773 protein-coding genes, 14 tRNA genes, 3 rRNA genes, 1 other RNA gene, 9 pseudogenes and 2 riboswitches (2 of these 802 only partly in view) are annotated in these 908,870 nt (G+C 72.2%); of the genes and pseudogenes, 353 read left to right on the top strand and 447 right to left on the bottom strand.

Features of this window, described 5'->3' with window-relative positions:
• The 3 genes from OHA99_RS25290 to OHA99_RS25280 all read right to left on the bottom strand — a co-directional run.
• Positions 1 to 385: the start of an MMPL family transporter gene (locus OHA99_RS25290; RefSeq protein WP_345963452.1), read on the bottom strand. It extends 1,694 nt beyond the left edge of the window; only the first 385 of its 2,079 coding nucleotides appear in the window; it begins with the start codon at positions 383 to 385; its stop codon lies beyond the left edge, outside the window.
• 151 nt (positions 386 to 536) lie between these two features.
• On the bottom strand, positions 537 to 1,517 hold the full coding sequence (locus OHA99_RS25285) for an SCO2521 family protein (protein WP_366471914.1): 981 nt from the start codon (positions 1,515 to 1,517) through the stop codon (positions 537 to 539).
• Position 1,518: 1 nt separating this feature from the next.
• Positions 1,519 to 2,484 carry an SCO2522 family protein gene (locus tag OHA99_RS25280; RefSeq protein ID WP_405697977.1) on the bottom strand — a complete coding sequence of 322 codons (966 nt, stop codon included), beginning with the start codon at positions 2,482 to 2,484 and terminating at the stop codon, positions 1,519 to 1,521.
• A gap of 105 nt (positions 2,485 to 2,589) precedes the next feature.
• On the opposite strand from OHA99_RS25280, the gene OHA99_RS25275 reads away from it, so the two are divergent.
• Positions 2,590 to 3,804 (top strand): GNAT family N-acetyltransferase, encoded by a 1,215-nt coding sequence (locus OHA99_RS25275; protein WP_164384823.1) that lies wholly within the window; start codon positions 2,590 to 2,592, stop codon positions 3,802 to 3,804.
• On the opposite strand, the gene OHA99_RS25270 is transcribed toward OHA99_RS25275, so the two are convergent.
• From OHA99_RS25270 to leuA, 4 genes are all read right to left on the bottom strand, one after another.
• Complete coding sequence (locus OHA99_RS25270; RefSeq protein ID WP_405697974.1) at positions 3,797 to 4,756, bottom strand: FAD-dependent oxidoreductase; 960 nt, start codon at positions 4,754 to 4,756, stop codon at positions 3,797 to 3,799. The two genes, OHA99_RS25275 and OHA99_RS25270, sit on opposite strands and share 8 nt — an antisense overlap.
• A 105-nt stretch (positions 4,757 to 4,861) precedes the next feature.
• On the bottom strand, positions 4,862 to 5,779 hold the full coding sequence (locus OHA99_RS25265; RefSeq protein WP_405699001.1) for an SCO2523 family variant P-loop protein: 918 nt from the start codon (positions 5,777 to 5,779) through the stop codon (positions 4,862 to 4,864).
• A 128-nt stretch (positions 5,780 to 5,907) separates the two neighbouring features.
• A complete protein-coding gene (locus OHA99_RS25260) occupies positions 5,908 to 6,603 on the bottom strand; it encodes a TerB family tellurite resistance protein (protein ID WP_153179938.1) in 696 nt (231 codons plus the stop codon).
• A gap of 184 nt (positions 6,604 to 6,787) precedes the next feature.
• A complete protein-coding gene (gene leuA / locus OHA99_RS25255) occupies positions 6,788 to 8,509 on the bottom strand; it encodes a 2-isopropylmalate synthase (RefSeq protein ID WP_153179937.1) in 1,722 nt (573 codons plus the stop codon).
• A gap of 373 nt (positions 8,510 to 8,882) precedes the next feature.
• On the opposite strand from leuA, the gene OHA99_RS25250 reads away from it, so the two are divergent.
• The 7 genes from OHA99_RS25250 (at position 8,883) to OHA99_RS25220 (ending at position 15,037) form a co-directional block, all read left to right on the top strand.
• On the top strand, positions 8,883 to 9,953 hold the full coding sequence (locus tag OHA99_RS25250) for a M4 family metallopeptidase (RefSeq protein WP_153179936.1): 1,071 nt from the start codon (positions 8,883 to 8,885) through the stop codon (positions 9,951 to 9,953).
• 21 nt (positions 9,954 to 9,974) lie between these two features.
• Positions 9,975 to 10,241, top strand: a complete 267-nt coding sequence (locus tag OHA99_RS25245; protein WP_007449670.1) for a protealysin inhibitor emfourin — start codon at positions 9,975 to 9,977, stop codon at positions 10,239 to 10,241.
• A gap of 57 nt (positions 10,242 to 10,298) precedes the next feature.
• Positions 10,299 to 11,630, top strand: coding sequence for a GH1 family beta-glucosidase (locus OHA99_RS25240; protein WP_405697972.1), 1,332 nt, complete (start codon positions 10,299 to 10,301; stop codon positions 11,628 to 11,630).
• 139 nt (positions 11,631 to 11,769) lie between these two features.
• Entirely contained in the window at positions 11,770 to 12,849 is a 1,080-nt protein-coding gene (locus OHA99_RS25235; RefSeq protein ID WP_153179934.1) for a PhoH family protein, read from the top strand.
• 12 nt (positions 12,850 to 12,861) lie between these two features.
• Complete coding sequence (gene ybeY / locus OHA99_RS25230) at positions 12,862 to 13,359, top strand: rRNA maturation RNase YbeY (RefSeq protein ID WP_153179933.1); 498 nt, start codon at positions 12,862 to 12,864, stop codon at positions 13,357 to 13,359.
• Complete coding sequence (locus OHA99_RS25225) at positions 13,356 to 14,666, top strand: hemolysin family protein (RefSeq protein WP_007449674.1); 1,311 nt, start codon at positions 13,356 to 13,358, stop codon at positions 14,664 to 14,666. The genes ybeY and OHA99_RS25225 overlap by 4 nt, the downstream gene beginning before the upstream one ends.
• Entirely contained in the window at positions 14,663 to 15,037 is a 375-nt protein-coding gene (locus tag OHA99_RS25220) for an MmcQ/YjbR family DNA-binding protein (protein ID WP_366471907.1), read from the top strand. Before OHA99_RS25225 ends, OHA99_RS25220 begins: the two co-directional genes overlap by 4 nt.
• Here the strand turns inward: OHA99_RS25220 and OHA99_RS25215 are convergent.
• Complete coding sequence (locus OHA99_RS25215) at positions 14,999 to 16,459, bottom strand: MFS transporter (RefSeq protein ID WP_194280097.1); 1,461 nt, start codon at positions 16,457 to 16,459, stop codon at positions 14,999 to 15,001. The two genes, OHA99_RS25220 and OHA99_RS25215, sit on opposite strands and share 39 nt — an antisense overlap.
• 104 nt (positions 16,460 to 16,563) lie before the next feature.
• On the opposite strand from OHA99_RS25215, the gene OHA99_RS25210 reads away from it, so the two are divergent.
• The 3 genes from OHA99_RS25210 (at position 16,564) to era (ending at position 18,974) form a co-directional block, all read left to right on the top strand.
• On the top strand, positions 16,564 to 17,460 hold the full coding sequence (locus OHA99_RS25210) for a helix-turn-helix domain-containing protein (RefSeq protein ID WP_165686065.1): 897 nt from the start codon (positions 16,564 to 16,566) through the stop codon (positions 17,458 to 17,460).
• 138 nt (positions 17,461 to 17,598) lie between these two features.
• Complete coding sequence (locus tag OHA99_RS25205; RefSeq protein WP_405697968.1) at positions 17,599 to 17,955, top strand: cytidine deaminase; 357 nt, start codon at positions 17,599 to 17,601, stop codon at positions 17,953 to 17,955.
• A gap of 65 nt (positions 17,956 to 18,020) precedes the next feature.
• Positions 18,021 to 18,974, top strand: a complete 954-nt coding sequence (era, locus tag OHA99_RS25200; protein WP_153179929.1) for a GTPase Era — start codon at positions 18,021 to 18,023, stop codon at positions 18,972 to 18,974.
• An 80-nt stretch (positions 18,975 to 19,054) separates the two neighbouring features.
• Here the strand turns inward: era and OHA99_RS25195 are convergent, their stop codons facing one another.
• The 7 genes and pseudogenes from OHA99_RS25195 to OHA99_RS25165 all read right to left on the bottom strand — a co-directional run bounded on the left by OHA99_RS25195 (position 19,055) and on the right by OHA99_RS25165 (position 24,630).
• Complete coding sequence (locus tag OHA99_RS25195) at positions 19,055 to 19,654, bottom strand: Imm21 family immunity protein (RefSeq protein WP_405697966.1); 600 nt, start codon at positions 19,652 to 19,654, stop codon at positions 19,055 to 19,057.
• 676 nt (positions 19,655 to 20,330) lie between these two features.
• Positions 20,331 to 20,546 (bottom strand): annotated as a pseudogene (locus tag OHA99_RS25190) (helix-turn-helix domain-containing protein); the annotation flags it as partial.
• Between the two features lie 35 nt (positions 20,547 to 20,581).
• Positions 20,582 to 20,920 (bottom strand): helix-turn-helix domain-containing protein, encoded by a 339-nt coding sequence (locus OHA99_RS25185; protein WP_228126216.1) that lies wholly within the window; start codon positions 20,918 to 20,920, stop codon positions 20,582 to 20,584.
• Complete coding sequence (locus OHA99_RS25180; protein WP_153181986.1) at positions 20,917 to 21,300, bottom strand: type II toxin-antitoxin system RelE/ParE family toxin; 384 nt, start codon at positions 21,298 to 21,300, stop codon at positions 20,917 to 20,919. The genes OHA99_RS25185 and OHA99_RS25180 overlap by 4 nt, the downstream gene beginning before the upstream one ends.
• 177 nt (positions 21,301 to 21,477) lie before the next feature.
• Positions 21,478 to 21,945, bottom strand: a complete 468-nt coding sequence (locus OHA99_RS25175; protein WP_153179926.1) for a hypothetical protein — start codon at positions 21,943 to 21,945, stop codon at positions 21,478 to 21,480.
• Positions 21,946 to 22,002: 57 nt separating this feature from the next.
• Positions 22,003 to 23,154, bottom strand: a complete 1,152-nt coding sequence (locus OHA99_RS25170; protein WP_405699000.1) for a carbohydrate kinase family protein — start codon at positions 23,152 to 23,154, stop codon at positions 22,003 to 22,005.
• A 180-nt stretch (positions 23,155 to 23,334) separates the two neighbouring features.
• Entirely contained in the window at positions 23,335 to 24,630 is a 1,296-nt protein-coding gene (locus tag OHA99_RS25165; protein ID WP_405697963.1) for a glucarate dehydratase family protein, read from the bottom strand.
• A gap of 311 nt (positions 24,631 to 24,941) precedes the next feature.
• Between OHA99_RS25165 and OHA99_RS25160 the strand changes: the two genes are divergently transcribed.
• Entirely contained in the window at positions 24,942 to 26,321 is a 1,380-nt protein-coding gene (locus tag OHA99_RS25160; protein WP_405697962.1) for an MFS transporter, read from the top strand.
• Positions 26,322 to 26,343: 22 nt separating this feature from the next.
• On the opposite strand, the gene OHA99_RS25155 is transcribed toward OHA99_RS25160, so the two are convergent.
• Genes OHA99_RS25155 through OHA99_RS25145 form a run of 3 tightly spaced genes read right to left on the bottom strand, consistent with a single transcriptional unit; the run spans position 26,344 to position 28,663 of the window.
• The gene (locus tag OHA99_RS25155) at positions 26,344 to 27,342 is read right to left on the bottom strand and encodes an adenosine deaminase (RefSeq protein WP_165686052.1); all 999 of its coding nucleotides are present in this window, start codon (positions 27,340 to 27,342) and stop codon (positions 26,344 to 26,346) included.
• A 20-nt stretch (positions 27,343 to 27,362) separates the two neighbouring features.
• On the bottom strand, positions 27,363 to 28,268 hold the full coding sequence (locus OHA99_RS25150; protein WP_153179922.1) for a ribonuclease Z: 906 nt from the start codon (positions 28,266 to 28,268) through the stop codon (positions 27,363 to 27,365).
• Positions 28,269 to 28,309: 41 nt separating this feature from the next.
• Positions 28,310 to 28,663, bottom strand: a complete 354-nt coding sequence (locus OHA99_RS25145; protein ID WP_153179921.1) for a histidine triad nucleotide-binding protein — start codon at positions 28,661 to 28,663, stop codon at positions 28,310 to 28,312.
• 135 nt (positions 28,664 to 28,798) lie between these two features.
• Between OHA99_RS25145 and OHA99_RS25140 the strand changes: the two genes are divergently transcribed.
• Together OHA99_RS25140 and OHA99_RS25135 are read left to right on the top strand one after the other, a co-directional pair.
• Complete coding sequence (locus OHA99_RS25140; RefSeq protein ID WP_228126215.1) at positions 28,799 to 29,458, top strand: XRE family transcriptional regulator; 660 nt, start codon at positions 28,799 to 28,801, stop codon at positions 29,456 to 29,458.
• Positions 29,459 to 29,547: 89 nt separating this feature from the next.
• On the top strand, positions 29,548 to 30,447 hold the full coding sequence (locus OHA99_RS25135; protein WP_405697959.1) for a class I SAM-dependent methyltransferase: 900 nt from the start codon (positions 29,548 to 29,550) through the stop codon (positions 30,445 to 30,447).
• Positions 30,448 to 30,545: 98 nt separating this feature from the next.
• On the opposite strand, the gene OHA99_RS25130 is transcribed toward OHA99_RS25135, so the two are convergent.
• Together OHA99_RS25130 and OHA99_RS25125 are read right to left on the bottom strand one after the other, a co-directional pair.
• Complete coding sequence (locus tag OHA99_RS25130) at positions 30,546 to 33,749, bottom strand: S41 family peptidase (RefSeq protein WP_153179918.1); 3,204 nt, start codon at positions 33,747 to 33,749, stop codon at positions 30,546 to 30,548.
• A 66-nt stretch (positions 33,750 to 33,815) separates the two neighbouring features.
• Complete coding sequence (locus tag OHA99_RS25125) at positions 33,816 to 34,304, bottom strand: hypothetical protein (RefSeq protein WP_381607621.1); 489 nt, start codon at positions 34,302 to 34,304, stop codon at positions 33,816 to 33,818.
• A gap of 99 nt (positions 34,305 to 34,403) precedes the next feature.
• Between OHA99_RS25125 and OHA99_RS25120 the strand changes: the two genes are divergently transcribed.
• Positions 34,404 to 34,781 (top strand): hypothetical protein, encoded by a 378-nt coding sequence (locus OHA99_RS25120; protein WP_405697956.1) that lies wholly within the window; start codon positions 34,404 to 34,406, stop codon positions 34,779 to 34,781.
• 129 nt (positions 34,782 to 34,910) lie between these two features.
• On the opposite strand, the gene OHA99_RS25115 is transcribed toward OHA99_RS25120, so the two are convergent.
• The 4 genes from OHA99_RS25115 to hrcA form a co-directional block, all read right to left on the bottom strand.
• Entirely contained in the window at positions 34,911 to 35,660 is a 750-nt protein-coding gene (locus OHA99_RS25115) for a 16S rRNA (uracil(1498)-N(3))-methyltransferase (RefSeq protein WP_153179916.1), read from the bottom strand.
• Positions 35,657 to 36,751, bottom strand: coding sequence for a nitronate monooxygenase (locus tag OHA99_RS25110; RefSeq protein WP_153179915.1), 1,095 nt, complete (start codon positions 36,749 to 36,751; stop codon positions 35,657 to 35,659). The genes OHA99_RS25115 and OHA99_RS25110 overlap by 4 nt, the downstream gene beginning before the upstream one ends.
• Before the next feature lie 236 nt (positions 36,752 to 36,987).
• Positions 36,988 to 38,124 carry a molecular chaperone DnaJ gene (gene dnaJ / locus OHA99_RS25105; RefSeq protein WP_007388451.1) on the bottom strand — a complete coding sequence of 379 codons (1,137 nt, stop codon included), beginning with the start codon at positions 38,122 to 38,124 and terminating at the stop codon, positions 36,988 to 36,990.
• Positions 38,125 to 39,141: a heat-inducible transcriptional repressor HrcA gene (hrcA, locus tag OHA99_RS25100; protein ID WP_007388452.1), complete on the bottom strand. Its 1,017-nt coding sequence runs from the start codon at positions 39,139 to 39,141 to the stop codon at positions 38,125 to 38,127. It abuts the gene before it with no gap.
• Positions 39,142 to 39,306: 165 nt separating this feature from the next.
• Here hrcA and OHA99_RS25095 point away from each other — a divergent pair, with 165 nt between their 5' ends.
• A complete protein-coding gene (locus OHA99_RS25095) occupies positions 39,307 to 40,050 on the top strand; it encodes an MBL fold metallo-hydrolase (protein WP_405697954.1) in 744 nt (247 codons plus the stop codon).
• Positions 40,051 to 40,084: 34 nt separating this feature from the next.
• On the top strand, positions 40,085 to 40,897 hold the full coding sequence (locus OHA99_RS25090; protein ID WP_153179913.1) for a DUF3097 domain-containing protein: 813 nt from the start codon (positions 40,085 to 40,087) through the stop codon (positions 40,895 to 40,897).
• Positions 40,898 to 41,023: 126 nt separating this feature from the next.
• On the opposite strand, the gene hemW is transcribed toward OHA99_RS25090, so the two are convergent.
• The 4 genes from hemW to lepA form a co-directional block, all read right to left on the bottom strand.
• Positions 41,024 to 42,256: a radical SAM family heme chaperone HemW gene (gene hemW / locus OHA99_RS25085; protein ID WP_153179912.1), complete on the bottom strand. Its 1,233-nt coding sequence runs from the start codon at positions 42,254 to 42,256 to the stop codon at positions 41,024 to 41,026.
• A gap of 112 nt (positions 42,257 to 42,368) precedes the next feature.
• Positions 42,369 to 44,639, bottom strand: a complete 2,271-nt coding sequence (locus OHA99_RS25080) for a SpoIIE family protein phosphatase (RefSeq protein ID WP_405697952.1) — start codon at positions 44,637 to 44,639, stop codon at positions 42,369 to 42,371.
• Between the two features lie 234 nt (positions 44,640 to 44,873).
• On the bottom strand, positions 44,874 to 46,751 hold the full coding sequence (locus OHA99_RS25075) for an AMP-dependent synthetase/ligase (protein WP_405697950.1): 1,878 nt from the start codon (positions 46,749 to 46,751) through the stop codon (positions 44,874 to 44,876).
• Between the two features lie 323 nt (positions 46,752 to 47,074).
• Positions 47,075 to 48,943 carry a translation elongation factor 4 gene (gene lepA / locus OHA99_RS25070; RefSeq protein WP_153179901.1) on the bottom strand — a complete coding sequence of 623 codons (1,869 nt, stop codon included), beginning with the start codon at positions 48,941 to 48,943 and terminating at the stop codon, positions 47,075 to 47,077.
• Between the two features lie 237 nt (positions 48,944 to 49,180).
• Between lepA and rpsT the strand changes: the two genes are divergently transcribed.
• Entirely contained in the window at positions 49,181 to 49,447 is a 267-nt protein-coding gene (rpsT, locus tag OHA99_RS25065) for a 30S ribosomal protein S20 (RefSeq protein ID WP_153179900.1), read from the top strand.
• A 263-nt stretch (positions 49,448 to 49,710) separates the two neighbouring features.
• On the opposite strand, the gene holA is transcribed toward rpsT, so the two are convergent.
• The 4 genes and pseudogenes from holA to OHA99_RS25045 form a co-directional block, all read right to left on the bottom strand.
• Positions 49,711 to 50,700 carry a DNA polymerase III subunit delta gene (gene holA / locus OHA99_RS25060; RefSeq protein WP_282880800.1) on the bottom strand — a complete coding sequence of 330 codons (990 nt, stop codon included), beginning with the start codon at positions 50,698 to 50,700 and terminating at the stop codon, positions 49,711 to 49,713.
• A gap of 44 nt (positions 50,701 to 50,744) precedes the next feature.
• Complete coding sequence (locus OHA99_RS25055; RefSeq protein WP_164712957.1) at positions 50,745 to 50,990, bottom strand: hypothetical protein; 246 nt, start codon at positions 50,988 to 50,990, stop codon at positions 50,745 to 50,747.
• Between the two features lie 63 nt (positions 50,991 to 51,053).
• A complete protein-coding gene (locus tag OHA99_RS25050; RefSeq protein WP_153179897.1) occupies positions 51,054 to 51,935 on the bottom strand; it encodes a YceI family protein in 882 nt (293 codons plus the stop codon).
• Between the two features lie 672 nt (positions 51,936 to 52,607).
• Positions 52,608 to 53,180, bottom strand: a pseudogene (locus OHA99_RS25045) (N-acetylmuramoyl-L-alanine amidase); the annotation flags it as partial.
• A gap of 475 nt (positions 53,181 to 53,655) precedes the next feature.
• Here OHA99_RS25045 and OHA99_RS25040 point away from each other — a divergent pair.
• Positions 53,656 to 54,195, top strand: coding sequence for a SigE family RNA polymerase sigma factor (locus OHA99_RS25040; protein WP_405697946.1), 540 nt, complete (start codon positions 53,656 to 53,658; stop codon positions 54,193 to 54,195).
• Positions 54,192 to 55,022, top strand: a complete 831-nt coding sequence (locus OHA99_RS25035; RefSeq protein ID WP_366471893.1) for a hypothetical protein — start codon at positions 54,192 to 54,194, stop codon at positions 55,020 to 55,022. Before OHA99_RS25040 ends, OHA99_RS25035 begins: the two co-directional genes overlap by 4 nt.
• A gap of 126 nt (positions 55,023 to 55,148) precedes the next feature.
• On the opposite strand, the gene OHA99_RS25030 is transcribed toward OHA99_RS25035, so the two are convergent.
• The 5 genes from OHA99_RS25030 to leuS all read right to left on the bottom strand — a co-directional run bounded on the left by OHA99_RS25030 (position 55,149) and on the right by leuS (position 63,846).
• Positions 55,149 to 57,707 carry a ComEC/Rec2 family competence protein gene (locus tag OHA99_RS25030; RefSeq protein WP_405697944.1) on the bottom strand — a complete coding sequence of 853 codons (2,559 nt, stop codon included), beginning with the start codon at positions 57,705 to 57,707 and terminating at the stop codon, positions 55,149 to 55,151.
• Positions 57,704 to 58,846, bottom strand: a complete 1,143-nt coding sequence (locus tag OHA99_RS25025) for a helix-hairpin-helix domain-containing protein (protein WP_405697942.1) — start codon at positions 58,844 to 58,846, stop codon at positions 57,704 to 57,706. Before OHA99_RS25025 ends, OHA99_RS25030 begins: the two co-directional genes overlap by 4 nt.
• A 111-nt stretch (positions 58,847 to 58,957) precedes the next feature.
• Positions 58,958 to 59,803, bottom strand: a complete 846-nt coding sequence (locus OHA99_RS25020; RefSeq protein WP_153179891.1) for a DegV family protein — start codon at positions 59,801 to 59,803, stop codon at positions 58,958 to 58,960.
• 127 nt (positions 59,804 to 59,930) lie between these two features.
• Positions 59,931 to 60,701, bottom strand: a complete 771-nt coding sequence (locus OHA99_RS25015; RefSeq protein WP_164384783.1) for a hypothetical protein — start codon at positions 60,699 to 60,701, stop codon at positions 59,931 to 59,933.
• Positions 60,702 to 60,918: 217 nt separating this feature from the next.
• Positions 60,919 to 63,846 (bottom strand): leucine--tRNA ligase, encoded by a 2,928-nt coding sequence (gene leuS, locus OHA99_RS25010; protein ID WP_405697940.1) that lies wholly within the window; start codon positions 63,844 to 63,846, stop codon positions 60,919 to 60,921.
• A gap of 526 nt (positions 63,847 to 64,372) precedes the next feature.
• Here leuS and OHA99_RS25005 point away from each other — a divergent pair.
• On the top strand, positions 64,373 to 65,683 hold the full coding sequence (locus OHA99_RS25005) for a ferric reductase-like transmembrane domain-containing protein (protein WP_153179888.1): 1,311 nt from the start codon (positions 64,373 to 64,375) through the stop codon (positions 65,681 to 65,683).
• A complete protein-coding gene (locus OHA99_RS25000; RefSeq protein WP_007449512.1) occupies positions 65,683 to 67,293 on the top strand; it encodes an NADH-quinone oxidoreductase subunit NuoF family protein in 1,611 nt (536 codons plus the stop codon). Before OHA99_RS25005 ends, OHA99_RS25000 begins: the two co-directional genes overlap by 1 nt.
• Positions 67,294 to 67,351: 58 nt before the next feature.
• On the opposite strand, the gene OHA99_RS24995 is transcribed toward OHA99_RS25000, so the two are convergent.
• The 9 genes from OHA99_RS24995 to OHA99_RS24955 all read right to left on the bottom strand — a co-directional run bounded on the left by OHA99_RS24995 (position 67,352) and on the right by OHA99_RS24955 (position 72,635).
• Positions 67,352 to 67,424: transfer RNA gene (locus OHA99_RS24995), tRNA-Ala, on the bottom strand.
• A 133-nt stretch (positions 67,425 to 67,557) separates the two neighbouring features.
• Positions 67,558 to 67,791 (bottom strand): hypothetical protein, encoded by a 234-nt coding sequence (locus tag OHA99_RS24990; RefSeq protein WP_003976229.1) that lies wholly within the window; start codon positions 67,789 to 67,791, stop codon positions 67,558 to 67,560.
• A 377-nt stretch (positions 67,792 to 68,168) separates the two neighbouring features.
• Positions 68,169 to 68,241: transfer RNA gene (locus OHA99_RS24985), tRNA-Ala, on the bottom strand.
• A gap of 128 nt (positions 68,242 to 68,369) precedes the next feature.
• Complete coding sequence (locus OHA99_RS24980) at positions 68,370 to 69,041, bottom strand: histidine phosphatase family protein (RefSeq protein ID WP_405697937.1); 672 nt, start codon at positions 69,039 to 69,041, stop codon at positions 68,370 to 68,372.
• Positions 69,038 to 69,484, bottom strand: a complete 447-nt coding sequence (gene rsfS / locus OHA99_RS24975; protein ID WP_007449501.1) for a ribosome silencing factor — start codon at positions 69,482 to 69,484, stop codon at positions 69,038 to 69,040. The genes OHA99_RS24980 and rsfS overlap by 4 nt, the downstream gene beginning before the upstream one ends.
• Before the next feature lie 105 nt (positions 69,485 to 69,589).
• Entirely contained in the window at positions 69,590 to 71,428 is a 1,839-nt protein-coding gene (locus OHA99_RS24970; protein WP_405697934.1) for an LCP family protein, read from the bottom strand.
• A gap of 16 nt (positions 71,429 to 71,444) precedes the next feature.
• Positions 71,445 to 72,149: a nicotinate-nucleotide adenylyltransferase gene (nadD, locus tag OHA99_RS24965; protein WP_153179884.1), complete on the bottom strand. Its 705-nt coding sequence runs from the start codon at positions 72,147 to 72,149 to the stop codon at positions 71,445 to 71,447.
• A gap of 59 nt (positions 72,150 to 72,208) precedes the next feature.
• The gene (locus OHA99_RS24960; RefSeq protein WP_153179883.1) at positions 72,209 to 72,376 is read right to left on the bottom strand and encodes a hypothetical protein; all 168 of its coding nucleotides are present in this window, start codon (positions 72,374 to 72,376) and stop codon (positions 72,209 to 72,211) included.
• Between the two features lie 97 nt (positions 72,377 to 72,473).
• The gene (locus tag OHA99_RS24955; protein WP_007449506.1) at positions 72,474 to 72,635 is read right to left on the bottom strand and encodes a hypothetical protein; all 162 of its coding nucleotides are present in this window, start codon (positions 72,633 to 72,635) and stop codon (positions 72,474 to 72,476) included.
• Between the two features lie 151 nt (positions 72,636 to 72,786).
• On the opposite strand from OHA99_RS24955, the gene OHA99_RS24950 reads away from it, so the two are divergent.
• Positions 72,787 to 73,977 carry a M48 family metallopeptidase gene (locus tag OHA99_RS24950; RefSeq protein WP_405697931.1) on the top strand — a complete coding sequence of 397 codons (1,191 nt, stop codon included), beginning with the start codon at positions 72,787 to 72,789 and terminating at the stop codon, positions 73,975 to 73,977.
• A 30-nt stretch (positions 73,978 to 74,007) separates the two neighbouring features.
• On the opposite strand, the gene OHA99_RS24945 is transcribed toward OHA99_RS24950, so the two are convergent.
• From OHA99_RS24945 to proB, 5 genes are all read right to left on the bottom strand, one after another.
• The gene (locus OHA99_RS24945; protein WP_405697930.1) at positions 74,008 to 75,078 is read right to left on the bottom strand and encodes a hypothetical protein; all 1,071 of its coding nucleotides are present in this window, start codon (positions 75,076 to 75,078) and stop codon (positions 74,008 to 74,010) included.
• A gap of 85 nt (positions 75,079 to 75,163) precedes the next feature.
• On the bottom strand, positions 75,164 to 75,733 hold the full coding sequence (locus OHA99_RS24940; protein WP_153179880.1) for a hypothetical protein: 570 nt from the start codon (positions 75,731 to 75,733) through the stop codon (positions 75,164 to 75,166).
• A 97-nt stretch (positions 75,734 to 75,830) separates the two neighbouring features.
• Positions 75,831 to 77,117 (bottom strand): glutamate-5-semialdehyde dehydrogenase, encoded by a 1,287-nt coding sequence (locus OHA99_RS24935; RefSeq protein ID WP_007449511.1) that lies wholly within the window; start codon positions 77,115 to 77,117, stop codon positions 75,831 to 75,833.
• A gap of 96 nt (positions 77,118 to 77,213) precedes the next feature.
• Positions 77,214 to 77,744: a hypothetical protein gene (locus OHA99_RS24930; RefSeq protein WP_153179878.1), complete on the bottom strand. Its 531-nt coding sequence runs from the start codon at positions 77,742 to 77,744 to the stop codon at positions 77,214 to 77,216.
• 137 nt (positions 77,745 to 77,881) lie between these two features.
• Positions 77,882 to 78,985 carry a glutamate 5-kinase gene (gene proB, locus OHA99_RS24925; protein WP_282880810.1) on the bottom strand — a complete coding sequence of 368 codons (1,104 nt, stop codon included), beginning with the start codon at positions 78,983 to 78,985 and terminating at the stop codon, positions 77,882 to 77,884.
• Positions 78,986 to 79,380: 395 nt separating this feature from the next.
• On the opposite strand from proB, the gene OHA99_RS24920 reads away from it, so the two are divergent.
• The 3 genes from OHA99_RS24920 (at position 79,381) to OHA99_RS24910 (ending at position 87,974) form a co-directional block, all read left to right on the top strand.
• Positions 79,381 to 81,426 carry a hypothetical protein gene (locus OHA99_RS24920; RefSeq protein ID WP_405697927.1) on the top strand — a complete coding sequence of 682 codons (2,046 nt, stop codon included), beginning with the start codon at positions 79,381 to 79,383 and terminating at the stop codon, positions 81,424 to 81,426.
• A gap of 683 nt (positions 81,427 to 82,109) precedes the next feature.
• Positions 82,110 to 84,341 carry a CDP-glycerol glycerophosphotransferase family protein gene (locus OHA99_RS24915; RefSeq protein ID WP_405697924.1) on the top strand — a complete coding sequence of 744 codons (2,232 nt, stop codon included), beginning with the start codon at positions 82,110 to 82,112 and terminating at the stop codon, positions 84,339 to 84,341.
• 24 nt (positions 84,342 to 84,365) lie between these two features.
• Entirely contained in the window at positions 84,366 to 87,974 is a 3,609-nt protein-coding gene (locus OHA99_RS24910; protein ID WP_405697923.1) for a CDP-glycerol glycerophosphotransferase family protein, read from the top strand.
• A gap of 56 nt (positions 87,975 to 88,030) precedes the next feature.
• On the opposite strand, the gene OHA99_RS24905 is transcribed toward OHA99_RS24910, so the two are convergent.
• From OHA99_RS24905 to OHA99_RS24895, 3 genes are all read right to left on the bottom strand, one after another.
• Complete coding sequence (locus tag OHA99_RS24905; RefSeq protein ID WP_405697921.1) at positions 88,031 to 90,052, bottom strand: glycosyltransferase family 4 protein; 2,022 nt, start codon at positions 90,050 to 90,052, stop codon at positions 88,031 to 88,033.
• 200 nt (positions 90,053 to 90,252) lie between these two features.
• Positions 90,253 to 91,983: an FG-GAP-like repeat-containing protein gene (locus OHA99_RS24900; protein WP_405697919.1), complete on the bottom strand. Its 1,731-nt coding sequence runs from the start codon at positions 91,981 to 91,983 to the stop codon at positions 90,253 to 90,255.
• Positions 91,984 to 92,124: 141 nt separating this feature from the next.
• The gene (locus OHA99_RS24895) at positions 92,125 to 92,532 is read right to left on the bottom strand and encodes a hypothetical protein (RefSeq protein WP_405697917.1); all 408 of its coding nucleotides are present in this window, start codon (positions 92,530 to 92,532) and stop codon (positions 92,125 to 92,127) included.
• A gap of 691 nt (positions 92,533 to 93,223) precedes the next feature.
• Here OHA99_RS24895 and OHA99_RS24890 point away from each other — a divergent pair.
• Together OHA99_RS24890 and OHA99_RS24885 are read left to right on the top strand one after the other, a co-directional pair.
• Positions 93,224 to 96,598 carry a hypothetical protein gene (locus OHA99_RS24890; protein WP_405697915.1) on the top strand — a complete coding sequence of 1,125 codons (3,375 nt, stop codon included), beginning with the start codon at positions 93,224 to 93,226 and terminating at the stop codon, positions 96,596 to 96,598.
• Between the two features lie 136 nt (positions 96,599 to 96,734).
• Positions 96,735 to 97,124, top strand: coding sequence for a hypothetical protein (locus OHA99_RS24885; protein ID WP_405697913.1), 390 nt, complete (start codon positions 96,735 to 96,737; stop codon positions 97,122 to 97,124).
• On the opposite strand, the pseudogene OHA99_RS24880 reads toward OHA99_RS24885, so the two are convergent.
• Positions 97,114 to 97,405 (bottom strand): annotated as a pseudogene (locus OHA99_RS24880) (hypothetical protein); the annotation flags it as partial. The gene OHA99_RS24885 and the pseudogene OHA99_RS24880 sit on opposite strands and share 11 nt — an antisense overlap.
• A 220-nt stretch (positions 97,406 to 97,625) precedes the next feature.
• On the opposite strand from OHA99_RS24880, the gene OHA99_RS24875 reads away from it, so the two are divergent.
• Positions 97,626 to 98,327, top strand: a complete 702-nt coding sequence (locus OHA99_RS24875) for a trypsin-like serine protease (RefSeq protein WP_405697911.1) — start codon at positions 97,626 to 97,628, stop codon at positions 98,325 to 98,327.
• 522 nt (positions 98,328 to 98,849) lie between these two features.
• Here OHA99_RS24875 and OHA99_RS24870 read toward each other — a convergent pair.
• Positions 98,850 to 99,020, bottom strand: coding sequence for a hypothetical protein (locus tag OHA99_RS24870; RefSeq protein WP_405697909.1), 171 nt, complete (start codon positions 99,018 to 99,020; stop codon positions 98,850 to 98,852).
• Positions 99,021 to 99,629: 609 nt separating this feature from the next.
• On the opposite strand from OHA99_RS24870, the gene OHA99_RS24865 reads away from it, so the two are divergent.
• A complete protein-coding gene (locus OHA99_RS24865) occupies positions 99,630 to 100,091 on the top strand; it encodes an ATP-binding protein (protein WP_405697907.1) in 462 nt (153 codons plus the stop codon).
• A gap of 69 nt (positions 100,092 to 100,160) precedes the next feature.
• Here OHA99_RS24865 and obgE read toward each other — a convergent pair whose 3' ends face one another.
• The 19 genes from obgE to OHA99_RS24770 form a co-directional block, all read right to left on the bottom strand.
• Entirely contained in the window at positions 100,161 to 101,603 is a 1,443-nt protein-coding gene (gene obgE / locus OHA99_RS24860; RefSeq protein WP_164141740.1) for a GTPase ObgE, read from the bottom strand.
• A 110-nt stretch (positions 101,604 to 101,713) separates the two neighbouring features.
• Positions 101,714 to 101,968, bottom strand: a complete 255-nt coding sequence (rpmA, locus tag OHA99_RS24855) for a 50S ribosomal protein L27 (protein ID WP_007449530.1) — start codon at positions 101,966 to 101,968, stop codon at positions 101,714 to 101,716.
• A 14-nt stretch (positions 101,969 to 101,982) separates the two neighbouring features.
• Positions 101,983 to 102,303, bottom strand: a complete 321-nt coding sequence (gene rplU / locus OHA99_RS24850) for a 50S ribosomal protein L21 (protein ID WP_007449531.1) — start codon at positions 102,301 to 102,303, stop codon at positions 101,983 to 101,985.
• A 200-nt stretch (positions 102,304 to 102,503) separates the two neighbouring features.
• Entirely contained in the window at positions 102,504 to 103,565 is a 1,062-nt protein-coding gene (locus OHA99_RS24845; RefSeq protein ID WP_165686023.1) for an iron-containing alcohol dehydrogenase family protein, read from the bottom strand.
• Positions 103,566 to 103,745: 180 nt separating this feature from the next.
• Entirely contained in the window at positions 103,746 to 107,813 is a 4,068-nt protein-coding gene (locus OHA99_RS24840) for a ribonuclease E/G (RefSeq protein ID WP_405697903.1), read from the bottom strand.
• Between the two features lie 274 nt (positions 107,814 to 108,087).
• The gene (locus tag OHA99_RS24835) at positions 108,088 to 108,864 is read right to left on the bottom strand and encodes a TIGR03936 family radical SAM-associated protein (protein WP_405697902.1); all 777 of its coding nucleotides are present in this window, start codon (positions 108,862 to 108,864) and stop codon (positions 108,088 to 108,090) included.
• Between the two features lie 48 nt (positions 108,865 to 108,912).
• Positions 108,913 to 109,995 carry a hypothetical protein gene (locus OHA99_RS24830; RefSeq protein WP_405697900.1) on the bottom strand — a complete coding sequence of 361 codons (1,083 nt, stop codon included), beginning with the start codon at positions 109,993 to 109,995 and terminating at the stop codon, positions 108,913 to 108,915.
• 51 nt (positions 109,996 to 110,046) lie between these two features.
• Positions 110,047 to 110,817: an SAM-dependent methyltransferase gene (locus OHA99_RS24825; protein ID WP_405697898.1), complete on the bottom strand. Its 771-nt coding sequence runs from the start codon at positions 110,815 to 110,817 to the stop codon at positions 110,047 to 110,049.
• A gap of 40 nt (positions 110,818 to 110,857) precedes the next feature.
• Entirely contained in the window at positions 110,858 to 111,184 is a 327-nt protein-coding gene (locus tag OHA99_RS24820; RefSeq protein WP_405697896.1) for a S1 RNA-binding domain-containing protein, read from the bottom strand.
• Between the two features lie 78 nt (positions 111,185 to 111,262).
• Positions 111,263 to 113,221, bottom strand: a complete 1,959-nt coding sequence (locus OHA99_RS24815; protein ID WP_366471879.1) for a TIGR03960 family B12-binding radical SAM protein — start codon at positions 113,219 to 113,221, stop codon at positions 111,263 to 111,265.
• 159 nt (positions 113,222 to 113,380) lie between these two features.
• A complete protein-coding gene (gene rodA / locus OHA99_RS24810; protein WP_153179868.1) occupies positions 113,381 to 114,577 on the bottom strand; it encodes a rod shape-determining protein RodA in 1,197 nt (398 codons plus the stop codon).
• On the bottom strand, positions 114,574 to 116,883 hold the full coding sequence (mrdA, locus tag OHA99_RS24805; RefSeq protein ID WP_405697894.1) for a penicillin-binding protein 2: 2,310 nt from the start codon (positions 116,881 to 116,883) through the stop codon (positions 114,574 to 114,576). Before mrdA ends, rodA begins: the two co-directional genes overlap by 4 nt.
• 109 nt (positions 116,884 to 116,992) lie before the next feature.
• Complete coding sequence (mreD, locus tag OHA99_RS24800) at positions 116,993 to 117,664, bottom strand: rod shape-determining protein MreD (RefSeq protein WP_007449813.1); 672 nt, start codon at positions 117,662 to 117,664, stop codon at positions 116,993 to 116,995.
• 13 nt (positions 117,665 to 117,677) lie between these two features.
• Complete coding sequence (mreC, locus tag OHA99_RS24795; protein WP_153179865.1) at positions 117,678 to 118,718, bottom strand: rod shape-determining protein MreC; 1,041 nt, start codon at positions 118,716 to 118,718, stop codon at positions 117,678 to 117,680.
• 198 nt (positions 118,719 to 118,916) lie between these two features.
• A complete protein-coding gene (locus tag OHA99_RS24790; RefSeq protein ID WP_007449816.1) occupies positions 118,917 to 119,936 on the bottom strand; it encodes a rod shape-determining protein in 1,020 nt (339 codons plus the stop codon).
• A 423-nt stretch (positions 119,937 to 120,359) separates the two neighbouring features.
• The gene (gene ndk, locus OHA99_RS24785) at positions 120,360 to 120,773 is read right to left on the bottom strand and encodes a nucleoside-diphosphate kinase (RefSeq protein WP_164251073.1); all 414 of its coding nucleotides are present in this window, start codon (positions 120,771 to 120,773) and stop codon (positions 120,360 to 120,362) included.
• A gap of 139 nt (positions 120,774 to 120,912) precedes the next feature.
• On the bottom strand, positions 120,913 to 121,269 hold the full coding sequence (locus tag OHA99_RS24780) for a DUF4233 domain-containing protein (RefSeq protein WP_381584163.1): 357 nt from the start codon (positions 121,267 to 121,269) through the stop codon (positions 120,913 to 120,915).
• 6 nt (positions 121,270 to 121,275) lie between these two features.
• Complete coding sequence (folC, locus tag OHA99_RS24775) at positions 121,276 to 122,808, bottom strand: bifunctional tetrahydrofolate synthase/dihydrofolate synthase (RefSeq protein ID WP_405697890.1); 1,533 nt, start codon at positions 122,806 to 122,808, stop codon at positions 121,276 to 121,278.
• Between the two features lie 246 nt (positions 122,809 to 123,054).
• On the bottom strand, positions 123,055 to 125,679 hold the full coding sequence (locus OHA99_RS24770) for a valine--tRNA ligase (protein WP_405697888.1): 2,625 nt from the start codon (positions 125,677 to 125,679) through the stop codon (positions 123,055 to 123,057).
• 136 nt (positions 125,680 to 125,815) lie between these two features.
• Between OHA99_RS24770 and OHA99_RS24765 the strand changes: the two genes are divergently transcribed.
• Positions 125,816 to 126,820: a hypothetical protein gene (locus OHA99_RS24765; protein WP_405697886.1), complete on the top strand. Its 1,005-nt coding sequence runs from the start codon at positions 125,816 to 125,818 to the stop codon at positions 126,818 to 126,820.
• Positions 126,821 to 126,900: 80 nt separating this feature from the next.
• Here OHA99_RS24765 and clpX read toward each other — a convergent pair whose 3' ends face one another.
• The 5 genes from clpX to OHA99_RS24740 form a co-directional block, all read right to left on the bottom strand.
• Positions 126,901 to 128,187 (bottom strand): ATP-dependent Clp protease ATP-binding subunit ClpX, encoded by a 1,287-nt coding sequence (gene clpX / locus OHA99_RS24760; protein WP_007449827.1) that lies wholly within the window; start codon positions 128,185 to 128,187, stop codon positions 126,901 to 126,903.
• Between the two features lie 191 nt (positions 128,188 to 128,378).
• Positions 128,379 to 129,059: an ATP-dependent Clp protease proteolytic subunit gene (locus OHA99_RS24755; RefSeq protein ID WP_007449830.1), complete on the bottom strand. Its 681-nt coding sequence runs from the start codon at positions 129,057 to 129,059 to the stop codon at positions 128,379 to 128,381.
• 48 nt (positions 129,060 to 129,107) lie between these two features.
• A complete protein-coding gene (locus OHA99_RS24750; protein WP_051005918.1) occupies positions 129,108 to 129,713 on the bottom strand; it encodes an ATP-dependent Clp protease proteolytic subunit in 606 nt (201 codons plus the stop codon).
• Between the two features lie 360 nt (positions 129,714 to 130,073).
• Entirely contained in the window at positions 130,074 to 131,477 is a 1,404-nt protein-coding gene (gene tig, locus OHA99_RS24745) for a trigger factor (RefSeq protein WP_405697883.1), read from the bottom strand.
• 227 nt (positions 131,478 to 131,704) lie between these two features.
• Positions 131,705 to 131,781 (bottom strand) — tRNA-Pro (locus tag OHA99_RS24740).
• A gap of 163 nt (positions 131,782 to 131,944) precedes the next feature.
• Here OHA99_RS24740 and OHA99_RS24735 point away from each other — a divergent pair.
• Positions 131,945 to 132,018: transfer RNA gene (locus tag OHA99_RS24735), tRNA-Gly, on the top strand.
• Between the two features lie 66 nt (positions 132,019 to 132,084).
• Here OHA99_RS24735 and OHA99_RS24730 read toward each other — a convergent pair.
• The 10 genes from OHA99_RS24730 to OHA99_RS24685 all read right to left on the bottom strand — a co-directional run bounded on the left by OHA99_RS24730 (position 132,085) and on the right by OHA99_RS24685 (position 138,263).
• A complete protein-coding gene (locus tag OHA99_RS24730; RefSeq protein WP_405697881.1) occupies positions 132,085 to 133,254 on the bottom strand; it encodes a tyrosine-type recombinase/integrase in 1,170 nt (389 codons plus the stop codon).
• Positions 133,254 to 133,466, bottom strand: a complete 213-nt coding sequence (locus tag OHA99_RS24725; RefSeq protein WP_405697880.1) for an excisionase family DNA-binding protein — start codon at positions 133,464 to 133,466, stop codon at positions 133,254 to 133,256. The genes OHA99_RS24730 and OHA99_RS24725 overlap by 1 nt, the downstream gene beginning before the upstream one ends.
• Positions 133,459 to 134,853 (bottom strand): replication initiator protein RepSA, encoded by a 1,395-nt coding sequence (repSA, locus tag OHA99_RS24720; protein ID WP_405697878.1) that lies wholly within the window; start codon positions 134,851 to 134,853, stop codon positions 133,459 to 133,461. The genes OHA99_RS24725 and repSA overlap by 8 nt, the downstream gene beginning before the upstream one ends.
• 4 nt (positions 134,854 to 134,857) lie before the next feature.
• Positions 134,858 to 135,040: a hypothetical protein gene (locus OHA99_RS24715; protein ID WP_405698999.1), complete on the bottom strand. Its 183-nt coding sequence runs from the start codon at positions 135,038 to 135,040 to the stop codon at positions 134,858 to 134,860.
• A 92-nt stretch (positions 135,041 to 135,132) separates the two neighbouring features.
• Positions 135,133 to 135,456, bottom strand: a complete 324-nt coding sequence (locus tag OHA99_RS24710) for a SpdD-like protein (protein WP_405697877.1) — start codon at positions 135,454 to 135,456, stop codon at positions 135,133 to 135,135.
• 21 nt (positions 135,457 to 135,477) lie between these two features.
• The gene (locus tag OHA99_RS24705) at positions 135,478 to 135,633 is read right to left on the bottom strand and encodes a hypothetical protein (RefSeq protein ID WP_405697875.1); all 156 of its coding nucleotides are present in this window, start codon (positions 135,631 to 135,633) and stop codon (positions 135,478 to 135,480) included.
• A gap of 9 nt (positions 135,634 to 135,642) precedes the next feature.
• Positions 135,643 to 135,834 (bottom strand): mobile element transfer protein, encoded by a 192-nt coding sequence (locus tag OHA99_RS24700; RefSeq protein ID WP_007387681.1) that lies wholly within the window; start codon positions 135,832 to 135,834, stop codon positions 135,643 to 135,645.
• A gap of 21 nt (positions 135,835 to 135,855) precedes the next feature.
• Entirely contained in the window at positions 135,856 to 136,533 is a 678-nt protein-coding gene (locus OHA99_RS24695; RefSeq protein WP_405697873.1) for a DUF2637 domain-containing protein, read from the bottom strand.
• Between the two features lie 20 nt (positions 136,534 to 136,553).
• Positions 136,554 to 137,903 carry an FtsK/SpoIIIE domain-containing protein gene (locus OHA99_RS24690; protein WP_405697871.1) on the bottom strand — a complete coding sequence of 450 codons (1,350 nt, stop codon included), beginning with the start codon at positions 137,901 to 137,903 and terminating at the stop codon, positions 136,554 to 136,556.
• Positions 137,904 to 137,906: 3 nt separating this feature from the next.
• Positions 137,907 to 138,263 (bottom strand): hypothetical protein, encoded by a 357-nt coding sequence (locus OHA99_RS24685; RefSeq protein ID WP_405697869.1) that lies wholly within the window; start codon positions 138,261 to 138,263, stop codon positions 137,907 to 137,909.
• Positions 138,264 to 138,407: 144 nt separating this feature from the next.
• Here OHA99_RS24685 and OHA99_RS24680 point away from each other — a divergent pair, with 144 nt between their 5' ends.
• From OHA99_RS24680 to OHA99_RS24670, 3 genes are all read left to right on the top strand, one after another.
• Positions 138,408 to 138,776 (top strand): GntR family transcriptional regulator, encoded by a 369-nt coding sequence (locus OHA99_RS24680; protein ID WP_405697867.1) that lies wholly within the window; start codon positions 138,408 to 138,410, stop codon positions 138,774 to 138,776.
• A 234-nt stretch (positions 138,777 to 139,010) separates the two neighbouring features.
• Complete coding sequence (locus OHA99_RS24675; RefSeq protein WP_405697865.1) at positions 139,011 to 140,225, top strand: helix-turn-helix domain-containing protein; 1,215 nt, start codon at positions 139,011 to 139,013, stop codon at positions 140,223 to 140,225.
• Between the two features lie 19 nt (positions 140,226 to 140,244).
• On the top strand, positions 140,245 to 140,730 hold the full coding sequence (locus tag OHA99_RS24670) for an NUDIX domain-containing protein (protein WP_405697863.1): 486 nt from the start codon (positions 140,245 to 140,247) through the stop codon (positions 140,728 to 140,730).
• Between the two features lie 981 nt (positions 140,731 to 141,711).
• Here OHA99_RS24670 and OHA99_RS24665 read toward each other — a convergent pair.
• On the bottom strand, positions 141,712 to 141,906 hold the full coding sequence (locus OHA99_RS24665) for a hypothetical protein (RefSeq protein WP_007449834.1): 195 nt from the start codon (positions 141,904 to 141,906) through the stop codon (positions 141,712 to 141,714).
• Positions 141,907 to 142,607: 701 nt separating this feature from the next.
• Between OHA99_RS24665 and OHA99_RS24660 the strand changes: the two genes are divergently transcribed.
• Positions 142,608 to 143,774 (top strand): acyltransferase family protein, encoded by a 1,167-nt coding sequence (locus tag OHA99_RS24660; RefSeq protein ID WP_405697861.1) that lies wholly within the window; start codon positions 142,608 to 142,610, stop codon positions 143,772 to 143,774.
• Positions 143,775 to 143,783: 9 nt separating this feature from the next.
• Here the strand turns inward: OHA99_RS24660 and OHA99_RS24655 are convergent, their stop codons facing one another.
• Positions 143,784 to 144,260 (bottom strand): HD domain-containing protein, encoded by a 477-nt coding sequence (locus tag OHA99_RS24655; RefSeq protein WP_405697859.1) that lies wholly within the window; start codon positions 144,258 to 144,260, stop codon positions 143,784 to 143,786.
• Positions 144,261 to 144,285: 25 nt separating this feature from the next.
• Positions 144,286 to 145,473: a PP2C family protein-serine/threonine phosphatase gene (locus OHA99_RS24650; protein ID WP_153179856.1), complete on the bottom strand. Its 1,188-nt coding sequence runs from the start codon at positions 145,471 to 145,473 to the stop codon at positions 144,286 to 144,288.
• Positions 145,474 to 145,635: 162 nt separating this feature from the next.
• On the opposite strand from OHA99_RS24650, the gene OHA99_RS24645 reads away from it, so the two are divergent.
• Entirely contained in the window at positions 145,636 to 146,931 is a 1,296-nt protein-coding gene (locus OHA99_RS24645; protein WP_405697857.1) for a GNAT family N-acetyltransferase, read from the top strand.
• A 10-nt stretch (positions 146,932 to 146,941) separates the two neighbouring features.
• Here OHA99_RS24645 and OHA99_RS24640 read toward each other — a convergent pair whose 3' ends face one another.
• Positions 146,942 to 147,751: a DNA-formamidopyrimidine glycosylase family protein gene (locus OHA99_RS24640; protein WP_366471873.1), complete on the bottom strand. Its 810-nt coding sequence runs from the start codon at positions 147,749 to 147,751 to the stop codon at positions 146,942 to 146,944.
• Positions 147,752 to 147,889: 138 nt separating this feature from the next.
• Positions 147,890 to 148,375 carry a ribose-5-phosphate isomerase gene (locus tag OHA99_RS24635; RefSeq protein WP_366471872.1) on the bottom strand — a complete coding sequence of 162 codons (486 nt, stop codon included), beginning with the start codon at positions 148,373 to 148,375 and terminating at the stop codon, positions 147,890 to 147,892.
• A gap of 207 nt (positions 148,376 to 148,582) precedes the next feature.
• Here OHA99_RS24635 and OHA99_RS24630 point away from each other — a divergent pair, with 207 nt between their 5' ends.
• Entirely contained in the window at positions 148,583 to 150,025 is a 1,443-nt protein-coding gene (locus OHA99_RS24630) for an amino acid permease (protein ID WP_405697854.1), read from the top strand.
• An 84-nt stretch (positions 150,026 to 150,109) separates the two neighbouring features.
• Here the strand turns inward: OHA99_RS24630 and OHA99_RS24625 are convergent, their stop codons facing one another.
• The gene (locus OHA99_RS24625; RefSeq protein ID WP_164384737.1) at positions 150,110 to 150,694 is read right to left on the bottom strand and encodes a biotin transporter BioY; all 585 of its coding nucleotides are present in this window, start codon (positions 150,692 to 150,694) and stop codon (positions 150,110 to 150,112) included.
• 390 nt (positions 150,695 to 151,084) lie between these two features.
• Between OHA99_RS24625 and OHA99_RS24620 the strand changes: the two genes are divergently transcribed.
• Both OHA99_RS24620 and OHA99_RS24615 read left to right on the top strand, forming a co-directional pair.
• Positions 151,085 to 152,473, top strand: coding sequence for an amino acid permease (locus tag OHA99_RS24620; RefSeq protein WP_153179850.1), 1,389 nt, complete (start codon positions 151,085 to 151,087; stop codon positions 152,471 to 152,473).
• A gap of 153 nt (positions 152,474 to 152,626) precedes the next feature.
• Positions 152,627 to 153,268, top strand: coding sequence for a superoxide dismutase (locus OHA99_RS24615; RefSeq protein ID WP_108986752.1), 642 nt, complete (start codon positions 152,627 to 152,629; stop codon positions 153,266 to 153,268).
• A 115-nt stretch (positions 153,269 to 153,383) separates the two neighbouring features.
• Here the strand turns inward: OHA99_RS24615 and OHA99_RS24610 are convergent, their stop codons facing one another.
• Positions 153,384 to 154,022 (bottom strand): DsbA family protein, encoded by a 639-nt coding sequence (locus OHA99_RS24610; protein WP_194280090.1) that lies wholly within the window; start codon positions 154,020 to 154,022, stop codon positions 153,384 to 153,386.
• A 175-nt stretch (positions 154,023 to 154,197) separates the two neighbouring features.
• On the opposite strand from OHA99_RS24610, the gene pepN (OHA99_RS24605) reads away from it, so the two are divergent.
• Entirely contained in the window at positions 154,198 to 156,801 is a 2,604-nt protein-coding gene (gene pepN, locus OHA99_RS24605; protein ID WP_381502727.1) for an aminopeptidase N, read from the top strand.
• Between the two features lie 323 nt (positions 156,802 to 157,124).
• On the top strand, positions 157,125 to 158,207 hold the full coding sequence (locus OHA99_RS24600) for a hypothetical protein (protein WP_164384733.1): 1,083 nt from the start codon (positions 157,125 to 157,127) through the stop codon (positions 158,205 to 158,207).
• A 66-nt stretch (positions 158,208 to 158,273) separates the two neighbouring features.
• On the opposite strand, the gene OHA99_RS24595 is transcribed toward OHA99_RS24600, so the two are convergent.
• Entirely contained in the window at positions 158,274 to 159,440 is a 1,167-nt protein-coding gene (locus OHA99_RS24595) for a serine hydrolase (RefSeq protein ID WP_153179847.1), read from the bottom strand.
• Positions 159,441 to 159,788: 348 nt separating this feature from the next.
• Between OHA99_RS24595 and OHA99_RS24590 the strand changes: the two genes are divergently transcribed.
• Complete coding sequence (locus OHA99_RS24590) at positions 159,789 to 163,091, top strand: S8 family serine peptidase (RefSeq protein WP_405697850.1); 3,303 nt, start codon at positions 159,789 to 159,791, stop codon at positions 163,089 to 163,091.
• A gap of 73 nt (positions 163,092 to 163,164) precedes the next feature.
• Here the strand turns inward: OHA99_RS24590 and OHA99_RS24585 are convergent, their stop codons facing one another.
• Together OHA99_RS24585 and OHA99_RS24580 are read right to left on the bottom strand one after the other, a co-directional pair.
• Entirely contained in the window at positions 163,165 to 163,917 is a 753-nt protein-coding gene (locus OHA99_RS24585; RefSeq protein WP_405697848.1) for a hypothetical protein, read from the bottom strand.
• Between the two features lies 1 nt (position 163,918).
• Entirely contained in the window at positions 163,919 to 164,455 is a 537-nt protein-coding gene (locus OHA99_RS24580; protein WP_405697846.1) for a sigma-70 family RNA polymerase sigma factor, read from the bottom strand.
• Positions 164,456 to 164,721: 266 nt separating this feature from the next.
• Here OHA99_RS24580 and OHA99_RS24575 point away from each other — a divergent pair, with 266 nt between their 5' ends.
• Positions 164,722 to 165,738: an aspartate-semialdehyde dehydrogenase gene (locus OHA99_RS24575; protein WP_153179843.1), complete on the top strand. Its 1,017-nt coding sequence runs from the start codon at positions 164,722 to 164,724 to the stop codon at positions 165,736 to 165,738.
• A gap of 10 nt (positions 165,739 to 165,748) precedes the next feature.
• On the opposite strand, the gene OHA99_RS24570 is transcribed toward OHA99_RS24575, so the two are convergent.
• Positions 165,749 to 166,225 (bottom strand): DUF1203 domain-containing protein, encoded by a 477-nt coding sequence (locus tag OHA99_RS24570; protein WP_164384728.1) that lies wholly within the window; start codon positions 166,223 to 166,225, stop codon positions 165,749 to 165,751.
• A gap of 113 nt (positions 166,226 to 166,338) precedes the next feature.
• Here OHA99_RS24570 and pepN (OHA99_RS24565) point away from each other — a divergent pair, with 113 nt between their 5' ends.
• Entirely contained in the window at positions 166,339 to 168,912 is a 2,574-nt protein-coding gene (gene pepN / locus OHA99_RS24565; RefSeq protein WP_153179841.1) for an aminopeptidase N, read from the top strand.
• A gap of 311 nt (positions 168,913 to 169,223) precedes the next feature.
• Here pepN (OHA99_RS24565) and OHA99_RS24560 read toward each other — a convergent pair whose 3' ends face one another.
• A complete protein-coding gene (locus OHA99_RS24560; protein WP_405697842.1) occupies positions 169,224 to 170,129 on the bottom strand; it encodes a LysR family transcriptional regulator in 906 nt (301 codons plus the stop codon).
• 29 nt (positions 170,130 to 170,158) lie between these two features.
• Complete coding sequence (locus OHA99_RS24555) at positions 170,159 to 171,097, bottom strand: DMT family transporter (RefSeq protein ID WP_153179839.1); 939 nt, start codon at positions 171,095 to 171,097, stop codon at positions 170,159 to 170,161.
• 198 nt (positions 171,098 to 171,295) lie between these two features.
• Between OHA99_RS24555 and OHA99_RS24550 the strand changes: the two genes are divergently transcribed.
• Positions 171,296 to 171,805, top strand: coding sequence for a MarR family winged helix-turn-helix transcriptional regulator (locus OHA99_RS24550; protein WP_405697840.1), 510 nt, complete (start codon positions 171,296 to 171,298; stop codon positions 171,803 to 171,805).
• Positions 171,806 to 171,933: 128 nt separating this feature from the next.
• Here OHA99_RS24550 and OHA99_RS24545 read toward each other — a convergent pair whose 3' ends face one another.
• The 3 genes from OHA99_RS24545 to OHA99_RS24535 form a co-directional block, all read right to left on the bottom strand.
• Positions 171,934 to 172,227, bottom strand: coding sequence for a hypothetical protein (locus tag OHA99_RS24545; protein WP_153179837.1), 294 nt, complete (start codon positions 172,225 to 172,227; stop codon positions 171,934 to 171,936).
• Between the two features lie 82 nt (positions 172,228 to 172,309).
• Positions 172,310 to 174,421 (bottom strand): 4-alpha-glucanotransferase, encoded by a 2,112-nt coding sequence (gene malQ, locus OHA99_RS24540; RefSeq protein WP_405697838.1) that lies wholly within the window; start codon positions 174,419 to 174,421, stop codon positions 172,310 to 172,312.
• 9 nt (positions 174,422 to 174,430) lie between these two features.
• Positions 174,431 to 174,742: a hypothetical protein gene (locus tag OHA99_RS24535; RefSeq protein WP_061444727.1), complete on the bottom strand. Its 312-nt coding sequence runs from the start codon at positions 174,740 to 174,742 to the stop codon at positions 174,431 to 174,433.
• Positions 174,743 to 175,058: 316 nt separating this feature from the next.
• Here OHA99_RS24535 and OHA99_RS24530 point away from each other — a divergent pair, with 316 nt between their 5' ends.
• From OHA99_RS24530 to OHA99_RS24520, 3 genes are read left to right on the top strand one after another with little or no spacing between them, the layout of a single operon-like run.
• On the top strand, positions 175,059 to 175,592 hold the full coding sequence (locus tag OHA99_RS24530; RefSeq protein WP_405697836.1) for a PadR family transcriptional regulator: 534 nt from the start codon (positions 175,059 to 175,061) through the stop codon (positions 175,590 to 175,592).
• Positions 175,589 to 176,314 (top strand): ABC transporter ATP-binding protein, encoded by a 726-nt coding sequence (locus OHA99_RS24525; protein ID WP_153179834.1) that lies wholly within the window; start codon positions 175,589 to 175,591, stop codon positions 176,312 to 176,314. The genes OHA99_RS24530 and OHA99_RS24525 overlap by 4 nt, the downstream gene beginning before the upstream one ends.
• Complete coding sequence (locus OHA99_RS24520; RefSeq protein WP_381499951.1) at positions 176,311 to 177,672, top strand: FtsX-like permease family protein; 1,362 nt, start codon at positions 176,311 to 176,313, stop codon at positions 177,670 to 177,672. Before OHA99_RS24525 ends, OHA99_RS24520 begins: the two co-directional genes overlap by 4 nt.
• 51 nt (positions 177,673 to 177,723) lie before the next feature.
• Here OHA99_RS24520 and OHA99_RS24515 read toward each other — a convergent pair whose 3' ends face one another.
• A complete protein-coding gene (locus OHA99_RS24515; protein ID WP_153179832.1) occupies positions 177,724 to 178,461 on the bottom strand; it encodes an SDR family NAD(P)-dependent oxidoreductase in 738 nt (245 codons plus the stop codon).
• Positions 178,462 to 178,588: 127 nt separating this feature from the next.
• On the opposite strand from OHA99_RS24515, the gene OHA99_RS24510 reads away from it, so the two are divergent.
• The 3 genes from OHA99_RS24510 (at position 178,589) to OHA99_RS24500 (ending at position 180,526) form a co-directional block, all read left to right on the top strand.
• Positions 178,589 to 179,023: an Rrf2 family transcriptional regulator gene (locus OHA99_RS24510; RefSeq protein WP_153179831.1), complete on the top strand. Its 435-nt coding sequence runs from the start codon at positions 178,589 to 178,591 to the stop codon at positions 179,021 to 179,023.
• A gap of 195 nt (positions 179,024 to 179,218) precedes the next feature.
• Positions 179,219 to 179,884: a bifunctional 2-polyprenyl-6-hydroxyphenol methylase/3-demethylubiquinol 3-O-methyltransferase UbiG gene (locus OHA99_RS24505; protein WP_153179830.1), complete on the top strand. Its 666-nt coding sequence runs from the start codon at positions 179,219 to 179,221 to the stop codon at positions 179,882 to 179,884.
• 84 nt (positions 179,885 to 179,968) lie between these two features.
• Positions 179,969 to 180,526, top strand: coding sequence for a Uma2 family endonuclease (locus OHA99_RS24500; RefSeq protein ID WP_153181977.1), 558 nt, complete (start codon positions 179,969 to 179,971; stop codon positions 180,524 to 180,526).
• A gap of 32 nt (positions 180,527 to 180,558) precedes the next feature.
• Here OHA99_RS24500 and OHA99_RS24495 read toward each other — a convergent pair whose 3' ends face one another.
• Positions 180,559 to 181,095: an HNH endonuclease gene (locus tag OHA99_RS24495; RefSeq protein WP_405697832.1), complete on the bottom strand. Its 537-nt coding sequence runs from the start codon at positions 181,093 to 181,095 to the stop codon at positions 180,559 to 180,561.
• A gap of 256 nt (positions 181,096 to 181,351) precedes the next feature.
• Between OHA99_RS24495 and OHA99_RS24490 the strand changes: the two genes are divergently transcribed.
• The 14 genes from OHA99_RS24490 (at position 181,352) to OHA99_RS24425 (ending at position 201,104) form a co-directional block, all read left to right on the top strand.
• Positions 181,352 to 182,509, top strand: coding sequence for a mechanosensitive ion channel family protein (locus tag OHA99_RS24490; RefSeq protein ID WP_228126326.1), 1,158 nt, complete (start codon positions 181,352 to 181,354; stop codon positions 182,507 to 182,509).
• 245 nt (positions 182,510 to 182,754) lie between these two features.
• Entirely contained in the window at positions 182,755 to 183,972 is a 1,218-nt protein-coding gene (locus tag OHA99_RS24485; RefSeq protein ID WP_405697830.1) for an ROK family protein, read from the top strand.
• A 98-nt stretch (positions 183,973 to 184,070) separates the two neighbouring features.
• Positions 184,071 to 185,408, top strand: a complete 1,338-nt coding sequence (locus tag OHA99_RS24480) for an ABC transporter substrate-binding protein (protein ID WP_381499948.1) — start codon at positions 184,071 to 184,073, stop codon at positions 185,406 to 185,408.
• Positions 185,409 to 185,414: 6 nt separating this feature from the next.
• A complete protein-coding gene (locus OHA99_RS24475; RefSeq protein WP_153179826.1) occupies positions 185,415 to 186,359 on the top strand; it encodes a carbohydrate ABC transporter permease in 945 nt (314 codons plus the stop codon).
• On the top strand, positions 186,356 to 187,270 hold the full coding sequence (locus OHA99_RS24470; RefSeq protein ID WP_153179825.1) for a carbohydrate ABC transporter permease: 915 nt from the start codon (positions 186,356 to 186,358) through the stop codon (positions 187,268 to 187,270). The genes OHA99_RS24475 and OHA99_RS24470 overlap by 4 nt, the downstream gene beginning before the upstream one ends.
• Before the next feature lie 7 nt (positions 187,271 to 187,277).
• Positions 187,278 to 188,543, top strand: coding sequence for a 6-phospho-beta-glucosidase (locus OHA99_RS24465; protein WP_153179824.1), 1,266 nt, complete (start codon positions 187,278 to 187,280; stop codon positions 188,541 to 188,543).
• The gene (locus OHA99_RS24460; protein ID WP_366471856.1) at positions 188,534 to 189,505 is read left to right on the top strand and encodes a BadF/BadG/BcrA/BcrD ATPase family protein; all 972 of its coding nucleotides are present in this window, start codon (positions 188,534 to 188,536) and stop codon (positions 189,503 to 189,505) included. The genes OHA99_RS24465 and OHA99_RS24460 overlap by 10 nt, the downstream gene beginning before the upstream one ends.
• A gap of 212 nt (positions 189,506 to 189,717) precedes the next feature.
• Positions 189,718 to 191,202, top strand: coding sequence for a hypothetical protein (locus OHA99_RS24455; RefSeq protein WP_405697826.1), 1,485 nt, complete (start codon positions 189,718 to 189,720; stop codon positions 191,200 to 191,202).
• A gap of 83 nt (positions 191,203 to 191,285) precedes the next feature.
• A complete protein-coding gene (locus OHA99_RS24450) occupies positions 191,286 to 192,335 on the top strand; it encodes a glutamate ABC transporter substrate-binding protein (protein WP_153179823.1) in 1,050 nt (349 codons plus the stop codon).
• 143 nt (positions 192,336 to 192,478) lie between these two features.
• Positions 192,479 to 193,813, top strand: coding sequence for a hypothetical protein (locus OHA99_RS24445; RefSeq protein ID WP_405697824.1), 1,335 nt, complete (start codon positions 192,479 to 192,481; stop codon positions 193,811 to 193,813).
• 76 nt (positions 193,814 to 193,889) lie between these two features.
• Positions 193,890 to 196,586 carry a tetratricopeptide repeat protein gene (locus OHA99_RS24440; RefSeq protein WP_405697822.1) on the top strand — a complete coding sequence of 899 codons (2,697 nt, stop codon included), beginning with the start codon at positions 193,890 to 193,892 and terminating at the stop codon, positions 196,584 to 196,586.
• A 3-nt stretch (positions 196,587 to 196,589) separates the two neighbouring features.
• Complete coding sequence (locus tag OHA99_RS24435; RefSeq protein ID WP_366471853.1) at positions 196,590 to 197,975, top strand: PP2C family serine/threonine-protein phosphatase; 1,386 nt, start codon at positions 196,590 to 196,592, stop codon at positions 197,973 to 197,975.
• A 110-nt stretch (positions 197,976 to 198,085) separates the two neighbouring features.
• Positions 198,086 to 199,432, top strand: coding sequence for a VWA domain-containing protein (locus OHA99_RS24430; RefSeq protein ID WP_405697820.1), 1,347 nt, complete (start codon positions 198,086 to 198,088; stop codon positions 199,430 to 199,432).
• 46 nt (positions 199,433 to 199,478) lie between these two features.
• The gene (locus tag OHA99_RS24425) at positions 199,479 to 201,104 is read left to right on the top strand and encodes an FHA domain-containing protein (protein ID WP_153179818.1); all 1,626 of its coding nucleotides are present in this window, start codon (positions 199,479 to 199,481) and stop codon (positions 201,102 to 201,104) included.
• 30 nt (positions 201,105 to 201,134) lie between these two features.
• Here the strand turns inward: OHA99_RS24425 and OHA99_RS24420 are convergent, their stop codons facing one another.
• Entirely contained in the window at positions 201,135 to 202,109 is a 975-nt protein-coding gene (locus OHA99_RS24420) for a methyltransferase domain-containing protein (protein WP_153179817.1), read from the bottom strand.
• Between the two features lie 99 nt (positions 202,110 to 202,208).
• Here OHA99_RS24420 and OHA99_RS24415 point away from each other — a divergent pair, with 99 nt between their 5' ends.
• The 4 genes from OHA99_RS24415 (at position 202,209) to OHA99_RS24400 (ending at position 210,309) form a co-directional block, all read left to right on the top strand.
• Complete coding sequence (locus tag OHA99_RS24415; RefSeq protein WP_007449568.1) at positions 202,209 to 202,622, top strand: globin; 414 nt, start codon at positions 202,209 to 202,211, stop codon at positions 202,620 to 202,622.
• A gap of 165 nt (positions 202,623 to 202,787) precedes the next feature.
• On the top strand, positions 202,788 to 206,129 hold the full coding sequence (locus tag OHA99_RS24410; RefSeq protein WP_405697817.1) for an FtsX-like permease family protein: 3,342 nt from the start codon (positions 202,788 to 202,790) through the stop codon (positions 206,127 to 206,129).
• Between the two features lie 423 nt (positions 206,130 to 206,552).
• A complete protein-coding gene (locus OHA99_RS24405; protein WP_405697815.1) occupies positions 206,553 to 209,297 on the top strand; it encodes an FtsX-like permease family protein in 2,745 nt (914 codons plus the stop codon).
• 52 nt (positions 209,298 to 209,349) lie between these two features.
• Positions 209,350 to 210,309, top strand: a complete 960-nt coding sequence (locus OHA99_RS24400; RefSeq protein WP_405697813.1) for an ABC transporter ATP-binding protein — start codon at positions 209,350 to 209,352, stop codon at positions 210,307 to 210,309.
• A gap of 44 nt (positions 210,310 to 210,353) precedes the next feature.
• Here OHA99_RS24400 and OHA99_RS24395 read toward each other — a convergent pair whose 3' ends face one another.
• From OHA99_RS24395 to ettA, 3 genes are read right to left on the bottom strand one after another with little or no spacing between them, the layout of a single operon-like run.
• Entirely contained in the window at positions 210,354 to 211,055 is a 702-nt protein-coding gene (locus tag OHA99_RS24395; RefSeq protein ID WP_405697811.1) for a hypothetical protein, read from the bottom strand.
• Positions 211,052 to 211,462 (bottom strand): thioesterase family protein, encoded by a 411-nt coding sequence (locus OHA99_RS24390; protein WP_042826158.1) that lies wholly within the window; start codon positions 211,460 to 211,462, stop codon positions 211,052 to 211,054. Before OHA99_RS24390 ends, OHA99_RS24395 begins: the two co-directional genes overlap by 4 nt.
• 2 nt (positions 211,463 to 211,464) lie before the next feature.
• A complete protein-coding gene (ettA, locus tag OHA99_RS24385) occupies positions 211,465 to 213,129 on the bottom strand; it encodes an energy-dependent translational throttle protein EttA (RefSeq protein WP_153179813.1) in 1,665 nt (554 codons plus the stop codon).
• A gap of 193 nt (positions 213,130 to 213,322) precedes the next feature.
• Here ettA and OHA99_RS24380 point away from each other — a divergent pair, with 193 nt between their 5' ends.
• Entirely contained in the window at positions 213,323 to 213,838 is a 516-nt protein-coding gene (locus OHA99_RS24380) for an HAD domain-containing protein (protein ID WP_153179812.1), read from the top strand.
• A 71-nt stretch (positions 213,839 to 213,909) separates the two neighbouring features.
• Here the strand turns inward: OHA99_RS24380 and OHA99_RS24375 are convergent, their stop codons facing one another.
• From OHA99_RS24375 to OHA99_RS24355, 5 genes are all read right to left on the bottom strand, one after another.
• Complete coding sequence (locus OHA99_RS24375; protein ID WP_405697808.1) at positions 213,910 to 214,500, bottom strand: hypothetical protein; 591 nt, start codon at positions 214,498 to 214,500, stop codon at positions 213,910 to 213,912.
• 28 nt (positions 214,501 to 214,528) lie between these two features.
• Positions 214,529 to 215,938 (bottom strand): Cys-Gln thioester bond-forming surface protein, encoded by a 1,410-nt coding sequence (locus tag OHA99_RS24370; RefSeq protein ID WP_405697806.1) that lies wholly within the window; start codon positions 215,936 to 215,938, stop codon positions 214,529 to 214,531.
• 262 nt (positions 215,939 to 216,200) lie between these two features.
• Positions 216,201 to 216,692 (bottom strand): single-stranded DNA-binding protein, encoded by a 492-nt coding sequence (locus tag OHA99_RS24365; RefSeq protein WP_366472061.1) that lies wholly within the window; start codon positions 216,690 to 216,692, stop codon positions 216,201 to 216,203.
• A 434-nt stretch (positions 216,693 to 217,126) separates the two neighbouring features.
• Entirely contained in the window at positions 217,127 to 219,229 is a 2,103-nt protein-coding gene (locus OHA99_RS24360) for a GTPase (RefSeq protein WP_405697804.1), read from the bottom strand.
• A 4-nt stretch (positions 219,230 to 219,233) separates the two neighbouring features.
• Positions 219,234 to 220,841: a dynamin family protein gene (locus OHA99_RS24355; protein ID WP_153179808.1), complete on the bottom strand. Its 1,608-nt coding sequence runs from the start codon at positions 220,839 to 220,841 to the stop codon at positions 219,234 to 219,236.
• A 329-nt stretch (positions 220,842 to 221,170) separates the two neighbouring features.
• On the opposite strand from OHA99_RS24355, the gene OHA99_RS24350 reads away from it, so the two are divergent.
• Positions 221,171 to 221,246 (top strand) — tRNA-Arg (locus tag OHA99_RS24350).
• Between the two features lie 30 nt (positions 221,247 to 221,276).
• Positions 221,277 to 222,248: a D-2-hydroxyacid dehydrogenase family protein gene (locus OHA99_RS24345; RefSeq protein WP_282880857.1), complete on the top strand. Its 972-nt coding sequence runs from the start codon at positions 221,277 to 221,279 to the stop codon at positions 222,246 to 222,248.
• Between the two features lie 8 nt (positions 222,249 to 222,256).
• Here the strand turns inward: OHA99_RS24345 and OHA99_RS24340 are convergent, their stop codons facing one another.
• The gene (locus OHA99_RS24340) at positions 222,257 to 222,892 is read right to left on the bottom strand and encodes a DUF2087 domain-containing protein (protein WP_164384696.1); all 636 of its coding nucleotides are present in this window, start codon (positions 222,890 to 222,892) and stop codon (positions 222,257 to 222,259) included.
• Positions 222,893 to 223,081: 189 nt separating this feature from the next.
• On the opposite strand from OHA99_RS24340, the gene chpF reads away from it, so the two are divergent.
• The gene (gene chpF, locus OHA99_RS24335) at positions 223,082 to 223,351 is read left to right on the top strand and encodes a chaplin ChpF (RefSeq protein WP_366471829.1); all 270 of its coding nucleotides are present in this window, start codon (positions 223,082 to 223,084) and stop codon (positions 223,349 to 223,351) included.
• Between the two features lie 62 nt (positions 223,352 to 223,413).
• Here the strand turns inward: chpF and OHA99_RS24330 are convergent, their stop codons facing one another.
• The 6 genes from OHA99_RS24330 to chpG all read right to left on the bottom strand — a co-directional run bounded on the left by OHA99_RS24330 (position 223,414) and on the right by chpG (position 227,446).
• Positions 223,414 to 224,280, bottom strand: coding sequence for a tyrosinase family protein (locus OHA99_RS24330; RefSeq protein WP_153179805.1), 867 nt, complete (start codon positions 224,278 to 224,280; stop codon positions 223,414 to 223,416).
• Positions 224,264 to 224,911, bottom strand: coding sequence for a tyrosinase family oxidase copper chaperone (locus OHA99_RS24325; protein WP_405697800.1), 648 nt, complete (start codon positions 224,909 to 224,911; stop codon positions 224,264 to 224,266). Before OHA99_RS24325 ends, OHA99_RS24330 begins: the two co-directional genes overlap by 17 nt.
• Before the next feature lie 126 nt (positions 224,912 to 225,037).
• Entirely contained in the window at positions 225,038 to 225,553 is a 516-nt protein-coding gene (locus tag OHA99_RS24320) for a hypothetical protein (RefSeq protein ID WP_164384694.1), read from the bottom strand.
• A gap of 108 nt (positions 225,554 to 225,661) precedes the next feature.
• Complete coding sequence (locus OHA99_RS24315; RefSeq protein WP_153179802.1) at positions 225,662 to 225,964, bottom strand: hypothetical protein; 303 nt, start codon at positions 225,962 to 225,964, stop codon at positions 225,662 to 225,664.
• A gap of 218 nt (positions 225,965 to 226,182) precedes the next feature.
• A complete protein-coding gene (locus OHA99_RS24310; protein WP_381548279.1) occupies positions 226,183 to 226,932 on the bottom strand; it encodes a hypothetical protein in 750 nt (249 codons plus the stop codon).
• 274 nt (positions 226,933 to 227,206) lie between these two features.
• Positions 227,207 to 227,446 carry a chaplin ChpG gene (gene chpG / locus OHA99_RS24305; RefSeq protein ID WP_007449696.1) on the bottom strand — a complete coding sequence of 80 codons (240 nt, stop codon included), beginning with the start codon at positions 227,444 to 227,446 and terminating at the stop codon, positions 227,207 to 227,209.
• 299 nt (positions 227,447 to 227,745) lie between these two features.
• Here chpG and OHA99_RS24300 point away from each other — a divergent pair, with 299 nt between their 5' ends.
• The 8 genes from OHA99_RS24300 to OHA99_RS24265 are packed head-to-tail and all read left to right on the top strand — an operon-like array spanning position 227,746 to position 237,450.
• Positions 227,746 to 229,098: a glycosyltransferase gene (locus tag OHA99_RS24300; protein WP_405697797.1), complete on the top strand. Its 1,353-nt coding sequence runs from the start codon at positions 227,746 to 227,748 to the stop codon at positions 229,096 to 229,098.
• On the top strand, positions 229,095 to 230,537 hold the full coding sequence (locus OHA99_RS24295) for an exopolysaccharide biosynthesis polyprenyl glycosylphosphotransferase (RefSeq protein ID WP_366471826.1): 1,443 nt from the start codon (positions 229,095 to 229,097) through the stop codon (positions 230,535 to 230,537). Before OHA99_RS24300 ends, OHA99_RS24295 begins: the two co-directional genes overlap by 4 nt.
• Before the next feature lie 5 nt (positions 230,538 to 230,542).
• Positions 230,543 to 231,859, top strand: a complete 1,317-nt coding sequence (locus OHA99_RS24290) for an O-antigen ligase family protein (RefSeq protein ID WP_405697795.1) — start codon at positions 230,543 to 230,545, stop codon at positions 231,857 to 231,859.
• Positions 231,856 to 233,652: a murein biosynthesis integral membrane protein MurJ gene (gene murJ / locus OHA99_RS24285; RefSeq protein WP_405697793.1), complete on the top strand. Its 1,797-nt coding sequence runs from the start codon at positions 231,856 to 231,858 to the stop codon at positions 233,650 to 233,652. Before OHA99_RS24290 ends, murJ begins: the two co-directional genes overlap by 4 nt.
• 49 nt (positions 233,653 to 233,701) lie before the next feature.
• On the top strand, positions 233,702 to 234,391 hold the full coding sequence (locus OHA99_RS24280; protein WP_405697791.1) for a polysaccharide deacetylase family protein: 690 nt from the start codon (positions 233,702 to 233,704) through the stop codon (positions 234,389 to 234,391).
• 10 nt (positions 234,392 to 234,401) lie between these two features.
• Complete coding sequence (locus OHA99_RS24275; RefSeq protein ID WP_405697789.1) at positions 234,402 to 235,577, top strand: glycosyltransferase; 1,176 nt, start codon at positions 234,402 to 234,404, stop codon at positions 235,575 to 235,577.
• Complete coding sequence (locus tag OHA99_RS24270) at positions 235,574 to 236,305, top strand: lipopolysaccharide biosynthesis protein (RefSeq protein WP_405697787.1); 732 nt, start codon at positions 235,574 to 235,576, stop codon at positions 236,303 to 236,305. The genes OHA99_RS24275 and OHA99_RS24270 overlap by 4 nt, the downstream gene beginning before the upstream one ends.
• The gene (locus OHA99_RS24265; RefSeq protein ID WP_405697785.1) at positions 236,302 to 237,450 is read left to right on the top strand and encodes a GNAT family N-acetyltransferase; all 1,149 of its coding nucleotides are present in this window, start codon (positions 236,302 to 236,304) and stop codon (positions 237,448 to 237,450) included. The genes OHA99_RS24270 and OHA99_RS24265 overlap by 4 nt, the downstream gene beginning before the upstream one ends.
• A 37-nt stretch (positions 237,451 to 237,487) precedes the next feature.
• Here OHA99_RS24265 and OHA99_RS24260 read toward each other — a convergent pair whose 3' ends face one another.
• A complete protein-coding gene (locus tag OHA99_RS24260) occupies positions 237,488 to 238,756 on the bottom strand; it encodes a glycoside hydrolase family 26 protein (protein WP_405697784.1) in 1,269 nt (422 codons plus the stop codon).
• A gap of 163 nt (positions 238,757 to 238,919) precedes the next feature.
• Between OHA99_RS24260 and OHA99_RS24255 the strand changes: the two genes are divergently transcribed.
• Positions 238,920 to 240,269: an ATP-grasp domain-containing protein gene (locus OHA99_RS24255; RefSeq protein ID WP_405697782.1), complete on the top strand. Its 1,350-nt coding sequence runs from the start codon at positions 238,920 to 238,922 to the stop codon at positions 240,267 to 240,269.
• Positions 240,270 to 240,368: 99 nt separating this feature from the next.
• Here OHA99_RS24255 and chpA read toward each other — a convergent pair whose 3' ends face one another.
• The 3 genes from chpA to rdlA form a co-directional block, all read right to left on the bottom strand.
• The gene (gene chpA / locus OHA99_RS24250; protein ID WP_282880868.1) at positions 240,369 to 241,160 is read right to left on the bottom strand and encodes an LAXTG-anchored chaplin ChpA; all 792 of its coding nucleotides are present in this window, start codon (positions 241,158 to 241,160) and stop codon (positions 240,369 to 240,371) included.
• A 145-nt stretch (positions 241,161 to 241,305) separates the two neighbouring features.
• Positions 241,306 to 241,533 carry a chaplin ChpD gene (chpD, locus tag OHA99_RS24245; protein ID WP_042822298.1) on the bottom strand — a complete coding sequence of 76 codons (228 nt, stop codon included), beginning with the start codon at positions 241,531 to 241,533 and terminating at the stop codon, positions 241,306 to 241,308.
• Positions 241,534 to 241,820: 287 nt separating this feature from the next.
• Positions 241,821 to 242,216 (bottom strand): rodlin RdlA, encoded by a 396-nt coding sequence (gene rdlA, locus OHA99_RS24240; protein WP_003976082.1) that lies wholly within the window; start codon positions 242,214 to 242,216, stop codon positions 241,821 to 241,823.
• A gap of 263 nt (positions 242,217 to 242,479) precedes the next feature.
• Here rdlA and rdlB point away from each other — a divergent pair, with 263 nt between their 5' ends.
• Positions 242,480 to 242,872 (top strand): rodlin RdlB, encoded by a 393-nt coding sequence (gene rdlB, locus OHA99_RS24235; RefSeq protein ID WP_061444666.1) that lies wholly within the window; start codon positions 242,480 to 242,482, stop codon positions 242,870 to 242,872.
• Between the two features lie 117 nt (positions 242,873 to 242,989).
• On the opposite strand, the gene OHA99_RS24230 is transcribed toward rdlB, so the two are convergent.
• The 5 genes from OHA99_RS24230 to OHA99_RS24210 all read right to left on the bottom strand — a co-directional run bounded on the left by OHA99_RS24230 (position 242,990) and on the right by OHA99_RS24210 (position 252,343).
• Positions 242,990 to 244,918 carry a long-chain fatty acid--CoA ligase gene (locus OHA99_RS24230; RefSeq protein ID WP_153179791.1) on the bottom strand — a complete coding sequence of 643 codons (1,929 nt, stop codon included), beginning with the start codon at positions 244,916 to 244,918 and terminating at the stop codon, positions 242,990 to 242,992.
• Between the two features lie 120 nt (positions 244,919 to 245,038).
• Positions 245,039 to 246,625 carry a von Willebrand factor type A domain-containing protein gene (locus OHA99_RS24225; protein WP_366471820.1) on the bottom strand — a complete coding sequence of 529 codons (1,587 nt, stop codon included), beginning with the start codon at positions 246,623 to 246,625 and terminating at the stop codon, positions 245,039 to 245,041.
• A gap of 149 nt (positions 246,626 to 246,774) precedes the next feature.
• Positions 246,775 to 247,674: an ABC transporter permease gene (locus OHA99_RS24220; protein ID WP_164140624.1), complete on the bottom strand. Its 900-nt coding sequence runs from the start codon at positions 247,672 to 247,674 to the stop codon at positions 246,775 to 246,777.
• Complete coding sequence (locus OHA99_RS24215) at positions 247,671 to 250,322, bottom strand: CocE/NonD family hydrolase (RefSeq protein ID WP_405697778.1); 2,652 nt, start codon at positions 250,320 to 250,322, stop codon at positions 247,671 to 247,673. Before OHA99_RS24215 ends, OHA99_RS24220 begins: the two co-directional genes overlap by 4 nt.
• A 599-nt stretch (positions 250,323 to 250,921) precedes the next feature.
• Entirely contained in the window at positions 250,922 to 252,343 is a 1,422-nt protein-coding gene (locus OHA99_RS24210; protein ID WP_405697776.1) for an APC family permease, read from the bottom strand.
• A gap of 343 nt (positions 252,344 to 252,686) precedes the next feature.
• Between OHA99_RS24210 and OHA99_RS24205 the strand changes: the two genes are divergently transcribed.
• Positions 252,687 to 253,544, top strand: a complete 858-nt coding sequence (locus OHA99_RS24205; RefSeq protein ID WP_366471818.1) for a hypothetical protein — start codon at positions 252,687 to 252,689, stop codon at positions 253,542 to 253,544.
• Positions 253,545 to 253,630: 86 nt separating this feature from the next.
• Here OHA99_RS24205 and mmsA read toward each other — a convergent pair whose 3' ends face one another.
• Positions 253,631 to 255,133: a CoA-acylating methylmalonate-semialdehyde dehydrogenase gene (gene mmsA / locus OHA99_RS24200; protein ID WP_405697773.1), complete on the bottom strand. Its 1,503-nt coding sequence runs from the start codon at positions 255,131 to 255,133 to the stop codon at positions 253,631 to 253,633.
• A gap of 791 nt (positions 255,134 to 255,924) precedes the next feature.
• Here mmsA and OHA99_RS24195 point away from each other — a divergent pair.
• Positions 255,925 to 256,116: an AlpA family transcriptional regulator gene (locus OHA99_RS24195; RefSeq protein WP_007388553.1), complete on the top strand. Its 192-nt coding sequence runs from the start codon at positions 255,925 to 255,927 to the stop codon at positions 256,114 to 256,116.
• A 66-nt stretch (positions 256,117 to 256,182) separates the two neighbouring features.
• Positions 256,183 to 256,806 carry a GNAT family N-acetyltransferase gene (locus tag OHA99_RS24190; protein ID WP_405697771.1) on the top strand — a complete coding sequence of 208 codons (624 nt, stop codon included), beginning with the start codon at positions 256,183 to 256,185 and terminating at the stop codon, positions 256,804 to 256,806.
• Positions 256,807 to 256,901: 95 nt separating this feature from the next.
• On the opposite strand, the gene OHA99_RS24185 is transcribed toward OHA99_RS24190, so the two are convergent.
• Positions 256,902 to 257,939, bottom strand: coding sequence for a zinc-dependent alcohol dehydrogenase family protein (locus OHA99_RS24185; RefSeq protein WP_366471815.1), 1,038 nt, complete (start codon positions 257,937 to 257,939; stop codon positions 256,902 to 256,904).
• 194 nt (positions 257,940 to 258,133) lie between these two features.
• Between OHA99_RS24185 and OHA99_RS24180 the strand changes: the two genes are divergently transcribed.
• Positions 258,134 to 258,376 carry a heavy-metal-associated domain-containing protein gene (locus OHA99_RS24180; protein WP_366471814.1) on the top strand — a complete coding sequence of 81 codons (243 nt, stop codon included), beginning with the start codon at positions 258,134 to 258,136 and terminating at the stop codon, positions 258,374 to 258,376.
• A 35-nt stretch (positions 258,377 to 258,411) separates the two neighbouring features.
• Entirely contained in the window at positions 258,412 to 260,778 is a 2,367-nt protein-coding gene (locus OHA99_RS24175) for a heavy metal translocating P-type ATPase (RefSeq protein WP_405697768.1), read from the top strand.
• A gap of 64 nt (positions 260,779 to 260,842) precedes the next feature.
• On the opposite strand, the gene OHA99_RS24170 is transcribed toward OHA99_RS24175, so the two are convergent.
• Both OHA99_RS24170 and OHA99_RS24165 read right to left on the bottom strand, forming a co-directional pair.
• Positions 260,843 to 261,442 (bottom strand): DUF1772 domain-containing protein, encoded by a 600-nt coding sequence (locus OHA99_RS24170; RefSeq protein WP_153179780.1) that lies wholly within the window; start codon positions 261,440 to 261,442, stop codon positions 260,843 to 260,845.
• Positions 261,439 to 262,287 (bottom strand): SDR family oxidoreductase, encoded by an 849-nt coding sequence (locus tag OHA99_RS24165; protein WP_153179779.1) that lies wholly within the window; start codon positions 262,285 to 262,287, stop codon positions 261,439 to 261,441. The genes OHA99_RS24170 and OHA99_RS24165 overlap by 4 nt, the downstream gene beginning before the upstream one ends.
• A gap of 138 nt (positions 262,288 to 262,425) precedes the next feature.
• On the opposite strand from OHA99_RS24165, the gene OHA99_RS24160 reads away from it, so the two are divergent.
• Both OHA99_RS24160 and OHA99_RS24155 read left to right on the top strand, forming a co-directional pair.
• Complete coding sequence (locus OHA99_RS24160) at positions 262,426 to 263,418, top strand: LysR substrate-binding domain-containing protein (protein ID WP_228126212.1); 993 nt, start codon at positions 262,426 to 262,428, stop codon at positions 263,416 to 263,418.
• Between the two features lie 51 nt (positions 263,419 to 263,469).
• Positions 263,470 to 263,952 carry a hypothetical protein gene (locus tag OHA99_RS24155; protein ID WP_153179778.1) on the top strand — a complete coding sequence of 161 codons (483 nt, stop codon included), beginning with the start codon at positions 263,470 to 263,472 and terminating at the stop codon, positions 263,950 to 263,952.
• A gap of 654 nt (positions 263,953 to 264,606) precedes the next feature.
• Here OHA99_RS24155 and OHA99_RS24150 read toward each other — a convergent pair.
• Together OHA99_RS24150 and OHA99_RS24145 are read right to left on the bottom strand one after the other, a co-directional pair.
• Positions 264,607 to 265,896: a citrate synthase gene (locus tag OHA99_RS24150; protein ID WP_042822308.1), complete on the bottom strand. Its 1,290-nt coding sequence runs from the start codon at positions 265,894 to 265,896 to the stop codon at positions 264,607 to 264,609.
• 238 nt (positions 265,897 to 266,134) lie between these two features.
• The gene (locus OHA99_RS24145) at positions 266,135 to 268,396 is read right to left on the bottom strand and encodes an ATP-dependent RecD-like DNA helicase (RefSeq protein WP_381502279.1); all 2,262 of its coding nucleotides are present in this window, start codon (positions 268,394 to 268,396) and stop codon (positions 266,135 to 266,137) included.
• Between the two features lie 96 nt (positions 268,397 to 268,492).
• On the opposite strand from OHA99_RS24145, the gene OHA99_RS24140 reads away from it, so the two are divergent.
• A complete protein-coding gene (locus tag OHA99_RS24140) occupies positions 268,493 to 269,044 on the top strand; it encodes a hypothetical protein (protein ID WP_381502281.1) in 552 nt (183 codons plus the stop codon).
• Here the strand turns inward: OHA99_RS24140 and OHA99_RS24135 are convergent.
• Both OHA99_RS24135 and OHA99_RS24130 read right to left on the bottom strand, forming a co-directional pair.
• Complete coding sequence (locus OHA99_RS24135) at positions 269,001 to 269,207, bottom strand: DUF397 domain-containing protein (protein WP_405697764.1); 207 nt, start codon at positions 269,205 to 269,207, stop codon at positions 269,001 to 269,003. The genes OHA99_RS24140 and OHA99_RS24135 overlap by 44 nt on opposite strands.
• Positions 269,204 to 270,043, bottom strand: coding sequence for a helix-turn-helix transcriptional regulator (locus OHA99_RS24130; RefSeq protein ID WP_405697762.1), 840 nt, complete (start codon positions 270,041 to 270,043; stop codon positions 269,204 to 269,206). The genes OHA99_RS24135 and OHA99_RS24130 overlap by 4 nt, the downstream gene beginning before the upstream one ends.
• A gap of 221 nt (positions 270,044 to 270,264) precedes the next feature.
• On the opposite strand from OHA99_RS24130, the gene OHA99_RS24125 reads away from it, so the two are divergent.
• The gene (locus OHA99_RS24125; RefSeq protein ID WP_153179773.1) at positions 270,265 to 270,702 is read left to right on the top strand and encodes an ATP-binding protein; all 438 of its coding nucleotides are present in this window, start codon (positions 270,265 to 270,267) and stop codon (positions 270,700 to 270,702) included.
• Here OHA99_RS24125 and OHA99_RS24120 read toward each other — a convergent pair.
• Positions 270,692 to 271,345 (bottom strand): hypothetical protein, encoded by a 654-nt coding sequence (locus tag OHA99_RS24120; protein WP_153179772.1) that lies wholly within the window; start codon positions 271,343 to 271,345, stop codon positions 270,692 to 270,694. The two genes, OHA99_RS24125 and OHA99_RS24120, sit on opposite strands and share 11 nt — an antisense overlap.
• A 36-nt stretch (positions 271,346 to 271,381) precedes the next feature.
• The gene (locus OHA99_RS24115) at positions 271,382 to 271,999 is read right to left on the bottom strand and encodes a TOPRIM nucleotidyl transferase/hydrolase domain-containing protein (protein ID WP_381502291.1); all 618 of its coding nucleotides are present in this window, start codon (positions 271,997 to 271,999) and stop codon (positions 271,382 to 271,384) included.
• A gap of 111 nt (positions 272,000 to 272,110) precedes the next feature.
• Between OHA99_RS24115 and OHA99_RS24110 the strand changes: the two genes are divergently transcribed.
• Positions 272,111 to 272,905: a metalloregulator ArsR/SmtB family transcription factor gene (locus OHA99_RS24110; RefSeq protein ID WP_165685948.1), complete on the top strand. Its 795-nt coding sequence runs from the start codon at positions 272,111 to 272,113 to the stop codon at positions 272,903 to 272,905.
• A gap of 7 nt (positions 272,906 to 272,912) precedes the next feature.
• On the opposite strand, the gene OHA99_RS24105 is transcribed toward OHA99_RS24110, so the two are convergent.
• On the bottom strand, positions 272,913 to 273,848 hold the full coding sequence (locus tag OHA99_RS24105; RefSeq protein ID WP_381502296.1) for an RNA polymerase sigma-70 factor: 936 nt from the start codon (positions 273,846 to 273,848) through the stop codon (positions 272,913 to 272,915).
• A 188-nt stretch (positions 273,849 to 274,036) separates the two neighbouring features.
• Between OHA99_RS24105 and OHA99_RS24100 the strand changes: the two genes are divergently transcribed.
• From OHA99_RS24100 to rbsD, 6 genes are all read left to right on the top strand, one after another.
• Positions 274,037 to 274,525, top strand: a complete 489-nt coding sequence (locus tag OHA99_RS24100; protein ID WP_007449749.1) for a carboxymuconolactone decarboxylase family protein — start codon at positions 274,037 to 274,039, stop codon at positions 274,523 to 274,525.
• Between the two features lie 179 nt (positions 274,526 to 274,704).
• Positions 274,705 to 275,769, top strand: coding sequence for a LacI family DNA-binding transcriptional regulator (locus tag OHA99_RS24095; protein ID WP_153179768.1), 1,065 nt, complete (start codon positions 274,705 to 274,707; stop codon positions 275,767 to 275,769).
• On the top strand, positions 275,766 to 277,319 hold the full coding sequence (locus OHA99_RS24090) for a sugar ABC transporter ATP-binding protein (RefSeq protein ID WP_366471804.1): 1,554 nt from the start codon (positions 275,766 to 275,768) through the stop codon (positions 277,317 to 277,319). The genes OHA99_RS24095 and OHA99_RS24090 overlap by 4 nt, the downstream gene beginning before the upstream one ends.
• Positions 277,309 to 279,267, top strand: a complete 1,959-nt coding sequence (locus OHA99_RS24085; protein ID WP_153179766.1) for a substrate-binding domain-containing protein — start codon at positions 277,309 to 277,311, stop codon at positions 279,265 to 279,267. Before OHA99_RS24090 ends, OHA99_RS24085 begins: the two co-directional genes overlap by 11 nt.
• Positions 279,268 to 279,346: 79 nt before the next feature.
• Positions 279,347 to 280,252: a ribokinase gene (locus OHA99_RS24080; RefSeq protein WP_007449753.1), complete on the top strand. Its 906-nt coding sequence runs from the start codon at positions 279,347 to 279,349 to the stop codon at positions 280,250 to 280,252.
• Positions 280,249 to 280,638, top strand: coding sequence for a D-ribose pyranase (gene rbsD / locus OHA99_RS24075; protein ID WP_153179765.1), 390 nt, complete (start codon positions 280,249 to 280,251; stop codon positions 280,636 to 280,638). Before OHA99_RS24080 ends, rbsD begins: the two co-directional genes overlap by 4 nt.
• 173 nt (positions 280,639 to 280,811) lie before the next feature.
• Here the strand turns inward: rbsD and OHA99_RS24070 are convergent, their stop codons facing one another.
• From OHA99_RS24070 to OHA99_RS24060, 3 genes are read right to left on the bottom strand one after another with little or no spacing between them, the layout of a single operon-like run.
• Positions 280,812 to 281,639, bottom strand: coding sequence for a sugar phosphate isomerase/epimerase family protein (locus tag OHA99_RS24070; RefSeq protein WP_405698998.1), 828 nt, complete (start codon positions 281,637 to 281,639; stop codon positions 280,812 to 280,814).
• Between the two features lie 47 nt (positions 281,640 to 281,686).
• Entirely contained in the window at positions 281,687 to 282,856 is a 1,170-nt protein-coding gene (locus OHA99_RS24065) for a dihydrodipicolinate synthase family protein (RefSeq protein WP_405697757.1), read from the bottom strand.
• Positions 282,853 to 284,004, bottom strand: coding sequence for a Gfo/Idh/MocA family protein (locus OHA99_RS24060; protein ID WP_405697755.1), 1,152 nt, complete (start codon positions 284,002 to 284,004; stop codon positions 282,853 to 282,855). Before OHA99_RS24060 ends, OHA99_RS24065 begins: the two co-directional genes overlap by 4 nt.
• 217 nt (positions 284,005 to 284,221) lie before the next feature.
• Here OHA99_RS24060 and OHA99_RS24055 point away from each other — a divergent pair, with 217 nt between their 5' ends.
• The gene (locus OHA99_RS24055; protein ID WP_164384656.1) at positions 284,222 to 285,268 is read left to right on the top strand and encodes a LacI family DNA-binding transcriptional regulator; all 1,047 of its coding nucleotides are present in this window, start codon (positions 284,222 to 284,224) and stop codon (positions 285,266 to 285,268) included.
• Between the two features lie 472 nt (positions 285,269 to 285,740).
• Positions 285,741 to 286,541, top strand: coding sequence for a sugar phosphate isomerase/epimerase (locus OHA99_RS24050; RefSeq protein WP_282880894.1), 801 nt, complete (start codon positions 285,741 to 285,743; stop codon positions 286,539 to 286,541).
• 31 nt (positions 286,542 to 286,572) lie between these two features.
• Here the strand turns inward: OHA99_RS24050 and OHA99_RS24045 are convergent, their stop codons facing one another.
• Positions 286,573 to 287,220 carry a GNAT family N-acetyltransferase gene (locus OHA99_RS24045; RefSeq protein WP_153179761.1) on the bottom strand — a complete coding sequence of 216 codons (648 nt, stop codon included), beginning with the start codon at positions 287,218 to 287,220 and terminating at the stop codon, positions 286,573 to 286,575.
• Positions 287,217 to 288,158 carry an EamA family transporter gene (locus OHA99_RS24040; protein ID WP_405697752.1) on the bottom strand — a complete coding sequence of 314 codons (942 nt, stop codon included), beginning with the start codon at positions 288,156 to 288,158 and terminating at the stop codon, positions 287,217 to 287,219. Before OHA99_RS24040 ends, OHA99_RS24045 begins: the two co-directional genes overlap by 4 nt.
• Before the next feature lie 108 nt (positions 288,159 to 288,266).
• Here OHA99_RS24040 and OHA99_RS24035 point away from each other — a divergent pair, with 108 nt between their 5' ends.
• The 3 genes from OHA99_RS24035 (at position 288,267) to OHA99_RS24025 (ending at position 291,992) form a co-directional block, all read left to right on the top strand.
• Positions 288,267 to 289,208 carry a LysR family transcriptional regulator gene (locus tag OHA99_RS24035; RefSeq protein WP_405697750.1) on the top strand — a complete coding sequence of 314 codons (942 nt, stop codon included), beginning with the start codon at positions 288,267 to 288,269 and terminating at the stop codon, positions 289,206 to 289,208.
• A 151-nt stretch (positions 289,209 to 289,359) separates the two neighbouring features.
• Positions 289,360 to 291,207, top strand: coding sequence for a glycoside hydrolase family 3 protein (locus OHA99_RS24030; protein WP_153179758.1), 1,848 nt, complete (start codon positions 289,360 to 289,362; stop codon positions 291,205 to 291,207).
• Between the two features lie 137 nt (positions 291,208 to 291,344).
• Positions 291,345 to 291,992: a hypothetical protein gene (locus tag OHA99_RS24025; RefSeq protein WP_405697748.1), complete on the top strand. Its 648-nt coding sequence runs from the start codon at positions 291,345 to 291,347 to the stop codon at positions 291,990 to 291,992.
• Positions 291,993 to 292,034: 42 nt separating this feature from the next.
• Here the strand turns inward: OHA99_RS24025 and OHA99_RS24020 are convergent, their stop codons facing one another.
• From OHA99_RS24020 to OHA99_RS24005, 4 genes are all read right to left on the bottom strand, one after another.
• Complete coding sequence (locus OHA99_RS24020; RefSeq protein WP_405697746.1) at positions 292,035 to 293,459, bottom strand: S28 family serine protease; 1,425 nt, start codon at positions 293,457 to 293,459, stop codon at positions 292,035 to 292,037.
• 63 nt (positions 293,460 to 293,522) lie between these two features.
• Positions 293,523 to 293,915, bottom strand: a complete 393-nt coding sequence (locus OHA99_RS24015; protein WP_153179755.1) for a hypothetical protein — start codon at positions 293,913 to 293,915, stop codon at positions 293,523 to 293,525.
• Between the two features lie 117 nt (positions 293,916 to 294,032).
• A complete protein-coding gene (locus OHA99_RS24010; protein WP_405697743.1) occupies positions 294,033 to 297,782 on the bottom strand; it encodes an ABC transporter ATP-binding protein in 3,750 nt (1,249 codons plus the stop codon).
• Between the two features lie 100 nt (positions 297,783 to 297,882).
• The gene (locus tag OHA99_RS24005; protein WP_405697741.1) at positions 297,883 to 298,884 is read right to left on the bottom strand and encodes an esterase-like activity of phytase family protein; all 1,002 of its coding nucleotides are present in this window, start codon (positions 298,882 to 298,884) and stop codon (positions 297,883 to 297,885) included.
• A 90-nt stretch (positions 298,885 to 298,974) separates the two neighbouring features.
• Between OHA99_RS24005 and OHA99_RS24000 the strand changes: the two genes are divergently transcribed.
• Together OHA99_RS24000 and OHA99_RS23995 are read left to right on the top strand one after the other, a co-directional pair.
• The gene (locus OHA99_RS24000; RefSeq protein ID WP_153179752.1) at positions 298,975 to 299,349 is read left to right on the top strand and encodes a hypothetical protein; all 375 of its coding nucleotides are present in this window, start codon (positions 298,975 to 298,977) and stop codon (positions 299,347 to 299,349) included.
• Between the two features lie 179 nt (positions 299,350 to 299,528).
• Positions 299,529 to 300,341: an endonuclease I family protein gene (locus tag OHA99_RS23995; protein WP_153179751.1), complete on the top strand. Its 813-nt coding sequence runs from the start codon at positions 299,529 to 299,531 to the stop codon at positions 300,339 to 300,341.
• A gap of 20 nt (positions 300,342 to 300,361) precedes the next feature.
• Here the strand turns inward: OHA99_RS23995 and OHA99_RS23990 are convergent, their stop codons facing one another.
• From OHA99_RS23990 to speB, 4 genes are all read right to left on the bottom strand, one after another.
• Complete coding sequence (locus tag OHA99_RS23990; RefSeq protein WP_405697739.1) at positions 300,362 to 300,988, bottom strand: class F sortase; 627 nt, start codon at positions 300,986 to 300,988, stop codon at positions 300,362 to 300,364.
• Between the two features lie 64 nt (positions 300,989 to 301,052).
• Complete coding sequence (locus OHA99_RS23985; RefSeq protein WP_405697737.1) at positions 301,053 to 301,838, bottom strand: hypothetical protein; 786 nt, start codon at positions 301,836 to 301,838, stop codon at positions 301,053 to 301,055.
• A 129-nt stretch (positions 301,839 to 301,967) separates the two neighbouring features.
• Positions 301,968 to 303,656, bottom strand: a complete 1,689-nt coding sequence (locus tag OHA99_RS23980) for a thiamine pyrophosphate-binding protein (RefSeq protein WP_405697735.1) — start codon at positions 303,654 to 303,656, stop codon at positions 301,968 to 301,970.
• Positions 303,653 to 304,621, bottom strand: coding sequence for an agmatinase (speB, locus tag OHA99_RS23975; RefSeq protein WP_153179747.1), 969 nt, complete (start codon positions 304,619 to 304,621; stop codon positions 303,653 to 303,655). Before speB ends, OHA99_RS23980 begins: the two co-directional genes overlap by 4 nt.
• Positions 304,622 to 305,190: 569 nt before the next feature.
• Between speB and OHA99_RS23970 the strand changes: the two genes are divergently transcribed.
• Positions 305,191 to 306,006 (top strand): phosphatase, encoded by an 816-nt coding sequence (locus OHA99_RS23970; protein WP_405697732.1) that lies wholly within the window; start codon positions 305,191 to 305,193, stop codon positions 306,004 to 306,006.
• Here the strand turns inward: OHA99_RS23970 and OHA99_RS23965 are convergent.
• From OHA99_RS23965 to OHA99_RS23950, 4 genes are all read right to left on the bottom strand, one after another.
• Positions 306,003 to 306,983: a cation diffusion facilitator family transporter gene (locus tag OHA99_RS23965; protein ID WP_164384639.1), complete on the bottom strand. Its 981-nt coding sequence runs from the start codon at positions 306,981 to 306,983 to the stop codon at positions 306,003 to 306,005. The two genes, OHA99_RS23970 and OHA99_RS23965, sit on opposite strands and share 4 nt — an antisense overlap.
• Positions 306,984 to 306,988: 5 nt before the next feature.
• Positions 306,989 to 307,861 carry an acyl-CoA thioesterase II gene (locus OHA99_RS23960; protein WP_007449782.1) on the bottom strand — a complete coding sequence of 291 codons (873 nt, stop codon included), beginning with the start codon at positions 307,859 to 307,861 and terminating at the stop codon, positions 306,989 to 306,991.
• Between the two features lie 10 nt (positions 307,862 to 307,871).
• Positions 307,872 to 309,029: an acyl-CoA dehydrogenase family protein gene (locus OHA99_RS23955; protein ID WP_007449784.1), complete on the bottom strand. Its 1,158-nt coding sequence runs from the start codon at positions 309,027 to 309,029 to the stop codon at positions 307,872 to 307,874.
• Positions 309,030 to 309,298: 269 nt separating this feature from the next.
• Positions 309,299 to 309,925 (bottom strand): TetR/AcrR family transcriptional regulator, encoded by a 627-nt coding sequence (locus OHA99_RS23950; RefSeq protein WP_153179743.1) that lies wholly within the window; start codon positions 309,923 to 309,925, stop codon positions 309,299 to 309,301.
• 97 nt (positions 309,926 to 310,022) lie between these two features.
• Here OHA99_RS23950 and OHA99_RS23945 point away from each other — a divergent pair, with 97 nt between their 5' ends.
• The 10 genes from OHA99_RS23945 (at position 310,023) to OHA99_RS23900 (ending at position 323,056) form a co-directional block, all read left to right on the top strand.
• Positions 310,023 to 311,639, top strand: a complete 1,617-nt coding sequence (locus OHA99_RS23945) for a carboxyl transferase domain-containing protein (protein WP_405697729.1) — start codon at positions 310,023 to 310,025, stop codon at positions 311,637 to 311,639.
• Between the two features lie 25 nt (positions 311,640 to 311,664).
• Positions 311,665 to 313,695: an acetyl/propionyl/methylcrotonyl-CoA carboxylase subunit alpha gene (locus OHA99_RS23940; RefSeq protein ID WP_153181964.1), complete on the top strand. Its 2,031-nt coding sequence runs from the start codon at positions 311,665 to 311,667 to the stop codon at positions 313,693 to 313,695.
• Entirely contained in the window at positions 313,692 to 314,645 is a 954-nt protein-coding gene (locus OHA99_RS23935) for a hydroxymethylglutaryl-CoA lyase (protein WP_153179741.1), read from the top strand. Before OHA99_RS23940 ends, OHA99_RS23935 begins: the two co-directional genes overlap by 4 nt.
• 5 nt (positions 314,646 to 314,650) lie before the next feature.
• Complete coding sequence (locus tag OHA99_RS23930) at positions 314,651 to 315,811, top strand: acyl-CoA dehydrogenase family protein (RefSeq protein ID WP_087792994.1); 1,161 nt, start codon at positions 314,651 to 314,653, stop codon at positions 315,809 to 315,811.
• 128 nt (positions 315,812 to 315,939) lie between these two features.
• Positions 315,940 to 316,992, top strand: coding sequence for a siderophore-binding protein DesE (gene desE, locus OHA99_RS23925; protein ID WP_366471788.1), 1,053 nt, complete (start codon positions 315,940 to 315,942; stop codon positions 316,990 to 316,992).
• A gap of 29 nt (positions 316,993 to 317,021) precedes the next feature.
• On the top strand, positions 317,022 to 317,882 hold the full coding sequence (locus tag OHA99_RS23920) for a siderophore-interacting protein (RefSeq protein WP_405697726.1): 861 nt from the start codon (positions 317,022 to 317,024) through the stop codon (positions 317,880 to 317,882).
• Between the two features lie 147 nt (positions 317,883 to 318,029).
• On the top strand, positions 318,030 to 319,472 hold the full coding sequence (gene desA / locus OHA99_RS23915) for a lysine decarboxylase DesA (protein WP_405697724.1): 1,443 nt from the start codon (positions 318,030 to 318,032) through the stop codon (positions 319,470 to 319,472).
• Complete coding sequence (locus OHA99_RS23910; protein WP_381501086.1) at positions 319,456 to 320,736, top strand: lysine N(6)-hydroxylase/L-ornithine N(5)-oxygenase family protein; 1,281 nt, start codon at positions 319,456 to 319,458, stop codon at positions 320,734 to 320,736. The genes desA and OHA99_RS23910 overlap by 17 nt, the downstream gene beginning before the upstream one ends.
• Positions 320,733 to 321,281 (top strand): GNAT family N-acetyltransferase, encoded by a 549-nt coding sequence (locus OHA99_RS23905; protein ID WP_381501089.1) that lies wholly within the window; start codon positions 320,733 to 320,735, stop codon positions 321,279 to 321,281. Before OHA99_RS23910 ends, OHA99_RS23905 begins: the two co-directional genes overlap by 4 nt.
• Positions 321,278 to 323,056, top strand: a complete 1,779-nt coding sequence (locus tag OHA99_RS23900) for an IucA/IucC family protein (protein WP_405697722.1) — start codon at positions 321,278 to 321,280, stop codon at positions 323,054 to 323,056. The genes OHA99_RS23905 and OHA99_RS23900 overlap by 4 nt, the downstream gene beginning before the upstream one ends.
• Positions 323,057 to 323,116: 60 nt before the next feature.
• Here OHA99_RS23900 and OHA99_RS23895 read toward each other — a convergent pair whose 3' ends face one another.
• Positions 323,117 to 324,724 (bottom strand): beta-N-acetylhexosaminidase, encoded by a 1,608-nt coding sequence (locus OHA99_RS23895; protein WP_405697720.1) that lies wholly within the window; start codon positions 324,722 to 324,724, stop codon positions 323,117 to 323,119.
• Positions 324,725 to 324,838: 114 nt separating this feature from the next.
• Between OHA99_RS23895 and OHA99_RS23890 the strand changes: the two genes are divergently transcribed.
• The 3 genes from OHA99_RS23890 to glmS all read left to right on the top strand — a co-directional run bounded on the left by OHA99_RS23890 (position 324,839) and on the right by glmS (position 327,929).
• Positions 324,839 to 325,732 carry a DUF4429 domain-containing protein gene (locus OHA99_RS23890; protein WP_405697718.1) on the top strand — a complete coding sequence of 298 codons (894 nt, stop codon included), beginning with the start codon at positions 324,839 to 324,841 and terminating at the stop codon, positions 325,730 to 325,732.
• 88 nt (positions 325,733 to 325,820) lie between these two features.
• A complete protein-coding gene (locus OHA99_RS23885; protein ID WP_054100273.1) occupies positions 325,821 to 326,078 on the top strand; it encodes a hypothetical protein in 258 nt (85 codons plus the stop codon).
• Positions 326,079 to 326,111: 33 nt separating this feature from the next.
• Entirely contained in the window at positions 326,112 to 327,929 is a 1,818-nt protein-coding gene (glmS, locus tag OHA99_RS23880; RefSeq protein WP_405697716.1) for a glutamine--fructose-6-phosphate transaminase (isomerizing), read from the top strand.
• A 48-nt stretch (positions 327,930 to 327,977) separates the two neighbouring features.
• Here glmS and OHA99_RS23875 read toward each other — a convergent pair whose 3' ends face one another.
• Entirely contained in the window at positions 327,978 to 328,505 is a 528-nt protein-coding gene (locus OHA99_RS23875; RefSeq protein WP_007449983.1) for a universal stress protein, read from the bottom strand.
• 295 nt (positions 328,506 to 328,800) lie between these two features.
• Here OHA99_RS23875 and OHA99_RS23870 point away from each other — a divergent pair, with 295 nt between their 5' ends.
• From OHA99_RS23870 to OHA99_RS23855, 4 genes are all read left to right on the top strand, one after another.
• Positions 328,801 to 329,079 carry a hypothetical protein gene (locus tag OHA99_RS23870; protein ID WP_153179733.1) on the top strand — a complete coding sequence of 93 codons (279 nt, stop codon included), beginning with the start codon at positions 328,801 to 328,803 and terminating at the stop codon, positions 329,077 to 329,079.
• Between the two features lie 386 nt (positions 329,080 to 329,465).
• Positions 329,466 to 330,656 carry a helix-turn-helix domain-containing protein gene (locus OHA99_RS23865; protein ID WP_153179732.1) on the top strand — a complete coding sequence of 397 codons (1,191 nt, stop codon included), beginning with the start codon at positions 329,466 to 329,468 and terminating at the stop codon, positions 330,654 to 330,656.
• A 207-nt stretch (positions 330,657 to 330,863) separates the two neighbouring features.
• Positions 330,864 to 331,466, top strand: a complete 603-nt coding sequence (gene orn, locus OHA99_RS23860; protein ID WP_153179731.1) for an oligoribonuclease — start codon at positions 330,864 to 330,866, stop codon at positions 331,464 to 331,466.
• Between the two features lie 143 nt (positions 331,467 to 331,609).
• Positions 331,610 to 331,682, top strand: a tRNA-His gene (locus tag OHA99_RS23855).
• Positions 331,683 to 331,776: 94 nt separating this feature from the next.
• Here the strand turns inward: OHA99_RS23855 and OHA99_RS23850 are convergent.
• The 3 genes from OHA99_RS23850 to OHA99_RS23840 form a co-directional block, all read right to left on the bottom strand.
• Positions 331,777 to 332,811 (bottom strand): iron chelate uptake ABC transporter family permease subunit, encoded by a 1,035-nt coding sequence (locus OHA99_RS23850; RefSeq protein ID WP_366471783.1) that lies wholly within the window; start codon positions 332,809 to 332,811, stop codon positions 331,777 to 331,779.
• On the bottom strand, positions 332,808 to 333,875 hold the full coding sequence (locus tag OHA99_RS23845; RefSeq protein WP_153179729.1) for an iron chelate uptake ABC transporter family permease subunit: 1,068 nt from the start codon (positions 333,873 to 333,875) through the stop codon (positions 332,808 to 332,810). The genes OHA99_RS23850 and OHA99_RS23845 overlap by 4 nt, the downstream gene beginning before the upstream one ends.
• Positions 333,876 to 334,007: 132 nt before the next feature.
• Positions 334,008 to 334,787, bottom strand: coding sequence for an AraC family transcriptional regulator (locus tag OHA99_RS23840; RefSeq protein ID WP_153179728.1), 780 nt, complete (start codon positions 334,785 to 334,787; stop codon positions 334,008 to 334,010).
• Between the two features lie 139 nt (positions 334,788 to 334,926).
• On the opposite strand from OHA99_RS23840, the gene OHA99_RS23835 reads away from it, so the two are divergent.
• Positions 334,927 to 335,931 (top strand): ABC transporter substrate-binding protein, encoded by a 1,005-nt coding sequence (locus OHA99_RS23835; protein WP_405697712.1) that lies wholly within the window; start codon positions 334,927 to 334,929, stop codon positions 335,929 to 335,931.
• Positions 335,931 to 337,697 (top strand): siderophore-interacting protein, encoded by a 1,767-nt coding sequence (locus OHA99_RS23830; protein WP_405697710.1) that lies wholly within the window; start codon positions 335,931 to 335,933, stop codon positions 337,695 to 337,697. Before OHA99_RS23835 ends, OHA99_RS23830 begins: the two co-directional genes overlap by 1 nt.
• 66 nt (positions 337,698 to 337,763) lie before the next feature.
• On the opposite strand, the gene OHA99_RS23825 is transcribed toward OHA99_RS23830, so the two are convergent.
• Positions 337,764 to 338,819 carry a LacI family DNA-binding transcriptional regulator gene (locus OHA99_RS23825; RefSeq protein ID WP_153179725.1) on the bottom strand — a complete coding sequence of 352 codons (1,056 nt, stop codon included), beginning with the start codon at positions 338,817 to 338,819 and terminating at the stop codon, positions 337,764 to 337,766.
• A gap of 365 nt (positions 338,820 to 339,184) precedes the next feature.
• Here OHA99_RS23825 and OHA99_RS23820 point away from each other — a divergent pair, with 365 nt between their 5' ends.
• The 4 genes from OHA99_RS23820 (at position 339,185) to OHA99_RS23805 (ending at position 344,071) form a co-directional block, all read left to right on the top strand.
• Positions 339,185 to 340,510: an ABC transporter substrate-binding protein gene (locus tag OHA99_RS23820; protein ID WP_153179724.1), complete on the top strand. Its 1,326-nt coding sequence runs from the start codon at positions 339,185 to 339,187 to the stop codon at positions 340,508 to 340,510.
• A gap of 5 nt (positions 340,511 to 340,515) precedes the next feature.
• On the top strand, positions 340,516 to 341,529 hold the full coding sequence (locus OHA99_RS23815) for a sugar ABC transporter permease (RefSeq protein WP_345964629.1): 1,014 nt from the start codon (positions 340,516 to 340,518) through the stop codon (positions 341,527 to 341,529).
• Positions 341,530 to 341,541: 12 nt separating this feature from the next.
• On the top strand, positions 341,542 to 342,459 hold the full coding sequence (locus OHA99_RS23810; protein WP_007450020.1) for a carbohydrate ABC transporter permease: 918 nt from the start codon (positions 341,542 to 341,544) through the stop codon (positions 342,457 to 342,459).
• 172 nt (positions 342,460 to 342,631) lie between these two features.
• Positions 342,632 to 344,071 carry a GH1 family beta-glucosidase gene (locus OHA99_RS23805; protein WP_405697707.1) on the top strand — a complete coding sequence of 480 codons (1,440 nt, stop codon included), beginning with the start codon at positions 342,632 to 342,634 and terminating at the stop codon, positions 344,069 to 344,071.
• 143 nt (positions 344,072 to 344,214) lie between these two features.
• Here the strand turns inward: OHA99_RS23805 and OHA99_RS23800 are convergent, their stop codons facing one another.
• The 3 genes from OHA99_RS23800 to OHA99_RS23790 form a co-directional block, all read right to left on the bottom strand.
• Positions 344,215 to 345,690 carry a cellulose binding domain-containing protein gene (locus OHA99_RS23800; protein WP_405697704.1) on the bottom strand — a complete coding sequence of 492 codons (1,476 nt, stop codon included), beginning with the start codon at positions 345,688 to 345,690 and terminating at the stop codon, positions 344,215 to 344,217.
• Between the two features lie 160 nt (positions 345,691 to 345,850).
• Complete coding sequence (locus OHA99_RS23795) at positions 345,851 to 347,305, bottom strand: sensor histidine kinase (protein WP_405697702.1); 1,455 nt, start codon at positions 347,303 to 347,305, stop codon at positions 345,851 to 345,853.
• A complete protein-coding gene (locus tag OHA99_RS23790) occupies positions 347,302 to 348,006 on the bottom strand; it encodes a response regulator transcription factor (protein ID WP_164384621.1) in 705 nt (234 codons plus the stop codon). The genes OHA99_RS23795 and OHA99_RS23790 overlap by 4 nt, the downstream gene beginning before the upstream one ends.
• A gap of 119 nt (positions 348,007 to 348,125) precedes the next feature.
• Between OHA99_RS23790 and OHA99_RS23785 the strand changes: the two genes are divergently transcribed.
• Positions 348,126 to 348,692 (top strand): hypothetical protein, encoded by a 567-nt coding sequence (locus OHA99_RS23785; protein WP_194280078.1) that lies wholly within the window; start codon positions 348,126 to 348,128, stop codon positions 348,690 to 348,692.
• Between the two features lie 34 nt (positions 348,693 to 348,726).
• On the opposite strand, the gene OHA99_RS23780 is transcribed toward OHA99_RS23785, so the two are convergent.
• Together OHA99_RS23780 and OHA99_RS23775 are read right to left on the bottom strand one after the other, a co-directional pair.
• Positions 348,727 to 349,599, bottom strand: coding sequence for a spermidine synthase (locus OHA99_RS23780; protein ID WP_153179718.1), 873 nt, complete (start codon positions 349,597 to 349,599; stop codon positions 348,727 to 348,729).
• Between the two features lie 88 nt (positions 349,600 to 349,687).
• Positions 349,688 to 350,068, bottom strand: coding sequence for a hypothetical protein (locus OHA99_RS23775; RefSeq protein WP_164243760.1), 381 nt, complete (start codon positions 350,066 to 350,068; stop codon positions 349,688 to 349,690).
• A gap of 282 nt (positions 350,069 to 350,350) precedes the next feature.
• Between OHA99_RS23775 and OHA99_RS23770 the strand changes: the two genes are divergently transcribed.
• Positions 350,351 to 351,835, top strand: a complete 1,485-nt coding sequence (locus tag OHA99_RS23770) for a hypothetical protein (RefSeq protein WP_153179716.1) — start codon at positions 350,351 to 350,353, stop codon at positions 351,833 to 351,835.
• Positions 351,836 to 352,027: 192 nt separating this feature from the next.
• Here OHA99_RS23770 and OHA99_RS23765 read toward each other — a convergent pair whose 3' ends face one another.
• Entirely contained in the window at positions 352,028 to 352,624 is a 597-nt protein-coding gene (locus OHA99_RS23765) for a histidine phosphatase family protein (RefSeq protein WP_153179715.1), read from the bottom strand.
• A 213-nt stretch (positions 352,625 to 352,837) separates the two neighbouring features.
• On the opposite strand from OHA99_RS23765, the gene OHA99_RS23760 reads away from it, so the two are divergent.
• From OHA99_RS23760 to OHA99_RS23745, 4 genes are read left to right on the top strand one after another with little or no spacing between them, the layout of a single operon-like run.
• A complete protein-coding gene (locus OHA99_RS23760; protein ID WP_153179714.1) occupies positions 352,838 to 353,839 on the top strand; it encodes a phosphatase PAP2 family protein in 1,002 nt (333 codons plus the stop codon).
• Positions 353,736 to 354,932 carry a hypothetical protein gene (locus OHA99_RS23755; RefSeq protein ID WP_381501772.1) on the top strand — a complete coding sequence of 399 codons (1,197 nt, stop codon included), beginning with the start codon at positions 353,736 to 353,738 and terminating at the stop codon, positions 354,930 to 354,932. Before OHA99_RS23760 ends, OHA99_RS23755 begins: the two co-directional genes overlap by 104 nt.
• Positions 354,923 to 356,542 (top strand): hypothetical protein, encoded by a 1,620-nt coding sequence (locus tag OHA99_RS23750; RefSeq protein ID WP_405697698.1) that lies wholly within the window; start codon positions 354,923 to 354,925, stop codon positions 356,540 to 356,542. The genes OHA99_RS23755 and OHA99_RS23750 overlap by 10 nt, the downstream gene beginning before the upstream one ends.
• A complete protein-coding gene (locus tag OHA99_RS23745; RefSeq protein ID WP_405697696.1) occupies positions 356,539 to 357,894 on the top strand; it encodes an AAA family ATPase in 1,356 nt (451 codons plus the stop codon). Before OHA99_RS23750 ends, OHA99_RS23745 begins: the two co-directional genes overlap by 4 nt.
• A gap of 58 nt (positions 357,895 to 357,952) precedes the next feature.
• On the opposite strand, the gene OHA99_RS23740 is transcribed toward OHA99_RS23745, so the two are convergent.
• Positions 357,953 to 358,750, bottom strand: a complete 798-nt coding sequence (locus OHA99_RS23740) for an LppX_LprAFG lipoprotein (protein ID WP_405697694.1) — start codon at positions 358,748 to 358,750, stop codon at positions 357,953 to 357,955.
• 62 nt (positions 358,751 to 358,812) lie between these two features.
• Positions 358,813 to 359,838 carry a helix-turn-helix transcriptional regulator gene (locus OHA99_RS23735; protein WP_405697692.1) on the bottom strand — a complete coding sequence of 342 codons (1,026 nt, stop codon included), beginning with the start codon at positions 359,836 to 359,838 and terminating at the stop codon, positions 358,813 to 358,815.
• A gap of 99 nt (positions 359,839 to 359,937) precedes the next feature.
• Between OHA99_RS23735 and OHA99_RS23730 the strand changes: the two genes are divergently transcribed.
• Positions 359,938 to 360,303 carry a VOC family protein gene (locus OHA99_RS23730; RefSeq protein ID WP_405697690.1) on the top strand — a complete coding sequence of 122 codons (366 nt, stop codon included), beginning with the start codon at positions 359,938 to 359,940 and terminating at the stop codon, positions 360,301 to 360,303.
• Here OHA99_RS23730 and OHA99_RS23725 read toward each other — a convergent pair.
• Complete coding sequence (locus OHA99_RS23725) at positions 360,300 to 360,671, bottom strand: VOC family protein (protein WP_405697688.1); 372 nt, start codon at positions 360,669 to 360,671, stop codon at positions 360,300 to 360,302. The two genes, OHA99_RS23730 and OHA99_RS23725, sit on opposite strands and share 4 nt — an antisense overlap.
• A gap of 170 nt (positions 360,672 to 360,841) precedes the next feature.
• Here OHA99_RS23725 and OHA99_RS23720 point away from each other — a divergent pair, with 170 nt between their 5' ends.
• From OHA99_RS23720 to OHA99_RS23700, 5 genes are all read left to right on the top strand, one after another.
• Positions 360,842 to 361,408 (top strand): dihydrofolate reductase family protein, encoded by a 567-nt coding sequence (locus tag OHA99_RS23720; protein ID WP_405697686.1) that lies wholly within the window; start codon positions 360,842 to 360,844, stop codon positions 361,406 to 361,408.
• Positions 361,405 to 361,887, top strand: coding sequence for a DUF5753 domain-containing protein (locus OHA99_RS23715; RefSeq protein ID WP_381505626.1), 483 nt, complete (start codon positions 361,405 to 361,407; stop codon positions 361,885 to 361,887). Before OHA99_RS23720 ends, OHA99_RS23715 begins: the two co-directional genes overlap by 4 nt.
• 4 nt (positions 361,888 to 361,891) lie before the next feature.
• Positions 361,892 to 362,071: a DUF397 domain-containing protein gene (locus tag OHA99_RS23710; protein ID WP_153179708.1), complete on the top strand. Its 180-nt coding sequence runs from the start codon at positions 361,892 to 361,894 to the stop codon at positions 362,069 to 362,071.
• Between the two features lie 92 nt (positions 362,072 to 362,163).
• Positions 362,164 to 362,625 (top strand): pyridoxamine 5'-phosphate oxidase family protein, encoded by a 462-nt coding sequence (locus tag OHA99_RS23705; protein WP_153179707.1) that lies wholly within the window; start codon positions 362,164 to 362,166, stop codon positions 362,623 to 362,625.
• A 119-nt stretch (positions 362,626 to 362,744) separates the two neighbouring features.
• Entirely contained in the window at positions 362,745 to 363,845 is a 1,101-nt protein-coding gene (locus OHA99_RS23700) for an LLM class flavin-dependent oxidoreductase (RefSeq protein ID WP_153179706.1), read from the top strand.
• Here OHA99_RS23700 and OHA99_RS23695 read toward each other — a convergent pair.
• Positions 363,821 to 365,758, bottom strand: a complete 1,938-nt coding sequence (locus OHA99_RS23695) for a putative bifunctional diguanylate cyclase/phosphodiesterase (RefSeq protein ID WP_405697683.1) — start codon at positions 365,756 to 365,758, stop codon at positions 363,821 to 363,823. The genes OHA99_RS23700 and OHA99_RS23695 overlap by 25 nt on opposite strands.
• Positions 365,759 to 366,042: 284 nt before the next feature.
• On the opposite strand from OHA99_RS23695, the gene OHA99_RS23690 reads away from it, so the two are divergent.
• Positions 366,043 to 367,353: a M6 family metalloprotease domain-containing protein gene (locus OHA99_RS23690; RefSeq protein ID WP_153179704.1), complete on the top strand. Its 1,311-nt coding sequence runs from the start codon at positions 366,043 to 366,045 to the stop codon at positions 367,351 to 367,353.
• A gap of 171 nt (positions 367,354 to 367,524) precedes the next feature.
• On the opposite strand, the gene OHA99_RS23685 is transcribed toward OHA99_RS23690, so the two are convergent.
• From OHA99_RS23685 to OHA99_RS23660, 6 genes are all read right to left on the bottom strand, one after another.
• A tRNA-Lys gene (locus tag OHA99_RS23685) sits at positions 367,525 to 367,598 on the bottom strand.
• Positions 367,589 to 368,203 (bottom strand): bifunctional DNA primase/polymerase, encoded by a 615-nt coding sequence (locus OHA99_RS23680; RefSeq protein WP_153179703.1) that lies wholly within the window; start codon positions 368,201 to 368,203, stop codon positions 367,589 to 367,591. Before OHA99_RS23680 ends, OHA99_RS23685 begins: the two co-directional genes overlap by 10 nt.
• A gap of 112 nt (positions 368,204 to 368,315) precedes the next feature.
• Complete coding sequence (locus tag OHA99_RS23675) at positions 368,316 to 368,663, bottom strand: hypothetical protein (RefSeq protein WP_153179702.1); 348 nt, start codon at positions 368,661 to 368,663, stop codon at positions 368,316 to 368,318.
• A 151-nt stretch (positions 368,664 to 368,814) separates the two neighbouring features.
• Complete coding sequence (locus tag OHA99_RS23670; protein WP_153179701.1) at positions 368,815 to 370,374, bottom strand: polysaccharide lyase family 1 protein; 1,560 nt, start codon at positions 370,372 to 370,374, stop codon at positions 368,815 to 368,817.
• Positions 370,375 to 370,873: 499 nt separating this feature from the next.
• A complete protein-coding gene (locus tag OHA99_RS23665) occupies positions 370,874 to 371,605 on the bottom strand; it encodes an aspartate/glutamate racemase family protein (protein ID WP_153179700.1) in 732 nt (243 codons plus the stop codon).
• Positions 371,602 to 372,504, bottom strand: coding sequence for an aspartate/glutamate racemase family protein (locus tag OHA99_RS23660; RefSeq protein WP_042826197.1), 903 nt, complete (start codon positions 372,502 to 372,504; stop codon positions 371,602 to 371,604). Before OHA99_RS23660 ends, OHA99_RS23665 begins: the two co-directional genes overlap by 4 nt.
• A gap of 187 nt (positions 372,505 to 372,691) precedes the next feature.
• On the opposite strand from OHA99_RS23660, the gene OHA99_RS23655 reads away from it, so the two are divergent.
• Both OHA99_RS23655 and OHA99_RS23650 read left to right on the top strand, forming a co-directional pair.
• Complete coding sequence (locus OHA99_RS23655) at positions 372,692 to 373,681, top strand: D-2-hydroxyacid dehydrogenase (RefSeq protein WP_405697679.1); 990 nt, start codon at positions 372,692 to 372,694, stop codon at positions 373,679 to 373,681.
• Between the two features lie 36 nt (positions 373,682 to 373,717).
• Entirely contained in the window at positions 373,718 to 375,112 is a 1,395-nt protein-coding gene (locus OHA99_RS23650; RefSeq protein ID WP_405697677.1) for an amidase, read from the top strand.
• A gap of 141 nt (positions 375,113 to 375,253) precedes the next feature.
• On the opposite strand, the gene OHA99_RS23645 is transcribed toward OHA99_RS23650, so the two are convergent.
• The gene (locus OHA99_RS23645; protein ID WP_161379005.1) at positions 375,254 to 375,748 is read right to left on the bottom strand and encodes a DUF3830 family protein; all 495 of its coding nucleotides are present in this window, start codon (positions 375,746 to 375,748) and stop codon (positions 375,254 to 375,256) included.
• Between the two features lie 107 nt (positions 375,749 to 375,855).
• Here OHA99_RS23645 and ehuB point away from each other — a divergent pair, with 107 nt between their 5' ends.
• The 6 genes from ehuB to OHA99_RS23615 all read left to right on the top strand — a co-directional run bounded on the left by ehuB (position 375,856) and on the right by OHA99_RS23615 (position 380,235).
• A complete protein-coding gene (gene ehuB, locus OHA99_RS23640; RefSeq protein ID WP_153179697.1) occupies positions 375,856 to 376,785 on the top strand; it encodes an ectoine/hydroxyectoine ABC transporter substrate-binding protein EhuB in 930 nt (309 codons plus the stop codon).
• Entirely contained in the window at positions 376,782 to 377,486 is a 705-nt protein-coding gene (gene ehuC, locus OHA99_RS23635; RefSeq protein ID WP_153179696.1) for an ectoine/hydroxyectoine ABC transporter permease subunit EhuC, read from the top strand. Before ehuB ends, ehuC begins: the two co-directional genes overlap by 4 nt.
• Positions 377,483 to 378,133 (top strand): ectoine/hydroxyectoine ABC transporter permease subunit EhuD, encoded by a 651-nt coding sequence (ehuD, locus tag OHA99_RS23630; RefSeq protein WP_007449893.1) that lies wholly within the window; start codon positions 377,483 to 377,485, stop codon positions 378,131 to 378,133. Before ehuC ends, ehuD begins: the two co-directional genes overlap by 4 nt.
• Positions 378,123 to 378,908, top strand: coding sequence for an ectoine/hydroxyectoine ABC transporter ATP-binding protein EhuA (gene ehuA / locus OHA99_RS23625; RefSeq protein WP_007449894.1), 786 nt, complete (start codon positions 378,123 to 378,125; stop codon positions 378,906 to 378,908). The genes ehuD and ehuA overlap by 11 nt, the downstream gene beginning before the upstream one ends.
• A gap of 221 nt (positions 378,909 to 379,129) precedes the next feature.
• Entirely contained in the window at positions 379,130 to 379,888 is a 759-nt protein-coding gene (locus OHA99_RS23620; RefSeq protein WP_153179695.1) for an IclR family transcriptional regulator, read from the top strand.
• Positions 379,889 to 380,161: 273 nt separating this feature from the next.
• Positions 380,162 to 380,235 (top strand) — tRNA-Lys (locus OHA99_RS23615).
• A gap of 65 nt (positions 380,236 to 380,300) precedes the next feature.
• Here OHA99_RS23615 and OHA99_RS23610 read toward each other — a convergent pair.
• The 3 genes from OHA99_RS23610 to OHA99_RS23600 form a co-directional block, all read right to left on the bottom strand.
• On the bottom strand, positions 380,301 to 380,906 hold the full coding sequence (locus tag OHA99_RS23610; RefSeq protein ID WP_153179694.1) for a lytic polysaccharide monooxygenase: 606 nt from the start codon (positions 380,904 to 380,906) through the stop codon (positions 380,301 to 380,303).
• A 149-nt stretch (positions 380,907 to 381,055) separates the two neighbouring features.
• The gene (locus OHA99_RS23605) at positions 381,056 to 382,342 is read right to left on the bottom strand and encodes an SPFH domain-containing protein (RefSeq protein WP_405697673.1); all 1,287 of its coding nucleotides are present in this window, start codon (positions 382,340 to 382,342) and stop codon (positions 381,056 to 381,058) included.
• A gap of 60 nt (positions 382,343 to 382,402) precedes the next feature.
• Complete coding sequence (locus OHA99_RS23600) at positions 382,403 to 383,455, bottom strand: peptidoglycan-binding protein (protein ID WP_153179692.1); 1,053 nt, start codon at positions 383,453 to 383,455, stop codon at positions 382,403 to 382,405.
• Between the two features lie 198 nt (positions 383,456 to 383,653).
• Here OHA99_RS23600 and OHA99_RS23595 point away from each other — a divergent pair.
• The 3 genes from OHA99_RS23595 (at position 383,654) to OHA99_RS23585 (ending at position 387,975) form a co-directional block, all read left to right on the top strand.
• Positions 383,654 to 383,727, top strand: a tRNA-Lys gene (locus OHA99_RS23595).
• A gap of 289 nt (positions 383,728 to 384,016) precedes the next feature.
• A complete protein-coding gene (locus tag OHA99_RS23590) occupies positions 384,017 to 386,041 on the top strand; it encodes a glycosyltransferase family 2 protein (protein ID WP_164384600.1) in 2,025 nt (674 codons plus the stop codon).
• The gene (locus OHA99_RS23585) at positions 386,038 to 387,975 is read left to right on the top strand and encodes a galactose oxidase-like domain-containing protein (RefSeq protein ID WP_405697670.1); all 1,938 of its coding nucleotides are present in this window, start codon (positions 386,038 to 386,040) and stop codon (positions 387,973 to 387,975) included. The genes OHA99_RS23590 and OHA99_RS23585 overlap by 4 nt, the downstream gene beginning before the upstream one ends.
• Before the next feature lie 99 nt (positions 387,976 to 388,074).
• Here the strand turns inward: OHA99_RS23585 and OHA99_RS23580 are convergent, their stop codons facing one another.
• The 3 genes from OHA99_RS23580 to OHA99_RS23570 all read right to left on the bottom strand — a co-directional run bounded on the left by OHA99_RS23580 (position 388,075) and on the right by OHA99_RS23570 (position 390,505).
• Entirely contained in the window at positions 388,075 to 389,106 is a 1,032-nt protein-coding gene (locus OHA99_RS23580; RefSeq protein ID WP_405697668.1) for a glycoside hydrolase family 6 protein, read from the bottom strand.
• A 131-nt stretch (positions 389,107 to 389,237) separates the two neighbouring features.
• Positions 389,238 to 389,948 (bottom strand): class F sortase, encoded by a 711-nt coding sequence (locus tag OHA99_RS23575; protein ID WP_405697666.1) that lies wholly within the window; start codon positions 389,946 to 389,948, stop codon positions 389,238 to 389,240.
• Positions 389,949 to 389,950: 2 nt separating this feature from the next.
• Entirely contained in the window at positions 389,951 to 390,505 is a 555-nt protein-coding gene (locus OHA99_RS23570; RefSeq protein WP_153179689.1) for a hypothetical protein, read from the bottom strand.
• 195 nt (positions 390,506 to 390,700) lie between these two features.
• On the opposite strand from OHA99_RS23570, the gene OHA99_RS23565 reads away from it, so the two are divergent.
• A complete protein-coding gene (locus tag OHA99_RS23565) occupies positions 390,701 to 391,480 on the top strand; it encodes an HAD-IIA family hydrolase (protein WP_007389791.1) in 780 nt (259 codons plus the stop codon).
• 47 nt (positions 391,481 to 391,527) lie between these two features.
• Here the strand turns inward: OHA99_RS23565 and OHA99_RS23560 are convergent, their stop codons facing one another.
• On the bottom strand, positions 391,528 to 392,706 hold the full coding sequence (locus OHA99_RS23560; RefSeq protein ID WP_405698995.1) for an ROK family protein: 1,179 nt from the start codon (positions 392,704 to 392,706) through the stop codon (positions 391,528 to 391,530).
• Between the two features lie 140 nt (positions 392,707 to 392,846).
• On the opposite strand from OHA99_RS23560, the gene OHA99_RS23555 reads away from it, so the two are divergent.
• The 5 genes from OHA99_RS23555 to OHA99_RS23535 all read left to right on the top strand — a co-directional run bounded on the left by OHA99_RS23555 (position 392,847) and on the right by OHA99_RS23535 (position 397,727).
• Entirely contained in the window at positions 392,847 to 393,929 is a 1,083-nt protein-coding gene (locus OHA99_RS23555) for a Gfo/Idh/MocA family oxidoreductase (RefSeq protein ID WP_366472966.1), read from the top strand.
• 8 nt (positions 393,930 to 393,937) lie between these two features.
• Entirely contained in the window at positions 393,938 to 394,414 is a 477-nt protein-coding gene (locus tag OHA99_RS23550; protein ID WP_366472967.1) for a heme-degrading domain-containing protein, read from the top strand.
• A gap of 107 nt (positions 394,415 to 394,521) precedes the next feature.
• The gene (locus OHA99_RS23545; protein WP_405697663.1) at positions 394,522 to 395,394 is read left to right on the top strand and encodes an LLM class F420-dependent oxidoreductase; all 873 of its coding nucleotides are present in this window, start codon (positions 394,522 to 394,524) and stop codon (positions 395,392 to 395,394) included.
• Positions 395,395 to 395,568: 174 nt separating this feature from the next.
• Positions 395,569 to 396,345, top strand: coding sequence for a peptidase S1 (locus tag OHA99_RS23540; RefSeq protein ID WP_405697661.1), 777 nt, complete (start codon positions 395,569 to 395,571; stop codon positions 396,343 to 396,345).
• A 134-nt stretch (positions 396,346 to 396,479) separates the two neighbouring features.
• Positions 396,480 to 397,727: a DUF4185 domain-containing protein gene (locus tag OHA99_RS23535; RefSeq protein ID WP_405697659.1), complete on the top strand. Its 1,248-nt coding sequence runs from the start codon at positions 396,480 to 396,482 to the stop codon at positions 397,725 to 397,727.
• 79 nt (positions 397,728 to 397,806) lie between these two features.
• Here the strand turns inward: OHA99_RS23535 and OHA99_RS23530 are convergent, their stop codons facing one another.
• The 4 genes from OHA99_RS23530 to OHA99_RS23515 all read right to left on the bottom strand — a co-directional run bounded on the left by OHA99_RS23530 (position 397,807) and on the right by OHA99_RS23515 (position 400,607).
• Positions 397,807 to 398,664 (bottom strand): fumarylacetoacetate hydrolase family protein, encoded by an 858-nt coding sequence (locus OHA99_RS23530; protein ID WP_405697657.1) that lies wholly within the window; start codon positions 398,662 to 398,664, stop codon positions 397,807 to 397,809.
• Between the two features lie 184 nt (positions 398,665 to 398,848).
• Positions 398,849 to 399,565 carry a YidC/Oxa1 family membrane protein insertase gene (locus tag OHA99_RS23525; protein WP_153179683.1) on the bottom strand — a complete coding sequence of 239 codons (717 nt, stop codon included), beginning with the start codon at positions 399,563 to 399,565 and terminating at the stop codon, positions 398,849 to 398,851.
• 98 nt (positions 399,566 to 399,663) lie between these two features.
• Positions 399,664 to 400,008, bottom strand: coding sequence for a DUF6412 domain-containing protein (locus OHA99_RS23520; RefSeq protein WP_405697655.1), 345 nt, complete (start codon positions 400,006 to 400,008; stop codon positions 399,664 to 399,666).
• A gap of 53 nt (positions 400,009 to 400,061) precedes the next feature.
• Positions 400,062 to 400,607: a helix-turn-helix domain-containing protein gene (locus OHA99_RS23515; protein WP_153179681.1), complete on the bottom strand. Its 546-nt coding sequence runs from the start codon at positions 400,605 to 400,607 to the stop codon at positions 400,062 to 400,064.
• Positions 400,608 to 400,766: 159 nt separating this feature from the next.
• On the opposite strand from OHA99_RS23515, the gene OHA99_RS23510 reads away from it, so the two are divergent.
• Entirely contained in the window at positions 400,767 to 402,176 is a 1,410-nt protein-coding gene (locus OHA99_RS23510) for an MFS transporter (protein WP_405697653.1), read from the top strand.
• 87 nt (positions 402,177 to 402,263) lie between these two features.
• Positions 402,264 to 403,304, top strand: coding sequence for an SEC-C domain-containing protein (locus OHA99_RS23505; protein ID WP_153179679.1), 1,041 nt, complete (start codon positions 402,264 to 402,266; stop codon positions 403,302 to 403,304).
• A gap of 109 nt (positions 403,305 to 403,413) precedes the next feature.
• Here OHA99_RS23505 and OHA99_RS23500 read toward each other — a convergent pair whose 3' ends face one another.
• The 3 genes from OHA99_RS23500 to OHA99_RS23490 form a co-directional block, all read right to left on the bottom strand.
• Positions 403,414 to 404,946 carry a serine/threonine-protein kinase gene (locus tag OHA99_RS23500; protein WP_381502539.1) on the bottom strand — a complete coding sequence of 511 codons (1,533 nt, stop codon included), beginning with the start codon at positions 404,944 to 404,946 and terminating at the stop codon, positions 403,414 to 403,416.
• Positions 404,947 to 405,106: 160 nt separating this feature from the next.
• Complete coding sequence (gene arr, locus OHA99_RS23495; protein ID WP_405697650.1) at positions 405,107 to 405,517, bottom strand: NAD(+)--rifampin ADP-ribosyltransferase; 411 nt, start codon at positions 405,515 to 405,517, stop codon at positions 405,107 to 405,109.
• A gap of 102 nt (positions 405,518 to 405,619) precedes the next feature.
• On the bottom strand, positions 405,620 to 406,147 hold the full coding sequence (locus tag OHA99_RS23490) for a DUF1062 domain-containing protein (RefSeq protein WP_405697648.1): 528 nt from the start codon (positions 406,145 to 406,147) through the stop codon (positions 405,620 to 405,622).
• 443 nt (positions 406,148 to 406,590) lie between these two features.
• On the opposite strand from OHA99_RS23490, the gene OHA99_RS23485 reads away from it, so the two are divergent.
• Positions 406,591 to 409,740, top strand: coding sequence for a DUF3427 domain-containing protein (locus tag OHA99_RS23485; RefSeq protein ID WP_405698993.1), 3,150 nt, complete (start codon positions 406,591 to 406,593; stop codon positions 409,738 to 409,740).
• Positions 409,741 to 409,770: 30 nt separating this feature from the next.
• On the opposite strand, the gene OHA99_RS23480 is transcribed toward OHA99_RS23485, so the two are convergent.
• Positions 409,771 to 410,433 carry an ATP-binding protein gene (locus tag OHA99_RS23480; protein ID WP_153179675.1) on the bottom strand — a complete coding sequence of 221 codons (663 nt, stop codon included), beginning with the start codon at positions 410,431 to 410,433 and terminating at the stop codon, positions 409,771 to 409,773.
• A 200-nt stretch (positions 410,434 to 410,633) separates the two neighbouring features.
• Between OHA99_RS23480 and OHA99_RS23475 the strand changes: the two genes are divergently transcribed.
• On the top strand, positions 410,634 to 411,476 hold the full coding sequence (locus OHA99_RS23475; RefSeq protein WP_153179674.1) for a helix-turn-helix transcriptional regulator: 843 nt from the start codon (positions 410,634 to 410,636) through the stop codon (positions 411,474 to 411,476).
• Positions 411,477 to 411,479: 3 nt separating this feature from the next.
• Positions 411,480 to 411,686 carry a DUF397 domain-containing protein gene (locus OHA99_RS23470; RefSeq protein ID WP_322746724.1) on the top strand — a complete coding sequence of 69 codons (207 nt, stop codon included), beginning with the start codon at positions 411,480 to 411,482 and terminating at the stop codon, positions 411,684 to 411,686.
• Between the two features lie 312 nt (positions 411,687 to 411,998).
• Here the strand turns inward: OHA99_RS23470 and OHA99_RS23465 are convergent.
• A pseudogene (locus tag OHA99_RS23465) lies at positions 411,999 to 412,259 on the bottom strand (Scr1 family TA system antitoxin-like transcriptional regulator); the annotation flags it as partial.
• A 336-nt stretch (positions 412,260 to 412,595) separates the two neighbouring features.
• Here OHA99_RS23465 and OHA99_RS23460 point away from each other — a divergent pair.
• Positions 412,596 to 413,444 (top strand): DUF899 family protein, encoded by an 849-nt coding sequence (locus OHA99_RS23460; protein ID WP_366472980.1) that lies wholly within the window; start codon positions 412,596 to 412,598, stop codon positions 413,442 to 413,444.
• A gap of 107 nt (positions 413,445 to 413,551) precedes the next feature.
• Here OHA99_RS23460 and OHA99_RS23455 read toward each other — a convergent pair whose 3' ends face one another.
• Both OHA99_RS23455 and OHA99_RS23450 read right to left on the bottom strand, forming a co-directional pair.
• Complete coding sequence (locus OHA99_RS23455) at positions 413,552 to 414,367, bottom strand: alpha/beta fold hydrolase (protein ID WP_381502551.1); 816 nt, start codon at positions 414,365 to 414,367, stop codon at positions 413,552 to 413,554.
• Positions 414,368 to 414,515: 148 nt separating this feature from the next.
• A complete protein-coding gene (locus OHA99_RS23450) occupies positions 414,516 to 415,541 on the bottom strand; it encodes a hypothetical protein (protein ID WP_405697644.1) in 1,026 nt (341 codons plus the stop codon).
• Between the two features lie 119 nt (positions 415,542 to 415,660).
• On the opposite strand from OHA99_RS23450, the gene OHA99_RS23445 reads away from it, so the two are divergent.
• From OHA99_RS23445 to OHA99_RS23405, 9 genes are all read left to right on the top strand, one after another.
• Positions 415,661 to 416,320, top strand: a complete 660-nt coding sequence (locus OHA99_RS23445; protein ID WP_405697642.1) for a TetR/AcrR family transcriptional regulator — start codon at positions 415,661 to 415,663, stop codon at positions 416,318 to 416,320.
• A 182-nt stretch (positions 416,321 to 416,502) separates the two neighbouring features.
• A complete protein-coding gene (locus tag OHA99_RS23440) occupies positions 416,503 to 417,075 on the top strand; it encodes a GNAT family N-acetyltransferase (RefSeq protein ID WP_405697640.1) in 573 nt (190 codons plus the stop codon).
• 414 nt (positions 417,076 to 417,489) lie between these two features.
• Positions 417,490 to 420,315, top strand: a complete 2,826-nt coding sequence (locus OHA99_RS23435) for a hypothetical protein (protein ID WP_405697639.1) — start codon at positions 417,490 to 417,492, stop codon at positions 420,313 to 420,315.
• A gap of 605 nt (positions 420,316 to 420,920) precedes the next feature.
• A complete protein-coding gene (locus tag OHA99_RS23430; protein ID WP_405697638.1) occupies positions 420,921 to 422,606 on the top strand; it encodes an ATP-binding protein in 1,686 nt (561 codons plus the stop codon).
• A gap of 2 nt (positions 422,607 to 422,608) precedes the next feature.
• The gene (locus OHA99_RS23425) at positions 422,609 to 423,031 is read left to right on the top strand and encodes a roadblock/LC7 domain-containing protein (RefSeq protein ID WP_007450033.1); all 423 of its coding nucleotides are present in this window, start codon (positions 422,609 to 422,611) and stop codon (positions 423,029 to 423,031) included.
• Entirely contained in the window at positions 423,028 to 423,381 is a 354-nt protein-coding gene (locus OHA99_RS23420; RefSeq protein WP_153179665.1) for a DUF742 domain-containing protein, read from the top strand. The genes OHA99_RS23425 and OHA99_RS23420 overlap by 4 nt, the downstream gene beginning before the upstream one ends.
• On the top strand, positions 423,359 to 423,988 hold the full coding sequence (locus OHA99_RS23415) for an ATP/GTP-binding protein (protein WP_228126207.1): 630 nt from the start codon (positions 423,359 to 423,361) through the stop codon (positions 423,986 to 423,988). The genes OHA99_RS23420 and OHA99_RS23415 overlap by 23 nt, the downstream gene beginning before the upstream one ends.
• Complete coding sequence (locus OHA99_RS23410) at positions 423,985 to 425,217, top strand: cytochrome P450 (protein WP_153179664.1); 1,233 nt, start codon at positions 423,985 to 423,987, stop codon at positions 425,215 to 425,217. The genes OHA99_RS23415 and OHA99_RS23410 overlap by 4 nt, the downstream gene beginning before the upstream one ends.
• Positions 425,218 to 425,228: 11 nt before the next feature.
• Entirely contained in the window at positions 425,229 to 426,455 is a 1,227-nt protein-coding gene (locus OHA99_RS23405) for a cytochrome P450 (protein WP_153179663.1), read from the top strand.
• A gap of 262 nt (positions 426,456 to 426,717) precedes the next feature.
• On the opposite strand, the gene OHA99_RS23400 is transcribed toward OHA99_RS23405, so the two are convergent.
• Entirely contained in the window at positions 426,718 to 427,188 is a 471-nt protein-coding gene (locus OHA99_RS23400) for a carboxymuconolactone decarboxylase family protein (RefSeq protein WP_366472986.1), read from the bottom strand.
• 112 nt (positions 427,189 to 427,300) lie between these two features.
• Positions 427,301 to 428,185, bottom strand: coding sequence for an alpha/beta fold hydrolase (locus OHA99_RS23395; RefSeq protein WP_405697634.1), 885 nt, complete (start codon positions 428,183 to 428,185; stop codon positions 427,301 to 427,303).
• A 162-nt stretch (positions 428,186 to 428,347) separates the two neighbouring features.
• Between OHA99_RS23395 and OHA99_RS23390 the strand changes: the two genes are divergently transcribed.
• The gene (locus tag OHA99_RS23390; RefSeq protein ID WP_054100802.1) at positions 428,348 to 428,650 is read left to right on the top strand and encodes a hypothetical protein; all 303 of its coding nucleotides are present in this window, start codon (positions 428,348 to 428,350) and stop codon (positions 428,648 to 428,650) included.
• 14 nt (positions 428,651 to 428,664) lie between these two features.
• Here OHA99_RS23390 and OHA99_RS23385 read toward each other — a convergent pair whose 3' ends face one another.
• From OHA99_RS23385 to OHA99_RS23375, 3 genes are all read right to left on the bottom strand, one after another.
• Positions 428,665 to 429,024 carry a VOC family protein gene (locus tag OHA99_RS23385; protein ID WP_153179660.1) on the bottom strand — a complete coding sequence of 120 codons (360 nt, stop codon included), beginning with the start codon at positions 429,022 to 429,024 and terminating at the stop codon, positions 428,665 to 428,667.
• Positions 429,025 to 429,077: 53 nt separating this feature from the next.
• Positions 429,078 to 430,592, bottom strand: a complete 1,515-nt coding sequence (locus tag OHA99_RS23380; RefSeq protein WP_153179659.1) for an MFS transporter — start codon at positions 430,590 to 430,592, stop codon at positions 429,078 to 429,080.
• Positions 430,593 to 430,674: 82 nt separating this feature from the next.
• Positions 430,675 to 432,051 (bottom strand): DUF445 domain-containing protein, encoded by a 1,377-nt coding sequence (locus OHA99_RS23375; protein WP_366472988.1) that lies wholly within the window; start codon positions 432,049 to 432,051, stop codon positions 430,675 to 430,677.
• 200 nt (positions 432,052 to 432,251) lie between these two features.
• On the opposite strand from OHA99_RS23375, the gene OHA99_RS23370 reads away from it, so the two are divergent.
• A complete protein-coding gene (locus tag OHA99_RS23370; protein WP_366472989.1) occupies positions 432,252 to 433,616 on the top strand; it encodes an SGNH/GDSL hydrolase family protein in 1,365 nt (454 codons plus the stop codon).
• Positions 433,617 to 434,194: 578 nt separating this feature from the next.
• Here OHA99_RS23370 and OHA99_RS23365 read toward each other — a convergent pair.
• The 4 genes from OHA99_RS23365 to OHA99_RS23350 are packed head-to-tail and all read right to left on the bottom strand — an operon-like array spanning position 434,195 to position 437,743.
• The gene (locus tag OHA99_RS23365) at positions 434,195 to 435,031 is read right to left on the bottom strand and encodes a DUF1707 domain-containing protein (RefSeq protein ID WP_164384568.1); all 837 of its coding nucleotides are present in this window, start codon (positions 435,029 to 435,031) and stop codon (positions 434,195 to 434,197) included.
• 33 nt (positions 435,032 to 435,064) lie between these two features.
• A complete protein-coding gene (locus tag OHA99_RS23360; protein WP_405698992.1) occupies positions 435,065 to 436,078 on the bottom strand; it encodes an ATP-binding cassette domain-containing protein in 1,014 nt (337 codons plus the stop codon).
• A gap of 23 nt (positions 436,079 to 436,101) precedes the next feature.
• A complete protein-coding gene (locus tag OHA99_RS23355; protein WP_405697630.1) occupies positions 436,102 to 436,944 on the bottom strand; it encodes an ABC transporter permease in 843 nt (280 codons plus the stop codon).
• The gene (locus OHA99_RS23350; protein ID WP_007450060.1) at positions 436,937 to 437,743 is read right to left on the bottom strand and encodes an ABC-2 family transporter protein; all 807 of its coding nucleotides are present in this window, start codon (positions 437,741 to 437,743) and stop codon (positions 436,937 to 436,939) included. Before OHA99_RS23350 ends, OHA99_RS23355 begins: the two co-directional genes overlap by 8 nt.
• 180 nt (positions 437,744 to 437,923) lie before the next feature.
• On the opposite strand from OHA99_RS23350, the gene OHA99_RS23345 reads away from it, so the two are divergent.
• Positions 437,924 to 440,338 carry a transglycosylase domain-containing protein gene (locus OHA99_RS23345; protein WP_405698991.1) on the top strand — a complete coding sequence of 805 codons (2,415 nt, stop codon included), beginning with the start codon at positions 437,924 to 437,926 and terminating at the stop codon, positions 440,336 to 440,338.
• On the opposite strand, the gene OHA99_RS23340 is transcribed toward OHA99_RS23345, so the two are convergent.
• The 3 genes from OHA99_RS23340 to OHA99_RS23330 form a co-directional block, all read right to left on the bottom strand.
• On the bottom strand, positions 440,332 to 440,652 hold the full coding sequence (locus OHA99_RS23340) for a multidrug efflux SMR transporter (protein WP_007388588.1): 321 nt from the start codon (positions 440,650 to 440,652) through the stop codon (positions 440,332 to 440,334). The two genes, OHA99_RS23345 and OHA99_RS23340, sit on opposite strands and share 7 nt — an antisense overlap.
• Before the next feature lie 30 nt (positions 440,653 to 440,682).
• Positions 440,683 to 440,747: riboswitch (guanidine-III (ykkC-III) riboswitch) on the bottom strand.
• 71 nt (positions 440,748 to 440,818) lie between these two features.
• Entirely contained in the window at positions 440,819 to 441,121 is a 303-nt protein-coding gene (locus OHA99_RS23335; protein ID WP_202483635.1) for a co-chaperone GroES, read from the bottom strand.
• Between the two features lie 74 nt (positions 441,122 to 441,195).
• On the bottom strand, positions 441,196 to 441,528 hold the full coding sequence (locus OHA99_RS23330; RefSeq protein ID WP_165685863.1) for a DUF3618 domain-containing protein: 333 nt from the start codon (positions 441,526 to 441,528) through the stop codon (positions 441,196 to 441,198).
• Between the two features lie 92 nt (positions 441,529 to 441,620).
• Between OHA99_RS23330 and bcp the strand changes: the two genes are divergently transcribed.
• From bcp to OHA99_RS23315, 3 genes are all read left to right on the top strand, one after another.
• Positions 441,621 to 442,088, top strand: a complete 468-nt coding sequence (bcp, locus tag OHA99_RS23325; RefSeq protein ID WP_153179646.1) for a thioredoxin-dependent thiol peroxidase — start codon at positions 441,621 to 441,623, stop codon at positions 442,086 to 442,088.
• 186 nt (positions 442,089 to 442,274) lie between these two features.
• Positions 442,275 to 443,234 (top strand): HNH endonuclease, encoded by a 960-nt coding sequence (locus OHA99_RS23320; protein WP_266571896.1) that lies wholly within the window; start codon positions 442,275 to 442,277, stop codon positions 443,232 to 443,234.
• Positions 443,235 to 443,288: 54 nt separating this feature from the next.
• A tRNA-Leu gene (locus OHA99_RS23315) sits at positions 443,289 to 443,372 on the top strand.
• Positions 443,373 to 443,413: 41 nt separating this feature from the next.
• Here OHA99_RS23315 and rdgB read toward each other — a convergent pair.
• The 4 genes from rdgB to OHA99_RS23295 form a co-directional block, all read right to left on the bottom strand.
• Positions 443,414 to 444,016 (bottom strand): RdgB/HAM1 family non-canonical purine NTP pyrophosphatase, encoded by a 603-nt coding sequence (gene rdgB, locus OHA99_RS23310; RefSeq protein ID WP_381502227.1) that lies wholly within the window; start codon positions 444,014 to 444,016, stop codon positions 443,414 to 443,416.
• 47 nt (positions 444,017 to 444,063) lie between these two features.
• Positions 444,064 to 444,468, bottom strand: coding sequence for a hypothetical protein (locus OHA99_RS23305; RefSeq protein ID WP_153179644.1), 405 nt, complete (start codon positions 444,466 to 444,468; stop codon positions 444,064 to 444,066).
• A 181-nt stretch (positions 444,469 to 444,649) separates the two neighbouring features.
• The gene (gene rph / locus OHA99_RS23300) at positions 444,650 to 445,390 is read right to left on the bottom strand and encodes a ribonuclease PH (RefSeq protein WP_153179643.1); all 741 of its coding nucleotides are present in this window, start codon (positions 445,388 to 445,390) and stop codon (positions 444,650 to 444,652) included.
• Between the two features lie 88 nt (positions 445,391 to 445,478).
• Positions 445,479 to 445,712: a glucose PTS transporter subunit EIIB gene (locus OHA99_RS23295; RefSeq protein WP_007388582.1), complete on the bottom strand. Its 234-nt coding sequence runs from the start codon at positions 445,710 to 445,712 to the stop codon at positions 445,479 to 445,481.
• Positions 445,713 to 445,869: 157 nt separating this feature from the next.
• On the opposite strand from OHA99_RS23295, the gene OHA99_RS23290 reads away from it, so the two are divergent.
• Positions 445,870 to 447,165, top strand: coding sequence for a PTS transporter subunit EIIC (locus OHA99_RS23290; protein ID WP_164384561.1), 1,296 nt, complete (start codon positions 445,870 to 445,872; stop codon positions 447,163 to 447,165).
• Positions 447,166 to 447,392: 227 nt separating this feature from the next.
• Positions 447,393 to 448,643, top strand: a complete 1,251-nt coding sequence (locus tag OHA99_RS23285) for a PTS transporter subunit EIIC (RefSeq protein ID WP_007388569.1) — start codon at positions 447,393 to 447,395, stop codon at positions 448,641 to 448,643.
• Positions 448,644 to 448,743: 100 nt separating this feature from the next.
• On the opposite strand, the gene OHA99_RS23280 is transcribed toward OHA99_RS23285, so the two are convergent.
• On the bottom strand, positions 448,744 to 449,496 hold the full coding sequence (locus OHA99_RS23280) for an MBL fold metallo-hydrolase (RefSeq protein WP_153179640.1): 753 nt from the start codon (positions 449,494 to 449,496) through the stop codon (positions 448,744 to 448,746).
• Positions 449,497 to 449,700: 204 nt separating this feature from the next.
• On the opposite strand from OHA99_RS23280, the gene OHA99_RS23275 reads away from it, so the two are divergent.
• Positions 449,701 to 449,856, top strand: a complete 156-nt coding sequence (locus OHA99_RS23275) for a hypothetical protein (protein ID WP_164384559.1) — start codon at positions 449,701 to 449,703, stop codon at positions 449,854 to 449,856.
• A gap of 63 nt (positions 449,857 to 449,919) precedes the next feature.
• On the opposite strand, the gene OHA99_RS23270 is transcribed toward OHA99_RS23275, so the two are convergent.
• The 7 genes from OHA99_RS23270 to clpS all read right to left on the bottom strand — a co-directional run bounded on the left by OHA99_RS23270 (position 449,920) and on the right by clpS (position 454,795).
• Positions 449,920 to 450,870 carry a PLP-dependent cysteine synthase family protein gene (locus OHA99_RS23270; RefSeq protein WP_405697624.1) on the bottom strand — a complete coding sequence of 317 codons (951 nt, stop codon included), beginning with the start codon at positions 450,868 to 450,870 and terminating at the stop codon, positions 449,920 to 449,922.
• 6 nt (positions 450,871 to 450,876) lie between these two features.
• A complete protein-coding gene (locus tag OHA99_RS23265) occupies positions 450,877 to 451,164 on the bottom strand; it encodes a MoaD/ThiS family protein (RefSeq protein WP_007388579.1) in 288 nt (95 codons plus the stop codon).
• A 99-nt stretch (positions 451,165 to 451,263) separates the two neighbouring features.
• Positions 451,264 to 451,359: a putative leader peptide gene (locus OHA99_RS23260; RefSeq protein ID WP_309546867.1), complete on the bottom strand. Its 96-nt coding sequence runs from the start codon at positions 451,357 to 451,359 to the stop codon at positions 451,264 to 451,266.
• Positions 451,360 to 451,438: 79 nt separating this feature from the next.
• Positions 451,439 to 451,861, bottom strand: coding sequence for a Mov34/MPN/PAD-1 family protein (locus OHA99_RS23255; RefSeq protein ID WP_007388578.1), 423 nt, complete (start codon positions 451,859 to 451,861; stop codon positions 451,439 to 451,441).
• A 166-nt stretch (positions 451,862 to 452,027) separates the two neighbouring features.
• On the bottom strand, positions 452,028 to 453,455 hold the full coding sequence (locus tag OHA99_RS23250) for an amino acid permease (RefSeq protein ID WP_153179637.1): 1,428 nt from the start codon (positions 453,453 to 453,455) through the stop codon (positions 452,028 to 452,030).
• Positions 453,456 to 453,815: 360 nt separating this feature from the next.
• On the bottom strand, positions 453,816 to 454,424 hold the full coding sequence (locus OHA99_RS23245) for a DUF2017 domain-containing protein (protein WP_153179636.1): 609 nt from the start codon (positions 454,422 to 454,424) through the stop codon (positions 453,816 to 453,818).
• A 53-nt stretch (positions 454,425 to 454,477) separates the two neighbouring features.
• Positions 454,478 to 454,795, bottom strand: coding sequence for an ATP-dependent Clp protease adapter ClpS (gene clpS / locus OHA99_RS23240; protein WP_153179635.1), 318 nt, complete (start codon positions 454,793 to 454,795; stop codon positions 454,478 to 454,480).
• Positions 454,796 to 454,903: 108 nt separating this feature from the next.
• On the opposite strand from clpS, the gene OHA99_RS23235 reads away from it, so the two are divergent.
• Entirely contained in the window at positions 454,904 to 456,250 is a 1,347-nt protein-coding gene (locus tag OHA99_RS23235; RefSeq protein WP_153179634.1) for a nicotinate phosphoribosyltransferase, read from the top strand.
• A gap of 111 nt (positions 456,251 to 456,361) precedes the next feature.
• Positions 456,362 to 456,949: a nicotinamidase gene (locus OHA99_RS23230; RefSeq protein ID WP_007388567.1), complete on the top strand. Its 588-nt coding sequence runs from the start codon at positions 456,362 to 456,364 to the stop codon at positions 456,947 to 456,949.
• A 10-nt stretch (positions 456,950 to 456,959) separates the two neighbouring features.
• Here OHA99_RS23230 and OHA99_RS23225 read toward each other — a convergent pair whose 3' ends face one another.
• Positions 456,960 to 457,304 carry a hypothetical protein gene (locus OHA99_RS23225; protein ID WP_153179633.1) on the bottom strand — a complete coding sequence of 115 codons (345 nt, stop codon included), beginning with the start codon at positions 457,302 to 457,304 and terminating at the stop codon, positions 456,960 to 456,962.
• Between the two features lie 146 nt (positions 457,305 to 457,450).
• Complete coding sequence (locus tag OHA99_RS23220) at positions 457,451 to 459,796, bottom strand: immune inhibitor A domain-containing protein (RefSeq protein WP_153179632.1); 2,346 nt, start codon at positions 459,794 to 459,796, stop codon at positions 457,451 to 457,453.
• Positions 459,797 to 460,242: 446 nt separating this feature from the next.
• On the opposite strand from OHA99_RS23220, the gene OHA99_RS23215 reads away from it, so the two are divergent.
• Entirely contained in the window at positions 460,243 to 460,536 is a 294-nt protein-coding gene (locus OHA99_RS23215) for a hypothetical protein (protein ID WP_194280070.1), read from the top strand.
• Between the two features lie 9 nt (positions 460,537 to 460,545).
• On the opposite strand, the gene OHA99_RS23210 is transcribed toward OHA99_RS23215, so the two are convergent.
• Positions 460,546 to 461,259 (bottom strand): RDD family protein, encoded by a 714-nt coding sequence (locus OHA99_RS23210; protein ID WP_165685858.1) that lies wholly within the window; start codon positions 461,257 to 461,259, stop codon positions 460,546 to 460,548.
• 267 nt (positions 461,260 to 461,526) lie between these two features.
• Entirely contained in the window at positions 461,527 to 463,071 is a 1,545-nt protein-coding gene (locus OHA99_RS23205; protein ID WP_405697616.1) for an RDD family protein, read from the bottom strand.
• Positions 463,072 to 463,364: 293 nt separating this feature from the next.
• Here OHA99_RS23205 and OHA99_RS23200 point away from each other — a divergent pair, with 293 nt between their 5' ends.
• Positions 463,365 to 463,802 (top strand): SsgA family sporulation/cell division regulator, encoded by a 438-nt coding sequence (locus OHA99_RS23200; protein WP_405697614.1) that lies wholly within the window; start codon positions 463,365 to 463,367, stop codon positions 463,800 to 463,802.
• 25 nt (positions 463,803 to 463,827) lie between these two features.
• Here OHA99_RS23200 and OHA99_RS23195 read toward each other — a convergent pair whose 3' ends face one another.
• A complete protein-coding gene (locus OHA99_RS23195; protein ID WP_405697613.1) occupies positions 463,828 to 465,300 on the bottom strand; it encodes an FAD-binding oxidoreductase in 1,473 nt (490 codons plus the stop codon).
• Between the two features lie 91 nt (positions 465,301 to 465,391).
• On the opposite strand from OHA99_RS23195, the gene OHA99_RS23190 reads away from it, so the two are divergent.
• Complete coding sequence (locus tag OHA99_RS23190) at positions 465,392 to 466,825, top strand: tetratricopeptide repeat protein (protein WP_405697611.1); 1,434 nt, start codon at positions 465,392 to 465,394, stop codon at positions 466,823 to 466,825.
• Between the two features lie 12 nt (positions 466,826 to 466,837).
• On the opposite strand, the gene hppD is transcribed toward OHA99_RS23190, so the two are convergent.
• Entirely contained in the window at positions 466,838 to 467,983 is a 1,146-nt protein-coding gene (hppD, locus tag OHA99_RS23185) for a 4-hydroxyphenylpyruvate dioxygenase (protein ID WP_054100786.1), read from the bottom strand.
• 133 nt (positions 467,984 to 468,116) lie between these two features.
• On the opposite strand from hppD, the gene OHA99_RS23180 reads away from it, so the two are divergent.
• From OHA99_RS23180 to OHA99_RS23160, 5 genes are read left to right on the top strand one after another with little or no spacing between them, the layout of a single operon-like run.
• On the top strand, positions 468,117 to 468,614 hold the full coding sequence (locus OHA99_RS23180; protein ID WP_007450106.1) for an Lrp/AsnC family transcriptional regulator: 498 nt from the start codon (positions 468,117 to 468,119) through the stop codon (positions 468,612 to 468,614).
• Between the two features lie 29 nt (positions 468,615 to 468,643).
• Entirely contained in the window at positions 468,644 to 469,291 is a 648-nt protein-coding gene (locus OHA99_RS23175) for an ABC transporter permease (RefSeq protein ID WP_153179627.1), read from the top strand.
• A 7-nt stretch (positions 469,292 to 469,298) separates the two neighbouring features.
• Positions 469,299 to 470,573 carry a betaine/proline/choline family ABC transporter ATP-binding protein gene (locus OHA99_RS23170; RefSeq protein ID WP_405698988.1) on the top strand — a complete coding sequence of 425 codons (1,275 nt, stop codon included), beginning with the start codon at positions 469,299 to 469,301 and terminating at the stop codon, positions 470,571 to 470,573.
• A complete protein-coding gene (locus OHA99_RS23165) occupies positions 470,570 to 471,457 on the top strand; it encodes an ABC transporter permease (protein ID WP_381502745.1) in 888 nt (295 codons plus the stop codon). The genes OHA99_RS23170 and OHA99_RS23165 overlap by 4 nt, the downstream gene beginning before the upstream one ends.
• Positions 471,454 to 472,422, top strand: coding sequence for a glycine betaine ABC transporter substrate-binding protein (locus OHA99_RS23160; RefSeq protein ID WP_153179625.1), 969 nt, complete (start codon positions 471,454 to 471,456; stop codon positions 472,420 to 472,422). The genes OHA99_RS23165 and OHA99_RS23160 overlap by 4 nt, the downstream gene beginning before the upstream one ends.
• 14 nt (positions 472,423 to 472,436) lie before the next feature.
• On the opposite strand, the gene OHA99_RS23155 is transcribed toward OHA99_RS23160, so the two are convergent.
• The 15 genes from OHA99_RS23155 to OHA99_RS23085 all read right to left on the bottom strand — a co-directional run bounded on the left by OHA99_RS23155 (position 472,437) and on the right by OHA99_RS23085 (position 491,363).
• A complete protein-coding gene (locus tag OHA99_RS23155) occupies positions 472,437 to 473,216 on the bottom strand; it encodes a S16 family serine protease (RefSeq protein ID WP_153179624.1) in 780 nt (259 codons plus the stop codon).
• Between the two features lie 33 nt (positions 473,217 to 473,249).
• Positions 473,250 to 473,921 (bottom strand): hypothetical protein, encoded by a 672-nt coding sequence (locus OHA99_RS23150; RefSeq protein ID WP_405697606.1) that lies wholly within the window; start codon positions 473,919 to 473,921, stop codon positions 473,250 to 473,252.
• The gene (locus OHA99_RS23145) at positions 473,918 to 474,577 is read right to left on the bottom strand and encodes an IclR family transcriptional regulator (RefSeq protein ID WP_153179622.1); all 660 of its coding nucleotides are present in this window, start codon (positions 474,575 to 474,577) and stop codon (positions 473,918 to 473,920) included. The genes OHA99_RS23150 and OHA99_RS23145 overlap by 4 nt, the downstream gene beginning before the upstream one ends.
• Positions 474,578 to 474,866: 289 nt before the next feature.
• Complete coding sequence (locus OHA99_RS23140) at positions 474,867 to 476,663, bottom strand: DEAD/DEAH box helicase (protein WP_153179621.1); 1,797 nt, start codon at positions 476,661 to 476,663, stop codon at positions 474,867 to 474,869.
• Between the two features lie 179 nt (positions 476,664 to 476,842).
• Entirely contained in the window at positions 476,843 to 478,330 is a 1,488-nt protein-coding gene (locus tag OHA99_RS23135; RefSeq protein WP_405697604.1) for an MFS transporter, read from the bottom strand.
• 97 nt (positions 478,331 to 478,427) lie between these two features.
• The gene (locus tag OHA99_RS23130) at positions 478,428 to 479,087 is read right to left on the bottom strand and encodes an SUKH-4 family immunity protein (RefSeq protein WP_228126206.1); all 660 of its coding nucleotides are present in this window, start codon (positions 479,085 to 479,087) and stop codon (positions 478,428 to 478,430) included.
• A gap of 164 nt (positions 479,088 to 479,251) precedes the next feature.
• Positions 479,252 to 481,573 carry a xanthine dehydrogenase family protein molybdopterin-binding subunit gene (locus OHA99_RS23125; protein ID WP_153179619.1) on the bottom strand — a complete coding sequence of 774 codons (2,322 nt, stop codon included), beginning with the start codon at positions 481,571 to 481,573 and terminating at the stop codon, positions 479,252 to 479,254.
• On the bottom strand, positions 481,570 to 484,293 hold the full coding sequence (locus tag OHA99_RS23120; RefSeq protein WP_405697602.1) for a 2Fe-2S iron-sulfur cluster-binding protein: 2,724 nt from the start codon (positions 484,291 to 484,293) through the stop codon (positions 481,570 to 481,572). The genes OHA99_RS23125 and OHA99_RS23120 overlap by 4 nt, the downstream gene beginning before the upstream one ends.
• Entirely contained in the window at positions 484,290 to 485,183 is an 894-nt protein-coding gene (locus tag OHA99_RS23115; protein ID WP_087790751.1) for a xanthine dehydrogenase family protein subunit M, read from the bottom strand. Before OHA99_RS23115 ends, OHA99_RS23120 begins: the two co-directional genes overlap by 4 nt.
• A 293-nt stretch (positions 485,184 to 485,476) precedes the next feature.
• A complete protein-coding gene (locus OHA99_RS23110; protein WP_153179618.1) occupies positions 485,477 to 487,090 on the bottom strand; it encodes a beta-N-acetylhexosaminidase in 1,614 nt (537 codons plus the stop codon).
• 1 nt (position 487,091) lies between these two features.
• A complete protein-coding gene (locus OHA99_RS23105) occupies positions 487,092 to 487,937 on the bottom strand; it encodes a carbohydrate ABC transporter permease (RefSeq protein ID WP_031042850.1) in 846 nt (281 codons plus the stop codon).
• Positions 487,934 to 488,926 (bottom strand): carbohydrate ABC transporter permease, encoded by a 993-nt coding sequence (locus OHA99_RS23100; RefSeq protein ID WP_194280066.1) that lies wholly within the window; start codon positions 488,924 to 488,926, stop codon positions 487,934 to 487,936. Before OHA99_RS23100 ends, OHA99_RS23105 begins: the two co-directional genes overlap by 4 nt.
• The gene (locus tag OHA99_RS23095; protein ID WP_405697599.1) at positions 488,923 to 490,221 is read right to left on the bottom strand and encodes an extracellular solute-binding protein; all 1,299 of its coding nucleotides are present in this window, start codon (positions 490,219 to 490,221) and stop codon (positions 488,923 to 488,925) included. The genes OHA99_RS23100 and OHA99_RS23095 overlap by 4 nt, the downstream gene beginning before the upstream one ends.
• A gap of 254 nt (positions 490,222 to 490,475) precedes the next feature.
• Entirely contained in the window at positions 490,476 to 490,760 is a 285-nt protein-coding gene (locus OHA99_RS23090; protein WP_007450147.1) for a DUF3039 domain-containing protein, read from the bottom strand.
• 30 nt (positions 490,761 to 490,790) lie between these two features.
• A complete protein-coding gene (locus OHA99_RS23085; protein WP_042826249.1) occupies positions 490,791 to 491,363 on the bottom strand; it encodes a YqgE/AlgH family protein in 573 nt (190 codons plus the stop codon).
• Between the two features lie 233 nt (positions 491,364 to 491,596).
• Between OHA99_RS23085 and murA the strand changes: the two genes are divergently transcribed.
• Positions 491,597 to 492,943, top strand: a complete 1,347-nt coding sequence (gene murA / locus OHA99_RS23080; protein WP_153179616.1) for a UDP-N-acetylglucosamine 1-carboxyvinyltransferase — start codon at positions 491,597 to 491,599, stop codon at positions 492,941 to 492,943.
• Positions 492,944 to 493,128: 185 nt separating this feature from the next.
• Here the strand turns inward: murA and OHA99_RS23075 are convergent, their stop codons facing one another.
• The 6 genes from OHA99_RS23075 to OHA99_RS23050 form a co-directional block, all read right to left on the bottom strand.
• Positions 493,129 to 493,410 carry an HU family DNA-binding protein gene (locus tag OHA99_RS23075; protein ID WP_003950507.1) on the bottom strand — a complete coding sequence of 94 codons (282 nt, stop codon included), beginning with the start codon at positions 493,408 to 493,410 and terminating at the stop codon, positions 493,129 to 493,131.
• Positions 493,411 to 493,763: 353 nt separating this feature from the next.
• On the bottom strand, positions 493,764 to 495,179 hold the full coding sequence (locus OHA99_RS23070) for an NAD-dependent malic enzyme (protein ID WP_153179615.1): 1,416 nt from the start codon (positions 495,177 to 495,179) through the stop codon (positions 493,764 to 493,766).
• A 421-nt stretch (positions 495,180 to 495,600) separates the two neighbouring features.
• A complete protein-coding gene (locus OHA99_RS23065) occupies positions 495,601 to 497,961 on the bottom strand; it encodes a HelD family protein (RefSeq protein ID WP_405697595.1) in 2,361 nt (786 codons plus the stop codon).
• An 82-nt stretch (positions 497,962 to 498,043) separates the two neighbouring features.
• A complete protein-coding gene (rsuA, locus tag OHA99_RS23060; RefSeq protein ID WP_153179614.1) occupies positions 498,044 to 498,829 on the bottom strand; it encodes an anti-sigma U factor RsuA in 786 nt (261 codons plus the stop codon).
• A gap of 71 nt (positions 498,830 to 498,900) precedes the next feature.
• On the bottom strand, positions 498,901 to 499,488 hold the full coding sequence (locus tag OHA99_RS23055) for a sigma-70 family RNA polymerase sigma factor (RefSeq protein ID WP_153179613.1): 588 nt from the start codon (positions 499,486 to 499,488) through the stop codon (positions 498,901 to 498,903).
• Positions 499,489 to 499,623: 135 nt separating this feature from the next.
• Positions 499,624 to 500,214, bottom strand: a complete 591-nt coding sequence (locus tag OHA99_RS23050; protein WP_405697592.1) for a CGNR zinc finger domain-containing protein — start codon at positions 500,212 to 500,214, stop codon at positions 499,624 to 499,626.
• 189 nt (positions 500,215 to 500,403) lie between these two features.
• On the opposite strand from OHA99_RS23050, the gene OHA99_RS23045 reads away from it, so the two are divergent.
• Positions 500,404 to 500,964 carry a DUF1772 domain-containing protein gene (locus tag OHA99_RS23045; RefSeq protein WP_153179611.1) on the top strand — a complete coding sequence of 187 codons (561 nt, stop codon included), beginning with the start codon at positions 500,404 to 500,406 and terminating at the stop codon, positions 500,962 to 500,964.
• A gap of 668 nt (positions 500,965 to 501,632) precedes the next feature.
• On the opposite strand, the gene OHA99_RS23040 is transcribed toward OHA99_RS23045, so the two are convergent.
• From OHA99_RS23040 to stgR, 7 genes are all read right to left on the bottom strand, one after another.
• The gene (locus tag OHA99_RS23040; protein ID WP_165685844.1) at positions 501,633 to 502,820 is read right to left on the bottom strand and encodes a uroporphyrinogen-III synthase; all 1,188 of its coding nucleotides are present in this window, start codon (positions 502,818 to 502,820) and stop codon (positions 501,633 to 501,635) included.
• Positions 502,821 to 502,941: 121 nt separating this feature from the next.
• Positions 502,942 to 504,303 carry a nitrate/nitrite transporter gene (locus OHA99_RS23035; protein ID WP_405697587.1) on the bottom strand — a complete coding sequence of 454 codons (1,362 nt, stop codon included), beginning with the start codon at positions 504,301 to 504,303 and terminating at the stop codon, positions 502,942 to 502,944.
• A 133-nt stretch (positions 504,304 to 504,436) separates the two neighbouring features.
• Positions 504,437 to 505,411 carry a hypothetical protein gene (locus OHA99_RS23030; protein ID WP_405697584.1) on the bottom strand — a complete coding sequence of 325 codons (975 nt, stop codon included), beginning with the start codon at positions 505,409 to 505,411 and terminating at the stop codon, positions 504,437 to 504,439.
• A gap of 98 nt (positions 505,412 to 505,509) precedes the next feature.
• Positions 505,510 to 506,943 (bottom strand): acyltransferase, encoded by a 1,434-nt coding sequence (locus tag OHA99_RS23025; protein ID WP_228126205.1) that lies wholly within the window; start codon positions 506,941 to 506,943, stop codon positions 505,510 to 505,512.
• A complete protein-coding gene (locus OHA99_RS23020) occupies positions 506,940 to 509,147 on the bottom strand; it encodes a polysaccharide deacetylase family protein (RefSeq protein WP_153179606.1) in 2,208 nt (735 codons plus the stop codon). The genes OHA99_RS23025 and OHA99_RS23020 overlap by 4 nt, the downstream gene beginning before the upstream one ends.
• Positions 509,147 to 510,517 carry a hypothetical protein gene (locus OHA99_RS23015; protein ID WP_405697579.1) on the bottom strand — a complete coding sequence of 457 codons (1,371 nt, stop codon included), beginning with the start codon at positions 510,515 to 510,517 and terminating at the stop codon, positions 509,147 to 509,149. Before OHA99_RS23015 ends, OHA99_RS23020 begins: the two co-directional genes overlap by 1 nt.
• A gap of 301 nt (positions 510,518 to 510,818) precedes the next feature.
• Positions 510,819 to 511,790 carry a LysR family transcriptional regulator StgR gene (gene stgR, locus OHA99_RS23010; protein WP_366473010.1) on the bottom strand — a complete coding sequence of 324 codons (972 nt, stop codon included), beginning with the start codon at positions 511,788 to 511,790 and terminating at the stop codon, positions 510,819 to 510,821.
• Between the two features lie 83 nt (positions 511,791 to 511,873).
• Here stgR and OHA99_RS23005 point away from each other — a divergent pair, with 83 nt between their 5' ends.
• Positions 511,874 to 513,175, top strand: coding sequence for an MFS transporter (locus OHA99_RS23005; RefSeq protein ID WP_405697576.1), 1,302 nt, complete (start codon positions 511,874 to 511,876; stop codon positions 513,173 to 513,175).
• A gap of 104 nt (positions 513,176 to 513,279) precedes the next feature.
• Here the strand turns inward: OHA99_RS23005 and ssrA are convergent.
• The 5 genes from ssrA to ftsE all read right to left on the bottom strand — a co-directional run bounded on the left by ssrA (position 513,280) and on the right by ftsE (position 517,216).
• Positions 513,280 to 513,679, bottom strand: a transfer-messenger RNA (tmRNA) gene (ssrA, locus tag OHA99_RS23000).
• Between the two features lie 93 nt (positions 513,680 to 513,772).
• A complete protein-coding gene (gene smpB / locus OHA99_RS22995; protein WP_007450171.1) occupies positions 513,773 to 514,252 on the bottom strand; it encodes an SsrA-binding protein SmpB in 480 nt (159 codons plus the stop codon).
• A gap of 46 nt (positions 514,253 to 514,298) precedes the next feature.
• The gene (locus OHA99_RS22990) at positions 514,299 to 515,498 is read right to left on the bottom strand and encodes a S41 family peptidase (protein ID WP_381499625.1); all 1,200 of its coding nucleotides are present in this window, start codon (positions 515,496 to 515,498) and stop codon (positions 514,299 to 514,301) included.
• Between the two features lie 68 nt (positions 515,499 to 515,566).
• A complete protein-coding gene (gene ftsX, locus OHA99_RS22985; RefSeq protein ID WP_007450177.1) occupies positions 515,567 to 516,484 on the bottom strand; it encodes a permease-like cell division protein FtsX in 918 nt (305 codons plus the stop codon).
• A 42-nt stretch (positions 516,485 to 516,526) separates the two neighbouring features.
• Complete coding sequence (gene ftsE / locus OHA99_RS22980) at positions 516,527 to 517,216, bottom strand: cell division ATP-binding protein FtsE (RefSeq protein ID WP_003975843.1); 690 nt, start codon at positions 517,214 to 517,216, stop codon at positions 516,527 to 516,529.
• A 213-nt stretch (positions 517,217 to 517,429) separates the two neighbouring features.
• On the opposite strand from ftsE, the gene OHA99_RS22975 reads away from it, so the two are divergent.
• On the top strand, positions 517,430 to 517,624 hold the full coding sequence (locus OHA99_RS22975; protein ID WP_153179602.1) for a hypothetical protein: 195 nt from the start codon (positions 517,430 to 517,432) through the stop codon (positions 517,622 to 517,624).
• 136 nt (positions 517,625 to 517,760) lie between these two features.
• On the opposite strand, the gene OHA99_RS22970 is transcribed toward OHA99_RS22975, so the two are convergent.
• From OHA99_RS22970 to OHA99_RS22955, 4 genes are all read right to left on the bottom strand, one after another.
• Positions 517,761 to 518,489 (bottom strand): LPXTG cell wall anchor domain-containing protein, encoded by a 729-nt coding sequence (locus OHA99_RS22970; RefSeq protein ID WP_405697571.1) that lies wholly within the window; start codon positions 518,487 to 518,489, stop codon positions 517,761 to 517,763.
• A gap of 326 nt (positions 518,490 to 518,815) precedes the next feature.
• Positions 518,816 to 519,922, bottom strand: coding sequence for a peptide chain release factor 2 (gene prfB / locus OHA99_RS22965; RefSeq protein ID WP_153179600.1), 1,107 nt, complete (start codon positions 519,920 to 519,922; stop codon positions 518,816 to 518,818).
• A 76-nt stretch (positions 519,923 to 519,998) separates the two neighbouring features.
• Entirely contained in the window at positions 519,999 to 521,252 is a 1,254-nt protein-coding gene (locus tag OHA99_RS22960; protein ID WP_381499628.1) for a serine/threonine-protein kinase, read from the bottom strand.
• 128 nt (positions 521,253 to 521,380) lie between these two features.
• The gene (locus OHA99_RS22955; protein ID WP_405697568.1) at positions 521,381 to 523,039 is read right to left on the bottom strand and encodes a serine/threonine-protein kinase; all 1,659 of its coding nucleotides are present in this window, start codon (positions 523,037 to 523,039) and stop codon (positions 521,381 to 521,383) included.
• 406 nt (positions 523,040 to 523,445) lie between these two features.
• Between OHA99_RS22955 and OHA99_RS22950 the strand changes: the two genes are divergently transcribed.
• Positions 523,446 to 527,204 carry an FHA domain-containing protein gene (locus OHA99_RS22950; protein ID WP_405697565.1) on the top strand — a complete coding sequence of 1,253 codons (3,759 nt, stop codon included), beginning with the start codon at positions 523,446 to 523,448 and terminating at the stop codon, positions 527,202 to 527,204.
• A gap of 71 nt (positions 527,205 to 527,275) precedes the next feature.
• Here OHA99_RS22950 and OHA99_RS22945 read toward each other — a convergent pair whose 3' ends face one another.
• Positions 527,276 to 527,671, bottom strand: coding sequence for a VOC family protein (locus OHA99_RS22945; RefSeq protein ID WP_153179596.1), 396 nt, complete (start codon positions 527,669 to 527,671; stop codon positions 527,276 to 527,278).
• 89 nt (positions 527,672 to 527,760) lie between these two features.
• Between OHA99_RS22945 and OHA99_RS22940 the strand changes: the two are divergent.
• The 11 genes and pseudogenes from OHA99_RS22940 to OHA99_RS22890 form a co-directional block, all read left to right on the top strand.
• Positions 527,761 to 528,007 (top strand): annotated as a pseudogene (locus OHA99_RS22940) (hypothetical protein); the annotation flags it as partial.
• 141 nt (positions 528,008 to 528,148) lie between these two features.
• Complete coding sequence (locus OHA99_RS22935; protein ID WP_194280061.1) at positions 528,149 to 528,529, top strand: hypothetical protein; 381 nt, start codon at positions 528,149 to 528,151, stop codon at positions 528,527 to 528,529.
• A 247-nt stretch (positions 528,530 to 528,776) separates the two neighbouring features.
• The gene (locus OHA99_RS22930) at positions 528,777 to 530,000 is read left to right on the top strand and encodes an MFS transporter (RefSeq protein ID WP_366473015.1); all 1,224 of its coding nucleotides are present in this window, start codon (positions 528,777 to 528,779) and stop codon (positions 529,998 to 530,000) included.
• A 350-nt stretch (positions 530,001 to 530,350) separates the two neighbouring features.
• A complete protein-coding gene (locus OHA99_RS22925) occupies positions 530,351 to 531,748 on the top strand; it encodes an ABC transporter substrate-binding protein (RefSeq protein ID WP_164384520.1) in 1,398 nt (465 codons plus the stop codon).
• Between the two features lie 4 nt (positions 531,749 to 531,752).
• On the top strand, positions 531,753 to 533,108 hold the full coding sequence (locus OHA99_RS22920; protein ID WP_405697560.1) for a carbohydrate ABC transporter permease: 1,356 nt from the start codon (positions 531,753 to 531,755) through the stop codon (positions 533,106 to 533,108).
• Between the two features lie 91 nt (positions 533,109 to 533,199).
• Positions 533,200 to 534,120 (top strand): carbohydrate ABC transporter permease, encoded by a 921-nt coding sequence (locus OHA99_RS22915; protein WP_366473017.1) that lies wholly within the window; start codon positions 533,200 to 533,202, stop codon positions 534,118 to 534,120.
• Between the two features lie 166 nt (positions 534,121 to 534,286).
• A complete protein-coding gene (locus OHA99_RS22910) occupies positions 534,287 to 536,572 on the top strand; it encodes a CDP-glycerol glycerophosphotransferase family protein (protein ID WP_405697557.1) in 2,286 nt (761 codons plus the stop codon).
• 147 nt (positions 536,573 to 536,719) lie between these two features.
• Complete coding sequence (locus OHA99_RS22905) at positions 536,720 to 538,939, top strand: CDP-glycerol glycerophosphotransferase family protein (protein ID WP_405697554.1); 2,220 nt, start codon at positions 536,720 to 536,722, stop codon at positions 538,937 to 538,939.
• 7 nt (positions 538,940 to 538,946) lie between these two features.
• A complete protein-coding gene (locus tag OHA99_RS22900) occupies positions 538,947 to 541,184 on the top strand; it encodes a CDP-glycerol glycerophosphotransferase family protein (RefSeq protein ID WP_405697551.1) in 2,238 nt (745 codons plus the stop codon).
• Positions 541,181 to 542,495: pseudogene (locus OHA99_RS22895) on the top strand (hypothetical protein). Before OHA99_RS22900 ends, OHA99_RS22895 begins: the two are co-directional and overlap by 4 nt.
• A 92-nt stretch (positions 542,496 to 542,587) precedes the next feature.
• Positions 542,588 to 544,141 (top strand): hypothetical protein, encoded by a 1,554-nt coding sequence (locus tag OHA99_RS22890; RefSeq protein WP_405697548.1) that lies wholly within the window; start codon positions 542,588 to 542,590, stop codon positions 544,139 to 544,141.
• Between the two features lie 27 nt (positions 544,142 to 544,168).
• Here OHA99_RS22890 and OHA99_RS22885 read toward each other — a convergent pair whose 3' ends face one another.
• Positions 544,169 to 544,582: an organic hydroperoxide resistance protein gene (locus OHA99_RS22885; RefSeq protein WP_405697546.1), complete on the bottom strand. Its 414-nt coding sequence runs from the start codon at positions 544,580 to 544,582 to the stop codon at positions 544,169 to 544,171.
• Positions 544,583 to 544,696: 114 nt separating this feature from the next.
• Between OHA99_RS22885 and OHA99_RS22880 the strand changes: the two genes are divergently transcribed.
• A complete protein-coding gene (locus tag OHA99_RS22880; protein ID WP_164384512.1) occupies positions 544,697 to 545,170 on the top strand; it encodes a MarR family winged helix-turn-helix transcriptional regulator in 474 nt (157 codons plus the stop codon).
• 78 nt (positions 545,171 to 545,248) lie between these two features.
• Positions 545,249 to 546,229: a UDP-glucose 4-epimerase GalE gene (gene galE / locus OHA99_RS22875; protein ID WP_405697544.1), complete on the top strand. Its 981-nt coding sequence runs from the start codon at positions 545,249 to 545,251 to the stop codon at positions 546,227 to 546,229.
• 111 nt (positions 546,230 to 546,340) lie between these two features.
• Here galE (OHA99_RS22875) and OHA99_RS22870 read toward each other — a convergent pair whose 3' ends face one another.
• Both OHA99_RS22870 and OHA99_RS22865 read right to left on the bottom strand, forming a co-directional pair.
• Complete coding sequence (locus OHA99_RS22870; protein WP_381587281.1) at positions 546,341 to 546,778, bottom strand: glutaredoxin domain-containing protein; 438 nt, start codon at positions 546,776 to 546,778, stop codon at positions 546,341 to 546,343.
• Complete coding sequence (locus tag OHA99_RS22865; protein WP_405697542.1) at positions 546,775 to 547,386, bottom strand: DinB family protein; 612 nt, start codon at positions 547,384 to 547,386, stop codon at positions 546,775 to 546,777. Before OHA99_RS22865 ends, OHA99_RS22870 begins: the two co-directional genes overlap by 4 nt.
• A 193-nt stretch (positions 547,387 to 547,579) precedes the next feature.
• On the opposite strand from OHA99_RS22865, the gene OHA99_RS22860 reads away from it, so the two are divergent.
• Positions 547,580 to 548,713 (top strand): FAD-dependent oxidoreductase, encoded by a 1,134-nt coding sequence (locus OHA99_RS22860; RefSeq protein ID WP_405697540.1) that lies wholly within the window; start codon positions 547,580 to 547,582, stop codon positions 548,711 to 548,713.
• Between the two features lie 157 nt (positions 548,714 to 548,870).
• On the opposite strand, the gene OHA99_RS22855 is transcribed toward OHA99_RS22860, so the two are convergent.
• Complete coding sequence (locus OHA99_RS22855; RefSeq protein WP_405697539.1) at positions 548,871 to 549,284, bottom strand: nuclear transport factor 2 family protein; 414 nt, start codon at positions 549,282 to 549,284, stop codon at positions 548,871 to 548,873.
• 233 nt (positions 549,285 to 549,517) lie between these two features.
• Between OHA99_RS22855 and OHA99_RS22850 the strand changes: the two genes are divergently transcribed.
• The 3 genes from OHA99_RS22850 to OHA99_RS22840 all read left to right on the top strand — a co-directional run bounded on the left by OHA99_RS22850 (position 549,518) and on the right by OHA99_RS22840 (position 551,566).
• Positions 549,518 to 549,967 carry a VOC family protein gene (locus OHA99_RS22850; protein WP_405697537.1) on the top strand — a complete coding sequence of 150 codons (450 nt, stop codon included), beginning with the start codon at positions 549,518 to 549,520 and terminating at the stop codon, positions 549,965 to 549,967.
• A gap of 142 nt (positions 549,968 to 550,109) precedes the next feature.
• Positions 550,110 to 550,706 carry a GNAT family N-acetyltransferase gene (locus OHA99_RS22845; RefSeq protein WP_405697534.1) on the top strand — a complete coding sequence of 199 codons (597 nt, stop codon included), beginning with the start codon at positions 550,110 to 550,112 and terminating at the stop codon, positions 550,704 to 550,706.
• A 323-nt stretch (positions 550,707 to 551,029) separates the two neighbouring features.
• Positions 551,030 to 551,566 carry a hypothetical protein gene (locus OHA99_RS22840; RefSeq protein WP_366473029.1) on the top strand — a complete coding sequence of 179 codons (537 nt, stop codon included), beginning with the start codon at positions 551,030 to 551,032 and terminating at the stop codon, positions 551,564 to 551,566.
• 181 nt (positions 551,567 to 551,747) lie between these two features.
• Here the strand turns inward: OHA99_RS22840 and OHA99_RS22835 are convergent, their stop codons facing one another.
• Positions 551,748 to 552,380, bottom strand: coding sequence for a TetR/AcrR family transcriptional regulator (locus tag OHA99_RS22835; protein ID WP_153179583.1), 633 nt, complete (start codon positions 552,378 to 552,380; stop codon positions 551,748 to 551,750).
• Between the two features lie 173 nt (positions 552,381 to 552,553).
• Here OHA99_RS22835 and OHA99_RS22830 point away from each other — a divergent pair, with 173 nt between their 5' ends.
• From OHA99_RS22830 to OHA99_RS22815, 4 genes are all read left to right on the top strand, one after another.
• Positions 552,554 to 553,486, top strand: coding sequence for an ABC transporter permease (locus OHA99_RS22830; RefSeq protein ID WP_153179582.1), 933 nt, complete (start codon positions 552,554 to 552,556; stop codon positions 553,484 to 553,486).
• Positions 553,479 to 554,363, top strand: a complete 885-nt coding sequence (locus tag OHA99_RS22825; protein ID WP_366473030.1) for an ABC transporter ATP-binding protein — start codon at positions 553,479 to 553,481, stop codon at positions 554,361 to 554,363. The genes OHA99_RS22830 and OHA99_RS22825 overlap by 8 nt, the downstream gene beginning before the upstream one ends.
• Positions 554,364 to 554,523: 160 nt before the next feature.
• The gene (locus OHA99_RS22820) at positions 554,524 to 556,764 is read left to right on the top strand and encodes a CDP-glycerol glycerophosphotransferase family protein (RefSeq protein WP_405697529.1); all 2,241 of its coding nucleotides are present in this window, start codon (positions 554,524 to 554,526) and stop codon (positions 556,762 to 556,764) included.
• Positions 556,761 to 558,479: a glycosyltransferase family 2 protein gene (locus OHA99_RS22815; RefSeq protein WP_405697526.1), complete on the top strand. Its 1,719-nt coding sequence runs from the start codon at positions 556,761 to 556,763 to the stop codon at positions 558,477 to 558,479. The genes OHA99_RS22820 and OHA99_RS22815 overlap by 4 nt, the downstream gene beginning before the upstream one ends.
• A gap of 229 nt (positions 558,480 to 558,708) precedes the next feature.
• On the opposite strand, the gene OHA99_RS22810 is transcribed toward OHA99_RS22815, so the two are convergent.
• The 3 genes from OHA99_RS22810 to OHA99_RS22800 all read right to left on the bottom strand — a co-directional run bounded on the left by OHA99_RS22810 (position 558,709) and on the right by OHA99_RS22800 (position 565,395).
• Positions 558,709 to 563,691, bottom strand: coding sequence for an NAD-glutamate dehydrogenase (locus OHA99_RS22810; protein ID WP_405697523.1), 4,983 nt, complete (start codon positions 563,689 to 563,691; stop codon positions 558,709 to 558,711).
• Positions 563,692 to 564,161: 470 nt separating this feature from the next.
• Positions 564,162 to 564,833 (bottom strand): HAD family hydrolase, encoded by a 672-nt coding sequence (locus tag OHA99_RS22805; RefSeq protein ID WP_153179578.1) that lies wholly within the window; start codon positions 564,831 to 564,833, stop codon positions 564,162 to 564,164.
• A gap of 58 nt (positions 564,834 to 564,891) precedes the next feature.
• Positions 564,892 to 565,395, bottom strand: a complete 504-nt coding sequence (locus tag OHA99_RS22800; RefSeq protein ID WP_153179577.1) for a DUF6912 family protein — start codon at positions 565,393 to 565,395, stop codon at positions 564,892 to 564,894.
• Between the two features lie 1,420 nt (positions 565,396 to 566,815).
• Between OHA99_RS22800 and OHA99_RS22795 the strand changes: the two genes are divergently transcribed.
• Entirely contained in the window at positions 566,816 to 567,085 is a 270-nt protein-coding gene (locus OHA99_RS22795) for an Rv3235 family protein (protein ID WP_042826270.1), read from the top strand.
• A 166-nt stretch (positions 567,086 to 567,251) separates the two neighbouring features.
• On the opposite strand, the gene secA is transcribed toward OHA99_RS22795, so the two are convergent.
• Positions 567,252 to 570,095, bottom strand: a complete 2,844-nt coding sequence (secA, locus tag OHA99_RS22790; protein ID WP_164384497.1) for a preprotein translocase subunit SecA — start codon at positions 570,093 to 570,095, stop codon at positions 567,252 to 567,254.
• A 281-nt stretch (positions 570,096 to 570,376) separates the two neighbouring features.
• On the opposite strand from secA, the gene OHA99_RS22785 reads away from it, so the two are divergent.
• Positions 570,377 to 570,946 carry a GNAT family N-acetyltransferase gene (locus OHA99_RS22785; protein ID WP_153179575.1) on the top strand — a complete coding sequence of 190 codons (570 nt, stop codon included), beginning with the start codon at positions 570,377 to 570,379 and terminating at the stop codon, positions 570,944 to 570,946.
• Positions 570,947 to 571,143: 197 nt separating this feature from the next.
• A complete protein-coding gene (locus tag OHA99_RS22780; RefSeq protein WP_405697516.1) occupies positions 571,144 to 572,319 on the top strand; it encodes a winged helix-turn-helix domain-containing protein in 1,176 nt (391 codons plus the stop codon).
• 12 nt (positions 572,320 to 572,331) lie between these two features.
• On the opposite strand, the gene OHA99_RS22775 is transcribed toward OHA99_RS22780, so the two are convergent.
• The 7 genes from OHA99_RS22775 to mtnA all read right to left on the bottom strand — a co-directional run bounded on the left by OHA99_RS22775 (position 572,332) and on the right by mtnA (position 581,153).
• Positions 572,332 to 573,096 (bottom strand): response regulator transcription factor, encoded by a 765-nt coding sequence (locus OHA99_RS22775; protein ID WP_153179573.1) that lies wholly within the window; start codon positions 573,094 to 573,096, stop codon positions 572,332 to 572,334.
• 229 nt (positions 573,097 to 573,325) lie between these two features.
• Positions 573,326 to 574,018 (bottom strand): ribosome hibernation-promoting factor, HPF/YfiA family, encoded by a 693-nt coding sequence (gene hpf, locus OHA99_RS22770; RefSeq protein WP_153179572.1) that lies wholly within the window; start codon positions 574,016 to 574,018, stop codon positions 573,326 to 573,328.
• A gap of 313 nt (positions 574,019 to 574,331) precedes the next feature.
• The gene (locus OHA99_RS22765) at positions 574,332 to 575,279 is read right to left on the bottom strand and encodes a ComF family protein (RefSeq protein ID WP_153179571.1); all 948 of its coding nucleotides are present in this window, start codon (positions 575,277 to 575,279) and stop codon (positions 574,332 to 574,334) included.
• A 108-nt stretch (positions 575,280 to 575,387) separates the two neighbouring features.
• Positions 575,388 to 577,235: an LpqB family beta-propeller domain-containing protein gene (locus OHA99_RS22760; RefSeq protein WP_405697512.1), complete on the bottom strand. Its 1,848-nt coding sequence runs from the start codon at positions 577,233 to 577,235 to the stop codon at positions 575,388 to 575,390.
• Positions 577,225 to 579,315 carry an MtrAB system histidine kinase MtrB gene (gene mtrB, locus OHA99_RS22755; RefSeq protein ID WP_366473038.1) on the bottom strand — a complete coding sequence of 697 codons (2,091 nt, stop codon included), beginning with the start codon at positions 579,313 to 579,315 and terminating at the stop codon, positions 577,225 to 577,227. Before mtrB ends, OHA99_RS22760 begins: the two co-directional genes overlap by 11 nt.
• Position 579,316: 1 nt before the next feature.
• Entirely contained in the window at positions 579,317 to 580,006 is a 690-nt protein-coding gene (mtrA, locus tag OHA99_RS22750) for a two-component system response regulator MtrA (RefSeq protein WP_003975799.1), read from the bottom strand.
• Positions 580,007 to 580,010: 4 nt separating this feature from the next.
• Positions 580,011 to 581,153, bottom strand: a complete 1,143-nt coding sequence (gene mtnA, locus OHA99_RS22745) for an S-methyl-5-thioribose-1-phosphate isomerase (protein ID WP_405697509.1) — start codon at positions 581,151 to 581,153, stop codon at positions 580,011 to 580,013.
• 140 nt (positions 581,154 to 581,293) lie between these two features.
• Between mtnA and OHA99_RS22740 the strand changes: the two genes are divergently transcribed.
• The 5 genes from OHA99_RS22740 to OHA99_RS22720 are packed head-to-tail and all read left to right on the top strand — an operon-like array spanning position 581,294 to position 586,964.
• On the top strand, positions 581,294 to 582,658 hold the full coding sequence (locus OHA99_RS22740) for a glycerophosphoryl diester phosphodiesterase membrane domain-containing protein (protein ID WP_405697506.1): 1,365 nt from the start codon (positions 581,294 to 581,296) through the stop codon (positions 582,656 to 582,658).
• Between the two features lie 4 nt (positions 582,659 to 582,662).
• Positions 582,663 to 583,454: a DUF4129 domain-containing protein gene (locus tag OHA99_RS22735; protein ID WP_381507528.1), complete on the top strand. Its 792-nt coding sequence runs from the start codon at positions 582,663 to 582,665 to the stop codon at positions 583,452 to 583,454.
• Positions 583,451 to 584,665 (top strand): DUF4350 domain-containing protein, encoded by a 1,215-nt coding sequence (locus OHA99_RS22730; RefSeq protein WP_381550341.1) that lies wholly within the window; start codon positions 583,451 to 583,453, stop codon positions 584,663 to 584,665. The genes OHA99_RS22735 and OHA99_RS22730 overlap by 4 nt, the downstream gene beginning before the upstream one ends.
• Positions 584,662 to 585,654, top strand: a complete 993-nt coding sequence (locus OHA99_RS22725; RefSeq protein ID WP_164384489.1) for a MoxR family ATPase — start codon at positions 584,662 to 584,664, stop codon at positions 585,652 to 585,654. The genes OHA99_RS22730 and OHA99_RS22725 overlap by 4 nt, the downstream gene beginning before the upstream one ends.
• Positions 585,654 to 586,964, top strand: a complete 1,311-nt coding sequence (locus OHA99_RS22720; RefSeq protein ID WP_405697502.1) for a DUF58 domain-containing protein — start codon at positions 585,654 to 585,656, stop codon at positions 586,962 to 586,964. Before OHA99_RS22725 ends, OHA99_RS22720 begins: the two co-directional genes overlap by 1 nt.
• A gap of 81 nt (positions 586,965 to 587,045) precedes the next feature.
• Here OHA99_RS22720 and rrf read toward each other — a convergent pair.
• The 4 genes from rrf to OHA99_RS22700 form a co-directional block, all read right to left on the bottom strand.
• Positions 587,046 to 587,162: ribosomal RNA gene (gene rrf, locus OHA99_RS22715) — 5S ribosomal RNA — on the bottom strand.
• A gap of 84 nt (positions 587,163 to 587,246) precedes the next feature.
• Positions 587,247 to 590,368: ribosomal RNA gene (locus tag OHA99_RS22710) — 23S ribosomal RNA — on the bottom strand.
• 273 nt (positions 590,369 to 590,641) lie between these two features.
• Positions 590,642 to 592,170 (bottom strand): 16S ribosomal RNA (locus tag OHA99_RS22705).
• Together the 16S, 23S and 5S rRNA genes form the textbook arrangement of a ribosomal RNA operon.
• 573 nt (positions 592,171 to 592,743) lie before the next feature.
• A complete protein-coding gene (locus tag OHA99_RS22700; RefSeq protein WP_366472068.1) occupies positions 592,744 to 593,751 on the bottom strand; it encodes a stage II sporulation protein M in 1,008 nt (335 codons plus the stop codon).
• Between the two features lie 126 nt (positions 593,752 to 593,877).
• Here OHA99_RS22700 and OHA99_RS22695 point away from each other — a divergent pair, with 126 nt between their 5' ends.
• A complete protein-coding gene (locus tag OHA99_RS22695; RefSeq protein WP_405697498.1) occupies positions 593,878 to 594,852 on the top strand; it encodes an RDD family protein in 975 nt (324 codons plus the stop codon).
• Positions 594,853 to 594,876: 24 nt separating this feature from the next.
• Here OHA99_RS22695 and OHA99_RS22690 read toward each other — a convergent pair whose 3' ends face one another.
• The 9 genes from OHA99_RS22690 to OHA99_RS22650 all read right to left on the bottom strand — a co-directional run bounded on the left by OHA99_RS22690 (position 594,877) and on the right by OHA99_RS22650 (position 604,855).
• Positions 594,877 to 595,491, bottom strand: a complete 615-nt coding sequence (locus tag OHA99_RS22690) for a hypothetical protein (RefSeq protein ID WP_153179563.1) — start codon at positions 595,489 to 595,491, stop codon at positions 594,877 to 594,879.
• A gap of 110 nt (positions 595,492 to 595,601) precedes the next feature.
• The gene (gene ahcY / locus OHA99_RS22685; RefSeq protein WP_405697494.1) at positions 595,602 to 597,059 is read right to left on the bottom strand and encodes an adenosylhomocysteinase; all 1,458 of its coding nucleotides are present in this window, start codon (positions 597,057 to 597,059) and stop codon (positions 595,602 to 595,604) included.
• A 281-nt stretch (positions 597,060 to 597,340) separates the two neighbouring features.
• The gene (locus OHA99_RS22680; protein ID WP_153179560.1) at positions 597,341 to 598,321 is read right to left on the bottom strand and encodes a cation diffusion facilitator family transporter; all 981 of its coding nucleotides are present in this window, start codon (positions 598,319 to 598,321) and stop codon (positions 597,341 to 597,343) included.
• A 114-nt stretch (positions 598,322 to 598,435) separates the two neighbouring features.
• Entirely contained in the window at positions 598,436 to 599,587 is a 1,152-nt protein-coding gene (gene manA, locus OHA99_RS22675) for a mannose-6-phosphate isomerase, class I (protein WP_405697492.1), read from the bottom strand.
• A 50-nt stretch (positions 599,588 to 599,637) separates the two neighbouring features.
• The gene (locus OHA99_RS22670) at positions 599,638 to 600,765 is read right to left on the bottom strand and encodes an SIS domain-containing protein (RefSeq protein WP_153179558.1); all 1,128 of its coding nucleotides are present in this window, start codon (positions 600,763 to 600,765) and stop codon (positions 599,638 to 599,640) included.
• A gap of 87 nt (positions 600,766 to 600,852) precedes the next feature.
• On the bottom strand, positions 600,853 to 601,023 hold the full coding sequence (locus tag OHA99_RS22665; RefSeq protein ID WP_007450268.1) for a Trm112 family protein: 171 nt from the start codon (positions 601,021 to 601,023) through the stop codon (positions 600,853 to 600,855).
• A gap of 189 nt (positions 601,024 to 601,212) precedes the next feature.
• Positions 601,213 to 602,577, bottom strand: a complete 1,365-nt coding sequence (locus OHA99_RS22660; protein WP_405697489.1) for a phosphomannomutase/phosphoglucomutase — start codon at positions 602,575 to 602,577, stop codon at positions 601,213 to 601,215.
• A gap of 80 nt (positions 602,578 to 602,657) precedes the next feature.
• Entirely contained in the window at positions 602,658 to 604,274 is a 1,617-nt protein-coding gene (locus OHA99_RS22655) for an L-lactate permease (protein ID WP_153181935.1), read from the bottom strand.
• Between the two features lie 158 nt (positions 604,275 to 604,432).
• Entirely contained in the window at positions 604,433 to 604,855 is a 423-nt protein-coding gene (locus OHA99_RS22650; RefSeq protein ID WP_102928736.1) for a DUF3499 domain-containing protein, read from the bottom strand.
• A gap of 295 nt (positions 604,856 to 605,150) precedes the next feature.
• On the opposite strand from OHA99_RS22650, the gene OHA99_RS22645 reads away from it, so the two are divergent.
• Positions 605,151 to 605,603 carry a metallopeptidase family protein gene (locus OHA99_RS22645; protein WP_381546786.1) on the top strand — a complete coding sequence of 151 codons (453 nt, stop codon included), beginning with the start codon at positions 605,151 to 605,153 and terminating at the stop codon, positions 605,601 to 605,603.
• A gap of 28 nt (positions 605,604 to 605,631) precedes the next feature.
• On the opposite strand, the gene OHA99_RS22640 is transcribed toward OHA99_RS22645, so the two are convergent.
• The 3 genes from OHA99_RS22640 to OHA99_RS22630 form a co-directional block, all read right to left on the bottom strand.
• Positions 605,632 to 607,146, bottom strand: coding sequence for a DUF5719 family protein (locus tag OHA99_RS22640; RefSeq protein ID WP_405697487.1), 1,515 nt, complete (start codon positions 607,144 to 607,146; stop codon positions 605,632 to 605,634).
• Entirely contained in the window at positions 607,143 to 610,955 is a 3,813-nt protein-coding gene (locus OHA99_RS22635) for a glycosyltransferase (protein ID WP_405697485.1), read from the bottom strand. The genes OHA99_RS22640 and OHA99_RS22635 overlap by 4 nt, the downstream gene beginning before the upstream one ends.
• Positions 610,956 to 611,191: 236 nt before the next feature.
• Positions 611,192 to 611,455: a WhiB family transcriptional regulator gene (locus OHA99_RS22630; RefSeq protein ID WP_003975777.1), complete on the bottom strand. Its 264-nt coding sequence runs from the start codon at positions 611,453 to 611,455 to the stop codon at positions 611,192 to 611,194.
• A gap of 686 nt (positions 611,456 to 612,141) precedes the next feature.
• Here OHA99_RS22630 and OHA99_RS22625 point away from each other — a divergent pair.
• From OHA99_RS22625 to OHA99_RS22610, 4 genes are all read left to right on the top strand, one after another.
• Positions 612,142 to 612,636: a cysteine dioxygenase family protein gene (locus tag OHA99_RS22625; protein ID WP_153179554.1), complete on the top strand. Its 495-nt coding sequence runs from the start codon at positions 612,142 to 612,144 to the stop codon at positions 612,634 to 612,636.
• 71 nt (positions 612,637 to 612,707) lie between these two features.
• Positions 612,708 to 613,667: a 2-phospho-L-lactate transferase gene (gene cofD / locus OHA99_RS22620; RefSeq protein ID WP_153179553.1), complete on the top strand. Its 960-nt coding sequence runs from the start codon at positions 612,708 to 612,710 to the stop codon at positions 613,665 to 613,667.
• Positions 613,664 to 614,998: a coenzyme F420-0:L-glutamate ligase gene (locus tag OHA99_RS22615; protein WP_405697483.1), complete on the top strand. Its 1,335-nt coding sequence runs from the start codon at positions 613,664 to 613,666 to the stop codon at positions 614,996 to 614,998. Before cofD ends, OHA99_RS22615 begins: the two co-directional genes overlap by 4 nt.
• A 61-nt stretch (positions 614,999 to 615,059) precedes the next feature.
• Positions 615,060 to 616,079 carry a DNA-3-methyladenine glycosylase gene (locus OHA99_RS22610; protein ID WP_054103457.1) on the top strand — a complete coding sequence of 340 codons (1,020 nt, stop codon included), beginning with the start codon at positions 615,060 to 615,062 and terminating at the stop codon, positions 616,077 to 616,079.
• Positions 616,080 to 616,288: 209 nt separating this feature from the next.
• Here the strand turns inward: OHA99_RS22610 and OHA99_RS22605 are convergent, their stop codons facing one another.
• A complete protein-coding gene (locus tag OHA99_RS22605; RefSeq protein WP_153179550.1) occupies positions 616,289 to 617,374 on the bottom strand; it encodes an NDP-sugar synthase in 1,086 nt (361 codons plus the stop codon).
• A gap of 114 nt (positions 617,375 to 617,488) precedes the next feature.
• Positions 617,489 to 618,751 carry a peptidoglycan recognition protein gene (locus OHA99_RS22600; protein ID WP_405697480.1) on the bottom strand — a complete coding sequence of 421 codons (1,263 nt, stop codon included), beginning with the start codon at positions 618,749 to 618,751 and terminating at the stop codon, positions 617,489 to 617,491.
• A 139-nt stretch (positions 618,752 to 618,890) separates the two neighbouring features.
• On the opposite strand from OHA99_RS22600, the gene OHA99_RS22595 reads away from it, so the two are divergent.
• The 6 genes from OHA99_RS22595 to OHA99_RS22570 all read left to right on the top strand — a co-directional run bounded on the left by OHA99_RS22595 (position 618,891) and on the right by OHA99_RS22570 (position 628,749).
• The gene (locus OHA99_RS22595) at positions 618,891 to 619,655 is read left to right on the top strand and encodes a TIGR03089 family protein (protein WP_153179548.1); all 765 of its coding nucleotides are present in this window, start codon (positions 618,891 to 618,893) and stop codon (positions 619,653 to 619,655) included.
• A gap of 371 nt (positions 619,656 to 620,026) precedes the next feature.
• A complete protein-coding gene (locus tag OHA99_RS22590; RefSeq protein ID WP_153179547.1) occupies positions 620,027 to 621,217 on the top strand; it encodes an LCP family protein in 1,191 nt (396 codons plus the stop codon).
• 263 nt (positions 621,218 to 621,480) lie between these two features.
• Entirely contained in the window at positions 621,481 to 623,193 is a 1,713-nt protein-coding gene (locus OHA99_RS22585; RefSeq protein WP_405697479.1) for an LCP family protein, read from the top strand.
• Between the two features lie 201 nt (positions 623,194 to 623,394).
• Positions 623,395 to 625,137 (top strand): LCP family protein, encoded by a 1,743-nt coding sequence (locus tag OHA99_RS22580; protein ID WP_405697477.1) that lies wholly within the window; start codon positions 623,395 to 623,397, stop codon positions 625,135 to 625,137.
• Positions 625,138 to 625,352: 215 nt separating this feature from the next.
• Complete coding sequence (locus OHA99_RS22575; RefSeq protein ID WP_405697475.1) at positions 625,353 to 627,059, top strand: LCP family protein; 1,707 nt, start codon at positions 625,353 to 625,355, stop codon at positions 627,057 to 627,059.
• Positions 627,060 to 627,138: 79 nt separating this feature from the next.
• Positions 627,139 to 628,749: an LCP family protein gene (locus OHA99_RS22570; protein ID WP_153179545.1), complete on the top strand. Its 1,611-nt coding sequence runs from the start codon at positions 627,139 to 627,141 to the stop codon at positions 628,747 to 628,749.
• Positions 628,750 to 628,786: 37 nt separating this feature from the next.
• Here the strand turns inward: OHA99_RS22570 and OHA99_RS22565 are convergent, their stop codons facing one another.
• The gene (locus tag OHA99_RS22565) at positions 628,787 to 629,842 is read right to left on the bottom strand and encodes a glycosyltransferase family 2 protein (RefSeq protein ID WP_153179544.1); all 1,056 of its coding nucleotides are present in this window, start codon (positions 629,840 to 629,842) and stop codon (positions 628,787 to 628,789) included.
• Positions 629,843 to 630,129: 287 nt separating this feature from the next.
• Here OHA99_RS22565 and OHA99_RS22560 point away from each other — a divergent pair, with 287 nt between their 5' ends.
• Positions 630,130 to 631,506, top strand: a complete 1,377-nt coding sequence (locus OHA99_RS22560; protein ID WP_153179543.1) for an LCP family protein — start codon at positions 630,130 to 630,132, stop codon at positions 631,504 to 631,506.
• A 29-nt stretch (positions 631,507 to 631,535) separates the two neighbouring features.
• Here OHA99_RS22560 and OHA99_RS22555 read toward each other — a convergent pair whose 3' ends face one another.
• Positions 631,536 to 632,801: an LCP family protein gene (locus tag OHA99_RS22555; RefSeq protein WP_194280054.1), complete on the bottom strand. Its 1,266-nt coding sequence runs from the start codon at positions 632,799 to 632,801 to the stop codon at positions 631,536 to 631,538.
• A gap of 119 nt (positions 632,802 to 632,920) precedes the next feature.
• Here OHA99_RS22555 and OHA99_RS22550 point away from each other — a divergent pair, with 119 nt between their 5' ends.
• Entirely contained in the window at positions 632,921 to 633,487 is a 567-nt protein-coding gene (locus tag OHA99_RS22550) for an acyl-CoA thioesterase (RefSeq protein ID WP_164384473.1), read from the top strand.
• Between the two features lie 42 nt (positions 633,488 to 633,529).
• Here the strand turns inward: OHA99_RS22550 and OHA99_RS22545 are convergent, their stop codons facing one another.
• Both OHA99_RS22545 and OHA99_RS22540 read right to left on the bottom strand, forming a co-directional pair.
• Positions 633,530 to 634,570 carry a vWA domain-containing protein gene (locus tag OHA99_RS22545; protein ID WP_153179541.1) on the bottom strand — a complete coding sequence of 347 codons (1,041 nt, stop codon included), beginning with the start codon at positions 634,568 to 634,570 and terminating at the stop codon, positions 633,530 to 633,532.
• A gap of 139 nt (positions 634,571 to 634,709) precedes the next feature.
• Complete coding sequence (locus tag OHA99_RS22540; protein WP_042826282.1) at positions 634,710 to 635,867, bottom strand: acyl-CoA dehydrogenase; 1,158 nt, start codon at positions 635,865 to 635,867, stop codon at positions 634,710 to 634,712.
• Positions 635,868 to 636,057: 190 nt separating this feature from the next.
• Here OHA99_RS22540 and OHA99_RS22535 point away from each other — a divergent pair, with 190 nt between their 5' ends.
• A complete protein-coding gene (locus OHA99_RS22535; protein ID WP_153179540.1) occupies positions 636,058 to 637,401 on the top strand; it encodes a UDP-glucose/GDP-mannose dehydrogenase family protein in 1,344 nt (447 codons plus the stop codon).
• A gap of 117 nt (positions 637,402 to 637,518) precedes the next feature.
• Here the strand turns inward: OHA99_RS22535 and OHA99_RS22530 are convergent, their stop codons facing one another.
• On the bottom strand, positions 637,519 to 638,043 hold the full coding sequence (locus tag OHA99_RS22530; protein WP_165685794.1) for a CGNR zinc finger domain-containing protein: 525 nt from the start codon (positions 638,041 to 638,043) through the stop codon (positions 637,519 to 637,521).
• Positions 638,044 to 638,153: 110 nt separating this feature from the next.
• Here OHA99_RS22530 and OHA99_RS22525 point away from each other — a divergent pair, with 110 nt between their 5' ends.
• On the top strand, positions 638,154 to 638,513 hold the full coding sequence (locus tag OHA99_RS22525) for a VOC family protein (RefSeq protein ID WP_153179538.1): 360 nt from the start codon (positions 638,154 to 638,156) through the stop codon (positions 638,511 to 638,513).
• Between the two features lie 28 nt (positions 638,514 to 638,541).
• On the opposite strand, the gene OHA99_RS22520 is transcribed toward OHA99_RS22525, so the two are convergent.
• The 4 genes from OHA99_RS22520 to OHA99_RS22505 all read right to left on the bottom strand — a co-directional run bounded on the left by OHA99_RS22520 (position 638,542) and on the right by OHA99_RS22505 (position 642,656).
• The gene (locus tag OHA99_RS22520) at positions 638,542 to 639,672 is read right to left on the bottom strand and encodes a dipeptidase (RefSeq protein WP_405697466.1); all 1,131 of its coding nucleotides are present in this window, start codon (positions 639,670 to 639,672) and stop codon (positions 638,542 to 638,544) included.
• Positions 639,673 to 639,793: 121 nt separating this feature from the next.
• The gene (locus tag OHA99_RS22515) at positions 639,794 to 640,972 is read right to left on the bottom strand and encodes a dipeptidase (protein ID WP_266571856.1); all 1,179 of its coding nucleotides are present in this window, start codon (positions 640,970 to 640,972) and stop codon (positions 639,794 to 639,796) included.
• A gap of 5 nt (positions 640,973 to 640,977) precedes the next feature.
• The gene (gene purE, locus OHA99_RS22510) at positions 640,978 to 641,520 is read right to left on the bottom strand and encodes a 5-(carboxyamino)imidazole ribonucleotide mutase (RefSeq protein ID WP_153179535.1); all 543 of its coding nucleotides are present in this window, start codon (positions 641,518 to 641,520) and stop codon (positions 640,978 to 640,980) included.
• Positions 641,517 to 642,656, bottom strand: coding sequence for a 5-(carboxyamino)imidazole ribonucleotide synthase (locus OHA99_RS22505; protein ID WP_153179534.1), 1,140 nt, complete (start codon positions 642,654 to 642,656; stop codon positions 641,517 to 641,519). Before OHA99_RS22505 ends, purE begins: the two co-directional genes overlap by 4 nt.
• Positions 642,657 to 642,821: 165 nt before the next feature.
• Here OHA99_RS22505 and OHA99_RS22500 point away from each other — a divergent pair, with 165 nt between their 5' ends.
• Positions 642,822 to 643,397 carry a GtrA family protein gene (locus tag OHA99_RS22500; protein WP_153179533.1) on the top strand — a complete coding sequence of 192 codons (576 nt, stop codon included), beginning with the start codon at positions 642,822 to 642,824 and terminating at the stop codon, positions 643,395 to 643,397.
• A 19-nt stretch (positions 643,398 to 643,416) separates the two neighbouring features.
• Here OHA99_RS22500 and draK read toward each other — a convergent pair whose 3' ends face one another.
• Positions 643,417 to 644,691: a two-component system sensor histidine kinase DraK gene (draK, locus tag OHA99_RS22495; protein ID WP_007450412.1), complete on the bottom strand. Its 1,275-nt coding sequence runs from the start codon at positions 644,689 to 644,691 to the stop codon at positions 643,417 to 643,419.
• A 103-nt stretch (positions 644,692 to 644,794) separates the two neighbouring features.
• Entirely contained in the window at positions 644,795 to 645,472 is a 678-nt protein-coding gene (locus OHA99_RS22490; protein WP_007450413.1) for a response regulator transcription factor, read from the bottom strand.
• 574 nt (positions 645,473 to 646,046) lie between these two features.
• Here OHA99_RS22490 and OHA99_RS22485 point away from each other — a divergent pair.
• Both OHA99_RS22485 and OHA99_RS22480 read left to right on the top strand, forming a co-directional pair.
• Positions 646,047 to 647,543, top strand: a complete 1,497-nt coding sequence (locus tag OHA99_RS22485; RefSeq protein WP_007450422.1) for an MFS transporter — start codon at positions 646,047 to 646,049, stop codon at positions 647,541 to 647,543.
• 137 nt (positions 647,544 to 647,680) lie between these two features.
• On the top strand, positions 647,681 to 648,118 hold the full coding sequence (locus tag OHA99_RS22480; protein ID WP_153179532.1) for a VOC family protein: 438 nt from the start codon (positions 647,681 to 647,683) through the stop codon (positions 648,116 to 648,118).
• A gap of 75 nt (positions 648,119 to 648,193) precedes the next feature.
• Here OHA99_RS22480 and OHA99_RS22475 read toward each other — a convergent pair whose 3' ends face one another.
• The 4 genes from OHA99_RS22475 to OHA99_RS22460 all read right to left on the bottom strand — a co-directional run bounded on the left by OHA99_RS22475 (position 648,194) and on the right by OHA99_RS22460 (position 650,345).
• Positions 648,194 to 648,841, bottom strand: coding sequence for a hypothetical protein (locus tag OHA99_RS22475; RefSeq protein WP_405697458.1), 648 nt, complete (start codon positions 648,839 to 648,841; stop codon positions 648,194 to 648,196).
• On the bottom strand, positions 648,838 to 649,044 hold the full coding sequence (locus OHA99_RS22470) for a DUF397 domain-containing protein (RefSeq protein ID WP_405697455.1): 207 nt from the start codon (positions 649,042 to 649,044) through the stop codon (positions 648,838 to 648,840). Before OHA99_RS22470 ends, OHA99_RS22475 begins: the two co-directional genes overlap by 4 nt.
• 142 nt (positions 649,045 to 649,186) lie before the next feature.
• Entirely contained in the window at positions 649,187 to 649,771 is a 585-nt protein-coding gene (locus OHA99_RS22465; protein WP_153179526.1) for an ATP-binding protein, read from the bottom strand.
• Positions 649,772 to 649,967: 196 nt separating this feature from the next.
• Positions 649,968 to 650,345: an STAS domain-containing protein gene (locus OHA99_RS22460; protein ID WP_007450416.1), complete on the bottom strand. Its 378-nt coding sequence runs from the start codon at positions 650,343 to 650,345 to the stop codon at positions 649,968 to 649,970.
• A 252-nt stretch (positions 650,346 to 650,597) separates the two neighbouring features.
• On the opposite strand from OHA99_RS22460, the gene OHA99_RS22455 reads away from it, so the two are divergent.
• A complete protein-coding gene (locus OHA99_RS22455; protein ID WP_007450423.1) occupies positions 650,598 to 651,512 on the top strand; it encodes an RNA polymerase sigma factor SigF in 915 nt (304 codons plus the stop codon).
• A gap of 83 nt (positions 651,513 to 651,595) precedes the next feature.
• Here the strand turns inward: OHA99_RS22455 and OHA99_RS22450 are convergent, their stop codons facing one another.
• The 5 genes from OHA99_RS22450 to hutU form a co-directional block, all read right to left on the bottom strand.
• Complete coding sequence (locus OHA99_RS22450) at positions 651,596 to 651,928, bottom strand: hypothetical protein (RefSeq protein ID WP_153179524.1); 333 nt, start codon at positions 651,926 to 651,928, stop codon at positions 651,596 to 651,598.
• A gap of 37 nt (positions 651,929 to 651,965) precedes the next feature.
• Positions 651,966 to 653,141 carry an imidazolonepropionase gene (gene hutI / locus OHA99_RS22445; protein WP_153179523.1) on the bottom strand — a complete coding sequence of 392 codons (1,176 nt, stop codon included), beginning with the start codon at positions 653,139 to 653,141 and terminating at the stop codon, positions 651,966 to 651,968.
• Between the two features lie 74 nt (positions 653,142 to 653,215).
• Positions 653,216 to 654,565: a formimidoylglutamate deiminase gene (locus OHA99_RS22440; protein ID WP_405697451.1), complete on the bottom strand. Its 1,350-nt coding sequence runs from the start codon at positions 654,563 to 654,565 to the stop codon at positions 653,216 to 653,218.
• Positions 654,562 to 655,779: an allantoate amidohydrolase gene (locus OHA99_RS22435; protein ID WP_405697449.1), complete on the bottom strand. Its 1,218-nt coding sequence runs from the start codon at positions 655,777 to 655,779 to the stop codon at positions 654,562 to 654,564. The genes OHA99_RS22440 and OHA99_RS22435 overlap by 4 nt, the downstream gene beginning before the upstream one ends.
• A complete protein-coding gene (gene hutU / locus OHA99_RS22430) occupies positions 655,776 to 657,500 on the bottom strand; it encodes a urocanate hydratase (protein WP_381502141.1) in 1,725 nt (574 codons plus the stop codon). Before hutU ends, OHA99_RS22435 begins: the two co-directional genes overlap by 4 nt.
• Positions 657,501 to 657,677: 177 nt before the next feature.
• Here hutU and OHA99_RS22425 point away from each other — a divergent pair, with 177 nt between their 5' ends.
• The gene (locus OHA99_RS22425; protein WP_153181929.1) at positions 657,678 to 659,051 is read left to right on the top strand and encodes a diaminopimelate decarboxylase; all 1,374 of its coding nucleotides are present in this window, start codon (positions 657,678 to 657,680) and stop codon (positions 659,049 to 659,051) included.
• A 119-nt stretch (positions 659,052 to 659,170) separates the two neighbouring features.
• Here OHA99_RS22425 and OHA99_RS22420 read toward each other — a convergent pair whose 3' ends face one another.
• Entirely contained in the window at positions 659,171 to 659,758 is a 588-nt protein-coding gene (locus OHA99_RS22420; protein ID WP_164384458.1) for a hypothetical protein, read from the bottom strand.
• Between the two features lie 159 nt (positions 659,759 to 659,917).
• A complete protein-coding gene (locus tag OHA99_RS22415) occupies positions 659,918 to 660,781 on the bottom strand; it encodes a MurR/RpiR family transcriptional regulator (RefSeq protein ID WP_153179518.1) in 864 nt (287 codons plus the stop codon).
• Positions 660,782 to 660,943: 162 nt separating this feature from the next.
• On the opposite strand from OHA99_RS22415, the gene OHA99_RS22410 reads away from it, so the two are divergent.
• Positions 660,944 to 661,369 (top strand): hypothetical protein, encoded by a 426-nt coding sequence (locus OHA99_RS22410; protein WP_164386463.1) that lies wholly within the window; start codon positions 660,944 to 660,946, stop codon positions 661,367 to 661,369.
• A gap of 414 nt (positions 661,370 to 661,783) precedes the next feature.
• Here the strand turns inward: OHA99_RS22410 and OHA99_RS22405 are convergent, their stop codons facing one another.
• Entirely contained in the window at positions 661,784 to 663,169 is a 1,386-nt protein-coding gene (locus OHA99_RS22405) for a cystathionine beta-synthase (RefSeq protein WP_153179516.1), read from the bottom strand.
• Positions 663,170 to 663,336: 167 nt separating this feature from the next.
• Here OHA99_RS22405 and OHA99_RS22400 point away from each other — a divergent pair, with 167 nt between their 5' ends.
• The 3 genes from OHA99_RS22400 (at position 663,337) to OHA99_RS22390 (ending at position 666,910) form a co-directional block, all read left to right on the top strand.
• Positions 663,337 to 664,359 (top strand): SGNH/GDSL hydrolase family protein, encoded by a 1,023-nt coding sequence (locus tag OHA99_RS22400; protein ID WP_366472086.1) that lies wholly within the window; start codon positions 663,337 to 663,339, stop codon positions 664,357 to 664,359.
• A 214-nt stretch (positions 664,360 to 664,573) separates the two neighbouring features.
• The gene (locus OHA99_RS22395; RefSeq protein ID WP_153179514.1) at positions 664,574 to 665,794 is read left to right on the top strand and encodes an acetyl-CoA C-acetyltransferase; all 1,221 of its coding nucleotides are present in this window, start codon (positions 664,574 to 664,576) and stop codon (positions 665,792 to 665,794) included.
• Positions 665,795 to 666,100: 306 nt separating this feature from the next.
• Positions 666,101 to 666,910, top strand: coding sequence for a hypothetical protein (locus OHA99_RS22390; RefSeq protein WP_153179513.1), 810 nt, complete (start codon positions 666,101 to 666,103; stop codon positions 666,908 to 666,910).
• A 59-nt stretch (positions 666,911 to 666,969) separates the two neighbouring features.
• On the opposite strand, the gene OHA99_RS22385 is transcribed toward OHA99_RS22390, so the two are convergent.
• From OHA99_RS22385 to OHA99_RS22370, 4 genes are all read right to left on the bottom strand, one after another.
• Positions 666,970 to 667,251, bottom strand: a complete 282-nt coding sequence (locus tag OHA99_RS22385; RefSeq protein WP_054103536.1) for a hypothetical protein — start codon at positions 667,249 to 667,251, stop codon at positions 666,970 to 666,972.
• Positions 667,252 to 667,406: 155 nt separating this feature from the next.
• The gene (locus OHA99_RS22380) at positions 667,407 to 668,330 is read right to left on the bottom strand and encodes a Bax inhibitor-1/YccA family protein (protein WP_153179512.1); all 924 of its coding nucleotides are present in this window, start codon (positions 668,328 to 668,330) and stop codon (positions 667,407 to 667,409) included.
• 168 nt (positions 668,331 to 668,498) lie between these two features.
• Positions 668,499 to 669,668 carry a 4-hydroxybenzoate 3-monooxygenase gene (locus tag OHA99_RS22375; RefSeq protein WP_153179511.1) on the bottom strand — a complete coding sequence of 390 codons (1,170 nt, stop codon included), beginning with the start codon at positions 669,666 to 669,668 and terminating at the stop codon, positions 668,499 to 668,501.
• 112 nt (positions 669,669 to 669,780) lie between these two features.
• Positions 669,781 to 671,058: a DUF2776 family protein gene (locus OHA99_RS22370; protein ID WP_381502818.1), complete on the bottom strand. Its 1,278-nt coding sequence runs from the start codon at positions 671,056 to 671,058 to the stop codon at positions 669,781 to 669,783.
• Positions 671,059 to 671,530: 472 nt separating this feature from the next.
• Between OHA99_RS22370 and OHA99_RS22365 the strand changes: the two genes are divergently transcribed.
• From OHA99_RS22365 to OHA99_RS22355, 3 genes are read left to right on the top strand one after another with little or no spacing between them, the layout of a single operon-like run.
• The gene (locus OHA99_RS22365) at positions 671,531 to 673,432 is read left to right on the top strand and encodes a protein-arginine deiminase family protein (protein ID WP_381502815.1); all 1,902 of its coding nucleotides are present in this window, start codon (positions 671,531 to 671,533) and stop codon (positions 673,430 to 673,432) included.
• Positions 673,433 to 673,443: 11 nt separating this feature from the next.
• Positions 673,444 to 674,874, top strand: a complete 1,431-nt coding sequence (locus OHA99_RS22360; protein WP_381502812.1) for a sensor histidine kinase — start codon at positions 673,444 to 673,446, stop codon at positions 674,872 to 674,874.
• Positions 674,871 to 675,548, top strand: a complete 678-nt coding sequence (locus OHA99_RS22355; protein ID WP_153179500.1) for a response regulator transcription factor — start codon at positions 674,871 to 674,873, stop codon at positions 675,546 to 675,548. The genes OHA99_RS22360 and OHA99_RS22355 overlap by 4 nt, the downstream gene beginning before the upstream one ends.
• An 89-nt stretch (positions 675,549 to 675,637) precedes the next feature.
• Here OHA99_RS22355 and OHA99_RS22350 read toward each other — a convergent pair.
• Positions 675,638 to 675,724 (bottom strand) — tRNA-Leu (locus OHA99_RS22350).
• 391 nt (positions 675,725 to 676,115) lie between these two features.
• Between OHA99_RS22350 and OHA99_RS22345 the strand changes: the two genes are divergently transcribed.
• A complete protein-coding gene (locus OHA99_RS22345; protein WP_087790666.1) occupies positions 676,116 to 676,886 on the top strand; it encodes an ABC transporter ATP-binding protein in 771 nt (256 codons plus the stop codon).
• Positions 676,887 to 676,977: 91 nt separating this feature from the next.
• Positions 676,978 to 679,509, top strand: coding sequence for an ABC transporter permease (locus tag OHA99_RS22340; RefSeq protein ID WP_381502809.1), 2,532 nt, complete (start codon positions 676,978 to 676,980; stop codon positions 679,507 to 679,509).
• A 73-nt stretch (positions 679,510 to 679,582) separates the two neighbouring features.
• On the opposite strand, the gene OHA99_RS22335 is transcribed toward OHA99_RS22340, so the two are convergent.
• Positions 679,583 to 680,899: a cyclopropane-fatty-acyl-phospholipid synthase family protein gene (locus tag OHA99_RS22335; RefSeq protein WP_153179497.1), complete on the bottom strand. Its 1,317-nt coding sequence runs from the start codon at positions 680,897 to 680,899 to the stop codon at positions 679,583 to 679,585.
• Positions 680,900 to 681,128: 229 nt separating this feature from the next.
• On the bottom strand, positions 681,129 to 682,544 hold the full coding sequence (locus tag OHA99_RS22330; protein WP_153179496.1) for an NAD(P)/FAD-dependent oxidoreductase: 1,416 nt from the start codon (positions 682,542 to 682,544) through the stop codon (positions 681,129 to 681,131).
• A 532-nt stretch (positions 682,545 to 683,076) separates the two neighbouring features.
• Here OHA99_RS22330 and OHA99_RS22325 point away from each other — a divergent pair.
• Both OHA99_RS22325 and OHA99_RS22320 read left to right on the top strand, forming a co-directional pair.
• On the top strand, positions 683,077 to 683,349 hold the full coding sequence (locus OHA99_RS22325; RefSeq protein WP_153179495.1) for a type II toxin-antitoxin system Phd/YefM family antitoxin: 273 nt from the start codon (positions 683,077 to 683,079) through the stop codon (positions 683,347 to 683,349).
• Entirely contained in the window at positions 683,346 to 683,615 is a 270-nt protein-coding gene (locus OHA99_RS22320) for a type II toxin-antitoxin system RelE/ParE family toxin (protein ID WP_153179494.1), read from the top strand. The genes OHA99_RS22325 and OHA99_RS22320 overlap by 4 nt, the downstream gene beginning before the upstream one ends.
• Before the next feature lie 4 nt (positions 683,616 to 683,619).
• On the opposite strand, the gene OHA99_RS22315 is transcribed toward OHA99_RS22320, so the two are convergent.
• The 12 genes from OHA99_RS22315 to OHA99_RS22260 form a co-directional block, all read right to left on the bottom strand.
• A complete protein-coding gene (locus OHA99_RS22315; protein ID WP_381502806.1) occupies positions 683,620 to 684,561 on the bottom strand; it encodes an exopolyphosphatase in 942 nt (313 codons plus the stop codon).
• Complete coding sequence (locus OHA99_RS22310) at positions 684,558 to 685,097, bottom strand: DUF501 domain-containing protein (protein ID WP_282882465.1); 540 nt, start codon at positions 685,095 to 685,097, stop codon at positions 684,558 to 684,560. Before OHA99_RS22310 ends, OHA99_RS22315 begins: the two co-directional genes overlap by 4 nt.
• Positions 685,098 to 685,209: 112 nt before the next feature.
• On the bottom strand, positions 685,210 to 685,692 hold the full coding sequence (gene divIC / locus OHA99_RS22305; RefSeq protein WP_007450472.1) for a cell division protein DivIC: 483 nt from the start codon (positions 685,690 to 685,692) through the stop codon (positions 685,210 to 685,212).
• A 148-nt stretch (positions 685,693 to 685,840) separates the two neighbouring features.
• Positions 685,841 to 687,121 (bottom strand): phosphopyruvate hydratase, encoded by a 1,281-nt coding sequence (gene eno, locus OHA99_RS22300; protein ID WP_153179490.1) that lies wholly within the window; start codon positions 687,119 to 687,121, stop codon positions 685,841 to 685,843.
• 272 nt (positions 687,122 to 687,393) lie between these two features.
• Positions 687,394 to 688,122, bottom strand: a complete 729-nt coding sequence (gene rpfA, locus OHA99_RS22295; RefSeq protein WP_087790661.1) for a resuscitation-promoting factor protein RpfA — start codon at positions 688,120 to 688,122, stop codon at positions 687,394 to 687,396.
• 3 nt (positions 688,123 to 688,125) lie between these two features.
• Positions 688,126 to 688,292, bottom strand: a riboswitch (cyclic di-AMP (ydaO/yuaA leader).
• A 183-nt stretch (positions 688,293 to 688,475) separates the two neighbouring features.
• Complete coding sequence (locus OHA99_RS22290; protein ID WP_366472091.1) at positions 688,476 to 689,513, bottom strand: transglycosylase family protein; 1,038 nt, start codon at positions 689,511 to 689,513, stop codon at positions 688,476 to 688,478.
• A 143-nt stretch (positions 689,514 to 689,656) separates the two neighbouring features.
• Positions 689,657 to 691,000, bottom strand: coding sequence for a cytochrome P450 (locus tag OHA99_RS22285; RefSeq protein WP_405697432.1), 1,344 nt, complete (start codon positions 690,998 to 691,000; stop codon positions 689,657 to 689,659).
• The gene (locus OHA99_RS22280; RefSeq protein WP_153179487.1) at positions 690,997 to 691,974 is read right to left on the bottom strand and encodes a nucleoside triphosphate pyrophosphohydrolase; all 978 of its coding nucleotides are present in this window, start codon (positions 691,972 to 691,974) and stop codon (positions 690,997 to 690,999) included. The genes OHA99_RS22285 and OHA99_RS22280 overlap by 4 nt, the downstream gene beginning before the upstream one ends.
• A gap of 76 nt (positions 691,975 to 692,050) precedes the next feature.
• Positions 692,051 to 692,704, bottom strand: coding sequence for a SurA N-terminal domain-containing protein (locus OHA99_RS22275; RefSeq protein ID WP_007450478.1), 654 nt, complete (start codon positions 692,702 to 692,704; stop codon positions 692,051 to 692,053).
• 160 nt (positions 692,705 to 692,864) lie between these two features.
• Positions 692,865 to 694,355 (bottom strand): serine/threonine protein kinase PkaE, encoded by a 1,491-nt coding sequence (pkaE, locus tag OHA99_RS22270; RefSeq protein WP_381502991.1) that lies wholly within the window; start codon positions 694,353 to 694,355, stop codon positions 692,865 to 692,867.
• A gap of 38 nt (positions 694,356 to 694,393) precedes the next feature.
• The gene (locus OHA99_RS22265; RefSeq protein WP_405697429.1) at positions 694,394 to 695,005 is read right to left on the bottom strand and encodes a hypothetical protein; all 612 of its coding nucleotides are present in this window, start codon (positions 695,003 to 695,005) and stop codon (positions 694,394 to 694,396) included.
• 132 nt (positions 695,006 to 695,137) lie between these two features.
• Positions 695,138 to 697,183 (bottom strand): N-6 DNA methylase, encoded by a 2,046-nt coding sequence (locus OHA99_RS22260; RefSeq protein WP_405697426.1) that lies wholly within the window; start codon positions 697,181 to 697,183, stop codon positions 695,138 to 695,140.
• Between the two features lie 215 nt (positions 697,184 to 697,398).
• On the opposite strand from OHA99_RS22260, the gene OHA99_RS22255 reads away from it, so the two are divergent.
• Positions 697,399 to 697,917 (top strand): hypothetical protein, encoded by a 519-nt coding sequence (locus tag OHA99_RS22255; RefSeq protein WP_164384436.1) that lies wholly within the window; start codon positions 697,399 to 697,401, stop codon positions 697,915 to 697,917.
• Positions 697,918 to 698,003: 86 nt separating this feature from the next.
• Here the strand turns inward: OHA99_RS22255 and OHA99_RS22250 are convergent, their stop codons facing one another.
• Entirely contained in the window at positions 698,004 to 698,777 is a 774-nt protein-coding gene (locus OHA99_RS22250) for an HNH endonuclease family protein (protein WP_282882816.1), read from the bottom strand.
• Between the two features lie 145 nt (positions 698,778 to 698,922).
• Between OHA99_RS22250 and OHA99_RS22245 the strand changes: the two genes are divergently transcribed.
• Positions 698,923 to 699,117 carry an antitoxin gene (locus OHA99_RS22245; RefSeq protein WP_153179481.1) on the top strand — a complete coding sequence of 65 codons (195 nt, stop codon included), beginning with the start codon at positions 698,923 to 698,925 and terminating at the stop codon, positions 699,115 to 699,117.
• A gap of 93 nt (positions 699,118 to 699,210) precedes the next feature.
• On the opposite strand, the gene mfd is transcribed toward OHA99_RS22245, so the two are convergent.
• From mfd to OHA99_RS22215, 6 genes are all read right to left on the bottom strand, one after another.
• Positions 699,211 to 702,765 carry a transcription-repair coupling factor gene (gene mfd / locus OHA99_RS22240; RefSeq protein WP_164384434.1) on the bottom strand — a complete coding sequence of 1,185 codons (3,555 nt, stop codon included), beginning with the start codon at positions 702,763 to 702,765 and terminating at the stop codon, positions 699,211 to 699,213.
• A gap of 678 nt (positions 702,766 to 703,443) precedes the next feature.
• On the bottom strand, positions 703,444 to 706,011 hold the full coding sequence (locus OHA99_RS22235; protein ID WP_153179479.1) for an ABC transporter permease: 2,568 nt from the start codon (positions 706,009 to 706,011) through the stop codon (positions 703,444 to 703,446).
• Positions 706,008 to 706,796: an ABC transporter ATP-binding protein gene (locus tag OHA99_RS22230; protein ID WP_007450496.1), complete on the bottom strand. Its 789-nt coding sequence runs from the start codon at positions 706,794 to 706,796 to the stop codon at positions 706,008 to 706,010. Before OHA99_RS22230 ends, OHA99_RS22235 begins: the two co-directional genes overlap by 4 nt.
• 410 nt (positions 706,797 to 707,206) lie before the next feature.
• Positions 707,207 to 708,097: a cellulose-binding protein gene (locus tag OHA99_RS22225; RefSeq protein WP_405697421.1), complete on the bottom strand. Its 891-nt coding sequence runs from the start codon at positions 708,095 to 708,097 to the stop codon at positions 707,207 to 707,209.
• A 188-nt stretch (positions 708,098 to 708,285) separates the two neighbouring features.
• Complete coding sequence (locus OHA99_RS22220) at positions 708,286 to 710,994, bottom strand: SUKH-4 family immunity protein (RefSeq protein ID WP_405697419.1); 2,709 nt, start codon at positions 710,992 to 710,994, stop codon at positions 708,286 to 708,288.
• A 7-nt stretch (positions 710,995 to 711,001) separates the two neighbouring features.
• A complete protein-coding gene (locus OHA99_RS22215) occupies positions 711,002 to 711,994 on the bottom strand; it encodes an SMI1/KNR4 family protein (RefSeq protein WP_405697416.1) in 993 nt (330 codons plus the stop codon).
• Positions 711,995 to 712,285: 291 nt separating this feature from the next.
• Between OHA99_RS22215 and OHA99_RS22210 the strand changes: the two genes are divergently transcribed.
• Positions 712,286 to 712,831: a YwqJ-related putative deaminase gene (locus OHA99_RS22210; RefSeq protein ID WP_153179475.1), complete on the top strand. Its 546-nt coding sequence runs from the start codon at positions 712,286 to 712,288 to the stop codon at positions 712,829 to 712,831.
• A 47-nt stretch (positions 712,832 to 712,878) separates the two neighbouring features.
• Positions 712,879 to 713,376 carry an SUKH-3 domain-containing protein gene (locus tag OHA99_RS22205; protein WP_153179474.1) on the top strand — a complete coding sequence of 166 codons (498 nt, stop codon included), beginning with the start codon at positions 712,879 to 712,881 and terminating at the stop codon, positions 713,374 to 713,376.
• A 75-nt stretch (positions 713,377 to 713,451) separates the two neighbouring features.
• Here OHA99_RS22205 and OHA99_RS22200 read toward each other — a convergent pair whose 3' ends face one another.
• Positions 713,452 to 714,768: a sensor histidine kinase gene (locus OHA99_RS22200; RefSeq protein WP_153179473.1), complete on the bottom strand. Its 1,317-nt coding sequence runs from the start codon at positions 714,766 to 714,768 to the stop codon at positions 713,452 to 713,454.
• A 134-nt stretch (positions 714,769 to 714,902) separates the two neighbouring features.
• On the opposite strand from OHA99_RS22200, the gene OHA99_RS22195 reads away from it, so the two are divergent.
• The 7 genes from OHA99_RS22195 (at position 714,903) to OHA99_RS22165 (ending at position 720,619) form a co-directional block, all read left to right on the top strand.
• Positions 714,903 to 715,763, top strand: a complete 861-nt coding sequence (locus OHA99_RS22195) for a hypothetical protein (RefSeq protein ID WP_165685763.1) — start codon at positions 714,903 to 714,905, stop codon at positions 715,761 to 715,763.
• 14 nt (positions 715,764 to 715,777) lie between these two features.
• Positions 715,778 to 715,853 (top strand) — tRNA-Gln (locus tag OHA99_RS22190).
• Between the two features lie 119 nt (positions 715,854 to 715,972).
• A complete protein-coding gene (glmU, locus tag OHA99_RS22185; RefSeq protein WP_108990171.1) occupies positions 715,973 to 717,421 on the top strand; it encodes a bifunctional UDP-N-acetylglucosamine diphosphorylase/glucosamine-1-phosphate N-acetyltransferase GlmU in 1,449 nt (482 codons plus the stop codon).
• Between the two features lie 131 nt (positions 717,422 to 717,552).
• Entirely contained in the window at positions 717,553 to 718,527 is a 975-nt protein-coding gene (locus OHA99_RS22180; protein ID WP_007450650.1) for a ribose-phosphate diphosphokinase, read from the top strand.
• A gap of 224 nt (positions 718,528 to 718,751) precedes the next feature.
• Entirely contained in the window at positions 718,752 to 719,339 is a 588-nt protein-coding gene (locus tag OHA99_RS22175; protein WP_007450652.1) for a 50S ribosomal protein L25/general stress protein Ctc, read from the top strand.
• A 112-nt stretch (positions 719,340 to 719,451) separates the two neighbouring features.
• Positions 719,452 to 720,048, top strand: coding sequence for an aminoacyl-tRNA hydrolase (gene pth / locus OHA99_RS22170; protein ID WP_007450653.1), 597 nt, complete (start codon positions 719,452 to 719,454; stop codon positions 720,046 to 720,048).
• Between the two features lie 52 nt (positions 720,049 to 720,100).
• Positions 720,101 to 720,619 (top strand): hypothetical protein, encoded by a 519-nt coding sequence (locus tag OHA99_RS22165; RefSeq protein ID WP_366472099.1) that lies wholly within the window; start codon positions 720,101 to 720,103, stop codon positions 720,617 to 720,619.
• A gap of 221 nt (positions 720,620 to 720,840) precedes the next feature.
• Here the strand turns inward: OHA99_RS22165 and ppc are convergent, their stop codons facing one another.
• Positions 720,841 to 723,576, bottom strand: coding sequence for a phosphoenolpyruvate carboxylase (ppc, locus tag OHA99_RS22160; RefSeq protein WP_153179471.1), 2,736 nt, complete (start codon positions 723,574 to 723,576; stop codon positions 720,841 to 720,843).
• A gap of 303 nt (positions 723,577 to 723,879) precedes the next feature.
• Between ppc and OHA99_RS22155 the strand changes: the two genes are divergently transcribed.
• The 3 genes from OHA99_RS22155 (at position 723,880) to OHA99_RS22145 (ending at position 726,859) form a co-directional block, all read left to right on the top strand.
• Entirely contained in the window at positions 723,880 to 724,890 is a 1,011-nt protein-coding gene (locus tag OHA99_RS22155) for an acyl-CoA desaturase (RefSeq protein WP_405697409.1), read from the top strand.
• The gene (locus tag OHA99_RS22150; protein ID WP_007450660.1) at positions 724,887 to 725,564 is read left to right on the top strand and encodes a TetR/AcrR family transcriptional regulator; all 678 of its coding nucleotides are present in this window, start codon (positions 724,887 to 724,889) and stop codon (positions 725,562 to 725,564) included. Before OHA99_RS22155 ends, OHA99_RS22150 begins: the two co-directional genes overlap by 4 nt.
• A gap of 119 nt (positions 725,565 to 725,683) precedes the next feature.
• A complete protein-coding gene (locus OHA99_RS22145; protein ID WP_405697406.1) occupies positions 725,684 to 726,859 on the top strand; it encodes a CaiB/BaiF CoA transferase family protein in 1,176 nt (391 codons plus the stop codon).
• Between the two features lie 54 nt (positions 726,860 to 726,913).
• Here the strand turns inward: OHA99_RS22145 and OHA99_RS22140 are convergent, their stop codons facing one another.
• Together OHA99_RS22140 and OHA99_RS22135 are read right to left on the bottom strand one after the other, a co-directional pair.
• A complete protein-coding gene (locus OHA99_RS22140) occupies positions 726,914 to 727,291 on the bottom strand; it encodes a VOC family protein (protein ID WP_366472102.1) in 378 nt (125 codons plus the stop codon).
• On the bottom strand, positions 727,288 to 728,118 hold the full coding sequence (locus OHA99_RS22135) for a trans-aconitate 2-methyltransferase (RefSeq protein WP_405697403.1): 831 nt from the start codon (positions 728,116 to 728,118) through the stop codon (positions 727,288 to 727,290). The genes OHA99_RS22140 and OHA99_RS22135 overlap by 4 nt, the downstream gene beginning before the upstream one ends.
• A gap of 119 nt (positions 728,119 to 728,237) precedes the next feature.
• Between OHA99_RS22135 and tamR the strand changes: the two genes are divergently transcribed.
• Complete coding sequence (gene tamR / locus OHA99_RS22130) at positions 728,238 to 728,735, top strand: MarR family transcriptional regulator TamR (protein WP_007450665.1); 498 nt, start codon at positions 728,238 to 728,240, stop codon at positions 728,733 to 728,735.
• On the opposite strand, the gene OHA99_RS22125 is transcribed toward tamR, so the two are convergent.
• Positions 728,694 to 729,473 carry a response regulator transcription factor gene (locus OHA99_RS22125; RefSeq protein WP_164384423.1) on the bottom strand — a complete coding sequence of 260 codons (780 nt, stop codon included), beginning with the start codon at positions 729,471 to 729,473 and terminating at the stop codon, positions 728,694 to 728,696. The two genes, tamR and OHA99_RS22125, sit on opposite strands and share 42 nt — an antisense overlap.
• Positions 729,474 to 729,784: 311 nt before the next feature.
• Here OHA99_RS22125 and OHA99_RS22120 point away from each other — a divergent pair, with 311 nt between their 5' ends.
• The 7 genes from OHA99_RS22120 (at position 729,785) to OHA99_RS22090 (ending at position 734,004) form a co-directional block, all read left to right on the top strand.
• Positions 729,785 to 730,240: a GNAT family N-acetyltransferase gene (locus tag OHA99_RS22120; protein ID WP_405697401.1), complete on the top strand. Its 456-nt coding sequence runs from the start codon at positions 729,785 to 729,787 to the stop codon at positions 730,238 to 730,240.
• Positions 730,241 to 730,625: 385 nt separating this feature from the next.
• Positions 730,626 to 730,940, top strand: a complete 315-nt coding sequence (locus tag OHA99_RS22115) for a hypothetical protein (RefSeq protein WP_405697399.1) — start codon at positions 730,626 to 730,628, stop codon at positions 730,938 to 730,940.
• 3 nt (positions 730,941 to 730,943) lie between these two features.
• The gene (locus OHA99_RS22110) at positions 730,944 to 731,300 is read left to right on the top strand and encodes a hypothetical protein (RefSeq protein WP_405697398.1); all 357 of its coding nucleotides are present in this window, start codon (positions 730,944 to 730,946) and stop codon (positions 731,298 to 731,300) included.
• A 12-nt stretch (positions 731,301 to 731,312) separates the two neighbouring features.
• Entirely contained in the window at positions 731,313 to 732,239 is a 927-nt protein-coding gene (locus OHA99_RS22105; RefSeq protein ID WP_405697396.1) for a hypothetical protein, read from the top strand.
• 99 nt (positions 732,240 to 732,338) lie between these two features.
• Positions 732,339 to 732,686 carry a hypothetical protein gene (locus OHA99_RS22100; protein WP_366472107.1) on the top strand — a complete coding sequence of 116 codons (348 nt, stop codon included), beginning with the start codon at positions 732,339 to 732,341 and terminating at the stop codon, positions 732,684 to 732,686.
• Positions 732,683 to 733,351: a hypothetical protein gene (locus tag OHA99_RS22095; protein ID WP_405697394.1), complete on the top strand. Its 669-nt coding sequence runs from the start codon at positions 732,683 to 732,685 to the stop codon at positions 733,349 to 733,351. The genes OHA99_RS22100 and OHA99_RS22095 overlap by 4 nt, the downstream gene beginning before the upstream one ends.
• On the top strand, positions 733,348 to 734,004 hold the full coding sequence (locus OHA99_RS22090; protein WP_405697393.1) for a hypothetical protein: 657 nt from the start codon (positions 733,348 to 733,350) through the stop codon (positions 734,002 to 734,004). Before OHA99_RS22095 ends, OHA99_RS22090 begins: the two co-directional genes overlap by 4 nt.
• A gap of 62 nt (positions 734,005 to 734,066) precedes the next feature.
• Here OHA99_RS22090 and galK read toward each other — a convergent pair whose 3' ends face one another.
• From galK to galT, 3 genes are read right to left on the bottom strand one after another with little or no spacing between them, the layout of a single operon-like run.
• Positions 734,067 to 735,230 (bottom strand): galactokinase, encoded by a 1,164-nt coding sequence (galK, locus tag OHA99_RS22085; RefSeq protein WP_153179459.1) that lies wholly within the window; start codon positions 735,228 to 735,230, stop codon positions 734,067 to 734,069.
• A 48-nt stretch (positions 735,231 to 735,278) separates the two neighbouring features.
• Positions 735,279 to 736,241, bottom strand: a complete 963-nt coding sequence (gene galE, locus OHA99_RS22080) for a UDP-glucose 4-epimerase GalE (protein WP_405697391.1) — start codon at positions 736,239 to 736,241, stop codon at positions 735,279 to 735,281.
• Positions 736,238 to 737,299 carry a galactose-1-phosphate uridylyltransferase gene (galT, locus tag OHA99_RS22075; protein WP_366472112.1) on the bottom strand — a complete coding sequence of 354 codons (1,062 nt, stop codon included), beginning with the start codon at positions 737,297 to 737,299 and terminating at the stop codon, positions 736,238 to 736,240. The genes galE (OHA99_RS22080) and galT overlap by 4 nt, the downstream gene beginning before the upstream one ends.
• A 214-nt stretch (positions 737,300 to 737,513) precedes the next feature.
• Here galT and OHA99_RS22070 point away from each other — a divergent pair, with 214 nt between their 5' ends.
• Positions 737,514 to 739,202 carry a sodium:solute symporter family protein gene (locus OHA99_RS22070; protein ID WP_153179456.1) on the top strand — a complete coding sequence of 563 codons (1,689 nt, stop codon included), beginning with the start codon at positions 737,514 to 737,516 and terminating at the stop codon, positions 739,200 to 739,202.
• A 21-nt stretch (positions 739,203 to 739,223) separates the two neighbouring features.
• Positions 739,224 to 739,535, top strand: coding sequence for a hypothetical protein (locus tag OHA99_RS22065; RefSeq protein ID WP_165685750.1), 312 nt, complete (start codon positions 739,224 to 739,226; stop codon positions 739,533 to 739,535).
• A 161-nt stretch (positions 739,536 to 739,696) separates the two neighbouring features.
• On the opposite strand, the gene OHA99_RS22060 is transcribed toward OHA99_RS22065, so the two are convergent.
• Positions 739,697 to 740,371, bottom strand: coding sequence for a response regulator transcription factor (locus tag OHA99_RS22060; RefSeq protein WP_153179454.1), 675 nt, complete (start codon positions 740,369 to 740,371; stop codon positions 739,697 to 739,699).
• 227 nt (positions 740,372 to 740,598) lie between these two features.
• Here OHA99_RS22060 and OHA99_RS22055 point away from each other — a divergent pair.
• Positions 740,599 to 741,827 (top strand): annotated as a pseudogene (locus OHA99_RS22055) (IS30 family transposase).
• 91 nt (positions 741,828 to 741,918) lie between these two features.
• Here the strand turns inward: OHA99_RS22055 and OHA99_RS22050 are convergent.
• The 9 genes from OHA99_RS22050 to rsmI all read right to left on the bottom strand — a co-directional run bounded on the left by OHA99_RS22050 (position 741,919) and on the right by rsmI (position 754,165).
• Complete coding sequence (locus tag OHA99_RS22050; protein WP_381499077.1) at positions 741,919 to 743,808, bottom strand: PQQ-binding-like beta-propeller repeat protein; 1,890 nt, start codon at positions 743,806 to 743,808, stop codon at positions 741,919 to 741,921.
• 106 nt (positions 743,809 to 743,914) lie between these two features.
• Complete coding sequence (locus OHA99_RS22045) at positions 743,915 to 745,720, bottom strand: PQQ-binding-like beta-propeller repeat protein (RefSeq protein WP_381499075.1); 1,806 nt, start codon at positions 745,718 to 745,720, stop codon at positions 743,915 to 743,917.
• A gap of 263 nt (positions 745,721 to 745,983) precedes the next feature.
• Positions 745,984 to 747,798, bottom strand: coding sequence for an ABC-F family ATP-binding cassette domain-containing protein (locus tag OHA99_RS22040; RefSeq protein WP_405697387.1), 1,815 nt, complete (start codon positions 747,796 to 747,798; stop codon positions 745,984 to 745,986).
• Between the two features lie 57 nt (positions 747,799 to 747,855).
• Positions 747,856 to 748,755 carry a 4-(cytidine 5'-diphospho)-2-C-methyl-D-erythritol kinase gene (locus OHA99_RS22035; protein WP_153179451.1) on the bottom strand — a complete coding sequence of 300 codons (900 nt, stop codon included), beginning with the start codon at positions 748,753 to 748,755 and terminating at the stop codon, positions 747,856 to 747,858.
• 22 nt (positions 748,756 to 748,777) lie between these two features.
• The gene (rsmA, locus tag OHA99_RS22030; RefSeq protein WP_153179450.1) at positions 748,778 to 749,641 is read right to left on the bottom strand and encodes a 16S rRNA (adenine(1518)-N(6)/adenine(1519)-N(6))-dimethyltransferase RsmA; all 864 of its coding nucleotides are present in this window, start codon (positions 749,639 to 749,641) and stop codon (positions 748,778 to 748,780) included.
• A gap of 570 nt (positions 749,642 to 750,211) precedes the next feature.
• A complete protein-coding gene (locus tag OHA99_RS22025; protein ID WP_405697385.1) occupies positions 750,212 to 751,609 on the bottom strand; it encodes a ubiquitin-like domain-containing protein in 1,398 nt (465 codons plus the stop codon).
• Positions 751,610 to 751,696: 87 nt separating this feature from the next.
• Positions 751,697 to 752,587 carry a TatD family hydrolase gene (locus tag OHA99_RS22020; RefSeq protein WP_165685746.1) on the bottom strand — a complete coding sequence of 297 codons (891 nt, stop codon included), beginning with the start codon at positions 752,585 to 752,587 and terminating at the stop codon, positions 751,697 to 751,699.
• Positions 752,588 to 752,629: 42 nt separating this feature from the next.
• A complete protein-coding gene (locus tag OHA99_RS22015) occupies positions 752,630 to 753,079 on the bottom strand; it encodes a hypothetical protein (protein WP_228126200.1) in 450 nt (149 codons plus the stop codon).
• 219 nt (positions 753,080 to 753,298) lie between these two features.
• The gene (gene rsmI, locus OHA99_RS22010) at positions 753,299 to 754,165 is read right to left on the bottom strand and encodes a 16S rRNA (cytidine(1402)-2'-O)-methyltransferase (RefSeq protein ID WP_164245406.1); all 867 of its coding nucleotides are present in this window, start codon (positions 754,163 to 754,165) and stop codon (positions 753,299 to 753,301) included.
• Positions 754,166 to 754,260: 95 nt separating this feature from the next.
• Here rsmI and OHA99_RS22005 point away from each other — a divergent pair, with 95 nt between their 5' ends.
• Both OHA99_RS22005 and OHA99_RS22000 read left to right on the top strand, forming a co-directional pair.
• Positions 754,261 to 756,006 carry a dolichyl-phosphate-mannose--protein mannosyltransferase gene (locus tag OHA99_RS22005; protein WP_405697383.1) on the top strand — a complete coding sequence of 582 codons (1,746 nt, stop codon included), beginning with the start codon at positions 754,261 to 754,263 and terminating at the stop codon, positions 756,004 to 756,006.
• 170 nt (positions 756,007 to 756,176) lie between these two features.
• On the top strand, positions 756,177 to 756,710 hold the full coding sequence (locus tag OHA99_RS22000) for an SHOCT domain-containing protein (protein WP_194280050.1): 534 nt from the start codon (positions 756,177 to 756,179) through the stop codon (positions 756,708 to 756,710).
• 65 nt (positions 756,711 to 756,775) lie between these two features.
• Here the strand turns inward: OHA99_RS22000 and OHA99_RS21995 are convergent, their stop codons facing one another.
• The 3 genes from OHA99_RS21995 to OHA99_RS21985 form a co-directional block, all read right to left on the bottom strand.
• Positions 756,776 to 757,435, bottom strand: a complete 660-nt coding sequence (locus tag OHA99_RS21995) for a hypothetical protein (protein WP_228126199.1) — start codon at positions 757,433 to 757,435, stop codon at positions 756,776 to 756,778.
• A gap of 134 nt (positions 757,436 to 757,569) precedes the next feature.
• Complete coding sequence (locus tag OHA99_RS21990) at positions 757,570 to 758,298, bottom strand: anti-sigma regulatory factor (protein WP_153179443.1); 729 nt, start codon at positions 758,296 to 758,298, stop codon at positions 757,570 to 757,572.
• Positions 758,295 to 758,435 carry a hypothetical protein gene (locus OHA99_RS21985; RefSeq protein ID WP_194280362.1) on the bottom strand — a complete coding sequence of 47 codons (141 nt, stop codon included), beginning with the start codon at positions 758,433 to 758,435 and terminating at the stop codon, positions 758,295 to 758,297. The genes OHA99_RS21990 and OHA99_RS21985 overlap by 4 nt, the downstream gene beginning before the upstream one ends.
• Before the next feature lie 475 nt (positions 758,436 to 758,910).
• Between OHA99_RS21985 and OHA99_RS21980 the strand changes: the two genes are divergently transcribed.
• The 7 genes from OHA99_RS21980 (at position 758,911) to OHA99_RS21950 (ending at position 764,681) form a co-directional block, all read left to right on the top strand.
• Complete coding sequence (locus OHA99_RS21980) at positions 758,911 to 759,777, top strand: helix-turn-helix transcriptional regulator (protein WP_153179441.1); 867 nt, start codon at positions 758,911 to 758,913, stop codon at positions 759,775 to 759,777.
• Positions 759,774 to 759,998 carry a DUF397 domain-containing protein gene (locus tag OHA99_RS21975; protein WP_153179440.1) on the top strand — a complete coding sequence of 75 codons (225 nt, stop codon included), beginning with the start codon at positions 759,774 to 759,776 and terminating at the stop codon, positions 759,996 to 759,998. Before OHA99_RS21980 ends, OHA99_RS21975 begins: the two co-directional genes overlap by 4 nt.
• A gap of 102 nt (positions 759,999 to 760,100) precedes the next feature.
• Positions 760,101 to 760,391 (top strand): DUF397 domain-containing protein, encoded by a 291-nt coding sequence (locus OHA99_RS21970; protein ID WP_153179439.1) that lies wholly within the window; start codon positions 760,101 to 760,103, stop codon positions 760,389 to 760,391.
• Positions 760,392 to 760,508: 117 nt separating this feature from the next.
• Positions 760,509 to 760,754, top strand: a complete 246-nt coding sequence (locus tag OHA99_RS21965) for a hypothetical protein (protein ID WP_134654762.1) — start codon at positions 760,509 to 760,511, stop codon at positions 760,752 to 760,754.
• 77 nt (positions 760,755 to 760,831) lie between these two features.
• Positions 760,832 to 761,065: a hypothetical protein gene (locus OHA99_RS21960; protein WP_153179438.1), complete on the top strand. Its 234-nt coding sequence runs from the start codon at positions 760,832 to 760,834 to the stop codon at positions 761,063 to 761,065.
• A 148-nt stretch (positions 761,066 to 761,213) separates the two neighbouring features.
• Positions 761,214 to 762,839, top strand: coding sequence for a penicillin-binding transpeptidase domain-containing protein (locus OHA99_RS21955; RefSeq protein ID WP_405697380.1), 1,626 nt, complete (start codon positions 761,214 to 761,216; stop codon positions 762,837 to 762,839).
• A 138-nt stretch (positions 762,840 to 762,977) separates the two neighbouring features.
• Positions 762,978 to 764,681 (top strand): penicillin-binding transpeptidase domain-containing protein, encoded by a 1,704-nt coding sequence (locus tag OHA99_RS21950; protein WP_381499052.1) that lies wholly within the window; start codon positions 762,978 to 762,980, stop codon positions 764,679 to 764,681.
• Between the two features lie 80 nt (positions 764,682 to 764,761).
• Here the strand turns inward: OHA99_RS21950 and OHA99_RS21945 are convergent, their stop codons facing one another.
• On the bottom strand, positions 764,762 to 765,148 hold the full coding sequence (locus tag OHA99_RS21945; RefSeq protein WP_007450525.1) for an SsgA family sporulation/cell division regulator: 387 nt from the start codon (positions 765,146 to 765,148) through the stop codon (positions 764,762 to 764,764).
• A gap of 185 nt (positions 765,149 to 765,333) precedes the next feature.
• Between OHA99_RS21945 and OHA99_RS21940 the strand changes: the two genes are divergently transcribed.
• The 4 genes from OHA99_RS21940 (at position 765,334) to OHA99_RS21925 (ending at position 769,220) form a co-directional block, all read left to right on the top strand.
• A complete protein-coding gene (locus OHA99_RS21940) occupies positions 765,334 to 766,398 on the top strand; it encodes an energy-coupling factor ABC transporter permease (protein WP_381499048.1) in 1,065 nt (354 codons plus the stop codon).
• Between the two features lies 1 nt (position 766,399).
• Positions 766,400 to 767,161 carry a cobalt ECF transporter T component CbiQ gene (cbiQ, locus tag OHA99_RS21935; RefSeq protein ID WP_153179433.1) on the top strand — a complete coding sequence of 254 codons (762 nt, stop codon included), beginning with the start codon at positions 766,400 to 766,402 and terminating at the stop codon, positions 767,159 to 767,161.
• On the top strand, positions 767,158 to 767,916 hold the full coding sequence (locus OHA99_RS21930; RefSeq protein ID WP_164248731.1) for an energy-coupling factor ABC transporter ATP-binding protein: 759 nt from the start codon (positions 767,158 to 767,160) through the stop codon (positions 767,914 to 767,916). The genes cbiQ and OHA99_RS21930 overlap by 4 nt, the downstream gene beginning before the upstream one ends.
• Before the next feature lie 107 nt (positions 767,917 to 768,023).
• Positions 768,024 to 769,220 carry a serine hydrolase domain-containing protein gene (locus OHA99_RS21925; RefSeq protein ID WP_381499104.1) on the top strand — a complete coding sequence of 399 codons (1,197 nt, stop codon included), beginning with the start codon at positions 768,024 to 768,026 and terminating at the stop codon, positions 769,218 to 769,220.
• A 37-nt stretch (positions 769,221 to 769,257) separates the two neighbouring features.
• Here the strand turns inward: OHA99_RS21925 and OHA99_RS21920 are convergent, their stop codons facing one another.
• The 5 genes from OHA99_RS21920 to OHA99_RS21900 all read right to left on the bottom strand — a co-directional run bounded on the left by OHA99_RS21920 (position 769,258) and on the right by OHA99_RS21900 (position 774,084).
• On the bottom strand, positions 769,258 to 769,533 hold the full coding sequence (locus OHA99_RS21920; protein WP_153179431.1) for a DUF1876 domain-containing protein: 276 nt from the start codon (positions 769,531 to 769,533) through the stop codon (positions 769,258 to 769,260).
• A 65-nt stretch (positions 769,534 to 769,598) separates the two neighbouring features.
• Entirely contained in the window at positions 769,599 to 770,444 is an 846-nt protein-coding gene (locus OHA99_RS21915) for an EamA family transporter (protein WP_153179430.1), read from the bottom strand.
• The gene (locus OHA99_RS21910; RefSeq protein ID WP_153179429.1) at positions 770,441 to 770,959 is read right to left on the bottom strand and encodes a YbaK/EbsC family protein; all 519 of its coding nucleotides are present in this window, start codon (positions 770,957 to 770,959) and stop codon (positions 770,441 to 770,443) included. Before OHA99_RS21910 ends, OHA99_RS21915 begins: the two co-directional genes overlap by 4 nt.
• Positions 770,960 to 771,116: 157 nt before the next feature.
• A complete protein-coding gene (locus OHA99_RS21905; protein WP_381499045.1) occupies positions 771,117 to 773,369 on the bottom strand; it encodes an MMPL family transporter in 2,253 nt (750 codons plus the stop codon).
• Positions 773,370 to 773,484: 115 nt separating this feature from the next.
• On the bottom strand, positions 773,485 to 774,084 hold the full coding sequence (locus OHA99_RS21900) for a TetR/AcrR family transcriptional regulator (protein ID WP_153179427.1): 600 nt from the start codon (positions 774,082 to 774,084) through the stop codon (positions 773,485 to 773,487).
• 182 nt (positions 774,085 to 774,266) lie between these two features.
• Here OHA99_RS21900 and OHA99_RS21895 point away from each other — a divergent pair, with 182 nt between their 5' ends.
• On the top strand, positions 774,267 to 778,079 hold the full coding sequence (locus tag OHA99_RS21895) for a S41 family peptidase (protein WP_405697375.1): 3,813 nt from the start codon (positions 774,267 to 774,269) through the stop codon (positions 778,077 to 778,079).
• Between the two features lie 86 nt (positions 778,080 to 778,165).
• Here the strand turns inward: OHA99_RS21895 and OHA99_RS21890 are convergent, their stop codons facing one another.
• From OHA99_RS21890 to OHA99_RS21875, 4 genes are all read right to left on the bottom strand, one after another.
• Complete coding sequence (locus tag OHA99_RS21890; RefSeq protein ID WP_405697372.1) at positions 778,166 to 778,378, bottom strand: hypothetical protein; 213 nt, start codon at positions 778,376 to 778,378, stop codon at positions 778,166 to 778,168.
• Between the two features lie 85 nt (positions 778,379 to 778,463).
• Positions 778,464 to 779,357, bottom strand: coding sequence for an SDR family oxidoreductase (locus OHA99_RS21885; RefSeq protein WP_405697369.1), 894 nt, complete (start codon positions 779,355 to 779,357; stop codon positions 778,464 to 778,466).
• Positions 779,354 to 780,298, bottom strand: coding sequence for an alpha/beta fold hydrolase (locus tag OHA99_RS21880; protein WP_153179423.1), 945 nt, complete (start codon positions 780,296 to 780,298; stop codon positions 779,354 to 779,356). The genes OHA99_RS21885 and OHA99_RS21880 overlap by 4 nt, the downstream gene beginning before the upstream one ends.
• Positions 780,295 to 781,836: an NAD(P)/FAD-dependent oxidoreductase gene (locus tag OHA99_RS21875; RefSeq protein ID WP_153179422.1), complete on the bottom strand. Its 1,542-nt coding sequence runs from the start codon at positions 781,834 to 781,836 to the stop codon at positions 780,295 to 780,297. The genes OHA99_RS21880 and OHA99_RS21875 overlap by 4 nt, the downstream gene beginning before the upstream one ends.
• 158 nt (positions 781,837 to 781,994) lie before the next feature.
• On the opposite strand from OHA99_RS21875, the gene OHA99_RS21870 reads away from it, so the two are divergent.
• Positions 781,995 to 782,645 (top strand): MerR family transcriptional regulator, encoded by a 651-nt coding sequence (locus tag OHA99_RS21870; protein ID WP_087790615.1) that lies wholly within the window; start codon positions 781,995 to 781,997, stop codon positions 782,643 to 782,645.
• An 86-nt stretch (positions 782,646 to 782,731) separates the two neighbouring features.
• On the top strand, positions 782,732 to 783,451 hold the full coding sequence (locus OHA99_RS21865) for a Crp/Fnr family transcriptional regulator (protein ID WP_153179421.1): 720 nt from the start codon (positions 782,732 to 782,734) through the stop codon (positions 783,449 to 783,451).
• A gap of 40 nt (positions 783,452 to 783,491) precedes the next feature.
• Here OHA99_RS21865 and OHA99_RS21860 read toward each other — a convergent pair whose 3' ends face one another.
• From OHA99_RS21860 to OHA99_RS21830, 7 genes are all read right to left on the bottom strand, one after another.
• Positions 783,492 to 785,204 (bottom strand): hypothetical protein, encoded by a 1,713-nt coding sequence (locus OHA99_RS21860; protein ID WP_405697366.1) that lies wholly within the window; start codon positions 785,202 to 785,204, stop codon positions 783,492 to 783,494.
• The gene (locus OHA99_RS21855; RefSeq protein ID WP_405697364.1) at positions 785,201 to 786,418 is read right to left on the bottom strand and encodes a protein phosphatase 2C domain-containing protein; all 1,218 of its coding nucleotides are present in this window, start codon (positions 786,416 to 786,418) and stop codon (positions 785,201 to 785,203) included. Before OHA99_RS21855 ends, OHA99_RS21860 begins: the two co-directional genes overlap by 4 nt.
• A 562-nt stretch (positions 786,419 to 786,980) precedes the next feature.
• Positions 786,981 to 787,658: a VWA domain-containing protein gene (locus OHA99_RS21850; RefSeq protein ID WP_007390006.1), complete on the bottom strand. Its 678-nt coding sequence runs from the start codon at positions 787,656 to 787,658 to the stop codon at positions 786,981 to 786,983.
• A gap of 28 nt (positions 787,659 to 787,686) precedes the next feature.
• A complete protein-coding gene (locus OHA99_RS21845) occupies positions 787,687 to 789,411 on the bottom strand; it encodes a hypothetical protein (protein ID WP_153179417.1) in 1,725 nt (574 codons plus the stop codon).
• Between the two features lie 2 nt (positions 789,412 to 789,413).
• Complete coding sequence (locus OHA99_RS21840; RefSeq protein ID WP_381586682.1) at positions 789,414 to 791,663, bottom strand: hypothetical protein; 2,250 nt, start codon at positions 791,661 to 791,663, stop codon at positions 789,414 to 789,416.
• Positions 791,660 to 792,469 (bottom strand): hypothetical protein, encoded by an 810-nt coding sequence (locus OHA99_RS21835; protein ID WP_405697362.1) that lies wholly within the window; start codon positions 792,467 to 792,469, stop codon positions 791,660 to 791,662. The genes OHA99_RS21840 and OHA99_RS21835 overlap by 4 nt, the downstream gene beginning before the upstream one ends.
• 253 nt (positions 792,470 to 792,722) lie before the next feature.
• On the bottom strand, positions 792,723 to 793,526 hold the full coding sequence (locus tag OHA99_RS21830; protein ID WP_381503142.1) for an exodeoxyribonuclease III: 804 nt from the start codon (positions 793,524 to 793,526) through the stop codon (positions 792,723 to 792,725).
• Positions 793,527 to 793,595: 69 nt separating this feature from the next.
• Between OHA99_RS21830 and OHA99_RS21825 the strand changes: the two genes are divergently transcribed.
• Positions 793,596 to 794,081, top strand: coding sequence for a GNAT family N-acetyltransferase (locus OHA99_RS21825; RefSeq protein WP_153179413.1), 486 nt, complete (start codon positions 793,596 to 793,598; stop codon positions 794,079 to 794,081).
• 40 nt (positions 794,082 to 794,121) lie between these two features.
• Here the strand turns inward: OHA99_RS21825 and OHA99_RS21820 are convergent, their stop codons facing one another.
• From OHA99_RS21820 to galU, 8 genes are all read right to left on the bottom strand, one after another.
• Positions 794,122 to 795,861 (bottom strand): hypothetical protein, encoded by a 1,740-nt coding sequence (locus OHA99_RS21820; RefSeq protein ID WP_405697358.1) that lies wholly within the window; start codon positions 795,859 to 795,861, stop codon positions 794,122 to 794,124.
• Between the two features lie 195 nt (positions 795,862 to 796,056).
• Positions 796,057 to 796,130 (bottom strand) — tRNA-Ala (locus tag OHA99_RS21815).
• 55 nt (positions 796,131 to 796,185) lie between these two features.
• Entirely contained in the window at positions 796,186 to 797,481 is a 1,296-nt protein-coding gene (glpR, locus tag OHA99_RS21810; protein WP_405697356.1) for a gephyrin-like molybdotransferase receptor GlpR, read from the bottom strand.
• Positions 797,482 to 797,654: 173 nt separating this feature from the next.
• Positions 797,655 to 798,353: a GNAT family N-acetyltransferase gene (locus OHA99_RS21805; protein ID WP_207628992.1), complete on the bottom strand. Its 699-nt coding sequence runs from the start codon at positions 798,351 to 798,353 to the stop codon at positions 797,655 to 797,657.
• Positions 798,350 to 798,889: a molybdenum cofactor biosynthesis protein B gene (locus OHA99_RS21800; RefSeq protein WP_381503136.1), complete on the bottom strand. Its 540-nt coding sequence runs from the start codon at positions 798,887 to 798,889 to the stop codon at positions 798,350 to 798,352. The genes OHA99_RS21805 and OHA99_RS21800 overlap by 4 nt, the downstream gene beginning before the upstream one ends.
• Positions 798,886 to 799,398, bottom strand: a complete 513-nt coding sequence (gene moaC / locus OHA99_RS21795; protein ID WP_007388645.1) for a cyclic pyranopterin monophosphate synthase MoaC — start codon at positions 799,396 to 799,398, stop codon at positions 798,886 to 798,888. The genes OHA99_RS21800 and moaC overlap by 4 nt, the downstream gene beginning before the upstream one ends.
• 86 nt (positions 799,399 to 799,484) lie before the next feature.
• Positions 799,485 to 800,834: a gephyrin-like molybdotransferase Glp gene (glp, locus tag OHA99_RS21790; RefSeq protein WP_405697351.1), complete on the bottom strand. Its 1,350-nt coding sequence runs from the start codon at positions 800,832 to 800,834 to the stop codon at positions 799,485 to 799,487.
• 5 nt (positions 800,835 to 800,839) lie between these two features.
• Positions 800,840 to 801,742 carry a UTP--glucose-1-phosphate uridylyltransferase GalU gene (gene galU, locus OHA99_RS21785; protein WP_153179407.1) on the bottom strand — a complete coding sequence of 301 codons (903 nt, stop codon included), beginning with the start codon at positions 801,740 to 801,742 and terminating at the stop codon, positions 800,840 to 800,842.
• Positions 801,743 to 801,835: 93 nt separating this feature from the next.
• On the opposite strand from galU, the gene OHA99_RS21780 reads away from it, so the two are divergent.
• The gene (locus OHA99_RS21780) at positions 801,836 to 802,450 is read left to right on the top strand and encodes a 5-formyltetrahydrofolate cyclo-ligase (RefSeq protein WP_381546726.1); all 615 of its coding nucleotides are present in this window, start codon (positions 801,836 to 801,838) and stop codon (positions 802,448 to 802,450) included.
• Between the two features lie 96 nt (positions 802,451 to 802,546).
• On the opposite strand, the gene OHA99_RS21775 is transcribed toward OHA99_RS21780, so the two are convergent.
• Entirely contained in the window at positions 802,547 to 805,342 is a 2,796-nt protein-coding gene (locus OHA99_RS21775; protein WP_405697347.1) for a penicillin acylase family protein, read from the bottom strand.
• A gap of 231 nt (positions 805,343 to 805,573) precedes the next feature.
• Here OHA99_RS21775 and OHA99_RS21770 point away from each other — a divergent pair, with 231 nt between their 5' ends.
• The 7 genes and pseudogenes from OHA99_RS21770 to mscL all read left to right on the top strand — a co-directional run bounded on the left by OHA99_RS21770 (position 805,574) and on the right by mscL (position 812,793).
• Positions 805,574 to 807,172 (top strand): potassium/proton antiporter, encoded by a 1,599-nt coding sequence (locus OHA99_RS21770; protein ID WP_405697344.1) that lies wholly within the window; start codon positions 805,574 to 805,576, stop codon positions 807,170 to 807,172.
• A 248-nt stretch (positions 807,173 to 807,420) separates the two neighbouring features.
• Complete coding sequence (locus OHA99_RS21765) at positions 807,421 to 808,695, top strand: MFS transporter (RefSeq protein WP_405697342.1); 1,275 nt, start codon at positions 807,421 to 807,423, stop codon at positions 808,693 to 808,695.
• Between the two features lie 67 nt (positions 808,696 to 808,762).
• Positions 808,763 to 809,089 carry an FmdB family zinc ribbon protein gene (locus tag OHA99_RS21760; RefSeq protein WP_405697340.1) on the top strand — a complete coding sequence of 109 codons (327 nt, stop codon included), beginning with the start codon at positions 808,763 to 808,765 and terminating at the stop codon, positions 809,087 to 809,089.
• Positions 809,090 to 809,227: 138 nt separating this feature from the next.
• Positions 809,228 to 810,543 (top strand): annotated as a pseudogene (locus OHA99_RS21755) (RNA-guided endonuclease InsQ/TnpB family protein).
• A gap of 9 nt (positions 810,544 to 810,552) precedes the next feature.
• Positions 810,553 to 811,440, top strand: coding sequence for an S-methyl-5'-thioadenosine phosphorylase (locus OHA99_RS21750; protein WP_228126197.1), 888 nt, complete (start codon positions 810,553 to 810,555; stop codon positions 811,438 to 811,440).
• A gap of 255 nt (positions 811,441 to 811,695) precedes the next feature.
• On the top strand, positions 811,696 to 812,211 hold the full coding sequence (locus tag OHA99_RS21745) for a hypothetical protein (protein WP_322746720.1): 516 nt from the start codon (positions 811,696 to 811,698) through the stop codon (positions 812,209 to 812,211).
• A 111-nt stretch (positions 812,212 to 812,322) separates the two neighbouring features.
• On the top strand, positions 812,323 to 812,793 hold the full coding sequence (mscL, locus tag OHA99_RS21740) for a large conductance mechanosensitive channel protein MscL (protein ID WP_405697337.1): 471 nt from the start codon (positions 812,323 to 812,325) through the stop codon (positions 812,791 to 812,793).
• 16 nt (positions 812,794 to 812,809) lie between these two features.
• Here the strand turns inward: mscL and OHA99_RS21735 are convergent, their stop codons facing one another.
• Positions 812,810 to 812,986, bottom strand: a complete 177-nt coding sequence (locus OHA99_RS21735) for a hypothetical protein (RefSeq protein WP_153179401.1) — start codon at positions 812,984 to 812,986, stop codon at positions 812,810 to 812,812.
• A gap of 143 nt (positions 812,987 to 813,129) precedes the next feature.
• Between OHA99_RS21735 and OHA99_RS21730 the strand changes: the two genes are divergently transcribed.
• The 4 genes from OHA99_RS21730 (at position 813,130) to OHA99_RS21715 (ending at position 817,974) form a co-directional block, all read left to right on the top strand.
• On the top strand, positions 813,130 to 814,365 hold the full coding sequence (locus OHA99_RS21730; RefSeq protein WP_153181917.1) for a low temperature requirement protein A: 1,236 nt from the start codon (positions 813,130 to 813,132) through the stop codon (positions 814,363 to 814,365).
• 280 nt (positions 814,366 to 814,645) lie between these two features.
• Positions 814,646 to 815,689, top strand: coding sequence for a P1 family peptidase (locus tag OHA99_RS21725; RefSeq protein ID WP_405697334.1), 1,044 nt, complete (start codon positions 814,646 to 814,648; stop codon positions 815,687 to 815,689).
• Between the two features lie 134 nt (positions 815,690 to 815,823).
• Positions 815,824 to 817,056, top strand: a complete 1,233-nt coding sequence (locus tag OHA99_RS21720; RefSeq protein WP_366472141.1) for an Ig-like domain-containing protein — start codon at positions 815,824 to 815,826, stop codon at positions 817,054 to 817,056.
• Between the two features lie 168 nt (positions 817,057 to 817,224).
• Positions 817,225 to 817,974, top strand: coding sequence for a DUF6227 family protein (locus OHA99_RS21715; protein WP_164384370.1), 750 nt, complete (start codon positions 817,225 to 817,227; stop codon positions 817,972 to 817,974).
• A gap of 92 nt (positions 817,975 to 818,066) precedes the next feature.
• On the opposite strand, the gene OHA99_RS21710 is transcribed toward OHA99_RS21715, so the two are convergent.
• The 4 genes from OHA99_RS21710 to OHA99_RS21695 form a co-directional block, all read right to left on the bottom strand.
• Positions 818,067 to 820,151, bottom strand: a complete 2,085-nt coding sequence (locus OHA99_RS21710) for a fructose-specific PTS transporter subunit EIIC (protein ID WP_366472142.1) — start codon at positions 820,149 to 820,151, stop codon at positions 818,067 to 818,069.
• A gap of 127 nt (positions 820,152 to 820,278) precedes the next feature.
• On the bottom strand, positions 820,279 to 821,226 hold the full coding sequence (gene pfkB / locus OHA99_RS21705) for a 1-phosphofructokinase (protein ID WP_153179396.1): 948 nt from the start codon (positions 821,224 to 821,226) through the stop codon (positions 820,279 to 820,281).
• Positions 821,223 to 821,984: a DeoR/GlpR family DNA-binding transcription regulator gene (locus tag OHA99_RS21700; protein ID WP_164384368.1), complete on the bottom strand. Its 762-nt coding sequence runs from the start codon at positions 821,982 to 821,984 to the stop codon at positions 821,223 to 821,225. The genes pfkB and OHA99_RS21700 overlap by 4 nt, the downstream gene beginning before the upstream one ends.
• A 202-nt stretch (positions 821,985 to 822,186) precedes the next feature.
• On the bottom strand, positions 822,187 to 823,752 hold the full coding sequence (locus OHA99_RS21695) for an MFS transporter (protein WP_153179394.1): 1,566 nt from the start codon (positions 823,750 to 823,752) through the stop codon (positions 822,187 to 822,189).
• Between the two features lie 62 nt (positions 823,753 to 823,814).
• Here OHA99_RS21695 and OHA99_RS21690 point away from each other — a divergent pair, with 62 nt between their 5' ends.
• Positions 823,815 to 824,786, top strand: a complete 972-nt coding sequence (locus OHA99_RS21690) for a YafY family protein (protein WP_153179393.1) — start codon at positions 823,815 to 823,817, stop codon at positions 824,784 to 824,786.
• Between the two features lie 125 nt (positions 824,787 to 824,911).
• Here the strand turns inward: OHA99_RS21690 and OHA99_RS21685 are convergent, their stop codons facing one another.
• Both OHA99_RS21685 and OHA99_RS21680 read right to left on the bottom strand, forming a co-directional pair.
• Positions 824,912 to 825,607, bottom strand: coding sequence for a TetR/AcrR family transcriptional regulator (locus OHA99_RS21685; RefSeq protein ID WP_153179392.1), 696 nt, complete (start codon positions 825,605 to 825,607; stop codon positions 824,912 to 824,914).
• A gap of 459 nt (positions 825,608 to 826,066) precedes the next feature.
• Positions 826,067 to 827,065, bottom strand: a complete 999-nt coding sequence (locus OHA99_RS21680; protein ID WP_153179391.1) for an RNA polymerase sigma factor RpoD/SigA — start codon at positions 827,063 to 827,065, stop codon at positions 826,067 to 826,069.
• Positions 827,066 to 827,290: 225 nt separating this feature from the next.
• Here OHA99_RS21680 and OHA99_RS21675 point away from each other — a divergent pair, with 225 nt between their 5' ends.
• Positions 827,291 to 827,809: a GNAT family N-acetyltransferase gene (locus OHA99_RS21675; protein ID WP_153179390.1), complete on the top strand. Its 519-nt coding sequence runs from the start codon at positions 827,291 to 827,293 to the stop codon at positions 827,807 to 827,809.
• Positions 827,810 to 827,858: 49 nt separating this feature from the next.
• Here OHA99_RS21675 and OHA99_RS21670 read toward each other — a convergent pair whose 3' ends face one another.
• Positions 827,859 to 828,620: a dioxygenase gene (locus OHA99_RS21670; RefSeq protein ID WP_153181916.1), complete on the bottom strand. Its 762-nt coding sequence runs from the start codon at positions 828,618 to 828,620 to the stop codon at positions 827,859 to 827,861.
• Positions 828,621 to 828,742: 122 nt separating this feature from the next.
• Here OHA99_RS21670 and OHA99_RS21665 point away from each other — a divergent pair, with 122 nt between their 5' ends.
• Positions 828,743 to 829,234, top strand: coding sequence for a MarR family winged helix-turn-helix transcriptional regulator (locus OHA99_RS21665; protein WP_405697324.1), 492 nt, complete (start codon positions 828,743 to 828,745; stop codon positions 829,232 to 829,234).
• A gap of 138 nt (positions 829,235 to 829,372) precedes the next feature.
• Here OHA99_RS21665 and OHA99_RS21660 read toward each other — a convergent pair whose 3' ends face one another.
• Positions 829,373 to 830,917 carry an MFS transporter gene (locus tag OHA99_RS21660; protein WP_153179389.1) on the bottom strand — a complete coding sequence of 515 codons (1,545 nt, stop codon included), beginning with the start codon at positions 830,915 to 830,917 and terminating at the stop codon, positions 829,373 to 829,375.
• 158 nt (positions 830,918 to 831,075) lie between these two features.
• A complete protein-coding gene (locus OHA99_RS21655; RefSeq protein WP_153179388.1) occupies positions 831,076 to 831,729 on the bottom strand; it encodes a TetR/AcrR family transcriptional regulator in 654 nt (217 codons plus the stop codon).
• A 279-nt stretch (positions 831,730 to 832,008) separates the two neighbouring features.
• Here OHA99_RS21655 and OHA99_RS21650 point away from each other — a divergent pair, with 279 nt between their 5' ends.
• The 3 genes from OHA99_RS21650 to OHA99_RS21640 all read left to right on the top strand — a co-directional run bounded on the left by OHA99_RS21650 (position 832,009) and on the right by OHA99_RS21640 (position 835,113).
• On the top strand, positions 832,009 to 833,307 hold the full coding sequence (locus OHA99_RS21650) for a M6 family metalloprotease domain-containing protein (RefSeq protein ID WP_282882615.1): 1,299 nt from the start codon (positions 832,009 to 832,011) through the stop codon (positions 833,305 to 833,307).
• Between the two features lie 55 nt (positions 833,308 to 833,362).
• Positions 833,363 to 834,961: an IclR family transcriptional regulator C-terminal domain-containing protein gene (locus OHA99_RS21645; protein ID WP_405697320.1), complete on the top strand. Its 1,599-nt coding sequence runs from the start codon at positions 833,363 to 833,365 to the stop codon at positions 834,959 to 834,961.
• Between the two features lie 79 nt (positions 834,962 to 835,040).
• Positions 835,041 to 835,113: transfer RNA gene (locus tag OHA99_RS21640), tRNA-Arg, on the top strand.
• An 81-nt stretch (positions 835,114 to 835,194) separates the two neighbouring features.
• Here the strand turns inward: OHA99_RS21640 and OHA99_RS21635 are convergent.
• A pseudogene (locus OHA99_RS21635) lies at positions 835,195 to 835,956 on the bottom strand (tyrosine-type recombinase/integrase); the annotation flags it as partial.
• Between the two features lie 468 nt (positions 835,957 to 836,424).
• Here OHA99_RS21635 and OHA99_RS21630 point away from each other — a divergent pair.
• Positions 836,425 to 839,499, top strand: coding sequence for a hypothetical protein (locus OHA99_RS21630; RefSeq protein WP_405697317.1), 3,075 nt, complete (start codon positions 836,425 to 836,427; stop codon positions 839,497 to 839,499).
• 616 nt (positions 839,500 to 840,115) lie between these two features.
• On the opposite strand, the gene OHA99_RS21625 is transcribed toward OHA99_RS21630, so the two are convergent.
• From OHA99_RS21625 to OHA99_RS21615, 3 genes are all read right to left on the bottom strand, one after another.
• Positions 840,116 to 840,244: a hypothetical protein gene (locus OHA99_RS21625; RefSeq protein WP_276209616.1), complete on the bottom strand. Its 129-nt coding sequence runs from the start codon at positions 840,242 to 840,244 to the stop codon at positions 840,116 to 840,118.
• A 15-nt stretch (positions 840,245 to 840,259) separates the two neighbouring features.
• Positions 840,260 to 840,712: a glycine-rich domain-containing protein gene (locus OHA99_RS21620; RefSeq protein ID WP_405698986.1), complete on the bottom strand. Its 453-nt coding sequence runs from the start codon at positions 840,710 to 840,712 to the stop codon at positions 840,260 to 840,262.
• Between the two features lie 154 nt (positions 840,713 to 840,866).
• Positions 840,867 to 841,214, bottom strand: coding sequence for a DUF6415 family natural product biosynthesis protein (locus OHA99_RS21615; RefSeq protein WP_054103650.1), 348 nt, complete (start codon positions 841,212 to 841,214; stop codon positions 840,867 to 840,869).
• A gap of 342 nt (positions 841,215 to 841,556) precedes the next feature.
• Between OHA99_RS21615 and OHA99_RS21610 the strand changes: the two genes are divergently transcribed.
• Positions 841,557 to 842,156, top strand: coding sequence for an XRE family transcriptional regulator (locus OHA99_RS21610; protein ID WP_240469072.1), 600 nt, complete (start codon positions 841,557 to 841,559; stop codon positions 842,154 to 842,156).
• A gap of 170 nt (positions 842,157 to 842,326) precedes the next feature.
• Here OHA99_RS21610 and OHA99_RS21605 read toward each other — a convergent pair whose 3' ends face one another.
• From OHA99_RS21605 to OHA99_RS21580, 6 genes are all read right to left on the bottom strand, one after another.
• Positions 842,327 to 843,880: an alpha/beta hydrolase gene (locus tag OHA99_RS21605; RefSeq protein WP_405697315.1), complete on the bottom strand. Its 1,554-nt coding sequence runs from the start codon at positions 843,878 to 843,880 to the stop codon at positions 842,327 to 842,329.
• Positions 843,881 to 844,043: 163 nt separating this feature from the next.
• Positions 844,044 to 844,226, bottom strand: coding sequence for a hypothetical protein (locus tag OHA99_RS21600; protein ID WP_381497849.1), 183 nt, complete (start codon positions 844,224 to 844,226; stop codon positions 844,044 to 844,046).
• Positions 844,227 to 844,260: 34 nt separating this feature from the next.
• Positions 844,261 to 844,818 carry a GIY-YIG nuclease family protein gene (locus OHA99_RS21595; protein ID WP_381497847.1) on the bottom strand — a complete coding sequence of 186 codons (558 nt, stop codon included), beginning with the start codon at positions 844,816 to 844,818 and terminating at the stop codon, positions 844,261 to 844,263.
• 55 nt (positions 844,819 to 844,873) lie between these two features.
• Entirely contained in the window at positions 844,874 to 846,496 is a 1,623-nt protein-coding gene (locus OHA99_RS21590; protein WP_381497845.1) for an oxidoreductase, read from the bottom strand.
• Between the two features lie 96 nt (positions 846,497 to 846,592).
• Complete coding sequence (locus OHA99_RS21585) at positions 846,593 to 847,483, bottom strand: MBL fold metallo-hydrolase (protein ID WP_405697310.1); 891 nt, start codon at positions 847,481 to 847,483, stop codon at positions 846,593 to 846,595.
• A gap of 103 nt (positions 847,484 to 847,586) precedes the next feature.
• Positions 847,587 to 848,168 (bottom strand): hypothetical protein, encoded by a 582-nt coding sequence (locus tag OHA99_RS21580; protein ID WP_153179379.1) that lies wholly within the window; start codon positions 848,166 to 848,168, stop codon positions 847,587 to 847,589.
• Between the two features lie 130 nt (positions 848,169 to 848,298).
• On the opposite strand from OHA99_RS21580, the gene OHA99_RS21575 reads away from it, so the two are divergent.
• The 3 genes from OHA99_RS21575 to OHA99_RS21565 all read left to right on the top strand — a co-directional run bounded on the left by OHA99_RS21575 (position 848,299) and on the right by OHA99_RS21565 (position 850,622).
• Complete coding sequence (locus tag OHA99_RS21575; RefSeq protein ID WP_405697308.1) at positions 848,299 to 848,901, top strand: TetR/AcrR family transcriptional regulator; 603 nt, start codon at positions 848,299 to 848,301, stop codon at positions 848,899 to 848,901.
• 94 nt (positions 848,902 to 848,995) lie between these two features.
• Positions 848,996 to 849,403, top strand: a complete 408-nt coding sequence (locus OHA99_RS21570) for a YciI family protein (protein WP_108989348.1) — start codon at positions 848,996 to 848,998, stop codon at positions 849,401 to 849,403.
• Between the two features lie 67 nt (positions 849,404 to 849,470).
• A complete protein-coding gene (locus OHA99_RS21565; protein ID WP_153179377.1) occupies positions 849,471 to 850,622 on the top strand; it encodes an RNA polymerase sigma factor in 1,152 nt (383 codons plus the stop codon).
• Here the strand turns inward: OHA99_RS21565 and OHA99_RS21560 are convergent.
• On the bottom strand, positions 850,594 to 852,168 hold the full coding sequence (locus tag OHA99_RS21560) for an MFS transporter (protein WP_153181913.1): 1,575 nt from the start codon (positions 852,166 to 852,168) through the stop codon (positions 850,594 to 850,596). The genes OHA99_RS21565 and OHA99_RS21560 overlap by 29 nt on opposite strands.
• A 153-nt stretch (positions 852,169 to 852,321) precedes the next feature.
• Positions 852,322 to 852,969: a TetR/AcrR family transcriptional regulator gene (locus tag OHA99_RS21555; RefSeq protein WP_153179376.1), complete on the bottom strand. Its 648-nt coding sequence runs from the start codon at positions 852,967 to 852,969 to the stop codon at positions 852,322 to 852,324.
• A gap of 70 nt (positions 852,970 to 853,039) precedes the next feature.
• Between OHA99_RS21555 and OHA99_RS21550 the strand changes: the two genes are divergently transcribed.
• From OHA99_RS21550 to OHA99_RS21540, 3 genes are all read left to right on the top strand, one after another.
• Positions 853,040 to 853,939 (top strand): virginiamycin B lyase, encoded by a 900-nt coding sequence (locus OHA99_RS21550; RefSeq protein ID WP_153179375.1) that lies wholly within the window; start codon positions 853,040 to 853,042, stop codon positions 853,937 to 853,939.
• The gene (locus tag OHA99_RS21545) at positions 853,936 to 854,619 is read left to right on the top strand and encodes a CatB-related O-acetyltransferase (protein WP_153179374.1); all 684 of its coding nucleotides are present in this window, start codon (positions 853,936 to 853,938) and stop codon (positions 854,617 to 854,619) included. Before OHA99_RS21550 ends, OHA99_RS21545 begins: the two co-directional genes overlap by 4 nt.
• A gap of 83 nt (positions 854,620 to 854,702) precedes the next feature.
• A complete protein-coding gene (locus tag OHA99_RS21540) occupies positions 854,703 to 855,419 on the top strand; it encodes a DUF5701 family protein (protein WP_366472194.1) in 717 nt (238 codons plus the stop codon).
• Here OHA99_RS21540 and OHA99_RS21535 read toward each other — a convergent pair.
• Both OHA99_RS21535 and OHA99_RS21530 read right to left on the bottom strand, forming a co-directional pair.
• On the bottom strand, positions 855,410 to 856,492 hold the full coding sequence (locus OHA99_RS21535) for a PP2C family protein-serine/threonine phosphatase (RefSeq protein WP_153179372.1): 1,083 nt from the start codon (positions 856,490 to 856,492) through the stop codon (positions 855,410 to 855,412). The two genes, OHA99_RS21540 and OHA99_RS21535, sit on opposite strands and share 10 nt — an antisense overlap.
• A gap of 113 nt (positions 856,493 to 856,605) precedes the next feature.
• On the bottom strand, positions 856,606 to 857,835 hold the full coding sequence (locus tag OHA99_RS21530) for an MFS transporter (RefSeq protein WP_153179371.1): 1,230 nt from the start codon (positions 857,833 to 857,835) through the stop codon (positions 856,606 to 856,608).
• 80 nt (positions 857,836 to 857,915) lie between these two features.
• Between OHA99_RS21530 and OHA99_RS21525 the strand changes: the two genes are divergently transcribed.
• From OHA99_RS21525 to OHA99_RS21515, 3 genes are all read left to right on the top strand, one after another.
• A complete protein-coding gene (locus OHA99_RS21525; protein WP_153179370.1) occupies positions 857,916 to 858,899 on the top strand; it encodes a helix-turn-helix transcriptional regulator in 984 nt (327 codons plus the stop codon).
• 10 nt (positions 858,900 to 858,909) lie between these two features.
• Positions 858,910 to 859,431: a glutathione peroxidase gene (locus OHA99_RS21520; protein WP_153179369.1), complete on the top strand. Its 522-nt coding sequence runs from the start codon at positions 858,910 to 858,912 to the stop codon at positions 859,429 to 859,431.
• A gap of 85 nt (positions 859,432 to 859,516) precedes the next feature.
• The gene (locus tag OHA99_RS21515) at positions 859,517 to 860,377 is read left to right on the top strand and encodes a MerR family transcriptional regulator (protein WP_194280304.1); all 861 of its coding nucleotides are present in this window, start codon (positions 859,517 to 859,519) and stop codon (positions 860,375 to 860,377) included.
• A gap of 93 nt (positions 860,378 to 860,470) precedes the next feature.
• On the opposite strand, the gene OHA99_RS21510 is transcribed toward OHA99_RS21515, so the two are convergent.
• The 3 genes from OHA99_RS21510 to OHA99_RS21500 all read right to left on the bottom strand — a co-directional run bounded on the left by OHA99_RS21510 (position 860,471) and on the right by OHA99_RS21500 (position 862,783).
• Entirely contained in the window at positions 860,471 to 860,662 is a 192-nt protein-coding gene (locus OHA99_RS21510; RefSeq protein WP_007388670.1) for a DUF397 domain-containing protein, read from the bottom strand.
• Between the two features lie 174 nt (positions 860,663 to 860,836).
• Positions 860,837 to 861,694, bottom strand: coding sequence for a helix-turn-helix transcriptional regulator (locus tag OHA99_RS21505; protein WP_007388669.1), 858 nt, complete (start codon positions 861,692 to 861,694; stop codon positions 860,837 to 860,839).
• Positions 861,695 to 862,024: 330 nt separating this feature from the next.
• Positions 862,025 to 862,783, bottom strand: coding sequence for a GPP34 family phosphoprotein (locus OHA99_RS21500; RefSeq protein WP_007388668.1), 759 nt, complete (start codon positions 862,781 to 862,783; stop codon positions 862,025 to 862,027).
• Between the two features lie 189 nt (positions 862,784 to 862,972).
• Between OHA99_RS21500 and OHA99_RS37760 the strand changes: the two genes are divergently transcribed.
• The 3 genes from OHA99_RS37760 to OHA99_RS21480 all read left to right on the top strand — a co-directional run bounded on the left by OHA99_RS37760 (position 862,973) and on the right by OHA99_RS21480 (position 870,363).
• Complete coding sequence (locus OHA99_RS37760) at positions 862,973 to 866,377, top strand: D-alanyl-D-alanine carboxypeptidase (RefSeq protein WP_409000706.1); 3,405 nt, start codon at positions 862,973 to 862,975, stop codon at positions 866,375 to 866,377.
• A 217-nt stretch (positions 866,378 to 866,594) separates the two neighbouring features.
• Complete coding sequence (locus OHA99_RS21485) at positions 866,595 to 868,544, top strand: glycosyltransferase family 87 protein (protein ID WP_153179366.1); 1,950 nt, start codon at positions 866,595 to 866,597, stop codon at positions 868,542 to 868,544.
• A 226-nt stretch (positions 868,545 to 868,770) separates the two neighbouring features.
• On the top strand, positions 868,771 to 870,363 hold the full coding sequence (locus OHA99_RS21480) for a sodium:solute symporter family protein (RefSeq protein WP_153179365.1): 1,593 nt from the start codon (positions 868,771 to 868,773) through the stop codon (positions 870,361 to 870,363).
• A gap of 85 nt (positions 870,364 to 870,448) precedes the next feature.
• On the opposite strand, the gene OHA99_RS21475 is transcribed toward OHA99_RS21480, so the two are convergent.
• The 3 genes from OHA99_RS21475 to OHA99_RS21465 form a co-directional block, all read right to left on the bottom strand.
• Entirely contained in the window at positions 870,449 to 870,859 is a 411-nt protein-coding gene (locus OHA99_RS21475) for a VOC family protein (protein WP_153179364.1), read from the bottom strand.
• Positions 870,860 to 870,911: 52 nt separating this feature from the next.
• Positions 870,912 to 872,027 (bottom strand): ADP-ribosylglycohydrolase family protein, encoded by a 1,116-nt coding sequence (locus OHA99_RS21470; RefSeq protein WP_153179363.1) that lies wholly within the window; start codon positions 872,025 to 872,027, stop codon positions 870,912 to 870,914.
• A 105-nt stretch (positions 872,028 to 872,132) separates the two neighbouring features.
• Entirely contained in the window at positions 872,133 to 873,029 is an 897-nt protein-coding gene (locus OHA99_RS21465; RefSeq protein ID WP_405697300.1) for a LysR family transcriptional regulator, read from the bottom strand.
• Positions 873,030 to 873,116: 87 nt separating this feature from the next.
• On the opposite strand from OHA99_RS21465, the gene OHA99_RS21460 reads away from it, so the two are divergent.
• Both OHA99_RS21460 and OHA99_RS21455 read left to right on the top strand, forming a co-directional pair.
• A complete protein-coding gene (locus OHA99_RS21460) occupies positions 873,117 to 873,467 on the top strand; it encodes a DoxX family protein (RefSeq protein WP_405697298.1) in 351 nt (116 codons plus the stop codon).
• 230 nt (positions 873,468 to 873,697) lie between these two features.
• On the top strand, positions 873,698 to 874,852 hold the full coding sequence (locus OHA99_RS21455; RefSeq protein ID WP_282881620.1) for a serine hydrolase: 1,155 nt from the start codon (positions 873,698 to 873,700) through the stop codon (positions 874,850 to 874,852).
• Positions 874,853 to 874,901: 49 nt separating this feature from the next.
• Here the strand turns inward: OHA99_RS21455 and OHA99_RS21450 are convergent, their stop codons facing one another.
• Positions 874,902 to 875,615, bottom strand: a complete 714-nt coding sequence (locus OHA99_RS21450) for a hypothetical protein (RefSeq protein WP_405697296.1) — start codon at positions 875,613 to 875,615, stop codon at positions 874,902 to 874,904.
• A 51-nt stretch (positions 875,616 to 875,666) separates the two neighbouring features.
• Here OHA99_RS21450 and OHA99_RS21445 point away from each other — a divergent pair, with 51 nt between their 5' ends.
• The gene (locus OHA99_RS21445) at positions 875,667 to 876,176 is read left to right on the top strand and encodes a DUF2165 domain-containing protein (RefSeq protein WP_366472201.1); all 510 of its coding nucleotides are present in this window, start codon (positions 875,667 to 875,669) and stop codon (positions 876,174 to 876,176) included.
• 1 nt (position 876,177) lies between these two features.
• On the opposite strand, the gene OHA99_RS21440 is transcribed toward OHA99_RS21445, so the two are convergent.
• Complete coding sequence (locus OHA99_RS21440) at positions 876,178 to 876,738, bottom strand: hypothetical protein (RefSeq protein ID WP_405697293.1); 561 nt, start codon at positions 876,736 to 876,738, stop codon at positions 876,178 to 876,180.
• Positions 876,739 to 876,812: 74 nt separating this feature from the next.
• Positions 876,813 to 879,416 (bottom strand): bifunctional FO biosynthesis protein CofGH, encoded by a 2,604-nt coding sequence (locus OHA99_RS21435; protein WP_405697291.1) that lies wholly within the window; start codon positions 879,414 to 879,416, stop codon positions 876,813 to 876,815.
• Between the two features lie 230 nt (positions 879,417 to 879,646).
• Here OHA99_RS21435 and OHA99_RS21430 point away from each other — a divergent pair, with 230 nt between their 5' ends.
• On the top strand, positions 879,647 to 881,191 hold the full coding sequence (locus OHA99_RS21430; RefSeq protein ID WP_405697289.1) for a CehA/McbA family metallohydrolase: 1,545 nt from the start codon (positions 879,647 to 879,649) through the stop codon (positions 881,189 to 881,191).
• On the opposite strand, the gene OHA99_RS21425 is transcribed toward OHA99_RS21430, so the two are convergent.
• Entirely contained in the window at positions 881,163 to 882,008 is an 846-nt protein-coding gene (locus tag OHA99_RS21425; RefSeq protein WP_405697287.1) for an endonuclease/exonuclease/phosphatase family protein, read from the bottom strand. The genes OHA99_RS21430 and OHA99_RS21425 overlap by 29 nt on opposite strands.
• 106 nt (positions 882,009 to 882,114) lie before the next feature.
• On the opposite strand from OHA99_RS21425, the gene OHA99_RS21420 reads away from it, so the two are divergent.
• The 3 genes from OHA99_RS21420 (at position 882,115) to OHA99_RS21410 (ending at position 885,992) form a co-directional block, all read left to right on the top strand.
• Positions 882,115 to 882,528 (top strand): nitroreductase family deazaflavin-dependent oxidoreductase, encoded by a 414-nt coding sequence (locus tag OHA99_RS21420; RefSeq protein WP_405697284.1) that lies wholly within the window; start codon positions 882,115 to 882,117, stop codon positions 882,526 to 882,528.
• Between the two features lie 93 nt (positions 882,529 to 882,621).
• Positions 882,622 to 885,597: a BTAD domain-containing putative transcriptional regulator gene (locus OHA99_RS21415; RefSeq protein ID WP_405697282.1), complete on the top strand. Its 2,976-nt coding sequence runs from the start codon at positions 882,622 to 882,624 to the stop codon at positions 885,595 to 885,597.
• Between the two features lie 203 nt (positions 885,598 to 885,800).
• Complete coding sequence (locus OHA99_RS21410) at positions 885,801 to 885,992, top strand: hypothetical protein (protein WP_153179352.1); 192 nt, start codon at positions 885,801 to 885,803, stop codon at positions 885,990 to 885,992.
• A 94-nt stretch (positions 885,993 to 886,086) separates the two neighbouring features.
• Here the strand turns inward: OHA99_RS21410 and OHA99_RS21405 are convergent, their stop codons facing one another.
• From OHA99_RS21405 to OHA99_RS21395, 3 genes are all read right to left on the bottom strand, one after another.
• Entirely contained in the window at positions 886,087 to 886,620 is a 534-nt protein-coding gene (locus tag OHA99_RS21405; protein WP_164384336.1) for an LEA type 2 family protein, read from the bottom strand.
• A 56-nt stretch (positions 886,621 to 886,676) separates the two neighbouring features.
• Positions 886,677 to 889,079 (bottom strand): PQQ-binding-like beta-propeller repeat protein, encoded by a 2,403-nt coding sequence (locus OHA99_RS21400; protein ID WP_405697280.1) that lies wholly within the window; start codon positions 889,077 to 889,079, stop codon positions 886,677 to 886,679.
• A gap of 211 nt (positions 889,080 to 889,290) precedes the next feature.
• Complete coding sequence (locus OHA99_RS21395; RefSeq protein WP_153179349.1) at positions 889,291 to 890,034, bottom strand: VOC family protein; 744 nt, start codon at positions 890,032 to 890,034, stop codon at positions 889,291 to 889,293.
• A gap of 134 nt (positions 890,035 to 890,168) precedes the next feature.
• Between OHA99_RS21395 and OHA99_RS21390 the strand changes: the two genes are divergently transcribed.
• The 3 genes from OHA99_RS21390 to OHA99_RS21380 all read left to right on the top strand — a co-directional run bounded on the left by OHA99_RS21390 (position 890,169) and on the right by OHA99_RS21380 (position 892,181).
• Positions 890,169 to 890,804 carry a TetR family transcriptional regulator gene (locus OHA99_RS21390; RefSeq protein ID WP_153179348.1) on the top strand — a complete coding sequence of 212 codons (636 nt, stop codon included), beginning with the start codon at positions 890,169 to 890,171 and terminating at the stop codon, positions 890,802 to 890,804.
• 289 nt (positions 890,805 to 891,093) lie between these two features.
• A complete protein-coding gene (locus OHA99_RS21385) occupies positions 891,094 to 891,519 on the top strand; it encodes a pyridoxamine 5'-phosphate oxidase family protein (protein WP_153179347.1) in 426 nt (141 codons plus the stop codon).
• Complete coding sequence (locus tag OHA99_RS21380; RefSeq protein ID WP_153179346.1) at positions 891,516 to 892,181, top strand: pyridoxal 5'-phosphate synthase; 666 nt, start codon at positions 891,516 to 891,518, stop codon at positions 892,179 to 892,181. Before OHA99_RS21385 ends, OHA99_RS21380 begins: the two co-directional genes overlap by 4 nt.
• Before the next feature lie 7 nt (positions 892,182 to 892,188).
• Here the strand turns inward: OHA99_RS21380 and OHA99_RS21375 are convergent, their stop codons facing one another.
• On the bottom strand, positions 892,189 to 892,806 hold the full coding sequence (locus OHA99_RS21375; RefSeq protein WP_405697277.1) for a GNAT family N-acetyltransferase: 618 nt from the start codon (positions 892,804 to 892,806) through the stop codon (positions 892,189 to 892,191).
• Positions 892,807 to 892,905: 99 nt separating this feature from the next.
• Between OHA99_RS21375 and OHA99_RS21370 the strand changes: the two genes are divergently transcribed.
• Positions 892,906 to 894,111, top strand: a complete 1,206-nt coding sequence (locus OHA99_RS21370) for an NAD(P)/FAD-dependent oxidoreductase (RefSeq protein ID WP_366472208.1) — start codon at positions 892,906 to 892,908, stop codon at positions 894,109 to 894,111.
• Here the strand turns inward: OHA99_RS21370 and OHA99_RS21365 are convergent.
• Positions 894,108 to 894,998, bottom strand: coding sequence for a hypothetical protein (locus OHA99_RS21365; RefSeq protein WP_153179343.1), 891 nt, complete (start codon positions 894,996 to 894,998; stop codon positions 894,108 to 894,110). The genes OHA99_RS21370 and OHA99_RS21365 overlap by 4 nt on opposite strands.
• A 20-nt stretch (positions 894,999 to 895,018) precedes the next feature.
• Entirely contained in the window at positions 895,019 to 896,338 is a 1,320-nt protein-coding gene (locus OHA99_RS21360; protein WP_153179342.1) for an MFS transporter, read from the bottom strand.
• A gap of 71 nt (positions 896,339 to 896,409) precedes the next feature.
• Between OHA99_RS21360 and OHA99_RS21355 the strand changes: the two genes are divergently transcribed.
• On the top strand, positions 896,410 to 897,534 hold the full coding sequence (locus tag OHA99_RS21355; protein WP_405697274.1) for a GlxA family transcriptional regulator: 1,125 nt from the start codon (positions 896,410 to 896,412) through the stop codon (positions 897,532 to 897,534).
• A gap of 290 nt (positions 897,535 to 897,824) precedes the next feature.
• Here OHA99_RS21355 and OHA99_RS21350 read toward each other — a convergent pair whose 3' ends face one another.
• The 3 genes from OHA99_RS21350 to OHA99_RS21340 all read right to left on the bottom strand — a co-directional run bounded on the left by OHA99_RS21350 (position 897,825) and on the right by OHA99_RS21340 (position 899,820).
• A complete protein-coding gene (locus OHA99_RS21350; RefSeq protein WP_405697272.1) occupies positions 897,825 to 898,301 on the bottom strand; it encodes an ATP-binding protein in 477 nt (158 codons plus the stop codon).
• Between the two features lie 514 nt (positions 898,302 to 898,815).
• Positions 898,816 to 899,325, bottom strand: coding sequence for an EF-hand domain-containing protein (locus OHA99_RS21345; protein WP_153179340.1), 510 nt, complete (start codon positions 899,323 to 899,325; stop codon positions 898,816 to 898,818).
• A 114-nt stretch (positions 899,326 to 899,439) separates the two neighbouring features.
• A complete protein-coding gene (locus tag OHA99_RS21340; RefSeq protein WP_007388697.1) occupies positions 899,440 to 899,820 on the bottom strand; it encodes an STAS domain-containing protein in 381 nt (126 codons plus the stop codon).
• 331 nt (positions 899,821 to 900,151) lie between these two features.
• Here OHA99_RS21340 and OHA99_RS21335 point away from each other — a divergent pair, with 331 nt between their 5' ends.
• Complete coding sequence (locus OHA99_RS21335) at positions 900,152 to 900,745, top strand: sigma-70 family RNA polymerase sigma factor (protein WP_007388702.1); 594 nt, start codon at positions 900,152 to 900,154, stop codon at positions 900,743 to 900,745.
• Positions 900,742 to 902,019, top strand: a complete 1,278-nt coding sequence (locus tag OHA99_RS21330) for a maleylpyruvate isomerase N-terminal domain-containing protein (RefSeq protein WP_405697268.1) — start codon at positions 900,742 to 900,744, stop codon at positions 902,017 to 902,019. The genes OHA99_RS21335 and OHA99_RS21330 overlap by 4 nt, the downstream gene beginning before the upstream one ends.
• Here OHA99_RS21330 and OHA99_RS21325 read toward each other — a convergent pair.
• Positions 901,976 to 902,764, bottom strand: coding sequence for a helix-turn-helix domain-containing protein (locus OHA99_RS21325; RefSeq protein ID WP_153179338.1), 789 nt, complete (start codon positions 902,762 to 902,764; stop codon positions 901,976 to 901,978). The genes OHA99_RS21330 and OHA99_RS21325 overlap by 44 nt on opposite strands.
• 229 nt (positions 902,765 to 902,993) lie before the next feature.
• On the opposite strand from OHA99_RS21325, the gene OHA99_RS21320 reads away from it, so the two are divergent.
• The 3 genes from OHA99_RS21320 to OHA99_RS21310 are packed head-to-tail and all read left to right on the top strand — an operon-like array spanning position 902,994 to position 905,425.
• Entirely contained in the window at positions 902,994 to 903,656 is a 663-nt protein-coding gene (locus OHA99_RS21320) for a DUF4097 family beta strand repeat-containing protein (RefSeq protein WP_153179337.1), read from the top strand.
• 12 nt (positions 903,657 to 903,668) lie between these two features.
• Positions 903,669 to 904,634: an ATP-binding cassette domain-containing protein gene (locus OHA99_RS21315; protein WP_405697265.1), complete on the top strand. Its 966-nt coding sequence runs from the start codon at positions 903,669 to 903,671 to the stop codon at positions 904,632 to 904,634.
• On the top strand, positions 904,631 to 905,425 hold the full coding sequence (locus OHA99_RS21310; protein ID WP_153179335.1) for an ABC transporter permease: 795 nt from the start codon (positions 904,631 to 904,633) through the stop codon (positions 905,423 to 905,425). Before OHA99_RS21315 ends, OHA99_RS21310 begins: the two co-directional genes overlap by 4 nt.
• 29 nt (positions 905,426 to 905,454) lie before the next feature.
• Here OHA99_RS21310 and purU read toward each other — a convergent pair whose 3' ends face one another.
• Together purU and OHA99_RS21300 are read right to left on the bottom strand one after the other, a co-directional pair.
• Positions 905,455 to 906,348: a formyltetrahydrofolate deformylase gene (gene purU, locus OHA99_RS21305; protein WP_153179334.1), complete on the bottom strand. Its 894-nt coding sequence runs from the start codon at positions 906,346 to 906,348 to the stop codon at positions 905,455 to 905,457.
• Between the two features lie 61 nt (positions 906,349 to 906,409).
• Positions 906,410 to 906,910 (bottom strand): SCO4402 family protein, encoded by a 501-nt coding sequence (locus tag OHA99_RS21300; RefSeq protein WP_153179333.1) that lies wholly within the window; start codon positions 906,908 to 906,910, stop codon positions 906,410 to 906,412.
• Positions 906,911 to 907,026: 116 nt separating this feature from the next.
• On the opposite strand from OHA99_RS21300, the gene OHA99_RS21295 reads away from it, so the two are divergent.
• Positions 907,027 to 908,346: an ABC transporter substrate-binding protein gene (locus OHA99_RS21295; protein ID WP_282881527.1), complete on the top strand. Its 1,320-nt coding sequence runs from the start codon at positions 907,027 to 907,029 to the stop codon at positions 908,344 to 908,346.
• A gap of 60 nt (positions 908,347 to 908,406) precedes the next feature.
• Here the strand turns inward: OHA99_RS21295 and OHA99_RS21290 are convergent, their stop codons facing one another.
• Positions 908,407 to 908,870, bottom strand: partial view of a hypothetical protein gene (locus tag OHA99_RS21290; RefSeq protein WP_405697262.1) — the end only. The gene runs 1,213 nt beyond the window's last position; only the last 464 of its 1,677 coding nucleotides appear in the window; the start codon falls outside the window, past its right edge — the gene reads right to left on this strand; it ends in the stop codon at positions 908,407 to 908,409.

Here is a 908,870-nt window from a genome sequence, read left to right as displayed (position 1 = left end):
TGCCGGGCTCGGTGGAGGCGACCGGGTACATGAGGGTGGCGCCGTCCTTGGACGGGATGCCCTCCGGGCGGCCGGTGAGTTCGTGCGCGCCGGCGATCTCGGCGACCTGCTCTGCGGCGGTGGCCCGGTCGGCGGCGGTCAGTCCGGCGTCGCGGTGGTAGACGAGGACCATCTCGGTGGCCTCGCCGCCCGGCAGCCGCTCCTGGATCTTGGCGACCTGCGTCGAGTCGGCGCTCGCCGGCAGGTAGTCGACGGCCCGGTCCCGCTGCACGTCCCCGAGCTTCGCCGCGAACGGCGAGGCGATCGCCAGCACGGCGACCCACAGCCCGAGCACCAGCCAGGGCACGGCCCGCCGCCGCGCCCCGCCTGTCGTTGTGGCCCCCATCTGACGGGCCTCCCTCCGGTGGATGTCTGGATCACCCTCCAGACTTCCGCCACCCGCACCCCACCGCGTCGGACGTGAGACCGACCCTGCGGGTACTGCCGGGGGTGACGTGGGGGGTTCGTTACTCCCGCGGGAGTACGGCGCGGCGCGGTCAGGGGCCCGGTGCCACGTCCCGGTGCGCCGTGGGAACGGCGTGCAGGGCGAGCTGGTCGCGGATGCGCTGCACCAGGGCCTGCCACTGCCGGGTGAAGCCGGGCCGTTCCTCCAGCGGGTCCCACAGCGCGGCCAGTTCGCGGGTGACCCGGGCGCCCGGCATCCACAGGTGCAGGAGGTGGTCGACGGCCGGACGCAGCGTCCGCACGACGGCGCCGGCGTCCTCGGCGGTCGAGGTGCCGGGGCGCAGGCCGTCGAGCATGCGGGCGACGGTGGTGAGCAGCCAGTCGTGCAGGGCGAGGTCGTCGCAGAGCAGGGCGAGGTCGGAGACCGGGATCGTCTCGGGCACGCGCAGTCGTACGGTGCGCAGTTCGTCCTCGGCGAGGGTGAACCGTTCCAGCGAGGGGCCCTCGCCGGGTGCGGCGGGCAGGGCCGCCCAGCGCAGCCGGGTGGGGCGGGAGCGGAAGGGCGGTCGCTGGTCGAGCAAGGGGTGGCGCAGCACGCGGGTGAGCAGGCCGTCGGCGATGAGACCGACGTCGAGGTCGCCGTGGCGCGGGCCGTCGAGGACGCCCCGCGCGACCGCCTCGTGGGGGAGCCTGCCGAGCGGTTCGACGAGTCCGGGCCGTACCAGGTACTCGCCCCAGGGCCGCCGCCGGTCGGGGCCGGTGCCGGGCAGACGGCAGTGGGCGGAGGTCTGAAGCACACGGCCCTCGGTGAGCGCGGCGTGGGCGGCGACGGTGCCGACGGCGCGGACGCGGGCGCCGTCGGCGCTGGGCACGGGGCAGTCGACGCCGGTGAGGGTGGTGGGGGAACGCGCGTAGCGGCCGGGGCGCTCGGAGAGCAGGACGCGTTCGCCGGGGCGCAGTCCGAGGAGCCGGGCGGCAGAGCGGAGGTCGAGGGCCTGCCGGGCAGGCAGCAGGCAGGTGCGGATCTCGCCGCAGACGAGGACGGCGGGCGGGGTGCTCTGCCGCGGGCCCATGTCAGGGCCCCGAGCAGTAGACGTAGGAGATGCGGTCGGCGACCGGGTCGGGGACGGCCATGCGCTCCGTCCTAGAGCGGTCGGCGACCTGCGCCAGCGCCCCCGGGTCGACCTCGACCTGGTCGAGGATCACGCGGACGGCGTGCTCGACGGGGAGGAACCGGGTGGGCAGGACGGAGCAGGTGCGGTAGGCGGCGAAAGGGTCCGCGCGCTCATTGAGCCGCAGCAGGGTGGGCAGGTCGTCCCACCGGTCGGGGAAGCCGGTGGCGGTGTGCGGCTCGGGGGAGAAGACGGCCTCGCCCTCGTCGCGCAGGAGTCCGAGGCGGGCGAGCTGCCACACGGCGGCGAGGAGGGGGCAGGACCACAGGCGCTGCCCGTCGGCGTCGTCGCTCCACAGCTCGACGTCGAGGAAGACGGAGTGGTGGCGGGCCGCGGTCTCGTGCGGCGGTCTCCAGGGCACGGCCCGTCGCATGGCCCGCGGTGCGCGGGCGACGGAACCGCGTTCGCCGTTGGCGAGCCAGCCGGTCTGCGTGACGGGCGGGCGCAGGCCGTGGCTGCCGGGCGGCGGGGACTCGACGATGCGGGCGGTCACCGCCTCGGCGACGGGTGTCCCACCGGTGACGGCGCAGCCGGACTCGCGGGCGAGGTAGTCGATGTCCAGCCCGGCCCGTTCGGCCTCCGCGAGGAGTGTGGGCACGACCTCGGCGGGGGTGGAGAAGCGGGTGAAGTAGTCGTCGACGAGGAAGCAGGTGCTGACCCGGGCCCGCTTGTCCCCGGCCCGGGCGGTGGCGGCGGCGCGGGCCGCCTCCACCCAGGGGCGTACTTCGGCGAAGTGCGCGCGCAGCCGCTCGGGCCCGGCCTCGAAGTCCTCCATGTAGAGGTGGCCCAGTTCCAGGGAGAGGTGGGCCAGCGGCACGGACCGGGTACGCGGTCCGGCGGCGCTCTCGTGGAACACTGCATCCGTCACAGCCGTGTCTGCTCCCTAGGTTCCGTTGCCGAAGGGACCCTTGGAGACCCGTGTCGGTCGGTAACATACAGGCCTGGGTACTCGGGCTGACCGAAACGGACGAACATGCCTGCATGGTCCACCAGGAAAGCCGGCGTCTCCGACCGTGCACGGCTGCGCTCCCTGCTCGCCGACTCGTGTGCCGCGGCGGCCATCCCTTCCTCCGACTGCCTGGACACCGCGCTGGCACGGGGCCTGGTACGAGTCGTGGAAACCGACGGCGCCTTGACGGGGTGCCTCGTGGCCGAGGCGCCGTCACCGGGGCATGTGCGCCTGTCCGTGATAGCGGTCCGTCCGACGTCGCGGCGGCGGGGCATCGCCGCCCAATTGCTGGCCGACGCCGTCAGGGAGCTCTCCCGCCAGCACTCCGAACCACCGCTCATATCCGTTCTGGCCGATCCGCGGGACACGGCACTGTCGCGGCTCTTCCTGTCGAGCGGCTTCCTGGGCACCCGGCTCATGCGCACCGGCGGCCCGGAGGACGACGTACGCATTCACTATCAGCACAAGCCGCGTATCGCGTACGTGGATCCGGACGCGCGACATCTCGTGCCGGTGCAGGACCGGGAGCAACTCGCCGAGTCCCTGGCCCCGTCCGACCACGCGGTGACGGCGCTGGTGCCCCTGGGCGGCGGGTCGGCGTTCGAAGTGGCCAGGTTCGAGCAGGACGACCCGGCGACGCTTCAGTCGGGCGAGGCGGCGGCGGGCATCGCGTTCGCGGGTTCCATCCTCGCCGCCATCACCTTCCTCCTCGGCTTCGCCTTCTCCTCGACCCGGTTCCCCGACGACGTACGCCTGCTCCTCATCGGGGCGACGTTCAGCACGGTGCTCTCCCTCATCGTGTACGCGAGTGCGTCCGGGGAACTCGCCCGCATCCGCTCCAACTCCTTCGGCAAGGTCATGAAGTGGGGCAACGTGCTGTCCGAGTACGGTGGCGTGCTCCCCTTCCTGATCTCCCTCCCCGTGACCTACGCACAGGCCAGCGGGAACCTCTGGACGACGATGGTCCTGGCCGTTGCCCTCAGTGCCGCCATCGCCTGGTACGAACGGTCCGAGTTCTCCATCGCCCACCGCTTCCGACGGAGCCTGGGTGAGCGGGCGTTGACGGTGCTCACCGCGGCTTCGCCGACGGTCGGCGCGGGCCTGGTGGCCGCCGATGCCACAAGCTGGCCGTGGACCACCGCCCTGGTCCTCACCCTTTCGGCGCGCACCGGGCTGTATCTCTTCCGCAGGGGGGCGGAGGCCGACATCGCGGAACGCCGGCAGTGGCGCATCAGTTAGTCAGGCCGCTGTCGCGCACCCGTCGCAGCACTTCTCGCGCACAGCCCCAGGAGAGCGTCACACCGGCGCCGCCGTGACCGTAGTTGTGCACGAGCAGCCCGCCCTCGTGCCGGTCCTCCGTCAGCCGGACACTGCTGCGCACCGGTCTGAGGCCCACCCGCTGTCCGAGGACGCGGGCTCCGGCGAGGGAAGGTTCCACGGCGACGCACCGGCGGACGATCCGGTCGGCGACGCTGTCGCGGGGTGTCACGTCCCAGTCGCCCCGGTCCGACGTTCCGCCGAGCACCACGGTCCCGGAGTGCGGGTAGATGTAGGTGAGTTCGTCCGCTTCCGGAGTGTCGTCGCAGAAGAACGACTCGATGCCGGGATTCTCCACCACGACGAGCTGGCCGCGCACCGCCTCGACCTCGGGATCGCCCGCCAGGGTCCGTGCCCCGGAGCCGGAGCAGTTGACGACCACGGGTGCCTCACGCATCGCCTGCGCCACCGTCTCGTAGCGATGGCGGCGAAACGATCCTCCCGCCTGGACGAGTCGCCGGGCGAGGTAGTCGAGGTAGCGGGGCATGTCGACGACGGGAGCGCGGTAGCGCCATCCGGTGACGAATCCGTTCCTGAGCTCCTCGGGCGGGCACGGGCGCGCCCCCACGGCGCTGCCCCAGGCGGGCAGGGGGCAGGGCGTCCTGGACTCCTGGGTCCCTTCCACCATGCGGATGCCGGTGTCCTGGCCGGAGCTCAGGGCGGTGAGCTCCGACAGGGTCGCCAGCGCCCAGCGCTCCACCAGGTCCCGGGGCTCGGCGAGGTACGGGTCCCACATCGCACCGGCGGCCGCCGAGGTCGTCTCACCGGGGGCGAGGTCGGCGTCCACCCTCACCTTCGTCCCCGACTCCGCGAGACACACCGCTGTCGTCAGACCTGCGACTCCGGCACCGATCACCACCGCGTTGGCCGACACTGCTCGCCTCCGTCCTGAGCGCGGTCGGAACCGGTCGGTTCCGAGCCGGTCCCCCCGTCGTCGAGGCTAGCCGAACCACGTCCCCGGGCACCGGGGCGCACCTCGTCACCGTCGTCCCCAGTACGAGTCGTCGGTGAGCCGTCGGGCGATCTCCTCCAGCGCCTCCAGGGTCTCCTTGTTCGCCGTCTGGCCGAGGAGGACGTCCTCTTCCGTGATCAGTTGCTCACTCCACTGGAGCGTGGGCTCCAGAGGTACGACGCCGAGGACGGCGTCGTCGCCGATCCGGTGCTCGGCGGCGAGCCGGCGCAGCGCCTCGTCGCAGGCCTGCATCCAGACGGCCTGGGCGGCCGACGTCTGGGACCACAACGCCGATTCGGGGTCGGGAACCGCCGTCCGCACGAAGCGCAGGGCCCTCCGCAGGGCGCCCTCGTCGTGGCCGCGTTCGGCACCGGCCCGGACGACGCCGTGCTCGGCGTAGGCGAATCCGGAGGCGGCGATCACGTGCTGGCGGGTCCAGCGGTGGAAGATCAGCCAGCGGAAGGCGGTGTTGCGCATCCGGAGGCGGGAAGTGGCGGCGAGCACCATGTCGACGGCATAGCTGCGGCCGGCCGTGAGGTCCACGAAGGTGAGGTCGAACTCCGCGTCGAGCCGCAGCAACAGGTCGGCGCACCGCTCCAGACCCTCCTCGCCGACGGCGATCTCACCGCCTCCGATGTCGCCCGGGAACAGGACGAGGCGACCGGCCCCGTCGGGGCGGGAGTGCAGCAAGGGGTGCGCGCTCTGCCGCCAGACGTCGATCCTGGCCGGCTCTGCCGTCTCGCCCTCCAGGTAGGAGTGGAGGCCGCGTTCCCGGGTGCCGCGTGCGGCGCCGGCCACGTCGAAGACGACGGGGGCGGTCGGTGAGCCGAAGTCGAAGTCCAGGTAGGCAACGTGGTCGCCGTCCAGCGCGCGTTGGTAGGCCAGGTTCGCACTGGTCACCGAGCGGCCCGTGCCTCCCTTGTCGGAGGCGGCGAAGACGAGCACGCTCACACCTCCTGGACGACTGCGCGCCGACACGGTCCTGCCCACATGTTCACGCCCCCGGAACGTCGACCGATTGCCCCTGTTCCGAGAGAGTCCCCGCTCTCGGAACACGGCAATCTACGCCCCGGTCAGGACGGCGTCCCCGCCGAGTCCAGGAGGCGGGTGACGTCGTCGGAGCAGAGGGTCAGGGCCGCGCCCACCGTGGCCAGGGCGTCGCGCTCGGCGGGGGTGTAGGGGCCGTCGGCCAGGGCGATGCGGGCGCCCTGGAGGAGGATCGACTCGCGGCCGACGGCGGCGAGGTGCGGGGCCAGCGGGTCCAGCGCCTCGTGGAGTTCTATCGCCAGGCCCGGCACGCACGGTTCGCCGCGGACCCGGCCGGTGTCCGCCTCCAGCGCCTCGACGAGTGCGTTCAGCTGGTCCTCGGTGCAGTCCTCGAAGCCGGCCGCGCGCACCGCGACGGTCGCGGTCTCCAGCGAGGTGCGGGAGCAGGTGCCGCCCGCGGTGAGGACCGCGAGGGCGACGGTGTGCACGGCGTCGCGGAGCATCGCGGAGAAGCGGGTGGTGGTGGGGTGGTCCAGGGCGTCGGTGCCGTAGTGGCTGCGGCAGGCCGCGCACTCGACGGCGGGCGCGGACTCGCCGCGGGGCAGCACGGGCACGCCGAGCACGGTGAAGCGGCGGTGGCCGGTGAGCCGGGTGTAGTTGCGGTCGCCGCCGCAGCCGGGGCAGAAGAACTCGCCGTCGCCGACGGGTGTCCACGCGGTGCGGGTGCCCAGGATGCGTGGCAGCCGGGCAGCTCGGCTGGTTCGTCCCCGTCCAGGCAGCACGTCGCACCTCCATAACGGCGCGACAGCATCGTCGCGCTGGCGTGATGTTAGCCACATCACCGACGTGGAGTCAGTACCCAGGAAGAGACCTTTCCGTGACCATCACAGATATATGGCCGGTATATGACGGGGCCCCGCCCGCCGTTCTGCGGCGAGCGGGGCCTCAAACCACCGATTCGGCTGGTCAGCGCGTCGCGCGGTTGACGGCGGAGACGACGGCCTTCAGCGAGGCGCGTGTGGTGTTCGCGTCGATTCCGATGCCCCACAGCACCTTGTCGCCGATGGCGCACTCGATGTAGGAGGCGGCCTGCGCGGAGGCGCCCTCGCTCATCGTGTGCTCCTGGTAGTCCAGCAGGCGTACGTCGATGCCGACGCCCTGGAGCGCGTGGAAGAACGCCGAGATCGGGCCGTTGCCGCTGCCGACCAGGGTGGTCTCCGCGCCGTCGACCGTGGCGTCGACGGTGAGGGTGTCGACGCCGTCGCGGTCGGTCGTGGTCTGGCCGTTGGCGACCTGGATGCGGCCCCACGGGTTGTCCGGGTTGGGCAGGTACTCGTCCTGGAAGACGTCCCAGATGGCGGTCGGGGTGATCTCGCCGCCCTCGGCGTCCGTCTTGGCCTGGATCAGCTTCGAGAACTCGATCTGCATCCGGCGCGGCAGGTCCAGGCTGTGGTCGTTCTTCAGGACGTAGGCGATGCCGCCCTTGCCGGACTGCGAGTTGACCCGGATGACCGCCTCGTAGGAGCGGCCGACGTCCTTGGGGTCGATCGGCAGGTACGGGACGGCCCACTCGATGTCGTCGACGGTGACCCCGCGGGCCGCCGCGTCGGCCTCCATCGCGTCGAAGCCCTTCTTGATGGCGTCCTGGTGGGAGCCGGAGAAGGACGTGTAGACCAGGTCGCCCACGTACGGGTGGCGCGGGTGGACCTCCATCTGGTTGCAGTACTCCCACGTGCGACGGATCTCGTCGATGTCGGAGAAGTCGATCTGCGGGTCGACGCCCTGGGAGAACAGGTTCATGCCCAGGGTGACCAGGTCGACGTTGCCGGTGCGCTCGCCCTGCCCGAACAGGCAGCCCTCGATGCGGTCGGCGCCGGCCATCAGCGCCAGCTCGGCGGCCGCGACGGCCGTACCGCGGTCGTTGTGCGGGTGGACGGACAGGCAGACGTGCTCGCGGCGGGACAGGTTGCGGCCCATCCACTCGAAGCGGTCGGCGTGCGTGGACGGCGTGGAACGCTCCACCGTGGCGGGCAGGTTGAGGATGATCTCGCGGCCGGGGCCGGGCTGGTAGGTGTCCATCACCGCCTCGCAGACCTCCAGGGCGAAGTCCAGCTCGGTGTCGGTGAAGATCTCGGGGCTGTACTGGTAGCCGAATTCCGTCTCCGGGCCCAGCAGTTTCTCGGCGTACTCCATGACCAGGCGGGTGCCGTCGACCGCGATCTGCTTGATGTCGTCCTTCGAGCCGCGGAAGACGACCCGGCGGAAGACCGGCGCGGTCGCGTTGTACAGGTGGACGGTGGCCCGCCGGGCGCCCTTCAGGGACTCCACCGTGCGCTCGATCAGGTCCTCGCGGGCCTGGGTCAGTACGGAGATGGTGACGTCGTCCGGGATGGCGTCCGGGTCCTCGATGATGGACCGTACGAAGTCGAAGTCGGTCTGGCCGGAGGCCGGGAAGCCGACCTCGATCTCCTTGTAGCCCATCTTGACCAGCAGGTCGAACATGGCGCGCTTGCGGACCGGCGACATGGGGTCGATCAGGGCCTGGTTGCCGTCGCGCAGGTCGGTGGAGAGCCAGCGGGGGGCGGTGGTGACCCGCTGGTCCGGCCAGGTGCGGTCGGCGATGTCGACCTGGTCGTAGCCGCGGTACTTGGCGGTCGGCATGGGGCTGGGCTGCTGGCGGTTGGCCATGATGGCGTGGGCTCCTCGTGATGTCCGCGGTGTCAGCGGGTGACGGCGGTGTCACCGACCTCAGCGTGTGACGTCCGCGTGTCCGGAAGGACGGCCGACGGCACCACCAAGCTCCGCGGGGAGGGAGTCGGCCTCTACAGGCCCTCGCCGCGGCAGCTAAGGAGAAGCAGCCCGAATCGCATGATGCCCAGCACCTTAGCCGAGTCACGCGGGTCACGCGGGTCCGTATCAGTATGCGGGACCGGCGCGGGAACCAGGACAAAAAGTGCCGTATACCACTCATGACCGGCGGCGGAGGCGTCTTGGTGCCGCTGTGCACCAATCGTGGTCGCGGATGGTGACAGCCCGGTCACACGGTGCCACAGTGCCGGACATGACTGCATTCGGGGGCTTCCAGCCCGTCTTCTGCACCATCGTGCCGCCCCACGTCCTCGACCGGCTCGCCCAGCACGCGGACCCCGTGCTCGCCGGACCCGCCCGGCGCACCCTCCAGCGCGACGCCCTGGAACGCACCCGCCGCGGTCTGACCACGGTCATCGGCGCCCCCTCCGTCGCCCCGCGCGCCGGCGCCGAGCCCGAGCAGCCGCAGCGCACGATCTACGACGCCCGGCACGGCACCGACCTGCCGGGCCGCGAGGTGCGCGGCGAGGGCGACGAACCCGGCCAGGACGCCACCGTGAACCGGGCCTACGCGGGCCTCGGCGCCACCTTCGAGCACTACCTCAAGGTCTACCGGCGCAACTCCATCGACGGCGCGGGGCTGCCCCTGGACGCGACGGTGCACTACGACCGCGAGTACAACAACGCGTTCTGGAACGGCGAGCAGATGGTCTTCGGCGACGGGGACGGCGAGATCTTCGTCGACTTCACCGTCGCCCTGGACGTGATCGGCCACGAGCTGACCCACGGCGTCACCCAGCACACCGCCAACCTGACCTACTACGGGCAGCCCGGCGCCCTCAACGAGTCGGTGTCCGACGTCTTCGGCTCCCTCATCAAGCAGTACTCGCTCGGCCAGACCGCCGCCGAGGCCGACTGGCTGATCGGCGCCGGGCTGCTCGCCCCGCGCGTGACCGGCGAGGCGCTGCGCTCCATGAAGGCGCCGGGCACGGCGTACGACGACGACGTGCTCGGCAAGGACCCGCAGCCCGCGACGATGGACGACTACGTGCGCACCGGCCGCGACAACGGCGGCGTGCACATCAACTCCGGCATCCCCAACCACGCCTTCTACCTCCTGGCCACCACGCTCGGCGGGCACGCCTGGGAGCGGGCCGGGCAGCTCTGGTACGACGTGCTGACCGGCGGCGAGCTGGCCCAGGACGCCTCGTTCGCGGACTTCGCGACGCTGACGCTGAAGGCCGCCCGGGAGCGCTACGGCGACGCGGACGAGCTGGACGCGGTGCGCAAGGCGTGGGAGCAGGTCGGGGTGCGGACGCTGTAGTTCCGTACTAGACACGGGTCCATGCGGATTCAGGTGAGGCGCACAGGAGGCTTCGCGGGCATCGAACGCCACGCGGAGGTCGACACGGCGGGACGCCCCGACGCGGGCGAGTGGCACGCCCTGGCCGAGCGGGCGGTCGCCGACGGCCGGACCACCCCGCCGGTCGGGGTGCCGGACGGGTTCAGCTACCAGCTCACCGTGGACGGGAACACGGTGTACGCCGCCGATCCCCGGCTGACGGACGAGCAGCGGACGCTGATCTCGCGGGTGCTGAAGGAGGGCGCGTAACGCCGGTCGGACGCACGGGCGTTGACTTCCCTTACCGCGGGTACGGATGATCCGCGCATGGCGACTGACGACGCGATGCCGGCGCGGCCGATGCCGCGGTTCCCGGACGGCTTCCTGTGGGGCGTGTCCACGTCCGCCCACCAGATCGAGGGCGCGGCCGGGCTGCGGGGGCCGTCCGTGTGGGACGCCTTCACCGCCGAACCCGGGCGGGTGAAGGACGGCTCGACGGCCGACGTGGCCTGCGACCACTACCACCGCTACCGCGAGGACGTCGCCCTGCTCGCGGACCTCGGCGTGGACGCGTACCGCTTCTCCGTCTCCTGGCCCCGGGTGGACTCTCCCGGCGGTCTCGACTTCTACGACCGCCTGGTGGACGCGCTGTGCGCGGCGGGCGTGCGGCCGGTGCCGACCCTCTTCCACTGGGACCTGCCGGCGGGCCTGGACTGGCTGGAGCGGGACACGGCGGCCCGGTTCGCCGAGTACGTGTCCGTCGTCGCGGGACGGCTCGGCGACCGGGTCGGCAAGTGGATCACCCTGAACGAGCCCGCCGAGCACACCCTGCTCGGCCACGCCCTGGGCGTCCACGCCCCCGGCCGGAAGCTTTTGTTCGACGCGCTGCCGGCCGCCCACCACCAGCTGCTCGCGCACGGGCTCGCGGTACGGGCCCTGCGCGCGGCCGGCGCCACGGACGTCGGCATCGCCAACTCGCACGGCCCGGTCTGGCCCGCCTCGGACGACCCGGCGGACCGGGAGGCGGCGGAGTTCTACGACCTCCTGCTGAACCGGATGTTCGCCGACCCGGTGCTCACCGGGCGGTACCCGGAGGGCATCGGTGAGCTGATGCCCGGCTCCCCCGGCCAGGTGGCGGCCGACCTGGAGATCATCGGCGAGCCGCTGGACTGGTACGGCGTGAACTACTACGCGCCGACGCGGGTGGGCGCCCCGCAGGGTGCGGAGATCGAGTTCGGCGGGGTGACGCTCCCGGCCGAACTGCCCTTCTCGGTGCGCGAGATCGAGGGCCGGCCGCTGACGGACTTCGGCTGGCCGGTCGTCCCGGAGGGGCTGACGGAGCTGCTCACCGGCTTCCGCGACCGCTACGGCGACCGCCTCCCACCGGTCGTGATCACGGAGAACGGCTGCTCCTACGAGGGCCTCGACGACCGGGACCGCATCGCCTACCTGGACGGGCACGTGCGCGCCCTGCACCGGGCGATGGAGGCGGGCGTGGACGTGCGCGGCTACTTCGTGTGGTCGCTCCTGGACAACTTCGAGTGGGCCGAGGGGTACGCCCGCCGGTTCGGTCTCGTGCACGTGGACTTCACGACGCTGGAGCGCACGCCCAAGGCGTCGTACGGCTGGTTCCGGGACCTGGTGCGCCACGGACGGTGAGCGCCGGGCGACGGCGCGGATACCGGTCGGATAAACGACTCGGTGCTGTGGACGGGGAGTCGTACGCTGGAGGCAGCAGACACACCCGTCACGCGGCACACGCCGCAGAGGAGGACGAGCAGGCCTAGAGCGCCGGCCCATGACTCAGACACCCTCAGCCCAGAGCCCCGCGCAGGGGCAGGCGAGAGCGCAGTTCACCGTCCCCGCCCAGCACCCGATGGTGACCGTACTGGGCTCCGGAGACTCCCTCCTGCGCGTGATCGAGAAGGCCTTCCCGGCGGCCGACATCCATGTCCGGGGCAATGAGATCAGCGCCGTCGGCGACACCCATGAGGTGGCCCTCGTACAGCGCGTGTTCGACGAGATGATGCTGGTGCTGCGCACGGGGCAGCCGATGACGGAGGACGCAGTGGAACGCTCGATCGCCATGCTCAAGGCGAGCGAGAACGGGGAGAGCGACGGCCGGGAGACCCCGGCCGAGGTGCTCACGCAGAACATCCTGTCCTCGCGCGGCCGCACGATCCGTCCCAAGACGCTGAACCAGAAGCGGTACGTCGACGCGATCGACAAGCACACCATCGTCTTCGGCATCGGCCCCGCGGGCACCGGCAAGACCTACCTGGCGATGGCCAAGGCGGTGCAGGCCCTCCAGTCCAAGCAGGTCAACCGCATCATCCTGACCCGCCCGGCGGTCGAGGCCGGCGAGCGGCTCGGCTTCCTGCCGGGCACGCTCTACGAGAAGATCGACCCGTATCTGCGCCCGTTGTACGACGCGCTGCACGACATGCTCGACCCGGACTCGATCCCGCGGCTGATGGCGGCGGGGACGATCGAGGTCGCGCCGCTGGCGTACATGCGCGGCCGCACGCTGAACGACGCGTTCATCATCCTGGACGAGGCGCAGAACACCAGCCCCGAGCAGATGAAGATGTTCCTGACCCGGCTCGGCTTCGACTCGAAGATCGTCATCACGGGTGACGTGACCCAGGTCGACCTGCCGGGCGGCACGAAGTCGGGTCTGCGGCAGGTGCAGGACATCCTGGACGGCGTCGAGGACGTCCACTTCTCCCGGCTCACGTCGCAGGACGTCGTCCGGCACAAGCTGGTGGGCCGTATCGTCGACGCCTACGAGCAGTACGACAGCAGGAACGGCACCGAGAACGGCGGCCACAACGGCGGCCGGACACCCAGACACGGTGCCAAGGCCAAGGGGAAGTAGACCAGCACGACCATGTCGATCGACGTCAACAACGAGTCCGGAACCGAGGTCGACGAGCAGGCGATCCTCGACATCGCCCGCTACGCACTCGCGCGGATGCGCATCCACCCGCTCTCCGAGCTCTCGGTGATCGTCGTGGACGCCGGCGCCATGGAGCAGCTGCACATCCAGTGGATGGACCTGCCGGGTCCCACCGACGTGATGTCCTTCCCGATGGACGAGCTGCGTCCGCCGTCCAAGGACGAGGAGGAGGCACCGCAGGGGCTGCTCGGCGACATCGTGCTCTGCCCGGAGGTCGCCGCCAAGCAGGGCGCCGAGGCGCCGACGGAGCACTCCATGGACGAGGAGCTCCAGCTCCTGACCGTCCACGGGGTGCTGCACCTGCTCGGGTACGACCACGAGGAGCCCGACGAGAAGGCCGAGATGTTCGGTCTCCAGGCCGCCATCGTGGACGGCTGGCGTGCGGAGAAGGGCCTGACCGGCCCGTCCCCGGCCCCGACGGTCTCATGAGCCTCCCGCTCGTCGCCGGTGCCGTCGCCCTGGTGGTGGTCGCCTGGCTGGCCGCGTGCGCGGAGGCGGGGCTCGCGAGGGTCTCCAGCTTCCGCGCCGAGGAGGCGGTACGGTCCGGGCGCCGGGGCGGCGAGAAGCTCGCCCAGGTCGCCGCCGACCCGACGCGCTACCTCAACGTGGCGCTGCTGGTCCGCGTCGCCTGCGAGATGGCGGCCGCCGCGCTGGTCACCTACGCCTGCCTGAGACAGTTCGACGGCACGGGCGAGGCGCTGATCATCGCCATCGCGGTGATGGTGCTGCTCTCCTACGTCGCCGTCGGGGTCTCGCCGCGCACCATCGGGCGCCAGCACCCGCTGAACACGGCGACCGCGGCGGCGTACGTGCTGCTGCCGCTGGCCCGGATCATGGGCCCGATCCCCTCGCTGCTGATTCTCATCGGCAACGCCCTCACCCCCGGCAAGGGCTTCCGCCGGGGCCCCTTCGCCTCGGAGGCGGAGCTGCGGGCGCTGGTGGACTACGCCGAGGCGGAGTCGCTGATCGAGGCCGAGGAGCGCCGCATGGTGCACTCGGTGTTCGAGCTGGGCGACACGCTCGTGCGGGAGGTCATGGTGCCGCGCACCGACCTCGTCGTCATCGAGCGCTACAAGACCATCCGGCAGGCCCTCACCCTCGCCCTGCGCTCCGGTTTCTCCCGGATACCGGTGACCGGCGACAGCGAGGACGACATCGTCGGCATCGTGTACCTGAAGGACCTGGTCCGCAGGACCCACATCAGCCGGGACGCGGAGAGCGACCTGGTCTCCACGGCGATGCGCCCGGCGTCCTTCGTGCCGGACACCAAGAACGCCGGTGACCTGCTGCGCGAGATGCAGAAGGAACGCAACCACGTCGCCGTCGTCATCGACGAGTACGGCGGCACGGCCGGCATCGTCACCATCGAGGACATCCTCGAGGAGATCGTCGGCGAGATCACCGACGAGTACGACCGTGAGCTGCCGCCGGTGGAGGAGCTGGGCGAGGACCGCTTCCGGGTCACCGCCCGCCTGGACATCACCGACCTGGGTGAGCTGTACGGCCTGGACGAGTACGACGACGAGGACGTGGAGACGGTCGGCGGTCTGCTGGCGAAGGCGCTGGGCCGGGTCCCGATCGCCGGTGCTTCGTCGATCGTGGAACTGCCCGACGGCCGTGAGCTGCGGCTGACGGCCGAGGCCGCGGCGGGCCGCCGGAACAAGATCGTGACGGTGCTGGTGGAGCCGGTCGCCGAGGCGAAGCCGGCTTCGGCCGAGGAGGCCGTGTCCGAATGACCCCCGGGGAACTGCGCGACTTCTGCCTGTCCTTCAACGCGGCGGTGGAGGACTTCCCCTTCAACCCTGAGATCTCGGTCTTCAAGGTGCTGGGGAAGATGTTCGCGCTGACCTCGCTGGACGGGCGCCCGCTCACCGTCAACCTCAAGTGCGACCCGGACGACGCGCTCCGGCTGCGCCGCGAGCACCCGGGCCTGATCGTCCCGGGCTGGCACATGAACAAGCGGCACTGGAACACGGTGACGGTGGGCGCCGGGCCGGACGCGGGACGGCTCCCGGACCGTGTCGTCCGGGAGCTCGTCGAGGACTCGTACGACCTGGTCGTCGCCGGCCTACCGCGTGCGGAGCGGCTCCGCCTCGACCGTCCCTGAGCCCGCCGGGCGGTTGACGCGCAGCCCCACGGCGACCAGTACGGCCGCCGCCAGCACGATCGCCGCGTCCAGGACCAGCACCGTGTGGACGCCGGAGCGCAGGTCGGTCGCGGTGGTGGCCAGCACGCCGAGCAGCGGGATGCCGACGGTGATGCCGACCTGCTGGGTGGAGGTGACCAGGCCGGTCGCCAGGCCCTGCTCCTCGTCGGGGACGCCGGAGGTGACGGTCAGGCCGTAGGAGATGATCGCGCCCAGGTGGCACATGCTGGCCAGGGACACGGCGGCGGTGGCGAGCACCACCGACCAGCCGCCCTCGGCCAGCGCCAGCAGGGACAGGCCGATGGCGCCCTGTCCGGCGAGCGCGCCGACCAGGGTGCGGCGGGCGCCGAAGCGGCCGATGACGCGGGGCGCGAAGGTACCGGCCACCACCGACAGCACGCCCTGCACCCCGAAGACCAGACCGGTCTCGAAGGCGCTCAGGTGCAGAACCTCCTGGAGGTACAGGGTGAGCACGAAGACCACCGTCGACATCATCGAGAAGGTGACCAGGCCGCCCAGGTTGCCCCAGGCCACCGTGCGGCGCCGCAGCATCGGCAGGGAGACCAGCGGCGCCGCGCTGCGGGACTCGACGGCCACGAAGGCGGCCAGGAGCAGCAGGCCCGCGGCGAGGGTCACGAGCACGTCGGCGCGGCCGAAACCGTGCTCGGCGGCCGTGGTGAGGGCGTAGATCAGGGAGAGCAGGCCGCCGGTGACGGTGACCGCGCCGGGGACGTCGAGACGGGGCCGCTCCGGGGTCCGCGACTCGGGCAGCAGCCGGGGCGCGAGGGGCAGCACGACCAGGGCGAACAGGGCGAGGAGGCCCATCGTGGAGCGCCAGCTCAGCAGGTCGGTCAGGACGCCGCCGGCCACCATGCCGACGGTGAAGCCCAACGAGAGCAGCGTGCCGGAGATGCCGAGGGCGCGGTCGCGGGCGGGGCCCTCCGGGAAGGTCGTCGTCAGCAGGGACATGCCGGTCGGGACGATGGCCGCGGCGCCGAGCCCCTGGAGGGCGCGCCCGGCGAGGAAGGAGGCCGGGTCCCAGGCGAGGGTGGCCAGCAGGGAGGCGGCGCCGAAGAGCGCGAGCCCGGCGAGGAAGAGCCGCCGGCGGCCGTAGAGGTCGCCCATGCGCCCGAAGAGCAGCAGGAAGCCGCCGGACGGCAGCGCGAACGCGGTGACCGCCCACTGGAGGGCGGAGGTGCTCATGCCGAGGTCCGCGCCGAGCACGGGCAGGGCGACGTTCAGGACGGAGAAGTCGAGCGCGACCATGAACTGGGCCGCGCAGAGCACGAACAGGACGAGCCGGTCCCGGGCGGAGAGCCGTGGAGCGGACTGCTGTCCGGCCACGGGGGCCGGGGTGGAAGTCGGGGTGGTGTCGATCGCCATGGACATGAGCCTCGGGCCCCCGGAATAGTTGTGGGGAGACCCGGATTGTCATGGTGGTGCCACCACCAGGCAGCACCCGGACGACTACAGGGGGAGCAGGACACGTGCCGGACGTGATCGTGGGGGCCGAGGCGTCGTCGGGCCGGGACCGGCGCCGCAGTGAGCTGCGGGAGTTCCTGATGAGCCGCCGGGCCCGGGTGTCCCCGGCCGAGGTCGGTCTGCCGGACGGCGGGGCGCGGCGCCGGACGCCGGGGCTGCGGCGCGAGGAGGTGGCCGTGCTCGCCGGGGTGGGCGCGTCCTGGTACCAGTGGCTGGAGCAGGGCCGCGACATCTCCGTCTCGCCCCAGGTGCTGGACTCGGTGGGCCGGGTGCTGCGGCTCAGCAACGCCGAACGCCGCCACCTGTACGTGCTGGCCGGACTGAACCCGCCCGCCGCCGAGGTGGAACCGGCCAAGCGGGACATGTGCGAGGGGCTGCGGCGGCTGATCGACACGTGGATGCCGTACCCGGCGCACATCATGGACCGGTACTACAACTGCGTGATGTACAACGACGCGGCGGCGATGGTGCTGGGCATGCGGCCGGATACGACGTGGAACTGCATCGTCGACTTCTTCACCGACCCCCTCTACCGCTCCCGCGCCCGCAGCTGGGAGCGGAACGCACGCACGGTCGTCGCCCAGTTCCGCGCCGCCTGCGCGGCCAACCCGGACGACGAGGGCTTCCAGCAGGTGCTCGCGGACCTGAAGGAGGCCAGCACCGAGTTCGCCGCGCTGTGGGAGGAGCGGGACATCGAGGACGCCGGGCAGATCCGCAAGGAGCTGGACCACCCGCTGGTCGGCCTGCTCAGCCTGGAGTCGACGGCCCTCCAGGTCCCGGCCCGCCCCGACCTGACCATCGTGCTGCACACGCCGCTGGACGAGGCGAACACGGCGGCGAAGCTGGAGTGGCTGGCCTCGCCGGAGGGGCGGCGCGGGGCGATGTACCCGGTGGCGGGGTGAGAGCGGGCCGGTACCCGGACGGGAGCGAACCGGTTCCCGGGCGGGCGCGGACCGGTGCCTGGGCTGGAGCGGACCGGTGCCGGGGCGAGCGGACCGGGGTCCGACAGGGCCGTGCGGCGGGCTACGTATGCTCACCCCATGACCACCGAGACTCCCGGCCTCGACCCCGAGGACCGCAAGATCGTCACCCTGGCCCGCTCGGCCCGCGCCCGCAACGGCGTCCCCGAGGGCGCGGCCGTACGCGACGAGACCGGCCGCACGTACGTCGCCGGGACCGTCGCCCTGGACTCCCTCCACCTCAGCGCCCTGCGCACGGCGGTGGCGATGGCCGTGGCGTCCGGCGCGCAGTCCCTGGAGGCGGCGGCCGTGGTGACGGAGGCGGAGTCGGCGTCGGAGGAGGACCGGGCGGCGGTACGGGACCTGGGCGGGGCGGGGACGCCGGTGCTGGTGGCTTCGCCCGACGGGTCGGTGCGGGAGACGGTCAGCGCGGGCTGACGCTCGCGGGCCCGGCGGGCGACCGTGGTACGGCGGGGCTTCGGGGATCAGGGACAATGGGCGCCATGAGCGTTCGTACCCAGTCATCCGAAGAACCGGCCGAGGCTGTTCACCGGGCCGGCTTCGCCTGCTTCGTGGGCCGCCCCAACGCGGGCAAGTCCACCCTCACGAACGCTCTGGTCGGGCAGAAGGTGGCGATCACGTCCAACCGCCCGCAGACCACCCGGCACACCGTGCGGGGCATCGTGCACCGCGAGGACGCCCAGCTGATCCTGGTGGACACCCCGGGGCTGCACAAGCCGCGCACGCTGCTGGGCGAGCGGCTCAACGACGTGGTGCGCACGACGTGGGCCGAGGTGGACGTCATCGGCTTCTGTCTGCCGGCGAACGAGAAGCTGGGCCCCGGTGACCGCTTCATCGCGAAGGAGCTGGCGGGGATCAGGAAGACCCCGAAGGTCGCGATCGTCACCAAGACCGACCTGGTGGACTCCAAGGCCCTGGCCGAGCAGCTGATCGCCGTCGACCAGCTTGGCAAGGAGCTGGGGATCACCTGGGCGGAGATCGTGCCGGTGTCCGCCACGGCGAACCAGCAGGTGGGCCTGCTCGCCGACCTCCTCACCCCGCTGCTGCCCGAGGGCCCCGCGCTCTACCCCGAGGGCGACCTGACCGACGAGCCGGAGCAGGTCATGGTCGCGGAGCTGATCCGCGAGGCCGCGCTGGAGGGCGTACGGGACGAGCTGCCGCACTCCATCGCGGTGGTCGTCGAGGAGATGCTCCCGCGCGAGGACCGCCCCGCCGACAAGCCCCTGCTCGACATCCACGCCAACGTCTACATCGAGCGCCCCAGCCAGAAGGGCATCATCATCGGTCCCAAGGGCAAGCGCCTGAAGGACGTCGGCATCAAGTCCCGCACCCAGATCGAGGCGCTCCTCGGCACGCCGGTCTTCCTGGACCTGCATGTGAAGGTGGCCAAGGACTGGCAGCGCGACCCGAAGCAGCTGCGGCGGCTCGGGTTCTGACCGGAGCTTCCCAACCCACCGGCCGAGCGCGGCGTGCACGGCGGCCACTCACCGGCCGTGCGCCCGGCAGGTCTACAAGCCTATGAGCTCGTGCAGGATTCGGCGGTCAAAAGCTGGACGAGGCCGACCCGGTTGTCCTCGTCCGCCTTGGTCTGCGTAGCGCGGACCCTCCAGCGGCCTGCGGGCAGTGGCACCGATGCCTCGGCGGGCATCTCGCCGCCGGGATACTCAATGCCCAGGTCAGGACCCGCTTCGGCGGAGTCCATGAGTACCGCCGGATTGTCCGAGACCCAGACGCCACACTCCTCCCACACCGTGGCCGGGTCGGCCAGGACCACATCTGCCGCGGCTCTCAGTCCGACCTCGGCTTCGGCGGCGCACCACCGCAGGAACACCCGATACTGGGGCAGGTAGCAGCTGCTCGCTGGCTCGTCCGCCAGTACCAGTGCCTGCGTACCCTTCTCGTCGATGGGAATCACACCGGCCAGATCGTCCACCGCACAGGCCCGGTCGTAGTCATCAGGGGCGGTGGCCTCTCCGGCCATCAGACCAGTCTCCGTACACCCGCCCCAGGAGGCCAGGGCGGAGACGGGGACGACGATGAGAGGGCCACCCACCGACTGCACCCAGGCAGGGGAGGGGCTGAAGGCACCGTCTGCGGTAGTTGAAGAGGCAGTCATGCGCGCAGTATGCCCTCGTCCACCGACAACGTCCCCGCGCCAACCAGGCGTACATCTACCGTCGCGGACGCATTTTATGGACCGTTGAACCCAGCCGGGCGACATGTCACACCGCATACGAGAAACAGGCGAGTTCCCCGAGAAGAACCTCGCTTCGTTCTCGCAACCACCAAGAAGCTACTTACCGTCTGCACTCAGCAAAATCTGGACCTTTGACGGGAACTGCGGATCATCCACCATTACAGAGCATTTCACGGAGCCACGGAACCCCATGAATTGCATGCGGACATAGTCGTTTGCGTCATGCAATACGAGCCTTCCGGACGAACACAGCAACGACGTCTCGAGCAGACTCGCTGGAAGCGTCCTTGGGGGAGCCGACTGCCACACCTCACATTCGACCGGACCATCGACACCGGCCTGAACGCTGAAGATGAGTGAACCACCCCCGCGATACCAGCTACTGGACCTGGGGTCCCAGTCACTGACGTCGTCGTCACTTCTTGCGTCCCGCAAGATCAGGCATCCGTGTTCGATTTTCGCGAGGAACGCAACCAAAAGGCCACTCGCTACCACGCCTTCTTAATCCTTGCCTGTGACAGTTACGAGACGACCTCAGTCTGCCTTCTCATGCAGATCCAGCAGTACGAATACGCACCTTCGAAGGAGACCACCACTATCCACGCCCGACGTGTGGGGTGAGGCTGATGGTCAGGTCGGCACCGAGAGCCTGAGCGAGGCGGCGCAGGAGGGGAAGGGTGGGCACGGACCCGCCGCCTTCGAAGCGGGAGATCTGCGGCTGCTTCATCCCGCACCGCTCGGCCAGCTCGGCCTGGGACAGCCCGAGCTCGATGCGCCGGTCGTGGACGAGTTGCCCGAGCTCACGGGCGAGCGCGGAAGGCGGGTCCTGCATGGTTCCTCCCCGCCTCAGGCCGCTGGGGCGACGATGGTGACGGTGGGCTCGTCTCCGCCGGCGAGGTGCACGTCCACCGTGAGGTCCAATGCGCGGGCCAGGCGCATGATGACCGCGATGGGTGGCAGCTCGGTGGCCGTCTCGATGCCTTCAATGTCCTCGACGCCGACGTGCATGCGCTCGGCGAGGTCGGCCTCGCTCAGGCCCAGCTGCTTACGCCGGTCGTAGATGGCCTTGCCCAACGTCATGGCGAGGCCGGCCTCTTCGTAGACCCGGTCGTACTCAGGGTCGGCGTCCAGGTGTTCGCCCAGCATCTGACGGTGGCGACGGGTCCTCCATTCGCTGTGGTTCATCGGTTCTCCTTGAGGTTGCGGCCGTAGAGGTCGTGCTCGGCGGCGGCTTCATGCTCTGCCTCGCACAATCGCTGTGCGGCGTGGGCCCGGTCCACTTCGGCCTGCTCGCGCATCTTGGTCTTGCGGAACACCGTGAGCAGCACGACACGTCGGCCGGGCGCCAGCCAGTAGGTGATCCGCTGATGGGCATCGCCCAGGCGGAAGCGCAGCTCGCGGAGCTTGCCGCCCAGGTGGCGGGAGTGCGGTTCGTCGAGCGTGGTGGGCTGCTCGGCGAGCAGGTCGGCGACGCGTTCGGCCTGCTTGTAGTGATGGGCGGGAATGTTCTCCAGCCACAGCCGCACCTCCGGCTCGATCTCGATCCAGTAGCGCCCGCCGTCCATAGCGCCGATGTTATATGGCACCGGGTGTGAGAGCGCGACTTCGCAGTCCAGGTCCTGTGCCGTCGCCACGACCGCAGGCACTCCAGCGTCGCGCACCCTGTACTCCCCCTTCGTCTTGATGCCACGACGCCGCCCGCAAAACCAGCGGCAACCTGCCGAGGCGGCGCAGGTCCGGCTTCATTCGGCAGGGTCGGACCCGAGTGGGAGGGGCAGCGTGCAGCCGGGCTGGTACTTCGCGTTTCGCCTGGTGCCCTTCTCGTAGGAGAAGGTTTCCCATACCTTCTTGCCGGTGCCCGTCGACAGTTCGAGCTGCTGGGCGCTGCAACTCGTCGTGGCCAAGGTCGATGGCCTCCGAGGACAGGCCGCCGGCATGCCCACGCCGCGGACGGTGCCGTCGCGGTTGTAGGTGGTGGTGAAGGTGTAGACGCCGAGGACGCCCTCGGACTTCGGGATCGAGTAGGCGGTCTTCAACGGGCGGTAGAAGTTCTCCATCGACTGCACGACGGAGGCAATGCAGTCGCCGCTACCGGTGAAGCGCGGGGAGGCGTACGCCTTGCCGAGCCAGCCCAGCTCGTCGTAGACGGTGGAGATCTTCTTCGGGACAGACCAAGTTCGGTCGGCTTCCGACGCCGTGCTGGGCCGCACCGCCAAGGGCGTTTGTTGAGCCACCGACCTTGGCACTGGGACAGTCTGGCGGTCAGGTCAGCCCGTCGGGCGGCGGAAGCCGATGGTCGGGACCGCGCGGCGCAGGGGCCAGGAGCCGGGTGGGGTGTCGGGGACCAGGCCGGCCAGGAAGGCGTAGCGGCTGAGGGCCGCCGGGTCCTGGAGCGACCGGACCTTGCGCCACCAGGTGGCGATCTCGCACCAGCCGGGGGCCGCCAGGGAGCCGCCGAACTCCTGGACGGACAGGGCCGCGGTCAGGCCCGCGAAGGCCAGGCGGTCGGCCAGCGGCCAGCCGGCCAGGGTGCCGGTGACGAAACCGGCCACGAAGACGTCCCCCGCGCCGGTCGGGTCCAGGGCCTCCACCTCGATCGCCGGGACCTCGGCGCTCTCCCCCGTGCGCCGGTCCACCGCGTAGGCGCCGTCCGCGCCGAGGGTGACCACCGCGAGCGGCACGTGCTCGGTCAGGGCGTGTGCGGCGGCGCGCGGGCAGGTGGCGCCGGTGTAGCGCATGGCCTCCTCCGCGTTCGGCAGAAACGCCTCGCAGTGCGCGAGGTCGGGCAGCGCGGCCAGGTCCCAGGCGCCGGTGTCGTCCCAGCCGACGTCGGCGAAGACGCGGGTGCCGCGGGCGGCGGCCTGGGCGATCCAGGGGGCGCGGACGCCGGGCGTGAGGGAGGCGACGGCGGCACGGGCGCGGGGCGGGCAGTCGGGGGACGGTTCCTCCGGCGGCGGCTCGTGACCGTGGGAGACCATCGTGCGCTCCCCCTCGTACGCCATCGAGACGGTCACCGGCGAGTGCCAGCCGGGCACGGTGCGGGACGGGGAGAGGTCGATGCCCTCGCCCTGGGCTAGCGCGTCCCAGCAGTAGTCGCCGTAGTGGTCGTCGCCGAAGGCGGCGGCCAGCGAGGTGCGCAGGCCGAGGCGGGCCAGCGCGGTCGCCATGTTGGCGATGCCGCCCGGGCTCGACCCCATCCCGCGGGCCCAGGACTCGGTGCCGCGCACCGGGGCGGAGTCGAGTCCGGTGAAGACGACGTCGAGGAAGACGGTGCCCGTCAGGTACACGTCCCAGGGCGGGTCCTGCGGGGCGCGCAGGGCGGCGAGGGGATCGACCTCGGGCCGCCGGTGCGCTCCCTCGCCCTGGGCGTGGCGGTGTGTCGTCCGCTCGTCGGCCGGCACTACGGGCATGGCGGGCATGGCGAACGCCGTCGGGGCGGGCGTGGCAGGCACGGACGCGGTGGGCAAGGACTCGGTGGACGGCTCGGTGGACACTGTGGACACGGTGGAGGCTGTCACGGTGCGCTCCCTGGCATGGTGCGGATCAGGCCAGTGTGCACCACCCCACCGACAACCCGGCGCAGGAAGCGGGACCGCCCGTCACCAACGCGGCACGGACGGGGTGACCCACGCGGGGTCGGCGACCCGCATCGCGGCCGCGTCGTCGCGGTCGCGGAGCGTGCCGTCGTCGTCGAGCCAGCGGCGGTGGAGGAACGCCAGCCGGTCGCGGTCGAGTTCCACGCCGAGGCCGGGGGCGTCGGAGACGGTGACGCGGCCGCCGTCGAAGGTGAGGCGTTCGGTCAGCACGTCCTCGGACTGCCACGGGTAGTGGGAGTCGCAGGCGTGGTGGAGGTTCGGGACGGTGGCCGCCACGTGCGTCATGGCGGCGAGACTGATGCCGAGGTGGGTGTTGGAGTGCATGGACACACCGACGCCGAAGGTGCGGCAGACGGCGGCGAGTTGCCGGGTGTGGTGCAGCCCGCCCCAGTAGTGGTGGTCGGAGAGCACGACCTGCACGGCGCCCTTGGCGAACGCCTCCGGTATCTCCGCGAACGTCGTCACGCACATGTTGGTCGCGAGCGGCACCCCGGTCCGCGCGGCGACCTCGGCCATCGCCGGGGTGCCGAGCGCGGGGTCCTCCAGGTACTCCAGGAGGTCCCCGAGTTCCCCGGCGACCTTCAGCGAGGTCTCCACGGACCAGGCGCCGTTGGGGTCCAGGCGCAGCGGGTGTCCGGGGAAGGCGGCGGCGAGGGCCTTGACGGCGGCGATCTCCTCCTCGGGCGGGAAGACGCCGCCCTTGAGCTTGAAGGAGGTGAAGCCGTACCGCTCGGTGAAGGCGCGGGCCTGCTCGACGACACCGGCCGGGTCGAGGGCGGCGCCCCAGTCGTCCTTCTCGGCCGCCACGCCCTCGGGGTGGCCGCCCCACTTGTAGAAGAGGTACGCGCTGTACTCGACGGCGTCGCGGACCTTGCCGCCGAACAGCGTGTGCACGGGCAGACCGAGCGCCTTGCCGAGGGCGTCGAGGCAGGCGACCTCGAAGCCGGAGAGGACGGACAGGCGCAGCTTGTCGGCGGTCTGGACACCGCGCAGCCCGCCGACGTCGACCTGTCCGGAGACCCGGGAGGAGTCGACGGCGACCTCGTCGGCGAGGGCGAACAGGCCGTTCAGATCGCTGACCCGGCGGCCCACCAGCCGGTCGGCGAACGGGCGGGCGAGTTCCAGGTACTTGGTGTCGCCGTAGGTCTCGCCGACGCCCCGGATCCCGTCGGCGGTCTCGACCTCGACGATCAGCCGGGGGGTGTACGGCTGGTGCACGCCCTGGGTGTTGAGCAGCGGCGGGTCCGCGACGAGGATCGGCGTGAGGTGAACGGCCGTGACGGTGAGGTCGGCGGTCACAGGGGCACCCTTCCTTCGTCCATGTATGCGAATGAAGGCTAGGTAAGTGAATGCGCGGCGTCAATGCGTCGACCACGCGCAACAGGAATCCGCGGGCCGGTCGCGGCCGGGACCGACCCGGCCCGCCGACGCAAGCGCCCGCTGCTACCCAGTCCTGAAACCCGCAAACAGCTATGTGACCCAGATCACACCGGGTCGCCTGTTTCGCGCCACCCCGCGCTTGATACAAATTGCCCGCGCGCCCCTCTCGGTCGACGGGTCGTCGCCCCCCTCCCTTCCTACCGTCCCTTTCGCATGCCCTGGGAACGCCCGTGTTCGCCCCCCGCTCCATTCCCTGGCCCCTCGTCGCCCTTTTCACGGCCGGGTACCTGCCTCCCTATCTGCTGCCCACCACCGTCGGCAGACTCGACACCAGCCTTCCGCTGTCCACGACACAGGCGGGCGCCGTCGGCAGCGCGCTGCTGCTGAGTTCGGCGACCGCGGGCTTCCTGCTGGCCTCCCGGGTCCAGCGCCTGGGTGCCCGGACGCCGGCCCGCTTCGGGCTCGCACTGGCCGTCCTCGGCTACGGCGCCGCCGCGCTCACCACCGCCGTCCCGGCCGTCGTCGCCGGCGCGGTCGTGGGCGGCTTCGGCTCGGGGACCGCGATGACGGTCGCCGCCGCCCGGATCGCCGCCGAGAGGGATCCTCACCGGGCCTCCACGGCGGGCCTGCTGAGCGTGTCCGCGCTGGCCGGTGCGGTGTACCTGACGGTGCCCCACCTCGGCCGGGCGCACGGGCTGCCGCTGGCCGCCATCGCCCTGACCGCGCTGGCGGTGTGGCCGCTGACCGGCCGTCTGCCGGGCGGTACGGCCGGCACCCGGGCCGGGCACGGCGCCGACGGCCCCGACGGCCGCACCGGCCCGGACGACACCACCACCCCGCTCCCCCACCGCCGTTCGGGACTGGTCCTCGCCGCCACGGTGCTGTGCTGGTCGCTGGCGCAGAACTCCCTGTGGGGCGTCAGCGGCCGGATCGGGCTGACGCAGGCCGGCCTGGGCGACGCCGCCCTCGGGGCCGTCTTCGCCGTCGCGCTGGGCGCGGGCCTGGTGGGCGTGCTGGTGGCGGGTGCGCTCGGGCCGCGGCTGGGGCGGGCGATGCCCGTCGGCGCCGGCACGGTGCTCATCGCGGGCTGCATCGCGGTGAGCGCGGCCGCGACCACCCCGGCGGCCTTCGCGACCGGCGAGATCGCCTGGAACACCGTCTACCCGGTCGTCCTGTCGTACCTGATCGGCCTCGCCGCCTCGCTCGATGCGCGCGGCCGGTGGGCGGTGCTCGTCGGCTCGGCGTCCTCGCTGGGCACGTCGGCCGGACCGCTGACCGGCAGTGTGCTGTCGGCGCAGGCCGGCTACCCCGTCATGGGCCTGGTGCTCGGCGCCGGGCTGCTGCTGCTCGCCGCGCCGATGACCGCCGTGGCCCTGCACACCGGCGGGCGCCCGCTGCTGCCCGGCGCGATCCGCCGCCGCGGTGGCACCCCGGCCGCGCTGGTCGCCGCGGCGACGGGCACGCCGAGCGGTGCGGTGCCGGAGGTCGGCGCCGTGGAGCAGCCGGTCGTGGAGATCGACGTGGAGGCCCCGGCGGTGGCCGTCCAGGACGCCTACGACACGGCGGGACCCCGGCAGGCCGCGGCCACACCGGGGTCCGGGACGGGCTGAGGCCCGCGCGCGGGAACCGCTACTACGCGGCGGGGAACTCGTACGCCTCGACGTCCGCGAGGTACCGCGCCCGCAGCTCCTCGTCGTCCTCCAGGAAGGAGGCGAGGAACGAGTTGCGGGCCAGCTCCCGCAGCCGCTCGTCGGTCAGGCCGAGGGCCTCGCGCACGGCGTCGAAGTTGTCGCCCGCGTAGCCGCCGAAGTAGGCCGGGTCGTCGGAGTTCACCGTGCACATGAGGCCCGCGTCGAGCATCGCGGGCAGCGGGTGGTCGGCGAGGGTGTCGACCGTGCGCAGCCGCACGTTGGACAGCGGGCACAGGGTGAGCGGGACGCGCTCGCGCACCAGCCGCTCGACCAGCGCCGGGTCCTCCACCGAGCGCAGCCCGTGGTCGATCCGCTCGACGCCGAGGACGTCGAGGGCCTCGACGACGTACTCGGGCGGCCCCTCCTCGCCCGCGTGCGCGACCCGGCGCAGGCCGAGGGCGGCGGCGGTCTCGTACACCTCGCGGAACTTGACCGGCGGGTGGCCGACCTCGGCGGAGTCCAGGCCGACACCGGTGATGCGGTCGAGGTACGGCTTGGCGGCGTCCAGCGTCGCCATCGCCGACTCGGCGGACTCGTCGCGCAGGAAGCAGAGGATCAGCCGGGTGGAGACGCCGTGGTTCTCGCGGCCGGCGCCCAGCGCCCGCCACAGCCCCTCCACGACCGTGCCCATCTCCACGCCCCGGGCCAGGTGGGCCTGCGGGTCGAAGAAGATCTCGGCGTGCCGGACGCCCTGGGCCGCGGCGCGGGCGAGGTAGGCGTTGGCGAGATCCTCGAAGTCCCGCTCGGTGCGCAGGACGGCCATCAGTTCGTAGTACAGGTTCAGGAAGGACTGGAGGTCCGCGAAGCGGTACGCCTCGCGCAGCGCGTCCTCGTCCGCGTAGGGCAGGGACACGCCGTTGCGGGCGGCCAGCGCGAAGGCCAGCTCGGGTTCCAGGGTGCCTTCGATATGGAGGTGCAGTTCAGCTTTGGGCAGGGGCATCAGAGCATCGTACGACCGTTCTACCGGCGTTTCGGAACCGGTACGCGGGTGAGGTCGCGGGCCACGGTCAGCTCGCCCGCGTAGCCGGCCGCGCGTGCCTGCCGTTCGAACTCCTCGGGGTCGGAGTAGCGCTGGCTGAAGTGGGTCAGGACCAGATGCCGCACGCCCCCGTCCCGGGCGGCCCGGGCGGCCTGTCCGGCGGTGAGGTGGCCGTGGTCGGTGGCGAGGGCCTCGTCCGCGTCGAGGAAGGTGGACTCGATGACGAGCAGGTCCGCGCCCTCGGCGAGCGCGTGCACGCCCTCGCACAGCCGGGTGTCCATGACGAACGCGAACCGCTGGCCGCGGCGGACCTCGCTGACCTCGTCGAGCGCGACGCCGTTCAGCGAGCCGTCGCGCTGGATGCGGCCCACGTCGGGGCCCTTGATGCCGTGCGCGGCGAGGCGGTCGGGCAGCATGCGGCGGCCGTCGGGCTCGGTGAGCCGGTAGCCGTAGGACTCGACGGGGTGGGACAGCTTGCGGGCGTCCAGCGTGTAGGCGGGGGTGACGGCGAGGGGGCCGTCCGCGGCGACGGGGGCCTCGGTGAGGGCGACGGTCTCGCGGTAGGCGGTGGCGTACCGCAGGCGCTCGAAGAACCGCTGCCCGGAGCGCGGGTAGTGGGCGGTGATCTCGTGCGGGACCCGGTCGAGGTTGATGCGCTGGATCACGCCGGCGAGACCGAGGCTGTGGTCGCCGTGGAAGTGCGTGACGCAGATCCGGTTCAGGTCGTGGGCGGCGACCCCGGCGCGCAGCATCTGGCGCTGGGTGCCCTCGCCGGGGTCGAACAGGATGCCCTCGCCGTCCCAGCGCAGCAGGTAGCCGTTGTGGTTGCGGTGCCGGGTCGGGACCTGGCTCGCGGTGCCGAGGACGACGAGTTCGCGTACGGACATCGTGGGTGATCCGGTCTGGTCGGGTCTCGGGTCCGGTCCGGTTATCCGGGGGGCCATTCGAGGCCGCGGCCGCCGAGCACGTGGGCGTGCGCGTGCCACACGGTCTGCCCGGCGCCGGTGCCGGTGTTGAAGACGGTGCGGTAGCTGTCCAGTTGCTCGGCGTCGGCGACGGCCTGGGTCTCGCGCAGGACGTCGGCGGCGAGCTGCGGGGCGTCGGCGGCGAGCGCGGCGCCGTCCTTGTGGTGGGCCTTGGGGATCACCAGGACATGGGTGGGGGCCTGGGGGTTGATGTCCCGGAACGCGACGGTCGTGTCCGTCTCGCGGACGATCGTCGCGGGAATCTGCCCTGCGACGATCTTGCAGAACAGGCAGTCGTCCTGGGGTTCCCCTGCCATGGGGTGCTCCTCACGCCGGTGATCTTCTGGGGGCATCGTATCCGTCGTGCTCCGCGCGCACGGAGGTCTCGGGGCACCTCGACATCCGGATTCGACCCCGAACCCGCCATGCATCAACGGCATACGGTATTGCCCATGACGCAAGAACAAGAAGACGGTGAGCTGGACAGCCTCGTGCGCAAACGGATCCGCGCGCTGCGGGTGGCGCAGGGCTGGTCGCTGGAGGAACTGGCCGGCCGGGCCAACCTCAGCCAGTCCTCACTGAGCCGCATCGAGAACGGCCGGCGGCGCCTCGCCCTGGATCAGCTGGTCACCCTCGCCCGCGCCCTGGACACCACGCTGGACCAGCTCGTGGAGAACGCCGCCGACGACGTCGTCGTCAGCCCGATGATCGACGCCGCCCACGGCCTGATGCGCTGGCCCGTGAAGGGCGACCCCGGCATGAGCGTGATGCGTCAGCGGATGACCGGCCCGCCGCCCGACAATCCGGCCCGCATGCGCGCCCACCCCGGCCGCGAATGGCTCGTCGTACTGTCCGGCACCGCCGTCCTCATGCTCGGTCACCGGCGCTTTCGCGTCGAGACCAACCAGGCCGCGGAGTTCCCCACCATGCTGCCGCACGCCATCGGCGCCGAGGGCGGACCGTGCGAGATCCTGGGGATCTTCGACCGCGACGCCCGCCGCGGCCACCAGAAGGACGCCGGCGCCGACGGCACCGAAGCCGACTGCGAGGGCACGGGGAGCCCCTTCACCTCGGGGACCACGGCCGGGCGGGGCCCCGGATCCGGCCGGTGAGTTGCGTGGCGGGCAGCGCACCACGCGACCTTCTTGCCTTTCACGCAAGCGGCCACGCGTTTCGCGCATGACCTGCTTACGGTGGCGCCATGACCCGAGCGCACCAGCACACCCCCCACCACGCCGACGACGTACGCCGCCCCGAGCACGGCCACGGCAGCCCCCATCACCACGAGCACGGTGACACCGGCCAGGCGGAGATCCTCGATCTGGACGCCGAGGTGCTCTCCGAGCACATCGCGTCCATCACCGCCTGGCTGCCGCTGAAGAGCGAGCCCCGCCGGATCGTGGATCTGGGCTGCGGCACCGGCGCGGGCACCTTCGCGCTTCTCGACCGCTTCCCCGACGCGCACGTCACCGCCGTCGACACCTCGGCCGGACACCTCCAGCTCCTGCGCGAGAAGGCGTGCGCCCGCGGCGCCGAGGGGCGCGTACGGACCGTGCAGGCCGACCTCGACAGCGACCACTGGCCCGACCTCGGCAGGCCGGACCTGGTGTGGGCCTCGGCCTCGATGCACCACATGTCCGACCCCGGCCGCACCCTCGGACACGTCCGCGAACTGCTCGCGCCAGGGGGCCTGTTCGCCGTCGTCGAGCTCGCGGGCTTCCCCCGTTTCCTGCCCGCCGACGCCCCCGAGGGCCGGCCGGGCCTCGAGGAGCGCGCCCATGCCGCGACGGACAGCTTCCACGCCGAGCATGTTCCGCACCGCGGCGCCGACTGGGGGCCGATGCTGACGGCCGCCGGTTTCACCGTCGAGGACGAGCGCACCGTCACCGTCGACATCGAGGGCGCGCGCAGCGAGGCGGTCGGCCGCTACGCGCACGGCAGCCTGCGGCGCATCCGCGACGTGGCCGCCCCCGCCCTCGACGCCGAGGACCTCGCCGCGCTCGACGGGCTCCTGGACCCGGACGGCCCGGACAGCCTGCTGCGCCGCGAGGATCTCGCCGTACGCACCGAACGCACCGTCTGGGCCGCCCGCCGCGCCTGACCCGGCGGACCCGACCCGCCGGGCCCCACCCGGCGGGCCCCATCCGGCGGGCTCACCGGGTCGGGCCGGTGCGGCCAGGGCGAGAGCCAGGGCTACGGCTAGGGCAGGCTCGGCGGTGTCTTCGCCGGAGTCTCCTCCAGTGCGGCCAGCGCCAGCGTGATCGCCTCGTCCAGCTGGGGATCGCGGCCCGCCGCGTGGTCCTGGGGGCGCTGCGGCACCTCGACGTCCGGATCGACGCCGTGGTTCTCCACGCCCCAGCCGTAGCCCTCCAGCCAGAACGCGTACTTCGGCTGGGTGATCAGCGTGCCGTCGACCAGCCGGTAGCGGCTGTCGATGCCGATGACGCCGCCCCAGGTGCGGACGCCGACGACCGGGCCGATGCCGAGTGCCTTGATCGCGGCGTTGACGATGTCGCCGTCGGAGCCGGAGAACTCGTTGGCGACCGCGACGACCGGCCCGCGGGGCGCGTCCTGCGGGTAACTGGTCGGCCGCATGCCGCGCGGCAGGTCCCAGCCGACGATGCGCCGGGCCAGCTTCTCCACGACCAGCTGGGAGGTGTGGCCGCCGCGGTTCTCGCGGACGTCGACGACCAGGCCCTCCCGGGCCACCTCGACGCGCAGGTCGCGGTGGATCTGGGCCCAGCCCGGCGCCTGCATGTCCGGGACGTGCAGGTAGCCGAGCCGGCCGCCGGACTTCTCGTGCACGTAGGCGCGGCGGTCGGCGACCCAGGCGTGGTAGCGCAGCGGCTCCTCGTCGGCGAGCGGGACGACGACGGCGTGCCGCACCTCGCCGCCGCCGGACGGGGAGACGGTCAGCTCGACCGGCTTGCCGGCCGTGCCGACGAGCAGCGGGCCCGGACCGGTGACGGGGTCCACGGCCTGTCCCGCCACCGCGACGATCGCGTCCCCGGCGCGCACCGCGACCCCGGGTGCGGCGAGCGGGGAGCGGGCGTCGGGGTCGGAGGTCTCGGACGGCAGAACACGGTCGATGCGCCAGGCGCCGTCCTCGTGGCGGGAGAGGTCGGCGCCGAGCAGGCCCTGCCGGGCGCCGGAGCCGTGGCCGCCGCGCGGGGTGACGTAGGCGTGCGAGGTGCCCAGTTCGCCGTGCACCTCCCACAGGAGGTCGACCAGGTCGTCGTGGGTGGCGACGCGGTCCAGGACGGGCCGGTAGCGGTCGAGGACGCCGTCCCAGTCGACGCCGTTCATGTCGGCCCGCCAGTAGTGGTCGCGCATGATGCGGCCGGTCTCGTCGAACATCTGCCGCCACTCGGCGGCCGGTTCGACGGTCTGCCGGACCCGGCCCAGGTCGACACTGATGTTGGTGTCGCTGTCCTCGTCGCCGGAGGCCCGCCGGTCGCTGGGGACGACCTTGAGCCGGCCGTCGGTCCACAGCAGCACCCGCTTGCCGTCGCCGCTGACCTCGAAGTGGTCGGCGTCGCCGCCGAGGTGCTCGACGCGCTGCTGGGCGAGGTCGTACCGCTCCAGCTCGGTGTTGGGGTCGGGGTCCTCGGGGTTGGCGCGGGAGGCGCCGAGGACGCCGGTGAGCGGGTGGCGCAGCCACAGGACGCCGTCCTTGGCGGCGCGCAGCCGGGAGTAGCGGGCGGCCTCGACCGGGAAGGGCACGATGCGGTCGGCGAGGCCCTCGATGTCGATGCGGGTGGTGGGGGTGCCCTCGCTGTCGGGGGTCTCCTCGCGGTCCGGGGTCTCGAAGGGCCGGCCGTGGCGCTGCGGGCCGAAGGGCGAGGGCGTGGTCGCGGCGAGGGTGATCAGGTAGGGCCGGGCGCCCTCGACGAAGGCCAGGTCGAAGACGTGCTCGTCGTAGACCGGGTCGAAGGAGCGGGTGGAGAGGAAGGCGAGGTGCTTGCCGTCCAGGGTGAAGGCGGGCGAGTAGTCCTTGAAGCGCAGCGGGGTCGCCTCGCTCACCGACAGGTCGGTGGTGTTGGCGAGCTTGAGCTGGCGCAGCGGCTCCGGGCCGGGGTGGGACCAGGCGAGCCAGGAGGAGTCGGGCGAGAAGACCAGGCCTGAGGCGTCGCCGTCCTCGCTGCGGTCGACCTCGCGGACCTCGCCGCTCTCCCGCTCGACGAGCAGGACCCGCCCGTCGTGCGAGGCGACGGCGACGCGGCTGCCGTCGGGGGCCACGGCGAGGTGCAGCACCCGGCCGAGCTGCCCGGCGGCCAGGCGCCGTGCGGTGGCGCCGGGGGCGAGCCCGGTGGCGGGCGCGAACTCCAGGGCGTCGTCGCCCTCGGCGTCCGTCACCCACACCACCCACTCCTCGCCGTCGGCGCGGAAGGTGCGCGGCAGCCGGGTGCGCACGCCCGGGGTGACCGCGAGGGCGCGGGCGGGTCCGGAGCGGTGGGTGACCCAGTGCACGCCGCCGCGTACGGCGACGGCGCTGCCCCGCCCGGTGTGGTCGGGGGAGGCCGAACCGAACCAGCGGGCGGCGTTGACCGGGTAGGACTGGAGGTCGACCCGGGCGCCGCCGAGCCGGATGTCGAGCCGTCGGGGCTCGGCGCCGTCGAGGTCGTCCAGCGTCCACAGTTCACCGGCACAGGAGTAGACGACGCGGGTGCCGTCGGTCGCGGCGTGCCGGGCGTAGAAACCGTCGAGTGGTGTGTGCCGGCGCAGGTCGGAGCCGTCGGCGAGGGAGGAGTAGAGGGCACCGGTGCCCTCGTGGTCGGAGAGGAAGGCGATGCGGTCGCCGACCCAGAAGGGGTACTCGATGTTGCCGTCGAGGCCGTCGTGCAGGCGCACGAACTCGCCGTCGTCCTCGGCGTCGATCCACAGCTTGCCGGCCGTGCCGCCCCGGTAGCGCTTCCACCAGGCGGCCTCGCGGCCCATCGGCGCGGACAGCAGCACGGTGTGCGGGCCCTGGGCGACGTCACCGACGGGCCCGTACGGCAGGGTGGCGGCCGGTCCGCCGTCGAGCGGGACGGCGCGGGCCCAGCTGCGGCGCAGGCTGGCCTGGCCGTAGGTGCTCAGGGCGAGGACGCGGCCGTCGGGGGTCCAGCCGCGTACCTGGGTCCTGATGCTGCCCCAGTGGGTGAGGCGCTTGGCGGGGCCGCCTTCGACGGGCGCGACGTGCACCTCGGGTGCGCCGTCGCGGGTGGAGGTCCAGGCGACCGTGGTGCCGTCGGGCGAGATGCGCGGGTGGTTCACCGGTACGTTGTCGGCGCTGACCCGCCAGGCACGGCCGCCGTCGAGCGGGGCGAGCCACACGTCGTCCTCGGCGGTGAAGGCGACCAACTCGCCGTGCGGGTGCGGAAAGCGGAGGTAGGCAGGCGCTGCGGGCTGAGTCACCCCCATACCCTATGCAGGGGCGCGGCCCGCCGACAGAGGTTTGGATCACTTCACGGCCGTGGGCCCGTCCGCCTACTTGCCCTCGACCGGCCCGCAGTGCGGGTCGTCCGGGCACCAGATCGTCCGGGTGACGGTCACGGTGGGCCCGGGCCGGTCCGGCGAGGGCCGGTTGGCGGGCGGGGCGCTGGTGGCGTCGCAGTTGCCCAGCCCCTGCACCCGGAACCACTCCTTGCCGTCCACCTTCGCGGTCAGGTTCCCGCGCACGCAGGCGCCGTCGACGACCTTGGTCACCTTGCCGTCGACGGTGATGTCCTTGCCGTCGTCCGTCCGGCCCTCGCAGTGCACGGAGGCGACCGCGTTCTCGCTCGCCGGGGCGGTGGTGCCCTTGTCGCCGTAGGAAGCGGTGCAGGTGAGCCAGCGCACCTCCGCCTTCTGCCGTTGCAGTTCGCGGGTCACCGTCTGGTCGGTGGTGTACGCCACCGTCGCGGAGCCGAGTCCGCCCGGTTCGCACGCCACGGCCCCGCCGACGGCGACGGCCGCACCGACGACCACCGGAGCCATGCGCCGAATCCGCCTCATTTCCCACATGAAGGGCAGCGTCCCACCGTCCGGGGGCCGGAGGTAGGGCGCATACGGCCACTCCTCACTACCGTGGGCGCCATGGGCAACGACCGCAGGCAGCGCCGGCTCGTCGTGGACGAACGCACCACCTGGCTGTGGAGTCACCGGCAGAAACGGGGGCGCGACGGCGTCTGGCGGGACGCACTGACGCTCTACCGGGACGGGGTCCGCGTCCGGTTCGTCCTTCTCGCGGGCGCGCCCGACTCCGGCCGGTACACCTCGGAGGGCGACTACTGGTACGAGGGCTGCGTGGCGGACGGCCGCGGCAACCTGCTCAACCTGCGCGAACCCGGTGTCGTACGGGCGTTGGTCGAGGAGGCCGGGCGGCGGGGGCTGCTGCCCGGGCCCAGGGGCCGGCCGGTGGAGCTGGACGGCTGGGAGCTGTTCCCCGCCGTGGTCGCCGCCACCGACGGCTGACCGGGGCCGTCACAGAACCGGACCCGGCGCCGTCACAGAACCGGACCCGGGGCCGTCACAGGACCGGACCCGGCACCGTCGCAGGACCGGACCCGGCACCCGTCAGAGGCCCGTCGGCTTTCGGCGCCGTCAGGACCAGCGGCCCGTACGGGTCAGGAGTACGGCGGTCGCGGCGGTGCCCGCGGTGGAGGTGCGCAGGACGCTGCGGCCCAGGCGGTAGGGGCTCGCACCGGCCTCGGCGAAGAGCGCCAACTCCTCCGGGGACACGCCCCCTTCGGGGCCCACGACCAGCACGATGTCGCCGGTGGCGGGGAGTTCGGCGGCGGACAGGGGCGCGTCGCCGCTCTCGTGGAGTACGGCGGCGAAGTCGGCCTCGGCCAGAAGTGAGGCAACCTGCTTGCTCGTCGCCGCGTCCGCGACGTCGGGGAAGCGGACCCGGCGGGACTGCTTGCCGGCCTCCCGGGCCGTCGCCCGCCACTTGCCGAGCGCCTTCAGGCCGCGCTCGCCCTTCCACTGCGTGATGCACCGGGACGCCGCCCAGGGCACGACCGCGTCGACGCCGACCTCGGTCATCGTCTCGACGGCCAGCTCACCGCGGTCGCCCTTGGGCAGGGCCTGCACGACGGTGATACGGGGCTGCTCGGCGGGCTCCTCGCGCACCCCGCCCGGGACGGTGACGACCAGGCGGTCCTTGCCCTCGGCTGCCTTCACGACGCCCTCGGCCCAGTGGCCGCGTCCGTCGGTGAGGACCACGTCCTCGCCCGTCCGCAGCCGCTTCACGGAGACGGCGTGGCGTCCCTCGGGGCCGTCGAGGACGTACTCGCCCGCGGGCAGGTCCTGGGGCCGCAGGGAGTCGACCACGAACACCGGTGCCGTCATCGGCCGCCGCCTCCCGCCTGGTAGCCCGTCAACCCCGACAACGCTGTCCCGGCGGCGGCGAGTTCGGCCGCCAGCACCTCCACGAGCTGTCCGGCGGGCAGCTCCCGGGCCATCCGGTGACCCTGTCCCGCCCACAGCGCCAGGCCCTGCGCGTCGCCCGCCTTCGCCGCCGCCTTGCGCACCGGCGAGGTGAGGTGGTGCACCTCGGGGTAGGCGGCGGGGGCGTAGGGGCCGTGCTCGCGCAGGAAGCGGTTGACCAGGGCGCGGGCGGGGCGGCCGGAGAAGGCGCGGGTGAGTTCGGTGCGGACGAACAGCGGGTTGGTCAGCGCCTGCTTGTGCAGGTCGTGCGCGCCGGACTCGGGGGTGGCGAGGAAGGCGGTGCCGAGCTGGGCCGCGCTCGCGCCGGCCGCGAGGACCGCGGCGATCTGGCCGCCGCGCATGATGCCGCCGGCGGCGACGATCGGCAGGCCGACCGCCTCCCGGACCTGGGCGACCAGCGACAGCAGCCCGGTGCCCGAGCCGCCGGTCTCCGGGTTGTCCCGGTGGGTGCCCTGGTGCCCACCGGCCTCGGCGCCCTGCGCGATCACCGCGTCGGCGCCGGACTGCTCGACGGCCCGGGCCTCGTCCGCGGTGGTGGCGCTGACCAGGGCGAAGGTCCCCACGCGGTGCAGGGAGTCGACGACCTCACGGCTGGGCACGCCGAAGTGGAAGGACACCACCGGTACGGGGTTGTCGAGGAGTACGGCGAGCTTGGTGTCGTAGCCGTCGTCCCGGCCGCTGTCGGGGTCGCCCAGCTCCGTCTCGTACCAGGCGGCCTCGCCGGCCAGCTGGTGGGCGTAGACGTCGACGGCGGCGGGGTCGGCCGTCTCCGGCTGCGGGAGGAAGAGGTTGACGCCGAAGGGGCGGCTGGTCAGTCCCCGCAGATGCTTGATCTCCTGGTACATCCCGTCCGCGGTCTTGTACCCGGCGGCCAGGAAGCCCAGCCCGCCCGCCTCGCACACCGCGGCCGCGAGCTGCGGCACGGAGACGCCGCCCGCCATGGGCGCCTGCACGATCGGGTAGGGGAAGAGATCGGTCAGTGCGGAGGACATGACGGCATGTTGTCACGTCCTCCGCACAAGTCCGAATCCGGGCTTCCGTTGGCATACGCCAGGAGCATCCGCATCCCGGAGGGACCTCAGCGCCCGTTGAACGCGTCCTTCAGCCGCGAGAACAACCCCTGCTGCCCCGGCTGACTGTGCCTGCCCGGGGGCGACCCCCGGACCCCCGGCAGACCCCGGCCGCCGCCCGCACCCGCGCAGCAAACCGACGCCCGCCAAGCTCTCCGTCAGCGCCCGTTGAACGCGTCCTTCAGCCGCGAGAACAACCCTTGCTGCCCCGGCTGGAACTGCCCCGTCGGGCGTTCCTCGCCGCGGAGCTTGGCCAGCTCGCGCAGGAGGCGTTCCTGTTCGGGGTCGAGCTTGCCCGGGGTGGTGACCTCGACGTGGACGATGAGGTCGCCGCGGCCGCCGCCGCGCAGGTGGGTGACGCCCCGGCCGTGCTTCGGGATCGACTGGCCGGACTGGGTGCCCGGGCGGATGTCGACCTCCTCCATGCCGTCGAGGGTCTCCAGCGGCACCTTCGTGCCGAGGGCCGCCGCCGTCATCGGGATGGTGACCGTGCAGTGCAGGTCGTCGCCGCGCCGCTGGAAGGTCGAGTGGGGCAGCTCGTGGATCTCCACGTACAGGTCGCCGGCGGGACCGCCGCCGGGGCCGACCTCGCCCTCGCCCGCGAGCTGGATCCGGGTGCCGTTGTCGACACCGGCCGGGATCTTCACGGTCAGGGTGCGACGGGAGCGGACCCGGCCGTCGCCCGCGCACTCGGGGCACGGGGTGGGGACCACGGTGCCGAAGCCCTGGCACTGCGGGCAGGGCCGCGAGGTCATGACCTGGCCCAGGAAGGACCGGGTGACCTGCGAGACCTCGCCGCGGCCGCGGCACATGTCACACGTCTGGGCCGACGTGCCGGGCGCCGCGCCCTCGCCGTTGCAGGTGTTGCAGACGACCGCGGTGTCGACCTGGATGTCCTTGGTCGTGCCGAAGGCCGCCTCGTCCAGCTCGACCTCGATGCGGATCATCGCGTCCTGGCCCCGGCGGGTGCGCGAGCGCGGCCCGCGCTGCGACGCCGTACCGAAGAACGCGTCCATGATGTCCGAGAAGTTCCCGAAGCCGCCCGCGCCGAAGCCGCCGGCCCCGCCGCCGCCCGCCTGCGAGAGCGGGTCGCCGCCGAGGTCGTAGACCTGCTTCTTCTGCGGGTCCGACAGCACCTCGTAGGCGGCGTTGATCTCCTTGAACCGCTCCTGGGTCTTCGGATCGGGGTTGACGTCCGGGTGCAGCTCGCGGGCGAGCCTCCGGAACGCCTTCTTGATCTCGTCCTGGGAAGCGTCGCGGCGCACGCCGAGTACGGCGTAGTAGTCCGTGGCCACCTACGACTCCGCCAGGATCTGTCCGACGTACCGTGCCACTGCGCGTACCGCTCCCATCGTTCCCGGGTAATCCATGCGGGTCGGTCCGACCACGCCGAGCTTGGCAACCGCCTCGCCGCCCGAACCGTAGCCGACCGACACGACGGACGTTGAGTTGAGTCCCTCGTGGGCGTTCTCGTGACCGATTCGGACGGTCACGCCCGGATCCTTCGCCTCGCCGAGCAGCTTGAGGAGCACGACCTGCTCCTCAAGGGCTTCCAGCACCGGCCGGATCACCAAGGGGAAGTCGTGCCCGAAGCGGGTCAGATTGGCGGTGCCGCCGATCATCAGCCGCTCCTCGTTCTCCTCGACCAGCGTCTCCAGGAGAGTGGAGAGCACGGTGGAGACCGTACCGCGATCCTCGGCCTCGAAGGGCTCCGCCAGATCTTCCACCAGAGCCGGCACATCCGTGAAACGGCGCCCCGCGACCCGGCTGTTGAGCCGCGCCCGCAGATCGGCCAGCGACGCCTCGCCGAACGGCGCCGGGCAGTCGACCATCCGCTGCTCGACCCGGCCGGTGTCCGTGATCAGCACGAGCATCAGGCGCGCGGGCGCGAGCGAGAGCAGCTCCACGTGCCGCACCGTCGAGCGGGTCAGCGACGGGTACTGCACGACGGCGACCTGCCGGGTCAGCTGCGCGAGCAGCCGCACCGTGCGGGCCACGACGTCGTCGAGGTCGACGGCGCCCTCCAGGAAGTTCTGGATGGCACGCCGCTCGGGCGCGGTCATCGGCTTGACGCCGGCCAGCTTGTCGACGAAGAGCCGGTAGCCCTTGTCGGTCGGGATGCGCCCGGCACTGGTGTGCGGCTGGGCGATGAAACCCTCGTCCTCCAGGGCCGCCATGTCGTTGCGCACGGTGGCCGGGGAGACGCCGAGGTTGTGCCGCTCGGTGAGAGCCTTGGAGCCGACCGGTTCCTCGGTGCCGACGTAGTCCTGGACGATGGCGCGCAGCACCTGAAGCCTGCGTTCACTGAGCACTCGCGCACACCTCCAGCTTCGTCCGCCCGTTTCGGCCTGTCTGGCCCGCCTTGACCTGTCTGCCCTGGCACTCACGGCTCGCGAGTGCCAGACTTCCCCGGCCCAGTGTACGGCCGTGGGGTACGCCCCCGGCAAGGCCGTGACGATGCCGTTAGCGTCGTCGCCGTGACGGTGACTTGGGAAGAGCTGGGCTGGGAGCGGCTGGCGGAGGGTGTGAGGCGGTGCCGGCTGCCGGGCTGGGACTGCACGACGGGGCTGGTGCTCGGCTCGGACGCGGCGCTGATGGTGGACGCGGGGTCGAGCCTGGCGGAGGGCGCCCGGTTGCGGGAGGCGGTGCGGCGGCTCGCCGGGCGGCGTGTGACACATCTCGCGCTGACCCACCCGCATTTCGACCACGTCTTCGGCGCGGCGGCGTTCACGGACGCGGAGGTGTACGGCGCGCACGGCGCGACGGGCGCGGGTGCGCTGTTCGCGCCGGGCGGACAGGGGCGGGAGGCGCTGCGCGCGGACGCGGTGGCGGAGGGGCTGGACGCCGGGGCGGCGCGGGAGGCGGCCGAGGCGCTCTCCCCTGTCCGGCACGAAGTCCGGGGCGAGCACCCGCTCGACCTGGGCGGTGGACGGCAGGTCCTGCTGGCCGACGTGGGCCCGGGGCACACCGGGCACGACCTGGCGGTGCTGGTGCCGGGCTCCCCGGATGTCCTGTTCTGCGGCGACCTGGTCGAGGAGTCCGGCGAGCCGCAGGCGGGCCCCGACGCCGTACCGGCGCGCTGGCCTGCCGCACTGGACCGGCTGCTGGAGCTGGGCGGTTCGGACGCGCTGTACGTCCCCGGTCACGGAGCGGTGGTGGACGCGGCGTTCGTCCGGGCCCAACGGGACGCGCTGGCCGCCCGGTTCGGCGTGTCGCGCTGATCAAGGCGCGGGCGTTTCTCGTATCGTCGGCAGAATGCGCCAGTACTCCGCCGACCTGACCCCTCCGTGGAAGAAACCGCAGCCCGTCCCCGAGGTGCCGGCCGATCCCGGCCTGGTGGTGGAGGAGCCCGGCACCGGGTTCTGCGGCGCGGTGATCCGCTGCGAGGCGGGCACGGTGACCCTGGAGGACCGCTTCGGCAAGCACCGCGTCTTCCCGCTGGAACCGCGCGGCTTCCTGTTGGAGGGGCGGGTGGTGACGCTGGTGCGGCCGTCGTCGTCCTCCGGTCCGGCACGCTCCGCCCCCTCCCGTACGGCGTCCGGTTCGGTCGCCGTCCCCGGCGCACGGGCGCGGGTGGCGCGCGCCGGGCGCATCTACGTCGAGGGGCGGCACGACGCCGAGCTGGTCGAGAAGGTCTGGGGCGACGACCTGCGCATCGAGGGCGTCGTCGTGGAGTACCTGGGCGGCGTGGACGACCTCCCGTCGATCGTCGCCGACTTCGCCCCCGGCCCCGACGCACGGCTGGGCGTCCTGGTGGACCATCTGGTGCCGGGTTCGAAGGAGTGGCGCATCGCGGAGGCGGTGACGAGCGAGCACGCGCTGGTCGTGGGCCACCCGTACATCGACATCTGGGAGGCCGTGAAGCCGGCGTCGGTCGGCATCGACGCCTGGCCCCGGGTGCCGCGCGGTCAGGACTGGAAGACGGGGGTCTGCCGGGCCCTGGGCTGGCCGTCGGAGAACACGGGCGCGGTGTGGCAGGCGATCCTGGCGCGGGTGAGCTCGTACAAGGACCTGGAGCCGGAGCTGCTGGGGCGGGTGGAGGAGCTGATCGATTTCGTGACGGCGTAGGACCCCGGCTCTTCTCAGCCGGGACGCCGCTCTTCTCAGCCCCTCCGGCGTTTGAGGAGCGGGGGTCCGGGGGCAGCGCCCCCGGGGTCGGGACGGGAAGGGGCGGCGGGGCGAGAAGAAACCCCGTCAGTCCACCAGGTCCCGCACCACCGCGTCCGCCAGCAGTCGCCCGCGCAGCGTCAGCACCGCACTCCCCGCCTCGTACGGCCCTTCCTCCAGCAGCCCCTCCGACAGCGCCCGCCGCGACGCCGCGAGCCCCGCTTCCCGCAGCAGCGACAGCGGGACGCCCTCCCGCAGCCGCAGCTCCAGCAGGATGCGCTCCACCCGCCGGTCCTCGTCCGTGAGGACCTCGCGCCCCGCGCCCGGCGACTTCCCCGCCGCCAGTGCGCCCGCGTAGGCCCCGGGATGCTTCACGTTCCACCACCGCACGCCCCCCACGTGGGAGTGCGCGCCCGGTCCCGCGCCCCACCAGTCGGCGCCCCGCCAGTACAGCTCGTTGTGCAGGCAGCGCCCGGCGTCGGAGGTGGCCCAGTTGGAGACCTCGTACCAGTCGTAGCCCGCCGCGGACAGGGTCTCCTCCGCGATCAGGTACCGGTCGGCGTGCACGTCGTCGTCGGTCATGGGGACCTCGCCGCGCCGGATGCGCCGGGCGAGCTGGGTGCCCTCCTCGACGATCAGGGCGTACGCCGAGACGTGGTCGGGTCCGGCGCCGAGCGCGGCGTCCAGGGAGGCGCGCCAGTCGTCGTCGGACTCGCCGGGGGTGCCGTAGATCAGGTCGAGGTTGACGTGGTCGAAGCCGGCCGCGCGGGCCTCGGCGACGCAGGCCTCGGGGCGGCCGGGGGTGTGGGTGCGGTCCAGGATCTTCAGGACGTGCTGCTTGGCGCTCTGCATGCCGAAGGAGATCCGGTTGAAGCCGCCCTCGCGGAGGGTCGCGAGGTACGCCGGGTCGACCGACTCCGGGTTGGCCTCCGTCGTGATCTCCGCGTCCGGCGCCAGGCCGAACTCGTCGCGGATCGCCCCCAGCATCCGCACCAGGTCACCGGCGGCCAGCAGGGTGGGCGTACCGCCGCCGACGAAGACCGTGCGCACCTCGCGGGGGTCGTCGCCGAGCACCTTGCGGGCCAGGCGGACCTCGTCGACGAGCGTGTCGGCGTAGTTGTCGCGGGAGGCGAGGACGCCGCCGGTGCCGCGCAGCTCGGTCGCGGTGTAGGTGTTGAAGTCGCAGTAGCCGCAGCGGGTCGCGCAGTACGGCACGTGCAGGTAGAAACCGAGGGGGCGGTCGGCGGCCCCGGCGAGCGCGGACGCGGGCAGGGCACCGTCGGCGGGGACGGGCTCGCCGTCGGGGAGTGCGGAGGGCATGCCTTCCATTGTCCCGCACCCGGCCGGATCCCCCGTCCGGCGCAGTCCCCGGCCCGACCGGTCCCCTGCCCCGGCCGAATCCCCGAGCCGGCCTGAAGCCGCGCCCGCCCGCTCACTGCGCCTGGAGCACCAGCAGGGCCAGGTCGTCCTCCGGGGGCCGGGGCCCGAACTCGTGCACCAGCCGCCGGATCCGCTCGGCGACCAGCTCGGCGTCCAGGCCCGTGCAGCCGGCCAGTGCCTCGGCGAGCCCGTCGTCGTCGTCGAACTGGCGGGAGCCGCTGCGCCGCTCCGTGACCCCGTCCGTGACGCACAGCAGGGTGTCGCCGGACCGCAGCTCGAAGGTCTCGCTGACGTACGTCGCGTCCTCGACGACGCCGAGCAGGGTCTGCGGGCACGCGACGGCGGACACCGTGCCGTCGGGCCCGAGGAGCAGCGGCAGCGGGTGTCCGGCGGACGCGAGGGTGCAGCGGACGCCGCCGTCGAAGGGGACCAGCTCGCCGTAGAGCAGGGAGAGGAACCGGGTCTGCGGTCCGTCGCCCGGGGCAACCGGTGGGCCTCCGGCGGCGACCAGGGCGCGGGCGGCGGCGTCGGCGGCCTCGGTGGCGTCGTCGAGGAGGAGCTGGTTGAGGCGGTCGAGGACGTCGGGGACGCCGTACTGCTCGCGGGCCAGCAGCCGCAGCCAGGGCCGGGCGAGCCCGATGACGACGGCGGCCTCGGGGCCCTTGCCCTGGACGTCGCCCACGGCGAAGCACCAGCGGCCGTCGCCGGCCGGGAAGAGGTCGTAGAAGTCGCCGCTGGGGCCGCCCTTGTCGCGCGGTTCGTAGACGAGGGCGCTGCGCACGCCGGGGATCTCCGCGACGGCGCCGGGCAGCAGGCCGCGCTGGAGCACGGCGCTGATGGTGGCCTGCCGGGCGTACTGGCGGGCGGCGCCGATGGCCAGCGCCACCCGGCGGCTGAGATCCTCGACCAGCCCGGTGATCTCGTCGGGGAAGCCGGGGAAGCCACTGGCGTCACAGGTGTCCGGGCCGGCCGGGCTGCCTTGGGCGCTCGGGTCGCCCGGGTCGCCCTGGGCTCCCAAGGCATCCCCGGTGCCCTGGGTGCCCGGGACGCCCGCTGGGTCGGCCCGTCCGATGACCAGGGTGCCCAGTGGCCGGCCGCCGGCGACCAGGCGGTAGGCGAGCGCGGTGCCGTGCGTGCCGAGTGCCTCGCCGGGCCAGGGGTGGCCGACGGGGCCCGAGCGCCACGGGTCGCGCGGGCGGGGCGGCTCCTTTTCCAGGGCCGCGCGCAGTTCGTCGAGGTGCCCCTCGCCCGCGTGCCACACGCGGGCCAGCCGGGCGCCGACGGACGCCCCGGAGTCGTCGCTCCAGGCGCCCCGGCCCAGGGTCTCGTCCTCCAGCCACACCCCGCACCAGTCGGCGAGCCGGGGCACGATCAGCTGGCCGGTGAGCGAGGCCACCAGGTCCTCGTCGAGCTGCCCGGCCAGGAGGTCGGAGGCCTCGGCGAGGAAGGACAGGGCGCCGCGGCCCAGCCACTCCCGGTCGCGGGAGCGGCGCCGGCCGGGCCTTCCGGGCAGCGCACCGGACGCGCCGTCCGGGCCGCCGGGGGCTCCCGGCTCCGGCTCCGCCGTGCCCGTGGACGGCGTTCCCCGACGCCCTGCGGCGCAGGCCTCGGCCCGCTCCGCGCTCCCGGCCGGCTCGACCGCCTCCACGCCCGGCCGGACGGCCGCGCCCTCGCCGACCCCACCATCGGCACCGGCCCCCGCACCGCCACCGCTGCCCACACCGGCACCGGCCCCCGCACCGCCACCGCTGCCCACACCGTCGGCGGGCTCCGTGCCGGGGGCCGGCAGCCGCGCCCACACCGTCTTGGTGCCCGGGCGGTAGGTGATGCCCCAGGACTCCGCGAGCGCGGCGACGAGCCGCAGGCCGCGCCCGTACTCGGCGGGCTCGTGCGGTGTCTCGTGGTCGCCGCCCCTCGGAGCACGGGAGGGGTGCCGGTCCGCGACCTCGACGACGAGGGTGCCGGTCGCCTCCGCCCGCAGGCCCACCTCGACGTCGGTGCCGGCGTGCACGACGGCGTTGGTGACCAGCTCACTGACGACGACCAGGGCGTCGGCGACGAGGTGCTCGGTCAGGCGCTCCGTGCCGGGCAGGCCGAGCGCGGACCAGTCGGCGAGCGCGTCGCGCGCCATCGCGCGGGCGGCGCCCGGCGCCAGGGAACTGCCGAGCAGGGTCACGCGCGCCCGCGCGCACTCCTCGAAGCCCTCGCCGAAGCCCTCGCCGAAGGAGCCGCCGCCAGAGCCCTCGGCCGATGCCTCGGCGGCGCGCGCGGGCGCCGCGCCGGCGCGGGAGACGGTCTCCCGCTGCGTCGGAATGGCCCCCATGGACGTCTCCCCGGGCAGTTCGTGCGAATTCCTCACACTCGATGCCGACAGAGTGACAGACCGGCCCAGTCCATAAGCGCGGAGTTACCGAAGTGGGCCGCGATGGGTGAGAACCGTGCTAGGCGAACATTCGAAGACGGCCGGAATCCGAACGGAAACCGGCCGTCTTCGAACATCTGCCGCGCGAACGGCGGCGGGCAGCGCACCTCATGGGGCTGCGGGCAGCCCTGGCGGCTACGCCTCGCGTGAGCCCTCGTACATCTCCTCGATCAGGTTCTTGTACTCCCGCTCCACCACCGGCCGCTTCAGCTTGAGGCTCGGGGTGATCTCGCCGTGCTCGACGTCGAGGTCGCGGGGCAGGAGGCGGAACTTCTTGATGGTCTGCCAGCGCTGGAGGCCCTCGTTGAGCTGCTTGACGTAGCCGTCGACCATCTCGACGGTCGCGGGCGCCGCGACGATCTCGGCGTACGGCCTGCCCTCGAGACCGTTCTCCTTGGCCCACCCCGTGATCGCGACCTCGTCGAGGGCGATGAGCGCGGTGCAGAAGTTCCGGTCGGCGCCGTGCACCAGGATGTTGGAGACGTAGGGGCAGACCGCCTTGAACTGGCCCTCGACCTCGGCCGGCGCGATGTACTTGCCGCCGGACGTCTTGATGAGGTCCTTCTTGCGGTCGGTGATGCGCAGGTAGCCGTCGGGCGACAGCTCGCCGATGTCGCCGGTGTGGAACCAGCCGTCGGACTCGAGGACCTCGGCGGTCTTCTCGGGGAGCTTGTGGTAGCCCTCCATGATGCCGGGGCCGCGCAGCAGGATCTCGCCGTCCTCCGCGATGCGCACCTCGGTGCCGGGCAGCGGCTTGCCGACCGTGCCGGTGCGGTAGGCCTCGCCGGGGTTGACGAAGGAGGCGGCGGAGGACTCGGTGAGGCCGTACCCCTCCAGGATGTGGATGCCGGCGCCGGCGAAGAAGTAGCCGATCTCGGGGGCGAGGGCCGCCGAGCCGGAGACGCAGGCGCGCAGGCGGCCGCCGAAGGCCTCGCGGATCTTGGCGTAGACGAGCCTGTCGGCGACGGCGTGCTTGGTGCGCAGGCCGGCGGGGGCGCTCGCGGTGCCGGTGCGCTTGAAGTTGTCCTGGGTGACCTTGGCGTACTCGCGGGCGATCTCCGCGGCCCACTGGAAGATCTTGTACTTGGCCCCGCCGCCCGCGCGGGCCTTGGCGGCGACGCCGTTGTAGACCTTCTCGAAGATGCGGGGCACGGCCGCCATGTAGGTCGGCTGCACGACCGGCAGGTTCTCGATGATCTTGTCGACGCGGCCGTCGACGGCGGTGACGTGGCCGACCTCGATCTGGCCGGAGGTCAGCACCTTGCCGAAGACGTGGGCGAGCGGCAGCCACAGGTACTGCACGTCGTCCTTGGTGCACAGGCCGGTCGCGGCGATGGCCTTCGCCATGTACGCCCAGTTGTCGTGCGGGAGGCGGACGCCCTTGGGCCGGCCGGTGGTGCCGGAGGTGTAGATGAGGGTGGCGAGCTGGTCCTTGGTGAGCGCGCCGACCCGCTCCTTGATCAGCTGCGGGTCGGTCTCCAGGCGGGCCGCGCCCCGGCGCTCCAGGTCGTCGAGGGTGAGGATCCAGTCCTCGGAGGTGTCGGCGCCGGCCGCGTCGATCACGACCACGTGGGTGAGGTCGGGCAGCTCGGCCCGCTTCTCCCTCGCCTTGGCCAGCTGCGCGGCGTCCTCCGCGATCAGCACCCGGCTCTCGGAGTCGGAGAGGATGTACGCCGATTCATCGGCGTTGGTCTGCGGGTAGACGGTGGTCGTCGCCGCGCCGGCGCACATGATGCCGAGGTCGGTGAGGATCCACTCCAGCCGGGTGGAGGCGGCCAGCGCCACCCGCTGCTCCGGCTGCACGCCCAGCTCGACCAGGCCGGCCGCGATCGCGTAGACCCGCTCGGCGGCCTGCGCCCAGGTCAGCGACTGCCAGTCGTCGGGGCCCTCGCCCGAGGCCGGCGGCACCGGGTAGCGGTACGCCTCGGCGTCCGGCGTGGCGGCCACCCGCTCCAGGAAGAGTCCCGCCACGGAGGGCGGACGGTTCTCGATCAGTGTCTGTGTGTCGCTCACGACATCCTCCGGGCCCGCGACGGTGCGGCTGGCTGTTGCGGCTGGCTCGTTGCGGCTGGCTCAGGTGCGGCTGGATTCACTCTCGGGCGGTTGTTCGGGCCGTGGTCAAGCGGCGCGTCGGACTGTTGCCCGATCACTTGTTTAACTCACGAGTAACTAAGGGGCAGGCATCAGGGTAAGGGGCGACCGGCCCCGACGTAAGAGCCCGCGCCCTGTCATTTCCTACAGAGGCCAGCCCGTGACATGCGAAGAGACCCGCCGCACTTTCGTACGACGGGCCCCTCGGTGTCCGTTTTGGCCGGACTCGGCGTGCGGCGCGGCGGCTACTTCTTGCCCTTGCCCGACCCCGCGCTGTCGTCGCTGGACAGCACCGCGATGAAGGCCTCCTGCGGAACCTCCACGGAACCCACCATCTTCATCCGCTTCTTGCCTTCCTTCTGCTTCTCCAGCAGCTTCCGCTTGCGGGAGATGTCACCGCCGTAGCACTTGGCGAGGACGTCCTTGCGGATGGCGCGGATGGTCTCGCGGGCGATCACCCGGGAGCCGATGGCGGCCTGGATCGGCACCTCGAAGGCCTGGCGCGGGATCAGCTCGCGCAGCTTGGCGACCAGTCGCACGCCGTACGCGTACGCCGCGTCCTTGTGGGTGATCGCCGAGAAGGCGTCCACCTTGTCGCCGTGCAGCAGGATGTCGACCTTGACGAGGCTGGAGGTCTGCTCGCCGGTGGGCTCGTAGTCGAGGGAGGCGTAACCGCGCGTCTTGGACTTCAGCTGGTCGAAGAAGTCGAAGACGATCTCCGCGAGGGGCAGGGTGTAGCGGATCTCCACCCGGTCCTCGGAGAGGTAGTCCATGCCGAGCAGGGTGCCGCGCCGGGTCTGGCACAGCTCCATGATCGAGCCGATGAACTCGGTCGGCGCGAGGATCGTGGCGCGCACGACCGGCTCGTAGACCTCGTTGATCTTGCCCTCGGGGAACTCGCTCGGGTTGGTGACCTCGACCTCGGTGCCGTCCTCCATCACCACGCGGTAGACCACGTTGGGCGCGGTGGCGATGAGGTCGAGGCCGAACTCGCGCTCCAGGCGCTCCCGGATCACGTCCAGGTGGAGCAGGCCGAGGAAGCCGACGCGGAAGCCGAAGCCGAGGGCGGCGGAGGTCTCCGGCTCGTAGACCAGGGCGGCGTCGTTGAGCTGGAGCTTGTCCAGCGCCTCGCGCAGCTCGGGGTAGTCGGAGCCGTCCAGCGGATACAGGCCGGAGAAGACCATGGGCCTGGGGTCCTTGTAGCCGCCGAGCGCCTCCTCGGCGCCCTTGTGCTGGCTGGTGACGGTGTCGCCGACCTTGGACTGGCGGACGTCCTTCACGCCGGTGATCAGGTAACCCACCTCGCCGACGCCGAGGCCGTCGGCGGAGAGCATCTCCGGCGAGTTGGTGCCGATCTCCAGCAGCTCGTGCGTGGCGTTGGTGGACATCATCCGGATCCGCTCGCGCTTGTTGAGCTGGCCGTCGATGACACGGACGTACGTCACGACACCGCGGTAGGAGTCGTAGACCGAGTCGAAGATCATCGCGCGGGCGGGGGCGTCCTTGACGCCGACCGGGGCCGGGACCTCGGCGACGACCTTGTCCAGCAGCGCGTCGACGCCGAGGCCGGTCTTGGCGGAGACCTTGAGCACGTCGTCGGGGTCGCAGCCGACCAGGTTGGCCAGCTCCTCGGCGAACTTCTCGGGCTGCGCGGCCGGCAGGTCGATCTTGTTCAGCACGGGGATGATCGTGAGGTCGTTCTCCATCGCCAGGTAGAGGTTGGCGAGGGTCTGGGCCTCGATGCCCTGGGCGGCGTCGACGAGGAGGATGGTGCCCTCGCAGGCGGCCAGCGACCGCGAGACCTCGTAGGTGAAGTCGACGTGCCCCGGGGTGTCGATCATGTTGAGGATGTGCGTGGCGCCGTCGTCGTGGGACGGGGCCCACGGCAACCGCACCGCCTGGGACTTGATCGTGATGCCGCGCTCGCGCTCGATGTCCATGCGGTCGAGGTACTGGGCGCGCATCTGCCGCTGCTCGACCACACCGGTCAGCTGGAGCATCCGGTCGGCGAGCGTGGACTTGCCGTGGTCGATGTGCGCGATGATGCAGAAGTTGCGGATCAGCGCCGGGTCGGTACGGCTCGGCTCGGGCACATGGCTGGGGATCGCGGGCACGCAGGGTCCTGATTCTTGAGGCGTCCGCAGTGTCTGCGGTCTCGGGTCTCGGGTCGGATCGATACGTAGCCTCCATGGTCCCACGGGTGGGGAGCCGGTACGGGTTTGGGACCCTCGACGACGCGCTGGTAGTGTGGGGGGCTGTGTCTCTTGCCCTCTCAGCGCGAGGCACTCCTTCAAGAAATCACCGGCACGGGACCCTCGCGGCCTCGTGCCTGAACCTGCAAAGGCTCATTCGTGGCGAACATCAAGTCCCAGATCAAGCGGAACAAGACCAACGAGAAGGCCCGGCTGCGCAACAAGTCGGTCAAGTCCTCTCTGAAGACCGCGATCCGCAAGGCCCGCGAGGCCGCCGCCGCGGGTGACGCCGAGAAGGCCACCGAGTTCCAGCGCGTCGCTTCGCGCGAGCTCGACAAGGCCGTCTCCAAGGGCGTCATCCACAAGAACCAGGCCGCCAACAAGAAGTCGGCGCTGGCGCAGAAGGTCGGCGCTCTCAAGGGCTGAACCCCTGTCTGGATTTATCTGGTGTGACCGCCGGAAGGACCCAGAGCGGGCCCTCTCTCATCCGCTCCCGTCCGGCACCCAGGATCCGTGCGCGGCCTGCGTTCGCCACGCGGGCATGGATCCGCGAGCTTGATCCCGAGGCCCCGGTGGCCGTCCTTCCCCAGGACGGACGCCGGGGCCTCCGGTGTTTCCCGGACCTGAGGCCCACGGGGAGCGTGAGGAGAGTGCGGTGGGCAGGCCGGGAAGGGGTGGACCGGGTGGGCTTACGACCGTCCCCGCGAGCGCGCCGCCCGGGCTACGGTCACCACGGCCTTCTCCAGGGCGTACTCGGGGTCGTCCCCGTCGCCCTTCACACCCGCGTCCGCCTCGGCCACCGCGCGCAGGGCCACGGAGACTCCGTCCGGGGTCCAGCCGCGCATCTGCTGCCGGACGCGGTCGATCTTCCAGGGCGGCATCCCCAGCTCGCGGGCGAGGTCGGCGGGGCGTCCGCCGCGGGCGGAGGACAGCTTGCCGATGGCCCGTACGCCCTGCGCGAGGGCGCTGGTGATCAGCACCGGTGCCACTCCGGTCGACAGTGACCAGCGCAGCGCCTCCAGCGCCTCCGCCGTACGGCCCTCGACCGCCCGGTCGGCGACCGTGAAGCTGGAGGCCTCCGCCCGTCCGGTGTAGTACCGCCCGACGACCGCCTCGTCGATGGTCCCCTCGATGTCGGCGGCCAGCTGGGACACCGCCGAGGCGAGCTCCCGCAGGTCGCTGCCGATCGCGTCGACCAGGGCCTGGCAGGCCTCGGGCGTGGCCGACCGCCCGGCCGTACGGAACTCCGAGCGCACGAAGGCCAGCCGGTCGGCGGGCTTCGTCATCTTCGGGCAGGCCACCTCGCGCGCGCCCGCCTTGCGGCCGGCGTCGAGCACGCCCTTGCCCTTGGCGCCGCCCGCGTGCAGCAGGACGAGGGTGATCTCCTCGGCCGGGGCGGCGAGGTACGCCTTGACGTCCTTGACGGTGTCGGCGGACAGGTCCTGCGCATTGCGTACGACCACGACTTTGCGCTCGGCGAAGAGCGAGGGGCTGGTCAGCTCGGCGAGGGTGCCGGGCTGAAGCAGGTCCGGGGTGAGGTCGCGCACGTCCGTGTCGGCGTCGGCGGCCTTCGCGGCGGCCACCACCTCCTGCACGGCACGGTCGAGCAGGAGGTCCTCCTGGCCCACGGCAAGGGTCACCGGGGCGAGAGGGTCGTCATTCGCAGTCTTCCTGGCCATCGCGACAAGCATCGCACGCGCCACTGACAACGCCGGGCGGGCGGCTAGGGCTCCTCGCGCCAGCCGTCCCACTCCCCCGCGAACGCGTCCAGCTCACCGGGGTCCAGTGCCTCCCGCTCGTCCCGCAGGACGACCAGCCACTGCGCGTCCTCGGCGTCGTCCTCCCCGGCGAGGGCGTCCCGGAGGATGCGGGGCTCCTCGTCGATGCCGAACCGTTCCCCGAGCGCCTGGGCGGCCTCCTCCGCGGCGTCACGGTCGGGCAGTACCAGTACATGTCTCACGTCGCTCACGGGAGCCATTGTGGGTCAGTCCCGGGCACGGTCAGCGCCATCGTGGGTCAGTCCCGGGCACGGTCAGCCCTTGGGCACGATCTGCACGTCGAGGTCGATGCGGATGCTGGGGCCGACCACGGCGATGCCGCGGGCCAGCATCGTCTGCCAGCTGACGGTGAAGTCGTCGCGGTGCAGCTCGGTGGTGGCGCGGCAGGCGGCCCGCGTCTCGCCCTCCATGCCGTTGCCGAGTCCGAGGTACTCGGCGTCCAGGGTGACCGTGCGCGTCACACCGTGCAGGGACAGCGCACCGGTGACGGCCCACCGGTTGCCACCGCGGTGGGTGAACCGGTCGCTGTAGAACTCCAGGGTCGGAAACCGCTCCACGTCCAGGAAGTCGGCCGACCGCAGGTGGTCGTCGCGCATCTTGACGTTGGTGTCGATGGACGCCGCGCCGATCACGACGTGCATCGCGGACTGCTCCATGTCGTCGGCGATGCGCACCGCGCCCGCGAAGGAGTTGAACCGGCCGTGGATCCGGGCCAGCCCGATGTGCCGCGCGGTGAACGCTATCGAGGAGTGCGCGGGCTCGATCTCCCAGTCGCCCGACGCGGGCAGCTCCGGCGGCTGGGCCACCTGGAGCGTCACGTCGCCGAGCGAGGCCAGCGTGTCCTCGACGACCGTCGCGGAGGCCCGGTACGGCGTGTAGCCCTCGGCGGACACGGCGAGCCGGTACTCCCCCGCGGGCACCGTCGCCACGAACGACCCGAAGGGGTCCGTGCCGCCGCCGACGACCTTGCGCCCCATGGTGTCGCTGACCGTGAACTCCGCGTTCGGCACGGGGTCGTTGACGGGGTCGAGCACGCGGCAGCTCAGCACGCCCGCGTCCGGCGGGGTGTGCACCGCCGCCAGGGGACCCGTCCGTTGCATCCGCTTCGTTCGGCTTCCCAGCAAGCGGCCGATCATTTGCGACACCCTCTGCACGACATGAGAAAACTAGTTGACGGAGAAACATTCGATCACCGATGTGGCTTTCGAGGCAACACGGGACCACATCGCGGGAAACCGTCACATGTGCTGCAAGTAGGCAGGAGTGGCCCTGTGTGGTCCGGTTTCACCACACCGGGCGGGATTTCTCACAGCGGGCGCACAGGCGGCACCGACGGCCCGGTCCGGTGGGCCGACGGTGCCGCGGCGGGACTCCGGTCACGCCTCCCAGTACAGCCCGCGGACCTTCGCGCTCGTCACCGTGACCGGGGTCTCGTCGCCGGAGTCGGGCGGGTAGTAGACGAACTCGAAGCGCAGCCGTTCGGTGGCGACGATCGAGCCGCTGTTCCCGAAGTCCGGGAAGCTGTCACCGCTGGTGCCCACCCGCTCGACGATCGGCCCGGTCCATCGGGTGCCGTCCGGACGCAGGTGGTAGAAGCGGCCCTGGAGCGTGGAGCCGGACGGCACGTCCGCTCGAAGGTAGGCCGTGGCCTGGTAGTGGGACGCGCCGGTCAGCAGGTCCACCCCGTCCACGGAGAGCGTCGTCCACTCCCGCGGCGTGATCTCCTGGTCGTCGCCGTCGGACCGGCTGATCGCTCGCGGCATGTCTTCCTCCTCGGAGTCGCCGGGCGTCCAGCCGGCGGGGTGGGTGAGGCGTTCTTCGACGCGGGCGCGCATCGACGCCATGGTGAAACCGCGCGGGTCGATCTTCCCGGGCTGCCACTCGAGGTGGCCGATCACCGAGCGCTCGTTCCAGCCGTGGTGACGGCACACGGCCGCTGCGGTCCGCTCGATCGCGTCCAACTGCGCGGCGGGCCACGGGTCCTTGCCGTCCCCGAGGTTCTCGCACTCGAAGCCGTAGAAGTGCCGGTTGCCGTCGGTGTTGGCCTCGTTGTCCCGGGGCAGCGGCTTCTCCGCGACGACGGCACGCAGCACGTCGTCGTCGCCGAGACCGGCGTGGTTGGCCCGGCCGTAGCCGACCAGATGGACCCTGCCGTCCTTGGTGATGACGCCGTGGCACAGCGGGCCGGGCAGGCTGTCGTAGCCCTTGCGGCAGATCTCCACGGTGGCCGCGCTGCCCCGGGTCACGGTGTGGTGGATCATCACACCGTTGACGGGGCCCCAGGGGCCCTTGTGGTTGCGGTTGTGGTCCCGCCAGTCGCCCACCTCGACGACGGTGAGGCCCTCCGCCTTCAGTGCCTTGAGGAAGCTGCCCGCGGTCATGGGGGTGGCCATCAGCCACACTCCGGCCGCGACCGCGTGGCCTGGCGGCCGTCCTCGCCGGGCCGGTGCACAACGGTGTGCCCCGGCGTGGGGGGTTGGGGCATGTTTTTCTCCTTCTGCCGGTGGGGCGGGCGTCCCGGCGCCGAGCCCGTCGTGTCGTGATGCCGGTGGTGGTGATGGTGATGGTGGTGGCGGCGGTCGGGAATGGCCTGTGAGGCCGTGGAGTGGTGGTGTGGGGGGACCGGCCGTTGCCGGGCGCGTCGGCTGCGCGACACGGTGACGTCTTCCGCGTCTTCTTCCGTGCTGTACTGAAAATTCCCGGCGCCCGCCCGGCCTACGCCTCCCCGCACGGCAGAGACCGGAACGGCTCGCGATCCGGCCAGTACCGCTCCCTGCGGGAGAATCCGCGATGTCCGTGTACTGAGGCAACGGTCTGGCCGGCTCATGGACTCCTTCAGGTATTCAGGAGGTGCCCATGGGGGATGCCAAGCAGACACGGGACGAGGAGTTCCGCGACTTCGTGACCGGCCGGTGGCCGGGGCTGATGCGCACGGCCTTTCTCCTCACCGGCGACAGGTACGCCGCCGAGGACCTGGTCCAGTCGACGCTCGAGCGGGCCTACACGGCCTGGCGCCGGGTGAACGCGGCCGACGACCCGGACGCCTATGTGCGGCGCGTGATGATCAACGCGCACGCCCGCAGACACAGAAGAAGACTCAAGGAGTTCCTGGCGCCGAAGGACGACTCCGGCCTGGTGCGCGAACCGGCCGACGCCGCCGACCCGATGGCGCGGGCCGACGACCGCGGCGCCCTGCTCGAAGCGCTCGCCCAGTTGCCCGCGCGGCAGCGCGAGGCGGTGGTCCTGCGCTACTGGGAGGACCTCACGGAGACACAGACCGCCCGGGCCATGGGCTGCTCGGTCGGCACGGTCAAGAGCAACACGGCCAAGGGGATAGCGAAACTGCGCGCCGTACCGGCGCTGGCCGGCACCACATTGCAGGGAGGACGGACATGACTGGTGTGGACGGTACCGGCCGGGACACGGCGCAGGAACGGATCGCCGCTCTCCTCGTGGACACCGCGCACGAGGTGGAGACGGGCGTGGCCCCCGTGGACGCCGTCGTGCGTGCGGGCCGTCGGCGCAGGGCGCGGCGACGGACGGTGACAGCGGTCGCGGCGGTGGTGCTGGCGGGCACCACGGGAACGCTGGCCCTGACGAGCCTGCCCGGGGCGAACGACTCCAGCGCCCCCGCCAAGCCCGCCCCCGCGGAGGAACGACACGTGTTCCTGCCGCAGATCTCGCAAGTGGCCGTCGGCACGTCCGGGGGCGAGAGGTGGGCCGTCAACGTGCAGGTGTGGCCGGCACCCCACGACAGGGCCGAGGCCGTGAAGCAGACCGAGGCGATGGCGGACTGGGGGCTCACCCCGGCGACCTCGGGCGACCCCGCCGACCTCGTCGGCCGCACCAGCTACTTCGTCATCCGCTTCTACGGCCCCGAAGGCGCCACGAACGACGAACTCACCCATCGCCTGGTGGACTCCGACACCACGAGCACACTGCCCTGGCCGAAGGGGGAGGAAGTCGAGGTCCTGCCCCAGCCCCTCACCGGTGAGGACGGACCGCACCGTCTGGTCGTCGGGACGGTTCCCACCACGGCGAAGCAGGTCGCCTGCCACTGGAAGGACGGCACCACCACCCTGGCCGACCGCGCCCCCGACAACACCCCCGTGCGCGACACGAACGCCGTCATCCGGTCCGTCCGCGGCTTCCCCACAGCGAACTGGTTCGCCTGCGCGTCCCCGGGCTCGGCCGCCTACCAGTCCGCTGAGGTGACCGAGTAGCGGCTCGGCGGCTCGGGGGCTCGGCGGCTCGGGGGCTCTCAGCGGCTCAGCGGCTCAGCGGCTCGGCGGCTCAGCGGCTCAGCGGCTCGGCGGCTCAGCGGCTCGGCGGCTCGGCGGCTCGGGGGATCACTCCCCCGCCACCCGCAGCTCCCTTCCCGTACCGGTGACCGCCAACGCCCCGTCCCGGTCCGTGCGCAGTACCGTCGCGCCCTGGGCGCGCAGGGCCGCGACCGTGCCGGGGTCCGGGTGACCGTAGGTGTTGTCCTCGCCGCAGCTGATGAGGGCCAGGCGTGGGGCGATCCGACGGAGGAAGGCGAAGTCCTGGTGCGCCGAGCCGTGGTGGGCCACCTTCAGCACGTCGACGCCCTTCAACGCCGCTGCCGCCGGGGAGCGGGCCAACTCGCGCTGGGCCGGGGGTTCCAGGTCGCCGAGGAGGAGCAGGCGGATGCCCGCCGTGCGGACCAGGAGGGTGACGCTGGCGTCGTTGGGGCCGCCTTCCGTGCCCGGTGCCGTGGTGGTCGGTGGGCTCGGCGGGGGCCACACCACCTGCCAGGACAGCGGGCCGGAGCGCCGCTGTTCCCCGGCGGACGCGTGTCGCAGGGGGATGTGCCGGGCCGTTGCCTGCCGACGGACGAACTCGGCCTGGTCGGCGGGCTCCTCGAGGGCGGTCGTCCCGATCGCGCCCACCGAGCGGCCCCGCAGTACTCCGGGCAGCCCGGCCACGTGGTCGGCGTGGTAGTGGGTCAGCAGCACGAGGGGGACGCGGGTGATGCCGAGGGAGCGCAGGCAGTGGTCGACCAGGGCGGGGTCGGGGCCCGTGTCCACGACGACGGCCGTCCCCTCGCCCGCCGCGAGGACCAGCGCGTCGCCCTGGCCGACGTCGCACATCACCATCCGCCAGTCCGGCGGGGGCCAGCCCTTGATCACCCGGGCCAGCGGGGGCGGCTGCACCACCACGAGGATCAGCAGCAGGGCGCAGAGGCCGCACCACCAGGAGTGCCGCAGCAGGCGTCGGCCGGCCAGCAGCCCGCCCACCGTGACCAGAGCGAGCAGCGCCGCCCCGGCCCAGCTGCCCGGCCAGTCCACCCCCGCGCCCGGCAGCCGGGCGCCGGCGTGGGCGATTCCGGCGATCCACTCGGCCGGCCAGCCTCCGCACCAGGCAAGGCTCTTGGCCAGCGGCATCGCCAGCGGCGCCGTCGCCAGTGCCGCGAAGCCGAGCACGGTGGCCGGGGCCACCGCGAACTCCGCCAGCAGGTTGCACGGCACCCCCACCAGGCTCACCCGCGCCGACAGCACCGCGACGACCGGCGCGCACAGGGCCTGCGCGGCACCCGCGGCGGCCAGCGCCTCGGCGAGCCGGGGCGGCACCCGGCGCCGGCGCAGCGACGCGCTCCACCGTGGAGCGAGCGTGAGCAGCGCCCCCGTGGCCAGCACGGAGAGCAGGAAGCCGTAACTCCGGGCCAGCCAGGGGTCGTAGAGCACCAGGAGCAGTACCGCGGTCGCGAGGGCCGGCAGGAGCGATCTGCGGCGCCCGGTGGCCAGAGCGAGCAGCGCGACGGAGCCGCAGGCCGCCGCCCGCAGCACGCTCGGGTCGGGACGGCACACGACGACGAAGGCCGACGCGAGCAGGCCGCCGAGCAGCGCGGTCGTGCGCAGGTGGAGGCCGAGGCGGGGCGCCAGGCCTCGGCGCTCGCTGCGCTGGGCCAGGCCCGGCGGGCCGAGGAGCAGGGCGAGCACGATGGTGAAGTTGGCGCCGGACACCGCGAGCGTGTGCGTGAGGTCGGTTTCCTTGAACGCCTCCTCCAACTCGGGCGTGACGCGTGAGGTGTCTCCGACGACCAGGCCCGGCAGCAGCGCCCTCGCGTCCGTCGGCAGGTCCTCGGTCGCCTCGCGCAGGCCGGACCGCAACCGGCCCGCCAGGCGTTGCGCCGTCGAGGGCTTCGCCGTCGTCTCCGGTGTCCGCCGGCCGGCCCGGACACGCAGTACCGCGGCGATCCGGTCGCCGCGCGTCCTCGGGGGCGACAGACGGGCGGTGACCTTGAACCGGGTGGTCGGCAGCAGGTTCAGCCAGCGGGACGAGGCGGCCTCGGTGCGGGACTCGCCGACATCCACGAGTACGAGGACCGGCGTCCGGGTCGTCACCGCCCGCCCGTCCCTCTCCGTCACCCTCCGCACGTCGGCCTCGATCAGCACCGTGGGCGGCACGGCGCGGTCGCCCCTGACGCGTGGCCGGGTGAGGCGGGGGTCGGCCGTGACCTCCACCTCCGCGGTGACGGTGGCGTACCGCCGCGCCAGCTCCGGCACGGGCCCCCGGCGCAGGTCCGCGCCGTGCAGTGCGGCCGAGCCGGCGGACGCGGCGACGCAGAGCAACAGGGCGGCGACCGGTACGTGGGGGCGTCCGCGCGGCGCCGCCAGCAGCAGTGCTCCGGCCAGGAGGAGGCTGCCCGTCACCACGCCCACCGCCCAGCCCGCCGGCGCGTCCAGCACCAGCGCCGCCGTCGCCCACGCCGCCAGAGCGGGTGGCACCAGGCGCAGGTCCGCGGGGCCCTCCTGCCGGGGATGGGCCGCGCCCAGCCGGTGACCGGAGGCGGCGTGCACGACGGCACGCGGGGGCCTCGTGAGCGGCTGCTCCTCAGCCCCGGGGGTCCCGTCCCGCCTGCCCGCACGGGTCACGTCCGTGTTCATGGCCGTACGAGGTCCCGCAGGTCGGCGAAGCGGCGCTCGCCGATGCCGTTGACCTCGCGCAGTTCGTCCACCGAGCGGAAGCCGCCGTGTTGGGTGCGGTAGTCGATGATGTGCTGGGCGAGGACCGGGCCGACGCCCGGGAGGGTGTCGAGCTGGTCGGTGGTCGCCGTGTTGAGGGAGACGGGTGCGGCGGGCCCTGCTCCCGCCTGTCCGCCGGAAGCAGTCCCCGGTCCCGGCGGGGGCGCGGGCGCGGACGCTCCGACCATCACCTGCTCGCCGTCCACCAGGAAGCGGGCCCGGTTCAGTCCGTCGGTCTTCGTGCCGGGCTTCACGCCTCCGGCGGCTCGCAGGGCGTCCTCGACGCGGGAACCCGCCGGAAGGCTGTGAACGCCGGGTTTGCGGACCTTGCCGCCGACGTCCACCACGATCTCGGCCCCGGCACCGGCCCCGGCGCCGGTCGTGGGCGCGGCACCCGGCTCGGGCTCCTTGGCCGTGGCGCGGTCCCCGGTCGCCGGCCCCGATGTCGCCGCTCCGTACGCCGCCGCCTCCCGGACCACCTCGGGTGCCGCCACGGGCTGGGCGCGGCCGGACCGGAAGTGCTGCACCGCGAAGACCGCCGCGACGACGAGCAGCACGGAAAGCGCGACCACGCTGCGCCGCTCCAGGCCGCAGCGGGTCTGCAACCACAACGGCATCCGCTCCCGCAGTGCCTGCCCGGTCCGCTCCCGCCAGGTCGTCGTGGCTCCCCCGGAGTCACCGATGCGCGTGACGCCGGGGGCCTCAAGCGCACCATGGGCAGCCGGGACAGCCGGGACAGCTGCGACATCGGGCGCACCAATGGCATCGGTGGCATCGGCCCCGGGCAACGGCGGCCCCTTGCCCGACTCGCCCTGCGTCCCCTGCGTCCCCTCCGTCCCCTCCTGTCCGGCGTGCTCGGTGCGCTCCCCGAAGAGCGCCTCCGCCCTTTGCCGCAGCTCCTCCGGCGGTGCGTGCCGGCGGCCGTGCCGAGCGGGGGGACGGGGGCGGGCGTGAGAGGGGGAGCCGGGTACGCGGCGGTGGGCGAGGCGGCCGTCGGAGGCCGGGGCGCGGCCCGGGCCGCTGGTCGCGGACGCGGTACGTGAGCGTGATCGAAGAGCCATGCGACGAGGATCGGGCACCCCGGCACCCTCGCGATGATCATGGTCAATTCCCGGGGACTACCCACCGGTTGTGGAAAACTCCGGCCCCCTCACGGGTGACCCGGCAGGCGCTCACCGCGGCGAGACCACGACCCCCAGCAGCCCCGGCCCCGTGTGCGCGCCGATCACCGCGCCGACCTCGCTCACGTGCAGGTCGGCCAGCCCGGGCACCCGCTCCCGCAGGCGGTCCGCCAGGGCCGACGCCCGGTCCGGGGCGGCGAGATGGTGGACGGCGACGTCGACGGGCGCGCTGCCCGCGCGGTCGGCGGCGATCTCCTCGAGCCGGGCGATGGCCTTCGACGCCGTCCGCACCTTCTCCAGGGGTTCGATGCGGCCGCCCTCCAGCTGGAGGAGCGGCTTCACGGCGAGCGCGGAGCCGAACAGCGCCTGGGCCGCCCCGATCCGGCCACCCCGGCGCAGATAGTCGAGGGTGTCGACGTAGAAGTAGGCGGAGGTGCCCGCGGCCCGCTTCTCGGCGGCGGTGACGGCCTCGTCCACCGTGCCGCCCGCCTCCGCCGTCTCCGCGGCGGCCAGCGCGCAGAAGCCCAGGGCCATCGCGATCATCCCGGTGTCCACTACCCGCACCGGGATCGATGCCCCGCGCGCCGCGACGACGGCCGCGTCGTGCGTGCCGGAGAGCTCGGCGGACAGGTGGAGGGAGACGATGCCGTCGGCGCCGGACTCGGCGATCCGGCGGTAGGTCTCGGCGAAGAGTTCGGGGCTGGGGCGGGAGGTGGTGACCGGCCGGCGTTTCTGGAGGGCCTGGGCGAGGGAGCGGGTGGAGATCTCGGTGCCCTCCTCCAGGGCCCGGTCGCCCAGGACGACGGTCAGGGGTACCGCGGTGATGCCGTGCCGCTCCATCGTCCGGGCCGGGAGGTAGGCCGTTGAATCCGTGACGATAGCGACATGGCGGGACATGAGCTGGAGGTTACCTGGCGTAGTGCCCGTACGGCAGTCCGGCCTCGTCGACCGGGCGTTCACAGGGCCGTGCCGGGCTCGACGGGACGGGCCGGCCGGCCGGACGAGCCGGTCGGCCCACGCCGCGTCAGGTCGTGCTCTCGGGGCGGGCCTTCTTCTGCCAGGGGTACACGGGAGGCGCGGCGGGCGGGGTGATGGCGGGGCGGGCGGTGTCCGCCTCCGCGGGCTCCCGCGCCGGGGAGTCCGGCCAGGTCTGCCGGGCGGACGCGGCGTCGGCGGGCGGGGCCTCGGGCCAGGACGGCGGCGCGGCGGCCGGCCCCGCCGTCGGCTCCGTCCCGGCCTCCGTCGGCGTCGTCTGCGTCCAGTGCCGCAGCGCACCGGCCTCCACGTCGATCTGGGCGCTCAGCGAGTCCAGGTCGTCGTCCGCGAAGCGGTGGGCGCGGTCGCGGGCCGCCCAGCGCAGGGCGTCGGCCGATTGTGTGATGCGCTCGGTGCGCTCGCGCAGTCCGGGCAGGCGCTCGGCGAGGGTGGCGCGGTCCGGCTCGGACTCCAGCCGCCGCAGCTCGCCGTCCAGCTCGAAGCCGTGTGCGCTGAGCCGCTCGAAGAGGGCGAGGGACTCCTTGAGGGACTCGTCCTCCGCCACGCGCGCGTGCAGCGCGTCCTGCGTGGCCCGCATGGAGGTGCGCAGCGTCAGCCGCAGCTGTGCCAGCTCGGCCGCCGGCCCCACCTGGACCAGGGACTTGGCCCGCAGGGTGTGGTCCTCGACGGTGCGGCGGGCCTGTGTGATGCCGCGGTCCACGCTGCGCTTGGCGGCGCCGACGGCCTTCACCGTGGCGTAGACACCCAGCACGACGGCGAGCAGGAAGAGCAGGGCGAACACTGTGAGCGCTGCTTCCACGAGGCTCCTCCTTCGGACGTCCGGCCCGCGCACCGGCGGTCCGCGGCACACGTCGCGCCGCTCTTCCACGGTAAACGCAGCGGGCAGGCCCAGGGTTCCGTGAGAACCCCGAACCTGCCCGTACCGGACCCCGAGCCCGCCCCTAGGGGACGCCGCGAAGCGCCTCCCGACCGGCCCCGGTCTCCGCCTACGCCTACGCCTACGCCTACGCCTACGCCTACGCCGGCACGATGTTCACCAGCTTCGGCGCCCGCACGATCACCTTCCGGATCCCGGCCCCGCCCAGCGCGGCCACGACCTTCTCGTCGGCCAGCGCCGCCTTCTCCAGGTCGTCGTCGGAGATGGAGGGGGCGACCTCCAGGCGGGCCTTGACCTTGCCCTTGATCTGGACGACGCAGGTCACGGTCTCGTCGACGACGTAGGCCGGGTCGGCGACCGGGAAGTCCTCGTGGACCACCGAGGACGCGTGCCCCAGCTTGCGCCACAGCTCCTCGGCGACGTGCGGGGCCAGCGGCGCGACCAGCAGCACCAGGCGCTCGGCGACCGACCGCGGGACCGGGCCCCCGGCCTTGGTCAGGTGGTTGTTCAGCTCGGTGACCTTGGCGATGGCGGTGTTGAACCGCATGCCCTCCAGGTCCTGCCGCACGCCGTCGACGGCCTTGTGCAGGGCGCGCAGGGTGCCGGCGTCGATGTCGCCCTCCGCGACGTCGGCCACGGACAGCTCGCCGGTGTTCTCGTCGACGACGTTGCGCCACAGCCGCTGCAGCAGCCGGAACTGGCCCACCACCGCGCGGGTGTCCCACGGCCGGGAGACGTCCAGGGGGCCCATCGCCATCTCGTACAGGCGCAGGGTGTCGGCGCCGTACTCGGCGCAGATCTCGTCGGGGGTGACCGCGTTCTTCAGGGACTTGCCCATCTTGCCCAGCAGCCGGGAGACCTTCTCGCCCTGGTAGTAGTAGGCGCCGTCGCGCTCCTCGACCTCGGCGGCCGGCACCGCGATGCCGCGGCCGTCCCGGTAGACGTAGGCCTGGATCATGCCCTGGTTGAACAGCTTGTGGAACGGCTCGGCCGAGGAGACGTGCCCCAGGTCGAACAGGACCTTGGACCAGAAGCGGGCGTACAGCAGGTGCAGCACGGCGTGCTCGGCGCCGCCGACGTACAGGTCGACGCCGCCGTGCGGCAGGCCCTCGCGCGGGCCCATCCAGTACTGCTCGATCTCGGGGTCGACCAGCTGCTCGCCGTTGTGCGGGTCCAGGTAGCGCAGTTCGTACCAGCAGGAGCCGGCCCAGTTGGGCATGGTGTTGGTCTCGCGGCGGTACTTGCGCGGGCCGCGGCCGTCGCCCAGGTCCAGGGTGACGTTGACCCAGTCCTCGTTTCGGGACAGCGGGGTCTCGGGCTCGGTGTCGGCGTCGTCCGGGTCGAAGGTGCGCGGGGAGTAGTCCTCGACCTCGGGCAGCTCCAGGGGCAGCATCGACGCGGGCAGGGGGTGGGCGGTGCCGTCCTCGTCGTAGACGATGGGGAAGGGCTCGCCCCAGTAGCGCTGGCGGCTGAACAGCCAGTCGCGCAGGCGGAAGTTGACGGTGCCCGCACCGGCGCCGGTGCGCTCCAGCCACTCGGTGATGCGTTCCTTGGCCTCGACGACGGGCAGGCCGTCCAGGGTGACGCCCTCGCCCGAGGAGCCGGAACTGGAGCCGGCGCTGGACGAGTTGATGATCTTCGCGTCGTACGACCCGAAGGCGTCCTCCCACGTCGAGGTGTCGGTGCCGCGGCCGTCGGTCGGCTCGACGATGCAGCGGATCGGCAGCTCGAAGGCGCGGGCGAACTCGAAGTCGCGCTGGTCGCCCGCCGGGACGGCCATGATCGCGCCGGTGCCGTACCCCATCAGCACGTAGTCGGCGATGAAGACCGGGACCTGCTCGCCGTTGACCGGGTTGGTCGCGTACGCGCCGATGAAGACGCCGGTCTTGTCCTTGGCCTCGGCCTGCCGCTCGACGTCGGACTTCGAGGCGGCCTGCGCGCGGTAGGCGGCGACGGCCTCGGCCGGGGTGGCGTGGCCGCCGGTCCACGCGTCGTGCGTGCCCTCGGGCCAGGCGTCCGGGGTGAACTTCTCGACCAGCGGGTGCTCGGGCGCCAGCACCATGTAGGTCGCGCCGAACAGGGTGTCGGGGCGGGTGGTGAAGACGGTGATGCGCTCGCCGTCGATCGGGAAGTCGACGCGGGCGCCCTCGGAGCGGCCGATCCAGTTGCGCTGCTGCAGCTTGATCGCCTCGGGCCAGTCCAGCGCGTCCAGGTCGTCCAGCAGCCGGTCGGCGTAGGCGGTGATCCGCATGTTCCACTGGCGCAGCTTGGACTTGAAGACGGGGAAGTTGCCGCGCTCGGAGCGGCCGTCGGCCGTGACCTCCTCGTTGGCCAGCACGGTGCCCAGTCCGGGGCACCAGTTGACCGGCGCGTCGGAGGCGTAGGCCAGGCGGTACTCGCCCAGGACGTCGGCGCGCTCGGTCCCGGTCAGGCTGCTCCACGCCCGGCCCGCGTGGCCCGGGACCTCCCGCTCACCGGACTCGAACTGCGCGACCAGCTCGGTGATCGGGCGGGCCTTCTGCGCCTCGTCGTCGTACCAGGAGTTGAAGATCTGCAGGAAGATCCACTGGGTCCACTTGTAGTACTCGGGGTCGATCGTGGCGAACGACCGGCGCTTGTCGTGGCCCAGTCCCAGCCGGCGCAGCTGGGACTTCATGTTCTCCATGTTGGCTTCGGTGGACACGCGCGGGTGCGTGCCGGTCTGCACGGCGTACTGCTCGGCGGGCAGGCCGAAGGCGTCGAAGCCCAGGGTGTGCAGGACGTTGTGGCCGGTCATCCGCTGGAAGCGGGCGAAGACGTCGGTGGCGATGTACCCCAGAGGGTGACCGACGTGCAGGCCCGCACCGGACGGGTACGGGAACATGTCCATGATGAACTTCTTGGGCTTGGCGACCAGCTCCGGGTCGCCCGCCAGGTCACCCTTGGGGTTCGGCGCGGCGTACGTCCCCTCGGCGTCCCAGAAGTCCTGCCAGCGTGCCTCGATCTCGGCGGCCATGGCAGCCGTGTAGCGGTGCGGCGCGGCGTCCGCCGACACAGGGGCGGTCGCCGCGGGGTTCGTCTCGCTCATGATCCTCAAAGCTCCATCGATCGTCTCTGCCAGCGGCTGCGACCTTCATGACCAGCGGCTGCGAGGGCCGGGAAATGAGAAATCCCCTCGCACAGGAGGGGACGCCGCGCCGATTCCGGCCACCGGACTACGACCGGGGTCGGGACTGATCAGCGCGGCTCGCTAAGCAGAAGGCGTACGGCACGCATGGCGTCAGGGTACCGCAGTCGCCGACCGGGCCGCTCCCGGGCTTGAGGAGCACCGGAATCCGGCGTCCGAGATCCGGAAACCGGAGGTCGATCTGAACCAAAGTCAAAGGTTACTTCGCGTAACGACCACTAAGGGACGCCGTCACGAGCGCGCCGTCATTTGATAACAACGCAATAACTCAAACCACCTACCCACGGGTATGGCGCCACTTAGAGTGCGGCAGCGGGACCGCTTTCCCGAACCGCTCCGGAGTCGCCCCCATGAACCCTCCCCCGATCCACCCTCGCGACAACAGCTCGCCGCCTTTCCTCACGTCCCTGACGTGGGGAGGCCTGCCGTGGTGACGAACGACAGCACGGTGGACGACACCTTCGCCCAGTTCCTCAACTTCGGCGCCGGCGTCCTCTCCCTGGTCTTCCTCAGCTGCTCGGTGATCTGGGGCCTGCTCGCCCAGGACCGGATCGTCCTCGACACCCGGCAGCGGATCCTGGCCCAGGCGGTGCACCGGGTCACCGCGGTCGCCTCGGTCGTGTTCCTTCTGGTGCACATCGTGGTCAAACTCGTCCTCGACCACACCACCTGGGTCGCCGCGGTCCTCCCGTTCGGGCTCCTGGCCACGGACGACGAGTCGTTCGGCGGCCGGGCCGTCCTCATCGGCTTCGGCACCCTGGCCAGCATGCTCATGATCTTCGTGGGGGTCACCGGAGCACTGCGCAACCGCTTCGCGTCCCCGGCCCCCGTGGCGGCCCGCTGGCGGGCGATGCACATGCTGGCCTACCCGGCCTGGTGCCTGGCCCTGCTGCACGGGCTCTACGCGGGTCGAGCGGCGAAGCCGGTCTTCACGATCCTGTACGCCCTGTCCGTGGTCGGCGTCATGGCGGCCCTGGCGCTGCGTGCGGCGCCCCGCCCGGTCAAGCGCAAGGTCGCCGACCGGATCGCCGGCCTCCTCGGCACCGGGGACCGGCTCGCCCGCGAAGAGCGCGAGGACGGCGAGGAGCTCGACGAGAGGGCGCAGCGGCGGCCGAGGGACACCGCCGCCCTGCCGGGCCACGAGCGCGCCGGGGCGTCCCGGTCACGCGGCGCGTCCCCGTCCGCGCGGCTGTACGAGCCCGCGGAGCGCCTCACTCCCCCGGAGCCCGCGGGCGGCTTCGCGGCGGCCTACCGCGCCGTGTCCGGCCCCTCCGGCGGCGCGCGCCGGCCGCCGCTGACGGCCGACCCGGCCGCGTCCGCCGCCCCGCCGCAGCCGGACCTGTGGCCCACCGCGGCCATGCCCGTCGTCGACAGCGGTGGCAGCACCTCGGGCAGCTGGCCCATACCGTCGCCGCCCCCGGTCGGCGAGGCACCCCCGTCGCACTACGACCCGCTCAGCGACACGGGACACACCATCCCGGTCTACGGCGACACGGACGCCGCGGGCCCCTCCGGGACCCCCTCCGCGCCCTACGCGTCGCCGTACGCCCCGGGCTACGGATCGAGTGACGTGTACGACACCCGTGAGACGAACGCGGTCCACGACACGTACTACCCGAACGACACGTACAACAGCGGTCCCACCCCTGAACCAACCCCCGGTGCGCCGTCGTCGCCCCGCGACTTCGACGCACCGGGTTCCGGTGAACCTTGGAACACGCCTTCCGGAGGCTTTTAGTGAACGAGGCCCTGCCCGACGTCCCAGAGGTCCGCGTGGTCGGGCTTCCCCAGCTCACGTCGGGCTTCGACCTTGTCGAGCGGCTTGATCTGCCGATGCACCTCAAGGTGCACGGCCCGCTCGAACCGATGGGCGGGGAGCAGCTCGCGCAGCTCTCCGAACGCATCGGCCTGAAGGGCCGCGGCGGCGCGGGCTTCCCCTTCCACAAGAAGCTGCGCTCGGTCGCCGAGGCGGCGATCAAGCGCGGCGTACGGCCGGTCGTGGTCGTCAACGGCAGCGAGGACGAGCCGGCCTGCCGCAAGGACACGGTGCTGATCAACCGCGCCCCGCACCTGATCCTGGACGGCGCGCTGCTGTGCGCCGAGGCCATGGGCGCCCGCACGCTGGTCATCGGGGTCACCCGCGAGTCCACGCAGCGCTCCATGGAGGCCGCCCTCGCCGAGCGCGGCCTGAGCAACGGCCGCCGGTCCGCCCTCCGCGCGCGCGTGCAGCGCAATCCGGTGCGCATGGTCACCGGCGCGGCGGCCTCGCTGATCCGCTCCATCGACGGCGGCCCGGCCATCCCGCCCGGCCGCAAGGTGAGCGCCTCCAGGAGCGGCGTCGGCGGCGCCCCGACCCTGCTGTCCAACGCCGAGACCTTCGCCCAGCTGGCGATCGCCGCCCGCATCGGCCCGGAGCGCTACGGCAACACCGGCCTGTACGACGAGCCGGGCACCGTGATGCTCACCGTCTCCGGCGCGGTGGCCCGGCCCATGGTGATCGAGGTGCCGACGGGCGTGCCGCTGCGCTACGTCCTTCAGCTGGCCGGCGCCCCGCCGGTGCCGCAGGGCGTGCTGACCGGCGGTTACCACGGCAAGTGGATCGACGCGGCGACCGTGGACGAGGCGATCGTCTCGCGCAACTCGCTGCAACAGGTCGGCGGCTCGCTCGGCGCGGGCGCGATCCTGCCGATCGGTCAGGACACCTGCCCGCTGGGCGAGTCGCTGCGGGTGGCGCAGTGGCTGGCGGAGGAGAGCGCCGGCCAGTGCGGGCCCTGCTATCTGGGCCTGCCGGCCGCCGCGCGGGGCCTCGAGGACATCCTCAACGGCGGCGGCCCGGCCGCCCTGGAGGCGGTCAAGCAGGTCGCGAGGAACGTGAAGCGGCGCGGCGCCTGTTCGCACCCGGACGGCTCGGCGATGTTCCTGGAGTCGACCGTCAAGGCGTTCACGGACGACCTGGCCGCCCATGTCCTCGGCAACGGCTGCGGGCGGCCCGTGGAGGGCGTCCTGCCGCTCTTCGAGGGAGGCAGGGCACCCACGGGCGTCCCGGGCGGCGGGGAGGAGAACGGCCCCAGCCGGCAGAAGATCTACGTCGACTGGACGCTGTGCCGGGGCCACGGGCTGTGCGCCGACATCCTGCCGGAGGTCTTCCAGCTCGGCGCCGACGGCTTCCCGACCGTCGCGCAGGCCGAGGTGCCCCGTTTCGCGGAGGCCAAGGCGGTGCGCGCGGTGCGCCGCTGCCCGGCGCTGGCGCTGCGCATCGAGGAGGACACCCGCACGCAGGCGCCGTCCTCGCGCACCAACCTGCCGGTGCTGTCCCAGGGCCGCGGCCGCCGGGCGCTCGGCCGCTGAGGCCGGAGACGGACGAACCCCCCGGACCGAAGATCCGGGGGGTTCGTCTGTGTGATTGTGGAGCTAAGGAGAATTGAACTCCTGACCTCCTGCATGCCATGCAGGCGCTCTACCAACTGAGCTATAGCCCCTTGTTTTCCGCCGCCCGGTCTCCCCGGCGGCGACGCCAACATTACACGGTCGACCGGGCACAACACCAAATCGTTTCCGCTTTGCCCGTTTCGCCCTCTTGCGGGTTCGACGAGGCGTCGGGCCGTCAGGACGTCAGGCCGTCACGAACGAGTAGAACCGCTTGAGCGTGCAGTGCTCCTCGAGGAGCCGGCCGTAGATCGGCTCGCCCTCGAGTTCGCGGTACGTCTCGATGGGGTCGCCCTTTATGATCAGCGCCCGCGCGCATTCCTCGCACCAGTACTGGTAGTCGGGGTTGACCGGCTCCATGTCGCGCACGATGGGCGTGCCGCTGCCGCACCAGTCGCACTTCCGCCTGTGTGCACCCATCGCTCAGCTCCAGCTGTGGCCGCAGGCCGTGCACACGTAAGAGATTCCGCCGTTGTCGCCGAGGACTTGGGCCACGTGCCCGGATCCGCAGGAAGGGCAGCTGAGACGGGTGAGCGTGTTCCTCGCCACCGCTCCGCCGAGGAGGTGACCGACCTCCTCGAGGATGCTCCCAGGCATCGCCACTCCCTCCCGTCGGGCCGCGGTCCCCTTCCGGCCGTTTGATTCTGCCACGACCGGGCCGACCCGGTCAGCGACGCCTCAGTACCGGTCCGGACACGGAGTCCATTGACGTATACGCCTGTGGGACGCGTGTTGCTCAAGCGGGCGGAGACGAAAAATCCCGCCCCCCGAAGGGGACGGGATTCGTCCGTGGGCTGTGGAGCTAAGGAGAATTGAACTCCTGACCTCCTGCATGCCATGCAGGCGCTCTACCAACTGAGCTATAGCCCCTGGTGCCACGCGACCCGGGCCGCATGGTCCTTCTCTTCGCTCGCTCCGCTCGGCGGGGCGAACAAGAAGAACTTTAGCCTGCGACCTGCCGGAAAGTGAAATCCGGGTCCCGGCCCGCCGGAGACGGCTCAGACGTCGTCGCCGAGGACCGGTTCCGGCAGCGTGCCCGCGTTGTGCTCCAGCAGGCGCCAGCCGCGGGCGCCCTCGCCCAGGACGGACCAGCAGCAGTTGGTGAGGCCGCCGAGGCTCTCCCAGCTGTGCGGTTCCAGGCCGAGCAGGCGGCCGATGGTGGTGCGGATCGTGCCGCCGTGGCTGACCACGACGAGGGTGCCGTCCTCGGGGAGCTTCTCGGCGTGCCGGAGCACCACGGGGGCCGCGCGGTCGGCGACCTCGGTCTCCAGCTCGCCGCCGCCGCGGCGCACGGGCTCGCCGCGCTTCCAGGCCGCGTACTCGTCGCCGTGCCGGGCGATGATCTCGTCGTGGGTCAGCCCCTGCCAGACGCCCGCGTAGGTCTCCCGCAGGCCCTCCTCCAGGGTGACCTCGAGGCCGGTGAGCACGGACAGCTCGGCGGCCGTGTCCGCGGCGCGCACGAGGTCGGAGGCGACGATCGCGTCGGGCCGCAGGTGCACGAGCAGTCCGGCCGCACGGCGGGCCTGGGCGACGCCGGTCCCGGTCAGCTCGACGTCCGTGCTGCCCTGGAAGCGGCGCTCCACGTTCCACGCGGTCTGGCCGTGCCGCCAGAGGATGACGCGCCGGCCGCGGCCGGGCTTGCCGGCCGTCACCTCGCCGGTGGCGCTCATCGCCAGTCCTCGTCGGTCCGCGTCGCCTCCTCGGCGGCCTGGAGCTTGGCGTGCTCCTCCGCCTTGCCGCGGGTCTCCTTGGCGTCGGCGGGCAGGTCCAGCTCGGGGCAGTCCTTCCACAGCCGCTCCAGGGCGTAGAAGACGCGCTCCTCGCTGTGCTGGACGTGGACGACGATGTCGACGTAGTCGAGCAGGACCCAGCGGGCCTCGCGGTCGCCCTCGCGGCGCACCGGCTTGGCACCCAGCTCCTTGTTCAGCCGCTCCTCGATCTCGTCGACGATGGACTTGACCTGGCGGTCGTTGGGTGCGGAGGCCAGCAGGAAGGCGTCCGTGATCGACAGCACGTCGCTGACGTCGTAGGCGATGATGTCGTGCGCGAGCTTGTCGGCCGCCGCCTGTGCGGCGGCGTTGATGAGTTCGATGGAGCGGTCGGTCGCGGTCACTGCCTGGCTTTCGGGTCGGCGGTCGGTTGACCTCAAGGGTCTCACGACCGCCGACACGGGCCCACGCGGAAAAACCGTCCGCCCCGTCCGCCCCGTCCGCCGGCCCTAAGACGCCGGCTTGTAGTCCTGGCCGAGCACCACCGACACCCGCGCGTTCGCGGAGACCTTCCCCTTCGAGACGGAGTCGGTGGGCAGGCCCAGGGTCTTGGCGACCTGGACGGCGTTCTCCTTGTCGGCGGCGTCCGCGTAGACGACCTCCGACGTGGCCTCGGTGCCGGAGGCGGTGCCGCCGGACACGAAGGTGAAGCCGCCGTTGAGGAGGACCACGCGGGCCTTGCCGGTGCGGTCCTCGTCGCCGGTGGCGTTGCGGACCGAGACGCTGACCGCCGCGTCCTTGTCGGGGCTCTTGGCGGTGCCGCCGAGGACGTCCTTGACGACGCTGTCACTGGCCTCGGCGCTGAGCCGGCCGTCGTCCTGGACGGGCAGCAGCGCGGTCTTGAAGTCGCCGCCCTTGGCGCGGTCGGAGAGCCCGGCGAGGAAGGTGCCGAGGTCCTTCTCGGTCAGCGGCGGGTCGAGGATCAGCCCGAGGGTCTGGACGGTGGTCGTCGCGGCCTGCGGGTCGGAGGACAGCTTGCGCAGGACGCCCTGCATGACCTGCCCGAACCGCTGGAGCTGGGCGTTGGCCTCCTCGCCCTTGGCGCTGTAGGTGGCGTAGGCGACGGCCATCTTGCCGCTGAGGGTCTGGCCCTCGCCCTTGTGCACGAGGGGTGCCGCGCCCTTGCCCTTGTCCTTGGCCTCGGGGTCGGGCACGTCGGCGTCGGTGTCGACGTCGATGTTGCCGACCAGGTCGACGAGGATCTGGAGGTAGGGGGTGTCCAGGCGCCAGGTGCCCTCGATGTCGGTGCCGAGGGCCGAGTCGAGGGAGGTACGGGTCGCGTCGGGACCCGAGTCGTCGACGGACTTGGCGAGCGTGGTGGTGCTGCCGTCGTCGCCGGTCAGGGCGAGCGCGTTGGGCACCAGCACGGCGGTGCCCTGCTTGGTGGTGGTGTTGTTGACGAGCAGCGCGGTGGAGGTGCCGCCGCCCTTGGTGTCGTGCAGGTGGACGGCGATCACGTCGCGCTTCTGGGCGCCCGCCGTCGTCGTACCGCCGCTCTTGTCGTCGGAGGAGGACACGCCGGGCAGCTTCCCGGCGTACCAGAGGTAGCCGACGCCGCCGACCGCGACCAGCGCGAGGACGACGACCAGGGCGACGATGCGCGAGCGTGCGCGCCGGCGGGCCTCCTCGCGGCGTTCGGTGCGGTTCTCCGTGAACTTCATCCAGTCGATGACGTCCTCGGAGTCGCCGGCCGGCTCCTCGACGAAGGCGAACTGCTCAGTGCGGTAGTCCCCGCCGTCGGCGGCCGAGGGCTCGTCGGTGTCCGTCCGCTCCCGCTGCCCGGCCGGGCCCGCCTGCTGCGGGATGTGGGCGGTCTGCTCGGCGACCCGCGGCTGCGGGCCGCTGCTCGCGGCCCGGCCGTAGGGGTCGTACGGCTGCTGCGGGGCCGGGCCGCCGCCGTGCGGGGCGCCGGGGTGGCCGCCGTAGGCGTCGTAGCCGGGCGCGGGCGGCTGCGGGGGCTGCTGACCGGTGTCGTAGCCGCCCTGGGAGCCGTAGGGGTCGTAGGGCTGCTGCACGGGCTGCTGGGTGCCCGTGGCGTACGGGTCGTAGCCGTAGCCCTGCTGCCCGTACTGCTGCTGCCCCTGGAGCCCGTGCTGTCCGTGCTGTTGCGCGTACTGCTGTCCCTGCTGCTGCGCGTACGGGTCGTACTGCTGCTGCCCGCCGGGCTGGGGCGGGACCTGGCCCTGGGCGGGCCCCTGGGCCTGGCGGTACACGGGGCGGCCGTACTCGTCGTAGCCGACGAGTTCGTACTGGTCGTCGCCGTGTCCCGGGTCGTATCCGTCGTTCACCGGTGCCCCTCTCGGCTCACTCGCCGCGGTACAGCCGGCGTTTGTCGATGTAGCGCACGACTCCGTCGGGCACCAGGTACCAGACGGGATCGCCCTTGGCGACTCTCGCACGGCAGTCCGTGGAGGAGATGGCGAGGGCGGGGACCTCGACCAGCGAGACGCCGCCCTTGGGGAGTCCGGCGTCCGTGAGGGTGTGGCCGGGCCGGGTGACGCCGATGAAGTGGGCGAGGGAGAACAGCTCCTCGCTGTCGCGCCAGGTGAGGATCTGGGCGAGGGCGTCGGCCCCGGTGATGAAGAACAGGTCCGCGTCCGGGTTGAGGGCGTGCAGGTCGCGGAGGGTGTCGACGGTGTAGGTGGGGCCGCCGCGGTCGATGTCGATGCGGCTGACCGAGAACTGCGGGTTCTCCACGGTCGCGACGACCGTCATCAGATAGCGGTCCTCGGCCGCGGAGACCGCGCGGTGGCTCTTCTGCCACGGCTGCCCGGTCGGCACGAACACCACCTCGTCGAGCTGGAACTGCGCGGCGACCTCACTGGCCGCCACGAGGTGTCCGTGGTGGATCGGGTCGAAGGTGCCGCCCATGACGCCCAGGCGTCGCTTGCCCGACGTCGGGCCGTCGCCCGGACCGTTGACCGGGCCGGGGGCGCGGGCGGGCACCGCGTTCTGCGTGCCGCGCGCCGGCGCGTGCGCCGGGCCGGTAGGCGTGTCGTGCTCTCCCATGCGAGCAGACCCTACCGGCCCGCCCGGAGCGACCCGGTCGCGCCCACGGAACCGCCCGCTCAGCGGTCGCGGTTGAACCGGGTGGTGATCCACAGCAGAAGCAGCAGGACGATCAGCGCACCGAAGCCGGTGACGTAGGGGCTGAGGCTCGCGTGGTTGCCGCCGTGCTCCTCGCCGCCCTCGGCGGCGAGGGTGACGAACTGGGCGGCGCTGAGGGGAAGGCTCATCTTCGGCAGGACCTATCCGGTGTGGGCGGGACAAGACGTCCGCTCATCGTATGCGGGCGGGCGAGGACCGGGGCGACCGGGGAACCTTCGGATCTCCTCAGTCGTCCTTCTGCTTGTACCCCCGCAGCAGGAACCACGCGGTCAGCACGCAGCCCACCACCATCACGATCAGGACGATCCGGAGCAGATTCCCCGGCCCCTGCTGCTCGGCGGCGGTCGCGGCCCCGGCGAGCCAGTCGGTGTGGGGGAGGTGCTGCATGGTGTGGACTCCTTCGACGTACTGCCCGTCCACGGTATCGCCGCCTAGGCTGGGCCCGGCTCCTGGGGTGCAAAGGGCCGCACAAGGGTTCGCAAAGGCCAGACATACGTACAGGTCACAGATCTTCATACATCCGTATATGGGGGAAGAGATGTCCGACAGCCACGACAACGGGCACGAGCACGTGCCGAGCAGGCAGCGCAGGCGCTTCCCCGGCATCTCCTCGCGTGCGTACGAGCACCCGGCCGACCGCAGCGCGCTGGTGGCGCTGCGCAAGCTCAGCGGCTTCGACACGGTCTTCAAGGCGCTGAGCGGCCTGCTGCCCGAGCGGAGTCTGAGGCTGCTGTTCCTGTCCGACTCGGTGCGGGTCTCGGACCGGCAGTTCGCCCATCTGAACGTCATGCTGCGCGACGCCTGCTACATCCTGGACCTGGAGAAGGTTCCCGCGATGTACGTCAAGCAGGACCCTGCTCCGAACGCGATGTGCATCGGCCTGGACGAGCCGATCATCGTCGTCACCACGGGCCTGGTCGAGCTGCTCGACGAGGAGGAGATGCGGGCGGTCGTCGGGCACGAGGTCGGGCACGCCCTGTCCGGGCACGCGGTCTACCGGACCATCCTGCTCTTCCTGACCTCGCTGGCCGTCCGGGTCGCCTGGATCCCGCTGGGCAACGTGGCGATCATGGCGATCGTGACCGCGCTGCGCGAGTGGTTCCGCAAGTCGGAGCTGTCCGCCGACCGCGCGGGCCTGCTGGTCGGCCAGGACCTCCAGGCGTCGATGCGGGGCCTGATGAAGATCGCGGGCGGCAATCACCTGCACGAGATGAACGTGGACGCCTTCCTGGAGCAGGCCGAGGAGTACGAGGCCAGCGGCGACCTGCGCGACTCCGTGCTGAAGATCCTCAACGTGCTGCCCCGCTCGCACCCGTTCACCACGGTCCGGGCCGCCGAGCTGAAGAAGTGGGCGGCCTCCCGCGAGTACCAGCGGACCATGGACGGCCACTACCCGCGCCGCGACGAGGACAAGGACACCTCGGTGCGGGACTCCTTCCGGGAGTCCGCGTCCCACTACGCCACGCACGTGCGCAGCTCCAAGGACCCGCTGATGAAGCTGGTCAACGACATCGCGGGCGGCGCCGGCGACCTCGGGGACCGGATGCGGCGGGGCTTCGGGGGCTTCGCGGGCTCCCAGCCGAGGCCGCCCAAGGACGGGGACGGGCCGGCGGAGGGCTCCGGCGGTTCGCGGGGACCGGAGGGCCCCGGGAGCGACGGGAGCGACGGGGACAACGGGAGCGGCGGTCCGCGGTCCCCGCGGGACGGCTCTCCGCGCGACGGGGCCTGACGCCCCGCCCGGCTCGGTCCTTCGGCCGGCTCACGCCTTCGGCCGGGCGCCCTGCGCGAGGCTGCCGCACAGGGCGGTGGCCCGGTCCGAGGTGTACGGGTCGGTGGCGGCGGGGAGGCCGGTTCCGGCCTGCCGGCCGGCCAGCAGCGGGCGGAGGTAGTCCGCCGAGTCCTCGGCGCAGGACAGCGGCCCGGCCTGGACGTAGGAGGCGACGAGCCGGGTCTGGTGCAGCCGCAGGTCGTCCCGGTCGAAGCGGAGGCGCAGCTCGCGCCGGACGGTGAACAGCGACTCCTCGGCCCGCGCGTCGCCGGCCGGCCGCAGCGCGTACACCATGGTGTGGTCGGTGGTGACCTCCAGGGTGGACGCGTCGCTCTCCACGATCCGCAGGCTGCCGTCCACCCGGATCCGCGGGTCGGCCAGCTCGGCGCGGGCGGGGTCGAAGCGGATCAGCCATCCGGTGGGCGCGTGTCGGCCGTCCGCGGCGGGGCCCTCGAAGCTCTCGTCGAACTGCTGGAGCTGGTCCGGGTCGAGGAGCACCCGCACGGAGCGGACCTCCCCGCCGCCGAGGACGTCCGGGTCGAGGGCCGAGCGCAGGATGTAGTTCTTGGCGGTGGTGAGCGCGTTCATCACCTGGTCCTCGGAGAAGTGCGCCGTGCGCCGGGCCCCAGGAAGCGGGACACCCTGGGCCGCGGTCCTGAAGTGCGCGGCGGGACTGTGCGCGTACAGGGACGCGGCGTCGTCGGCGCCGGGCACCCGGTCCCGCGGCGCGAGCGGGACGAGGGTCATCCGCGCCGGTTCGGCGGCCCGCTCCCCGGCGGGGTCCTGGTAGGGGTGCCGTACGCCCATGTAGATGGCGGTGCCGAAGGCGACGGCGATCAGCAGGACGAGGATCAGCGCCTGCCGGGACAGTCCGGCCCGGCGCAGCGGCGGGCGGCGGCGCACGGCGGGCGCGTGGTCGGTGATGCGTTCTTGGGCGGAGAACTCCTGGAGCGGGGCAGCGCGCACGAACGATTCGTCGAAGACGACGGATCGGTACTCGTCCTCGCCGCCTCCGGGGGCGCCCTCGGGCGTTCCTCCGGGCGGACCGCCAAGCCCTGCCATACCTTCAGAGTGAGTCTGCGGAAGGGCGCGTAAACGCACCGGTGCAGGTCAAGTTGGGACAGCTTGGCGCCGGTCGGCGGGCAGGTCAGGGGCTGCGCGGAAGCACCGGCACGGCCGGCCGGGAGTAGTCGGCGGAGGCCGAGGGCGTCGCGGTGCCGCCCTGCTCGGGGCCGGTCGAGGCGGGCGGGGGCACCTGCTGCGGGCCGCTGCCCGAGGAGGCGCCCCGGTAGACGGCCGCGAAGGCCAGCGCGACCATGCCGATGCCCATCGCGAGGGCGAGCAGCCAGGCGACGGGCCGGTGCCAGCGGGCCTGCTTGCCGTAGGCCGCGGGGGCGCCGTAGGGGCGGTCGAGGGGGTCGCGGTCGTCGTCCGGGTCGTCGAGGTCGGGATCATGGCCGAATTCGCCGTACCCGTCGTCGTAGCGCTCGGCTCTGCTGCGGCCGCGGCGGGCCGCTTCCGCCTCGGTGGCCTCGGCTCTGGCCTCCGCGGCGGCCAGGAGGCGTTCGACGGCGGTCGGCTCGTGCACCGCGGCCGCCTGTACGAAGGCCTCGTCGAAGACCACGGAGGCGAACTCTTCGTCCGACACCCCGCGGTCGTGGTCGTCGTCGGGCTCCCTGCCGTCCGGGAACGGCGTGCCCCCCACGTCCTCCGGCACGGGTCCAGACTAGACCTGGGGGGTCGTTTTGGGCAGACGGCGGGGAAATTCTCCCGGTGGGTGAGATGCCCCGATCGGTGCGTCCGCCGCCCGGATGTCAGCGGCGTACGTGTCCGTCGCCGGTGACGATGTACTTGGTGCTGGTCAGCTCCGGCAGCCCCATCGGGCCCCTGGCGTGCAGCTTCTGCGTGGAGATGCCGATCTCGGCGCCGAAGCCGAACTGGCCGCCGTCGGTGAAGCGGGTGGAGGTGTTCACAGCGACGGTGGTGGAGTCGACCAGCTGGGTGAAGCGCCGGGCGGCCTGCTGCGAGGTGGTGACGATGGCCTCGGTGTGGCCGGAGGTCCACAGCCGGATGTGCTCGACGGCCCGGTCCAGGGAGTCGACGACGGCCGCGGCGATGTCGTACGACAGGTACTCGGTCTCCCAGTCCTCCGGCGTCGCCTCGACGACGGTCGCCCGGGAGTCCTTGGCGTACGCCGTCACGCGTTCGTCGGCGTGCACGGTGACCCCGGCCTCGGCGAGGGCGTCCAGCGCGCGGGGCAGGAACTCGGCGGCGATGTCCTGGTGGACCAGGAGGGTCTCGGCGGCGTTGCAGACGCTGACGCGCTGGGCCTTGGAGTTGATCAGAATGTCGACGGCCATGTCGAGGTCGGCCTGCGCGTCGACGTAGACGTGGCAGTTTCCGGTGCCGGTCTCGATGACGGGGACGGTGGACTCCTGGACGACGGTGTTGATCAGCGAGGCGCCGCCGCGCGGGATGAGCACGTCGACCAGGCCGCGGGCCCGCATCAGCTCGCGCACGCTGTCGCGGCTCTCGCCGGGCACCAGCTGCACGGCGTCGGCGGGCAGCCCGGCCCCGCCCACGGCGTCGCGGACCACCCGGACCAGGGCGGTGTTGGACTGGTAGGCGGAGGAGGAGCCGCGCAGCAGCACCGCGTTGCCGGACTTCAGGCACAGGGCGGCGGCGTCGACCGTCACGTTGGGCCGGCCCTCGTAGATGATGCCGACCACGCCGAGCGGCACCCGGACCTGGCGCAGGTCGATGCCGTTGGGCAGGGTGGAGCCGCGCACGACCTCGCCGACCGGGTCGGGCAGCGCGACGACGTCGCGCACGTCGGAGGCGATGGCGCGGACCCGCTCCGGGGTGAGGGTGAGCCGGTCGATGATGGCCTCGCTGGTCCCGGCGGCGCGGGCCTTGGCCACGTCCTGGGCGTTGGCCTCGACGATCTCGCTGGTCCGGACCTCGAGGGCGTCCGCGACGGCGAGCAGCGCGTCGTCCTTGGCGGCCCGCGGCAGCGGCGCGAGGTCGGCCGCGGCGGCCTTGGCCCGGTAGGCGGCCCGGGCGACGGGGGACATCGAGTCGTACGGCGAGAGCGTGGTCATGGGGGAAGGGTAGTGCGCGCGGTGGGGGCGTACGCCTGCCGTCCCATCTCGCGAGATATGCCGGAAGACGGGGCGGAAGCCGGACCGGGGGACGGGTCAGAACGGGTGGACGCCGACCGGTGTCGCCGGAGCGGGCCCGTACCCGGCGGCGATGCGCTGGTGGTAGGTGGCCCGGTCGATGACCTCGAGGCCGACGATCTCCCAGGGCGGCAGCCCCGCGGTCTGCCGGTGCTCGCCCCACAGGCGCAGGGCGACGGCGGCGGCGTCGTGCAGGTCGCGGGCCTCCTCCCAGTACCGGATCTCCGCGTGGTCGTCGGCGTAGCGGCTGGTCAGCAGGAAGGGGTGGTCGTGCGCGAGCTGTTCGAGCGCCCGGCGCACCTCGGTGAGCGGGGCGCGGGCGCCGGAGACGCTGAGGGTGACGTGCCACAGGCGCGGGACGTGCTCGGGCTCCTCGCCGCGGAACCGGTCGCCGGCGGCGACGCTGGTGAGGGCGCGCTCCTCGCCGCCCGCGCGGTTCGCGCCCCGGGCGGCGCCGGAGCGCGCGCCCGTTGCGCCGCGGGTGCCCGCACCACCGCGGGAGGCGCTGCCACCGCGGGGCGCCGCCGTCCCAGGGCGTACTCCGCTCACGACGGCCCCTCCTTCACGCACACGGCTCGGCCCGGTGGTCGGCCGGGCTTGTCCCTGAGGAAAGTTGAGCAGGCCGCGCGAGATCGCGGGGCGGTTTTGCGGAACGTCCACCGCCGATTCGGGGACGTTTCGACCCATTACGGGTGCAGGATCACCAGATCGTCCCTGTGTACGACCTCACGTTCGTACGCGGGTCCGAGTTCGCGCGCCAGTTCCCGGGTCGAGCGGCCGATCAGCCGGGGCATCTCCTTGGCGTCGAAGTTGACCAGTCCCCGGGCCACCGCACGGCCCGCGCCGTCCCGCAGCTCGACGGGGTCGCCCGCGGCGAAGTCCCCTTCGAGGCCCGCGATACCGGCCGGCAGCAGCGACTTGCGGCCCTCCACCACCGCCCGTACGGCGCCGTCGTCGAGGACCAGCGCCCCCTGCGGGGCGGAGGCGTGCTGGAGCCACAGCAGCCGGTGGGCGGAGCGGCGGCCGGTGGCGTGGAAGTACGTGCCGGTGTCGCCGCCGGCCAGGGCGTCGGCCGCGTGGACCGCGCTGGTCAGCACCACGGGGATGCCGGCGGCGGCGGCGATCCGGGCCGCCTCGACCTTGGTGACCATGCCGCCGGTGCCGACGCCCGCCTTGCCGGCGCTGCCGATCTCGATGTCGGCGAGGTCGGCCGGGGCGTGCACCTCGGCGATCCGCGACGTGTCCGGTCTGCTCGGGTCGCCGTCGTACACGCCGTCCACGTCGGACAGCAGCACCAGCAGGTCGGCGCGGACCAGGTGGGCGACGAGGGCGGCGAGGCGGTCGTTGTCGCCGAAGCGGATCTCGTCGGTGGCGACGGTGTCGTTCTCGTTGACGATCGGGAAGGCGCCCATCGCCAGCAGCTTGTCGAGGGTGCGCGACGCGTTGCGGTGGTGGGCGCGGCGGCTCATGTCGTCGCTGGTCAGCAGCACCTGGCCGACGCGGACGCCGTAGCGGGCGAAGGAGGCGGTGTAGCGGGCGACCAGGAGCCCCTGGCCGACGCTGGCGGCGGCCTGCTGGCGGGCCAGGTCCCTGGGGCGGCGGCGCAGGCCGAGGGGGGCGAGCCCGGCGGCGATGGCCCCGGAGGAGACGAGGACGACCTCCTTGTCGGCGCCGCGCACCTTGGCCAGCACGTCGACGAGCGCGTCGACCCGGTCGGCGTCCAGGCCGCCCGCGGCGGTGGTCAGCGAGGAGGAACCGACCTTGACGACGATCCTGCGGGCCTCGCCCACGGCCTGCCTGGCCCCCGGCCCTGTCCCCGGCGTTGCCCCTGCCACGGCCCCGTCCGCCTCTCCCGTCGACACGCGCCGATCCCTGCGCTCGCCAGGCAATCTACGCGACGGCGCACACGCGCCGCACCAGAGTTCACGCTGCGGACGGGGCGCTCGGAGCCCGCCGGGTCCGGGCCGCGTCAAGGCCCGGCGTCAACGCGCGCGTGTCGTCCGGCGGTCACCGCGCGTTAACCCGGTTGTCCGATGCGCGACGAGTCTGGAGCGACGCAGTGCCCCTGTCCCATCCCCGCCGCCGCCGTCTCCCACGCCGCCGTCTCCCCCGTCGGCCCCGGCCGTTCCGGCCCGTCCGGCGGGCCCGTGGCCCCCGCTTCGGCCTGCCCGGGCGGCGGACCGTCGTGAAGCTGCTGGTCCTGGGCGTGCTGGCGGCCGCCTTCGCCGCTCAGGCCCTGGGCGCGCTGCTGCCGCACGTGCCGCTGCTGCTGGCGGCGAGCGCCGCCTCGCTGGCCGCCGAGGGGGCGCTGTACCGGTGGCAGCGGGGCATGGTGTCGCTGTTCGCCAAGTCGCACGCCGACGTCACCGTCCGGCACGTGCTGCGCGACCTGCTGCTCGTGGTGGGCCTGCTGCGCCTCGGCGAGCAGCACCGCGAGGGGGCGTACGCCCCGCTCGTCGCCGGGCTGCTCCTCTTCTACGCGCTGCACTGGGCGATCCAGGCGGTGTCCGTCCTGGTCCGGCGCACCCGCACGCTGCCCGTGGTGACCCGGAACGTGGACGCCTCGGCGCTGCGGCTGACCCCGGCACCCCCGCTGCTGCTGCGCCGCCCCGGGCACCGGCTGGCCGCCTTCGGGCTGCCCGCGACGGCCGGGCTGCTGGCGACGGCGGCGACCGACGCGCCGGTGTACGGGGCGGCCGGGCTCGCGGTGTCCCTGGCGGTGGCGCTGACGGGCCTGGGCGCACTGCTGCTGCGGCTGCTGCCGGGCCGCCGGCCCGCCGGTGAGCAGGAGGTGCTCGACTGGTTCGACGCGTGGCTGGCCCGGTACCGGCCCACCGTCGGCCTGTACTTCTCGGGCGGGGCCTCCTCGGCGTACCAGGCGAACATGTGGCTGGAGCCGCTGGCCGGGCTGGGCGGGCGGCCGGTGATCGTGCTGCGGGAGCGGCACATGGTGCAGCGGATCGCGGCGACCGGCATCCCGGTGGTGTGCCTGCCGAAGGTGTCCACGCTGATGCGCCTGGAGCACTCCACGCTCCGCGTCCTCCTGCACCCCTCCAACTCGGGGAAGACCTCCCAGGTCCTGCGCATCCCGACCATCAAGCACGCCTTCGTCAACCACGGGGAGAGCGACAAGCTGTCCTCCTGCAACCCGTACGCGAAGGCCTACGACGAGGTGTGGGTGGCGGGCCCCGCGGCGCGCGAGCGGTACGCGCTGGCGGAGGTCGGCGTCGAGGACAAGGACGTGGTGGAGATCGGCCGCCCGCAGCTGGATGCCGTACGGCCGTACGCGGGGCCGCCCGCGCCGGGGGCGTTCACGACCGTGCTGTACGCGCCGACCTGGGAGGGCTGGGACGGCAACCCGGGCAACACGTCGGTGGTCGAGGCCGGGGAGAACCTGGTGCGGGCGCTGCTCGCGGACCCGGGCGTACGGCTGCTGTACAAGCCGCATCCGCTGACGGGGTCGGTGGACCCGCGGGCCCGCGCCGCCGATCTGCGCCTCCGGGAGCTGGTGCGGGCGGCCAACCGGGAGCGGGGCGGGCCCCGGCCGGACGCGTCGGCGGCCGTCGCCCTGGCCCGGCGGACGGCGGAGCTGGACCGGCTCACCACGGCCGGGTTCCGGTCGGCGGCGGACCAGGCGGAGCGGATGCTCCGGCAGCCGGCCCCGGAGCCCGGGCGGTCCGGGGCGGTGCGGCGGGCGGAGGCCGCCTGGGAGGACGCGTACTGGGCGTCGCTGCCCGAGTGGGAGCACCAGGTCGTCACGGACGCCCGGCCGCCGCTCTACGCCTGCTTCAACCGGGCCGACCTGCTGGTCAGCGACGTGTCGAGCGTGATCAGCGATTTCCTGGCGAGCGGCAAGCCCTACGCGGTCGCCAACACCGGCACGCTGGCCGAGGACGTGTTCCGCAAGTCCTTCCCGACGGTGGCCGCGGCGACCGTGCTGACGCCGGACGCGTCCGGGGTGCCGGCGCTGCTCGCGTCGGTGCGGCATCCGGAGCGGGACGAACTCGCCGGGGAGCGCGCCGCGTTGGCCCTGCGTCTGCTGGGCCCGGCCGAGCCGCCGTCCCGGGAGCGCTTCGCGGGTGCGGTACGGGACCTGTGCGCGGCGGCGGTGCGGCACCGGGCCAGGATGGCGGAGCGGCTCGCCGCCGACCTGCCGCTGCCCGGCCCGCGCCGCGAGCCCGCCCGGCCGTCCGGCACCTCCGCGGCCCCGGAACCGCGCGGCCGCGGCTGAGCCCGCTTCCCGGCTTCAGGCTCCTGCTGCTCCCCGGCTTCAGGCTCCCTGCTTCAGGCTCCCTGCTTCGGCTTCACAGCTTCGGGCTTCACAGCTTCGGCTTCCCGGCTTCCCGGCTTCCGGCTTCGGCGGGCGCCCCGCCTGTCACAGCATGGTCACGAAACATGCCCCCGGGTGGGGCGGTCCGGTCCGCCCCCGCCGCCGGTGGCCCCGCCCCGGGCGCGACGGCCGATGCCGTCGCCCGGCGGTTCGCGGCCGGGGCGTCGCACTCGTCCCCGCCCCTCCGGCGCCCGCGCCCGTGCGCGCCGCCCTGCCCTGCTCCGCCCTTGACCAGCCAGCTCGTCCCCCTGTCCCACGGGTCGCGGTCACCGGGCGCGTACGCGTCCGCGGGCGGCGGAAAACGAGTAGGGCACATGGGGCGGAAACCGACGCAAGTCGGTAAAGAGGACAGGGGGGCCGAATGTGAGGAAGTTCTCCGGCCGCTTCGGCACGGCCCATTCCGGCCGCCGGTGCGGCCATTTCCCGCTGTGGCGGGGCACAGGGTGTCCGACTACCGTGCCCGCGGAAACTCCGCGTGAATCCTTTACGCTGATGCGGCGGCGCGCTCCAGGCCCGAGCAGTGCGGAGCGCGTTCCGGTCCCAGCCCGCGGTCCCGTGGTCAGTTCTCGGAACAGGTTGTAAGGATGCCCAAACTCTCTCTCGTCGTCCCCGTGTACAAGGTGCAGGGCTATCTGCCCGAGTGCCTTGACTCCATACTCGGACAGGACTGCACGGACTTCGAGATCATCGCGGTCGACGACTGCTCGCCCGACGGTTCAGGGGCCATTCTCGACGAGTACGCGAAACGCGACGACCGGATTCATGTGATTCACCTCACGGAAAACGTGGGGCTGGGACGCGCACGCAACGCCGGACTGGAAAAGGCCACCGGCGATTACGTGTTGTTCCTGGACAGTGACGACACGTTGTCGGACGGCGCCCTGGCGGCCATTCGGGACCGGATCGACGCCACGGGCGATCCCGAGATCCTGATCTTCGACTACGCGCGTACCTACTGGGACGGCCGTGTCCGCCCGAACCTGCGGGCCGACGTGCTCAAGGAGGAGGGCCCGGACACCTTCTCCCTCGCCGAGCGCCCCCAACTGCTCGACCTGCTCCAGATCGTGTGGAACAAGGCCTACCGGCGCGACTTCGTCACCCGGACCGGCCTCACCTTCCCGCCCGGCTACTACGAGGACGCCCCCTGGACGTTCTGCTCGCTGATCAGCACCGAGCGGATCGCCGTCCTGGACCGGGTCTGCGTGTACTACCGGCAGCGGCGCGAGGGCGGCAACATCCTCAAGACGGTCAGCCGCAAGCACTTCGACGTCTTCGACCAGTACCAGCGGGTCTTCGACTACCTCGACGCGCACGAGGAACTCGCCGAGTGGCGCGCCCCGTTGTTCCGCAAGATGGTCGACCACTACCTGACCGTCCTGGAGCGGCCGGGCCGCCTGCCGCAGGACGCGCGCGCCGAGTTCTTCCACCGGGCGTCGGCCGACTACCGCGCCCGCGTGCCGAAGGGCTTCACCCGCCCGGGCGGCGGCCGCGGCCACAAGTACGGCATGCTCGAGCGCGACGCCTACACGACCATGGTCAGCGCCCTGGCGGCGGTGAAGCTGCGCCAGCGGGTCAGGACCCGCACCCGCACCGCCCTCAACCGCTCCAAGCGCGGCGCGATGGGCGCCTTCTACCAGTCGCAGCTCCGGCTGCCGCTGGACGACGACCTGGTGCTGTTCTCCGCCTACTGGAACCGCAGCGTCTCCTGCAATCCCGCCGCCATCGACGCCGAACTGGCCCGGCTGGCCCCGCACATGCGCCGGGTCTGGGCGGTCCGCGCGGAGCACGCGGGCCGGGTGCCCAAGGGGGTGGAGGTCGTCCGCGTCGGCTCACGCGAGTACTGGTCGGCCGTGGCCCGCGCCAAGTACCTCGTGAACAACGTGAACTTCGCGGACTCCGTGGTCAAGCGCCAGGGCCAGATCCACGTGCAGACCCACCACGGCACACCGCTGAAGACGATGGGCCTGGACCAGCAGAAGTACCCGGCCTCCACCGACATGGACTTCGAGAAGCTCCTGGAGCGGTGCGACCGCTGGGACTACAGCATCAGCGCCAACCAGTTCTCGACCGTGATCTGGGAGCGGGTCTACCCCTGCTCGTACACCACGCTGGAGACCGGCTACCCGCGCAACGACGTGCTCGTGAGCGCCACGGCGGAGGACGTGCGCGCGGCCCGCGCCGCGCTCGGCCTGGCCGACGGCGCCAAGGCCTTCCTGTACATGCCGACGCACCGCGAGTACCAGCCGGGCTTCACCCCGCCCCTCGACCTGGGCAGGTTCGCCCGCGAACTCGGGCCCGACGTGACCCTGCTGGTGCGCGGCCACTACTTCTACGGCAGCTCCCCGCACGTCGACGAGCTGCGCCGCACCGGCCGCGTCGTCGACGTCTCCGGGCACGCCCGGGTGGAGGAGCTGTACCTCGCGGCCGACGCCCTGATCACGGACTACTCCTCGGCGATGTTCGACTACGCCGTCCTGAACCGCCCGATCATCAGCTACGTCCCCGACTGGGACGTCTACTCCGCGGTGCGCGGCACCTACTTCGACCTGCTCCAGGAACCGCCCGGCGCGGTGGCCACGACGCAGGCGGAGCTGCTGAAGCTGCTTTCCTCCGGCGCGTACGACAGCCCGGAGACGACGGAGCGCCGGGACACCTTCCGCCGGCGTTTCTGTGAATTCGACGACGGACACGCAGCCGAACGGGTCGTGCGACGCGTCTTCCTCGGTGAAGAGAGCCTGCCGCCCATCGTCCCCTTCGACGAACGCCACCACGCCCCCACCCCCGCCCAGGCGCTCGAACTGGTCGAGCGGGCCTGACCCCGAAAGGAGACCCACCAAGCCATGGCCCCTCGGCTCAGTGTCATCGTCCCCATCTACAACGTAGAACGCTATCTGTCCGCATGTCTGACGTCGCTCGCGGCGCAGACCATGCCGGACCTGGAAGTCGTCATGGTCGACGACGGCTCCCCCGACGGCTCCGCCGACATCGCCGAGGAGTTCGCCGCACAGGACTCCCGCTTCCGACTCGTACGGCGGGAGAACGGTGGTCTGGGCGCTGCACGCAACACCGGCTTGGAGCACCTCGCGCCGGAGAGCGAGTTCATCGCCTTCGTCGACAGCGACGACATCATCCCGTCGGACGCCTACCGTCTGATGCTGGCGAGCCTGGACGCCAGCGGCTCCGACTTCGCCACCGGCAACGTGCTGCACATCAACAGCAGCAAGATCTGGCAGTCGCCGATGCACCGCATCCTCTCGCGCGGCGCCGTCCAGGGCACCCACGTCTCGCGGGACCTGCGCCTGTTGACCGACCGAATAGCCTGCAACAAGATCTTCCGCCGAGACTTCTGGGAGCAGCACAACTTCCGCTTCCCCGAGGGTGTCCTGTACGAGGACACTCCGGTGATCGTCCCGGCCCAGTTCCTGGCGAAGTCAGTCGACGTCATCAGCGCCCCGACCTACTACTGGCGGCTGCGGGACGGTGAGGCCGCCCCGTCCATCACGCAGCGCCGCGCGGAACCGAAGGCCGTCCGCGACCGCACGGCCGCCGTGGAGTCCGTCAGCCGCTTCTTCGGCAAGCGCCCGGAGCCGGCCGCGGCCGAGCTGAAGCGCGAGTACGACCGCACCGCGCTCTCCGGTGACTTGCGGATCTTCCTCAACGTGCTGCCTCAAGGTGACGAGGAGTTCCACGCCGAGTTCTTCCGAGTGGTCAACTCCTACCTCGACCAGGTCGACCCGGCTCTGGTGATGGAGCTGCCCACACCGGCCCGAGTCAAGTGGCTGCTCGTCCGTAAGCACGCTCTCACCGAACTGCTCGAACTCTTCGAGTCCGAGCGGCGCGGCGACCGCGTCCGCATCGAGGGCCTGCTGCGCAAGTACGCCGCGTTCTCGGCGCTGGAGAACAGCTCAGTCCGGCTGCCCAAGCGCGCGCTGCGCATCGACCCCGACATGAAGGCCACCGCCCCGCTGCGTGAGTTGGAGTGGCGCGACGGCAAGTTGCGTATCGCCGGTCACGCGTGGATCAACCGCGTGGACCAGTCCTCCGCGCGCAGTGCCGTCAAGGTCCTGGCGATCAAGAAGGACGGCTCGCGCAAGCGCACCGTCCTGCCTCTGCGCAACGTGCACGCCCCCGAGTGCACGACGCTGTCCGGGCAGCGGCAGTACAACTACGACTGGGCAGGCTGGGAGTACGAGCTGGACCCGGCCAAGCTGCGGCGCGGCAAGACCTGGCAGGAGGGCACCTGGCACCTGGGCATAGGCATCGCCGCCTCGGGCCTGGTGCGTAAGCGGGCGATCCACACCAGTGGGGCCGCCGCCCAGAACCACGCCACCTATCAGTGGCTGGACGACGACTTCCGCCTGCTGCCCAGCACTGCCACGGGCTCCCTCAAGCTGCGTGTCGAGCGGGTTCGCGCCCTCATCACCGCGCGTCGCCAGATCGACGACCTCCTTGAGCTGGAAGGCGAGATACGCGTCCCCCTGGCGAAGGACGAAACGCTCTCCCTGACCGTGACCAACCGCAAGAGCGGCGAACGCCTCGACTACGAAGCGGAACTGAGCCCGTCCCTGGGCGAGCGGACGCCGTTCCGTGTTCGCGTTCCGCTGCAGGACGTCGCGCTGCTGCCCGAGCACATCGACGCGACCGGAACCGATGTGTCCAGCGGCGGTGCCGACCCCGCTCAGGCGGCCCAGCGCAACTGGTCGACGCAGTTGGTGGCCACGGACCAGGCTGGCCGCACGCGGAAGTTCGGCACCGTGATGGCGGACAGCCTTCCGGATCTCCAGATCCGGTTGCCCCTTTCGCTGGGAGAGGCCGTCGACCGCTTCGAACTCTCAGTGCTGGCCGGAAACACCGGCTACCTGAAGTTCTCCAGCCGCTCCCTGCGTGCCCGCATCACGGATGTTCGCTGGGCAGACGGCCGTTTCTCCGTGTACGGCGAGGCCCCTCGGGATGTCAGTGGCTGGACCTTCCTGGTCAAGGCCCGTGACTACTTCGACGAGAAGCTCGTCCCCTTGACGACCGACTCAAGTGGACACTTCGAGGCCCACTTCACGCCGTCCCGCATGTCCGGCGCCTCAAAGAAGCTGCCGCTCAAGACCGGCCGTTGGAACCTCTTCCTGCGATCGTCGGACGACGGTCCGGACATGCCCTGCGTCCTCGACCGGCATGCCAGCTCCACACTGCCGGTATCCGGCGAGCAGGACGGACGGCAGTACGACTTCGAGCCTCGCTGGTTCGACCACCCGCAGCTGCACTGCCTGCCGGACCTCACCATGGAGGAACGCGGCGCCTACCACCAGGAGCGTTTGAAGCGCGAGGTATACATGGCGGGCCGCAGCAAGCCACTGCGCGAGGCCGTCCTCTACATCAGCTACAACGGCAAGCAGTACTCCGACAGCCCCCGGGCGATGCACGAGGAACTGCTGCGCCGGGGCGCGGACGTTGAGCACCTGTGGCTGGTACGCGACGGCCAGGTGGAACTGCCGTCCACGGTCAAACCGGTGCGTTTCCAGAGCACCGAATGGTACGACGCGCTGGCTCGCTGCCGTTACATCGTGACCAACGCGCATCTGCCGCACTGGATCGAGCGCCGGCCGGAGCAGGTGGTCGTGCAGACGTGGCACGGCACCATGCTGAAGAAGATCGGCCTCGACATCGCCGCTCCGAAGTTCAACCCGGACTATCACGAGCAGCTCAAGCAGGAGGCGGCCAACTGGTCCATGCTGGTCTCTTCCAACCGCTTCAGCACCCCGATCCTCAAGCGGGCCATGGCCTACGACGGCGAAATCGTCGAGACGGGCTACCCCCGCAACGATTACCTCTACGCCTCGGACCGTGAGGAGCAGGCCGCCGAGATCAGAAGGCGGATCGGGCTCCCCGAAGGCAAGAAGGTCGTCCTGTACGCACCTACGTGGCGTGACGATCTCTCGCACCGTCGGGGCCAGTTCAAGTTCGAACTCCGTCTCGACCTCGAAGAAGCACGGCGGCGGCTCGGCGACGACCACGTGCTGATGATCCGCAGGCACTCGAACGTCGTGGACAGCATCCCCGGCGCGGGCAACGGCTTCGTCTTCGACGTCTCGGAGTACCCGGACATCGCGGATCTGTACCTCGCAGCGGATCTGATGATCACCGACTACTCGTCCGTGATGTTCGACTACGCCCACCTGCGCCGACCGATGCTCTTCTTCACCTACGACCTGGAGCACTACCGGGACCGGCTGCGTGGCTTCTACTTCGACTTCGAACACGACGCTCCCGGCCCGCTGATCCCCACTTCCGGGGAACTCATCGACGCCATCAGGGACATCGACACCGTGTCGGAGAAGTACCGGGCGGAGTACGAGGAGTTCCACAGGCTGTTCTGTGACCTGGACGACGGCCACGCCGCCGGTCGCGTCGCGGACCTGATGTTCGAACAGGCGCGCCGGTTCGACCGCAAGATCTGAACCACACGTACGGGAGGGGCAGGCCGCCCATGGCTGGCCTGCCCCTCCCGTACGTTTCAGATGGTCACTGTTTTGACCGAGAGCTGGGCCTCGCTGTTGACGTACGGCCGGACCTCGACGGCCGCCGCGGGTTGCGTAGCAGCAGAAGTCACGTCCGCCTTCTTTGCCGTACGGCGGAACCGCTTGGCCGGTGGTTCGGGTACGGCGGGGACGGAGGGCCGGTGGACAGGCCGCGGGTAGGTGAAGACGTCCATCGGGCTGAGGACATCAGTGGCCAGTTTGCTCAGCGGAAGTCGGCCGCCGCCGGAGGCCGGTCTGAGCCACAGGTCCCAGATGGCTTCCTTGGCGTTGTGCTCTTTGATCAGACGCAGACTGTCGACGACGGCCACCAGGGCTCCGTCCTCGTTCGGCCGCGCCTCGAAGGACAGCGTCTTCGACTGCTTTCCGCGTCGTGTCGCCTCGACCACGGCGCCGTCCGCCGCGGCACCCCACAACGCCGACACGATGCGCAGCGTAAGCCCGTCGACTTGGAGCCGCTCCACTTCGGCGTGCCGCTCCCTGACCCGGCTGCGGATGCGCAAGCGGCCGTCGTCCTGACGGTGCGGCAACAGTAGAGAAAGCGCGGGACCGGTAGTGCGCGGCAGCGACACGGCCAGCAGGTCGCGGGTGTCGATGCCGAACCCGTCGGCCGTCAGAGGCACCTCCACGCCACCCGAGGTCCCGGCGAGCACCTCCCATTCTCCTTCGGGCAGTCCCTCGCTCCACGGCACCAGCGCTTCACCGGCCGGGGACAACGGGAAGCGGCGCTCGGCCGCGTCCTTGTTGATCCTGCGGCAGACGATCTCAGCCCCGGGAAGATCAAGAGGCATCCGGTCGGTGGTGAAAGAGAGGGAACCGTCATGCTGCACACGGACATTGGCGCTGCTGGGCAGGCGACGGCGCAGAAGAGCGCGCTCCAGAATGGCCTCGAACCGTTCACGGCTCTCGGTCTCGTGGAAGCGCTCCGCGTTGCGGATCGCGGCCCGGCCCATTGATCTGCGCCGCTCGTCGTCCTCTACTAGCTCCATCATCGCGCTGGTCATGGCGGCGACGTCGCCCGTGGGTACGACGAACCCGTCTTCACCGTGAGTGATAATGTTCCGCGGGCCGTGGTCGGCGTCCGTGCTGATGACCGGCAGACCCGCAGCCATCGCCTCGACGATGACGTTGCCGAATGCTTCGCGCTTGGACGGCATCACGAAGACCGAGCCCTTGGCGAACTCGGGTGACACCGGCGTGGCCGGTCCCATCAGCAGCACGTCGTTGTAGAGACCGAGCTCCTCGATCTGCTGACGGAGCTTCGCCTTCTCCGAACCGTTGCCGTAGATCCGCAGCTTCCAGCCGGGGTGCTTGGCGGCCACCGGCGCGAACGCCTCGATGGCCATGGCGAAGTTCTTGTTCTCCTTCAGCAGGCCGGCCGCGATGATCACTCTGTTGTCACCGGTTGACCGGTGCGTGGAGGCCGGGACGCAGTTGGGCATGACCTCCAGCCGGTTCCGTACGGCGGGGACCTGCTCGCCCAGGCTCGCAACCTCTTCCGGAGTGAGAGCCGTAATGGCGTCCAGCACGTGATAGGTACGGAAGAGCGGTTTCTTCTCCCACTCCGCATAGATGGCCGGCATGGAGTGCTCCTGAGCCAGGAGCAGCGGTCCCCTGCGCGCATGGCTGAGCATGACCGTGATGCGAGGGTTTGAGCTGATCACCGCGTCGGCGTCGGTGTTCGCAAGCCACTCAAGGAGCCTGAGCTCGGCGAGTCGGCTGATCCAGGGTTCCTTCTCGTCCGGCGGCGCCGGGTAGACCTTGGGCGCGACCTTGATCAACGGATCGTCCAGATCCGAGACCGGGGAGTTGCCACGCAGGTCCGTGAGGACCCTGACCCTGACCCGTGCGTCGAGCGGGAAGTAGGACTCGTCGCGCGACTTGCGCAGGCAGACGATCTCTACTTCGTGCTTCTCCGCCAACGCCCCGGCCAGGTTCTGCGTGGCGCTCACCACTCCGCCGATGTGGCAGAGGTTGCTGACAATGAAGGCTATTTTCATCCCACGTAATCTCATCCGGCGGGGAAGGGGGGCATCCCCGGCGAGGCCACAATCTTCTCATGAAAGACTCACAAAACCGTCGAACGGTTGTAGTGCCCTTGCCCCGTGCGGCACAGTCCTGAGGACGGACCGCGTCCAGACGAGCGGAACGGCCGAGTCCGGTGGTGTACCGGGCTCGGCCGTCCTGGACGACCGGTGGGTCAGCGCGTGAAGACGCTGACGCGGTCGTAGTTCCACCCGGTCGCCTTCTCGGCGCCGTGCAGCGGCTCGTTGAGCGTGCCGTCCGCGTTGGCCGCCCAGGTAATCATCTTGAGGCTGCCGTCGTCGTAGCCGTACAGGGCGGCGAGGTCGTCCCGACCGTCACCGTTGTAGTCGCCTCCGACGACACGCATGTGGTCACGCGTGTACCGGCCGGCGTCCGCCCGCCAGATCTCCTTGCGCGCGGTGAGGGCTCCGTTCGCGGCAGTCGACGAGAAGCTGATCACCGCGTCCGAGCCGTCGCTGTAGTCGTACCAGGCAGCCAGTTCGTCGCGGCCATCGCCGTTGAAGTCCCCGGACTGGACGCTGGTGCGCTCCGCCGACCCCCAGGAGCCGCTGGTCCACCCCTCCACCTGGTCGTGCTGGAAGGCCCCAGTCTCCAACGAGGGAAGGGTGATGGTCTTCACCTCTCCGGTGTCGTAGAAGTACATGAGTCCCAGGTCGTCGCGACCGTCGGCGTTGAAGTCGCCCGTGGACACCTTCATGTGGTCGAAGGTCCAACCGCTGGCGCGGCTCCAAGCAGTGAAGGGCTTGTTGAAGGTTCCGTCTTCCTTGGAGAGGAAGGTGAAGACCTTGTCGCTGCCGTCGGCGTAGTCGTACCACACGGCTATGTCGTCGCGACCGTCACCGTTGAAGTCGCCGGTGTACGGGTGCATCCGCGCCCAGGTCCAGTCGGTGTCGGTCCAGGAAACGACCGACCCCTCGAACGTGCCGTCGGCCTTGGCGTTCTTGGTGAACAGCTTCACCGTGCCGTCCGAGTAGCCGTAGAACAGCCCGATGTCGCTGCGGCCGTCACCGTTGTAGTCACCGGTGACCAGCTTCGCGTCGTCCTCGTTCCAGGTGCCGGCGTCGGCCGAGTATGCGACGGTGGGCAGCTGCATGGCGCCATGCATACCGCCGTCCCAGAGGTGCACCTTGTCGCTGCCGTCGGCGTAGTCGTACCACGTGGCCACGTCGCTGCGGCCGTCGCCGTTGTAGTCCTGAGCCGGCGTCTGCTTGGCGTTGTCGGCTATCCAGGCCCGGACATCGTCGACACGGGTGGCGACTGCCGTGTTCGGTGTACCTTCCGCACTCTCCACACCGAAGCAGCCGACCTGGTACGAGCGACTGCTCACGGCGACGAGTTCGGGCTTGCCGCCGACCAGGCGGAGTGTGGGACCACCGGCGTCGCCCATACAGATGGAAGCGTCGTCCTTACCGCTGATGGTCACTTCGCCGTTGTTCACCGCGTCGACGGCGAAGGTGCCGGAGTGCGGCTTGACCGGCGCCCAGTCCTCTGCCGTGCGACCATATCCGACACTCGTCAGTTCCTGCCCGGCCGCGGCCGCTGTTGCGGAGACTGTCACCGGCTCGACGCCGATCACGGGCTGCGCCAAGCGAGCTAGCACCAGGTCACGCTGTCCGTACTGACGAAGTTCGACTACTTCGCGAGTCTGTCGAACGGCAGAGGAGCCGCCGCCTACGGTCGCGATCGTCTTCGACTTGGGGCTGCCCGCGGGGACGCTGATACCCGCCGCGGGGTCGTCCACGAAGCAACTGGCCGCGCTCAGCAGCCACTCTTTCGACACCAGTGCGGCGGAACAGCCTCGTTCGTGTTCGCCGATGACCAGCTTGGCGGTGAAAGCGTAGGTGTTGTCGGCGCCTGGAGAGCCCACGACGGCTTGGGCGGGCAAGGCGAAGACTGTGAGGGGCGCTGCGATCGCGGCCGCGACCGAAGCCGTCAGGACGCGGAGGGAGTGCTTGGGTGGTCTGATCACGGAAATCCTTCTACGAGATGATGGAGCGGCGGGCCGACGGAAGGCGTCTGGCGCGGCCTACTTCGTGGTCCTGATCTCCACCAGCATGTGCGGGCGCCCCTCGGGATCAGCGCTCGCACCGACCCCCTGCCACGAGTTCGCCGGGACGTCGACGGAGGTCGTCTCGGCATCGACAGTCATCTCGAACTCGGTGTCGTACGCGGGGGTCTGGACGCCGTAGACGGAGGCGACCTCCAGCGTCAGCCAGCCGGACTCCCCGGTGACGCGGAAGCAGAGCTTCGCATTGGAGCGGGAGTAGACCTCCAACTGGCCGGTCCCACTGGTGCAGGTGGCGAGGGTGATGTGACCGTCACCACGCTTGAGGCGGATGCCCTGTTCCTCGTAGATCTTGTCCGCTTGCGGGTAGTCGAAGTCCTCGACCACGTATCCCGGGGACTCGTCGACGACGGCCTGGGCTGGAGTCACCTCCTGGCCGGCGCCAGGCGCCGCCTGACTCCCCGTAGTTGCGAACCATGCCAGGGCACTCGCGGTAACGGCGAACCCGAGAGTGCACCGCATGATCCGCCTGGAAATTGACCCGGCAGTGTCACGTGCCTTCATTGATGTCCTAGTCGTCGGCTCGGGCCAGAGGCCCAAAGGGGATTAAGAAGACGGGCAAGTGCTTCGACATCGAGCTCCGCTGTCCGTTCTAAAAAAGGGCGCACGCTCCTCACGACCCATGCTTTGGAGCACACCTCTCAACTCGCTTCTGTCGAACGGAAAAAGAGAACCTGTCACGCAGATCTCTACCCGCAGCCTCAAACATGTAATGCCGTCACTCACACACCTGTCCATCAGATCAGAACGCGCGAAACCGGACATACACGGACTCAATTTTGTGACGTGCGCCACAACAATGAAAAGTTGTACGGAAGAATGTGTAGTTCCTGTGAAGAGTATGTATACGAAGAATAACGCCGCACTCCTCTCCGATCGCCTGAACTTGCTCCACAGAACCCGCTGGAATGGAGATGTCCGAAAAGGGTTCATGAACAGAAGTCGACCAGGTACCGTGCGGACGTACTTACGAATAGATGACGATGCCTCAACACGACTCCATGCGCGTGGGGTTGATTCGCGCGGCAGGTTCACATCGTCAAGTCCCTGAACGGGAAGGATGCACATCTTGTCAGCGTCACTGTGGAGCAGACGCCGGATTCTCACGACCATTGCCGGCGCGGCCGCCGTCCCGGCTCTGCCCTCGGTTCTCACCCTGGGTGCCACCCCTGCCCTCGCGGCCGAGGCACTTCCGCCGGACACCGGTCTCCCGGAAACAGACCGGGGCAGGGCCGTGTGGGCGTACAAGACGGGGGGTCAGTCCACTCGTAAGGCCGCTGCCCGTGCCCTCGCCAGCTCGTCGGCAGCCGTCTCCGCCTTCCTCACCAACGAACTGCCGTTGGTCAGCGCGGAAGACGACCGTTTCACCATCTTTTCCTCTTTGTCCCATGCGGGCATATCAACCCGTGAAGCCGCCGAGGAAGCGTTGGCCGCGGGCGACGACGCGATCGCAGCCTTCCTGGAGACCGGTTACACCGCGCCGCTCGAGACGGATCTGCGAGCCGCTGTCTTCACCATCCTCAACAACGGCGGCACAGCTGTGAAGCGCGAGGCCACCAAGGCCCTCGACGCTGGTACGACGGACGCGCTGCGGACCTTCTTGGAGAAGACCCAGGTCACCGCGCGAGCGGAAGACGAGCAGTTCGAGGTCTTCAGCATGCTCGCGACTGCCTCTCCCGAGGTGAAGCTGTACGCGGAGCGTGCCCTGTCCGAAGGCACGCCCGAGGCGATCAGTCAGTTCCTGTCATCCGGCCAGTACGTTGCTCGCGCCCGCGATGAAGAAACCGCCACGATCGATCAGTTGGTCGAGATCGTGGAACGCGAGGGCAAGCGCGCCCACTTGAAGACGGAGCAGGCCGTCACCGCCTCCAACCAGGCGAAGGAGGCGGCCGAGAAGGCAAAGGAAGCCGCACTGAAGGCGGCCGACGAGGCTCAGGCCGCCCAGAACGACGTCCGTAAGTGTGCCGCTGCCGCCAACAAGGCCGCCGGAGCCGCACGCGGTGCCGCCGATGCCGCTGAGACAGCGATCTCAGCGTCCCGTGCAGCTCAGGCAGCGTCGAGCCGCGCCGCTCGTGCCGCGCAGGCCGCCGCCGCTGCCGCCGCTTCCGCTGGCAGCGCCGCATCACGGGCCTATGGCGCCGCGATCGCCGCCTCCAAGGACGCCTCCAAGGCGTCAGCCGCACGTGCGGCCGCAGAGGGAGCCCGAGACGCAGCCGCACGTGCGAAGACAGCTGCTGCCGCCTCCGACAGAGCAGCAGAATCGGCCCGGGGCGCTGACGCCGCGGGCGCCGCCGCTGCGAGCGCCGCACGGCACGCAGCGACCGCTGCAAACGCGGCTGCGACCGCTGCCACCAGCGCCGGCGTTGCTCAGTCCGAGGCATCACGTGCCCGTGCCGCCGCCGCTGAGGCTGACGCCGCCGCAGCGCGCGCGACTCGGGCGGCTGGCATTGCCAGCACCCTTGCAAACCGGTCGGCTCAGGCCGCTGAAGTCGCTCGGGATGCTGCGAACAGCGCCGCCGAACACGCGTTGAAGGCGGCCGCGGCCGCCGACGAAGCAGCCGACAACGCGGGCAAGGCAGTCGAGTACGCCAAGCGCTCGACCGAGTACGCCAACGCAGCGGTGGAGGCTGCCAACACCGCCGCCAACACGGTCAAGGAAGCCCAGGAGGTGGAAGAGGCGGCACGCGATGCCGAGACCAAGCGAATCGCCGACGACACCGAAATCGGCGTAGAGGAAGCCCGGTCGCGGGCAAAGGCCGAGAGTGCCGACATCAAACGCGCGGAGCAGCAACGCACACAGGCGGACGCGACCGCGAGCGAGACCAAGGACCTCATCGCGGCCGCCGAGAAGGCGTTGGAATCCGGAGACACAGCCACCGCGGTCACCAAAGGCCGTCAGGCCGCGGTACAACTCCTCGATTCGACTGGCACATGGACCCGGGAAGCTGTCGAATACGCTCTCTCGGGCTCCGACGCGGACATCGTCAACTGGATCGCCGCGGACCGGCTCCTCGCCCAGGGGCAGGACGACCGGGAGAGCGTTCTCTCCATCACACAGAACGCCGCACCCGCCGTAGCCGAAGCCGGCGCCCAGGCGCTGGAGAGTACCGATCCGAACGCGGTCCGGCACTTCCTCGACAGCGGTGCCATCGAGGCAGCCGCCGAGGACAACCGCGTCGCGATCTTCTCGCTCCTCAGTAACAACCCGGGCGCCGCTGTCAAGGCGGGAGCCGAGGCCGCGCTGAGTGACGGAAGTGCCCGCGCCCTGCACAACTTCCTCATGGTCGAGTTGGCGGACGCCACAAAGGAGGATGACAGGGTCGAGGTATTCCGCCTGCTCAACGCGGGCGGCACATACATGAAGTCCGCGACGCAGATCGTGCTCGAGGGCTCCGCCCGCATGCGCCGCGCGTTCGTCGTTCGGGACAAGTTCAGGGTCGCTCAACTTGACCACGACCACGCCACCCACGTGGCTGCGATACGCGCCGCCATCGCGCACGCGGCCAAGGTGGCTTCCAAGGCACTGGAGGATGCCGCACTGGCCTCCAAAGCCGCCGCAGAGGCCCGCAAGGCCGCCGAAGAGGCGACCGAATGGGCGAACAAGGCACAGGACTACGCCAAGGACGCCGCCGAGTCGGCCGAGGAAGCCAAGAACAATGCTGCTGCTGCTGACCGGTCGGCAGCAGCAGCAGCAGCGTCCGCCAAGTCAGCGCAGGGGGCAGCCGCCGTCGCGCGTACTGCCGCTCGCGCAGCGAACTACTCGATGACCCAAGCGGTGGCATCTGCCAAGCAGGCGGCCGCTTCCTCGGCCGCTGCACAGGCCTCCTCCACCGCCGCCCGAGAAGCAAAGCTCCAGGCCGGCGCAGATTTTCTGGCCGCGGCGGACGCCGCCAGCGAGGCACTGACTATCAAGATCCAGAAAAAGCGCGCCGAAGACATTGCAAACGCCCGCAAGGCGGCCGAGGCGGTCAAGGAAGCCTTTCAGAACGGCGTCAACCCAGCGGACAAGCCCGAGTACGACAACACGGGTGACACCAAGTACTGGGGCATGTGGCCGGAGGACACCGGCGACATCAAGGACTGGGCCGCGGCTACCGGGCATTGGAGCACGGCACTCGGTGTTGCTTCGCTCACACTCGGCCTCGCGTCCCCCTTCTTCGGGCCGTTCATGCCGGTCGTCGCTGGTTTGGCCCTCGGAGTCGGGGTTGTCTCCTGGGGTGTGCAAGGCGTGAGCGCTCTCCTGTCACTCGGTTTCGAGGGCGGGTGGAAGTCCCCTGAGTTTCGACAGGCACTCGGCACCTTCGCCCTCGCCGGCGTCTTTAAGGGCGCGAGCTCCCTCTTTGGCAAGTTCAAAGGGGTGGGAGAGGTCGGGTCCAAGATCACGGATGCAGTCGGTGACGGGGTGACCACTGTGGTCGGACTGATCACCTGGTAGACAGAGCCTTGGTAGGTGGGTGGTGCGCACGTACTAGGGTGTGCGCACCACTCACCATCATCCGCGACAGGCAAGCGGCGATCCCGAAACTGATCGCCCCTCCCAACGTTCCTTGCCGACACGAAGAGCACCCCGGATGGAGTTCAAACTGCTAACCTCGCATTTCTCTCGAACCGACTGGTGGATCGCCGCTGTCCTGGCGGGCACACTGGCAGCTGTAGCGTTCCGCTCCTTGGTCTGGGAAAAGAGGAACAGGTGGAAGGTGGTCGTGCTTCCCCTGGTCGGCGCGGTCGGCATGGCCGCGGGCTCATCGGCGCGAGGCATAGAAGGCAACACCCCACTGGCGCTGTACACAGTGACCATGCTCAGCCTTGCCCTCACGAGAGTCGTGTTCGCGCGCTACATCAAGCGCCAGATGGAACTCGCACATTCGGGACAGCCCATACCACAACCCACAGCCAAGCAGATCGCACTGTTCATTCTCACCTTGGTAGCGATCATGATGGCCATCGCCTTCACCCTGTAAACCCTCCACAGGCCTGAGCCACTCCGATGCTGCTGGGCAGCCTCTCTGAACGGCCTAACCAAGCGCGGAACTCACGGTCCCGGCGGCGCTGCGCGGCAGGGCGCCTCGAAGCAGTGGCCCTCGCTGCGGCGGCCAAGCATCTCGGCACCGACGGCGACCGAAGGCTCCCAGTCGAAGACGACCGCGCTGTCCTCGGGGACGATGGCGACGCCATCGCCGCCGCGGGCGCCCGCCTTCACCAACCGCTCCTCGACACCGAGACGGTTGAGCCGGGCCGCCAGCTGTTTCGCCGACAACCCTGCCGCCGACCTCACGGTTCCCGCCGGTGCACCTCAGCTGAAGACCATCGCGACTCTGCCCGGCGGTCAGACCCGTAGCGTCGTGGAGCTTCGCCCCCACGGCGAACGCGATCTCGTACTGGCCCGTCTCGCCCAGCCAGTGACGGCGTGACACCCATCATCGTGTCCGCCACCGCACCGGCCGCTGGGCAGGATCTCACCGTTGCCGGTCACGGCCGTACGGCGGACAAATGGGCGCCGCTCGACAAGCACGCAGGCACGTTTTGCCATCACCGCCGTCAGCGGTGGTGACCTCGTCATGAGCGGCAAGGACGGCGCCTCCGTCTGCCAGGGCGACGCAGGTGGCCCGGTCTTCCACATGATCGACGGCCGGCCGACGCTCGTCGGGATCAACAGCCGTTCGAACCAGGTAGGCTGCTTCGGCATCGAATCGGCGAAGGGAACACCCTCCCAGGCTACTGGTACCAGGGTCGACGACCTGAGTGACTGGATCACCGACAATGCCGTGCGGACCCCCGTCTCCGACTTCAACGGCGACGGACGCAGTGATGTCGGCATGCTGTACGACAACGGCGCGGTCACGGACGGTGGGTTCCGCTCGTCGCTCTGGTCGCTCACCAGTACGGGGTCCGGGTTCGCCGAGCCTCAGCGCAAGTGGGACAGCGAGGACTGGGGCAGCTGGAACGGGAGCCGTTCGAAGACGTTTTCCGGTGACTTCAACGGCGACGGCCGAGGCGACGTCGACGTGCTCTACGACTACGGCACGCGGGCCGACGGCAACGGCAACCGCACCGGCCTGCTGACGCTCACGAGCACGGGCACCGGCTTCAAAAAGCCGGTCAAGGTGTGGGACAGCGCGGACGGCAACCACAGTTGGACATGGGCACGGAGCGACATCGCCTGACAGGCGCACACTCACCGCTCGAAAACCGTCACGATGGGAGAACACCGCACGGTGTTCTCCCATCGTGACGTCCACGTGCCAATCGTGGAGGCGGAAACGCCTGCTGTTGAGAAACAGGGCCGGCACACCGTCCCTCTTGGGCAAGCGACAGACCGGCACCCAGCATCGTCGCCTGCCCACGCTCCGAAACGTCATCCCAGTCTCATCGCTGTACGCCTCCTCGTCAGGCACACGGATCCCTGGGTACTTCGACATCGTGTCTGGCGCGCGCCGGTTTGGGCATCCGTGCACGTGCCTCGGTTGGGCGAGCCGGTGGTTACCGATGTCGTACGCGGTCCACGCGAGGAGCTGGGACACCTGGGCGGCTGCGCCGTAGAGCGTGGTGCCTACCTTCTGGCTGTAGATCGCGCTGAGCAGGGGGAGGGCTTCGTGTCGGAAGGAGTGGCGTAAGGCGCGGTGGCCGTGACCGCCTCCGTACTTGAAGTCGAGCTGCATGAACATGCCTGCGGCGTCTCGGATTGCTCAGACGTCGCGCATGCCGATGCGCTGATGTGCCGACCTGTCGGCCTGGATGCCGTCGGGCCTGCTGATCATCCACGACAGGACTGTGAAGTTCAGGTCCGCGTCGGCAACGATCAGGCCTCCATCGTCCGGTGTGTCTTCGGCGCGTTCCTGGGCCAGTCTGTCGAGCACGGGCAGCGCGTCGGGAGCGGTGCTCGGGTATCCGGCGGCTTTCGAGGTGGGTTGTGTCGCTTGGTCGAAGAATCCGAGATCGCCGGCATGACGCCACGCCTCAATTTGACACTGAGGACATCGCATGGTCGCGGCTGGATGCCTGCGCCGTCGCGCCAGCGCCGGACGGCTACGTGAGTAATTCCAAGCGACACGCCGCGTTGTGCTGGGCGTCCTTCATTCGCTTCGCGAGGCCCTTGTTGGAAACCCGCGCGTCCTTCAGACGACGATCAGCTGCGCGTTCGGCTCTCGGCTCATACTCCCCTGCCAACCCGATAAGTGACGGTGAGTGTTCATCGTGTCACAACGTGACGGGTGGGCGGCATTGATGAACCCCCGCGAGCTTAACCGGTGTTCGTCTGAACCCCCCGGTGGACACTCCCGGTCAGCCGCCGTTCGCCGTGTACCTGGCTTCCGCGTAGCAAGCGGCCGGGCAAGGGCAGCCAAGGCTGACAAGGGGACCTCATGGACGCGAGGCAAGCACGGCAGCACGAACACGTGGGCGCAGAGATCGAGGCGTTCGCCCACTGATTCGCGAAGCCTGATCCGTCCGCCGGGCATTTCCTAACCGTGACGCTGTTTACGGAGGCTCCCGACGCGGCTCGCGTGGCGCGAGGCATGACGGCCGACTTCCTGCGGGGCGCCGGTGCGGATGCCATGGTGGACGACGCCCGGCTGATCGTCTCAGAGTTGTTCGGCAACGTGGTGAACCACGTGGTGCCGGAACCTGCTCTGGCTCAGTCTGGCGGGTCCCGTCGTATGGACGTGAGCTTCGAGCTGTGGCCGAAGTGGCTCTTCATCGGGGTCACGGACGAGGACTCCACGCCGCCGCTCCTCCCTTTGGGAGATGTCTTCCCACCCGGGCTGAGGGGTGAGCTGTCAGAGGTCGTGCTGCCCGACCACGATCGGGGGCTACTGATCGTTCAGCGACTTGCGTCCACTGTCTGCTGGACGCCGGGAGAGAGCGGCGGCAAAACGGTGTGGTGCCGCATGGACATAGGTCAGGCGGCAGGGGTCGATCCGCTCTGCTGACCTACCGGCTGCCACCCACGTGTCTCCCCGCGCGACTACACCCCGTGTCTCTGCGGCAAAGAAGTTCCGCTACGACGCAAAGGGGTCGAACCCTTCGTACTCTCCGTCCGCCTCGTCCTTCTCGGCCTGCCGGTCGCGACGGCGCTGCGCGGCGGGGCGGGGCGCCTCGAAGCGGTGGTCCTCGCCGCGGCGGCCGAGCATCTCGGCACCGGCGGTGACCGAGGGCTCCCAGTCGAAGACGACCGCGTTGTCCTCGGGGCCGATGGCGACGCCGTCGCCGTTGCGGGCACCCGCCTTCATCAGCTTGTCCTCGACACCGAGGCGGTTGAGCCGGTCGGAGAGGTAGCCGACGGCCTCGTCGTTGTTGAAGTCGGTCTGGCGCACCCAGCGTTCCGGCTTCTCGCCGCGCACCCGGAACAGGCCGTCCTCCTCGCGGGTGACGGTGAAGCCGGCGTCGTCCACGGCCTTGGGCCGGATGACGATGCGCGTGGCCTCCTCCTTCGGGCGGGCGGCACGCGCCGTGGCGACCAGTTCGGCCAGCGCGAAGGACAGCTCCCTGAGGCCCATGTGGGCCACGGCCGACACCTCGAAGACCCGGTAGCCGCGCGCCTCCAGGTCGGGGCGGACCATCTCGGCGAGGTCCTTGCCGTCGGGCACGTCGATCTTGTTGAGGACGACGATCCGGGGCCGGTTGTCCAGGCCGCCGTACTCGCGCAGCTCCGCCTCGATGATGTCCAGGTCGGAGAGCGGGTCGCGCTCGGACTCCAGCGTCGCCGTGTCCAGGACGTGCACCAGCACGCTGCACCGCTCCACGTGCCGCAGGAACTCCAGGCCGAGGCCCTTGCCCTGGCTGGCGCCGGGGATGAGACCGGGGACGTCGGCGACGGTGTACACGGTCTCGCCGGCCGTCACCACGCCCAGGTTGGGGACGAGCGTCGTGAAGGGGTAGTCGGCGATCTTCGGCTTGGCCGCGCTCAGCACGGAGATCAGCGAGGACTTGCCGGCGCTCGGGTAGCCGACCAGCGCCACGTCGGCGACGGTCTTCAGCTCCAGGTGGATGTCCTGGAGGTCGCCGGGCTCGCCGAGCAGCGCGAAACCGGGGGCCTTGCGGCGCGCGGATGCCAGCGCCGCGTTGCCGAGGCCGCCCCGGCCGCCCTGTGCGGCGACGTAGGAGGTGCCGTGGCCGACCAGGTCGGCGAGCACGTTGCCCGCGCCGTCGAGGACGACGGTGCCGTCGGGCACGGGCAGGACCAGGTCCTGGCCGTCCTTGCCGGAGCGGTTGCCGCCCTCGCCGGGCTTGCCGTTGGTGGCCTTGCGGTGCGGGGAGTGGTGGTAGTCGAGGAGCGTGGTCACCGACTGGTCCACGGTGAGGATCACGTCGCCGCCCCGGCCGCCGTTGCCACCGTCCGGGCCGCCGAGCGGCTTGAACTTCTCACGGTGGACGGAGGCACAGCCGTGGCCTCCGTTACCCGCGGCGACGTGCAGTTCGACGCGGTCCACGAAGGTGGTCATGGGATGTGCCTCCAGTTACTGCCTACTGCGGGAATGTCTCTTGGGTAACACGCGAAAGGCGGACCCGCTTCCCCTCGGGGAAGTGAGGCCCGCCTCGCGAAAGTGTCCGGTCAGGCGACCGGGACGATGTTCACGACCTTGCGGCCGCGGTGGGTGCCGAACTGCACCGCACCGGCCTCCAGGGCGAACAGCGTGTCGTCGCCACCGCGGCCGACACCGGCGCCCGGGTGGAAGTGGGTGCCACGCTGGCGGACCAGGATCTCACCCGCGTTGACGGCCTGACCGCCGAAGCGCTTCACGCCGAGCCGCTGGGCATTCGAGTCGCGACCGTTCCGGGTGGACGATGCGCCCTTCTTGTGTGCCATGTCTCCTCAGTCCCTTACTTCGCAGCCGCGGGGATCTCAGTGACCTTGATCGCCGTGTACTGCTGGCGGTGGCCCTGACGACGGCGGTAGCCGGTCTTGTTCTTGTAGCGCAGAATGTCGATCTTCTGGCCCTTGTGGTGGTCCACGACCTCGGCCTGGACCTTGATGCCGGCCAGCACCCACGGGTCGCTGGTCACAGCGTCGCCGTCGACGACGAGCAGGGTCGAGAGCTCGACCGTGTCGCCGACCTGGGCGGTGGAAATCTTGTCAACCTCAACGATGTCGCCGACAGCAACCTTGTGCTGGCGACCACCGCTGCGCACGATGGCGTACACGCGGATCTCACTCTCTCGCTATGGAACGGCACCCCCGCAGTCCAGCCACCCGGTGACACACGGACGGCCTCTCCCGAACGGGGCCCGCGAGGGCGCACACCCGGAAGGAAAGAGGTTTACGGGGATGTGACGCGTCAGTCGACACGCCGACGGTCAAGATTACGGGCCCGCACGACAGGGGTCAAACCGGGCCCCGCGCCTCAGCCGGAGACCGCCGCGACGTACTCGGCGTACGCCTCCCCCGCCCGCGCGGGCGACAGGTCGAGGTGCTCCAGGATCGTGTACCGGCCGGGCCGGGTCCGCGGCGCGAACTGCACGGCCCGCACGAACTCCTCGTCGCCGAACCCGATCTCCCGGGCCACCACGGGCAGCCCGTGCCGGCGCAGCGTGTCCGCCATCAGCAGGGAGCCCTCCCGGTCGCCGCGCAGATACGTCGCGAAGGCCGCGCCGATGCCCACCTGCTCCCCGTGGCTCGCCGCGCGCCCGGGGTACAGCAGGTCGAGGGCGTGGCTGATCTCGTGGCAGGCCCCGGACGAGGGGCGGGTGTGCCCGGCGATCGTCATGGCGATGCCGGACAGCACCAGGCCCTCGGTGAGCACGGTCAGGAACCCGTCGTCGCCGCACCCGCCGGGGTGGCGGAGCACGGCCTCACCGGCCTGCCGGGCGAGGGCGGCGGCGAGGCCGTCGACCTTCTCGCCGTTCACCCGGTGGGCCAGCTCCCAGTCGGCCACCGCGGAGACGTTGGAGACGGCGTCGCCGATCCCGGAGCGCACGAACCGGATCGGCGCCTCGCGGATCACCGCCAGGTCGACGACGAGCGCGATGGGCGTCGGCACGCCGTACGAACCGCGGCCCGCGTCGTTGTCGAGGATCGAGACCGGCGAGCAGATGCCGTCGTGGGACAGGTTGGTGGCCACCGCGACCATGGGCAGGCCCACGCGGGCCGCGGCGAACTTGGCGCAGTCGATGACCTTGCCGCCGCCGAGGCCGACGACCGCGTCGTAGCGCCCCGACTTCATGCCGTCGGCGAGGCGCACCGCGTCGTCGATGGTGCCGCCGCCGACCTCGAACCAGTCGGCGCCGGGCAGGGACGGCTCAAGCCGCCTGCGCAGCCGGGCCCCCGAACCGTCGCTGATCGCCACGGCCAGCATCCCGGACTGCGAGATCCGCTGGTCCGCGAGGACGCTCGCCAGGTCGTCCAGGGCACCCGGCCGGACGTCCACGACGAGCGGCGAGGGGATGAGCCTCGTCAGTACCGGCACGCGGTCTCCTCTCCTCGCCGGGGACACCCGGCTGTCGTTGATGATGCGCCGGAGTGCGGCCGGGGAAACGTGCGGCCCCGTCCGAACGGAATCCGAACGGACGGGGCCACACGTTTTGCGACACGTACCGGATCAGGCGCGCGCCGGTTCAGGCGGGTGCCGGATCGGGCGGGTGCCGGATCAGCCCTCGTCGGTGGCGGCCGTGACCGACGACGGTGCCTGCTGGGCGGCCGCCGCGGTCTTCTTCGACGCCGTCTTCTTGGCCGTGGCCTTCTTGGCGGTCGTCGTCTTGGCAGTCGTCGTCTTGGCTGCCTTCTTGGCGGTGGCCTTCTTCGCGGTCGTCGTCTTCTTGGCCGCGGTCTTCTTGGTGGCGGCCTTCTTCGCCGTCGCCTTCTTGGCCGTCTTGCGGGCCGCCGCCTTCTTGGCCGGGGCCGCCTCCTCGGCGCCCTCCGCCTCCGGGGCGTCCGCCGCGGCCGACGGGACGACCGTGACGGCCGCCTCCTCGGACGCGGTGGACGTCGTGGGCTTGCGCACCGCGCGGCGCCGCGGACGGGCCGGGGCCGCGCTCTCGGCCGCCTCGGCCGTCTCCGCGGCGGCCGGGGCCTGCGGCGCCTGCTCGGGCTCGGCGGGCTGCTCGGCCACCTGGGCCACCGTGCCGACCGTCTCCGGGACCGTCAGTACGGCGGCCTCGGCACCCTCGGGCGAACCGGTCGGTGCGGACACCTTCCGGGTGGCCCGGCGGCGGGTACGGCCCTTGGGCGCGGCCTCGTCCGACGCGGGCGCCGGGGACTCGGCCGGAGCCGGGGCCGGGGCGCCGGAGACGGCGTCCTCGACGGCTGCGGGCTCGGCCAGCACCTCGGCGGCGGGCTCGCGCCGCACGGGACGCTCGACCTCGTCCTTCACCGTGACGTCCTGCGCGGTGGGCACCTCGGCAGGCACGGCCTCGGCCTTCGCCGTCTCGCTCCCGGCCGTCTCGCCCTTGGCGGTCCCGGCGTTCGCCGTCTCGCCCTTGGCGGCCTTGGGCGCGCCCGCCGGAGCGGACGCCCGACGGCTCGCGCGGCGCCGGCCGCGACCGCGCGTGGCGGCGGCCTCGGCCTCGGCGGCGCTGCTGTACAGCTCCTCGTCCGCGCTGAAGTCGGGCGCCGGGAGGGCGACCGGCTCGGCCACCTCGGCGGCGACCTCGGCCTCGGACTCGGTGTCCGCCTCCTGCTCCGGCGTCGGCCCGGTCTCGACCCCGGCGACGGCCTCGTGCTCGTGCGGCTGGTCGGCCCCGGCCCGTGCCCGCTTGCGGCGCTTGCCACCGCCGCCGCCACCGGCCGCGGACGGCTGGTCGAGGTGGACGATGACACCGCGGCCGTTGCAGTGGACGCAGGTCTCCGAGAACGACTCCAGCAGACCCTGGCCGACCCGCTTGCGGGTCATCTGGACCAGGCCCAGCGAGGTCACCTCGGCGACCTGGTGCTTGGTCCGGTCCCGGCCCAGGCACTCCAGCAGACGCCGCAGCACCAGGTCCCGGTTGGACTCGAGGACCATGTCGATGAAGTCGATGACGATGATGCCGCCGAGGTCGCGCAGCCGCAGCTGGCGCACGATCTCCTCGGCCGCCTCCAGGTTGTTCCTGGTGACCGTCTCCTCGAGGTTGCCGCCCTGACCGGTGAACTTGCCGGTGTTGACGTCGATGACGATCATCGCCTCGGTCCGGTCGATCACCAGCGAACCGCCGCTGGGCAGCCAGACCTTGCGGTCCAGCGCCTTGGCGAGCTGCTCGTCGATCCGGTACGTCGCGAAGACGTCGACCTCGCTGGTCCACCTGGACAGCCGCTCGGCGAGGTCCGGCGCCACGTGCGACACGTAGCCGTGGATGGTCTGCCAGGCGTCGTCGCCGCTGACGACGACCTTGGAGAAGTCCTCGTTGAAGATGTCCCGCACGACCCGGACGGTCATGTCCGGCTCGCCGTACAGCAGCGTGGGCGCGCCGGCGCTGCCGCCCTTGGCCTTCTTCTGGATGTCCTCCCACTGCGCCTGGAGCCGCTCGACGTCGCGGCGCAGCTCGTCCTCACTGGCGCCCTCGGCGGCGGTGCGCACGATGACGCCCGCGTCCTCGGGGACGATCTTCTTCAGGATCGACTTCAGGCGGGAACGCTCGGTGTCGGGCAGCTTGCGGCTGATGCCGGTCATCGAGCCCTCGGGCACGTAGACCAGGTAGCGGCCGGGCAGCGAGACCTGGCTGGTCAGGCGGGCGCCCTTGTGACCGATCGGGTCCTTGGTGACCTGCACGAGGACCGACTGGCCGGACTTGAGGGCGGACTCGATGCGGCGCGGCCCGTTGGCCATGCCCAGCGCCTCGAAGTTGACCTCACCGGCGTACAGGACGGCGTTGCGGCCCTTGCCGATGTCGATGAAGGCGGCCTCCATCGACGGCAGCACGTTCTGCACCTTGCCGAGGTAGACGTTGCCGACGTACGAGGTGGCCTGCTCCTTGTTGACGTAGTGCTCGACGAGCACCCCGTCCTCCAGGACGCCGATCTGGGTGCGCTCGCCGTGCTGGCGGACGACCATGACGCGCTCGACGGCCTCGCGGCGGGCCAGGAACTCGGCCTCGGTGATGATCGGCACACGCCGGCGGCCCTGCTCGCGGCCCTCGCGGCGGCGCTGCTTCTTGGCCTCCAGACGGGTGGAGCCCTTGATGGACTGCACCTCGTCGGACGGCTCGCTCTTCTCCCGCGCGGGGCGCGGCTCGCGGACCTTGACGACGGTGCGCTCGGGGTCGTCGGCGGAGGAGTCGCCCTCGCCGGAGCCGTCCCCGGCCCGGCGGCGACGGCGACGACGGCGCCGGCTGCTGCTGGACCCGCCGCTCTCGCCGGAGGTCTCCTCGCTCTCCTCGGCGTCCTCCTCCGCCTGCTCGGCGGTGTCCGCAGCGTCCTGATCGGCCCGGTCGGCCTGCTCGGCGTCGGTGTGCTCGACCTCGCCGTCCGTCAGGTCGCCGTCGGCGGCGTCACCCCGGCGGCGGCGACGGCCGCCCCGGCGACGGCGCCGGCGCGAGCCGGACTCCTCGTAGCCGTCGGCGTCGTCGTGGTCGTCGCCCGACGCGTCGGACTCGGTCTCGGCCTCGGGCTCGTCGGCGGCCTGGGGCTCGGCCTCGGGCTCGCTGCGCGTGACGGCGACGGTGGCCCGCTCCTCGGCGGCCTCCTCGGCGGCGGCACCCCGGCGCTTGCGGCGGCGGCGCGAGCCGGCCGGCTGCTCCTCGGGGGCCTGGGCGCTCTCCTCGGCCGGCTTCACCGGCTCGGCACCGGCCGCCTCGGCGGCGGCCTCGGCCGCGGCCCGCTCGGGCGTCTGGAACTGGGGCTCGGCGAACACGGGCGCCTGGAACACGGCGACCGCGGGACGCGACGGGCGCTTGGGCGCGTCCGCCTCGTCGGACACCCCGGCGGTCTGCGCGGGGGCGGCGAACCCGGAGGCGGCCTTACGGGTGGACCGGCGGCGCGCACGACGCGGGGCGGCATCGTCGCCGGACTCCGCGGTCTCGGCCGGCGCGGCGGGCTCCGCGGCCTGCGTGGTCTTCGCCGCCTTCGTGCTCTTCACGGCCTTCGCGGGCTCGGGGGCCGCCGCGGACTCGGGTTCGCTCGCTTCGGCGGTGGCCTCGGCGGGCGCCTCGGCCGGGGCGGACACCCGCCGCGTGGCACGACGCCGGGTACGGCCCTTCGGCGCGGCGCTCTCGGCCTCGGCCTCGGTCTCCTGCGCGGCGGGCGCCTCGACGGGCTCGGGGGCCGCGACGGGCTCGGGGGCCACGGCGGCGGCCGGCTCGGCGGCCGAGGTCACGCTGCGCGTGGCGCGACGCCGGGTACGCCCCTTGGGCGCGGCGTCCTCGGTGGCGGCCTCGACGGTCCCGGCAGGCTCCTCGGCCTGCGCCGGCGTCTCGGCGGCGGGGGCCGCGGGCACGACGGTCTCGGCCGTCTCCGCGGGCGCGGGAGCCCCGGCGGGCGCGGACGCACGGCGTACCGCACGACGCCGCGGCCGGGCGGGGGCGGCGGCCTCCGGAGCCGGCGCGGGGGCCTCGGCCGCCTCGGCGGGGGCCGGCTCGGCGGGCGCGACGGTCTCCGCGGGCGCCTCGGATCCACCGGACGGCGGACCCGCCGGGCGGGACGCGGCCCTGCGCCGGCGGCGCGGCGGCAGGGTGTCGCTGGGGGTGTTCGACTCTGAGTCCGTCGAGGTGGTCGACGACTCGGTGGGTTCGGTCGGTTCGAGCATGCGGGGGTTTCTCCCGTCAGGCTCCCGGGCGCCGCGCCTGGTCCGGCATCGACATGTCGACCGCCGGTGACGTCCGCGGCTCGCGCGGTGCGCGGTCGCCGCCGTCCGGGGCGCGGGCGCCGCTCGGAAGCTCATCCGTGTCTTGTCTCGCCGGTTCCGTACCCCTTGTCGTGCACGGCCTGGCGAAAGTCTTGTGGTCGGTGCGCTGCCCGACCCAGGTGGCTCCCGAGTTCGAGGGCGGCGCTACGACGTCCGTCCCTACGCGGAACCTTCCTTACGCCGACGCCTTCGCGGCGGCGGAAGCGGCGGCCGGTTGCGGCTCGGGCGCTTCTGCCTCGCGGTCGGGCGCGAGCGGGTCGGTCACCGCACCGGTCTCTTCATCGAACAGCCCCTGCGCCAGCCTGGTCACCGCTGCGGGGACCGGCGGCGCCAGGTCGGCCACGGCGCGAAGACCGGACAGGACGTCGTCGGGTCGTACGGCAGGCGTCACGTGCCGAACAACCAGCCGCAGTATCGCACAGGGCCGGTCGGTCGGCCTATCAGCCGGTGAACCGTGCGTGGTGACGCTCTCCAGGTGTGCGACGGCGGAGCGGGTGTCGAAGGTACGGACGCCGTTCTTCGTACGGCGCTGCACCTCCACCACCGGGGCCGCGTCGAAGGCCGCGACGGCCCTCTCGGCCTCGGCGGGCTCCACACCGTCCAGCCGCAGCTCCCACACGGAGGCCGTCAGCCGGTCGGCGAGCCCGGAGGTCCGGGCCTCGACCGCGTCGACGACGTCGAGCCCGGTGGGCAGCGACGCGTCGAGGAGCAGCCGCAGCCGCTCCGGGTCGCGCGCCTCGGTCAGCGCGATCTCCAGGTATTCCGCCTCACTGCCCGTGCCGGTGGGTGCGGCATTGGCGTACGACACCTTCGGGTGCGGGGTGAACCCCGCCGAGTACGCCATGGGCACCTCGGCGCGGCGCAGCGCACGCTCGAAGGCGCGCTGGAAGTCACGGTGGCTGGTGAACCGGAGGCGGCCGCGCTTGGTGTAACGCAGTCGGATGCGCTGCACCGCGGGAACGGGCGGCGGGCCTACGGGCTGTCGCTTGCCCAGTGTCGTTCAGTCCTTCGTGAGAGCGGTCGTACTGCTACCAAGAGTACGTGTCTCTGCGGCGGATGGTTCCCGCCGGTCCACCGGCTGCCGCTCCGCGGGCTCCCCGAAGAGCATGCGCCGCACGTCGGCACGGGCCTGCCGGACGGAGATCCGGGCCGAGGCGAGCGCCTGCCGCACCGCCCGCCCCGCACCACGCCCCGCCTCGGCGAGGGGCCGCAGGACGGCATCCCGCACGGCGTGCCCCACCGGGGTCAGCACGCTCCGGTACACCCACCGCACCGGCTCCACCACGGTCCACCGCAGGAGCGTGCCGAGGAACCGCCCGACGGCACGCGAGAGGTGCCCGGCGATCCGCCAGGCGTGCCCGACCGCGTCCGCGACCTCCCGCCCGACGACGGCCAGGGCCCGGCCGACGGGGACGAGCACCCACCGCCACACGGCGAGGGCCGGCAGCACCAGCAGCACCCGGACGGTCCAGTACAGGACGAACCCGACACCGGTGACGACCAGCCCCACACCCCGCGCCACCTGCCCGCAGCACCACGCCAACCCCCTGCCGCACCGGGCGAGCGCGTGCCCGGCCGGAGTGAGCACCCACCGGTACAGCCACGCCCCCGGCACGACGAGCAGGTACCGCGCGAGCCACGCCACACCCGCGTACAGCCCGCGCCCGATCGCCGCGAGCACCGCGCCCACCCATGTGAGGAACCGGGCGAGCACGTGCCCGGCCGGTGTCAGCACCCACCGGTACAGCCAGACCGCCGGTACGACGAGCAGCACGTTCCCCAGCCGTCCCACGCCCTTGGCGAGCGGCACGACGCCGTACCGCCACAACGCGACCAGCGGCCACACGAAGAGCGCCCGGCCGAGCCACCCGAGCGTCCGACCGACCGGACGCAGCACCGTGTCCCGCAGGAACCGCCCCACGACGGCCAGCGCGTCCCACACCATGCGCACCGGCACGACCAGCACCAGCGCGACGATCCGCACCGGAATCCGGACCGCCACGGCCAGACATCCCTCGGCGTCCGCCCGGCGCACCGGCTCTTCCCCCGGCCCCGCGCCGGGCGCCTTCTCCACGTCCACCATGCCCCCAAGGACGCCGCGGGACCCGGTTCGGATCCCGTGGGGCGTCCTCACTCAGGTCCCGGTGACCGGCACCAGGGTCAGGTACGCGATGCCGAGGACGTCGCGGTAGCCGTTGACCCAGGACGACCGCTGGCCGTCGACCCGTTCCCGGGTCTCGGCGGCCAGGGGGTGGTCCGGGTGGGCGGCGAGCCAGAGCTCCGTGTCGTGGCGGTAGCCGGACTCGAACTCCTCCCACTCCTCACCGCTCGCCGACTCGATCCAGGCCGGGCGGAAGCCCGACTCGACGGCGAGGTCGACCAGCGGTCCGAGCTCGAGGTGATCGCCGGCGTGAGCTCCGGGCCACATCGCCGCGAGTTCCGCCTCCGACGGCGAGCGCTCCCAGAACCCCTCGCCGAGCACGACACGGCCGCCCGGGCGGACCAGCCGGCGCAGCTCGCGCAGCACGGCACCGGGGTCGTACGGCTGCCCCGGGTCGCACAGCGCCTGGCCGGATCCCAGGCAGAGCACCGCGTCCACGGGTCCGCGCGGCGTGCCGAGGGCCGACTCCTCCACGAACTCGACCCGGTCGGCGAGTCCGCGCTCCTTCGCGAGGTCTCTGCCCCTGGCCAGGTCTTCGGCGTTGATGTCCAGGCCCACGCCTCTCGCCCCGGGGACGGACTCCAGGACACGGAGCAGCAGTTCGCCCCAGCCGCAGCCTATGTCGAGGACGGTCGCGGGCGAGGCGGCGGCGAGCCGCGCGACCATGCGCCCGGCGCGGTCTTCGGAGAGCGGCCCGTGGAAGGTCAGACTGCCGAGACGCGGGGGAGGATCAGAAGCTGTCATGCGACGGACGTTAGTTCCTCCCGGGTGGCGTGCCGAGCGATTAAGCCGCGGCCCGCAGGGAGAGGGACAGCCGGCGCCGCTCGCGGTCGATGACCGTGACGACGACGGTGATCTCTTCGCCCACCCGCACCACGTCCTCCGGCCCCTCCACGGGCCCGGCGCTCAGCTCGGACAGGTGCACCAAGCCCTCGATGCCGTCTGCCGCCACCGTGCCGGCCAGCCGCCGGCCGGCACGGAGCCGCTTGAGAAACGCCCAGAGTTCCGGGTTCTCGGTGGCCGCCATCGACAGCCACACCCGGCCCTCCTCCACGTCCACGGAGAGCACCTCGGCGGTGACGCCCTGACCGACCACAGCAGCGTCGGCCATGCGTCGTTGCCAGGAGACGTCCAGCGGCCCCACCGCTCCGAGCGGACGAGCGGCGAACCCGCCTACGGTCTCACGCGATCAGCCGGTCGGAGCGGTGCCCTTGACCGTCAACGGCAGCAGCTTCTTGCCGGTCGGGCCGACCTGGATCTCGGTGTCCATCGCCGGGCAGACGCCGCAGTCGAAGCACGGGGTCCAGCGGCAGTCGTCGACCTCGGTCTCGTCGAGGGCATCCTGCCAGTCCTCCCAGAGCCATTCCTTGTCGAGGCCGGAGTCCAGGTGGTCCCAGGGCAGGACCTCCTCGTAGCCGCGCTCGCGGGTGGTGTACCAGTCGACGTCGACGCCGGTGGGCTCCAGGGCCTTGTCGGCGCAGGCCATCCAGCGGTCGTAGGAGAAGTGCTCGCGCCAGCCGTCGAAGCGGCCGCCGTCGTCGTAGACGGCGCGGATGACGGCGCCGAGGCGGCGGTCTCCGCGGGAGAGGAGGCCCTCGACGATGCCGGGCTTGCCGTCGTGGTAGCGGAAGCCGATGGAGCGGCCGTACTTCTTGTCGCCGCGGATCTTGTCGCGGAGCTTCTGGAGGCGGGCGTCGGTCTCCTCGGCGGAGAGCTGCGGGGCCCACTGGAAGGGGGTGTGGGGCTTGGGGACGAAGCCGCCGATCGACACGGTGCAGCGGATGTCGCCGGAGCCGGAGACCTCACGGCCCTTGGCGATGACGCGGGTGGCCATGTCGGCGATCTGGAGCACGTCGTCGTCGGTCTCGGTGGGCAGGCCGCACATGAAGTACAGCTTCACCTGGCGCCAGCCGTTGCCGTAGGCCGTCGCGACGGTGCGGATGAGGTCATCCTCCGAGACCATCTTGTTGATGACCTTGCGGATGCGCTCGGAACCGCCCTCGGGGGCGAAGGTGAGGCCGGAGCGGCGGCCGTTGCGGGTCAGCTCGTTGGCCAGGTCGATGTTGAAGGCGTCGACGCGGGTGGAGGGGAGGGACAGGCCGATCTTGTCCTCCTCGTACCGGTCGGCGAGGCCCTTGGCGACGTCGGCGATCTCCGTGTGGTCGGCGGAGGAGAGGGACAGCAGGCCGACCTCCTCGAAGCCGGTCGCCTTGAGGCCCTTGTCGACCATCTCGCCGATGCCGGTGATGGAGCGCTCGCGCACGGGGCGGGTGATCATGCCGGCCTGGCAGAAGCGGCAGCCGCGGGTGCAGCCGCGGAAGATCTCCACCGACATGCGCTCGTGGACGGTCTCGGCGAGCGGGACGAGGGGCTGCTTGGGGTAGGGCCACTCGTCGAGGTCCATGACGGTGTGCTTCGAGATGCGCCACGGGACGCCCGAGCGGTTGGGGACGACGCGGGCGATGCGGCCGTCGGGGAGGTACTCGACGTCGTAGAAGCCGGGGACGTAGACGCCGCCGGTCTTCGACAGGCGCAGGAGGAGTTCCTCGCGGCCTCCCGGGCGGCCCTCGGCCTTCCAGGCGCGGATGATCGCGGTGACCTCCAGGACGGCCTGCTCGCCGTCGCCGATGACCGCGCAGTCGATGAAGTCCGCGATCGGCTCGGGGTTGAAGGCCGCGTGGCCGCCGGCCAGGACGATCGGGTCGTCGATCCCGCGGTCCTTGGCCTCCAGCGGGATGCCCGCCAGGTCCAGGGCGGTGAGCATGTTGGTGTAGCCCAGCTCCGTGGAGAAGGAGAGGCCGAACACGTCGAAGGCGCCGACCGGGCGGTGGCCGTCGACGGTGAACTGCGGGACGGAGTGCTCCCGCATCAGCTCCTCGAGGTCCGGCCAGACGCTGTAGGTGCGCTCGGCGAGGACGCCCTGCTGCTCGTTGAGCACCTCGTAGAGGATCATGACGCCCTGGTTGGGCAGGCCGACCTCGTAGGCGTCGGGGTACATCAGGGCCCAGCGGACGTCGCAGGACTCCCAGTCCTTGACCGTGGAGTTCAGCTCTCCGCCGACGTACTGGATCGGCTTCTGCACATGCGGCAGCAGGGCTTCCAGCTGCGGGAACACGGACTCGGCGGCCGGGGAGGCTTCGGCAGGCATCTCACGGGACCTTCGTGTGCTGACAAGGGGGACCATCCAGCCTAACCCGGCCGGACCGGTCCCCCCTACCGCTCGCTCCTCGGGCACCGTACGGCTCACGCCCGGGTGCCGTACCGCTCACGCCCCGGGTGCCGTACCGCTCGGGCCCCGGGTGCCGGTCTACGCCGACATCGGTCTCTGCACGGTGATCGACTGGAGCAGGCCGACCGCTATCCAGATGGCGAACATGGAGGAGCCGCCGTAGGACACGAAGGGCAGGGGCAGGCCGGTGACCGGCATGATGCCGAGGGTCATGCCGACGTTCTCGAAGGTCTGGAAGGCGAACCAGGCGACGATTCCGGCGGCGACGACCGTCCCGTACAGGTCGGGGGTGCCGCGGGCGATGCGGCAGGCGCGCCAGAGGACGACGCCGAGCAGGGCGATGATGAGGCCCGCGCCGAGGAAGCCCAGTTCCTCGCCGGCGACGGTGAAGACGAAGTCGGTCTGCTGCTCGGGGACGAAGCGGCCGGTGGTCTGGGAGCCCTCGAAGAGGCCGGAGCCGGTGAGTCCGCCGGAGCCGATGGCGATGCGGGCCTGGTTGGTGTTGTAGCCGACGCCCGCGGGGTCGAGGGCGGGGTTGGCGAAGGCGGCGAAGCGGGCGATCTGGTAGTCGTCCAGGATGCCGAGCTGCCAGACGGCGAGCGCGCCCGCGGTGCCGGCGCCGAGCAGGCCGAAGATCCAGCGGTTGCTGGCGCCGGAGGCGAGCAGGATGCCGAGCACGATGATGACCATGACCATGACCGACCCGAGGTCGGGCATGAGCATCACGATCAGCATCGGCACGGTGGCCAGGCCCAGGGCCTGGAGCACGGTCCGGTGGTCGGGGTGCGGCCGGTCCCCGGCGTCGACGCGGGCGGCCAGCAGCATCGCCATGCCCAGGATGATCGTGATCTTCACGAACTCCGAGGGCTGCAACGAGAAGCCGCCGGGGAGCTTGATCCAGGAGTGGGCGCCGTTGATGGTCGAGCCGAGCGGGGTGAGCACCAGCAGGATCAGGAACACCGAGAAGCCGTACAGGAGCGGCACGGCGGTGCGCAGGGCGCGGTGGCCGAGCCAGACGGTGGCGACCATCAGGGCGAGGCCGATGCCGGTGTTCAGGAGGTGCCGGGTGAGGAAGTAGTACTGGTCGCCCTGGTTGAGTTCGGTGCGGTTGCGGGTGGCGGAGTAGACGAGCAGCGAGCCCATGAGGGAGAGCGCCACGGCGGCCAGCAGTATCGGCCAGTCGAGCCGCCGGGCCATCGAGTCCCGGGCGAGGAGGCGGGTCCAGCCGGCCTTGTCGGGGCCGTAGCCGGAGACCTGGAAGCTGTTGCCGGTCATGCGCGTGCCCTCCGGCTTCTTCCCCTGCCGCCCGGCCGGGCGCCGCGCCCGGCGCCGCGTGCGCCGCCTCGCCGTCGGTGGCGGCGGGTGTCGCGGTTCTCCCCGTTCTGGTTGGGGGTAGTCGCGGGCTGGTCGCCCTCCTCGACGGGGGCGTACTCCTCGTCCGGGGAGGCCTTCTCGTCGGGCTGGAGCTCCTTGACGACGTCCTTGGGCATCTTCGGCGAGAGGATGGTGCCGTCCGTCTTGATCTTCGGGAGGCTCGCCTGCGGCTTGGGCAGGAGCGCCTTCTTGGGGTCGATGTCGCCGTCGTCGGAGACGCCGTACAGGGCGTCGTAGATGTTGCGGACGGCCGGGCCGGAGGCGCCGGAGCCGGTGCCGCCCTGGGAGATCGTCATGACGATCGAGTAGTCCTTGGTGTACGTAGCGAACCAGGACGTGGTCTGCTTGCCGTAGACCTCGGCGGTACCGGTCTTGGCGTGCATCGGGATCTTGTCCTGCGGCCAGCCGACCTGGGCGAACCGCCAGGCCGCGGTGCCCCGGCTGGCGACGCCGGCGAGGGCCTCGTCCATCTTGGCCAGCGTGGTCTTGCTTATGGGCAGCCTGCCGTGGGCCGTGGGCTCGATCTCGCGGACGGTCTTGCCGTCGGGGCTGACGATCGCCTTGCCGATGCTCGGGTCGTACATGGTGCCGCCGTTGGAGATGGCCGCGTAGATGGTGGCCATCTGGATGGGCGTGACGAGGGTGTCGCCCTGGCCGATGGAGTAGTTGATGGAGTCACCGGCGCGCATCTTGTTGCCGCTGTGGCAGTTCTCGTACGCGATCTTCTCGACGTAGGAGCCGTCCTTCTTGCCGGACTTGCACCAGGCGTCCTTGTTGGCCTCCCAGTAGTCCTGCTTCCACTGGCGGTCGGGGACGCGGCCGGAGACCTCGTTGGGGAGGTCGATGCCGGTCTTGGCGCCGAGGCCGAACTGGTGGGCGGCCTTGTAGAAGTAGTCGTTGGGGTCCTTGGGGTTCATCCCGCCGTCCTTCTTCCACTCCTGGTGGGCCAGGCGGTAGAAGACGGTGTCGCAGGAGAGCTCCAGGGCGCGGCCGAGGCTGATCGGGCCGTAGCTGGCCGACTCGAAGTTCTTGAAGACCTGGCCGCCGACGTTGTAGGCGCTGGAGCAGTCGTACCTGCCGTCGAACTCGTAGCCGGCCTCGACCGCGGCGGCCGAGGAGACCACCTTGAAGATGGAGCCGGGGGCCGCCTGGCCCTGGGTGGCGCGGTTGAGCAGCGGGTAGTTGGAGTCCTTGCCGGTGAGCTTCTTGTAGTCCTTGGCGGAGATGCCGCCGACCCAGGCGTTGGGGTCGTAGTCGGGGTTGGAGGCCATGGCGACGACGCGGCCGGTCTTGGCCTCCATCACCACGACCGCGCCGGCGTCGGCCTCGTAGAGCCGGTTGGTGTTGCGGTCCATCTCCTTGCGGGCGGCCTTCATCGCCTCGTTCAGCTCGTACTCGGCGACGCGCTGGACGCGGGCGTCGATGCTGGTGACGAGGTTGGCGCCGGGGGTGCCGGGGTCGGACTCGGCCTCGCCGATGACGCGGCCGAGGTTGTCGACCTCGTAGCGGGTGACGCCGGCCTTGCCGCGCAGCGCCTTGTCGTACTGGCGCTCCAGGCCGGAGCGGCCGACCTGGTCGGAGCGCAGGTAGGGCGAGTCGGTGTCCTCGGCCTTCTTCAGCTCCTCGTCGGTGACCGGTGAGAGGTAGCCGAGGACCTGGGCGGTGTTGGACTTGCCGGGGGCGGCGTAGCGGCGTACGGCCATGGGTTCGGCGGTGATGCCGGGGAAGTCCTCGGCCCGCTCGCGGATCTGAAGCGCCTGCTTGACGGTGGCCTCGTCGGTGACCGGGATCGGCTGGTAGGGCGATCCGTTCCAGCAGGGCTGGGGGGTCTCGGCGTCGCAGAGGCGGACCTTGTCGATGACGTCCTGGGGCTTCATGCCGAGGACGCCGGCGAGCTTGGTGAGGACGGCCTTGCCGTCGTCCTTCATCTTCAGCAGGTCGGTGCGGGAGGCGGAGACGACCAGCCGGGTCTCGTTGTCGGCGAGGGCGACGCCGCGGGCGTCCAGGATCGAGCCGCGGGTGGCGGGCTGGACGACCTGCTGGACGTGGTTTCCGGAGGCCTCCGCGGCGTACTCGTCGCCCTGGCGGATCTGGAGGTACCAGAGCCGGCCGCCGAGGGTGGCGAGGAGGGAGAGGACGAGGACCTGGATGACGACGAGCCGGGTCTGGACGCGGGTGCTGCGGCCGGTCTCCGGAATGTTAGTCATGGGCGCGGCCCGTCCGGTTGAGGGTGGTGGTGGGCGACGGGTGGGAGTGGGTCACTGCTCTACTGCCTCCCCCTCGTGAGGTGTGTGCTCCTGGTGTGCTGCCGCGTCCTCACAGGCGCTTGACCCCCTTGATGCGTCCGGCGCGGGCCACGCGGGCGCGGGCCGTCTTCACCCGCAGGGCGTTGCGCTGTCTGCCGATGCGCAGGCCGGTGCCGCCGGAGAGCCAGCCGGAGGAGATGTCGGGGCTCTGGGCGGCGGAGTTGGTGTCGGCCAGCGGGTCGTTGTCGGCGCGGCGGGCGAGCGCCATGATGCCGGGGACGACGAAGGGCGCGAGCAGCAGGTCGTAGAGGGCGGCCGTGAACAGCAGGCTGGGCAGGCCGACATGGCGGGCGGCGGTGTCGCCGACGAGGGCGCCGACGCCGGCGTAGAGCAGGGTGGTGCCGACGGCGGCGGCGACCACGACGACCATGGGGCCGGTGGCCGAGCGGAGCCGTCCGTTGTCCGGTTTGGCGAGGCCGGCGAGGTAGCCGATGACGCAGAGCACGAGGGCGTAGCGGCCGGCGGCGTGGTCGGCGGGCGGGGCGAGGTCGGCGAGGAGTCCGGCGCCGAAGCCGACGAGGGCGCCGCCGACGTGGCCGTAGACCAGGGCGAGGCCGAGGACGGTGAGCAGCAGCAGGTCGGGGACGGCGCCGGGCAGGTGGAGGCGGGCGAGGACGCTCACCTGGATCACCAGGGCGACGACGACCAGGGCGACGGACAGCAGGATCCGGTTGACGCGCATGGGGTGAAGGCTCCTACGGCTCGGTCTGCTCGTTCTGCTGGTCGGTCTGGTCGTTCTGACCGGTGGCGTCGTTCTGACCGGTCCCGTTCTGACCGGTGGCGTCGTTCTGACCGGTCCCGCCGTCCTGGGCCTGGCCCTCGGGGTCGGCCCCGGGGGTCACGGTCACCGTCACGGTCGGTGTGGGCTCGGGCTGCTTCTTCTCCGGGAGCACCGTGTCGCGCGGGTCCTTCGCCGGGGCCTGGACGACGACGCCGACGATGTCGAGCTTGGTGAAGCTGACGAACGGCGTGACGTCGAGGATGCGGGTCAGGTCGCCGCCGTTGGGGTCGACGCGGGTGATGGTGCCGACGGGCACGCCCGGCACGAAGGGCTTGTCGGCCTGGGAGCCGAAGGTGACGAGGCGGTCGCCCTTCTTGACGTCGGCCTTGCCGTTGAGGAGTTCGACGCGCAGCGGGCGGCTGCCCTGGCCGGATGCGAAGCCGAGTTCGTCGCCGGACTCCATCCGGGTGCCGACGGTGAAGTCCGGGTCGTTGGCGAGCAGCACGGTGGCGGTGTTCGGGCCGACGGTGGTGACGCGGCCGACGAGGCCGTCGCCGTTGAGGACGGTCATGTCGCGCTCGATGCCGTCGTTCGCGCCGACGTCGATGGTGACGGTCCAGGAGAAGCCCTGGGCCGCTCCTATGGCGATGACCTGGGCGCCCTTGATGCCGTACTGCCCGGCTCCGGCGAGTCCGAGCATCTTGTCGAACTGCTTGAGCCGGCTGCGGCCGCGCTCGTCGCTGCCGAGCTTCGCCTTCAGCGCCGCGTTCTCCGTCGCCAGCTGCGCCAGCCGGTCGTGCCGGTCGCCGGAGTCGCGGATCGCGGAGACGGCGTTGCCGACCGGGTCGACCGCGGACGACACCCCGTTCTCGATCGGGCCGAAGACGGTGGCCGCGGCCTGCCGGGCACCGTCGACCGGTGAGTCCTCCCCACCGCGGATGTCCACCGTGATCAGTGCGAACGCGATGGCGATCAGCAGTACCAGGAGCAGCCGGCTCTCTTTCGTGTCCCTCACGTGCGGCGGCCGTGCCTTCCTCGTCGAAATTCGGGAATCTCGGAATGTACGTGGCGGTGTTCAGGAATTCGGGGATGCGGTACTTCGGGCGTGTGCGGCGCATCGGGCACTTCACCGCATCCGCTACCGCAACCCTCTATATCAACGATCCGCCGCACGAGAGGAGATCGTCTCGTACGGCGGAACCGAAGTGTTACGTCATCTGCGCGGCGAGGCGTCCAGCACCTGCTGGAGTGCCTCGAACTCCTCGACGCACTTGCCGCTGCCGAGCGCGACGCTGTCGAGCGGGTCCTCGGCGATGTGGATCGGCATTCCGGTCTCCCGGCGCAGCCGTTCGTCGAGCCCGCGCAGCAGCGCGCCGCCGCCGGTCAGGACGATGCCCCGGTCCATGATGTCGCCGGACAGCTCCGGCGGACACTTGTCGAGGGTGGTCTTGACGGCGTCGACGATGGCGTTGACCGGCTCCTCGATCGCCTTGCGCACTTCGGCGGCGGAGATGACGACGGTCTTGGGCAGCCCGGAGACGAGGTCCCGGCCGCGGATTTCGGTGTGCTCGTCGGAGTCGAGGTCGTACGCCGAACCGATCGTGATCTTGATCTGTTCGGCCGTGCGCTCACCCAGCAGAAGGCTGTACTCCTTCTTCACGTGCTGGATGATCGCGTTGTCCAGCTCGTCACCCGCGACGCGGATGGACTGGGCCGTGACGATGCCGCCGAGCGAGATGACCGCGACCTCCGTGGTGCCGCCGCCGATGTCCACCACCATGTTGCCCGTGGCCTCGTGGACCGGCAGGCCGGAGCCGATGGCCGCGGCCATGGGCTCCTCGATGATGTGCACCTGTCGGGCGCCGGCCTGGGACGACGCCTCGATGACGGCGCGGCGCTCGACGCCGGTGATGCCCGAGGGCACACAGACGACGACCCGCGGCCGAGCCAGATACCGCCGCTTGTGGATCTTCAGGATGAAGTAGCGGAGCATCCGCTCGGTGATCTCGAAGTCGGCGATGACGCCGTCCTTCAGCGGGCGCACGGCAACGATGTTGCCGGGCGTGCGCCCGATCATCTTCTTCGCTTCGGCGCCGACCGCGAGGATGCCACCGGTGTTGGTGTTGATCGCGACGACGGACGGCTCGTTGAGTACGATCCCGCGACCCCTGACGTACACCAGCGTGTTGGCGGTCCCGAGGTCGACAGCCATGTCACGGCCGATGAACGACATTGAGTTCCCCATCAGGATTCGACTGGCCTTCCCAGGAGCTTTTGAGGGCTTTTCAGGTAGGCGAAGTGGGTGCAGTGACGCGTGGAGGCTTCCATCGTAGACGCGCTTTCGCGAACACTGCGCGAGGGTCTTCGCCATTGTCAGCAGATGGCGCACCGCCTCGCTTGTGGAGACGGGCCAACGGTGGGATCCGTTCCCCCGAACAGGCGCGCATATGCCACAGGGCGGTCGCTTTTACGCGACCGCCCCGGCTCCGCCCGGTCCATTCGACTGACGCGGTGTCAGAAAAAAAGCCTCTCCGGCGTGTCCCCAAGACGTATCCGGCTCCGACCCGACGGATCGGACCTGACGGATCAGACCTGACGGATCAGACCTGACGCATCGGACCAGACGCATCGAACCTGACGCATCGGACCAGACGGATCAGACCCGGCCCGGGAAGAAGATCTTCAGCTCGCGCTCGGCGGACTCCTCGGAGTCGGAGGCGTGGATCAGGTTCTCGCGGACGATCACACCGAAGTCGCCCCGGATGGAGCCGGGGGCCGCGGCAATCGGGTCGGTCGGGCCGGCCAGCGCGCGCACGCCCTCGATGACCCGCTCGCCCTCGACGACCATCGCCACGACCGGCCCGGACGCCATGAACTCGACCAGCGGCTCGTAGAACGGCTTGCCCTTGTGCTCGCCGTAGTGCTGCTCCAGCGTCTCGGAGTCCAGGGTGCGCAGTTCCAGCGCGGTGATCTGCCAGCCGGCCTTGCGCTCGATACGGCTGATGATCTCGCCGGTCAGGCCACGACGGACGGCGTCGGGCTTGAGGAGGACGAGGCTGCGCTGGGTCACGAGGGCTCCCTTGGAGATGTTCGAGATGTGTCGTGCGGGTGATGACTGAGGTTACCGGGCGTGTCGCGGCCCCGGTCACGCAGCGTCAGGCCTACCGGGTCCGCCGGCCCCCGGCCGCCCCGGTCACCGTCCGGCGCCTTCAGGCGGGGTCGGGCGCGGAGGCCTCGGCCTGGGCGGCGAACCTCGCCTTCGCCTCGTCGATCTTCCGCCCGTAGTGCACGGAGGCCCACCACAGGGCGGCGAAGATCGCGCCCAGGAAGTACATGGTCGGCACGACGAAACCGGCGGCGATCAGGGCGACCTGCAGCGCCCAGCCGAGGGCGACACCGCCGGGCCGGGTGATGACCCCGCACAGCAGCACGCTGAGGAGCATCGCGATGCCGCTGACCGTCCACACCGTCGCCGTGGACAGGTCCGGGTCCTTCATGGCGACCAGTCCGGCGAAGCCGATCACGAAGAACTCGCCGATCAGCGTCGAAGCACAGAGCGTACGCACGGTTACTCAGCCCCTCCTCAGGAGCAGTCGGGCCTCGCCGACGGTGATGACGGAACCGGTGACGAGCACACCGCCGCCCGCGAACTCGCCCTCCTCCTCGGCCAGCGTGATCGCGGCCTCCAGGGCGTCCGGCAGCCGCGGCTCGACCTGGACGCGGTCCTCGCCGAAGACCTCGACGGCGACCGCGGCCAGCGCGTCGGCGTCCATCGCGCGGTGGCTGGAGTTCTGGGTGACGACGACCTCGGCGAAGACCGGCTCGAAGGCCTCGAGCAGCCCCCGCACGTCCTTGTCGCCGCTGGTGCCGACCACCCCGACGAGCCGGCTGAACTGGAAGGCCTCCCCCACCGCCTCGGCGGTGACGCGGGCCCCAGCCGGGTTGTGCGCGGCGTCGAGCACCACGGTCGGTGAACGCCGCACCACCTCCATCCGCCCCGGTGAGGCGACGGCGGCGAAGGCCTTGCGCACGGTGTCGACGTCCAGCGGGTCGGGACGCTGCGCGCCGACGCCGAAGAACGCCTCGACGGCGGCCAGCGCGACCGCCGCATTGTGCGCCTGGTGGGCGCCGTGCAGCGGCAGGTAGACCTCGGTGTACTCGCCGCCGAGCCCGCGCAGCGTCACCAGCTGCCCGCCGACGGCGACCTCGCGGGCGACGACGCCGAACTCCAGCCCCTCGCGGGCCACGGTGGCGTTGACGTCCACGGCCTTCTTCAGCATCACCTGCGCCGCGTCCACCGGCTGCTGGGCCAGGATCACGGTGGCGTCCTGCTTGACGATGCCGGACTTCTCGACCGCGATCTCGCCGGGCGTCTCGCCGAGCCGGTCGGTGTGGTCCAGGTCGATGGGGGTGACGACGGCGACGTCCCCGTCGATGACGTTGGTGGCGTCCCAGGAGCCGCCCATCCCGACCTCGACTACGGCCACGTCCACGGGCGCGTCGGCGAAGGCCGCGTACGCCATGCCGGTCAGCACCTCGAAGAACGACAGCCGGTACTCCTGCTGCGCGTCGACCATCTCGACGTACGGCTTGACGTCCTCGTACGTCTCGACGAACCGCTCGGCGGAGATCGGCGCCCCGTCCAGGCTGATCCGCTCGGTGATCGACTGCACGTGCGGCGAGGTGTAGCGCCCGGTGCGCAGCTCGAAGGCGCCGAGCAGGGCCTCGATCATGCGGGCGGTGGAGGTCTTGCCGTTGGTCCCGGTGATGTGGATGGAGGGGTACGAGCGCTGCGGCTCGCCCAGTACGTCCATCAGCGCGGCGATCCGGGTGACGGACGGCTCCAGCTTGGTCTCGCCCCAGCGGGTCGCCAGCTCCGTCTCGACGGCGCGCAGGGCCGCGTCCACCTCGGGGTCCTCGGGGCGCCCGGGGACGTCGGCCTCCGGGGGGCCGCCCTGGGTGCGGAGGGTGCGGCTGCCGGCCTCGATGACGGCGAGGTCGGGGTCGCGGGTGGTCTCCGCGTCGATGATCTCGTCGAAGGAGTCGAAGGAGTCGAGGGGGTCGGAGGGGTCGGGCTGGTCGTTCTGGCCGGGGTTGTCGCTCACGGGGACAGTCTACGTACCCGCCGCTGCGGGCAGTCGTGCCGCTGGGGCGGCACGGGTGGGCGCGGCGGCACCCCGTCAGCGCCGGGCTGCGCGACTGCCTCCCGGGGCGCCGACGGAGTGGGGTGGTTGAGGTCTCGCGGCGAGTGCGGCGCCGTTGTGGCCGGTCGCGCAGTTCCCCGCGCCCCTGGGCAAGTGACGGCCCCCGGCGCCAGCACGGTACCGGGGGCCTTCTTGACGTAACGGCGTCTACGCCACCGGCAGCTTCTCCAGCTGGGCGGTGATGCGGGTGATGTCCTCGTCCGCCTTGGCCAGGCGGCCCCGGATCTTGTCCACGACGTGGTCCGGCGCCTTCGCCAGGAACGCCTCGTTGCCGAGCTTGGCGTTGGCCTGGGCCTTCTCCTTCTCGGCGGCGGCGAGGTCCTTCGCCAGCCGCTTGCGCTCGGCGGCGAAGTCGATGACCCCGGAGAGGTCGAGGGCCACCTCGACGCCCGCGACCGGCAGCGTCGCCGTCGCCGTGAAGGCGTCGCCCTCCGGCTGGAGCCGCAGCAGCTGCCGGACGGCCGCCTCGTGGGCCGCGAGCGCGCTGCCCGCGAGGGTCAGCCGGGCCGGCACCCGCTGGCCGGGCTGGAGCCCCTGGTCGGCGCGGAAGCGGCGGACCTCGGTGATGACGGACTGGACGGTCTCGATCTCCCGCTCGGCGGCCGCGTCCCGGAAGCCCGAGTCGGACGGCCACTCGGCGATGACGACCGACTCACCCCCCGTGAGCGTCGTCCACAGCGTCTCCGTGACGAACGGGACGACCGGGTGGAGGAGACGCAGCGTCACGTCCAGGACCTCGCCCAGGACGCGCTTGGAGACCTCGGCCGCCTCGCCGCCCGCCTGGAAGGTGGTCTTGGACAGCTCGACGTACCAGTCGAAGACCTCGTCCCAGGCGAAGTGGAACAGGGCGTCGGAGAGCTTCGCGAACTGGTAGTCCTCGTAGTACGCGTCGACCTCGGCGACGACCGAGTTCAGGCGGGAGAGGATCCAGCGGTCGGTCGACGACATCTTCGACGCGTCCGGCAGCGGGCCCTCGACCGTCGCGCCGTTCATCAGCGCGAAGCGCGTGGCGTTCCAGATCTTGTTGGCGAAGTTCCGGGAGCCCTGGACCCAGTCCTCGCCGATCGGGACGTCGACGCCCGGGTTGGCGCCGCGCGCGAGGGTGAAGCGCAGGGCGTCGGAGCCGTACTTGTCCATCCAGTCCAGCGGGTTCACGACGTTCCCGAAGGACTTGGACATCTTCTTGCCGTTCTGGTCACGGACCATGCCGTGCAGGGCGATGGTGTGGAACGGCGGGGTGCCGTCCATCGCGTAGAGGCCGAACATCATCATCCGGGCGACCCAGAAGAAGAGGATGTCGTAGCCGGTGACCAGGACCGAGTTCGGGTAGAACTTCGCGAGCGACTCGGTCTGCTCGGGCCAGCCGAGCGTGGAGAAGGGCCACAGGCCGGAGGAGAACCAGGTGTCCAGGACGTCGGAGTCCTGGTACCAGCCCTCGCCGGTCGGCGGCTGCTCGTCCGGGCCGACGCAGACGACCTCACCGTTCGGCCCGTACCAGACCGGGATGCGGTGGCCCCACCACAGCTGGCGCGAGATGCACCAGTCGTGGAGGTTGTCGACCCAGTCGAAGTACCGCTTCTCCATCTCCTGCGGGTGGATCTTGACCTTGCCGTCGCGCACGGCGTCACCGGCGGCCTTGGCCAGCGGGCCGACCTTGACCCACCACTGCATGGACAGGCGCGGCTCGATGGTGGTCTTGCAGCGCGAGCAGTGGCCGACGGAGTGGACGTAGGGCCGCTTCTCGGCGACGATCCGGCCCTCGGCGCGCAGCGCGGCGACGATGGCGGAGCGGGCCTCGAGCCGGTCCTGGCCCTGGAAGGGGCCGTGGGCGGTGATGACGGCGTGCTCGTCCATCACGGCGATGGCGGGCAGGCCGTGCCGCTGGCCGATCTCGAAGTCGTTCGGGTCGTGGGCGGGCGTCACCTTGACGGCGCCGGTGCCGAACTCGGGGTCGACGTGCTCGTCGGCGACGACCGGGATGGAACGGTCGGTCAGCGGCAGCTTGATGAGCTTGCCGACCAGGTGCTTGTAGCGCTCGTCCTCGGGGTGGACCGCGACGGCGGTGTCGCCGAGCATCGTCTCCGCGCGGGTGGTGGCGACGACGATGGTCTCGTCGCCCTCCCCGTACTTCATGGAGACCAGCTCGCCGTCGTCGTCCTGGTACTCGACCTCGATGTCGGAGATCGCGGTCAGGCAGCGCGGGCACCAGTTGATGATGCGCTCGGCGCGGTAGATCAGCTCGTCGTCGTAGAGCCGCTTGAAGATGGTCTGGACGGCCTGGGAGAGCCCCTCGTCCATGGTGAACCGCTCACGCGACCACGCGACGCCGTCTCCCAGGCGGCGCATCTGGCCGCTGATCTGCCCGCCGGACTCGCTCTTCCACTGCCAGACGCGCTCGACGAAGGCCTCCCGGCCGAGGTCGTGCCGGGACTTGCCCTCCTTGCCCAGCTCGCGCTCGACGACGTTCTGCGTGGCGATGCCGGCGTGGTCCATGCCGGGCTGCCACAGCGTCTCGTAGCCCTGCATGCGCTTGCGGCGGGTCAGGGCGTCGATGAGCGTGTGCTCGAAGGCATGCCCGAGGTGCAGGCTTCCGGTGACGTTCGGCGGCGGGATGACGACGGTGTACGGCGGCTTCTCGCTCTTCGCGTCGGCCTCGAAGTAACCCCGTTCCACCCAGCGCTCGTACAGCTGCCCCTCTACCTCGGCCGGCGTGTACTGGGTCGGCAGTTCGGTGCTGGGTGCGGGCTGCGGCTGCTGAGAGTTCTCGGTCACGGGGGTCAGTTTACGGGCGTCACGGCCCGGTCCCGAAACGCGTTTCTTCTGTAACGGTGCGGCCCCCGGTGACCTGCGCCCGCCGGGCCTGAGTCAGGATGTCAGAACCACGTAAAGCATCTGAGGGGGAACCCGAATGAGTCACAACCAGCCAGGCCCGTACGGCGGGCAGCCCCAGCAGCCCGGACCGTACGGGCAGCCGGGTCCGTACGGCCAGCAACCGCCGCAGGCCCCCCAGCCCGGCTACGGCTACCCCCAGCAGACGCCTCCCCCGCAGCAGCCGGGTTACGGCTACCCGCAGCAGCCCCAGCAGGGCGGCGTCCCGCCGCAGAACCCGCCGTACGGCCAGCAGCCCGGCTACGGCCAGCAGCCCCCGTACGGTCAGCAGCCGCCGTACGGCCAGCAGCCCTACGGCATGCCGCAGCCCCCGGCGGCGGGCGGCGGCGGCAAGAAGACCGGCCTGATCATCGGCGCGGTCGCCGTCGTGGCGGCGATCGGCGTGGGCGCGTACTTCGTGTTCGGCGGGGGCGGTGGCGCGGGCGGCCTGGAGGACGACGGCGCGCACAAGCTGACGACGCCCGCGAAGGCGCTCGGCGAGTACACGAAGGTCCAGGGCCAGGAGAGCGGTGACTCCGACACCGCGAAGGACATGGAGAAGAGCGGCGTCAAGGAAGGCACCGCCGTGATCGGGCAGTGGTCGACCGCCGACTTCAGTGGTTACGACCCCAAGGACCCCACCACCATCCCCGACCAGTCGGAGCTGCTGACCGCCAAGGGCTTCACGATGGTGGGCGGTTACGGCAAGATCGACGACCCCGAGGCGACCCTGGACAAGTTCTTCGCCAACATCCAGAAGGAAGTCAAGGACAGCTCCACCAGCGACAGTGGCGGCATGCAGAACGCCGAGCTGGTCGGCGAGCCCGAGGAGGTCGAGATCGACGGCACGGTCGCCAAGTGCCAGTCGACCAAGGCCACCAACGCGCTCACCAAGAAGGAGTCGACCGACTGGTTCTGCGCCTGGGCCGACTACAGCACGATCGCCATGGTCTCCCCCGGCGACAACGCCGGTACCGGGGTCGGCAAGGAGAAGGCGATCGACATCACCAAGAAGCTGCGGGACGAGGTCCGCGTCAAGTCCTGACGCGCCACCGACGACAACGCGGGAGGGGCCTGGTCGATTCATTCGACCGGGCCCCTCCCGCGTACGTCGTGCGTGGCCGGCTACGCCGTCTTCTGCTCGCCCGAGCCGCGCCCCCGCGAATCCCGGGGAATGAGCGTCGGGTTGACGTTGGAGAGGACCACGTCCGCCGTGATGACGACGCGGGCCACGTCCTTGCGGGACGGGACCTCGTACATCACGCCCTGGAGGACTTCCTCCATGATGGCGCGCAGGCCGCGCGCGCCGGTCTGGCGGAGGATGGCCTGGTCGGCGATGGCCTCCAGGGCCTCGCGCTCGAAGTCCAGCTCGACGCCGTCGAGTTCGAAGAGGCGCTCGTACTGCTTGACGAGCGCGTTGCGCGGCTCGACCAGGATCTGGAGGAGCGCCTCGCGGTCGAGGTTGTGGACCGAGGTGATGACGGGCAGCCGGCCGATGAACTCGGGGATCATGCCGAACTTGACCAGGTCCTCCGGCATGACCTGCTCGAACTGGTCCTTGGACTCGATCTCCCGCTTGGAGCGGATCTGCGCGCCGAAGCCGATGCCCTTGGCACCCGCGCGGCCCTCGATGATCTTCTCCAGGCCCGCGAACGCGCCGCCCACGATGAACAGGACGTTCGTCGTGTCGATCTGGATGAACTCCTGGTGCGGGTGCTTGCGTCCGCCCTGCGGCGGGACCGAGGCCGTGGTGCCCTCGAGGATCTTCAGCAGGGCCTGCTGGACGCCCTCGCCCGACACGTCGCGGGTGATGGAGGGGTTTTCACTCTTCCGCGCGACCTTGTCGATCTCGTCGATGTAGATGATCCCGGTCTCGGCCTTCTTGACGTCGTAGTCCGCGGCCTGGATCAGCTTCAGCAGGATGTTCTCGACGTCCTCGCCGACGTACCCCGCTTCGGTGAGCGCCGTGGCGTCGGCGATCGCGAACGGGACGTTCAGCATGCGGGCGAGGGTCTGGGCGAGGAGGGTCTTGCCGGAGCCCGTGGGGCCCAGCAGGAGGATGTTGGACTTCGCCAACTCGATGGCGTCCTCGCGGCCCTGGGCGCCGCCGTTCTCGCCGGCCTGGACCCGCTTGTAGTGGTTGTACACCGCGACGGAGAGGGCCTTCTTGGCCGCCTCCTGGCCGACCACGTAGCTCTCGAGGAACTCGTAGATCTCGCGGGGCTTCGGGAGCTCCTCCCAGCGGACCTCGCTGGTCTCCGCCAGCTCTTCCTCGATGATCTCGTTGCAGAGGTCGATGCACTCGTCGCAGATGTACACACCGGGCCCTGCGATGAGCTTCTTGACCTGCTTCTGGCTCTTCCCGCAGAACGAGCACTTGAGCAGATCGCCGCCGTCACCGATGCGTGCCACGGTGTGCTTCCCCTTCGCCTGGGAGACTCCTGGACGTCGACGTCGCGTCAACGCGCAGCGGACTCCTGGTGCTGCCTTATGTCCGACGGTACCTTGCCGGGACCCTCGTCCGGGCCCCCCTTGGCACGGTTCCCTTTGACGTGAATCGCGTCAAACCGTGCCAAGGAGCGGCAGACGATACAGCCTCCCGCCTAGCGGAGAGAGGAGTTGTCCATCTTCCGGGTGGTGATGATCTGGTCGATCAGGCCGTAGGCCAGCGAGTCCTCGGCCGTGAGGATCTTGTCGCGCTCGATGTCCTCGCGGATCTTCTCGACCGGCGTGGTGGAGTGCTTGGCCAGCATCTCCTCCAGCTGCGAGCGCATCCGCAGGATCTCGTTGGCGGCGATCTCCAGGTCGGAGACCTGGCCGCGGCCGGTCTCGCTGTACGGCTGGTGGATCAGGACGCGGGCGTTCGGCAGCGCCATGCGCTTGCCGGGCGTACCGGCGGCCAGCAGGACGGCGGCGGCGGAGGCGGCCTGGCCCATGCACACCGTCTGGATGTCCGGCTTCACGTACTGCATCGTGTCGTAGATGGCCGTGAGCGCGGTGAAGGAGCCGCCGGGGCTGTTGATGTAGATCGAGATGTCCCGGTCGGGGTCCATCGACTCCAGGCACAGCAGCTGCGCCATGACGTCGTTGGCCGAGGCGTCGTCGATCTGCACGCCGAGGAAGATCACGCGCTCCTCGAAGAGCTTCGCGTACGGGTCGTACTCGCGCACGCCCTGCGAGGTGCGCTCGACGAAGCGCGGGATGACGTAGCGGGACTCGGCGGACGGGCCGGTGTACTCGGCACGCGAGCGGTCGTACAGGCCGCTGCCGGGGAAGTCGTTCACAGTGTCTCCTGTAAAGGGGCTGAGGCGGTCGGCGCGGGGCGGGATGGCTCAGGCGCCCGTGCCACCGCCGCCCGGCATGCCGGCGGCCGTGGGGATGACGTCGTCGATGAGGCCGTACTCCTTGGCCTCGAACGCGTCGAACCAGCGGTCGCGGTCCGAGTCGCGGGTGATCTGCTCGACCGTCTGGCCGGTGTGCTGAGAGGTGAGCTCGGCCATGCGCTTCTTGGTGTGCAGCAGCCGCTCGGCGTGGATCTTGATGTCCGAGGCCGAACCGGCGAGGCCGGCGGAGGGCTGGTGGATGAGGATCTCGGCGTTCGGCAGCGCGAAGCGCTTGCCGGGGGTGCCCGCGCTGAGCAGGAACTGTCCCATGGAGGCCGCGAGACCCATCGCGATCGTCACCACGTCGTTCTTGATGAACTGCATGGTGTCGTAGATCGCCATACCGGCCGTGATCGAACCGCCCGGGCTGTTGATGTACAGGAAGATGTCCTTGTCCGGGTCGGCGGCAAGGAGCAGCAGCTGCGCGGTGATCTTGTTGGCGATGTCGTCGTCGACCGGCTGGCCGAGGAAGATGATCCGCTCGCCGAGCAGTCGGTTGTAGACCTGGTCGCCGAGGCCGCCACCGATGGAGGGCTCGCCGGCGGCTGAGGGCATCAGATTCGTCACGTATCCACCTGCTCGTCTTACGACGGCGCCGGGCCGTCTCACGTTTCCCTGCGGGGCTGGAGCCGCTTTCGGGGACTCCCCTGCCCTCGTATTCATGGACCCTAACGCGGTGACCCTCCGGTGCCATCCCGGTTCTGCGGGTGTTCGCCGGGGGCGTAGCGCTCCGCGGGGTGCGGGCGCGAGGTCTCGCCGTTGGGGTGCGCGCTCGCCGCCGGGTGCGGGTCCATTGTGGTTGATCGCGCAGTTCCCCGCGCCCCTGGGTGGGCTGTCCTGCCGTATGCGGAACGGGCCCCGGCACTGATGTGTCCGGGGCCCGTTCTGCGTCCGTCTGGGGAGACGCGAGGGGGATCAGCCCTCGGTCTTCTCCTCGGCCTTGTCGTCGGCCTTCTCGGTGTCGGCGGACTCGGCGGCGGCCTCGGTGGCCTCCGTCTCCTCGTCCTCCTCGTCGTCCAGGTCGACGACCTCGCCGTTGGTGTCCTTGACCGTGGCCTTCTCGACCACGGAGGCCAGGGCCTTGCCGCGGGCGACCTCGCCGACGAGGAGCGGGACCTGGCCCTGCTCGACGACGGCCTGGGCGAACTGGTCGGGGGACATGCCGGAGGACGCGGCGCGGCGCATGAGGTGCTCGGTCAGCTCTTCCTGGCTGACGTTGTGCTTCTCCTGCTTGACCAGCTCGTCGAGGACGAACTGGGTCTTGATGCCCTTGACCGCGGCCTCGCGGGTCTCGGTCTCGAACTCCTCGGCGGTCTTGCCCTGGAGCTCGAGGTACTTCTCGAGGTCGAGACCCATCTGGCCGAGCTGGTGGTGCTCGAGGTTGTGCTTACGGGTGTTGATCTCGTCCTCGAGGAGCTTCTCGGGGACCGGGACCTCGACCAGCTCGAGCAGCTTGTCCAGGACGCGCTCCTGGGCCTGCGTGGCCTGGTCGTACTGCTTCATGTTGGCGAGGCGCTTGCGGCTGTCGGCCTGCAGCTCCTCCAGGGTGTCGAACTCCGACGCGAGCTGCGCGAAGTCGTCGTCCAGCTCGGGCAGCTCGCGCGCGGCGACCTGGGTGACCTTGACGGTGACCTCGGCCTCCTTGCCGGCCGCCGAGCCGCCCTTGAGCTCGGAGGTGAAGGTGGCCTCGCCACCGGCCTCCAGGCCCTTCACGGCGTCGTCGATGCCGTCCAGCAGCTCGCCGGAGCCGATGGTGTAGGAGACGCCGTCGGCGACGCCGTCCTCGAGGACCTCGCCGTCGACCTTCGCCTGGAGGTCGATGGTGAGCACGTCGCCCTCGGCGGCGGCGCGCTCGACCGGGGAGGTCGAGGCGAAGCGCTCGCGGAGCTGCTCCACCGACTTCTCGACGTCCTCGTCGGTGACCTCGACGGCGTCGACCTCGACCTCGATGCCGGAGTAGTCCGGGATCTCGATGGAGGGGCGGATGTCGACCTCGGCGGTGAAGTTCAGCGTCTCGCCGTCCTTCAGCTCCGTGATGTCGACCTCGGGCTGGCCGAGCGGGTTCAGCTCGGCCTCGTTGACCGCGTCGGTGTAGAACTTGGGAAGCGCGTCGTTGACCGCCTCCTCCAGAACCGCACCGCGGCCGAACCGCTGGTCGATGACCCGGGCCGGGATCTTGCCCTTGCGGAAGCCCTTCACCGTGACCTGCTGGTTGATCTTCTTGTACGCCGCGTCGAGGCTGTCCTTGAGCTCCTCGAAGGGCACCTCGACAGTGAGCCGAACCCGGGTCGGGTTCAGGGTCTCCACGGCGCTCTTCACGGTTCGGTCTCCTTGGTGGCTGACTTCTTGGGTTCTGCCGGAACCAGAGAGTGTCCGGCAAATTTCGCCGCCCGGAGACTTCAAACGCTGAGACACACGGGCGTGCAGCTTGCATAGTAACGGCAGCGACTACACGGCCCAAAAGGCGATCACTCGCACTCGTCGAGGAGGCCGGGGCGACCGACGGACGGACCGCCGGAGGGATCGGCGGGCGGATCGGCGAATGGTGGTCGGGGTGGCGGGATTTGAACCCACGGCCTTCCGCTCCCAAAGCGGACGCGCTACCAAGCTGCGCCACACCCCGTCTGGTGCGACACGTAGGGTACATGGCGCCAGGCACCGGGGGCCGCAGGGTTTCCCGGGCGTCGGTGAAGGTTCGGCGCGGACCGGAAGGGGTGTGCGCCGAGGGGCGGCGACCCGCTACGATGCGTACAGTGCCGCGGTCACCGACCTGCGGCGCGTGCTGTGCGGGCGTAGCTCAATGGTAGAGCCCCAGTCTTCCAAACTGGCTACGCGGGTTCGATTCCCGTCGCCCGCTCCAAACGACTCAGGGCCAGGTCAGAGGATCATTCCTCCGCCTGGCCCTGATCGCTTTCCGGGGTCCCGATCAGTCAGTCGTGTCCCCGGCGTGCCCCTTGGGCTTTCGATCTTTCTTCTTCTTGCCCTTCCGGGTCTTCTTCCGGCCCTTGTCGACGAGCCCCGACACGGCGTCGGCGATCAGCCGGTCACGCTCGGCACTGGCGTGCTGGTAGATCAGCGCGGCCCGGGCGGTGCTGTGGCCCATGCGCGCCATCAGCTCCCGCGTGCTCGCCCCGGTCGAGGCGGCGAGGGTGTTGCCGGTGTGCCGTAGATCATGGAAGTGCAGGCCCTTGATGCCGGCAAGGGTGCACGCGGTGCGCCACAGCCGGTTGAAGTGGTTCCGCCGAGGAGTCGCACCCTTTGCACCGATGAACACACGGCCGTCCGCGCCCGGCTCGGCGTACCGCTTCAGGTGCTCGCGGATGTCCGGGATGATCGCGGTGGGGATGGACACCGTGCGCTTGCCCGCGGCGCTCTTGGGCGCCTTGATCTCCCGTTGGCCGTTGTTGAGTTCGGCGACCGAGCGGCGGATGCGCACGGCTCCGTGGTCCAGGTCGACATCCCGGCGGTGCAAGCCGATCAGTTCACCCCAGCGAAGACCGAGGAAGCCCGCCATAAGGACGAGAGCCCGGTAACGCGGCTGGATGGCGTCGGCGAGGTCGTACACCTCTTGCACGGTCGCGGTCGGCCGCTCAGGAGTGTGCACCACACTCGCGCCCTTGATCGTGCACGGGTTGCGCCGGATCATCTGATCGGCAACGGCCGTGTGAAGGACCGCGCGGAGTAGGGCGTACGCCTTCGCGACGGTCGTCGGGCCGGTCCCGGACGCAAGCTTGTCAGCCCGCCAGCGACGCACGAGCGGGGGCGAGATGTCCGCGACGTTGACCACGCCGAACGTGGGTTCAAGGTGGTGCCGCAGCAGCGAGGCGTAGAGCTGTCGCGTCCGCGTGGTCAGTTCCCGCTCCTCGATCCACGCAGCCGCGTACGGGCCGAACGCCACCTTCCCGGCATCGGGGTCGTGCCAGTCGCCGCGCCGCATCTCGGTCTGCTTGTCGGCGAGCCAGGCGTCCGCGTCCTTCTTCGTCCGGAAGGTCTCCGGGGCCGGGCGGAGCATGCCGTCAGGGCCGACGTACCGGGCCTGATAGCGACCGGACGGGAGCTTGCGGACCCGGCCGAACTGTCGGCGCTTGCCAGCCATCAGGCAGCCACCCCCCGCAGGGCAGCACGACGTCGGCGGGGCTGCACCGTGTTCGCCGCGATGAACTCCCGAACGGCGCTCTCGGGTATGCGCACGTGGCGGCCGACCTTCACGTACGTGATGCGGCGCTCTTCGATCAGGCGGCGCGGGAAGCGCACGGTCGTGCCGAGCAGTTCGGCGACCTGATCCACGTTGAGGTATCGATCATTCATGGGCTTGCTGTCCTTCCTGGCGCAGGGCTGCGAGTTCTTCGCGGGCGGTTTCGCGGTTGAGCTGGAGATCCCGGGCGATAGTGGCGGCGAGGGCGGATTCGCCGGGGGTGTGGCCGTGGCCGGCGTACTGCCAGTCCGTGAGGACCAGCACGGTGTCCGGCTCGCGGTCGTCGATGCCGAGGGCGGCGGCCTCTTGGGCGGCGCGGTAGTCGGCGCGTGCCTGGCGGAGGGCGCCGAGGGTGGTCGAGTAACGGCGGCTCTTGCTGGAGAAGTGGCCGCGGAAGCCGAGCATGTGAGCCCAGGCCCACAGCCGCCGGTCAGGGTAGAGCGGATCGAGCGTTTTGCATGCGGCGATGAGGCGGCGGGCGTGGTCGGGGACGCCGTGGCGGTCGAGTTCGGAGAGCTCCCCCACCCGGCGGTCGAGGGTGCCGGTGTTCTCGGCCGCTTTGGTGGCGTACTTGGCGACGTAGGAGGCAACGGCCTGTTCAGTGATGTCGGAGCCGTCCCCGAACGCCTTCACGGGCCGCACGTCAAGCTGGGTGCCCCACCGGAAGGTACGGGCCGGTTGGTCGGCGACGGCCGGGACCGAGACGGACGTGTAGGAATGCGCGGCGGCGGCGCGGATCGCGTCGGCGAGGAGATCGACCGTGGCCCAGGACGGCGGCGGGGCGTCCGGGCCGTCGGGTCCGTCGATGCGGATCACCGCATGGAAGTGCACGGCGCCACGCTTTTGGAACTCGGCGACCTTGCCGTACGAGAGCCGAGCGCGCTCTTTCAGTTCCCGTTGGGTGATGCCGGCTCGGGCGGCGATCTCCCGGCGGAGCCGGTTGGTGAAGCGCTGCCAGAGCTGCCCGGCGTAGTTGTTGAACAGCACGGCGCCCGCGTAGTCGTACGTCTCCGGGTCGAGGGCGGTGCCCAGCTCCGGCGAGTCCGGGGTGTGGTGGGTGCCGCAGCGGCAGGCGCCGCGGTTGGGCCGGTTGTGGACCGGGCCGAAGGACGGGGCGGTGAGGGTGGCGAAGACCCGCGGGTGATCCCGGACGGTGGCGGGGATGTCGCGGCGGTCGTCGCCGGCGAGCCCGGCACGGATCAGGTGGTACGTGTCGCCCGCGTAGGTCCAGGCGCAGGCCGGGCAGCGGGAGGCGCGGCGGTTGCCGCAGGCGACGCGGAGCCGTCCGCCCGGCTCGTCGGCGGTCGAGTAGTGGTGCAGGGTGGCGCCGGTGGTCTTGTCCTTGTGGATGGTCCAGCCGGTCAGGTGGATCGGGTCGGAGCAGCCGCCGGTGCGCTTGATCTGGTCTTGCCAACGGTCGAAGCCGGGGGACCCGGCCACCCGCAGCAGATCGCCGAGGGTGATCGGGTCCAGGCCCGCCGCGGTGGCGGTGTCGCTCACGCTGTTACCTCCCGGCGCGGATGAGGGAGGCGGCGGGGGTGGTGGTGCCGGTGCCCTTGCAGGTCGGGCAGGTGATCCGGAGGGTGGCGCGGGTGCCGTCGGTGTGGCGGGTGCCGGTGGTGATGGCGACGGTCGGGAAGCCGTCGCAGTCGCGGCAGATGCGCGCGGTCGGGGCGTGCTGGGGCATCATGGGCGTGCCTTTCGGGTCCGTTGGATCTGGAAGGTGGGAAGGCGCCCGGGGCGGCGGATGTTTGGCGACGGATGCCGCCCCGGGGGCCGTTAGCGGCGCCGGTTGCCGGAGGCGAGCAGCGAGCGCAAGACGACGGCGCAGACGGCGACCGAGGCGCCGGTGATGGCGACCGCCAGGAGCATGGAGACCAGGACGGCGCCGACGACCAGGACGACGGCGGTGCCGCCCCCGACGAGGGCGAGCGCAGTCCCCGGGGTGAGCTGGATCGTGGGCCGGGCCGGGACCGGAGCCGGGGCGACGGGCGTCGTGGGCGTGGTCGGGGTGCCGGGGGTGATCGTGGTCGGTTCGATGACGGCGGGCGGGGTGACGATGCCGGTGGGCTGGGGCATGGTCGGGAGCTTGGGCCGGAACATGAACGTTCCTCCTTCCGTGGGTTACTTGATCGCGGTGTCGATGACCGGGGCGAGGACGCTGTCAGCGAGGAGGAACCCGCCGAGCAGGAGCACGCCGATGAGCCACCAGGGCGGGCGGATGAGCTTGACGCCGAGGACTCCGACGCAGAGCAGGGCGAACCAGAGCGGGACGTTCACCACGGCCTCCTAGCGGACCTTGCAGCGGTGGGTGCGGGCGGCGAGCTGGGCGGCGGACTGGCTGGTGTAGTCGGCGGACCAGCCGCAGCCGTCCGAGCTGCACACGGCGGCGTGCTTGGTCTGGCCGTGGCGGTCGCGGTGGGTGCCGATCTGTACCGGTCCGATCCGCATCACGGAGTGGAAGAAGTCGCGGGCAGGCATGACGGGTGATCTCCTCTCGGTTCAGGCGAGTTGGGCGGCGATGGCGTCGGCCATGTGGGGCGGGACGCCGAGGCGTGCGCGAAGGGTGTCGGTGTCGATCCGGGCGCCGGTGCGGTGTTCGTGGTCGGCGGCGACCTTGCGGGCGTGGTCGACCAGCGCGGCCGGGACCGGCATAGCCGGTGCCGGAGTCGGGTCGGCGGGCGGGAGCGCCGGGGCGTCGTCGGCCGTGTCGACCGGGGCCGGGTCCGGCTGGACGGCGGGGACCGGTTCGGGCTTCACCTCGGGCGCGGGCGCCGGGCCCGGAGCGGCGGGGGTGTCCGGGGTCGAGGTGCGGGCGGCGGGTGAGTGGGCGAGAAGGGTGCCGCCGAGGAAGGCGAGGGCGGGCCATCCGGCGACGCCGAGGCGGAGCAGGGCGGGCGGGTGTTCCAGATCGAGGAACCCGGCGGTGGCCACGTTCGCGCCGAGCGAGGCCACCAGGGCGATCAGGAACCAGCACCAGGCCAGCCGGGACGGCCCGTCCGAGCGCAGTCGGCGCCACGCGGCGACCAAGAGCAGGTCGACCGAGACGGGGTAAGCCCAGGCTTTCCACCCGTTCTGTCCGGCCGCAGCGGCAAGGTCGTGGAGGTGGGCGAAGGACAGGGCACCGGCGATGACGGCTTGGACCAGGACGGCATCGACGCGCAGGGCAGTGCGGGCCATGGGATGTCCTCCTTTCCTGGTCAGGCGGCGGCCGGGGCCGACTCGACGGCCGGGACCGGGGCAAGGGTGCCGAGGGCGGGCCGGAACGGCGCGAGGGCAGGCAGGTCCGGGGTCAGGTCGGCGTGCCGGTTGCAGACATTCACCGCGTGCCGCAGCGACGTGTGCGGGGCACGGATGCGGGCCCAGCCGCCGGACGAGTCACCGGTGACCGCGACGCCGGGCGTGTCAGTGGGAATCTGGATCGCGGCCAGCACGGCATCCGGGGCGATGTCACCGAAGGCCATGTTCGCCGACGATTCGTCGTTGACGCGGTGCGCGGTCCGGCCGGTGAGCTGGGCACGGAGCATCGTGATGCCCTTGCCGAGTTCCGAGCCGAAACGCTGCCCGCAGACCTCCAGATAGATGCCGGCAGCACGGCCGAGCTGAGCCAGCCGGGCAAGCGCGGTGATGATCCGGTCCCGGCGCTTCTCGTCCTCCCGGGTCGCGAAGAGCGCGAGTTCGGCAACCTCGTCGACCAGGACCACGATCGGCACCGGGCGTAGATCTTCGGGCAGGGACCAGATGTCGGCGGCAATGTCGGCATCCGGCACGTCCGCGGTGATCCGCTGCTCGGCCCGGATGAGCTGATACACGTCCTGCATGTGGGACACGAGGGCGTCGAGGAGTTCGGCGGCGGTGTCGGGGTTGTCGGCGAGCGCGGAGAACCGGCGGGCCAGCGGGAACAGCTCCACCCCTTGCTTGCAGTCGATGCCGACCAGGGCGACCCGTTGCGGCGCGAGCGCGGCGACGAGGTTGCGCTGATAGACCGACTTGCCGGACTCCGTGGCGCCGAGGGTGAGCCCGTGCGGGACCGTTCGGTAGTCGCGGTAGTGCACGGCTCCGTCCTCGCGCAGGGCGACCGGGACCCGCATCGGCCGGGTGTCGACACGGGCGGGCATCTGCACCCGCTTGAGCACGTCATAGCCGGTCATCCGCAGTTCCACCACACCCGAGCGCAGCTCACGGGAGGTGACGCCGTAGAGGGCGAAGGAGTGCCGCAGCCGGTCACACGAGGCCGCCACGTCGAAGGCGTCCTGACCCGGGCGGAGCTTGAGCCGCAGGACCAGGCCGGTTCGGGTCACCCGCAGCCGCAGGATGCGCGGGGCACGGGGGCCGGGGATCGGCCGGTTGGTCATCCTGGCCAGGGTCAGGCGCCAGCGAGGGGCCGGGACCGTGAGCCCGCAGGCGTCCATGACCGAGCCGTAGCGGACCAGGACCCGCAGCGCGGCGAGGGTGACCCCGAAGGTCATCCAGTACCAGGCGGGGCGCCGCCACCGCAGGAGACCCGCAGCAGCGACGACCAGCACCAGGCCGACGGTCAGCCACGTCATGGCTCAGGCCGCCTTCGAGGACGAGGCACCCGCGGCGATCGACGTCACGGCGACCGCGCGGAAGGCGATGCCGTGGCGCTTCTGGCCGTTGAACTCGTTCTCCCACGGCCGGGCGATCAGACCGGTCAGCGCGACCGGGGTGCCCATCATCAGGTCACCGGAGATGCCGGTCTCCGGGACGGTCACGGACAGGATCTCCACCTCGCCGTTGGCCGCGAACATCACGTCCACGGTCGACAGCGCGGTGCCGGTCTCGGCGTCCATCGCCCGCTCACCGGTACGGCGGTCCTTCACCTTCGGCTGCGGGGACTGGGCCACCATCACGGTGGCAGTGGACGTGTCGACGGGGATCTGACGCATGATTGCGCTCCTAGATTCGACTTGACGTACTTAGTACGTTGGCCTGTCTCGAGAGTGCACCTAACGTACTTAGTACGTCAAGTACTTCTCGACTGTTGTCGGTCCGATGTGCTGCACTTAGTGCGACAAGCAATGAGAGGGGCTATGGCCGAGTTCACCGGGCGAGCGAAGTACCTGGAGATCGCCGACGACTTCAAGAGGCGCATCCGGCAGGGAGACCTCGAACCGGGCCGCAAGCTGCCGTCCGAGACCGAGCTGATGAACACCCACGACGTCTCACGGACCGTGGCCCGCCAGGCGATCTCACGACTCCGCGAAGACGGCTACGCGATCTCCCACCAGGGCAAGGGCAGCTTCGTCACCCTCCCCGAGGAGCCTCGCCAGACGAAGCACAGCCCGGAGTTCGAGGAGATCGCCGGTTATCTGTCCGACGTTCGACGCGAGGTGCGGCGGCTCGGGGAGCGGATGGATCAGCTTGAGGAGCTGGTCCGGAGGCAACCGCGAGACGGCTGACCAACTCGTCGGCACGGTTTGCGATGGTGCGCACCTCCTCGGCAAGTGTCTGCACCTCTAAGGTCAGTTCCACCACCTCGGCCGACGTCAACGGCATCGTGGCTCCTTCGTCGCGTGTACGGTCTGGCGTCCTCTCGTGCTAGCTACGACGCTAGAAGCGATGCGCCGCACTACCCCGGAAAATTCCTCCGGGGTCCCATAGGGAGATGGGAAGACGCTCTAGCCATGCGAGGAATGACAACGAACCTGACGATCGGTGAGCGAGTCGCTTGGTACCGCCGCAGGCGGGGCGTCTCCCAAGAGGTCCTAGCCGGACTCGTCGGCCGCACCGTGGACTGGCTGAGCAAGGCAGAGAACAACCGCATCGAGCTGGACAGGCTCTCGGTCATCAAGTCCCTGGCCGATGCCCTGGATGTCACGCTTGGCGATCTGTTGGCGGAACCGACACTCATGGAGTGGACCCCGGAAAGCGGCACCCGCACCGTGCCGGCACTCCGCTCGGCCCTCATGAACTACCGTCAGTTGACGCCCCTTCTCGGTGTCACAACCGAAGGCGAGCCGACCTCGCTCGACGAGCTGAGCAGCAACGTCGCCGAGGTCTGGGACGCCTACCAGGAATCCCGCTACGGGTTCGCAACCAGGCGCCTGCCATTGCTGCTCGCCGACGCACTCATTGCCGCCCAGTCGTACCAGGGCCGGGATCGGGAACGTGCGCACGAGCTGATGGCTATGACGTACCAGGGCGCAGCGATGGTACTGACGAAACTCGGGGAAACCGACCTTGCCTGGATCGCAGCCGACCGAGGACTGGCCGCAGCGCAGCAGTCAGGCAACGTGGTCGTGACCGGGTCTCTGTTCCGCTCCGTCGCTCACTGCCTACTGTCCAACGGCCGGTTTGACGCTGCCGTCCAGCTGGTGGGAGACGCCGGGGAGTATCTGCGACCGAGCTTGCGGGAAGCAACACCCGAGTTCATGTCCGTCTACGGAACGCTGTTCCTGGCCGGGTCCATGGCTTCAGCCCGAGCAGACGACCGGGCCACGACGCGTACCTTCCTCGAAGAGGCCGACCGGGCAGCTACTCGCCTAGGTACCGATGCCAATCACGTCTGGACGGCCTTCGGACCGACGAACGTCGCCATCCACCGAGTGGCTACGGCGGCCGAGCTCGGGGACATGCAAGTCGCCGTCGACTTGGGCCCGCAGATCGACACGGCAGGACTGCCGGCAGAACGACGGACACGGCACAACCTCGAAGTAGCCCGCGCACTGAGCGCTCACAACCGACTGGACGACGCACTCGCGAAGGTCCTCGAAGCGGAGCGCTGGGCACCCGAACAGGTGCGGAGCCACTATCTGGCGCGAGAGCTGGTACTCACCTGGGTGCGGGGGCAGCGTGGCCGACCGAGCCGGAATCTGGCAGATCTGGCCGACAGGCTGCATGTCGTCTGAGCTGGGTACCCTCGGCTACATGGCAGAGAACGCGCACGAAGCGAAGATGGCGCATCCGCGTATGGCCGCGGGTGCGCTCTTCTTTGACGACGCAGGCCGAATCCTCATGGTCGAGCCGACCTACAAGGACTACTGGGACATCCCGGGAGGGTACGTCGAGACCGGCGAGTCTCCCCTTCACGCTGCGGTTCGCGAAGTCCGGGAAGAGCTGGGGATCACTCCGCCCATCGGACGACTCCTCGCAGTCGACTGGGCTCCGAACGAGGTCGAGGGGGACAAGGTGCTGTATCTCTTCGATGGCGGTCAGCTCAGCCAGGCCCAGTTGGCGAGCATCGAGCTGCAACAGGACGAGCTCAAAAGCTTCGACTTCGTTGCCGCGGACCAGCTGCCCGAGCGGACCATCCCACGACTGGCCCGACGCATCGGAGCGGCGGTCTCGTCGAGGACCAACACAGCTCCGGCGTACCTGGAGCACGGCGAGGAGCCGAAGAGCCGGGCTGCATGATCACTTGATCGATGCCGAGCCAGTATCGCGGTAAGACTTTCCCTACTTCATCAAGGCCCGCGCACGGCGCGGGCGCGCGCCGCCTCTACGGCGCGGCCCGCCTCCTGTCTTCGCCCCGGCTGGCCGCGCCCGGCGGCGCGCTCGGCGGCTGCGGGCATGAAGTGGGGAGACACCCTCTGTGGCTGGGGCGGTCGGCTCCACGGCTTTAGGCAGCCACTTTGGGGCGAGCCTCTAAGATCTTGGCCCCAACGTCGTGCTTTAACGGGCAGGTCCACAGACTGCCCGACTCGCCGGAAGCTTACGGGGCCAAGATCACTCGCCCCAAAGCAGCTCCAGCCCAAAGCCGCTCCGCCAACCGCGCTTCAGAGTGCTGGGGCGGAGCCAGGTGTAAGTCCTGTAGTCTGCCCGTCAGTTGTGTCTGGGAACGCCAAAGAGCCGTGCGCGTCGAACTTCCGGTACGCGTCGCACAGCTTCGGCGTCTCAGGACAACCTCACAGGTCGCATGTCAACTTAGGAGGTAAGGGATGGTCAGCGAGCAACCCCACCCTAGGGAGTCCAGAGATGCGCTAACCGTACCCCCGCAGACATGGCAATGCAATGCCCACAGTGGGATTGGTAGCGAGGGGCCGACACCCAGCCACCCTGGAGGCTGGCGGCATCCCAGCATCCAAGCTGCGCTCATCAGCGCGGCGGCTACCGTGATTGGCGCCATCGTCTCTGTGGTGTTGGTCAAGGTGTTGTGATGTGCCCCCCGCGTGCCCGACAGGGCAGCACGTCACGGCAACGAGGGGGGAACTCCGGGGAACTCCCGATATAGCGGCAGGTCAGGAAGAGTGCAGGTGGGGTCGCATCCGCGTACGCGATCTTCCAAACTGGCTACGCGGGTTCGATTCCCGTCGCCCGCTCCGAGAGGCCTCCGGCCCGGTCCCCCAGGGATCGGGCCGGAGGCCTTCGTGCGGTCCGGGGCCTGGGTCCGGGGGCCTAGAACTGGATCGAGTTGACCATGTCGGCTATCGAGTCCAGGAAGCGCTGGATGTCGTCGGCCATGCCGGTCGAGGCAAGGAAGAAGCCGAAGAGGACCGCGACGATCGCCGGCCCCGCCTTGATGGACCCTCCCCGCAGCAGCACCACCAGGATGATCGCCAACAGCAGCACCACTGACAGCGAAATGGCCACAACTGATCACACCCTCGGTCGGTCCGCTCTCCCGGCCCGGAGGTGCGGCACCGCACACCCCCGCCAGAACCATCGTGCCACCAACCGGGCCCGGTCATGCGGCAGGTGACACATCGTCCGTCCGGTTCCGGCGTCGGCACGCTCCCCCGCGCACGCGGGCGCGTCCGGCTCCCGAGCCCCGTACGGAATTTCGATAGAACGTCCGTACGGGGAATTGCGGTCGCTTCGTTTCAATGCCCACACAACGCGTTCGCAGTTATTTCGAATTGTCGCGGGGGACACATCGGCGGGGACTTCGACGCGCGCGTCGACAGGGTCATCACAGGGAGATCACAGGATCACCCACCGGCCCCGCAACCGCATTGAAGCGGACATTCCAGTGGAGTCGCCCGCCGGTCTTATGCGGCCTTTAGTCATGACGTGTCATGACAAGTGGGGTGCTCCAGGCGGCGCTTCGGCGTGCGGCGACATCAGCGGATGTGGGGGCCGTCACCCGCCCGGAGAGGCCGAGTTCCGCTAATACGGGGGTACTCGCACGGTACTCACACCGTACTCAAGACCCGAAATGCAGGAATGACGTCGAGGGTTTTACGGAATCACACGGAGAACGCTAGGGTGCCTCAGATGTTCTACGCTGCCTCGTCCCCCACCAGAGCAGCGAGGTCCTGTGACCACTCGCCGGGTTTTCGGCGGGGGGCTGCATGACTAGCTCGCTGCGATCCGACGGCGACCGGAAGTCGCCGTCCCCGCGCGCACAGCCGAGCCGGCAGCGCGACGCGTTCTTCGACAACGCCAAGTACCTGGCGATCGTGCTCGTCGGTGTGGGCCACGCCTGGGGCCAGATCCTGGACGGGAACCGGACCGTGGAGACCCTCTACCGGGTCCTGTACACGTTCCACATGCCGGCGTTCATCGTCATCTCCGGCTACTTCTCGCGCAGTTTCGACCTGAGCCCCAAGCGCGTCAAGCGGCTGATCACCGGTGTCGTCGTCCCGTACCTCGTCTTCGAGGTCGCCTACACGCTGCACCGCCGCGTCAGCGAGGACCCGCAGAGCGACTTCAGCCTGCTGGACCCGACCTACCTCCTGTGGTTCCTGTGCGCGCTGTTCGTCTGGCGGCTGACCACCCCCATCTGGCAGACGATCCGCTGGCCGCTTCCGATCGCCCTCGCGATCGCCGCGCTGGCCTCCGTGACGCCGTCCGTCGGCAACGACCTGAACATGCAGCGCGTGCTCCAGTTCCTGCCGTGCTTCGTGCTGGGCCTGCTGCTGCGCCCCGAGCACTTCCAGCTGGTGCGGCGCCGCTCGGCGCGGATCTGGTCCGTGCCGGTGGTCGCGGCCGCGCTGGTGATCGGCTGGTGGTCGGTGCCGCGCATGGAGACCGGCTGGTTCTACCGCAACGCCGCCGTGCAGGACACGGGCGGCCCCTGGTGGTCCGGGCCGGTTCTGACGCTGGCGCTCTTCGGTTGCTCCGTGGTGCTGAGCGCGTGCTTCTTCGCCTGGGTGCCCGGCCGCCGCATGTGGTTCACGGCCCTGGGCGCCGGCACGATCTACGGCTACCTGCTGCACGGCTTCCTGGTGAAGGAGGGCAGCTACACCGGCTGGTTCCAGCACTCCTTCCTGGACGAGCCGCTGGGCGAGATCGGCCTCACCGTCCTCGGCGCCACCGCCATCACCCTCCTGTGCACCAGGCCCGTGCAGCGGGTCATGCGGTACGTGGTCGAGCCGAAGATGAACTGGGCCTTCAAGGCGGACCCCGGCGACGCCGCCCGGGGCCGGGAGAAGCGGGACGAGGCCGGCAGCGGGACGCGCGAGGCGTCCACCGAGCCCGCCGCACCGAACGGCAGCGGCGAGAAGGTCTCCGTCTAGCGCCGCCCTTCATTCCCGGCCGACCCGACCGAGAAGTGCGCGCATCCGCGTGTACTTCTCGGTCAGTCGTGTGCGGGTGGCCTCGTCGAGGACGGCGAGCCGCGCGGGGTTGGCGTTGTGCGCCAGGTCCGCCTCCTTGACCAGGAGGGCGCCGGGGGTGGCGAGGATCCGCGCGGCGTACGCCTCGGGCGGCTCCCCCGCCCGCTTGGTGAGGGCCAGGACGATGTCCTTGGTGCGGCGGCTCAGCCGCGCCTCCTCCAGCCACCGCTCGGTCAGCGCCTCGTCCTCGACGGCGTCGTGCAGCCAGGCGGCCGCGATCTGCTCGTCGTCGCCGCCGCGGCGCCGTACGCCCTCGGCGACGGCCCTCAGGTGTCCGGCGTACGGCCGGCCCGCCTTGTCGGTCTGTCCGGCGTGGGCGGCACGTGCGGTGGCCTCGATCTCGGCCAGGGTGAGCGGCGGGGCGGGCGGTCCGGAGTCGTGGGACATGGCCCCAGTATGTCGGCGGGGGCGCTCAGTCCGTCGCCGTCGCGGACTGGGCCGTCGGCCCCTCCCGGGAGATCAGCAGCAGCGCCCGGTCGTCGTTGACGTCCTTGGCCACCGCCTCGATCAGGTGCCAGGCGGCGCCGTGGAAGCCGCCGGCGACATAGCGGTCGGCCTCGCCGGTGAGGCGGTCGATGCCCTCGGCGATGTCCCGGTCGGAGGTCTCCACCAGGCCGTCGGTGAACAGCATCAGCACGTCTCCGGGCCGCAGGGTGCCCTTCACCTGGTCGAACTGCGCCCCGTCGTACACGCCGAGCAGCGGTCCCTCCGCGGACTTCTCCTCCCAGCGGCCGGTGCCCGCGCTGAGCTGGAGGCCCGGGGGATGTCCGGCGGAGTACAGCTCGTAGTCGCCGGAGTCGAGGTCCAGGACGAGGTGGATGGAGGTGGCGAACCCCTCGTCCCAGTCCTGGCGCAGCAGATAGCCGTTGGCGGCCGGCAGGAAGGCGTGCGGGGGGAGGCTGCCAAGGAGTCCGCCGAAGGCCCCCGACAGCAGCAGGGCGCGCGAGGCGGCGTCCATGCCCTTGCCGGAGACGTCGGTGAGCACGACCTCCAGGGTCCGGCCGCCGTTGGTGCGGGCCGCGACGACGAAGTCGCCGGAGAAGGACTGGCCGCCGGCCGGGCGCAGCGCCATCTCGCGGTGCCAGCCCTTGGGCAGCTGGGGCAGCTTGCTCTGGACGCGGATGCGTTCGCGCAGGTCGAAGAGCATGGTGCCGCCGCGCCGCCAGGGCACGCCGACCCGGCTGCGGAACTGGGCGACGAGCAGCCCGAAGAAGCCGCAGGCCGCCACCACCAGGACCACGCCGGGGGTGACCCGGGAGGGCCCCTCGGTGTAGGGGCCGAGCTGCACCGATTCGACGATCAGCGCGGTGGCCGCCGCCGCGTACAGGCCGAGCAGGCTCGCCGGGCGCAGCAGCAGGCCGCCCGCGACGATCGGGATGACCAGCGCGGAGGGCGAGCACCACACGGAGTTGGCCATCGTGGTGGCCGCGATGGCGGGGATCGTGAGCAGCAGTCCGGCGAGCGCGATCCAGTCGGAGCCGTCGCCGCGGAAGTAGTCGACGGCGGCCCGGCGCACGCCGACGCGGGCCCGGTGCCACTGCTTCTTCCACCGGGCCGTGAAGGTCTCGGCCTCCGCGCGCCGCTGTCGTCCTGCTGCCATTAGTTCGGGACCCTATCCATCGGACCGGCCGCTTGGCACGGGAGGTCCCACTTGTCCCCCGTCCGGGGCCGGACTTCACAGTGAACTTCACGAACGGCCGCCGCGCCGCAACCCCGTGGAAATTGACTCGCCCGTCTCGTGCGGCCCTGGTACGCATGCTGCATGGGACGGTTCACGGGTGATGAAGGCGGCGAGGGTGCGACCTGTGCGGCGACCGCGGCGGCGGAGCCGCGGGTGCTGCGGCGCGAGGAGTGGGATCGGTGGTACGGGACGCTGATCCGTGCCTTCGGCGGGATTCCGGGGCCGGACGAGGAGTTGGCGCTGTTCCGGGAACTGACGCAGGTCGACCGGTCGATCGGCGTGTGGGAGGGCGACGGGCCGAGCGAGGAGTGCGTCGGGACTGCGGGGGCGTTCGCCTTCCGGATGACCGTGCCGGGCGGCGCGCAGGTGCCCGCCGCGGGCGTGACGATGGTGAGCGTCGCCGCCACGCACCGGCGCCGGGGTGTGCTGACGTCGATGATGCGGCGGCAGCTGGACGACGTACGGTCCTGGGGCGAGCCGCTGGCGGTCCTGACGGCCTCCGAGCCGGCGATCTACGGCCGGTTCGGCTACGGCGCCGCGACCTTCGAGCTCGGCGCGGAGATCGACACGAGCCGGGTCCGGCTGTCGGTGCCGCCGGGCACGGACGACGTACGGCTGCGGTACGCGGCGCCCGCCGACGTGGTCGACGCGTGCGAGGCGGTCTACGCGCGGCTGGTGCCGGCGCGGCCCGGGATGCTGGCCCGGCGGCCCGGCTGGGAGCGGCTGGGACTGCTGGACCCGGAGAGCGGGCGGGACGGTGCCTCGCCCCTGCAGTGCGTGGTCGCCCGGCGGGACGGCGAGGTCACCGGGTTCGCGCGGTTCCGGGTGCGGCCGGCCTGGGGGCCGGAAGGACCCAAGGGCACGGTGGTCCTGGACACCCTGGCCGGCCTCGATCCGGCGACCGAGGCGGCGTTGTGGCGGTTCCTGTACGACGTCGACCTGACCTCCACGCTGGCGGTGCGCGGGCGGCCGGTCGACGAGGCGTGGCAGTACCAGGTGTCGGACGTACGGCGGTGCCGGCCGACGCTGCGGGACGCGTTGTACGTACGGCTGGTGGACGTCGGCGCGGCGCTGGCGGCGCGGACCTACCGGGCGCCGGTGGACGTGGTGTTCGAGGTCGAGGACGCCTTCTGCCCCTGGAACGAGGGGCGTTGGCGGCTGAGCGGTGACGTGAAGGGGGCGTCCTGCGAGCGTACGACGGATGTCGCCGATCTCGCCCTGTCCGTGCGGGAGTTGGGGGCGGCGTATCTCGGGGGCGTGAGTCTCGGGGCGCTCGGTGCGGCGGGGCGGGTGCGTGAGGTGCGGGCCGGGGCGCTGGCGGAGGCGTCGGCGGGGTTCGGGTCGGACGTGCCGCCGTGGCTGCCGCACGGGTTCTGAGCGCGGGCTCCTAGCGTTTCTGGCAGGCCGGGCACCAGAAGAGGTTGCGGGCGGCGAGGTCGGCGGTGCGGACCGGGCTGCCGCAGAGGTGGCAGGGCTGGTTCGCCCGGCGGTAGACGTAGACCTCGCCGCCGTGGTCGTCGACGCGGGGCGGGCGGCCCATGGCCTCGGGGGTGTGCTCGGGGCGGACGGTGTCGATGCGGTTGTTCCGTACGCCCTCGCGCATGAGGGCGGTGAGGTCCTGCCAGATCGCGTCCCACTCGGCGGGGGTGATGTCCTTGCCGGGGCGGTACGGGTCGATGCCGTGGCGGAAGAGGACCTCGGCGCGGTAGACGTTGCCGACGCCGGCGATGACCTTCTGGTCCATGAGCAGGGCGGCGATGGTGGTGCGGCTGCGGGAGATCCGGCGGTGGGCGGCCGCGGGGTCGGCGTCCGGGCGCAGGGGGTCGGGGCCGAGGCGGTCGTGTATCGCCTGCTTCTCCGGGTCCGTGATCAGGGCGCAGGTGGTGGGGCCGCGGAGGTCGACGTAGGTGGTGTCGTCGAGCAGGCGGAGGCGGACGGTGTCCGTGGGCGGGGGTGCGGGGGCGGGGCCGAAGGTGACCTTGCCGAAGAGTCCGAGGTGGATGTGGACCCAGTGGAGGTCCCCGAAGCCGAGGAAGAGGTGTTTGCCGTGGGCGTCGGCGGTGGTCAGGACGGTGCCGTCGAGGAGGGCGGCGGAGTCCGTGAACTTGCCCTGGGGGCTGGTGACGCGGACCGCCTTCCCGGCGAAGGCGGCGGTGTGGTCCTGCGCCAGCCGGTGGATCGTGTGCCCCTCTGGCACGTGCGGTGTCCTTTCTTGCCCTGCCTTCGCCCACCCGGCCACCCGCCCCGGTGGGTCAAGAGGCTCGACTCGTCCCGGGGCTCCGCCCCGGACGCCGCCGGCGTTCTCGCGTCGGCGGCGGCCGTGTGCCGGGGTCTTCTACTGCTGCGGGTGGTGGGCCGGGATCGGGGGGAGGTCGCCCGTGGTCTCGTAGGACGTGAGCATGTCGATGCGGCGGATGTGGCGTTCGTCGCCGGAGAACGGGGTGGCGAGGAAGGTCTCGACGAACTTCGTCGCCTCGTCCCGCGTGTGCATGCGGGCGCCGACCGCCACGACGTTGGCGTCGTTGTGCTGGCGGCCCAGCGCCGCCGTCTCCTCGCTCCAGGCCAGCGCCGCGCGCACGCCCTTCACCTTGTTGGCCGCGATCTGCTCGCCGTTGCCGGAGCCGCCGATCACGATGCCGAGGGCGCCCTGGTCCGCGGCCGTGCGCTCGGCGGCGCGCAGGCAGAAGGGCGGGTAGTCGTCCTGGGCGTCGAAGATGTGCGGGCCGCAGTCGACGGGCTCGTGGCCCGCTTCCCTGAGCCACTCGACGAGGTGGTTCTTGAGTTCGAAGCCCGCATGGTCCGAGCCGAGATACACGCGCATGCGTCGAGTGTGACACGCGGGCCGTAAGGCGGACTCCTCGGGTGGCAGCTGGGAAAAGAAGACGTAAAACTTTCGAACCTCAGGAAAAGCTCAAGTAACGATCCGGATTCAAAGGTTCCTGAATTCTTTTGCCTCCGTTTCACTGGTGCGGCTCGTACACCGCTCGTACGGGAAAGTGCTCGACCGGCGCAAAGGAAACCCTCCCCCATGACTTCGCAGCCGACCCTGACCAAGCCCGAGGACGGGCCCGAGGACCCGTCGCCCCCCGGGTCCGGGCTTCAGGCCGGGCTCAAGAACCGCCATCTCACGATGATCGCCATCGGCGGCGTCATCGGGGCCGGGCTGTTCGTCGGTTCCAGTTCCGGAATCGCCACCGCGGGACCCGGCATCCTCCTCTCGTACGCCCTCGTCGGCACGCTCGTGGTGCTGGTGATGCGGATGCTCGGGGAGATGTCGGCCGCCAACCCGACCTCGGGTTCCTTCTCCGCCCACGCCGACCGGGCGCTCGGCCCCTGGGCCGGGTTCTCCATCGGCTGGCTCTACTGGTTCTTCTGGGTCGTGGTGCTGGCCGTGGAGGCGACCGCCGGGGCCAAGATCCTGGAGGGCTGGATACCCGCCGTGCCGCAGTGGGGGTGGGCGCTGATCGTGATGTTCGTGCTGACCGCCACCAACCTCGCCTCCGTCGGCTCCTACGGCGAGTTCGAGTTCTGGTTCGCCGGGATCAAGGTCGTCGCCATCGCCGCGTTCATCGTCGTCGGCGGGCTGGCCGTGTTCGGCCTGCTGCCCGGCGTGGACAGCGGGCAGGCGGGGCTCGGGAACCTGACGGAACACGGCGGGTTCCTGCCGAACGGGCCCGGGGCCGTCCTCACCGGTGTGCTGCTCGTCGTGTTCTCGTTCATGGGCAGTGAGATCCCCACGCTCGCCGCCGGCGAGTCCGAGGACCCGCAGCGGGCCGTCACCAAGGCGACCAACAGCATCATCTGGCGCATCGCCGTCTTCTACCTCGGGTCCATCTTCGTCGTGGTCGCACTGCTGCCCTGGGACGCGCAGTCGATCGTCGACCAGGGCTCGTACGTCGCCGCCCTGGACTCGCTCGGGATCCCGAACGCCGGCCAGATCATGAACTTCATCGTGCTGACGTCCGTGCTGTCCTGCCTCAACTCCGGGCTCTACACCGCCTCCCGCATGGCGTTCTCGCTCGGCGAGCGTGGGGACGCGCCCAGGGCCTTCGCCCGGACCACCCGGCGCGGGGTGCCGCAGACGGCGATCCTGTCGTCCGTCGTCTTCGGCTTCGTCGCGGTCTTCTTCAACTACAAGTTCCCCGACACGGTCTTCCTCTTCCTGCTCAACTCCTCGGGTGCGGTGGCCCTCTTCGTCTGGCTGGCCATCTGCTTCTCGCAGCTGCGGCTGCGGAAGATCATCCAGGCGGAGACGCCGGAGAAGCTGGTCGTGCGGATGTGGCTGTACCCGTATCTGACCTGGGCGGCCGCCGCGGTCATCGTGTTCGTGCTCGGCTACATGCTGACCGACACCGAGCACGACGGGCGCAGCACCGTGCTGCTGTCGCTGCTCGTCGCCGCGCTCGTCCTCGTCGTCGCCTTCGTCAAGCAGCGGATCACCGCGCGGAAGGCCGCCGCCGGGGAAGGGTGACCCGGCCGTCGCGGACGTACGAAAGAGGCTCGCCGGGGCGCTGTCCGCGCTCCGGCGAGCCTCCTTCATGGGCCCGGTGGGCCCCTACCGCTTGTCGACCAGCTTCCAGGCGGTGGGCAGGACGCCCATCGCCAGCGCGGCCTTCAGCGCGTCGCCGATCAGGAACGGGGTGAGGCCGGCCGCGATCGCGGCGGTGAGGGACATGTCGGCGGCGAAGGCCAGGTACGGCACACCGACGGCGTAGATGATCGCCTCGCCGAGCAGCATCGTGCCGGCCGTGCGCAGCATCGAGCGGTCGGCGCCGCGGCGGGCCAGCGCGCCCACGACCGTGACGGCGAGCAGCATGCCGAAGACGTAGCCGAGGGAGGGAGCGGCGGTGCCGGAGCCGCCCTCCGCGAACCACGGCACGCCCGCCATGCCGACCAGGGCGTACAGCGCGAGCGAGAGGAGGCCGCGGCGGGCACCGAGCGAGGTGCCGACGAGCAGCGCGGCGAAGGTCTGGCCGGTCACCGGCACCGGGGAGCCGGGCACGGGTACGGCGATCTGGGCGGCGAGGCCGGTGAGCACGGCGCCGCCCGCGACGAGCGCGACGTCCCGGACTCGGGAGGAGGGGATGAGGTCGGCGAGGACCTGCCCGGAGCGTCGGGCGGGGACGGCAGCGGTGCTCATGGGGACTCCGCGGTGGTGTGGACATGTCGGGACACCGCGACGCTATCCCAGCCGCCTGGAGCCGATCACCAGCAGCGCTCGACAAAGGCCCGCTCGTCGTCTTGGTGGGCTCCCGACAAAGGGTGCGGGATACACCCGGCCGCGGGTGACACCGGTCACCGAGGGGGTGAGGCGGGCGTCACCCGGGCACACCCCAAACGGAATGGCGTATTCGGATGATCGCGTTCCGTGTCCGGTCCGTCCGCATCGTGGGCAGCCGCTGTCGCCGCGCGACACGAGACCGGAGACTGTGGGCGCTTTTGCCCTGCCCAGCCCCACCCCAGCCCCACCGAGCTCCAACCCACCCCCCACCACCGTCCCCGTCCCCCCACGCATTGGACGAGCCGCTCCATGTCCAACAGCACCACCACCAAGGCGCCCCAGCAGCCGGCGGACGCCTCCCTCTCCCACGGCCTCAAGCAGCGCCACCTGTCGATGATCGCCCTGGGCGGCGTGATCGGCGCCGGGCTGTTCGTCGGTTCCGGGGCCGGCATCGCCGCCGCCGGGCCCTCGATCGTCGTCGCCTACACCGCCTCCGGTCTCCTCGTGATGCTGGTGATGCGGATGCTGGGCGAGATGTCCGCCGCGTATCCGTCGTCCGGCTCCTTCTCCGCGCATGCCGAGCGGGCGATCGGCCCCTGGGCCGGTTTCACCGCGGGCTGGGCGTTCTGGGTGCTGCTGTGCACGGCGGTCGGCCTGGAGGGCATCGGCGCGGCGCAGATCGTGCACGGCTGGCTGCCCGGTACGCCCGAGTGGGCCTGGGTGGCGCTGTTCATGGTGGTGTTCTGCGGGACGAACCTGGCCGCCGTGAAGAACTTCGGCGAGTTCGAGTTCTGGTTCGCCGCGCTCAAGGTCGGCGCGATCTCGCTGTTCCTCGTGCTCGGCGTGCTGGCGATCTGCGGCGTCCTGCCGGGCACCGACTCGCCCGGCACCTCCCACCTGGGCGACTTCCTGCCCAACGGCGGCAACGGTCTGATCATCGGCCTGCTCGCCTCGGTGTTCGCCTACGGCGGCCTGGAGACCGTGACCATCGCGGCCGCCGAGTCGGAGAACCCGGTCAAGGGCGTGGCGAGCGCCGTACGGACGGCGATGTGGCGGATCGCGCTGTTCTACATCGGCTCGATGGCGGTCATCGTGACCCTGGTCCCGTGGGACTCCCCCGAGGTCGTCGAGAAGGGCCCGTACGTCGCCGCCCTGGACGAGCTGGGCATCCCGGGCGCGGGCCGGCTCATGAACGTCGTGGTCCTCGTGGCGCTGCTCAGCGCGATGAACGCCAACATCTACGGCGCCTCCCGCATCGGCTACTCGCTGGTCGAGCGGGGCCAGGGGCCGAAGGCGCTGGGCCGGGTGTCGGGCGGGGTGCCGCGGGTCGCGGTGCTGGTCTCCTCCCTGTTCGGCTTCGGCTGCGTGCTGCTCAGCTACTGGCGGCCGGACGACGTCTTCTCCTGGCTGCTGAACATGATCGGCGCGGTCATCCTGGTCGTCTGGATCTTCATCGCCGCCGCGCAGCTGCGGCTGCGCCGCCGCCTGGAGCGGGAGGCGCCCGAGAAGCTGGTCGTGCGCATGTGGCTCTTCCCGTGGCTGACCTGGGTGGCGCTGGCCGGCATGGCCGCGGTGTTCGTGCTGATGGCCCGCGAGCCGGACACGCGGGTGCAGTTGTACTCGACGGGCGGGATGACGCTGGCCCTGGCGGCCGCGGGTTACGTCCGGCAGCGGCGCCGGGCGGCCCGCCTCGGCTAGCCACAGAGCCCGGCGCTCCACCGAGGGCCTCCGCACGGTCGTGTGCGGGGGCCCTTTCGTGTGTCGCGGCACGCCCCTCCACCCCTCTCCGCCCTCTTGCTGTTAGCGTGCACTTGCAAGCCTTTTGCAATAAGAGGTCGGAGGGGATCCGCCATGTCCGTCTACACGCTTCCTGAACTGCCGTACGACTACTCCGCGCTGGCTCCCGTGATCAGTCCCGAGATCATCGAGCTGCACCACGACAAGCACCACGCCGCGTACGTCAAGGGCGCCAACGACACGCTGGAGCAGCTCGCCGAGGCGCGGGACAAGGAGACGTGGGGCTCGATCAACGGCCTGGAGAAGAACCTGGCCTTCCACCTCTCCGGCCACATCCTGCACTCGATCTACTGGCACAACATGACCGGTGACGGCGGCGGCGAGCCCCTCGACCAGGACGGCGTGGGCGAGCTGGCCGGCGCGATCGCCGAGTCCTTCGGCTCCTTCGCCGGTTTCAAGGCACAACTCACCAAGGCCGCCGCGACCACCCAGGGCTCGGGCTGGGGCGTCCTCGCCTACGAGCCGCTGAGCGGCCGGCTGATCGTCGAGCAGATCTACGACCACCAGGGCAACGTCGGCCAGGGCTCCACCCCGATCCTGGTCTTCGACGCCTGGGAGCACGCCTTCTACCTGCAGTACAAGAACCAGAAGGTCGACTTCATCGACGCCATGTGGGCCGTCGTCAACTGGCAGGACGTGGCCAGGCGCTACGAGGCCGCCAAGTCCCGCACCAACACGCTGCTGCTGGCGCCCTGAACTCCTTGAGTCGTCCTGCCTCGTGATCGTCTTCTCAACCTTCACCGGGCGGGCGGAATGAGGGAAGCCCCCGCGAGGACATGACTCGCGGGGGCTTCCTGTGCGCTGACGCCGCTTACAGGTTGCTGAAGTCCGGGCCCTTGGTGCGGGTCCGCTTGATCTCGTAGAAGCCCGGCACGGACGCCACGGCGAGGGTGCCGTCCCAGAGCTTGGCCGCGTCCTCGCCCTTGGGTGCGGGGGTGACGACCGGGCCGAAGAAGGCGAGCTGCCCGCCGTCGGCGCCGGGCACCGCGATGACCGGGGTACCGACCTCCTGGCCGACCTTGTCGATGCCCTCCTTGTGGGAGGCGCGCAGCTGGGGCTCGTAGGGGGTGTCGTCCCAGTGCTCCATCAGGGACTCGGGCAGACCGACGTCCTTCAGGGCGGCGGCGACCGTCTCCCGGCCCGGGCCCTCCTCCTGGTTGTGGATGCGGGTGCCGAGCGCCGTGTAGAGGTCGCCGAGGACCTCGGCACCGTGCTCCTCCTGGGCCGCGATGACGACGCGGACCGGGCCCCAGGCCTTGACCTCCAGCATCTCGCGGTACTCCGCGGGCAGCTCGTCGAGCTTGTCCTCGTTGAGGACGGCCAGGCTCATCAGGTGCCAGCGGACCTCGATGTCCCTGACCTTCTCCACCTCCAGGACCCAGCGGGAGGTCATCCAGGCCCAGGGGCACAGCGGGTCGAACCAGAAGTCGACAGGCGTCTTCTCGGACATGTCTCTCCTCATGAGGCGGCGCGAGTGAGCGTTTCTCCGGGCAACCGACCGGTCGGCCCGCTCATTCCCGGCTGCCGCGCGTCGGGGGCGCATGGCAGGATCGGGGCTGTCCGCATACTGAACATCACCCGCAACACCACTCACATACCGAACACCACCCGAGGGAGTGCCGCCCGTGCCCGGTGAGAATCTGTCCCGCGACGAGGCCCGGGAGCGGGCCGCCCTGCTGTCCGTCGACGGGTACGAGGTGTCCCTCGACGTGCGCTCGGCCATCGGTGACGCCCGGGACGAGGGCCCGCGCACGTTCCGGTCCGTCACCACGATCCGCTTCCGCTGCAACGAGCCCGGCGCGAGCAGCTTCGCCGACCTGATCGCCCCGAGCGTCACCGCCGTCTCGCTGAACGGCCGCGACCTCGACCCGAGCGAGGTCTTCGACGGCTCCCGGATCCTCCTGGAGGACCTGGCCGCCGACAACGAGCTGGTGGTCGACGCCCAGTGCGCCTACTCCCGCACCGGCGAGGGAATGCACCGCTTCGTCGACCCCGAGGACGGCGAGGTGTACCTGTACACCCAGTACGAGCCGGCCGACTCCCGCCGGGTGTTCGCGAACTTCGAGCAGCCGGACCTCAAGGCCCCCTTCCGCTTCGAGGTGCGCGCCCCCGAGGAGTGGACGGTGTGGTCCAACGGCGCGGGCGAACGCGCCGACGGAGTGTGGCGGTTCGCGGAGACCAAGCCGATCTCGACGTACATCACGTGCGTGGTCGCGGGGCCGTACCACTACGTCACGGACTCCTACGCGCGCGTGCTCGAGGACGGTACGCGGCTGGAGATCCCGCTCGGCGCCCTGTGCCGCAAGGGCCTGGCCCCGCACTTCGACGCCGACGACGTCTTCCTGATCACCAAGCAGGGACTGGACTTCTTCCACGACCACTTCGACTACCCGTACCCCTTCGGGAAGTACGACCAGGCGTTCGTGCCGGAGTACAACCTCGGCGCGATGGAGAACCCGGGGATGGTGACCTTCCGGGAGGAGTACATCTTCCGCGGGAAGGTGACGCGGGCGTCGTACGAGGGCCGCGCCAACACGATCCTGCACGAGATGGCGCACATGTGGTTCGGCGACCTCGTGACCATGGAGTGGTGGGACGACCTGTGGCTGAAGGAGTCCTTCGCCGACTTCATGGGCGCGTTCGCCAACGTCAACGCGACCCGCTTCGAGGACGCCTGGATCACCTTCGCCAACCGCCGCAAGGCCTGGGCGTACCGCGCCGACCAGCTTCCCTCCACGCACCCGATCACGGCCGACATCCGTGACCTGGAGGACGCCAAGCTCAACTTCGACGGCATCACCTACGCCAAGGGTGCCTCCGCGCTCAAGCAGCTGGTGGCGTACGTCGGGCAGGACGCGTTCCTGGAGGGCGCGCGGCGCTACTTCAAGCGGCACGCGTACGGCAACACGCGCCTGGGCGACCTGCTGTCGGTCCTGGAGGAGACCAGCGGCCGGGACATGGCGGCCTGGTCGCGCTCCTGGCTCCAGACGGCCGGCGTCAACTCGCTGACCCCGCAGGTGCTGCTGAGCGCGTCCGGCACGGTCGACGAGCTGGCCGTGGTCCAGGAGGCGGCCGCTGTGCTCAATCAGCCGACTCCGTCGGCGGGGCACCCCGAACTGCGCCCGCACCGCGTCGCGGTGGGCCTGTACCGGCGTACGGCCGAGGGCGCGCTGGAGCGGTACGCGCGTGCCGAGGTGGACGTCGAGGGACCGCGCACGGTGGTGGCGGAGCTGGCCGGTGCCGAGGCTCCGGAGCTGGTCCTGGTCAACGACGACGACCTCACGTACTGCAAGACGCGCTTCGACGACACCTCGCTGGCGACCCTGCGCGAGCACCTGGGCGCGCTGACCGACCCGCTGGCCCGCGCCCTGTGCTGGTCGGCGCTGTGGAACATGACGCGGGACGCGCTGCTGCCGGCCCGGGACTTCGCCGGGCTGGTGCTGCGGTTCGCGGGGCGCGAGTCCGACATCGGCGTCCTGCAGATGCTGCACGCCTGGACCGGCTCGGCGCTGGTGCACTACGCCGCCCCCGACTGGCGCGAGACGGGCGGCCGGCTGCTCGCCGAGGGCGCGCTGCGCGAGCTGCGGGACGCGGCGCCGGGCAGCGAGCAGCAGCTGGCGTGGGCGCGGTTCTTCGCGTCGGTGGCGTCCGAGGAGGCGGACCTGCTGGTGCTGCGCGGGCTGCTGGAGGGCACCGACAAGATCGACGGCCTTGACGTGGACCAGGAGCTGCGCTGGACCTTCCTCGCGCCGCTCGCCGCCCACGGCGGTGCCGACGAAAGCGTCCTGGCCGCCGAACTGGCCCGCGACGACACCGCCTCCGGCAAGCGGCACCAGGTCCGCTGCCTGGCCTCGCGGCCGTCCCAGGCGGTGAAGGCGCAGGCCTGGGCGCAGGTGGTGGAGTCCGACGCGCTGTCCAACGCCCTGGTGGAGGCGACCATCGCCGGCTTCGCGCAGCCCTCTCAGCGGGAGCTGCTCGCGCCGTACACCGAGAAGTACTTCGCGGCGATCGAGCGGGTGTGGGCCGAGCGGTCCATCCAGATCGGGATGGACGTGGTCCGGGGGCTGTTCCCGTCGCTGCGGGACTCTCAGGACACGCTGGACGCGACCGACGCGTGGCTGTCCGCGCACGAGGGGGCGGCGCCGGCGTTGCGGAGGCTGGTGCTGGAGGCCCGGGACGATCTGGCGCGGGCTCTGCGGGCGCAGGCTTGTGACGGGGGCGGTGCGTAGGGGGTTCTGTTGGTCGCCGGGTGCGGCAGCGTCGTGGCTTGTCGCGCCCACGCGGCGGAGCCGCACATCGATACAGCCCCGCGCCCCTATGGGGCGCTAGTTGTCCCGGCGTGACATGAGCACTGTTGCTTTGGCCAACGGTTGAGCGTTCCGTCGTCGTTACGGAATTCGGGCAATGGCAGCCGTAACCCCTGGGCCGCACGGTGGCGGACCAGGGGTTTTCGGCATCCGAACACCCGTCCTTTAGGACGGGCTTGTCCCGGTTCGGCGATGGGCTTGTAACAGCGGTTAAGGGGCGGATCGGGCGCGGGACATTGCTGGTCATGACGCACAACACCCCGCTCTCCCCCCGCCCCCGCCCGCTTCACTCGCTGGCCGACGGCCGGCGCCGGCCGATGACGGTCGCCCAGTTGCGGGCGCACGGCGTCTCCGCGGCGGAGACCAACGAGCAGTGCCGGCCGGGCGGTCCCTGGCAGCAGTTGCTGCCGAACGTCGTCCTGCTCCACCCGGGCCCGCCGACCAGCGAGGAGCGTCTGCACGCGGTGCTCCTCTACGCGGCACGGGACCGCGGCGCGGGCCCGGCCTCCGGTGCGGCGCCCGCGGTGTCCGTGTCGGTGCCGGTCCAGCCGGGCCCGGAGCACCCTCCCGTGCCCGCCTACGCGGAGGCGATGATCACGGGCCTGGCCGCGCTGACGCTGCACGGGTTCTCCGCCGCTCCCCCGCTGCCGTCCCTGGCCGTGGTCGACGTCCTGGTCCCGAGGATGCGCCGGCTGCGGACCACGGGCTGTGCGCGCATCGTCCGCACGACGGCACTGCCCACTCCGGTGGAGCTGACCGGGGTCCCGGTGGCTCCGGTGGCGCGGGCGCTGGCGGACGCGGTGGCGGAGCTGACCGATCCGGGCACCGTGCGCCGGCTGCTGACGGAGGCGGTGCGCGGCGGGCACTGCGAACCGGCCGCCGTGGTGCGGGAGCTGAACCGGGCCCGGCTGCTCAGCCGCCCGCACGTGGTGGACGCCGTGGACTCGCTGGTCGCCGAGGGGCGGGCGCTGGCGGAGCAGCGCCTGTACCGGATGGTGCGCGAGCACGCCCTGCCGGAGCCGGTCTGGAACGTCGACCTGCGCCTGCCCGGCGGCCCGCACCTGGGTGGTGTGGACGCGTTCTGGCCCGAGCAGGCGGTGGCGCTGGAGCTGGACACCCGGGCGCACCGCAAGCAGGAGGACGACGCCGCCTGGGCGGAGCACGCCCGCAAGCGCGAGCACCTGGAGCGGCTCGGCATCACGGTCGTGCACCTCACCCCGCGCAAGCTGCGGGACTGCCCGGAGCACCAGGCGGCCGTCGTGCGTACGGCGTTGATGGCGGCCGGGGACCGGGAGCCCGCCGCGTACGTCGTGGTGCTGCCCCGGTAGCTCCGATAGCCCCGGTGGTCCCGGGAGTCCCGCTGGTCCCGGGAGTCCCGTCGGGACGCCGCCGGATCAGTCGCCGCAGAACTCCGCGTCGATCACCGCGTCGCTGTCGCCCGACCAGTCGCCGTTGAAGTTGAAGGCGAGCCCGTGCCGGCCGTCCCGGGTCGTCACCGCCTCCGAGGAGGACCCGTGGATGCCGCCGGAGTGGCCCCAGACGGTCACTCCGCAGTCGAGTCGCCGCTTGATCAGTCCGAGGCCGTAGGAGGCGCCCGGCATCGCGGGGACCGTGGTGGTCATCTCGGCCAGCTGCTCGGCGGGCAGCAGCCGGCCGCGGAGCAGGGCGCTGTAGAAGCGGTTCAGGTCGGCCGAGCTGGAGATCATCTCCCCCGCCGAGCCGGCCAGGGACGGGTTGAGCCGCGTGACGTCGTAGGTCGGGTCCGTCACCGTCCCGTCCAGCTTCGAGTAGGCGCGGCTGCTGGGCCGGGGCAGGGTGGTCCGGGTGCCGGGGACCGACGTGGCGCGCAGCTTGAGCGGGGCGATGATCCGGCGGCGCACCTCGTCGCCGTACGGGCGGCCGGTGGCCTTCTCGATCACCATGCCGGCCAGGATGTAGTTGGTGTTGGAGTAACTCCAGTCGGTGCCGGGTGCGAAGTCCGGCTCGTGGGCCGTGGCGATCGCCACCAGCTGCCGCGGCGACACCGTGTCGTAGCGGTGCTGGAAGAAGCCGTCCCGGGTGAAGTAGGTGCGGGCGAACCCCTCGTCGGACGTGACGTTGTAGATCCCGCTGGTGTGGTTCAGGAGCCGGCGCAGGGTGATGCGCTTCCCGTCGTTGCCGTTGCCCTCGACCACGCCGGGCAGCCACTCGTCCACGGTGTCGTCCAGCGAGAGCCGCCCCTCGGCCTCCAACTGGAGCACGACGGTGGCGACGAACGTCTTGGTGATGCTCCCGACCCGGTAGCGGTCCCGCTCGGAACGCGGCCCGCCGGTCCTGAGGTCCCCCACACCGGCGGTCCCGGACCAGGTGCGGTGGCCGTCCCGGGCGGTGGCGGTGACGCCGGGTACGCCGTCCGCGACCGCCGCCTCCAGGGCGCGGTGGGTCGCGTCGTGGCCGTCGGTGACCCGGGGCGCCACGGCCGGGGCGGCCGGCGCCGGGGCTGCCAGTGCCGGGGCGGTCAGTGCCGCCGACAGCGCCAGGGCGCAGGCCGCCACCAGGGTGGTTCGTACGCGTGCGGTCATGTCTTCCCCGTCCTCTGTGTCCTTCGTGTCCTGTGTCGCGTGCTGCTCGGTCCGGGGGGAGAGACCCGGCGGGCGGCGGGAAGGTTGCCGGGTCCGGGAGGGTTGAGCACCTTTCGGCCCTCCACCACGGTTGTCACGGGCCGCCCCCTTGTGTCCGTGGTGGCGTATGGCGGAAGTACGCCATGACTCCATCCCGTCCCGGACAACTCTCCCCAAACGGTGTCCCCTTGCGTCAGGCTGAGCGGTCGTCCGGGATCGGATTCCGGACCGTTTCGGCCGGGACCGATCGGTTCCGGTCGATCCGCATGTTCCTTCCTCCGCACGTTCCTTCCTCTACAAGGGATGCCGATGACCAACAGCCCCCAGCGGGAACCGATACCGGGCGCCAGACGCGCGGCGCGGATCGTCCTGGCCACAGGTCTCGTCGCCGCGCTCGCCGCGGTCGGGCCGGTGCCCGTGGCCCTCGCCGCCGACGGCCCGGCGGCGACCGCGCCGCCCGACGGCACCTCCGTCAAGTCCGCCCACGACAAGCTCGGTTCCGACGACGCGGACCTGCTCGCCGAGGCGAAGGCCGACGGCACGAAGAACGTCACGATGATGGTCGCCACGACGCCGGGCAGCACCGAGCAGGTGGTGAAGGAGCTGGACGCGGTCGCCGGCGGCACCGTCGGCCGGACCTACGACGAGCTGGGCTACGTCCGCGCCACCGTCCCGACCGCCAAGGCGGACTCGGCCATCGCCGCCGCCGCGAAGCTCTCCTCCGTGGACGGCATCGACCTGCGCGACGAGATCCCGCTCGACGACCCGACGCCGGGCGCGGACATGGCGAAGGGCGGCGCCTCGCACCAGGGCCGGAACCACTACCGCGGCCCGAACCGCTGGACCCCTGCGAAGAACCCGTACAACCCGTCCTTCGAGACGGGCGCCGTCGACTTCGTGAAGAAGCACCCGAAGTCGGACGGCCGCGGCGTCACCATCGGCATCCTCGACTCCGGCGTCGACCTCGGCCACCCGGCGCTCCAGAAGACCACCACCGGCGAGCGCAAGATCGTCGACTGGGTCACCGCCACCGACCCGGTCGTCGACGGCGACCGCACCTGGCGCCCGATGACCACTGCCGTCTCCGGCCCCACCTTCACCTACGGCGGCGAGACCTGGACGGCGCCCGCGGGCTCCTACCGGGTCAGCACCTTCCTGGAGTCGTACACCACCGGCGGTGACGCGGCGGGCGACGCCAACCGGGACGGCGACACCACCGACTCCTGGGGCGTCCTCTACGACGCCGAGGCCGGCACGGTCCGCGTCGACCTGAACGACAACCACGACTTCTCCGACGACACCCCGATGAAGCCGTACAAGGACGGTTTCCAGGTCGGGTACTTCGGCACCGACGACCCGAAGACGGACGTGGCCGAGCGCCAGCCCTTCGTCGTCGAGATCCGCAAGGACGTCGTCGTCAACTCCGCGGGCGCCAAGGCCGACTTCGTCAACATCGGCGTCATCGAGTCCGAGCACGGCACGCACGTCGCCGGACTCGCCGCCGCCAACGGGCTGTTCGGCGGCCGCATGGACGGTGCCGCGCCCGGCGCGAAGATCGTGTCGTCCCGCGCGTGCACCTGGAGCGGCGGCTGCACCAACGTCGCGCTCACCGAGGGCATGATCGACCTCGTGGTCAACCGCGGCGTCGACATCGTCAACATGTCGATCGGCGGCCTGCCCGCCCTCAACGACGGCAACAACGCCCGCGCCGAGCTGTACACGCGGCTCATCGACACCTACGGCGTGCAGCTGGTCATCTCGGCGGGCAACTCGGGCCCCGGCGCCAACACCATCGGCGACCCCGGTCTCGCCGACAAGGTGATCTCGGTCGGCGCGTCCATCTCCCGCGACACCTGGGCCGCCAACTACGGCTCCGAGGTGAAGACCAGGTACCAGATGATGCCGTTCTCCTCGCGCGGTCCGCGTGAGGACGGCGGCTTCACGCCGACGCTGACCGCGCCCGGCGCGGCGGTCAACTCCATCCAGACCTGGATGCCCGGCGCCCCGGTCCCCGAGGCGGGCTACGACCTGCCCGCCGGTTACGGCATGCTCCAGGGCACCTCGATGGCCTCCCCGCAGGCCGCGGGCGCCTCCGCGCTGCTCCTCTCGGCGGCGAAGCAGGCCCGCATCGACCTGACCCCGGCGAAGCTGCGCACGGCGCTGACCTCCACCGCCGACCACATCAAGGGCGTGCAGGCGTACGAGGAGGGCGCGGGGCTGATCGACATCCCCGGCGCCTGGAAGTCGATCCGGCGCGGCGCCACCGCCCACGAGTACACGGTCAAGGCACCGGTCGACACCGCGATCGACCAGTTCCTCGAGACCCCGGGCCACGGCACCGGCCTCTACGACCGCGAGGGCGGCCTGAAGGCCGGGCAGAAGAAGACCTACGAGATCACGCTCACCCGCACCACGGGACCGGACCGGGCGGTCCGGCACGAGCTGGACTTCGAGAACAACGCCGGTCACACCTTCCGCGTCGTCGGCCGGGACGAGGTGCGGCTGCCGCTGAACGAGCCCGTCACCGTCGAGGTCGAGGCGCGGCCCGGGTCGGCCGGACTCAAGAGCGCCGTCCTCGAGGTCGACGACCCTCGCACCGAGGGCGTCGACCAGCAGGTCCTGACCACGGTCGTGGTCTCCGCCCCGCTGAAGTACGACTTCTCCGCGAAGGGGTCGGTGCAGCGCAACAGCACCAAGTCGTACTTCGTCACCGTCCCCGAGGGCGCGAAGTCGCTGGAGGTGGCGATCGGCGGGCTCAAGGGCGAGAGCCAGACCCGGTTCATCTCCATCCACCCGTACGGCGTCCCGGTCGACAACACCTCCACGCCGTACTGCTACAACAACTACCTCGACGGCAACGGCTGCCGCCCCGACGTGCGCGCGTACGCCGACCCGCAGCCCGGCGTCTGGGAGGTCGAGGTCGAGGCCCGGCGCACCTCGCCGCTGCTCGACAACCCCTACAAGCTGGACGTCACCGTGCTCGGCGCGGCCTTCGACCCGGAGGTCGTCACCGTGCCCGAGGCCAAGGCCGGTACCCCGGCCGACGCCTCCTGGACGGTGACCAACGAGTACGCCGCCCTGGAGGGCAAGCTGGTCGGCGGCCCGCTCGGCTCGTCCGAGACGTCCCGCCCGACGATCAAGCAGGGTGAGACGGCCACCTCCACGGTCGAGGTGCCCGAGGGCGCCGAGTCGCTGGACGTCGCCATCGGGGGCGTCTCCGACGCGGCCTCCGACCTGGACCTGACGGTCTACGGCGAGGACGGCGCGGTCGTCGCGCAGTCCGCCGACGGCGACTCGGAGGAGTCGGTGTCCCTCGCGAAGCCGGCCGCCGGGACGTACACCGTCGAGGTCGCGGGCTACTCGGTGCCGTCGGGCAGCACGGAGTACGACTACCGGGACGTGTACTTCTCCGCCGGTCTCGGCTCGGTCACCGTGGACGACGCGGCGACGGTGCGGCTCGGCACGGGCGACTCGGCGACGGTGACGGGCAGCGTCACGGCCCTGGCCGCCGCCCCGGAGGGCCGTGAGTTCTTCGGCCGGGTCCAGCTGGTCAACGCCCACGGCACGGTCGCGGGCCTGGGCAGCGTGCGGATCGGGAAGGTCGTGCCGTAGTCCGGTGCGGTACGGGGTGGGGCGGGCGCGCCGGCTTGGGCGCCCGCCCCTTCCGCTTGCTCCCGGCGGCGGGTCAGTCGCAGGTGAGGGTGCGGGACTCGGGGAGGGAGGCGGTGATCCAGGTGCGGGCGGTGGCGATGTTCCGGTCGCCGGTGATCACCGTGTCGGCGGTGGACCGGTCCCTCAGGACGCCGACGAGGACCCGGTCGCCGGGGGCGAGGCGGGCCAGGCCGTCGTCCAGGACGAACGTCGCCGTCGGGCCGGTGCCGTCCCCGGGCGCGTGGGCGCGGGTCACCCGGAGCGTGATCCGGTGCCGTGCGGCGCCCGGCACGGGTTCGGCGGCGGTCACCGTGCCCTCGGCGACGAGACGGGCGCAGGCCAGGTAGCGGGGGGTGCCGAAGACGAGGGCCGCCTCCTGGCCCGCGCTCGGGCTCCCCGGCCGCACCGCGGACTTGTCGGCCGCGCTGCCTCCCGCCGTGTCGTCGGTGGCACCGCTGCCGCTCTGCACGACCAGCCAGCCCAGGCCCGTGACGACCACACCCGCGCAGGCCGCCGCGAGGACGCCCAGGGCGAGGCGCAAGGGGCGGCGGCGCGGCGCCGGGAACGGGGCCGGAGCGGGTGCGGGGCGGTCCTGCGGGACGGCGTCGCCCAGGGCGTCGCCGAGCAGGTTCAGCTGTTCCCGCAGCAGCGCGACGTCGGCCGTCGCCGACCGGTACTCGCCGTGGGCGTCCGGACCCGCGTCCGGCGGCAGCGGCTCGCCGGTGATCGCGGCCATCAGCGCGTCGTGCCCGTCGTCGTACCCACCGGGGTGCTGTTCGGCGGCCATCTCACACCACCTCGTCCTCGTGCAGGCGGGCGCGCAGGGCCCGTACCGCCGTGTGCAGCCTGCTCTTGACCGTGCCCTCGGGGATGCCCAGCTCCTCGGCGATGCCGCGTACCGGCAGGTCGGCGTAGAAGCGCAGGACGAGGACCTGGCGCTGGGCGTCCGGCAGCTCGTCCAGGCCCTGGGCGACGGCGAGGGACAGCACGCTGGTGTCCTCGTCGCGGGGGTGGTCCGTCTGGCGCAGCGCGGCCAGCCGTTCCCCGAGCCGGTCCTGGCGGCGTCTGGCCCGGTGCCAGTCCATGGCCAGGTTGGAGGCGACGACCGCCGCCCAGGCGGACACGTCGCGCGGCGCCTCGCGGCCACTGGCCGTCCGCTCCAGCAGCCGCAGGCGGACCTGCTGCACCCCGTCCGGCAGGTCCGCCTGCGGCACCCCGCCGAGCGCGAGCACCGCCCGCACCCGGCGTTCCTGTGCCGCGTCCAGGGGGTCGTCGCGTACGTCGTCCTCCTGGCCGCGGCGGGCCCTTCTGCGCAGCAAAGCCATTTCCTCCCCCGGCCACGTTTCCCCTACGACGCGTGCGAGGCCCGAAACGTTCGCCCGGGCGGCCGCCTTTCCGCGCGAGGCGTACGTCACATCGTCGTGTGGGGCGGGAAGGGATGGGCAGGGGCGGACCGAGCCACCGCGTCCCAAGGTGCGGGAACACCGCGCAAAGAATTGGACAGGCGGGCCGGGCATCGCCCCATGATGGAAAAGTCTCGGCCGAGCAAAGCGCGCGTGAAGACACGCGCACAAACGGAGAAGGAGCCACCGTGAGGGTCGGAATCGTCGGAGCCACCGGTCAGGTCGGCACGGTCATGCGCAGGATCCTCACGGAGCGCGACTTCCCCGTCACCGAGCTGCGCCTGTTCGCCTCGGCCCGCAGCGCCGGCAAGGAGCTGGACGGCGTGACGGTGGAGGACGCGGCCACCGCCGACTACTCCGGCCTGGACATCGTGCTGTTCTCGGCGGGCGGCGCCACCTCCAAGGCGCTGGCCGAAAAGGTCGCCTCGCAGGGCCCCGTGGTGATCGACAACTCCTCCGCCTGGCGCCGCGACCCCGAGGTCCCGCTGGTGGTCTCCGAGGTGAACCCGCACGCGATCGCCGACCGCCCCAAGGGCATCATCGCCAACCCGAACTGCACCACGATGGCCGCGATGCCGGTGCTGCGCCCGCTGCACGCGGAGGCGGGCCTGGAGGCCGTCGTCGTCGCCACCTACCAGGCGGTGTCCGGTTCCGGGCTGGCCGGTGTGGACGAGCTGTTCGAGCAGGTCCAGAAGGTGGGCGCGGACGCCCCCAAGCTGACCCACGACGGTTCGGCGGTCGAGTTCCCGAAGCCGGACAAGTACGTGGCCCCGATCGCGTACAACGTGCTGCCGCTGGCCGGGTCCATCGTCGACGACGGCCTGCACGAGACGGACGAGGAGCAGAAGCTCCGCCACGAGTCCCGCAAGATCCTGGAGATCCCGGAGCTGAAGGTGTCCGGCACCTGCGTGCGGGTGCCCGTCTTCAGCGGCCACTCCCTTCAGATCAACGCCCGTTTCGCCCGCCCGATCAGCGTGGAGCGCGCCAAGGAGCTGCTGGCCGGCGCCCCCGGCGTCGCGCTCACCGAGGTGCCGACCCCGCTGGAGGCGGCCGGTCAGGACCCGTCCTACGTGGGCCGGATCCGCCAGGACGAGACCGTGGACCACGGCCTCGCCCTGTTCGTCTCCAACGACAACCTGCGCAAGGGCGCGGCCCTGAACGCGGTGCAGATCGCGGAGCTGGTGGCGGCGGAGCTGAAGGGCTGACGCCCCGGGGCTAGCCCCGCCTGACCTCGTAGAGGAAGCAGCCGTACTCGACGGCCCGGACGTGGACGAACGCCACGGCCGGGTCGTCGAGCGCTTCCCGGAGGGCGGACGCGAAGTCGTCGCCGGATCCGGCCAGGCGTCCGCCCAGGATGCGTCCGTCGGCGGAGTAGCGGCGGACGGTGCGGTGCGCGTTCGTGAACGCGAGGCCGTCGCCGTCCGGCCCCGCGCACTCCTCGGCGTGGATGAAGACGGGCCCCTGCTCGTCGTAGGCGCCCGGGTCGGCGCCCGTTTCCGCCGCCCAGCGGCGCAGCGGGGCGTAGGAGACGAGGGCGATGCGCTCCCCCGCGCGGCTGCGGCGCAGGCAGCAGCGCAGGGGTGCGCCGCCCTCGTCGTCGGTCACGGGTGCGGGGACGCGGCCCGCGTCGTCGGCGGCGCGGAGTTCCTCGAGGGCGGTCCGCGGGACGGGATGTGCGGTGTAGCCGTTCATGCGGTCCAGGCTCGCGCGCGGGAGGCCCGGGTACCGGCGGGAAACGGACATCGCGTTGGGCGCGGTCCACGTGGAAGGATGGCGCAACCCACACATAACGAGGAGATGACCGCGTGCCTGGCACAAACCTGACTCGCGAAGAGGCGCGGCAGCGGGCGACGCTGCTGACCGTTGACTCGTACGAGATCGATCTCGACCTCACCGGCGCGCAGGAGGGCGGCACCTACCGGTCCGTGACCACGGTGCGCTTCGACGTCGCCGAGGGCGGCGGCGAGTCCTTCATCGACCTGGTCGCGCCGACGGTCCACGAGGTGACGCTGAACGGCGACGCCCTCGACGCCGCCGAGGTGTTCCAGGACTCCCGCATCGCCCTCGCGGGGCTGCTGCCGGGACGCAACATCCTGCGCGTGGTCGCGGACTGCGCGTACACCAACACCGGCGAGGGCCTGCACCGGTTCGTCGACCCGGTGGACGACCAGGCGTACCTGTACACCCAGTTCGAGGTGCCGGACGCGCGCCGGGTCTTCGCGAGCTTCGAGCAGCCGGACCTGAAGGCGACGTTCCAGTTCACCGTGAAGGCCCCCGAGGGCTGGACGGTCGTCTCCAACTCGCCGACGCCCGAGCCGAAGGACAACGTCTGGGAGTTCGAGCCGACCCCGCGCATCTCGTCGTACATCACGGCGCTGATCGTCGGCCCGTACCACTCGGTGCACAGCGTGTACGAGAAGGACGGCCAGTCCGTGCCGCTCGGCATCTACTGCCGTCCCTCGCTGGCCGAGCACCTCGACGCGGACGCGATCTTCGAGGTCACCCGGCAGGGCTTCGACTGGTTCCAGGAGAAGTTCGACTACCCGTACCCGTTCAAGAAGTACGACCAGCTCTTCGTGCCGGAGTTCAACGCGGGCGCGATGGAGAACGCGGGTGCGGTGACCATCCGCGACCAGTACGTCTTCCGCTCGAAGGTGACGGACGCCGCGTACGAGGTGCGGGCGGCGACGATCCTGCACGAGCTGGCGCACATGTGGTTCGGCGACCTGGTCACCATGGAGTGGTGGAACGACCTGTGGCTGAACGAGTCGTTCGCCACCTTCGCCGAGGCCGCCTGCCAGGCCGACGCGCCGGGCTCGAAGTGGCCGCACTCGTGGACGACGTTCGCCAACCAGATGAAGACCTGGGCGTACCGGCAGGACCAGCTGCCGTCCACACACCCGATCATGGCGGACATCAGCGACCTGGACGACGTGCTCGTCAACTTCGACGGCATCACGTACGCCAAGGGCGCCAGCGTCCTCAAGCAGCTCGTCGCGTACGTCGGTGAAGAGGCGTTCTTCAAGGGCGTGCAGGCGTACTTCAAGCGGCACGCGTTCGGCAACACCCGCCTGTCCGACCTGCTGGGCGCGCTGGAGGAGACCTCCGGCCGCGACCTGAAGACCTGGTCGAAGGCGTGGCTGGAGACGGCCGGCATCAACGTGCTGCGCCCGGAGATCGAGACCGACGCCGACGGTGTCATCACCGCTTTCGCGATCCGCCAGGAGGCCCCGGCGCTTCCGGCCGGCGCCAAGGGCGAGCCCACCCTCCGCCCGCACCGCATCGCGATCGGCGCCTACGACCTCGACGGCGCCGGCAAGCTGGTGCGCGGCGACCGGGTCGAGCTGGACGTGGACGGCGAGCTGACGGCCGTGCCGCAGCTGGTCGGCAAGGCCCGTCCGGCGGTGCTGCTGCTCAACGACGACGACCTGTCGTACGCGAAGGTCCGCCTGGACGAGCAGTCGCTGGCCGTGGTCACCGAGCACCTGGGCGACTTCACGGAGTCCCTCCCCCGGGCCCTGTGCTGGGCGTCGGCGTGGGACATGACCCGGGACGCGGAGCTGCCGACCCGCGACTACCTGTCGCTGGTGCTGTCGGGCATCGGCAAGGAGTCCGACATCGGTGTCGTGCAGTCGCTGCACCGCCAGGTGAAGCTGGCCATCGACCAGTACGCCGCCCCGACCGCCCGCGAGGCGCTGCTGACCCGCTGGACCGAGGCCACGCTGGCGCACCTGCGGGCCGCCGAGGCGGGCAGCGACCACCAGCTGGCGTGGGCGCGGGCGTTCGCGGCGACGGCCAGGACCCCGGAGCAGCTGGACCTCCTCGACGCACTGCTCGACGGCACGAAGACCGTCGAGGGTCTGGCCGTCGACACCGAGCTGCGCTGGGCGTTCGTGCAGCGCCTCGCGGCCGTGGGCCGGTTCGGCGGGTCGGAGATCGCGGCCGAGTACGAGCGGGACAAGACCGCCGCCGGTGAGCGGCACGCGGCCACCGCGCGGGCGGCCCGCCCGACCGAGGCGGCCAAGGCGGAGGCCTGGGAGTCGGTCGTGGAGTCCGACAAGCTGCCGAACGCCGTCCAGGAGGCGGTCATCGCCGGCTTCGTCCAGACCGACCAGCGCGAGCTGCTGGCGGCGTACACGGAGCGGTACTTCGAGGCGCTGAAGGACGTCTGGGGCTCCCGTTCGCACGAGATGGCCCAGCAGATCGCGGTCGGCCTGTACCCGGCGGTGCAGGTCTCCCAGGAGACCCTGGACCGCACGGACGCCTGGCTGGCCTCCGCGGAGCCGAACGCGGCCCTGCGCCGGCTGGTCTCGGAGTCCCGCTCCGGCGTCGAGCGTGCGCTGAAGGCCCAGGCGGCGGACGCGGCGGCGGCCGAGTAGGCGGTCGGTACGTACGAGGGGGCGCCCGGTGTCACACGGGGCGCCCCCTCTGCGCGTGCTCAGGAGGCGTGTGCCCGGGAGCGCGTGTTCACGGACGCCCCCGTCCGCCGCCCGCAGCACCATGGCCGGCCCCGCACCGTTGCGGCTGGTCGCGCGCACGCGGCGGAGCCGCACGTCGAAGCAGCCCCGCGCCCATCCGGGCAGGTCCTCACGCCTCCTTGCAAGGCGCCGGGCAGACCCTCGCGAACCACCCGCACCCGGCACGGGTCCGAACGCCCCGGCGGGCACCCGTACCGGGCCCCGGTGCGACTTCAGTCGGCGCGCCCCTCCGCCGCCGCCCGCAGGGCCGTCAGGACGGTGGCGATCACGGGGGCCTCCTCCGCGCCCTTGCGCACGGCCGCGACGACGTGCCGGACGGGGCGGTCGGCGTGCGGCTCGCGCATCACCACCCCGTCGCGGGGCACGGCCGCCATGCGCGGGACCAGGGCGACGCCCATGCCCGCCTCGACCATGGCGAGGATGGCCGGCCAGCCGGCCGCCGCGTGCCCCTGGTGGGGCCGGAACCCGGCGGCCTCGCAGGCGCCGCGCGTGATGTCGGACCAGGGGCCGCTGCCGCCGAAGATCCACGGCTCGGCGGCGAGGTCGGCCAGCCGCAGCCGCTCCGCGCGGGCCAGCGGGTGGTCGCCGGGCAGGGCGACGTCCAGCGGGTCGGCGAGCAGCGGGACACGGGTGAAGCGCGGGTCGACGGCGCTCGGCGCCTGCGCGGCCAGCGACAGCGCGAGGTCCACCTCCCCGGCGGCCAGCAGCTCGTACGCCTCCTGCGCCTCGGCCTCCCGCACCCGCACCGCGACCCCCGGGTGCGTGCCGCGCAGGGCGGTGACCGCCGGTACGACGAGGGCGGGCACGGCGGTGGAGAAGGCGCCGACCCGCACCTCGCCGGCCTCGCCCCGGATGTGTGCCGCCAGCTCGGCGTCGGCGCGCTCCAGTTGCTCGAACACCGCCTCGGCGTGCCGCAGCACCAGCCGGGCCGCGTCCGTCAGCCGGACCCTTCTGCCGTGCGCCTGGAGCAGTTCCACGCCGAGCTGTCTGGAGAGGTTGGTCAGCTGCTGGGAGACGGCGGACGGCGTCATGTGCAGCGCCTCGGCCGTCGCGGTCACCGTGCCCCTCTCGCGCAGCGTCCGCAGGATCTGCAGCTTGCGGATGTCCCAGTCGGCCATGACGGCAACCTACCGGCGCGCCGCGCGGCCTACCGGCGGGCCCCCGCGCCGAGGACGACGCCGCCGAGGATCAGCGCCATGCAGCCCGCCTGCGCCCAGCCGGTCGGCTCGGCGAGCAGGGCCCAGGACAGCAGGGCTACGCACACCGGCTGGAGGTAGTAGACGACCCCGGCGCGGGAGGGGCCGATCAGGGAGACCGCCTTGTTCCAGGCGAAGAAGGCGACGGCGGAGGAGGCGACGCCGACGTACAGCAGCGGCCAGACGGTGCCCGCCGTCGGCCGGAAGCCGCCCTGGACGGCGAGGCTGACGCCTTGGGCGGGCAGCAGCAGGACCGTGCCGACGAGGAACGTGGTGAACAGGAACCCGGCCCCGTCCAGCCCCTCGGGCCTGCGGCGCAGCAGCGCGCTGTACGACCCGAAGCAGCAGGCGGCGGCGATCATCCACAGGTCGCCGGCCGAGAAGGACGCCCCGTCGCCTCCGACGAGCAGCAGGACGCCCGCGCAGGCGACGGCCAGCCCGGCGATCCGGCGGGCGCCGAGCCGGACGCCGCCCGCCCGCTCGTACAGGGCCATGAGCACCGGGGACGCCGCCATGATCATGCCCATGTTGGCGGCGGGGGTGGTGACGCCGGCCTGGTTGACGAGGGTGTTGTAGACGGTCACGCCGAGCAGGGAGGCGAGGACCACGAAGCCGAGGTGGCGCCGGATCAGCGCGCGCTGCCGCCAGGCCCGCCGGGCGCCGAAGGGGGCGACGACGGCGAGGGCCACCACCCAGCGCCAGAACGCGTGCTGGACGGGCGGCACGCTGTCGCCGAGGGCCCGCGAGGTGACGAAGCTGCCGGACCAGACGACGGTGGCGACCACGGCGAGCGCGAGACCGAGGGCGGCGGGCGCCGTCGGCCGCGCCGCCGGGGCGGGTGTCCGACCGGTGCTGCTTTGGACGGTGGTCCGGCGGGCGGCTGTGGCCACGAAGGTCCTTCCCTGGTCGGAGGTCTGGCGGACCTACCGTCGCAGGGCCGGACCCGTCAGGTCCATCGAATCTTCGCGACCGTTCTTTGAAGCAGAACTGAAAGGTGCGGCCGGCGCGGCCGTTCGCCCGCGCGGGGCGCCCTCGACGAGGAGGGCGAGCGGCGCGAGGAGCGGACCGCCGGCGGCGATACTCGTCGCATGACTGAGCACCCCGAGGCCCCCGAGGACCCCGTCGACGTGATCATCGGCCAGTGGGCGGAGGTGCGGCCCGACCTCGACACGGCCGGCATGGAGGTGTTCGGCCGGGTCTTCCGGCTGGCGCGCGCGATGGGCGACCGGATGGAGCAGGCGTACGCGCGCTTCGGCATCTCGCGCGGGGAGTTCGACGCCCTGGCCACCCTGCGCCGGTCCGGCGAGCCGTACACGCTCTCCCCGCGGCAGCTCTCGGCCACGCTGATGCTCACCACCGGCGGCATGACCGGCCGGCTGGACAAGCTGGAGCGTGCGGGCCTGCTGCGCCGCTCCCCCGACCCGCACGACCGCCGGGGACTTCAGGTCACGCTCACCGACCGGGGCCTGGAGCTGATCGACGAGGCGGTCGGCGCGGGCCTCACCGCCCAGACCGAGGCCCTGGCCTCCCTGGACCCGGAGCGGGCCGCTCTCCTGGCCGGCCTGCTGCGGGACCTCCTCGCCGGCACCGAGAGGTAGGCCCCGGCCCGTCCTCGGCAGCGCCGGAAACGCCCGAGGGCACCGTCCCCGTCGGCGTACGGCTGACGCGCGTACGTGCGGCGGGGGCGGCGCCCTCGGGGAAGCCTGGGTGGGGGCCGGGCGGGAGGTCAGGCCTTCGCGCCGGCCTTGACCTTGCCCTTGGACTTGGCCTTGGCGCCGGGGGTCTTCACCAGGTGGTCCGGGTGCGACCGGTCCAGGACCATGATCAGGCCCGCGATGATCACGAACAGCGCGATCGGGGCCAGGACGTAGAGGCCCAGCGTCTCGACGACGCTCAGGCCGGTGCCGGGGTCGTCGCCGTCGTCGCGGGTCAGCGCGAGCGCGGGGGACGACATGAGCAGCATCATCAGCGTCGTACCGGCTGCCAGGGCGCCGGCGCGCAGGGCGTTCTTCTTGTCCACGGTGCCAAGTTAGCGAATGCTCCCGGCGCCCGCGCGCCCGGGGTGCCCGTACGGGCCCGCGGACGTCCGGCGGACGCCCCGCTCAACCGTCCCGGTCGCCGCCGCGTTCCCGCACCACGTCGATGAGGGCGTGCAGGCGGGGCGAGGCGGCGAGGTCCTCCAGGGTCACCGGGCGGCCCTCGGCGTCGGCGAGGGGCAGGCGCCAGTTCGGGTACTGGTCCCAGGTGCCGGGGAGGTTCTGGGGGCGGCGGTCGCCGACGGTGTCCGGGAGCCAGATGCCGACCATGCGGGCGGGGGTGCGCAGCAGGAAGCGGTGCACGGCCTGGATCCCGGCCTCCTCGGCCGGGGTGCCGGTGTCGCCGCCGGTCCCGTGCAGCAGCCCGAGCCGGGCCAGGACGTCCAGCCATTCCGCGGTGTCCGTCGCGGCCGCGGCGCGTTCCTCCTCCAGCGGGTGGGTGAGCAGGCCGAGGCGGTCGCGGAGCTCGACGTGCTCGCCGGTGAGGCGGGCGGCGGTGGACGGCAGGTCGTGGGTGGTGGCGGTGGCCAGGCAGTCGGCGCGCCACCGCTCGGGCGGCAGGGGGCTGCCGTCGCCGGTCCAGTCCCGTTCGAACCACAGCACCGAGGTGCCCAGCACCCCGCGCTCGCGCAGCGCCTCGCGCACGCCGGGCTCCACGGTGCCCAGGTCCTCGCCGATGACGACGGCACCGGCCCGGCCCGCCTCCAGGACGAGGACGGCGAGCATGGCCTCCGCGTCGTAGTGGACGTAGGTGCCCTCGGTGGGCGGGTGGCCCTCGGGCACCCACCAGAGCCGGAACAGGCCCATGACGTGGTCGACGCGCAACGCCCCGGCACAGCGGAACAGGCCGCGCAGCAGTTCCCGGAACGGCGCGTACCCGGAGTCGGCCAGGCGGTCGGGGCGCCAGGGCGGCAGCCCCCAGTCCTGGCCGCGGGCGTTGAAGGCGTCCGGCGGCGCTCCCACCGACATGCCGGCGGCGAAGTGGGCCTGCTGCGCCCAGGAGTCGGCGCCGCGGGGGTGCACGCCGACGGCGAGGTCGTGGACGATCCCCAGCGGCATGCCGGCCTCGCGGGCGGTGCGCTGGGCGTCGGCCAGCTGGGTGTCGGTGAGCCAGGTGAGCCGGGAGTGAAAGTCGACGCGGTCCATCAGCTCGCCGCGGGCGCGGTCGGTCGCGGCCGAGCGGGGGTCGCGCAGGCCCTCGGGCCACTGGTGCCAGTCGGAGCCGTGGACCTCGGCGAGGGCGCACCAGGTGGCGTGGTCCTCCAGGGCGGTGCCCTGTTCGGCGAGGTAGTCGCAGTAGGCGGCGCGGCGGCCGGGGCCGAGGGGGACCTCGTGGAGCAGCTCCAGGGCCTCGCGCTTCAGCTCCCACACGGCGTCCCGGTCGATGAGGGCGTCCTTCTCCAGTACGCCCTCGCGCAGCCGTCCGGCCCGTTCCCGCAGGGCGCGGACGCGCTCGGGGTCGGGGACGTACGCGAACTCGGGCACGTCCTCGATCCGCAGGTGCACGGGGTCGGGGAAGCGGCGCGAGGAGGGCCGGTACGGGGAGGGGTCGGTGGGGGCGCCGGGCACGGCCGCGTGCAGCGGGTTGACCTGGACGAATCCGGCGCCGAGGGCGCGTCCGGCCCAGGCGGCGAGTTCGCCGAGGTCGCCGAGGTCGCCCATGCCCCAGGAACGGTGGGAGAGGAGGGAGTAGAGCTGGACGAGGAGCCCGTGGGAGCGCGCGGCGGGGGTGGGCAGCCGGGCGGGCGCGACGATCAGGTGGGCCACGGCGGTCCGGCCGTCGGGCGCGGTGGCGGTCAGCCGGTGGACCCCGTGCGGCACCCCGTCGGCGCCGTCGTGGCGTTCGCCCCGCTCGGTGTCGACGCGCAGCCGGGTGCCCGGCGGCAGGGCGGCCAGCGCGGCCGGGGTGCCCCCGCCGTCCCAGCGGACGACGGTGGGCGGCAGCAGCCGCTCGCGCAGCTCGGTCCCGCGGGCGGTGAGCGCGGCCCGTACGGCGCCGGGGCTGCCCGTGTCCACGCCGAGGGCGGCCAGCGCGAGGGTGACGGCGGTGGCCGAGGCCCGGACGGTGCGGTCCGGGGAGGGGCGGTAGGAGGTGGCGACGCCGTGCAGGGCGGCGAGCCTGGTCAGATCCTCGGGAAGGTCCTCGGTGGGGGGCTCGGCCGGCTGCGCTGCGGGCATCTGCTTCCTCTACGACCTCGTGGGTTCCGGGACGGGGACGGCGAAGGAGGGGCCGCCCTGCTCCGGCACGTCGGCCGTGAGTTCGGGCGAGGACTCGCTGGTCAGCGGTACGGCGTCGGCGAACGGCGACTCGCTGGTGAGGGGTTCGGCGTCGGGCAGCGGCGGTTCGCTGGTCAGCGGGGTCTCGGCGCAGCTGCCGGTGGCACCGAAGACGCAGTAGTGCGGGGTCTCGGAGGCGGCGGAGGGCTCCGCCCAGGGGGTGGACGGCTCCGCCACGGGTTTGGAAGGGGCCGGCAGCAGAAGGGGCGCCAGTGCAGCCACGGGGGTCTCCTTTGGATCAGGCTCTGGGTCGGACGGTGGAACAGGCCCGTCATCGGGCTCCGGGTCGGGCGGTGTGTCGCGCTCGCTTGTGGCGAGTTACGGCAGCCCCTACCCAGTCCGGGCGAGGACAGACGCCCCAATACCGCCAACGTGGCCCTGGTCACATCCACCCCCTCCTGGATCCACGCAGAACCGGCCAAAAAGTCACCTAACCCGAGCGCGGATCGCCCAAACCGGTCGCTGTACGCACGCCGCTCGCCACCCGATCCTCCTCAGCTATTCACTCAGTACATGTACTCAGTGAATACTGCTCCTCATGAGCACCCGTCACATCCTCCTGGGGCTGCTCGCTTCGGGGCCGAGCCACGGCTACGACCTCAAGCGGCGGCACGACGAACGCTTCCCCCAGGCCCGCCCGCTGGCGTACGGGCAGGTCTACACGACGTTGCAGCGCCTGGTCCGGGACGGGCTCGCCGAGGTCGACGGCACCGCGTCGGACGGCGGCCCGGAGCGGACCGCGTACCGCGCCACGGACGAGGGAGCGCGCGAACTGGAGCGCTGGGCGGTCGAGATAGCACCGCCCGCGCCCTTCGTGACGAACGAGATCTTCGCCAAGGTCGTCGTCTCGATCCTCACCGGCGGCGACGCGGGCGCCTATCTGCTGGCCCAGCGTGCCGCGCACATGGGCCGGATGCGGGAGCTCACGGCACTCAAGACGGTCCCGGGCGCGGACCTGACGTCCGTGCTCTCGGCCGACTACGCCCTCAGCCACCTCGACGCCGACCTCCGCTGGATGACCACCACGGCGGCCCGGCTCACCACCCTCACCACGGAGGTCCGTACGGCATGACACACGGGGACACGCACACGGGTACGGCCGCGCACGGGAGCGCGGAGCCGCCGCTGCTGACGGCCCGCGCACTGACGAAGGCGCACGGCAGGACCGAGGCCCTGCGCGGCGCCTCCCTCGAACTGCGGTCCGGGGAGATCCTGGCCGTCACCGGGGCCAGCGGCAGCGGGAAGTCGACGCTGCTGCACTGCCTGGCCGGGATCGTCCGGCCGGACTCCGGTTCGGTGACGTACACCGGCCTGCGCCTCGAGGAACTGCCGGAGAAGCGGCTGAGCGAGCTGCGCCGCACCGACTTCGGCGTGGTCTTCCAGTTCGGGCAGCTGATCCCGGAGCTGACGGCGCTGGACAACGTGGCGCTGCCGCTGCTGCTGGCCGGCACCGCCCGCGCCGAGGCCCGGGCGCGGGCCGGGGAGTGGCTGGAGCGGTTCGGGGTGCGCGGGCAGGAGGAGCTGCGGCCGGGCGGGATGAGCGGCGGGCAGGCACAGCGGGCGGCGCTGGCCCGCGCGCTGGTCACCGGGCCGAAGGCGGTGTTCGCGGACGAGCCGACCGGCGCGCTGGACTCGCTGGCGACCGAGCAGGTGATGACGGCACTGGCGCACACGGCCCGGGAGTCGGGCACCGCGGTGCTGCTGGTCACGCACGACGCCCAGGTGGCCGCGTACGCGGACCGCGAGGTCCGGCTGCGGGACGGCGCCGTGTCCCCGCTGGAGGTGACGGCGTGAGCACGCTGACCTCCGACCTCCGGCTGGCCCGGCAGCTCGTGCACGGCTCGGACCGCCGGGAGTGGTGGCGGATCGCGCTGACGGCGGCGGGCGCGGCGGCGGCGACGGGCTTCGCCCTGGGGGCGGTCACGCTCGCGTCGGTCCCGGCCGGCTACTCCGTCTCCCACTTCCACGGACTCCTGTCCGGTTCCGGTACCCGCGGCGGGGTCATCAGCGGCCTGCTCCTGCTGCTGGTGCCGGTGCTGGCCTTCCTCGGCCAGTGCGCGCGGATCGGTGCCGTGCACCGTGACCGGCGGCTGGCCGGGCTGCGGCTGGCCGGAGCGGCCCCGTGGCAGGTGCGCCGGATCGCCGCGCTGGAGACCGGGCTGGCGTGTCTGCTGGGATCGGCGGTGGCGACGGTCTTCTCCACCCTGTTCGTCCTGCGCCTGTGGAGCAGTCCGACCGCCGTGACCTGGCTGGGCTTCGTACTGGTCGCGGTCGGCGTCCCGGCGCTGGGCGCGGTGGCGGGTGCGGTGGCACTGCGCCGGGTGGTGGCCTCGCCGCTGGGCCGGGTGCGCCGGGTGGCCGGGCGGTCGGGCCGGGGACCGGGGCTGCTGTTCCTGAGCGGCCTGGCGGTCCTGGTGGCAGTGGCACCGCTCGCCCTGGGCGAGAGGCATGTCGCGGGCAACCGCTTCGACTGGGGCACCCCGTTGACCGTCTTCTGCTTCGTGGTCGCGCTAGGCGCGGGTGTGGTGTGGCTGGCCGGTGCCACGGCCCGGTGCACGGGGGGCCTGCTCGCCGTGCGGGCCCGCACGGCGGCGCCGCTCCTCGCGGCCGAGCGGCTGCGCGACGATCCGTGGGCCCCGGCCCGGACCCATGCCGCGGTCCTGCTGGTGACGGTCGCCGGCACGGCCTTCCTCTGCGTCCGGCACGCCATGCTCACCGACCTGCGCGCCACGGCTCCGCAGTACCGCGCCGCCGACATGGCGTACTACGGCACCGGCCTGGACCTGACCGGCGCGGCCGTCCTCGTCGCGCTGGCGATCGCCCTGTCCGGCCTCGCCGTGGGCACCGCCGAGTCCCTGACCACCCGCCGCCGGACCCTGGCCGCCCAGGTCGCCGCCGGGGTCCCCCGCACGGTCCTGAACCGCGCCCTCCTCCTGGAGACCGCCCTCCCCCTGGCCCCCGCCCTGCTGCTGGCGGGCGCCAGCGGCCTGGCGATCGGCATCTGGTACTCCTCCCTCACCGGCGACGGCTCCCTCCCGTGGACGGCCCTCCTGGTCGCCCCGGCGGTGTACGCGTCCTGCCTGCTCGCGACGGCGACGGCCCTGCCCCTGCTGGGCCGCTCGGTGCGTCCGGGGGAGCTGCGGTACGTGTGACGGCGCCGCGATACGAGTCCGGCCGCCGTGACCGAACGCGGCTGACGGGTGTCACACCTGCGCGTAGCCACCGTCGGCGAAGAACTCGGCACCATTGACGTAACTCGACGCGTCCGAGGCGAGGAACGTCGTCAGGGCGGCGATCTCTTCGGGTTCGGCGAGCCGGCCGAGCGGGACCTCGCCTTCGGCCTGCTGGAGAGCCTCGGGCGGGAGCAGCTCCAGCAGACCAGGGGTGCGCGTCGCGCCCGGGGACACGACGTTGACCCGGAAGCCGTGCGTGCGCGAGCTGAGGGCCCAGCCACGGGCGAGGTTGCGGATGGCGGCCTTCGACGCCCCGTAGACCTCGAGTCCCTGGGTGGGCCGTGTCGAGGCGGTCGAACCCGTCAGGATCACCGAAGCGTTGGAGCTGAGCAGCGGCAGCGCCTGCTGCAGGGTGAAGATCGTTCCCTTGACGTTGACGGCGAACATCGAGTCGATCAGCTCCTCCGTCACCTCCCCGAACGCAGCCACGGTGCCGATGCCTGCATTGGCGACCAGCACGTCGATGCGGCCGGCCCGGTCGCGCACCGTGCCGTAGAACGCGTCGAGGTCCGCGGGCACGGAGACATCACAGACCACGCCGGTCACGGCAGGTCCGAGCTCGGCGGTCGCGGCCTCGAGCGCGTCCTTGCGGCGACCGGTGATGAAGACCTCGGCGCCCTCGTCGCGGAACGCGCGTGCGGTCGCGAACCCGATGCCGGTGCTGCCCCCAGTGACCACGGCGATCTTGCCCGTGAGTGACTTGCCCATTCGTCCCACCTCGTTGATCGACCCTTCAGATAGTCGCAACACTAATTGTTACGACAGCTTGTCGCAACCTTCGTTGTTACGACTGCACTGTCGTAACATGAAGCGTTGCGGCCGGGAGGAGGGACTCATGAGCGCCAACAGCAGGCTGACCATCGCCGCCCACGCGCTGGCCTGGATCGGTCTCTACCAGCGCCAGGGCCACGAGGTCGCCACCTCCGAGCAGATCGCGGCCAGCGCGAACACCAACCCCGTGGTGATCAGACGGCTGCTCGGCGAGCTGCGCAGGGCCGGGCTCGTGGAGTCCCGACGGGGTGTGGGCGCGGGCTGGTCGCTGGCGCGCGAGCCGGGGTCGATGACCCTGCTCGACGTGTACGAGGCAGTGGAACCCGGCCCCCTGTTCGCGATGCACCGCACCACCCCGGACCAGGGATGCGTGGTGGGTCACGGCATCCAGCCGGCGATGCAGGACATCTACGAGGGCATCGAGGAGACCGTGCGGCACGAGCTGGCCCGCGTCACGCTCGAAGACGTACTCCGGAACGTACTCGCGACACCTCGCTAGCCTTCCTCACGCCCGGGCTCGGCACGCGCGGCGACAGCGGCTGTGCGCTCTCAGGCTGCGCGAAGAAGGCAGAAAGGGTGCCCGGCGGGGCCGGCGTGCGGTCGGCGCCCGCTCCTGTTCCGAGGCCGTGCAGGAATCCTTCGCCGGGTTCGAGCATCCTGCTGCACCAAGAGCACCTAGCCGTCGGAGGACAGCATGACGTTGGCCGGCTTGACCCCGCACCGCCTCGCTCAGGCGCTCGACCGGTTCAACGCCGCTCACCCCTGGGACCACAACGCCCACTACCACCGCTGGATCCTGCGGCAGCTCCCTCGCCGGTTCGGCAGCGCGCTGGACGTCGGTTCCGGCACCGGTGACCTGGCCCGCCTGCTCGCCACCCGGGCCGACGAGGTCCGCGGCGTCGATTCGGATCCGGCGATCACCGCACAGGCGCGCGCGCTGACTCCCGAGCCGACGGCGGCCTCCTTCGCCGTCGCCGACGCCCTGACGGACCTCCCCGCCGGACCCCACGACGTCATCACCTGCGTCGCCACCCTCCACCACCTGCCGTTCACCGAGGCCCTGGACACCTTCCGCAGCCGCCTCGCTCCCGGCGGCACCCTGGTCGTCCTCGGCCTCTACCGGCCGCGGACCGCCACGGACCACCTGCTCGGCGCGGCCGCCGTCCTCCCGAACGCCGCCCTCGGGTGGCTCAAGAACAGGGGCCGGGCCGCACCCCGCCCGGCCTCGATGACCGCCCGGACCCGGCCGGCCGACATGGCGTTCTCCGGCATCGTCGAAGCGGCACGCGCGGTTCTGCCCGGAGCCCGGCTGCGGCGGCGTCTCTTCTGGCGCTACTCCCTCATCTGGCGCCGCCCCTGACCGGCCGGATCTCCCCTACGCTGAGGGTGTGGACCCCCGCAGATCCGGAGGAGCCTAGTAACCGTGACCGCCGACAGGCCGCAGATGCTCGTCACCGAGTTCGAGGAACTCGCCCGCCATGCCGACCGGAGCATAGAAGGCGCGCGGCTCGAGTTCATCAACGGACATCTTGGGGGGAGGGCCGTGCCCGACGGCGACCACGGACGCGTCATCCAATGGCTGACGCGAATCTGCATGCAGCACCGACCCGACCTGTGGCTGGATCCGACACAGGGACTGGTGGTCGAGGCGTACCGGGGCGGCCGTGCCCGGCCGGACGGCTCACTGGCCCCGGCTGATGCCTTCGTGGGCCAGGGCGAATGGGCCGACCCCGCCCCCGTCCTCATGGTCGTCGAGGTCACCTCGTACGACTCGGACACCGACCGGCGCGACCGCGTCGACAAGCCCCGGGCGTATGCCGGGACCGGCATCCCGGTGTATCTGCTGATCGACCGGGACACCTGCGAGGTCAAGGTGCACAGCCGTCCGGACGGGGGACGGTACGAGACCGTGCAGACGCTGCCCTTCGGCAAGGAGGTCGCGCTGCCCGAGCCGGTCGGGATCGTGCTGGACACCGAGCCGCTGAAGAACTGGGTGCGCTGACCCGGAGACGGAGTAGGCGGAGGCCCGGACCGTCAGGCGGAAATGCCGTCGATCCGGGCCATGGCGTCCTCCGCGCCGTACGGCTGCAAGTACGGCATCCAGCGCGGGTCCCGATGTCCCGTGCCGATGATGCGCCAGGCCAGTCCGGTCGGCGGAGCCGGTTTGTGGCGCAGGCGCCAGCCCAGCTCGACCAGGTGGCGGTCGGCCTTGACGTGGTTGCAGCGGCGGCAGGACGCCACCACGTTGTCCCACGCGTGCAGACCCCCGCGACTGCGCGGGATGACGTGGTCGACGCTGGTGGCGACGGCGCCGCAGTACATGCAGCGGCCTCCGTCGCGGGCGAACAGGGCGCGGCGGGTGAGCGGGACGGGCCCCCGGTAGGGCACCCGCACGAAGCGCTTGAGCCGGACCACGCTGGGTGCGGGCACGGTGACGGTCGCGCTGTGCAGAAAGGCGCCGGACTCCTCGAGGCACACGGCCTTGTTCTCCAGGACGAGGACGAGCGCGCGGCGGAGCGGTACGACGCCGAGTGGCTCGTACGACGCGTTGAGGACCAGGACATGCGGCACGGGTGCCTCCTTGGGCGTCGGCGGCGCGTGGCTCGCGCCGGGACGATCTGGTTCAGTCTCCCCTCATGGCTGGTCGTAGCGCCACCATGTCCCGGTAACGGGCTGGGAGTGTTTTCGACCACACGGGATCCGTGGCCGCGGGCGTGACCAGTCCGGGCGGGGGTGAGCGGCGTCCCGCCCGCCCGTTTCGGGCCGAACCGCGTCCGGTGCCCCGTTAGTGTGGTGCATCTGCCCGTCCGGTGACCTTTCCGTGACCTTGGACCGGACCTCGGACCGGACCGCGCAGGACGGGCCGCCGCATCTGGAGGTTTCCGCCGTGTCCCTGTCCGCCGCCGTCCTGTCGGCCGCCGGTTCGTCCCCCTCCCCTTCGCCGACCCCTTCCGCCCCGACCGTGCCCTCGCTGCGGGAGGCCCACGAGAGCGCGACCAACGCCGCGGGCTGGGTCGAGGAGAACTGGTCGACGTGGCTCGCGATCGGGCTGCGGGTGCTGCTGATCGTGGTGATCGCGGTGGTGCTGCGCGCCGTCGTGCGGCGGGCGATCAGCAAGTTCATAGAACGGATGAACCGGCGGACCGGAACGTCCGGCGGTACCGCGCTGAGCGGGCTGCTGGTCAACGCCGAGCGGCGCCGGCAGCGGTCGGAGGCCATCGGGTCCGTCCTGCGCTCGGTGGCCAGCTTCCTCATCCTCGGCACCGCGGCGCTGATGGTGCTTGGCACCTTCCAGATCAACCTGGCCCCGCTCCTTGCCTCCGCCGGTGTCGCCGGTGTCGCGATCGGCTTCGGCGCCCGCAACCTGGTCACCGACTTCCTGTCCGGCGTCTTCATGATCCTTGAGGACCAGTACGGCGTCGGCGACAGCATCGACGCGGGCGTGGCCTCCGGCGAGGTCATCGAGGTCGGACTGCGGGTGACCAAGCTGCGCGGCGCCGACGGCGAGATCTGGTACGTCCGCAACGGCGAGGTCAAGCGCATCGGCAACCTCTCCCAGGGCTGGTCCACGGCCGGCGTCGACGTCACCGTCCGCTCCGACGAGAACCTGGACAAGGTGAAGGAGACGCTCACCGCGGTGGGCGAGCGGATGAGCAAGGAAGAGCCCTGGAACGAGATGCTCTGGGGCCCGATCGAGATCCTCGGGCTGGACTCCGTCCTGCTGGACTCGATGGTGGTGCGGGTGTCCGCGAAGACCATGCCCGGCAAGTCCCTCACCGTCGAGCGCGAGCTGCGCTGGCGCATCAAGCGGGCCTTCGACGCGGCCGGCATCGCGATCGTCGGCGGCGCCACCGTCCCGCTGGAGGGCGCCCCGGCCGCCGCCGACCCGACGGCGGGCGTCGCGGCACCGTCGGCGTACGCGAGCACCGTGTCGCCGCAGTCCATCGCCGCGTCCCCGATTCCGCCGCCCAGCACCAGCAAGTAGACCGGGCAGCCGGGCCCGCACCCCCGGCTCCGCTCCCGCTCCCGCTCCCGAGGTAACGACTGCGTTGCCTCGGGGGCGGTCTCTTGACGGCTCCCGGCGGGCGGGCCTACGTTCTCGGTCCAACAGGAAACTTTCCTAACAGACGCGCACAGCCTTACGGTCAGGACGTTTCCCGTGATCCGCGCGGTGGACTTCCCCACCGCCCCCTGAAAAGCTGAGCGGTCGAGAGGCAGGTGTGGACACGCATGGCAGGAACCGCCGGTACGCCGGGCACCCCGCGCGTCCTGCGCGCCATGAACGACCGGGCCGCACTCGACCTCCTGCTGGAGCACGGGCCGCTGTCCCGGACCCGGATCGGCAAGCTGACCGGGCTGTCGAAGCCGACGGCCTCGCAACTGCTGGCCCGGCTGGAGGCGGCCGGACTGGTCCTGGCCGGGGGCACGACCGAGGGACGCCCCGGCCCCGGCGCCCAGCTCTACGAGGTCAACCCGGCCGCCGCGTACGCCGCCGGGCTCGACGTCAGCCCGGACCGCGTCCTGGCCGCCGTCGCCGACGTCACCGGACGCACGGTCGGCCGGTACGAGCTGCCCACCCCGGGCCGGCGCCCCGCCACCCCCGTCGTGCAGCAGGTCACCGACGCCCTCGACGGCGCCGTGAAGGCGGCCGGTCTCGACCGCAGCGCCGTCCACCGCCTCGTCATCGGCACGCCGGGCGCCTTCGACCCGGGCACCGGGCGGCTGCGCTACGCCTCCCACCTGCCCGGCTGGCACTCCCCCACCCTGCTCGACGAACTCGCCGCCGCGCTGCCGATGCCGGTGGAGTACGAGAACGACGTGAACCTCGCCGCCGTCGCCGAGCAGCGCCTCGGCGCGGCCCGGGACCACGAGGACTTCGTCCTGCTGTGGAACCAGGAGGGCCTGGGCGCCGCCCTGGTCCTCGGCGGCCGGCTGCACCGCGGCTGGACCGGCGGCGCCGGGGAGGTCGGCTTCCTGCCGGTGCCGGGCGCCCCGCTGGTGCGCAAGGTCAGCCGTACCGGCAGCGGCGGCTTCCAGGAACTGGCCGGTTCCCAGGCCCTGGCGGGACTGGCCCGGGAGCTGGGGGTCACCGACGTGCCGTCGGGGCCGTACACCGAGGTCGCCGCCGCCCTGGTGGCCCGCGCCGCGCGGGCCGAGGACGACGACGACCCGCACCGCCGGCTGCTCCAGACCTACGCCACCCGCCTGGCCACCGGCCTCGCCTCCCTCGTCTCGGTCCTGGACCCCGAGCTGGTGGTCCTGAGCGGCACCTCGCTCACCGCGGGCGGCGAGGCGCTGCGCGACCTGGTCCGGGACGAGCTGGAGGAACTGGCCGCCTCCCGGCCCCGGCTCGCCGTCGGTGACGTGACCGAGCACCCCGTCCTGCGCGGTGCGCTGGAGAGCGCGCTCGCGACCACCCGCGACGAGGTCTTCGACACCTCGCGCTGACCCCCGCGCCACCCGACTCGCCCCACCCCGCATCGCCCCACTCGCCCCACCCACTCGCCCCACCCACCTGTCCCCGCCCTGCCCCTGGGAGCTTCGCCATGCCCGGAATATCCAGGAAAGCGGCCCTCGCGGTCGCCGCCTCCGCCTCCCTCGCCCTGCTCGCCACCGCCTGTACCGGCCAGTCGGAATCCGGCGCCTCCGACGACCCGAACGCCGAGACGACCATCACCTTCTGGCACGGCTGGAGCGCCCCCGCCGAGGTGAAGGCCGTCCAGGCCAACGTGGACCGCTTCGAGAAGGCGCACCCCAACATCAAGGTGAAGGTCGTCGGCAACATCAACGACGACAAGCTCAACCAGGCCCTGCGCGCGGGCGGTTCGAGCGGCCCCGACGTGGTGTCCTCGTTCACCACCTCCAACATCGGCAAGTTCTGTTCCTCGGGCGCCTTCCTCGACCTGAAGCCGTTCGTCGAGAAGTCGAAGCTCGACCTGGACGCGCTCATCCCGAAGCCGATGCTGGAGTACACCCAGTTCGACGGGACGCGCTGCGCCCTGCCGCTACTCGGCGACGCCTACGGCCTCTACTACAACAAGGACGCCTTCGAGGCGGCCGGGATCAAGGCCCCGCCGAAGACCTGGTCCGAGTTCGCCCAAGTGGCGAAGAAGCTGACGAAGACCAAGGGCGACGGGTACCAGCAGCTCGGCTTCATGCCGAACTACCACGGCTACGAGACCGTCGTCGACCACTACATGTCCCAGTGGGACCACGCCTACTTCGACGAGGACGGCAGGTCCAGCGTCGCCAAGGACCCGGCGTTCGCCGAGATGTTCACCTACCAGAAGAAGCTCGTCGACGACCTCGGCGGCTTCGAGAAGCTGGAGAAGTACCGCAACACCTTCGGCGACGAGTGGGGCGCCAAGCACCCCTTCCACACCGGCCAGGTCGCCATGCAGCTGGACGGCGAGTGGCGGCTCGGCATGGCGAAGGACGCCGGGGTCGGCTTCGAGATCGGCACCGCGCCGATGCCCGTCGCCGACGACGAGGTGGCCGAGTACGGCAAGGGCTTCCTCTCCGGCACCGTCATGGGCATCGCCCCGCAGAGCAAGAAGCAGAACGCGGCGTGGGAGCTGGTGAAGTACATGACGACCGACACCGAGGCCGTCGTCTCCTTCGCCAACGCCATCCGCAACGTGCCCTCCACCTTCCCGGCCCTCAAGTCGCCCGACCTGAAGACCGACCCGGCGTTCAAGACCTTCCTGGACATCGCCCAGCACCCCGAGTCCAACTCCCCGCCGGCCTCCGTCAACGGCGCCACCTACCAGCTCACGCTCCAGGACTTCGGCTACCAGTACGAGTCGGGCAAGGTGAAGGACCTCAAGGCCGGTCTGGAGAAGACCGCCGCGCAGATCGACCGCGACATCGCGCAGGCGAAGTAGCGGTCCATGGCCACCAACACGCTCCGCGCGAAGCGCCGTTCCTCGGCGCTTCGGACGGCGGCCTTCATGTCGCCCTGGCTCGTCGGGTTCGGCGTCTTCTTCGCCTACCCCCTGGTGTCCACCGTGTACTTCTCGCTGATGAAGTACGACGGCTTCGGCGTCCCGGAGTTCCGGGGCCTGGAGAACTGGGCGTACGTCTTCCAGGACTACCCGCTGTTCTGGCCGGCCCTGCGCAACACCCTCTGGCTGGTCCTGGTGATGGTGACCTGCCGGGTGGTGTTCGGGCTCGGGGTCGGGCTGCTCATCACGAAGATCAGGACGGGCGCCGGGGTCTTCCGGACTCTCTTCTACCTGCCCTACCTCGCCCCGCCCGTCGCCGCGACGCTCGCCTTCGTCTTCCTCCTCAACCCCGGTACGGGGCCGGTCAACTCGGTCCTGGAGGGGCTGGGCGTACCGGCGCCCGGCTGGTTCACGGACGCCGCCTGGTCCAAGCCGGCGCTGACCGCGCTCGCGGTGTGGGGCGTGGGCGACCTGATGGTGATCTTCATGGCGGCGCTGCTGGACGTGCCGAAGGAGCAGTACGAGGCGGCCGAGCTGGACGGGGCGTCGGCCTGGCAGCGGTTCCGGTTCGTGACGCTGCCGAACATCTCGCCGATCGTGCTGTTCGCCGTGGTCACGGGCGTGATCCAGACCATGCAGTACTACACGCAGCCCTTGGTCGCCGGGAAGGTCGCCTCCGGGATCATCGGCGGCTCCGGGCAGTCCTTCGAGCCGGGCTATCCCGACAAGTCGACCCTCACCCTCCCCCAGCTCGTCTACAACCTCGGCTTCCAGCGCTTCGACTACGGCTCCGCCTGTGTGGTCGCGCTCGTGCTGTTCGCCCTGGCCATGGCGTTCACGGCGCTGCTGATGCGCCGCCGGGGCGGACTTCTCCAGGCAGGTGACCGATGACCACCCAGGTACCGACGGCCCAGGCGCCGGCCCGGCCCGTCGCGGCCGGCAGCACGCCGCCGCCCACCGAGGAACGCACCGCCCGCCGGCGGGTCCTGCTGCACTGGATCGCCGTCCACTCCCTGGGCCTGGCCGCCGCTCTCTTCTTCACCCTGCCGTTCGTCTTCGTGGTCCTCACCTCGCTGATGAGCGACCAGCAGGCCCTCACCCGCGACCTGTGGCCGCACACCTGGGAGTGGGGCAACTACCGGACCGTCCTGGACACGCCCGGCTTCCTCACCTGGTGGAAGAACACGCTGCTGTACGCGGGGCTCGGCACCGTGCTCACCGTGGCGTCCTCGATCCCGGTGGCCTACGCGCTGGCCAAGTTCCGCTTCCGGGGGCGGCACCTGTCCCTGATGCTGGTGATCTCGATGATGATGCTGCCCCCGCAGGTGATCATCATCCCGATGTACCTGTTCTGGGCGAAGCAGCTGGACCTGTCCGGCACGCTCTGGCCGCTGATCATCCCGATGGCCTTCGGCGACGCCTTCTCCATCTTCCTGCTGCGGCAGTTCCTGCTGACCATCCCGGACGAGTACCTGGACGCCGCGAAGGTCGACGGCTGCGGGGAGCTGCGCACCCTGCTGAAGGTCGTCCTGCCGATGGCGAAGCCGGGCATCGCCGCCGTGGCCCTCTTCCAGTTCTTCTACGCCTGGAACGACTACTTCGGCCCCCAGATCTACGCCTCCGAGAACACCGGCGCCTGGACCCTCTCCTACGGCCTGGAGTCCTTCAAGGGCGCCCACCACACCGACTGGAACCTCACCATGGCCGCGACCGTGCTGGTCATGGCCCCCGTGATCCTCGTGTTCTTCTTCGCGCAGAAGGCGTTCGTCGAGGGCGTCACACTGACCGGAGTAAAGGGTTGATGACTTCATGAAACTCACCGTGGTCGGCGGCGGTTCGACCTACACGCCCGAACTGATCGACGGTTTCGCCCGGTTGCGGGACACGCTTCCGGTGGAGGAGCTGGTCCTCGTCGATCCGGCCGCGGACCGGCTGGAGCTGGTGGGCGGGCTCGCCCGCCGCATCTTCGCCCGGCAGGGGCACGGTGGCCGCGTGGTCACCACCTCCGACCTGGACGCGGCCGTCGACGGCGCCGACGCCGTACTGCTCCAACTGCGGGTCGGCGGGCAGGCGGCCAGGCAGCAGGACGAGACCTGGCCGCTGGAGTGCGGCTGCGTCGGGCAGGAGACGACCGGCGCGGGCGGGCTCGCCAAGGCGCTGCGCACGGTGCCGGTGGTGCTGGACATCGCCGAGCGGGTGCGCCGGGCCAACCCGGACGCGTGGATCATCGACTTCACCAACCCGGTCGGCATCGTCACCCGCGCCCTGCTCCAGGCCGGGCACCGGGCGGTCGGGCTGTGCAACGTGGCGATCGGGCTGCAACGGAAGTTCGCCGGACTGCTCGGGGTGACGCCCGCCGACGTCCACCTGGACCACGTCGGCCTCAACCACCTCACCTGGGAGACCGCCGTACGGCTCGGCGGCCCCGAGGGCGAGGACGTGCTGCCCCGCCTGCTGGCCGAGCACGGGGACGCGGTCGCCGCCGACCTGCGTCTGCCCCGGCCGCTCCTGGACCGCCTGGGCGTCGTCCCCTCCTACTACCTGCGCTACTACTACGCCCACGACGAGGTCGTCGACGAGCTGCGCACCAAGCCGTCCCGGGCCGCCGAGGTCGCGGAGATGGAACGGCAGCTCCTCGAGATGTACGGCGACCCGGCCCTGGACGAGAAGCCCGCGCTGCTCGCCAAGCGCGGCGGCGCCTACTACTCCGAGGCCGCCGTGGACCTCGCCGCTGCCCTGCTCGGCGGCGCGGGCTCCCCGTACCAGGTGGTGAACACCTACAACCGGGGCACGCTGCCCTTCCTCCCCGACGACGCGGTGATCGAGGTGCCGGCGGCGGTGGGCGGCAAGGGCGCCGCCCCGCTGCCGGTGGCGGAGGTGGACCCGCTGTACGCGGGGCTGATGGCGAACGTGACGGCGTACGAGGACCTGGCCCTGGACGCCGCCCTGCGCGGCGGGCGGGACCGGGTGTTCCGGGCGCTGCTCGCCCACCCCCTGGTCGGCCAGTACGCCTACGCCGAGCAGCTCACCGACCGGCTGATCGCGCACAACCGGGAGCACCTGGCGTGGACCTGAGCGCAAGCGTCCTCGCCGTCGACGCGGGCAACAGCAAGACCGACGTGGCCGTGGTCGCGGCCGACGGGGAGGTCCTCGCCACGGCACGCGGCGGTGCCTTCCGCCCGCCCGCCGTGGGTGTCGAGCAGGCCGTGGACGCCCTGGCGGACGCGGTGACGCGGGCCTTCGCGGCGGCCGGGGTCACCTCCGTCGAGCACGTGTCGGCGTGCCTGGCCAACGCCGACCTGCCCGTGGAGGAGGAACAGCTGGCCGCCGCGCTGCACGCGCGCGCGTGGGGCGGGAGCGTCGAGGTCCGCAACGACACGTTCGCGGTCCTGCGGGCGGGCGTCGCCGAGCCGCTGGGGGTCGCCGTCGTGTGCGGGGCGGGCGTCAACTGCGTCGGCATGCGCCCCGACGGCCGTACCGCCCGCTTCCCGGCCATCGGCCGCATCTCCGGGGACTGGGGCGGCGGCTGGGGGCTGGCCGAGGAGGCGCTGTGGCACGCCGCGCGCGCGGAGGACGGCCGGGGGGAGCCGACCGAGCTGGCCCGCACGCTGCCGGCGCACTTCGGCCTCGACTCGATGTACGCGCTCATCGAGGCCCTGCACCTGCGGCGGGTCGAGCCGGTACGGCGGCACGAGCTGACCCCGGTGCTGTTCGCCACGGCGGCGGACGGCGACCAGCTCGCCCGGTCGGTGGTGGACCGGCAGGCCGACGAGGTGGTGGCGATGGCCACGGTCGCGCTGACCCGCCTCGACCTGCTGGACGAGCCGGCGCCGGTCCTGCTGGGGGGCAGCGTGCTGGCGGCCCGGCACCCGCGGCTCGACGACCGGATACGGGAGCTGCTGGCGGCCCGCGCCCCCAAGGCGGTGCCGCGCGTGGTGACGGCCCCGCCGGTGCTGGGCTCGGTGCTGCTGGGGCTCGACCACGTGGGCGCGGGGCCGGGGGCCGGTGAGCGGGCGCGGGAGCACTTCACCGCCTGAGCCGCCGGCGCCCACCCGCGTCACCCGCCCCGTCACCCGCCGTGTCGGCGACCGGGAACCGGTACGGGGAACCGAACCGGTTCCCGTGGCGTATTCATGGGCAGGGGTGGTGCGTTGCACCGGAATCGCATCAAGATCGGGTGAAGCCCGGTGCGCATACCGGTGCGGGCAGCGATACTTGCGGCGACGGATGACCATGGGGGAGGTCAGCAGTGACTCAACCGCCGAAGGGCGGCGCGGCGCCGCCGCCGGGCACGGGCGTGCCCGCTCCGCCCGCCGTACCGCCTCGTTCCGCGCCGGTGCCCGGGCCGCGGGCGGGCGGTGCGTTGTCCGCTCCCCCGTCGCCTCCCTCTCCCCCACCGCCCCCGTCGCCGCCGGCCCGGCGCCGTACCGCCTTCGCCGAGGGCGTGGACCGGCTGCGCGCGGCGGCGGTCACCGAACCGGGGCGGCTGCGCATCATCGGCGCGCTGCTCGCCGTGCTCGTGATCGCCTTCGGCGCCGTCACCGCCTGGCAGATGAACGAGCGGACCACGGCCGCCGACGACGTACTGACCCGCAGCCAGCCGCTCAGTTCCGCCGCGGCCGACATCTACCGCTCCCTCGCCGAGGCCAACACCGCGGCCTCCAGCGGCTTCCTGGCCGGCGGCCAGGAGACGGAGGACTCCCGCACGCGCTACGACCACGGGATCCGCGCGGCCGCCGAGGGGCTCGTGACGGCCGCCGCCAACTCCGAGCCCAAGTCCCCGGCGGCGAAGACCATCGCCGAACTCAACCGGCTGCTGCCCGAGTACAAGGGCCTGGTCGAGCGCGCCCGCACCTACAACCGGCAGGGCTTCCCGGTCGGCGGCGCCTATCTGCGCTACGCCAACGAGAAGATGCAGAAGGAGATGCTCCCGGCGGCGGAGGACCTCTACACCAAGGAGAACCAGCGGCTGAGCGTCGACTACGGCGACGCAAAGCCCTACCCGTGGGCGGCGATCGCGCTGGGCGTCGTCCTGCTCGCCGCGCTGGCCTGGGCCCAGCACCGCACTTACCGGCGCACCAACCGGGTCCTGAACCACGGCCTGGTCGCCGCGACCGCCGCCTCCGCGATCGTGCTGCTCTGGCTGGCCGTCGGCCACGGCATCGCACGGTCGAAGCTGACCGACTCCTACGAGCACGGCGTGCGCTCCCTCAACGCGCTGAACGAGGCCCGCATCGCCTCCCTCAAGGCCCGGGGCAACGAGAACCTGACCCTGGTCTCCCGCGGCGCCGAGACCACCAAGGTGGACGGCAAGACGTACGACTCCTACGACCTGGCCTTCGGCAAGAACATGGACGCCCTCGGCAAGGCGCTGACCGAGGCGGGGCGGCTCGCCGACGACGAGGCCGGCGAACAGCCGGTCGGCACGGCGAACGGCAACATGACGGAGTGGAAGAAGCGGCACACCTCGGCCCGTGAGCAGGACGAGAACGGCAACTACCAGCAGGCGCTGGACCTGGTGATCGGCGGCGACGGCGCCACGGTCGAGTGCTTCGACGGCGTCGACGCCGCGCTCGCCACCGCCCTGAAGCACGAGAAGGCGGAGTTCGAGCAGGCGGCGGGCGACGGTCTGGACGCGATGGGCTACCTGCCCCAGGGCGCCGGCGTGCTCGCCGCGCTGGGCGCGGCCGGCGCGCTCATAGGCATCGGCCGCAGGCTGTCGGAGTACCGGTGAAGCGGGCCGCGGACCCGGCGGGCGGGCGGGAAGGAGGGCCCATGAAGCCCGTGGCGGCGGTACCCGGGAAGGGAGGCGTGAGGATGCGTGCGCGACGGTTGCGGACCGGCCTGAAGGGCTGGGGCGGGGTGGGGGCGATGGCCCTCGCCTGCGTCCTCGCGGTGCTGGCCGCCCTGCTCCTGCCGTCGGTCCACTCACCCGGCGACGCGGGTGGCGGTGGTGCGGACGGCGGCGGCCACGGCGTCGCCCACGGCAGCCAGGCACGGGCCGCCGAGGAGTGCACGGACCCGGAGAAGCAGACCCTTGCCCCGTCCGGCGACGACGGGCCCACCATCGACGCGATCCGCGCCCGCGAGGGCGAGAAGCGCAAGCTGATCGTCGGCGTCGACCAGAACAGCTACCGCTGGGGCTACCGTGACCCGAACAGCGGCGGCGACGCCGAGCTGGAGGGCTTCGACATCGACCTGGCACACCGGATCGCGAAGGACGTCCTCGGCGACGAGGACGCCGTGCAGTTCAAGGCCATCCCCACCGACCAGCGCATCCCCGCCATCCAGGACGGCCGGGTCGACATGGTGGTCCGCACGATGACCATCAACTGCGACCGGATGAAGGACGTGGCGTTCTCCGCCCCCTACTTCCGCACCGGCCAGCAGGTCCTGGCGCCCAAGTCCTCGAAGATCACCGGGTACGACCCCTCCCTGGCCGACACGGAGATCTGCACGGCGGCGGGTTCGACGGCGCTGAGCACGCTGGAGCAGGACCGGACGGACGGCACGCTGCCCGAGGGCGTCGATCTGCGCACCACCGTGCCCAACCAACTGGACTGCCTGGTGAGGCTCCAGCTCGGTGAGGTCGATGCGGTGGTCACCGACGGCGCCCTCGCCGCCAGCCAGGCCGCGCAGGACCCGACGGTCGAGCTGAAGGGCGACGCCTTCACCACCGAGTACTACGGCGTGGCGATGAAGAAGGACGCCGACGATCTGGTACGCCGGGTCAACCGGGTCCTGGAGCAGTGGCGCGCGGACGGGGCGGAGGGGTGGCAGCACTCGTACGACCGCTGGCTGTCGGGGACCATGGACGACGCGGCGAAGTCGCTGCCGCCGCCCCCGCGATACCTGCGCAAGGGCTGACGGCCCGCGGCGCGGGCGGAAAAAGCACCCACGCAGCACACGCAGCACACGCAGCACACGCAGCACCGAAACGTATGAAACGCACGAAACGCACGAGAACACACGCACGGCACACGCAAGTCCGCGACGGCGAGAGGTGATCGATGGGCGACACGGGACCCACCGGGCCGGTGATGGACCGGGACGAGGTGGACCGTGCGCTGGCGCGGCTCGGCGCGGAGCACGAGGCGATCGAGACCTCGCTCCTCGCCCTCCAGGACCACGCGGGCCGCAGACTCCTCGAGGGCGCCGAGCTGACCGGCGTCACCGCCGAGCGCTGGGCGGCCGCAGAGGCGTCGATCACGCTGCTGTGGACCTACTTCGACGCGTACACGGGCGCGTTGCGCACCGCCCGGGAGATCCGCTCCCGGCGCCGCTGGTCCAGCCGCGAGGACCTGGTGGAGCTGATGGAGCTGCTGAGCGGCGAGGCCGTCACGGTGTCCGGCGGCGCCGTCGCCACCGCCGGCGCGCCCACCCCGGACGGGGGCCCGGGCCGGCTCAGCGAGCGCTACACGCTGGTGGCGCTGGTGGACCGGATGAACCAGCTCTACGCGACCTCCCTGGACCTGGTGGTCGCCGCCGACGCGGTGTGGTCGGCGCTGCCCGCCCGGATCGATTTACTCGCCGCCGAGTTGCAGCGCACCCGCAAGCTGGCGCACTCCGTGGGCGTGCGCCCCGGCGAGCACCCGTCCGGCGACGACCTGGAGCGGATCACCCGCACCCTGACGCGGCTGCGCGAGCAGGTGGTCTCCGACCCGCTGGCCTTCTGGACGCCCGCGCAGGGCAGTTCGGCACCGGGCGGCGGCCGCCCCGACACGACGGTGTACGACCGGGAGGCGCTGGCGCTCGAGGAGGTGCGCCGCGAGATCGACGCGGTGCTGGCCGTGCGCCAGGACGCCGAGCAGCGCATCGTGCGGCTGCGGGACGTGCTCTCGCGCGCCGACCGCACGCTCGCCGAGGCCCGCACCGCGCGCGGCGAGGTGCTGGCGAAGATCGCCGCGACGGAGGTGCCGGTGGTCGGCGGGCCGCCGATCGTGCTCCAGGAGCAGCTGGCGGCGGCGGCCGAGTACCGCAGGCACGCACAGTGGCATCGTCTGTCGCCGCTCCTGGAGTCCCTGGAGGAGAAGGCGGAGGACGAACTGCTGCGGGCCCGCGAGTCGTTGACGGCGGTCACCGCGCCGCTCGCGGTCCGTGCCGAGCTGCGCGGCCGGCTGGACGCGTACAAGGCGAAGATGGCACGGCTGGGCCACGCCGAGGACCCGGAGCTGGCCGAGAAGTACGAGAGGGCGCGCCGCATGCTGTGGAGCGCGCCCTGTGACCTGCGCGTCGCCGAGCAGGCCGTGCTCCGCTACCAGCACGCGGCGGCCGAACTGCTCGGCACCGCACCGCGCGTGCCCGGCCAGGGCGGCCCGGTGGACCGGACGGGGCCCGGCGCATGAGCGGCCACCGGCGCGCGAGCGCGAACAGGCGCGCCGGCGGCATCCGGCGCGTGTGCGAGAAGGGGGAGGCAGCGTCATGAGTGAGGCAGGGCGGACGTGCCAGCGTCCCGGCTGCGACGGGTCCTACGAGGACATGGGCGGCGGCGAGCTGTACTGCGACACGTGCGGTCTGGCGCCGGTCGTCGCGGCGGGCGGCGCGCTCGGCGCGTCCCCGACCGGCGTCACCGGGGGCGGCCGAGGCTCGCGCGGTTCGTCGGGCAGCGCCGGTTCCCGCTCCGGCGCCCGCGGTTCCCGTACGTCCTCGCAGTCGTCGAAGTCCCGGCGCTCGGTGTCGGGCCGGCTCTCGCGGGCCGTGTCGGGCCGCTCCACGGGGCGTTCGGTGTCCGTGCGCAGCTCGGGTTCGGGTACCGGTTCCACCGGGCGCGGGCGCCTCGGCGTCGGTCTCGTCGAGGTGCCGGCGGTGCCGCGGCCCGACCCGCGCGAGATGGTGATGGACCGCCCGGAGGTGCCCGAGCGCAAGCGGTTCTGCTCGCGCTCGGACTGCGGGGCGCCGGTCGGGCGGGCGCGCGGCGAACGGCCGGGCCGCACGGAGGGCTTCTGCACCAAGTGCGGCCACCCGTACTCGTTCGTGCCCAAGCTGAAGGCCGGGGACGTGGTGCACGGCCAGTACGAGGTGGTGGGCTGCCTCGCGCACGGCGGCCTCGGCTGGATCTACCTCGCCGTGGACAAGGCGGTCTCCGACCGCTGGGTGGTCCTCAAGGGCCTGCTGGACACGGGCGACCAGGACGCGATGGCGGCGGCGATCTCCGAGCGGCGCTTCCTCGCCGAGATCGAGCACGCCAACATCGTGCGGATCTACAACTTCGTGGAGCACCTCGACCAGCGCACCGGCTCCCTCGACGGGTACATCGTCATGGAGTACGTCGGCGGCAAGTCGCTCAAGGAGATCGCCAATGCCCGGCGCTCCCCGGACGGGCGGCGCGACCCGCTGCCGGTCGAGCAGGCCTGCGCGTACGGCATCGAGGCGCTGGAGGCGCTCGGCCACCTGCACAGCCGCAAACTGCTGTACTGCGACTTCAAGGTCGACAACGCCATCCAGACCGAGGACCAGCTCAAGCTCATAGACATGGGCGCGGTCCGCCGCATGGACGACGACGAGTCGGCCATCTACGGCACGGTGGGCTACCAGGCCCCGGAGGTGGCCGACGTCGGCCCGTCGGTGGCGTCCGACCTGTACACGGTGGGGCGCACCCTCGCCGTGCTGGCCTTCGACTTCCAGGGCTACACCACGGTCTACGCGGACTCCCTGCCGGACCCCGACCACATCGACGTCTTCCGGCGGTACGAGTCGTTCTACCGGCTGCTGGTGCGGGCCACCGACCCGGATCCGGCCCGCAGGTTCGCGTCCGCGCAGGAGATGGCGGAACAGCTGACGGGTGTGCTGCGCGAGGTGGTCTCGCTCCAGACGGGCCGGGCCAGGCCCGCGGTGTCCACGCTGTTCGGGCCCGAGGTGCGGGTGACGGACACGGAGCTGTTCCCGCGGCTGGACGGCGAGGTGTCGCGGCTGGGCGCCAGGACGGTGCGTACGCGGGGCGGCCGGGGCGGCTCCGGGGCGGCCCTGGCGGGCGGGCCGGGTCCCGCGCTGCCGGGTGGGTCCGGTCCTGCCGTGGGTGCGCCGGGCGGGACGGTCGCGCACGCCCCGCCGGCCGGCGCCGGTGCCGTACCGGTGGGCGCGGTGGGCACGACGACGGGTGCGCCGGGCGGCGCGAGCGCGTCGCTGCCGGGTGCCGTGAGCACGGTCGGCGGTCTCGACGCCGGGGCCTCGGGCCTGGTCAAGGCGGCCGACGCGCCCACCGCCACGCTCGCGCTGCCGGTCCCCCGGGTCGACGCCGGCGACCCCAACGCGGGCTTCCTGGCGGGCCTGATGGCGTCCGCGCCGGCCGAGCTGCTGACCGCGCTGGCCGCCGCGCCGGCGCCGTCGGCCGAGACGCGGCTGCGGCAGATCCGGGCCCTGCTGGAGAACGGCGACGCGCCCGGCGCGCTGGAGGTTCTGGGCGACCTGGAGGGCGAACGCCCCGACGACTGGCGGGTGGTCTGGTACCGCGGCCTCGCCGCCCTGGTGACCGGCGCCCACGAGGACGCCGCGCTGGCCTTCGACGCGGTCTACGACGCCTTCCCCGGCGAGATCGCGCCCAAGCTGGCGCTCGCCCTGTGCGCCGAGGTGCTGGGGCAGTTGGACAACGCCGCCGAGTACTACCGGCTGGTGTGGGCCTCCGACCCGAGCCACGTCAGCGCGGCGTTCGGGCTGGCCCGGGTCCAGCTGGCCGGCGGTGACCGGGCCGGTGCCGTACGGACGTTGGAGTCGGTGCCGGAGACGTCCGTGCACTGCACCGGGGCGCGGGTGGCGGCCGTACGGGCGCGGCTGCGGCAGCGCACCGCGGCCGCGGGCGACCTGGGGTTCCTGGACGATCTGCTCGCCGCCGCGCGGCAGGTCGAGGCACTGGACGTGTACGGTCTGGATCCGGCGCGGCGCGAGCAGCTGTCGGCCGAGGTCCTCGGCTGCGCGCTGGACTGGGTACTCTCCGGAGGTCGGGGTTCCGTCCCTCCCGCCGCCGGGGGACGGACGCTGCTCGGCAGCGGCCTGGACGAACGCGGCCTGCGTTTCGGCCTGGAGCGTTCGTACCGCACGCTGGCGCGGCTGGCGCGGGGCGGCGAGGAAAGGATCGACCTGGTGGAACGTGCCAATCGTTACCGCCCCCGGACGTGGGTGTAGTTGATGTCGCAGATGCCCCAGCAGGCCGCTGTGCGGAAGTGCCCGAGCTGCGAGGAACCCCTCGAGCCGGGTGACCGTTTCTGCGGTGCGTGCGGATACGACCTGTCCGTGGTGCCCGCGCGGCCCGAGGACAGCCCCACCCTCGTCGTCAACGGCGCGGTGCCCGCACCGGACGGCGTGGACTGGCCCGTGGCCCGGGACTCGGACGGCCACGGCCGGCCCGCCCCGGTGCACGCGGCGGCCGAACTGCCGGGCACCGACTCGGGCGGCTCCCCGCTGCCGCCACCGCCACCGCCACAGGCGCCTCCCGGGGCTCCGGAGTCCGCCGCGCCCGGCGTACGGTTCGACCGGCCGGACGAGCCCGACGAGTACCCCCTTCAGGCCCCCGACCCGCGGCTGACCGCCGAACAGGAAGCCGCCGCACAGGACGCCGCCGCACCGGCTCAGGCCGCGCACGCCGAGCCCGCCGCCGCCGAGAAGGTGTGCGTCGCCTGCCGTGCGGGCCGGGTCGACGACGACGGCTACTGCGAGAACTGCGGGCACGCCCAGCCCCGCGAACGCGACCACATGGAGCAGGAGTCGGGCCCGATCGCCGCCGTCAGCGACCGGGGCCTGCGCCACCACCGCAACGAGGACGCGTTCTCGGTGGGCTGCACCGCGCTGCCCGACGGCGCCCCCGCCTCGGTGGCGATCGTCTGCGACGGCGTGTCCTCGGCGACCCGCCCCGACGACGCCTCCCTCGCCGCGTCCCGGGCGGCCGGCGAGTCGCTGCTGGGCGCCCTGCCGCGCGGCACGCACCCGCAGCAGGCCATGCACGACGCCATCCTCGCCGCCTCGCACGCCGTCAACGCGCTGGCAGACGAGCCCGCCACCGCCCGCGAGCAGGCCCCGCACCAGAACGCGCCCGCCTGCACCCTGGTCGGCGCCGTGGTGACCGCCGGTCTGCTGGTCGTCGGCTGGGTCGGCGACAGCCGCGTCTACTGGGTGCCCGCCGACCGCTCCACCCCGCCCGCCCGGCTCACCGAGGACGACTCGTGGGCCGCGCAGATGGTCGCGGCGGGCCTGATGAACGAGGCCGAGGCCTACGCCGACGAGCGCGCCCACGCGATCACCGGCTGGCTGGGCGCCGACGCCTACGAACTGGAGCCGCACACCGCGTCGTTCAAGCCGGACCGTCCCGGCCTGGTCGTGGTCTGCACGGACGGCCTGTGGAACTACGCGGAGTCCGCCGAGGAGATGGCCGACGCCGTGCCCCTGGACGCCGCCGCCCGCCCGCTGCACGGCGCCCGCGTTCTGGTGGGCCACGCCCTGGACGGCGGGGGCCACGACAACGTAACAGTGGCCCTCCTCCCGTTCCCGGCCCCGCCGCAGGGGGCAGGATCGGCCTGAGGCCCCCGCACGGGTACGGGTCGGGGCGGCCTCGCGGACCGCAGGGGGCGGTCCGCGCCGACGAGCCAGGACCCCGCCATCGGGGGACGTAGAGGGGGATGCGATCCGGCATGGCCAATTTCTCGAAGTCGAACGTGCCGCAGTTCGCGGTGGACGTCTACCAGAACGAGTACCTGCCCGACGGCGGCCGTGAGGTCAACGCCATCGTGACGGTCACCGCGACGGGCGGCGGCACGATCGGGAGCGCGGTCGCCGCGCCCCACCTGTACTCGCCCGGCCAGGGCCCGTCCGCCGCCGTGGCGCTGCTGGTCGACTGCTCGGGCTCGATGGACTACCCGCCGACCAAGATGCGCAACGCCCGCGACGCCACGTCCGCCGCGATCGACACCCTGCGCGACGGCGTCCACTTCACGGTCGTGGCCGGCACCCACGTGGCCCAGGAGGTCTACCCGGGCGGCGGCCGGCTCGCGGTCGCCGACGCCACCACCCGGGAGCAGGCCAAGCAGGCGCTGCGCAGCCTCGGTGCGGGCGGCGGCACCGCCATCGGCACCTGGCTGCGGCTGGCCGACCGGCTGCTGTCCACCGCGGACGTCGCCATCCGGCACGGCATCCTGCTCACCGACGGCCGCAACGAGCACGAGTCCCCCGAGGACCTCAGGGCCGCGCTCGACGCCTGCGCCGGACGTTTCACCTGCGACGCCCGTGGCGTGGGCACCGACTGGGAAGTGAAAGAAGTCACAGGGATCGCCTCCGCCCTGCTCGGCACCGCCGACATCGTCGCCGATCCGGCGGGCCTGGCCGCCGACTTCACGCGGATGATGGAGACGGCCATGGGCAAGGAGGTCGCGGACGTCGCACTGCGCCTGTGGACTCCGGTCGGCACCACGGTCAGGTTCGTCAAGCAGGTCGCGCCGACGGTCGAGGAGCTGACCGGCCGCCGCACCGGGGCCGGACCGCGGGCCGGGGACTACCCCACCGGTTCCTGGGGCGACGAGTCCCGTGACTACCACGTCTGCGTGGAGGTCCCGGCCGCGGGCCTCGGCCAGGAGATGCTCGCCGCCCGCGTCTCTCTGGTCGTCCCGGAGCCCGACGGCAGCGTCCAGAACCTCGGCGCGCAGGGTCTTGTACGGGCCGTGTGGACGGACGACATGGCCGCCTCCACGTCGATCAACCCCCAAGTCGCCCACTACACCGGGCAGGCCGAACTGGCACAAGCCATCCAGCAAGGGCTGGATCTGCGCAAAGCGGGAGACATCGACGGAGCAACGGCCAAACTGGGCCGCGCGGTTCAGCTCGCCGGGGCCTCCGGAAACGCCGATACGGCGAAACTGCTCGCCAAGGTGGTGGACGTGGTGGACGCGGCGGCAGGTACTGTGCGACTGAAAGCGAAGGTCGAGGAGGCCGACGAGATGACTCTCGAAACCCGGTCGACAAAGACTGTTCGTGTAAAGAAGTGACGCACAACAACCGCGCGACACGCCCGCTAGAGAGGGAAGCCCCGACATGCCGACCTGCCCGAACGGACACCAGTCGGGTTCCGACGACTGGTGCGAGGTCTGCGGTCACCGCATGGCCGGTGCCGTGCCGCCCCCTCCGCCGCCACCGCCCCCGGGCGGCGGCTACGGCTTCCCGCCGCCGGCCGGCCCGGGTGGCCCCGGCGGTGGTCCTGGTGGCGGTCCCGGCGGTGGTCCCGGTGGTCCCGGCGGCGAGCCGCAGCTGTGCCCACAGTGCCGCACGCCGCGTGAGGGCGGTGCGCCGTTCTGCGAGGAGTGCCGGTGGAACTTCCTGACCAATACCGCCACCTCGTACACCCCGGCCGCCCCGCGCCCGCCGGCGCCGCACTTCGGGCAGCCGCCGGGCGGCCCCTCGGCGGGCCCGTCCTACGGCGGCGGTGACGCGTACGACTACCAGGGCTCCCGGCCCTCCCAGGTGAACCGCCCCGCCGAACCGATTCCCCCGGGCCCGCCGCCCTTCGGCGCCGACCCGTCGGGACGCGGTGGTCCGGGCGGACCCGGTGGCCCCGGGGGTCCGGCGGGCGGACCCGGTGGCCCCTTCGGCCCCGGCGGTCCCGGTGGGCCGGGTGGACCCGGCGGTGCCGACAGGCCCGGCGGTCCCGGTGGGCCCGGCGGCTACGGCAACCCGGACCGGCCCAACGGCCCGGGCGGATTCGGCGGTCCTGGTGGGCCCGGTGGTCCTGAGGGGCCCGGCGGACCTGGTGGTCCTGGTGGTCCTGGTGGTCCCAACGGCCCCGGTGGTTTCGGTGGTCCCAACGGTCCCGGTGGCCCGGGCGGTTTCGGCGGCCCCGGTGGCCCCAACGGTCCGGGCGGACCCGGTGGCCCGGGCGGCCCCTCCGGCCCCCCGTCCCCGCCCGCTTTCGGTACCGATCCGTCGCGTCCGGTCCCGCCTCCGCCCGGGCCCGTCCCGCCCGGTGGCCCTGGCGGCCCGGGTGGCGGCCCGCAGGGGTTCCAGTCCGGCCCGCCGGCCCCGCCCGCCTTCCCGCAGGAGACCAACCGTCCGCAGCAGGGCGGCCCGTCCTTCGGCGGCGGTGACGACGACTGGGTGCTCTCCCCGCCGACGTCCGGCGGCCCGGGCGGTCCCGGTGGCCCGAACGGCCCGGGTCCGGCCCAGGGCGGCGGCTACGGCTACCCGCAGCCCGGCGCCACCCAGGCGCCGCCCGGCCCCGGCCAGGGCTTCCCGCAGCAGCCGCAGCGGCCCCAGCAGCCCACGACCTGGTCGGCGACGATCGGCCCGGACCGCGACTACTTCATGGCGATGATGCAGCGCTCCGGCCCCGAGGCCGCGGGCCTGAACCTGCCCGCGTACTCGCCGGAGCAGCAGCGCACGCTCACCGGCAACCAGATCACCATCGGCCGCCGCCGGCACTCCACCGGCGACACCCCGGACATCGATCTGGCCGTGCCGCCGGAGGACCCGGGCGTCTCGCACCAGCACGCGGTGCTGGTGCAGCAGCAGGACGGCAACTGGGCGGTCGTCGACCAGAACTCGACGAACGGTACGACGGTCAACGGCGGCGAGGAGCCGATCCAGCCCTTCGTGCCGGTGCCGCTCCAGGACGGCGACCGGGTGCACGTCGGCGCCTGGACGACGATCACGATCCGCCGGGGATAGGCACAAGAATGCGCCCGAGGGGGGCCTGCGTCAGGCGAACGGCCAGGCGTACGGCCCCTCCGGGTCGTCCAGCCACGCCCAGGCCCGTTCGCCGCTGACGGTGATGCCGTAGCGCTCGCGGCGCGGGGCGTCCTCGCGGTCCCACAGCGCGTACGCCTCCTGCGGGTCTAGCCCGCCCCGGCTCAGCGCCAGCAGGAAGCGGAACAGGTCGTCCTCCCGGGCCCGGCGCGGTACGCCGCCCAGGCCCGGCGTCTCGGGCTCGGCGCGGTCCGCGCCGCGCAGCGGCACGAAGTACGCGGGCGTGTGCAGGAACCGCCCCTCCGCGTGCCCGGCGTCGCGGACGGTGAGGACGACGAGCCCGGTGGCGAGCGGGGTCAGGATCCGCCCGCCGGGGCGGCACTGGGCGGTCCACGCGCGCGGCACCGAGGGCAGCGCGCAGGTGGCGAGGATCCGGTCGTAGGGGGCGCGTTCGGGGACGCCGCGCGCCCCGTCGCCCGTGACGACGGCAGGGTGGTACCCGGCGGCGTCCAGGTGCCGGCGGGCCGACTCGGTGATGTCGGCGTCCAGGTCGACGGTGGTGACCAGGGCGTCGTCGCCGAGGCGGTGGGCCAGCAGGGCGGCGTTGTAGCCGGTGCCGGCGCCGATCTCCAGGACCCGGTCGCCGTCGCGCACGTCCAGCTCCACCAGCATCATCGCCATCAGCGAGGGCTGGCTGCTGGAGGAGAGCAGCTCGCCGTCGCGCAGCCGGGTCGCCAGCGGGGCGTCCGCGTACGCGCCGCGCACCCAGCGCTCGCGGGCGCCGGGGTCGGGGTCCTCGCCCCACCGGCGTCCGTAGCCGCCCCGGACGCCGACGTAGTAGTACGGCACGAAGAGGTGGCGCGGCACCGCCCGGAACGCCTCCCGCCACACCGGGTCGGCCGTCCAGGCGCCGCTCAGCTCGATCTCCCGCACCAGCTCCGCCCGCGCGGAGGCGGCGAGGCTGTCCAGGTCCTCGTACCCGCCCATGCCTCCACAGTACGGGCCGGGCGGGCCGCGGGCAGGGTCCCCGGCCGGGGCCGCGGGCCGGTCCTAGGTCTTGAGTCCTATGCCCCCGGGTCTGAGACCATGGACGGCGTGAATGAGATTCGGCGCGGCACGCTTCAGGAGCAGACCTTCTACGAGCAGGTCGGCGGGGAGGAGACCTTCCGCCGCCTCGTCCACCGCTTCTACGAGGGAGTCGCCGGGGACCCGATCCTGCGGCCGATGTACCCCGAGGAGGACCTGGGTCCGGCCGAGGACCGTTTCGCGCTGTTCCTGATGCAGTACTGGGGCGGCCCGACGACGTACAGCGACAACCGGGGCCACCCGCGGCTGCGGATGCGGCACGCCCCCTTCGTCGTCGACCGGGCCGCACACGACGCCTGGCTGAAGCACATGCGGGTCGCGCTCGACGAGCTGGGTCTGTCCGAGGAGCACGAGCAGACGCTGTGGAAGTACCTGACGTACGCGGCGGCCTCGATGATCAACACCCCCGGCTGACGGACTCACGGACCCGCGGACGCATCGCCTGACGGACACATTCCGGTCAGCCGACGCCGGATTCCGGTCACGATCCGGTCAAGTCCCGGTTCCGGACGCTTACTTCGGCGCCCCCACCTCTGACAGCATCCCGGCGAGGTCTGGACGACGGCGGCGGGGGGCCGGGTGGCGGGGTTCGGGGGGTTCGGGGGGCTCACGGCGTTCGTGCTGCTGCGCGCGCGGGCGCACCGCCTGCTGCTGGCCGCGGCCCTGCTCACCGTCCTGCTGACCACGACCGTCCTCGCCACCCTGACCGCCTACTCCGGCACCGTCGGCGACGCGGCCCTGCGGCACTCCCTCGCCGACGCGCGCACCGGGGCCGACGCCGCGCTGGTCGTGAAGGCGGACGTACCGGCCGGACAGTGGCCGGCCGCCGACGCCACCGTGCGCAGGGGTGCCGCGACGACCTTCGACGGGCTGCCGCTCACCGTGCGGACCCTGGTGCGCTCCGGCCCGTACGCGCTGCCCGTCTCCCTGCGGCCGCCGACGGAGCGGTCCGGCGACCCCGATCTGACGTTCTTCGCGGCGCTCGACCCGACGCGGGTCCGGGTCGAGGAGGGGCGGATGCCCGTGGCCGGGGCCGCGGGCGGCCCGGTCGAGGTGGCGGTGCCCGTGGCCGCCGCCGAACGCGTCGGCGTCGGTACGGGCGACCGGCTCACGCTCACCGACCGGCTCGACGGCCCGGCCGTCCGCGTCGTGGTGAGCGGCCTGTACCGGCCGGTCGACACCGGGTCGCCGTACTGGCGCCTCGACGACCTGGCCGGGCGCGGCGTCAAGCAGGGCGGCTTCACGACGTACGGGCCGCTGCTCGCGCCGCCCGGTGTGCTGAGCGGCGGCCGGGTCAGCGCGGGGTCGTCCGGGTGGCTGGTGCGGGCGGACTACGCGTCGTTGACGACCGGACGGACCCGGGCCCTCGGGGAGGCGGTCCGGGGTGGCACGGCGTGGCTGCGCGAGCAGCCGGTGCTCAGCGGCACCACCGCGGCGACGACCGAGCTGCCCGCGATCCTGGACCGTCTCGACCGTTCGCTGGTGGTCTCCCGTTCCACCCTCCTCGTCATCGCGGCGCAACTCGTCGTGCTGGCGGCCGGAGCGCTGCTGCTGGTGGCGCGGCTGCTGAGCGTGGAGCGGGCGGGCGAACTGCGCCTGCTGCGGGCACGCGGCGCCTCCCGGGCCCGGCTGGCGGCGGGATCCGCGCTGGAGGCGCTGCTGCTCGCCGTGCCCGCGCTGGTCTGCGCGCCGCTGCTGGCCGGGCCGCTGATCCGCTTGATGGCCGGGCAGGGGGCGCTGTCCCGGACCGGGCTCGGCCGGGAAGCGGCGGCCGGCGGCAGCGGCACCGTGTGGCTGGTGGCGGCGGTGGCGGCCCTCGGGTGCACCCTGGCCGTGACGCTGCCGGCGCTGACCCTGGCGCCGGAGGGCGGCGGCCGGTCCCGGGCGCTGCCGGGCCTGCTGCGGGCCGGCGCGGACGTGGGTCTGCTGGTGCTCGCCGGCATCGCCTACTGGCAGCTGGACCGGCAGACCTCCGCCGCCGGGACGGACGACGCCGACGGCACGGGCGCCCTGGGGGTGGATCCGCTGTTCGTGGTGACGCCCACGCTGGCGCTGCTGGCCGGGACGGTGCTGGCGCTGCGGCTGCTGCCGCTGGTGGCGCGGCTCGCGGAGCGCCGGGCGGCGAGCGGGCGCGGGCTGGCGGCGGCGCTGGCCGGCTGGCAGCTGAGCCGGCGTCCGGCGCGCGGGACGGGTCCGGTGCTGCTGCTGGTGCTCGCCGTGGCGCTGGGCACGATGGCGATCGGGCAGGGCGCCTCGTGGTCCCGGTCGCAGGACGACCAGGCCGACTTCCGCACGGGCGCGCCGATCCGGGTGCTGGGCTCCGGCACGGCGGGCCCGGACCGCACCGACCGGATCGCGGGTGTCGCGGGCGTACGGCAGGTCGCTCCCGCGGCGCGGTCCGAGGTTCCGCTCTCCGGCGACCGGACGGCGACGGTGCTCGCGCTGGACACCGCGCACGCGGCGGACACGATGCTGCTGCGGCCGGACCTGGCCGACCGGTCGCCGCACGGGCTGCTGTCCGGGATGGCGCCCGCGGGGCCGTCGAACGGCGCGAGAATCCCGGCGGGCACGGCCAAGCTGGCGCTGACGGCGACCCTGACCGTACCGAGGCCGGACTCGCCCCGCGCCGACTCGTCCTCCGACGGCTCGACCTCCGACGGTTCGTCCTCCGCAGGCTCCCGCTCGGCGGACGTGACGGTCACCGTCGAGGACCGCTGGGGCACCCCGTACCGGCTCGGGGCCGGTGCGCTGGCCGCCGACGGCCGGGAGCACACCCTCGGCCTGGACGTCCCCGCCGGGCCGCTCACGCTGACCGGCGTCGAGTTCACGGTGGTCCAGCCGGAGGACCGGAACGAGGAACACCGCCTGACCGTACGGCGGCTGACGGCCCGGGCCGCCGACGGGACCGTACGGCCGGTGCCGCTGCCCGGGACCTGGACGGCCGGGGCGGAACTGTCCCCGGCGCCGGCCGTGCCGGGCCTGGACGGTGCCCCGCCCAAGCCGCGCCTGCTGGATTCCGGTCCGCTCGCCGTCGCGTACTCCACGGGCCTCTCCGACGGCTCGCAGATCACCACGCTGACGGTGCGGCTGCGGGTCGCGCAGCCCGAGCCGGCCGAGGTGACCGCCGTGGCCGGCGACCGTTTCCTCGACTCCGCGGGCGCGCGCACCGGGCAGCGCGTCACGGTGCCGATCGGCGGCCACGACGTCCCGGTGCGGATCGTGCGCTCCGTGCGCGAGCTGCCGGGCACCGGGCCCGAGACCCCCTCGGGGCGGTTCGGCGGCGCCCTGCTGGTCGATCTGCCGACGCTGAACCGGCATCTTCAGGCCGAGTACGGCGCCGCCGTCGAGCCCACCGAGTGGTGGCTGCGGACCGGGCCGGGGAAGACCCGGGAGGCGGCGGCGGGACTGCGGGCGTTCCCGGACACGGCACCGGCCCAGGTCCTGGTCCGCGACGAGGTCGCCGAGCGGCTGCGCGACGACCCGTTCGGCGCCGGTCCCGGGGCGGCGTTCGCCGCGGCGACCCTGGTGGCGGCGGCACTGGCATCGGTCGGCTTCGCGGTGAGCGCGGCGGGGTCGCTGCGCGAGCGGGGCCGGGAGTTCTCCGTGCTGCGCGCCCTGGGCGCCTCGCGCCGCCGGCTGGCCCGCACGGTCGCCGTCGAGCAGGGCGTGCTGACCGGCCTGGCGCTGCTGACCGGCGCCGCCCTCGGCGCGGTCCTGACCCGGGCGGTGATCCCGCTGACCGTACTGACCCCGCAGGCCACCCGTCCCGTGCCGGACGTGCACGTGACCCTGCCTCCCGGCCGGATCGCCCTGCTGCTGGCCGGCATGGCCGTCGTCCCGCTCCTGGTCACGGCCGCCCTGGCCCTGCGCCGCACGGACACGACGGTGACCTTGAAGGAGCAGGGAGGTACCGCCCGGTGACCCCCGCGACCGCCCCCGGGCCCGCACCCACCCACGGACCGCCCTCCCGGCAACCGCCCCCCACCCGGTCCCACCCGCGCCCCCACCTCCCCCCACCCACACCACGGCCCCCCGCGCCGAACACGGAGGTACCACCAGGTGACCCCCGCGACCACCCCCCGGGCCCGCACCCACCCACGGACCGCCCTCCCGGCAACCGCCCCCACCCGGTCCCACCCGCGCCCCCACCTCCCCCCACCCACACCACGGCCCCCCGCGCCGAACACGGAGGTACCACCAGGTGACCCCCGCGACCACCCCCCGGGCCCGCACCCACCCACGGACCGCCCTCCCGGCAACCGCTCCCCACCCGGTCACACCCGCGCCCCCACCTCCCCCCACCCACACCACGGCCCCCCGCGCCGAACACGGAGGTACCGCCCGGTGAACCCCGTGACCGCCCCCTGGGTTCGTACCCGGCTGCGGGCCGCGCCCGGTGCCGCCGTCGCGCTGGCGGTGCTGGTGGCGTTGACCGCGTGCCTGGCCGCCGCGTTCCCCCGGGCGCTGGACCGGTACACGGACGCCGGTCTGCGCCAGGCCGTGGAGCGGGCCCCGGCCGACGTGACCGGCGTCCTGGTGTCCGCCGCTCCCGCCCCCGGGCTGGACGTCGCGGCCGCGGAGGACAGCCTCCGGCCCCGGCCCCTCGCCGACGGCTACCGCTCCGTGCTCGACGCCGTGGAAAGCCCGCTCGTCGTCGACGAGGAGCAGTCGTCCTACGGCGTCCGCGCCACCGACAGCGTGCCCTCGCCCGAGGAATGGCTGCCCCGGCCCGACGGGCTGCCCGCTCAGATGGTCCTCGCCGCACCGCAGGGGCTCGGCGACCACGCCCGGCTGCGCTCCGGCCGGCTGCCGCGGGTCGCCGGCGGGCGGGCCGGCGCCTCGACCACCGAGCTGGAGGCCGCGGTGACCGAGGAGACGGCCCGCACGCTGCACATGAGGGCGGGCTCGGTCGTCCGCCTGCCCGGACGCCGCGAGCTGACCGTCCGCGTCACCGGCATCGTCGCGCCCGAGCGGCCCGACGGCGCCTACTGGTCCGTCGACCCCGTCCTGCGCTCCCCCTCCCTGCGCCGCGCACCGGGGCCGCCCGGCGCCCCCGCGCCCACCTACTGGGTCGGCGGCCTGCTGCTCGCCCCCGAGGCGGCGCCCGCGCTCCTCGGCTCGGCCCCTGTGATCCGCTACTGGCACCTCGCGCCCGACCCGGACGCGCTGCACGGCCGCGACCTCGACGGGCTCGCCACGGCCGTGGCCGCCGTGGAGTCCGGGCCCGGCCTCCAGCGACTGCACGCGACGGTCAGCCCGCTGGCGGACGCCACGACCGGCCTCGACGACGTCCTCACCACGTACGGGCGGCTGCGCGGCGACATCGGCCCGCTGGTCGCCGTCGCCGCGTCGGGCGCGGGTACGGTCGCCGCCGTCGTCCTGCTGATGGCGGGCGGCCTGGCCGGTGACCGGCGCCGCGCCGAACTGGCCCTGCTGCGGGCCCGCGGCGCCTCCGTACGGGGCCTGGCGGGGCGGCTGCTGGCCGAGACGGCGGTCGTGGCGGTGCCCGCGGGAGCGCTCGGCCTCGGCGCGGCCCTGCTCGCGCTGCCCGGCGCCCGGCTGCTGCCCTCGCTGTGGGCGGCCGTCGCGGTCACCGCCGTGGCCTGCCTCGCGCTGCCGCTGCGGGCCGCCGCCGCGCACCACCGGGTACGCGTCCACGACGACCGGCGGGAAGCGGCCTCGCCCCGCGCCTCCCGGCGCCGTACGGTCGCCGAACTGACGGTCGTGGTCCTCGCCCTCGGCGCGGTCGAGGTCCTGCGCCGGCGCGGCGCGACGGACGGCGCCGGCGGCCTGGTGGCGATGGCACCGGTCCTGGTCGGGGTGATCGCCGCGCTGGTGCTGGTGCGCCTGTACCCGCTGCCGTTGCGCGGGCTGGCCCGCCCGGCCCGGCGGCTGCGCGGCGCGGTCGGTCCGCTCGCGCTGGCCCGGGCGGGCCGTACCTCCGCCTCCACCGTGCTGCCCCTCCTCGCGCTGCTGACCGCGTTCACCGTCGCGGCGTTCGGCGGTTCGGTCCTCGGCGGCGTGGCCGACGCCCTCGACCGGGCGGCGCTGCTCGCCGTGGGCGCCGACGCGCGGGTGGAGGCGGTCGAGGCGCTGCCCTCCGGCCTGCCCGCCCGGCTGCGGGAGGCGCCCGGGGTGCGTGAGGTCACCGAGGTGGGCGTCGACCACCTGGCCAAGACGCCCGACGACGGCCAGTCGCTCCCGCTCGCGGGCGTGGAACCCGGCGCCTACGCGGCCCTGGCCGGACGGACGGGCCTCGGCGCGTTCCCCGCGGGGCGGCTGACGCGGCCGGACGACGCCGGGGGCGGCCACGGGGGCGGCTCCGGGAACGCCGTACTGCCGGCGCTGGCCTCCCCGGCGGTCGCCGAACGGTTCGGCGACCGCACCTTCCGGCTGCGGCTGGCCGACGGCGGCGTCGCCACGCTGCGGATCGTGCTGGTGCGGGACCGCACCCCGGCCGTGTACGGCGACGACTTCCTCGTCGTGGACCGGGCCGGGCTGCCCGCCGGGGCCGCCCCGCCGAACGTGCTGCTGCTGACCGGCGACGACCTGGACGCGGGCGCGCTGCGCCGGGCGGCGGGCGACGCCGGCACCGTCCACCTGCGGTCCGAGGAGCGCGACGGCTACGTGGACTCGCCGCTTCAGTCCGGTGCGGAGCGCGTCTACACGGCCGCCGTGGCCGCCGGCGCCGGCTACGCCGCCCTGGCCCTGCTGCTGTCCCTGGCGAGCACCGCGCCCGAACGCGCCGCCCTCCTCGCCCGGCTGCGCACCATGGGCCTCACCCGCGCCCAGGGCCGCCGGCTGCTCGTCCTGGAGTCCCTCCCGCAGGCCCTGCCCGCCGCGCTGGGCGGCGTCCTGACCGGCTGGGCGGCCGTACGGCTCCTCTCCCCCGGCATCGACCTGACGACGATCGCGATGTCGACGACGGCCTCCCCGGTGGGCCGCGCGGAACTGCGCACCGACCCGTGGTCGCTGGCCGTCCCCGCGGTGGCGGTGCTGGTGCTGACGGTGGGGGTGGCGGCAGCACAGGCGTGGTGGTCGGGCCGGCGCGGGGCGGTGGCGGAGCTGCGGGCGGGTGACGCGAGATGAAGGCGCGACCGGAGACACGGCGTACCGCGGACACGGACCTGGAGGAGACCCGATGACGACCGACCCCACGCTCGCCGACCTCGCCGACCGTGCCACCGCGTCCCGTGACCGGCCCGCCTACGGACACGACGCGCTGATCACCTGCGACCGCCTGGTCCGGATCTTCAGCACGGACGGGGTGGAGGTGCAGGCCCTCCAGGGACTCGACCTGCTGGTCCGCGAGGGCGAGCTGATGGCGCTGGTCGGGGCCTCGGGCAGCGGCAAGTCCACGCTGATGAACATCCTGGCCGGCCTGGACACGCCGACCGCCGGGGCGGCCCGGGTGGCGGGGCGCGACCTGCTGGCGATGACGGCGAGGGACCGCCTGGCCTACCGCCGCGCGGTGGTCGGCTTCGTGTGGCAGCAGACGTCCCGGAACCTCATGCCCTACCTGACGGCCGCGCAGAACACGGCCCTGCCCATGCAGTTGGCCGGCACCGGCGGACGCCGGGCGGCGCGCACGGCACGCGCGCTGGAGCTGCTGGACCTGATGGGCGTCGCCGACTGCCGGGACCGGCGTCCGCGGCAGATGTCCGGAGGGCAGCAGCAGCGGGTCGCCATCACCGTGGCCCTCGCGGGCAACCCGTCCGTGCTGCTGGCGGACGAGCCGACGGGTGAGCTGGACTCGCACACCGCGGAACAGATCTTCGCCGCCTTCCGCACGGCGAACGAGGAGCTGGGCACCACGGTCGTCATCGTCACCCACGACCAGGCCGTGGCGGGCGAGGTCCGCCGCACGGTCGCCATCCGCGACGGCCGTACCTCCACGGAGGTGCTGCGGCGCAGCGAGGTGGACGCCGAGACCGGTCACGAGACGGTGGTGGCCCGCGAGTACGCCATGCTCGACCGCGCCGGCCGGCTCCAGCTGCCCGCCGACTACACCGCCGCCCTCGGCATGCGCGACCGCGTCGCCCTGGAACTGGAGAGCGACCACATCGCCGTACGCCCGGACGACAGCGAGCCGCACCACTGAGACCGGGGCCCGACGGGGGCCGGGGAGCCCCCTTCGAGATTGATTCAGCGCACGCTGATGCCCAGTGCCCCCGTGCCCGCGCGCCGCAGCGCGACGGACCCGAAGGGCGTGCGCAGCCGCAGCCACGCACCGGAGGAGAACAGCGTCGGCGCGCCCTCGGCCCCGCCCGCGCCGGAACCCGGCGCTCCGGACGTCCGCAGGAATCCGAGCGACTGGGCCGCGTGCACGGCCCGCACCGGCAGCCCGGTCTCGCCGACCGTCCGGGACCAGATGTCCCGCCCGATGCGGTCGAGTTCGGCCCGCGTACGGTCATCGGCGGCCAGTTCCTCGGTCCGCGCCCGGAACTCCGCCACCGCGGCGGCGACCAGGGCACGCAGGGCGTCCGGGGCGGGCAGCCCCGTCTCGGCCCGCCAGCCCCCGCGCGGGGGCAGCACCCCGGCCCACGGAGGCCCCGTCACCGCACCGGGCACGCCGGACGTCGCCGCCCGCTCGTCCACACTCTCCAGCAGTTCACCGGCGGACACGGTCGCGTCCAGCGTGACGTCGAGCCCGCTCTCGTACGGCTTGGCCAGCCGTACCGCGCGCACGGCCAGCACCTCGAAGGAGGGCGGCCGGCCGAAGACGGCGAGGGCCGTGCCGGCCGCCTGGAGGCGTACCGCGGCCGAACGGTCGTAGTGGAGCAGCCGGGAGAGGAAGGCCGCGAGATCCGCGGCCTCCCCCTCGTCGGCGAGATGGAGCACCGTCATGCGGCGACGGCCTCCTCCTTGGCGTCCGTGTACTCCTGGAGGAACTCCCGTTCCTCGGCGGTGATCCGCCGGGGCCGCTGCCGCTCGAAGTCGAACGGCACGATCACCGTGGAGGCCCGGACGTAGACGACGTCCTCGTCCTTGACCTCGTAGGTGAGCGTGAAGGAAGCGGCCCTGATCTCGGTGACCCACAGCTCGACGTCGACCGGGTGGTGCCGGTGGACGAGCTGCCGCTTGTAGTCGATCTCATGGCGTGCCACCACGGACCCCTGCTTGAAGTCCTTCTCCGGGCGGAACAGGAAGTCGATGCGTGCCTCCTCCAGGTAGCGGAGGAAGACCACGTTGTTGACGTGGCCGTACGCGTCCATGTCCGCCCAGCGCAGTGGGCAGCGGTAGATGTGCCGCAAGATCAGCCCCGGGTCAGCTTCTTGTAGGTGGCGCGGTGCGGACGGGCGGCGTCGGCGCCGAGCCGCTCGACCTTGTTCTTCTCGTACGAGTCGAAGTTGCCCTCGAACCAGAACCACTTGGAGTCACCCTCGTAGGCGAGGATGTGGGTGGCGACGCGGTCCAGGAACCACCGGTCGTGGGAGACGACCACGGCGCACCCGGGGAACTCGAGCAGCGCGTTCTCGAGGCTGGAGAGCGTCTCCACGTCGAGGTCGTTGGTCGGCTCGTCGAGGAGGAGCAGGTTGCCGCCCTGCTTGAGGGTGAGCGCCAGGTTCAGCCGGTTGCGCTCACCGCCGGAGAGGACCCCGGCCGGCTTCTGCTGGTCCGGTCCCTTGAACCCGAAGGCGGAGACGTACGCCCGCGAGGGCATCTCGACCTGGCCGACGTTGATGTAGTCCATCTCGTCGGAAACGACCGCCCAGAGCGTCTTCTTCGGGTCGATGTTCTCGCGGCTCTGGTCGACGTAGGAGATCTTGACGGTCTCGCCGACCTTGATGGAACCGGAGTCCGGCTCCTCGAAGCCCTGGATCATCTTGAAGAGGGTGGTCTTTCCGGCACCGTTGGGGCCGATGACACCGACGATGCCGTTGCGCGGCAGGGTGAAGCTGAGGTCGTCGATGAGGACCTTGTCGCCGAAGCCCTTGGTCAGGTTGTTGACCTCGACGACGACGCTGCCCAGGCGCGGACCCGGCGGGATCTGGATCTCCTCGAAGTCCAGCTTCCGCATCTTGTCGGCCTCGGCCGCCATCTCCTCGTACCGCGCGAGACGCGCCTTGGACTTGGCCTGCCGCCCCTTGGCGTTGGACCGCACCCACTCCAGCTCGTCCTTGAGCCGCTTCGCGCGCTTGGCGTCCTTCTGGCCCTCGACCTTGAGGCGGGTCTGCTTGGTCTCCAGGTACTTGGAGTAGTTGCCCTCGTAGCCGTGCAGGCGGCCGCGGTCGACCTCGCAGATCCACCCGGCGACGTTGTCCAGGAAGTACCGGTCGTGGGTGACGGCCACGACGGTGCCCTCGTACTTGGCGAGGTGTTGCTCCAGCCAGTTCACCGACTCGGCGTCGAGGTGGTTGGTGGGCTCGTCGAGCAGCAGCAGGTCGGGGGCCTCGAGCAGCAGCTTGCACAGCGCCACCCGACGCTTCTCACCACCGGAGAGGTTCACGACGGGCCAGTCGCCGGGCGGGCACCCCAGCGCGTCCATGGCCTGCTCGAGCTGGGCGTCGAGGTCCCAGGCGTTGGCGTGGTCCAGCTCCTCCTGGAGCTTGCCCATCTCCTCGAGCAGCGCGTCCGAGTAGTCGGTCGCCATCTGCTCGGCGATCTCGTTGAACCGGTCGAGCTTGCCCTTGACCTCGGCGACACCCTCCTGGACGTTCTCCAGGACGGTCTTCTCCTCGTTCAGCGGGGGCTCCTGGAGCAGGATGCCCACGGTGTAGCCCGGGGACAGGAACGCGTCCCCGTTCGAGGGCTGCTCGAGCCCCGCCATGATCTTCAGAACGGTCGACTTACCGGCCCCGTTCGGACCGACCACACCGATCTTCGCGCCGGGCAGGAAGCTCAGGGTGACGTCATCAAGGATCACCTTGTCGCCGTGCGCCTTGCGCGCCTTGCGCATGGTGTAAATGTACTCAGCCAAGAGAAACCGTCCGGCAGCTTGATCAGGCAGGTGGGCAGATACACCCCATCTTGCCGCACGGCCGGCCCTGGGCGGAAACGCGTTCCCTGCGGGGCTCCTGACCTGGCCTTTCCCGGACGGCGTCTGAGGGCCACCCAGGGACGGTCAAGCCCTCGGGTGCCGCTCCCCCACCGGGCCGGGCTACGGTGCGGCCGTGACCAGCGCACCGGAGCGCCCTCTCCTCTTCCTCGACGTCGACGGCCCGCTGATCCCGTTCGGGTCTTCGGCCGGTGAGAAGGAAGCCACCGCCGCCTCCCCGACGACCGCCGACCGGGGGAACCCGTTGCTGGCCCGACTCGACCCCGGGACCGGAGCGCGCCTCGGCGCTCTGAACTGCCGGCTCGTCTGGGCGACGACCTGGATGGAAGAGGCGAACGAAGTCGTCGCCCCGCGCATCGGCCTGCCGAGGCTGCCGGTGCTGGAGTGGCCGGACGCCGACGCGGGAGGAACCCCGCGGGGTCTCCACTGGAAGACTCGCCCCATGGTCGAGTGGGCCGCAGGCCGGCCCTTCCTCTGGGTCGACGACGAGATCGGCGCCATGGACCGCCACTGGGTCGACGCCGCCCACCCTGGGCCCTCACTGCTGCACCAGGTCGACCCGGCCAAGGGCCTCCAGGACGCCGACTTCCACGCTCTCGCCGGATGGCTCGATGCCCTGCCACCGGGATAGCCGATCGCTGCTGAGCCGGGCACACCTCCAGTCGGCGTGCTCTTCGCGGCCACCATGGCGCCGGGCGGTGTTCAGCGGTGGGACGCGTCGGGGGGTGCGGCGAGCAGGTGTTTGCGGTGGGCTCTGCGGCGGACGGCGGTGACCAGGGTGATGACGACAGCCGTGGTGATGCCCAGGACGGCCAGGAGGACGGCCGGTATCAGGTCGACCGCGAAGGAGATGAGGCCTTCGGAGTCGCCGAGGGCATAGCGGGAGAGGGCGCGGGAGGAGCAGGTGAGCGTGTAGTCGCCCGCTCGCGTTACGTCGGTGGTGCCGACCGGGGTCCAGGTCTCGTCGTAGGTGGCGAAGAGGTCGGCCCCCGGGTCGGTGAGACGCGGGGCGCCCGGGCCGGCGATGTCGCACTCCGGGCCGGGTGAGATGCCCGGGTACTTGGCCCAGATCGTCTGCTCGTTCTCCGGGTCGAGCCGCAGGGTGACGGTGTCGCCGTTGGCGAACTGGTGGTCCGTGTCCACGGCGTCGAGCAGGTTGTTGAACCGGTACGCGCCGATGACAACGCCCAGCACCGTCAGGACGACGGCGATCGCGGCCGCGGTCAGGTACCAGTGGCGGCCGGGACGGAGTTCCCTCGCCGTCGGTGTCCGCGGTGGCGGGTGGGGCTGCATCAGGCCACTCCGTCGCGGGGGCGCGTCGTCACTGCTCGTTCCGCCGGCGGACGAGCAGCAGGACCGCGCCGCCGATCACGACCAGGCCGATGGCGGCCCCGCCGATCAGGGTCGTCGCGTCGGAGCTGCCGGTTTCGGCGAGGTTGGGGTTCGGGTTGGGGGACGGGGTGACGACCGGGGCGGGGGCCGGTTCGCTGAGGGGGTGGGTGGCGTCGGCGAGGGCGGCGCTCTGCGTGCGGCAGTCGAGGACGCCGCTGAAGCGCTGTTCGAAGCCGGCCGGGCCCCGGATGGTGAAGTCGTAGGGGCGGTCCTCCGGCAGCGGGACCGGCACCGTCCGGGTCTCGCCCGGCGCGATGGTGTGCTCCGTGTCCAGGATTTCGAAGGTGAAGGGCTCGTCGCCCTTGTTGAGCGCCGTGATGTCCAGGGTGCCCTCGGCGCAGTTCTCCCGCGCCGACAGGGCGGGTATCGCGCCGCCGGCGGCCCAGGTGGCGGTCGCCGTCGCCGCGACCGTCGACTCGCTGGAGCCGGCCAGGATCTGGGTCTGGCTGCGACTGTCGGAGGCGAAGGCACGGCCGACCGGCACGGTCGTCGAGGCCTGGACGGACAGCTGGGCGGTGCCGGCCTCCGCGTCCTCGGGCACGTCGAAGAAGACCTGGCTGCCGTCGGTGACCTTGGTGACGGGCCGGCCCTTCTTGTCGACGATCCGGACCGCGTCCTTGCCGGCGGCCCCCACCGGGGGTGTCACCGTCGCACCGTCGGAGTTGGTGTGGACCGTCACCGGGCCGAGCCGCTCACCGGGGTGGCCCGAGACGGCCGGCGGGTCCAGGGCGAGGGACGCCGCGGGCTCGGCGAGGCCCCGGGCGTTCTTCTCCAGGTAGTCGGCGAGCCGCTCGGCCTGCGGGTCGACGGCCTCGACGTCCGTGTCGTCCGAGTAGCGCCAGATGGCGACCTGGGTGCCGGCCGCCGCCTCGTCCTCGGTGAGCCCGCGGACGCCCGCCTTCTTCGCGAGCGCGGCGAGGTCGTTGACCTGCGGGTAGCTGTTCTGAAGGATCCAGCGGACGCGGCCGGCGTCCTTGTTGGTGCCGAGCGAGGTGCTGCTCCAGGGAGTCTCCTGGTACTTGGCGTCCTTCTGCGTCGGGGTCTGGATGTCGACGCAGTACGTCTGCAGCGTGCCGCCGCCCTCGACGGACATCTCGAACAGACCGGCCTGCACCTGCTGGTCGCCGTCCTCCCCGTGGATGACCGCGGTGCCGTGGGTCTTGAGGCCGCCTATGGTGGCCGTCGCCCCGCCCCGGCCCCGCGCCGCGTCGTCCTGGGCGGCGGCCGGAGCCGCACCGGTCACCACACCGGCGACGGCGAGCGCGGACGCCAGCGCACCGGCGGCGAGACGCACCGCCCCTCGACCGGGCAGTGACGGCACAGCGAGCGAAGAAAACACCAAATTCTCCTTCGAGCAGGACCCGTTGGCGTGGGGGAACGGTCCCACCAGCAGAATCAGCAGCCACACAAGGCTCGTTCGGCATCCTAAGGACGTGACGGTCCGGGGCTGCCGGTGATCGTCGCCCGAGCGGTGATCCGAATCGGAATCGTTATCGCCAAGAGGGTCTTTGAGCAGGGCTTATCGACAAATCCACCTGGGTTCGCTCCGGGCGCATGGGTCGATAAGCCGTGCTTCGGGCGGTTCCGGCAGGGGGTCGGTGTCACGCCACCGCAACGGGCTCCGGTCGCTGTTCGCGAGCCGGTCCCGCCGCTTCGCCCGCCGGTTCACCGGCCGGCTCCGCCGCCGCGGTCTCCCAGTTGGGTTCCGGCTGGGGTGGCGAGGTCGACGCCTCCGTCCTGCCGGTGCGCCGGAACGCCGCGGTGCCGCGGGCGAGGTCGTGGCCGATCGCCACCGCGTCGATGTCGGTGGAGGTCCGGCTCTGTCCCTCGCGCACGTCGGTGCGCACCTTCAGCCTGCCCTGCACGACGACGGGGTCGCCCACCGCCAGTGACGCCGAGGCGTTGGTGGCGAGCTGCCGGTTGGCCCACACCGTGAAGAAGTTGGTGTGGCCGTCCGTCCAGGCGCTCTTCTCCCGGTCCCAGTAGCGCGCGGTGACCGCGAGCCGGAAGCGGGCCGACGGCCCGTTCGCCAGGTCCCGGAAGACCGGCTGGGTGGCCACGTTGCCCACGGCGCAGATCATCGTCTCGTTCATCGCGAGTCCTCCCTCCCGTACGGGCACCTCCCGTACGGCTGCCGGGGCGACCGCGTTGCTCGCGATCGCCGCGAAGGCCAGACTGCCCGCGACCGGGCCGGTCCGCCGGGGGCTGTGGACCGCCCGGTGGCTGTGGAGAACTCCGTCACCCGTACGGGTGGCCGGCGGCACGCGAAGGTCCCCGGCCCGCATCCCGGCGGCCTCGCCCCGACCGTCCCGCATTCCCGGCGGCCTCGCCGCTACCCGCCCGCATTCCCGGCGGCCTCGCCGCGACCCGCCCCCGAAGGCCCGCCGCCGTGTCCCCTGCGGCACCACGGCCCCCCGCGAAGGCCCGCTGCCGCGCCCCCTACCTCCTCGCGGCGAACCCGCCAAGACCCACCGCCACGCCTCCAGCCCCGACGCGGCCGCGCCGCGAAGACCCACCGCCCCGCCCCCTACCTCGTCGCGGCCCCCACCCCCGTCACCCGCGCGTACTGCTCCCGCACCTCGCGGTACCGCAGCAGTTCCGCCGCCAGCGGGTCCAGGACCCGGGCCCGGCCGCACCCCGCGGCCGCCTCCCGCAGCAGCCGTTCCGCCTCGTGGCCGTAGCGTCTGGCGGGGCCGCGGGCCGCCAGGCGGCAGCTCCACTCGATGAGCGGGCCGCCGACGATGCCGGCCAGCATCAGCAGCACCGGGACGCCCAGGTTCGGCGGTACGAAGCCGATGATCTGGCCGAGCAGCCACAGACCGCCCACCACCTGGAGCAGGGTCATGGCCGCCTGGGCGAGCACGGCCACCGGCCACCACCCGGGCCGCGGCGGACGGCCCGGCGGCAGCCCCGTGCGCACCGCCAGTTCGTCGAGGGCCTCGGGCAGTCCCTGGGCACCGCGGACGGCCGCCTCGCGCATCGCCTGCGCCCACGGGGCGGGCAGTCCGACCGACGCCCGGTCCGAGACCGTACGCACCGCGTGCTCGACGCGCTGGCGGGCCGTGGCCTCCTCGTCGGCCTGGGCGCGCGACGGCAGCCGTCCCGTGACGGGGTCGCGCCGGTCGTGGTACCAGCGCCACAGCCGCAGCCAGGGCGTCCCGCACGCGCGGTTGGCGTGGCGCAGCCAGGCCCGTTCGGCCGCCTCGCCCGCCGCGGTGGCGCCGACGGCGTCGGCCAGCCGGTCGGCGAACTCGTCCCGCGCCTCCTCGCTGAGCCCGGTGCGCTGTCCCGTGACGTACACGGGACGCAGGTGCCGGGCGGCGGCATCCACGTCGGCCGCGATACGGCGGGCCGGGGCCTGCCGTTCGGCGACGAACTGACCGAGAGTCTCGCGCAGTTCACCGATGCCCTCCCCGGTGAGCGCGGACAGGGCGAGCACGGTCGCGCCGGGTTCGCCGTACTCGCCCAGCGCGATGCCGTCCTCGTCCAGCAGGCGCCGCAGGTCGTCGAGGACCTGCTCGGCGGCCTCGCCGGGCAGCCGGTCGACCTGGTTGAGGACGACGAAGGTGACCTCGGCGTGGCCCGCCATCGGCCGCAGATAGCGCTCGTGGATCAGCGCGTCGGCGTACTTCTCCGGGTCGACGACCCAGACGACGGCGTCGACCAGCGCCAGGATGCGGTCCACCTGCTCACGGTGCTGCACGGCCGCCGAGTCGTGGTCGGGCAGGTCGATCAGGACCAGCCCGCGCAGCGGCGACTCGGAGTCCGGGTGCTGGAGCGGACGGCGGCGCAGCCGGCCGGGGATGCCGAGCCGGTCGAGGAGGCTGGCCGCGCCGTCGCTCCAACTGCACGCGATGGGCGCGGCGGTGGTCGGCCTGCGGACGCCGGTCTCGGAGATCGTCACCCCGGCGAGGGTGTTGAAGAGCTGCGACTTGCCGCTGCCGGTCGCGCCCGCGATGGCGACGACGGTGTGCTGCCCGGAGAGCCTGCGCCGCGCGGAGGCCTCGTCCAGGACCCGGCCGGCCTCGGCCAGGGTGCCGCTGTCGAGCCGGGTCCGGGAGAGCCCCACCAGTTCGCGCAGCGCGTCGAGGCGTGACCTGAGGTTCCCGTCGTAGGCCAGCGGCATCAGGGCGGCCGAGGAGGCGGGGGGCCTGCTGGGCAGGACGGCGTACGGCTCGGCCCCGCCGTTCTCGTCCACCCGCCGCGCGATCAGCCCGTCGCCCCAGGCGCCCTCCCCGTCACCGGAGTCGGCCGCAACGGCGGACGGACCGGCGCACGCACCGGCGGACGGACCGGCGGACGGACCGGCGGACGAGCCCTCGCCGCGTTCCCCACGGCCGCCCTCGCGGTCACCGCGGCGGGACGACGCCTCCACGTCCTTCACGCGGACGTCCTTCACGCGCGCGTGGGGTTCGTCCTCACGAGCGGCGCCGGCGCCGGCGCCGGACCCGGCTGCGCCCTTCCCGGCAGCAGGCTCCGGACGGCCCCGGCCCGCACGCTGCGCCGCCTCCTCCTCCGCCCCGTGCCCGGTGTGATCCGTGTCCCTCAAGTCATCCGTGTGATCGGTGTGATCGGTGTGCTCCGTGTGATCGGTGTGCTCGGTGGGGTCCTGGTCAGTGACGGCGGTCACCGGTTCACCTCTCCTTCTGCAGTACGGACAGCGCGGCGATCAGCTCCGCCTGTGGCTCGGGGTGCACCTCCAGGCCGTCGAGCGGAGCCAGCCTGCGCTCGCGTTCGGCGTGCATGACCCGGTCGACGTGTTCGTCGAGCAGCCGGCCGCCCCGGTCGCGCAGGCGCAGCGCGCCGTGGGCGCCGATCCGTTCGGCGAGCCGCTCCCCGGCGGCACGCGCGCGCCGGCCGCCCAGCAGCACGGTGGCGACCAGGCCGGCCACCACCCCGGGGTCCGGCGCGAGGTTCCGGTCCAGCTCGCGCACCTCCTCCTCGGCGTACTCCTCCAGCTCGCGCCGCCACCGCCGTACGGCCATCCCGATGCGGTGCTCGGCGCTGTCCGGCGCGGGGGCGTGGGCGGCGAGTTCGGGGGCGTCCGCCGCCGGTTCCCGGCGCCAGGCCTCGTCGACGTGTTCGTCGGCGGCCGTGACGGCGCACAGCAGCAGGGCGCTCAGGCTCTCCACCAGCGAGTCGAGGAGCTCTTCCGGGGAGCAGTCGAGGGGGAAGGCCCGCCAGCGCTTGAGCGCGTCCCCGGCGAGTACGGCGCCCGCCCGCAACCGCCCCCGCACGCGCGCGTGCTCGCCGTCGTAGGCGCCGTCGACGGCGGTGGTGAGCCGCAGCGCGGCGGCGTACTGCGCGGCGGTGGCGCCGGCCAGCTCGGGCATCCGCGACTTCAGCGAGTCCAGGATGCCGTGCGCCGTACGGGCCATGGCGTGGTGCCGGGCCTCGAGTTCCTGGGCGCGGTGGACGAGCCAGGTCCGCAGCGGTGCCACGGCGCTGGCCGGCAGCAGCCCGCCGCCCCAGGCCGACTCGGGCAGTTCGGGGACGGTGAAGCGGGGGACTTCGCCGAGCCCGGCCTTGGTGAGCAGCGCCCCGTACTGCCGCGAGACCTCGGCGACCACCTGGTGGGGCACCCGGTCGAGCACGGTGACCAGGGTCGCGTCGTACTCCTTGGCCGTGCGCAGCAGGTGCCAGGGCACCGCGTCGGCGTACCGGGCGGCCGTGGTGACCATCACCCAGATGTCGGCGGCGCAGATCAGTTCGGCCGCCAGGACGCGGTTGTCGGCGACGAGGGAGTCGATGTCGGGCGCGTCCAGGAGGGCGATGCCGGGCGGCAGGGTGTCGGCGGTCTCGACCCGCAGCACGCGCGCGGGGTTCTCGCCGGGCAGCAGCAGGTCGTCGTCCGGGTCCCGGTGGGGCACCCACACGCGCGTGAGGTCGGGCAGCACCCGCATGCCGCTGAACCAGTGGTGGTCCTCCGGGTGGCAGACCAGGACCGGCGTGCGGGTCGTGGGACGCAGCACGCCCGCCTCGCTGACCCGGCGCCCCACGAGGGAGTTCACCAGGGTCGACTTGCCCGCGCCGGTGGATCCGCCCACGACGGCCAGCAACGGCGCTTCGGGCTCTTTGAGGCGGGGCACCAAGTAGTCGTCGAGCTGTGCGAGCAGTTCGTCGCGGTTGGCACGCGCGCGTGGCGCCCCCGCCAGGGGCAGCGGGAAGCGTGCGGCCGCGACACGGTCGCGCAGGGCGGAGAGTGCGTCGAGCAGCTGAGGCCGTACGTCCAAGGTCACCACATGGGAAGAATGCCCAATTTTGAGGGAATTCTGAAGCATATGAGCATGATGAGCATGTCCGCGCGCCGACCGGACACTCCGGACGGAAGGGACTACCGGGACACGAGGACAGTCCAGGCATAACGAGTGGACAACACCCGATGCGCGAGACGCCAAAAGCGATGCACGATTCGTAACTGCCTGCGATTATCAGGACCGCTTCACCGAACCTCCACATCGAGCCACGGAGGGGAAGCATCAGGGACATGGAGCCGGGAGCCCTATCCTTGTCCCCGGCGACGTCACGGACCGGCCATGCCCGGACCCCACGACCGAGGCCACCACACCTGGCCCCCGTAGCTCAGTGGATAGAGCAGGCGCCTTCTAAGCGCTTGGCCGCAGGTTCGAGTCCTGCCGGGGGCGCCATGGCTCGTTTGGCGGGAGGGACCGGACGACGTGCGACTGCGCTGCGCGGTGCTCGACGACTTCCAGCAGGTGGCGACCGAGATCGCCGACTGGTCCCCGCTCGCGGGCGAGGTGGACGTCGTCTCCTACGACACCCACTTCCCGGACGAGGACGCGCTCGCCGCGGCGCTCGCCGACGTCGACATCGTGGTCACCCTGCGCGAACGCGTGCCCTTCCCCGGCTCGCTGATCGCCCGGCTGCCCCGGCTGAAACTGATCGTCGCCTCCGGCATGCGCAACAGCGTGATCGACTACGCCGCCGCCGAGGCGCACGGCGTCACCGTCTGCGGCACGGCCTCCTCCTCCACCCCGCCCGTGGAGCTGACCTGGGCCCTGCTGCTCGGCCTGGCCCGCGGCATCGTCCAGGAGGGCAACGGGCTGCGCGAGGGCGGCCCCTGGCAGCGGACGGTGGGCGCCGACCTGCACGGCCGCCGGCTCGGACTGCTGGGCCTGGGGAAGATCGGCGGACGGGTGGCACAGGTCGGCCTGGCCTTCGGCATGCGGGTGAGCGCCTGGAGCCAGAACCTCACCCGGGAGCGCACCGACGAGGTCGGCGTCGAGCTGGCCCGCTCCAAGGAAGAGCTCCTGAGCACCGCCGACTTCGTCTCCGTCCACCTGGCGCTGGGCGAGCGCACCCGCGGCCTGCTCGGCCCCGCCGAACTGGCCCTGCTCAAGCCGACCACCTACCTGGTCAACACCTCGCGCGCGGCGATCGTCGACCAGGAGGCGCTGCTCGCCGCGCTGCACGAGGGCCGTATCGCCGGCGCGGGCGTGGACGTCTTCGACACGGAGCCGCTGCCCGCCGGCCACCCGATGCGCACCGCCCCGCGCCTGCTCGCCACACCCCATCTGGGCTACGTGTCGCGCGCCAACTACGCCACGTACTACGGCCAGGCCGTCGAGGCGATCGGCGCCTACCTCGCGGGCTCCCCCGTACGGCGGCTGCCCGTGTCCCCCGCGTAGGGGCCGTTTCAGGCGGTGCCCGTCCGGGCCGGGTCGGCCGGGCGGGAGTAGACGCCGTCGCTCCGGCGCAGGTGACCGAGGTCCACCAGGTGGCGCCGGAGCGTCACATGGTCGACCTCGCCGTCCTCGCACCAGGCACGCAGCTTCTCGTCGACGGTGCGCTCCGGGTACTCCGTGCCGGGCGCGAAGGTCTGCTCGGCGATGTGCCGCAGCACCACCTTCTTGCGCGTCCAGCGCGCGGGCAGCCGGACCAGCCGGCCGTCCCGGACGAAGGTCCGCACCACGATGCCCGCCGGGCCGTCGTCACCCTCCACGGCGGAGGACCCGGCCGCCGACGGCGCCGGACGGGCGGCGCGGGCCAGCTCCCGGAACCGGTCGTGGGCGACGACGAGTTCACCGTCGTCGCCGGACGTGACCACGCCCTGGTCGCGCAGCCGGCGCAGCGCACCGGCCGTGTCCTTCGTGGAGAGGCCGGCCGCCCGGGCCACCCGCGCGGCGTCGCCCGCGCCCAGCGCCACGGCCGCGAAGGCCCGCACCCGGCTCTCCTCGGAGAAGAGGGCGGGCAGCGCGGCGAGCGCGGAGGACGGGGTCGGCCCGGACGGCTCGGGAGCCCCGGCGGACGCGTCGGATCGGTCATTCGGCATGCCCGGAGGCTAGTGGACACACCGGCGCGCACGGGAACGGTTTTCCACGGCCCGCCTCCGCACCGGCCCGAGCGTCCAAAAAGGGTGATCCGCACATTCCCCCCGTGACCGGCTGCGACCGGGTGCGTTGAACCGGCAGTGCGGCGGCGCGTCCTGCCGCCGCGCTCCCCGAGTCAGAAGGAGAACGTGATGTCTCGCATCGCGAAGGCCGCCGGTGTCGCCCTCGGCGCCGGTGCCGTGGTGCTCAGCGGCACCGGCATGGCCATGGCGGACGCGGGCGCGGAGGGCGCGGCCATCGGCTCGCCCGGTGTCCTGTCCGGCAACGTCGTCCAGGTTCCGGTGCACGTGCCGGTCAACGTCTGCGGCAACACCATCGACGTGATCGGCCTGCTGAACCCGGCCTTCGGCAACGCCTGCGAAAACGGCGACGACGAGAAGAGCGGCGGCTACGGCGGCTGAGTCGCCAGGCACCCGAGGAGCCCCGGCCTTCCCGGCCGGGGCTCCTGCCGTGAGGGCACCGCCTAGGCGTACCGGTAGATCCGGCCGACGTCCTCCAGCTCGTCCGGCGTCACGTCCCACGGCGGCAGCTTCTCGTGCCGTGCGACGATCCGCCCGCGCTGCGCGCTGCCCCGGCCGGGCGGCTCGGCGGGCAGGTAGCGGGCACCGCGGTGGCGGGCCTGCCAGCGGGACCACTGGAGGTCGATGAAGGCGTGGTGCAGCCAGAACACCGGGTCGTTGACGGAGGCGCCGCCGACCATGGCCCCGCCGACCCAGCGGTGCACGCGGTTGTGGTTGCGCCAGGAGACGCTGCCGCGGCCGGTGCCCCACCCCTCCAGCTTGTTGCGGAACCCCTTGCGGACCGTGGAGTCGTACGGGGAGGTGTCGTACTTCGGGTCGTCCAGCGCCCATTCCAGGTCGCTCTTGGAGGGCAGGTCGAGGGGGTTGCCGGCGCGTCCGAGGTCCCGGGTGAGGTATTCGGTGTCGGTGACGTTCTCCCTGATGGTCCAGTTGCCCTCGGCATGGGCGAAGGGGCCGGTGGTGACCCGGTGGTCGGACCGCCGTCCGGTGCCGCCCAGCAGGTCGGCGGTCCAGGGCGTCGACTTGGCGCCGCGGTCCTTCGTCCAGTCCCAGTACGGCACGGTGACCGACGAGTCGACCCGGCGCAGCGCCTCCTCCAGGTCCAGCAGGAACCGGCGGTGCCAGGGCAGGAAGGACGGCGCCATGTGCGCCGTACGCAGGCCGTCCTCGCCGTCGGACACGTAGTACTCGATGTGGGTGCGCACGAACTCGTCGTACTCCCCGCGTCGTTTGATCTCCAGCAGCGCGTTGACGAACCGTCGCTTCTCGCTCCGGGTCAGTGTGCTGACGTCCTTACGCGTGTACGCCATGCCGCCCCCCGGGGTGCTGGTCGTGGCCGGTGGACGGGGTGTCGCGCAGGTGCTCGCCGGGGCCGAGTTCGTCGACGGCGCCGCGGGCCGCGGCGAGCGGGGTGGGGTACGACCGGTAGTGGTCGATCATGCTCAGCCAGCTGCCGTCGGCCCGGCGCATCAGGTGCAGCGGGCGGCCGTCCACGGTGACGTGCCAGGTCCCGGCGCCCACGGCCCGTCCCGCGGCGGAGCGGATGCCCCGGATGCGCCGGCCGCGGTAGGTCTCGTCGAAGGCGGTGCTGTCGGCGGTCAGGGGGGCGGACCCGGCGGCGTGCGGCCCGGGGTGTGCGGGTCCCGCCGCGTCCCCGGCGCCGGCGCCGGCCTCCGTGGCCCGGGCGGGCCGGGAGGCGGCGACCAGGGGCGCCAGGCCGACGGCGAGCGCCGGGGCGAGCAGCCCCCGCATCACCTGCCGCCGGGTGCCGGACGCCGGGCCGGGGTTCACCTGCCCGGGGTTCACCTGCCCGGGGTTCACCGGTCCGGGGGCCGCCTGCCCGGGCTTCGCCGGTCCGCCTCGCTCCGCGCCCTCCCCTTGCGCCGCGCGCCGCCGCTCCCCCTCCGTGCCGTTCGTTCTGGTGCCCGCGTTGACGGCCATGGCCCACTCCTCGTCCGGTTGCGTTGGTCCGCACCGCTAACCGCGGGGCGGGCCTCGCGGTCACCGCCGCAGGGCCAGTCGGAGCACGGCCGCTCCACCGGGCGAGGCCCCTTCGGGCCGGAACGCCTACAGCCCCGGTCCCACACCCAAGTCGGCCACCGGCGCCGTCCGGACCACGGGGGCGAGCACGCCGGCCTCGGGGAGCTTGGGCGCCGGCAGGCCCAGGGCGTCGGGGTTCGGCGCGGTGAGCGGCGCGTCCAGGGACAGGCCCGGCGCCAGGGTCCGCAGTTCGGCGGCGGGCGCGTCGACACCCGCGTGGTCGAAGTCGTCGCCGAGGACGTGCGGGACCGGCTGGCGCAGGTCGACGCCGGGCAGCCCGCCGCGCACCGGCAGCTGCGGCAGCGTGCGTTCCGGCAGCAGCCGGCCCTCCACGTACCGCGGGCCCTCCGGCGCCCCCGCCGTCGGCACGGGCAGCTCGCCGGCCACCTCGGGCAGTTCCATGCCGAGGGCCGTCTCCGCGCCGTCCAGCGGCACCGGTACGGGAATCGCGCGGGCCGCGACGGCGGGGGTGGCGGTCGCGCCCACGGCGGCGGCCACACCGGTGACGACGGCGGCCAGGGTTCGTCTGGTGGTCGGCTTCATGACAGGCACGGTCCCTTTCGAGAAGGCGGGAGTACGGCTTCGGGAAGGCGGGAGAGGGAGGGGGAGGGAGGAGGGAGGAGGGAGGAGCGCGGCGGGGAGCGGGGTGGCTCAGCCGCCCAGCGGGAGGCCGCCCAGCAGGCCCCCGGCGGAGTTCAGTTCGGTCGTCGCGCCCTTCACTCCGTGCAGCACGGAGTCCTTGTTCTCGGTGTCCAGCGCGTCGGACCGCGCGTCCGACTGGTGCTTGATCGGCATGATGTCGATGGGCTCCGCGGTCAGCGCGTTCACGGCGCCGTTGAGGCTGGTGGGCGTGAGAGCGGCGGTGTCGGCGGCGTCGTAGGCGAACGCGGGCACGGCGGAGCCTGCGGCGACCAGGGAACCGGCGACGACGGCGGCGGCCTTGAGGGACTTCATCGTGTTCCTTTCCTCGGCGACCCGTGTCACCGGTGGGATTGCTGACGCCCTCCCTAACGACCTGCGCCGGACCCGGAAACTCCGCCGTCCGGAAGACACCGGAAGACATATGAGATCTCCGGAGACGGGACCCGACGCACGGGATCCGACACGGGAAAGGGCCGTCGCGCCTCCGGGGAGGGAGGTGCGACGGCCCGGAGGGCCCGGGAGGGGCGGCGTCAGGAGGGGTCGGCCGGCAGCGGGTTCGCGGGCGCGGCGGCTTCCGGCGTGGTCGCCTCGGGGGTCGTGGCCTCGGGCGCGGTGGGAACGCCGGGCAGGCCGGCCAGGTCCGCGGCGGGCAGCCCGTTGCCCACCAGCGTGGCGGCGACGACGTTGACGATGCCGGTCATCACGTCCTTGACGGCCGGGCTCACCTGTTCGGCGGTACCGGAGGTGGTGGCCTTGACCAGGGCGTCGATCTGCTTCTGCAGCGCGGCCTCCGCGGCCGCGGACAGGTCGGAGGCGGCCGCGGTGCCGTCGTCGCTCTGCGCCGTGACGGGCGCCGGCAGTGTGACCGGGGTGTCGGTCCCGGCCTCCGGCGCGGTCACGGCCGGCGGCTCGGCCGGGGTGGTCGTGCCGGGGGTGGTCGCCGTGTCGTCGGCGTCCGTGTCCGCGGCGTCCGCCTTGGCGAGGGCGTCCTCGACGGCGGCGGAGAGCTTGTCCGCGTCCGTGGCGGAGAGTTGGCCGTTGTCGGCCTTGAGGACGGCGGTGAGCATGTCGGTGACCGGCGTGAGCACCCCGCCCAGGTCGGCCAGGCCGGCGACCTGGCTCTGCAGTTCGTCGGCGTCGGGGAGGGGGGCGTGGGACGCCGCGTGGGTGCGCTCCCGGACCGGGTCGCCGTCGGCCGCCATCACCGCCGGACCGGAGAGGCCGATCAGCAGGCCGGCACAGAGGGTGGAGGTGGCGATTCGCCGTGCGGGCAGACGCATGGGGGTTCCTTTCGGTGGTGCGTCGGATGTTGTGCCCACCGTGGAAGTGCCCTTGGCGCTCTGCAACCGAGCGGTGACCCGGCCGGTCCGCCCGCTCTCCCCGCGTGCGGCGTCTTACCTGCTGAGACGCCCTGTCAAGGTCCGTGCGCCGTGTCCCGGCCCGGTCCCCCCATTCGGGGCAGCACACCGCCGTCCGCGCGGCAACGCGAACCGGCCGCCCGCTCGCGGAGGAACCGCGGTGCGGACGGCCGGTGCGGGGAGTTGCCAGCCGACGTCAGTCGTTCTCGCACTCGTTGCCGAACGCCGGGTTCAGCAGACCGATGACGTCGATGGTGTTACCGCAGACGTTGACCGGGATGTGGACCGGGACCTGCACCACGTTGCCGGACAGGACGCCCGGGGAGTGGGCGGCGGCGGCCTGCGCGCCGCTGTCGGCGGCGGCGACACCGGCGGTGCCCGCCACCGCGGCGGCGGCGACGGAGGTCAGGGCCAGGCCCTTCGCGATACGCGACATGGAGAAGTGCTCCTTGGGGTTGTACACACATCCGGGCGGCTGCCCGGCGCAGTGTCAACGCGTGGCGCGCGTCCGAGTTGTGCCGCCAAAGGGGTGATCTCGCGAAAGGCCGGCATTCACAAATCCAACACACTTACCCGGTTTCGCCGTATTAGTACGGATAGCAGCTAGAGTCCCACACCATTCGACGCACCCGTTTCGACCGTTTCGACGCACCCGTATGCCGCGTCGCGGCCGGCGCCCGCGGCCGGGCGCGTACCCGCCCGTACCGAGCATTCCCCGTGAGCGAGGAAACGCGCATGCACCTGCCACCGACCGGCTTACGGCCACGGGTTCTGCACCTCACCCAACCGGTGGACGGCGGGGTCGCCCGGGTGGTGACGGACCTGACGCGCGCTCAGCTCGCCGCCGGGCTGCGCGTCGCCGTCGCCTGTCCCGACGGGAGCCTCGCCGACCGGCTGCGTTCCCTGGGCGCCGATGTGCGGAACTGGCCCGCGACGCGTTCGCCGGGCCCGGCGCTGGTGCCGGAGGTGCGGCGGCTCGTCCACGTGCTCGAGGACGTACGGCCCGACCTGGTGCACGCGCACAGCGCGAAGGCCGGCCTCGCGGGGCGGCTCGCCGTACGGGGCCGCATCCCGACCGTGTTCCAGCCGCACGCCTGGTCGTTCGAGGCGGTCGGCGGTGCCGCCGGGCTCCTCGCGCTCGGCTGGGAGCGGTGGGCGGCACGGTGGGCGGCGCGGACGGTGTGCGTGAGCGAGGCGGAACGGCTGCGGGGTGTGCGGGCGGGGCTGCGCGGGCCCTGGTCCGTGGTCCCGAACGGCATCGACCTCACCCGCTTCGACACCGACGCGTCCGGGGAAGCCCCCGAGGACCCGGCCGAGCCGGGCGACCCCGGTGACCCCAGCGGCGTACGGCTGCGGCACGGCATCGGTCCGGACGAGCCGTTGGCGGTCTGCGTGGGGCGCCTGTGCCGACAGAAGGGGCAGGACCTCCTCCTGGCCGCGTGGGAAACGGTGCGGGTCCGGGTGCCCGGCGCCCGGCTGGTGCTCGTCGGCGACGGCCCTGACCGCGCCCGGCTGGCCGCGCGGGCCCCGGCCTCCGTGGTCTTCGCGGGAGCCGTCGCCGACGCCACCGCCTGGTACCGGGCCGCCGACCTGGTCGTCCTGCCGTCGCGCTGGGAGGGCATGGCGCTGGCCCCGCTGGAGGCGATGGCGTGCGGCCGGCCCGTGGTGGTGACCGACGTGGACGGTGCCCGCGAGGGCCTGCCGCCCGCTCTCGTACCGCACTGCCTGGTACCGCCCGCGGATCCGGCGGCCCTCGCCGACGCCGTCGCCGCGCTGCTGCTCGACGCGCCGCTGCGCGCGTCGCTCGGCCGCCGGGGGCGCGCGCACGTCCGGTCCGCGCACGACGTACGGCGCACGGCCGCGGCGGTAGCGGCCCTGTACGACGGCCTCCTCTACGACGGCCTCCCGACCGACGTGGCACCCGCCGCCGGCGCACGCCCCACCGTCGGCGCACGCCCCACCGTCGGCGTGCGGTCCGCGGCCCCGGCGCACCCCGGCGTCGCCGTCGACGGCACCGGCAGGAGCGCCGGCCCGCCCGCCGCTGCGCGCCCCCTCCCCATCGAGTGCAGGGAGTCCACCCACCCGTGACCGCGGAAAGCACCGTTCCCTCCCCCGCCGGCCAGTCGCGCGACCTCGGCTCCTCCCCCGTCGCGGTGCTGCCGCGGCGCGACGGCACCGGGAGCCACCGGCTGCCCGCCGGGCCTTCCGCACCGCGGCCGGGCTCGCCGTTGCCGTTGCTCGTCGCGGACGGCACGGCGGCCCTGCCGGGCTCGCTGGTCCTCACCGGTGTCCCGCACCGGCCGCTGCTCGCGGCGCTGCTGGTGGCCGCCTCGCTGCTGCTGCGCCCCCGCCCACGCCCGGAACGGCGGCCGTCCGGCGCGCTGGACGAGCTGCCCGCCCTGTGCGGCCGGATCGCGGTGGTGTGGCTGGTGCTGGCGGCGCTCGTCGCGGCGTACGCCCCGGCGCACGCGCTCCCCGCGCACACCCTGGCCGCGGGTTTCCTGCTGCACGCCGTGACGAGCTGCGCCGGCCGGGCCGCCGTGCACCACCGGCACCGTACGTCGCTGCTGAACCGCCCCCGCGCCGCCCTCGTCGTCGGGCCCGCCGCGACCGCGCAGCGCGTGGCCTCGGCGCTGCTGCGCCACCCGCGCTGCGGGATGCGCCCCGTCGGGATCGTCACCGACGGCCCGGGCGGCACCGCGGGTCTGCCCGTGCTGTCCACGGGCGAGGAGGTGCGGCGGGCGGTCGTGCAGAACGGCGTCCGGGACGTCCTGGCCGTGGACCCGTCCCCGCGGCCCCGGCAGGCGGCGTTGCTGCGGGCGCTGGCCGAGTCGGGCTGCACCGTGTGGGAGCTCGACGCCGAGACCGCCGACCCGGCCCCCCGGTACGCGGCCGGGGGCCGGATCGCCGCCTTCCGCTGCCGGCGTCTGGAACCGGCGCCCCGACGGCCGGGCGGCGCGGGCAAGCGGGTGCTGGACGTGCTGGTGTCCGGCGTGCTGTTGCTGCTGCTGAGCCCCCTGCTGCTGGCCTGCGCGGCGGTGCTGAGGGTGGTGGGCGGTCCCGGGGTGCTGTTCCGGCAGGAGCGCGTCGGGCAGGGCGGCAGGCCGTTCACGCTGCTGAAGTTCCGCACGCACCGCCCGGCCGACGAGCACGAGGCGGCGACCCGGTGGAGCGTGGCGGACGAGCACCGGATGCCGTGGTTCTGCCGCTTCCTGCGCCGCACCTCGCTGGACGAGCTGCTCCAGCTGTGGAACGTCTTCCGGGGCGACATGAGCCTGGTCGGCCCGCGTCCCGAACGCCCGTACTTCGTGGCCCGGTTCAGCCAGGCCTACCCGGGTTACGCCGCCCGCCACCGGATGCCGGCCGGGATCACGGGCCTCGCCCAGATCAACGGGCTGCGCGGCGACACCTCCATCGAGGACCGGGCCCGTTTCGACAACGCGTACATCGACGACTGGTCGCTGTGGCGCGACGTGTGCATCCTGCTGCGCACGGCCGCCGCGCTCGTGCGGCCCACGGGGAGCTGACCCGGGTGGCCCACGCCCTGCCCCTGCGGCCGGCGGCGCGCGTACGGCGGCTGCCGCCCGTGCTGGCCGTGGCCGCCGTCGTGGCGCTGCTCGCGCTGCCCCTCGGCCCGGACGACGGGGGCGGCGCGCACCCGGCCGACGCGGTCTCGGCGCTGGCGGTGCTGTACTGCGCGCTGCGGCTGGTGCGGGACCGGCGGCGCCCCCTGTCCCGTACGGCGGCCGTGGTCCTCGGCCTGCCCGTGCTCGGCCTGGCCGTCGCGGCGGCCGGGGCCCTCTCGCCGGAGGCCGGGCTCACCGGACTCGGCCGCTACCTCCAGGTCTTCGTCCTCGTCCCCGCCGCCGTACTGCTGCTCGTCCGCGACCGGACCGACGTGCGGCTGCTCACCTGGTCGATGGTGGGGCTGGCGCTGTGGCAGGGGGCGGTCGGCGTGCACCAGTACGTCACCGGGACCGGTGCCTCCTACCAGGGGGAGCCGATCCGGGCGGTGGGCACCTTCGGGTCGCAGGACGTGATGGGGATGGCGACCGTGGTGTCGCTGGGGCTGGTCTGCGCGGCCGGGCTGGCGCTGGGCCGGACGCCGGTGCGGCACCGGCTGCTCGCCGCCGGGTGCGCGCTCGCCCTGCTGCTGCCGCTGGCCCTGTCGTTCAGCCGCGGGGCGTGGATCGCGACGGCGGTGACGTGCGCGGTGCAGCTGCTCCTCGCCGGGGTGCGCAGGGCGCTGGCGGTGGGGGCGGCCGCGGTCGCGGCGGCGGTGGTGCTGATGGGGGGCTTCGGGGTGGGTACGGCGATGCTTCAGGAGCGGGTCGGCAGCATCACGCGGGTCACCGACGCCCCCGACCAGTCGGTGACCGACCGCTACACGATGTGGGCGGCGGCGGCCGGCATGTGGCGGGAGCGGCCGCTGACCGGCGTCGGGCTGAAGGGCTTTCCCGAACACCGGGACGCGCACGCCTCGTTGGCGCTGTCGTCGGGCAGCGAGACCGACGGCGCGGGGGCCGGGTACCGCAGGCAGCCGTTGCTGTCCCCGCACAACATGTATCTGCTGGTGCTGGCCGAGCAGGGGCTGATCGGGCTGCTGGCGCTCACCGGGAGCTGGCTGGCGCTGCTCGTGCTGGGCCTGCGCAGGCTGCGGGCCGTACGGCGGGAGCGGGGGACGGTGCCGGACTGCGCGTTCGTCGCCTGCGGGCTGCTGGTGTGGCAGCTGACCGACTTCGCGTACGCCGACATCGGCGGGCCGTCGACCGTCCTGACGGCGGTCTGCTTCGGCCTGGCGGCCTGGTGGGCCCTGGCCTCCGCCGGGCCCGAGGTACCGGAGCGGTGACGACGACCTCGCCGCACACGGCGGACGGAACGGGCGCGCGTCACGGCGCGGACGGAGGCGGTGCCGGCGCCGCGGGCAAGGCTGTCGCCCCACCGACCGCGGCCGCCGCGCGGCACACACTCCCCCGGGCGGAGCCGCCGTACCCGGAGACCGCACCGCCCGCCGAGGCCCGGTCCTCGGGGCGCTTCCTGGCGCGGGCCGCGTTGGTCACCGCCGTGCTCTCGGTGGCCGGGTCGGTGCTCGGGCTGGTGCGGGACCAGGCGCTGGCGCGGTTGTTCGGGGCCGGCGGTGAGACGGACGCGTTCCTGGTGGCGTGGACGGTGCCGGAGTTCGCGGCGACGCTGCTCATCGAGGACGGGCTGGCCTTCGCGCTGGTGCCGATGTTCAGCCTGGCCCTGGCCCGCCGTGCGCGGGGCACGGCCGGGGACCCGGTGCGCGCGCTGGTCGCCTCGACCCTGCCCCGGCTGGCCCTCGCGTTCGGCGCGGCCGGTGCGCTGGTCGCCGTCGCCGCGCCGGTGCTGGTGCGGGCCCTGGCTCCGGGGCTGCCCAACCACGCCCTCGCCGTGGACTGCACCCGGCTCACCGCCACCTGCGTCGTCAGCTTCGGGCTCGCCGGATATTGCAGCGCCGCGCTGCGGGCGCACCGGCGCTTCCTGGCTCCGGCGGCGATCTACGTCGCCTACAACACCGGCATCATCGCGGTGATGTTCGTACTGGGCGGCCGCTGGGGGGTGCGCGCGGCGGCGGCCGGGGTCGCGGTGGGCGGGGTCCTGATGGTGGCGGCGCAACTGCCCTCGCTGCTGCGGCGGTTGAAGCGTCACGAAGGCGAGCGGCCCCCGGTGGTGGCGGACGAGGCCGCCCGGCCGCTCGCCCTCGCCCTGTTCGCCACCGTGCTGCTCTTCGCGCTGTGCCGGCAGTCGCAGGTCCTCATCGAGCGCTTCCTGGCCTCCGGGCTCCCCTCCGGGGCCATCTCGCACCTGAACTACGCCCAGAAGGTGGCGCAGATCCCGATGACGCTGTCGCTGATGCTGTGCACGGTCACCTTCCCGGTGGTGGCCCGCGCGCTGGCCGACGGCGACACCGAACGGGCCCGGGACCGGGTCGAGCGGGACGTGGCGCTGGCGGCCTGCCTGGTGCTGCTCGGCGCGGCCACCGTCGTTGCCTGCGCACCGCAGATCGTCCAGCTGCTCTTCCAGCGCGGCGCGTTCACGGCGGCCGACACGGCGGCGACCGCCGGGGTCATGCGCGTGTACGCGCTCGGGCTGCTCGGCCAGACCGTGGTGGGCGCGCTGGCCCGCTCCTACTTCTCGGCGGGCCGCGCCTCCTGGTACCCGCTCGGGGCGATGGCCGTCGGTGTCGTCGCCACCGCCGTCGCCGGCGCCTCGACGGTCGGCCCGTGGGGGGTGAGCGGCATCGCCGCCGCCAACGCCGCCGGCATCACCGTCACCGCCGCCCTGCTGCTCGCCGGGATGGGCCCGCGCAGCGTGCCGGTGCGGGTCCGGCGGGTCCTGGGCGACCTGGGCCGGGTGGTGCCGGCGGCGGCCGTGGCGACCGGTGCGGGCGCGCTGGCCGCCGACGGGGTCACCGGTGCCGGTGCCGCCGTCTCGCTGGCCGTCGGCGCCGCGACCGTCGGAGGCGTCTTCGCCGTCCTCTGCCTGGCCCTGGGTGTCCGGGGCCCCGGCACCGTCCTGCGGACGATCCGCTCCCTCTGTTCCCCTTCCCCCCGCTCCGTCACACAAAGGCACCCGCATGGCCGTTCCCGCTTCCGGTTCCCCTTCCGCGCCGACCGCTGACCCCCGCCCGGGTACCGGCACCGGCCCCGCGCCCGCCCCCTGGGTCGCGATGTACCACTCCGTCGACGACTGCTCGGACGACCCGTACCGCATCACCGTCACGCCCGGCCGGCTGGACGCGCAGCTGGGCTGGCTGCGGCGGCGCGGGCTGCGCGGCGTGCCGGTCGCCGAGCTGCTGGCCGCCCGCGCCCGGGGCGGCGGCCGGGACCTGGTGGGGCTGACCTTCGACGACGGGTACGCCGACTTCGTCGAGCACGCGCTGCCGTGCCTGCGCCGCTGGGGCTGCGGCGCGACCCTGTTCGTGCTGCCGGGACGGCTCGGCGGCGACAACGCCTGGGACCCGCTGGGCCCGCGCAAGCCGCTGCTGACCGCCGACGGCATCCGCCGCGCCGCCGCCGAGGGCGTCGAGATCGGCTCGCACGGTCTCACCCACGTCGACCTCACCGCGGCGGACGACGCCACGCTGACCGCCGAGACCGCCGGGAGCAGGGCCCGGCTCGCCGAGGTGACCGGCACCGAGGTCACCGGCTTCTGCTACCCGTACGGCACCGTCGACGCCCGCGCCGCCGACGCGGTGCGCGCCGCCGGGTACGGCTACGCCTGCGCCATCGACCCCGGCCCGCTGACCGGCCCGTACGCGCTGCCCCGCGTGCACGTGGGCCAGCGGGACACCCCCGTACGGCTGCTGTTGAAGACCCGGCTGCACCGCCTGCGCCGCCGGGCCGCGGCGGGGGTGTGAGGTGGCGGACGTGAAGGCCCTGCACATCATCACCGGACTCGGCGTCGGCGGCGCCGAGCAGCAACTGCGGCTGCTGCTGCGGCACCTCCCCGTGGACTGCGACGTCGTGACGCTCACCAATCCCGGGCCGGTCGCCGAGGGGCTGCTGGCCGACGGCGTCAAGGTCGTCCACCTCGGCATGACCGGCAACCGCGACCTGGCCGCGCTGCCCCGGCTGGCCCGCCTCATCCGCACCGGCGGCTACGACCTCGTCCACACCCACCTCTACCGCGCCTGCCTCTACGGCCGTGTCGCCGCCCGCCTGGCCGGGGTGCGCGCGGTCGTCGCCACCGAGCACTCCCTGGGCGACTCCCAGATGGAGGGCCGCCCGCTCACCCCCGGTGTCCGCGCCCTGTACCTGACCGGTGAGCGCCTCGGCAGCGCCACGGTCGCCGTCTCCCCCACCGTCGCCGACCGGCTGCGCCGCTGGGGCGTGCCCGCGCCCCGCATCGAGGTCGTCCCCAACGGCATCGACCTGGCCCGCTTCCGTTTCGACCCGGTGCAGCGGCTGCGCACCCGGCGCCGCCTGGGCCTGCCCGAGGGCGCGTACGTCGTCGGCGGTGTCGGACGGCTGACGAGGGCCAAGCGCTTCGACGTCCTGGTCCGTGCCCTGGCCCTGCTGCCGCCGGACTGCTGGCTGCTCCTGGTCGGCGGCGGCCCCGAGGAGCACCTGCTGCGCCGCACCGCCCGCGAGGCCGGGGTCGCCGACCGTGTCCTGCTCACCGGCGAACGCCCCTACCTGCCCGACGGCTCCCCCGGCCCCGACCTGCCCGCGCTCGCCGCCGCGATGGACGTCCTCGCGTCGCCGTCGCCGGAGGAGGCCTTCGGCCTGGCCGCCGTGGAGGGGCTCGCGTCCGGGCTGCCGGTGCTGTACGCCTCGTGCCCGGCGATCGAGGACCTGCCGCCCGGGGCCGCGCCCACGGCACGGCGCGTCGACGGCGGCGGCGCCGGGGAGTTCGCGCGCGCCCTCGCCGGGACCCGCGCCTCCGGCGGCCCGGTCCCCGGCACGCGCGGCGCGCCCGAGGCGGCCCGCCACTACTGCGTCACCCGCAGCGCCGCCCGGTTGATGGACGTCTACGCGACCACTCTCGCGCAACCGCTGCCCCCGTCCCCTTCCCCGGCGTCCCAGGGAGTCAGTTCCGTATGACCGAGCCCCTCACCCAGTCCCCGGCCCAGCCCGCGACGGACCCCGAGGCCCCCGCACCCGCACCCGCGCCCGCACGCAGGGAGCGCGCCAGGACCGCCCTGCGCCGTGTCCCGGGCCGCCTGCGTTCCCTGCCGCCCTGGTCGGCACTGGCGGCCGGCGTCCTCGCCGGCGGCCTGCTCGGCGCCGGGTACGGCCTGGTCGTCACCCCGCAGTACACGGCGACGAGTTACGTCGTCGCCGTGCCCTCCGACCAGTCCGACCCCGCGTCCGCGCTGGGCTTCGCGCAGGCCTACGGCCGGGTCGCCACCCAGCTCGCGGTGCTCGGGGACGCGCAGATGTGGGCCCACGTGCCGGTGGCGGACCTGGAGCGGAGTGTGCGCACCGCCACCTCGCCGGACGCGCCGATGGTCTCGGTGACGGCCACCTCCGCCGACCCGGAGGAGGCCGCCGACATGGCCAACGCGGTCGCCCGCGCCCTGACCAAGCACGCGGACGCCGCCGCCGACGACACCCACGTGGAGCTGCGGCAGTTCGCCCGGGCCACCGAGCCCACCGAGTCGTCCTCGCCGTCCGCCGCCGTGACGGGCCTGGTGGGCGCGAGCGCGGGCGGTCTCCTCGGCGGCCTCGCCCTGCTGGTCCGGCCGCGCCGCTCCGGCCGGGGGCCCGGGCGCACGCCGGCCGCCGTACCCGGACCGGCGTCGGCCGCCGACGGCCGCGGACAGCTGTGACCCGGCCGGGGCCCCCGCACCCGGGTCCGCTCCCGCCCGGCCACACGATCGAACTGGTCACCGACGAGCGCGTCTTCGCGGGCCTGGCCGCCGAGTGGCGGCGGCTGTACGGCAGATGTGCGACCGCCACGCCGTTCCAGAGCCACGCCTGGCTCCGCTCCTGGTGGCGTTCGTACGGCTCGCCCGGCCGGCTGCGGCTGGTGCTGGCCCGCGACGGCCGCGAACTGGTCGCCGCCGCTCCGCTGATGCTCGTACGGCGTCCGGTGCCGGCGCTGGTGCCGCTGGGCGGGGCGATCTCGGACTACGGGGACGTCCTGCTGGACGACGGGCGCGGCCCGGCCGCCGTGGCCGCGCTCACCACGGGCCTGGCGGCGGCGGCCCGCACCGCGCTGGTCGACCTGCGCGAGGTGCGGCCGGGCGCCGCCGCCGAACAGGTCTACGCACGCTGGCGCGGGCCCCGGCGCCGGCTGGACGACTCGCTCTGCCTGGAACTGCCCGCCCTCCCGCTGGACGAGCTGGTCGCCCGGCTGCCCTCGGCCAAGGCCAGGCAGCGGGTCCGCGCCCAGCTGCGCCGACTGGACGCGCTCGGCGTCAAGAGCCGGCCCGTCCTGCCCGACGAGGCGGACGCGGCGGTGCGGCGCCTCCTCGAACTGCACCGGTTGCAGTGGCGGGGGCGGAAGGTGACCGGCGAGCACCTGCTCCCCCGCTTCCGCGAGCACCTGGTGCGGGCGGTGGGCCCGATGGTGCGGTCCGGGGACGCGGTGGTCACCGAGTTCCGGATGGCCGACGAGGTGGTGGCCGTGGACGTGACGCTGCTGTCGCCCCGGCTGGCCGGCGGCTACCTCTACGGCGCGCATCCCCGGCTGCGGGAACGGAAGGCGGACGTGGCGGTGATGCTGCTGGACGCGTGCGCCTCGTACGCACGGGCGCCGGGCCGCGGCACGCTGAGCCTGCTGCGGGGCGACGAGCCGTACAAGCACCGCTGGTGTCCGGAGCCGGTGCCGAACCAGCGGCTGCTGCTGGCCCGCCGCCGCACGGCCCCGCTGCTCGCGGCGGCGCTGTGCGACGCGGCGGCGCGACGGCGGGGCAAGGAGCTGCTGCGGCGGCGGGAGGAGCGGAGGGAGCACGACGGTGGCGGCACCTGACCGGGTCCGCCACCGCCGTGGCATCCTCCGCGCGCCCCTACTTCTCGTGCTTCTCGCGCGAGTACCAGTCCAGGCGCAGACACAGCTTCCCGCCGAGCCAGTGCTCCACCCAGTCGCCCAGTTCCAGCGGCGAGCAGTCGGCCGAATGCTCGGGCGCGGTGGACGGCACCGGGGGCACCGGTGGTGCGGGGGGCGCGGGCGGGGTGGACGTACCGGGCTCCGGGACCGTCGGTTCCGTCTCGTCGGTGCGGCCGAAGAGCACCGACCGGTAGACGGCGGTGGAGCGGGGGTTGTCGTCGCACTGCCAGACGCCGTGCGGGCAGTAGTCGGTGACCGTGTTGTAGACGGGCTTGTGCTCGTCCATCCAGGCGAGCATGCCCCGCATGTACGCGGCGTTGTCGCCGTTGCGGAACAGCCCCCACTCCGGGTAGGAGACGGGCTTGCCGTGCGCCTTCGCGAAGTCCACGTGCGCCTGGAGTCCGTAGGGCTCCTTCACCTGTTCGTCGAACGTCATGCCGCGCGGCTGGTCGTAGGAGTCCATGCCGATGATGTCGACCGTGTCGTCCCCGGGGTAGCACTGCGTCCAGGGCACGGCGTCCCGGCCGCGGCTGGGCGCGAAGTCGAACCGGAACTTCTGGCCGGGCACCGCGCGCATGGTGGTGACGATGCGCTTCCAGTACGTCTTCCAGGCCTCGGGGTCGGGTCCGCAGCGGTGGGTGTACGTGGTGCCGTTCATCTCCCAGCCGAGCACCAGGACCGTGTCCGGCACCTTGAGCGCGACGAGGCGTTCGGCGAGGGCGCGGAAGTGGTGGTCGAAGCGTCCGGCGGCGCCCTGGCGCAGCAGTTCGCGCACCTCGTCGTCGTCGACGTGCTCCTCGTTGCGCTCCATCATGGGCACGTTGAGGACGAGCATCCGGTCGGCCTTGCGGGTGCGCCAGTCGGCCCACACGTCGAGGAAGCCGGGGGCGCCCTCGATGTTGCTCCAGCGGTCGCCGGGCAGGTAGGTGTGGCCGACGCGCAGTTCGGCGCCGCCCAGCCAGTGGCTCAGCGCGGCCATCCGGGCCACGCCGCGCGGGCCGTAGTCCAGGTACGCGCCGAAGGCGGGGGCGGCTTCGGGGCCGGGCTCGGGTGCGGCCTCCGGGCCGGGTTCGGGTGCAGGCGCGGCCGGTTCGGTTGCGGGTGCGGCCGGTTCGCCGGCGGCCGCACCGGGGCCCGCGGCCAGGAAGGCCGCCGCCGCGATCACCGCCACCGCGGCGGCGTGCGCCGGCCGACGCCCGGAGCGGGCCCGTGACTGCCGTACGGCCATGCCGGCCTCCTTAGATCGTTGGTCCGGTCCCCGTTACTGACACTCAGTCATATGAAATGCCATCACGCCACCGCCGTTACGGCGTTCGAGTGCGGTGATCGCCCGCACCGGTGAATCGCCCCGGTACTCCCTCGAACCAGCCCGAATCCGAAGGATGTCTCCCGTGTCGCTGCTCGACACCCGTGTCCCCGCCGTAGTGCTGCGGACCGACCGGAATCCCTTTCACCACGGAACACTGGGTGCCGTGCGTTCCCTCGGCCGCGCGGGCGTGGACGTGCACGTGGTCGCCGACTGCGCCGGGAGCCCGGTCCGCGCCTCCCGCTACCTGAGCGGGCTGCACACCCCGCCGCCGCCCGGCGCGTCGCCCGCCGAGATCGCGGTGGTCCTGCGCCGCGTCGCCGCGCGGATCGCCCGCCCCGCCGTACTGATCCCGATGGACGACGCGTGTGCCGTGGCGGTGGGCCGGGCGCGGGCGGAACTGGCGCCCGCGTTCCTGCTGCCGGACCAGCCGGGCGGGCTCGCGGAGCGCGTGGCCGACAAGGCGGAGCTGGCCGGTGTGTGCGCGGCCCTGGACCTCCCGCACCCCGAGACCGTCGTCCCCGACGGCGCGGCGGAGGCGGCGCGCGCGGCGTGGCGGCTGGGGCTGCCGGTGGTGGCGAAGTGGAGCCGGCCCTGGCTGGTGCCGCCGGGCGGCGGGCTGCGCAGCACGGTGCTGGTGCGCTCGGCACGGGAGGCCGGGGAGCTGTACCGGCGGGCGGAGGAGGCGGGCAGCCGGCTGCTGCTCCAGGCGTTCCTGCCGCCGGGCCCCGACCGGGACTGGTTCTTCCACGGGTACGCCGACCGCTCGGGCGCGGTCCGGGCGGGCGGTCCCGGCCGCAAGACCCGGGCCAGGCCGCGCGTCGCCGGTCTGACGGCGGTGGGCCGCTGGACGCCGAACCCCGAGGTGCGGGCGCTCGCCGAGCGGATCGTCGCCGAGCTGGGCTACCGGGGCGTCCTCGACCTCGACTTCCGCCGCTGCGGTACGACCGGCCGCTATCACCTGCTCGACTTCAACCCGCGTCCCGGCGCCCAGTTCCGGCTCTTCGCCGACACCGCGGGGCTGGACGTCGTACGGGCCCTGCACCTGGACCTGACCCACCGTCCGCTGCCGGAGGGGGCGGCGCGGCCGGGGCGGGTGTTCGTGGTGGAGAACTACGCGCCGCTGAGCGCGCTGCGTCCGGCCCGTGAGGGGCGCGGGGGCCGGGAGCTGGCCTGGTACGCCCGGGACGACCGGGCGCCGGGCAGGGCCCTGTGGGCGCTGTGGGGCCGTCATGCGAGCGCCCGGCTGCGGGACCGCGTGCACCGGAGCGAGGCCCGCCCGCAGGCCGGGGCGCAGGCCCGGGCCCGCGTCGTGCGCCAGGCCTCCGCACCGGCCGCGGACCGCACCGGCGTCGCCGACCGCCCGGACGAGGACCACCGGGACCGCCCGGGCCCCACCGGCCGTCGCGACGCGGACCGGGCGGGCACCCGCTGACGCGCCACGGGCCGCCGGGAGGGCGAACGGCACGACACCCCCGGCGGTCCGTGCGGGACCGCCGGGGGTGTCCGGGGTGTCTGGGCGAGCAGGGCGGGGTCAGCGCCCGGCGGCGGCCCGGCCCCGGCGGTACAGGATCGCTCCGCCGGCGATCAACACGGCACCCGCGGCCGCGGCACCCAGCGTGCCCTCGCTGCCGGTCTCGGCCAGCACGGGCGGCTGCTCCGTCTGCGGAGCCGGCGGGGTGTGCTCCTCCTCGGTGGGCGGCGGGGGCTCCTCCTCACCGGGGGGCGGCGGCTCCTCGTCGGTGGGCGGCGGGGGCTCCTCCTCGCCGTAGCCCGGGGGCGTGGTGGGGGGCGGGGGCTCCTCCTCGCCGTAGCCGGGGGGCTCCTCCGCGGAGTTCTCGCACTCGTTGCCGAACACCGGGTTCAGCGCGGCGATCACGTCGACGGTGTTGCCGCAGAGGTTGACCGGCACGTCGACCGGGACCTGCGTGGTGTTGCCGGAGTCGACGCCGGGCGAACCGTGGGTCGCGCCGTCCGCGTGGGCGCCGGAGCCGGACGAGGCCGCCGGGTCCGAGGCGTCCGACGCGTCCGACGTCGAGGTGTCCTCGCCGTATCCGCCGCCGTGGCCGCCGGTCTGCTCGTCCGAGGCGTTCTCGCACTCGTTGCCGAAGGCCGGGTTCAGCGCGGCGATCACGTCGACGGTGTTGCCGCAGGCGTTCACGGGCACGTCGACGGGGACCTGGAGGGCGTTGCCGGACACGGCGCCCGGCGAGTTCGTGGCGGCACCGTCCGCATGCGAGTCGGCAAGGGCGGGGCTGCCGCACAGGGAAAGGATGCCCGTCGCGGCGGCAGCCGCGACCATCCCCCTGCTCAGGGTCTGTCGCACTCTGTTGTCTTCCTGCTGGATGGATGAGAGATGGCTGGAGAACGATCCGGGGGACGGGCTGCAGAAAGGGGAAAGGCCGGCCCCGAACCAAACGAGTTGGCCAAGGCCGGCCCCGACGCAGCCGGTCGGCTGGTGCGGAACGACGTCAGTCGTTCACGCACGTGTTGCCGAACGCGGGGTTCAGCAGACCGATCACGTTGATGCTGTTGCCGCACACGTTGACGGGAACGTGCACGGGGACCTGGACGACGTTGCCGGACAGGACGCCCGGGGAGCCTACGGCGGCACCCTCGGCGCCGGCGTCGGCGAAGGCCGGAGAGGCCATGCCGAGGGCCATGATCGCGCCCGCGACGACAGCAGCGCTCTTCTTCATGAACTTTCCCTTCTCTGCGGTCATGCCTGAATGACGGCCGAAACCGCGCGAGCACAGCATTGACGGCTCGCACCATGACCTGCAGCCTGCAAACGAGGAATTGACGGCCGGAGAAACTACCGAACGTATGACACCCCGAAATTCACTCGGATGCCTCACGACACGGTCCGGCCGTTCCCCCAGGAGAGCGACGACGTCGATCCGCTCCCCGGCGAAATCCCGTTCCGTTCACGGCCGGGCGGCCCACGCGGAAATCAGCGGGCCGCCCGGACCGGGCGGAGCTGGGCTCAGCGGCCCTCGCCGTTCGCCGAGAGGACCGACAGGTCCTCCAGGACGTGCGACAGGGCGCCGTCGCGCTTGGCCTGCGTGGAGTTGTCCGCGCACTGCTGGTTCAGGTCGTCCGCCAGAACGTTGATGTCCTGGATCGGCACGAGGTTGATGACGGCGACGTTGACGTCCTCGACACCGAGGCACGGCTTGTTCAGCGTGCCCTCGACCAGCGACAGCTGGGGGCTCATGTCACCCTTGGTGGCCGAGTTGCCGAACGCCGACTCGGCGCCGTTGCCGTTGGCCACGGCCGGCCCGTTGTCGTCCCCGATGGCCAGGGCCTGGGGAGCGGCGGCAGCCGACATGCCGATCACAGAAGCGGCAGCCGCCGCGGCGACCATTGCCTTCTTGAGCACTTCGCGTTCCTTTCGTCGTAGCGACGCACTGTCCTACGGCCTCATCAACCCGGTGCGCCATGATTGGTTGCGGGCGTTCACCCGGTTGGCCCGCACGGCATCTCCGAATCGGCGCGGGAATCGCCGGGAATCCCCGGGGGAAACGCGGACCCGTACACACTTCCCGATGTCCGCCGTCGGAGTGAACGGGAGAAACCCGGACGGACTCACGGAGTTGACCAGTGCGCTCCGGCGAACGGGGTTTCCTCAGAAAGGACTGGCCAGTGATCAAGAAGGTAGTTGCCTACGCGGCGATCGCCGCCTCCGTCATGGGCGCCTCCGCTGCCGCGGCCCCGCAGGCGATGGCGATCGGCGACGACAGCGGTCCCGTCGCGGCCAACGGGAACGGCGCCTCGCAGTACTTCGGCAACTCGATGACCACGGGCAACATGAGCCCGCAGATGGCGCTCATCCAGGGCTCGTTCAACAAGCCCTGCATCGCGGTCAGCGACATCCCGGTCAGCGTCATCGGTCTCGTGCCGATCCAGGACCTCAACGTCCTGGGCGACGACATGAACCAGCAGTGCGCCGAGAACTCCACGCAGGCCAAGCGCGACGGTGCGCTGGCCCACCTGCTGGAGGACGTCTCGATCCTGTCCGCCAACGGCGAGGGCTGAGCACGGCAGGCGCCGGTACGCGCCGGGGGCGGTCCGCCGAGCACATCGGCGGACCGCCCCTTTCGCACGCCCTCGGCGCCCGGATGGTGACCAGCGGGATCGGCGGGATCGGCGGGATCAGCGTGCCGGGGTCGCGTACAGCGCCTCGATCTCGGCCGCGTACGCCTCGACCGCCGCGTGCCGCTTCACCTTCAGGGACGGGGTCAGCAGCCCGTTCTCCTCGGTGAACTCACCCTCGATCAGCCGGAAGGCGCGGATCGACTCGGCGCGGGAGACGGCCGCGTTGGCGTGGTCGACGGCCTTCTGGACGTCGGCGCGCATCCCCTCGTCCCGCACCAGCTCGGACAGCGGGGTGCCGGCGGGCAGCTTCCGCACCGCCAGCCAGTGGGCGACCGCCTCCGGGTCGAGGGTGATCAGCGCGGCGACGTAGGGCCGGTTGTCGCCGACGACCAGGCACTGGGCGACGGGCGGGCGGCTGCGCAGGCGGTCCTCCAGGACGGCCGGGGAGACGTTCTTGCCGCCGGAGGTGACCAGCAGGTCCTTCTTGCGGCCGGTGATGGTGAGGTAGCCGTCGGCGTCGAGGGAGCCGAGGTCGCCGGTGGCGAACCAGCCGTCGGTGAGGGCCGCCTCGGTGGCCTCCGGGTTGCCCCGGTAGGCGCCGAAGACGATGCCGCCCTTGACCAGCACCTCGCCGTCGTCCGCGATGCGCACGGCGGTGCCCGGGACCGGCGGGCCGACCGTGCCGGGGCGGGGGCCGAGCGGCGGGACGATGGTGGCGGCCGCGGTGGTCTCGGTCAGGCCGTAGCCCTCGTAGACCATGATTCCGGCGGCGTAGAAGAACAGGTTGAGGTCGCTCTCCAGCGGGGAGCCGCCGCTGATGGCGTAGCGCATCCGGCCGCCCAGCTCGCCCCGGACCCGGCGGTAGACCAGCAGGTCGTACAGGGCCCAGCCGGCCCACAGGCCGAGGGTGGGGCCCTTGCCTCGGCCCAGGAAGCGTTCCAGGTGCGCGGCGCCGAAGCGGACGGCGAGGCGGTGGGCGCGTTCGAAGGAGGCGCCGCGGCCGATCTTCTCGGCGGTCGCCCGGCCGGTGTCGTGGATCTTCTCGAACAGGTACGGGACGCCGACCAGGAAGGTCGGGCGGAACGACTTGAGCGCGGGGCGCAGTTCGTCCGGCTTGATGCTCGGGAAGTGGCCGATCTCGATGCGGGCCAGCAGGCAGGCGATCTGGATGGTGCGGCCCAGGATGTGGGCGAGGGGGAGGAAGAGGAGGGTCGAGGCGGTCTGGCCGGTGACCTCCTTGAAGATCGGGTGCAGCAGTTCGACCGTGTTGGCGGCCTCGGCGTGCAGGTTGGCGTGGGTGAGGACGCAGCCCTTGGGGCGTCCGGTGGTGCCGGAGGTGTAGCAGACGGTGGCGACCGCGTCCGGGGTCAGCGCGGTGCGGCGCTTGGTGACCTCCTCGTCGCTCACGCCCAGGCCGAGGGCGGTGAGGTCGGCGAGCGCGCCGGCGTCGAGTTCCCAGACGCGCGGGTGCTCGGGGTGGCCGGCGGTGCCGGTCAGGACGGTGGCGGTGTTGGCGGCGGTCTCGGTGACGACGTGCCGGGCGCCGGAGTCGCGGACGATCCACTCGACCTGGTCGGCCGAGGAGGTGGCGTACACGGGGACGGTCTGGCCGCCGGCCGCCCAGACGGCGAAGTCCAGGACCGTCCACTCGTAGCGGGTGCGGGACATGACGGCGACCCGGCCGCCGGGTTCCAGGCCCGCCGCGATCAGGCCCTTGGCGACGGCGGTCACCTCGCGGGCGAACTCCGCCGCGGTGACGGGCCGCCAGGCATCGTCCACCTGGCGGCGCAGGACCACCGCGCCGGGGGCCTCGGCCGCGTTGGTGAACGGGATGTCGGCGGTGCTGCCCTCGCTGGGACGGGGCGCGAGGGGGGCGGTGCGGGCCTCGCGGACGGTGCCGCCGGCGTCCGTGACGGTCTCGGTCCTCGTGCGGGACGCCAGGTCACCGCGGTCTCTCGCCCGTTTCAGGTCCCTGCGTACGCCCATGACGGCTCCCGGTCGCGGTCGGACTGACGTGCTTCACGTGTACTCGCTCACAAACTTACTCCAGAGTAAACTTACTCACGCGTAAGGAAACGTCAATGGGCGCACCCCGCCACCGTCGGGTCAGGCCAGCCGGTCCGCCTCTTCGATCGCCTCGGCCAGCTCGCGCAGGTCCTCGTCCCCGGTGCGGCCGGCCAGGCCGTCGGCCCGCTCGGACAGTTCGGACAGGTCCGGCGCGCCCGGCAGGGAACTCCGGTCGCCGTCCGCGGACCGGAGGGCGTCGGCGAAGTACGCGGCGGTCGCCGTGACCCGCAGCCCGCGCTCCGCGTCCCAGACCGACTCGCCGAGGGCGTCGGTCTCCACGGCGCCGGACTCCTCGTGCGGGTCCCGGCTGTCGGGGTCCAGCCAGCGGACGGTGGCCGTGGCGAGGTGGCCGTCGGCGCCGGGCCTGGTGCGGACGGCGTACAGGGCGGTGACCGTGTGGCCGGGGCCGACCTCGCCGCCGTCGACGCGGTCGTCGCGGAAGTCCTCGTCGGCGACCTGGCGGTTGTCGTAGCCGACGAGGCGGAACTCGGCGACGGTCTCGGGGTCGAAGGCGACCTGGGCCTTGGCGTCGCGCGCGGTCAGCTCGATGTGGCGCGGGAGTTGCTCGCAGAACACCTCGTGGGCGTCCTCGGTGGTGGAGACGTACGCGGTGTGGCCGTCGCCCTTGTCGGCGAGGCGTTCCATCAGGGCGTCGCCGTAGTCGCTGCCGACGCCGACGCCGAAGAGGGTGATGCCGTGCTCGCGGCGCTCGGTGGCGACGCGTTCGAGGATGGTGTCCGCGTCGGTGTCGCCGGTGTTGGCGAGTGCGTCGGAGACGAGGACGACGCGGTTGGTGACGCCCTCGCGGCGGCCCTCCACGGCGGTCCCGTAGCCGGCCTCGACGCCCGCGCCGAGGTTGGTGGACTCGGCCGGCTCCAGACCGTCGATCGCGTCGTGGACGCGGCCGCGGTGGTCGCCGAGCCGGGTCATGGGCAGGACGGTCTCGGCCTCGTCGCTGAAGGTGACGAGCGCGACGGAGTCGTCGTCGCGCAGCCGGTCGGTCATGGTCCCCAGCGCCTTCCGGGCGAGGTCGAGGCGGCCGGGCTCGGCCATGGAGCCGGAGACGTCGATGACGAAGGTCAGTGCGGCCGGCGGGCGTTCGTCCCGCCCCTCGGCGGAGCGGGTGGCCAGGCCGACGCGGACCAGCGACCAGTCCTCGTCGTCGGTGCGGGCGCCGTCCACGGTCACCGAGAAGCCGTCGCCGTCGGGGCGCTCGTAGTCCTGGCGGAAGCTGTTGACGAACTCCTCGGGGCGGACCGTGGCCGGGTCGGGCAGCCGGCCCTCGGACAGGGTGCGGCGGGCGTAGCCGTAGGAGGCGGTGTCCACGTCGAGGGCGAAGGTGGAGAGGTGGTCGGGGTCCGGCGCGATCTCGCGGGAGTCGCCGTTCTTCTCCCCCTCGCCGGTGCTGGTGCCGCCGTCGTAGCGCTGTTCGCCGCGCGGGCGGTCGGGTGGGGGCATCGGGGCCGAGCCGCGGCGCCGCGAGTCGGCCGTGGTGTCCTTCGCCCCGCCGGACGCGTCGTCGTCTCCTCCGCAGCCGGTGAGCAGCAGCCCGCCCGCCAGGGTCAGCGCGAGCAGCGCGGTCGCGCCGCGCCGCCCCCGCTTCCCGTGTGTCCCGTACCGGTTCATCGTCAATTCCCCCTGTGCTTCGTCGGCGCCGGTGTACGTGACTGTGACGGGGCGGCGGGGCGAAACGTGCGGCACGGGGCGTTACGGCTGTGTCTCGAAGCGGGCACGGGGGCGTCCCGCCGAGACCGGCGGGTGATCCCTCCGCTGTCCTAGGAGACGACGTCCTTCCTGGCGAAACCCCGGAAGGCCAGGGCGAACAGCACCAGCGCGTACGTGACCGAGACCGCCGTGCCCTGGATCATGCCGGACCACTCCGGGTTCGGCTGGACGGCGTCCGCCCAGGCGAACTGCCAGTGCGCGGGCAGGAAGTCGCGCCAGTGGCCGAGCGCCGTCACGGCGTCCAGGACATTGCCGACGATGGTGAGACCGACGGCGCCGCCGACCGCGCCCAGCGGGGCGTCGGTCCGGGTGGAGAGCCAGAAGGCGAGCCCGGCGGTGACCAGTTGGGAGACGAAGATGTACGCCACGACCACCACCAGGCGCTGCGCGGCCGTGCCCGGGGCGAGCGAGCCGCCCGTGGGGATGGCCAGCGGTCCCCAGCCGTAGGCGACGGTGCCCACGGCCAGCGCCACCAGGGGCAGCAGCACCATCGCGGCCAGGCTCAGCCCGAGCCCGACGGCCAGCTTGGAGGCGAGCAGCCGGGCGCGCGGCACCGGCGCGGCGAGCAGGTAGCGCAGGGAGGACCAGCTCGCCTCGGAGGCCACGGTGTCCCCGCAGAACAGGGCGACGGGGACGACCAGCAGGAAGCCCGCCGAGACGAAGAGGTTGACGGCCGCGAAGTTGGCGCCGGAGGCGGTGGCGGTGTCCATGAGGGTGATGCGGTCGCCGGGGCCCTCGGGCTCGCCGCCGATCGCGAAGGCGACGACGAGCACGAACGGCAGCACGGCGAGGATCGCGCCCATGACCAGGGTGCGGCGCCGCTTGAGCTGGCGCACCAGCTCCACCCGCAGGGGGAGGGTGCGGCCCGCCCGGTAGCCGTACGCGGACTCGGACGCCGACGCCGGGCCGGGCGCGGGCCCGGTCGTGGCCGGCTTGGTGGGCGTGCTCATGCGGAACCTCCGATCAGGGTGAGGAAGGCGTCCTCCAGGCGGCGGTGCGGGCCGACCGACGCCACGGGCACCTCGAGCCGGACCAGTTCGGCGACCAGGCCGGGTGCGGTGCCGCCGGGGTCGAGGCGGACCAGGAGCCCGTCGTCGGTGTGCACGACCGAGGCCACGCCCGGCAGGGCGGCGACCTTGTCCACGAGCGGTTCGTCCACGGGCAGGCCGGTGCCGACCAGGAGGGTGTCGCCGGAACCGACGATCTCGGCGACCGGGCCCGCCTGGACCAGCCGGCCCCGGTCCATGACCACGAGGTGGGTGCAGGACTGCTCGACCTCGGCAAGGAGGTGGCTGGAGACGATGACGGTGCGCCCGGCGGCGGCGTAGCGGATCATCACCTCGCGCATCTCGCGGATCTGGGGCGGGTCCAGGCCGTTGGTCGGCTCGTCGAGGATGAGGAGGTCGGGCAGGCCGAGCATGGCCTGGGCGATGGCGAGGCGCTGGCGCATGCCCTGGGAGTAGGTGCGTACCGCGCGGGCGAGCGCGTCGCCGAGGCCGGCGATCTCCAGGGCCTCGTCGAGGTGGGCGTCCTCGGGCGGGCGGCCGGTCGCCCGCCAGTACAGCTCCAGGTTCTCCCGGCCGGACAGGTGCGGCAGGAAGCCGGCGCCCTCGACGAATGCGCCGACCCGGGACAGGACCGGGGCGCCGGGGCGGATGGCGTGGCCGAAGACCCGGATCTCGCCGTCGTCCGGCTTGATCAGGCCCATCAGCATCCGCAGGGTGGTGGTCTTGCCCGCGCCGTTGGGCCCGAGCAGGCCGAGGACCTGGCCCTTCTCCACGCGGAAGGACAGCTCCCGCACCGCGTACCGCTCGGTGGACCCGGCGTAGCGCTTGCTCAGGCCGGTGATCTGCAGGGGTACGTCGGCGAGCGCCGGGTCGGGCGCGGGCGCGGCGGTGCGGCGGCGGCCGGTCCACAGCAGGGCCAGGGCGACGGCGGCACCGGCCAGGGGCAGCCACCACACCCAGGCGGGGAGTGGTGCGGCGGCGGTCGTGACGCCGGGGGCGGTCGGCACCTTCAGGTCGCCCTCGAGGGAGACGGTGTACGTCGCCGGGGCGGCCGGGGAGGCGTAGCCGAGGTCGGTGGAGGCGAGGACCAGGCGGAGCCGGTGGCCCTTCTGCACCTCGTGGTCGATCGCCGGGAGGGTGACCGTGACGTCCTTGCCCGCCTTGGCGTCCTCGACGCGGACGGGGGTTACCAGCTGCGACGGGAGCACGGGCGAGGTGCCGCCGGGGCCGACGTCGTACACCTTGGCGAAGAGGACGGCGTCCTCGGTGGTGGAGCGGACGTGGACGGTGGCCGTCGGGGAACCGGTGATCCGCAGGTCGTCGCCGACCGGGGCGGACTCGAACGCGGCGTACTGGCCCGGGAAGTCCAGGGAGATCCCGACGCCGAGCGAGGAGAGCTGGGAGAGCCCGCCGGCGCCGCCGATGCCGGGCAGTGCGGAGACGGCGGGCGGGTTGGCGCCGGCCGGATTGTCGACGCTCTGCTCGCGGCCGCGCAGGGGCACGGAGCGCTGCCCGTTGGCCAGGCCCGGGTAGTGGTCGGCGCTCGCGCCGCGCAACTGGGCCTGCCCGTCGGTGGAGTCGACGCCTCCGGTGCGGGTGACGCGGAAGGCGGGGCCGGTGTCGGCGCCCTTGTCGTCCTTGAGGTAGCGGTCGAACCAGCCGTCGATGCGTGCCTGGACGCGGTCGGTCTCCATGTCACCGCCGTCGTGGCCGCCCGCGATCCAGTCGACGTCCACGGGGGCGCCGTTGGCCCGGATCGCCTTCGCCGCGGCGTCGGCCTGGCCGAGCGGGAAGAGGGAGTCGGTCTGCCCCTGCATGAGCAGGGTGGGCACCTTGATCCGCTCGCCCACCGCCTGCGGGCTGCGCGCCTCGAGGAGCTTCACCGCCTCGGCGTCGGGCGTACCGGACTCGGCGACCCGCTGGTACATGCGGCACAGGTCCGCCTCGAACCGGTCGCAGCCGCCGCCCGAGTTGACGAAGATGCCCGCCCACAGCTTCTTGAAGACGCCGTTCGGGAACAGCGCGTCCGCCAGGTTCCAGTAGGTGATCGCCGGGGCGACGGCGTCCACGCGGGCGTCGTGCCCGGCGGCGAGCAGCGCGACAGCGCCGCCGTAGGAGCCGCCCGCGATGCCGACGCGGGGATCGCCGTCCTTGTCCAGCTCGACCTGGGGCTGCTCCGCGAGCCAGTCGAGCAGGCGGGAGACGTCGGCGACCTCGCCGTCCGGCGCGTTCAGCCCGATCTTCCCCGTGGACTTCCCGAAGCCGCGCGCCGACCAGGTCAGGACCGCGTACCCGTCCCGGGCGAGGTCCTCGGCCTGCTCCCGTACGTCGTCCTTGCTGCCGCCGAAGCCGTGCGCGAGCAGGACGGCCGGGCGGCGGCCGCCGGAGCCCGCCGTGAAGTACGAGGTGTCCAGGCGCACTCCGTCGCCCACCGCCACGGCCCGGTCGGCGCGCCGCACCGGTGCCGGGTCGTCACCGGCGACGGCCGTCCACGTCCCGGCGCCGGCGAGCACGACGACGGCGGCCGCGGCGGAGAGCATCCGCCGCGGCCCCCGTAGCAGCCCTCGCACGCGGGGCAGTCGAAGATCCATGCGTCAACGGTACGGGCCGCCGCCGACAACGGGGGCCGCCCCGGGGCTGAACCGGCGCCCCTCCCACGGAAGTACGCGACCGGCGGCGCGTACCACGGGCGCGGTAGTCCGGGCGGAGCCCGGCAGAACGGTCGGGACCCGGCGCGCCGGTCAGGCTCCGGCGGACCGGTCAGGCTCCGGCGGGCCGCCGGGCTTCTCTCCCTGCGCGGGGGGCGTCCCAGAAACGGCGGATGCCACGGCCCGGGGGCTGCCTCGGCCCGGTGAGCCGTCCCGGCCGATGGGCTGCCCCGGGCCGGTGGCCCTCCAGAAACGGGCGGACGCCACTGATCCGGCGGGCTGTCCCGGCTCAGTGCGCCGTCCCGGCGCGGGGGGCTTCTCAGAACCGGCGGACGCCACGGCCCGGGGGCTGCCCGGCACGGTGAGCCGTCCCGGCCGATGGGCTCCCCCCCCGGCCCGATGGGCCCTCCCAGAACCGGCGCGGATGCCACGATCCGGGGGGCTGTCCCAAGCCCGGTGGGCGTCCGGGCCCGAGCCCGGTGGGCGTCCGGACCCGATGGGTCCTCCCAGCCGGATGGGACGCCCCGGGCCCCCGCCCGGTGTTACGGACCGGCGGGCTCTCGTACGTCCTGTGGGACGGTTACCAGCCAGCGTGTGGCGCGGCGTGGGCGCAGGTACAGGGCCCAGTACAGGGTGGCGACGGCCGCGATGCCGCCGGTCCACAGGAGGTGGCTCGGCTCCTGCTGGGTCAGGACGTAGGCGAGGACCGCGATCAGCAGGACCGGCATCGCCGGCCACAGGGGCATGCGCCACGCGCGCGCGTGCCGGTGGGCGCCGCGCCGGGCCCCGAGGGCGGCGCCGGCCACGAGCAGGTACATCGCGGTGACGGAGACGCCGGTGACGCCGTACAGGGTGTCCAGGTCGACGAAGCACAGCGCGGCGCCGGGGACGCCGACGGCGAGGGTGGCGACCCACGGGGAGCCGAACCGGCCGAGCCTGGCGAAGAGTCCGTTGACCGGGGCGGGCCAGGCCTTGTCGCGGGCGGAGGCGAACAGGACGCGCGAGTTCTGGATGACCATGACGATGCCGGCGTTGACGATGGCGAGGGCCACGCAGAGGCTGACGAAGGTGCCGACGGCGGAGTTGGACCAGGCGGTGACCATGGCGCCGATGTCGCCGCCGGTCAGCTCGGCCAGGTCGGAGGCGCCGAGGGTGAGGGCGACGACCGGGACCAGGATGATCACGGCGGAGATGGCGAGGGTGGCCAGGACCGTACGGGCCACGTTGCGGCGCGGGTTCTCCAGTTCCTCGGAGAGGTAGACGGCGGTGGAGAAGCCCTGCGTGACGAAGAGGGCGATGGCGAGCCCGGAGACGACCAGCATCGCCGTCACGGGGTCCGTGCCGCCTTGGGCTCCGCCCACCTCCATCGACAGGAGGCTGCCGGGGCCGCGCTCGGCGTGGGCGAAGCCCAGCACCGCGACGACGGCCGCGGCGATGACCTCGAGGACCAGGAAGACGCCGGTGATCCAGGCGTTGGCCCTCAGGTCGAGCAGGCCCGCGAGGGTGGCGAGCAGCATGACCCCGGCCCCGGCCAGGGACGGGTCGAGGTGCAGGACCGGTTCGAGGTAGTCGGCCGTGCCCATGGCGATCACCGGCGGCACGATCATGACGACCAGCAGGGACAGCACGAAGACCAGCCAGCCCGCCGCCCGTCCGGCCAGCGTCGAGACCATGGCGTACTCGCCGCCCGCACTCGGGACGAGGGTGCCCAACTCCGAGTAGCAGAACGCCACGGCGACGCAGAGCAGCGACCCGATGGCGATGGTGAGCGCGGTGGCGGTGCCGAGCGTGCCGAAGAGGTCGGGGACGACCACGAACAGGGTGGAGGCGGGGGTCACGCACGAGAGCGTCAGGAGGGTGCCGCCGACGACCCCGATGGAACGCTTCAGCGTCCGGGACTCCGGAGGGGCCGGGGCGTCCGGGGGCGCGGCGGCGGTCTCGACGGGGCGGAGCGTGTCGGTCATGGAGCGGTTCCGGTCGACTCGTGCGGCGTGGTTCGCGAGGGAGCGCTATCGCCTCCGGCGGCTGGGTCGTACGTCGTTCTGGTTCGCTCCCGACGCCACATGGAATCGCGACGAAAACCGCTGCGTCAATGGGTGTTTACCTACGGAAACCGTTGATCGCTACCGTCCGTACATCCGGAAACGGCAACATGCCCCTTGACCCGACGGGCCTTTGGGCCGTGCGGGAACCGTAGGGGGCCGGGCGAAAAAGCGTGCCGTCGTCCGGTATCCGGACGCTGTCGGTGGGGGCCGGTACAGTCTTTCGCACAGCTGAACCACAGGAACAAGGCAACGGGTGGGGACCATGAAGCTGAAGTACACCGCGGCCTGGGTGGGGCTCACGGCGGCCGCGATGGTGGCGGCGACCGCGTGCGGTTCGGACGGCGCGAAGACGGCGGCGGACACGGCCGACAAGGCCGTGGACAGGGCGAGCACGGTCATGGCGGCCCTCACCCGGGCCACCGACCGGACCGAGGAGCTGGGCTCCGCCGAGGTCAGGACGACGACCATGCTGGAGGCGACCGGCGGCGAGCCGATCTCCATGGACGGCACGTACTCCTGGGGCGACGGCGCGGCCATGGACGTCCAGATGGACACCGCCGCCGCCCAGATGAGTGCCCTCCAGGACGACCCGACGACGCGGCTCATCATGGTCGACGGCGCCTACTACTACGACATCGATCCCCAGTCGACCGGCCCGTTGGCGGACAAGGAATGGATGCGTGTCGACGTCGCCGCAGTGACCGGCGAGGCGGGCGCCGACAACATCGCGGCCAACGCGGATCCGACGGCGGGGCTGCGCTACTTGACCGCTTCCTCGGAGGTGGAGGACCTCGGCGAGGAGACCGTCCTCGGCAAGGAGACCACCCACTACCGAGGCAGCGTCGGTGCGGAGCACATCGAGAAGTCCAAGCTCACCGAGGCCGAGAAGAAGGCCGCCGTCACCGCCCTGGAGGCGAACGGCGGGAAGATGACCTGCGACATCTGGGTCGACGGCAAGGACCTGCCGGTGCGGATGTCGCAGACCGGTGCCGGGATGACCGTGAAGATGGACTTCGTGAAGTTCGGGACCACCAAGGAGATCACGGCTCCGCCCGCCGCCGAGACCGGCGACCTCAGCGAGCAGGTCAGGGAGCAGCGGGACGCGGCGATCGGCCAGTGACCCGCCGGTGACGCGCCGGCGCCCCCGGCCCGCCGTGTCGCTCGGCGGGCCGGGGGCGTCTGCACGGCCCTGGTGGTTGCGCCGCCTCAGTGGTTGCGCGGGAAGCCCAGGTCCACGCCCGCCGGGGCGTCGGCCGGGTCCGGCCAGCGGGTGGTGACGACCTTGCCGCGGGTGTAGAAGTGCGTGCCGTCGTTGCCGTAGATGTGGTGGTCGCCGAAGAGCGAGTCCTTCCAGCCGCCGAAGGAGTGATAGCCGACGGGGACCGGGATGGGCACGTTGACGCCGACCATGCCGGCCTCGATCTCCAGCTGGAAGCGGCGAGCCGCGCCGCCGTCCCGGGTGAAGATCGCGGTGCCGTTGCCGAACGGCGAGGCGTTGATGAGGGCCACGCCCTCCTCGTAGGTCTCGGCGCGCAGCACGCACAGCACCGGGCCGAAGATCTCGTCCTGGTACGCCTTGGCGGTGGTCGGCACCCGGTCGAGCAGCGAGAGGCCGATCCAGTGGCCGTCCTCGTGGCCGTCGACGGTGTACCCGGTGCCGTCCAGGACGACCTCGCAGCCCTCGGCCGCCGCGCCCTCGACGTAGGAGGCGACCTTGTCGCGGTGCGCCTTGGTGATGAGCGGGCCCATCTCGGAGGACGGGTCGGTGCCGGGGCCGATCTTGATCTTCTCGGCGCGTTCGCGGATCTTCTCCACCAGCTCGTCACCGACGGCGCCGACCGCGACGACCGCGGAGATCGCCATGCAGCGCTCGCCGGCCGAGCCGTAGGCCGCGCTGACCGCCGCGTCGGCCGCCGCGTCGAGGTCGGCGTCGGGCAGCACCAGCATGTGGTTCTTGGCGCCGCCGAGCGCCTGCACGCGCTTGCCGTTGGCGGAGGCGGTGGTGTGGATGTAGCGGGCGATCGGGGTGGAGCCGACGAAGGAGACCGCCTGGACGTCCGGGTGCTCCAGGAGGCGGTCCACGGCCACCTTGTCACCGTGCACGACGTTGAAGACGCCGTCCGGCAGACCGGCCTCGGAGAGCAGTTCGGCGACCTTCACGGCGGCCGAGGGGTCCTTCTCGCTCGGCTTGAGCACGAAGGTGTTGCCGCAGGCGATGGCGATCGGGAACATCCACAGCGGCACCATCGCCGGGAAGTTGAACGGCGTGATGCCCGCGACGACGCCGAGCGGCTGCCGGATCGAGGACACGTCGACGCGGGTGGCGACCTGCGTCGACAGCTCGCCCTTGAGCTGCACGTTGATGCCGCAGGCCAGGTCGACGATCTCCAGGCCCCGCGCGACCTCGCCGAGCGCGTCGGAGTGCACCTTGCCGTGCTCGGCGGTGATCAGCTCGGCGATCTCGTCGCGGTGCGCGTCCAGCAGGGCGCGGAACCGGAAGAGGATCGAGGTCCGCTGGGCCAGCGAGGACTGACCCCAGGTCAGGTACGCCTCCTTGGCGGCGGCGACCGCGGCGTCCACCTCGCCGACGGAGGCGAAGGCGACCTTGGTGGTGACCTCGCCGGTCGCCGGGTTCGTCACCGGCCCGTACGTGCCCGAGGCGCCTTCGGCGGTCTTGCCGCCGATCCAGTGGTTGACGATGTTCGTCATGACCGAGAACTCCTTCACAGATGGCGGCGACGGGTCGAGACGTGCCGTTGGTGCAGCTCACGCTGCTCGTACTGCTCGTGCTGCGCACGGGCCGGGACCGGTGACGGTGCTCGGGTCGCGGTCTCGGCCGTGACTCCATCCCAGCAGCCGGGCGCCGCGGGCGCGCCCGACACTGTGTCTGCGGTTTGGGTGTCCGCGTAGACACGTGGGGCAGTGTGGGCGCTCCGGGTACCCGGAGCGCTCCGTGCCACCGCGCGACGCGGGGACCTCCGGCGCGGAGCCGGTGCGAGCGGGGAGTTGGCGCTCGTGCCTCGCTCCTGCCAGGGCGAGACCGCCTTCCCGCGCCGGAGGCGTTCGGTGGGGGAACCGGCGACCGGGCCGTGTGCCATCGGGTCGTGCGCCATCGCGTTCCCTTCTTGCCCGCGCCCTTGCGTCACCCCGGTTTCTAGCCCCGTGCGTGCGGCCTGTCAATGTTTTGTCCGGACATTCGGACGACGTGTCCCGGGTGACGGTCGAGGGACGGGAAACGGAACGCCTCCGGCCGCCCCAGTCAACGCGCCGCGCCTGAACGACGGCGTACGCCTGTGTGGCGCTCGTGTCACAAATGCGCCCTCCGGGTCACACATGTCACGCGCACGCGGGTCTTCCGTCACACCCCGGAACGGCCCCTGACCGTCCCTCACCCGGCGTCGTTCACCCGGAACAGGCTTGGTGATCGCCGGCGCAGCGCCCGGCTCCCCCCGGCGGCCGTCCCCGGTCGCCGCCGCGGCGCGCGCAGGGAGGTGCAACGAGTGACCGACCGAAGGCTCTGGTCCTACAAGGACATCGCGGCCCACATCAACGTCCAGCCGGACACCGTGCGGTCGTACCGCAAGCACGGGCTGCTGCCCCCGCCCGACCACGTGGAGGGAGGAAAGCCGTACTGGTACGCGGACACGGTCCGGGCCTGGGTGGCGTCCCGCCCGCGGAACCGGAACAGATAGACGGACAGCGGGCGGTGCCGGAAAACCGTTCGGTGCCCCATGCCGGCGTGGGGCACAGTTCGGTCCATGGACTTCTCCGTCAAACCCGTGCTGACCGGTGACAGGACCGTGCTGCGGCCCTTCACCGGGGCGGACGCCGAGCGCATGTGGGACCTCGTCAACGACCCCGAGGTCGCGCACTTCACCGGCTCCCCGCCCGAGGAGCTCACTCCTCGGGTGCTGCGCGACTGGTACGGCTCGCGCAGTGCGCAGCCCGACCGCCTGGACCTCGCCGTCACCGATCCCGCCGACGGCGAGGTCCTCGGCGAGGTCGTGCTCCACGCGTGGGTGCCCGAGGACCGCACCTGCACCTTCCGCACCCTGATCGGCGCGCGGGGTCGCGGCCGGGGCATCGGCACCGAGGCGACCCGGCTGATCGTCGGCCACGCCTTCGAGGCACTGGGCCTGCACCGCGTCCAGCTGGACGCCTACGCCCACAACCACCGGGCGCTGCGGGTCTACGAGAAGGTCGGGTTCGTGCGCGAGGGCGTGCGGCGCGAGGTGGAGCAGCGGGACGGGGTGTGGGTGGACGAGGTGCTGATGGCCGTCCTCGACCACGAGTGGGCCGTCCACCGCGGGCACCCCGACACCCCGCGACGACGTGACGCCTCCCAGCCCGGGCCGCCGGGGGCGGCCGTCACGGCGCCATGACGTCGCCGTGTGACAGCGCTGCGACGCCACGGCTCACGGCCGTCACCACTGGATGGGCCGTCACCACTGGATGGACCGTCACCACTGGATGACCGTCACGGCTCGATGACCGTCACCCCGGCGCCGGGTGCCGTCCTCATCGCCGCGAGGGCCGCCGGGACCGCCTCGAGGCCGATGGTGGACGTCACCAGCAGGTCGGGCCGCAGCACTCCGCCGCGGACCAGTTCCAGCATCGGCGGGTAGGTGTGCGCGGCCATCCCGTGGCTGCCCAGCAGTTCCAGCTCCAGGGCGACGGCGCGGGCCATCGGCACCGGTGTGGTGCCGTCCGCCGAGGGCAGCAGCCCGACCTGGACGTGCCGGCCCCGGCGGCGCAGCCCGGTCACGGACGCGGCGCAGGTGGCGGGCGAACCGAGGGCGTCGAGCGAGAGGTGGGCGCCGCCGCCGGTGAGGTCGCGGACGGCCGCCGCCGTGTCCGGCGTCCGGGAGGCGTCCACGGTCCCGGCCGCGCCGAAGCTGCGCGCCAGCTCCAGCGCACGGGCCGACACGTCCACGGCGACCACGCGCGCGCCCGACGCCGCCGCGATCATCACCGCGGACAGGCCGACGCCCCCGCAGCCGTGCACCGCGACCCACTCCCCCGCCGCGAGGCGCCCCTGCTGCACCACGGCGCGGAACGCGGTGGCGAACCGGCAGCCGAGCGAGGCGGCCGTGGCGTACGACATGCCCTCGGGCACGGCGACGAGGTTGACGTCGGCGTGGTCGAGCGCCACGTACTCGGCGAAGGAGCCCCAGTGGGTGAAGCCCGGCTGGGTCTGGCGCTCGCACACCTGCTGGTCCCCCGCCGCGCACGCCGCGCAGCTCCCGCAGGCGCAGACGAAGGGCACGGTCACCCGGTCGCCGGGCCGCCACCCGGCCACCCGGTCGCCGACCGCCTCGACGACACCGGCGAGTTCGTGACCGGGGACGTGCGGCAGCGCGATGTCCGGGTCGTGGCCCTGCCATCCGTGCCAGTCGCTGCGGCACAGTCCGGTGGCCTCGACGCGCACCACGACGCCGTGCGGCGCGGGCGCGGGGTCGGCGACCTCCCGCACCTCGGCCGGCTCCCCGAAGCGCTCGAACACGACCGCGCGCATCCGTCCCCTCACTTTCGTACTGTCGTGCCTGTCATCTCTGTCATGTCTGTCGGGGTGGCGTTCGCGCCTCCCGTCCCTCATCTCACGACAGGCCCATCCGAAGTCATACCCCCTAGGGGTACAGTGGATGCGAGTGGTCCGGCCAGGACCCCACGGGTACCCGCCCGTACACGCCCCCGACGAGGAGTAACGACATGAGCGCCCAGACCGACACCACCCAGGGCTCCGTCACCGCCGTCTACAAGGTGAGCGGAATGAGCTGCGGCCACTGCGAGGGCGCCGTCTCCGGCGAGATCTCCGAGATCGCGGGCGTCGGCTCCGTGCAGGCCGTCGCCGCCACCGGCGAGGTCACCGTCGTCTCCGAGGCCCCCCTCGACGACGCGGCCGTACGCGCCGCCGTGGACGAGGCGGGCTTCGAGCTCGTCGGCCGGGTCTGAGCACCGGCACGCACCCCCGTCCTGGAGTCCCGACCATGACCAGCACCACCGAGGACACCCGCACCGCCGCGACGGCACCCGGCACCGATTCCGGCACCGATTCCGGCACCGGCACCGGCACCGGCACCGGCACCGATCCGGGCCTCGCCGAGACCGAGCTGCTGATCGGCGGAATGACCTGCGCCTCCTGCGCGGCCCGCGTCGAGAAGAAGCTCAACCGCATGGACGGTGTCACCGCCACGGTGAACTACGCGACGGAGAAGGCCCGCGTCAGCCACCCCGCCACCACCGGGGTCGCCGACCTGATCGCCACCGTCGTGAAGACCGGGTACACCGCCGAGGAGCCGGCCGCGCCCCCGGAGCCCGCCGACGCGGCCGGGACCGGGGAGAGCGGCGCCGGGGACGGTGACGACGACCCGGAGCTGTCGGCCCTGCGTCAACGCCTGCTGGTCTCGGTCCTCCTCGCCGCCCCCGTCGTCCTGCTGGCGATGGTCCCGGCGCTCCAGTTCGACAACTGGCAGTGGCTCTCGCTCACCCTGGCCGCACCCGTCGTGGTCTGGGGCGGGCTGCCCTTCCACCGCGCCGCCTGGACGGGCGTGCGGCACGGCGCGGCCACGATGGACACGCTGGTCTCGCTCGGCACGCTGGCCGCGTTCGGCTGGTCCCTGTGGGCGCTGTTCTTCGGGGACGCGGGCATGCCGGGCATGCGGCACGGCTTCGACCTCACCGTCTCCCGCACCGACGGCGCCTCCGCGATCTACCTGGAGGCCGCCGCCGGCGTCACCGCCTTCCTCCTCCTCGGCCGCTGGCTGGAGGTCCGCTCCAAGCGCCGCGCCGGTGCCGCGCTGCGGGCGCTGATGGAGCTGGGCGCGAAGGACGTCGCCGTCCTCCGGGACGGGCGCGAGGTGCGGATACCGGTGGCCCGGCTCGCGGTGGGCGACCGGTTCGTCGTACGCCCCGGCGAGAAGATCGCCACCGACGGCACGGTGTCCGAGGGCACCTCGGCCGTGGACGCCTCCCTGCTGACCGGCGAGTCCGTGCCGGTGGACGTCACCGTGGGCGACGCCGTCACCGGCGCCACGGTGAACGCCGGGGGACGGCTGGTGGTCGAGGCGACCCGGATCGGCGCCGACACCCAGCTGGCGCGGATGGCGAAGCTGGTGGAGGACGCGCAGAGCGGCAAGGCCCAGGTGCAGCGCCTCGCCGACCGCATCTCGGGGATCTTCGTCCCCGTCGTCCTGCTGATCGCGTTCGCCACCTTCGGCGGCTGGCTCGGTGCCACCGGTGACACGGTCGCCGCGTTCACCGCGGCCGTCGCCGTCCTGATCATCGCCTGCCCGTGCGCGCTGGGCCTGGCCACCCCGACGGCACTGCTGGTCGGTACCGGTCGCGGCGCCCAGCTCGGCATCCTCATCAAGGGCCCGGAGGTACTGGAGTCCACGCGGCGCGTCGACACGGTCGTCCTGGACAAGACCGGCACCGTCACCACGGGCCGCATGACCCTGCACGAGGTGTACGCCGCCGAGGGCACCGACGAGGACGAGCTGCTGCGGCTCGCGGGCGCCGTCGAGCACGCCTCCGAGCACCCCGTGGCCCGCGCGATCGCGGCCGCCGCCGAGATGGGGGTCCCCCCGCTCGAGCGAAGCCGAGAGTGGGGGAGGCTCGGCACGCTGCCGGACGTCGAGGACTTCGAGAACGTCCCCGGTCGCGGCGTACGCGCCCGCGTGGAGGGCCGCGAGGTGGCCGTGGGGCGCCTGTACGACGTCCTCCCGCCCGAGGTGGCCGCCGCCGGGGACGAGGCCGAGCAGCGGGGCCGTACGGCCGTCGTCGTCGGCTGGGACGGCGAGGCGCGCGGGGTCCTCGCCGTGGCGGACGCGGTGAAGGAGACCAGCGCCGAGGCGGTGGCCGGGCTGCGCCGGCTGGGCCTGACCCCCGTCCTGCTGACCGGTGACAACCGCCGGGTGGCCGAGTCGGTCGCGGAAGCCGTCGGCATCGACGAGGTGATCGCCGAGGTGCTGCCCGAGGAGAAGGTCGCGGTCGTGGAACGGCTGCGCTCCGAGGGCCGTACGGTCGCCATGGTCGGCGACGGCGTCAACGACGCGGCCGCGCTCGCCACCGCCGATCTGGGTCTGGCGATGGGCACGGGGACCGACGCGGCGATCGAGGCGGGCGACCTGACGCTGGTGCGCGGGGACCTCAGGGTGGCGGCGGACGCGATCCGGCTGTCCCGGCGCACGCTGGCCACGATCAAGGGCAATCTCGTGTGGGCCTTCGGCTACAACGTGGCCGCGCTGCCGCTGGCCGCCGCCGGGCTGCTGAACCCGATGATCGCGGGGGCGGCGATGGCCTTCTCGTCGGTCTTCGTGGTCACCAACAGCCTCCGGCTGCGCACCTTCCGATAGCCCCGCACCGGTCTCTACGCACCGGTCCACGCACCGGCCGCCGACCGGGCCGCCGTACCTCTGTTCACGTGCTGCTCGCGCCGGTCGTGAAGGGCCGCTCGTGACCGTCGCTGTACGCGTACGCCGGCGACATGCCGGAGGTGGACGCTGCCGCCCGGTCGGTGCGGAACCGGTCCGCGCCGTACAGGACCAGGGCCCAGACCAGACAGGCGAAGGCCGCTGTGTGCAGCAGCGCGCGCACGATGTTCCAGGTGACCCAGGCCGCCTCGAACCGTTCACGGGCGGCGGCCAGGTCACCGATGGAGTCCGGGGCGCCGGCCCGCTCCAACTGGTCGTTGAGCGGAACGTTGGCCGCGACGGTCACCGCGAACGCGACCAGGTACAGCACCAGCGCGGCGACGAGCCAGGGCAGCGCCGGCCGCCCGTGGCCGCGCCGGGCGAGGAACACCGCCAGGGCGATCAGCGGAATCGTCCCCATGAACGGGAGCATGAACACGGGGTTGAGGATCGCCTTGTTGATGCCCTGCATCGTCGCCACGAACGTGTGGTCGGACGTACCGCGCAGCCCCGGCATCACGGCGTAGGCGAAGGCTGCGAAGAGCCCCGCCATCAGGCCGGAGGCGAGGACGCAGGCGAGCAGGGTACCGGTCTGCGTGGTCTTCACGAGGCGGCCTCGGGGGTCCAGACCCCGGTGGCCGCGGCCTCGACGACGTGGTCGGTGAAGTCGCGGGCCGGCCGGCCGAGGACCTGCCGGACGCCGTCTCCGAGATGGGCGTTACGGCCGTCGAGGACGCTCGTGAACAAATAGGTCAGCAGGTCGGTGACGGCGGCCGGGACACCGTGCGCGGCGAGTTCGGCCGCGTAGGCCTCCGCGGGGACGGTGACGTAGCCGATCTCGCGGCCGGTCGCCGCGCCGATCGCGGCCGTGGCCTGCGCGAAGGTGAGCAGCCGGGGCCCGGTCAGGTCGTAGGTGCGGCCGGTGTGCCCGCCTTCGGCCAGGACGGTGGCGGCGACCTCGGCGATGTCGTCGGCATCGACGAACGGCTCCTCGACGTCCGCGACCGGCAGCGCGAGTTCCCCGTCGAGGACCGGACCGAGGAAGTCGCCCTCGCTGAAGTTCTGGGCGAAGAACGAGGCACGCAGGACCGTCCATTCCGCACCCGAGGCCGCCAGCGCCTTCTCGCATGCCTCGGCCTCCGGCTCGCCGCGCCCGGAGAGCAGCACCAGACGGCGTGCTCCGGTCCGTACCGCGAGCTCGGCGAAGGCGCCGATCGCCTCGGGGGCGCCGGGCACGGCGAGGTCCGGCTGGTAGGAGACGTAGACGGCGTCCACGCCGGTCAGGGCGGGCTGCCAGGTCGTGGAGTCGTTCCAGTCGAAGGGGATTCCGCCGGACCGTGAGCCGATCCGGACCATGTGGCCGCGACCGGTCAGCCGGCGCACGACACGGCGCCCGGTCTTTCCGGTTCCGCCCAGGACCAGGGTGAGTGCGGGGGACGTCGTGGACGTCATGGTGATCGCCTCGGCTTTCGTGGATGGGGCTTCTTGACCGCGTTCCTGCGATGTGCTCACAGCCTCGGCCATCCGGGGATCGCCATCAATTGGCAATCGTGCAAGGATCGTTGACCTGTGGGTTGACGGTAGGGGGGCGTGGTGGAGCGGCGTGAGATCGAGATCTTTCTGACGGTCGGCGAGGAACTCCACTTCGGGCGCAGTGCCGAGCGGCTGCACGTCTCGGTGGCCATGGTCAGCAAGTCGGTCCAGAAGCTGGAACGGTCGGTCGGCGCGGCCCTCTTCGAGCGGACCAGCCGACGGGTGGCCTTCACCGCGATCGGTCGGCGTCTCTTCGAGGACCTGAAACCGGCGCACCAGGCGGTCCTGGACGCCTTCGCGCGCGCGGTGGCCTCGGGCCGGGGCGTGGACGGCGTGTTGCGGGTCGGGTTCCTGGGGACGGCCACCGCGGAGTTCGTGGTGCGCGCGGCGGAGCTGCTGCGGACCCGGCATCCGGGATGCGAGGTACGGCTGCACGAGAGCCGTTTCACGGACGGGACGGCACCACTGCGCGACGACGTGATCGACGTCCTGCTCATCGACAACTTCGCGGCTCCGGTATCGACGCTCGCACCCGAGCACAGCGCGGGCCCGGTGCTGTTCCGGGAGGCGCCGATGCTCGCCGTCTCGGCACGGCATCCGCTGGCGCGGCGGGAGGCGGTGGCAGTGGCGGAGCTCGCGCGGTACGAAGTACTGCGGCCGCGGACATCGTGGGGCGCTCCCGAGGGCGCGGAGCGGTTGTTCGGCGGAGGGCCGGCGGATTCGCCGTCGTCCCCCCTCGGCAGAGCGCCACAGGGACGGGCCGCCGGGCGGAGCACGGAATTCGGCAGTGTCCAAGAGATGTGGGCGCTGGTCGGCGCGGGCCACGGGGTCTTCCCCGTCCCGTCCCACGCGAGTGTGTACGACGCCCGCCCCGACGTGGCGTTCGTCCCGGTCAAGGGCGCCCCGTCATACGAGTGGCGTCTGATCTGGCTCTCCGCGGCGGGCAACAACCGCATCCGCGCCTTCTCCGAAGCGGCCTGCGACTACGCGGCGGCGCACCCGGATCCACTGACCGCGACCGCTCAGGCACCGCGGATCGTCCCAGCATAATGATCAGCGCTGATACTGCCGCACAAAGCGGTGCTGCAACGGGGAGTTGACATGCAGAACACGAACAGCGGGCCTGCCCTCATGGCCGTGGCGGTCGTGGGCCTGGTGGTGCGGCAGCAACTGCGTACCCGTCCTGTGCGGCGTACCGGCTCGCTGATCGCCCCCGTGGTCCTCGGTGTCCTCGGGGTGGCCGGCCTCGCCTTGGGTATCGCCTCGGCCGACGAGCACCACCCCCTGACCGCGCTGTCCGTCGTCCTCCTGGTGGCGAGCCTGGCCGTCGCGGCGTCGTTCGGCGCGGCCAGGGCCCGGACCGTGCAGATCTGGCGCGGGCCCCGGAGCGAGGTGCTGCGCAAGGGGACGGCGGCGACGACCGGACTGTGGTTCGCCTCGGTCGCCCTGCACATCTGGCTGGCGCTGTGGGTGGACCACACGGCCGGAGCCGGACTGCTGGGGCCCGCGTCGCTGTACGCGTACCTGGCGATCGGTCTGGGGACGCAGAACCTCCTGGTGCGCAGGCGGGCCGCTGCGCTGTGACCGGTGGGCGGACGAGCCGCGACGACTGGTCCGCATTTCACGCAGGTCGAGCGGCTGAGCCTCTGGAGTCCGGCACTCGCCTCACATAAGCTCTTCACAAGGCTCGCGCATCTTCCTTACGCTTGAGCCCCGGGTGACGTACGGGGTTCTTGCGCACCTAACGGACATATGCAAGAGACGCAGATCACAGTGATGCGAACGTAACCATCTAAGGGGTTCGAAGGTCTAAGTTGGCGATGTCAGGGAGCGTCTTGGGGGGCGTGACCTGGCGTCTGGGGACGTCTTGGGGGACTTTCCCAGAGCTGCGTTGCCGGGACACGTACACCGGGAAGCTTTGAGCGGCCCTCCCGGGCGTGCGCTGTCCCGGCAGACCGCACGACGAGCACGACCAGCACGACGAGCTCCACCAGCACCACCAGCACGACACAGCGAATTCAGGCGCTGTCCTCACAGACGCCCGGCCGGATCCCGTGGGGGGAATCCGCACCGGGGCATGGGAAGGCGCCCTGGATCGTCGGCCCGTGGGGGGACCGGCGCCAGGGCGCCTTCTGCTGTTCCCGCACCGTACGGTTCAGACGTACGGGCACGGAAAAGTCCCGTACCACTCGGGGCGGTACGGGACTCACCTGACGCGCTGCGGGGGTGCCTTGCGGCTCAGCGCTCCTCGACGGGGACGAAGTCGCGCTCGACGACGCCCGTGTAGATCTGGCGCGGGCGGCCGATGCGGGAACCCGGCTCCTTGATCATCTCGTGCCACTGGGCGATCCAGCCCGGCAGCCGGCCGAGGGCGAACAGGACCGTGAACATCTCGGTCGGGAAGCCCATGGCCCGGTAGATCAGGCCGGTGTAGAAGTCGACGTTCGGGTAGAGGCTGCGCGAGACGAAGTAGTCGTCGGAGAGCGCGTGCTCCTCCAGCTTGAGCGCGATGTCCAGCAGCTCGTCGGACTTGCCGAGCGCGGAGAGGACGTCGTGCGCGGCGGCCTTGATGATCTTGGCGCGCGGGTCGAAGTTCTTGTAGACCCGGTGGCCGAAGCCCATCAGGCGGACGCCGTCCTCCTTGTTCTTCACCTTGCGGATGAAGGAGTCGACGTCGCCGCCCGCGTCGCGGATGCCCTCGAGCATCTCCAGCACCGACTGGTTGGCGCCGCCGTGCAGCGGGCCCCAGAGGGCGTTGATGCCGGCGGAGATCGAGGCGAACATGTTCGCCTGCGAGGAGCCGACCAGGCGGACCGTGGAGGTCGAGCAGTTCTGCTCGTGGTCCGCGTGCAGGATCAGCAGCTTGTCGAGGGCCGCGACGACCGTCGGGTCCGGCACGTACTCCTGCGCCGGGACCGAGAAGGTCATGCGCAGGAAGTTCTCGACGTAGCCGAGGTCGTTGCGCGGGTAGACGAACGGGTGACCGATCGACTTCTTGTACGCGTACGCCGCGATCGTCGGAAGCTTCGCGAGCAGCCGGATCGTGGAGAGGTTGCGCTGGCGCTCGTCGAACGGGTTGTGGCTGTCCTGGTAGAACGTCGACAGCGCCGAGACCACCGACGACAGCATGGCCATCGGGTGGGCGTCGCGCGGGAAGCCCTTGTAGAAGTTCTTGACGTCCTCGTGCAGCAGGGTGTGCTGCGTGATCTCGTCCTTGAACGAGGACAGCTCGTCGACGGTCGGCAGCTCGCCGTTGATCAGCAGGTAGGCGACCTCGACGAAGGAGGAGCGCTCGGCCAGCTGCTCGATCGGGTAGCCGCGGTACCGCAGAATGCCGGCTTCGCCGTCCAGATAGGTAATGGCGGATTTGTAGGCGGCGGTGTTGCCGTAACCGCTGTCCAGCGTCACCAGACCGGTCTGGGCGCGGAGCTTCCCGATGTCGAAGCCCTTGTCGCCCACGGTGCTGTCGATCACCGGGTAGGTGTACTCGCCATCGCCGTACCGCAGTACTACAGAGTTGTCGCTCACGTCTTTCCCTCACCGACGTAGTGCCTCATCTTCGAGGTGCCCTGACTGTCTCTACCATCCCCCACTTGGCTCAGGAGAGTGCACTCGGGGTCGACCATCGGGCCTATTGGCGGCACTCAGTGCCGCCAACTTGCTCATCCTGCCCCCTCCGGGGCGCATCCGGAAGTGCTGTGTGACCTTTCCGACTCGTTTGATCGATCATTCTTTTCACACGGTCCGGGAGGTTTGCCGGAAGGTTTCAGGTCCGGGGCCCCGCCAGCCGGAAGTCGAGCGCCGTGCACCGCCGCCCGGCCGACACCGTCCGCACCGCCTGCCCGATCGCCTTGCGCGAGCCGACGAGCACGACCAGCTTCTTCGCCCGGGTGACCGCCGTGTACAGCAGGTTCCGCTGGAGCATCATCCAGGCCCCGGTCGTCACGGGGATGACCACCGCCGGATACTCACTCCCCTGGGACCGGTGGATGGTCACCGCATAGGCGTGGGCCAGCTCGTCCAGCTCGTCGAAGTCGTACGGCACCTCCTCGTCCTCGTCCGTCAGCACGGTGAGGCGCTGGTCGACCGGGTCGAGCGAGGTGACGACGCCGACGGTGCCGTTGAAGACGCCGTTCTCGCCCTTCTCGTAATTGTTGCGGATCTGGGTGACCTTGTCGCCGACCCGGAAGACCCGGCCGCCGAACCGCTTCTCCGGCAGGTCCGGGCGCCCCGGGGTGACGGCCTGCTGGAGCAGCCCGTTCAGTGTCCCGGCCCCCGCCGGCCCCCGGTGCATGGGCGCCAGCACCTGCACGTCCCGGCGCGGGTCGAGCCCGAACTTCGCGGGGATGCGCCGCGCGGCGACGTCGACGGTGAGCCGCCCCGCCTCCTCGGTGTCGTCCTCGACGAAGAGGAAGAAGTCCTTCATCCCGTCGGTGAGCGGATGCTGCCCGCCGTTGATCCGGTGCGCGTTGGTGACGACGCCGGACTGCTGGGCCTGCCGGAAGACGCGGGTGAGACGGACGGCGGGGACCGGGCTGCCGGGTGCCAGCAGGTCCCTCAGTACCTCCCCCGCCCCCACGCTGGGCAACTGGTCGACGTCCCCCACGAGGAGCAGGTGGGCTCCCGGGGGGACGGCTTTGGCGAGCTTGTTGGCGAGGAGGAGATCGAGCATCGACGCCTCGTCCACCACCACCAGGTCCGCGTCGAGCGGCCGCTCCCGGTCGTAGGCCGCGTCGCCGCCCGGCTTCAGCTCCAGCAGTCGGTGCACGGTGGACGCGTCGGCGCCGGTCAGCTCGGCGAGCCGCTTGGCCGCCCGCCCGGTCGGCGCGGCGAGCACCACCTTCGCCTTCTTCGCCCGCGCCAGCTCCACGATCGACCGCACGGTGAAGGACTTGCCGCAGCCGGGACCGCCGGTGAGGACGGCGACCTTCTCGCTCAGCGCGAGCTTGACGGCCTCCTCCTGCTCGGGCGCGAGATCGACGCCCGTACGCTGCCGCAGCCACCCGAGCGCCTTGTCCCAGGCCACGTCCTGGAAGCCGGGCATCCGGTCCTCGTCCGTGCGGAGCAGGCGCCGCAGCTGTCCGGCGAGGGCCTGCTCGGCACGGTGGAAGGGGACGAGGTAGACGGCGGTGACGGGCTCGCCGCCCTCGGGATGGGGCACCTTCTCCCGCACGACACCGGGGTCGCCGTCGGGATCCTCGGGCTCGGCGGCCAGCTCGCCCAGGCACTCGATGACGAGCCCGGTGTCCACCTGGAGCAGCTTCACCGCGTCGGCGATCAGCTTCTCCTCGGGGAGGTAACAGTGCCCCTGGTCGGTGGCCTGCGACAGCGCGTACTGCATCCCGGCCTTCACCCGCTCGGGGCTGTCGTGCGGAATCCCGACCGACTGGGCGATCTTGTCGGCGGTGAGGAAGCCGATGCCCCAGACGTCGGCGGCGAGCCGGTAGGGCTGGTTCTTCACGACGGAGATGGAGGCGTCCCCGTACTTCTTGTAGATCCGCACGGCGATGGAGGTGGACACCTCGACCGTCTGGAGGAAGAGCATGACCTCCTTGATCGCCTTCTGCTCCTCCCAGGCGTCGGCGATCTTCTTGGTCCGCTTGGGCCCGAGACCGGGCACCTCGATGAGCCGCTTGGGCTCCTCCTCGATGATCGTCAGCGTGTCAAGACCGAAGTGCTGCGTGATCCGGTCGGCGAAGATCGGCCCGATCCCCTTGACCAGCCCGGACCCGAGGTAACGCCGGATGCCCTGCACGGTGGCGGGGAGAAGCGTCGTGTAGTTCTCCACGTGGAACTGCTTGCCGTACTGGGCGTGCGACCCCCAGCGCCCCTCCATCCGCAGCGACTCCCCCACCTGCGCACCCAGCAGCGCGCCGACGACGGTCAGCAGGTCGCCGGCGCCTCTGCCGGTGTCGACGCGGGCGACGGTGTAGCCGTTCTCCTCGTTGGCGTACGTGACGCGCTCCAGGACGCCTTCGAGGGTGGCGAGCCGCCGCTCGCCGGGGGCCGCGGGGGGCTGGGTGGGCATGGGTCGACGGTACCGGTGGGGTGTGACAGAGGTGCCGGATCCGGCAGGATCATGCGAACGCGCGGTTCGACGCGGCCTGACCTGCGGAAGGGAACCATGGGGCTGACCTACGGCTACGACATCTACCTGCGCCCTCAAGACGTCGCGGGGGCGCTGGCCGCCGTGGCCGAACTGGCGCCCCCGTCCCTTGACGTGCCGCCGCTCGACGTCACGCTGCCCGACGGCGAGCGAATCGTCCTCCCCTTCACGTCAGGCTTCGGCAGCGAGCCGGTCGACTGCTCCGCGCGCGACACGCTCCGCCTGGACACGTCCCTCATGTTCCCCGTCGACGACGCGGTGCGCGCGTACGGGGAGGCGTCCGGTTTGCCGCCCGAGGAGAACGGAAGAGTGCAGATCGGGTACGTCTACCTGACGGTCCGGTTCGAGTCCTCCCTCGACCCCGCGTACACGTCCATGGAGTTCTGGGCGGCGACGTCGGGCATGAGCCGCCTGTTCGAGCGGTCGGTGAGCATCAGGAGCGCGTTCACCGACCTCGCCGCCGCCGTCGGTGGCGTGTGCTGCCAGTTCGACAGGGGGGACGGGGGCCCCGGGGAAGTGTGCTGGATCAGCAGGGAGGCGGACTTCCCTTCGGCTCCCTCATCGTCGTGAGGAAGCGGGTGAAGGCTGCGTGGGGGAAGGCGAGGGTGGCTCGGGCGGAGGCCTTGCTGTCGCGGACGGCTACGTGGGTGGACGAGCTCGCGACCTCCACGCAGTTGTTGCCGTCGCCCTCGCCGGAGTAGGACGACCTGCGCCAGTTGTCCATGGTGCTCACAGCTCCTTCGTCAGCCGGTGAATGAAGTCACGCGATCGCTCGGGGTTGAGCGAGACGTCCTCTACCTTACGAAAGCGCATTCGATAGGCACCGAGTTGGGCGTCGGAGTCGATGAGGAACGCACCATGGGGTGCGTCGCGCGCCACCGTGTCCAGCCTGCGTACAGCTCCACCGACGTACGTCATCGTGCTTGATGCCCTGGCGAACCCGTCCAGGTCGAACGGAATGACCCGCAAGGTGAGGCGCTCGGTCTCAGAAGCCTCCAGAAGACCGGCAAGTTGAGCCTGAGCGGCAGCGCGGTCACCCACTCTGATGCGGAGAGCCGACTCGTGAATCACGACCTCGTGAGGGAAGGCGGCCTTCTTCTGCCTCGTCAGCCGGTGGCGCACTCGTAGTTCCAGCTCCTCGTCGGTCAGTTCGGGAATCCTCGAGGAGAAGACGGCTCTGGCGTAGTCCTCCGTCTGCAACAGCCCCGGCACATACAGGATGGCCACGTCCTGCTGGAAGGTGGCGTGGTGATCCAGCTCTGCCAGATCAAGGAATGACGTAGGCAGCAGCTCCCGATACTCCTCCCACCAGCCCCTCGTGCGGTCGGTGGCCATACCGACCAAGGCATCGACGAGTTCTTCGTCTGTGCAGGCGTAGTGGGATGCGAGGCGCCGGAGCCGTTGCTCACTGACGCCCGACAGTCCTGCCTCGATCTGACTGATCTGGACGTTGCTGACCCCGAGCATGCTCGCGGCCTGCCGAGCAGTGAGGCCGGCCGCCTCACGAAGCTTGCGCAGCTCCACCGCCAAACGCAGTTGCCGCGCCGTTGGTTCACGCCTCGTGGGCAATGCCTGCTCCTCACCTCAACGCGTCTGACGACACGACTCGTTCGGGGTGAAGATTACGCGACCGACTTGCCTCGCCGAAACTTTCAGGTCTACCGTCGGTGACGCGACGCACACCGTGCGACACCGGGCCACCGGAAGCGCACCGCCCCGTCCTGCCACGACGGCCGCGGCAATGACACCGTGCCCGCCCTCACCCCACCGCCCTCCGCGAGGAGTCCCGCATGCCTGAAAACGAAGCCTGGGAGTACTCCCTCTACATCCCCAACGACCTCCGCGCCGTCACCGTCAGCCGCCGCACCCTCCGTCTGGTCCTCACGATGCACGGCCTGATCCGCTTCGTCGACGACGCCGAACTGCTCGCCACCGAGCTGGTCTCCAACGCCGTACGGCACACCAAGGGCCCCGCCGCCCTCCGCATCCGCTGGTCGCCGCCCGGCACGCTGCGGATCGGGGCGTGGGACGCGGACCCCGAACCGCCTGAGCCGCCCGCCCGGTTCGAGAAGGTGACGGAGCTGGAGGAGGGGCGGGGGCTGGCGCTGGTGCGGGCCTGCGCGGACGTGTGGGGGTGGCATCCGCTGGCCAGACACGGCAACCGGGGCAAGTACGTGTGGTGCGAGCTGTCGGCGGCCCGAGAGAGGCCGCTTGCAATCAGCCCGTGATCGAGAAGAAGAGCGTGTCCTGCGTGTACCAGTCGACGTTCTTCGTGGCGTACTCCCACTCCGTGTGCTCGAACTCGAGTTTCTCGATCACCTCGCGGACGTCGTAGCGGAAGTCCTCGTTCATCCGGTCCAGCACCCCGCGGTAGGCATCCGCCATCGGCTTGGCCTTGGCCAGCGGGAGCATGCCGATGTGCGGCCCGTCCACGGGATACGGGAGGGAGAAGAGGATCTCCGCCGGGGGACCGGAGAAGAGGTGGTCGTGCAGGAGGAGGCCGGGGTCCACACCCAGGCGGCGCAGCTCCTCGTCGACCAGCCCGAAGAAGGTGGAGGGCTTGGAGTACACCCCCAGGTCGTAGGGGTCGGAGGCGTTGCAGTCGATGATGTGCTGGAGAGCGTGGTAGTAGGCGCTCGCCGCGTACTCCGCCTTCGCGCTCGCGTGACCGGCGACCAGATGCTCGAGCGCATCGGGTATGGACAGGCCCAGGTCGATGTCCTGCCTGTCCAGGTCGGACTGGCGCTCCCGCGCCCGCTCGCGCATGATGCCCAGACGACGCTCCTGATCGGCCGTCAGGTTTCCCGCTGATCCCAGGAAAGCGAGGACGTCGGCTTTGTCGGCCGTGCTGTACGAAATGATCCGGCTCATGATCGTCATCCTGTCAGTCGGCACTGACAACCGCCGTCACAGCGCCCCGAACAACCCCGCCAGCGGAGCCGGTGTCCGGGTCGGCTCCAGCGCCTCCACCAGCACCCGGCCGTAGCGGATCTTGCGGCCCGCCTTGGTGCCGAGGAAGCGGCGGAGTTGCTGGTGGGCGGCGCGGTCCTGCTGGGCGGGCTGCCGGAGAAAGGTCTGGAGGCGGCGTGACTCGCCCTCCGCCTCGACGAGTTCGGTCACCGTGCGCACGCCCAGCGCGCGGATCAGCTCGTCCTCCAGGTCGGCCGCGCAGACGAAGAGGCCCTGCGGGGACGCGTCCGCGCGCTTCAGGGCCCGGACGTAGAAGTCCTGCTCCCGTTCGTCGCACAGGCCGACGAGGCGCAGGTCCAGGGCGGACGGGCCGAGGAGTCCGGCGTAGCGGCCGACGCTCATCGCGCCGCCCATCGGGAGGACGCAGACGCCCTCCGCCGCCAGGTCGCGGCCGTACCGTGCGGCCATCGCCTCGACCGCCGCCGCGTCGCTCGGTCCTTCGAGGAGGACGGCGGTGTGGAGGAGCAGCCGGTCGGCCAGGTCCTGCACCGGGCCGTCGGGACCTCCGGCCGCCCACGCGGTCACCGCGGTCCGGAACGCGCCCATGTCCGTCATGGGGAAAGTCTCCCGCCCCCGCCCGTCGTCGCGGTAGTGGGTTTTGACATGCAGCCGAATGGCTGCCTATCGTTAAAGGCAGCCAATGGGCTGCATGTCAGAGGGGTGGAGATGGACGAGGTCTTCAAGGCGCTGGCCGACGGCAGCCGGCGACGGCTGCTGGACAGTCTGAACGCGCGCAACGGGCAGAGCCTGCGCGAGCTGTGCGCCGGGCTCGACATGGCCCGGCAGTCGGTCAGCAAGCATCTGGCGCTGCTGGAGGCGGCCGGTCTGGTCACCGCCGTGCGCCGGGGGCGGGAGAAGCTGCACTACCTCAACGCCGAGCCGATCAACGCCATCGCCGACCGCTGGATCAGCCGTTACGACCGGGAGCGGGTGCACGCACTCGCCGACCTCAAGCACGCGCTGGAGGACACCGCCATGGACAGCAACGCGTTTGTGTACACGACCTACATCAAGGCCACGCCGGAGAAGGTGTGGCAGGGGCTGACCGACCCCGCCTTCACCCGCCGCTACTGGGGGCTGGAGTTCGGCACCGACTGGGCGGCCGGGTCGCCCGTGGTGTGGCGGGAACGGGGGACCGAGACCGCCCACCCCGAGCAGGTCGTCCTCGAGTCCGACCCGCCCCGCCGGCTGTCGTACACCTGGCACACCTTCACTCCGGAATGGGCGGCGGCCAACGGGATCGACGACGAGACCCTCGCCAGGCTCTCCGCCGAACGGCGCTCCAAGGTCGCCTTCGACATCGAGGACCTCGGCGGCGGCTCGGTGAAGCTGACCGTCGTCCACGACGGGTTCGAACCCGGCAGCACCGCCCGCGAGATGATCCAGCACGGCTGGCCGGCCCTGCTGTCCAGCCTCAAGACGCTGCTGGAGACCGGGGAGGCGCTCCCGGAACCCCGGTGAGCGGGAGCTACCGGCTCAGGGTCGCCTCCTCACGCATGTACGACAGCTTCTCCGGGTTGCGCACCGCGTAGAGACCGGTGATGCGGCCTTCGTCGAAGCGCACCGCCACCACGGTGTCGAGTTCGCCGTCGAGCCGGACGACCAGGGCGGGGTGTCCGTTGACCTGGGCCGGGTCCATCCGCATCTCCATGTCCAGCTTGACCAGTCCGCCGAGCATCAGGCGGGCCACCTTGTCGGCACCCACGACGGGCCGCAGCACCGCCTGTTTGATGCCGCCGCCGTCGCCGAGCAGGACGACGTCCGGGGAGAGGATGTCGAGCAGGCCCTGGAGGTCGCCCGTCTCCACCGCCCGCTGGAACGCCGCGAGCGCCCGGCGGGACTCGGCCGCGGTGACCTCCCCGCGCGGGCGGCGGGCCGCCACGTGCGCGCGGGCCCGGTGCGCGATCTGCCGTACGGCGGCCGGGGTCTTCTCCACGGCCTCGGCGATCTCGTCGTAGCCGAGGTCGAACACCTCGCGCAGCACGAACACCGCCCGTTCGACCGGCGTCAGCGTCTCCAGGACCAGCATCATCGCCATCGACACGCTGTCGGCCAGCTCGACGTCCTCGGCCACGTCGGGCGTGGTCAGCAGCGGCTCGGGCAGCCAGGAGCCGACGTAGGACTCCTTGCGGCGGCCGAGCGTGCGCAGCCGGTTCAGGGACTGGCGGGTGGTGATGCGGACGAGGTAGGCGCGTCGGTCGCGCACCGTGCCGAGGTCGACGCCCGCCCACTTCAGCCAGGTCTCCTGGAGCACGTCCTCGGCGTCGGCGGCCGAGCCGAGCATCTCGTAGGCGACCGTGAAGAGCAGGTTGCGGTGCGCGACGAAGTCCTCGGTGGCCGCGTCCACGGAACCGCCGTCGCCGGTCGCGCCGGCCTGTTCGCGTCCGTTGTTCTCGCTGGTCACCAGCTTCTCCCGTTCGTTCGGTTCCGGCGGTTTCACGCACACAGGACACCGGCCGGCGGGGTTCTGTGACACCCGTCCGTGGTGGTCCGTGTCACAGCGGCGACCTGTCACAGGGGGCGGAGTGCCGGCGTCTTGTGTCCGTCACCGAGACACCGAGACACCGAGACACCGACAGCGAGGACGCGATCATGGACACCCGATTCAACCTCTTCGAGAACGAGTTCGCAGGCCGCTTCGCGAAGCGGTTCGCGGGCATGGGCATGCTGCTGCACGAGTCGCCGCTGCCGAAGGCCACGCAGGAGCTGGTGTCGCTGCGGGCCAGCCAGATCAACGGCTGCGGCCACTGCATCGACATGCACGTCAAGGAGGCCGCGGCCGCCGGGGAGAGCGCGGTCCGGCTGCACCTGGTCGCCGCCTGGCGCGAGTCCACCGTGTTCACCGAGGCCGAGCAGGCGGCGCTGGCCCTCGCCGAGGAGGGCACCCGGCTCGCCGACGCGCACGACGGCGTGTCCGACGAGACGTGGGCCCTCGTGCGCAAGCACTACGACGACGACCAGGTCGCCGCGCTGATCTGCCTGGTCGCCATGATCAACGCGGCCAACCGGCTCGCCGTGATCACGCACCAGAAGGGCGGCTCGTACGAGGCGGGGATGTTCGCGACGGCCGTGGCGGACTGACCTCGCGGAGGCCGGTTCGGGCGGCACCCGGGGCCGAGTTGCCCGGGTGCCGCCCGCCTCTCTGCGCACGTCCCTTCCCGGTCACGATTCGGCATCGGCGCCACCCCACCCCTTGAATCCACTCGTGTAATCGTTTCCAATCCTCCGTGTAATCGATTCCACGAGGAGGTGGAACGACGATGGCGAGCATCAAGGACGTTGCCGCCGAGGCAGGCGTGTCCGTCGCCACGGTCTCGCGGGCGCTCAACGGCCACCCGTCGGTCAGCCCCGCCGCCCGCGCGCGCGTGCTGGCCGCCGTCGAGACGCTGGGCTACCGTCCGAACGCCGTCGCCCGGTCGCTGCGCACCGACCAGACCCGCACCCTCGGCCTGGTCATCAGCGACGTCATGAACCCGTACTTCACCGAGCTGGCCCGTTCCGTCGAGGAGGAGGCCCGCGCGCTCGGCTACAGCGTCATCATCGGCAACGCCGACGAGCGCCCCGACCTCCAGGACCACCACGTCACCACGCTGCTCGACCGGCGGATCGACGGGCTCCTCGTCTCCCCCACCGACGGCGGCTCCCCGCGCATGCTGGACGCCGCGCGGGCCGGGACGCCGATGGTCTTCGTCGACCGGTGGATCCCCGGCGTGGACGTGCCGGTCGTCAGGTCGGACGGGCGGGCGGCCGTCCGGGACCTCGTCGCGCATCTGCACGGGCTCGGGCACCGCCGGCTCGCGATCATCGCCGGGCCCGCCGCCACGACCACCGGACGCGAGCGCGTCGACGCCTTCCGCGAGGCGCTCGCCGCGTACGGGCTTCCCCTCCCCGACGCCTACATCGGCCAGGGCGACTTCCAGGCCGGCAGCGGACGCCGGGTCACCGAGGGCTTCCTCGACCTGCCCGAGCCGCCCGAGGTCGTCTTCGCCGCCGACAACCTGATGGCGCTCGGCGCGCTGGACGCCGTACGGGCACGGGGGCTGCGGGTCCCCGAGGACATCGGGCTCGCCGCGTTCGACGACATCCCCTGGTTCGTGCACACCGATCCGCCGGTCACCGCGATCGCCCAGCCCACCCGCGACCTCGGACGGGCCGCCGTACGCGCCCTGGTCGAGCGGATCGCGGGGCGGGCCGGCGAGTCCGTCACCCTGCCGGCGCGGCTCGTCGTGCGCCGCTCGTGCGGCGAACCGCCGCCCGCCGGCTCCGCCGAACAACCCGGTGAACACCCCCCGTCCCCCTCCCCCGTACGAAGGAGTACGCCGTGAGCAGCCGCAGTCCGGACGAGTTGCTGCGCATCGAGGGCATCCGCAAGACCTTCCCCGGCGTGGTCGCGCTCGACAGCGTCGACTTCGACCTGCGCCGGGGCGAGGTGCACGTGCTCCTCGGCGAGAACGGCGCGGGCAAGAGCACCCTCATCAAGATGCTCTCCGGCGCCTACACGCCCGACGCCGGGCGGATCCTGGCCGGTGGCGAGGAGGTGCGCATCCACGGTGCGCAGGACTCCGAGCGCCTCGGGATCGCCACGATCTACCAGGAGTTCAACCTCGTCCCCGACCTCACGGTCGCCGAGAACATCTTCCTGGGCCGCCAGCCCCGCCGACTCGGCATGATCGACCGGAAGAGGATGAACGCCGACGCCGAGGTGCTGCTCGAGCGGGTGGGGGTCAAGGTCTCCCCGCGTGCGCGGGTGCGTGAACTCGGCATCGCCCGGCTCCAGATGGTCGAGATCGCCAAGGCGCTCAGCCTGAACGCGCGCGTGCTCATCATGGACGAGCCGACCGCCGTCCTGACCTCGGAGGAGGTCGAGAAGCTGTTCGCCATCGTGCGGCGGCTGCGCGAGGACGGTGTCGGCATCGTCTTCATCACCCATCACCTGGAGGAGATCGCCGCCCTCGGGGACCGCGTGACCGTCATCCGGGACGGCCGGAGTGTCGGGCAGGTGCCCGCCTCCACGCCCGAGGACGAGCTGGTCCGGCTCATGGTGGGGCGGTCGATCGAGCAGCAATACCCGCGCGAGCGGACCGACGCCGGTGAGCCCCTGCTCAAGGTGGAGGGGCTGACCCGCGACGGGGTCTTCCACGACGTCGGCTTCGAGGTGCGGGCCGGTGAGGTCGTCGGCATCGCGGGCCTCGTCGGGGCCGGGCGTACGGAGGTGGTGCGGGCGGTGTTCGGCGCCGACCCGTACGACGCCGGGACCGTGCACGTCGCGGGCGCGCCGCTGCGGCGGCACGACGTGAACGCCGCCATGGCGGCCGGGATCGGGCTGGTGCCCGAGGACCGCAAGGGGCAGGGGCTCGTCCTCGACGCCTCCGTGGAGGAGAACCTCGGACTCGTCACGCTCCGGTCCAGTGCCCGCGCCGGGCTCGTCGACCTCAAGGGGCAGCACACGGCGGCCGAGCGGATCGCCAAGCAGCTCGGCGTGCGGATGGCCGGGCTCGGGCAGCACGTGCGCACGCTGTCCGGCGGCAACCAGCAGAAGGTCGTCATCGGCAAGTGGCTGCTGGCCGACACCAAGGTGCTGATCCTGGACGAGCCGACGCGCGGCATCGACGTCGGCGCCAAGGTCGAGATCTACCAGCTCATCAACGAACTGACGGCCGCCGGTGCCGCCGTGCTGATGATCTCCAGCGACCTGCCGGAGGTCCTCGGCATGAGCGACCGCGTCGTCGTGATGGCGCAGGGGCGCGTCGCGGGGGAACTCCCCGCCGACGAGGCCACCCAGGACGCCGTGATGGCCCTCGCCGTCAGCACGCACACCGGCCACTCACCGCACACCGACGGAACGGACGGAACGGAGGCCTCCCGTGGCCACTGACACGCTCAAGAGCAAGCCGGGCGCGCAGGGCGGCGCCACGGGCGGCCTGCGCCGCCTGCTGCTCGACAACGGCGCGCTGACCGCGCTGATCGTCCTGGTCATCGCCATGTCGGCGCTGTCCGGGGACTTCCTGACCGCCGACAACCTCCTCAACGTCGGCGTCCAGGCCGCCGTCACCGCGATCCTCGCGTTCGGCGTCACCTTCGTCATCGTCTCGGCGGGCATCGACCTGTCGGTCGGTTCGGTCGCCGCGCTGTCGGCCACCGTGCTGGCCTGGAGCGCCACCGAGGCCGGGATGCCGGTCGCGCTCGCCGTGCTGCTGTCCGTCGCGACGGGCATCGCCTGCGGTCTGGTGAACGGCTTCCTCATCTCGTACGGGAAGCTGCCGCCGTTCATCGCGACGCTGGCCATGCTGTCGGTGGGGCGCGGTCTGTCGCTGGTCATCTCGCAGGGTTCGCCGATCGCCTTCCCGGACTCGGTATCCCACCTCGGTGACACGCTCGGCGGCTGGCTGCCGGTGCCGGTGCTCGTGATGATCGTGATGGGTCTGATCACCGCGTTCGTGCTCGGACGGACCTACATCGGCCGGTCCATGTACGCCATCGGCGGCAACGAGGAGGCCGCGCGGCTGTCCGGGCTGCGGGTGAAGCGGCAGAAGCTCGCCATCTACGCCTTCTCCGGCCTGTTCGCCGCCGCCGCCGGCATCGTGCTCGCCTCGCGCCTGGCCTCCGCGCAGCCCCAGGCCGCGCAGGGCTACGAACTGGACGCCATCGCGGCCGTCGTCATCGGCGGTGCCTCGCTGGCGGGCGGCACCGGCAAGGCGTCGGGCACGCTGATCGGCGCGCTGATCCTCGCGGTGCTGCGCAACGGCCTCAACCTGCTGTCCGTCTCCGCGTTCTGGCAGCAGGTCGTCATCGGCGTCGTCATCGCGCTCGCGGTGCTCTTCGACACGCTGCGCCGCAAGGCGGGCGCGACGACTCCGGCCGCCGGTGCGTCCGGGGGCGGCAACCGGGGCAAGCAGGCGCTGACGTACGTGATCGCCGCCGTCGTGGCCGTGGCCGTCGTCGGCGCGACCTCGCTGCTGCACAACGGCTCCTCCGGCGGCAAGACCCAGAAGATAGGGCTGTCGCTGTCCACGCTCAACAACCCGTTCTTCGTGCAGATCAGGAACGGCGCGGAGGAGGAGGCGAAGAAGCTGGGCGTGGACCTGACGGTCACGGACGCCCAGAACGACGCCTCCCAGCAGGCCAACCAGCTGCAGAACTTCGTCAGCGGAAGCCTGTCCGCGGTGATCGTCAACCCCGTGGACTCCGACGCGGCCGGCCCCTCGGTGCGCTCGGCGAACAAGGACGACATCCCCGTCATCGCCGTGGACCGCGGCGTCAACAAGGCGGAGACGTCCGCACTGGTCGCCTCCGACAACGTCGAGGGCGGTGAGCTGGGCGCCAAGGCGCTCGCCGAGAAGCTCGGCGGCAAGGGCACCATCGTGATCCTCCAGGGCCAGGCCGGCACCTCCGCCAGCCGGGAGCGCGGGGCGGGCTTCGCGGCCGGGCTGAAGGAGTACCCGGGCATCAAGGTCGTCGCCAAGCAGCCCGCGGACTTCGACCGCACCAAGGGCCTGGACGTGATGACCAACCTGCTCCAGGCGCACCCCGACGTCGACGGCGTCTTCGCCGAGAACGACGAGATGGCGCTGGGCGCGATCAAGGCGCTGGGTTCCAAGGCCGGAAAGTCGGTCCAGGTCGTCGGTTTCGACGGCACGCCGGACGGGCTGAAGGCGGTCGAGGCGGGCACGTTGTACGCGTCCGTCGCGCAGCAGCCGAAGGAACTGGGCAGGATCGCCGTACAGAACGCGCTGCGGGCGGCCGAGGACAAGAAGGTGGAGCAGACGGTGAAGGTGCCCGTGAAGGTCGTCACCAAGGAGAACGTGGCCGGCTTCGAGGGCTGAGACCGGCCATCGGGACCCGGCGGAAACCAGCGGGAATCAGCGGGAATCAGTGGGAACCACTCGAATCGGAGAACGACTGATGTACGACTACGACCTGCTGGTCGTCGGGTCGGCCAACGCCGACCTGGTGATCGGTGTCGAGCGGAGGCCGGGGGCCGGGGAGACGGTGCTCGGCTCCGACCTGGCCGTCCACCCGGGCGGCAAGGGCGGCAACCAGGCCGTCGCCGCCGCCCGGCTCGGTGCCCGTACGGCGCTACTGGCCCGGGTGGGCGACGACGACTACGGGCGGCTGCTGCTGGATTCGCAGCGGGCGGCCGGCGTCGACACGGTCGGTGTCCTGGTGGGCGGCGCCCCGACCGGCGTCGCGCTGATCACCGTGGACCCGTCCGGGGACAACAGCATCGTGGTCTCGCCGGGCGCCAACGGCCGCCTCGCACCGGGTGACGTCCGGGCCGCGGCCAGCCTCTTCCACGCCTCCCGGGTGGTCTCCACGCAGTTGGAGATCCCGCTGGAGACGGTCGTGGAGGTGGTCCGCTCCCTCGCGCCGGACAGCCGTTTCGTGCTGAACCCGTCGCCGCCGCGGCCGCTTCCGCAGGAGGTGCTGGCGGCGTGCGACCCGCTGATCGTCAACGAGCACGAGGCGAAGGTGATCCTCGGCGACGCCCTCGTCGGCGAGCGGCCCGAGGACTGGGCCCGCGTCCTGCTGGCCAAGGGACCCCGCTCGGTGGTCGTGACGCTGGGCGCCGAGGGCGCGCTGGTCGCGTCGGCGGCCGGCGGCGTGGTCCGGGTGCCGTCCGTGAAGGTGGACGCCGTGGACACCACGGGCGCCGGTGACGCGTTCACCGCGGCGCTGGCCTGGCGGCTCGGCACCGGCGAGTCGCTCGCCGACGCGGCGGCGTACGCGGCCCGGGTGGGCGCGGCGGCGGTCACGAAGGCGGGGGCGCAGGAGTCGTACCCGACGGCGGCGGAGGCCGAGGCGCTGTGAGGAAGGCGGGGATACTCAACCGGCACCTGGCGGGCGCCCTCGCCGAACTCGGCCACGGGGACGGTGTCCTGGTGTGCGACGCGGGGATGCCCGTTCCGGACGGGCCGCGCGTCGTCGACCTGGCCTTCCGGGCCGGGGTGCCCGCCTTCGCGGAAGTGCTGGACGGTCTGCTCGCCGAGCTGGTCGTCGAAGGCGCGACGGCGGCGCGGGAGGTCCGGCAGGCCAACGCGGAGTGCGCGGCACTGCTCGACGGGTTCTTTCCGGCGCTCGAACTCGTCCCGCACGAGCGGCTGAAGGAGCTGTCGGCGGGGGCGCGGCTGATCGTGCGCACCGGGGAGGCCCGGCCGTACGCCAATGTGCTGCTGCGGTGCGGGGTCTTCTTCTGAGGACGCCGCTCGTGAGTGCGGGAGAAGTTTGAGGGGGCCCGGTCGTCGACCGGGCCCCCTCGGGTTTCCCCTCCCCATCAGAACTCCGGGATTTCCCCCCCGGGTACCCCCACGGAAGTTCCGATGCCAGGTACGACCCACGGACCCCCGGAAGGGTTGCACGGTCGCCGGATTTACTTTTGGGGACCTGCGGCGCCCGCCCCGTCCCCGGCGTGCGCGGCGAACCGGGCCGCCGTCTCGGCCAGCACCTCCCGCCCGTCCCGTGCCCACAGCCCCTCGTTGAACAGTTCGACCTCGATCGGGCCGGTGTACCCGGCCGCCTCGACGTACCCCTTCCACTCCCGCATGTCGATCGCGCCGTCGCCGATCTGGCCGCGGCCGTTGAGGACGCCCTCGGGCAGGGGGGTGGTCCAGTCGGCGAGCTGGAAGGTGTGGATGCGGCCGCCCGCGCCGGCCCGGGCGATCTGCGCCGGAGCCTGGTCGTCCCACCAGATGTGGTACGTGTCGACGGTGACGCCGACCTGGTGGGCCGGGAAGCGTTCGGCGAGGTCCAGGGCCTGGGTGAGGGTGGAGACCACGCAGCGGTCGGAGGCGTACATGGGGTGGAGCGGCTCGATGGCGAGGCGTACGCCGTGCTGTTCGGCGTAGGGGCCCAGCTCCGCCAGGGCGTCGGCGATGCGTTCGCGGGCGGCGCGCAGGTCCTTGTCACCGGCGGGGAGGCCGCCCGAGACCAGGACCAGGGTGTCGGTGCCGAGGGCGGCGGCCTCGTCGACGGCACGGCGGTTGTCGGCCAGCGCCTTCGCGCGCTCGTCGGGGTCGACGGCGGTGAGGAAGCCGCCCCGGCACAGGGTGGTGACTCGCAGGCCCGCCTCGCGGACCAGCTTCGCCGCCGCCTCGACGCCGTACGCCTGGACCGGCTCGCGCCACAGGCCGACGTTGCCGATGCCCAGTTCACGGCAAGCCGTGGTCAGTTCCGGCAGCGAGAGCTGCTTGACCGTCATCTGGTTGATGCTGAAGCGGGTCGGGCCGGGCTGCGTGTCGTCGTCGTTCACTGGTCCACTCCGTGCAGTTTCAACAGGGTTCGCATGCGGTCCTCGGCCAGCAGCGGGTCCGGGAACAGGAGGAGTTCGTCGGCGAGTTCGTAGGCGTGGACGAGGTGCTGCAGGGAGCGGGCCGACTGGAGGCCGCCGACCATCGTGAAGTGGCTCTGGTGGCCGGACAGCCAGGCCAGGAAGACCACGCCCGTCTTGTAGAAGCGGGTGGGGGCCCGGAAGAGGTGGCGGGAGAGTTCCACGCTGGGGTCGAGGAGGCCGCGGAAGGCCTCCGTGTTCCCGGTGTCCAGAAGGCGGACCGCCTCCGCCGCCAGCGGGCCCAGGGGGTCGAAGATGCCGAGCAGGGCGTGGCTGAAGCCCTGGTCGTCGCCCGCGATCAGCTCGGGGTAGTTGAAGTCGTCGCCGGTGTAGCAGCGCACGCCCTGCGGGAGGCGGCGACGGAGGTCGATCTCGCGCTGGGCGTCCAGGAGGGAGACCTTGATGCCGTCGACCTTGTCGGGGTGGGCGGCGATGACCTCAAGGAAGGTGTCCGTCGCCGTGTCCAGGTCGGACGAACCCCAGTAGCCGTCCAGGGCCGGGTCGAACATCGGGCCCAGCCAGTGCAGGATCACCGGTTCGGCGGCCTGGCGCAGCAGGTGGCCGTAGACCTCCAGGTAGTCGTCCGGGCCCTTGGCCGTCGCGGCCAGGGCGCGGGAGGCCATCAGGATGGCCTGGGCGCCCGACTCCTCCACGACGGCGAGTTGTTCCTCGTACGCCTTCCGGACCTCCGCGAGGGAGGTGGTGGCGGTCGCGGTCAGCTGGTCCGTGCCCACGCCGCAGGCGATGCGGCCGCCTGCCGCCTTCGCCTCGGCGGCGGAGCGGCGGATCAGTTCGGCCGCCGTGGGCCAGTCCAGGCCCATGCCGCGCTGGGCGGTGTCCATCGCCTCGGCCACGCCGAGTCCGTGGGACCACAGGTGACGGCGGAAGGCGAGGGTGGCGTCCCAGTCGACGGCGGCGGGCCCGTCGGGGGTGGTGTCGGCGTACGGGTCGGCGACGACGTGCGCGGCCGAGAAGACCGTACGGGAGGTGAAAGCGCTTCCCGGAAGCGGCATGGTGTGGCGCAACGGCTCCGGGTAGGGCTCGTAGGTGCGCAGGGTGCCGTCGGGGTTCGGCAGGTGGAGGGTCACAGGCCGATCTCCGGTACGTCGAGGCGGCGGCCCTCCGCGGAGGACCTGAGGCCCAGTTCGGCGAGCTGGACGCCGCGGGCGCCGGCCAGCAGGTCCCAGTGGTAGGGGGCGTCGGCGTAGACGTGGCGCAGGAACAGCTCCCACTGGGCCTTGAAGCCGTTGTCGAAGTCGCCGTTGTCGGGGACCTCCTGCCACTGGTCGCGGAAGGCCTCGGTGGCGGGGATGTCCGGGTTCCAGACCGGCTTGGGGGTGGCCGAGCGGTGCTGGACGCGGCAGCCCCGCAGCCCCGCGACGGCGGAGCCCTCGGTGCCGTCGACCTGGAACTCGACCAGCTCGTCGCGGTGGACGCGGACCGCCCAGGAGGAGTTGATCTGTGCGATCGCGCCGCCGTCGAGTTCGAAGACGCCGTACGCGGCGTCGTCGGCGGTGGCGTCGTAGGGCTTGCCCTTCTCGTCCCAGCGCTCGGGGACGTGGGTGGCGGTGAGGGCCTGCACGGACTTCACCCGGCCGAACAGCTCGTGCAGGACGTACTCCCAGTGCGGGAACATGTCGACGACGATGCCGCCGCCGTCCTCGCTGCGGTAGTTCCAGGACGGGCGCTGCGCCTCCTGCCAGTCGCCCTCGAAGACCCAGTAGCCGAACTCGCCGCGCACGGACAGGATCCGCCCGAAGAAGCCGCCGTCGATGAGGCGCTTGAGCTTGAGCAGGCCGGGGAGGAAGAGCTTGTCCTGGACGACGCCGTGCTTGATGCCGGCCGCGTTCGCCAGCCGGGCCAGCTCCAGGGCGCCGTCGAGGCCGGTGGCCGTCGGCTTCTCGGTGTAGACGTGCTTGCCCGCGGCGATCGCCTTCCTGATCGCCTCCTCGCGGGCCGAGGTGACCTGGGCGTCGAAGTAGATGTCGATGGAGTCGTCGGCGAGGACCGCGTCCAGGTCGGTGGAGACGTGGTCGAGTCCGTGCCGTTCGGCCAGCGCCCTCAGCGCGTGCTCGCGGCGGCCGACCAGGACCGGCTCCGGCCACAGCACGGTGCCGTCACCGAGGTCGAGGCCGCCCTGTTCGCGCAGCGCCAGGATGGAGCGGACCAGGTGCTGGCGGTAGCCCATGCGTCCGGTCACACCGTTCATGGCGATACGCACCGTCTTGCGTGTCACGTCATTCCCTTCGTACGAGCCGTGCCGCGAGCCCCGGATCGAGTTCGAGCCGTACAGCAAGCGCTTTCTATGTAGAACGAAGCTAGCCTGTGAACGGTGGTCTGGACAAGACCGCGGTTCGGGTGAGTTGTTCGAGGGGGCGAACGGCGACGGGCGGGGGCCGTAAGGTCAGCCGGTACGGCGTTCGGCTCACACGCGCGATGCGGAGGACTGGAACATGACGGTGACACTGGCGGACGTGGCGGCCCGCGCCCAGGTCTCCCCCGCGACGGTGTCGCGCGTACTGAACGGCAACTACCCCGTGGCGGCCTCCACCCGGGAGCGGGTGCTCAAGGCCGTCGACGAGCTGGACTACGTGCTCAACGGCCCCGCGAGCGCGCTGGCGGCGGCCACCTCCGACCTGGTCGGCATCCTCGTCAACGACATCGCCGACCCCTTCTTCGGCATCATGGCCGGCGCCGTCCAGTCCGAGATCGGCGGGCCGGGCGGCCGGGCGGGCGGCGAGAGACTCGCCGTGGTCTGCAACACCGGCGGCACCCCGGAGCGCGAACTGACCTACCTCACGCTGCTCCAGCGCCAGCGCGCGGCGGCGGTGGTGCTGACCGGCGGCGCGATGGAGGACGGGGTCCACCAGGCGGCCGTGGCGGCGAAGCTGCGCAAGCTCACGGAGGCCGGGACGCGCGTGGTGCTGTGCGGGCGGCCGCCGGCGCCGGACACCGGGGCGATCGCGCTCACCTTCGACAACCGCGGGGGCGGGCGGGAGCTGACCGAGCACCTGATCGGGCTCGGGCACCGGCGGCTCGGCTACATCGCGGGCCCCGAGGAGCGCACCACGACCCGGCACCGACTGGAGGGTCACCGCACCGCCCTCGCCGCGCACGGCATCGAGGAGGACCCCCGCTGGACGGTCCACGGCCGCTACGACCGGCAGGCCGGGTACGAGGCCACGCTGGAGCTGCTGCGCAGGGACCCGACGCTGACCGCGGTCGTCGCCGCGAACGACACCGTCGCGCTGGGCGCGTGCGCGGCGCTGCGCGACTCGGGGCTGCGGATCCCGGACGACGTGTCCGTGGCCGGCTTCGACGACCTGCCGTTCAGCATCGACGCGGTGCCCGCGCTGACGACGGTGCGGCTGCCGCTGGCGGAGGCGGGGGCGCGGGCGGGGCGGGTCGCGATGGGACGGGAGGACGCGCCGGTGGGGGGGATCGCCATGGTGCGGGGGGAGTTGATGGTACGGGGGTCCTCCGGACGGCCGCGGGGCTGAAGCGGGCCGTCGGTTTCGCGGTGACCCGCGTGGGTGTGGGCGTTGCGGGGGGCTGCCGCCCCCAGGCCCCCGCTTCGGCCTGGACGGCCTCGTCCTCAAACGCCGGACGGGCTGAGAATGCCGACCGGCGTCCACAAGCGACCGGGCTGAAAATGCCGGTCGGCGTCCACAGGCGCCCGGGCTGGGAATGCCGGCCCGCGTCCACAAGCGACCGGGCCGAGAATGCCGGCCGGTGTCAGCAGGCGCCCGGGCTGAGAATGCCCGCCCCCGTCCACAAGCGACCGGGCTGAGAATGCCGGCCGGTGTCAGCGGGCGCCCGGGCTGAGAATGCCCGCCCCCGTCCACAGGCGACCAGGTTGAGAATGCCGGCCGGCGTCCACAAGCGACCGGGCCGAGAATGCCGGTCGGCGTCACCGAACGTTCCGTCCGTGTCCCCACGTAAACCGCGTGATCGCGGGTACGCTCCGTGGGCATGAAGCTGGCGTTCTCCACTCTCGGTGTTCCCGGACTGCCCCTGAGCGACGTGCTGGGGCTCGCTACCGCGCACGGCTATCACGGGGTCGAGTTGCGCGCCCACCCCGAGGAACCGGTCAACCCGAGCCTCGGGCCGGACGAACGGGCCGCCGTCGCCGCACAGTTCGCGGCGGCCGGTGTCGAACCGCTGGGGGTGGCGGGATACGCGCGGGTCGCCGCGCCCGGGGACGACGACGCCGTGATCGCCGAGATGCGCGGCCTGCTCGATCTCGCCCGCGACCTGGGCGCCCCGTACATCCGGGTCTTCCCGGGCGGCGGCACCGAGCAGAGCGCCGAGGAGGCGGACGCGGTGGCCGCGCGGCGGCTGGGCACGGCCGCCGAGTACGCCGCCGAGCTCGGCGTACGCATCCTGCTGGAGACCCACGACTCGCACCGCACGGGCGCCGACGCGATGCGCGTCCTCGGGCTGGTCGGGCACCGGCAGGCCGGCGCCCTGTGGGACGTGATGCACACCTGGCTGGGCGGGGAGCAGCCCTCCGAGTCGTACGCGGCGCTCTCCCCGCACCTGGGCTATGTCCAGGTCAAGGACATCGCCTCCGCCGAGGACACCACTCCGCTGGCGCTGGGTGCCGGGGTGCTGCCGCTCACGGAGGTGGTGGACGTGCTGTCGCGGCACGGCTGGGACGGCTGGCTGTGCTGGGAGTACGAGAAGCGGTGGTACGAGTCGGCCGCCCCGCTGCCCGAGCTGCTGGGGCGGGGCCGCGAGCACCTGGCCCGACTGCTCACGGACGCGGCGTGAGCGCCGGCGGCGGCACCGCGGCGGACGGCGCCTACGCCGACCGCACCTCCGCGGTCCGCGCCTCCGCCGAGCGCACCCGGTCCTCCAGCAGCTCCCGGCACCCCGGCCACTCCGCCGCCGTGATCGAGTAGATCGCGGAGTCGCGCAGCCGGCCCTCCTCGCCCGGCGCCCAGGAGCGGGACCAGTTGCGCAGGACGCCCTCGAAGCGGGCGCCGGTCTTCTCGATCGCGGCGCGGGAGCGCCGGTTGCGGGCGTCGGTCTTGAGGTCGACGCGGGAGACGCCCCAGACCTCGAAGGCATGGCGGAACAGGAGCAGCTTGGACTCGGCGTTCACGCCCGTGCCCTGGGCGGAAGGGGCCAGCCAGGTGAAGCCGACCTCGACGGCGTCGAGCGCGTCGTCGGCGAGCCAGGAGCGGGGTTCCCAGTAGGCAGTGGCACCGACCGCACGGCCGGTGGCGACGGAGACCTGCGCGTAGGGCGCCAGCCGTCCGGTGGCCGCCGTGGCCAGGTGGGTGTCGATGTAGGCGCCCACCCCGTCGGTCCTCGGCACCGTCGTGAAGTCGTAGGTGCCGCGGTCCTCCTCCGCCGCCACCGCCAGGTCGGCCGCGTGCTGATGGCCCAGCGGCTCCAGTCGTACCAGCGTGCCTTCGAGGACCGGGCCCTTCAGTGTGAATGTCACCCGACGGATTCTTCTGCCCGGGCCGGGGGCCGTCCAGCGAATTCCGGGCGGGCCGGGTCGGTCGCCTCCCGTGTGCGGCCCCGGCGGGCGGGAGTGAGCGTCGTCAGCGCCACCCCGCCCACCAGCAGGGCCGCCGCGCCCCAGCGCAGGGGGGTCACCGACTCGCCGAGGAAGAGGGCCGCCGACGACATGCCGAAGACCGGGACGAGGAGCGAAAACGGCGCGACCGTCGAGGCGGGGTGACGGCGCAGCAGCCAGCCCCAGGCGCCGAAGCCGAAGACGGTCGAGACCCAGGCGACGAAGAGGATGGTGCCCGTCCCCTGCCAGTCCAGGGCGCGCAGGGCGCCGAGGTCCTCGGCGGGGCCCTCGGTGAGCAGGGAGAGGGCCAGCAGGGGCAGTACCGGGACGGTGGAGACCCAGACCATGAAGTTCAGCGCGTCGGGCGGGGACGCCTTGCGGGTCAGGACGTTGGACACGCCCCACGCCGCCGCGGCGCCGATCACCATCAGGAACGCGCCCAGCGGTCCCGAAGCGCCCTCGTCGATCGCCGCCACGCCGATGCCGGCCAGCGCGACCAGCATGCCCAGGGCCTGGACGGGGGAGGGGCGTTCCCGCAGGACGGCGGCGGCGATCACCGCGGTGAACACCGCCTGGATCTGGAGGACGAGGGAGGACAGGCCGGCCGGCATGCCCGCGTCCATGCCCACGAAGACCAGGCCGAACTTGGCCACGCCGAGGACCAGCCCCACCGCCGCGATCCACTTCCAGGCCACCTTCGGGCGGCCCACCAGGAAGACGGCGGGCAGCGCGGCGGCCAGGAAGCGCAGGGCGGAGAAGAGGAGCGGCGGGAAGTGGTCGAGGCCGATCTCGATGACCGTGAAGTTCACGCCCCAGACGGCGGCGACGAGCACGGCGAGGAGGAGGTGGGAAGGTCGCATGCGTCGAGCATCGGCCGGGAGGACCGTGTAGCACCAGCGATGATTGCTGCATGGTTGGATGAAGCATTGCTGTTCATTGGTCCTCCGTCGCGTTCCCCGGGAGCCGTCATGCTCGACCTCCAGCGTCTGCGCGCCCTGCACGCCGTGTCCGTGCACGGGACGGTCGGTGCGGCCGCCGCCGCGCTCGGGTTCACGCCGTCGGCCGTGTCGCAGCAGATCGCCAAGCTGGAGCAGGAGACCAGGACGGTGCTCCTGGAGCGGGAGGGGCGCGGGGTGCGTCTCACCGACGAGGCCCGGCAACTGGTCGTCACCGCGGCCGAGTTGCTGGCCATCGTGGAGCGGGCGGAGACCCGGCTCGAGGAGCGGCGCGGGGTGCCGTCGGGGCGGCTGGCCGTCGCCGCGTTCGCGTCGGCGGCGCGCGGTCTGCTGCCGTCCGTTCTGGCCGACCTGGCGGCGCGCCACCCCGGTCTCGACGCGCGGCTCACCGAGGTCGACCCGCACCTGTCCGTGGACCTGGTGGCCAAGGGGGCGGTCGACCTGGTGGTGGCGCACGACTGGGACATCGCCCCGCTGCCCGCCCCGGCCGGGGTGGAGCAGGCGCCGATCGGGGAGGACCTGTGCGACCTGCTGGTGCCCGAGGGGCACCGCCTCGCGGGACGGGGCGCCGTACGGCGTGCGGAGTTGGGCGGGGAGCGGTGGATCTGCCAGCCGCCCGGGCGGGTGTGCCACGACTGGCTGCTGCGGACGCTGCGCGGTGCCGGGCACGAGCCGGACATCGTCCACCAGGCGGACGAGAACCCGACCCTCGTCGCGCTGGTCGCCGCCGGTCTCGGCGTCGCCCTCATCCCCCGGCTGGGGCGCGGTCCGCTGCCCGCGGGGGTGGTGGAGGTGCCGCTCGACCCGATGCCGGTACGGCGGCTGTACGCCCTGTGGCGCACGGGCGCGGCCCGCCGCCCGGCCATCGCGGAAACGGTCCGCACGCTGCGGGCCCACTGGCCGGGCGTCTCGGCCCACGACACCCCGCCGGCCCCGGCCGCCGGGTCCGGCTGACCGACGTCCCGTCACCGGCCCTGCCCGGGCGGGTCGGAGCAAGCGCCTTCTGAGCGCTTGGCCTCTGTGCGGTCCCTTGACTGGCAGAAACTTCCCGGATATTGGTGACTCCTTGGCAGTTTCCTTCAGCAGCCCTCCGGAAGGAGCGCACGTGCACCACACCAGCACGGCCGGCCCGGGAAGCACCGCACAGCCCTCCAGACGCACCGTCCTCACCGCCACCGCGGTCGTGACCGCGGCCCTCGCGGCCGGGGGCGGCACGGCGTACGCCGACGCCCGCAGGCCCGACGACGACAAGCTCCGCGGCCTCATCTCCCGTATGACGCTGGAGGAGAAGGTCGGGCAGCTCTTCGTCATGCGCGTCTACGGCCACTCCGCCACCGACCCCGACCAGGCGGACATCGACGCCAACCTGAAGGAGATCGGCGTCCGCACCGCGGCCGAGCTGGTCGCCGAGTACCGGGTCGGCGGCATCATCTACTTCGCCTGGGCGCACAACACCCGGGACCCGCACCAGATCGCCGACCTGTCCAACGGCATCCAGAAGGCTTCCCTGGAGCAGCCGCGCGGGCTGCCCGTGCTGATCTCCACGGACCAGGAGCACGGCATAGTGGCCCGCGTGGGCGAGCCGGCCACCCTCTTCCCGGGCGCGATGGCCGTCGGGGCGGGCGGGTCGCGCTCCGACGCCCGTACGCTCGGCCGGATCGCGGGCGCCGAGCTGAACGCGCTGGGCATCCGCCAGGACTACTCCCCCGTGGCCGACGTCAACGTCAACCCGGCCAACCCCGTGATCGGTGTGCGCTCCTTCGGCGCCGACCCGGACGCCGTGGCGCGGTTGGTGGCCGCCGAGGTGACGGGGTACCAGCGGTCCGGCGTCGCCGCGTGCGCCAAGCACTTCCCCGGGCACGGCGACACCGCCACCGACAGCCACACCGGCTTCCCGGTCATCACGCACAGCCGCGAGCAGTGGGAGGAGCTGGACGCGCCGCCCTTCCGCGCGGCGATCGAGGCCGGCATCGACGCCATCATGACCGCCCACCTGATGGTCCCCGCGCTCGACGACTCCGGCGACCCGGCCACCCTCTCCCGCCCCATCCTCACCGGCATCCTGCGCGAGGAACTGGGCTACGACGGGGTGGTGGTCACCGACTCCCTCGGCATGCAGGGCGTGCGCACCAAGTACGGCGACGCGCGGGTGCCGGTGCTGGCGCTGAAGGCCGGTGTCGACCAGCTGCTCAACCCGCCGGACCTGCCGCTCGCCTGGAACGCCGTCCTGACGGCCGTGAAGGACGGCGAACTGACCGAGGCGCGGCTCGACGAATCGATCCTGCGCGTGCTGCGGCTGAAGGCGAAGCTGGGGCTGTTCCGGGACGCGTACACCAGCGGCCGGGACGTCGACCGGACCGTCGGCACGCGGGGACACCTGGCCGCGGCCGACCGGATCGCGGAGCGGAGCACCACGCTGCTGGTCAACGAAGGGGCGCTGCTGCCGCTGTCGCGCCGCGCACACCGCAGGCTGCTGGTGGTGGGCGCCGATCCGGCCTCGCCGTCGGGCACGACCGGGCCGCCCACCGGTGTGCTCGCGGGCGCGCTGACGGAGCTGGGCTTCACGGCCACCGCCCTGTCCACCGGCACCGCGCCCTCCGCCGCCGTGATCGACCGCGCCGTCGCGGCGGCCGGGGACGCCGACGCGGTGGTGGTCGCCACGTACAACGTGACCGCGGGCAGCAGCCAGCGGACCCTGGTCACGCGGCTGCTGGAGACCGGGAAGCCGGTCGTCGCGGTCGCCGTCCGCAACCCGTACGACGTCGCCCAGCTCCCCGGCGTCCCGGCCTTCCTCGCCGCCTACTCCTGGACCGACGTGGAGGTGCGCGCGGCGGCCCGCGTCATCGCCGGGCGGGTGCGGCCGCGCGGGAAGCTGCCGGTGCCGGTGGTGCGCGCCGACGACCCGGAGACGGTGCTCCTCCCGCTCGGGCACGGGCTGACCTACCGGTCGTAGCGCGTCGTGGCGCGGCCGCGGCACGCGCCGGGGGCGCCCCCGGCACCCGTGCGCACACCCTTTCGCGCGTCTGGCGTGCGCCCGCCCCGGCGGGCCACGCTGGACCGGGGGAACGCGGGAACGCGGGGGGGGCGGCGATGGGTGGACGACGGGCTGCCGGTGCCTGGATGCTGTGCGCCCTGCCGGCGCTGCTGGGACCGGCCCTGACGGGTTGTCACGGTGGTCTGCCGGGTGCGGCCGGCGACGGCTCCGGCGGGCAGCGGCCGGGGGCGACGTCCGCCGAGCTCCGGCCGTCGGGGTACGGGGCGGTGTTCCTCGCGGTGGGCGAGTGCAGTTCGTCCGGCACGGTCGGCGTCACCGAGGTGCCCTGCGACAGCGAGCGGGCGGCGGCCCGGGTGGTGGCCCGGGAGGGCGGCCGCGCGCGCGACGGGCCGCCGTGCCCCGACACCACCGACTTCGTCCTGCACATCAGCGAACACCGGCCGTCCGGCGACGAGGACGGCGACGGGGCCGTGCCCCGGGGCTACGCCTGCGTGCGCAGGCTGCGGCCGCCGCACCCCGGTGATCCGGGCGGCGGGGGCGGCCCGCGCACCGTCGTCGGCGACTGCGTCCGCGACATCGGCGGCGGCCGGGTCCGCGAGGCCGCGTGCGACGGCGAGGACACCCGCGGCCCGCGGTTCAGAGTGGTCGAGGCGGTCGCCGTCCGCGCGGACTGCCCCGCCTCGACCGCTCTGTACGTCCGGCTCGGCGGCACCCGCCCGGTGGGCTGTGCCCGGCCGCTGTGAAAGCGGCGGCCGGGCACCGTCACCGTGCCGGAGGAGACGCCGCTACGGGCGCAGCGCCGGTTCGCGCTCGACGTCCCGCTTGTCCAGCCTCGCGTCGAACGCCGCCAGTGGCTCGGCCGCCGACGGGTTCTCCTGCACCCTGGCGGAGGCGACGCCCGCCCAGTCCAGGATGCGGGCGGTGGCGAAGGCCTTCTGGCCGTCGACCAGACCGGCCACGTTCGCCCCGTGGTTCATGCCGGGCGCGGTCATGACGTAGGAGTCACGCGCGCCGTGGCCGACGCGGAAGCGCTCGGCGCCCCACGGGTCGTTCTCGCCGTACACGAACAGCATGTGCCGGGCGTTGTGCCGCACCCACGTGTCGACGTCCCGCATCGCCCACGGCTCGAACTTCATCGGGATCGAGCGGGGCACGAAGTTGCGCGGCGGCTGGTAGCCGTAGCGGATGTACTTCTTCTCGATGTGCGGGAAGTGGATCGTCGGCGCGCCCAGCTGCGTGCCCGCCTGGTAGTAGTACGGCGTGTACCTCCCCAGGCCCTGGTCGGTGTAGGCGGAGAAGCCGGAGATCGTGTCGACGGAGTCCCAGATGGCCTCGTCGGTGGCGTGCTTCGCGTCGGCCGGGATGCCGGCGCAGTCGGCGAGGGTGCTGTACTGCCAGAAGCCCCACACGTAGTCGAGGACGACGGCCTCGTAGGCGCGGTCGAGGCTGCCGATGGTGTCGAAGGTGTAGCCGTTCTCGGCCGCGTACGCCGCGTACTTCTCCTCCAGCGGCGCCCGGCGGACCAGCGCCTCGCGCTGCACGCCGTTCAGCTTGTCGCGGCACTCCTCGGTGCCGACGCGGGCGAAGAAGCGGTCGTAGGCCGAGTCCTCCTTGTTCACCACGTCGTTGGGGGCGACATAGGCGACCACGCCGTCCATGTCACGCGGGTAGAAGCGCTCGTAGTAGGTGGCGGTCATGCCGCCCTTGGAGCCGCCGGTGGAGATCCAGTTCTCCGAGTAGATCGGCTTCAGGGCCTTGAAGATGCGGTGCTGGTCGCTGGCGGCCTGCCAGATGTCCAGCTTGGACCAGTCGGCCGGGGCGGGCCGGGACGGGGTGAAGTAGCGGTACTCCATGGAGACCTGGTTGCCGTCCACGATCTGGGTCGGCTCGCGCCGGCTGGGGCTCGTGGAGACGTTGTAGCCGCCGGTGTAGAAGACCGTCGGGCGGTTCACGTCCTTGTGCAGCACGGTGATCCGCTGCTGGAACGTGCCCTTGGACGGGTGCCGGTGGTCCACCGGCTGGGTGTAGTTGAGGACGAAGAAGCGGTAGCCGGTGTACGGCTTCTCCTCGATCAGGCTCATGCCCGGTATGGACAGCAGCCGGTCCTTGATGTCGACGGCCTTCGGCTCGGCGGCGGTGGCCGCGCCCGCCGTGCTGACGGTGCCTATGAGCACCACGAGCGCCAGCAGCCATCTGAGTGCCTTGCGCATGCACCCTCCCTGTGAAACTGATGTCCGCCGGAAGCTATCGGAGCAACTCCCGCGGCACCAGGGTCAGCAGAGGATCCAGCCGGAGCCGACGGAGCTCTTGGACACCTTGCCGGTCACCCGCACGCAGCGCTTCCCGGCGTGCACGGTCACCGGCCCGGCCCGGTAGGCGAACCGGCCCGAGTCCACCACGGCCCGGCCGCCCCGGGCCTGCACGCTCACGGACATCTGCCGCTTCGTCCCGGGCTTCTTGGGGACGGTGACGGCGCACACCTGTCCGCCGCGCCGGTGGACGAGGACGGACCCGGTGGCGAAGTGGAGGGTGCGCACCGTGCGGCCGGGGCACCCGGTGGCGGCCCGCGCCTCCTGCGGCAGCCCGACGGCGAGCAGCGCGGCCGCGCTCAGCACGGCCGTGCCGAGCGCCAGCCGACGACGGGTTGTCACACCGGCGCGGTCCACTGCGGTCCCCCTCCATGGAGCGATGACTGACGACGTACGCGTGTACGGACGCACGACGGGTGTCGCACGGTTGCGCGAGCGCTTCGGCGCATCGATGGCGTCGGCGCGCCGCTCGCGTCAGCGGGTCGCGCCGACCGGCTCCTCCGGTTCGGACGCGCCGACGAAGGTCCGCCACAGCCGCGCGTACCGTCCGTCGAGGGCCAGCAGTTCGTCGTGCGTGCCGTCCTCGGCGACCCGCCCGCCGTCCATGACGACGACGCGGTCCGCGCGGGCGGCCGTGGTCAGCCGGTGCGCCACGACGAGTGTCGTACGGCGTCCCGCGATGCGGTCGGTGGCCTGGTTGACCTGCGCCTCGGTGGCCAGGTCCAGGGCCGCCGTGGCCTCGTCGAGGAGCAGGACGTCCGGGTCGACCAGCTCGGCGCGGGCCAGCGCGATCAGCTGCCGCTGCCCGGCGGAGAGGTTGCGGCCCCGCTCGGCGACCTCGTGGAGGTAGCCGCCGGTGAGCGTGGCGATCATCTCGTGCGCGCCGACCGCCCGCGCCGCCGCCTCCACCTGGGCGTCCGTGGCGTCCGGACGGCCGTAGGCGATGGCGTCGCGGACGGTGCCGGGGAAGAGGTACGCCTCCTGCGGGACGACGCCGAGGCGGTGCCGGTAGGAGGTGAGGTCGAGGGCGCGCAGGTCCTGTCCGTCGACGGTGACCCGGCCGTCGGTCGGGTCGTAGAACCGGGCCACCAGCTTCACCAGGGTCGACTTGCCCGCCCCGGTCTCGCCGACGAAGGCGACGGTCTGCCCGGCCGGGATGCGCAGGTCGATGCCGGAAAGGGCTGCGTCCGCCTCGTCGGCGCCGCCGTACTTGAAGTGCACGTCCTCGAAGGCGATCTCGCCGCGCAGGCCGGTGACCTCGGACGGCTTGTCGGCGGTCCGGGTCGAGGTGGGCTCGCGCAGCAGTTCCTGGATGCGGCCCAGCGAGACGGACGCCTGCTGGTAGCCGTCGAAGACCTGGGAGAGCTGCTGGACCGGTGCGAAGAACAGGTCGATGTAGAGCAGGTACGCCACCAGCGCGCCGGTCGTCAGGGTCGCGTCGTCGATCCGCGCGCCGCCCACGACCAGCACCGCCGCGGCGGCGGCCGACGACAGCAGCTGCACGAACGGGAAGTAGACCGAGATCAGCCACTGTCCGCGGATGCGGGCCTGCCGGTAGCTGTCGCTGCGCTCGGCGAACCGGCGTCCGCCGTCCCGCTCGCGCCGGAAGGCCTGCACGATCCTGAGACCCGCCACCGACTCCTGGAGGTCGGCGTTGACCGTGGACACGCGCTCTCGGGCGAGTTCGTAGGCCTTCACGCTGGCCCTGCGGAAGAAGTACGTGGCGATGATCAGCGGCGGCAGGGTCGCGAAGACGATCAGCGCGAGCTCCACGTCGATCACCAGCAGGGCGACCATGATGCCGAAGAAGGTGACGACCGAGACGAAGGCGGTGACGAGTCCAGTCTGGAGGAACGTGGACAGCGCGTCCACGTCCGTCGTCATCCGGGTCATGATCCGGCCGGTCAGCTCGCGCTCGTAGTAGTCGAGGCCGAGCCGCTGGAGCTGGGCGAAGATCTTCAGACGCAGCGAGTACAGGATCCGCTCGCCGGTCCGCCCGGTCATGCGGATCTCGCCGGTCTGCGCCGCCCACTGGGCGAGTACGGCGACCAGGCCGAGCAGCGAGGACGCCCACACCGCGCCGAGGGCGACCCGGGTGACGCCGTCGTCGATGCCGTTGCGGATCAGCACCGGCAGCAGCAGGCCCATGCCGGCGTCCACGGCCACCAGGGCGAGGCTGATCAGCAGCGGGCTGCGGAAGCCGCGCAGCAGCCGCCGCAGGCCGTACGACGACTCGGGGCGTACCGCCTGCGCCTCGTCGATGTCCGGGGTGCCGTTGGCCGGGGGCAGCGCGTCGACCTGGGCGAGCAGCTCCGGGGTGGCCGGGGTGCCGGCGAGGGCGGTGTCCTTGGGTGCGCGGTCGCCGGTCCACAGCCGGGGCGTGACCCCGCGCTCGGCATCGAACTCGGCGTCCAGCTCGTCGCGTACCGAGGTGTCGGCGGGGTCCTCCGCCTTCTCGGCCGGGCGGGTGTGGCCGGGCGAGACGCCGCCCAGCTCGTCGGGGTCGGTGAGCAGGCGCCGGTAGAGGGCGGAGCGCTCCTGGAGCTCCTCGTGGGTGCCGAGGTCGGCGAGGCGGCCGCGGTCGAGGACGGCGATGCGGTCGGCGAGGCCCAGGGTGGAACGGCGGTGGGCGATGAGGAGCGTGGTGCGGCCCCGCATGACCTGCTTCAGCGCCTCGTGGATCTCGTGCTCCACCCGGGCGTCCACGGCGGACGTGGCGTCGTCGAGGACCAGCAGCCGGGGATCGGTGAGGATCGCCCGGGCGAGCGCGACGCGCTGGCGCTGGCCGCCGGAGAGGGTGAGCCCGTGCTCGCCGACGGTCGTGCCGTAGCCGTCCGGCAGCTCCGTGATGAACCCGTGGGCCTGCGCGGCCCGCGCGGCGGTCTCGACCTCCTCGTCGGTGGCGTCCGGGCGGCCGTAGGCGATGTTGGCGCGGACGGTGTCGGAGAAGAGGAAGGAGTCCTCGGGCACCAGGCCGACGGCGGCCCGCAGCGAGTCGAGGGTCAGTTCGCGCACGTCGTGGCCGCCGACGAGGACGGCGCCGCGCGTCACGTCGTAGAAGCGCGGCAGGAGCAGCGAGACCGTGGACTTGCCGGAGCCGGATGAGCCGACGACGGCGAGGGTCTCCCCGGCGCGGATCTCGAAGGAGAGCCCGTCCAGGACGGGCCGCGGCTCCCCGTCGCCCGTGTCGTAGCCGAAGGCGACGTCGTCGAACTCGACGGTCGCGGGCGCGTCGGCCGGGAGGGTCTTCGTGCCGTCCTCCATGGCCGGCTCGGTGTCGATCAGCTCCAGGACGCGCTCGGTGCCGGCCCGGGCCTGCTGGCCGACGGTGAGCACCATGGCGAGCATCCGGACCGGGCCGACCAGCTGGGCGAGGTAGGTGGAGAAGGCGACGAAGGTGCCGAGGGTGATGTGTCCGCGGACGGCCAGCCAGCCGCCGAGGGCGAGCATGGCGACCTGGCCGAGGGCGGGGACGGACTGGAGGGCCGGGGTGTACGTGGCGTTCAGCTTGATCGTCCGCAGCCTCCCGGCGAAGAGCCTGCGTCCGACCTCCCTGAGCTTCCCGGTCTCCTGCTCCTCCTGCCCGAAGCCCTTCACCACGCGGACGCCGCTCACCGAGCCGTCGACCACCCCGGCGACGGCGGCGGCCTGCGCCTGCGCGTACCAGGTGGCGGGGTGCAGCCGGGTGCGGCTGCGGCGGGCGATGAACCACAGGGCGGGGGCGACGGCCAGCGCGACCAGGGTGAGCGGCAGGGACAGCCACGCCATGATCACCAGGGAGATCAGGAAGAGCAGGACGTTCCCGATGGTCATCGGGAGCATGAAGAGCAGGCCCTGGATCAGCTGGAGGTCGCTGGTCGCCCGCCCGACCACCTGCCCCGTGGACAGCTCGTCCTGGCGTCTGCCGTCGAGCCGCGTGATCGTCCCGTACATGTCGGTACGCAGGTCGTGCTGGACGTCGAGGGCGAGGCGGCCGCCGTAGTACCGGCGGATGTAGGTGAGGCCGTACACGACGGCGGCGGCGCCGATCAGGAGACCGGCCCAGACGGCCATGTCCCGGGTCTTGTCGCCGATCACGTCGTCGATGATCACCTTGGTGATCAGGGGCACGAAGGCCATGACGGCCATGCCGCCCAGCGAGGCCCCCAGGGCGAGAACGACGTCCTTGGGATACCGCCAGGCGTATCCCGCCAGTCGTCGCACCCAGCCCCGTTGCGCGTCCACGCCGTGCCCTCCGGTCGGTCGTCCTGCTCACCTGATCTACCGGAAGGCACCAACACGGGCGAGCGGGGATTTCATCCCGCCGCGACGATCGGCCGGGGGATCAGGCCCGGACGCGCAGCCGGAGGAAGCGGGTGGTCTGTACGTCGTTCCGGTTGTCGTCGCTGACGATCAGAACCTCCAGGCGGCCCCCGGAGCGGCCGGTCACCGCCATCCCCTCGAAGTTGTCGAGGAGCGGGTTGGGCTGGGGCTGCTCGGCCGTGGCGCCGAGGGAGGGGCAGTCTGCGAGGTCGGCGAGGAGCCGCTTGCGGAGCACGGTGCCGCCGCGTCCGGGCCGGTCGGCCAGGTGGAGGCGGACGGTGTTGCCGACGCCGGAGGTGAAGCCGCGCTCCAGGACGAGGAGGCGCCCGTCGGGGGTCGCGGTGACCTCGGAGACGCCGAGTCCGGGGTCGGTCCGGTACGTGTACCGGGCCCCGAGCCGGAAGTCGCCGTGCCGCGTGCGCTGCCAGGTCTGGAAACGGACCAGGTCGGCGGGGTCGCCGGCGAGCGGATACTCCATCGAGGCGAGCAGGGTCCGGCCGCCGGGCAGGAAGGTGAGCCCCTCCAAGCTGCCGTTCACCCGTGCGCGGCCGTCCGGGGCGGTGCGGAGGTCGTCCGGCACGGGCAGGCGGCCGAGCAGTTCGCCGGTGCGGGAGTAGCGGCGCACGGACGGCTCGGTCTCGGAGGAGACGAGGTGGGTGCCATCCCTGTCGGTGACCAGGCCCTCGGCGTCGAGCGCGGCGCCGTTCTCGTCGGCGAGCGGGATCACGCCGCGCGGTTCCAGGGTGCGCGCGTCCAGCCGGAAGAGGGAGGAGCGGTCGGAGAGGGCGGCCACGGAGCCGCGCCGGCCGGGGGCGAGGGCGGAGAGGTTGCCGACGTACGTGCCGTCGTACGTCGTCTTGTCGAGGGCGTCGGAGAAGCCGGTGAGGGAGACGGAGGGCGAGCAGGCGTTCGCCGCCGGGTGCCTCCCCTGCGCGGTGGCCGGTCCGGCGGCGGTCAGGCAGCCGGCCGCCGCGAGGCTCGCGGTGAGGGCGGCGAGGACGGTACGGAGGGTTCTCGGGCGCATGCCGGTCACTCTAGGGCGGGGAAATGGACGGAAGTTGACCGTTTTACGAAAGCTGGGATGCGGAGGCGTCGGGACGGCAAGTAATGCTTCATGCCAGATCAGAAGGAAAGCGGCGAGAAGTTGGCCGGGCGCCTGTACGCCACACTGCGGGTGCTGAAGTTCATCGCGGACCCCGGCAGCGGCGTCAAGCCGACCGTGCGGGACGAGTTCAAGGACAAGGACAGTCCGCGCCAACGGATCCAGGCGCTGAAGCTCGATCTCTTCGAGAACCTGGTGACCGCCGTCCAGAAGGGCCGGCACGCGAAGGCGATGGCCGAGGTGTTCGGCGCGATGCCCGCGGTGGTGCCGTTGCGGCAGGGCGCCATCGAGCACAACCTCGGCGAGCGCGAACTGGCCGAGTTCAACGCGGGGTACCGGGCCCAGCTCGGGATCCTCAGGGAGGCGCTGCCCAAGCTGCTCGACTGACCGCCGCGTCGGGCGCGCACACGCGCCCCGGCTCGCCGCGACGCGGTGCACGGGCGTGGACCGAGCGGGCGCACGGCCACCGTCACGCAATCGACACGCTCCGTACACCCCACCTCCTACATGTCCATGTCACGCTCGATCTACCGCAGGACTCCACACGCGTAGATCGGACACCCCACATGCTCGCGATACGCACCCGCCACCGGAAGGCGGCGACCTTCGCCGCGGTCGCCGTACTGGCCGGACTCGCCGCACCCTCCCTGACGGCGAGCCCGGCCACGGCGACCACGACGACGAACACGGACTACGACTCGACGTACTACAAGGACGCGATCGGCAAGACGGGCACGAGCCTCAAGTCGTCCCTCCACACCATCATCAGCGACCAGACGAAGCTGTCGTACTCGGCGGTCTGGGACGCGCTCAAGGCCACCGACGAGGACCCGGACAACAGCGGGAACGTGATCCTGCTCTACTCGGGCGTCTCCCGCAGCAAGTCGCTCAACGGCGGCGACACCGGTGACTGGAACCGCGAGCACGTGTGGGCCAAGTCCCACGGCGACTTCGGCACCTCGACCGGGCCCGGCACGGACATCCACCACCTGCGCCCCTCGGACGTCCGGGTCAACAGCGTCCGGGGCAACAAGGACTTCGACAACGGCGGCAGCGCCGTCAGCGAGGGCGGCGGCAGCCTCACCGACTCGGACTCCTTCGAACCCCGCGACGCCGTCAAGGGCGACGTGGCCCGCATGATCTTCTACATGGCGGTCCGCTACGAGGGCGGCGACGGCTTCGCCGACCTGGAGGTCAACGGCCAGGTCGACAACGGCAGCAACCCGTACATCGGCAAGCTCTCGGTGCTGAAGGCGTGGAACGAGGAGGACCCGCCGGACGCCTTCGAGGAGCACCGCAACCAGGTCGTCTACGACGACTACCAGCACAACCGCAACCCGTTCGTCGACCACCCGGAGTGGGTGGAGTCGATCTGGTAGGCGGTCGATCCGGTAGGCGTTCAGCCCACGAGGCCGGCGTAGACGATGATGTTGTCCGGGCGGTGGCCGTCGGTGATCTCGCCGCCGCAGGTGATCAGGCGCAGCTCGGGGCGGTCGGTCCTGCCGTAGACCTTGTCGGTGGGGAAGGCGTCCTTGTCGACCTGTTCCAGCGCGGTGACGGCGAAGACCGCCCGGGTGCCGTCCTCGCGGGTGACGGTGATCGGGTCGCCGGGCTTGATCCTCCCCACGTTCCTCATGACCGCCGGGCCGTTCACGGTGTCGAAGTGGCCGACGAGGACGGCGGGTCCGGTCTCACCGGGGGTGACGCCCTTGTCGTACCAGCCGATGCGGTCGGCCTGGGGGACGGAGGGGACCTCGATGGTGCCGTCGTCGTTCAGGCCGAGCCGGAGCAGGGGCGCGGTGTCGACCCCGGCGGCGGGGATGGTGACCCGCACGGGCACGGAGGCGGGCATCGCGGCCGGGGCGGTCGTCCCGCTCGGTGCGGGGGCGGCGGGCGCGGTGGCGGAGGGGGCGATGTGCGGAGGCGGGGTGGCCGCGTACCCGTCGCCCCCGCAGCCTGCGAGGGCCGCGGCGAAGGGCAGGACGAGCAGGGCCGTGGCGAGTCGGCGTCCGGCGGTCAGGCGCATGGTCGGGTCTCCTGAAAGGGGCCCTGGTCCGGCGGGCCGGACCAGGGCGTGGGTCGGGCTCGCTTCAGCGCGTGGCGGCCGACCGGCGGCGGCGCAGTGCGACGAAGCCCAGACCGGCGGCACCGGCGGCCGCGGCGGCTCCGCCGATCGCCACGAGCGACGAGTCGCCGCCGTCCGACGCCTCGTAGCCCGCCGCGACACCGCCCTTGGGAACGACGGACGTCTGGACGGTGCCGCCCTGCTCCGACGTGCCCGACCGGCCCGACTCGTCGGTCCGGTAGGTGAAGCTGCATCCCTCCGGCAGAGCCGGGAACGAGGTGACCGACGCCGGGTGGCCGCCGCCCTCCATGTTCGTCCGCAGCTGCGGGTGGCTGCTGTTGGGCCCCAGGATCTCGGCGAGGAAGCCGGCGCTCGCGGGGAGCTTCGGGTGCGTACGGTCCAGGAACAGGCCCGGCAGGTAGCCGTCCTCGCCCGCGCCCTTGAAGCGGACGGAGGGACCGGACGGGCCGATCGACAGGACCGCGGCGGTGCCGGCGCCTATGTTCTGCGTCTTCGTCACCACACAGCGGACCGGCGTCACCGGACCCTGACCGTCCGAACCGCCGTCGGTGACGGAGGGCGTCGGAGTCGGGGACGTCACAGGCGTCACCGGACCCTGACCGTCCGAACCGCCGTCGGTGACCGAGGGCGTCGGAGTCGGCGTGGGAGAGGAGTCGGCGACGGCGGTCATCGCGGAGGCCAGGACCATGCCGGTCACCGCGACGGCGCCGACGGCTCCGCGCAGCACGCGCCGGCGGTAGGAGGAGGACGGGGAGGAAGCAGCAAAAGTGGGCACAACGGTCTTCTGCAAGGAAGGACAGCCTTTCCGGTCGACGTGATGCCTTGAGGCTATAAATCACCGACCGGTGGAACCGTGTGCTCCGCGTCACAGCACCGTCACAGGCCACGCGAGGCCCGGCAGCGAGCCCGTGACGTGCCGTCAGCCCAGATGCGTCGGCGCGAACATCCGCAGCACCGCCGGGAGGACGACCACCGAGGGACCCGGTGCGGTCAGGGCCTTGGCCAGGTCGGCCGCCAGCGTCTCCGGGGACGTCCGTACGCCCGGCACGCCGAACGACTCGGCCAGGGCGACGTAGTCGGGGCGGGTCAGTTCCGTCGCCGTGGGTTCGCCGAAGGCGTCGGTCATGTACTCGCGCAGGATGCCGTAGCCGCCGTCGTCGACGATGAGCCAGGTGACGTTCAGGTCGTACTGGCGGGCGGTGGCCAGTTCGGCGATGGAGTACAGGGCGCCGCCGTCGCCGGAGACCGCGAGGACCGGCTGGGTGGGGTCGGCCGCCGCGGCGCCCAGGGCCGCCGGGAAGGCGTAGCCGAGGCCGCCGGCGCCCTGGGCGGAGTGCATGGTGTTCGGGGCCCCGGGGTCGAAGGCCGACCACGCCCAGTAGGCCAGGATGGTCATGTCCCAGAAGGAGGGGGCGCGGGACGGCAGGGCCTTGCGGACGGCGGCCAGTACGTCCTGCTCCAGGGTGAGTTCCTGGGAGGCGATGCGTGCGCGGACCTGGTCCAGGACCTCGCGGACGCGTTCCGGCGCGGTCGGGTCCGGGCGCGGTTCCTCCACCGTCTCCAGCAGCGCCTGGAGGGCGAGGCGGGCGTCGGCGTGGATGCCGAGGGCGGGGTGGTTGGACTCCAGTTTGCCGAGGTCGGCCTCGATCTGGATGACCCGGCCGCGCGGCTTGAAGGTGTGGTAGTTCGAGGAGAGTTCGCCGAGGCCCGAGCCGATCACGAGGAGGACGTCGGCGTCCTCCAGGAAGTCCGTGGTGTGGCGGTCCTCCAGCCAGGACTGGAGGGAGAGCGGGTGCGTCCAGGGGAAGGCGCCCTTGCCGCCGAAGGTCGTGACGACGGGGGCTTGGAGGCGTTCCGCGAGCTGACGGAGCTTCTTCGACGCGTCCGCCCGGACCACTCCCCCGCCCGCGATGATCGCCGGGCGCTCGGCGCGTGCCAGCAGGTCCGCCGCCACCGCCGTCAGTTCGGGGCGCGGGGGCAGTTCCTCGGGGAAGGTGTCGCCGCCGGTCACGACCGGGATCGGCGTCCCGGCCAGAAGGACGTCCTGCGGGATCTCCACCCACACGGGGCCGTGCGGGACGGTCAGCGCCGACGTCCACGCCTCGGCGATCGCGGAGGGGATCTGGGACTGGGTGCGGACGGTGTGCACGGACTTCACGACGCCCCGGAAGGAGGCCGCCTGGTCGGGGAGTTCGTGCAGGTAGCCGTGGCGTCCGCCGCCGAGGCCCGCCGTCGGGACCTGGCTGCTGATCGCGAGGACGGGGGCGGAGGCCGCCCGGGCCTCCTGGAGCGCGGCGAGGGAGGTGAGGGCTCCCGGGCCGGTCGACAGGAGCAGCGGGGCGGCCTCGCCGGTGACGCGGCCGTAGGCGTCGGCGGCGAAACCGGCGTTGTTCTCGACCCGCAGCCCGACGTAGCGCAGGTCGGAGCGGCGCAGGGCGTCGAACATGCCGAGGGCGTGCTGGCCGGGCAGGCCGAAGACGGTGGTCGCGCCGAGCCCGGCCAGGGTCTCCACGACCAGGTCTCCGCCGTTGCGGCCGGGGGGAGGATTCAGCGCGGCCTCCGTCTGGGCGGCGGTCGGACGGAGTACCAGGTCGTGGTCGTGGGTCACTTCGCGCGGGCCTCTGCGATCTGGCGGGACATGATGGTGGTCAGTTCGTACGCGGTGTGGGAGGCCGCGACGGAGGTGATCTCCGCGTGGTCGTAGGCCGGGGCGACCTCGACGACGTCGGCGGAGACCAGGTTGCAGGAGGCCAGGCCGCGCAGGATCTCCAGCAGCTCGCGGGAGGTCATGCCGCCGGCCTCGGGGGTGCCGGTGCCGGGGGCGTGGGCGGGGTCCAGGCAGTCGATGTCGATGGAGATGTAGAGCGGGCGGTCGCCGATGCGCTGGCGGAGCTGGTCGGCCACCTCGTCGGCGCCGCGCCGGTAGACGTCCGCCGACGTCACGATGCCGAAGCCCATCTTCTCGTCGTCGGTGAGGTCCTGCTTGCCGTACAGCGGACCCCGGGTGCCGACGTGGGAGAGGGCGGAGGTGTCGAGGATGCCCTCCTCGACGGCGCGGCGGAAGGGGGTGCCGTGCGTGTACTCGGCGCCGAAGTAGGTGTCCCAGGTGTCCAGGTGGGCGTCGAAGTGGAGCAGGGCGACCGGGCCGTGCTTCCGGGCGACCGAGCGCAGCAGCGGCAGGGCGATGGTGTGGTCGCCGCCCAGGGTCATCAGCCGGGCGCCGGTGCCGAGGAGGTCGTCTGCGGCGGCCTCGACCGTCTCGACGGCCTCGTTGATGTTGAAGGGGTTGACGGCTATGTCGCCGCCGTCGGCGACCTGGGCGAGGGCGAAGGGGGAGGCGTCCTGGGCCGGGTTGTAGGGGCGCAGCAGGCGGGATGCCTCGCGGATGGCGTTGCCGCCGAAGCGGGCGCCGGGGCGGTAGGAGACGCCCGAGTCGAACGGCACGCCCACCACGGCGACGTCGGCGGTCCCGACCTCGTCCAGGCGCGGGAGCCGGGCGAAGGTCGCCGGTCCGGCGTAACGCGGGATCCGGGACGAGTCCACGGGACCGCGGGGCGTCTCGTTGCTGCTCATGTACTGCCTTCCTTCTTACGCTTCGTCGCGTATGTACCACTGCTGTCCGACTGTACTGGTGAGCGAGGCAGCCGGTCGTCGCAGACTAGATGGCCGAAATGCGGATGCGACATGTACATTCCGTCCAAAGGCGGCCCGGGGACTGGGGGAATCGGCCACCTCCCATCGGCCTCTTCAGCCCCGCGTCTGCGCAGCTCGGAGGGTGCAACTCCAGACCAACGGCGCCCACCTCTCCTCTTTCCCGGCAGAGTCCTTCAGGGCCGGGACGAAGACCCCCTCCCGCGTGGCGGAGCAGGAGTCGCCGGATCCCCGCCGAGGCGATCCGGCGCACCACCCGGCTCGGCGGCACGCCGCACTACGGAGATCAGCCATGAGTTCAGAGAGCGGTCGTCGGCGGCAGCCGCCGCCGCAGTCAACGTCGCGGCAGGACAGGGCGGGATCCCCGCCCCCGGCGAACAGCCGGTGCCGGAGGGACGACACCGCCCACAGCGATCGAGCGTCCGTGAACCTCAGCCCGTACGGGCTGTAATCCCCGCTTTCAAGAAAGGGGAGGATGTCAAAATGGAGCCATGCCGATACCCGGGACACCCAGCCGCGCCGAACTCGCCGAGCACCTCGTCAGAACCCGTATCGCGGGTGACGTCGCCACTCCCCGCGAGAACAACCTCTCCCACTACCGGAAGCTGGCCAACGGCGACCGGGGGTTCTGGCTCGGTCTGGAGCTGGGCGACCGCTGGAGCGACGAGCAGGACGTGCTCGCGGTGATGGCGGAGCGCGTCGGCGTCAACGACGACCCCGAGCACCGCTACGGCCAGGACACCATCGATCCCGAGCTGACCGTCTCCGCGCTGGAGCGGATGGCGGGGCGGCTGCGCAAGGCGGCCGACGGCGGGCAGCGGGTGCTGTTCGCGACCGGACACCCCGGCGGCCTGCTCGACGTGCACCGCGCCACGGCCGCCGCGCTGCGGACCGCGGGCTGCGAGATCGTGGCGATCCCGGAGGGGCTGACCACGGAGGAGGGGTACGTCCAGCAGTTCGCGGACGTCTCGGTGCTGGAGCACGGGGCCTCGCTGTGGCACACCCACTCGGGGGAGCCGATGAAGGCGATCCTGACCGGCCTGGAGCGCGAGGGCCGCCCGCTGCCCGACCTGGTGGTCGCCGACCACGGCTGGGCCGGCTACGCCGCCCAGCACGGCGTGGACTCCGTCGGCTACGCGGACTGCAACGACCCGGCCCTCTTCCTCGCCGAGTCCGAGGGCACCCTCCAGGTGGCGGTGCCGCTGGACGACCACGTGGTCAGCCCGCGCTACTACGACCCGATGACGGCGTACCTGCTGACGGAGGCGGGGCTGAAGCAGCCCGCCGAGGTGACCGGCCCCCGCTAGGGCCAGGGGTTGAGGCCCTCCGAGCGGCGCTGCGCGAAGCCCGGCGTCGGGTCCAGGTAGACCCGGCGCACGATCGGGAACTCCTCGCGCAGCCGCTGCTCGGCCCGCTCGCAGGCCCACTCGATCTGCGCCGCCGTGGACACGTCCCGGAAGTCGACCTTGGCGGCGACCAGTGCCTCGTTCGGGCCCTGCACGAGGGTGGTCAGCTCCAGTACGGCCTCGATGTGCTCGACGGCGACCAGTTCCGCCCGGATCCGGTCCCGGACGGTGCGCGACAGGGGGCGGCCGACGAGGAACTCGGCGTTGGAGCGGCCCAGCACCCAGGCGACGTAGAGCAGCAGCGCGCCGATGCACAGCGAGGCGACGGCGTCCCAGACGCCGGAGCCGGTGAGCTGTCCGCCGAGCAGTCCGCCCGCGGCCAGCAGCAGGCCGGCCAGCGCGGCGGAGTCCTCCATGACGACGGCCTTGACGGCGGTGTCGGGGGTGCGGCGCAGGTAGCGGCCGAAGGAGACCCGGTGGTGGGCGGCCTCGCCGCGGACCTGCCGCAGGCCGGTGCGCAGGGAGTAGCCCTCCAGCAGGAAGGCGACGGCCAGGACGATGTACGACACCAGCGGGTCGCCGAGGTCCTCGCCGTGGGTGAGCGTGTGGATGCCGTCGTAGAGGGAGAAGACGGCGCCGCCGACGAAGGTGGCGACGGCGGCGAGCAGTGCCCAGATGTACCGTTCGGGGCCGTGGCCGAGGGGGTGGTCCTCGTCGGCGGGGCGGACGCTGCGTTTGAGCGAGGTCAGCAGCAGGACCTCGGTGACGGTGTCGGCGACGGAGTGCGCGGCCTCGGAGAGCATGGCGCTGGAGCCGCTGATCACGCCGGCCACCGCCTTGGCGACGGCGATGCCCAGATTGGCGAAGGCGGCGACGAGCACCGTGAAGGTGCTGTCGCCGTTCTTCTTCGCCCCGGCCGTGTCCCCTGTGTCCGCCATGCCCCTCAGTGTTCCCGAGGGACGCGGACCACGCCTTCCTGGACGACGGAGACGGCGAGCCGCCCGTCCTGGGTGTGGATGCGGGCCTGGCCGAGGCCCCGGCCGCCGGACGCGGACGGCGACTGCTGGTCGTACAGCAGCCATTCGTCGGCGCGGAAGGGCCGGTGGAACCACATGGCGTGGTCCAGCGAGGCCCCGACGACGTCGCCGACGGCCCAGCCACCGCGGCCGTGCGCGAGCAGGACCGAGTCGAGGAGGGTCATGTCGGAGACGTAGGTGGCGAGGACGACGTGCAGCAGGGGGTCGTCCGCGAGCTTGCCGTTGGTGCGGAACCACACCTGGGAGTGCGGTTCGCGCGGGGTGCCGAAGTCGCCGAAGGGCGGGTCGTCGACGTAGCGCAGGTCGACGGCGGCGCGGGCCTCCAGGAAGCGCTCCACCGTCTCGGCGGGCAGGTGCGGGTAGCCGCGCAGCCGCTCCTCGCCGGTGGGGAGGGTCGCCGGGTCCGGTGCGGGCGGCATCGGGGCCTGGTGGTCGAGGCCCTCCTCGTACGTCTGGAAGGACGCCGACAGGGTGAAGATCGGCTTGCCGTGCTGGACGGCGACGACGCGGCGGGTGGTGAAGGAGCGGCCGTCGCGCAGTCGGTCGACGTTGTAGACGATGGGGGCGCCGGGGTCGCCGGGGCGCAGGAAGTACGCGTGCAGGGAGTGCGCGTGCCGGTCCTCGGGGACCGTGCGGCCGGCGGCGACCATGGCCTGGGCCGCCACCTGCCCGCCGAAGACCCGGGGGACGACGGCGGACCGGGAGCGGCCGCGGTAGATGTCCTCCTCGATCCGCTCGAGGTCGAGCAGGTCGAGGAGGGACTGGAGTGCTTCGCTCATGACCTGTGGTTTACAGGCCCATGTTCTTCGCGATGATCGACTTCATGATCTCGCTGGTGCCGCCGTAGATGCGGTTGACGCGGTTGTCCGCGTACAGGCGGGCGATCGGGTACTCGTTCATGTAGCCGTAGCCGCCGTGCAGTTGGAGGCAGCGGTCGATGACGCGGTGGGCGACCTCGGTGCAGAACAGCTTGGCGCTGGCGGCCTCGGCGGGGGTCAGCTCGCCGGCGTCCAGGGCCTCGGTGGCGCGGTCGACGACGGCCTCGGCGGCGTCCACCTCGGCCTGGCAGGCGGCCAGCTCGAACTTGGTGTTCTGGAAGTGGGCGACCGGCTTGCCGAAGACGGTGCGGTCCTGCACGTACTGCTTGGCGAACCGGACGGCGGCCTTGGCCTGCGCGTAGGCGCCGAAGGCGATGCCCCAGCGCTCGGAGGCCAGGTTGTGGCCGAGGTAGTAGAAGCCCTTGTTCTCCTCGCCGAGCAGGTCCTCGACGGGGACCTTGACGTCGACGAAGGCGAGCTCGGCGGTGTCGGAGGTGCGCAGGCCCAGCTTGTCGAGCTTGCGGCCGACCGAGTAGCCCTCGGACTTGGTGTCCACGGCGAACAGGGAGATGCCGTGGCGGCGGTCCTCGGCGGTGGGCGCGTCGGTGCGGGCGCAGACGATCACCTTGTCGGCGTGCACGCCGCCGGTGATGAAGGTCTTGGCGCCGTTGAGGACGTAGTGGGTGCCGTCCTCGGAGAGCTTGGCGGTGGACTTCATGCCCGCGAGGTCGGAGCCGGTGCCGGGCTCCGTCATCGCGATGGCCCACATCTCCTCGCCGGTGACGAACTTCGGCAGGTAGCGCTTCTTCTGCTCGTCGGTGGCCAGCATGTTGATGTAGGGCAGGGCGAGCAGCACGTGGACGCCGGAGCCGCCGAACTGGACGCCCGCGCGGGCGGTCTCCTCGTAGAGGACGGCCTCGAACTTGTGGCTGTCCATGCCGGCGCCGCCGAACTCCTCGGGCACGTTGATGCCGAAGATGCCCAGCTCGCCGAGCTTGTAGTAGAACTCGCGCGGCGCCTGGCCGGCGGCGAACCAGTCGTCGTAGACGGGGACGACCTCGGCCTCGATGAAGGCGCGCAGGGTCTCCCGGAACGCCTCGTGGTCCTCGTTGAACACCGTACGGCGCACCGCGCCACCTCCAGGGTACGAATATCTAAGCGCTTGCTCAGACTCAACCGTACCGGCGGGTAGGGAGGGGCGTCCAGACCGGGACGCGGGTAACCCTCGTCACTCGGGGGCGCAGCCGGCCGCCGTGCCGCCCGGGGCTCCGCCCCGGACCCCGTGCCCACCCACCACCCGACTCGGTCGGCCGAGAGGCGAGGAGGGGGCCACGCCTCGGTGGACCGGGGAGCGGGGGACGACCCCGACCCGATCGGCCAGGAAGCGGGGCAGCGCCCCTACGCCTCCCCCACTGCCGCGAACGCCCCCCGGGCCATCCGGTGCAGCAGGGACGCCGTCACCGCGCGGCCGGGCAGGGAGCCGGGGCGGCCCAGGTGGGGGGTGGAGTTCAGGAGGCCGAAGACCGAGTGGACGGCGGAGCGGGCGGCGGGCTCGGCGAGCGCCGGGTAGACCTCCCGGAGCACCCCCACCCACAGCTCGACGTACTGCCGCTGCAACTGCCGCACCATCTTGCGGTCGGCGTCCCGCAGGCGGTCCAGCTCGCGGTCGTGCAGGGTGATGAGCGGGCGGTCGTCGAGCGCGAAGTCGATGTGCCCCTCGATGAGCGAGTCGAGGACCGCCTCGGGTCCCGTCGCGCCGGCGCCCGCCCGGGACCCGGCCGCCCCGTCCGCCTCCGCCAGCCGCAGCTTCGCCCCGGTCAGCAGCGAGTCGCTGATCCCGACCAGCAGCTCGGCGAGCATCGCGTCCTTGCCGGGGAAGTGACGGTAGAGACCGGGGCCGCTGATGCCGACCGCGGCGCCTATCTCGTCGACGCCGACCCCGTGGAAGCCGCGCTCGGCGAAGAGCCGGGCGGCCTCCTTGAGGATCTGCTCACGGCGGGTGGGGGCGTCGGTTCTGGTGGCCATGAAGTCGATTCTAGACAGGGAGGTTAGCGGTCGTTAACCTGAAGGAAATGCGTTAACGCTCATTAACTGGTCGATCACTGGGTGAGGGGACCGCAGGATGCAAGAGGCACCGGAGCTGACGACGGCGGCAGACCCCGCCGCGGAGGCCTTTCGGGCCAACGAGGAGGCGCACGGCGTCCTCGTTCAGGAACTGCGCGCCAAGCTCGCGGCGGCCCGGCTGGGCGGCGGCGAGCGGGCGCGGGCCCGGCACACCGCGCGCGGCAAGCTGCTGCCGCGCGACCGCGTGGACACGCTGCTCGACCCGGGCTCGCCGTTCCTGGAGCTGGCGCCGCTCGCGGCCGACGGGCTCTACGACGGAGCGGCCCCGGCCGCCGGCGTCATCGCCGGGATCGGCCGGGTCAGCGGCCGGGAGTGCGTGATCGTGGCGAACGACGCCACCGTCAAGGGCGGCACGTACTACCCGATGACCGTGAAGAAGCACCTGCGGGCGCAGGAGGTGGCACTGGAGAACCGGCTGCCGTGCCTCTACCTGGTGGACTCGGGGGGCGCCTTCCTGCCGATGCAGGACGAGGTCTTCCCGGACCGCGAGCACTTCGGGCGGATCTTCTACAACCAGGCCCGGATGTCCGGCGCGGGCATCCCGCAGATCGCCGCCGTCCTCGGCTCCTGCACGGCGGGCGGCGCGTACGTCCCGGCGATGAGCGACGAGGCCGTGATCGTCCGCAATCAGGGCACGATCTTCCTGGGCGGCCCGCCGCTGGTGAAGGCCGCCACCGGTGAGGTGGTCACCGCGGAGGAGCTGGGCGGCGGCGAGGTCCACTCGCGCGTGTCCGGCGTGACCGACCACCTGGCCGAGGACGACCCGCACGCCCTGCGCATCGTCCGGCAGATCGTCTCCACCCTGCCCGAGCGCGGCACGCTCCCCTGGAACGTGGAGGCGGCCGTCGAGCCGAAGGTGGACCCGCAGGGGCTGTACGGCGCGGTGCCGGTCGACTCCCGCACCCCCTACGACGTCCGCGAGGTCATCGCGCGCGTGGTGGACGGCTCCCGCTTCGCCGAGTTCAAGTCCGAGTACGGGCAGACCCTGGTCACCGGCTTCGCCCGCATCCACGGCCACCCGGTGGGCATCGTCGCCAACAACGGCATCCTGTTCTCCGAGTCCGCCCAGAAGGGCGCCCACTTCATCGAGCTGTGCGACCAGCGCGGCATCCCGCTGGTGTTCCTCCAGAACATCTCCGGGTTCATGGTGGGCCGGGACTACGAGGCGGGCGGTATCGCCAAGCACGGCGCCAAGATGGTGACGGCGGTGGCGTGCACGCGCGTGCCGAAGCTGACGGTCGTCGTCGGCGGCTCGTACGGCGCGGGCAACTACTCGATGTGCGGGCGGGCGTACTCGCCGCGCTTCCTGTGGATGTGGCCCAACGCCAAGATCTCCGTGATGGGCGGCGAGCAGGCCGCGTCCGTGCTGGCCACGGTCAAGCGGGACCAGCTGGAGGGGCGCGGGGAGGAGTGGCCGGCCCAGGAGGAGGAGTCCTTCAAGGCGCCGATCCGGGCGCAGTACGACCACCAGGGCAACGCCTACTACGCGACCGCCCGCCTGTGGGACGACGGCGTGATCGAGCCCGCCGACACCCGGCAGGTGCTGGGCCTGGCCCTGACCGCGTGTGCCAACGCGCCGCTGGGCGAGCCCCAGTTCGGCGTCTTCCGGATGTGAGGAGGGGACTTCGATGGGGAGCTTGATGTTCGACACGGTACTGGTCGCCAACCGGGGCGAGATCGCCGTCCGCGTCGTCCGGACCCTGCGCGCGATGGGCGTGCGCTCGGTGGCGGTCTTCTCCGACGCCGACGCGGACGCGCGGCACGTGCGGGAGGCCGACGAGGCGGTCCGGATCGGCCCGGCGCCCGCGACGGAGAGCTACCTCTCCGTGGAGCGGCTGCTGGAGGCGGCGGCCCGGACGGGCGCGCAGGCCGTCCACCCCGGCTACGGCTTCCTCGCCGAGAACGCCGGCTTCGCGCGGGCCTGCGAGGAGGCGGGGCTGGCCTTCATCGGGCCGTCCGCCGACGCGATCGCCCTGATGGGCGACAAGATCCGCGCCAAGGAGACGGTGAAGGCGGCCGGGGTGCCGGTCGTCCCCGGCTCCAGCGGCAGCGGGCTCACCGACGAGCAGCTGGCCGGGGCGGCACGCGAGATCGGGATGCCGGTGCTGCTGAAGCCCTCCGCGGGCGGCGGCGGCAAGGGCATGCGGCTGGTGCGGGACGAGGCGGTGCTGGCCGACGAGATCGCCGCCGCGCGCCGCGAGGCCCGCGCCTCCTTCGGCGACGACACCCTGCTGGTGGAGCGGTGGATCGACCGTCCCCGGCACATCGAGATCCAGGTGCTGGCCGACGGCCACGGGAACGTCGTGCACCTGGGCGAGCGCGAGTGCTCGCTCCAGCGCCGCCACCAGAAGGTGATCGAGGAGGCGCCCAGCGTCCTGCTGGACGAGGCGACCCGGGCGGCGATGGGCGAGGCGGCCGTGCAGGCGGCCCGCTCCTGCGGCTACCGGGGCGCGGGCACGGTGGAGTTCATCGTGCCGGGCGGCGACCCCTCGCAGTACTACTTCATGGAGATGAACACCCGTCTCCAGGTCGAGCACCCGGTGACCGAGCTGGTGACCGGCCTGGACCTGGTGGAGTGGCAGCTGCGGGTGGCGGCCGGCGAGCGGCTCGGGTTCGCGCAGGAGGACGTACGGCTGACCGGGCACGCCATCGAGGCCCGGCTGTGCGCGGAGGACCCGGCGCGCGGCTTCCTCCCCTCCGGCGGCACGGTGCTGCGGCTGCGCGAGCCCGAGGGCGACGGCGTGCGCACCGACTCGGGGCTCAGCGAGGGCACCGAGGTCGGCAGCCTGTACGACCCGATGCTGTCCAAGGTGATCGCGTACGGCCCCGACCGCGCGACCGCGCTCAGGAAGCTCCGGGCGGCCCTCGCCGGGACGGTCACCCTGGGCGTGCCGACCAACGCCGGGTTCCTGCGGCGGCTGCTCGCGCACCCGGCGGTGGTGGCGGGCGAGCTGGACACGGGGCTGGTGGAGCGGGAGGTCGAGGGACTCGTACCGCACGAGGTTCCGGCGGCGACGTACGCGGCGGCCGCACTGCTGCGCCAGGCTTCCCTCACGCCCGTCGGCGGCCCCGGCTGGGCCGACCCGTTCGCCGCCGCGGACGGCTGGCGCATGGGCGGTGAGCGCGCGTGGACGGCGCACCACCTGCACGCGGCGGGCCACGACCCGGTGACCGTGCGGGTGCGCAGCACACCGTCCGGCGGGGTGGAGCTGCTGCTGCCGGGATCCGATGCACCCCTGCGAGGATCCGGGGGCACGCCCCCGCGGCCCGGGGACGAGCACCGGTTCACCTTCCTGCTCGACGGCGTCGCCCACACGTTCACCGCCCTGCCGGACGGCACCTGGCTGGGCCGCGACGGTGACGCCTGGCACGTGCGGGACCACGACCCGGTCGCCGCCTCCCTCAACCGGTCCGCCCACGCGGGCGCCGACTCGCTGACCGCGCCGATGCCGGGCACGGTGACGGTCGTGAAGGTCGCCGTCGGCGACGAGGTGAGCGCCGGGCAGAGCCTGCTGGTGGTGGAGGCGATGAAGATGGAGCACGTCATCTCCGCCCCGCACGCGGGCACCGTCGCCGAGCTGGACGTGGCGCCGGGCACGACGGTCGCCATGGACCAGGTACTCGCGGTCGTCGCGCCTGCCGACGACGCGGCGGAGGAGGAGACGGCATGAGCACCCCGGAACCGGTCCTCCCGATGGCCGTACCGGCCGAGGGCCTGCCCGCGCGCGTCCGCATCCACGAGGTCGGCGCGCGCGACGGGCTCCAGAACGAGAAGGCGACCGTGCCGACGGCCGTCAAGGCGGAGTTCATCCGCCGCCTGGCCGGCACGGGACTGACCACGATCGAGGCGACGAGCTTCGTCCACCCCAAGTGGGTCCCCCAACTGGCGGACGCGGAGGAGCTGTACCCGGCGGTGGCGGACCTGCCCGTCGAGCTGCCGGTGCTGGTGCCCAACGAACGGGGCCTGGACCGGGCCCTCGCCCTCGGCGCGCGCCGCGTCGCGGTGTTCGCCAGCGCCACGGAGTCCTTCGCCAGGGCCAACCTCAACCGCACGGTGGACGAGGCGCTGGCCATGTTCGAGCCGGTGGTGACGCGGGCGAAGGCGCAGGGCGACGACGTCCGCGTACGGGGCTACCTCTCGATGTGCTTCGGCGACCCGTGGGAGGGGGCCGTCCCCGTCCCCCAGGTGGTCCGGGTCTGCCGGGCCCTGCTGGACATGGGCTGCGACGAGCTGAGCCTCGGCGACACCATCGGGGTGGCCACCCCGGGCCATGTGACGGCCCTGCTCACCGCGCTGACCGGGGCGGGCGTGCCGGTGTCCGCGCTGGGCGTGCACTTCCACGACACCTACGGCCAGGCCCTGGCCAACACGCTGGCCGCGCTCCAGCAGGGCGTCAGCACGGTCGACGCCTCGGCCGGCGGGCTGGGCGGCTGCCCGTACGCGAAGTCCGCCACCGGCAACCTCGCCACCGAAGACCTCGTGTGGATGCTGCGCGGCCTCGGCATCGACACCGGGGTCGACCTCGGCCGTCTCGTCGCCACAAGCGTCTGGATGGCCGCCCACCTGGGCCGGCCCAGTCCGTCCCGCACCGTTCGAGCCCTCTCCCACCAGGAGTCGTGAACAGCATGGACCACAAGCTCTCCCCCGAACTGGAAGAACTGCGCCGCACGGTCGAGGAGTTCGCGCACGACGTGGTCGCGCCGAAGATCGGCGACTTCTACGAGCGGCACGAGTTCCCGTACGAGATCGTCCGCGAGATGGGCCGCATGGGCCTGTTCGGGCTGCCGTTCCCGGAGGAGTACGGCGGCATGGGCGGCGACTACTTCGCCCTCGGCATCGCCCTGGAGGAGCTGGCCCGGGTCGACTCGTCGGTGGCGATCACCCTGGAGGCGGGCGTCTCGCTGGGCGCGATGCCCCTGCACCTGTTCGGCACCGAGGAGCAGAAGCGCGAGTGGCTGCCCCGGCTGTGCTCGGGCGAGATCCTGGGCGCGTTCGGCCTCACCGAGCCGGACGGCGGCAGCGACGCGGGCGCGACCCGCACCACGGCCCGCCTGGACGAGGCGACGAACGAGTGGGTGATCAACGGCTCCAAGTGCTTCATCACCAACTCCGGCACGGACATCACGGGCCTGGTGACGGTCACGGCCGTCACGGGCCGCAAGCCCGACGGCCGGCCCCTGATCTCGTCGATCATCGTGCCGTCGGGCACGCCGGGCTTCACGGTGGCCGCCCCGTACTCGAAGGTCGGCTGGAACGCCTCGGACACCCGTGAGCTGTCCTTCGCCGACGTCCGGGTCCCGGCGGCGAACCTGCTGGGCGAGCCGGGGCGCGGCTACGCGCAGTTCCTGCGGATCCTGGACGAGGGCCGGGTCGCGATCGCCGCGCTGGGCACGGGGCTCGCGCAGGGCTGTGTGGACGAGTCGGTCGCCTATGCGAAGGAACGTCACGCCTTCGGCCGGCCCATCGGCGCCAACCAGGCCATCCAGTTCAAGATCGCCGACATGGAGATGAAGGCCCACACGGCCCGTCTCGCCTGGCGGGACGCGGCCTCGCGGCTGGTGGCGGGCGAGCCGTTCAAGAAGGAGGCGGCGGTGGCGAAGCTGTACTCGTCGACGGTCGCGGTGGACAACGCCCGGGACGCCACGCAGATCCACGGCGGCTACGGCTTCATGAACGAGTACCCGGTGGCCCGCATGTGGCGGGACTCGAAGATCCTGGAGATCGGCGAGGGCACCAGTGAGGTCCAGCGGATGCTGATCGCACGGGAGTTGGGGCTCACGGGCTGAGACCCGGACGGCCGGGGGCGGGGCCTCACGGGGCCCCACCCCTGGACAAGATCTGAGGTTAGGCTAACCTACCTTCGAATTGTCCCGCAGGGCACGACGCTCCGCACCGTTCGAAGGCAGCCACCACCATGTCCAACGCCAGCGCTACCCACCCGACCCGCCGCGGAATCCTCGCCGCCGGCGGCGCCCTCGGCCTCGGCGCCGTGCTCGCGGCCTGCGGGGACGACGACGGCAAGAGCGGTGGCTCGGGCGACGCGACGGGCGGCGGCGCCGCCAAGTCCGGCCCCTGGTCCTTCAAGGACGACCGCGGCACCACCGTGAAGCTGGACGAGGTGCCGACGGGCATCGTCGCCTTCACGGGTGTCGCCGCCGCCCTCTTCGACTACGGCGTCCAGGTCAAGGGCGTCTTCGGCCCGACCACCACCAAGGACGGCAAGCCCGACGTGCAGGCCGGCGACCTCGACGTCGACAAGGTCACCGTGCTCGGCAACGAGTGGGGCAAGCTCAACGTCGAGAAGTACGCCTCCCTCGCGCCCGAGGTGCTCATCACGACCACCTTCGACACCGCGGGCACCCTGTGGTCCGTCCCGGAGGAGTCGAAGGACAAGGTCGCCAAGCTCGCGCCGAGCGTCGCGATCTCGGTCTTCGACCGCCAGCTCACCCAGCCGCTCCAGCGCATGTGGGAGCTGGCCGAGTCGCTCGGCGCGGACATGAAGGCCAAGAAGGTCACGGACGCCAAGGCCGCCTTCGACAAGGCCGCCGCCCGGCTGCGCGCGGCCGCCAAGGCCCGGCCCGAGATCCGGGTGCTGGCCGGCTCCGCGAGCCCCGACCTGTTCTACGTCTCCGGCACCAACCTCTCGGTGGACCTGGAGTACTTCAAGGCCCTCGGCGTGAACTTCGTCGAGCCCTCCGAGGCGGCCAAGAAGGCGACCGGCGGCTGGTTCGAGTCCCTGAGCTGGGAGAACGTCGACAAGTACCCGGCCGACGTGATCATCATGGACGACCGCGCCTCGACCATCCAGCCCGCGGACATCACCGAGGGCACCTGGAAGAAGCTCCCCGCGGTCAAGGCCGGCCAGGTCATCGCCCGCTCCCCCGAGCCGATCCTGTCCTACGACAAGTGCACGCCGCTGCTGGACAACCTGGCCGAGGCGATCGAGAACGCCAAGAAGGTCGGCTGACCCTCCCCCTTCCTCCCCCGGAGCCCTCCATGACGACGGCCGTGGCCGCCCCGTTCCGTTTCTTCTCCCTCCAGGTCGTACGGACGAGGCTGCTCGGTCCGTCCCTGACCCGGGTCACCTTCGCGGGGCCCGATCTGCGGGCCTTCCACTCCGACGGCCTCGACCAGTCGCTGTCGCTGTTCCTGCCGCACCCGGGGCAGGCGGAGCCCGCGGTGCCGGTCGAGCTGGGCGAGGGCTGGTGGCAGGGGTGGCGCGAACTGCCCGACGACGTACGGGCGGTGATGCGCTCGTACACGCTGCGGGCGCTGCGCCGGGACGGCGAGGGGCACACCGCCGAGATCGACGTCGACTTCGTGCTGCACGGCCTCGAACCGGGCTCGGGGATCCAGGCCGGTCCCGCCGCCCGCTGGGCCGCCGGTGCCGCCCCCGGCGACCGCGTGCTGGTGCTCGGCCCGGCGGTCGCGGACAACCGGGCGATCCGCTTCCGGCCGCCCGGGGACACCGACCTGGTGGTGATCTGGGCCGACGAGACCGCCGTACCCGCCGCCTGCGCCGCCCTGGAGGCACTGCCGGCCGGCATCCGCGCCCGGGTCTGGCTGGAGGTGCCGCACGCCGGGGACGTGCAGGACGTCGCGACGGCCGCGGACGCCGAGGTCACCTGGCTGGTCGGGGACGCCGACGGCGGCCCCGAGGACACCCTCACCGCCCTCCGCGACGCCCAGCTCCCGCCCGCCGGGCACCCCTACGTCTGGCTCGCGGGCGAGTCCGGCCGCGTCAAGCAGTTGCGGCGGCACTTCGTGGGCGAGCGCGGCGTCGACCGCCGGCGCGTCACCTTCGTCGGGTACTGGCGCCGGGGTCTGACGGAGGAGCAACTGCGCGAGCAGGGCTGACGTTTGCACCCTGCGAGGGCCGCAGTGACGGCGGTCACCTCCCGACGCGCGTTTGATCCACTCGACTTAGGTTAGGCTAACCTAAGTCGATCAGAGGGCTTGCCCTCTTCAGCCCCTCTCGGACCGTCCCCACCGGAGGACCCCCACATGCGCTCGCACCTGCTCAACGACACCACCGCGGAGCAGTACCGCCGCTCCGTGACCGAAGGAGTCGAGCGGGTGGCCGCCAGAATCGCCACCACCGACCGCCCGTTCACCGGTGTCACGGTCGACGCCCTCGCCCCCCGCATCGACGGGATCGACCTCGACCGGCCGCTGCACGACACGGCCGCGGTCCTCGACGAGCTGGAGGACGTCTACCTCCGCGACGCCGTCTACTTCCACCACCCCCGCTACCTCGCCCACCTCAACTGCCCCGTCGTCATACCGGCGGTGCTCGGCGAGGCGGTCCTGTCCGCCGTCAACTCCTCCCTGGACACCTGGGACCAGTCGGCCGGCGGCACGCTCATCGAGCGGAAGCTCATCGACTGGACCTGTGCCCGGATCGGCCTCGGCCCGGCGGCCGACGGCGTGTTCACCTCCGGCGGCACCCAGTCCAACCTCCAGGCGCTGCTCCTGGCCCGCGAGGAGGCGAAGACCGAGAACCTCGCCGACCTGCGCGTCTTCGCCTCCGAGGTGAGCCACTTCAGCGTGAGGAAGTCGGCGAAACTGCTCGGCCTGGGCCCCGACGCCGTCGTGTCGGTCCCCGTCGACCACGACAAGCGCATGCAGACCGTCGCCCTCGCCCGGGAGCTGGAGCGCTGCGCGAAGGACGGCCTCGTCCCCATGGCCGTCGTCGCCACCGGCGGCACCACCGACTTCGGCTCCATCGACCCGCTGCCGGAGATCGCCGGGCTGTGCGAGCAGTACGGCGTGTGGATGCACGTCGACGCGGCCTACGGCTGCGGGCTGCTCGCCTCACTGAAGTACCGGGACCGCATCGACGGCATCGAGCGGGCCGACTCGGTCACCGTGGACTACCACAAGTCCTTCTTCCAGCCGGTGAGTTCGTCGGCCGTGCTGGTCCGGGACGCGGCCACCCTGCGCCACGCCACCTACCACGCGGAGTACCTCAACCCGCGCCGCATGGTGCAGGAACGTATCCCCAACCAGGTGGACAAGTCCCTCCAGACCACCCGCCGCTTCGACGCGCTCAAGCTGTGGATGACGCTGCGCGTGATGGGCGCCGACGGCATCGGCGCCCTCTTCGACGAGGTCTGCGACCTGGCCGCCGAGGCCTGGAAACTGCTCGCCGCCGACCCCCGCTTCGACGTGGTCGTCGAGCCGTCGCTCTCCACCCTGGTCTTCCGCCACATCCCGGCCGCCGTCACCGACCCCGCCGAGATCGACCGCGCCAACCTCTACGCCCGCAAGGCCCTGTTCGCCTCCGGCGACGCCGTGGTCGCGGGCACCAAGGTCGCCGGACGCCACTACCTGAAGTTCACCCTGCTCAACCCCGAGACGACCACGGCCGACATCGCCACCGTCCTCGACCTGATCGCCGGCCACGCCGAGCAGTACCTGGGAGACTCCCTTGACCGCGCTTCCTGAAGCCAGCGCCCCCTACGACTTCGTGGGCATCGGCCTCGGCCCCTTCAACCTCGGCCTCGCCTGCCTCACCGAGCCGATCGCCGGGCTGAACGGCGTCTTCCTGGAGTCCAAGCCGGACTTCGAGTGGCACGCCGGCATGTTCCTGGAGGGCGCCCACCTCCAGACCCCGTTCATGTCGGACCTGGTCACGCTCGCCGACCCGACCTCCCCGTACTCCTTCCTCAACTACCTGAAGGAGAAGGGCCGCCTCTACTCGTTCTACATCCGGGAGAACTTCTACCCGCTGCGCGCCGAGTACGACGACTACTGCCGCTGGGCCGCGCACCAGCTGAGCAGCGTCCGCTTCTCCACCACGGTCACCGAGGTCACGTACGACGAGCGGGAGGAGCTGTACGCCGTCGCCACCACCTCCGGCGACACCTACCGCGCCCGCCGCCTCGTCCTGGGCACCGGCACCCCGCCGTACGTCCCGGACGCCTGCCGGGGCCTGGCCGGCGACTTCCTCCACAACAGCCGTTACGTCCAGCAGCGGGCGGAGCTGGTGAAGAAGAAGTCGATCACGCTGGTCGGCAGCGGCCAGTCCGCCGCCGAGATCTACCAGGACCTGCTGGGCGAGATCGACGTCCACGGCTACCGGCTCAACTGGGTGACCCGCTCCCCGCGCTTCTTCCCCCTCGAATACACCAAGCTGACGCTGGAGATGACCTCCCCGGAGTACGTGGACTACTACCACGCGCTGCCCGAGGACACCCGCTACCGCCTCACCGCCGAACAGAAGGGCCTGTTCAAGGGCATCGACGGCGACCTGATCAACGAGATCTTCGACCTGCTCTACCGGAAGAAGCTCGCCGGTCCGGTCCCCACCCGTCTGCTCACCAACTCGGCTCTCACCAGCGCCCGGTACGCGGACGGCACCTACACCCTCGGCTTCCGCCAGGAGGAGCAGGGCGAGGACTTCGAGATCGAGACCGAGGGCCTGGTCCTCGCCACCGGCTACCGCTACACCGAGCCGGAGTTCCTCAAGCCCGTCCGCGACCGCCTGCGCCACGACTCCCGCGGCAACTTCGACATCGCCCGCAACTACGCGGTCGACGTCACGGGAAGCGGCGTGTTCCTTCAGAACGCGGGGGTCCACACACACAGCATCACCAGCCCCGACCTGGGCATGGGTGCCTACCGCAACAGCTGCATCGTCCGGGAGCTGCTGGGCACCGAGTACTACCCGGTCGAGAAGACGATCGCGTTCCAGGAGTTCTCCGTATGAGCACGGCCACCACCGCGGTCGGGGCGCTGACCCTGCGCCCCGTCGACCCGCTGACCGACGCCGAGCTGCTGCACAGCTGGCTCACCCACCCCAAGTCCGCGTTCTGGATGATGCAGGACGCCAGACTGGTGGACGTCGAGCGGGCCTACATGGAGCTGGCCGCCGACGAGCACCAGCAGGCCCACCTCGGCCTGCACGACGGCGTCCCGGCCTTCCTGACGGAACGCTACGACCCGGCCCACCGCGAGCTGGTCGGGCTGTACGAGCCCGAGCCGGGCGACGTCGGCATGCATTTCCTGGTCGCGCCGACCGACCGGCCCGTGCACGGCTTCACCCGCGCCGTGATCACCACCGTGATGACCGCGCTGTTCGCCGACCCGGCGACCCGGCGGGTCGTCGTCGAACCGGACGTCGCCAACACCGCCGTCCACGCCCTGAACGCAGCCGTCGGATTCGTGCCCGAGCGCGAGATCCAGAAGCCGGAGAAGAAGGCGTTGCTGAGCTTCTGCACCCGCGAGCAGTTCGAGAAGGCGGTGTCCGCATGAGCCTCGCCGACGCCGTCGCCCACCTGTCCCCCGAGCACTGGGAGCGGGCCGACCGCCTCCTGGTCCGCAAGGCGCTCGCCGAGTTCACGCACGAGCGCCTGCTGGCCCCCGAGCGGGAGCCGGACGGGGAGTCGTACGTCGTCCGCAGCGACGACGGCACCACCGAGTACCGCTTCACCGCCACCCTCCGGGCCCTGGACCACTGGCAGGTGGCGGCCGACTCCATCACCCGCCACCGCCACGGCACCGAACTCCCGCTCTCCGCGCTGGACTTCTTCGTCGAGCTGAAGCAGACGCTGGGCCTGAGCGACGAGATCCTTCCGGTCTACCTGGAGGAGATCTCCTCCACCCTCTCCGGCACCTGCTACAAGCTGACCAAGCCGCGGGTCACCTCCGCCGAACTGGCCCGGAGCGACGACTTCCAGGCCGTCGAGACCGGCATGACCGAGGGCCACCCCTGCTTCGTCGCCAACAACGGCCGGCTCGGCTTCGGCGTCCACGAGTACCTGTCGTACGCCCCCGAGACCGCGAGCCCGGTCCGGCTGGTGTGGCTGGCCGCGCACCGCTCGCGGGCGGCGTTCACGGCGGGCGCGGGCATCGAGTACGAGTCCTTCGTGCGGGACGAGCTGGGCGAGGGGACCGTCGACCGCTTCCACGGCGTCCTGCGCGGGCGCGGCCTGGACCCGGCCGACTACCTCCTCATCCCGGTCCACCCCTGGCAGTGGTGGAACAAGCTCACCGTCACCTTCGCCGCCGAGGTCGCCCGGGGCCACCTGGTGTGCCTGGGCGAGGGCGACGACGAGTACCTGGCCCAGCAGTCCATCCGCACCTTCTTCAACGCCTCGCACCCCGGGAAGCACTACGTGAAGACGGCCCTGTCCGTCCTCAACATGGGCTTCATGCGCGGTCTGTCGGCGGCGTACATGGAGGCCACCCCGGCCATCAACGACTGGCTCGCCCAGCTGATCGAGGGCGACCCGGTGCTGAAGGGGACGGGGCTGAGCATCATCCGGGAGCGGGCGGCCGTCGGCTACCGGCACCTGGAGTACGAGCGGGCCACCGACCGCTACTCGCCGTACCGCAAGATGCTGGCGGCGCTGTGGCGGGAGAGCCCGGTGCCCTCGCTCCGGGACGGCGAGACCCTCGCCACCATGGCCTCCCTGGTCCACGTCGACCACGAGGGCGCCTCCTTCGCGGGCGCGCTGATCGAGCGGTCCGGGCTCGCGCCCGCCGAGTGGCTGCGGCACTACCTGCGGGCCTACTACGTGCCGCTGCTGCACAGCTTCTACGCCTACGACCTGGTGTACATGCCGCACGGCGAGAACGTGATCCTGGTCCTGGAGGACGGCGTGGTGCGGCGCGCCGTCTACAAGGACATCGCCGAGGAGATCGCGGTGATGGACCCGGACGCGGTGCTGCCGCCGGAGGTCTCCCGGATCGCGGTGGACGTGCCGGACGACAAGAAGCTCCTGTCGATCTTCACGGACGTCTTCGACTGCTTCTTCCGCTTCCTCGCCGCGAACCTGGCGGAGGAGGGCATCGTGGCGGAGGACGTCTTCTGGCGGACGGTCGCGGAGGTCACCCGGGAGTACCAGGAGTCGGTGCCGGAGCTGGCCGGGAAGTTCGAGCGGTACGACATGTTCGCGCCCGAGTTCGCGCTGTCCTGCCTCAACCGCCTCCAGCTGCGCGACAACCGGCAGATGGTGGACCTGTCCGACCCGTCCGGCGCGCTCCAGCTGATCGGAACCCTGAAGAACCCCATCGCGGGGCTCTGACCCACCAACGGGCGGGCACCCCGGAGACGGTCCTCCGGGGTGCCCGTCGTGCCGTCCGGGTCAGGTCCAGGGCACCTGCGGCGAGCGGTAGAAGTCGATCCCCGCCGCCTCCCAGTACGGGGCCTGCGCGGCGAGCCGCACCTTGTAGGTGTCCCAGTCGTGCGTGGACGCCGGGGACCAGCCCAGTTCGGCGACGCCCGGCAGCCTCGGGAAGGCCATGTAGTCCAGCTGGTCCGGGTCGGACAGGGTCTCCGTCCACAGCGGGGCCTCGACGCCTCGGACCGCGTCGGCCGGGGCGCCCGGCAGATAGCCGGCCGGGTCCCAGTCGTAGGACCGCTGCACCTCGACGTAGCCCGCCCAGGACAGGCCCAGCGGGGTGTCCTTGGTGTACTTCATGTCCAGGTACGTCCGGTCGGCCGGGGAGAGGATCAGCCCGGTGCCGTTCCTGGCTGCTGCGGCGACCTCGGCCTTCTCCGCGTCACTGGTGCGGTCCAGGCCCCAGTACTGGACGAGCGCGCCCTCGGCCGGCTCGGCGCCGGCCAGCTGGTGCCAGCCGACGACCGTCTTGCCGTACTTGGCGACGATCGGCTGCACCCGCTTCATGAACGCCACGAAGTCGGCCTTGGGCGTGGAGTGCGCCTCGTCGCCGCCGATGTGGAGGTAGCGGCCGGGGGTGAGCGCGGCGAGTTCGCCGAGGACGTCGTCCACGAAGTCGTAGGTGACGTCCTTGTCCACGCACAGCGAGCTGAAGCCGACCTTGGTGCCGGTGTACAGCGGGGGCGCCACGCCGTCGCAGTTCAGCTCGGCGTAGGAGGCGAGGGCGGCGTTGGTGTGGCCCGGCATGTCGATCTCGGGGACCACCTCGAGGTGGCGGGAGGCCGCGTAACGCACGATCTCCTTGTACTCGGCCTTGGTGTAGTAGCCGCCGGGGCCGCCGCCGACCTCGGTGGAGCCGCCGTACGTCGCCAGGCGCGGCCAGGAGTCGACGGCGATGCGCCAGCCCTGGTCGTCGCTGAGGTGCAGGTGGAGCTTGTTGTACTTGTAGCGGGCGACGCGGTCGATGTAGCGCTTGACCTCGTCGACGCCGAAGAAGTGCCGGGAGACGTCGAGCATCGCGCTGCGCCAGGCGTAGCGCGGCGTGTCCTCTATGGTCCCGCCCGCGACCAGCCAGGGGCCGGGCTGCGCGGCGTCCTTCTCGACGGCGGGGGGCAGCAGCTGACGCAGGGTCTGGACGCCGTGGAAGAGTCCGGCGGCCTTGCGGGCGGTGATGGTGACGCCGGCGGGGCCGCTGTCGAGGCGGTAGCCCTCGTCGCCGTACGGGCCGCCCGCCAGGCGCAGTCGTATGCCGCCGTGGCCGTGGGCGGTGACGGGGAGCCGGTAGCCGGTGGCGGGCCGCAGCAGGTCCGCGAGGTAGTCGCCGACGCGGCGGGCCTCGCGGGAGTCGTCGACGCGGATGTGGGTGCCGCGCGTGATGCGGTACGGGGCGCCGCCGGGGTCGACCGAGGCGGGGGCCGGGATCACCCGGTCGAGGGGCGTCGGCCGCACGGGCGTCTTACGGTCCGGGGCGGCGCCGGTGGTCATGGCGCCGACCGCCGCCACCAGCAGCAGCGATCCCAGCAGCCGGGAGATGCGGGGAGTCGTTCTGTGGTGCCGTCGATGAGGTCTCACGTGGGCTCCCTTCGCGATGAGTGCAATCGAGGGGTCGGGCTTGGGCGTTGAGGACGGGCACGGACCACTCTCCCGCACCATCACCGCCCACGGGAGCGATGAAACAATTGCCGCATGGCGGAAATCATCCAGAAGGACGGAACGTGGGTCTTCGACGGCGACGCCCTGCGGCTGACACCCGGGCGGGACAAGAACGTGGGTCTGCTCCGCAGGGAGCTGGGTGAACTGCTCGTGCCGCTCGCCGCGTTGGCGGGCATATCGCTCGAGCAGGGGAAGAAGTCGGGGCGGCTCAGGCTGCGGCTGCGGGACGGCGCCGATCCCCTGCTGCACGCCACGGGCGGCCGGCTGACCGAGCCGCACGACCCGTACCAGCTCCTGGTGGAGCCCGACCGGTACGGCGTGGCCGAGTACTTCGTGGACGAGGTGCGCAACGCGCTGCTCCTCGACCAGGTTCCGTCCGGCCCGGTGGACGCCTATCTGCTGCCGGGGCCGTCGGTGCCGCTGTCGGTGTCGGCCGGGGACGGCGTCGCTAACTTCGACGGGGAGCGGGTGCGGCTGGAGTGGAAGTGGCAGGCGGAGGACGCCAAGTCCGCCGCCGGGCCGCGCACCCTCCCGCTGGCGGACATCGTCGCCGTGGAGTGGCAGCCGACGGTGGGCCTGGAAAACGGCCACCTCCGCTTCACCGTGCGGGCGGCGCCGAGCAAGGTGCCGCCGAAGTACGACCCGAACGCGGTGGAGCTGTGGGGCTTCAAACGGGACCCGCTGATGGCCCTGGTGGCCGCGGCCGTCCAGGCCCGCCTCCCGCACCCGGTCGCCCGTGCGGCCCCGGAGGACGCCGGCCCCGCCGAGGAGACCCCCGCCCCGGCGCCGGCGTCCGCACCGGCCGCCGAGGACGACCACGACGCGCTGCTGCGCCGGCTGCGGGAGCTGGGTGAGCTGCACCGCTCCGGGGTGCTGACGGACGAGGAGTTCACCCTGGCGAAGCAGGCCGTACTGAAGCGGATGTAGACCCGGGAGCAGCACAGGAACCGCCACGCCTGCCCGATATCGGGCAGGATTCTTGCACAAGCGTCGCCCTTACCTCAGGATCTACCGGGTGCACGACGAACTCGTTGATCATCTGACGCGGTCCACCCCCCTGAGCCGGGGCGAGGCGCTGCGCGTGGTCCAGGACGTGCTCGCCTACTTCGACGAGACGACCGAGGTGTACGTCCGTCGCCGCCACCGCGAGCTCCAGGCCCAGGGCCTGGTGAACGCGACGATCTTCGAGCGGATCGAGGCGGAACTGAAATACCGGGCGGTCGCGCCGCCGGAGCTGTCGCTCCGTCAGCTGCGCCGCATCGTCTACGGCTGAGCAGGCCGAGAAGGACACGAGGGATACGTATACATGTGCGGAATCGTCGGATACATCGGCAAGCGTGACGTCGCTCCCCTGCTCCTCGAGGGCCTCCAGCGCCTGGAGTACCGCGGGTACGACTCGGCGGGCATCGTCGTCACCTCCCCGAAGGCGGCCGGCCTGCGGATGGTCAAGGCCAAGGGCCGGGTGCGCGACCTGGAGGCCAAGGTCCCCGCGCGCTTCAAGGGCACCACCGGCATCGCCCACACCCGCTGGGCCACCCACGGCGCCCCCTCCGACGTGAACGCCCACCCGCACATGTCGGCCGACAACAAGGTCGCCGTCGTCCACAACGGCATCATCGACAACGCCGCCGACCTGCGCCGCAAGCTGGAGGCGGACGGGGTCGAGTTCCTCTCCGAGACCGACACCGAGGTCCTCGTCCACCTCATCGCCCGCTCCGAGGCGGAGAAGCTGGAGGACAAGGTCCGCGAGACCCTCAGGGTCATCGAGGGCACGTACGGCATCGCCGTGATGCACGCCGACTTCCCCGAGCGCATCGTCGTGGCCCGCAACGGCTCGCCGGTCGTCCTCGGCATCGGCGAGAAGGAGATGTTCGTCGCCTCGGACATCGCCGCGCTGGTCGCCCACACCCGGCAGATAGTCACGCTCGACGACGGCGAGATGGCCACCCTCAAGGCCGACGACTTCCGCACGTACACCACCGAGGGCACCCGCACCACGTCCGAGCCCACCACCGTGGAGTGGGAGGCCGCCTCCTACGACATGGGCGGCCACGACACCTACATGCACAAGGAGATCCACGAGCAGGCCGAGGCCGTGGACCGCGTGCTGCGCGGCCGGATCGACGACCGCTTCTCCACCGTGCACCTCGGGGGCCTCAACCTGGACGCCCGCGACGCGCGTGCCGTGCGCCGCGTGAAGATCCTCGGCTGCGGCACCTCGTACCACGCGGGCCAGATCGGCGCCCAGATGATCGAGGAGCTGGCCCGCATCCCCGCGGACGCCGAGCCGGCCTCCGAGTTCCGCTACCGCAACGCGGTCGTCGACCCCGACACCCTGTACATCGCCGTCTCCCAGTCCGGTGAGACCTACGACGTGCTGGCCGCCGTGCAGGAGCTCAAGCGCAAGGGCGCCCGGGTCCTCGGCATCGTCAACGTCGTCGGTTCGGCGATCGCCCGCGAGGCCGACGGCGGCATGTACGTGCACGCCGGCCCCGAGGTCTGCGTCGTCTCCACCAAGTGCTTCACCAACACCTGCGTCGCCTTCGCGCTGCTCGCCCTGCACCTGGGCCGTACCCGCGACCTGTCGGTCCGCGACGGCAAGCGGATCATCGAGGGGCTGCGCAAGCTGCCCGCCCAGATCGAGGAGATGCTGAAGCAGGAGGAGTACGTCAAGAAGCTGGCCGCGCAGTACGCCGACGCCCGCTCGATGCTCTTCATCGGCCGCGTACGGGGCTACCCGGTCGCCCGCGAGGCCTCCCTGAAGCTCAAGGAGGTCTCCTACATCCACGCCGAGGCCTACCCGGCCTCCGAGCTGAAGCACGGCCCGCTCGCCCTGATCGAGCCCGCGCTGCCGACGGTCGCGATCGTGCCGGACGACGACCTGCTGGAGAAGAACCGCGCGGCCATGGAGGAGATCAAGGCCCGCAGCGGTCAGATCCTCGCCGTCGCCCACCGCGAGCAGGAGAAGGCCGACCACACGATCGTGGTCCCGAAGAACGAGGACGAGCTGGACCCCATCCTCATGGGCATCCCGCTCCAGCTCCTCGCCTACCACACGGCGCTGGCCCTCGGCCGGGACATCGACAAGCCGCGCAACCTCGCCAAGTCGGTGACGGTGGAGTAGCAGCCGGGCCGTTCACGGCCCGCTCGTTCGCGGCCCGTCGGTGGATCGTCAGGGAATGACCACCACGGGCCGCTTCGCCCGCTTGGCGAGGCGGCCCGCGACGGAGCCGAAGAGTCGGCCGACCAGGCCGTGGCTGGAACCGACAACGATGGCGTCCGCCTCGTACTCCCGCCCCACCTCCTCGAGTTCGTGGCAGATGTCGCCGCCGCGCTCGACCAGGATCCAGGGCACCTCGGCGAGGTAGTCCGCGCACGCCAGCTCCAGACCGAGCACCTCGGTGCGGTGGTCGGGCACGTCGACGAAGACCGGGGGCTCGCACCCGGCCCACACCGTGGTGGGCAGTCGGTTGGCGACGTGCACGATGACCAGGCCGGAGCCCAGCCGGGACGCCATGCCGATGGCGTAGGCGAGGGCGCGTTCGCTGGAGGTGGAGCCGTCGAAGCCGACGACGACGCCGTGCTTGAAGGCTGGGTCGCACGACTGGCGTGGCTCTTCGGCCGCCAGGGGCTCGGCCGCCGTAGGTTCGGCGACGGGCCGCTTGCGGTCCGCGGGTTCGAAGAATTCGTGACCGGCCATGGCTGTCTCGGCGTTTTTATCCTCTATGGGGGACAACAGTGGGCGGCGGAGCTGTGTGTCCGGGAATGGTCTTCCCAACCCCATACCCCCAAGGGTACGGCGGCACGCCTCCTTCGCCCAGATCCCGCGGAGGGTCCGCCGCGGGCTGCACCGGAGCATGCCCGAGAGGGCGCCCGTAACGCAATGGTTGCTGCTCTGTACAGGCGGTTTGCACAGGATTCAACTGTCCGTCACCGGTCGTGACCGATGCGCCGCGCGGACGTTGATCCCTCTGCCGCCACCCCAGGGAGCACCCGTGACCGGACCGCACCGACCCGCCGAGCCGACGTCCGGCGCACCGGGCCGCGACGGCGTCACCGACCTCGTCCGCTGGGCGGTCTTCAGCTGCTTCCTCGTACCCGTCGCACTGCTCTGGTACGGCGCCTCGTTCGCGGGCGCCGTCGGCACGGCGTTCGGCCTGGCGGCGGTCACCGGCGCCTGCCGTCTGCTGCTGCGCCGCTCCGAGCGTACGGCGGCCCGGCGGCGGGCCCGCGGGGGCGGACGGCACACTGGGGAAAACACACCGGTCGACTGACCGGTTTCCGCGCACAGTTCCGCTTCTTTTCAGCCAACTTCCGCGGGTGGCGCATCCACACCCCTCACCACCCCCAAACCCCCGTTCCACCTGCACGGAAAGGGTCTCGGGACCCCTTCGCACCCTATGGGGATTGGCCACTGACACAAGGCGCACTTCCCAGGGGCGCCCCGGAGTGCAACGCTTCGTGATCGACTGCTTCACGCCAAGTTGCCATGTCGACAATGTCCCAAGTGCCGAACCAGCCACCTCGGCGCGACGGGACACAGTAGATTCGATCTTGACCGTCTACGGCGGGGGACTCGTGCAGGACCGAGGGGAAACGTGTTGGAGCGACAGACCCGAAGGGTGAAGGGCGCCGCGACCACCGAGGGGGGCTTAGCAGTATGAGCCACGACTCCGCTGCCGCGCCGGAAGCCGCGGCCCGGAAGCTTTCCGGGCGACGCCGCAAGGAGATCGTCGCGGTGCTGCTGTTCAGCGGCGGCCCCATCTTCGAGAGTTCCATACCGCTGTCGGTGTTCGGGATCGACCGCCAGGACGCCGGCGTGCCGCGCTACCGGCTGCTGGTGTGCGCCGGCGAGGAGGGCCCGCTGCGGACCACGGGGGGCCTGGAACTCACCGCGCCGCAGGGGCTGGAGGCGATCTCGCGCGCGGGCACCGTCGTCGTACCGGCCTGGCGGTCGATCACCTCGCCGCCGCCGGAGGAGGCGCTCGACGCGCTGCGCCGGGCGCACGAGGAGGGGGCGCGCATAGTCGGACTGTGCACGGGCGCCTTCGTCCTCGCGGCGGCCGGCCTGTTGGACGGCCGCCCCGCCACCACGCACTGGATGTACGCGCCGACCCTGGCCAAGCGCTACCCGTCGGTGCACGTCGATCCGCGCGAGCTGTTCGTGGACGACGGCGACGTGCTGACCTCCGCGGGCACCGCGGCCGGCATCGACCTGTGCCTGCACATCGTGCGCACGGACCACGGCAACGAGGCGGCCGGTGCGCTGGCCCGCCGCCTGGTGGTCCCGCCGCGCCGCAGCGGCGGCCAGGAGCGCTACCTCGACAGGTCTTTACCGGAGGAGATCGGCGCCGACCCGCTCGCCGAGGTCGTCGCCTGGGCGCTGGAGCACCTCCACGAGCAGTTCGACGTGGAGACGCTGGCCGCGCGCGCCTACATGAGCCGCCGCACCTTCGACCGCAGGTTCCGCTCGCTGACGGGCAGCGCCCCGCTCCAGTGGCTGATCACCCAGCGGGTGCTCCAGGCGCAGCGGCTCCTGGAGACGTCGGACTACTCGGTGGACGAGGTCGCGGGCCGGTGCGGTTTCCGCTCGCCGGTGGCGCTGCGCGGTCACTTCCGCCGCCAGCTGGGCTCGTCCCCGGCCGCCTACCGGGCGGCCTACCGGGCCCGCCGCCCCCAGGGCGACCGCCAGCCCGAGCCGGACCCCGCGGGTGCCTCCCGGCCCCTGCCCCCGTCCGACCCGCCGACCGCCCTCCCCCCGGAGAACGCGGTCCCGTTCCAGACCCGCCGCACGGCGACCCCGATGCCGGCGGGCGCGGCCGGCGTGCCGGGACAGCGCAGCGCGCCGTGAGGTGACGCAGCACTCGAAGCGCCGGACGGGCGCACTCGGCCCGTCCGGCGTTTTCGTCCGACGCCGGGCAGGGCGATTCAGCCCGTCCGGCGTTTGAGGACGAGGCCCGTTCAGGGCCGAAGCGGGGCCTGGGGGTGGCAGCCCCCAGCGGGGCCCGCACGGACGCCGGGGGCCCGAGGAACAGGCGCCCCCCGTACAGTGGCCCGCATGAACGATCGCATGGTGTGGATCGACTGCGAGATGACCGGCCTCTCGCTGTCCGACGACGCGCTCATCGAGGTTGCCGCCCTCGTCACCGACTCCGAGCTGAACATCCTCGGCGAGGGCGTCGACATCGTCATCCGCCCGCCGGACCGGGCCCTGGAGACGATGCCGGAGGTGGTGCGCGAGATGCACACCGCGTCCGGGCTGCTCGAGGAGCTGGCCGGCGGCACCACCCTGGCCGACGCCGAGGCCCAGGTCCTGGCCTATGTGCGGGAGCACGTGAAGGAGCCCGGCAAGGCCCCCCTGTGCGGCAACTCCGTCGGCACCGACCGCGGTTTCCTGCTGCGCGACATGGCGACGCTGGAGGGCTACCTCCACTACCGGATCGTCGACGTCTCCTCGGTCAAGGAGCTGGCCCGCCGCTGGTACCCGCGGGCGTACTTCAACAGCCCGGAGAAGAACGGCAACCACCGCGCGCTCGCCGACATCCGCGAGTCCATCGCCGAGCTGCGCTACTACCGGGAGGCGGTCTTCGTCCCGCAGCCCGGCCCCGACTCCGACACGGCCAAGGCGATCGCCGCGAAGCACGTCGTACCGGCCGGATAGCGGCGCGGGAGCCGCCGGACAGCGGCGCCCGACCGCCCGGCGGCGGCGTCCGGAAAGGCGGGCGCGAGCACCCCTTCGGACCCTGTACACTTTTTCTCAGCCGGTCGGGAAGCCCGCCACGCGGGATTCGAGCACCGGCCTCGGTGGGTGTAGCTCAGTTGGTAGAGCACCTGGTTGTGGTCCAGGTGGCCGCGGGTTCAAGTCCCGTCACTCACCCTGATCCGTCAGCCGGTGGTCCTCGCGAGAGGACCACCGGCTGACGGCGTTCCGGGCTCCGGACGGCAGGGTCCCCCTCCGGGAGGCAGGCCCCCTAGAGCCCTCGCCGCCCCTCCCGCACGAGCAGCACCAGCAGATACGCGCCCCCCACGCACACCGTGACCGCCCCCGTCGGCAGCAGCACCCCCGGGATCACGTGCTGCGCGGCGATGTCCGCGCCGAGCAGCAGCACCGCGCCGACGAGGGCCGACCCGGCGAGGTCGACGGAGGTGCCGCGGCCGGTGAGCCGGCGGGCGATCTGAGGGGCCGCCAGGGCGACGAAGGAGATGGGTCCGCACGCCGCGGTCACCGTGGCGGTGGCGACCACGCCGAGGACGACCAGCAGCAGCTTCGTACGCTCCACCGGCACGCCGAGCATCGCCGCCGTGTCGTCGCCGAGTTCGAGCCGCCGCATCCTGCGCTGGGCCACCGGCGCCACCAGCGCGACCCCGGCCAGGACGACCGCGGCCACGGCGATGATCCGCCAGTCGACGGTGGCGAGCGACCCGGCGCCCCACACCGCCGCCCGCAGTGCGGCGTCCACCTCGGCCTTCACGGAGAACCAGGTGTTGAACGACGACAGCAGGGCGCCCACCGCGATGCCCACGACGATCAGCCGGAAGCCCTGCACCCCGCGCCGGAACGCCAGCAGGTACACGGCCAGCGCGGTGGCGAGGCCCCCCGCCAGCGCCCCGGCGGCGAGCGCGGCGTAGCTGCTCGCCCCGGCCAGCATGGTCAGGACGACGCCCGTGTAGGAGCCGGTGGTGAAGCCGATGAAGTCGGGGCTGCCGAGCGGGTTGCGGGTCAGGGACTGGAAGACCGCGCCGCCCACGGCCAGCGCGGCGCCGAAGAGTACGGCGGCGACGATGCGCGGCGCCCGCCACTCCACGACGACCGTGCGCACGCTCCTGCTCGCGTCGCCCGTGAGGACGGAGACGACGTCGCCGGGGCTGAGGGGGTAGCTGCCCAGGGTGAAGGCCCACAGGGCGAGGCCGATCAGCACCAGCGACAGCAGGCCGCACACCACGACCGCCCGGCGCGTCGTCCGCAGGCTCAGGGGTCCCGCCCTGAGCACGAGCACCCCGCTCACAGCGTCCTCGCCCGTCCGGTGCGCACCAGCAGGATCAGCACGGGTGCGCCGACCAGCGGCATCATCACGCCGACCGGCAACTCGGAGGGGATCACGACGAGGCGGCCCAGGACGTCGGCGACCAGCACGACCACCGGCGCGAGGACGGCGCAGTAGGCGAGGATCCAGCGCCAGTCCGGCCCGGTGATCCGGCGTACCGCGTGCGGCACCATGAGGCCGACGAAGACCAGCGGGCCCGCCGCGGCCGTGGCCGCGCCGCACAGCAGCGTCACCGCGAGCATCACGCCCGCCCGGGTCGCCCCGACGCGCAGTCCGAAGGCCCGCGCGGCGTCGTCGCCGAGGGCGATCGCGTTCAGCGGGCGCGCGCAGCAGACGGCGACCACGAGACCGGCCACGACGAAGGGGAGGATCGCGGTGACGGTGCCGCCGGGGCGGTCGGTGACGGTGCCCGCCTCCCAGAAGCGCATCCGGTCGAAGGTCTCGGTGTCGATGAGCGCCAGGGTCTGGGAGATGCCGGACAGCACCGCCGTGAAGGCGACCCCGACCAGGGTGAGCCGCAGCGGCGAGGCCCCGCCCCGGCCGCCGCTGCCGACGAGATGGACCACCGCCGCGCCGGCGACCGCCCCGGCGAACGCGAAGGGCAGGTACTGCTCGATGCGCGTGACGCCGAGGACGGCCACGCCCAGGGTGACGGCGAACCCGGCGCCGGCGTTGACGCCGAGGATGCCGGGATCGGCGAGCGGATTGCGGGTGAGCGCCTGCATCAGCGCGCCCGCCACACCCAGGGCCACGCCGACGAGGACGCCGAGCACCGTGCGGTCCACGCGGGCGGAACCGACCGTGGCGTGGGCGGCGGAGCCGTCGGGCGCGGTGAGGGCCTGCCACACCACGTCCGGCGGGAGCATCGCCGAGCCGACCGCGACGCTGAGCGCCACCGCAACGACCAGTACGGCGACGGCGGCGCCCAGACCGAGCAGCCGCCGCCTGCCGGGGCGCGACGGACGAGCCGGTCGGACCGGGCGAGCCGGCGGGGGTGCGGTCGCCGCCGCGAGCGCCTGTGGCATCCATCCTCCTTGCGCGACCCGCCCCACGGACGGGCCGGCCGCCCCGCTCCCCGCGCGGCGACCGCCCTACCTGCGTACACGCATCTGCGTACACGCACGTGCATACACACGTGCGCACTCACACGTGCGTACTCACACGTGATCCGGAGCCGGCGCCGGATGCGCCGGGCGTCCGCCGAGGGCGCCCGCCGGGTCCGCCGTCAGCTCGCCCACCGGAATCCCGGACTCGCGGCTCAGCGCGCGCAGCAGTCCGGTCCGGGTCGCGTAGCCGGCCGCGCGGGCCGCCGCCGTCAGCTCCCCGCCGCCGAGGACGTGCTCGACGGCGGCGTTCATCCTGGCCCGGCTGCGCCACCGTGTGAAGGGCAGCCCGGTCTCGTCGAGGAAGATCCGCTGCACCTGGCGCGGGCTCATCCGGTGCTGTGCGGCGAGCCGTTCCAGCGTCGCGGCAGGGGTCCGCAGCGCGTCGCGGGCGAGGGCGCGCACCGCGGGGTGGGTGGGCAGGACGACCGGGAAGTACGGCCGCGAGAGGTTCCGCAGCACCCGGCCGAGCGCCTGCCGGAACGGCCTGACCTGTTCCGCGGTGCCCGGAGCCGCGCCCAGCGCGGTGGTCATGACCTCGCTGACCGCGGGCACCGCACCGAGCGGTTGCACCCGGCATCGTGGCAGGTCACCGGGGTTGAGGGTGGGCCCGAGCGCCATGCCGCCGCCGGCGATCCGCAGTGCGTGCGGCACCCGGGGAGCGAGCCAGACCGCCTCCTGCCGGCCGAGCCGCCACTCGCCGCCGTCGGCGGTCAGCAGGGCGGAGCCGGTCACGACGTAGATGAGGTGCGGCTCGTCGTGCTGGTGCGTGTCGTGCCCGAGAAAGCGGATGGCGTTCTCGGCGACCACGGTGCCGAGATGTGTGACCGGCAAGCCTTCCTCCCCGTGCCTGCGAAGTGTCGTGTCCGTCACCGGCGATGTCGCATGCGGACCGACTCTGCGAAACCAGCGAGGTTAGGCTCACCTTACCAATATGCCGATCGCATGCTCCTGCCCAGCCACGTGAGGTCCCATGCTTGCTCCCGCCCGCCTGCTCGCCGTCGCGCTCGTCGCCACGCTGGCCCTCACCGGCTGCGCCGCCTCCGACTCCTCCGGTGACGGGGGCGGGGGCGGCGGTGGGGGCAAGGCGTCGTCCGCCACGACCCGCACGGTCACGACCGACTACGGCAAGGTGAAGGTGCCGACCGAGCCGAAGCGCGTGGTCGTGCTGAACCACGCCCTCGCCGGTTACCTCTACGACCTGGACGTGCCGGTGCGCGCGACGATCCCCGAGGACGCCGACGGCGAGGGCGAGTTCTCCCCGTACTGGGCGAAGGAGGCGAAGGAGGACGGCACGACGTTCCTGCCGTGGAGCGTCGACGGCTTCGACCTGGAGGCGATCCTCGCCCTGGAGCCCGACCTCATCGTCGGCGGCGGCATCGGCTTCCCGCTCTTCCAGGCCGAGAAGGTCTACGACGACCTCTCGGACATCGCGCCGACCGTGCTGGTGGGCAAGGAGCTCGGCGACTGGCGCGCCCAGTTCTCCTTCCTCGCGACGGACGTGTTCGACAAGGGCGACGTCTACGACGAGCACGTGGCCGTCTACGACAAGCGGATCACCGAGGTGAAGGACGCCATCGAGCCGCCGCCCGGCTCGGTCTCCTTCCTGGCCTTCACGGGAGACGGCACCGCCTACGGACTGGTGGAGAACGTGGGACTGCCGGCCGAGTTCAAGAAGGTCGGCATCGAACCGGCTCCTGTCTTCGCGAACGGCGGCTTCAAGGTGTACGGGCAGGGCGGCGACATGTTCGAGCTGTCCACCGAGAAGGCCGGGCAGACGATCACCCAGCCGTCGGTGTTCGTGATGGGCTTCAACGCCGACACCACCGATGTCGCCACGCTGAAGAAGAACCCGGTCTTCGGCGCGCTGCCCGCCTTCAAGTCGGGCCACGCCTACGACCTGCCGTACTGGGTGCTGCGCGGCGACTACGACGAGTCGATGGCGCTGCTGGACATCATCGAGAAGGAGTTCTCCTGATGGCCGCGCAGCGTGCCTACACGACGCATCCCCTGGTGCTGCGGCGGGTCACGGTGCGCCGCGTCCACGACGTGACGCCCCGGATGCGGCGGGTCGTCCTGGGCGGCAAGCAGCTCGGCGCGTTCACCCGGGACGGCGTCGAACACCCGGCCTTCGCCGCGCCGGGGTTCGACGACCACGTCAAGCTGATCCTTGCCCCGGACGGGGACGTGCGCGCCGCGCTCCCGGCCCAGCTGCCGCACGGCATCGAGTGGACGCCGTCCGAGACCCGGCTCACCCGCGACTACACCCCGCGGCGGGTGGACACGGCGGCCGGTGAGTTCGACCTCGACTTCGTGACCCACGGGGACGGACCGGCGGCGGCCTGGGCCAGGTCGGCCCGGGTCGGCGACGAGCTGTGGTTCGTCGGCCCCAAGTCCTCGCTGCGGCTGCCCGAGCGGCCGGACTGGATCCTCCTCGCCGGTGACGAGACCGCGCTGCCCGCGATCGGCCGCTTCCTCGACGAACGCCCCGTCGACGCGCCGGCGCACGTCCTGGTCACGGTCGCGGACGACTCCGCCCGCCAGAAGCTGGCGCTGCGGGACGGCGACACCCTCGAGTGGGTCGTCGCGGAGCCCGGCGACGCGACGGCACTGGAGGCCGCCGTCCGCGCCCTGCCGCTGCCGGAGGGGGAGGGCTACGCCTGGGCGGCGGCGGAGAGCCGGGCCCTGCTGCCGGTGCGCCGCCACCTCGGACGGGAGCGCGGGCTGCCGAAGGACCGGCTGAACATCACGGGCTACTGGCACCGCGAGGAGACCGCCGCCCCGGCCGCCTCGGCGCAGGAGGCCCCGGCGGCCGGGGAGCAGACGCACGTCCCCTCGCCGCTGCCGTGGCTGGTCGTGCGGGCCGCGCTGCGGCTCGGCCTGGTCGACGCGGTCGCCGACGCCCCCGGCGTGACGCCGGACGCGCTCGCCGCCCGCCTTGGCGTGCCCGCGCCGAAGGTCGGCGTCCTGCTGCCGCCGCTCGCCGCGCACGGGGTGGTCCTCGGCGACCACGACGGGCTGCGGCTGGGCCCGGCGGGCGAGGAGCTGCTCGACGACGACCACGCGCGGGAGGAGTACGTGGGCCGGGAGGCGGAGCTGCTGCTCTCCCTGGCCGAGCTGGCGCCCGCGCTGCGCGACGGCGGCTCCCCCTGGCAGCGGGCGTCGGGGGCCACCCTGCACGACACGGTGGTCCGGGACGCGGAGCGGTACGGCGAACTGGTCGAGGAGTGCGAGCAGTTGGTGTTCCTCCTCGGCGGTCTGACGGCCGACCCCCTGTGGACGGGTGCCCGGTCCTGTCTGCTCACCGGTCCCGGTAGCGCGGCGGTCGTCGCCGCCCTGGACGACGCGGGCCGCCGGCCCCGGCTGCGACTCGCGGAGGACGAGGTCCCGGCGGCGGTCCTGCGCTCCCACGTCCCGGCACCGGAACGGATCGACTGGGCCGGCGGCCCCGTCGACGTCGCCGTGGCCGCGAAGGCCCTCGCCCACCGGACCGACGACGAGGCCGCGGCCCTGCTCGGCCGGCTCGCCGCCTGGGCTCCGACGGCGGTCCTCGTGGAGTCCTCCCGCCCGGACGGCCTGAGCCCGCACGCGACCGAGGCGGCGCTGCACGCGTACGCCGCGACCGGCAGCCCGCTGCGGAACTCCCCCGCGCTCGCGGCCCTCGCCCACCGCACCGGCTGGCACGTCGACCACGTCATTCCCCTCGGCTGGGGGACGGAGGCCACGGTCCTGCGCCGGCCTTGACCCCGGCCGCGCAACGGTCCGCACCGTCTCAGCGAGCCCGTCGGTGGCGGCGCGTGGTCCGGCCCGTTACGAGGACCGGCGCTCCACCAGCTCCGTCGCCAGCACCACCTGGTGCCGCTCCAGCCCCCGTGAGGCGGCCGGCCTGCGGTCCGCGATCTCGGTCAGCAGCAGGTCGATCATCGCGCGGCCCATCTCCTCGATGGGCTGGCGCACACTGGTCAGCGGCGGTTCCATGTGCCGGGCGATCGCCGAGTCGTCGTAGCCGACCAGCGCCACGTCCTCCGGGATGCGCCGGCCCGCCTCGCGCAGGACCTGGCCCGCGCCCGCCGCGGTGACGTCCGAGGCGGCGAAGACCGCGTCGATGCCGGGGTCGCGGCGCAGCAGTTCCGCCATCGCGCGGCGCCCGCCCTCCTCGGTGAAGTCGCCCGGCTCGATCAGCCGCTCGTCCACCTCGTGGCCCGCCTCGCGCAGGGCGTCGCGGTAGCCGTCGACGCGTCGCTGGGCACCGTAGACGGCGAGGTGGCCGGTGATGTGGGCGATGCGGCCGCGGCCCCGGGACAGCAGGTGCTCGACGGCCGAGCGGGCGCCGCCGTAGTTGTCCGAGTCCACCGACGCCAGCGGCTCCGCGGCCGAGCGCGGACCGCTGATCACGGCGGGGATCTCCAGCTGGGTCAGCAGGTCGGGCAGCGGGTCGTCGGCGTGCACCGAGACCAGCAGGACGCCGTCCACCCGGTGCGCCGCGAGGTACTGGGCGAGCCGCTCCCGTTCCCGGTCGCTGCCCGCGAATATCAGCAGCAGCTGCATCTCGGTGTCGGACAGCTCGGAGCCGACACCCTTGAGCATGTCCGAGAAGTACGGTTCCGCGAAGAACCGGGTCTCCGGCTCGGGCACCACCAGGGCGATCGCGTCCGTGCGGTTGGCCGCCAGCGCGCGGGCCGCCGTGTTCGGGACGTAGCCGAGCTCCTCGACCGCCGCCTCGACCGCCGCCCGGGTCGCGTCGCTCACCCGGGGGGAGCCGTTGATCACGCGGGAGACCGTGCCGCGGCCGACGCCCGCGCGTGCCGCCACCTCTTCGAGGGTGGGCCGGCCACCGCTCCGCCCACGCACTCCGTGGCCTGCCATCGGCTCCGCCTCCCGTAGTCACCCCCGCACTCTGCGGCTGGCCTGGAATTTAACAGGCCGGTCGGGTGTAATGACCGACTCCGGCCCCTCCCCCGCCGTACGGGAGTGTCTCCGTGCCGCTCGCGGCGTCCAGTTAACAGGCCGATAACTGAACGCAATTCGTCGCGTCCGTTCCCTTGACACCCCCGCCCGGACCGACGACTCTTCAACACATCACTTGTGGGAGCGCTCCCACACTACCTGGCACATACACATCCCGCACGTTCCACGCCCGAGCCGCAGCGACGAACGCACCACATGAAGCAGCGGGTCCAACCATGTAGTTGGCCGGGGGGTCGGCACGTCAGGGCAACAGGAGGACGCACATGCGAGCAGCACGCAGAGGATCGGCCCGCAGAGTGGTGGTCATGGCGGCCATCGCGTCGCTGGGCGCCGGGCTGCTGGCCGGCTGCGCCGACGACGGCAAGGACGAGGACAGCTCGTCGTCGGGCGACAGCAGCGGCAAGACCACGATCACCCTCGGTCTGTTCGGGACGATGGGCTTCAAGGAGGCCGGCCTCTACGAGGAGTACGAGAAGCTCAACCCGGACATCAACATCGAGGAGAACGTCACCGAGCGGAACGAGAACTACTACCCCGCTCTGGTCAACCACCTCACCACCGGCAGCGGCCTCCAGGACGTGCAGGCGATCGAGGTCGGCAACATCGCCGAAGTCGTCGCCACCCAGGCGGACAAGTTCGAGGACATGTCCAAGGCCTCGGGCGTCAAGAAGGACAACTGGCTGGACTGGAAGTGGCAGCAGGCCACCACCAAGGACGGCGCCACGATCGGCCTCGGCACGGACATCGGCCCGATGGCCATCTGCTACCGCAAGGACCTGTTCGAGAAGGCCGGTCTGCCGACCGACCGCGAAGAGGTCTCCAAGCTGTGGGCCGGTGACTGGAACAAGTTCATCGAGGCCGGCGAGAAGTACAAGAAGGGTGCCGGCAAGGACACCTACTTCATGGACTCCCCCGGCGGCCTGATCAACGCCGTCCTCAGCAGTGAGGACGAGAAGTTCTACGACTCCTCCGGCAAGGTCATCTACAAGACCAACCCGGCCGTCAAGGACGCCTTCGACCTGACCGCCGAGGCGGCCGAGAAGGGGCTGGTCCAGTCGCAGACCCAGTTCCAGCCGGCCTGGGACCAGACGATCTCCAACAGCCTGTTCGCCACCGTCGCCTGCCCGCCGTGGATGCTCGGCACCATCAAGGCCAAGTCCCAGCCGGACTCCGCCGGCAAGTGGGACGTCGCCCAGGCCCCGAAGGCCGGCAACTGGGGCGGCACCTTCCTGGGCGTGCCCAAGGGCGGCAAGCACGTGAAGGAGGCGCAGAAGCTGGTGACCTGGCTGACCGCGCCCGAGCAGCAGGCCAAGCTCTTCTCCAAGATGGGCAGCTTCCCGAGCGCGCCCGCCGCGTACAAGCTCCCCCAGGTGACCGGCGGCAAGAACGACATGACCGGTGACGCGCCGATCGGCGAGCTGTTCGCGAAGGCCGCCGAGCAGATCCCGACCCAGGTGATCGGCCCGAAGGACCAGATCGTCCAGCAGGGTCTGACCGACAACGGCGTCATCCTCGTCACCCAGGGCAAGTCCGCCAAGGACGCCTGGGAGAACGCCGTGAAGACCATCGACAACAACCTGGAGAAGTGACCGGAATGACCACCCGGCACGACACCGCCGCGTCCCCCGTGAAGGGGGGCGCGGCCCCGGGCCGCCCGCCCGGCGGCAGGGCGGCCGCCGAGGCCGACCGGAAACAGCGGGCGAAACTCTCCCGGCGCTGGCAGCGGGACATCCGCTGGAGCCCGTACGCGTTCGTCTCGCCCTTCTTCCTGCTCTTCGTCGCCTTCGGCCTGTTCCCGCTGATCTACACCGGCTGGGCCTCGCTGCACACGGTGGAGCTGACCGCGCCCACCGACATGGAGTGGACGGGTCTGGACAACTACACCCGGATCTTCGACGACGACTTCTTCTGGAACGCGGCGAAGAACACGCTGTTCATCGGCATCATCTCCACGGTTCCGCAGCTGCTGATGGCGATGGGCCTCGCGCACATCCTCAACTACAAGCTGCGCGCGTCGACCTTCTACCGGGTCGTGATGCTGGCGCCGTACGCGACGTCGATCGCCGCGGCCTCGCTGGTCTTCGTGCTGCTCTTCGGCCGTGACTACGGCATGATCAACTGGTTCCTCGACCTGGTCGGCCTGGACAAGATCGACTGGCAGAACGGCTCGTGGGCGTCGAAGTTCGCCGTGTCCTCCATCGTCATCTGGCGCTGGACCGGCTACAACGCGCTGATCTACCTGGCCGCCATGCAGGCGATCCCGCAGGACCTGTACGAGTCGGCGGCGCTGGACGGCGCCAGCCGCTGGCGGCAGTTCATCCACGTCACGCTGCCCTCGCTGCGTCCGACGATCCTGTTCACGGTCGTCGTGTCGACCATCGGTGCCTCGCAGGTCTTCGGCGAGCCGCTGCTGTTCGACGCGAACAAGGGTGCCTCGGGCGGTTCCCAGCACCAGTTCCAGACGCTCGGCCTGTACCTGTACGAGCAGGGCTGGGTCAACCAGCACCTGGGCCGCGCCTCCGCGATCGCCTGGGCGATGTTCCTGATCCTCATCGTGATCGGGATCCTGAACGCCGTCATCTCGCGCCGGCTGCGCGCCAGTAGTTAAGGAGAACCGGCCGTGACGACGACCATGACGAAACCCCCGGCCGACGCGGCACCCGACCCGTCCGGCAAGGGCAGGGGCCGACGGGGCTCCAAGTCCTCCCGGGCCGGCGGGCACATGCACGCGGGGCCGATCGCCTACATCATCCTCGCCCTGTTCACCATCGGCTCGCTGTTCCCGCTGGTGTGGACGGCGATCGCCGCCTCGCGCGACAACCAGCGGCTCGCCCAGACCCCGCCGCCCTTCTGGTTCGGCGGCAACCTGTTCGACAAGCTGGAGATCGCGTGGAACGACGCCAACCTCGGCGAGGCGTTCCTCAACACCACCATCGTGGCCGGCACCTCGGCGCTCACCATCGTCTTCCTGTCGACGATCGCCGGGTTCGCCTTCGCCAAGCTGCGCTTCCGCGGGCGGGGCGCGCTGATGCTGATCGTCATCGGCACGATGATGGTGCCCCCGCAGCTCAGCATCATCCCGCTGTACATGATGGTCGCGAAGCTGGACTGGTCCGACCAGCTCCAGGCGGTGATCCTGCCGTCCCTGGTGAACGCGTTCGGCGTGTTCTTCATGCGCCAGTACCTGCTCCAGGCGCTGCCCGACGAGATCATCGAGGCCGCGCGCGTCGACGGCGCCAGCAGCTGGCGCGTGGTGTGGCACGTGGTGTTCCCGGCGGCGCGGCCCGCGATGGCCGTGCTCGGCATGCTGATGTTCGTGCAGTCCTGGAACGACTTCCTGTGGCCGTTCCTGGTGCTGACGCAGAACGGCAGTCCGACCGTGCAGGTCGCCCTCGCCGGACTGGGCCGCGGCTACACCCCGGACCAGTCCCTGATCATGGCCGGCGCGCTGCTGGGCACGCTGCCGCTGCTCCTGGTGTTCGCGATCTTCGGCAAGCAGATCGTGGGCGGCATCATGCAGGGCGCCGTCAAGGGCTGACACCTCGGCGGCACCTCACCCCTCGGGGGCCGGGTCACCGCCGCCCGGCCCCGGTTCGGGTGGGCGCCACCCGGCCCGGCTTCCCCCCTCGTCCTTCTACCCGTCGGTCTCACCGGCCGGACTTCGCGCCGACCGGGACGACCCGCCACGAACCCTCTATGGGAGCGCTTCCATGCCTGAGTCCGCAACGCCGGTGACCCCGGTGACCTTCCCCCCCGCCTTCCTGTGGGGCGCCGCCACCTCGGCGTACCAGATCGAGGGCGCGGTGCGGGAGGACGGCCGTACCCCTTCGATCTGGGACACCTTCGCCCACACCCCCGGGAAGACGGCCGGCGGGGACACCGGTGACATCGCTGTCGACCACTACCACCGCTACCGCGACGACGTGGCGCTGATGAAGGACCTGGGCCTCGGCGCCTACCGCTTCTCGGTCTCCTGGACGCGGGTGCAGCCGACCGGCCGCGGCCCCGCCGTCCAGCGCGGCCTGGACTTCTACCGCCGTCTGGTGGACGAGCTGCTGGCCGCCGGGATCAAGCCGGCCGTCACCCTCTACCACTGGGACCTGCCGCAGGAGCTGGAGGACGCGGGCGGCTGGCCCGAGCGGGACACGGCCTACCGGTTCGCCGAGTACGCGCAGATCGTCGGCGAGGCGCTCGGCGACCGGGTGGAGCAGTGGATCACGCTGAACGAGCCGTGGTGCGCCGCGTTCCTGGGCTACGCCTCCGGCGTGCACGCCCCCGGCCGCACCGACCCGGAGGCCGCGCTGCGCGCCGCGCACCACCTGAACCTGGCGCACGGCCTGGGCACGGTGGCGCTGCGTTCGGTGATGCCGGCCCGCAACTCGGTGGCGATCAGCCTCAACACGTCCGTCGTGCGGCCGCTGTCGCAGAGCCCGGCGGACCTGGCGGCGGCCCAGAAGATCGACGACCTGTCCGGCGGGGTCTTCCACGGCCCGATCCTGCACGGCGCCTACCCGCAGACCCTGCTGGAGGCGACGGCGCCGGTCACCGACTGGTCGTTCGTCCAGGACGGCGACCTCGGCCAGATCCGCCAGCCGATCGACGCGATCTGCCTCAACTACTACACGCCCACCGTGGTGTCGGCGGCCGACGCCGACTCGCGCGCCCCGCGCGCCGACGGCCACGGCGCCAGCGACCACTCGCCGTGGCCCGCCGCGGACGACGTGGCGTTCCACCAGCCGCCGGGCGAGCGCACGGAGATGGGCTGGACCGTCGACCCGTCCGGCCTGCACGAGCTGATCATGCGCTACAACCGCGAGGCCCCGGGCATGCCGCTGTACATCAGCGAGAACGGCGCCGCCTACGACGACAAGCCCGGCGCGGACGGCTCGGTGCACGACCCCGAGCGGGTCGCCTACCTGAACGGCCACCTCACCGCGGTCCGGCAGGCCATCGCCGACGGCGCCGACGTCCGCGGCTACTACCTGTGGTCCCTGCTGGACAACTTCGAGTGGGCGTACGGCTACGAGAAGCGGTTCGGCGCGGTGTACGTCGACTACGTCTCCCAGCAGCGCACCCCGAAGTCGAGCGCCCTGTGGTACGGCCGGGCGGCCCGCACGGGGGCGCTGCCTCCGGTGGACGCGACCGAGTAGGCCTCCGGGGAGCCGGAGGGCCCTGGCCGGAGAGACCTGGCCGGAGGGGCACAAGACACGGGGCGCGGCATCCCACGGGGGGATGCCGCGCCCCGCTCTTGGGGCCGGTGTGGGGCCCGGCCCTGTTCGGGGGAGCCTCGGCCCTACTTGTAGGCGGCGAACGCCTTGGAGAAGGCGTTCGGCTCCTGGTCCACGGAGCTGCACGTGGCGTCGGCCGAGGGCTTCGGGCCGCCGGGGCAGGCCTTGTCGCGGGTGGCGGACCACATGGACAGGGCGCCCAGGCCCTTGGACTTCGCGAACTCCACCAGCTGGGTGGCGTCCTCGACCTTGAAAACCTCGGAGACGACGTCGTTGACGCCGATCATCGGGGTGACGGCGACCGTCTTCCAGGCGTCCGCGTCGGACAGGCCGAGGACGCCCTTGATCTGGGCCTGGGTGGCGGTGGCCGCCTGGGTGGCGTAGGTGCCCATGTCGTCGCTGTACGCGGGGCCGTAGTCCATCGCCATGATGTTGACGGCGCCGATGTCGACGCCGTTCTTCTTCGCGTCGGCGAGGAGGTCGACGCCCGCCTGGGTGAGGCCCTCGGGCATCACCGGGAGCGTGAAGGAGACGTCCAGGCCGGGATGCTGCTTCTGGAGCGCGGCGATCGCCTGGGCGCGGCGGGTGTTGGCGGCCGTGTCGGGCAGCGCGCCGCCCTCGACGTCGAAGTCGACCTTGGTGAGCTTGTAGATGTCGACGACCTTGCCGTACGCCGCCGCCAGCGCGTCGGCCGACGTGCAGGTGGTGCCGAGTTCGGAGCCGGAGGCGCCGCCGAAGGAGACGCGGACGTCGCCGCCCTTCGCGCGCAGGTCGCCCATCTGGTTCGCGACCGCGTCGCTGCCGAGGTCGGTGACGCCGCCCCACTTGGGGGTGCAGCCGCCGCCGTCGGTGACGAAGGCGAGGTTGTACTCCTTGACGCCGGTCGCCGCGGAGTGGGCGAGCAGGTCGAAGGCGGGGTAGAGGGAGGTGTCGACGTACGGCGCGAAGCCGGCGCCCGCGTCGGTGCCGTCGCCGGGGGTACCGGTGGGCGCCGGGGTGGTGGGGGTGTCGGTCGGAGTCGGCGCCGGCTCCGTGCTGTCGGTGGCCGTGGGGGTCGGCGTGGGCGTCGGGGCCGGAGGCTCGGTCGGGCGGCCGCTGGGCTCGGGGGTGGCGCCGTCGTCCGCCGAGCACGCGGCGTCGTCGACGAGGCAACCGGTCGGGTCGGCGGTGCCGTTGACGACGAAGCCGACCGTGACGGACTCGCCGGCCTTCAGTCCGTCCGTGTCCCACTTGGGCGGGGTCACGGTGACGTGCTGTCCGTCGGCCTTCGACTCGGCGTTCCACAGCGAGCCGAGCTTCGCGCCCGGGGGCAGGTCGAACTCGAGCGTCCAGTCCGCCTTCGCCTGCCCGCTGGTGTTGGTGACGACGTACTGGGCGGTGTAGCCCGTCGACCACTCGCTGGTCCTGGTGTACGCGGCGCCGACCGCGGCCGCCTGGGCGGTACTGGTGAACAGCAGCGCGCCGCCGCCGGCCACGGCCGCCGCGACGACGGCGCCGATCGCCTTGTTCCTGCCACTGACCTTGCGTCGGTGCGTACGCATCACGTGCCTGCCTTCGCTGTTCACGGTGCCCCCGGCGGGAGACCGACGGGGGCGGGGTGGGGGTGCGGCAGCACGCTAGCGACCCGGAAACGGGCAAAGACCCTGATCCGGGCGGGGGTTGGCGATCTTAGGGTGGGCTTAAGGGAGGGATCGGGACCGATTAATGGTCGCGTCCCGTCGGGGCCGCCGGTGTCGGCGCGGGCGTCGGCGTCGCCGCGGGCGCGGACGCTCGGCCCTGTCTGCGCCGGCGTACCGCTCCCCGGTGTCCGCGCCGTACCGGCGCCGTCCGCCCGTCCAGTTGGATCCAGATGCGCACCTCGGTGCCGCCCAGCACGGAGGAGCCGATCCGCACGTCGCCGCCGGTGTACTCGGCCATCCGGCGCACGATGTCCAGGCCGAGCCCGGTCGACCCGTCGGTGCCCGAGCCCCGGCCGCGGGCCATCGCCGCCTCGGGGTCGGATATGCCGGTGCCCGCGTCGGAGACGAGCACGATCACCGCGTCCTCGCCGTTGTGCAGGTCGACGGCGAAGGCGGTGCCCTCGGCGGTGTGCCGGAAGACGTTGCCGAGCAGCGCGTCGAGGGAGGCGGCGAGGTCGGCGCGGGCCACGGGTATGCGCACCGGCCGGTCGGCGCCGGCCACCCGCCACTTGCGGCCCTCGTCCTCGGCGAGCGCCGACCAGAACCCCATGCGTTCCCGGACCACCTCGGCGGCGTCGCACCCGGCGCCGGGTCCGGCGGCGGCGGTCTGCGGCTTGGCGTCCCGGGCGGTGCGGATGATGGTGTCGACCTCGCGCTCCAGCTGCTCCACGGCGGCCCGGGTCTGCTCGGCGGCGGGCCCGTCGCCGAGCGAGGCCGCGTTGAGGCGCAGCACGGTCAGCGGGGTGCGCAGCCGGTGGGACAGGTCGGCGGCCAGCTCCCGTTCGTTGGCGAGGAGCTGGACGACCTGGTCGGCCATGGAGTTGAACGCGACCGCGGCGCGCCGCAGTTCGTCCGGCCCCTCCACGGGCACCCGCGCGCCCAGCCTGCCCTCGCCCAGCTCGTGCGCGCCGTCGACCAGGCGCCGCGCGGGCTGCACCATCCGGACGCCCAGCCGGTCGGCGACCGCGACGGAGCCGACGATCAGGGCGGCGCCCACCGCCGCCAGCACCGCCCAGGCGGTGCCGACGCCGTTGGTCACCGCGGACTCGGGGACGTACACCTCGACGACGGCGATCTCGCCGGAGCTGAGCGCGACCGGCTGGAGCAGGGTGGAGCCGCCGCCGACCTCGGTGGTGGAGGCCCGCCCCATCTCCCGTACGGCGGCGATGTCCTCGTCGGTGGCGCGCTGCCGGCCGATGTCGGTGGCGTCGCCGCCGTCCGCACCGGCGTCGGCACCGGGCGCGGGTATGTGCACGGCCATCCCGGCGTCCGAACCGGCGGAGGCCACGACGCGCTCCAGCTGCTCGCGGTCGGTGGTGATGGACAGGGCCGGGGCGACGGCGGCGGCCTCCCGCTCGGCGTTGGAGAAGGCGCGGTCCCGGGCCATCTCGCGGATGACGAGTCCGAGGGGCACGGCGAAGGCGACCACGACCATGGCGGTGACCGCCAGCGAGACCTTGACCAGGGCCCATCTCATCGCGGTGGCTCCAGTCGCGGCGGCTCCAGCTTCACGCCGACCCCGCGCAGGGTGTGCAGGTAGCGCGGCCGGGCCGCGGTCTCGCCCAGTTTGCGGCGCAGCCAGGACAGGTGGACGTCGATGGTCTGGTCGTCGCCGTAGGACTGCTGCCAGACCTCGGCGAGCAGCTCCTTGCGGGGGACGACGACCCCGGGCCGGCCGGCCAGGAAGGCGAGCAGGTCGAACTCGCGGCGGGTCAGGTCCAGGACCGCGCCGTCCAGTTCGGCCTGGCGGCGCAGCGGGTCGACGGTGAGGCCGCCGACCCGCAGGACGGTCGGCGGCGCCGCCTCCGCGGGGCCGCCGCGCGCCCGGCGCAGTACGGCCGCCATCCGGGCCGACAGGTGCTCGACGGAGAAGGGTTTGGTGAGGTAGTCGTCCGCGCCCGCGTTCAACAGCCGTACGACCTCCGCCTCGTCGTCGCGGGCGGTGGCGACGATCACCGGTACGTCGGTGATGCCGCGCAGCATCTTCAGCGCCTCGGAGCCGTCCAGGTCGGGCAGTCCGAGGTCCAGGACCACCACGTCGAACCGGAAATGGGCGACCTCGCGCAGCGCCTCCAGTGCCGTGCCGACGCTGCGCACGGTGTGCGAGGCGTCGGTGAGCTGCCGGATGAGCGCCGAGCGGACGAACTGGTCGTCCTCGACCACGAGCACACTTGCCATGGGCGGCACCGTACGCCATGCGGACCAACCCGGTCCGGGCCTGTGGACAACTCCGCCCGGGCCCGCGTCACACGGCGTTCACGCGACACGGGCGGGGCGGGTGAGGCAGTATGGCCGCGATGCGCAGAGGACTCGTCCACGTGATCGCCTGGCTGTTCGCCACCGGCGCCGCGGTCACCCTGTCGTGGTGGGGCGTCCACACGGTGATGGCGGGCACGGCCTACGACGCCCCCCGCGCGCTGCCCATCACGGCCGCCGACACGAGCGTGCGGGACGGGGCGGACGGCGACGACGGCGAGGCCCTGGCCTCGTCCACGAGTCGGCCCCCGCCCTCGCCGTCGCCCTCGCGCAGCCCCTCGCCGGCACCGAGCGGGACCCCCGCCGAACCCGACCCCACCCCCTCGCGCACCGCACCGTCCACCACGCCGCCCGCGGACCCGACCAGCCCCGCACCCGACACGTCCGGCGAGGTCAGAAGCTACGACACCGACGGCGGCCGCGCGGTCTTCGACCTCGGTACGTCGTCCGCGTCCCTGGTGTCGGCGACGCCGGGCGCGGGCTGGTCGATGCAGGTGTGGAAGACGGAGTCGTGGATCCGGGTGGAGTTCACCTCGGGCGCCGACCGGGTCTCGGTGTTCTGCACCTGGCACGACGGGCCGCCGCGGGTGGAGATCGGCAGCTACTGAACCGGACCGCTCCGGTACGGGCCCCGGTACGGGCTCACTTGAAGACGGAGTCCGGCGGCGCGGGTGAGTCCACGGCCGCCGCGTCCGTCACGGGCTGGGCGCCGCCGGTGAAGTCGGTGAGCGCGCGGCCGTGTTCCACGCGCGCGGGATGCGGGTCGGACGCGGCGCGGCGGGTGAGTTCGGCGACCGGCAGCGGATGGTCGGCGGCGACCAGGATCGCGTTGCCGAAGCGCTTGCCGCGCAGTACGGCCGGGTCGGCGACGAGGGCGAGTTCGGCGAACCGGGCCGCGGCGGTGGCGATCTGGCCGCGCAGGTGGGCGAGCGGCGGTCCGTCGGCGAGGTTGGCGGCGTAGACACCGCCGGGCGCGAGTGCGCGCCGCACCTCGTCGAGGAACTCGGTCGAGGTCAGGTGGGCCGGCGTACGGGCCCCGCCGAAGACGTCCGCGACGACGAGGTCCGCCCAGCCGTCGGGCACCTTGGCCAGACCCGCGCGGGCGTCGGTGGAGCGCACCCGGATCCGCGCGCCGGGGTCGAGCGGAAGCTCCCGGCGGACCAGCTGGACGAGGGCGGCGTCGCGCTCGACGACCTGCTGGGTGGAGCGCGGGCGGGTGGCGGCGACGTAGCGGGCGAGGGTGAGCGCACCGCCGCCGAGGTGCACGGCGCGGACCGGCTTGCCCGGCGGGGCGGCCAGGTCGATGACGTGGCCGATGCGGCGCTGGTACTCGAAGGACAGGTACGCCGGGTCGTCGAGGTCGACGTGCGACTGCGGGGCGCCGTCGATCAGCAGCGTCCAGGCCCGGGGCCGGTCCCGGTCGGGCACCAGCTCGGCGCGCCCTCCGTCGACGTCCTCGACGACGGCTTCGGCGGCGGCGCGCCCGCGACGGGCGGTGTTCCTGGACTTTCCCATCGGTCCATTATCGGACCGGGCGCGGAAGGTGTTCGGCGAAGGGGGTTCGGCGAGGGGTGTTCGGTGAAGGGTCTTCGGCGAGGGGTGTTCAGCGGCAGCTGTCCGCGGCCCTGATCAGCCGGGCCGCCTCACCCAGCGCGGCGCGCAGGACGACGGGGTCGGTCGCCAGGTCCGCCTCGCCGGGCGGCAGCAGCCAGTCGGAGCCCTCCACGGGCGGCTCGGGCTCCGGGACGATGCTCAGCCCCCGGCCGTCCGTCTCCATGCAGGTGCTGCCCGGCACGTCCCAGGCGGCTGCGGTGCCCGGCGGCACCAGGAAGCCCAGGGTGTCGCAGCCGTCGTCGTGGAGCACCGAGCCCACCCCCTCGCCGGCTCCCCGCCGGATGATGTCGACCGCCTCCAGACCCTGCCGGGCCGGCACGGTGACGACGTCACAGGCATCGCAGGGGGGAACGCTGACACTGGTGTCCATCCCGGCCTCCACCACGGAACTCCTCCTCGGACGAGCGGATCGGGAGTCGGGGGGCTCCCGGTCCACCCGGTTCAACGCGGTGGACCGTCAACGGCTACGGCACGGGGCCGCCGCAAAGGATGGCACTTCATGGCAGATCGTGGATGAGATATCCGGTTTGTAGCCAAACAGCGCGTGGCGGCTCCGTCACAGCCGGTACGTTCTTGCTCGCCGGAAACAGGGCCGCGCAGGCTCGCGACCTCTCCCGGCATGGTTCGACGGTTCGCACGAGAGGACCCGGCCATGGCGTCGTCAACGGTGACCTCCGCCCAGCCCGAACGGCCCCCGCGGCCGAACCTCGCCTTCAGGCGGTTGCGCGGCAAGCGCTCCCCGGCGGAGTTCGCGGCGGCGGTCCGGCGGGCCGCTCGCGAGATCGGCGAGCGGGTCAGTTGTGACGCGCGCTACGTCGGCCGGGTCGAGGCGGGCGAGATCCGCTGCCCCAACTACGCCTACGAGCGGGTGTTCCTGCACATGTTCCCCGGCCGCACGCTCACCGACCTGGGGTTCGCGCCCCGTTCGTCGGTCCGCGGACGGCAGGCGCGCGGCGCCGGTGAGTCGTGGGAGGCGGGTGAGCCGTACAAGACGCATGACACGCGAGACGACCGAGACACACGAGACACACGAGACAACCGAGACACGCGAACCGACCGAGACGACCGAGACGACCGACACACGCAAGACCTGTACGAAACGCACGACAACAACGAGGAGAGCGACGTGCTGCGTCGCGCATTCATGACGAGCGGTGCCACCGTGGCCGCCGCCTCGCTGGGCCCCCTGGGACTCGCCCTGGACGCCGCGGCGGCGGGCCGCCCCACGCGACGGGCCGGGACGGGCGAGGCGGGCGCCCTCGAAGAGGCCGTCCGCCGGATCCGGCTGCTGGACGACCGGCACGGCGCGGACGGTCTCTACCGGCGCGCGGCGGCCCCGCTGCGCACCGCGTACGCGCTCCTGGACGCCGGCGCGTCCCGGCAGGCGACCGCGGACCGGCTGTACACGGGCGCCGGTGAACTGGCGATCTCCGTGGGCTGGCTGGCACACGACTCGGGGCGCTTCGACGACGCGCGCTCCCACTACGCCGAGGCGCTCGCCACCGCGCGGATGAACGGCGACGCGGGCCTGGAGGCGCACGCCTTCTGCAACATGGCGTTCCTGGCCCGCGACGCCGGCCGGCCGCGCGAGGCCGTGCGGGCGGCCCAGGCCGCGCAGCGCGCCGCCCGCCCGCTGGGCTCGGACCGGCTGATGTCCCTGCTCTCGCTGCGCGAGGCGGGCGGCTGGGCGGGGCTCGCGGACCGGGTCGGCTGCGAGCAGGCGCTGGTCCGCGCGCAGACCTTCTACGGGCGGGGCCCCTCGGAGACCGATCCCGAGTGGATGAGCTTCTACGGCGAGGCCGAGCTGGAGGGGCTCGAGGCCCAGTGCTGGTCCACCCTGGGCGACTGGCCGCGGGCCGCCCGGCACGCGCGGCGGGCGGCCGACCTCCAGGACCCGCACTTCACCCGGAACCTCGCGCTGTACTCGGCGGAGCTGGCGGACGACCTGGCCCGCGGCGGCCGCCCCGACGAGGCGGCGGGAGCGGGCCTGCGCGTCCTGGACCTGCTGGGCGAGGTCCAGTCCTCCCGCATCCACACGATGCTGGCAGGCACGGCCCGAGTCCTCCTCCCCCACCGCCGCTCCCCCACCGTCTCCACCTTCCTGGACCGCCACGGAGCCCTCCCGCGACCGGCGTAGCCACCACCGCTACGGGCAGTCGCACCGCCGTCGCCGTAGCTGCGGGCAGTCGTGCCGCTGGGGCGGCACGGGTGGGCGCAGGCGGCACCCCGCAACGCCGGGCAGCGCACCCCACCCCCGCCCAGCCCCAACGCCGGGCACCGCCAAGCACCGGCACCGGCACCGGCACCGGCACCGGCAGGGCACCAACCGTCAGCCGACGAGATGCCCCACGTCGTTCCAGCTCTCCACCGCCGGCTCCCCGTACGCCCACCCCAGCACCGACAGCGACGTCGGATGCAGCCGTATCCGCGCCCCGAACGACACCGGCAGCCCCAGCCACCGCGCCCCGATCGCCCGCAGGACATGCCCGTGGGCGAACACGAGCACGTCCCGCTCCGCCTCCCGCGCCCACGCCACCACCTCGTCCGCGCGCGCGGTGACATCCGCCACGCTCTCCCCCTCGGGCACCCCGTCCCGCCAGATCAGCCAGCCGGGCCGCACGGCCTGGATCTGGTCCGGGGTCATGCCCTCGTACGCCCCGTAGTCCCACTCCATCAGCGTGTCCCACGCGCGTGCGCGCCCGCCGAAGCCCGCCAGCTCGCAGGTCTCGCTCGCGCGCACCAGCGGACTGGTCCGCACCTCCACCCCGTCCAGCCCGTCCAGCGGAGCCCGGTGCAGCCGCTCTCCCAGCAGCTTCGCGCCGCGCCGGCCCTCCTCCAGGAGCGGCACGTCGGTCCTGCCGGTGTGTCTGCCGGACAGCGACCACTCCGTCTGTCCGTGCCGGGCCAGCAGAATGCGCGGTGCCATGAAGAGGCCTTTCCGGGAGAAATGTCTGGGGGGACCTCTCCATCATCCCGTACTGTCCGTGCGGGCAACCCGAGGGGCGGTGCCCGCGTCTATCCGGTCCGAGGGCGCCAACCGGAGCGGGCCCGGCGAGGCCGTAGAGTGGCTCGCCCGTGTCCGTCCGGGCGCACGAGTGAGCGAGAAGTGAGAAGCGTGAGAAGGGGGAGGGCGATCGGATTGCCGCACACCGAGACACCGGGCACCGAGGCAGCCCCGAACACTCGGCTGCGCTGGTGGACCGAGCTGCCGCTCATCGTCCTCGTGTACGCCTGTTACAGCGCCGGGCGCCTGCTCGTGCGGGGCGACGTCGACGATGCCGTCGACCACGGCCTGGCCCTCCTGGACATCGAGAAGGCGCTCTTCCTCAACGCGGAGCACCCCCTCAACCGCCTGTTCACCAGTGAGCCCTGGATCGGCGTCCCGGCGGACTTCTGGTACGCGTCGCTGCACTACCTGGTCACCCCCGCGATCCTGGTGTGGCTCTTCCGCTCCCGCGCGGTGCGCTACCGGGCCGCCCGCACCTGGCTGATGACGTCCACGTTCATCGGCCTCATCGGCTTCACCCTCCTGCCCACCTGCCCGCCCCGGCTGCTGGACGCGAGCCACGGGTTCGTCGACACGATGGCCCAGTACAGCTCGTACGGCTGGTGGGGCGGCGCGGCGAGCGCGCCGCGCGGCATGGGCGGCATGACCAACCAGTACGCGGCGATGCCGAGCCTGCACGTGGGCTGGGCGCTGTGGTGCGGGGTGATGCTGTGGCGCCACGGCGGCACCCGCCTCGCGAAGGTCGCCGCCGTCGTCTACCCCCTGGGCACCACGATCGTGGTGATGGGCACCGCCAACCACTACTTCCTCGACGCGGTCGCCGGCGTGGCCGTGATGGGCGCGGGGCTGCTGCTGACGCCGTTCGTGCTGCGGACCGCGCAGCGGCTGCGGACCAGGCTCCCGGCCCGCTTCGCACCGGTCCCGACCGGCTCCGCGACCGCTGCCGCGACCGACTCGGCGACCGCCTCCGCCCCGGCCGCGGACGACGCGGGTTCCGCGAATGTCAGTGGTGGATGCCAGACTTCCGCGGGTGAGCGATTTCCACGGCAGCGCGAGCAGCGGTTCGGAGCGGGAGCCGAGCCGGACCCCGCCCCCTCGGACGCGGGGGACGAGACTCCGGCACCGGCTCGCTGAGCTGCGCGGTCCCGACGTACCGGCCAAGGCGCTGGACGCGCGCGCCCTGGCCGCCCTCGCCGCCAACCCGGGGTGCCGCCGGCGGGCGATCCTCGACGGCGCCGGGGTGGACAAGGGCTCGCTGGCGAGCGCGCTGGGTTCCGCGTCGGTCTTCGGGCAGTCCCAGTTCGCCTTCACCCGGGGCAACGCCTTCGAGGCCAGGGTCAAGGCGGACGGCGGCGCCGAGCTGCTGCGGCTCGTGCACGACGGGCTGGACCGGGGCGCCGAACCGCCCGCCGAGGCCACGGTGCACCTGCCCGACCTGTCCGCGACCGGCCCCGAAGGGCGTGCGGCGCGGACGTCACTGGCGCTGCGCGAGGCCACCGGCGCGGCCGGCGCGTGGACGCTGCTCGACCATCCGATGCTCGCCCTCGAGGTCGCCGGTTCGCCCGCCTTCCTGGAGCCGGACGCCGTGGTGGTGCATCCGGACGGCAGCTGGACGGTCGTGGAGATCAAGTCCTTCCCCATGCTGGACGGCTCCGCCGACCCGGCGAAGGTGGGCGCCGCGGCGCGGCAGGCCGCGGTGTACGTGCTGGCCCTGGAGCGGGTCGCCGCCCGCCTCGACCCGGCCCCGCGCGTGCGCCACCGCGTCCTGCTGGTCTGCCCCAAGGACTTCTCCAACCTGCCCACCGCGTCCGCCGTCGACGTGCGCAAGCAGCGCGCCGTCACCGGCCGCCAGCTGGCCCGGCTGACCCGTGTCGAGGAGATCGCCGACGCGCTCCCGGAGGGCGTCTGCTTCTCCCCCGAGCAGTCGGCCGAGGAGCTCGCGGCGGCGGTCGAGGCGGTCCCGGCGGCGTACGCGCCCGAGTGCCTGTCCGCGTGCGAGCTGGCCTTCCACTGCCGCGCCCGGTCCCGCGAGGCCGGTGCCGTGACCTGCCTGGGCCGCCCGGTGCGGGCCGAGCTGGGCGGTCTCTCGACGGTCGAGGACGTCCTGGCCGCGGCCCGCGGGGAGGCCGGGGACCCGGACGACCCGGCGGTGGCCGCACTGCGCAGGGCGGCCGGGCTGCGCGCGGAGGCACTCGCGACGGCGGGCGGGGTGACCGGGTGTCCCTGATCACCACGCTCGCCCGGCTGGAGGCCGTGCACACCGGCCGGGCCCAGCCCGCCGCCACCGTCCGGCACCGGCACCTGTCCGACCGTCCCCTGGTCTTCGTACCGCTGACCACCGCCGGTGAGGCGGGGGCCCCGCTCGGCGCGCTGGTCGGCACCGACCGGGACGCGCCGCACCTGCTGGTCGTGCCGCAGCCGCGCGACCGCGACCTGCGCTTCGCGTTCCTGGCCGAGCTGGCGGACATCGTGCTGCCGTACGTCGAGGCGTACGCGGAGAGCGTCGAGGCCGCCGAGCGCAGCGAGACCGACCCGGAGACGGGCAAGCGGGTCAAGGTCGAGGTCGACCTGTGCGCGGACGCCGCGCAGCTGGTCGTGCCGAGCCGCGCGGGCGTCGACTTCGTACGGCTGCTCGGCCGGTCCATGCGCTTTCGGCGTACGGCGGAGCAGGATCCGGAGACCCCGCACCCCGCACCGCCCCGGGTACCGCTGCTCGGCCGGTGGCTGACCCACTACGGCGAGCGGGCCCGGGTCCCCGGCTCCTCTCTCCTCCTGGCCGTGACCGACCTGCTGGGCCGGCACTGGGCGACCGGGCAGTCCACGCTGGAGGACCAGCACCTGGGGGCCCTGCTCGCGTGGATCGCGCCGGACGGCGCGGAGGGCGCGACCGGCGCGGAGGCCGCCCGCCGGGCCGAGCTGGCCCGCGACGGGGACGGTCAGCTGCTGTGCCCGCCCGCGGGCCCGGCGACCGACCCGGCGTTCGACAACAAGCTGCTCGCCCCCGCCATCGAGCGCTACGACCGCGCCCGCACCGCGCTGGCCGCCGCCGAGGACGGTCTGGAGGCCGACGACCGGCTCGGCGCGCTCACGGCCGCCGAGCGGGAGATCCGCGCCCTGGTCGAGAGCCGTACCCGGCCCACCTGGGACGCGGTGTGGCGGGGCCTGGACCTGCTGCGCGAGCTGCCCGAGGGGGCGCACGCCGAGGAGCGCTGGACCCGTGACCGCTGGTCGTTCACCTCCCACCGCGACCGCGTCCTGGCGGGCGAGCCCCCGCAGCCGCGCCGCGACGACGCCGTGACGGCGGCGAACAAGCTGGCCACGCGCGAGCGCGAGCAGGCCCGCCTGGAGGCCCAGGAGGCGCTGGACGATCCGCTGGTGATGGCGGGGCGGCGGCTGGCCGGGGAGGCGTTCGCGGGCGAGGTCGTGGACGTGGTGATGGCGTACAGCGAGAGCAAGCGGCCCAGTCCGCGCCCGCTGGTCACGGTCCGCACGGACGACCGCCCGTACCTGGGCGAGCGGGTGAAGGTCTACCGCTCGCTGGGCGGCAAGCCCCAGACGGCCGAGTACGTCGGCCCCGCGCCGTCGGACGACGCCCCGGAGGACGGCACTCTGGTCCTGCGGATCACGGACAAGATGGGCCGCGGCAAGGAGCCGGAGGCGGGTTCGGTGCCGGAGAAGGGCGACCTGGTGTGCTTCACGCTCTTCGAGCACGAACCGCGGGGCGGCGCGAAGCTCCCCGCCCCGGAGCAGACCCCGTGGACGCACGGCGGCCCGCCCGGTGAGGCGGCCTCGGTGCCGGAGGCCGCCGACGCCCAGACCGAGGAGGACGTGCTGTGACCGCCGAGACCCTCGCCGCCCCCGCCGCCTTCGACCCGGGCGCGGAGGCGGCCCGCGCCACCGCGGCGATCCTCCACGACACCCTGCACGGCACGGAGCGCGGGGTGGTCGTCGACTCCCCGCCCGGCGCCGGGAAGTCCACGCTGGTGGTGCGGGCGGCCCTGGAGCTGGCCGACGCGGGCCGCCCCCTGATGGTGGTGGCGCAGACCAACGCCCAGGTGGACGACCTGGTGCTGCGACTGGCCGAGAGGAACCCGGACCTCCCGGTGGGCCGCCTGCACAGCAGTGACGCCGACCCGTACGACAAGGCGCTCGACGCGCTGGAGAACGTCCGCAAGTCGGCCAAGGCCGCCGACCTCGCCGGGCTGTCCGTCGTCCTGTCGACGGCGGCGAAGTGGGCGCACGTCAAGGTGGACGAGCCGTGGCGGCACGCGATCGTCGACGAGGCGTACCAGATGCGCTCGGACTCCCTGCTCGCGGTCGCCGGGCTCTTCGAACGGGCGCTGTTCGTGGGCGACCCGGGCCAGCTGGACCCGTTCGCGACGGTGGGCAGCGAGCAATGGGCGGGCCTGGCCTACGACCCGTCGTCCTCGGCGGTGACGACCCTCCTCGCCCACAACCCGGGCCTGCCCCAGCACCGTCTCCCGGTCTCCTGGCGGCTCCCTGCGTCGGCGGCCCGCCTGGTCTCCGACGCCTTCTACCCGTACACGCCGTTCCGCAGCGGCACGGACCACGGCGACCGGAGTCTGGCCTTCGAGGTGCCGTCGGACGGCTCGGCCCCCGACCGGGTGATCGACGAGGCGGCGGCCTCGGGCTGGGGCCTGCTGGAGCTTCCGCCCCGGCACACCCCGCGCACCGACCCGGAGGCGGTGCGGGCGGTGGCGGCGGTGGTCCGGCGTCTCCTCGACCGCGAAGGCCGGGCGACCTCCGAGCGCTCGCCCGACCCCGCACCCCTCACCGCCGCCCGCGTCGCCGTCGGCACCGCGCACCGCGACCAGGCGGCGGCGGTCCGTGCCGCACTGGCCGACCTGGGCGTGCACGTCGTGACCGTGGACACGGCCAACCGCCTCCAGGGCCGCGAGTACGACGTCACGGTCGTGCTGCACCCGCTCTCCGGCCGCCCCGACGCCACCGCCTTCCACCTGGAGACCGGCCGCCTGTGCGTCCTCACCTCCCGGCACCGGCACGCGTGCATCGTGGTCTGCCGGGAGGGCGTGGGCGACCTGCTGGACGACTACCCGTCCACGGAGCCGGTCCAGTTGGGGACGCTCGTGAAGTTCCCGGACGGGTGGGAGGCCAACCACGCGGTGCTGGCGCATCTCGCGGAGCACCGGGTGGCCTGGCGGCCCTGACCGGGGCGCCGGGGTGGCCGTCGAGCCCCGACGGGTGCCGTCTCAGCCCATCGGGACCTCAGCCCATCAGGACGCCGGTGATCTCCGTGGCCATGACGGTCTCCTCGGCAGCCGGAACCGTCACACGGACCGGCTCGCCCAGGTCCGACAGCACCGTGGTCACCGTCACCCGGGCACCGGCCAGGCTGAACTCCATCCGGGTCCGCACGAGCCGGCCGCGGTCGTCGACCCACGCGTCGGCGAACACGGGGATGTCGGAGCCCAGCAGGTCACGGGCGTCGTCCGTCTTCTTCCGCGTGTCCTCGGCCATCCGCAGGGTGAGGGTGTCGTGGTCGAGCATGCCGCGGTAGTGCACGGCCCGCACGCCGTCGACGGTCTCCTCGCCCTCGCGCCGCACCTTGCGCATCTGGGAGATCTGCCGGAGCACGTGCTCGGGGTCGTTGACCGGGGCCCGCAGCACGTAGTGGGCCTCCGCCGCGTCCCGGGACACGAGTGCCCACATGTCCTCGCCGACCCCGTTGAGGCCGCTGACGTAGACGTGGCCGTCGGAGAAGACCTCGTCCACGTGGCTGATGGCGCCGCCCGGAAGGTCGACCGCCACGTTCCCGTGATCGTCGGCGAAGTCGAAGTCGCCGGACACGGTCATCGGGTACTCCTCACCGTCGCCCTCCAGCACGATCTCCTGGTGGAAACGGGCCGTCCCCTTGCCGAGTTCGGCGACGGCCGCCCGTACCGCGGTGCCGTGTTCGACGGCGGGCGAGGCCACGGCGGGCTTGCCGTCGTCCTCGCCACCACGTCCCGAGCAGCCGACGCACAGCAGCACGGCGGCAGCGGTCAGACACAACAGACGACGCACGATGTCCCTCCCCGACGAATGATCGAGCACGGAACCAGGACACCGCCTCGCATACGATGATCTTACGACCTTGAAGGCGCACGCCCGTGGTCCGAATCCCGGACCGGCCGCCGAGCACCGGGGTCGGGTGCGTGCGCACGGGCGATCCCGACCGCGAGCCGCTCCACCAGCTGCCGTGCGGCCTCCGGGGCGACGACCTCGATGTGCTCGCCGAACTGGAGCAACTGCCGTACGCCGTCGACCTGGTCGTACGCCACGGTGATCTCGACCCGCCCGTCGTCCCCCTGGTCGCTCGCCGCCCTGAGCCGGGCGCCCAGGATCCGGCGGGCGATGTCGAGGCTGGCGGCGTCGACACGCGCCGTGACCGTCACGTGCTCCCTGCGCTCCAACGCGTCGCCCAACTCGCGTGCCGTACCGGCGAGGTCGGCACCGTCCCGTAGCCGACGCCCGTCGTCGAGCACGGCCCACCGCTGGAGCCGGGCGAGCGCGAACAGGCGGGGCTCGCCGTCCCGGTCGGCCACGAGATACCAACGCCCGCCCCGCTGCACGAGCCCGTAGGGATCGACCACCAACTCCCGCGCGGACGCGGCCCCGCTCCTCCGGTAGACGATCCGCAGCCGCCTCCCCGTACGCACGTCCCGCACCAGCCCCGCGACGTCGGGCAGGGGTACGTCGTCCTCGAACCAGGGCCGGTTGTCGATCGCGATCACGTCCGTCAGCGCGAGCGGCAGCTCGTCCCGGGCGGGCGGCGGCTGCCGGCGCGACGTGAGCTTGCGCAGCGCCGACCGGGCGGCCGCCTCACCGCCGAGCTGACGGGCCCGTTCGAGGTCGAGCCCGACCGCCCGCAGCAGGTCCGCCTCGCCGGTCGTCAGCTTCGACAGGTCGGCCTGGTCACCGGGCAGCAGGCTGATGCCGCCGTACTTGCCCCGCTCGGTGAAGACGGGAATCCCGGCGTCGACGAGCGCCCGCACATCGCGCAGGACGGTCCGCGTCGACACCCCCAGCTCTTCGGCCAGCGCCTCGGCGGTGGTCCGGGGCCGTGCCTGGAGGGCCGCGAGAAGCTCGATCAACCGCTGCGGCCGACTCATGCGACAGCTCCCTCACCGGAACACGACAGGTTCTGTCATGTTCTCAGGCGAGGCTGGCACCAGCGGCCGAACGGCCCGCCCGGAAGGAGCCCACACCCCATGCCCGCACCCAACCTCTTCCTCGTCTACGTCACCGACGTCGAGCGCGCGACCGCTTTCTACTCTCACCTCTTCGACATCGAGCCGGTCGTGACGACACCGCGCTACGTCCCCTTCGAGGTCGCCCCCGGGGTCCTCTTCGCCCTGTGGAGCGGCCGCGCGGACGCGGTCACGCCCCGGACCCCGCGCACCTCGGAGGTCGGCCTCATGGTCCCGGGCTCCTCGGCGGCCATCGATGCACTCCACGCCGAGTGGGTCGCCAAGGGCGTCACCGTCGCGGAGGAACCCCACGACGAGGTCTTCGGCCGCACCTTCGTGGTCACGGACCCGGACGGCAACCTGATCCGGGTCTCGCCGGTCGACTAGGCGCCGTCATGGATCGGCTGGGTGAGGTTGATCGGGTTGCCGTCGGGGTCGCTGACGTGGGCGACGCGCTGTCCCCACGGCATGTCCTTGGGGCCGCCGCTGACCGAGCCACCCAGCGTCTCCACCCGGCCGAGCGTCTCGTCGACGTCGTCGACACCGATGCTGAGCAGGATCCGCGGCGCCGTCCCGGTGCCCGGGTCCTTCTTGGCCACCAGCCCGAGGTCGGTGTCGCCGATGCGCAGGCCGAGGTAGAAGGCCGGGCCTTGGGCCGGCACCCGGAAGATCTCCTCGGCGCCGAACAATTTCGTATAGAAGTCGAGCAGAACGTCCAGGTCGGCGGTCAGGATCACTGGCTGGATGGTGGACATGGCACTCCTGTCGAGAACGGTCGGGTAGTAGGACAGACCGCTCGAGGACGGAGAACTCATCGAGACAGCCCTGGACCGCTTCACCCGGGCGCAGCACGATCGACACCTGCTGCGGCACCCACCCGGTGGCCGTACTGTCGGACTCGAACGGCTACCGAGGAGGCCTTCCGATGCGCAGGGTGACCTATTCGATGAACGTGTCCCTCGACGGCTTCATCGTCGACCCGACCGGCGCCATCGACTGGTCGGACCCGGACCCGGAGGTCTTCCGGCACTTCACCGACGAACTGCGGCGGACCGACGTCCACCTGCTGGGCCGGCGTCTGTACGAGACGATGCTGTACTGGGAGACCGCCGACCGGAACGAGTCACTCGACGCCGCGGAGCTGGAGTGGGCCGCACTGTGGAAGGCGCTCCCGAAGGTGGTGTTCTCCAGGACGCTGACGACGGTCCAGGGCACCAACACCCGCCTGGCCTCCGGCACCCTGGCGGAGGAGATCCAGCGCTTGCGGGCCGAGCCCGGCGGGGGAGACATCGCCATCGGCGGCGCGAACCTCGCCGCCGACGCCGCCGCGTCCGACCTGATCGACGAGTACCGGGCCATGGTCCACCCGGTACTGGTCGGCGGCGGCACCCCGTACTTCCCCCGGCACGAGCGCCGGGTGAAGCTCGAACTCGTCGATTCCCGCACCTTCGGCTCACGCGTCGTCCATCTCCGCCACCGCGTGGTCCACTGACCGACACGTCACGCCGTCCGTCTCCCGGCGGCCGGCGCCGCCCCCAGTTCTCGGGCGAGGAGATCCAGCGCTGGGTGGAGCCCCGTATGAGACGCACGATCATTCTCGAGCGCCCGCAGCCGACTCCGTACGAGGCCGTCATCCATGAAGCGGCTCTGCGCATCAAGGTGGTCGACAAGGCCGGTATGAGGGCTCAGCTCTCGCACATTCTGAGTCTCTCCGAATCCGACCACGTGACCGTACGCGTCGTTCCATTCGCCGTGAGCGGTTTCGCCGGCGCCGGTAGCGCGATGGTGTACGCGGGCGGACCCGTCCCCCAATTGGACACGGTCGTCCGGGACGCCCCTCACGGCACCGTCTTCGTCGACGCCGAAGCGCAACTGAGCCACTTTCGAACGTTGTTCCGCAGGGTGGAGGAAGTAGCCTTCGAGCCCGAACGTTCCCGTGAGTTCATTCACCGGCTGACGAAGGAGCTGTGACCCGATGACGCGCGGCCCATGGAAGAAGTCCTCCTACTCCGGCGGCGGCGAAGGCAACGACTGCGTCGAGGTAGCCCTCGACCACCCCCTCATAGCCGTCCGCGACTCCAAGGTCCCCGCCCGAGCCGTGCTCATCTTCCCCGCCCCCGCCTTCGCCGCCTTCCTCGCCGCCCTCCGCAGCTGAGGCACGCGGGCCGGGGGGGCGGGGCTTACGCACCTCGGCCTAGGACCCGCGCCCGATGCGCGTCGCGCGCGCGATGCCTAGGGTCGGCGTCCATGCAGGCAACGGAGATCACGCGCCGCACTGCGGCGGAGCGCAGGCGCGACGTCCTGGAACGGCTGGGCAGGGAGCGCGACGTGTGGGTGTCGACGGCCCACCCCGACCACGGGCCGCACCAGGTGCCCCTGTGGTTCCTCTGGGACGGGCGGGCCGTGTGGATGTGCACCGGCGCTTCCTCCGCGACCGCGCGCAACGTACGCGAGGAGCCGCGCGTACGGCTGTCACTGCCGGACACCTTCGACGTGGTGTTGCTGCAAGGAGAGGTGGAGGCGTATCCCGCGAGCGAGGTGCCCGACAAGGCAGCGGACGCATTCGCGGGCAAGTTCGGCTGGGACCCGCGGACGGAGCAGGGTGCATTCGTCTACCTGCGCGTCGAGCCGACGACGGTGCGGGCCTGGCGCGGAGAGCGGGAGCTTCGCGGCCGGGTCGTGGTGCGTGAGGGGGTGTGGCCGGCGTAGCGCCACCGGGCCGACGCGACCCGCCGGGGAATAACCGGAGACCCCCTCCTGTTACGTCGCGAAGCGACCCGCGTACGCACCGCGTGTACGACCACGTCAAGCACAGGAGGCACCCCACCATGCCCGCAGACGCCGCAGAGGAGATCCGGGGCACCGCCCACGGTTCGGCTCCCGTCCCCCTCTCCGTACTGGACCTGGTGACCGTGGGGGCCGGTCGGGCCGCCTCCGACGCCCTGCGGACCAGCGTGGACATCGTGCGGCTCGCCGAGGCGCGCGGGTTCGAGCGGTACTGGGTCGCCGAGCACCACTCCATGCCCGGCGTCGCCTCCTCCTCCCCCGCGGTGATCCTCGCCCACCTCGCGGCCCACACCGACCGCATCCGGCTCGGCTCCGGCGGCGTCATGCTGCCCAACCACGCGCCGCTCGTCATCGCGGAGCAGTTCGGGACGCTGGAGGCCATGGCGCCGGGGCGGGTCGACCTCGGGCTCGGCCGCGCCCCGGGCACCGACGGGGCCACCGCCGCCGCCCTGCGCCGCACCGACCGGCTGAACGAGGGCGCCGACGACTTCCCGCAGCAGCTCGCCGAGCTGATCCGGTTCCTGGACGACGACTTCCCGGACGGGCACCCGTACGGCCGTATCCACGCCGTGCCGGGGCCGGTGCAGGCCACCTCGCCCGGCGGTGTGCAGTCGGCGCACCGGCCGCCGGTGTGGCTGCTCGGCTCCTCCGGGTTCAGCGCACGGCTGGCCGGCACCCTCGGGCTGCCGTTCGCCTTCGCGCACCACTTCTCGGCGCAGAACACGGTCCCGGCGCTCGACCTGTACCGCGAGTCCTTCCGGCCGTCCGCCGTGCTGGACGCCCCGTACGCCCTCATCGGCGTCGCCGCGCTCGCGACCGACGACGAGAAGGAGGCGCGGCGGCAGGTGCTGGCGGCCGCGCTGAACATGGTCCGGCTGCGCACCGGGCGCCCGGGGCTGGTGCCGACGCCGGAGGAGGCCGAGGCGTACGACTTCAGCCCGATGGAGGAGGACTTCGTACGGTCCTGGAACGCCAACGTCGTCCACGGCACCGCCGACGAGGTCCGGGCCGGCCTCGACGACCTTCAGAAGCGCACCGGCGCCGACGAGCTGATGCTCACCGCCAACGCCCACGGCGGCGACGTACGGCTGCGCTCCTACGAGCTGATCGCCGACGCCTACGGGTTGCCGACGCCGGCCTGAACCCCCGCCGGTCCGGGCCCGGCGGAGCCCAGCAGCGCGGAGATGCGGTCCGGCGCCACCGGCCGGGAGTAGAGCCAGCCCTGGCCGGTGTCGCAGCCGATGCGGCGCAGGCGGGTCGCCTGGTCGGAGGTCTCCACGCACTCGGCGGTGACGGTCAGGCCGAGGCGGTGGGCGAGCTGGACCATCGCCTCGACGATGACCTCGTCGGCCGGGTTGGCGACCCCGGCCCCGGGCCCGGCACCCGCCCCGGTCCCGGCAGCCTCTGAAACGGCGGCCTCGTACTGGAAGCCCCGTACGAAGGCGCCGTCCAGTTTCAGCACCGAGACCGGCAGCCGGCTGAGGTAGGCCAGGTTCGAGTAGCCGGTGCCGAAGTCGTCGATGGCGATGTGGACGCCCATGTCGCTGAGCGCCTTGAGGACCTGGAGCGGGCGCCCGGCCGAGCCCATCACCGCCGACTCCGTCAGTTCCAGCTGGAGGAGGCGGGGCGCCAGGCCCGTCTCCTCCAGGGTGCGGGCGACGTCCGCGACCAGGTCGGAGTCCCAGACCTGGCGGACGGCCACGTTGACGCTGACGAAGATCGGCGGCTCCTCGGGGTGCGCCAGCTGCCAGCGGCGGGCCTGGTGGCAGGCGGTGCGCAGGATCCAGCGGCCGAGGGGAACGATCGATCCATCCTCCTCCGCCAGTGCGATGAACCGATTCGGCGCCAGTACGCCGAACTGAGGATGATTCCAGCGGATGAGCGCCTCGACGCCCCGCACCCGGCCGTCCTCCATGCCGACCAGTGGCTGGTACTCGAGGGCGAACTCGCCGCGTTCGATGGCGGGGCGGAGGGTGGCGGCCAGCGCCTGGCGGGTCATGCGGCTGGCGTTGCGCTCGGGGTCGAACAGGGTCCAGCGGGCCCGGCCGTCCGCCTTGGCCCAGTACAGGGTGGTGTCGGCGGCCTGCATCAGGGCGGTGGGGGTGGTGCCGGCGGTGTGGCGTTCGACGACGCCGACCGAGGCGGTGACCGACAGGCGCCGGTCGGAGAGTTCGAACGGCGGCTGGAGGGCCGCCAGGACCGCTCCGGCCAGGTCGGCGAGCTGGTCGGTGCCGGTGGAGTCCTCCACCAGGAGGGCGAACTCGTCGCCGCCGAGCCGGGCCACCAGGGGCGCGCCGGAGCGGGCGTGGGCGGCCTCCTCCGCGCACCGGGTCAGCCGTTCGGCGACGGCGGCGAGCAGCCGGTCGCCGACGCGGTGGCCGTGGGTGTCGTTGACGGCCTTGAAACCGTCCAGGTCCAGGTAGCACACGCCGATCCGGCCGGTGCCGCCGTGCTCGTAGGACTCGGCTTCCAGCGCGGCGGTCAGGCGTTCGAAGAACAGGGCGCGATTGGGCAGCCGGGTCACCGGGTCGTGCATCTGGAGGTGGCGCAGCCGGGCCTGGAGTTCGCGCCGGGCGCTGACGTCGGCGACGGAGAGCAGCAGGCCCTCGCAGGCGCCGTCCCCGGGCTCCCCGGAGCCGGCCAGTGGTTCGACCGTCACCTGCGCCCACAGGGAGTGCCCGTCGGCCCGCTTGAGCCGTCTGGTGCAGCGCAGCCGGGGACGGTGGCCGCGCAGCACCTCGCGGTAGGCGTGCCAGGTGCCGGCGTCGGAGGCGAGGTCGACGAGGTCGGCCGCCACGCCGCCGGCCAGCGCGGCCGGGTCGGTGCCGAGGAGGGTGCCCAGGGAGTCGTTGGCGCTCACGACCAGGCCCTCGGCGTCGACGACGGCCATGGCGAGCGGGGCGGTGGTGAACACCGACCGGTAGGCCGGGGGCCCCGTACGCCCGGTACCGGGAGCCGGATCCCCGGTACGAGGAGCCAGACCTTCGTCACGTTCTGTGATGGTCGACGGGCCGAGGTCTGTCGCGGGCGCCGGCCCTTCGGAGGTTCCGTTCACCGCTCGCTCCCGCAGTGCCTCGATCTCTGTTCGTGCTCTGTTCGTGCAGGAAAGTGTGCCGATCATAGAGGCTGACACCGGGCCCTTCCAGCCGCCGTTCCGCGCTCCGGACCGGTCGACCCCTCCGGCAGATCGTTTCTGCTCACACCTGGACGGGTCCGTCACCCCTCCGACCAGTTGTGACGTTCTGTGAGTGTCTTCGGGATGTCGCCCAGGAGAACTCCGGCGAAGACCCGGCCGGCTCACCCATCCGGTGCAGGCGAACAGGTCGTAATACGACAATCATGCACAAGCTGGGTGCGGTGTCCCGTCAACCGCGTCCGGAGGTCCATGTGCCGCGCCCGTTCCCCCGGACCAGGCTGCGCAGCACCGCCGCGGTGTGCACCACGATGTCGGCGCTCGCCGCGACCTCCCTGATCAGCGCGCCCTCGGTCGCCGAGCCGTTCTCCCCGGAGCCCTGCGCGCTCCAGCGCACCGACGTGCACCACTCCGAGGGCCTGGACACCTGGAACGCGGCCTACCCCCGGCCCGCCCGGGCGCTGGACGCGGTGATGGTGTTCCTGTCCTTCCCCGACTCCCAGCCGCTGACGGCACCGGCCGAACTCGCCGCCGACCACTTCCCGGCCACCGGCGACTTCTTCCGGCGCGCCTCCTACGGCGCCTTCACGCTCCGCGCGCACCCGCTGCGGGACTGGATCCGGATGCCGAGCCCGTCGACGTCGTACGCCATACGGCGTGACTGGGGTCCCGAGCACCGGGCCGCCTACCTGCGCGACGCGCTGGCCGCGGCCGACCGGCACGTCGACTTCTCGCGGTACGACGTCGTCTACTTCGTCGCGGACCCGGACGCGCCCGGCGTGGACTCCGACGCCACGAAGGTCGTCAACCTGGACACCCCGATGCGGGCCGACGGCACCGACATCCGGCGGGTCGTCACGGTCTTCGAGAACCATCCGCCGGACCGGCTGGTCCTGGCCCACGAGACCGGGCACGTCTTCGACCTGCCGGACCTGTACCACCGGCCGGTGGACGGCAAGGGCGACTGGGACACGCACGTCGGCGACTGGGACCTGATGGGCAGCCAGTTCGGGCTCGCCCCCGACCTGTTCGGCTGGCACAAGTGGAAGCTGGGCTGGTTGCAGCCCCGGCAGGTGGTCTGTGTACGGGGCGGCGAACCGGCCCGGCTGACGATGGAGCCGCTGGAGGCGGGCCCGGGCGTGGTGGTGACCGGCGCCGCCGGAGCGCCGGCCTTCGGCCTGGGGCGGGGTACGAAGCTGGCGGTGGTGCGCACGGGGGCGGGCAGCGCGCTCGCCTTCGAGGTGCGCGCGCCGGTCGGCAACGACGCCTCCGCCTGCCGCGCGGGGGTGCTGGTGTACCGGGTGCGCAGCGGGGCGCAGTCGGGCGGCGGGCCGATCGAGGTGGTCGACGCCCACCCGGGCACCGAGGCCTGCTGGGCCGACTCGGTCTACCCCCCGCTCGCCGACGCGCCGGTGGGCCTGGGCGAGAGCTTCACGGTCCCGGGCGACGGCGTGCGGGTCGAGGTCGAGGACCGCACGGAGTCGGGCACCTGGACCGTACAGATCACCCCCGGTTGACCTACTCGTCCCCGGCCCACCCACACCCCTGGGCGAGCCCACCACCCCCGGCCCACCGAGCGGGGGGGGTGTGGGTGGCGAAGCCCCCACAACGCGCGGCGAAGCCGCGCAAAAACAACGATGGCGAGGCCGGTTCGCGCTTTCCGCGAACACGCCTCGCCATCGCCAACGTGCGCCGCCAGGGACTCGAACCCCGGACCCGCTGATTAAGAGTCAGCTGCTCTAACCAACTGAGCTAGCGGCGCCTGCTGACGTCGTAGACCTTAGCACCCTGGTCGGCGGGAGGAAAAATCGAAATCCGCACCGCCGCGCGGGCCGCCCGCACCGCCGCCCAGAGCAGGATCTCCGGGCCGGGCAGCCAGGGCCGGCGGATGTCCGGGGCCACCAGCCAGCGGGACCCGGAGCGCGCCGGCCCACCCGCTGGAGCGGCGGGACCCGCGGGGGCCGGGACGGTCACCGTGTCCCCGACGCCGTGGCACAGCAGCGGCGGCACCGCGCCCGTACGCCCGTCCGCCCGGCCGCGGGCGCCCCACTCCTCCCAGTCGAGCAGCGAGGGCAGACGCTGGGCGGTGCCCGGCGCGGCGAACAGCAGCATCCGGCCGCGGAACTCCGCCACCGGGCCGGAACCCGGGCCGTCCTCCCACAGCCGGTCGAGCATCCGGCGGCCGAAGATCGCGGGAGCACTCACCACGTCGAAGGCGGAGCCGCAGGGCAGGACGACCGGGGCCGCGGGCCGCTCCTCCCAGAGCGCGAGCGTGTCGCGCGGGTACGCGACCGCCGACGCCAGCCAGGCGGCGCCGTCCGCGGTGACGTCCGAGACGTGGGGCGTGGCGTTGCGTGTGCTGCTCATACCGCAGATATCTACCGTGCGTGAGGAGAAAGCTCCGCCGGGTTACCGGAAACGGGGACGCGACGACCGGGAAGGGAGTATCTTGCCCAGCCCCCTGTCATATGCGCCCCGGTTACTCGGCCGGTTCGCCGCGCATCAGGTCGCGCCCGAACTCCACCATCTTCTTGGCGTAGTCCTCGGTCCACTCGGCCCGTTCGGCGATGTCCGCGGTCGTCAGGCGGTCGAACCGCCGGGGATCGGCCAGCTGCGCCGCGGCGAGCGCCTGGAACTCCATCGCCCGGTCCGCCGCCGCACGGAACGCGTGGGTCAGTTCGGTGGCCCGCTCCAGCAGGGCCCGGGGGTCGTCGATCGACTCGAGGTCGAAGAAGTGCTCCGGGTCGGCGGCCGCCTCCGCCGGCTCGAAGAGCAGGGGCGCGGGGCGTAGCCGCGGTTCGTGCCGACGCGGCGTGGGCTCCGCCATGTCTTCTCCTCCTCGTGCGTGACGACGGCCCGTCCCCGGGTGCGGGGGTCACTCCGGTGGAGTGGGCCACCGTCCATTGTCCCGCGCTCGCGCAAGAGGGCGGGGTGTGTCCGGCACCGCGCCCCGGACACACCCCGCCCACCCGGCCGTGTCAGCCGGCGTACGTCTCGAACTCGGCGACCTTCGGGGTGCCCGAGGCGCCGGTGATCTCGAAGGTGATCTTCTCCAGCGAGACCGGGGAGAAGGCGATCACGCCCGCGCCGCTGCCGGAGGCCAGGACGGCACCGGTGTCGTGGTTGAGGACGCGGTAGGAGCCGATGGTGCCCTGGGAGCCCGATGCCTCCCGGATGTTGATCTTGGCGACGGTCCGGGCGGAGGACCACTTGACGGAGACGGAGCCGGTCGTGCCGGAGGGGGACCAGTAGGTGCTCATGTCACCGTCGCGGACGTTGCCGTAGCTGGTGCCGCTCGCCTTGGACGAGCCGTCGGAGCCGGCCCCGATGCTGAGGTTGGTCCCGCTCGGCGGATCCGTGGGGTCCGGGTCCGTCGGGTCCGGGTCGGTCGGGTCCGGGTCCGTGGGGTCGGTCGGGTCCGGGCTCTGCGGTGTGCAGCTGCCGTCCGACACCTTCAGGCCCTTGTTCGCGCCCGCCGTACCGCTCACGACGGACGGCACGCAGGAGGCGTCGTCGAGGGTGTAGGAGTACGGGATGGAGACGGTGGTGTTGGACTGCGGGTCGGGGCCGGCCGGGTTGTTGTCCCCTCCGGGCTCGGACCAGGTCACGTTGTCGAAGATGTTGCCGCTGACCTGCCAGGAGCCGGCCTCGTCGGTGTAGAAGGTGCCGAGGACGTCCTTGGAGTCCTCGAAGTAGTTGTTGTCGACCTTGGCCTTGGCGCCCGCCCGGGAGTTGATCCCGGACTTGTTCAGGCTCACGTAGTGGTTGTTGTACATGTGGGCGACGCCGCCGCGCAGGAGGGGCGCGCGGGAGTCGATGTTCTCGTACAGGTTGTGGTGGAAGGTGACGTAGCCGTTGGAGCGGTCGCTCTCGCTGGAGCCGATGAGCCCGCCGCGGCCGGAGTTGCGCAGGACGCTGTAGGACAGGGTGACGTACTGGGTGTTGTCCTTCATGTCGAAGAGGCCGTCGTAGCCCTCCGACTCGCCGCCCGAGGCCTCCAGGGTGGAGTGGTCGACCCAGACGTTGCGGACGTCGCTCTCCATGCCGATGGCGTCGCCGCCGTTGGAGGTGGGCGAACCGGACTTCTTGACGTTCCGGACGGTCACGTTCTGGATGACGATGTTGCTGGACTCCCGGATGTGGATGCCCAGTTGGTCGAAGACGGCACCGCTGCCGACGCCGACGATGGTGATGTTGCTGACCTGCTTCAGCTCGATCTTGTCGGCGGCGGTGTTGCAGCTGTCGCCCGACACCTTGCTGGTGTTGCCGTGGTTGATGGTGCCCTCGACCTCGATGACGATCGGGGTACTGCTGCTGGCACGGCCGCACAGGGCCTGGTGGATCGCCGTGCCGGTGGTGGCGCGGACGGTCTGCCCGCCCGCGCCGCCGGTCGTGCCGCCGTTCTGGGTCGCGTAGCCGGTGGCGCCGCCGGCCGCCGCCGACGCCGTCTCGGGCATCGTCAGCACCACACCGGCCGCGGCCGCGAGGGCCAGCGTGCCCAGTGCCGCTTGGAGTCGCAGCGCGACTGGTCGTCTCATCCTCGGTCTCCCCATTCGCCTTCACATGCCGGAACGGAAGCCATGGCGTGATCATGTCAATCACAGCCATGGCGGAAAGCGCTTTCTCGGCGTGAGAATAGGGGGAGCTTCGGGTGCTGACAAGGGTTCAGGTACGCAACCCGTTGTTCAGGTGAACGATTTATGTCCATCTATCTGAACCATCGGCGCTCGATGTGCACCCCGGCCGGAGCTGCGGTACGATCATCTTGCCTGATCACGGGGGCCAACTCCCCGCAGCAGGCAGTGCGTTGGTGGTCCAAGGAAAGACGCCCCACTTCCCGTGGGGAAATGCAGGTGCAAGGCCTGCCCAGCGCTCGACGAGAACCCCGGTTCCGCTCACGCGGGACCGGGGTTCTTCCGTGCGGCGGGCCTGCCACGACACCGCCGTGGACCGTCCCAGGGGGTGTCGTTTGGATCTTGCCGGGGTCGCGGGGTCTGGCACCGTTGCCTGGAGCCGCCCTGATCCAAACGACACCCCCTAGGCCTGCACCACCGGCTCCCGGGTGAACAGTGCGCCCAGTTCCGGCGCGTTGACGCGGCGGTCGGCCAGGCGCAGGCCCTCCCAGACGGTGACCTGGTTGGCGGTGAGGACCGGCTTGCCCAGTTCCTTCTCCAGGGCCGGGATGTGGGCCGCCGTGCGCAGGGCCGTGTCCGGGAGGAACACCGCCTCGGCGTCCGGGCGGTCGGCGGCGCGGGCCAGCGCCAGCACCTCGTCCTCCGTCCAGGTGCCGACCTCCGCGGCGGTGATGATGCCGGAGCTGACGACGTCGGACACTCCGATGCCGGCGGCGCCGAGGAAGTCCGCGAAGAGCCGCGCCACGTCGTCCGGGTAGGTCGCGCCGATCGAGACCCGCCGCGCCCCGATCTCCTTCGCCGCGTGCACGAAGGCGAAGGAGGTGGAGGAGGCCGGCAGACCCGCCGCCCGGGCCAGGGCGCGCACCTGTTCGTGCGCGCCGTCCCAGCCGTGGACGAAGCTGCCGCTGGTGCAGGCCCACACCACGGCGTCGGCGCCGGCCAGCCGCAGCTCGGCCACGCCCGCCTCGAGGCGCCGCGGCGCGCCCATCTCGAGCAGCGCGTCCACCCGGTGGGCGTCCTCGCCGATGTCCGTGTGCACCAGGTCCACCCGGATGTCGCTGCCCAGGAGCTGCTCGATGCGTGGGTAGTCGTCCTCGCCGGAGTGGCCCGGGTACAGGAATCCCAGTGCTGTCATGTCCACCCTTCCTGCTGCTGTTCGGTGTCCGGGACGTCACCGACGCCCGGCAGGTCCGCCGCCGCGGGTCCGACCGGACCCGCCACCGCGGGGTCGACGGGACCGGCGGGTCCCACCACCGTGGGACCGGCCGCGGCCGTCGCGGCGGGGCCGATGCGGGCGGCCGGATCGGTGAGCGCCTGGTACGGCCCCACCGCAGGGGTACCCAGTCGGCGCAGTGCCGCCCACATCGTCACTTGGTTGGCCGAGATCACGGGGATCCGCAGCTCGGCCTCCAGCTGCGGGATGACGTCGTAGGTGGGGAGGTTGGTGCAGGAGATGAACAGGGCGTCCGCCGCCCCCGGCGCGGGCACGGCCTGGCGGGCCATGTCGGCCACGTCGCGGTACGGGACCTTCCAGATGTGCCGGGTCAGCCCCATGAAGGCGCAGCCGGAGATGGTGACGCCCGCCTCGGCGACGTACGCCTCCAGCGCCCGGGTCACGGACACGGTGTACGGCGTCACCAGCGCGACCCGGCGTACGCCCAGCTCGGTCAGCGCGTCCAGCAGTGCGCCGGAGGTGGTGACGGACGGGACGGCGCCCGCCCAGGTCATCGCCTCGCACATGGCGCGTTCCCCGGCGATGCCGCCGACGAAGCTGCCCGAGGTGCAGGCGTAGGCGACGACCTGGGGCGCGATGGCGTTGAGGGTGCGGACCGCCTCGCCGAGGGTCTCGTGTTCGCTGACCATCCGGGCGAGGTCCAGACTGACCTCGACGGGTACGAAGGGCGTCCGTGTCATGTGCAGCGACACGTCGTCGGGCACCCATCGCCACAGCTCGCGATCGAGTGCGAAGTCGAACGGGGCGACCACGCCGACCCCGCGTTGCGGAGCTGGTCCGCCGAGAAAGGAGATGTCCATGGCACGCACCGGCCTCACACTGAGGAAGGAGAGGGCAACGCACCGTTACGCACGGCCGTGTTGACGAAGGTAGGTTCCGGTGCGAGCGTGGTCAATCCACCCGCATCACCTCCAGGTCAACAGCTGGTTGAGTCCCCCGTCAACTCCTGAACCGCCCCGCTTCCGCCGACCGGAGACAGGCCCGCCGATGACCACGTCCGCGTCCTCACCCACGCCCGCGTCCGGGCCCGCGCCCACGCCCACCCTCCTCGTACTGGACGCCGAGCCCCTCCCCCGTCTGGGCCGGCTGACCGGCCGGGCCCGCGTCGAACACACCGACGCGGCGACGCTGGCCGAGCGGCTGCCGCACGCCGACGTCCTGCTGGTGTGGGACTTCACCTCGCACGCGGTGCGCGAGGCGTGGCCGGGCGGCGGGCCGCGTCCGCGCTGGGTGCACACGGCGAGCGCCGGGGTGGACCACCTGATGTGCCCGGAGCTGGCCGAATCGGACACGGTCGTGACCAACGCGCGCGGTGTCTTCGACCGGCCGATCGCCGAGTACGTCGCCGCGCTCGTGCTGGCGATGGCGAAGGACCTGCCGCGCACGCTGCGGCTCCAGGGCGAGCGGACCTGGCTCCACCGCGAGTCGATGCGGGTGGCCGGAACACGCGCCTGCGTGGTGGGCTCCGGACCGATCGGCCGGGCGATCGCGAGCACGCTGGAGGCGCTCGGCGTCACCACCGCGCTGGTCGGCCGCACCGCGCGCCCCGGCGTGCACGGCACCGGGGAGCTGGACCGGCTGCTGGCCGGGGCCGACTGGGTGGTGGCCGCGGCGCCGCTGACCGACGACACGCGCGGCATGTTCGACGCCCGGCGGTTCGGGCTCATGCGGCCCTCCGCGCGGTTCGTGAACATCGGGCGGGGCCCGCTGGTCGTCGAGGACGACCTGGTCGAGGCGCTGACCTCGCGCCGGATCGCGGGCGCCGCGCTGGACGTGCTGAACCACGAGCCACTGGCCCCGGACAGTGCGCTGTGGGCGGTGCCGGGGCTGATCGTCTCGCCGCACATGAGCGGGGACACGATCGGCTGGCGGGACGAACTGGGCGCCCAGTTCGTGGAGTTGTTCGAGAGCTGGTTGGCGGGCGGACCGCTGGCCAACGTGGTCGACAAGAAGCGTGGATACGTGCCCGGACACTGACGTCGCCGACGTCACCGACCCGCGGGAGGGTGCCGCATGACCGACCTCACCGAGCTGACCGCCGTACAGCTCGTCGACGGCTACCGCAAGGGTGCTTTCAGCCCCGTGGAGGCCACCCGGGCGGTGCTGGACCGGGCCGAGCGGATCCAGCCGGAGGTGAACGCCTTCGTCCGGCTGACCGGTGAGGAGGCGCTGGACCAGGCCCGGCGGGCCGAGGAGCGGTGGCGCCGCGGGGAGCCGTGCGGGCGTCTGGACGGGGTGCCGGTCACGGTGAAGGACATCCTGCTGACCCGCGGTCAGCCGACCCTGCGCGGCTCCCGGGCCGTCTCTCCGGACGGGCCCTGGGACGAGGACGCGCCCTCTGTCGCCAGGCTGCGCGAGCACGGCGCGGTGTTCGTCGGCAAGACGACGACGCCGGAGTACGGCTGGAAGGGCGTGACGGACTCGCCCCTGTCCGGCGTGACGCGCAATCCGCACGACCCCTCCCGTACCGCGGGGGGTTCCAGCGGGGGCGCCGCGGCGGCCGTGGCGCTCGGGGCGGGGCCGCTGGCGCTGGGCACGGACGGCGGCGGCAGTGTGCGCATCCCGGCGTCCTTCTGCGGCATCTTCGGCCTGAAACCGACGTACGGCCGGGTGCCGCTGTACCCGGCGAGCGCGTTCGGCACCCTCGCGCACGTCGGTCCGATGACCCGGGACGCGGCGGACGCGGCGCTGATGCTGGACGTCATCGGCACCCCGGACGCCCGGGACTGGTCGGCGCTGGGCCCGGCGCCCGGGGCGTACACGGAGGCCCTGTCGGGCGGGGTGCGCGGGCTGCGGGTGGCGTACTCGCCCTCGCTGGGCGGGCAGGTGGCGGTGCGTCCCGCGGCGGCCGGGGCGGTGCGGCGGGCGGTGGAGCGGCTGGCGGGGCTCGGCGCGTACGTGACGGAGGCCGACCCCGACTTCACGGACCCGGTGGACGCCTTCCACACGCTGTGGTTCAGCGGGGCGGCGCGGGTGGTGCAGCACCTGCGGGCGGGGCAGCGGGAGCTGCTGGACCCGGGGCTGCGGGAGATCGTGGCGGCGGGGGCGCGGTACTCGGCGCTGGACTATCTGGCGGCGGTGGACGTGCGGATGGAGCTGGGGCGGCGGATGGGCGTGTTCCATCAGGAGTACGACCTGCTGGTGACGCCGACCTTGCCGGTCACGGCGTTCGAGGCGGGGGTGGAAGTGCCGAAGGGGGCGGGGTATCGGCGGTGGACGGGGTGGACGCCGTTCACGTATCCGTTCAATCTGACGCAGCAGCCGGCGGGCACCGTGCCGGTGGGGGTGGACGGGGACGGGCTGCCCGTCGGGGTGCAGATCGTCGCGGCGCGGCATCGGGACGATCTGGTGTTGCGGGCTGCGCATGCGCTGTACGAGGCGGGGGCGGCGGGTACGTCGGCCGGGTAGTGACCGGCGTGGGGGGCGCAGGGGGCGCTGGCCGGCGCTGGCCGGGCGCCGCCTGCGCCCACCCGTGCCGCCCCAGCGGCACGACTGCCCGCAGGTGGGGGCGGGGCGGCACGACTGCCCGCAGCGGCGGCGGCTTGCCGCCTACGCCCTGCGGAAGCTGAGGGTCTCCCCCGCCGCTCCCGTGCGCCACAGGTCGTTGCAGGCTTCGGCCATGGCTTCCAGGCCCTCGGTGATGCGGCCCCAGACGGTGCCCGGGACCCAGCCGACGTCGCCGTTGAGGAGCAGGTTGTTGCGCTCGTAGAAGAGGGCGAGGTCGACGAGGGTGGTGCCGGGGCGGACCTCTCGGTCGTAGCCGTACGCCTTCGTGCCCAACTCGGCACCCGCGAAGGCGAAATAGCACAGGTCGCCCGGAATGGGCGTTACCGTCGGATTCTCCAGCGGTGGTTCGGATGTCGCGAAGGGCGGGAAGAGGGCGTAGATCTCGTTGCGGGCGTATTTGGCGTGGTACACGTCGCCGCCGAGAGGGAGCGCGTCCCAAACGGCCGCGCAGGTGATCGGGGCCCGGTCGTCGAGCAGTTGGGCCGTGCAGGTGATTCCGCGCTTGACCAGCGAGACTTCGATGTAGCGATCAGCCATACCCTCCATGGCAGTGCCCCGCGGCCCCCCGGTCAAGGGCGCCGGGCCGATGTATCGGACTGAAAAAGATCGGCATAACCCGTCCGCCATCGGGTAGCTGCGCGCCCATGGCTCCACCACACAGAACCCCTTCATGGGGTATATCCGACCAATGGTCCAGGACAGCCGGGCCCACTCGCCGGTCGCTGCTCGCGGGGGTCGCGGCGCTCGGCGCACTGGGGGCGGCCGGCTGCTCGCGGGTGGCCAGCGCATCCGACGTGGAGGGCGGTGACCTGCTCGGCAGGCTCCGGGCGCAGGGTGTGGCCCGGCTCGGCATCGCGGGTGAGATCCCCTTCGGGTACATCGACAAGAACGGCGAGCTGACCGGTGAGGCGCCGGAGCTGGCGAAGGTCGTCTTCAAGCGACTCGGAGTGGACCGGGTGCAGCCGGTGCCGACGGAGTTCGGCTCCCTGATCCCGGGGCTGGCCTCGCAGCAGTTCGACGTCGTGGCGGCCGGGATGTACATCAACCCCGACCGGTGCCAGCAGGTCATCTTCTCCGACCCGGACTACCAGATGCTCGACGCGTACATCGTGCGCAAGGGCAATCCGCTCGGGCTGCACAACTACGAGGACGTCGTCAAGAAGAAGGCCAAGTTCGCGACCGGCACCGGCTACGCCGAGATCGCCTACGCGGTGGAGCACGGGTACAAGGAGGACGACATCCTGATCGTCCCCGACCAGGTGGCCGGACTCAACGCCGTCGAGTCCGGGCGCGTGGACGTCTTCGCCGGTACGGCCCTGACGGTCCGCGAGGTGGTGAAGAAGTCCAGCAAAACGGAGGCCACCGAGGCGTTCGCCCCGGTCGTCGACGGCAAGCCGCACGTCGACGGCGGCGGTTTCGCCTTCCGCCCGGACGAGACCAACCTGCGGGACGCCTTCAACGTCGAGCTCCAGAAGCTCAAGAAGAGCGGCGAGCTGCTGCGCATCCTCAAGCCCTTCGGTTTCACCGAGAACGAGATGACCGATCTGACCGCGAAGGAGCTCTGCGGCGGATGACCTCGGGACTGTGGGAACTCGTACTCCAGGGCGTCTGGGTCACGGTCCAGCTGCTCTTCTTCAGCACCCTGCTCGCGGCGGGCGTCTCCTTCGTGGTCGGCATCGCGCGCAGCCACCGGCTGTGGATCGTCCGCTTCCTCGCGGGCTTCTACACCGAGGTGTTCCGCGGGACCTCCGCGCTGGTGATGATCTTCTGGGTCTTCTTCGTGCTGCCACCGGCCTTCGGCTGGCAGCTGGTGCCGATGTGGGCGGGCACGCTGGCGCTCGGCCTGACCTACGGGGCGTACGGCTCCGAGATCGTGCGCGGCGCGCTCGGCGCGGTCGACCCGGCGCAGAAGGAGGGCGGCATCGCCCTCAGCTTCACGCCCTGGCAGCGGATGAGGCTGATCCTGCTGCCGCAGGCGGTGCCGGAGATGATCCCGCCCTTCTCGAACCTGCTGATCGAGCTGCTCAAGGGCACCGCCCTGGTGTCGATCATGGGCATGGGCGACCTGGCCTTCAGCGGCAACCTGGTGCGCCTGGCGCTGCAGGAGAGCGCGGAGATCTACACGTACATCCTGCTGATCTACTTCGTGATCGCCTTCCTGCTCACGCGGGTGATGCGCGGCCTGGAGAAGAAGCTGAAGGCGGGCGTCGGCAAGGCGCCGCAGAAGAAGACGGCGGCGGCCGTGCAGGTGCCTGAGGGAAGTGGTGTGTCGTGAAATGGGACTGGAGCGCGGTCTCCGACTTCATGCCGCACTTCTGGGACGGCCTGCTGGTCACCCTTCAGATCCTGGTCCTCGGTTCGCTGGTCTCCTTCGGCCTCGGTCTGGTGTGGGCGCTGCTGATGCGGGTGCCCAGCCGCTGGGTGACCTGGCCGGTCGGTGTGGTCACCGAGTTCGTGCGCAACACCCCGCTGCTGGTGCAGCTGTTCTTCCTGTTCTACGTGCTGCCCGAGTGGAACATCACCTTCTCGGCGCTCACCACCGGTGTGGTCGCCATCGGGCTGCACTACTCGACGTACACGATGCAGGTCTACCGGGCCGGCATCGAGGGAGTGCCGGTCGGCCAGTGGGAGGCCGCGACGGCGCTGAACCTGCCGATGCGGCGGACGTGGACGGCGGTCATCCTGCCGCAGGCGATCCGCCGGGTGGCTCCCGCCCTCGGCAACTACGTGATCTCCATGCTGAAGGACACGCCGCTGCTGATGGCGATCACGGTGCTGGAGATGCTCGGCGAGGCGCGGCTGTTCTCGCAGCAGAACTTCCAGTTCACCGAGCCCCTGACGGTGATCGGCGTGGCCTTCATCGTCATCTCCTACCTGGCCTCCCTTGCCCTGCGAGCCCTGGAGCGACGCCTTGCCCACTGACACTCTCCCCAATCCCGAGAAGAGCCCCGAGCGCAGCTCCGGCGAGCTGATACGCCTGGAGCAGGTCACCAAGCGGTTCGGGGACAACACCGTCCTCGACCACCTGGACTTCTCCGTCGACGCCGGCAAGCACGTCACCCTGATCGGCCCGTCCGGGTCGGGCAAGACGACGATCCTGCGGCTGCTGATGACGCTCCTCAAGCCCGACGAGGGCACGATCACCGTGGACGGGCAGAAGCTCTTCCCGGCGACCGAGAAGGAGCGGCGCGAGGTCCGCAAGCAGATCGGTATGGTGTTCCAGCAGTTCAACCTGTTCCCGAACATGAGCGTCCTGCGCAACATCACCGAGGCGCCGGTCACGGTGCTCGGGATGTCCAAGGACGAGGCCGTGGAGCGGGCCAAGGGCCTGCTCGACATGGTGGGCCTGGCCGACAAGTGCGACGCCCGGCCGGCCCAGCTCTCCGGCGGCCAGCAGCAGCGGGTGGCGATCGCCCGGGCGCTGGCGATGCGCCCGAAGGTGCTGCTGCTCGACGAGGTGACCTCGGCGCTCGACCCGGAGCTGGTCGCGGGCGTCCTGGACCTGCTGCGGGACATCGCCCGCACCACGGACATCACCATGCTCTGTGTGACCCACGAGATGAACTTCGCCCGGGACATCTCGGACCAGGTCCTGATGTTCGACTCGGGCCGGGTCATCGAGGCCGGCGCGCCGGAGAAGATCTTCAGCGAGCCGGAGCACGACCGCACGCGGGAATTCCTCAGCGCGGTCCTGTAATCACGCGCCGTGACTGCCCCAACGTCCGAGGTCGGGACGTTGGGGCATTCCTCTGGCATATGCCACCGGGCCAGTGCCGCAGTTCGGAGCCCTGAAATCGGGCCAACACCCCCTCCCATCGGGCACCTTGGCGGCTATCGTGGACGCCATCCGCTGTCCGGACCGGGGGCACAGGCAGGGACAGGGGCAGGGCCCATCAGCGAGCGCAGGGGGAGACCACCGTGGCGCTGCAGCACAAGCCGACCGCGCCGCACCACTCGGCCCAGGACGCCCTGCGCGTCCTGGAGACGGTGACGCGGCACACCTCCGGTGTCACCGACACCGAGATCGCCCGCCTCAGCGGCCTCGACCGGGAGCGACTGACTCCGCTCCTGCGCATGCTGCGCCGCGAGGGCTACGTCGAGCAGACCGCCGACGGCACGTATGTCACCGGGGAGGCGCTGGCCCGCCTGGGCTCGGCCCACGGCCGGGAGCAGGCGCTGCGCGAGAAGCTCCAGCGCACCCTGGACCGGCTGCGCGACTCGGTGGGCGCCGCCGTCTACATCAGCCGGTACGTGGACGGCGAGGTCAGCGTCACCCAGTACGCCGACAGCCCGGCCACGCCCAAGGTGAACGAGTGGGTGGACTTCCGGGTCTCGGCGCACGCGACCGCCGTGGGCAAGAGCCTGCTGACCCAGCTGGACCACGCGGGCCGCCGCGACCACCTCGCCCGGCACAAGATGGCCCGCCTGACCTCGCGCACGATCACCAGCGACAGGCTGCTGCTGTCCCGGCTGGAGTCCCAGCCGCCCACCGTGCCGGTCCTGGACCTCCAGGAGTACGCGGTGGGCACGGTCTGCGCGGCCGTCCCGATCACCGCCGGCACCGCCGTGGGCTGCCTGGCCCTGTCGCTCCCGGTCGAGCACGCGCACCGGCTGCGCCGGGCCGCCGACGAGCTGAACCGCAGCGCGGCACCGGTGCTGCTGTCCATGGCGATCTAGGGGGCGTCGTTTGGATCAGGCCGGCTCCGGACAACGGTGCCTTGTGGCCTAGCCGAGCGAGGCCTGGTGCGTGCAGCTGCAAGGCGGAGGAGGGCGGCAACGCGGAGCGTTGACAACCGACGACAACGCCGCAGATGTGCGTGCCAGGCCCCGCGACCCCGGCAAGATCCAAACGACGCCCCCTAGCCCGTCCGGGGGTGGTCACGAGCACGGTCCGGGACCGGGTAGTATTTTCCTCGTCGTCGGCCGCGAAGAGCGGACGGCGGGAGTCATGCGCCGCTAGCTCAGTTGGTTAGAGCAGCTGACTCTTAATCAGCGGGTCCGGGGTTCGAGTCCCTGGCGGCGCACATCGGAAGGCCCCCCTCGCCCGGCGAGGGGGGCCTTCACTCGTTCCGTGCGGGCGGCGCCCCGGTCAGAAGGTGACGTCCGAGCAGGCGTAGAACGCGTTGCCCGTGTCGGCGACCGTCCACACCGCGAGGATGACGTGGTGCCCGCTCAGCCCGGACGGCAGCGTGCCGCTGTGGGAGAGGGTGGCCGGGGGCTGCTTGCCGCCGTAGGGCACCGTGAAGAACGGCGTGAGGTTGAGGTCGGACCGGGACAGGTTGTGGTTCTGGTTCCAGCCCGGCTTGGTGACGTAGTACTTGAAGTCGGTCGTGGCGTGCCGGGCGGTGAACTGCCAGCGGAAGGTGTAGCTCTGTCCGCCGTTCACCCGGGTGGTCGGCCACGCCTGGCCGTTCGGCTGCTTGGGGCTGTCGAGGGCGGCGAACGTCCCGTGGCCCGCGGAACAGATCTTTCCGTCGGCCGGACCGGAGGCGGGGAAGCCCTTGGGGCCCTCGACGCTCTGCGGCTCCCACTGGATGGCGCCGCACCCGCCGACCGTGCCGTTCTGGCACACCTTCTGCCGGCTGACGGGCAGGTCGGTGTAGCCGTGACCGCTGGCGCCGCCGGACGAGAGCACGAGGGCTCCGGTGGTCGCCATGCCCAGCGCGGCCGCGTACAACTTGGTCCTTGTGCGCATACTGCTGCTCCCTGTGACGTGTGGGGAAGTTCAGGGGAAGTTCAGTGAGCCGTGCAGGTCTAGACCAAGTTCAGATTATTGCCGGTAGTTGAACATGTCCATACCAAAGGCAGAACGCGCTGCCCGCCCGCACCGGGCAGCCGGACGGGTCACGCGCCGGTGTCTCCCCGCCCCGCGCAGAACGCCACCGTCAGGTCCTTCACCAGCACCTTGCGCTCGTAGTCGTCCAGTTCGACCAGTCCCCGCATGGTCAGCCGGGTCACCGTGTCCTCCACCGAGTCCACGACCGAGGTCAGCACGCTGGCCCGCTGCGCCGCGTCCAGCGCGGCGATCCGGCGCCGGTGCATCGCGGCGGCCACCTCGGGGGCGTACTCCACCCGGACCGGCCGCACCGAGAACACCTCCAGGCCGACCGGCGCCGCGTCCGCCGCCACCAGACGGGTCAGCGTGTCACCGGCCACGTCCGCCGAGCTGCGGACCGTGCCGAGCGGCTCCACCGGGACCCGGGCCAGCGCCGCCTCCACGCACTCGCGCAGATACGTCTCGTGGTCCTCGACGCCCAGCGTCGCCCGCACGGTGTCCCGCACCCGCCACACCACCAGCGTCACCGCCCTGAGCGCGACGCCGTTGCCGTCGGCCGCGGGCATCGGCTCGCTGCGCCAGTGCCGCAGCCGCACGTCCACCCGGCGGCGCAGCAGCAGCGGGTTCACCCACATCAGGCCGGTGCGCCGCACCGTCCCCCGGTAACGGCCGAACAGACCGAGCACCCAGGCCCGCCCGGTCCGCCCCCGGGCCAGCCCGCCGAACCCGAACATCCCCAGCGCCCCGGCCGCCGCGTACGCCGCCCACTGCGCGGGCCCGAGCCCGGCACCCGCGGACGCCGGCAGGCCCAGCGCCTGGGCCGCGAGCGGGGGTACGAGACCGGCCCACCAGGAGGTGGCCGCGCACCCGGCCACCCCGCACAGACCGGCGGCCACCCCCGCGGCGCCGGGCAGCACCCGGGCCGGACGTTCCGTCAGTTCCGGGTCGACCGACGGCGCCGGGCGCGGGCGGGCGTTGACGCGGCGCCGGGCCGCCGGCCGCTCGCCGGGCCGCTCCCCCGGGCCCGGACCCTGGCTCCGCGCGACGACCGCGGGCCGCAGCGGCACCGGCGCCGGGTCGGGGTCGTCGCGGAACAGCAGGTGGACGGGGATCTCGGTGGTGGCCTCGTTGTGGATGAGCCGGGCGGGCCGCGGACCGGCCTCCGGCGACGCGGGCCGGGCGGCGTCCGGCGCCACGGCCCGGGAGCCCCTCGCGGACTCCTCCGAGGTCCCGTCCGAAGGCTCCGCGGAACGTTCGGCCGAGGGCTGCGTGCAACGGTCCGCCGAAGGCTGCGTGGAACGGTCCGCCGAGGGCTCCGTGGAGAGTTCGGCCGAGGATGTCGTGTTCGTACTCATGCGTGCTCCAGCCTCCGCGCCAGACGCGTCATGAACGGGTGATCACCTGCTGGGCGCCGGTCACGAGAAGAGCCGCCGCCAGGTCTCCGGGCCCGGATAGCCGTCCGCCGCCCCGCCCCGCCAGCCCTGGGCGCGCTGGAAGGCCTGGACGCCCCGCCGGTCCGCCTCGCCCCAGCGCGGCCCCGGTCCCCTCGTGTAGTACGTGCCGAACCCCTTCCTCACCAACTGCCTGCCGAGCCGGGTGACGTACACGTTGTCGGCGCCCGGCCGGAACATGCCGCGCCCGGGGTACCCCGCCACCCCGTGCGAGGCGGGACCCGCGGCCGGCGCCGGTTCCTCCCGGGCACCGGCCTTGCCCGTCCCGCTCGCGGCGACCCCCTTGTAGCGGTACGGCAGGTACTTGGCGGAGTCGCTCCAGTAGGCGTACGGCGTGTCCAGCTTGCGGGTGTGCGGCGGGGTCTGCTCGTACGCGGTGTAGGCGGTGCGCGTGCCGTCCGTCCAGCCGCCGAAGATCACCACGTGGGAGCCCTTCTCCGGGTCGGACGCGTTGTGGAACAGCAGGATGTCGCCGGGCTGGAGCTCCGCCTTGGTGATGCGGTCGGCGACGGTGCCGAGGCTTCCGGTCCACTCGTTGGCGGGCAGCTTCCAGGCCATCGACACGAAGCCCGAGCAGTCCTGCCGGTAACCGTCGGACCAGTACGCGGTCAGGCTGTACGGGACCTTCGCCGCCACCCAGGTCTTGGCCCGGTCGAGGATCTCCGTGCGGGTGAGGGAGGCCAGTTCCGCACCGGCCGGGGGCGCCGCGGGCCGGCCGGTCGAACCGTGCAGCGGTGACCTGGGTCCCTGCGGGGTGCCGGGCTCGTCCCCGGCGGGGACACCCGGCCGGTGGGGCGCGTGGGCGGCCGCGGGGAGCGCCGCCGCCGGACCCGCGCCGAGGGCGGACACGGCGGTCGCGGAAGCGGCGGCGGTGGCCACGACCAGCGTGCGGTACGCCGCCGGATGGGCGAGCGCGCGGCCTGCCGGGGCATGCGGCAGGACACGCCGCCAGTGACGGCAGCCGGGACATTCGCAATCGCTCGCGGGATCGATTTCCTCGAATACGGGAGTCTCCATGCGATTCCCCTCACACTCCCGGTGAAAATGTCCGCGACGGCGCACTTCGGTACATGTCGGTCAGTTTCTCAACTGTCGTCTTCACTCGCATGTTGACGGTCCGAATGATGTACCCGGCCGCGACGCCCGTGCGCCGGGTGCGCCGGGCGGCGGTCCGGAGCACCGGTCGGCATCGGGTAGAGTTGCGCAGGTCAGCAGGCGCCGCTAGCTCAGTTGGTTAGAGCAGCTGACTCTTAATCAGCGGGTCCGGGGTTCGAGTCCCTGGCGGCGCACAGACGGTCGAAGGCCTCTCGTATCACACGAGGGGCCTTCGGTGCATTCGGTACCAGGACGTCTTGCGATCATGACGAACGCCGTAGAACCCTGGTCCGGCCGGGGGCCGGGGGCGGAGGGGATGCCGAGGGGGGCATCATGCAACCGGGGGTCGCCATTCCATGTCTATATGGTGTGCATGCCGTGGTGACCGTGACCCACCACTGAGGCGTTCGCGAGGTCGAGGGGGACCGGAGCGGGCGAAGGAAGCGACGAAACACGCATGACCCGCGTGTGGGGGGATGACTCATGACGTCGACGCCGACGGGCGCCGGGCGGGACCACGACCCGTCCGAGACCACCCAGCTCAGGGTGCCCGGGCACCGGAACTGGAACACCGGTTCGTTCCGCCGGATAAAGAAGACGCTGCCGAAGTACGACTACGAGCACTACAGCCGCCTCGCGGGCCCCCTCACCCAGCCCGACCCGAACAAGCCGTACCGGGTGCAGTACCGCTCGCTGATATCGCAGGAGCCGCACCGCGTCCGGGTCGCCCTGATGCTGGCCGCCGCCCCGCTGCTGTCGGTGGTGCTGCTGGTGTGGCTGCTCCAGCCGGAGCACTGGACCGAGCGCGACTACCCGGCCTTCTCCTGGCTGCCCGCGCTCGACATCGTGATGCTCGTGGCGATCGGCCTGATCGAGCTGTTCCGCTGCCTCAACGTGCTGTCGAACGCGCACGCCACCCTGGTCGCCCGCGACCCGGTCCCGGTGGTGCCCGAGACCGGCACCAGGGTCGCCTTCCTCACCTCCTTCGTGCCCGGCAAGGAGCCGCTGGAGATGGTGACGAAGACCCTGGAGGCGGCCGTGAAGATCCGCCACCGCGGCCTGATGCACGTCTGGCTCCTCGACGAGGGCGACGACCCGGAGGTGAAGGAGGTGTGCGCGCGCCTGGGCGTGCACCACTTCTCCCGCAAGGGCGTCTCGAAGTGGAACCGGAAGAAGGGCCCTCACCGCGCCAAGACCAAGCACGGCAACTACAACGCCTGGCTCGAGGCGCACGGCGACGACTACGACTTCTTCGCCTCCGTCGACACCGACCACGTGCCGCTGCCCAACTACCTGGAGCGGATGCTCGGCTTCTTCCGCGACCCTGACGTCGGCTTCGTCATCGGCCCGCAGGTCTACGGCAACTACGACAACCCGATCACCAAGGCCGCCGAGTCGCAGCAGTTCCTCTTCCACGCGCTGATCCAGCGCGCCGGCAACCGCTACGGCGGGCCGATGTTCGTGGGCACGTCCAACGCGGTGCGCATCAGGGCGCTCAAGCAGATCGGCGGCCTGTACGACTCGATCACCGAGGACATGGCGACCGGGTTCGAGATGCACCGCCACAAGAACCCGGCCACCGGCCGCAAGTGGCGCTCGGTCTACACCCCGGACGTGCTCGCGGTGGGCGAGGGCCCGAACGCCTGGACGGACTTCTTCACCCAGCAGATGCGCTGGTCGCGGGGGACCTACGAGACGATCCTCAAGCAGTACTGGAAGGGCTGGTACTCGCTCCCGCCGAGCAAGCTCTTCAACTACACGATGATGATCATCTTCTATCCGATGTCGGCCCTGAACTGGATCCTGGCGGCGCTGAGCTGCTGCCTGTTCCTGGGCCTCGGCGCCTCCGGCGTCAACATCGACCCGGCGGTCTGGCTGATGCTCTACGGCAACGCCTCCGCGCTCCAGATCGGCCTGTACGTCTGGAACCGCCGCCACAACGTCTCCCCGCACGAGCCCGAGGGCTCCGGCGGCGTGGCCGGCATGATCATGTCCGCGCTGTCGGCGCCGCTGTACGCCAAGGCGCTCATCGACTCCGTGCTGCGCCGCAAGAGCAAGTTCGTGGTGACCCCGAAGGGCGACTCGGCCAGCCCGGACACCCTGTTCGGGACCTTCCGGTACCACTGGTACTTCATCGTGATCTTCGCCGGTTCGATCGCCGCCGGCGTCGTCCTCGGCCACTCGCACCCCGCGATGATCATCTGGGCGACCTTCGCGCTGCTGATCACCGCGTCGCCGATGTTCGCCTGGCGCCACGAGTTGCGGAAGGCGAAGAAGCAACCGCCGGTCGCGGCGGCGGAACCCGCGCCCCGGGTCCCGCCGCAGCAGCCCGCGCCCGGACCGGCGTACCCGCCCCACGGGCAGCAGCCCGCGCCGTACGGACAGCAGCAGGCGCCGTACGGACAGCAGGCGCCGCAGCAGACGCCCGACTGGGCCGCCTCCGCCGACGGGGGCAACGACCAGACCATGCAGATCGCCCTTGGTGGACTTGGGGGACGTAAGGAATGAAAGACCGTGCCGGCCGCCGCCGCGCCCGTCGCTTCGCGATAGGTACGGCGGTGGTAGTCGCGCTGGCCGGGATGAACGGGCCGTGGCTCTACCGCTTCGGGACCGAGAAATACCACCAGTACAAGATCAATCAGCCGGAGTACAAGGCCGCCAACGGCAAGTGGGAGATCATCGAGTTTCCCGAGAAGTACCGGCAGAACACCATCCACGCGGCGCTGCTGCGCACCGGCAAGGTGCTGCTGGTCGCCGGGTCGGGCAACAACCAGGACAACTCCGACGCCAAGCAGTACGACACCCGGATCTGGGACCCCGTCAAGGGGACCGTCAAGAAGGTGCCGACACCGTCCGACCTGTTCTGCACCGGACACACGCAGCTCGCCAACGGCAATCTGCTGATCGCGGGCGGCACCAAGCGGTACGAGAAGCTCAAGGGCGACGTCACCAAGGCCGGCGGCCTGATGGTCGTCCACAACGAGAACCCGGACAAGCCGATCACCCTCCCGGCGGGCACCCGGTTCACCGGCAAGGAGAACCACAAGACCTTCGTGTCCAAGGACCCGGTCCTGGTGCCCCGCGCCGAGAAGGTCTTCGACAAGGCGACCGGGAAGTTCCTGCGCAACGACCCGGGCCTCGGCCGGATCTACGTCGAGGCGCAGAAGAGCGGCAGCGAGTACGAGACGGGCACCGAGGACAACTACCGCATCCAGGGCCTGTCGGGTGCCGACGCCCGCAACACGTACGGCATCGCGCAGAAGCTCGCCCTCGACAAGAAGGACTTCCAGGGCATCCGGGACGCCTTCGAGTTCGACCCGGTCGCCGAGAAGTACATCAAGGTCGACCCGATGCACGAGGCCCGCTGGTACCCGACGCTCACCACCCTGAGCGACGGCAAGATCCTCAGCGTCTCCGGCCTCGACGACATCGGCCAGCTGGTCCCGGGCAAGAACGAGATCTACGACCCGAAGACCAAGGAGTGGACCTACACCGACAAGATCCGCCAGTTCCCGACCTACCCGGCGCTGTTCCTGATGGACAACGGCAAGATCTTCTACTCGGGTGCGAACGCCGGCTACGGCCCCGACGACGTGGGCCGCGACCCGGGCATCTGGGACGTGGAGACCAACAAGTTCACCAAGATCCCCGGCATGAGCGACGCGAACATGCTGGAGACGGCGAACACGGTGCTGCTGCCTCCGGCGCAGGACGAGAAGTACATGGTGATCGGCGGCGGCGGGGTCGGCGAGTCCAAACTGTCCAGCGAGAAGACCCGGATCGTCGACCTCAAGGCGGACGACCCGAGGTTCGTGGACGGGCCGTCACTGGAGAAGGGCACGCGCTATCCGCAGGCCTCGGTCCTGCCGGACGACAGCGTGCTGGTCTCCGGCGGCTCGGAGGACTACCGGGGGCGCAGCGACTCCAACATCCTCCAGGCGCGGCTGTACCACCCCGGCACGAACTCCTTCGAGCGGGTCGCCGATCCGCTGGTGGGCCGCAACTACCACTCCGGTTCGATCCTGCTGCCCGACGGGCGCCTGATGTTCTTCGGCTCGGACTCGCTCTACGCCGACAAGGCCAACACCAAGCCGGGCAAGTTCGAGCAGCGCATCGAGATCTACACGCCGCCGTATCTGTACCGGGACTCGCGGCCCGACCTGTCGGGTGGCCCGCAGACCATCGAGCGCGGCGGGTCGGGCACGTTCACGTCACGGGCGGCGTCCACGGTCAAGAAGGTGCGGCTGATCCGGCCGAGCGCGTCGACCCACGTCACGGACGTGGATCAGCGGTCCGTCGCGCTGGACTTCAAGGCGGACGGGGACAAGCTGACGGTGACGGTGCCGAGCAGTAGGAACGTGGTTCCTTCGGGGTGGTACATGCTGTTCGTGACGGACGGGGAGGGGACGCCGAGCAAGGCGGAGTGGGTGCGGGTGCCGTAGCGCTCCCGCAGGTTGCGACCAAGGGTGCGGGAGCGCTGTGGCTTGTCGCGCGCACGCGGCGGTAGCCGCACATGTCACAGCCCCGCGCCCCTGGGTTTCTTATCCTTGCGCCAGTTCCAAGGCGTACTCGGGGTACCACTCCCCCGCCTTCGGGCCGCCCTTGCACTCGCCGTCGGACTCCCCGGGGCGCTTGACCCACAGGTAGGCGTCCACGAGGGGGTCCGACGTCTTCGTCGTCGGGGCTTCGCCGAGGGCCCGGCCCGGGGGGTTGCACCAGCGTTCGTCCGGGGCGCCCTCGTCGTAGGGGCCGTTGCCGTTGCGGCTGGTGTCGATGACGAAGTGCTTGCCGCCCACCTTGGCGGAGAGCTGCTTGCCGTAGGCGAGGGAGTCCTCGGTGGTGTAGAAGTTCGAGACGTTGACCGCGAAGCCGTCGGCCCGGTCGATGCCGGCCCGCTTCAGGGGCTCGAAGATCTGGTCGGGGTGGCCCCAGCCGGCGTTGCCCGCGTCCAGGTACACCTTGGTGTTCTTCAGGGCGGTGAGCTTCTCGATCGCGCCCTTGAGGAGGTCGTAGCGCTCCTCGTGGAACTCCTGCGGGGTGCAGCCGTCGACGAGGTGGAGCACGGCGTCCGGTTCGAGTACGACGGTGGCGGCGCGGTCGCCGATGCCCTTGGCGACGCCGTCCACGAAGGAGCGGTAGGCGTTGCCGTCCGCGGCACCGCCCCCGGAGTACTGGCCGCAGTCGCGGTGCGGGATGTTGTAGAGGACGAGCAGCGCGGTGCGGCCGGCCTCGTCGGCGGCCTCGGTGAAGCCGCGGGCCTGTTCCTCGGGGTTCTCCGGGCTGATCCACTCGCCGGTCGGCTGCTGGGCGATCCTGCGGATCTGTTCGGCCTGGTTCTTCTTGCCGTCCTCGGTGAGGGAGGCCACCTGCTGGGCCGCGGTGCCGTCGGGGTTGACCCAGAACGGGTCGGCCTCCTTGGGCTGCTGCGTGATCCCGGCACCCGCGCCCTTGCCGTCCCCGTCACCGTCCCCGGACGAGGAGCAGCCCGCGAGCAGCAGGGCCGCCGCCCCGAGCACCGCCGCCGACGCAGCCCGCCTCCTGGACATGTTTCCGGCCGGCTTGCTGCCGTACATCCAACCCCCCTGGGTGCACTGTTCCGAGGCTCAATCCTGACATACGCCTCCGCTGCCCACGCGGTTCCCGGACGCCGGGACCGGGGCTGTGCTAGAGGGCGGTCCCGGGTCAGGACTGGAGGCGGTTCCGGTCAGGGCTGGGGGGCGGTCCCGGTCAGGTAGGCGGAGACGACGACGTTGGCCGTGTAGCTGCCGGTGGTGCGGTCGAAGGTGCCGCCGCAGGTGATGAGGCGCAGCTCGGAGCGGCTCGTGTCGCGGGGTCCGAAGGCCTGCTGGGCGTCGAAGCCGTCGCGGGTGAGGACCTGGACGTCGTCGACGGTGAACTCGGCGGTCCCGTCGCCGTCGCGGACCACGCGGATCGTCTCGCCGGGTTCCAGGGTGCTGAGTTCGTAGAAGACGGCGGGCCGGGTCTCGGTGTCGACGTGACCGACCATCAGGGCGGTCCCGGCCGCTCCCGGGGTGACGCCGGCCGCGTACCAGCCGACGGAGCCGGGCTGGTCGAAGGGCGGTGGTTCGATCGCGCCCTTGGCGTCGAGGCCGCGGGCGACGACGGGGGCCTCGATGCCGAGTTCGGGGACGTCGAGCCGCTGCGGCCGGGCCTCGCCGAGGGGTGCGTGGGCCGGGGGGAGCGGGACGTCGGGGGGCCGGCCGGCGGCCGCCATGTCGCCGGTGGCCGGCCGGGAGATGCCCTCGCGCACGTCGGTGGCCTCGCGGCCCCACAGCCACAGCCCGAGGAGCAGCACCACCCAGGCGATGCCGGTCACCAGACGGCCACCGCCACCGGAGGCGGCGGTGCCGGGCGCGGCGGCCGGGGCGGTGTCCTGCGTGTCCTGTCCGGACATGGTCAGTCCGTCCCGCGGCTCCGGCTGCGGACGCTGCGCAGCGCGACGGCGACGGCGGCGATGCCCGCGAGCACCAGGCCGGTCACGGTGTGCGCCGTGCCGGGGGGATCGACGCGTGCCCCGTTCCCGGCGTCCGACGCGGCCAGCTCCGCGGTGCCGCCGCCGCCCGCGTCGACGGGGGCGACGGGGGAGGCGTGGGTGGACGGGCGCCGCTCGTCGTGGACGGTGATGGTGCCCTTGCGTGCCTGGTCGCCGCACTTGACCTGCACGGCGTACGCACCGGCCCGCACGCTGGTGCGGACCTGGCTGGAGCCGACGAGGACACCGTCCCCGGCGGCCAGGCTGAGCCGGACGTCCGATTCGAACGCCGCGGACACGGCGACGGCCGTCTTCTCGGTGCAGTCGGGCACCCGGAGCGTGACGTCGGTGCCGGGTGCGGGCGAGGACGGGGACACGGAGACGCCGCCGCCGTCCGCCGCGTAGGTGTAGGCCGCCGGTGCGCACAGCGCGGTGGCCAGCGCGGCTCCCGCACAGAGAGTGACTTTCAGTGAGCCCATCGTGTACCTCCAGTTACCTGGAGGCTGCCCCGCGGGTCCGTGCACCGCATCCGGTGCGGGGTTCGTCGTACTCCGAACGGGTTACGGCAGGTGGACGGAGGTTTCGGCGGTCGCAAGGTGATCCGTGCGAACGTATGACTGCATAGCATGGGCCTCCCATGTCCCATGGTCCACGCACGGCAGGAGTCCGCCCCCATGACAGAGCGCAAGCCCATCGAATCGTGGCTCACCGACATGGACGGGGTGCTGATGCACGAGGGCGTCCCCGTTCCCGGTGCGGACGCCTTCATCAAGAAGCTGCGCGAGTCCGGGCGGCCGTTCCTGGTCCTCACCAACAACTCGATGTACACGGCCCGCGACCTGCACGCCCGCCTGAACCGGATCGGTCTCGAGGTGCCGGTCGAGAACATCTGGACCTCCGCGCTGGCCACCGCCTCCTTCCTGGACAACCAGCACCCCGGGGGCACCGCCTACGTCATCGGTGAGGCCGGCCTGACGACGGCGCTGCACGACGCCGGCTACGTGATGACCGACACCGACCCGGACTTCGTGATCCTCGGCGAGACCCGGACCTACTCGTTCGAGGCGCTGACCAAGGCCATCCGCCTGATCAACAACGGCGCCCGTTTCATCGCCACCAACCCGGACAACACCGGTCCGTCGCCCGAGGGCGCCCTGCCGGCGACGGGTTCCGTGGCCGCGCTGATCACGAAGGCCACGGGCAAGGAGCCGTACTTCGTCGGCAAGCCGAACCCGCTGATGATGCGGACCGGCCTCAACGTCATCGGCGCGCACTCCGAGACCAGCGCCATGATCGGCGACCGGATGGACACCGACGTCCTGGCCGGTCTCGAGGCCGGGATGGAGACCTTCCTCGTCCTCACGGGGCTGACGACGCTCAACGACATCGACCGGTACCCGTACCGGCCGACCAAGGTCGTGGAGTCCATCGCGGACCTGGTGGACCTGGTCTGAGACCTCCCGCGGGCCTTCCGGGGGCGAGCGGGGAGGGGCGGGTCGGCTCAGCCGCCGTCCCCCCGCCCGAACAGCGGTGCCAGCAGCAGCTGGGCGGCGCCCTCCGCGACCGCCCGCGTGCCGCCCGGCGCGAGCCGTACCGGTACGGCGCCGTCGTGGCCGCCCTCGCGCCGGGCGCGGGTGTCGAGGACCGCGGCGACGCCGTGGACGAAGGCCTCGGGGGCGGCGGCGACGGTACGGCCGCCCAGCAGCACCTGGTCGATGTCCAGCAGCCCGGCGAGGTTGGCGGCGCCCGTGCCGAGCACCCTCGCCGCCTCCGCGAGGTCGCCGCGGGCGACGGCGGCGAGGCACAGGGCCTCCACGCAGCCCCGGGCGCCGCAGGTGCAGGGCGGCCCGTCGAGCTGGAGGACCTGGTGCCCGAACTCCCCGGCGCCGGTCCTGGCGCCCCGGTGCACGCCGCCGCCGAAGACGAGACCGGCGCCGAGGCCCGTACCGAGGTGCAGGTAGGCGAAGGAGCCGCCCGCGCCGCCCCCGTCTCGGATCGCGAGGCCGAGCGCCGCCGCGTTGGTGTCCTTGTCGACGACCACCGGCACGCCCAGCCGCCGCTCCAGCGCGTCCCGCAACGGGAAGCCGTCCCACTCCGGAAAACCGGTGACCCGGTGCAGCACACCCCGGCCGTGGTCGAGCGGCCCGGGGAGGGCGACGCCGAGCCCGAGGAGCGTGGGGAGGCCGCCGAGGAGGGCGGGGGTGGTGGCGAGGCCGCCGCGCGTCGGCCGCGGGCCCTCGGCGGCGGACGCCGGGTGGGCTTCCCCGGCGAGTTCCTCCGCCGCCCGCGCCACCCCCGCCAGCACGGTCTCCGCCCCCGCGCCCAGGTCCAGCGGGGCGCGCCGCTCCGCCACCACGGTGCCGTCGAGGTCGACCAGCACCGCCCGCAGCTCGTCGCGGTCCAGGTGGACGCCGAGGGCGTGACCGGCGCCGGGCACCAGGCGCAGCACCGTGCGCGGCTTGCCGCCGGTGGACGCGCGGCGTCCGGCCTCGGTGGCGAGGCCCTCGCCCCGGAGCCGCGCGGTGATCTTGCTGACCGCCTGCGGGGTGAGCCCGGTGCGCTCGGCGAGCTCCAGCCGGCTGATGCCCTCGGCACCGGCGGTGCGGAGCAGGTCGAGCACCAGGGCGGTGTTGTGGCTGCGCAGGGCGAGCAGGTTGGCGCCGCCCGCCGCGCCCCGCATGCCGCCGCCGGTTCCCGTCCCTCCGCCGCCGGTTCCCGTCCCTCCGCCGCCGGTTCCCGTTCCTCCGCCGTCGCTCCTGTTCACGCCCCCATTGTCCCCGGCGCTTGCACTTTGGCAACACCGTTGCGAAAGTGGGACGCATGACTGCTACCCCTCCCGGCACTCCCCCTCTGCGCGTCGGCCTCGTCGGCTACGGCCTCGCGGGTTCCGTCTTCCACGCCCCGCTGATCGCCGCCACCGAGGGCCTGGCCCTGGACACGGTCGTCACCTCGAACCCGGAGCGGCAGCAGCAGGCCCGCGCCGAGTTCCCGGACGTGCGCACCGTCGCCACGCCCGACGAGCTGTTCGACCGGGCCGGCGAGCTGGACCTGGTCGTCGTCGCGTCCCCGAACAAGACGCACGTGCCGCTCGCGACGCGGGCCCTGGAGGCCGGTCTGCCGGTCGTGGTGGACAAGCCGGTCGCGGGCACGGCGGCCGAGGCGCGCGGGCTGGCCGCGCTGGCCGAGGAGCGCGGCCTGCTCCTCTCCGTCTTCCAGAACCGCCGCTGGGACAACGACTTCCTCACCCTGCGCGGACTGCTCGCCGAGGACGCGCTGGGCGACGTGTGGCGCTTCGAGTCCCGCTTCGAGCGCTGGCGGCCGAAGCCGAAGGGCGGCTGGCGCGAGTCCGGCGACCCGGCGGAGATCGGCGGGCTCCTGTACGACCTCGGCAGCCACGTCGTCGACCAGGCCCTGGTCCTCTTCGGCCCGGTCACGCAGGTGTACGCCGAGTCCGTGGTCCGGCGGGCGGGCGCGGAGGCGGACGACGACACGTTCCTCGCGCTCACGCACGCGAACGGCGTCCGCTCCCACCTGTACGTCTCCTCCACCGCCGCCCAGCTCGGCCCCCGCTTCCGGGTGCTCGGCTCGAAGGCCGGGTACGTCAAGCACGGCCTCGACCCGCAGGAGGCGGCGCTGCGCGAGGGCAAGCGGCCGGGTCCCGGCTGGGGCGAGGAGGACGAGTCGCTCTGGGGCCGCGTCGGCGCCGGGGAGTCGCCGCTGACCGGCGGCGGACAGGTGACGGCGACCGCCGCGGGCGACTACCCCGCGTACTACGCGGCGGTGGCGAGGGCCCTGCGCGAGGGCGGCCCGAACCCGGTGGACGCACGGGAGGCGGCCGCCGCCCTGGACGTACTGGAGGCGGCCCGCCGGTCCGCCCGCGACGGAGTGGCGGTGTCCCTGTGAGCGGCCCCGTGAGCCCCACCCCCGCGGCGCCCACCGTGGCGGAGCTGGAGGAGCAGGAGCGCCGCCTGGTCTTCCGCCGGTTCACGCACGACGACGCGTGGGCGCTGGGCTCCCTGCTCGTCGAGCTGGCCCGGGAGCGCGAGGCCCCGGTCGCGGTCGACATCCACCGCGCGGGCCAGCAGCTCTTCCACGCCGCCCTGCCGGGTTCCACCCCGGACAACGACGCCTGGATCGCGCGCAAGCGCCGCGTGGTCGAGCGGTACGGCTCGGCGTCGTACCTGGTCGGCTCCCGTTTCCGGGCCAAGGGCACGACCTTCGAGGAGTCCTCGCGGCTCGACCCGGACACGTACGCGGCGCACGGCGGCTCCTTCCCGGTCACCGTCGCCGGGGTCGGCGTGGTCGGCGCGGTGACGGTCTCCGGGCTGCCGCAGGTGGAGGACCACCGGCTGGTCGTCGAGGCGCTGGAGCGTTTCCTCGGCGAGTAGCCCGACCGGCCCCCCGGGCGGCGTGGCCGGGGGTCACCGGTGGGTACCCGTGGTCGGCAGGCAGACGCGCGGGTTGATCACGGTGCCCACCGGAGGGATCGCAAGCGATGGACGAGGCGACGGCTTCGCTGAAGGAATCGGTCGGACCGCACGGCGTCTGGAGCGGGCGACTGCGCGCCGAGGACCCGGAGGGCGCGGCCGAACGCGCCGAGGCGGTCGCCGAGTTGGAGCAGCTCGGCTACGGCGCCGTATGGCTCGGCGGCAACAGCGCCGCCCGGGACGCCGCCCCGCTGATCCGGGCGACCTCGCGGATCGTGGTCGGCACCAGCATCCAGAGCATCTGGGAGCACAAGGCGTCGGAGGCGGCGGCGGGCTTCGCCGAGCTGGAGGTGTCCCGCCCGGGCCGCTTCGTGCTCGGCCTCGGGGTCAGCCACGCCCCGATGGCGGAGGGGTACCGCCGCCCGTACTCGACGATGGTCGGCTACCTGGACGAGCTGGACCGGGCCGGGATGCGCTCGGGCCACCGGGTGCTGGCCGCGCTCGGCCCGAGGATGCTGGACCTGTCCCGGGACCGGGCGGCGGGCGCGATCCCGTACCTGGTGACGCCGGAGCACACCGCGCGGGCCCGCGAGCGGCTCGGCGCGGGCCCGCTGCTGGCCCCGGAGCTGAAGGTCGTCCTCGACGCCGACCCGTCCCGGGCCCGTGCGACGGCCCGCGCCTACCTCGCCACGTACCTGAAGCTGCCGAACTACACGAAGAACCTGCTGAACCTCGGCTTCACGGACGCCGACGTCACCGGCGGCGGCAGCGACCGCCTCGTCGACGCGGTCTTCGCCTGGGGCGACGAGCCCACGATCCGCGCCCGCGTCGACGCCTTCCACACGGCGGGCGCCGATCATGTCGCCCTCCAGCTCGTGGAGGACGACATGTCCCGCCTCCCGAGGGAGGGCTGGCGCCGGCTGGCCACACTCCTGGCCTGACCGCGGCCATCCCTCCGTCCGTCCGGGACGGCCCGCTCCACCGTTGGCTCATTACTGCCTGGGACACAGCTGTCGGAGCCTGCTACAAAACTAGAGCGATCTTCCAATTCATCGGTCGGCGGTGCGCGGGGTCCCCTGTCCGGACCCACGCCCGCCTCCAAGGAAAGCGGTCACATGCTTCGCATTCTCCGCTCGCTGGGCCTCGCCATCCTCACAGTGATCATGTCCCTGACATTCTTGCCGTCCGCCGCACACGCGGACGGCGCGGCCGCAGCCACCCTCACCCCCGTCGGCGGCGGCACCGGCATCGTCTTCCAGCGGACGCTGGACCCCGACCGGCCCACCGGGTACTACGTCTGCACCCTCACCGCGGTCGGCCGGGACGCGGCCGGCAACCTCGTGGCCCTGACCAACGCGCACTGCTTCTACGACGACCAGGGCAACAAGCTCCTCGGCCTGGAGGTCTACCGGGACGCCTCCCCCGCCGGGACGGCCACCGCCCCGGCGCCGCTCGAGGACAGCCGGCCCGACCTGGAGACCGGCGCCATCGGAACGGTGACGTACGTCAGCACGCCCAACAACCTGCTCAACCTGGGCCCCAAGGGGCTGGACTACGCGGTCATCCTGCTGGACGAGAGCGCGGTCGCGCCCACCGACACCGTCGGCGATGTGACCGTCAAGGACATCGGCGCGCCACCCGCCAACGGGACCCGCATGTGCAAGCAGGGCCACCGCACGGGACTGACCTGCGGAATCAAGCTCGGCACGCACGACATCTGGTTCACCCACCTGATCTGGACCGACGGCGGTGACTCGGGGTCCCCGGTCGTCTTCGGACAGACGCTGGTCGGCAACGCCTGGGGGGCGCAGCACAGTTCGCCGATCGTCGACATCCTCGCGGACATGAACACCAACGGCGGGGTCGGCGCGGGCTTCCACCTGGCGAGCTGAGCCCGGCCCGAACCGCCCGTACTCGTCCCCGCCACCCTGCCGTCCCCGCCGCCCCCGCCATCCGCGCCATCCGCGCCATCCGCGCTCGAACCCGTCCGAGCCACCCGGGTTCCGCACCACGACGAGGAGCACCCGTGCCCGACACCACGCAACCCCCGCCCGAGCACCGGCCCCAGCCCGATTCCCGGCCGACGACCAGCCGCCGTACCGCGCTGAAGGCCGGCATGGGCCTGACCGCGGGCGCCCTCGGGGTGGCCGGAGCGGCGGCCCCCGCCTCGGCCTCGGCCCCGTCCGCACCGCACGGCGGCGGGGCCCGTGTGCTCCAGGCCGGCACCCCGCTGTGCGACCAACCCGGCGACTCCGCCGCCGCCCAGGGTCTGGGCTCGGGAGACCTGGCCATTCCGTACTACCGCGAGCACGACGGCACCTGGGGATACGTCTTCGGCGACTCCTGGACCGGTATCCAGCAGACCGGGACCTACATCGGGTCTCCCGTCATGCTCAACCAGGACCGTTTCGACGCCTCCGGCGCGACGCCCGTCTCCTTCACCTGGGCGATGCCCACCGCCGGCCGCGCCGGCCAGCTCTTCGACTACCGGCACGACCAGAACAACGGACACGGCTTCGAGGTCAGCCGCATCCCCAACGACTGCATCGAGTTCGGCGGCCGGACGTACATCCAGTACACGTCCGTGGCCACCTGGACGCCGCCCGCGGGCTACGACGGGTCGCTGATGTCCGGCGTCGCCTACTCGGACGACCACGGGGTGACGTGGCGGGACTACCCGTACCACTGGGCAGGCGACACCCAGGGCGTCAACCAGTCCATGTACGGCATGTGGTCGTTCGCGGGCATCGACCCCGACGGCTGGCTGTACATCTTCTCCAAGCGCTGGAACGGCACCCACGTCAACACCGCCGACGGGGGCGCGATCCAGCTGTTCCGCATCCGGCCGGACCGGTTCCGCGCCGGTGACTTCGGCGCGCAGGAGAACTGGGCCTTCGTGGACGGGGGTTGGCGCTGGACCCGTTCCGCGCCGCCGTCGGTCATCCTCTCCGGCAACAACATCGGGGAGTTCTCCGTCAAGCGGATCGGCGGCACCTACTGCATGAGCTACTTCGACGTCGCCGACTACTCGATCTGCACCCGCACCGCGGCCCGCCCGGACGCCGTGTGGTCGGCGCCCAGACCGCAGATCGTCGGCAACAACACCGTCCCGCCGAGCCATTGGGGCAAGCCCCAGGTCCCCTTCCTCTACGGCGGATACATCCACCCGGGCAGCCCGAACGCGAACGCGCTGACGCTGATCGTCTCGCAGTGGAACGGCAAGCTGCACGAGCCGCCGTACTGGGTCCTCCAGTACGACGGGATCGCCGCCTAGCCGCCCGGCCCTTCGGGGCCCGTCCGACGGGACGGGCCCCGAAGGGCCACGGAGTCGCCACCGGCGGCGCTTCGGCCTCTCAGGCCCCCTTGAGCTCCTGCCGCTGCCGCCCCAGCCCCTCGACCTCCAGCTCGACGACGTCCCCCGCCCGCAGATACGGCTTCGGCTCGGGCTGCCCCATCGCCACCCCCGCCGGCGTCCCGGTGTTGATGACGTCACCGGGACGCAGCACCATGAACCGGCTGACATACCGCACGACCTCCCCCACCGGGAAGATCTGCTCCGCCGTCGTCCCGTCCTGCTTCAGCTCGCCGTTCACCCACAGCCGCAGGGACAACCGCTGCGGGTCGGGCACCTCGTCGGCGGTCACGAGCCACGGGCCGAGCGGGTTGAACGTCTCGCAGTTCTTGCCCTTGTCCCAGGTCCCGCCCCGCTCGATCTGGAACTCCCGCTCGGAGACGTCGTGCGCGACCGCGTACCCGGCGACACACGCGAGCCCCTCCTCCGCCGACTCCAGGTAGCGGGCCGTACGCCCGATCACGACCGCCAGCTCCACCTCCCAGTCGGTCTTGACGGACCCGCGCGGCACGAGCACCGTGTCGTGCGGCCCGACCACCGTGTCCGGCGCCTTGAAGAAGACGACCGGCTCGCCGGGGGGCTCGGCCCCGGTCTCGCGGGCGTGGTCGTGGTAGTTCAGCCCGATGCACACGATCTTGCCGATGCGTCCCACCGGCGGTCCCACGCGCAGCCCCGCGGCGTCCAGGGCGGGCAGCTCACCGGCCTCGGCGGCGGACCGTATCCGGCCGAGCGCGCTCTCGTCGGCGAGCAGGTCGCCGTCGATGTCCGTCACGACGCCCGACAGGTCTCGCAGGGTCCCGTCGGCGTCGAGCAGCGCGGGCCGCTCCGACCCCGCCGTACCGACTCGCAACAGCTTCATATCCCCAACTCCTCGCTCGCGGGCAGCCCGCCCGACGTTGCGCGACCTGGGTGCGGCAGCAACGCGACAGCATCGGAGGACTGGTCGATCCTCCAAGGCGGGGGTCCACTCCGCAATACCCCGTTCACGTACTGGACCGTAGCCGGGCGGCCGGCCCGCCTTCAGCGGTCCCTCCAGCGGTCCCTCAGCGGTACAGCACCGCCCGCTCCACCGCACTCCACGTCGTGCTGGTGACGACGTACAGCGCGGCGGCCAGCGGTACGACGGCCACGGTGACGAGGGTGAAGAAGGACATGAACGGCATGACCTTGGTGAGCGCGCCGACGCCCGGCACGGCCGCCTCCCCGTCGCCGGCGGACAGCACCGGCCGCGCGGCCATCGTGCGCCTGGTGAGCCGGTAGCTGAAGGTGGCGACCCCGGCGACGACGACGAACAGCGCCGCGTACACGAGCCCCGCCCCGCCGAGGAGCCCGCCGTCGCCGAGGGCGTCGGCCCAGTGCCCGCCGAGCGGGGCCGCGAGGAGCCGGTGCGAGAGCAGCGCGTTGGCCTCGCCGCCGATCGAGGTGCTGGAGAAGAGGTGGTAGAGGAGGAAGAACGCGGGGAGCTGGAACAGGCTGGGCAGGCACCCGGACAGCGGGGACACCTTCTCCTCGGCGTGCAGTTCGAGGACGGCCCGCTGGAGCTTCTCGGGGTTCTTGGCGTGCTTGCGGCGCAGTTCGGCGACGCGCGGCTGGAGCTCGGTGCGGGCCTTCTGCCCGCGCGCGGCGGCCCGGGACAGCGGGTGGACGAGGAGCCGTACGAGGGCGGTGAACAGGACGATGGCGGCGGCCGCGGCCGAGGCGCCGAACAGGGGCTGGAGCAGGTCGGCGAGGTGCTCGACCAGGCTGGCGAAAACGGACATGGGTGGGTGAGCCCTCCGGGGGTCTCGTCGTGCCGGACTGAGGTGGGGCGGCATGACGACACGACCGGCGCGGGGCCAGGTGTGGAAGGAGGTGTGCCCTACGCGGTGGTCGCCGGGAGGGCGTGTCCGGGCGCTCGGGGGCGGCGGCGGCCCGGGGCGTCGGGATCCCGTTGCGGCAGGAAGGCCGTACGCAGGTCACGGTCCCTGATGGCCGTACGCACCCGGGTGGGCGGCACGGCGGGCGCGCACCGCGCGGCGACGACGGCGCAGGCGGCGAGCGCGGAACCGACCGCGGTGGTCGCGGCGAGCGCGACGGTGGCGGAGAGGCCGCCGGCGTCGACGAGCGCGACGGGGAGGAGCACCAGCAGCAGGGCGAGAACGGGGCGCAGAAGACGCAGAAGACGCAGGACGGCCGGGCGGTCTTCCGTGGTCGTCGGCGACATCGGCGACTCCTCCTCTCGCACGCGTGTTTGCCCCAGTTATACAGGACGCCGCGTTATACGGGCCGTTGTGCGGGGCCCGGCTCGGTCTCGACGGGCTGGAGCAGCCGCCGGGTGCCGAGCAGCGCCCGGCTGACCGGGTCCGCGGGGTCGGGGTCGAGCCCTGGACCCGGCCGCATGTCGATGTCGCGGACGGCGACGAGGGTGCCGCAGGTGGGGCAGGCGCCGTACGGACTGAGTTCGGTGCCGCAGTCGGCGTGCCAGAAGGTGCGCATCGGCTCGCCGCCGAGGTGCTCGCGCCCCCAGATGCCGAGCGCCCGCAGGGCGGGCCACAGGGCGATGCCGCGGTCGGTGACGACGTACTCGTCCCGGGGCGGCGACTCCTGGTACCGGCGCTTCTCCAGGATCCCCTCGGCGGTGAGCGCCTGGAGGCGGTTGGCCAGGACGGCGCGCGGGATGCCGAGGTGGACCAGGAAGTCGTTGTAGCGCCGGACGCCGTAGAGGGCGTCGCGGATCACCAGCAGCGTCCAGCGCTCGCCGACGACCTCGAGCGCGCGGGCGATCGAGCACTCCTGTGCCGCGTAGTCCTTGCCCAGTGCCATGCGTCCACTGTAGCCACTTCCCACGATTGGGTTCAGTCACCGAACCGACGGTGCTAGGTTGGTCCGCCTCGGGTCAGTTCATTGACCGAACTCACACCTCCCGCGAACCCACAACTCCCACCCACCCTCCGTCGAGCCATCGAGAGCGGACCGCCACTCATGAGCGACACCGGCACGGACTCCCCCACCACGCCCACGCCCACCCCCACACCCGCGACACCCGCCGAACGTGCCGCGCCGCCCCCGCACCCCGGCCGCACCCTCGCGCTGACCAGCGCCGCGACCGCCGTGGCGCTGATGACGTACACCGCGCCGCTCGTCACGCTCCCCGACACGGCCGCCGCCCTGCACACCCCGCTGTCCGCCCAGGCCTGGCTGATCAACGGCACCCCGCTCGGCCTGGCCGCCCTCCTCCTGGTGGCCGGCAGCCTGGCCGACGACTACGGGCGCCGCCGGCTCTTCGTCTCCGGCACGCTGGCCCTCGGCATCACCACCCTCCTGGGCGCGTTCGCGTCCACGACCTGGCTGTTCACGCTGGCCCGCATCGCGCAGGGCGCGGCGAGCGCGGCGCTCCTCGCCAGCAGCCTCGGCCTGCTCGTCCACGCCTTCCCGACCCCGGCCGGGCGGCTGCGCGCCACCGGCGTGTGGGGTGCCTTCGTCAGCGGCGGGATAGCCGTGGGTCCCGTACTCGTCGGCGCGATCCCCGACTGGCGGCTGGCGTACGGCGTCCTCGGCGCCGCCGCGCTGGTGGTGGCGGGACTCGGCGCGCGGGCCCTGTCGGAGTCGCGCTCACCGCGGCCCGGCCGGCCGGACCTCGCCGGGGCGCTGACCTTCGGGCCGGCGCTGGTCGCCCTGGTGGCGGCGCTCACGCTGGGCCGGGACGGCTGGCTGCGGGCACCGGTGGGCCTGCTGCTGGGAGCGGCGGTGCTGCTGGGCGCCCTGTTCGTGGTCGTGGAGCGCCGCGCCGCCACCCCGATGATCGACCTGTCGCTGCTGCGCCGCCCGCTCTTCCTGGCCTCCTCGGCGGGCGGGCTGTTCACGGGCCTGTCGGTGATCGGCCTCTTCAGCTTCCTGCCGACGGTGCTCCAGCGGGCGCTCGGCCTGTCCCCGATGGACACGGCCCTGCTCTCCCTGGTCTGGGCCGGCCTGGCCTTCGCGGTCGCGCTCCAGGCCCGCCGTTTCGCCCACCGGGTCTCGCCCCGCCACCAACTGGCCGTCGGCTTCGCCCTGCACGGAATCGGCGTCCTGACCATGCTCGGCGCGGTCGGCGCGGGCTCCTGGGCGCGACTGCTGCCCGGCCTGGTCGTGGCGGGCGTGGGCAGCGGCCTGCTGAACGCCGCGCTGCCGCTGCTCGCGGTGGAGTCGGTACCGGCGGCCCGCGCGGCGATGGGCTCGGGCGCACAACAGACGTTCCGCTACATCGGCTCGTGCGCCGGCGTCGCCCTGACGATCGCCGTCGCGACGTCGGCGGGCGGCCCGGGGGCGGGCACGGACGTGGCGTTGTGGGTGTCGGCGGGGCTGGCCGTGGTGGCGGCGGCGCTGGTGGGAACGCTGCGGGAACGGCACTGAGGGGTACGGCACCTCGTCGGCCCCGCTCCCGGTCTGTGGCCCCCGGGTGGCTGACCCTCGTCACCTCACGGCAGTACGGTGTCCCCCATGCGCCCCGACACGCCCGCCGAAAACGTCGACCACGCCGCCGAGGCGGCCCGCCTGGAACGGACCGCCGGCCTCTACCCCGAGGACGCCGAGACCCTGCTGCTGCGCGCGGCGGCCCACCTGGAACTGTCGGGCGACCGCCCGGCGGCGACCAAGCTCTACGACCGCCTGCTGTCGCCCTCCGAACCGGCCCCCGCGCCCCTGGAGAACCCGTCCCTGGTCCGCGCCCTGAAGGCGTCCAACCTCTGGGAGTACGACCACGAGGCGGAGGCCAGGGCGATCATCGACGGCGTACGTGCGGCGGGGCCGCGCGACCCGGCCCCCTGGGTGATCGTGGCGGAGGCCCTGGAGTCCCACGACGAGCTGGAGGCGGCCCACGAGACGTTCACGGAGGGCGCCCGCCTGCTCCTCACCGACGTACCGGAACCCCCGTACGCCACCCACCCCCTCCTCTACGGCCGCCACCGCGTCCGCCGCATGCTGGGCCTGGACCACGACGCGTGGGACACCCTGGCCGACACCCTGCACTCGATGCCGGTCTCCCTGGACGAGCTGCACGACCCGAAACGCGTCTGGTCGCTGGGCTCGGACAACCCCGCGGACCTGGAGGCGGAGATCTCCCGCCTCCGCGCCGAGTTGGGCGCCTACCGCGAGGCCCTGTCCCGCCCCTTCCCGGTCGCCATGCTCCACTGGCCGGCCGCCGAACTGGCGGAGCTGCTCGAGGCGTACCCGTCCCTCTCCGCCGAGTACCCCTCCTACGACGCCCACCTGGCGTCGATAGAGGCGGCCCTGCGCGAACTGGCCTCGTCGGGCACCCCGAACCTGGGCGTCGTCCCCGGCACGGTCCCGTCCTACGAGGCCTTCGCGGCCTCGGAGGGCGCGTCCCCGGCCGACCCGACGCTGCTCCCCCAGTACGCGACGACACTGGCGGCCCGGGGACTCGCGGTGGCGTGGCCCCCGCAGCGTGGGGCGGCATGCTGGTGCGGGTCTGGGCGGACGTACGGCGACTGCCACGGGGAGGATGTCGCCGGGAACCGGTGAGAGGCCGATGAGCCGCCGATGAGATTCGGTGCCGCCGGTCGTCCACGGGTGCGTGAGCCTCGCCGGCAGCGGGCGAGGCGCCGCCACCCGAGGAGAAGGGTGGGGAGGATCAGGATGCCGCCTCCACCGAGGCCTCTGGGGCCGCTCTGGCCTCGTTGCTGCTGAGAAGCTCGACACCGCTGATGGCTACCTGCGCGTTCTCCTGCGCCTTCTCGTCAGCCTGGTAGGACGACTTGACGGTGAAACGCACCGCCAACACCTTGCCCACGTCGAATACGAAGTGCTGACCGCCCACCACCCAGTTGAGCATGAGGTCCCGCTCGACAGCCTTGCCCGCATCCGTGGTGAAGGTGACGGTCACCCGCTTCGGCATGGCCGACACCCCAAAGGCGTCGAGCTGAGTACTCATTCCGGACGTGAAGACGAGTTCGGACACCCGAGTCGGCGCGTCGAAGCGGCCCTCGATCCACTCACCAGCGCCGGAACCGGTCACACCGGGCCCCCACCAGGTCGCGTCCTCCCTGTCGAAAGCGAGCTCCGGCCCATGACCCCGGTATGAACGGGACGCCTTCACTTCATCCGGGAGGACCGTGTGAACAGCGTCCCGCCACCTGTACGAGTCGTCCGTCGGCGACAACTGCTGCACCGACGGACTCTGTGACGACTTCCCTTCCGGACTTCTGGGCGCTCCGTCCGGCAACCCCACGGCCAGGACCACCGCGGCGCACGTGCCCACCACTGCCGCGAGTGCGCCCACGACGACACGTCGCCGTCGACGCGCCCGACGGGGAACGGGATCGGCCACGACCGGCACCACCCTCGGCTGCGGGAGCCCGTCCGCGGAGACTTTCCGCAGCCGTTCCAGCAGCTCGTCCGTGGACGGCCGCTTCGACGGCTCCTTGTCCAGACAGTCCGTGACGACGCCTCGCAGCACCTCGGGCAGGCCGTCCAGCCTGGGTGGATCATGGACCACGTGGTACGCCGTCATGTAGGCGTTCTCGGCTTCGAACGGGCTGTGCCCGGATGCCGCATGGACCAGGACCGAGGCCAAGGAGAAGACGTCCGTTTCGGGCCCGACGTCCTTCGGCGCACGGAACTGCTCCGGTGACATGAACGGCGGAGTTCCCATGACCCGTCCCGTCGTGGTCAGGTGCTGCTGGTCGGACGCGCGGGAGATACCGAAGTCGATGACGCGAGGGCCGTCTTCGGACAGGATGACGTTCGACGGCTTCAGATCGCGATGCACCACCCCCACGCGATGGATGTCCCGCAGAGCTTCGGCCAACCCGACCGCCAGCTTTCGCAACCCCACACTGTCCAGCGGGCCTTTCTCGGCCACCTGTTGAGCGAGCGTGGGCCCCGGAATGTACGAGGTCGCCATCCACGGACGTACGGCGTCCGGGTCGGCGTCGACAACCGCCGCCGTGAAGGCGCCACTCACCCGGCGCGCCGCGGTCACCTCCCTGCGGAACCTGGCACGGAACTCGGTGTCGTCCGCGAACTGCTGGTACACGACCTTCACCGCGACCCTGCGCCCCGAGCCCGACCGGGCATGGTAGACGACGCCCATACCCCCTGACCCAAGCCGCTCTTCCAACCGGTAGCCACCGACCGACTCCGGGTCCTCCGCGCTGAGCGGCATTCTCTGATCCCCCAAGCAGTGCTCCAGGACGGCCCCCAGAATGACCTCACGTTATCGCGCGAGGGTGCGGTTGCCGTTGCACGGAAAGATCCCCCGTGTAGACGCCGTACGTGCAACACGCCCCGGCAGACAGACCAGTTGACGGTGCTTCCGTCGACGGTCAGTTGATGATCTCCGCCCGGTCCTCCGTCACCATCGCGGCCAGCCGCTCCCGCCACATCCGGAGGGCCTCGGGGGTCTGCCGCGTCCAGTCGGCGACCTCACCGACGATCCGGAGCGGCTCCGTGCTGCGGTAGGAGCGGGTGGGATTCCCGGGGAACTTCTTGTCGGTGACGTTCGGGTCGTTCTCGAACCCCCCGGTCGGCTCGACGGCGTACACGCGCGGTTCCCCGTCCCCGGCGGCAAGCTCGGCGGCCAGCCCCGCGCCGTCGCGCAGCGCGGTGAAGTAGACGTGGTTCATCACGATCTCGGGCCGGTAGTTCGAAGCGAAGCCGGCGGTGAGGTGATCCCCGATCCGCAGGTCGGCCTTCGTACCGTGGAAGAACGGTCCCTCGTCCAACACCTCGTCCATCGCGGCAGGGTAGCAACCGGGGGCCGCCGGGCGAGACGCCCACGACGGTTCCCGGGCCTGTCCGGCGGCTCTTGCCGGACAGACCCCGGTCCCACGGAGGGCTCAGCGCTTGAGCGTGAAGGTGAAGTCGCCGGACAGCTTGCCGCTCAGCCGGGCCGCCGAAACGAGTCTGCCCTCCGCGATCAGTCTCCCGGTCTCGGCCCGCGAGAGACCGCACCCCTCAGCGATCAGCCGCACCGGCCGGACAGGGATCCGCGCCGCGAAGCGGACCGATACGTCGATCACCTCGCGGTCCAGGTGATCCGATCCGCCTGTGTCGAGGCGCCAGGCGTCGTCCCAGTCGAGGACGACGCGATTACGGCGCTGCACGACCAGGTCCTGGAGCAACTCGGCTGCCAGACCGAGGTCGTTGGCATGCAGCCGGTCCAGCAGCTCAGGCCGTACGGAACGCACGTTCGTCCGCTCCAGAACCGTGAGCTTCGCCGTGTCCCCACACCCGGTGCAGAGCACGAGGAGCCAGGCGTCGAGGAGCTTGTGGTGTGCGTTGACGCGGAACTTGCCGCTTGCCCGGAAGCGTCTGGACGCGCACGTGCGGCAAGGGCGGAGGACGAGAGGCAGGCAGGTGGGCATGACAACCCAGGTGTCGAGCACAGAAGTACACCGGTTTCAGTGAGAAGACCGCAGCAGAAAGGAGCGCGTCTCACATGTGCGACGCGCGACAGATCAGCACTCGGGGGGTCTCACAGGGTGTACAACGGGACGTCCTTGCCTGGGCGACTTGGTTCGGCAGCACGGTAGGGGCACACAGCGGCGTCGTTCCAACGGTTTTCGAGCGCCTCACGCGCGGTCGTCGAACCTCGTCGCGACGGCCCGGAACGGGTTCGGGACCGACGCCCCCGCGTCCGGCCTGCGGGCTCGAGGGCAGGGGAACCCTGGCTGGCGCCGCATTCCCCGCTTCAGATGCACACCGGGCACGCCTTGAAGGGGCTGGTTCCGGTCGATCAGCCCACCCTCGTGTCAGTGACTCCTGCTACAACTGCCTCCAGGTCAACACGGTGGTGAAGGGGGTCGTGGTGCAGCAGGCGGGAAGTCCGGAGCAGCCGGTCGCGGGGGTCTACGAGCAGCTGGTCACGGATCGCGTGCGCGGTGAACTGGAGCGTCTTGAGGCCGACGGTTGGAAGGCCATCGACGCCGAAGTCGGTGCAGAATCGTCACCGCATGTGCTGGCCCGTCACGTCGGTGACATAGTGGCTCGCCACCTCAAACAGCTCCGGCCCGAACACCGAGTCCCCTTCGCCAACCGAATCCTTGAGTCCCTGGCGGCAGAGGTCGGTGAACAAGGCGGCGCCGAGTTCGTCAGCTCCATCGTCGAGGGACCGCGCCAATTGCTGGCTCTGGCGGAGCAAGAGGCACCGGGTGCCTATGCAATCCGTCCGCTCACGCCCCTCTCCGAGACCTCTCTTCTCACCAACTCCCCCGAGGACCTCAACTTGGGATCGGAGTTGCGAGCCGAATTGGCCACGGCGGATCGGATCGACCTGCTGTGCGCCTTCGTCAAGTGGTACGGCATCCGCGTACTGGAGGACTCGCTCCTCGCGGCGAAGGAGCGGGGCGTCCCGATCCGCATCATCACCACGACCTACATGGGCGCCACGGACCGGCGTGCGCTCGACCGGCTCGTGCGCGAATTCGGCGCCACGGTGAAGGTGAACTACGAGACCCGCTCGACCCGGCTGCACGCCAAGGCGTGGCTGTTCCGGCGCGGGACCGGATTCCACACGGCGTACGTCGGCAGCTCGAACCTCTCCCGTGCGGCTCTGCTCGACGGCCTGGAGTGGAACGTGCGTCTGTCCTCGGTGGCCACACCGGCGGTGATGGACAAGTTCGAGGCCACCTTCGACGCGTACTGGAACGACCTGGCGTTCGAGACGTACGACCCGGATGACGACGGCGAGCGCCTCGACGCGGCGCTGGCCCAGGCGGGTGGGACGACATCGGCCACCGACTTCAAGATCGACCTCTCTCGCCTTCAGGTGCATCCCTTCCCGCACCAGCGGGACATGCTGGAGCGACTGAGCGCGGAGCGCCAGATCCGCGGACGGCACCGCAATCTACTGGTTGCGGCGACCGGCACCGGAAAGACCGTGATGGCCGCCATCGACTACCGCTCCCTGAGCAAGCAGGCGACCTCCGGTCGGCCAAGGCTGCTGTTCGTGGCGCATCGCAAGGAGATCCTCAAGCAGTCCTTGCGTACCTATCGCGAAGTGCTGGCCGACGCCTCGTTCGGCGAATTGCTGCACGGCGGGGCCGATCCACAGGAGTGGACCCACGTCTTCGCCAGCGTCCAGTCGCTCAACGTCCGGAGACTGGAACAGCTGGCGCCAGACCACTTCGACGTCATCGTCATCGACGAGTTCCACCACGCCACAGCCGGTACGTACCGCCGAGTGATCGAACACTTCGCTCCGAAGGAGTTGCTGGGGCTCACCGCCACCCCGGAGCGGATGGATGGGCTCAACGTCCAGGACGAGTTCTTCGACGGCCGTATCGCCGCCGAGATGAGGCTTTGGGAAGCCCTGGAGAACGATCTGCTGTCTCCGTTCCACTACTTCGGGATCCCTGACGGGACCGACCTCACGAACCTCACCTGGCAGAAGGGCTCGTACGCCGATCAGGAGCTCGGCAACCTCCTCACGGGCAACGACGCGCGAGCGCACATCATCGTCAAGCAGGTCCAGGACAAGATTTCCGACCCCGGCGCGATGCGTGCTCTCGGCTTCTGCGTCACCAAAGCGCACGCCCATTTCATGGCGGACTACTTCCGCAAGGCCGGTTTCCAGGCTGCGGCCCTCGACAGCGACTCGTCACCCCAGGTACGCGCTCAAGCGCTACGTGACCTCCAGGACGGCAAGATCCAGGTCATCTTCTCGGTGGACTTGTTCAACGAGGGGCTCGACATCCCTGACGTGGACACGTTGCTCCTGCTGCGACCCACCAACAGCGCCACCGTCTTCCTCCAGCAGTTGGGACGGGGACTACGGCGTACCGACACGAAGCCGGTACTCACGGTGCTGGACTTCATCGGACAGCACCGAGCGGAGTTCCGCTTCGAGGAGCAGTTCCGGGCTATGACCAATCTGTCGCGCAATCGGCTGGTCGAGCACATCGAGCGCGGCTTTCCGCAGTTGCCGTCCGGCTGCCAGATCATCCTGGAGGGCAAGGCCAAGAGCCTGGTCCTCGACAACATCAGGACGCAATTGGGCGCCACGGTGAAGACATTGGTGAAGGAGGTCAAGGAGTACAGCACTCCTCTCCTCGCCGACTACCTTCGGGAGAGCCGCCGAGAGATCAAGGAGCTGTACAAGAACGGCAACTCCTGGACCCTCGTGCTGCGTCGTGCCGGCCTGGTCGCCGAACCGGCTCCCCCGGGCGAGGAGCCGCTACTCAAGCGCGTACACGCCTTCCTTCACGTGGACGACCCCGAGCGTGCGCAGGCATATCTGAGCCTTCTGGCGGACGACACCCCGCCGTACGAGGAACTCGACCTGACCCGCCAGACCTACGCCCGCATGCTGTTCTTCAACCTGTGGGACAACGCGGGAGGCTTCACCAGCTATACGGAGGGCATCGCGGCGCTACGTTCGCAGCGAGCTCTGAGAGATGAACTCCGGCAGGTGCTGTCGTACGTCATCGACCGAGCCGACCATGTGCCGATCCCTCTGTCCGATGGCCTCGGCAACGTGCCGTTGAAGGTCCACAGCTCGTACAACCGGTCGGAGATCCTTGCCGCCCTCGGCATCGCCCGGTTCGGTGGACAGATGCCGCGATCCTTCGCCCAGGGTGTGCAGTGGGCGGAGGAGTTTCAGACCGACGCGCTACTCATCACGCTCGAGAAGGACGAGAAGGACTTCTCACCCACCGTCCGGTACAAGGACTACGCGATCAGCCCGCACCTCTTCCACTGGGAGTCCCAGAACGCGACCTCCCCCGTCTCCACCACCGGCAAGCGCTACCAGCAGCACGCCGGTCGCGGCACCCACGTACTGCTGTTCATGCGCCGCTACGCGAACACGGACACGGGCAAGTCACAGCCGTGGATGCTCCTGGGCCCGGCGACCTACGTGAAGCACACCGGCAGCAAGCCGATGGCGATCACCTGGCACCTCGATCATCCGCTCCCGGCCGACGTGTGGTCCTACTCGGCGGCAATTCAGGCGAGTTGACCCACGTACGTCGGCCGTGACCGGAACGACTCAGGACAGTCGCACTTCGCACTCCGCCTCGAAGTGCGACTGCGCCCGGTCGAGCGCGTCGTCTACGTCCCACCCTTGGGCGCGGAACCAGTAGAGCAAGTCCGTAATGGCGCTGATAGCGGCATCCTCCGCCGTAGCCGTCGCCAACCGACCTGCAACGACCGGCTCCTGCGTCCGCCCCGAACCGCTGTAAAGGCTCAGCACGTCCGCGACTCGCGCCAGTCGCGGCATCGGCATGTGCTGCCGTTCGGCCCGGGTCGCATCCATGCGGAACTCGCACCAGGTGATCTTGCGATCACCGGTAAGCTCCACGCCCCAGCGATCACTCACAGCGTCGATCAGCGTCATCCCCCGGCCCGCCTCAGCGTCGAGAGTCGCGCACGTGAGCGTCGGAAGGGCGCGAGCATCGGGGTCGTGTACCTCGATGCGCAGGTGGGAGCCCCCGAGTGAAGCGACCAGCGTGGTCGGCGTCTCCGGTCCGACGTGCTTGATCACATTGGCGACGAGTTCGCCTACGCAGAGCTCGGCGGCATCCGTCAGCTCATGCAGCCCCCAATACTCCAGGTGGATCCGCAGAGCGCGTCGAAGAGCCCACACCTGATCGGCCTCCGCCAGAAACGGCAGCCTCCACGGCTGCGTCGGCCGCCAAAGGGCGTCGTCCATGTCCTACCCACTCCCCACCTCTGATGCCTGACTGTGATGCTTTCGCGACTCAGAGTTGCATTGAAACTCTCGAAATGGAACTCTCACTTGAGATGGGCGGGGGCACACAGCTTCGTCACGCGCCCCCGGCGCACACCGTCTTGCCGCCGCCACCAGCGGAGCACCACGATCTACCTGGACCAACGCGAAGGACTGAGGACATGGCCGTCGGACCCACTACTCGTAGGCGCCAACTCGGTGCTGATCTGCGACGACTCCGGGAACGCAAGGGGCTGACGCTCGAAGAGGCAGGATCCCGCGTCGGCATCTCGAAGGCGACGTTGAGCCGCTACGAGACGAAGGAGGGCACGGTCAAGTGGCCGGCCGTGGACGCCCTGTGCCGTGAGTACTCTGCAACGGACGAAGAGCGCCTCGCCCTCGTGGAACTGGCGAAGGGCGCCAAGATCCAAGGATGGTGGCGATCACTCGCCGACCCCATCCCCGACTCCATGAACCTGATGCTGACCCTGGAAGACGAGGTCGTACGCGAGGACCACTACGCGTGCATGTACGTTCCGGGTCTTCTCCAGACGCGCGCCTACGCAGAGGCGGTCCATCGCGCTTCAGAGGTGCAATGCGGCGAACGCGAAGTCCAGTACATGGTCGACATCCGCATGAAACGCCAGGAGCTGCTGGAGCGCGAAGAGCCCCCGCGCATCTGGTGCGTGATCGACGAAGCCGCGATCCGCCGTCAGGTCGGAGGCCGCGACGTCATGCGAGAGCAACTCGCCCACCTGTTGGCCTGCGCCGAGCGACCGCACATCACCGTCCAAGTCCTTCCGTTCTCCCTGGGAGCACATGCCGCCGCAGTCGGAAGCTTCGTCACACTTCGCGGCCAAGCCCGTGAGCTGGACGTCGTCTATGTGGATCTCCTCGGTGGTGGCTTGTTCATGGAGAAGCCCGAGGAACTGGAGCGATATAGGTTGGCCTTCGACTACCTCAGCGCCCAGGCGCTCGACCTCGAGTCCTCGGTCGAACTCATCGACCGGGTCAGCAAGGAGTGAGTCTTGATCGCAGCCGACCAGGAGCCCCGCTGGTTCAAGTCCTCTTACAGCGGAGGCAGCGGCACTGAATGCGTGGAGTGCGCGTACATCTCACGCCGCGCATTGATACGCGACTCCAAGCGCATCGACGGGCCCATACTCGGCGTGACCCAGACTGCCTGGCGCCGATTCATCGACTCTGTAGGCCGCCCCATGCAGGAGTCCCCCTGACCAACGGGAGGAGGGATCGGCTCCTCCGACGCACACAGTGGACTATCGGGGTCGCGTCCGCCTGTACCAGGACCCCGACTTCGACGCTGCCGTCCAGGAGGGCATCGACCTCACGATGCGACTGAAGCGGGAAGCTCGAGGCGAGTGGGCGACGCCATCGCCGTCGCGACCGAGGGCGACGCGGTGCGTGCGTTCAGGGCTCTCCATCGAGCCCGGGCGCAGTCGACGAGCGTGACCACCATCGCCAGGGCGGCGGCTTTCGCCTCGTCCAGATGCAGAAGAAGCACGTGGAACGACGACGCGGACGTGCGTCTACCGCAACGCCTCGATGGCTCTGAGGATCAGCCCTCGTGCCTCCGCCCCGTAGACGGCCATGCCCCTCAGCTCGTAGACGTGGAACGTCTCCCGAGGCCACTGCGTTCGGACTCGAACAGCCGACGGCATGACACCGAGGGAGACCTGGGGCAGCGCCCCAGCGGCGAGGAGGTAGCCGAGTTGGGCTGACATGGAGTCCTCGTCCGCGACGCGGTAGTACAGGGCGGACTCCTCGACCCCGAGCACGAACCGATGCCCTTACTCATGGACGACCCCTTCAGGCCGCTGCGGACGCGCCGGGACGGCCGGGGCCCGAGACGTACATCCTGCGGGTGGACGGTGACGGTCAGAGGCTGCTGCATGCGCAGGTGCCGCAACTGCGGCTTCCCCCGGGGAGCCGATGAAGGGGGAAGGGCGCCCTCACGGAAGCACGCGGGGGCGGATCCGGGGTCGGTACGCCGGCCCACCCGGCGGGTGGCGGCATGTTCGGAGACGATGGAGGCAGGTCGGATGGCGCATGGCGGATGTCCCGACCGGCGGCTACGTTGCCGAGGAGTGCCCGTAGTCGCGACGATGCGAGCCCAGGAGTCGCTGATGTCCGGGAAGCCGAGCGAGGCGCAACCGTCGGTCGTCGACCGCGGGACGTTCGAGCAGCAGTTGGAAGCGCTGCGGGCCAGGGAGAAGGCCCACACCAGGGAAGGCGACGCGATCGCCGCGGCGCGCCGCAGGCTCCCGATGGTCGAGGTGGCCGCGGACAGCCCGTTGCTGGGGCCGGACGGCCCCGTGACGCTCCTGGACGCGTTCGAAGGGCGACGTCAGATGATCGCCTACTACTTCATGTGGTGGCCCGGCAGGCCGGCCGCCGAGCAGTGCGAAGGCTGTACGTGGGTGATGAGTCACGTGGGCGAGCTGGCCTATCTGCACTCCCGCGACATCACCTTCGCCGTGTTCTGCCAGGGGCGGAACACGGCCTACGGCTTCGGGGATGCGCGGACGTCGTACGAGGAGAGCCTGCGCTACCGCGCCTTCATGGGCTGGACGATGCCCTGGTACTCCGCCCAGCCCTCGCTCGAGTCGCTTCTTGTCGGCCGGGAGCTCGGCCTGTTCCACCTGGTGTGCTACCTGCGCGACGGCGACCGTGTCTTCGAGACGTACTGGACCAAGCGGCGTGGGGCCGAGGCCGTGGACTACAGCTACGCGCTCATGGATCTCACGGCCTTCGGGCGTCAGGAGGGCTGGGAGGACTCACCGGTGGGCTGGCCGCGCCTCGGGCACGCCACGCGGACCCTGGGCGGGGCTCCCGACTGGCCCCCGCTGCGGGAGTGGCCGGGTGGACGGCCCACAGCGCAGTGGCCGCGCCTCGACGCCGGACGCTCCGACGACCTGGGCGCCACCGGCAGCACGGGTGTCGATCCGGCGACCGGGCCCGGTCACTGCCACTGATCGCGTCCGCGGGCTCGCACCCGCCGAGACGGGCCACGCCCAGTCGGTGTACACGCCGTCGGTGATCCGCAGGGCTTCCCTTCCGCGCCTCGGAACTGACCGCGCCCTCAGCCCGCCAAGAACTTCAGCAGGTCCGCGTTGAACCGCTCCGCGTGGCTGACGTAGAGCCCGTGTCCGGCGCCCGGGTATTCGAGGTACGTGCACTCGGGCAGCAGCTCGGCGGTGCGTCGGCCGGTGAGGTCGACGGGGGCCGAGAAGTCCGCGTCGCCGTGGACGGCCAGGGTCGGCACGCCGATGCCCCGCAGTGCCGCGCGGTTGTCGGCGTGGAAGCAGGCCTCCTGCGTCTTCAGCATCGCCCACGGCGCGGTCGACAGGCACTGGCGGTAGGTGACGTCCATCTGCTCGGGTGAGACGTCGTTGCCCAGGTGGGTGGCGAAGTAGGGCTGGGTCTGGCGGGCCAGCCACTTCGCGCGGTCCGTGCGGACGGCCGTGCTCAGGGCGTCGAAGGCCGCCTGGGGCATGCCCTGCGGGTTGTCGTCGGTCTGCTTCAGGAGCGGCAGGGTCGCGGAGAGGAACACGGCCCGTGCGACCCGGTGTTCACCGTGCCGGGCGAGGTAGCGGGCCGTCTCCGCGCCGCCCATCGAGTGGCCGACGAGCGTGACGCCGGTCAGGTCCAGGTGGTCGAGGAGCGCGGCCAGGTCGTCGGCGGTGCTGTCGATGTCGTAGCCGTCGGCCGGGCGGTCGGAGCGTCCGTGGCCACGGCGGTCGATGGCGATGCAGCGGTGGCCGCGGTCGGTGAAGTAGGGGATCTGGTACTCCCACATGTCGGCGGGGAGCATGGCGCCCGCGACGAAGACGATCGGCGTGCCCCGGCCGTAGTCCTCGTAGGCGATGCGGGTGCCGTCGTGGCTGTCGAAGTACATCGGACACTCCCTCCCGTTGGGGTCTGCGTGATCCGGGATCCTGCCCGACGCGGGAGGGACGGTCGATTACCTCAGAAGTACTGGACGACGCCAACGCCGACGCCGACGCCGACGCCGACGGCAACGCCGGTGAGGGCCGCGGGGCCTGTCACCTCCCGTACCGCTCCGCCACCGCCGCGAAGGCGGCCTTGGGTTCCCATGCCATGTCGGGGTAGGTCCGGCCCTGGCGTCCTTCGAGGAGTTTGACGATGCCCAGGCCGGCCCGGTCCAGGTCGTCCCTGGGATCGCCGTCCGGGCGGTGCGGGTAGCCGGCCAGGGCGAACAGGAACACGAACGCGCTGTCCACGCCCTCGGTCTCGAAGATCTCCAGCAGTTCGCTGAGGTAGGCGGCCTGGCCGGGCTCGTCACGCTCGTAGACGCCGTCCAGGCGTACGGGGTCCTTGGTCTGCGGGTCGTACTCGACCACTTCCAGTACGCGCCCGCCGCGGTCTCCCGCGCCGGCGTAGGCGGCGGTGCCGAACCCGGTGACGGCGAGCGGCTTCGGGCCCCGGGCCAGGGTGCGCACCGCGTCCCGGAACCGGTCGGCGACCTCGGCGGAGCGGAGCAGTTCGTACGTCACGATGTCGAAGGGGGTCCAGTCGACCTGCTCGAACTGGATGGCCGCGTAGGTGAGCCTGCCCTGGAAGCGCTCGCGGACGGCGGCCACGGCGTCGCGGAGGAACTCGTTGACGCGTACGCCGAGTTCGCGGATCGTGTCGGCCCGCCGCTCGGGTGGGCTCATCAGCCGCGCGACGCGCTCCTCGGGGGTCTGTCCGGGCAGGAAGCCCCGGTTCATCACGCTCAGCTCGACCCCGGCGACGAACACGACCTCGGCTCCGCGCTGCCGGAGCCGTTCGGCGCGCTCGGCGCAGTCGCGGAAGAGGGTGAGGATCTGCTCGGGGTCCAGTTCCAGGGGGTAGGGCGAGAACCAGACCTCCAGGCCGAGGTCGGCGGCGGCTTCCGCGGCCAGCTCGAGGCGGGCCGGGTCGCCGCCGGTGATCTGGACGGCGTTGCAGTGCAGGTCGTCGCGGATGACGGCGAGTTCGCGCCGGACGACCGCGGGGTCGAAGTGCTCGCGGGCCGTCCGGCCGTGCAGGACGAATCCGGTGTCGTAGGTCATTCCTCTGGCCCGCATGGTGACGTCCTCTCCGTCTGTTTCGTCTGTCCCGGTCGGTTCGGGTGGGGTGAGGCTGACAGGAAATTTGCGTGCACGCAAGTTTGCGGGCGCGCAGTCTTGTGTGGGACGGTGGCACCGTGACGACACCACCACCGGGGCTGCGGGAGCGGAAGAAGCAGGCCACGCGCGAGGCGCTGCGCGCCGCGGCCCTGCGTCTGGCCATGGAGCACGGCCCCGACGGGGTGCGGGTCGAGGACATCGCCGAGGCGGCCGGGGTCTCGCCGCGCACCTACAACAACTACTTCGCCAGCCGCGAGCAGGCGATCGTCTCCGCCGTCACCGCGGACCGGGAGGCGCGGATCGCGGCGGCGGTCGCGGCCCGGCCCGAGGAGGTGCGTCTGGCCGAGGCCGTCACCGAGGCGGTGGTCGAGCAGTACACCGACGCCGGGGAAGGCGGGCACGAGGCGCTGCTGTTCATCACCACGCGGCCCGCGCTGCGCCACGCGTTCCTCGACTCCACCGCCGGCATCGAGCCACCGCTCACCGCGGTGATCGCCGAACGCCTGACCGGCACCGGAGCGCCCACCGCCCGCGTGCTCGCGGCGAGCGTGGCGGCGGCGGTGCGCATCGCCCTGGAGGGCTGGCTCCGGCCGGCGGGGGAGGACGCGGGGGCCGTCGGGGGGCTCGACGCCGGGGGGCTGATCGTGCCCGTCGGCTCACTGTCCGACCGGCTCCGCGCGGCACTGGCCCCGCTCGCGCCCTCGTTCGACGCCGCCGAGCGACGCGTCCAGCCGTGACGTCGAGGGGCTTTCCCTCAGCCTTCCGGAGCCCCCTGGTGGCCCTCAGCCCGTCACAGCACCGGTGATCAGGGGCCCCGCGGTCCTGTGCGGCGGGGGGCCCGCCACGAACCGGAAGCCGTCGCACCACCGTGAGGATATTCGATGTTCCGCCCGCCCCGGGAGGGCGCAGGATGACGCCCATGACTTTGGTGACTCCCGAGCTGCGGACCGATCGCCTGCGCCTGCGTCCCTTCACCGACGCCGACGGGGACCGTCTCTTCGCGCTGCACGGCAACACCCGCGTGATGCGCTACTGGGACTCCCCGTCGTGGACGGACCGGGCCCGCGCCGAGCGGTTCCTCGCGAACTGCCGGAAGTTGGAGCACGAAGGCACGGGAGCGCGGACCGCGATCGACCGCGCGTCCGACGGGGCCTTCGTCGGCTGGTGCGGCCTGTCCGAGTGGAACCCGGTCCACCGCAGCGCGTCGTTCGGGTACTGCCTCGGCGAGGCGATGTGGGGGCACGGCTACGCGACGGAGGCCGCGCAAGCGCTGCTGGGGTGGGCGTTCGACACGCTGGACCTGAACCGGGTCCAGGCGGAGGTCGACACGCGCAATCCGGCGTCCGCCCGGGTCCTGGAGAAGGCCGGGTTCGTGCGCGAAGGGACGCTGCGGGAGGACTGCGTCGTGGACGGCGAGGTGTCCGACTCGTGGGTGTACGGGCTGCTCAGGCGGGAGTGGCAGCCGTCCGCCGCTCCGGCGTCCCTTGGCTGAGAGGGCGTCAACTGTGTTGCAGGCAGCGGCGTCAGGCCGGCATACCCTCGGATGTCTCTCGGGTCCGCCCCCGCCTTCGGAAGGGTCGGCAGGCGCGCTGCTACGACCGTGAGTGGCGCGGGCAGGGCGGCGGGAGCCTCGCCCGCCTGGCGTACGTCCGTGTCCCCGTCCCCGTCCCCGTCCCGTCCTCGGGGGACGGCGTGACGCGCGGGGACGAAAGAACCGTCCGCCCGTCCCCGGGCGGCCCAGCGGTGCCGTTGGGCACGGTGCCCGGGCGGGTCGGCGTGAGTGGCGTCTGCGTGATCCTGGCCCGTTCCGCGCGCGTGCGTGAAGTGTTTCCCCGCCGCACCCCTCCTGTTCGCCGTGCCTGGCTACCTTCGCCTCGCCCGGTCCGGCAGCAGGAGAGGTATGTCCATGAGCGCCCCTGTCCACCGCTCCTCCGAACGGCCTTCCGCAGCCACCCTGGCAGCGGCCCGGCAGCGTCACGAGGAGGGACGGACCGGGGGTTCGTCCGGGGCCGGGACCTCGGCGGAGCAGGCCCTCCTCGGACTCCAGTCCAGCGTCGGCAACCGGGCGGCGACCGCCACGGTGCAGCGCGCCAGGGGCAGGACGCTGGAGCGGACCCCGGGAACCGACACCACCCGGCCCGGCTCGGACCCCGGCGCCCGGCGCGCCCCGGCCGGCCTCGCGCGACGCGGGTCGGCCCCCGGTGTCCTGACCGACCGCGCCCCACTCGGTACGGGGTCCGGCACCCGCCCCGCATCGGTCGCCGAAGTCCGGGCCGACACCGACACCGGCACCGCTGTCGTCACCAGCGCCAGCACCAGCACCTCGACACCCGTCGCCGCACTCGAGGCGACCACCGCCACCCGCTCCGACCCTCCGGGCCGTGCCCGGAGCGGATCGGACCCCGTCGCCCGGCCGGACGCCACCCCGCTCACCCGACGCGGTTCGGAGTCCGGCGCCCACGGCATGGAGGTCGACCCGGTCTTCCAGGAACAGGTCGGCACCGCCCGGGACGAAGCACGCACCGCCGCCGAAGAAGCGCGCCTCGCCGCCGAACGCGCCGCCCAGGAACGTGCCGCCGCCGAGGAAGCGGAACGCCGCGCCGCCCTCGCGGCCCGCTTCACCCCCTCGGGCCGCACCCGGCGCGGATCGGACACCGACACCCGACCCGACCCGACCGCCCTCACCCGACGCGGATCGGAGTCCGGCACCCACGGTATGGAGGTCGACCCCGGTTTCGAGGAACACGTCGACACCGCCAGAGAAGAAGCACGCATCGCTTCTGAACGCGCCGCCGAAGAAGCGCGCCTCGCCGCCGAACGCGCCGCCCAGGAACGTGCCGCCGCCGAGGAAGCGGAACGCCGCGCCGCCCTCGCGGCCCGCTTCACCCCCTCGGGCCGTACTCGACGCGGCTCCGACACCGACACCCGACCCGACCCCACCGCCCTCACCCGACGCGGATCGGAGTCCGGCACCCACGGCACGGGGATCGACCCCCGTCTCCAGGCGGAGCTCGACGCCGCCCGAGAGCAGGCACGCCTCGCGGCCGAACGCGCCGCCGCGGAACGTGCCGCCGCCGAGGAAGCGGAACGCCGCGCCGCCCTCGCGGCCCGCTTCACCGCGTCGGGTCGCACCCGGCGCGGCTCCGACACCGACACCCGACCCGACCCCACCGCCCTCACCCGACGCGGATCGGAGTCCGGCACCCAGGGCTTGGGGATCACCCCCCTCTTCCAGACGGAGCTCGACACCGCCCGGGACGCGGCGCGCGTCACCGCGACCGAAGGCACCGGCGAAGAAGAGGCCCGCCGCGCGGCGGGGGCCGGCTCGGGGAAGAAGAGCGATCGCCTGAAGGAGATCGCCGAGAACGCAGACCAGGGAAAGCGGATCCTCGATCCCGCGGACGCCCTGGGCAAGGGTGTCCAGGCGCCCACCGCCGCGGGCCTCGGGCAGCAGGCCACGGCAGAGGCGGCCGCCGCGGCGAAGCCGGACGCCACCGCGGCGGAGGCCGCCGGCGCGTCGGCGGCCTCCGTCCTGAAGCACGACGCGGCCGCCGCGGGACTCTCCGGCGCCTCGCTGAGCGCCGGCGCGGAGCTCCTCGCACTCGGGGCCGGCGTCGCGGACGCGTTGAGGAACCTGAAGACGGCCCTGAGCAAGAAGACCGGAGCCGGGTACCACAACGCGCGGAGGAAGGCCAAGGTCAAGGCGGGCGACGCGGGGATGAGCCTCGCCAGTACGGGCGCCAACGCCGGAGCCATCGCCAAGGAGGCGATCAAGGTGCAGGGCGTGGCGAGCACCGCGGCCTCCGCCGAGGCGAGCGGTGTGCTCAGCGGCGTCGCCGGTGTGGCGAAGAGCATCCGTGCCCTCGGCAAGGTCGGGGGCGCGGTCCGCAAGCACCGGGCCCTGGGGAAGCTCCCGGACGCCGAAACCGCCCACGCCGGACTGCTGGCCCGCCTGAAGGCTCCGGTGGACGCGGCGGAGCAACGCGCCAAAGCCGCGTACGACCAGGTCTCGAGGCTTCAGCAGGAGCTCGGACAAGGGCCCGCCCGGGAGGGGCTGCGGGAGGAGTTCGACGCCGCCGCACGGACCTACGAGGACGCGGCGCGGCACGAGGCCGACGTCAAACTCACCTACCTCCGGGCCCTGGGCGACGCGAGGACCGTGGACGGGACCAAGAAGTTCGCGAGGAAGAAGCAGGCCTCCAAGGCCGTCAAGGAAGGCATGGGCGGCGGGCTGGGCGAGGGGCTGAAGGGCGCGGGCGGCATCGCGACCGTGGCCATCGTCGCCACGGGAGCCCTCGCGTCCAACCCGGCCGGTTGGATCGTCGCCGCGGTCGGGGCGGGCCTCGTCGTCCTCACCGCCGGCTACAAGGGAGCCCGGTCGGGCTACGGGCGTTTCCAAGAGGCCCACCACCCCGAGCGCTACACGCCGCACGGCGAGCCCGTACCGGAGGCGCAGCCCACCTGGGAATCGCTGAAGCACGCCATGAAGGTCTGGAAGAAGGTGTCGAAGTACAAGCGCCAGCTGGCGGCGCACAAGCTCTACGCCATGCTCTCGAGCCCCGACACCGAGCCCGAACTGCGCCGTTCCGCGATGGACCTGCTGGTGGTGCTCAAGGCCGGGCCCGACGACCACGGGGTGGATCGGGCGACGTGGGAGGCGAGCCTCATGGACCCGGCCGGCAAGGCCGACTGGATCAAGGAGATCACGGACCAGCTCAGTTCGGGATCGTGACGGAGCGCGGGGCGCCGGCCGCATCCCGGCCGGCGCCCGGCCCGGCGCTGCCACAGGCAGTGCGACCGACGGGGCGACCGACGGCGACGGGGTACTCGGGTTCCTCTAGCAGGAGCCTGCCGAGGCGGCCAACGTCCTTTTCGGCCAAAGGGGTTCGGCAGCCATCGGAGTATTTTTCGCGTCAAACCGCCGACCGTTCCGGTTCGCGGTCACGAGACTGCCACGAGGCGTGAGCACAAGCGGTAGTGTCCCCTCCTGTACGTCGAACGCCGGTCGCGGATACGGGAGTTCGAGGTGGTGGCCGGGGGTGCGCGTTCCCGTCCCGCTTCGAGTCCGCGTCGTCGGCGCCCCCTGCTCGTACCGGTCCTCGCGTGTTCCTGGGAGTTCCATGTCGTGCGCCTTCGTCGCCGCCCGCGCCGCTGCCGACTCCGCGGCACGGGGTGCCCATGGGAGACACCGGTCCGCCGGGGCCCGTTGAGAGCCCGGCCGGCATCGGGCCGGCCCGCGCACCCGCCGCAGCACACCGCCCCTCCGCCGCGCCCCCGTGCGCCGTCCCGCCTCGGCCACCTCGCCCACACCGACGGCTTCCGATCCGTGAGGACCTGATGACTGAACTGATAGTGACCGCCACCGCCGTGCTGGCGGTGGCCGGAGTCGGGGCCGCGTGGTACTTCCGGCGCAAGGGCGAGCAGGCCCGGCGCCGGGCCGAGCAGCTGCGCGAGCACGCCGACCGGCTCACCCTGCAACTCGTCGCCGCCGAGCAGTACGTGGGACAACTGGCCGCCACCGTGATCCCGGCGGCGGCGAACGGCGGGCACGGCGGTACGGGACCCGAGGGCGGGCTGCCCGTGCCGGCGCAGCTCGACGGGACCCCGCTCGCCGAGCGGCTGCGCGCCGTGCCCGGCGCGGTGGCGGCCGCCGTGGGCGACGTACGGGCGCGGGAGCGGGCGGCCGCCCAGCAGGCCGCGGCCCACGCCGCCGAGCAGGTGCGGCAGGACACCGCGCGGCAGATCGCGCAGGTACGGCACGAGTCCGTCGGCGTGGCCCGGGCGGCCGTGCGCGGCTTCGCCAACAACGTCGTGGCCCGCTCGGCCAAGCTGGGCCGGGCCGTCAGCCAGGGCGTACGGCGGCACATCTCGGACGAGGCGTACGCGACGCTCGTGGAGATCGACCACCTCGCGCAGCAGATGCTGCTCACCGCGTCCGGTTACTCCGTGCTCGCCGGGGACAAGCTGTCCCGGCGCTGGCCCGCCACCTCGCTGACCGACATCGTGCGGGCGGCCATGGGCCGGATCGAGGGGTACGAGCGGATCAAGCACCCCGAGATGGGGTCCGTGGTGGTCGAGGGCCGCGCCGTGGAGGCGGTCGTGCACGCGCTCGCCGTACTGCTGGACAACGCCCTGCGCTACTCGCCGCCCGCCGCCAGCGTCCACGTCTCGCTGGAGCAGGGGCACCACGCCTGCTTCCTGATCGTGGACGACGCCGGGCTGCGCATGGACGACGAGCGGCTGCTGTGGGCCAGCGACGTGATGTCCGGCGAGCAGCGCGACGACATCACCCGCCTCGGCGCCCACCCCCAGACCGGGCTGCGCGTCGCGTCCCTGCTGGCGGAGAACTACGGCTTCCGCGTCGAGCTGACCGCGCCCAACATCTACCAGGGGACCCGGGCCATGGTCGTCCTGCCCAAGAACCTCGTCGTCGACCCGTCGGCGGCCCAGCCGGTGCCGCCGGCCGTGAACCGCGCGCTGCCGCCGAAGGCCACGGCACAGGCGGTGCCCGCGGACGCCACCGCGCCCGCCCCGGCCGCCACGCCCGCCCCCGAGCCCGCCCCGGCCGCCGCACCCGCGCCCGCCCCCGTGCCCGGGCCCGAGCCGGTCGCCGCCCCCGAGCCCGCCGTCTCGGCCCCGGCCCCCGCGGCCACGCCCGCCCCGGCCGCCGCACGCACACCCGCCCCCGTGCCCGGGCCCGAGCCGGTCGCCGCCCCCGCCGCCGAGCCCGAGCCCGCCGTCTCGGCCCCCGCCCCCGCGGCCACGCCCGCCCCCGCCTCCGCGGCCACCACGACCGCCAGCGGCCTCACCGTCCGCCGGCGTCCCCCCGCGCCCGCCCCCGTACGCCGCCCCGCCGTCCCCGACGACACCGAGCCCGGCCGTCCCGCCGTCGCCGCCGCCTGGGCGGCCGGTACCCGCCGGGGCCGGGACGGGGAGCGGCCCTCGCAGACCTCCGCCGACGCCATCCACTCCCCCGCCGCTCACCCCACCCCCCACGACGGCGCTGACGACGAAGGACACTGATCGTGCAAGACACACACACCAACAGCCTGGGCTGGCTGCTGGACCAGGAACTCGGCAGCGTCGAGGGCGTCCGGTACGCCGTGCTGATGAGCAGCGACGGGTTGCTGAAGGCCCGCACCGAGACGATCGGCCAGGACGACGGGGAGCGGTTCGCCGCGCTGACGGCGGCGCTGCGCGCGGCGGGCAAGGCCTGGGACGAGTTCACCGGCGGCGCGGGGATGCGGCAGCTGCTGATCGAGTCGGTCGGCTGCATCGGGCTGACGACCACCGCCGCGAAGAACACCATGCTGTCGGTGTGCACGACCGGCCCCGACGCCGACGTCGGCCTGATCTCGCACCACATGGTGCGGCTCGCCACCCGGGTGGGGCACGAGCTGGGCACGGAGGAGCGCGTGCCGGTCGCGGACGGCGGCCAACCGGTATGAGCGGGCCGCGGCGCGACCCCGACATGGTCCGGCCCTACGTCCGCACCCAGGGCCGGATCCGTGCGCGCGAGGACGTGCGCCTGGAGAGCGTGGTCATCGCCGCGACCGGCCCCACGGACACCCTCGGCCCGGACGCCCGCCGGGTGATGCGGCTGTTCTCCGGCGCGAACGGCGGCCTGGCCGTCGCCGACATCGCCGCCGCGCTGGAGCTGCCGCCCTCCACGGTGCGCATCCTCGTCTCCTCGCTGATGGACTCCGGCCACCTCTCCAGCCCGGTCGCCGCGATCGACGACCAGCCCGACTTCGACCTGCTGCAGGAGGTACTCCGTGGACTCCGCTCCCTCGTCTGACCGGGCCGAACGGGCCGTCACCTACGTCCCCGCCACGGTGACCCGGTCGGCGAAGATCGTGGTCGCGGGCGGCTTCGGCGTCGGCAAGACGACGCTGATCGGCAGCGTCTCGGAGGTACGGCCGCTGCGGATGGAGGAGCCGATCACGCAGGCCAGCGCCGGTGTGGACGACCTGCGCGGCACCCCGCACAAGACGACGACCACCGTGGCGATGGACTTCGGCCGCATCCACATGGCCGGCGGCCGGCTCGCGCTGTACCTGTTCGGGCTGCCCGGTCAGTCCCGTTTCCAGCCGCTGTGGGAGGACCTGGCCGAGGGCGCCCTCGGCTGTCTCGTCCTGGCCGACACCCGCGACCTCGACGCCTCGCACGACGCCCTCGGTCTGCTGGACGCCGCGGGCATCCCGTACGCCGTCGCCATCAACACCTTCCCCGGCGCCCCGGAGTACCCCGAGGCCGAGCTGCGCGAGGCGCTGGCCCTGGAGCCGGCCACGCCCCTGACGTACCTCGACGCCCGCGACCGCATCTCCTCCCTGCACGCCCTGATCACGCTCACCGAGTACCTCACCGAGCACCGTCCAGCCGCCCTCCTGGAGTCCCGCCGATGACGCTGCCCTCCGCCGAGCCCGTGCCCCCCGGTCCGCCGGGCCGGATCGCCCTGTACGCACCGGAGTTCGCCGCCGATCCGCACGCCGCCTACCGGAGCATGCGCCGCACCCACGGCCCGCTGGTCCCGGTCGACCTGGCACCCGGCGTTCCCGCGACCCTGGTGATCGGCTACTACCAGGCCCGCCGCATCCTGAACGACCCGCTGCACTTCCCGGCCGACCCGCGCGCCTGGGAGAAGCTGATCCCGGCGACCTGCCCGGTGCGGCCGATGATGGAGTGGCGGCCCAACGCGCTGCGCTCGGGCGGCGCCGAGCACGCCCGCTACCGGTCGGCCAACACCCACGCCATCGACGGGGTCGACCAGCACGGACTGCGCGCCCTGGTCGAGAAGGTCGCCGACGGTGCCATCGACGGGTTCCGCGCGACCGGCTCGGCGGACCTGCTCACCCAGTACTCGTTCCCCATCGCCTTCAGCGTCCTGAGCGCGCTGCTCGGCTGCCCGGACGAGATCGGGCAGCGCATCGCCGACGGCATGGCGAAGATCTTCGACACCACCAACGCCGAGCAGGGCAACGTGATCCTCGCCCGGGCCGTGTCCGACCTGGTGGCCCTGCGCCGGGCCCACCCCGGCGACGACATCACGTCCCGGCTGGCCCTGCACCCCGTCGAGCTGACCGACGAGGAGATGAGCCACCAGCTCGTCACGCTCTACGGCGCCGGGATCGAACCCATGACCAACCTGATCAGCAACACGATCCTGAAGATCCTCACCGACGAGGAGTTCTCCGCGGACCTGCACGCCGGGCTCTCCACGGTGCGCGACGCGCTCGACGCCGTCCTCTACACCGACCCGCCGATGGCCAACTACTGCATCTCCTACCCGCCGTACCCCATCGACGTGGAGGGCGTGCTGCTGCCGGCCGACCAGCCGGTGGTGATCTCGATGGCGGCCGCGAACAACGACCCGGCCCTCACCGAGGGCGTGCCCGCGGGACAGCACGGCGGCAATCGCGCCCACCTGGCCTGGAGCACCGGCCCGCACACCTGCCCCGCCCGCTCGCACGCCTACCTGATCGCCGAGACCGCGGTCACCCATCTCCTGGACGCGCTGCCGGAGACGGACCTGGCCCGTCCGCTCGCCGAACTGGCCTGGCGCCCCGGCCCGTTCCACCGCGCCCTCGAATCCCTGCCCGTCACCTTCCCCGCCGCGCAACCCGCCGCACACTAAGGAGCCAGGTCATGGCGACCCAGCAGCCCGCCCTCGTCCTCGACCCCACCGGCGCCGGTCACCACGCCGAGCACCGCACCCTGCGGGAGGGCGGCCCGGCCACGCGGGTGGACGTCCTCGGGGTGGAGGCCTGGTCGGTGAGCGACCCCGGCCTGCTCAAACAGCTGCTCACCAGCCCCGACGTCTCCAAGGACGCCCGGGCGCACTGGCCCGCCTTCGGCGAGGTCGTCACCACCTGGCCGCTGGCGCTGTGGGTGGCGGTGGAGAACATGTTCACCGCGTACGGCCCCAATCACCGCAAGCTGCGCCGGCTGGTGGCGCCCGCGTTCAGCGCCCGCCGCATAGCCGCGATGCGGCCTGCCGTGGAGGGAATGGTGACCGGGCTCGTCGACCGGCTCGCGGAGCTTCCCACGGGCGAACCGGTCGATCTGCGCAAGGAGTTGGCCTACCCGCTGCCCATCGCGGTCATCGGTCATCTCATGGGCGTGCCCGAGGACCGGCGCGACGGCTTCCGCGCCCTGGTGGACGGCGTCTTCGACACCACCCTCGACCAGGCCGAGGCCCAGGCCAACACCGCGCGTCTGTACGGGGTCCTGGACGAGCTGATCGCCGCCAAGCGCGCCACGCCGGGCGACGACATGACGTCCCTGCTCATCGCCGCGCGGGACGACGAGGGCGACGGCGACCGCCTCTCGCCCGAGGAACTGCGCGACACACTGCTGCTGATGATCAGCGCCGGGTACGAGACCACCGTCAACGTCATCGACCAGGCCGCGCACACCCTGCTGACCCGCCCCGACCAGCTCGCACTCGTCCGCAAGGGCGAGGTCACCTGGGGCGACGTGGTGGAGGAGACGCTGCGCCACGAACCGGCGGTCAAGCATCTGCCGCTGCGGTACGCGGTCACGGACATCGCCCTGCCGGACGGGCGGACCATCGCCCGCGGGGAGGCGATCCTCGCCTCGTACGCCGCCGCCAACCGCCACCCCGACTGGCACGAGGACGCCGACACCTTCGACGCGACCCGCACGCTCAAGGAGCACCTCGCCTTCGGCCACGGCGTCCACTTCTGCCTGGGCGCGCCGCTGGCCCGCATGGAGGTGACCCTCGCGCTGGAGAGCCTCTTCGGCCGCTTCCCGGACATCCGCCTCGCGGACCCGGCCGAGGAGCTGCCGCCCGTGCCATCCCTGATCAGCAACGGCCACCAGCGGCTCCCGGTCCTGCTGCACGCCGGCTGAGCGGCGGGCAAGGGCCTGCCGTCACATTCCCGTCGTCCGCCCGAAGGGCGGGTCCGGCGGCGTCAGGTGCGTGCTCTCGGCGTGCCGGGCGTCGACCGGCGTACTGGTTGTACGTGGTCGGCGCCCGGTGCGGCGAGTGGGGGTACCTCCCACGCCCTTAAGGCAGTGGGGGAGCGTGCATGGCGTCGCCGGGCAGGCGGGAATGTGACGGCAGGCCCTAGCGGGACCGGGCGCCGGGGATGTCCGGCCGGAGCCGTCGGCTTCAGCCGAACATCCCCGGCTCGTAGTCGCCGGCCGGCTGCTGGGTGATGACGTTCAGGCGGTTGTAGGTGTTGATGACGGCGATCAGCCCGACCAGGGCGGTGAGCTGCTCCTCGTCGTAGTGCTCGGCCGCCTTCGCCCAGGCCTCGTCGGTGACGCCGCCGCCGTCGGCGATGCGGGTGCCCTGCTCGGTCAGCTCCAGGGCGGCGCGCTCGGCGTCGGTGAAGACCTTGGCCTCCCGCCAGGCGGCGATCAGGTTGAGGCGCAGCGAGGTCTCCCCCGCCTTCGCGGCGTCCTTGGTGTGCATGTCGAGGCAGAAGCCGCAGCCGTTGATCTGACTCGCGCGGATCTTGACCAGCTCCTGGGTCGCGGCCGGCAGCGTCGAGTCGCTCACGGCCTTGCCCGCGGAGTTGATGTGGCGCAGGATCTTGCCGGCGAGCGGGCTGGCGAACATGTTGAGACGCGCTTCCATGACGGGTTCCTCTCCATCGGTGCCTGATCGGCTTCTCGGTCGTACACAGCTACGACGGATGCCGGCGGCGCGATGTGACAGGCCGGAGCACGGCCCGTATGTGACCTGCGTCTCACCCGATCGGGGTGGTGCGTTCCAGCAGCCGGCCCAGTGCCGCCGTCACGGCGTCCGGGCGTTCGTCCATCACCCAGTGGCCCGCGCCGTCCAGCAGCGTCAGCTCGGCGCCGGGCACGGACGCGGCCAGCCCGGTCGCGATCGCCGGGCTGAGGTACGGGTCCGCGCGGCCCCAGACGACCGCCGTCGGGCAGGCGATGTCCCCCAGTCCCCGGCGCAGTTCCGGGCGGGCCGGGGTGCGGTAGTCGCCGAAGTAGTGGAGCAGCCAGCGGCGGCCCTCGGGGGTGGCCATCCAGCCGACGTAGCCGTCCAGGACGCGGGGTTCCAGGTGCCCGGCGCGGACGAGCGGGGCGAAGGCGCGGCGGTGGAGGGCGGCGTAGGGCAGGCGCGTCGCCGGGCCGCGGAGGGCGGGGGTGCGTCCGACGAGGCCGACCAGGCTGAACACGGCGTACCAGCGGCGGGTGAAGGTGGCGTGGGCGCGGCTGTTGAGGATCGCGAGCCGCCGTACCCGCGCGGGGTGGGTCTGGGCGAGGCCGAGGGCGAGGAAGCCGCCGTAGTCGTGCCCGGCCAGGTTCACCGAGTCGAGGCCCAGCGCGTCGAGGAGCCGGCCGAGCCGGGCGACCTCCGTGTCGTAGTCGAAGGACAGGTGGAGGGGGCGGTCGGAGGCGCCCCAGCCGAGGAGGTCCGGGGTGACGGCCCGGTACCGCTCGGACAGGGGCGGGACCTGGTGGCGCCAGCACTGGTGGTCGGCGGGGTAGCCGTGCAGGAGGACCACCGGCTCGGCGCCGGGCGGTCCCGACTCCCAGCAGGCGACACGGGCGCCGTCCACCGTGACCGTCCGGGGGCGCGGCGGATCGTAGGTGCGGGGGCGCTGCGCGGTCATCGGTCTCCTCCGGGGCTCGTCTCTCCCCCCCAACGGAGCGGATACCCGCGAGTGTCGCGATCAGGGCTCGGTGTTCGGCCGAAAGGGGCGGGGATTAGCCTCGAAGCCGACAAGCCGGTACGGCCGGAGCAGGTCCGGCCGCGGTCGGAGCAGGAGGCAGAGATGGCGAAGGTTCCCAGCGCGGTGGTCGCCGCGGGCGGTCTCGTCGGCGGGTACGGCGTGGCCCGCTGGACGAAGAAGCGGCAGCTCGGCGGGGCCGTGCTCGCCGTCGCCGGGGCCGCCGCCGCGCAGCAGTGGCGGCAGCGGGCCGGCGGGAGGGCGGCGGGCGCGCTGACGGCGGCGTACGTCGCCGGGTTCGCCGGGTCGCACCCGCTGGCCAAGAAGGTCGGCGCGTGGCCCGCCGTGTTCGGTGTGGCCGGCGCGGTGGCGCTGGCCTCCTGGGCGGTCGCCGACCGGCGCGCCTGAGGAGGGACGTCCGCTCAGGGCAGGTGGGTCAGCACGTTGATCACCCGGCCGTCCGGGGCCCGTACGAAGAAGCGCCGTACGCCCCACTCCTCGTTCCGCGGCTCCCGTACGATCTCGGCGCCCGACGCGGCGACCTGGTCGTAGACCGCGTCGACGTCCTCGACCTCCACGCTGAGGTCGGGGACGACGGGCGCCGTGCGTTCCTCGGTGAACAGGCTGATCTGGGCGGTCGGGTTGGACGGGGAGGCCAGGGTCGTCACCCAGCCCATGTCCATGACCTCCTCGAAGCCGAGCAGGCCGTAGAACTCGCGGCTCGTGTTCCACTGCTCCTCGGCCTCGACGTGGATGTTGGGGACGATCCTGCGGATGCTCATCGGAGGGCTCCTCGACGACTGTGCCGGCCGGGTTCGGGGCTACGTGTGCGACGCTACGCGGTCTTCGTGCCGGAGCCCTCTGTTCCGGGCGCGTCCGGTGCCGCCGTCGACAGCGGCTCGGCGATGTCCTCCAGTGAACGGCGTTCCGCCTTCACCGCCAGGAACGCCGCCACCAGGCCGGCCGCGCACATCAGACCGGCGCCGATCTGGAAGGCCAGGACCGTGTCGCCGACCACGCCGGACTCGGTCAGGTCGGCGAAGAGCAGCGGGCCGCTGATACCGCCGGCGGCGGTGCCGAGGGCGTAGAAGAAGGCGATGGCCATGGCCCGGGTCTCCATGGGGAAGATCTCGGAGACGGTCAGGTACGCGCTGGAGGCGCCCGCCGAGGCGAAGAACAGCACCACGCACCAGCAGGCCGTCATGGTCGTCGCCGTGAGCGAGCCGCGGTCGAAGAGCCAGGCCGTGCCGAAGAGCAGGAGGCCGGAGACCAGGTAGGTGCTGGAGATCATGATGCGGCGGCCGACCGTGTCGAAGAGGTGGCCGAGGAGCAGCGGGCCGCAGAAGTTGCCCGCGGCGATGACGGCGAAGTAGTAGCCCGTGCTGCCGGTCGGCACGTCGAAGAACGTGATGAGGATGGTGCCGAAGCCGAAGGTGATCGCGTTGTACAGGAAGGCCTGGCCGATGAAGAGGGACAGGCCGAGGACCGCGCGGCGCGGGTAGCGGCGGAAGACGGTCTTGGCGATCAGGCCGAAGCCGATGGACTTGCGCTGGTGGATGGTGATCTCACCGGCCGGCGGCGGGAGCTTCTCGCCCTTCTCCTGTTCGATCTCCCGTTCGACGGACGAGACGAGTCGGTCGGCCTTCTCGCCCTGCCCGTGGATGAACTGCCACCGTGGGCTCTCCGGGACGTGCCGCCGCACCAGCAGCACCACCAGGCCCAGGACCACACCGAGGGCGAAGCTGAGCCGCCAGCCGACGTCCTTGGCGAAGATGTCGGTGTCCAGCATCACGATGGACAGCAGGGCGCCGCCGATCGCTCCGAGCCAGTAGCTGCCGTTGATGATGAGGTCGACCCGGCCCCGGTAGTGGGACGGGATCAGCTCGTCGATGGCGGAGTTGATCGCCGCGTACTCGCCGCCGATACCGAAGCCGGTGAGGAAGCGGAAGAGGAAGAACCACCAGGACTCGAAGGAGACCGCGGTCAGCGCGGTGGCCGCCAGATAGACCACCAGGGTCAGCATGAACAGCTTCTTGCGGCCGTGCCGGTCGGTCAGCCAGCCGAAGAACAGGGCGCCGGAGCAGGCCCCCGCGACGTAGAGGGCGGCGGCGAGGCCGGTGATCTGCGCCGAGCTGATGTCGAGGCCGCTGCCGTCCTCGGCGATGCGTCCGGCGACGTTGCCGACGATCGTGACTTCCAGGCCGTCCAGGATCCAGACGGTGCCCAGGCCGATCACGATCATCCAGTGCCAGCGCGACCAGGGCAGCCGGTCGAGCCGGGCGGGGACGGCCGTGGTGACCGTCCCGGTGGAGGCGGGCACCGAGCCCGACGACGACGCTTCTGCTGCCATGGCACCCTCTCCGTCGGGCTCTCCGTCGAGCGAACGCCTCACGTGTGCCCGGGACCGGCCACGCCACGCGCCGCGTCCGGGGCTACGCCCCCAGGATGCGGGAGACCGTGTAGATCAGCAGCCCGGCCAGTGAGCCGACCACCGTGCCGTTGATGCGGATGAACTGGAGGTCGCGGCCGATGTTGGCCTCGATCTTCTTGGTGGTGTGCTCGGCGTCCCAGCCCGCCACGGTGTCGGTGATCAGCGAGGTGATCTCCTTGCGGTAGGTGGTCACCACGTAGACCGCGGCGCCCTCCACCCAGCCGTCGACCTTGCCCTGCACCTTGGGGTCGGAGGCCATCCGGGTGCCCAGGGAGAGGAGCGAGGCGCGCACCCTGAGCCGCAGTTCGCTGCGCTCGTCCTCCGCCGCCGAGACGATCATGGAGCGTACGGCCGTCCAGGCGGACGCGATCAGGTCCTGGACCTCGCCGCGGCCCAGCACCTCGGTCTTCAGCCGCTCCACCCGCGCCCGGGTCTCCGTGTCGGACTGGAGGTCGGCGGCGAAGTCGGTGAGGAAGCGGTCGAGGGCGCCGCGCGCGGGGTGGGCGGGCATGTCGCGCATCTCGGTGACGAAGCGCAGCAGCTCCTTGTAGACCCGGTCGCCGATCTTCCGGTCGACGAACCGGGGGGTCCAGCCGGGCGCCCCGCCCTGTACGGCGTCCATCACGGAGTCGCCGTGCAGGATCAGCCAGTCGTGGGCGCGGGAGACGATCAGGTCGACGGCGCGCTTGTGACCGCCGTCGGAGACGACCCGGTCCAGCATCTTGCCGATGCCGGGGGCGATCTCCTGGGCGTCGGCCCGGCGCGTGATCGCCTCGCCGACCACCGCCTGGACGTCGGAGTCGCGCAGCACGGTGAGGGCGCCGCGCAGGGCGGCGGACAGCTCGGCCGTCACCCGGTCGGCGTGTTCGGGCACGGCGAGCCAGGCGCCGAGGCGGCTGCCGATGCCGACGGCGCGCAGCCGGTGGCGTACGACGTCCTCGGAGAGGAAGTTCTCGCCGACGAACTCGCCCAGCGAGACACCCAGCTGGTCCTTCTTCTTCGGGATGATCGCGGTGTGCGGGATGGGGATGCCGAGCGGGTGGCGGAAGAGCGCGGTGACCGCGAACCAGTCGGCGAGCGCGCCGACCATGCCGGCCTCGGCGGCGGCCGACACATAGCCCGCCCAGGCGCCCGCGCCCCGGTGGGAGGCCCACTCGGCCAGGACGTAGACCACGGCGACGAAGAGCAGCAGGCCGGTGGCGGTGAGCTTCATCCGGCGCACGCCGCGCCGCTTCTCCTCGTCGGCCGGGCTGAAGGACGTCATCGCCCGGTCGCGCACCACGCCCGCGCCGCCGTCACCGGTGCCCGCCCCCGCGCCGCCGGAACCACCCGTGCCGCCCCCCGCGCCGCCGGGAAGTTCCGTTTTCGTGCGTTCCATCCGCTCCACCGTTCGCTGATACGTCCCTCACACATTGTCCCTTCATGACCGACTCCCGGAACGGAACACAAGTTCCCGGCGTCTGTCCCCGGGAGGGGGAACGCCCGGGGCTCCCGCGGCACTTCCTCCACCCATGACGCATCATGGGTTCATCGGACCGGAGCCTCGGGGCTCCCCTCGCCCGAGGAGAACAGCACAGCATGACCCGGGGTCGTGACGGGGGTGCGGGGGCGCCCCCCACCAAGCACCGTGCCCTGCTCGCGGCGATCGTCACCCTGATAGTGGCGATCTCCGCGGCCATATACGCCGGAGCGTCCGCGGACGACGGCACCAGGGACCACGCGCTGCGGGCCGGAGGCCGCCTCCCGCGGGGAGACGTCGCCCCCGCGTCCACCGGCGCCTGGGTGGGCGCCTGGGCCACCGCGCCGGCGGCGGCCGAGCCGGGCACCGGGACGACCGGCATGGCGGGCCGCTCCGTGCGCAACGTCGTGCACACCTCGGTCGGCGGCACCAGCGCGCGCATCACCCTGTCCAACCTGTACGGCCAGTCGCCCCTGACCGTCACCCACGCCTCGATAGCCCTGGCCGCGGGACCCGACACGGCCGCCGCGACCGCCGACACCATGCGCCGGCTGACCTTCGGCGGCAGCGCCCGGGTGATCATCCCGGCGGGCGGCCAGGTGATGAGCGACGTCGCCCGCATCGCCATCCCGTACGGGGCGAACGTCCTGGTCACCACGTACTCCCCCATCCCGTCCGGGCCGGTGACCTACCACCCGATGGCCCGGCAGACCAGCTACCTCGCCGACGGCGACCGCACGGCGGACGTCACCGGCGTCGCGTACACCACGCCCACGCCGTACTGGCGCTACCTGACCGCGCTGGACGTGCTGAGCCACGAGGCCGACGGCACGGTGGTGGCCTTCGGCGACTCGATCACCGACGGTCTCGGCGCCGACGTCGACGCCAACCACCGCTGGACCGACGTCCTCGCCGAGCGGCTGCACGACGCGGCGGGCGACGGCCGGGACACGCCCCGCTACAGCGTCGTGAACGAGGGCATCAGCGGCAACCGGCTCCTGACCGGCAGGACGGGCCGGCCTGCCGACAACCCGAGCGGCCTGAGCCGCTTCGAACGCGACGTGCTGCACCGCACGGGCGTCAAGGTCGTCGTCATCCTCCTCGGCGTCAACGACATCCTGCACAGCCCGGAACTCGCCGACCGCGACGCCGTCCTCACCGGCCTGCGCACCCTCGTCGACCAGGCCCACGCCCGGGGACTGCGGGTCGTCGGCGGGACGATCACACCGTTCGGCGGCTACGGCGGCTACACCAAGGCCCGCGAGACCATGCGGCAGGAGATCAACGAGGAGATCCGCTCCGGCCGGATCTTCGACGCGGTCGTCGACTTCGACAAGGCCCTGCGCGACCCCTACGACCCGCGCCGGATGCGCTCCGACTACGACAGCGGCGACCACCTCCACCCCGGCGACAAGGGCTACGCCCGCATGGGCGAGATCCTCGACCTGGACGCGCTGAAGGGCGCGGTGCCGGTCGAGGCGTAGGGCCGTCCGGGCGGGGCGCGGTGCCGGGAGCGGTGCCCCGTCCGGCCGCGGTGCCGGGCGCGGGCGGCGACCGCCCCGGCGCCGCACCATCCGAACACCGTCCCGCGGGGGACCACCCACCGTGTCAACGGGCCCCGCTCGGCACCGGGCGCGCCACCACGGTGCCGGTCAGGCGGGCCCGGGCGGTGCCGTACAAGGCCGAGCACCGGCCGCCGGTAGCAACCGCCCCGTCCCTCCGTCCACGGCACCCGGCCGACACGGGGCTCCGCGACGACCCGGCCGGGCGAGCCCGGGCTGGCGCGGCAGGCGTCCCCACCCCTCCCGTTCCGGGTGGACACGGCAGACGTCCACCGCCCCCCGTTCCGGGCGGACGCGGCGCACGTCCCCGGCCTCCGGGTTTCGGGCGGGTGCGGCACGCGTCCCGGCCCGACGGGCCCGGGCGGTGCAGCGCAGGGTCCCCGGCCCGACGGGCGCTCCACGCGGCCCCGGCCGGCACGCTGCGCACATCCGCCGGGCCCACGGGCTGCCCCGTTCACGCGCCTCCGGCACGAGTGGCCCCGCCCGTGGCGGTCCGGGCGTCAGTCCTCGCCGTGCCTGCGGCGGTCGCGGTTCTCGCGGCGCAGGTCGCGGCGGTCGCGGCGGTCGTCGCGGTGTTCGCGCAGCATGTCCCGGTGGTCGTCCAGCATCCTGCGGTGGGCGTCCTCCGCGTCCTCCCGGGCGGCGGAGTGCAGCTCCCTCCGCGCGGCCCTGCGCTCCAGCTTCTCCTGCCGGCGCTCCTCCTTCAGACGCTGCCGCTCCGCCCGCGTCACCTTGCGCTCGACGCCGACGCCGCCCCAGAAGGCGAAGCCCGTCACGACCACGCGCGGGGCGCCCGGGTCGCCGGGGACGCCCTCCTCGCTGTGGTCGAAGCCGCCCATGATGCCGATGCCGCGCACGATCACCTCGACACCCGGCGGCACGACCACGTTCATCCCGCCCATGATCGCGACGCAGTTGATCACGACCTCGCCGGCCGAGAAGTCCGCCTCGCGCAGATCGATCTCCCCGCCGCCCCAGAACGCGAAGCAGTTGAACCGCCCCGGCACCGTCCAGCGCCCCTTGCGCTGGAAGCCGGACATCACCGCGACCGCCCAGGTCGACGAGGGCTCCGCGCCGGTGATCCGCCCCGCCCAGCCCCCGTCCCGGGCGGGCTCCTTGGTCATCGACACCCGGGGCGCCTCGGCCACCGTGCCGACCGGCAGGTCACGGGTGATCGGCGCCAGCTCGCCGTACGTCCGCGCGCTGTACGTGGCGTCCAGCCGCTCCTCGAACTCGGTCATGTCCAGGCGCCCCTCGGCGAGGGCGTCGCGCAGGACCTCGGCGACTCGTTCACGGTCGGCGTCGGATGCGCGGAGTTCCGGGGCGTCGTCGGTCATGAACAGCAGCCTACGAGGTGACCGCGCCGGACACTACGCGCCCGCGCGTTCCGCGTACATCTTCGCGATCACCGACTCGATGTCCGGCTCCCGCACCGACAGGTCCACCAGGGGATACCGGGCCGCGACCGCCGCCACCAGCCCGGCCGCCGACGCCGACGCCGGGAACGCCAGCCACTGCCGCGGCCCCTCCACCCGCACCACCCGCGCGGGCTCCGGCGCGTCGATCGGCGGCAACTCCCGTTCCAGGTCCACCACCAGGGTGCGTTCGCTCTCCCCCACCTCGTGCAGGCCGTCCAGCGGACCGTCGTACATCAGCCGGCCGTGGTCGATGACCATGACCCGCGAGCACAGCTGCTCGATGTCCTGGAGGTCGTGCGTGGTCAGCAGCACCGTCGTGCCGCGCTCCGCGTTCAAGTCCCGCAGGAATCCCCGCACCTTGTTCTTGGAGACCACGTCGAGACCGATCGTCGGCTCGTCCAGGTAGAGCACCTCCGGATCGTGCAGCAGCGCCGCCGCGATGTCGCCGCGCATTCGCTGGCCGAGCGACAGTTGCCGCACCGGCACGTCCAACAGGTCCTGGAGCTGGAGGAGTTCCACACAACGGTCCAGGTTCTCCCGGTAACGGGCGTCGGGGACGCGGTACATGCGGTGCATCAGCCGGTAGGAGTCGATCAGCGGCAGATCCCACCACAGCGTCGTGCGCTGCCCGAAGACCACGCCCATGCGGTGCGCCAGCCGGGTCCGGTCCCGGGACGGGTCGATGCCGGCCACCCGCAGCCGGCCGCCGCTCGGCGTCAGGATGCCGGTGAGCATCTTGATCGTCGTCGACTTACCGGCGCCGTTGGGACCGATGTAGCCCACCATCTCGCCGCGCGACACCGTGAACGAGAGCCCGTCCACGGCGCGCACCTGCCGCCGCTCCCGCTTCATGAAACCGGTCTTCTTGCGCACGTCGAAGACCTTCTCGACACCGTCCAGCTCGATGAAGGGCGCGGCGCCCGCCTCCGCCACCGCTTCCGTCACCGTCTCCGCCATCTCCCGCATCTCCCGCATCTCCCTCAGCTCCCTCAGCTCCCGGTGCTCCGGTACGAACGCAGGCCCGCCCGCCAGGCCAGCCCCGCCAGCGCGCAGCAGGCCGCGGCCACGAGCGGCGGCGTGAACGCCACCCACTCCGGCAGGTCCAGCGGATACGGCCGCCCCAGCAGATAGCTCGCCGGCAGCCAGTTCACGAACGCCAGCGGCACCACGAACGTCGCCCCGCGCACCAGGTCGAGGGCGAACACCGTCGGCGGGTACTGCAGCATCGTCGTACCGCCGTAGGTGAAGGCGTTGGCCACCTCCGAGGCGTCCTGCGCCGCGAACTGGAACGCCCCCGCCGCCAGGAACACCGCGCAGAAGATCCCCGCCCCGCTCAGCAGCGCCACCGGCATCAGCAGCAGCTTCCCCGCCGTCCAGTCGACGTCGAGGACCACCAGCGCGTACCCGAGCACCAGCAGCCCCTGCACCACCCGGCCCAGCCGGCGCAGCGCGAACCGGTCCGCCGCCACCTGCGCGAGCACCGGCACGGGCCGCACCAGCAGCGTGTCCAGCGTGCCGTCCCGCACCCGGCGCCCCAGCCGCTCCATCGAGCCGATCGCCAGGTCGGCCAGACCGAAGGACACCCCGGACAGCCCGTACAGGAACGCCACCTCGGGCAGCGACCAGCCGCCCAGCGCGTCGACGCGGGAGAACATCAGCAGGATCGCCACGAAGTCCAGCGCGGTCATCGCGAAGTTCCCGAACGTCGTCAGCGCGAACGACGTCCGGTACGCCATCGTCGACCTGATCCACATCCCCGCGATCAGCCCGTATGTGCGCACCCCCTCGACGACCCGCCCGCGCCGTACCTCCGTGCCGCCCGCCTCAGCCACCCTGGACCACCACCCGTCGCGTCGCCGCCGACTGCACCAGCCGGCCCAGCGCCAGCAGCGCCACCGCCCAGGACGCCTGGAACAGATACGTCCGCAGCGGATCCGCCTCCCCGAGCAGCACGTCCGCCGGCGCCTGGAGCAGCGACGACCACGGCAGCGCCCGCACCACGTCGCCGAGCGCCCCCGGGAACACGTTGAGCGGCAGCAGCATCCCCGAGCAGAACAGCCCCGCCAGCCACGCCATCTGCGTCACCCCGGTCCCGTCCAGCAGCCAGAACGCCGACAGCGCCACCAGATAGCGCAGCGCGAAACCCACCAGCATCGCCAGCACCAGCGTCACCAGGAACGCCGCCCACACGCTCACCTCACGCGGCAGCGCCACCGGAAAGAACAACGATCCGAACACGAACGGCACCACCCCGCGGCCCAGCAGCTGGAACACCGCCCGGCCCACGTCCGCCGCCAGCCACCACAGCTGAAGATCGACCGGACGGTACAGATCGACGGCCACATCACCCGTACGGATGCGCTCCATCAGCTCGTCCTCGAAGCCCCCGCCGCCGATCGCCAGCGCCGCAAGCAGCGCCTGCCCCAGCCACACGAACGTCACGGCCTGCGCCTGGTCGTACCCTCCGAGCTGCGGTTTCTCGTCCCAGAGGGCCAGATAGGTGTAGACGAGGATCAGTCCGAAGACGGTGTTGGTGAACACCCCGGCCGCCGTGGCCGCCCGATACGTCGCGTACCGTCGGAATCCACCCGCCGCGACGGCCCCGTACAACCGCCCCGAGCCCGCACTCACAGACCTCCCCCTCCGACCGGCACCGAAGCGCAGGAGCCTAGTGCGACCGCCAAGGCCCCTGCCACGGAATTTCACGGGTGTGCCGTCGAGTGGGAACGGAACCCACGGTGCGAGAGTCTTCTTCAGAAGAACTCAGACGTACGAAAACCGTACGAAATGAAACAGGAGTCCGTGCACGAGATGAGCGACGAGCCGCAGCCGCAGCCACAGCAGCCGAACCGGGGCTGGGCGTCGGGAGCACCGGAGGCCGCCGGGAAGGCGAAGAAGCCCAAGCGGCCGAGGCGCACCGGCTGGCGCCGGCTGATCCCCACCTGGCGCATCGTGCTGAGCACCGTCGTCGTCGGCCTGCTCCTGATCGTCGGCGGCTTCTTCCTCGGCTACCACCTGGTGCAGATCCCCGCCGCCAACGCGCTCGCCACCAAGCAGTCCAACGTCTACCTGTACGCCGACGGCAGCGTCCTCGCCCGCGACGGCGAGGTCAACCGCGAGAGCGTCGGCCTCGCCCGCATCTCCAAGGACGCCCAGCACGCCGTGCTCGCCGCCGAGGACCGCGACTTCTACACCGAGTCCGCCATCGACCCCATGGCGATGGTCCGCGCCGGCTGGAACACCGCCACCGGCAAGGGCAAGCAGTCCGGCTCCACGATCACCCAGCAGTACGTCAAGAACTACTACCTGGCCCAGGACCAGACCGTCACCCGCAAGGTGAAGGAGTTCTTCATCGCGATCAAGCTCGACCGCGAGAAGAGCAAGGCCGAGATCCTCGAGGGCTACCTCAACACCAGCTTCTTCGGCCGCGGCGCCTACGGCATCCAGTCCGCCGCCCAGGCCTACTTCGGCGTCGACGCCAAGGACCTCACCGCCGCCCAGGGCGCCTACCTCGCCTCCCTGCTCAACGCACCCAGCCAGTACGACGTCGTCGCCCACCCCGAGAACAAGCCCGCCGCCGAGGCCCGCTGGAACTACGTCATGAACGGCATGGTCGACAAGGGCTGGCTCAGCCCCTCCGACCGCGCCGCCGCGAAGTTCCCCAAGCCCAAGCAGTCCACGATCTCCACCAACATGTCCGGACAGCGCGGCTACGTCGTCAACATCGTCAAGAAGTACCTGATCGAGAACGGCATCGTCGACGAGGAGGAACTCGGCCGCGGCGGCTACCGCATCACCACCACCCTCCAGAAGGACAAGCAGGACGCCTTCGTCAAGGCCGTCGACGACAAGCTGATGTCCCAGCTGGACAAGAAGGAACGCAAGGTCGACACCTACGTCCGCGCGGGCGGCGCCTCCGTCGACCCGAAGACCGGCAAGGTCGTCGCGATGTACAACGGCATCGACTACGTCAAGCAGTACACGCCCAACGCCACCCGCCGCGACTTCCAGGTCGGCTCCACCTTCAAGCCCTTCGTGTTCACGTCCGCCGTCGAGAACCACTCCGAGACGCAGAGCGGCCAGACGATCAACCCGAACACCCGCTACGACGGCACCAGCGAACGCCCCGTCCAGGGCTGGGCCGGCGGCCGCTACGCCCCCGAGAACGAGGACCACCGCGACTACGGCCACGTCACCGTCCGCGAGGCCACCGACAAGTCCATCAACGCCGTGTACGCCCAGATGGCCGTCGACGTCGGCTCCGACAAGGTCAAGCAGACCGCGATCGACCTCGGACTCTCCAAGAACACGCCCGAACTGACCCCCTCCCCCTCCATCGCCCTCGGCGTCGCCACCGCCAGCCCCCTCGACATGGCGGAGGCCTACGCGACCCTCGCCAACCACGGCAGGCACAGCACCTACACGCTGGTCGAGAAGGTCACGAAGGACGGCAAGCAGGAGATCGAGCTGCCCGAGCGGCGCGAGCACCAGGCCGTCAGCCGCGAGGCCGCCGACACCACCACGTCCGTCCTGCGCAGCGTCGTCCAGAACGGCACCGCGAGCGCCGCCCAGGCCGTCGGCCGCCCCGCCGCGGCCAAGACCGGCACCGCCGAGGAGGACACGGCCGCCTGGTTCGCCGGCTACACCCCCGACCTCGCGACCGTCGTCGCCGTCATGGGCCAGGACCCCAAGACCGCCGCCCACAAGCCCCTCTACGGCGCCATGGGCCTCCCCCGCATCAACGGCGGCGGCGCCCCCGCCGAGATCTGGAGCCAGTACACCCGCAACGCCCTCGAGGGCGAACCCGTCGCCGACTTCGACCTCCAGCTCCAGACGGGCGCCGACGTCACCGCGCCCCCGAGCAGCGACTCCTCGGACGAACCCGGCGACGGCGACGAGAGCGGCAGCGGCGACCCGGACGCCCCGTCCACCGACGAGGAGGACGACACCCGGACCCCGGGCGACTCCGGCGGCAGCACCCCGCCCGGCGACTCCGGCGGCACCGAGACCGGTCCCCCGACGACCGGCGGCGGCACCCCCGGCTCGGGCGGCCCCAGCACCGAGCCCGGCCCCACGGGCGGCGGCGACTCGGGCGGCGACTCCGGCGACTCCGGCGACTCCTCCAACGGCGGCACCGACCCGGGCGGCGGGGCCACCGACGGCGCGGGCGGCGGCGACTCCGACACCGGTCTCCCCGGCTTCCCCGGCACCCCCCGGCGTCAGTGACCGGAGGTCGCCTTCAACCCCACGACGGCGACCAGCAGCAGACAAATGAAGAAGATCCGGGCGGCGGTCGCCGGCTCCCCCAGCACCACCATGCCGAGCACCGCCGCCCCGGCCGCACCGATCCCCACCCACACGCCGTAGGCGGTACCGATGGGCAGCGTCCGGGCCGCGTACGACAGCAGCACCATGCTCGCGACGATCCCGGCACCCGTGAACACACTCGGCCACAGCCGGGTGAAACCGTCGGTGTACTTCATCCCGATCGACCAGCCGACCTCGAGCAGACCGGCGACGAACAGCAGAACCCACGCCATGACAGGCACCTCCGTGAACGAACTGAACGGGGTGCGTCGTCTTTTCCTGGCCCGGTACGGCGCGTCTCGTCGGGTGTTTCCCAACGTAGCAAAGACAGGCGGAGACAGGAGAAAGGGGCTGGTGACCTTGATCACCAGCCCCCGAAGTCCCACCTGGACCCGTGGTTCAGAGGTACAGCCCGGTGGAGTCCTCCGACCCCTCGAACCGGTCCGCCGCCACGGCGTGCAGATCACGCTCGCGCATCAGCACGTAGCCCACACCCCGCACCTCGACCTCGGCACGGTCCTCCGGGTCGTACAGCACCCGGTCGCCCGGCTCCACGGTCCGCACGTTCTGCCCGACCGCGACGACCTCGGCCCAGGCCAGCCGCTTGCCGACGGCCGCCGTCGCGGGGATCAGGATGCCGCCCCCGGAACGCCGCTCGCCGTCGCCGGAGTCCTGCCGCACGAGCACGCGGTCGTGCAGCATCCGGATGGGCAGCTTGTCGTCCTGGGGGTGCTCGTTCTTCTTGGCGCTCACGCCCTGAACCTACCTGCCCCCGCTCAGCGCCTGCGCCGCCGGGTGCCGCCGAACGCGAGCAGCCCCACGACCCCGGCCACCACCAGCGCGGCCGGCACGACGCGCTCCATCCGCGGGGCGCCCTGCTCGTCCACGAACTGCGCCCTCACATCGCTGACCACCCGGTTGACCTGGACGTACGCCCGTCCCAGCGTGTGATCGACACTGGCGGCCACCTTGGCCTTCGCGTCGTCGACGATCGTCTTGGGGTGCACCCGCATCCCGAGCTCGTCGAGCGTCTCGGCCAGCACCTCGCGGCGGCGCTTGATGTCCGCCTCGATCTGCGCCGGGGTTCTGATGTCCGACGTGTCCGCCACCGTACGCCTCCGAAGTCTTCCGACACTGTCCCGGACAGTCTGTCAGCTCCAGGCCCGCTCGCACTGTCAGGACCCCCCGTTACGCTGGATCGATGAGCGAGCGACTCCAGCCCGGGGACCAGGCCCCGGCCTTCACCCTCCCGGACGCCGACGGCAACGAGGTGTCCCTGTCCGACCACCAGGGCCGCAAGGTCATCGTCTACTTCTACCCTGCGGCGCTTACCCCCGGCTGCACGAAGCAGGCGTGCGACTTCACGGACAACCTGGAGCTGCTGACCGGCGCCGGGTACGACGTCATCGGCATCTCCCCCGACAAGCCGGAGAAGCTGGCCAAGTTCCGCGACACCGAGTCCCTGAAGGTCACCCTCCTCGCCGACCCGGACAAGAAGGTCCTCGACGCGTACGGCGCCTTCGGCGAGAAGAAGAACTACGGCAAGACGTACCTGGGCGTCATCCGCTCCACGATCGTCGTCGACGAGCAGGGCAAGGTGGAACGCGCCCTCTACAACGTCCGCGCAACGGGCCACGTGGCCAAGATCATCAAGGACCTGGGCATCTGAGACCCCTTTCGGCGGGGCCCGTACCGAAGCTCCTCCGGAGCTTTCCGGTACGGGCCCTTCCGCATGTCGTACGTGACTGTCCGATAAACGGTTCGTTACTCCGTACGAGGCCGCGAACGCGTGGCCGGAGACGGAGGGGATCCTATGGGGGCCAGTGCGTACAGCCGGGAACGGCTGAAGGATGCCGTGGCCGAAGCTCGAAACTGGACAGACCTGATGCGGCGCCTCGGCCTCAAGGCGAGCGGCGGCCAGAGACGGGTGCTCCAGGAAAGGGTCGACGGATACGGGCTGGACACGAGCCACTTCGTCAAGCGCAGCCCTTGGCGCAAGTATCCCGACGCGGCCATCGCTGAGGCCGCCGCCTCGTCGTCCTCTCTGCGGGAGGTGGCGCTGAAGTTGGGTGCGACCCCGGCCACCGGAACCCTGTCCCACATCCGACGCCGCATCAGCGCAGCAGGAATCGACGTCAGCCACTTCCCCGGCCTCAACCAGGCCGACGTAGACCTGCCTTTCACTACCGGTGAACTGCGTACCGCAGCGGCAAAAGTGACCAGCGTGCGGGCCGTCGCGCGTGCGCTGGGCGTACCGGACGACAGCCGCTCGCGGGCCACACTGCGTCGCATGATGAACGTCCAGGGCATCGACACGAGTCATTTCTCGCACCGGCGCCTGCATATTCCCGAAGATCAGCTACGCGATCTTGTGCCGTGTTGCACAAGCTATGCCGACGTCATGCGAGGCCTCGGGCTGGAGGTCTGTGACGTCAACCATCGCCGAGTCCGACGCACGGTCGCGCGACTGGGTATCGACACCAGTCATTTCGAGCGCAGGTCCTGGGGGCGAGCAGAGCCGCCCGCCCCAGCGTCTACTGCTCACCGAGTGCTGATCGTTCTCCCGTCTCACGCCTGCCGAACCAACAGGGCCCAACTGCACAGGGCTCTGGGTGAGATCGGGGTGCCGTACTCCTGCGAAACCTGCGGCAGCACCGGCGAATGGCTCGGCCGACGCATCACCCTTCAGATCGACCATGTCAATGGGAACTGGCGGGACAACCGTCGGGAGAACCTGCGGTACCTCTGTCCCAACTGCCACGCCATGACGGAGACCTGGTGTCGCCGGAAAGGCGAGGCGCCCCTCGCAGGGTGACCCGTTGCCCCCGTACACTGGCTGCCACCGGTCGAGCACTGTGACCGGTTTTGAGCGGCCGTGTCGTAACTGGCAGCCGAGCGGCGTTTAGATCGCCGTGGGCGAAAGCCCGTGTGGGTTCGAATCCCACCGGCCGCACGAGAAGGGGGCCGTCCGTTGGGCGGCCCCTTCTGTGAGTATCACCCCAACAGCTCCCGCACCACCGGCACCAGCGCCCTGAACGCCTTGCCGCGGTGGCTGATCGCGTTCTTCTCGTCCGCCGTCAGTTCCGCGCAGGTCCTCGTCCCGCCCTCCGGCTGGAGGATCGGGTCGTAGCCGAAGCCGTTCGTGCCGGCGGGGGCGTGGCGGAGGGTGCCGCGGAGTTGGCCCTCGACCACGCGCTCCGTGCCGTCGGGCAGGGCCAGGGCCGCCGCGCAGGCGAAGTGGGCGCCCCGGTGTTCGTCGGCGATGTCGGCGATCTGGGCCAGGAGCAGGTCGAGGTTGGCCTTGTCGTCGCCGTGGCGGCCGGCCCAGCGGGCGGAGAAGATGCCCGGCGCGCCGTTCAGGACGTCGACGCAGAGGCCGGAGTCGTCGGCGACGGCGGGGATGCCGGTGGCCCGGGCGAGGGCGTGGGCCTTGAGGAGCGCGTTCTCGGCGAAGGTGACGCCGGTTTCCTTGACGTCGGGGATCTCCGGGTAGGCGTCCGCGCCGACGAGGTCGTGCGGCAGGCCCGCGTCGGCGAGGATGGCCCTCAGTTCGGTGATCTTTCCGGCGTTGCGGGTGGCGAGGATGAGGCGGGTCATGGGGGTCAGTATTCCGGACCCCCCGCCCTGCCGGTCCGAGCCCTCCCCTACGGCGTGCAGACCTTCGTCAGTTCGCCCGCCGCGTCGGTGACGGGGCTGAGGTCGGGGGTCTCGTCGCCGTTCTCGACCGAGGTGCGGACGTTGTCGACGGCCTTGCCGAGGTCGTCGACGGCCTTGTTGACGTCGGCGTTGTCGGTCTGGTCGCCGATCTTGCCGAGGTTCTTGTCGATGGAGTCGAGGGACTCCTCCCACTGGGTGGGGTCGTCCGTGTTCTCCACGGCCTGCTGGAGTTCGGTGACGCTGTCGGCTATCGCGTCGGCCGTGCGCACGCAGTCGAGTGCCTTGTCGACGGCGTCGCAGCCGGTGGTGAGTCCGACCGTCAGCGCGATGGTCGCGACGGTGGCGACGGCGGTGGCGGTGCGGCGAAGGCGGCGGTGGCGGCTCGCGGCCATGGGTCTCGGTCCTCCCCTTGGGACAGGGCCGGGCGGCCCGTGTGCGGTGCGGCAGCGGGCGTACGGCAGAGTCCGCTGCCGTACGCCCGTGGTGCTGTACTGCTAGGGACGCTCCGTCGGGCGGCCGAGTTGCGCGCCTTTGGTGTTCCCTTTACCCGCGTTGCGGGCCGGGGTGCTCGCGTTACCGGTCGAGGGTCTCGTCGAGCGCCTTGCGCTGGAGTTCGGCCAGTTCCGTGCAGCCCGCGGCGGCGAGGTCGAGCAGGGCGTTGAGTTCGTCGCGGGCGAAGGGCTCGGCCTCGGCGGTGCCCTGGACCTCGACGAAGCGGCCGTCGCCGGTGCAGACGACGTTCATGTCGGTGTCGGCGCGGACGTCTTCCTCGTAGGGGAGGTCGAGCATCGGGGTGCCGTCGATGATGCCGACGGAGACGGCGGAGACGGTGCCGGTGAGGGGCTTGCGGCTGGGCTTGATGAGCCGCTTGGTGTGCTGGGCCCAGGTGATGGCGTCGGCGAGGGCGACGTAGGCGCCGGTGATGGCGGCGGTGCGGGTGCCGCCGTCGGCCTGGAGGACGTCGCAGTCGAGGACGATGGTGTTCTCGCCGAGGGCCTTGTAGTCGATGACGGCGCGCAGGGAGCGGCCGATGAGGCGGCTGATCTCGTGGGTGCGGCCGCCGATGCGGCCCTTGACGGACTCGCGGTCGCCGCGGGTGTTGGTGGCGCGGGGGAGCATGGCGTATTCGGCGGTGACCCAGCCTTCGCCGCTGCCCTTGCGCCAGCGCGGGACGCCTTCGGTGACGGAGGCGTTGCAGAGGACTTTGGTGTCGCCGAAGGAGACGAGGACGGAGCCTTCGGCGTGCTTGCTCCAGCCGCGTTCGATGGTGACGGGGCGGAGCTGCTGGGGGGTGCGGCCGTCGATGCGTGACATGCGGGTGAGCCTAGCGGCCCATGGGGAAGGGGCCTGTCCCGCGGTGGGAGAGGCCCCTTGCCGGTGAGCCGGTGGTCGGACCGGTGGCTCACATCATGTCTTCGATCTCCGCGGCGATCGGGTCGGCGTCGGTGCCGATGACGACCTGGATGGCGGTGCCCATCTTGACGACGCCGTGGGCGCCGGCGGCCTTGAGGGCGGCTTCGTTGACCAGGTCGGGGTCGTTGACCTCGGTGCGGAGTCGGGTGATGCAGCCTTCGATCTCGTCGATGTTGTCGATGCCGCCGAGGCCGGCGACGATCTTCTCAGCCTTGCTGGCCATGTTGGTTCTCCCTGATCCGAGCCGCTTTGTCGCAGTAACCCACAGTTGGCCCAACTTCGCGAGCGGTCATGCGGTCGGTGCCGAATGATGGCTCACGACGGCGGAGCCGTCCGTCTACTGGTCTACACCAGTGTACCGGCGACCGAATGGAGACCGGATGAGTGCCGACAGCACGGTCAGTCCCGCTCGAGTCCGCTGGAACAAGGCGTTCCAGGGGCTGCAGAAGATGGGTCGCAGTCTTCAGCTGCCCATCGCGGTCCTGCCCGCCGCGGGCATTCTCAACCGGCTGGGGCAGCCGGACGTGTTCGGGGACGACGGTCTGGGCTGGACGAACGTCTCGAAGGTGATGACGGGCGCGGGCGGTGCGCTGCTCGACGGGTCGCTGGGGCTGCCGCTGCTGTTCTGTGTGGGTGTGGCCATCGGCATGGCGAAGAAGGCCGACGGTTCCACGGCGTTGGCGGCGGTGGCGGGGTTCCTCGTCTACTACAACGTGCTGCGGCAGTTTCCGGAGGACTGCCCGGAGGGGTCGGAGGTGGTGCCGCAGGTCGGGTGCCAACCGACCGGCGGCGACGGTGAGGTGACGGCGTTCGTCTTCCAGAACCCGGGTGTCTTCGGCGGCATCGTGATGGGGTTGCTGACGGCGTACTTCTGGCAGCGGTTCCACCGGACGAAGCTGGTGGACTGGCTGGGCTTCTTCAACGGGCGCCGGCTGGTGCCGATCATCATGGCGTTCGTGGCGATCGTGTTCGCGGCGCTGTGTCTGTGGGTGTGGCCGCCGATCGGTGACGCGCTGGAGAGTTTCAGCGACTGGATGACCGGGATCGGCGCGTGGGGCGCGGGTGTGTTCGGGCTGGCGAACCGGGCGCTGCTGGTGATCGGCCTGCATCAGTTCCTGAACGTGCCGATGTGGTTCCAGTTCGGTTCGTACACGAAGCCGGACGGCACGGTGGTGCACGGTGACATCAACATGTTCCTGGCGGGTGATCCGACCGCGGGCCAGTTCACGACGGGCTTCTTCCCGATCATGATGTTCGCGTTGCCGGCGGCGGCGCTGGCGATCACGCACTGCGCGAAGCCGCACCGGCGCAAGGAGGTCGGGGGCCTGATGCTGTCGGTGGGGCTGACGTCGTTCGTGACGGGGATCACGGAGCCGCTGGAGTACTCGTTCCTGTTCATCGCTCCCCTTCTCTACGCGGCGCACGCGGTGCTGACGGGGGTGTCGATGGCGGTGACGTGGGCGCTGGGGGTGAAGGACGGGTTCAGCTTCTCGGCGGGGCTGATCGACTACGTCATCAACTGGAACCTGGCGACGAAGCCGTGGCTGATCATTCCGATCGGGCTGTGTTTCGCGGTCGTCTACTACGTGGTCTTCCGGTTCGCGATCACGAAGTTCGATCTGAAGACCCCGGGGCGGGAGCCCGAGGAAGACGTGGAGGACGTCACCAAGGTGTAGACCTCTCGTCGACCTCACGTACCCTTTGAGGGTGGTCTCGCGAAGGCCCCCGGACCGTCGGTCCGGGGGCCTTCTCCGCGCCCTCGCACGCCTGTGATCAGGGGACTTGGCCGCGTACTGCGCGTAGCGCTCCGGTCGCGGAATCACGGGTTCCTTACGTGGCCTTCATCGTGCTACAACAGGTCTACACCACTGAGTGGTGTAGACCACCACCCGATGGAGGAAGCATGAGTACCGCCACCGACAAGGCGGCCCCCGCAAAGAAGCGGGGATCCGGTCTTTTCCAGGGGCTGCAGAAGGTAGGACGCAGCCTGCAGCTCCCGATCGCCGTGCTGCCGGCGGCGGGCATCATGGTCCGGCTCGGCCAGGACGACATCTTCGGCAAGGACGGTCTCGGCTGGGACAAGGTCGCCGCCGTCTTCAACAACGCGGGCGGTGCCCTCACCGGCTCGCTGCCGATCCTGTTCTGCATAGGCGTGGCCATCGGCTTCGCCAAGAAGGCCGACGGCTCGACCGCGCTGGCCGCGGTGGTCGGCTTCCTCGTCTACAGCAAGGTGCTCGAGGCCTTCCCGGTCACCGAGGCGGTGGTCCAGAAGGGCGAGGACGTCGCCGCGACGTACAACGACCCGGGTGTGCTCGGCGGCATCATCATGGGTCTGCTCGCCGCCGTGCTGTGGCAGCGGTTCCACCGGACCAAGCTGGTGGACTGGCTCGGCTTCTTCAACGGCCGTCGCCTGGTGCCGATCATCATGGCGTTCGTCGGCATCGTGGTGGGTGTCTTCTTCGGCCTGGTCTGGGAGCCCATCGGCACCGGCATCTCCAACTTCGGCGAGTGGATGACCGGCCTCGGCTCCGGCGGCGCGGCCCTCTTCGGCGGTGTGAACCGCGCGCTGATCCCGGTCGGCATGCACCAGTTCGTGAACACGGTGGCCTGGTTCCAGCTGGGTGACTTCACCAACTCCGCCGGTGACGTCGTGCACGGCGACATCACGCGCTTCCTGGCCGGTGACCCCTCCGCCGGCATCTTCCAGTCCGGCTTCTTCCCGATCATGATGTTCGGTCTGCCGGCCGCCGCGCTGGCGATGGCGCACACCGCCCGCCCCGAGCGCCGCAAGGCCGTCCTCGGCATGATGGTCTCGCTCGCGCTGACCTCGTTCGTCACCGGTGTGACCGAGCCGATCGAGTTCTCGTTCATGTTCATCGCGCCGGTCCTGTACGTGCTGCACGCGGTGCTGACCGCCGTGTCGATGGCCGTGACGTGGGGCCTGGGTGTGCACGCCGGGTTCAACTTCTCGGCCGGTGCCATCGACTACGCCCTGAACTGGCACCTGGCCACCAAGCCATGGCTGATCATCCCGATCGGTCTGGTCTTCGCGGCGATCTACTACGTGACGTTCCGCTTCGCGATCGTCAAGTTCAACCTGAAGACCCCGGGCCGCGAGCCCGAGGAGGAGGTCGAGGACCTCACCAAGGCGTGAGCCCTCGCCGTACGGCGGGACCGCACGGCGTACGGCATGGGGAAGGCCCCGGAACCGCGAAGGTTCCGGGGCCTTTCCTTGTCTCCGGGGTGTCCTGGGCTCAGATCCCGTACACCGCGCCCGCCGCGGCGATGTCCACGGGCCCGTCGTAGACCTCGCGCGCGTCGGCGCGGTTGATCTCGGGGTCGGTCCACGGGGGGATGTGGGTGAGCACCAGGCGCCGGGCGCCGGCGCGGGCGGCGCTCTCGCCCGCCTCGCGTCCGTTGAGGTGCAGGTCGGGGATGTCCTCCTTGCCGTGCGTGAAGGCGGCCTCGCACAGGAACAGGTCCGTGTCGCGGGCGAGTTCGTCCAGCACGGGGGTGACTCCCGTGTCGCCGGAGTACGTCAGCGAGCGGCCGCCGTGCTCGACGCGGATGGCGTACGCCTCCACGGGGTGGGCGACGCGCTCGGTGTGCACGGTGAACGGGCCGACCTCGAAGGTGGACGGCTTGACCGTGTGGAAGTCGAACACCTCGCTCATGGAGGAGGCGGAGGGGGTGTCGGCGTAGGCGGTGGTCAGCCGGTGCTCGGTGCCCTCGGGTCCGTAGACCGGGAGCGGCGCGCAGCGGCCGCCGTCGTGCCGGTAGTAGCGCGCCACGAAGTAGGCGCACATGTCGATGCAGTGGTCGGCGTGCAGATGGCTGAGGAAGATCGCGTCGAGGTCGTAGAGACCGCAGTGGCGCTGCAACTCGCCGAGGGCGCCGTTGCCCATGTCGAGGAGCAGCCGGAAGCCGTCGGCCTCGACGAGGTAGCTCGAGCAGGCCGATTCCGCGGACGGGAACGACCCCGAGCAGCCGACGACGGTGAGCTTCATGAAGCAGAAACCTCCGCTGGCGCGTGTGGAGAGACGGGGGTCGTGCGGTTTGTCGAGCGTAAGGCGCAAAACCTGTGGTCGCTCCTCCGCCAGGGGCCGTTGTGGGCGAACTCACCTGCGGGATCACCGGTTCGGCTGGAAGTGGGGCGCGCGGGGTGATGGAGGGGGCGCGCGGCGGTGGTGTGCGCCGGTACGGTCGTCGGTATGAACACGTCCTGGTGGCTCGTCTTCGCGGCGGTGGTCCTGCTCGCGCTCGTCGCCACGGTCGTCGACGGCTGGGGCCGGGGGCGGCGGCCTCGCGGCCGGGGGCGGCGGCCCCCGGACGGGCGGGGCGGGTCCGGCGAAGGGCCCGAGAACTGACGCGCCCCGCGACGCGTACGTCACGGGGCGGTGGTGCGGGCGGGCCGTCGTGCGGGAGGACCGTCAGGCCCAGAGCTGGCCGTGGAGGGTTTCGATGGCCGCCTCGGTCGTCTCGGCGGTGTAGACGCCGGTCGACAGGTACTTCCAGCCGCCGTCGGCGACGACGAACACGATGTCCGCGCTCTCGCCGACCTTGACCGCCTTGTTCCCGACGCCGATCGCGGCGTGCAGGGCGGCGCCGGTGGAGACGCCCGCGAAGATGCCCTCCTGCTGGAGCAGCTCACGGGTGCGGGTGACCGCGTCGGCGGAGCCCACGGAGAAGCGGGTGGTGAGGACGGAGGCGTCGTACAGCTCGGGTACGAAGCCCTCGTCGAGGTTGCGCAGGCCGTACACGAGGTCGTCGTAGCGCGGTTCGGCGGCGACGATCCTCACGTCCGGCTTGTGCTCGCGCAGGTAGCGGCCGACGCCCATGAGCGTGCCCGTCGTCCCGAGGCCCGCGACGAAGTGGGTGACGGAGGGCAGGTCGGCGAGGATCTCGGGGCCGGTGCCGGCGTAGTGGGCGCCCGCGTTGTCCGGGTTGCCGTACTGGTAGAGCATGACCCAGTCCGGGTGCTCGGCGGAGAGCTCCTTGGCGACCCGTACGGCGGTGTTGGAGCCGCCCGCGGCCGGGGAGGAGATGATCTCCGCGCCCCACATGGCGAGCAGGTCCCGGCGCTCCTGCGAGGTGTTCTCGGGCATCACGCAGACGATGCGGTAGCCCTTGAGCTTGGCGGCCATGGCCAGCGAGATGCCGGTGTTGCCGCTGGTGGGCTCCAGGATCGTGCAGCCCTTGGTGAGACGGCCGTCCTTCTCGGCCTGCTCGATCATGTGGAGCGCGGGGCGGTCCTTGATCGAGCCGGTCGGGTTGCGGTCCTCCAGCTTGGCCCAGATGCGGACGTCTTCGGACGGCGACAGCCGCGGCAGGCGCACCAGAGGGGTGTTGCCCACCGCGGCCAGCGGGGAGTCGTAGCGCATCGGCGATCAGGCCATGCCGCCGGCGACGGCCGGCAGGATCGTGATGCTGTCGCCGTCGGACAGCTTGGTCTCGATGCCGTCCAGGAAGCGGACGTCCTCGTCGTTCAGGTAGACGTTGACGAAGCGGCGGAGCTGCTCGCCGTTCGCCTTGTCGATGAGTCGGTCCTGAATGCCCGTGTGCCGGGTCTCGAGGTCGGCGAAGAGCTTGGCGAGGGTGTCCCCGTTGCCCTCCACCGCCTTCTGGCCGTCGGTGTACTGGCGGAGGATGGTGGGGATGCGGACCTCGATGGCCATGGCTGAGTGCTCCTGTCGGAAGTTTGTCGTGGGTTCGTAGGGCGCGCGGCGGCACACGTCTGCACGCCGCGGCTCACGGCCGTACGGCGGCGGCGAGGATCAACAGATGGCGCTTTTCAGCCTGCACAGGTCGACGTGCAGCCGCGCCACGAGCAGTGTGCCCGGCGCCTTTTCGCTCACGTCGAGAAGAACCATGGGCTCATCGTATCGATTCCCGGCCCGGCTTCCGGAGTGTGATCTCACCTGATGGACTCTTTCCGTCCGTTGTGCGAGATCAGTACGCCTCGACGACCTTGACCTCCTCCTCCGTGACCTCGCCTTCCAGGATGCGGAACGAGCGGAACTGGAACTCGCCCGCGCCGTCGGTGTCCGCGGTGGAGACGAGGACGTAGTGGGCACCGGGCTCGTTGGCGTAGGTGATGTCGGTGCGGGAGGGGTGGGCCTCGGTGGCGGTGTGGGAGTGGTAGATGACCACCGGCTCCTCGTCGCGGTCGTCCATCTCGCGGTAGAGCTTCAGGAGGTCCTGCGAGTCGAACTCGTAGAAGGTGGGCGAGCGGGCGGCGTTGAGCATGGGGATGAACCGCTCGGGGCGGCCCTCGCCGACGGGGCCGGCCACCACGCCGCACGCCTCGTCGGGGTGGTCGGCGCGCGCGTGGGCGACGATCTGGTCGTACAGGGCCTGTGTGATGGTCAGCATGCGGCCAGGATAAGCAGACGGGCTCCTCCGTACCGGTGGGTGGTACGGAGGAGCCCGTATGCCGGACATCCTGAGCGGTGGCCGTGGGGACACCACGAGCGTCCCCGGCGGCCGGACGTCCTGGAGTGCGCGCGAAGGCGCTGGTCAGGGGCGGTCGGCGGGTCCGTCAGCCGATCTTCTCGAACTCCGGCTCGCCGGGCCGCTCGGTGATCCGCGGGTTGCGGCTCTTGAGCACCGCCCAGCCGATGCCGAGGGCGACGGCCCAGCCGGCCATCACGTACAGGCAGACGCGGGCGTCTGCGTCGTAGGCGATCAGGCAGGTGACGAAGAGCAGGAAGGCGATCGCGATGTAGGAGCAGACCGAGCCGCCGGGCGCCGGGAAGGAGGAGGCGGGCAGGCGGCCCGCGACGACCTTGCGGCGGTACAGCACGTGGCTGATCAGGATCATCAGCCAGGTCCAGATGCCGGCGGCGGTGGCGACGGAGGTGACGTAGCCGAAGGCCTTCTCCGGGACGAGGTAGTTCAGGACCACGCCGATGGCCATGAAGACGACGGATACGGCGATGCCGATGGCCGGGGTCTTGGTCGAGGACAGCTTGTTGAAGACCCTGGGGGCCTCGCCGTTGTCCGCGAGGGTGCGCAGCATGCGGCCCGTGGAGTACATGCCGGAGTTGCAGGAGGACAGGGCGGCGGTGAGCACGACGAAGTTGACGATGCCGGCGCCGGCCGGGATGCCGATGACGGTGAAGGCCTCCACGAAGGGGCTGACGCCCTCGGCGAACTCGGTCCACTTGACCACCGCCAGGATGACGGTGAGGGCGCCGACGTAGAAGAGGGCGATGCGCCAGGGCAGGGTGTTGATCGCCTTGGGGAGGGTCTTCTCCGGGTTCTCGGACTCACCGGCGGTGACGCCGACCAGCTCGACGGCGAGGTAGGCGAACATGACGCCCTGGAGGGTCATCAGGGACGAGCCGATGCCCTTGGGGAAGAAGCCGTCGAACTCCCACAGGTTGGAGACGGCGGCGGTGTCGCCGGCCTGGCTGAAGCCGAGGGTGAGGACGCCGACGCCGATCACGATCATGCCGATGATGGCGGTGACCTTGACCATCGAGAACCAGAACTCGATCTCGCCGAACAGCTTCACCGAGATCAGGTTGGCCACGAACAGCAGGACCAGGAAGACCAGGGCCGAGACCCATTGCGGGATGTCCGGGAACCAGTAGTGGATGTAGATGGCGGCGGCGGTGAGCTCCGCCATGCCGGTGACCACCCACATCAGCCAGTACGTCCAGCCGGTGAAGTAGCCGAAGAAGGGGCCGAGGAACTCGCGCGAGTACTCGGCGAAGGAGCCGGAGACGGGACGGTAGAGGAGCAGCTCGCCGAGCGCCCGCATGATGAAGAAGATGATCACGCCCGCGAGGGCGTACATGAGGATGATGCTGGGGCCGGCCTTGGCGATGTTGGCCCCGGCGCCCAGGAAGAGGCCGACGCCGATGGCGCCGCCGATCGCGATCATCTGGACCTGGCGGCTGTTGAGCCCGCGCTCGTAGCCCTCCTCGGGGGCCTTGTCCGTGTCGACCTGCGCAGAGGTCATGTGTGGTGCGCCTTTCTCCATGCCGATCCGGGCCTTGACGCGGCCTCGGATCGGGTCTCGATCCCCCCGGATGATGGAGCTGAGCGGGCCTCACATCCCGCTCGGTGCCTGGCCGGCGGTCTGCCGGCTCGGTGGCGCACCCGGCCGAACATTCGGGTGGTGTTCGCCGGGCGGTCGTGAAGATTTACCACGACCGCGACGCTGATCACAGGGGTGGATTGTGACGTGTCACACAGGGAGAACCGGACAAAACGCACCCCTTTTCGTCAAAAAGGGGTGCGGCTTTGACGGGATCGTTATCCGGATTTGAGGCTCCGCTGAGCGGACACATGACCACGGAGAGTCACGAAAACGGTCCGTTCAGGGCATAAGCGTCGCGACGAGCGACTCCTGGAGCCCGCCGAGCCACAGGTACGCCATCACCATCGGCTTGCGCGGGTCCTCGTCGGGGAGCCGGTAGAGCAGGTCGGTGTCGTCCTCGTCGGCGATCTCGAGCCGGGACCCGATCGCCAGGCGCAGGTCGTTCAGGGCGCGCAGCCACTGCTGGGACTCCTGGGGCGACAGTTTCAGCACCGCGCCCTCCTCGCCCGCCGACGCCGAGGACAGGGCGTCCAGGGTGCGGACCACCGTCAGCGCGTTGTCCCGCTTGCCGGCCCGCAGGTCGTTCTCGGTGTAGCGGCGGAACTCCGCGGAGTGCGCCCGCTGCTCCTCGGCCTCCTGCGCCTGCGGGGCGCCCTCGGGGTCGCCGTAGGCGTCCGGGAACAGGCGGCGCAGCACCGGGTCGGAGGGCGGCTCGCTCGGGCCCTCGGCGAACAGCTCGGCGAGCGGGTCGTCGGAGGCGTCCTCGGCGGGTCCGGGGCCGATCAGCTCCAGGAGCTGCACGGCCAGGGAGCGGATGATGGAGATCTCGACGTCGTCGAGGGCGACGGCCGCGCCGCCGCCGGGGAGCGGTTCGAATTGTCCGGGCATGAAGGCGATTCAGCTGCTTCCGTCCTGCGGGCGGGCGTGGTTCGTTTCCGGGCTCATTTCCGGTCCTGCTGGAGGGTGGCCCACAGACCGTAGCCGTGCATGGCCTGTACGTCCCGCTCCATCTCCTCCCGGCTGCCGCTGGAGACGACCGCCCGGCCCTTGTGGTGGACGTCCATCATGAGCTTGGTGGCCTTGTCCTTCGAGTAGCCGAAGTACGACTGGAAGACGTACGTCACGTAGCTCATGAGGTTGACGGGATCGTTGTGGACGATCGTCACCCAGGGCACGTCGGGCTCGGGTACGGCGAAGACCTCCTCCGCCGGCTCGGTCTTCTCGATCTCCATGGGTGCGGCTGCCGTCACAGTGCCCATGCTGCCACCACAGGGGGGCACCCGCACAAACGGGCCTGTGGCGGGCGTCACCGGACCGGTCGGCGCCCGAAATCGTCAGAGTGACGAAATGGGGGTACGATCCGTCATATGAACACAGCGGACCTTGGGCTGCCGGTGGACGTCCCCTCGACGGCGCTCTTCACGGACCAGTACGAGCTGACCATGCTCCAAGCCGCCCTGAAGGCCGGTACGGCCGGGCGGCGGAGCGTGTTCGAGGTCTTCACCCGGCGACTGCCGGACGGCCGTCGCTACGGCGTCGTGGCGGGCACCGGACGGGTGCTGGACGCGGTGGAGAACTTCCGCTTCGACGCGGACGTCCTGCGCTTCCTGCGCGAGACGGACATCGTCGACGCGGAGACCCTGGACTGGCTCGGCCGGTACCGGTTCGGCGGCGACATCTGGGGCTACCCCGAGGGCGAGATGTACTTCCCGGGCTCGCCGATCATGCGGGTGGAGGGAACCTTCGCCGAGTGCGTGCTGCTGGAGACGGTGATCCTGTCCATCCTCAACCACGACTCGGCGATCGCGGCCGCCGCCTCCCGCATGTCGTCGGCCGCCGGCGACCGGCCGCTGATCGAGATGGGCGCCCGCCGCACCCACGAGCTGGCCGCCGTCGCCGCCGCCCGCTCGGCGTACGTGGGCGGCTTCGCGACCACCTCCGACCTGGCCGCCGGCTTCCGCTACAACATCCCCACCGTCGGCACCTCCGCCCACGCCTTCACCCTGCTGCACGACAACGAGCGCGACGCCTTCCGCGCCCAGGTGGACTCCCTGGGCGCGGGCACCACGCTCCTGGTGGACACCTACGACGTCGCCGAGGCCGTCCGTACGGCCGTGGAGACCGCGGGGCCCGGGCTGGGCGCGGTGCGCATCGACTCCGGCGACCTGCTCCTGGTCGCGCACCGGGTGCGCCAGCAGCTGGACGAGCTGGGCGCCACCGAGACGAAGATCGTCGTGACCTCGGACCTGGACGAGTACGCCATCGCCTCGCTGGCGGCGGCGCCCGTGGACGCCTACGGCGTCGGCACCCAGCTGGTGACCGGCTCCGGGCACCCGACGGCCTCGATGGTCTACAAGCTGGTCGCCCGCGCCGAGTCCGGTGAGGAGGGCGCGCCGCTGGTGCCGGTGGCCAAGAGGTCCAGCGGCGGCAAGACCTCCGTCGGCGGCCGCAAGTGGGCCGCCCGGCGCCTGGACGCCGAGGGGTACGCCGAGGCCGAGGTGGTCGGCACCGGTCCGGTGCCCGACGATCTCGCCGACCGCCAGCTCCTGGTCGAGCTGGTCAAGGGCGGCGAGGTCGTCGCCCGCGAGCCGCTGGACGCCGTCCGGGACCGCCACGCGGCCGCCCGCGCCAACCTTCCGCTGTCCGCCACCCAGCTCTCCCGAGGGGAACCCGTCATTCCGACGGAGTACGCGCAGGGGGGCTCGGGTAGCTAATGCTGGTGCGGCCCCGCAAGGGCCGAACGAGCCCCGTACCACCCGCAGGAACCAGCCCCACCCGTCCGATTCGCACCGACCCGCACTCGCCCCAGTCGAAGGACACCGACCATGCGCCGCGCCTTGATCGTCGTAGACGTGCAGAACGACTTCTGCGAGGGAGGCAGCCTCGCGGTGTCCGGCGGTGCCGACGTGGCCGCCGCCATCACCGAGCTGATCGGGCAGGCGCCCGCCGGCTACCGCCACGTGGTGGCCACCCGCGACCACCACATCGCGCCGGGCGGCCACTTCGCCGACAACCCGGACTACGTCCACTCCTGGCCGGCGCACTGCGTCGCCGGCACCGAGGGGGTCGGCTTCCACCCGAACTTCGCGCCCGCCGTCGCCTCCGGCGCGATAGACGCCGTCTTCGACAAGGGCGCGTACACGGCCGCCTACAGCGGTTTCGAGGGCGCCGACGAGAACGGCACGGGCCTCGCCGAGTGGCTGCGGTCCCGCGAGATCGACGAGGTCGACGTCGTGGGCATCGCCACCGACCACTGCGTGCGGGCCACCGCCCTGGACGCCGCCCGCGAGGGCTTCCGTACGCAGGTGCTGCTCGACCTGACCGCCGGGGTGGCCGCGGAGACCACCGAGCGGGCGCTGGAGGAGCTGCGGGAGGCGGGCGTGGAGCTGTCCGGGAAGCCGGTCGTGCAGTAGGGCCGAGCCTCTACATCTGGGCGGTCGGGCGTCTGAGCAGGGCACGGATCGGGTGCCACAGCTCCTGGACCAGGTCCGGGCCGGCCATCGCGCCCGTCACCGGTGCCGTACGCCATATCAGGCCGTCCGGGTGGTGCAGCACCGCGGTGACCTCGTCCGGGGTGGGCGGGGCCGCGTTGCCCCGCAGGTAGACGCTGCGCAGCCCCAGGTTGCGCAGCCTGGTCAGGGCGCGCGCCCGGTTCTGGGCGTGGACGAGGAAGCGCACTCCCCCGGCCTCCGGCCCGGCGGGGCTGGGCAGGTTCAGTGCCACCACCACCGTGCCGTTCGGCAGCTTGCAGAAGCCTCCTGCGGCCATGCGGTCATACCCCCGAGTCAGCCTGGGTCGGTCGGGTCACCGGACCCGGTGTCAATAAGAGAACCACAGGACGCACCTAAACACGGATCGGCGGTGACCCGCCAGGGGGTCACCGCCGATCATGCTCTGACCTGGGCAGATGCTATTTACCTGCCCGCGGGGCCAACCTCGAGCTCGATCGTCGAGCCGTTCTTGGCCTCCTTCAGGATCTTGATCTTCGTGTTGGTGTCAGTGATCTTGACACCGCCGGTCGGGTTCGCCGGGTCGTAGTAGTCGTTCTTGCGGTCGTTGAAGACCGAGACGCCCTTCGAGCCCGGGACGTACTTCGCGACGTCCGCCTTGTGCAGCGTCATGCCGTCCGTGCGGAAGCGGCTGAACGGCGCGTCGTACGTCTGGAAGCGGTTGCGCATGACCGTGCCGTCCTTCCACTTCAGCGCGGTCGGGTGCGAGTCGATCGGCAGGATCAGGCCCTTGCCGGGGTGCTGGCTGGTGTTGTTGTCCGCCTGGGAGGTGTCCCACTTCCAGATCAGCAGGCCGTTCTGGTACGCGTAGTGCTCGACCCAGTTCGGACGCTCCGAGAAGCCGAAGTTGTACGGGCCGACCTCGAGGGTCTTGTCGTACGACACGTACTGGCGGTTCTCGGCGATGTAGTACTGGGCGTAGTCCTTGGTGAAGGACGCGCCCTTGCGGGTGAAGCCGTCCGCCGTCCAGGCGGCGTCCTCGGTCTCCGCGTTGTCGGAGAACAGGGTCTCGCCGTCGGCCGTCACCGCGATCTCGTCGGCGGCGAAGCCCTTCATGGCCAGTCCGCCGTCGGTCTGGTAGCGGAAGCGCAGGTCGATCTTCTTGCCGGCGTAGGCGTCGAGCGGGTAGACGAGCTTGCCGTAGGCGTCGACCGTGGCGCTCAGGGCCGGCTTGTCACTGCCGTCGCGCTGGATCGGCTGCCCGTCGAACGTGCCGTCGACCGCGGTCCAGTTGGCGCCGCCGTCGGTGGACACCTCGGTGTAGAGGTAGTCGTAGTCGGCCTCGATGTCGTACCAGCCGTCCAGGGTGAGGGAGGCGGACGACTTGCCGGTGAGGTCGACGCTGCGCGTCAGGGTGTTCTTGAGGTCGTTGCCGCTGCCGCTCCACCACTGGGTCTCGCCCTGGGCGGGGGGAACGATCTCGGTGGTGACCGCCTTCTTCGGCAGCTCGACGACCAGGCCCTGCTTGTGCTTGGTGTTGTACTCGGCCAGGCCCAGCTTGTGCCAGGAGTTGACGCCCGCCTTGGCGGTGTCGTAGTTCAGCCAGCCCAGCTGGAGCTTGTCCCAGGCGGTCATGTCGCCGGGCAGGTTGCCGATCTCGTTGCGACCGGTGCCCAGCCACGAGCCGGACGACATCAGCGTCCAGAAGCCGGTGGAGTTGTCGCCGCCGTTGGTGTCGTAGAGGTCCGGCAGACCGAGGTCGTGACCGTACTCGTGGGCGAAGACGCCGAGTCCGCCGTTCTCCGGCTGGATGGTGTAGTCGCCGACCCAGATGCCGGTGTCGCCGATCTGGGTGCCGCCGAGCTGGTTGTCGGCCGGGCCGGTGGCGCCGGCGTCGGTGCCGAAGGCGTACCAGCGGTGCGCCCAGATGGCGTCCTCGCCCTGCGCGCCGCCGCCCGCGGACTCGTCCTCGCCGGCGTGCACGATCTGGAAGTGGTCGATGTAGCCGTCGGGCTCGTTGAAGTCGCCGTCGCCGTCGAAGTCGTAGCGGTCCCACTGGTCGTACTGGGTCAGCGTCGACTTGATCTGGGCGTCGGTGCGGCCGGCCGCCTTCTGGTCGGCGACCCAGGCGGTGACGCCGTCCTGCACCGCGTACCAGGCGCAGTTGTCGGGGTCGCACTTGTTGGAGCCGTAACGGGCCTCGTTGTACGGGACCTTGACCCAGTCGGCGACCTCGCCGTCGACCGAGTAGCGGCCGGAGGACTGCTTCTCGTAGTAGGTCTTGACCGAGTTGACGCCCTTGCCGGAACCGAAGTACAGGTCCTGGTAGTGGTCCTGGTCGTAGTCCTCCTGCCAGGCCGTGGAGTTGTCCTCCTTGCGCTTCGGCTTGGCTATCTCGTTGTGCAGCGGGCCAGGGGTGCCGCCGTAGCGGCTGTCGACCTTGTCGCCGAACTCGACCAGGATGGTGAAGATCTTGTCGGTCTTCTCCCGGCCCAGCTCGACGTACTTGGCGTCGCCCTTCTTGCTCTTCAGCTGGACGACCTTCGAGCCGTCCTTCTTCTTCACCGACGCGTTGCCGGAGAGGACCTGCTTGAGGGCCTCCTCGCGCTGGGCGGCCTGAGTGTCGCTCAGGGGGCCCTTGAGGTCGTGGGAGCGGGCGGTCTTGTCCGGGCTGGGATCGTGGCGGTTCACGGCCTCCGGCCGGGACGGCGAGTCCGCCTGCGCCACGCCGGCCGCGGAGAGCGTGGCGGTCGCGGTGGCGAGCGCGATGGTGGTCGCCGCCGTTCTGAACGTCCAGGGTCTTCTGGTCACTTGATTTCCTCCCCCGCGTCCACGCGCGCGGAAGGGGGGACAAGGACAGTGCAAGTCCGCGCACACGTGATCAACGCGTGTATTCAAGTGACGACATTTGACTAGAGGTTCGGCGGAAAAGACAGACCTTGACTTGAGCAGAACAATTGCACTATGCGGAGGCGCCGTTCGCTTTGCGGACACCTGATCGTGACCTTCACCGGTCCCGGCGGGCCGTCGGCCGGTTCCGACGGGCGCGCGGGACCGTCCGCTCTCCGGACGCCATGAATCCGTGCGCCCCCCGTGCATCGGCCGTGCCGGTTAGGTCGTGCTTACTACTGGTTCCACTCGGGCACACAGCGGGTTAGAGTCGCTTGGCGGAACGCCCGGAGACCGGCGGAAAGCCAGGCCGACAGCCCATCCCGCCCCGCGATTGTCTCCCACCGTCTTCCGAGGACACGATGGCCATGCCCCGTCCGACTGCCGCACAGTTCGCCTACGGTTCGTGCACCGTGATCTTCTCGACGCTCGCCATGCTGCTGCTGTCGCGGACGAGTTCGGGCCCCGGCGTCGCTCTCATCGCCGTCGCGGCCCTCGCCCTCGGGCTGCTGGTCGCCATGACGGTCCCCCTGCCCGGGACGCGCACGGCGACCAACACGCCGGCCCAGCGGCCCGGCGCGGGCCGGGAACCGGTACGGATGCCCTCGCCGGCCCGCGTCTCCGCGAGCGCCGGGGAGTCGACACGCGGACGGGCCGCCTGAGACGGGCCGTCATCGGGTGCTGACGACGACCGTCTTGGCCGCCTTGTCGTGCAGGCCCTGCTTGTAGGGCTTGTCGAAGAAGCTCCAGCCGCCCGCGATGACCGTCCACACGCAGGCGCAGCAGAACGCGAACGGGATCCACAGCACCAGGGCCCGGATCAGCGAGGTCTGCACCGAGGGCGTCGCCCCGTTGTCCAGGTTCGCCACCCGCATCCCGAGCCACTTCTTGCCGAGGGTCTGGCCCGTCTTCGTGGTCATGTAGGTGTCGTACGCGATGTAGAGCACGGCGGCGATCACGGACTGCCCGAAGGACTTGCCGACGGAGACGTTGTCGCCGTCCACGGAGTACTCCTGGACGTTGAACGCCCAGCTGAGCAGCCAGACCACGATGCCGACGAGGATCATGTCGATGATCCGCGCGAGCGTGCGGCGCCCGCTGTCGGCGAGCGGGGGCATCCCGGCCAGCGGGTCGTTGGGGTAGCCGCCTCCGCCGTACGGGGCACCGCCGTAGGGGCCGCCGCCGGGAGGGGGCCCGCCGTAGGGACCTCCGCCGCCGGGAGGCGGGGCGCCGCCGTAGGGACTCCCCCCGCCGGGGGGCGGGGCGCCGCCGTACGGGTCCCCTCCGCCGGGGGGCGGGGACGGGTTGTCGTAGGGGTTCTTCCTCAGCGGGTCGTCGTCCGGCGGCTGCTGCCCGCCGGAGCCGGGGGGCGGTTCGCTGCTCATGTCCCGAGTCGAACCCGGAGTCTCTTTTCCCGCATCCGGCGAGCGGCCGTCCGGAGTAGCGCGGGTGCGTGGTCCGACGCCGTCGGGGCGGGGGCTGACGGTGCGTCGGCGGCTGCGGGTGCGTGGGGGCTGGTCGCGCAGTTCCCCGCGCCCCTTTAGGTACGTGCACTGGACGCCCCTGAAAGGGGCGCGGGGAACTGGCGAGCAACCACAACGCACCCGCGGCCGAAGACGAGACCGCAGCTCACCCCGGCCCCACCCGCCAAGCTAGCCCGCGACGAACGTGCCGGCGGCCTTGTCGTGCCAGCACTGGTGCCAGGGGCGGTCGAACAGGCACCACGCGACGCCGACCACGCCGACGGCCAGGAGGCCCGGCACGCTGTAGACCAGCCAGCGGCGCAGGGCCGCGCCGAAGGACGGCGGCTCGTGGGCCTCGATGTCCCGCACCTCCAGGCCGAGCAGCTTCTTGCCCAGGGTGCGGCCCCACTTGGCGGTGGGAAGCGCTTCGTAGACGACGCCGAAGAGCAGCAGGACGGCGAGCACGATGCCCAGGTACGTGGACGTCGTGCCGTCCAGCAGCCAGACCGTGACGGTCTCGCCGGAGAGCTTGGCCTCGTCGATCTTGTCGTTGACGTGGTCGATCGCCTTGACGCCGAGCGGTACGGCGGCCACGGCGGTGACGCCCGCCAGGACCACGGTGTCGATCAGCCGGGCGGTCAGCCGCTTGCCGAGCCCGGCGGGCCGGGCCGACGCCTGGCGCCGGGCGGCGGCCTGGAACACGTCCTCGACCGGCGGCTTCCACGGGGCCACCGGCTGCTCGTCCCCGCCCGCCCCGGCCAGCCGGTGCACCTGCTGCGCCCAGGAGGACTGCCCGCCGCCGGGACCGCCCGCCGCGACCGGCGCGGAAGGGGCGGGCTGCGGCGGGGGCGCCTGGTGCGGAACCGCGGGGGCGGCCGGGGCCGCGGGAGCCTGCGCCGCGGCGGCCCGGGCGGCGGCCGCCTTGCCGGCCGCGAAGCCCGGGCCGGAACCGGAGCCGGAACCCGTGGCGGAACCGGAGCCGCCGGCCTGCGGCCCCGTGCGCGGGGTGACCGCGCGGAAGGTCATGGTGCCCTCGTCCTCCGCGGGGGCCGGGGAGCCGCCCGGGGCCGGGGAGCCCTGCGGGCCCGCCGCGGGACGGCGGAAGACGAAGGTGTTCCCGGCCTCCGCCTCGCCGGAAGCGGAACCGGAGACGGGAGCAGAAGCGGACGCCGACGCCGACGCGGAGGCGGGGGCGGGGGCGGAAGCAGCGGCGGAGCCCGGAGCCTGGGCAGGGCCGGAGCCGGAAGCCTGGCCAGGCTGGCCAGGTTGGCCTGAGCCCGACGTCCGGGCAGGGGCCGGTGCGGCGTCGCCCTGCCCGCCCGCGTCCGCGGTGCCGTCGGCGGGCGGTGCCGGCTGCCGGGCGTGCGGGACCCTCGGGTCCGCGCCCCGCGCCGTGCCCGGCCAGGCGACGCGCTGGTCCGGGGTGCCGCCGGGACCGGAGCGGTCGGCGCCCCAGGCCGTGGCGGACTCCGGCCGGCTGCCGTGCTGGGACGCGGCGGCGGGCGGCGGGTCCTCGACCGGGTCCTCGTCGAAGAAGTGCGGTCCTGTCTCCTCGACGGAGGGCCGCGCGCCGGGCGGTGGCGCGAGCGGCTCGCCGTCCTTGGGGGCGGGCCGGCTCGTGCCCGCCACCCAGGAGGCGCCGTTCCAGTACCGGACGTATCCAGGAATGGACGGGTCCGGGTAATACCCTTCGCGGGGCCTGTCGTCGCCGGGGGCCGGGGTTGGGGCGCTCATGTCCGTCGTCCCGTATCTGCTCGGGGGTTGATAGAGGGGCTCCAACATCTATCAGACGGGCGCAATCCGCACGGCCGGTCCCGCCGTACCCGCCCCTTTCCGGGCAACCTCGTGCAGGGACCTTCACACCTGGACTCCCGGACACACGGACACCCTCCCCTTCCCGGACACCCGGACACCCGGGTCCCCGGACCGGGGTTCGGAAAAAAGTTCAGCGAACCCGCGTAATGCTCCGGCCCCGGGCCGCTCTCCCCGGGCAAGGAACGTCCGAGACACGGGAGAGGAACCCCGCCATGCACACCGACCCCACCGGCCCCGCCCGGCCCACCGTCGTCGAGCGCGAGCTGGAGCTGCGGCTCATCCTGTCGCCCGAGCACGGCGTCCCGGTGCCGGCCCGGCTCACCTACCACACCGACGACCCCTACGCCGTCCACGTCACCTTCCACATCGACTCCGGCCACCCGGTGCACTGGACGTTCGCCCGTGACCTGCTGGTCGAGGGCGTCTTCCGGCCGTCCGGGCACGGCGACGTGCGGGTGTGGCCGTCGAAGGCGGAGGGCCGCAGCGTCGTGCTGGTCGCGCTGAGCAGCCCGGACGGCGACGCCCTCCTGGAGGCGCCCACCCCGCAGGTGTCGGCCTGGCTGGAGCGGACCCTGCGGACGGTGCCGCCGGGGACCGAGGGCGGGCGGCTCAGCCTCGACGACGGGCTGGCCGAGCTGCTCGCCCGGTGAACGCCGGGCAGTCCGGCTTACCGGATCAGAAGAGCTTGCCCGGGTTGAGGATGCCCAGCGGGTCGAAGACCTGTTTGACGGCCCGCTGCATCTCCAGGCCCACCGGGCCGATCTCCCGCGCCAGCCACTCCTTCTTCAGGACGCCCACGCCGTGCTCGCCCGTGATGGTGCCGTCGAGTTCCAGGCCGAGGGCCATGATCTCGTCGAAGGACTCGCGGGCCCGCCGGGACTCGTCGGGGTCGGAGGCGTCGAAGCAGACGGTGGGGTGGGTGTTGCCGTCGCCCGCGTGGGCGCAGACGCCGATGGTGAGGCCGTACTTCGCGGCGATCCGGTCGATGCCCTCCAGCATGTCGCCGAGCCGGGAGCGCGGCACGCACACGTCGTCGATCATCGTGGTGCCCTTGACGGCCTCGAGGGCGGTGAGGGCCAGGCGCCTGGCCTGGAGGAGGAGTTCGGACTCGGCGGCGTCCTCGGCCGGGACCACCTGGGTGGCGCCCGCGGCCTCGCACAGCGCGCCGACGGCGGTGAGGTCGGCGGCCGGGTCGGTGGTGTCGAAGGCGGCGAGGAGCAGTGCCTCGGTGGTCTCCGGCAGACCCATGTGGGCGAGGTCGTTGACCGCCTTGACGGTCGTACGGTCCATCAGTTCGAGGAGGGAGGGGACGTGTCCCCCCTCCATGATCGCGCAGATCGCGTCGCAGGCGGCCGACGCGGAGCCGAACTCGGCGGCCAGCACCAGCTGTTCGGGCGGCTTGGGACGCAGCGCGAGGACCGCCCGTACGACGATGCCGAGGGAGCCCTCGGAGCCGACGAAGAGCCGGGTGAGGTCGTACCCGGCGACGCCCTTGGCGGTGCGGCGTCCGGTGGACATCAGGCGGCCGTCGGCGAGGACGACGTCGAGGCCGAGGACGTACTCGGCGGTCACCCCGTACTTGACGCAGCACAGGCCGCCGGAGGCGGTGCCGATGTTGCCGCCGATGGTGCACATCTCCCAGCTGGAGGGGTCCGGCGGGTAGTAGAGGCCGTGTTCGTTCACCGCGCGGGAGAGCGTGGCGTTGACGACGCCCGGTTCGACGACGGCGACCCGGTCGACCGGGTTGATCTCCAGGATGCGGTCCATCTTGGTCAGGGAGAGGACCACGCAGCCGTCGGTGGCGTTGGCCGCGCCGGACAGACCGGTGCGGGCGCCCTGCGGCACCACCGGGACGCGCAGCTCGGTGGCGGTGCGCATGACGTGCTGGACCTCCTCCACGGTGCGCGGCAGGACGACCGCGGCGGGGGCACCGGCCGGGCAGAAGCTCGCCATGTCGTGGGCGTAGGAGGCCGTGACGTCGGGGTCGGTGAGGACGGATCCGGCGGGCAGCCCGGCCAGCAGCCGGTCGACGAGGGCGGACCGGTCGACGAGGGCGGACCGGTCGGCGCGGGGGCGGCCGGGGGTGCTGTCGACCGCCGCGGCTGCGTCGTCTTCGTCGCGAGGCGCTTCGATACGGCTCATGATCAAAGGCTCGCATCCACGGCCATCGGTGTGAACCCCGTGGACGGCACCCGTCGCCTGCCCGGTGTGATCGTCGTATTGCCGCACAGTGAGCGCCATGAACGGCACGCATGCGAGGGACACCACGCGGGGACACACCGGAGGCGGCCGGCGGCCGCGCCGCGGGCGCCGGGTGCTGGTCGCCTCCGTCGCCGGGGCCGCCGTGCTCGGCGGGGTCCTGGCCCTTCTGGTGCCCTGGGACGGGGCCGACGCGCCCCCGCCCGCGCCGGGGCCCGCGGCGCTGGCGCAGGGGGCGGTCACCACGGGCGTGCCCGCCGCGCTGCCGGACCTGGCGGCGCTGATCGGCGACCGGGAGACCCATCTGCGGGCGCATCCGCTGGACGGGGTGTCGTGGGCGGTGCTCGGCGCGGCCTACGTCGAGCAGGGCCGCCGGACGGCCGACGGCGCGAACTGGCCGAAGGCCGAGAAGGCGCTGCGCACCTCGCTGAAGACGGGACCGAAGCGCAATCCGCAGGCCCTGGAGGGGCTGGCGGCGCTGGCGGTGGCGCGCCGGGACTTCCCGGCGGCGAAGAAGTGGGGCGAGAGCGCGGTGAAGGCGGCGCCGAAGCGGTGGACGGCGCACGCCGTGCTGGTCGACGCGTACACCGGGCTCGGCGACGACAAGGGCGTGGGCCGGGCCCTGGACAAGGTGATGGAGCTGCGCCCGGACGCTCCGGCGGTGGGGGCGCTGGCGGCGGCCGTCTACCGCAACCGGGGCTGGCGGGAGGACGCGGCGGCCCGGATCTCGGACGCGGCGGCGTCGGCCGGGGAACCGGCCCAGCGGGCGGCGTACCTGGAGCAGGCCGGGCGGCTGGCGTTCGAGCGCGGGGACCGCGAGGAGGCGCTGCGGTTCTCCCAGGAGGCGCTGCGCACCGACCCCGACCAGCGGGCCGCGCAGGCCGGGCAGGGCCGGGCGCTGGCGGCGCTGGGCCGGACGACGGAGGCGCTGTCGGCGTACCAGGCGGCGCTGGCCAAGCGGCCGAGCCCCGAGTACGCGCTGGAGCTGGGCGAGCTGTACGAGTCGCTGGGCCTCGGGCAGGCGGCGCGGGTGGAGTACGACCTGCTGCGGGAGCGGGCGCGCGGCGCGGAGGAGGCCGGGGCGGACGAGGCGCTGATGCTGGGGCGGCTGGAGGCGGACCACGGCGATCCGGCCGAGGCGGTGCGCCTGCTGCGGGCGGAGTGGGGGCGGCAGCCGGGGATCGCGGTCGCCGACGCGCTGGGCTGGGCGCTGCACCGCGCCGGCGAGGACGAGGAGGCGCTGGAGTTCGCGACGCTCGCGACCGACGGCGACAAGGGCGGCGGGGTGCGCAGCGCGCTGTACGTGTTCCACCGGGGCGTGATCGAACAGGAGCTGGGACGGTCCGGGCCCGCGCGGCGGCATCTGCGGGAGGCCCTGACGATCAACCCGTACTTCTCGCCGCTGCGGGCGCCGGAGGCGAAGCGGGCGCTGACGGAGCTGGGCGAGCCCCCGGTGGAGGGCCCGCCCGACTGACGCCCGTGCGGGTCAGAGGTTGCCGCGCTTCTCCTGCTCGCGCTCGATCGCCTCGAACAGGGCCTTGAAGTTGCCCTTGCCGAAGCCCATGGAGCCGTGGCGCTCGATCATCTCGAAGAAGACGGTCGGCCGGTCCTGGACCGGCTTGGTGAAGATCTGGAGCAGGTAGCCGTCCTCGTCGCGGTCCACGAGGATCTTCAGCTCGCGCAGCGTGTCGACCGGCACCCGGGTCTCGCCGGCCCACTCGCCGAGCGTGTCGTAGTACGAGTCGGGGGTGTCCAGGAACTCGACGCCGGCCGCCCTCATCGCGCGGACGGTCGCCACGATGTCGTTGGTGTTCAGCGCGATGTGCTGGACGCCGGCGCCGCCGTAGAACTCCAGGTACTCGTCGATCTGGGACTTCTTCTTGGCGACGGCGGGCTCGTTGATCGGGAACTTGACCTTGAGGGTGCCGTCCGCGACCACCTTCGACATCAGCGCGCTGTACTCGGTCGCGATGTCGTCGCCCACGAACTCCTTCATGTTCGTGAAGCCCATGACCTTGTTGTAGAAGCCGACCCACTCGTTCATGCGGCCGAGTTCGACGTTGCCGACGCAGTGGTCCACGGCCTGGAAGACGCGCTGCTCGGGCGGGGCGACCATCGGCTTGGCGGCGACGTAGCCGGGCAGGTACGGGCCGTCGTAGCCGGAGCGCTCGACGAGGGTGTGCCGGGTCTCGCCGTAGGTGGCGATGGCGGCGAGGACGACGGTGCCGTGCTCGTCCTTGACCTCGTGCGGCTCGGCGAGCGAGCGGGCGCCGTGCTCGACGGCGTAGGCGTGGGCGGCGCGCGCGTCCGGGACCTCGATGGCCAGGTCGACGACGCCGTCGCCGTGCTCGGCCACGTGCTGGGCCAGGAAGGTGCCCCAGTCGGTCGAGGGCTTGATCACCGAGGTGAACACGAAGCGGGCGGAGCCGCTCTCCAGGACGTAGCTCGCGGTCTCCCGGCTGCCGTTCTCCGGTCCGGAGTAGGCGACCAGCTTCATGCCGAAGGCGGTGGAGTAGTAGTGCGCGGCCTGCTTGGCGTTGCCCACGGCGAAGACGACCGCGTCCATTCCCTTGACCGGGAAGGGGTCGGCCTGCCGGGCGGTGTCGGGAGTGTGGTCTGTGGTCTGCGTCATAGCCGCAGGTTCTCCCGCCTCCGCAAGGTGCGCAATAGTTTGCGTCTTCACTGGGCAACCTGACCAGTGGTACGCCGGTGACGGCGGGCGATGTGTACAGGATGACCAGCCGAGCGGGTGAGGGGTGAGGGGCGTGGCGGGTACGGGCAACGGGATCGACCGGCTGGACGGGCGGATCATCGGTCTGCTGGCGCGGGAGCCGCGGATCGGGGTGCTGGAGATGTCCCGGCGGCTGGGGGTGGCGCGCGGCACGGCGCAGGCGCGGCTGGACCGGCTTCAGTCGAACGGAGTCATCCGTGGCTTCGGTCCGGAAGTGGACCCGGCGGCCCTCGGCTACCCGGTGACCGCGTTCGCGACGCTGGAGATCCGGCAGGGCCAAGGAGCCGACGTGCGGGCGCACTTGGCGACGGTGCCGGAGGTTCTGGAGCTGCACACCACGACCGGCACCGGGGACATGCTGTGCCGTCTGGTGGCCCGCTCGAACGCCGATCTCCAACGGGTGATCGACCGGGTTGTCGGTTTTGATGGCATCGTCCGGGCCGCCACGGCGATCGTCATGGAGAACCCCGTTCCGCTGCGGATCATCCCGCTGGTGGAGCAGGCGGCCGAGGACAGCGGCGCACCCGGCTGAGCCCGGCCCGAACCCGGAGGTGAGCGGACGTGAACTTCTGGGACTTCCTGGGCAGCCGCCACCAGCAGTTGCTCGTCGACGCCTACCAGCACGCCAGCGCCGTCTTCCAGTGCATGGTGGTGGCGACCCTGCTGGGGGTGCTGATCGGCGTCGTCACCTACCGCAGCGAGTGGGCGGGGAACCTGGCGACCCTGTCCACGTCGACAATCCTGACCATTCCGTCGCTGGCCATGATCGGCCTGCTCATCCCGATCGTGGGGCTCGGCGTGCCGCCGACGGTGACCGCGCTGACCCTGTACGGGCTGCTGCCGATCGTGCGCAACTCGATCGTGGGCCTGCGCGGGGTCGACCCGGCGCTGGTGGACGCGGCCAAGGGCATCGGGATGTCGCGTCCGGCCCGGCTGCTGCGGGTGGAGCTGCCGCTGGCCTGGCCGCCGATCCTGACCGGCATCCGGGTCTCGACGCAGATGCTGATGGGCATCGCGGCGATCGCCGCCTACGCCTCAGGACCGGGCCTCGGCAACGAGATCTTCCGCGGGATCGCCTCGCTGGGCAGCAAGAACGCGCTCAACCAGGTCCTCGCGGGCACGCTCGGGATCATCGTGCTGGCCCTGCTGTTCGACGCGGCGTACGTGCTGCTGGGACGGCTGACCATTCCGAGGGGGATCCGTGTCTGAGACATCCGTGTCCGGCTCCGTTTCCGACGACGGCCTCGGCGAGGCGTCCGGCGGCGCCACCGGGGCGACCATCGAGCTGGAGGCCCTCACCAAGCGCTACCCGGGCAATGCGCAGCCCGCCGTCGAGAACGTGTCGATGGAGATCAAGGCCGGGGAGACGGTGGTGTTCGTGGGCCCCTCGGGCTGCGGGAAGTCCACCACCCTGAAGATGATCAACCGGCTGATCGAGCCCAGCGGCGGACGCATCCGCATCAACGGCGAGGACGTCACCGACATCGACCCGGTGAAGCTGCGCCGCAAGGTCGGCTACGCGATCCAGTCCTCGGGCCTGTTCCCGCACATGACGGTCGCCCAGAACATCGCGCTGGTGCCGCGGATGACCGGCTGGTCGAAGGCCCGCATCCGCGCGCGGGTGGAGGAGATGCTGGACCTGGTGGGCCTGGACGCCGGGGAGTTCCACGGCCGCTATCCGCGCCAGCTGTCCGGCGGCCAGCAGCAGCGGGTGGGCGTGGCGCGGGCGCTGGCGGCCGATCCGCCGGTGCTGCTGATGGACGAGCCGTTCGGCGCGGTCGACCCGATCACCCGGGACCACCTCCAGGACGAGCTGATCCGGCTCCAGCGGGAGCTGCACAAGACGATCGTCTTCGTCACCCACGACTTCGACGAGGCGATCAAGATCGGCGACCGGATCGCGGTGCTGCGCGAACGCTCCCACATCGCCCAGTTCGACACCCCGGAGGCGATCCTCACCAACCCCGCCGACGACTTCGTGTCGGGCTTCGTGGGCGCGGGCGCGGCCCTGAAGCGCCTGAACCTGACCCGGGTACGGGACGTCGGCATCACCGACTACCCGACGGTGACCGTGGAGGACCCGCTCCAGCACATCTTCGACCGGCTCAGGGAGTCGGGCACCAACGAGATCCTGCTCCTGGACCGGCGCGGGCGCCCCTACAAGTGGCTGCGGCGCGGCGACCTGATGCGGGCCAAGGGCTCGCTGGCGCGGGCCGGGACGCTGGTCCACGACACGGTGACCCGGGACGCGACGCTGCGGGACGCGCTGGAGGCGGTGCTCACCGACAACGCGGGGCGGGTCGCGGTCACCGGGCGGCGCGGCGCGTACGAGGGCGTCGTCGACATGGAGACGCTGATGAACTCCGTGCAGGAACTGCTGGAGGCCGACCGGCTCGACGCACTGGAGCACCAGCACGACCTCGAGGAGACCCGGGCCACGCAGACGCACACCGAGCAGGAGGGCTTCGGCGGGGTCGGAGGCCGCGCGTGAGCGGCTCCTCCCGCCGCTCCCCCGGCGGCCGCCCCGCGGGAGAGCACGAGGTCAAGGGCCTCGCCTTCCGGGACGAGGGCGGGGGTGCGGGCGGCGACGAGGAGGAGGAGGCCGGGGCTCCCCCGCCGTCCCCGGCGGCCGCGGGCCCCCGGGTCGGCTGGCGCAAGCTGACCTTCCTGCCCGTCGTCCTGATCGCCGTACTGCTGGCGACCTGGCTGTGGTACCGGCAGGCGGACCTGGACGCGCTCAGCCGGAACGCCCTCGGCAACGGCCAGGTCACCAAGGCCCTGTGGCAGCACGTGCAGCTCACGGTGATCTCCACGTTCTTCGTGCTGATCATCGCGATCCCGCTGGGCATCCTGCTGACCCGGGGGGCGTTCCGGAAGGCCACGCCGTTCGCGATGGCGTTCGCCAACATGGGCCAGGCGACCCCGGCGATCGGTCTGCTGGCGCTGCTGGTGATCTGGCTCGGCATCGGCCGCAGGGCGGCCCTGATCGGCATCATCATCTACGCCGTCCTGCCCGTGCTCTCCAACACCATCGCCGGCCTGAAGGCGAACGACCCGACGCTGCTGGAGGCGGCCCGCGGCATCGGCATGTCCCCGCTGGGCGTCCTGACCCGGGTGGAACTCCCGCTGGCCGTCCCGCTCATCCTGGCCGGGGTGCGCACGGCCCTCGTCCTGAACGTCGGTACGGCGACGCTGGCGACCTTCGGCGGCGGCGGTGGCCTGGGCGTGCTGATCACCACCGGGATCACCAGCCAGCGGATGCCGGTGCTGGTCCTCGGCTCGGTCCTCACCGTCGCCCTGGCCCTGCTGGTGGACTGGCTGGCGTCGCTGGCGGAACTGCTGCTGCGGCCGCGGGGGCTGGAGGTGAGGACATGAGGCGACGCGTCTGCTGGTCCCTGGCGGCGGTACTCCTTGCGGCTCCCGCCGGGTGCGGCCTGACCAGCGGCTCCCCGATGGTCGACGACGTGGAGCCCGGCACCATCGGGAGGGGGAAGCCGCTGGAGGGGGCCGACCTGACGGTCACCTCGAAGGAGTTCACCGAGCAGCTGGTCCTGGGCGCGATCATGGGCATCGCCTTCGAGGCGGCGGGCGCGGAGGTGCTCGACCGCACCGGCATCCAGGGCTCGGTCGGCACCCGCGCGGCGGTGGAGAACGGCGACGCCGACGCCACGTACGAGTACACCGGCACCGCGTGGATCACGTACCTGGGCAACAGCAAGCCGATCCCCGACCCGGAGCAGCAGTGGAAGGCGGTGAAGGAGGCCGACGCGAAGAAGGGGCTGACGTGGCTGGAGCCGGCCCGCCTGAACAACACGTACGCGCTGGCGATGAACCAGGCCAACTACAAGAAGTACAAGACGAAGACGCTCTCGGAGGTCACCGCCCTGTCGAAGTCCGACCCCGGCGCGGTGACGCTGTGCGTCGAGGGCGAGTTCGCCAACCGCGCGGACGGCCTGCCGGGCCTGGAGAAGGCGTACGGCATGTCGCTGCCCGCCGGGAACATCACGCAGATGGACACCGGCATCATCTACACCCAGACCGCGAAGGGCGCCTGCACCTACGGCGAGGTGTACACCACCGACGGGCGGATCAAGTCCATGAACCTGGTGGTGATGGAGGACGACAAGAAGTTCTTCCCGAACTACAACGCGGCGCCCATGGTCCGCACGGCCACCCTGAAGAAGTGGCCGGCGATCGCCTCCGTCCTCGACCCGGTCACCAGGGCGCTGACCAACGACGTCGCGCAGACCCTGAACGCGAGGGTCGACGTGGACGGCGAGGATCCGCACCAGGTGGCGCTGGACTGGATGAAGGAGAAGGGCTTCGTGAAGGAGGGCTAGCCAGGGGGTGCCGCTCAGCAGGCGGGGACGTCGCCCTTCCCGCTCTCCAGCGCCTCGAGCGAGTCGACCGCGCCCTTGAGCGTCGTCACGGGGATCAGCCGCAGTCCCTTCGGCAGCTCCGCCCGCGCGTCCGAGCACTCCGCCTTCGGCACCAGGAAGACGGTGGCGCCGTCCCGCCGGGCGGCCTGCGTCTTGAGCGGCACCCCGCCGACGGGGCCGACCCTGCCGCCGTCGGTGATGGTCCCCGTCCCGGCGACGACCCTGCCGCCGGTCAGGTCCCCGGCGCCGAGCTTGTCGACGATGCCGAGCGAGAACAGCAGCCCGGCGCTGGGCCCGCCGACGTCCTCGAGCCGCAGGTTCACGTCGACGTCGTCCTCGTCCATCCGGAGGTACCGGAGCGCGGCCGCGGTCGCCGAGTCCTGCGACTCCTTCATCTGCTCCTGGTTGTACTCCTCGATCTCGCTCACGTCGTCGCCGCTCGGATAGACGGCGTCGCGCGGCATCACGGCCCGGTCGGTGTCGAACCAGCCGCTCAGCACGTCCCCGAGGTGAATGCTCGCGTCCGGCCCGGTCGCCTCGATCGTCGTCATGCGCAGCTGACCGCTGGTGTCGTGCGTCGGCGCACCGCTGATCGTGATCACCTCTTCCCCCTGGTTCTTCCCCAGCACGTCGGCCGTCAGCCCCGGCTGCGCCACGGAGAACGGCAGCGGCGCGAACACGGCGGTCGCGAGCAGCGCCACGACGGGCAGACCGCAGACGGCGAGGAACTGGGGACGCGTGAGACGAGAGAGCACGGAGTCAATCTAACGTGCCGCTGACGGCACGGCTCAGCCGTCTCCTGCGGCACCCTGCCGGTTCACGTGCACCGCCAGCCAGCGGAACTCTCCGCCGGGGCCGTCCTGTCCGGAGTACGGCTCCCACTCGAGACGGTAGGCACCCGTCAAGGTGCAGGTGTTCGGCTCGTACGTTCCCTCGGCCCAGAGCAGCGTTCCGGCGAGCTCACGTCCCTCGTGGATCCGGAACTCGTGGTCCCGGGTGCGCCGACGGCCGGCGGGCGGTGGCGTCCACAGGGACGGCTCGTTCGTCAGCATGAGCGCGATGCCGTCCTGCCCGGACCGTCCGCAGAACCGCTCCAGCCTGGCTATGTCGCGCACGAAATGCAGACGGGCGAGGTCGGTGGCCCCGTGCGCCTTCAGGACGTAGTCCTCGGCCGGTGTGCCGGCCCTGCCGGTCCAGTCCCGGGTGAAGTACTTGAACTCCACGGCGGTTCGCGCGGTCGGCCCGATGCACAGCAGATCCAGGTACTCGGCCCTCCCCGGCCTGCGCCGGGGAACCTCGAGCCGGGACTCCACCTCCGGTGCGGTCTCCCACAGCACCCGGGCAAAACCGTGCTGGAGATCGGCCTCCGAGTGGAAGACCGGCCGGTGCCCGCGCAGCCGCGCCATGACCTCGTGCAGCGGGGCCTGCCCGGCGATGCTCCCCGCCGCACGGGACGTCACCGCAGCGCCTCCGCCACCTCGCGGGCCGCGTGCATCACGCGTTCGCCGACCCGCTCCGGGACGACGTCCGCCAGCATGACCACGCCGACGCTGCCCTCCACTCCCGTGACACCGAGGAGAGGGGCCGCCGCGCCGCAGGCACCGGCCTCCAGTTCGCCGTGGGTGAGGGTGTAGCCGGGGTCGTCCGCGTCCTCGTCGGCGGGCCGGGGTGGCCGGCGGGCGGCCAGGATCGCCTTGCCGGCGGCGCCCCGTTCCAGGGGGTGGCGGAAACCGGCGCGGTAGGCGACGTGGTAGTCGGTCCAGGTCGGCTCGACGACGGCCACGGCCAGGGCCTCGGCGCCGTCCACCAGCGTGAGGTGGGCCGTCGCCCCTATGTCCTCCGCCAGCGCGCGCAGGGCCGGCATCGCCGCCTCGCGGACCAGGGGGTGCACCTGGCGGCCCAGGCCCAGCACCCCGAGGCCGACGCGGGCGCGGCCGCCCAGGTCGCGGCGTACGAGTGCGTGCTGCTCCAGCGTGGCGAGCAACCGGTACACGACGGTCCGGTTGACGCCCAGTTTGTGGGAAAGCTCGGTGACGGTCAGCCCGTGGTCCGTATCGGCCAGCAGTTTGAGGACCCGCAGTCCCCGGTCGAGCGTCTGGGAGGTCTCCGCGGTCACGACGCCCACTCCTTAGTGGTGAGGTCGGCGGCGCTCCTCGCGGATGTGCGTCACCGAGTCCCGTCAGCGACGCGCTTGAGAGGCCGCCGATCGGCTGACGGCCCGGCGTTGTCGCGGGCCCAGTCGCTTCACGGCTGCGCTCCGCGGCGGCGCTGCCACGGGGCGTGTGCGTAGCGGGACAGTAACGACCAGGTCCGCTCAGCGGAAGGCTCCGTCCAGAATCCGGGCGCCAACCGTTATCGACTGCCTGTTTTTGTCCCTATACGTGCGTCACACGCCCGCGGCGGCGTCATTTCATGCGCGTCGCCCACTCCTGCACCTTGGCGATGCGCTGGCGCAGCTGTCCGCCGGTCGCCTCGGCGCTGGGCGGGCCGCCGCACACGCGGCGCAGCTCGGTGTGGATGACGCCGTGCGGCTTGCCGCTCTGGTGGACGTAGGCGCCGACCATGGTGTTGAGCTGCTTGCGCAGCTCCATCAGCTCCTTGTGGGAGACCACCGGGCGGCGGTCGGCGGGCAGTTCGAGCAGGTCGGCCTCTTCGTCGGGCTTCTTGCGGCTGTGCGCGATCTGCCGGGCCTGCCGCTTCTGGAGCAGCATCTGCACCTGGTCGGGCTCCAGCAGCCCCGGGATGCCGAGGTAGTCCTGCTCCTCCTCACTCCCCGGGTGGGCCTGCATGCCGAACTCGGCGCCGTTGTACATGACCCGGTCGAAGGTGGCCTCGGACTCCAGCGCCTCGAAGGAGAACTGCTCCTGCTCGCCGGTGTCCTCGTCCTGCTCCCGGTTCGCCTCGTCCATCTCCTTCTCGGACTCGGCGTAGGGGTCCTCCTCGCCCTCCTTCTTGGGCTTGTCGAGGACGTGGTCCCGCTCGCGCTCCATCTCGTTGGCGAAGGTGAGCAGGTCGGGCACGGTGGGGAGGAAGACGGAGGCGGTCTCGCCGCGGCGCCGGGAACGGACGAAGCGGCCGACGGCCTGGGCGAAGAAGAGCGGCGTGGAGATGGTGGTCGCGTAGACGCCGACCGCGAGGCGGGGGACGTCGACGCCCTCGGACACCATGCGGACGGCGACCATCCAGCGGTCGGTGCTGCCGCTGAACGCGTCGATGTTCTTGGACGCGCCGGTGTCGTCGGACAGCACGACGGTGGCCTTGTCGCCGGTGATCTCGCGGATCAGCTTGGCGTAGGCGCGGGCGGAGTCCTGGTCGGCGGCGATGACGAGGGCACCGGCGTCCGGGATGGCCTTCCTGACCTCGGTGAGCCGCTGGTCGGCGGCGCGCAGCACGGCCGGCATCCACTCGCCGCGCGGGTCGAGGGCGGTGCGCCAGGCCTGGCTGACGGCGTCCTTGGTCATCGGCTCGCCCAGGCGTGCGGCGATCTCGTCGCCCGCCTTCGTGCGCCAGCGCATGTTGCCGCTGTAGCTCATGAAGATGACGGGGCGCACGACGCCGTCGGAGAGCGCCGAGCCGTACCCGTAGGTGTAGTCGGCGGCGGAGCGGCGGATGCCGTCGTTGCCCTCCTCGTACGCCACGAAGGGGATCGGGTTGGTGTCGGAGCGGAACGGCGTGCCGGTGAGCGCGAGGCGGCGGGTGGCCGGCTCGAACGCCTCCAGGCACGCCTCGCCCCAGGACTTGGAGTCACCGGCGTGGTGGATCTCGTCGAGGATGACGAGGGTCTTGCGCTGCTCGACGCGGTTGCGGTGCAGCATGGGGCGCACGCCGACGCCCGCGTAGGTGATGGCGATGCCCTGGTACTCGCGGCTGAGCGGGCCCGCGCTGTACTCGGGGTCCAGCTTGATCCCTATCCGCGCCGCGGCCTCGGCCCACTGCTTCTTCAGGTGCTCGGTCGGCGCGACGACGGTCACCTGCTGCACGACGTGGTGGTGCAGCAGCCAGGACGCCAGCGTCAGCGCGAAGGTCGTCTTTCCGGCGCCGGGCGTGGCGACGGCCAGGAAGTCCCGGGGCTGGTCCTGGAGGTACTTCTCCATCGCCCCCTGCTGCCAGGCCCGCAGCTTGCCGGCGGTGCCCCAGGGGGCACGGCCGGGGAAGGCCGGGGACAGGTGGTGCGAGGTGCTGGAGCTGGCGGTGGTAGTCACGGTCTCCGAAGGGGGTAGAGCGGCTCGGCCACGTATGACAACCGGGCCACCCTACCGGCGGCCCGACGTGATCAACGCGCGCACGGGGGCGGGTCACCCCCGGGTGGGACGGACGTCACAACGGCCCCGGTGGATCGTCCACGGCTCACCGCTCCCGCAGCCGGGTCGCCACCCACGGCTCACTTCTCCCGCAGCCGGGTCGCCACCCACGCCCCCGCCAGCGCCACCGCCGCCATCGGCAGGAACACCGCCGCGAAGGCCGCCGGGTGGGAGCCGGCCGCCCCGCCGCCCCCGGTGGCCGCGTGGCTCACCGTGCCGCCGCCGAGGGCCGCGAAGGCCGCGCCGCCTGCCGACAGCAGGACGACGTTGGACAGGCCGTCGGAGATCTGGAGGGCGGCGGAGTTGGCACCGGCCTCCTCGGGGGCGGAGAGCCTCAGCAGGAGCACGCTGGTGGAGGAGATCACCAGGCCCATGCCGAAGCAGCCGAAGCCCCAGGCGACGGCCACCGTCCAGGCCGGTACGGCGTCGATCAGCACGCTGGGCGCCGTGGCGACGGCCGCCGCGACCAGCACCATGCCGAGGCTCATCAGACGCTCCCGGTGCGCTTCCAGACCCGGCCGGGACTGCAACCAGGAACCCCCGGCCCAGGTCGCGCCGCCCGCCGCCAGGGAGAGCCCGGCGAGGGTCGGGCTGAGCCCGCGCTGGGTGACCAGCATCAGCGGGACGAAGGACTCGGCGGCGATGAAGGACCCCGCGGCCACCCCGCGCAGCAGCACCACGGAGGGCAGGCCGCGCGCCGCCCGGTAGGTGCCGCGCGGCAGCAGCCCGAGCACGGCGGGGACGAGCAGCGCCACGCCCGCCGCACCCGGCAGCAGGGAGACCGGGCTCAGGTCCTGGGCGGCGTACTGGAGCAGCCCCGCGCCCAGCGAGACGGCGAGGGCGAGACGGATGCGGCGGCGGTCGAAGGAGGCCGGGGCGTCCCCTCCCCCGACGGGACCCGCCGCGCGGCTGCGTATCTGCGGCAGCGCGAGGGCCAGCGGGACGACCACCAGCACCGGGATGCCGACGAAGACCCAGCGCCAGCCGAGGTGCTCGGTCACCGCGCCGGAGGCCAGCGGGCCGACGACGGACGGGACGACCCAGCCCGCCGCGAACGCCGCCATGATCGCGGGCCGCAGCCGCTCCGGGTAGGCCCGCCCGACGACGACGTACAGCGCGACGATCACGAGCCCGCCGCCGAGCCCCTGCACGGCCCGCCCGAGAATGAACACCCACATCGACCCGGCCGTCCCGGAGAGCACCAGCCCCGCCGCGAAGGAGGCGATGCCGGTCGTCAGCGGCGCCAGCGGCCCGCGCCGGTCCGACCACTGCCCGGAGAGCACCATCCCGAACAGGCTCGTCGTGAAGTACCCCGAGAACGCGAACGCGTACAGCGACACCCCGTCCAGCTCCCGCGCCGCCACCGGCATCGCGGTGCCGACCGCCGTCGCCTCGAAGGCGATCAGCACGATGACGGAGACGATGCCGATGCTCAGCGCCCGGTAGGCACGGCTCAGAACGGTCTCGTCGGGGGCGGTGACGGCGATGGGAGCGGCGGCCTCGCCGGTACCGGCGGAGGACTCGGCGGGGGCCGCGACATCGGTGTCGCGGGACTCAGGGACGGTCATGGTCGCCAGAGTAAGGGCCACGACCCGCGTTGACCCCTGTCCGGAGACGGTAGGGGACCGGGACCTTGGTCGTACGACCGGTCCTGTTCACAGCGAGTTACGCGGGTTCGATCCCCACCACGGTCTCCAACTTCCCCGCCCGCCGCAGTGCCCACAGGGTGAGGGCCAGGGCGGACACGTCGGCCACCAGGGGGTGGAGGGTGCTGTCGGGGGTCCTCCAAGTCAGGACGGCGCCCGTTGTGCCGTCGACGACCACGTGGGCGCCGTCCACCATCCGCCCCAGGCGGACCAGGTGCTCCGCGTCCGCCGGGAGCGGGTGGCCGGGGTGGTCCTCGCCGTACTCCGCCAGCGTGGGCAGCGGCAGGTCTTCCGTGTCGAGGCGGAAGGGGTGGGCGTCCTCGGGCAGGCCCGTCTCGCGCAGGAAGCGGCGGGTGGGCTCGTGGGTGAGGGTCCTCGGGAAGTCGATGTCCTCGAAGCGGGTCACGCGGTGACGGCCGAACTCCCGGTCCAGGAAACGGGGCGGCAGGTCCTGCGAGGCTCCGGGCACCGTGCGGTGGCCCACGGCCAGGAGCAGGCAGCTCATCAGGGCCGACGTGTTCCACAGGGACGGCCGCTCGCAGCTCCCCGGGGAACGGCGGGAGGCGCCGTCCTCCACCGTCGTCGCGAGGCGGACCCGGGTCAGCAGCGAGGGGACCGGCGTCCGGGCGTCCGCCGTCGCGTCCCGCATCGTCGTCGTACCGCCGGTGACCGCGTGCATCGTCTCCCCCGGGAATGTGTGGCCGTGCGCGGGCCGGCGGCTGCCGTTCGCGCTCCTTCGGAGACTACGTGCCACCACTGACAACGCACCCCGTGCACGGACCCGTTCGCCCTGTAGGACGCCTGCGGACCGTCCCGCGTTGCCTCGCGCGTGTGCGCGGCGGCTCAGGTGCCCGTGGCCACCGCCGCCTGGGGGCGGATCGGGAGGCGGTTGACCGGGCGCCCCGTGGCCGCGCGTACGGCGGAGGCGACGGCCGCCGGGGAGGCCACCACCGGGACCGCGCTGACGGCCTTGGCACCGAAGGGAGCGACCACGTCGCGTTCCTCGACGAGCTTCACGATCCGGATGTCGGGGGTGTCGAGTGCCGTCGGGAGGGCGTAGCCGGTGAGGTCGGGGTGGCGGATCAGGCCGCGCGGGGTGCGGAGGTTCTCCGTGAGCGCGATGCCGACGCCCTGGGTGACGCCCGCCTCGATGCGGGCGGTCAGCTGGGCCGGGTTCAGGACGCGGCCGACGTCCTGGGCGACGGCCAGTTCCACGACCCGGACGGAACCGATCTCGATGTCCACGTCGACCACCGCGCGGATCGCGCAGAAGGCCATGCCGACGAACGCGTCGCCCTGCCCGGCCTCGTCCAGCGGCTCGGTCGGGTGCGGGCGGCACTGGGCGGTGGCCCACAGTTCCTTGCCGTCCAGCGCCTCGGCGACCGTCGTCGACAGCACGCCGTCGTACGAGGTGATCTTGCCGTCGGCGATCTGGAGCAGCTCCGTGGACATGCCGAACTGGTGGGCCAGGGGCTGGAGGAGCTGGGTGCGGACCATCTTGGCCGCCCGTTCGACCGCGCCGCCCGACACCCAGGTGTGGCGGCCGCGGCAGCCGGCGCCGGCCGGGGGCTGGTCGGTGTCGACGGGGGCCACGTGGACCTCGTCCACGCCCAGGGTCTCCTGGACGATCTGCCGGGCCAGGGTGGTGAAGCCCTGGCCGGTCTCGACGGCCGCGCACAGCACCGTCGCCACGCCGTCCTGGACCTTCACGGTGGCCGTGGAGACCTCGTCGGCGCCCTCGGCGCCCAGCATGTGCACCATGCCGATGCCGTAGCCGACGCCCCGGCGCACCGCGCCCGGTTCGCCCGCGCCCTCGGGGCCGCCGGGCAGCAGCCACTCGTCCTCGGGCGTGTCCTTCGGGAGGGCGGGCAGGGGGAAGTCGCGGACCGCCTGGAGGAGTTCGGCGACGGGGGCGGGACACGTGACCGTCTGGCCGGTGGGGAGCACGTCGCCGGTGGCCAGGACGTTGCGCAGCCGCACCTCGGCCGGGTCCAGGCCGAGCTTCTTGGCGACCTTGTCCATCTGCGCCTCGTACGCGGCGCACACCTGCATCGCGCCCTCGCCGCGCACATGGCCGGAGGGCGGGTTGTTGGTGCGCACCGCCCAGCCCTCGATGAAGGCGTTGGGGACGACGTACGGGCCGCAGGCGAAGGCCACCGCGGCGGCCAGGGCGTCGGAGGAGGTGTCCGCGTAGGCGCCCGCGTCGAGGAGGATCTGCGCCTCGACCTTGACGATCCGGCCCTCGGCGTCCGCGTGGTGGCGGTAGCGCAGGAGGGTGGGGTGGCGGTGGGTGTGCCCGAGGAAGGACTCCTCGCGCGTGGCGGTCAGTTTCACCGGGCAGCCGGTCTTCAGCGCCAGCAGGCCGAGCGGCAGCTGGAAGCCCTGGTCCTCGCGGTCGGCGGTGGCGCCCGGCACCCCGGTGACGACGATCTTCACCTGTTCGGGCGACAGGCCGTAGCAGGCGGCGGCGATGTCGCGGTCGCCGTGCGGGTCGGTGGAGGCCAGGTACAGCTCCACGCCGCCGTCGGGGCGCGGTACGGCCAGACCGGCCTCGGCTCCTATGGGGGCCGGGTCCTGGCGGCCGATGCGGTACAGGCCCTCGACGACGACCTCGCCGGCCGCCTCCGGGTCGCCGTGGCGCAGCGGGATGTGCCGGATCAGGTTGCCGTCGGGGTGCAGCGGCTCGGCCTCGAAGGCCTGCTCCGGGTCGGTCACCGGGTCGAGCACCTCGTACTCGACGATGACGGCGGCGGCGGCCATCCGCGCGGTGTCCGGGTGGTCGGCGGCGACGGCGGCGAGGGGCTCGCCGTGGTGGCGTACGACGTCGGAGGCGAACACCGGGCGGTCGGCGTGGGCGCCGCGGCCGTGCAGGGGGGTGCCGGGCACGTCCTCGTGGGTGACGACCGCCCGTACGCCGGGCATCTCGCGCGCGTGGGTGGTGTCGATGGACACGATGCGCGCGTGCGGGTGCGGTGAGCGCAGTACGGCCGCCCACAGCAGGCCCTCGGCCCACAGGTCGGCGGCGTACGGGAAGGTGCCCTCGGTCTTGGCGCGGGCGTCGGCGGGCGGCAGGGACGCGCCGAGGCCGTGCGGGATCGGTTCGGGGACGGGGGTGGCCGCCTCGGCGGTTCCCTCGGCCTCCGCAGTCGCGGCGTCGTTGCTCACGCGTGGCCTCCGTCCTGGCCGTGGTTGCCGTGGTCGCCGTGGTTGCCCTGGTCGCCGTACGGCGGCGGGTCGTGCGGTCCTGTCGCGTCCCGCGCGCCCGGTGGTGGCTGGGGTTCGAACGCCGACGGGTTGACGCCGCCCGCGCCCGGACCCGCCTGGTGCGGGATGCGGGGCTCGTCGGTCTCCGGGCCCGCCTGCGCGTCGTCGGCGTGCGCCTCGCGTTCGGCGACGACCTCCTGGACGGCCTCCAGGACGCCCCGGTAGCCGGAGCAGCGGCACAGGTTGCCGCACAGGGCCTGGCGGGCCTCCAGCTCGGTCGGGGCCGGGTTGCCCTCCAGGAGGTTGTGCACGGTCATCGCCATGCCGGGCACGCAGAAGCCGCACTGCACCGCGCCGCGCCGGGCGAGCGCCCGCTGCACGTCCGACGGCCGTCCGTCGGTGGCCAGGCCCTCGACGGTACGCACTTCGCTGCCGGCCGAGGTCACGGCCGGGACCAGGCAGGAGGCGACGAGCCGGCCGTCGACCTGCACGTTGCAGGCTCCGCACTCGCCCTGCGAGCAGCCGTCCTTGGCGCCCGCGAGGCCGAGTCGCTCGCGCAGCACGTACAGCAGCGACTCGCCGATCCAGGCGTCGGTGACGGGCCGGTCGGCGCCGTTGACGCGCAGCACGTAGGAGGCGAGGGGGTGCTCCTCCTGCGGGCCGGCGGGGGCCGGCGGCTCCTCGGCGGCGGTGACGGGGACGGGGACGGGGACCGCCTCGGGGTCGGCCGGGTCGGTACGGGTGTCGTCGGTGTCGGCGTCGGTGTCGGTGTCGGGTGCGTCCGGCTCCGCGTCCACAGGGCCGGAGGGGCCGCCGGACCGCGGCCGCACTTCTCCGGGTGCCCGCGCGGGCCCGGGTGCGTGGTCCGGACCGGGGGTGGGCGCGGGGCCCGCCACGGGGCCCTCGGCGGCCTCCGGGCCGGATCCGCCCCTCGCCTCGTCGCCGGAGTGCGCGGAGTGCTCTGCGGGGTCCTCAGGGGCCTCCTCGGCCCCAACCGGCTCGTCGTCGACCGTCTCGGCCGCACGGGCAGGACCGGATGCCGCCACGGTCGTCCCGTCGGCGGGATCGGAGGCGTACGGACCTCCGTCGGGGCCGGGCCCGTGCCCGCCCTCGACGGAACCGGGCTGCTGCCCGCCGTCGGCGTGACCGGACGCGTGCGGTCCCCCGGCAGGGCCGGGCCCGGGCACGCCGCCGTCGGCGGAGGCCGGCGGGTGGGTGCCTCGGGCGGAGGCCGCGTGCGGAGCCCCGGCGAGGCCGGTGCCGTGCGGTTCTCCGTCGGGGCCGGACCCGTCGACGCCCTCGGCGGAGCCGGGCGTGTGCGGGCCCCCGGGGGCGTCAGGCTCGTGCACGCCCCCGGCGGAACCCGGCGCGTGCAGCCCGTTGGCGGCATCGACCCCGTACCGACCCCCGTCGGGGCCGTGGCCATGCGACTCCCCGGCGGGACCAGGCGCCTGCCTGCCCTCGACGGAACCGGACCCGTGCACGCCCCCAGGCGCGTCAGGCTCGTGCACGCCCCCGGCGGAACCCGGCGCGTGCAGCCCGTTGGCGGCATCGACCCCGTACCGACCCCCGTCGGGGCCGTGGCCATGCGACTCCCCGGCGGGACCAGGCGCCTGCCTGCCCCCGGCGGAACCGGACCCGTGCAGACCACGGACAGCGTCAGGCTCGTGCATGCCGTCGGCGGCATCGGACCCGTACGGGCCTCCGTCGGGGCCGGGCCCGTGCGGCTGCCCGGCGGGGCCGGGTCCATGCGGGACTTGGGCGGGGCCGGGCCCGTGCGGGCCTCCCGCCGGACGCTCCTCGCCGCCCGGGACGGGCCGTGTCGCGTCGTCGCCCCACGGCCGGCCGTCGGGCCGGGCCGACGGTGCGTCGGTGTCCGGCCCGCTCTCCCCCGGGCCGTCGCCCCAGGGCCGGCCCGCCGGCTGCGTCGCCCAGGGCGCGGGGGCGCCGCCGGGGAGGGTGGCCGGGGCGCCGGTGCCCCACTGCTCGGCCAGGGACGACGTGGTGAACTCGCCCGACTCGTCCGGCAGATCGCCGCCGGCGACGGGGATGGACCACTGTCCCGTCACGTCCTGTCCGGGCGCGGGCGGGACCGCCTCGGCGTCCGCCCCGGGGTGTGCGACGGACGAAGTCTGCGAAGGCTGCGGGAAGTCCCACTGTCCGGTGGCCCCGGGCTGGTACGCGAACCGGTCGTCCTGCCCGGGGACGCCCTGCCCGGCGTGCGTCCCGTAGGGCGCCGTCCCGCCGTACGGGTCCTCGTGGGCGGCGTAGGCGTCGTACCCCTGCTGGGCGGCGGGCTCCTGGCCCGCCTCCGGGGACTGCCACTGGGTGCCGTCCACGGGCGCGGACGGTGCCGTCGGCATCGCCCAGGAGCCGGTGGCGGCCGGGTCGGTGCCCGCCGGGCCGGCGGACGTGACCGTGATCTGGGGCGGCACATAGCCGTGCCCGGGCGCGGCGAGCGGGCTGTCGGAGGAGGCGAGGAGCGCGTCCACGCCGCCCTCGGGGAGCTTCACGAAGGCGGTGGCGCCGTCGTCGTAGTCGCCCTGGGGCAACGGGTCCCAGCGTCCGCCGCTCGGCGGCGTGCCCCCCGCCTGCCGGTCGTCGTGCCGGGCGTCGTACTGATCGCCGTACTGATCGTCGTACTGATCGCCGTACGCGTCGCCGTGCTGGTCGTCGGTCACGACAGTGCCCTCCCCAGTGCTCGTCGGGCCAGCGCGGCGACGGTGCGCCGCAGGTGCAGTACGGCGGGCGGCAGCGGCGGCACGGAGCCGTCCTCGGCCGGGGGCTCGTCGGGGATGCAGGCCGCGGCGACGTACTCGCCGAAGCCGTGCAGCGCCTCCGGGACGACGGCGCGGCCGTTGTCCCAGTCGATGAGCGAGGCCACCCACTGCTCGGCCTCCAGGGGCCGCAGCGGCATCGGCGCGATGGCGCCCACCGCGCACCGGACGCCGCGCCGGGCCGGGTCGAGGACCAGCGCCACGGAGGCCGTCGCGCGGCCGGGGCCGGTGCGGCCGGTGGCCTTGAGGAAGACCTGCGGCGCGTGCAGCAGCGGCACGCGCACGTAGCCGATCAGCTCGCCCGCGCGGAGCATCTCCATGCCGGCCAGCAGGTGCGAGACCGGCACCTCCCGCCGGGCCCCGTCCGGGCCCGCGATGATCAGCGTCGCCTCCAGCGCGGCGAGCACCGGCAGCGCGTCCCCGGTGGGGGCGGCCGAGGCGATGTTGCCGCCCAGGGTCCCCGCGTTGCGGATCTGCGGCGGTCCGGCGGCGCGCGCGGCGGCGGCGAGCGCCGGAATGAGCGCGGCGAAGTCGGGGCGGCCCATACGGGCGTGGGTGAGGCCCGCGCCGAGCAGCGCGTGCCCGTCCTGGTACTGCCAGCCGCGGATCTCGCTGATCCGGCCGAGGCCCACCAGCGCGGCGGGCCTGAGCTGCCCGGAGTTGACGGCCGCCATCAGGTCGGTGCCGCCCGCCACCGGGACGGCCGCGGGCATCGCGGCGAGCGCCGCCACGGCCTCGTCCAGTGTCGTGGGCAGCGTGACGGCCTGCGCCGCCTGCGGTGCGTGCGTGGTCAAACCGACTGCCCCTTCCCGCTGTCCCACCTGGTCCCGCCCATGTGGCCGTACCGTACGGCCTGACAGGGCGGACGTGGCAACTCTGGCACATCTTCGCAGGGCCCGAACGCACGGGTCCGCTAGGAGGCATTCGCCCACCTCGCCGACGGGATGGTCCGTTTTCGGACGGGATCTCCGGCGAACAGAGCTACGCACGGTGCGCACGAGTTGCCACTCTTCGGTGACGTTTAGGGGCCTTTCTCGTTCTGTGTCGCGTTCTGTGTGCTGTTGTTCGTCAACCGTCCGGCGTTTTCCTACTTGTTCGGCGGCGGTCCGTCGATCGGCCGGCCGAGCACACCGGGCCGCTGCTGCCAGGGCAGCGGGCCGGCGGGCGGCCGGTAGCCGACGCCCAGCGCGTCGAGGCGCCGGTAGTGGGCGGCCATCCGCTGTTCGAACGCGGCGTAGTCCCGGTCGGCCGGGGACGGCAGGGCGCTCCAGGCGACCTCGGCGAAGGCGGCGAGCCTGGGGAACACCTGGTAGTCCACGCGTCCCTGGTTCTCCATCACCTCGGTCCACACGTTCGCCTGGGTGCCGATCACGTGTCCGGACTCGTCCGGCGTCAGTTCGGCGGGAACCGGTTCGAACCGGTAGACGTCCTCCAGGGTGCGCACGAAACCGATCGGCACGGGTTCGTCCTCGCCCGGGGCCTGCCGGTGGTCCAGGTACACCTGCTGCTCGGGGCACATCACGACGTCGTGCCCCGCGCGCGCGGCGGCGACCCCGCCCGCGTACCCGCGCCAGGAGGCCACGGCCGCGCCCTTGGCCAGTCCGCCCTCCAGGATCTCGTCCCAGCCGATGAGCCGGCGCCCGCGCTGGGTGAGCCAGGTGTCGAAGTGCTGGATGATCCAGGCCTGGAGTTCGTCCTCGTTCGCGAGGGCGAGTTCCTCGATGCGCGCCTGCGCGGTGGCCGACGCCCGCCACTGCTCCTTGGGACATTCGTCACCGCCGATGTGGACGAACTCCGACGGGAAAAGCTCCAGCAGTTCCTCGAACACGCCCTCGTAGAAGCGCAGCACGGCCTCCGTGGGGGCGAGGACGTTCGGGGAGACGCCCCAGGTGTCCCAGACGGACAGCGCGCCGGTGTCGATCACATCCGTGTTGCCGAGTTCCGGATACGCGGCGATGGCGGCCTGCGAGTGTCCGGGCACGTCGATTTCGGGGACGACGGTGATGTGCCGTTCGGCGGCGTGGGCGACGATCTCCCGGATGTCGTCCTGGGTGTAGTAACCGCCGTGCGGTTTGTCCTCCCACAGCGGTGAGGCGCGGTGGCCGTATTTCGTGCGCGACCGCCAGGAGCCGATCTCGGTGAGCTTCGGGTGGCGGGTGATCTCCACGCGCCAGCCCTGGTCGTCCGTCAGGTGGAAGTGCAGGACGTTGAGTTTGTGCGCGGCCATCAGGTCCAGGTAGCGCAGGACGCCGTCCTTGGGCATGAAGTGCCGGGCGACGTCCAGCATCAGGCCGCGCCAGCGGAAGCGGGGCGCGTCCTCGACGCGGACCAGCGGCAGCCGCCAGCGGCGGTCGGGCAGCGGGGCGCGCCGGAAGGCGTCCGGGCCGAGCAGCTGGCGCAGCGTCTGGGCACCCCAGAAGAGGCCGGCCGGGTCGCCGCCGGTGAGGTGCACGCCTTCCGGGGCGACCACGAGGCGGTAGCCCTCGTCGGGCAGGCCGGCGTCGAGGGCGAGGCGGATGGCGCCGCCGCCACCCGCTCCGGGCGCCAGCGGGAGCCCGGTGGCGGCGCCCAGCGTGGCGCGCAGCCAGCGCTCGGTGCGCCCGGTGCCCTCGCCGGCCACCAGCGCGGTGTCCGGGCCGAGGTCGAAGAAGCCGTCCTCCTGGGACGTGACCTGCTGTGGCTGGGGGAGAACGTCGTTCACGTCAGTCCTTTACCGCTCCGCCGAGGCCGGAGACGAGTCGTCGTTGCACGAGTACGAAGAAGACCAGCACCGGAATCGTCATCACCGTGGAGGCGGCCATGACGCCGCCCCAGTCGGGGTCGTCCGGCTTGTAGAAGACCAGCAGCGCCATCGGCAGCGTCGACTGGGAGGTGTCGCTGATGATGAACGACTTGGCGAACAGGAAGTCGTTCCAGGTCGAGATGAAGGAGAAGACGCTGGTGGCCACGAGACCCGGGAAGACCAGCGGGAAAAGGATCTGCCAGAGAAAGCGGCTCCGGCTCGCCCCGTCGATGTAAGCGGCCTCCTCCAGGGCCTCCGGCACCGCTTTCACGAAGCCCCGCAGCATCCAGATCGCGAACGGCAGGGAGAAGGCGATGTGCGGCAGGATCAGCGACCCCAGGGTGTTCAGCTGGCCGAAGTCCCGCATGAGGAAGAACAGCGGGATCGTGAGCGCCTCCACGGGCACCATCTGGGCCACCAGGAACATGATCAGCAGGGTGGTCCGGAAACGGAACCGGAAACGCGTCACCGCTGTCGCCGCGAGGAACGCGATCAGCGCAGAGGCGATCACGACGGAACCCGCCACGATCAGGCTGTTGAGAAAGTAGCGGCCGAATTCCTGCTGTTCGAAGACGCGCCGGAAGGAATCCAGCGAGGGGGTCAGGGTCCAGGGCCGGGGCTCGCTCGACTCGATCTCCCCGGCCGGTTTGAAGGCGCTCAGCACCATCCAGTAGAGCGGGAAGGCGACCACCACGGCGATCAGCAGCGCGGACGCCTCTGCCGCGAGCCGCCACGGACGGCGCACACGCGCGCGCGGAAGATTCACAGCTCCTCCCCCTGTCGGCGCAGCAGCCGCAGGTAGACCAGCGTCACGGCGAGCAGGATCAGCAGCATGACGACACCGATCGCGGAGCCGAGGCTGTACTGCGAGGACGCGAAGGCCTTCTGGTAGGCGTAGACGTTCAGGACCATGTTCTGGCCGGCGATGCCGCCGCCGTTCGTCATGACGTAGATCTGGGTGAAGACCTTGAAGTCCCAGATGACCGACTGGATGGTCACGACCACCAGGATCGGCCGGAGCATCGGCGCGAGCACCGAGCGCCAGATCCGCCACTGCGAGGCCCCGTCCAGCGCGGCGGCCTCCAGCACCTCGGACGGCACGGCCCGGATCCCGGCGTAGACGGTCACCATGACGAACGGGAAGGAGCACCAGACCACTTCGAGCAGCACGAGCAGGAAGGCGCTGTAGCGCCCGTACGTCCACGAGTGGTCGCCGAGGCCCAGCATCCGGTTGACGGGCCCGAAGTCCGGGTCGAACAGCAGCAGCCACACCGTCGACCCGGTGACCGCCGGGGTCGCCCACGCGCCCAGCCCCGCCAGCATCAGCGCCAGCCGCGGCACGGCCCGCACCCGCGTCAGCAGCACGGCGAGCGCACACCCGACGGCCAGCGTGGACACCACACAGGCGGCCGCGAACACGACGGTGGCGAGCAGTACCCGCCAGAACTCCCCGTCCCCGAACAGCTCGGCGTAGTTCCCGAACCCCTGGAAGGTCGTCGGCTCCCCACCACTGACCTGAGCCTGCGTGTACTCCAGGAACGAGATCAGCCCGAGCTGGTAAACGGGGTAAACGAGCAGCCCACCAAGGACGACAAGAGCGGGGGCGAGATAGATCCAGGGGGTAGCGGAGGAGCGCCCGAAGGGGCGCGGGGCTGTGTTGGATTTGCGGCTACCGCCGCGCGGGCGCGAGAAACCACGACGCACCGGCACCCGCGAACGCACCGCACCCCCCGAGCTCACAGGCGAACCCGTCATCCGGCGGAGCCAAACGCGTCGTCCATCTTCTTCGCGGCATCCCCAGCGGCAGCGTCCACGTCCTTCTTGCCGCTGACCACCTCCTGGAACATCGTCGGCAGCACCTGCGACGAGTCGATCGTCGCCCACGCGGGAGACGCCGGGACGAACTTCGTGCCCGCGGCGAGCGTGTCGACGAACGGCTTCACGAACGGTTCCTTCGCCGCGACCTGCTGCCGTACGTCCGCGAAGGTCGGCAGGAAGCCCATCGCGTCGAACAGTTCGGCCTGGGCCTTCTTGGACGCGAGCCGCTTCATCAGGTCGACGGCGAGGGTGCGGTGCGAGGTGCTCTTCAGGACGCCGATGTTGTTGCCGCCCGCGAAGGCGGGGGCGATGGAGCCGGGCTCGACGCCGGGCAGCGGTACGACCGCGTACTTGCCCTTCACCTGGCCCGCCTCCACGGCCTGGTGGCTGAAGTCGCCGCCGATGGCCATGGCCGCCTTGCCGGAGGCGAAGGCGGTGACGGTGTCGTTGCCGCCCATGCCGGCGCACTTGGCGGCGGGGCAGTTGTCGTCCCCGAAGAGGGAGGTGTACGCCTTGATGCCCTTCCGGGCGGCGGCGCTGTCGATCGCGGCGGCGTAGGAGCCGCCCTTGCCGTTGGCGAGTTCGCCGCCGTTCGCCCAGATGAAGGGCATCGCGCCGTAGGTGTAGGCGCCGCCGACCGCGATGCCGTAGAGGCCGGGCTTGGCGGCGTGCACCTTCTTGGCGGTGGACGCCAGCTCCGCCAGCGACTTGGGGGGTTCGAGACCCAGCTCGTCGAAGACGTCGGTGCGGTAGTACAGGGCGCGGACGCCGACGAAGTAGGGGGCGCCGTAGACCTTACCGTCCACGGTGACGGACTGGCGGGCGGTGGGGTCGGTGTCCTTGGCCTCGTCCCAGGCCGCGAACTCCTCGGATATGTCGGCGAGTCCGCCGTCCTTGACGTATCCGGCGGTGTCGGTGTTGCCGAACTCGATGACGTCGGGGGCGGACTTCGGGTCGTTGAAGGCGGCCTTGATGCGCTGGGCGCGGGTCTCGACGGGGATGTACTCGACGTCGACCTTCGTGCCCTCGTGCGCCTTCTCGAAGTCGGCCAGGGCGGCGTCGACGACCTTTTCCTTCGGCTTGGTGTTGACCTCCTGGAACAGCCAGACGCGCAGCGTGCCGCTCTTCTCGTCCTTGCCGGAGGAGGAGTTGTCGGACGTCTGGGGTGCGCAGGCGGTCGCGGCGACGACGGCCGCGGCCAGCAGTACGGCCAGGCGGGGGGCGAGCTTCATGGAGTCTTTCCTCCGGGCGTGCGTTGCAACATATGCAATGACGGTTTCGCTCTGCACAACACCCAGGAGCGTAGGGAGACATGAACCTGTCCACAAGAGGTCTGAACCAGTTCGTAAACCTCTTTGCTGATCAACCCCGGCTCAGCCCCCGGCTCAGCCCCCGCTCGGCCCGGACGCACGAAGGCCCCCGAAGTGCGCGCGGGCACACTCGGGGGCCTTCGGGAAGTTCTAAGAGGTCCGTACGGGCAGAGGCGCTACTTCTTGTCGCCGCCCTTGCCCTCGTCCCCGCCGCCGTTCATGGACTCGTAGATCTCCTTGCACATGGGGCAGACGGGGTACTTCTTCGGATCGCGGCCCGGCACCCAGACCTTGCCGCACAGCGCCACGACGGGGGTGCCGTCGAGGGCACTCGCCATGATCTTGTCCTTCTGGACGTAATGCGCGAAGCGCTCGTGGTCGCCGTCGCCGTGGGACGTCTGCGGCGTCGGCTCGACGAGGGTTCCCGTACCTGTCCCGCGCTCGGGCTCGAGAGTGCTCATAACCGCCAAGGGTACTGAAGCTCACACGCTTCAGTTGAGCGACGGGTCGTCCGGGTACGTCGCCACCATCGCCAGGTCGCCCCGCTGGCGGCGCAGCACCTCGCGCCAGAGTCTCTCGGGGAACGGCGAGGAGACGTCGCCGGGCTCGGACTCGACCACGTACCAGGCGCCCTCGGTCAACTCGTCCTCCAGCTGACCGGGCCCCCAGCCCGCGTACCCGGCGAAGATCCGCAGGGCGCCCACGGCGGACGCCAGCAGTTCCGGCGGGGCCTCCAGGTCGACCAGGCCGATCGCGCCGTGCACCCGGCGCCAGCCCAGCGGCGCCCGCTCGCCGGACGCCCCGCCGGGGACGACGGCGACGCCGAGGGCCGAGTCAAGGGAGACCGGGCCGCCCTGGAAGACGACGCCCGGCTCGCCGGCCAGGTCCGCCCAGTCCTCCAGGATGTCGCCCACGTCGACCGGTGTGGGACGGTTGAGGACGACACCGAGGGAGCCCTCCTCGTCGTGGTCGAGAAGGAGCACCACCGCACGCTCGAAGTTCGGGTCCGCCAGGGCGGGCGTTGCCACGAGCAGCCGCCCCGTGAGCGAGGACACCTCGGTCATGCCAGACATGATCCCGCATGTTCCCCTTCCGTGGGGAGGCAATCGGAGGCACGGGGGTGAACACGCACCCGCGCACGCCCTCGAGTCGTGACCCCCCGTACGCGCCGGTGAACACCGCGTGTTGTGACAAATCCATGACGTTGTCCGACCGTGCGGAGGCGCCCTGAAGGGGGGTACAAGACGATTACCCTTTCCCTTCTGGCCCCTGCCCAACCCCACGGAACGCGAGATTCATGACCGTCAACGGCGCTGATGACGTACTGCTTGTCCACGGCGGAACCCCGCTGGAGGGCGAGATCCGGGTCCGCGGTGCGAAGAACCTCGTGCCGAAGGCCATGGTGGCCGCCCTGCTGGGCAGTGCGCCGAGCCGGCTGCGCAATGTGCCGGACATCCGCGACGTGCGGGTCGTACGCGGACTGCTGCAACTGCACGGGGTGACCGTCCGTCCGGGCGAGGAGCCCGGCGAGCTGGTGATGGACCCCTCCCACGTGGAGAGCGCGAACGTCGCCGACATCGATGCCCACGCGGGCTCGTCGCGCATCCCGATCCTGTTCTGCGGCCCGCTGCTGCACCGTCTCGGGCACGCCTTCATCCCGGGCCTGGGCGGCTGCGACATCGGCGGCCGGCCCATCGACTTCCACTTCGAGGTGCTGCGGCAGTTCGGCGCGAAGATCGAGAAGCGGGCGGACGGCCAGTACCTGGAGGCCCCGCAGCGGCTGCGCGGCACGAAGATCCGGCTGCCGTACCCGTCCGTCGGCGCGACCGAGCAGGTGCTGCTGACCGCCGTGCTCGCCGAGGGCGTCACGGAGCTGTCCAACGCGGCCGTGGAGCCCGAGATCGAGGACCTGATCTGCGTCCTGCAGAAAATGGGCGCGATCATCGCCATGGACACCGACCGCACGATCCGCATCACGGGCGTGGACGAGCTGGGCGGCTACACCCACCGTGCCCTCTCGGACCGCCTGGAGGCGGCCTCCTGGGCCTCCGCGGCGCTGGCCACCGAGGGCAACGTGTATGTCCGCGGGGCCCAGCAGCGCTCGATGATGACGTTCCTGAACACCTTCCGGAAGGTGGGCGGGGCGTTCGAGATCGACGACGAGGGCATCCGCTTCTGGCATCCGGGCGGCCGGCTGAAGTCCATCGCCCTGGAGACGGACGTGCACCCCGGCTTCCAGACGGACTGGCAGCAGCCCCTGGTGGTCGCCCTGACGCAGGCCACGGGCCTGTCCATCGTCCACGAGACGGTGTACGAGTCCCGGCTGGGCTTCACCTCGGCGCTCAACCAGATGGGCGCCCACATCCAGCTCTACCGCGAGTGCCTCGGCGGCTCCGACTGCCGCTTCGGCCAGCGCAACTTCCTGCACTCGGCCGTCGTCTCCGGGCCGACCAAGCTGGAGGGCGCCGACCTGGTCATCCCCGACCTGCGCGGCGGCTTCTCGTACCTCATCGCCGCCCTCGCGGCCCAGGGCACCTCCCGGGTCCACGGCATCGACCTGATCAACCGCGGCTACGAGAACTTCATGGACAAGCTCGTGGAGCTGGGCGCGAAGGTGGAACTCCCGGGCAAGGCCCTGGGCTAGCAACCCGCACAAACGCCGATGGGGCGGTCACCCGAACCCGGGTGACCGCCCCATCGGCGTTGCGTCGAGCGCCCCCGAAAGGGGCGCGGGGAACTGCGCGACCAGCCACACACGACCGCAAGCCGCGTACGGCCGCAGCCCGAACGAACGGCCCGCGCAGTCACCCGGCGCTCCAAGCGGAGCGCTTACTTGCCCTTGGCGGCTTCCTTGAGCTTCGAGCCCGCCGAGACCTTGACGCTGTAGCCGGCCGGAATCTGGATCGGCTCGCCGGTCTGCGGGTTGCGGGCGGTGCGAGCGGCACGGTGGGTGCGCTCGAAGGTCAGGAAGCCGGGGATGGTGACCTTCTCGTCGCCCTTGGAGACGATGTCGCCGACAACCTCGGCGAACGCGGCCAGCACGGCGTCGGCGTCCTTGCGGGTCACCTCGGCGCGGTCGGCCAGGGCGGCCACCAGCTCACTGCGGTTCATGTTCTTACTCCCGTGTTCTACTTGCCGTTGAGGCGTGCCACGCGGCGGAGCCGCACATTGGGCACAGCGATGCCGATGCTGCCAGGGCCCTCTGACATTCCCCGGACCCGGGTCGGTCGTCAGGCCCTCGCGCCCAGGGAGGCATCCTGCCTCCACCTGCGGCGGTAAAGCCAATCCGGCACCCCCAGGAGGTCGTGAGAACACCCTTGGGAGTCACACGCCGAGAGGGCCTGAGCCTTGCGCAACCCTAGAGGGCGATCCGAGGCCCGACATCCCGCGACGCGCCGGAGCGGCGGCCCGCCGTGGTGATCCTCACCACCACGCCACAGGCCGCCTTCCCCGGCCGGGGGAACCTACGCCACCACTCCGGCGGCCTTCGCCGCGTCCCGCACGGCGCCCGCGACGGCACCGGCGACCTTGTCGTTGAAGACGCTGGGGATGACGTAGTTCGGGTTGAGCTCGTCCTCGCCGACCACGTCCGCGAGGGCGTGCGCGGCGGCCAGCATCATCTCGGTGTTGACGGTGCGGGACTGGGCGTCCAGCAGGCCGCGGAACACACCGGGGAAGACCAGCACGTTGTTGATCTGGTTCGGGAAGTCGGAGCGGCCGGTGGCGACGACCGCGGCCGTCTCCCGGGCGACCGCCGGGTCGACCTCGGGGTCGGGGTTCGCGAGCGCGAACACGATCGCGCCCTCGGCCATGGCCGCCACGTCCGCGCCGTCGAGGACGTTGGGGGCGGAGACGCCGATGAAGACGTCGGCGCCGTGCACGGCCTCCTTGAGGGTGCCGGTGAGGCCCTCGGGGTTGGTGTTGTCGGCGATCCAGCGCAGCGCGGACTCCGGGGCGGCGTCGACCAGGTCGGCGCGGCCCGCGTGCACGACGCCGTGGATGTCGGCGACGACGGCGTTCTTGACGCCCGCGGCCAGCAGCAGCTTCAGGATGGCCGTACCGGCGGCGCCGGCCCCGGACATGACGACCCGTACGTTCTCGATCGGCTTGTCCACCACGCGCAGGGCGTTGGTCAGGGCGGCGAGGACGACGATGGCGGTGCCGTGCTGGTCGTCGTGGAAGACGGGGATGTCGAGGGCCTCGCGCAGCCGGGCCTCGATCTCGAAGCAGCGGGGGGCGGAGATGTCCTCGAGGTTGATGCCGGCGAAGCCCGGGGCGATGGCCTTGACGATCTCGACGATCGCGTCGGTGTCCTGGGTGTCCAGGCAGAGCGGCCAGGCGTCGATGCCCGCGAACCGCTTGAACAGGGCCGCCTTGCCCTCCATCACCGGCAGCGCGGCCTTCGGGCCGATGTTGCCGAGGCCGAGGACGGCGGAGCCGTCCGTCACGACCGCAACCGAGTTGCGCTTGATGGTGAGGCGGCGGGCGTCCTCGGGGTTCTCGGCGATCGCCATGCAGACGCGGGCCACGCCGGGCGTGTAGACCATGGAGAGGTCGTCGCGGTTGCGGATGGGGTGCTTGGACGCCATCTCGATCTTGCCGCCGAGGTGCATGAGGAAGGTACGGTCGGAGACCTTGCCCAGACTGACGCCCTCGATGCCGCGCAGCTGCTCCACGATCTCGTCGGCGTGCGAGGTCGAGCCGGCCGCGATCGTGACGTCGATGCGGAGCTTGTCGTGGCCGGAGGCCGTGACGTCGAGGCCGGTGACCGAGCCGCCGGCGGACTCCACCGCGGTGGTGAGCTGCGAGACGGCGGTTCCGCCCGCGGGCACCTCCAGTCGGACCGTCATCGAGTAGGAGACGCTGGGCGCCGTTGCCATGGCCGACTTCCTCTGCTTTCACCGTGTAACTGGGTTGTGCCGTCCGATCGTCGCACCTACCACCGAGTACGCGGTAGCCGCCCCGGATTGCGAACTTTTTGTTCGCGCCGGTTTCGGAAAACGACTTCCACCATACGAGAAGTAGCCCGTCGGGGGAAGAGGGCACCGCAAGACGCGGAGGGGACGCGTTCCGGTCGCCGAAGGAACCCGCGGGACGGGAATTGTCTTGCGGGGATCGTTTGTTACCTTGGATGTGGCACCGGCTCGATCCAAGCCCCCGGGCCCAACCATCGTCGCTACGAGCGACCACTTGCCGCGAGGCGAGCATGGCGGGTCGGTGCCACCTAGACGAAGAAAGCGAAGAGCGAGAGGCCCGCGCCGTCCGACGGCGCGGGCCTCTCGCGTGGGCGGACCCGCCCCGTCAGTCGCGCAGCAGGTCCGGCACCCCCGAGGCGTCCGGCTCGTCCCGCTCGCAGGAGACCACCGTCAGCTGCTGCGTGGCCCGGGTCAGGGCGACGTACAGCACCCGCAGGCCGGCCGGCGACTCGTCGGCGATCTCGGCCGGGGAGACGACGACCGTGGCGTCGTACTCCAGGCCCTTGGCCTCCAGGCTGCCCAGCGCGACCACGCGGTCGCCGAGCCCGGCCAGCCAGCGCCGGGCCTCCTCCCGCCGGTTCATGGCGACCACGACGCCGACGGTGCCGTCGACGAGGCCGAGCAGCCGGGCCGCCTCCGCGCGGACCGACTGCGCGAGGGACTCGTCCACCACCGCGAAGCGCGGCCGCACGCCGGTCGAGCGGACGGCCGACGGGGACCGCGAGCCGGGCATGGCGAGGGCGAGGACCTTCGCCGCCAGCTCGGCGATCTCGGCCGGGTTGCGGTAGTTCACGGTCAGCTCGAAGCGGCGGCGCGGGCGGGTGCCCAGGGCCTCGTCCCGGGCGGCGGCCGCCTCGTCGGGGTCGGACCAGGAGGACTGGGCCGGGTCGCCGACGACGGTCCAGGTGGCGTGCCGACCGCGGCGGCCCACCATCCGCCACTGCATGGGCGTGAGGTCCTGCGCCTCGTCGACGATGACGTGCGCGTACTCGGTGCGCTCCTGGGCGAGGCGCTCGGCGCGCTCCCACTGGGTCTCCTCGCGCTGCGGCATCAGCTCCTCGAGCCCGGTGAGCTGGTCCAGCGGGTCCTGCTCGCGCCGCTTGCGGGGGCGGGCCTGGGTGCCGACGATCGCCTGGAGCTCGTCGAGCAGGGCGATGTCGTGCACGGAGTGGCCCTCGCGCCGCAGTGACCGGGCCACCTTGCGGACCTCGCCCGGGTTCAGCACCCGCCGGGCCCAGCGGCCGAGGCGCCGCTCGTCCGCCATGGCCGCCAGCACGGCGCCCGGGGTCAGCTCGGGCCACCAGGCGTCGAGGAAGGCGAGGAAGGAGTCCTCGGAGCTGACGTCCTCGTCGAAGGAGGAGCGCAGCTCGGCGGCCAGCTCGGGGTCGGAGTGCCGGGCCCCGGCGCCCGACTTCTGCCACAGGGCGTCCAGGAGCAGCCGGCGGGCGCGGGGGCGCAGCAGGTTGACGGGCGCGGTGCCGCCGAGGACGGTGCGGCGGATGCCGGCCAGTTCCCCGGCCTCCAGTTCGAGGCGGCGGCCGAAGGCGACGACCCTGAGCAGGGACGGCGAGTCGGCCGGTTCCAGCGCCCCGCGCGCGGCCCTGCGCAGCACCCGGAGCATGCGGGAGGAGCCCTTGGCCCGGGCGGTGGCCGGGGAGTCGTACAGCGTGGCCTCCGCGCCCGCCGCGTCGTCGGCCAGTGAGCCGATCGCGCGGATCGCGACCTGCCCCTCCTCGCCCAGGGAGGGCAGCACGCCCTCGGTGTACGCCACGAGCAGCGGCGTCGGCGAGACGATCAGGATGCCGCCCGCGTACCGGCGCCGGTCCTGGTAGAGCAGGTACGCCGCGCGGTGCAGGGCGACGGCGGTCTTGCCGGTGCCGGGACCGCCCTCGACGTAGGTCACGGAGGCGGCGGGGGCGCGGATCACCTGGTCCTGCTCGGCCTGGATGGAGGCCACGATGTCCCGCATGGAGTGGGTGCGGGCCTGGCCGAGGGCGGCCATCAGGGCGCCGTCGCCGACGACGGCCAGTTCCTCGCCGTTCAGGCGGGCCTTGACCTCGGGCCGCATCAGGTCGTCCTCGACGCCCAGGACGCGCCGCCCCTTGGAGCGGATCACCCGGCGGCGTACGACCCGGCCCGGGTCGACCGGCGTGGACCGGTAGAAGGGGGCGGCGGCGGGCGCCCGCCAGTCGATGACCAGCGGGGCGTAGTCCTCGTCCAGGACGCCGATGCGGCCGATGTGGAGGGTCTCGGCGATGTCGGCGGTGCCGTCGGGCCCGAGGGCGTCCTCGGCGGGCTCGACCGCCGTGTACGCGCCGTCCGGGCCCTTCTTGCCGTCCTTGCCGAGGAGCAGGTCGACGCGGCCGAACAGGAAGTCCTCGAACTCGTTGTTCAGGCGGTTGAGGTGGATGCCGGCCCGGAAGACCTGCGCGTCGCGCTCGGCGAGGGCGCCGGGCGTGCCGACGTGGCCGCGCTGGGCGGCGTCGTGCATGAGGAACTCCGCCTCGTGGATCTTCTCCTCGAGGCGTCGGTACACCCGGTCGAGGTGCGCCTGTTCCACGTCGATCTCTCGGTCGCGCACGGAGTCCTCGCGTGTGGAGTCCTCCCGCGCGGAGTCCCCTCGTACGGGTCGTACGGGATCGTGCTCCGAGTCGACCGCTGAATCCTGTTGAGCCTGTGCGGCCACCGGGCCCCCTTCTGACGTGCTGGGCAGCCGTCAAAAATACGCGAAGGGGGCCCGGGAAGCTACGGCGCGCCTGCGGCCCGCGCTACGCGTCGACCTCCACGAGCCGCTTGCCGTCGAAGGTCATGACCTCGAAGTGGGAGATCTGGTTGGGCTCGAAGGCGGCGCCGCCGTGCACGTAGAGCGGCTTCTTGGCCTTCTCGGTGGTGGCGCCCGGGATGCCGTACCCCCAGTCGGGGACCGTCCAGGAGGTGAGCGTCTCCCGCTCGCCGTTCTTGCCGACGGCGATCAGGGAGCACTTCTGGGGGCCCTTGAGGTTCTTCAGCTCCAGGACCGTCTCGGTGCCCCAGGCCTTCTTCTCCAGCGCCACGGTCGCGCTGACCTGCGTGCCCGGGTCGGTGGCGGTGACCCGGTCCGGCATGGCGGCGAAGGCGGACTCGGCGGGGCTCGCGGCCTGCTGCGTCGCCTCGGTTTTGCGGCCGCCGCCGTCGTCACCGCCGCCCCCGCCGCCGGTGGTCGCCACGGCGGCGAACGGGCCGCCGATGATCAGCGCGGCGGCGGTGCCCACCAGGTAGAAGTTGCGGCGGCGCTTGCTCGCGCGGCGTTCGGCGACCTCGTCGACGAGCTTCTCCGAGAGCCGCGCGCCGGGCTTCGCGGTGAGCGACTCGGCGATCGCGGGCGTACCGGTGCCGGGCAGGTCGGCCAGCGCCGCCATCATCGGCTCCATGCCGGCCAGCTCGTCGAGCTGCTGGGCGCACCACTCGCAGGTGGCGAGGTGCGCCTCGAAGGCGGTCGCCTCCGCGTCGTCGAGGATTCCGAGGGCGTAGGCGCCGACGGTCTCGTGCTCGTTCGGCGCCGGTGATCCCTGCATGGGGACAGAATTACCCGTATCCCCCGGGCCGAATCCCCCGCCGAATCCCTGAGCTCCCCCGTACCCGCTCATCACGCCGTCACCCCCCGCTCCTCCAGAGCCAGCTTCATCGAACGCAGGGCGTAGAACACCCGGGAGCGAACGGTGCCGCTGGGTATGCCCAGTGTCTGCGCCGCCTCATTGACGGTACGCCCTTTGAAGTACGTCTCGACGAGGACCTCCCGGTGGGCCGGGGTCAGGTCGTCGAGCGCGTCCGACAGCGTCATCAGCCACAGCGCCTTGTCGATCTCGTCCTCCGCGGGGATGACCTCCAGCGGCGACGGATCGACCTCCTGCGGCCGGGCCTGCCGGCTGCGGTGGCCGTCGATGACGATGCGCCGGGCGACCGTCACCAGCCAGGGGCGTACCGATCCGGTCGCCCGGTTGAGCTGACCGGCGTTCTTCCAGGCACGGATGAGCGTCTCCTGGACGACGTCCTCGGCGCGCTGGCGGTCCCCCGCGACCAGCCGCAGCACGTAGGCCAGCAAGGGGCCGGCGTGCTCGCGGTACAGCGCGCGCATCAGCTCCTCGTCGGGTTCCGAGGACGACTGCGACGACATGCGATGTCGGGCCCTCGCACCACGTTCATTGGCCACGACGGAATCCTTGCGCACGCCCACCTCCGATGTCCGGGGGTTCCCCCAGTCGGTCGCTCGCCCATTCGGTACGGACGCGAAGTGCGGCGTGTTCAAAACGAGATGAGAGATTTCCCGAAGGCGGTGTGACGAACGGGGCGCGGGCGGACCTACGGGTACTTACCGGGCCAGGGCGGCGCGGCGCCGGTGCCGGGCGACGCGCTCGCGGTTGCCGCAGATCTCGCTGGAGCACCAGCGCCGGCGGCGGCCCCGGGAGGTGTCGACGTACACGATGGGGCAGTTGTCGCCCGCGCACTGTCTGAGGCTCGCCCGCGCGACCGGGTCGGTGAGCAGTTCCACCGCGTCCCGGGCGAGGGCGCCGAGCAGCGCCGCGCACCGTGGCGGCCCGGTCAGCTCCCGTACCAGGGTGCCGTCCTCTCCGGGCACCGCGCGGGGCGCGGGGGGTGCGGCGAGGGCGAGTTCGTTGACGCGGGCGAGCGCGAGGGCCTGGGCGGGGGTCGGGGGTGCCGGCCGGGCGCGCACCAACCTCGCGGTCTCGCCGCGCAGTTCGCGGAAGTCGGTCAGCCAGGTGAGGTCGGCGTGGGCCAGCGGGGTGCCGGGCGGGACGAGTCCGGAGCCGGTGATCCAGGCGCGCAGCGCGTCCAGGGAACCGAGGCGTTCCACGGGGTGGGTGGTGGCGACGAGGTCCAGGCAGATCCGCCCGGTGTCGAACCGCAGCTCGTACGGGTCGGTGGCCGTACCCAGTGCCATGTTCCTGTCACCGCCTTGGATTGCCCGTGTGGGGCGGGCCGGAGAGGGGAGCAGGGGAACCGCTCCCTCTACAGTGCCTGCCCGCCCGCGCGCCCGGAACCCCTCGTACCGCCCCCGCGTGGACGCTCGCGCATGCGCCCGCGCGTCCGGGCCATGTCGGGCACGCCGGGCCGCCGGTTGACTGGACGCATGACGAACACCAACGGGGAACGGCGGTCCCGCACCGCCGGTGGAGTGCTGGTCGCGGCCACGGTCGCCGCGGGCCTGATGGCCGGGACCTTCTACGTCTTCGCCTGCGCCGTGATGCCGGCGCTGGCACGCAGCGACGACCGCGTGTACGTGGACGTGATGCGCGACGTCAACGACGTGATCGAGAACCCGGTGTTCCTGCTGGGCTTCATGGGCGCGTTGGTCCTCGCGGGCCTCGCGGGGTGGCAGTCGCGCGGCCGGCCGGGCCGCTGGTGGATCTGGGCCGGCGCGGCGGCGTACGCACTCGCCTTCCTCGTCACGGTGGCCGGCAACGTCCCCCTCAACGACGCCCTGGCCCGCCCCGGCGATCCGGCGGCGCTGCGCGAACGGTTCGAGGACCCGTGGGTGGCCTGGAACGTCGTACGTGCGGCCCTGTCGACGGCGGCGACGGCCTGCCTGGCAGCGGGCCTGGCGACCCGACACCGGCCGCCCCGCCCGGCACCGGTGCCACCCCACCGCGCTACGGCGTCACACGGCACACCTCACGACCCCGGCCACTGAGCACCGGGGCCGGGGTCCGAGACCCGGCGGCCCGGCGGCAGGGTCGCTGTCCGGGGGTCGAGGGCAGCGTCGCTGGACGAGAGACCCGAGGGCGGCCGGGGCCCGGCAACCCGAGGCAGCATCGCCGACCGGGGGCGCGAGGCCCGGCGGCCCAGCGGCAGGGCCCCCGGCCGGAGGCCAAGGGCAACGTCGCTGGACGAGAGACCCAGGGGCGGCAGCCCAACGGCCCAACGGCAGCGTCGATGGCCGGGAGACCCGGCAGACCGGCAGCCCCACAGCCCCGCACTCCGGCACCCCCGCAGTCCGGCACCCCCGCAGTCCTCCACTCCGGCAGCCCCGCAGTTCGGGGGCAGCGTCACTGGCCGTGGGCGCCGCCCGGGACGACCACCCACCGGCTCGCCCGGGGCTCCGGCCGCCCGCCGGTGAGCGCCCGGCTCCGTGCGGCCCGGCGTACGGAGCCGCGCGGCGGGCGGAGAAGGTGCCGCGAGCGGGGAACCGCCCGGGGCCGGCACCGCGGCAACACCGCACGGTGCCGGGAGCCGCGTGCTTGCGGTCCGGCGCCGGGCGCCCGGCGCTTACGGCGGGCCGACCTCCGCATCACCGACCCGGCACCAGCCGTCCCACCGCCCGTCCCCCGGCACCGCACGCCGCGGGAAGCACGCGCCGCGTCACCCGTCGGTGTACTTGGCGTCCGTCGCCGGGTCCAGGGCGAGGCGGTAGCCGCGTTTCACGACCGTCTGGATCAGCTTCGGGGTGCCGAGGGAGGTGCGCAGACGGGCCATGGCCGTCTCGACGGCGTGTTCGTCGCGGCCGGTGCCCGGCAGGGCGCGCAGCAGCTCCGCGCGGGGGACGACCCAGCCCGGCCGCCGGGCGAGGGCGCGCAGCAGCGACATGCCGGCGGGCGGCACGGCCCGGAGCTCCGCGTCGACGAGCACCGCGTGGCCGCGGATCTCCAGCCGGTGCCCGGCGACCGGCAGCGCACGGGCGCGGGCCGGCAGCTCCTGGCACAGCAGCTGGACGAGGGGACCGAGCCGGAAGCGCTCGGGCTGGACCGTGTCGACGCCGTGCGCCTGGAGCGGCACCGCGGTGACCGGTCCGACACAGGCGGGCAGCACGTCGTGCCCGAACGCGGCGAGCAGCTCCGGCAGCATGCCCCGCTCCCCGGCCCGGCCCAGCAGGGACACCGCGGCGGGCGCGCTGGTGAACGTCACGGCGTCCACGCCCCGCGACACCGCGGCGTCCAGCAGCCGGTCCACGGGGCCGAGGTCCTCCGGCGGCAGCCACCGGTACACGGGCACCCCCAGCACCTCGGCGCCGCCCTCCCGCAGCGCCTCCACGAACCCCGGCAGCGGCTCACCGTGCAGCTGTACGGCGATCCGGCGGCCCGCCACGCCCTCCTCCAGGAGCCGGTCGAGGACCTCGGCCATGGACTCCGACGCCGGTGACCACCGCTCCGTCAGTCCCGCGGCCCGGACCGCGCCCTTGACCTTGGGCCCGCGCGCCAGCAGCTCCACCGTGCCCAGCCGCTCCAGCAGGGCGTCGCCGAGCCCCCAGCCGTCGGCGGCCTCGATCCAGCCCCGGAACCCGATGGCGGTGGTGGCGACTACGACGTCCGGTGCCCGGCCGACGATGTCCTTGGTGGCGGCCATCAGCTCGCTGTCGTCGGCGAGCGGCACGATCCGCAGCGCGGGCGCGTGCAACACGTCGGCTCCGCGCCGCTGGAGCAGCGCGCCCAGTTCGTCGGCCCGGCGGGCGGCGGTCACGCCCACGGTGAACCCGGCCAGCGGGCCGTGCCCGGTCCGCCGCACGTCCTCGCCCTTGCCGTCCACGTCCCCCACGTCGCCCACGTCGTCCATCGCTCGCCGCGCTCCGTTCCGTTCACACCCACGTGCACAGTCACGTGCACAGTCACGTGGCGACCGAGCCTGCCAACGCCGCGTGACGGGCTCGGTTCCGCCTCATGTCACCAGTGTTACGTCACACCTCGGCACGGCTGAGCCCGGCCTTCACCCGTTCCGGCCCCGCGCCGCCGTCCGGCGTCCGTACGACCGGACGGCGAAGGTACACCGCCCACGTGAGGGCGAGGCACACGGCGTAGAAGGCGAGGAAGGCGACGAACGCGCCGGTGCCGGAGCCGGAGGAGAGGAAGGACTGCCGGAAGGCGAGGTTGACGGCGACGCCGCCGAGCGCGCCCACCGCGCCGATCAGCCCCATGGAGGCCCCGGAGAGCCGCCGCCCGTACGCCACCGCGGCCTCCCCCTCCAGCCCCTTGCCCAGCGCCTTGTTCCGGAAGATCCCGGGGATCATCTTGAACGCCGACCCGTTGCCCAGGCCGCTGAGCACGAACAGCACCACGAACACGGCCACGAACAGCGCGAGCGACCCCGACGCGCTGGCCGTGACGAGTACGGCGGTGGCGGCGGCCATGGCGACGAAGTTCCACAGGGTGATCCGCGCCCCGCCGTACCGGTCGGCGAGCCTGCCGCCCAGCGGACGGACCAGCGAGCCCAGCAGCGGCCCGATGAAGGTCAGGTACGCCGCCTGGAGCGGGCTCCGTCCGAACTGGCTCTGCAACACCTGCCCGAAGGCGAAGCTGTAGCCGATGAACGAGCCGAAGGTGCCGATGTACAGCACCGACATGATCCAGGTGTGAGCGTCCCGCGCGGCCTCCTTGGCGGCCCCGGTGTCGTTCCGCACGGAGGCGAGGTTGTCCATGAAGCCCGCGGCGAGCACCGCGGCCACCAGGACCAGCGGGACGTAGATGCCGAGCAGGACCCGGGGCCCGCCGCCCGCCCCGATGATCGCGAGCGCCGCCAGCTGGATGACCGGCACGCCGATGTTGCCGCCGCCGGCGTTGAGCCCGAGCGCCCAGCCCTTCTTCCTCAGCGGGAAGAACGCGTTGATGTTGGTCATGGAGGAGGCGAAGTTGCCGCCGCCGATGCCGGCCAGGAGTCCGGCCAGCAGGAAGGTCGAGAAGGACGTCCCCGGTTCCATGACGGCGAAGGCCGCGACGGTCGGCACGAGCAGCAGACCGGCGGAGACGATCGTCCAGTTCCGCCCGCCGAAGACGGCGACGGCGAAGGTGTACGGCACCCGCACCACGGCCCCGACGAGCGTCACCACGGACGTCAGCAGGAACTTGTCGGCCGGTGTCAGCCCGTACTCGGGGCCCATGAAGAGCACCAGCACGGACCACATCGTCCACACGGAGAACCCGATGTGCTCGGAGAGGACGGAGAAGAACAGGTTCCGCCGGGCGGTCCGCTCCCCCGTCTCCCGCCAGAAGGTCTCGTCCTCGGGATCCCAGTGCTCGATCCAGCGTCCGCCACGGGCTTTCATCGCGCCTCCACGGTGCTCCACAGCTCGGTGGAACCCGACGCTAGGCAGGACGCGTTTCGCGCCGGTGGGGCTGTGGATGACCGGGAGGGAACGTCGCTCTCACCCGGCACGGCCCCGCGGTGAGAGATCGCGGTCAGCCCTGCGGCGGCTGGGGCTGCCAGTGCGGGTTCTGCTGCGGGTAGCCCTGCTGCGGGTAGGGCTGCGGCGGGTAGGGCGGCTGCCCCTGCGGCTGCGGGGGCGCGTACGGCTGCTGCTGCGGCGGCTGGGCGTACGGCTGCGGGGCCTGCTGCGGCGGGTAGGGCTGCTGGGCCTGCGGGGGCGCGTAGGGCTGCTGGGCCTGCGGAGCCTGCTGCGGCACGTACGGCTGCCCGCCCTGCTGCGGCACGTACGGCTGCCCGCCGTGCTGCGGCCCGCCGTACGGCTGCTGCTGCGGCGGCTGGGCGGCGTACTGGCCGGGGGCCGGCTGTCCGTAGCCGCCGGGCGCGGCGCCGAACGGGTTGCCGTGCCCCGGCAGTTGACCACCCGGCGGCAGGTACCGCACCCGTCCCGTCTCGTCGGCCATCGGCACGAACCCGGCGGCCTGCAACCGGGCCGCGAACTTGGCGTTGCGCTTGCGGGTGACGAGGAAGCCGACGCCGAGGGCCGCCATGAGGACCACCCAGATGATCCCGGAGAGGAGGAAGTCGTCGGACGAGCCGCCCTCGCGCAAGGCGATGACCACGCATGCGACGGTGCCGCCGAGCGCGCCGTAGCCCATGTTCTTCTGGGCGTTCTTGCCGGTGCGATCGAAGTTGATGCGCGCCTTGAGGAGTTCGAAGGCGTCCGGCACGAGCGGCGGCAGCGACACGCCGTCACCGGCGTTCGGGTACTGCGCCCAGTTCTGCGCGGCCCGGGTGCGGGCCTGCGGGCTCGGGTCGGGGACGAGCAGCATGGTGAGCGCGGTGTTGTTCCCGCCGCTCTGGCGGACGTCGGCGTACTCGTACCCGAACTGCTGGGCGACGAAGGCGAGCGTGGCGAGCTTCTTCACCGAGGACATCCGGCTGGTGAGCTGGACCGGCTCCCCGCTCGCCATCAGCTCCAGCATCTTCTGCGTCTGCCGCTTGCTCATCCCGCTGCTCCCCCTGACCGGCTCACGCCACCCTGTTCACATCCGCAACCGGGGCAGTCTCGCACGGCGGGCCGACACGCGTCAGCCCCGGTGCGACGTCAGCTCCGGTGCGCCGCGCGGGTCCCGGGCCGCTTCGGTGCCGGGCGCTTGCCGCCGTCCGGCCACAGCTGGGGCCTGCGCTTGGCGGCCACGTCCTCCATCCAGCCGAACCAGACGATGCAGCTCCCGATGAGCAGCCAGGCCATGGCCAGCACCGGCCAGGGGCTCTCCAGCAGCCACGGGACGTTCTCGTACAGGACGTCGAAGCCCCACAGCTGGTCCCACAGGGTGGCCGCGATCAGGATGCAGACGTTGTGCCACAGGTAGATCGTCACGGCGCGCGAGTTGAGCAGGGTGATCAGCCGGTCCCAGCGGCGCAGCCGGCGCGGCCACTCGGTCCACGACGGGCTGACGTGCAGGAGCAGCAGCACCGTCGCGAAGGACCAGACGGCCTGCGCGAAGGGGATGGAGTCCAGGTCGTACCCGGTCCTGAAGCCCTCCCGGAAGGCGTACCAGAGGCCCAGGGCGGCGATCACCGGCGCCACGGAGGGCACGACGTAGCGCGGCAGCCGTTTCAGTACGCCTTCCTGGTGGGCCATGCCGAGGATCCAGCAGGCGCCGAAGGTGCTGAAGTCGGTGAGCGCGGACGGGAAGCGCTCGCCCGGCAGGTTGAGGTAGCCGAACTGGAAGGCGGCCGACAGGGCGAGCGGCGCGAGGATCGTCAGCCAGGGCAGGGCCCGCAGCGCGCGCAGCAGGACCGGGGAGAGCAGGACGTACCAGAGGTAGGCGCGGATGTACCACAGCGGCCCGCCGAGTTCCGCGGCCCAGTCCTCGCCCAGGATGCCGTGGATGCCCGGCACGCTCTCGGCGAACGGCGGGTCGCTCAGCGGCAGGATCCAGTAGACGAGGTGGAACCACCACCAGCCCGGGTGCCCGTCCTCGTTCGGTCCCCAGCCCTGGAGCACCATGCCGGTCACGCCCACGACGCCCAGCAGCCACAGCGGCGGCAGCAGGCGGCGCATGCGGCCGCGGACGACCTGGACGGCCGGGCGCTTGAGGCTGCGTGCCATCAGGTTGCCCGCGAGGGCGAACATGACGCCGATGGACGGGAACACCACCGGCAGCCAGGCCCAGCCCATCAGGTGGTAGAGGACCACGCGGAAGAGGGCGACCGCCCGCAGCAGGTCGAAGTACCGGTCGCGGACGGGACCGCGCCGGGCCTCCTTCTGCCGGGGCACGGCCGGTCCGGCGGATTCGGCCGGTCCGGCAGATTCGGCCGGCTCCGCCGGGGCGGGTGCGGCGGACGGATACGGGGACGAGGCAGGCGGATAGGGCGAAGACGGCGGTGCGGTCACGTGCGGGGCTCTCCGGGTGGCGGCCGGCCTGGAGGCGGCCGGGACGGGCGCGGTGGACGCGGCGGGCGCCGTAGGTACGGCAGGCGCCGTGGGCACGGCGGGGACCGGCCGCGTCGGGTCGAACGGCGGGGTGGTCATCCGACCGGCCGCCTCCCGTCCACCGCACCGGAGCGCCGCTGGGGCGGCACGCCGTCGGCGCCGGGCGGCGGCGCGGACACACCGCCGCTGCGCCGCAGCTTCTGCCAGCGCAGCCGGCCGCCGGTGAGCGCCGTGATCCAGGACTGGAGCAGCACCACGTACATGATCTGCCGGTACAGGATCTGCTGGAGGGGCAGCGAGATGAGCGGGGTCAGCTTCTCCCGGTCGAGCCGGAAGGCGTACGCCGCGCACACCGCCTGGATGGCGAGGACGCCCAGCCACGCCACGATCGTCTTGTCGGTCGGGCCGAAGACGAGGCCGTAGAGCAGGAAGACGTCGATCAGCGGGGCCAGCAGCGGCGCCACGACCATGAACAGGGAGACGAAGGGCAGGCCGACGCGGCCGAAGCGGCCCGAGGGGCCCTTCTCGATCACCGCGCGGCGGTGCTTCCAGATGGCCTGCATGGTGCCGTACGACCAGCGGTAGCGCTGGGACCACAGCTGGCTGACGGACTCCGGGGCCTCGGTCCAGGCGCGGGCGTTCTCGGCGTAGACGACGCGCCAGCCGGCCCGGTGCAGCGCCATGGTGACGTCGGTGTCCTCGGCGAGCGTGTCGTCGCTCATGCCGCCGATGGGTTCCAGGGCGGAGCGGCGGAAGGCGCCGACCGCGCCGGGGATGGTCGGCATGCAGCCGAGGACGTCGTACATCCGGCGGTCCAGGTTGAAGCCCATCACGTACTCGATGTGCTGCCAGGCGCCGATGAGGCTGTCCTTGTTGCCGACCTTCGCGTTGCCCGCCACGGCGCCCACCTTCGGGTCGCCGAACGGCTGGACGAGTTCGCGGACGGTGGCGGGCTCGAAGACGGTGTCGCCGTCCATCATCACGACGATGTCGTACCGGGCGTTGGCCAGGCCCCGGTTGAGCGCGGCCGGCTTGCCCGCGTTGAGCTGGCGGATCACCCGGACGCCCGGCAGACCGAGGCCCTCCACGATGCGCGCGGTGCCGTCGCTGGAGCCGTCGTCGATGACGACGACCTCGACCGGGTGGTCGCTGGCCACCAGGGAACGCACCGTGTTCTCGATGCACTTGGCCTCGTTGTACGCCGGGACCAGCACCGTCACCGGTTCGGTGACCGCCGGGCCCCAGCGGAAGCGTCTGCGGCGCACCCGGCGGGCGTGGACGCCGGACAGGAGCAGCATCAGGCCGAAGCGTCCGATGACCAGCGTGCCGATGATCGCCAGACCCACCACCAGGCCGTCGGTGAGATGCTCCGACGCCTGGACCAGGAAGACCCAGGCCCTGCCCTTCCACAGTTCGGCGCCGCTCACCGGGGTCATGGCGCTGGGCGCGTCCAGGGCCTCGGTGAGGTTCTCGAACTCGTAGCCCTTCTTCTTCAGGTCGGGCAGGAACCGGTCCAGGGCCTGCACGGTCTGGTGGCGGTCGCCGCCGGAGTCGTGCATGAGGACGATGGCGCCCTTGCCGCCCTTCGGGGTGGCCCGGCGGATGATCTCGTCGACGCCGGGCTTCTTCCAGTCCTCGCTGTCGGTGTTGTTGACGACGACGAGGTAGCCGCGGCTGCCGATGTACTCGGTGACCGGCCAGGACTTGTTGTCCATGGCGTCGGCGAAGGAGGAGTACGGCGGGCGGAACAGCGAGGTGCGCACGCCGGCCGCGCCGGTGATGGCCAGCTGGTTCTGCGACAGCTCCCAGTCGATGCGCTTCTTGGACTGGAAGGAGAGGTCGGGGTGGTTGAAGGTGTGCAGGCCCACCTCGTGGCCCTCGTCGACCATGCGCTCGACGAGGTCGGGATAGCGGGAGGCCATGGTGCCGGTGACGAAGAAGACCGCGTGCGCGTCGTGCTTCTTCAGCACGTCGAGGACGCGCGGCGTCCAGGTCGGGTCCGGGCCGTCGTCGAAGGTGAGGACGAGCCGGTGGTCGGGCACGCTGAGGCTCTCGGTGCGGCCGCCGCGCGCGTCGATGACCGGGCCGCCCTCGAGGATCTTCTCGGGTACGTCGGTGGTGGCGGCGGGCGGCTGCACGCGGTGGTCGGCCAGGATCTCGCTGTGCACGTAGCCGCGCAGCATGAGCATCGCCACCAGGGCGACCAGGAGGAGCAGCGGAAGCAGCAGGCGCAACGGCAGGCGACGGCGGAAGCCCCCACGGGCGCTGCGCGCGGCCCCGTGACGGCGGGTGCGGGATGCCATCAGAGGGTGTTCTCCGGGGACAGGGATTCGGAAGAGGGGGACGTGGAGGTGTCGGCCGGGCCGGCGGCGACGACGGGTGCGCCGGCCGGGACCGCGACGGGGTCCGGGTCGCCCGCGCCGTTGGCGTTGGTGCCGCCCTCGCCCGGGTCGGTGCCCGCGGTGGAGCCGGTGGACTCGGTCGGGCCGGCGGTGGGGTCGCCGCCGCCCGCCGGGGTCGACGGTCCGGTGGTGGCGGGCTGCGAGGTCTGTGTCGACTGGGCCGGGTCGGGGCCGGTCTCGCCGGAACCGCCCGGGTTCCGGCCGGTCCCGGACGCCGAGGTCTGGGGCCCTTCACTCGTGCCGGGCTGCCCCGCGGTGCCGCCGGTCACGCCGGGCGCGCCGGACGTGCCGGGTACGGGTGCCTCGGCCCCCGGTGCGGTCGCCGCGCCGGCGCCGGCGGAGGGACTGACCTGCGGGACGGCGGCGCCGGTGCCGGAGGGCCGCGCCGGCTGCGAGGGCAGCGGGGTGGTGTCGACCTGCCCGGCCGGGGCGCCCTCCTCCTGGCCCGGTACGGGCATCCAGGGCGCGTCGGAGTTGCCGGAGAGCAGCGTGGAGACGATGACGACGGCGTAGACCGCGCAGGCGATGCCGACGAGGATGCCGATACGGCGGTACAGGCGGCTGCGGCGGCCCGACGCGTCGACGAAGACGGGTCCTTCAGAGGGTTCCGGGCCGCTCTTGCGGTGTCCGCCGTCGGCCCGCAGGACCATGCCGTCGCCGAGGTGGACGGCGTCGAGCTGGACCGTGACCTCGTGCGGGTCGTGGGTGTGACCGCCGGCGCCGGTGCCCGCGTCGCCGTCCGTGTCCGGCAGTTCCTGCCAGGGGTCGCGGAGCGCGGCGGTGGCGGGTCCGGGCGGAGGTGCCGACGCGGGTGCGGGGAAGGCGCGGGTGGGACCGGCCGACGGGAGGACGTCCGTCCGGTCGGGGTCCGGACCGCCGGTGCCGGTGCCGCGGGCGCGGGCGGTGCCGGGCGCCGGGGCGGCGTGGGGGGCCTTGCCGAACAGGTCGGGCCTCGGAGCGGCGCCGTTCGGGGCGGGGTGGTGGGCGGCGGGGTGGTGCGGGGCGGCGTGGTGCGGGGCGTTGCCCGGCGCGGCGTTGTCGGGGTCTGCCCCGGCCGGTCCGGTTGTGCCCCAGGTTATCCGGCCCGGGGCCGACGGGTCCTGGCCCGGAACGCGGCGGCCCGGGCCGCCTATTCGGGCGCCGAGGATCTCCGTACGGTCCGCGGCGGGTCCGCCGTGGCCGCGCGGGCTCCGGCCGGAGCCGCCGAACCACCCCGAGTCCGAAGCGGATCCGGGGGACCCGTCCGTCCCACCGGGCTCCCTCGCGCTCACCGGAGACCCTCCGGCCGACGGGAGGACCCGGGTCGAGGGCAGCACCTCGGTGGCGTCAGCATGTCGTCCTGCTTCCGAGAGATCACGAGCCCCGGACTCGACCTCGGGCCACTCCGGTTGGGCGTCTTTTTGCCAATTCTTCACGCGTGCGCACTTCCCCCCACGGAACACTTCCGGGTGCGCATACGACTCCGAGCACTCGTCGGCCGAACCGGCCCCCACCAGGTTCGAGCGCCCCCTGTATCACACCGTGCTCAGGCAAAGAATGTAGCGCACGCGGAGGATGTGTGGTTGCCGCGTGTCACTTGTGGGCGGACATCACAGCGGCGTCGGCGGCCGGAATCCATCCCCCGTCGGGGACCCCGAGCCAACCCTTTTCGGTCGCGACCTGGGACGCTGCCCGGCGCAGCGCGTCGAGCGCCGGATGCGCCAGCCCCTTTCGCCAGACGAGCGACACCGGCGACAACGGCACGGGGTCCACGAGCGGGCGTACCACAGTCGAATGCATGGCCGGAAAGCTCTGCACGGCGAGGATCGGATTGCGCGTCTTGTCCATGATGCGCTGGAACTCCTCCTCGCCGACCGCCAGCGGCGCGGGGGACGCCACGTGGATGCCGCGTCCCTCGAAGAGGCGGTGTGCGAGGTCCGTCCACTCCGGTGTGCGCGGGTTGCCGGCCCCGGCGTACACGCTCTCCCCGGCGAGCGCGGAGAGCGGCACCCGGTCCAGCCGGGCCAGCGGATGGTCCTCGGGCAGCACGACCGCCATCGGCTCGTAGCGCACCGGCTGGTGGCCGAGCCCCGCCCGCAGCGCCGCGGGCAGCCCCGCGAACCGGCCGAAGGAGGCGTCGAGACGGCCCGCGACCAGTTCGCCGGCGGCGTGGGTCAGCCCGCTCTCGTACCGCGCCATCAGCTCCTGCTCGGGCGCGAGCGAGCGGGCCCGTTCCAGAACGAGACGGCCGGTGGCCAGCCCCGGGGAGTTGAGGTCCACCAGCAGCGGGCGGGCCTGTCCGAAGGCGGCGAGCAGGTCGTCCTGCGCCTGGAGGACCCGGCGGGCGTACGGCAGCAGCCGCTCGCCGTCCGCCGTCGGCGTCACCTGCCGGGTGGTCCGGACGAACAGTTCGGCGCCCAACTCCCGCTCCAGGCGCCGCACGTCCCTGCTGAGCGCCTGCTGGGCGACGTAGAGCCGGGCGGCGGCGCGGGTGAAGTGCAGCTCCTCGGCGACGGCGACGAAGGCGCGCAGGAGACGGGGGTCGAGGTGGGCGGGTGCGGGCATCCGGCGAATTTACAACGGGGTTGCGTGAATGGCCACGGAGAAGGTGTTGGACCCCCTGATCGTCTCCGGGCGACGGTGGACGCATGCCGACACCGACACCCGCACGCCCGTCCCGCCCCACGCAGCCCGCCCCTCCTGCCCCCTTCCTGGCCGTCACCGCCGACACCGTGGTCGCGGCCGACTTCCGCCCCCGTGTCCGGCACCGACCACCGGGGCCGTACCGGCGCCTCCTCTCCACACCCGGCGCCCGAGCCTTCACGATCGGGAACCTCGTCGCCCGGCTGCCCATGGGCATGTTCAGCGTGAGCGCCGTCGTGATGATCGCCGGCACCCGTGGCTCGTACGCCCTCGCCGGCGCCGTCACCGCGACGGGGCTGGCGGCCACGGCCCTGGTCGCCCCGTGGACCGCGCGGCTCGTGGACCGGTACGGCCAGGCCAGGGTGGCCCTGCCCGCCACCCTGTTCGCCGCGCTGGGCTCCGTCGCCCTGCTGCTGTGCGTGCGGTACGGGGCGCCCGCCTGGACCCTGTTCGCCGCGTACGCCGCCACCGCGACGACGCCCAACACCGGCGGCATGGCCCGCGCCCGCTGGGCCCACCTGCTCAAGGGCGACGCGGACGCGCTGCACACCGCCAACTCCTTCGAACAGGCCGCGGACGAACTGTGCTTCATGCTCGGTCCGGTCCTCGCCGCGTTCCTGTGCACCGCACTGTTCCCGGAGGCGGGCACGCTCGTGGGCGTGGTGCTGCTGGTGACCGGCATGCTGCTGTTCACCGCCCGGCGTTCGACCGAGCCGCCGGCCCGCCCGCGCCCGACGGCGAAGGCACCGTTCCGGGTCCCGGGCATCCCGCCGCTGCTGGTGGTGTGCCTGGCGATGGGCGGGGTGTTCGGCGCCATGGAGGTCGTCACCATCGCCTTCGCGGACGCACAGGGGCACCGCGCGGCGGCCGGTGCGGTGCTCGCCCTCCAGGCGGCCGGGTCCTGCGCGGCCGGTCTGCTCTACGGCGCGATCAAGCCCGCCGGACCGGCCGAGCACCGCCTGCCGTGGTGCGTGGCCGCGATGACGGCCCTGCTGATGCTGCCGCTGCTCGCGGCCTCCCTCAGCGGCTCCCTGCCCCTGCTGGCGCTGACGCTGCTGGTCGGCGGGATGGCGACGGCCCCGACGATGGTGACCACGATGACCCTGGTCCAGCACCGCACCCCGGAGGGCCGACTGAACGAGGGCATGACCCTCGCCGTGACCGGCCTGCTCGGCGGCATCGCCTGCGGCAGCGCGGCGGGCGGCTGGACGGTGGAGCACGTCTCCCCCACCGCCGCCTACGGCGTACCGGTCACGGCGGCGGCCATCGCCCTCCTCCTGACCCTGCTGCCGGCCAAGCGTCCCTGAGGGGGCGCGGGTGGCGGAGCCCCCGCATGGCGCGGCGAAGCCGCGCAAAAACGACGAGGGCGACGTGTGCTCGCGCTTACCGCGAGCACACGTCGCCCTCGAACTCGTGGAGATGGCGGGAATCGAACCCGCGTCCAACGGTGCGGAACCAGGGCTTCTCCGTGTGCAGTCCGCTTCGATTTTCTCAGCCCCGGAGATCACGCGGACAAGTCTCCGACGGGCTCAGTCACTGTTTGGTTTCCCTCTTCACCCCGTGACCGGGATCAAGGTTTAGTCCCCTAGCTGATGCCAGGATCCGGGTCGGGAACAGCCCCGGGCTGACACTCCCTTAGTAGGAGGCTCGCTTCGCTACCTGAGATCAGGCAGCGAGGGCGAAGGCCTGCTGGGAGGAATCGCGCTTGGTGTTGGCGATTATTTTTTTCGGCCTGTGGTTTACGAGATCATGGCCGCTTCCTCGACACGCTTCCCCTGCTTCGACAGCCGCTGTCGAAACCGATCATCCCCATGTTGATTTTTCAATCACACTCACACCTGCTGTGAGGTGTGCTTGCCATCGTACGTGACCAACGCACGCACGTGCCAGCCTATTCCCGCGGCTCAGGCCCGCTGCTTGCGCCGGATCGCCGAGATCGTCCGCTCCGCCTCGCGCCGGTCCTGCTTCTCCCGCAGGGTCTGCCGCTTGTCGTACTCCTTCTTGCCGCGCGCCAGCGCGATCTCGACCTTGGCCCGGCCGTCCTTGAAGTACAGCGCCAGCGGCACGATCGTGTGACCGGTCTCCTGGGACTTCGACTCCAGCTTGTCGATCTCCACGCGGTGCAGCAGCAGCTTCCGCTTGCGGCGCGCGCTGTGGTTGGTCCAGGTGCCCTGGCTGTACTCCGGCACGTGCACGTTGTGCAGCCACGCTTCGTGACCGTCCAGCTGCACGAAGCCGTCGACCAGCGAGGCCCGCCCCTGGCGCAGCGACTTCACCTCGGTACCGGACAGCACGAGGCCGGCCTCGTAGGTGTCGAGGATCTGGTAGTCGTGCCGCGCCTTCTTGTTCTGCGCGATCAGCTTGCGCCCTTTTTCCTTAGCCATAGTGCGGTCCATTTTGGCACTACGGAGGGGTCCTGCGGAAAGCCGATTACGCGGGGTCGTCCGCCTCGCGTCCCAGTCCGCTCAGCACCGTCCGGGCCCGCTCCAGGGCGGCCGGGCCGGCCGGGTCGACCTCCAGGTCGGGCGTGATGCCCGTGCCGTCGACGCCGCGGCCCGAGGGGGTGCGGTAGTGGCCGACGGTCAGCTCGGCCACCGAGCCGCCGGGCAGCCGGCTCGGCATCTGCACCGAGCCCTTGCCGAAGGTGCGGGAGCCCAGGACGACCGCCCGGCCGCGGTCCTGGAGGGCCCCGGTGAGGAGCTCGGCCGCGCTCATCGTGCCGCCGTCGACGAGCGCGACCAGGGGTCTGGTGGTGTCGCCGCCGGCTTCGGCGTGCAGGGCCCGCTGCTCGCCCTCGACGTCGTACGTGGCGACCAGGCCGCCGTCGAGGAAGGCCGACGCGGCGGTGACGGCCTCGGCGACCAGTCCGCCGGAGTTGCCGCGCAGGTCGAGGACGAGACCGGCGCCGGACGGCACCCGTGCCGCGGCCTCGCGCACCTGCTCGCCGACGCCCTTGGTGAAGGAGGTGACCTTGAGGACGGTGAGGCCGTCGGCGAGCGTGCGGACGGTCACGGGGTCCGTGGACAGCCGGGCGCGTCGTACGGTCTCGGTCCACGCGCGCGTGCCGCGCTCCAGGCCGAGCCGGACGGCGGTGCCGGCGGGCTCGGCCTCGGCGTCGCCGCGCAGTATGGAGACGACCTCGGTGACCGGCCGCCCGTCGACCCGCTCGCCGTCGACGCTGCGCAGGCGGTCGCCCTCGCGGATCCCGGCGTCGGCGGCGGGCGAGCCGGAGCGCACCCCGGTCACCTCGATGCGGCCGTCCCGCTCGCGGCGCGCGGAGAGCCCGACGCCGGTGTACCGGCCGTCGAGGGCGTCCTCCAACTCCTCGTACTCGCCCTGGGAGTAGATGGCGCCCCAGCGGTCCCCGCTGCGGCTGACCGCGCGTTCGGCGGCCTCCACGGGGGACTTGCCGTCGGCCATGGCCTCGGCCGCCGCGCGGGCGACGTCGTCGTGCCGGGCCTGCTGACCGGCCGGGGCGGCCGAACGGGCCGCGCCGGGCTCGGACTTGCGGTCCGCGCCGGGCAGCGATCCGGTAGCGGCGCCCGCGACGAGCACGCTCGCGAACACCAAGGTCAGGGCGGCCCCGTGGCGTGCGCGGCGGGGCTGACAGAACAGGTCACGACCTGACATGCCGGTGAGTCTAGGACAACGCGAAGGGGCCGCACGGTCGCTTGACCGTGCGACCCCCTTGGTATGTGTCACACCTTCAGGTACTTGCGCAACGCGAAGAACGCGGCCAACGCGGGCATCAGCAGACTGGTGGCCAGGATCAGCGGCAGCTTGGTCAGGACGGCGTCCCAGCCGATGAAGTTGATCAGGTTCAGCTTCTCGGACAGGGCCAGTCCGTGGTCGATGATGAAGTACCTGGCGATCACCAGGAATCCGCAGGCGACACCACCGCCGATGAGCCCGGCGACCGCCGCCTCCATGATGAACGGCGCCTGGATGTAGAAGCCCGACGCACCCACGAGGCGCATGATGCCGGTCTCGCGGCGCCGGCTGAACGCCGAGACGCGCACGGTGTTGACGATCAGCATCAGGGCGACGACGAGCATGAGGGCCATCACCGCGCGGGCGGCCCAGTTCATGCCGTTGAGGAGACCGAAGAGGTTGTCCAGGATGCCCTTCTGGTCCTGCACGGACTGCACGCCCTCGCGCCCGTCGAAGGCGGTGGCGATGACCTGGTACTTCTCCGGGTCCTTCAGCTTGATCCGGTACGACTCCTGCATCTGGTCCGGCGTGAGGGAGCTGGCCAGCGGCGAGTCGCCGAACTGCTCCTTGTAGTGCTTGTACGCCTCGTCCTGCGACTCGTACGTCACCTTCTCGACGACGGTCATCTCGTCGAGGTCGGACATGATCTGCTTCTTCTGGTCCTCGGTCACCGCGCCCTTGGCGCAGTTGGGGTCGGACTCGGCGTCGCTCTTGTTGCAGAGGAATACCGAGACGTTGACCTTGTCGTACCAGTAGCCCTTCATGGTGGTGACCTGGTCGCTCATCAGCAGCGAACCGCCGAACAGGGCCAGGGACAGGGCGACCGAGACGATCACCGCGAAGGTCATCGTCAGATTGCGGCGAAGACCGACACCGATCTCCGAGACTACGAACTGGGCGCGCATGGCGTCTCGTTAAGCCTTTCGTTCCTCGTCGTCAGTGGCTCGTCAGTGCTGGTAGCCGTAGACACCGCGTGCCTGGTCCCGGACGAGGCGGCCCTTCTCCAGCTCGATGACGCGCTTGCGCATCTGGTCCACGATGTTCTGGTCGTGCGTGGCCATCACCACGGTGGTGCCCGTCCGGTTGATCCGGTCGAGCAGCTTCATGATGCCGACGGAGGTCTGCGGGTCGAGGTTGCCCGTGGGCTCGTCGGCGATCAGCAGCTTGGGCCGGTTGACGAAGGCGCGCGCGATGGCGACGCGCTGCTGCTCACCGCCGGACAGCTCGCCGGGCCTGCGGTCCTCCTTGCCGCCGAGTCCGACGAGGTCGAGGACCTGCGGCACGGACTTGCGGATCTCACCGCGGGACTTGCCGATGACCTCCTGGGCGAAGGCCACGTTCTCGCCGACCGTCTTGTTCGGCAGCAGGCGGAAGTCCTGGAAGACCGTCCCCAGCTGGCGCCGCATCTGCGGCACCTTCCAGTTGGACAGGCGGGCGAGGTCCTTGCCCAGCACGTGCACCTGGCCGTGGCTGCACCGCTCCTCGCGGAGGATCAGCCGCAGGAAGGTGGACTTTCCCGAGCCGGAGGATCCCACGAGGAAGACGAACTCGCCCTTCTCGACCTCCAGGGAGACATCCCTGAGGGCTGGGTGGCTCTGTTTGGGGTAGACCTTGGAGACGTTGTCGAATCGGATCACGGATGCACCACGGGTCGCCGGGGGTAGATGTGCGTGACCATACGCGAACCGGGGAGCCGACCGCAGTCACCGGTCGGGGTTGCGTATGGGTTGCGCGTTTTGTCCCCACGGGAGGGCGCGCAGGGCCCCACGGAACCTGGCACAGTGGAAGGGGAACGTTCGTACCGTCGCGGGCGTTGTTCCGGACAGAGCCGTGGCAAGGAGGGTGAGCGCATGACGTACGACCGGTTGGTGTGCGCGAACTGCGCTGCGCCCGTGAGTGAGGGCAGGTGCCCGGTGTGCCGGGCCAACCGCGAGCGGTTGCAGCAGGAGAACAACTTCTTCGCGGGACTGAACCCCACGGCGCTGATCGCTCTGCTGGCGGTGCTGGTCGCGGCGGTGGCCCTGCTGGCCCAGCAGGCCGCCTGACCCGCCGGTAGCGGCCCTCGGCGCCCCCAGGAGGCGGCCACGCGGGCCACGACACGGAAGACGCGGAAGGGGCCCGGAGCGGTGAAGCTCCGGGCCCCTTCGTCTGCGTGCGCGGTGCGTACGCGGACGGCTACCGTCAGGCAGCAGCGCCGCCGCGGCCGTTCATCAGACGGGGCAGGAAGCGGAAGCCGATGCCGCCGGCGATCATCGTCGCGGCGCCGACCAGCAGGAACGTGGTCTCCGCGGCACCGGTCTCGGCGAGCTCCTTGCCGTCACCCTGAGCGGCGTTGTTGGAGGAGGCCGGAGCCTGCTCGCCGGTGTCGGTCAGGGCCGAGGAGCCCTGGTCCTGGGTGACGTTGTCGTTGCCGCCGCCGTCGGGGGAGGTGTTGTCGCCGCCACCACCGTTGCCGCCGCCGTTGCCGTTGCCGTTGCCGTTGCCGTTGTCGCCACCGTTGCCGTTGTCGCCGCCGTTACCCGGGTCGGTCGGGTTCGTCGGGTCGGTGGTGCCCGGGTCGGTCGGGTCCGTGGGGTCGTCCGTCGGGTCCGTCGGGACGGTCGGGTCGTCCGTCGGGTCCGTGGGAACCGTGGGCTCGTCCGTCGGGTCCGTCGGAACGGTCGGGTCGTCCGTCGGGTCCGTGGGAACCGTGGGCCCGTCCGTCGGGTCGTTCGGGTCCGTCGGGATGGTGGGCGGGTCCGTGGGCTCGTCGTCGTCGCCGAGGCTCACACCCAGGCCGACACCGCTGGAGTCCGCGCTGACGCCGATCTCGAGCGCCGAGGCGGCGCCCGCGGCGGTCAGCGAGGCGCCGGCCGCGATCACTGCGCCGGCCGCGATGCGCGCGACACGGATGCGCGTCTTCTTCGTCATGTAGTTGCTACCCCCAGTAGCCGATTAGTCGGTGAGGCCGCACTCGGGGGCCGTGATCGACGGGGGGCGGCTGCATGTGTGCTCAAGCCCCCCGGTTCACATGCGCCCCAGAAATACGCATGCCGCGCCTCACCATTCCGAATGTTCAAAGCAACGTCAAGGCCATTGCGTACGCGATGTCCAGGTAAGGGACGTATGCCGGACACAAAGGGTGTGAGTGTGATGCAAAACCCAGACATCACCGGCGAACAGCGGGCAGACAAAAGGCAACTGCCGCCCGAAGAGCGGCAGTTGCCTTGTCGACAAAGCGGCGATTCCGATTGCCGCTACTTCTCCCGCTGCTTGCGCCAGCGAATGCCGGCCTCGAGGAAGCCGTCGATCTCACCGTTGAACACGGCCTCGGGGTTGCCCACTTCGTGCTCCGTGCGCAGGTCCTTGACCATCTGGTACGGGTGCAGCACGTACGAACGCATCTGGTTGCCCCAGGAGTTGCCCCCGTCGCCCTTGAGGGCGTCCATCTTGGCCTGCTCCTCCTGGCGGCGCCGCTCCAGGAGCTTGGCCTGGAGGACGTTCATGGCGGTGGCCTTGTTCTGGATCTGCGAGCGCTCGTTCTGACACGAGACGACGATGCCGGTGGGGATGTGGGTCAGGCGCACCGCCGAGTCGGTGGTGTTGACGCCCTGGCCGCCGGGGCCGGAGGACCGGTACACGTCCACGCGCAACTCGGACTCGTCGATCTCGATGTGGTCGGTCTGCTCGACCACGGGCAGGATCTCGACGCCCGCGAAGGAGGTCTGGCGGCGCCCCTGGTTGTCGAAGGGCGAGATGCGCACCAGCCGGTGGGTGCCCTGCTCGACGGAGAGGGTGCCGTAGGCGTACGGCGACTGCACGGCGAAGGTGGTCGACTTGATGCCGGCCTCTTCCGCGTACGACGTCTCGTAGATCTCGGTCTTGTAGCCGTGCTGCTCGGCCCAGCGCAGGTACATGCGCTGGAGCTTCTCGGCGAAGTCGGCGGCGTCCACGCCACCCGCCTCGGCGCGGATGTTGACGAGCGCCTCGCGCGCGTCGTACTCGCCCGAGAGCAGGGTGCGGACCTCCATCTCGTCCAGCGCCTTGCGGACGGCCGCGAGCTCGGACTCGGCCTCGGCACGGGTGTCCGGGTCGTCCTCCTCCTCGGCCATCTCGAAGAGCACGCCGAGATCGTCGATCCGGCCGCGCAGGGCCTCGGCCTTCCGCACCTCGGCCTGGAGGTGGGAGAGCTTGCTCGTGATCTTCTGCGCCGCCTCGGGGTCGTCCCACAGGGAGGGCGCGGCCGCCTGCTCCTCGAGCACGGCGATGTCTGCCCTCAACTTGTCGAGGTCCAGGACGGCCTCGATCGACTCCATGGTCGAGGAGAGGGACTTCAGCTCTTCGGATACATCGACGACTGCCACGCATCCAGCGTAACGGCTCCGTCCACCGGTCCACGCCGGGCGGGGGCGGGCGCGGACGCCGGCGGCGGTCCGGGGCTCAGGGAGCGGCCGGTGCCGAGTTCCGCGTGTCCTGGGGTCCGCCGCCCTCCTCGTCACCGCCCGTGGCCAGCCACGTACCGACGCCGATCGCCGCCATCAGGGCGACCGCGCCCGCGCTCACGGCGATCCGGCGCCGGCGCGCGGCGGCGCGGTTGCGGGCCGAGCCGGGGCGCGGGGCGCCCGACGCGCGCGGGGCGCGTGCGGTGCCGCGGGCCCCGCCGGCCAGCTCGTCCGGGGCGGGGACGCGCATCGAGGTGTGGGTGTCGCGGTTGGAGTCGGCCGGCTTGGCGCCCGGCACCAGGGGCACCGCTCCCCGGCGCCGGACGGGCTCCGCGGCGGACGCGGGGGCGGCCGGGGAAGCCGGGGACTCGTCGGGGCCGTCCTCCTGCTGCTCGGCGTCGGGCTCGTCGACGTCCAGCGGGCCCATGCCGGCGAGCATCGGCAGCAGCTCGCGCAGCCGGGCGCTCAGCTCGGAGGCGCGCAGCCGGGAGGCCGGGGCCTTGGCGAGACACTGGACGAGGAGTTGCCACAGCTCGTCGGGGATGCCGGGGAGCGGGACGACGGTCTCGGTCACGTGGCGGCGCAGCACCGCGCCGGGGTGGCCGCCGCCGAACGGCGTGAAGCCGGCCAGCAGCTCGTACAGCACCGTGGCGAGCGCGTAGATGTCGACCGCCGCGCGCGGGGGCAGGCCCTCGACGATCTCGGGGGCCAGGTAGTCGGGCGTGCCGATGATCTTCGTGGCGCGGGTGCGGCGCGGGGTGTCGATGAGTTTGGCCACCCCGAAGTCCGTCAGCAGCGCCGGGTGCGAGCCGCCGGGGCCGAGCGGGCCCTGCATGTCGAGCAGCACGTTCTCGGGCTTGACGTCGCGGTGCACGACCCCGGCGGCGTGCGCGGCGGCCAGTCCGTCGGCCACGTCGGCGACGACGGCCACCGCGGCCTCGGGCGACAGGCGCCGCTCCCGGTCGAGGCGGGTGCGCAGGTCGGTGCCGCGGACCAGGTCCATGACCAGCGCGAGGTCGTTGCCGTCGACCACCAGGTCGCGCACGGAGACGACGTGCGGGTGCTCCAGGCCGAGCAGGGCGGTGCGCTCCTGCACGAAGCGGGAGACGAGTTCCTGGTCGGACGCCAGATCCTCGCGCAGCAGCTTGATCGCGACGGGTCCGTCGGGACCCTCGCCCAGCCACACCGTGCCGGCGCTGCCCCGCCCGAGGATCTGGTGGGCGGTGTACCGGCTGCCGATCTTCCGTGCCAAGACTGCTCCTACCGACGCGTGTTGCGCCTAAAAGTACGCGCCCGAGGAGCCGGCCTTCACCGCGGAGGCGGAAATCACCCTCCGGATGTCGACAAGTCTCCAGACTCGGCCTGATCGACCGGCCCGGCTCAGCCTCCGGTGGAGCTTCCGCCGCTGGAGCCGCCCAGGTCCCCGATCCAGTCGGTCACGGTGGTGAACCAGTCGCTGAGCTGTGCCCAGTAGCCCTTGCCCGTGCCGATCCAGTCCTGGAGCGGGCTCAGCTCCCAGACGAGCCAGCCGGCCACGAAGAGGATGACGATCGTGACCAGGCACCCCTTGAGGCAGCCGAGGCCGGGGATGCGCATGGGGTTGGCGCTGCGCTGCCGCGGCGGCCTGGGCTCACGCCGGGGCTGCTGCGGTTCGGGCACGGGCGGCGGGGCGTACCGCTGCGGCTGGGGCCGTTGCGGCTGCAGCGGCTGGGGCTGCGGGGTGGCGTACCGCTGCGGCTGTTGCTGCTGCGGGTAGCCGTAGCCGGGCTGCTGGGGCGGCGGGCCCTGCGGGGCCTGCTGCGGCGGGCGGGAGACCTGCCGCTGGGGGCGGCGGCGCAGCGGGTCCTGGTTGGGGTCGAGGTACTGGACCTGCGTCTGCTCGTTGCGGTCGCGGGCGGCGCGCAGCTGGTTCTGCCAGGGGTGCGGGTCCTCGGGCCCGCCCTGCTCCGGGGCGCCCGGCCCGCCCGGCGGCACGGGCGGCATGACGGCGGTCGGGTCGGCGGCCCCGGTGTTCGGGAGTACGGCGGTGGGGTCGGCGGCGCCGGCCGGGCCTCCGGTGTGCGGCAGGACGCTGGTCGCGCCGTTCGGGTCGTAGCCGCCGTCGGGGGTGCCGGGGACCTGCGCGGGCGCCGGGTCGGGGGCGAGGAGCACGCCCACGCTCTCGGCGGCGCCGATCTGCGCGCTGTTCGCGTGCACGCCGATGCCCTCGGCGACGACGCGCAGGCCGCGGGCGAGGTTCTCGGCGCTGGGGCGCTCGTCCGGGTTCTTGCGCAGGCAGCGCTCGATGACCGTCCACAGCGGGTCGGGGACGGTGGAGGGGCGGCGCGGTTCGGCGCTCAGGTGCTGGTGCAGCACCTCGAGGGCGGAGCCGCCGCCGAACGGGGGACGGCCGGTGACCAGCTCGTACAGCAGGATGCCGGCGCCGTACACGTCGACCGCGGAGGTCTGCGGGCGGCCCTCGGCGGACTCCGGCGCGACATACGCGGGCGTGCCGACGAACTCGTGGGTGCGGGTGAGGCCGGGCGAGTCGGCGAGGCGGGCGATGCCGAAGTCGGTGAGCATCGGGTGCATCTCGCCGCCGGTCTGCTTCAGCAGGACGTTGGCCGGCTTCAGGTCGCGGTGGACGACGCCGTCGGCGTGGCTGGCGGACAGCGCGTCGGCGATCTGCGCGGTGAGCAGGGCCGCCGCAACCGGGGTGAGCGGCCCGTTTTCGCGCAGATAGCGGTGGAGGTCGGGGCCGTCGACGAGATCCATGACGAGGGCCAGCAGCTCGCCCTCGACGACCAGGTCGCGGACCCGGACGATGTTGGGGTGGGTGAGCCGGAGCAGGACGGAACGTTCGCGCAGGAAGCGCATCACGATGTCGGCGTCGCTCGCCAGCTCTTCCTTGAGGACCTTGATCGCGACGGTCTCGCCGGGCTGTCCGGCCACGGCCGCCTCGGCGCCCGCGGTCTCGCGCTGGCGGGCCCGCCAGACGGTGCCCGTGGCGCCGCGGCCGAGGGGCTCCTCGAGGAGGTACTTGCTGCCGACGGGCCGCACGTCATGCGCTCCTAGTTGCTTGCTGGCTGTTCGGACCCACTGTCGCAGAAGCGGTCGGTCGACGGCGGGTCCCAGGCGGACCCACTGTAATGCCGCCTCCGGACCATGTTCGAAGGAAAGACGCGCGACCCGGTCCCTTGGTTGCCGCTGCCCGTTCGTGACCGATCTCAAGCGGACGGCATTCGATCATCCGCAGGACACCCGTCAGGCATTTTTGGGGGCAGAGCCGACCAATCAAGATCATTTGGCGGCGGGGGGCGGGCGCGTTGTCAGTGGCAGGTGCGAGGATGCGTGCAGTACTGGCCGACGTGCTCGTGTGACGGTGGGGGAAGTCCGCGGTGGGGGACCGTGGTGGCGGCTTCCGTCCCGGCGTGCGTGCGCCCGCGCGAAGGGACCGCTTACGGCGATGCAGATCCGGCTGACCGTCGTAGACCCGCTGGGCCCGCATGCCTCGGCTGCCCCCGCCGCCCCGACCGCTCCGGCTGCCGGGGCCGCTTCGGTGGAGCGCCGCCCCGCCCGCTGTGACGTACTCGTCACCGCACCGGCCGGCACGGCCCTGGCCGCGGTCGCCTCCGCGCTGGCCGCCACGCTCCCCGGCGAGGGCGCGGGCTCCGGCCAGGTGGTGCTGTACGCGGGCGCGCAGCGCCTCGACGCCCAGCGCAGCACCCTGGGCGAGCCCCCGCTGATCGACGGTGCCGTGCTCTGCCTCGGCGCCCCGGGCGAGCCCGACCCGCACGCCGAGCCGGCGGACGTCCCGGCCCAGCTCCACGTGGTCGCGGGCCCCGACGCGGGCGGCGTCCACCTCCTGCACGGCGGCCAGATCCGGCTCGGCCGCTCCGCCGACGCCGACGTCGCGCTCGACGACCCGGACGTCTCCCGCATGCACTGCGCGGTCACCGTCGGTCCCGACGCCCGCGTCTCGGTCGCCGACCTCGGCTCCACCAACGGCACCACCCTGGACGGCGCCCGCGTGGGCGACCGTCCGGTTCGCTTCGCGCCGGGCGCGCTGCTGCGGATCGGCGAGTCGGCCCTGCGGCTCGTGCCGGTGCCGCCGGCGGCGCAGGTGCGGGTCGCGACGACGCCGGACGGGGAGGGACACGTACGGCTGTCCGGGTACCGGGCGCCCGCGTCGGGCGGCGAGGACGGTGACCCGGTGGCCCACACGCGCGTGGCCGACGGGGCGGAGGGCGACCCGCGCGGCTCCAATGCGGCGGGCGGCGCCGCACCCGGCCCCACGGCCCACGGCACCGGGGCGGACGGCACGGCCCGGCCCCGCGGACGTACGCACCACGCGTACGGCACGTCGGGGGACGGCGGGGGCGCGGCGCCCGTCGAGTCGCCGCAGGTCCCGGGCCAGGGCGGCGCACCCCGCATCGAGAGCCACGGCACCGGCCCCGTGGCGGGCCTGCCCCGGCAGTCCCCCGCGGGAGGCGAGACGCACGGCGGCACGGGAGGCCCGGGGGCGTATCCGGCCGGCGGACCGGGAGCGGGCGGGTACCGCGCTCCGGGCCCGCCCGACGAGGACGCGCACGGCACCGGACCGTCCACGCCGGGCGCGCACGGCACGAGCGCCCGCGGCAGAGGCGCGTACGACGCAGACGCGACCGGCGGGGACCCGTCGCGCACCGGCGGCCCCGGCGTGGACGCGTACGGCACGGGCGCGTACGACCCCGGCGCGACCGGCGCCGGCACCCTCGGCGCCGGCGCTTCCCGCACCGGGCGCAAAGGGACCCCCCTGCGCGGGACGGACGCGCCGCAGGAGGTGCGCCGGCGCGGCGGGATAGGTGCGTGGGCGCGGCGACTGACCGGCGGGCGCGGAGTCGCTCCGGAGACCGGCGCGTCCGACGCCCACGCGTACGACGACGTGGCGGCCGGACCGGCACCGGCGGCCCCGCCCGGCACCTCGCGCGCCCCGGAGACCTGGCCGGACCCCGCCGCACTGCTGCTGACGGCGCTGGGACCGGGGCCCCGGCTGTGGGAGCGCGGCCCGGCGCACCCGGAGGCGCTCACCGTGCGGCTCGGCACGGCCGACCGGATGGCGCCGGGCGGTGACGCCCCGCTGCCCGCCGTCCCGGTCACCGCCGACCTGCGCGAGGTCGGCGCGCTCGGCCTCGCCGGCCCGCGCGAGCGGCTCACCGGGCTGGCCCGCTCGGTGCTGGCCCAGCTCGCCGCGCTGCACTCGGCCGACGCCCTGGAGATCGTTCTGATCAGCGCGGACCGCTCCCGTCCGCTCGCCGAGCGGAACGCCGAGTGGTCCTGGCTCGGCTGGCTGCCGCAGGTGCGCCCGGGACACGGACAGGACTGCCGCCTGCTGCTCGCCCACGACCGCGAACAGGCCACGGCCCGCGCCCACGAACTCCTGCGCCGCCTGGACGACCACCTCGCGGACGAGGCCCGGTCCGGAGCACACCCCCCGCAAGCGGCCCCGGACCCGGCCGCCCCGGCCACGGGGACCGCCCGCCGGCAGCCCTCCTGGGCGCGCCCCGGCGAAGGGACCGGCCCGGCCGACGGCTTCTCCGGACCGTTCACCGTGGTCGTCGTGGACGGGGACCCCGGCGGCGCCGACCTGCGCGAGGCGGTGACGCGGCTGGCCCTGGAGGGCCCCCGGGCCGGGATCCACGTCGTGTGCCTCGCCGAGACCGCCCCCGCCTCCCCCACGTCCCCGGTGACGCGGACGTACGAGGCGGCCTGCGCCGTGGCGCCGGTGTTCCGGGAGTGCGGTGCCGTGGCGCTGCTCAGCGGCGACGTGGCGACGACCCTGCGGCTGCTGCGCGTCGCCCGCACGGGCACCGGCACCGGCACAGACACCGGCGCCGGCACCGGTCAGGAGGCGGGCGCCCCGTCCGCTCCCGCCGGCCCGGTCGGTCACGGCACCCTCGGCACGCTGGACGCCGTCTCCCTGCCCTGGGCGGAGCGCTTCGCACGCGCCCTGGCCCCGCTGCGCACCGACGTCTCCACCATCGGCGACGAGCACCACGCGCGCGTGTCCGCACCGCTCCCCCAGACGGCCCGGCTCCTGGACGAACTGGGCCTGGCCCGCGCCACCCCCGCCTCCCTGATGGCCCGCTGGGCCGCCGCGGCCGACGACACGGCGTCCCTCGGGGGACGCGCGCAGGCGGTGCTGGGCGCCGGTCCGCGCGGTCCCGTCCCGGCCGACCTGGTCGCCGAGGGACCGCACCTGCTGATCGAGGGCCCGCCCGGCAGCGGCCGCACCGAGCTGCTGCGGGCGCTGGTCGCCTCGCTCGCCTCGGCCGAACGCCCCGACCGGCTCGGCATCGTCCTCATGGACGGCCGGGACAGCGTGAGTTCCGGCGGCGCCCACGGCGAGGGCCTGCGCGTGTGCACGGACGTACCGCACGTCACCACCCACCTCACCGCCAACGACCCGGTGCGGATGCGGGAGTTCGCCCAGTCCCTGAGCGCCGAGCTGAAGCGGCGCGCCGAGCTGCTCGGGCGATCGGACTTCGCCGAGTGGCACACCGGGCGCGAGGTGTCCGGGCGGCTGGTCGCCCAGCGCACCCCGACGCCGCCCGGACCGGCACCGACCGCGGGCTCCGGCACCGGCACCGGCTCCGGGGACGTCGAGTCCCCGCCCAGCTCCACCCTCCGGCTGCGCCCGGCCGCGGCGCGCCGCCGGACGGGGCCCGTCCCACCGCTCCCCCGCCTGGTCGTGGTCGTCGACGACCTCGACGCCCTCGTCGCTCCCCCGCTCGGTTCCCCGGGGCGCCCCGCCGCGGGGTCGGTGATGCGGGCCCTGGAGGCCGTGGCGCGGGAGGGCGAGCGGCTCGGCGTCCACCTGGTGGCCGCCACCACCCCCGGCGGCCGCACGGAGAGCACGGAGCCCGCTCTGCGCGCGACCCTGCGCGTCACGTTGGACGCGCCCGTGCCGGGCCCGGACGAACCGACGCCCGGACGCGGCCGGCTGGCCCACCCCGACGGTCGCACCACCGTCTTCCAGGGCGGCCGGGTCACGGGCCGCATCCCGCGCACGGCGACCCTGCGCCCCACGGTCGTCCCCCTGGAGTGGCACCGCATGGGCGACCCTCCCACCCGCCGCCCCGTACGCGAACTGGGCAACGGCCCGACCGATCTGGCCCTGCTGGCCAGCGCCCTGGACCGAGCGGCCCGCGAGGTCTCGGCGGCGGAGGTGCCGTCGCTCCTCTGACCCGCGTCCGGTCTCGGCGCGGGTCCCGCGAGGGACGGGGCGGACAGGCGCTGTGGGCGTCCGCTCGCGGCCTAGTTCCGCGGTGCCAGGGTGCGCAGGACGCAGAACTCGTTGCCCTCGGGGTCTGCCATGACCACCCAGTTCCGTTCCGTCCCCTGGCCCACGTCCGTCTTGGTGGCGCCGAGGCCGAGCAATCTGTTGACCTCGCCCTCGGTACTGCCGTCGATCGGACTGACGTCGAGGTGAAGCCGGTTCTTCACGGTCTTTCCCTCGGGCACCTGGATGAACAGCAGGGTGGGCGGCATCTGGCGGGCCCGGACATCCTCGACGGTCGGCACCCAGGAGCCGATCTCGACCTTGCCCTCGCTCCGGTCGATCACCTCGAAGCCCAGGACCTCGCACCAGAAGGCGGCGAGCCTCTCCGGGTCGTGGCAGTCAACGGCCAGCTCGGTGAACCTACTTGTCACGACTCTCCCAGACGGTGCGGACGAGGCTCGGACTATGGGCTGTGCCGCCCTCCGACAGATCCCGCCCCGGATGGAAAACGGAGGAACCAGTGACATACCCGCCGCCACTCACCCCCGAGGAGAAACTCGCCGACGCGAAGAAGCAGTTGAGCCTCCCCTGCATCGTCGTGATCTGCGGCTCCACCCGTTTCAGCGGCCGAGGCGCTGAAGGCTCGGCTCGGCGATCTGCACCGATCGAGGATCAGGCTCGCTGACGAGGTGCTCGTGGTCGGCGCCTGCAACGGGGACAGCACCCGAGCCGAGATCACCTACGCCCGGTCGCCGGGCAAGCCCGTCATGACTGCCGCGAGCCCGAGGAAGGCGAGGAAGTGGCTGCCCTTGCGTTCGTGGCGGACGCCATGCGCACCCGCTGGTCAGCACGTGCACGACGGCCGGTGGAGCGTTGGGCGGGTTGCCCCGCCACCTCAGATTGGGCGCATGGCACCTCTTTCCATCAACCCGCGCTCGTTGGACGCCGACGAGCGCGCAGTGCTTGAACACATCCTGTCGGCGGAGTTCGTGGGCGCGTCGCAACTGCGGAGTCAGCTGGACCGCACCGAGGTGACCGCCGTCTGGGGGCCCGACTCCGTGAGCGTCGATCTGCGGGTCCGGGAGCCGTGCGAGCATGCGGCACTGGCGACAGCGCTCGTGCCCGTCGACGCGCACGTCCATGACCTGTCCGGCGCCTACGTCGGCGAGATCCTCGTTTGGACGGACCGGGGAGCCACGCTCGCAGCCCTGGAGTTCGCCCGGGTCACCGACGAGATGCCCACGTCCCTCCCGGCCGTCGTGGACGGCCGCCTCAGCTGCCCGGCCTGACAGGCCGTCCGTCCGCACTCCGAGCGCCTACGGCCGCGCAGCGGACAAGATCGCAGGGCTATTCGGCAACTCCATCGCGTGATTGGCGCATGTCTACGACAACGCAGACGACCGTCCGAATCGAGAACGCCGATACCGTCGGATGCGGAAGTCGTGGTTGACGTCGCGAAACTGCCAGAAGGCGGCTCCTGTTCCTGCTGAAATAGTGCTCACATTTCATGTGATGCCCAACACAGGGACGGGATTCATGCCCGCAGCAACCACCACTTCCATCGACTCGCCTTCATTGCCGGCTCGATCACGATTGGCGTCGTGGCTGGCGGTGATTTCAGTCATGTTGGGGATCTTTTCGATCGTCACCACCGAGATCCTGCCGATCGGCCTTTTGACCTCGATTGGCTCGAGTTTCACCATCTCCGACGGAATGGCTGGTCTGATGATGACCATGCCTGGTTTTCTGGCCGCAGTCTCGGCGCCCGTGGTAACTGTCGCCACCGGGCGCATCGACCGCCGGCTCATGCTGGGTACGTTTATTCTGTTGCTGGCATTGGCGAATTTCCTGGCCGCGGTTGCGCCGAGCTACTGGCTGGTCCTGGGCTCACGTGTATTGGTCGGGATCACCATCGGTGGTTTCTGGTCCATCGGAGCGGGGATGGCCAGCCGACTGGTTCCCGCCGAATCGGTGGGCCGGGCAACCGCCGTCATCTTCTCCGCGGTGCCCCTCGGGTCCGTGCTCGGAGTCCCGCTGGGTACGTTCATCGGAGACATTGCGGGGTGGCGTACCGCGTTTCTTGTCATGGGGATTCTGACCCTCTGCGTCTTCTCCATGTTGCTCCTGGTGGTCCCGCCGCAACCGGCCGATGAGCCGACTCGTCCGAGCACGCTCACGGGCATGCTCAGGAGTGTCCATACTCGGTTTGCCTTGGTGATGACGTTCCTTGTGGTACTTGCCCACTTCGGCGCCTACACCTATGTCACTCCGTTCCTGGAGCAGGTGACTCATGTGAGCGCCGGGCTCATCACGGTCTATCTGCTCGTGTACGGAACTGCAGGAATTGCCGGGAACTTCCTGGGCGGATCGGCTGTGGCGCGGTATCCGATCGGCACCTTCGCAGCCGCCGCCCTGATGATCGCCGGCGCGACTGTGCTGCTCCCGGTGCTCGGCAAGGATGCTCTCGGCGCCGTGGCCCTCCTGGTTTTGTGGGGCGTTGCCTACGGTGCCGTGCCTGTCTGCTCGCAGACCTGGTTCGCCAAGGCCTCACCCGATTCGCCCGAAGCCTCTTCCGTGCTCTTCACCGCCTCGTTCCAGGCCACCATTTCCATCGGGGCGCTGGTCGGAGGCGTCGTGGTCGACCACTCCTCCCCATCCACGGTCATGACGCTCGCCGGCACAACCGCTGCCCTGATGGTGCTGGTCGCCTGCTCCCACCGCGCCCGGAAGATCCCGTGGCCTGACCCGGCCAAGCCGTAAACAGCCGCATCTCAACCGATCTTGGAAGGTGCGGGTCGAACAGGGTTACTGGTCGGGTGATCTCCTGGCGGTGCGTGCATGAAGGCAGGGCCTCTTGGTAGCTCGGAGGTACGACCCCCATCCAAGCCACTCCAGGAGGCCGACCAATTCGCCACGATGCGGAAGGACCTGACGCCGTACCCGCCCCCGCGCCGCCCGCACCCACACTGGGCTCCTGATCACGGTCACGACGCGGTCACGAAACCCCGGTTGACCGCGGACGCGCCCTTGCCGCCCTCACCCCCCTGGCGTACACCAGAGCGCACGGGACAGCGCCGAGCGTTCGACGATGAACGAAGAACGGGGCAGTGATGCGCATGAGCAGCACCATCCGGACAGGCAGAACCGTCAAGAGGACCACCCGCGCCGCCGCCACCCTCGCCGTGGCAGCGCTCGCGCTCTCGCTCACCGCGTGCGGCGGCGACGACGACAACGGCGGCGGTGACAGCGGCGACAAGGGCGGCGGCACCGAGGCACCCGCCTCCTCCGTCACCCTGCCGAAGCTGGACGGCGAGAGCCTGGAGGTCGCCGCCGTCTGGACCGGCACCGAGCAGGAGAACTTCAAGAAGGTCCTCGCCGAGTTCGAGAAGCGCACCGGCGCCAAGGTGACCTTCGTGCCCGCCCAGGACCCGATCATCAACTTCCTCGGCTCGAAGATCGCGGGCGGCGCCCCGCCGGACGTGGCGATGCTCCCGCAGCCCGGCGCCATCAAGCAGGCCGTCGAGAAGGGCTGGGCCAAGCCGCTGGGCGCCGAGGCGGCCAAGGAGCTGGGCGAGAACTACTCGCAGGGCTGGCAGGACATCGGCAAGGTCGACGGCAAGCAGTACGGCGTGTACTACAAGGCCGCCAACAAGTCGCTGATCTGGTACAACGCCCAGGTCTTCGAGAACGCCGGCGCCGCCGAGCCCAAGACCTGGGACGAGCTGCTCAACACGGCCCAGATGATCTACGACTCGGGCGTCACCCCGTTCTCCGTGGGCGGCGCGGACGGCTGGACGCTCACCGACTGGTTCGAGAACGTCTACCTCTCGCAGGCGGGCCCCGAGAAGTACGACCAACTCGCGAAGCACGAGATCAAGTGGACGGACCCGTCCGTGAAGGAGGCCCTCACCACGCTCGCGGAGATCTGGGGCAAGAAGGACTTCGTCGCGGGCGGCGCGTCCGGCGCGCTCCAGACGGAGTTCCCGGCGTCCGTGACGCAGACCTTCACCGGCGGCGACCAGCCCAAGGCGGGCATGGTCTACGAGGGCGACTTCGTGCAGGTCAACATCGGTGAGACGAAGGCGAAGGTCGGCACGGACGCGAAGGTGTTCCCGTTCCCGGCCGTGGGCGACACCGCGCCGGTCGTGTCCGGCGGCGACGCGGCCGTGGTCTTCAAGGACTCCAAGGCGTCCCAGGCGCTGGCCACCTGGCTGGCCTCGCCCGACGCGGCGGCGATCCAGGCGAAGCTCGGCGGGTTCCTCTCGCCCAACAAGAGCGTCGACGCGTCGGTGTACCCGAACGACGTGCAGAAGAAGATCGCCGAGGCGCTGGTCGCGGCCGGTGACGACTTCCGCTTCGACATGTCGGACCAGGCCCCGCAGGCCTTCGGCGGCACCCCCGGCAAGGGCGAGTGGAAGACGTTGCAGGACTTCCTGAAGAACCCGAAGGACGTCGCGGGCGCCCAGGCGAAGCTGGAGGCGGACGCGGCCGCCGCCTACGGAGACTGACGCGATGACGTCGGCCACGGCGGCGGGAGCCTCACGGGGCCCCGCCGCCCCCAAGTCACCCAAGTCGCGCAGGAGCGTGACCGGCACCCGGAAGTCCGTGGTGGTGCTGTTCCTGCTGCCCGCCCTGGTGCTGCTCGGCGCGCTCGTGGTCTACCCGATCGGGTACTCGCTGATCCGCAGCTTCTACGACCAGTCCGGCGACTCCTTCGCCGGGTTCGACAACTACGAGACCCTCTTCACCGACGACGGCATCCGCACCGCCCTGAAGAACAACGTCATCTGGGTGGTGTTCGCGCCGACGGTCGCCACCGCGCTCGGCCTGATCTTCGCCGTGCTGACCGAACGCATCCGCTGGGGCACGGCGTTCAAGCTGGTCGTCTTCATGCCGATGGCGATCTCGATGCTCGCGGCGGGCATCATCTTCCGCCTGGTGTACGACCAGGACCCGGACAAGGGCGTCGCCAACGCGGTGTGGGTCGGGGTGCACGACACGTTCGCCGAGTCGTCCGCGTTCCCGAAGGCGCACCCGGGGCGTGACTCGCCGCTGAAACCGGCCGGCGGCGGCGCGTTCATCACCAAGCAGCCGGTGGACGCGGGCACCCCCGTCGTCCTGCCGCTCGTGGGCGTCGCCCCCGACCTGATGCCCGACGCCGCGAAGAACGCCGCGGCCGCCGAGCCCGAGGACGGCAAGGTCACCGGCACCACCTGGCAGGACTTCACCCGCGGCAAGGGCGTCGGCAAGCTCGGCGGCGTCGACGCGGCCGAGCTGGGCTATGCCGGGATGAAGATCGAGGCGGTCAAGGACGGCGAGGTCGTGGCGACGACCACGGCGGCCGGGGACGGCACCTTCACGCTGCCCGCGGCGGCCGACGGGGCGCTGCTCAGACTGCCCGCCGACAACTTCAAGGAGCCGTACAACGGCCTGAACTGGCTCGGCCCGTCCCTCGTCACCCCGGCGATCATCGGATCGTACGTGTGGATGTGGGCGGGCTTCGCGATGGTGCTGATCGCGGCGGGGCTGGCCGGCATGCCCCGGGAGCTCCTGGAGGCCGCCCGGGTGGACGGCGCCAACGAGTGGCAGGTCTTCAGACGGGTCACGGTGCCGCTGCTCGCGCCGGTCCTCGCGGTCGTCGTCGTCACCCTGATGATCAACGTGCTGAAGGTCTTCGACCTGGTCTTCATCATCGCCCCGGGCTCCTCCCAGGACGACGCGAACGTGCTCGCCCTGGAGCTGTACCGCAAGGGCTTCGCCTCGGACCAGCCGGGCGTCGCCAGCGCCATCGCGGTGTTCCTGCTGCTCCTGGTCATCCCGGTGATGTGGTTCAACGTACGGCGACTTCGGCGGGAGGTGCGGCGATGAAGTCGCGTCCGCGGTGGGACGGCTGGGGGTCCGGGGGTTATCCCCCGGGATGGCGCAGTAACGTACGGCGACTTCGGCGGGAGGTGCGGCGATGACCGCGGACGCGGGTTCCCTCACCCCGGCCGGCCCGACGGCGGCACCCGGGACGACCGTCAAGGCGAAGCAGTCCCTCGGGTCCCGGCTCGCCGAGGCCGTCGGCGGCGGGCTCGTCCGGGTGTTCCTGATCGTGGTGGGGCTGTTCTGGCTGGTCCCGACGATCGGACTGCTGCTGTCCTCGCTGCGCACGCCCCAGGACATGGCGGCGAGCGGCTGGTGGAAGGTCTTCACCGAGCCGTCCCGGCTGACCTTCCAGAGCTACGAGGAGCTGCTGGAGAACGGCGACATCACCTCGTCCCTCCTCAACACCGCGCTGATCACCGTCCCCGCGACCGTCCTGGTCGTGGTCATCGGGGCGCTGGCCGGGTACGCCTTCGCGTGGATGGACTTCCCGGGCCGCGACTGGTGGTTCCTGGCCGTGGTCGGCCTGCTCGTCGTGCCCGTGCAGGTCGCCCTCATCCCGATCGCCGAACTCTTCGGCAAGATCGGCCTGTTCGGTTCGATCCTCGGCGTGATCCTCTTCCACGTCGGTTTCGGCCTGCCCTTCGCGGTGTTCCTGCTGCGGAACTTCTTCGCGGAGATCCCGAGGGAGCTGCTGGAGGCGGCCCGCCTGGACGGCGCGGGCGAACTGCGGCTGTTCGCACGGGTGGTGATGCCGCTCGGCGGGCCCGCGATCGCGAGCCTCGGCATCTTCCAGTTCCTGTGGGTGTGGAACGACATGCTGGTCGCGCTGATCTTCTCGGACTCCGGGAGCCAGCCGATCACGGTCGCGCTTCAGACGCAGGTACGGCAGTTCGGCAACAACATCGACGTGCTGGCACCGGGCGCGTTCATCTCCATGGTGATCCCGCTGGCCGTGTTCTTCGCGTTCCAGCGGCAGTTCGTCTCCGGCGTCATGGCGGGCGCCGTCAAGTAGCGCCGCGGAGAACCACCCTTGAGGGGGCGGGCCGGTCTCCGGTCCGCCCCCTCATCCGTACGGGCACCACGTCCCCCGATTGCCGCAGGGGCCGTAACCAAGTCGTTCCGGCGGCCGTTGCCGGGCAGTACGCCCGCGCCGATCCCGCCGACCCATGGATGTCCCCGTGCCCCGGTTCAGTGTCATCGTTCCCGCGTACCAGGTGCAGGCGTATCTGCACGCGTGCCTGGAGTCGGTGCTGGCCCAGTCGTACCCGGACTTCGAGGTGATCGTGGTCGACGACTGCTCGCCGGACGCCTGCGGGGCGATCGCCGACGAGTTCGCGGCCCTGGACCCGCGCGTCCGCGTCGTCCGCCTGCCGCGCAACGAGGGCCTGGGTCCCGCCCGCAACGCCGGGCTGGAACGCGCGCGCGGCGACTACCTGGTCTTCCTCGACGGCGACGACACCCTCACCCCGCACGCGCTGCGGAGCATCGCCGACCGGATCAAGGAGACCGGCGAGCCGGACGTCCTGGTCTACGACTACGCGCGCACGTACTGGACCGGCGAGACGGTCCGCAACCAGGCCGCCGCGCACCTCACCGAGCAGGGCCCGGCGCCGTTCCGGCTCACCGACCGGCCGGGACTGCTGAAGGTGCTGATGGTGGCCTGGAACAAGGCGGTGCGGCGGGAGTTCGCCGAGCGCGAGGGCCTCGCCTTCCCGCCGGGCTACTACGAGGACACCCCGTGGACGTACCCGGTCCTGCTGACGGCGGGGTCCGTCGCCACCCTGGACCGGGTCTGCGTGCACTACCGGCAGCGCCGCCGGGGCAGCATCCTGGGCACGCCGAGCGAGCGGCACCTGGACGTGTTCACGCAGTACGACCGCGTCTTCGCGTTCCTGGACGCGCGCGGGGAGACGCACCCGGAGTCGCGCGAGGAACTGGCCCGCTGGCGGCCGCTCCTGTACCGCCGCATGGCCGACCACCTGACGACGGTGTACACCCGCCCCGACCGCCTCCCGCGCTCCCTGCGCGCCGAGTTCCTGCGCCGGGCCCGCGTCCACTGCCGCCGCTACCGGGTCCCCGGCGCCCGGGCCCCGCTGCCCGTCCGCCTCCGCCACGCCCTGCTCCGTCTGGGCCTGCGCCGCATCTACGGAGCCCTGCGGCTCGCCTCGGCCCTGCGCCGCCGTACGGCGAAGGGCACGGGCACGCTCCTGCGCACCGCCCGCTCCCTCGCCCTCCGCCTGCACTACCGCGTCCAGCGCTGCCTCCCGCTCCGCGCCGACCGTGCCGTCTTCGCCGTCGAGGGCCACCGGGGGTACGGCCGCGACCCGGGCGCGCTGGAGGAGGCGTTCCGCCGTCTCGCGCCGCACGTGCGCACGGCGTGGGCCGCCGACCCCGTGCACCACCACACCGTCCCGCCCGGCACCCGCCGCCTGGCCCCCGGCACGGCCGCCCACGGGACGGCCCTGGCCCGTTCCCGCTACCTGGTGTGCGACGCGGCCTTCGGCCCGGACCTGGTCCGGCGCCGGGGCCAGGTCCTGGTGCAGACGCAGGCCGGGACGCCCCTCAAGCACATGGGCCTGGACCTCCAGGAACGCCCGGGCGCCGCCCGCGGGACCGACTTCGCCGGGCTGCTGCGCGAGGTCGACACCTGGGACTACGTGGTCTCCGCCAACCGCCACTCCACCCTGACCTGGGAACGCGTCCACCCCGGCGGCTGGAGCACCCTGGAGTACGGGCAGCCGCGCACCGACGTCCTCCAGCGGGCGACGGCGGCGGACGTGGCCCGGCTGCGCGAGACCCTGGGCATCCCCGAGGGCACGGTGGCGATCCTGTACGCGCCCACCCACCGCGACTACCGGCGCACCCAGCGCTCCGCCCTGGACCTGGAGCGCGTCGTGCGCCGGCTCGGCCCGCGCTTCATGGTGCTGGCCCGCGCCCACCCCGCCCATGGCGGCCCGCTCACCGCCTCCGGCGGGCGGGTGCTCGACGTCAGCGACCACCCGCACGTGGAGTCGCTCTGCCTGGCCTCGGACGCCCTGGTCACCGACTACTCGTCCCTGATGTTCGACTGTGCGGGACTGGACCGCCCGATCGTGCTCCACGCCGACGAGCCGGAGGCGTACGAGGCGGTCCGCGGCACCTACGTCGACCTGCGTTCCTTCCCGCCGGGCGCGATCGCGCGGGACGAGGACGAGCTGATCGGCGTCTTCGCGAGCGGCGACTGGCACGGCGCCCGGGCCGCGCGGCTGCGGGCCGCCTTCCGCGAGCGGTTCTGCCCGTACGACGACGGCCGCGCCGCCGACCGCGTCGTACGCCGTGTCGTGCTGGGCGAGACGGGCCTGCCGCCGGTCGTGCCGCTCGCCGGGCGCCGCCCCGCGCCCTCGGCCGCGGCCGCCGTCGCCCGCGCCCCGCTGGCGACGGTGCCGCAACCCGCGGGGCCCCGCACCGTCACCGACAGCCTCTGACCACCGTTTGCCCCACGGGAGTTCCCATGTCCCGCAGTTCGTCGTCGCGGCCCACTCCGACCCGGCCGCCCACGTGGCGGCCGACGGGACGGCCGGGCCGTCACCACGACCTGTAGGGCGCACGAGCGAAGGAAGAGAAAGAGCAGCATGCCCCGCTTCAGCATCATCGTCCCGTCCCATGGGGTCGCGGGGCGCCTCTCCCAGGCACTGGACTCGGTCCTCGGCCAGTCCTTCGGCGACTTCGAGCTGATCCCGGTCTGCGACGGCCCGGACTGCGCCGCGGCGGACGTCGCCGGGGAGCACGCCGAGCGGGACTCCCGGGTGACGCCCGTGCACTCGCCGCCGTCGGCCGGTCTGGCCGGCGCGCGCAACACCGGGATGCGGGCGGCGACCGGCGCGTACCTGCTGTTCCTCGACGGCGACGACGTCCTCGTGCCGGGCGCGCTGGCGGCGCTCGACGCACGCCTCGCGGACACCGGCGGCGTCGACGTCCTGTACTTCGAGTACGAGCGCGTGCCCTGGTGGGAGGGCGAGACCACCAACCCGGCCGCCCCGCTGCTCGCGAAGACCCCGGACGGCGCCTTCGCCCCCGACCGCGCCCCCCACCTGACCGGTGTGCACCTGCCCGCCTGGAGCGCCGTGCACCGCCGCACCTTCCTCGGCGAGCGCGGGCTGGACTTCACCGACGGGCACTTCACGGACGTCGGCTTCGGCGCCCGCGTCGCGGTGCGCGCCGAGCGCGTGGCGGTGCTCCGCTCCGTGGCCGTCCGGCACCGGGTGCGCCGCCAGGGCAACCGGCTGAACCTGCCCGGCGAGCACCACGCGGACCTGCTCGACCAGGCCGAACTGGCGCTCACGTACGCCACCGAGCGGGGCCTGCCGCCCGAGCGGCTCGGCCCGCTGTTCGAGCAGCTGTTCGCGGCGGTCCTGAAGACGGCCACCCACCCCCGGCGCCTGCCCCGGCGGGGGCGCCGCGCCTTCTACCGCCGGGCGAGCCGCCTCTACCGGCGCCACCGTCCCGCGGGCTTCCGGCCGCCGGGCGGGCGGCTCGGCGTGCAGCACCGGCTGCTGGCGTCGGGGTCGTACGCCGGCTTCCGCGCCCTGCGCGCCGCCAACCGGGCCGCGACCGGCGTCCTCGGCCGCCTGCCGTGGCCGCGGGGGCTGCGCACCCGGCTGCGCTACCGCCGCCACCTGCGCCGCCCGCTGGATCCGAACCTCGTCGTCTACTGCGCCTACTGGGGCCGCGGTTACGCCTGCAACCCGGCCGCGGTCCACGCCAGGGCCCGCGAACTCGCCCCGCACCTCAGGTCGGTGTTCCTGGTCGAGCCGGACCAGGCGCACACCGTGCCGGAGGGCATCGAGCACGCCGTCATCGGCACCCACCGCTACTGGGAGGTGCTGGCCCGCGCCAAGTACCTCGTGAACAACGCCAACTTCGCCGAGGGCGTGGTCAAGCGCCCCGGCAGTGTGCACGTGCAGACGCAGCACGGCACGCCGCTGAAGACGATGGGCGTGGACCAGTCGACGTACCCGGTGGTGGCGGCGGCCACCGGCAGCTTCACCAAGCTCCTCGCCCGCGTGGACCGCTGGGACTACAACCTGTCCGCCAACCGGCACTCCACCCGGATGTGGGAGCGCGCCTTCCCCGGCTCCTACGAGCACCTCGAGTACGGCTACCCGCGCAACGACGTCTACTGCACGGCGACCGCTAAGGACGTGGCCCGCGTCCGGCGCGAACTGGGCGTCCCGGAAGGGAAGACGGCAGTCCTGTACGCGCCCACGCACCGGGACTACGAGACCGGGTTCGGCGCGGGCGGCCTGGACCTGGAGGCGTTCTGCGAGGCGGCCGGCGAGGACGTGGTGGTGCTGCTGCGCGCCCACTACTTCTACGACCGGGGCGGGAAGCGGGCCCGCACCGGCCGGGTCGTCGACGTGACCGCGCACCGCTCCTCGGAGGACGTGTGCCTGGCCGCGGACGCGCTGGTCACCGACTACTCCTCCATCATGTTCGACTACGCCAACCTCGACCGCCCGATCGTCGTGTACGCCGACGACTGGGACGTCTACCGGGAGACCCGGGGCGTCTACTTCGACCTCATGGCGGCCCCGCCCGGACCGGTGGCGCGCACCCCGGAGGAACTGGCCCGCGTGTTCTCCGACGGCACCTACGCGGGCCCGGAGTCGACCGCGCTGCGGGCGGCGTTCCGGGAGCGGTTCTGCGAGTTCGACGACGGACGGGCCGCCGAGCGCGTCGTGCGCCGGGTACTGCTCGGCGAGCCGCCCGAGGCGCTGCCGCCGGTGATCCCGCTCGCCGAGCGCGTCCCGGCCCCCGCCGCCGCCACCCACGAGAGCCTCGCAAGGAGCTGACCCAGCCGTGCCCCGCTTCAGCGTCATCGTCCCCTGCTTCAAGGTGCAGGGTTTCCTGCGCGAGTGCCTCGACTCGGTCCTGGACCAGTCCTTCCGGGACGTCGAGGTGATCGCCGTCGACGACTGCTCCCCGGACGGCTCGGGGGCCATCCTGGACGAGTACGCGGCCCGCGACGACCGGGTCCGCGTGCTGCACCTGGAGAAGAACGTCGGCCTCGGCCGGGCCCGCAACGCCGGGCTGCCGCTGGCCGGCGGCGACTACCTCTTCTTCCTCGACAGCGACGACACCCTCACCCCGGGCGCCCTGCGCGCCATGGCCGACCGGCTCGCGGAGACGGACGATCCGGACGTGCTGGTCTTCGACTACGCGCGCACCTACTGGTGGGGCGGCACCCGGCGCAACGTCCTGGCCCGGGTGCTCGCGGAGGCGGGCGGCGGCACGTTCACGGCGGCCGGGCACCCGGAGATCCTCGACCTGCTGATGGTGGTGTGGAACAAGGTCTACCGGCGGGACTTCGTGGAGCGCGAGGGCTTCACCTTCCCGCCCGGCTACTACGAGGACACACCCTGGACCTTCCCGGTCATGTTCAGCGCGGAGCGGATCGCCGCACTGGACCGGATCTGCCTCAACTACCGGCAGCGCCGCCAGGGCAACATCCTGTCCACCACCAGCCGCAAGCACTTCGACGTCCACGCGCAGTACGAGCGGGTCTTCGCCTTCCTCGACGCCCGCCCGGAACTGGCGGACCGGTGGCGGGCGTTCCTGCACGCCAAGATGGGCGAGCACTGCCTGGACATCCTGTCCAAGCCGGACCGCCTGCCGCCGTCCGACCGGGCCGAGTTCTTCCACCGCACGGCGGAGATGTTCCGCGCGTACCGGCCGAAGGACGCGGCGGTACCGGCCGAACTGCGGGTGCTGGAGGGGTCGTACGCCGCCTACCGGCTGCGCCGGCGGTCCGGGCGGGCGGCGCGGGAACTGGAGCGCCGGACCCGGCAGGCGCGCGGCGCGGCGGCCGGGCGGGTGCGCCGCGCCGCGAGCGCCGTGCACGTGCGCCGTCCCCTCGACCCGGACCTCGTCGTGTACTCGGCCTTCTCCCACCGGGGCGTGCTGGGCGACCCGGCGGCGATCCACCGCGCGGCCCGTGAACTCGCCCCGCACCTGCGCGGGGTGTGGGTGGTGCGCGACGAGGAGTGCGCGGCGGACCCCGCCCTGCTGCCGCCGGGCACCGAGCACGTGCTCCTGGGCAGTGCCGCCTGTCGCCGGATCACCGAGCGGGCGGCGTTCCTCGTCAACAACGTCAACTGGCCCGGCACGGTGGCGAAGCGGGAGGGCAGCGTCCACATCCACACCCACCAGGGCACCCCGCTCAAGTACATGGGCGTCGACCTGCTGGGCAGGCCCGGCGCCCGGCACGGGCTGGACGTGCCGCAGATGCTGCGCCGGGCCGACCGCTGGGACCACAGCCTGGTCGCGGGCCGGTACGCGGAGCGGATCTGGGAGCGGGCCTACCCCTGCCACTTCGCGTCCGCGCGCACCGGCAGTCCGCGCAACGACGTCCTGGTGAACGCCGGTCCCGAGGACGGCCGCCGGGTGCGCGAGCGGCTCGGCGTCCCCGACGGCCACACCGTGGTGCTGTACGCGCCGACCCGCCGCGAGTACCGGCGCGACGGGCTCGTGGAGCGCCTCGACGTGGCCCGGCTCGCCGCCGACCTCGGCGAGGACCACACCCTGCTGGTCCGCCTGCACCCCTCGCTCGCCACCGGCCCGGCGCGCGGCCTGGGCCTGTCGGAGCTGCACCGGCGGGGCGTGGTGGTCGACGCGACGGACGAACCGCACGTCGAGGACCTGATGCTCGCCTCCGACGTGCTGATCACCGACTACTCCGCCCTGATGTTCGACTACGCCCTCCTCGACCGCCCGGTCCTGGTCCACGCCGACGACTGGGGCCCGTACGCGGCGACGCGCGGCGCGTACTTCGACATCACCGAGGAGGCTCCCGGGCACGTCTCGCGCTCCTACCGGGAGCTGGCGTGGCTGCTGGCGTCCGGGGCGTGGCGGGACGAGGAGGCGGCCCGGCTGCGGGCGGCCTTCCGGGCCCGGTACTGCGAGTACGAGGACGGCCGGGCCGCCGAGCGGGTGGTGCGGACGCTGTTCCTCGGGGAGCCGATGCCCGGCCCGGAGCCCTCGGGCGTCCCCGGCGCCCGGGGCGTCCCGTCCGGACGCGACCTGCTGCCGTCCACATGAGACCCGGCAGCCGGCTGGGCGGCCGGTTCCTGGGGGTGCTGGTCCTGGCCTCCGTGTTCGCCGTGCTCCAGCTCGCGAACGTCACCGGCCGGGACACGCCCGACACCAAGAACTACCTGTCGTACGCGCTGAGCCTGACCGGTCAGAGCAAGCGCGCGGCGGCGACGGCCACCATCGACTACGTGTGCGCGAGCCGGGCGGAGCGGGCGCGCCGGGACCAGAGCGTGCACGTGGTGCGCTTCCACCGCGCCGACCCCACCGCGGAGGTGACGGCCGAGTGCCGCGAACAGGAGTGGGCGGTGGTCGAGCCGCGGCTGGCGGCCGGGCAGACCGGCGGGCACACCGTGCCGTACATGCCGGAGCGCTTCATGGCGATCTTCGAGGCGCGACCGGGCTATCCGGCGTTCCTGGTGCCGTTCGTCCTGGCCTTCGGAGTGACGTGGGGCCTGTGGGCGGCGGGCGTCGTGATCGCGTGCGCGGGCGGGGTCCTGGTCTTCCTGGTCCTGCGCACCCTGGCGGTGCCGGTGCCGCTCGCGCTGACCGGTCAGTCGCTGTACTACGTGCTGCCGTGCGGGACGACGGCGATGCGCCCGATGACCGAGGGCCTGCTGATGGCGCTGACCCTGGCGGCGGTGTGGGGCTGCGCACTGGCGCTGCGGGCGGGGCGGCCGCGCACCGGGCTCGCTCTGGTCGGCGGTTCGCTGCTCGCCCTGTTCACGGTGAAGCACTCCCAGGCGCTGTTCCTGGGCCTGTGCCTGGCGGTGGCGGGCGGGGCGATCGCCCTGCGGCGGCACCGGCGACGGGGGCAGGGGCGGCCCCGCGCCGCGGGAGGTGCTGGCGCTCGCGGCCGTCGGCCTGGCGGGCGTGGTCGGCACCCTGCTGCTGGCGCGGCTGCTGCACCACCCCTCCGAGACGGACAGCCTCCAGGACCTGCTCACCGACCACTTCAACCGCCCCGACCGGAAGCATCCGTGGCCGGAGTTCTGGCAGTTGCAGGGCAACTTCTGGGTGGAGTGGCTGCGCAGACAGGCCTGGCAGCCGCTGTTCGCGGCGGCGCTGGCCGCCGGGGCGTGGGGCGCGCTGCGGCGCGGGGGCGCGGTCGGCGGCTTCCTGGTCGCGGCGGCGTTCACCGGGCTGCTCACGCAGGCCGGGCACCCGGACATCAACATCTGGGGCGAGCGGCTGATCGTGCTGGCGTGGCTGCTGCCGGTGGTGGGGGTGCCGCTGCTGCTCGAGCCGGTGGTGCGGGCCGGCGGCCGGGTGCCGCTGCCGGCCCGGGGTGAGCGGGACCGGGCGGAGGCGGTCGGCTGACCGTCACCCGTTGAGGTGACTTGAGGTCATGGGCAGGACCCCATCGGGAACATACCGCAAATGTCCCGAATGCCCTTTTCCCTGACCGTCCTGTGAGCGCCGGCGTCCTCGTCCGGCGGCCCGTGCGCGGCGCGACGGCGCTGCGCGGCGGCCGCACCTGGCGCCCCACCCCGTACCTGGCCGCCGGTTTCTGCTTCTTCCTCGTGATGACGCTGGCGTACTGGGCGGTGCCGCTGTGCTGCGACGCCGGGCAGCACGCGGCCGTCGTGGAGCGCCTGAAGGCCGACCTCCTCCACCCCCGCCACCCGATGGCCGACCTGCCGGGCGCGGGCAGCGCGTACTACTCGCCGTACGCGGTGGCCGAGGGCGCGTTCGCCCGGCTGACGGGGCTGGGCGGCTGGGAGGTGGTGCGGCTCGCCGGGCCGCTGAACCTGCTGGTGCTGCTGACCGGCCTGAACCGCTTCGTGCGGGTGCTGACCCCGCGGCCGTGGGCGCCGGTGCTCGCGCTGGGCGCGATGACGCTGCTGTGGGGCACCGAGCGGGCCTGGTGGAGCGGCTATCTCGGGCTGATGTCGATGACGGGCAACCTCGGCTACCCGTCGGCCTTCGCGATCGGGCTCACCTTCTGGGCCTGGGCGCTGACCGGCGCGCGGGCGAGGGACACGCGCCGGGTGCGGTACGTGGGCCCGGGCGGGCTGCGCGGCCTGCCCGGATACGCGGCGCTGGGCGTCCTCTACGGCTCGATCCTCCTCGTCCACCCGATCACCTCGGTGGCGGCGGTGCTCGGCGCGGTGGCGCTGGTGGCCGGGTGGCAGCGCGGGTGGCGCGGGCCGGTCGTGGGGCGGTGGGCGCTGACGGGCGCCGTGGCGGTGGGAGCGGCGGCGGCCTGGCCCTACTTCGACGTGTTCGCGCTGGCCGGCGACGGCAGCGTGGACGCGATGCACCGGGTCCTGTACCTCGACCTGCCCGGGGAGTTCTGGCTGGCGCTGCTGGGGCTGCCCGCCCTCTGGGCGCGCGGGCGCCGCTCGCGCCGGGACCCGCTGGTGCTGATGTTCGCGCTGGACTGCGCGGTGGTGGCGTACGGCTGGTTCAGCGGCCACTACACCTACGGCCGCATCCTCGGGCTCACGCTGGTGCCGTTGCAGTTCGCCCTGGCGGTGGAACTGGCGGCGCCCCGGCCGTGGGGGCGATGGCGGGCGGCGCTGGGCTGGACCGCGACGGCCGGGGCACTGCTCGGGTTCCTCACGGTCCACGCGGGGGCGGTGGTGCCGCGCGCGCTGGACCCGGTCGGCTTCGAGCAGCCGCCGAACTGGCCGACGTACGCGTGGGCGGCCCGGTACATCGGCCCCGGCGAGGTGGTGATCACCGACGGCTACTACGCCGGGCACGCCATCGCCGGGTACGGCCCGAACCTCGCGGCGCCCGCCTGGCCGGACCCGTCGCTGGACGAGCGGGAGCGCGGGCGGCGGGTGGCCGACGTCGAGGCGTACCTCGCGCCGGACTCGACCCGCGCCGAGCGCGCCGCCGTCGTCCGCCGCTACCACGTCCGCTGGCTGCTGCTGACCCGCTGGCACCCGGTGCCGGAGGAAGCGGTGGTGGTGGCGTGGAGCGAGCGGACGGGGGAGGTGCTGGCGCGGGTCGGCTGAGGGCCGCTCTCCGGCCGGGGCGGGGGACTACTCGACGACGAGGTCGACCGGGATGTTGCCGCGGGTGGCGTTGGAGTAGGGGCAGACCTGGTGGGCCTGCTCGACCAGCTTGCGGCCGGTCTCCTCGTCCAGACCCTCGGGCAGCTCGACCCGGAGGGTGACGGCGAGCGCGAAGCCCTCGCCCTGCTTGCCGATGCCGACCTCGGCGGTCACCGCGGCGTCGCTGACGTCGACCTTCGCGGCCCGGCCGACCAGACCGAGGGCGCTGCCGAAGCAGGCGGCGTAACCGGCGGCGAACAGCTGCTCGGGGTTGGTGCCCTGTCCGTTGCCGCCCATCTCGACGGGGATGCCGAGCTCGAGGTCGACCTTGCCGTCGGAGCTGACGGTGCGGCCGTCGCGGCCGTGGGTGGCGGTGGCGGCGGCGGTGTAGAGCGCGTCCATGGGAAACCGTCCCTTTCGAAGGAGACTGCGTGGCCTGACGTCCATAAGTAGAGCACGCAATTCAATTGCGCACAACTAAATGGCGCGCAAATCCTGTCCGCTACCCTGGGAAGCATGAGCACGCCGCCCGCAACCGACTGGCTCCGCCTGGACCAGCAGATCTGCTTCTCCCTGAACGCCGCGTCGCGCGCCTTCGGCGGTGTCTACCGTGTGGTCCTCAAGGACCTCGGGCTCACCTACCCCCAGTACCTGGTGATGCTGGTGCTCTGGGAGCACGGCGAGCTGCCGGTGAAGCGGCTCGGCGAGCACCTCCGCCTCGACTCCGGCACCCTGTCGCCCCTGCTCAAGCGGCTGGAGGCGGCTGGCCTGGTCCGGCGTGAGCGCAGCGCGCGCGACGAGCGGTCGGTGGAGGTGCGGCTGACCGGTGAGGGCACGGCGCTGCGCGAGCGGGCCGTCGAGGTGCCGCGCCGGATCGCCGCGGCGACCGGCCTGGACCTCACCGAGATCCAGGACCTGGGCGCCCGCCTCGACCGGCTCACGGCGGCGCTGGACGCGTACGGCACCGATCCGGCCCCGGCACCGTCCTGACGGGCGGGGACGCCCGGCGGGCACCGGGATGACGGATCATGGGCACCAAGAACCACCAAACGTAAGGGGACGGCCGCAATGACCTGGCTGATCACCGGCGGCGCCGGATACATCGGGGCGCACGTCGTAAGGGCGATGACCGAGGCGGGCGAGAAGGCCGTGGTCTACGACGACCTGTCCACCGGCATCGCCGACCGCGTGCCCGACGGCGTCCCCCTGGTGGTGGGCTCGGTCCTGGACGGCGAGCGGGTGGCCCGCGCCCTGGCCGACCACTCCGTCACCGGCGTCGTGCACCTGGCCGCCAAGAAGCAGGTCGGCGAGTCGGTGGACCTGCCGCTGCACTACTACCGGCAGAACGTCGAGGGCCTGCGCGTCCTCCTGGACGCGGTCACCAAGGCGGAGGTCCCGTCCTTCGTCTTCTCCTCCTCCGCCGCCGTGTACGGCATGCCCGACGTCGACCTGGTGACCGAGGAGACGCCGTGCGTGCCCATGTCGCCGTACGGCGAGACCAAGCTGGCCGGCGAGTGGCTGGTCCGGGCCACCGGCAAGGCGGCGGGCCTCGCCACGGCCTCCCTCCGCTACTTCAACGTCGCGGGCGCGGCGAGCCCGGAGCTGGCCGACACCGGCGTCTTCAACCTCGTCCCGATGGTCTTCGAGAAGCTCACCGAGTCCGCGTCCCCCCGCATCTTCGGCGACGACTACGCGACGCCGGACGGCACCTGCGTGCGCGACTACATCCACGTCGTCGACCTGGCCGAGGCCCACGTGGCCGCGGCCCGCGCGCTCCAGTCCTCCCCCGGCCGCACCCTCACCCTCAACATCGGCCGCGGCGAGGGCGTCTCCGTGCGCGAGATGATCGACCGCATCAACGCCCTCACCGGCTACGACCATCCCCCGACGGTCACTCCCCGCCGCCCCGGCGACCCGGCCCGCGTGGTGGCCTCGGCCGACCGCGCCGCCGTCGAACTGGGCTGGAAGGCCAAGTACGACGTCGAGGACATGATCACGTCGGCGTGGGCGGGCTGGGTACGGCTCCACCCGGAGGCGGCACGGGCCTGACCCCCGGACGCGCCCTCCGACCCAGCTGACCCCAGAGGCGCCCTCCGACCCGGGCGGCCCGGAGGGCGCCGCCGCCGGACCGCCCGGCCCTTGGGTCACCGGGTCACCGGGTCACCGGGACGAGGCGACCTGCTCGCGCACCCACGCGGGGTCCGGGTTGGTGTGTGCCCGCCCCGCCACGAGCAGCGTCGGCACGGTCTCGTTCCCGTCGTTGACCCCCCGCACCAGCTCCGCCCCGTCCTCGTCCCGCCAGATGTCGACCCAGTACAACCGCCGCGCCTTCCGCCCCAGCCGGATGCGCAGCCGCATGCAGTACGCACACCCCGGCCGCCAGAACACGACCGGCCGCCCGTCCACGGCACTGCGCCGCTGCGCCTCCACCGCCCCGACCGACCTGGGGAACACCAGCGGCGAGATCAGCACCGCCAGCAGCACGAACACCAGCAACAGCACGACCCCCTTCCCGGTGCGCCCCTGCACGATCGGCCCGGTCGCGGCCCCCGCCCCGGCGACCAGCAACAGCACGGGGCCCGTCCACGCCCGCTTCATCGGGTCTGCCCGGAGAGGCCCCGGCCCTCGGCCTCCCGAGCCGCCTGCTCCAGCCGCCCCCGGTACTCCTCCCACCACGCCGCACCACCCGTCGGCACGGCGGCGTTGTCCTCGCGCATCCCCACGGCACCGTCCGTCAGCTCCCGAATGATGTCGGCGTGCCCCGCGTGCCGCTGAGTGTCCGCGATCACGCGGGTCACCGCATGATGCAGCGTCACCTCGTCCCTGCCCTCGGCCCACCAGGGCACCCTGCCGACCGTGTCCAGCGCCAGCGCGTCGATCGTCGCGTCCGCGTGGGCCCACGCCCGTCGGTACAACTCCACAACGAACGCGCGCGACTCCTCCGCGGTGGCCCACATGTCCGCGTTGGTCTCGGCCCCGTCCGCGACCCAGGGCAGCGGTTCTCCCGACGCCCGCCCGAAGACGTCCCCGAGGTAGCCCAGTTCCACACTGGCGGCGTGCTTCACCAGGCCCAGCAGGTTGGTCCCGGTCGGCGTCGCCGGGCGGCGGATGTCGTACTCCGAGAGCCCTTCGAGCTTCCAGAGCAGGGCGTCGCGGGCGGACTGGAGGTAGAAGTGGAGATCGGCCTTGGGATCTGTCGGAGTCATGAGGCCAGTTTCCAGCTTCCGTTCGGGAACCGTCGATCACTCGGGCGATGCCGGGAGGGCACGCGTGGACCGCCCGTCGGTCGTCTGTCGGTGTCCGTCGGTCCGGTGTCGGCGCCGTGTCGGAGCGGCCTGACAGCTTCTTGGGAGACGGCCGTCGCGGAGCACCGGGCGGCCCCGATCCCGAGGAGCCACCATGCACACTCCCGTCACGATCATCGGCGCCGGACTCGGCGGACTCACCCTGGCCCGCGTCCTGCACGTCCGCGGCGTCCCCGTCACCGTTCACGAGGCCGAGTCCTCGGCCGGGGCACGCGCGCAGGGCGGGATGCTCGACATCCACGACCACACCGGGCAGCTCGCCCTCGCGGCGGCCGGCCTGACGGACGAGTTCCGCGCCGTCGTCGTCGAGGGGCGTCAGACCATGAAGCTCGTCGAGCAGGACGGGACGGTTCTGCACGAGACGGCCGACGACGGTACGGGCGGACGCCCCGAGGTGCAGCGCGCGGAGCTGCGCCGGGTCCTGCTCGACGCGCTCCCGGCCGGCACGGTCCGGTGGGGGCGCAAGGCCGACGGCGCCCGGGCCCTCGGCGACGGCCGTCACGAGGTCACCTTCGCCGACGGCAGCACCGTCGTCACGGACCTGCTGGTCGGCGCGGACGGCGCGTGGTCGCGGATCCGGCCACTGCTGTCGCGCGCCACCCCCGACTACGCGGGCACGTCGTTCGTCGAGACCTACCTGTACGACGCCGACACCCGGCACACCGGCACCGCGCACATGGTCGGCGGCGGGTCGATGGTCGCGCCCTCGCCGGGCAAGGAGATCTTCGCCCACCGGGAGAGCGGCGACACGCTGCACGCGTACGTGGCGCTGTCCAGGCCGCGGGACTGGTTCGCGGCGATCGACTTCACCGACGCCTCCGCCGCGGGCGCCCGCATCGCGCGGGAGTTCGACGGCTGGGCGCCGGAACTCACCGCGCTGCTCACGGACGCCGACACGGCGCCTGTGCTGCGCCCGCACTACGCACTTCCGGCCGGGCACCGGTGGGACCGGACGCCGGGGGTGACGCTGCTCGGCGACGCCGCGCACCTCGCGGTTCCGAACGGCGAGGGGGCCAACCTGGCCATGCTCGACGGCGCCGAACTCGCCAACGCCCTCGCCGAACACCCCGATGACGTCGAGGCCGCGCTCACCGAGTACGAGCAGGCCATGTTCGCCCGCGGCACCGAGGCCGTCACGTTCGACGGCGCCGAAATCCACGGCATCGACTCCGCACACAACACGGCACAGGCCATGCTCGAGATGATCACCGGGCAGGGTGGTCAGTAGCCGGTCGTCGGGCGGCCGCCCGGACCTCGTCCCCAGCGGTATCGGTCACGGACCGGCGGTTCAGACGACCCGCCGGTCCGTGTCCGACGTCGTGACCGTGACGATAACCGGACGCGCTCGCTGGGCTCGACTCGTCGAAGGGACCCGTAGGTTCCGTCTACAGCGGCCGCACGAACGCCGCCCGCCACGGGGGCGAGGGGTCCGAGCCCGGGGCCGTCCAGTACTCACGGCCGGTGGTGATCCTGCCCTCCCGGACCGTCCACAGCGACACCACCCGGTGGACGCCCACCGTCTCGTGCGGGACCTCCACCTCCGAGACCACGCTCTCGCCGTCCGCCACGACGCGTATCACCTCGATCGACCAGCCCTCCGGATATTCCGCGTTGACGCTCACGAAGTTCGCGCGGCCCTCGATCAGCTCGGCGCTGACCGGCCACTCCACCACCAGGTCGTCGGCGAGCAGCGCGCCGAGGCCCGTCCAGTCCCGGGCCTGCATACGGGCCCAGAACTCCCGCACGACCGCCGCCGGTTCCGGCACGTCGGCCGGGTCCATCGGTTCCATCCGATTCATAGGGGCAGCGTGACAGAACCCACTGACAATCCGCCCCGGGCGGCCCAGAGCGCCTTCAGACACTCCACCGTCGCCCGGGCCAGCGAGCCCAGGTAGCCTTGTCACCGCCAAGGTTCCGCCCGGGGGCGCCGGCCGACCGTGAAGACCGCCCCCGACCTCGTCACCCACGTCCGGGCAGGCGCCCGCTCCAAACGCGACCACACCGCCACCGAACGCCCCGGGGAGGCAGCCGCGTGACCCGGCCGACGCACGGGACGTTGCACCACGTCGAGATCTGGGTGCCCGATCTCAGCCGTGCACTCGCCTCGCTCGGCTGGCTGCTGGCGACGCTGGGCTACACCGTCTCCCAGAGCTGGGCCAGCGGCCGCAGCTGGCTGCCCGGGCCGACATACCTCGTCCTCGAACAGTCCCCGTCCCTCACCGCCGACCGACACGATCGCCGTCGCCCCGGGCTGAACCACCTGGCGTTCCACGTCGAGGACGCCGCTGCTGTCGAGAAGCTGACCGTCGAGGCCGCTCAGCACGGTTGGCGCCTGATGTTCCCAGAACTGCACCCTCATGCCGGCGGTTCACAGCACTACGCCGCCTACATGGAGAACGTGGACGGTTTCGAGGTCGAACTCGTTGTGATCAGCCCACCACCGGACGAGCCTGTGCCCAACCAGGTTGCCACTGCCCGGTGACGCCTTGGGTGAGCATCCGACGGGCGGCCTGAAGATCCTCACGATCCGATCGTCACACCGGCTCGCACGGGTGCTGGTTGGCACGTCCAGGCAGCCAGTCGACGCACGGAGCGGCCGCGGTCACCGCACTACCTTGTTCGCCATGAGCAACGACGCCTTCACCGGCCGGACTGTCCGCCTGGTCCCGCTGTCCGTCGACCATGCCGAGTCGCTCCTTCCCTCCGCCTCGGACCCGGAGGTGTGGCGGTGGATGCCCAGACCGCGTCCCGAGTCCCTGGCGGAGATACGGTCGATGCTCGAGCAGATGATTGACGATCCGGCGCGACGGTGCTTCGCGGTCCAACGACTGGACGACCAGTCGGTGGTCGGCTCGACGAGTCTGTACGAAGTCGACCTCGTTCAGGGTCGCGCCGAGATCGGTGCGACGTGGTTCGACCGCTCCTGCTGGGGCGGCCCCTACAACGCCGAGTCGAAGCTCCTGCTGTTCAGCCACGCGTTCCACACCCTCGGCCTCACCAGAGTCGCGTTGCGCACGGACAATTTGAACGAGCGGTCCCAGAAGGCCTTGATCCACCTGAGTCTCGTCTATGAGGGCACCCTGCGCAGTCACATGGTCCGCCAGGACGGCACGCGTCGCGATTCCCTCTACTACAGCCTGCTCGCGAACGAGTGGCCGTTGGTTCGCGACAAGTTGCTCGCCAGAGTCGCGTCCAAGGAGCGGCGGGCCACAGGGCGATGAGGCCGGCTACCGTCGCCTTGAACCCGCGCATACCGAAGCAGAACGCGCGCAGGTGGTCTTCGAAGCCGACGTGAAACCACGCGCACCCGCCGCCCGGGGCATGTTCAGCGGCGACCGCGACCAGCCATGGTCACCAGTCGGTTGGCGGCCCGAACGGCCGAAGCCCTCGGCGCGCAGCGCGTCGAGGAGAGCGTTGTCGGCGTTTCCCGCCGCTGGCAGGTGACCGTCTCGGCCCGCTCACACGCCGACGCGTGCGGGCCCGGCGCTCGGCGAGAACTCGAATGGGCGCGCACACGACCTCGGTGACGACTCAGACTGCGGCCATGGACCAAAAGGCCAACACCTACGACCTGTTACTCATCGGCGGCGGCTCGGGCGTCGGCAAGAGCAGCGTCGGCTGGGACGTGTCCGTCCAGCTGCGGCAGGCCGGGACCGCGCACTGTCTGATCGAGGGGGACGGCATGAGCCAGATCGAACCCGCTCCCGACGGCGACCCGCACCGTACGGCGATCACCGAGCGGAACATCGCCGCGGTGTGGGCGAACTACGCGGCGCTCGGACAGCGCCGACTCATCTACACCAACACCGTCAGCATCCTCGAGGCGCCGATGATCGGACGGGCGATGGGCGGGGACGAGGTCAGGGTCACCTGCGTGCTGCTGACCGCCGACGAGGCGACCGTGCGGCAGCGGCTCGCCGTACGGGAGACCGGGTCGCAGCTCGGCGTGCACATCGAGCGCAGCCTGCGCATGGGGCGGCGCCTGGCCGACGAGGCTCCCGTGGGCACGGTCCGCGTGCCGACGGACGGACGGACGGTGCCGGACATCGCGGCGCAGGTGGTCCGGCTCGCCGCCTGGTGAGGAGCCGCGTCGGCCGGAGGCCACAGCGGTGCGACGACGCCGCCGGCCACTGCGGCGACGGAACCGAGCCCAGCGCCGTCCGGTACTCCCGACCGCCGGAGCGCCGCCCGTCCCGGACCGTCCCCAGCGACACGGCCCCAGCGAACGCCCGGCGTCTCGTGCGGGAACAGTCCGCCCCGGCTCAGAGCGCCTTCAGGCCCTCCGCCGTCGCCCGGGCCAGCGAGCCCAGGTAGCCCTTCGGGGGTTTCGGGCCGCGGACGACCACCGAGCGCCAGTACAGCGGGCCCGAGATCAGGTCCAGGGCCAGGTCGGTGTCGAGGGCCGGGCCCAGCTCGCCGCGTTCGGCCGCCGCCGCGAGGATCCTGCTGGCGACGCCGTCCTGGCCCTCGCGCAGGGTCTTCTGGAGGGCGTCGGCGATGTCGGGATTGCGGGCCGCCTCCGCCTGGAGGTCGGGGATGACCTGCGAGGCCACCGGGTGGCGCAGGGCACGGGACGTCACCTCGTACAGGAGCCGCAGGTCGCCCTCCAGGGAGCCGGTGTCCGGCGCGGGCAGGCCCTGGACGGCGAGGGCGGAGACGATGTCGAGCACCAGGTGCAGCTTGGAGCGCCAGCGCCGGTAGACGGCGGTCTTGCCGACGCCCGCGCGGCGCGCGATGCCCTCGATGGACATGCGGGCGTAACCGACCGCCGCCAGCTCCTCGAAGACCGCCGCCCGGATGGCCTCCGTCACGTCCTCGCGCAGCACCGCCGCCCCGGCGGGGGCCCGGCGGCGCGGGCGCGGCGTCGGCTCGTCGGCGGCGGCGTTGGTCGTCATGCGCGTCAAGCATAGGGCGTCACGACGAAACGGTTGCGTTCCGGCGTCGCCACGCCCTACGCTCACGTCACGACGATACGGTGCCGTCCCGACGTAAGTGAACACACACGGTCACCCGGGTGAACGCCGGGCGCCACCCTCTCGCCCCCTCCCCCCGAGCGAAAGCACCGGATGTGAGCCAGGTCCTCGACCCACCGCCCCCGACCACCGAGGCGGCCCCCACCCCCGCACCGGACCACGACCTCGCGGCGCTCGCCGCCCGGCACGGGCTGTCGGTCAGCGGCGCCCGCCCCTCCCTGCCCGAGTACGTCCGCCAGCTGTGGGCGCGCCGGCACTTCATCGGCGCCTTCTCCACCGCCAAGCTCACCGCCCAGTACAGCCAGGCCAAGCTGGGCCAGGTCTGGCAGGTGATGACGCCCCTGCTCAACGCGGCGGTGTACTACTTCATCTTCGGCATGCTGATGAACACCAGCCGCGGCGTGGAGGACTTCGTCCCGTTCCTGGTCACCGGCGTGTTCGTGTGGACGTTCACGCAGAGCTCGATCATGGCGGGCACCCGGGCGATCTCCGGCAACCTCGGCCTCGTACGCGCCCTGCACTTCCCGCGAGCGGCGCTGCCGGTGTCGTTCTGCCTCCAGCAGCTCCAGCAGCTGATGTTCTCGATGGGCGCCCTCGTCGTGATCCTGCTCGCGTTCGGCGTGCCGCCCGGCCCCTCCTGGGTGCTCGCCGTCCCGGCGCTGGTGCTCCAGTTCGTGTTCAACACGGGCGTGGCGATGGTCATGGCCCGGGTCGGCGCGAAGATTCCCGACATGGCCCAGCTGATGCCGTTCCTGCTGCGCACCTGGATGTACGCCTCGGGCGTCATGTTCAGCATCCACCACATGACCGGCCCGGACAGCGGGCTGCCGTCCTGGATCGGCCCGCTGCTCCAGGTCAACCCCGCCGTCGTCTACATCGACCTGATGCGCTTCGCGCTGATCGACAGCTTCGGCGGCGGCATGCTGCCCGACCACGTCTGGGCGCTGGCCCTGGGCTGGGCACTGGTCGCCGGGATCGGCGGCTTCATCTACTTCTGGAAGGCCGAGGAGACGTACGGTCGTGGCTGACACCCCCGCTGACAACACCCCCGCCGAGCGCGTGCCCACCGTCGTCGCCGACGGCGTCGACATCGTCTACCGGGTCAACGGCACCGGAGCCGGCCGCGGCTCCGCGACCGCCGCCCTCAACCGCATCCTGCGCCGCGGGAAGGCCGAGAAGGCGGCCGGCGTGCGCCGGGTGCACGCCGTGAAGAACGTGTCCTTCGCCGCGTACCGCGGCGAGGCCATCGGCCTCATAGGGACCAACGGTTCGGGCAAGTCGACGCTGCTCAAGGCGGTCGCCGGCCTGCTTCCGGTGGAGAACGGCCGCATCTACACCGACGGCCAGCCCTCCCTGCTCGGCGTCAACGCCGCCCTGATGAACGATCTCACCGGCGAGCGCAACGTGTACCTCGGCGGCCTGGCGATGGGCATGTCCCGCGCGCAGATCAAGGAGCGCTACCAGGAGATCGTCGACTTCTCCGGGATCAACGAGAAGGGCGACTTCATCACCCTGCCGATGCGCACGTACTCCTCCGGCATGGCGGCCCGGCTGCGGTTCTCCATCGCCGCCGCCAAGGACCACGACGTGCTCCTGGTCGACGAGGCGCTGGCCACCGGCGACCGTTCCTTCCAGCGGCGCTCCGAGGAACGCATCCGGGAGCTGCGCGAGCACGCCGGCACGGTGTTCCTGGTCAGCCACAGCAACAAGTCCATCCGCGACACCTGCGACCGGGTGCTGTGGCTGGAGCGCGGCGAGCTGCGGATGGACGGGCCCACGGAGGAGGTCCTGAAGGAGTACGAGAAGTTCACCGGCGGCCCGGCGGCGAAGCCCAAGGCGACGCCCAAGCCCGCCGCGTCCAAGCCCGCGCCCAAGCCCGCCCCCAAGGCCACGGCGGTCGCCTGAGCGCCGTGTCCCCCGGAAGCCGTGTCCCCCGGAAGGCGTACTCCCCACTCCTCCGATTAATCCTTTTACCCGATTGATGTCACTATGACCGAATAGACAACGACCCACAGGAGTGCTCCGGGAGCGACGAAGCGAAGGCCGAGGCGAAGGAGTCCCCACGATGCCCGAGACGGTCCCCGATCCGTTCCCCGAGACGGCCCCCGACCTCAGCGTCGTCGTCCACGGCCGCAACGTGCAGGACCACCTGCCCGCCCTCCTCGACTCCCTGGACGCCCACCCCCTCACCGGCGTCGAGGTGATCGTCGCCGCCGTCGGGGACTGGGCGCGGGAGACGGCCGAGCGGCACGCTCCCGCCTTCACCGTGCTGCCGCTCCCGGACACGGCGGGGGACGCCGCGGCCCGCTCGGCCGGGGCGGCCCGGGCGCGGGGCCGGTGGCTGCACTTCGTGCACGCCAAGGACGGGCTGCCGCCCGGCGCCCCGCCCGCCCTGGCGCGGCACGCCGCGGGCCTCCCCGACCGCGTGGACGTCCTGCTGTGCGACCACGTCCGCAGCTCCTGGCGGGCCTCCGGCCTGCCCTCCCCCGACGGGCCCCGGCTGGCCCGGGCGGGCCGCTCCGAGGACGGCCTCTCCCTCGACGACCGCGCCGCGCTGCTCCGCCTGACCCCGCTGCTCGGCACCCGCGCCGTGCGCGCCGGCTTCTGGCGGCGGCACGAACGGCTCCTGACCACCGAGGACGAGCCGTTCGCCGCGTACGCCGCCCTGCTGCTCGCCGACCGCGTCGCCTGCCTGCCGCACCCGGCGTACGAGGGCCGTCGGCTGCGGCCCGAGAGCCTCCCGCCCCTCACGCCGGCCGAGCGGTACGCGCTGGTCGACCGCTACGAGGCGCTCCTCGGCCTCACCGCCGGCCGGCCCGCCGTCCACGGCGTCCTGTACGACCTGATGGTCCGCGACTGCCTGCACACCTTCGCCCGCGCCGGGATGCCCGACGACGTGGCGCGGGAGTTCTTCCACCGGGCGTCCGTGACCGCCCGGCGCCACCGCCCCGAGGGGCTCCGGCAGCCCGCCGGCCTGGAGGGCATGCGCCGGTCGCTCCTCGAGGAGGGCTCCTACGGCAAGTACCGCGCCCTCCAGAGCGCCAGCCACGCCCGCCGCGCGGTGCGCTCCGCCGCGCGCACCGGCAGGCGCCGCGCGGGCACCCGGCTGCGCACCCTCCAGTACCGCGCCGCCCTGGCCCGCCCGGTCGACCCGCACCTCGCGGTCTTCTCCGCGTACTGGAACCGCGGGGTGGCCTGCAACCCGGCCGCGATCGCCGCCAAGCTCGCCGAACTCGCCCCGGGCATCCACCCCGTGTGGGTGGTCACCGCCGCGGGCGCCGCCCTGCTGCCGCCCGGCACCGACCACGTCGTGCCCGGCACCCGCCGCTACTGGGAGGTGCTGGCCCGCGCCAAGTACCTCGTCAACAACGTCAACTTCCCGGACGCGGTGGTCAAACGCCCCGGCACCGTCCACCTCCAGACCCACCACGGCACCCCGCTCAAACGCATGGGCGTGGATCAGCTGCCCTACCCCGCCGCCGCCCACGGCCTGGACTTCCAGGCGCTGCTCGAGCGGGTCGACAAGTGGGACTACAGCGTCTCCGCCAACAGCCACACCACCCGCATGTGGCAGCGGGCCTACCCGTCCCACCACATCTCCCTGGACCACGGCTATCCCCGCAACGACGTCTACTACACCGCCGGCGCCGCCGAGGTCCGCGCCGCCCGCGCACGCCTCGGCATCGCGCCCGGCCGCCGCGCGGTCCTCTACGCGCCCACCCACCGCGACTACGAGGCCGGCTGGACCCCGCGCCTGGACCTCGCCGCCCTCGCCGAGTCGCTCGGCGGAGAAACGATCCTGCTGGTGCGCGCCCACTACTTCTACGACGGCGCCGCCTCCCCTCTGGGAGACCTGCGCCGCACCGGCCGCGTCGTCGACGTCTCCTCCTACGAACCCGTCGAGGAGCTGTGCCTGGCCGCCGACGCGCTGGTCACCGACTACTCGTCGATCATGTTCGACTACGCCAACCTCGACCGCCCGATCGTCATCCACGCAGACGACTGGGAGACCTACCGCACCACCCGCGGCGTCTACTTCGACCAGATGGCCGAAGCCCCCGGCCCGGTCGCCCGCACCCAGGCGGAACTGACGGAGATCCTCACCACCGACGCCTGGCACGACGAGCGCGCGACGAAGGCACGGGCCGCCTTCCGGCGCCGGTTCTGCGAGTACGACGACGGCCACGCCGCCGAACGCGTCGTACGCCGCGTCTTCCTCGGCGAGGACGAGCGGACGCTGCCCCCGGTCCTGCCCATCGAGGACCGCACCCCGGCCCCGAGCCCCGAGGAGGCCACCGCGTCATGAGGACAGCCACCACGAGCCCGGCCACGGGCACGCTCCCGCCCCTTTCGCCGAGTACTCCGGACGTCACCGTCACGGTCATCGTGTACAACGACGCCGAACGCCTCCCCCGCGCCGTCGCGTCCGTGCTCCGCCAGACCCACGCCAACATCGAGATCGTCATCAGCGACGACCACTCGACCGACGCGACGGAGGAGGTGGCCCGCGAACTGGCCGCCCACGACCCGCGGATCGTGTACCTCCGGCTGCCGGAGAACAGTGGCGGGTGCAGCGCCCCGCGCAACCGCGCCCTGGAGATCGCCCGGGCGCCCTACCTGATGTTCCTGGACAGCGACGACGAACTCCCCGAACGCGCCGTCGAGACCCTGCTCGCCGCCCACCGCGAACGCGACCTGGACTTCGCCATGGGCGCCGTGCACCGCGTCCGCGTGGACGGCGGACGCCGCACGACCTGGATGCCGCACCTGGTCGCCGAGCGCCGCACCCTCGACGGCATCGAGGCCGACCCCCGGCTGTTCTTCGAACACCTCTCCACCAGCAAGATGTACGCCCGCGCCTTCCTCGACCGGCACGGCCTGCGCTTCCCCGAGGGCATCCACTACGAGGACCAGCTCTTCTCGGCGCAGGCATACTGCCTGGCCAAGACGTTCACCGTCGTCCCGGAGCCGGTGTACCGCTGGTACATAGCCCCGTACGCCACCTCCGACACCGCCTCCATCTCCAACCAGCGGCACAAGCTCAGCAACGTCCGCGACCGCGTCCACGTGCAGCGCCTCATCGACGCCTTCCTGGCCGAGAGCGGGCACGAGGGGCTGCGCGAGGACAAGGACTACAAGTTCCTCAAGCACGACTTCCGGATGTACGCCGGTGACCTCCCCTACCGGGACGACGCCTGGCTGACCTCCTTCGCGGACCTGGTGAACCCCTACCTCGACACGCTCTCCGAGGGCGCCTGTGCCCGGCTGCCCCGCTCCGAACGGGTCGTCCTGCGGCTGCTGCGCGACCGGCGCCTGTCCGACGTGCGCACGGCGGCCCGTGGCCTCGGCCACGACGTGGCGCCCCGCCGGGTGACGCCGGACGGGGAGAACGGCCGCGTTTACTGGGGCGAGCGTGTTCCGGAGTCCCCGGAGGCCCGCCGCGAGCTGGACCTGACGGACCTGGAGCTGGACACCCGGCCCTTCTTCACGGCCCTGCTGCGGCACGAGATCACGCGGATCACGCGCGGTCCCGGTGCGTCGGTCGACCTGACCGTCCGCACCTACGACCCGGCCCGGCGCCTCCCCGTCGGGCCCCAGCGCGCCGTACTCCACCTCTCCCCCGGCCGCCGGCGCCTCACGGTCGCCTTCCGTCTCTCGCCCGTCCGCCCCGGGCTCTTCGAGGGCCGCGTCCGCCTGGATCTGGCGGCGGCCCGTCTCCCGGTCCACGGCTTCCAGGGCACCCGCCATCCCGTGCTCCGCCTCCGCCACCGGGGCCGCACCCACACGGGCATCCTGCTGGCGCCGCTGGCCTTCCCGCCCCTCACGGCCCGCGTCCCCTACCGCGCCGGTCTCACCCCGCACCGCGTCACCCTCCGCCCGGAGGGCCACAACCCGGGACGCCTTCAGATCACCTGGCAGCCGGTGGGTGCCACCGCCGCGGTACTACGCCCTGCCGCACGCCGCCTGTCGACACCCCGCACGCGCAGAGCAGCCCGCTTGGCAGCGAACATCCTGCACTGAGGCAACCGCGGGCAGTCGTGCCACACCCCGCCGCCGCTGCAGGCGGTCGTGCCGCCCCCGCCGCCGCTGCGGGCAGTCGTGCCGCTGGGGCGGCACGGGTGGGCGCAGCGGCACCCCGTACCGCCGGGCCGCGCACCCCGCCCGACCCCAGGCCAGACGCAAAGGCGCCCCGGACCGAACCCGGCCCGGGGCACCTCACACGGCAACGGCGTAAACGCCGTACGGCGGCCTACGAATGCGTACGCAACAACGTCCGCATCGTCCGCATGGCCACCGACAGGTTCGACAGATCGAACTCGTCCGACGACCGGATCTCCTCCAGCGTCGTCCGCGCCCGCCCGAGAATCGCCGCGTTCTTCTCCTCCCACGCCTTGAACCGCTGCTCCGGCGTCGACGACCCGTCGCCCACCGCCAGCACATCCGCGGTCAGCGACGCGTGCGCCGCGTACAGGTCCTCACGGATCGCCGCACGGGCCATCGACTGCCACCGGTCGTTCCGCGGCAGATCACTGATCCGGTCCATCAGCTGCGTGACACCGAGCCGGTCGGCGAGGTCGTAGTACACCTCGGCGACGTCCAGCGGCTCCTTGCCCATGCGGTCGGCCACCGACACGATGTCCAGCGTCGCGAAGGCCGAGGAGAACCCGGCCACCCGCGTGGCCGGCTCGTCCGGCACCCCGACCGCGGTCAGCTCATCGTGGATGTGCTGGTACCACTCCGCGTCCGCACCGCGCAGCAGCTTCGGCAGCTGCGACCACACCTGCTCGACCCTCTCGGCGAAGAACTCCACCGTCTCGGCCAGCTCCAGGGGCTGCGGCCGGTTGTTGAGCAGCCAGCGCGTGCCGCGCTCGACCAGGCGGCGCGAGTGCAGCCGGATCCGGGTCTGGACGGCGGCGTCGACCTTGGTGTCCAGGGCCTCCACCGCGTCCCACACCGGGGAGGAGCGGAAGATCGCCCGCGCCACGGTCTGGGCCCGCACGATCTCCTCGAGCGACGCGCCGGTCTCCTCGCGCATCCGGTGCAGATACGTCGTACCGCCCGTGTTGACCGTGTCGTTGACCAGGACGGTCGTCGTGATCTCGCGGCGCAGCGGGTGGCCGTCGACCTGCTCGGCAAACTGCTCGCGCAGCGCCGTCGGGAAGTACGCGTGCAGCAGGCCCTTGAGGTACGGGTCGTCCGGCAGCGAGGTGTGCAGCAGCTCCTCGGCGACCGTGATCTTCGTGTACGCCAGCAGCACGGCCGTCTCCGGACCGGTCAGACCGTGTCCGCCGCTCAGCCGCTCACGGATCTGCCGGTCCGTGGGCAGGAACTCCAGGGCCCGGTCGAGGTGGCCCTCCCTGACCAGGTGGCGCATGAAGCGCTGCTGGGCGCTGAGCATGTCCTTGGACTGCGCGAGCGCGTTGGCGATCGCGGTGTTCTGCGCGTAGTTGTTGCGCAGGACCAGCGCTCCGACCTCGTCGGTCATCTGGGCGAGCAGCTTGTTGCGCTGCTTGACGGTCATGTCGCCGTCCTTGACGAGACCGTTGAGCAGGATCTTGATGTTGACCTCGTGGTCCGAGGTGTCCACGCCCGCGCTGTTGTCGATGGCGTCGGTGTTGATCCGGCCGCCCTGCAACGCGAACTCGATCCGGCCCAGCTGGGTCATGCCCAGGTTGCCGCCCTCGCCGACGACCTGGACCCGCAGGTCCTTGCCGTCGACGCGGATGGCGTCGTTCCCCTTGTCGCCGACGTCGGCGTTGGACTCCGTGGACGCCTTGACGTACGTACCGATGCCGCCGTTCCACAGCAGGTCCACCGGGGAGCTGAGGATCGCCTTCATCAGCTCGGCCGGGGTCATCTTGGTGATGCCCGCCTCGATGCCGAGGGCCTCGCGGACGTGCGCGTTGACCGGGATGGACTTGGCCGAGCGCGGGAAGACGCCGCCGCCCGCCGAGAGCAGCTCGGTGTTGTAGTCCTCCCAGGAGGAGCGGGGCAGCTCGAACAGCCGGCGGCGCTCGGCGTACGAGGTGGCCGCGTCCGGCGTCGGGTCGACGAAGATGTGCCGGTGGTCGAAGGCGGCGACCAGGCGGATGTGCTCGCTGAGCAGCATGCCGTTGCCGAACACGTCGCCGGACATGTCGCCGATGCCGACGACGGTGAAGTCCTGGGTCTGGGTGTCCACGCCCAGCTCCCGGAAGTGCCGCTTGACGGACTCCCAGGCGCCGCGGGCGGTGATGCCCATGCCCTTGTGGTCGTAGCCCGCGCTGCCGCCGGAGGCGAAGGCGTCGCCGAGCCAGAAGTTGTAGGACTCGGCGACCTCGTTGGCGATGTCGGAGAACTTCGCGGTGCCCTTGTCGGCGGCGACGACGAGGTAGGTGTCGTCCTCGTCGTGCCGGACGACGTCCTCGGGGTGCACGACCTCGCCGGCCACCATGTTGTCGGTGATGTCGAGCAGCGCCGAGATGAACGTCCGGTAGCTGGCGATGCCCTCCGCCATCCACGCGTCGCGGTCGACGCCCGGGTCGGGCAGCTGCTTGGCGACGAAGCCGCCCTTGGCGCCGACCGGCACGATGACGGTGTTCTTCACCATCTGCGCCTTGACCAGGCCGAGGATCTCGGTACGGAAGTCCTCCCGGCGGTCCGACCAGCGCAGACCACCGCGCGCGACCTTGCCGAAGCGCAGGTGCACGCCCTCGACGCGCGGCGAGTACACCCAGATCTCGAACGCCGGGCGCGGCGCGGGCAGGTCGGGGATGGCCTGCGGGTCGAACTTCATGGAGACGTAGTCGTGCGGCACGCCGCCGCTCGCCTCCTGGAAGAAGTTCGTGCGCAGCGTCGCCTTGATGACGGTGAGGAAGGACCGCAGGATCCGGTCCTCGTCGAGGCTCGCCACCTGGTCGAGGGCGGCGTCGACCTCTTCGAGCAGGGCGTCGACGAGCTCCCGTCCGGCCCGCTGCCGCTCCGGCGCCATCCGCGCCTCGAACAGGTTGATGAGCAGGCGCGTGGTGTGGACGTTGTTGCGGAGGGTGTCCTCCATGTAGTCCTGGCTGAACGTCGAGCCGGCCTGCCGCAGGTACTTGGCGTACGCGCGCAGCACCATGGCTTCGCGCCAGGTCAGGCCGGCGCTGAGCACCAGCGCGTTGAAGCCGTCGTTCTCCGCCTTGCCGGTCCAGGTGGCGGCGAAGGCGTCCTGGACGCGCTCGCGGGCGTCGTCGCCGAGGTAGTCGGCGCCGCCGGCCGGCGCCTTGGGCATGCGCAGGCCGAAGTCGTAGATCCAGGCCGTGGTGCGGTCCGCGCAGCGCAGCTCGTAGGGCCGCTCGTCGGTGACCTCGACGCCGAGCCGGCTGAGCACCGGCAGGACGGCCGACAGGGAGACCGAGCCGCCCTTCTGGTAGATCTTGAAACGCCGCTCCTCGGGCGCGGCGCCGACCGGCTCGTACAGGCTCAGCTCGAAGGTCTTGTCGTCGTCGAGCCGTTCCAGGTGGCCCAGGTCGGCGACGGCGGAGCGGGGGCCGTGGTCGGCCTTGTAGCCCTCGGGGAAGGCGGAGCCGTAGTGGCGCAGCAGCTCCGCGGCACGCTCCTCGCCGACCTCGGCGGTCAGGGCCTCGCCGAAGCCGTCGGCCCAGGAGCGGGCGGCCTCCACGAGACGGGCCTCGACGCGGTCCTTGTCGGCGTCGGACAGGTGCGGCAGCTCGGTGCCCTGCGGGACCCGGACCACGAAGTGCAGCCGGGACAGGATCGACTCGGTGTTCCAGGCGGTGAAGTCGACGTTGGTGCCGCCGAGCTCCTCCTTGAGGATGTCGATGATCCGCAGCCGGACACCGGTGGTGTAGCGGTCGCGGGGGAGGTAGACGAGGGCCGAGTAGTAGCGGCCGTACTCGTCCTGGCGGAGGTAGAGCCGCAGGCGGCGCCGCTCCTGGAGGTAGAGCACCGAGGTGACGATCGGTTCCAGCTCCTCGACGGAGGTCTGGAACATCTCGTCGCGCGGGTACGTCTCCAGAATCTGCAGCAGGTCGCGCCCGTCGTGGCTGTTGGGCGAGAACCCGGCCCGCTCCAGCACCTCCTCCACCTTGCGCCGCACGACCGGCACCCGGCGGACGGACTCGGTGTAGGCGGCGGAGGAGAACAGACCGAGGAAGCGCCGCTCACCGACGACGTTGCCGTTCTCGTCGAACTTCTTGACGCCGACGTAGTCGAGGTACGACGGCCGGTGCACGGTGGCCCGGCTGTTGGCCTTGGTCAGCACCAGCAGCCGGTGCTCGCGGGCCTTGGCCCGGGCGTCGGCGGGGAGCCGCTCGAAGGACGGGCTGACCGGGTGGCTCTCGTCGGCCGCGTGGTGCGGGTCGGAGCGCAGGATGCCGAGGCCGGTGCCGGCGACGGCGGCGAGGGAGTCGTCCTCGCGCAGCTGGTACTCGCGGTAGCCGAGGAAGGTGAAGTGGTCGTCGGCCAGCCAGTGCAGCAGCTCGCGGGCCTCCTCCAGCTCGCGCGCGGGGAGGTCCTCCGGGGTGGCCTCGGCCGACAGCTGGTCGGCGATGTGGACGGCCGCGTCGCGCATCTTGCCCCAGTCCTCGACGGTCTCGCGGACGTCGTTGAGGACCCGCAGCAGGTCGGCGGTGATCTGCTTGAGGTCGCCGCGGTCGGTCTCGCGGTCGATCTCGACGTGGATCCAGGACTCGACGTGCGCGTCGTGCGGCAGGTCGGCGGCGGGCGGACCGGCGAGCACCTCGACGAGCTTGCCGGCGATGTCGCGTCGCACCACGATCTGCGGGTGGACGACGACGTGGATGCCGCGGCCCTGGCGGGTCAGCTCGTTGGTCACGGAGTCGACGAGGAAGGGCATGTCGTCGGTGACCACCTCGACGACGGAGTGGCTGCACGTCCAGCCGTTCTCCTCGACCGTCGGGGTGTGCACCCGGACGTTCGCCGTGCCCTGCGGGCGGTTCTCCGCCAGCCGGTAGTGCGAGACGGCGGCTCCGAAGACGTCGACCGGGTCGCGGTCGGCCAGGTCCTCCGGGGCGGTGTGCCGGTAGTAGCGCTGGAGGAACGCGAACACGGACGCGTAGTCCGGGGCGCCGTCCGGGGCGTCCGGCGCGCCCGGGGTACCCCCCGGGGTACCCGGAGTGCCCTCGCCCGTCGTCCCGGTCGGTAGTTGCCCCCCGACCGGGCTGTTCTCAGCTACCCGCGCAGCCCTTTCGAGCAGCTCGGCCTTGGCTTCGTCCAGCTTGGTCTGCATTGTCCTCTGACTCCTGTCGCGCGCCGTTGCGTGACGTAGAAGGAAGTACGGTCTCCTGCCTTCCGGCATGACGTCGGGACACGGGGTGTCCGGTCCACTTCGACGCTATGCCGCAAGATGAGAGGAGCGGGGGCATATCAGCCAATGTCGCCGCTGTCGCCGGGTGTGACTTCGCTCTCGCCGTCACCGTCCGGGGAGTGTGCGGCGGCCTACCGGGGGCCTCGGCCACCCCGTCCCGCCCGCGAGGATCAGCGACCGCCGCCCGGTCACGGATGTCGTCCGTGCGTGCCGGGCGCAGGGCAGGGGCACCAGTGCCCCCGCGAGCTATCGCGCTGATCACGCCACCAGGCTATCGCCCCGCACGGGCTCCCCGTCATGAGCCGCTTGTGTACAAAACCGGGCCCGCGACTTGGACGTTCCGCACAGCTACGGCCGGGTAACCACACCGTCGGCGGCACGGGACGGCACGGTCATCCCGCCAGCCGCTCCGCCACCACCACGGCCTCCCCCAGCGTGTCCACCACCGGCACCCCGACCCCCTCGAGGCTGGCCCGGCTGTGCGATCCGCCCGTGTACAGCACCACTCCCGCCCCCACGTGGCGCGCCGCCACCGCGTCGTCGGCGGCGTCCCCGATCACCACCGTGCGAGCGGGCTCCACTCCGGAGAGCGCCAGCTGCGCGAGGTGCCGGACCATGTGCTCGGCCTTGCTGCCCCCGGACGGCCCGGTCCTCCCGTCGACGCGTATGAACTGCGCCTCGATGCCGAGGCCCCTGACCAGCGGCACCAGCTCGTCATGGCCGTACATGCTGAGGATCGACTGGCTGCGCCCCGCCGACCGCCATCCCGCGAGCAGCTCCGCGACACCGTCGGCGAGCCGGCACCGGTCCCGGTGGGCGCCGTAGTGGCGCTGAAAGGTCGCGTCCATGACCGTCCACTCGGCGTCGGTGGGCAGCCGCCCCAGCAGCCGCTCGTAGAACTTCGGCACCGGCACGCAGTACAGCGCCCGGTACTGCTCCAGTGTGATCGGCGCCATCCCCAGCTCGGCGAACGCCGCGTTCGTCGCTCCGATGATCGCGTCGTTGTCGTGGAACAGCGTGCCGTTCCAGTCCCACACGATGTGTGCGCCCGTCTGCATCCCCATGCCCGAAAACGTACCCGCCGCCACTGACAATCGGGACACCGCGATGCAACATGCCTGGTCACACCAGGTTCGGGAGCTCCTGCGTCGCGTACCAGAGCAGCTCGTGGTCGTCCGCGCCCTCCACGACGAACTGGGCGTCGTCGTTGCCGCCGTCCGCCGCCGCGAGAGCCTCGGCCGCAGCGCTCACGTCCGCCTCCGCGTCGGCGGAGTCGACGTGCACGGCGGCCGCCTTGGCCAGCGGCAGCGGGCCGGCGACCCGGACCTCGCCCAGCGCCGCCGGGTCGGTTCCCCGGTCCGGACCGGCCTCGACGGCGGCGTCGGGTACGTCGGCGGCGACCACGACCCTGCGCCGCGCCACCGCGGCGTCGGCCGCGAGCAGCCGCAGCGAGGCCAGCGCGGCCCGGTTCAGAGCGGCGTACTCCAGCTCCTCCATGTCGTCCGACCGGTACCACTCGCGCAGCGCCGGCGTGACGGCGTGGGCGACGAGCGGCCCGGCCCCCAGCTTCCCGGCCCGGTGCGCCTCGGCGAGGCCGGACAGGGTCAGGGGGACGTAGACGCGCATGAGTCTGCCGCTTTCGTGGTCGGGGACGCCGCCGGGGCGCTCGGTGGACCCGGCGGGAGGCCTTCAGGATACGTGCGGGTGTCCCCTTTCGGGTCCCCACCCAAGGCACCGGACGCGTCCACTCCGGGCCCGGAATTCACCCGGTCCACCCCGGCGCTCCGGGCTTTCCACCCCCATCCATCACTCGGATAGGTGAACTTCCCCGCCCCCTCGGCGCGGACGCCGGCCTGCTTGCCGTGCCGCCCCTCCAGCCCGTACAAGATCCCCGACCGCGAAAGTTACCGCCCGGTATTTCCCGGGCCGCAGAACGGGGACCCCCATGCGCAAGGTCATGACCAGAACCCAACGCCGCCCCGCCCCCACCGCCCCTCTCACGACGCCCCCGCCCCCGCCTCACGGCCCGGGAGGCACGCCGTCCCACGGCCCGGGAGGCACGCCGCCCTACGGCCGCCCGGGAGACGGGCCGCCCTACGGTCCCCAGGCCACGCCGCCTTACGGCCCGGAAGGCACGCCCCACGGCCCGGGAGGCACGCCGTCCCACGGCCCCCAGGCCACGCCGCCTTACGGCCCGGAAGGCACGCCCCACGGCCCGGGAGGCACGCCGTCCCACGGCCCCCAGGCCACGCCGCCTTACGGCCCGGAAGGCACGCCCCACGGCCCGGGAGGCACGCCGCCCTACGGCCCCCAGGCCACGCCGTCCGGCGTGTCCGGCGGTGCCCCGGTGGCCTGTGTGCCCGGTGGTGCCCCCTCCCGCCGGCCCGGCGGGCTCCACCCCGCCGAGGGCGGTCCCGCGTCCACGCCCGGCTACTCGCCCCTGGGTGCCGCTCCCGCCCACGCCCCGTCCGGCGGCCCCGGCGACAGGCTGCTCCGCTCGCCCGGCGGCGCCTCCGCCCGCCTGCCCGGTGGTACCCCGGCCGCCGGGCCCGGTGAGACCCCGCCCCGTGTCTCCGGTGGCGTGCCGCCCCGTAGGCCGGGGACGTCCGGGGCGCGTGCCGTCGCGGGCGGTGGGCGTCCGCCGGGAGCTCCGGGCCGCTCCCAGCGGTCGCGTACGCGGCCGGCGGACACCCGTCCGCCCACGGCCGGGCCGGGCCGGGGCTCACGGTCGGGTCCGGTCGCAGAGCCGGGCGCCCCCGCCAGGGACTCGGTGCCGGACCCGACCACGACCCCCGCCCCCGTGCCCGCCCCCGGCACGGGTACGGGCTTCGCTCCCGCCCGCACCGCGAACCCCGCCCCGGCCCTTGCCGCAGTCCCCGTCGCGGGGCGGGCCGCACCGGGGGGCCACCGCCGGGTCGCCCGACCCGCCACGACGCCCGTAGTCCCCGCTCAGACGCCTCGCCGGCCCGTCCCGCAGCTCCGCCCCACTGATCACTTCGCCGAGCTTCTCCTCGGCGTCCTCAGCGGCCGGCGCCCCGTGCACTCGATGCTCCGCCACACCGTCGGCCGCGCCTACGACGACCTTGCCCACCTCGCCGAACGCGGCCCGCTGCGCACACGTGGCGCGTGTCCCGTCGTCCGCGACATCGGCTACTTCGAGCCCCGGCCGGGCGCCCTCGAGGTCTTCGCCCGCATCGGCGCGGGCGGCCGGCTGCGCGCCTTGGCCTTCCGGCTGGAGCAGGGCCGGGACCTGCGCTGGCGCTGCACGGCGGTGGAAGTGGGCGGCCCGCGCAGGCCTCGCTCGGACGACGACTGAGACACGCCCCTGGGCACGCCTGACACGCCTGACACGCCTGGCTGGCACAGGCTGACTGACACGACTGGCACGGCTGGCCGCGGCCTCCGCCGGGCAGGCCGAAGGGCCGGTCACCCCCGGGTGACCGGCCCTTCCCACCGTCGCGGCGCCCGCAGGCACCGCACCGTCACTTCTTGCGGCGGCGTCCGCCCTTGGCCTGCTTGCGGCGCTCCGCGCGCGTGAGCCCGTCGGACTGCCCCTGCGCGGCCTCGCCGTCGGTGAACTCGCCCTCGACGACACCACCCTCGCCGTCCACCGTCGGCGCGGAGAAGTGCAGGTCCCGGCGCTGCGGCGCGTCGAGGCCCTTGGCCCGGATCTCCGGACGGGCACCCGCCTGGGCCGGAACCGCGTCCTGCGCGCCCTTGTCGAGCGACGGCGCCGCGTCCTCGACCGGGACCTCCTCGACCTGCTGCTCGACCTGGACCTCCAGGTTGAACAGGTAGCCGACGGACTCCTCCTTGATGCCGTCCATCATGGCCTGGAACATGTCGAAGCCCTCGCGCTGGTACTCGACCAGCGGGTCCTTCTGCGCCATGGCGCGCAGGCCGATGCCCTCCTGGAGGTAGTCCATCTCGTAGAGGTGCTCACGCCACTTGCGGTCCAGGACCGAGAGGACGACCCGCCGCTCCAGCTCGCGCATGATCTCGGAGCCGAGCTGCTTCTCCCGCGCCTCGTACTGCTCCTGGACGTCGTCCTTGATGGACTCCGCGATGTAGTCGGCGGTCAGTCCGGCCCGGTCGCCCGCCGCCTCCTCCAGCTCCTCGACGGTGACCTTCACCGGGTAGAGCTGCTTGAAGGCGCCCCACAGCCGGTCGAGGTCCCAGTCCTCGGGGAAGCCCTCGGCGGTCTCGGCCTGCACGTAGGCGTCGATCGTGTCGTTCGTGAAGTGCTGGATCTGCTCCTGGAGGTCCTCGCCCTCCAGGACGCGGCGACGCTCGCCGTAGATGACCTCGCGCTGGCGGTTGAGGACCTCGTCGTACTTCAGGACGTTCTTACGGGTCTCGAAGTTCTGCGTCTCGACCTGCGACTGGGCGGACGCGATCGCACGCGTGACCATCTTGTTCTCGATCGGCACGTCGTCCGGCACGTTCGCCATGGACATCACGCGCTCGACCATCTGGGCCTTGAACAGCCGCATCAGGTCGTCGCCCAGGGAGAGGTAGAACCGGGACTCGCCCGGGTCGCCCTGACGGCCGGAACGACCGCGCAGCTGGTTGTCGATACGGCGCGACTCGTGCCGCTCGGTGCCCAGGACGTAGAGGCCGCCCAGGTCCTTGACCTCTTCGAACTCGGCCTTGACCGCCTGCTCGGCACGCTCCAGCGCGGCGGGCAGGGCCGCGGCCCACTCCTCGATGTGCTCCTCGGGGTCGAGACCGCGCTGGCGCAGCTCGGCCTCGGCGAGGTCCTCAGGGTTGCCGCCGAGCTTGATGTCCGTACCACGGCCGGCCATGTTCGTGGCCACCGTCACGGAGCCCTTGCGGCCCGCCTGGGCGACGATGGTCGCCTCCCGGTCGTGCTGCTTGGCGTTGAGCACCTCGTGCTGGACGCCGCGCTTGCTGAGCTGCTGCGAGAGGTACTCGGACTTCTCGACCGAGGTGGTGCCGACGAGGATCGGCTGGCCCTTGCGGTGCTTCTCCTCGATGTCGTCGACGACGGCCTCGAACTTGGCGACCTCGGTGCGGTAGATCAGGTCCGACTGGTCCTTGCGCACCATCGGCCGGTTGGTCGGGATGGGCACCACGCCGAGCTTGTAGATCTGGTGGAACTCGGCGGCCTCGGTCATCGCCGTACCGGTCATGCCGGACAGACCGGGCTGTTCCTTGCCGTTGTGGTCGTGGCGCTTGTAGAGGCGGAAGAAGTTCTGGAGGGTGATCGTGGCGAGCGTCTGGTTCTCGTCCTTGATGTCCACCCCTTCCTTCGCCTCGATCGCCTGGTGCATGCCCTCGTTGTAGCGGCGGCCGGCGAGGATACGGCCGGTGTGCTCGTCGACGATCATGACTTCGCCGTCGAGGACGACGTAGTCCTTGTCCTTCTTGAAGAGTTCCTTGGCCTTGATGGCGTTGTTCAGGTAGCCGACCAGCGGGGTGTTCACCGACTCGTAGAGGTTGTCGATGCCCAGCCAGTCCTCGACCTTGGACACGCCCGGCTCGTGGATGGCGACGGTGCGCTTCTTCTCGTCGACCTCGTAGTCGCCGGTCTCCTCGATGCCCTTGAGGGTGTTGCCGGCCTCGCCCTTCTTCAGGCGGGTGACCAGCTTGGCGAAGTCGCCGTACCACTTGGTGGCCTGGTCGGCCGGACCGGAGATGATCAGCGGCGTACGGGCCTCGTCGACGAGGATGGAGTCGACCTCGTCGACGATGGCGAAGTTGTGGCCGCGCTGGACGAGTTCGTCCTTGGACCACGCCATGTTGTCGCGCAGGTAGTCGAAGCCGAACTCGTTGTTCGTGCCGTAGGTGATGTCGCAGCCGTACATCTCGCGGCGCTGGGCCGGTGTCTGGTTGGCCAGGATGCAGCCGACGTTCAGACCGAGGAACTTGTGGACGCGGCCCATCAGCTCGGAGTCGCGCTCGGCCAGGTAGTCGTTGACCGTGACGATGTGCACGCCCTCGCCGGACAGGGCGTTGAGATAGGCGGGCAGCGTGCCGACGAGGGTCTTGCCCTCACCGGTCTTCATCTCGGCCACGTAGCCCATGTGCAGGGCGGCGCCGCCCATGATCTGCACGTCGTAGTGACGCTGGCCCAGGACGCGCTTGGCGGCCTCGCGGACGGTGGCGAAGGCTTCGGGCAGCAGGTCGTCAAGGCTCTCACCGTCGGCGTAGCGCTGCTTGTACTCGTCGGTGAGGGCACGCAGCTCGGCGTCGGAGAGGTCAGTGAAGTCCTCTTCGATGGAGTTGACCTGGTCCGCGATGCGGTGCAGCTTGCGCAGGATCTTGCCTTCGCCTGCACGCATGAGCTTCGAGAGGACGGACACGGGGGTTGGTCTCCTTGCCGGTCGGGCCTGGGACGGTCGGTTTCCTGTGACGGATCGGGCAACGGCCATCGTATGCGAGGACCCCGCCGCACCGGGAGGCTGCCGTAACGGGGACCGTCCAATCCTTACGTCCAGCATCCCTGTCCGCTGTCACCCCTTTCAACGTCCGGGCCCCGCGGATGGTGCCGCACCCTTCCGGCGAATCGGCACAAGAGGTGACCGGAGGTTCACGGACGGCAAAAATATTGGCGCGCCCGCCCGGCACCCCGCAGAATCGGCCGATGGAACCCGCCACGCTCACCACCGACCGCCTGTCGCTGCGCGGGGTCGGCCCGCAGGACACCGACGCCGTGTACGCCGCCTGCCAGGACCCCGAGATCCAGCGCTGGACGACGATCCCCTCGCCCTACCTCCCGGAGCACGCGCGGGGTTTCACGGAGCAGATGGTCCCCGACGGCTGGGCGAACGACTCGATGTTCACCTTCGGCCTCTTCCTCCCCGCCGGCGACCTGGTGGGCATGCTCGGCGTCACGATGATCTCCCTGGGCGTCGGCGAGATCGGGTTCTGGGGCACCAAGGAACACCGCGGCCGGGGCTACATCACCGAGGCCGCCGTCGCCGCCTCCCGCTGGGCGTTCACCGAGCGGGCCGTCGACCGCCTGGAGTGGCGCGCCGAGGTCGGCAACACGGCCTCCCGCGCGGTGGCCCAACGCGCGGGCTTCACCATGGAGGGCACCTTGCGCTCCGGGATCAACGACAAGGGCGTCCGTCGCGACTGCTGGATCGGCTCCCTCCTCCCCTCGGACCTCTCCCTCCCCTCCACGTCCCCGTACCTGCCGGCACGAACGTAGCCGCCGACGCGGCCGGAGCTGCCGGCAGTCGTGCCCCCCTAGCTGCGGGCAGTCGTGCCGCTGGGGCGGCACGGGTGGGCGCAGCGGCACCCGGCACGCGCCGGCCCCGCACCCACCTCCCGCACCCCACACCCGCACCCGCACCCGCACGGGAACCCGCACCCCACTGTCAGACCCACCCCCTACCCTGCGGACGTATGACGACCCTCCCGCCCCCCGCCACGGAACTGTCCGCAGACGAGGCCCGCCGCATCGCCCTCCGTGCACAGGGCTTCCTCGGCGCCCCCGACCGCCGCGCAGGCGTCCGTGGCGTCCTCCGTCACCTGGGCGCGGTGCAGCTCGACACCATCTCGGTCCTCGCCCGCTCCCACGAGCTGATCCCCTACGCCCGCCTCGGCGCGGTCGGCCGCCGCACCGTCGAGGACGCCTACTGGACCGACACCCACGCCTTCGAGTACTGGTCCCACGCGGCCTGCATCCTCCCCATCGAGGAGTGGCCCCACTTCGCCTTCCGCCGCCGCGCGTACCGCAACCGCCCGCACTGGAACCACCACCTCCCCGACGGCGACTACGACCGCGTCGTCAAGCAGCTGCGCGACGAGGGCCCGCTCACCGCGACGGACCTGGGCGGCGCGAAGAAGACCAGCGAGTGGTGGGACTGGTCGGGCACCAAGGTCGCCGTCGAGCGCGCCCTCATGTACGGCGAGGTGGTGTGCGTGGAGCGCCGCGGCTGGAAGCGGGTGTACGACCTGGCCGAGCGCGCGGTCCCGGCCGAGCTGCTCCACGACGACCTGGACGACACCGAGTGCCTGCGCCGCCTGGTCCGCCTGGCCGGCCGGTCCCTGGGCGTCGGCACGCGCGCGGACATCGCGGACTACCACCGCCTCAAGGCCGAGCACGTCGACGCGGTGATCGCCGACTCGGGCCTGGTGCCGGTCACCGTGGCGGGCTGGGGCCGGCCGGCCTGGGCGGACCCCGAGGCCCTGGCGACGGTCCCGCGCGGGCGTCACCGCACGACGCTGCTCTCCCCCTTCGACTCCCTCGTCTGGGAGCGGGCGCGCACGGAGCGGATCTTCGGCTTCACCCACCGCCTGGAGGCCTACGTGCCCAAGCAGAAGCGGGTGCACGGCTACTTCGCGATGCCGGTCCTGGCCGGCGGGCGGCTCGTCGGCCGTGTGGACCCGGGGCGGGAGGGACACACCCTGGTCGCCAAGCAGGTCACGCTGGACGACCCCAGGGCGGCTCCGGCGGTGGCCCAGGCCCTGGCGGAGGCCGCGAGCTGGGTGGACTGCACGAACGTACGCGTGGAACGGGTCGACGCACCGGAGCTGCGCGAGCCCCTCACCCGGGAGCTGGCCCGACTGCTCGCCTGATCGGGAACCGGCTCACCGGATCTCGAGAATCTTCTCCCGCATCGCGTACACCACGGCCTCCATCCTGGAGTGCAGCTGAAGCTTCTCCAGGATGTTGCGCACGTGGTTCTTCACGGTGTTCTCGGAAATGAACAGTTCCTTGGCGATGTCCCGGTTGTTCATTCCCGTGGCGACGAGCTTGAGGACCTCCAGCTCGCGATCCGTGAGCCGGGGCGCGGGCACCAGCCGGCGTTCGTCGGTCCGCTGGATCATCGACTTGAACTCGGTGAGCAGCTTCGACGCCATGGACGGACTGATCTGGGACTGCCCGTCGGCCACCGCGCGAATGGCGGTGGCCACCTCGTCCGTCGAGATCTCCTTGAGGAGATAACCGGTCGCGCCCGCCTTGATCGCGTCGTAGAGGTCGGCCTCCTCGTCGCTGATCGTCAGCATGATGATCTTGGCACTGGGGGCCACCTCCTTGATGGAGGTGCAGGCCTCGATGCCGCCGCGCTTCGGCATCCGCACGTCCATCAGAACGATGTCCGGCAGCAGGTCGGCGGCCTTCTCCACGGCCTCGGCGCCGTCACCGGCCTCGCCGACGACCTGGATGCCCTCCTCGGCCGCGAGCACGATCTCCAGGCCGCGACGGAAGAGGGCGTGGTCGTCCACGACCAGCACCCTGATCGGCTCCTCGCGTGCGGAGCCCGCGTCCGCGTCCGGGCCCATGCCGACCGCCGCGCCGTCGATCCCGTGGTCGACGCCCGCGCCCCGCATCGGTCCGAAACTGTCCGCCATCGTTCCTCCCCCTGAAGGCTGTGGCACGTGGTCCTGAGCCATCGCCAACCCAGAGCAACGACCCACCCGTTGGGCCGTTGCCGCCATGATTCCATGCCTGGCCGACAGCGGGGTGACCGAAGGGGCAGCGATGGGGTCGCACACCCTCGCGCACCGTCGCACACCGGTGCCCCTGGGGGGCGCACACGCGCTCCAGGGGCACCGAACCGCTGTCACCCGGCGGTCTGTGTCAGCCGCCGAGCGCGTCGCCCGCGTCGGGAGCGTGCGCCTGGGTGACCATCGTGTCCGTGGTGAGGTGGATCACGCCGTAGTCGTAGGCGTGCCGCCGGTAGACGACGCTGGGCTCCTTTGTCTCGGAGTCGACGAACAGGTAGAAGTCGTGCCCGACCAGCTCCATCTCGTAGAGCGCCTGATCGAGGGACATCGGTGCGGCCACGTGGGTCTTCTCCCGGACGACGAGCGGGCCGTCGCCCTGGACCTCCAGCGAGCCGATCTTCTTGGTGGGGACGCCGTTCTGCTCCTCCGTCGGAACGACGTCGCCGTTCCCGTTGAGCGTCGCCGCACCGGGTACGTGGTCGGCGACCTCGGCCGCCGAGATCCGGCGCGCGCCGCGGCGCGAGAAGCGCTTGTCGTGCTGCTTGCGCAGCCGTGCGCCGAGCTTCTCCGCCGCCAGGTCGAGCGCCGCGTAGGGGTCGCTCGCCGCCGCCTCCGCCCGGATCACCGGACCGCGGGAGCGGAGGGTGATCTCCACTCGGTCACAGCGGTCGGCCTGCCGGGGGTTCGGCTCCTTGGACACCTCGACGTCGAGGCTGATCACCTTGCCATCGAGCTTCTGGATCTTCTCCAGCTTCAGCTTCTCGGCCACGTGCTTCCGGAACCGCTCGGGCACCTCGGTCTTGCGGCCCTTGACGACGATGTCCACGCAGAACTCCGTTCCCGGATCGCTCCGCTTCCGCGGCGGAGCATCTCCCTTTTGCACCAGGTTCCGGTCTCTCCCGAAACCTCGGACTCGGTGACGTCCACCTCCTCCCCCGTGGGCGGGATCTCCACTCCACCGGTGCGGGTGATGACGGCATAACCCGCAGCACGGCATTCGGATTTGAGAGGTGTGGCCTGCGGCTTTGCCTCACAACCGAACATATCTCGCCCGGACGGATGTCGTCACCCTCTACCGCGGCGTACCTCCGTTCCGGTGAATTGAACCTCTCATTACCTGCAACGACGAAAGTTCTCAGTCAGTTCCGGTTTATTTCGAAGGAATCTGGTGATGCCGCGACCACTGCCGCGCAGAACACCTCACGGATCACACCACCGCCTCCGTACCGTCCCGCCATTCGGGGCCCGGTCTTCCGTTCCTCTCTGCCTTCCCCTGCCTCCGCCGGATACACAGCCGATTTCGCCCTCCCGTACGTGCCCGGTCCCGCCCGCGACTCAACGGCGGGAGCACTCGCCGCCCGCACCGCGCGTGCCGCCTCGGCCAGCGACGCCCCCGTCGTCATCAGGTCGTCGACCAGGACGAGCGCCCCACCGCCGCGCAGCAGCACGCCGCCGCCGGGCGCCACCGCCAGCGCGCCGGCGAGGTTGGCCACCCGCTGCCGGGCGTCGAGCCCCGACTGGTCGGCCACGGCGTACCGCTGCCGCAGCACGGCCAGCACCCGGGCGGACGTCCCGGTGCGCCGCAGCTCCCCGGCGGCCGCGAGGGCGATCCGCCGCGCCGGATCGTGTCCACGGGTCCGCACGGCTCCGCGCGCCGACGGCACGGGCACGAGCAGCACCGGGCCCCGCCCCCGTGCGTCCCCGGCGCCCGACCCACCGGCACCCGCACAGGCACCCGCCTCACCGGCTCTCACCTCCCGGGCTCCCGTCCACGCCTCCCGCAGCCCCGCCCGCACCGCTCCCGCCAGTGCCGAGCCGAGCACTCCCGTGAGGGCCAGCACCCCCCGCTCCTTGTGGGCCAGCAGCGCGGCCCGCACCTCGTCCGCGTAAGGCGCCGCCGCGTGCACCTCCGGCAGACCGGGCGGCTCCGGATCCGGACGCACCCGGCACGGCGGGGCCCCGCCCAGCGCCGTACGACAGCGCGGACACAGGACCGCGCGAGCCCTGCCGCAGCCCCCGCACTCGGCCGGCAGCACCAGGTCCGAGAGGTCCGTCCACCATCCCCGCAACGTCCGCGATCCGCTCATGGCCACCACTGTGCCCGCGCCCGCAGACCCCTGCCAGGCCTGTGGAAAACCTCGCCCCTCACCCTGTGGAAAACCCGTCGCGCCACAGAACGCGCGGACGCCGGGGCCTCACCCCGGATAGACCGGCGCGGTCCCCTCGGTCACCTTCTGCCACTGGAGCCCGGACGGCAGCCGCACGATCAGCTTCTCCGAGTACGCCACCAGCGGAAGCCGCTCGTCCTCCGTCGCGGCGATCTCCTTGACGCCGGTCAGCGCCGCGGGCACCGAGGCCTCCGGCGTCGAGCCGTCGACCTGGACGTAACCGATCTGCTGGACGCCGCCGCGCTCGCGCCCGACCACGACGAGGCGGGCGTCACCGGCCCACGACATGGCCGTGACCTCCTCCAGCTCGGGGGTCGCGGAGCGCAGTTCGAGCACGGTGACCGCGGGCGGTTCGCCGGCCCGTTGCTCACGCTCGATCCGTCCGATGAGCAGGGACCGCTTGCCGTCCTTCTCCACGACGAGCGCGATCCGCACCCCGTCGGCGGCCACCCGCACGGCCTGCACGCGCCCGTCGAGGCCCGGCGTCCTGACCTCCGCCGGATCGCCCGCGCCCTCCTTCAGCAGCAGCAGCCGCGGGTTCGCGGGGTCGCGGTCGGCGATCCAGAGGTCGCCCTGCGTGTCCCAGCTGGGCGGTGTCAGCCGGTCCGTCTCCGCCTTGCCCCCGCTGGTCAGCACGGGGTCGCCGAGCGAACCGCCCGACACCAGCGAGCCGACGTACAGCGACTTGCTGTCGAGACCGATCCCGGCCGCGCTGTGTTCGTCGCGCGACACCGCGACCGACCGCATGGCCCGGTGCCCCTCGCCCAGCGGGCCGGGCACCGGTTCGGCCCGGGTCCCGTTGCTGCCGGCGGCGATCCGCACCAGCCGGTCCTCGTCGTCGATGAAGTACAGGTAGTCGGGCCGTTGCGCCGAGCCGCGCGTCGCGACCGTCTCGGCCCGGTCCTCGGAGAGCGAACACATCTGCTCACCGCCCGAGCGCAGCTCGACCTCCTCGACCGCCGGCGTGAGGTTCTGGAGCGTGAACAGGAGCTGCGCGGCCATCTCGTCGCACTCGTCGGAGCCCGCCGCGGCCGCCTTGTCGTTCAGCGGCACGGTCAGCTTGTTGCGGTCGTCCGGCGTCAGCGAGTCGACTTCCTCCGCCAGCGCCGTCCCGGTCGGGAAGCTGGACCTGACCACGGGGTCGAGCAGGCTCGTCGGCCCGCTGAGCAGGGAACGCACCACCTGGGTCAGTGGATCCACCCGCCGGCGCACGTAGACGGGGTCGGCGACGGCCGACGGCTCCCGGACCGTGCCGGTGCCGGTGTCCGCCCGCGTCACGGTGTTCGAGGCGAAGTAGTACCGGTTGACCGACATGTAGTTGCGCTGGAAGTCCGACTTGCCCATGACGACGCCCTGCGGCAGCACGTCGATGCGCCACTGCTTGGTCTTGGGGTTGCGGGTGAGGTGCACCGACTCGCGGTACGAGCCCCGGGCCGGCGAGTAGGACTGCTGCGCGTCCACCGTGGCGACCTTGGTGCCGGTCAGGTTGACCGAGTAGTCGTTGGCGTCCTCGCGGTTGCCCGAGTGGTCGGACATGGTCCCCGGGCCGTCCGCGAGCACCGTCGCCGACCGGTCCGGCCGCCAGTTCTTCGCGGCGTCGCCCGTCAGGTACTTCCGCGCCGTCTCGTAGTGCGGATCGTCGCTGGTCAGCGCCTCCAGGAAGCCCTGCACGATGTCCGCGGGCGGGTCGTCATCCTGCGGCGGCATCGCGAACACCCGCACCTGCGGGTCCTGCCGGGGCGTGGACTCCACTCCTCGCAGGTCCCCGCTGTCGGGCATGGACGCACATCCCGCCAGCAGTACGAAACCGCAGGCGGCGTACGCCATCACGCGTGCCGGCCCCCGCCGACCGCTCCCCTCGCGGTCAGCGCCCACGAGTTGCCTCCCCTTGCCTGCTCGACTCCTCGGACCCGGCGTCCGGACGGCTCGCCGCCCCCGGAGCCGGCCCGCCGTCCTGTCTCCTGGCGGCACCCGACACCGGCCTCGGCACCACGCGTGCCCCGTTGCCCGGCAGCGCCGTCGGGTCGGCCGTCGGCGCGACCGCGGCCTGCCGCGGCGGTATCGGTCCCCGCGCGGGAACCGGCGAGGCCTGCCCGGCCGGGGCCTGTGCCGGGACGCCGACCGCCTTGTCCGCGGCGCGCGTCGATGTCGTGTCGTTGAGGCCCGCGTCCTGGAGCCCGCGGTTGCGGCGCGAGTCGGCAGGCTCCAGCGGTATCGGCGACCCCCTCAGCGGCTCGTCCGCCGTCCTCGGCAGGGTCAGCCGGAACTGCGAGCCGCCACCGGGCTCGCCCCAGGCCTGCAGCCAGCCGCCGTGCAGCCGCGCGTCCTCCAGGGCGATGGACAGCCCCAGGCCGGTGCCGCCGGTGGTACGCGCGCGTGCCGGGTCGGCCCGCCAGAAACGGCTGAAGACCCGGGTGGCCTCGCCCGGCTTGAGTCCGACGCCGTAGTCGCGCACCGCGACGGCGACCGCGCCCCCGGCGGCGGCGAGCTTGACGACGACGTCCCGGCCCTCGCCGTGCTCGACGGCGTTGACGACGAGGTTGCGCAGCACGCGTTCGACCCGCCGGGCGTCCGCCTCGGCGACCACGGGCTGCTGGTCGCCGGAGAGGCGTATCCGCGTCCCCTTGCGCTCGGCGAGCGGCTCCGCACCGCTGACGACCCGCCGTACGACCTCCCTGAGGTCTATCGGCTCGGCCTCCAGGGCCGCGGCGCCCGCGTCGAAGCGGCTGATCTCCAGCAGGTCCGCGAGCAGCGTCTCGAACCGGTCCAGCTGGTCGGCGAGCAGTTCGGCGGACCGCGCGGTCACCGGATCGAAGTCCACGCGCGCGTCGTGGATGACGTCGGCCGCCATCCGCACCGTGGTCAGCGGGGTCCGCAGCTCGTGCGACACGTCGGAGACGAACCGCCGCTGCATCCGCGACAGGTCCTCCAGCTGGCTGATCTTGAGCTGGAGGTTCTGCGCCATCTTGTTGAAGGCCTCGCCGAGCCGGGCGATGTCGTCCTCGCCGGTGACCTTCATACGTTCCTGCAACCGCCCCGCGGACAGCCGCTCGGCGATACTCGCCGCCATCCGTACGGGAGTGACGACCTGGCGCACCACGAGCCAGGCGATGGCGCCCAGCAGGACGACGACGAAGAGCCCGGCCGTCGCCAGGGTGCCCCTGACCAGGCTGAGCGACTTCTCCTCCTGGGTCAGCGGGAAGAGGTAGTACAGCTGGTAGGGCTCGCCGTTCGGGTCGTTGACCTGCTTGCCGATGACCAGTCCGGGCTGGGACGGCTGGTCGGAGTTGTAGACGATCCGGGTGTAGCTCTGGGCGGCGGCGGTGTCGCCGTCGATGCGTTCGCGCAGGGCCTCGGGGACGCTGGCCGCCCAGTTGACCGTCCCGGAGGCGCGTGGACCGCGTCCACTGCCGCTCTCCCCGCCCATGGGCAGGGTGACCACGTCGAACGCGCTCTGACCGCCGCTGGAGAGCGACTTCACCAGTTCGCTCATCCACTGGATGACGTTCTGCGCGGGACGGCCGTCGGCGGGGGTGGTGTCGTCGCCGTTGGTGCTGGCCGCTTCCTCGGCCTTCTGCTTGGCCGCCGTGAAACCGCCGGTGGCCTGGCTCTGGGAGGCCTTCACCTTGGCGTCGAGCAGTCCGTTGCGGACCTGCCCGATCACCACGAAACCGAGGAGCAGCACCACACCCAGCGACATCAGCAGCGTCGTGGCGACGACCTTGAGCTGGATGTTGCGCCGCCACAGCCGCATGACCGGCAGCAGGGGGCGGCGCACCCAGCGCATGAACAGCCGCAGCACCGGGCTGCCCTGCACCCCGCCGTGCAGCAGCCCGCCCTCCAGCAGGCGGCTCCACCGCGAGCCGGGAGGCTTGCGACCGGCGGGGTCGGGGCCGACAGGCCGTCCGGCGCGGGCCCCGGACCCGGGCGCCGAAGCGGCACTGTCCCTGGTCATGTCAGCTCGGTCCGGCCTTGTAACCGACGCCACGGACGGTCACCACGATCTCCGGCTTCTCCGGGTCCTTCTCGACCTTGGAGCGCAGCCGCTGAACATGCACGTTGACCAGCCGGGTGTCGGCGGCGTGCCGGTAGCCCCAGACCTGCTCGAGGAGCACCTCGCGCGTGAACACCTGCCACGGCTTGCGGGCCAGCGCCACCAGCAGGTCGAACTCCAGCGGCGTCAGCGCGATCGACTGCCCGTCCCGCTTCACGGAGTGACCGGCCACGTCGATGACCAGGTCGCCTATGGCGAGCTGCTCCGGCGCCGGTTCCTCCGACCTCCGCAGGCGCGCCCGGATACGGGCCACCAGCTCCTTCGGCTTGAACGGCTTCACGATGTAGTCGTCGGCGCCCGACTCGAGACCGACCACGACGTCGACGGTGTCACTCTTCGCCGTCAGCATCACGATCGGTACGCCCGACTCCGCCCTGATCAGGCGGCACACCTCGATGCCGTCCCGGCCGGGCAGCATGAGGTCGAGCAGTACCAGGTCGGGCTTGGTCTCCCGGAAGGCGGCCAGCGCCTTGTCGCCGTCGGCTACGAAAGACGGCTCAAAACCCTCACCACGCAGCACAATGCCGAGCATCTCGGCCAGTGCGGTGTCGTCGTCGACGACAAGGACTCGTCCCTTCATAAACGACATCATCCCATTAGCTAATCGTTACCTGGCGTGACCTGGCACACAGCGCGGCCAGGGCGTCGTTCGTCACGGGCGAAACCACGCCCTCCTCGGTGACGATCGCCGTCACCAGTTCGGGCGGGGTCACGTCGAACGCCGGGTTGTACGCCTGGGTCCCCAGGGGTGCCACCGGAATCCCGCCTCCCGCTCCCGCCACCGGCACCTGAGGTGCTGTGACCTCGGTCACTTCATATCCGGGGCGCTGTTCCACTTCGATGGACGCCCCGTCCGGTGTGTCCGCATCCACCGTCGTGACCGGCGCCACCACGATGAACGGCACGTGGTGGTAGCGCGCGAGCACCGCGAGCGGATAGCTCCCCACCTTGTTGGCCACCGAACCGTCGGCCGCGATGCGGTCCGCGCCGATGAGCACCGCGTCCACCTCACCCGCCGCGAACAGCGAACCCGCCGCGTTGTCGGTGAGCAAGGTGTACGCCATGTCGTTGCGGGCCGCCTCGTATGCCGTCAGGCGAGCACCTTGCAGCAAAGGACGCGTTTCGTCCACCCACAGGCGTCGCAGCCGCCCCGACCGGTGTGCCGCGAGCGCCACCGCGAAGGCGGTCCCTTCACCGCCCGACACCAGCGAACCCGTGTTGCAGTGCGTGAGGACGCGGTGCCCCCCGGCGGGCAGCAGCTCGTCGAGCAGCGCCAGCCCGTGCCCCGCCATCCGGGCGCTGGCCTCGGCGTCCTCCCGGTGCAGCGCCCGCGCCGCGGACAGCGCCGCCGCGGCCGCCTGCCCGGGGTCGCCGGTCCTGGCGAGCGCCTCCCGGTGGGAGGCATGCGCCCGGCGCACCCCCACGGCGAGGTTCACCGCCGTGGGGCGGGCCCCCGCGAGCGCAGCCGCGGCCTCCTCGACCTCGAAGCCCCGGACGGCGGCGAGCGCGACCCCGTAGGCGCCCGCGACACCCAGCAGCGGCGCTCCCCGCACGGCGAGCGAGCGGATCGCCTCCACCAGCGCGGCCGCGTCCGTGCAGACCAGCTCGACCTCCTCGGCCGGCAGCCTGGTCTGGTCCAGCAGCACCAGCACCGGGCCCTCGGGAGGCTCCTCCCACCGCAGGACCGGTATCCCGGTCGGCCGCCTGCCCTCGCCGCTTCGCGCGTCCTGATCAGCCATGCGGTCAGTGTGCCCCCTGTACGACGGACAACTGAAGGTGCGCAGCCCCTACCGCGCCCGGTCCGCACCCGACGCCCCCATGGCACGATGGCTGCCAACCTGCCGCCGCGACCGCGGACGGGCACCGTGAAGGAGCGACGATGAACGACACTCCGGGCTGGGCATCGCCCGGATCCGCCCCGTCCGACGGGCAGGAGCCCGGCGCGCCCGGCCCCGCCGCGCCCGCCGACCGCCCCACCGGCCCCGACCGGCCGGACGCGGAACCGACGAGCCCCGGCACGAAGTGGTCCAAGGAGCAGCCGCCCCCCGGCCAGTGGTCCGCGCCGACCGGACCCGCCGGCCCGGGCCAGTCCCCGCCTCCTCCGCCACCGCCCGGCCCGGGCTGGGGCACCCCGCCGCCCGGGCCCCCAGGAGGCGGCTACCCGGGCCCCGGCGGCTACGGCGGCCCGGGCGGGGGCTACGGCGGCTACGGCGCCCCCGGGGGACACGGCGGCTGGGGAGGCGGCTGGGGCGGTCCCCCGCCCGCGGCCAAGCCCGGCGTGATCCCGCTCCGCCCGCTCGGCGTCGGCGAGATCCTCGACGGTGCCGTCTCGACCATGCGCACCTACTGGCGCACGGTCCTCGGCATCTCCCTGACCGTCGCCGTCTTCACCGAGGTCATCGTCGTCCTGCTCCAGGGCCTCGTCCTGGACGACACCGGCAGCGAGGCCCTCAACGACCCCGACGCCACCCTGAGCGAGCTCAGCGACGCGCTGGCCGACACCACGCTCAACTCGAGCGTCGCCTTCCTGCTCTCCCTGATCGGCACCGTACTGGCCACCGCCCTGCTCACCACCGTCACCAGCCGCGCCGTACTCGGCAAGCCGGTGACCACCGCCGAGGCCTGGCGGGACGCCCGTCCTCAGGTGCTGAAGCTGTTCGGCCTGATCCTCCTGCTGGTCGTCATCTCCGTCGCCCTCCTCATGGCCGGCATGACACCCGGTCTGATCATCACGGCAACGGCGGACAGCGGGGCCGGCGTGGCCCTGACCGCCCTGGGCTTCATTGCGGGCGGCGTCGTCGCGGTCTGGATCTGGGTCCGCTTCTCGCTCGCGTCCCCCGCGCTGATGCTGGAGAAGCAGGGCATCAAGAAGGCGCTGGGCCGCTCGGTGAAGCTGGTGCGCGGCTCCTGGTGGCGCGTCTTCGGCATCCAGCTGCTCGCATCGGTGATCGCCGGCGTCGTCGCGTCGATCATCGTCATCCCGTTCACCCTCCTCGCCGCTGCCCTCGGCGGCGACGGGATCGGCGGCTTCCTGGCGGGCACCGGCGACCTCGGCTGGACGTTCCTCGTCGTCAGCGGCATCGGTTCGGTGATCGGATCCATGATCACTTTCCCGATCACGGCGGGCGTGACCGTCCTGCTGTACATCGACCGGCGCATCCGCCGCGAGGCCCTCGACCTCGAGCTGATCCGCGCCGCCGGCACCCGGGGCCCCGGCGCCTCCGGCGCCGTCCCGGGGAGCTGATGCGGTGAGCACGCCGGGGGGAGTTCTCACAGAGGTGCTGTCACGCACCGCCGTACGCGCGGTGTCACGCGCCGGCGACACCTCGGCACTGTCGGCACTGTCGCTGTCGCGCTCCGGCGACGAACCGCCGGTGACGATCCCGCGCGACCCCGCGCGGGAGGCAGCACGGCGCGAGCTGTCCAAGCGCATGTACCACGAGAACGACCCCAGCTGGTTCCAGCGGGCCCTGAACGCCTTCTGGGACTGGATCGAGGAGCTCTTCGGCAAGGCATCCACCGCGACGCCCGGCGGGACACTCGGACTGGTCGTCGTCATCGTGGCCGTCCTGGCGGTGCTGGGCGCCCTCTGGTGGCGCCTGGGCACCCCCCGCCGCAGCCCCGTCTCCGCCCCCGCCCTCTTCGACGACCGCCCCCGCAGCGCCGCCGACCACCGCGCCGCCGCCGAGGCACACGCCGCCCAAGGACACTGGAGCCAGGCCGTCCAGGAACGCATGCGCGCCGTCGTCCGCGCCCTGGAGGAACGCGCCCTGCTCGACACCCGACCCGGCCGCACCGCCGACGAGGCCGCCACCGAGGCCGGCCGTGCCCTGCCCGTCCACAGGGACCGGCTGCGCGCCGCCGCCCTGGAATTCGACGACGTCGCGTACGGCGGCCGGCCCGGCAGCGAGCAGTCGTACCGGCGCCTCACCGAACTCGACCACGACCTGGAACGCAGCAAGCCGCACCTGGCGGGCAGCACGGCCGGGAGCGCCGCGGCCGACGCGGACCCGGAGACCCGCCGGGGAGCCGCACCATGACCGAGGCCACGCTCCCCACCACCGCGGCCTCGCCCACCGCCCGCCAGGTGTGGACCCGCACGCGGGGCATCGCACTCGCCCTCGTCCTGCTGCTCGCCGGGGCCGTCGCGATCGCGGTCGTCCGCTCCGACGCCCGGCACGGCGCACTCGATCCGCGCTCCGCCGACCCCTACGGCAGCCGCGCCGTCGCCGAACTCCTCGCCGACCGGGGGGTCTCCACGCGCGTGGTCACCACCCTGGACGAAGCACGGGCCGCGACCGGCCGGAACACCACCCTGCTGGTCGCCGGGCCCGACCTCCTGACGGAACGACAGCAGACCCGACTGCACTCCGCGACGACCGGCTCCGGGGGCCGCACCGTCCTCGTCGCCCCCGGCGGCGGCGCCGTCGAACGCCTCGCCCCCGGCGTCACCGCCGACCCCGCGCTCAGCTTCGACTCGACGCTGGCCCCCGCCTGCGACCTGCCCGCCGCCCGGCGCGCGGGCGACGCCGACACGGGCGGCGTCCGCTACAGCACCCACCTCGAAGCCGACGCCTGCTACCCCAGCCGCCGTCTGGCCACCCTGCTGCGCATCCCCGACCCGTCCGCGAAGGCGTCCGCCGAAGGCGCCCAGGGCGACACCGTCGTCCTCGGCGCCCGCGACATCCTCCTCAACAACCACCTCGACGAGCACGGCAACGCCTCGCTCGCCCTCCAGCTCCTCGGCTCCCGCGACCATCTGGTCTGGTACCTCCCCTCCCTCTCCGACGTACCGGCCCCGGACGAGGAACGCAGCTTCTTCGACCTGCTCCCGTCCGGCTGGCTCTGGGGCACCCTCCAGCTCTTCATCGCCGCCGCACTCGCCGCCCTGTGGCGGGCACGCCGACTCGGCCCCCTGGTGCCCGAAAAACTCCCCGTCGCGATCCGCGCCTCCGAAACCGTCGAAGGCCGCGCCCGCCTCTACCGCAAGGCGAACGCCCGCGACCGCGCCGCCACCGCTCTTCGCTCCGCCACCCGCACCCGCCTCGCCCCTCTCGTAGGCGTCCCCGTCACGCAGGCCCAGACGCCCGAGTCCCTGCTCCCCGCCCTGTCCGCCCACCTGCACGGCGCACACGGCGACGGCCAGTCCCTGCACGCTCTCCTCTTCGGCCCGCCGCCCGGCGACGACGCGGCCCTGATCGCACTCGCCGACCAACTCGACGCCCTCGAAAGTGAGGTACGCCGTCCATGATGGACCCGACCACTGACAACGCCGGGCAGAGCGCGGCCCCGGGCAACGCCCGCACCGCCCTCGAAGCCCTGCGCGCCGAGATCGCCAAGGCCGTGGTCGGCCAGGACGCCGCCGTGACCGGTCTCGTCGTGGCCCTCCTGTGCCGCGGCCACGTCCTGCTCGAAGGCGTACCCGGAGTCGCCAAGACACTGCTCGTCCGCACCCTCGCCCAGGCCACCGAGCTCGACACCAAACGCGTCCAGTTCACCCCCGACCTGATGCCGAGCGACGTCACCGGTTCCCTCGTCTACGACGCCCGCACCGCCGAGTTCTCCTTCCAGCCCGGCCCGGTCTTCACCAACCTGCTGCTCGCCGACGAGATCAACCGCACGCCCCCGAAGACCCAGTCGTCCCTCCTCGAAGCCATGGAGGAACGCCAGGTCACGGTGGACGGCACCCCCCGCCCGCTCCCCGAGCCCTTCCTCGTCGCGGCGACCCAGAACCCGGTCGAGTACGAGGGCACCTACCCCCTTCCGGAAGCCCAGCTGGACCGCTTCCTGCTGAAGCTCACCGTCCCGCTGCCCACCCGTCAGGACGAGATCGACGTCCTCACCCGGCACGCCGCCGGCTTCGACCCGCGCGACCTGCACGCCGCCGGCGTACGCCCTGTCACGAGCGCCGCCGACCTGGAGACCGCCCGCGCCGAGGCCGCCAAGACGACCGTCTCTCCGGAGATCACCGCCTACGTCGTCGACATCTGCCGCGCCACCCGCGAGTCGCCGTCCCTCACCCTCGGCGTCTCCCCGCGCGGAGCCACAGCGCTGCTGTCGACCGCCCGCGCGTGGGCCTGGCTCACCGGCCGCGACTACGTGACCCCCGACGACGTGAAGGCCCTGGCCCTTCCCACCCTCCGGCACCGTGTCCAGCTCCGCCCGGAAGCCGAGATGGAGGGCGTGACCGCCGACTCGGTCATCAACGCGATCCTCGCCCACGTCCCCGTACCCCGCTGATGGCACTCACCGGACGCGCCGCGCTCATCGCGGCCCTGGGCTCCGTCCCCATCGGCATCTGGGACCCTAGCTGGACGGGGATCCTCGCGGTCAACGCCCCGCTGGCCGCGGCATGCGCCTGCGACTTCGCCCTGGCCGCCCCCGTACGCCGCCTCGGCCTGAGCCGCTCCGGCGACACGTCCGCCCGCCTGGGCGACACCGCCGACGTCACCCTGACGGTCACCAACCCGTCGGGCCGCCCGCTCCGGGCCCGCCTGCGCGACGCCTGGCCGCCGAGCAGCTGGCAGCCCGGCACGGAGACGGCCGCCTCCCGCCACACCCTCACGGTGCCCGCGGGGGAACGCCGCCGCGTCACCACGCGACTGCGGCCCACCCGCCGCGGCGACCGCCAGGCGGACCGCGTCACGATCCGCTCCTACGGTCCCCTGGGTCTCTTCACCCGCCAGGGCACCCATCGGGTCCCCTGGACCGTACGCGTCCTTCCCCCGTTCACCAGCCGCAAGCATCTCCCCTCGAAGCTGTCCCGCCTCCGCGAACTCGACGGGCGCACCAGCGTCCTCACCCGCGGAGAGGGCACGGAGTTCGACAGCCTGCGCGACTACGTACCCGGCGACGACACCCGCTCCATCGACTGGCGCGCGACGGCACGCCAGTCCGCCGTCGCCGTACGCACCTGGCGCCCAGAACGCGACCGGCACATCCTGCTCGTCCTCGACACCGGCCGCACCTCTGCGGGCCGCGTGGGTGACGCGCCCCGCCTCGACGCCGCCATGGACGCGGCTCTGCTGCTGGCCGCCCTGGCCTCCCGCGCGGGCGACCGCGTCGACCTCCTCGCCTACGACCGTCGAGTACGCGCCCTGCTTCAGGGCCGCACTGCGGGCGACGTCCTTCCCTCCCTGGTCAGCGCCATGGCCACTCTCGAGCCCGAGTTGGTGGAGACCGATGCGCGGGGCCTCACCGCCTCCGCTCTCCGGTCGGCCCCGCGCCGCTCCCTGATCGTCCTCTTCACGACTCTCGACCCGGCCCCGGTCGAGGAAGGGCTGCTCCCCGTCCTGCCCCAGCTGACTCAGCGCCACACGGTCCTCGTCGCCTCGGTGGCCGACCCGCATGTGGCGACGATGGCCGGGGCCCGCGGGCACACGGACGCCGTCTACGAGGCAGCAGCGGCCGCCCAGGCCCAGTCGGAACGCCGTCACACCGCCGACCAACTCCGCCGGCACGGCGTCACGGTCGTCGACGCGACCCCCGAGGAACTGCCCCCGGCTCTCGCGGATGCCTACCTGGAACTCAAGGCGGCGGGTCGTCTGTAAAGGGCGGGGCGGGGCCGAGAAAGGCCCCTGAATGCAGAAAACCCCGCACCGTTCCCGGTGCGGGGTCTCCTCGCAATAATTGTTCGGCGGCGTCCTACTCTCCCACAGGGTCCCCCCTGCAGTACCATCGGCGCTGTAAGGCTTAGCTTCCGGGTTCGAAATGTAACCGGGCGTTTCCCCTACGCTATGACCACCGAAACACTATGAAACACTCAACCGCACCACGCTGTGGACGTGGGGTTGTTCGTGGTTTCAGAACCAACACAGTGGACGCGAGCAACTGAGGACAAGCCCTCGGCCTATTAGTACCGGTCACCTCCACACCTCACGGTGCTTCCAGATCCGGCCTATCAACCCAGTCGTCTACTGGGAGCCTTAACCCCTCAAGGGGGTGGGAGTCCTCATCTCGAAGCAGGCTTCCCGCTTAGATGCTTTCAGCGGTTATCCCTCCCGAACGTAGCCAACCAGCCATGCCCTTGGCAGAACAACTGGCACACCAGAGGTTCGTCCGTCCCGGTCCTCTCGTACTAGGGACAGCCCTTCTCAAGACTCCTACGCGCACAGCGGATAGGGACCGAACTGTCTCACGACGTTCTAAACCCAGCTCGCGTACCGCTTTAATGGGCGAACAGCCCAACCCTTGGGACCGACTCCAGCCCCAGGATGCGACGAGCCGACATCGAGGTGCCAAACCATCCCGTCGATATGGACTCTTGGGGAAGATCAGCCTGTTATCCCCGGGGTACCTTTTATCCGTTGAGCGACGGCGCTTCCACAAGCCACCGCCGGATCACTAGTCCCGACTTTCGTCCCTGCTCGACCCGTCGGTCTCACAGTCAAGCTCCCTTGTGCACTTACACTCAACACCTGATTGCCAACCAGGCTGAGGGAACCTTTGGGCGCCTCCGTTACTCTTTAGGAGGCAACCGCCCCAGTTAAACTACCCATCAGACACTGTCCCTGATCCGGATCACGGACCCAGGTTAGACATCCAGCACGACCAGACTGGTATTTCAACGACGACTCCACCCACACTGGCGTGCGAGTTTCAAAGTCTCCCAGCTATCCTACACAAGCCGAACCGAACACCAATATCAAACTATAGTAAAGGTCCCGGGGTCTTTCCGTCCTGCTGCGCGAAACGAGCATCTTTACTCGTAGTGCAATTTCACCGGGCCTATGGTTGAGACAGTCGAGAAGTCGTTACGCCATTCGTGCAGGTCGGAACTTACCCGACAAGGAATTTCGCTACCTTAGGATGGTTATAGTTACCACCGCCGTTTACTGGCGCTTAAGTTCTCAGCTTCGCCACACCGAAATGTGACTAACCGGTCCCCTTAACGTTCCAGCACCGGGCAGGCGTCAGTCCGTATACATCGCCTTACGGCTTCGCACGGACCTGTGTTTTTAGTAAACAGTCGCTTCTCGCTGGTCTCTGCGGCCACCCCCAGCTCGGAGTGCAAGACTCGTCACCGGGTGTGGCCCCCCTTCTCCCGAAGTTACGGGGGCATTTTGCCGAGTTCCTTAACCATAGTTCACCCGAACGCCTCGGTATTCTCTACCTGACCACCTGAGTCGGTTTAGGGTACGGGCCGCCATGAAACTCGCTAGAGGCTTTTCTCGACAGCATAGGATCATCCACTTCACCACAATCGGCTCGGCATCAGGTCTCAGCCTTATGTGCGACGGATTTACCTACCGCACGGCCTACACCCTTACCCCGGGACAACCACCGCCCGGGATGGACTACCTTCCTGCGTCACCCCATCACTCACCTACTGCAAGTCTGGTTCGTCGGCTCCACCACTCCCCTCAACTCCGAAGAGATCAGGGCGGCTTCACGGACTTAGCATCGCCTGGTTCGATGTTTGACGCTTCACAGCGGGTACCGGAATATCAACCGGTTATCCATCGACTACGCCTGTCGGCCTCGCCTTAGGTCCCGACTTACCCTGGGCAGATCAGCTTGACCCAGGAACCCTTAGTCAATCGGCGCAAACGTTTCTCACGTTTGTATCGCTACTCATGCCTGCATTCTCACTCGTGAACCGTCCACAACTCGCTTCCGCGGCTGCTTCACCCGGCACACGACGCTCCCCTACCCATCACAGCCGGCGTTGGCCGTATTGCTGCAATGACACGACTTCGGCGGTACGCTTGAGCCCCGCTACATTGTCGGCGCGGAATCACTAGACCAGTGAGCTATTACGCACTCTTTCAAGGGTGGCTGCTTCTAAGCCAACCTCCTGGTTGTCTGTGCGACTCCACATCCTTTCCCACTTAGCGTACGCTTAGGGGCCTTAGTCGATGCTCTGGGCTGTTTCCCTCTCGACCATGGAGCTTATCCCCCACAGTCTCACTGCCGCGCTCTCACTTACCGGCATTCGGAGTTTGGCTAAGGTCAGTAACCCGGTAGGGCCCATCGCCTATCCAGTGCTCTACCTCCGGCAAGAAACACACGACGCTGCACCTAAATGCATTTCGGGGAGAACCAGCTATCACGGAGTTTGATTGGCCTTTCACCCCTAACCACAGGTCATCCCCCAGGTTTTCAACCCTGGTGGGTTCGGTCCTCCACGACCTCTTACAGCCGCTTCAACCTGCCCATGGCTAGATCACTCCGCTTCGGGTCTTGAGCGTGCTACTAAAATCGCCCTGTTCGGACTCGCTTTCGCTACGGCTTCCCCACCCGGGTTAACCTCGCAACACACCGCAAACTCGCAGGCTCATTCTTCAAAAGGCACGCAGTCACGAGGATGGAGCAAGCTCCATCCCGACGCTCCCACGGCTTGTAGGCACACGGTTTCAGGTACTATTTCACTCCGCTCCCGCGGTACTTTTCACCATTCCCTCACGGTACTATCCGCTATCGGTCACCAGGGAATATTTAGGCTTAGCGGGTGGTCCCGCCAGATTCACACGGGATTTCTCGGGCCCCGTGCTACTTGGGTGTCTCTCAAACGAGCCGCTAATGTTTCGACTACGGGGGTCTTACCCTCTACGCCGGACCTTTCGCATGTCCTTCGCCTACATCAACGGTTTCTGACTCGTCCTGTTGCCGGCAGACAACAGAAGAGAGATCCCACAACCCCGCACACGCAACCCCTGCCGGGTCTCACACGTATACGGTTTGGCCTCATCCGGTTTCGCTCGCCACTACTCCCGGAATCACGGTTGTTTTCTCTTCCTGCGGGTACTGAGATGTTTCACTTCCCCGCGTTCCCTCCACACTGCCTATGTGTTCAGCAGCGGGTGACAGCCCATGACGACTGCCGGGTTTCCCCATTCGGACACCCCCGGATCAAAGCCTGGTTGACGACTCCCCGGGGCCTATCGTGGCCTCCCACGTCCTTCATCGGTTCCTGGTGCCAAGGCATCCACCGTGCGCCCTTAAAAACTTGGCCACAGATGCTCGCGTCCACTGTGCAGTTCTCAAACAACGACCAACCACCCGTCACAACCCGCTCACGCAGATTTTTACCGGGGCCGGCAACTGAAGGAAACTCATTCCCTCAGACACCCAACAGCGTGCCCGACACCCTTGCCGTCCCTCACTCGTGTTCCACGCCGAAGCAGTACTACCGAGGAGATCAGGATCAAGTGTGCCGAGTAGTCAACGTTCCACCCATGAGCAACCGTGCAAGACATTTGCTTACAGTCGGCCATGTGCTCCTTAGAAAGGAGGTGATCCAGCCGCACCTTCCGGTACGGCTACCTTGTTACGACTTCGTCCCAATCGCCAGTCCCACCTTCGACAGCTCCCTCCCACAAGGGGTTGGGCCACCGGCTTCGGGTGTTACCGACTTTCGTGACGTGACGGGCGGTGTGTACAAGGCCCGGGAACGTATTCACCGCAGCAATGCTGATCTGCGATTACTAGCGACTCCGACTTCATGGGGTCGAGTTGCAGACCCCAATCCGAACTGAGACCGGCTTTTTGAGATTCGCTCCACCTTGCGGTATCGCAGCTCATTGTACCGGCCATTGTAGCACGTGTGCAGCCCAAGACATAAGGGGCATGATGACTTGACGTCGTCCCCACCTTCCTCCGAGTTGACCCCGGCGGTCTCCCGTGAGTCCCCAACACCCCGAAGGGCTTGCTGGCAACACGGGACAAGGGTTGCGCTCGTTGCGGGACTTAACCCAACATCTCACGACACGAGCTGACGACAGCCATGCACCACCTGTACACCGACCACAAGGGGGGCACCATCTCTGATGCTTTCCGGTGTATGTCAAGCCTTGGTAAGGTTCTTCGCGTTGCGTCGAATTAAGCCACATGCTCCGCCGCTTGTGCGGGCCCCCGTCAATTCCTTTGAGTTTTAGCCTTGCGGCCGTACTCCCCAGGCGGGGCACTTAATGCGTTAGCTGCGGCACGGACAACGTGGAATGTTGCCCACACCTAGTGCCCACCGTTTACGGCGTGGACTACCAGGGTATCTAATCCTGTTCGCTCCCCACGCTTTCGCTCCTCAGCGTCAGTATCGGCCCAGAGATCCGCCTTCGCCACCGGTGTTCCTCCTGATATCTGCGCATTTCACCGCTACACCAGGAATTCCGATCTCCCCTACCGAACTCTAGCCTGCCCGTATCGACTGCAGACCCGGGGTTAAGCCCCGGGCTTTCACAACCGACGTGACAAGCCGCCTACGAGCTCTTTACGCCCAATAATTCCGGACAACGCTTGCGCCCTACGTATTACCGCGGCTGCTGGCACGTAGTTAGCCGGCGCTTCTTCTGCAGGTACCGTCACTTTCGCTTCTTCCCTGCTGAAAGAGGTTTACAACCCGAAGGCCGTCATCCCTCACGCGGCGTCGCTGCATCAGGCTTTCGCCCATTGTGCAATATTCCCCACTGCTGCCTCCCGTAGGAGTCTGGGCCGTGTCTCAGTCCCAGTGTGGCCGGTCGCCCTCTCAGGCCGGCTACCCGTCGTCGCCTTGGTGAGCCATTACCTCACCAACAAGCTGATAGGCCGCGGGCTCATCCTTCACCGCCGGAGCTTTTGACCCGCCAAGATGCCTTGGCAGGTCAGTATCCGGTATTAGACCCCGTTTCCAGGGCTTGTCCCAGAGTGAAGGGCAGATTGCCCACGTGTTACTCACCCGTTCGCCACTAATCCCCACCCGAAGGTGGTTCATCGTTCGACTTGCATGTGTTAAGCACGCCGCCAGCGTTCGTCCTGAGCCAGGATCAAACTCTCCGTGAATGTTTACCCGACAGTGCTTAATTAAAAGCTTCGGGGCGACACCACGAGAGCGGAACATCGGGAGGAATAGTCCCGACGTTCACAGCGTCCTCGCTGTGTGTTACTTCAAAGGAACCTCGTCCTCCCGAACGGGAGAGACGGGGTATCAACATATCTGGCGTTGACTTTTGGCACGCTGTTGAGTTCTCAAGGAACGGTCGCTTCCTTTGTACTCACCCTCTCGGGCTTTCCTCCGGGCGCTTCCCTTTCGGTCTTGCGTTTCCGACTCTATCAGATCTTTCCGATCCGATTTCCTCGGTGCTTTCCAGGTTCCCGCTTTTGCGTTTCCCTTTCCGGCGGTTCCGACTTTATCAGAAGTTTCGGGCCGGTCTGACCGGCCGTTCGTTTCCGAATCATCGGGAGAGTGCTTCGTCGAATTCAGTGATTCGCAGAAGCTGATAGATGTTCACTGTCGCCTTCTGGGATGAACCCATCTACATGCAACTGTTCGAATCTACCTCCCCGCTAGCTCCGTGTCAACGGCTCTTGCGGGAACGAAGAGGACACTAGCAGCTCGCCGGGGGCGGATGCACATCAGGCGGCCGTCGGCACAGTGGCGCTGCGTTCGGCCGCCTCGACGTCGCCCGTGTCGCCTGCACGTACGGCACGACCGCCGAGGACGTAGACGTAGGCGAGGAAGGCCAGTTCGGCGACGACTCCGATGGTGATGCGGGCCCAGGTGGGCAGGCCTGACGGGGTGACGAAGCCTTCGATGGCGCCGGACACGAAGAGGACGAGTGCCAGGCCGATCGCCATGCCGATGGCAGCGCGGCCCTCTTCCGCCAAGGCGATGCGCCGGGTGCGGGGCCCCGGGTCGATGAGGGTCCAGCCCAGTCGCAGACCGGTGCCCGCGGCGACGAACACCGCTGTCAGTTCGAGCAGACCGTGGGGCAGGACCAGGCCGAGGAAGGTGTCGAGGCGGCCGGCCGACGACATCAGGCCGAAGCCCACGCCGAGGTTGAGCATGTTCTGGAAGAGGATCCAGATCACGGGCAGTCCCAGGAAGACCCCCAGGATGAGGCAGAGCGCGGCGGCCCAGGCGTTGTTCGTCCACACCTGTGCCGCGAACGAGGCCGCCGGGTTGCTCGAGTAGTACGTCTCGTACTGGCCGCCGGGGCGGGTGAGCTCGCGCAGTTCGCCCGGGGCGGCGATGGTGGACTGCACCTCCGGGTGGGTGCCGATCCACCAGCCCAGGAGCGCCGCGACGGCGGTCGAAAGGAGGGCGGTGGGGACCCACCAGTGACGGGCGCGGTAGACGGCCGCCGGGAACTGCTGGGTCAGGAACCGCGTGACGTCGCGCCAGGATGCGCGTCGGGTGCCTGTCACGGCACTGCGCGCGCGGGCCACCAGTTGGCTGAGCCGTCCGGTCAGCTGAGGGTCGGGCGCGCTGGACTGGATCAGCGAGAGGTGGGTGGCCGTGCGCTGGTAGAGGGTGACGAGTTCGTCGGTCTCGGCACCGGTCAGCCGACGCCGGCGCCGGAGGAGGGCGTCGAGGCGGTCCCACTCCGCGCGGTGGGCGGAGACGAAGACGTCGAGGTCCATCGGTGTGCCTGCTCCTCGGCTATCGTCGGCGGCTCGTCGTGGATCAGCTTGTCGTACCGCGGCGCGGTGCGTCCTCAGCTTGGCAGACTGGCGGGGACGGGGGCAGTCAGGTGAAGGGCGGCGGGCGTGAGTGAGCTGGTGACGGGCGAGGCGGTGGCGCTGGAGCTGCGGCCCGCGAGGCTGCCCAGCAGGGCGCTGGCCGTCCTGCTCGACCTGGCCGTGGCCGTGGCCGTGTACGTGGCGGTGACCATCGCGCTGGTGGCGTCCACCTCGTCCCTGGACGGGGCGGCACAGACCGCGCTGACGATCGCGACCTTCGTCCTCGTGCTGGTGGGCGGGCCGATCGCGGTGGAGACGCTCAGCCATGGGCGGTCACTCGGGAAGATGGCGTGCGGGCTGCGGGTGGTGCGGGACGACGGCGGGCCGATCCGGTTCCGGCACTCGCTGGTGCGGGGCTTGATCGGGGTGATCGAGATCCTCATGACGTTCGGGGTGATCGCCTGCATCGCCTCGCTGGTGTCGGCGCGAGGGCGGCGGCTCGGTGACGTGTTCGCGGGCACGCTGGTCGTGCGGGAGAGGGTGCCGTTCTCGTCGGGGGGCTTCCTGCCTCCGCCTCCGCCGTGGCTGGCGGGGCGGTTCTCGGGGCTCGACCTTTCCGCGGTACCCGACGACCTGTGGCTCGCCGTCCGTCAGTACCTGAGCCGGGCGGGGCAGCTGGATTCGCGCGTCGGCTGGGCCATGGCCGAGCGGCTCGCCGCCGATGTGTCGGCCCGTACGGGTGCTCCGGTGCCGCGGGAGGTTCCACCGCCCGCGTATCTCGCGGCGGTGCTGCAGGAACGACAGGCGCGGGAGACCCGGCGGGCGTTCGGCGGCGCCTCGACAGGTGAGGGCGCTGCCCTGGTTGGGCCGACGGCGCCGGTGGTGCCGGTGGCTCCCGCATCGATGGCCCCGCCGCCTGTGCCGCCCGGCCCGCAGCCTGTATCCCCGTCTGTCCCGCCGTCTGTCCCGCCGTCCGCCCCGCCGTCGCATGACCGCCCCGAGGTGTCGCGGCACGTGCCGCCGGGCGGTCGCCCCGGAACCGGGTTCGTGCCGCCCGCGTAGGCACGACCGACGGCGCGACGCCCCTCACGGGAACACGGACGGTGGTGTCTCCAGGTCCTCCAGCTCGATGCCGGGGGCCGCGAGGACGACGTCTCCGGTGATGTGCACGGAGTGCCGCTCGCCCGTGTCCAGGGCTGTGACCTGGTATTCGTCCACGGTGAGGGGGCCGTTGTCAGTGGCGTGTGCTTCTCTGTTCAGCAAGGCCCAGGACTGGTCCACGGTGCGGGGGGCGAGGACCGGGTCGGTGAGGGCGACGAGGCGTACGCGAGTGGCTGATCCGGAGGGGGTGAGACGCAGGAGACGGGTGACGGCGACGAGGAACGCCGGGGACGTGCCGGTGAAGGCGTGGGCGCGCACATTGCCTTCGGTGGCGTGGATTCCGGTGGGGTCGGTACGGACCCAGGTGACTCCGTCGATGGCGGCACCGCGTACCTGCCAGTCGGCGGCGTGGAGTTCGAGGCGGATGGGGCGGCCGAGTTCGTCGAGGGCGAGGTCGACGGAGCCGCGGTGGTCCCCGGTGGGCGTGGTCAGCCGGGAGACGTAGCGCCAGCCGGAGGGGCCGGGGGCGCATTGGAAGTGTTCTTCTGCGAGGGGGGTGTGGTCGTGCGGATCGTGGAGCGAATAACGGCCGCGGGGCATGGGCGTCCTGGGTGGTGACGGGCTGGTCCGGCCGCTGATGCGGCCGCGGCGCCAATGGGGCAGGCCCCCGGCACGGGGGTGCGGGGGCCTGCCTCGGAGGAACCGGTGACTCAGTAGCGGTAGTGGTCCGCCTTGTAGGGGCCCTCGACCTTGACGCCGATGTAGTCGGCCTGCTCCTGGCGGAGCGTGGTCAGCTTGACGCCGAGGGAGTCGAGGTGGAGCCGGGCGACCTTCTCGTCCAGGTGCTTGGGCAGCACGTAGACGTCGGTCGGGTACTCGTCGGGCTTGGTGAACAGCTCGATCTGGGCCAGGGTCTGGTCCGCGAAGGAGTTGGACATCACGAACGACGGGTGACCGGTGGCGTTGCCCAGGTTCAGCAGGCGGCCCTCGGACAGGACGATGAGGACCTTGCCGTCCGGGTAGGTCCAGGTGTGGACCTGCGGCTTGACCTCGTCCTTGACGATGCCGGGGGTCTGGGCGAGGCCGGCCATGTCGATCTCGTTGTCGAAGTGGCCGATGTTGCCGACGATGGCCTGGTGCTTCATCCGGGCCATGTCCTTGGCCATGATGATGTCCCTGTTGCCGGTCGTGGTGACGAAGATGTCGGCCTTGTCGACGACCTCGTCCAGCGTGGTGACCTGGAAGCCGTCCATCGCCGCCTGGAGGGCGCAGATCGGGTCGATCTCGGTGATGATCACGCGGGCGCCCTGGCCGCGCAGGGACTCCGCGCAGCCCTTGCCGACGTCGCCGTAGCCGCAGATGACGGCGGTCTTGCCGCCGATCAGCACGTCGGTGGCGCGGTTGATGCCGTCGACCAGGGAGTGGCGGCAGCCGTACTTGTTGTCGAACTTCGACTTGGTGACCGCGTCGTTGACGTTGATCGCCGGGAACAGCAGGGTGCCGTCGCGGTGCATCTCGTACAGACGGTGGACGCCGGTCGTGGTCTCCTCGGTCACACCGCGGATCTCGGACGCCAGCTGGGTCCACTTCTGCGGGCTCTCGCCGACCGTGCGGGTGAGGAGTTCGAGGATGACGCGGTGCTCGTCGGACTCGGCGGTGTCGACCGAGGGGACCTTGCCGTCCTTCTCGTACTCGACGCCCTTGTGGACGAGGAGGGTGGCGTCACCGCCGTCGTCCAGGATCATGTTCGGGCCGCCGGTCGGGGTGTTCGGCCAGGTCAGCGCCTGCTCCGTGCACCACCAGTACTCCTCGAGGCTCTCGCCCTTCCAGGCGAAGACCGGGACGCCCTGCGGGTTGTCGGGCGTGCCGTTGGGGCCGACGGCGATGGCGGCGGCCGCGTGGTCCTGGGTGGAGAAGATGTTGCAGGAGGCCCAGCGGACCTCGGCGCCGAGGGCGACGAGGGTCTCGATGAGCACGGCGGTCTGCACGGTCATGTGCAGGGAGCCGGTGACGCGGGCGCCGGCGAGCGGCTGGGCCTCGGCGTACTCCTTGCGGATCGCCATCAGGCCCGGCATCTCGTGCTCGGCGAGGGTGATCTCCTTGCGGCCGAACGCGGCCAGGGAGAGGTCGGCGACCTTGAAGTCCTGCCGGTTGTCGACAGTCGTCATTACGGGCTGCTCCTCGGGTTGGGTCGAGGTGGGTACGGCTGACCTGCGCGGCGGCGGACACAGGGGTGCCCAGAAGAGGACACAGGCATGCCCGCGTACGCGCAGCGCAGTCCGTCGGAGGCCCTCTCTCCCTCGGCCGGTCCGTCCTGGACCGCCCGACCGCCATCAGCAGCGACGTCTGGCTCCGTCCCAAGCTACACCGCGGGCGCCCGCCGTCCCCAGTCCGCCTCCGAAGACTTCCGGACGTTCACGCAGGGTGATGGCCAGCGCCTGCCGGGCGGTCAGTGGGCGGCGGGCGGTGCGGTGGGGCCGCCGGGGGTCGCCTCGGGGTCGGCGCCCTTGGCGGCCTCGGACTCGCTGTAGATGTCCGGTTCCAGGTAGATGACGCGGGCGATCGGGACCGCCTCGCGGATGCGGGATTCGGCGGCGTCGATCGCGGAGGCGATCTCGGTGGCCGTTCCGTCGTGGCGGACGGCGATCTTGGCGGCGACGAGGAGTTCCTCGGGGCCGAGGTGGAGGGTGCGCATGTGGATGATGCCGGTGACGGTGTCCCCGGCGACGGCCGCGGCCTCGATCTGCCGGACCGCGTCGGCGCCCGCTGCCTCACCGAGCAGCAGGGACTTGGTCTCGACGGCGAGGACCAGCGCGATCAGGATGAGCAGGATGCCGATGCACAGGGTGCCGATGCCGTCCCAGACGCCGTCGCCGGTGAGCAGGGCCATGCCGACGCCGCCGAGGGCGAGGATCAGGCCGACCAGGGCGCCGAGGTCCTCCAGGAGGACGACCGGCAGCTCCGGCGCCTTGGCGTGGCGGATGAACTCCTTCCAGGACTTCTTGCCGCGCAGGGGGTTGGACTCCTTGATGGCGGTCCGGAAGGAGAAGCCCTCGGCGATGATCGCGAAGACCAGGACGCCCACCGGCCAGTACCAGTGCTCCAGTTCGTGCGGGTGCTTGATCTTCTCGTAGCCCTCGTAGAGGGCGAACATGCCGCCGACCGAGAAGAGCACGATGGAGACCAGGAAGGCGTAGATGTAGCGTTCGCGGCCGAAGCCGAAGGGGTGTTGCGGGGTGGCCTCGCGCTGGGCCCGCTTGCCGCCCAGGAGCAGCAGGCCCTGGTTGCCCGAGTCGGCGAGCGAGTGCACGGACTCGGCGAGCATCGACGACGATCCGCTGAAGAGGAACGCCACGAATTTCGCCACCGCGATCGAGAGGTTGGCGAGCAGTGCCGCCACGATCGCCTTGGTACCGCCTGACGCGCTCATGTGTCGCGTTGTCCCTTCGCCTTCGACTGTGGCCGGCTTTGCCCCGCCTTTGCGGTGCGCCATTGTTGCAGCCCGGGCGGACCCCGACGTGCCGGATGCCCCGTCGGGCGCGGGTCAGACGCGCACGGTGGCCCGGAAGAGCGTGCCGGTTCCGGACACTTCGGCCTTTTCGTGTGCCGGGACGAAGACGGAGCGGCCGGGAGTCAGTTCGTGTTCGCCCGCCGAGACCGTGCCCGCCGTGCAGAGCAGGATCTGCGGGGTGGGCAGGGTGAGGTCGTGGGCGCCGGTGCCCTCGGGCAGGACGTAGCGGGAGAGGCGGAACTCGTCGGTCGGGGTGTCGTAGACCTCTTCGCCGTCGGGGGACGCCTCCGGGCGCAGGATGCCGGCGTCGCCCGCCTCGAAGCGGACGATGCGCAGGAGTTCGGGGACGTCGACGTGCTTGGGGGTGAGGCCGCAGCGCAGGACGTTGTCGGAGTTGGCCATGATCTCGACGCCGAGTCCGTCGAGGTAGGCGTGCGGGATGCCCGCGCCGAGGTAGAGGGCCTCGCCGGGCTGGAGCCGGACGTGGTTGAGGAGCATGGCGGCGAGGACGCCGGGGTCGCCCGGGTAGTGGTGGGCGATGCCGGCGTACGGCCGGTAGGCGCCGCCGAGGCGGTCGCAGGCGGCCGCGGTCTCGGTGACCGTCCGGGACATCTCCTCGGGGTCGGCGGTGAGGATCGCGGTGAGGACCTCGTGCAGGGCGGCGTCCTCGGGGTGGGCGCGCAGCAGGTCGACGTACGGCTTGAGGGAGGCGACGCCGAGTCCGTCGAGCAGGTCGGCGGTCTCGGCCGGGGCGCGGAAGCCGCACAGGCCGTCGAACTCGGTGAGGGCGCAGACCAGTTCGGGCTTGTGGTTGGCGTCCTTGTAGTTGCGGTGCGGGGCGTCCAGGGGGACGCCGCGGCGTTCCTCGTCCTCGTACCCCTGCTCGGCCTGCGCGAGGTCGGGGTGGACCTGGAGGGAGAGCGGGGCGCCGGCGGCGAGGAGTTTGAGGAGGAAGGGCAGCCGGGGGCCGAACCTGGCGACGGACGCGGCGCCCAGTTCCTTCTCGGGGTCGGCGTCCACGACCTCGGCGAGGGTGCCGCGGCCGGTGCGGGAGGGGGCGCCGGGGTGGGCGCCCATCCACATCTCCGCCTGCGGTTCGCCGGTCGGCTCGGTTCCGAGCAGGGTCGGGATCGCGGTGGTGGAACCCCAGGCGTAGGGGCGGACGGTGTTGTCGAGGCGGTCCATGGGCTCTCTCTGCCGGTGCGTGCGGGTGCGTGGGCGATGGTGCGCCGGGGTCAGGCTCCCGAGGCGAGCGCCAGGTAAACGGCGGCGAAATCCGTGATGGCGATCAGTTCGGCGAGGGTCTCCAGTTCGCCGCCCTCTTCCGGTTCCAGCTCGCTGATCGGCGTGTCGTGGCCGAGGGCCAGCTCACGGGCGTTGGGGGCGGCGGTGAGGCCACCGGTGGGCCGGTCGCGCAGGAGCACTACGCGTGCGTGCAGGGCGGCCGGTTCCTCGACGCGGTCGCGGAAGAAGTCGTCGGGGTCGGCGCCGGCGGCGAGTTGCCCGGCGAGCAGGGCGCTGTGCGCGGCGAGGGCCTCGGGCAGGTCGGCGACGACGGCGGGGGTGCCGGAGAGTTCGGCGAGTGCGGCGGCGAAGCGGCGCCCCGCGGGTCCGGCGGAGTTGCCCTCGGTCCAGACGACGGGGAGGGAGTCGGCCAGTTCGGCCGCGAGGGTCTTGGCCGGGTTGCTGTAGGTGACGATCGCGGGCCCGCAGCGTTCGGCGACGCGGTCGAGGCGGTCGGCGACCTTGTCGATGGCCTCGGGCGGTGCCTCGAGCAGCCCGGTGCGGCCCAGCAGCGCGAGGAGCGGTGTGAGCAGCGCCCACAGGACGCCGGGGGCGGCACCGGCGAGGGGTTCGTCGTGGTCGTACGGGGCTGTCGCCATCGGGATGAACAGGCCGCGCGAGGCGCTCACCGAGTCGTTGAGCGGGGAGCGGGCGGGGGCGACGGCGACGACCGTGCAGCCCCGGCGGTAGGCCTGCTCGGCGAGCAGGGAAAGGCCGGGCTCGGCGCCGTCGGGGGTGGCGATCAGCAGGAGGTCCACGGAGCCGGCCCAGCCGGGCAGTTCCCAGCGCAGGGCGCCCGCGGCGGGGGCGACGCCGGTGGGGGCGAGGCGGGTGACGGGGCTGCCGGCGCCGGCGAGGGTGCCGAGGAGGTCGGCGGCGTGGGTGGCGGCGGCGCCCGGTCCGGCGATCAGTACGGCGCGGGGGCGGCCGTCCGGCTTGAGGTTGCCGACGCCGGCCTCGGCGGCGTGCCGGGCGGCGGTGCGGACGCGGGCACCGGCCTCGGCGGCGCCGCGGAGCAGGCCGCGGCGGTCGGCCTCGGTGAGGCGCTCCGGGGCGTCCAGGAGCGATTCGTCGAGCATGGCGGCAGGTCTCCGATCGCCGGGGCGTTCGTTCGGATGCGCGGGTGCGCGGGGTCGTCGCCGGGTTGCCGGTCGCCCGGGAGGCGGTTACTCGGGGCGGCGGGCCTCGTCGACGAGGAGGACGGGGATGCCGTCGCGCACCGGGTAGGCCAGGCCGCAGTCCTGGCCGGTGCAGATCAGCTCCGCGTCCTGCTCCTTGAGGGGGGCGTGGCAGGCGGGGCAGGCGAGGATCTCCAGGAGGCCGGCTTCGAGCGGCATGGGGGTTCCCTTCGGGGGCGGTGGGGCGTGTGTGGATGTGCTGGTCAGGGTACCGCCGGGGCGGGGCTCGTGCGGGTGGCCCGCGTTGAACCGAGCGTTGGTGCTGGGAGGGGCGCGCGGCCCGGCGCAGACGGGGTGCCGCTGCGCCCACCCGTGCCGCCCCAGCGGCACGACTGCCCGCAGCGGCGGCTATGTCCGGATGATCGCCAGTGCCTCGTCGCGCACCTTCGTCATCGTCGCCTCGTCGCGGGCCTCCGCGTTCAGGCGGAGCAGGGGCTCGGTGTTGGAGGGGCGGACGTTGAACCACCAGTCGGCCGAAGTGACGGTGAGGCCGTCGAGGTCGTCCACGGTGACGTCGTCGCGGCCCTCGTACGCGGCCCGGATCGCGGCGAGGCGGGCCTGCTGGTCGGCGACGGTGGAGTTGATCTCGCCGGAGCCGGCATAGCGGTCGTACGCGGCGACCAGGGCGGACAGCGGGCCGTTCTGCTCGCCGAGGGCGGCGAGGACGTGGAGGGCGGCGAGCATGCCGGTGTCGGCGTTCCAGAAGTCGCGGAAGTAGTAGTGCGCGGAGTGCTCGCCGCCGAAGATGGCGCCGGTCCTGGCCATCTCGGCCTTGATGAAGGAGTGGCCCACGCGCGTGCGTTCCGGTGTGCCGCCGTGCTCGCGGACGACCTCCGGGACGGACCAGGAGGTGATCAGGTTGTGGATGACCGTGCCGCTGCCGCCGTTGCGGGCCAGCTCGCGGGCGGCCACGAGGGCGGTCACGGCGGACGGGGAGACCGGCTCGCCGTCCTGGTCGACGACGAAGCAGCGGTCGGCGTCGCCGTCGAAGGCGAGACCGAGGTCGGCGCCCTCCTCGCGGACGCGCCGCTGGAGGTCGACCAGGTTGGCCGGGTCGAGGGGGTTGGCCTCGTGGTTGGGGAAGGTGCCGTCCAGTTCGAAGTACATCGGCACCAGGTCGAGGGGCAGGCCGGTGAAGACGGAGGGGACGGTGTGGCCGCCCATGCCGTTGCCCGCGTCGACGACGACCTTGAGGGGGCGGATACCGGTGAGGTCGACGAGGGAACGCAGGTGGGCGGCGTAGTCGTCGAGGACGTCGCGCCGGGTGACGGTGCCGGGGCGGACGGTCGGCTCCGGGGCGCCCCCCTCGCTCCAGCGCTCCACCAGGGCGCGGATCTCGGCGAGGCCGGTGTCCTGGCCGACCGGGGCGGCGCCCGCGCGGCACAGCTTGATGCCGTTGTACCGGGCGGGGTTGTGCGAGGCCGTGAACATGGCGCCCGGCAGGTTCAGCGCGCCGGAGGCGTAGTACAGCTGGTCGGTGGAGCACAGGCCGATCCCGGTCACGTCGGCGCCGCGGACCGCCGCGCCGCGCGCGAAGGCGCCGGACAGGCCCGGGGACGAGGGCCGCATGTCGTGGCCGACGACGATGGCGTCCGCGCCGGTCAGTTCGACGAAGGCCGCGCCGAACAGCTCGGCCAGCGACTCGTCCCACTGGTCGGGGACGACACCGCGCACGTCGTACGCCTTCACGATCTGCGACAGATCAGCAGCCACGGCCAACCTTCCTCAAAGTCCTGTCGGAGCCCACAAACTACCCGTAGGGACCGGCGGGCCGCCCGGAAGGTTCCCTGAGGTCAGGGCAGCATCCAGCCGAGGACGACCGTGGACTGCCCGACCACGATCAGGCACATGACCAGCAACAGGCCGAGGCTCCAGGGCAGTACCTTGCGCAGCAGGTCCCCCTCGCGGCCCGCGAGCCCGACGGCGGCGCAGGCGATGGTGAGGTTCTGCGGGGAGATCATCTTGCCGAGGACTCCGCCGGAGCTGTTGGCGGCGGCCAGCAGCTCGGGCGAGAGGCCGGACTCCCGCGCGGCGGTCACCTGGAGGGCGCCGAAGAGGGCGTTGGCGGAGGTGTCGGAGCCGGAGACGGCGACGCCGAACCAGCCGAGGACCGGGGAGAGGAAGGCGAGTCCGGCACCGGCCGCGGCGACGAAGTGGCCGATGGTGGCGGCCTGCCCGGAGAGGTTCATGACGTAGGCGAGGGCGAGGACCGACGTGACGGTGAGGATCGCGAACCGCAGTTCGTGCACGGTCGCGAGCCACTCCCTGACCGCCACGCGCGCGTGCACGCCGAGGACGACGGCCGTGGCCAGCCCGGCGAACAGCACGAGCGTGCCGCCGGTGGAGACGATCGGCCAGGAGAACACGTTGCCGCCGACCGGGTTGCCCTCGGGGTCGGCCACGTCGAGGAACGGCCAGTCGTAGGACTGCGTGGCCTTCGCCAGCCAGTCCTTGACCGCCGGGATCTGCGCCACGGAGAAGACGGCGACGATCAGCGCGTAGGGCGCGTACGCCCGCACGACCTCACGGGCGGGGTCCCGCTCGTCCAGTTCCTCGCTGCGCGCGCCGGTCAGTACGGACGCCCGTACGGGTTCGGCGGCGGGCCGGCGGGAGTGCGGTACGGCGACCAGGGCGCCGGCGCCGATCAGGGCGGCGGCGATGTCGGCGAGCTGGGCGGAGACGTAGTTGGAGGCGACGAACTGGGCGACGGCGAAGGCGACTCCGCAGGCCAGGGCGGGCACCCAGGTCTCGCGGAGCCCGCGCCGCCCGTCGACCAGGGCGACGAGGAGCAGCGGTACGACGAGGGCGAGCAGGGGCGTCTGGCGGCCGACCACGGAGGCGACGTCGTCCAGGGGGAGCCCGGTGACCTGGGCCAGCGTCACGACCGGGGTGCCCATCGCGCCGAAGGCGACCGGGGCGGTGTTGGCGACCAGGGAGACGACGGCCGCGCGCACGGGGTCGAAGCCGAGGGCGACGAGCATGACCGAGCAGATCGCGACGGGCGCCCCGAACCCGGCGAGGGCCTCCAGGAGGGCGCCGAAGCAGAAGGCGACGACGAGGGCCTGGATGCGGGGGTCGTCGGAGAGCCGGCCGAAGGAGCGGCGCAGGATGTCGAAGTGCCGGGTGCGGACGGTCATCCGGTAGACCCACAGGGCGTTCACGACGATCCACAGGATGGGGAAGAGGCCGAAGACCGCTCCCTGGACGGCGCTGGAGGCCGTCTGGTCCAGCGGCATGCCGTACGCGAGCCAGGCGACCAGTACGGCGGCCAGGAGGCCGATGAGGCCCGCCAGGTGCGCCTTCATGCGGACGCCGCCCAGCAGCACGAGGACGATCACCAGTGGCAGGGCCGCCACCAGGGCGGACAGGCCGAGCGAACCGGCGACGGGTTCCAGTTCCTGCACGTACACGGACGCCTCCCCGGATTCCGCCATGCGAAAGCGATTTCTCGCGACTTCCGGAATGGTCGTGTCCGCGACAACGGGGCGTCAATGGGTGTGCAGCAACGGATGTGACCGAGGCCACTACGAGTGAAGGGTGCGGGTCCCCTGAACGGGGTGAACGGGGCTCAGTTGTCCGGCGAACGCAGCACGCGCAGGTGGCCGCGGCGCGCGACCTCCATCGGGTCGGCCGTCCGGGCGCCGCCGCCCGCCTCGGCCGCCCGCTCCTGGGGCCGGGCCGCCTCGCGCACCGCGTTGGCGAGCGCCTCCAGGTCGTCGCCGCTGGGGCGGGCCGGGGCCGACCCGTCGAGCAGCCGGACGACCTCCCAGCCGCGCGGGGCGGTGAGGCGCTCGGAGTGCTCGGCGCACAGGTCGTAGCAGTGGGGTTCGGCGTAGGTGGCGAGCGGGCCGAGGACCGCGGTCGAGTCGGCGTAGACGTACGTCAGCGTCGCGACGGCGGGACGGCCGCAGGCGGTGCGCGAACAGCGACGTACAGGGCTCACGATGTTGGACGGTACCGCACTCTTGAGCGGGCCGCGACGACTCTCCACCGGGTCACACCCCCGTGTCGTGGCGTGAAACGATCTACGACCCCTCCCGCGCACCCCCGTTCGACCTGGGCGGACGCCGGTCGTGCGGAGCTCGCACGGCCCCGAAAGCGGTCACGACCCGACACAAACAACGACATTTGCCTTGAGTTCCGCGGTCACGGAGAGATACGAAATCGAGCCCAACCTTGGCTGGAATGGTCATCCGGCGACAAGCCGAGTGACCTGCCGCCACGCCGCCCGCTGTGCGCCCGCGGGCCGGGCAGGCCGGCCCGGCGGGGACTACCCTTCACCAGTGATGGACAACCCCGTGACGCCCCGTGATGCCGGCCGCCCAGGACCCCGCCGTCGTGATCGCCACGGCCGGGGCATGCGCGGCCCGGTGGCACCCCCGCAGGTGCCGCTCGCCGCGAGCCGTGGCGAGGCCTTCGCCGACCTGGTGCAGGACTCCGTGGAGCGCCTGGAGCGGCGGTGGCCGCAGCTCGCCGACATCGACTTCCTCGTCCTCGACGTGCCGCGGCCGGCCGCGGCCGGGGAGCCGTGGAACGACGAGGCCGTACCGCTCGGGGGCACGGTGCCCTCGCGGGACGGGCGGCGGGGACGGGTGGTCGTCTACCGGCGGCCGGTGGAGATCCGGACCAAGGGCCGCGACGAGCGGGCCCTGCTGGTGCACGAGGTCGTCGTCGAACAGGTCGCGGAGCTGCTGGGGCTGACTCCGGAGACGGTGGATCCCCGGTACGGGGAGGACTGAGCGGCGGGGGCCCGGTCGCCCCCGGCCACTACTCCTGCAATACCGACAGGTCCTCGTCCGCGTTCGGCACCGAGACCGTGCCCCGGTCGTCGGGGAGGGTCTGGACGGTGAAGGACGCCACGTCGTCGTCCGAGCCCGTCAGGGTGCGCGACGCGTGGACCGGGCCGCCCGACACCGTCTCGACGGTCAGCGCGTAGGAACCCTTGAGCCCTGCCGGTACCGGTGCGTCGACGTTCTGGGTGGTGCCGGCCTTGAGCGTGTACGTCTTGGTCGCCGGCGTGCCGCCCTCGGTGCCCGCCGACGCCGTGACCTTGACCTTCGCGGCCCCGTCGGGGGCGGACAGGGCCAGGGTGGTGTGCTTGGCGCGGTTGTCCGCGGCCGTCGCGCGGGCGCCGACCGGCTCGGAGGCCGGGATGAACGCGGACTCCTGCTCGTCGCCCTTGCCCCGCACGACCCGGACCGCCGCCACGACCGGCACGGACCGGTCCGTCGGCGTCAGCACCAGCGAACCCGCCTCGCCGCGCGTGACCTCGCCGAGGTCGACGCCGGTCGTCATACCGGCCTTGACGTGCACCGTCTCGTGACCGGCGGGCGTGATCAGCCCGGACGGCGAGGCGAGGCGCACCTTCAGGTCGGCGTCGGTGCCGCCGGGCGTGAACAGCACCAGGCGTACGGCGGTGGCGTCCTTCGGGATGCCCGGCATGACGAGGTCGCTCGCCGGGTCCGCGGCCGCGGTCAGCCAGTCGCCGCCGGTCTTGTCGTCCAGGGCCTGCACCGCGGCGCCCAGCCGTCCGCTGCGCACGCCGACGTGCACGGTCAGGTCGGTCTGCTTCACCTCGCTGAGCGTGGACAGCAGCAGGGACTCACTGCCGTGCGGCGGCACCGTGACGCCCTCTCCCACCGTGGACTTGAGGGCTCCGTCCTTGCCGTACAGCTCGATGTCGACGACGGCCGCCGAGTCGTCGGGGTTGGTCAGGTGCACGTAGTCGGTGCGGCCGGTCGCGGTGCTGGCGCCGGGGAACCAGAACTCCGTGTCCGGAGCGGTGCAGTTGACGCCCTGTAGTCCCCGGCCCGTCCCGGCGGCGACCTCCGTGGTCTGCTGAACGGTCCAGCCCGGCGCGGTGTTCCCCTCGGCGGTGCCGATCAGCGCGGGGGCGTCGGCGCCGGTGGTCTTCCCGTCGACCGGTGTGCCGGGCGTCTTCGGCTGGACGACCGGCTTCTCCTTCTTCTCGCCCTTCTCGTCCTTCTCGTCCTTCTCGTCCTTGCCGTCGTCGGTGGCGTCGGCTCGCTCCGCCGCCACGAGCGCGGCGCTGCCCTTGTCGTCGGCGCCCTCGGTGACGGGCGTGAAGGACGTGTACGCGGTCTCGGCGAGGTCGGAGGTGCTGGGTGCCGGGCACAGGAGGCTGGTGCGCTCCACGGGCAGCCGGGCGGCGGGCGCCGCGGTGTCCGGGCCGGAGTCGTCCGGGGCGGACACCGCCGCGAACCCGGTGACGGCGGCGAGCGCGGTCGCGCAGGCGATCAGGGACAGGGTCGTGCGCTTCACTGCTGGCTCCCGTCGGGACGCTCACTGCCCGTGCCGTGGGGCTGCCGGGGCTGGGAGGGGTCGTACGGCGTGTCGTAGCCGCCCTGGCCGTACGCCTGGTCGAACGCGGGGTCGTACCCGGCCTCCTGACCCTGCGTCGGGCCGCCGTACGCGTACGGGTCGTACTGGCCGCCCGTCCCGTACTGCGCGGTCTGGCCGCCGTGACCGCCCTGGTGGGCGTCCTGCTGGTACGGGTCGGCCTGGTACGGCTGCTGCCCGTACGCGCCGGGGTCGTACTGCTGGGCGCCCTGGTACTGCTCGCCGCCGTAGCCGCCGTCGTAGGACCCGTACTCGGCGCCGGGGTATCCGGTCGTCGTGTCCCATGTGCCGTACGCCTGCTGCGGGGGGACCGGCACGGGCGGCGCCGCGGGCGGCTCGGGGACCTCGGGCGCCCCGGCCGGGTCGCCCGCCGGGTCGTCCGCCGGCTCGGGGCCCGGGTCCACGCCCGCTCCCGCTCCGGCTTCCGCCGCCTCCGCCTCGGCCTGGGCGCGCAGGCGCCGGGCCCGGCGTCCCTCGCCGTCGGCGGCCTGGGCGGGGACGAGTTGCTCGTCGGGCAGGTCGTCGTCGACGTCGCGGCGCCTGCCGGGCAGGGCGAGGACGACGAGGACGAGACCGAGGAGTCCCTGGGCCCACAGCCAGGCCGTGTGCGTGAACGGGGCCTCGTAGGTGACGTCCAGCCGGCCGCCGGAGGCCGGGAGTTCGAAGCCCTGGGCCCAGCCGTCGACCGTGGTGCGGGTGAGCGGCTTGCCGTCCAGGGTCGCCGTCCAGCCCTCGGCGGCGGTGTCGGCGAGGCGCAGCACCCGGCCGTCGGGGCCCGACTCGATGTCGGTGTGGATCTCGACGGGCCCGGCCGCCACGGGCACGGGCTCGCCGGACTTCCCGGCGTCGGACTTCTCGCCGGCCACGACGGTCGCGCGCGCGACCTCCTGGTTCACCCGCCACAGTCCGCTGCCGTCCTGCTGGCTGAGCCTGCTCAGTCCGGGGGTGGCGTCCAGGACCCGGGTGACCTCGCGGGGCGCGCCCTTGTGCACGAGCACGTAGCGCACGGCGAACCCGCCGAGCTGGTCGGCCTGGTCGGCGCCGGAGCCGGCCACGAGGTTGGCGACGATCTTGTCGAGGGTGCTGTTGCCGCCGTCGCCGGAGGCCAGTTCGCCGTCGCCGAGGCGGGCGCCGGAGCCGCGGACCAGCATGTAGCCCACGTGTGCGGCGGAGTCGCTGTCGAGGACGAGGGTGCGGGCCTGGTCGCGGGTGTGGCTCTCCTCGGCGACGAACGCGGGCACCTGCACGGGGTCGCGCCGTTCCACGGGGCCGTCGGCGCCGCCGATCATCCAGCCGACGGCGGCGATCAGCGGGCCGAGGGCCGAGGCGAGGGCGATCAGGGCGGCGACGGGCTGGCGCCAGCCGAAGCTCTGCTCGGCCACCCGGAAGCGCGCCCCGTCGGCGCCGAGGGCCGCGGCGGACAGCAGCGCGATGCCGTAGACGAGGGTGGCGGGTCCGGCCCAGGCGGAGCGGTTGGACAGGACCGCGAAGACGAGGGCGACGAGGGCGACGGCCCAGGCCGTCCGGACGGCCGGCTGCCGCTCGGAGCGCAGCAGCGCCGCGAGCGCGGCCAGCACGATGCCGAAGAGGAACAGCCCGCCGACCGTGCCGGGACCGCCGGGGCTGGCGCCGAGCAGGTCGAGCGCCGAGGCGGCCGAGGAGCCGTACTCGAGGCCGGCCTCGTCGAAGAAGCCGAACGGCAGCAGCGACAGCGACCAGGGGGCGAGCAGCAGCAGCGGCGTGCCGAGCTGGGCGAGGAAGCGCGGTCCGTACGCCGTGATCTCGGCGCGGCGCAGGGCGAGGACCCCGATGCCGAGAACCAGCGCGACGGGCCACACGACGGGCGTGAAGGCGGTGGTGACGGTCAGCAGCAGGGCGTACGCCCAGGTGGCGCGCCAGCTGCCGCGGACACCGGAGGAGTTGGCCAGGCCGGAGGCCGCGACGCCCGCGCGCGCGACGAGCGGCAGCAGTACGGCGAGGACGGCGGTGCCGATGCGGCCGCCCGCGAGCGCGCCGGTGGCGGCGGGCAGGAAGGCGTAGGCGACGGCGGCCCAGGCACGCAGCAGCCGGGACGGGACCAGCGGGCGGGAGGCGAAGTACGCGGTGGCGCCCGCCAGGGGGACCGAGCAGACCAGCAGCAGGGTGACGGCCAGTCCGGTGGAGCCGAGCAGGACGGAGGCGAACGTGGCGAGGATCGCGAGGTAGGGCGGCGCGGAGGCGGTGCCGCCGGTGCCGACCGTGTGCCAGGCGTCCACGTACCGCGACCACAGCTCGCCGGCGCCGGCCGGTGCGGGCAGCAGGGCGCCGCCGGCCAGGGCGCCGCCGCCGAGGAGCGCACGGCAGGCGGCCAGGGAGACGAGCAGCAGCACCAGGAAGAGCACCGGACCGGGTTTGCGGGCGATGCGCTTGAGGCGGGCGAACTGCTCGATCTCCAGGAAGTCGGCGTCGTCGCCGCCGGGTCCGGACTCGATGCCCCCGCCGTGCCGTCCGGCTCCCGCGGCGGCCTCGGCGTCGGAGCTGCCGAAGAGGTCGCCCGCGACCTGCTCGACGGTGGCGCGGATGGTGGCTCCCGGGGGCGGGAACAGGGGCCGCAGTTCGTCCTTCTCGACCTGCGGGCGGCCGCGTTCACGCCGGCCGGCGATGATGCGCTCGGGGCGCAGCAGGACGCCCAGCAGGCCCCGGATCTCGTCGAGTGCCTGGCCGGGGACCTTGCCGACGAGGTAGGCGACGGTCCGCAGCAGGGTGCCGAGGACGACCCGCAGGAGCACCCAGGGCAGGGCGGCGGTGCGGACGTTGACGAGGAGGGTGTGGACGGCGCCGGCCTTGTCCACCTTGTGCGGTGAGGCGGTGGTGCGGCCCGCGCAGTCGACGGCGCGGCGTTCGCGCGAGGCCGCCTCGGCGTGGCGGACGACCGCCTCCGGGGCGACGAGGACGCGCAGTCCTTCGGCGTGCGCGCGCCAGCACAGGTCCACGTCGTCGCGCATCAGGGGCAGTCGGCGGTCGAACCCGCCGAGCCGCTCGAAGACGTCGCGCCGGATCAGCATGCCGGCGGTGGACACCGACAGCACGGTGCGGACGTGGTCGTGCTGGCCCTGGTCCTGTTCGCGGCGGTCCAGACCGGTCCAGCGGCGGCCGGAGTTGGCGATGGAGACGCCGACCTCGAGCAGCTGGCGGCGGTCGTACCAGCCGCGGAGCTTGGGGCCCACGACGGCGACGTCGTCGCGGCCGAGCTCGTACTCCGTGTCCACGACGCGCAGCAGCTGGGCGAGGGCGTCGGGTTCGGGGGCGCAGTCGTCGTGCAGCAGCCACAGCCACTGGACCGGCTCTCCGTGCGGCAGCTCCGGCAGGTCGTAGGCGTCGTCGCGCCAGCTGCGCGTGACGGGGTCCCAGCCGCTGGGCCGCCTCAGGTACGGCAGGTCCTCGGGGGTGAGGACGGGGGCGGTGCGGGTGGCCTCCTCGACGGCCTGGCCGAAGCCGGTGCGCCGGGCGAGGTGGAGCACGCGCTCGTCGCCGAGGGCGTCGGCGACCAGCCGGGAGGACTCGTCGGCGCTGCCGGTGTCGGCGGCCACGGCGTACTGGACGGGGCGCTCCTGGCCGAGCAGCCCGGCGAGCGCGTCGGGCAGCCAGCGGGCTCCGTCGTGGGCGACGAGGACCGCGGTCACCACGTGACGCGGGAACTCAGGTGTGGCAGCGAGGTCTTGCTGGGCTGCCGTGTGACTCTGCACGGACATCGAGGTACGGGCCCCGGTTCGGTGGACTGCGGTGGACGCCCGTGCCTGTGGGGAACGGCGGGGCGTCTCGGACGAGCGCCCACACTATCGGCTGGACACAGGGGCGGCCCGCCGCCTGTGGACAACCCACCGGCGACGGGCCGTTCCCGCTGCTCGGACCGTCTGCTCGGACCGTCTGCCCAGACCGTCTGCCCGGGCCGTTTCTGCCGCCGCGTCAGGCCTTCACGCTCAGGCGCTCAGACTGCGGCCTTCTTCAGGCGGCGGCGCTCTCTCTCGGACAGGCCGCCCCAGATGCCGAAGCGTTCGTCGTTGGCAAGGGCGTACTCGAGGCATTCGGAGCGGACCTCACAGGCGAGGCAGACCTTCTTGGCCTCGCGGGTGGAGCCGCCCTTCTCGGGGAAGAAGGACTCGGGGTCGGTCTGGGCGCACAGTGCGCGCTCCTGCCAGCCGAGTTCCTCGTCCGCGTCGTCGACCAGCAGTTGCTGCACCAGCTCGGTCATGTGCGCCCCTCGTCTGTCTTTCGCGTCCCCGTGATCCAGCCGTTATCGATTCCGGCTGAACGACACGAGTGAAATTACAAGTGTGCTGCTCCGGGCGAGTCAAGCCGAGATCTGCTATTGGGCCCCTTATTCACTCTGCGGAACCAAGGCAATGCAGTAAGTGTTCAAATCGCCATAAACCTCGACATAGCGATGAGACCCACCGGAGGGCCCGTCCCGTTCAACACCTGCACCAGGAAGGACGCCCCGGCGATCGATCCCGTTCCGATACACGCGCCGAAGCGAACCTGATCACATTCGGATCACGGGATCGCAACGGGGGTTGTGCGCCCGGCTTGTGCGCCATGTGTCCCGAGAGCCGTCTGAGCAAACCTTTCGGCAACACGATCAACCGGATGAGGTGAAACATGTCCCACATAACGGGCATCGAGTTGACAGTGTTGGTGTGAACCGCTGTCCTTGGGGGCATGCTCGCGAACTTGGCGCTCGCCTCGACCCGCACCGCCGGGTCCCACGGTGCTGCCCGCGCTCGCTGTAGCTGTTGCCGCTGTTCCAGCTGTTGAGCCGACCGCGCTCCGGCTGTCCCCGAGTCCACGCGACTCGACTGCTCCACTCCCGCCCCACCAGGGCGTTCTTCGTCATTCGCTCCGCTCCGCCGCACTCTTCCGCCGAGGAACCACGCACCCATGAACAGCGACAGCGACCTCCAGATCGCCGGCGACATCCTCGAAGTCCCCCACCTCCTTCAGCCTCCGCGCGAGCACCCGGCCACCGTCGCCGAGTTCGCCGGCCTGGTCCGTTCCGTCGCCGCCGACCGCTCCGAGTGGGGGCACCTCGTCCGGTACGACGCCACGACCCGTTGGTACCACCGGCTGCGCACCGGCCCCGGGTACGAGGTCTGGTTGCTGTCCTGGCTGCCGGGACAGGGCAGCGGACGCCACGACCACGGCCCCTCCTCCGGTGTGTGGACGGTCCTGGAGGGCACCCTCACCGAGCGCACGGCACGCGGCACGCGCGCGTGGGAGGCCGGTTCGCAGCACGTGTTCGCGCCGGGGCACGTGCACGAGGTGGTCAACGACGCGCTGGAGCCGGCGGTCAGCCTGCACGTCTACTACCCGGGCCTGACCGAGATGCCGATGCACTCCCCGCAGTGCTCGGCCGCCGTACTGCCGACCGGCTGACACGGTGCCGACCGGCTGACACGGTGACGACTGGCTGACGCACTGTCGTACCCGCCTGCGAGACTGGGCCCATGCGCATTGTGGTTCTGGCAGGCGGCATCGGCGGTGCCCGGTTCCTGCGTGGTCTGAGGCAGGCCGCGCCGGACGCGGACATCACGGTCATCGGCAACACCGGCGACGACATCCACCTCTTCGGGCTGAAGGTCTGCCCGGACCTCGACACGGTGATGTACACGCTCGGCGGCGGCATCAACGAGGAGCAGGGCTGGGGGCGGGCCGACGAGACCTTCCACCTCAAGGAGGAACTCGCGGCCTACGGCGTCGGACCCGAGTGGTTCGGCCTCGGCGACCGCGACTTCGCCACGCACATCGTGCGGACACAGATGATCACCGCGGGGTTCCCGCTCAGCGCGGTGACCGAGGCGCTGTGCGACCGCTGGAAGCCCGGCGTACGGCTCATCCCGATGACCGACGACCGTGTGGAGACGCACGTGGCGGTCGAGCTGGACGGCGAGCGCAAGGCGGTCCACTTCCAGGAGTACTGGGTGCGCCTGCGCGCCTCCGTCCCCGCCGAGGCCGTCGTGCCGGTCGGCGCCGAGCAGGCCAAGCCCGCGCCCGGCGTCCTGGAGGCCGTCGCGGAGGCGGACGTCATCCTCTTCCCGCCCTCCAACCCGGTCGTTTCCATCGGCACGATCCTCGCCGTGCCCGGCATCCGGGAGGCGATCGCCGACGCCGGGGTGCCGGTGGTGGGCCTGTCCCCCATCGTCGGTGACGCGCCCGTGCGCGGGATGGCCGACAAGGTTCTCGCCGCGGTCGGCGTGGAGTCCACGGCCGCCGCCGTCGCCGAGCACTACGGCTCGGGACTGCTCGACGGCTGGCTGGTCGACACGGTCGACGCGGACGCCGTCACCCGCGTGAAGGCCGCCGGGATCCTCTGCCGCGCCGTACCGCTGATGATGACCGGCCTCGACGCGACGGCGCAGATGGCCCGCGAGGCGCTGACGCTGGCGGAGGAGGTGCGGGTGGCGTGAGCGGGCCGACGCGAGACGAGGAGGCCGCCCGCCGGGACGGCTACCGGGTGTGGGCCCTGCCCGGCCTGCCCGAGGTGCGGCCCGGCGACGACCTGGCCAAGCTGATCGCGGCGGCCGAGCCCGCACTGGCCGACGGGGACGTGCTGATCGTCACGTCCAAGATCGTGTCCAAGGCCGAGGGCCGGGTCGTCGAGGCCGCCGACCGGGAGGCCGCGATCGACGCCGAGACGGTGCGTGTGGTGGCCCGGCGGGGCACGCTGCGCATCGTCGAGAACCGTCTGGGCCTGGTCATGGCCGCGGCCGGCGTCGACGCCTCCAACACCCCGGCCGGGACCGTTCTGCTGCTCCCCGAGGACCCCGACGCCTCCGCGCGCGGCATCCGCGAGGGGCTCCGCGACACGCTGGGCGTGGACGTCGGCGTGATCGTCACCGACACCGTCGGGCGGCCCTGGCGGTCCGGGCTCACCGACATGGCGATCGGCGCCGCGGGCGTCCGCGTCCTCGACGACCTGCGCGGCGGCACGGACGCGTACGGCAATCCGCTCGGCGCCACCGTCGTCGCCACCGCCGACGAACTGGCCGCCGCCGGGGACCTGGTCAAGGGCAAGGCCGCGGGCCTGCCCGTCGCCGTCGTGCGCGGGCTGCCGCAGGTGGTCGTCGCCGAGGACGACGGCGAGGGCGCGCGGGCGATGGTGCGCGGCGCGCGCGACGACATGTTCCGCCTCGGCACCTCGGAGGCGGTACGGCAGGCGGTCACCCAGCGGCGTACGGTCCGGGCCTTCACGGACACGCCGGTCGACCCCGGTGCCGTGCGCCGGGCGGTGGCCGCGGCCGTGACCGCACCGGCGCCGCACCACACGACGCCGTGGCGCTTCGTCCTCCTGGAGTCCGAGGACGCGCGCACCCGGCTCCTCGACGCGATGCGGGACGCCTGGATCGCGGACCTGCGGCGCGACGGTAAGAGTGAGGAGTCCGTCGCCAAGCGCGTGCGGCGCGGCGACGTCCTGCGCAACGCGCCCTACCTCGTCGTGCCCTGCCTGGTCATGGACGGCTCGCACACCTACGGGGACGCGCGCCGCGACGCGGCCGAGCGGGAGATGTTCGTGGTCGCCACCGGCGCGGGCGTGCAGAACCTGCTCGTCGCGCTCGCCGGGGAGCGGCTGGGCTCCGCGTGGGTGTCCTCGACGATGTTCTGCCGGGACGTCGTACGGGAGGTGCTGGGGCTGCCGGGCGACTGGGACCCGATGGGGGCGGTGGCGGTCGGGCATCCGGCCGAGGAGCCGACGGCGCGGCCCGAGCGGGACGCGGGAGCCTTCATCGAGGTGCGGTGAGCCGTCTCCCCGAGCCTCTACCCTCGTAGAGGCTCACCCCCTCCTCCCAAGGACCTCTCTCGTGGCAGGACGCTTCGCTCCCCGCCCCTCGCGCGCCACGGTGCGCGGCGGGGAGACCGTCGTGCCCCCGGCCGCCGTACCCCCGACCGCCGTACCCCGGCAGGCCGCCGCGCCGGGTGCGGTACGGGTGTGGGTGCCGGACGGGCCGCTGGACCTGGGGCTGGTGCTCGGGCCGCTGCGGCGCGGGCCGGGCGATCCGACGTTCCGGACGATGCCGGACGGGTCGGTGTGGCGGGCCAGCCGCACGCCCGCCGGGCCGGGCACGCTGCGGGTCACCGCGCGCGGCGGCGAGGTGCGGGGCGAGGCGTGGGGGCCCGGGGCCGAGTGGCTGCTGGAGCAGCTGCCGCGGATGCTGGGCGCCGAGGACGACCCGTCCGCGTTCGTGCCGCGGCACCGGCTGCTGGCGGTCACGGCGCATCGGCGGCCGGGGCTGCGGCTGGTGCGGACGGGGCTGGTGCTGGAGTCGTTGATCCCCTCGGTCCTGGAGCAGAAGGTCACGACGCTGGAGGCGTACCAGGCGTGGCGGCTGCTGGTGCGGAAGTTCGGGGAGCCGGCGCCGGGGCCCGCGCCCGGGCGGATGTGTGTGATGCCGGCGGCGCGGACGTGGGCGCTGATCCCGTCTTGGGAGTGGCACCTGGCCGGGGTGGACGACAAGCGGGCGGCGACGGTCCTGCGGGCGGTGCGGGTCGCCGCGCGGCTGGAGGAGGCGGCGCGGATGGAACCGGCGGCGGCGCGGGAACGGCTGGAGGTACTGCCGGGGGTCGGGCCCTGGACGTCGGCGGAGACCGTGCAGCGCAGTCACGGGGCGGCGGACGCGGTGACGGTGGGGGACCTGCATCTGCCGGGGATCGTGGGGTTCGCGCTGGGTGGGGACCGGTATGCGGACGACGCGGAGATGCTGCGGTTGCTGGAGCCGTATGCGGGGCAGCGGCATCGGGCGGCTCGGTTGGTGCTGTTGAGTGGGCGGGTGCCGGAGAGGCGGGCGCCGCGGATGGCTCCGCGGGGGATTGAGCGGTTGTAGGTGGTCCGGGGTTCGCTGGTCGGCCGGCGGGGGTGCGGGCGGTAGATGCGCAGCCCGGCGCTGACGGGGTGCCGCCTGCGCCCACCCGTGCCGCCCCAGCGGCACGACTGCCCGCAGTTACCGGGCGGGGGGCACGACTGCCCGCAGTTGCCGGGGGGCGGCATGACTTGCCCGCAGTTACCGGGGGGAGCGGCATGACTTGTTCGCGGCTATGAGGCGTCGGACGAGAAGCGCAAGGATGCCGGGGGGATCTGGGCGTCGCACCAGATGCGGGCGCCGGAGCGGAGTTCGTTGTCGGCGCCGATGATCGCGCCGTCGCCGATGACCGTGTCGGCGAGGACCGAGCGGGTGCCGACGCGGGCGCCGGTGCCGATGAGGGAGTCGGTGATGACGGCGCCCGGCTCGATGACGGCACCCGGCAGGATCGTGCTGCCGAAGACGCGCGCCCCCTCCGCCACGAAGGCGCCCTCGCCGACCACCGTGCCGCCCGCCAGCTTGGCGTCGGGCGCCACCTGAGCCGTGGGCAGGACCAGGCGGTCGCCGCAGCGGCCCGGTATCGCCGGGGACGGGGCGCGGCCCAGGACCAGGTCGGCCGAGCCGCGGACGAAGGCCGCCGGGGTGCCCAGGTCCAGCCAGTAGGTGGAGTCGACCATGCCCTGGAGGTGGGCCCCGGTGGCGAGCAGCTCGGGGAAGGTCTCGCGTTCGACCGAGACGGGGCGCCCCGCCGGGATCGTGTCGATGACCGAGCGGCGGAAGACGTACGCTCCCGCGTTGATCTGGTCGGTGACGATCTCCTCGGGGGTCTGCGGCTTCTCCAGGAAGGCGAGCACCCGGCCGGCGTCGTCCGTGGGGACCAGGCCGTAGGCCCTCGGGTCGGTCACCTTGGTGAGGTGCAGGGAGACGTCCGCGCCCGTCGTCTCGTGGGTGCGGACCAGTGCGCCGATGTCCAGGCCCGTCAGGATGTCGCCGTTGAAGATGAGCACCGGCTCCTCGGGACCCGAGTGCAGCCGGGACGCCACGTTGCGGATGGCGCCGCCCGTGCCGAGCGGCTCCTCCTCCGTGACGTACTCCAGGTGCAGGCCGAGCGCCGAGCCGTCGCCGAAGTACGGCTCGAAGACCTCGGCCAGATAGCTGGTCGCGAGCACGATGTGCTCGACGCCGGCCGCCTTGGCCCGCGCCAGCTGATGCGTGAGGAACGGCACTCCGGCCGCCCGGACCATCGGCTTGGGCGTGTTCACCGTGAGCGGGCGGAGCCGCGTGCCCTTGCCGCCGACCAGGAGGATCGCTTCTGTCACCTGTCGTCTCTGCTTCCTGCCGGGACCGGCCGAACTGTCTTTCGGCGGGCCAGTGTATGCAGACCGTTCCGTGGCGCCCCCGACGACCGTGCGGTGGTGTGTCCTCCGCAGTCCTCAGCGTCCCTGGTACGCCGCCGCCTTCGCGCGGGCCGTGCCGAGCTTGGCGTAGAGCTTCTTTCCGGGGCAGTTCGTGGCGAAGCCGTCGCGGTGACCGGAGATGACGTTCAGTCGTACCTTCTCGCCCTTTGGGTAGAGGTTGCCACCCCCGGACTTCAGGTATGTCTTCCCCCGCGGATTCATGCCGTAGAGCCCGACCTTCCACGCGGTGAGCCGGGCGATCGCCTTCAGCGCGGCCGACGACGGCTTCTTCGAGCTGTACGTGCCGAGCACGGCGATGCCCACGCTGTTGGAGTTGAACCCCAGGGTGTGGGCGCCCAGTACGGGCTTGGACACGCCACCGGCCCGGCCCTCGTAGATGTTTCCGCACTTGTCGACGAGGAAGTTGTAGCCGAGGTCGCGCCAGCCCATGCTGTTGACGTGGTACCGGTAGATACCGCGGATGACCGACGGCGCCTGTGAGCAGCGGTAGTCGTTGCCGGTGTCCGAGTGGTGCACGAAGGCCGCCTTGACCTTCTTCGTGTACACGAAGCCCTTGTCGCGCAGCTTCTCCTCCGCGCCCCAGCCGCGGCGCGTGGTGATGCGCGGGCGGGGCCCGGCGTGCGGCTTGGTCTTCTGCCGGGCGGGAAGGGCGGGGAGTGCGGCGGGTGCGGCGGGTGCGGTGGACCCGGTCCGCGCGCGGTTCGCCGGCGACGGGGCGGCCTTGCCGGGGTCGACGAGATCGATGCGCAGGCCGCCGGGGAGCCGGGAGCGGGCCGGGGCGGTCCGGGCGGTCCCGGGGGTGGTCTCCGCGCGTACCCGCACCTCCACGCCGTCGGACTCGCCCACCCACAGGGGTGCGGTGGCGCCGCGGACACGGCCCGAGGTGCTCTCGGGGCTGCCCGGGTCGGCGGCGTGGTCGGCGTTGTGGGTCTCCAGCTCCCGCCAGCCGGACCAGGCGCCGGTCGCGGTGGCCCGGGTACGGACCTCGACGCGGCCGTGGAGTTCGGTGGCGGGGTCGTCCCAGACGACGCCGACCAGCGAGAAGGGCCGTACGTCCCGGCGGGCCAGGCCCTGTTCGGCCGCGCCGGGTGCCCGGTCGCTGCTCCGGGAGGCGAGGGGTAGGGACTGGGTGCCGCCGGCGGCGTACGCCTCGGGTCCTGCCGCCGCACGCGTCACGGGTGGGGCCGGGGAGGTGGTCGCTGCCGCGGGCGGGGCTAGCGGGAGGGCCAGGGCCGCCGCGCACGTGACACCGGTCGAGGAAGCTAGGAATCCACGCATGCCCCTGATTTTGTACATCGTCAGACAAATATGTCCATTGGGGATCTGACGGGGTGTCGGGTCCTCTCGTCCGATCCGGTGGTGGTGGGGTCCGTCGGCCGCTGGGTGCGCGGCGCCGGGCCCGCGTACGCTTGCGCGGGTGAACGCGACCGACCGCACCCCTGCCGACCTGCTGAGTTCCGCGCTCGCCGCGGACCCGGGACGCCCCCTGGTGACCTTCTACGACGACGCCACGGGCGAACGCGTCGAACTGTCCGTGGCCACCTTCGCCAATTGGGTGGCCAAGACCGCCAACCTCCTCCAGGACGAACTCTCCGTCGAACCCGGCGACCGGGTCGCGCTGCTGCTGCCCGCGCACTGGCAGACGGCGGTGTGGCTGCTGGCCTGCGCGTCGGTGGGGGTCGTCGCCGACGTGGCGGGCGACCCGAAGGCGGCGGACGTGGTCGTGAGCGGGCCGGAGCCGGAGTCGCTGGAGGCGGCGCGGGCGTGCTCGGGTCCGCGGATCGCGCTGGCGCTGCGGCCGCTCGGGGGGCGGTTCGCGCCGGCGGCACCGGAGGGCTTCGCCGATTACGCGGTGGAGGTGCCGGGGCAGGGTGACCGGTTCGCGCCGTACGCGCCGGTGGATCCGGAGGCGCCGGCGCTGATCGTGGCCGGGCGGGAGTTCAGCGGGGCGGAGGTCGTGGAGCGGGCTCGGGCTCAGGCCTCGGGGCTGGGACTGACGGGGCCGGGGGCGCGGATTCTGTCGGGGTTGCCGTACGACACGTGGGAGGGGTTGAGCGCGGGGTTGTACGGGCCGCTGGCGAGTGGGGGGTCGGTGGTGCTGTGCCGGCATCTGGAGCTGGCGGGGGCGGGTGTGGTGGATCAGCGGATCGAGGCGGAGCGGGTGTCGGTGACGGCGCGGTGAGGTTCCGCGGGTGGTTGGTTCGGCGGGGGTGAGGTGACGCCGGCGGGGCGGTGAGCCGGGGCGTGTCGGTGACCGGCGTGGGTGCGGGTGCCCGGCGTGGGTGCGGGTGCCCGGCGTGGGTGCCGGTGACCGGCGTCGGCGCCTGGCGTGGGCGTCGGCGCCCGGCGTGGGTGTCGGGCCCGGGTGGGGGTGCGCGGCCCGGCGCTGACGGGGCGCCGCCTGCGCCCACCCGTGCCGCCCCAGCGGCACGAATGCCCGCAGCTGCGGGAGGAGGCGGCGCGGGTGTGCCCCGTTCGGGCTAGGTCCGTTCTGTCCTCCGTGCCTTCTCGGGGCATGGTCGTACCAGCGCGCTGGTGTGGACGGAGGCAGGCGTGGGCGATGACGCGGGTACGGCGGCCTCCGGCGGGGAGGCGGGGCACGGGGCGTCCGCGAGCGGGGGCGGGCTGAAGCGGCGGCGGCGCAGGCGGCGGCTGGGGATCGCCGGGATCGTGGTCGTCGTGCTGGCCGGGGGTGCGGCGGGCGTCGGGTGGGCGGTGTACGCCAAGCTGAGCGGCAACATCACGTCGGACGAGGCGGCCGCCGCCGAACTCGCCCGGTACGAGAAGGAGCGGCCCACCTCGCTGGTGCGCGGCGCGCAGAACGTGCTCCTGATCGGGTCGGACTCCCGGTCGGGGGACGGCAACTCCCGCTACGGCCGGGACTCCGGGACCGAACGGTCGGACACCACGATCCTGCTGCACCTGGCCGCGGGCCGGGACAGCGCCACCGCCGTCTCCCTCCCCCGCGACCTGATGGTGCAGGTCCCCGGCTGCCACCGGCCGGACGGGTCCCTCACCGAACCGGCGCTCCAGCAGTTCAACTACGCCTTCGCCGCGGGCGGTTCGGCGTGCTCGATCCGTACGGTGGAGAAGCTGACCGGCATCCGGATCGACCACCACGTGGTCGTCGACTTCGAGGGCTTCAAGGAGATGGTCGACGCGCTCGACGGCGTCGAGGTGTGCCTGCGCAAGCCGGTCGACGACAAGGACGCCAAGCTGAAACTGCCCGCGGGCAGGGTGACCCTCGACGGGGAGCAGGCGCTCGGATACGTCCGCGCCCGGAAGTCGCTCGGCGACGGCAGCGACACCGACCGGATGGACCGGCAGCAGCGCTTTCTGGGGGCGCTCGTGAACAAGGTGCAGAGCAATGGCGTTCTGCTGAATCCGGTGAAGCTGTACCCCGTTCTGGACGCGGCCACGTCGTCACTCACGACGGACCCGAATCTGGCGAGTCTGCGGGGCTTGTACGACCTTGTGCGCGGACTGCGCGGGATTCCCACCGAACGCGTGCAGTTCCTGACCGTCCCCCGGGAGTCGTACGCGGGCGACGCCAATCGGGACCAGCTCGTGCAGCCCGACGCCGAGAAGCTGTTCACCCGGCTGCGGACGGACGAGCCCGTGACGGTCACCGCCGACCGGCGGGACCAGAGCGGCGGTACCGGGAATTCCGGTGAAGCCGGTGACACCGAGTCCCCCGCGCCGACGTTCAGCGGGAACACCGCCGACGAGGACGTCTGCGAGTAAAGCGCCTTCCAAAAAGGGGCAACTCCGAGTGCAAGGCGACATGCACGAGCGGACAATTGTCCGAGAAATGCGCTGTATTGCCCACTTGTAAGGATCGTGGAATGCGTCACTGCCGTCGCCCCGCGCCGGGTGGGGCGGTTAATGTGAGCGATCCGGTGTGCCCGGCCGCGGAGTTCCCCGGCCACGCACTGAGTTGACGTGAGCGAGACCGGGCGCCCGGAGGGGAGGGCGCCGCGTGGCCCCGACGGAGGATACGGACAACCGTGGACGCGCAAGGCCGTGGGCAGGCGGAGGACATCGACCCCGCAGACCAGTGGGTACTCAATCCGGACACCGGTGACTACGAACTGCGACTGCCTTCTTCCGCACCGCAATCACCGGTCCCGGGCCCCCGCCGGGCCACGCCGGCACCGGAGCGTGAGGTTCCCGCGCCGCGCAGGCGCCGTGCGAAGCCCGAGGAGCCGCCGCCGGGACGGCGCGACCGCCGGCGGCCCGCGAAGAAGAAGACCAAGAAGAAGTCGCGGGGCAAGAAGATACTGCTGTGGACGGGCGGCACGATGGCGTTCGTCATCCTCGCCGTCGGCACGGCCGGTTATCTGTATCTCCAGCATCTCAACGACAACATCGAGTCCCTCCCCGACGACGGCGCGAGCACCGGCGGGTTCCAGAAGGACCAGGCGATCAACATCCTGCTGATCGGCACCGACAAGCGCACCGGCTCCGGCAACGACGGCTACGGCGACAAGGGCAGCGCGGGCCACGCCGACACCACGCTCCTGCTGCACGTCTCCAAGGACCGCTCCAACGCGACCGCGCTCAGCATCCCCCGCGACCTGATCGTCGACATCCCCGACTGCCCGACCACGCAGGAGGACGGGAGCACGAAGGTCATCGCCGGTTCCTCCGGCGTCCGTTTCAACCAGAGCCTCGGTCAGAGCGGCCGTACGCCCAGCTGCACCATGCGGACCGTCACCGAGCTGACGGGGGTCAAGCCCGACAACTTCATGGTGGCCGACTTCAACGCGGTCAAGACCCTGTCCTCCGCGGTCGGCGGCGTCGAGGTCTGTCTGGCGAAGGACATCGACGACCCCGACTCGCACCTGAACCTGCCGGCGGGCAAGCACACCATCGAGGGCGAGGAAGCGCTCGCCTTCGTCCGGACCCGGCACTCCGTCGGCTTCGGCGGCGACCTGAGCCGTATCGAGCTCCAGCAGCAGTTCCTCAGCTCGCTGATGCGCAAACTGAAGTCCAACGACACGCTCACCAGTCCGACCAAGATGGTGAAGCTGGCCGAGGCGGCCACCGATGCGCTGACCGTCGACTCCAAGCTGGACAGCATCGGCAAGCTGAAGGACCTCGGGATGGAGCTGGGCAAGCTCGACACCAAGAACCTGACCTTCGCCACGGTGCCGGTGATCGACAATCCGGCGGAGCCGAAGCCGGTGACGGTCGTCCTCAAGGAGGGGCCCGCCCAGCAGGTCTTCGACATGGTCAAGAACGACATCTCCTTCACCGAGGTCAAGAAGAAGGAGAAGGAGAAGAAGAAAAAGGAGGACGCCGCCGTCGCCGCGCGTCTGGAGGGCGAGAAGTCCGAGCCCTCCGAGGTCCGCGTCCGCGTCCTCAACGGCGGCGCGTCGGCCGGCAGCGCGGGGCGGGAGCTGACCTACCTCCAGAACGAGGCCGGCGTCACCAAGTCCGAGAACGCGGGCAACGCCCCCGCCGAGCTCGCCAGGACCACCCTGGAGTACGCCCCCGACCAGGCCGACCAGGCCCGCGCCCTCGCCGAGATCCTCGGCCTCTCCGGCGCCGCCATGAAACCCGGCAAGAGCGTCACCAACTCCCAGGGCCTGCCCACCATGACCCTCACCCTCGGCAAGGACTTCAAGGGCGCCGGAGTCAAGCTCGACGCCACCTCCGCGAAGGCACCGGAGGACCTCCAGAAGTCCACGGCGGACAAGGTCGAGTGCGCGAAGTGACCTGAGGGGCCCCACGCGCGTCTGACAGTACGACAGTCCATCGGTCGGCCGGGCGGTCCGTCGGTCGCTCGGTCGACCGGGCGGTCCCCCGGTGAACAATCCGCCGGTCGCCGTACAGCCAACGAGGGCCTTCGTACGTCCAACTGTGCGAACAGGTCGCGTGCGGGAGCACGTCCGCGGGCCCGAGGGTGGGAGAGGGACATGACGCAGAGCAGTGTGCGCGGGGAGGGAACGCGACCGGACACCGTCCGGCACGCCCGCGGCCGGCGGACCGGTCGCCGCGGCCGGGACGAGGGGGCCACGGGCTCCGCCGGGCCGGAGGGCCCGAAAGGACCGGACGGGCCGCAGGGCCACGGAGGCAGGAACGGCAGGCGCTCCGGGAAGCGGCGCTCCGGGCGCCGGCACCGGGCGCTGAGATGGTCCGCGACCACGCTCGCGGTGCTGATACTCGGCACGGCCGGCGCCGGATACCTCTACTACCAGCACCTGAACGGCAACATCGACAAGGGCGAGCGCAGCAGCGGCGACTCCAAGGCGCACAAGGCCGAGCCGAACGCGGCCGGACAGACCCCCCTGAACATCCTGCTGCTCGGCTCCGACAGCCGGGCCTCCGACGCCAACGTCGCGCTCGGCGGCGGCAAGAACCACCGCGACAATCCGCCGCTGGCCGACGTGCAGATGCTGATCCACCTGGCCGCGGACCGCAAGAGCGCCGCGGTGGTGAGCATCCCCCGGGACACCCGGGTCGACATCCCCGCGTGCAAGGACCACGACTCCGGGGAGAAGTTCCCGGCGACCAACGCCATCATCAACACGTCACTGGCCCGCGGCGGCGCCGGCTGCACCCTGGCCACCTGGGAGAACCTCACCGGGGTCTACATCGACCACTGGATGACGATCGACTTCGCGGGCGTCGTCTCGATGGCGGACGCGGTCGGCGGCGTCGAAGTCTGCGTCAACCAGAACGTGCACGACCGCCCGCTGCCCGGCGTGCCCGGCGGCTCGGGCCTGAGGATGACGAAGGGCTCGCACAAGGTCAAGGGCGAGGAGGCGCTCCAGTGGCTGCGCACCCGGCACGCCTGGGGCAGTGACCCGCTGCGGGCCCGGGCCCAGCACATGTACATGAACTCGATGATCCGCACCCTCAAGAGCCAGAACGTCTTCACCGACGCGGGCAGGCTGATGGGCCTGGCCGAGGCCGCCACGAAGTCGCTGACGGTCTCCGAGGAGATCGGCACCGTCAAGAAGCTGTACGACCTCGGCATGCAGCTCAAGACGGTGCCCACGGACCGCATCACCATGACGACGATCCCCACGGTCGAGGACCCCGAGGACGGCAACCACCTGCTCCCGGCACCCGACGCCGACAAGATGTGGGCGATGCTCCGCGACGACGTGTCCTTCGACGACAAGGGCGAGAAGGGCAGGAAGGACACCGCCGAGGGCGCCGGCGAGGGCGCCGGCAAGAGCGATGGCAAGGACGCCACCGGGGACGGCGGCACCGGCCGGCCCTCCGACGAGCCCGCCGCCGACTCCGAGATCGGTGTCCTCGTCCAGAACGCCACCCGGTCGGCCACCCTCGGCCCGGTCACCGGCCGGGCCGGCGCGGTCGCCGGGACGCTGGTGGAGAAGGGCTTCGCGAAGGCGACGAAGGACACCTCGGCGGCCCTGTCCGAGGAGCGGACCGTCGTCCGTTACCCGAGCGACGAGTTGGCGGGCGACGCACGCCGCGTCGCCGATGCGCTGGGGATCCCCGCGAACGCGGTGCGCAAAGCCACGGACGTGTCCGGGATCACTCTCGTCGTGGGAGCTGACTGGCGCGACGGCGCGTCCTATCCGAAGCAGAAGACACCCGAGGCCGGGGACCTTCCGACGAACAGCGACGCCCTCAACGGCTCGGACACCAGCAAGTGCATGGACGTCTACAAGCCCTACCGATGGTAGGAGTTCACGAAAATAGGAGGGAATGCCCTGTTGTAGGGGTGACGAGCGTGACACCAGGGTCGTTCGACGCCGAACCGGGCGGATAGTGTGAGCGCTCCAATGGCTCCAGTGCCCCCCGCCGCGAGGTCCGCCCTGGCGTCGTGCACTTGTTGACTCTTTACCGGGCGCCTTCGAAGGAAGGCGCCGCGTGGCCCCCGACGAAGGATTGGGAAACCGTGGACGCGCAAGGACGTGGGCGGGCAGACGACGTCGATCCCGCAGACCAGTGGGTGCTGAATCCACGTACCGGTGAATACGAACTGCGACTGTCTCCTTCCGCACCGCAGTCGTCCGTTCCCAAGCCCCGCACGGAGGGGCGCCGCACGGCTGCCCCGGGCCGCGAGGTGCCGCCCCAGCGGCGGCGCCGCCCGGAGCCCGAGGAGCCGGTGCCCGGCCGGCGTGGACGCCGGCCGGAGAAGAAGAAGTCCAAGGGCAAGAAGGTCCTGCTGTGGACCGGCGGCAGCATGGCCTTCGTCGTCCTCGTGACCGGCGTCGGCGGCTACCTCTACCTCAAGCACCTCGAGGGCAACGTCTCGACGACGGACGTCGGCAACGCCGGAAGCAGCAGCTTCAGCAAGGACGAGGCCTTCAACATCCTCATCATCGGCACCGACAAGCGCACCGGTGAGGGCAACGAGGGCTACGGCGACAAGGGCAGCGCCGGGCACGCGGACACCAACATCCTGCTGCACGTCGCCGAGGACCGCTCCAACGCGACCGCGCTCAGCATCCCCCGCGACCTGATCGTCGACATCCCCGACTGCGAGACGAAGCTGAAGGACGGGACGACGAAGGTCATCCCGGGTTCCTCCGGCGTCCGCTTCAACCAGAGCCTGGGCGACCTCGGCCGGGACGCGGGCTGCACGATGCGCACGGTGACGGAGACGACCGGCATCAAGCCGGACCACTTCATGATGGCCGACTTCAACGCGGTCAAGACGCTGACCTCGGCGGTCGGCGGCGTCGACGTGTGCGTGGAGCACGCCGTGGACGACCCGAAGTCCCATCTCCAGCTCCCCAAGGGCGAGTCCACCGTCGAGGGCGAGCAGGCCCTCGCCTTCGTCCGCACCCGGCACGCCTTCGGCAACGAGGGCGACCTGGACCGCATCAAGGTGCAGCAGCAGTTCCTGGGCTCGCTCATGCGGAAGATGTCCTCCAGCGACACCCTCACCAGCCCCACCAAGCTGGTGAAACTCGCCGAGGCCGCGACCAAGGCCCTCACCGTGGACAGCGCCATCGGCAACGTGGGCACGCTCAAGGACATCGCCCTGGAGCTGAAGAAGGTGCCGCCGAAGAACATCACGTTCGCCACCGTGCCGGTGCTCGACAACCCGGCCGAGAAGGTCAAGGCGACGGTGGTCGTGAACGAGGCCAAGGCTCCCCAGGTCTTCGACATGATCAAGAACGACGTCTCCTTCACCGAGGTCGAGCAGAAGAAGAAGGACAAGAAGAAGAAGGAGGACGCCGCCGTCGCCGCGCGTCTGGAGGGCGCGAAGTCCGAGCCCTCCGAGGTCCGCGTCCGCGTCCTCAACGGCGGCGCTCCCACCGGCAGCGCGGGGCAGGAGCTGACCTACCTCCAGAACCAGGCCGGCGTCGCCAAGTCCGAGAACGCGGGCAACGCCCCCGCCGAGGTCGCCAGGACCACCCTGGAGTACGCCCCCGACCAGGCCGACCAGGCCCGCGCCCTCGCCGAGATCCTCGGCCTGTCCGGCACCGCCATGAAACCCGGCGAGAGCGTCACCAACTCCCAGGGCCTGCCCGCCATGACTCTCACTCTCGGCAAGGACTTCAAGGGCGCCGGAGTGAAGCTCGACGCCGCATCCATCGAGAAGCCGGAGCTGGACAACGCGTCCACGGCCGACCAGAAGTTGTGCGCCAGTTGACCTGACGGGCCTGTCGTACGTCTCACAGGACGGCGACGGGCCCGTGCGGTGGCGCGGGGGTGGGGAGAGGGACGCGGACATGACGCGGAGCGGTGTGCAGGGGGAGGACACGCAGGAGGAGGCGGCAGCCGCCTCCGAGCGTGCGGAGGCCGTCCGGGGGGACGGCGACAACGGTGTCGAGGAGGCGAAGGACCCCCGTCCGCGCCGGCGCCGCCGCCGCGCCCTGCGCTGGACCGCGGTGCTGATCGCCGCGGTCCTGGCCGGCTCGGCGGGGGCCGGCTACCTCTACTACGAGCATCTCAACGACAACATCAAGCAGGACGCCCTGAACCTGGGCGACAACAAGGTCGCCGCGCCGACGCCGAACGCGGCCGGGCAGACCCCGCTGAACATCCTCGTCATCGGCTCGGACGCCCGGGACAGCGAGGAGAACCAGCAACTCGGCGGCGCCCGCGAGACGTTCGGCTCCACGCCGCTGGCGGACGTGCAGATGCTGGTGCACCTGTCCGCCGACCGCAGCAACATGTCGGTGGTCAGCATGCCGCGCGACACCCTGCTGGAGATACCCAAGTGCACCGACCCGGACGACGGGACGGTGCACCCGGCGAGCGAGGGCCGGGTGATGACGAACGAGAGCCTCGGCCACGGCGGTCCGGGCTGCACCGTGGCCACCTGGCAGGAGCTGACCGGCATCCACATCGACCACTTCGTGATGGTCGACTTCGCGGGCGTGGTCTCGATGGCGGACGCCGTGGGCGGCGTCCCCGTCTGCGTGGACGCCAACATCCACTCGCGCGACGGCCAGGGCCACGGTTCCGGTCTGAAGCTGGCGAAGGGCACCCACCCCGTCAAGGGCGAGCAGGCCCTGCAGTGGCTGCGCACCCGGTACGGCTTCGAGGACGGCAGCGACCTCGCGCGGGCCAAGGCCCAGCACATGTACCTGAACTCGATGGTGCGCGTCCTGCGTGAGAACGCCACCCTCAGCAGCCCGAACAGGCTGCGCAGGCTCGCCGAGGAGGCCACCGCGGCGCTCACCGTCGACCCGGGCCTGGACTCCGTCAAGAAGCTGTACGACCTCAGCAACGAGCTGCGCACGGTGAAGCCCGAGCGCATCACCATGACCACGATGCCCAACCGGTACGTGGGCGCCCGCGTCGAGCCGACCGAGGACGCGGAGCAGCTGTTCCGGCTGGTGCGCGAGGACATCGCCCTGGACGGCAAGGACGCGAAGAAGAAGCCCGACGCGGAGCCGGAGCCCCCGGCCGACCCGGCCGCACCCGACGACGACATCGCGGTGCAGGTCCGCAACGGCACCCGCACCGACGAACTGGGCACCGCCCCGGGGCGCGCGAACGCGATCGCCGGGCTCCTGGTGGAACGGGGCTTCACGAAGGCCGTCGCGGACCCGTCGGTACTGCCGAGCGAGGACCGTACGGTGATCCGCTACCCGAGCGCCGATCTGGAGGGCGACGCACGGCGCGTCGCCAAGTCCCTGGGCGTTCCGGCGAGTTCGGTGAAGCGGTCGACGGACGTGTCCGGCGTCACCCTCGTCGTGGGCGCCGACTGGCGCGAGGGTACGGCGTACCGGGCGCCCGGGAGCGACGACCGCACCCCCGAGTCCGCCGAGGCCCTCAACGGCGCCGACGAGAGCGCCTGCATGCATGTGAACCCGGCGTTCACCTGGTCCTGAGCCGGGCCTCGGACCCGAGGCCTGGTGCCGACGGGCGTCAGCGCGTCCCGGCGGCGTCCGTGGCGTCCGCGTCCGGCCGGACCGCCGGGCGCCGTGAGGCGATGACCTTCCTGGCCAGCGACTTCGGGCTGGTCAGGAAGCCCCAGCCCCACGACATGTGCATGGTCGCCAGCGCCACCGGGATCTGCGCCCGCGCCTTCAGCCCGAGCCCCTTGCCGGCGGGCAGCGAGCCCGCGACGATCGCCGCGAGGTAGCCGCCGGGGACGACGAAGCCCCACGGGGTCAGCGCGGCGCCCACCACGACACCGGCCGCGATGGCGCACACGGCGGTCGGCGGGGCGAGGTAGCGCAGGTTGATGGAGCCGGAGTGGTAGCGGGCGACGACGTGCCGCCAGCGGCCGTAGTCCTTGTACTGCTTCGCCAGCGCCCGCATGCTCGGCCTCGGGCGGTAGGACACCCGCAGCTCCGGCGAGAACCAGATCAGGCCGCCGGCCTCGCGGATGCGGAAGTTCAGCTCCCAGTCCTGGGCGCGGATGAACTCCTCGTTGTAGCCGCCCTGCCGCTCCAGCGCCTCGCGGCGGAACACGCCGAGGTAGACGGTCTCGGCGGGCGCGGCCTGTCCGCCCGTGTGGAAGGCCGCGTTGCCCACGCCGATCTTCGACGTCATCGCGGCGGCGACGGCGTCCTCCCAGGCGTTCTCGCCCTCGGCGTGCATGATGCCGCCCACGTTCTGCGCGCCGGTCTCCTCCAGGAGCCGTACGGCCGTGGAGATGTAGTTCGGCGACAGCATGCCGTGGCCGTCGACGCGGACGACCACCGGATGGCGGGAGGCCTTGATCGCGGCGTTCAGCGCGGCGGGCGTACGGCCGGTGGGATTCGGCACGGTGTGCACGCGCGGATCCTCGGCGACGAGCTCGGCGGCGATCTCCTCCGTACGGTCCGAGGACGGACCGACGGCGATGACGACCTCCATCTCGCCGGCGTACTCCTGGGCGAGGATGGCGCGGACGGCGCCGCGCAGGTGCCGCTCCTCGTTGAGGACGGGCATGATCACGGAAACGGCGGGCAGCCGCACGTCGGACTTGGCGTTCATCGGTGCTCACGTTACCGCGAACGGGGGACACGAGTGCGCGCCGCGGGGGTCACAGCGCCGGGCAGCAGATCGTATGGGCCTACGGTGCTCACGAATCCCACGTCCGGCCTCACGCTCCACGCCCAGGGGCCCGTCCCCGCGGAGGTGTCCCCTTGCCCACGCCGCCCCGCCCGTCCCGGGTCCCGGCCTCGACCGGCCGGGGCGGGCCCGCGTCGCAGCGCGGCGGCTCCCGGCCGTCCCGGCGCCCGCCGAGGCCCCCCGTACGGCGGAAGAGGCCGCGCTGGGCCATGCGGGCGGTGACCGCTCTGTCGGTGGTGGTGCTCGGCTCCGCCGGGATCGGGCACGCCGTGCTCACCGGCCTGGACTCGGACATCTCGCGGGTCGACGCGTTCAAGGACATGAAGAACCGGCCCAGGGCGGGCGACGGCATGAACGTCCTGATGGTCGGCACCGACGGCCGGGACGAGATCACCGAGGAGGAGCGGCGCAAGTACAAGCTGGGCGGCGCCCCCTGCCACTGCACCGACACCATCATGATCGTGCACATCTCGGAGGACCGGGAGCGCGCGAGCGTGGTCAGCCTGCCGCGCGACTCGTACGCCGAGACGCCCGGCCACACCGACCGCACCACGGGCGAGCACCACGAGGGGCACCCGCTGAAGCTGAACGCGGCCTACGCCGAGGGCGGCCCGCAGCTGACCATCCGCACGGTCGAGAACATGACCCGCGTGAAGATCGACCACTATCTGGAGGTCGACTTCACCAGCTTCATGAAGACCGTGGACGTGCTCGGCGGGGTGAAGATCTGCACCGTCCAGCCGCTCAAGGACAGCTACACCGGACTCGACCTCGCCCCCGGCACCCACACGCTGATGGGCGGGCAGGCGCTCCAGTACGTACGCTCACGCCACCTCGACGGCGCCTCCGACCTGAGCCGGATGAAGCGCCAGCAGCGCTTCATGGCCGCCCTGATCGACCGGGCGACCTCCTCGGGCATCCTGCTGAACCCGCTGAAGTTCCGTGACGTCACCCGGGCCGTCCTCGGCTCGGTCCGCGCCGACCAGGGCTTCGGCACCGACGAGTTGCTGACGCTCGGGCGGGCGATGCGGAACTTCTCTCCGTCGTCCTCCGAGTTCACCACCGTGCCGATCGGGCAGATGGGCTACGCCGTCAAGGGCGTCGGATCGACCCTGAAGTGGGACCCGGTGAAGTCGGAGCGGATCTTCGACGCCCTGCGCGAGGACAAGCCGCTGGCCGCACCGAAGCCGAAGCCCAAGGGGCCGAGGCCGGTGCGGGTCCCCGTGGACCCGAAGCAGATCCGCGTCCAGGTGGAGAACGGCACCCGCACCCCGGGTCTCGGCAAGCGGGTGGACGACGCGCTGGCGGCGACCGGGTTCCGCACCACCAAGGCGCCGCGCAACGCCGCCGACCGGGCGGTCGAGCGGACCGTCGTCGCCTACGACCCGCGCTGGGACCAGTCGGCGAAGTCGCTGGCCGCCGCCCTGCCCGGCAGCGAGCTGAAGCCGGTCAAGGGGCAGGGGGCGACGCTGAAGGTGATCGCGGGCGCCGACTTCGAGAAGGTGGCGAAGGTGCGGCCGGCCGACCCGCCGCAGGAGTCGGGCACGGTGGTGCGGGGCGACGAGGTGGTCTGCGACGAGGAGTGAGCGCGCCGGGGAGACCGGCGCGCACCTGCTCAGTTGCCGGAGACGGTCACCTTCTCGTCGTTCTTCAGCTCCTCGACGAGCTTCTTGACCTTGGCGTCGTCCCACTTGAGGTTGCCGCCGACGCTGCCGGAGACCGGCATGTTCATCGAGGTGCCGTCGCCGCCGCTGACGCTCTTCATCGCCCAGAACATGCTCGCCAGGTCGAACAGGCCCATGTCCTTGTCGACGATGAGGGAGTCCAGTCCCGCGCCCATGGTCGGGTACAGCTTGAACGGGTTGAGGACCGTCGACGGGGTGGCCACCTGGCTCGCCAGCGCCGACAGGAACTTCTGCTGGTTCTTGGTGCGGTCCAGGTCGGAGCCGGGCAGGGCGTACCGGGTGCGGACGAAGGCGAGGGCCTCCTGGCCGTTCAGGGTCTGCTTGCCCTTCTTGAAGTCGGCGCCGGACTTCTTGTCCTTGATGTCCTGCGGGATGTCGATCTCGACGCCGCCGACCGCGTCCACGATGTTGGCGAAGCCGCCGAAGCCGATCTCCACGTAGTGGTCCAGGCGCAGCCCGGTGTTGTGCTCGACGGTGCGCACCAGCAGTTCGGGGCCGTCCTCGGCGTAGGCGGCGTTCAGCTTGGTGTGCCGGCCCGTGCCCGGGTACTTCTTGCCGGACTCGGAACCGACGAAGCTCGGGATCTCCACGTCCGAGTCGCGGGGCAGGGAGATCAGCGTCGACCCGTTGTCCCCGGTGTGCAGGATCATCATCGAGTCGGTGCGCTTGCCCTCGGCGTAGCCGGTGTGCAGGTCCTTCATCTCGTCCTTGGACATGCCCTCACGGCTGTCGGACCCGACGATCAGGTAGTTGGTACCCTCGCCGGCCTCGGGCCGCTCGATGACCTTGGACAGGTCGACGTCGCGGTTGAGCTTGGAGTCGGCCCAGAAGTAGGTGCCGACGGTGGTGACGACGAGCACGGTCACCACCGTGATCGCGGTCCACTTGATCCGGCGGCGCCAGTCCGGCGCGGGCCGGCCCTGCGCCTGGCGGCCGGGGCCCTGGCCGCCGCCGCTGCCGCCGTAGACCTGGCCGGTGTTGTAGCCGTCGCCGCCGTGTCCCTGGCCGTCGGTGTACGACGGCTGCTGGGGCACGCCGGCGCCGTACGGCGGGGCCGACGGGCCCGGGCCGGGCGGCGTCCCGCCGCGGCGGACCTGACGCATCACGCGGGCGCTCTCGGGCCGTGCACTCGCGCTGCCGCGTCCGTATCCGCTGCCGCGGTTGTCACCGGACCATCCCTCGGGCCAATCATTCATGGGCCCAGTGTGCCGGGCTGCCCTGTGGGCGTTACAAGGTATGTCGGAAAATCAGGGCAGTGCTGTTGCGAACCCGACACAAAATCACGCCGGTGCAGCCCCGGCATAAGGTGGAGCGCATGACAGACCAGGCAGAACAGGCCTCGGCCGCGCAGCAGGCGCTCCCGGAGATCCCGGGCAAGCCGACCTCGGCCTCCCGCACCACCCTCAGCCACATCATGACGCACGGCGACACCAACCTTCTGGGCACGGTGCACGGCGGTGTGATCATGAAGCTCGTCGACGACGCGGCGGGCGCCGTGGCCGGACGGCACTCCGGCGGACCCGCCGTCACCGCGTCCATGGACGAGATGGCGTTCCTCGAGCCGGTCCGCGTCGGTGACCTCGTCCATGTGAAGGCGCAGGTCAACTGGACCGGCCGCAGTTCCATGGAGGTGGGCGTCCGGGTCATGGCCGAGCGCTGGAACGAGTCCACGCCGGCCACCCAGGTCGGCTCGGCCTACCTGGTCTTCGCCGCCGTGGACGCCGACGGCAAGCCCCGCACGGTGCCTCCGGTGCTGCCCGAGACCGAGAAGGACAAGCGCCGCTACCAGGAGGCCCAGATCCGCCGCACCCACCGCCTGGCCCGCCGCCGCGCGATCATGGAGCTGCGGGAGCGCCGGGTGGCGGAGGGGTACGAGGACTGACCTCCGCCCGGGACGTCGCGGGCATCGCAGACGGCAGGGGCGTCAGAGCATGAGCAGGAGGCGTGTGTTCGGGACCAATTTCCGGTTCACGCTCGTGCTCTGCACGAAGATCGTGAAGTCGTCGTTGTGGTCCGGCTTGATGCGGACCTCGACGTCCGGCAGGCCGAGCAGGGCGCGGGCCTCGGGCCCCGTGTACACCCGGTCCGTCTTCTTCTCCAGCACCGATATCTGCTTCTTCGGCTGGACCTTCTCCGACTTGCTCAGCTGGTAGAACGCGCCGCCGGTGCGGTAGGTGTGCCCGCACTCGACGACCCAGTCGCGGATCGCCGCGTCGCGGGTCACGTCGACCAGCTGGTACTTCGAGGACTCCACCGGGGTGAGCCCGGCCGCCTTGATGGTGTCCTTGTTGACCGTGTCCGCGCCGGCGGAGAAGACGGCCCGCGAGCCCCGGATGCCCTTGGTGCGGCCCACCATGAACTTCTCGGTGGCCTCCTGGATGACCTGTCCGGCCTCTTCCAGGCCCTGGGTGCTGGTGGCGTCCCAGATGGCGACGTTGTCCTTCGGGAAGCCGTACTGCATGGCCTCGCGCTTGCCCATCTGGTCGGGCACGAGGACGGCCAGCGTCCAGTTGTCCTCCTGCGTCTCGATCATCCGGGACACGGCCTCGACCAGGGCGCGCGGGTCCTTGGCGGGGGCGTCCGGGCAGCGGTGGCTCACGTTCTCCTGGCCGTCGGTGAGGACGAAGGTGAGGAAGCTGTGGTCCCCGTAGAGCTGGGCCGTCTGCGCCAGCTCGTGCTGGGACTTGAGCGTGGCCGCCAGCAGCGCCGTCATGCCGCCGACCCGGTACATCTGCTTCAGGGACGGCATCCGCAGCACGTCCTTGTCGTAGATCACGCACTGCACGCGGTCGGCGAAGACGTACACCGTGACGCGGGTCTCCTGGTCCAGCTCCTGCGAGCGGCGGGCCAGGTAGGCGATCTGCTGGTCGGCGACCTCGACCACCTTGTGGCTCAGGCGGGACATGGACGAACTGGCGTCCAGCACGAGAGCGACGTGGTTGATGTAGTTCTGGTGTCCGGACATGGCGGATCCCCCTCTTACCGATTGCCGATCGGCGGCTTCCCGACTCGATGGATCCACCGTCTCACCCGCCACTGACAATCCGTCACGACGAGCGAGGGGCGCCCGTCGCCGGACGCCCCTCGCTGCGGTACACCGGCCGCTACGGCAGGTTGCGCGCCATGACGATGCGCTGGACCTGGTTGGTGCCCTCGTAGATCTGCGTGATCTTGGCGTCGCGCATCATGCGCTCCACCGGGTAGTCACGGGTGTAGCCGTAGCCGCCGAGCAGCTGGACGGCGTCCGTGGTGACCTCCATGGCCACGTCGGAGGCGAAGCACTTGGCGGCGGCGCCCTGGAAGGTCAGGTCGCCGTCACCCCGCTGCGACTTGGCGGCCGCCGCGTAGGTGAGCTGGCGGGCGGCCTCGATCTTCATGGCCATGTCCGCGAGCATGAACTGGATGCCCTGGAAGTCGGCGATCGGCTTGCCGAACTGCTTGCGCTCCTTGACGTAGCCCTTGGCGTAGTCGAGGGCGCCCTGGGCGATGCCGAGGGCCTGGGCGGCGATGGTGATGCGGGTGTGGTCCAGCGTCTGCATCGCGGTGGCGAAGCCGGTGCCCTCCGCGCCGATCATGCGGTCGGCGGGGATGCGGACGTTGTCGAGGTAGACCTCGCGGGTCGGGGAGCCCTTGATGCCGAGCTTCTTCTCCGGGGCGCCGAAGGAGACGCCCTCGTCGGACTTCTCGACGACGAAGGCGGAGATGCCCTTGGAGCGCTTGCTCGGGTCGGTGACGGCCATCACCGTGTAGTACTCGGAGACGCCCGCGTTGGTGATCCAGCGCTTGACGCCGTTGAGCACCCAGAAGTCGCCGTCGCGGACGGCTTTGGTCTTCATGCCGGCCGCGTCGGAGCCCGCGTCGGGCTCGGAGAGGCAGTAGGAGAACATGCCGTCGCCCTTGGCGAGCGGGGTCATGTACTTCTTCTTCAGCTCCTCGGAGCCGGAGAGGATCACCGGCAGCGAGCCGAGCTTGTTCACGGCCGGGATCAGGGACGAGGACGCGCAGACGCGGGCCACCTCCTCGATCACGATGACCGTGGCGAGCGCGTCGGCGCCCGCGCCGCCGTACTCCTCGGGGACGTGCACCGCGTGCAGGTCGTTCGCGGTGAGGGCGTCCAGGGCCTCCTGCGGGAAGCGGGCCTCCTCGTCCACCGCGGCGGCGTACGGCGCGATCTTCGCCTCGGCCAGCGAGCGGACTGCGTCGCGGAGCATGTCGTGCTCCTCCGACGGGCGGTACAGGTCGAAGTCAGCCGATCCGGCCAAGGTGTCTCACGCTCCAAAACGCGGTGATGCTGGGCACGCTAACTACCGTTAAGTAACCCAAATTTTAGAGCCCGTCCGCGTTCATGGATAGGTGAGCTTGACGACAGCCGGCCCCAAGGCCTCGAAAGGCTCTTCCCGCGTCCCCGATATGCTCGGGCGCGCACCCATGCCGTACACCTCTGGAGCACCCATGGCCCTGAAGATCACCGTGATCGGTACCGGTTATCTCGGCGCGACGCACGCGGCGGCCATGGCCGAGCTCGGCTTCGAAGTGCTGGGTCTCGACGTGGTGCCCGAGAAGATCGAGATGCTCCAGCGGGGCCAGGTCCCGATGTACGAGCCGGGCCTGGAGGAGCTACTGGCCAGGCACGTCGCCGGGATCGAGGGCTCCAGCGGGCGGCTGCGCTTCACCACCGACTTCGCCGAGGTCGCGGCCTTCGGCGACGTGCACTTCCTGTGTGTGAACACCCCGCAGAAGCACGGCGAGTACGCCTGCGACATGTCGTACGTCGACTCCGCGCTGGCCTCGCTCGCACCGCATCTGACCGGCCCCGCGCTGGTCGTCGGCAAGTCGACGGTGCCGGTGGGCTCCGCCGACCGGCTGGCCTCCTACCTGACCGAGCACGCGCCGGCCGGCCACGAGGCCGAGCTGGCCTGGAACCCGGAGTTCCTGCGCGAGGGCTTCGCCGTCGAGGACACGCTGCACCCGGACCGGCTCGTGGTCGGCGTGCGCAGCGAGCGGGCCGAGAAGCTGCTGCGGGAGGTGTACGCCACGCCGATCGCGGAGGGCTCGCCGTTCGTCGTCACGGACTTCCCGACCGCCGAGCTGGTGAAGACCTCGGCGAACTCCTTCCTCGCCACCAAGATCTCGTTCATCAACGCGATGGCGGAGGTGTGCGAGGCGGCCGACGGCGACGTGGCCAAGCTGGCGGAGGCCATCGGGTACGACGACCGGATCGGCCGGAAGTTCCTGCGGGCCGGGATCGGCTTCGGCGGCGGCTGTCTGCCCAAGGACATCCGCGCCTTCATGGCGCGCGCGGGTGAGCTGGGCGCCGACCAGGCGCTGACCTTCCTGCGCGAGATCGACTCGATCAACATGCGCCAGCGGGGGCAGATGGTGGAGCTGACCCGGCAGGCGCTGGGCGGCGGCCCGTTCCTCGGCAAGCGGATCGCGGTGCTGGGCGCCACCTTCAAGCCCGACTCGGACGACGTACGGGACTCCCCCGCGCTGAACGTCGCCGGGCAGGTCCACCTCCAGGGCGCCCAGGTCACGGTGTACGACCCCAAGGGCATGGACAACGCCCGGCGGCTCTTCCCGACCCTCGGGTACGCCGACTCGGCGCTGGAGGCGGTGCGGGGCGCGGACGTCGTGCTGCACCTCACCGAGTGGCGGGAGTTCCGCGAGCTGGACCCGGAGGTGCTGGGCGAGGCGGCGACGGCCCGGGTGATCCTGGACGGGCGCAACGCGCTGGACCCGACGCTGTGGCGGAAGGCCGGCTGGACGTACCGGGCGATGGGCCGCCCGACCGCCTAGTCCGCCAGGACGGGCGCGGACGGACGCCGGTTCGGCCGAGGCTCAGTCGGCCGAACCGGCGTCCGTCCGCATTCTGCCGCAGGGTGCGGCCGGGCGGCCCGTGAAGCGGGCGGTGTTTTACGAGTCCTTGGCCCGGTACCGGCGCATCTTGGCGCGGGCACCGCACACCTGCATGGAGCACCAGCGGCCGCGTCCGGCCGGGCTGCGGTCGTAGTACGCCCAGTGGCAGTCGGGGGCCTCGCAGGCCTTGAAGCGGCTCCAGGTGCCGTCCACCAGCGCCTGGGCGACGGCGGCGGCGACGCGGGCGGTCAGGGAGCCCTGCCCGGCCGGGGCGGCGCAGGCCGGGGCGAGGCCGGCCGCGCCGTCGGCCGCGTCGACGGTGACGACGAGCGGGGCGGCGGCCAGCAGCTCGCCCAGCGGGGTCACCGCGCGGTGCGGCGGATGGCCGGCGTGCGCGAGCAGGGTGGCGCGCAGGGACTCGCGCAGCTCGCGGGCCGCGGGCAGGTCGTCCTCCGTCAGACCGAAGCGCGCCCGGTTCTCCGGGGTGTCCAGCGAGTCGGCGCCCGTCTCGACGTCCAGCAGCGTGTTCACCAGGGCCTCGACCAGTTCCAGGCCGCCCGGCGCGGGCGATCGCTCACTCATGCTTGCGACGTTACCGCCAATACGGCAGCATGCAGTAACCGTTACCGGTTACTCGCTCTTACGGGTAACCGCACCGGTCACCCCTGACCGCACGCTTCAAGGAGGAAGTCATGGCTGTCGCCGAACTGGGTCCCGTCGTCCTGGACTGCCCCGAGCCCCGCGCACTGGCCCGCTTCTACGCCGAGGTGCTCGGCGGCACCGTCGAGGGGGAGGGCGACTGGGTCGACCTGAAGCTGCCGGGCGGACGAGAGCTGGCGTTCCAGGCCGCCCCCGGCTTCGTACCGCCGAAGTGGCCCGCGCCCGACGACTCGCAGCAGTTCCACCTCGACCTCACCGTCACGGACCTGGACGCGGCCGAGAAGGCCGTCCTCGAGGCGGGCGCCCGCCCGCTGGACGCGGAGGACCGCACCCGGACCTTCCGGGTCTACGCCGACCCGGCGGGACACCCGTTCTGCCTCTGCGCCTGCTGAACCGCCGCGCCCGGGGAACGCCGCCCGCTCAGCCGTCCAGGTCGGCGATGGTGGCCGTGGACGGCTCGCGGCGCAGCTGGGCCGCCTTCGCCGTGAAGGCCGCGGCACGCAGGACGCGCTGGACGTTGCCCCAGGTCAGCAGGGCGACGTCCGCCTCGTCCCAGCCTCGGCGGAGCAGTTCGGCGACGAGCCGGGGGTAGCAGGAGGGGTCGCCCAGCTCCAGCGGGTGGGCGGTGCCGGTGTCGTAGGTGCCGGACAGGCCGACGCTCCGCGGGCCGGCCACCGTGCGGACGTGGTCGAGGTGGTCGGCGACGTCCCGGACGGTCGGGCCGGTCTGCTCGGCGGTCAGCGGCACCATGCACAGTCCGCCGGCCGCGCCCAGCTCCACCAGCAGGTCGTCGGGCAGGTTGGCGGGGTGCGGGCGCAGGGCGCGGGCGGCGGAGCGGGTGCACAGCGCGGGCGCCTTGGACACCGCGAAGGTACGGCGGACCGTCTCGGCACCGGCGCCGGAGAGGTCGGCGACCACACCGAGGCGGTTCATCTCGCGGACGACCTCCTCGCCGAACCGGGTCAGCCCCGCCTCGCCCGCCCAGCTCACCCCGGACAGCGTCAGCGCGCGCAGGCCGAGGGCGTGCAGGGAGCGCAGGATGCCGAAGCGGTCGCCGATCGCGGCGGCGCCCGCGGGACCGGGCAGCACGGCGACCCGGCCGCAGTTGCGGGCGTCGATGGCCTGCCCCGCGTCGTACGCCAGCCGCAGGCCCTCGGGGTGGGCCCGCACGACCGTCTTGACCAGGTCCAGCTGCTCCAGCGTGGCGCCGACCGCGCGGTCCCCGTCGACGGACTCGGGCAGGTGCAGCGACCACAGCAGCGCCCCCACGTGCCCCTCGCGCAGCCGCGGCACATCGGTGTCGACGGCGCTCTCCCCCAGCTCCAGGTCGTACCAGGGCAGGTGCCTGAGCGCCCAGGGCAGCCCGTTGCAGCCGTCGGCGACGGGGTGGGCGGCCAGCACGGCGTGCGCCCGGGTCAGCGGCTCGTCGTCGGGGTCGGACACGGGCGCGTAGGGCTCCGGCGGAAAGGCCTCCGCGGCGAGCGGCACGGGCAGGTCGTCGAGCCCACCGGCCTCGCTACCGGTGTGCAGGTCGTCCTGGAGATCTGCCATGGCGGTGCTCCGTACGGTCGTCGTGAGATACGGCCACCGTGGCACGGAGCGGTAAGGGCTTCCTGGTGGGTGGGGCGTTCGGGGGTACCCGGGCCCCACCCGCCGGGCGGAAGCGGGCGGCTCAGCCGTCCAGCTGGTCGATGGTGGCGTGGGACGGCCCCCGCGTCTCCCGGAGCCCCCGGGCCACGTCCTCCGCCGCGTCCAGCACCCGGACCGCGTTCTTCCAGGTGAGCTTGGCCAGGTCGGCCTGGGACCAGCCGCGGTCCAGCAGCTCGGCGATCAGGTTCGGGTAGCCGGAGACGTCGTCGAGGCCGTCCGGGGTGAAGGGCGTGCCGTCGTAGTCGCCACCGATGCCGAGGTGGTCGACGCCGGCGACCTCGCGCATGTGGTCGAGATGGTCGGCGACCGTGGAGACGGTGGCGACGGGACGCGGGACGCGCTCCTCGAAGGCCGCGTGGACCTTCATCGCCTCGGGGCCCGAGTCGAGGTGGTGGAAGCCGTGGGCGCGCATGTTCTCGTCGGCCTCGGCGGTCCAGTCCACGGCCGCCTGGAGCACGAACTTCGGCACGAACGTCACCATCGCCATGCCGCCGTTGGCCGGCAGCCGCTCCAGGACGTCGTCCGGGATGTTGCGCGGGTGGTCGCACACCGCGCGGGAGGACGAGTGCGAGAAGATCACCGGCGCGGTGGAGGTGTCCAGCGCGGCGCGCATCGTCGTCGCCGCGACGTGCGAGAGGTCGACCAGCATGCCCTCGCGGTTCATCTCCCGCACGACCTCGCGGCCGAAGGCCGACAGACCGCCGACGCCGGGCTCGTCGGTCGCCGAGTCCGCCCACGCGTTGTTGTCGTTGTGGGTGAGCGTCATGTAGCGCACGCCGAGCGCGTACAGGGCGCGCAGGGTGGCCAGCGAGTTGTCGATGGAGTGGCCGCCCTCGGCGCCCATGAGGGAGGCGATACGGCCTTCGGCGCGGGCCGCCTCCATGTCGGCGGCGGTCAGCGCCGCGCGCAGCTCGCCGGGGTGGCGGTCGATGAGCCGCCGTACGCAGTCGATCTGCTCCAGCGTCGCCGTCACCGCGCCGGGCAGGTCGGAGCGGACGTACACCGACCAGTACTGCGCGCCGACGCCGCCGGACCGCAGCCGGGCCAGGTCGGTGTGCAGGTGGGCGGACTGGTCGGCGGCGATGTCGCGGGCGTCGAGGTCGTAGCGGACCTGCTCGCGCAGCGCCCAGGGCAGGTCGTTGTGCCCGTCGACGACGGGGAACTCGCGCAGCAGTTCGCGGGCCCGGTCCAGGGAGGTCATCCGGCTCACTTCCCGAAGCCGAAGCCGGCCGTCGAGCTCGCGACCTTGTTGCGCAGTCGCTTGCCCTTCTCGGTGGCCTGGTCGTTGAGTTCCTGCTGGAACTCGCGCATCCGGCCCAGCAGCTCCTCGTCGTGGGCGGCGAGGATGCGGGCGGCCAGCAGACCGGCGTTGCGGGCGCCGCCGACGGAGACGGTGGCCACGGGGACGCCGGCCGGCATCTGGACGATGGACAGAAGGCTGTCCATGCCGTCCAGGTACTTCAGCGGCACCGGGACGCCGATGACCGGCAGCGGGGTGACGGAGGCGAGCATGCCGGGCAGGTGGGCGGCGCCGCCCGCGCCCGCGACGATCGCCTTCAGGCCCCGTCCGGCGGCCTGCTCGCCGTACGCGATCATCTCGTGCGGCATGCGGTGCGCGGAGACGACGTCGACCTCGTAGGGGATCTCGAACTCGTCGAGTGCCTTGGCGGCGGCCTCCATCACGGGCCAGTCGGAGTCCGACCCCATGACGATGCCTACGACCGGGTTCGCCGGGCTGGCCTGGCTCATTCGGTGATCGTCCCTCTCAGGTAGCCGGCAGCGTGACGGGCGCGCTCCAGCACGTCGTCCAGGTCGTCGCCGTAGGTGTTGACGTGTCCGACCTTGCGGCCGGGCTTCACGTCCTTGCCGTACATGTGGATCTTGAGCTGCGGGTCGCGGGCCATGCAGTGCAGGTACGCGGAGTACATGTCCGGGTAGTCGCCGCCCAGGACGTTGACCATGACCGTCCACCTGGCGCGCGGGCGCGGGTCGCCGAGCGGGAGGTCGAGGACCGCGCGGACGTGGTTGGCGAACTGCGAGGTGATCGCGCCGTCCATGGTCCAGTGGCCGGAGTTGTGCGGGCGCATCGCCAGTTCGTTGACGAGGACGCGGCCGTCGCGGGTCTGGAACAGCTCGACGGCGAGGTGGCCGACGACGCCCAGCTCCTTGGCGATGCCGAGCGCCATCTCCTCGGCGCGCAGGGCCAGCTCCTCGTCGAGGTCGGGCGCCGGGGCGATCACCGTGTCGCAGACGCCGTCGACCTGCTGGGACTCGACGACCGGGTAGGCGACCGCCTGGCCGTGCGGGGAGCGGACCACGTTGGCGGCCAGCTCGCGGACGAAGTCGACCTTCTCCTCCGCCAGCACGGGCACACCGGCGCGGAAGGGCTCGGCGGCCTCCTCGACGGAGTGCACGACCCACACGCCCTTGCCGTCGTACCCGCCGCGGACGGTCTTGAGGACCACGGGGAACCCGTCGCCCTCCGCCGCGAAGGCGGCCACGTCGGCCGGATCGCTCACGATCCGGTGTCGCGGGCAGGGCACACCGATCGCGTCGAGTTTCGCGCGCATCACGCCCTTGTCCTGGGCGTGCACGAGCGCCTCGGGGCCGGGGCGGACGGGGATGCCGTCCGCCTCGAGGGCCTTGAGGTGCTCGGTCGGCACGTGCTCGTGATCGAAGGTGATCACGTCACAGCCGCGCGCGAACTCGCGCAACGTGTCCAGATCGCGATAGTCGCCGACGACGACTTCGTTCACGACCTGCGCCGCAGAGTCCTGAGGAGTGTCACTGAGAAGCTTGAACCTGATGCCCAACGGGATGCCCGCCTCGTGTGTCATACGAGCGAGCTGGCCACCGCCGACCATGCCGACTACGGGGAACGTCACACCCCTAGCGTATCGGCCGCGCGGAGCCCACCTGTTTACCGGCCGTTTCCCGCCGTTCCCCGTGCCCGTTCCGCCCCCCGTGCGCCCGTCCGCAGGAAGATCGCGCGTCCGGGTGGTTAGCATGAACGGATTGACGCCGATTGATGGACGGGGGCCTGCACGGCCATGGGACATGGTTCCTCGGGTGCTCACACGGCTCCCTCCGCGCCCGACGCGCCCCGCGACGGGGTGCGGGGGCGGATCGACCGGCTCGTGCGCGAGGTCGTGAAGTTTGGCGCCGTGGGCGGCGCGGGAGTGCTGGTCAACCTCCTCGTCTTCAACTTCGTCCGGCACACGACCGACCTCCAGGTGGTGCGGGCCAGCATCATCGCCACGATCGTCGCGATCGCCTTCAACTACGTGGGCTTCCGGTACTTCACCTACCGCGACCGCGACAAGAGCGGTCAGACCCGCGAGATGTCGCTGTTCCTGGTGTTCAGCGCGGTCGGGCTGGTGATCGAGAACGGCGTGCTCTACACGGCGACGTACGGGTTCGGCTGGGACAGTCCGCTGCAGAGCAACATCTTCAAGTTCCTCGGCATCGGGATCGGCACCCTGTTCCGCTTCTGGTCGTACCGCAGCTGGGTCTTCCGGGCGCTGCCCGCCCGTGAACCGGCGGCGACGCGGGCCGAGACCTTCCTGGAGCACGAGCACCCCACCGCGCTCCCCCGCACCGACGGCGCCCCTGCCGGTCAGCGCTGACCCGCTCCCCCGCGCGCCCTCAGCGCACCGTCTGGCCGCCCTCCCCCGAGGGTTTCTTCGGTGGCGGGGTACGGGACAGGAACAGCCCGAAGACCGGCGGACGCCCCTGGAGCAGCTCGAGCCGTCCGCCGTCCGCCTCGGCCAGGTCGCGGGCGACGGCGAGGCCGATGCCCGTGGAGTTGCGCCCGCTGATCGCCCGCTCGAAGATCCGCGCCCCCAGGTCGCCCGGGACGCCGGGGCCCTCGTCGGTGACCTCGACCACGGCCTGGTTGCCGGTCACCCGGGTCCTGAGGGCCACGGTGCCGCCGCCGTGCATCAGGGAGTTCTCGATCAGCGCGGCCAGCACCTGCGCCACGGCGCCCGGGGTGCCCACGGCCGTCAGATGGCGTTTGCCCGAGCTGACGATGGCCCGCCCCTCGCTGCGGTAGGCGGGGCGCCACTCGGCGATCTGCTGCTGGATGACGTCGTCCAGCTCGAAGGTGACGGCGGAGCCGCTGCGCGGGTCGCGGGAGTTGGTCAGCAGCCGGTCCACGACGTCCGTCAGCCGCTCCACCTGCGACAGCGCGATCGTCGCCTCCTCCTTCACCGTCTCCGGTTCGTCGGTGAGGGTGATCTCCTCCAGCCGCATCGACAGCGCGGTCAGCGGCGTACGCAGCTGGTGGGAGGCGTCGGCGGCCAGGCGGCGCTCGGCGGTGAGCATCCGGGCGATGCGCTCGGCGGAGGAGTCCAGCACGTCGGCGACGCGGTCCAGCTCGGGGACGCCGTACCGCTTGTGCCGCGGGCGGGGATCGCCGGAGCCGAGGCGTTCGGCGGTCTCCGCGAGGTCGGTGAGCGGGGAGGAGAGGCGGTTGGCCTGCCGGATCGCCAGCAGTACGGCGGCGATCACCGCGAGCAGCGCCACCAGGCCGATGATCAGCAGGGTGCGGCCCACCTCCCGGGTCACCGAGGAGCTGGGCTCCTCGACGAGGACCGTCTCGCCCTCCTCGCCGGTGGCCTTGCCCCGCAGGACGTCACCGGACGGCTTGCTGCCGACCTCGATGACCGGCTCGCCGGGGATGCGGATCACGGCGTACCGGGCGTCGCGGATCTGCTCCCGCAGGAACCGCTCGTCGACGGAGCCGGTGCCGATGAGCCGGCTGTCGACGATGCTGGCCAGCCGCACCGCCTCCAGGTCGACCCGCTCCTGGGCGGTGCTGCTGATGGTCCGGGTCTCGACGATGACGAGGGAGACGCCGAAGACGGCGATCACGACGAGCACCACGGCGAGCGTGGACTGGATCAGTCGACGGCGCATGTCCTCTTACCCGGGTCGCCCGCGCGGGCCCTCGCGGGCTCGCTCAGTCTTTCTCGACTCAGTCTTTCTCGACTCAGTTCTTCGCGAGTCAGTTCTTCGCGAGTCAGTTCTTCTCGAAACGGAAGCCCACGCCCCGCACGGTGGCGATGTAGCGCGGGTTGGCCGCGTCGTCGCCGAGCTTCTTGCGCAGCCAGGAGATGTGCATGTCGAGGGTCTTGGTCGACGACCACCAGGTGGTGTCCCAGACCTCGCGCATCAGCTGGTCGCGGGTGACGACCCGGCCCGCGTCGCGCACCAGGACCCGCAGCAGGTCGAACTCCTTCGCGGTGAGCTGGAGTTCCTCCTCGCCCATCCAGGCCCGGTGCGACTCGACGTCGATGCGCACGCCGTGGGTGGCGGGCGGCTGCGGGGGCTCGACCGCGCCGCGCCGGAGCAGGGCCCGGACCCGGGCGAGCAGCTCGGCCAGGCGGAAGGGCTTGGTGACGTAGTCGTCGGCGCCCGCGTCGAGACCGACGACGGTGTCCACCTCGTCGGCCCGCGCGGTCAGGATCAGGATCGGCACGGCATGGCCCTCGGACCGCAGCCGGCGGGCGACCTCGAGGCCGTCCATGTCCGGCAGGCCGAGGTCCAGCACGACCAGGTCGATGCCGCCCTGAAGCCCCGCGTCGAGTGCGGCGGGTCCGTCCTCACGCACCTCGACCTCGTACCCTTCCCTGCGCAGTGCGCGGGCCAGCGGCTCCGAGATGGACGCGTCGTCCTCGGCGAGCAGTACACGGGTCATGACCTGATGGTAGACCGCTCGGAGCAACGCCCGGGGCAAGATCGACCCAGGGCATTCCCGCCCGCACACCACCTGTGCGTCACCTGTGGACCACTCGGGGACGAGCCGGGCAGGTGCCGGACGTGCGCCGCGCGACCCGCCCCCGACCACCCGCATCCGCACCTGCGGCTGTGGGGTGCCATCCTGTAAGGAACCTTCGAAAGATCGTTCGTGGTTCCACGGTCACCTGTGATTCACGTCTCAAGTCCTTCCATACCGGGCGGTGTCCTGCCGTATGGTGAATCAGCGCCTGTAGCACCCAGAGGACCTTTGGCGACAGTTTCGACGCTGAAGGTCTCTTTTGTGTGCGGGCCGGCCCCCACGGCCGGCCTTGAAAGGAATGACCTGTGGCCGGGCCTCACCGCGTGCAGTGACGCGCACGGAGGCGTGGATCCCGGTGGCCGCCGCCCACCGCTTCGCAATCCGGAGCGGAATCCCCCAGGCGTGGGACGGGCGGGGAAGGCCGCCGGTGCCGGCCGCCCCCCACCGGGCGCGCATCGCCTCATGAGCGCGTCCCGACCAGCAAGGATCGACCATGGCGTCCAGCCTGACGAAGGACTCGGTCACCCCGGGCACCCCCGGCTCCGAGAAGACCTTCTTCGGCCACCCCCGCGGACTGGCCACACTCTTCATGACCGAGATGTGGGAGAGGTTCTCCTACTACGGCATGAGGGCCCTGCTCCCGCTGTACCTCGTCGCCCCGGGTGGCCTCGGCCTGAGCGCCGGCACCGCGACCGCGATCTACTCGGTGTACCTCTCGCTGGTGTACCTGCTCACGATGCCGGGCGGCTGGTTCGGCGACCGCGTCTGGGGCCCGCGCAAGACCGTCGCCATCGCCGGCGGTGTGATCATGCTCGGCCACCTCACGCTGGCGCTGCCGTCCTCCGGCACGTTCTACGCGGGCCTCGGTCTGGTCGCCATCGGCTCGGGTCTGCTGAAGGCCAACATCTCCACGATGGTCGGCCAGCTCTACAGCGGCCCCGACGACCCGCGTCGCGACGGTGGCTTCACCGTCTTCTACATGGGCATCAACCTGGGTGCCTTCGCGGCGCCGCTGACCATCGGCACCATCGGTGAGAACGTCAACTGGCACCTGGGCTTCGCGCTCGCCGCGGTCGGCATGGGCCTGGGCGTGATCCAGTTCCTGATCGGCAGCCGCCACCTGGCCCCGCACTCCAGCACGGTGCCGAAGCCGCTGTCCCTCGAGGAGAAGACCTCGACGCTGCGCAAGGCCGCGTTCTGGGCCGCGCTGGCCGTCGTCTTCTACGCGATCGTCGGCTTCTCCGGCCACTACACCCTGAACTGGATCCTGGTCCCGCTGACCCTGCTCGGCGTGATCGTCCCGGTGCTGGTGCTGACCAACATCAAGCGCGACAAGTCCCTGGACCGCGCCGAGCAGTCCAAGATGTCGGCGTACATCTGGTTCTTCGTCGCCGCGGCCGTGTTCTGGATGATCTACGACCAGGGCGGCTCGACCCTGTCGCTGTTCGCCGACTCCTCGACGGACACCAGTGTCTTCGGCTGGGAGTTCCCGGTCTCCTGGTTCCAGTCGGTCAACCCGGTCATCATCATGGCCCTGGCCCCGGTCTTCGCCACGGTGTGGCTGGCGCTCAACCGCCGCGGCAAGGAACCGAGCACGGTCGTCAAGTTCTCCTTCGGCCTGGTCCTGGTCGGCGCGTCCTTCTTCCTCTTCCTGGCCCCGCTGGGCATCGCGGAGGGCGGCCACAAGGCGGCGGCCCTGTGGCTGGTGGCGATCTACTTCGTCCAGACCTGCGGTGAGCTGATGCTCTCCCCGGTCGGCCTGTCGGTGACGACGAAGATGGCGCCGGTGAAGTACGCCTCGCAGATGATGGGCGTCTGGTTCCTGGCCGTCACCGCCGGTGACGCGACGACCGGCCTGCTCTCCATCGCCGGCGTCGACCTCAACAAGACGGGGATCGTCGCCGCGGAGGCCACCCTCGCGGTGGTCGCGGGTGTCGCGATCTGGATGTACCGCAAGCGCGTCAAGGAACTCATGGGCGACGTGCGCTGAGCCCTGCGGGCACGCCCGCTTCCTCTCGGAGGGTCACCTCATCCGGCGGATGGGGTGACCCTCCGGGCGTTGGGGCGCGTGGTCGGCGCGCGGGGGGGGGACAGTCCGTTCCCCCGACCGGGAAGGGCTCACGGCTCATGGCGACCAAGTGGAGCTTGACGATCGACTGCGCGCACCCGGCGACCCTGGCGGCGTTCTGGGCACTGGCGCTGGGCTACGCGGAGAAGCCCGCGCCCTCGGGGTTCGAGAGCTGGGAGGAGTGGTTCGCCCACCACGACGTTCCGGAGGACGAGTGGGACGACGGGGCCTACCTGTCGGATCCGGACGGCGTGGGCCCCGCCCTGTCCTTCCTGAAGGTGCCGGAGCCGAAGGTGGCGAAGAACCGGCTGCACCTCGACGTGCAGGTCGGTGGCGGCCGTGAGACACCGTGGGAGGTGCGCCGGCCGCGCGTGGTCGAGGCGGTGGAGCGGCTGACCGCCGCGGGCGCGACCGTCGTCCGCGAGGAGGGGTTGCGGGGCAGACCGGACCACGTGGTGATGGCGGACCCGGAGGGCAACGAGTTCTGTCTGCTCTGACGGGGCCGAGCAGCCCGTCACGGTGGCGAGGGCCGGTCTCCGGACTCGAAGTGACGTCGTCTCAGCAGCGGCCCGTCAGCACTGCCACAGGAACGAGCCCTTCTCGCACGGCGCGCATGCGAAGGCGTATCCGCAGCCGCCTCCACCGAAGTTCATCGCCGTCCCGTGGTCGCGTCCCTCCTCGAGCTGGGCCATGAAGCTCATCGGCCGCGCGCACGACGGACAAGCCGGCGTCTCGTCGTGCTGCAGCCACGACGGAGTACCGCCCAGCTGGCCGAGGACGTCCCGCAAGGGACGGCCGTAAGCCTCCGACCACATGTCGCGCGCCTCGTGGTAGGGACCCGCGTCCCGCGCCGTGCAGTCGATGCCGCAGGTCTCTGCCAGCCGGGTCTCGTCTCCTGCCGGCACCGGGGCGGGCGTGAGTCCGGCGCGAGGGAACAACAGTGCCCGGTTGCCACCCGCGGCCGGGTCCCACTCGTCGCACAGCCCGGGGTCGTTCTGGCACATGAAGACCGACAGGACGCGCTCGGCAACCGCAGCCGCCTCGGCCCCCCGGGCGCCGGGGACGTTCACCAGCAGCTGCGCGAGGAACTGCATCGGTCCCGAGCACTCCGCGCACTGCGGCCAGGTGAACCCGGCCGGCACCAGCGGCACGCCGCCGGTGCGTGTCACCGGCGCCAGGTCGTCGACCGGGCCGGCATACGTCATCAGGGTGGTCGTCACGGTCGAGAACCCCGGCTCCGTCCGTGGGCATCCCCCGCGGCGTACACGGCGAAGCGCGTCCACGTGGCGGGACGGGGGGCGAGTCGGGGCCCGTTCGGGTTCTCGGAACCCCGGACGAGGATCGTCGCCGGGGTGGCGGCCGTCTCGAGACAGTTCGAACCGCCGGGACTGCGAGTGGACTTGTGCCAGGTGAGGGGCTGCACGTCGTTCCCTTTCAGAGGCTCTGGGCGAGGTGTGCGATGAATGTGCGCGAGGCGACGACGTGCTCCCGCGCGGCGCCGGGAAGCTGCTCCGGTTCGACGTGCGCGGGTGGCGCGGGGCACGCAGCCCGGGGGCGGCAACCCCTTACGCCGGAGCGCCCAGCTCCGCCCACACCCGCTTGCCCGCGACACCCGGCGTCCGTACGACGCCCCAGTCCAGGCAGAGTCGCTGCACGATGAACATCCCGTGGCCGCCGGGGCGTCCCGCGCGGTGCGGGGTGCGCGGCGCAGGCTGGCCCGTGCCGCGGTCGGAGACCTCCAGCCGGATCACCTTCTTCTCGCAGGTGATCCGCAGCTCGTCCGGGCCCTCCGCATGGAGACACGCGTTGGTGACCAGCTCGGACACCACGAGCAGGACGTCCTCCGCGGCGGCACGCTGGTCCGCGGTGGCGGAGGGCAGCCAGCCCCAGGCATACAGTGCCTCGCGGGTGAAGTCACGGGCCAGCGGGACGACCCCGCTCGCGTCCTCGAAGCTCAGCCTGCGGGCCTGCCGCCCGCCGCCCCCCGGCGCGGACGCCGTTCCAGGCGCCCCGGGCACCGCGGGGGCCGAGGGAACCGCGGAAGCCCCGGGAACCCCCGAAGAAGGCACCGGCGCGGACGCGGACGCCCCGGAAGCGCCGCCGGGCTCCGGACCGCGGTCGCCCGGCGAGTAGGGCCGGGTGGTGCTCATCAGCGCTTCACCTCACCGATTCACCGGTTCACGTTTCAAAGTCGTAGTCAGCAATGTCGTACACAGCCGGTTCAGGGTCTCTCCTGCCCGACCGGACCGTACGAACACCCCTGTATTCGGCACTGAACCCGGCGCGGCGCGAAAACGCCCGCCCCGGGAAGCACACGCACCCCTCCGTCGGCCGGACAAGGACGGCTCAGTCGGACTCGTCGGCCAGGGCGGCCGCAAGCGTGTCGTGCAGGGTGAAGACCGCTTCGGCCCCCGTGATCTCGAACACGCGGGCGACCACCGGCTGCATGGCCACCAGATGCACTCCGCCCCCCGCCGCCTCCGCCTTCAACCGCGCGCCCAGCAGGACGTTGAGCCCCGTGGAGTCGCAGAACTCCAGCCGCGAGCAGTCCACGACGAGCCGGTTGAATCCCTTGGCGAGACAGTCCTCCAGCGGCTCGCGCAACAGATCGGCGGTGTGGTGATCCAGCTCACCCGCCGGGGTCACGACGGCACTGGGGCCCTCTTCCCGTACCTCGACCAGAAGCCGGCCCGACTGGGCACTGCCGACCGTCCCGCGGTCCATGCCGTTTCTCTCTCCCGAGGTCGTGACTGCTTGCTGACGCACTCGAACACTACGCCTTCCCACCGCACTCCGACACCCGAACAACCGCACACAAACGGACATACCCGCACAGAACACACTTGCGGTCGGCTCGGTAAACCCGGTAGGGCTAGTAAGACACGTAAACCGACACGGCCGGCTTTGGAGGCGCCGCACACCGCAGTGCACGAATTTGGCTTCGGCAGCCGTATGCCGAGAACGATGGAGGACATCATGTCACCCCGGCTCGACGGATCGCGTACCCAAGAAGCGACGTCGACACTCCCTCCGGAACATCTGGATCCCATCGAGCACCATGACGCGGTCGTCGACCACGACGGCGCACTCGCCGGGCTTCCGGACATCCCCGCGTACGACGAGGTCGCTCCGGCGGACGCCAGGGCCCTGTCCAAGACCCTCTTCGAGCGCCTGGAGTCGCTGGAGGAAGGCACCCACGAGTACGCGTACGTACGCAACACGCTCGTCGAGCTGAACCTCGCGCTGGTCAAGTTCGCCGCCTCCCGCTTCCGCTCGCGCAGCGAGCCGATGGAGGACATCATCCAGGTCGGCACCATCGGCCTGATCAAGGCGATCGACCGCTTCGAGATGTCGCGCGGTGTGGAGTTCCCCACGTTCGCGATGCCGACCATCATCGGCGAGATCAAGCGCTTCTTCCGCGACACCTCGTGGTCCGTGCGCGTGCCCCGTCGCCTCCAGGAGCTGCGGCTGGACCTGGCGAAGGCCGGCGACGAGCTGGCCCAGCGCCTCGACCGCGCCCCCACGGTCTCCGAGCTGGCCGAGCACCTCGGGCTGTCCAAGGACGAGGTCGTCGAGGGCATGGCGGCGTCCAACGCCTACACCGCCTCCTCGCTGGACGCCCAGCCGGAGGAGGACGACGCGGAGGGCGCGCTCGCCGACCGCATCGGCTACGAGGACCACGGGCTCGAGGGCATCGAGTACGTCGAGTCGCTGAAGCCGCTGATCGCCGAGCTGCCCTCGCGGGACCGGAAGATCCTCTCCCTCCGCTTCGTCGCGGGCATGACCCAGTCGGAGATCGGCGAGGAGCTGGGCATTTCCCAGATGCACGTCTCGCGACTGCTGTCGCGCACACTCGTACGGCTGCGCAAGGGGCTCACGGTCGAGGAGTAGTCCTCAGTCCCGACCGTGTGACGCTTGCCCTCCAGGGGGGTGGTCCGAGATCGGGCCGCCCCCCTTCGGGTTGCCGCCGCCCCTCACGAGGAGTTGGCGATCAGCACGGCCGTCGGCAGGAGCGGCACCAGGACGCACAGCAGCCAGAACGAGCGCGGGGCGAGGGCGGTCCTGCGCCGCAGGGGTTCGTTGGCCAGCCACCAGATGAGCCCGAACAGCGCGACCACCGGGACGACGATCACCAGCCAGAGCGCCATCCCGTCGTTCTCCGTCGGGTTGCGCATGGGCCCGCCGTACTCGGCCAGCGGCCCGTTCGCCAGCACGTACCAGACGAGCCAGATCGGCACCACCGCCGGTACACCGAGCAGCAGGTTCACCAGGAACGGCGCTCCCCATGCCCGCCAGTGCCACGCCATCCGCCCCGTCCCCCCGCTCCCACCGACGCTCGTACGCTCACACCTTACGTACGCCCCGCCGCCACACGCCCGCGACCAGCGGCACCCCCGGCCGGTAGGCCAGGTGGACGTGGCTCGGGGCGTCGAGCAGCGTCAGGTCGGCGTACGCGCCCGGGACGAGGCGGCCGACGTCGTCGCGGCGCAGGGCGGCCGCGCCGCCCGCGGTGGCCGACCAGACCGCCTCGTCCGGCGTCATCCCCATGTCCCGCACCGCGAGCGCGATGCAGAAGGGCACGGAGGACGTGAAGGACGAGCCGGGGTTGCAGTCGGTGGAGAGGGCCACCGTGGCACCCGCGTCGACGAGGCGCCGGGCGTCCGGCCACTGGGCGCGGGTGGAGAACTCCGCGCCGGGCAGCAGGGTCGCGACCGTACGGCTGTTCGCGAGGGCGTCCACGTCGGCGTCGGTGAGGTGGGTGCAGTGGTCGGCGCTGGCGGCGTCGAGTTCGACGGCGAGCTGGACGCCGGGGCCGTAGGAGAGCTGGTTGGCGTGGATGCGGGGGTGCAGTCCCTTGGCCTTGCCCGCGGTGAGGATCGCGCGGGCCTGGTCGCCGTCGAAGGCGCCCTTCTCGCAGAACACGTCGATCCAGCGGGCGTGCGGGGCGCACGCGTCGAGCATCTCGCCGGTGACCAGGTCGACGTAGGCGGCGGGGTCGTCGGCGAGTTCGGGGGCGACGATGTGGGCGCCGAGGAAGGTGACCTCGTCGGTGTGGCGGGCGGCGACGCGCAGGGCGCGGGACTCGTCGGCGGTGGTCAGGCCGTAGCCGGACTTGGTCTCGAAGGTCGTGGTGCCCTGGCTCAGGGCCTCGGCGAGGTAGCGGGTGAGGGACGCCTCCAGTTCCGCGTCGCTCGCGGCGCGGGTGGCGGCGACGGTGGTGCGGATGCCGCCCGCGCTGTAGGGGCGGCCGGACATGCGGGCGTTGAACTCCTCGGTGCGGTCACCCGCGAAGAGCAGGTGGGAGTGGGAGTCCACGAAGCCGGGGAGGGCCGCCCGGCCCTCGGCGTCGACCCGGTTGTCAGTGGCGGGTGCTTTGCTTGATTCACCGGTCCACACGACGCGGTCGCCCTCGATGACGACGGCCGCGTCCCGGACCAGACCGAGCGGGGAGTGGTCGCCGAGGGAGGGGTCGTTGGTGACGAGTGCGGCGATGTTGGTGATGACGGTGCTGCTGCTCATGGGGTCCCTGGTGTCCTCGTGGGGGCGGGGGCTGGGGCTGGGGCGTGGGCCCGTCCGTGGGCGGGGTCCGGCGGTCAGGCGCGCAGGGCTTCGACGGCCCGCGCGAGGGCCTGCGGCACGTCCGGTACGAGGGTGTGCGCCCCGTCGCGTACGACGTGCCGCCCTCCCACGACCGTGTGCCGTACGTCCGCTGCCGTCGCGGCGAATACGGCCGTCTCGGCGCCGAGCCTGGGCAGCGGCCCCGCAGTCCTGACCGAGTCCAGCGCGACGGTCGCGAGGTCGGCGCGGGCGCCGGCCTCGATGCGGCCGGTGTCGTCCCAGCCGAGGGCGGCGTGGCCGTCGGTGGTGGCGGCGCGCAGCAGCGCCGCGGCGGTCCAGTGGCCCCGGCTGCGGGTGCGCAGGCGCTCGTTCAGCTCCATCGCTCGGGCCTCTTCCAGCAGGTCGACGACGGCGTGGCTGTCCGAGCCGAGGGAGAGCGGGGAGCCGGCCCGCTGGAGCGCGGCGGCGGGACCGATGCCGTCGGCCAGGTCCCGTTCCGTGGTGGGGCACATGCAGGTGCCGGTGCGGCTCCCGCCGAGCAGCGCGACGTCCTCGTCGGTGAGGTGGGTGTTGTGGACGCCGGTGGTGCGGGCGCCCAGCACCCCGTGGTCGGCGAGGAGCCGGGTGGGCGTGCAGCCGTGGGCCTGTCGGCAGGCGTCGTTCTCGGCGGTCTGCTCGGACAGGTGCACATGCAGCGGGGCCCGCCGTGCCTCGGCCCACTGCGCCACGGTCGCCAGCTGGTCCGCGGGCACGGCCCGTACGGAGTGGATCGCGGCCCCGATCCGTGCGTGATCCCGTTCCTTGAGAACTGAACAGCGTTCGGCCCAGGCGTCCGCCGTGCCGTCGGAGAAGCGGCGCTGGTGGGTGTTCGGGGGTTCGCCGAAGCCGGAGGACAGGTAGCAGGTGTCGAGGAGGGTGATGCGGACCCCGGCTTCGGCGGCGGCCTCGATCAGCGCTTCGCCCATCGCGTTGGGGTCGGCGTAGGGGGTGCCACCGGGGGCGTGGTGGACGTAGTGGAACTCGCCGACCGTGGTGATGCCGGCCAGCGCCATCTCGGCGTACACGGCGCGGGCGAGGGCGTGGTAGGTGTCCGGGGTCAGCCGGTCGGCGACGGAGTACATGACCTCGCGCCAGGTCCAGAAGGTCCCGGAGCCGACCTGGACGGTGCCGCGCAGGGCGCGGTGGAAGGCGTGCGAGTGCGCGTTCGCCAGCCCCGACAGGGTCAGTCCGCGCAGGATCTCGGCGCCGGGCGGCGGGGTGGCGACGCCCTGGTGGACGGCGGTGATGCGGCCGTCGTCCACGTCGACGGCGACGTCCGGCTCGACGTGGGTGCCGAGCCACGCGTGCTCCAGCCAGTACGTCCGGGTCCGCTCGGTGGAGGTCACGTGCAGGCCAGCCCTTTCAGTACGTCGGTGAGTGCGGTCACCCCGGCCACGCAGTCGTCCTCGGCGGCGTACTCGGCCGGGGAGTGCGAGACGCCGGTGGGGTTGCGCACGAACAGCATGGCGGTCGGGATGCGGTCGGAGAGGATTCCGGCGTCGTGTCCGGCACCGGTGCCGAGGACGGGGGCCCTCAGTTCCCTCTCCGTGCCCAGAATGCGCCCGAGTTCGTCGCGCAGGGCGTGGTCGAAGTCGACGACGGGCGTGAAGGACTCGCGCACGACGTCGAGGTCCACGCCGTGGGCGGCGGCGTAGTCGCGGGCGGCCTTCTCCACGCCGGTGACGACGGTGTCCAGGCTCGCCTGGTCGGCGGCGCGGGAGTCGAGCCAGCCGCGCACCAGGGAGGGGATGGCGTTGACGCCGTTGGGCTCCACGCCGATCTTGCCGAAGGTGGCGACGGCACCGGCGAGTTCGGCCTCGCGGCGGGCGGCGAGGACGGTCTCCGCGTACGGCAGCATCGGGTCGTGCCGGTCGGCGAGGCGGGTGGTGCCGGCGTGATTGGCCTCGCCCCGGAAGTCGAACCGCCAGCGTCCGTGCGGCCAGATGGCGGAGGCGATGCCGATGCGGTCGCCGGACAGGTCGAGGGCGCGGCCCTGCTCGACGTGGAGTTCCACAAAGGCGCCGATGCGGGCCAGCCGTTCGGGGTCGGGGCCCAGGGTGCCCGGGTCGTACCCGGCGGACTCCATGGCCTGCGGCAGCGTGACGCCGTCGCCGTCGGTGAGGCGGTGGGCCTGCTCGACGGTGAGCGCTCCCGAGGTGAGCCGGGAGCCGACGCAGGCGAGGCCGAAGCGGGCGCCCTCCTCGTCGCCGAAGTTGACGATGCCGAGCGGCCTGGTGAACCGCGTTCCCCGCCCGCGCAGTTCGTCCAGGGCGGCGAAGGCGGAGACCACGCCGAGGGGGCCGTCGAAGGCGCCGCCGTCGGGCACGGAGTCCAGATGGGAGCCGGTGACCACGGCGTTCCCGGCGGCGGGGTCGCCGAGCCAGGCCCACTGGTTGCCGTTGCGGTCGGTCTCGTAGGTCAGGCCGCGTGCCTCGGCCTGCTCCTGGAACCAGGTCCGGCAGTCGGCGTCGGCGCCGGTCCAGGCGTAGCGGCGGTAGCCGCCGGAGGCGGAGCTGCGGCCGACCGGCAGCAGCTCCGCCCACATGCTGTGGAAGCTCACGCGCCGTCACCCTCGCGCGTCGCGTCGCCCTCGCGCGTCCTGCTTCCCTCGCGCGTCCCGTTTCCCTCGCGCATGGGCACCCGCACGTCCCGCTCCGCGGCGACGGACTCGGCGATGTCGTACCCGGCGTCGACGTGCCGGATGACGCCCATGCCGGGGTCGTTGGTGAGCACCCGGCGGATCTTCTCCCCGGCGAGCGGGGTGCCGTCGGCGACGGTGACCTGCCCGGCGTGGATGGAGCGGCCCATGCCGACGCCGCCGCCGTGGTGGAGGGAGACCCAGGAGGCACCGGAGGCCACGTTGACCATGGCGTTGAGCAGCGGCCAGTCGGCGATGGCGTCGGAGCCGTCGAGCATGGCCTCGGTCTCGCGGTACGGGGAGGCGACGGAGCCGCAGTCGAGGTGGTCGCGGCCGATGACGATGGGGGCGGCCAGCTCGCCGCTCGCGACCATGTCGTTGAACCGCTCACCTGCCTTGTCGCGCTCGCCGTAGCCGAGCCAGCAGATCCGGGCGGGCAGGCCCTGGAAGTGGACGCGCTCCCCCGCCATCTTGATCCAGCGGGCCAGGGACTCGTTCTCCGGGAAGAGGTCGAGGATCGCCTTGTCGGTCTTGGCGATGTCGGCGGGGTCGCCGGACAGGGCGGCCCAGCGGAAGGGTCCCTTGCCCTCGCAGAACAGCGGGCGGATGTACGCCGGTACGAAGCCCGGGAAGGCGAACGCCCGGTCGTACCCGGCGAGCTGGGCCTCGCCGCGGATGGAGTTGCCGTAGTCGAAGACCTCGGCACCGGCGTCCTGGAAGCCGACCATGGCCTCGACGTGCCGGGCCATGGACTCGCGGGCCCGGGTGGTGAAGCCGGCCGGGTCCTTGGCGGCGGCGTCGGCCATGTCCTCGAAGGCGATGCCGGTGGGGAGGTAGGCCAGCGGGTCGTGGGCCGAGGTCTGGTCGGTGACGATGTCGATCGGGGCGCCCATGGCGAGGAGCTGTGGGACCAGCTCGGCGGCGTTGCCGAGGACGCCGATGGACAGCGGCTTGCGCCGGTCGCGGGCCTCGGTGGCCAGCTGGAGGGCGTGGTCGAGGGAGTCGGCCTTGACGTCGAGGTAGCGGTGCTCGATGCGGCGGTCGATGGCGCGCGGGTCGCAGTCGACGCAGATCACGACGCCGTCGTTCATGGTGACGGCCAGCGGCTGGGCGCCGCCCATGCCCCCCAGACCCGCGGTGAGGGTGATGGTCCCGGCCAGGGTGCCGCCGAACTTCTTCGCGGCGACGGCGGCGAAGGTCTCGTAGGTGCCCTGGAGGATGCCCTGGGTGCCGATGTAGATCCAGGAGCCGGCCGTCATCTGCCCGTACATGGTCAGGCCCAGGGCCTCCAGACGGCGGAACTCCTCCCAGTTGGCCCAGTCGCCGACCAGGTTGGAGTTGGCGATGAGGACGCGCGGGGCCCACTCGTGGGTCTGCATGACGCCGACGGGGCGGCCGGACTGGACGAGCATCGTCTCGTCCTGCTTGAGGGTGCCCAGGGTGCGGACCATGGCGTCGAAGGAACGCCAGTCCCGCGCCGCCTTCCCCGTGCCCCCGTAGACGACGAGCTTGTCGGGGTGCTCGGCGACCTCGGGGTCGAGGTTGTTCTGCAGCATCCGCAGGGCGGCCTCCTGCTGCCAGCCCAGGGCGGTCGGCGTCGTCCCGCGTGGCGCGCGGACAGGGCGGGGTCCGGGTCCGGACATGGTCTGCCTCCTGGGGGATCGTCCCGGCGGATGTTGCTACGGATATTCATATCCTCGCCTCGTGAATAGAACTAGTCAACAGGGTCGTGCCCCGCGCGGCGCGCGTGCGAGGGTGGGGAGGGACGTGTCAGGGCAGGCAGCGACGGTACGGAGGCTGGCGTGAGCGAGGGCACGGGCATGAGCGGCGACACCGGCGCGGAGCGGGCGGTGCGGCGGGACCGGGCGGTGCGGGCGGCCGTGGAGCAGGGGCTCCTCGACCCCGGCACACCGATCGTCGGTCTGCTGGACGTCACCGGGATACGGGAGTCGGCCGCGGCCCTGCGGTCGGCGTTCGAGGCGGTGACGGCGCCGGGGACACCCGTGCTGCACGCCTTCGCGGTGAAGGCGTCCCCGCTGGTCCCGGTGCTGCGGTTGCTGCACGAGGCGGGCATCGGCGCCGAGGTCGCGAGCCCGGGCGAGCTGGCCCTGGCTCGGGCGGCCGGGGTGCCGGCCGGGCGGACGGTGCTGGACTCGCCCGCCAAGACGCCGGACGAGCTGCGCGAGGCCCTGTCCCTGGGCATCGCTCTCAACGCGGACAACCCGCAGGAGCTGGAGCGCCTCGACGCCCTGGTGACCGGGGGGACCAGCGCCTCCCCGCTCGGCATCCGGGTGAACCCGCAGGTCGGCGGCGGCTCCATCGAGGCGCTGTCGACGGCGACGGCGACCTCGAAGTTCGGCGTGGCCCTGCGCGACGAGGGGGCGCGCGAGTGGGTGGTGCGGGCGTATCTGGACCGTCCGTGGCTGACCCGGCTGCACGCGCACTCCGGCTCCCAGGGCGTCCCGCTGGCCCTGATGGCCGAGGGGGTGCGGGAGACGTACGCGCTCGCCGAGGAGATCAACGAGCGGGCGGGCCGCAGACAGGTCGACACGCTCGACATCGGCGGCGGTCTCCCGGTGAACTTCGCGTCGGAGGAGACGACACCGACGTACGCCGAGTACGCGCGCGTGCTGAGCGGGACGGTGCCGGGGCTGTTCGACGGGCGGTACGGGCTGGTCACCGAGTTCGGGCGGTCGCTGCTGGCCAAGCACGGCACGGTCGTGGCCCGCGTGGAGTACGCAAAGAGCGCCGGTGGGCGGCCGGTCGCGGTGACGCACGCGGGCGTGCAGGTCGCGACGCGGACGGTGTACGCGCCGGGGGCGTGGCCGCTGCGGATCGCCGCGTACGACGGCAAGGGTCTGCCGAAGGCGGGGCCCGACGTGGTGCAGGACGTGGCCGGTCCGGCGTGCTTCGCGGGCGACCTGCTGGCCGTGGGCCGGTCGATGCCGCTGCTCGAACAGGGGGACTACGCGGCGGCGCTGGACACAGGGGCGTACTACTTCGCGCACCACTACGCGTACAACTCGCTGGCGCGGCCCGCGGTGTACGGGTTCGCCGGGGACGGGGTCGGGGACGTCTCCTTCGCCCCGGTGCGCAGGGCGCAGACGGTCGAGGAGATCGTGGCCGAGGCGGGAGGGGAGTACGGCGGCTCTTTGACCGGAGAGCCTCGCCGTAGGGGTGCGGCTGGTTCGTAACGCGCGCGTGCGTGGTGGCTGGTCGCGCCCACGCGGCGGAGCCGCACCATGTCACAGCCCCGCGGCCCTGGTGGGCGGGGCGCTGCGCACCGCCCACCACCCCCTGGCCGGCCCCCTGGTCAGACCACCGCCGCCGTCTTCCGCCTCGCCCCGCCCGGTGCCGCGTCGCCCGCCGCGATGCCCGTGCTGCGGTAGCCCTTGACGGCCTTGCCCGCGGGGCGGCCGGTGTTGCCGGCGAGCCAGTCCACGCGCACCCACAGCAGGGCCTCGCCGGACTGTTCGCGGCGGCCGATCCAGGCGGACTTGAGCCACAGCCCGGCGCCGCTTCCCGCCAGCAGCAGCCCGCCCGCGGCGGGGACGGCGAAGGCGCTGCCGAGCGCGGCGAGGAAGGCGAGGAGCAGCCACCAGCGGTGCCCCCGGCGCCAGTTGCGTACGGTCACGCCGCGGTCCTGGAGCACGTCGTGCTTGCCCGCGCGGGCGGCCGAACCGGCCAGGGCGGTGTAGCGCCGCCGGCGGACCCACGCCACGACGGCCGTGGCGACGATGAAGAGCGCGGCCCCGGCCATGACCCCGATCCGGCGTCCGGTGAGTCCCGGCACCAGCACCCCGATGCCGGCCGCGAAAACGCCCAGCCACCACAGTGGTGCGGCGCCCGCCCGTACGACGACGGCGACCCGAGCCAGCCCCACCTGTCCTCCGCGCGCCACGTCCTGCCTCCTGTCCCGTTCCTGCCCGTGCGTTGCGTCTGAAGGGTGTGTCAGGCGCCGCACTGTAGCGGGGCAAGCTGAGACGAATCTGAGAACCCGTCCGCCGTAAGGGTCACTCCACACCGGGACGGACCCACGCCGGGGCGGGCCCCCACGGCGTCAGTCCACGAAGAGTCCCCGTGCCGCGGCCTTGGCGTCGAACTCCTCCAGCCGGGCCTGCGCGTCCGGCAGGTCGTCGCACATCGCCTCGAGCAGCACCCGGCCGAGCAGCATCGGCGCGCAGGCGGTGTCGAAGGCGAGGCCGGTGCCGACGGCGGCGGGCAGCAGCAGGTCGGACACCTTGGCGACCGGCGCGAAGGCGGAGTCGGCGACGGTCACGACCGTGAGCCCGGCCTCCTTGGCGTGGGCGAGCGCCTCGACGACCTCGCGCGGGTGCCGGGGCAGGGCGAAGCAGAGCAGCGTGCGCGCCCCGGCCCGGACGGCCGCGTCGATGCGGTCGTGGAGCATCGTGCCGCCCTCGCCGAGCAGCCGGACGTCCGGATGGACCTTGGCGGCGAAGTAGGCGAAGCCGTGCGCCTGGGCGGCGGCGGCCCGCAGTCCGAGCACCGGCAGCGGCCGGCTCCCGGCGAGCAGACGGCCCGCCTCCCGCACCGGCGCCGGGTCGGCCAGCACTTCCGCGAGGTGCCGCAGGTTCTCGATCTCGGCGGCCACGGCCTGCTGGTACTCGTTGACGGCCCCGGTGTCCGCGACCGGTTCCGCGGGGGTGACCTCGCGCAGATGGCGGCGCAGCGCCGGGTAGCCGTCGAAGCCGAGGGCGACGGCGAAGCGGGTCACGGACGGCTGGCTGACCCCCGCCAGCTCGGCCAGCTCCACGCTCGAGAGGAAGGGCACGTCCGAGGCGCGGCGCACCATGCTGTGCGCGATGCGCCGCTGGGTCGGCGTCAGCCGGTGCCCCTCGAACAGCGCCTGCAGCCGCGCGGCCGGGCTGTCGGTCCCGCCCGTGCCGCCGGTCCCGTTCGTCATGTGGCCCCCTCGACCTATTCACGCACCCCGAATCCTGCATACCGTTATACAGCGGGGTGGCGCGGTACCGCCGACCCGTACCGGCCGGCCCCCGCCGGAAAACGGGGGTTGTCCCCAGTGCCGAAGCCGGCCGGGCTGCCTACCGTGGGGTCCATGACGGGAATGGACGCACGCGACGCCGACCTCAAGAAGGATCTCGACGCCACCCTGCGGACCCGCAGGGAGCTCGGCGAGGAGTACGAGTCCGCGCTGGTCGACTCGTTCCTGGAGAAGGTCGACCAGCGCATCGACGGGGCGGTGGAGCGCCGGGTGCGCCGGCAGCTCGCCGAACAGCAGATGACGACGGCCCGGGACAGCCGGTCGCCGAAGCCCACGGACACCTTCGGCGAGCGCTTCGGTTTCGGCATCGTCTCGCTGGTGCTGGCGATCCCGCTGTCCGCGATCGGCGGCGGTGTGGCGCACCTGCCGGGAATGCTGGTCGCCTGGGCCGGCATCGTCGGGGTCAACGTCGTCCAGGTCGCCCGCACCAACCCGGACCTGTTCGGGCGCCGCCGCCGCAGGGACAGGGGCGACGCCTGGGAGGACTGAGCCCCGGGAGAGGACCGCGCGGGGACCGCCGCACCCCCAGCGCTGGGGGGCGGGACGACGGCGGTCCCCGCGGGGGACGCGCGGTGCCGGGCCTCACGGCCGGGGCGGCGCGTCCGTGGCGTCCTTGGAGGTCCGGGAGCCGCTCCGGAAGGTCCGTGACGCCGTTCGGCGCCGGCGCGACCGGGGAGCCTCCCCCGTGCTCAACGCCTGGGAGGTGTCCCCGCCGGTTCCCGCCGACACCCCGTACTCTGCCGGTCCCGTGTTAAGCGACTGCTGCGCCCACGTGACATGCGCGTACCACTTCCGCGAAGTCCGCGAAGATCATCGCGCCGACCGCGCCGTTCCCCGCTCGCCCTGCTCGCTCTCCTGCCCTACGCGCCCTGCATGCCTTACTTTCCCTATTTGCCTACTTGCCTACTTGCCCTTGGCGAGGAAGGACAGCAGGTCCTGCCGGCTCACCACGCCGGTCGGCTTGCCCTCGACGAGGACGATCGCCGCGTCGGCGCCGCCGAGCACCGACATCAGGTCCGCGACCGGCTCGCCGGAGCCGACCTGGGGCAGCGGGGCGGACATGTGCTTCTCCAGCGGGTCCTCCAGCGAGGCGCGCTTGGCGAACAGCGCGTCCAGCAGCTCGCGCTCCACGACCGAGCCGACGACCTCGGCGGCCATCACGTCCGGGTGACCGGCGCCGGGCTTGACGATCGGCATCTGCGAGACGCCGTACTCGCGCAGCACCTCGATGGCCTCGCCGACGGTCTCGTCCGGGTGCATGTGGACGAGGGAGGGGATGTGGCCGCCCTCCTTGTGGTTCAGGACCTCGGCGACGCGGGCGCTGGGGCCGGTGTCCTCGAGGAAGCCGTAGTCGGCCATCCACTCGTCGTTGAAGATCTTGCTGAGGTAGCCGCGCCCGCTGTCCGGCAGCAGGACGACCACCACGTCGTCCTCGCCGAGCCGCGCCGCCACCTCGAGGGCCGCGACGACCGCCATGCCGCAGGAGCCGCCCACCAGCAGGCCCTCCTCCTTGGCGAGGCGGCGCGTCATCTGGAAGGAGTCCTTGTCCGAGACGGCGACGATCTCGTCCGCGACCTCGCGGTCGTACGCCGTCGGCCAGAAGTCCTCGCCGACGCCCTCGACCAGGTACGGGCGTCCGGAGCCGCCGGAGTAGACGGAACCCTCGGGGTCGGCGCCGATCACCTTCACCGCGCCGTCACTGGCGTCCTTCAGGTACCGGCCGGTGCCGGAGATGGTGCCGCCGGTGCCGACGCCGGTGACGAAGTGGGTGATCTTCCCCTCGGTCTGCTCCCACAGCTCGGGGCCCGTGGAGTGGTAGTGGGAGAGGGGGTTGTTCGGGTTGGAGTACTGGTCCGGCTTCCAGGCGCCCGGCGTCTCGCGGACCAGCCGGTCGGAGACGTTGTAGTAGGAGTCGGGGTGCTCGGGGTCGACCGCGGTCGGGCAGACGACGACCTCGGCGCCGTACGCGCGCAGCACGTTGATCTTGTCGGTGGACACCTTGTCGGGGCAGACGAAGATGCACTTGTAGCCCTTCTGCTGGGCCACGATGGCGAGGCCCACGCCCGTGTTGCCGCTGGTCGGCTCGACGATCGTGCCGCCCGGCTGCAACTCTCCGCTCTTCTCCGCGGCCTCGATCATGCGCAGGGCGATGCGGTCCTTCACCGAGCCGCCGGGGTTGAAGTACTCCACCTTGGCCAGGACGGTCGCCCTGATCCCCTTGGTCACGCTGTTGAGCCGCACCAGCGGGGTGTTGCCGACGAGGCTGATCATCGAGTCGTGGAATTGCACCGTGGTCTCCGGATGCCGCAAATGAGGGGTCGATATCGGTTCCGCCAGCCTATGGCCTGCCGACCCGGGCATGCCCCGTGACGGTCGTTCACCCTGCGTTGAGATTGGGCGACCGTCCGTACGGGGCAAGGAGTGGGTGTACGGGTTTCGGGAGGTGGCGGCGACGTATGACGAGTATGTCGAGGGCGAGGGTGGCCCGGCGCATCGCGGCCGGCGCCGCGTACGGCGGCGGCGGCATCGGGCTGGCCGGTGCGGCGGCGGTCGGCCTGGTGGTGGCGGAGGTGCAGCTGGCCAGGCGCCGGGTGGGCGTGGGCCCGCCGACCCGGGTGCCGAACGCGCAGGGACTGTACGGCGGCACCCTGCCCACGGCCGGTGAGCCGCCGCTGCGGCTGATGATGCTGGGCGACTCCACGGCCGCCGGGCAGGGCGTCCACCGGGCCGGGCAGACGCCGGGCGCGCTGCTGGCGTCGGGGCTCGCGGCGGTGGCGGAACGGCCGGTGCGGCTGGGGTCGGTCGCGCTGCCGGGGGCGTGCTCGGACGACCTGGACCGGCAGGTGACGCTGGCACTCGCGGATCCGGACCGGGTCCCGGACATCTGCGTGATCATGATCGGCGCCAACGACGTCACCCACCGCATGCCGGCCACCCGCTCGGTGCGGCACCTGTCCGGGGCGGTGCGGCGGCTGCGCACGGCCGGGGCGGAGGTGGTGGTCGGCACCTGTCCGGACCTGGGCACGATCGAGCGGGTGCGGCAGCCGCTGCGCTGGCTGGCCCGGCGGGCGTCGCGGCAGCTGGCGGCGGCGCAGACCATCGGCGCGGTCGAGCAGGGCGGGCGCACGGTGTCGCTGGGCGACCTGCTGGGCCCGGAGTTCGCGCAGAACCCGCGGGAGCTGTTCGGGCCGGACAACTACCACCCGTCCGCGGAGGGGTACGCCACGGCGGCGATGGCGGTACTGCCGTCGGTGTGCGCCGCGCTCGGCCTGTGGCCGGCCGAGGAGGAGCACCCGGACGCGCTGCGCCGCGAGGGCTTCCTGCCGGTGGCGCGTGCGGCGGCGGAGGCGGCGTCGGAGGCGGGTACGGAGGTCGCTGCCGCGATGCCCACGGGGCCGCGGGGGGCTTGGGCGCTGCTGAAGCGCCGACGGAGGCGGAGGGTGTCGGAGGCGGAGCCTTCCAGCCCGTCCGGCGTTTGAGGACGAGGCCGTCCAGGCCGATGGGGGTCTGGGGGCGCAAGCCCCCAGGTACGCCCGCCACAGCACCCGGCACGGGAACGCCGCCCAACCGCCGGAGGCAAAAGCAAGCGCTTAGACAGTTGCGGTCCATGTCACACGGCCGTACGCGTGACCCGGACCATACGGCCGGGTAACTTCCCCAGCAGCCGCCCATCTTCTCGTCACTGGAGCCGTGATGCCCGAAGCCGTGATCGTCTCTGCCGCCCGTTCCCCCATCGGCCGCGCCTTCAAGGGCTCCCTGAAGGACCTGCGTCCCGACGACCTGGCCGCCACGATCATCCAGGCGGCCCTCGCGAAGGTCCCCGAGCTGGACCCGCGGGACATCGACGACCTGATGCTCGGCTGCGGTCTGCCCGGCGGCGAGCAGGGCAACAACCTCGGCCGGATCGTCGCCGTCGAGATGGGCATGGACCACCTGCCGGGCTGCACGATCACCCGGTACTGCTCCTCGTCCCTGCAGACCTCCCGGATGGCCCTGCACGCCATCAAGGCCGGTGAGGGCGACGTCTTCATCTCGGCCGGCGTCGAGATGGTCTCCCGGTTCGCCAAGGGCAACTCCGACAGCCTCCCGGACACCCGCAACCCGCTGTTCGCCGAGGCCGAGGCCCGCACCGCCGAGGTCGCCCAGCAGGAGGGCACCACCTGGCACGACCCGCGCGAGGACGGCCTCGTCCCCGACCCGTACATCGCGATGGGCCAGACCGCCGAGAACCTCGCCCGCGCCAAGGGCATCACCCGGCAGGAGATGGACGAGTTCGGCGTCCGGTCGCAGAACCTCGCCGAGGAGGCCATCAAGAACGGCTTCTGGGAGCGCGAGATCACCCCGGTGACGCTGCCCGACGGCACGGTCGTCAGCAAGGACGACGGCCCCCGCGCCGGCGTCACCCTGGAGGGCGTCCAGGGCCTCAAGCCGGTCTTCCGCCCCGACGGCCTGGTCACCGCCGGCAACTGCTGCCCGCTCAACGACGGCGCCGCCGCCCTGGTGATCATGAGCGACACCAAGGCCCGCGAGCTGGGCCTGACCCCGCTCGCCCGCATCGTCTCCACCGGCGTCTCCGGCCTCTCCCCCGAGATCATGGGCCTGGGCCCGGTCGAGGCGAGCAAGCAGGCCCTCTCCCGCGCCGGACTGAGCGTCGGCGACATCGACCTGGTCGAGATCAACGAGGCGTTCGCCGCGCAGGTCATCCCCTCCTACCGCGACCTCGGCATCCCGCTGGAGAAGCTGAACGTCAACGGCGGCGCCATCGCCGTCGGCCACCCCTTCGGCATGACCGGCGCCCGCATCACCGGCACGCTGATCAACTCCCTCCGGACGCACGACAAGCAGTTCGGTCTGGAGACCATGTGCGTCGGCGGCGGCCAGGGCATGGCCATGGTGATCGAACGCCTCAGCTGACCCCGCCGGGGGCCGTCACCGAAGGGCGCTGAGGGACCGTCAGTAGCGCCTGGTGGACCCAGCGTGACAGTACGGCCCGGGACCCTGCCGACCGCAGGGTTCTGGGCCGTTTTGTGACCCAAACTCCCCCAGGATGTGACCTACCTCTCCCGCACCCTTGATTTACGCAGGTCAGACCAGCACCACCCCCACCGTCCGGGCCCAAAGTCCTGTCCGTTTCGTGACGTTACGCACTGACAGACGGTTAGTCCTCCCTTCAAGCTGATGTAGGAAGTCGGGGGTCGACTTTGAACCGGGAGTACGTCAGTGAGCGCCATGCCGATCGCCCTGCTGCTCACCACGGCCGCCACCGGCGCCGTGGGCGTCGCCGTCCTGCGCAGCATCCTGGTGCTGCGCCGCCAGGTGACCGCCTTGCGCACCGAGCTGGCCGAGAGCCGGGCCAACGCCGCGCGGGGCCGGGTGCCCGCCGCCCGCACCACCGCCGACGCCGAGGAGATACGCGCCGCCGTCGCGGAGGCGCTCGCCGAGGAGCGCGAGCGTGAACTCGCCGAGGCGCGGGCCTTCTGGGCCGCCCAGGAGACCCGGGACGCCTCCGACGCGCCCCTGCTGCTCGGCCTGTCCGACAGCGAGCTGTTCCTGCCCCGTCAGGCCGACCTCGTGGGTCTGGAGCCCGTGACCGAGCCGGCCGCGGACACCGACGAGCCGTCCGGCCAGGACGCGGGCCACTCGGGCCCGAGGGAGTCCGCGGAGCTGGCCGCCGCCCGCCGCAGGCACCCCTCGCACCCGGACTTCGTGCCGAACCCGTCGCCGGCCGTGAACGACCACGACCGCACCGTGGCGACCCTGGAGGAGCTGGCCGAGTCGAGCGTCGCGCTGGCGGACGTCCGCCCGGGGCCGCTGGGCACCCTCGACGTGTACGTCTTCGCCGACGGCACCACCCTGTGCATGACCCCGGGCCACCGCGAGACCGCGGAGCGCCTGGCCGCCGCGCTCGGCGCGGGCCAGACCCCGTACCTCCTCGGCGGCTCCGGGATCTCCGGCGCCTACACGCTGACCTTCGCCTGCGGCGAGGAGAACGTGTACATCCTGGCGGACCGCGTCATAGCGTCCCTGTAGTCACAGCAGCCGCACCAGTCGCCCCGGGTACGCCGGTCGCGCCGGGTACGCCGGTCGCCTCAGACCCCGGCCCGTTTGCGGGCCTCCTCCACCAGCGCCGCCGCCTCCTCCACCTGGTCCTCGTGCTCCAGTACGAGGGCCAAGTCGTGTGCGGCCACGGCGATCTGGTCGGCGGCGGCGAACATGCCCGCGTCCGGCATCTCGCGGGGCTCGGTCCCGGGTTCCTCCACGAGCTGGGCGCGCCGGGCCAACTCCCTGGCCAGCTCCAGCGCCTCGGCGGCGGCGCCGCGCTGCAACCTGCTCTGCGGGGCGGCCCGCAGCCGGTCGGCGAAGTCGTCCACGGCACGGGTCAAAGGCGTCGTATCAACCACGGCGCGAGCGTACGCGGCCGTGCGGGACTGTTGCCAACGGACGAACGCCCATGACGACGAAGGGCCCCGGGCACGAAGCCCGGGGCCCTTCGTCTGCGCGGTCGTAGCAGCCGTACCAGCCGTTGCTAGTCGTTGCTGTTCAGGATCGCGATGAGACGCAGGAACTCGAGGTAGATCCAGACCAGCGTCAGCGTGAGGCCGAAGGCGGCGAACCAGGCCTCCTCGCGCGGGGCGCCGTAGGCCAGCCCGTCCTCGACCTGCTTGAAGTCGAGGGCCAGGAAGCAGGCGCCGAGGATGATGCCGACGATGCCGAAGACGACACCGAGCGCGCCGCTGCGGAAGCCGAGACCGTCGCCGCCGCCGAAGACGGCGAACAGCAGGTTCACCATCATCAGGAAGACGAAGCCGAGCGCGGCGGCCATCACGAAGCCGTAGAAGCGCCGGTTGACCCGGATCCAGCCCGCCTTGTAGGCGATCAGCACACCGGCGAAGACCGCCATCGTGCCGATCACGGCCTGCATGGCCGCGCCGTCCGCGATGCGGTTGTCGACGACGCTGGAGACGACGCCGAGGAAGACACCCTCGAACGCCGCGTAGGACAGGATCAGCGCCGGCGTCGGCTTGCGCTTGAAGGACTGGACGAGCGCCAGGACCATGCCGATCACGGCGGCGCCGATGCCGATGCCGTAGGAGCGGCTGATGTTGGCGTCGTCCACCGGCAGCAGCGCCCAGGCGAGCGCGGCCGTCACCACGAGCACGCCGAGCGTGCTCGCCGTGCGGATGACGACGTCGTCCATCGTCATCCGGCCGGTGGTGGCGGGCGCCTGCGGCGGCGCGCCGAACTGCTGGTCCGGCTGGGCGTACGGGTTCTGCGCGTACGGGTTGCCGGCGGGCGGCTGGGCGTACGGGTTGCCCTGGGTGCCCTGCGCGTACGGGTTGGCCTGCGTGGCGACGGCGGGTCCCCCGGCCTGCGGCGCGGCGTTGAAGCCCGCGTAGCCGTTGTCGCGGCTGAACCCCCGTCGCGAGAAGACCGGGTTTCTGCTCCTCATTTCACTCCTCCATGGCCACACGGCGCAGCCTTGGCTCAAGAGTAATAGAACGGCAAAGGAATGACCCTACTGCTTGGGGAGGATCTTTCCCTTGCCTTGCGACACGACACGCTACGCCGATCAGTGATTCCCCTCACGGCCGGGGGTGCCCGGACTGCCGGGCACCGCTCACCCGATCGGGAACCCGGTGTAGGCCTCGGCGAGGTCGGTCTCGGCGGCGCGGGAGGAGGTGATCCGGTCGAGGCGGGCCAGCTGGAGCCGGTCCTCGAAGGGCGTGGCGTCCGGGGCGGTGTGCAGCAGGGTCGTCATGTCGTACGAGAACCGCTCGGCCTGCCAGACGCGGCGCAGACAGGTCGCGGAGTAGGCGTCGAGCAGGTCGTCGGAGCCGGTCGCGGTGCGGTGGGCCAGCGCCCGCGCGAAGGTCACCACGTCCCCGACAGCGAGGTTGAGGCCCTTGGCTCCGGTGGGCGGCACGATGTGCGCGGCGTCGCCGGCCAGGAACAGGCGGCCGTGCCGCATGGGCTCGTGGACGTAGGAGCGCATCGGGGTGACCGACTTCTGGGTGATCGGCCCCCGGCGCAGGGTCCAGTCGTCGTCCGTCTCGAAGCGGCGCTCCAGCTCGCCCCAGATCCGCTCGTCGCTCCAGTCGTCGGCGTCCGTGTCCGCGGGGACCTGGAGGTAGAGGCGGGAGACGGACGGGGAGCGCATGGACAGCAGGGCGAAGCCCCGCTCGTGCCGGGCGTAGACCAGCTCGTCGTGCGAGGGGGCGACGTCGGCGAGGATGCCGAGCCAGGAGAAGGGGTACGTCCGCTCGAAGGTGCGCCCGTCCGGGACCGCGGCCCGGGCGACGCCCCAGAAGCCGTCGCAGCCGACGACGTAGTCGCACTCCAGCACGTCCTCGACGCCCTCGCGGCGGAAGCGGACGCGCGGCCGGTCCGTGCCGGCGCCCTCCACCGCCAGCGCCTCGGTCTCGAACAGCAGCGGGCCGCCCTCCTTGACCTGGAGGGCGATGAGGTCCTTGCAGACCTCGGTCTGGGCGTAGACCATGACGGACCTGCCGCCGGTGAGCGCGGGGAAGTCGACGCGGTGGCGGCGGCGGTCGAAGCGCAGCTCGATGCCGTCGTGGCGCAGCCCCTCCCGGTCCATCCGCTCCCCGGCCCCGGCCTCGCGCAGCACGTCCACCGTGCCCTGCTCCAGGATCCCGGCGCGCTGCCTGCGCTCGACGTAGGCACGGTCGCGGCTCTCCAGGACGACCGAGTCGATCCCGGCGTTGTGCAGCAGCCGGGCCAGCAGGAGCCCGGCGGGGCCTGCCCCGATGATGCCGACGGTGGTGCGCATCGGTCGTTCCCTTCGATCGGCGTCGTTGCCTTGCTCGAGTCAGCAATTGTTCGCGTGGTGAAATTTCCTTCACCATCAACTGCGCCGAGTCTCGGCCTCCCGCGCGCCACTGTCAACGGGCGAACCGGACATCCTGGCAGCGAGCCGACACCCCCGTAGAGGACGCCCTCCTTGCCGCTGACCGCGGAGGTGGCGAAGAAGCCCACCATGAGCAGTCCGACCGGCCGTACGGGACGTGCGACGCCTTATGACCTGGACCGTGCTCGGCGCCCCGGTTCCCCCGCTCCCGACGACGCGGCCCGCGTCGGACATCGCGTTCCCTTTCACCGTCCGCGCTGTCGCCGGTACCGCTCTCCAGGATGGAGACGATGGAGAACAGCGAGAAGCAGATGGCACCGAGCCCGATCAGGACACGAGCCGCCACGATGACGGCGGAGTCGGCGGATTCGAAGAGAAAGGCCGCGAGGAAGAGGCAGAGCAGGGCGGTGCCGACCGGTATCAGCGGGACCCGGTTCGCCAGGGGGGCGGTCCGCCGCCAGACGAGGGCCAGCAGCAGCACCTTGCTGAGGATGCTCCAGCAGACGAGCCCCAGCCCGATCACGACGAACCCGGCGGAGAGCTGGGCGGACCGGGTGTGCGCGGCGATGACGATCAGGCCCCACACGATGCCGATTCCGCCGAGGAACGCCGCGGAACCGGGCCACAGGGTGCGTTCGCGCGGCGTGTAGGTGTTCTGGATCTGCCGCAGGATGCTGGCCACCAGTCCGATCAGACAGGTGCACACGAGCGCCAGACCGATCATCACGTGTCCGGCCGTGAAGCGGCCGTTCGCGGCTCCGCCGCCCCCGCCGGCCAGCAGGACGAAGGCCCACACCCAGGTCGCCAGGGCCGCGAGGGCGGGGAGCGCCAGCAGGGCCCGCACGGTGGACGGCCCGAACGGTGCGGGGCTGCGCGCCGGTGACCCCTCGGGCAGGGCCGAGTTCTCGGTGATCAGAGTGAACCGGGTGGAACTCGTGGCCACGCACGAGACACACGTACAGATCATGCTCAGGCCGAAGATCACATGCCCGGCGACGAAGTCGGGCGGCGGACGCGGGCCGGTCGCGATCAGCCAGAGACCGTATCCCATGGTGAAACCGCTGACGGCGAAGCCGAGAGACGGATACAGCCATTGGTCCAAGGCCGTGTAGCGGCCGATGAGCTGCCTGATGATCGTCGCCGCGGTGGCGAAGAGGCAGAGGCAGATGGCCGCCAGGAAGACGAGGACCAGTCCCGCGACCCGCGCACTCGGTCCCGGGGCGTGGGCGAGGACGTATCCCCCCAACGCGACGGAAACGGCTCCCATGAGCAGTGGTATGGCACGGAACAGCACGCTTATTCGGTAGTCCATATGAGCTCCGGGAAATGGGGCATTTCGCACCATCGTCACGTCGCACGAGCCCTCCCGCCACAGGAACCACCCGGCCCCGGTCCACTGGGAGGACCCCATGCGCGACAAACCCCTCGGTGAATCACCGGTTGCCTGGCGCGCCGGTACCGGAGTGCCTCTCAGGAGGCGCGGCTCGCGCAGGAGGTCGCGGAGATGCTGCCCCTGGGCTGGTCACCGCCGTTCCGGGGCCAGGGAGCGGCTGGGCCGGGTCGCCGATCACGTGGGTCCGAGGACCGCCGAAAGGACGAGAGCCGGTCCTCCCGCAGGGCGCGTACCCGTACTTCGGCTGATGTACGGCGTCCCGTCGCCGGTCGAGGGTGGAGTCATGAACCACGACGCTTCCCCTGCCGTCCTCGCCTCCGCCCCGGGCAGCCGCCGGCGCCGGCCACGTCGTCCGGTACGAGCCGGCAGATGCCTGGCGGTCCTGCTGGCCGTGGCCGCGACAGGGGGCCTGCCCACGTCGGTGGCCCGGGCGGCGCCGCTGCTGCCCACGTTCCGGGCGGACACCGACCGGGACGGGCTGATCACCGCGGACGACGACGCCCGCAAGGACGAGTGGAGCCGCGAGCGCGGTGCGCTGATGCTGCCCAATGTGGACGACGACCAGGAGCGCTGCCCCACCGCGGGCTCCGACGGCTCCCGGCTGTCCGACGACAGCCTCGCGGCCTGCAACGACGCGGCGGACGACGTCGTCAACGGGAAGGACGACCTGGCCGACCTGGCACCCGTGCGGCTGGGAGCCGAGCCGCGCCTCGCCGCCGGATCCTCCGCCACGGTCGCCGCCGACCCCGCCGCCCGCGACCACGTCAGGATCTTCGCCGAGCGAGGCGGCCGCATGGTCGCTCTGGCGCCCGACGACAGGTTGACCACCCGCGAACTGCGACAGGGGGTCCGCCTGGGCGTCGAGGCCCGGGACTTCGTACGCGATCCCGAGCGGTGGGACGGCTTCGCCGACCTCGTCCTGAGGGTCGACGGCGCCGGTGGCACCGTCGAGGACCGCGTACGGCTCAAGGTGGCGCCGCTGGTCTTCGAGCACGACCTGATGCCGGTGCGGCACCTGCTGACGGCCGATCACACCACCGAGCCGGCCGAGGTGGAACGCGGCAGGCCCTACGACCCCTCCGCGCAGCCGGAGCCCGTGAACCCGGGCGAGGCGGCGTTCCGTCGAGACCTGCGACGTGGCCTCGACCGGGCCGGACTGCCCGCGCCGCTGTTCAACTACCCCACGGGCGGGGACGTGTGGATGCAGGACCTGTTCAAGAGCGCCTACGCCTCCGTCCCCGCCCCCGGCGGCCGGGAGCACCACGTCGGAGTCGTCGTGCGCTCGGCGGACGTGATGCCGGGCACGGCCACGCGCGAGTTCCCGCTCAGGGACGCCTCGCGCAGCGCGTTCCCGCTGCTCCGCGGGTCCGGTACGGGAGTGGTCCAGCAGTACGATCCGCAGCGGGTCGGCGCCGACGACAACCAGTACTACGGTTCCTTCAGCTCCACCGGGAACTTCGGCACCCTTCCGCCCTACCGCCTGCGCGGCCACGACTATCCGGTCGGCAGGGTCCTCTACGGAGGGAACGGCGCCGAGGAATCACCCGATCCCTCCTTCGTCCGGATGCTCGCCGCGCAGGGCTACCAGCGGCCCATCGCACTGGACACCGCTTGGCTGGGGGTCGGACACATCGACGAGTTCCTGTCCTTCGTCCCGGCACGGAACGCCCGCGGCTGGGCAGCCGTCGTCGCCGATCCCGACCTCGGCCGGAAGCTGCTGAGCGCTCTCGCCGAGGACGGCCGCGGCGACGAGCCGCTCGTCCGCGGTGTCCCGGCGCAGGACACCGAGGACCCGGGGCTGACGGTTGCCGGCGCGCTGCGCAAGGACTCCCTGTCCCGCGGCACGGAGATCGCCCGTCGGGGCATCGACGCCGCACTCCGCACCCTGCACGACCGGGCGGGCCTGACGGAGAGGGACATCGTGCGCGTTCCCGCACTCTTCAACGAGCTCGAGCTGCCCGCCGGCTATCCGCGTCAAGGCGTGGTCGCGAACTACCTGCCGGCCGCGGCCAACGGTGTCAGTACCGGTACCGGCGTGTATCTGGCCCCGCGCCAGCACGCTCCCGAGGCCGGCGGCGCGGACGTCTTCGAGCAGGCGGTGGAGAAGGCGCTGGAGGGGACCGGTACCCGCGTCGCGTGGGTGGAGGACTGGGAGTACGCGCACTCGCTCGGCACCGTCGGCGGGGAGGTGCACTGTGCGACCAACACAGTGCGCGGTCTCACCGGAACGCGTCCGTGGTGGACCGAGCGTTCCGGGACCGCCGCCCGGCCGACGGGCGGCGGTCCCTCATAGGGTGGGCACCCATGAGCCGTCGCCACGTCCTGGGCATACGCGTACTCGGTGGTCCGATGTTCTTCGGAGCGATCGCCGCCGCTCTGGCGACCTCGGCCACGGCCGGCTTCATGACCGTCACCGCGGGCCTGCTCGCCGTCGGTGCGGCACTGGCGGCGGCGGCCCGCCTGCCCCGACGTCCGTCGGCCGCGGGCCGCCTCCGGCTCGCGGTCGCCGGGTACTCCGCCGCGGTGACCGCCGTGTACCGGGGCCCGGTGGTCGACGCGACCGGCTGGTGGTGGCTGCTGGAGACGTTCGCGATGCTCGCGCTCCTGGTACCGACGGTGCGTGGGACGGGCAGCAGGAACAGGACGGTCGTGTGCGCCGCGGTACAGGCCCTTGCGATCGTGGTGCTCCCCCTGCGTATCGGCCCGTACCTCGCTCCGCCGTCGGATCCGGCGGAGACCGGTGTGCTGTGCCTGGTGTGGGCGCTGCTGGCCGCGGGCGCCATCGCGGCGGGCGGCTATCTGCGCGGTCTGGATGCCAGGAGGAGCAGGGCGATAGCGGCGCAGCGGCGCCGACAGCGTCTCGAAGTGGCGTGCGACCTGCACGACTTCGCCTCGCACGACGTCATGGGTGTGGTGGTGCTCGTGCAGGCGGCGCGTGTCCTGGCCCAGGAGGACCCCGCGCGGGCCGTCGAGCTGCTGCCGCGTATCGAGGACGCGGGCCTGCAGGCGCTGGCCGCCATGGACCGCACGGTGCGGGCGCTCAACGAGGACGACGGACTGCCCCACGGGGACGAGACCGACCACCGGCCGAGACCCGGGGGCGACGACCGCCACGAGCTGGTGCGCAGGGGCGGAGGCGCGGACGGTGGCCGGCCCGCAGAAGGCGGCGCGGGCTCCTTTCGGACGGAGGGCCCGCTGGGCGGCCCGCCCCGTACGGCAGTCCCCGCCCGCCCCGGCCACCGGGCACGCGACCTGTCCGAACTCTCCGAGCTCGCCGCCCGGTTCACCCGCACCGGCACCGTCGCGGCCGGTCTCGACGTGGATGCCGGAGCCTTGGACGGCCTGCCCGGCGAAGTCAGCACGCTCGGCTACCGGATCGTCGTGGAGTCACTCACCAACGTGCGCCGTCACGCACCCACCGCGGCCGCCGTGAGCCTCGTCGTGCGGCGCGGACCCCACCAGGGGCGCCCGGCACTCCACCTCACCGTCACGGACACGGGCGCTCCCCGATCCGCTCCTCGGTCCACTCCGGTCCCGGCGCGCTCGCAGAGTGGCACGGGGCTGGCCGGCCTCACCGCCCGTGCCCGGGCGCTCGGCGGCTCACTCAGCGCCGGGCCGCACGGGGAGACGGGATGGCAGGTCCGTGTGGCCCTCCCGCTGCGCCGGGCGACGGCGGCGGATCGCGGCCCCCGCGATCGGAAGAGTCCGGCAGCCGAGGAGACGACCACCGTATGACCGTGCAGCCCGGCCCCATCCGGATTCTGCTGGCGGACGACCAGGTCAGTGTCCGCAACGGATTCCGTCTCATTCTGGACGCGCAGCCCGACATGACCGTGGTCGCGGAGGCGGCCGACGGCATCGCCGCGTTGGACGCCGCCCGGAGACTGCGTCCCGACGTGGTGCTCGCGGACATCCGGATGCCGCGGCTCGACGGCCTGGAGCTGACCCGGCTTCTGGCCGGGCCCGACGCGGACCCCCGCGTCCGGGTCATCGTGGTCACCACGTTCGACCTCGACACCTACGTGCACACCGCGCTTCACGCCGGAGCCTCGGGCTTTCTGCTCAAACGCTCCGGTCCGACGCTACTGGTCGAGGCGGTGCGGGCGGCCCGGTCCGGAGACGCGCTCATCAGCCCGCAGATCACCGCACGCATGCTGCACCGGCTGGCTCCGCCGGACACGGGAGCACGGCGCCCGCCGTCCGAACCGCTGACCCGGCGCGAAAGGGAAGTGGCGACGCTGATTGCCGCGGGACTGACGAACACCGAGATTGGCGAGGAGCTCTTCGTCTCCCTCGCCACCGTCAAATCCCACGCGGCCAGTCTCCAGCGCAAGCTGGAGGTCCGCAATCGTGTGGGCATCGCCGCATGGGCATGGCAGACCGGCCTCGCACCGACCGATCAGGCGTAGCCGTCACGACGGCGCCGCGCAACAGCGGACGGCGACCGTCCGGTGCGGGCTCCCCTGCGACTGCCTATGGTCACGCAGCGTGATTGAGATGGTGCCCGGAGCCGGACTTGAACCGGCACGCCCTCGAAGGGGCAGCGAGGTTTAAGCTCGCCGTGTCTGCATTCCACCATCCGGGCAGGCCGTGGGCTCCGCGTCGCGTGCCTTGAGCCTATCGGGACGCACCTCCCGGCCTTCGGCGGGAGGCCCGATGTTGTCTTATTTTATTGGCGCCTGAGGGAGCATCAGGTACCAGGGGCAGGCCATCAGCACATGCCAACAGCCTTGCGTGTGACGGCTCGCCGTGTATGCGGAATGACGGGATTTCACCGTCTCGACCAGGGCGCCCGCCCCGTTCTCACCCGCCCCGCCGTCGGGGTCGCCCGTCATCCGCAGGTATGACACGGGCCGGTGCCGTCCGACCGGAGTCGCCCCCGTAAACCGGAACAGCGGCTGACTACACGGCGCCGTACGGCCGGAACGATGGATGACGTCCCCCGCACTCGCCGTACCGACAGGAGCGCCCTTCCCGTGACCACCGCACCCATCGCCGACCGGTCCACCCTCGTGGCCGCGCGCGCCACGGAGCTTTCCAAGATCTACGGCCAGGGCGAGACCCAGGTGGTCGCCCTGGACCGGGTCTCCATCGACTTCCGGCAGGCCGAGCTCACCGCGATCATGGGCCCCTCCGGCTCCGGCAAGTCCACGCTGATGCACTGCGTCGCGGGCCTGGACACCTTCTCGTCCGGCTCGGTGCGCATCGGCGAGACCGAGCTGGGCTCGCTCAAGGACAAGCAGCTCACCAAGTTGCGCCGGGACAAGATCGGCTTCATCTTCCAGGCGTTCAACCTGCTGCCGACGCTGACCGCGCTGGAGAACATCACCCTTCCGATGGACATCGCGGGCCGCAAGCCGGACAAGCAGTGGGTGGACTCCGTGATCCAGATGGTCGGGCTGTCCGGACGCCTCGGGCACCGGCCCGCCCAGCTCTCCGGCGGGCAGCAGCAGCGGGTCGCCGTGGCACGGGCGCTGGCCTCCCGGCCGGAGATCATCTTCGGTGACGAGCCGACCGGCAACCTCGACTCCCGTTCCGGCGCCGAGGTCCTGGGCTTCCTGCGCAACTCGGTGCGCGAGCTGGGCCAGACCGTGGTGATGGTGACCCACGACCCGGTGGCCGCCGCCTACGCGGACCGGGTGGTCTTCCTCGCGGACGGACGCATCGTCGACGAGCTGTACGGGCCGACGGCCGACTCGGTGCTGGACCGCATGAAGCGGTTCGACGCCAAGGGTCGCACCAGCTGACCCGTCCCCGTCGCCGTCCCCGACCCTGAATCGGCACCGGCCGACCCTCCCCCGTCCCTGATTCGCACGTACCTCCGGACAGAGAAGACCCATGTTCCGTACCGCCTTGCGCAACGTCTTCGCGCACAAGGCCAGGCTGTTGATGACCGTGCTCGCCGTGATGCTCGGCGTGGCGTTCGTCTCCGGCACCCTGGTCTTCGCCGACACCCTCTCCCACGCCTTCCGCAACCAGTCGGCGAAGAGCTACGACGACGTCGCCGTCGCCGTCACCTCGTACGCCGACCCGGACAACCCCAAGGAGGAGCCCGGCCTCTCCGGCGAGGTCCTCGACCGGATCTCCGCCGTGGACGGCGTCGCCGGGGTGTACGGCCGCGTCGAGGGCTTCGCCGGCGTCGCCGACCCCGACGGGAAGCTGATCGGCGTCGGCTGGTCCAACAAGGGCTCCAACTTCGCGCCCGGCAAGGACGGCAAGGACACCGCGTACACGTTCACCGACGGCTCGGGACCGGTGCAGGACGACCAGATCGCCCTGGACGAGGAGTCCGCCGGCAAGGGCGAGTACGAGGTCGGCGACCGGGTGCGCGTCGCGACCAACGGGCCGGTGAAGGAGTACACCCTCAGCGGTGTGTTCACCACCGAGGACGGCGCCGTCAACGCGGGCGGCAGCCTCGTCCTCTTCGACACCGCCGTCGCGCAGAAGCAGTACCTCCGGCCGGGCTACTTCGAGGAGGTCACCGTCACCGCCGCGTCCGGCGCGGACGACGCGCGGATCCTGAAGGCGGTCGAGCCGCTGCTGCCGGACACCGCCGAGGCCCGGACCGGCCAGGCGCTCGCCGACGAGCAGGCCGACCAGATCGAACAGGGCCTGGGCAACCTCAAGCAGGTCCTGCTCGGCTTCGCGGGCATCGCGCTCTTCGTCGGGATCTTCCTGATCTCCAACACCTTCACGATGCTGGTCGCGCAGCGCACCAAGGAGATCGCCCTGATGCGCGCCGTCGGCGCGTCCCGCAGGCAGATCACCCGCTCGGTGCTCGCCGAGGCCGCGCTGGTGGGCCTGGTGGCCTCGGCCGTCGGCTTCGCCCTCGGTGTCGGTCTGGCCGTCGGACTGCGCTCCGGCATGGCCGCTTTCGACATGAAGATGCCGGCCGGTCCGCTGGTCCTGTCCGCCACGCCGGTGGTCGCGGCGTTCGCGGTGGGCGTGCTGATCACGGTGTTCGCCGCCTGGCTGCCCGGCCGCCGGGCCGCGAAGATCCCGCCGGTGGCGGCCATGAACAGCGTCCACGCGGTGGCCACCACCAAGTCGCTGGTGGTGCGCAACTCCATCGGCGCGGCCGTCACCGCCCTCGGTGCGGCGGGGATCGTCGCGGGCGCCTCGGCCGGCGGCGACGACGGCCGGATGTACATCGGCGCGGGGGCGTTCTTCGCGCTGATCGGCGTGATCGTCCTCATCCCGCTGCTGTCCCGGCCCGTGATCGCGCTCGTCCGTCCGCTGCTCGTCGGGCCCTTCGGGGTGGCGGGCAAGCTGGCCGGCCAGAACGCGGTCCGCAACCCGCGCCGTACCGGCGCCACCGCCTCGGCGCTGGCGATCGGACTGACGCTGGTGACCGGCCTGTCGGTGCTCGGCGTCACGGTCGGCGCGGCCATCGACAAGATGACCACGGACAACATCAGGGCCGACTACATGGTCTCGATGGCCAACGGGGGCGACCTCGACCGGTCCGCGCTGACGGCCCTGGAGAAGGCCGACGGCGTGTCCGCGGTGTCGCCGCAGCAGGACGCCTACTTCCGGGTCGACGGCGACTACGTGTCGGCCTCCGCCGTCACCCCCGGCGACATCGAGAAGGTCCTCACCGTCGACGTCGTCAGCGGCGACGCCGGCTCGCTGGCCCGGGGCCGGATCGCGGTCGCCGAGAAGACGGCCGAGAACCGGGGCTGGAAGCCCGGCGACACCGTCCCCGTCACCTTCGACGACGACGAGAAGGCCACGCTGACGGTCGGCGCCGTCTACAAGGACAGCGAGTTCCTCTCCCCCGTCCTGGTCGACCGGAAGGTCGTGGACCGGCACGAGGCGAAGCCGTCCATCCGGCAGATCTTCGTGAAGGTCGACGGCGGCCAGTCCGCGGCGAACGAGAAGGTCCTCGTCGACGCGCTCGGCGACAACCCCGCGATCACCGTGATGGACCGGCAGGACATCCGCGACGAGTTCGGCGGCGCCATCAACACCCTGCTGAACGTCATGTACGGCCTGCTGGCGATGGCGCTGATCATCGCGGTGCTCGGCGTCGTCAACACCCTCGCGATGTCCGTCTTCGAACGGCAGCAGGAGATCGGCATGCTGCGCGCGATCGGTCTGGACCGGCGCCGGGTGAAGCGGATGGTGCGGCTGGAGGCCGTCGTCATCTCGGTGTTCGGCGCGGTGGTCGGCATCGGTCTCGGCACGTTCCTCGGCTGGGCGATCGGCGAGACCGTCGCGGACAGCATCCCGGGGTACGCGCTGGTCCTGCCCTGGGACCGGATCGGGATCTTCGTGGTGCTGGCCGGTCTGGTGGGCGTCCTGGCCGCCCTGTGGCCGGCCCGCAACGCCGCCCGGCTGAACATGCTGAACGCGATCAAGGCCGAGTGACCTCGCCGCGACGCTGCACGACCCGAAGGGCCGGGCTCCCCGCACGGGGCCCGGCCCTTCGGGCGGGCGCGGATCAGGCCAGGACGGGCGCGCCCCACACGCGGGCGCGCAGCGGCAGGCCGGAGGCGCCCGAGCCGGGCGTCTTCACGGCGAGGACCTGGTTGACGCCGATGCGGTTGCGTTCGAAGGCGAGCGCGGAGGCGGCCATGTACAGCTGCCAGACCCGGGCGCGGCCTGGGCTGACGAGCCGGACGGCGGTCGTCCAGTCGGACTCCAGGTTGGCGACCCAGCGGCGCAGGGTGAGCGCGTAGTGCTCGCGGATCGACTCCACGTCGCGGACCTCGAACCCGGCGCGCTCCAGCTGGGTGACGGTGGTGCCGACCGGGGCCAGTTCGCCGTCGGGGAACACGTAGGCGTCGATGAAATCGTCGACGCGGTAGGTGGCTTCGTCCCTCTGGGGCCGGCGGGCGATCTGGTGGTTCAGCAGCCGTCCGCCGGGCTTGAGCAGCCGGTGCAGGTCGGTGGCGTACTCGAGGTAGCGCTCGGCGCCGACGTGTTCGGCCATGCCGATGGAGGAGATCGCGTCGTACGGCCCGTCCGCGACGTCCCGGTAGTCCTGGACGCGGATCTCCACCCGGTCGGTGAGCCCCTCGTCGGCGACGCGCTTGCGGGCGTACGCGGCCTGCTCCTGGGAGAGGGTGACGCCGACGACGCTCACGCCGTGCTCGCGGGCCGCGTGGATCGCCATGGAGCCCCAGCCGCAGCCGACGTCGAGGAGACGCTGACCGGGGCTCAGGCCCAGCTTGCGGCTGACCAGTTCGAGCTTGTCGCGCTGGGCGTCCTCCAGCGTGCCGCCCTCGGCGGGCGGGGCGGGCCAGTAGGCGCAGGAGTACACCATGGAGGGGCCGAGGACGAGTTCGTAGAAGTCGTTGCCGACGTCGTAGTGGTGGCTGATGGCCCGCTTGTCGGTGCGCTTGGTGTGCAGGTGGCCGCGGGAGCGGCGGACCTCCTCCGGCGGCGGGGCCGGGGGCAGCGGCGGCCCGGCGAGCTTCACCAGACCGCGTACGGCGGCCCGGACCTCCGGGTCGCGCAGCGCCTCGACCAGGCCGCGGGCGTCCTCACCGCGTTCCCAGATCAGGCCGGCCATCAGACCGAGGGCGGTGTAGAGGTCGCCCTCGATGTCGAGGTCGCCGGCCACCCAGGCGCGGGCCAGGCCCAGTTCACCGGGTTTGAACAGCAGGCGGCGCAGTGCCCTGCGGTTGCGGACGACGAGGGTCGGTGCGCCCGGCGGACCCGCCTGCGAACCGTCCCAGGCGCGGATACGCACCGGGAGTGGTGCTCCCAGCAACTGTTCGAAGAGGTTCTGCAGCCGCAGCGCGGCGTCAGCCATGGCGTCCTCCGTGACGAGCGATCCCGGATGTCCAACACCACGTAAACACCTGGGAGCCCGCCGTACAGTCCCCGGCGCGCGTTACGACTCGGCAAAATAGCTGTACACACCAACGGCTTTGTCGCCCGGGCGGCGCGGCCCACGCGAAGGGGCCGCCCGCACCACGGATGGCGGACGGCCCCTTCGAGGGACTGCTACTGCTGCGCGTACTGCCGGGAGGGACCGGGGGTCAGGAGGCCTTGGCCTCGGTCTTCTCCGCCTTCTTCTCGGCCGGCTTGTCGTCGGCGGCCTTCGCCGCGGCCGGCTTCGGGGCCGGCTTGGCGGCCTCGTAGAACTCCTCGCGCGGCGTCTCCATCGCGCCGAGGGAGACGACCTCGCGCTTGAGGAACATGCCGAGCGTCCAGTCCGCGAAGATGCGGATCTTGCGGTTCCAGGTCGGCATCGCCATGCCGTGGTAGCCGCGGTGCATGTACCAGGCGAGGCGGCCCTTGAGCTTGATCTTCATCTTGCCCATGACGATCATCGCGACGCCCTTGTGCAGGCCGAGGCCCGCCACCGCGCCCTTGTTGGCGTGGCTGTACTCCTTCTGCGGGAAGCCCCGCATGCCGGAGATCACGTTGTCGCCGAGGACCTTGGCCTGGCGCAGCGCGTGCTGGGCGTTGGGCGGGCACCAGGCGTTCTCGTTGCCCGCCTTGCGGCCGACCAGGTCCGGCACCTGGGCGTTGTCGCCCGCGGCCCAGATGTAGTCGGTGCCCTGGACCTGGAGGGTGGCCTGGGTGTCGACGTGGCCGCGGGGGCCGAGCGGCAGACCGAAGCGGGAGAGCGCCGGGTTGGGCTTGACGCCGGCTGTCCACACGATGGTGTTGGAGTCGACCTCGAGCCCGTTCTTCAGCACCACGTGGCCGTCGACGCAGGAGTCCATGGAGGTGGACAGGTAGACCTCGACGCCGCGGCCCTCGAGGTGCTCCTTGCCGTACTGGCCGAGCTTGGGGCCGACCTCGGGGAGGATCTTGTCGGCGGCGTCCACGAGGACGAAGCGCATGTCCTCGCGGGAGACGTTGTTGTAGTACTTGGCCGCGTCCCGGGCCATGTCCTCGACCTCACCGATGGTCTCCGCGCCGGCGAAACCGCCGCCGATGAAGACGAAGGTGAGCGCCTTGCGGCGGATCTCCTCGTCGGTGGTGGAGTCGGCCTTGTCGAGCTGCTCCAGGACGTGGTTGCGCAGGCCGATGGACTCCTCGATGCCCTTCATGCCGATGCCCTGCTCGGCGAGGCCGGGGATCGGGAAGGTGCGGGAGACCGCGCCCATCGCGATGACCAGGTAGTCGAAGGGCAGCTCGTACGCCTCGCCGACCAGCGGCGCGACGGTGGCGACCTTGCGGTCCTGGTCGATGGTGGTGACCCGGCCGGTGAGGACCTCCGCCTTCGGAAGCACGCGCCGCAGGGGGACGACGACGTGCCGCGGGGAGATGCTGCCGGCGGCGGCTTCGGGGAGGAAGGGCTGGTAGGTCATGTACGACCGCGGGTCGACGACGGTGACGGTCGCCTCGCCGTAACGCATCTTCTTCTGGATGCGTCGAGCTGCGTACAGGCCTACGTACCCACCGCCTACTACGAGGATCCTGGGACGCTCCGTGGTGCTCATGCCATCGAGTATCCACCCGACCGAGGGGGGTGGTTCGTGCGCCCCTTCACAAGGTTCGGTGGAGGCTGTGCTACCATCCGCCGCCGAAGTGACGGAGATCATGGCGAGCGAAGGAACCAGCGTGTAGGGCGTCCCGTTGTCAATGCCGCGTGAGCTGCACCTCCGCACCGCCGGGACGGTGGACCACCCGCCCCCGACGGTTCCGCGCGACCCTCTCGCGACACCGTCCTGAACACGTTCAAAGGGCAGTTGAAACCCCAAAAGGGTCAACGAGCGCGCTTTCGTCGTCCGACGGGGCCCATTTCCTTGTGAAGAACTTCACGAACTTTCCCGACGGGATGCCACCGAGGGCCCCCGAGAGACCCCCGATCCCCGCTCAATCGTCGTCCGTCCTGCTCAGACCACTACCGCACGACCGCCGCGCACACCCCTACGCGATGGACCACGCGATGCCGTCGAGGATGTCGTGCTCGCTCACGACCGCGACTCCCGACCCGTGCCGCGTGTACACACGCGCGCGTACACTGGCTTCATGAGTGAGAACTCCGTGACCGTACGAGAAGCCCGCGCACACCTCGCCGACCACATCAACCGGGCCGAGGAAGGCGTCCCGACCGTCATCACGCGCAATGGCGCCCCGGTGGCGGCCGTGGTGCCGATCTCGGACTTCGAAGCACTGGAGGAAGCGGCCGACGTGATGCTGGCGCGCGAGGCCGAAGCGGTGCTGGCCGAGGGCGGCACCACCGTGACCATGGCGGAACTGCTGGCGGACCTGTTCACCGAGCGGGACGGCGAGGCGGCGTGAAGTACGCCTTCCGGTTCACCACTGCGGCGCAGCGGCAGCTACGGGCCATCAGCCGACCCGACGCCATGCGCATCCTGGCCGCGCTGACCGCGCTCGGTGACGACCCGTACCGCCAGGACGCCGACGTCAAGAAGCTCACCGGCCCGTCGGGCCTCTACCGGCTCCGGGTCGGCAGCTACCGGATCGCCTACCAGATCAACGACGGCGAACTCGTCGTCCTCGTCGTCAAGGTGGGCGACCGGCGGGACGTCTACCGCAACCTGTAGGCGATCAGGCCAAGGACCAGCCGATGCCGTCGAGGATGTCGTGCTCGCTCACGACGACCTCCTCCGCGCCCGTCCGTTCCATGATCGTCAGGAGTACCAGGGACCCGGCCGCGATCACGTCGACCCGGCCCGGGTGCATGGAGGGGACCGCCGCGCGCTCGGCGTGGGTGGAGCGCAGCAGCCAGTCGGTGATCTCACGGACCCGGCCGACGGAGACGCGGGAGTGGTGGATGGCGGCCGAGTCGTACTCCGGCAGCTCCTGGGCGATCGCGGAGACGGTCGTCACCGAACCGGCCAGCCCCACCAGCGTGCGTGCCTCGCGCAGCGGCACCGTCTGCCCGGCGAGGTCGAGGGCGGCCTCGATGTCCGCCCGCATCGCCGCGACCTGCGCCTCGGTCGGCGGGTCGGTGACCGCGCCGTCGTGCACCAGGTGCCGCTCGGTCATCCGGACGCAGCCGACGTCCACGGAGCGGGCGGCGCGCACGTGGTCGTCGCCGACGACGAACTCCGTGGAGCCGCCGCCGATGTCGACGACCAGGTAGGGCCTGTCGAGGTCCGTCCGGCCGGTCAGCTCCTTCGTGGCGCCGGTGAAGGAGAACTCGGCCTCCTGGTCGCCGGTGATGACCTCCGGCTCCACGCCCAGGATGTCCAGCACCCCGCGCACGAAGTCGTCCCGGTTCTCCGCGTCGCGGGAGGCGGAGGTGGCCACGAAGCGCAGCCGCTCGGCGCCGTGCGCCTTGACGACCTCGGCGTACTCCCGGCAGGCGGCGAAGGTCCGCTCCAGCGCCTCGGGGGCCAGCCGCCCGGTGCGGTCGACGCCCTGGCCGAGCCGCACGATGGTCATGCGGCGGTCCAGGTCGGTCAGCTCGCCGGTCGAGGGGTCGGCGTCGGCGACCAGCAGGCGGATGGAGTTCGTACCGCAGTCGACGGCGGCGACACGGGTCACTGGGCGTCCTCCCCGTCGGTCCCGGCGGCCGTCACGCACGGCCCCTTGCGCCACCACTCGGGCAGCATCGCGATCGCCTCGTCGCCCAGCGGGTTGACGCCGGGGCCGGCCGCCAGCGAGTGGGCGACCAGCACGTGCAGGCACTTCACGCGGTCCGGCATGCCGCCCGCGCTCGGGAAGCCGGTCAGCTCCTCGATCTCGTCGCGGCGCCGGACGTAGTCCTCGTGCGCGGCGCGGTAGGCGGCGGCCAGCTCCGGGTCGGCGGCCAGGCGCTCGGTCATCTCCTTCATCACGCCGTTCGCCTCCAGCGTGCCGATGGCGGAGGCCGCCTTCGGGCACGTCAGGTAGTACAGCGTGGGGAAGGGCGTGCCGTCGGGAAGGCGCGGTGCCGTCTCCACGACGTCCGGCTGTCCGCAGGGGCAGCGGTGCGCGATGGCGCGCAGGCCGCGCGGGGGCCGTCCGAGCTGCTGCTTGAAGGCCGCCACGTCCGCGTCGGTCGGTTCGGTGCGCGGGGTGGTCGGCGGGGGAGTCTGCATGACTGTCTTCTGCTGGTCTTCCTGTTGAGTCACTGCCGGAGCGGTCGGAGCGGTCGGCGTGGTCGGCGTGGTCGGCACCGTCGGAACGGTCGGAGCGGTCGGCGTGGTCGGTTCACTGCCGGCGGGCGGCGGCGTCTGCCTTGTCGACCCCGTCCCAGACGTTCCGGTACCAGGCCCGGTCGGCGGCGCCGGCCTCGGCGCGGGTCCGGTCGGCCGCTTCGGGATCGACCACGATGAACCCCGTCTCCCCCGGCATCACGTAGTGCAGCCGCAGCCGCACCTGCTGCTCGGCGTAGGCGTCGTCCTGCCAGCGTGCCTTGAGGTCGCGCAGGTCCTCGACCCGCTGCCGGGTCTCCCGCTGCTCCTGCTGGAGATCGGCGATCTCGGCGCGCTGGGCGACGTACTGCCGGATCGGGTAGGCGAGGGCCACGACGAGCGAGCAGAGCACCATCGCGAGCAGCGCGGCCCGGCCGGTCAGCCGGGAGCGCCGGGCCTGGCGCTTGGTCTGCGAGCGGTAGACCCGGGCCGCGGTCTGCTCCCCGATGATCCGGATCCTGGTCGCGGTGGAGAAACGGTCCCGGTCCTTCACCGCCATGTGCCGCCTCCGCCTTCGTGCGTCGTCCTGCCTGCGTCGTCCTGCCTGCGTCGTCCGCATACGTGCGTACGTCCCCGCACACGGTACGGGACCGGGTACGGGGACGTACGTACGACGCTGCCTCTTACGGGGCCTTACCGGGTGGTGCTCAGCCCTTGAAGCGGGGGAACGCGCTGCGGCCGGCGTACACCGCGGCGTCGTCGAGGATCTCCTCGATGCGCAGCAGCTGGTTGTACTTGGCGACGCGCTCGGAGCGGGCCGGGGCACCGGTCTTGATCTGGCCGCAGTTGGTGGCGACGGCCAGGTCGGCGATGGTGACGTCCTCGGTCTCGCCGGAGCGGTGGGACATCATGCACTTGAAGCCGTTGCGCTGGGCCAGCTCGACGGCGTCCAGGGTCTCGGTCAGCGAGCCGATCTGGTTGACCTTGACCAGCAGGGCGTTGGCCGAGTTCTCCTCGATGCCGCGGGCCAGGCGCTCCGGGTTGGTGACGAACAGGTCGTCGCCGACGAGCTGGACCTTGTCACCGAGCTTGGCGGTGATGGTCTTCCAGCCGTCCCAGTCGTCCTCGAACAGCGGGTCCTCGATGGAGACCAGCGGGTACGCCTCGACCAGCTCGGCGTAGTACTCGGTCATCTCGGCGGCGGTGCGCTCCTTGCCCTCGAAGGAGTAGGAGCCGTCCTTGTAGAACTCGGACGCGGCGACGTCGAGCGCCAGGGCGATCTGCTCGCCGGGGGTGTAGCCGGCCTCCTTGATCGCCTCGAGGATGAGGTCGAGGGCCTCGCGGTTGGAGCCGAGGTTCGGGGCGAAGCCGCCCTCGTCGCCGAGGCCGGTGGCCAGGCCCTTGTTCTTCAGGACCTTCTTGAGGGTGTGGTAGACCTCGGCGCCCCAGCGCAGGGCCTCGGAGAAGGACTCCGCGCCGATCGGCGCGATCATGAACTCCTGGATGTCCACGTTGGAGTCGGCGTGCGAGCCGCCGTTCAGGATGTTCATCATCGGCACCGGCAGCAGGTGCGCGTTCGGGCCGCCCAGGTAGCGGAAGAGCGGCAGGTCGCTGGCCTCGGAGGCGGCGTGGGCGACGGCGAGGGAGACGCCGAGGATGGCGTTGGCGCCGAGCGAGCCCTTGTTGTCGGTGGCGTCCAGGTCGAACATGGCCTGGTCGATCAGCCGCTGCTCGGTGGCGTCGTAGCCGACCAGCTCCGGGCCGATCTGCTCGATGACGGCCAGCACGGCCTTCTCGACGCCCTTGCCGAGGTAACGGCTCTGGTCGCCGTCACGGAGTTCGATGGCCTCGAAGGCACCGGTGGAGGCGCCGGACGGAACGGCGGCACGACCCGTGCTGCCGTCGTCGAGGCCGACCTCGACCTCGACCGTGGGGTTGCCTCGGGAGTCCAGGATTTCCCGGGCTACGACGACGTCGATGGACGGCACGAGCATCTCCTTCTTCAATGTGACGCTTCGGTGTGACGCGCGGTCCCGCGGGACCGCGGCGGCTCTGCGGGACCGAGCCTAACCGGCCCGGGGCGATCGGCCAGCCGATCGCCCACCCGCTGGACAGAACCGAGAGTAAATTGTTTCCGAACGGAACAAAGACGTTTCCGGAAACCGGGCGGGTACCCCGCGAGACCGGGGCACGAAAAATCCCGCCCCGGTGCGTACGGGGGAACACGCACCGGGGCGGGAGTCGGGGGAGCCGCCGCCCCTTACTTCAGGTGCAGCTGCTGGCCCGGGTAGATCAGGTCGGCGTCGTCGACGATGTCGTCGTTCAGCTTGAACAGCTTCGCCCAGCCGCCCTTGACGTCGTGCTCCTCGGCGATCGAGCTGAGGGTGTCGCCCTTGACGACCTTGTACTCGCCGTCGCCCTTCTCGACCTTCTTGCCGGTCGGGGTGGTGACGGTCTTCTTGGCGGGCTTCTCGGCCTTCGGCTCGGCGGCCGGGCGCTCGGAGGAGCGGGAGGCCTTCTGCTCGGTGGAGCGCTCGGCGGTGGAGCCGCTGCTCTGGCTCTGCGAGCTCTCGGAGCTGGAGGAACCGCTGTCCTCGGAGCCGCCACCGGTGTACGCGGCGCCCGACAGGCCGGTGCCGCAGACCGGCCAGGCACCCTTGCCCTGGCCCGCGAGCACCTTCTCGGCGATCTCGATCTGCTGGGACTTGCTCGCCTGGTCGGCGGAGGAGGCGTACTGCGTACCGCCGTAGGCGGCCCAGGTGGAGGCGGAGAACTGCAGACCGCCGTAGTAACCGTTGCCGGTGTTGATGGACCAGTTGCCGCCGGACTCGCACTGGGCGACGGCGTCCCACTCGGACGCGGTGGCGGCGGAGGCGTTGCCGGCCGCCATCAGCGGGGCGGCGACGGCGGCACCGGTGACGCCGGCGACGGCGATGACACGGGTGGCCTTGGACGGGCGACGGTGCTTGCCCTTGCCGGAAAACAGCATGGTTGATCCCCTCACCGACGCCTGCGAGGTGAGCTGTCGGGTTCGGGCCGGTTGAGTTGCCCGGCCGGGTTCCTCGCGGAACTCGGCTTCACCCCTAGCCGCTCCGGCTCAACTGCCCGGTGCGGCACTTACCTTGGGTCCCCCGCTCCTGCCTGCGGCGCTTGACGCGACGACTGTTCCCGTACGGCCGCTGGCAGGATTCGGCGTTGCGGCTGTCGGGGCCCGCGGTGGCGAGCGGTCATGACCGTAGACACGCGCTCCGCGGATTTTCAAAGACGATCACGGCTTCTGAGACCTATCTCTCACGAGATCCAAAAGGGACATACGGTCTCTAACCGTGACGCGAACTCCCCCTACTTTTCGCCCGATTCGCCCGTGACCGTGAGCGTCTGACCGGGCAGGATGTGGTCCGGGTCGGCGCCGACGACCGTCTTGTTGCCGGCGTACAGCGCGCGCCACCCACCGTCGACCTCAAGGGAGTCGGCGATGGCCCAGAGGTTGTCGCCGGAGCGGACCGTGTACGAGCCGTCCTCGACCTCTCGCGGCTCGCCGTCCCGCGAGGCGTGCCGCCCCGTCGAGTCGTCGTCGCGGCTCCTGTCCGCCGCACCCTCGTCCGCGCTGTCGCCGCGGTGGCGGCCGGAGCCGGACGACCCCTCGGCATCCCGCTGTTCCGCGCCGGCGCCGCGGTCGGATTCGGTGGGTGTGTCCGACTTCGTGGAGGGGGTCACGTCGTCGGGCGCGGCCTCGGAGGGGGCGCCGGAGGACGGCGAAGAAGTGGGCGAAGGGGACGAAGAGGGCGCTCCGGACGCCGACTCGGGAGCGTCGTCCGTGTCGGCCGAGTCGGTCGTACCGGACGACTGGGAGGGCTCGGACGACTCGGGAGACTGCGACGACTCGGGCTTTTCGGTGGTCGTGGGCGATTCGGACGAACCGGAGCCGTCCGTCTCCCCCGACGCGTCCGTGCCCTCCGACGCACCGTCACCGGCCGCGTCCGAGCCGCCGCTCGCGACCCCCGGGCCGTTGCCCAGGCCGGCCAGCAGTCCGCAGGTCGGCCAGGCGGCGATGCCCTGGTCCGCGTGTATCTTCTCGGCGATTCTTATCTGCTGGGAGCGACTGGCCTGGTCGGCGCTGGGCGCGTAGTCCAGACCGCCGTACTGCTCCCAGACCTCCTGCGACAGTTGCAGGCCCCCGTAGTACCCGTTGCCGCTGTTCTGGCTCCAGGCGCCGCCGGTCTCGCACTCGGCGACGCGGTCCCAGTTCGCTCCGTCGGCCGCGTGGGCACCGGTGGCGCCGAGCAGGGGGATCGCGATGGCGGAGCCGGTCACTCCGGCTGCGACGACCAGAGCGGGCGCCTGGCGGGGGCGGCGGTGACGACCGTTCCCGGAGAGCATGCGACGACCTTTCACAAGACGACGGGGACCACGCGGCGGATGACGCTCGACACCACGTTGATCCGTGAACGTATAGGGAGATCATCACTTGTCACAAGTTCATGCCGCGCAGATCACGTGAAGATCACAGAGTTGAGCGCGTGTCACTTTTGCGTCGGCGACGGACCGTTGTCGGCCGATGACGCGGGCGGGGTGAACGACACCGGCAAAGTGCGCAGACCGCGCATGATGAGGCCGCCGCGCCACCGGAGTTCGGCCGGTTCCGCGGCGAGGCGGAGGTCCGGCAGCCGGGTGAGGAGCGTGGCCAGCGCCGTCTGCCCCTCCAGCCGGGCGAGCGGGGCGCCGAGGCAGTAGTGGATGCCGTGTCCGTACCCGAGGTGCTGGCTGTCGCGGCGGGCGAGGTCCAGGGTGTCCGGGTCGGTGAACCGCTCCGGGTCCCGGTCGGCGGCGGCCAGGACGACGAGGACGGGATCGCCGGCCGCGACCTCCTGCCCGCCGATGCTCAGCGGCCGGGTGGCGAACCGCCAGGTCGCCAGCTCCACCGGGCCGTCGTAGCGCAGGAGTTCCTCGACGCCGGTCTCCAGCAGGCCGCGCTCGCCTGCGGCCAGCGAGGTCTGCAGCCGCTCGCGCTGCTCGGGGTGGGTGAGCAGCGCGTACGTGCCGTTGCCGACCAGGTTGACGGTGGTTTCGAATCCTGCGAAGAGCAGGATGAAGGCCATGGCCGCGGCCTCGTTCTCGGTGAGGTGCTCGCCGTGGTCGGAGGCGCGGATCAGGGCGGAGATGAGGTCTTCGCCGGGTGCGGGCTCGGGCGGCAGCGCGGCACGCTTGCGGTGGATGAGGTCGGCGAGGTAGCCGCGCATCTTCTTCACCGAGCGTGCGACGCCGCCGCGCGGGCCACCGCCGTGACGGATCATCATGCCCGCCCAGTCCCGGAAGTCGTCCTGGTCCTCGCGGGGGACGCCGAGCAGGTCGCAGATGGCGTAGATGGGCAGCGGGAAGGCGAACTCGTGGATGAGGTCGGCGGAGCCGGTGGCGACGAACCGGTCGATGAGGCCGTCGGCCAGTTCCTGCACCCGGGGCGCGAACTCGGCCACGCGGCGGGGCGTGAACGCCTTGCTGACCAGCCGTCGCAGCCTGGTGTGGTCGGGCGGGTCGATGTTGAGCAGATGGGTCATCAGCTCGGCCTTCCGCTCCCCCGGAATGCCGGTCTTGCCCTTGGCGTGCGCGGGCTCGTCGTGGTGCGCCGGGTTCTTGGACAGCCGCGGGTCGGCGAGGGCCTGTTTCGCGTCGGCGTACCGGGTGACCAGCCAGGCCTCCACCCCGCTGGGCAGCCGGGTGCGGTGCACGGGGGCGTGTTCGCGCAGCCAGGCGTAGGCGGGGTAGGGGTCGCTCGCGAACTCCCAGCTGAACAGCTCGGGGACGGGGCCGGACGCAGGACCGGGGACGGGGCCGGAAGCAGGACCGGGGGCCGGCGGGCTGCCGGTCATCCCTCGACCGCCCTGATCGCGTCCCGGTAGGCGCGGGCCGCCGCTCTCAGGGCCGCCTCGGGGTCGGTGCCCCCCGCCTCGGCGCGGGCGGCTAGGGCGAGCAGGTCGTAGCCGATGCCCTCGCCGGTGGGCAGCGGGACGTCGAGGCCCGCGGTGCGGACGCGGGAGTGGAGCTTGGCGGCGAGGGCCAGGCCGGGCTGGCCGAGGGGGACGCCCTCGGTGACCGAGGTGCGCTGCTTCTCGGCGGCCTTGGTGCGCAGCCAGTGCTCGCGGACCTCCTCGGGGGTCTCGGCCGTCTCGTCGCCGAAGACGTGCGGGTGGCGGTGGACGAGCTTGTCGACGATGGTGCCGGCCACGTCGTCCACGGAGAACGGGGCGTCCGGGTCCTCCTCGGCGATGCGGGCGTGGAAGACGACCTGGAGGAGCACGTCGCCCAGCTCCTCCCGCAGTTCGTCGCGGTCGCCGTCCTCGATGGCCTCGACGAGTTCGTACGCCTCCTCGATGGCGTACTTGGCCAGGCCCTGGTGGGTGCGCCGCGAGGACCAGGGGCATTCGAGGCGGATGCGGTCCATGACCTGGACGAGGTCGAGGAGTCGGGCGCCCGGGAGGTCGTAGGAGGCGGGGAGCAGTTCGAGCTCGGGCATGTGGACGCGGCCGGAGCCGGCGAGGCGGGCGAGTCCGTCGGTGAGCGCGGGGTCGCCCTCGCCGGTGGCGACGACCACGGCCGTGCGGCCGCCGGCGCAGGCGTCCACCAGTTCCTCTGCGGTCGGGGCCGCCTCGTCGACCCGGATGCCCGCCTCGCGCAGATAGGGCAGCTGCGGGTGGGCGCCGTCGGCGCACAGGACGCGGTCGGCGGTCCGCAGGGCCTGCCAGGCGGGCCAGGACAGCAGGCCGGGGGCGACCCGGTGGCTGGTGGTGAGCAGGACGATGCGGCCCTGGTCGGGGGCGGTCGGGCCGGCGCTGGTTGCGTTCACTCCCCGAACCTAACGCACGCTCCCGACGGCCCCGCGAGTTGTCCACAGGGGATGGTATCGGTGCAGCTCAGCGGCGCTATGCCGGCTGCTGCCCGCCGGCCGCCGCGACCTCCCGCACCCACGGCGTCGGCGTGTCGACGCGGCTGCTCTTCTGGACGTCCCAGGCGCCGTAGCGCGGGTTGAGGTCGACGTCGAGCTTCTTGGAGGCCTCGGACAGGGCCTGCCAGAACTCGGGCCGGCTGGTGTCGGTGCCGAGGCTCTGGGCGAGCTTCTGGGCCTCCAGCTGGACGCGGAGGTTGTCGTCGAGGCGCTCGGGGGCGACGCCGTACTGCTGGAGCCAGACCGTCTCCAGCTGCTCGGGGCCGCCGGCCTGCGTCTCCAGATCGCCGCGCATCCCCTGCACCTCCTTGCGGCTGACGGTCACCCCGGCGTCCTGGGCGGCGCGGTGCAGGACCCGGTCGAGGACCATGCCGTGCAGGGTGTCGCGGGTGAGGGTGCCGGTCCTGGCGACCACCTGCTGGTACTGGGCGTCGTCCGGGACGGCGGCGCGCTGGGCCTCGCGCACCTCGTCGACGCGGTTCTCCAGCTGGGCGACGGTGATCCGCTGGTCGCCGACGACGGCCGCGGCGCCCGGGTGCGCGTCGCTGCCGCAGGCGGTGAGCAGGGGTGCCGCTGCGGCGATCGCGGCGGTGAGGAGAAGCGCGGGGCGACGGCGGCTGCGGCGGTGCAAGGGAACCTCCCGTTTGGAGATTGTGCGACGGTGCACAAAGTCTTGCGATGATCGATGTTAGGCAGTGGCCCGGCTCTGGCCAACCCATTGGACCAACGATTCATCAGGACTTCGGGCACCGCCTCGCGCCCGCCCGCACCCCGCGGCCGTCGGCCGGCGGTCAGCCGCGCATCCGGCCGAGCCACTGCAACGTGCGCCGGATCTCGGCCGCGAGCGGGTGGCCGGGGCCGTGGACGCGCTCCACGTCGTGCAACAGCCGGGCCAGCGTGTCGTGGGCGGCGGCGCGGTCGCCGAGGGCGAGGAGCAGGTGGCCGATGCGGCGGCGCACGTCGTGCGCGAGGTCGGGGTCCCCGGCGACGTACCGGTTCTCGTAGTACGGCAGCAGCGCGCGGTACTCGGTGAGTGCGGCGGCCGGTTCGCCGAGCTGTTCCAGGCACTGGGCGGCGTCGTAGCGGTGGCGCAGGGACTGCGGGTCGGCCTGGCCGGCCTCGGCGGCGCGTTCGTCGGCGAGGCGGCGCAGTTCGGGCAGGGCGCGCCGGTACTGGCCGTCGTCCATGAGGGTCGCCGCGTACTGCTTGCGCAGGGTGCGCACGACCGGGGAGCGTTCGCCGTGCTGTTCGGCGGCGGCGGGCAGGATCGCGCCGAGGATGTCGACGGCCTGGGTGATGCGGCCCTCGCCGAGCAGCCGCTTGACGTCGTCGACGGCACGGGCGACGTCCGGCTTGCCCGCCTCGGCGACGGGCGGGGCGGGGGCCGGCTGCGGCGCGGGGGTGCGGGCGCGGTCGGGCCAGGGGGCGTGCGGGCGCACGAAGGGGCGGGTGGGGTCCAGGGGGCCGCCGGTGGGTACGCCGCGCGCGGGCAGCAGGAGCGCCAGGTGCTCGTACACCTCCTGGGCGGAGTCGGGGCGGTGCTGCGGGTCCTTGGCGAGCAGACGCAGCACCAGGGCCTCGAGCGCCTCCGGGACCTCGGGACGGATGCCGCGCACGGGCAGCGGGGGCTCGTACAGGTGCCGGTGCAGCACGCCGAGCGCCGTCGAGCCGGAGAACGGGACGTCGCCGCTGAGCAGTTCGTGCAGCAGCACACCGAGCGCGTACAGGTCGGTGTACGGGCCGACGGCGCCGCCCATGGCCTGCTCGGGCGCCATGTAGGCGGGCGAGCCGATGGGGGTGCCGGTGTGGGTGAGGCGGGTGGTGTCGGCGTCCATGACGGAGGCGACACCGAGGTCCAGGACGGTGACGGCGCCGTCCTGTCTGACCATCACATTGCGCGGTTTCAGGTCGCGGTGGACGATCGGCACGGCGTGCACGGCGCTCAGTACGGCGCACAGCTGGGCCGCGACCGCTACCGCCCACTGCCACGGGTAGGGCTCGTGCTCGGCGAGATGGTCGGAGAGGTCGGCGCCGTCGACGTACTGCATGACGAGGAACAGCTCCTCGCCCTCGCTGCCCGCGTCGTGCACCGTGACCAGGCCGGGGTGGTCGACCTGTGCGGTGATCCGGCACTCGCGCACGAACCGGCGGCGCAGTTCGTCGGCCTCCTGCCCGGCGACCTTGTCGGGGCGCAGCAGCTTCACCGCCACGCGCCGGTCCAGGCGCCGGTCGTACGCCGTCCAGACCTGTCCCATGCCGCCCTGGCCGATGAGCGTGGACAGCTCGTACCGGCCGGCGACGACGCGTCCCGTCGCCACGGTCACCTTCCGCCCTGGTGGTGGCCGCGGCCGTCGTGGCTGCCGCCGTCGTGGTGGCGCAGGTAGTCGCTGAGCTCGTCGAGTTCGGCGCGGACCTGGTCGATGCGGGCGGGGGCGGGGTGGTGCTGCGGCGGCGGGGCGACGGGGTGCTGGGCGGGCGCGGGGGGCACGTACGGCCCGACCGAGTGCGCCGGGCCGTAGTGCGGGCCGGGGGTGGGGTGCGGGCCGGGGGTGGGGTGCGGGCCGGGGGTGGGGGCGTGGTGCGGCGGGTAGTCGGCGAAGGAGCGCGGGGCGGCGTGCAGGCGTATGTCGGTCACCAGGAAGTACGCCGTGGCCGCCGCTCCGATCAGCAGCAGTCCGGCCATCGCGGCGTCCGTCCGGTGGTCCGTCTCGGGGAACGAACCGACGACGGCCAGACAGGCGATGGACAGCGGCAGGCTCACCCAGGCGGCCGTCCAGTCGTACCAGCGGCCGCGCAGCACCGCGACCCGGAACAGCGGTACGCAGGCGAGCAGACCGCACGTCAGGAAACCGGCGGCGGCGTACAGCACGCGCAGGGTGATGACAGTGGCCGCGCCGCGGGAGGGCGGCGGCCCGGCGCTGTTGCCGTACATGACTGCTCCTGGACGGGTGATGCCGACGTGCCGGACGGACCGGGCCGTTCGGAGTGGAGGTCCGAGCGTATAGGCCGGTACGGACAACGGGTCACGGTTGTACCGAACCGTTGTCGCTCCGACCGTCGGCCGTCACCGGCCCGGGTCCACCGTGCCGTCCGTGAGCCCGTCGTACATGCCCCGCACCAGTTGCTCCCCCAGGCGGCCCGCGAGGCGCAGCGCGCGTTCGAACTCGTCGAGGGCGCGGAAGCGGTCGCCGTAGCCGCGCTGGGCGTCGAGGGGCAGCCGGGGCAGTTGGAGGCGGCGTACGTCGAGACGGGTGGCGGTGGAGGCGTAGCTGCTGGCCTGCCGGTGGTTGGCGGTGCCGCGCAGGAACCCGGCGAGGAACCAGGGGTCGAGGGCGGCGGGGTCGGGGCGCAGGAGCACGAGGCCGCGCCCCAGGGCGGCGCCGGCGGTCGCGTCGTCGATCACACGGGCGACCGTGCCGCCGCCGAGGACGGGTACGACGACGTCGCCGGGTTCGGTCAGCACGGGTTCCTCGTCGCTCTCCGGGAGGGTGCCGGAGGGGCCGGTGCCGGTGAGGACGTCGTGGTCGGTGAGGACGGGCACGCGCGCGTGGCCGCCGTTGGTGCCGGTGCGCAGGGTCAGGGCGCCCGCGCGGGCGAGTTCGCCGACGGTGGTGAGCGGGCGGCGGGGCGCGGCGCGTCCGGTGCCGGGGGCCGCGGGGGTCAGTTCCGCGGTGAGGCGCAGGGTCTCGTCCAGGCGTTCGCGCACGTCCGAGAGCCGTCCGGTGCCGCCGGTGGCGGTGGGGGGCGGCAGGTGGCGGGCGGGGGCCAGGTCGACGTCGTCGTCGAGGAGTTCGATGACGGGCAGGCAGCGGGCGAGGCCCGGCCGGTCGTCGAGCCGGCCGGTGCGGTCGTAGGTCCCCCACGCGTCGAGCACGGCGTCCCGCACGGACCGCCAGTCCGGTCCGCCGCGTCCCTCCCCGGCGAACTGCCCCGCGTCGGCGAGCAGCACCTCGGGCCGCGCGGGCGCCCTCTCGGGCCGGCGCAGCACCCACAGGTGCAGGGGGATGTTGTACGGGGGTGCGGCGCCGACCGGCAGGGCGATCACGGCGCGCAGGGCGCCCCGGCGCAGCAGGTCGGCGCGGACACGGCGGCCGGAGCGGCGGGAGGCGGCGGCGGGCGGCATGAGGACGACGACGGTGCCGCCGTCCCTGACACGGGCCAGGGCGTGCTGCACCCAGGCCAGTTCGGACTCGGTGCGGGCCGGGAAGCCGTACTCCCAGCGGGCGTCGTAGGCGAGTTCGTCGTGGCCCCAGTTGCGCTCGTTGAACGGGGGGTGGCACAGGGCGGCGTCGGCGCGCAGGGCGGTACGGGCGTCGGCGCGCAGGCTGTCCCCGGCGGCGATCCGCACGGTGGCGTCCGTGCTCAGGGCGAGGCGCAGCGCGGTGAGGGCGGCCAGTGCGGGGTCGCTGTCCTGGCCGTACAGCTCCTGCCCGGGGCGGGTGGCGGTGGCGGTGACGGCCCGGAGCAGGGTGCCGGTGCCGCAGGCGGGGTCGAGGACCGTGCGGGCGGGGCCGGCGAGTTCGGCCATCAGCTCGGCCAGGGGTTCCGGGGTGAGCGTGTACTGCCGCGGGTTGGCGTCGAGATGCCGGCCGAGCAGGAACTCGTACGCCTTGCGGGCGCCCGGTCCGGCGGCGAGTTCGGCGGCGCCGCGCAGGAGCGGCGCGGAGGGGAGCAGCCGGGGGCCGATCGGGGTGGCGACGGTGCGCTCGGGGCCCGGGCCGAAGCGGGCGTCGAGCACCTGGTCGAGGGCGGCGGGCAGCATGGCGGCGAGGCGTTCGTCGGAGCCGGCGCTCGCGTCCAGCCACAGGTTCGGGCGCTCGTGGACGAGCAGGAGGACGCAGCCGGCGTGCGTGAGGGCGGTGACCGGTCCCTCGGGGTGGCCGGCGAGTTGCTGCCAGACGCGTTCGCGCGGGGGGACCTCGGCGAGTTTGCCCTGGGCGCGCAGCCATGCCTCGATGTCGGCGAGGGCGAAGGACGGGCTGGTCTCGGTGCCGCCGACGGGTCTGGGGAAGTCCGCGTGCCGACGGCGCCAGTTGCTGACGGCGGCCCGGCCGACGCCGGCGAGCCGCGCGATACCGGCGGCGGTCACCTCTGTCCCGTTGTCCTGCACGCTCGGGCCCCCTCGTCCTGGTCGTGTGATGCCGATCCTACCGATGAACACGGGTGGACCCCGATTCACGCCGTGTACTGCCCCACCCGTGTGAACCGTGTTGACTCGGTTCACAAGCTCTGCTCTTATTGACGCACCGAACCACGGACCGGCCCGACAACGGGTTCCGGTTCACGGTCGACAACTGATCTGTCTCTGGGGAGAGGACCGACATCATGGGGATGAAGACCAAGATCGCGCTGGGTGCCGTGGTGGGGATCGCCGTCATCGGCGCCATGTCGGCGAACTCGGGCGACGGGGACGGCGACGGCAAGAGCGACAGCCGGACCTCGGCGAGCGCCGGCGAGAACGCGGACGGCGGCGCCAAGGACAAGGGCGGCGCCGAGAAGGGCGGCGAGAAGTCGGACGGCGCCGCCGACGCGAAGCCCGCCGAGGACAAGGCCGTCGAGAAGGCGTCCCAGGCCGAGCAGTTCAAGGCGTTCGTGCAGAAGAACGGCTCAGCCAACGAGAAGGACGCCGTCTCCCACGTCACCAAGGTGCAGGGCGCCGACGAGCAGAACGACATCCTCGACGCCGCCGACGTCTACACCGACTTCACCGGCGGCATCATGGGCGAGGGCACGGGCCCGGCCAAGCTCATCGCCTCCGCGTTCGCCGACTGGAAGGACAGCGAGAACGGCCTCGTCACCGTCTACGACGCGGACGGCGAGCTGCTCGGCAACGGTCAGTTCTGACGCCCGGCCGGCCGCGCCCGGGGGCGCTCCCGCGCCCCGGCCCGCCGTCAGCCCGGCCCCGCTCCGTCAGTCCCGGCACTGCTCCGTCAGTCCCGGCACTGCTCGGACATCATCGCCTTGTCCGCCTTCGTCACCGCCAGCTCGTACTTGACGGCGACCTGCGCGAACCGCACCGCGTACGCGCAGCGGACCGCCTTGCTGGGCGGCAGCCAGGAGGCCGGGCCGGAGTCGCTCTTGGCGGAGTTGGCACGGCCCTCGACGGGGAGCAGGTTCAGCGGGTCGTTGGCCAGTTGCTCGCGTTTGTTCTCCGGCCACCGCGAGGAGCCCATCTGCCAGCTGTACGACAGCGGCACGACGTGATCGATCTGGACCTCGCTCGCCTTCTGCTTGCGCCACTCGATGCTCGTCCCGGTGTACGGGTCGTCCAGCGTCATCGCGATGACCACGCAGTCGGAGCCGGACCGGAAGCGCACCTTCTGGCCGTCGCGCTTCAGCAGGTCGTTCCGCGTGTCACAGCCGTTCCTCGCCAGCGGCACTCCGTCCGCCGTGTCCATCCACGCGTAGCCGAACTCGTCGCGGTCGTACCCCGTCTTGGGGCCGCGCCCCTTGGTCGTGAGACCGTCGATCAGCCTGCGGGCCTCGGCGCGCGGACTGCCACCCGTCACCGGGGCGAGTCCCGGTTCGGTCCCGTCCGGATTGCTCAGCGGGCTGACGGCATGGCCCGCGGCGGGCGCCGCGGCGCCGCCGCCCGAGGCCGGGGTGTCGCCGTCCGCCTCCAATCCTTCGCAGCCGGTCACCAGGGCCAGGGCCAGGACCGCTCCGGCGGCCCATCCGGTACGGATCCCGCTGTGCCGCCTCATACGCGCCCTCCCCTTGCCGTTCGCGACCACAACCGTAGCGAGGGAGGGGTCCGGGGCGTAGGGGGCCTTAGACGGGCGTTAATGGGCACACGGGACATATCTGTCGTACGGTCGACAGTGAGTCACGTCTCGGAAGGAGCTCTGCATGGGCATCCTCGACAAGATGAAGAGCATGGCCGGCAAGGACAAGGACAAGTCCAGGAAGGTGTCCGACGCCGCCGAGCGCCAGGTGAACCAGCGGACCGGCGGCAAGTACGAGAAGCAGGTCGACGCCGCGCAGCAGCAGGCCGAGGGCAAGCTCGGCTTCGGACGCGACGAGGGCGGCGGCCGGGAGCACTAGCACCGCTTCACGTAACCCGGACACGTCGAAGCCGTCCACGGCGACTCTCCCGTGGACGGCTTCGTCAACGGTCGCGACGAACCGGCGCGGGCGCTACGACCCCAGGATCGAGGTCAGGAACTCGCCCACCCAGCCCAGCAGCTCCCGCCCGACCAGCGGCTTGCCGCCCACCTTCGCGGTCTTCGGGCGCGGTACGAGCACCTGGTGGGTGCCGCCCTTGATGACGCTGCCGGGGTAGAGCCGCTTGAGCCTCAGCTCCTGGGACTCGCGCAACTCCACGGGCGCGAAGCGGATGTTGTTGCCCTGGAGCACGATCTCGCCGACGGCGCACGCCCGCGCGAGCATCCGCAGGCCCGCGACCAGCAGCAGGTTCTCCACCGGCTCCGGCAACTTGCCGTAGCGGTCGACGAGTTCCTCCCGTACGGCCTTGATGTCCTCCTCGCTGTTGGCGGAGGCGATGGACCGGTACGCCTGGAGGCGCAGCCGCTCGCCGGGGGCGTAGTCGTGCGGGACGTGCGCGTCGACGGGCAGCTCGATCTTGACCTCGAGCGGCGGCTCCTCCTCCACACCGCCCTCCAGAGAGGCCCGGTAGTCGGCGACGGCCTCGCCGACCATCCGCACGTACAGGTCGAAGCCGACACCGGCGATGTGGCCGGACTGCTCGCCGCCGAGCAGGTTGCCCGCGCCGCGGATCTCCAGGTCCTTCATCGCCACGTACATGCCCGCGCCCATCTCGGTGTGCTGGGCGATGGTCGCCAGGCGCTCGTGCGCCGTCTCCGTCAGGGGCTTCTCCGGCGGGTAGAGGAAGTACGCATACCCGCGCTCGCGGCCACGGCCGACGCGGCCGCGCAACTGGTGGAGCTGGCTGAGGCCGAAGTTGTCGCCGCGCTCGACGATGAGGGTGTTGGCGTTGGAGATGTCGATGCCGGACTCGACGATCGTGGTGGAGACCAGTACGTCGAACTTCTTCTCCCAGAAGTCGACGACGACCTGCTCCAGGGCCTGCTCCGACATCTGGCCGTGGGCGGTGGCGATGCGCGCCTCGGGGACGATCTCGCGCAGCTTGGCCGCCGCGCGGTCGATGGACTCGACGCGGTTGTGGATGTAGAAGACCTGGCCCTCGCGCAGCAGCTCGCGGCGGATGGCGGCGCCGATCTGCTTGTGCTCGTAGGGGCCGACGAAGGTCAGCACCGGGTGGCGCTCCTCCGGCGGGGTGGTGATCGTGGACATCTCGCGGATGCCGGTGACCGCCATCTCCAGGGTGCGCGGGATGGGGGTGGCGGACATGGTCAGCACGTCGACGTTGGCGCGCAGCTTCTTCAGCTGCTCCTTGTGCTCGACGCCGAAGCGCTGCTCCTCGTCGACGATGACCAGGCCCAGGTCCTTGAACTTGGTCTCCGAGGAGAACAGGCGGTGGGTGCCGATGACGATGTCCACGGAGCCCTCGCGCAGGCCCTCCAGGGTCGCCTTGGACTCGGTGTCGGTCTGGAAGCGGGACAGCGCCTTCACGTTCACCGGGAACTGGGCGTAGCGCTCGCCGAACGTGCCGAAGTGCTGCTGCACCAGGAGCGTCGTGGGCACCAGGACGGCGACCTGCTTGCCGTCCTGGACGGCCTTGAAGGCGGCGCGGACCGCGATCTCGGTCTTGCCGTAGCCGACGTCGCCGCAGATCAGGCGGTCCATGGGGACCGTCTTCTCCATGTCGTCCTTGACCTCGGCGATGGTGGTGAGCTGGTCCGGCGTCTCCGCGTAGGGGAAGGCGTCCTCCAGCTCGCGCTGCCAGGGGGTGTCCGCGCCGAACGCGTGGCCGGGCGCCGCCATCCGCGCGCTATAGAGCTTGATCAGGTCGGCGGCGATCTCCTTGACCGCCTTCTTCGCGCGGGCCTTGGTCTTGGTCCAGTCGGCGCCGCCGAGCCGGTGCAGGGTGGGGGCCTCGCCGCCGACGTACTTGGTGATCTGCTCCAGCTGGTCGGTGGGGATGTAGAGCCGGTCGCCGGGCTGGCCGCGCTTGGCCGGGGCGTACTCCACGACCAGGTACTCGCGGGTGGCGCCCTGGACGGTGCGCTGCACCATCTCGATGTAGCGGCCCACGCCGTGCTGCTCGTGGACGATGTAGTCGCCCGCCTCCAGGGTGAGCGGGTCGATGGTCTTGCGGCGCCGGGCGGGCATCCGGGCGCCGTCGCGTCCTGCGGCCTTCTGCCCGGTCAGGTCGGTCTCGGTGAGCACGGCGAGCTTGAGGGCCTGGTCGACGAAGCCGTGGTCGAGCGAACCGCAGGAGACGTGCACGACCGAGGGGCTGAGCGTACCGAGGTCCTGGTCGAGGCGGGCGGCGATGCCCTCGCCGCCTAGGACCTCGACGGTGCGGGAGGCGGGGCCGTGGCCCTCGGTCAGGTAGACCGCGCGCCAGCCGTCGGCGAGCCAGCCCTTGGTGTCGGCCAGTGCCTTGGCGGTGTCGCCGCGGTAGGTGTCGGGGGCGTGCATGCCGAGCTTGAGGGTGTCCGAGTCGCCCTCCGCGTCGGCGTCGGACGTCAGCGTCTCGTCGGCGGCGAAGGGGGAGACCGACCACCACATCATGTCCAGCTCGCGGGCCCGCTCCCGGACGTCGGCGATGGACCACAGGGAGGCCGCGTTCACGTCGATCGGTGCCTCGCCGCCGCCGGCGGTGGCGGCCCAGGACGCCTGGAGGAACTCCTGGGACGTCGCCACCAGGTCGGCGGCCCGGGTCCGCACCCGCTCCGGGTCGCAGACCACGGACATCGAGCCCTTGGGCAGCACGTCCAGGAGCAGCTCCATGTCGTCGACGAGGACGGGGGCCAGCGACTCCATGCCCTCCACCGCGATGCCCTCGGCGATCTTGCCGAGCAGTTCGCCCAGCTCCGGGTGGTCCTCGGCGAGGGCCGCGGCCCGCTCGCGCACGTCCGGGGTCAGCAGCAGCTCACGGCAGGGCGGCGCCCACACGCCGTGCTCGGCGACCTCGAGGGAGCGCTGGTCGGCGACCTTGAAGTAACGGATCTCCTCGACGTCGTCGCCCCAGAACTCCACCCGGAGCGGGTGCTCCTCGGTCGGCGGGAACACGTCCAGGATGCCGCCGCGCACGGCGAACTCGCCGCGCTTCTCCACCAGCTCGACGCGCGCGTACGCCGCTGCCGCCAGGGCCTCGACGATCTCCCCCAGGTCGGCGCTCTGCCCGGTGCGCAGGGCCACCGGCTCCAGGTCGCCCAGGCCCTTGACCTGCGGCTGGAGCACGGAACGTACGGGTGCGACGACGACGGAGACCGGGCCGGTCTCGGGGTCGTCGGGGCGGGGGTGGGCCAGGCGCCGCAGGACGGCGAGGCGGCGGCCGACGGTGTCGCTGCGGGGGCTGAGCCGCTCGTGCGGGAGGGTCTCCCAGGAGGGGTACTCGACGACGCCCTCGGGCGGGAGCAGGGAGCGCAGGGCCGCGGCCAGGTCCTCCGCCTCGCGTCCCGTCGCCGTCACCGCCAGCACCGGGCGGCCCGTCTCGCGGGCCAGGGCGGCGATCGCGAAGGGGCGGGCCGCGGGGGGGCCGACCAGGTCGACGTGCATGCGGTTGCCGTCTGCGGCCGCCGCGATCGCTTCCGCGAGGGCGGTGTCCTTGACTACGGCGTCGAGCAGACCGTGCAGGCTCATTCGGGGCGCTTTCCGTGCGGGGGTGTACAACACGACGGGCCCGACGCGCGCCGCGGGCCGGGGTGCCTCCAGCGTACGTCTCCGCATGCGCGGGCGTCGGGGGCTGTGGACGACGCCGGGTGCGTGGTGGCCGGCGCCGCGGTGCCCGTACCAGGGGGCTCCGCCCCCTGGACCCCCGGCCCTGTGCCCGCCCCACCACCCGACTCGGTGGGCTGAAAAGCGAACGCCCGGGGTGACGGACGACTCGGGGGAGGAGGACTCGGCGCCCCGGTCCCTGGCCCCCGGACGACTCGGGGGCGCAAAGCGGCAGCACCCGTGCCCTCGAACGACTCGGGGGCGGACGACCGCAGCACCCTGGGGTCCCCAGGCGACTCGGCGCCGGAAGACCGCAGCACCCCGGGACACCCGGACGCCTCGGGGCGGAAGACCGGAGCACCCCGGAACCCCCGACGACTCAGCACCGGAAGACCGCAGCACCCCGGGCCCCCCGACGACTCGGCCCCGGAAGACAGCCGCTCCCCGGCCCCGTCGGGAGTGGCGGACGACTCGGGGCGGGGCGGGGCGTCGTGGTGCCTCGCGGGCCCGCGCAAAAAGGGGCCCGGCGCCTTCGTCCTCCTGGGACGTTGGCGCCGGGCCCTCCCCCGCAACCCCCGTGTGCGGTGGCGGTGGGGACGGGAGCTACTCCGTCGCGATGGCGTTCAGGACGTTCATGCGGCCTGCCCGGAAGGCCGGGACCAGGGCGGCGAACAGGCCCACGAAGGCCGAGCCGATGAAGACGCCGATGATCGTCGGCCAGGGGATGTCCAGGACGTTCAGACCCTCCAGGGCGAGCAGCTTCTGGGCCGTGGCGCCCCAGCCCATGCCCAGGCCGAGGCCGAGCAGGGCACCGAAGAGGGCGATGACCACGGACTCCATGCGGATCATGCGGCGCAGCTGGCGGCGGGAGAGGCCGATGGCCCGCATCAGGCCGATCTCCCGGGTCCGCTCGACCACCGACAGCGCCAGGGTGTTCACCACACCGAGGACGGCGACGATGATCGCGAGGGCGAGCAGGCCGTACACCATGTTCAGGAGCTGGCCGATCTGGTCCTTCAGTTCCTGCTTGTAGTCGGTCTGGTCGGCCACCTGGTACTGCGGGTAGGCGTCCAGGGACTTCTTCAGCGCGTCGTACGCCTGGTCGGCCCGGCCGTCCTTCGCCTTGGCGAACATGATCGTGTTCGGCGGGACGTTCTCGGCCGGCAGGTACTTCTCCATCGTCGCGATGCTGATGTACCGGGCGCCCTGGTCGATGGCCACGTCGTCGCTGGTGATCGCGGCGACCTTGAGCTTCGCGGTCTCACCGCCCTTGAAGGCGACGGACACGGTGTCGCCGACGTGGACGCCGTGCTTCGCGGCGTAGTCCGAGCCGACCGACATGGCGTCGGTGCCGTAGGCGGCGGAGAGCTCGCCCTCGGTCGTGGCGCGGCGTACGTCCTCGGCGTAGGTGGGGTCGGCGGCGGTGAGACCGTCGTCGTCCGTCTTGCCGTCGGGCGAGGTCAGCGTGGCGTCGAGCACCTTGTAGCGGGTGACGTGCTCCAGGCCGGGGGTGTTGGTCATGGCCTTCTCGGCCTGCGGCACGATCCGCTGGTTGCCCTGGACGATGAAGTCCGCGCCGACCGTCTTGTCCAGCTCGCTGGTGGCCGAGGCGACCATGGAGGAGCCGACGACGGACAGGCAGGCGACCAGCGCGAGGCCGATCATCAGGGCGGCGCCGGTGGCACCGGTGCGGCGCGGGTTGCGCAGGGCGTTGCGCTCGGCGAGGCGGCCCACGGGGCCGAAGGCCCGCAGCAGCACCGCGCTGATCACCCGCACCACGAACCCGGCCAGCAGCGGGCCGATGACGACGAAGCCGATGAGGGAGAGCACGATGCCCGCGCCGAGCATCGTCGCGCCGTCGCTCGCCTTGTCCGCGGAGGCGGCCGTGAGCAGGGCGGCGGCGCCGGCGCCGGTGAGCACCAGGCCGATCAGGCCGCGTATCCAGCCGGCCTTGGCGTCGGCCGGGGTTCCGGCGTCGCGCAGGGCGGCCATCGGGGAGATCTTCCCGGCCCGGCGGGCCGGCAGGTAGGCGGCCAGGACGGTGACGACGACGCCGAGGATCAGGCCGGTCACGGGGGTCGCCGTCTTGATGGTGAGGTCGTCGGTGGACAGGTTCATGCCCGCCGCCGACATCAGCTTCATCAGGCCGATCGCGATGCCGACACCGGCCGCGACGCCGAGGACCGAGCCGACGACGCCGAGGAGGAGCGCCTCGACCAGCACCGAGCGGTTGACCTGCCGGCGGGAGGAGCCGATGGCCCGCATCAGGCCGATCTCGCGGGTGCGCTGGGCGACCAGCATGGAGAAGGTGTTGATGATCAGGAAGATGCCGACCAGGAACGCGATCCCGGCGAAGCCGAGCATGGCGTACTTGATGACGTCCATGAACTCGCCGACGTCCGCGCGGCCCTCGTCGGACGCCTCCTTGGCCGTCTGGATCTTGAACGCGCCGTCGCCCAGGGCGCCGGAGACGTTCCGCTTGAGCTGCGCGTCGGTGACGCCGGAGGCCGCGGTGACGTTGAACTGGCTGAACCGGTCCGCGCCGCCGAGCAGTTCACGCTGGGCGGTGGGGGTGTCGAAGTAGACGACCGCGGCACCGGGGTTGGTGACGGTGAAGGAGGCGATGCCGACGATCTTCGCCTTGAAGTCGCCGGTCTGCGCGATGGTGCGCAGCTCGTCGCCGATCTTCAGGTCGTGCTTGTCGGCGGTGTCGGAGTCGACCATCGTCTCGGTCGGACCGCGCGGCGCGTGGCCCGAGGTGATCTCCATGGACCGCAGGTCGTTCCTGGTCCAGTTCCCGGCGAGGGTGGGGGCGCCGCTGGTGGCTCCCACGTTGTCGTTGTCGGAGTTGACGACGGTCACGTTCATCGAGACGACCGCGCCCTCGACGGACTCCACCCCGTCCACCGAACGGATCTTCTCCAGCGTGGACGCCGGCAGCGACTCGGGCACCCCGTTCTGCGGGGTGTCCTCGGCCTCGGCGTCCTTCGGGGCGACCGTCACGTCCGACGAGGTGACGGCGAAGAGCTTGTCGAAGGTGGTGTTCATCGTGTCGGTGAACACCAGGGTGCCGCACACGAACGCCACCGACAGCAGCACCGCCACCGCCGAGAGCGCCATGCGGCCCTTGTGCGCGAGGAAGTTGCGCATCGAGGTCTTCACGACGGTCATGACGTGCGCCCCCGGGCGTCGAAGTCCTTCATCCGGTCGAGGACGGCCTCGGCGGTGGGCTGGTACATCTCGTCGACGATCCGGCCGTCGGCCAGGTAGAGCACGCGGTCCGCGTAGCTGGCGGCGACCGGGTCGTGGGTGACCATGACGATGGTCTGGCCCAGCTCGGTGACCGAGCGGCGCAGGAAGCCGAGGACTTCGGCGCCGGCCCGCGAGTCGAGGTTTCCGGTCGGCTCGTCACCGAAGATGATCTCGGGCTGGGCGGCCAGCGCCCGCGCCACCGCGACCCGCTGCTGCTGGCCGCCGGAGAGCTGGGTGGGCCGGTGCTTGAGCCGCCCGGCGAGCCCCACGGTCTCCACGACGCGGTCCAGCCACGCGCGGTCGTACTTGCGGCCCGCGATGTCCATGGGCAGCGTGATGTTCTCGATCGCGTTGAGCGTCGGGAGCAGGTTGAACGCCTGGAAGATGAAGCCGATCCGGTCCCGGCGCAGCTGCGTGAGCTTCTTGTCCTTCAGGCCGGTTATCTCGGTCTCGTCGAGGTAGATCTGCCCGCCGGTGACCGTGTCCAGGCCGGCCAGGCAGTGCATCAGCGTGGACTTGCCGGAACCCGAAGGGCCCATGATCGCGGTGAACTGCCCGCGGGCGATGTCCACGTCCACGTGGTCGAGGGCGACCACCCGGGTCTCGCCCGATCCGTATGCCTTCACGACCTGCCGCGCTCGCGCGGCAACGGCCGTACGCCCTCCAGTGCTCCCGTGTGCGGGAATACTTACGGCCGATGTCATGTCAAGTCTCCTATGTCGGTCATCGAGTGAGCCGCCGGTGCCCGGCGCGACGTCCGTGCCGCCGCGCATGCGCCTGGTTGCCGTCCCGGTTGCTGTCTCGAAGAGTCTGGCCGGAACCGGGGGCCGACCGCGCTGGTGTTCAGCGCAGTCTTCTACTGAGGAAAACCCCACCCCCGCGGGTCCGGTTCACCGCCCCCCAGCGGTGTAAAGCCAGACTAAGGACGCCACCGCCCCCGCCTCGTCCTCCGTCGGTACGAACCCTCCCCGACCCTTAGTACGGAGGTACCCCTAGGGGCAGTCCACCCTCCGGTGGAGCGGACCTCAGGGTCGCCCTCCACCTTCAGACGCACCGAGCCTCCACCCTGACGCGACGTCAGGGTCAAGCGCGCCCCGCCCGGACCGTCGGACCGTCACTCCACCGCGCGGCCGGTCAGCGAACTGAGGCTGCTGCGCACGGAGTCCATCTGGGCCTGCAACTCGTCCCACCGCTCCCCGTGCTCGCGCAGCACCCGTTCCGTGTCGCGGGCGATGCGCTCCTGACGGACCCGGGCCTCGGCGACCACCTCGGCCGCCCGCGCCCGGGCCTCCTCCTGGCGCCGCACGGCTGCCTCCCGCGCGTGGGCCAGCTCCCGCTCCGCCTCGCGCACCCCCTGCTCGGCCCGCGCCGTCAACTCCGCGTGACGGTCGTCCAGGGCCCTCGCCCGCTCCTCCTCGGCCCGCTCGGCGGCGGCCCACCGCCCGGCCAACTCCCCGCTCTGCTCGGCCGCCGTCCCGGTGGCACGCCTGCGCGTCTCGCGCAGCGCGGACAGCGCCTCCGCGCGCTCCGCCTTCACCTCGCGCCGCGCCGCGATCCGCGCCTCGTCGGCCTCCGCGCGCGCCGCGAGCAGCAACTGCCGCGCCCGTTCGTCGGCCTCGGCGCGTACGGCGTCGGCATGCGCCCGGGCGGCCTCCCGCACCCCGGCCGCGTGCGCCCGCGCGTTTTCCATCAGGCCCTCCGCGGCACCGCGCGCCCGCTCGCGCACCGCCTCGGCCTCCGCCTCGACCAGCCGGAACAGATCCCGCGCCTGCTCCCCCAGCACCTCGTAGTCCTGCGCGGTGAGCTGCTCGACCACCTCCTCCAGGTCCCCCAGGTCCTCCTCCATCTCCCGGGCCAGCACGGTGAGCCGGGCGGCCCGCTCCCAGGCCGCGTCCCGTTCCTCGCAGAGGGCGGCGGCGTACGCCTCCACCTGCTCGGGACGGTAACCGCGGCCGCGGCCGCGCACGGTCACGAAGCCGTGGGGAGACGCCGATGCACCGCTCATGCCCATCACCCCTGCATCACCCTGTGCTCACCTCGCGGTGAACCTGCCGCATCACATGGACCCGACCGACTTTATGGACCGGATGTAAGCCCACATAATCCGACACACCGCACACAAAAGGGCGGGGCCCGGCCGACCCACAGGTCGACCGGGCCCCGCCCGTCGGGCACCTCAGCGGCGCGAGCGCCTCACAGCAGCCCGTCCCACATCTGCTCGAGCAGCACCGACCACCAGCTCTCCGGCGACCCGAGCGCCGCCGGGTCCAGCGCGGCCAACTGCGCCTGGAAGTCCACGGTCCAGCGGCCCGCCTGCTCCTGGTTCAGACCGAACCTGAGCCGCCACATCCGGCCCAGCAGCGCCAGGGAACGCGCGAACTCCGGCAGCCCCGAGTTCACGAACTGCGGCGGCACGGGCGCACCGCCCGGACCCGCCTCCACCGGCACCGCCACGATGGCCGCCGTGCCGTACTGCACACAGAGCGCCCGGCCGAAGTCACTGCCCACGACGAGGTACGACCCCGCGTCCGAGGCCGGCTGCACCCCGCGCTCCGCCGCCAGCTCCGCCAGCGTCGGCACCGGGCGCCCCGGCTGGGCCTGCGCCCAGAAGAACGGCCCCATGTCCATCGGCAGCCCCGCGGCCACCAGCGTGTGCGCCACCACCGGCGGCACCCCCTGCCGGGACACCGCGGCCTGCTCGAACCGGAACACCCCCGGCCCGAAGGCCCCGGCCAGCTCCTGCCCGACGGCCTCCGGCGGGACCGGCGGCACCGGCTGCACCTGCGGCAGCGGAGCGCGCACCGGCGCCGGACGCGCCGGCCCGTCGGCCACCTGGTGCAGCTCGCCCTGGTGCGCCAGCAGCTGCCGCATGCCCTGCTGCCGGCTCGCGTGGTCCAGGCCGTACGGCGCGATCGACGTGATCCGCGCCTGCGGCCACTGCTCCCGGATCATCCGCGCGCAGTACGCGCCCGGCAGCTCGCACGACTCCAGCTCGGTGTGCAGTTCGAGGACCTGGTCCGGCGGCACGTTCATGGAGCGCAGCTCGTGGAACATCTGCCACTCCGGGTGCGGCGTACCCGGCGCGGAACGCCGGATCAGCTGCTGCTCGGAACCGTCCTGCGCGCGGTAGCGCAGCACGGCCTGGTAGCCGGGGCCGACGGTCGGCTGACCGGTGGGCTGCGGCGGATAGCCGTACGCCGGGGGCTGACCCGGCACGGGCTGCCCGGGCGGCGGCGGTACGGCACCGGGCGGGGCGGGTACGGCACCGGGCGGGGGCGGCGGCGCACCGACGCCGCCGGGACCGCCCACCGAGGGCGACGCCAGCATGGTCTCCGCGTGGTGCACGGCACCCCCCGCGCCCCCCGCGGAACCGGGCGGCGGCGGCACGGCACCCGGAGCGCCGGGAGCGGACGGGGGAGGCGGCGGCGCACCCGCACCGGCAGGAGCGCCGGGCGCCCCCGGAGCGGCGGGAGCACCAGGAGCCCCGGGGGGACCGGGCGGACCGGGCGGTTGCGGGGCGCCGCCGCCCGTCCGGCCCGGGTCGGCCAGCATCGTCGCGGCGTGGTGCACAGCGCCCGGCGGCGTCCCACCCGGCACGTTCGGCGCACTCGGCGGAGGCGGCGTACCCGGCGCACCCGGACCGGCCGGAGGCTGCGGGGCGTTGGGCGGGGGCGGAGTACCGGGGGCGTTGGGCGGGGGAGGCGTACCCGGAGCACCCGGACCGCCCGGGCCCTCGGGGCCGAGCGACGACACCAGCTGCGTCGGCACGTAACCACCCGCCGGCGTACCCGGTGCCGGAGTCCCCGACGGCGCGGGCGTGCTCCCCGGACGCGCGCCCGGCACACCCGGTGCGCTCGGCGGAGGCGGCGTCGACGCGCCACCGCCACGGCGCGGCGGGGGCCCCGCCTTGCTGGTCGCGGCGTCGGCGATGTCCCCTGCGGACGGCTGCCCAGCGGGCGGCGTCGGCGGCGCGGGCGGCGGCGTGTCCGCCCCGGCAGGCACGCCCGGAGCGTTCGGACCACCCGGCGCACCCGGCCCGCCCGGCGCGTTCGGGTCGCCGATCGCCGGCGAGAGCGCCGTCGGCGGAAGCCGGCTGCCGCCCGACATCAGCGCCGTCTTGGCGTCCGGCGTCGCGGAGGGCGGCGGCGTGTCGTCGTCGGCACCGCTCAACGGCGGCGCGAACACGGTCTGGGGCAGCGGCACGGAACGGTCCTCACCGGCGTCCGCGTTGGTGTCCGTCCCCGCCCAGGGCGTCGCCCCGGCAGGCGCACCCGGCGCACCCGGGCCACTCGGCACACCGGACGCACCCGCGCCCGCCCCCGGGTCACCCGCGCCCGCGGCCGGCCATCCCGCGCCGCTCCCGGACGAGGCGTCCGCCGACGCCACCGGAGCCGACGGCACCCCGGCCTGCGTCTCGGGCAGCCCGCCACCGGCACCGGACCCGGCACCGGCGACAACTCCGGCTCCCCCGGTGCCACCGCCCTCCGGCCCGTCCGGCCCCTCCTGATCCCCACGCCGGCGATCCGGAATGCCGATCCGGTCCGCCGCCTCCTGCAACCACTCCGGCGGACTCAGCAAGAAGGACGTCTGGTTCAGGTCCACCCGCGCCGCGGGCGCCGGAGCCGACACCTCCGCCTCGTCCGGACGGCCGTACTCCTCCTCGTACCGGCGGATCACCTCACCCACCGGCAGCGCGGGCCACAGCGTCGCCTCGCCACTGTCCCGGGCGATCACCAGCCGCTGCGCACCCCCGTCCGAACGGGGCCCGTCCGCACGGTCCTCCGCCCACACCACGAACCCGAGGTCGAACTCCCGCACCCGCACCTCACGGTGCTGGTACGCCGGCAGCTCGCCGTTGACCCACTCCTCCGCGCGCTCCTGCGCCTGCGCGAACGTCACCATCGTCAGCTCACTCCCCTACCGGCGCAGACGCGGGCACCGCACGCGCGAACCCGCCGTCCACCATCAGGTTCGCCACCGTCTCCAGCTCCGGCGGCGAGCCCGCCAGGCGCGACAGGAAGGCGTCGAAGTCCTCACCGCACGGCAGCAGCAGCCGCTCCACGCGGTCCGCCGGCGGCCACGACGGGTCCACGTCCCGCACGTCGTCGTAGGCGCAGAACCACACCGATCCGATCCGCTCGCCCTTCACCTTCACCGCGAGCAGACCGCCCTGGACGAACGCGACGCCCAGGTAGTCCTTCGTCAGATGGTCCCGCAGACACTTGTTGACATAGACCAGGTCGTTGACCGCCGCCTCCTCACGCACCGTGAAGAACGGCTGGTCCACCAGCAGCCCCAGCTCCGCGTCGAGCGCCGTACCCACCGGCGCACAGCCGCCCGCCGCCTTCAGGAACGACCGGTAGGCGCCCGGCAGCCGGTACCCGAGGTCCTCCTCGACCCCCTGCACCTGCTGCTCCGTGACGGCCACCCCCGACTTCGGCAGACCGAAGTGCACCGGACTCGTCTCCTGCAACGGCCGCGTGCCGCGCTTGCCCTGGTCCACCACCGCCGTCGAGATCCCGCCGTGGTGCCGCAGCAGCGCCTTCACCTCGACCGGAACCAGCTCCATGCGCCGCGAACCCACCGCGTGGTGCCACGTCCAGCCGTGCGGCGTCGCCACCGCCGGCACCGTGTCCCACAGCTCGTGCCCCGACGCCGACAGGGCCGCGTTCGCCGACACGTAGTCCGTCAGCCGCAGCTCGTCGACCCCGAACCCCTCCGGCGGATCCGCGATCTCCGCGACCGCACGCGCGTACGGCGAGAAAACGGGGTAACCACCCGCGTCCACCCGTACCCCTCTCGGGTGACGGGCCGCACGCACCGGATCCGGGAAATGCACGACCTGCCCGGCATAGGCCGCGTTCGGCGGCGCGGCTGCTTGCCCGAGCCGACCTGTCGTCATGGCGGTTGCCCCCTGCGGCGTCTGTCTGCTGCCAGATCCGTCTGATCTGCCTGCACTGTCTGATGGCACCGCGTCCGATCGCGGTGCCGACAGCCTATGCGGTACGGCCAGAGGGGTCACCGGCGCCGGACCCCGCACCCGGCAGCCGCCGCCCCGCTTCCGTGACCAGCCGTCACCCTCCCGTGACACACCGCCCATACCCGGGCGTGTCGCCACGCCCCAGCTTCCGCAGCAGCCACGGGATTTGGCACCCTGTGACCTTCGGGGGGATGCTCAGGAGGGGAAACGATCATGAGTGCGACACAGACCGGACCCGACACCGGGCGGTCCGACGACCCCCGTGGCGGCGACCCGCGCGGCGGCGACCCCCGCATCGGCTGGAGCAGCACCGACGCCGCCCAGGCCCCCACCCTCCGGCACCGCCGCGACGGCATACTCCCCACCGTCGCCGCCGCCCTCTCCGTACGCGGCACCACCCTCACCGGCACCGCGACACGCGCCGACGCACCGCCCGCCCTGCACCATCTCGTCCAGGACTTCCTCGACACCCTCACCAGCGGCCAACGAGACCGTTACACCGGGCGCTGCGCCGAGACCATCCTCATCTCACGGCACCTCGCCACCGCCGACGCCGCACGCAGCAAACGCGCCGCACGCAAACCCATGACCAACGGCGAGGCCCGCAAAGCACTCAAACACGCCAAACTCACCACCCGCCGCATCCGCGAGGACGGCGACCCCCTCCACGGCTCCTTCGCCGCCCCCTGCCGCGCCTGCACCGCCCTCACCGCCCACTTCGGCGTCCGCGTCGTCGACCCCACCACGGACAAGGGCTGACCGCACAGACCGAGCCGAACCAGCCGACCGAGACGAACCAAGGGCCGATGCAAGCCGACCGCACCTCCACCACCCGCTTCCCCGTCCCCGTCGACGCCGCACTCCGCGACGCCGGCTGGCAACCCGGACGCTGGGACATCAAACAGGCCGAGATCTGGGCCGACACCCTGCGCGAGCACACCTCACCCGCAGGACACCGCCACACCGTCTTCCCCGCCGCCGTCGAGGCCTGGGCCGAATTCGGCGGCCTCCACATCGCCCCCACCGGACCCGGCCGCCAGCTCGCCCCCGCGACCCTGCACCTCGACCCCCTGCACGGCCTCCACATGGCCCGCACCCTCGGCGACCTCGGCCGCGCCCTCGACACCCACGCCTGCCCCCTCGGCACCGAGACCGACAGCCAGGCCCTCGTCGCCATCGACACCGAAGGCCGCGTCTACGCCCTCGACCACACCGGCGACTGGTACCTCGGCCCCACCATCGACACCGCCCTCGCCACCCTCGTCGCCGGCACCCAGCCGGCCCGCCTCACCACCACCGGCTGACGCAGGACGCGACCCCAAGGCCTACGACGCCTGCGAGACGTACGAGACGTACCCCGCCGCCAAGACCTACGACGCCTACGACGCCGGAATCACCGCCGACACCCGGAAACCCCCGGCATCGGTCGGCCCCGACACGAACACACCCCCCAGAGCGGCCACCCGCTCCTTCATCCCCACCAGCCCGTTGCCCCCCGACGGCAACCGCGCCGCCTCACCCGACAGCTCCGGCGGCGGCTCGTTCTCCACCTGCATCGCGATCTCCGACACCCGGTGCGCCAGCCGCACATACGTCTTCGCGCCCGCCGCATGCTTGTGCACGTTCGTCAACGCCTCCTGCACCACCCGGAACGCCGTCGACTCCACCTCCGCCGCATACCCCCGCACCTCCCCCTCCACGGACAGGTCCACGGCCATCCCGGCCGCCTCCGACTGCCCGATCAGCTCGTCCAGCTCCGACAGACACGGCCCGTCCGACGACGCGTCCCCGCCCTCCGCCGCCCGCGACGCCGCGGCCGCAGCCGCCACCCCCACCGCCGCCAACGGCACCGACGCCCGCTCCGCACGCGCACCGTCCCCACCGCTGCGCAGCACCCCGAGCATCTCCCGCAGCTCCGTCAGCGCCTGCCGCCCCATGTCCCCCACCAGGGCCGCGTTCTTCACCGCCTTCTCCGGATCCTTCCGGGCCACCGCCTGCAACGCCGCCGCATGCACCACCATCAGACTCACCCGGTGCGCCACCACGTCGTGCATCTCCCGCGCGATCCGCGTCCGCTCCTCGCCACGCGCCCACTCCGCGCGCTCCTCCGCCCGCTCGGCGAGCAGCTGCAACTCACGCTCGAGGCTGTCCGCCCGCTCCCGCAGACTCTCCATCAGCCGGCGCCGCTGACCCACGTACAGGCCGAGCAGCAACGGCGGTGCGGTCATCCCCAGCGATGTCGCGATCGACGCGAACGGAAGGAACCAGTCCCCCAGCTCCAGACCGTCCCGCGCCATGTCCTGCCCCAGCCGCACGAACGTCACGACCAGCGTCCCCAGGAACGTCATCCCCGCCAGGGCCCCGATGATCCGCCGCGGCAGCTCCGACGCCGCCAGCGTGTACAGGCCGACGACGCCCATCAGGAAGCCCATCTCGGCCGGCGTGATGGCCAGCGCCACCAGCACCACCGCGATCGGCCACTTCCGCCGCACCACCAGCACCGAACCGGCCAGCAGCCCGAACAACACCCCCGTCGCCGCCGGAATCCCGGCGTCCCGCGCGAACGGAACCCCCTCCGCCGCGCACTCCAGCGCTGACACGACACCGAGGCTCACATCGAGCACCGCACCGCGCCGCCTGTCCCACCACCAAGGCCCACCCCGGGCCGGTACGTGGTCTTCCCCCGTCGTGGTCATGCCTCCAGCCTACGGGCGCGGGGCGCCCCTTTTCCGGTGACTTTCGACAAACGATACGACGCGATATCCCTCGAACTGGTGAACCCTGGACCGTTCACCTCCGGAGCCGAAGATTCCGGCCGGACGGTATGCCCATGGCACGTTCACAGAACAAGTACGCGGACTTCGAAGGGCTGCGGGAGCGGGCGGTGGCGCTGCGGCGGGCCGGCTACAGCCTTCGGCAGATCCGCGACGAATTGAAGGTCTTCAACAACGACATCCTCAACCGGCTTGTGGAAGGCGAGCCGCCGCCGGAGTGGACGAAGCGACCGCGCGCGAAGGGCGACCTGCGTGCGCAGGCCAGGGAGCTACGCCTCCAAGGCTGGACGTACGACCAGATCGAAGCGGAGCTGGGATGCTCGAAGGGTTCGATCTCCTTGTGGGTACGTGACCTGCCGAAACCGGAACGACGTGACCCAACGGAACAGGCCAGGCTGGCCGCACGCAAGCGCTGGGAGCATGAGCTGGCGGTGCGCGAGGAGCATCGACAGCAGACCAAGGAGGCCGCAGCAGCGGAAATCGGGGCGTTGTCCGATCGCGATCTGTTCGTGCTGGGCGTGGCCCTCTACTGGGCCGAGGGCACCAAGGACAAGCCACATGCGCGACGAGAACGAGTCACTTTCGTCAACAGCGACTCCGACATGATCCGCCTCTTCCTCTCATGGCTGGACCTGCTCAGCATCGAGCGTGAGCGCATCACCTACCGCGTAATGATTCACGAGACGGCCGACGTCGAGTCAGCGGAGGCCTACTGGGCAGACGTCGTCCAGGCGGACCGCAGCTCCTTCGGCAAGACGACGCTCAAGCGGCACAATCCGAAGACGGTACGCAAGAACACGGGCGACGACTACCGCGGTTGTCTCGTACTCACCGTGCGACAGAGTGCCGAGTTGTACCGCCGGATCGAAGGCTGGTGGACGGGGATCGTCGCTGACGCCATCACACGACTCCGGTAAGGTCTGACGCACGTTCCCCCGTGGTGTAACCGGCAGCACACTAGATTTTGGATCTAGCAGGACAAGGTTCGAATCCTTGCGGGGGAGCCACCGTGCGTGACCTCATCGCGGGCCCTGACATCACTGTCAGGGCCCGCACTCATGTCCCCCTCAAACCACCCCGGTATCCTGCGGATGTCCCCACCTCCTCAACAGCCGAAGGGCATCCCGTGAGCGCCATTCGCCCGGCAGCCGTCGTCGTTCTCGCAGCGGGTGAGGGCACCCGTATGAAGTCGGCCACTCCCAAGGTCCTGCACGAGCTGTGCGGCCGGTCCCTCGTCGGGCACGTGCTCGCCGCGGCCGGTGAGCTGGACCCCGAGAACCTGGTCGCCGTCGTCGGGCACGCCCGCGAGAAGGTCACCGCGCACCTCGCCGAGGTCGCCCCCGACGTACGCACCGCCGTCCAGGAGCAGCAGAACGGCACCGGGCACGCCGTGCGGATCGGTCTGGAGGTGCTGGGCGGTGCCGTGGACGGGACCGTGGTGGTGGTCTGCGGGGACACTCCCCTCCTCACCGGCGAGACGCTCAGGGCGCTCGCGGCCACGCACTCCGCCGACGGGAACGCCGTCACCGTGCTGACGGCCGAGGTGCCGGACGCGACGGGGTACGGGCGGATCGTGCGGGACGGGGCGTCGGGTGCGGTCACGGCGATCGTGGAGCACAAGGACGCCTCGGAGTCGCAGCGGGCGATCCGGGAGATCAATTCGGGTGTGTTCGCCTTCGACGGGCAGCTGCTCGCGGACGCGCTGGGCAAGGTGCGCACGGACAACAGCCAGGGTGAGGAGTACCTCACGGACGTGCTGGGGATCCTGCGCGAGGCGGGGCACCGGGTCGGTGCGTCGGTGGCCGGGGATCACCGGGAGATCGCGGGGATCAACAACCGGGTGCAGTTGGCGGAGGCGCGCCGGATCCTGAACGACCGGTTGCTGACCGGGGCGATGCTGGCCGGCGTGACGGTGGTGGACCCGGCGACGACGTGGGTGGACGTGACGGTGACGTTCGAGCAGGACGCGATCGTGCACCCGGGTACGCAGTTGCACGGGTCCACGCATCTCGGCGAGGGCTGCGAGGTCGGGCCGAATTCGCGGCTGACGGACACCCGGGTCGACGCGGGGGCGCGGGTGGACAACACGGTCGCCGTCAGCGCGCACGTGGGTCCGCAGGCGTCCGTGGGTCCGTACGCGTATCTGCGGCCGGGGACGCGGCTGGGTCTGAAGTCGAAGATCGGTACGTTCGTCGAGGCGAAGAACGCGTCGATCGGCGAGGGGACGAAGGTTCCGCACCTCTCCTACATGGGTGACGCGACGATCGGTGATTTCTCGAACATCGGTGCCGCGAGCGTGTTCGTGAACTATGACGGGCAGGACAAGCACCACACGACGATCGGCTCGCACTGCCGTACGGGTTCGGACAACATGTTTGTGGCTCCTGTCACGGTCGGAGACGGTGCCTACACCGCCGCCGGCTCGGTGATCACGAAGGACGTGCCCCCCGGTTCGCTGGCCGTGGCCCGTGGCCAGCAGCGGAATATCGAGGGTTGGGTGGCCCGGAAGCGTCCGGGGAGCGCGGCGGCGAAGGCGGCCGAGGCGGTGTCCCGCGAGGCGGGCGGCGAAGACTGACCGGAAACCGGCGCGTCGAACACGGCGTACCGTGATAAGTGCACATCCGCACCCCACCAGCTGAGACGCCCCCGCGGCCAGTCGGGAGAGCGCCCATGAGCTCAGCTGCGAACCTCTGAGGAGAAAGTGCTGTGACCGGGATCAAGACGACCGGCGAGAAGAAGATGATGCTCTTCTCCGGCCGCGCACACCCCGAGCTTGCCGAGGAGGTTGCCCATCAGCTGGGTGTCGGGGTCGTCCCGACGAAGGCCTTCGACTTCGCCAACGGTGAGATCTATGTGCGTTATCAGGAGTCGGCGCGCGGTGCGGACTGCTTCCTGATCCAGAGCCACACGGCTCCGATCAACAAGTGGATCATGGAGCAGCTGATCATGATCGACGCGCTGAAGCGCGCGTCGGCCCGCTCCATCACCGTCATCGTGCCGTTCTACGGTTACGCGCGGCAGGACAAGAAGCACCGTGGGCGTGAACCGATCTCGGCGCGTCTGGTCGCGGACCTGATGAAGACGGCGGGTGCGGACCGGATTCTGACGGTGGACCTGCACACGGACCAGATCCAGGGTTTCTTCGACGGCCCGGTGGACCACCTGTTCGCGCTGCCGCTGCTCGCGGACTACGTGGGTGCGAAGGTGGACCGTTCGAAGCTGACGGTGGTGTCGCCGGACGCGGGCCGGGTGCGGGTGGCGGACCGCTGGTGCGACCGTCTGGGCGCGCCGCTGGCGATCGTGCACAAGCGGCGTGACAAGGACGTGGCGAACCAGGTCACGGTGCACGAGGTCGTGGGTGACGTGAAGGGGCGTATCTGCGTCCTGGTGGACGACATGATCGACACGGGCGGCACGATCTGTGCGGCGGCGGACGCGCTGTTCGCGCACGGTGCGGAGGACGTCATCGTGACGGCGACGCACGGTGTGCTGTCGGGTCCGGCGGCGGACCGGCTGAAGAACTCGAAGGTGAGCGAGTTCGTGTTCACGGACACGCTGCCGACGCCGAACGAGCTGGAGCTGGACAAGATCACGGTGCTGTCGATCGCGCCGACGATCGCGCGTGCGGTGCGTGAGGTGTTCGAGGACGGTTCGGTGACGAGCCTGTTCGACGAGCAGTGAGCGTTGTGCAGTAACCGTTCTGCAGGTGCCGTTCCCCGTCCGGGTCCCGCCTGTTGATCGTTTTGGGTACGGCCTTCCTCTCCGAGTAGACTGCTGAAGTTGCTCGGCGAGGGAGGCCGTACTCGTGTTCGCGGGTGTGGCTCTCCGTTATCGACGCGCTCTTCGTAGCAGGCCGTTCGTGGCCGGGTGACCACGTCCGTTCCTGTTTTCCACGAGGAGTGACCATGCCTGAGGTCAAGATCGCAGTCGAGACGCGTACCGAGTTCGGCAAGGGTGCCGCGCGCCGTATCCGCCGTGACAACAAGGTTCCCGGTGTGGTGTACGAGCACGGTCTCGAGCCGCTGCACGTGACGCTGCCGGGTCACGACCTGCTGATGGCGCTGCGTACGCCGAACGTTCTGATCAACCTGCTCATCGACGGCAAGGGCACCCAGCTGGTGATCCCGAAGTCGGTGCAGCGCGACCCGATCAAGGGTTTCCTCGAGCACGTGGACCTGCTGATGGTCAAGAGCGGCGAGACCGTGACCGTCGACATCCCGGTGCAGGCCGAGGGCGAGCTGGCCCCGGGCGGCTTCCTGCTGGAGTACGTCCTGGACGCGCTGCCGGTCGAGGCCGAGGCCACGCACATCCCGCAGCAGGTCACCGTGTCGGTGGCGGGCCTGGAGGCGCCGGCCTCGGTCCTCGCCAAGGACATCGAGCTGCCGTCCGGCGTGAAGCTGGCCGTCGAGCCGGAGACCGTGGTGCTCCAGGTTCTGTCGGCGCAGGCCGAGGAGGCCCCGGCCGAGGGTGACGACGAGGCCGCGGAGGCCTGATCCTTCCTCTCGGTCATCGTGTGGTCGGCCGCTGTTCCCGTGCGGGGCAGCGGCCGACGCGTATGTGTGGACGGGTACGGACGGGTACGAGGGATACGAAGGAGACAAGGACGTGACGACGGACGCGGGCGCTCCCTGGCTGGTGGCCGGCCTCGGCAATCCGGGCGGCGAGTACGCCGCGAACCGGCACAACGTCGGTTTCATGGTGGCGGACCTGCTGGCGGAGCGGATGGGGGCGCGTTTCAAGCGGCACGGCAAGGCGCAGGCGCAGGTGGTGGAGGGGCGGATCGGTCCGCCCGGGCCCGCGAACCGGCGGGTGATCCTGGCGAAGCCCATGTCGTTCATGAACGTGTCGGGCGGCCCGGTGACGGTGCTGCGGGACTTCTACAAGGTTCCGGTCGGCAACATCGTCGCGGTGCACGACGAGCTGGACATCGACTACGGCGTGCTGCGGCTGAAGCTGGGCGGCGGGGACAACGGGCACAACGGGCTGAAGTCGATCACGAAGTCGCTGGGTGCGGACTACCACCGGGTGCGGTTCGGGATCGGGCGGCCGCCGGGGCGGATGCCGGTGGCGGACTTCGTGCTGCGGGACTTCTCGTCGGCGGAGCGCAAGGAGCTGGACTACTTCGTCGACCGGGCGGCGGACGCGGTGGAGGCTCTGGTGATCGAGGGGCTCGAGCGGGCGCAGAGCGCGTACAACTCCTGACTTGTCCGTCGTTGGTACGCCGGTGAGTTGACCGGCCGCGTAGGTATGGCCAATGATCCCGGCCATGCCTGCCTCTGCCGCCGCCGCTCGTGCCCGTCAGGCGTCGTCCGCCTCCTCTGTTCTGCTGCGGTTCGGCCGGGTCGCGGCGATGGGGACGGTGGCCGCGCTGATCCTGATCGCGGGGGTGTGGGCGTCGTGGGGTACGGCGCAGCACGTGCTGCTGACCAAGGGGCGGGAGCAGGGCACGGTCGAGGTGACGCGGTGCGGTGACGGGGTGTGCAGTGGGCCGTACGCGCCGGTGTCGGCGGGGTCGCAGGCGCGGGAGCGGGTCGTCATCGAGGACTCGGTCGCGGTGGCGAAGGGACGGACGTACAGCGTGGTGTTGAAGCCCGGGAGTGGCGACGCGGTGCGGTCGGGGCCGGCGGGGATGCTGTACGCATGGGTGCCGTTGGGTGGGGCGTTGCTGCTGGCGTCGGTGGTGGTGGCCGGGGGGCTGCGGCGGACTCGGGTGGCTTGGGGGATGGCGGGGGTGGGGGTTGCGCTGCTGACGGCGGCGTTCTTCGCGGTGTGAGGTTTTCGGGTACGACGTGAGGGTGCCCCCGGGCTCTTGTACGAGCTCGGGGGCACCGGTGTTTTCATGTGCGCCTGCGTCGGGGTGGGCGCGGGGTGGGACGCGCTGCCCGGCGCTCGCGGGGTACCGCCTGCGCCCACCCGTGCCGCCCCAGCGGCACGACTGCCCGCAGGTTGGGGGGCGGGTGGGCGGCGCGACTGCCCGCAGTCGGGGGGGTTGCGTCAACCCGTGTTGCGGAGGCCTGCTGCTACGCCGTTGACCGTGAGGAGGAGGGCCCGGGCGAGGAGCGGGTCCGGGTCCTCGTTCGCGGCGGCGGCCTCGCGCTGGCGGCCGAGGAGGGCGACCTGGAGGTAGGAGATGGGGTCGAGGTAGGCGTCGCGGATGGTGAAGGTCTGCTTGAGGACCGGGTCGGCGTCCAGCAGTTCGCTCTCGCCGGTGACGCGCAGGACCTCGGCGACGGTGAGCTCGTGCTCGGCCTTGATGGTGTCGAAGACGTGCTTGAGCTCGTCCGGCACGAGGGTGTCGACGTAGTGCTGGGCGATGCGCAGGTCGGTCTTGGCGAGGGTCATCTCGACGTTGGAGATGAAGTTCCGGAAGAAGTGCCACTGCTGGTGCATCTCGTCCAGGACGGTGTCCAGGCCCGCCTCGCGCAGGGCCTTGAGGCCGGAGCCGACGCCGTACCAGCCGGGGACGATCTGCCGGGACTGGGTCCAGCCGAACACCCACGGGATGGCGCGCAGTCCGTCGAGCGAGACGCCGGAGCCGGGGCGGCGGGAGGGCCGCGAGCCCAGGTGCAGGTCGGCGAGCTGGTCGACCGGGGTGGAGGCCAGGAAGTAGGTGGGCAGGTCGGGGTCCTCGACCAGGTGCCGGTAGGCGGTGTGGGCGGCGTCGGAGACGACGTCCATCGCGGCGTCCCAGCGGGCCAGGGCCTCGTCGGACTGGCGGGGCGCGGTGTGCAGGGCGGAAGCCTGGAGGGTGGCCGCGACGGTCAGCTCCAGGTTCTCCCGGGCGAGGGCCGGGATGAGGTACTTGTCGGAGATGACCTCGCCCTGCTCGGTGACCTTGATCTCGCCCTCCAGGGTGCCCCAGGGCTGGGCGAGGATCGCGTCGTGGGTGGGGCCGCCGCCGCGGCCGACGGTGCCGCCGCGGCCGTGGAAGAGGCGCAGCCGTACGCCGTAGCGGTGGGCGACGTCGCGAAGGCGGCGCTGGGCGCGGTGGATCTCCCACTGGCTGGTGGTGATGCCGCCGAACTTGGAGGAGTCGGAGTAGCCGAGCATGACCTCCTGGACGTCGCCGCGCAGGGCGACCAGGCGCCGGTAGGAGGGGTCGGCGAGCAGGTCCTCGAGGATGGTGTCGGCGGCCTTGAGCTCGTCGGTGGTCTCCAGGAGCGGCACGATGCCGATCTTGGCCCAGCCGGCGTGCAGGTCGATCAGTCCGGCCTCGCGGGCCAGCACCGCCGCGGCGAAGACGTCGTCGGCGCCCTGGCACATGGAGATGATGTAGGACTCGATGACCTCGGGCCCGAAGACCTCCAGGGCGCGGCGGACGGTCTGGAAGACGCCGAGGGTCTTCTCGCCCGGCGCGTCGACGGGGGCCGGGCTGGGGGCGAGCGGCCTGCGGGAACGCAGCTCCTTGGCGAGGAGCTTGGTGCGGTAGTCGCGGGGCATGTCGGCGTAGCGCCAGGACTCCTCGCCGAGCCGGTCGAAGAGCTGGCCGAGGGCGTGGTGGTGGGCGTCGGCGTGTTCGCGGACGTCCATGGTGGCGAGCTGGAGGCCGAAGGCGGCCAGGGTGCGGATGGTGCGGGCGAGGCGGCCGTCGGCGAAGAGACCGCCGCGGTGCTCGCGCAGCGAGGTCTGGACGATGCGCAGGTCGTCGATGAGCTGGGCGGTGCCGAGGTAGTCGCGGCCGTCCTCGTGGGGGGTGCCCTTGGCGAGCCGCTGCTTGGTGTTCTCCAGCTTCTGCCGGATGCAGGTGGCCTTGAGCCGGTAGGGCTCCTCGGCGTTGAGGCGCTTGTAGCGGGGGCTGATCTCCGGGAGCCGTTCCAGGTCGGTCTGGAGGGAGGACAGCAGTTCCTCGGTCGCACCGGCGTAGCGGATGGAGTTGGAGAGGAAGCCGCGCAGTTCGTCGATCATCTCCAGGGCGTCGTTGATGCCGTGTTCGTGCTGGAGGATGAGGACGTCCCAGGTCACCTGGGGGGTGACGTTGGGGTTGCCGTCGCGGTCGCCGCCGATCCAGGTGCCGAAGGTGAGGGGGCGGGTGTCGTCGGGGAGCTTGACCCCGGCGCGCTCCAGCTCGGCGGTCAGGTCCTCCAAGACGTCGCCGACGGCGCCGGCGTGGAGTTCGTCGAGGTAGTAGATGGCGTTGCGGGCCTCGTCGGCGGGCTCGGGACGGACCACGCGCAGTTCGTCGGTCTGCCACACCAGGTCGATGTTCTCGGCGAGGCGGGTGTCGAGGCGGCGCCGGTCTGACTCGTTGACCGGGGTGTCCAGGAGGGCGGCGATGCGGCGCAGCTTGTTGAGGACGGAGCGGCGGGCGGCCTCGGTGGGGTGCGCGGTGAAGACGGGGCGCACGTTGAGGTGGCGGACGGTCTCGCGCAGGTGGTCGGGGTCGGCGTCCTTCAGCCGGTCGGCCGTACGGGCGAGGAGTCCGCCCTCGGCGGCGCGCTTGGCGCCCAGCTCGCGGCCGCGGTGGACCTGTTCGGTGACGTTGGCGAGGTGGAAGTAGGTGGAGAAGGCGCGGACGAGCTTGGCGGCGGTCTCCAGTTCGGTGCCGCGCAGCAGTTCGGCGGCGGCCTCGCCGTCCTCTCGGGTGAGTCGGCGTACCTTCTCGACGAGGTCCAGCAGCTCGGGGCCCTCCTGCCGGACCAGCGTCTCTCCGAGGAGATCACCCAGTCGGCGGATGTCGGCGCGCAGCTCGCTGCTGGTCGTCGTGGTGGTCTGGTCGTCGGCACTGCTCACAGGTGCGGCTCCTTGCAGTGTTGAAGCTCGTCTGGAGGGAACCCGGACGGCCGTCTCGCGCGGCGGGCGCCGCTTACCGGGCCGGACGTCCGGGAAGTAATCAGAGCGGACCGCGCTGTCCGACCGGCTTCCAGGATAGGTGTCGGCCAGGACGCGCAGGCTCTGGGGCTCTTGCCGCGCGGCCACGCACTGCCATACTTACGTCGCCGTAGGTTACGGAACCGTAGGAAACCCGTGCATGGTTCCCGGAGCCGACACCGGCGACACACCCCGACCCCACCCTCGACCCCACAGGGGACGCGCATGACCTCGAGTTCCGATGTGATCCCAGACGCTCCGCAGCCGGCCGACGGCGGCGGGGCGTACTCCGCCACGCTGGGCGGTGAACAGAAGCGCTCGATCGAGCAGATCACGCTGCTGCTGTTCATCACCCTTCCGTTCCTGGCGCTGGTGGCGGCGGTGCCGCTGGCGTGGGGGTGGGGGGTGAGCTGGCTGGACCTGGGGCTGCTGGTCTTCTTCTACTTCCTGGGCTGTCACGGCATCACGATCGGCTTCCACCGCCACTTCACCCATGGTTCGTTCAAGGCGAAGCGGCCGTTGAAGATCGCGCTGGCGATCGCGGGGTCGATGGCGGTCGAGGGGCCGCTGGTGCGCTGGGTGGCCGACCACCGCAAGCACCACAAGTTCTCCGACGACGAGGGCGACCCGCATTCGCCGTGGCGGTACGGCGAGACGGTGCGGGCCCTGATGAAGGGCCTGTGGTGGGCGCACATCGCATGGATGTTCGACGAGGAGCAGACGCCGCAGGACAAGTACGCCCCGGACCTGATCAAGGACCCGGCGCTGCGGGCGATCTCCCGCCAGTTCATCCTGTGGACGGCGGTGTCCCTGGCGCTGCCCATGCTGATCGGCGGGCTGGTCACGATGTCCTGGTGGGGGGCGTTCACCGGGTTCTTCTGGGGTTCACTCGTGCGGGTGGCGTTGCTGCACCATGTGACCTGGTCGATCAACTCGATCTGCCACGCCGTGGGCAAGCGCCCCTTCAAGTCCCGGGACCGTTCGGGCAACGTGTGGTGGCTGGCGGTGCTGTCCTGCGGTGAGTCCTGGCACAACCTGCACCACGCGGACCCGACCTCGGCGCGGCACGGCGTGATGCGCGGGCAGCTGGACTCCTCTGCCCGGCTGATCCGCTGGTTCGAGCAGCTGGGGTGGGCGTACGACGTGCGCTGGCCGTCACGCTCGCGTATCGATTCGCGCCGCAACACGGATCAAGACGGCGCCCGCCGCCGGAAGGAGACGGCGAAGGCGGCATGATTGACGCCGTGGCGACCGACTCCAGCAGCACCCCGAGCAACGAGAAGCCGCGGCGGGCACGTCGCACCCGGATGACCGGTGCCGAGCGCCGCCAGCAGCTGCTGGAGATCGGCCGCACCCTCTTCGCGGCGAAGGGTTTCGAGGGCACGTCGGTGGAGGAGATCGCGGCGAAGGCCGGGGTGTCCAAGCCGGTGGTGTACGAGCACTTCGGCGGCAAGGAGGGGCTGTACGCGGTGGTCGTGGACCGCGAGATGCGGCGGCTGCTCGACATGGTGACCGGCTCGCTGACCGCGGGCCATCCGCGGGAGCTGTGCGAGCAGGCGGCCTTCGCGCTGCTGGACTACATCGAGGAGTACACGGACGGCTTCCGCATCCTGGTCCGCGACTCCCCCATCCCGCAGTCGACGGGCTCGTTCGCGTCCCTCATCTCGGACATCGCCACCCAGGTGGAGGACATCCTGGGCCGGGAGTTCAAGAGCCGCGGCTTCGACGCCAAGCTGGCCCCGCTGTACGCGCAGGCACTGGTGGGCATGGTGGCGCTGACCGGCCAGTGGTGGCTGGACGTGCGCCGCCCGAAGAAGGCGGAGGTGGCGGCGCACCTGGTGAACCTGGCGTGGCACGGCCTGGACGGCCTGGAACCGAAGCCGCGGCTGATAGGGCACCGGAAGAGCTGAAGGCCGCGAGCCCAGAGCCTGAAGCTCAGACCCGAGAGCTGAGGGCCGAGACCCGAGAGCTGAGACTCGAGAGCTGAGGGCCAAGAGCTGGAGAGCTGGAGAGCTGGAGAGCTGAGGGCATGCAACCGCTGCGCGGAGTCACCGTCGTCTCGCTGGAGCAGGCGATCGCCGCTCCCTACGCCAGCCGTCAGCTCGCCGACCTCGGCGCGCGGGTGATCAAGGTGGAGCGCCCGGGGACGGGGGACTTCGCCCGGGCGTACGACACCCGGGTGCGGGGTCTGAGCTCGCACTTCGTGTGGGCCAACCGCAACAAGGAGTCCCTCACCCTGGACTTCAAGGACCCGCGGGGCCTGGAGCTGCTGCGCCGGCTGATCGCGGACGCCGACGTATTCCTCCAGAACCTGGCGCCGGGCGCCGCGGCCCGGGCCGGGCTGGACGCCGAGGGGCTGCGGGCGGCGCATCCGGCGCTGATCGTGTGCGACATCTCGGGCTACGGCGCACCGGGCCCCTACGCGGACCGCAAGGCGTACGACCTGCTGGTGCAGTCCGAGGCGGGGCTGCTGTCGGTCACGGGTACGCCGGACGGCATGGCGAAGGCGGGCATCCCGGTGTCGGACATCGCCGCCGGGATGCACGCGTACAGCTCGGTCCTCGCCGCGCTCCTCGAACGCGGCCGGACGGGACGGGGCACGCACCTGGACGTGTCGATGCTGGAGGCCACCGTGGAGTGGCTGGGCTTCCCGCTGTACTACTCCTTCGAAGGGGCCGAGCCGCCGCCGCGGGCGGGGGCGGCGCACGCGACGATCTACCCGTACGGCCCGTTCACGGCGGGCGACGGGAAGGTCGTGATGACGGCGGTGCAGAACGAGCGCGAGTGGCACGGCTTCTGCGCGCGCTTCCTGGACCGTCCGGAGCTGGCCGATCATCCGGACTACGCCACCAACACGGACCGCGACACCCACCGGGAGGCGCTGGGCGAGCTGATCGCGGCGCGGTTCGCGCAGCTGACCGCGGCCGAGGCGATCGAGTTGCTGGACGCGGTGCCGGTGGCCAACGCCCGGGTGAACACGCTCGCCGAGGTGTGGGACCACCCTCAGCTGGCCGCACGCGGACGCCTGCACGAGGTGCCCACACCGGCCGGTCCCGTCCCGGCGACGGCGCCGCCCGGCCCGACCGGCGCGGCGCCCCGCATGGAGGCGGTCCCGGCGCTGGGCGAGCACACCCGCGCCATCCTCGGCGGTCTCGGGCTGTCGGGGGAGGACATCGACGCGCTCGCCGCGGACGGCGTGGCGTGAGCCCGGCCGGAGGTCGGGGCGGGGACCGGGGCGGAGGTCGGGGCCGGGTGGGACTCACGGCCGGGCGGGTCCGTCCGGCTCCAGGAACTCCAAGCGGTTGCCGACCGGATCGGCGCAGTGGAAGCGACGGTGGCCGGGCAGGTCGTCGTCCCAGGTGACGGACGTGCCGTGGGCCTCCAGGCGGGTGGCGTACGCGTCGATCCCGGTGACCCGCAGCCCGGGGTGGGCCTTGCGGGCGGGGCGGAAGCCGGACGCCTCCACGCCGAGGTGGAGCCGGACGGTGCCCGCCTCGAACCAGCAGCCGCCGCGGGCGGCGAGCGCGGGCGGCTTGGGAGTCTCGGTCATGCCGAGGACACCGGCGTAGAAGGCGCGCAGCCGCTCCTCGGCGCCGGGTGGCGCGGCCAGCTGCACGTGGTCGAGGCCGGTGATCACCGCCGGTCTCCCCCGGGTCCCTTCCGTGCGACGGCGAAGACGCGGCGGAAGGGGAACGGGGTGCCGTGCGCCTGGGCGGGGTAGGCGGCGCGCAGGACGGCCCGGTACTCGTCGACGAACGCGTCGCGGGCCGCCGGGTCGTCGGCGAGGGCGTCCAGTACGGGCCGCAGTCCCGTCCCCTTGACCCAGTCGAGGACGGCGTCGTCGCCGGGCAGCAGGTGGACGTACGTGGTCTCCCACACGTCGGCGGTGCAGCCGGTGGCGGTGAGGCGGGCGAGGTAGGCCTCGGGGGTGAGGACGGCGTCGTCGTGGCGCAGGACGCCGGTGAGCCGGTCCCGCCAGCGCCGGGAGCCGGCGAGTTCGCGCATCAGGCGGTGGCTGGGGGCGTCGAAGTTGCCGGGCACCTGGAGGGCGAGGGTGCCGCCGGGAGCGAGGCGGTCGATCCAGTCGCCGAAGCGGTCGGCGTGGCCGGGGACCCACTGGAGGGTGGCGTTGCTGACGAGGAGGTCGCAGGGCTCGTCGGGGGTCCAGGTGCGGGCGTCGGCGGGAGCGAAGTCGAGGTGGCCGCCGCCGGGGGTGGGGCCGGCGTACTCGCGGGCGCGTTCGAGCATGCGGGGTGAGTTGTCGTAGCCGGTGATGCGGGCGGTGGGCCAGCGGTCGGCGAGGAGGGCGGTGGCGTTGCCGGGGCCGCAGCCGAGGTCGGCGATGCGGGGCGGGTCGGAGGGGAGGTCGGGTATCCGGGCGAGGAGGTCGGTGAAGGGGCGGGCGCGGTGGCCGGCGTGGCGCAGGTACTGGGCGGGGTCCCAGGTGGGGGCGGTGGCGGGCATGGAGCCTCCAGAGGGTGTCCGTGCAGGACGGGTACCCAGCGTCACTATGAATGTATCTCGATGTCAAGAGAGTTGACTTCAAGAGACTTCACGTCGACACAACCACTACACTGATCGTCATGGAGGACGAGGTCGATCGGCTGGTCGCAGCGTGGCGCCGGGAGCGCCCGGACCTCGACGTGGAACCGCTCGAGGTGCTGAGCCGCGTCAGCAGGCTGGCCCGGCACCTGGACCGCGCACGGCGGCTGGCGTTCTCCGAACACCAACTGGAGCCGTGGGAGTTCGACGTGCTCACCGCGCTGCGCCGCGCGGGCACCCCGTACCAGCTCTCCCCGGGCCAGCTCCTCACCCAGACCCTGGTCACCTCCGGCACGATGACCAACCGCATCGACCGCCTCGCGAAGAAGGGCCTGGTGGAGCGCCTGCCCGACCCCAGCGACCGGCGCGGGGTCCTGGTCCGGCTCACGGACGAGGGACGGGACCGCGCCGACCAGTCGCTGGCGGGCCTGCTGGCCCAGGAGCGGGCGATCCTGGGCGAGCTGTCCCGCGCCCAGCGCAGCGAACTGGCGGCCCTGCTACGCCAGCTGACCGCCCCGTTCGACAACATCCCCGGCTGAGGGCCGGTCCAGATCGGCCGGCCCCACCCCGGCCCTGCGGGCCAGCGCGACCGCGGCCAGGGTGGAGTGGACGCCCAGCTTGCCCAGCACGTTCTGCATGTGGGTGCGCACCGTGTGCGGGGACAGATACAGCCGCTCCGCGACCGCCTTGCGCCCCAGCCCGGCGACCATGCAGCGCAGCACCTCGCGCTCGCGCGGGGTCAGCGACTCCACCAGCATCTCGCTCTCGGTGCGGTGCTTGCGGGCGGCGGTCAGCTCGCGCAGGACGCCCGTGAGCAGCGCGGGCGGCAGATGGGTCTCGTCCCGCAGCACACCCCGGATCACACTGAGCAGCCGCGACAGCGAACAGTCCTTCGCCACCCACCCCGAGGCTCCGGCCCCCAGCGCGAGGGCGGCCCGCCGGGGATCGTCCTTCTCGGCGAGGACGACGATCCGTACGCCCGGCTGCCCCGACCGCACCCCGGCGACCAGCGAGATCCCGTCGACCAGCCCGTCCTCGTTGCCGTCCCGCACGGGCACGGCCGGCCGGGTGCCGGGCACGTGGCCGCCCAGATCGGCGTCGACGAGCAGCACGTCGAACCGCCGCCCCTCGGACGCGGCCCGTTCCAGGCAGCGCAGTGCGGCCGGACCGCTGCCGGCCGCGGAGACGTCGACGTCCGGCTCGGCGGCCAGTGCGGCGGCGAGCGACTCGGCGAAGATGCGATGGTCGTCGACGACCAGGACTCGGATACGAACCACGAAACCCCCTCCCCCGAGCTCCGCACGGAGCAGGGGATACCCATCGTCTGTCCGTCCTCGGATGACGGCACCGGCACGGGTACGACGCCCAGGGCCCCGCATCCAGCTGTGCTGTTGTGCTCGGTACTCCGGGACGGGTCGCCGCAGCCGCACGGCCGCCGCCGTGCAGTAACCGCTACCCCCGTCCCGGGCGTCGTACCCGGCTGTCTCGCCCCCTGAACGGCACCGGCCCCCACCGGTGCTGCTCATCAGAGTACGGGCGGGCGCCGGGAGCGGAAGGCTATTTGCAGAACTGACTCCCCTGCGCGTTTATGGTGAGCCGCATGTTTCGTCTTGTGACAGAAGTCGACAAGGAACGGCGCAATCTGCTGCGCACCCGCCTGCGGGAGACGAACACAGCGGCCTCCTCCGTCCTGCGCTCCCTGCGCGGAACCCCTCACGAACGCGAATTCCCGCTGCACGTGTGGGTACTGGACGCCACCGGCGCTCTGGCGGGCGGCCTGGTCGGCCACACCTGGGCGACCTGGCTCCACGTGACCTACCTGTGGGTGGACGGCCGCCACCGCGGCGCGGGCCTGGGATCCGCCCTCCTCGACGAGGCGGAACACACCGCCCGCACCGAACGCGGCTGCGCCGCCGCCCGCGTGGAGACCTGGGACTTCCAGGCCCCGGACTTCTACACGGGGCGCGGCTACGACGTGGTGTGCGTGATCCCCGACTACCCGCCGGGGATCACGGAGTACACGTTGGTGAAACGGCTGGGGTGAGTCGGTCGAGTGCAGCGGCTCACAGCCATGGGGCGACCGCGAATCTGCCGCGCATAAAGCACACGGCCAGGATGCCCGGTACGGAAGGACGGACGTCGGGTCCATGCCCCTCCCAGAACGCGCTACCCCCTTTGGGTTCCGTCCGCTTCGCGCGGTTGACGAAATGGGGCTTGACGTAAACCTCACTGCCGTCACTCCAGGCCCATCGCTAGCGTTGACACGCCCAAAAGCACCTCGTCCCTCCGGGAGACACCCGTGAATCGCCACCCCGCACCGCAGGCAGTCGCCGCACCGACCGCAGTCGCGGCCCTGGCGCCGTCCGCCCGCGGCGGCGCCAGTTCCAAGGCAACTCGTCCGTCGACCCCCTGATCAAACGGAGGTGCCTGTGGGCGAGCACGACCGCCTGGTAGCCGACTACATGCTTCTGGAATCTTCGAAGAAGAATCTGAACAGCATCAAGAAGGCCCTCGACGGAATCGAAGAACATCGCGCCGACATCCATGACATCTGGGGTCACGACACCATCGCCGGCAAGATGGACGATTTCGTCAACAACTGGGACACCTATCGGCGCGAACTCCTGGAAAAAGTCAAGACCTTGGGTGAGCAAGTCGAGACTGCACACAGGACATTCGAGAAGCTGGACCTCGACCTCAAGAACGCGAACGAGAAGAAGCACGCAAAAAGCGGGAGCAAATAGCCGATGGGTACAGGCAAAGGACGGCGCCGCCCGGTCGACTGGCACCCGCTGACCGAGAAGGACCCGATCCCCGGCGACCCGGACGACATCCGCGACGAGGTCACCCGGATGAAGAGCCTCGCCTCGACCCTGCGCGACCAGGCAGCCCTCCTGCGCAAGGCCTCCGACGGTGACGCGCTACAGGGCAAGTACGCCGACAAGATCCGGGAAGATTCCGGTGACATCGACAAGCACTTCCGCGAGACGGCGGCCCGCTACGAACGCGTGGTCGGCGACCTCGGCACATGGGCCAACGAACTGGAGGACTTCCAGGAACGGGCCGACGGCGTCCTCCGGGCCGCGAAGCGGGCCGACGAATAACACGCTGCCGAGGTGAAGAGGAAAGAGGCCGAGGCCAAGGGGGACGGTGACAAGAAGACCCCGGAGGAACCCGACCCCAGCAGCCACCTGGCGCCGTACCAGAGAAAGCTGAATCAGGTCGTCTCCGAGCGCGACTCCCGTGCCCGGCATTATGCGGAGAATATCGGACGTGACATCTCCGACATCATCAAGGACAGCAGATGGGAGAACTTCAAGGATTGGGTCCACGAGCAGGCGGACACGATCAAAAGCGTCGTTGAAATCCTGAGCTGGGCAGCGACCGTCATCGGGGTCGTCGCTCTCCTCTTCACGCCCGTCGGATGGCTGGCGACTCTCCTTACGGTGACCACCATCAGCCTCACGGCGCTCGTCGGCGTGGGACACACGGTGCTTGCCCTTTCCGGCGACGGGAACTGGGCGGACGTCGCCATGGACGTCTTCGCGCTGGCGACGCTGGGATTCGGCAGCGTCGCGATGAAGGGCGTGAAGGCCGCAGCGGCAACCCTCAAGTCCGCAAGCCGGGCGGGGCGGTTCCAGCGGTACGCGAATCTGCGCAAGCTGCTCGACAGGAACATCATGCGCTACGGCACGAACTCGGCCCGCGGGGCGAAGGCCGTGCGCGCGAAGAGTGCGCTGCGCCGGGCCGGGTCGAGGGAGACACGACCTGGGACGACTCGACTGGACCGACTGCTGGGCGGCGACAGAGAAGTCGTGAGCGCGAGCAAGTTCGCCAAGGCCATGCGCGCCGAGTTCGGTTCGGACCCCAATGTGGTGAGGGCGGCCGACGAGATGAAGAAGGCCGCAATGCACTTCAAGCTGAACTATGCGGCAGCTGCTTTGGTCGACGTGGGCGACAAATTGGGGGAAAAGGGACCTTACAGGGAACAGTACGGCAACGCCAAAGATGTTCTGACCCGTCAAGTCGGGAGCCGCTGGTGACCACTTATGGATGCAATTGCAACGACGTTCAGAGCGTAACTCCAGGGAGTTAAGTCAGTGGCAACAATTCCAGCGAAAAGCCCACAGGAATCACGGGCCATGAAGTTTCTTGCCGCATACACACTGGCACCGATTCTCTGTTTCGCCTTCCAGGATATCGGCAGCGAGTACGGCGGACTGACCTGGCTCACCTACGGCTACGTGGCATGGCCGATGATGATCGCACCCGTACTGATGCTGGTCCTGTTTTTCAGGTACCGAGAACTCATCCGTAACCCGCGCTTGGGTGCCAACTTCTCCCAGACGATCAAGCTGGTTGCCGTGCTCTACCTGGTCTGGAACGTCATCGGCGCCATCGGCTACAGCCTGCTGGCCGTGATTCCGTTGCTCTCCTGCCTGACGATCCTCGTGGCCGACTGGCAGCTCAAGAAGCAGGCTCGCGCGTGAGTACAGCCGGCCCGGACCAGTCCACACCGCCCGTCGGAGCGGCCGTTCCCGGCCGCTATGAGCTCGTCCTGCCGCCCGGCTGGGTCCGCGTCCCCCTGCGCGAGGGTACGAAGGAGGCGCTGGAGCAGATCCTCTTCTCTCACATGGGGCGGGTCCCGGAGGGGATTCCCCGGGACGACGCGATGCGCTTCCGGCTGGACATGCGGCGCCAGTTGGAGAAGCAGGCCCGTGCGGCCAGAAGAAACGGAGGCCTCGACCTCTACCTTCCGGTGCTCCCGCGCGGAGGAATCTTCCTCATGGCCTCTTTCATCGTCGCCGAGCTGCCGATCGGCCGAGAGCACACGGTTCCGCCCGAGGCAGTGATCGCTCGGCTGGCCGACGACGACGTCCCCGGCGGAACGGCCGGAACGGCCGGAACAGTCGACGTGGCAGGGGCACCCGCACTCCGCCGGGCCTACCGCTGTGCCCTTGACGAAGGGGAACAGCAGGCCGCCCTGCCGACTCGGCGGGTCGACTACGTGATCCCTGTGCCGGACGATCCCGGTCACTGGATCAGCATCAACTTCTCCACGCCGGGTGACGGTGATGTCGACAGTGAACTCACCGACGTGCTGGTCGAGTTGTTCGACGCGGTGGTCGGCACGTTCAGATGGAGTGACGAATGAGCTGGCTCAACGTCAAGCACGCCATGGACCTGTCCCCTTGGATCCGCATCCCGCTCATGTGGCCGGAACCGGGACTCGAGGGCGTCGAGGAGGCACGGACACCTGAGGCGTGGGCCCGCTACTTCGCCGAGGGGATCTGGGAGGACTTCGCGTCGGCGAAGCCGGCTCCCGGCGAAGTCGACCTGCTGACCAACATGCTCCTGATGTTCGCCGTCAGGGCCCCTGCGGCCTATCCGGGCTTCGAGGTCTTCCTCCATCTCCCGCACCCGAGGGAGATTCCCCTCCCGGCGTACGTCGACCTGGTGGAGATCGAGGAGGGCGAGAACAGGGAAACGGCACTGCGTGAGCTGACCCATGCCGATGCGGGCTACACCGTCGAGCGGCCCGTCGTGGAGGACTTCGACTCCCCGTACCTGGGGACCGGCTTGCGCGTACTGCGCTACTACCAGGACGAAGACAGCAACGAGGTGCATGTCGGCCTCCTCTACGCCTGGCGCTACGAAAGGGGTACGGAAGCCGCCGACGTCCTGATCATCCTGGCCGACCCCGACGCCGGCCGGATCCTCCGAGCCCTCGACGACATCGACGCCTTCGCCCGCACCGTCCGGATCAGCCCGGACGACGAAGCGGACGGCTGGAAGACCGGCGGCTGAGGGAGACGCCAGGAACCCGACGGCCCCCGATCGTCACCGCGCCGTGGACACCTGCCCGTGGCTCACCCCACCCGCCGTGCCCCCGCCGAAGGCACCGCCTCGAACACGCGCGGGGTCTTGTAGCCGGCCGCCGCGAAGGCGTTCTCGACGGCCTTGGTGACGGGGTCCACGTCGGCGGCCTCCACCAGGACGATCGCCGAGCCGCCGAAGCCGCCGCCGGTCATGCGGGCGCCGAGGGCGCCGGAGGCGAGGGCCGTGTCGACGACCAGGTCCAGCTCGGGGCAGGAGATGCGGAAGTCGTCGCGCAGCGAGGCGTGGCCCTCGACGAGGACGGGGCCGATGGCCCGGGTGTCGCCGGACTCCAGGAGCGACACCACGCGTTCCACGCGCTCGTCCTCCGTGACGACGTGCCGGACGAGACGGCGGATCTCCTCCTCGTCACCGAGGCGTTCCAGCGCGGCGTCCAGGTCGGCGTAGGGCACGTCGCGCAGGGCGTCGACGCCCAGGAGCGCGGCGCCCTTCTCGCAGCCGGCCCGGCGCTTGCCGTACTCGCCCTCGCTGTGGGAGTGCTTGACGCGGGTGTCGACGACCAGCAGGCGCATGCCCTCGGCGGCGAGGTCGAAGGGGATCTGGCGCTGGGAGAGGTCGCGGGTGTCGAGGAAGAGGGCGTGGCCCTCCTCGCAGCAGGCGGAGGCCGTCTGGTCCATGATGCCGACGGGGGCACCCACGTAGACGTTCTCCGCGCGCTGGCACAGCCTGGCCAGCTGCCAGCCGCGCAGGCCGAGGGAGTTGAGGTCGTTCAGCGCCAGGGCGAGGACGACCTCCAGGGCCGCGGAGGAGGACAGGCCCGCGCCCGAGGGGACCGTGGAGGCCAGGTGGACGTCGGCGCCGGTCAGCTCGTGGCCCGCCTCGCGCAGCGCCCAGACGACGCCCGAGGGGTACGCGGTCCAGGACTTGTCCGAGCCGGGGGCGAGGTCGGCGACGCGCAGTTCGACCGGGTCGGCCGCGATGTCCGCCGAGTGCAGGCGCAGGATGCCGTCGTCGCGCCGGGAGACGGCCGCGACGGCCTGGTGCGGCAGGGCGAACGGCATGACGAAGCCGTCGTTGTAGTCGGTGTGTTCCCCGATGAGGTTCACCCGGCCCGGCGCCGCCCACACTCCCTCCGGCTCCGCCCCGTACAGCTCCCGGAACCGCTCGCCGACGGTCCTCGCGACAGCCTCGTCCATGCCTCTGACCCCTCGCCCTTTTCGGTAAGTCCGTGCGTGCCGTGCGTTCTAGACCGCGCGTCGCTGCGCGAACTCCCACGCGTCCGACACGATGCCCGCGAGGTCCGCGCGGGACGGGTTCCAGCCCAGTTTCTCGCGGGCGGTGTCCGCCGAGGCCACCAGGACCGCCGGGTCGCCGCCCCGGCGCGGGGCCACGACCTCGGGGATCGGGTGGCCCGTCACCCGCCGCACCGTCTCGACGACCTCGCGGACGGAGAAGCCGTTGCCGTTGCCCAGGTTGCAGATGAGGTGCTCGCCCGGGGTGGCGGCCGCCACGGCCAGGAGGTGGGCCTCGGCCAGGTCGGCGACGTGGATGTAGTCGCGTACGCAGGTGCCGTCCGGCGTCGGGTAGTCGTCGCCGAAGACGGAGATGGCCTCGCGGCGGCCCTGCGCGACCTGGAGGACCAGCGGAATGAGGTGCGACTCGGGGTCGTGGCGCTCGCCGTACTCGCCGTACGCGCCCGCGACGTTGAAGTAGCGCAGGGAGACCGCGCCCAGGCCGTGGGCGGCCGCCTCGCCGGTGATCATGTGGTCGACGGCGAGCTTCGAGGCGCCGTACGGGTTCGTGGGCTTCGTCGGCGCGGTCTCGACGATCGGGACCTGCTCGGGCTCGCCGTAGGTGGCGGCGGTGGAGGAGAAGACGAGGCGGCGGACGCCCGCGCCGCGCATGGCCTCCAGCAGGGCCATGGTGCCGCCGACGTTGTTGTCCCAGTACTTCTCGGGCTTCACGACCGACTCGCCGACCTGGGAGAAGGCGGCGAAGTGCAGCACGCCGTCGAAGGAGGGATCCATCCACTTGGCGGCATCGCGGATGTCGCCCTCGATGAACGTGGCGCCCGCCGGCACGCCCTCGCGGAAACCCGTCGAGAGGTTGTCGAGGACGACGACCGCGTGGCCGGCCTCCAGCAGATGCTGGGCGACGACGCTGCCGACGTAACCCGCACCACCTGTCACCAGGTACTTCCCGCTCATGAACTCGCTACCTCTCGCAGACGCTCGGCCGCGCGCTCCGGGGGCACGTCGTTGATGAACACGTTCATGCCGGACTCGGAGCCCGCGAGGAACTTCAGCTTGCCCGAAGTGCGGCGGATGGTGAAAAGCTCCAGGTGCAGCGCGAAGTCGTCCCGCGTCACGCCCTCGAACTCCTCCAGCTGCCCGAACGGCGCCTGGTGCCAGGCCGCGATGTAGGGCGTCGGAGGCTCTCCCTCGCCGAAGATCCGGTCGAAGCGCCTCAAGAGTTCCAGATAGACCTGGGGGAACTCTGTGCGCGCCGCCTCGTCGAGGCCGAGCAGGTCCGGCACCCGCCGCTTCGGGTAGAGGTGCACCTCGTACGGCCAGTGCGCGGCGTACGGCACGAAGGCGGCCCAGTGCTCGCCCTCCAGGACGACCCGGTCGCCGGACAGCTCCTCCGCGAGGACGGAGTCGAACAGGTTCTCCCCGCCGGTCGCGTCCTTGTGGGCTGCGAGTGAACGCAGCATCAGGGCGGTGCGCGGGGTGGTGAACGGGTAGGCGTAGATCTGCCCGTGCGGGTGACCCAGCGTCACGCCGATCTCGGCGCCCCTGTTCTCGAAGCAGAACACCTGGTCGACGGAGGGCAGATGGGACAGCTCGGAGGTGCGGTCCGTCCAGGCGTCCAGCACGAGCCGGGCCTGGTCCTCGCTCAGGTCGGCGAACGAGGCGTCGTGGTCGGAGGTGAAGCAGACGACCTCGCAGCGGCCGGAGTCGCCGGCCAGCGAGGGGAAGCGGTTCTCGAAGACCACGACGTCGTACGACGAGTCCGGGATCTCGCTCAGGCGGTCGCCGCGCGAGGGGCACAGCGGGCACTGGTCGGCCGGCGGGTGGTAGGTGCGGCCCTGGCGGTGCGAGGCGACGGCGACCGAGTCGCCGAGCAGCGGGTCGCGGCGGATCTCGGAGGTGGTGACGGTCCGCTCCAGCGGACGGCGGTCCGCGGCGTCGCGCACGGTGTCGTCCCGCAGGTCGTAGTAGACCAGCTCACGGCCGTCGGCCAGCCGGGTCGAGGTCTTCTTCACTGCCGCTCTCCTCTGTACCGACCCATGACGGTCGCCAAGGACACCCATCAATCACCGAACACAATCAAACATAACACGCCACAACCCACCATGACCGCCTCTGCGGCGCCGGTTCATCACAATCAAACAAAGTTCATCACCAGAAGTGTTCAATTACTGAACGCGGAGGCGTAGGTTCCGCTCCGGATCAGTTCGCGAACGAAGCGAGTGCTTAATGCAAACCCCCACAAGCTCCACCTATCTAGCCGCAGAGCTTCGACTCCCCACCAACTGGCTCGACTACACGATCCTCGGGATCTACTTCCTGGTCGTCCTGGGCATCGGCTTCGCCGCCCGCCGGTCGGTCAAGACGAGCCTGGACTTCTTCCTGTCCGGCCGTTCGCTGCCCGCCTGGGTCACCGGCCTCGCCTTCGTCGCCGCCAACCTGGGTGCCACCGAGATCCTCGGCATGGCCGCCAACAGCGCCCAGTACGGCGTCTACACGACCCACTGGTACTGGATCGGCGCCATCCCGGCGATGGTCTTCCTCGGCCTGGTGATGATGCCGTTCTACTACGGCTCGAAGGTCCGCTCGGTCCCGGAGTTCCTGCTGCTCCGCTTCGACAAGGCCTCCCACCTGCTCAGTTCGGCCCTGTTCGCCGTCGCGGCCATCCTGATCGCGGGCGTGAACCTCTACGCCCTCGCGATCGTCGTCGAGGCGCTGCTGGGCTGGCCGGAGTGGGTGGCCATCGTGGTGGCCGGCTTCTTCGTCCTGGCCTACATCACCCTGGGCGGCCTCTCCTCGGCCATCTACAACGAGGTCCTCCAGTTCTTCGTGATCCTGGCCGGCCTCATCCCGATCACCATCCTGGGCCTGAAGAAGGTCGGCGGCTGGGACGGCCTGTCCGACTCCCTCTCCCAGTCCCACGGTTCGGACTTCATGACGGCCTGGGGCGGCACGGGCATCGGCAGCGAGAACCCGCTCGGTGCCAACTGGCTGACCATCGTGCTCGGTCTCGGCTTCGTGCTTTCCTTCGGCTACTGGACGACGAACTTCGCCGAGGTGCAGCGCGCCCTGTCGGCGAAGAACCTCTCGGCCGCCCAGCGCACACCGCTGATCGCGGCGTTCCCGAAGATCTTCATCGTGTTCGTGGTGATGATCCCGGGCCTGGTCGCCGCGGTCCTGGTCCCGAAGATCGGCACGCCCGGCTCGGACCTCCAGTACAACGACGCGATCCCGTACCTCATGCAGCAACTGCTGCCCAACGGCGTCCTCGGCATCGCGGTGACCGGTCTGCTGGCCGCCTTCATGGCCGGCATGGCGGCCAACATCTCGTCCTTCAACACCGTCTTCACGACCGACATCTGGCAGAAGTACGTGGTGAAGGACCGTGAGGACGGCTACTACGTCCGCTTCGGGCGCCTGATCACGGTCATCGGCGTGCTGGCCTCGATCGGCACGGCGTTCCTGGCCTCGTCGTTCTCGAACATCATGAGCTACCTCCAGACGCTCTTCTCCTTCTTCAACGTGCCGATGTTCGTGGTCTTCATCATCGGCATGTTCTGGAAGCGGGCGTCGATGAAGTCCGGCTTCTGGGGGCTGATCGCGGGTACCACGGCGGCGATGGTGAACTACTTCGTCATCTACAAGCAGGGCATCATCGACATCCCCTCCGACCAGGGCGCCAACTTCGTCTCCGCGATCGCGGGGTTCGTCGCCGGTGCGGTGGTCATGGTCGCGGTGTCCCTGTTCACCGCGCCGAAGCCCGCCACCGAACTCCAGGGCCTGGTCTACGGCACGACCTCTCCCGGCATGGCGGAGCCGCCCGCCAAGGGGGACGACGCGTGGTACCGCAAGCCGGCGCTGCTGGGCTGGGGGGCGGTCGTCCTGGCCGCCGCCTGCTACATCCCGTTCTCGTTCTGATCGCGGGAGGATTGAGAGAACATGTCTGATTCCTACTCCGACAAGAACCTTCAGGACGAGGTCTCCGAGCTGGAGACCAAGTCCGTCACCGCCGCGCGGCTCTTCGACATCCGGCGGATCATCGGCGGGCTGTTCGTGATCTACGGCGTCATCGTGACGATCGCGGGGTTCGCGGCGTCCGACGACGAGATCGACAAGGCGCAGGGGGTGAACATCAATCTGTGGACCGGGGTGGGGATGCTGGTCCTGGGGGTCTTCTTCCTGGTCTGGCTGAAGCTGCGGCCTGCGGCTCCGCCTGCGCCGCCGTTGGAAGAGGGCGGCGGGGAGGAGTGACGGTACGTCGCTGACGCCGGGTCTGTGCTCTCCGGGTGCCCAGCGTGGGGGTGGGCGCGGGGTGGGGTGCGCGGCCCGGCGCTGCCGGGGTGCCGCTGCGCCCACCCGTGCCGCCCCAGCGGCACGACTGCCCGCAGCTCAGGCGGCACGACTGCCCGCAGTTACGACGGGGTGGAGGCTGCCCGGTCCAGCAGGCCGGTGCGGGCGGCCAGGGCTGCTGCCTCCAGGCGGGAGCCGACGCCCAGTTTCATCAGGACGCGCTGGACGTGGGTGCGGGCCGTGGACGGGGCGATGCCCATGCCGGCCGCGATCAGGCGGGTGTCCTCGCCGTCCGCGACCCGTACCAGCACCTCCACCTCCCTCGGTGTCAGCATCTGCAGCAGCCGCTGTCCCTCGTCGTCGGGCTGGGCCGCCGGGTTCAGCAGCTCGCCGAAGGCCCCCTGCAGCAACGCCGGCGCCACCGCCGCCTCCCCGGCCCGCGCCTTCATGATCGCCCGCTCGACGCCCTCTATGCGCTCGTCGTGCCGTACGTACCCCGACGCCCCCGCGGCGAACGCCGCCGCGATGCCGCGCGGGCTCGGCACCGGTCCCAGCACCAGTACGGCCACCTGCGGACGCTCCCGCTTGATCCGGGCCACCGGGTCGAAGATCCCCGGCTCGGCCGGTGCCGCGGTCCCCAGCAGGCAGACCTCGGGTGCCCTGCTGATGACCAGCTCCGCCGCGCCCGCGGCCGGTGCCGCCGCGGCCAGCACCCGGTGTCCCCGCAGCTTCAGTGCCGAGGCCAGCGCCTCGGCGTGCAAACGGTGATCGTCGACCACCATGAGCCGTACTCCCATGGAGCAACCCCCCAGTCACTCTGTCCCACCCCGGCATGCCCCCGGCATGCCCCCGGCATGTCCCCGGAAGCTACACGCTGGGCCGCCCGCGCGCTGCCCCTACCGGCGAGAACCGTCCCGGAGCACCGAAATCCCCCGCGGCACCCTCCCGCGACGCGGCCGGCCCCGCCCCCCTGCGACTTCCGTTCTAGTGGTCGTTGCAACACCCCAGCTTGAAGGGGTGCTCGATGGGCTTCGAGATCCGGAAGGACAAGCAGACCAGGGGGGCGAAGCTCCGGCGTGAGCGGGAGGAATACTTCCGGCTCGTGGACCTGGGCTACAGCAACAAAGAGGCGAGCAAGCTCGTCGGCATCAACATCCGGACCGGCCGCGAGTGGAGGAACGGCCGGCCCGAAGGACGCAAAAGCGCCCGAGGCCACCTGCGCACATCGTGCGGGTGGCCTCGGGCGCTCCTTCGCGTTTTCTGACGGAAACCGAACGAATCCACATAGCCGACCGGGTACGGGAGAAGGCCACCGTCCGCGCCATCGCGGCGGAGCTGGGCCGCAGCCCGTCCACGATCAGCCGCGAGATCCGGCGCAACCGCAGCGTCCTGCCAGACGGCCGCTGGTACTACCGGCCCCACGCGGCCCAGCGGCGGGCCGACGCCCGCCGGCCACGTCCCAAGCCGGGCAGGATCGGCCAGAACCCGGAGCTGCGAGACTTCATCCAGGACCATCTCACCAAGCGCTGGAGCCCGGAGCAGATCTGCCACGCTCTGCGCAGACGCTTCCCTGACCGGCCGGAGATGCACGTGGTCCACGAGACGATCTACCAGGCCCTCTACGTCCAGGGCCGCGGAGAACTTCGGCGAGAACTGACCCGGGCCCTGCGTTCTGGGCGGGTCCGCCGCAGGCCGCACCGCCAGGCCGCCAAGCGCCAGCCGCGGTTCACCGGCAACATGCTGATGATCAGCGACCGGCCGGCCGAGGCCGCCGACCGTGCCGTCCCCGGGCACTGGGAGGGGGACCTCATCGTCGGCGCCCGGCACAAGTCCGCGATCGGCACCCTGGTCGAACGCGCCACCCGGTACGTCATGCTGGTCCACCTGCCGGACGGCCACCAAGCCGAGCACTTTCACAAGGCCCTGGCCGAGACCGTCGCCCAACTTCCGCCCCACCTGCGGCGGTCGCTGACGTGGGACCAGGGCAACGAGATGGCCAGCCACCACGTCTTCTCCACGGCAACCGACATGCCGGTCTACTTCTGCAACCCCGGCAGTCCCTGGCAGCGCGGCTCGAACGAAAACACCAACGGCCTGCTCCGGCAGTACTTCCCCAAGGGCACCAACCTCGCCCAGCACAGCCGCGAGGACCTCGACACGGTCGCGGCCGAGCTCAACGCCAGACCGCGAAAGACGCTCGGCTGGGAAACCCCAGCCGAGCGCCTCGCTAAGCTCCTGGCGACAACCAGTTGATCACTGTGTTGCGACGATCCCTGGAATCTGCCCGACAGGGGGCGGGGCCGGAACGGTCACCCGGGCGACGACGTCGGCGACGGCGTCGGCGTCAGCCGCTGGTGCCGAAGCCGATCGCCAGGTACTCCTTCTCGTCCGAGCTGCTCCGCTCGCTGGCGTACACCTCGGACATGTACAGGTGCCCCTGCGCGTAGATCACCTCGGAGTAGTCCGGCGACATGCTGGACTCGACGTCCCGCACCGCCTCCGTCGCCGGGTTCTCCAGCAGCGTCGTCTGCTTGAACGTGGCGCCGTCGATGCTCACGATCTGGCCGCCCTTGTCGTAGGGCGGGCGCTTGTAGGCGATCACGTTGCCGCCGTCCATGCGCAGCGGGGTGATCGTGTAGTCGTCGCCGGAGTCCGCGCGCTGGCCGGTCTGCTTGCCGGTGGCCAGGTCGAAGGCGACGACCTCGTTGGCCCGGCTGTACGACTCGCCGCCGCCCTCGTGCTCCTCGGTGGCGATGTAGAGCTTGCCGTTGCCGGCCGCCAGCCCCTTGCAGCTCTCGGGCTTGGTGATGCTGTCGCAGCGGGCGGCGAACTGGTCGCCGGGCGCCGAAATGCGGGTGAGCAGCTTGCCGGTCTTGTTGTCGATGGAGAAGAAGTCCGAGATGCCGCTGCCGTCACCGGCGGAGTCGCCGACGTCGGCGGCCACGACCAGCGGGTTGGTCGACACGACGGCCGCGTAGTCGATGCCCTTGGCCATCTTGTACTCGGAGAGCACCTTCCCGCTCTTGGGGTCGATGGTCTGGATGTTCAGCTGCCGCGCGTCGTACGTACCGCACTTGCGCACGGCGACCAGCTTCTCGCCGCCGCCGTAGCCCGCGTCGTAGCAGGTGTCGGCCGGCTTCGGGGACCAGAGGATGTCGCCCTTGGCGATGTCGAAGGCGACACCGCCGTCGGAGCTGCCCGCGGCGACGGTGTCACCGCTGATCGTGACGTTGTCGAAGTCGATGGGCCCCTCGCCGGCGGTCTTCGTCCAGACCTTCTTCCCGGCGTCCAGGTCGAGGACGGCGACCTGGCTGCAGCCGTGGGCGGGCTCCGCCTTGGTCGGCATCTCGGACTCGTAGACGATCACCGTCTTGTTGTCGTCGGTGACGCGCGGGGTGACGGCGCAGACGGGGCCTTCCAGCTTGATCGTCCACTTCTTGCTGCCCTTGTCGGGGTCGTAGCCGACGACCTCGGCGATACCGCTCTTGGCGTACACCTTGTCGGTGAGCCAGGAGCCGGAGACGTCGGCGGTGCCGTCGTCCTTGGTGACCGCGGGCATGGGGACCTGGAAGAGTACCTTGGCGGCGGGGTCGGAGGGCGCCTTCTCCACGGCACCGGAGGACGTGCCGCCGTCGCCGCCCTTCTGGTCCGTACCGCCGTCGCCGCCCTTGCCGCCACTGGTGCCGGCGGTGTCCTTCTTGCCGTCGTCCTTGCCGGAGGAACCGGCGTACCAGACCCCGCCGCCGATGATCAGCGCGATCGCGACGACGGCCGCGACGATGATCGCGACCTGGGCGTTGATCTTCCGGCCGCCACCGCCCGGGCCGCCCCCGGCCTGGGGCTGCATGGGCATCGTCTGGGGCTGGTAGCCGTAGCCGGGCTGTCCCGGCTGGACGGGCTGCCCCGGCTGGCCGTAGGGCGGCGTCGGCTGCCCGTACGGTCCCGGCTGACCGGGCTGTCCCGGCTGCTGACCGGGGTAGCCGTACCCCGGCTGGGGCTGGGGCGGCGTCTGCGGGTAGCCGTAGCCCGGCTGCTGGGGCGGCGGTCCCGCGGGCGGGGCCGGCGGGGCCGGGGGTGTCTGCGGGTAGCCGTAGCCCGGCTGCTGGGGAGCCTTGCCCAGGTCGGGCCCGGAGGGCGGCGTGGGCGGCTGCTGCGGCTGCTGCGGCTGCTGCGGCGGGCCGAAGCCGCCCCCCTGCGGGGGCTGGTGGGGCGGCGGGGGCGGCGGCTGGGTCATGACGTGAGCACCTCGGTGAGCGGAGACGACGGGGACGGAACGGGCCGCGGGAGCGCGCCCGGAGCGGCGGCCGGGGAATCGGCCAGGGAATCGGCCGGAGAAGAGGTCACTTGCCGTAGGCGAGCATCAACTTCTCCTTCGACTCGTCGTTTCCGTTCAGACGGGTGGTGGAGATGAAGAACCGCCCGTCGACCCAGTCGATGTCCTTGGAGTAGAAGCCGTTCTCGATGTCCGCGACGCCCTGCGGGTTCTGGAGCAGCTTGGACGGCTTGTGGTCGCTGCCGCCGGTCGGGATGGACACGATCTGGCCGCCGGCGTCGTAGGACGGCTGGACGTACGCGATGAGCTGGTCGTCCTCGATCTTGACCGGAGTCATCGACTCGTCCGCCGGGGACTTGGTGCGCCACTTCTCCTTGCCGCTGGCGAGGTCGATCGCGACGATCTCGTTGGCGCCGCTCGTCGCCTTGGTCGGCAGGTAGAGGGTGTTCCCGGCGACGGCCACGCCCGAGCAGCCCTGGAGGTCGCGTTCGAGGATGGCCCAGCCGCACTCGGGGGCGAAGTCCTCGTCGACGCCGACCTGTTCCTGGACCTTGCCCTTCGCGGTGAACGAGGAGATGTTCCAGACCTTCTTGTCCTCGTTGGTGGCGTAGACGACGAGCGGGTCGACGGAGTAGGCGCGGGCGATCCGCCAGCCCTTCTCGTACTTGTAGGTCCACAGGACCTTGCCGGTCTTCGGGTCGAGCCCCTGGAGCTCGTCGTGCGCGTTGTTGCCGCCGGCGCCGCAGGAGGCGACCTGGACGAGCTTCTTCGCGCTGCCCGCGAACCCGGCGGGGAAGCAGGCGTCGCCGTACTTCTTCTTCTCGTACAGCTTCTTGCCGCTGCGGACGTCGTAGGCGGTGCCGGACTGGGAGCGGCCGACCATCATGACGTCGCCGCTGAGCGAGAGTTCGAGGGAGAGGGTGGAGTCGAAGAGGTCACCCTCGGCGACCTTCTCCGACCAGCCCTTCTCGCCGGTGGCGAGGTCGATCTCCTGGAGCTGGTTGCACTTGGCGCGGTCGCTGGAGCCGCTCATGTACGCGACGACGATCTTGTCCGCGGCCGTCTTCTCGGGGGTGACCGAGCAGATCTTCTCCGGGAAGGTGACCGGCTCCCAGGTGGGCTTGCCGTCCCCGACGTTGTAGGCGAAGACCTGCTTGTAGGCCGCCTTCACCGCGGCCTTGTCGGTGATCCACATGCCGTCGGCGTCGGCGCCGGAACCGGGGGCGTCGGGCGCTTCCTTGTACCAGAGCACCTTGGACTCGCCGGCCTGGCGGCCCTCGTTGAGGTTCTCGGGGTCCTCGCCGCCGTCGCCGCCGCCGTCACCGGGGTTGACCGGGGCGCCGCTCTTGGAGCCGGTGGGCTTGGGGTCGTCGCTCTTGCCCGCGACGGGCTTCTTGTCCTTGTCGTCGCCGCCGCTCGCGGTGACCGCCCACACGCTGCCGCCGATGACGAGCAGGGCCGCGACGGCGGCACCGATCACGAGGGCGGGCTTGCCCTTGAAGGGGTTGCGCGACCCCGGGCCGCCGGGCGGCGGGGTACCGGGGGCGCCGGGGTACTGCTGCTGCGGGTAGCCGTAGCCGGGCTGCTGGCCGTACGGCCCGGGCTGCTGCGGCTGGGCGTACGGGCCGGAGTTGTACGGTCCGGGCTGCTGGCCGTACGGCCCGGGCTGGCCGGGCTGTCCCGGCTGCTGCGGATAGCCGTAGCCCGGCTGCTGCGGCGGCGGGCCGGACGGCGGTCCCTGCGGGGGCGGCGGGGTCGGTGCCCCGAAGCCGCCCGGAGGCGGGTTCTGCGGCGCTCCGAAACCTCCCGGAGGCGGGTCCTGCGGTGCTCCGAAGCCACCCGGCTGCGGCGGCTGATTCGGCGGCTGGCTCATCAGCGCGTTCCCCCTTATTGCTCACTCACTGATTTTTAGCCACGCCCCGGGTCACGCGCTGGCCCCGGAGTCGTCAAAGGCGATGGTTCACACTGCCTAGGACCGTGCTCGGACAGTCCTCGGACGGCCTTTCTATCACCCGCGGCCAACCCCCCACCGGGCCGCGTCCACCCCTGTTCCCAAGGGCGGACCGGCCCGTGATGCCTCCGTTACGCGCCTTCACGCCGCCTTTACACCACCCGCGCCCCCCGCACGCAGGAAGCTCAGGCGTCCTCGGCCAGTTCCAGCCAGCGCATCTCCAGCTCGTCGCGCTGTCCGGTCAGCTCGCGCAGCTCGGCGTCCAGTTCGGCCACCTTCGCGAAGTCCGTGGCGTTCTCCGCGATTTGGGCGTGCAGCTTGGTCTCCTTCTCGGAGACCTTGTCCAGCTGGCGCTCGATCTTCTGGAGTTCCTTCTTGGCGGCGCGCACGTCGGCGGCGCTCTTCTCGGGCACGGCGGCGGCGGGCTTGGCCGCCACGGCCGGGGCGCTGGACGCGGCGGACTCCTCCATGCGGCGGCGTCGCTCCAGGTACTCGTCGATGCCGCGCGGCAGCATGCGCAGCGCGCCGTCGCCGAGGAGCGCGAAGACGCGGTCGGTGGTCCGCTCGACGAAGAACCGGTCGTGGGAGATGACGACCATCGAGCCGGGCCAGCCGTCGAGGACGTCCTCGAGCTGGGTCAGGGTCTCGATGTCGAGGTCGTTGGTGGGCTCGTCGAGGAAGAGGACGTTGGGCTCGTCCATGAGGAGCCGCAGCAGCTGGAGCCGCCGCCGCTCACCGCCGGACAGGTCGCCGACCGGCGTCCACTGCTTCTCCTTGCCGAAGCCGAAGGTCTCGCACAGCTGTCCGGCGGTCATCTCGCGGCCCTTGCCGAGGTCGACGCGCTCGCGGACGCGCTGCACGGCCTCCAGTACCCGCCAGTCGGGGTCCAGCTCGGCGACCTCCTGCGACAGGTACGCGAGCTTGACGGTCCTGCCGACCTTCACCTGCCCGCCCGCCGGCTGCCGCTCGCCGTCGCTGCGGGCGGCCTCGGCCATGGCGCGCAGCAGGGAGGTCTTGCCGGCGCCGTTGACCCCGACCAGGCCGATGCGGTCGCCGGGGCCGAGCTGCCAGGTGACGTGCTTGAGCAGCACCTTGGGACCGGCCTGGACGGTGACGTCCTCCAGGTCGAACACGGTCTTGCCGAGCCGTGAGGAGGCGAACTTCATCAGCTCGCTGCTGTCCCGGGGCGGCGGCACGTCGGCGATCAGCTCGTTGGCGGCCTCGACGCGGAAGCGGGGCTTGGACGTCCGCGCGGGCGCCCCGCGCCGCAGCCAGGCCAGCTCCTTGCGGACCAGGTTCTGCCGCTTGGTCTCCTCGGTGGCGGCGATGCGCTCGCGCTCGGCGCGGGCGAAGACGTAGTCGGAGTAGCCGCCCTCGTACTCGTAGACGTCGCCCTTCTGCACGTCCCACATGCGGGTGCAGACCTGGTCGAGGAACCACCGGTCGTGGGTGACGCACACGAGCGCGGAGCGCCGCTCGCGCAGGTGCTTGGCGAGCCAGGCGATGCCCTCGACGTCGAGGTGGTTGGTGGGCTCGTCGAGGACGACGAGGTCCTGCTCCTCGATGAGCAGCTTGGCCAGCGCGATCCGGCGCCGCTCGCCGCCGGAGAGCGGTCCGATGACGGTGTCGAGGCCCTGCGGGAACCCCGGCATGTCGAGCCCGCCGAACAGCCCGGTCAGCACGTCCCGGACCTTGGCGTTGCCCGCCCACTCGTGGTCGGCCATGTCGCCGATGACCTCGTGCCGGACGGTGGCGGCGGGGTCGAGGGAGTCGTGCTGGGTGAGCACGCCGAGCCGCAGCCCGCCGGAGTGGGTGACCCGCCCGGTGTCGGGCTCCTCCAGCCTGGCCAGCATCCGGATCATGGTCGTCTTGCCGTCGCCGTTGCGCCCGACGACACCGATGCGGTCCCCCTCGGAGACGCCGAGGGAGACGCCGTCGAGGAGTGCACGGGTGCCGTACACCTTGCTGACGTTCTCGACATTGACCAGATTGACGGCCATTTCTCTCCTGCCTGGGGGATCACTCGACCCTCCAGGGTAGTCCGGCCGCCGTGGGCCTCAGTCCAGGACGGTCGCCCCCGGCACCGCTCCGGATGCCGTACGCACGTCGCGGCAGGTCCCCGACGCCCGCAGCACCCCGGCGATGTCGGACGCGGACTTGGCGTCGGTCGCGAGGAAGGCCGTGGTCGGGCCCGAGCCGGAGACCAGGGCCGCCAGCGCTCCCGCCGCCCGGCCCGCCGCGAGGGTGTCGGACAGCTCGGGGAAGAGGGAGAGCGCGGCGGGCTGGAGGTCGTTGGTGAGGGCGACGGCGAGCGCGGCGGCGTCACCCTTGGCGAGGGCGTCGAGCACCGCCTGGTCGGCGGCCGGCTCGGGAATGTCCAGGCCCTCGCCCAGCCGGTCGAACTCGCGGAAGACGGCCGGCGTCGACAGCCCCCGCGCGGCCAGCGCGAACACCCAGTGGAAGTCGCCCCCCACCTCCAGCTCCGCCAGCCGTTCCCCCCGCCCGGTGCCCAGCGCGGCCCCGCCGACCAGGCTGAACGGCACGTCGCTGCCCAGCTCGGAGCAGATCTCGAGCAGCTCCTCGCGGGAGGCGCCGGTGCCCCACAGGGCGTCGCAGGCGAGGAGTGCGCCCGCGCCGTCGGCACTGCCGCCCGCCATGCCGCCGGCGACGGGGATGTCCTTGGCGATGTGGAGGTGGACGTCGGGTGCGCGGCCGTACCGCGCGGCCAGCGCCTCGGCCGCGCGGGCGGCGAGGTTGGTGCGGTCCAGCGGGACCTGGTCGGCGTCGGGCCCCTCGCAGGTGACGCGGAGCCCGTCGGCGGCCGGGGTGGCGGTGATCTCGTCGTAGAGGGAGACGGCGAGGAAGACGTTGGCGAGGTCGTGGAAGCCGTCGGGGCGGGCGGCGCCGACCGCGAGCTGCACGTTGACCTTGGCGGGGACGCGGACCGTCACGCTCACTTGCTCGTCACTCCCTGATTCCCTACTGCTGCTTGTGCTCGGCGATACGCGCGAACTCTTCCACGGTCAGCGCCTCTCCGCGCGCCTGCGGCGACACCCCCGCGCCGACGAGGGCGGCCTCGGCGGCGGCGGCCGACCCCGCCCATCCGGCGAGCGCGGCCCGCAGGGTCTTGCGGCGCTGGGCGAAGGCGGCGTCGACGACGGCGAAGACCTCGGCCTTGGACGCGGTGGTCTTCAGCGGCTCGGTCCGCCGGACGAGTGACACGAGCCCGCTGTCGACGTTCGGCGCGGGCCAGAAGACGTTGCGGCCGATGGAACCGGCCCGCTTGACCTCCGCGTACCAGTTCGCCTTCACGGACGGCACGCCGTACACCTTCGAGCCGGGCCCGGCGGCGAGCCGGTCGGCGACCTCCTTCTGCACCATGACGAGGGTCCGCTCGATGCCCGGGAAGGTGTCGAGCATGTGGAGGAGGACGGGCACGGCGACGTTGTACGGGAGGTTCGCGACCAGCGCGGTCGGGGCGGGGCCCGGCAGCTCGGTGACGTGCATCGCGTCGGAGTGCACGAGGGCGAACCGGTCGGCGCGCTCCGGCATGCGGGCGGCGACGGTGGCGGGCAGGGCGCCGGCGAGTACGTCGTCGATCTCGACGGCGGTGACCCGGTCGGCGGCCTCCAGCAGGGCCAGGGTGAGCGAGCCGAGACCCGGTCCCACCTCGACCACCACGTCGTCGGGGCGTACCTCGGCGGTGCGGACGATACGGCGGACCGTGTTCGCGTCGATGACGAAGTTCTGACCGCGCTGCTTGGTGGGGCGCACGCCGAGGGCCGCCGCGAGTTCGCGGACGTCGGCGGGACCCAGAAGGGCGTCGGGGGCGGGGCTGCTCACCCGCCAAGGGTAGCCGGGGGCGCCTGGGGCTCCGGCCCGCAGCCGTGCCCTGCGGGCGGCTTCGGCTCGCAGTCAGGCGCCGCGGACTGCATCGTGCCCTCCGCCGAGCACCAAGGACGGCCCCAGGCCCGCACCCGGGACGGACGGCCCAGCCACACAGCCAGGCCCCGCAAGCGGCTCCGTGCCCTCGGCCGGACGCCGCGGACGGCCTCATACGCCCTCGGCCGGCACCACGGACGGCCCCGTGGCCGCGCACAGGACGAGCACCCTCACCCACGCGACCGGGCCCCGCGGGCAGCCTCGCCCCCGTAGCCGGGCCCTGCGGGCGGGCTCAGCCCGCAGTCGGGCGCCGCGGACGGCCCTGGGCCCGCACCCGGGACGGACGGCCCAGCCACACAACCAGGCCCCGCAAGCGGCCCCGTGCCCTCGGCCGGACGCCGCGGACGGCCTCAAATGCCCTCGGCCGGCACCACGGACGGCCCCGTGGCCGCGCACAGGACGAGCACCCTCACCCACGCGACCGGGCCCCGCGGGCAGCCTCGCCCCCGTAGCCGGGCCCTGCGGGCGGGCTCAGCCGCTCAGTCGGGTGCCGCAGTGTGGCCAGGCACTCGCGCCGCTGCGGACGTACAGCTTCTGTGCCCGGTACGTCTGCTCCGCGGCCGACGCGTCCTGGGGGCGGCCCTCGCCGCCGAGGGCCTGCCAGGTGCCGGTGTCGAACTGGTAGAGCCCGCCGTACGTCCCCGAGGGGTCGACGGCGTCCGGGCGGCCGCCGGACTCGCAGGCGGCCAGGGCCTGCCAGTTCAGGCTGTCGGCGCCGTGGACGGAGGCCGGCCGGGGCCGGGTGCCGACCCGCACGATGCGCGGGCTGGGCTCGCGCACCACCTCGGTGCCGAGGCGGCGCGGCTTCTGCCGGACGCCGTTGACGGTGCGCAGGGCGTACGTGGTGCGGCGCAGTCCGGGCCGGCCCGCCTGCTCGACGACCTCGGCACCCCGGTAGAGGGTGGCGTCCTCGTCCCGGCGCTCGTCGAAGGGGATCGGGTCCTCGCGGACCTCCCGGGCCCCGGTGATCCGCAGCACCGTGACGGTCTGCCCGTCGCGCGGGAAGGCGCTCGCGGGAACGGACGTGGTGTCCTCGCCCCGCAGGGTGACCCCGGCCTCCTCGACCACCTCCCCGACGGTCGCGGCGTTGGTGCGGACGGTGCGGGTCCGGCCGTCCGCCATGACGGTCACCACCCGCTCGGTGCGCACCACCAGGGCGAGGCCCTCGCGGCCGATGCGCCGGGAGGGTTCGGTGGACAGGTGTGCGCCCTGGGTCCGTACGCCGAGCCGCCGCAGCGCCCCCTCCACCGTCTCCGCGGTCGTCCACACCTGGCGCCGGTGGCCGTCGAGGGTGAGGAGCACGGGCCGTCCGTGGCGGACGGTGACGTCCTCGCCGCTGGTCAGCGGGGCGCCGGGGGCGGGTTCGATCACGTCGTGGGCGCCCACCTGGACGCCTTCCTCGGCGAGCAGCTCGGTCACGTCGTCGGCGAAGGTGTGCAGCGTGCGCGGGGTGCCGTCGACGGTCAGCTCGACGGCCTTGTCCTTGGCGACGAAGGCGGTGGTGCCGCCCGCGAGGAACACCACGACCAGCGCCCGCGGCAGCAGCCGGCGCAGGGAGGAGCCCTCCGCGCGCCCCGCGCACCGCGCCCGGCGCCGGCGCTCGGCGCGCCCGTCGTTCTGCCGGGGCAGCGCGGGCGCGGTCGGCTCGTGGACGTCTTGGACGTCTTGGACGTCGTGGCCGTCGTGGCCGTCGTGGCCGTCGTGGATGGGCGGCGGGGGCCGGTACGAGTCGCCGTACCCGTACGGCAGGGTCGGCGCGCTGTGCACGTCGTACGGCGCGAGTTCCTCGTAAGCCCCGTACGCTCCATACGCCTCGTACGGCCCGTACGCCTCGTACGCCTCTGCCGGCTCGAACTGCGTTCTGCTCACGCCCACACGCTCCAGGGGTCCCGATCGGGCCCCCAGAACCTAGCGGAGGGCCGGTCACTCTCCCAAGCGGCGCGACTACCCAGCGTGTCAGTAGCCGAAGGCGCGGGCCGTGTTCGCGGCGAGGGCGGTCGCCAGGGTGTCCTCGTCGACGCCCCGTACGTCCGCCATGGCCCGCACCGTGACCGGCACCAGGTAGGGCGCGTTCGGCCGCCCCCGGTAGGGCACCGGCGTCAGGAACGGCGCGTCGGTCTCCACCAGGACCAGCTCCGCCGGGGCCACGGCGAGGGCGTCGCGCAGGTTCTGGGCGTTCTTGAAGGTGACGTTGCCGGCGAAGGACATGTAGTACCCGGCACGCGCGCAGACCTCGGCCATCTCGGCGTCGCCGGAGTAGCAGTGGAAGACGGTGCGCTCCGGAGCGCCCTCCTCCTTGAGGACGCGCAGCACGTCGGTGTGGGCGTCGCGGTCGTGGATGACGAGGGTCTTGCCGTGCCGCTTGGCGATCTCGATGTGGGCGCGGAAGGACCGCTCCTGGGCCTCCTTGCCCTCGGGACCGGTACGGAAGTAGTCGAGACCCGTCTCTCCGACGCCCCTGACCTGCGGAAGTGCCGCGAGCCGGTCGATCTCGGCGAGGGCGTCGTCGAGCGCCGCGTCCCCGCCGGCCTGCCGCGCCCCCTGCCGCGACCACCCGTCGGGGTCGCCGTGGACGATGCGCGGCGCCTCGTTGGGGTGCAGGGCGACGGTGGCGTGGACGGCGTCGTGGGCGGCGGCGGTCTCGGCGGCCCAGCGGGACCCGGCGAGGTCGCAGCCGACCTGGACGACGGTCGTGACACCTACGGAGGCGGCCTTGGCGAGCGCCTCGTCCACCGTGCCGGACTGCATGTCGAGGTGGGTGTGCGAGTCGGCGACCGGTACCCGCAGGGGCTCGGGGAGCGGGGGCGCGGCGTCCTTGTCGGACCGGCCCGAGGCGTTCGAAGGCATGCCCCGATCCTACGAAAGGCTCCGCGCGCCCCGAGGAGTCGGCTAGTCGGCCTTGCGGTGGAGGTGGAGGGCGTGCAGCAGGTCGGTCAGGTGCCACGGCCGGTGCCCGGCGCCGAGCCCCGGCGCCCCCGGTCCGGGCGCCTCGGGCACCTGCGACGGCCGCGGCACCAGGGGCACCTCGAGCGGTCCGGCGGGCGGTACGCGGCGGGCACTGTGGGTGGTGCCGCGCACCGAGGCGACCCGGCCCGGGCGCATGATCCGCACGACGTGGTTGTCGCAGGTGGCGCAGGTCGGCCGGGTCAGCGGAGAAGGCACGACGCGGCCGTCCACCACATAGAGCACGAACTCGTGGCCGTCGGCGTCCGTGTGGTGCTCGATCTCGAACGACTGCTCCCAGCCGTGCCCGCACCGCATGCAGGCGAAGGAGTACGACTCGTGGACGACGGCGGTGGCACCGGCACGCACTCCGGTCCGCACGGCGCTCTCACTCATGCTCATCCCGGCTCCTTCGGTTCGTTCCGTTCCTTTCTCCAGTGGACTCCTCCACCGACCGGAAAGCACCAGGTACTGCCGAGTATTTGGGCCGATTTGGGCTGCGCTTGGCGGGAGTCCCCGCAAGGTCAGCGGCGGGTCAAGAGCACGGCACCCAGGGTCAAGCCGAGCCCTTCGGATTCCCCCGTTCTTCCCAGGCGGCCTTCTCAGGCACCAGTCTCAGGCGTTCTTCTCCGCGCCCTTCTCCGCGTTCTTCGCGGCCACCACCGCGTCGAACACCTCCCGCTTGGGCACGCCCACCTGGGCCGCCACCGCCGCGATCGCCTCCTTGCGCCGCTCCCCCGCCTCCTCGCGCACCCGCACCCGGCGCACCAGCTCCCCGGCGTCGACCTCCTCGGCCCCCTTGTCCGGCGCCCCCTCGACGACGACGGTGATCTCGCCCCGCACCCCTTCACCGGCCCACGCGGCCAGCTCCCCCAGCCCTCCGCGCCTGACCTCCTCGTACGTCTTGGTCAGCTCCCGGCAGACGGCGGCCCGCCGGTCGGTGCCGAACACCTCGGCCATGGCGGCGAGGGTGTCGTCGAGACGGTGCGGGGCCTCGAAGTAGACGAGGGTCCGGCGCTCCTCGGCGACCTCGCGCAGCCGGGTCAGCCGCTCGCCGGCCTTGCGGGGCAGGAAGCCCTCGAAGCAGAACCGGTCGACCGGCAGCCCCGACAGGGCGAGCGCGGTCAGCACGGCCGACGGCCCGGGTACGGCGGTGACGCGGACCCCCCGCTCGACGGCGGCGGCGACCAGCCGGTACCCGGGGTCGGACACCGACGGCATCCCGGCGTCGGTGACCAGCAGCACCCGCGCTCCCCCGGCCAGCTCCTCCACCAGCTCGGGCGTACGGGCGGACTCGTTGCCCTCGAAGTACGACACGACACGCCCCGCGGGCGCGACGCCGAGCGCCTGGGTGAGCCGGCGCAGCCGCCGGGTGTCCTCGGCGGCGACGACGTCCGCACCGGCCAGTTCCGCGGCGAGCCGGGGCGGGGCGTCCTGGACGTCGCCGATGGGGGTGCCCGCGAGTACAAGGGTTCCAGTCACGCCCCCATCCTCCCAGGCCGCCATGGAGGGGGACGTATCCGCACCGGGAGGCCCATGCGCGGGACGTGCACAGCGCGGTTCCCTACGATGGCGCGGTGACCAGTACCGCGTCCTCCACGGACACCCGGCAGGGCCAGGCCCCGCACGACGAGCGGCCCACCTGGCAGCAGCGGCTGCGCCGCTTCGGCTACACGGCGGGGCCCGCGGCCGACGACGTCCGCGACCGGCTGGTGCCGCCGTACACGAGCCCGAGTCCGCGCCTGTGGGCGTTCCTGGGCCTGTCGAAGCCGCTCGCCGACCGGATGGTCCGCTGGTCGGCGTGGGGCGGGCCGCTGCTGGTGGCGCTGCTCGCGGGCGTGCTGCGGTTCTGGAACCTGGGCAGCCCGAAGGCGGTGATATTCGACGAGACGTACTACGCCAAGGACGCGTGGGCGCTGATCCACCGCGGTTTCGAGGTCAACTGGGACAAGAACGCCAACGACCTGATCCTGAACTCGGGCGGCGACGTCCCGATCCCGGCCGACGCCGCGTACGTCGTGCACCCGCCGGTCGGCAAGTACGTCATCGGCCTCGGGGAGCTGCTGTTCGGCTTCGACCCGTTCGGCTGGCGCTTCATGACGGCGCTGCTGGGCACCCTGTCGGTGCTGCTGCTGTGCCGGATCGGCCGTCGACTGTTCCGCTCCACGTTCCTGGGGTGCCTGGCGGGCGGCCTGATGGCGCTGGACGGCCTGCACTTCGTGATGAGCCGCACCGCGCTGCTGGACAGCGTGCTGATGTTCTTCGTGCTGGCCGCCTTCGGCTGCCTGGTCGTCGACCGCGACAGAGCCCGTGCCCGACTCGCCGCCGCCCTCCCGGTGGACGAGGACGGCCGCGTCCGCCCCGACGCGCACGTCGCGCAGACCCTGCGGCTCGGGTGGCGCCCGTGGCGCCTGGCGGCGGGCCTGATGCTGGGCCTGGCGGCGGCCACCAAGTGGAACGGCCTCTACATCATGGCGGCCTTCTGCGTGATGGCCGTCCTGTGGGACGTCGGCTCCCGCCGCGTCGCGGGCGCCCACCACCCCTACCGCGCGGTACTCCGCCACGACCTGGGCTGGGCCTTCCTCTCCACGGTCCCGGTGGCCCTGGCGACGTACCTCCTCTCCTGGCTCGGCTGGATCCTCTCTCCCTCCGACGGCACGGGCGGCTACTACCGCGACTGGGCGACGAAGGACGGCGCGAACAGCTCCTGGTCGTGGCTCTTCCCCGACTGGTGGCGCAGCCTGTGGCACTACGAGACCCAGGTCCTCGAATTCCACACCCACCTCACGTCGCCGCACACGTACCAGTCGAACCCGTGGAGCTGGATCGTCCTGGGCCGCCCGGTCTCCTACTTCTACGAGTCCCCGTCGGCGGGCTCGGACGGCTGCCCGGTCGACGCGGGCGAGAAGTGCGCCCGCGAGGTACTGGCGCTGGGCACGCCCCTCCTGTGGTGGGTGGGCTGCTTCGCCCTGCTGTACGTCCTGTGGCGCTGGTTCTTCCGCCGCGACTGGCGCGCGGGCGCCATCGCCTGCGGCATCGCGGCCGGCTACCTCCCCTGGTTCCTGTACCAGGAGCGCACGATCTTCATCTTCTACGCCGTCGTCTTCGTCCCGTTCCTCTGCCTCGCGGTGGCGATGCTCCTGGGGGCGATCATCGGCCGCCCGGGCTGCACGGACACCCGCCGCGTCGCGGGCGCGACGGGAGCGGGCGTCCTGGTGCTGCTCATCGCGTGGAACTTCATCTACTTCTGGCCCCTGTACACGGGCACGGCGATCCCGATGGAGGAGTGGAGAGCGCGGATGTGGCTGGACACGTGGGTCTAGCCGGGCGGACGTCTCATGGGGCCGCGGCGGAACGCTGCGGCCCCATGGCCGTTGTTGGTCGTCAGTGCGGCCGAGGATCCGTCGCTGAAGTTAGTACAACCTTCACCTACCGGCGCGTGTCTAGTTGCAGACGGCATGTACCACGCCGTACTGAACTCAGGAGCACCCCTATGTCCAGCGATGCGCTGATGACCTTCAAGAGCCACATCGAAGGCAAGAACGCCGAAGTGGCCATCTATCACGACCGGGTCGAGTGGGCCCGAAGCCGCGGCATGAGCGCCAAGAAGCTCACGGCGGGCTTCCTGACCGGTGGCGCATCGCTCCTGGCCACGGGGGTCCGTAGCTCCGACGCAGGCGCTGAGATGATTCCGATCAGGAGCATCTCCAGCGTGGTGGCCAAGCGGGACGGTCTGATGTACACCAAGGTGGTGGTGGTGGCTTCGGGCAACACGATCGAGTTCCGGGTCCCGCATGACTCGGCTCCTGGCATCAAGGCGCTACTCACCGACTTGGTGCTCGGAAAGGCCCCTGCCCCTGACCAGGCGTCTTCTGCTGTCGCTCAACCTGTTCAGGCGGCGACCCCCTCGTCGCAGGCGAGTACACCCGTCGAGCAGCTGCGACAGCTGGCGGAGCTGCGAGATGCCGGCATCCTCACGGAGGAGGAGTTCACGACCAAGAAGGCAGAGATCCTCGCCCGCATGTAAGGCAGTCGACGCGAAGCTTGTGAAGCGGGGCGTCACTGCAGTGGCGTCACCGACTAGTTCAAGATCTACTCCTGGCCCTTGTACACGGGCACGGCGATCCCGAGGCCCGAGGGAGGAGTGGCGGTCGAGGATGTGGCTGGACACGTGGGTGTAGCCGGGCACACGCGCCGCTGCGGTGAAGCCGCCGAAGCGGCGCCGCCCGGTCGGGTCGGTCCCGCCCAAGGCGTCACCCACCGGTGCCGCTTCGCGTACGACCAGGTCACCGCGGTCATCAGCGCGGGGATGGCGAACAGCGGGGCGAAGGCGAAGCCCCAGACGGTCTGTGCCGTGCCGCTCGACAGGTACGTCTGGCTCTCGGCGGTGAGGGCGACCACGAGTTGCCACAGCGCCATCAGGACCAGGACGCCCGAGGCGGTCCAGGCCAGCGGGGCGAGGACCCCGGGGCGCAGCGGCCGCCACCGGTCGCTGACGAGCAGCAGCGGGAAGAGCGCGGCCAGTTCGGCGAGGACGGAGAGGCCGACGACGTAGACGATGCCCCAGCCCGGGATGTCGTAGACGTCGCGCAGCACCTGGTCGCTGTAGCCCACGTGGACACCGGCCGCCATGGCGATGCGCCACAGGCCGGACGGGACGGCGCACAGCGCGACGGCGTGGGCGGCGCGACGAGCCCAGACGGGCGCGGGGGCGGGTGCGGGGCCGAGGAGAGGAGCGGACGCTGTCGTCATGGCGTCCATGCTGGCCCTGGACCTGCTGGCCGCGCTTCGTCCGCTGCGGCGGACCGTGTCCGCCTCACGGGTGAGATGGCACTCCCTGAAGGAGGACCTGAGCAGGCCCAGTTGCCGGGTGCCAGAGGGCACCGCTACGACGTGGCCTCGATGGCGACCTCGGCCCAGACCGTCAGCCCTTCGCCGCTTCGCCGTGTCCCCCAACGGGTGGCCAGCGCGTCGGTGATCAGCAGGCCTCGCCCGCCCTCGCACTCCGCCTCGGATCCACCCGCCGACGGGGAGGCCACCGGCGTACCGCCACTGCGGCCGTCATCGGTCACGCCCACCGTGGCGGTACCGGGGGTGAGGGCGCAAGCGATCACGACAGTCGGACTTTCCGCGTGCTCCAGGGCGTTGGCCACCAGTTCGCCCGTGATGGCCACGAGATCGTCCGTCGTGCCCGCCGGCAGCCTCCACGACCGGCACGTGTCACGGACGTAGTGCCGTGCGGTACGGGCGGAGGCGAGGTTCCTGCCGGGGAGCGTGAGCATGCCGTACGCGCGGAGTGCCGGTGGGGTTTCGTGCACCGGGCACGGCCCCGCTTCCCTGAGGCGTAAGCCCCGGGACTCGGCGATGAGCAGGGCGTCCGAGAGTGCGTCCGCCAACTGGTCGGTCAGGAGGTGGAGTTCTCCGTCCTCCGACGGCTGCTCCTTCAGCGTTTCCCGTGCTCGGCCGAGCAGCCGGTCGCCCAGGCCGAGCTGCACCGCTTCCATACGGTCGGCGAGCCGGGAGACCGGCCCGTTTCCATCCGTGAGGAGCAGGGCGGTGCGCCCTTGGAAGTCGGGGCACGGCAGGATCCTTACGCGATCCGTCCCCCCGCTCATGATGCCGCCGCCTGGCAGGCGTGGATGTCACGGGAGTCCAGGTCGACGCCGTACGTAGCGCACCAGAGGACATCGCGACGCAGCCGCTGAACGCGGGCCTTCTCGTCGCGCTCGTACGCGGTGAGGTAGGGGCGCACAAGGCGAGTGGACGTGCCGTCGATGGGCTCGTGCCAGTGGCGGACAGTGGCAGCGGGGGAAGCAGTACAGCGCTGCCACGCACGCGGCACCGGCCACGAGTCCCTCTGTGCGGTCGCTGCAGGCGGTGACAGGCTCTCGTTTCGACGATGGCGTCCAGTCGGTTCCAGGAAGAGCTGAGTCCAGCGGGCGAGGTTCCTGCACATGCGTCGCATGTATGCCCCTTCGGTTCTGTTGGGCGCGAGGCAGGGGTGCCGGGCTGACCAGGTGTTCTCTCACCAGCCGGCGCCGGCTCGACGATGCCCTGCCGCAGGCGCCAACGTCCCTTGCCGTCAGTGGGGTTGCCAGAAGTTCTGCGAGCATCGTTGCTCATGAGAAATATTTCTCGCAACGGTTCTCACTCGAAAGAGTCACCGTCAGTGAAGTCGGCGAACAGTGCGCGTGTCGGCGCTACCGTGCGCACCAGGGAGGTAGAACATGACCGACGCTCAGCCCAACCTGCACCGGAGACGTCTCGGCCTGGAGCTGCGGACGCTTCGCAAGGCGGCCGGGATGAGCCTCGCGGAGGCAGCCGATCGGTTGGCGCTCTCGGGAGCCCCGGCGCTCAGCAAGATCGAGAACGGCAAGCAGCGGGTGCCGCCCATAGCGCTCGCCGGCTTCTTCGAGGTGTACGGACTCCAGAACACGGAGCGGGCCGACCGGCTTCGCAGGCTGGCGACCCTCGCGAGTTCGGGGAGGCGGAGCAATCTCCTGGATCAGTATCGCCACTCCATCCGTGATCCCTTTGCCGAGTATCTGCACCTTGAGGATCTGGCGTCGAAGAGCGAGACCTTCACCTGGCTGATCCCCGGCCTGCTTCAGACGGCGGAGTACGCCCGATCCATCGTCGAGCGCAGCCGGAAGTGGCAGACCAATCGGGAGATCGACAACTTCGTCGAGCTGCGCATGGCGCGGCAGCAGACGCTGTCACGCCCCTCGCCCCTGCACCTCTGGTGCGTCCTGGACGAATCCGCACTGCACAGAGAAGTCGGCAGCAAGCAGGTCATGAAGGCTCAGCTCGAGCACCTGCTCGAGATCACCGACCGGCACAGGCACGTGACGGTCCAGGTACTCCCGTTCAACCAAGGTGCCCATGCGGGTATCGACGGGCCGTTCCACTTGCTGCACTTCCCCGCCGGCCCCCCTGTGGCCGTAGTGCAACCGATGACAACATCCCTCTACCTGGAGGAAGATAGCGACATTGGGCGCTACGAAACCGCGTTCAACCACCTCCGCGCCGAAGCCCTCGACGCAGAGGCCACGCAACGCCACATCCACGACTTGATCAAGGACCGCTACGCATGAACAAGAAGGTCGACCTCACCAACGCCTCCTGGGCCAAGAGCGACCTGAGCGACGGAGGCGACAACTGCCTCGAGGTCGCCTTCGTCGACGGTGTGGTCGCCCTGCGCGACTCCAACGACGTCGGAGACCCCGACGCCCCCGTGCTCATAGTCTCCGAGGCCGACTACCGCGCCTTCGTCGGAGGCATCGGCAAGGGCCAGCGCAGCCTCTTGCTGCCGTAGCGCGTGCCACTCGCAGGGCCAGCTGGGCAGCGTACTCGGGCTCGCTGTCGACGTCACGGTCCCGTCGCGGCTGATGCCAACAGCACCACAGGAGGTGCACGCATGGCGGACACGGCGCCTTCCCTGGCCGAGCGCAGAAGCGTGAAGTGGTTCAAAAGCAGTTACAGCGGCGGCGAGGGCAACGAGTGCGTCGAGGTGGCCGACCGCTGCTCATGGGTAGGCGTACGGGACTCGAAGAGTCCTCGGAAGTCCCTCTCCCTTTCCAAGACGCGTTCACCGCGTTCGTCGCAAATCTGCCGAAGGCCCGGCCCGGCGACTCCCACCCATAGAGATCGGCAGGAGCTGAGAACGCGAGGGCCCGACGGACGGTGTGCTACGCCCTTGCCCGGCTGACATCAGATTGTGGCCCGCCAGACGCACCGCCCGATACCGTGAATTCCACATCCTGAAAGGAGCGCCTCTGCCATGACCGCGGACCCGGCAGACTCAGGTCAGCCCCACCTTCCCCCCATGCGTACCATCGGCGAACTGCGCGCGGCCCTCACCATGGGTTATGGCTTCCCTGGCGACGCCGATGACTTCGAGGCCGAGCTGGCGCGTGAGATCAACCATGCCGATCCCGCCGATCTCTCCGGCGTCGTCCGCCTCGTGGAGGAGTTCCGCGGTCGGGTGATCGCCCGCCAGGACCCGGCCTTCAGCACCTCTGTCGCCGCCGCCGTCGCAGAGATTCAGGCAGCCCGAAGGACCGGCCGGTGACCGACGGCCAGGACCGGACCGTTGCCGAGGTCACACAAGAGGCCCGCGCTCGCTGCCTACGCATCGGCGCAGGAGCGGTGGAAGCCGTCGAGTCGCTGTGCGCCGAGTTGGAGAAGAACCCGACGCTGGGGCGACGGGCACACAGCGCTGTCGGGAGCATGAAGCTCTACACGACCCGCATCGAAGGCACAGCCACTCGCCCCGCCCTCACTGTGACCTACGTCTACGACGCGCCTCCTCCCGAACCCGGCCTGGTCCGCGTCGCCCTGGTCTCACCCGTCCACTTCGCGGGCGGCGACACCGGGTTCTGACCGTCGTGCCCCGTCCCCGGTCTCCTTTAGGCCACCAATCGGAAACACCCGTACCGCCTGTCACCCCCTGCGCATAGAGTGCACGGACAACTGCTTCTGAACGCGTTCAAGAAGGCGGGCGGAAGGTCTGACGGGGAGGGGACTGCCGATGGGCAGGGGGGTGAAGGTCGCCGTCATAGGCGGGGTGTTCGCCGTGATGGTGGGCGGTGCCGGGTACGGCGCCTACAACGTGGTGTCGGCGCTGGACGGGGGCGGCGGGTCGTCCGGGTCGGAGGCCAAGAGCGGGCCGCCGGACAAGGACGAGGTCGCGGAGACCAGCGAGAAGTTCTTCGCGGCCTGGGAGAAGGGCGACGCGACGACCGCCGCGGGGTACACGAACAACGCCTCGGTCGCCACGACGCTGCTGACCGCCTACGGCGAGGACGCGCACATCGGCGGCGTCGAGATCACGCCGGGCACGGCGGCCGGTGCCTCCGTGCCGTTCACGGTGAAGGCGAAGGTGTCGTACGAGGGGACGACCAAGCCGCTCAGCTACAAGAGCACGCTCACCGTGGTGCGCGGGGAGACCAGCGGGCGCGCGCTGGTGGACTGGGCGCCGTCCGTCGTCCACCCGGACCTGAAGGACGGCGACACCCTGGTCACCGCGGAGTCGTCGACGCCGCAGATCCAGGCCGTCGGGCGGGACGGCGCCGTGCTGAGCAAGGAGAAGTACCCCTCGCTCGGGCCGATCCTCGCCAAGCTCCGGGAGAAGTACGGCGACCAGGCCGGCGGCACCCCCGGTGTCGAGCTCGCGGTCCGGCACACGGCCGCGAACGCGCCGGACACCCCGCTGCTGACGCTGACCGAGGGCGAGCCCGGGAAGCTGAAGACCACGCTCAGCGCGAGCGTGCAGGCCACGGCCGAGAAGGCGGTGAAGCGGTACGGCGAGTCCTCCGTGGTCGCCGTGAAGCCCAGCACCGGTGAAGTGCTGGCCGTGGCGAACAACCGTCAGGACGGGTTCAACGCCGCCTTCCAGGGCAAGGTCGCCCCCGGTTCCACCATGAAGATCGTCACCGCTGCCATGCTCATCGACAACGGCGTGACCTCGATGAACGGGCCGGCACCCTGCCCGGAGACGGCGACCTGGCAGAGTCAGACCTTCCACAACGTCACCAACATGAAGCCCAACATGAGCGCCACGCTCGCCAACACCTTCATGCGCTCCTGCAACACCGGCTTCATCAAGCTCGTCGACGAGAAGCCGCTCACCGACTCCTCGCTGACCCAGGAGGCACAGGAGCGCTTCGGGCTCGGGCAGGACAACTGGCAGACCGGCATCGTCTCCTCCGACGGGAGCGTCCCCGCCTCCGGCGGGCCCGACCGCGCCGCCAACGCCATCGGGCAGGGCCAGGTCCAGATGAACCCGCTGAACATGGCCTCGGTCACCGCGACCGCCATCACCGGCGAGTTCCGCCAGCCCTACCTGGTGCCGTTCGACCTGGACGACCGGAAGCCGGCCACCGCCAAGGGGCTGCCGCAGAACACCGCGTCCCAGCTCAAGCAGATGATGCGGCTCACTGCCACCCAGGGCACCGCCATCAAGGCCATGTCCGGGCTCAGCGGCGACATCGGCGCCAAGACCGGATCGGCCGAGGTCGACGGGCAGGCGGTCTCCAACAGCTGGTTCACCGGCTTCCGCAACGACATCGCGGCGGCGGCCATGACCGAGGAGGGCGGCCACGGCGGCGACGCGGCCGGGCCGATCGTCGCAGACGTGCTACGAGCCGGCGGCTGACGCGGACCGGTGGCCATGGGTGGCCCTACTGTGGTCGCCGTCGCCGGAACCGGCACCCCAGGCACGCGCGTCTCTGAAGGCACCGTCAGGCACCGCACGCATCACACACGCATCGCACGCACCGAGGAACGGGACACCGTGGGCAGCAGAAGGGCCGCCGCCGGGCGGCGCAGGACGAAACCCGCCGTCGTCGGCAGCGTGGCCGCGGTGGTCGTGGCCGGGGCCGGGTTCGGTGCCTACGCGATGTACGGCGGCGGGGCCGACGGCGACGACTCCGCGCGGACCAAGTCCGCGGCGGCCGGGGTGAAGTCGGGCCCGTTGACGGCGGCCGAGGTCACCTCGACGGCCCAGCGGTTCCTGACCGCCTGGCAGAAGGGCGACGTGGCCGGCGCGGCCGCCGCGACCGACGACGCCGGGGCCGCGAAGGCACTGCTCACCGGCTACGCCAAGGACGCCCGCATCAAGGACGCCACCTTCACCGCGGGCACCCCGGCCGGGGAGAAGGTCCCGTTCTCCGTGAAGGCCACCATCGCCTACGAGAAGGCGACCGAACCGCTGGCGTACGACAGCGCGCTGACCGTCGTACGCCGGGCGGGCGACGGCGAACCCCGTGTCGACTGGCACGCCGCCGTCGTGCACCCGGAGTTGCGGGACGGGGACGCGCTGGTCACCGGGAAGGCCGGGGATCCGCCGGTGAAGGCGCTGGACCGGGACGGCGGAGAGATCACCGCGGCCAAGTACCCGTCCCTGGGGACCGTCCTGGACGGGCTGCGCGACAAGTACGGCAAGAAGTCCGGCGGCACCCCGGGCGTCGAGCTGCGCGTGGTGCGCGGCGGAGCGGCGGGGGACGGCAAGGGCTCCAAGGAGGCCAAGGGCTCCGGGGCCGACGACGTCGCCGACAAGACCCTGCTGGAGCTGAGCAAGGGCACGCCCGGCACCCTGAAGACGACGCTCGACCCCGCCCTCCAGGCCGCCGCCGAGAAGCAGGTCGACGGCAAGAAGGGGGCGTCGGTGGTGCTGCTGCGCGCCTCCACCGGCGAGGTCCTCGCGGTCGCCAACGGCGGGCACGGCTTCAACACCGCCTTCCTCGGCTCACTCGCCCCCGGCTCCACCATGAAGGTCGTCACGGCCTCGATGCTGCTGGAGAAGGACCTGGCGTCCGTGAACGAGAAGCACCCGTGCCCGAAGTACTTCAGCTACGGCGGCTGGAAGTTCCAGAACGACGACAAGTTCGAGATCAAGGACGGCACCTTCAAGGCGAGCTTCGCCCGCTCCTGCAACACCGCCTTCATCAGCCAGGCCCCCGAGCTGGAGGACGACGACCTGACCAGGCAGGCCAAGGAGGTGTTCGGCCTGTCCATGAACAACTGGTCGGTCGGCGTGTCCACCTTCGACGGCAGGGTGCCGGTGCAGAGCGACGCCCAGATGGCGGCCTCCCTCATCGGCCAGGGCGGGGTGCGGATGAACCCGCTGAACATGGCGTCGGTGTCGGCGACCGTGAAGTCGGGCTCCTTCCACCAGCCGTACCTGGTCGCCCCGTCGGTCGACGGGCGGGCGCTCGCCACCGCCTCGCGCACGATGTCGGGCGGCACCCTCTCCGCGCTGCGCGAGCTGATGTCCTACACGGCGGCGTACGGCACCGCGGCCGAGGCGATGGCCGGGGTGAGCGGTGACGTCGGCGCGAAGACCGGGTCGGCGGAGGTCGACGGGCAGGAGAAGCCCAACGGCTGGTTCACGGCGTACCGGGGCGATCTGGCCGCGGCCGGCGTGGTGCAGCAGGGCGGGCACGGCGGCGACACGGCGGGGCCGATCGTCGCGGCGCTGCTCAAGGCGGGCGGCTGACACACCCCGGGCCGACGCACCCCGGGCCGACGCGCGCACCCTGACCGACGCGCGCACCCCGCGCTCACTGGGCCACGGGCTCAGTGGGCCACGGGCTGGGCGGCGGCGGCCGCCTGGTACGTACGGCGCAGGAAGCGGATGAGCGCCTTGTTCTCGAACTGGACCACCGAACAGCCCTGCGGGGAGTGGAACTCGACCACGGCCTGCACCCGCCCGCACGGCCACACCCGCACCTCGCCGCTCCCGGCGGGCGCGCGCAGGCCCTGTTCCAGCAGGGCGCGGGAGAAGGTCCACTCGCGGGAGCGGGACACCAGGCCGCCCCTGCCGGGCAGGGCGACGCACACCTTCGAGGGGTCGAGCTCGGGGTCGTAGCGCAGCACGACGGGTATCGCTCCGCCGTCGTCCTGGTCGGGGAGGTCCGCGTCCGTCAGGATGTGGGCTCGTGCGTACTGTTCGACTACGGACATGGGGTCGCCCCTTACGCTCTGCCACCTTTGTTGAAGCTGTGGTTCCACCCCCACTCCAATGTCCCATATTTCCCAGCTCACGCCCTGCGGGCCGAATATCACATGTGAGATCACGCTTACTTGGCGCACAGCAGCCTTTACCTCGCTCTTGCGAACGAGTTGCAACTGTTCCCTATCATCGAACCGTGCATGTACCTGACGGATTCATCAACGCCCCGACCTCCGCCGTGACCGGAGTCGTCGCCGCGGGCGCCATCGCGGTCAGCCTGCGCGGCGCGCGCCGTGAGCTGGACGAGCGGACGGCGCCGCTGGCCGGGCTGGTCGCGGCGTTCATCTTCGCGGTGCAGATGCTGAACTTCCCGGTCGCGGCCGGGACCAGCGGACATCTGCTCGGCGGCGCGCTGGCCGCCATCCTCGTCGGGCCCTACACCGGGGTCCTGTGCGTCTCCGTCGTCCTGCTCATGCAGGGCATCCTCTTCGCCGACGGCGGCCTGACCGCGCTCGGCGTGAACATCACCGACATGGCGATCGTCACCACGGTCGTCGCCTACGCCCTCTTCCGGGGGCTGGTGAAGGTCCTGCCGCGCACCCGCCGCTCGGTCACCGTGGCCTCCTTCGTCGCCGCGCTCGTCTCCGTCCCGGCCGCCGCCCTCGCCTTCACGTTCCTGTACTGGATCGGCGGCACCACGGACGTCGCCATCGGCAAGGTCGCCACCGCGATGATCGGCGTGCACCTGCTGATCGGCATCGGCGAGGCCGTGATCACCGCGCTGACCGTCGGCGCCGTCATCGCCGTACGCCCGGACCTGGTGTACGGGGCGCGCGGGCTCCAGCAGCGGCTGAAGCTGCGGGTGAACGGCGAGCTGGTCGACGCCCCCGGCGCGACGGGCCCGGAGCCCGCCCCCGCGCCCGTCGCCGCCCGCTCGCACCGCAAGGTGTGGATCACCGGCCTCGTCGCCTCCCTGGTCCTCGCCGGTTTCGTCAGCTTCTACGCCTCCGCCAACCCCGACGGCCTGGAGAAGGTCGCCGCCGACAAGGGCATCGACGAGAAGGCCGAGGAGCACGCCAACGCCGACTCGCCGCTCGCCGACTACGGCGTCGAGAACATCACCGACGCCCGGATCTCCGGGGGCCTCGCGGGCGTCATCGGCGTCGGTGTCACCGTCGTCGCGGGCAGCGCCGTGTTCTGGTCGGTGCGCAGGCGCCGCAGCGACGACACGTCCCCGAGCAACACGGAAACGACCGTCTGACGTGGGGGCGGGACACGCGCACCGGCTGTACCGGCACGGGCACTCCCCCGTGCACGGGCTGCCGCCGCACACCAAGCTCGCCGCGGTCTTCGCCTTCGTGGTCGTCGTGGTGTCGACGCCGCGCGAGGCGATGTGGGCCTTCGGGCTGTACGCGCTGCTGCTCGCGGCGGTGGCGTACGCGGCCCGGGTGCCGGCGGCCTTCCTGCTCAAGCGGCTGCTGATCGAGGTGCCGTTCGTGGCGTTCGCGGTGCTGATGCCGTTCGTGGCGGAGGGCGAGCGGGTCGACGTCCTCGGCCTGTCCCTGAGCGTCAACGGCCTGTGGGGCGCCTGGAACGTGCTCGCCAAGGGCACCCTGGGCGTCGCCGCCTCCGTGCTCCTCGCCGCCACGACCGAGCTGCGGGAGCTCCTCCTCGGTCTCCAGCGGCTGCGGCTGCCCCCGCTGCTGGTGCAGATCGCGTCGTTCATGATCCGGTACGGGGACGTGATCGCGGACGAGATGCGGCGGATGCGGATCGCCCGGGAGTCGCGCGGGTTCGAGGCGAGGGGCGTCCGGCACTGGGGCGTGCTCGCCAAGTCCGCGGGGGCGCTGTTCATCCGCTCCTACGAGCGCGGCGAACGCGTCCACCTGGCCATGGTCAGCCGCGGGTACGCCGGTTCCATGCCGGTGATCGACGAGGTGACCGCGGACCGGGCGCAGTGGTCGTACGCGCTGGCCCTCCCGTGTGCGGCGCTGGTCGTGTGTCTGCTGGGATGGACGCTATGACAGCCACCCCGGCCTCCCTCGCCGTCTCCGGCCTCGCCTTCGCCTACCCCGACGGGCACCAGGCCCTCTTCGGCGTGGACTTCTCCGTCGCCCGCGGCGAGCGGGTCGCGCTGCTCGGTCCGAACGGCGCGGGCAAGACCACCCTCGTCCTCCACCTCAACGGCATCCTGACCGGCGGCACCGGCACGGTCACCGTCGCCGGGCTGCCGGTGGACAAGCGGAACATGGCGGAGATCCGGCGCCGGGTCGGCATCGTCTTCCAGGACCCGGACGACCAGCTGTTCATGCCGACCGTGCGCGAGGACGTGGCGTTCGGACCGGCGGCGGCCGGGGTGAAGGGGGCGGAGCTGGAGGCCTGTGTGGACCGGGCGCTCACGCTGGTCGGCATGGCGGAGTTCAAGGACCGGCCCCCGCACCACCTCTCCTTCGGCCAGCGGCGCCGGGTGGCGGTGGCGACGGTGCTCGCCATGGAGCCGGAGATCCTGGTCCTGGACGAGCCGTCCTCCAACCTCGACCCGGCCTCCCGCCGCGAACTCGCCGACATCCTGCGCTCGCTGGACGTCACGGTGCTGATGGTCACCCACGACCTGCCCTACGCCATGGAGCTGTGCCCCCGCGCGCTGGTCCTCAGCGACGGCGTGATCGCCGCCGACGGTCCGACGGTGGAGCTGCTGTCGGACGACGCGCTGATGCGCGCCCACCGCCTGGAGCTGCCCTTCGGTTTCGACCCGCGGTCGGTGCCGGCCGGCGGCTGACGCGGGACCGAGGAATCACGGCGGGACCGAGGAATCGCGGCGGGTCCGTGGCGGTTGCACCCACTGTCGCGGACGATCGGAAGGGGCATGGAGAAGTGGACACGGACGTGGACGTGCACGGCACGGTGGCCGAGGGCTTCGAGCCGGTGAGGGACGCGTTCGTACGGAACTTCACCGTGCTCGGCGAGCGGGGCGCGGCCGTGGCCGTCTACCGGGACGGGCGCAAGGTCGTCGACCTGTGGGGCGGCTCCAGGGACGTCGACGGCACGGCCGGCACGGCGCCGTGGCGCCGGGGCACCGCCCAGGTGGTCCGCTCGGCGACCAAGGGCGTCGCCGCCGCCGTACCGCTGCTGCTGCACCGGCGCGGGGAACTGGACCTGGACGCGCCGGTGGGCGAGTACTGGCCCGAGTTCAAGGCGCACGGCAAGGAGCGAGTGCTGGTCCGGCACGTGCTGAACCACCGGGCCGGGCTGCCGGTCCTGGACCGCCCCCTCACCCCCGAGGACGCCCTCGACCCGCTGCGGGGCCCCGCGGCCGTCGCCGCCCAGACCCCCGCCTGGGAACCGGGCACCGACCACGGCTACCACGCGCTGACGTACGGCTGGCTCCTCGACGAGCTGGTCCGCCGGGTGACGGGCGGGCGGGGCGCCGGGCAGTGGATCGCGGACGAGATCGCCCGCCCGCTGGGCCTGGACCTGTGGGTGGGCCTGCCGGAGGCGGAGGAGGCGGCGGGCCGGGCCGGCCGCGTCGGGCGCCTCGACGAACCCGAGCCGTCGGGGCCCGGGAGCGGCCCGCGGCTGCGCCCGAAGCGCGCGGTGACCGAGGCCTACGGCGACCCCGGCTCCCTCACCCGCCGTGCCTTCGCCGCGATCACCCCGTTCCCCGACCAGAACGACCCCGTGTACCGCGCCGCCGCCCTCCCGGCCGCCAACGGCATCGCGACGGCCGACGGTCTCGCCCGGTTCTACGCGGCGTTGATCGGCGAGGTCGACGGCGTGACGCGGGGCGTGCGGCTCTTCGACCCGGCGACCCTGGAGCTGGCCCGCGCCGAGGAGTCAGCCGGCCCCGACCGGATCCTGGTCGTGGGCACCCGGTTCGGCCTCGGCTACATGCTGCACGGCAGCGCGTCCCCGTTCCTGTCCCCCGGCTCCTTCGGCCACCCGGGCCGCGGCGGCTCCCTCGGCTTCGCCGACCCGGAGGCCGGTGTCGCCCTGGGCTATGTCACCAACGGCTTCCGCAAGACCGTGACGGCGGACCCGCGGGCGCAGGCACTGGTACGGGCGGTACGCGCGTCGCTCGCCTAGCCGGACCGGCTCTCACGCGCCGGACGTGTCAGACGTGTCAGACGTTGATCGGGTGCGAGGTCCTGCCCGACGCCGAGTCGATCTCCTCGTGGGCCTTGGTGAGCAGCCGCATCGCCAGCTCGTTCAACGCGCGTGCGCCCGCGACCTCCTCACCGACCCGTGGCTGCTGGGAGTCGACCCGGTGGCGGCTGGCGTGGCCGTGCGCGCGGACCTCGGTGCCGTCGGGGAGCCGCACCATCGCGACTGCCCGCGTGTGCTGGTCGTCCTCCATGAACTCCATGTCGACGTGCCATCCCACTGTGGTGTGCATCATGACGATCACCTCCGGAACATCTCCTTCCAGGGTGCGCCTCCCCGCGCCGGTACGCACCACCCGGTCTACCCGGTGCGCAGCATCAGCCCGATCCCGACGACCAGGAGGCCCGCCGCCGCGATCCGGGGCGCGCCGAACCGCTCCTTGAAGAAGACGGCCCCTATCGCGGCGCCGACCAGGATGGACGACTCGCGCAGGGCGGCGATGGGCGCGAGTTCGGCGCGGGTCTGGGCCCACAGGACCAGGGCGTAGGCGGTGACGGACATCGCCGCGCCGAGCAGTCCGAGACGGGCGTGCGGCCGCAGCAGCGCCGGGGCACCGGCGCGGTGGCGGTGGAGGAAGTACGCCGGGAGGACCGTCCCCTGCACCGCCATCAGCCAGGCGATGTACCCGAGGGAGGTCCCGGAGGCGCGTACGCCGAGGCCGTCGACGACCGTGTACGCCGCGATGGTCACCCCGGTGGCCAGGGCCGCGCCGATGGCCGCCCAGTCGGGCCGTCGTCCCCGCAGCCCCCACAGGGCGACGCCGGTCAGCCCCGCGCAGGAGACCAGGATGCCCGCGGCCGCCCAGCCGTCCGGCACCTCGTGGGCGAAGACCGCGGCGAGGACGGTGACCAGCAGCGGCGCGCTGCCGCGGGCGATCGGGTAGGCCTGGCCGAAGTCGCCCAGCCGGAAGGACCGCATCAGCAGGGCGTAGTAGGCGATGTGGATGGCGGCGGAGACCAGGAGGTAGGGCCACGCCCCGGCCGCCGGGAACGCCGTGAACGGCAGCAGCGCGAGCCCGATGAGCATCCCGCCGCCCGAGATCAGCGCGAACCCGGTCAGCTTGTCGGTGATCCGGTGGGCGATGGCGTTCCAGCCGGCGTGGGTGACCGCGGCGAGCAGGACGGCGGCGGTGACCAGTGGGGTCACGCGGAGCGCTCGCGCACGTCCACGAGGGTGGCGCCGGCGGTGGCGACGAGCTCCTTGGGCTCCATCGGGAAGACGGCGTACGGGGTTCCGGCGGCGGCCCAGACGACGTCGTGGGCGAGCAGGGACCGGTCGGCCAGTACCCGGGTCCTGGTCCGGTGCCCGAAGGGCGGCACACCGCCGATCGCGTACCCGGTGGTCTCCCGTACGACGTCGGCCTTGGCCCGGGTGACCTTCTCGGCGCCGAGTTCCTCGCGGACCCGGTCCAGGTCGACGCGGGAGGCGCCGTCCATGAGGACGAGTACGGGCACGCCGTCCGCGGCGAAGATGAGCGACTTGCAGATCTGGCTCAGCTCGCACCCGATCGCGGCGGCGGCCTCGGCGGCGGTGCGGGTGGCCTCCGGGAAGCGCCGGGCCCGTGCGGCCAGGTCGCCGAGGCCGAGTTCGCCGAGGGCGGCGGCGAAGCGCGGATGCGCGGCGGAGGCGGCGGCGGAGCCGGAGGCGTCGTCGGTCGTCATGGTCCGCACCGTAGCGGTACGTGTAGCCCACAGGCGACCGGGTTACGGGGCCGACGGGACCCCCGGGACGGAGGAAGCCGGTGAGGGCAGCCCCGTCCCCACGGAACCCTCACCGGCTGGTCTGTGCCGTCCTCCTGTCAGAGGCCGCGGCGGCTGGTCAGGCGCGCACCAGCTCCCGGTCCTCGTCGGGGCCGGAGCCCCGCTCGTCGCCGGTGCGCAGGCCCTCGCCCTCGACGTCCACGTTGGGCAGCGCGCGGTCCAGCCACTTCGGCAGCCACCAGGCCTTCTTGCCGAGCAGGGCGAGGACCGCCGGGACGATGGCCATGCGGACGACGAACGCGTCGAAGAAGACGGCGATCGCGAGGCCGAAGCCGATCATCTTGACCATGGACTCGCTGGAGCCGATGAAGCCCGCGAAGACCGCCATCATGATCACCGCGGCGGCGGTGACGACCCGGGCGCCGTGCTTGAAGCCGGTGACGACCGCCTGGTTCGGCTTCTCGCCGTGGACGTAGGCCTCCCGCATGCGGGTGACCAGGAAGACCTCGTAGTCCATGGCCAGGCCGAAGACCACGCCGACCATGAAGATCGGCATCATCGACATGACCGGGCCGGTCTCCTCGACGCCCATCAGGCCGGACAGCCAGCCCCACTGGAAGACCGCGACGACCGCGCCGAGCGCCGCCATGACGGAGAGCAGGAAGCCGAGGGCCGCCTTCAGCGGGACCAGGATCGAGCGGAAGACCACGATGAGCAGCAGGAAGGCCAGGCCGACGACCAGGACCAGGTACGGCACCAGCGCGTCGTTGAGCTTCTCGCTGACGTCGATGTTCATCGCCGTGGAGCCGGTGACCAGGGTCTCGGCGCCGGTCTTCGCCTCGATGTCGCCGCCCGCGTCACGGATGGCGTGCACCAGGTCCTCGGTCTGCACGGAGGACGGCTTGGAGTCCGGGATCACGGTGATCGTCGCGGTGTCGCCGCCCTTGTTGGGCGCGGGCGGGGTCACCGCCACGACGCCGTCGAGGCCCTTGATCTCGCCCGCGACGTCGTCGAAGGCGTCCTTGGGCGCGTCGCTGCCCTTCGCGTCGACGACGACCATCAGGGGGCCGTTGAAGCCGGGGCCGAAGCCCTCGGAGAGCAGGTCGTAGGCGCGGCGCTGGGTCGTGGACGTCGGCTGGGAGCCGTCGTCGGGCAGGCCCAGTTCCAGGGAGGTCGCGGGGACCGCGGCGGCGCCGAGGCCGATGACGCCCAGGAGGAGGACGGCGAGGGGGCGGCGGACGACGAAGCTCGCCCAGCGGGTGCCCAGGTTGGCCTTCGGCCGGCCGGCCGGCTGGTCCGGCTTCGGCGCGTCCGGATCCGGTTCGCTCTTGCGGGAGCGGCCCAGCCGCCTGCCCTTCGCCCCGGCGGGCTTGACCCTGCGGCCGGCGTAGCCGAGCAGCGCGGGGATCATCGTGAGCGCGATCAGGACCGCGATGGCGACGGTGCCGGCGGCGGCGATACCCATCTTGGTGAGCATCGGGATGTTGACGACCGCGAGGCCCACCAGGGCGATGACGACGGTGAGGCCCGCGAAGACGACGGCCGATCCGGCGGTGCCGACCGCCCGTCCGGCGGCCTCCTCGCGCTCACGCCCCTCGGCGAGTTCGGCGCGGTAGCGGGAGACGATGAACAGGGCGTAGTCGATGCCGACCGCGAGGCCGATCATCATGGCCAGGATCGAGGTGGTCGAGCCCAGTTCGAGCGCGCTCGCCAGCGCGGTGATCGAGGAGACGCCGATGCCGACGCCGATCAGGGCGGTGAGCAGCGGCAGCCCGGCCGCGACCAGGGAGCCGAAGGTGATGACCAGGACGACGGCGGCGACCGCGATGCCGATGACCTCGGTGGCGCCGGTCTCCGGGACGGCCTGGAGCGCGTCACCGCCGACCTCGACGGTCAGCCCGGCGTCGCGCGCCTGCTGGGCGGCGTCCTCCAGGGCGTCCTTGGTGGACTCCTCCAGCTCCATGCCGGAGACGTCGTACTTCACCGAGGCGTAGGCGATGGTGCCGTCCTTGCTGACGGCGTTGCCGGTGTAGGGGTCGGCTACCGAGGCGACCTCGGAGCCGTCCGAGAGTTCGTCGACGGTCTTCTCGACGGTCGCCTTGTGGCCGGCGTCCGTCATCTTCTCGCCGGACGGTGCCTTGAAGACGACGCGTGCGGTCGCTCCGTCGGCGCTCGCTCCGGGGAAGCGCTGTTCCAGCAGGTCGAAGGCCTTCTGGGCCTCCGTTCCGGGTATGGAGAAGGAGGAGTTGCCGGCGGGCGGGGCGCTGGCCGCGCCGACGCCGGCGAGCGTCAGCAGGGCCACCCAGATCAGGGCGACGAAGTGCCGTCGGCGGAAGGCGAGCCGGCCGAGTTTGTAGAGGAACGTGGCCACGGGGGCGTACTCCCGGTCAGTCGTGGGATCTTCGGGGCAGGGGTGATCGGCCCGACGACGTGAGCGGTTACGTCAGGTGGGGCTCAGGTGGGGCTCAGGCAGTGCGTGGGGATCGTCAGTGGGTGGAGACGCCGAGTGCGGGGAGGATCACGGCGTCGATGTAGGAGGCGAGGAACTCCCGGGTCGGCGGCTGGTCGTCCAGCAGCGTGCGGGTGGCGAACCCGCCGACCATCATGTGCACGAGGAAGTCCAGCGCCGGACAGTCCGCTCTGATCTCACCGCGGTCGACGGCGCGTTGCAGCACGCGCCGGAACTCCACCATCTCCGGTTCGATGAGCTGGCCCCGGAACGCCTGGCGGAGATCCGGGTTCTGGTGCAGGGCCATGGCGACGCCACGCATCAGCGCGGAGTTCTGCTCCATGGTGCAGTCGTCCTCGCGCACCATGAGGGCGTGCAGGTCGCCGCGGAGCGAGCCGGTGTCGACGTCGCCGATCTCGCCCGGCTTGTTGTGCCGGATGGCCTTGACGACCAGCTCCGGCTTGCCGCCCCACTGGCGGTAGAGCGTCGCCTTGCTGGACCGGGTGCGGGCGGCCACGGCGTCCATGGTGAGGGCGTCGTAGCCGACTTCACGGAGCAGGTCGAGCACGGCCGCGTACAGCTCGGCCTCGCGCTCGGGAGTGATCCGACTGCGGCGCGCGGTGGTGGCCTCGGTCATCCTGCCCACTCCTCTCCGTCCCGGTTCCACTCGGCATCGTCAGAACGACACCGTTTCGTACATGACGAATGTACCTCAGCACCCTAGCGAAACGAAACTGTTTCGTTCGTGTTCTGGGTCACGGTTGTCGGCGCCGCGTAAGTGCGCCGTACGAGTTGCCGGTACCCGGCACCCGGAAAAGCATGGGGCGGGTGAGTTATCTGCGCCTTCCGCACCTCAGTGGCGACCAGCTGTGCTTCGTGGCCGAGGACGACCTCTGGCTCGCGTCCCTCGACGGTCCGGGCCGGGCCTGGCGGCTCACCGTCGACCGCACCAAGGCCGGTCCCCCGCGCTTCTCCCCCGACGGCCGGCACATCGCGTACACCAGCTGGCGCAGTCTGGTGCCGGAGGTCCACCTCGTGCCGGTGGACGGCGGCCCCGGGCGGCAGCTCACCCACTGGGGCGGCTTCGACACCCGGGTCTGCGGCTGGTCGCCGCCCGATCCCGACGGCACCACCGCCGTCCTCGCCGTCGCCTCACACGGCGAGCCCTTCTCGCACCTGACCTGGGCCTACAAGGTCACCCCCGACGGCGATCCCGGCCGCAAGCTGCCCTGGGGACCGGTCACCGACATCCAGGCCGCCGACCTCGACGGCGAGCGCAGGACCCTGCTCCTGACCGGCACCCCGCCGCACGAGCCGGCCGCCTGGAAGCGCTACCGGGGCGGCGCCACGGGCCGCCTCTGGCTGCACGGGGAGCGGATCCTGCCGGATCTCGGCGGGCACCTGGCCGCCCCGATGTTCGTCGGCGGCCGGATCGCCTTCCTCTCCGACCACGAGGGCGTCGGCAACCTCTACTCCTGCGCCCCCGACGGCACCGGCCTGCGCCGCCACACCGACCACGACGCGTTCTACGCCCGCAACGCCGCGAGCGACGGCACCCGGGTGGTGTACCAGTGCGCGGGCGACCTGTGGCTCGTGGACGACCTCGCGCCGGGCTCGGCGCCGCGGAAGCTGGACGTGCGGCTGAGCGGTCCGCGCGCGGGACGGCGGACGTACCAGGTGCCCGCCGCGCAGCACGTGGGCGGCGTCTCCGTCGACGAGACGGGCCGCGCGAGCGCCGTCGTCGTACGCGGCAGCCTGTACTGGCTCACCCACCGGGACGGCCCGGCCCGCACCATCGCCGACACCCCGGGCGTCCGGGTGCGGCTGCCGGAGATGCTCGGGGAGAGCGGGCGGATCGCGTACGTGACGGACGCGGAGGGCGAGGACGCCGTCGAGATCTCCTACCTGCCCCGCGCGACCGGCGGCCGCGCGGCCCGGCGGCTGGCCTCCGGACGCCTCGGCCGGGTCCTGGAGCTGGTCTCGGACCCGGCGGGCGACCGCCTCGCCGTCGCCTCGCACGACGGGCGCCTGCTGATCCTCGAAGTCGCGGAGGCCGACACGGAGGTGGCGCTGGCGCTGGCGGCGATGGACGCCGGGTATCCGGCGGACACGGGGGAGGACGCGGCCGGGACGGCCGACCGGGAGGGCACCGTCCCGGACGTCCCCACCCCGGACGCCCCCGCCGAGGACACCGGCACGCCGCTGACCGACGCGGGAGACGGCACACCGGGGGGTGACTCCGCGACCGGCCGCACCGGGGGAGGCGGAACGACCGCCGGTGACACGGCGGGAAACGCCCCCGCCGGAGGTGGCACGGCGCGCAGCACCCCCGCGGACCGCGCCCCCGCCGCCGACGCCCGCGCGGCAGGCGCCCCGCACGACGCCCCGGGCCCCGGCCCCGAACCGACCGCCGGGGACACCGGCACGCCGGGAGGTGACTCCGCGACCGGCAGCACCGCGGGAGGCGGAAATGCCGTCAGCGGCACGGTGGGCACCCCAGGCCTCCCCCCGACCGCCGGGGACACCGGCACCCCGGACGCCCCCGCCGAGGACACCGACGCCGGGGGCGCCGTGACGCCGGGCTCCCCGGGCACCCCCGCGACCGCCGGAGGCCAGGTCACCGAGCTGATCCGCTCCGTCAACGGCCCCGTGCGCGACCTCGCCTTCTCCCCCGACGGGGCCTGGCTCACCTGGTCGCACCCGGGCATCGGACGCACCCTGCGGCAGATCAAGATGGCCCGGATCGACGGCCCCGAGGGCACCCTCGTCGTCGACGTCACCAACGGCCGCTTCGAGGACGAGAACCCGGTGTTCACCGGGGACGGCCGCTACCTCGCCTTCCTGTCCTGGCGCGGCTTCGACCCGGTGTACGACGTGCACACCGGCGACCTGTCCTTCCCGCTGGGCTGCCGCCCCTACCTGGTGCCGCTGTCCTCCGCGACGCCCTCCCCCTTCGCCCTCAACCCCGAGGGCCGCCCGGCGGCCGGGGGCCTGGACCCACTGGAGGACGAGCCCGGCGAGGGCGGTGCGGTGACCGTCGAGGTCGAGGGTCTGGAGAGTCGGGTGACGCCGTTCCCGGTCACCGCCTCCAAGTACTCGGCCCTCGAGCCGGTCGCGGGCGGCGGCCTGGTCTGGCTGCGCTGGCCGATCTCGGGTGCGCTCGGCGAGACCTTCGCCAACCCCGCCGACCCGAGCGAGCGGCCCACGCTGGAGCACTTCAACCTGGCCAAGGCGAAGAAGTCGGAACTGGTGGACCACCTGGACTGGTTCCGGGTCAGCGGCGACGGCAGCCGCCTGGTCGTGCTCGACGAGGGCGACCTGCGCGCCGTCCCGGCGACCGAGGTGGGTGACGGCGACTCGACCACCTGGATCGACCTGCGCCGCATCCTGCACGAGGTCGACCCGGCCGCCGAGTGGCGTCAGGCGTACGACGAGGCGGGCCGCCTGATCCGCGCCTACTTCTGGGACCCCGGGATGTGCGGCATCGACTGGGACGCGGTCCTCGACCAGTACCGTCCGCTGCTCGAACGGGTCGCCTCGCCGGACGAGTTCGCCGACCTGCTGCGCGAGGTGCTGGGCGAGCTGGGCACCTCGCACGCCTACGTCGTCGCCGGCCGGCGCAACGAGGGCCCGGCGCACTACCAGCGCTGGCAGGGCCTGCTCGGCGCCAACTTCGTCTGCCGGGACGGGCGGTGGGTGGCGAAGCGCATCCTGCCGGGCGACTCCTCCGACTCCAAGGCCCGCTCCCCGCTGGCCGGCACGGGCATCCGCGACGGTGCCGTCCTGACCCACGTCGACGGCCGCCCGGTCGACCCGGTCCTCGGCCCGTCCCCGCTGCTGGCGGGCGCGGGCGGTACGACGGTGGAGCTGACCTTCTCCCCCGCCGAGGGCGGCCCCGGCCCCTCCCGCCGGGTCGCCGTCGTACCGCTCGTCGACGAACGCCCCCTGCGCTACCAGGACTGGGTGGCCAAACGCCGCGAGGTGGTACGGCAGTTGAGCGGCGGCCGGTGCGGCTACCTGCACATCCCGGACATGGGCGGCTCCGGCTGGGCGCAGTTCAACCGGGACCTGCGCATGGAGGTGTCCCGGCCCGCGCTCATCGTGGACGTGCGCGGCAACGCGGGCGGGCACATCAGCGAGCTGGTCATCGAGAAGCTGACCCGGAGCATCCTGGGCTGGGACCTCACCCGGGACGCCCAGCCGGAGTCGTACACCTCCAACGCCCCGCGCGGACCGGTCGTCGCGGTCGCCGACGAGGCGACGTCCTCCGACGGCGACATGATCACGGCAGCGTTCAAACTGCTGCGGCTCGGCCCCGTGGTCGGGCAGCGCACCTGGGGCGGCGTCGTCGGCATGACCGGCCGGCACCGCCTCGGCGACGGCTCGGTCATCACGGTGCCGATGAACGCGGCCTGGTTCGACGCCTACGGCTGGTCCGTGGAGAACTACGGCGTCGCCCCCGACGTCGAGGCGCTGCGCACCCCGCTGGACTGGGCCGAGGGCCGCTACCCGGTCCTGGACGAGGCGGTCCGCCTCGCGTTGGAGCTGCTGGAGACCAACCCGCCCGCGACGCCCCCCGGTTACGACGCCGTACCCGACCGGTCGCGTCCGCCGCTGCCGCCGCGGGAGTAGCGCCCTGCGCGCCCTCGGCGGGGCACGGGAAAGGACGCCCACCCGGTCGGCCCGGGAGGGCGCCCTCTCACTTCAGCGGCGGCGCGTCAGGCGTCGAAGCTGTCCTGGAGCCGCTCGTCCTCGTCGCGACGGCGCGAGGACGGGTCCTGGTGCTCCGACTCGCGGCGGCGCGAGGCCGGGGAGGACGGGTCCATCTCGTCCTCGTCGCGACGGCGGTCGCGGTTCTGGAACTGGTCCCGCGCCTGCTCGGCACGCTGCATGCGCTCGGCCTTGTCCTGGAACTGGTCCTTCATACCCATGTGGGTTCACTCCTGTGATCGGGCCCGACCGGATCGGCCGGGTGCTCGATCAGATTCACATGGGCCGTGACCGTGCGCATGTCGATCACTTACGGACCGTAGTCGCGCTGGTCGGACGCTGTTCGTCGGCCGCTCCACCGGCGCCGACCAGGCCCGTCCGCAGGCCCTCCAGCCGGTCGCCGAAGCGCCGCATCTCGCGCTGTCCGACGGTGCCGATGACGGCCGGCAGGTAGCCGCGCACGCCCTGCATGCCGCGCAGCCACCACTGCCCGTAGACGTGCGCGGAGCGGCGCTCGACGCCCTCCACGAGCCGGTCCACGGCCGGGCCCAGCGGGTAGGTCTTGTTCGACGGCCAGGGCAGCCGCTGCCGCAACTCCCGCATGACGTCGTCCTGGTCGGCACCGCGCACCATGTCGGTGTCGGTCCAGGACAGATAGCCGACGCCGACCTTCACGCCCCGGTGCCCGACCTCGCCGCGCAGGCTGTGCGCGTACGCCTCGACGCCGGACTTGGAGGCGCAGTAGGCGCTCATCATCGGGGCGGGGGTGAGGGCGGCCAGCGACGCGATCTGGAGCAGGTAGCCGCGGCTCTCCAGCAGTGCGGGCAGGAAGGCGCGGGCGGTGACGGCCGAGCCGATCAGGTTGACCTCGATGACCCGCCGCCAGGACTCCGGGTCGGACTCGACGAAGGGTCCGCCGGTGGCCACGCCCGCGTTGGCGACGACGATGTCGACCTTCCCGAAGCGCTCCTTCACCTCCGCCGCCACCCGGGCCATCGCCTCGTGGTCGGTGACGTCGGCGTGCCAGTGGTCGCTGTCGCTGTGCAACCGGGCGGAGACCTGCTTGAGTTCGTCCGGCTCCAGGCCGACCAGCGCCACCCTCACCCCGCGCGCGGACAGCTTGCGGGCCATCAGCTCCCCGACGCCCCGCGCCGCTCCGGTGACGACGGCGACCCGTCCTTCCAGGCTCACCCTGCTCATGCGCTCTCCTCGGCGGGTACGGCACGCTCACCGCGTGCGCTGGGTATGTGGGTGGCGGCGAGCGCCCGTATCCTGCCGGTCACCAGGTCCGGCGCCTCCACCGGCGTCATGTGGCCGACGCCCGGGAGTTCGGTGAGGCCCGCGCAGTCGGGCAGCGCGGCGGCCAGCGCGCGGGCGTGCACGGGCGGTGTCAGCCGGTCCGCCGTACCGACCACGATCTCCACCGGCATCCGCAACTCCCGTACGCCGTGGTCGAGGTCGAGCAGGTCGAGCACGTGCGACCAGCCGTACCGCACCCGGCTGGGGCAGGCGTGCACGATGCGGGCGCAGGCGTCGACCATCTGCGGGGCCGAACCGGGGCCCATGGTCCCGTACTTGAGGATGCGGCGGGCGACCGGCGTGACCGGCCCGAGCGGCGCCCGGGAGCCGAGGATCCGCCGGGTCAGCCAGGTGCGCACCCGGCCCGCCCGCATCGGCACCACGGTGGCCGACGCCACCAGCCGCGCGCTGCCCGTGCTGCACAGCAGGACGGCCGCCGCGTGCTCGCGCACCGCGGGCCGGGTCGCCGCGGCCATCAGCGTCATCCCGCCCATGGAGTGCCCGGCGATCACGGCCCGCTCGCCCGGCGCGAGGGTGGCCTCCAGGACGGCTTCGAGGTCGTCGGCGAGCGGCTCGGTGCCGTACGCCGGGTTGGCCGGGCTGCGGCCGTGGCCGCGCTGGTCGTAGGCGATGACCCGGTGGTCGACGGCGAGTGCGCGGATCTGCGCCGCCCAGAAGGCGGTGGAGCAGCACCAGCCGTGCGCGAGGACGACCGCGGGGGCGTTCTCGGGGCCGTGCACCTCGACGTGGAGACGGGCGCCGTCGGCGGCGGTGACGGTCAGCTCGTGGGCGGGTACGGGCGGGGCGTACGGCCCGTCGGCGACGTGCGTCAGGCGGCTCACGCGCTCACCTCGGCGTCCGCGCCGGTGTTCACGCCGGTGGCCTCGGCCCCGGCCGGGCTCGGGCGCAGCACCTGGTACTCGGCGAGGTCCACGCGCCGCGTCGCCCGCCGGAACTCGGCGGTGGTGCCGGGCCAGACGGTGGTGTTGCGGCCGCTGGCGTCCAGGTACCAGCTGGTGCAGCCGCCGGTGTTCCACACCGTGCGCTTCATGCGTTCCTGCACACGGTGGTTCCAGTTGCGCACGGCGGCGGGGCGGGGGTCGAGAGCGGTGCGACCGCCGAGGACGTTCAGCTGGCGCAGGTAGTCGGCCATGTAGTTCAGCTGGGACTCGATCATCAGGATCATGGACGAGTTGCCGAGGCCGGTGTTGGGCCCGATGACCGTCATGAAGTTGGGGAAGCCGGCCGCCGTGCCGCCGCGCAGCGCCTCCATGCCGCCCTTCCAGGTCTCGGCCAGCGTCCGCCCGTCCGCGCCCACGACCCGCTCGGCGATGGGCATGTCGGTGACGTGGAACCCGGTGCCGAAGATGATCGCGTCCGCCTCGGCCTCGGTGCCGTCGGCGGCGACGAGCGTCGACCCGCGCACCTCGCTGAGCCCGCTCGCGACCACGTCGACGTTGGGCTGGGCGAGCGCCGGGTAGTAGGTGCTCGACAGCAGGATCCGCTTGCAGCCGATGCGGTAGTCGGGGGTGAGCTTGGCGCGCAGGGCCGGGTCCTTGATCGCGGCGCCCATGTTGCGCTTGGCGATCTGCTCGACGAAGCCCAGCTCGTTCGGGTGCTTGGTGAACGCCTGCACCTGGAGTTCCCGGATGCCCCACAGCAGCCCGCGGCGGAGCTTGGTGGTGGCGGGCACCGCCCGGTGCAGGGCGCGCTCGGCGCCGCTGATGGCCCGGTCCACGCGGGGCATCACCCAGGCCGGGGTGCGCTGGAAGAGGGTGAGCCGGCCCACCTTCGGCTGGACGGCCGGCACGATCTGGATGGCGGAGGCGCCGGTGCCGATCATGGCGACGCGCTTGCCGGTGAGGTCGTAGTCGTGGTCCCAGCGGGCCGAGTGGAAGACCTTGCCGGGGAAGGTGTCGAGCCCGGGGATGTCGGGGACCTTGGGGTCGGAGAGCGGCCCGGTCGCGGAGACGACGACGTCGGCGGTGAGGGTGCCGCGCACGGTCTCGATCTCCCACCGCAGCTGCTCGGTGTCCCACGCCATCCGCTTCACCTCCGAGTCGAGGCGGAGGTGGGGGCGCAGCCCGAAGGTGTCGGTGACGTGCTCCAGGTAGGCGCGGATGTGCTCCTGCCCGGAGAAGGTGCGCGGCCACTCGGGGTTGGGCGCGAAGGAGAAGGAGTACAGGTGGGACGGTACGTCGCAGGCGCAGCCGGGGTAGCTGTTGTCCCGCCAGGTCCCGCCGACACTCGCCGCCCGCTCCAGTACGACGAAGTCGGTGATCCCTTCGCGCCGCAGCCGCACGGCGGCCCCCAGGCCGCCGAAGCCGGACCCGATCACCGCCACCCGTACGTGTTCGTGAACCTGCTCGTGCTCGGCCATCCCGGAGCCTCCACGCTTGCCTGGACCGTCTGGAACCTGGAACCGTCTGGAACCTTGCCAGTGAACACTGGCGCAATGGGAGCGTAGAGCAGGTCCGTACTCATGGGTAGGGGTCGGACGGAGGAAAGTTACCGGGGGTACGCCATAGGGTCGTGCACGTGACCGAGAAGCGCGAGTACCGCATGGAGGAACTGGCCCGCCTGGCCGGCATCACGGTGCGCACCCTGCGCTTCTACCGCGAACGCAAACTGATCCCCCCGCCCCGCCGCGAGGGCCGCATCGCCTGGTACGACGACCACCACCTGGCCCGCCTGCGCACCATCGCGGCGCTGCTGGAGCGCGGCCACACCCTGAACGGCATCGCGGAACTCGCCGACGCCTTCGACCACGGCCGCGACGTCGGCGACCTGCTCGGCGTCGGCGAGCCCACCGAGGAGACCCCGGTCCGCCTCACCCCGGAGGAGCTCGCCGCCCGCTTCGAGGGCGAGGTCAGCGCCGAGAACCTGGCCGCCGCGATGGAGCTGGGCTACCTCGGCACCGACGGCGACGAACTGGTCCACATCAGCCACCGCCTCCTTGAGGTCTCCTCCGCCCTGGTCCGCGAGGGCATCCCGCTCGGCGAGGTCCTCCAGGCCGGCGCCCGCGTCCGCGAACACGCCGACGCCCTCGCCGGACTCTTCGCCGACCTGATCCTGCGTCACGCCCCCGAGCCGGAACTCCACCGCCTGCGCCCGCTGGCCCGCAGCGTGGTGGAGGCGGAACTGTCGCTGGCGCTGGACCGGCGGTTGCAGAGGCCCCGGCACGGGTAACGTCCTGTGCACCGTCCGCACCACCTGCCGTACCGCGCACCGCGTGAAGGGCCGGCCCGGACCGGAACCCAGCGGGGAGGACGCCGATGACCTCGGAGTTGTGGAGCACCGGGCCGATCGGGCACGGGCGGGGCACCCCGTTCTGGGACCTGCTGGACGCGCCCGCGCGGGCAGCGCTGCGGCGCGCGGGCCGGCCGGCGTCGTACGCGCCCCGGGACGAGTTGCTCCGGCAGAACGACCTCACCGACCACCTTCTGGTGCTGGGCAGCGGCTGCGTCAAGGTGAGTTCCGCGTCCGCCGCCGGCTATCAGGCGGTGCTCGCGCTGCGCGGCCCGGGAGACCTGGTCGGGGAACAGGCGGGACTGGACGGCGGGGCCCGGTCCGCCACCCTCACCGCCCTCACCCCGGTGCGCGCCCTGCGCATACCACCGTCCGCCTTCAAGGCGGCGGCACGCGACCACCCGGCCGTCACCGGCGCCGTCCACCAGATGCTCTCCGCCCGGCTCCGGGACGCCGACCGGCAGCGCACCGCGGCCGGCGCCGACACCCTCAGCACCCGCCTCGCCGACCTGCTGCTCGACCTCGCCGCCGGATACGGCCGGCGCGGCGCCTCCGGGGCCGTCGAGATAGCGCTCCCCCTGTCCCAGGACGACTTCGCCGGGCTGGTCCTGGGGTCACGCAGGACCGTCAGCCGCATCCTCGAGCAGTGGCGTGCCGACGGCTGGGTGACCACCGGGCGCACCCATGTGACCGTCGACAACCCGGACGCCCTGAAGCGGGTGCGGGAGGGCAGCGGGCGGACCTGACACCCCACGGACCCGGTGCCGGTGGCCGCCCGCCGTGCCGTCACAGGTCGGTCCAGGCCAGCGTGGTCAGTCCGTACTCCCCGGCCACCGGGTTCCACCCCGCGACGAAGTCCTTCTTCGCCGCCGTCGCCCGCTCGTTGGCCTCCGCCGCCTCCCGCCAGTCGGCGGAGGAGACGATCGTGTCCGAGGAGCAGGAGCCCGAGGCGTCGTCCGCCAGTCGCGCATAGGCCCGGTCGGCGTCCTCCGAACTCCGCCAGGCCGTGCGCAGATCGCCGGCGAGGCCCGTCGGCAGCCGGTCGAGGTCGAGCGCGTCGAGACGCTCCACCAGCCCGGCCCGCGCCTCGGCCGCCTCCCCGAACACTCTCTCGGCGTCCCGCAGTCCGGTGCAGCGCAGCAGCGACTGCACCGCGCCGGCGACGCCGCTGCGGTGGCCGGTGTTGTCGGTCAGCAGCTTGTCCAGTCCCTCCGCCTGGTCCCGCGCCTCCTCCTGGCGGGCCGACGCGGTCGGTGTGCTCGCACCGGTGCCGGTGCCGCCGCCCGGCTCGACGGCCGATCCGCCGCCGTCGGAGCCGCTGCCGCCCAGCCCGCGCCAGACCAGCAACGCGACGACGAGCGCCAGGACGACCGCGCATCCCGCCAGCCTGCCCGAGCCCTTCCCGGTGGTGGCCGGACGTTGCACGGGCACGTACGGCGGCGCGCCGCCCGCCGTCGGAGCGTGGCCCGTGTGCACACCGGCGGGCACGGGCCGGCCGGGGCCGGGGACGCCCGTCGGCGGCGCTCCGGGCGGCGCCCCGGATGCGGCCCCTCGTGGAGACCCGACCGGTGCCATGACGGTCGTCGGTGCGTGGGCCGGCGACGGCGGCGCCGGGCGGGGCCACGTCTTCGGTGCGGACTCCGCCGCCCGGCTCAGCGCGTCCAGCCAGTCGCCGAGCGCGGGCCGCCGGGCCGGGTCCGCGCTCAGGCCGCGGGCGGCCAGCTCGCCCACGGCCGGATCCAGCGCCCGCAGCGGAGCCGGGTCCTGCCCCTGCTGCTCGTGCATGAACAGCCGCACCGCCAGCAGCGCGAACTTGTAGGCGTCGCCCTGCCGGGTCTCGGCCCGCTCGCCGCCGGGCAGTTGCCAGGCCGGCGTCTGCACCGGCTCCAGCGCCCACGCGCCGTGCAGCCCCATCGCGTCGCAGTCGATGAGGAAGCAGCCCGGACGCGGCCCGGACAGCGAGAACAGCAGGTTCTTCGGGGACAGGTCCCCCGCGACCACCCCGAGGCCGTGCAGCCGGTCCAGCATCTCGGCCAGCGCGAGCAGCAGCCCGAAGAGCTGCCGCGGGGAGGGGACCACGCCCACGACGTTGCGCAGGTACGCCTCGGGGTTGAGCAGGAACTCGAAACCGGCCGGCTTGCGGGCACCGCCCCGCAGCGTGAGGAAGTACGCGTCGGGGATCTGCCGCATCAGGAAGCCCCGGACGTCCCGGCCGTCCGTCACGAGCGCGGCCGGCCAGGCGGTGTTCCCGGCGAGCCACCGCCCCTCGGACGCGGGCCGGGAGGGCAGGTGCGCGACCATGCGCTCCAGCACGTCGACCCGCAGCTCGCCGAGTGCCTTCGGGTGGTACTCCTTGAACGCCACCGGCCAGGTGCGGTTCACCAGCCGCTTCTCGACCGCCCACACCCGGCCCTGCCCGCCGTCGCCCAGCGGCGGGCCCAGGACCAGGTCCGAGCGGGCGATCCGTGCCGCACCCGCACCGGTGCCGGCACCGGTCACCGTGGTCCGCCCCTCGGGGCGCGGCGGGACCACACGGCGAGCAGGGTGCGGTCGTCGTCGAAGGTCTCCCGTGAGAAGTCGAGCAGGTGGGCCAGCATCCTCGGCTCGGGCGGGCCGTCCTGGAGGGCCCCGGCGAAGATCTCGCCGACCGGACCGCTGCCGTCCCCGAGGGGAACCCCGAACCCGTCCGTCCCCACCAGCACGACGCTGTCCGCGGGCAGGGTGTAGGTGATCGGCCGGGTCCGCGGCAGCAGCCTCGGCAGGGCCACCACGGCGGTGCTGGAGATGTCGCCGTCCTCCGCGCTCCCGTCGTGCAGCAGCGCGTGGTAGCCGCCGCCGTGCAGACACCAGGCCGACGAGTCCCCGGCGCGCACCACGGTGACGTCCATCCGGCCGTCGTCCCGGGCCGCCACGGTGCCCGTGACCAGCGTCGTCGCCAGCTGCCTGGCCGCTTCGGCCCGGTCCCGCTCGCCGGGCTCCCGGCCGCCCGCGACACGCATCACCAGTTGGTAGGCGGCGGCCTGGAGCACACGGGTCCAGTCCGGTTCCGACCGTTCCTGCGCCAGCTGGGCCAGTACGTCGTTGACGGCGGTGCGGCAGGCCAGCGCGGCGCCGATGTGGGAGTGCGGGGCGGAGGAGACGCCGTCGGCCACGGCGAAGACGACCCGGTCGGACGGCTCGTGCCAGGCGACGACCACGTCGTCCTGCCGGGGCGGCCCGCCGAACCGGTGCTGGTCGCCGCGGACCGAGGCGAGCCGCACGGTCAGTCCCGGGGACGACCAGCCGTCGAAGATGGTGTCGGGCCGGTAGGGGTCGGCCGGGGGCGGCTTCGGCTCCACGTGCGCGGCCGGTGTGCCCAGCACGACCCGCTCCCAGCGGCGGGCACCCGGCGCGGGCGCGTAGCGCTCCTGCCCCGACGCCCGCGGCGCCGCATGCCGGGGCCCGCCCTCGCCGTCCGGCCCGGCGTCCCCGCCCGGCCCGACCCCGTACGGCCGCCCCCGGCCGGTGTCCGACGCCTCACCGCCGGCCCCCGGTGCCCCCGGGAGGCCGACGGACGACGTCCGCGACTCCCCGGGGCCGCCGGGACCACCGGAGTTGCCGGAGCCGCCAGGCGGCACCGCGTCGGCGCCGTGCAGGGCAGCACCGGGCGGCGCCCCGTGCACCGTGCCCTCGGCACCGCTCCGGGGCGCGCCGCCCGGTCCCGGTCCGTCCACGGCGTACGGCACCGACAGCGGACCCGGCCCCTGACCGGGTACGCCGGCGGCCGCGGGGCCCGGCCTCTCCGCCGGGTACGGCCCGGGGGCCCGGCCGCGCGGCCCCAAGTCCCCGCCGTACGAACCCGGATCCCGGCCGTACGAGCCCGCGCCGCCGCCGTGGGACCCGGACCCCTCGCTGCCCGGTCCCGGACCTCCGCTGTACGCCCCGGACGCCCCGGACGCCCCACCGGACGATCCCGCCTGCCGGCCGTACGTCCCCGAGTCCTCGCCGTACGGCCCCCGTTCCGGGCCGCCTGGCCTCACATCCCTTCCGTACGAGCCCGGTTCCCAGCCGCGCGCCCCCGAGCCACCTCCGTACGCCTCCGCTTCCCCGTCGCCCGGCCCCCCGTCGGCGCCGTACGGCCCGGAGCCGGCGCCGTACGGGCCGGATTCCCCGCCGGGCGGCCCCGGTTGCCCGCCGTCGGGCTGCGGTGGGGCCGTCGGCTTCTCCGGGGGCTCGCTGTCCGGCGGCTGGGGCCGGCCGGAGCGGGAGCGCCACCACGACGCGCGTTTCTCCACGTCAGACCTCGTCGATCGCGAGCCGGAAGCCCTCGGGCTTCTCCACCACGAGCTCGGGCTGCCCCGACGCCACCGCGTTGCCGGACTCGACCACGCTCTTGGTGAGCGCGGTGAAGAACCTGGCGATGGAGTCGCCCAGTTGCGCCCCGGGGATGGACACGAACGCGAAGTCCTGGCGGGTGGCGACGGACAGGATGGTCTCGGCGCGGGCCTCGCCGATCCCGAAGGCGATGATGTTCGGCGCGGCTCCGGTGACGGAGCGGTCGGTGAGCCGCCGGTGCGTCTCGCGCCAGTCCCCGCCGCTGTTGGGCTGGCCGTCGCTGAGGAGGAACACCGCGGGCCGGTGCACCCGGTACCCCTGTGCCTTCAGGTCCCGGACGTCCTGCGGGATGCGGTCCAGCAGGGCCTGGAACGCCGCGTCGTAGTTGGTGCCGCCGCCCGCCGACAGCCGCGGCAGCTCGGCCTCGCTCCTCAGGTCCGCCAGGATCAGTCTCTCCGTGACCCGGTTGGCGAAGCCGAGCACGGAGAAGCGCACCTTGGCCGCGGCCATCGGCTCCCCGAGCAGCGCGACGTGGAGGGACTTCATCCCTTCGTTCAGATCACCGACGTAGTCCGACATCGAACCCGACTCGTCGGCCAGGACGTACACCGGCAGCAACTGCCCCAGAGTCTCAGCCATCCCCGTTACCCCTCATCTCTCTGCTTCGCTATTCGTCCGCCGCGACGGGCGCCAGTCCCTGCGGGCACTCCAGCACCAGCTCCATCTGCCCGGCGATCGCGCTCCGGCCCAGGTGCAGCAGCGTGCGCTGGAGCAGGACGGAGAACTGCACCGCGGACTGGGCCGGGTCCGCCCCGTCGACGGCGGCGACCGCCAGCGCCGGCCGCGACGCGATCCGCTGCGCCACCCGGGCCCGGTCCGCGCCGATGGCGCAGGCCACGATGTTCGGGAAGTACGTGTGCGCCATCAGCTCGGCGTGCGCCGCGGGCCACTCCGCGTCGTCCTCGGGCTGTCCGACGGAGAGGAAGAACACCACGGGCCGCAGCACGCGCGGCACCTGTTCCTTGAGCCGTTCCGTCTCCAGCGGAACGAGGTCCTTCAGCCGCCGCAGGACCGGGCGGTAGCGGCAGCCGGGACTGGTGGTGAGCCCGGGCACGCCGGTGCGCCAGGAGACCTCGGTCAGCGGCAGCACCACGTCGGCGCCGTCGGCGTAGGTGATCACCGACAGCCGGACGGCCGAGGCCACGTCGGGGCTGTTGGCGAGCAGGGTCTGGAGGGAGCGCAGCGCGTTCTCCAGGTCGACGACGCAGCCGGCCGCGGCCGGCGAGGTGTCCAGGACGACGTAGACCGGGACCAGGCCGGTGGCGGGCGCCGACGCGGGCGCCGGACCGCCGCCGCCCCACCGCACCGGCCCCGCGCCCTGGGCCGCGGCGGGGGCGCCCCCGTGCGCGTCCGCGACCACCGGCCCACCGGCGGGAAGCCCGGGCTGCCGCCCGGCGTCGGGGCGTTCGAGCACGCCGCTCACCCCCGTGCCGGGGCCGTCGGCGCCGAGGACACCCGCGCGCAGTCCGGGCAGGTCCACCTCGCGGACCACGCCCCGCTCGATGAGGTACTTGACCATGTCGGCGTGCCGCTCGTCGCGCAGTTCGTGCCGGGCGACCTCGGCGTCCCGCACCCTGGCCAGCATCTCCAGGGCCTGCCCGGTCTCCTCGGGGTGGCGGACCAGGTGCTCGCGGATGAGTTCCTCGATGTCGATCCGGCGGCCGTCCAGCACCTTGCGCTCGTCGGCCTGCCGGCGTCGGCGGCCGTCCTCCACGATGTCCTTGACCTGCTCGTCGGAGCGGACCTCGCCGATCCTGCGTTCATGGGCGTGCACGCCCAGGCTGGCCCGCCGCTCGGCCTCCGCCAGCTCCTGGATGTGCCGCGCGGCCGCCTCGTCGGGCTCCATCTGGATCTTGCAGTAGTAGATGGTGACGCCCTCGGGGAGCGGTATCTCCCGGTCCAGCTCCTGGTTGATCCGCAGCTGCGCCGCCAGAGCCTGCGTGATGGCGAACTGGGCGGCGGTGATCCGGATCCGGTCGGTGAGGTACCCGTACACCACGGCCAGCGCGTCCCGCACGTTCCGCGAGACCACCAGCGCCGGATCGTGCACCCGGAAGCCGACGTCGATCGTCGCCCGGAACCGGTGCCCGCCGTCCCGGCACGTCAGCGGCGTCCTGGTGACGGCCGCCTGGCGGCGGTGGTCGCTGAGGTCGACGACGTAGCAGGGCCGGCTCCCGCCGAACACGCGCTGCCCGAACGTACGGACCGTCTCGACCTCGAAGGGGCGGCCCTCGACCGGGTAGACGACCGCGACCGCGGGCGGCAACGGCGAGATGTCCCCCACCTTGCTGCGGGGGACGGCACGGTCGTTGAGGATGAGGGAGAGGGGCATCTTCACACTCTTTCCAGGTCGATCGCGTCGAGCGTCGCGTGCACGATCCCGGCCGTCAGGGGCAGGGGGACGATGCGGTCGGGGTGGATCCAGGAGTCCGCGCACATCCGCAGGACACGGCCCGCGCGGACGTCGCCGTCGGCGATGGCGCCGACCATCAGCCGGAACATCTCCCTGAGTTCGGAGTCCCGCTCGGCGAGCTTCGCCCAGTTGCCGACGACCTGTTCCGCCTCGTCGTGGAAGTCCGGCTCGTGCAGCGCGGCGCGCCACAACCGGACGAAGGGGTCGCGCAGTTCGTGCCGCCGGTGGGCGAGGTGCAGCAGCGTCGGCCACTCCGGCACCCGGGCCCCCTGGTCCACGTCCTCCAGCTCCTTGGTCTCCACCACCACCTGGGCGGCGACGATCAGGAAGGCGAGCACCGCGGCCCGGCCGGAGCGGTGCTCGCCGGTCCTGGTCCGCAGCATCGCCAGCACGGAACCGGCCCGGTCGGGTTCGAAGGCCACCAGGTCGGCCAGGGCGCACCCGGCGGCCACCGCCACCGTCGCGTCGACGACCTTGAAGAGGCGGGCTATCTCCTCGACCGCCCGTTCCGGCCACAGCCCCAGGCCGAGCACGCGGGCCGCCGTCGCCCGGCCCCAGGGGCTCTCGTCGGCGTACCAGCCGTTCACCAGCTCGGCGGCCTTCTCCCGGACCCACGCGTCCTCGCCGGCCACGGTCAGGGCGTAGGCGACGGCCATGCGGCGCCACGCGTTCTCGCCGCGCGCCCACGGCCTCAGCACCCGCCGCTCGACGTACCCGTAGGAGGCGGCGGCGAGCACACCGAGTCCGGAGACCGCGGCGTAGACCCGCACCTGCTCGGCGGGGTGGACCACCAGCTCGTCGAGCCAGTCGAGGATCTCGCCCTGGATCTCGTACTGGGTCCAGGCGTGCAGGACGACCCGGCGCGCGTAGTCGGGGTCCCTGTACTCCAGGACGCTGCCCGGTTCGCCGCCGGGCCTGCCCTGCTCCTGGGCCCGCAGCCGGCGCAGCAGCCGGCGCCGGGGCATCTCGAAGAGGTCCTTGGAGCGGGTGAGGCGCCCGTCGGGTCCGGGGGCCCGTACATAGGGGCCGTCGTCCTCCAGCCGGCCGCGCAGCGAGCGGGCCGCCTGGGCGATGTCCTCCTGCGGGCAGCCGTTGAGCACGGCCAGCGCGAGGGCGAAGCTGCGGGTGGCGGCGTCCGGCAGGCTCTCGGCCCAGATCTCGAAGTCCTCCGCCTCCCACCGGGCCCGGTGCTCCCGCAGCCGGTCCGGGTCGATCCTGCCGTCGAGGTCGTACTGCTCGCACAGCGCCGCGGCGAGGTCCCCCGCCTGCCGGCAGGCGGGGGCGGCACCCAGCAGCTCGTCGACGACGTCACGCACGTCGTCGCGGCCGAGGAGCCGCTCGGCCGCGCGCTCCCCGAGCCGCCACCGCAGATGCGCGCGCACGACGTCGGCCGGAGGCGGGGCGGTGGTGAGGTCGCGCACACCGGTGAGCAGTTCGCCGTCGGCGAGTTCGCCCTCCTGCACCGTGACGACCAGCCAGGCGCCCGCCTGCGACAGGGCGCCCTGGACCTTGTCGTAGGTCTCCCGCCCGAGCCGGGTGATGTCGTCGGGGCTGTCCAGCAGGAACCCGGCGCCCGGCTCGACGGTCCCGCCCTCGTTCTCCAGCTGCTCGGCGAGGGAGGCGAGGTCGACGTCGCCGTCCAGGTGGTAGAGGGTGCCGTCGCAGGCGCCGAGCAGCAGGCGTACGGCCATGGCGGACTTGCCGTGTCCCTCGGCTCCGCGCAGGATCAGGAACCGCTGCCGGGTGAGCGCGTCCCGGACGTCGGGCAGGTCGGCCGGAACGCAGTACGCGAACCGGACACGTTCGACGATCAGCGGGGACAACACGCGCAGCTTGCGTTTCTGGCCGCCCAGCAGCACCACGAACTTGTCGCCGCCGACCATGTCGCCCTCGACGTTGGCGACGGCGTCGCGCAGGAGCCCGCGGCGCTGTGTGCCCACGCCGAGCGCGGCCGTCGCCAGGTAGGACTCGGCACCGGGCCCGGACGTGGGCTGCTCCGGGGTGTTGCCGCCGGAGGAGTCGGACGGCTGGTCCGGGCCGCCGCCACCCGCGGCGGGCGGTTCCGCCTTGTCGCCGGGTCCGCCCGCCGCGGGTCCCCCCGCACCGGCCGCCGGCGGGCTCCCCCCGGGATCGCCGGCGGCCGGAGACTGCCCGGCCGCGGTGGCCGTCACGGCCGCACGCTTCCGGTGTTGTGCACGGTCACGTGCTTGTCGCCCGCGACCTGGTCGCCCTGGACCGTCTGCGCGTGCAGGGCGACCGGGGGCCGCCCGGCCGCGTCGGGCCCGGAGCCGGTGGCACCGGGCACCGTGCTCGTCGTGCCGGGCCCGGGGCTCGTGGCGCCGGGCGCGGGCGGTGCGGTCGCCGCCGGGTCGCCGGGCGCCGGCAGGCCCGGGGGTGCCGGGTAGCCGGGCACGGTGATCCAGCTGGTGATCGTCTCGCCGTGCTTGGTGGTGAAGTCGCACCGCAGGTAGGCCGCCGGGTCGATCCCGTGGTGCCCGTGCCGGACGACGCCCCGGTGCACCTCGTCGGAGACGGCGAGGACCAGCCGCGCGGACAGGGCCTCGGCCAGCACGTCCCGGAGCGGCTGGGCGTCCACGAGGCGGCACGCCGTGTTCACCGCGTCGCCGGACCAGCCGTGCGCGTCCCGGGCCGCGAGCCCCTGGTGCAGGGCCACCCGCAGCCGAAGCTCGTGGTCCGCGTTGGCCTCCTGCGCGTACTCGCCCAGGGCCTCGTCCAGCTCCCGCACGAAGGGGCCGGCGAGCACGCGCGGGGAGACGGAGGGCGCCACCAGCATCAGTACGCCGTCGCCCCGGTCCTCGGAGACGGTGTCCGCGTCGGTGATCCCGGCCCGCCGCAGGGCCTCGGCGAGGGCCCGGTACATGGCCGCCCGCACACGCCGCTGCACGGGGTCGCGGCGCGAGCTGAAGTTCTCCACGTCCAGCACCACGATCCAGTGGTGCGTGGCCTCTTCCCCCATGCGCCTGCCTCCCCGAGCACGACCGCCGGTCGATCGGCTCCCTCAGTAGACGGCACGGGGGGACGGCCGGTCCACGCCATTTGGCGCATTCAAGGGTTTGACCGAAAACGGCCCGCGACAGGCGTTCGATGCCTCGGTCGGGCACTCGACGGGCCACTCGACGGGCCGGCCGGCAGCCCGCTGGACGGACCGCTCGGTGGGCCGGTCAGGGGCCGGTCAGTGGGCCGGTCAGTGGCCGCACGGTGGGGGCCGGTCAGTGCTCGAAGACGACCGTCACCGGCGCGTGGTCGGACCACCGCTCCTCGTGGCTGGCGGCCCGCTCGACGAAGCCCTTGACCGCCCGCGCGGCCAGACCGGGAGTCGCCACCGCGAGGTCGATCCGCCATCCGCTGTCGTTGTCGAAGGCCCGCCCCCGGTACGACCACCACGAGTACGGCCCCTCGACGTCCGGATGCAGCGCGCGCACCACGTCCACGTACCCGCCCTCCGCCGGGTCCAGGACGCGGCCGAGCCACTCCCGCTCCTCCGGCAGGAACCCGGAGTTCTTCTTGTTGGCGCGCCAGTTCTTCAGGTCGGCCTCGCGGTGGGCGATGTTCCAGTCGCCGCAGACGACGACCTCGCGCCCCTCGGCGGCGGCGCGCTCGCGCAGCTCCTTGAGGTACGCGAGGAACTCGCCCATGAAGCGGACCTTCTCGTCCTGGCGCTCGGTGCCGACCTCGCCGGAGGGCAGGTAGAGGGAGGCGACCGTCACACCGGGCAGGTCGGCCTCGACGTAGCGGCCGCTCGCGTCGAACTCCGTGGAGCCGAAGCCGACGCGGACGGCGTCGGGCTCGCGGCGGGTGTAGAGGGAGACCCCGGCCCGGCCCTTGGCGGCGGCGGGGGCGTGCGTCACGTGCCAGCCGTCGGGCGTGCGGACGTGTTCGGGCAGTTGCTGGGGTTCGGCCCGTACCTCCTGGAGGCACAGCACGTCGGCGGAGGTGCCGGCGAGCCACTCCACGAAGCCCTTCTTCGCGGCGGCGCGCAGGCCATTGACGTTGACGGAGGTCACGGTGAGCATCCCGGCACGATACCGGCACACTGGACGGTGTCCCGCTCCCGGGCGACGCATCGACTGACGGTAGGAAGCATGAACATACGCCGGGTCCCCTTCGACCACCCCGACGCCGTGAAGCTCAACGACGAGGTCCAGGCCGAGTACGACGTCCGCTACGGCGACGGCGGCGACGCCACGCACCTGGACCCGTCGGACTTCGCCCCGCCGAACGGCCAGTACCTGGTCGCGTACGACGAGAACGGCGTCCCGGTCGCCTCCGGCGGCTGGCGCTGCCAGGACGCCAACGACGAGGGCAATCTCGACGGGGACGCCGAGCTCAAGCGGATGTTCGTGATCGAGCAGGTGCGCGGACGCGGGCTGGCCCGCCGCATTCTGGCCGCCCTGGAGGAGGACGCCCGTGCGGCGGGCCGTACCCGCATGGTCCTGGAGACCGGCACCAAACAGCCGGAGGCCGTGGCGCTGTACGCGTCCAGCGGCTACGAGCCCTGCACGAAGTTCGGCTACTACCGCTTCCACGAGGACAGCCTCTGCTACGCGAAGGCCCTCCGGGTCCGGTAGGGGCGCCGCGACCGCCGTCAGGCCGCCGCCGCGACCGTCGTCAGGCCGCGCCGCCCGCCCTGCGACGGCGCGCGACGACGAACAGGACGCCGCCCGCGGCGAGGGCGAGGGCCGCTGCGGCGGAGGCGAGCAGCGCGGTGGAGCCGGTGGAGGCGAGCAGTCCGTCGCCCCCGCCGCCCTGCGGCGACTGGCCGCCGGTCCCCCCGGTGGTGCCCCCGGCCGTGTCCGAGCCGCCGGCCGTCCCGGTACCGCCCGTGGTCTGCGAACCGCCGCCCGTGGTGCCCGCCGAGTCCGAACCGCCGTCGGTGCCCGTACCGCCCGTGGAGTCCGTCCCGCCGGTGCTGCCGCCGCTGTCGCCCGGCGTCTCCTCGTCACCCGTGCCGTTCAGCACGATCCAGCCGGTGTCGTTGGACGGGTCGCCCTCCCTCGGGTTGTCGAAGTCGGGCAGGGAGATCTTGCCCTTGGCGCCCGGGACGACCTTGTCGATGCGCAGCTTGAACGGGAAGGTGCGCGCGTCGTCCTCGAGGAACGGGGTGTCGGCGAAGCACAGGTACTCGTCCGGCGTCTCGTCGTTCACGGGCCGGCAGGGGCTCTCCACGACACTGGCGCCCTCGGGGATCCGCACGGTGAAGCCGATCGGTTCACCGCCCGCGCGCAGCGAACCGAGCCAGGCGGGCCCGTGGTTGCTCAGGCCGACGTCGACGGTGACGGTCTCGCCCTGCTCGCCCGCGACGCGTGCCCCGGTGAGGTCGAGGTCGTAGGTGTTCCCGGTGGCCAGGTCGATCTCGGCGTACTTGGTGTAGTCGCCGCTCTGGCCGCTCCCGACCGGCTTCAGGGTGAGCGTTTCGCCGGATCCCTGCCGGTGACCGCCGCCCGCCCGCAGCGTGTCGGCCCCCTCGGCGCCGATCGCGTCGAAGCCGTAGCTGAAGATGTCGCCGAGCGCGAAGTCGGCGGTCTTCACGCCGATCGGCTCGCTCAGTTCGTAGGCCGCGCCGGGCTCGAAGTCCCCCTCGAAGGTGCACAGGGCGACCTGGCGGTAGCGGATCAGGTTGTCCTTGTTCTCCTCGGCGTACGAGCAGTTGTCGTACGAGTCGGGGAAGGACAGGCCGCGGCTGCCGGCGAGGCGGAGGACGACGCCGTGGGCGGACATGGCGCCGACGTTGCGGAAGCCGAGCGGGGCCCGGTAGGTGTCGCCTGCCTCGAAGCCCTCGGGCTGGGCGGGGAGCTTCTTCTGGAGCAGCTCCGGGCCGCCGACCAGCACGTCGACGGTGTGCTCGTTGAACGCCAGGCCCTCGCCCTCGCCGGTGACCTTGACCGTGCCGTGGTCGCCGGCCTCGGCGGAGTCCAGCAGATCGAGCCGGACGCTCCAGTACGGGTTGTAGCTCGCGCCCGGGTAGAGGCTGCTCGACCGGCAGACCGCGACCAGGCCGTCCACGTCGCAGGACCGCGGCAGGCCGACCTTGGCGAAGCCCTTGAGCGCGGTGGCGTCGATGGTGACCTCGTAGCCGCTGTTCGGGATCGGCTCCGGGTCCGTGTCGCTGTCCGGGTCGTACTCCCCCGGGCCGGTGAGCCCGAGCTGGATCTGCGGCTCCCCGGGCTCGCCCTCGGCGCCGTCGAGCGCCAGGTCCACCCGGTCCGTGCCGGTGATCGTGACGGGCAGCGGCGCCTGCCCGTCCGCCGCGTGGGCGACGCCGGCCAGTCCGGCCGCGGCGAGCCCGGCGGCGGCCGCGCCGGCCACGGCCGCACGCGCCCACGGCGAGTACAGGGAGCTAGGTCTCATGGTGCGGTTCTTCCGTTCCCCAGACGACGAGAAGGTGCCACTGCGTGACACCGCGCACAGGTGACCCACGGGAAACGCCCAAGGTTGCGCTGTACATGATCACGGATGCGTCTCGGCGTCTCAGCGACGCGGGCCGGGAAACGACGAAGGTCCCGTTCGATCGTGATGATCGGGCGGGACCTTCGCCAATGTGCGTGGACCTGTGGGGATTTGAACCCCAGACCCCCTCGATGCGAACGAGGTGCGCTACCAGACTGCGCCACAGGCCCTTGCAACGAGTGAAACTCTAGCACCCTGTCCGGCCTGCTCAAAAATCGCTTACGGCTACTCGTTGACCGCGCGGGGACGGTCGCCGTCCTCGTACTGGTCGAAGAGCGGCGTGCGGCCCCGCTCCCTGGCCCGGCGGGCGGACGCGGCGCGGCGGGCGTCGCTGCGGCCCGCGGTCTCCGGGCGCTCGTCGGCGTGCGCGGCCGGACGCTCCTCCCCGGCCGGACGCGTCTCCCCGCGGTCCGCCGGGCGGTCCCGGTCCGGCTCGGGCGCCCGGGCGGCGTCCTCGCCGTCGGGTGCCACGGCGCTGGAGCGTGCCGAGCTCCACGCGTCCGGGGCCGCGAGGTCCACGTCGGGCGTGGCGCGGGGGGCGACCGGGGCGGTCACGTAGGTGGGCAGGGGCACCGGGACCGGGTCCCAGCTGTCGCCCTGCGGACGCCCCCGGCGTTCCCGCTGCTGGTCGACCCACTCGGCGTGGTCGGTCTGCTCGACCAGCGCCCGCCGGTCCGCGGCGAGCGCCGACATTCCGGCGTCGGGCTCCACGTCGGGTCCGTCGTCCGGTTCCTCGGCGTCGAGGTCGCCGACGGGTCCGCCGGGGTCGGCGGGGCCGCGCCGGCGCGGCCGGGGGTCGCGGTCGCGCAGTCGCTGGGCGGCGACCTCGGCCTGGCGGCGGTCCATCTGGAAGGCGAAGCGGCGGCGCTCCTGCGCACGCAGATGGGCGATGTAGGCGCTGAGCAGCACCGCGGGCACCCCGGGCGCCCACAGGAAGGCGAGTCCGCCGACCGCCGCGACGACCGCGCCGAGCGAGAAGGCCAGGAAGAGCATCACGGTCGTACGCCGACGGCGGGCGAGGGCCTTGGTGCGCCGGGCACGTGCCGCGGCCGCCGCCGGTGACAGCGGTGCGCGCCGGGCCTGCGGCACCCGTCCCCGCCCCGGTGCCGCACCGGGTCCGGCCGGGTGGCCGGGCTCACGGGACTGCCCGGATCTCGGGTCGTGCGCGGGTCCGTCCGGGTGCGGGCGGGCCGCTTCGGGCCGCTCCGCCGTCTGCCGCGGCGGGGCCGGCCGGGTGTGCCGTCGGGTTCTGGACACGGCGAAGGCCCGGACGTCCACCGAGTCGGTGACGGCGTCCGGGGCGTCGGCGTCGGGCTCCGCCTCGTCGGCGGAGCGCGACCGCAGGTCCTTGGTGTACCGGCGCTCCATGCCCGCCCGTCCGGACAGCAGCCGGATGGCGGTGCTGAAGCGTTCCGTCGGACGGGCCTCGTTCAGCTCGTCCTGCCTACGGAGCCACATCGGCACCAAGTAGGCGGCCCAGGCCCCGACGATGACTGCGTAGATGAGGCCGCTGCTGCTCACGCCTCACACGGTAGAGGGGTTTGCGTGAGGCCATCCGCCAATTGAGCCGGTGTGTCGCACGATCTGGCTGATATTTCGAACTTTTCTTGTGACCGATCCGATCAGCCGACTGTCAGGACAGGGAAATTATCCGATTCGAGGCGGTCGCGATGCGACCGAATTCGAACATTTATTCAATTACCCGTGTTCCCCGCGTTCCCTGTGTTCCCGGGGATCCCGGGTTTCCCGACGTTTCCGGTGTTGCCCGCGTTCGGCGCACCGCGCTGCCGTGACCGGTGCCAGCGCCGCAGCAGACCCTCGGGAACCTCGTCCGCGGTGAGCGCGAAGACCAGATGGTCCCGCCAGGCTCCGTCGATGTGCAGATAACGCGGCCTGAGGCCCTCCTCGCGGAATCCGAGTTTCTCCACGACCCGGCGGCTGGGCGCGTTCTCGGGGCGAATGCAGACCTCGACGCGGTGCAGTCCGACGGTGCGGAAACAGTGGTCCACCGCCATCGCCACGGCTGTCGGCATCACCCCGCGGCCGGCCACCGCCTCGTCCACCCAGTAGCCGACGTGTCCGGAGCACATCGAGCCCCAGGTGATGCCGGCCACCGTCAACTGGCCGACCAGCCGCCCCCGGTACTCGATGACGAAGGGCAGCATCCGGCCCGCGTGGGCCTCGGAGCGCAGGTGCCGCACCATCTGGCGGTAGGTCGGCCGGTGCGCGATCGGGCCGCCGGGTCCGGGCGGCGGGATGGTGGCCTCCCACGGGCGCAGCCAGTCCCGGTTGCGCCGGTTGACCTCGCGCCAGGTCCGCTGGTCGCGCAGTCTTATCGGCCTCAGGACGATGTCGCCGTCCGTCAGCTCCGCGGGCCAGGACGGGCCGTTCAGCTCGCACCCCCACCGCTGGCGGGTCTCGGGTGGTCGCCGCCGCGCAGCTGGTCCACGGCGTGCTTCAGCAGCGGCTCCAGCACCGCGAGGCCGTCCTTCACCCCGCCGGAGGAGCCCGGCAGGTTGACGATCAGCGTCTTTCGCGCCACTCCGGCCAGTCCCCTGGAGAGCGCGGCGGTCGGCACCTTGTCGCGGCCGTACGCCCGGATCGCCTCCGCGATGCCCGGGACCTCGTGGTCGATCACCGCGCGGGTCGCCTCGGGGGTGCGGTCGGTGGGCGAGATGCCGGTGCCGCCGGTGGTGACGACGACGTCGTAGCCCGCTTCCACGCCCGCGCGCAGGGCGGCCTCCACGGGGTCGCCGTCGGGAACGACCTGCGGGCCGTCGACGTCGAAGCCGAAGCGGCGCAGCTCCTCGGCGATCAGGGGCCCGCCCTTGTCCTCGTAGACACCGGCGGCGGCCCGGTTGGACGCCGTGACGACCAGGGCGGCGTACGGCCCGGGGAGGGCGCCCGCCGCGGCGGCGTCCGGCGTCATGACCGGTTCCAGTCGCCGGACTTGCCGCCCGTCTTCTGCTCCACCCGCACGTCCGTGATGACCGCTCCCTTGTCGACCGCCTTGACCATGTCGACCACGGTGAGCGCGGCGACGGAGACCGCGGTGAGCGCCTCCATCTCGACGCCCGTGCGATCCGTCGTCCGCACCGTGGCGGTGATCTCCACGGCGTCGTCCGCGACCGACAGGTCCAGTTTCACACCGGAGACGGACAACGGGTGGCACAAGGGGATCAGGTCGGGGGTGCGCTTGGCGCCCATGATGCCCGCGATCCGCGCGGTGGCCAGGGCGTCGCCCTTCGGTACGCCCTCGCCGCGCAGCAGCTCGACCACGCGGGGCGCGACGAGGACGCGTCCACTGGCGCGGGCGGTGCGGGCGGTCACGTCCTTGCCGGACACGTCGACCATCCGGGCGGCGCCCGCCTCGTCGATGTGCGTCAGCCGGTCCTGCGGGTCCTGTCCACTGCTCGGCGGTCGGTCCTGCGTACTCATGCTCGTGTGGCGCTCCCGGTCCTGGCCCGGCGCGGTGCGGCGCGTGGGCCTGCTGTGCGCGACACGGTACCGCCATCGGGGACCGGTCAGCCGAGCAGGACCACCTCGACCTCGGCGCCGGGCTCGACGGACGCGGTGGCCTCGGGCACGACGATCAGCGCGTTCGCCTGCGCGAGGGCGGCGACGAGGTGGGAGCCGGAGCCGCCGACCGGGGTGACCGAACCGTCGGCGTGGCTGCCCCGCAGGAACTGCCGGCGGCCCTTCGGCGAGGTGAGCGCCTTGTCCGCGGCCAGGGACGCGGTGACCACCGGGCGGTGCACGTCGGGCAGGCCCATGAGGGTGCGGATCGCGGGCCGCACGAACAGCTCGAAGGAGACGTACGACGACACCGGGTTGCCCGGCAGCGCGAGCAGCGGGGTGTGGTCGGGGCCCACGGAGCCGAAGCCCTGGGGCTTGCCGGGCTGCATGGCGAGCTTGCGGAAGTCCACGCCGGCGCCCGGCTCGTCCTCGTCCCCGACGTGCGCCAGCGCCTCCTTGACGACGTCGTACGCCCCGACGCTCACGCCGCCGGTGGTGACCATCAGGTCGGCGCGCACGAGTTGGTCCTCGATGGTGGACCGCAGGGTGTCGGCGTCGTCGGTGACGGCGCCGACCCGGTAGGCGATGGCGCCGGCGTCGCGGGCGGCCGCGGTGAGCGCGAAGCTGTTGGAGTCGTAGATCTGACCGGACGCCAGCTGCTCGTCGGGCTGGACGAGTTCGCTGCCGGTGGAGAGCACCACCACGCGCGGGCGGGGGCGCACGCGTACCGTGCCCCGGCCGATCGCGGCGAGCAGGCCGATCTGCGGCGGGCCGAGCACGGTGCCGGCCGTCAGGGCGCGGTCGCCGGAGCGGACGTCGCTGCCCTTGGCGCGGACGTGGGCGCGCTCCTCGGCCGGCCGGTACACGTGGACGTGGCCCTGTGCGCCCTCGGGGGCCAGGCTGCGGGCGCGCATGCCCGCCACGGGGCCCTCGCCGAGCCCGCCGTCGGTCCACTCGACGGGGACGACGGCCTCGGCGCCGGGCGGCAGCGGGGCGCCGGTCATGATGCGGGCGGCCTGGCCGGGGCCCACGGTGACGGGATCGGCCTGGCCGGCGGCGACGTCCCCGACGACCTCCAGGACGGCGGGGAACTCCTCGCTGGCCCCCGCGACGTCGGTGACGCGCACCGCGTACCCGTCCATGGAGCTGTTGTCGAACGGCGGCAGGGACAGCGGCACCGTGATGTCGTCGACCAGGACGCAGCCCTGGGCGTCGAGCAGGTTCAGCTCGATGGGCTCCAGGGGGCGGACGGTGGCGAGGACGTCGTCCAGGTGCTCCTGGACCGACCACAGCCGGTCCGGGCCGGGGCCCGCGGTGGCGTGGTCGTGACCGGTGTCCCGGTGCGCGCTGCTGCTCAACGGCCTTACATCTCCTCGGCTACGTAACTGCGGAGCCAGGTCCGGAAGTCCGGGCCCAGGTCTTCACGTTCGCATGCGAGTCTGACAATGGCACGCAGGTAGTCGCCGCGGTCGCCGGTGTCATAGCGGCGGCCCTTGAAGACGACGCCGTGCACCGGGCCGCCGACGTTCTCGTCCGCCGCCAACTGCTGGAGGGCGTCGGTGATCTGGATCTCGCCGCCGCGGCCGGGCTCGGTCTTGCGAAGTATGTCGAAGATGCGCGGGTCGAGGACGTAGCGGCCGATGATGGCGTAGTTGGACGGCGCGTCGGCCGCGTCGGGCTTCTCGACCAGCCCGGTGACCTTGACGACGTCGCCGTCACCGGTCGGGGCGACGGAGGCGCAGCCGTACAGGTGGATCTGCTCCGGCGCGACCTCCATGAGGGCGATCACGCTGCCGCCGTACTGCTCCTGGACGTCGATCATGCGCTGGAGCAGCGGGTCGCGCGGGTCGATCAGGTCGTCGCCGAGCAGGACCGCGAAGGGCTCGTGGCCGACGTGCGGTGCGGCGCACAGCACGGCGTGGCCGAGTCCCTTGGGGTCGCCCTGGCGGACGTAGTGCATCATCGCGAGGTCGCTGGACTCCTGGACCTTGGCCAGGCGGCCCGCGTCGCCCTTCTTCTGGAGGGCGGACTCCAGTTCGTAGTTGCGGTCGAAGTGGTCTTCCAGGGGGCGCTTGTTGCGGCCCGTGACCATGAGGACGTCGCCGAGGCCGGCGGCCACGGCCTCTTCGACCACGTACTGGATCGCCGGCTTGTCGACGACCGGCAGCATCTCCTTGGGAGTGGCCTTGGTGGCCGGCAGGAACCGGGTACCGAGACCGGCTGCTGGGATGACAGCCTTGCTGATCCTGGGGTGGGACTGAGTCATGCGCGCCACCCTATCCGGTGCCTATGGGGAGAATCTGTGACTCGAGATCCTTGGCGCTCATATGAGCGCATGAATGCGGTTCAGGAGTCATCCATGCCTCACATCGACCCTGCGGACGAACCTGACAAGCGGACGTTGCGACGGGGTTTCCTCGCGGCGAGGAACAGGTTGACCCCGGGCGACGTGCGCGAAGCCGGGGACGCGCTGGCCGTGCGGGCGCTCGGGCTGCCGGAGGTCGCGGGGGCGCGCACCGTGGCCGCGTACGTGTCCGTGGGCGCCGAGCCGGGCACCCTCGCGCTCCTCGACGCGCTGCGCGCGCGGGGTGTGCGGGTCCTGCTGCCCGCGCTGCTGCCGGACAACGACCTGGACTGGGGCGAGTACACCGGGGAGGGCTCCCTCGCGCGCGTGCGCCACGGCGGGCGGATGGAGCTGTCCGAGCCCGCCGGCGAGCGCCTGGGGCCGGAGGCGGTGACCCGGGCGGACGTCGTGCTGCTGCCGGGGGTGGCGGTGGACGGCCGGGGCCTGAGGCTCGGGCGGGGCGGAGGCTCCTACGACCGGGTACTCGCGCGTCTGGAGGCCGCCGGCGCGCGGCCCGCGCTGCTGGTGCTGCTGTACGACCCCGAGGTCGTCGCGCGCGTCCCCGCGGAGCCGCACGACCGGCCGGTGGACGCGGTGGTGACGCCCTCGGGGGTGCGCAGGTTCCGCTGACGCAGCGGCACCCGGGTGCCCACGGCGCACCCGGGTGCCGCACGGGAAACGGCCTCCACGCACGCGTGGAGGCCGTTTTCCGTCAGCGGGTGCCTGCTACGGCTTGAGCACCAGCGTGTCGCTCGTGCTCTCGTCGACCGCCTTCTTCGAGAAGGACCACGGCAGCAGTTCGCCGTTGGCCCACTTGTCGGTCTGGTCGGTGTAGTGGGCGCTGTAGGCGTGTCCGGAGGCACCGGTGAGGTTGATCCAGCGGGACTTGTCGAGGTCACCGAGGTTGACCACCATCCGCATGGACGGCACCCAGATCACCCCGTAGCCGCCGGCCGCGTTCCAGCCGGAGGCGTTGACCGCCGCCTCGCCGCCGCTGAGCTTCCAGGGGCCGCGGTTGAGGGCGTACTTCAGGAAGCCGGGGCCCTCGGTGCCCAGGGTCTGGTTCTTCAGGAACAGGCGGTGCAGTCGGCCCCAGTTCCAGGTGTCGATGTCCTTGCCGAGCTTGGCGGTCAGCTCCCAGCGGGCGTCGATCATGGCGCGCTTGAACAGGTCGTCGCGGTTGTGGTCGGCGCCCTTGCGGGTGCCGTTGGCGGGCGTCGTCCACCAGTCGCTCTTGGGCTTGTCCATCAGCGTGCGGACCACCTCGAACCAGCGGTCGCCGCCGTCCGGCTGCGCCTGGCCGGCGTCGCGCTGGCCGCACTCGCGGACCTTGTTCGTCTCGTCCGCCGGACCGGTGGTGTTGACCGGGTCGACCCACAGGCACTGGCCCTCGACCCGCAGCTCCTTGGGCAGCTTGTTGCCGAAGGCGAGCTTGAGGATGTTGCGCCAGACCGCGTTGAAGTAGGCGGCGGCCGCCGAGTCGGCGTCCTGGGTGTAGTCCCAGCCCTCCAGCAGCTTCTGCGCCTCGCGGACGTCCTTGTCGGCGATGTCGATCTTCAGCAGCTGGGGCACGAGCAGCTTGGCCATCTCGCTGCTGTTGTCCAACTGCATCTGGCGCATGTCGTCCGTGGAGATCTTGCCGCCGTCCTTGATCTTCTGCTCGATCAGGGAGGTGATGCGCTGGCTGCGGGCGCCGTAGCCCCAGTCCGTGGTGAGCGTGTACGGGTAGTCGTCCTCGTCGACGACGGCCTGGTTGGCGGTCACGATGTAGCCGCGCTCCGGGTCGTACTCGTAGGGCAGCTCGTCCTGGTCGATGTACTCGCCGGTCCAGCGGTACTCGGGGCTCCAGCCCGGCGCCGGGACCGAGCCGTCGTGGCCCTCGGCGCGCACCGGGATGCGGCCGGGCAGCGTGTAGCCGATGTGCTCGCTGTCGGCGTAGACCAGGTTCTGCGAGGGCACGTCGAAGAGGGTGGCGGCCTCACGGAAGTCGTCCCAGTTCTGCGCCCGGTCGATCGCGAAGACGGCGTCCATGGTGGTGCCCGCCTCCAGCGCCGTCCAGCGCAGGGCGACACCGTAGCCGTCGCCGCGGTCGGGGGCGGAGCTGTCGACGGTCGCCTTCTTGCCGGTCTTCACCAGCTCGTCGTCGCGGTCGGAGAGGAGCGGGCCGTTGTTGGTCTCGCGGACGACGATCTTCTTGGAGTCGCCGCCGGCGACCTTGATGGTCTCCTCGCGCGTCTCGAAGGGGACCACCTTGCCGCCGTACTGGTAGCCCTCGCCGGTGATCTTCTCCAGGTAGAGGTCGGTGACGTCGGCGCCGGAGTTGGTCAGGCCCCAGGCGATCTCCTGGTTGTGGCCGATGACGACGCCGGGCATGCCCGCGAAGGTGTAGCCGGCCACGTCGTACTGGCACTTGGCGGAGACGGTGCGGCAGTGCAGGCCCATCTGGTACCAGACGGACGGCAGGGACGGCGACAGGTGCGGGTCGTTGGCCAGCAGCGGCTTGCCGGTGATGGTGTGCTTGCCGGAGACGACCCAGGAGTTGGAGCCGATGCCGTTGCCGTTCACGCCGACGGCGGTGGGGAGGTCGTCCAGGACCTCCTGGAGGCCCGCCAGTTGCCCCTGGAGGGCGTTGCCGGAGCCGGTGCCCGTGCCGGTGCCCGTACCTGTGCCGGTTCCCGTACCCGTTCCGGTGCCCGTGCCGTCGCCGCTGCCCGACGAACCGCCGTCGCCGCCGTCGAACGTCCGGGTCAGCTCGTCGTACTGGCCCTCCTGGACGATCGCCTTGTTGCGGTCGTACGGGTAGGCCGGGTAGAGGTCGGCGATCTGCTTGGGGCCGAGGCGGCTGGTCATCAGGGCGCGGTCGACCTCGTCCTGCATGTTGCCGCGCAGGTCCCAGGCCATCGCCTTCAGCCAGGCCACGGAGTCGACCGGGGTCCACTCCTGGGGCTTGTAGTCGTTGGTGAAGCCGAGGGCGGCGTACTCCAGGGAGATGTCCGCGCCGTCCTTGCCCTTCAGGTAGGCGTTGACGCCCTTGGCGTACGCCTGGAGGTACTTCTTCGTGGAGTCCGACAGCTTCTCGTCGTACTCCTTCTTCGCCACCCGGTGCCAGCCCAGGGTGCGCAGGAACTCGTCGTTCTCGATCTGGCTCTTGCCGAACATCTCCGACAGGCGCCCGGCGGTCATGTGCCGGCGGACGTCCATCTCGTAGAACCGGTCCTGCGCCTGGACGTAGCCCTGCGCCATGAACAGGTCCTCCTCGCTGGAGGCGTAGACCTGCGGGATGCCGTACCCGTCGCGCTTGACGTCGACCGGGCCCGACAGGCCGTCCAGCGTGATCGAGCCCTTGGTCTGCGGGAAGGACGCGCGCACGGTGCTGATCGACCAGTACGCCCCGTAGGCGAGGCCGCCTATGAGGGCCAGGACCAGCACGAGGACGAGCAGCCGGCCCTTGCGCCCCTTCCGCTTCTTCCTGCCGGACGTGCCGGACTGCTGACCCGGGGTGGCGGTGGTGGTGGGGGGCATCGCTGTCCTTGCTGTCCTAACACGAGCGGCAGGGGCGGGCTGTGCTTCGTACGGAGGCTGAGCGCAGAGCGCTGGAGCAACTGTAGGCGCAGACCCGGCACCGCCTTGACGCGGAGTCGGGTACCAGGACGCACGGGCGTTCGATCTTGCCAAGACGAGCGTCAAGAAAACGTCAAGAGTTAGGTAAGGTAACGAAGTAGTTACCCGCGCAGTACGGCGGATTCGTGTGCCATGGAGGTGCGCCTCGCGCACAACGCGGCCGCGTTCGCCCACGCTGTGATCCGTGCTGTGCGCCAGGGAAGGGAACGGCCGCTGACTGTCCACCACCTCAACCAGCTACTGCTCGTCTGCTCGCTCGTCCTGCTCATCGCCGTGGCGGCGGTCCGGATCTCCTCGCGCAGCGGGCTCCCCAGCCTGCTCGTCTACCTGGCCATCGGCATCGCCATGGGCCAGGACGGCATCGGCGACATCAAGTTCGACGACGCCGAACTGGTCCAGGTCATCGGGTACGGGGCCCTCGTCGTGATCCTCGCGGAGGGCGGCCTCGGCACGAAGTGGAAGGAGGCGAAACCGGCCCTGCCGGCCGCCTCCGCGCTCGCCCTGGCCGGGGTCGCGGTGAGCGTCGGCGTGACCGCGACGGGCGCGCACTACCTGACGGGGCTGGAGTGGCGGCAGGCGCTCATCATCGGGGCCGTGGTCTCCTCCACGGACGCCGCGGCCGTGTTCTCCGTGCTGCGCCGGATTCCGCTGCCCAAACGGATAACGGGCACGCTGGAGGCCGAGTCCGGCTTCAACGACGCCCCGGTGGTGATCCTCGTGGTCGCCTTCTCCACGGCGGGACCGATCGAGCACTGGTACGTACTGATCGGCGAGATCGCCCTGGAGCTGGCCATCGGCGCGGCCGTCGGACTCGCGGTGGGCTGGCTGGGGTCCTGGGGGCTGAAGCACGTCGCGCTGCCCGCCTCCGGCCTCTACCCCATCGCCGTCATGTCGATCGCCATCGCGGCCTACGCGGCCGGCGCGATGGTCCACGGCAGCGGCTTCCTGGCCGTCTACCTCGCCTCCATGGTGATGGGCAACGCGCGGCTGCCGCACTGGCCCGCCACCCGCGGGTTCGCCGACGGGCTCGGCTGGCTCGCCCAGATCGGCATGTTCGTGCTGCTCGGCCTGCTGGTCACCCCGCACGAGCTGGGCGACGACATCCTGCCCGCCCTCGTCATCGGCCTGGTGCTCACCATGGTCGCGCGGCCGCTGAGCGTCGTGCTGTGCCTGGTGCCCTTCCGGGTGCCGTGGCAGGAGCAGGCCCTGATGTCGTGGGCCGGGCTGCGCGGCGCGGTGCCCATCATCCTGGCGACGATCCCCATGGTGGAGGGCGTCGCGGGCAGTCACCGGATCTTCAACATCGTCTTCGTGCTGGTCGTCGTCTACACCCTGGTCCAGGGACCCACGCTGCCCTGGCTGGCCCGTGTGCTGCGCCTGGGCAAGGGCGACGAGGCCGCCGACCTCGGCATCGAGTCGGCGCCCCTGGAGCGGCTGCGCGGACACCTGCTGTCCGTGACGATCCCCGAGGGCTCGAGGATGCACGGCGTCGAGGTCAACGAACTGCGGCTGCCCACCGGGTCCGCCGTCACGCTGATCGTCCGCGACGGCACGTCGTTCGTACCGCTGCCGACCACGGGGCTGCGCCGCGGGGACGAGCTCCTGGTGGTCGCGACCGACCCCGTCCGGGACGCCGCCGAGGCGCGGCTGCGCGCGGTCGGCCACGGCGGCAAGCTGGCCGGCTGGCTGGGCACCGGGGGGACCGAGAGCGCCCGCCGCAATCGCAGGTGAGCATGGAGGGAGTGCCCCCTTTCACAGGCCGCTCCCCCTCCCGTCCCCTGTACGATGAAGGCCGCACCTGATCGAACCACCTCTGTCTGAAGCAGAGCTGGCGCGACCGTATGGCGGTCGGATCGCCCCCTCATCCCGCGGGCTCCGGCATCTACCGCAGTCCGCGCGAGTGGACAGCTCTCGGCGCTCCCGCACGATCACCCCCACGGGTCGGGACCGCGCTACCAGGCGGCAGAAAGGCACGGGCCGTGGCATCCACGGTCACCCGTCCGGGATACGGGCAGCTGCTGCGCACCCGCGGCGCCTGGACGTTCCTTCTCCCCGGCTTCGCGGCACGCCAGCCGTTCGCGATGCTGACCCTCTCCATCGTGCTGCTGGTGCAGCACACCACCGGCTCCTACGGCGTCGCCGGCGCCGTCGCGGCCGTCACCGGCGTCGCCATGGCCCTGTTCGCCCCCTACAGCGGACGGCTCGCCGACCGCTACGGGCAGCGCGCCGTCCTGCTGCCCGGCGTGCTGGTGCACGCGGCGTCCGGACTCACCCTCACCGTCCTCGCGCTCGCGGACGCGCCCCTGTGGGCGCTGTTCCTGGCGGCCGTGCCCACCGGCGCCTCGGTGCCGCAGGTCGGGCCGATGGTGCGGGCCCGCTGGGCCGTGCGGCTCAAGGACACCCCCCTGATGAGCACGGCGGCCGCCTTCGAGTCCGTCACCGACGAGCTGACCTTCGTCCTCGGCCCCCTGGTGGCGACCGCCCTGTGTACCGCCGTCGACCCCGCTGCGGGCCTGGTCACGGAGGCCGCGCTCACCCTGGTGGGCGGTCTGCTGTTCGCCGCGCAGAAGAGCACCCAGCCCTTGGTGGGTGGCGCCGCTGGCGTCGACGGCGGGCACGCGCGCGTGGAGCACGTTTCCGCGCTGCGCGTCCCCGGTGTGCGGGTCCTGATCGTCGTCTTCCTGGGCATCGGTTCCGTCTTCGGCGGCATGCAGGTGTCGCTGGCCGCGTTCACGGAGTCGATCGGCGAGCCCGGTCTGAACGGCGTCCTGTACGGCGTCTTCGCGGCGGGCAACATGATCTCCGGCCTGGCCTGCGGCGCCATCGCCTGGAAGGTGGCCCCGCAGCGGCGCCTCCTGGTCGGCTACACCGCCCTCGCGGTGACCGCGTCCGGGCTGTGGGCCGCCCACTCGGTGCTCGTGCTGGCCGGCCTCGGACTGCTCGTCGGCATGTGCATCGCGCCCGCCATCGTCACCGGCTACACCCTGGTCGAGGACCTGGTCCCGGCGGGCGCCCGCACCGAGGCCTTCACCTGGCTGACCGGCGCCGTCGCGCTGGGCCAGGCCGGGGCCGTGACCGTCGCGGGGCAGCTCGAGGACCGCGTCCGGGACGGTGCCGGTTTCCTGGTGCCGATGGGCGGCACGGTGCTCGCGCTGGCGGTCCTGGTGACGCTGCGCTCGCGGCTGGCGACCCGGTCCCCCGGCCGTACGGTGGCACGTGGTGTCGGTCACCGCGCGCCCGCCACAGTGGACTGATCCCGCGGAATAGGTCACTATGGACCGTCGTTAGCACTCATCGAGTGAGAGTGCCAGGAGGAAGACAGTGCCGACGTACCAGTACCAGTGCACCGAGTGCGGCGAGGGCCTCGAGGCGGTGCAGAAGTTCACCGACGACGCTCTTACCGAGTGCCCGAACTGCCAGGGCCGCCTGAAGAAGGTGTTCTCGGCCGTCGGCATCGTCTTCAAGGGCTCCGGCTTCTACCGCAACGACAGCCGCGGCAGCTCCTCGAGCAGCTCGCCGGCGTCGTCCTCGAAGGCGGCCTCGTCCTCGGCTTCTTCGTCGTCCTCGTCGTCCTCGGACTCGGGTTCGTCTTCCTCTTCGTCGTCCTCGGGCTCCGGCAGCTCCTCTGCGGGCTCCACCGCCGCGTAGCACCCGCTTCTTACCGAGTTCCTTGCAGAAAGCTCCGGCGTTCACGCCGCGCCGGGGATGAATTCGTCTCAAGACTGTTCTGACGTGCAGTTCATCGTTCAGCTCATCCATGAGGCGAATTTGCGTAGGATCTTGGGTGTGCAGCTCCGTTACAACTACCGGGCCTACCCGGACGCCGCACAGCGCCGTGCGTTCGGGTGCGCTCGGGTGGTGTGGAACGACTACCTGCGTGACCGAAAGGAAGCGCACGCGGCGGGGCTGCCGTACGTGACGTCGGCCGAACTGTCCCGACTTCGCATCACCCAGGCCAAGCGCACCGCCGAGCGCGCCTGGCTTGCCGACGTGTCCGCGGTCGTCCTGCAACAGTCCCTGCGGGACCTGGACACCGCTTACGGGAACTTCTTCGACTCGGTCAAGGGCCGGCGGCAGGGACGCAAGGTCGGGCCGCCCGGTACAAGTCGAAGAAGGACACCCGGCAGTCGATCCGTCTCAACGCCAACGCCTTCTGCCTCCAGGGCGACGGCACGGTGTACGTGGCCAAGGTCGGCAACCTCAAGGTCAAGTGGTCCCGCAGGCTTCCGGCCGCGCCCACGTCCCTGACCGTCACCAAGGACAGTTGCGGCCGGTACTTCCTCAGCTTCGTCGTGGACACCGAACCGGACATCCTCCCCGAGGTGGAACCGGAGACGGGTATCGACCTCGGCCTGTCCGCCTTCGCCGTCCTGTCCGACGGCCGGAAGATCGACAGCCCCCGCTTCATGCGTCGAGCGGAGAAGAAACTCAAGCGCCTCCAGCGGGAACTGTCCCGCAAGCAGAAGGGATCGAAGAACCGGGCCAAGGCCCGCATCAAGGTCGCACGCCAGCACGCCAAGGTGACCGACCGGCGCCGGGACTGGCACCACAAGGCCTCCACACAGATCATCCGCGACAACCAAGCGGTGTATGTGGAAGACCTCGCGGTGTCCGGCCTGGGTCGCACCCGGCTCGCCAAGTCCGTGTACGACGCGGGATGGTCCGCATTCGTCGGCATGCTGGAATACAAGGCGGCTCTGCACGGCCGCACCTTCGCCAAGGTGAACCGCGCCTTCCCGTCCTCACAGGTCTGCTCGGCCTGCGGATTCCGGGACGGCCCCAAGCCGCTGCACGTCCGCCAGTGGACGTGCACCACATGCGGCGCCGTGCACGACCGCGACCACAACGCAGCCCGCAACGTCCTGTTCGAAGGACGCCGTATCGTCGCCGCCGGGCGGGCGGAGACACCAAACGCCTGTGGAGCGCCGGTAAGACGGGCACACGTGCCCGCACAGCGCGGTGAAGCAGGAAGCCCCCGGAAGGGTCAGCCGACCCAGGCCGGAATCCCTGCCTTGCAGGCCAGGGAGCACGTCAAGAGACCCTGTCGTCGCCCCGGACCCGACCCCGACGACGGGGTCCTCGGCGTGGTGCGAGACGGTTAGGGTGCGGGCATGGCGAACAAGGTGAAGGCCGACAACGGGCAGGCCCGGTACGTGCGGGCCGACCACGGGCAGGCCGAGATCGGCGTGATCGGGGGCTCGGGGTTCTACTCGTTCCTCGACGACGTGACCGAGGTCCGGGTGGACACCCCGTACGGGCCGCCCAGCGACTCCCTCTTCCTCGGCGAGGTCGCCGGCCGTCGGGTCGCCTTCCTCCCCCGGCACGGCCGCGGCCACCATCTGCCCCCGCACCGGATCAACTACCGCGCCAACCTGTGGGCGCTGCGCTCGGTGGGCGCCCGCCAGGTCTTCGGCCCGTGTGCGGTGGGCGGCCTGCGCCCCGAGTACGGACCGGGCACGCTGCTGGTGCCGGACCAGTTCGTCGACCGTACGAAGTCCCGCCCCTCCACCTACTTCGACGGGCTGCCGATGCCCGACGGCACCGTGCCCCACGTGGTGCACGTGTCGCTGGCCGACCCGTACTGCCCCACCGGGCGGGCCGCCGCGCTGAAGGCGGCCCGGGGGCAGGAGTGGGAGCCGGTGGACGGCGGCACCCTGGTCGTGGTCGAGGGGCCCCGCTTCGGGACCCGGGCGGAGTCCCTGTGGCACCGGGCGCAGGGCTGGTCGGTGGTGGGCATGACCGGCCACCCGGAGGCGGCACTCGCCCGTGAGCTGGAGCTCTGCTACACCTCGCTGACCCTGGTGACCGACCTCGACGCCGGTGCGGAGAGCGGTGAGGGCGTCTCGCACGAGGAGGTGCTGCGGGTGTTCGCGGCGAACGTGGACCGGCTGCGGGGCGTTCTGTTCGACGCGGTGGCCGCGCTGCCGGCGACCGGGGAGCGGGACTGCCCGTGCGGGTCGGCGCTGGGCGGGATGGATCCGGGGATCGCGCTGCCGTAGGGGGTGGACGGCCCGGGGCCCGGAGCAGGGACGAGGACGGGGGCTGGGGCTGGGCCCGGGGCCGGGGGAACGCCACGTTCCGGTGAGGGAGTTGTCCACAACCGGTAGGTGATCCACGGGCTCCGGCGGGGCCCGGCGAAAAGCCTCATCGTGGGAGCGCAAGCCGGTCCCTCGTCACAGGTGGTGGTCCCCGTGTTCCGTCCCGCCCTGCCCTCGCCCTCCCACTCCCCCTCTCCCCTCCCTTCCGCGTTCCCTTTGTCGCTTCCGCCCGGCGGCACCGACGCGCCGCCGACCTGCGAGGTGCCGCACTTCACCCCGGTGCGGGTGCGCGGCGGGCTGCACCGGCTCGTGCGTCACCGGCGACGTGCCCTCGCCGTCGGACTGGCCGTCACCGCCGCGGCGGTGGTGGCGGCGGGCCCGCATCCGGTCACCGGCGAGCAGGAGACGCGGCGGTCACGCGGCCATCCGGTGACCGAGCCGGCGGGCGAGCGGCACGGCACCCGGCTCGTGGCGGCGCCGGTGCGGATCGCCGACGCGGCCACGGTGCGGCTGCTCAGGCCGGGCGACCGCGTCGACGTCGTCGCGGCCGGGGGCGGCGGTGCGGGCGACGCCTCCGTGCTCGCGCGCGGTGTGCGTGTGACGAAGGTGCCCGAGCCCGTGGAGGGTTCCGCGGCGGGTGGGGCGCTGGTCGTGGTCTCGGTGCCGCGCGCCACCGCACACCGACTGGTCGGCGCCGCTACCACGGCCCGGTTGGCGGTGACCCTGTGCTGAGCCCGTCAAGTCGCTCGTTCGAGGGACCGGATTGGACAGGATGGCCCAACGCTGCCGTAGGTTGCGGAGCGTTTGGTTCCTACACCTGTTCAAGCGAGGAGTGCTCCCACCGTGAGCGAGAATAAGGAGCCGAGCGTCTGGCAGGGCTTCAAGGCCTTCCTGATGCGCGGCAACGTCATCGACCTGGCGGTGGCGGTCGTCATCGGCGCCGCCTTCACCAAGATCGTCAACTCGGTGGTGGAGGGGGTCATCAACCCCCTGGTCGGGGCGTTCGGCACGCAGAGCCTGGACAGTTACAGCTCCTGCCTGAAGGGCCCGTGCACCGGGACCGGCGACAGCGCGACGGGCGTGCGGATCCTGTGGGGCCATGTGCTGGGCGCGACCCTCACGTTCCTGATCACCGCGGCCGTCGTCTACTTCCTGATGGTGCTGCCCATGTCGAAGTACCTGGCCCGGCAGGAGGCCCGCCGCAAGGCGAAGGAGAGCGCCGAGGAGGTCATCGAGGTCTCCGAGCTGGAGGTGCTCAAGGAGATCCGCGACACGCTGATCGCCCAGCGCGGCTCGGGGCACGACCGCCCGTAGCGTCCGGGCACGCGGTTCAGAGGTGGTGGGGCGGCTTCTCGTCGAGGAAGCGCTTCAGGTCGGCCGCGCTGTCGGCCTCGGGCCGCTCGCCCCAGCCGCGGTCGGTGTCGTCCGAGGTCTGCTGGTCCAGCGGGTCGTCGAAGACCAGCGCGGGCCTGGGCGCGGGCGGCTCGGGTTCAGGGGTCGTACTCATGGCTCCAGGGTACGGCTCCCACCCCGGACCCGGTCCGGTCCGTCCGGCCGGCCCCGACGAGGCGTCCCGCCCGCAGGGCCCGCCCGGCGGGCGGGTGGGTCCGCAAGCACGTTCGCGCCGTCTCTGTTGTGCTGGGAGCCATGATGTCCAGTCCCGCCTCTCCGCCCGAGCCCTCCGCCCCGCCGCCCGACGTCCACCCTCCGGTGCGCCGGCTGAAGGCCCGCCACCGGCACGAGGCACACCGCACCGCCACGCCGCTGGAGCTCTTCTTCGACCTGTGCTTCGTCGTCGCCATCGCCCAGGCCGGCGTCCAGCTGGTGCACTCGGTCGCCGGGGGGCACGCCGGCGAGGGTGTCCTCAACTACGCGATGGTCTTCTTCGCCATCTGGTGGGCGTGGATGAACTTCGCGTGGTTCGCGTCGGCCTACGACAACGACGACGTGCTCTACCGGGTCGTCACCCTGGTGCAGATCGCCGGGGTGCTGGTCCTGGCGGCCGGGGTCTCCCGGGCCTTCGAGGACCACGACTGGCTGGCCGTGATCATCGGCTACGCGATCATGCGGGTCGCCATGTCCGCGCAGTGGCTGCGGGCGGCGCGTTCGGCCGGCGGGGCGGAACGGGCGATGGCGCTGCGGTACGCCGGTGGGGTGCTGCTCTGCCAGGTCGGCTGGCTGGGACTGCTGTTCGTGCCGGACGGCGGCCGGGGCTGGCTGTTCCTGGTGATGGTGGTGCTGGAGCTGTGCGTGCCCGCGTTCGCCGAGCGCGCGCATCCGTCGGCCTGGCATCCGCACCACATCTCGGAGCGGTACGGGCTGCTCACGATCATCGTCCTGGGCGAGACCATCGCCGCGGCCACGGTCGCGGTGAAGTCGGGCATCGAGGAGAACGACGCGCTGGGCGAGGTGCTGCCGATCGCCGCGGGCGGGCTGCTGATCGTCTTCGCGGCCTGGTGGATCTACTTCGTGGTCCCCGTCCACAGTCACCTGCGGTCCAACCGGCAGTCCTTCCTCTGGGGCTACGGCCACTACCTGGTGTTCGCCTCGGCGGCGGCGATCGGGGCGGGACTGGAGGTGGCGGTGGAGCAGGCCGTGGGCAAGGCGCACGTCTCGACGCTCGCGGCGTCCTTCGCGGTGACCCTGCCGACGGCGGTCTTCCTGCTCACGGTGTGGGCGCTGCACGCCCGGCACTTCAAGGTGGGCGTCGCCGAGCAGCTCGTGCTGCCCACGGCCGCGCTGCTGGTGCTCGCCTGCACCTTCCTGGGCGGCGAGGCGGTGCTCGTGGCGGGGATCGTGCTGGCGCTGGCCGTGTCCGCCGGGGTGGCGCTGACCGCGCGGCGGACCGATCGGGAGCGGCGCCGGACGGCGGCACCGGCCGCCTGAGCCACAGCTCCACGCCCACCACGCCCCGTACCCGCCGCGGCGTCGTACCTGCCCGCCGCGGCGCCGTACCGCCATGGCCCGCGCCCGCTCACGCCACCGACCGCTGCAGCGCCGCCGACCGCTGCCATGCCACCGCCTCCTGCCGCGCCGCCGTCCCCCGCCGCGTCGTCCCCCGCCGCGCCGCCCTTCGCCGCCGACCGCCGCCCCGGTCGCCGCCGGACTCCGTACCGTCGGCCGCCGGGTCCCGTACCGACGCCGGTGGCTGGACGAGACTGGCCGTATGACAGTTGACGCATTGACGGACGTCGCCGGTCTGCTGGTGGGGCACGCGACGCGTACCGGGGACGGGTGGCTGACGGGGACGACGGTGGTGCTCGCTCCGGAGGGCGGGGCGGTCGCCGGTGTGGATGTGCGCGGCGGCGGCCCCGGCACCAAGGAGACCGACGCCCTCGACCCGCGCAACCTGGTGCGGAAGGTCCAGGCGGTGGTGCTGACGGGCGGCAGCGCCTACGGGCTCGACGCGGCCTCGGGGGTGATGGCCTGGCTGGAGGAGCGGGGACGCGGGGTGCGGGTCGGTCCGGACCCGGCGCACGTGGTGCCGGTGGTGCCCGCGGCCTGCGTCTTCGACCTGGGCCGCGGGGGCGACTTCCGGGCCAGGCCGGACGCGGCGACCGGGTACGCGGCCGCGGAGGCGGCCCACGCGACCGTGCCGGGCGCGGAGGTGGCCGAGGGGTGCGTCGGGGCCGGCACGGGAGCCGTCGTCGGCACGCTGAAGGGCGGGGTGGGCACCGCGAGCACCCTGCTCGACTCGGGGATCACGGTGGCGGCGCTGGTGGTGGCCAACGCGGCGGGGTCGGTGACGGATCCGGAAACGGGGGTGCTGTACGGGGAGTTGTTCCGGGGCGGGCGGGTGGAGTACCCGGCGCCGGACGTCCACGAGGCCGCGGGACGGCGGCTGGCCGAGGTCGCGGCGAGGAACGCGCCGCCCCCGCTGAACACCACGCTCGCCGTGGTCGCCACCGACGCCGACCTGTCGAAGGCGCAGGCCCAGAAGCTGGCCGGCACCGCGCACGACGGCATCGCGCGTGCCGTACGGCCGGTGCACCTGCTCAGCGACGGTGACACGGTGTTCGCCCTGGCGACCGGGGAGCGTCCGCTCGACGCCGGGCAGCCGCTCGCGCTGAACGAGGTGCTGGCGGCGGGCGCGGACGTGGTGACGCGCGCGATCGTGCGCGCGGTCCGGGCCGCCGGGCCGGTGGGCGGTCCGGGCGGGGCCTGGCCGTCGTACGCGGAGCTGTACGGGCGTGCGTCCAGGGCCGGTTGACCCGTCCGTGTTGCGATTGTCCGGGTTTTGTCACGCGTCGGCGTTCCGGGCGGCCGGCGGGAACCCCACCGGCCGCCGGGGCCCTCTACACGGCTGAAGCGAACAGCGCACAACACCCGAACCTGGAGCAGCCCGTGACAACGCCGGACATAGCCACGCGGCGCGTACTGGGGGCCTGTGCCGCCCTGGTGGTCGGCGCCCTCACCCTCACCGCCTGCGGCGGAAGCGCCAGTGCCGACGACAAGAAGGACGGCAAGGGCGGCACCGGGTCCGCCGACACCTCGGTCGCGAAGCTCGTGATCTCGGCCAAGGACGGGTCGACCGGCGCCTCGATCAACTCGACCGGGGTGAAGGTCAGCGACGGCACGCTCACCGACGTGCGGATGACCGTGGCGGAGAGCGGTGCCTCCGTACCGGGCGCGGTGTCCGGCGACGGCGGCAGCTGGAAGCCGAAGGAGCAGCTGGAGCGGGGCACGAAGTACCGGATCACGGCCCGCGCGAAGGACGCGAACGGCCGCACGGCCGCCGCCGACTCGGTCTTCACCACCGTCTCCTCGGACAACAGCTTCGTCGGCACGTACACCCCGGACGGCGGCAGCACGGTCGGGGTGGGGATGCCGGTGTCGTTCACGTTCGACAAGGCGATCACCGACAGGAAGACCGTGCAGTCGCGCATCACCGTCACCTCCAGCAGCGGGCAGGAGGTGGCCGGGCACTGGTTCGGCGCGCAGCGGCTCGACTTCCGGCCCGAGGAGTACTGGAAGGCCGGTTCCAAGGTCACCATGAAGATCGACCTGGACGGGGTGGAGGGCGCGAACGGCCTCTACGGCGTGCAGAAGAAGACCGTCACCTTCACCGTGGGCCGCGCGCAGGTCTCCACGGTGGACGCGAACACACAGACCATGACGGTCGTGCGGGACGGCAAGACGCTCAAGTCGGTCCCGATATCGGCGGGCAGCGCCGCGAACCCGACGTACAACGGGCAGATGGTGATCTCGGAGAAGTCCGAGCAGACGCGCATGAACGGGTCGACGGTCGGGTTCGGCGGCGAGTACGACATCCCGGACGTGCCCCACGCGATGCGGCTGAGCCAGTCGGGCACCTTCATCCACGGCAACTACTGGTACAACCGCGGCAACCCGCCGTTCGGCGCCCAGGGCACCAGCCACGGCTGCGTCGGGCTGGCGGACGCCCAGGGCGCGCAGGGCGACACCCCGGGCAAGTGGTTCTTCGACAACTCGCTCGTCGGGGACGTCGTGATCGTCAAGAACTCCCCCGACGACACCATCGCGCCGGACAACGGCCTCAACGGCTGGAACATGCCGTGGAGCGAGTGGACCGCCCGAACCGCCGAGAACACCGTCTGACGGGGCTGTGAGCAGCAAGTTTTGACGGTTCGTCGGGCCGCGCGGAAACTTTTCGCGCGGCCCCCGCGTTTTTCGTGCGTACGTTTTCTCGGTTCCCGGACATGATGTCCGACCGAGGGGCTACGGTATGCACCCACAAGGTGACATGCAGCAACGCCGGGAGAAACCTTGAGCGTTCCGTACGAGACGGCAGCGTACGAACCACCCGAGTCGCCCGAGTCTCCGGAGGAGCACCTCATGCGGCTGCTCGGACGCGCCCTGAACTCATTCGAGCTGCCCGACGAGGTCCTGCGGCGGCTGGACTGCGCGCTGGCGCACGACGGTTCACTGCACTCCGCGCACCACAGCGCGGGGCTGCACCGGGAGACGTACCGCCACACCTGGCTGCTCGCCGACGGCTCGGCGCTCACGCTCTGGGAGCTGGTCCACAACACCGCCCCGGGCAGCGAACCGCAGCACGAGGTCTACGTGGACGAGGAGGAGCTGCGCACCGCGGGCTCCCGGCTGGCGCTGCCGCCCGACACCCCGGACTTCGAACTGCCGGTGCAGGTGCAGCTGTCGCCCGTCCCCACGCCGCGTCACGCGTACGTCCCCGACGCCTCGGCGGACCACGCCCGCCGGCTGCTGCGCCGCGCGGAGAACGCGGACCGGCCGGGCGCCGACCTCGCCGACCGGCTGTCGACGGCGTGCGGGCACCAGATCACCCAGGCCTTCGGCGGTCCCGGCCGGGCGAACCGGGCGCGGGTCGGCTTCTCGCTCTACGAGCACGCGTTCCTGCTGCGCGACGGCGTGGAGGTCTCCCTGTGGGAGGTCGAGCACACGGCCACGCCGGACGGACGCCACATGTGTGAGGTGTACGACAGTGAGGACACGGCCCGCCGGGCGATGGAGCGGCGCGCGGAGCAGGTGTCCCCGTAGGGCAACGGCCGGTCCCTCCCGAGAGGAGGGACCGGCCCGGACTGCGCGGGGCGGGGCGGGGGTTCACCCCTGCTGGGTTCGCCCGGCGCGCCCTACGCGGCCACCGGCTGCTTCGCGCCCGGCGTCGGGGCCGACGGGTCCGCGCCGCCCGGCCCTTGGGCCGCCGCTCCCGTCACCGGCTTGCGCAGCCCCTTGAGGACGATCACCAGGGCCGTGGTGACACAGACTCCGGCCGCGATGGCGACCAGGTAGAGCAGCGGGTTGCCGATGAGCGGCACGACGAAGATGCCGCCGTGCGGCGCGCGCAGCGTCGCGCCGAAGGCCATCGACAGAGCGCCGGTGACCGCGCCGCCCGCCATGGAGGCGGGGATGACGCGCAGCGGGTCGGCCGCGGCGAACGGGATCGCTCCCTCGGAGATGAAGGAGGCGCCCAGCACCCAGGCGGCCTTGCCGTTCTCGCGCTCGGCGGCGTTGAAGAGCCGGCCGCGCACCGTGGTGGCCAGGGCCATCGCCAGCGGCGGGACCATGCCGGCCGCCATCACCGCCGCCATGATCTTCATCGCCGAGTCGCTGGGGCTGGCGACCGCGATGCCCGCGGTGGCGAAGGTGTAGGCGACCTTGTTGACCGGGCCGCCGAGGTCGAAGCACATCATGAGGCCGAGCAGCGCGCCGAGCAGGATCGCGTTGGCGCCGGACAGGCCGTTCAGCCAGTCGGTCATGCCCGACTGCGCGGAGGCGATGGGCTTGCCGATCACGACGAACATCAGGAACCCGACGACCGCCGCCGAGATCAGCGGGATCACCACCACCGGCATGATGCCGCGCAGCGCCTTCGGTATCGGCACCCGCTGGATCGCCAGCACCACCCCGCCGGAGAGCAGACCGGCCGCCAGACCGCCGAGGAATCCGGCGTTGATGGTCAGCGCGATCGAGCCGCCGACGAAGCCCGGGACCAGGCCCGGCCGGTCGGCCATGCCGTAGGCGATGTAGCCGGCCAGCACCGGGACGAGGAAGGCGAAGGCCACGCCGCCGATCTGGAACAGCAGCGCGCCCCAGCTGTCGGCCTGGGTCCACACGAAGTGGTCCATCACGGAGGGCGCCTTGTTGATCTCGTAGCCGCCGATGGCGAAGCCCAGGGCGATCAGCAGGCCGCCCGCGGCGACGAAGGGGACCATGTAACTGACGCCGGACATCAGCCACTTGCGGAGCTTGGTGCCGTAGCCCTCGCCGGACTCGCCGCCGCGCTCGACGGGCGTCGCGCCCGGGGACGCGGAGGTGACCTCGCCGCGGGCCGCCTTGCCGCGGACCTCGCCGATCAGCTCGCCGGGCCGGTTGATGGCGGCCTTGACGCCGGTGTCGACGGTGGCCTTCCCGGCGAAGCGTTCCTTGTCGCGCACGGGCACGTCGTGGGCGAAGATCACGCCGTCCGCCGCCGCGATCACGGCCGGGTCGAGGCGGGTGAAGCCGGCCGACCCCTGGGTCTCGACGACGAGGTCGACGCCGGCCTCGCGGCCCGCGTTCTCCAGCGACTCGGCGGCCATGTAGGTGTGCGCGATGCCGGTGGGGCAGGAGGTGACGGCGACGATACGGAAGGGGCGCCCGGCTTCGCCGGGGTCCTCGCCGGTGCTGCCCGGGGCGGCCTCGGCGGAGGCCGCCGCCGAGACCGCCCCGGTGTCCCTGGCCTCCTCGGTGGTGTCCTCGGGGATGCTCTCCGTGGTGCCCGCGGCCGCGGTCGGCTCCTCCCCGCGGATCAGCGCGGCGGCGCCCGCCGCGTCGCCCGCCGAGCGCAGCGCGGCGGTGAACTCGGCGTTCATCAGCTGCCGGGCCAGCGAGGAGAGGATCGTCAGGTGGGCGTCGTCGGCGCCCGCCGGAGCGGCGATGAGGAAGATCAGGTCGGCCGGTCCGTCCGCCGCCCCGAAGTCGACGCCGGCCGTGCTGCGCCCGAAGGCGAGCGTCGGCTCGGTGACGTGCTCGCTGCGGCAGTGCGGGATGCCGATGCCGCCGTCGAGGCCGGTCGGCATCTGCGCCTCACGGGCGGCGACGTCGGCGAGGAAGCCCTCCAGGTCGGTCACCCGGCCCAGGGCCACCATGCGTTCCGCGAGGGCGCGCGCCGCCGCTTCCTTGGTGTCGGCGGACAGGTCGAGGTCGACCAGGTCCGCGGTGATCATGTCGCTCATCGCGGGCTCCTTAGCTCGCGTATCGCCCGGTACGTGGGGTGAGGGGCGGGGGCGGGGAGGGGGACGGGGGCACAGCGGTGGGGGCTGGGGGCGGCCCCGGGGAGCGGGGCGGATGCATGGCGGGGAGTCATGGCGCCGGCTCCCCCAGTACGCGGTCCACGGGCACCTCGGCCGTGACGGTCACGGCGGCCGGGTCCAGGTCGTGCGGCGTCGGCATCACGCTGCCGGGCAGCTGGACGGCGGCGGCGCCGTGCGCGACGGCGGAGGCGAGGGCGCCGGGGCCGGTCCCGCCCGCGACGAGGAACCCGGCGAGGGAGGAGTCCCCGGCGCCGACGTTGCTGCGTACGGCGTCCACGCGGGCGGTGCCGAACCAGGTGCCCGCGTCGTCCACGAGCAGCTGGCCGTCGGCGCCCAGGCTGGCGAGCACGGCGCGGGCGCCCAGCTCCCGCAGCTCCTCGGCGGCCTTCACGGCGTCACCGACCGTGGCCAGCGGACGCCCGACGGCCTCGGCCAGCTCCTCGGCGTTCGGCTTGACCACGTCGGGCCGCTCGCGCAGCGCCCGCAGCAGCGCCGGCCCGGAGGTGTCCAGGGCGATGCGGACCCCGGCAGCGTGCGCGCGGGCGACCAGGTCGGCGTACCAGGAGGGGGCGAGTCCGCGGGGCAGGCTGCCGCAGCAGGCGATCCAGTCCGCGCCCGGCGACTGGCGCCGTACGGTCTCCAGGAGCAGTTCGCGTTCGGCCGGGGTGAGTTCGGGACCCGGGGCGTTGATCTTCGTGAGGACGCCGTCGGCTTCCGCGAGCGCGATGTTGGAGCGGGTGGGCCCGGTGATCGGGACCGGCGCGACCTCGATGCCCTGCGCGTCGAGCAGGTCGGCGACGAGGGCGCCCGGTGCCCCGCCCAGCGGCAGCACCGCGACGGTGCGCTGCCCGGCGGCGGTCACCGCGCGCGAGACGTTCACGCCCTTGCCGCCGGGGTCGACCCGTTCGCCGGTGGCGCGGACGACCTCGCCGCGGTCGAGGGAGGGCACCTCGTAGGTGCGGTCCAGCGACGGGTTGGGGGTGACGGTCAGGATCATGCGCGTACTACTTCCGTGCCGGCGCGCTCGAGGTCGCCGGCGTCCTCGGGGGTCAGTCCGTTGTCGGTGATCAGCAGGTCCACGTCGCTCAGGGCGCCGAAGCGGGCGAAGTGCTCCTGGGCGTACTTGGAGGAGTCGGCGAGCAGCACCACGCGCCGGGCGGCGGTCAGGGCGGCCCGCTTGACGGCGGCCTCGGCCAGGTCGGGGGTGGTCAGGCCGTGCTCCACGGAGAACCCGTTGGCCGCCAGCACGGCCACGTCGGCGCGGATCTCGCCGTACGCGCGCAGCGCCCAGGCGTCCACGGCGGCGTGCGTACGGTGCCGCACGCGTCCGCCGACGAGGTGGAGCTGGATGCCGGGGTGGTCGGCGAGGCGGGCGGCGATGGGCAGGCTGTGGGTGACCACGGTCAGCGAACTTTCCGGCGGGATCGCCGCGGCCATGCGGGCCACCGTGGAGCCGGCGTCGAGGATCAGCGTGCCCTCGAACGGCAGTTCCGCCAGGGCCGCCTTGGCGATGCGGTCCTTCTCGTCGGCGGCCGTGGACTCGCGCTCGGCGAGGCCCGGTTCGAAGTCGAGCCGCCCGGCCGGGATGGCGCCGCCGTGCACCCGGCGGAGCAGACCCGCGCGGTCGAGCGCCTTGAGGTCGCGGCGGATGGTCTCCGCCGTCACCTGGAACTCCTCGGCCAGCGACACCACGTCCACCCGGCCGCCGTCCCGGGCGAGCCGGAGGATCTCCTGCTGCCGCTCCGGTGCGTACATGACCGTTCACCTCCGACCCGTGCCCGAACCTGTGGTTTCACTCGGAGGCTACGTCTGGTTGTCCGAAATGTAAACAGGGATCGGAAGCAGTCAGACACAACCAGGCATGAACGGGCATTGACGTGACGAGAGACGGGTCCGGCACGGAGCTGCCGGACCCGCCTCTCGTCCGCCTCGGACCCGCCTCTCGTCCGCCTCGGTCTCAGACCAGCGCGGGCTCCTTCTCCTCCTCCACCCGGTCCTCCGCCCCGCTCCCCTCCACGTGCTGGACGGGCCGTGCGGGCAGCGCGAACATCAGCAGGAAGATGACGGCCAGTACCGCGGCGACCCAGCCCAGCGCGTTCTGGAAGGCGTCCACGTAGGCCGGCCCGATGCGGGCGGGGTTCAGGTGGTCGCTCATCGTGCCGAAGAAGACCACCGACACCAGCCCGAGCCCGAGCGCGTTGCCCATCTGCTGCACGGTGTTGATGAGCCCGGACGCCGACCCGGCGTGCTCGCGCGGCACCTGGGAGAGCACCGCGTCGGTCAGCGGCGCGACGATCAGCCCCATGCCGAGGCCCATGACGGCCAGCGGAAGCGCCATCTGCCAGGACGTGATGGCGAGCCCGTAGCGCCCGGCCTCCCAGACGTAGAGGAGCACTCCGGCCGCCATCACCAGCGCGCCCGCCTGGAGCACCTTGCGCCCGAAGCGCGGGACCAGCTTCTGCACCGAGATCCCGGCGGCGGTGGACACGGCGATCGAGAACGGTACGCCGGTCAGCCCGGCCCGCAGCGGGGTCCAGCCGAGACCCACCTGCATGTACAGCGTCCACACCAGGAAGAAGACGCCGAGTCCGACCCCGAAGACGGTCTGCACGGCGATGCCGGCCGCGAAGCTCTTCACCTTGAACAGCGACAGCTCCACCAGCGGCGAACCGTCCCGCGCGCTCTTGCGCCGCTCGTGGGCGACCAGGACCGCGAGGACCACGAGGGAGCCGGCCATCGAGAGGTGGCCCCACAGCGGCCAGCCCAGCTCCTCGCCCCGGGTGAGCGGGTAGATCAGCATCAGCAGTCCGAGGGTGACCAGCGCGACCCCGACCAGGTCGAGCCGGAGGGCGCGCGGCGCCTTGGACTCGGTGATGAAGCGGCTGCCGAGGACGAGGCCCGCGATGCCGACCGGCAGGTTGATGAGGAAGATGGGCCGCCATTCGAGCCCGAAGAGGTTCCACTCGGTGAGCAGGGCGCCAAGGAGCGGCCCCGACACGGCACCGAGTCCGACGATCGCGCCGAACAGCCCGAAGACCTTGCCGCGTTCGTGCGCCGGGAAGGTGGCGTGCACGATCGACAGCACCTGCGGCACCATCAGTGCCGACATGCCGCCCTGGAGGATGCGGGAGGCGACCAGCATCTCCGGGTTCGCCGCGAGGCCGCACAGCGCCGACGCCAGGGTGAAGCCGCCGATGCCCACGAGGAAGATCCGTTTGCGGCCGTGGATGTCGCCGAGCCGCCCGCCGGTGATCAGCCCGGCCGCGAAGGCCAGGGCGTACCCGGCGGTGATCCACTGGATCTGGCTGAAGGTGGCGCCCTCGTCCTTCTGGATCGAGGGGATGGCGATGTTGACGATGGTGACGTCTACCAGGTCCATGAACGCCGCGGTCATCACGATCGCGAGCGCGAACCAGCGACGCCGGTCGCCCGCGGCGGGCGCGCCGGTCGCGGCGGGTGAGAGGGGCGTGTCGGCCGCGGCGGGCGGGACGGGTGCCGGGTCCGGGGTGTGCGTGGAGGTCATGGGAAGAACGTATGAGCCCAGTAGGCCGGATCGTGTCCTAGTTCTGCGGCATCCTCGGACGCATGACGACGGACACTCCGGCCCGGCTGCTGACGCTCCTCTCCCTCCTCCAGACGCCCCGCGAATGGCCCGGCGGCGAGCTGGCCGACCGGCTCGGGGTCTCCCGGCGCACGGTCCGGCGGGACATCGACCGCCTGCGCGAACTGGGCTATCCGGTCCAGGCGACGATGGGCGCCGACGGCGGCTACCGGCTGGTGGCGGGCAAGGCCATGCCGCCGCTCGTGCTCGACGACGAGGAGGCGGTGGCCATCGCGGTCGGGCTGCGGGCCGGCGCCGGGCACGCGGTCGCGGGACTGGACGAGGCGTCGGTGCGGGCGCTGGCCAAACTGGAGCAGGTGCTGCCGTCCCGGCTGCGCCACCGGGTCGCCACGCTCCAGTCCGCGACCACGCCGCTGACCAGCGGGGACGGGCCGAGCATCGCACCCGAGACGCTGACCGTGATGGCCTCGACGGTGGCCGGGCACGAGCGGCTGCGGTTCGCGTACCGCGCGGCGGACGGCACCGGGACGCGACGCGTGACGGAGCCGTACCGGCTGGTGTCGACCGGGCGGCGCTGGTACCTGGTCGCCTACGACCTCGACCGGGACGACTGGCGGACCTTCCGGGTCGACCGGGTGAGCGAGCCCTTCGCCACGGGGGCACGCTTCGCTCCCCGGGAGCTGCCGACCGGGGACGCGGCCGAATACCTGCGGCGCTCGATGCAGCGGCGGAACGACTCCTACGAGATCGCGGTCGTCTTCCACGCCCCGGCCGAGGCCGTCGCGCCTCTGCTGCCGCACTGGATGGGGACGCCCGAGCCGGTGGACGGCCGCACGTCGTGCGTGGTCCGGGCGACCGTGTCCGGCTCGGTGAAGTGGGTCGCGGCCCGCCTGGCGACGACCGGCCTGGAGTTCCGGGTCCGCGAACCGGCGGAACTGGTGGAGTGCGTACGGGAGCTGGGAGCACGTCTGGGCCGTGCGGCGGAGGGCGAGTAACCGGCGGGCCATCGGCTTACAGAGCGCCCCGGGCGCGACCCGGGCGGTGGCGACCGACGACGACCCTGGGGACGGCACCGGCCCGGTCACCCGCACCCCGTCAGGTCAGGTCACGTCAGGTCACGTCACGGTGGCGTCGGGTCGGTTTCCCAGGTGAACCCCCGCAGCGTCTCCAGGTTCAGCAGCGCCTGCTCCAGGGGGCTGCGCGCGCCCTGCGGGGTCGATGCCGCCCAGTGCTCCACGGCGACGCGCACGGCCGCGCCCGCCACCGCGCCGGCGAAATGCAGCCGGGGGGTGGCGGCCAGTCGTGCGGCAACGTTGTCGTCGCCGCACGACATCCGCGCGGCCAGCGCCTCCACCAGCCCCCGCTCCGTGGCGTGGCAGACCTCCGCCCACACCTTGCGCAGCGCCGGACTGCTCCCGGCCAGGCGGATGAGGGTGGCCGCCCACTCCCAGGAGGGTGCCGAGACGCCCGCGCCCGGGGTCAGCGTGTGCCGCACGGCGTGCTCCAGGGCCTCGGGCGGGGACAGTTCGGCCGGGGCTTCGCGCACCGCGTGCACCCAGCGCTCGGCGCCGAGCGCGTAGAGCGGGGCGATCGCCTCCTCCTTGGCCGCGAAGTAGCGGTAGAAGGTGCGCGGGGCGACTCCCGCGGCCCTGGCGATGTCCTCGGCCCGGGTGGCCCGCAGGCCCTGGCCGGCGAAGAGGCGGGCCGCAGCCCGGGCGATCTCCATCCGGGTCTCGGCCTTGCGCCGCTCGGTCAGGGAGACGGACCCGGACGGCCCCGGCCCGGGGTCGGGAAACACTGGAACGGTGCTGCTCACTTCGGCAGGCTATGCCGCTGTGGCAGAATCTGCCATTCGGCGGGCCACCCCGGGGTTCAGGTTCGGGGTGCCCCGCCCCTCCCGCGCTGCCCCGCTCCTCCCGCTCCGGCCCGCCGCCGGCCTCCCGTCACGGGAAGAGCCGGGCTGCGGCGCCCCGGGGGGAGGGGCGCCGAGCCCGGCTCGGGAAGTCCCGGCGCCGGGGGGAGTGCGTCGGGACGTGGTCCAGTGTGCTGTGCCGGGGGCGCGGTACGAGCCGTATCCGGGCCCGGCCCGGGACCCGCGGGAACGGGCCGGACAACGGGCTCGAACGTCTCTTGCCCGGCCCCGGCGGGTTGAAGCAGCGTTGTACGGCCATGTTTGCGCCGGGTTCAGCACCCGGCGTACGCCCCACCCGCCACGTCACGCCCCCGTGTCACGAGGCGGCCGGACCGCGCGGCCCGGCCGTCGCCCCCGGCGACTTTACGCGGCCGCCTCGAAGCCGGTGTCGCGGGCCAGCTTCTTCAGCTCCAGCAGCGCGTGCTTCTCGATCTGGCGGATGCGCTCGCGCGTGAGACCGTGCTCCTTGCCGACCTCGGTCAGCGTGCGCTCGCGGCCGTCGTCGATGCCGTACCGCATCTTGATGATGGAGGCCGTGCGCGGGTCGAGGCGGCCGATGAGGTCGTCCAGCTCCTCGCTGCGCAGCAGGGTCAGCACCGACTGCTCGGGGGACACGGCCGAGGTGTCCTCGAGCAGGTCGCCGAACTGGGTCTCGCCCTCGTCGTCCACCGACATGTTCAGCGAGACCGGGTCGCGGGCCCAGTCGAGCACGTCGGTGACGCGCTCCGGGGTCGAGCCCAGCTCGGCCGCGATCTCGGCGGGCTCCGGCTCGCGCCCGTGCTCGCGGTTGAACTCGCGCTGCACGCGCCGGATCCGGCCCAGCTCCTCCACCAGGTGGACGGGCAGCCGGATGGTGCGCGACTGGTCGGCGATGGAGCGCGTGATGGCCTGACGGATCCACCAGGTCGCGTACGTCGAGAACTTGAAGCCCTTGCGGTAGTCGAACTTCTCGACCGCGCGGACCAGGCCGGCGTTGCCCTCCTGGATCAGGTCGAGGAGCGGCAGGCCGCTGCGCGGGTAGCGGCGGGCGACGGCGACGACCAAGCGGAGGTTGGAGCGGATGAAGACGTCCTTCGCCCGCTCGCTCTCGTCGATCAGGGCCTGGAGCTCCTCGCGGGTGGCGTCCGCCCCGGTCTCCGCGCAGCCTTCGAGGACCTGCCGCGCGAACACACCCGCCTCGATGGTCTGGGACAGCTCGACCTCCTTGGCGGCGTCGAGCAGCGGTGTCCGGGCGATCTCGTCGAGGTACATGCCGACCAGATCGCGGTCGGCGAGCTCGCCGCCGTTCGCGCGGACGCTGGTTGCCGAGCCGGAGGTCTCGCCGGTGGCGGACTTACGACGGGCGACGGCACGGGTTGCCATGCGTGCTCCCTTGCGATGGTGGTTCAGCGGGTGGTCCTGTGGACGCCCGGGCGCCTTGCGGGGTTGTCTCCGTTGTCTCCGACCCCTCTCGGGTTCGTTCTCGGGACTCTCCTCGGGTGCCCTGCATCCGATGGAAACAACGACTGGAATCCGGACAGAATTCCCAACCCGCCCCTCGATTTTTCTGATCATGCAGTACCCTGTGCCGCCACACGAGGAGGGGTGATGCCACCAGGAACCGCCGAGGTCCAGGTCAGACCGGGAGTCGAGGGGGATCTCAAGGCCCTCACCGACCTCTACAACCACTACGTGCGTGAGACGCCCGTCACCTTCGACACCGAGCCCTTCGCCCCGGAAGAGCGCCGCCCTTGGCTGCTCTCCCACCCTGAAGACGGCCCGTACCGCCTGAGGGTTGCCGCGGACGCGGACTCACAGGAGATTCTGGGGTACGCCACTTCCAGCCCCTACCGTGCGAAGGCCGCCTACGGGACCTCGGTGGAGACCACCGTCTACGTCACCCCGGACGCCGGCGGCCGCGGCATCGGCACACTCCTCTACACGTCCCTCTTCGACGCCCTGGCCGGCGAGGACCTGCACCGCGCCTACGCGGCCGTCGCCCAGCCCAACGCGGCGTCGGGGCGACTGCACGCGCGCTTCGGCTTCCGGCACGTCGGCACGTACCGGGAGGTGGGCCGGAAGTTCGGGCGGTACTGGGACGTGGCCTGGTACGAGAAGCCGCTGTAGCCCCGGCGGCGGCATCCGGGGGTGCCGCTCGCACCCCGTCGGCCGGCCGTCAGCCGAACTGCACCGACCGCTTGGCCAGCCCCATCCAGAACCCGTCGATCACCGACCGCCGCGTGTCCAGCTCGCCGGCCGCGTCCGCCGCGCCCATGGTCACGAACAGGGGCGCGAAGTGCTCGGTGCGCGGGTGGGCGAGCCGCCCCGCCGGGGACTTGCGCGCGAAGTCGAGCAGCCCGTCCACGTCGCCGCCGTCCAGTGCGCGCCGCCCCCAGTCGTCGAACTCCGCGGACCAGGAGGGGATGCCGCCCTGGCGCAGCGCGGCCAGGTTGTGGGTGAAGAAGCCGGAGCCGATGATCAGGACGCCCTCGTCGCGCAGCGGCGCGAGCCGGCGGCCGATCTCCATGAGCCGCCCCGGGTCGAGGGTCGGCATGGAGACCTGGAGGACCGGGAGGTCGGCGCCGGGGTACATCTCGACCAGCGGCACGTAGGCGCCGTGGTCGAGGCCCCGGTCGGGGACGTCCTGCACCGGCGTACCGGGGGCGCGCAGCAGTTTGCGCACGGACTCGGCGAGCGCGGGGGCGCCGGGGGCCGCGTAGCGCACCTGGTAGTAGTGCTCGGGGAAGCCCCAGAAGTCGTAGACCAGCGGGACGGTCCGGACGGCACCGAGGGCGAGCGGGGCCTCCTCCCAGTGGGCGGAGACGACGAGGATCGCCTTGGGGCGGGGCAGGGCGGCGGACCAGGCGGCGAGTTCGCCGGGCCAGACGGGGTCGTCGGCCAGGGGCGGGGCGCCGTGGCTGAGATAGAGGGCGGGCATGCGCTCCTGCGGGGCGGCGGCGGTCATGACGGCTCCTCCAATACTTGAACTCTCAATCTCTATGCCGTCAATCTACCCCCGTTTTGTTTAATATTCAAGGAACCGTCTCGTACAGTGGACGCATGAACGACGAAGCCCGATGGCTCACCGCCGAGGAGCAGCTCGTCTGGCGCTCCTACATCGAGGCCGCCACCCTCCTCGAGGACCACCTCGACCGGCAGCTCCAGCGCGACGCGGGCATGCCCCACGTCTACTACGGCCTGCTGGTCAAGCTGGCGGAGTCACCGCGCCGGCGGCTGCGGATGACGGAGCTGGCCAAGTACGCCAAGATCACCCGCTCCCGGCTCTCGCACGCGGTCGCCCGTCTGGAGAAGAACGGCTGGGTCCGCCGCGAGGACTGCCCCTCCGACAAGCGCGGCCAGTTCGCCATCCTCACGGACGAGGGGTACGAGGTGCTGCGCCGCACCGCGCCGGGCCACGTGAACGCCGTGCGCCAGGCGGTCTTCGACCGGCTCACCCCGGAACAGCAGAAGTCCCTCGGCGAGATCATGCGGATCGTCGCCGAGGGACTTCAGCCGAGCGAAGCGGGTGCGGACCTGCCCTGGCTGCGCTGAGCGCGCGGCCGGGGCAGGTCCGGGGGAACCGTGCGGGCGGGGCGTCCCCTCCCCGCCCGCACGGGTGGAACAGGAGCCCGAGCGGGTGCTGACGCCAGGTCCGGCGTCGCCAGTGGTCCGACACCGGGTCCGGCGTCGTCAGTGGGCGACGACCGGCACCCGCAGCTCGTCCTCGGCCTCGTCGCCCGCACCGGACCCGGTGACGGCGCCGCCGCCCGGCCGCCCGGCGTTGATGAGGGTCAGGGCGATCGCGGCCGCGACGACCAGGATGCCGACGGCGAACCAGATCGCGCTGGTGTAGCCCTGCACCTGGCCCTCCAGCTGGACCAGCTGCTGCTGGGAACGCGAGGACGCGCCGCCCATGTGGTCGGCGATGTAGGACGTGGTGGCGGAGGCGGCGATCGTGTTCAGCAGCGCCGTACCGATCGCACCGCCCACCTGCTGCGAGGTGTTGACCATCGCGGAGGCGACACCGGCGTCCCGAGCCTCCACGCCCATGGTGGCCATGGACATGGCCGGCATGAACGCCGTACCCATGCCGAGGCCGAGCAGGAGCATGCCGGGCAGCAGCACACCGGCGTAGGAGGTGTCGACCTCCAGCTGGGTCAGGAACAGCATGCCGACGGCGGCGACCAGGAAGCCGGGGCCCATCAGCAGCCGGGGCGCGACCCGGGTCATCAGCCGGGCGCCGATCTGGGTGGAGCCCGTGATCATGCCCGCGATCATCGGCAGGAAGGCGAAGCCGGTCTTCACCGGCGTGTAGCCCTTCACGATCTGCAGGTAGTAGGTCAGGAAGAGGAACAGGCCGAACATCGCGATGATGGCCAGGCCCAGCGAGAGGTAGATCCCGCCCCGGTTGCGCTCGGTGATCACACGCAGCGGCAGCAGCGGGGCCTTGACCCGGGACTCGACGAGCACGAAGGCCAGCAGCAGCACGGCCGAGCCGACGAACATGCCGACCGTCACCGCGTCGCTCCAGCCGTTGGACTCGGCGCGGGTGAAGCCGTAGACGAGCGCGACCAGGCCGAGGGTGGACAGGATCACGCCGGGGATGTCGAGCGGCGAGCGGTTGCGGCCGCCCTTGGGCTCGCGGATGACCAGGTACGCGCCGGCCGCGGCGACGATGGCGAACGGGATGTTGACGAAGAACGTCCAGCGCCAGTTCAGGTACTCGGTGAGGAAACCGCCGAGGATCAGACCGACGGCGCCACCGCCACCGGCGATCGCACCGTAGATGCCGAACGCCTTGGCACGCTCCTTGGCGTCCGTGAACATCACGGCGAGCAGGGAGAGCGCGGCGGGCGCGAGCAGGGCACCGAAGACGCCCTGGAGGGCGCGGGAGCCGAACATCATCGCCTCGTTGGTGGCCGCACCGCCCAGCGCGGAGGCGACGGCGAAGCCGCCGAGGCCGAGGACGAAGGTGCGCTTGCGGCCCCACAGGTCGGCTATCCGGCCGCCGAACAGCAGCAGTCCGCCGAAGGCGAGGGCGTAGGCCGTGACGACCCACTGCCGGTTGCCGTCGGAGATGCCGAGGTCCTGCTGCGCGGAGGGCAGGGCGATGTTCACGATGGTGGCGTCGAGGACCACCATCAGCTGGGCGAGCGCGATGAAGACCAGCGCTTTCCAGCGGCCGGCGTCCGGGGCGTCGGCGACGCCGGAGGCCTTGACGGCTGATTGAGACATGGGGATACCCACTTCGGACTTCGTGACGGAAAAAGATGAGAAAAGGGACGACTGAACCCGCGGCGACGGGCGCTACCGGCACAGTGGCCGATCAGACCCGGCGTCGAAGGCGGAAACGATCGTGACCGGATTCGGACCGGTCGGAGGAAGTGGCGGAGCTACTGGTCGCAGGGCCGGCGCAGATCCTCCAGAGTCACGGCCGCACCCGGCAGGGCGGAGCGGGCTGGAGCCCGCAGCCCGTCCAGGAACAGCTGCAGATGGCGATGGACGAAGCGGTCGGCGCTCACGCACTCCGTACCGGCCGGGGGCCGGCTGAGCTGGGCGGCGACGATCATCAGGTCGCCCACGCCCACGTCGTCACGGAGCTGACCGGCCGCCTTCGCCCGGTCCATGACCTCGGCGACGAGCCGTTCGACCCGTTCGCGCGCCGCTTCCAGGTCGGGGTGGTGCTCGTCGAACGTGCTGGACACCATCGGGCACAGCGCGCTGATGCGCTCGTCGGCGGAGGCGTGCACGAAGCGCTCCAGCGCCTCGAACGCGTCCCCGGTCTCGTCGAGCGCCAGCTCGGCCGCCCGTGCCGTGCGGTCCATGACCGAGCAGACGACCTCGCGGACGAGGGCGTCGCGGTCGGGGAAGTTGCGGTACACCGTGGCGTTGCCGACGCCGGCCCGGCGGGCGACGTCGTCGAGCGGCACGTCCGGCCCGTGCTCGACGAACATCTCCCGGGCGGCGGCGACGATCCGCTCCCGATTGCGCAGAGCATCGGCGCGGGGCCGGGCCACCTTGCGCTGGTCGGGGATCGCGGTCTGCACGGCGTACTCCTTGGTCTGTGGTTCACGATCCGGGGAGCAAGTCCCCGTTTCGCTCGGACACAGGTCTAAACGGGGAAACGATCCCCGGTTATTTCCCACCGCCGAAGAACTTTCCCGTGACCTGGGTCACACCGGAACGGGGCCCGTCCCCCGGTCGGCGGCTACCGGCGAGAAACCCACGATCGGCCCCTCCAGCGCGCGCCCGCCCTCCCGTCGGCCCAGGGTGAGCCCAAGGGCGCAGCCGGTGTCGGGCGGCTGCCGTGGCACGGGGAGGTCCGCATGCAGCCGCACGGGCAGGTGCAGCCGCCGAGCCGCCGCATACGCCCGCGCCGGCTGACCGCTGCCGGGACCGTCACCGTCCTGACCCTCGCGCTCAGCACCTCGGCCGGCACCGGCCGGCTCGCGCCCGGCACCTCCACCGCGGGCCCCGGCCCCGCCGCCCTCTCCCGCACCTCCGCGCACGGCCCCTGCATGATCAGCGGCGGCTCCGAGATCCAGATGTCCGAGGGCGTGCCCACCTCCACCGGCTACGCCCGCTCCACCGGCACCGTCCGCGCCCTCACCCTGATGATCGACTTCTCCGACGCGCCCGGCGAGGGCAAGGCGCTCGACCGGTACGCGGAGTTCTTCCCGAAGACCGAGGAGTGGTTCCGCACCAGCAGCTACGGCCGCCTCGACTACCACCCCGAAACCCCGATCCGGGACTGGCTGCGGATGCCCAAGTCCTTCGCGGAGTACGGCATAGAACGCGGCGCCCCCTTCGAGCCCGGCTACCGCAAACTGGTCCAGGACCTGGTCGCGGCGGCCGACCCGAAGGTCGACTTCCGCTCGTACGACCTCGTGAACGTCCTGGTCACCCCGAACGCGGGCCCCTCCGCCCTGGACACGGTCCTGTCCGTGACCTTCGCCGGCAACCAGGAGGCCCCGGTCGCCGACGGCGTCCCGGTGGCCAACGCCTCCTTCGTCTACTCCCGCCAGGACGACGGCTCCGGCTCCTACGACGAGACCGGCTACCGCGTACTCCCCCACGAGAACGGCCACGTCTTCGGCCTCCCCGACCTCTACACCCAGGAGGGCGGAGGCGCCGTCGGCCACTGGGACATCATGAGCGAGGACTGGGGCGCCAACAACGACCTCCTCGGCTGGCACAAGTGGAAGCTGGGCTGGCTCGACCGCACCCAGGTGCACTGCGCGTCCGCGCCCGGGACCACCGAGTACACACTCACCCCGCTGGCCCGCAAGGGCGGCGACAAGCTGGTGGTCCTCCCGCTGAGCGGCACCTCCGGCTATGCGGTCGAACTGCGCACCCGCGAGGGCAACGACGAGACGGTGTGCCGGCCCGGCGTACTGATCTACAAGGTCGACGCGGACGTGGACACCGGAATGGGGCCGGTACGGGTCTACGACTCCGAGCGCGACAGCGGCGGCTGCACCCGCAGCCCCAACGTCCACGCCGAACTCTCCGACGCCACCTTCACCGAGGGCGAGACCTTCAAGGACCCGCGCAAGGGCATCACGATCAAGGTGACGGACAAGGACGGGACGGGAGACGTACGGGTCCGGGTCACTCGGAAGTGACGGGCCGGGCGGGCTACCGTGGGCGCCCTGCCGTGATCGCCGGACCGGAGAGCCGATGCCCGCCCACACCACTCACGTCCCCCCGGCCGAGGCGGTCACCCCGACCGAGGCGGTCGCGCCACTCCTCCGCGGCATCGCCGTACTCCGCCGGCTGACCGAAGCGCCCGACGGCACCCTCAGCCTCAGCGCCCTGGAGAAGACCACCGGCCTGGCCCGCTCCACGGTCGACCGCCTCACGGCGACCCTCGCCCGCATGGGCTACGTCCGCCTGGACGGCCGCGACGTGACCCTGGCCCCCTGCCTGATGGAACTGGGCAACGCCTACCTCGCCGCCCTCCGCCTCCCCGCACTCCTCTCCGCCCGCGCCGACGCCCTGGCCGACGAACTGGACGAGTCGGTGTCCCTGGCGGTCGGCGACCGGGACGGCGTCCGCTTCATCCACCAGGCCACCCGCCGCCGCGCCATGTCCCTGAGCTTCCGCATCGGCGACCTGCTCCCGGCCGAACGCACCGCCCCCGGCCCCCTCTTCGCCACGCAATGGACGGACCCGGACTGGCACCGCTGGCGGAGCCGCCGGGCTGCAGACCCGGCGGACCGCACCTTCCCCGCCGTACCGCCCCGCCAACACCCCACCCCCGACGACGACTTCGTCCTCCGTACGACCACTGCGGCGAGCGACGGCTACGCACTGGACGACCAGCTGATCGAACCGGGCCTGGTGGCGCTCTCGGTCCCCGTACGGGACCTACGGGACCCCGGCACCGGCCGCCTGGCCTGCGTGGCGAGCGTGGTGAGCCACACCAGCCGCCACACGGCCCCGGACCTGCGGACGACGCTGCTCCCCCGCCTGCGCGCGGCGGTAACGGCCATGGAGACCGACCTGCGCACGGCCCCGCCCCCGGCCCCCGGACCGCCCCGCACAGACCTGGCCACCTGGACCGGCGCGTCGAAACAGGAACTCGGCCGGGAGTTCGTGGAGTCCCTGGCCCGCGGCCTGACGGTCCTGACCGCCTTCGGCGAGGGCCGCTCCGCGCTCACCCTGACCCAGGTCGCACGGGCAACGGGCCTGGCCCGGGCCACCGCACGCAGGGCCCTGATCACGCTCACGCACGCGGGCCTGGTCGCCCCCGCCCCCGACGCCACCTTCACCCTCACCCCCCGGGTCCTGTCCCTGGGCTTCCCGCCCCTCTCCCGCACCTCCCTCCCCGAGATCGCCCAGCCCCACCTAACGGCCCTGGCCGACCGCGTCCACGAATCGACCTCGCTGGCCGTCCTGTCCGACTCGGGCGAGGAGATCCAGTACACGGCCCGGGCCTCCGCGCCCCACGTCCTGAGCGCCCGGGTCACACTCGGCACCCGCCTCCCGGCCCACGCGACGGCCCTGGGCCGCGTCCTCCTGGCCCACCCGCAGGTGCGGGCCCGGGGCTACGCCCTGGTCGACGAGGAACTGGAAGCCGGCCTGCGCGCCATCGCGGTCCCGGTGCACGACCGCACGGGAAGAGTGACGGCGGCGATCAACGTCGCCACACACCCGGCCCGCCGCACACCGACGGCCTGCGAAACGGAGCTCCTCCCGGAACTGTCCCGGACGGCAACCGCCATCGAGGCAGACCTCCGCGTAGCAGGCCGCTTCGTCCACGTCCCCCCGACGTGACCCACACCCCGGCCTCCCCCTCCACCCCCGCCTCCAATCCGCTAACCTGTTGGCACCGCCGCCCACAGCGGCACGCCCCGCCTTCGTAGCTCAGGGGATAGAGCACCGCTCTCCTAAAGCGGGTGTCGCAGGTTCGAATCCTGCCGGGGGCACACGTAGAAGGGCCAGCTCAGGAGGGGTTTCCTCCCAGGCTGGCCCTTAGCCGTTTCAGGCGCCGTGCCACACGCGTGCCACTACGTCCGCTCAGCGTCCTCCCCGGTGGACCCTGAGGCCACTCCCCCGCCGCCCCGGATCATGGCCCCAAGGCGGTCCGCGATGGCCCTGTCCCGGTCGCTGGTCATGTACTGATAGATCAGCGCGGCTCGGGAGCTACTGTGCCCAATCCGCGTCATCAGCTCCCGGGTGCTGGCCCCGGCCGTGGAGGCGAGCGTGTTGCCCGTGTGCCGTAGGTCGTGAAAGTGCAGTTCGGCCGTGACGTCAGCCGCCTTCCGAGCCGCGACCCAGTCGTCCCGGAAGTTACTGCGACGCAACTGCCCACCCTGCGACCCGACGAAGACGTGACCCTCACGTCCAGGAGCGGCGAAGTGCTCCAGGTGGTGCGTGACCGCGTCGAGCAGTTCGGCCGGGAAGGAGACGGAGCGCACCCCGGCCGCGGACTTCGGCGCCTTGTCGAAGAGCCGACCGTCCTGCAACTCGGCCTGAGCGCGGCGCACAGTGACAGTCAGCGCCTCCAGGTCGATGTCCCGGCGTCGCAAGGCCGCCAGCTCCCCGAACCGGAGGGTGGTGAAGGCCGCCAGGAGCACGAGCAGTCGGTAGCGCGGCGCGATGGAGTCGGCAACGGCGAAGACCTCCGCGACCGTGAGGACCGGCCGCTCGGGCACGTCGTAGCGGTCTGCGCCCTTGATGCGGCACGGATTGCGCCGGATCAGTTCGTCGTCGACGGCCGTATTCATCAGGGCGCGCAGCAGTTGGTACGCCTTGACCACCGTCGGCTCAATCAGCTGGGAGCGAAGTGTCAAGCAGCTACCGGGACCGGACAAGCCCCAGCAGGCCGACTGAGTTACAACTTTCTCTACTGGTTCAAGGCGGCTCGCTCCGCTCACCGCGCGCGGCCCGGCCCCCGGCCGGGCCTGCGCTCCTGTCTCCGCCCCGCTCCAGCCCGGCCGGCGTCCGTGCCGCGCGCACAGCAATCAGCCGCCGACCTCATAGAAGGGGCACGTCGTGGCTGAGGCCGGTCGGCTCCACGGCTTTAGCCACCTCCCCGGTCCGGGTCCCGCGTCGAGCATGACCAGGGGGCCACTCGTGCACATTGCGAGCAGGTCCAAAGCCTGTCCGAGTTGCCAACCAGCGTACGGCCCCCTAGTCATGCTCGACCCCAGACCGGGCAGGCCAGCGACCAAACCCGCTCCGCCGACCTATGAGAACACCCACCAGCCGCCCCCAAGGCGGCATACCATCCTGGCATGACGTTGGCGCGACAGGGTGAGCAAGATGTTCAAACTTGGTCCCAAGAGGAGCTGACCAGTTACCTGCGCTTCCAACTGGCTCAGCTTCGGGCGCGAAATGGCCACCACAAGTTTGAGGATATCTGCAGGGATTTCGCTCGTCAGAACATTTTGGCCAACATCCTACCTGCCACAGGGCCCGTAGCAGCTGGCGGGGACCAGGGGAGGGACTTCGAAACCTTCCACACCTATCTAAAAAGCAATTTGGGCACAGGCGGCATATTTATTGGCCTGGCCCCGGATGAGACAGTTGTTTTCGCATGTACACTCCAGGTAAATAACATTGCGTCCAAAGTAATGGGCGACCTGTCATCTATCTGTGGGACAGGAACATCAGTTGACCGCGTCTTCTTTTTCGCCGAGGCCGAAGTTGCAGCTGCCAAACGTCACGACCTAATACGAAGAGCCCACGAAGAGCACAACGTGGCCCTTGAAATAATAGACGGAGTGGCACTCTCTGAGGCTTTGGCTCAGGAACGAAATACCTGGATCGCCGTTCAACATCTTAACGTGCCCACAGCATTCCTTCCGCAAAGGGTTAAGGCGCCTGAATGGTACAGGGAGCAGAAGCGCTACATGCAGGGCGGAGTAGAACTCACGGGTTCTTACGGCGATCTAATGGACCTGCGAAGCTGCATTCGGTATGCAACGCGCCAAGCCAACCTCAGGGGAGACATTGAGTTCTGGATTAACGCTATCACTCCATTCGGCGGGAATAGCCACCCTCAGGAAATGCAAGATATTGCGACCTACGAGATAGCGGTCGCACGGCTTCGCGGCTTGGAAGATATGACACCAGCCGACGACTCAGTTAAGGCCTATCTAGAGCGCGCACTTACGTACTCCACGCCGAGCCAGCTGGAAGATGTGAGCGTTCTTCTAATGTACGTGCAAGCAGCATGGTTGCATCGGACCACTTCAATAGACAAAGAATGGATCCTGGGCTACGGGCAACGCTTGCTTCGGCACGTAGGCAATCTGATCCAAACCGCAACAGATGAGGGCGACATTTGCGAATTCCTGGACACTAAGGCGACCCTCCTGTGCGGACTTGACCTTGGCAGGGTCGCGGAAGACCCGCCTGGAAGGCGTGCGTACGGCCCTGTTCCGCCGATGCCTCAATCGCGCCTAACTGAACTCATACAACGCGGTGAGGTCGTTCTCCGCCAGGACATTTTCCTGCTCGACGCAGAGGGGGCCGTGACCTGCTGGCTGGAGCTCCTCGGAAAGATTGAGAAGGCGCCCTTTTTCCCAATTAAACAGCTTGCTGAACACGTATCTATGCGTGCACAATTCTTTGTCAACATCCCCGCTTGGCCAATCCTTACACGGGAGCTCGACCTAGCCGTAGAACGGCAGTCGGGCAAGTCCGCTCGTGCTGAATCTGCCTGGAAAAGAGCGACGGCTCTACTGCAGGCTGACCTACCACTCGAATCGCTCGCCGATTTGGTTATCGCAAGGAAGAACTGGCTTTCAGGTGATGACTTTGACAGCTCCATCAGAGTCATGTTCGCCACAGCAGAGGCGTTTCGGAATCTTGGACTCTTTTATGCCGCTAAGCACTACTTTCTAGCGGCCGGCGCCGTAGCCTCTGCTAGAGTTGCGCGACATGAATCAGTGCCTACATCGCTTCTTGAAGCCTGTTTCTGTGACTTCTTGGCGGGGAATTGGTTCTCTTTCGTAATCCTTGCAGATTACGCCCTTGCTTCTCATTCTGAAATCCGCTGCGCAGCCGACGACGTTCAACGCTGGGATGACCTGAAATCGGTCGTGGAAGCGCTGGCCTATGTAAGGTGGGTTTCCACGTTCATGGACTCGACCAAGGCCACTTCTTTCATTGACCGCCATATAGGCATTACCGGAAGTGAGCAGATTCCCGCGGCACCCTCACTCTCTTCAGTTCAGGACGGCGCACATGAAGTTCAGGGACAACTGAAGTCAGATATCGGGCAGCAAGCCTTTGCCGATTGCGGCACGAAGCGTGAAATCACATGGAAAATGCACGGCGTCTCGTGGAGGATCCGTTGTGAGAATCGCCGAACAGAAGTCATGGCTGCCGAGAGGTTCGTGGCGGCAGCGCAGGAACTCTATACGCTGCTCAGCGACATTGACCTGGTCCTTTGCCCGTCCAAAATCCTTGTAGACCTAGCGACCGTACGCTCGCCTAACGGTCAAGCCGCGCACGCGGAACCACGGAGATTGCGTAGCACCGCACAGCAGGAACGACATTGGAAAGTTAGACTAACTCGCGATGAAGGACCAAACAAGCTCGACTTCTTTGACGCGCACGCTGAAGTGGCTTCCATCATCCTGCTGATCCTGAGCGAGATTTCATTGCTTCCGGAAGAACGGCTGAGTGAGCATATGCAGCAGGCACTGCGCCCCGGACACCTCGAGCGGCTAATGCCTCACATTCGCTATGATCGCGCTATCTCGTTCATCGATAACGAAGCCTTCGAAGCCACATCTAGGAAAGAGATTCACCCTTGGGGTATAAAAGGGTATGGGGAACCCCTTACGCCTCCTTCATTGCGCGAAATCGATAAGCCAGGCCCCGGTTTTACCGAAGGAGAGGCCATCATTCGATGCGAGCGTCGCTACCAGTCCTTTGCGCGCATGCTTCCGCACACGCTAATGGCACTTAACGCCGATTCCACTTTCCATCATACAGTTACTTGTCTAAGAGATCAGGGATGGAAGGACTGGCACATCCTTCAAGCTCTTGCTAACCAAGTGCTTAATTACCGGCACACGTTCACTGAGGAGACGTTCGGTCAGACCAGTCCAGACGCTTTGTTCGCCTCGGAAGCCCCGCAGGATGTCCTAATTCCGGCTCATCTCGTGACGGAAGATTCACTGCGGACACATCTTGCTTTCTCATTTGCAGCCACCCTGAAGACTTGGGGCTTGGCTCCCCATGGCGAGCTAATCCCAGATGACTATCTGGCTGTCCTGGAAAATCGTTACGGGTACTGGACGGTTGATGCGCCTCACGAGGACCCATTTATCGCCGGTGAGTCATCTGGTGTTTGAGGCTCCATGCCGGCGACTATTGCTGTACGCAAGGTGCTTCCCAAGCTGAAGGCTCCGGCCGTCGTCACGGGCCGGCCGTGTCCGCTTGCTCCAGTCGACGACACACACCAATAACGTGGCTGAGGCCGGAGAGGGTGCAGCGAGGCACACGCGTGCGTGGTCGGTCGGCCGCCCGCCGTCGTGGCCGACTGTCGTCGGCTGAGGTTCGTGCCACTGCCGTGCCAGATACAGAGGGCAGCTGCGGTCAACAGCGGTGCCTCGCGGACGAGTTCCCGCCGCCTGACTAGGTATCGAAGCTCCAGGTCAGCGCCCCCCCCCCCGCCTCTCTCCTAAAGCGGGTGTCGCAGGTTCGAATCCTGCCGGGGGCACAGTAGTTGAGCAGAGCTAAGGCCCCGGAAGTCGCAGGTCAGCGGCGGTCCGGGGCCTTCTCGTGCGTGTACGGCAGGGGCGGCATCGACGTCGCCACGTAGAGCCGGATCGAGAACGGCCACTTCTCGCCTGTCCTGGACACTCTGATCCGCGCCGCCGACGCGATGAGCGTCGAGATGGAGGAGCTGACACGACGGCGCGGCCCGCCTCCTACGGGGACGGAGACGGGCCGCGGTCGGTACGGCGGTCAGGGCTTGGGCGAGATCACGAACCCTCGCACCGGCCGCTCCTCCTGCGGGTCACGCGAGGTCGGCTGCTGCGAGCGTTTCCACGCCGCCACCAGGTCCGCGTACCGCGGGTCGATCCACTCGGACATGAGCACCTCCAGCCCTCAGGCTACGGGGGGCTCCGGCTTCGGCATGGGCCGAATCGTGCACTCGGGCGCGTGCTGGCACCTGGCGGCCACCGACACCAGCGTCTCGTCGGCCGGCGGCCCCCACAGCTCCGGGTCCGCCTCCCAGCCGAGCGCCGCGATGGACTCACGGGTCCGGTCCAGGATCGGCGGGTCGTAGTTGGTGGGGTCGTAGCCCGGGTAGTGGTGGACGAACCCGCCGCCGAGCCGCTCGCACAGCTCGGCATACATGGCGGTGTGGAGGATCAGGGCGTGCCAGCCCTCGTCGACGATCTGCGACGGGGCCAGGCCCAGGTTCGGGCTGGTCGCGCAGGCGGCCACGAATTTGAGACCCTCGTCGACGATCCGGCCGGCCATCGTCTCGTCCATGTCCGGGTTGGCGTCCAGGATGGTGCCGCGGACGCTGGCGAACTGCTGGTCGGTGATGAGCATGCGCACGAGGGCGGGCAGCGCCACAGTGGGAGGCGGGGTCGGGCCCGGAGGTATGGTCACGAGATCTCCTTCGCTCGTTGCGGATGGGGATGACCCGCCCGGGTCGGGGCACCTTGCCGGGTCTGCCCGGCCTGGGCGGGAGTCTGTGAGCGGCCTACGACGCGCAGCCCAGCGTCTGGCAGTGGTCGGCCAGCGCGCGAACCAAGCGGGCCAGCTTCTTCGCGATGGCCAGCCGCTGCTCGAACGTCTCGCCGGGCTCCGCCCGGAGCCGCATCCGCGCCTCGCCCACGCACGCCAGTGCGCAAGCCCGGGGCACGTCGTCCTTCGGGAGCTTCCCAGCGGCGGCCTCGATCTCCGGGACGGCGATGTACGCCATCCCGGTCAGTGCCCGGCGCAGCTTCTCCAGCTCGCCGGGGTCCGGCTTGTCCGCGTCAGGGGCGAGCAGCAGGCTTGCCGTCTCTCGCATCGTTTTCAGGTCCACGGGGGCGGTAGCGTGCGGCACGTCGGCACTCCTTGGGTGTCGGACATGCCCCGGGGCCGTTCGCGGCAGTCGCCGGGGTCTTGCAGCCCATCGTGATGCCCCATCAGGCCCAAATCAGTACGTCCGGGCAGACAGTTGGGGCGTAAGGGCGCTAGCTTCGAAAGCGTCCAAACGTCCACAGGGGGAGCCTTGAATACGGCCTTACGATCAGCTATGGATTCCGCCGGACTCTCTCCGAGGCAGCTCGCGCTTCGCGTCGGCGTATCGGGGAAGACAGTGGAGCGCTGGATCGCCGACGACGCGCTGATCCCGCACGCAAGGAACAGGGAAGACGCCTCGCAGGCGCTGGGAGTTGAGTCAGACATGCTGTGGCCCAAGGCCGTCAGGGAACGGTTGAAGACGGGCGGGGACCGCGAAGTCATCCAGACGTACCCGTACCGGTCCGCCTGCCCGTCGACCGCCTGGACGGAGCTGATCGAGAACGCGTCCGAGGAGCTGCTCTTCGCCGGGTACACCAACTACTTCCTGTGGACCCAGGTCCCGGCCATCACGGCGACGCTGCGGCAGAAGGCGGTGTCCGGGTGCCAGGTTCGGTTCCTGCTCGGAGACCCCGACGGCGACGTCACCAGGCAGCGCGAGGTCATCGAGGGCGTGGCACTGACGGTGTCCACCCGCATCCGCATGTCCCTCGAGGAACTCGCCAGGCTGGCCGACGTCCCGCAGATCCAGGTGCGGTACTCGGCCGCCGAGGACGCCACGAATCACGTGTCGTTGTCGGTGTTTCGCTTCGACGACCAGGCGTTCATCACGCCGCATCTGGCGCGCGTCGTCGGCCACGACTCCCCACTGATGCACGTGCGACGGCGCGGGCAGGGCGGACTGTTCGATCGGTTCTCCGAGCACGCCGAAGAGCTGTGGGGCCGCGGAGTCCCGCTCCCGAGCGTCGCCGCCCCCCAGGCATGACAAAGCGGCCTCCCTCCCGGTGGGAGCGCGGGGCCGCGGTCATCGGGCGAAGAGGGCGAGGACAGCGCCGACCCCGCCCCACCTGGTGGAAGAGCACCTGAACAGGGTCAGGGGGCGTTGCCAACGTCCGCGGTGTTGCTGAGCCGCCCGGCGGAGCATCCGTACGGGTCTCAGGACATGCTGCCCCGGCACACCGTGCCCACGGCCGGGGTGTGGCCCGTGCGGAGGTATGTGTCGACCGTCTTCGTGACGCAGCGGTTCTGCGGGTAGGTGCCGTGGCCCTCCTCCTCGGCGGTCAGGAGGACGCCGACGCCGTCGCCCAGGGCGTGGGCCATGTGGCGGGCGCCGGGGTAGGGGGTGGTCGGGTCGCCGGTGCCGCCGACGACCAGGACGGGGGCGGCGCCGTCGGCGTTCACCTGGGGCGTGGCGCGCTCGCCGTCGAACGGCCAGTCGTAGCAGAGGTAGACGCCGGTGGACCAGGCCTCGCCGAAGACGGGCGAGGCGGCCTTGACGCGGGCCTCGTCCCGGTCGAGGCGTTCGAAGCCGGGGCGCAGGCTGGAGTCCGCGCAGGTGATCGCGGTCTGGGCGGTGCGGCTGTTGTCGTGCGGGGTCGCCGCCCGGTCGGCGGATCCGGTGTCGTCCGCGCCCTTGCTCAGCGGACGGCCGTCGTTGTCGTCGATCAGCGCGGTGAGGGCCTTGGCGAGCGGCTCCCAGCCGTCCGTGCCGCGGACGAGATGGTCGCCGACGGCGTGCGCGAGGTCGTCGGCGTCGAGGTTCCTTCCGGCGCCGGCCGGGGCGGGCTTCTTCTTCAGGCGGTCGGCCAAGCCCGCCATGCGCCGCTCGGCCTCCTCGGGCCCGTCACCGGTCGGGCAGTGGCGGATACGGGCCGCGCAGTGCGCGGCGAACCGGTCGAACGCCGCCTGGACCGCCTTGACCTGGGACACCTGCTGCTCGCTGAGATCCTCGGTCGGATCGACGGGCGCTTCCAGGACGAGCCGTCCGACGTGCGACGGGTACAGGTGGGCGTAGACCGCGCCGAGCGTCGTTCCGTGCGAGACGCCGAAGTAGTGCAGCCGCTCGTCGCCGAGGAGGTAGCGCATCAGGTCGAGGTCGCGCGCGGTGTGCGAGGTGCCGACGAACGGGAGGATCGCCCCGGAGTGCTCGGCGCAGGCGTCGGCCCCGTCGTAACCGGTGTCGTCCGCGGTCTTCCCGCAGCGCACGGGGATGGTCGCGCCGACGCCGCGAGGGTCGAAGGAGACCAGGTCGTAGCGGTCGAGGAGCGGCTCGTACTGCTTGAGGCGTTCGGGGAGTCCGCTCACGCCCGACACGCCGGGGCCGCCGAAGTTGAGGACGAGCGAGCCGATGCGCCGGGCGTTCGGGCCGGTGGCCTTGCGGCGGATCAGGGCGACGTCGATCGTCCTGCCGTCCGGTTTCCGGTAGTCGAGGGGGGCCTTCATGGCGGCGCAGTCGTAGCCCTTGCGCGCGGTGGGCGGCGAGGTGCAGCGGGACCAGCGGAGGTGCTGGCCGGTGGTGAGCGCGGCGGGCAGACCGGGGGGCGGGTTGCTCGCGGTGAGCTCCGTACGCGGCTGCGCGCTCCCGCCGGGAGCGTCGCGCTGGAGCCAGGCGCCGACGGCGCCGATCGCGGCGAGGAGGACCCCCGCGACGACGAGTGCACCGGCCGAGAGGCCCGGTCTGCTGCTTCTCGTCGGATGTGCGCCACTCATCGAAATCCCCGCGCTCCCGCCCCTGGACGCCCGCCCCGTGCCCGCACGCCCGTACCCGTACCCGTGATCGTCCGACCGTCCGATCGTCGAATGCGTGCAGGCTACAAGCCGCCTCCGACAGCACGGCCGACGCCCGGCGTTCACGGGGTCATGCCGTCGGTGATCAGTAGTGGCTCGTCACTACGACGTAGAGGCAGGCAACGGCCGCGGCCGTGCAGAGGAGGGCGACGGTGATCAGCGTGCAGCCGAGTGCTCCGGTGGTCCAGGCGATGGTTGACCAGGCGCGCCGGGTCGCTCGGGCGGCTTGCTGGGCGGCTCGCTGGTATTCGCTGTCATCGTCGTCCATTTCCGGGCCAGGAGAGCACGCGAGGGCGTAAAAGTCACCTGGGTGCTCGCCCCGGGGGAGGTCCCGCGCTTTCGTGGTACCGGGCGCGGGCCTTCCGCACGGCGTCGAGTGCGGCGCCCGCGCTCGCGCCGTCGACGTTGAGCGGGGGGTTCAGGCGGGTGATCAACTCGCGTTCCACCGGGAGCGGGTCAGGGTGTTCGGCCCACGTGAGGGTCAGGTGCTCGTGCATCCATGCGGTGAGACGCTCCTCGTCCTCCGGGACGAGGACCACCCGGTCCGTCCGCACCGTCCGGTAGCCCTCCGTGGGCATGAGCAGGCCCGCCAGTGTGCGTCGCAGCGTGGAACTTCCGGAGCGGCGCAGGTGGTTGGACGTGATGCGGGTGCGCAGGCGGGTGGCCTTGCCGAGGTAGAGCAGCCGGTGTCCGGGATCCGCCGGGTTCACCGGTCCCGGGAAGGAGGGGAGCGCGCTCTGCGGGGCCCACCAGGCGTACAGCCCCGCGGTCCTCGGCAGGGCGGCCGCGGCCTCGGACAGCGAACGCGGCGAGGTGAACAGGGCCTCGCTGGGCGGTCGTACGGCTGGTTGCTCCGGCATGGCCGCAGGATAGGGGCATGGGCAGCGGCCTACGAGGGCCTTGTTCGGATCGGTCTCACTGCCTGCTCAGTGCCCGCGACACCCCCGCCGTCACCGTCGTCGCCAGGATCCAGCCGGACGCGATCAGGGTGTACGAGAGCCACTGGCCGGGGCCCCGGGGGGCGAAGGCGGGTTCCTGGCCGAAGGTGATGATGGGGACGAGGAGGTCGAGGGTGTAGAAGACGGCGTTGAAGGGGGGCGCCTTGCCGGGGTCGAGGGGGTCCGGGGTGTGCAGGGCGAAGTAGAGGGCGCCGCAGGCCAGTAGGGCCAGGAGCCAGAGACCGGCGCGGAGGGGACGGTAGCCGTAGCCCACGGCGGCGTCCTGGACGTGGCCCCAGAGGCGGGTGTGGGCGGGGCGGCCGGCGCGGCGGTGACGTTGTTTGGCCAGGAGGACCGTGCGGGCCTCGTCGTCGTGGCCGATACGCCGGTAGGCCGCCGCCAGTTGCTCGTAGGGCTGGGGGAGGTAGCCGCCGGGTGAGCGGCGGATCCAGCGGATGCGCTCGGTGGCCGACAGGGGGGTGGCCAGCGTGTCGTACGTCGTGTCGGTCAGGCGGAGGTCGGCGGGCCAGGTGTCCCGGTCGTCGTGGAGCGTGCCGAGGTGGGCGTTGCGGGCGTCCACCGTTCCGTCGACCGGGCGCCGGGTGCGCAGGTCCGCTTCCCGGGCCTGGACCGCCCGCAGGGACAGGGCGGTGCCGCCCGGGTGGGTCAGTTCGGCGTCGCGGAGACTGAGTTCCGTGCCGACGCGGGTGCCGTCGAGTTTCACCGCGCCGTCGACCGTGAGGCCGAGGCCCAGGTCGAAGTTGCGGGCGACGGTGACGTCCACCGCCTCCAGGGCGACGTCACCGGTGTTGCTCAGCCGGGCGCCGCAGAAGCCGATGGCCGCCCCGACCGTGGCGCCGGAGAGGATGAGCCGGCCCTCGGCGCTGAAGCCGGGGTGGCAGGTGAAGTCCTCGGTGACGCGCACGTGGTAGGCGTCCAGGGCGTGGCGGCCGGGGGCGTGGAGCGAGGCGCCCTCCAGGTCGAACTCGCCGTCCACGGCCGCGCCGGACAGCCGGAACGTCCCCTCCACGGCCAGGTCGGTGCACAGTGCGTCGCCTCCCACCTGGGCGTGGACCGCCGATATCGCCTCGCCGTCCGGGAAGGTGATCTTCGTGTGGCGCAGGTCCAGGTCTCCGTTGATCTGGGTGCGGGAGAGGACCAGGGGGCCCGTGAGGCGGCAGCGGGTGAGGGTCAGTCTCGCGTCGATCTGTGCCGTGTCCGCCACGAGTCCGGGCAGGGTGCAGCCCGTCATGGCCAGCTCCCGGGTCCGGGCGCCCTTCAGCAGCGGTGCCTCGTCGAAGCGGCAGTCGGTCAGGACGACCGGTGCCGTGATCTCCGTGAACCGGAGGTCCAGGAGGCCCGTGATCCGTGCACCGGTCAGGCGGAGTGCGGGGCGGTCTCCCGGCCCGCCCGCGTCGTTGGCGCCCAGCAGCAGGGCCGCGACGACTTCGGACCGGATCGTTCGGTCCGGTGCCGCCGGGTCGTGCGGGGCGCCCGACGCGCCCGGGTCGTGCGGGGTGTCCGAGGCTGCGACGGGGCGGCCTTGCGGGTAGGCGTCCCACAACCGGCGTTCGTGGGCGTTGAGTTCGTTGAGGCGCACGAGTGACGATCTTCCTGGGGCCGCTGCCTGCCGGGCAAGCCCCCTCTTCTCCTTTCGGCCGCCTCGCCGGTCCCTTCCGCCGCCTCGCCGGCCCCGTCAGGCCCTCGCCTGCGCGCCCACCGTCACGTGCTCGCCCGGTGCGCACCGCAGCAGGCGGTCGGTGTGGCCCCTGCGGTCGGCCTCCGTGAGGAAGTCCTCCAAGGGGGAGCGGAAGACCGTGTAGTCGTTGTAGTGCACGGGCAGCGCCTGGCGCGGGCGGAGCAGGTCGAGCAGGTCGGCGCCCTGCTCGGCGTCCATGGTGACCACGAGACCGCCGGGCAGGGTCGTGCCGCCGAGGTGCAGGACGGCCAGGTGGATGTCCGGGTGGCGTACGGCGATCTCGCGCAGGCCGTCGTACATCAGGGTGTCGCCGGAGAGGTAGAGGACGAGGCGGGTCTCGCCCGTGCGGTCGCCGAACTCCAGCAGGCTGCCCATCACCGGCGGCAGCAGGAAGCGGGCGGCGCCGGGCGCATGGCGGCCGGGGAGCGAGGTGACGCGGACGGTGGAGTCGCCGCGGTGCACGGTGTACCGCTGCCAGGTGTGCAGGCCGGCGGCGCGGCGGAAGCCGTACAGGCCTTTCAGGAGGCGGGAGCCGTGCGGGGTGGTGATGAACGGCAGGCCGCGGTCCAGGCCGCGGCGGGCCACCCGGTCGAAGTGGTCGCCGTGGAGGTGGGAGAGGATCACGGCGTCCAGGTCCCCGTGCGGCAGTTCCGTCACGTCGAGGGCCGGCTCGGTGACCCGGCGCGAGACCAGTCCGTAGCCGAGGTGGGCCCGCTGGCCGCGGTGGAGGAAGTTGGGGTCCGTCAGGAGGGTCAGGTCGCCGTAGCGGATCAGCAGGGTCGCGTTGCCGATGAACTGGATGTCCGCGACGCCCTCGGGCGGCTTCCCCGGCGTCCCCTGTTCCCTCGGCTTCCCCGGCTCCGGCGGGGTGGGTGAGTGGTGCGGCACGGTCGGCTCCTTCCGTCGCTCGCGACTCCCCCGGGTACTGCCACGGGTGCTCGAAGGTCCCGGAGTCACACGTCCCGTCGGGCCGGACTGCGCGTCCCCCGGGTCAGGCGGACCGCCGCCGGGTCAGACGGACCGCCGAGGCCAGGAAGAAGACGCCGCCGAGGAAGGCGTAGCCCGCGAGGCTGCCCAGGGACGGGTCGTCGGCGCCGGCCTGCGTCACGAACGAGACGCCGGCGAGCGTCGAGACGGCGCCGCTGACGATCATCGGCCACTGGCCGCCCAGCCGGCGGCGGACGGCGCCCGCGACGAGCTGGACGATGCCCGCGGTGACGGCCCACGCGCCCCAGACGCGCAGGACGGCCGGGATGCCCGAGGTGGCGGCGAGCGCGAGGGCGAGGACCGTCAGGGAGCTGATCGCGATGTTCGCGTACAGGGGGACGGCCGGGCCGCCGTTCGCCCGCGCCGACCGGACGTCGACGATCGCGGCCCCGACGTCGAACAGCGGATAGACCAGCAGGAGCGTGGTGCTGAGCGGGCCCAGCGTGTCGGCGGTGGCGAAGAGCAGGGCGGCCCATACGGCGGCGAACGCGAAGCGGACGAAGTACAGCTTGCGCAGGGTGACGGGGACGCCGGCGGGCGGTGCGGCGACGGTCGAGGCGGACGCGGAGGCGGAGGTGGTGTCCACGGAGGGCCTTTCGGTGAGGAGGTTTGCGAGGGTGAGGTAGAACGTTCGGTCTCGTCATGCAGTCAAGAGCCTCCCACCGCCCCCTGTCAAGACCGAACGTTCTACCTCGCCACCTTGATACGGTGGCCCCATGAGCCCGAGCGCGGAAGTCCGTCCCCCCTCCGAAGCGCGAGCCCGACTGCTCGGCACCGCCACGAAGATCTTCTACTCGGAGGGCATCCACTCCGTCGGCATCGACCGGATCACCGCGGAGGCGCAGGTCACGCGGGCCACGCTGTACCGGCACTTCTCGGGCAAGGAGGATCTGATCCTCGCCTACCTCGACCAGGCCGACCGGGGCATCCGGGCGCAGGTGGCCGCGGCCGTGAGCGGTACGCCCTCCGCCGCCGGGCAGGTCCGGGCCGTCGCGCGGTCCATCGTCGACGGGATCCGGTCCCCCGGCTTCCGCGGCTGCGCCTTCCTGAACGCCGTGGCCGAGTACCCGGACCCGGAGCACCCCGTGCACCGGGCGGTGCTGGCCCACCGGCAGTGGTTCCTGGACACCGTCACGGAGCTGTTGGCGCGAGTGGGCGAGGGCCGGGGACCCGTGGACGCCGCCGGGCGGCACCTCGTCATGCTGCGGGACGGCGCGATGGCGGCCGGGTGCCTCTTCGACCCCGAGCTGATCTCCGCGACCTTCCTACACGGTGTGGAAGGGGTCCTGAGGGACGTCTCGGAAAAATCTTCCGTCTGATCCCTCCCGCCGTGTCGAGGACGCGCGTCCGGCTCCGTCCCAGGGGTGAAGGCGGCCACAATGGGCCGCATCAGCACCGAGGAGACGAGGCATCATGGCCAAGTACCTGCTGCTCAAGCACTACCGGGGCGCCCCGGCACCGGCCAACGACGTGCCGATGGACCAGTGGACGCCGGACGAGGTCTCGGCGCACATCCAGTACATGAACGACTTCGCGGCCCGGCTCGAGAAGACCGGCGAGTTCGTCGACGGGCAGGCGCTCGCCCCCGAGGGGACATGGGTGCGGTACGACGGTGAGGGGCGGCCGCCGGTCACCGACGGGCCGTTCGCCGAGACCAAGGACCTCATCGCCGGCTGGATGGTGATCGACGTCGACGACTACGAGCGCGCCGTCGAGCTGGCCGGGGAGCTGTCCGCCGCCCCGGGCGCGGGCGGGAGGCCGATCCACGAGTGGCTGGAGCTGCGTCCGTTCATGGGGGCGCACCCGACCGTCACGGAGTGACCTCCCGATGGACGCGGCTCCGACGGACGGGGATTCGGTGGACGAGGCTCCACCTGACAGGGCTCCGATGGACGAGGCCCTGATCAGGAGCCTCACCCCCGGTGTGCTGACCGTCCTCGTCCGCCGCGGGGCCGACTTCGCGGCGGCCGAGGACGCGGTCCAGGACGCGCTGGTCGAGGCGGTCCGGGGCTGGCCGGCCGACCCGCCGCGGGACCCGAAGGGGTGGCTCGTCACCGTGGCCTGGCGGCGGTTCCTCGACGCGGCCCGCGCCGACACCGCCCGCCGGCGGCGCGAGGACCGCGTCGAGGAGGAGCCGGCGCCCGGACCGGCACCGGACGCGGACGACACGCTCCAGCTGTACTTCCTGTGCGCGCATCCCTCGCTCACCCCGTCCTCCGCCGTCGCGCTCACCCTGCGCGCCGTCGGCGGGCTGACCACCCGGCAGATCGCGCGGGCGTACCTGGTGCCCGAGGCGACGATGGCCCAGCGCATCAGCCGGGCCAAGCGCACCGTCGCCGATGTCCGGTTCGACCGGCCCGGCGATGTCGCCACCGTGCTCCGCGTGCTCTACCTGGTCTTCAACGAGGGCTACTCCGGTGACGTCGACCTGGCCGCCGAGGCCATCCGGCTCACCCGGCAGCTCGCGGCCTCCGTCGACCATCCCGAGGTGGCGGGGCTGCTCGCGCTGATGCTGCTCCACCACGCCCGGCGCGCGGCCCGGACGGCGGCCGACGGCAGTCTGGTGCCGCTCGCCGAGCAGGACCGCGGCCGTTGGGACACCGTGTCGATCGCCGAGGGGGTGGAGGTCCTTCAGGCGGCGCTCGCCCGGGACCGGCTGGGCGAGTTCCAGGCCCAGGCCGCGATCGCCGCCCTGCACGCCGACGCGCCCACCGCCGGGGAGACCGACTGGGTGCAGATCGTGGAGTGGTACGACGAGCTCGCGCGGCTGACCGGCAACCCGGTGGTCCGGCTCAACCGGGCGGTCGCCGTCGGGGAGGCCGACGGCCCGCGCGCCGGGCTGGCGGCGCTCGCCGAGCTGGATGCGGCGCTGCCCCGTTACGCGGCGGTGGCGGCGTACCTGCACGAGCGCGACGGCGATGTGGACACGGCGGCACGGCTGTACGCCGAGGCGGCCCACAACGCGCCGGACCTCGCCGAGCGCGACCATCTGACGCGGCAGGCCGCCCGCCTCAACTCCCGGCGTCGTGAGGGCCGGTGACCGGCCGGGGGGCGGTCGCCGCGCCGGCACCGGTCCCGTCGGGAGCCGCGTGCAGGTCCTCCGCCCGGCCGCCCGGGTGGCGCAGTGCGCAGAAGTAGCCGATCGCGAGGGCGACGGCCATGCCGTAGAAGACCCACTGGTTGGCCTCGGCGAAGTCGAGGCGGATCGCGGGCATCGCGTCCCGCATCGCGGTCTCGGTCGGGCCGTCGCCCGTGGGGGTGCGGGTGTCCGCGTTGCCGGTGATCGCCTCCGTGACGTCCCGGGCCATGGAACGCCGGTCGTCGGCCGGTACTCCGCGGGTGCTCAGGGTCTCCTCGACCCGGTCGGTCATGGAGTGCGTCAGCAGGGTGCCGAAGACGGCCAGGCCGACGCTGGCGGCGTAGTTGCGGACGGTCTGGGTGATGCCGGTGACCTCGCCGTAGGAGGAGTCGATCGAGCGGTTGACGGCGTCCGTCGACGCGGGGGCGAGGACGAAGCCGATGCCCGCGCCCGCGAGGGCGGCGTAGGGCCACTGGTCGTGCATGGACAGGTCGGTGAGTTTGCCGGCCCACAGCGCGAAGCCGACGGCGCCCAGGGCGCAGCCGATCCGCAGCGCCGGGCGGGCGCCCCGCCTGTCGAGGATGCGGCCGCCCCACTGGGAGGCGAGGGCGAACCCGGCGAAGAAGTACAGCAGGTACAGGGCGGCCTGGTTGGGTGAGGCGCTGAGCGAGACCTGGGCGTAGACCGAGGCGAAGAAGAACAGCGGGACGAACGCCAGCATGGCGAAGAAGAGCACCAGCGCGTCCACGGTGAACGCGCGGTCGCGGAAGACCGCGAGGTTGACCAGGGGGTGGCGGGTGCGCAGTTCGTAGCGGCAGAAGGCGTAGAGGATCGCGAGGCCGCCCGCGATGCAGACCCAGGTCGCCGCGTTGTCCCAGCCCCAGGTCGCCGACTGCTGGAAGCCGAGCACGCTCAGCCCCATGCCGGCGACGATCAGCAGGGCGCCCTTCACGTCCAGCGACTCCTCGCGCCGGCGGTCGGGAATCCCGGCCAGCGCGGTCAGGATCAGCGCCGCGATCGCCACGGGGACGTTGACCCAGAAGATCGCCCGCCAGGTCCAGGACGTCAGCCAGCCGCCGAGCAGCGGGCCCACGGCGGTCAGGGCGCCGGTGAGGCCGAAGAAGAGGGCGAGCGCGCGGCCCCGGCGCCCGACCGGGAACACCGCGACGACCACGGCGAGCGCGGCCGGGAAGAGCAGCGCGGCGCCCAGGCCCTGGACGGCGCGGAAGACGATGAGCCAGGCCAGCGCGTAGTCGCCGGAGGGCACGCAGCCGCACAGGACCGAGGCGAGGACGAAGACCAGGGTGCCGACGACGACCACGCGGCGTGGGCCCCACAGGTCGGCGAGGCGGCCGCCCAGGGCGAAGAAGGCGGCCAGGGCCAGCAGGTAGGCGTTGATCACCCACTGCATGCCGGAGGCGGACAGGCCGAGTTCGGAGACGATGTCGGGGGCGGCGATCGAGACGATCGTCTGGTCGATGAACGTCATCGCCACCGCGAACATCATGGCGGCGAGGGCCAGCGACTGGGAGGGAGGGCGGCCACCCGGCGTGCTCGGGTCCCGCTCCGTCTGCGTTCCACTCACCCGGCCAGTCTGCGTCCGCCCGGGGGACCGCGCATCCGGGCGCGGGACCGCGCCGGAACGGCCCGTACGGCACCCCTAGGCGCGGCGCCCGTACTCCGCGAGGGCCGGTGTCAGCAGGTCGAAGGCGCGGGGCGCCTCCCGCGCCAGCACCTCGGCGATCTCCGGGTTGGCGTGCCCCGACAGGGTCAGTTCCTGGATGCGGGCGAACAGGACGCGGTGGACCCCGCCGAGCAGGGCGGCGGCCGTACGGGGGGTGACGTCGTCGGGCGGGGTGCCGGTCGCGCCGGCCAGGGCGGCGGCCAGTGCCTCCTCCCGCCGGTCGTGGAGGCCGCGCAGACACGCGGTGAGGGTGGGGCTGTCGGCGATCATGCGGGTGAACGCCTCGCCGGCGAAGCCCGCGACGGGGTCCTGGGCCGCCACGGCGGCCAGGAAGGCGTGGCGCAGGGCCGACAGCGGCGTCTCGCCGGCTCCGCGTGCCGTCACGGTGGCGGCCAGGGCGGCGACGAACTCGTCCTGGTGGTCCAGGGCCAGGTCCTCTTTGCGCGGGAAGTAGTTCGTCACCGTCTTCTTGGCGACCCGGGCGGCGTCGGCGATCTCGGCGATCGTCGTGTGCTCGAAGCCGCGCTCGATGAACAGCCTGGTGGCGTGGTCGGAGATCAGCTGCCGCGTCTCGCGCTTCTTGGTCTCGCGCAGGCCCAGCGGCGGGGTGTCGTTCAGGTCCATGGGGAGAATCTTACCTCCGTAGCAATTTTATGTTGATTAACAGGATCGCCTCGGGGTAACTTTACTCTCGATGAACGAATTCAACGAGAGTCACGACACCGGCTCCGTACGGGAGTTCACCGTGAGCGACGCGGACGCCGGTCCCTACGCGCTGACGGAAGGCCCGGACGGCGCCCTGTGGTTCACCCTCGTCCACCGGGGCGCGGTCGCCCGCAGGGACCCGGACGACGGACTGGTCACCGTCCACCCGGTCGGCGACGGACCGACCGTGATCACGGCGGGCCCGGACGGCGCCGTGTGGTTCACCGAGTACCGGGCGCACCGCATCGGCCGCCTCACCCCCGAGGGCGACTACGCGTCCTTCGCGCCCCGCACACCCGGGGGCGGGCCGTTCGGCATCACGGCGGGACCGGACGGCGCGATGTGGTTCACGCTCTCCTCGGCCGACCGCGTCGGCCGCGTCACCGTGGACGGCGAGGTCACCGAGTATCCGGCGCCCGGCGCCTTCCCGTCCGCCCTCACGACCGGGCCCGACGGCGCCCTGTGGTGCACGCTCAACCAGGGCAACGCCGTGGGACGGCTGACCACCGACGGCCACGGCACCGCGTACCCGCTGCCGACCGAGGGTGCCGGGCCGGTGGGCATCGCCGCGGGTCCCGACGGCGCGCTGTGGTTCACCGAGATCGGGGCCGGGCGGATCGGCCGGATCACCGTCGACGGCGCCGTCACCGAGTACCCGCTGCCCGACCCCGCGGCCAAGCCGCACGCGGTGACGGCCGGGCCCGACGGCGCGCTGTGGTTCACCGAGTGGGGCGGTGGCCGGGTCGGCCGGATCACCGTCGACGGCGACATCACCTCGTACGCGCTCTCCCGCACCGACTGCGAACCGCACGGCATCACCGCACACGACGGCGCCCTGTGGTGCGCCCTGGAAACCGGCTCCCTGGCCAGAATCGAGGTCCGGCCTTGACCGACCCCACCGTCGAGCCCGCGCCCGCTCCGGGTGCCGCTCCCGACCCGGAGGTGCTGCACCCCCTCGCGCAGCACCCGCGCGTCGTCCTGCTCAAGCCCCTCGTCACCGACGAGCGCATCCAGGTCGGCGACTTCACCTACTACGACGACCCCGACGACGCCACCGCCTTCGAGACCCGCAACGTGCTCTACGCCTACGGCCCGGAGCGGCTGATCATCGGCAAGTACTGCGCGATCGCCACCGGCACCCGCTTCCTGATGGCCGGGGCCGAGCATCCCACCATGGGCGTGTCGACGTTCCCGTTCACCATGTTCGGCGGCGCCTGGGGCGAGGCCACGCTCGACCTGGTCACCGGCATGCCCAGCCGCGGCGACACCGTCGTCGGCAACGACGTGTGGTTCGGCTACGGCGCCACCGTCATGCCCGGCGTGCGCATCGGGGACGGCGCGATCATCGCCGCCGGGTCGCTGGTCACCGGGGACGTACCGCCGTACACCGTGGTCGGCGGCAGTCCGGCCCGGCCCATCCGCACCCGGTACGACGCCGAGGACGTCGCGCGGCTGCGACGGGCCGCGTGGTGGGACTGGCCGGTCGAACTGGTCACCCGCCACGTGCGGACGATCATGTCGGGCACCCCGGCCGAGATCGAGGCCGTCGCGACGAAGGAGCTGCCCTGACCGCTGCCGCGCCGTCCCCCGGCCACGCCCCCTCCCGCACCCCGGACCGGTCCGCCGCAGGACCCACGGAAGGAAGCACCCGCTTGACCGACCCGACGCACTCCCCCGCCTCCGACGCCGCCGCCCCCGTCTTCGACGCCGCCGCCGAGTTCGACCGGCAGGTCCGCACCCTCGTCGCGCTCGGCTGCCCGGCGCTGTCCGGCCGCTCCCCCGAGCAGTTCACCGAACTGGTCGCACCGCTGCGCGCCGAGGCCGTGGCCCGCGCGGACTCCTCGGCGTCCGCGGGGACTTCGGCGGCGTACGACCCCGCCGTCACCGGCCGGGTGCCCTTCGTCCTGGTCGTCGGGCGCCAACTGGCCCCGATCGAGGCGACCATGCCGCTGACCACGCTGCACGGCGGCCGGCTGCCCGGGTTCGTCGACCGCAGCTTCGAACCGGGCTCCCTGGAGCGGTTCGTCGCCACCGAGCCGGCCCGGCCGCCCGGTACGGACGGCGTCCACCTGCTGTGCGACGTCGAGCGCGGGGAGGAGTTCTGCGGGGTCGTGCCGGGTGACGCGATGGCCACCGTCGCCGGGCGGGGCCGCACCCTGCTCACCATCGAGGAGGGCATCGCCCTGCTGACCCACGTCCCGGAGATCCTGGTCAAGAACAAGTGCTTCTCGCTGGGCGGTTCACGGTGCGGGGACCGCCGGGTCCCGGCGCTCTGGATCAGCAAGCGGGCCCCGAAGCTCGGCTGGTGCTGGGAGGGCAACCCGCACACCTGGCTCGGTATGGCGTCCGCCGGGGCGCGTCACGCCTGAGCGCCGTCCGGCGCCTGGTAGCGCAGCAGCAGCATCGCCGCGTCGTCGTGGTGGGGCCCCGCCGCGTGCCGTACGAGGTCCTCGCGCAGGGCGTCGAGGGCGCGGTGGGCGTCGGGGTCCTTCAGCAGGTGGGCGCGGTCGGCGAGCGGGTAGAAGTCGCCGCGCTCGTCGCGGGCCTCCGTGACGCCGTCGGTGTAGAGGAGCAGTTGGTCGCCCGGGAGGAAGGGCACCGGGAAGGGGGCGGGGCCGGGGCCGCCGTGCGCGGCCAGGCCCAGCGGGAGGGCGTGGACGGGCGGCTCCGGGAAGTCGGCGGTGCCGTCGCCGTGGACGAGCAGCGGCGCGGGGTGGCCGTAGTTGAGGAGGACCGCGCGGTGGTCGTGGCCTATCTCGGCGAGGACGGCGGTGACGAACTTCTCGTCCTCCAGCTCCCGGGCGACGCTGCGCTCGAGCCGCTCCCCCAGTTTGACCAGGTCCTTCTCGTCGTACGCCGCCTCCCGGAAGGCCCCGAGCACACGGGCCGCGGTCTCCACGGCCGCGAGGCCCTTGCCCTGGACGTCGCCGACGATCACCCGGACGCCGTGCGGCGAGGCCACCACCTCGTACAGGTCGCCGCCGATCCGGGCCTCCGCGACCGCCGAGGTGTAGGAGACGGCCGCGTGCAGCGGGCCCGCGGTCAGCGGGACCGGGCGCAGCAGGACCCGCTGGGCCACCTCCGCGATCGAGCGCACGCTGGCCAGCTCGGCCTCGCGGCGCGAACGCATCACGGCCGCCGCGATGCCGACGCCGGTCACGCCGGCCACCGACATCATGGCGGTGTAGCCGCGGGGGCGGTCGAAGAGCCCGTTGTACATGCCGAGGCCGACACAGAGCAGGAGCGCGGCCAGTCCGATCACCGCGGTGCGCCGCCAGCCGCCGACCAGCCCGGCGAAGGCGGGGCCCAGCGACACCAGGGGCAGCAGCCCCACGCCCGGGCCCATCGTGAGGTCCACGGTGGCGACCACCGCCATGGCGGCGACCGGCATCCAGGACAGCAGCGCCGCGGAACCGGGCGACGACGCCTTCTTCGCGATCATGACTACTCCGGTGTCGCAGCGCTCAAGAGCCGCCCTCTCCCTGTCCTCAGGCGCCCTCCCCGGCCTCTCACCCTAGGCAAGGGGCGGAGCGAGCAGGAGTTTCCCGGCGCTCCTTAACCCAATCGAGGCCGGGCCGCAGCCGCCGCCCGCGTCGGCAGCAGCCCGCCGTCGGGCGCGTCGCGCCTGCTCACCACCGTCAGCGTGAGCGTCACCGTGAGCGAGGCGAGCGCCATCACGGTCATGGCCGTCGCCGGTGAGGTGACCTGGGCGACCGTGCCGGCCAGCGTCGCGGCGACGCCCTGCATGGTGAGCATTCCGGCGGAGTGCAGCCCGAGGGCGTGCCCGGAGAGGTCGTCGGGGGTCAGGGCCACCAGGCGCTCCTGCTGCACCAGGCTCGCGCCGAAGCCGACGGAGGCCAGCGCGACCAGTACGGCCGTCAGCGGCAGCGGCGGGCGCAGGAACAGGACGAGGTACGGCGTGGCCAGCAGCACCAGGAGCGGGACGCCGAGGCGCGGGCGCAGCCGGACCGGGAGCAGCCGCCCGACGGTCACGTCCCCGGCGAGCATGCCCAGCGCGGCGCAGGCGAACAGCGTGCCCGCGGCGCGGGAGTCGTAGGAGACGTACAGGGACTCGCAGCCGACGACGAGGCCGTTGGGGATCCACAGGGCCAGGTACACGTGGCGGCGCGGGCGGGCGGACCACAGGCGGGAGTTGGCGCGCCAGGTGGCCCGTACGGAGGGGCGGCCCGCGGTGCGGGGCGGGCGCCGGGTCAGCCGGAGGGCGACGCCGGTGGCCGTGGCGTACAGAGCGGCCGCGAGGAGCAGGCACAGGCGCGGTGACAGCAGGGTCACCAGGACGCCGCCGGCCGCGTAACCGGCGATCTGGAGGACGCCGTTCATCATGTTGAAGAGGGAACGCCCGGTCAGGTACCCGTCCTTGGCGAGGATCTCGGTCAGCAGGCCCCAGCGGACCCCGCCGCCGACGGAGGCGATCAGGCCCTTGACCAGGACGAGGGCGAGCATGCCCCACACCGGCAGGCCGGGCAGCGCGAGCGCCGCGGTGGTGACGGCGAAGGCCGCCGAGAGGCCGGCCAGCGTGGCACGCGGGGGCAGCCGGTCGGCGGCGGAGAGGAAGAACGTGGCGCCCAGCACCTGGGCGAGCGCGGGGCCGAACATGCTGAGCGCGGAGAGCAGCGGCGAGTGCGTCGCGCGGTACACCAGCGTGCCGAGGGCGAGGCCGCTCACCGTCTGGGCGGCGAGGTTGGCGGCGGAGGAGAGGAAGAGGGGGCTGAACTCCGGGGTGCGGAAGAGGTCCGCGTAGCTTCTGGGTCTGGTGTCCGGCATGCGGGGAGTGTGGGGCGCTCGCCGGCCCGGCGGTTAATGTTTCGCGCGGACGCGAAAGGTGGCGGGAGAAGGGCCGGGGCATGGGCTGGTGGGAGGTCAACGCCGACACGCTCGCCCGCAGCCGGTTCGTCGTGTCGCCGCTCGACGAGACCCTCGCCTGTCTGAAGCTGCTGCACGCCGGGGTGGCCGGGCACCCCGGCGAACGGGCGTGGCTCGACGCCCACCGGCCCGCCCATCTGCGCCGGATGGCGGCCGACCCGGTGACCGCGCTGCTGGTCGACGCGGGTCTCGGCCGGGGCTGGAACGCCGACTTCCTCACGCCCGTGCCGGTCGAGGGCCTCAGCTTCGAGGAGGGCGTGGCGCGGATCCGGGCGGCCCGCCCCGACGAGGCCCGCGCCGGTCTGACGGTCTCCGTCGGAGGCCCGCTCCCGGCCGCCCTGGACCGCGACGACCTGCCGGAGCGGGCCGCGGCGCTGCTCGAGGAGGTCTGGGCGCAGGCGGTGCGGCCGGACTGGGAGCGGCGGCGCCGGGTCCTGGAGGCGGACGTCGTCGCGCGGACCGCGCAGGTGAGCCGGGGCGGCTGGGCGACGGTGCTGGACGCCCTGCGGCCCGGCACCCGCTGGCTGGGCGACAACCGGCTCCAGATCAACCTGAACCCGTACCCGCCGCGCGAGCTGTCCGGGGCGGAGCTGCTCCTCGTCCCGATCACGCCGCAGCGGCACGGCTGGGTGTCGTGGAAGGAGCCCGAGCGGTACGCGGTGGTCTACCCGTGCGCGGGCGCCCTCGCGGACGACGGCGCCCGGCGCGCGCCCGCCGCCCTCGGCGCGCTGCTCGGACCGGCCCGCGCGGCCGTGCTGACGCTGCTCGCCACCCCCATGAGCACCAGCCAGCTGGTCGGCGTGACCGGCCAGCGCCTCGGCTCGGTCGGCCGGCACCTGCGGGTGCTGCTCGACGCGGGGCTGGTGGAGCGGCGGCGCGCGGGCCGGTCGGTCCTGTACTCGCGGACACCGGCCGGGGAGGTGCTCGTGGAGGCGGGCGGCGGGACGGGTGGGGTGCCGGACTAGCATCCGGTGCATGACGACCTCACCGAACACGCGGAACGACGACAGCCTTCCCCTCGACGTCGAGATCGGCGCGCTCCAGGGCGGGACCGCAGACCTCTCCCAGTACGCGGGGCGGGTCGTGCTGGTGGTCAACGTGGCCTCCAAGTGCGGGCTCACCCCGCAGTACTCCGGCCTGGAGCGGCTGCACGAGCGGTACGCGGAGCAGGGGTTCACCGTGCTCGGCGTGCCCTGCAACCAGTTCATGGGCCAGGAGCCGGGCAGCGCCGACGAGATCGCCGAGTTCTGCTCGGCGACGTACGGCGTCACCTTCCCGATGACCGAGAAGACGGAGGTCAACGGGGAGGGCCGGCATCCCCTGTACGACCGGCTGACGGGCTTCGCGGACGCGGAGGGGCACAGCGGGGACGTCCGCTGGAACTTCGAGAAGTTCCTGATCGGCCGGGACGGCAAGGTCGCCGCCCGGTTCTCCCCGCAGACCGAGCCGGAGGCGGCCGAGGTCGTGGCGGCCGTCGAGGCGCGCCTCGCCGGTTGACCTTCCCCCTGGGACAAGCCCGAGTGTCTGCGTCGCCGGGCGGAACGACCGCCCGGTGACGGAGGACGACGACGTGGACGACGGCATGGGCGAGGTGTCTGGGGAGGCGTTGCTGACCATCGGCGCGTTCGCCGCGCGGGCCCGGCTGTCGGCCAAGGCACTGCGGCTGTACGACCGGCTGGGTCTGCTGGCGCCCGCCCACGTGGACGAGACCACGGGCTACCGGTACTACCGCGCCGGGCAGGTCGAACGCGCCCGGCTCGTGGCCCTGTTGCGCCGGCTGGACATGCCGCTCGCGCGGATCGCCGAGGTGGTCCACGCGGACGGCGACCGGGCCGCCGGTCTGCTCGACGTCTACTGGGCGGACGTGGAGGCCCGGGTGGCCGCGCAGCGCACGCTCGTCGACTACCTCCGTGGACGGCTGACGGGAAGGGATTCCGACGTGTACGGAAAATTCGTGGTCGAGACGGTGGACGTGCCCGAACAGGTGGTGATCACCGAGACCCGGCACACACTGGCGGACGAGCTGCCGGCGTGGATCGGTGCCTCACTGGGGCGTCTGGAAGAGGCGGCCCGGGACTGCGGGGGTGTGACGGCTGCGCCGTTCGTCGCCTACCACGCCGACGTGTCGGCGGAGAGCGACGGTCCCGCCGAGTCCTGTGTGCCGGTCGCCGACGAGGCGGCGGCGCGGGCCTGGAGCCAGGAGCGGGGACGGGCCCGGCAGACGCGGGTGCGGGTGGAGCCGGCCGGGCGGCTGGCCTACACCCGGATCACCAAGGCCCAGGTGGAGTATCCGCAGATCCTGGCCGCCTTCGGGGCGGTGGAGGAGTGGGTCGCCGCGCAGGGCCTGACGGTGACGGGGCCGTGCCGCGAGGTGTACTTCGCCGACTGGGACGCCGCGGGCCCCGAGGACCCGGTGTGCGACGTGGCGTTCCCTGTGAGGTGACGTGAGGTGAGGTGACGGGTGCCCTCTCGGCAAGGTCGGCGAACTGGTCGAGAGGGCACTGCCGTCGGTACGGCCGGGTGACGCGTGGCGGCGCTACTCCTTGACCGAGGTCACGAAGGTGTTCCACGCGTCGGCGGGGAACGCGAGGACCGGGCCGCCGGTCACCTTGGAGTCGCGGACGGCGAGCGCCGCCACGACCGGTGACCGGACCTCGACGCATGCGCCGTTTCCTCCGGAGTAGGAGGACTTGGTCCACGATTCCTGGGCGCCCTGAAGAATTGCCATGTCTGCTCCGATGGCGAGTCGCGGGTGTGGTTCACGCCAATGACGTTTGATCTTTGGCGTGATCGACGCTACTCGCTGGCCTCCGCGGACGGAGCAGCCATTCACTCGACCGGATGGCATATTCCAGGCGAGTCTTCCAGTACATCGTGGCAGGGGTGTACCATGCCGCACCGCTCAGCGTGCGTACTCCTTCGCCACGTCCTCGATGCGCTGCCGCGACTGCTCCACGTTCAGCGCCTGGGCCCGCAGATGCTCGTACATCACCGTGTACTTCTGCACGTCCGGCGCCTTCTCCAGGTACAGGTCGCTGGTCACGCCCTCGATGTACACCACGCTGGAGTCGGCCGTGTCGGCGAACTCCAGGATGGAGTACTGACCGTTGATGCCGGGGTGCGCGCCGACGTCGAACGGCAGCACCTGCACGGTGATGTGCGGCAGCTGCGACATCTCGGCGACGTGCTCCAGCTGCTCCCGCATCACCTGCTTGCCGCCCACCACCCGGCGCAGGCTGGCCTCGTCGAGGACCACCCACAGCCGCAGCGGGTTGTGTTCGGCGGAGATGCGCTCCTGCCGCCGTATGCGGACCTGCACCCGCTTCTCCACGTCGGCGACCGACGTCTCGGGCAACGCGCCCTGGATGAGCGCCTCGGCGTAGGGGCGGGTCTGCAACAGGCCGGTGATGATCTGGGGTTCGTAGGTGCGCAGCGACTCCGCGTCGGTCTCCAGGCCGATGTACACGCTGTACGGGATGTCCCCGAAGGCGTGCCACCAGCCCTGCTGGCGCGAGTCCTTCGCCATCTGCATCAGCGAGTCGACGATCCGCTGGTCCTCGACCTCGTACACGCCGCACAGGTCGCGGACGTCGCGCTGGCTGATGCTGCGCCGCCCGTTCTCCAGGCGGCTGATCTTCGACTGGGAGACGAGCAGCCGCTCGGCGACCTCCTCGGCCGTCATGCCCTTCTGCTCACGGAGCCGGCGCAGCTCCTGGCCCAGCCGACGCCGCCTTACGGTGGGATTGACACTCGACGCCACGGGACGTGCACCTCCGGCTGGGTGACTCATACTGGCCACTTTGTGTATCTGCTGCTGAGCAGACTGCCACCAAGGTGCTTTCTACCGCTGGGAAACGGTCGATATGCGCCGCGTACACGCCAGTTCGGGGCGCCACCCCCGCATGCGGCCGCGCGGGGCGGCGGAACCTTTCCGCAGTCCGGGTGGGCCGGACGTACGGTCGGTCCCGCCGCCCCGCGCGGACCTGCGGCTCCCGTGACCGGGCTTGGGGACTGGCGGTGCGGCGTTGTGGTGCGGTGGTGCGGTGTTGTCGAGGTGCGGTGGTGCGGTGGTTGCGGTGCGCCGGCCGGGCTAGTGGGCGACCGCTCGCGCCATGGATCCGTGGCGCGGCTGCGCCGGAACACCGCGGGCGGGTTCCGGGGCGGGCCTCGCCCCCGGTCCCGGGGCCTGGCGGCCGGCCGGGGCCGGACTGCGGCGTGGCTGTGCCGCAGCGCCGTTCTGGACGTCCATCACCGCGTGCGCCACCAGGCCGCCCATGGGGTCGTGCCGGATGAGGTCCCGCAGCCGGGATCGCGACGAGCGTCCTTCGTTGCCCGGGTAGAGGTGCTTGCCGAGTCCGACCGCGTGGGCCAGCGCGGCGAGCGCCGCGGTCCGCGGGTCCGGCGGTACGCCGGTGCGGATCGCCGAGTCCAGCCGGGCCTTGATCTCCCTGCTGATCGCCGTGTCCGTCGCCTGGTAGCGAGTCGTCGGCAGCACCCCGCACATCTGGCCCTCCACGGCATGCACCATGCCGCATCGCTCCAGATGCGAGAGGTAGGTCTGGCGCAGCCCCAGGCGGGGTCCGCCAATCCAGTTGACCGCCCGTACCGGAGCGCCACGCCTTCGCAGCAACTCCAACGCGCAGTCCAGTGTTGGATCTCCTGTCGGCCGTGGGGCCACCACGGCGATACGATCCCCGTCTGGGGCTATCCGTCCGGCCAGCGCCAGCTCCACCAGCTGTGCTCCGGCCAGACCGAGGTCGAGCGACTGCGGCTGTGCGGTGGTACCCGTGGTCGGGTCCAACGCCAGCAGCAGAAGCTCTTCCGGAAGTGTTCTGCGGCTCCTGCCCATCCATGCCTCCCCGCGTGGATGACAGACAGGGTGACCCCTCTCACATTGGTCTGTCGAGGGTGCGTGACCGCTTCGTAGTGGAACCAGTAGGTATGTCGTTCTCGTCTACCGCGTGGGTTCCCCCCGTACCCAGGACACTGGTAGATGGTTTCGGTACGGGTTCGGTAGCGCGCACAGGTCGTGCGGCGCATGGAGGAGGCATCGGTGGCGGGCGAGTCCCCCGACAGGTCGAAGCAGCGCGAGTCGTCGGAAGAACCGACGTCGGGGAGCGCGGGTCCGGTTCCCGAAGCCAGGACCGGGGCGAGCGAGACGCGTGATCCGCGGCTGGCCGTGGCACGGGAGGACACGAAGCGCTCCGCGGGGTCCGCCGGGTCCGGGTCCGGTGGCGGCGTCGACACGGCGACCCGGGTGCTGTCGGTCCGCGAGACGGGGCAGGAGGCGGAGACCTCCGGCGAGGACGACGACGCCGGGGCGTCCGCCGCGGACTCCTCCGGAGCTTCCGAGGGCGACGACGCGGTGCCCGCCGCCGGGAACGACGGCCGGCTCAGGGACGCCGTCGCGGCCTGGGTGGCCACCGCGGACGAACGTGCCGCCGCCAACGCGCGGCTCGAGGACGAGCAGGACCCGGCGGAGCCCGCACGGGACGGCGGCGAGGACGCCACCGCGGGCGCGGTGACGTCCGGCGACGGCGCCTCCCGCGCGGACTCGGACACGGGCTCCGGGTCCGACACGGCCTCCGACACGGACACGGGCTCGGACGAGGACGCGGGCTCGGACTCGGACTCGGACTCGGTGTCCGGCTCCGCCTCCACCTCCGGCACGGACCCGGCATCGGACGCCGGCTCCGGCGCCGACGCGCCCGCCGACTCGGACACGCCCTCGGCTCCCGGCGGGAACACCGACCCGGCGTCCTCCTCGGAGAGGGACGCGGTCCCGGAACCGGACCCGGTGTCGGCGTCGGGCTCCGGCTCCGGCGCTGACGCCCCCTCGGAAGCAGGCCCGACGACGGACGCGGACAAGGACGCAGCCCTCGCCCCGGCCTCGGCTTCCGGCTCCGCCTCCGACTCGGACCCGGCGACGGAACCGGCCGCCGCCTCGGACAGGGACGCGGCCTCGGGCCCGGAGTCGAGCCACGGCCCCGACGCCGACGCACCCTCCGGCTCGGACACGCCCTCGACACCCGGCAGGGACACCGACCCGGCCCCGGACACGGACGCGACCCCGGACCCGGAGTCGGGCCACGGTCCCGACGCCGACGCACCCTCCGGCTCGGACACGCCCTCGGCACCCGGCAGGGACACCGACCCGGCCCCGGACATGGACGCAACCCCGGACCCGGTGTCGAGCCACGGTCCCGACGCCGACGCACCCTCCGGCTCGGACACGCCCTCGGCACCCGGCAGGAACACCGACCCGGCCCCGGACATGGACGCAACCCCGGACCCGGAGTCGGGCCACGGTCCCGACGCCGACGCACCCTCCGGCTCGGACACGCCCTCGGCACCCGGCAGGGACACCGACCCGGCCCCGGACACGGCCCCCGGCCCGGTCTCGGGCCACGGCCCCGACGCCGACGTGCCCCCGGCTCCAGGTTCGGCTCGCGGCGGGGACGCCGCCCCGGGCACGGCCACGGCGTCTGCCTCGGACCCCGCGTCGGACTCCGGCTCCGGCGCGGGTTCCGCGTCGGGCGGGAACGAGGAACCGGCCGCCGACGAGGAACCGGCCACGGACGCCGGCTCCGCTGACGTCTCGGGCTCGGGCGCCGGCCCGGCCCCGGAACGGAAGGCGGGCTCGACGCCGGCCCCGGAAACGAAGCCGGGCCCGAAGTCCCGCCCGGAGCCGGAGCCCGGCTCGGACGTGGAGCCGGGCTCCGGACGGGACGGCAACAACGGCGGCCGTGGCACCGACGGCGACGACCGCGACGGCGACCGCGGGGACGGCGCGCCGCCGGTCGATCAGCCCACCGCCGTGTTCAAGGCGCCGCGGCTGGACAAGCCCGCCGTGGACCAGCCGACGACCATGCTGAAGCTGGGTGACGCCGCCTCCGCCGCCAGGAAGGCCGGGCAGAAGGGCGACGCGCCCGCGCGGTCCGAGAGCGACGCCGAGCGGACCAGCAAGTTCGTGGCGCTGCGGAATCCGGACGACCCGGCGAACCGCAAGCCCCCGCGGCCCCCACAGGCCCCGCAGGCCGCCCAGGCCACGGAGGCGCCCAAGGCCCCCTCCGCGGGCCCCAAGCCGCCGCAGGCGCCCCGTACCGGGGTCACCGCCGCCAGGCCGCACGTCGGTCCCGACCGGACCACCCAGCAGCCGCTGCCGCCCAAGCCGCCGCTGGACCTGCTGGCGGAGCTGACGAACACCCCGCCGCCCCCGGAGACCCCGCTGCGGACGACGGTGCGCCGGGTCAAGATCTGGACGCCGCTGGTCGCCCTGCTGGTGATCGTCCTCGGCGTCGTGCAGGCGATGCGCCCGCTGCCCACGCCGACCCTCGACCTCACGGCACAGGACAGCTTCACGTTCGACGGCGGCAAGCCGCAGATCCCGTGGCCCGAGAGCGGTCAGGCCGCGCTCGACGTGCAGGGCATCGGCTCGTTCGGCTCGTCCGGCGACCAGAAGCCGGTGCCGATCGCGAGCGTGGCCAAGGTCATGACCGCGTACGTCATCCTGCGCGACCACCCGCTCAAGAGCGGCGCCGAGGGTCCGAAGATCAAGATCGACCAGGCGGCGGAGGAGCAGTCGGACGCCGGCGACGAGTCCACCGTCAACGTCTACGCCGGTGACTCGATCTCCCAGCGCGAGGCCCTCAAGGCCGTGCTGATCGCGTCCGCGAACAACGTGGCGCGGCTGCTGGCCCGCTGGGACGCGGGGTCGGAGAAGGCGTTCGTGGAGAAGATGAACGCCGCCGCGAAGGACCTCGGCATGACCAACACGACGTACACCGACCCGTCGGGGCTGAACAACACGACGGTGAGCACGGCCGTGGACCAGGTGAAGCTGGCCAAGGCGGCGATGAAGTCGCCCGCCTTCCGCGAGGTCGCCGCGATGATGTCGTACAACGACTACAAGGGCGTCAACCACGGCAACTGGAACCATCTGGTCGGCCACAACGGCGTCGTCGGCATCAAGACCGGCACCACCACCTCCGCCCTCGGCAACCTCGTCTTCGCGGCGAAGAAGGAGGTCGGCGGGGAGACCCGGACCATCGTCGGGGCCGTGGTGCGCCAGCCGGACGTCGGCGGGGGCATCCTCGACGCCGCGCTGGACGCGAGCGACGAACTGATCCGGGCCGCGCAGGACACCCTCCAGTCGTCGACGATCCTGAAGAAGGGGAGCGTCGTCGGGTACGTCGACGACGGCCTCGGCGGCCGTACGCCGGTCGTCGCCACGAAGGACGTCAAGGCCGTCGGCTGGGGCGGGCTGACCGTGAAGCTGACCTTCGACGCGGACGAGGTCCCGCACGCCGCGAAGGCCGGTACCAAGGTCGGCACCCTCACGGTCGGCGACGGCGGCACCAGCGGCGCCGTGAAGGTGCCGGTGGCACTGCGGGACGACCTCGTCGAGCCCGGACTCTCGGACAAGCTGACCCGCCTGGGCTGAGCACCGGCCCGCCCGGCCGGAGCGACGCCCCCGTGCCCGACGCCCCCGCGGCCACCCGGCCGCGGGGGCGTTCGCTTCCGCCAGGGCCGGGAGGGTCCCGAAACGGAGGAGGAAACTGTGCGGGGCCGCGTGCTAGCGTCACGAAACGGGGCAGTCGCCGGTCGTGGGAACGGGACACGGCCCAAAGCAGAAGACGGGACACGGGGAGTGCCTTCAGGTGGCCACTGCGGAGCCGACACGCGCCGACGACGCCGATCCGGGCCCGGGAGCCGGCCCGCGACCACGCGTACCCGAGCCCCGCAGGGACGACGGTGAACCCCGTCCTTCCGGGTCCGGTCCTTCCGAATCCGGCGCTTCCGGGCCCGGCGCTTCCGAATCCGGTCCTTCCGGGTCCCGGCCGGCCCGGCCCGAACCCGTCGGGCCGAAGGCGCCGTCGGCCGTGAACACCGCACTCATGGCCCTGCGCGAGCGCATGCTGCGCCACCCCGTGCTGTCCGTGACCGCCCTGGCCGGGGCGCTCCACATAGTGTGGTTCTTCACGTTCGCGAACAGCGGCGGCGACCTCGCGGCGCAGGACGCGTGGGCCGAGTTCGTCGGCCGGCACCCGGACTCCGCGTACAACCTCGCCTGGTACGGCGGCATGCACCCGGTGTCGTACAGCGTGATCTCGCCGTATCTGATGTCGGTGCTCGGCGTGCGCACGACGATGATGATCGCGGGGACGGTGTCGGCCGGGCTGCTGACGATGGTCCTGATCCGCAGCCGGGTGGTCCGCAATCCGCTGTGGGCGTCGCTGGCGGGCCTCTTCGGGCTGCTGGCCAACGCGGTGTCGGGCCGGGTGACGTTCGGGCTCGGCATGATGTTCGGGCTCGGCGCGGTCGCCGCCGTGTTCTGCTGGCCCTACCGCTGGCGGCACGAGCGCTGGGCGAAGGGGCTGTGCGCGGCGCCGCTGGCCGCCCTGTCGACGATGGCCTCGCCGGTCTCGGGACTGTTCGTGGGCCTGGTGGCGGTGGCCCTGTTCCTCCAGAAGCGCCGCCCGGGTGCCTGGGCGCTGGGCGTGGCGCCGAGCGTGGTCGTCGCGCTGTCGGCGGTGCTGTTCCCCTTCTCGGGCACGCAGCCGATGGGGTTTGGTTCGGCGGTGCTGCCGGTCCTCTACGCGGGCCTGGTGTACTGGTTCGTGCCGCGCACCTGGACGACCGTGCGGATCACGTCGGCGGTCTACGGCCTGGCCGTGCTGCTGGTCTGGCTGATCAGCTCGCAGATCGGCTCCAACATCACCCGGCTGGCGATGCTCTTCGCCGGGGTGGCGCTGGTGGCGGCGCTGCCGTTCACGGTGCCGAAGTCGCGCAAGTGGTACGCGCTGGTGGTCTCGCTCGTCGGCTTCGTGGGCTGGATCGGCTTCAAGTCGGCCGACGACGCCATCCACACCCAGCCCGCCGCCTCCTGGGCGCGCGAGCTGGCGCCGCTCGTGAACGAGCTCCAGAAGGTCGGCGCGGAGCAGGGCCGGGTGGAGGCCGTACCCGCCCGCTCCCACCGGGAGGCCTCGGCCCTCGCGCCGTACGTGAACCTGGCCCGCGGCTGGACCCGCCAGGCCGACATGGAGCGCAACCCGCTCTTCTACGACGACACGCTCAACTCGGCGAACTACCACGAGTGGCTGCGGCGCTGGGCGGTGCACTACGTGGTGCTGCCCAAGGGCGAACCGGACGGCGACGGCGGCAAGCGCGAGCGGGAGCTGCTGCAACGGGGCCTGCCGTATCTGAAGCAGGTGTGGGGGGACGCCAACTGGCAGCTGTTCAAGGTGACCGACCCGACGCCGCTGGCGGAGCCCGACGCGATCGTCCGGCGCGCCGAGCAGGACGAGTGGGTCATCGACGTGCAGGAGCCCGGACGCATCCTGGTCCGGATGCCGTACTCGCCCTGGCTCAGCCTCGTCGACGAGGAGGGCAACAAGGTGAAGCCGCCGCAGGAGACGGAGGCCTCCGAGAACGCCCCGGAGGGCACGCCGAAGACGTACGACAACGTCAACGGCTGTGTGACGGAGACCGAGGAGACCGCCGACGGCGACGTGTGGACGACGCTCGTCGCCCCCGAGGCGGGCACGTACCGGCTGTCGGCGCCGTACGGGCTGAAGCGGGGCACGCCGTGCCCCGACGAGCTGAAGTAGCGCACCGGGCGGCCTCTTCGGGGGCCGCCCCGTTGTTCATGTAGGTGAACGGCAATCAGTAAGCCGAACCTTTTTACTTCCTCTTGACGTTCCGCTTCCTTGTCGTGCCCGCGTCGGCGCACTCACGATGAGCGGGCACTTCGCGGCCTGCCACGCCCTTACCCCGCTCAAGCGAAGTGCCAACCGGCTGAGCGGAGTTCACAAGGCGGACCCCGGAAGGGGGCACATGAACGGTCTCGACTGGTCCGTGCTCATCGGCTACTTCGCCGTCATGGTGGCGATCGGCGTCTGGTCGCACAAACGCGTGGACGACGTCAGCGACTTCTTCACGGCCGGCGGCAAGATGCCCTGGTGGCTGTCCGGCATCTCGCACCACATGTCGGGCTACAGCGCGGTGATGTTCACCGGCTACGCCGGCATCGCCTACACCTACGGCGTCACGTCCTTCGTGACGTGGTCGTTCCCCATCGCGCTCGGCGTCGCCATCGGCTCCAAGCTGTTCGCGCCGCGCATCAACCGGCTGCGCTCGCGGCTGCACGTGGCCTCGCCGCTGGAGTACCTGAAGAACCGGTACAACCTGCCCACCCAGCAGGCGCTGGCCTGGTCCGGCATGCTGCTGAAGATCGTGGACGTGGCCGCGAAGTGGGCGGCCATCGCCACGCTCCTGTCGGTCTTCACCGGCATCACCCTCAACCAGGGCATCCTGATCACCGGCGTCATCACGGGCATCTACTGCACGATCGGCGGCCTGTGGGCGGACGCGCTGACGGAGCTGGGCCAGTTCGTCATCCAGCTGCTGGCCGGTGTCGCGATGTTCGTGGCCGTCGTCATGAAGCTCGGCGACCACGGCGGCTTCTTCGGCGTCTGGGACGAGCCCGCCCTCCAGGGCCACGGAAAACCGCTGGTCGGCCCGTACGGGACGGTGTTCCTGCTGGCGTTCCTCTTCATCAAGCTCTTCGAGTACAACGGCGGCATGCTCAACCAGGCCCAGCGCTACATGGCCACGGCCAACGCCCGCGAGGCGGCGCGGGGGGCACGGCTCTCGGCGGTGCTGTGGCTGGTCTGGCCGGTGGTGCTGTTCTTCCCGATGTGGATGTCGCCGCTGCTGGTGGAGTCGCAGAAGGCGGACGGTTCCGACTCCTACGCCCTGATGACCGAGCAGCTGCTGCCGCACGGGCTGCTCGGCCTGGTCGTCGTCGGCTTCTTCTCGCACACCATGGCCATGTGCTCCTCGGACGCCAACGCCATCGCGGCCGTCTTCACCCGTGACGTGGCGCCGGTGCTGTCGAAGCGGGCACGCGGCTGGGGACAGCGGTCCGGACTGCTGGCGGCGCGCCTGACGACGGTGATCTTCCTCGGTCTGTCGATGGCGGTGGCGACGCAGGTCGACTCGCCGACGTTCAAGGACATCATCACCGTCGTGATCAAGTGGGTCGCCGGTCTGATGGGCCCGATCGCGATCCCGATGATGCTCGGCCTGCTGCGGCCCTTCCGCCGCTCGGGCCCGACGGCGGCGCTCACCAGCTGGGGCCTGGGCCTGGTCGCGTTCTGGCTGGTCAACTACCCGATCAGCTGGAGCGTGGAGGGCGGGGTGCCACTGGAGTACCAGGTCTCCATTCCGCTGGCGGTCTCGCTCGTCCTCTACATCCTGATCGGCTACCTGAAGCCGGAGGACACCCCGGAGCGGCTCGCGATCATCGAGCGCGTCAACACCGACGGGGACGGCGACGACGCCTCCGGCGCGGCGGCCGCGATCCCGACGCCGGCGGGCGGGGTGGACGACGCGGTGGGCCGCAGCCGGGTGGGCGACACCCCCTAGGGCCTGTCGCGGGACGTGTCGCAGGACCTGGCCGAGAGGCGCGTGCGGCCGGTGGCCACGGGGGTGGTCATCGGCCGCGTCGCGCTCAGCGCAGTTCCTGGATGCGGATCTGGTTGCCGGCCGGGTCCCGGAAGGCGCAGTCCCGGACGCCGTACGGCTGCTCGGTCGGCTCCTGGACGATCTCGGCGTTCCCGGCGCGCAGCTTCTCGAAGGTGCCGTCGAGGTCCTTGGTGGCCAGGAGGATCCAGCCGTAGGTGCCCTTGGCCATCATCTCGGCGATGGTGCGGCGCTCGGCGTCGGTGACGCCGGGGTCGGCGGCGGGCGGCGAGAGCAGCAGCGAGATGTCCGGCTGACCGGCCGGCCCGACCGTGATCCAGCGCATCCTGCCGTTGCCGACGTCCTGGCGGACCTCGAAGCCGAGGACGTCGCGGTAGAAGACGAGGGACGCGTCCGGGTCGTCGTGCGGAAGCACGGTGGTGTGAATGCTGATGTCCATGGCGGCCACGCTAGCCGCGCCCGGCGGGGCGGCGCTTCTCGAAACGTGACTCCTACGCCCGCGGGTACCGCGACAGCCAGCCGGGGGACGAGCCCGCCGGGCCGTGCAGGGCGGGGCCCTGGGTCATCTCCATGGCGAAGTCGTCGGCCAGTTCCAGGAGGGTCGGGCGGCCCTCCAGCTCGGCCAGCCAGGCCGGGGGCAGGGCCGTCTCGCCGTGCAGGGCGCCGAGCAGGCCGCCCGTCAGCGCGCCGGTGGCCGCCGAGGGGCCGTCGTGGTTGACGGCCAGCCGCAGCCCGTGCCGTACGTCCTCGCCGACGAGGGCGCAGTACACGGCGGCGGCGACCAGGCCCTCCGCGGTGCCCGCGCCGAGCAGCCCGGTGACCCGCGCCGGGGTCGGCAGCCCCTGCCGTACCGAACCCAGCGCGTGCTGGAGGGCGTCCGCCACGGGCTCGTGTCCCGGGCGGGCGGCGAGCAGCGCCAGGGCCCGCTGCACGGCGGCGTCCAGACTCTCGCCGCGCGCCAGCCCGTGCACGATCACCGCGTACGCCCCCGCCGCCAGGCAGCCGACGGGGTGGCCATGGGTCTGCGCCGCGCACTCCACGGCGAGCTGGGCGACCAGCTGCGGCTCCCAGCCGACCAGGAGCCCGAACGGCGCCGAGCGGGCGGCGGCCTCGGGGCCGCGCTCGTCGGGGTTCTTCGGCGCCTCGGGCGTGCCCATCGTCTCGTCGCCGAGGCCGAGCAGCAGTGAGCGCGGGGCGTCCCGGCGGACGTACAGCCACTCCTCGCGGGCCAGCCAGCCGTCGTCCTTGCGCCGCAGGTCGGGTCCCCAGTCGCGCTGGGTGGCGGCCCAGCGGCGGTAGGCCCGGTGCAGGTCGGTCGGCGGGTGCCAGGCGCCGGTGTCGCGTCGTACCTGGGCGCGGATCAGCCCGTCCACGGAGAACAGGGTGAGCTGCGTGAGGTGGGTGACGGCACCGCGGCGGCCGTGGGCGGGGGCCAGGTCGGACAGCCCCTCCGCACCGTGGGCCTCCCGGATCGCGTCCAGGGCGAGGGAGTCGACGGGCGCGCCGAAGGCGTCCCCGACGGCCACGCCGAGCAGGGTCCCGCGCACCCGGCTGCGGAAGTCCTGCTGCTCCGCACGCCCCCAGACGGCACCGGTCGTCCCGCCCACCCGGACCTCCCCTCGGCACTGTCCACACCACTGTCCGTACGTACGACGTCCAGCACTGTATGCGAACAGAAGTGGTCGGTCAGGGTCGGAACGGTGTGGAAACGTTCACGTGCCCCCGCACACCTCGCGGCAGCAGCGGACGAAGTCCTGGACGACGGGGTCGGCGTCGTCGGCGCGGGCCCAGGCGACCGCGACCCGGCTGGGACCGATCCCGGTGACGGGCCGGTGGACCACGCCGGGGCGGGTGTAGAAGCGGGCCGCCGACTCGGGGGCGAGCGCGACGCCGTAGCCGTTGGCGATCGCGGTGAGCCAGTCGTCGGGCTGCTCGGTGACCGCGCCGATGCGCACGGGGTGGCCGTCGCGTTCGTCGGCGGCCAGCCAGTACTCACGCCAGGGGCCCGTCTCGGGCGGGGCGGCCACGAAGGGCTCGTCCCACAGCTCGCGGAAGTCGATCGTCCCGCGCCCGGCCAGCGGGTGGTTCTCGGGGAGTGCCACGCAGCGGGGCTCGCTGAACAGCTCCACGACGCGCAGCGTCTCCTGCCCGGGGAACGGCAGCCGCACCAGGGCGACGTCGACGTCCGAGTCGGCGAGTCCCGCGGTCGGGTTCGACCACGCGGCCTGCCGCATCTCGGCCCGCCAGTCCGGACGGCGCCGGGCGAACTCGGCGATGATCGGCTGCGTCGCCTCGTTGGCGGCACTGGCGAGGAAGCCCACCCGCAGGATCCGGTCCGCCCGGCGCGCCGCGGACCTCGTCTCGCGCAGTGCCGCCTGCCACCCGGCGAGGAGACCGGGCACCCGCGCCGCGAGCGCCCGGCCCGGCCCGGTGAGGGCCATGCCGCTGCGCGAGCGCGTGAAGAGGGGCGCCCCCAGTGCCGACTCCAGCTGCCGGATCTGCTTGGTCAGCGCGGGCTGGGAGACGTACAGCCGCTGAGCCGCCCGGGTCAGGCTGCCTTCCTCCGCCACGGTCGCGAAGTACCGCAGCAATCGGGTGTCGACATCCATTCCACCAGGTTATAGAAGCAGGTATTGGACGTCGCGGTGGGCGCCGGTGAGGCTGGAGGAAAGCCACTGGAAGGAAGCGAGCCCCCCGTGTACACCGCCTACGTGATCGTCACCGTCGTGGCGATCGTCGCCAACACCGGGATCGCCGTCGCGGACCTGCTGCGGGCCCCGTTCGTCCTCGCCAACTCGGCCGAGGTGGGGGTCCCCGCGTCGTGGCTCCCGTGGCTGGCCGGCCTCAAGGGGGCAGGAGCCGCCGGGCTCCTCGTCGGCCTGCTGGGCGTCAGGCCGCTCGGTATCGCGGCGGCGGTCGGCCTCGTCCTCTTCTTCGTCGGCGCGGTCGCCGCACACCTCCGCGCCCGGGTCTTCCACAACATCGCCTTCCCCCTCGGATACCTGGTGCTCGGCACCGCGGCGCTCGTCGTGGGGGCGGCCGCGTGACGGACCGGCCGCCAGCCGGACAGCCGGTCGGGGGTGGGGGAAGGTACACCCCGTTTCCGCCGCCTGGCCCCATCGAGCGGGCGGCCGGTTCGCGAAAGGCTCAAGGCGTTCCGAGAGCAGCCTTGTTGAGAGGAATCCCCGTGTCCGACCGTCTTTCCGCCGCCGCCTCCGCCTCCGCCCCCGCCACCGCCTCCGTCCCGTCCAGGCCGAGGAAGCGGCGCGGGCGCGTGCTGTCGGTGGTCGCCGCGCTCGCGGTCCTGGGCGGCGGCCTCGCCGTGACCGGTTCCCTGGCCTACGGCGCCCCGGACCACGCCGGTCACCGCGACGCCGTGCGCGAGGGCGCGAAGGACCTGGTGCGCGAGGACGGGTTCCCCGCCGCACTGGTCGCCGACCAGGGACGTGACGGTCGCGTCCGCGACTACACGGCCGGCACCGGCGACCTGGAGACCGGCGCGTCCGTGCCGGTCAACGGACAGGTCAGGGCGGGCAGCAACACCAAGGCCCTCACCGCGGCGGTGGTGCTCCAGCTGGTCGGCGAGGGCAAGGTGAAGCTGGACGAGCCGATCGAGACGTACCTGCCGGGTCTGGTGCGCGGCGACGGCATCGACGGCGGCCGGATCACCGTGCGCAACCTGCTCCAGCACACCAGCGGTCTGCCCGACTACGTCCCGACGCTGGGCCTGGACCCGTTCGAGGTCCGCGACACGTACTACAACCCGCGTGACCTGATCGACCTCGCCCTGAGCCAGAAGGCGGCGTTCGAGCCCGGCGCGAAGTGGCAGTACAGCAACACCAACTACGTCCTGGCGGGCCTGCTCGTCGAGAAGGTCACGGGCCGCCCCTTCGGCGAGGAGATCACCGACCGGATCATCCGCCCCCTCGGTCTGAAGGACACCTACTGGCCGGGCGTCGGCGAGCGCGGCATCCGGGGCGCCCACCCCAAGGGCTACGCCGCCGCCACGCCCGGCGCGCCGCTGGCGGACATCACCCGCCTCGACCCGTCCCAGGCCTGGGCGGCCGGGCAGTTGGTCACCACCCCGCGCGACCTGAACCGCTTCTTCTCCGCCCTGCTCGGCGGCAAGGTGCTGGAGGCCGCCGAGCTGAAGGAGATGCAGACCACGGTCCCGGTCACCGAGGGCGCTCCCACGCCCGGTACCGGATACGGCCTGGGCCTCTTCCGCACCCCCCTGTCCTGCGACGTCGAGCTGTGGGGCCACGGCGGCTCCATCCACGGCTACGAGACCTACGGCGGCGCCACGCGGGACGGCCGCGCGGCCACGGTGGCGACGACGGCCCTGTCCAGCTCGGTGGCCGCCGAGCCGGCCGACATGATGGCGGCCCACCAGCACGTCTTCGACCTGGTGGACACGGCCGTGTGCGAGTAGCGGCCGTCACGGACCCGGTCCGCCTGCCCCGGGGGCACGCGGGCCGGGTTCAGCGGCGCAGCGACTCGCGCCAGGCGCCGGCGAGCGCGTCGAGGTCCCGGCGCCGCTCGTTCCTCAGGTCCCGCGCCTCGTCGGTCCTGGGGTCCAGGAGGTGGCCGAGGGGCCCGGCACGGCGTCGGAATCCGACGCTCTCCCACAGCCCCGCGATCCTCTCGACCGCCCGCCGGTACTCGGCTTCGGGCCGGGGACGGTCCGGGAACTCCGTGGGGTGGGTATGCGTGATGACGGCGCTGCAACCGTCGGCCAGGGTCCACACGGCCTCGGCCGCGAGGACCGGCCCGAGGCCGAAGCCCCGCCAGGCGGGATCCAGCCGTACGTCGAAGAGGACGAGCAGGTCGCCGTCGCAGGTCGTCATGGTGTCCCGGAACTCCTGGCGGTAGCCGCCGCCGCCGAGGTCGTAGACGCCGAGGACCAGGTTGGACAGCTCGGTGTCGTGGGCCTCCGCGTCGGAGAACGGGAACGGGCTGAACCTGTCGTCCATCCGCAGGCGGAAGAGCCTCATCGAGCCGATCTCGTGCCGGACGGTCTTCGCCGCCGCCCCCTTCGACCGGTCCTGGTACCGGCTGGACCGGACGGAGACCTCCCACTCGTCGAAGCCGTTCTCGTCGCCCTCCGAGCCGACGAAGTGCCACGTCCGGTACTCAAGGTTCAGTCGGCGCGGGTCGCCCGGCAGTTGGTCGGCGGAACGCTTCGGAGAGATCACGTTCCGGACCCTACCCACTCGCCGCGCCCCCGGCTTCGGAATAGTGCTGCCATGACCAAGAACCCCCGCAGCACCCTGTTACTCGCGTCCACCGTGCTCACCGCGGTGCTCGCCCTCTACATCGCCCTCGTGGCCCTCGGGAACATCACCGACTTCGACAACAACCAGCAGTACGTGCACCACGTCCTCGCCATGGACACCACGTTCAAGGACGACGACCTGATGTGGCGGGCGATCACGAGCAAGGGGCTCCAGGACACCGCCTACGTGGCGATCATCGTCTGGGAGACCGCCGCCGCGCTCGTGCTGATCTGGGCGACCTGGCTCTGGATACGCCGGCAGCACGCTCCCGCGCGGCGCTTCACCACGTACGGCACGCTCATGCTGATGCTGCTGTTCGGCGCCGGGTTCCTCGCGATCGGCGGGGAGTGGTTCGCGATGTGGCAGTCGGAGGACTGGAACGGCCTGGACGCGGCGACGCGGGTGCTGCTGTTCAGCGGCGTCGTGCTGATCGTGGCGCACCTGCCGTCCGGAGGGGCGGAGGCCACGAACCCGCAGTGACCTACGCGACCACGGTGACCGTCGTGCCGGACGTGCCGAAGTCCCACAGCGCGTCGCCGTCCGCCTTGGGCAGCCGTATGCCGCCGGTCTTGGCACCGTCGGCGGGCGGCGGCGAGGACCCGTCCACCGCGTTGGAGAAGGCGACCCAGACGCCGTCCTCCTGGGTGAAGTACATGATCTGCTCGACCTGAACCCCGTCGGAGCCCGTCGTCGGATCCTGGCGGCGGGTGCCGACGCTGTACTTGCCGGGGTCGGGGTCGACCGTGCCCGGCCACACCTTGAAGGACCGCCGGGTGGCGTCGCTGGCGTCGACCAGCCACACCCGGTCCTTGCCCACCGAGTAGACGACGCGCCGCCCGGTGCCGGAATCCGCCGGGACCGGGGCCGGGGCGGTCTCCTTCGGCGTGGGGTGCGCCTCCGCCGACGCCGACGGCTTCGGCTTGGTCACCACGGCGGTGGGGTGGGGTCCCCGGTCCGCCTGTACGGCCAGGACGGTCACCGCCGCTGTCGCGCCCACGGTCAGACCGGAGACCCACGCCCATGAGGGAAGTCGGGCAGGCACGGGCACGCATCTCCTCAGCTACGAGAACCCCGACACACCGGGGGCCCGATCATCGTACTGCGCGCCCGCACCCCTCAGTCCAGGACCGGCAGCAGCTCCGGCAGGTGCCCGTCCGAGTCCCGCGCCGCCCGCTGCCGCTCCTCGGGGACCGGGCCGTACAGGGTGGTGCGCGGCTTGGCCGGGCGGCCCGCCGCGTCGGCGACCGCGATCAGGTCCTTGACCGACTTGTACGACCCGTAGGACGAGCCCGCCATACGGGAGATCGTCTCCTCCATGAGGGTGCCGCCCAGGTCGTTGGCGCCGGAGCGGAGCATCTCCGCCGCGCCCTCCGTGCCCAGTTTCACCCAGCTCGTCTGGATGTTGGGGATGTGGGGGTGGAGCAGGAGGCGGGCCATCGCCGTCACCGCGCGGTTGTCCCGGAGGGTCGGGCCCGGCCGCGCGATGCCCGCCAGGTACACCGGGGCGTTGGTGTGGATGAAGGGGAGCGTCACGAACTCCGTGAAGCCGCCCGTGCGCTGCTGGATCCCGGCGAGGGTGCGCAGGTGGCCGAGCCAGTGGCGGGGCTGGTCCACGTGGCCGTACATCATCGTGGACGAGGAGCGGATGCCCAGCTCGTGGGCCGTCTCGATCACCTCGATCCAGGTGGCCGTCGGCAGCTTGCCCTTGGTGAGGATCCAGCGGACCTCGTCGTCGAGGATCTCCGCCGCCGTGCCCGGGACCGAGTCCAGGCCCGCCTCCTTCGCGGCGCTCAGCCACTCCCCGATCGACATGCCGGTGCGGGTCGCGCCGTTGACGACCTCCATCGGCGAGAACGCGTGCACGTGCATGCCGGGGACGCGTTCCTTCACCGCCCGCGCGATGTCGAAGTACGCGGTGCCCGGCAGGTCGGGGTGGATGCCGCCCTGCATGCAGACCTCCACCGCGCCCACGTCCCAGGCCTGCTGGGCGCGGTCGGCGACCTGGTCCAGAGAGAGCGTGTAGGCGTCGGCGTCCGTGCGGCGCTGGGCGAAGGCGCAGAAGCGGCAGCCGGTGTAGCAGACGTTGGTGAAGTTGATGTTGCGGGTGACGATGTACGTCACGTCGTCGCCGACCACCGACCTGCGCACGTCGTCGGCGATACCGCACAGGGCGTCCAGCGCCGGGCCGTCGGCGTGCAGCAGGGCGAGGGCCTCGTCGTCCGTCAGCCGCGTCGGGTCGTCGGCCGCCGTGGCCAGCGCGGCGCGTACGTCGGTGTCGATGCGCTCGGGGGCCATGCCGGGGGCGGCGGCCTCGCGCAGGGCGCCCCAGTCGCCGTACACCTCGTCGAAGTCGTCGCGGCGGTCCGAGGTACGGCCCTCGGTGTCGATGGTGGCGTGCAGGTCGGTGCGGCCGGTGCCGGTGAACGCCTCGTCCGGTTCCTGCCAGGCGTGTCCCTCGACCACCGCGTCCTCGCGGGCGAGGCCCGTCTCCGGGTCGGCGAGCGCGGAGACGTGCGGGCGCAGCCGCGGGTCCAGCCAGGGCTCGCCGCGCCGCACGAACTCCGGGTACACGCAGAGCCGTTCGCGCAGCTCGAAGCCGGCCGCCCGGGACTTGGCGGCGAGTTCGTCGATCTGCGGCCAGGGACGCTCGGGGTTGACGTGGTCGATGGTGAGCGGGGAGACGCCGCCCCAGTCGTCGATGCCCGCGCCGATCAGCCGCTCGTACTCCGCGTCCACCAGGTTGGGCGGGGCCTGGAGGCAGGCGGAGGGGCCCATGAGGTGCCGGGCCACGGCGACCGTCGCGACCAGTGCGTCCAGCTCCGCGTCCGGCATGCCGCGCATCGCCGTGTCGGGCTTGGCGCGGAAGTTCTGGATGATCAGTTCCTGGATGCCGTGGTAGGCGCGGGAGACCTTGCGCAGCGCGAAGAGGGACTCGGCCCGCTCCTCGTACGTCTCGCCGATGCCGATGAGGATGCCGGAGGTGAAGGGGACCGAGGAGCGTCCGGCGTCCTCCAGGACGCGCAGGCGTACGGCGGGCTCCTTGTCGGGCGAGCCGTGGTGCGGGCCGCCCGGCTCGGACCACAGGCGGGTCGCGGTGGTCTCCAGCATCATGCCCATGGACGGCGCGACGGGCTTGAGCCGCTGGAAGTCCGTCCAGCTCATGACGCCGGGGTTGAGGTGCGGGAGGAGGCCCGTCTCCTCCAGGATGCGGATCGAGATGGCGCGGACGTAGGCGATCGTGTCGTCGTAGCCGTGCGCGTCCAGCCACTCCCTGGCCTCCGGCCAGCGCTCCTCGGGCTTGTCGCCGAGGGTGATGAGGGCTTCCTTGCAGCCGAGGGCGGCGCCCTTGCGCGCGATGTCGAGCACCTCGTCCGGCGACATGAACATCCCGTGGCCCGCCCGGCGCAGCTTGCCGGGGACGGTGACGAAGGTGCAGTAGTGGCACTTGTCCCGGCACAGCCGGGTCAGCGGGACGAAGACGCTCTTCGAGTACGTGATGACGCCGGGCCGCCCGGCGGCCTCCAGACCGGCGTCCCGGACCCGGGCGGCGGACGCGGTGAGGGCGTCGAGGTCGGCGCCGCGCGCCTGGAGCAGCACGGCGGCCTCGGACACGTCGAGGGCGACGCCGTCCCGGGCGCGTTTCAGGGCGCGACGCATGGAGTTCTCGGTGGGCCCTGCGGGGTCGGCGGGTCCGGTTCCGGAGGTCGCGGAGGTCGTCATCCTTCGAGCATACGAGCGGCGTGATCAGCACGGGGTCCCCGTCCCGCCGAGCGGCACGACCGGCCCGGCGGGCCACCGCGCCGTTCCCGGTCCTCAATGACCCCTCAATGCGCCGACCCCCTTCCCTTGTCAGGGAGTTCACGGCTCAATACCAGGGTTGCACGCACCACCCCTGCACCACCGCGGTCACGTCACCGACGACACACGACGACGACACCTGGAGCAGCAGCATGTGCGAGGACGACCACGAGGACGGCCACGAGCAGGACCACGCGCAGGACCACGCCGGGATCGGCAGACGCGCGGTGTTCGTGACGGGCGCCGCCGCCGCGCTTACGTTGGGAAGCGTGAGCTTCGCCGCCGCGGCACCCCGGGAACAGCGCACCAGAACCGTGCGGGGCACCCTCCCGCCGGGCTCCCCCGACTTCGTGTACGTCCCGGTCGAGGTCCCCCGGGGCGTGCGCGAGATCCACGTCGCCTACACCTACGACCGCCCCGCCGTGCCGGCCGGCACCCAGGGCAACGCGCTCGACATCGGCCTCTTCGACGAGCGCGGCACCGAGCTGGGCGGCCGGGGCTTCCGCGGCTGGTCGGGCGGGGCGCGCACCGAGTTCTCCGTGCGCGCGGACGCCGCCACGCCGGGCTACGTCCCGGGGCCGGTGCGCGCGGGCACCTGGCACATCGCGCTCGGCCCGTACACGGTGGCGCCGCAGGGGCTGTCGTACGAGATCACCGTCACGCTGACCTACGGCGAGGAGGACCCGGCGCCCCGCCCGGTGTACCCGCCCGAGCGCGCCAAGGGGCGGGGGCGGGCCTGGTACCGGGGCGACTGCCATCTGCACTCGGAGTACTCCGACGGCCGCTACACGCTCGCCGAGATCGCGGAGCTGGCTCGAGCCGCGGGCCTGGACTTCATCAACTCCTCCGAGCACAACACCCACTCCGCGCACGCGCACTGGGCGGACCTGGCCGGGGACGACCTGCTGATCCTGCTCGGCGAGGAGGTGACCACCCGCAACGGCCACGTCGTCGCGCTGGGCACCGATCCCGCCACCTTCGTCGACTGGCGCTACCGGGCCCGCGACAACCGCTTCGGCCGCTTCGCCCGGCAGATCCGCCGCGCCGGGGGCCTGGTGGTGCCCGCCCACCCGCACGCCACCTGCATCGGCTGCAACTGGAAGTTCGGGTTCGGCGAGGCGGACGCGGTCGAGGTGTGGAACGGCGCCTACACACCCGACGACGAGGTGGCGCTGGCCGACTGGGACGGCATGCTGGTCGCCGCCGCAAGGGACGGTGGCCGGGACTGGATCCCGGCGATGGGCAGCAGCGACTCCCACCGCTCCCCCGACGTGATCGGCCGCCCGCAGACCGTCGTCCTCGCCGACGACCTGACCCGGGAGGCGGTCCAGGAGGGCATCCGCGCCGGGCGGTCCTACGTCGCCGAGTCGTCGAAGGTGTCCCTGTCCCTCACCGCATCCGGCGGCCGGGGCGAGCACGCCGGCATCGGCGAGCGGCTGCGCGTGGACCGCGACTCCCCGGTCACCGTCCGCCTGGAGGTGACGGGCGCCCCGCGCTGCACGGTGCGGTTCGTCACGGACCAGGGCGTGCTGTTCACCGGCGGTCCCCTGCCGGTGTCCGGCGCGGGCACCGTGGAGTGGCGGACGACGGCCTCGTACGCGGCGTACGTGCGCGCGGAGGTGCGGCACGAGGCGGCGGCGGGTCCGCTGCCGGGGGCGCTCGCGGCGTTCACCAACCCGGTGTTCCTGGGCCGCTAGCCGGGGCGGGGGCCGTCCCGTCGGCGGCCAGGTCCGCGACGACCGCCGCGTGGTCGGAGGGCCAGACCCCGTCGACGGGACCGGCACCGGCCCGCCGCACCGCCAGGACCCGGCCGAGTCCACCGGGTCCCGGCGGGCCCACGTGGACGTAGTCGATCCGTACGCTCGGCTCGCCGTCCGCGTGGGCGACGTACGGATTGGCGGTGTCCCAGGTACCGGACGGCGCGCCCGGCGCCGCGTGGTCCCAGGCGTCGCGCAGTCCCCCGGCCCGCAGCAGGCGGACCTCCGGCGCCTCGGGGCGGGCGTTGAAGTCGCCGGTGACGACGGGCGGGTGGGCGGTGCCGTGCCGGTGCGCGGTCACGAACCCGGCGAGGGCGGCGGCCTGTTCGCGGCGCACGGCACCGGCGGGGCCGCCGCCGGAGGTCAGGTGGACGGTGAAGAAGGGGATCCGGTGCCCGGGCGCGTCCAGCCGGGCGTACGAGGCCAGCCGCCCGTCGTCCAGTTCGGCGGGCGCGGGCAGCCGCAGCACCGCCCGCTCCACGACGGGCCAGCGGCTGAGCACCGCGGTGCCGACGCCGACCGTGTCGTCCCCGATCCGCCGCTGCCAGCGCTCGGGGGCGGGCGAGGGCGACCAGTCCCAGTGCAGGCCCAGGTCGCGGGCGAGCGACGCGGCGAGGTTCTCCCCGCCGTCGACGGCCCACACCTCCTGGAGGCCGACGACGTCGGGCGCCAGCTCCCGCAGCACGGCGAGGATCGCCTCGCGCCGGTCGGCCCACGGCCCGAACCGCCACCACAGGTTCCACGTCACGACCCGCACGCCCCACCACCCGTCTCCCGGCCGGGTCTCCCGGCCCCGTCCACACCTTCCCCTCCGAGGTTTTCCGGGAACATGGAGGCCCGCGAGAAGGGAGCGTGAACGAACGATGTCGTCCTACGCCGAGACCAAGTACCGGGCCGTGACGGCCTTCCAGCGCCGGCTCAACGCCGTCGTGCGCCGGCTGCCCGGCCAGACCCTGCTGGAGACCACCGGCCGCGTCTCCGGCCTGCCCCGCCGCACCCCGGTGGGCGGGCGCCGGACCGGCGACTCCTTCTGGCTGGTGTCGGAGTTCGGCGAGCGGTCCCAGTACGTCCGCAACATCCGGGCCGATCCGCGGGTCCGGGTCCGGCTGCGGGGCCGCTGGTACCCGGGCACGGCCCACCTCCTGCCCGACGACGACCCGCTCGCCCGGCTGCGCCGCCTCCCGCGCGGCAACAGCCTCGCGGTGCGGGCGATGGGCGTCGGGACGGGGCTGCTCACGGTACGGGTGGAGCTGGAGGGGCAGGGGACGGAAAGCTGATGAAGAACCTGTGATCGGCGTCGCCCACGGCTGACGTGGTCGGCATGAACAAGGCAAACTGACCTGGTTGCTCAGGATGTCTAGGGGGACGGCATGGACGGTGGACCGCGGGTTCCGGAGCAGCGGCGTCCCGGACACCCGGCGGAACCGGACGGGTCGGCCGCGCTCCGCTTCGGCGTGCTCGGACCCGTGCGCGCCTGGCGCGGCGAGGAGACGCTGGCCACCGGCTCGCCCCAGCAACGCGCGCTGCTGGCCGCCCTGCTGCTGCGCGAGGGCCGTACGGCCACCGCGGCCGAGCTGATCGACGCCCTGTGGGGCGAGGAGCCGCCGTCGCAGGCGCTGGCGGCGCTGCGGACGTACGCGTCCCGGCTGCGGAAGGTCCTGGACCCCGGGGTGCTGGCCAGCGAGTCGGGCGGGTACGCCGTGCGGGGCCTGGCCGACGGGGCGTTGGACCTGGCGCGGGCGCAGAACCTGGCCGTGGAGGCCGAGAAGGCCAGGAGCGCCGGGGACCTGTGCCACGCCCGTGACCTGCTGCGCCGGGCGCTGGCCCTGTGGGACGGCGAGGTCCTGGCCGGCGTGCCGGGCCCGTACGCCCAAACACAGCGCGTGCGGCTGGGCGAGTGGCGGCTCCAACTCCTCGAGACCCGGCTCGACATGGACCTGGAGCAGGGCTGCCACGCCGAGTCCGTCTCGGAACTGACGGCGCTCACGGCGGCCCACCCCCTGCGCGAACGCCTGCGGGAGCTGCTGATGCTGGCCCTGTACCGCAGCGGACGCCAGGCGGAGGCGCTCGCGGTCTACGCGGACACGCGGCGCCTGCTCGCCGACGAGCTGGGCGTCGACCCGCGCCCCGGCCTCCAGGAACTCCAGCAGCGCATCCTCCGGGCCGACCCGCACCTGGCCGAGCCTCCCGCACCGGACGCGGGGGCGGCGCCGCTCCCGGTGCGTCCGGCGCAACTGCCGGCCACCGTGCCCGACTTCACCGGCCGCGCGTCCTTCGTGCGCGAGCTGAGCGGCGTCCTGTCCGCGGCGTCCGGGGGCACGGCGACGGGCCGGGTGATGGCGGTGTCGGCGCTGGCCGGCATCGGCGGCGTCGGCAAGACGACCCTCGCGGTGCACGTCGCCCACCAGGCGCGGGCCGCCTTCCCGGACGGACAGCTGTACGTCGACCTCCAGGGCGCCGGCGCACGGCCCGCGGAGCCGGAGACGGTGCTGGGTTCCTTCCTGCGCGCCCTGGGCACCGCCGACTCGGCCGTCCCGGACTCCCTGGAGGAGCGGGCCGCCCTGTACCGCTCGGTCCTCGACGGCCGCCGGGTCCTCGTCCTCCTGGACAACGCCCGCGACGCCGCCCAGGTGCGGCCCCTGCTGCCGGGCACGGAGGGCTGCGCCGCGCTGGTGACGGCACGGGTGCGGATGGTGGACCTGGCCGGGGCGCACCTGGTCGACCTGGACGTGATGTCGCCCGAGGAGGCGCTGGCCCTCTTCACGAAGATCGTGGGCGAGGAGCGGGTGGCCTCGGAGCGGGAGGCGGCGCTCGACGTGGTCGGCGCGTGCGGTTTCCTGCCGCTGGCGATCCGCGTCGCCGCGTCCCGGCTGGCGGCCCGCCGCACGTGGACCGTCTCCGTCCTGGCGGCGAAACTGGCGGACGAGCGACGCCGGCTGGACGAGCTCCAGGCCGGTGACCTGGCGGTCGAGGCCACCTTCGAGCTGGGCTACGGCCAGCTGGAACCGGCCCAGGCACGCGCCTTCCGGCTGCTGGGCCTGGCGGACGGCCCGGACATCTCCCTCGCGGCCGCGGCGGCGGTCCTGGACCTCCCGGCGCAGGACACGGAGGACCTCCTGGAGTCCCTGGTGGACACGTCGTTGCTGGAATCGGCGGCGCCGGGCCGCTACCGCTTCCACGACCTGGTCCGCCTCTACGCGCGTGCCTGCGCGGAGCGGGACGAGCGGCCGCCCAGCGAGCGGGCGGCGGCGCTGTCGCGGCTGCTGGACTTCTACCTGGCGACGGCCGCGGGGGTGTACGCGATCGAACGGCCCGGGGACCGGACGGTCGCCCACCTGGAACCCACCTCCTACACGGGTCTCTCGTTCGAGGACCGGGGCGAGGCCCTGGACTGGCTCTTCACGGAGGCCCAGAACCTGCTGGCCTGCGCGCAGCAGCAGGTGTCCGGCAGCGAACTGCGCCGGGCGGTCGACCTCCTCTGGGCGACCAAGGACCTGGCCGAGTCCGGAGCCAACGCCCGGCAGTACGAGACGGCCGCGACGACGCTGCGCGACGTGGCGAGGGCCACCGCCGACATCCGGGCGGAGAGCCGGGCCAGGACCGCTCTGTCCAACGTCTTCCTGGCGGCGGGCCAGTACTCCAGGGCGGACGACGAGGCGCGGATCGCCATCGAGCTCGCCACCGAGGCGGCGGACGCCACGCCCATCGGCTGGGCGGCCACCGACCGGGGCATCATCGCGCTCAGCCAAGGGCGTTACGAGGAGGCGGAGGAGCTGCTGACGATCGCCCGGGACGGCTACCGCGCGGACGACAACCGTCCCGGCGAGGCGAGCGCCCTGTGCAACCTCTCGCGGCTGCACGAGCGCATGAACCGCACCCACAGCGCGGTCGCGCTGGCCCAACAGGGGGTGGACATCTTCCGGCAGCTCGGTCTCACGCTGCGCCTCGCGAACGCCCGTTACGCGCTCGGGGTGGCACTGTTGCGGGCGGGCCAGCACGCGGAGGGCCTGCGGCAGATGCAGGACGCCCTGGTGATGTTCGGCAACAACCGCCAGCGCCTGTGGGAGGGCACCGCCCACTTCCGCATCGCGCAGCTGCACCTGGTCGCGAAACGGCCCGCGGCGGCGGCCCAGCACGCCGAACAGGCCCTGGCGATCGGCTTCATCGGCGGCGACCTCATCCGGGGCAGCGTCCTGAACACCCTGGGCCAGAGCCTGAGCGCGCTGGGACAGAGCGGCCGGGCGCGCGCCTGCTGGGACGAGGCCCTGACGCTGCTGGAACGCGCCGACGCCCCCGAGGCGTCGGAGGTGCGCCGCCTGCTCGCCTCACCCGTCGACGCCGCATAACGGGGCGTCGGCACGGGCGTTCATCGAACGTTTATGGCCACGGGCCAAGCTCTTACCCGGATCCGTCGCGTCGGGGGGCAGACGGGTCACGCACCGCGGCCACCCACCCGGGAGACCGCGCGGGCCTCTGTCCGGCGATACTCGGGGGAGTCGCCGGACAGAGGCGATCGGTACCCGTACGCAACGAGTTTCAGGGGAGCAGCATGAGCGAGACCGAGAAGAAGCCGGCGGACGTCGTCACCATGGAGAACCACGCTCCCGCACCGCCCGTCGGCGGCGAGGCCAAGCTCCTGGAGAACCACGCTCCCCAGCCTCCGGCCGACGAGCAGATCACGACCCTGGAGAACCACGCTCCGGCGCCGCCCGCCCTGGACCTGGACGGCGACGGCAAGTAGACCTTTTCCGGCACGGGGATCGGCCGCGGCGGCGCGGAGGGGAAGCCGCCGCGGCCGACGTGTGTCCGGGCCCGGCCGTGCCCGCGTCACGGGGTCACGACGGTGACGTCACCGTCTCGTCCAGTTGGCACTCGTACGGGGGTTCGTAGCCGTCGAAGGGGATGTGCACCTCGGTCACGCCCCGCGCGGGGACGGTGACCTCCTCATGGCCCTCGGCGAGCTCCCTGTCGGACACGTCGATGAAGCGGACGGTGACGGGGAACGTGTACTCGCTGTCGTTCGGGTTGGTGACCTCGACGGTGGCGTACGGCTCGGTCTCCGTGGCGCATGCGATCAGTTCCAGGGTGGCGGACATGGCGTGGGTGTCGCCGCCGCCCGAGCCGCCGTCGTCGGTGTCGTCGTCGTGGTAGCCGCTGCCGCCGCTGCCGTAGGTGTCGTCGTCGTCCTTGTAGGCGCCGCCGCCCGATGTGGACGACGAACCGTCGTGGTCCTGGCTGGAGCTGCTGCAGCCGCCGCCCCCGTCGCCTCCGTGACCGTGGCCGTGGCGGCCGGTCGAGAAGCCGGTCAGGCTGAGGACCACCAGTGCCGAGATCGCCGTGTACCTGAGTGCTCGCCCCCGTGGTGTCATGACGATCACGCTAGGGAACGCATGTCACGGACACGTCACCGGTCGGGTACGGCCGCTCACGTCGTACGGGCCGTCCCCGTGCCCTTCTCCGCGTCCAGGGCGTACACGCAGCGGTCCTTGCTGCACGCGTACACGATGCCGTCGCGGACGACCGGGGAGCCGGTGATCTCGCCGCCGGTGGCGAGCTTCCAGCGCAGGCGGCCGTCGTCGGCCTTCAGCGTGTAGAGCAGGTGGTCGGACGAGCCGAAGTGGATGCGGCCCTCGGCGACCGCGGGCGCGCCCACGATGTCGCCGCCCGCCTGGAAGCGCCACTTGGGCGTGCCGGTGACCGCGTCCAGCGTGTAGAGGCCCTTGCCGCTGCCCACGTGGACGTGGCCGGCGGCGACCAGGACCGGGTCGGTCGAGGAGCGGGCCTCGGTGGCGATGCGCCAGCGGTCGCGGCCGTCGGTGGCGTCGAGGGCGTAGACGGTGCCGAGGTAGTCGGCGAGGTAGACGCCGCCGCCGGTGACGGCCGGGCCCGGCACGAAGGTGGGCGGGGCCAGGAAGACCGCCGGGGCCTCGAAGTGCCAGCGGACGTGGCCGGAGGTGACCTCCAGGGCGAGGACGCGGGTGCCGGCCGCGACGTACACGTAGCCGTCGGGGGCCTGGGTGAGGCGGACCGGGACGCCGCCGCAGGAGGCCGCGTCGCCGATCGGGTACGACCAGCGCTCGTCGCCGGTACGGGCGTCCAGGGCGCGCAGGCGGGCGTCCTGCCAGACGTAGGCCGTACCGTCGTGGAGCGCGGCGCCCGCCTCCGGGGACTCGAAGTCGGTCTGGGCGCCGGTGACCTCCCAGAGCTTCTGGCCGGCCGAGGCCTCCCAGGCCTGGACGCCGCCGCCGCGGGTGGCGGTGAGGACGGTGCCGCGCTCGGCCTGGAGGGAGTACACCCAGGCGTCGGTCTGCACGCGCCACAGGTCGGCGCCCTCGCGGGCGTCCAGGGCGAAGAGAGTGGGGCCGTCGGAGGCGTGGATGCGGCCGTCCGCGACCGCCATCGACCAGGCGACGTCCCGGGTCTTGAAGCGGCGCCGTCCGGTGCCCACGTCCAGGGCGTGCACCTCGAAGGAGGTGACGTAGACCAGGTCCTCGGCGACCCGGGGGGTGCCCCAGACGTCGTTGGACATGCGGAACCGCCAGGGCCGCCAGCCGGCCGGCGACGCCTCCGGGGTGGGGGACGGCGCGGGCGACGGGGCCGGTACGGCGGGGTCGGCGCCGTTGACGCCGGGGCGCGGGCGGGACCAGGACGCGGCGAGGGCGGACTCCGGCGGGGGCGCGGCGACGGCGGCGGCGCGCATGTCGGCGACGCGCGGTCCGGGGCCGATGGGCACCGCGGCGCCGGGCAGCCGGACCGGCCCGCCGTCGGGGGCGCCGACGGGAACGGGCACCGCCGGGCCGTGCGGGGGCGGCGCCGGTACGACGGGGTCGTGGGCGGGCGGGGGCGGCAGCGGGGGCGCGTGGGCGGGCCCGCGGACGCCGGACGGGCCCGGTCCGCGGCCGCCGGCCGGGGTGGCGGGCCTGACCGCGGGGCGGCCGCCCCGGCGGCCCTCGATGAGGCTCACGGCCCGCTCGGGCAGCCAGGCCGACGCCGTGCCGCTGTCGTCGGAACCGGAGCCGAAGAGGTGCGGGGCGAGCTGGGCCTGGAGGTCGGCCGGGTTGGGGCGTCCGGTGGCCTCCATCTGCATGCAGGACTCGATGAGCGGGCGCAGCTCGTCGGGCAGGCCCTCCAGGTCGGGGCCCTCGCGCAGCAGCATGAAGACCGTCTCGACCGGGTTGGCGCCGTGGAAGGGCGGGTGTCCCGTGGCGGCGAAGACCAGCATCGAGCCGAGCGAGAACACGTCACTGGCACCGGTGACGCTGCGGGAGTCCTTCGCCTGCTCCGGTGACATGTAGGCGGGGGTGCCGACGGCGACGTTGGTCATGGTCAGCCGGGTGTTCGAGACGCCGGACGCGATGCCGAAGTCGATCACGCGGGGGCCGTCCTCGACGACGAGGACGTTGGAGGGCTTCAGGTCGCGGTGGACCAGGCCCGCGCCGTGGATCGACTGGAGCGCCTCCGCGACGCCGGCCGCCAGCCAGCGCACCGCCTGGGCGGGCATCGGCCCGCACTCGTTCACTATTTCCTCGAGGGAGGGTGCGGGCACGTAGGCGGTGGCCAGCCACGGCACCGCGGCGCGCGGGTCGGCGTCGACCACGGCCGCCGTGTAGAAGCCCGAGACCGCGCGGGCCGCCTCCACCTCGCGGGTGAAGCGGACGCGGAACAGCTGGTCCTCGGCCAGTTCCGTGCGCACCGTCTTGATCGCCACGCGCCGCCCGGACGCCGAGCGCGCGAGATAGACCAGCCCCATGCCGCCGGCGCCGAGCCGGCCCAGCACCTCGAACGGCCCGATCCGCCGCGGATCGTGCTGCGTCAGCTGATCCACCACTTGCCTGCCACCTCCCCGTACGGGCCGCGCCACCCACTTATGCACGCGACCGAAGTGCAGCGTCTCACCACCGCACCTCCGTGGCGCCACGCACCCCGATTCTTCCTGTCCGAGGCGCTGGTGGCGAACCTGGCGACAATCGGGGTGTCTTGCCTGATTCCGGGCAAAGGTGAGTGTGCGGCATCCGCCGCGTGCCCTCGTCCGGCCCCGTTCAGCGTTGCAGCAGCGCGAACGACGCCCCCTGGCCGTCCGAGACCACGGCCACCCGCCCGTACGACGTCCCGAAGGGCGGGACCCGCACCCGCCCGCCGAGCCGGGCCACCGTCGCGAGCCCGGCGGTCACGTCCTCCACCAGGAAGTGGACGAGGAAGTGCGGCGGCATCTCGGCGGGGAAGACGTCCGAGACCCGGGCACGGCCGAAGTCGGGGGAGGCGTCCGGACCGAAGAGCGCGTCGTGGAAGAGGTCGCCGTAGAAGGCGTTGGCGGCCTCCGTGTCCCGGGTGTACAGCTCGGCCCAGGCGAAGGCGCCCGGCACGCCCCGGCGCCCGAAGCCGGTACGGCGGCCCGGCTGCCAGAGCCCGAAGACCGCACCGTCGGGGTCGGCGGCGAGGGCGGCGCTGCCCAGGTCGCCGACCGGGTGGGGCGGGGTGACGACCTGACCGCCGCCCGCCCGGATCCGCGCGGTGAGGGCGGCGGCGTCCGGGGTGTGGAAGTACACGGACCACACGGTGGGCATCCGGCCGTCCGTCTTGCGGACCAGCGCGGCGACCGGCTCCCCGTCCAGGCATGCCCGCACGGACTCCCCCGCCGCGTCTTCCTCCGTCCCCGCGTCCTGGAAGGTCCAGCCGAACAGCTCGCCGTAGAAGCGTTTGCCCGCCTCCACGTCGGAGAGTTGCGCGTCCACCCAGCAGGGGACGCCCTCTCGCCTCTTCTCGAATGCCCCGTTTTCGGCCATGCCGTCAAAATAGCCGCGCGGCCCGCACCGCGCAGACCGGGCACACCCGTCTCTCTCCGCTCCCGCACCCCATTTGCAGTCGGCCGAATCGCGCTCGGATCACCCGTCGGTAAGCTGACGGCATGACAGGACAAGTGCGTACCGTCGACGGCCGCGTGGCCGGTCGGCGTGGGCAGGCGACCCGGCAGAAACTGCTCGACTGCCTCAGCGAAATGCTCAGCTCCTCCCCCTATCGCGATGTCAAAGTCATCGATGTCGCCCGCCGGGCGGGCACCTCGCCCGCGACCTTCTACCAGTACTTTCCGGACGTCGAGGGTGCCGTCCTGGAGATCGCCGAGCGCATGGCCGCCGAAAGCACCTCGCTGACCGAGCTGACGGCGGGCCGCTCCTGGGTCGGCAAGGCGGGCTGGCAGACGGCACAGGAACTCGTCGACGGATTCCTGGACTTCTGGCGCAAGAACGACGCGATTCTGCGTGTGGTGGATCTCGGCGCGGCGGAGGGCGACAAGCGGTTCGCCAAAATCCGCATGAAGATCCTGAATTCGGTGAACTCCTCCCTCACGGATTCCGTCGCCGATCTCCAGGCAAAGGGCAAGGTCGACAAGGACGTGAACCCCGCGGCGATCGCCGGGTCACTCGTCGTCATGCTCGCGGCCGCCGCCTCGCACCAGAAGGGGTTCTCTTCCTGGGGTGTGAAACAGGCGGAACTCAAGCCGCATCTCGCCCTGTTGACGTATCTCGGCATCACCGGAAAGAAGCCCGCCAAGTAAGTGCGCCGCGCGGCGGCCTGTCATTTCCCCGCTCCGCCGCGTCGCCTCCCGCACCTCCGGCCGCCCCTCGCACCTCCGCCCCTCGCACCTCCGGCCCCCGTGCCGCCCCGTCGGCCGCCCGCTCGAACTCGGCGACCGTGCCCCCGGCCCTCCGGCCGCGCCGCACGATGTCCAGCGCCTCGAAGTTCGGCCCGCGACGGCCCCGGACGGGGAGCGACCGGGGAACAGCCGCCCACCCGGCCGACGTTGTGACCGGCATCCGTACCCGCATCCGCTGGAGGAGACCACCGTGGCCCTGACCCGCGAAGAGCGTGAGACGTTCCTGGCCGAGCCGCACATCGCCGCGCTCGCGGTCGACGCGGGAGCGGGCCGCGCCCCGCTGACCGTGCCGATCTGGTACCAGTACGAGCCCGGCGGCGAGGTGTGGATCACGACGGGCCTCGACAGCCGCAAGAACGACCTGATCAGCAGGGCGGGCCGGTTCTCGCTGATGGTCGACCGGCTGGAGCCCACCATCCGCTACGTGTCGGTGGAGGGGCCGGTCGTCGGGACGGTCACCGCGACCGAGGAGCACGTGCGGGAGATGTCCGCGCGCTATCTCCCGGCCGAGAAGGTCGACGGCTACGTCGCCTTCGCCATGGCGAACCACGGCGAGCAGGTCGTCGTCCGCATGCGGCCCGAGCGCTGGGTCTCCTCCGACCTCGGCTCCGTGTGAGGAGCGTGGACGAGCTGCTGAGGTCGCTGCGGGTGTGGGACCCCGCGGTGACCGAGCTGCCGCCCCTCGACCCGGCCGGTGCGCCCGGCGACCCGCTGGAGCTGTTCACCCGCTGGTTCGCCGAGGCGGCCCGGGCCGGCGAGCGCGAGCCGCACACGGTGTCGCTGGCGACGGCGGACGCCGAGGGCCTGCCGGACGCGCGCGTCGTCATGCTGCACGGCGCCGACGCGGACGGCTGGGCCTTCGCCACCCACGCCGACAGCCGCAAGGGCCGCCAGCTCGCCGCCCGCCCGTACGCCGCGCTCGTCTTCTACTGGCCGGTGCTGGGCCGCCAGGTGCGCCTGCGCGGCCCGGTGACCGTCGCCCCGGGCGACGAGGCGCGGGCCGACCTGCACGCGCGCTCGACCGGCGCGCTGGCCGCCGCGCTCACCGGCCGGCAGAGCGCGGAACTGGGCTCCACGGACGAGCTGGCCCGCGCCTCCGAGGCGGCCTGGGAGCGGGCCGGCCGCGAACCGGACGCCCCGGTCCCGTCCTGGACGCTGTACCGGCTGCGACCCGACGAGGTGGAGTTCTTCCAGGGCGAGGCCCGCCGGCGCCACGTACGGCTGTCCTACCGGCGGACGGAGGACGGCGGCTGGGAGCGGCGGCTGCTGTGGCCGTGAACCGCGCTCACCGCGCGGCCGGCGGCGTCGGCTCCTCGTCCGTCGCCAGGCGCGCGTGCAGGTGCACGTCCCGGAACACGTCGTGCCGGCCGGCCTCGAACATCGCCTCGCGCAGGGTCCCCTCGGCGCGGTAGCCGCTGCGTTCGGCGACCCGGCAGGACGCGTCGTGCCCCACCGCGTGGCCCAGTTCCAGGCGGTGGAGGCCGATTTCCGCGTAGGCCCAGCGCGAGGCGAGGAGCAGGGCACGGGTGGCGACGCCCCGGCCCCGGGCCTCGGGGAGCACCCAGTAGCCGATCCTGGCCACCTTCACCTGCCGGCTGATCTCGTTGAGGCCGATGTGTCCCAGCGTCGTACCGCTCTCGTCGTCCGTGATCCGGAACGACGCGGACCTGCCGTCCGCCGCGTCCCGGGCCCGCCCGCGCAGCGACTCACGGGCCCCGGCGAGGTCGGTCCACAGCTTGAGCGGCGTGTTCCAGCGCTGGAACTCGGGGTCCGTACAGCCGCGCAGCCACGTCTCCGCGTCGGCGTCCGAGGCGGCGTCCCAGGCGCGCAGGCGCAGTCCGTGCCCGCGGGGTTCGGGATGGGAGAGGGAGGGGTCGAGGGTGTACATGCGTGTGTGGGCCATCCGGTCATTCAACCGGACCGGTCCCAGTCGTGACCGATCCGCAACCGATTCCGGTCTTGACCGAGACCCATCAAGCGGGGGCGCGATTACGCTCGCCGCATGGCCGACTCCACAGCGTCCGCTGAACCGCCGCAGCCCGCCCACCCCGCGGGCCGCCCCGTGTACGTCATAGGCGCCGGTCCCGGTGGTCTCGCCGTCGCCCACGCGCTGCGCGCCCGAGGTCTGCGGGCGGTGGTCCTGGAACGGGCCGGCCACGTCGGCGACTCCTGGCGGCGCCACTACGACCGGCTGCGGCTGCACACCACCCGCCGCCTCTCGGCGCTGCCCGGCCTGCCCATGCCGCGCCGCTTCGGACGCTGGGTGGCCCGCGACGACGTGGTGCGCTACCTGGAGAAGTACGCCGAGTACCACCAGTTGGAGATCGTCACCGGGGTGGAGGTCTTCCGCGTCGAGCACGCTCCCGACGGGGCCGGGTGGCTGCTGCACGCCTCCGGCGGCCGGGAGCTGACCGGCGCCGCGGTGGTGGTCGCCACCGGTCACAACCACACCCCGCGGCTTCCGGACTGGCCCGGCCGGGACACGTACACCGGCGAGTTCCGGCACGCCGCCGAGTACCGCTCCCCGGCCCCGTACGCCGGCCGGGACGTCCTGGTGGTCGGGGTCGGCAACACCGGTGCCGAGATCGCCGTGGACCTGGTGGAGGGCGGGGCCGCCCGGGTCCGGCTCTCGGTGCGCACCGCGCCGCACATCGTCCGCCGGTCGACGGCGGGATGGGCCGCCCAGTACAACGGCGTGCTGGTCCGGCGCCTGCCGGCCGCGCTCGCCGACCGGCTGGCCCGTCCGCTGGCCCGGATCAGCACGCCCGACCTCTCCGCCCACGGGCTGCCCCGCCCGGAGACCGGCCTGCTCACCCGTGCCGCCCAGGGCGCGATCCCGGTGCAGGACGTCGGTCTGATCGACGCGGTCCGGGCGGGTCGCGTGGAGGTCGTGGCCGCCGTGGAGGGCTTCGAGGACGGCAAGGCGGTCCTCGCCGACGGCACCCGTCTCGCCCCGGACGCGGTGATCGCGGCCACGGGGTACCGGCGGGGCCTGGAGGGGCTGGTCGGCCACCTCGGCGTCCTCGACGGCACCGGCAGGCCGGTCGTGCACGGGGGCCGTACGCCGTCCGGTGCCCCCGGCCTGTACTTCACGGGGTTCACCAACCCGATCAGCGGGATGCTGCGGGAGCTGGCGCGCGACGCCGGGCGGATCGCCGGGGCGGTGGCGAAGCGGGAGGCGGGGCGGGTGTCGCGGCTGCCGGGCTAGTCGCGGGTGAGGATGCGCAGGTCACCGGAGTCGGGGTCGCCGAGCACCACGAAGAGTTCCGGGTCCTGTTCGGTGCCGCCGACCGTCCAGTACGTCTCCCCGCCGCACTCGCCGTTGGGACGCAGCAGGACGCCGTCGCGGTCGGTGTCCATGAACTCGTTCTCCCGTTCGAGCGTCCACGTGCCGGTCCCGTCGCACACGGAGAAGTCACCCTCCTCGTCGGCGCCCCGTCGGGCCGGCAGGCGGGTCAGTTCGGCCCGTCCGTCCGGGTTCAGCCGCAGCAGACTCCCGTGCGCGCCGTGCCAGTCCCCGGTGAGCTGCCCGGCGGACAGCCGAGGGGGTTCGTAGGTGTCGGTCAGGGCGGCCGCCGGTATTCCGCACCCGACGAAGAGGACGAAGCTCGCGACCGCCGAACCGAGCCAGACCCTCCGCCCTCTCCAGGGCCGTCCGCGCAGGCGGTCGAGGACCAGCACCGGCAGGACACCGGCCCCGGCGAACCACGGGAGGGTGTCGCCGAGCGGCCACCCCCACAGCAGGCGTCCCAGCACCGACCAGCCGGCGCCGATCAGTACGGAGACCCCCAGGTGCCAGGCCCACTCCGGTCCCGGGAGGGCACCGGGCCGCAGGCCGGCCAGGGCCGCCGCGGGTGTGATCTGCAAGGTCGCGTGCACCAGCCCGAGCAGCGGCAGGACCACCGGCACGCAGCAGATGCCCAGGTAGGCACCGCCCGGGTACCCGTAGTCGTCCCCGCCCGCCTCCAGGGCGAGCCACCACGCCAGCCACACCAGCGGCAGCTGCCCCGCGCACAGTGCGGCCGCCCGGTTCCATTCGTCGTTCGGCCGCACGGTCCGCCGGTCACCGGGATTCCCCGTCTTCCCCCACCCCATGCCCGCACCCTACGACCTGCTCATGACAGCGCGGCCACCGGAGCCGCCCGCCGCCGGATCACCAGCGCCATCAGCGCCGCAGCCGCGCACAGCGCACCGGAGGCGATCCACACCACGTCGTAGGAGCCGAAGCGGTCGCGGGCCACGCCGCCGAGGAAGGCGACGAGGGCGGCGCCCACCTGGTGGGAGGCGAGGACCCAGCCGAAGACGATCGCGCTGTCCTCGCCGTAGTGCTCGCGGCACAGGGCGAGGGTGGGCGGGACGGTGGCGACCCAGTCGAGGCCGTAGAAGACGATGAAGAAGAGCATCGGCGGGTGGACGCTGGGCGCGAGCAGCATGGGGAGGAAGAGGAGGGAGACGCCGCGCAGGGCGTAGTACACGGCGAGCAGGCGGCGCGGTTCGAAGCGGTCGGTGAACCAGCCGGAGGCGATCGTGCCGACCACGTCGAACACCCCGATGACGGCCAGCAGCGAGGCCGCGGCGGTGATCGGCATGCCGTGGTCGTGGGCGGCGGGCACGAAGTGGGTCTGGATCAGGCCGTTGGTGGAGGCGCCGCAGATCGCGAAGGTGCCGGCCAGGAGCCAGAACGGGCCGGTGCGGACGGCGGAGAACAGGACCGTCACGGCGCGGCGGGCGGCGCCGGGCACGGGGGCGGGCTTGGGCACGAACTCCTTCGCGCCGTACGGCTTCTGGCCGACGTCGGCCGGGTGGTCGTGCAGGAGGAGCCAGACGAAGGGGACGACGGCCAGGGCGGCGAGGGCGACGGTGACGGCCGCCGGGCGCCAGTCGTACGTCTCGACGATCCAGGACAGCAGCGGCAGGAAGATCAGCTGGCCGGAGGCGGAGGCGGCGGTGAGGACGCCGGTGACCAGGCCGCGCCGCTCGGTGAACCAGCGGTTGGTGACGGTGGCGGCGAAGGCCAGGGCCATGGAGCCGGAGCCGAGGCCGACCAGCAGGCCCCAGCAGAGGATGAGCTGCCAGGCGGAGTCCATCCACACGGTCAGGCCGGAGCCGAGCGCGATCACCAGCAGGGCGACGGCGACGACCCGCCGGATGCCGAAGCGGTCCATCAGCGCGGCGGCGAAGGGGGCGGTGAGCCCGTAGAGGGCGAGGTTGACGGAGACGGCCGCGCCGATCGTGCCGCGCGACCAGCCGAAGTCGGCGTGGAGCGGGTCGATGAGGATGCCGGGCAGGGAGCGGAAGGCGGCGGCCCCGATGATCGTCACGAAGGTGACGGCGGCGACCCACCAGGCGCGGTGCACGCGGGTGCGGCGGCTCGGTCGGGTGGGCTCCGGCTGGTTCACGGGAGCCGCTGCGGCTGCGTCGCTTGTCTGGGTCACGTCACTGAGTCTCCGCAGCGGGCCACGCCCGGACGAGTGGCCCGGAGGACAGCGTTCGCTAGGATCGGGCCATGCCCCTCGCCGCCACCGAGACCTCCGACCGCGCCCCCGCCGAGACCTCCGACCGCGCCCCCGACGGTCACGCCACCGACCACGCCACCGACACCGACCACGCCTCCGGCACCGGCACCGGCACCGGCACCGGCGAGCGTCCGCACCGCGTCGTCGTCCTCGCCCTCGACGGTCTGCTCCCCTTCGAGCTGGGCATCGCGCCGCGCATCTTCGGTCTCGCCCGCGACGAACGGAGGCGCCCGCTGTACGAGGTCGTGACCTGCTCGGTCCGGCCGCCGGGCCCGGTCGCCACGGACGCGGACTTCGCGATCATGGTCGAGAAGGGCCCCGAGGCGCTGGCCACCGCCGACACGGTCGTCGTCCCTGCCTCCTACGAGCTGGGCCCGGTCTACGAGGAGGGCGTGCTGACCGGGGAACTGGCCGCCGCGCTGGCCCTCGTGCGGCCCGGCACCCGACTGGTCGCCATCTGCACGGGCGGGTTCGTACTGGCCGCCGCCGGCTACCTCGACGGCCGCCCGGCGACCACGCACTGGTCCTCGGCCGAGCACTTCCAGCGGCTGTTCCCGAAGGTGCGGGTGGACGCCGACGTGCTGTTCGTGGACGACGGCGACGTGCTCACCTCGGCCGGGGTCGCGGCCGGGATCGACCTGTGCGTGCACATCGTGCGCCGGGACCACGGCACCGCCGTCGCCAACGAGGTGGCCCGGCGCACCGTCGTACCGCCCCACCGGGACGGCGGGCAGGCGCAGTTCATCGAGCGGCCGGTGCCGGACCCGCAGCAGTCCTCCACGACGCGTGCCCGGGCCTGGGCGCTCGGCCGCCTGCACGAGCCGATCCAGCTGCGGGACATGGCCGCCCAGGAGTCGATGTCGGTACGCACCTTCACCCGCCGTTTCCGCGAGGAGGCCGGCGTCAGTCCGGGCCAGTGGCTCGCCCGGCAGCGCGTGGAACGGGCCCGGCACCTGCTGGAGTCCACCGCCCTGTCGGTCGACCAGGTCGCGCGGGACGCGGGGTTCGGCACGGCCCAGTCGATGCGGCAGCATCTCCAGGCCGCGCTCGGGGTCACGCCGACCGGGTACCGGCGCACCTTCCGCGCGGAGTTGTCCACAGCCTGTGGACGATGAGTCCTCGTTGACCGGCGGCGCGGCGCTGTCCGCCCCGAGCACGGCATCGCGCGCCGCCGGCCGACTCCGGCGCCTCCCGCCCGGCTCCCGTCGCCCCCGGGGGAACCGCCGCCGACACGACCCACGCTCGTCGAGGGCTCCGTCACCGAGCCCTCGTCGTCCCCTCGCGGCGAATCGTGGCTCCAAGCGTGAGGAAGCGGTCACGATCCGTCAACCGACGGGTGGGCTTTCCTCGCGTGTGTACCGATTCGCCGGGGACGCGCACGGGAGCAGACCCCGGCGCACGGGCGTCACACGACTTCGTAGGCGAACCCCTGGTACGCCACCGCGCCACCGCCGTCACCGCAGGCGGGTGCGGCGCCCCCGCCCCCGGAGGAACGGTCCAGCTCGCACCAGATGCGCTTGCCGGCGCCCTCCCTGCTCCAGCCCCACCGGTCGGCGAGTCCGTCCACGAGGGCGAGGCCCCGGCCGCCGGTCGCCTCGCCGCCGGCGCAACGGGGCACCGGGGCGCGGTCGCTGGCGTCGTCCACCTCGAGGCGGACGGTGGCGTCCTTCGTCTCGTCGGTCACCGCGCCCGGCAGCACCAGCCGCAGCACCGCCGAACGGCCGGTGTGCACCACGGCGTTGGTGACGAGCTCGGAGACGAGCAGGACGAGCGTCTCGGCGAGTGGCTCATCGGCCCGTATCCCCGACCCGGCCAGGCGTGAACGCGCCCAACGCCGGGCGCGCCCCACTTCCGAGGGGTCTGGACGGACCTCCAGCTGCACTTGAAGCACCTGCACCGCTCACACCATCCGAACCGGCGGACACAAAGGCTCGCGCCTCATGAGGGCCACGATCGTAGCCATTTCCAGCATGGCCAGAACAACGGCCGGGGCGGGGATCACCGAACGTGATTCCCTTGTGGAACAGCATGGTTGACGGACAGTCACGTCAACAAGCGCTTCGGGCATATTCCAGCGCGAAGGAGTACTGGTGCGCCATACTGTGCGACGCACATTCCGGGGAGTCGAACAGGCGGCGGCCGACGGCCGTTCCACCCTGCGGGGCAAGGCGCACACCGTCGGTTCCGGAGCCGCCCCGGGGGCAGCTCCGGCACGGCTGGCGCTCGGGACCACTCGCATCCACCACAAGGTACCGGAGCGTGGCACCGACTCCGGGCCGTAACGGGTCATGCGGCGGACACAACCCGGTATCAACGCTCCGTGATGCCGTTCCGCCACGATCCGCGACATGCGCCACGGGAGCGGGCACGCCCGGGCGGGAGGCTCGGGCCGGGGGCTACTCCGGCACCGTGAACCAGCGGGCGAAGGCCGGGACGATCTCCGTCTCCCCCACCGTGCCGTCGCCGTCCGTGTCGAGCGCGGCGGCGACCGACCGGGCCGTGTCCCCGGGCACCCCGAAGACGGTCAGCGCCCGCGCGGTGTCCGCGACGGTGACCGTCCCGTCGCCGGGGCCGGCGACGGCGAGGGCGGCGTGCAGGAAGGGGCGGGCGATCTCGGCGAACCGCTCCGGCTTGTCGCGCAGCCGCTTGACCGCCGCGGTGACGAACTCCTCACGGGTGATGCGCTGGTCGCCGTCCCGGTCGGCGATGCCCGCCAGTCCCTGCCAGAGCGCCTCCGCACCGCCGTACAGGGCCTGCCCCCGGTCGGAGCGGGCGGCGACGCCGAACTCGGCGAGCAGGGCCTTGGCCGCCCCGCTGAAGTCGGAACGGTCGATGTGGCCGTTGCCGTCCTGGTCGAAGGTGGTGAACCGCGCGGCGATCCTGCGCTCGTACTCGCTGTTGACCATGGTTCTCTCCGGCCGCCTCACGTCGGTGTTCGGGGTACGTCTCGCCCGGAGCGTACGTCGCCGGACGCGGCCGCGGGCCGGACTTGCCGCGATGTCCCGCGCGGGCTGCGCGGCCTACGCGGAAAGGGGCCGCGGTTCGTCCCCGGTCGCCGAGGCGAGGTCGGGGTGGCAGTCGAAGAGCCGGCGCACGCCCAGCGCGCCGAGGACGCGGTTGACGTGGGAGCCGTCGACGGCGCCCTGGGCGGGCAGTATCAGCCGCAGCCTGCCCTGGCAGGAGCGGATGAGCCGCCGGGAGGCGATGAGGACGCCGACCCCGCTGGAGTCGCAGAACAGGACCTCGGAGAGGTCCAGGACGAGGCTGTGCCGCCCCTCGGCCACCTCGTCGTGCACCCGCTGCCGCAGCACCGGTGACGTCACCAGGTCCAGTTCGCCCGACACCTGGAGCACGGCCCATCGGCCCCGCTCCCCGCCGGTCACGTTGAACGTCACCACCATGCCCTTCATCCGTCGGAACGCCGGAACGCCTGGATTCACCCGAAACGGAAGCCGTACCTACGCTTCCTGGCGGCGCGCCTGCCCACCGGCCGTTCCCGCAAACGCCGGGGCGGAAACGGAGGCCGGTCGGAAGAGGCTTGTTTCAGACGCTTTCGATCCCGTTCGATCGCTTTCGGTCGCACGATAGAGGGTAGTGGAGGCCCATATCACCTCCGGCCCGTCGGGGGCGCACATTGGAGCAAAGGGGCGTGCGCTGTCGGACGTGCCGACTACATTCGGGGAGACCGTGGCCGTGGGCGGGCCGGGTCCGACGAGGGGGTGGAGGAGCCGCATGGCGAAGAGGGACGTGCCCCTGCGCTGGGACCGCAAGATGCAGCAGCGGCTCGCGCGCGGCGAGGCCGCCGCCCTGGGCGAGCTGTACGACCGGTTCGCCTCGTTGGTGCACGGTCTGGCGCACCGCGTGCTCGACGACGAGCGGGCCGCCGACCACATCACGCGCGACGTGTTCGCGCACGTCTGGGAGCACCCCGACACCTACGACCCCCGGCAGGGCCCGCTGCGCACCTGGGTCGCCACGCTCACCCACCGCTTCGCCGTCCAGCGGCTGCGCGCCACGGAGACGGCCGCGCTGGTCCGGGGCGGGCCCGGCACCACCGAGGAGCTGGAGACCAAGGTGCGGCACGCCTCGGTCGCCGCCCGCGCCGACTACATCGTCCAGTCCATGCCGGCTCCGCTGCGCGCCGCCCTGGAGCTGGCCTACTTCCAGCGCCGCGACTACCGCCAGACCGCCGCCGACCTCGGTGTCACGGAGGACGAGGCCCGCCGCCGCCTCCGCCTGGGCCTCCAGCTCCTGTCCACGGCCCGCGACGCCGCCGGCGCCCCGCACCCACCCGGTGCGCCGCCCGGATACGGGGGTGCGGCATGAAGGCGTACTACGAAGACGACGGGAACGACGGGAACGACGAGCACGACACGAAGGGGGCGGACGGCGACGCGGACTCCGGCACCGGCACCGGCACCGGTGCGCGTATACCGCTGCCCCGTGCCTCCGTCGAGGACGGCGGGCGGGCCCTGCCCGAGCCGGCGCCGGTCGCGCTGGAGCATCAGGTGCTGACGTCGCTGCTCGGGGCGTGGGCGCTGGCCGCCTGCTCGGCGCAGGAGGCGGCGGCCGTCGAGGAGCACCTCGGGGAGTGCGACGCCTGCGCCGAGGAGGCGCTGCGCCTGCGCGAGGCGGTCACGCTGCTCCAGCGGCCGGAGAGCCTCGACCTGGACCCCGCCCTGCGCACCCGGGTGCTGGACGGCTGCCTGGAGCGGCGTCCGCCCCGCATCCCGGTGCCCGAGTGGGCGGCCCCCTACGACGCCGAGACCGCGCGCCTGGACGCGCTGCTCCAGGACTTCGGGGACGCCGAGTGGCACGCCCCGGTCCGGCTGCGCTGGTACGAGGACGACGGCGCCGCGAGCCGGCGTACCACCGTCGCCGGGGTCATCGCGCACCTGCTGACGGTCGACGGGACGGTCGCGGCCGCCCTGGGCCTCGACGACCCGCTGGGTGACATCGCGGCACCCGGCCAGGCGCCGGCCGCCCGCACGGAGGCGTACTGGCGGGCCTCGCACTGCCCGCCCACCCGCGCGGAGCGGGCGTCCTGGCGCCGGCAGACCCACGACATCGTCCGGACGGTGGCGTTCACCGGCGACGCGGGCGGGATGCCGGTCCCGTACGGCGGCTTCGAGCTGCCGCTGCGGGACGCGATGCTGGACCGGGCGTTCGAGTGCTGGGTGCACGCGGAGGACATCGCCGAGGCGGTGGACTACCCGTACAGGCCGCCGTCCGCGCGCCACCTCAACGGCATGATCGACCTCGCGGCCCGGATGCTGCCGGGCGTCCTCGCGACCCGCCGCCGGGCCGGTCTGGCCGCGCCCGGCGACCGTCCGCACCTGGTCGCCGCGGGTGAACCGGGGCGCAGCCTGCGGCTGGAGATCGAGGGCTCGGGCGGCGGCGAGTGGCTCATCCCGCTGGACTCGCCCGGCGCGGTGGGCTCCTCCGACCACGAGGTGGCCCATGTCGCCCTGGACGGGGTGGAGTTCTGCCGCCTGGCGGCGGGCCACGTGCCCCCGGCGGAGGCGGCGGCCGGTCAGGTGGGCGACCGCGACGCGATCAGGGACGTCCTGTTCGCGGCGGCCGCCCTGAGCCGGATGTAGCCTCGCCGCCGGATGCGGCGTCGCCCTCCGGGGGTGCGGCGGGGGCCGTGTGGAGGACCTCGCGTGCCTGGTCCGCGGCCCGGACGATGCTCTCGGAGATGAAGTCGAGGAAGCGGGCGATGTTCTCCAGGCGGTCGGCGGCCGGGGTGCCGGAGCCCAGGACGGCCACGCCCTGGCGTGCGGTCTCGGCCACCAGGAGGGTCCCGCGGGCGCTGGCGACCATGGACTGGTACCAGACGTCGTCGTCGATGACGTAGCGCTCGCGGCGCGACGCGTCGCGTTCCCGGCGGACGAGCCCCTGGCCGTCGAGGAACGCGACCGCCTTGGAGACGGACGCCGGGCTCACCCGGAGGCGCCGGACGAGCTCGGCCGCGGTGAGGCTGCCGGTGTCGCTGACGCAGAGGCACGCCATCACCCGGGCCATCATCTTCGGCGTGCCCTGCTGTATGAAAACCGTGGTCAGCGTCTCCTCGTAGGCGCGCACGGCCTCGGCGTCCCGGCCGTGGGCCGGCGGTGCCTGCGGCCCCCGGGGCGCCGCCTGCCCACGCCGGTGGGCGCGCCGCTCGGTGGCCCGGTGGGCCAGGTCGGCGCGGTACGCGGTGGGGCCGCCGTTGCGCATCACCTCGCGCGTGACGGTCGAGGTGGGCCGGTCGAGGCGTCTGGCGATCTCCGCGTAGGCGAGGCCGTCGGCCAGCCCCAGGGCGATCTGCTGACGTTCCTGCTGGGTGAGCCTGCCTCCCGGCATCGCACTTCCTCTCCCTCGCGCTCCCTTGACGGCCCGACCATAGCGTTCACTCCCACTTCATTGCAACGCGTGGCATGACTGACGTTGCATTACCCGTCACACCGTTGCAACGAATTAGACCCGTTGAGCTGCGCTCTCTTACTTCCAACGCAACAAGGTAATTGAGCAATCCATGAACGCAACGTAGCGTTTCCCTTGTCAGAAACACCGGCGAACGCAGGAGAACACCATGCAGACCTTCCCCACCCCCGCCCCGCTCTCCGCCGTCCTCGACGTCCCCGCGGGCCGCGTCCAGGTCATCGCCGCCGACCGGGCCGACACCACGGTCGAGGTCCTGCCCGCGGACGCCTCGAAGGGACGGGACGTGCACGCGGCCGAGCAGACCAGGGTCGAGTTCGGCGACGGCGTGCTGCGCGTCGAGACCCCGGCGAAGAACCCGTTCATGGGCGCGTCCGGCGCCGTCGAGGTGACGGTCCGGCTGCCCGCCGGCTCCCGCGTGGAGGCCAGGACGGCATCGGCCGAGTTCCGGGGCGTCGGGCGGCTCGGCGACGTCGACTACGAGGGCGCGCACGGCCCGGTCAAGCTCGACGAGGCGGCGGGTGTCCGCCTGACCACCACCGCCGGCGACATCTCGGTGGGCCGTCTCGACGGCTCCGCCGACATCCGCACCGAGAAGGGCGACATCCGGATCGCCGAGGCCGTGCGCGGCCGGGTCGTCCTGCGCACCCGGTCCGGCGACATCTCGGTCGGTGCCGCCGCCGGGGTCTCCGCCTCCCTGGACTCCGGCACCTCCTACGGCCGCGTCCACAACGCGCTCAGGAACACCGGCACCCCCGGACTGACCGTCCACGCGACCACCGACCACGGCGACATCACCGCCCGCAGCCTCTGAGGAGCACCAGCCATGACCGACCTGGCCATCGCGGCGAACGGACTGCGCAAGTCCTACGGCGACAAGACCGTCCTCGACGGTGTCGACCTGGCCGTCCCCGAAGGAACGATCTTCTCCCTGCTCGGCCCGAACGGTGCCGGCAAGACCACCGCCGTCAAGATCCTCTCCACCCTCGTGACCGCCGACGCCGGTGACCTCCGCGTCGGCGGGCACGACCTCGCCGCCGACCCGCAGGCCGTGCGGGCCTCGATCGGAGTCACCGGCCAGTTCTCCGCCGTCGACGGGCTGATCACCGGCGAGGAGAACATGTGGCTCATGGCGGACCTGCACCACCTCTCCCGCGCCGAGGGCCGGCGGGTCGCCGCCGGACTGCTGGAGCGCTTCGGCCTCACCGAGGCCGCGAAGAAGCCCGCCTCCACCTACTCCGGCGGCATGAAGCGGCGCCTCGACATCGCCATGACCCTGGTCGGCGCCCCGCGGATCATCTTCCTCGACGAACCGACCACGGGCCTGGACCCCCGCTCCCGCCACACCATGTGGGAGATCATCCGCGAACTCGTCACGGGCGGCGTCACCGTCTTCCTCACCACCCAGTACCTGGAGGAGGCCGACGAACTCGCCGACCGCATCGCCGTGCTCGACGGCGGGAGGATCGCCGCCGAGGGCACCGCGGAGGAACTCAAGCGGATCGTCCCCGGCGGGCACGTCCGGCTCCGCTTCACCGACCCCGCCGCCTACCGCGACGCCGCCACCGCGCTGCCCGCGAGCACCGGGGACGACGAGGCCCTGGCCCTCCAGGTCCCCAGCGACGGCAGCCAGCGCGCGCTGCGCACGGTCCTCGACCGGCTGGACGCGGCCGGCGTCGAGGCCGACGAGCTGACCGTGCACACCCCCGACCTCGACGACGTCTTCTTCGCCCTCACCGGCGGTGCCGCCGTCCCCGCCCAGACCGACCCGCTGAAGGAGAACGTCCGATGAGCAACCTCTCCCTCGCCGTGCGCGACTCGTCCACGATGCTGCGCCGCAACCTCCTGCACGCCCGGCGCTACCCTTCGCTCACCCTGAACCTGCTGCTCACGCCGGTCATGCTGCTGCTGCTCTTCGTCTACGTCTTCGGCGACGCGATGAGCGCCGGCATCGGCGGCGGCGACCGCTCCGACTACGTCGCCTACCTCGTGCCGGGCCTGCTCCTGATGACCATCGGCTCCACCACGATCGGCACCGCGGTCTCCGTCTCCAACGACATGACCGAGGGCATCATCGCCCGCTTCCGGACCATGGCCATCCACCGCGGCTCCGTCCTCGTCGGGCACGTCATCGGCAGCGTGGTGCAGTCGGTCCTGAGCGTGGTCCTGGTCGGCGCCGTCGGCGTGGCCATCGGCTTCCGCTCCTCCGACGCCACCGCCCTGGAGTGGCTGGCGGCCTTCGGGCTGCTCCTGCTCTTCACGCTGGCGCTGACCTGGATCGCCGTCGGCATGGGTCTGATCAGCCCGAACGCCGAGGCCGCCAGCAACAACGCGATGCCGCTGATCTTCCTCCCGCTGATCTCCAGCGCCTTCGTGCCGATCGACGCGATGCCGGGCTGGTTCCAGCCGGTCGCCGAGTACCAGCCGTTCACGCCCGCCATCGAGACGCTGCGCGGCCTCCTCCTCGGCACCGAAATCGGGCACAACGGATGGCTCGCCGTCGGCTGGTGCCTCGCCCTGACCGTGCTCGGCTACCTGTGGGCGACCTCGAAGTTCCACAGCGACCCGAAGCAGCCTTCGTGACCACGGTCCCGGGGCCGCCGGGCCCGGCCCTAGGCGAAAACGACCGTCCGGCGGCCGTTCAGCAGGATCCGCCGCTCCGCGTGCCACTTCACGGCGCGCGCCAGCGCCTGGCACTCCACGTCACGCCCGACCGCCACCAGCTGGTCGGGCGTGACGTCGTGACCGACCCGCTCGACCTCCTGCTCGATGATCGGCCCCTCGTCGAGGTCGGCGGTCACGTAGTGCGCGGTCGCGCCGATCAGCTTCACGCCCCGCGCATGCGCCTGGTGGTACGGCTTCGCGCCCTTGAAGCTCGGCAGGAACGAGTGGTGGATGTTGATGATCCGGCCGCTGAGCGCCTTGCACAGGTCGTCCGAGAGGACCTGCATGTAGCGGGCCAGGACGACGAGTTCGACGTTCTCCTCACGCACGATCTCCAGGACCCGGGCCTCGGCCTCCGGCTTGGTGTCCTTCGTCACGGGGATGTGGTGGAAGGGGATGCCGTAGGACCCCACCAGCTCGGCGAAGTCGGTGTGGTTGGACACCACGGCCGCGATCTCCACGGGCAGCGCGCCGATCCGGGCGCGGAAGAGCAGGTCGTTCAGGCAGTGCCCGAACCTGCTCACCATGAGCACGATGCGCATCCTCGCGTCGGCCCGGTTGATCTGCCAGTCCATGTGGAAGGCGTCGCCGATCGCGGTGAAGCTGGCGCGCAGCTTGTCCACGGTCACCGGTTCGCCGGCCGAGAAGTGGACCCGCATGAAGAACAGACCCGTGTCGTGGTCCCCGAACTGCTGACTGTCCTCGATGTTGCAGCCGGTCATGAACAGGTAGCTCGAGACGGCGTGCACGATGCCCTGCTTGTCGGGGCAGGACAGGGTGAGGACGTACTGGTCGGCCGGGACGTCGGCCGGGGGGACGGCGGCGGAGGACTGCGGATTCATGCAGCACAGGGTCCCATATCCGGCCTCCCGGACCGCGTGCCGTCCCGTCAGGCGGACCGGGTCAGGCGGACCGGGTGAGGATGTGCAGCACCTCGAGCGTGCGCGGCTCCGTCTCCGGGTCCTCGCCATCGCCGGTGGCCAGCCGCACGTGCGCGTCGCGCGCCGCCCGTACGGCCTCCGGCCAGTCCGCGTGCTCCAGGTACGCGGTCACCGGCGCGTCGGGACCGACCTGGTGCATGATCCGCAGGACCCGCAGCACGGCGGTGTCGACCAGCGCCGCCTCCTGCGAGTCGCGGAAGACCGTGCCCACGTACTTCTCGGCCGACCAGTGGTCCAGCCAGGTGTCCTCCACCAGGCGGTACACGGCGTCGGTGACGTCCCCGTAGCCGTCGACGCCGGCCAGCCAGACGTCCCGCTGGAACGCGGGTGCGGAGAGCATGTGCAGCGCGGAGCGCACCTGACTGCGCCAGCGCCACCACGGCATGTCGTTGAGAGGCATGCCGCCCATGGTGGTGGAGCGACGGCCGCGACGGGAAGAGTTCTCCGAACCTTGCACGGTCATCGATCCTACGTTCCTCTCCTCCGCGTCCCGCCGGCCCCCGTAATTCACCTCCGCGTCACCACGCGTTGACCGCAGGTCACTCCCGGGTTGGCCGGGTGACGGAATCGTGCGGGGACATGACCGGCAGGCGACCCATCCGCAGCACTTCCCCCGACGGCCCCCGCGGCCGTTCCCGGGCCACCCGCACCGCCGCCCTGTCCGCGGGCGCGCTGGTGGCGTGCGCGTCACTCGCCGCCGGCTGCGGGGTCGTCCCCGGTGCCACGGGGGGCTCCGGGGACGACGGCCCGATCACCGTCATGACCTGGGCGCCGCAGGACACCGGCGCGACCAACAAACCCGGCATGCCCGCGCTCGCCCAGGCCTACGCCCGCTCGGTCAACGCCCAGGGCGGCCTCGGCGGCCGCAAGCTCAACGTCCTGACCTGCAACGACCACAACGACAGCGTGGACGCCGCGAAGTGCGCCCGCCGTGCCGTCAAGGAGAACGCGGTCGCCGTGGTGGGCTCCTACAGCCAGCACGCCGACTCGTTCTTCCCCGTCCTCGAGGGCGCCCGCATCCCGTACATCGGCGGATACGGCCTCACCAACACGGAGTTCACCAGTCCCCTCTCGTACCCGGTCAACGGGGGGCAGCCGGCGCTCCTCGCGGGACTCGGCAGCGCCCTCGCCGACTCCTGCGGGCCGGTCACCCTGGTCCGCCCGGACACGATCGCGGGCGACCAGCTGCCGCCGCTGCTGGACGCGGGGCTGGTCACGGGCGGGCACGAGCGCTCCCACGACCAGCGGGCCGCGGAGGACGCCACCTCCTACGACGACCAGTCCGGGCAGGCACTGGCGCGGGAGGGCACCGGCCGGGCGAAGGCGGGATGCGTCGTGCCCGTCCTCGGGGACCGCACCGGCACCTTCATGGACTCCTTCCGGCGCGCCCGCGAGGACCACCCCGGCGTACGGACGGCGACCGTCCTCGGCAGCGTCGACCAGACGACGGTCAACGCGAGCGGCGGCGCGTCCGGACCCTACGAGGGGGCGTACGTCACCGGCTGGTACCCGTCGGTGGGCGACCCGGCCTGGGACGGGCTGAAGAAGCTGATCAAGGAGCAGGCGTTCGGCGACAACGACGTCGACGCGGCGGACGCCGGGGTGCAGACGACCTGGATCGCGTACACCGTCCTCAGACAGGTCGTCGAGTCGCTGGGCGACGGCGAGGTGAGCGCCGACACCGTCCGGCGGGCCCTCGACGACGGCCTGGAGGTCGGCACCGGCGGGCTCACGCCCGACCTGCGCTGGACCTTCGCCGACAAGCTGGCCTCGGTCGGCTTCCCCCGCCTGGTCAACGCCGAGGTCACCCTCCAGGTCGTCCGCGAGGGCCGCCTGGTCTCGGCCCGCGAGGGCGCCGTGGACACCACCAGGACCCTTCAGAACGCGGACGTCGCCTAGCCGGTGCGCCGTGGCCCGCCCACGGCGGCGGGCCCGCCCTCAGCGCCGCGGCCCGCCCGGTCACAGCTGGGTCGGCTGCCGCTCGGTCAGGCCGTACTTCTTGGCGATGGCGTTCCAGAGCTTCGCGGCCTTGGCCTTCTCCTTGCTGGCCGTGCCGCTCGCCCGGTTGGCCGCCGACGGCTGCGTGGCCGCCTTGCCCTTCTTGCAGCCCTTCTTGCCGGCCGTCCGGTCGGCCCAGGCCGCGTAGTGGTTGTCGGCCGACGCCGAGGCCTGCCACGCCTTGGTGAGCGCGGTGGTCAGCTCGGTGTGCCGGGGCAGCTTGTCCACGGAGAGCTTGCCGAGGCTGTCGACGAGACCGCTGCGCTGCTTGGCGGCCTCGCGCAGGTCCTTGGCCGCCTGGGGCAGGTTGTCGCAGGTCTTCACGTCGCCCACGGCGTTGATCACCGTGGTGCGGCCGGTGCCGCTCTCGGCGAGCAGCTTGTCCAGCTCGACGGCCTGCTGCTCGGCCGGGTCGGCGGACGGCG

The organism is Streptomyces coelicoflavus (genome assembly GCF_045041415.1).
In the GTDB taxonomy this organism is placed as follows: Bacteria; Actinomycetota; Actinomycetes; order Streptomycetales; family Streptomycetaceae; genus Streptomyces; species Streptomyces coelicoflavus.
This window is presented reverse-complemented; position numbering and strand designations above follow the sequence as displayed.

What these genes read in the sequence shown, in the direction of transcription:
- OHA99_RS25285 (WP_366471914.1), bottom strand. Translation starts at nt 1,517, where the DNA reads ATGGGCCCGCGGCAGAGCACCCCGCCCGCCGTCCTCGTCTGCGGCGAG.
- OHA99_RS25275 (WP_164384823.1), top strand. Translation starts at nt 2,590, where the DNA reads ATGCCTGCATGGTCCACCAGGAAAGCCGGCGTCTCCGACCGTGCACGG.
- leuA (WP_153179937.1), bottom strand. Translation starts at nt 8,509, where the DNA reads ATGGCCAACCGCCAGCAGCCCAGCCCCATGCCGACCGCCAAGTACCGC.
- OHA99_RS25250 (WP_153179936.1), top strand. Translation starts at nt 8,883, where the DNA reads ATGACTGCATTCGGGGGCTTCCAGCCCGTCTTCTGCACCATCGTGCCG.
- OHA99_RS25245 (WP_007449670.1), top strand. Translation starts at nt 9,975, where the DNA reads ATGCGGATTCAGGTGAGGCGCACAGGAGGCTTCGCGGGCATCGAACGC.
- OHA99_RS25240 (WP_405697972.1), top strand. Translation starts at nt 10,299, where the DNA reads ATGGCGACTGACGACGCGATGCCGGCGCGGCCGATGCCGCGGTTCCCG.
- OHA99_RS25235 (WP_153179934.1), top strand. Translation starts at nt 11,770, where the DNA reads ATGACTCAGACACCCTCAGCCCAGAGCCCCGCGCAGGGGCAGGCGAGA.
- ybeY (WP_153179933.1), top strand. Translation starts at nt 12,862, where the DNA reads ATGTCGATCGACGTCAACAACGAGTCCGGAACCGAGGTCGACGAGCAG.
- OHA99_RS25225 (WP_007449674.1), top strand. Translation starts at nt 13,356, where the DNA reads ATGAGCCTCCCGCTCGTCGCCGGTGCCGTCGCCCTGGTGGTGGTCGCC.
- OHA99_RS25220 (WP_366471907.1), top strand. Translation starts at nt 14,663, where the DNA reads ATGACCCCCGGGGAACTGCGCGACTTCTGCCTGTCCTTCAACGCGGCG.
- OHA99_RS25215 (WP_194280097.1), bottom strand. Translation starts at nt 16,459, where the DNA reads ATGGCGATCGACACCACCCCGACTTCCACCCCGGCCCCCGTGGCCGGA.
- OHA99_RS25205 (WP_405697968.1), top strand. Translation starts at nt 17,599, where the DNA reads ATGACCACCGAGACTCCCGGCCTCGACCCCGAGGACCGCAAGATCGTC.
- era (WP_153179929.1), top strand. Translation starts at nt 18,021, where the DNA reads ATGAGCGTTCGTACCCAGTCATCCGAAGAACCGGCCGAGGCTGTTCAC.
- OHA99_RS25195 (WP_405697966.1), bottom strand. Translation starts at nt 19,654, where the DNA reads ATGACTGCCTCTTCAACTACCGCAGACGGTGCCTTCAGCCCCTCCCCT.
- OHA99_RS25185 (WP_228126216.1), bottom strand. Translation starts at nt 20,920, where the DNA reads ATGAACCACAGCGAATGGAGGACCCGTCGCCACCGTCAGATGCTGGGC.
- OHA99_RS25180 (WP_153181986.1), bottom strand. Translation starts at nt 21,300, where the DNA reads ATGGACGGCGGGCGCTACTGGATCGAGATCGAGCCGGAGGTGCGGCTG.
- OHA99_RS25170 (WP_405699000.1), bottom strand. Translation starts at nt 23,154, where the DNA reads ATGCCCGCCATGCCCGTAGTGCCGGCCGACGAGCGGACGACACACCGC.
- OHA99_RS25155 (WP_165686052.1), bottom strand. Translation starts at nt 27,342, where the DNA reads ATGCCCCTGCCCAAAGCTGAACTGCACCTCCATATCGAAGGCACCCTG.
- OHA99_RS25150 (WP_153179922.1), bottom strand. Translation starts at nt 28,268, where the DNA reads ATGTCCGTACGCGAACTCGTCGTCCTCGGCACCGCGAGCCAGGTCCCG.
- OHA99_RS25145 (WP_153179921.1), bottom strand. Translation starts at nt 28,663, where the DNA reads ATGGCAGGGGAACCCCAGGACGACTGCCTGTTCTGCAAGATCGTCGCA.
- OHA99_RS25140 (WP_228126215.1), top strand. Translation starts at nt 28,799, where the DNA reads ATGACGCAAGAACAAGAAGACGGTGAGCTGGACAGCCTCGTGCGCAAA.
- OHA99_RS25135 (WP_405697959.1), top strand. Translation starts at nt 29,548, where the DNA reads ATGACCCGAGCGCACCAGCACACCCCCCACCACGCCGACGACGTACGC.
- OHA99_RS25130 (WP_153179918.1), bottom strand. Translation starts at nt 33,749, where the DNA reads ATGGGGGTGACTCAGCCCGCAGCGCCTGCCTACCTCCGCTTTCCGCAC.
- OHA99_RS25125 (WP_381607621.1), bottom strand. Translation starts at nt 34,304, where the DNA reads ATGGCTCCGGTGGTCGTCGGTGCGGCCGTCGCCGTCGGCGGGGCCGTG.
- OHA99_RS25120 (WP_405697956.1), top strand. Translation starts at nt 34,404, where the DNA reads ATGGGCAACGACCGCAGGCAGCGCCGGCTCGTCGTGGACGAACGCACC.
- OHA99_RS25115 (WP_153179916.1), bottom strand. Translation starts at nt 35,660, where the DNA reads ATGACGGCACCGGTGTTCGTGGTCGACTCCCTGCGGCCCCAGGACCTG.
- OHA99_RS25110 (WP_153179915.1), bottom strand. Translation starts at nt 36,751, where the DNA reads ATGTCCTCCGCACTGACCGATCTCTTCCCCTACCCGATCGTGCAGGCG.
- OHA99_RS25090 (WP_153179913.1), top strand. Translation starts at nt 40,085, where the DNA reads ATGCGCCAGTACTCCGCCGACCTGACCCCTCCGTGGAAGAAACCGCAG.
- hemW (WP_153179912.1), bottom strand. Translation starts at nt 42,256, where the DNA reads ATGCCCTCCGCACTCCCCGACGGCGAGCCCGTCCCCGCCGACGGTGCC.
- OHA99_RS25080 (WP_405697952.1), bottom strand. Translation starts at nt 44,639, where the DNA reads ATGGGGGCCATTCCGACGCAGCGGGAGACCGTCTCCCGCGCCGGCGCG.
- holA (WP_282880800.1), bottom strand. Translation starts at nt 50,700, where the DNA reads ATGGCCAGGAAGACTGCGAATGACGACCCTCTCGCCCCGGTGACCCTT.
- OHA99_RS25050 (WP_153179897.1), bottom strand. Translation starts at nt 51,935, where the DNA reads ATGATCGGCCGCTTGCTGGGAAGCCGAACGAAGCGGATGCAACGGACG.
- OHA99_RS25040 (WP_405697946.1), top strand. Translation starts at nt 53,656, where the DNA reads ATGGGGGATGCCAAGCAGACACGGGACGAGGAGTTCCGCGACTTCGTG.
- OHA99_RS25035 (WP_366471893.1), top strand. Translation starts at nt 54,192, where the DNA reads ATGACTGGTGTGGACGGTACCGGCCGGGACACGGCGCAGGAACGGATC.
- OHA99_RS25030 (WP_405697944.1), bottom strand. Translation starts at nt 57,707, where the DNA reads ATGAACACGGACGTGACCCGTGCGGGCAGGCGGGACGGGACCCCCGGG.
- OHA99_RS25025 (WP_405697942.1), bottom strand. Translation starts at nt 58,846, where the DNA reads ATGGCTCTTCGATCACGCTCACGTACCGCGTCCGCGACCAGCGGCCCG.
- OHA99_RS25020 (WP_153179891.1), bottom strand. Translation starts at nt 59,803, where the DNA reads ATGTCCCGCCATGTCGCTATCGTCACGGATTCAACGGCCTACCTCCCG.
- leuS (WP_405697940.1), bottom strand. Translation starts at nt 63,846, where the DNA reads ATGAGCGAGACGAACCCCGCGGCGACCGCCCCTGTGTCGGCGGACGCC.
- OHA99_RS24990 (WP_003976229.1), bottom strand. Translation starts at nt 67,791, where the DNA reads ATGGGTGCACACAGGCGGAAGTGCGACTGGTGCGGCAGCGGCACGCCC.
- OHA99_RS24980 (WP_405697937.1), bottom strand. Translation starts at nt 69,041, where the DNA reads ATGAGCGCCACCGGCGAGGTGACGGCCGGCAAGCCCGGCCGCGGCCGG.
- nadD (WP_153179884.1), bottom strand. Translation starts at nt 72,149, where the DNA reads ATGGGAGAGCACGACACGCCTACCGGCCCGGCGCACGCGCCGGCGCGC.
- OHA99_RS24960 (WP_153179883.1), bottom strand. Translation starts at nt 72,376, where the DNA reads ATGAGCCTTCCCCTCAGCGCCGCCCAGTTCGTCACCCTCGCCGCCGAG.
- OHA99_RS24955 (WP_007449506.1), bottom strand. Translation starts at nt 72,635, where the DNA reads ATGCAGCACCTCCCCCACACCGACTGGCTCGCCGGGGCCGCGACCGCC.
- OHA99_RS24950 (WP_405697931.1), top strand. Translation starts at nt 72,787, where the DNA reads ATGTCCGACAGCCACGACAACGGGCACGAGCACGTGCCGAGCAGGCAG.
- OHA99_RS24945 (WP_405697930.1), bottom strand. Translation starts at nt 75,078, where the DNA reads ATGGCAGGGCTTGGCGGTCCGCCCGGAGGAACGCCCGAGGGCGCCCCC.
- OHA99_RS24935 (WP_007449511.1), bottom strand. Translation starts at nt 77,117, where the DNA reads ATGACCACGCTCTCGCCGTACGACTCGATGTCCCCCGTCGCCCGGGCC.
- OHA99_RS24915 (WP_405697924.1), top strand. Translation starts at nt 82,110, where the DNA reads ATGCCCAAACTCTCTCTCGTCGTCCCCGTGTACAAGGTGCAGGGCTAT.
- OHA99_RS24910 (WP_405697923.1), top strand. Translation starts at nt 84,366, where the DNA reads ATGGCCCCTCGGCTCAGTGTCATCGTCCCCATCTACAACGTAGAACGC.
- OHA99_RS24905 (WP_405697921.1), bottom strand. Translation starts at nt 90,052, where the DNA reads ATGAAAATAGCCTTCATTGTCAGCAACCTCTGCCACATCGGCGGAGTG.
- OHA99_RS24890 (WP_405697915.1), top strand. Translation starts at nt 93,224, where the DNA reads ATGCACATCTTGTCAGCGTCACTGTGGAGCAGACGCCGGATTCTCACG.
- OHA99_RS24885 (WP_405697913.1), top strand. Translation starts at nt 96,735, where the DNA reads ATGGAGTTCAAACTGCTAACCTCGCATTTCTCTCGAACCGACTGGTGG.
- obgE (WP_164141740.1), bottom strand. Translation starts at nt 101,603, where the DNA reads ATGACCACCTTCGTGGACCGCGTCGAACTGCACGTCGCCGCGGGTAAC.
- rpmA (WP_007449530.1), bottom strand. Translation starts at nt 101,968, where the DNA reads ATGGCACACAAGAAGGGCGCATCGTCCACCCGGAACGGTCGCGACTCG.
- OHA99_RS24840 (WP_405697903.1), bottom strand. Translation starts at nt 107,813, where the DNA reads ATGCTCGAACCGACCGAACCCACCGAGTCGTCGACCACCTCGACGGAC.
- OHA99_RS24830 (WP_405697900.1), bottom strand. Translation starts at nt 109,995, where the DNA reads ATGGTGGACGTGGAGAAGGCGCCCGGCGCGGGGCCGGGGGAAGAGCCG.
- OHA99_RS24825 (WP_405697898.1), bottom strand. Translation starts at nt 110,817, where the DNA reads ATGACAGCTTCTGATCCTCCCCCGCGTCTCGGCAGTCTGACCTTCCAC.
- OHA99_RS24820 (WP_405697896.1), bottom strand. Translation starts at nt 111,184, where the DNA reads ATGGCCGACGCTGCTGTGGTCGGTCAGGGCGTCACCGCCGAGGTGCTC.
- OHA99_RS24815 (WP_366471879.1), bottom strand. Translation starts at nt 113,221, where the DNA reads ATGCCTGCCGAAGCCTCCCCGGCCGCCGAGTCCGTGTTCCCGCAGCTG.
- rodA (WP_153179868.1), bottom strand. Translation starts at nt 114,577, where the DNA reads ATGACCGGCAACAGCTTCCAGGTCTCCGGCTACGGCCCCGACAAGGCC.
- mrdA (WP_405697894.1), bottom strand. Translation starts at nt 116,883, where the DNA reads ATGACTAACATTCCGGAGACCGGCCGCAGCACCCGCGTCCAGACCCGG.
- mreD (WP_007449813.1), bottom strand. Translation starts at nt 117,664, where the DNA reads ATGCGCGTCAACCGGATCCTGCTGTCCGTCGCCCTGGTCGTCGTCGCC.
- OHA99_RS24790 (WP_007449816.1), bottom strand. Translation starts at nt 119,936, where the DNA reads ATGTCGTTCATCGGCCGTGACATGGCTGTCGACCTCGGGACCGCCAAC.
- OHA99_RS24765 (WP_405697886.1), top strand. Translation starts at nt 125,816, where the DNA reads ATGAGTCACAACCAGCCAGGCCCGTACGGCGGGCAGCCCCAGCAGCCC.
- OHA99_RS24750 (WP_051005918.1), bottom strand. Translation starts at nt 129,713, where the DNA reads ATGCCCTCAGCCGCCGGCGAGCCCTCCATCGGTGGCGGCCTCGGCGAC.
- OHA99_RS24730 (WP_405697881.1), bottom strand. Translation starts at nt 133,254, where the DNA reads ATGGCTGGCAAGCGCCGACAGTTCGGCCGGGTCCGCAAGCTCCCGTCC.
- OHA99_RS24725 (WP_405697880.1), bottom strand. Translation starts at nt 133,466, where the DNA reads ATGAATGATCGATACCTCAACGTGGATCAGGTCGCCGAACTGCTCGGC.
- OHA99_RS24715 (WP_405698999.1), bottom strand. Translation starts at nt 135,040, where the DNA reads ATGCCCCAGCACGCCCCGACCGCGCGCATCTGCCGCGACTGCGACGGC.
- OHA99_RS24710 (WP_405697877.1), bottom strand. Translation starts at nt 135,456, where the DNA reads ATGTTCCGGCCCAAGCTCCCGACCATGCCCCAGCCCACCGGCATCGTC.
- OHA99_RS24700 (WP_007387681.1), bottom strand. Translation starts at nt 135,834, where the DNA reads ATGCCTGCCCGCGACTTCTTCCACTCCGTGATGCGGATCGGACCGGTA.
- OHA99_RS24695 (WP_405697873.1), bottom strand. Translation starts at nt 136,533, where the DNA reads ATGGCCCGCACTGCCCTGCGCGTCGATGCCGTCCTGGTCCAAGCCGTC.
- OHA99_RS24690 (WP_405697871.1), bottom strand. Translation starts at nt 137,903, where the DNA reads ATGACGTGGCTGACCGTCGGCCTGGTGCTGGTCGTCGCTGCTGCGGGT.
- OHA99_RS24685 (WP_405697869.1), bottom strand. Translation starts at nt 138,263, where the DNA reads ATGCGTCAGATCCCCGTCGACACGTCCACTGCCACCGTGATGGTGGCC.
- OHA99_RS24680 (WP_405697867.1), top strand. Translation starts at nt 138,408, where the DNA reads ATGGCCGAGTTCACCGGGCGAGCGAAGTACCTGGAGATCGCCGACGAC.
- OHA99_RS24675 (WP_405697865.1), top strand. Translation starts at nt 139,011, where the DNA reads ATGACAACGAACCTGACGATCGGTGAGCGAGTCGCTTGGTACCGCCGC.
- OHA99_RS24670 (WP_405697863.1), top strand. Translation starts at nt 140,245, where the DNA reads ATGGCAGAGAACGCGCACGAAGCGAAGATGGCGCATCCGCGTATGGCC.
- OHA99_RS24660 (WP_405697861.1), top strand. Translation starts at nt 142,608, where the DNA reads ATGACTAGCTCGCTGCGATCCGACGGCGACCGGAAGTCGCCGTCCCCG.
- OHA99_RS24655 (WP_405697859.1), bottom strand. Translation starts at nt 144,260, where the DNA reads ATGTCCCACGACTCCGGACCGCCCGCCCCGCCGCTCACCCTGGCCGAG.
- OHA99_RS24650 (WP_153179856.1), bottom strand. Translation starts at nt 145,473, where the DNA reads ATGGCAGCAGGACGACAGCGGCGCGCGGAGGCCGAGACCTTCACGGCC.
- OHA99_RS24645 (WP_405697857.1), top strand. Translation starts at nt 145,636, where the DNA reads ATGGGACGGTTCACGGGTGATGAAGGCGGCGAGGGTGCGACCTGTGCG.
- OHA99_RS24635 (WP_366471872.1), bottom strand. Translation starts at nt 148,375, where the DNA reads ATGCGCGTGTATCTCGGCTCGGACCATGCGGGCTTCGAACTCAAGAAC.
- OHA99_RS24630 (WP_405697854.1), top strand. Translation starts at nt 148,583, where the DNA reads ATGACTTCGCAGCCGACCCTGACCAAGCCCGAGGACGGGCCCGAGGAC.
- OHA99_RS24625 (WP_164384737.1), bottom strand. Translation starts at nt 150,694, where the DNA reads ATGAGCACCGCTGCCGTCCCCGCCCGACGCTCCGGGCAGGTCCTCGCC.
- OHA99_RS24620 (WP_153179850.1), top strand. Translation starts at nt 151,085, where the DNA reads ATGTCCAACAGCACCACCACCAAGGCGCCCCAGCAGCCGGCGGACGCC.
- OHA99_RS24615 (WP_108986752.1), top strand. Translation starts at nt 152,627, where the DNA reads ATGTCCGTCTACACGCTTCCTGAACTGCCGTACGACTACTCCGCGCTG.
- OHA99_RS24610 (WP_194280090.1), bottom strand. Translation starts at nt 154,022, where the DNA reads ATGTCCGAGAAGACGCCTGTCGACTTCTGGTTCGACCCGCTGTGCCCC.
- OHA99_RS24600 (WP_164384733.1), top strand. Translation starts at nt 157,125, where the DNA reads ATGACGCACAACACCCCGCTCTCCCCCCGCCCCCGCCCGCTTCACTCG.
- OHA99_RS24595 (WP_153179847.1), bottom strand. Translation starts at nt 159,440, where the DNA reads ATGACCGCACGCGTACGAACCACCCTGGTGGCGGCCTGCGCCCTGGCG.
- OHA99_RS24590 (WP_405697850.1), top strand. Translation starts at nt 159,789, where the DNA reads ATGACCAACAGCCCCCAGCGGGAACCGATACCGGGCGCCAGACGCGCG.
- OHA99_RS24585 (WP_405697848.1), bottom strand. Translation starts at nt 163,917, where the DNA reads ATGGCCGCCGAACAGCACCCCGGTGGGTACGACGACGGGCACGACGCG.
- OHA99_RS24580 (WP_405697846.1), bottom strand. Translation starts at nt 164,455, where the DNA reads ATGGCTTTGCTGCGCAGAAGGGCCCGCCGCGGCCAGGAGGACGACGTA.
- OHA99_RS24570 (WP_164384728.1), bottom strand. Translation starts at nt 166,225, where the DNA reads ATGAACGGCTACACCGCACATCCCGTCCCGCGGACCGCCCTCGAGGAA.
- OHA99_RS24560 (WP_405697842.1), bottom strand. Translation starts at nt 170,129, where the DNA reads ATGGCCGACTGGGACATCCGCAAGCTGCAGATCCTGCGGACGCTGCGC.
- OHA99_RS24550 (WP_405697840.1), top strand. Translation starts at nt 171,296, where the DNA reads ATGACTGAGCACCCCGAGGCCCCCGAGGACCCCGTCGACGTGATCATC.
- malQ (WP_405697838.1), bottom strand. Translation starts at nt 174,421, where the DNA reads ATGCCCGCAGCGCAGCCGGCCGAGCCCCCCACCGAGGACCTTCCCGAG.
- OHA99_RS24530 (WP_405697836.1), top strand. Translation starts at nt 175,059, where the DNA reads ATGAGCACCCGTCACATCCTCCTGGGGCTGCTCGCTTCGGGGCCGAGC.
- OHA99_RS24525 (WP_153179834.1), top strand. Translation starts at nt 175,589, where the DNA reads ATGACACACGGGGACACGCACACGGGTACGGCCGCGCACGGGAGCGCG.
- OHA99_RS24515 (WP_153179832.1), bottom strand. Translation starts at nt 178,461, where the DNA reads ATGGGCAAGTCACTCACGGGCAAGATCGCCGTGGTCACTGGGGGCAGC.
- OHA99_RS24510 (WP_153179831.1), top strand. Translation starts at nt 178,589, where the DNA reads ATGAGCGCCAACAGCAGGCTGACCATCGCCGCCCACGCGCTGGCCTGG.
- OHA99_RS24505 (WP_153179830.1), top strand. Translation starts at nt 179,219, where the DNA reads ATGACGTTGGCCGGCTTGACCCCGCACCGCCTCGCTCAGGCGCTCGAC.
- OHA99_RS24500 (WP_153181977.1), top strand. Translation starts at nt 179,969, where the DNA reads ATGCTCGTCACCGAGTTCGAGGAACTCGCCCGCCATGCCGACCGGAGC.
- OHA99_RS24485 (WP_405697830.1), top strand. Translation starts at nt 182,755, where the DNA reads ATGGCAGGAACCGCCGGTACGCCGGGCACCCCGCGCGTCCTGCGCGCC.
- OHA99_RS24480 (WP_381499948.1), top strand. Translation starts at nt 184,071, where the DNA reads ATGCCCGGAATATCCAGGAAAGCGGCCCTCGCGGTCGCCGCCTCCGCC.
- OHA99_RS24475 (WP_153179826.1), top strand. Translation starts at nt 185,415, where the DNA reads ATGGCCACCAACACGCTCCGCGCGAAGCGCCGTTCCTCGGCGCTTCGG.
- OHA99_RS24470 (WP_153179825.1), top strand. Translation starts at nt 186,356, where the DNA reads ATGACCACCCAGGTACCGACGGCCCAGGCGCCGGCCCGGCCCGTCGCG.
- OHA99_RS24465 (WP_153179824.1), top strand. Translation starts at nt 187,278, where the DNA reads ATGAAACTCACCGTGGTCGGCGGCGGTTCGACCTACACGCCCGAACTG.
- OHA99_RS24450 (WP_153179823.1), top strand. Translation starts at nt 191,286, where the DNA reads ATGCGTGCGCGACGGTTGCGGACCGGCCTGAAGGGCTGGGGCGGGGTG.
- OHA99_RS24445 (WP_405697824.1), top strand. Translation starts at nt 192,479, where the DNA reads ATGGGCGACACGGGACCCACCGGGCCGGTGATGGACCGGGACGAGGTG.
- OHA99_RS24440 (WP_405697822.1), top strand. Translation starts at nt 193,890, where the DNA reads ATGAGTGAGGCAGGGCGGACGTGCCAGCGTCCCGGCTGCGACGGGTCC.
- OHA99_RS24435 (WP_366471853.1), top strand. Translation starts at nt 196,590, where the DNA reads ATGTCGCAGATGCCCCAGCAGGCCGCTGTGCGGAAGTGCCCGAGCTGC.
- OHA99_RS24430 (WP_405697820.1), top strand. Translation starts at nt 198,086, where the DNA reads ATGGCCAATTTCTCGAAGTCGAACGTGCCGCAGTTCGCGGTGGACGTC.
- OHA99_RS24425 (WP_153179818.1), top strand. Translation starts at nt 199,479, where the DNA reads ATGCCGACCTGCCCGAACGGACACCAGTCGGGTTCCGACGACTGGTGC.
- OHA99_RS24420 (WP_153179817.1), bottom strand. Translation starts at nt 202,109, where the DNA reads ATGGGCGGGTACGAGGACCTGGACAGCCTCGCCGCCTCCGCGCGGGCG.
- OHA99_RS24415 (WP_007449568.1), top strand. Translation starts at nt 202,209, where the DNA reads ATGGACGGCGTGAATGAGATTCGGCGCGGCACGCTTCAGGAGCAGACC.
- OHA99_RS24400 (WP_405697813.1), top strand. Translation starts at nt 209,350, where the DNA reads ATGACGACCGACCCCACGCTCGCCGACCTCGCCGACCGTGCCACCGCG.
- OHA99_RS24395 (WP_405697811.1), bottom strand. Translation starts at nt 211,055, where the DNA reads ATGACGGTGCTCCATCTCGCCGACGAGGGGGAGGCCGCGGATCTCGCG.
- OHA99_RS24375 (WP_405697808.1), bottom strand. Translation starts at nt 214,500, where the DNA reads ATGCAGCCCCACCCGCCACCGCGGACACCGACGGCGAGGGAACTCCGT.
- OHA99_RS24365 (WP_366472061.1), bottom strand. Translation starts at nt 216,692, where the DNA reads ATGAACGAGACGATGATCTGCGCCGTGGGCAACGTGGCCACCCAGCCG.
- OHA99_RS24340 (WP_164384696.1), bottom strand. Translation starts at nt 222,892, where the DNA reads ATGCCGAATGACCGATCCGACGCGTCCGCCGGGGCTCCCGAGCCGTCC.
- chpF (WP_366471829.1), top strand. Translation starts at nt 223,082, where the DNA reads ATGTCTCGCATCGCGAAGGCCGCCGGTGTCGCCCTCGGCGCCGGTGCC.
- OHA99_RS24330 (WP_153179805.1), bottom strand. Translation starts at nt 224,280, where the DNA reads ATGGCGTACACGCGTAAGGACGTCAGCACACTGACCCGGAGCGAGAAG.
- OHA99_RS24325 (WP_405697800.1), bottom strand. Translation starts at nt 224,911, where the DNA reads ATGGCCGTCAACGCGGGCACCAGAACGAACGGCACGGAGGGGGAGCGG.
- OHA99_RS24320 (WP_164384694.1), bottom strand. Translation starts at nt 225,553, where the DNA reads ATGAAGCCGACCACCAGACGAACCCTGGCCGCCGTCGTCACCGGTGTG.
- OHA99_RS24315 (WP_153179802.1), bottom strand. Translation starts at nt 225,964, where the DNA reads ATGAAGTCCCTCAAGGCCGCCGCCGTCGTCGCCGGTTCCCTGGTCGCC.
- OHA99_RS24310 (WP_381548279.1), bottom strand. Translation starts at nt 226,932, where the DNA reads ATGCGTCTGCCCGCACGGCGAATCGCCACCTCCACCCTCTGTGCCGGC.
- chpG (WP_007449696.1), bottom strand. Translation starts at nt 227,446, where the DNA reads ATGTCGCGTATCGCGAAGGGCCTGGCCCTGACCTCCGTCGCCGCCGCC.
- OHA99_RS24300 (WP_405697797.1), top strand. Translation starts at nt 227,746, where the DNA reads ATGCACCTGCCACCGACCGGCTTACGGCCACGGGTTCTGCACCTCACC.
- OHA99_RS24280 (WP_405697791.1), top strand. Translation starts at nt 233,702, where the DNA reads ATGTACCACTCCGTCGACGACTGCTCGGACGACCCGTACCGCATCACC.
- OHA99_RS24270 (WP_405697787.1), top strand. Translation starts at nt 235,574, where the DNA reads ATGACCGAGCCCCTCACCCAGTCCCCGGCCCAGCCCGCGACGGACCCC.
- OHA99_RS24260 (WP_405697784.1), bottom strand. Translation starts at nt 238,756, where the DNA reads ATGGCCGTACGGCAGTCACGGGCCCGCTCCGGGCGTCGGCCGGCGCAC.
- chpD (WP_042822298.1), bottom strand. Translation starts at nt 241,533, where the DNA reads ATGAAGAAGAGCGCTGCTGTCGTCGCGGGCGCGATCATGGCCCTCGGC.
- OHA99_RS24230 (WP_153179791.1), bottom strand. Translation starts at nt 244,918, where the DNA reads ATGGGCGTACGCAGGGACCTGAAACGGGCGAGAGACCGCGGTGACCTG.
- OHA99_RS24225 (WP_366471820.1), bottom strand. Translation starts at nt 246,625, where the DNA reads ATGAACCGGTACGGGACACACGGGAAGCGGGGGCGGCGCGGCGCGACC.
- OHA99_RS24220 (WP_164140624.1), bottom strand. Translation starts at nt 247,674, where the DNA reads ATGAGCACGCCCACCAAGCCGGCCACGACCGGGCCCGCGCCCGGCCCG.
- OHA99_RS24215 (WP_405697778.1), bottom strand. Translation starts at nt 250,322, where the DNA reads ATGGATCTTCGACTGCCCCGCGTGCGAGGGCTGCTACGGGGGCCGCGG.
- OHA99_RS24210 (WP_405697776.1), bottom strand. Translation starts at nt 252,343, where the DNA reads ATGACCGACACGCTCCGCCCCGTCGAGACCGCCGCCGCGCCCCCGGAC.
- OHA99_RS24205 (WP_366471818.1), top strand. Translation starts at nt 252,687, where the DNA reads ATGAAGCTGAAGTACACCGCGGCCTGGGTGGGGCTCACGGCGGCCGCG.
- mmsA (WP_405697773.1), bottom strand. Translation starts at nt 255,133, where the DNA reads ATGACGAACATCGTCAACCACTGGATCGGCGGCAAGACCGCCGAAGGC.
- OHA99_RS24190 (WP_405697771.1), top strand. Translation starts at nt 256,183, where the DNA reads ATGGACTTCTCCGTCAAACCCGTGCTGACCGGTGACAGGACCGTGCTG.
- OHA99_RS24185 (WP_366471815.1), bottom strand. Translation starts at nt 257,939, where the DNA reads ATGCGCGCGGTCGTGTTCGAGCGCTTCGGGGAGCCGGCCGAGGTGCGG.
- OHA99_RS24180 (WP_366471814.1), top strand. Translation starts at nt 258,134, where the DNA reads ATGAGCGCCCAGACCGACACCACCCAGGGCTCCGTCACCGCCGTCTAC.
- OHA99_RS24175 (WP_405697768.1), top strand. Translation starts at nt 258,412, where the DNA reads ATGACCAGCACCACCGAGGACACCCGCACCGCCGCGACGGCACCCGGC.
- OHA99_RS24165 (WP_153179779.1), bottom strand. Translation starts at nt 262,287, where the DNA reads ATGACGTCCACGACGTCCCCCGCACTCACCCTGGTCCTGGGCGGAACC.
- OHA99_RS24155 (WP_153179778.1), top strand. Translation starts at nt 263,470, where the DNA reads ATGCAGAACACGAACAGCGGGCCTGCCCTCATGGCCGTGGCGGTCGTG.
- OHA99_RS24145 (WP_381502279.1), bottom strand. Translation starts at nt 268,396, where the DNA reads ATGCCCACCCAGCCCCCCGCGGCCCCCGGCGAGCGGCGGCTCGCCACC.
- OHA99_RS24140 (WP_381502281.1), top strand. Translation starts at nt 268,493, where the DNA reads ATGGGGCTGACCTACGGCTACGACATCTACCTGCGCCCTCAAGACGTC.
- OHA99_RS24125 (WP_153179773.1), top strand. Translation starts at nt 270,265, where the DNA reads ATGCCTGAAAACGAAGCCTGGGAGTACTCCCTCTACATCCCCAACGAC.
- OHA99_RS24120 (WP_153179772.1), bottom strand. Translation starts at nt 271,345, where the DNA reads ATGAGCCGGATCATTTCGTACAGCACGGCCGACAAAGCCGACGTCCTC.
- OHA99_RS24115 (WP_381502291.1), bottom strand. Translation starts at nt 271,999, where the DNA reads ATGACGGACATGGGCGCGTTCCGGACCGCGGTGACCGCGTGGGCGGCC.
- OHA99_RS24110 (WP_165685948.1), top strand. Translation starts at nt 272,111, where the DNA reads ATGGACGAGGTCTTCAAGGCGCTGGCCGACGGCAGCCGGCGACGGCTG.
- OHA99_RS24100 (WP_007449749.1), top strand. Translation starts at nt 274,037, where the DNA reads ATGGACACCCGATTCAACCTCTTCGAGAACGAGTTCGCAGGCCGCTTC.
- OHA99_RS24095 (WP_153179768.1), top strand. Translation starts at nt 274,705, where the DNA reads ATGGCGAGCATCAAGGACGTTGCCGCCGAGGCAGGCGTGTCCGTCGCC.
- OHA99_RS24080 (WP_007449753.1), top strand. Translation starts at nt 279,347, where the DNA reads ATGTACGACTACGACCTGCTGGTCGTCGGGTCGGCCAACGCCGACCTG.
- OHA99_RS24070 (WP_405698998.1), bottom strand. Translation starts at nt 281,639, where the DNA reads ATGACGGTCAAGCAGCTCTCGCTGCCGGAACTGACCACGGCTTGCCGT.
- OHA99_RS24055 (WP_164384656.1), top strand. Translation starts at nt 284,222, where the DNA reads ATGACGGTGACACTGGCGGACGTGGCGGCCCGCGCCCAGGTCTCCCCC.
- OHA99_RS24050 (WP_282880894.1), top strand. Translation starts at nt 285,741, where the DNA reads ATGAAGCTGGCGTTCTCCACTCTCGGTGTTCCCGGACTGCCCCTGAGC.
- OHA99_RS24040 (WP_405697752.1), bottom strand. Translation starts at nt 288,158, where the DNA reads ATGCGACCTTCCCACCTCCTCCTCGCCGTGCTCGTCGCCGCCGTCTGG.
- OHA99_RS24035 (WP_405697750.1), top strand. Translation starts at nt 288,267, where the DNA reads ATGCTCGACCTCCAGCGTCTGCGCGCCCTGCACGCCGTGTCCGTGCAC.
- OHA99_RS24025 (WP_405697748.1), top strand. Translation starts at nt 291,345, where the DNA reads ATGGGTGGACGACGGGCTGCCGGTGCCTGGATGCTGTGCGCCCTGCCG.
- OHA99_RS24020 (WP_405697746.1), bottom strand. Translation starts at nt 293,459, where the DNA reads ATGCGCAAGGCACTCAGATGGCTGCTGGCGCTCGTGGTGCTCATAGGC.
- OHA99_RS24005 (WP_405697741.1), bottom strand. Translation starts at nt 298,884, where the DNA reads ATGCGCCCGAGAACCCTCCGTACCGTCCTCGCCGCCCTCACCGCGAGC.
- OHA99_RS24000 (WP_153179752.1), top strand. Translation starts at nt 298,975, where the DNA reads ATGCCAGATCAGAAGGAAAGCGGCGAGAAGTTGGCCGGGCGCCTGTAC.
- OHA99_RS23995 (WP_153179751.1), top strand. Translation starts at nt 299,529, where the DNA reads ATGCTCGCGATACGCACCCGCCACCGGAAGGCGGCGACCTTCGCCGCG.
- OHA99_RS23990 (WP_405697739.1), bottom strand. Translation starts at nt 300,988, where the DNA reads ATGCGCCTGACCGCCGGACGCCGACTCGCCACGGCCCTGCTCGTCCTG.
- speB (WP_153179747.1), bottom strand. Translation starts at nt 304,621, where the DNA reads ATGAGCAGCAACGAGACGCCCCGCGGTCCCGTGGACTCGTCCCGGATC.
- OHA99_RS23970 (WP_405697732.1), top strand. Translation starts at nt 305,191, where the DNA reads ATGCCGATACCCGGGACACCCAGCCGCGCCGAACTCGCCGAGCACCTC.
- OHA99_RS23965 (WP_164384639.1), bottom strand. Translation starts at nt 306,983, where the DNA reads ATGGCGGACACAGGGGACACGGCCGGGGCGAAGAAGAACGGCGACAGC.
- OHA99_RS23960 (WP_007449782.1), bottom strand. Translation starts at nt 307,861, where the DNA reads ATGAGCGAAGCACTCCAGTCCCTCCTCGACCTGCTCGACCTCGAGCGG.
- OHA99_RS23950 (WP_153179743.1), bottom strand. Translation starts at nt 309,925, where the DNA reads ATGGCCACCAGAACCGACGCCCCCACCCGCCGTGAGCAGATCCTCAAG.
- OHA99_RS23945 (WP_405697729.1), top strand. Translation starts at nt 310,023, where the DNA reads ATGCAAGAGGCACCGGAGCTGACGACGGCGGCAGACCCCGCCGCGGAG.
- OHA99_RS23940 (WP_153181964.1), top strand. Translation starts at nt 311,665, where the DNA reads ATGTTCGACACGGTACTGGTCGCCAACCGGGGCGAGATCGCCGTCCGC.
- OHA99_RS23935 (WP_153179741.1), top strand. Translation starts at nt 313,692, where the DNA reads ATGAGCACCCCGGAACCGGTCCTCCCGATGGCCGTACCGGCCGAGGGC.
- OHA99_RS23930 (WP_087792994.1), top strand. Translation starts at nt 314,651, where the DNA reads ATGGACCACAAGCTCTCCCCCGAACTGGAAGAACTGCGCCGCACGGTC.
- desE (WP_366471788.1), top strand. Translation starts at nt 315,940, where the DNA reads ATGTCCAACGCCAGCGCTACCCACCCGACCCGCCGCGGAATCCTCGCC.
- OHA99_RS23920 (WP_405697726.1), top strand. Translation starts at nt 317,022, where the DNA reads ATGACGACGGCCGTGGCCGCCCCGTTCCGTTTCTTCTCCCTCCAGGTC.
- desA (WP_405697724.1), top strand. Translation starts at nt 318,030, where the DNA reads ATGCGCTCGCACCTGCTCAACGACACCACCGCGGAGCAGTACCGCCGC.
- OHA99_RS23905 (WP_381501089.1), top strand. Translation starts at nt 320,733, where the DNA reads ATGAGCACGGCCACCACCGCGGTCGGGGCGCTGACCCTGCGCCCCGTC.
- OHA99_RS23900 (WP_405697722.1), top strand. Translation starts at nt 321,278, where the DNA reads ATGAGCCTCGCCGACGCCGTCGCCCACCTGTCCCCCGAGCACTGGGAG.
- OHA99_RS23890 (WP_405697718.1), top strand. Translation starts at nt 324,839, where the DNA reads ATGGCGGAAATCATCCAGAAGGACGGAACGTGGGTCTTCGACGGCGAC.
- glmS (WP_405697716.1), top strand. Translation starts at nt 326,112, where the DNA reads ATGTGCGGAATCGTCGGATACATCGGCAAGCGTGACGTCGCTCCCCTG.
- OHA99_RS23875 (WP_007449983.1), bottom strand. Translation starts at nt 328,505, where the DNA reads ATGGCCGGTCACGAATTCTTCGAACCCGCGGACCGCAAGCGGCCCGTC.
- OHA99_RS23865 (WP_153179732.1), top strand. Translation starts at nt 329,466, where the DNA reads ATGAGCCACGACTCCGCTGCCGCGCCGGAAGCCGCGGCCCGGAAGCTT.
- orn (WP_153179731.1), top strand. Translation starts at nt 330,864, where the DNA reads ATGAACGATCGCATGGTGTGGATCGACTGCGAGATGACCGGCCTCTCG.
- OHA99_RS23845 (WP_153179729.1), bottom strand. Translation starts at nt 333,875, where the DNA reads ATGCCACAGGCGCTCGCGGCGGCGACCGCACCCCCGCCGGCTCGCCCG.
- OHA99_RS23835 (WP_405697712.1), top strand. Translation starts at nt 334,927, where the DNA reads ATGCTTGCTCCCGCCCGCCTGCTCGCCGTCGCGCTCGTCGCCACGCTG.
- OHA99_RS23830 (WP_405697710.1), top strand. Translation starts at nt 335,931, where the DNA reads ATGGCCGCGCAGCGTGCCTACACGACGCATCCCCTGGTGCTGCGGCGG.
- OHA99_RS23825 (WP_153179725.1), bottom strand. Translation starts at nt 338,819, where the DNA reads ATGGCAGGCCACGGAGTGCGTGGGCGGAGCGGTGGCCGGCCCACCCTC.
- OHA99_RS23820 (WP_153179724.1), top strand. Translation starts at nt 339,185, where the DNA reads ATGCGAGCAGCACGCAGAGGATCGGCCCGCAGAGTGGTGGTCATGGCG.
- OHA99_RS23815 (WP_345964629.1), top strand. Translation starts at nt 340,516, where the DNA reads ATGACCACCCGGCACGACACCGCCGCGTCCCCCGTGAAGGGGGGCGCG.
- OHA99_RS23805 (WP_405697707.1), top strand. Translation starts at nt 342,632, where the DNA reads ATGCCTGAGTCCGCAACGCCGGTGACCCCGGTGACCTTCCCCCCCGCC.
- OHA99_RS23800 (WP_405697704.1), bottom strand. Translation starts at nt 345,690, where the DNA reads ATGCGTACGCACCGACGCAAGGTCAGTGGCAGGAACAAGGCGATCGGC.
- OHA99_RS23795 (WP_405697702.1), bottom strand. Translation starts at nt 347,305, where the DNA reads ATGAGATGGGCCCTGGTCAAGGTCTCGCTGGCGGTCACCGCCATGGTC.
- OHA99_RS23790 (WP_164384621.1), bottom strand. Translation starts at nt 348,006, where the DNA reads ATGGCAAGTGTGCTCGTGGTCGAGGACGACCAGTTCGTCCGCTCGGCG.
- OHA99_RS23785 (WP_194280078.1), top strand. Translation starts at nt 348,126, where the DNA reads ATGCGCAGAGGACTCGTCCACGTGATCGCCTGGCTGTTCGCCACCGGC.
- OHA99_RS23780 (WP_153179718.1), bottom strand. Translation starts at nt 349,599, where the DNA reads ATGGGAAAGTCCAGGAACACCGCCCGTCGCGGGCGCGCCGCCGCCGAA.
- OHA99_RS23775 (WP_164243760.1), bottom strand. Translation starts at nt 350,068, where the DNA reads ATGGACACCAGTGTCAGCGTTCCCCCCTGCGATGCCTGTGACGTCGTC.
- OHA99_RS23770 (WP_153179716.1), top strand. Translation starts at nt 350,351, where the DNA reads ATGGCGTCGTCAACGGTGACCTCCGCCCAGCCCGAACGGCCCCCGCGG.
- OHA99_RS23765 (WP_153179715.1), bottom strand. Translation starts at nt 352,624, where the DNA reads ATGGCACCGCGCATTCTGCTGGCCCGGCACGGACAGACGGAGTGGTCG.
- OHA99_RS23735 (WP_405697692.1), bottom strand. Translation starts at nt 359,838, where the DNA reads ATGAGTCGGCCGCAGCGGTTGATCGAGCTTCTCGCGGCCCTCCAGGCA.
- OHA99_RS23730 (WP_405697690.1), top strand. Translation starts at nt 359,938, where the DNA reads ATGCCCGCACCCAACCTCTTCCTCGTCTACGTCACCGACGTCGAGCGC.
- OHA99_RS23725 (WP_405697688.1), bottom strand. Translation starts at nt 360,671, where the DNA reads ATGTCCACCATCCAGCCAGTGATCCTGACCGCCGACCTGGACGTTCTG.
- OHA99_RS23720 (WP_405697686.1), top strand. Translation starts at nt 360,842, where the DNA reads ATGCGCAGGGTGACCTATTCGATGAACGTGTCCCTCGACGGCTTCATC.
- OHA99_RS23710 (WP_153179708.1), top strand. Translation starts at nt 361,892, where the DNA reads ATGACGCGCGGCCCATGGAAGAAGTCCTCCTACTCCGGCGGCGGCGAA.
- OHA99_RS23705 (WP_153179707.1), top strand. Translation starts at nt 362,164, where the DNA reads ATGCAGGCAACGGAGATCACGCGCCGCACTGCGGCGGAGCGCAGGCGC.
- OHA99_RS23700 (WP_153179706.1), top strand. Translation starts at nt 362,745, where the DNA reads ATGCCCGCAGACGCCGCAGAGGAGATCCGGGGCACCGCCCACGGTTCG.
- OHA99_RS23690 (WP_153179704.1), top strand. Translation starts at nt 366,043, where the DNA reads ATGCACAAGCTGGGTGCGGTGTCCCGTCAACCGCGTCCGGAGGTCCAT.
- OHA99_RS23680 (WP_153179703.1), bottom strand. Translation starts at nt 368,203, where the DNA reads ATGAGCAGCACACGCAACGCCACGCCCCACGTCTCGGACGTCACCGCG.
- OHA99_RS23675 (WP_153179702.1), bottom strand. Translation starts at nt 368,663, where the DNA reads ATGGCGGAGCCCACGCCGCGTCGGCACGAACCGCGGCTACGCCCCGCG.
- OHA99_RS23670 (WP_153179701.1), bottom strand. Translation starts at nt 370,374, where the DNA reads ATGAGACGACCAGTCGCGCTGCGACTCCAAGCGGCACTGGGCACGCTG.
- OHA99_RS23665 (WP_153179700.1), bottom strand. Translation starts at nt 371,605, where the DNA reads ATGACAGCACTGGGATTCCTGTACCCGGGCCACTCCGGCGAGGACGAC.
- OHA99_RS23660 (WP_042826197.1), bottom strand. Translation starts at nt 372,504, where the DNA reads ATGGACATCTCCTTTCTCGGCGGACCAGCTCCGCAACGCGGGGTCGGC.
- OHA99_RS23655 (WP_405697679.1), top strand. Translation starts at nt 372,692, where the DNA reads ATGACCACGTCCGCGTCCTCACCCACGCCCGCGTCCGGGCCCGCGCCC.
- OHA99_RS23650 (WP_405697677.1), top strand. Translation starts at nt 373,718, where the DNA reads ATGACCGACCTCACCGAGCTGACCGCCGTACAGCTCGTCGACGGCTAC.
- OHA99_RS23645 (WP_161379005.1), bottom strand. Translation starts at nt 375,748, where the DNA reads ATGGCTGATCGCTACATCGAAGTCTCGCTGGTCAAGCGCGGAATCACC.
- ehuB (WP_153179697.1), top strand. Translation starts at nt 375,856, where the DNA reads ATGGCTCCACCACACAGAACCCCTTCATGGGGTATATCCGACCAATGG.
- ehuC (WP_153179696.1), top strand. Translation starts at nt 376,782, where the DNA reads ATGACCTCGGGACTGTGGGAACTCGTACTCCAGGGCGTCTGGGTCACG.
- OHA99_RS23610 (WP_153179694.1), bottom strand. Translation starts at nt 380,906, where the DNA reads ATGCGCACAAGGACCAAGTTGTACGCGGCCGCGCTGGGCATGGCGACC.
- OHA99_RS23605 (WP_405697673.1), bottom strand. Translation starts at nt 382,342, where the DNA reads ATGAGTACGAACACGACATCCTCGGCCGAACTCTCCACGGAGCCCTCG.
- OHA99_RS23600 (WP_153179692.1), bottom strand. Translation starts at nt 383,455, where the DNA reads ATGGAGACTCCCGTATTCGAGGAAATCGATCCCGCGAGCGATTGCGAA.
- OHA99_RS23590 (WP_164384600.1), top strand. Translation starts at nt 384,017, where the DNA reads ATGACGTCGACGCCGACGGGCGCCGGGCGGGACCACGACCCGTCCGAG.
- OHA99_RS23585 (WP_405697670.1), top strand. Translation starts at nt 386,038, where the DNA reads ATGAAAGACCGTGCCGGCCGCCGCCGCGCCCGTCGCTTCGCGATAGGT.
- OHA99_RS23580 (WP_405697668.1), bottom strand. Translation starts at nt 389,106, where the DNA reads ATGTACGGCAGCAAGCCGGCCGGAAACATGTCCAGGAGGCGGGCTGCG.
- OHA99_RS23575 (WP_405697666.1), bottom strand. Translation starts at nt 389,948, where the DNA reads ATGTCCGGACAGGACACGCAGGACACCGCCCCGGCCGCCGCGCCCGGC.
- OHA99_RS23570 (WP_153179689.1), bottom strand. Translation starts at nt 390,505, where the DNA reads ATGGGCTCACTGAAAGTCACTCTCTGTGCGGGAGCCGCGCTGGCCACC.
- OHA99_RS23565 (WP_007389791.1), top strand. Translation starts at nt 390,701, where the DNA reads ATGACAGAGCGCAAGCCCATCGAATCGTGGCTCACCGACATGGACGGG.
- OHA99_RS23560 (WP_405698995.1), bottom strand. Translation starts at nt 392,706, where the DNA reads ATGCGGGGCGCGGCGGGCGGCGCCAACCTGCTCGCCCTGCGCAGCCAC.
- OHA99_RS23555 (WP_366472966.1), top strand. Translation starts at nt 392,847, where the DNA reads ATGACTGCTACCCCTCCCGGCACTCCCCCTCTGCGCGTCGGCCTCGTC.
- OHA99_RS23545 (WP_405697663.1), top strand. Translation starts at nt 394,522, where the DNA reads ATGGACGAGGCGACGGCTTCGCTGAAGGAATCGGTCGGACCGCACGGC.
- OHA99_RS23540 (WP_405697661.1), top strand. Translation starts at nt 395,569, where the DNA reads ATGCTTCGCATTCTCCGCTCGCTGGGCCTCGCCATCCTCACAGTGATC.
- OHA99_RS23530 (WP_405697657.1), bottom strand. Translation starts at nt 398,664, where the DNA reads ATGAAGCTGTTGCGAGTCGGTACGGCGGGGTCGGAGCGGCCCGCGCTG.
- OHA99_RS23525 (WP_153179683.1), bottom strand. Translation starts at nt 399,565, where the DNA reads ATGTCCGTTTTCGCCAGCCTGGTCGAGCACCTCGCCGACCTGCTCCAG.
- OHA99_RS23520 (WP_405697655.1), bottom strand. Translation starts at nt 400,008, where the DNA reads ATGTCGCCGACGACCACGGAAGACCGCCCGGCCGTCCTGCGTCTTCTG.
- OHA99_RS23515 (WP_153179681.1), bottom strand. Translation starts at nt 400,607, where the DNA reads ATGGCACTGGGCAAGGACTACGCGGCACAGGAGTGCTCGATCGCCCGC.
- OHA99_RS23510 (WP_405697653.1), top strand. Translation starts at nt 400,767, where the DNA reads ATGAGCGACACCGGCACGGACTCCCCCACCACGCCCACGCCCACCCCC.
- OHA99_RS23505 (WP_153179679.1), top strand. Translation starts at nt 402,264, where the DNA reads ATGCGCCCCGACACGCCCGCCGAAAACGTCGACCACGCCGCCGAGGCG.
- OHA99_RS23500 (WP_381502539.1), bottom strand. Translation starts at nt 404,946, where the DNA reads ATGCCGCTCAGCGCGGAGGACCCGGAGTCGGTCGGTGGCTACCGGTTG.
- arr (WP_405697650.1), bottom strand. Translation starts at nt 405,517, where the DNA reads ATGGACGAGGTGTTGGACGAGGGACCGTTCTTCCACGGTACGAAGGCC.
- OHA99_RS23490 (WP_405697648.1), bottom strand. Translation starts at nt 406,147, where the DNA reads ATGCCCACCTGCCTGCCTCTCGTCCTCCGCCCTTGCCGCACGTGCGCG.
- OHA99_RS23480 (WP_153179675.1), bottom strand. Translation starts at nt 410,433, where the DNA reads ATGGACGACGCCCTTTGGCGGCCGACGCAGCCGTGGAGGCTGCCGTTT.
- OHA99_RS23475 (WP_153179674.1), top strand. Translation starts at nt 410,634, where the DNA reads ATGGCCGTCGGACCCACTACTCGTAGGCGCCAACTCGGTGCTGATCTG.
- OHA99_RS23460 (WP_366472980.1), top strand. Translation starts at nt 412,596, where the DNA reads ATGTCCGGGAAGCCGAGCGAGGCGCAACCGTCGGTCGTCGACCGCGGG.
- OHA99_RS23455 (WP_381502551.1), bottom strand. Translation starts at nt 414,367, where the DNA reads ATGTACTTCGACAGCCACGACGGCACCCGCATCGCCTACGAGGACTAC.
- OHA99_RS23450 (WP_405697644.1), bottom strand. Translation starts at nt 415,541, where the DNA reads ATGCGGGCCAGAGGAATGACCTACGACACCGGATTCGTCCTGCACGGC.
- OHA99_RS23440 (WP_405697640.1), top strand. Translation starts at nt 416,503, where the DNA reads ATGACTTTGGTGACTCCCGAGCTGCGGACCGATCGCCTGCGCCTGCGT.
- OHA99_RS23435 (WP_405697639.1), top strand. Translation starts at nt 417,490, where the DNA reads ATGAGCGCCCCTGTCCACCGCTCCTCCGAACGGCCTTCCGCAGCCACC.
- OHA99_RS23430 (WP_405697638.1), top strand. Translation starts at nt 420,921, where the DNA reads ATGACTGAACTGATAGTGACCGCCACCGCCGTGCTGGCGGTGGCCGGA.
- OHA99_RS23420 (WP_153179665.1), top strand. Translation starts at nt 423,028, where the DNA reads ATGAGCGGGCCGCGGCGCGACCCCGACATGGTCCGGCCCTACGTCCGC.
- OHA99_RS23410 (WP_153179664.1), top strand. Translation starts at nt 423,985, where the DNA reads ATGACGCTGCCCTCCGCCGAGCCCGTGCCCCCCGGTCCGCCGGGCCGG.
- OHA99_RS23405 (WP_153179663.1), top strand. Translation starts at nt 425,229, where the DNA reads ATGGCGACCCAGCAGCCCGCCCTCGTCCTCGACCCCACCGGCGCCGGT.
- OHA99_RS23400 (WP_366472986.1), bottom strand. Translation starts at nt 427,188, where the DNA reads ATGGAAGCGCGTCTCAACATGTTCGCCAGCCCGCTCGCCGGCAAGATC.
- OHA99_RS23395 (WP_405697634.1), bottom strand. Translation starts at nt 428,185, where the DNA reads ATGACCGCGCAGCGCCCCCGCACCTACGATCCGCCGCGCCCCCGGACG.
- OHA99_RS23390 (WP_054100802.1), top strand. Translation starts at nt 428,348, where the DNA reads ATGGCGAAGGTTCCCAGCGCGGTGGTCGCCGCGGGCGGTCTCGTCGGC.
- OHA99_RS23385 (WP_153179660.1), bottom strand. Translation starts at nt 429,024, where the DNA reads ATGAGCATCCGCAGGATCGTCCCCAACATCCACGTCGAGGCCGAGGAG.
- OHA99_RS23380 (WP_153179659.1), bottom strand. Translation starts at nt 430,592, where the DNA reads ATGGCAGCAGAAGCGTCGTCGTCGGGCTCGGTGCCCGCCTCCACCGGG.
- OHA99_RS23375 (WP_366472988.1), bottom strand. Translation starts at nt 432,051, where the DNA reads ATGGAACGCACGAAAACGGAACTTCCCGGCGGCGCGGGGGGCGGCACG.
- OHA99_RS23370 (WP_366472989.1), top strand. Translation starts at nt 432,252, where the DNA reads ATGACCCGGGGTCGTGACGGGGGTGCGGGGGCGCCCCCCACCAAGCAC.
- OHA99_RS23365 (WP_164384568.1), bottom strand. Translation starts at nt 435,031, where the DNA reads ATGACCGACGACGCCCCGGAACTCCGCGCATCCGACGCCGACCGTGAA.
- OHA99_RS23360 (WP_405698992.1), bottom strand. Translation starts at nt 436,078, where the DNA reads ATGCGGGAGATGGCGGAGACGGTGACGGAAGCGGTGGCGGAGGCGGGC.
- OHA99_RS23345 (WP_405698991.1), top strand. Translation starts at nt 437,924, where the DNA reads ATGAGCGACGAGCCGCAGCCGCAGCCACAGCAGCCGAACCGGGGCTGG.
- OHA99_RS23340 (WP_007388588.1), bottom strand. Translation starts at nt 440,652, where the DNA reads ATGGCGTGGGTTCTGCTGTTCGTCGCCGGTCTGCTCGAGGTCGGCTGG.
- OHA99_RS23335 (WP_202483635.1), bottom strand. Translation starts at nt 441,121, where the DNA reads ATGCTGCACGACCGCGTGCTCGTGCGGCAGGACTCCGGCGACGGCGAG.
- bcp (WP_153179646.1), top strand. Translation starts at nt 441,621, where the DNA reads ATGAGCGAGCGACTCCAGCCCGGGGACCAGGCCCCGGCCTTCACCCTC.
- rdgB (WP_381502227.1), bottom strand. Translation starts at nt 444,016, where the DNA reads ATGACCCGCCTCATCCTCGCCACCCGCAACGCCGGAAAGATCACCGAA.
- OHA99_RS23305 (WP_153179644.1), bottom strand. Translation starts at nt 444,468, where the DNA reads ATGGCCGCGAGCCGCCACCGCCGCCTTCGCCGCACCGCCACCGCCGTC.
- rph (WP_153179643.1), bottom strand. Translation starts at nt 445,390, where the DNA reads ATGTCACGCATCGACGGCCGCACCCCCCAGCAGCTCCGCCCCGTCACC.
- OHA99_RS23295 (WP_007388582.1), bottom strand. Translation starts at nt 445,712, where the DNA reads ATGGCCAGCAAGGCTGAGAAGATCGTCGCCGGCCTCGGCGGCATCGAC.
- OHA99_RS23290 (WP_164384561.1), top strand. Translation starts at nt 445,870, where the DNA reads ATGAGTGCCGACAGCACGGTCAGTCCCGCTCGAGTCCGCTGGAACAAG.
- OHA99_RS23285 (WP_007388569.1), top strand. Translation starts at nt 447,393, where the DNA reads ATGAGTACCGCCACCGACAAGGCGGCCCCCGCAAAGAAGCGGGGATCC.
- OHA99_RS23280 (WP_153179640.1), bottom strand. Translation starts at nt 449,496, where the DNA reads ATGAAGCTCACCGTCGTCGGCTGCTCGGGGTCGTTCCCGTCCGCGGAA.
- OHA99_RS23275 (WP_164384559.1), top strand. Translation starts at nt 449,701, where the DNA reads ATGAACACGTCCTGGTGGCTCGTCTTCGCGGCGGTGGTCCTGCTCGCG.
- OHA99_RS23270 (WP_405697624.1), bottom strand. Translation starts at nt 450,870, where the DNA reads ATGCGCTACGACTCCCCGCTGGCCGCGGTGGGCAACACCCCTCTGGTG.
- OHA99_RS23265 (WP_007388579.1), bottom strand. Translation starts at nt 451,164, where the DNA reads ATGGCCATCGAGGTCCGCATCCCCACCATCCTCCGCCAGTACACCGAC.
- OHA99_RS23260 (WP_309546867.1), bottom strand. Translation starts at nt 451,359, where the DNA reads ATGGTTCTTCTCGACGTGAGCGAAAAGGCGCCGGGCACACTGCTCGTG.
- OHA99_RS23255 (WP_007388578.1), bottom strand. Translation starts at nt 451,861, where the DNA reads ATGCTGACCATCACACAGGCCCTGTACGACCAGATCGTCGCCCACGCG.
- OHA99_RS23250 (WP_153179637.1), bottom strand. Translation starts at nt 453,455, where the DNA reads ATGACCTCTGCGCAGGTCGACACGGACAAGGCCCCCGAGGAGGGCTAC.
- OHA99_RS23245 (WP_153179636.1), bottom strand. Translation starts at nt 454,424, where the DNA reads ATGCCCGGACAATTCGAACCGCTCCCCGGCGGCGGCGCGGCCGTCGCC.
- clpS (WP_153179635.1), bottom strand. Translation starts at nt 454,795, where the DNA reads ATGGGCACTGTGACGGCAGCCGCACCCATGGAGATCGAGAAGACCGAG.
- OHA99_RS23235 (WP_153179634.1), top strand. Translation starts at nt 454,904, where the DNA reads ATGAACACAGCGGACCTTGGGCTGCCGGTGGACGTCCCCTCGACGGCG.
- OHA99_RS23230 (WP_007388567.1), top strand. Translation starts at nt 456,362, where the DNA reads ATGCGCCGCGCCTTGATCGTCGTAGACGTGCAGAACGACTTCTGCGAG.
- OHA99_RS23225 (WP_153179633.1), bottom strand. Translation starts at nt 457,304, where the DNA reads ATGGCCGCAGGAGGCTTCTGCAAGCTGCCGAACGGCACGGTGGTGGTG.
- OHA99_RS23215 (WP_194280070.1), top strand. Translation starts at nt 460,243, where the DNA reads ATGCCCCGTCCGACTGCCGCACAGTTCGCCTACGGTTCGTGCACCGTG.
- OHA99_RS23210 (WP_165685858.1), bottom strand. Translation starts at nt 461,259, where the DNA reads ATGAGCAGCGAACCGCCCCCCGGCTCCGGCGGGCAGCAGCCGCCGGAC.
- OHA99_RS23205 (WP_405697616.1), bottom strand. Translation starts at nt 463,071, where the DNA reads ATGAGCGCCCCAACCCCGGCCCCCGGCGACGACAGGCCCCGCGAAGGG.
- OHA99_RS23200 (WP_405697614.1), top strand. Translation starts at nt 463,365, where the DNA reads ATGCACACCGACCCCACCGGCCCCGCCCGGCCCACCGTCGTCGAGCGC.
- OHA99_RS23190 (WP_405697611.1), top strand. Translation starts at nt 465,392, where the DNA reads ATGAACGGCACGCATGCGAGGGACACCACGCGGGGACACACCGGAGGC.
- hppD (WP_054100786.1), bottom strand. Translation starts at nt 467,983, where the DNA reads ATGACGCAGACCACAGACCACACTCCCGACACCGCCCGGCAGGCCGAC.
- OHA99_RS23160 (WP_153179625.1), top strand. Translation starts at nt 471,454, where the DNA reads ATGAGGCGACGCGTCTGCTGGTCCCTGGCGGCGGTACTCCTTGCGGCT.
- OHA99_RS23135 (WP_405697604.1), bottom strand. Translation starts at nt 478,330, where the DNA reads ATGACCGTCCCTGAGTCCCGCGACACCGATGTCGCGGCCCCCGCCGAG.
- OHA99_RS23130 (WP_228126206.1), bottom strand. Translation starts at nt 479,087, where the DNA reads ATGCACGCGGTCACCGGCGGTACGACGACGATGCGGGACGCGACGGCG.
- OHA99_RS23100 (WP_194280066.1), bottom strand. Translation starts at nt 488,926, where the DNA reads ATGACGGGTTCGCCTGTGAGCTCGGGGGGTGCGGTGCGTTCGCGGGTG.
- OHA99_RS23095 (WP_405697599.1), bottom strand. Translation starts at nt 490,221, where the DNA reads ATGAAGCTCGCCCCCCGCCTGGCCGTACTGCTGGCCGCGGCCGTCGTC.
- OHA99_RS23090 (WP_007450147.1), bottom strand. Translation starts at nt 490,760, where the DNA reads ATGAGCACTCTCGAGCCCGAGCGCGGGACAGGTACGGGAACCCTCGTC.
- OHA99_RS23085 (WP_042826249.1), bottom strand. Translation starts at nt 491,363, where the DNA reads ATGACCGAGGTGTCCTCGCTCACGGGGCGGCTGCTCGTGGCAACGCCC.
- murA (WP_153179616.1), top strand. Translation starts at nt 491,597, where the DNA reads ATGACCGTCAACGGCGCTGATGACGTACTGCTTGTCCACGGCGGAACC.
- OHA99_RS23075 (WP_003950507.1), bottom strand. Translation starts at nt 493,410, where the DNA reads ATGAACCGCAGTGAGCTGGTGGCCGCCCTGGCCGACCGCGCCGAGGTG.
- OHA99_RS23070 (WP_153179615.1), bottom strand. Translation starts at nt 495,179, where the DNA reads ATGGCAACGGCGCCCAGCGTCTCCTACTCGATGACGGTCCGACTGGAG.
- rsuA (WP_153179614.1), bottom strand. Translation starts at nt 498,829, where the DNA reads ATGCAGGGATCACCGGCGCCGAACGAGCACGAGACCGTCGGCGCCTAC.
- OHA99_RS23050 (WP_405697592.1), bottom strand. Translation starts at nt 500,214, where the DNA reads ATGGCACTGGGTACGGCCACCGACCCGTACGAGCTGCGGTTCGACACC.
- OHA99_RS23045 (WP_153179611.1), top strand. Translation starts at nt 500,404, where the DNA reads ATGACGAACACCAACGGGGAACGGCGGTCCCGCACCGCCGGTGGAGTG.
- OHA99_RS23040 (WP_165685844.1), bottom strand. Translation starts at nt 502,820, where the DNA reads ATGGACGACGTGGGCGACGTGGGGGACGTGGACGGCAAGGGCGAGGAC.
- OHA99_RS23035 (WP_405697587.1), bottom strand. Translation starts at nt 504,303, where the DNA reads ATGAAAGCCCGTGGCGGACGCTGGATCGAGCACTGGGATCCCGAGGAC.
- OHA99_RS23030 (WP_405697584.1), bottom strand. Translation starts at nt 505,411, where the DNA reads ATGAGCAAGCGGCAGACGCAGAAGATGCTGGAGCTGATGGCGAGCGGG.
- OHA99_RS23025 (WP_228126205.1), bottom strand. Translation starts at nt 506,943, where the DNA reads ATGACCACCCCGCCGTTCGACCCGACGCGGCCGGTCCCCGCCGTGCCC.
- OHA99_RS23020 (WP_153179606.1), bottom strand. Translation starts at nt 509,147, where the DNA reads ATGGCATCCCGCACCCGCCGTCACGGGGCCGCGCGCAGCGCCCGTGGG.
- stgR (WP_366473010.1), bottom strand. Translation starts at nt 511,790, where the DNA reads ATGCCCGCACCCGCCCACCTCGACCCCCGTCTCCTGCGCGCCTTCGTC.
- OHA99_RS23005 (WP_405697576.1), top strand. Translation starts at nt 511,874, where the DNA reads ATGCCGACACCGACACCCGCACGCCCGTCCCGCCCCACGCAGCCCGCC.
- smpB (WP_007450171.1), bottom strand. Translation starts at nt 514,252, where the DNA reads ATGGCTAAGGAAAAAGGGCGCAAGCTGATCGCGCAGAACAAGAAGGCG.
- OHA99_RS22990 (WP_381499625.1), bottom strand. Translation starts at nt 515,498, where the DNA reads ATGTCAGGTCGTGACCTGTTCTGTCAGCCCCGCCGCGCACGCCACGGG.
- ftsX (WP_007450177.1), bottom strand. Translation starts at nt 516,484, where the DNA reads ATGCGCGCCCAGTTCGTAGTCTCGGAGATCGGTGTCGGTCTTCGCCGC.
- OHA99_RS22975 (WP_153179602.1), top strand. Translation starts at nt 517,430, where the DNA reads ATGACGTACGACCGGTTGGTGTGCGCGAACTGCGCTGCGCCCGTGAGT.
- OHA99_RS22970 (WP_405697571.1), bottom strand. Translation starts at nt 518,489, where the DNA reads ATGACGAAGAAGACGCGCATCCGTGTCGCGCGCATCGCGGCCGGCGCA.
- OHA99_RS22950 (WP_405697565.1), top strand. Translation starts at nt 523,446, where the DNA reads ATGCAGATCCGGCTGACCGTCGTAGACCCGCTGGGCCCGCATGCCTCG.
- OHA99_RS22935 (WP_194280061.1), top strand. Translation starts at nt 528,149, where the DNA reads ATGGCACCTCTTTCCATCAACCCGCGCTCGTTGGACGCCGACGAGCGC.
- OHA99_RS22930 (WP_366473015.1), top strand. Translation starts at nt 528,777, where the DNA reads ATGCCCGCAGCAACCACCACTTCCATCGACTCGCCTTCATTGCCGGCT.
- OHA99_RS22925 (WP_164384520.1), top strand. Translation starts at nt 530,351, where the DNA reads ATGCGCATGAGCAGCACCATCCGGACAGGCAGAACCGTCAAGAGGACC.
- OHA99_RS22920 (WP_405697560.1), top strand. Translation starts at nt 531,753, where the DNA reads ATGACGTCGGCCACGGCGGCGGGAGCCTCACGGGGCCCCGCCGCCCCC.
- OHA99_RS22915 (WP_366473017.1), top strand. Translation starts at nt 533,200, where the DNA reads ATGACCGCGGACGCGGGTTCCCTCACCCCGGCCGGCCCGACGGCGGCA.
- OHA99_RS22905 (WP_405697554.1), top strand. Translation starts at nt 536,720, where the DNA reads ATGCCCCGCTTCAGCATCATCGTCCCGTCCCATGGGGTCGCGGGGCGC.
- OHA99_RS22885 (WP_405697546.1), bottom strand. Translation starts at nt 544,582, where the DNA reads ATGGACGCGCTCTACACCGCCGCCGCCACCGCCACCCACGGCCGCGAC.
- OHA99_RS22880 (WP_164384512.1), top strand. Translation starts at nt 544,697, where the DNA reads ATGAGCACGCCGCCCGCAACCGACTGGCTCCGCCTGGACCAGCAGATC.
- galE (WP_405697544.1), top strand. Translation starts at nt 545,249, where the DNA reads ATGACCTGGCTGATCACCGGCGGCGCCGGATACATCGGGGCGCACGTC.
- OHA99_RS22870 (WP_381587281.1), bottom strand. Translation starts at nt 546,778, where the DNA reads ATGAAGCGGGCGTGGACGGGCCCCGTGCTGTTGCTGGTCGCCGGGGCG.
- OHA99_RS22865 (WP_405697542.1), bottom strand. Translation starts at nt 547,386, where the DNA reads ATGACTCCGACAGATCCCAAGGCCGATCTCCACTTCTACCTCCAGTCC.
- OHA99_RS22860 (WP_405697540.1), top strand. Translation starts at nt 547,580, where the DNA reads ATGCACACTCCCGTCACGATCATCGGCGCCGGACTCGGCGGACTCACC.
- OHA99_RS22855 (WP_405697539.1), bottom strand. Translation starts at nt 549,284, where the DNA reads ATGAATCGGATGGAACCGATGGACCCGGCCGACGTGCCGGAACCGGCG.
- OHA99_RS22845 (WP_405697534.1), top strand. Translation starts at nt 550,110, where the DNA reads ATGAGCAACGACGCCTTCACCGGCCGGACTGTCCGCCTGGTCCCGCTG.
- OHA99_RS22840 (WP_366473029.1), top strand. Translation starts at nt 551,030, where the DNA reads ATGGACCAAAAGGCCAACACCTACGACCTGTTACTCATCGGCGGCGGC.
- OHA99_RS22835 (WP_153179583.1), bottom strand. Translation starts at nt 552,380, where the DNA reads ATGACGACCAACGCCGCCGCCGACGAGCCGACGCCGCGCCCGCGCCGC.
- OHA99_RS22820 (WP_405697529.1), top strand. Translation starts at nt 554,524, where the DNA reads ATGCCCGAGACGGTCCCCGATCCGTTCCCCGAGACGGCCCCCGACCTC.
- OHA99_RS22815 (WP_405697526.1), top strand. Translation starts at nt 556,761, where the DNA reads ATGAGGACAGCCACCACGAGCCCGGCCACGGGCACGCTCCCGCCCCTT.
- OHA99_RS22810 (WP_405697523.1), bottom strand. Translation starts at nt 563,691, where the DNA reads ATGCAGACCAAGCTGGACGAAGCCAAGGCCGAGCTGCTCGAAAGGGCT.
- OHA99_RS22805 (WP_153179578.1), bottom strand. Translation starts at nt 564,833, where the DNA reads ATGGGGATGCAGACGGGCGCACACATCGTGTGGGACTGGAACGGCACG.
- OHA99_RS22800 (WP_153179577.1), bottom strand. Translation starts at nt 565,395, where the DNA reads ATGCGCGTCTACGTCCCCCTGACCCTGTCCGGCCTCGCCGAGGCGCAC.
- OHA99_RS22795 (WP_042826270.1), top strand. Translation starts at nt 566,816, where the DNA reads ATGCTCCGCCACACCGTCGGCCGCGCCTACGACGACCTTGCCCACCTC.
- OHA99_RS22785 (WP_153179575.1), top strand. Translation starts at nt 570,377, where the DNA reads ATGGAACCCGCCACGCTCACCACCGACCGCCTGTCGCTGCGCGGGGTC.
- OHA99_RS22780 (WP_405697516.1), top strand. Translation starts at nt 571,144, where the DNA reads ATGACGACCCTCCCGCCCCCCGCCACGGAACTGTCCGCAGACGAGGCC.
- OHA99_RS22775 (WP_153179573.1), bottom strand. Translation starts at nt 573,096, where the DNA reads ATGGCGGACAGTTTCGGACCGATGCGGGGCGCGGGCGTCGACCACGGG.
- OHA99_RS22765 (WP_153179571.1), bottom strand. Translation starts at nt 575,279, where the DNA reads ATGAGCGGATCGCGGACGTTGCGGGGATGGTGGACGGACCTCTCGGAC.
- mtrB (WP_366473038.1), bottom strand. Translation starts at nt 579,315, where the DNA reads ATGACCAGGGACAGTGCCGCTTCGGCGCCCGGGTCCGGGGCCCGCGCC.
- mtrA (WP_003975799.1), bottom strand. Translation starts at nt 580,006, where the DNA reads ATGATGTCGTTTATGAAGGGACGAGTCCTTGTCGTCGACGACGACACC.
- mtnA (WP_405697509.1), bottom strand. Translation starts at nt 581,153, where the DNA reads ATGGCTGATCAGGACGCGCGAAGCGGCGAGGGCAGGCGGCCGACCGGG.
- OHA99_RS22740 (WP_405697506.1), top strand. Translation starts at nt 581,294, where the DNA reads ATGAACGACACTCCGGGCTGGGCATCGCCCGGATCCGCCCCGTCCGAC.
- OHA99_RS22730 (WP_381550341.1), top strand. Translation starts at nt 583,451, where the DNA reads ATGACCGAGGCCACGCTCCCCACCACCGCGGCCTCGCCCACCGCCCGC.
- OHA99_RS22725 (WP_164384489.1), top strand. Translation starts at nt 584,662, where the DNA reads ATGATGGACCCGACCACTGACAACGCCGGGCAGAGCGCGGCCCCGGGC.
- OHA99_RS22720 (WP_405697502.1), top strand. Translation starts at nt 585,654, where the DNA reads ATGGCACTCACCGGACGCGCCGCGCTCATCGCGGCCCTGGGCTCCGTC.
- OHA99_RS22700 (WP_366472068.1), bottom strand. Translation starts at nt 593,751, where the DNA reads ATGGACCTCGACGTCTTCGTCTCCGCCCACCGCGCGGAGTGGGACCGC.
- OHA99_RS22690 (WP_153179563.1), bottom strand. Translation starts at nt 595,491, where the DNA reads ATGCCCCGCGGCCGTTATTCGCTCCACGATCCGCACGACCACACCCCC.
- ahcY (WP_405697494.1), bottom strand. Translation starts at nt 597,059, where the DNA reads ATGACGACTGTCGACAACCGGCAGGACTTCAAGGTCGCCGACCTCTCC.
- OHA99_RS22680 (WP_153179560.1), bottom strand. Translation starts at nt 598,321, where the DNA reads ATGAGCGCGTCAGGCGGTACCAAGGCGATCGTGGCGGCACTGCTCGCC.
- manA (WP_405697492.1), bottom strand. Translation starts at nt 599,587, where the DNA reads ATGGACCGCCTCGACAACACCGTCCGCCCCTACGCCTGGGGTTCCACC.
- OHA99_RS22670 (WP_153179558.1), bottom strand. Translation starts at nt 600,765, where the DNA reads ATGCTCGACGAATCGCTCCTGGACGCCCCGGAGCGCCTCACCGAGGCC.
- OHA99_RS22665 (WP_007450268.1), bottom strand. Translation starts at nt 601,023, where the DNA reads ATGCCGCTCGAAGCCGGCCTCCTGGAGATCCTCGCCTGCCCCGCCTGC.
- OHA99_RS22645 (WP_381546786.1), top strand. Translation starts at nt 605,151, where the DNA reads ATGGACAACCCCGTGACGCCCCGTGATGCCGGCCGCCCAGGACCCCGC.
- OHA99_RS22635 (WP_405697485.1), bottom strand. Translation starts at nt 610,955, where the DNA reads ATGTCCGTGCAGAGTCACACGGCAGCCCAGCAAGACCTCGCTGCCACA.
- OHA99_RS22630 (WP_003975777.1), bottom strand. Translation starts at nt 611,455, where the DNA reads ATGACCGAGCTGGTGCAGCAACTGCTGGTCGACGACGCGGACGAGGAA.
- OHA99_RS22625 (WP_153179554.1), top strand. Translation starts at nt 612,142, where the DNA reads ATGAACAGCGACAGCGACCTCCAGATCGCCGGCGACATCCTCGAAGTC.
- cofD (WP_153179553.1), top strand. Translation starts at nt 612,708, where the DNA reads ATGCGCATTGTGGTTCTGGCAGGCGGCATCGGCGGTGCCCGGTTCCTG.
- OHA99_RS22600 (WP_405697480.1), bottom strand. Translation starts at nt 618,751, where the DNA reads ATGCGTGGATTCCTAGCTTCCTCGACCGGTGTCACGTGCGCGGCGGCC.
- OHA99_RS22580 (WP_405697477.1), top strand. Translation starts at nt 623,395, where the DNA reads ATGACGCAGAGCAGTGTGCGCGGGGAGGGAACGCGACCGGACACCGTC.
- OHA99_RS22570 (WP_153179545.1), top strand. Translation starts at nt 627,139, where the DNA reads ATGACGCGGAGCGGTGTGCAGGGGGAGGACACGCAGGAGGAGGCGGCA.
- OHA99_RS22565 (WP_153179544.1), bottom strand. Translation starts at nt 629,842, where the DNA reads ATGAACGCCAAGTCCGACGTGCGGCTGCCCGCCGTTTCCGTGATCATG.
- OHA99_RS22560 (WP_153179543.1), top strand. Translation starts at nt 630,130, where the DNA reads ATGCGGGCGGTGACCGCTCTGTCGGTGGTGGTGCTCGGCTCCGCCGGG.
- OHA99_RS22555 (WP_194280054.1), bottom strand. Translation starts at nt 632,801, where the DNA reads ATGAATGATTGGCCCGAGGGATGGTCCGGTGACAACCGCGGCAGCGGA.
- OHA99_RS22550 (WP_164384473.1), top strand. Translation starts at nt 632,921, where the DNA reads ATGACAGACCAGGCAGAACAGGCCTCGGCCGCGCAGCAGGCGCTCCCG.
- OHA99_RS22545 (WP_153179541.1), bottom strand. Translation starts at nt 634,570, where the DNA reads ATGTCCGGACACCAGAACTACATCAACCACGTCGCTCTCGTGCTGGAC.
- OHA99_RS22535 (WP_153179540.1), top strand. Translation starts at nt 636,058, where the DNA reads ATGGCCCTGAAGATCACCGTGATCGGTACCGGTTATCTCGGCGCGACG.
- OHA99_RS22530 (WP_165685794.1), bottom strand. Translation starts at nt 638,043, where the DNA reads ATGAGTGAGCGATCGCCCGCGCCGGGCGGCCTGGAACTGGTCGAGGCC.
- OHA99_RS22525 (WP_153179538.1), top strand. Translation starts at nt 638,154, where the DNA reads ATGGCTGTCGCCGAACTGGGTCCCGTCGTCCTGGACTGCCCCGAGCCC.
- OHA99_RS22520 (WP_405697466.1), bottom strand. Translation starts at nt 639,672, where the DNA reads ATGGCAGATCTCCAGGACGACCTGCACACCGGTAGCGAGGCCGGTGGG.
- OHA99_RS22515 (WP_266571856.1), bottom strand. Translation starts at nt 640,972, where the DNA reads ATGACCTCCCTGGACCGGGCCCGCGAACTGCTGCGCGAGTTCCCCGTC.
- purE (WP_153179535.1), bottom strand. Translation starts at nt 641,520, where the DNA reads ATGAGCCAGGCCAGCCCGGCGAACCCGGTCGTAGGCATCGTCATGGGG.
- OHA99_RS22500 (WP_153179533.1), top strand. Translation starts at nt 642,822, where the DNA reads ATGGGACATGGTTCCTCGGGTGCTCACACGGCTCCCTCCGCGCCCGAC.
- draK (WP_007450412.1), bottom strand. Translation starts at nt 644,691, where the DNA reads ATGCGCCGTCGACTGATCCAGTCCACGCTCGCCGTGGTGCTCGTCGTG.
- OHA99_RS22490 (WP_007450413.1), bottom strand. Translation starts at nt 645,472, where the DNA reads ATGACCCGTGTACTGCTCGCCGAGGACGACGCGTCCATCTCGGAGCCG.
- OHA99_RS22485 (WP_007450422.1), top strand. Translation starts at nt 646,047, where the DNA reads ATGGCGTCCAGCCTGACGAAGGACTCGGTCACCCCGGGCACCCCCGGC.
- OHA99_RS22480 (WP_153179532.1), top strand. Translation starts at nt 647,681, where the DNA reads ATGGCGACCAAGTGGAGCTTGACGATCGACTGCGCGCACCCGGCGACC.
- OHA99_RS22465 (WP_153179526.1), bottom strand. Translation starts at nt 649,771, where the DNA reads ATGAGCACCACCCGGCCCTACTCGCCGGGCGACCGCGGTCCGGAGCCC.
- OHA99_RS22460 (WP_007450416.1), bottom strand. Translation starts at nt 650,345, where the DNA reads ATGGACCGCGGGACGGTCGGCAGTGCCCAGTCGGGCCGGCTTCTGGTC.
- OHA99_RS22455 (WP_007450423.1), top strand. Translation starts at nt 650,598, where the DNA reads ATGTCACCCCGGCTCGACGGATCGCGTACCCAAGAAGCGACGTCGACA.
- OHA99_RS22450 (WP_153179524.1), bottom strand. Translation starts at nt 651,928, where the DNA reads ATGGCGTGGCACTGGCGGGCATGGGGAGCGCCGTTCCTGGTGAACCTG.
- hutI (WP_153179523.1), bottom strand. Translation starts at nt 653,141, where the DNA reads ATGAGCAGCAGCACCGTCATCACCAACATCGCCGCACTCGTCACCAAC.
- hutU (WP_381502141.1), bottom strand. Translation starts at nt 657,500, where the DNA reads ATGTCCGGACCCGGACCCCGCCCTGTCCGCGCGCCACGCGGGACGACG.
- OHA99_RS22425 (WP_153181929.1), top strand. Translation starts at nt 657,678, where the DNA reads ATGAGCGGCGACACCGGCGCGGAGCGGGCGGTGCGGCGGGACCGGGCG.
- OHA99_RS22415 (WP_153179518.1), bottom strand. Translation starts at nt 660,781, where the DNA reads ATGACGAACGGGACCGGCGGCACGGGCGGGACCGACAGCCCGGCCGCG.
- OHA99_RS22410 (WP_164386463.1), top strand. Translation starts at nt 660,944, where the DNA reads ATGGACGCACGCGACGCCGACCTCAAGAAGGATCTCGACGCCACCCTG.
- OHA99_RS22400 (WP_366472086.1), top strand. Translation starts at nt 663,337, where the DNA reads ATGACGAGTATGTCGAGGGCGAGGGTGGCCCGGCGCATCGCGGCCGGC.
- OHA99_RS22395 (WP_153179514.1), top strand. Translation starts at nt 664,574, where the DNA reads ATGCCCGAAGCCGTGATCGTCTCTGCCGCCCGTTCCCCCATCGGCCGC.
- OHA99_RS22380 (WP_153179512.1), bottom strand. Translation starts at nt 668,330, where the DNA reads ATGAGGAGCAGAAACCCGGTCTTCTCGCGACGGGGGTTCAGCCGCGAC.
- OHA99_RS22375 (WP_153179511.1), bottom strand. Translation starts at nt 669,668, where the DNA reads ATGCGCACCACCGTCGGCATCATCGGGGCAGGCCCCGCCGGGCTCCTG.
- OHA99_RS22370 (WP_381502818.1), bottom strand. Translation starts at nt 671,058, where the DNA reads ATGGACTACCGAATAAGCGTGCTGTTCCGTGCCATACCACTGCTCATG.
- OHA99_RS22360 (WP_381502812.1), top strand. Translation starts at nt 673,444, where the DNA reads ATGAGCCGTCGCCACGTCCTGGGCATACGCGTACTCGGTGGTCCGATG.
- OHA99_RS22355 (WP_153179500.1), top strand. Translation starts at nt 674,871, where the DNA reads ATGACCGTGCAGCCCGGCCCCATCCGGATTCTGCTGGCGGACGACCAG.
- OHA99_RS22340 (WP_381502809.1), top strand. Translation starts at nt 676,978, where the DNA reads ATGTTCCGTACCGCCTTGCGCAACGTCTTCGCGCACAAGGCCAGGCTG.
- OHA99_RS22335 (WP_153179497.1), bottom strand. Translation starts at nt 680,899, where the DNA reads ATGGCTGACGCCGCGCTGCGGCTGCAGAACCTCTTCGAACAGTTGCTG.
- OHA99_RS22330 (WP_153179496.1), bottom strand. Translation starts at nt 682,544, where the DNA reads ATGAGCACCACGGAGCGTCCCAGGATCCTCGTAGTAGGCGGTGGGTAC.
- OHA99_RS22325 (WP_153179495.1), top strand. Translation starts at nt 683,077, where the DNA reads ATGAGTGAGAACTCCGTGACCGTACGAGAAGCCCGCGCACACCTCGCC.
- OHA99_RS22310 (WP_282882465.1), bottom strand. Translation starts at nt 685,097, where the DNA reads ATGCAGACTCCCCCGCCGACCACCCCGCGCACCGAACCGACCGACGCG.
- divIC (WP_007450472.1), bottom strand. Translation starts at nt 685,692, where the DNA reads ATGGCGGTGAAGGACCGGGACCGTTTCTCCACCGCGACCAGGATCCGG.
- rpfA (WP_087790661.1), bottom strand. Translation starts at nt 688,122, where the DNA reads ATGCTGTTTTCCGGCAAGGGCAAGCACCGTCGCCCGTCCAAGGCCACC.
- OHA99_RS22290 (WP_366472091.1), bottom strand. Translation starts at nt 689,513, where the DNA reads ATGCTCTCCGGGAACGGTCGTCACCGCCGCCCCCGCCAGGCGCCCGCT.
- OHA99_RS22285 (WP_405697432.1), bottom strand. Translation starts at nt 691,000, where the DNA reads ATGACCGGCAGCCCGCCGGCCCCCGGTCCTGCTTCCGGCCCCGTCCCC.
- OHA99_RS22265 (WP_405697429.1), bottom strand. Translation starts at nt 695,005, where the DNA reads ATGTACGGCAACAGCGCCGGGCCGCCGCCCTCCCGCGGCGCGGCCACT.
- OHA99_RS22255 (WP_164384436.1), top strand. Translation starts at nt 697,399, where the DNA reads ATGGGGATGAAGACCAAGATCGCGCTGGGTGCCGTGGTGGGGATCGCC.
- OHA99_RS22250 (WP_282882816.1), bottom strand. Translation starts at nt 698,777, where the DNA reads ATGAGGCGGCACAGCGGGATCCGTACCGGATGGGCCGCCGGAGCGGTC.
- OHA99_RS22245 (WP_153179481.1), top strand. Translation starts at nt 698,923, where the DNA reads ATGGGCATCCTCGACAAGATGAAGAGCATGGCCGGCAAGGACAAGGAC.
- mfd (WP_164384434.1), bottom strand. Translation starts at nt 702,765, where the DNA reads ATGAGCCTGCACGGTCTGCTCGACGCCGTAGTCAAGGACACCGCCCTC.
- OHA99_RS22235 (WP_153179479.1), bottom strand. Translation starts at nt 706,011, where the DNA reads ATGACCGTCGTGAAGACCTCGATGCGCAACTTCCTCGCGCACAAGGGC.
- OHA99_RS22230 (WP_007450496.1), bottom strand. Translation starts at nt 706,796, where the DNA reads ATGACATCGGCCGTAAGTATTCCCGCACACGGGAGCACTGGAGGGCGT.
- OHA99_RS22225 (WP_405697421.1), bottom strand. Translation starts at nt 708,097, where the DNA reads ATGAGCGGTGCATCGGCGTCTCCCCACGGCTTCGTGACCGTGCGCGGC.
- OHA99_RS22220 (WP_405697419.1), bottom strand. Translation starts at nt 710,994, where the DNA reads ATGGTGACGTTCGCGCAGGCGCAGGAGCGCGCGGAGGAGTGGGTCAAC.
- OHA99_RS22215 (WP_405697416.1), bottom strand. Translation starts at nt 711,994, where the DNA reads ATGACGACAGGTCGGCTCGGGCAAGCAGCCGCGCCGCCGAACGCGGCC.
- OHA99_RS22210 (WP_153179475.1), top strand. Translation starts at nt 712,286, where the DNA reads ATGAGTGCGACACAGACCGGACCCGACACCGGGCGGTCCGACGACCCC.
- OHA99_RS22205 (WP_153179474.1), top strand. Translation starts at nt 712,879, where the DNA reads ATGCAAGCCGACCGCACCTCCACCACCCGCTTCCCCGTCCCCGTCGAC.
- OHA99_RS22200 (WP_153179473.1), bottom strand. Translation starts at nt 714,768, where the DNA reads ATGACCACGACGGGGGAAGACCACGTACCGGCCCGGGGTGGGCCTTGG.
- OHA99_RS22195 (WP_165685763.1), top strand. Translation starts at nt 714,903, where the DNA reads ATGGCACGTTCACAGAACAAGTACGCGGACTTCGAAGGGCTGCGGGAG.
- OHA99_RS22175 (WP_007450652.1), top strand. Translation starts at nt 718,752, where the DNA reads ATGCCTGAGGTCAAGATCGCAGTCGAGACGCGTACCGAGTTCGGCAAG.
- OHA99_RS22165 (WP_366472099.1), top strand. Translation starts at nt 720,101, where the DNA reads ATGATCCCGGCCATGCCTGCCTCTGCCGCCGCCGCTCGTGCCCGTCAG.
- OHA99_RS22155 (WP_405697409.1), top strand. Translation starts at nt 723,880, where the DNA reads ATGACCTCGAGTTCCGATGTGATCCCAGACGCTCCGCAGCCGGCCGAC.
- OHA99_RS22150 (WP_007450660.1), top strand. Translation starts at nt 724,887, where the DNA reads ATGATTGACGCCGTGGCGACCGACTCCAGCAGCACCCCGAGCAACGAG.
- OHA99_RS22145 (WP_405697406.1), top strand. Translation starts at nt 725,684, where the DNA reads ATGCAACCGCTGCGCGGAGTCACCGTCGTCTCGCTGGAGCAGGCGATC.
- OHA99_RS22135 (WP_405697403.1), bottom strand. Translation starts at nt 728,118, where the DNA reads ATGCCCGCCACCGCCCCCACCTGGGACCCCGCCCAGTACCTGCGCCAC.
- tamR (WP_007450665.1), top strand. Translation starts at nt 728,238, where the DNA reads ATGGAGGACGAGGTCGATCGGCTGGTCGCAGCGTGGCGCCGGGAGCGC.
- OHA99_RS22120 (WP_405697401.1), top strand. Translation starts at nt 729,785, where the DNA reads ATGGTGAGCCGCATGTTTCGTCTTGTGACAGAAGTCGACAAGGAACGG.
- OHA99_RS22110 (WP_405697398.1), top strand. Translation starts at nt 730,944, where the DNA reads ATGGGTACAGGCAAAGGACGGCGCCGCCCGGTCGACTGGCACCCGCTG.
- OHA99_RS22100 (WP_366472107.1), top strand. Translation starts at nt 732,339, where the DNA reads ATGAAGTTTCTTGCCGCATACACACTGGCACCGATTCTCTGTTTCGCC.
- OHA99_RS22090 (WP_405697393.1), top strand. Translation starts at nt 733,348, where the DNA reads ATGAGCTGGCTCAACGTCAAGCACGCCATGGACCTGTCCCCTTGGATC.
- galK (WP_153179459.1), bottom strand. Translation starts at nt 735,230, where the DNA reads ATGGACGAGGCTGTCGCGAGGACCGTCGGCGAGCGGTTCCGGGAGCTG.
- galE (WP_405697391.1), bottom strand. Translation starts at nt 736,241, where the DNA reads ATGAGCGGGAAGTACCTGGTGACAGGTGGTGCGGGTTACGTCGGCAGC.
- OHA99_RS22070 (WP_153179456.1), top strand. Translation starts at nt 737,514, where the DNA reads ATGCAAACCCCCACAAGCTCCACCTATCTAGCCGCAGAGCTTCGACTC.
- OHA99_RS22065 (WP_165685750.1), top strand. Translation starts at nt 739,224, where the DNA reads ATGTCTGATTCCTACTCCGACAAGAACCTTCAGGACGAGGTCTCCGAG.
- OHA99_RS22060 (WP_153179454.1), bottom strand. Translation starts at nt 740,371, where the DNA reads ATGGGAGTACGGCTCATGGTGGTCGACGATCACCGTTTGCACGCCGAG.
- OHA99_RS22050 (WP_381499077.1), bottom strand. Translation starts at nt 743,808, where the DNA reads ATGACCCAGCCGCCGCCCCCGCCGCCCCACCAGCCCCCGCAGGGGGGC.
- OHA99_RS22045 (WP_381499075.1), bottom strand. Translation starts at nt 745,720, where the DNA reads ATGAGCCAGCCGCCGAATCAGCCGCCGCAGCCGGGTGGCTTCGGAGCA.
- OHA99_RS22040 (WP_405697387.1), bottom strand. Translation starts at nt 747,798, where the DNA reads ATGGCCGTCAATCTGGTCAATGTCGAGAACGTCAGCAAGGTGTACGGC.
- OHA99_RS22020 (WP_165685746.1), bottom strand. Translation starts at nt 752,587, where the DNA reads ATGCCTTCGAACGCCTCGGGCCGGTCCGACAAGGACGCCGCGCCCCCG.
- OHA99_RS22015 (WP_228126200.1), bottom strand. Translation starts at nt 753,079, where the DNA reads ATGAGTGAGAGCGCCGTGCGGACCGGAGTGCGTGCCGGTGCCACCGCC.
- OHA99_RS22000 (WP_194280050.1), top strand. Translation starts at nt 756,177, where the DNA reads ATGTCCAGCGATGCGCTGATGACCTTCAAGAGCCACATCGAAGGCAAG.
- OHA99_RS21995 (WP_228126199.1), bottom strand. Translation starts at nt 757,435, where the DNA reads ATGACGACAGCGTCCGCTCCTCTCCTCGGCCCCGCACCCGCCCCCGCG.
- OHA99_RS21990 (WP_153179443.1), bottom strand. Translation starts at nt 758,298, where the DNA reads ATGAGCGGGGGGACGGATCGCGTAAGGATCCTGCCGTGCCCCGACTTC.
- OHA99_RS21980 (WP_153179441.1), top strand. Translation starts at nt 758,911, where the DNA reads ATGACCGACGCTCAGCCCAACCTGCACCGGAGACGTCTCGGCCTGGAG.
- OHA99_RS21975 (WP_153179440.1), top strand. Translation starts at nt 759,774, where the DNA reads ATGAACAAGAAGGTCGACCTCACCAACGCCTCCTGGGCCAAGAGCGAC.
- OHA99_RS21970 (WP_153179439.1), top strand. Translation starts at nt 760,101, where the DNA reads ATGGCGGACACGGCGCCTTCCCTGGCCGAGCGCAGAAGCGTGAAGTGG.
- OHA99_RS21965 (WP_134654762.1), top strand. Translation starts at nt 760,509, where the DNA reads ATGCGTACCATCGGCGAACTGCGCGCGGCCCTCACCATGGGTTATGGC.
- OHA99_RS21955 (WP_405697380.1), top strand. Translation starts at nt 761,214, where the DNA reads ATGGGCAGGGGGGTGAAGGTCGCCGTCATAGGCGGGGTGTTCGCCGTG.
- OHA99_RS21945 (WP_007450525.1), bottom strand. Translation starts at nt 765,148, where the DNA reads ATGTCCGTAGTCGAACAGTACGCACGAGCCCACATCCTGACGGACGCG.
- OHA99_RS21930 (WP_164248731.1), top strand. Translation starts at nt 767,158, where the DNA reads ATGACAGCCACCCCGGCCTCCCTCGCCGTCTCCGGCCTCGCCTTCGCC.
- OHA99_RS21920 (WP_153179431.1), bottom strand. Translation starts at nt 769,533, where the DNA reads ATGATGCACACCACAGTGGGATGGCACGTCGACATGGAGTTCATGGAG.
- OHA99_RS21910 (WP_153179429.1), bottom strand. Translation starts at nt 770,959, where the DNA reads ATGACGACCGACGACGCCTCCGGCTCCGCCGCCGCCTCCGCCGCGCAT.
- OHA99_RS21900 (WP_153179427.1), bottom strand. Translation starts at nt 774,084, where the DNA reads ATGACCGAGGCCACCACCGCGCGCCGCAGTCGGATCACTCCCGAGCGC.
- OHA99_RS21895 (WP_405697375.1), top strand. Translation starts at nt 774,267, where the DNA reads ATGGGGCGGGTGAGTTATCTGCGCCTTCCGCACCTCAGTGGCGACCAG.
- OHA99_RS21890 (WP_405697372.1), bottom strand. Translation starts at nt 778,378, where the DNA reads ATGGGTATGAAGGACCAGTTCCAGGACAAGGCCGAGCGCATGCAGCGT.
- OHA99_RS21885 (WP_405697369.1), bottom strand. Translation starts at nt 779,357, where the DNA reads ATGAGCAGGGTGAGCCTGGAAGGACGGGTCGCCGTCGTCACCGGAGCG.
- OHA99_RS21875 (WP_153179422.1), bottom strand. Translation starts at nt 781,836, where the DNA reads ATGGCCGAGCACGAGCAGGTTCACGAACACGTACGGGTGGCGGTGATC.
- OHA99_RS21865 (WP_153179421.1), top strand. Translation starts at nt 782,732, where the DNA reads ATGACCTCGGAGTTGTGGAGCACCGGGCCGATCGGGCACGGGCGGGGC.
- OHA99_RS21850 (WP_007390006.1), bottom strand. Translation starts at nt 787,658, where the DNA reads ATGGCTGAGACTCTGGGGCAGTTGCTGCCGGTGTACGTCCTGGCCGAC.
- OHA99_RS21845 (WP_153179417.1), bottom strand. Translation starts at nt 789,411, where the DNA reads ATGCCCCTCTCCCTCATCCTCAACGACCGTGCCGTCCCCCGCAGCAAG.
- OHA99_RS21835 (WP_405697362.1), bottom strand. Translation starts at nt 792,469, where the DNA reads ATGGGGGAAGAGGCCACGCACCACTGGATCGTGGTGCTGGACGTGGAG.
- OHA99_RS21830 (WP_381503142.1), bottom strand. Translation starts at nt 793,526, where the DNA reads ATGCTCACCGTGACCTCCGTCAACGTCAATGGCCTGCGCGCCGCCGCG.
- OHA99_RS21825 (WP_153179413.1), top strand. Translation starts at nt 793,596, where the DNA reads ATGAACATACGCCGGGTCCCCTTCGACCACCCCGACGCCGTGAAGCTC.
- OHA99_RS21820 (WP_405697358.1), bottom strand. Translation starts at nt 795,861, where the DNA reads ATGAGACCTAGCTCCCTGTACTCGCCGTGGGCGCGTGCGGCCGTGGCC.
- OHA99_RS21800 (WP_381503136.1), bottom strand. Translation starts at nt 798,889, where the DNA reads ATGACGCCGGACGCCGCCGCGGCGGGCGCCCTCCCCGGGCCGTACGCC.
- moaC (WP_007388645.1), bottom strand. Translation starts at nt 799,398, where the DNA reads ATGAGTACGCAGGACCGACCGCCGAGCAGTGGACAGGACCCGCAGGAC.
- galU (WP_153179407.1), bottom strand. Translation starts at nt 801,742, where the DNA reads ATGACTCAGTCCCACCCCAGGATCAGCAAGGCTGTCATCCCAGCAGCC.
- OHA99_RS21780 (WP_381546726.1), top strand. Translation starts at nt 801,836, where the DNA reads ATGCCTCACATCGACCCTGCGGACGAACCTGACAAGCGGACGTTGCGA.
- OHA99_RS21775 (WP_405697347.1), bottom strand. Translation starts at nt 805,342, where the DNA reads ATGCCCCCCACCACCACCGCCACCCCGGGTCAGCAGTCCGGCACGTCC.
- OHA99_RS21770 (WP_405697344.1), top strand. Translation starts at nt 805,574, where the DNA reads ATGGAGGTGCGCCTCGCGCACAACGCGGCCGCGTTCGCCCACGCTGTG.
- OHA99_RS21750 (WP_228126197.1), top strand. Translation starts at nt 810,553, where the DNA reads ATGGCGAACAAGGTGAAGGCCGACAACGGGCAGGCCCGGTACGTGCGG.
- OHA99_RS21735 (WP_153179401.1), bottom strand. Translation starts at nt 812,986, where the DNA reads ATGAGTACGACCCCTGAACCCGAGCCGCCCGCGCCCAGGCCCGCGCTG.
- OHA99_RS21730 (WP_153181917.1), top strand. Translation starts at nt 813,130, where the DNA reads ATGTCCAGTCCCGCCTCTCCGCCCGAGCCCTCCGCCCCGCCGCCCGAC.
- OHA99_RS21725 (WP_405697334.1), top strand. Translation starts at nt 814,646, where the DNA reads ATGACAGTTGACGCATTGACGGACGTCGCCGGTCTGCTGGTGGGGCAC.
- OHA99_RS21710 (WP_366472142.1), bottom strand. Translation starts at nt 820,151, where the DNA reads ATGAGCGACATGATCACCGCGGACCTGGTCGACCTCGACCTGTCCGCC.
- pfkB (WP_153179396.1), bottom strand. Translation starts at nt 821,226, where the DNA reads ATGATCCTGACCGTCACCCCCAACCCGTCGCTGGACCGCACCTACGAG.
- OHA99_RS21700 (WP_164384368.1), bottom strand. Translation starts at nt 821,984, where the DNA reads ATGTACGCACCGGAGCGGCAGCAGGAGATCCTCCGGCTCGCCCGGGAC.
- OHA99_RS21695 (WP_153179394.1), bottom strand. Translation starts at nt 823,752, where the DNA reads ATGACCTCCACGCACACCCCGGACCCGGCACCCGTCCCGCCCGCCGCG.
- OHA99_RS21690 (WP_153179393.1), top strand. Translation starts at nt 823,815, where the DNA reads ATGACGACGGACACTCCGGCCCGGCTGCTGACGCTCCTCTCCCTCCTC.
- OHA99_RS21680 (WP_153179391.1), bottom strand. Translation starts at nt 827,065, where the DNA reads ATGGCAACCCGTGCCGTCGCCCGTCGTAAGTCCGCCACCGGCGAGACC.
- OHA99_RS21675 (WP_153179390.1), top strand. Translation starts at nt 827,291, where the DNA reads ATGCCACCAGGAACCGCCGAGGTCCAGGTCAGACCGGGAGTCGAGGGG.
- OHA99_RS21670 (WP_153181916.1), bottom strand. Translation starts at nt 828,620, where the DNA reads ATGCCCGCCCTCTATCTCAGCCACGGCGCCCCGCCCCTGGCCGACGAC.
- OHA99_RS21665 (WP_405697324.1), top strand. Translation starts at nt 828,743, where the DNA reads ATGAACGACGAAGCCCGATGGCTCACCGCCGAGGAGCAGCTCGTCTGG.
- OHA99_RS21660 (WP_153179389.1), bottom strand. Translation starts at nt 830,917, where the DNA reads ATGTCTCAATCAGCCGTCAAGGCCTCCGGCGTCGCCGACGCCCCGGAC.
- OHA99_RS21650 (WP_282882615.1), top strand. Translation starts at nt 832,009, where the DNA reads ATGCAGCCGCACGGGCAGGTGCAGCCGCCGAGCCGCCGCATACGCCCG.
- OHA99_RS21645 (WP_405697320.1), top strand. Translation starts at nt 833,363, where the DNA reads ATGCCCGCCCACACCACTCACGTCCCCCCGGCCGAGGCGGTCACCCCG.
- OHA99_RS21630 (WP_405697317.1), top strand. Translation starts at nt 836,425, where the DNA reads ATGACGTTGGCGCGACAGGGTGAGCAAGATGTTCAAACTTGGTCCCAA.
- OHA99_RS21625 (WP_276209616.1), bottom strand. Translation starts at nt 840,244, where the DNA reads ATGTCCGAGTGGATCGACCCGCGGTACGCGGACCTGGTGGCGGCGTGG.
- OHA99_RS21620 (WP_405698986.1), bottom strand. Translation starts at nt 840,712, where the DNA reads ATGCTCATCACCGACCAGCAGTTCGCCAGCGTCCGCGGCACCATCCTG.
- OHA99_RS21610 (WP_240469072.1), top strand. Translation starts at nt 841,557, where the DNA reads ATGCTGTGGCCCAAGGCCGTCAGGGAACGGTTGAAGACGGGCGGGGAC.
- OHA99_RS21605 (WP_405697315.1), bottom strand. Translation starts at nt 843,880, where the DNA reads ATGAGTGGCGCACATCCGACGAGAAGCAGCAGACCGGGCCTCTCGGCC.
- OHA99_RS21600 (WP_381497849.1), bottom strand. Translation starts at nt 844,226, where the DNA reads ATGGACGACGATGACAGCGAATACCAGCGAGCCGCCCAGCAAGCCGCC.
- OHA99_RS21595 (WP_381497847.1), bottom strand. Translation starts at nt 844,818, where the DNA reads ATGCCGGAGCAACCAGCCGTACGACCGCCCAGCGAGGCCCTGTTCACC.
- OHA99_RS21575 (WP_405697308.1), top strand. Translation starts at nt 848,299, where the DNA reads ATGAGCCCGAGCGCGGAAGTCCGTCCCCCCTCCGAAGCGCGAGCCCGA.
- OHA99_RS21570 (WP_108989348.1), top strand. Translation starts at nt 848,996, where the DNA reads ATGGCCAAGTACCTGCTGCTCAAGCACTACCGGGGCGCCCCGGCACCG.
- OHA99_RS21565 (WP_153179377.1), top strand. Translation starts at nt 849,471, where the DNA reads ATGGACGAGGCCCTGATCAGGAGCCTCACCCCCGGTGTGCTGACCGTC.
- OHA99_RS21560 (WP_153181913.1), bottom strand. Translation starts at nt 852,168, where the DNA reads ATGATGTTCGCGGTGGCGATGACGTTCATCGACCAGACGATCGTCTCG.
- OHA99_RS21555 (WP_153179376.1), bottom strand. Translation starts at nt 852,969, where the DNA reads ATGGACCTGAACGACACCCCGCCGCTGGGCCTGCGCGAGACCAAGAAG.
- OHA99_RS21550 (WP_153179375.1), top strand. Translation starts at nt 853,040, where the DNA reads ATGAACGAATTCAACGAGAGTCACGACACCGGCTCCGTACGGGAGTTC.
- OHA99_RS21535 (WP_153179372.1), bottom strand. Translation starts at nt 856,492, where the DNA reads ATGATCGCGAAGAAGGCGTCGTCGCCCGGTTCCGCGGCGCTGCTGTCC.
- OHA99_RS21530 (WP_153179371.1), bottom strand. Translation starts at nt 857,835, where the DNA reads ATGCCGGACACCAGACCCAGAAGCTACGCGGACCTCTTCCGCACCCCG.
- OHA99_RS21525 (WP_153179370.1), top strand. Translation starts at nt 857,916, where the DNA reads ATGGGCTGGTGGGAGGTCAACGCCGACACGCTCGCCCGCAGCCGGTTC.
- OHA99_RS21520 (WP_153179369.1), top strand. Translation starts at nt 858,910, where the DNA reads ATGACGACCTCACCGAACACGCGGAACGACGACAGCCTTCCCCTCGAC.
- OHA99_RS21515 (WP_194280304.1), top strand. Translation starts at nt 859,517, where the DNA reads ATGGGCGAGGTGTCTGGGGAGGCGTTGCTGACCATCGGCGCGTTCGCC.
- OHA99_RS21510 (WP_007388670.1), bottom strand. Translation starts at nt 860,662, where the DNA reads ATGGCAATTCTTCAGGGCGCCCAGGAATCGTGGACCAAGTCCTCCTAC.
- OHA99_RS21500 (WP_007388668.1), bottom strand. Translation starts at nt 862,783, where the DNA reads ATGGGCAGGAGCCGCAGAACACTTCCGGAAGAGCTTCTGCTGCTGGCG.
- OHA99_RS37760 (WP_409000706.1), top strand. Translation starts at nt 862,973, where the DNA reads ATGGAGGAGGCATCGGTGGCGGGCGAGTCCCCCGACAGGTCGAAGCAG.
- OHA99_RS21480 (WP_153179365.1), top strand. Translation starts at nt 868,771, where the DNA reads ATGAACGGTCTCGACTGGTCCGTGCTCATCGGCTACTTCGCCGTCATG.
- OHA99_RS21475 (WP_153179364.1), bottom strand. Translation starts at nt 870,859, where the DNA reads ATGGACATCAGCATTCACACCACCGTGCTTCCGCACGACGACCCGGAC.
- OHA99_RS21465 (WP_405697300.1), bottom strand. Translation starts at nt 873,029, where the DNA reads ATGGATGTCGACACCCGATTGCTGCGGTACTTCGCGACCGTGGCGGAG.
- OHA99_RS21445 (WP_366472201.1), top strand. Translation starts at nt 875,667, where the DNA reads ATGACCAAGAACCCCCGCAGCACCCTGTTACTCGCGTCCACCGTGCTC.
- OHA99_RS21435 (WP_405697291.1), bottom strand. Translation starts at nt 879,416, where the DNA reads ATGACGACCTCCGCGACCTCCGGAACCGGACCCGCCGACCCCGCAGGG.
- OHA99_RS21430 (WP_405697289.1), top strand. Translation starts at nt 879,647, where the DNA reads ATGTGCGAGGACGACCACGAGGACGGCCACGAGCAGGACCACGCGCAG.
- OHA99_RS21420 (WP_405697284.1), top strand. Translation starts at nt 882,115, where the DNA reads ATGTCGTCCTACGCCGAGACCAAGTACCGGGCCGTGACGGCCTTCCAG.
- OHA99_RS21415 (WP_405697282.1), top strand. Translation starts at nt 882,622, where the DNA reads ATGGACGGTGGACCGCGGGTTCCGGAGCAGCGGCGTCCCGGACACCCG.
- OHA99_RS21410 (WP_153179352.1), top strand. Translation starts at nt 885,801, where the DNA reads ATGAGCGAGACCGAGAAGAAGCCGGCGGACGTCGTCACCATGGAGAAC.
- OHA99_RS21405 (WP_164384336.1), bottom strand. Translation starts at nt 886,620, where the DNA reads ATGACACCACGGGGGCGAGCACTCAGGTACACGGCGATCTCGGCACTG.
- OHA99_RS21395 (WP_153179349.1), bottom strand. Translation starts at nt 890,034, where the DNA reads ATGGCCGAAAACGGGGCATTCGAGAAGAGGCGAGAGGGCGTCCCCTGC.
- OHA99_RS21375 (WP_405697277.1), bottom strand. Translation starts at nt 892,806, where the DNA reads ATGGCCCACACACGCATGTACACCCTCGACCCCTCCCTCTCCCATCCC.
- OHA99_RS21370 (WP_366472208.1), top strand. Translation starts at nt 892,906, where the DNA reads ATGGCCGACTCCACAGCGTCCGCTGAACCGCCGCAGCCCGCCCACCCC.
- OHA99_RS21365 (WP_153179343.1), bottom strand. Translation starts at nt 894,998, where the DNA reads ATGGGGTGGGGGAAGACGGGGAATCCCGGTGACCGGCGGACCGTGCGG.
- OHA99_RS21355 (WP_405697274.1), top strand. Translation starts at nt 896,410, where the DNA reads ATGCCCCTCGCCGCCACCGAGACCTCCGACCGCGCCCCCGCCGAGACC.
- OHA99_RS21345 (WP_153179340.1), bottom strand. Translation starts at nt 899,325, where the DNA reads ATGGTCAACAGCGAGTACGAGCGCAGGATCGCCGCGCGGTTCACCACC.
- OHA99_RS21340 (WP_007388697.1), bottom strand. Translation starts at nt 899,820, where the DNA reads ATGGTGGTGACGTTCAACGTGACCGGCGGGGAGCGGGGCCGATGGGCC.
- OHA99_RS21335 (WP_007388702.1), top strand. Translation starts at nt 900,152, where the DNA reads ATGGCGAAGAGGGACGTGCCCCTGCGCTGGGACCGCAAGATGCAGCAG.
- OHA99_RS21330 (WP_405697268.1), top strand. Translation starts at nt 900,742, where the DNA reads ATGAAGGCGTACTACGAAGACGACGGGAACGACGGGAACGACGAGCAC.
- OHA99_RS21325 (WP_153179338.1), bottom strand. Translation starts at nt 902,764, where the DNA reads ATGCCGGGAGGCAGGCTCACCCAGCAGGAACGTCAGCAGATCGCCCTG.
- OHA99_RS21320 (WP_153179337.1), top strand. Translation starts at nt 902,994, where the DNA reads ATGCAGACCTTCCCCACCCCCGCCCCGCTCTCCGCCGTCCTCGACGTC.
- OHA99_RS21315 (WP_405697265.1), top strand. Translation starts at nt 903,669, where the DNA reads ATGACCGACCTGGCCATCGCGGCGAACGGACTGCGCAAGTCCTACGGC.
- OHA99_RS21310 (WP_153179335.1), top strand. Translation starts at nt 904,631, where the DNA reads ATGAGCAACCTCTCCCTCGCCGTGCGCGACTCGTCCACGATGCTGCGC.
- purU (WP_153179334.1), bottom strand. Translation starts at nt 906,348, where the DNA reads ATGAATCCGCAGTCCTCCGCCGCCGTCCCCCCGGCCGACGTCCCGGCC.
- OHA99_RS21300 (WP_153179333.1), bottom strand. Translation starts at nt 906,910, where the DNA reads ATGACCGTGCAAGGTTCGGAGAACTCTTCCCGTCGCGGCCGTCGCTCC.
- OHA99_RS21295 (WP_282881527.1), top strand. Translation starts at nt 907,027, where the DNA reads ATGACCGGCAGGCGACCCATCCGCAGCACTTCCCCCGACGGCCCCCGC.